Source organism: Arthrobacter sp. TJ-236, assembly GCF_058269235.1.
In genome coordinates, this window is the sequence record NZ_JBZCNI010000001.1 from 1 (window position 1) to 922,746 (window position 922,746).

Genomic DNA, 922,746 nt, shown 5'->3' on the forward strand with positions numbered 1-922,746 from the left:
GCACCCGAGAGAGTGTGGGAGAGTAGGACACCGCCGGACAACACTCAAGGCTGAGGCCCCACACCACCAGGTGCGGGGCCTCACCCCATTAACCCCCCCAACACCCCCTCAACACGGACCAGCACCCGCGCCGGGCGGGAAGCAACGTGGGGCAGGAATCATGAGTGGCTCTCGTGGTTCCATTGAAGAGCAGTACATAAAGAACAATAGAGACGCGTCGGCTTCCTTCTGCCGGCATTCGACGAGAGGACGCCGCAACCATGGCCGATCAGGAGCACGACTCTGGACGGAACGAGGATCGCGGGGCCGCATCCGGCTCTCAGGGGAGCCGTGACGAGGAGCAGGTGAGGACGCCTCCCGCCCGTCGACACGCTTGGGGCTCGAAGACCAAGGCCCAGGCGGCTCCCTCCGCCCCCGTGAGCGGCGCGTCCGGTACTCGGGACGATGCGTCGTCGGACCGGTCGGACCGCGCCTCTGCGGACACCGGAACCAGGGGAGAAGCGACACGCGCGTCGCGCACCGAGGGCTTTTCGGCCGATGGCGGGGATGTATCAGGACGAGGCACAGGTACCACCGAAGCCGCTGAGGGACGTGGTCCGAGCGATGCCGGGCGGGACCGGAGCGTGCGGTCGGAGCGTGCGTCGGCGCCACGGTCCGATTCCAGGGATCAACATGCGTCACCCGACCATAAGGCCCCCTTCGCACGCGGCAATCGTGGGGCCGACGGCAAGGCAGGCCCCCGCGGCACTTCAGGAGGCGATCGCGCAGGTACGCGCGGCACTTCGGGAGTCGACCGCGCCGGTACGCGCGGCGCTACAGGAGGCGACCGCCGTGGTGATCAGGACCGGGGTGCTCAGCTGCGCGGCTCGGCGTCGCGCGGCGGTTCGGCCTCCGGCTCCGCGGACAAGCACGGACGCTTCGGTCGCACCGATGCGCGCGCCGATCGTCCGTCCGGTGGTTCGGGCGCGCGACCGGACCGCCCCTCCTATGGTGACCGCGCACGTGAAGGACGGCGGTCTCCCGACGGGCGTTCCTCCGACAGGACCACGCCATTCCGGCGTCCGACCGACCGCCAGGACCGAGCAGGCGGTGCTGATCGGCGCTCCGATGATCGTCGCGGACCGAACCGTCCAGCTGCGCCCTCGGCCGGCCCTCGCGTTCCCAACGCACGCGACCTGCGCAGTGCCAACCGCCCGGACCGGGAACGGTCACCGGAGATCGATGAGGACGTCAAGGGCGATGAACTCGATCGGGTGACCCGCGCCCAGATCCGTAATCTCGAGGAGCGGAGCGCTCTCTGGGTTGCGAAGCACCTCGTCATGGCAGGCCGGTTGATCGATCTCGATCCGGAGTTGGCCTTTCAGCATGCCCTTGCGGCGAGTCGGCGAGGTGGTCGCCTTGCCGCTGTGCGCGAGGCCGTGGGTCTCACCGCCTATGCGGCTGGTCACTACGGCGAGGCTCTCCGCGAATTCAGGACGTTCCGGCGTATCAGCGGATCGAACGTGCATCTGCCGGTGATGGCGGATTGCGAGCGGGGTCTCGGTCGGCCCGATCGGGCACTCGATCTCGCGCGCACCGACGAGGCTGCGTCCTTGGACGTCGCGGGCACCGTCGAGTTGGCGATGGTGGTGAGCGGCGCGCGGGCCGACCTCGGTCAGTTCGACGCTGCAGTCTCCGCGCTGGAGATTCCGCAGCTGGATCTGCACAAGGCTTTCTCCTACAGCCCACGCCTGTTCCGCGCCTATGCAGACGCGCTCGACGCCGCGGGGCGGTCCAGCGAGTCAGGGCGGTGGCGCAGGCAAGCCGACGTCGCAGATCGAGCCCTCGGCAACGACGACGACACCGAAACGGACATCATCGACCTCGGGGACGACTATGAGGTCGTAGCCGAGCCGGTACCCAAGGTGTCGGATCTACTTGGGACCCACACTGCGGAGATGAGCGGCGGGTCCACGAGTGGAACGACGGCGCAGGACGCCGAGAGCGCTGCGCCGCAGGCCGTTGCCGAGTCTCTTCAGGCCCCGGAACTCGAGGACGGGGTGCGTCAGGACGTCATGGAGCACCAGGACGCAGTGCGCGACGACATACAGCAGCAGGACGTGGAGCATCAGGTTCGGCTCGATACTGACGGCGCGGCGGATGACGGTGCAGTGACGGATCTTCTCTCTGGTCCGACCGGCGAAGGTGACCCTGCCGACAGCGCAGAGTCGGCAGCTGACGCAGAGGACGACGGAGCACCCGCGAGCAGTGGTGATGTCGTTCTCGACGAGGGAAATCCAGCAGACGACGATGCTGAGGTCGATGCTGAGCAGGACGAGCAGCAGCCGGAGCAGTCCGAGATGCTGTTCACCATGGACCCCGTCGCACCACGACGCTCGGCCGACAGCACGCGGACAACTGATCAGGAGAGCGCCGAATGAACACGCAGCCCACGGGCCCGCGCCTGATCGACGCCTTCGACGGCGTGCTCACCGACCTGGATGGCGTCGTCTACGCGGGGCCCCGAGCGATTCCTGGAGCGACCGACGCTCTCGAGCGACTGGCGACCGAGGGCAAGAGCCTGGCCTACGTGACGAACAATGCCTCCCGATCGTCGGAGCAGGTGGCGGCACACCTGCGTGAACTCGGTGCGCCGGCCACGGCCGAGCAGGTCTTCGGGTCCGCGCTGGCCGGCGCCGAGCTGCTCGCCGGCGAGGTCGCCGCTGGAGCATCGGTGCTCGTCGTCGGCAGCGAGACGTTGGCCGAAGCCGTGCGGGCGCAGGGACTCACCGTCGTCGGGTCGGCCGAGGACCGACCGGACGCCGTCATCCAGGGGTTCTCGCCGCATCTCGGCTGGAAGGACCTCGCCGAGGCGGCCTACGCCGTAGCCGCCGGAGCCGTGTGGGTCGCGACCAACACCGACATGTCCATCCCACAGGAACGGGGCATCGCGCCCGGGAACGGCACGCTCGTCGGAGCTGTGGCTGCAGCGACGAAGCGGACGCCGCTGGTCGCCGGGAAGCCTGAAGCCGCCCTGTTCAGGACCGCCGCCCGTCATGCGGGAGTGGACCGCGCCCTCGTGGTCGGCGATCGCCTGGACACGGACATCCTCGGCGGGAACAGGGCCGGCATGACCACGGCCCTCGTGCTGACGGGCATCGACACGGTGCGGACGGCACTTGCTGCGTCGAGCGATCAGCGCCCCGTGTTCCTCATCAGCTCGCTGGCGGAGCTGTACCAGGCGTACCCCCGGGTCACCTCGGCCGACGGCACCTTCTCCTGCGGACGGTCCTCGGCGACGGTGGACGGTACGTCGATCGACGTCGTCGGCTCCGAGGAGGACGTCGACAGCTGGCGAGCCGCCTGCGCCGCATGGTGGGAGGCGTACCCGACGACCGACACGGCTTCCGAGCCCGATGTGCGTTTCACGCCGCCGGTCGGGGCGAACACAGCGAACACGCACGGCGTCGCTTTCGGCGGCGGGGGATCGGGTGATCGCGCAGCGACTGCCCCCGCCGAACCGACCGGCACCGGTCGCGTGGAGCCCGCGGATGTTGCGGCACCGACGACGGTCGTGGAGGGTGCGCAGCGGTGACGGACGAACCGGAGGACGCCGCGTGGTCGAGCGGGGACCCTCACGTCGATCGCATCGCCTCGGCGCTGGACGCCCTCGGGCGCACGCCCGTGGGGGGGCACGCCTCTCTCCTGCAGGAGGTCCATGATCGCCTGAGCGGGGAGCTCGCCCCGGAGCGGGCGCTCCGTGGGGCAGGAGACCATGGCGCGTCTTGACCAGGAGCTGGTGACCCGCGGTCTCGCGCGCTCCCGTTCCCAGGCGGCCCAGCTCATCGCCGCGGGTCGCGTCACGGTGGGCGGTGCGGTGACCGTCAAGGCGTCCGCTACCGTCCGCCCGCTCGACGACGTCCTGGTCGATGGGCTGGGCGAGGACTTCGTCAGCCGTGCGGGCACGAAGCTCGACGGTGCGTTGCGTGCCTTCTCCGCGGTGGACCCCGCGGGAGCCCGGTGCCTGGATGCCGGCGCATCCACGGGAGGATTCACGGACGTGCTGCTCCGACGGGGTGCGCGGGAGGTCGCGGCGGTCGACGTCGGGCACGGGCAGCTGGTGCAGCAGGTCCGGGAGGACCCCCGCGTGCAGGTCTTCGAGGGGATGAACGTCCGCCACCTCGAGCCACAGCAGATCGGCGGCCAGGTGGACCTCACCGTCGCCGACCTGTCCTTCATCTCACTCCGGCTGGTTGTGGCCGCGCTCGTCGGAGCCACGCGGGCCGGTGGGAACCTGCTCCTCCTGGTCAAGCCGCAGTTCGAGGTGGGGCGAGGTGCGCTCAACCGCCTCGGCGTGGTGACGGACGACGACGCACGGCGACGCGCCGTCGTCGGCGTCCTGAGGACCGCCCTCGGGCTCGGTACCGCGATCGGCGGGGTCGCCCGGAGCGAACTCCCCGGTCAGGACGGCAACGTCGAGTACTTCGTGTGGATAAAGATGCCCTCGGACGCGATGGTGCCTAGGATCGAGGAGGAGCTGGACCGGATGGCGGACCAGTCGCTCGAGGAGAGCGGCCTGTTTCCGCGTCCGTCCCGCCCGACCAATCAGACGGAGCTTCATGAGTAGACGCATTCTCGTGCTCGCGCACACCGGTCGACGCGAAGCGATGGTGGCCGCGCAGGAGGCGTGCACGCGCCTGCACGACCTCGGGCTGCAGCCCGTGGTGAGCGCTGACGAGCTCGCCGATATCCAGCGTGAGTACGGCGTCCTCGCCGCGCCCGCAGAGGTGCTCGGCGAGGACGTGCACCTCGACGACGTCGAGCTCGTCATGGTGCTCGGCGGCGACGGCACCATCCTGCGTGCCGCCGAACTGGTCCGCGATGCCGACGTGCCACTGCTCGGCGTCAACCTCGGTCACGTCGGGTTTCTCGCCGAGAGCGAGCGCGCTGACCTCGAGGAGACCGTGCGGTGGGTGGCGGACCGCGACTACACGGTGGAGGAACGCACCACCATCGAGGTCCTGGTCTGGCTGGGGGACACGCTCCTGGGCAGTAGCTGGGCGCTCAACGAAGCAGCGATCGAGAAGGCCAACCGGGAGCGCATGATCGAGGTGGTCATGGAGGTCGACGGCCGTCCCGTCAGCGCGTTCGGGTGCGACGGCGTGGTGCTGGCGACCCCGACGGGATCCACGGCCTATGCCTTCTCGGCCAGCGGGCCCGTGGTGTGGCCGGAGGTCGAAGCCCTGCTCATGGTCCCGATCAGCGCCCACGCCCTGTTCGCCAAACCTCTCGTCGTCGCGCCCACCTCGCTGCTCGCCGTCGAGCTCCTCACCCGGACCGACGCCTCCGGTGTGCTCTGGTGCGACGGCCGCCGCAGCATCGACCTGCCGTCCGGTGCGCGCGTGGAGGTTCGCCGGTCGGACCACCCGGTCCGCCTCGCACGGACCCGCCAGACGCCGTTCTCCGAGAGGCTCGTGCGGAAGTTCGAACTTCCCGTGCAGGGCTGGCGCGGGCCCGTGACGCACCAGGACCCGGTGCGGCACGCCGATCCGACGAAGCACGCTGATCCGTCGACGGATCCGGACGGGGCGAGTTCATGATCGAGGAGATGCGCATCAGGGACCTCGGCGTCATCACCGACGCCACGCTCAGCCTCGGCCCGGGACTGACGGTCGTGACCGGGGAGACGGGCGCCGGCAAGACGATGGTCATCACCGCCCTCGGTCTGCTCCGTGGTGCCCGCTCCGACGCCGGTGCCGTCCGCCTCGGGGCGAAGTCGGCCTCGGCCGAAGCCGTGCTGCGTCTGGACCCCGGCAGCGCTGCGGCGCTGAGGGCTGCCGACGCAGGAGCCGCGCTCGAGGAGCACGACGGCGTCGCGGAACTCATCCTCGCCCGCACCGTGACGAGCGAGGGCCGCAGCCGGGCCTTCGTGGGCGGCCGGGCAGCACCCGTGGGTGTCCTCGCCGAACTCGGGGACGAGCTCGTCGTCGTTCACGGACAGTCCGACCAGCTGCGCCTGAAGGGCGCACCGGCCCAGCGGCAGGCGCTCGACAAGTTCGGCGGCGAGCCGGTCGAGGCCGCCCTCCGGGAGTACGGCTCGACCTTCCGTGCGTGGCGTGACGCCCTCGCCGAGCGGGAGCGCCTCCAAGGTGAGGCGCGCGAGCGGTTGCGCGAGGCCGAGGGCCTCGAGGCGGCGCTCACCGAGATCGGGGAGCTCGAACCGCAGCCGGGGGAGGACGTCGCGCTCAAGACGGAATCCATGCGCCTCGGCAACGTCGAGGAGCTGCGGACCGCGGCCCTCCTGGCCCACCAGGCACTCGTCTCCGACGACATCGGCGCCGGCGCCGACGCGGTGTCGCTCACGGACGAGGCGAAGCGCCAGCTCGAGGCCGTCGCGGAGCACGACCCCGATCTCGGGAAGCTCGCGGAGCGGCTCGCCGAGGTGGGCTACCTCCTCGCCGACATCTCTGCCGAACTGGCGGGCTACGGCGCGTCGCTGGACGGAGAGGGGGCGGGCAGGCTCGAGGAGGTGGAGTCCCGCCGTGCCGCGCTGTCCGTCCTGGTGAGGAAGTACGCTCCCACGATCGACGACGTGCTGGCCTGGCAGGAGGACGCTGTCAAGCGACTCCTCGAGCTCAGCAGCGACTCCTCCCGGGTGGAGGAGCTCGACGACGTGATCGCCGATCTCGACAGCCGGGTCCACCAGCTCGGGCAGGACCTCTCGACCCTGCGCCGCACGGCGGCGGAGAACCTCGCCCAGCAGGTCAGCGACGAGTTGACCGCCCTCGCGATGCCGGACGCACGCCTCCTGATCGAGGTGACCCCGGCGGAGTCCCTGACCGTCCACGGCGCCGACGACATCGCCTTCCTGCTGCAGCCGCATCCCGGTTCGGGGCCGAGGGCTCTCGGCAAGGGCGCCTCGGGCGGTGAGCTCTCGCGCGTGATGCTGGCCATCGAGGTGGTGCTCGCCGCGGTGGATCCCGTGCCCACCTTCGTGTTCGACGAGGTCGACGCCGGGGTGGGCGGCAAGGCCGCCGTGGAGATCGGACGCCGCCTGGCGATGCTGGCCGAGCACGTCCAGGTCATCGTCGTGACGCACCTGCCGCAGGTCGCCGCCTTCGCGGCGCGTCACATCAGGGTCACGAAGAACGTCACACGGGACGGCGACGGTGGCGGCTTCACGGCCAGCGACGTGGAGGTCCTGCCCGACGACGAGCGGGTGCGGGAGCTCGCGAGGATGCTCGCAGGCCAGGAGGACTCGGCGTCAGCGCGTGCACATGCGGAGGAACTCCTCGCGGATGCCGCCCGCACGTCCGCTCGGTGATAGCCTTGAACTCCGTGGCGCAGCAAATAAACTCCCGGTTCCTGAAACCCGCAACGACCAAGCACATCTTCGTGACTGGCGGCGTGGCCTCCTCACTCGGCAAGGGACTGACGGCATCCAGCCTGGGTCACCTCCTGAGGGCGCGCGGCCTCTCCGTCACGATGCAGAAGCTGGATCCCTATCTGAACGTGGATCCCGGCACGATGAATCCCTTCCAGCATGGCGAGGTCTTCGTCACCGACGACGGCGCCGAGACGGATCTCGACATCGGGCACTACGAGCGGTTCCTCGACGAGAACCTCGACGGCTCGGCCAACGTGACCACCGGTCAGGTCTACTCGACGGTCATCGCCAAGGAGCGCAGGGGTGAGTACCTCGGCGACACCGTTCAGGTCATCCCGCACATCACCGACGAGATCAAGCGCCGCATGCGTCTGCCCGCGGAGCCGTCCGCAGGCAAGAAGGTGCCCGACGTCATCATCACGGAGATCGGCGGGACGGTCGGCGACATCGAGTCCCAGCCGTTCCTGGAGTCGGCGCGTCAGGTCCGTCAGGACGTCGGCAGGAACAACGTGTTCTTCCTGCACGTCTCCCTCGTGCCCTACATCGGCCCCTCGCAGGAACTGAAGACCAAGCCGACGCAGCACTCCGTCGCGATGCTGCGTTCCATCGGTATCCAGCCGGACGCCATCGTGATCCGCTCGGACCGCGAGGTCCCGGCAGCCATGCGCGAGAAGATCGGCCGCATGTGCGACGTCGACATCGACGCCGTGGTGAACGCCGCCGATGCCGCGAGCATCTACGACATCCCGAAGACCCTGCACGCGCAGGGGCTCGACGCGTACATCGTCCAGGCCCTCGACCTGAAGTTCAAGGACGTCAACTGGACGAAGTGGAACAAGCTTCTCGACGCCGTCCACAACCCGAAGCACCAGGTCGAGGTTGCCCTCGTGGGCAAGTACATCGACCTCCCCGACGCCTATCTGTCCGTGACCGAGGCCCTGCGTGCCGGCGGATTCGCCAACCAGGCGAAGGTGACCATCAAGTGGGTGCCCTCCGACGAGTGCAGCACTCCCGAGGGGGCGAAGAAGGCGCTCGCCGGCGTCGATGCCGTCTGCATCCCGGGAGGGTTCGGTATCCGCGGACTCGAGGGCAAGCTGGGCGCCCTCACCTACGCACGGGAGAACAAGATCCCGACCCTCGGACTGTGCCTCGGACTGCAGTGCATGGTCATCGAGTACGCACGGAACGTCGTCGGACTGGTCGGCGCGTCGTCGAGCGAGTTCGAGCCGGACACCGAGTTCCCCGTCATCGCGACCATGGCCGAGCAGCTCGAGATCGTCGCCGGCGACGGCGACATGGGCGGGACCATGCGCCTCGGCCGCTGGGAGGCGAAGCTCCAGGAGGGCTCCGTCATCGCGGGGACCTACGGCCGCACGACGGTCTTCGAACGCCACCGCCACCGCTACGAGGTGAACAACGAGTACCGCCAGCAGCTCTCGGACGCCGGTCTCGTGTTCTCCGGCACGACGACGGACGGAAAGCTGGTGGAGTTCGCCGAGTTGCCGAAGGACGTGCACCCGTACTACGTCTCCACGCAGGCACACCCGGAGCTCAGCTCGCGTCCCACGCGTCCGCACCCGCTGTTCGCCGGTCTCGTGAAGGCCGCTCTCGGGCGCCGGACCACGAAGGTCTGATGTGACCTCGTTCAGCGAGTCCGGCTTCGGTGACGAGCAGAGTCCCCGGAGGCTGCTCGGCACCTCCACCGTCTACGAGGGGCGCGTGTGGGACGTCGTGAGCGAGCGGTTCACGCTCACGGAGGACGGCGAGACCATCACACGGGACTTCATCCGCCACCCGGGTGCCGTGGCGGTCCTCGTGCTGGACGACGACGGCCGGGTGCTCCTCCTGCGCCAGTACCGCCACCCGGTGCGGATGGCCCTATGGGAGATCCCGGCGGGTCTGCTCGACGAGGAGGGCGAGGACTTCGTGGACGCCGCCGCCCGTGAGCTCGCCGAGGAAGCCGACCTCACGGCGCGGCAGTGGGACGTCCTCGTGGACCTCTTCCTCTCGCCGGGTTCGTCCTCCGAGGCGCTTCGCGTCTACCTTGCCCGGGGGATCGGCGAGGTACCCGAGGCCGACCGTCACACCCGCACCCACGAGGAAGCCGAGATCGAACTCGCATGGGTGGACCTGGACGCCGCGGTTGCCGCGGTGCTCGAGGGCCGCATCCACAGCCCGTCCGCTGTCGCCGCGATCCTCGCGGTGCGTGTGGCACGCGAGAACGGCTTCGTGGACCTTCGGCCAGCTCTCGCCCCCTGGCCGGAGCATCCGAGCCAGCACTCCACCTGGCCGCACGGCGCAGTCCTCGGGACCTGACCGCCGTGCCTGGGGCATCGCCGAGCGCGGACGGGTATGGGACCGACGGGTATCCAGCCGACGAGCAGCGAGTCGACGAACCGTCGGTGAGCGCCCAGCACGTCGAGGCGGAGCAGTCCGACCGTCCGCGCGCTCAATCGCTACCGTCCGACGGTTCGCACGCCGGTGCGGAGCAGGCGGCCGGTCCGCGCGCCCAGCCGCAGCAACCGGATGGTCCCGTGGCCGAGCTCGTGCGGGACTACCTGCAGCACATGTCCGTGGAGCGCGGCTTGTCCGTCAACACGCTGGCCGCGTACCGGCGGGACCTCCGCCGGTACCAGGCCTTCCTCGTGGATCGCGGTGTCGACGAGGTGCAGCGCATCACGCGGCACGACGTGTCCGCCTTCGCGCAGGCCGTCGTCTCCGGTGACGACGGGCTGGCTCCCCTCAGCCCGCGGTCCGCAGCCCGGACCGTCGTCTCCGTCCGCGGACTGCACAGGTTCTGGGCCCTGGAGGGCATCACCCCGGGTGATCCCGCAAGGGACGTGCACCCACCCATGACGGGGAAGCGGCTGCCGAAGGCCATCCCCGTGGCGGACGTCGTCCGGATCCTCGAATCCGTCGACACCTCCACACCGCCCGGCCTGCGAGACCGAGCGCTCCTCGAGTTCCTGTATTCCACGGGAGCGAGGATCAGCGAGGCCGTGGGTCTCGACGTCGACGACGTCTCCGTCAGTGCTTCGGTCGATGGCCCCGCCGTCGTCCGGCTGCTGGGGAAGGGGTCCAAGGAGCGGCTCGTGCCCGTCGGCTCCTACGCGGCTCGCGCGGTGGACGCCTACCTGGTGCGCGGCCGGCCCACCCTCGCGGCCTCGGGAGCCGGCGGACCCGCCCTCTTCCTCAACATGCGGGGTGGGAGGCTCAGCCGACAGAGCGCCTGGAGCATCCTCAAGTCGGCGACCGAGCGGGCGCAGGTGACGCGCGACGTCTCGCCGCACACGCTCCGCCACTCCTTCGCGACGCACCTCCTCGAGGGCGGGGCCGACGTCCGGGTGGTGCAGGAACTCCTCGGGCATGCGTCCGTCACCACCACGCAGGTGTACACGCTCGTCACGGCCGACACGCTGCGCGAGGTCTACGCCGCCGCGCATCCGAGGGCCCGTGCCTGAGCACCCCGAACCTCGCGATACGTCTCCCGAGACCTCGGGCGAATGGGTGATGCTCGACGGCGTCACCTACCGACGCGTGGTCCTGTGCTTCATCTTCCGTTCCGTCGGCAGCTCCCGGGACGTGCTGCTCGGGCTCAAGCTCACCGGCTTCGGTACCGGACGGGTCGTGGCGATCGGCGGCAAGATCGACGGCGCGGAGTCGGACCTCGACGCTGCAGTCCGCGAGGTGCGCGAGGAGACAGCCCTCGAGCTGCCGCCGTCGTCGGTGCGGTCCGCCGGTCGAATCCGCTGGGCCTTCCCTGCCCAGCCGGGCTGGAACATGGCTGCGTCCCTCTTCACTGCGGACGTGGGCGACGTCGAACCGGTGCCCTGCGAGGAGATCGAGCCCCGCTGGTACCCCGTCGGCTCCATCCCGTGGCAGGCGATGTGGCAGGACGCGCCTCACTGGCTACCCCGGCTGCTCGAGGGCGCCATGATCGACGCGCGCATCGTCATGGCGGAGGACAACGAAGCCGTGGCGGAGGCCGTCCTCTCCTGATTCACGCCGCGGCAGCCCGGTGGGGCCGCCGCAGCGGGAATCCGTCAGGGGACGTGCCGCTCCTCGGGACCGTTGTAGAGGCTCAGCGGGCGGATCAGCGCGTTCGAAGCGGCCTGCTCCATGACGTGTGCCGTCCACCCCGTGATGCGCGCGGCGATGAAGAGCGGCGTGAACATCTCGGTGTCGAAGCCCATGAGGTGGTAGGTCGGCCCGGCGGGGTAGTCGAGGTTCGGCTTGATGCCCTTCGCCTCGTCCATGGCGGTCTCGAGCCCCGAGTACAGGCCGAGGATCTCGCTGCGTCCGTAGTACGCGACCATCGCGTCGAGGGCCTTCTTCATGGTGGGCACGCGTGAGTCGCCGCTCTTGTACACGCGGTGTCCGAAGCCCATCACCTTCTTCTTCTGCGCAAGGGCGTCCTCCATCCAGGCCTTCGCCCGGGCCGCGGCGTCCTCCGCGCTCTCGTCCTCCCGGATGCCGATCTCCTCGAAGGTGTGCATGACGGCTTCGTTCGCTCCGCCGTGCAGGGCACCCTTGAGTGCGCCGATGGCCCCGGTGACCGCCGAGTGGAGATCGGCGAGCGTGGAGGTGATGACCCTCGCGGTGAAGGTGGAGGCGTTGAAGGAGTGCTCGGCATAGAGGACCATCGAGACGTCGAACGCGTGGATCACCTCGGCGGGGGCTTCCTCGCCGAATGTCATCCACAGGAAGTTGGCGGAGTACCCGAGGTCGTCGCGCGGCTCGACGAGGGTTTGGCCGCGGCGGCGCCGCTGGTCGTAGGCGACGACGGCGGGGAAGGCGGCGAACAGCGTGGCCGCCTTCTCCATGTTCGCCTCGACCGAGTTGTCGGCCGCCAGCGGATGACGCGCGCCCATCACGGAGACGGCCGTGCGGGCGACGTCCATCGGGTGCGCCGTCAGCGGGAGGAGGTCGATGGCAGCGACGACCTCCTCGGGCAGGGCACGGTGCGCGCGCTCGAAGGCGTCGAACTCGCGGCGCTGGGCGGCGTCCGGCAGTTCACCGTGCCAGAGCAGATGGGCGACGTCCTCCATGTCGCGGTGCCCGGCCAGCTCCTGCACGGGATATCCCCGGTACAGCAGGGAGTTGGACTCCGGATTCACCTTCGAGATGGCGGTGTGGTCCACGACCACACCCGCGAGGCCCTTGTAGATCTGCGGCTCTGTCATGATCGCTCCTCCTGTGCATCTTGACCTGCGGGTGCAGGCGGGGCGGCGGACGCGCCGCCCGGTACCTCGAAGTTGAACACGGACGAGTCGAAGCGGTTGTAGCCCTCGTAGTCCACGAGCTCGTACAGCCGGCTGCGTGTCTGCATCTGCTCCACGGCCGGCTGCTGCGTGCCGTGCGCCCGGATCGAGTCCAGCGTACGCTCGGCGGCGCTCATCGCACTGCGGAGCAGGGTCACCGGGTAGATGACGATGCTCACGCCGACGCCCTGCAGCTGGTCCACCGTGAAGAGCTCGCTCTTCCCGAACTCGGTCATGTTGGCCAGGATCGGCACGTCCACCGCGTCGCGGATGGCGGCGAACTCCTCCAGACTGCGCATGGCCTCGGGGAAGATTGCATCGGCGCCGGCGTCCACGAGCGCGCGGGCGCGCTCCTGCGTGGCCCGGAGCGTGTCCGTGCCCCGCATGTCGGTCCGGGCCATGATCAGGAAGTCGGGGTCGCGGCGTGCGTCCGCGGCTGCCCGCACCCGCTTGACCGCCGTGTCGAGGTCGACGACGTTCTTGCCGTCGAGGTGGCCGCACCGCTTGGGGTTGAACTGGTCCTCGATGTGGCACCCGGCGAGGCCGGAGTTCTCGAGTTCCTGGACGCTGCGCGCCACGTTCATGGGCTCGCCGAAGCCGGTGTCGGCGTCGACGATGCAGGGGAGGTCCGTCATGCGGGCGATCTGGCCCGCCCGCTGCGCCACTTCGGTCAGGGTGGTGAGGCCGATGTCGGGCAATCCGAGATCGGCGGCGATGACCGCGCCGGAGATGTAGACGCCGTCGAAGCCCTTGTCACCGATGAGGCGTGCGGACAGGGGATTGAAGGCTCCCGGGAACTGCTGGAGACGCCCGGAGGCGAGCCCGTCCCGGAGAGCGCGGCGCTTCTGCGAGGGTGTGACGTCCGAGTACAGCACGGCCCCTCCTACAGGAGTCCCTGCGGCGCGGCGGCCGCATCGAGGAGGCCGGGGCGGGCGACCACGTTCAGCTGCCCGAGCGACCCGGCAGGTAGATCGGGCAATGACTCGACGGCGGCGAGGAAGCGGTCGAGCTCGGCGTCCTCGATGATCCCTGCGGCGAGCATGCGCAGCTTGGCGATGTAGTCGGCGCGGGCGAAGGGCCGCGCCCCGAGCGGGTGGGCGTCCGCGACGGCGATCTCGTCGGTGATGACGGTGCCGTCCGTCAGCGTGATCTCGACGCGGCCGCCGAAGGCCTTCTCGGCGATGTCGAGGGAGTGGTACCGCCGGGTCCACTCCTGGTCCTCCACGGTGGTGACCTTGTGCCACAGCGACACGGTGTCCGGGCGTGCTGCCCTCTCCGGGGCGTAGGAGTCCTCGTGGTGCCAGCGCCCGTCCTGCAGCGCCACCGTGAAGATGTACGGGATGGAGTGGTCGAGGGTCTCGCGGGAGGCCGTCGGATCGTACTTCTGGGGGTCGTTGGCCCCGGAGCCGATCACGTAGTGGGTGTGGTGCGACGTGTGGATGACGATCGAGGCGACGTTCGCGGGGTCGATCACCTCGGGGTGGTCGCCGTGCAGCCGTCGCGCGAGGTCGATCCAGGCCTGCGCCTGGTACTCGGCGGAGTGCTCCTTCGTGTAGGTGTCGAGGATGGCCCGCTTGGCCTCCCCGCGAGCGGGGAGCGGCACCTCGTACGCCGCGTCCGGACCGTCGAGCAGCCAGGCGATGACGCCGTCCTCACCCTCGTAGATGGGTGTGGGCGAGGTCTGCCCGCGCATGGCCCGGTCCACGGACTCGACGGCCATCTTGCCCGCGAAGGCCGGTGCGTGCGCCTTCCACGTCGAGATCTCGCCCTTGCGAGACTGTCGAGTCGCCGTCGTCGTGTGCAGGGCCTGACCGACCGCATGGAAGACGACGTCGGGTGCGAGACCGAGGAGTGTGCCGATCCCGGCTGCTGCGGACGGGCCGAGATGCGCCACGTGGTCGATCTTGTGCTCGTGGAGGCAGATGGCCTTCACGAGGTCCACCTGGATCTCGTACCCGGTGGCGATCGCGCGGACGAGATCGCGTCCGGAGGCGCCGGTGTGCTGCGCCGCGGCGAGGATCGGCGGGATGTTGTCGCCGGGGTGCGAGTAGTCGGCGGCGAGGAAGGTGTCGTGGTAGTCGAGCTCCCGGACCGCGACGCCGTTGGCCCAGGCGGCCCATTCCGCCGAGACCGGGGTGTCCACGCCGAAGACGGAGGCCCCCGCGCCGTTCGCGGACACGGGGTGGCTGAGCGCCTGGGCGCGCGCGGCCACGACGGGTGCCCGCGTGAGGGAGGCGATGGCGACGGATGCGTTGTCGATGATGCGGTTGATGACCATGGCGGTGACGTCCGCGGTGACGTCCACCGGGTCCGTGGCCACCTCCGCGATCTTCCACGCGAGCTGGCCGGTCGTCGGGAGGTTCTCCTCGCTACGGTGGACGCGGACGGGGTGCAGATCAACCATGGTGTTCCTTCGGGGACGCGGTGGGAGGGGCTGGGCGGTGGGCAGGGCGATGGGCCGGGACGGCTGAGGGGACGAGCGATGGGGCGGATCCCGGTGGGTTCCTCGCGGGCGTCCCTGTCCGAGGCGACGGCGGGGCCGGTGAGTGACCGGCGTCGACCGGTGACTGCGCAAGGAGGTGATGGAGGCTGTTGTGCAGGTGGACGCGCATGGAGGCCTCGGCGAGGTCGGCGTTGCCCGACGCGATCGCGAGGGCCACCTGCTCGTGCTCGCGCGCGGAGGCCAGGAGCCGGGCAGGATTGTCCCGGGCGAGTCTGCGTACCCGCGCGAGGTGCGTGCGGATCGGCTTCTGCGCCTGCAGGAGATAGGTGTTGCCCGCGGCGTCGTCGATGCCCTGGTCCAGCCGGGCGACGAGGGGGTAGTAGTCCTCGTGCCGTCCGTCCGTCGCGAGCGCGTGTGCGGCGGCCTCGAACTCCATGGCCAGCGCTGCGAAGACGTCGGCCGGTCCGCGCGATGCGGCCAGGCGCACCGCGGCGCACTCGAGCGGCAGGCGCACGTCGAACAGATCGGCGACGGCATCCAGTGAGATGGCGGAGACGACGACGCCCCGGCCGGCATGGGGGGCGGCGAGACCTTCGGCGACGAGACGGGACAGCGCTTCGCGGAGCGGTGTGCGGGAGACGCCGAGCCGGGCGGACTGCTCGACCTCGGCCAGGAGGTCGCCCGGGGCGAGCCGCCACTCCACGATGTCGGCGCGGAGAAGGCCGTAGGCGCGATCACTTGCGCGCAAACCGAGCCTTCCTTTCTCCCGACACCACCACCGCATGAGGGCGCGAACCGACCCCAATGTATACAGGTCCCGCACGGATGGCCAGCAGGGGTCATCCAGACCGGCGTTCGACGCCTGCTCTGTATACACAGCGCGATCCCGGTCCGCGGGCGCTGTGATACCGTTCCCCCACCGCGCGAGGGAGGGCGATCATGGCTGCAGCAGTGAACAGTGCCGGGAACAGTGCCGGGAACACAGCCGCGAACGGGTACGAGAAGTACGTGAGCCTGCATGCCGCCAGCCTGGCGGAACCCGAGCGGTTCTGGCTGGACGCCGCAGGCTCCGTCGACTGGGTGACACCGCCGGCGAGCGCGCTCGACGACTCGTCCGCCCCGCTTCACCGGTGGTTCCCGGGTGCGAGCCTCAACACGAGCCACAACGCGCTGGACCGGCACGTGGACGCCGGTCACGGGGAGCGGACGGCCCTCGTCTACGATTCCGCGATGCTCGACGTCTCCCGCAGCTACTCCTACGCGGAACTCCGGGACGAGGTGGCGGTCTTCGCCGGCGTCCTGGCCGGACTCGGCGTCGGGAAGGGGGCTCGCGTCCTCGTGTACCTGCCGATGATCCCCGAGGCCGTCATCGCCATGCTGGCCACCGCCCGCCTCGGGGCCGTCCACTCCGTGGTGTTCGGAGGGTTCGCTCCCGCCGAACTCGCCGCGCGCATCCGCGACGCCCGCCCCTCGGCGGTGGTGACCGCGACCGGTGGGCTCGAACCCGGACGGCGCGTCGAGTACCTGCCGGCCGTCCGCGAGGCCCTCGCGCTCGCGGGAAGCGCCGGCACGCCCGTGGTGGTGAAGCACCGGGACGGGTTCGATCACGGGATCGAGCAGGAGGGCACCTGGGTCGACTGGGACGAGGCCGTCTCCCGCGCCCACCCCGCCGCGCCCGTGGACGTGGCGGCGACTGATCCGCTGTACATCCTCTACACGTCCGGGACCACCGGTTCACCGAAGGGCGTGGTGCGCGACAACGGGGGCCACGCCGTGGCGCTGTCGTGGTCGATGCGGGCCATCTACGGCATCGGCCCGGGCGACACCATGCTCACGGCCTCCGACGTCGGGTGGGTCGTGGGCCACTCCTACATCGTCTACGGGCCCCTTCTGGTGGGGGCGACGACGGTCCTGTACGAGGGCAAGCCCGTCGGCACGCCCGACGCGGGCGTGTTCGGCAGGCTGATCGAGCAGTACCGCGTGAAGGCGCTGTTCACCGCACCGACCGCCCTCAGGGCCATTCGGAGGGCGGACCCGGAGGGTGCCCGCCTGCGCAGCCACGACCTCTCCTCCCTCGAGTCCGTCTTCTCGGCGGGGGAGCGGCTCGACACCGGGACGTCCGCGTGGATCGGGGACGTGCTCGGCGTGCCCGTGGTGGACAACTGGTGGCAGACCGAGACGGGCTGGCCGATCTGCGCCAACCCGCGGGGCCTCGGCGGGGTGCCGCTGAAGCCGGGATCGCCGTCGCTGCCGTCCCCGGGGTTCGACGTCGTCGTCCTCGACGAGGCAGGGGAACCGCTGCCGCCGGGGGCGGAGGGCAGTATCGCCCTGCGCCTGCCGCTGCCCCCGGGAACGCTGATGACGCTGTGGGGCAGTGACGAGCGCTACCGGGACTCCTACCTCCGGGCGTTCGACGGGTTCTACTCGAGCGGCGACTCCGGCTACATCGACGAGGACGGCTACGTGTTCGTGATGGGACGGACCGACGACGTCATCAACGTGGCCGGGCACCGGCTCTCCACGGGCGCGATCGAGCAGGTGATCGCCCAGCACCCAGCGGTCGCCGAGTGCGCGGTCCTCGGGCTCAAGGACGCTCTCAAGGGACAGCGCGCCAGCGGCTACGTGGTCCTGAAGGCCGGGGTGACCCTCGACGGCACGGCCCTCCAGGCGGAGCTCGTCCACCTGGTCCGCACGACCATCGGTCCTGTCGCCGACTTCCGGTCCGCGACCGTGGTCGACGCGCTGCCGAAGACGCGGTCCGGCAAGATCCTCCGGAAGACCATGCGTCAGATGGCGGCGGGGGAGGACTACGCGGTGCCCTCGACCATCGAGGACCCGTCCGTGCTGGAGGCGCTGGCGCCCCTGCTGCGACCGAGGACGGACGTGACCGGCGACTGAGTCCTTCGCTCGTCCGAGCTGCGCGGGGGAAGGCCCGGCCCCCGGCTACCCTTCCCCGGGTCGCCGCGCCCAGCTGTACTCGAACTCGGGCCGCCCGCGCGTCCCGTAGCGCGGTGTCCTCAGGACGGACTGCTGGTCGGCCAGGTGCTCGAGGTAGCGCCGGGCCGTGACCCGGGACATGGACAGCGCCTCCGAGACCTCGATCGCGGAGGTCGGTGACGAGCGTCCCTTGAGGAGCGCGGACACCGCGCGCAGGGTCTCCGCGGACAGACCCTTCGGCAGGGATGGCGCGGTGAGCGTCCTGAGGGACGCGAACGCCTGGTCCACCTCGGCCTGGGTGGTGGCGGTCGCCTGCTCCACGAGGTTCCGCCGGAAGTCCTGGTAGGCGCCGAGCTTCTCGCTGAACGCCGAGTAGGTGAACGGCTTGATCAGGTACTGGACGATCCCCGAGGAGATCGCGGACCGGACCACGTGGAGATCCCGCACGGCGGTGATCGCGATGATGTCCACGGGGAGGCCGAGCCCGCGCACCCTGCGGATGATGTCGAGTCCGTGGGCGTCCGGCAGGTTCATGTCGAGGAGCATGAGGTCCACCGTCGTGTCCGCCCTGCCCGCGGCGTCCCCCGCGAGATGCAGGAAGGCCGCGAGCTCGGCCCCGCTCCGGGCGACACCGGCGAGCTCGAACCCCTCGAGGCGCCGGACGTACTCGGCGTGGGCGTCCGCGGCAATCGGATCGTCCTCCACCACGAGGACGCGGATGACGCTCATGGTCGGTCACGACCGTCCGGGGTCCGGATCGCGTCATCTGCGATGGCATTCGAATCGACGTGCGCGCCGGCGTGCGCGCCGGAGCCGAGGGTGGCACGCGCACCCGTCCGGTCGGGGTGCGCGGCGTCCGACGCGTCCGCGGTGCTCACCGGGTAGGGGAGCCGGACCGAGAAGCGCGCGCCGCCGTCGTCCGTGTCCGACACCTCGAGCGAGCCCTCGAACCGCTGGACGGCCTGGCGTACGAGGGCCAGGCCGATACCGCGCCCCGCTCCCGTACCCGCACTGTGCGGGTCCTTGGTGCTGTAGCCGAAGTCGAACACCCTCGCCTTCTCGGAGTCGGGCAGACCGTTCCCGCTGTCCTCCACGACGATGAGGAGGCGGGCCGACCCCTCGGACGACGCGGGAGCGTCACGCGCGACGGTCAGCACCACACGCGGTTCGTCGGAGGCCGCCGCCTCGTCGAAGGCGTTGTCGAGCAGGTTGCCGATGATCGTCACGAGGTCCACCGGATTGAAGGAGCCCGCGCCGGCGTCGTCGGCGATCTCCGGGACGAACCTGACGCCGCGCTCGTTCGCCTGGGCTGCCTTCCCGAGCAGCAGTGCCGCGATGAAGGGCTCGTCGATCGCCTCCACCACCTCGTCCGTGAGGCGCTGGGACTGCTGCAGATCGCGCGTGGCGAAGTCCAGGGCCTCGGCGCTCCTGCCGAGCTCGACCAGCGACACGATGGTGTGCATGCGGTTCGCGTGCTCGTGGGTCTGCGAGCGCAGCGCGTCCGTCAGTGTGCGCATCGTCTCGACCTGACCGGTGAGCGCCTCGATCTCCGTGTGGTCACGGAGCGTGGTCACGGTGCCGAGCGGCCCCGGTTCCGAGCGGCCCCGTCGCGCCGGCCCCGGTGGGACCGCGGGCTCCTGGTTGACGACGAGTACGCGGTCCTCCGTGAGGTGCACCTCGTCGTGTGCGCGCCTCCCCGTGGACAGCAGCTCACGGAGCGACGGCGTCACGGCGAGCTGCGAGGCCGGTACGGGCTCCTGGCTGCCGTCGAGGCCGAGCAGACGGGCGGCCTGGTCGTTGTAGAGCACCAGCCGACCCGAGGCATCGGTGAGTAGCAGGCCCTCGCGGACGGAGTGCAGCACCGAGTCGTAGAACACGAAGGTGCGCGAGAGTTCGGCCGGCCCCATGCCGAGGGTCGCATCCCGCAGGCGCCTGCTCAGGAGGAAGGAGACCAGGGCTCCGAGCCCGAGTGCGCCCAGCGCGATAGCGGCGACCAGCGGCAGCTGCGCGTTGCGGGCGATCGCCGCACGGTCCACCGTGATGCCCGCAGCCACCATGGCCCGAACGGTCCCGTCCCCGTCCCTCACGGGCACGATGGACCTGATGGACGGCCCGAGCGTCCCCGCGTAGGTCTCGGTGTGGGTGCCGCCGGCGAGCGCCTCGGCGACCGACCCGATGTACGGCTTCCCGATCTGCTCCGGGTTGCGATGGGTGAAACGCGTGCGATCGGTCCCCATGATGGTGATGAAGTCGATGCCGAGTTCGTCCATGACCGCCACGGCGTACGGCTGGAGGTCAGCCGTGGGATCCGGCCCCTCGACGGCCCTGAGGACATCCGGTTCCAGTGCGATGGCGGTGGAGACCGCCAGCATGCGTTCGGCGGCGGAGGCGTTCGCGCCCCTCTCGGCGTCGACGTAGAGGATCACGGAGAGGGACACCGACAGGGCGAGCGTGACGACGAGTTGCACCAGGAAGAACTGCCGAGCGAGGCTCCATCGGCTCACGCGGTGATCCTGCTCCCTCCCGTGTCGCCGCTCGGGGAACGGCGGGCCCGGTGCGGGCCACGACCAGTATGAACTCAATCGTGATCGGGGTCACGTCGGGTGCCATGATGACCAGGAACCATTCAACCTTATGCTTCCTGGTCAGACCCGGTGGACGACGAAAGACCCTCGTCCGCCGCGAGCCGCCGGGCGGCACGACCCCAGGAGTACACCATGGCCATCGCGTCAGCGCGGTCCGACGGCGGACCGGCTCAGCCTCGCAAGAAGGTCGACAAGACCCACTTCCTCTACATCGCGGTCATCGCGGCCGTCGTCCTCGGAGCGATTCTCGGCCTCGCCGCTCCCGAGTTCGCGAAGACGCTGAAGCCACTCGGAACGGGCTTCATCAATCTCATCAAGATGATGATCGCCCCGATCATCTTCTGCACCATCGTGCTCGGTATCGGTTCCATCGCCAAGGCAGCGACGGTCGGCAAGGTCGGCGGCCTCGCCCTCGGGTACTTCATGCTGATGTCCACCTTCGCCCTGGCGATCGGCCTCGTGGTCGGCAACCTGATCCAGCCCGGCGAGGGACTGGACATCTCCGGGTCCACCTACGACGTCCCGGAGAGCGCCGAGGGGGCGTCGAGCGGAACCGTCGGCTTCCTGCTGAGCATCATCCCCACCACCCTGCTGTCCGCCCTGACGGGTCCCAGCATCCTCCAGACGCTGTTCGTCGCACTCCTCGTGGGCTTCGCGCTCCAGAAGATGGGTGAGGCGGGCAAGCCCGTGCTCCGCGGGATCGGTCACATCCAGGCGCTCGTCTTCCGCATCCTGGTCATGATCATGTGGCTCGCGCCCATCGGCGCCTTCGGTGCCATCGCCGCCGTGGTCGGGGAGACCGGCGTCCAGGCCATCATCAGCATGGCCACCCTCATGATCGCCTTCTACCTCACGTGTGCCCTGTTCATCGTGGTCATCCTCGGCGGACTGCTGCGGGCCGTCACGGGCGTGAACATCTTCAAGCTGATGAAGTACCTCGGCCGCGAGTACCTGCTCATCTTCAGCACCTCGTCCTCGGAGGCGGCACTTCCCCGCCTCATCGCGAAGATGGAGCACCTCGGAGTCTCCAAGCCGGTCGTCGGTGTCACCGTCCCCACGGGGTACTCGTTCAACCTGGACGGCACCGCGATCTATCTCACCATGGCCGCGCTGTTCGTCGCGGAGGCCCTCGGCAAGCCCCTGGCCCTCGGTGAGCAGATCTCCCTGCTGGTCTTCATGATCATCGCCTCCAAGGGCGCCGCGGGCGTCACCGGTGCCGGGCTGGCCACCCTGGCCGGCGGCCTGCAGTCGCACCGCCCCGACCTCGTGGACGGCGTCGGCCTGATCGTCGGCATCGACCGGTTCATGTCCGAGGCCCGCGCGCTGACCAACTTCACGGGCAACGCCGTCGCGACGGTCCTGATCGGGAAGTGGACCAAGGAGCTGGACCGCGCACGCGTGGACGAGGTGCTCGAGGGTCGTCTCCCGTTCGACGAGACCACCATGAGCACGGACCACCGCTTCGGGAACGACGTCGAAGGCGGCTCCGCGGCAACCACCGATGCGGCGGTCGGCAACACCTCCGCCCGCTGACCACGGCCGCGCTTGATCGGCGCACAACCCGCCACGACGGCGGCGAACCGGACTCCGGCTCGCCGCCGTCGTGCGTGGTGGCATCGACGCGGGACGTCCGGCCCGGAGCGCCGCGGGCGGCGCGCTCGGTCGGAGCCGCCGCAGCAACGTTCGACGTCAGGCTGAGGCTCAAGGCTCGTCCGGCGCCGACGTGCTCCCTCCACGGGGGTGCTGCCCGGCGTTGTACCGTTGACTAGACGAAACGCGGGCCGCGCCGACGCACGGACCCGCAGCACCGATACTGATGGAAGTGTGGACACATAGGTGAGCAGCGAACAGGGTCCGACCACTCTGCCCGGCGTGGCGGAGGCCGATCTCGGCCCCACGGGCCGCCCTGTCACGGAGTTCCCCGAGCCGCCCGTGCTGGAGTCGCACGGCCCCGCGCGCGTGATCGCCATGGTGAACCAGAAGGGCGGGGTCGGGAAGACGACGTCGACCATCAACCTGGGAGCGGCGCTCGCTGAAGCCGGTCGGCGCGTCCTCCTGGTGGACTTCGACCCGCAGGGCGCACTCTCCGCCGGCCTCGGCACCAATCCACACGAACTCGACGTGACGGTGTACAACGTGCTGATGGACCGTAAGGTCACCATCCACGACGCGATCCAGCGGACCGCCATCGAGAACATCGACCTCCTGCCCGCCAACATCGACCTCTCCGCCGCCGAGGTGCAGCTGGTCAACGAGGTGGCTCGTGAACAGGTGCTGGACCGGGCGCTGCGCAAGGTGGCCGACGACTACGACGTCATCCTGATCGACTGCCAGCCGTCCCTCGGTCTGCTCACGGTCAACGCGCTGACGGCCGCGCACGGCGTGATCATCCCGCTGATCTGCGAGTTCTTCGCGCTCCGCGCCGTGGCGCTGCTCGTGGAGACCATCGAGAAGGTACAGGACCGCCTCAATCCGCGCCTGCAGATCGACGGCGTCCTCGCCACGATGTACGACGCCCGGACGCTGCACTCCCGCGAGGTGATCGCCCGGCTCGTGGAGGCGTTCGGCGACAAGGTCTTCGAGACCGTCATCAAGCGCACCATCAAGTTCGCGGACGCCACGGTCGCCGCCGAGCCGATCACCACCTACGCCGCCAACCACTCCGGCGCGGACGCCTACCGCAGGCTCGCCAAGGAGCTGATCTCCAGGGGCGGAGCGCCGTGACCCGCACCGCGACCGCGGCCGTCCGGGAGCGGTAGGTGCGGCTCGCCGTGAGCGGGGTCGACGACGGGGCGTCCACCTCCGTCGTCGCGGCCGGCGGAACAGCGGTGCAGGGCCCGCCCGTCTTCGCCGTCCGGCTGGTCAACTTCACCGGTCCGTTCGACCTGCTGCTGAACCTGATCTCCCGGCGGGAACTCGACATCACCGAGGTTGCCCTGGCCCAGGTCACGGACGAGTTCATCGCGCACATCCACGCGATCAAGGCTGCCGAGGGGGAGTGGAGGCTCGACGAGGCGAGCGAGTTCCTCGTCGTCGCAGCCACGCTGCTCGACCTCAAGGCCGCGCGCCTGCTGCCCTCGGGCGCCGTCGAGGACGAGGAGGACATCGCGCTCCTCGAGGCCCGCGACCTGCTCTTCGCCCGGCTCCTGCAGTACCGCGCGTTCAAGGAGATGGCCCGGCACCTCCAGGAGCGCTTCGGGGAAGAGGACGCCCGGCATCCGCGGGAGGTCCCGCTCGAACCGGAGTTCACACGCCTCCTGCCGGACCTCGTCTGGAAGCACTCGCCCGAGGACTTCGCCGCCCTCGCCGCGCGGGTGCTCGTTCCGCGCGCAGAACCGAGGACGGACGTCGACATCGCGCACCTCCACGCGCCCGCCGTCAGTGTCCGGGAGCAGACCGAGGTACTGCAGGATCTCCTGCGCGGCAGGGGATCGGTCTCCTTCCGGCACCTCACGGAGGACGCCGGCACGCGGCTGGTGCTGGTGGTCCGGTTCCTGGCGCTGCTCGAGCTGTTCCGCGACGGTGCGGTCTCGTTCGAGCAGGTGGCACCGCTGGCGGAGCTGCTCGTCAGGTGGAGCGCCGACGACGCGTGGTCCGCGGACCGGGTGACGAGCAGTTTCGAGGGTGACGACGCCGATGGACCCGACGGGGAGTCGGATGAGTGAGGACGTGCCCCTCGGAGCGGGGGACGACGGCGTCACCGCCGGCACGAACCCCGAGTCGGTCGACGATCTCCCCGGCGGGATGCGAGGTGCGGTCGAGGCAGTCCTGATGGTCGCCGACCGGCCGGTCACCGAGGAGCAGCTCGCGGCGACGTTGCAGCGGCCCACCGAGCTCGTGCGCGCGCTCCTGGTGGAACTCCAGCGGGAGTACGACGGCTATACTGGAGTCAATCCCACTGCTGTCGATCGGTCGATGGTGCGCGGTTTCGAACTGCGGAGCATCGCGGGCGGCTGGCGCATCTTCTCCCGGAAGCACTTCTCCTCCGTCGTCGCAGAGTTCGTGCTCGACGGACAGACGGCGAGACTCTCGCAGGCCGCGCTCGAGACGCTGGCAGTCATCGCGTACCGCCAGCCCGTGTCCCGGGCCCGGGTCTCGGCGATCCGAGGCGTCAACGTCGACTCCGTGGTCCGGACGCTACTGCAGCGCGGACTCGTCGTCGAGCAGGAGACCGACGCCGAGACGGGCGCCTCTCTCTACGGGACCACCACCCTCTTTCTGGAAAGATTGGGGCTGGGCAGCGTCGACGAGCTGCCCCGCATAGCACCCCATCTCCCGGGGCTCGAGAGCCTCGGTGAGTTCGATCAGACGATGTACTGATCCGCAGCGTGACCGCGGATCGAGCAGGCACGAGCAAGCACGAGCACGACCCTAGACGAAGGAAACACCCATGACGCAGCAGCCAGGATCCGCTTCCGGACGGAACGCTCCTCGGCGCGGTGGCGCGGCCGGGCGCTCGTCCGACGCCGCTCGCACGGGCAGGCCCTCGCAGCGCCGCACCGGCCAGGGCGGTCGCCCCACCGAGGGGCGGCCCTTCCGCGACCGCGACGAGCGGGCAGGCGCGCCGGACGAGCGCGCACCCCAGGATCGTGGCCGCGGACGTCAGCAACCGCGCGATGACAGCCGTGGGCAGAGTCGTGACGACAGCCGCGGCCAGAGCCGCGACGGTGGTCGGACCGGCTCGGGACAGGCACCCCGCCGCGACGCGCGTGCAGGGTCCGCCTCCGGCGGTCGCGATGCCGGTGGGGCCGAGAAGCGTCCCGCCGGTGACCGTGCGCGTGCCGCCGGTAGACGTCCGTCCGCGGGAACGCCGTCCGGCCGCTTCGCGAAGTCGACGGGTGGACGGGACGGGTCACCCGCAGGCAGGTCCTCGACCGGTGCCGGCACGCGCTCGGGTGAGGGCGGTCAGCGCCAGCGGCCGGCGGGGGCGAAGGCCTTCGGCCGGGAGCGGTTCGGCCAGAACCTCGGGCCCGTGCGATCGTCGAGGCCGAAGGGCTCCGGCCGGCCGGCCGACCAGGTCGACGTGCACGATCCCGAGGGAGTCCGCCTGCAGAAGGTCATGGCTCTCGCGGGAGTCGCCTCGCGCCGCGTGTGCGAGGAGATGATCGAGGACGGCCGCGTCGAGGTGGACGGCACCGTCGTGACCGAGCTCGGCGTGCGGGTGGATCCCGCGAAGGTCGCCATCCACGTCGACGGCCTCCGGCTGCAGCTCAACGAGAACCTCAAGTACTACGTGTTCAACAAGCCCCGCGGCGTCGTCTCCACCATGGAGGATCCGGAGGGTCGCCGCTGCATCAGCGACTTCCTCAAGAACAAGGACAAGAGCGAGCGCCTGTTCCACGTCGGCCGGCTCGATGCCGAGACGGAGGGGCTGCTGCTCCTGACCAACGACGGCGAGCTCACCAACAGGCTCACCCACCCCTCCTACGAGGTGCCGAAGACGTACCTGGTGCAGGTCCGTGGTCCTATGCCGCAGGGCATCGGGGCGCAGATGAAGGAGGGCATCGAGCTCGAGGACGGCCTCGCGCAGGTCGATTCCTTCAAGCTCGTGGACTCCACCCCCGGGCACATCCTCGTCGAGGTGGTGCTCCACTCCGGCCGCAACCGCGTGGTCCGCCGCTTGTTCGACGCCGTCGGGCATCCGGTCGAGCGCCTCGTCCGGACCCAGGTGGGTCCCATCCGCGTGGGTGACCAGCGCCAGGGCAGCGTGCGCGTGCTCGGTCGCCAGGAGGTCGGGCACCTGCTGGCCGCCGTGGGTCTCTGACCCGTGGAGGTACGCACGGATCAGGGCACGCACCTCTGCGGGCCCGTCCTCGTCATCGGGGCCGGCCTGCTCGGGGCGAGCATCGGCCTCGGCCTGCGGGCCCGCGGACTCGACGTGGTCCTGTCCGACAGCTCACCCTCCACCGGGGCGGTGGCCCGTGACATCGGAGCGGGCCGTCTGCTCACCGACGTGGAGGCCGCGGGGGAGCCGTTCTCACCCGAACTCGTGGTCGTCGCGACCCCGCCGGACGTGACCGCCCAAGTCGTCGCCGGCGCGCTCGGTGCCTACCCGGGCGCCGTCGTGGTCGACATCAGCAGCGTCAAGGAGTCGATCCTCCATGCCCTGGAGACGGACGACGACGCCGCGCCGCACCTCGAGCGCTACGTCGGCACCCACCCGATGGCCGGTCGCGAACGCTCCGGTCCCGTGGCAGCACGCGCCGAACTGTTCACCGGTGCCCCGTGGGTGCTGTGCGCGCACGGGCGCAGCGGGTCCAGCGCGGTGCTGCGCGCGGAGTCCCTCGCCGTCGACCTCGGCGCCGTCCCCGCGCGCATGACCGCGGCGGAGCACGACGCCGCCGTCGCCCTCATCTCCCACCTTCCCCAGGTCGTCTCGTCCCTGGTGGCGAGCAGGCTGCAGGACTCCCCGCCACAGTCCCTCGCCCTCGCCGGCAACGGACTCCGGGACGTGACCCGCATCGCCGCGAGCGATCCCCGGCTGTGGGTGCAGATCCTCGCGGCCAACGCCGGGAGGCTCGTCGACATCCTGTACGGCGTGCGCGAGGACCTCGACCGGCTCATCGCGACGCTCGAGGACCCGACGGCCGGCGGCGCCCGGCTCGACATGGCCCAGCTGATGTCGGAGGGCAACGCGGGCCAGGCACGGATCCCCGGGAAGCACGGCTCGCCGCCGAACTCCTTCGCGCGCCTGATCGTGCTCGTCGACGACACCCCCGGGCAGATCGCGAGGCTCCTCACGGAGATCGGGCACACCGGCATCAACCTCGAGGACTTCCGGCTGGAGCACTCGCCCGGCCGTGAGGTGGGTCTCGCTGAGATCTCGGTGCTGCCGGGCAGACGCCAGGAACTGACGGAGTCCCTCACGCAGCGGGGCTGGAAGGTCGTGCAATGAGCAAGCTGTCATCCGTCGGGACGGGAATCGACACCGCGGCCGCCCACGAGGCCCTGTCCACGTTCCGGCTCGGCAAGTCCCTCGTCGTCGCGATCGACGGCCCGTCCGGGTCGGGCAAGTCGAGCGTCAGCCGGGAGGTGGCACGCCGCCTCCGCGCGGCCTACCTCGACACCGGCGCCATGTACCGCGCGGTCACGCTGCACTGCATCGCCACGGGCGTGGACCTGCAGGACGCCGCTGCGGTCGAGGCCGCGGCGCGCTCCATCGAGCTGTTCATCAGCACGAGCCCCGACCGCGAGTCCGTGACCGTCCGCGGGGAGGACGTCACGGACGCCATCCGGGAGCCCTCCGTGTCCTCGGCGGTGAGCGCCGTCGCGACGACCCTGGGGGCCCGCGCGGAGCTGATCCGCCGTCAGCGCGCCCTCATCGCGGGCGCGGGCCACCGGATCGTGGCCGAGGGCCGCGACATCACCACCGTCGTCGCCCCTGACGCCGAGGTGCGCATCCTCCTCACCGCGAGCGAGGAGGCCAGGCTACGACGGCGGGGCGACCAGCTCGGCGGGACACAGACCGACGCACAGCTGAAGCAGCAGGTCACGGAACGCGACGCCCGGGACTCCACCGTGGTCGAGTTCCATCAGGCGGCGGACGGCGTGGTCACTCTCGACTCCTCCGACCTCGACTACGAGCAGACCATCACCGCCGTGCTCGACATCGTGCGGTCCCTGGCTCATTGACCGCACGGAACCGCAGCGCAACCACCACGCACAGGGCTCGCGCCCGCCAGCGCCGTCGGGAGACGGCGAACACCAACCGAAGGAACCAACGATGAGCGAGAACCTTTCGCCGAACGCAGACGGCCACAGCGCCGGTGCGGACGAGGACTACGAGCCGGCCGGCGAGGACCAGGTCACGGAGCTGCTCGGCACCCTCGACGACGCCGAGGCCGACCAGCGTGCCGCCTCCCTGCGCGCGGGACTCGAGGACTACGAGCTCGACGAGGAGGACGCCGCACTCCTCGCGCGGCAGGACGAGGAGTACGAGGACGAGACGGAGGGCCGTCTCAACCCGGTCCTCGCGATCGTCGGGCGCCCCAACGTCGGCAAGTCGACCCTCGTGAACCGCATCCTCGGCCGCCGCGAGGCCGTCGTGGAGGACACCCCGGGCGTCACGCGTGACCGGGTGTCCTACCCGGCGCAGTGGACCGGCCACAACTTCACGCTCGTCGACACCGGCGGCTGGGAGCAGGACGCCAAGGGCATCAACGCGCGCGTCGCCGACCAGGCGGAGATCGCCGTCGACATGGCGGACGCCGTGCTGCTCGTGGTCGACGCGACCGTCGGGGCCACCGCCACGGACGAGGCCGTGGTGCGGATGCTGCGCCGCAAGAAGAAGCCCGTCATCCTCGTGGCCAACAAGGTGGACGACATCCAGAACGAGGCCGACGCCTCGGTGCTGTGGGGCCTCGGCTTCGGCCAGCCCTGGCCGGTGTCCGCGCTCCACGGGCGCGGGACGGGCGACATGCTGGACAAGGTCGTCGAGATCCTGCCCGAGTTCTCGGAGCACGGCGGCATCGAGCGCTCCGGCGGTCCGCGCCGCATCGCGCTGATCGGGCGGCCCAACGTCGGCAAGTCCTCGCTGCTGAACAAGCTCGCCGGATCGGACCGCGTGGTCGTGGATCCCCTCGCCGGCACCACACGTGATCCCGTCGACGAGATGATCGAACTCGGCGGGCGGACGTGGCGGTTCGTGGACACCGCGGGCATCCGCCGCCGCGTGCACATGCAGCAGGGCGCTGACTTCTATGCGTCGTTGCGGACGCAGTCGGCGCTCGAGAAGGCCGAGGTCGCCGTCGTGCTCCTCGCCGTCGACGAGGTGCTCAGCGAGCAGGACATCCGCATCCTGAACATGGCCATCGAGTCCGGCCGCGCCGTGGTGCTCGCCTTCAACAAGTGGGACCTGCTGGACGACGAGCGACGCCGGTACCTCGAGCGCGAGATCGAGCAGGATCTCGCCCACGTGGACTGGGCGCCCCGCGTCAACATCTCGGCGCTGACCGGGTGGCACAAGGACCGCCTGGTGCCGGCTCTCGACGTCGCGCTCGAGTCCTGGGACCGCCGTATCCCCACCGGACGCCTCAACGCGTTCCTCGGCGAGCTCGTCGCGGCGCACCCCCACCCGGTGCGCGGCGGCAAGCAGCCGCGCATCCTCTTCGGGACGCAGGCCTCGAGCCGGCCGCCGAAGTTCGTGCTGTTCACCACGGGGTTCCTGGACCCCGGGTACCGCCGTTTCATCACCCGTCGCCTGCGCGAGACGTTCGGCTTCGAGGGCACGCCCATCGAGGTCAACATGCGCGTCCGCGAGAAGCGCAGCAAGAAGCGCTGACGGCATCCGGACCGGTTCGCCGCTGTGCGGTCCGGGCCCGCGGATGCTGTATTGTAATCCGAGTGGTTTGGCCCTCGTGGCCGAGCCGATCGGGATGTGGCGCAGCTTGGTAGCGCACTTGACTGGGGGTCAAGGGGTCGCAGGTTCAAATCCTGTCATCCCGACACAGAACACGGAACGCCCTCCCTCGGGAGGGCGTTCCGTGCGTTCAGGGGTCGGTGCGGCGTCGTCGTCCGGCGCCCGCACCGACGGCGTGGTTCCCCCTCCACAGGTGGCCCTGCGAGCCGCGTCACACCCGCTGCGGTTGTGCCTATACTCGACCAGTACTTGTCCCGGGCAGCCTTCCGCGCCGCTGCCGGGCACCGCGTTCGAAAGGCGATCATGAGCACCATTCCCGACGGCCTCTACTACACCGCCGAGCACGAATGGGTCAGTGAGCCGGCCGTCGACGGCACGGTCCGGGTCGGCGTGACCGATTTCGCGCAGGATGCCCTCGGCGACGTCGTCTACGTGCAGATGCCCGAGGCGGGCACCGGCGTCACGGGCTCCGACGTCATCGGGGAAGTGGAGTCGACCAAGAGCGTCAGTGACATCTACGCCCCGGTGTCCGGTGAGGTCGTTGCGCGCAACGAAGCGCTTGACGACGACCCGTCGCTCATCAACTCGGATCCCTACGGGGAGGGTTGGCTGCTCGAGATCAAGGTCTCCGATGTCTCCGAGGTCCAGGGTTTGCTGAGTTCGGCCGACTACTCCCAGCAGGTAGGCTAGCTCTACCCGACGTGGACGGCAGTGGAGGCGGTGCGGTCGGCGACGATCGGGACCGCATGCTGCAGGGGGAGGAACAACCGATGGTGCCAGACGTGAACCCAGCCGTGAATGGAGAAGAGCCGAGCATGACGTCTCCTGAGACAACGACGATCGGGTTACCGCCCCAGACCGTCGAGGCGGAGCTGGAACGGCACCTCACGCGCGAGGAGCAGGCCTCCGTCGCGGCTCTTCCCTCCGGTTCCGCCCTGCTGATCGCCCACTCCGGCCCCAACGCGGGTGCCCGGTTCCTGCTCGACGAGGACATCACGAAGGCCGGACGTCATCCGAACGCCGACATCTTCCTCGACGACGTCACCGTCTCACGCCAGCACGCCGAGTTCCGCCGCACGGACAACGGCTTCATGGTCGCGGACACCCGGAGCCTGAACGGGACCTACGTGAACAACGATCGCGTGGACGGCGTGGCACTGCGCAACGGCGACGAGGTCCAGATCGGCAAGTTCCGTCTGACCTTCTACGCGGCGCGGAGCACGGCGGCGACCGGCGCCCGGAACACGACCGCGCAGGCCTAGTCCGCTCCATGCCTGTCTCCCCCTCCGCCCGTCGTCCGGCCGGCCCACTCGCCGCCACCACGGGTACCGGTGTCCTGAACATCGGGGAAGTGCTCCGCGAACTGGCGGAGGACTTCCCGCAGGTCTCCGCCTCGAAGATCCGCTTCCTCGAGGAGAAGGGCCTGATCGCGCCGCAGCGGACCCGCGCGGGGTACCGCAAGTACGCGGCCCACGACGTCGAGCGACTCCGTTTCGTCCTGGCGCTCCAGCGCGACCAGTACCTCCCGCTCAAGGTCATCAAGGACTACGTCGACGCGATCGATCGCGGGGAGAAGCCGGACTCGCTCCCCGGCGGGATGACGCTCTCACCCCGCATGGTGTCGGACCAGCTCAGTGGCGAGCTGACGGCGCGATCGCGCAGGCTGACCGCCGAGACGCTCGCTGCGGAGGCCGGCGCTCCACGGGAGCTCGTCGACGAACTCGTGAGCTTCGGACTCATCACCGCTGTGGACGACCGGTTCGACGAGCACGCCCTGAAGATCACCGTCGCCTGCGTTCAGCTCGAGAACCATGGCATCGAGCCGCGGCACCTGCGGCCGTTCCGCGCTGCCGCCGACCGCGAGCTCGGTCTCGTCGAGCGCGTCGTCGCCCCGCTGGCGTCGCGGAAGGACGTCGCGTCGAAGGCGCGCGCGGCGGAGAGGGCACGCGAGATCAGCGAGCTGTGCCTCGGACTCCACAGCGCTCTGGTGCACAGCCAGATCGCCCGGATGGACAGTTAGGCGGCGCCCGTGATCGAGGTCGACGTGGTGGGCGTGCGGATCGAGCTGCCGTCCAACCAGCCCCTGGTGCTCCTCAAGGAGACCACCGGTGAGCGGCATCTACCCATCTGGATCGGCGCGCCGGAGGCGAGTGCGATCGCCTTCGTGCAGCAGGGCATCGTGCCTCCCCGCCCCATGACGCACGACCTCCTGGTGGACGTCGTGGCGGCCATGGGCAAGGAGATCACCGAGGTCCGGATCACCTCCGTCGAGGACACCGTCTACCACGCGTTGCTCGTCTTCTCGGACGGCGTGACCGTGAGTTCCCGGGCGTCGGACGCCCTGGCGATCGCCCTGCGGGTCCCGTGCCCCATCTACTGCTCCGAGGACGTGCTGACGGTCGCCGGTGTCGAGATCGCGGACGCGGACGACGACGACGCCGAGGAGGGCGCCTCGGAGGAGACCGCCGAGAAGGAGGTCCTCCAGTTCCGTGAGTTCCTGGCCGACGTCGAGCCCGAGGATTTCGAGCGGTGACGCAGGCCGCGCATCGGGCGGCGTTCACCGACCGACACGCGGACGGTTGCGGGGCAGCCTCTTTGACCTCGACCCTCCCGCGATCTAACGTCGGAGCATACAGTTCCCATTGCGTGCGTTGGGGGCCCGGGCGCACACTGAGTGCACACCCTGAGGCCCTGCCCGAACCGCAGACTTCCCCGGGAACGCGACGAGGAGGCAGCACGTGAGTCCGAAGGGTGACGCCGGCAAGGCAGCCAGCCCGGCAGGTGCTGGCATCCCGGCGAGCGCCCAGGGGCTCCTCTTCACGGAAGACCTCCCCGTCCTCGATGAGGACGCCGGGTACCGCGGCCCCACCGCCTGCAAGGCGGCCGGAATCACCTACCGTCAGCTCGACTACTGGGCCCGCACCGGCCTCGTGGAACCCGCCGTCCGCGGCGCCTCGGGCTCCGGGACCCAGCGGCTCTACGGCTTCCGCGACATCCTGGTGCTCAAGGTGGTCAAGCGACTCCTCGACACCGGGGTCTCGTTGCAGCAGATCCGCACCGCGGTGGAGCATCTGCGCGAGCGCGGCGTGGAGGACCTCGCACAGATCACCCTCATGAGCGACGGCGCCAGCGTCTACGAGTGCACCTCCGCCGACGAGGTCATCGACCTCGTCCAGGGCGGTCAGGGTGTCTTCGGGATTGCCGTGGGGCGCGTGTGGCGGGAGGTCGAGGGCAGCCTCGCCGCCCTGCCCAGCGAGCATGCTCCCGATCAGGCCTTCCCGGGCGACGAACTCAGCAAGCGCCGGGCCACGCGCAAGATCAGCTGATCACCGAGCAGGTCCGGTCACGAGCCGGGGGAGATCCTCACGCCTGACGGCGGGCGCTGCGGCTCCTCGTCCTTCCCGGTTCGACGAGCCCGCTGAGCAGTTCGTCGAAGGATCTCGCCGCCGCCTGCGCGGACTCGCCGGGCCAGTGGTGCACCGCATGCGCCGCTCCCTGGATCTGCTGCCAGTCCGCATGATCCGCGATGGTGGGGCTCAGCAGCACGTCGCCGAACAGCTGACGCATCTCCTCAAGCCGGAAGACGTGCTCCGTCGACGCCGGGCGCACCCGGTTCGCCACGATGCCGGCCGTCTGCAGCGTGGGTGCGAACTCCTTGCGGAACAGGGCGAGCGCCCGCATGGTCCGCTCCGTGCCGGCCACCGAGAACAGGCTGGGCTCGGCCACGAGGACCACCCGGCTGCTCGCCGTCCACGCCATGCGGGTCAATCCGTTGAGCGAGGGCGGGCAGTCGATGAGGACGAGGCCGTACCCGCTGACGCGTGAGAGGAGCGAGGCGAGGCGACGCTGGTCCCGTCGTCCGAGATCGGGGCGATCGTAGATGCCCGAGTAGGCGGAGCCCATGGCGACGTCCAGGCGTGATGCGGCGGTTCCGCGCGCGGCGGCCGTCGCCACCCAACCGCTCGCCACCGTGTTCGCCGAGAGGTCGGCCCGTCGGGAGTTCTTGAGGAGGCGTCCGACGTCGGTCTGGCCCGACGGACGAACGGCGAGCCCCGTGGTCGCGTCCGCATGGGGATCGAGGTCCACCACGAGCGTCGGGATGCCGGCTGCGAGTGCCGCCGAGGCGAGACCGAGGGTCACGGAGGTCTTGCCGACGCCGCCCTTGAGGCTGCTGATGCTGACTACCTGCACGTGGTGGACCCATACCTCTTCTGTGCCGCAGCCGCGGGCGGCTGCTCGTTGATCTCCGACCATCATAGGTGCGCTGGCACCGCGACCGGTCGACGCGGCAGGGGACGGCGAAGCGACTCGCGCACACCGGGTGGCGTCATCGGCGGCCCGACAGCGCCGGGTGGGCGCGGCGGAGTCCTGCGCACGGGGTCCGACGACGGCGTGCCGGGTTGGTGACGCAGCGCACATCCGGCCCCTGTCTCACCGCGCGGGCCTACCAGTAGGATCGGTCCAACGTGCAGGACCCCCGGTGATGATGCAGGAGTGCGATGTTCTCGAAGATTCTGGTAGCCAACCGTGGCGAGATCGCCATCCGGGCCTTCCGGGCCGGTCATGAGCTGGGAGCGAAGACGGTCGCCGTCTTCCCCCACGAGGACCGGGGGTCGATCCACCGCCAGAAGGCCGACGAGGCATACCTGATCGGTGAGGAGGGCCACCCCGTCCGTGCCTACCTCGACGTCGAGGAGATCATCCGGGTGGCGCGGGAGTCGGGATGTGACGCCATCTACCCCGGGTACGGATTCCTCTCCGAGAATCCCGGACTGGCCCGCGCGGCCGCTGATGCAGGCATCACGTTCATCGGTCCGCCCGCGGACGTCCTCGAACTCGCGGGTAACAAGGTCAAGGCGCTCGACGCCGCGCGGGCGGCGGGTATCCCGGTCCTGGCGTCCTCGCGTCCCAGCTCCGACGTCGCCGAGCTGATCGCGGCCGCGGACGAGATCGGGTTCCCGGTCTTCGCGAAGGCCGTCGCCGGTGGTGGCGGGCGCGGCATGCGCCGTGTCGACACCCGGGAGGCCCTTCCGGAGGCACTCGAAGCGGCGATGCGCGAGGCCGAGTCCGCTTTCGGGGACCCGACCATGTTCCTCGAGCAGGCCGTGCTCCGGCCCCGCCACATCGAGGTGCAGATCCTCGCGGATGCCTCCGGGAACGTCATGCACCTGTTCGAGCGGGACTGCTCGCTGCAGCGGCGCCACCAGAAGGTGATCGAGATCGCGCCCGCGCCGAACCTCGACGATTCGATCCGCCAGGCGCTCCACCGCGACGCCGTGAAGTTCGCGACGGCGCTCGGGTACGTGAATGCCGGCACCGTGGAGTTCCTCGTGGACACCGTGGGGGAGCGGGCCGGCCAGCACGTCTTCATCGAGATGAACCCCCGGATCCAGGTGGAGCACACGGTCACCGAGGAGGTGACCGACGTCGACCTCGTGCAGTCACAGATGCGGATCGCGGCGGGGGAGACCCTCGCGGACCTCGGGCTGAGCCAGGAAACCGTGACCCTGCGCGGCGCCGCGCTGCAGAGCCGCATCACCACCGAGGATCCCGCCAACGGCTTCCGGCCCGACGTCGGACGCATCACCGCGTACCGCTCGGCGGGTGGTGCGGGCGTGCGCCTGGACGGCGGCACGGTCTACGCCGGGGCGGAGATCAGCCCCCACTTCGACTCCATGCTGGTCAAGCTGACCTGCCGGGGCCGGGACTACCCGGCGGCCGTGACCCGTGCTCGGCGCGCCCTCGCCGAGTTCCGGGTGCGCGGTGTCTCGACCAACATCTCGTTCCTCCAGGCGGTACTCGATGATCCTGCGTTCATCGCCGGGGACGTGGCGACGTCCTTCATCGACGAGCGCCCCGAGCTCCTGACCGCCCGCGTACCCGCCGACCGCGGGACCAAGCTCCTGACGTGGCTGGCCGATGTCACCGTCAACCAGCCGCACGGTGCGCGCCCCGCCCACCTGGATCCCCGGGACAAGCTGCCTGCCGTCCCCGAGGACCAGCGCGACACCGCCCTGCCCTCCGGCAGTCGCCAGACGCTCCTCGACCTCGGACCGGAGGGGTTCGCGCGGTCCTTGCGCAACCAGACAGCGGTCGCCGTCACTGACACCACCTTCCGGGACGCGCACCAGTCCCTCCTCGCGACCCGCGTTCGCACGAGGGACCTCACCGCCGCGGGGAGCGCGCTCTCGCGGCTCACGCCGGGGCTCCTCTCCGTGGAGGCCTGGGGCGGAGCGACCTACGACGTCGCACTGCGCTTCCTCGGCGAGGACCCGTGGCAACGCCTCGACTCCCTGCGCCGTGAGATCCCGAACATCTGCCTGCAGATGCTGCTCCGCGGGCGCAACACCGTCGGCTACACCCCGTACCCGGAGGCCGTGACCGCGGCGTTCGTGCAGGAGGCGGCGGCGTCCGGGATCGACATCTTCAGGATCTTCGACGCGCTCAACGACGTCACGCAGATGGAGCTCGCCATCCGGGCCGTCCGCGAGACCGGTACGGCCGTCGCCGAGGCAGCGCTCTGCTACACCTCGAACATGCTGGACCCCGACGAGTCGCTCTACACGCTCGACTACTACCTGGAGCTGGCCGGCCGCATGGTCGACGCCGGAGCCCACATCCTCGCCATCAAGGACATGGCGGGGCTGCTCCGCCCGGCGGCTGCATCACGGCTCGTCACGGCGCTGCGTGATCGGTTCGACCTCCCCGTCCACCTCCACACCCACGACACGACGGGCGGTCAACTGGCGACACTCCTCGCAGCGATCGACGCCGGCGTCGACGCCGTGGACGTCGCGAGTGCCGCCCTCGCCGGGACCACCAGCCAGCCCTCCGCCTCCGCCCTGGTGGCGGCGCTGGAGCACACGCCGCGCGACACCGGCCTGGACCTGCAGGCGGTCTGCTCCCTGGAGCCCTACTGGGAAGCGGTGCGACGCATGTACGCACCGTTCGAATCGGGGCTGCCCGGTCCCACGGGTCGCGTGTACCGTCACGAGATTCCGGGCGGCCAGCTGTCCAACCTGCGCCAGCAGGCCATCGCGTTGGGTCTGGGTGAGAAGTTCGAGGCGATCGAGGACATGTACACGGCCGCGGACCGCATCCTGGGGCGTCTCGTGAAGGTGACGCCGTCGTCGAAGGTGGTCGGTGATCTCGCCCTCGCGCTCGTGGGCAGGGACGCGGATCCGGTCGCCTTCGAGCAGAACCCGCAGGATTTCGACATCCCGGACTCCGTCATCGGCTTCCTGAACGGGGACCTCGGGAACCCACCCGGTGGCTGGCCGGAGCCGTTCCGGTCCAAGGCGCTGCAAGGGCGCGAGGTCAAGCAGCAGATCGCCGAGCTCGCACCCGAGGACGCGGCGAAACTCGAGGGCTCCTCCGCCGAGCGTCGCGACGCGCTGAACCTGCTGCTCTTCGCGGGGCCGACGAAGGAGTTCAAGACCGTCCGCGACACCTACGGCGACGTCTCCCTCCTCGCCACGGCCGACTACCTGTACGGACTCCAGCCCGGCGTGGAGCACGAGATCGAACTCGAGAAGGGTGTGCGGCTCATCGCCACCCTCGAAGCGGTCTCGGACCCCGACGAGAAGGGCATGCGCACCGTGATGTGCACGCTCAACGGCCAGATGCGGCCCGTCAGCGTGCGTGACCGGAGCGTCGAGAGCGATGTCGTCGTCGCGGAGAAGGCCGATCCCTCCGTGCCCGGACAGATCCCTGCACCCTTTGCCGGGTCCGTGACGATCGGTCGCGCCGAGGGTGACACCGTCGCGGCGGGCGACACCGTGGCGACCATCGAGGCGATGAAGATGGAAGCGAGCATCACGAGCCCGGTGGCTGGAACGGTGCAGCGGGTGGCGTTCACCGGAGCGGGCCCCGCGCAGGGCGGAGATCTTCTCCTGGTGATCGCTCCCGCGTGATCACAGCTGCAGGCTAGAGTGAGCGGCTGGGATATCCATCTCGGCCGCTGCCCCGGTGCGGGAACGTCCGACCCGACGATGTAAGGAACCATGGCGAACGAGCAGAACGACTCCCCGGAACCTCGTGACCAGGCGGGCGACGACCCTGGTCAGGGTGTCCCCATCCTGCCGGGTGTCCCGTTCCTGTCGGATCAGGCGGACGGGGCCGCCTCGGCGGACCCGGCACGCGGAGCCGAAGGAGTGGACGACGCCGACGCGGCCGCGGATCTGGTCGGCGACACCGACGCGGCTCACACGACCGGCGAGATCGACCTGGCCGGCGTGGCTGGCGTGCCCGGCGAGACGGAGGTGACCGGTCCGGCGCCTGCGTCGGGGGCTGCCGCGTCGGGCTCTTCCGAGCCGACGGTGATGCCGGGCGGCGATGACGTCGGTGAGTCCGCCGAGGAGCCACGTGGCTCCGATGATGGCTCCTCCGGCTCGGACTCTTCCGCCTCGGATCCCTCCGACCTCGACGGTGACGCCGCGGGCGGCAATCTGCCCGACGGGGACGCTCTCCGGGACAGCGACATCGGCCCCGGGTCCACGGATCGGTCGGACGGGATCGATCTGGACACGTTCGCCGTTCCCGTCGCCGCCGTGCCGCCGTCCGCGCTGCAGGGACCGACCATCAGCGTGCAGGCGCCGTCCGGTGTTGCCTACCCGAACATGGCGTCGGCGACCGCCGCACCGTCCGAGCCTGCGTCCGGCACCGGGGAGACGGGATGGCAGCCCTCGGGAACGCGCGCAGCCACCACCGGCTCGGCTGGTTCCGGCACCGCAGGTAAATCGAAGGAGGCCCGCCCGGCGTCCGGTACCGCTGATCGTGGCGGTGAGCGGAGCAGCCGCCGGGAGAAGGACGCCGGGCCGGAGCCCGCCTCGGCGCTCACAGCCGATCGCCTGCTGGCCGGGGTGGCCCGCCCGCCCACCTCGGGGTGGCGCCGCTGGCTCTACCGGTCCACCTTCGGACGGGTCAACCTGGGGGACTCCGACGCCGTACGCGTGCAGCGCGCCCTCGAGCACCGCATCGCCGTCCGGCTCGGGGACCGTACCCGGTACGTACCGGTGGTCTCACGCAAGGGAGGCGTCGGCAAGACGACCGTCACCACGCTGCTCGGCATGGCTCTCGCGGACATCCGGGAGGATCGCATCATCGCCATGGACGCGAATCCCGACCGCGGCACCCTCTCCGACCGTTCGCCCGGCCGCGCGGAGTTCACGGCGCGCCAGCTCGTGCAGAACCGCTACTCGATCGAGTCCTTCGCGCAGCTCGCCGGCTACGTCACGCGTGACGGGTCCCGCCTGCACGTCCTGGCCTCCGACACGGACCCGGCGGTGGCCCAGGCCTTCGACGACGCCGACTACCGGGCGGTGACGGACGTCCTCAGCCGGTACTACTCGGTGGTGCTGACGGACTCCGGCACCGGGATGGTGCACTCGGTCATGAAGGGGACCCTCGAGAAGGCCGACTCCGTGGTGCTGGTCTCCGGTGGGAGCGTCGACGAAGCCAGGCTGGCCTCGGAGACTCTCAGTTGGCTCGAGGCCCACGGGCGGCAGGACCTGCTGGCGAAGGCGATCGTCGTCATCAACCTCTCCTCGGGGAACGGTACCCAGGTGGACGTCTCCCAGATCGAGCAGCACTTCAGGTCACGTGTGAACACTGTGGTGCGGATCCCCTACGACCGTCACCTCGCCGAGGGCTCGCGGGTCGAGCTCGCCAAACTCACCCCGGCGACGCGCCGCGCGGTCACCGAGCTCGCTGCGCTGGTGGTGGATCAGCTCACGTCCTGAGCGCCGCTAGACTCCGGAGGTGACTCACTACGATCTCGCGATCATCGGCTCCGGTTCCGGCAACACCCTGATCACCCCCGACTGGGACGACCGCGACGTCGTCCTCGTCGAGGGCGGTACGTTCGGTGGCACCTGCCTGAACGTGGGGTGCATCCCCACCAAGATGTACGTGTATCCCGCCCACCTCGCGTCCTCGCCCTCGGAGTCCTCGCGGCTCGGCGTGGACCTGACCCTCGAGGGGGTTCGCTGGGAGGACATCCGTGACCGGATCTTCACGCGCATCGACGCGATCTCCCGTGGCGGCAGGGCCTACCGCGCGGAGGAGCTCCCGAACGTCACCCTGGTGGAGGACTACGTCCGGCTGACGGGGGAGAAGTCCTTCGTCACCTCGTCGGGCGAGGAGATCACCGCCGATCAACTCGTCATCGCCACCGGTTCGCGAGCCGTCCTGCCGCAGATCCCCGGGATCTCCCTGCCGCAGGTTCACACCTCGGACACGATCATGCGCCTCGACACGCGCCCCGAGCGGCTCCTGATCATGGGCGGCGGGTACATCGCAGCGGAGTTCGCCCATGTCTTCGGGTCCTTCGGCACCCGGGTGACCGTCGCCGTCCGATCGGACGCCATGCTCCGGCGGCTCGACACCACGGTGTCCGACGCCTTCACCGCCGAGGCGGCGCGCCAATGGGACCTGCGCCTCAGCACCGACGTCACCGAACTCCGCGCGAACGACGACGGCAGCATCTCGGCGCACCTCAACGGTCCTGACGGCACGGTGACCCTCGAGGTGGATGCCGTCCTCGTCGCGGTCGGACGCGTCCCGAACACCGACCGCCTGGGCGCTGCCGATGTGGGCCTCGACGTGCACGAGGACGGCCGGCTGGCCGTCGACGAGTACCAGCGGGTGCTCCGCGACGGCCACCCCGTGAAGGGGCTCTGGTCACTGGGGGACGTGAGCAGTGCCTTCCAGCTGAAGCACGTGGCGAACCACGAGGCCAGGGTTGTCTCCCACAACCTGCTGCACCCCGGGCAGCTGCGCGCGAGCGACCATCGCTTCGTCCCGGCGGCCGTGTTCTCGCAGCCCCAGCTCGCATCCGTCGGACTGACGGAGGACGAGGCGGCGGCTGCCGCGGCCGCTTCGGGTACGGAGATCGTGACGGCCGTCCAGGAATACGGGTCGACGGCGTACGGCTGGGCCATGGAGGACACGGTGGGCTTCGTCAAGGTCATCGCCGAGAAGACGACGGGCAAAATCCTCGGGGCACACGTGCTCGGTCATGAGGCGTCCATGATCATCCAGCCGGTCATCCAGGCGATGTCCTTCGGGCTCGACGCCCACACCATGGCGAGGGGTCAGTACTGGGTGCACCCCGCCCTCACCGAAGTGGTCGAGAACGCGCTGCTCAGCCTCGACATCTCACGCCCGAGCTCGCCCGAGCTCACCTTGGCCGGCGCGGTGGCGCCGGGCTAGACCTTGGCAGCCGAGTAAATGGCTTCCACCACGTCCGAGTAGTCCTTCAGGACCTGCGCGCGTTTGATCTTCAGGCTCGGGGTCAGGTGGCCGGTCGTCTCCGTGAAGTCGGTCGGCACGATCCGGAACACCTTGATGGCCTCGGCGCGCGAGACGTTCGTGTTCGCCTGGTCAACGAGCTCCTGGATCTCCGAGAGAACCTTAGGGTGCTCGGCTGCCTGCGCCATGGTGGTGCCTGCGGGCAGCTGGTGCCGCTCGAGCCAGCCCGGGAGTGCCTCCTCGTCGAGGGTGATCAGCGCGGAGATGAACGGGCGCTGGTCCCCGAGCACCACGCACTGGGACACGAGGGCGTTGGCGCGGATCGCGTCCTCCAGCAGAGCGGGGATGACGTTCTTGCCGCTGGCCGTCACGATGATCTCCTTCTTACGGCCCGTGATGCTGAGGAAGCCGTCGTCGTCCAGCTCGCCGATGTCCCCCGTGCGGAACCACCCGTCCACGAAGTTCTCCTCCGTGAGGTCGGGACGGTCGAAGTACCCCTTCATCACGCAGACGCCGCGCGTCAGGATCTCGCCGTCGTCCGCGATCTTCACCGCATTGCCGGGCAGGGGCGCGCCGACGGTGCCGATCTTGATGCGCTTCGGGGTGTTCACCGTGATCGGGGCGGTGGTCTCGGTGAGGCCGTACCCCTCGAGGACCATGAGCCCGATGCCGTGGAAGAAGTGGCCGAGGCGGTCGCCGAGCGGCGCCCCTCCGGAGACCGCGTGCTGCACGCGTCCACCCATCGCGGTGCGGATCTTGCCGTAGAGCAGGCGGTCGAACACGGCGTGCTTGACCCTGAGGCCGAGGGGGATCTTCCCGGCCTGCTCCGCCTTGGACCAGGCGATGGCGACGTCGGCGCCGGCATGGAAGATCTTGCCCTTGCCGCCGTCCTCGGCCTTCAGCATGGAGTTGTTGTACACCTTCTCGAACACGCGGGGTACGGCGAGGATGAAGGTGGGCTTGTAGCTCTGAAGGTCGGGAAGCAGGTTCTTGACGTCCGGCGTGTGCGCAACGGTGGCGCCGGCTGCGACGCAGAGCACGGAGATGAACCGTGCGAAGACGTGCGCGAGCGGGAGGAACATGATCGTCTGGGCGCCCTCGTGGGCCACCTCGGGCAGCGCGGCGGCGGCGTTCTCGGAGAGATCCACGAAGTTCCCGTGCGTCAGCTCGCACCCCTTCGGCTTCCCGGTGGTGCCGGAGGTGTAGATGATGGTCGCGACGTCGTCGAGGCCCGCGTAGGCACGGCGGTCCGCCAGCGTCTGGTCGTCCGTCCCGGCGCCTGCGGTACGGAGCGTGTCGAGACCGTTGCCGTCGAACTGCCACACATGCTGCAGCGAGGTGAGGTTCTCGAGCGCCACGGCCTCGCGGACCACGTTCTCGTGACGGGCGGCCTCGACGAAGGCGCCCACCGCTCCCGAGTCACTCAGGATCCAGGCCACCTGGGCGGGTGAGGACGTCTCGTAGATCGGCACCGAGACCGCCCCGGCGAACCAGATGGCGAAGTCGGCGAGCGACCATTCGTACCGCGTCCGCGCCATGATGGCCACGCGGTCCCCCGGCTGGACGTCCGAGGCGATGAGGCCCTTCGCCACGTCCTCGACCTGGCGGCGGAACTCGGTGGCCCTGATGTCCGTCCACTCGCCCGACGCACCCTTGACCGCGAAGAGCGCGGGGTTCGAGGGCTTGGTCGCCTGCCGGATGACGAGATCCGCGGTGTTGGTCTGGCGGGGGACGTCCACGAGGACGGGAACGCTGATGTCGCGCACGATAGCTCCTTCGATATCACCACAATCGCGGTCGCATCAGCCTATAGGCAGATGGACGCCGTGCACCGTCCCGTACTGTACGAAACGGTAACTATGGCGGGCGTCCTGCCCTACCGACGAAGGGAGCGCCGCATGGCGATCACGCCCGAACCGGCTGCGGCCCGTTCGCGACGCCGCAGACGGGACCGGTTCCTGCCGGCGTCGGGTGCAGGCCCGCTGGGTACCGCCGTTCCGCGGAGCGCGTTCCCGAACCCCACCCGCAGGGGGCTCGCGGTCGGGATCGACATCGGGGGCACGAAGGTGGCCGCGGGCGTGGTCGACGTCCATGGCCGGATCCTCGCGGACGCCCGTCGCGCGACGCCCGGTCACGACCCCCGGGCGGTCGAGGCGGTCATCGCCGAACTCGTCGCGGAGCTGTCCGAGCAGTTCCGCGTGCGCTCCGTGGGTATCGGCGCCGCGGGGTGGATGGATCCGACGAACAGCACGGTCCTCTTCAGTCCGCACCTCGCCTGGCGCAACGAGCCCCTCCGGCACAACCTCGAGAAGCTGCTGCGTCGACGCGTCACGGTGGTGAACGACGCCGATGCCGCTGCGTGGGCCGAGTGGCGGTTCGGCGCGGGTCGGGGTGAGTCGAGGCTCGTCTGCGTGACCCTCGGTACGGGCATTGGCGGCGCCATGATCATGAGCGGGCGTGTGGAGCGCGGTCGCTTCGGCGTGGCCGGGGAGTTCGGCCACCAGATCATCGTCCCCCAGGGGCACCGCTGCGAGTGCGGGAACCGCGGGTGCTGGGAGCAGTACGCCTCCGGGAACGCCCTCGGCCGGGAAGCGCGCGAACTCGCGGCGGCGAACTCGCCGGTCGCTCAGGCCATCATCGGCGCGGCCTCGGACGGCACGCCCATCACCGGTGCCCTCGTCACCCGGCTGGCGATGGAGGGCGATGCCGCCTCGCGCGAACTCGTCGACGACGTCGGGCAGTGGCTCGGCCTCGGCCTCGCCAATCTGGCGGCGGCGCTCGATCCCGGGACGTTCGTGATCGGTGGGGGACTCAGCGCCGCCGGGGAGTTGCTGCTCGACCCGGCGCGGCGGGCCTTCGGACGGAACCTCACCGGGCGCGGGTTCCGCCCGGCGGCACGGCTCGAGCGGGCCGCGCTCGGTCCCGAGGCCGGTCTGATCGGAGCTGCGGACCTGTCGAGGCAGCTCTCGCGCGCCACCGCCTGATCGCCGCCTCTCGAGCACCGGCATCGACGGCAGGCCGCATGGCCGGCACCATTGATCGGCATCGACGGCCACGATGAACGATGACCTCGGTCGACCGGACACTCCGTCCGTCCGTCTATCCGTGCGTCGGTCCGTCCGTCCGTCCGTTCGTCGGCGCTCAGACCTCGGCGCCGTCGTCCCCGATGTCACGGTGCTTCGGCAACTTCGTGATGAGGTAGCCCGCTCCGGCGAGGAACACGACGAGGATGCCGAGCGTCGCACCGAGGGGTGCACTCCGCCAGAACATGGCGATGAGGAGTAGCGCGATCGGCCCGCCGGCGGCGCCGACCCAGGCGAGGACCGTGAGGGGGTCGCCCGTGCCGAGCGGCGGCGGTTCTTCGGGGACGAAGCCCTCGTCGTCGTCGAGCACGTCGCCGTCGTCGGGTGCGCTGTAGTCGCGCGGTCCGCGGGAGCCGAATGGTTGGTTGCGGAAGATCGCCTCGGCCCGCTCGCGGTCGGTCGGCCCCGGCCGGTCCGCCGACGGTGCTCTTCCGGCGTCGGCCCCGCCGCCGTTCTCCGGCGCGATCGGCCGCGGGGTCTGATTGTCGTCGGCGAGGGGGGGCGCCGGTCGCGGTGACGCGGCGGGCTCGTCCTGCGCGGCCGGAGCATGGTCAGGAGTGGTCGCCGACGACTCCGCGGTCGTACTTTCCAGACGCGCGACGAGGTCCTGCCAGACGGCGTCGTCGGTGGATTCGTTCGGTTCCTGACCTCGGTGGCCCATGCGTTGCTACCTGCTGTCGGGGTGCGGTGGCTCGGGTCGGCGGACGTCCGACCGTTCTCTCGGGATTCCGAGGGCGTGCACCTCCCATCGTGACCACCCGCGCCCGCCGCGTCAACCGGTGTTCAGTGTGTCGATCGGCGCCGTTCGTGCTTGCGGCGCCGATCGGAGAGCAGCCCTAGAGTAGGCTTCCGAATGAAGAAACGGGCGGCAGGCACACGTCGCGCCGTCCATCCAGGAAGGCTGGCAGCGTGTTCTATTGGGTGATGAAGCGGATCATCGTCGGTCCGATCCTCAACCTTCTGTTCCGGCCCTGGGTGAAGGGCCTCGACAACGTTCCGGCAACCGGCCCCGCGGTCTTCGTCAGCAACCATCTCTCCTTCTCCGACTCCATCTTCCTGCCGATCGTGGTACCGCGGCCGGTGGTGTTCCTCGCGAAATCGGAGTACTTCACGGGGAAGGGCATCAAGGGACGGCTGACCGCCCTGTTCTTCCGGCTCTCCAACCAGCTCCCGATGGATCGCTCCGGCGGCGCGGCGTCATCCTCCTCGCTCACCGCGGGCATGGACATCCTCAACGAGGGCGGCATCCTCGGGATCTACCCCGAGGGCACGCGCAGTCCTGACGGACGCCTGTACCGGGGGAAGACCGGCGTGGCCAAGCTCGTGCTCGCCACGGGCGTACCCGTCATCCCCGTGGCGATGATCGGGACCGACAAGGTGCAGCCCATCGGGCGACGGATCCCCAACATCCGCCGCGTGGGCATCATCATCGGTGAGCCGCTGGACTTCGCCCGGTACCAGGGTCTCGAGGACGACCGTTTCGTGCAGCGCTCCGTGACCGACGAGATCATGTACGAGCTCATGCGCCTTTCCGGGCAGGAGTACGTGGACGCGTACGCCAGCACCGTGAAGGAGCGGCTCGCGGCCGAGAAGGCAGCCGGACGGAAGACCCCGAAGCCCGGCGCGGACAGTCGCCGTGCCGCCGTGAGGATCTCACCCGATGCCGCGCCCGCGGTACCGTCGGCGCCGGAGCCGGGTGCGGTCACCGAGATCGGGCGTCCCGCGGTAACCGATGCTCCTGCGCCCACGTCCACGGATGACGCCCGAACCGGTGGGCGGTCCGCCAGGCGCCGTCGGGCCGACAAGGACGCCGATCCGGCGGGCAGGTGACCGTGACGGGCGGATGACGCCCGAATCGGGGAGCGGGGCGCGGCCCCGTAGAATCTGGCTGTGACTGATTCCCTCGCTCCCGCCCTCCCGCGCACCGCTGCACCCACCGCTCCCGTGACCGATGGGCTCGATGCCTGGCGTTCCATGGCCGCGGTGCAGCAGCCCTCGTGGCAGGACCCGAGCGTGTATGCGGCCTCCGTCAAGGAACTCTCGACACTTCCCCCGCTCGTCTTCGCCGGCGAGGTCGACGTCCTGCGCGAGCGCCTCGCCGCCGCGGCGCAGGGCAAGGCCTTCCTCCTCCAGGGCGGCGACTGCGCCGAGACGTTCGACGGCGCCACCGCGGACAAGATCAGCGCCCGCGTACGGACCATCCTGCAGATGGCCGTCGTCCTGACCTACGGCGCATCGCTCCCCGTCATCAAGATGGGGCGCATGGCCGGGCAGTTCGCGAAGCCGAGGTCCTCGAACGACGAGACACGCGACGGCGTGACGCTTCCCGCGTACCGCGGCGACATGGTCAACGGGTACGACTTCACGCCCGGGAGTCGTGGACACGATGCGTCCCGGATGGTGAAGGCGTACCACACGTCCGCATCGACCCTCAATCTGATCCGTGCGTTCACGCAAGGGGGCTTCGCCGATCTCCGGCTGGTGCACCACTGGAACAAGGGCTTCATGGCGAACCCCGCGCACTCCCGCTACGAGTCCCTGGCCCGCGAGATCGACCGCGCGGTGCGCTTCATGGACGCCTGCGGAACGGACTTCGAGGCGCTGAAGCGTGTCGAGTTCTTCGCCAGCCACGAGGCCCTGCTCCTCGACTACGAGCGCGCCCTCACCCGGATCGACTCGCGTACGTCCCTGCCGTACGACACCTCCGCGCACTTCCTGTGGATCGGCGAGCGCACCCGCGACATCGACGGAGCGCACGTCGACTTCCTCTCCCGCGTGCGGAACCCCATCGGCGTGAAGCTCGGCCCGACGACGTCGGGTGACGACGCGCTCGCTCTCATCGACAAGCTCGATCCGGAGCGCGAGCCGGGCCGCCTGACCTTCATCACGCGCATGGGCGCACAGAACATCCGTGAGCGTCTGCCCACGCTGGTGGAACGCGTCACCGCCTCCGGCGCGCAGGTCCTCTGGGTCACGGATCCGATGCACGGCAACACCGTCACGAGCCCGAACGGGTACAAGACCAGGAACTTCGACGACGTCATCGACGAGGTCCGCGGCTTCTTCGAGGTACACGACTCCCTCGGGACGTTCCCGGGCGGCCTCCACGTCGAGATGACGGGCGATGACGTCGCCGAGTGCCTCGGTGGGGCGGACCCGATCGACCAGGAGGCCTTCGTGGACCGGTACGAGTCCGTCTGCGACCCGCGCCTGAACCACATGCAGTCGCTCGAGATGGCCTTCCTGGTGGCCGGCGCCCTCTCCAAGGGGTGAGGCTCGGATCCGCGTGCAGCGGATCCGTCCCGGAAAGCGCTCAGGTGACGGTGATCCGGACGGTGGTTCCCTCGGGCTGGTCGCCGGTCCTGCTCTGGCCGGCGACCAGCCCGAGCACCGACCCGCCGAAGGTGTAGTCGATCTCCACGACGAAACCCGCGTCCTCCAAGGCGCTCACCGCCCGCTCCTCGGACAGCGAGAACACGTTCGGGACCTCCACGAGCCGGGGGCCCAGCGAGAGCGTGAGGGTCACGGGGGTCCCGCGGGCGACGTCGACACCCACCGGGGTCTGCGCGACCACCGCACCGTCCGGGACGGACCTGCTGAACTGCGGTGCGTCGCCCACCACGGCCTCGAGCCCGGCGGTCTCGAGCGCGGCGACCGCCTCGGCCTCGGGCCGACCGGTGACATCGGGCACGGCGACGGGTGCCGGTCCGCGTGACACCGCGAGATCCACGGGGGAGTCCCTCCGGAGCTCCGTGCCCGGAGGGGCGGACTGGCGCAGCACCTCTCCCGGGGGCACGGTCTCACTGAACTCCTCGGCGAGATCGCCGACGGCGAGTCCCGCGGCGCCGAGCTCCGAGGCGGCGCCCACCTGCGTCATCCCGACGACGTCGGGCACCCCGAACAGTTCGGGACCCTTGGAGACGATGAGCTGGACGCGCTCGTACCGCCGGACATCCGAGAAGGCGGCGGGATCGGTGCCGATCACGAGTCCGGCGACGACGTCGTCGTGGAACACCTCCTGGGTGGAGAGGGAGGCCAACCCCTCTCCGTCGAGCGCTGCTCGCGCGTCCGCCAGGGAGGCGTTGGCGACGTCGGGCAGGGCGACCACTCCGGCCGGCCCTGCACCGAACAGCCACCCCAGCCCGGCGACGAGACCTGCCAGCACCACGAGGAGGACCACTACCACGCGGACGAGGCGTCGGGTGCCGCGCCCCTGGAGCGACTTCTGCGGCCGTTGGGCCTGCTTCGCCTGCTGGCGTCGGCTGAGTGGGCGGGGCGCGGGAGTATCCCGTCGGTCCTTTCGGTCGTCCGTCCGCTCGCCGTGCCGGTCAGTGCTCGGGAGCGCGGGCCCGGTGGATCCCCAGGGCGCACCGGGTGCGGCTGATCGCTCCCGCATGCCGTCTGTATCGACCGACCGGCGCGGCGCGCCCTGATCGGCGGTCGGGGACGTCGTACCCAGTCGAACGGTCCCGTTCACGGCTGACGACGGCGGAGTCACCGGCATCGTCCCGAGGACGCGGGTAGCGGACTGATCACGGTCGACGACGCCCGTGTGATCGTCCTGGTCGTACTGGTCGGACCGACCACCGCGGTCGCCGCCTCCCAATCGTCCCGAGCGACCGAGGATCTCCGTCGCATCCGCTGACCGCGGCCGAACGGGCGCTGACGCACCGGTGCGCGACCAGGTGTCACCCGTGCCCGGGCCGACGCCGTCCGCGCCGTCGGACGGGAGGCGTGAGCTCCCGGTGCGCGCTCGACCGTCGTCCGCTCGTCGGTCGAGCCCTCGCAGCGCCTCGGTCGGTGCGCCGGCGGGCGCGCCGGCAATCGGCCCGCCGAGGGGAAGGGGCGGCACGACGGCGGCGGTCAACTGGTCCTGGCCGGTCACCTCGTAGCGCGCGTCCGCGGCTGTGTAGTCGAGGTCGGCGTCGGGGAGCGTGTCCCGGATGTGCTGCAGTTCGCCGAGGAGTGCCGTCCCGTCGACGGGGCGGTCCTCGGGATCCCGTGCGGTGCACCAGAGCACGAGTTCGTCGAGGTCCGTGGCGAGGCCCGGCAGGAGCACCGACGGCGCGGGTACCTCGGACTGTGCGTGCTGCAGGGCCACCTGCACGGGCATGTCGCCCGTGAACGGCTGACGCCCGGTCAGGAGCTCGTAGAGCATGATGCCGGTCGAGTAGATGTCGCTCTGCGCCTCGGCGGGCTGACCCAGCACGAGCTCGGGGGAGAGGTAGGCGACGGTACCGACGAGGGTCGCGGTGCCCGTGGCCGCGGAGACCGCGCGCGCGAGGCCGAAGTCGGCGATCTTGACCTGCCCGGTCGCGGACAGCAGGACGTTCTCCGGTTTGACGTCGCGGTGGATGAGCCCGGCCTCGTGCGCTGCCGCGAGACCCTTCACGACGTCGTCGAGGTATCGCAGGGCGTCCCGTGGTGTGAGCCGACCCTGGTCGCGCAGGACGTCCCGGAGGGTCCTGCCCTGCACGAACTCCATGACGAGGTAGGCGACTGTCTGCCCGTCGACGTCGTCCACGCCCTGGTCGAGCACACCGACCACGTTGGGGTGCGAGAGCCGCGCAGCGGATTTCGCCTCCTGCTCGAAGCGGTCCACGAAACCGGGTTCCTCGGCGAGGTGCGGGTAGAGGACCTTGAGGGCGACGCGGCGGTCGAGCCTGCGATCCGTGGCGAGGTAGACCGTCGACATCCCGCCACGCGCCAGCCGCGAGTGGACGGTATACCGGCCGTCCACGACCACTCCCTCGAGGGGGTCCCTGCGTTGCTGGTGCACCTTCCGATAGTAGACGGCGGCATGAGGAGGGGGCAGGACCACCACGCGTCCTGCCCCCTTCCTAATCGGCGTCGAGCTGATCGACGCCGGTCCGCACCCCTCCTAGCGGAAGTTCCCCTGGTGCGCCTTGATGGCCGCGACGTACTGCTTGGTGTCCTCGAACATGCCCCGCGACTGGACCGAGTACGCGCCCTGGTAGTAGGAGGCGATCGCGATGTCGAGTGACGGGCTGGTGCGGACGAGCGAGCGGATGATGGCGACGCCGGCGGTGGCGTTGTCGTAGGGGTCCAGCAGGTTCAGCTTGCGGCCCACGAGATCGCCGGCCCACTGCCCCGAGGACGGGATCACCTGCATGGTGCCGATGGCGTTCGCGGGGGAGACGGCGCGCTGGTTGAAGCCGGACTCCTGGTACGCGAAGGCGAGCGCGAGGCTGGGATCGACGCCCATCGAGCGCGCCGTGTCCGCGACGATCTGCTTCATCTCGGCCTGCGACGGCGCCGGCAGGGAGTTGAGGAGGGCCTTGTTCGCGTTGGCGTCCGCGACGACCTTGTCCGGGTAGGTGTAGCCGAGGAAATTCGACGGCACGAGGTTCCCCGGCGCAGGTGCAGGCGCGGTCGGCGTGCTGCCACCCTGGTTCCCACCGGGGAGGGTGAGCTTCTGTCCGGGGAAGATGACCGTCGTCATGGACATCTTGTTCGCGGCCAGCAGGTCGGGGAGGCCGACCTTGTTGCGCGATGCGATCGCGCCGAGGGTGTCGCCCGGCTTCACCGTGTACGTACCCGAGGGAGCGGGAGCAGGAGCGGGAGCCGGCGCCGGAGCCGGAGCAGGCTTCCCGGGTGCGGGTGCGGGTGCGGGTGCGGTGCCACCGACGGTGAGCTTCTGGCCGGGGTAGATGATCGAGGTCATCGAGAGGTTGTTGCCGGTCAGCACGCTCTGCAGGCTCACACCGGCGCGGGCGGCGATCGCCCCGAGGGTGTCGCCGGGCTTCACCACGTAGGTGCTGCGCGACGCCGGAGGTGCTGCAGCCGGAGCCGGTGCCGCTGCAGGCTTCTCCGCGGGTGCGGCACCCTCTGTCAGCCTGACCTTCTGGCCCGGGTAGATGACGGTTCGGGCATCCATGCGGTTCAGCGTCAGGACGGCGTTGGTGGTGAGGCCGTGGCGCTGCGCGATGGCGGTGATCGTGTCCCCGGGCTTGACCGTGTACTCGGCGGGTACGGCTTCGGCGGGCACGGCTTGGGTGGGCACGGCGACGCGCTGCACGGGGACCAGCCCGGCCACGAGGGCCGCGGGGACGGTGGTTCGGGCGGGAGCGGGCAGAGCTGTCCCGACCGTCATTCCACCGATCTGCCGGGCCGCGGACGCGGACTGCGCCGCGGGGGCCGCCGCGGCGGGGTTCGCCAGTGCGACGGAGGACAGGATCACCGCCGGGAGAGCTGCGGTGGTCACGGCGACGTTCAGGCGTCGCGAGCCGTCGGTCCCGGATCTCCTGCGGGAGCCGTTCAGCGGTGCGTCTGATCGCTGGGCAGTCATGTTTCGTTCCTCGTCTGTTGGCGGCCTGAGTCCGCGCGGACGCACGGACCCGAGCCTTCCGATGGTGAGACCGGACGCGGGTACGTGCTGAGATGATGTGTCACGTGATGTTGGTGTTACTTGTGTGACTCCTGTGAACTTACACGATGCGATCACTAACACAAGAGGCTGTAAATACAGGAGATGCTCAAGATCGGCGTGTCGCAGCTGGCTCGCCAGCGTGTCGTCCCGAACATTCCCGAGCGCGGGCGTAGCGGGTCCGGCCGAGGCCAGGATCTTCAGTGAGGAGCGCCGTCGTTCTTCGGCATTCAGCCGGTGCCCGCGCCCGTCCGACACCCCACCACGCGGTGACGACGGCGAAGATGGCGAGGACAGCCGGTGCGCCGTCCGCGTGCCGTCCTAGGTGGAGTTGATTCCTGGGGCGTGGCACCCTTGATCCGTGACCGAACTCGAAGAACTCGTCCCTGCCTGGCTCAATCTCCCCGATGTGGCCCAGACCCTGGGTCTCCCCATCACGCGCGTGCATTCCCTCATCAGTGAGCGCGCCCTCGTCAGCGTCCGCGTGGGCGAGCGGAAGATCAGGAGCGTTCCCGCCGACTTCCTCGTGGACGGTGCGGTGCTCGACAGCCTGAAGGGCACGGTGGTGGTGCTCGCGGATTCCGGCTTCGGCGACGAGGACATCATCCGCTGGCTCTACACCGAGGACGAGTCCCTCCCGGGCCGACCCGTGGACGCCCTGCGCGAGGGACGGAAGACCGAGATCCGACGTCGCGCCCAGGCAGCCGCCTGGTAGGACGCCGACGGCGCCGCGACGTTTCTGCTGTCAGGCGGAACGCGTGACCGCAGCCTCCGCCAGGAGGCCCAGTGCTTGCCGAGGGAGTGTGCTGATCGACAACTCGTCGAGAGCACGGAAGGCCTCCGTCGACCTGTCCAGGATCAGACGTTCGGCCTCGGCGAGCGCGCCGGTGTCCTGGATCATGCTGCGGAGGTCTGCCACGGCGTCGTCGTCGAGCTCGGTGTCGCCCAGCATCGTGTTGATGGTGCGGCGGGCGGAATCGTCCGCGGCTCCGAGAGCGCGGGCGATGAGGAAGGTGCGCTTGCCCTCCCGGAGGTCATCGCCGGCCGGCTTGCCCGTCACCTCGGGGTCCCCGAAGACGCCGAGCACGTCGTCCCGCAGCTGGAAGGCCTCCCCGAGCGGGAGCGCGAAGGCGGAGTAGGCCGCGAGGAGCGTCGAGTCGGCCCCGGCGAGGGCGCCGCCGATCATCAGGGGGCGTTCCATCGAGTACTTCGCTGACTTGAACCGGAGGATGTTGAGGGCCCGCCTCTCCGCCTCCGCCGGCGTCTGGTCCGGCCCGACGGCCTCCTCGAGAAGATCCAGGTACTGCCCCGCCATGACTTCCGTCCGCATGCGGTTGAAGATGACGCGGGCGCTCTCGCCGGCTTCCGAGCACGCCGTGGTGAACAGCTCCTCACTGAACGCCAGGCACAGGTCGCCCGCCAGGATCGCTGCGGACACGCCGAAACGCTCGGCGTCGAGGTGCCACCCGCCGGAGCGGTGCCGCGCGCTGAACTGGCGGTGCACGCTCGGCCGGCCGCGCCGGGTGTCGGAGCGGTCGATGATGTCGTCGTGGATGAGCGCGGCGGCCTGGAAGAACTCGAGAGCGGTGCCGGCGATCACGGGCGCCGCTGCCTCGGGAGACCCCCCGGCCGCCCGCCATCCCCAGTAACACAGGAGGGCCCGCATCCTCTTGCCCCCGCCGGTGAGGGTCGCGATGCTCGAGATGAGCGGGAGGGACTCGTCCGAGATGTCGGAGAGGACCGAGCGCTGTTCCGCGAGGAAATCCTCGATCGTCCGGGTGAGGTGGAGGCGGAAGCGATCCTGCTCCGACGCGATGGTGTCGATGGTGTCGGAGTCGCCACCCTGTTCAGGGGCGGCGGGTGCGGACAGCATGGATCTCCCGGGCGGCTCGTCTGGTCGTGGAGTCCCCACTCTATCGGCCCGCGAGAAGGCGCCTGCCTCACGCGGGTGAGGTGCTCCGCCCGCCGGGCAGTGCGTCCCGACTGTCGGTGCCGATGCGTACGCTTCTCGTGTGGCTGGACTTCAGGAGGCGAACGCGGCGGATCACGCCGAATGCCATATCCTCCACGTCGACATGGACGCGTTCTTCGTGTCCGTGGAACTGCTCGATCATCCGCACCTGAGAGGTAAGCCCGTGGTGGTCGGTTCGCCGTCCGGTCGCTCGGTGGTCCTCTCCGCCTCCTACGAGGCCCGGCGGTACGGAGTGCGTTCGGCCATGCCGATGTCGATCGCCCGGCGACGGTGCCCCGACGCCGTCATCCTGCCGCCGCACCAACGCCGGTACTCCGAGGTGTCCAAGGACATCATGCGGATCTTCCGCTCGATCACCCCCGAGGTGGAGCCGCTCAGCGTCGACGAGGCGTTCCTCGATGTCGCTGGCTCCATGCGCCGCCTCGGCGCCCCGCGTGCCATCGGCGAGCAGATCCGCCGGGAGATCAGTTCGAGTCTCGGCATCACGGCGAGTGTGGGGGCCGCGAGCACCAAATTCGTGGCGAAGATCGCCTCGACCCGCGCCAAGCCCGACGGACTGCTCCTCATTCCGGGTGATCAGACCGTCGCGTTCCTGCACACCCTCCCGGTCTCCGCGCTCTGGGGGGTCGGGGCGAAGACCCAGGAGGTTCTCGCGCGCATCGGGATCAACACGGTCGAGGACGTCGCCCATACCCCTGTGTCGACCCTTCGGCGCCTCCTCGGCGCGTCCGGCGAGCACGTCCACCACCTGGCCTGGGGGCGGGACCCCCGGCGGGTGGTCGTCGCCCGCCCGGAGAAGAGCATCGGGGCCGAGGAGACGTTCTCGCACGACATCTCCGACTCCGACGTCCTCCGGCGTGAGTTGCTCAGGCTGGCCCACCGCACGGGAGCCCGGCTGCGCGCCTCGGGATACCGGGCCGGCGGAGTGGCGCTCAAGGTCCGCTACGCGGACTTCTCCACGCTCACCCGTTCGAGGAAGCTCGACGAGCCCGTCGACAGCGCGCACGCGCTGTACCAGGCGGCGATCGGCCTTCTGTCCGTCCTGGGTGAACGGCCCATGGCCGTCCGGTTGATCGGTCTGCGCGCCGAATCCCTGGAGGTCGGGGGAGACGGGTCGACGCAGCTGACGATCGATCGCCGCGACGACAACTGGCGTGTCGCCGAGCGCGCGCTCGACGACGTCAACCGCAAGTTCGGCGACGCCGGCGTCAAACCTGCAGGGCTCCTCCCGACCCGTGGGCGGATGCCCACGGGGGAACGCGGAACGGAGGGGGCGACGACGACCGCAGGGCCTCGGGTTCCCGGTCCGGAGGAGCGCACGCAGCCGGAGTCACGGGAGCGGAGGCCACCGGCGTCGGGGGAGCGGCGCCGATGACCGGAACGACTCCGTGGAAGAGCTCGCTGGAGCACCGGCGGGCGCTACACGAGGTTCCTTGGAAGGCCCTCGTGGAGCGCGGCCGCGGCCCCGGGAGAGGACCGGCCCGCAGCGTTCGTCCACACCGGTCGCAGCGGTCTATAACCGGCCCGGCGGGCGCATCAACCCCCGCATTGTGACTTTGCACCCACCGCGTAGCAAACTAGTCTGGAATCAGGTAATCCACCTACAGCCCAACGTATCCACCCCGTTCCTCAGACCCGGTCCAATGACCGCGATGTCGGGAACCCGGAGGGCATTCGGGGCGTTGGAGGATTGAAGGAACGTCGGCACCCATATCAAGGAGGCGGTCATGGCACTCTCGGAACACGAGCAGAGGCTGCTTGATCAGCTGGAACAGCAGTTGCACGCCGACGATCCCAAGTTCGCGCACTCTATGGCGTCCGACTCCCGGAAGTCGATGTCGACGCGGCGGCTCGTCATCGGAGCGCTCATCACGATCGCCGGGATCTTCGTCCTCCTCGCCGGCATCGTCTGGCAGGCCATCCTGATCGGGGTCCTCGGCTTCCTCATCATGGGCGGAGGAGTCTACTTCGCCACGACGAAGTCCAAGCAGGTCGAGGTCGATCAGCCGGTCGGCAAGCCCGCCAAGGCGCCCACCGGCGGGAAGAGCGGCTTCATGTCGAGCCTCGAGGACAAGTGGGACGAACGCAAGCGCGACCAGCCGTGACCTGAGTCCCGACCGAACGGGCCCGACGAGCGCGAACTCTGCCGCACGGCCCCGCCGGTCATGACACTCACTCTCCACCAGAAGAACCCGCCACGGCGGGTTCTTCTGCGTTAAGGCCTCGGCGCATCCCGTCCACCAGGGCTACGACCTCTCCCGGCCGCCGCGACGCATCGACCGCTCCGCACCTCGCAGCCCCTCTTCGCCTCGTCGCGGTGCGGGGTCCCTCCACTCCGCTCCACTTCCACGTCCACGCCCGTCATGACGCGCCCTCGGGTGCGCGCGCGGCCAGTCGATGAGGGATTTATCGGCGCGTCCCGGGCGCTGCAACGTTGACGGTGGAGAGTTGTGGAGTAAAGTGGGGAATATAAGAGCAGGGCAGCACATTCGCTGGGCTTGATGGAATCGGACAGGCGGTCAGGGATGTTCCTCGGAACGCACACCCCCCGACTCGATGACAAAGGCAGGCTCATCCTTCCCGCGAAGTTCCGCGACGAACTGAGCGAAGGACTGGTCCTCACAAGGGGTCAGGAACGCTGTATCTACGTCTTCAGCACATCGGAATTCGAGCGGGTCCACGAGCAGATGCGCGCGGCGCCCATCTCGTCGCGTCAGGCGAGGGATTACAACCGCGTGTTCCTCTCGGGAGCGTCCGACGAGGTTCCCGACAAGCAGGGCCGGATCACCATCCCTCCGGCCCTGAGGACCTACGCCGGTCTCGATCGCGAACTGGCGGTGATCGGTGCGGGCAGCCGAGCGGAGATCTGGGCGATGGACGCCTGGGAGTCCTACCTCGCGGAGAAGGAGACGGCGTTCTCCGAAACGGATGAGGACGGGTTCCCCGGCTTCATCTGATCGACGAACAGCATGACGCAGGACCACAGAACGACAAGAACGAGCAGCACACAGCAGGACCAGCAGTACTCGGAACGCGAAGGCCACATCCCTTGGATGAGATCTCCAGCCGCCGGACGAGGATCACCACCTGGCTCCACTTCCCCGGGGCCAGGCGGAATCCCTCCGGCCGGATGGGGATCTGATCCAAGGGGGAGAGCCTCACCGTGAAAACGCCGAGATCGATGCACGATGGCGTATGACGGATTGACGAACCACAACTGCAGGATGGAGAAGACGCATGCGGGGTGACCGGCCGACGGGGGAGCGTCACATTCCCGTCCTCCGTGACCGCTGCATCTCCCTCCTCGCCCCGGCCGTCTCCGCTGCGCAGGGCTCCGACCGCCGGCCCGTCGTCGTCGACGCGACGCTCGGCATGGGTGGGCACTCGGAAGCGATGCTGGAACTCTTCCCCGACGTCCATCTCGTCGGCGTCGACCGCGACACCGAAGCCCTCGACCTCGCCGGTGAGCGGCTCGCCCGCTTCGCGGACCGCACCGATCTGGTCCACGCCGTGTACGACGAGCTCCCGGAGGTGTTGGCGGATCTTGGGGTGGACGTGGCCGACGGCATCCTCTTCGATCTCGGTGTCTCCTCCCTCCAGCTGGACGAGCGCGAGCGGGGCTTCGCGTACTCCTTCGACGCCCCGCTGGACATGAGGATGGACACCACCACCGGCGCGACGGCCGCCGACGTCGTGAACTCCTACACGGAGGCCGATCTGCTGCGCATCATCCGATCGTGGGGTGAGGAGAAGTTCGCCGGTCGGATCGCCTCGGCGATCGTCAGTGCGCGTGCAACGGCACCCTTCCACACCACGTCCCAGCTGGTCGACGTCATCCGCGGCGTGGTCCCGGCCTCGGCCGCACGCACCGGGGGGCATCCCGCCAAGCGGACCTTCCAGGCCCTACGCATCGAGGTCAACGAGGAACTCAGCGTGCTCGAGCGTGCCATCCCCGCCGCGCTCGACGCGATCGGGGTGGGAGGGCGCGTCGTCGCCATGTCCTACCACTCGCTCGAGGACCGCATCGTCAAGAGTGCCTTCGCCGCGGGCACCACCTCGGCTGCTCCGGTGGGTTTCCCCGTCGAGCTCGAACAGCACAAGGCCTACCTGCGGTCGCTCACCCGCGGCACGGAGACCCCCACCGCCGCCGAGATCGAAGAGAACCCCCGCGCTGCGTCTGCTCGGTTGCGAGCAGTTGAACGAATCACCGCACGACCCGTCGACAGGACCACCAGATGAGCCAGGCACTGACCGTTGCACCCCGCGGGACCCGCGCCCTCACCTCCGCGCCCGGACGGCCGACCGGCCGGCTCGCTCCGGGCCACCCGTCGTCGCCGAGGACGCGCACGCCGCTGTCGGTCGTCCCGGCCAGGCCCGCGCGTCGCCGCGTACCGTTCGCCGTGTTCAGCCTGCTCGTCCTCGCCGGAGCGCTCGCGGCCGTCCTCATGCTCAACATCTCGGTCTCCAGCACGCAGTACGACCTCGTGCAGCTGCGCAACCAGCAGGTGGCGCTGAGCCAGGAGAACGAGGCGTTGGTGCTCGAGATCGAAGGCAAGGAAGCGCCGCAGAACCTCGCGGCGGCCGCCACGAAACTCGACATGGTGTCCTCCCCGACGTTCGGGACCGTTGAGCTAGATTCGGGATCAGTGACGGGCGATCCCGAGCCCGCCACGAAGGGCCCGAAGCCGGAGGTTCTCATCGCTGCTCCCAACCTCGTGACCGATCAGGCCGCTCCCGTCGCCGCGCCCGCCGCGCCGACCGATACCGCGCCGACCGATACCGCGGAGGACGGGCAGGCCACCGACGCGTCGTCCTCGGAATCCTCCGCAGACGCCGCCACCACGGACGATGCGACGCAGGATGCGGCCGAGCCGGTGACCCAGGACCTCCCCGAGAGCTCCGCCGCGGGTACCATTCCGGGCCCCGTGCAGTCCTCGACCGGCGGTCAGTAGAGCGGCGGTCGATCGAGGGCGGTTCCACCCACCGCATCGTCGCAGTACCTGATCCACCCACCTGAACGACCTGAACGACAAGGATGACCTGTGACCCCTGCCCGCGCCGGAAGCGCCGACAGTCTCCGCCTGACTCTGGGGTCGGTACGACTTCGCGTGGGCCTCGCCTTCGTGCTCGTCCTGCTGCTCGTCCTCGGCGTCCGGCTCTTCCAGCTGCAGGCGCTGGACCTCGACGGCATGGCCCAGACGGGCCTGTCGAAGCGACTCACCATCACGAACGTGCAGCCCGTGAGGGGTTCGATCCTCGACGCCAACGGCAAGTACTTCGCCCGCAGTGTGGAGCGCTTCGACATCGTGGTGGACCAGGAGCTGAGCGCAGTGACCGAGTTCGACCGCACGGTCGACGACGAGAACGAGGAAACAGGCGTGCGGCGGGAGCGGGGCGTCACGATCGAGCAGGGCTTCGCGGAGCTCTCGGCGATCCTCGGGATCGACGCGGCGACCCTCGAGTCGGCCATCATGGGCGATGCGACGTTCAACTACGTCGCGAGGTCGGTGACACCGGAGGTGAAGAACCGGGTCATGGCCGTCGGCTTCCCGGGTGTCTACGCCGACCAGACCAGCGTCAGGACGTATCCCGCAGGGCCGGTAGCCGGTTCGGTGATCGGCTTCGTCTCGGACAACGGTGATCCCCAGGAGGGTCTCGAGTACTCCCTGAACGACGCCCTCGTGGGGACCGCCGGCAAGAGGACCTTCGAGATCGGCGGTGACGGCATCCGCATCCCGTACGCGACGAACGAGGACATCCCGGCCGCCGACGGCCAGGACGTGCGCCTCACCATCGATCAGGACCTCCAGTGGTTCGCCCAGCAGACCATCGCCTCCCAGGTCAAGGACTACAACGCGGAGTGGGGCAACATCGTGGTGGTCGAGGCCAAGACCGGCGCAATCCGCGCGATGGCGGAGTCGACCACGCCGGACCCCAACGATCCGACGGCCACCCCCGCCGAGCAGCGTCGACCGAACTCCGTGAGCGCGGCGTTCGAGCCGGGCTCGACGACGAAGGTGATCACGCTCGCAGGCGCGCTGGAGCAAGGGGTCATCGAGCCCACCTCGCAGTTCACGCTCGAGAACCGTTACACCGTGGGCAACCAGACCTTCAAGGACGCATCCGAGCACGGGACCGAGAAGCGCACGGCCGCGGGCGTCCTCGCGAAGTCGATGAACACGGGGACGGTGCAGATCGGCGAGCAGCTCTCGAAGCAGGAGCGCTACGACTGGCTCAAGAAGTTCGGCATCGGTGAGCCTCTCGGTACGGGCCTCAACGAGGAGAACCAGGGGCTGCTTCCCGCACCCGACGAGTGGGACGACCGCCAGCAGTACACGGTGCTGTTCGGTCAGGGTCTCTCCCAGACGGCGATGCACACCGCGATGGTGTACCAGACCATCGCGAACGACGGCGTGAGGCTGCAACCGCGCCTCATCGACGCCTACATCGACCCCGACGGGACCGAGCACGTGGTACCGCAGGCCGAGGGTACGAGGGTCGTCTCCGAGGGCACCGCCGCAGAGATGCGGAAAATGCTCGAGACCGTGACCGAGGAGGGTTCGGGGAAGTCCGGGGAGCTCGAGCAGTACCGGGTGGGGTCCAAGACGGGTACCGCCGAAGCGCCGAGCGCCTCGGGCGGGTACGACGGCTACACTCTCTCCTACGCCGGGATCGCGCCCATCGAGGACCCCGAGTACGTCGTCGTCATCACGCTCCAGCGGCCGCAGGGCGACCTGTACTACCTCATCCCCGGCGAGTCGTTCCAGAAGGTCATGAAGCAGGTCCTCAACTCGAACAACGTCCCGGCCTCGACGACGAAGCCGGACATCTACCCGGTCGAATTCTGACCCGGAGGCCGTAACACCGTGACATCCACCACCGGTCGGGGCAGCACAGCTTCCCTGATGCGACCCCGTGTGCCGCATGCGGCCGACCTCTCCTCTGCTCTCGCCTGCGTCCTTGCGGATCTCGGCGCTCAGCGCGTTCCCCGCGACGACCTCGACGCCCCCGGCGGACAGGTGCTCCCGACGGTCACCGGCATCACGCTCGACTCCCGAGCGGTGCTACCCGGCGACGTCTACGCGGCACTGCCCGGGGCGACCCGCCACGGTGCGGACTTCGCGGCACAGGCGGTCGCCGCCGGCGCGGTCGCGGTGCTCACGGACGCCGACGGTGCGCTGCTTCTGGAGGCTCACGCATCCGTCGGCCCGGGCGTCCCCGTCGTCGTGGTCCCTGATCCGCGCCGTGTGCTCGGGCCGCTCGCGCGGGAGATCTTCGGGAGCGCCTCCGGAGCGGCGCCCACCCTCTTCGGAGTCACGGGCACGAACGGGAAGACCACCACGACCTACTTCCTGACGGCACTGCTCGAGGCCCTGGGTTCCTCGACGGGTCTCATCGGGACGATCGAGATCCGCGCGGGGGAGGAAGCCATTCCCAGCCTTCTCACCACCCCGGAATCGCCTCAGGTGCACTCGCTGCTCGCGCTCATGGGTGAGCGGGAACTGGGCGCGGCCGCAATGGAGGTCTCCTCCCATGCTCTCGAGTTCGGCCGCGTGGACGGCGTCCGGTTCGACGTCGCCGGGTTCACGAACCTGACGCAGGACCACCTCGACCTGCACGGTTCCATGGAGGAGTACTTCGCGGTCAAGGCGTCGCTCTTCACGCCCGAGCGATGCCGCTCCGCCGTCGTGCTCGTCGACGACCCGTGGGGCCGCCGGCTCGCGGCCGAGGCGGGCGTACCGGTCGTCACCGTCCGGAGCGAACCGGGATCCGCCGCGGAGGGGGACAGCGCGCCCGCATGGCAGGTGACCGACGTCGAACCGAGCGGCCTGGGGCACTCCTTCACCCTCATCGCGCGCACGGGGGAGCGGTTGCGGGTACGTACCGGGCTGCCGGGTTCGTTCAACATCTCCAATGCGGCCCTCGCCGCCGTGATGGTCCTCACCTCCGGCGTGACGGTCGACCGGTTGCAGAGCGCGCTGGACGAGCACGACCCGTTCACCACCGAGGTCCCGGGGCGCATGCAGCTGATCGGTGAGGCACCCGCCGCGATCGTCGACTTCGCGCACAACCCCGACGCCCTCGAGCGCACGCTCTCCTCCGTCCGGCGCCCCGACGGTCGGGTCATCGCCGTCTTCGGCGCAACAGGGCAGCGTGATGCGTCCAAGCGGCCCGTCATGGGTGCCGTGGGCGCCCGGCTGTCCGACATCCTGATCGTCACCGATGACGACCCGCACGACGAGGACGACGCCGTGATCCGCGCCGCGGTCCGCGCGGGGGCGGATGCAGCGGTCCGCGACGAACACCTCCGGTGCCAGGTCATCGAGGTCCACCCGCGTGCGGCGGCGATCGACCACGCCGTAGCCCTCGCGCACCCGTCCGACACCATCGTGATCGCAGGCCGCGGACACGAGGTCTGGCAGGAGGTGAAGGGCGTGAACCTCGCCCTGGACGACCGCGAGGAGTTGCGCACCGCGTTGACAAGGCACGGATTCTCTGGGCTTTCAGCGGCCGGGATAGAGTCCTGAACCGTCATGATTGAATTCACCGCGCTCGAGATCGCGTCACTCACGGGTGGCGTGCTGGTGGGCCTCCCGTCCTCCGCCATCACCCCCTCCGTCACCCCCTCCGTCACCCCATCGGTCACCGTCTCGTCCGTCACCACGGACTCCCGCGAGTGCGTCGAGGGGTCCCTCTTCGTCGCCAAGCCGGGCGAACACTCCGACGGCCACCTGTTCGTCGGGGCCGCCTTCGAGCACGGCGCCGTCCTCGCCCTCGCCGAGCACGAGGTCGCCGCGGCGGACGGATCACCGTACCCGTCCGTCGTCGTGCCCGACGCCGTGCTCGCCATGGGCACGCTCGCTGCCGAGGTGGTGCGACGGCTCCGGGCACGCGGGGAGATCACCGTCATCGGGATCACCGGTTCCGCCGGGAAGACCACCACCAAGGACCTCCTCGCCGGCCTTCTGGCCGAGCAGGGCCCCACGGTGGCTCCGCGCGGGTCCTACAACGGTGAGGTCGGCGTGCCGCTCACCGTGTTCGCGGCCGATTGGGACACGCGCTACCTCGTGATCGAGATGGGTGCCACGAAGCCCGGCCACATCAGGTACCTCGCCTCGCTCGTGCAGCCCGACCTCGGTGTGGTGCTCGGCGTCGGGTCCGCCCACTCGGGCGAGTTCGGCGGCGTCGAGAACATCGCCCTGGCGAAGGGTGAACTGTTCGAGGCTCTGGGCCCGGACGGGACCGCGGTGATCAATGCCGACGACGAGCGCGTCCTCGCGATGCAGTCCCGCACGTCCGCGCGGCGCGCCTTCTTCACCTCCTCCGACGACTTCGCCGCGGACGGGCACGTGGTCCGGGCCCGGAACAGCACCACCACGCCGGAGGGCAACCCCTCCTTCACCCTGGTGTTCCCCGACGGGAGCGAGCACGACGTCGTGTCCCCGCTCCTCGGTCTGCACCACACCGTGAACCTCCTCGCCGCCGCGTCCGTCGCTTTCGAGGTCGGATGCGCTCCCGAGGCCATCGCCGCCGGCCTGCGCGAACTGGCTGCCGCGAGCCGATGGCGGATGGAGCGCACCGACCGCGCCGACGGCGTCACGGTCATCAACGACGCCTACAACGCCAACCCCGAATCGATGCGCGCGGCGCTGCGGACCCTCGCGGAGCTGGGGCGCGACCGCCGCCGCACGTGGGCGGTGCTGGGCGAGATGCTCGAGCTGGGCGACCGCTCCATCGAGGAACACGATCTCCTCGGACGCGTGGTCGTGCGGCTCAACATCTCGAAGCTGATCTGCGTCGGACCGAACACCCGTGCGCTGTTCAACGGCGCCGTGCTCGAGGGCTCCTGGGGGAGCGAAGCGGTCCACGTGGCCGACGTCGCGGAGGCCGAGGAGCTGCTCGCGGCCCAGCTCGAGCCCGGTGACCTCGTGCTGTTCAAGTCCTCCAACGGTGCCGGCCTGCGCTTCCTCGGTGACCGGATCGCCGCGGGTACCCCCGTCGCCGCTCCCACGGACGAGGACCCGGCTCCGGGAACCACGGGGACGGACCTGTCGTGGGAGGCCCGGCAGCAGTGATCGCCATCCTCATCGGGTCCGCGTCGGCTCTCGTCTTCGCCTTCGTGGGCACACCCCTCTTCATCCGGCTGCTCGTCCGCAAGAGCTACGGGCAGTTCATCCGCGACGACGGCCCCACGGCCCACCACACCAAGCGTGGCACGCCCACGATGGGCGGCGCGGTGATCGTCGGGTCGGTGCTCGCGGCCTACTTCATGACGCACCTCGTGCTCTCGGCGGCGGGCTCGCCGGTCGCCGGACCCTCCGCCTCGGGTCTGCTGCTCCTGTTCCTCGCTGCAGGGATGGGGCTCGTCGGGTTCGCCGACGACTACATCAAGATCTCCAAGCAGCGCAGTCTCGGCCTCAGCGCGCCGGCGAAGATCATCGGACAGACCGCCGTGGGGATCATCTTCGGCGTGCTCGCGCTGCGCTTCCCGAACGAGGAGGGGCGCACCCCCGCCTCGACGGCCATCTCCTTCATCCGGGACACACCGATCGATCTCGCCTTCGGCGGAACGGTCCTGGGCGCCATCCTCTTCGTCATCTGGTCCAACCTGATCATCACGGGTGCCAGCAACGGGGTGAATCTCGCCGACGGGCTCGACGGTCTCGCGGCGGGTGCCTCCGTCCTCGTGTTCGGCGCCTACATGCTGATCGGGATCTGGCAGAGCAACCAGAGCTGCGGCACGCCCGGTGCGGGAAGCGTCTGCTACGAGGTGCGCGACCCCCTGGACCTGGCGCTGATCGCCGGAGCCATGTGCGGGGCGCTCGTCGGGTTCCTCTGGTGGAACACGTCGCCGGCCAAGATCTTCATGGGTGACACAGGATCCCTGGCCATCGGCGGTGCCATCGCCGGGTTCGCCATCCTCTCCCGCACCGAGCTGCTCCTCGTGATCCTCGCCGGGCTGTTCGTCCTCATCACGCTGTCGGTGATCATCCAGGTGGGCTACTTCAAGCTGTCCGGCGGCAAGCGCGTCTTCAAGATGGCGCCCCTGCAGCACCACTTCGAGCTCAAGGGCTGGGCGGAGGTCACGGTGGTGGTCCGCTTCTGGATCCTCGCAGGTCTCTTCGTCGCTGCGGCCCTCGGGATCTTCTACGCGGAATGGGTCGTCGGATGAGCGCGGAGCAGGACACGCAGCAGGACACGCAGCAGGACACGCAGCAGGACACCGTGTGGGGGACCCCCCGGCTCGCGGGCCTCACCAGCTGGGACGCGGACTGGGCGGGCCTGCGCGTCGTCGTCGCCGGGATCGGGGCCTCCGGGTTCTCCGCGGCCGACACCCTGATCGAGCTCGGCGCCGTCGTCGTGGTGGTGGACGCCGGAGCCACGGAGGAGAACGAGGCGAAGGCCGACACCCTCCGGATCGTCGGAGCGCGGGAGGTGCTCCTGGGCGCCGATCACGCGGAGACCCTGCCCCTCGTCGACGGAGCGGCCCCCGAGCTCGTCGTGACGTCACCCGGCTGGCGGCCCACACAGCCGCTGCTCGCCGACGCGGCGCGGCGCGGCATCCCGATCTGGGGGGACGTCGAGCTCGCCTGGCGTGTCCGGATCCGCGAGGGCCGGCCGACGGCCGAGTGGCTCACCATCACGGGCACCAACGGCAAGACGACGACGGTGGGGCTCACCGAGGCGATGCTCCGCGCGGGCGGCAAGCGCGCGGTCGCCGCCGGCAACGTCGGGACGCCGATCCTCGACGTCATCAGGGACCCCGAGGGGTACGACGTCCTCGCGGTGGAACTCTCCAGTTTCCAGTTGCACTGGACCTACTCCGTGTCCCCGCTCGCGAGCGTCTGCCTGAACATCGCCGAGGACCACGTGGACTGGCACGGCAGCTACGAGGCCTACAGGGAGGCGAAGGCCTCGGTGTACGAGCGCACGCAGGTCGCCTGTATCTACAACGTGGAGCAGCGCGAGACCGAGGCCATGGTCGAAGAGGCCGACGTCGTCGAGGGCTGCAGGGCGGTCGGCTTCACCACAGGTGTCCCCGCGGTCAGCATGATGGGCGTCGTGGAGGACCTGCTCGTGGACCGCGCCTTCGTCGCGCAGCGGAAGGATTCCGCCGCGGAGCTGGCACCCATCGGTGCCCTGGGCGAGGTGGTTCCGCGTCACCTCGTCGCGAACGCCCTGGCCGCCGCTGCGCTGGTCCGGGCGGCGGGCGTGTCCCCGGCCGCGGTCCGTGACGGCATTCGTGCCTACCGACCGGGTGAGCACCGCATCCAGGTGGTCGCGAACGAGGACGGCGTGCTCTGGATCAACGATTCGAAGGCGACCAATCCGCACGCCGCGTCCGCCTCGCTCGCGTCCTTCCAGTCCGTCGTCTGGATCGCCGGAGGGTTGTCCAAGGGAGTCTCCTACGACGACCTCGTGGCCCGGCACGTCGGCCGGTTGCGCGGCGTCGTCCTCCTCGGGCAGGACGCCGCGCCGCTGCTCGGTGCCCTCGGCCGACACGCTCCGGATGTTCCGGTCTCACTCCACCCCACCGTTCACACTGGACAGGGGCACGACGGCGCCGGGTCACCCGATCCGGACACCGCCGACGCCCTGATGCAGTGGGCCGTGACCGAAGCAGCGCGTATCGCCGAGGACGGCGACACCGTGCTGATGGCGCCGGCCGCCGCGTCGATGGACCAGTTCTCCTCCTACGCGCACCGGGGTGCGGCCTTCATGGCCGCCGTCCGCGCCCGGGGCGAACGGGAGTCAACCGCGAAGGAGTCGTAGATGGTGACCACGCCGACCCGTCCCGGGGGCCGCAAGCCCTCCGTCCGGCCCGCCCGGACCACGGACACGGGCAGGCAGGCCGCCCCGAGCGATCCGCCGTCGCCGTCGGCCCGGGCGTCGTCCGGCAGGTCCACGGCGTCGGAGAAGACCGGCACCGCCACGAACGGCTCCGGTACGCCGTCTGCAGCGAAGGCTCATACGGTCAAGGCGGCCGGATCGGCGCCGGAGGCCGAGGGCTCCGAATCCCGGGGTCTGCGGGTGCGTGCGGCACGCGCATGGGTCCTCCTCGAGGGTTCCGACCGGCCCGCCACCGGATCCAGCTACTACCTGATCCTCGGGACGGCACTGGCTCTCACCGCGATCGGCCTCATGATGGTGCTGTCGGCGTCCTCCGTGGAGGCCATCTCGGCCGGTGAGAAGACCTTCGACCTCTTCCTCAAGCAGTCCGTCTGGGCCTGCGCGGGCCTCGTCCTGATGTTCGTCCTCTCACGGCTCGGTCCGCGCGCCTACAAGGCGCTGGCCTGGCCGAGCCTGCTGATCGCCATCGTGCTGCTCGTCCTCGTGCTCGCCATCGGTGAGGAGATCAACGGCAACAAGAACTGGATCCAGATCGGCAGTCAGACGTTCCAGCCGTCGGAGCCCACGAAGCTGGCCCTCGCCCTGTGGTTCGCGGCCGTGCTGGAGCGGAAGAAGGCGCTGATCCGCGACTGGAAGCACGCGTTGATCCCGGCTCTCCCGCTCGGGGGCCTGCCGATCGGGCTCGTCCTCATCGGTGGCGACCTCGGGACGGCACTGATCCTCATGATGATCGCGGGCGCCGCCCTGTTCTTCGCGGGAGCACCGCTGAAGATGTTCACCCTGGCAGGTATCGCGGCGGTGATCGGCTCGGTCCTGATGGTGGTCACCAGCGGCAACCGGAACGGGCGCATCAATGCGTGGCTCGGTCTGAACTGCGACGACGGCGCGGACCTGTGCCTGCAGTCGCAGAACGGGATCTTCGCGATGGCCTCGGGTGGCTGGTTCGGCGTGGGGATCGGGCAGAGCCGGCAGAAGTGGAACTGGATCCCGGAGGCCCACAACGACTTCATCTTCGCCATCATCGGCGAGGAGTTCGGCTTCCTCGGCACCCTCGTGGTGATCCTCCTGTTCGGTGTCCTGGCGGTCGCCACCATCCGCGTGGCCCTGCGGTACTCGGACCCGTTCGTCCGCATCCTGATGGGTTCCATCCTCGTATGGCTCATCGGTCAGGCCTTCGTCAACGTGGGCATGGTGACGGGCCTGTTGCCCGTCATCGGCGTCCCGCTCCCCTTCATCTCCTACGGCGGGTCCGCGCTGACCTTCACCCTCGGTGCGGTCGGCGTGCTGCTGTCCTTCGCGCGGAAGACACCGCACGCAGCCGTCCCGACGCCCGGGGCGGTCACCGCACTCACCTCCGCAACCTCCGGAAGAAGCACCGCACGTCCATGACACCCCCTGCACCTGGCGCCCGTATCCTCTCCGTCGTCCTCGCCGGCGGTGGCACGGCGGGTCACATCAGCCCGCTCCTCGCCATCGCAGGCGCCATCGTCGAGCAGCGGCCCGGTACCCGCATCACCGCCGTCGGCACGGAGGCGGGCATGGAGACGCGACTCGTCCCCGCGGCCGGTTTCGACCTCCGCACCATCGATCGGGTACCCATGCCGCGCCGTCCCTCCATCGACCTGGTCAAGCTGCCGGTCCGCCTCGTCCGTGCCGTGCGGCAGGCGCGGACCATCGTCGCGGACGCACACGCCGACGTCGTCGTGGGGGTCGGTGGGTACGTCTCCACACCCGTGTACCTCGCGGCGTGGTCGCGCCGCGTGCCGGTGGTCATCCACGAGGCCAACGCGCGACCCGGAATGGCCAACCGGCTGGGCGCTCGGATCGCCGCGCGGGTGGCCGTCGCCTTCGAGGGGACGAACCTCCCGGGCGCGGTGCTCGTGGGCATGCCCATGCGACGCAGCATCGCCACGCTGGACCCCGACGCCGCGCGCAGCGGCGCCCGGGCCTCCCTCGGGCTCGATCCCGACGTTCCCACGCTCGTCGTGACCGGAGGATCATCCGGAGCCGCGAGCCTCAACCGCTCGGTGGCCGCCGCCGTCCCGGCGCTCACCGCGGCGGGGGTGCAGATCCTGCACATCACCGGTCGGGGCAAGCAGGTGCGCGCGGCGGACGGCGCTCCTCTCGCCCATGCCGGATACCACCAGGTGGAGTTCGTGGACGGCATGGAGCGCGTCTACGCGGCTGCCGACCTCCTGGTGGCCCGCGCAGGTGCGGCGACCGTCAGCGAGGTGGGAGCTGTCGGTGTCCCCTCGGTGCTGGTACCGCTGCCGCACGGCAACGGTGAGCAGAGCCTGAACGCCGCCGGTCTGGTGGCGGCGGGTGGAGCGATCCTCGTCGAGGACGCGGCGTTCACCCCCTCGTGGATCACCGACACCGTGCTGCCCCTCGTGACCGACCCGGCGCGCCTCGCGTCCATGGCCGCTGCCTCCCGCGCCGAGGGAGTGCGCGACGCCGACCGCACGATGGCCCGACTTGTGCTCGCAGCCGCAGAGGAGACGTCATGACAGACGCAGCAGACAGAGCAGACGCAGCAGACGCGGCAGACAGGACACAGACGACGCAGGTGGCGCCGATCAGCGGCCTCCAGGAACCCGTGCACTTCATCGGGGTCGGTGGCGCGGGCATGTCCGCCGTCGCCCGGGTGCTCCTCGGTCAAGGTCTGCGCGTGTCCGGATCGGATGCGGCTCCCTCGAAGGGGCTGGACGCACTGAAGGCCCTGGGTGCCGCCGTCCACGTGGGTCATTCGGCAGAGGCGGTAGGTGGCTCCGGGACCGTGGTCGTCTCGTCGGCCATCAGGGACACCAATCCGGAGCTGGCGGAGGCGCGCCTCCTGGGCCTGCCCGTGCTGCACCGCTCGGAGGCCCTCGCTGCGGCGATGCGCGGTCAGCTGGGGATCGCCGTCGCGGGGACGCACGGCAAGACCACCACCACCGCCATGATCACCGTGCTGCTGCAGCAGGCGGGTCTCGACCCGTCGTTCGCGATCGGCGGGGACGTCGCGGCCCTCGGTGTCAACGCGCAATGGACCGGAGGCGACGTGTTCGTCGCCGAGGCCGATGAGTCGGACGGTTCCTTCCTCAACTACAGCCCGCGCATCGGCGTCGTGACCAATGCCGAGGCGGACCACCTGGACCACTACGGCACCGCGGACGCCGTCCACGCAGCGTTCCGCAGGTTCGCCGAGGGCCTTCCCGACGACGGACTGCTCGTCGCCTGCGCGGACGATCCCGGGTCGGCCGCGCTCGCTGCGTCCGTCCGCGAGCCGCGCCGTGTCCGCACCTACGGCTACGCGGACACCGCCGACGTGCGGATCGGCGAGACGCGCTCGCTCGGGAGCACCACCAACAGCGTGCTCTCCTTCGTGGTGGACGGCCTCGACGCCGAGCAGGAGCTGCAGCTCGGTGTGCCGGGGCGCTACAACATCCTCAACGCCGCGGCCGCCTTCACGGTGGCCCTCGAGCTCGGCGTGGACCCCGCCGTCGCGGCCGCGGGACTCGCGCTCTTCTCCGGAGCGGCGCGCCGCTTCGAGGCGCGGGGCGAGGGCGACGGCGTCCGGGTGTTCGACGACTACGCCCACCACCCGACGGAGGTGCGGGCGGCTCTCACGGCGGCGCGGACGGTGGCGGGGGAGCACGCCGTGCACGTCCTGTTCCAGCCCCACCTCTTCTCACGCACGGAGGAGTTCGCCGCAGGTTTCGCCGATGCCCTCACCGTCGCGGACACCGCGACCGTCCTGTCGGTGTATGCCGCGCGGGAGGATCCGCGCGAGGACGTCGGTGGTTGGACCATCACGGACCTCATGCAGGGCGGAGACGGCGAGTACGTGGCGGACACCGATGAGGCGTTGCTGCGGGTCACGCGCGCAGCGCGTCCGGGGGACGTCGTCCTCACGGTCGGTGCCGGCGACGTCACGGCACTCGGGCTGCCCCTCGTGCACCTCCTGCGGGAGCGCGCGGGCGGGGCGCCGGATGACGCTGTGTCGGACAATATGTCGGATCGCCCGTCGGATCGCCCGTCGGACGGCGCGGCGGGAGCGGCGGTATGAAGGCCCCGAAGAAGCCGAGGACCGTCAGGGCCTCCCGAGCGGCCGGAGGGAGCGGGGACGTCTCGCTCCTGGAGCGTCCGGAGGTACCGGGTACCGCCGCTGAGGCACGCGCGACCGTCCTCGACTTCCCTGCCCCCCGACGATCGCACCGGGTACGGAACATCCTCCTGTGGGTCACGGCGATCCTGCTCGTCCTGGCAGGTGTGACCGCCTACGCCATCTTCTCCCCGGCGCTGGCTCTCAGGACCGTCACGGTCCAGGGCAACACGCTGGTCACGGCCGCGGAGGTGGAGACTGCGCTGGAGCCGCTGGAGGGTACTCCGCTCACGCAGATCTCCGCTGACCAGGTCCGCGCGCTACTGGCGGACAAGGCGCCCGTCGAGGACGTGCGCATCGCCGCCGAACCGCCGTCCACCCTCGTGGTCACGGTGACCGAGCGCGTTCCCGTCGCCGTCCTGCAGGACGGCAGGGAGTTCCTCCTGATCGACGCCGAGGGGCGTCGCCTCGCCGGGGTGGCGCGTCGCGAGGACGCCCGGCTGCCACTCATCGCCGGGGGCACCGAGGCGGTCAACACGGCCGTGTTCTCCTCCATCACGTCGGTGCTGGCGGAGTTGCCCGTGGACATCCTGTCCAGGCTCAACAGCGCGTCCGCCTCGAGCATCGACTCCATCCAGCTCAGCCTCGCGGGGGACCAGAAGATCTTCTGGGGGAGCTCGGAGCGCAACGCGCAGAAGGCGAGGGTCCTCGACGCGATGCTGGCCATGCCCGCGTCCGATCCGCCCGTGCGGGAGTTCGACGTCAGTACCCCGGATCGCCCGGTCACCCGCTGACGAGCGCGACATGCGGGGAGCGACACGCCCGGAGGACCCGACACGGGAGGCCCGGTCATTGCAACCCGCGACGCATGCCCCTAGCGTCATGCATAGGAGTTACTTGACATAACGTTAACTCTCAACCAGAACGTTAACGTTCCTTCAGGTGAAGGTTCACGCCGATCTCGGCGGCCCCCGTACAGCACAGATTCGAACAAGGGACACAGGACGTGGCAGCACCTCAGAATTACTTGGCCGTCATCAAGGTCGTCGGCATCGGCGGTGGTGGCGTCAACGCCGTCAACCGGATGATCGAGGTCGGACTCCGTGGCGTGGAGTTCATTGCCATCAACACGGATGCGCAGGCGCTGCTCATGAGCGACGCCGACGTGAAGCTCGACGTCGGTCGCGAGCTCACCCGCGGCCTCGGCGCGGGTGCGGACCCCGAGGTGGGCCGACGTGCGGCCGAGGACCACTCGGAGGAGATCGAGGAGGTGCTGCGAGGCGCTGACATGGTCTTCGTCACCGCGGGTGAGGGTGGCGGAACCGGTACCGGTGGCGCTCCCGTCGTCGCCCGCATCGCCCGGTCCCTCGGTGCGCTGACCATCGGCGTCGTCACCCGCCCGTTCACCTTCGAGGGCCGTCGCCGCTCGAACCAGGCCGAGAGCGGCATCGACACCCTCCGCGAGGAGGTCGACACGCTCATCGTCATCCCGAACGACCGCCTGCTCTCCATCAGCGACCGCAACGTGTCGATGCTCGACGCCTTCCGCTCCGCCGACCAGGTGCTCCTCTCGGGTGTCCAGGGCATCACCGACCTGATCACCACCCCCGGCCTGATCAACCTCGACTTCGCCGACGTCAAGTCGGTCATGCAGGGTGCCGGCTCCGCGCTCATGGGCATCGGTTCGGCCCGTGGTGAGGACCGCGCCGTCAAGGCGGCGGAACTCGCCATCGCGTCGCCACTGCTCGAGGCGTCGATCGACGGCGCCCACGGCGTGCTGCTGTCCATCCAGGGCGGGTCCGACCTCGGTCTGTTCGAGATCAACGAGGCCGCGCGCCTCGTCCAGGAGGTCGCCCACCCCGAGGCGAACATCATCTTCGGTGCGGTCATCGACGACGCCCTCGGCGACGAGGCACGCGTCACCGTCATCGCCGCCGGCTTCGACCAGGTGGATGCCACGTCGCAGCCCGTGGCAGCGGCACCGGCGCAGCGTCCCGTCTCCGCACCGAGCGTCGGCGCGGGAAGCGCGCCCGACCAGCAGCGGGCCGGCGGCGCCGCAGCCAGCGCCGGGCTCGGCGCGTGGTCGCAGCAGCGCACGCAGTACACGCAGTCGGTTCCCGCCGATTCCGGATTCGACGTCGACCTCCCGGCGATCGTCGAGCCCGACCTGTCGACGGGTCGCTCCGACGACCTCGACGTGCCCGACTTCCTGAAGTAGTCGGTGCCCGCACAGGGCGGGACCTCGCGGACCTCCCCGTTCCACTGGAACGAGGAGGTCCGTCCTGGTCTGAGAGTCGCCTTCACCACCTCGGCCGCGGGTAATCTCGCCCTGCACGTGGGCCATGACGCGGACGCCGTCAGGACGAACCGCCGGAACCTCGCGGAGTCCATGCAGCTCCCCGTCGGAGCGCTCCGCTTCATGAGCCAGACGCACTCGGACCGGGTGGAGCTCGTCGGGGCCGAAGGCGCACTTCCCTCGGAGGGCGGCCCCGATGCGGACGGCATGATCTCCCCCGACGGCACCGTGCCACTCGCCGTCCTCGTGGCCGACTGCGTCCCCATCGTCATCGCGGACACGGCGGGCTCGGCGGACATGCCAAATATGGCGGACATGGCCGACGCGAGGGCCGCCTCGGACGCAGGGGAGGACGACGTGTCCCACGAGGGGTCGCACGGCGGCGGGACGGGAGCCACGGCAGTCGTCCACGCCGGCCGTGCCGGAGTGGCGAACGGCATCGTCCACCGCGCGGTCGAACTCCTCCGTCAGGGAGGTGCGACGCGCCTCACCGCGTGGATCGGGCCGTCCGTCTGCGGGCGCTGCTACGAGGTGCCCGAGGACTTGATGCTCGAGGTGTCCGCCCTCGTCCCCGAGGCGGCCTGCCGCACCCGGAGCGGCGCGCCCGCCCTCGACCTGCCCGCGGCGGTGGAGGCCCAGCTCCGGGCGGCGGGGGTGACCGTCACGCGGGTCGGTACCGCGTCGTCGTCGTGCACCGTCGAGAACCCGGACCTCTACTCCCACCGACGGGAGCCGGGCGCGGGACGGATCGCAGGACTGGTGTGGCGGACATGAGCGGCGCCGCCCCCGGTCCGGCCGACGTCGTCGGGGACGGTCCGCGTGCCCGCGAGCTCGAGCAGCGGCTCGCCGCGGTGCGGTCGAGGATCTCCTCCGCCGCCACGGCGGCAGGTCGGCCGGAGCCGGGTCTCGTCGTCGTCACGAAGTACTTCCCGGCGTCCGACGTGAGGATCCTCGCGCGGCTCGGTGTCCGGGACGTGGGGGAGAACCGCGACCAGGAGGCGTCTGCAAAGGCGGAGGAGCTGCGCGAGCTCTCGCTCCGCTGGCACTTCATCGGGCAGATGCAGACCAACAAGGCGAAATCCGTGGTGCGGTACGCCCACAGCGTCCACTCGGTGGACCGCGGGCACCTGGTCACGGCCCTGGGACGGGCCATGTCCGCAGAACAGGGCAGACGGTCGGATGCGGGGCTCGACGCCCGCCCCGAGCTCGACTGCTACCTGCAGTTCGCCCTCGACGCGGACCTCTCCTCCGACGGCGCAGGCGCCGATCCCTCCGCGCGCGGCGGTGCACACCCGAAGGAGGCCGAAGCGCTGGCGCGCGCGGTCGTCGCCGCTGAAGGGCTTCGCCTGGCCGGCGTCATGGCCGTGGCTCCGCGCGGCGCCGAACCTGCGGGCGCCTTCGAGCGACTGCTCTCGATCGCCGCCGTCGTCGGTGGTGTCGAGCCCGCGGCGACGGCCGTCTCGGCGGGCATGAGCGGCGACCTGGAGGCGGCCGTCGAGGCCGGTGCGACACACCTGAGAATCGGTTCTGATGTTCTCGGTCCGCGTCCGGCTCTGGGGTAGCGTTCGAGCTGTAACGGCGGCATGACGGGCGGTCCGCCACGGGCGCTTCGAGCCCACCGACACACTCTCAGATGACAGGAGTCACCATGGCTGGCGCACTGCGCAAGACGATGATCTACCTTGGGCTCGCCGACGGTGACGAGCACTACGAGCCCGAACCGAAAAGTGCGCGCAGCAGGAACGAGGACTACTCAGTGGATTACGACCGCGACGAACGCCACCTGGAGCCCGCACCGGCACCCACGAGGCCCGCGCCCGCCGAGGAGTACCGTGCCCCGGTGACCCCCATCAAGCGTGCGCAGTCCGTCCGCGAGGACTCGGCAGCCCTGCGCCAGATCACCACGATCCACCCGCGCTCCTACAACGACGCCAAGCTGATCGGCGAGAGCTTCCGCGACGGCATCCCGGTGATCATGAACGTCACGGACATGGGCGAGTCCGACGCCAAGCGCCTCGTCGACTTCTCGGCCGGCCTCGTCTTCGGTCTGCACGGCAGCATCGAGCGGGTGACCAATAAGGTGTTCCTGCTGTCGCCGTCGTATATTGAAGTTCTCGGCGAGGACCTGAAGGCAAGCGAAGGACAGACCAGCTTCTTCAACCAGAGCTGAGTTCGGCGGCCATCAGGGTCGCGTCCGACCCCCCGAGGCCCGAAGGACTGGAACTGCTCCCGTGAACGCGGTATTCGCCCTGATCTACCTTGTACTGATGCTGTTCCAGCTCAGCCTGATCCTGCGCATCGTCTACGACGCCGTGCAGGGTTTCGCCCGCGACTGGCGGCCGCAGAAGTCCGCCCTCGTCCTGGCAACGGGTGTCTATTCCGTGACGGATCCCCCCATCAAGACCCTGCGGCGGCTCATCCCACCGCTCCGCATCGGCGGCATCCAGCTCGACCTCGCGTTCCTCGTGCTCTTCATCGTGGTGCTGATCCTGATGGCGGTCGCCGAGGGGCTCGCCCGCTAGGCCCGAGTCCGTTTCGTGATGCACTTCCCGACCAGATACGCTGAGCCACAGTTCGACGTGGGTCACGCGATTCATGTTCCCAATTCGGTACCGCCGCCCGTCCCGTTCACCGAGCGGGCCGGCTTCTATCAGTATGAGGTGACCACATGGCTCTGACGCCAGAAGACGTTGTCAACAAGAGGTTCCAGCCCACCAAGTTCCGCGAGGGCTACGACCAGGACGAGGTGGACGACTTCCTCGACGAGATCGTCGTCGAGCTCCGCCGCCTGAACCAGGAGAACGAGGAGCTGCGCCGCACGGTCGCCGGGGGATCCTCGGACTCCTCGCCGGCTCCCTCCACCTCGCAGACCACCGCTGTCCCCGCGCCGGTCGCCGCCAGCAGCCACACCGAGGACGTCCCGTCCGAGGACCGCGCCCCCGAGGCGGAGACCGCTGTGGAGGAGCCGACGCCGGCTCCCGCACCCGTTGCCCCGGCTGCGCCCGCCGCTCCGTCCACCACCTCGGCGGAGTCCGCCGCGGGTGTCCTCGCGATGGCCCAGCGCCTGCACGACGAGTACGTCAACGCAGGTGTGGAGCAGCGCGACAAGATCATCGCCGAGGCGCAGATCGAAGCCAGCGGACTCGTCACCGAGGCGCAGGAGAAGTCGCGCAAGACCCTCGGCGACCTCGAGCAGCAGAAGTCGGTCCTCGAGCGGAAGGTGGAGCAGCTCCGCGGCTTCGAGCGCGACTACCGCAGCCGCCTCAAGGCCTACATCGAGGGCCAGCTCCGCGACCTCGATTCCCGCGGGTCCCTGGCGTCCGACACGTCGGGCTCCTAGCACTCCTCGACCCGGTTCCGGGTCCCACGACGTAGGGCCGGTTGCCGGGTGCAGGATCCCGGGGCCGGCCCTTCGTCGTCCTTCACCGCAGGACGCCCCGCAGTATTCCGCCGAGACACTGGACGAACCGTGAACGAGCAGCCGAGCGAACCCGACCGCAAGACAGCAGCCCGACGTGACGGCGAGGACACGCCCCCACCCGCGGGGACCCGGCCCATGACGGCGGCGCGCGAGCGGCGGCCGCTCCGGTACGGCGCCGTGATGCTCGGCTGCATGCTCGTGGCCTACGTGGTCGACCAGCTCACCAAGTGGTGGGTCGTGGCGACGATGACCGAGGGGCAGGTGACACCCGTCCTGCCGCCGCTGCTCAACTGGCGGTTCATCCGCAACCCGGGCGCGGCGTTCTCGATCGGTACGGATTACACCTGGGTGTTCACGATCATCATGGTCGTCGTGGTGACGGCGATCGTGCTGCAGCTCCGGAAGGTCGCCTCGTGGGGATGGGCCGTCGCCCTCGGGCTCGTGCTCGGGGGAGCGCTCGGCAACCTCACGGACCGCCTCTTCCGCCAGCCGTCCTTCGGGCAGGGCCACGTGGTCGACTTCATCGCCCTGCCCAACTTCGCGATCTTCAACATCGCCGACTCCGCCGTCGTCAGCGGTGTGGTGCTCATCTGCCTCCTCACGCTCCGCGGCATCGGGATGGACGGCACGCGGGTCTCCGACGAGGAGGCCGCGCCGGTGGCTCCCGCGGGCGGGCACGACGTCGGAGCGCCGGTCGAGGACGCGGAGCTCGATCGCGGGGTCGACCCCGAGCCCGAGTCCGGGCCGAAACCCGAGCGGAGCCCCGATGGGCGCTGACGCACAGCAGGTCGTCGTCGGGCAGGAGGACGACGGCAAGCGGGTGGACGCGGCGCTGTCACAGGCGCTGCAGGTATCGCGTTCCGCCGTCGCGCAGTGGTGCGCGGACGGCCGGATCACGCGCGGCGGCGAACGGCTCGCGAAGTCGGACCGTGTGCGCGACGGCGAGTCGATCGCCGTCGACCTGCCCGATCCCGAGGACGCGCACCGCGTGATCCCCGAGGCGGTCGACGGCATGGGCATCCTGTTCGACGACGACGACATCGTGGTGGTCGACAAACCCGTGGGCGTCGCCGCACATCCGTCGCCGGGATGGGTGGGGCCGACCGTCGTGGGCGCCCTCGCCGCCGCGGGCTACCGCATCTCCACCTCGGGTGCCCCCGAGCGCGTGGGGATCGTGCACCGGCTCGATGTCGGGACCTCCGGCGCCATGGTGGTCGCCAGGACCGAGGACGCCTACACGGTGCTCAAGCGCGCGTTCAAGGAGCGCACCGTGACCAAGGTCTACCACGCCGTCGTCCAGGGACTGCCCGAGCCGCTGAAGGGCACCATCGATGCCCCGATAGGGCGGCACCCGCACCACGAGTGGCGGTTCGCCGTCATGGAGGGCGGGCGTGATTCGGTGACGCACTACGAGGTGCTCGAGGCCTTCGGGCGCGCGAGCCTCGTGGAGGTGCACCTCGAGACGGGGCGCACGCACCAGATCCGCGTGCACTTCTCGGCGCTGCGCCACCCCTGCGCGGGCGACCTCACGTACGGGGCGGACCCGCGGCTGGCCGCCGAACTCGGTCTCACACGGCAGTGGCTGCACGCCCACCGCCTGGGTTTCGCACACCCCCGGACGGGCGAGCCCCTCGAGGTGTCGAGTCCCTATCCCGTGGACCTCGCGTACGCGCTGATGGCCCTTTCGGACGGCCTGGTATGACACGCCGGGGCGACCTCGCACGATGCTCCCAAGCACGCAGGACGGGGTAGGGGAGCACTAGGATCGTGGGGTGCCTCTCCCCGCTTCGGACTCCTTCGTCCATCTCCACAACCACACCGAGTACTCGATGCTGGACGGCGCCGCACGGCTGACCGACCTCTTCAGCCACACCGAGGAACTCGGCATGACGGCCCTCGCGACCACCGACCACGGCTTCGTGTTCGGCGCCTTCGACTTCTGGAGCAAGGCCACCAGCGCCGGCATCAAGCCGATCATCGGCGTCGAGGCGTACCTGACCCCGGGTACCGCGCGGAACGACCGCACGCGCGTCCAGTGGGGCGGTGGCGGGCGCGACGACGTCTCCGGCGCGGGCGCGTACACCCACATGACCCTGTGGTCCGAGACCACCGCCGGCATGCACAACCTCTTCCGCATGTCCTCGCTCGCGTCCCTCGAGGGCTACCTCTACAAGCCCCGCATGGACCGGGACCTCCTCCAGACCTACGGCAAGGGCCTGATCGCCACCACGGGCTGCCCGTCCGGCGAGGTGCAGACGAAGCTCCGGCTCGGCCTGTACGACGAGGCGCGGCAGGCGGCGTCGGACTTCCGTGACATCTTCGGCGCGGAGAACTACTTCTGCGAGCTCATGGATCACGGCCTCGACATCGAGCGCAACGTCAAGGCAGACCTCATCAGGCTGGCCAAGGACCTCGGACTGCCGCTCGTCGCCACCAACGACCTCCACTACACGCACGCCGAGGACTCCAAGGCCCACGCGGCGCTGCTCTGCGTGCAGTCGGGCTCCACCCTCGCGGACCCCAAGCGGTTCAAGTTCGACGCCGACGAGTTCTACCTCAAGTCGCCCGCCGAGATGCGGGCCATCTTCCGCGACTACCCCGAGGCCTGCGACAACACGCTGCTCATCGCCGAGCGGTGCGAGGTCGAGTTCAACACCAAGGCCAACTACATGCCCCGGTTCCCGGTCCCCGAGGGCGAGAACGAGCAGTCCTGGTTCGTCAAGGAGGTCGAGACGGGCCTCCACTACCGCTACCCGGCGGGCGTGCCCGACGACGTCCGGAAGCAGGCGGAGTTCGAGGTCGGCGTCATCACGCAGATGGGCTTCCCCGGCTACTTCCTCGTCGTCGCGGACTTCATCAACTGGGCCAAGAACAACGGCATCCGCGTTGGTCCCGGCCGTGGTTCCGGTGCCGGGTCGATGGTGGCCTACGCCATGCGCATCACCGACCTCGACCCGCTCAAGCACGGCCTCATCTTCGAGCGGTTCCTCAACCCCGAGCGCGTCTCCATGCCCGACTTCGACGTCGACTTCGATGATCGGCGCCGCTCCGAGGTGATCCGCTACGTGACGGAGAAGTACGGCGACGAGCGCGTGGCCATGATCGTCACCTACGGCACCATCAAGGCCAAGCAGGCCCTCAAGGACTCGTCCCGCGTCATGGGATACCCGTTCTCTACGGGGGAGCGCCTCACGAAGGCCATGCCGCCGGACGTCATGGGCAAGGGCCTCGCGCTGGCGGACGTGCACAACAGGGACGCCAAGCGGTACTCCGAGGCGGAGGAGCTCCGCGAGCTCCTGAAGACCGACGCCGACTCCGAGAAGGTGTTCGAGACCGCCCTGGGCCTCGAGGGCCTGAAGCGCCAGTGGGGCGTCCACGCCGCGGGCGTCATCATGTCCTCGGACCCGCTGATCGACATCATCCCGATCATGCGCCGTGAGCAGGACGGCCAGATCATCACGCAGTTCGACTACCCCACCTGCGAGGGGCTCGGACTCATCAAGATGGACTTCCTGGGACTCAGGAACCTCACCATCATCACGGACGCGGTCGAGAACATCACGGCCAACCGGGGGATCGACCTCGTCCTCGAGGATCTCGAACTCGACGACAAGGAGTCCTACGAACTCCTGGCGCGCGGGGACACCCTGGGCGTGTTCCAGCTCGACGGCGGGCCCATGCGCTCCCTGCTGAAGCTCATGCGCCCCGACAACTTCGAGGACATCTCCGCCGTCCTGGCGCTGTACCGACCCGGCCCCATGGGCGTGAATTCGCACACGAACTACGCCCTGAGGAAGAACGGCCTGCAGGACATCGAGCCGATCCACCCCGAGCTCGAGGGGCCGCTCGAGGAGATCCTGGGAGGCACCTACGGCCTCATCGTGTACCAGGAGCAGGTGATGAGCGCCGCGCAGAAGCTGGCGAACTTCACGCTCGGCCAGGCCGACATGCTCCGACGCGCGATGGGCAAGAAGAAGAAGTCGGAGCTGGACAAGCAGCAGGCGGACTTCTTCGCGGGAATGAAGGCCAACGGGTACTCGCAGGCCGCGATGGACAAGCTGTGGACGGTCCTCGAGTCCTTCTCGGACTACGCGTTCAACAAGGCCCATACCGCCGCCTACGGCCTGGTGTCCTACTGGACGGCCTACCTGAAGGCCCACTTCCCGGCCGAGTACATGGCGGCCCTCCTGACGAGCGTCGGCGACGACAAGGACAAGCTCGCCATCTACCTCAACGAGTGCCGCCGCATGGGCATCACAGTGCTGCCGCCCGACGTCAACGAGTCGAGCGTGAACTTCACACCGGTCGGAACGGACATCCGGTTCGGGATGGGAGCAATCCGGAACGTCGGCGCCAACGTGGTCGGCGCCATGGTCGGCGCGCGGGAGGAGAAGGGCGCCTTCACGTCATTCGGCGACTTCCTGCAGAAGGTGCCCGCCGTCGTCTGCAACAAGCGCACCATCGAGTCGCTGATCAAGGCGGGGGCCTTCGATTCGCTGCGGCACCCGCGCCGGGCGCTGGCGATGATCCACGAGGAGGCCGTCGACTCCGTGATCGTCCTCAAGCGCAACGAGGCGGCCAACCAGTTCGACCTGTTCAGCGCGTTCGACGGCGGTGACGGCGTGGAGGGGCTCGGCGGTGCCGGTGGGCTGTCCGTCGAGGTGCCCGATCTCCCCGAGTGGGACAAGAAGGACAAGCTGTCCTTCGAGCGCGACATGCTCGGGCTCTACGTCTCCGACCATCCGCTCCAGGGGCTCGAGGGCATCCTCGGCCAGCACGCCGACGCGTCGATCCCGTCCATCATCGGCGAGGAGGGACCGGCCGACGGCGCGATCGTCACGATCGCGGGCATGATCACCTCCCTGCAGCGGAAGATCGCGAAGAACAGCGGCAACGCCTACGCGCGGGCCGAGGTCGAGGACCTCGCGGGCTCCATGGAGGTCATGTTCTTCGGGCAGGTGTACGGGCCCATCTCGGCCGTCCTCGCGGAGGACCTGATCGTGGTGGTGCGCGGCCGCCTGCAGCGGCGCGACGACGGCGCGGTCATGCTCAACGCGCAGGAGCTGACCGTACCGGACCTCAGCGAGGGGCACTCGGGGCCCGTGGTGATCTCGATGCTGCAGCACAAGGCGACCGAGACGGCCGTGACGGCGCTCGGGGACGTCCTGCGGACCCACCCGGGCACCAGCGAAGTGCTGATCCGGCTCAACGGCTCACGCAAGGTCGAGATCATGAAACTGGGTGTCGACCTCCGGGTGAATCCGACACCCGGCCTGTTCGGTGACCTCAAGGTGCTGTTCGGGCCTGCCTGCCTCGACGCCTGATCCTCCCGCGCGCGGAGCGGACGGCGCCCGACCGACCGGGAGGTCCGGTGGGCGCCGTGCGATCCGCCGTGCGAACCGGAGGCGCGAGCAGCGTCAGATGACGTAGTCGGTGGCGGCGGGCGTCCCGTAGCTGCCGCCGTGGTAGAGCAGCGGGGCGCCGTCGGGCCCGACGGCGCCCGCCGCCACCTCGGCGACGACGACGGCGTTGTTCTCGAAGGACAGCCGCATGCTGATGCGCCCGACGAGCCAGCCGGCCACGTCCCGGAGGATGGGGACCCCCTCGGGCCCGGGCTCCCAGTGATCACCCGTGAAGCGGTCCTTCGTCCGCGCGAACCGGTTGGCCAGCCCCTCGTTCTCCGTGCTCAGCATGTGCACGCCCACGAAGTTGGTGTTCGCCACGGCGGGCCAGGACGAGGACGTGCGCGCCATGTTGAAGGAGAACCGCGGAGGCTCGGCGGACAGCGAGGCGACCGAGGTGGCGGTGAACCCGAAGGGTTTTCCCTCGTAGGTCGCCGTGATGATCGCGACGCCCGCCGCATGCCGGCGGAACACCTCCCTGAAGGAGTCGCCGTGTGCGGGGACGCGGGGCTGGGTATCCGTGGAGGCGGTACTCGGGTTGTTCACTGTGACCCTTCCGGGGCGGGGGGGCGATCGTCTGTACTCAGTCCCACCCTAGGCGCCCTCCGAGGATGGCCAGGTTTGTTAATGTAGAAGTCATGCGCGCACGCCAGGAGCCGGACACCGGCTCGACCTATCCGCCGCCCGTCTACGCGGTGGCGGAGGATCGCCGGTCGGTGCCGCCCGCCGGGATCTACTGGTGGCTCGGATCCACGATCCTCCTGGGGGTCGTCATCGGTGTGCTCTGGTGGTTGTTCGCCCCGACCGGGCGGCTCTTCGGTGATCCAGCCCTCGCCGAGCAGTGGGTACTCCGCGACCTCACGCTGGCGGGTCTGGAGGCGGCCGCCGGGATCGCCGTCGGAACGGTGGTCGCGGTGCGGCTGCGGCTGCCAGGCGTCGTGGCTCGCGTCCTCGCGGCGATCGGCGGCTCGATGATCGGCTCCGCGCTGGCCCTGGCCGTGGGGGAGGGGCTCGCCTGGATGTTCGGGCCCCACGGGCAGGAGGACGCCGCTGGTACCGCGTTCGTCCTGCACTCCTACGGTGCGCTCCTCATCTGGCCCGCGTTCGCCGCGGTGATCATCTTCGTCACCGCCCTCATCGGGCTCGCGCGCCGTCGCACCTGAGAACTGCCGTCGTACCTCGGACGCGCGTCGCCGGGCGCCGTCGCGCGTAGCAGTGCTCCGCGTCGCCCTCGCCGTGACGACGCCCCACCGGGGCTGCCGATAGACTGCCGTGGTGACCACAGCTCCCCTCCCGACCAGCCTCGACTTCCGCACGATCGACCTCCGGGGCCGGGTGCTGACCCCGGGTGAACTGCGGAGCGTCATGCCGAGGGCGGAGGCCGGCGCACATTCCTCCGAGGCGGCCGTGCAGGCCATCATCGACGACGTCCGGGCCCGTGGACTGGCGTCGCTCACGGACCTCGCGCAGCGGTTCGACGGCGTGGAGCAGGAGCACCCCCGCGTCGAGGCGCACGTGATCCAGGCTGCGCTGCACGGGCTGGACCCCGACGTCCGTGCCGCGCTCGAGGAAGCCATCCGGCGCGCCCGCCTCTTCGCCGAGGCCCAGCGACCCGCCGATGCGCAGATCGAGGTCGCGCCGGGAGCACACCTCGCCCACACCTGGGTGCCCGTGGACCGCGTGGGCCTCTACGTTCCCGGCGGACTGGCGAGCTACCCGTCCTCCGTGGTGATGAACGTGGTGCCCGCGCAGGCCGCCGGAGTCCGCTCCATCGCTCTGGCCTCACCACCGCAGAAGGACTTCGGCGGGTCACCCCACCCCGTGATCCTGGCGGCAGCGGCCATGCTCGGCATCGACGAGATCTACGCGATGGGTGGCGCCCAGGCCGTCGCTGCGCTGGCCTACGGAGTACCTGACACGGCGACCGGCGCGGGCCCGGACACCGGTGGTGCTGTTGGCTCCGGACGCGGGATCGACCCGGTGAACGTGATCACCGGGCCCGGGAACGTGTTCGTCGCCACCGCGAAGCGGCTCGTCCTCGGCCGCGTCGGCATCGACTCGGAGGCGGGGACCACGGAGATCGCCGTGCTCGCCGACGGGACGGCGGACGCCGAGCTCGTGGCGGCGGACCTCGTCAGCCAGGCCGAGCACGACCCCCAGGCGGCATCCGTGCTCATCACCGACTCCGTCGACCTCGCCGACGCCGTGCTGGAGTCCCTGCGGACGCGCGCGGACCGGACACGTCACGCGGACCGCGTGAGGACCGCCCTCTCCGGCCCGCAGTCGGGGGTCATCCTCGTCGACGACGTCGAGCACGGCATCGCGGTGTGCGACGCCTACGCCGCGGAGCACCTCGAGATCCACACGGCCGACGCCGCCGGGGTCGCGGCGAGGATCCGGAACGCGGGGGCCATCTTCGTGGGCCCGCACAGCCCGGTGAGCCTCGGCGACTACTGTGCCGGTTCCAACCACGTGCTGCCGACGGCGGGCACGGCGGCGTTCGCCTCCGGCCTGAACGTCACCACGTTCCTCCGGGCGATGCAGGTCATCACCTACGATCGGGAGGCGCTCCGCGAGGTGGCGCCGTCCATCCTCGCCCTCTCGGCAGCCGAGAACCTCCCCGCCCACGGTGAGGCCGTCACGGCACGCTTCCCCGAGGGGCAGGCGCGCTGATTCCGCGGGACCACCGCGGAATCACACGGTTGTCGTTCATCGGCGCGTGTCTCTAGACTTGCGGTGGCACCACGGCGATGTCACGCCACCGATCATGGAACGCGAGGGGGAAGCATGTACTGTCCGTACTGCCGTCATTCCGATTCCCGCGTCGTCGATTCGCGGCTGGCCGATGACGGATCCGCGATCCGACGTCGGCGTCAGTGCCCGCAGTGCGGGCGCCGCTTCAGCACCGTCGAGACCACCAGCCTCAGCGTGATCAAGCGCTCCGGCGCGGGAGAGCCGTTCAGCCGGTCCAAGATCATCAACGGCGTTCGCAAGGCCTGCCAGGGCCGCCCGGTGACGGAGGACGATCTCGCGCTGCTGGCGCAGGAGGTCGAGGAGACCGTCAGGGCCAGCGGTGTCGCGGAGATCGATGCCCACGAGGTGGGGCTCGCCATCCTCGAACCGCTCCGCAAACTCGACCAGATCGCCTACCTGCGCTTCGCCAGCGTCTACCAGGGGTTTGAATCCCTCGACGACTTCGACGAGGCGATCCAGACCCTCAGGGCGCAGACGGCGGACGGTGCCCGCGTGCCCTCGGGTGTCCAGCGGCCGCTGACGGCGCTCTAGCCTCCCGAGCTGCCGAGGCGGCATCGCCAGCATGCCGAAGGAGCACGCGCCGCCCCTCGGCCGCGGACTCCACGACCCATGGCAGGCCGTGGGACCGCGGCCCGTCTCCCGACGTCAGGCGGAGTCGACGTGCAGGAGCGCCGCCTGGAGGGCGCCGCCCACGATCCCCGCGTGATTCTTCAGCTGGGCCGGGATGATCGGCGTCCGAAGATCCAGCGAGGGGAGGTACTCGGAGCTGCGCTTCGAGATGCCGCCTCCCACGATGAAGAGCTCCGGGGAGAAGAGGAACTCGACGTGGGAGAAGTAGCGCTGGAGTCGCACCGCGTACTGGTCCCAGTCGAGGCCCTCACGTTCCCGGGCCACGGCCGACGCACGCGTCTCGGCGTCGTGCCCGTCGATCTCCAGGTGGCCCAGCTCGGCGTTCGGCACCAGCCGGCCGTCGAAGATGAAGGCCGAGCCGATGCCGGTCCCCAGCGTGATCACGAGGACCGTGCCCATCCGGCCCTTGCCGGCGCCGTACTGGACCTCCGCGAGGCCGGCGGCATCGGCGTCGTTGATCACATAGACATCGCGCCCGAGGATTGTGGTGAACAGGGCGTCCACGTCGGTGTCGATCCAGCTCTTGTCCACATTGGCCGCGGAGCGCGCCACTCCGTGCTGGATGATGGCCGGGAAGGTCACGCCCACGGGGCTGTCCGCCGCAGGCCCCTCGGGGCGGGAGGAGAGCTCGGCCACGATCTGCCGGACCACCTCCGCCACGGCCTCGGGCGTGGACGGCTTGGGGGTGGGGATACGGTGCCTCTCGCCGACGATCACGCCCTTCTCGAGATCCACGATGCCGCCCTTGATGCCCGTGCCGCCGATGTCGACGCCGATCACCGTGGTGGGCAGCTTCGAGGGCAGCTTGGTCTTCTTCTTCTCGGTGACCTTGGCCATGATTCTCCGTTGACGTGGGGCCGGCGCGTACCGGCAGGGGCTCGTGAGGGTGGACAGTGCGGGGTCGTGCAGGGGTCGGTGCGGGCGGTACTCAGGGAAGAGTGAGGACCTCGGCTCCGTGATCGGTGACCACGAGCGTGTGTTCGAACTGCGCGGTCCGCTTCCGGTCACGCGTGACCACGGTCCACTCGTCGTCCCACATGGTCCAGTCCACGACGCCGAGGGTGAGCATCGGTTCGATGGTGAAGACCATGCCGCGCTCGATCACCCGATCGTAGGCCGGGGCGGCGTCGTAGTGCGGGATGATCAGCCCGGTGTGGAAGGCCTCGCCCACGCCGTGCCCCGTGAAGTCGCGCACCACGCCGTAGCCGAAGCGCTTCGCGTAGGACTCGATGGCGCGTCCGATCACGTTGATCTGCCGTCCCGGGGCCACGGCGCGCACGGCCCGGTGCAGCGACTCCTCGGTCCGCTCGACGAGCAGCCGCGACTCCTCGTCCACGTCGCCGATGCAGAACGTCCGGTTGGTGTCCCCGTGCACGCCGTCCTTGAACGCGGTGATGTCGATGTTCAGTATGTCGCCGTCGGCGAGTTCCGTGGAGTCCGGGATGCCGTGGCAGATCACCTCGTTCAGTGACGAGCACAGGGACTTGGGGAATCCGCGGTAGCCGAGGGTCGAGGGGTAGGCGCCGTGGTCCAGGATGAACTCGTGCCCGATCCGGTCGAGCTCGTCCGTCGTGACACCGGGACGGGCGTGCCTGCCGACCTCGAGGACGGCCTGCGCGGCGATCCGGCCGGCGCTGCGGATCTTCTCGATGGTCTCGGCCGACTTCACCTCGGACCCCGTGAACGGCGCGGGGGCCTTCCGGCCGACGTACTCGGGGCGGACGATACCCGCAGGGACGGGCCGCAGAGGTGAGACCACGCCCGGCGTCAGGGTCCCGAGGGGAGCGGTGGCGGAGGGCTGGGGCATACCCTTGATCCTATAGCGGGCCCGGGGTCACACGACGGGATGCACGCGGTGCGGACGGCGCTGGACGCGTCTCCGGCGCGGTCCGGACGCTTCGAGGAGGAGGTCGACATGACGGAGTACTGGTTCAACGTGCGCACGCACGAGGTCGAGGAGGATCGGCAGTCGGACTGGTCGCAGCTGATCGGCCCCTACACCACGCGCGCCGAGGCGGAGAAGGCCCTCGAGAAGGTCCAGCAGCGCAACGACTCGTGGGACCGCGAGGACGACTGACGCCCTACGGCGAGTCTTCCCCGGACCCGGGTCGAGCAGGTCAGAAGGTGTGTTCGGGACCCGGGAAGGTGCCCGAGCGCACCTCGTCCGCGTACGCCGCGGCAGCGCCGGCAAGGATGCCGCGGACGTCCGCGAACTGTTTCACGAACCTCGCCTGGCGCCCACCGCGCAGCCCGGCCATGTCCTGCCACACCAGGACCTGGCCCGTCGTCGCCGGTCCGGCCCCGATCCCGATGGTCGGCACCCGGACGGCCGCCTCGACGGCCTCGGCGGTGCCGGCGGGCACCATCTCCATGAGGACGCAGAAGGCGCCTGCATCGGCCAGTGCGACGGCGTCGTCGATCACACGCTGCGAGGCCTCCCCGCGGCCCTGGACGCGATAGCCGCCGAGGGCGTGCTCACTCTGCGGTGTGAAGCCGACGTGCGCCATGACGGGGATGCCGGCCCTGACGAGTGCCCGGACCGTGTCCGCGTACGCTGCGCCGCCCTCCATCTTCACCGCGTGGACGAGTCCTTCCTTGAGCAGCCGGACGGAGGACCCGACCGCCTGCTCGGGGGACACCTCGTACGATCCGAACGGCAGGTCGGCGACGACCATCGCGCGTGAGGCCGCGCGGCTCACCGCGCGGCTGAAGAGGATCATCTCGTCGAGGGTGATCGGCAGGGTGGTCGCGTGCCCGAGGACGTTGTTGGCGGCCGAATCGCCGACCAGCAGCACCTCGATGCCGGCCTCGTCGAAGACCTGGGCCGCGTACTGGTCGTAGGCCGTCAGCATCGCGAACTTCCGGCCTTCGTCCTTGGCCTGCTGCAGGTGGTGGACGCGTATCCGGGACGGCGTCCGGGCTGTCGTCGGCGCGTCCGTCCGGGGGCCCGACGCCGCGGCCGACCCCTCCCCGTAGGGCGCTGGGATCTCGGCGGAGGTCATGGCACGAGACTATCGGACCGTCCGCCGTGCCGACCTCCCCCGGCCACCGCGACGGGTCCTGCACACGTCGCCGGTGGGTGAGAGCGGGTACACGCCGACGACGGCGGCCGTCGCGGCCCGCCGCGGCGCCGGATCACGTGTGCGTGTCAGTAGAGTGTTGGTGGCGTGGCCCGCGCGGGTGCACCCGACGATCAGGGAGTGAGGTTGTCATGGACCGGCAGCAGGAGTTCGTACTGCGGACCATCGAGGAGCGCGACGTCCGCTACGTCCGCCTGTGGTTCACCGACGTCGTCGGGTCCCTGAAGTCCGTGGCGCTCGCGCCCGCCGAGGTGGAGGGCGCGTTCGAGGAGGGGCTGGGCTTCGACGGCTCGTCGATCGAGGGCCTCGCCCGCGTGTACGAGTCGGACATGCTCGCGCAGCCCGACCCCTCGACGTTCCAGATCCTCCCGTGGCGTGGCGAGAAGGAGCAGACGTCGAGGATGTTCTGCGACATCCTGACCCCTGACGGGCAACCCTCCACGGCCGATCCGCGGGGGGTCCTGAAGAAGACCCTGGCGAAGGCCGCCGACATGGGCTTCACCTGCTACACCCACCCCGAGATCGAGTTCTACCTCCTGAAGTCCGCCGAGCTCGGCCCGGACGGACAGCCCGTCCCCGTCGACCAGGCCGGCTACTTCGACCACGTACCGGGCGGGGTGGCGCAGGACTTCCGGCGCATGGCGGTCGCGATGCTCGAGTCCGTGGGTATCTCGGTGGAGTTCAGTCACCACGAGGCAGGCCCCGGTCAGAACGAGATCGACCTGCGGTACGCGGACGCCCTGCAGACCGCCGACAACATCATGACTTTCCGCACCATCATCAAGGAGGTCGCACTCACCTCCGGCAGCTACGCGACCTTCATGCCCAAGCCCTTCTCCGAGCACCCGGGCTCCGGGATGCACACCCATTTCTCGCTCTTCGAGGGTGACACGAACGCGTTCTACGAGGCGGGCGCCGAGTTCCAGCTGTCGAAGACCGCCCGCCAGTTCATCGCGGGGATCCTCAGGCACGCCCCGGAGTTCACCGCGGTCACGAACCAGTTCGTCAACTCGTTCAAGCGCCTGTGGGGCGGAGGTGAGGCACCGAGCTACCTGTCCTGGGGCCACAACAACCGCTCGGCACTCGTGCGCGTCCCCCTGTACAAGCCCAACAAGGGGCAGTCCGCGCGCATCGAGTACCGCGGGATCGACTCCGCGAGCAACCCCTACCTCGCCTACTCCGTGCTGCTCGGCGCAGGCCTGAAGGGTATCGAGGAGGGCTACGAGCTCCCCGCCGCCGCTGAGGACGACGTCTGGAGCCTCACGCCCGCCGAGCGTCGGGCCATGGGGCATGATCCGCTGCCGGCCAGCCTGCACGACGCGATCCGCGTGATGGAGGACTCCGAGCTCGTCGCCGACGTGCTGGGGGAGCAGGTGTTCGAGAACTTCCTGCGCAACAAGCGCGCCGAGTGGCACGACTACCGCATCCAGGTGACACCGTACGAGCTGCGACGGAACCTCAACATCCTCTAGGTCCGGGCCGTCCGGCTGCCGTGCCGACGTGGCTAGTGTTGGCGCATGAGCCTCAACCGCACGCTTATCAGCCACGGCTTCACCGATTTGGAGAAGAGCCGACGTTTCCTCGACGCCCCCGAGCTGGCCGGGCTCGACGAGGACGTGCTGTTCGCCCACCTGGGCCGGGCTGCGAACCCTGATCTGGCTCTGCAGTCGCTGGTGCGGTTGCTGGCCGCGGATCCCGCGGGCGTCCGGGCGGTGTTCGACGACGAGGACCGCGCCGGTCCGCTGTTCCGGCTGCTCGGCGCCTCAGAGGCGCTGGCGGAGTTCCTCATGCGGCATCCCGAACACCTCGACGTCGTCAGGTCCGGACCGCAGAGCCCTCCCGTCGTGGATCCCGCGGACCTGCGGTCGATGCTCCTGGCAGCCGTCGACGCCGATCCCGCGCAGGACAACCCGGTGGCCGGTGTCGGCGGCACGGAGGCCCACCAGCGACTGAGGGTCGCCTACCGCCGACAGCTCACCGATCTCGCGGTGCGGGACCTGTGCCACTGCGCGCCCGTCGACTACCTGCCCGTCGTCGGGCGGGAGCTCGCGGACCTCGCGGGAGCCGCGCTGGAGGCGTCCCTCGCCGTCGCCCGTGCGGACCTCGGCGAGGTGTACGGGGCCGACGTCGTGGCGCGCGTGCGGCTCGCCGTCGTCGCGATGGGCAAGTGCGGGGCCCGGGAGCTCAACTACATCTCGGACGTCGACGTCGTCTACGTCGTCGAGGGCGACGACGTCGAGGAGTCGGTGCTCACCCGGATCGGCACGGGTCTCGCCTCGGCCATGGCACGGGGGGTGTACTCGCCGGGACAGGAGCCGGCGCTCTGGGAGGTGGATGCCAACCTCCGCCCCGAGGGCAAGGACGGACCCCTCGTGAGGACACTGGCCTCCCACGTGTCCTACTACGAGCGCTGGGCCAGGACCTGGGAGTTCCAGGCGCTGCTGAAGGCCCGTGCGGTGGCCGGCGATCTCGAGCTCGGTCGGCGGTACGAGGCCGCCGTCGCCCCCCTGATCTGGGCATCGTCGCAGCGCGAGGGATTCGTCGAGGCGGTCAGGGCCATGCGTCGGCGGGTCACGGACAACATCCCGCGGGACGAGGAGGCTCGGCAGCTCAAGCTCGGCCCGGGCGGTCTGCGCGACGTCGAGTTCACCGTGCAGCTGCTGCAGCTCGTCCACGGCCGGCTGGACGCATCGCTCCGGGTCAGGGACACGGTCTCGGCCATCGAGGCCCTGAGTGCCGCGGGCTACGTGGGGCGGTCCGACGCCCTCGACCTCGACGACGCCTACCGGTACCTCCGCGTGCTGGAGCACCGCATCCAGCTCATGCAGATGCGACGCACGCATCTGATGCCCGAGGACGACGCCTCGCTCAGGGCCCTCGCGCGGTCGTCGGAGAGTTGCATGGTGACCGTACGGCCCAGCGCCCAGAGCCTGCACGAGAAGTGGCAGCGGACGCGGCGGCTGGTCAAGCGGCTGCACGAGGCCATCTTCTACCGGCCCCTGCTCAACACCGCGGCGACGCTGCGGCCGGAGGACGTCCAGCTCACGGCCGAGGCCGCACAGGCCAGACTGGCGGCGCTCGGGTACCAGGATCCCCGCGGTGCCCTCCGCCACATCGAGGCGCTGACCGGTGGTTTGAGGCGCCGGGCACTGCTCCAGCGGCATCTCCTGCCGATCCTGCTCGCGTGGTTCGCGGACGGCGTGGACCCCGACGCCGGTCTCCTCGGCTTCCGCAGGCTGAGCGAGGCCCTGGGCGAGAGCCACTGGTACTTGGGCATGCTGCGGGACTCGACGGCCGCGGCCGAGCGCCTGTGCGCCGTGCTGTCCAGCAGCCGCTTCATCACCGATCTCCTCGAGGTGTCACCCGAATCGACGCAGTGGCTCGGGTCCGACGCCGCCCTCGTGCCGGACAGCTTCGATTCCCAGTGGCAGGAGATCCAGTCGAAGATGTCGCGCCACCCCGAACCCGCCGAGGCGATCCGGCTCATCCGCCTGATCCGCCGCCGCGAGATCCTCCGCATCGCGATCGCGGACAGTGCGGGCGTGCTGTCGCAGCCGGAGGTGGGGGAGGCGCTGGCCGACGCCGACCGCGCGGCCGTCCTCGGCGCGCTCCACGTGGCCGAGAAGCAGGTGTTCGCCGAGGAGGAGCGGCTGACGGACGTGGTCGTCATGGCGATGGGCCGGCAGGGCGGACGTGAGATCACCTACGGCTCGGACGCGGACGTCATGTACGTGCACCGGCCCGTGGAGGGCGCGAGCGAGGCGGCAGCCCAGCGGCAGGCCGAGAAACTCGTGGGCCGGCTCGCGGCTCTCCTGACGCAACCGTGCCGGCCACCGGTCCTCGCGGAGCGGGTCCTCGAGATCGACACGTCCCTCCGGCCCGAGGGCAAGCAGGGTGCCATCGTCAGGTCGCTCGACTCCTACCGCGAGTACTACCGCCGGTGGTCGCTGGTGTGGGAGGCGCAGGCCCTGCTGCGCGCGCGGCCGCTCGCCGGGGACGATGCCCTCGCCACCGACTTCGTGGCCCTGATCGACACCGTGAGGTACCCCAAGGGGCTCGACGACGGCGACGTCCGGGAGATCCGCCGCATCAAGGCCCGCGTCGAGTCCGAGCGGCTGCCGCGGGGCGCCGACCCGTCGCGGCACGTGAAGCTCGGCCGGGGGGCGCTCAGCGACGTCGAGTGGCTAGTCCAGCTGATCCAGCTCCAGCACGCGCACGATCTGCCGTCCTTGAGGGTGCAGTCCACGCTGGGCGCGCTCGACATCATCGAGGCCGAGGAGCTCCTGCCGGAGGAGGACGTCGAGACGCTCCGCGCGAGCTGGACGCTCGCCACGAGGATCCGGGGCGCGAACGTCGTCTGGAGCGGGCGGAATTCCGATCTGCTGCCGTCCTCGCGCCGCGACCTCGAGGCGGTGGCGCGCTGGTGCGGATACGGACCGGGGAGCGGCTCGGACCTCGAGGAGGACTATTTACGCATGACGCGCCGCAGCCGCGGGATCTTCGAGAGGCACTTCTACGGGTACTGAGGGGTTACTGAGCGGCGGCATCTGCCCCGAACGACGGCGGCGGCCACCCCGAAAGGGGAGGCCGCCGTCGTCGTTCCCGGATCACTCGCGGTGATGCCGGTGATGCGTGCTAGACGCCGTAGTACAGCTCGAACTCGTAGGGGTTCGGGCGCAGCGAGAGCGGCTTGATCTCCATCTCACGCTTGTAGTCGATCCAGGTGTCGATCAGGTCCTGGGTGAAGACGTCGCCGGCCTGCAGGAACTCGTTGTCCGCCTCCAGGGCGAGCAGCGCCTCCTCGAGGGACCCGGGAGCCTTCTGGATGTCCTTGGCCTCCTCCGCGGGGAGCTCGTAGAGGTCCTTGTCGATCGGCTCGGCGGGCTCGATGCGGTTCTTGATGCCGTCGAGGCCGGCCATGAGCTGCGCGGCGAAGGCCAGGTACGGGTTCGACGAGGGGTCCGGCGCGCGGAACTCGATGCGCTTCGCCTTCGGATTCGAGCCCGTGATCGGGATGCGGATGCCGGCGGAGCGGTTGCCCTGCGAGTACACCATGTTGACCGGCGCCTCGAAGCCCTTGACCAGGCGGCGGTAGGAGTTGACCGTCGGGTTGGTGAAGGCGAGGACGGCGGATGCGTGCTTCAGCAGGCCGCCGATGTACCAGCGGGCGGTGTCCGACAGACCGGCATAGCCGCGCTCGTCGTAGAACAGCGGCTGGCCGCCCGCCCACAGCGACTGATGGCAGTGCATGCCGGAGCCGTTCTCACCGAAGACCGGCTTCGGCATGAACGTGGCGGTCTTGCCCCACGCGTTGGACACGTTCTTGACGATGTACTTGAACTTCTGCAGGTCGTCGGCCGCATGCGTCATGGTGGTGAACTTGTAGTTGATCTCGGCCTGACCGGCGCCGCCCACCTCGTGGTGCGAGCGCTCGACCTCTAGGCCCGCCTTGTCCAGCTCGACGCAGATGGCGTCCCGGAGATCGGCCTGCTTGTCCACGGGGGAGACCGGGAAGTAGCCGCCCTTGAAGGGCGTCTTATTGCCCAGGTTGCCGCCCACCTCCTCGCGCCCGCTGTTCCAGGGGGCCTCGATGGAGTCGACCTTGTAGAAGCTGCCCTGGGGGGAGGATTCGTACTGGACGTTGTCGAAGATGAAGAACTCGGCCTCGGGTGCGAAGAACGCGGTGTCGGCGATGCCCGTCGAGGACAGGTAGGCCTCGGCGCGCTCGGCGACACTGCGGGGATCGCGGTGGTAGGGATCGCCCGTACGCGGGTTGACGATCGAGAAGTTCAGCGCGAGGGTCTTCTCGGTGCGGAACGGGTCGATGAACGCCGTCGTCACGTCCGGGATGAGCTGCATGTCGGATTCCGCGATGCCCTGGAAGCCGCGGATCGATGATCCGTCGAAGAGCTGACCATCGATGAAGAAGTCAGCATCCACCGACTTCGCGGGGACGTTGAAGTGCTGCTGCACTCCCGGGAGGTCGGTGAACCGGACATCGACGAACCTGATGTCCTCGTCGGCGATGAATTTGAGGACCTCGTCCGCATTCTTAAACATCGATCAATGCTCCTAACGCATGGCAGGGGGAACGGATCGGCGCCAGCCAAGACCCCCGCACTGCCGCGGGAGCTCGAGGTACGGCAGGTGCGCTGCACTGCCGCCGACTCGTCCCCACTGTAGGAGCGGGCAGTTTCTCGCTGGTGTCGGCCGTGTTTCGTGGACGTTACATGGGGCGAACTGCGCTCCCCACCCTAGCGTTCCGGGCGAGCGCACGGCATAATGCCGCGCCCTGAGGCCGGTAGGCTGGACGACGTGGTGAACAGACGAGACCTCGGCTCCTGGATGGAGGGGCCTTCCCCTTCCGGCAACCAGCAGTGGCCCGGGCAGCGTCTCGGGAGACCCGAGGCCGGCCCGGGGTCGATCGCCCGCTTCGGACCCCGGGCGGCAGCGCTCCTCATCGACTGGTTGCTCTGCTCGCTGCTCTCCGCGGCGTTCTTCGGGTACGACGGCTTCGCGACGCTGCTCATCTTCCTCGCGGAGCAGATCCTCCTGGTCGGTTTCTTCGGATACAGCATCGGTCATCGCATGTTCCGTATGCAGGTGCAGACGCTCGACGGCAAGCCTGCGGGGTACCTGACGGCCACCGTGCGCAGTCTGCTCCTCTGCCTGGTGATTCCCGCGCTCATCATCGACGTGGATCAGCGCGGCGTCCATGACCGCGCCCGCGGTACGGGCCTGTTCCGCATCTGACGGCCGTCTCGACGCTGTACAGGCCGCTGGACACGACAGCGGCGGTGACCCTCGAGGGGATCACCGCCGCTGCTCGGACCTCGACGCGTGCTCAGCGCCCGCGCATCGCCTTGCGGTCGGGCCGGGCCTTGAAAGGATCGATGCCCTTCGGGATCGGCAGCTTCGTCCCGAGAGCGGTCAGGCGCTTGTCCACGGCATAGACCTCCTGCTTCGTGAGGGTCTTCTTCAGCTTCTGGACCGTCTTGGGGATCTTGGACAGGGGAACCTGTCGTTCGTCCCGTCCTGATTCGATCACGTGAATGGGCACGTTGGGGATGATGCGCGCCATCTTCCGCTTCTCGCCGTCGACCAGCTGCTTCACCCGCGTGGACGGTCCCTCCGTCACGAGGATGACCCCGGGACGCCCGATGACCCGGAACACGGCGTCCTGCGTGCGGGGGTTCACCGCGATGGGCTGTTCCTGCAGGATCCAGCCCCGGCGGAGGACGCTGAGAGCGGCTCCCGCTGCTCCCGGGCGTCCCTCGATCTGTGAGAACGCAGCGCGTTCGGCTCTCCGCGACAGGATGAAGATCGCGGCCAGGAAGGCCAGAGGGACGGCGATGATCATCAGGGTGATCACGTTGTCGATCAGCAGCCCGATGAGGAGTCCCACCGCGATGATGCCGACGAACGCCAGGAGCATGAACCAGACGACACTCGGATCGTTGCGGCGCGTCATCTTGAAGACCTCGGACACCTGCTTCATCCGCCCGGGCTTCTTGGGGCCCTTCTCAGCCTTCGGCTTGCGCGAGAAGATGCGTCGTCGGGGCTTGGGCGAATCGGGGGAATCGATGGTGTGCGACATAGTGCTCCGATTCTACGGGATGGCCGGTAGCCCGCCGGGCTCGGGAGGCTTCCCGGCGATCAGCCGGCGAGGAGCGACGAGGCCTCCTGGGCCGCTGATCCCTCGTCGTCGAGGTGGGCGAGATGCTCCGGGAGTTCCAGGTCCTTGCTGCGCATGGCCCTCGCCCACAGGCGTCCTGCCCGGTACGAGGAGCGGACCAGTGGGCCACTCATGACCCCGAGGAAGCCGATGCTCTCGGCTTCCGCACTCAGCTCGACGAATTCGGACGGCTTGACCCAGCGGTCGACCGGGAGGTGGCGCTCGCTCGGGCGGAGGTACTGCGTGATGGTGATGAGGTCGCAGCCCGCCGCGTGGAGATCCTGCAGTGCCTCCGAGATCTCCTCCCGGGTCTCACCCATGCCGAGGATGAGGTTGGACTTCGTGACCATGCCGAGGTCGCGACCTTGCGTGATGACGTCCAGCGAGCGCTCGTAGCGGAAGGCAGGGCGGATGCGCTTGAAGATACGGGGGACGGTCTCGACGTTGTGGGCGAAGACCTCGGGGCGTGCATCGCAGATCGCGGCGATGTGCTCGGGCTTGCCGGAGAAGTCGGGGATGAGGATCTCGACGCCCGTGCCGGGGTTCATGCTGTGGATCTGACGAATGGTCTCCGTGTAGAGCCAGACGCCCTCGTCCGCGAGATCGTCCCGCGCGACGCCGGTCACGGTCGCGTACCGCAGGTTCATGGAGCGGACGGACTGCGCCACCTTGAACGGCTCGCTCCGATCCAGCGGCTGGGGCTTTCCGGTGTCGATCTGGCAGAAGTCGCAGCGTCGCGTGCACTCGGAGCCGCCGATGAGGAAGGTGGCCTCGCGGTCCTCCCAGCACTCGAAGATGTTGGGGCAGCCGGCTTCCTCGCAGACCGTGTGCAGGCCCTCCTTCTTCACCAGGTTCTTCATCGCGACGAACTCCGGTCCGATGTTCACCTTGGCCTTCATCCATTCCGGTTTGCGCTCCACCGGTGTCTCGGCGTTACGCGCCTCGATGCGCAGCAGGCGACGACCCTCGGGTGCAAGGCTCACAGTAAGGCTCCTTCTGACATGGTGTGCGGCGCCGATCCGGCGTCTTTTCCGGCAATGCCCTCGACGCCCCCGACACCGTCGTCGTCGCCCAGCAGCTCTGCCTCATTGTTGCGCAGTTCCGCTTCGATCAGCGACACGAGGTCAAGGGGGGACACGGACCGGCCGGTCTCGTGCGAGATGGTCGTGACCCCGGCGTCGCTGATGCCGCAGGGGACGATCTGCCGGAACGGAGCGAGGTCGTTGTCGCAGTTGACGGCGAACCCGTGCATGGTCACGCGGTCCTTCACGCGTATCCCGATGGCCGCGATCTTCCGCGCGGGGCCGGAGGCGTCAGCGGCCACCCACACGCCTGATCGTCCGTCGATCCGCGTACCCTCGACACCCACCACTGCGAGGCTCCGGATGATCACCTCTTCGAGGAGGTGCACGTAGTCCGCGATCCTCGCCGGGTCACGCAGGGCGAGGATGGGGTAGCCGACCAGCTGTCCCGGCCCGTGCCACGTCAGCTTCCCGCCCCGGTCCACGGGCACCACGGGCGTGCCGTCGAACGGACGTTCGTGGTCCTCGGTGCGACGTCCGGCGGTGTACACGGGACTGTGCTCGAGCAGGAGGACCGTGCTGGGTGCCTCACCGGCGACGACGGCGGCGTGCAGGGCCTGCTGCATCTCGAGGCCCCGCGCGTACTCCACGTGGTCAGGAGTAAGGCCCACCCGCGACAGCACCAAAGTCATGCCCCAAGGGTAACGCCGTCCACCGACACCGCCCGCCGGTGACCTCGGTGCGCAACGCGCTCGGACGCCGGTCCCGACGTCGGACGGTGATCTCAGGTGTCGTCGGGCAGGTCGAATACGACACCCAGTCGGGCGAGGCGCCACTGGTCCTCGCGCCCGCGGACCTCGAAGTGGAAGACCGGCGCCACGGGATTCGTCTGGGCGGAGAACCTCCAGAACTCCATGCGCAACGCGCGTGACGTCGGCGGGACGTCCTGGTCGCCCTGCTCGACGGCGAATGCGTGCCACGTGCTCCAGTGCTGGGCCGTACCGACGACGGACCAGGTAGAACCCCGCCATCGCAGGGTGCGCGGCCGGACCGTCCCGCCGGCGGGGAGGAGTGTCAGGGTCACGTGCTCGTCGAGCGTCCGCCAGGACGACGGTGTGCTGACGACGTCCTGACGACGACCCGCTCGGGGTCCGGCATCGGACGGGGATGACGTGGGGGAGTGCATGACGGCCTGACGCTGGTGGAAGGAACGTGTCGAATAAAAATAGAACACATGTTCGATCGGGGCAAGGTTTCTCTGCCGGATCCTGTGGATAACCCGGAGGAGGTCTCGGTCGTGACCTAGAAAGGACACATGAGCGATGCCGTACCGCCGTCCCCGTCCTCCGTGCCGGGCGTTCCGCCGTCGGGAACACCCCTGCCGGTCCGAGGGGGCGCCGTCCATCCGGCTAAGGCTGCGCACGGGTCCGGCACACATGTCGGCCGAGCGAATGATCGTGATGACGACGGCCACGCTCAGCCCACCGCCGTCGGCTTCACGACCGGGAGACTGCTCGGTCGTGGCGGCTCGTCCTCGGTCTGGCTCGTCACCGACTCGGCCGGCCAGCGCTTCGCCCTCAAGGTGGCGACCAGGACCGGGGCTGCTCCTGGCGATCCGGCGCCGGTGCCGCCGGGCTCCCCGTCCTCGTCATCCGCTCCGGGCGATCGCCTACCGAGAGCTCGAGACTACGGAACAGGTGTGCTGCAACCGCCCGGCGCGGGACCGGACACTGCGCCCACCCCCACGCCCATGCCCGGGCGTCGCGCACGCCGGGCCGCTCTGCCCTCCATCGGGGTACCGGACGTCCCCCCGCCATCCGTCGGACGGTCACCGTTCGCTCCCTCGAACGACGGCGTGTCCGTCGATGCCGGTGGTCCGACAGCCAGTGGGAACCATGCAGCACCCGCCGACGACCTCGATCGGGAACTCGCCCTCCTGCGGCGACTCGACCACGACCACCTCGTCCGGGTGCACCGGGTCATCAGCACGAACCAGGGGCCGGGACTGCTGATGGAGCTCGCAGCGGGCGGTTCGCTGCTCGAACTCGTCACGAGCCGGGGGCCTCTGCCCATCGCGGAGGTGGTGACCACTCTCGTTCCCGTGGCTCAGGCGCTCGACCATCTGCACGCGTCAGGGGCCCTCCACGGTGACGTGACGCCCGGCAACATCCTCTTCACGCACGAGGGCCGCCCGCTGCTCGCCGACCTCGGCACGGGCCGACTGCTGGGAACCGATCCGCTGCTCATGCCCGGAACCCCCGGCTTCCTCGATCCCGGGCGGACCGGCAGCTACGATTCCGGCGCCGATGTGTTCGCGCTCGCGGCCGTCGCCTGGTTCGCGCTGACCGGACGGATCCCAGGCCCGACCGATCAGCGTCCGCCGCTCGCGCTGATCGTGCCCGATGTCCCGCTCACTTTGATGCAGCTGATCGAGGATGCGCTGAGCACCAACCGTGAGCGCCGTCCCACCGCTGCATCGTTCGCACGTACCTTGCTCTCCGCCTCGGCGGCGGAACCGGTGGACCTCGTGCCAGCGGTGCACACGAGCGTGCTGCCCGACCTGCTGACGCGCAGGGCTGACGAACGGCCGGCACCACGGCGCTCGCTCATCGCGCGGCTCCGGCGCACAGGTGCGACGAGCGGCCCGCGCACACCCGGAAACGGCAGTACCGGCGCAGGCCGGCGCGTCAACGGCTCCCCGCGAACCAGCCGGTCAGGCCGAAGCACCCGGCCGGCCCGCTTGTTCCCGGGCAGGGCGGTCGCTCCGACACCGGACGAGGAATCACCCCGCCGTCGCGGTTCGGCTCCTGGGCCGCGAACATCCCCATCGGAACCACACCGGAGCTCCACGACGTTCCAGCCCGTGAAGGGCGACTACGGTGCCCAGTACCGCATCCGGCGCGTCCTCGGAGTAGTGTCGGGGTGCATAGCCGCCGTTTTGCTCGTCATGGGGGTCATGCTCACGGCGGAGGGTCTCCGCGGGCCGGAATCGCTCGTGAGCGAGCCCGCCGTGCAGGGTGACGGCACGGGTACACCTGCTCCGGAAGCGGACGGTCAGGCGGTCGACGTGAGCGCGGGGCACAGCGCCGAGCGGGAGGCGACGTCCGACGACGGGACATCTGACGCCAGTCCGGAGCAGCTCGCCGGATCCGAGGATCCCTCCGTGGCACTCTCGGGTCTCGTCGCGCTGCGAGCATCTGCGTTCGCGACCGCCGATCCAGAGGTGCTGCGGACCGTCGACGTCGACGGGTCGCCCGCCATGGTCGCGGACCAGGAGGCTGTCGCCGTCCTCGCGCGATCCGGGAACACCCTCCGGGGTTTGTCCATCGGCCTGCGGGATCAGAAACGGCTCACGGACGACGACGTCGCGGCGGACTCCGCCCTCGCACCTGTCTCCGGCGTCGCGACACCGCCGGAGGGAACGGAGGTCGCTCTCGTGCGGGCGACGGCGCAGATCTCCCCGTACACCGAGGAACCGGTCGGGAACCGTGCCGCGGAGGGGACGTCGGAGGAGGGCGCCGACGCCGGGACCCCCTCACTCATGGCAGCCGGACAGCAGGAGCTCATCTTCGTGCTGTGGGACACCGCGGACGGCTGGCGCATCCATTCCGTCGTCGAACCGCCCGAGGACTGAGGACGCCCGAGGACGTGCGACCACGACCACGCCCAGGACCAGCACCACGTGACGCCCCCATGCGGCCGCCTCCGAACCAGGACGTCGATTCCCTCCGCCCGGATGCGGTCCCGATACGGTCCCTACACGGTCCGGCTACGGTCCGGCTACGGTCCCGATACGGTCCAGCGAGTGGAGGCTACTCGGACGGCGCCGTGACCGTGCGGTGCACCCATTGCGCCAGCGCCTCGGGGGTCTCCTCGTCGAAGGAGAAGCCGGCCGCGACGAGCGCTCGCGGCTCCATGCGCGTGCTCACGAGTAGGAGCTCGTAGCCCAGTTGACCGATCGCGGCCTTCAGGATGAATGCCGGGACACGGAACCAGACCGGGCGCTTGAACGCTCTGCCGAGCTGCAGGGCGATCTGGTCGAGCGGGGCCGGGGCCGGGGCGCTCAGGTTGACGGGCCCGCTGAGCGGTGCGGTGAGGAGGAACTCGAGGGCCCGGATCTCGTCGTTGAGGCTGATCCAGGGCCACCACTGACGCCCCGACCCGAGGGACGTCCCGGCGAACAGGCGGATGGGGATCAGGAGGTTCGGGAGGGCGCCACCCTCCTTCGCCATCACGATGCCCGTCCGGGGGAGCACCACGCGGACCTCCTCCGGGGCAGCGAGGGCTTCCGCTTCCCACCGGCGGCAGATGTCGGCGAGCAGGGTCTGACCCGACGCGGACGATTCCGTGAGGACGTCATCACCCCGGTCCCCGTAGTAGCCGGAGGCGGACTGGCTGATGAGAACCTGCGGGCGCTTCGTCGCACGCGTGATCGCCGCGACGAGTGTCCGGGTCGGCATGATGCGCGAGGAGTACAGCGTCTCCTTGTAGCTCCGCGTCCACGGATGTCCTGCGATGCCCGCGCCCGAGAGGTTGATCACCGCGTCCGCCCACTCCACGGCAGCGACGTCGAGGTCTCCCGTCGAGGGATTCCAGCGGACTTCGGACTCGTTCTTCGGGTCGCGGCGCACGAGTCGCTTGATCTCGTGGCTGACGGCGAGCTGACGCGTGAGGGCGGTTCCGATGGTCCCGGAGGCACCGGCGAGGAGGATGCGCATGATCCCATCGAACCACTAGTTCGGCGGCGTGAATACCAGTGGGGAGCCCGTCGACAACACAGGAGCCGCTCTGGCACGGAAGGACCCCGGACCGGGTCCGGGGTCCTTCCATCAGTCAGGACCGGGTGCGCTCGCCGCTGTGGGGCGCGGTCCGGTCGATCAGCCGTGCAGGGTCGCGGTCAGCGAGATGTCCTTCACGCCCGCGAGGGCCTGCGAGACGGGGCAGCCCTCCTTGGCAGCCTGAGCGACACGCTGGAAGTCCTCCTCGGAGAGACCCGGCACCGTGGCGTCGAGCGTCAGTCGGATGGCCGTGATGCCCGTGCCCGGCTGGAAATCGACGTCGGCCTTGGTCTCGACGCGCTCGGGGGTCTTGCCCTCCTCGCCGAGGGCGTGGCTGAACGCCATCGAGAAGCATGCCGAGTGGGCAGCTGCGATGAGCTCCTCGGGGCTCGTCTTCCCCTCGGACTGCTCGGCACGCGCCTTCCAGGTGACGTCGTAGGTTCCGAGACCGGAGGAATCGAGCGTGACCTGGCCGGATCCGGTGGGAAGGTCCCCGCTCCAGACGGTGTGGGCTGAACGAACGGTAGCCATGGTTCTCCTTCGGGTCTGCGGGACGGGCGCGGGCTCGCGTCCGGTGGTTCCCTCCCATCCTAGGGAGCGGCAGGACGGACTTCCATCGGGGTACGCAGCCGTCACGGGAGATACGGCCATGCCCGCCGCAGCAGTCCGGACAGACGGCAGGGGCCGCGCCTGTCGTGGCGCGGCCCCTGCTCGTCGTTCGTCCAGCTCCTGGCGGACGGCGTCGTCGCCGCCAGGGTCCTCGGTACTGTCAGAGGCCGAGGTCGGCCTCGAACGCACCACCCTCGAGTCGTGCCTTGAGCGTCTGGAGGAACCGCCCGGCATCGGCGCCGTCGACCAGCCTGTGGTCGTACGTCAGGCTGAGGTACATCATCGAGCGGATGGCGATGGTGTCATCACCGTCGACGCCCGTGATGACCACGGGCCGCTTCACGATGATGCCGGTCCCGAGGATGCCCACCTGCGGCTGGTTGATGATCGGGGTGTCGAACAGTGCCCCGGCCGAACCGATGTTCGTGATCGTGAACGTCCCGCCCGAGAGCTCGTCCGGCCCGATCTGGCCGTTGCGCGTGCGGCTCCCGACGTCGGCGATCTTCTTCGCCAGGCCACCGAGGTTCAGGGTGCCGGCGTCCTTGATGACGGGGACGAGCAGGCCCTTCTCGGTGTCGACCGCGATCGCCAGGTGCTCGGCGTCGTGGTACGTCACTTCCTTCTTCTCCTCGTCGAACGAGGCGTTCAGCTTCGGGTGCTGCTTGAGAGCCTCGGTCACGGCCTTCGAGATGAAGGGCAGGAAGGTGAGCTTCGCGCCGTTCTGTGCAAGGAAGGTGTCCTTCGACGCGGTGCGGAGCTTCGCGATGCGGGTCATGTCGACTTCGATCACCTGGGTGAGCTGCGCCGAGACCTCGAGGGACTCGCGCATGCGCTTGGCGATCGTCTGGCGGATACGCGGAGCCTTCTCCACGGTGCCGCGCAGCTTGGACGGCTCGACCGTCGGTGCAGCGGGCTTCGACGGCGCCGGAGCGGGTGACGACGGCGTCGCAGCCGCAGGTGCCGGAGCGGACTCCGCCTGCTGGGACTCCCTGGCCTTCTGCGCCTCGGCGGCCTCGAGCACATCCTGCTTGCGGATGCGGCCGCCGACGCCGGTACCCGTGATGGTGCCCAGGTCCACGCCGTTCTGGTTCGCCAGACGCCGCACGAGCGGCGTCACGTAAGCGGAGACGTCCGTGGTCCCTGCGTCCTCCGACGCGGGCGCCTTCTGCTCGGCGGGCTTCTCCTTCGCCGGCGCTGCCGGTGCGGGGGATGCCTGCGCGGGTGCGGTGGGGGCGCCGCTCGCGTCGTCGTCGGGCTCGGACGTGCCGGATGCCCGCTCGGACTCATGGGAGAAGCCCTGCTTCTCCGTGGGTGAGTCCTCGCGCTCCTCGGCCGGTGCGGCGACGAGCGGTTCACCGGAGGCTGCTTCGACCTTCTTCGGGGCGGATGCGCCGGACCCGATGACGGCGAGGACTGCACCGACCTCCGCGGTCTCGTCTTCGCCTACACGGATCTCCTGCAGCTTTCCGGCCACGGGGGAGGGGATCTCGGTGTCGACCTTGTCGGTCGAGACCTCGAGGAGCGGCTCGTCGACCTCGACGTCGTCGCCGATCTCCTTGAGCCAGCGGGTGACGGTCCCTTCGGTGACACTCTCGCCGAGAGCGGGCAGGGTCACCTCGGTCCCCTCGCCCGAACCGTCGGAGTCGTCTGATCCGGACGTCTCGTCCGAACCGCTGGTCGCTGCGGGCTCCTCGGTCTCGGGAGCCTTCTCGGTCGACGGGACGGCGTCCTCAGTCGGCACGGAGGCGCCCTCGGACTCGTCGGAGGCGGCGGCCGCACCCGAGTCGCTCGAGGTGCCCGAATCGCTACCCGAACCGTCGCCGATCCTGACGAGGGGGGCGCCGACTTCCGCGGTCTCGTCCTCGGCCACGAGGATCTCCTCGATGACTCCGGCGATCGGGGAGGGGATCTCCGTGTCGACCTTGTCGGTCGAGACCTCCAGCAGGGGCTCGTCGACCTCCACACGGTCACCGACCTGCTTCAACCAGCGGGTGACGGTGCCTTCGGTGACGCTTTCACCGAGAGCGGGCAAGTTCACGGATTCAGACATAATGCGCCCGTTTCTCCTTCGTAGATCGTTCCTTGGCAGCTGGGCGACGCGGTGAGCCCGTTCAGCTGGACGTGCGTGCTGTTCCTTCTTCCGAGCTTAGTCCACCCCCTTCGACGTGGACCGAGCCCGGATGATGCTGGATGAGGTGCTGTGTGGGCGGTCCTAGCCGTGCAAGGGCTTGCCGGCGAGTGCGAGGTGAGCCTCGCCGAGTGCCTCGTTCTGCGTGGGGTGCGCGTGGATCAGCGGAGCGACGTCCTCGGGGTAGGCCTCCCAGTTGACGATGAGCTGCGCCTCGCCGATCTGCTCGCCCATGCGGCTGCCGAGCATGTGGACGCCCACGATGGGGCCGTCCTTCTCGCGCACGAGCTTGACGATGCCGCCCGTGCCGATGATGGAGCTCTTGCCGTTGCCCGCGAGGTTGTACTCGTGGGTCTCGACGCGGTCGTCGCCGAACTTCTCGCGGGCCGCCTTTTCGGTGTATCCGACGGAGGCTATCTCGGGATCGCTGTAGGTGACCTTCGGGATGTTCAGGTCGGAGACGACGACGGGCTTGAGGCCCGCGATCTCCTCGGCCACGAAGATGCCCTGCTGGAAGCCGCGGTGGGCCAGCTGCAGGCCGGGGACGATGTCGCCGATCGCGTAGATGGTGCCGACGCCGGTGTGCAGGCGCTCGTTGGTGATGACGAACCCGCGGTCCATGGTGAGGCCCGCTTCCTCGTAACCGAGGTTCTGCGTGACGGGCCCGCGGCCGACGGCGACGAGCATGAGGTCCGCGGTGAAGGTCTTGCCGTCCTCGAGCGTGGCGACGACGCCGTCGTCGTTCTGCTCCACGGCCTTGAACCGGGTCCCGGTGTTGAACTTGATGCCGCGCTTCTTGAAGGCGCGCTCGAAGTTCTTGACGATCGACGCGTCCTCGTTCGGGACGAGCGAGGGGAGCGCCTCGATGATCGTGACGTCCACGCCGAAGGACTTCCAGACCGACGCGAACTCGCAGCCGATGACGCCGCCGCCGAGGATGATGACCGATTTCGGCACGAAGTCCATCTGGAGCGCCTGGTCGGAGGTGATGACCTTGCCGCCGATCTCGAGGCCGGGAAGGCTGCGGGAGAAGGAGCCGGTGGCGAGGATGATGTGCTTGCCCGTGTAGACGGTGCCGTCGACGTCGATGGTGGTCGGGGACGCGAGCGTGCCCGAGCCCTCGATGACGGTGATGCCCTTGGACTTGATCAGTCCCTGGAGGCCGCGGTACTTCCCGGCGATGATGCCGTCCTTGTACGCGTTGACGGCGTTCATGTCGATGGACTCGAAGGTCGCCTTCACACCGTACTTCTCCGCGTCACGGGCGCCGTCCGCGATCTCCGCCGAGTGCAGGAGGGCCTTCGTGGGGATGCAGCCGTTGTGGAGGCAGGTGCCGCCCAGCTTGCCCTTCTCGATGAGCCCCACCGTGAACCCCAGCTGCACCGCGCGGAGTGCGGCGGCGTATCCGCCGCTGCCTCCACCGAGTACCAGGATGTCGAACTCTTGCGCAGTTGCCGATTCGGCCACTTGGACGCTCCCTCGCGTGGTCTCTCGACGCGCTGATCGCGTCTGTTGATGGATCGATTGGTGGGTGGTTAGCCCCTGGAGCCGCTTCGCGGCCACCGGCGCGTGAGGTGCTCCCGTTTTTCAGCCTATCCCCAGAAGGAATCGGCATCCACCTGAACCGTGCGCGTCCGGGCCACGGGTACCCGCTATGTGTGCAGAGTCACCCGGCCGCGTACCCGTCGGGGTTCCGGCCGGGGCGGAAGGAGGCGCGGATGCTCCGGCGCCCCCTTCCGCGAACCGTCAGACCGAACGGGCCAGGACGTCCTCGACGTAGGCCAGGAGGGTGCGGACGCCGACGCCCGTGCCGCCCTTCGGCGTGTACCCGTGTGCGGACCCCTCGTTGTAGGCCGGTCCGGCGATGTCGAGGTGCGCCCACGGGATCTTCTCGCCGTCGACCTGCCCCACGAACTCACGGAGGAAGACGGCGGCCGTCATCATGCCGCCGTTGCGCTCTCCGATGTTCGCGATGTCCGCGACCTGCGACTCCAGGCTCGGACGCAGTTCCTCGGGCAGGGGCATGGGCCAGAACGGTTCGCCCGCGCGGTCCGCCGCCGCCTTGACGGCGTCGCGGACGCCGTCGTCGCCCATGACGCCGGAGGTGCGCGTCCCGAGGGCGATCATCTGCGCGCCCGTCAGCGTCGCGATGTCGATGATGGCGTCGGGGGACTCCTCACTCGCGGCGGCGAGGCCGTCGGCCATGACGAGCCTGCCCTCGGCGTCGGTGTTGAGCACCTCGACGGTCCGGCCACCGTAGATGGTGATGACGTCCTCGGGCCTCTGCGCGGTCCCGGAGGGCATGTTCTCCGCGAGGCACAGCCACGCCGTGACCTTGGCCGGCAGACCCAGCTCGGCGACGGCGAGGAGGGTGGCGAGGACGGCCGCGGCGCCACCCATGTCCAGCTTCATGGTCTGCATCGCTGCGGCCGGCTTCAGGGAGAGTCCGCCGGAATCGAAGGTGATGCCCTTGCCCACGAGCGCCAGGTGCACGGCGGACTTGGCGGGGGAGTACTCGAGCTTGACCATGCGCGGGGGGCGCGAGGAGCCCTTGCCGACGCCGAGGATGCCGCCGTACCCGTCACGTTCGAGGCGCTTCTCGTCCATGACCGTGACCTTGACGGGCAATCCGCGGGCGAGATCCTTGGCGGCCTGCGCGAAGGACTCCGGGTACAGGTGGCTGGGCGGCTGGTTGACGAGCGAGCGTGTGGTGTTGACGTTCCGGCCGAGGACGACGGCGCGCTTGAGGCCTTCCGCGAGGCCTGCGTCGGCCGCCGTCCCGGTGTGCACGACGACGTTCCGGACCGCCGCCTTGTCATCGCTCGACGACACCGTGCCGTCCGGCTTCATGCCCGTCTTCAGTCCATCGAAGGTGTAGGCGCCGAGGGCGGCGCCCTCGGCCACCGCGGTGGCGGCGTCGACGGTGGCTGCGGGCAGCGCGAGGACGACGGTGTCGAGCCCGGTGAGGTGGCGCACAGCGGCTCCCGCGGCACGGCGCAGGGTCTCGGCGTCGAGGACGGCGTCGGCGGCGACCGTGCCGACACCGGTCAGGACGAGCGTGTCGGCCCCGGTGTCCGGCAGGCCGGGCAGGCGTCGCACCTCGTCCGCCGCGCCGGTGATCCCGAGGACCTGCAGGGAGTCGCCGAGGGCGCGCGCCGCCTTCGCCGGCAGCGGGTTGTCGAGGAGGGCCGGTCCGTCGGGGCCCTTCCCGACGGCGATGACGAGAGCGTCACTCGGAACCTTCTTGAGGTCCTTGTCGGAGGCTGTCAGATGCAGGTCGATCGTTGTGATCACGGCGTTTCTCCTCGTATCCGGCGCAGCCGCCCGGGTCCGGCGGCACTGCGGGCCCCGGCACACCTGAGCGGTCCGGGAACGGTCCTGACGATCGTAGTCTCTGCCCACTCGCGCGGCCGACCGGCGGAACGTACCGCAGGTGACGGTGAGCGCCGGTGGGCGTCGGAATGAAGGAGGAGCGGGGCGTGTTGATGACTACAGGACCTGACGGCGAGGAGAACACCATGCTGGATCCGCGAACCCTGTACAACACCGACGAGACGATCGTCGGAGATCCCGACCTGAGAGGGCTACCCCTGCTCATGAGCCTCACCGGCTTCATGGACGCCGGTCACGTCGTCGAGCAGGTCAGTGCCGAGCTCCTCGAGGTCCTCGATCACCGGATCGTCGCCGAGTTCGACGCCGACCAGTTGATGGACTACCGGGGTCGGCGACCGAAGATCACCTTCGTCGAGGACCACCTCACCGACTACCGCCCGCACCGCCTCGAGCTGCACCGCCTGCACGACGGACTGGGCGAGCCGTTCCTCCTCCTCACCGGGGTGGAGCCGGACCTCCAGTGGGAGCGCTTCGTGAGCGCCGTCGTCGGACTGGTCGAGGACCTCGACGTGAGCCTGATCTCCTGGGTCCACGCGATCCCCATGCCGGTCCCGCACACCCGCCCCATCGGCGTCACGCTGCACGGCAACCGACCCGACCTGATCGACGGCATGAGCGCATGGCGTCCCACGGTCGAGGTTCCCGCCTCGATCGGGCACGTCCTGGAGCTGCGGCTCATCGAGGCCGGGCACGACGTCGTCGGGCACGTGATCCACGTTCCCCACTACCTCTCGGATGCGGAGTACCCGCCTGCGGCGGTTGCCGGCCTCGAGTACATCGGTGCGACCGCCCGTCTGGTCCTGCCCACCGACCGGCTGCGCGAGGCAGGGCGCGACGTCGAACGCCAGATCGCCCGGCAGGTCGGGGAGAGCACCGAGGTGCAGTCCGTGGTGACGTCGCTGGAGAAGCGCTACGACGAGTACGCCGATGGCGCCGAGCGGCGGTCGCTGCTCGTGAAGGAGAACAGCGAGCTGGCGAGCGCCGACGAGCTGGGCGCCGCCGTCGAGGCCTACCTGGCGAGTCCGCAGGCCGAGGAGGAGTCGACGCTGCTCTGGGACACCGAGTTCCGCCCGGACGACCGCCACGGTGATCCTCGCCCCGAGGGCTGAGGGCACGCCCGTCGAGTGACCTCGGTGGAAGCCGACGCGGGGAGCACACCGTCGTCCATTCGTCCCGGGACGCGTCCGGTTGGAGAACACCGCTGCACCGGAGGAGACTGGGGTCGTGGGTTCGACGCGTGCGCTGCTGGTGTGGGGAGCGGGTGTCGCGGCCTATCTCGTCGCTGTGACGCAGCGCACCACCTTCGGTGTCGCCGGTCTCGAGGCGACCGATCGTTTCTCCGCCTCCGCATCGCAGTTGTCGGTGTTCACCGTCGTCCAGCTGCTCGTCTACGCGGGTCTCCAGGTGCCGGTGGGTGTGCTCGTCGATCGCTGGGGCCCACGGTTCCTGATCGTCGCAGGCGCCGTCCTCATGGCCGTGGGGCAGGCCCAGCTGGCCTTCGCCGACTCGGTGGGCGAGGGGATCGCCGGCCGCCTCTTCGTCGGAGCGGGTGACGCCACCACCTTCATCAGCGTCCTCCGGCTGCTGCCGGCATGGTTCGGGCCCCGACGCATCCCGGTACTCACGCAGTGGACGGGCATCATCGGCCAACTGGGTCAGGTTGTCTCGGTCATCCCGTTCGTGGCCCTCCTCACGGGTCTTGGCTGGCAGACCGCGTTCCTGTCCGCTGCATCCCTCTCCGTCCTCGCCGCCATCCTCGCGACGGCGATCATCAGGGACTCGCCGTCTCCGGCCGGCGACCGCGCAGCGCCGACCCTCCGCCAGACGGGTGTCTCCCTCGCGCAGGCGTGGAAGCAGCCGGGTACGCGCCTCGGGCTGTGGTCGCACTTCACCATCCAGTTCCCCGGGACAGTCTTCGTCCTCATGTGGGGCTACCCCTACCTCGTACGCGCCGAGAAGGTGGGCGACGCGGTGGCGTCCGCCCTGATGACCCTCTTCGTGGCCGTGGGCATCGCCTGCGGGCCGCTGCTGGGGCGGTACGTGGCGCGGCACCCGCTCCGCCGGTCCACGATGGTGCTCGCGATCGCCGCGCTGATGGCGGTCGCCTGGTTGATGGTGCTGCTGTACCCGGGCCCTGCCCCACTTCCCCTGCTGACGTTCCTCGTGGTCGCGCTCGCGATCGGGGGACCCGGGTCCATGATCGCCTTCGACTTCGCCCGGACGTTCAATCCCGCGGGCCGGATGGGAACGGCCACCGGGATCGTGAACATCGGCGGTTTCATGGCGTCGCTGCTGTCCATGTTCGTCATCGGCGTCGTCCTCGACGTGCTGCTCGCCCGTGGTGTCTCGGACGGTGACCTGTACTCCCTCACGTCCTTCCGCCTCGCCATGTCCGTGCAGCTCGTCCTGCTCGCGGCCGGAGCCGTGGCCGTCGTCGTCGTGCGGCGAAGGGTCAGGCGTCGCATGGCCGATCAGGGCGTGGTCGTCCCCCCGCTGCGCGAGGCGCTCGCTCGCGAGCGACGACGTCGCAGGGACCGCCGGGCGGGCCGTCCATCGCGGCCGTGACCGGGAGGACGCCGGTCGGGCTCGCCGTCCTCGAACGGCTTCCGGAGCCGACTGCGTTGTCCACATAGGGATGTTCGGTCGAGCCGTCCGAGGGCACCCGGAGGAGGCTGGCGGACATGTCACCCTCACATCCCTCGCCCCGCCCTTCCTCGGATGCCCCGCGTCCCGTCCTGTCCGTGACCTCGCCGGCCGACATCCTCTCCTACGTGCCGCACGCCCTCGGGTTCACGCCCATGGAGAGCCTCGTCGTGCTCACCACCGGGAGGGGCCGGCTCGGGGCGACGCTCCGCGTGGACCTCCCGGCAGCCGATCCCTCGCCCGGCGGCGAGGCCACGGACTTCGCGCGGGCCGTCCTGTCCTTCATCGACGGCGACGACGATGCCGACGGCGTCCTCGTGATCGTCTACACGCACGCGGTACGGCGTCCCGATGATCCGCCGCCGCAGGGCGTGCTCGTGCGGGAACTGAGCGACGTCCTGGCCTCGGCGGGACTGCCCGTGCGCAGCGGCTGGCTCGTCTCCGCCGCCGCCTGGCGCGACTACTTCTGCGACGACGGCAGGTGCTGTCCGTGGTCCGGCCACCCGCTGGACACCGTCACGGACAGCCGTCTGAACGCCGAACTGATCTTCGGCGGCAGCTCCTTCGACGAATCACCCGCCGACGCCGTCGGTCGGTCGTCGCCCCTCGTCGCCCGGCCGATTCCCTCGCCCTCCCGCGATGCCGTCGACGAGGGTCAGGCCCACTACGCGGCGGCCTGCGCGGGGCACTGGGACGAGGAGCGCCAGTTCACCGCCACGTCGGACGTGTGGGATGCGGTCATCCAGGGGTCCAGCACTGCTGTGGAAGAGTCATTGCTCGGATCAGGCTCGGACCTGGACGCCGACCTCGCCGGATTCCTGCTGGCCAGCCTCGAATCGAGGGCGGTACGGGACTTCCTGCTCGTGAGCGCGTGTCTCGGATCCGACACGGCACTCGAAGGCGCCGTGTCCTGCGGGGTGATCGCTGCGGCACCGATGGATTCATCGGGGATACGCGGTGACGATGCGCAGTGCGTCGTGCCGCCTCTCGCGGCCGCCTGGGGCGTGGCGCAGTCCGACGAACCCGGGGACGTCCGACTGGCTGCTCCGCTCCTCGATCGGTTTGCCGACGGTCGGACAGCGCCCGACCCCTCCGCCCTTCGACTGTTCACGGACGTGCTCGCGGGTCTCCATCCCGGCACGCCCGACTGGGAACGCGTCGATGCCATGACGCGTGTCCTCACCCGCCTCGTCGCTGTCGCCGGCCCGACGGGCGAGGCGAGAGCCGCGGCGCTCACGATGCTCGGCTGGCTCGAGTACGCGCGAGGACGGGGATCTCGGGCGGCGGTCCTCTTCGAGGCAGCCGAAGCGGCGCTCCCCGGGTATCGACTCGCGCGTCTGCTCAACGAACTACTGTGCCGAGGTGGCTTGCCATCGTGGGCCCGCAATCGCACGACGGCGTGGCGGTCCACCTCGTCAGCGTCGGCATTCGAGTCGAGAGCACCGACGGCGTCGGGAGCAAAGGGGGCTTCGTCACCTGCCTCGTCACCTGCTTCGTCGACGTCGGCATCCACCGATCGCCGTCGGTCGACCCGGGACGCGGCCTGACGTGACCCGACGTGGCCCGATGAAGGCCTCCCTCGTGCGTCGTGGAGCCGAGAGCGCACATCATCGGGCGGCGCGCGACGGCGCGCTGTCAACGGAGGCGCAGGAAGAAGTAAGCCGGTATACATTTCCGGCGTGGAGTGGGCACGTGAGACACTTGACGGTGAGACCCGGTTGGGTCCGTGCACCAGAACGACTCGGCAACACCCACGCACACGTCCCCTCAAGGGCGTGCGGCGGCGGGAATAGCCGTCGTCGCAGAGCGGTTCCTCAGGGGAACGACTCTGCGATGGCCGTCTGGTAACCAGCGCGGACTTGACAGGGTCATAGTGGTGTTGTCCGTCTGACGGCATCGCACATCGCCGTATGAAAGGTTCTCTGTGACGGTCAAGAAGACAGCAGCACCGGCGTCGTCGGACGCCGGTACCACCACGACGAAGCGACGCGCCGCGGCCAAGAAGCCCGCGACGAAGAGCGCCGCGGCCGCCAAGGCCACCGCGTCCGACGCTTCGGGATCAGTGGACACGCTGGAGGCCGACGCACCCATCGCCGACGTCGCGCTCGACGCGGACGTCGAGGATGCCAAGCCCGAAGCGGCAGAGGTCGGCACCACCACCGGCTTCGTCTACTCCGACGCCGATGACGACGACGCCCCCGCGCAGCAGGTCGTCTCGGCCGGAGCCACTGCGGACCCGGTCAAGGACTACCTGAAGCAGATCGGCAAGGTCGCCCTGCTGAATGCCGAGCAGGAAGTCGATCTGGCGCTCCGGATCGAAGCCGGGCTGTTCGCCGAGGAGAAGATCGCCGCCGAGCCCGACATGGACCCGAAGCTCAAGCGCGAGCTCGAGTTCGTCATCCACGACGGCAAGCGTGCCAAGAACCACCTCCTGGAGGCGAACCTGCGCCTCGTCGTCTCGCTGGCCAAGCGCTACACGGGCCGCGGCATGCTGTTCCTCGACCTCATTCAGGAGGGGAACCTCGGACTCATCCGCGCGGTCGAGAAGTTCGACTACACCAAGGGCTTCAAGTTCTCCACCTACGCCACCTGGTGGATCCGCCAGGCGATCACACGAGCCATGGCAGATCAGGCGCGCACCATCCGTATCCCCGTCCACATGGTCGAGGTCATCAACAAGCTCGCACGCGTCCAGCGTCAGATGCTCCAGGACCTCGGCCGCGAGCCGACGCCCGAGGAGCTGGCACTCGAACTCGACATGACACCCGAGAAGGTCGTCGAGGTGCAGAAGTACGGGCGTGAGCCCATCTCGCTGCACACGCCGCTGGGCGAGGACGGTGACTCCGAGTTCGGTGACCTCATCGAGGACTCCGAGGCCGTGGTTCCCGCCGACGCCGTGAGCTTCACGCTGCTCCAGGAGCAGCTGCACTCCGTGCTCGACACGCTGTCCGAGCGGGAAGCCGGCGTCGTCGCGATGCGGTTCGGTCTCACGGACGGTCAGCCGAAGACGCTCGACGAGATCGGCAAGGTGTACGGGGTCACCCGCGAGCGAATCCGTCAGATCGAGTCCAAGACCATGTCGAAGCTTCGTCACCCCTCGCGTTCGCAGGTATTGCGGGACTACCTCGACTGATCGATGTGCGCCGGCCGGGGCAGCCGATGCCGCGGCCGGACCATGAGCGATAATCGCAGCTGAGCGGCAGGACCGATAAGGTGTTGCACCGGCCCGCTCATCCCGCCGGATACAACGAAGGCCCCCTCCTCGGAGGGGGCCTTCGTCACGCGATGCGGCGCCTGTACACGGAGCGCCGTCGGATCGGGGTCGGGGAAATCAGTCGCCTGCTGCGACCGGCTTCTCGTGGAGTCGCTTGGTCTCGTCCTGCCACTCGGACGTGAGTGGCTTCAGGTTGGCTTCTACTGCGCGCGCGTGGTGGCCGCAGAACAGAAGTTCTCCACCGGAGGACTGAAGGACCGCCCGCACGTACGCCTGAGCGCCGCAACGGTCACAGCGGTCCAGGGCAGTGAGTTCGCGAGTTGCTACTGCAGTGGTCATGAATGCCTCCTCATGTGGATCGTGTATTCATATAACCACTATTCGGTGCCGCGCCTCCCCAAGCTGGGCCTCCTTTCGCTCGGGGCGTAGCAGAGGTTATGGCAGGGGATCGAACCCCTGCTGTGGCGCGGGTGCCACGGGTCGGCGCGACAGGTCGCGCCTGCCGAGGAGTGTCATCAGGCCGTAATAAGCTGGCCCCATCCCTCCGCGCGGTCGCCCTTCTGGGGCTCGTCCGGCGAGGGGCCGTACCGTCGAGGAGACACCGCTGTGACACCCCCCACGTCCAACTACACCGCGCGGCACCTCTCGGTCCTCGAGGGCCTGGAGGCTGTGCGCAAACGCCCCGGAATGTACATCGGGTCCACCGATTCCCGTGGACTGATGCATTGCCTGTGGGAGATCATCGACAACTCGGTGGATGAGGCACTGGCGGGGTACGGCCAGAACATCACGGTGATCCTGCACGCCGACGGATCGGTCGAGATCCACGACGACGGGCGCGGTATCCCCGTGGACATCGAACCGAAGACGGGGCTCACCGGCGTGGAAGTGGTGTTCACGAAGCTGCACGCCGGAGGCAAGTTCGGGGGCGGCTCCTACACCGCCTCGGGCGGCCTCCACGGTGTGGGCGCCAGTGTCGTCAACGCTCTCTCAGCACGTCTCGACGCCTTCGTGGACCGCGGCGGCAAGACCTACGCGATGTCCTTCCGCCGGGGCGAGCCGGGAATCTTCTCCGACGGACGGTCGCCGTCACCCACGTCCTCCTTCGAGCCGTTCCTCGACGGCTCGCGACTGGACGTCGTGGGGACGGCGAAACGTGGTGTGACAGGAACCCGGATCCGCTACTGGGCGGACCGGCAGATCTTCACGCCCGACGCGACCTTCTCCTACGAGGAGCTGCAGACCCGCGCACGTCAGACGTCCTTCCTCGTCCCGGGTCTGCGCATCACGTTGCGCGACGAGCGCAGGCTGCCGGGAACTTCGGGGGAGTCCGGAGCCGTGGAGGAGGTCTTCCAGCACGACGGCGGCATCTCCGAGTACGCGGAATTCCTTGCGCTGGACGCCGGCGTCACGGACGTGTGGCGATTCCAGGGGTCGGGCCGCTTCACCGAGTCGGTCCCGGTGCTCGACGATCGTGGTCACAGCCGGATGGCGGAGGTCGAGCGGGAGTGCGACGTCGACATCGCGCTGCGCTGGGGGATCGGCTACGAGACGACGCTCCGCAGCTATGTGAACATCATCGCCACGCCCAAGGGCGGTACGCACCAGTCGGGCTTCGAGCAGGCCCTGCTGAAGACGTTCCGCACCGTCATCGCTGCCAACGCGCGCAAGCTGAAGGCGGGTACGGACAAGATCGAGAAGGACGACGTCTTCGCCGGACTCACGGCCGTCCTCACGGTCCGGCTGGCGGAACCGCAGTTCGAGGGCCAGACGAAGGAGATCCTCGGCACCTCGGCGGTCAAGGCGATCGTGGCGAAGGTCGTCGAGAAGGAGTTGCAGGCAAGGCTGACGTCATCGTCGCGCAACGACAAGGCGCACTCGGCCCTCCTGCTCGAGAAGATCGTCGCCGAGATGAAGTCGAGGATCTCGGCGCGTGTCCACAAGGAGACGCAGCGTCGCAAGAACGCCCTCGAGACCTCGACCATGCCCGCGAAGCTCGCGGACTGCCGCATCGACGATCCCGAACGCTCGGAGCTCTTCATCGTCGAGGGCGACAGCGCCCTCGGAACCGCCAAGAACGCGCGTTCCTCCGATTACCAGGCGCTGCTGCCGATCCGGGGCAAGATCCTCAACGTGCAGAAGGCCTCGGTCGGGGACATGCTCTCCAACGCCGAATGTGCGGCGCTCATCCAGGTGATCGGCGCAGGGTCCGGCCGGAGCTTCCAGCTGGACGCCCGCCGCTACGGCAAGGTGATCCTCATGACGGACGCGGACGTGGACGGCGCACACATCCGGACGCTGCTGCTCACCCTGTTCTTCCGGTACATGCGACCGCTGGTCGAGGACGGCCGCGTGTACGCGGCGGTACCACCGCTGCACCGGGTGGAGGTGATCAGCGGGGGCTCCAAGGCCAACGAAATGATCTACACCTATTCCGAGGCAGAACTCGCGAAAGTGCTCGCTGCCATGGAGAAGCAGGGGAAGCGGTACAAGTCGCCCATCCAGCGGTACAAGGGACTGGGCGAGATGGACGCGGACCAGTTGGCTGAGACGACCATGGACCCCCGGCACCGCACGCTGCGTCGGGTTCGCATCACCGAGGCGGAGTCGGCCGAACGCGTCTTCAATCTGCTCATGGGCAGCGATGTGGCGCCGCGGAAGGACTTCATCGTGGAGGGTGCGGCGTCCCTCGATCGGGATCGCATCGACGCCTGACCGACTCCGGATCGGTCCGAAGCCAGCTTCAGTGACGCCGTCCGTCGGAGAGCTGCCGGATGGTCAGCCGATCAGCTCGGGAGCGACCAGCAGCACCGGCGGCACGACGAGCAGGAGGCCCGCCGTCGAGAGTGCCACGGCCTGGTGCAGCCGCCCCAGAGGTGGCAGAGGGGTGAGTAGTCTGCGCAGGCGGGGCTTGGTGGAGTCGATCGTCGCCGTACCTCCCGTGACGTCCGTGACCATCCTGCCCGTGACCCGTCCTGCGGCGGGTTCGTCGGCCAACGGGTCATCGAGAGGATCCCGGGCGATCGGCCCCGCGCCGGCACCGACGATCGCGATCGCACGGACGAGCGTGTGCTCATCGACGTGACGGAGCGCCTCGTCGTCGGCGAGCATCTCGATCAGTTCGCTGACGGCACGCTGTGCCAGCCGCGACGTCGGTAGCCATGGCAGCGCGGACCGCCAGGCGGCGAAGGCCCACAGCAGCAGATGGTGGCGTTGGTGGAGGTGTGCATTCTCGTGCGTCAGGACGGCGTCGAGCTCGGTGCGCGTGAGGAGGTCCATCAGCCCGTTGGACATGACGGTGACGGATCGCGCCCCGCCCGGGAGGCAGTACGCCACCGGCGCGGGGTGGTTGATGACGAGCGTCGACGGCTGGTCCGCGGCGGGGGAGCTGAGCAGCGACAGCATGTCGCGGTGACGCCGCCGCTGCCGCTTGATGCGCACGAAGGTCAGGGCGAGTGTCGAGACGAGGTGACCGAACAGGAGGGTCGCCGCGCTGATGGCGAACACGTGGACCACACCGAGCGTGCCCACCGACTCGTCATTGAGCAGGATGTCGAGGAACCCCGCCGACGCCGACACGAGGTTGTCGCCCAGGGGCTCGAGCCCCCATACCAGCATGGCCCCGATCATCGAGCATCCACCGGCCAGCGCTATCGACTGCCACAGCACCATGGCCGTGAAGGGAGCGCGCGCCGGCCACTGTGCGCGGGACAAGAGGATGGGCGCAGGCCACGCCAGGATGATCGCGAGCGCCGCGAGCAGGTAGGAGGCCCAGAACACGGTGGAGTCAGTCGCGGCCGAGCAGCTTGCGGAGCGTCTCCGCCTCGGCCTCGGACACACTGCCGATGAACCGGGCCAAAACGGCCTCGCGATCGGGGGCGGTGACGAGGACCTCGTGCATGAGTTCCGCGGTGTGGTCCTCGCGACTGGTCACCGACCGGTACCTGTGCGGTCGGCTGTTCCGCTCGCGCTCCACCAGGCCCTTCTTCTCGAGTCGTGAGAGCACGGTGAGGACGGTGGTGACGGCGAGCTCGCGGCCGGACTGTCCGAGCGGGGCCTCGGCGATCGCGTCGCGCACCTCGTTGGCGGTCACGGCCCCGGGTGTCGACCACAGCAGATCCATCACTGTGCGTTCAAGGTCTCCGAGCGTTGCCATGTTCTTCCTTCGATCATTCCGCGGTGCCGACCCGCCTCGGGTGGCACCCCGCTCCCCAGGGGAGCGATAGAGCGTCTGCATCTAAAGTACAGCGTCGCGCCGTGCCTTTCTACTCCGCGTAGAAGTGGGTCCGAAATCGTTCTACACTGTGTAGTAGAACTTTTCTACACGTTGTAGAAGTCCCGTCGGGATCGACGGCGGCACCGCGGAAGGGGCCTCATGGAAGCCTTGGAGATCGCCAGATGGCAATTCGGAATCACGACCGTCTACCACTTCGTCATGGTTCCCCTGACGATCGGCCTCGGACTGCTCGTCGCCACCATGCAGACCATGTGGCACCGCACCGGTCACGAGCAGTACCTGAGGATGACCAAGTTCTGGGGGAAGTTGTTCCTCATCAACTTCATCGTCGGCGTGGCCACGGGTCTCGTGCAGGAGTTCCAGTTCGGGATGGCGTGGAGCGAGTACAGCCGCTTCGTCGGTGACGTCTTCGGGGCCCCTCTGGCCATGGAGGCGCTGCTCGCCTTCTTCGTCGAGTCCACCTTCCTCGGCCTGTGGATCTTCGGGTGGGACCGTCTGCCCAAGCGACTGCACCTCATGTCCCTCTGGGCCGCCGTGCTCGCGTCGGTGTTCTCCGCCTACTTCATCCTGGTGGCGAACTCCTGGATGCAGCACCCCGTGGGCGTCGAGGTGGTGGACGGCAGGCCCGTGATGACGGACGCGTGGGCCGTGTTCACCAACAGCACCGCGCTGGTCGCCTTCCCCCACACCGTCTTCGGATGCCTCGCGGTCGCCGGGGCCTTCCTCCTCGGCATCAGCTGGTACCACCTCTGGAAGCGCCGCCACGACGGGATCGACAGCGTCGGCGAGAACGGTGCCGTCGTGTTCGGGGCACGCGCCGGGGCCCGTGACGCCGTCGACCACGCCGTCTGGCTGCGCTCGGCCCGTGCCGGAGCCGTGGTCGCCATGATCGCCTTCGCCGGCACCGGCATCACCGGCGACCTTCAGGGCAAGCTCATGTTCGACCAGCAGCCCATGAAGATGGCCGCTGCGGAGGCCGCGTGCCACGACGGCACCGGCTTCTCGATCCTCTCCGTCGGCAACCTCGGGGCCCAGAGCTGCGAGGACATCACCGCCGTCATCGAGGTACCGGGAGTCCTCTCCTTCCTCGCCAACGGCGACTTCACCACCGAGGTCAAGGGCGTCAACACCCTCCTCCCCGAGTACCAGGAGAAGTACGGCACCCACCTCCCCGACGATCCCCGGTACGGCGATCTGGCCGGCACCGAGATCGACTACCTGCCCGTCATGGAGGTCACCTACTGGGGCTTCCGCATCATGATCGGGTTCGGGGCCATCGCCGCTGCGGCGTCCGCCGCCGCCCTGTGGGTCCTCCGCAGGGGGACCGTCCCCGAGTCACGGTGGCTCATGCGCTTGGCCGTCCTCGGGATCCTCGCGCCCTTCGGCGCGAACATCGCCGGCTGGGTGTTCACGGAGATGGGGCGCCAGCCTTTCGTGGTCGCGCCCAACCCGGACCTCAGCGGCGTCGACGGTGTCTTCATGTTCACCGCGGCGGCCGTGTCTCCCGGGGTGTCGCTCACCGAGCTCGTGACCTCCTTGGTGCTGTTCACCGGCGTCTACGCCGTGCTCCTGGTCGTCGAGGTGAAGCTCCTCGTGACGTACGTCCGGGGAGGTACCGCCTCCGCGATGCCCGAACTCGCCCACACGGACGAGGACGACGACGCCCCGAGCGGCAGGAAGGACGACGGCGATGTGCTCGCGTTCGCGTACTGACCGACGGGCTGCCGGTCACGGGAGCCCCGACCGTGCGTCAGTAGCCCACACCTCCTCACTCCGGAAGGGACCACGATGACCGAGGCACTCCCCACCCTCTGGTTCGTCCTCATCGCCCTGCTCTGGGCCGGCTACCTCTTCCTCGAGGGGTTCGACCTCGGCGTCGGCATGCTGATGAAGCTCATGGCGCGCAACGACACCCAGCGGCGCGTGCTGCTCAACACCGTCGGCCCGGTCTGGGACGGCAACGAGGTGTGGCTCGTGACTGCCGTCGGGGCGACCTTCGCGGCCTTCCCCTTCTGGTACGCGTCCCTCCTGTCGGCGCTCTACCTGCCGTTCCTGCTCGTGCTGCTCGGCCTGATCTTCCGGGCCGTCGCCTTCGAGTGGAGGGGCAAGCAGGACAGCGACGCCTGGCGCAACCGGTGGGACTGGGCCATTGCCGTCGGCTCCTTCGCCGCGGCCGCGGGCATCGGGGCCGCCCTCGCACTCACCACCACCGGGTTGCCGCTCGACGCCAACGGGGACAGGGTGGGAGGCGCCTTCGCCTGGGCCACCGGACCGGCCCTGCTCGGGGCTGCCGCCGTCGTCCTGTTCTGCCTGGTGCACGCCGCGGCGTTCGTGGGTCTCAAGACCGACGGCGGGGTGCGGCGCCAGGCCGACCGACTCTTCCGGCGGCTGCTGCCGATCGCGATGCTCCCGTTCATCGGCTGGGCGCTCCTCGTCCAGGTCGACGACGGGACGGTCGTCACCTGGCTCGCCGTCGTCCTCGCCGTGGTCGCCTTCCTGGCCTCCTACAGGTCCGCGACGATCGGCCGGGACGGGCGCGCGTTCGCCGCCCTCGGGATCGGGATGCTGGCCCTCACCGGATCGATCTTCGGCGCCGCGTTCCCCGTGGTCCTGCCGTCCACGCTCGATCCCGCGTTCGACCTCACCGTGCAGAATGCCTCGTCCTCGCCCTACACGCTCGGGCTGATGAGCATCGTCGCGTGCGTGGGGCTGCCGCTTGTCCTGGCCTACCAGGCGTGGACATACTGGGTGTTCCGTCGGCGCGTCTCGGAGGAGAGCATCCCCGCGGCCCACGCCGTCCAAGCCCTGTGAGCGGAGCGAGCCACACCGTCATGCGCCACTCCACGTCATTCGCGGAGGGGCGGCCCGCAGGCGACTCCACGGAGGTCACGCCGGGGACGGACGGTACTGAGCGGACCCGACGGGTCTCGCCCATCGCCTCCCTGAGGGCCGGTGGTCCTGCCGGGGCTGCGGGCTCGACGTCGGCGGTCTACCTGCTCGGCGTCCTCGCCGCGGCACGCGCGCTCGGCCTGGTGCTCTTGGCACAGGCCCTCGCCATCGGCATCGCCGGCGTGGCCGCCGGGCAACTCGATGTCCGTGCGGTCCTGGTGCAGGGCGTCGCCGGCGGGATCCTCCGGACCGCCGCGGCGTGGGGCCAGGACGCCACGGCCGCCAAGCTCGCCCTCGGCGTCCGCGAGAGGCTCCGCGAGGTCGCGCTCCTGCGCGTGCTCGACGACGGCGGTACCACTCGCGCGGCCTCTGCGGGCGGTGGTCAGGGCTCTCTCGCCGTGCTGCTCACCCGGGGCGTCGACGGTCTCGATGCCTACTACACCCAGTACCTCCCGTCCCTCATCACGTGCGCCGTGGTGCCCCTCCTCATCGGTGCACGCATCCTCGCGGCGGACTGGGTGAGCGCGCTCATCATCGTCCTCACCGTCCCCCTGGTGCCCGTGTTCATGGTGCTGATCGGGCTGCACACGCAGGAGCGCACGCAGCAGGCCGCCGCGGCGCTCGGACGGCTCTCCGACCACCTCGTGGAACTGGCCCGCGGGCTGCCGGTGCTGGTCGGTCTCGGCCGCGCGGGAGAACAGACGCGCGCCCTGCGCGAGATCGCCGCCGACTACTCGTCGCGCACCATGACGACCCTCCGCACCGTCTTCCTGTCCTCGCTGGCGCTCGAGCTGATCAGCACCCTCTCCGTGGCAGTCGTCGCCGTGTTCGCCGGGGTGCGCCTGATCAACGGGGACCTCGACCTCGAAACCGCCCTGATCGCCCTCGTCCTCGCGCCCGAGTGCTACGGCCCGCTCCGCGACGTCGGTGCCGCCCATCACGCGAGCGAGGACGGCGAGGAGAGCGGAGCGCGGGTCCGCGCGGTCATCGACGCCCCGCTCGCGGCGTCCGGGGGCGCCGGACGTCCCGCCGCTGGGGGTGCGGTGGCGGTGTCACTGGCGGGCGTGACGGTCCGGTACGACGGCGCCGTGCGCCCCGTGGTGCGGGATCTCTCGTTCAGCCTCGCCCCCGGGTCGGTCACGGCCCTGAGGGGCCCGAGCGGTTGCGGCAAGACGACACTCATGCATGTCCTCGCGGGAAGCGCAGCGGTCCCGGCGGGCCTCCACGTGGAGGGAACCGTGACGACCCCGCCCGACGGCGGCGTGGCCTGGGTGCCACAGCACCCCGAGCTGATCGCGCCCACCGTGCGTGCCGAGCTCGTGCTGTACGGGCGAACGGAGGAGGGTGACCCCTCGCTCACGGACGTGCTCGCCTCCGTGGGTTCGGAGGACCTCCTGGACCGGCGGACAGGTGAGTTGAGCCCTGGCGAGTTACGGCGCGTCGCCGTCGCACGGGCCCTCCTGCGCGCACAGGATCCCGCCGTGGGGCTCCTGCTCCTCGACGAGCCGACCGCCCACGTCGACGAGGGCAGTTCCGCGGCGATCCGGGCCGCGATCACGGCGCGTAGGCCCGGTCTCACGGTCCTGCTGATCGCGCACGACGACGCGACGGCGGCCATCGCCGACCGCGAGCTGCGTCTGGGGGTCCCGACGGACGAGAACGCGGCCGACTATCCTGCCGACGGGCAGCCGAACGGCGAGCGCGAGACTGATGGCTTTCCGTCCGCAGCATCTGCAGGCCTGTCCGCAGCACACACCCCAGCACCATCGGCGATACCGGCGGCAGCGATGTCCGACGACACGCCAGGGCACAGCGAGGCACCGGCGCCGCGGCCGTCCCTCGCGCAGTGGTGGCGGTCGGCGCGCGCCGTCCTCGCGCTCGTCCGGCCCTGGGATCGCCGATTCGTCGCCGCAACCCTCCTCGGTGTCGGGTCCGCGGTGTTCGGCGTCGCCCTGACGGCCCTCAGCGGATGGCTGATCGTCCGGGCGTCGGAGCAGCCTCCCATCCTCTACCTGCTCACGGCGATCGTCGGCGTGAGGTTCTTCGGCATCGGCAGGTCGCTGCTGCGCTACGAGGAGCGGCTGTGGCTGCACCGTGCGGTGTTCCACCGCGCCGACGAGACGCGACTCGGACTGTGGACCGGTCTGCTGCGGACCGGGCAGTCATGGCGGACGCTGGCACGCGGGTCCGGGGGGATCGAGCGGCTCGTCGGCGACATCGACGAGTTGCGGGACCACTCCGCACGCGCGCTCTCGCCTGCCCTCACCGCCGTCCTCACGGGGGTCGCGGCTCTCGTGACGACAGGCCTCCTGCATCCCCCGTCCCTCGGCTGGCAGGCGCTCGCCGTGGGCGGTTCCGTCGTCGTCGCGCCGATGATCGCTGTGCTGCGCGAACGGGCGGCAGGTGCCGTGACGGTGCGGTTGAGGGCCGAGGCTCTCGGACGCGTCGCGCGGCTGCTGCGCGCCGCGGCGGATCTCCGTGTGAACGGTGCGCACCGTGCCGCGCTGGAGGCGACACGGCGGACGGAAGGCCGTCTAGCCACCGCCGCGCGTCGTTCCGCAGCAGCGTCCGGTCTGTCGACGGCGGTGGTCGTCGCCGCCTGTTCGGCTGCGTCCCTGGGCATCCTGGTGACGGCGGACGGGCTCCCCGCCGACGTCACGGCCGTCCTCGTCCTCATGCAGCTCGCACTGATCGAGCCCTTCGTCTCCGGTACCGCGGCCGTCCGGCACTGGGCTCCTCTCGCAGCCGTGGTGCAGAGGCTCGAGCCGTTCCTCGACCCCTCGTCATTAGGACGCGACGTCTATGCTCCCGGGAGCATCGACATGGTTCCCGTCACCACGCTCTCCCTCGAGGACGCAGCGATCGGGTACGAGCCGGGCCACCCCGTGGTGACCTGCGTGGACCTGACGCTGGAACCGGGGCGGTGGACGGGGCTCACCGGGCCGTCCGGCAGCGGCAAGTCGACCGTCCTCGGCGCCCTGCTCGGATTCCTGCCGCTCGAGCGCGGACGTCTCGTGATCGACGGGGAAGCCGTTGCGCCCTCCACGCGACCGCGGGTCGCCTGGTGCCCGCAGGAGAGCCACCTCTTCACCTCCACGCTCCGGGCGAACCTCCAGCTCGCCCGGAGGCCCGGTGACAGCGCCACGGAAGGTGAGCTCCTCGCGGTCATCGACGCCGTGGGGCTGACGGACCTGGTGGACGGGCTGGAGGACGGCCTCGACGCATCGGTGGGCCCTAGCGGGTCGAGGCTCTCCGGTGGGCAGCGTCAGCGGCTCGCCGTCGCTCGCGCACTGCTCACGCGGGCCGGCGTGGTGCTCCTCGACGAGCCCACGGCCCACCTCGACCGCGACGGCGCCCGCGCGCTCCTCGCCGATCTGCGCCGCGGCCTGCCACGGACCGCCGTGCTGCTCGTGACGCACGATCCCGCCGAGGCGGCGACGTGCGACGAGGTGCTGGACCTCGGTGCTGGGCTCCTGGCACCGAGCAGGGTTCCAGGGCCGCCGCACCCCGGGTCCATGGAGGCCTGACGCTCCGGTAGGGGGTCTCCGCGATCGGCAGCACTCCGTGGCGGTCGTCCTCCTGTGGTGGCGGGGTTCCCGGCGATACGCTGGCAGCATGACGCCCGAGACCTCACCGGAGGACGCCCGTCCCACCGCCCAACGCCCGACCGCGGAACGCCCCGAGGACGCGCGACAGCTGCCTTCCGACCTGCAGTGGCGACCGTTGGCCTACGCCGACATCGACCGGTGGCTGGCGCTCGTCAAGCGCATCGCCGTGACCGACGAGCCGGACTGGGTGGAGCAGCGCGCCGACCTCGAGCAGGCGCTGCGGAACTCGAAGAACGACGCCCGCCGCGACACGATCGCGGGCTTCGACGAGACCGGGGAGTTGAGGGCCTTCGGCCGGGTGTCCATGAACGCGGGCTCCACCCTCGTGCACGGGGCCGGAGGCGTGGATCCAGCCTGGCGACGCAGGGGACTCGGCCGCGCGATCCTGCAGTGGCAGGCAGAGCGGGCACGCCGGCGGCTCGGCGAGAACGACCAGGCCGAGGGCGTGTTCAGGAGCTACGTCGAGGAGCGGAACCCCTCCCACCTCGCGCTCCTCCGCGGAAGCGGCAGCACGATCGTCCGGTACTTCACGGAGATGACCCGTCCGCTCGACCAGCCGATCCCCGAGGTGGTCTTCCCCGAGGACCTCGAACTGGTCAGCTTCGCCGACCCGGGAGGCCGCGACGTCGTCGAACTCGTGAGGCTCGCCCACAACGACGCGTTCCGCGATCACTGGGGGAGCGAGCCGCGCGACCAGGAATCGTGGCAGTTCACCGTCAGCCACCCCGAGTTCCGTGCGGACTGGAGCCTCGCGCTCGTGGAGCCCGGGAGCGGGGACGTGATGGCCTACCACCTGGCGAGCTGCGACCCGGACTCGCCGGAACTCCTCGGCCATTCCGAGGGCTACACCGATCTGCTCGGTGTGAGGAGCACCTGGCGGGGCCGCGGCCTGGCACCGGCCCTGCTTGCCGAGGCCATGAAGCGGTACAGGGCTGCGGGGATGGACAACGCGGGCCTCGGCGTGGACACGGACAACCCGTCCGGTGCCCTCGGGCTGTACGAGCGCCTGGGGTACGTGCCGACGCAGCGCTCGATCGTCTTCGACCTGCCTCTCACCGCAGCGGACTGAGCGGTCCCGCGTGTGCCGCCCCGTCGTCGTTCCGATGAGGCGGCACACGCGTTACGTCCGTCAGAGCAGGGTTCCCTGCCCGGACTCCCCGTCGCCGTCGTCCGTCACAGATGAGGACGGACTCTTCCGCTGACCGCGCTTCCGACCCGTGACCGGTCCACCGGTACCTGACCCGGGCTCCGCTCCTCCGCCGTCGATTCCAAGGTGGGGGACGGAGTCGGGAACGGGGTCGGGTACGGCGTCGATTCCGAGGTCGGGAACGGGGGTGGGCGAGGCAGGCCCGTCGCTCGTCGTGTCCGGCTCGGCACCGAGATCGGCACCGGCACCGGCACGAGCCGCGCCGGGCCCGCGCGCGCCCGCAGAGGCGATGAGCTCGAACAGTCCGTCGGGGCCGGGCCCGACGGCGTCGATCTGCTGATTCAGCGGTACGCCCGAGCCGTCACGACGCCCGTGCTCGGTGGGCAGCGCGCGCGCCACGCCGTTCGCGGAGGTGGCGCGTGCCGGCCCGTGCCCCACCCAGGCCAGGGACAACGCCTCTTCGCCACGGAGGAAGCGGTGCGCCCTGACACCCGCGGTCGCCCGCCCCTTGAGGGGGTACTGCGCGGCGTCGGTGACCTTCGCCGAACCGGCGGTGGTCCCGGGGAGTGCCTCACCGGACGCCGTGACCGTGACGACGACGGCGCGGGCGTCGGCGGGGGAGACGGCACCGAAGTGCAGGACCGCGTCACCGGAGGTGAGCTTGATACCCGCGACTCCGCCCGCCGAGCGTCCCTGCGGGCGCACCGCGGACGCCGGGAAGCGGAGCAGCTGCGCGAGGCGCGTGACGAACACGAGATCGTCCGCGTCCGAGGAGGCGACCACACCCACCACACGGTCCTTCGGCTTCAGCGTGATGATCTCCCAGTCGTCGCGGTTGAGCGGGTGATCCGGCTGGACGCGCTTGACCACGCCCTGCGCCGTGCCGAGGGCGATGACGCCCGTCAGCGGCGCGAGGCCCACCAGCGATTCGCCGCGGGTGAGGGTCAGGAACTCCGACGACGGCACGCCCCCGGCGAGGTTCGGCATCCCGTTGGTGGGCGGGAGCGCCGGCATGTCCATGACCTGCAGGCGGATCATCCGACCCGCGGAGGTCACCGCACCCACCTCGCCGCGCGCCGTGGAGGGGAGCACGGAGAGGAGGGCGTCGTGGCGGAGGCGGGGGCCGTCGCCGAAGGGCTGACGGTCCGACGTCCTGGCGAGCTGTCCGGAGGCCGAGAGCAGCACCCAGCAGGGGTCGTCGGCGATCTCGAGCGGCAGGACGGCCTTCGCGCCCTTGCTCGGCGCGGGCAGCGAGGAACCCTTCAGCGGAGCCGACGCCTCGGACTCCAGCAGGACCGTGCGTCGCGGGGTGGCGAACTGTACCGCCAGTGCGGCGAGCTCCTCGGAGACGAGGGCGCGCAGGCGATCCTCGGACCCGAGGATCGCCTCGAGCTCGGCGATCTCGAGGCGCAGCTGCTCCTGCTCCTTCTCGAGCTCGATCCGCGAGTACTTGGTGAGCTGGCGCAGGCGCAGTTCCAGGATGTAGTTCGCCTGGACCTCGGTGAGGTCGTAGATGGCCATGAGCCGTTCCCGGGCCGCCGCGGTCTCGTCGGAGGACCTGATGATCTGGATGACCTCGTCGATGTCGAGGATCGCCACCAGCAGGCCCTCGACGAGGTGCAGGCGGTCGCGCTTGCGCTGCAGACGGTAGGACGTGCGACGCCGGACCACGAGGATGCGGTGCGCCACGTACACACGCAGCAGCTCGAGCAGGCCGAGGGTGCGGGGTTGCCCGTCCACGAGTGCCACGTTGTTGATGCCGAACGAGTCCTCCATCGGAGTGAACCTGTACAGCTGCGCGAGCACAGCGTTCGGGTTGAAGCCGTTCTTCAGCTCGATGACGAGCCGCAGGCCGTGCCGTCGGTCCGTGAGATCGACGATGTCGGAGATGCCCTGGAGCTTCTTGGCGTTGACGGCGTCCTTGATCCGCTCGATCACCTTCTCGGGGCCGATGGTGTACGGCAGTTCGGTGACCACGAGGCCGGTCCGGCGAGCGGAGAGCTGCTCGACCGTGACGGTGGCGCGCGTCTTGAACGAGCCGCGGCCCGTCGCATAGGCGTCGCGGACGCCGTCGAGCCCCACGATCCTGCCGCCGCTCGGCAGGTCGGGCCCGGGGACGAAGCGCATGAGGTCCTCGAGGGAGGCATCGGGGTGCGCGATGAGATGGCGTGCGGCGGCGACCACTTCGCCGAGGTTGTGCGGCGGCATGTTGGTCGCCATCCCGACGGCGATGCCGCTCGCCCCGTTGACGAGCAGGTTCGGGAAGGCCGCGGGCAGCACCTCCGGCTGCTCGAGGGAGTTGTCGTAGTTGGGGATGAAGTCGACGACGTCCTCGTCGAGGTGGCTGGTCATGCTGAGCGCGGCCGCGGCGAGCCTCGCCTCCGTGTACCGGGCGGCGGCCGGGCCGTCGTCGAGCGACCCGAAGTTGCCGTGACCGTCGATCAGGGGCAGCCGCAGCGAGAAGTCCTGTGCCATGCGCACCATGGCGTCGTAGATGGCCGTGTCGCCGTGCGGGTGGAGCTTGCCCATGACCTCGCCGACCACGCGCGCCGACTTCACGTGCCCGCGATCCGGGCGCAGGCCCATCTCCGCCATCATGTAGAGGATGCGTCGCTGGACGGGCTTGAGGCCGTCACGGGCGTCGGGGAGCGCCCGGGAGTAGATCACCGAGTAGGCGTACTCGAGGAAGGACTCCTCCATCTCGGTCTCGACGTCGATGTCGATGATCTTCTCGGTGTAGTCCTCGGGCGGTGCGGTGTTCTGGCGCCTGGCCATGTCTGTGCGGTTCCTCGACGTCAGGGGATGGGGTTCGGGACGGGCGGCCCCGACGCGTGGGGCGAAGGGATGCCGACTACCCTGAGTCTATGGCGGCCGACGGACAGTACCCGGAACATTGGGAGGCCGATGTCGTCCTCCGCGACGGCGGAACCGCGCATCTGCGCCCCATCTCGCCGGAGGACGCCGACGCCGTGCAGGCGTTCCACGTCAGCCAGTCGCAGGCCTCGATCTACCTGCGCTTCTTCACCTACAAGGCCACGCTCAGCACCAAGGAGCTCCGCCGCTTCACCGAGGTGGACCACCACGACCGCGTGGCCTTCGTGATCACGCGGGGCGCGGAGATCATCGGGATCGGGCGGTACGACCGCCTCGACGACCCCCTCGAGGCCGAGGTGGCCTTCAACGTCTCCGACCACCACCAGGGACGCGGGGTCGGGTCCATCCTGCTCGAGCACCTCGCCGCCGCGGCGCGCGAGAACGGCATCGGTCGGTTCTCCGCCGAGGTGCTGCCCGAGAACCGCAAGATGATCACCGTCTTCGCCGAGGCCGGCTACGAGGTGGACCGGCACTTCGACGACGGCGTGGTGGTGCTCGGATTCGACATCGACCCGACGCGCCGCTCGCAGGCGGTCATGGAGGCCCGTGAGCACCGCGCCGAGGCGCGCAGCATGGCCGAGCTGCTGACGCCGTCGTCCATCGCGGTGGTCGGGGCGAGCCGCGAGTGGGGCACGGTGGGGTACGAGCTCCTCGACCACATCGTCGACGCCGGGTTCACGGGGCGCGTGTTCGCGGTCAATCCCGAGGCCTTCGAACTGCACGGCATGGTCTCCTACGCGTCCCTCGCCGAGGTCCCCGAACCGGTTGACCTCGCCGTCCTCGCCGTCCCGCACGCGCAGGTCGACGCCGTGGTCGACGAGTGCGCCCGCGCCGGCGTCAAGGGCCTGCTCGTCGTGACCGCCGGGTACACGGACGACGACGGCACGGGGCTCGCGCGCCAGCGCGCCCTCGTGCACAAGGCCCGGGCGCACGGCATGCGCGTGGTCGGCCCGGAGTCGCTCGGACTGGTCAACACCGACCCCGCCGTGCGGCTGAACGCCTCCATGGCGCCGGACCTGCCGCTGCGCGGCGCACTGTCCCTCTTCAGCCAGTCCGCCGGGCTCGGGGTGCTGCTGTACGCCAGCGCCCACCGGCGCGGCCTCGGGCTCTCCTCGGTGATCTCCGCGGGCAACAGGGCCGACGTCTCGGGCAACGACGCCATGCAGTTCTGGGAGGACGATCCCACCACGGGCGCGGTGGGCCTCTACTTCGAGTCCATCGGCAATCCGCGCAAGTTCTCGCGCATCGCCCGCCGGCTCGCCCGTACGAAACCCGTGATCGTCGCCATGTCGGACGTCACCGGTGTCCGACTGCCACCCGGTCACGCGGTCCGGACCACGCAGGCACCTCCTGGCGCGCTCGACTCGATGCTGCGGCAGTCGGGGGTCATGCGGGTCCGGACCACGGAGCAGCTCATGGACATCGCGCAGATCGTGGCGAGCCAGCCCCTGCCGCGCGGCGGCGCGGTCGCGGTCATCGGGAACTCGCACGCGCTCGGGTCCGTGGTGGCCGACGGCGTCGTGGCGCAGGGCATGACCGTCGCGCGGGTGGACGCCGGGCTGCAGCTCGACGTCGGCGCGTCGGTGGCCCTCCCCGCGCTCGAGGCCGCGGTCATGGACGCCCTGCAGGACGACGCCGTGGACGCCGCCGTCGTCGTCACGCTCCCCGCACGAGGGCTGACGGCCGAGGCCGTGGCCGCGTGCCTGCAGCGCTGCGGTGAGGCGGCGGGTAAACCCGTGATCGCATCCTTCCCCGGCATCCTCGACGGACGGCTCCAGCTCGACGGGCTGATCGCGGTGCCGTCCGATCGGCCGACCGCTCCATCGGCTGCGGCGCACGGAGCGTCGACGTCGGGGCCGGACTACGCGCCGGACGCGCTCGACGCTCAGGACACGCCCTCGGGCCTCCAGCCCGGACTGCCGTGCTTCCCCAGCCCCGGAGCGGCCCTGGCCGCGCTCGGCGCCGTGGTGCGCTACTGCAGGTGGCGCGCCGTCGAGCACGGAGGCTTCGTGGACCCGGCCGGCGTGGACGTCGACGAGGCGCTGCGCGTCCTCGCGCAGGTCCGTGCGAGGGTCTCCGACGTCGACCTGACGCGCCTCAGCCCGGGGGAGTGCGCGGCCCTCCTGTCCGCCTACGGCATCTCGCTCCTGCCCTCCGCGGGCTTCACGACGGCGGACGAGGCCGTGGAACACGCCGAACGGTTCGGTTTCCCGGTCGTGCTGAAGACGATGGACGAGCACCTGCGCCACCGCCTCGACCTCGGCGGGGTACGGCTCAACATCGAGGACGCGGCGTCCCTGCGCCGGAACATCATGCAGATGGAGAAGGTGCTGGCCCCGTTCGGCAGCTTCGGGATGGAGGTGCAGCCGATGGCTCCCTCCGGCCAGGCGTGCAGCATCCGCGCCATCGAGGACCCGCTGATGGGTCCCGTGGTGTCTTTCGGCCTCGCCGGGGACGCCGTCAACCTGCTCGACGACTGGGCGCACGCCGTGCCGCCGCTCACGTCCCACGACGTCACCGATCTCGTCCGGGCGCCCCGCGCCGCGCGGAAGCTCCTGGGCTACCAGGGGCTTCCGCCCGCGGACGTACCCGCCATCGAGGACCTCGTGGCCCGCGTGGCACTGCTGAAGGACAATCATCCCGAGATCGCCCGGCTGGACTTCAATCCCGTGCTCGTGGCCACCTCCGGCCTGACCGTCCTGAGCGCGGGGATCGACGTCGGCAACCCGCAACGCCGGACGGACAGCGCCCGGCGGGCCATGCGTGACTGACCCGCGACGCACGAGGGGCAGGACAGCACGTCGCGCCGTGTCGCCGCGCAGGCCCGCCCGTTAGGTGCAACGCGGGCGGGTGGGGGAAACTGGGGGTATGACCCCCTCGCTCTCCGCGCAGTCGCGCGACCTCGACAGGTCGCTCGAACGCACAGGTTTCTACCCGAGGCTCGTGGCCGACGTCGTCCGCGACGCTCTCGACGGCCGTGAACCGCTGTCCCACGTGGCGCACCTCGAGACGCATTTTGAGCGCACCGAGGTGCACCGACACATCACCGTGCTCGTCCTCACGGAGGACATGCTCGTCATCACCCACGTCGACGACCAGCAGCTCGACGACGCCGGTGAGCAGGTGATGGCGCAGATCTCCACGGAATCCGTCCCGGTCAGCCAGATCCGCTCCGTGGTGCTGAGCTACGTCTACGCGCAGCCGCAGGACTACAAGCCGTCGGACCCCGTGCGCGAGATGACCCTCGCCATCGCCTGGTCCGGCGGGCAGCGCATCGACATCGGCCCGGCCAGCTGCGGCGACGCCCAGTGCGACGCCGACCACGGCCTCACCGGCACCATGGCCCAGGAGGACATCGTGCTGCGGGTCAGCGCCGAGGCCGACGGCGCCCAGGCCGTGCAGAACGCGAAGGCATTCGCGCGCGCACTGCGCAAGGTGAACTCGGCGAGCCCGGCAGCGGGAGGGTTCGTCGTCGCGCCCGCCCCCGACACCCGCAGGCAGCCCGGCTTCGGCGCCCGGTTCAGCCGCGCCCACCACCAGCAGTAGCGTTCCATGAGCCGAGTGCACAGGGAATCCCTGCCCAGCGCGCCCGCCTACGGGTCCTCGACCGTCGCAGAGGTCATGACCAGTGCTGCCGCGACGATCGGGGTGCCGGGATTCGAGAACGCCCTCAGTCTGCCGGCGTCCCGCCGCGTCGCCGTGGTCATGGTGGACGGTCTCGGCCTGGGCCTCCTGCGCAAGCACGCCGCGCACGCACCCTACCTGCGGGAGCGGCTGGAGACGGCCCGCATGCTCTCCTCGGCGTTCCCCTCGACCACGGCCTCCTCGCTCGCAAGCCTCGGGACGGGACTGCCGCCCGGACGCCACGGGCTCGTGGGGTACGACGTCCTCGACCCCGACCAGGACAAGGTGGTCAACATGCTCGGCCGGTGGGACGCCGGCGTCGACCCCGCTCTCTGGCAGCCGCACGAGACGGTGTTCGAGCGGGCAGCCCGCCATATTCCGGTGGTCACCGTGAGCCAGCCCCGGTTCGAGGACTCGCCCATGACACGGGCGGCCCTCCGGGGCGGGGTGTTCGTCGGGGCATCGACCATCCACGCGATGATCGACACCGCGGCCGAGCGGTTGTCCCGTGCGCCGAGCATGCTCATGTACTTCTACCTCAATGACCTCGACAAGGCCGGGCACCGCTACGGTGTGGCCTCGAGCCACTGGCTCCGGGCCCTGGAGGACCTCGACGCAGCACTGAAGCTCCTGGCCCGCCGCGTCCCCTCCGACACCCTCCTCCTGGTGACGGCGGACCACGGGATGGTGGACGTCCCGGCGACGCAGCGCATCGACTACGCGCAGCGACCGGACCTGCTGGACGGCGTCCGTCACACGGCGGGTGAGGCGCGGATGCTGCACCTGTACCTGGACACGAACCTCACAGCCACCGAGCGCGAGGCCGTCGCGGTGCGGTGGCACGAGGCCTTCGGGACCCGTGCGTGGGTCCTCACCCGGGACGAGGCGATCGCGCAGGGGTACTTCGGCGCCGTGGATGATGCCGTCCGCCCTCGTATCGGCGACGTCCTCGTCCTGGCCCGCGAGGCCATCGCCCTGATCGACGGGCGGCGCGTCCAGCACACCGCCTTCGAGATGGTCGGGCAGCACGGCTCGCTCACGCGGGCCGAGCGGGAGGTCCCCCTGTTGCAGCTCCCCACGGCGGACGGCGGGTCGCCCGCCCGGCGCAAGGGGCGCGGCCGTGGCTGAGCTGCTGTTCTTCTCGGGCACCATGGACTGCGGGAAGTCGACGCTCGCCCTGCAGGTGGACCACAACCACGCGGCACGCGGACGGCAGGGTCTGCTGTTCAGCTCGCACGACCGCGCGGGCGAGTCGATGATCTCCAGCCGACTCGGGCTGCAGGTCCCCGCGGTGGAGGTCCGGGCGGAGACGGACTTCTGGTCGGAGTTCTCACGACGCCAGACCAGGGGGGCGCGGATCGACTACGCCATCTGCGACGAGGCGCAGTTCTATTCCGTGGAGCAGATCGATCAGCTCGCGCGCGTGGTGGACGAGATGGGTATCGACGTCTTCGCCTTCGGTATCACCTCGGACTTCCGCACCAGGCTCTTCCCCGGATCGCAGCGCCTGATCGAGCTCGCGGACCGCGTGCAGGTCCTCCAGGTCGAAGCCCTGTGCTGGTGCGGCAAGCGGGCCACGCACAACGCGCGCACCGTGGACGGCGTGATGGTCGTCGAGGGTGACCAGATGGTCGTCGGGGACGTCGACCAGTCGGCCGGCGTCCCGGGTGACCTCGACGGCGGCCCGGCGGGTGCGTCCCGCGGAGGTGCCCTCGCGTCGGGTGCGGCGGATGGCGGCCGGGACCTGACCCCGGTGATCGGGTACGAGACGCTCTGCCGCGGGCATCACATGCGCCGACAGACCTCGCGCACCTCGCCGTTGCTCTTCAGCAACGAGATCCCGCTGCCGTTCGAGCAGAGGACCGAGGAGCTCGCAGGCCCCTGACGCACTCCCGCGCGGGCTCAGTCCCCCCGGCGTCCGAACACGATGTCGTCCCAGCTCGGGACGCTGGAGCGCTTCGGCTTGGCGCGTCGCTCGGCGGCCGGGTCGGCGTCGTCCTTCCCGCTGTCCTTCGCGGCGGCCTTCGCGCTGTCCCTCGCCTTACCGGCGTTCGCAGCCGGCCTCGCGGGCTCGTCGGCGGTAGCTCCCGTGCGATCGCGGGGTGCCTTGCCCGACGACGGTCGGGCGAAGATGCTGATCTCCCGGGTGTCGGTGCTGACGCCGTCATACAGGCGCGGCGTGCCGTCGTCGTTGCGGTCCTGCGACGCATCACCCTCCTTCGGATCACCGTTGTCGGCGTCGGCAGAGGCCTGCGGAGCCAGGGAGAGCGGGAGGACGGGGTCCTCACCGTGGCCCGGCTCGGACTCCCCACCGTCGCGGGGGTGCGCGGCAGGAATGGCTCCGCGTGTGAGCATGACGGCGAGGGCGTCGTCCTGCTCCTCGTCGGCGCCGAGTCGCTGCCCGCGCCGCGACCGGAGGACCTCCAGGAGGCTGTCCTGCTCCTCCGACGGTGAGGGTGCGTCGGAACCGTCGAGTGCGTCTGTCCCGTCGCGTCCTTCGACGGCTTCGTGTGCATCGGACTCCTGGGCCCCTGCGTCCTTGACGGCTTCGAAATCGAAGACGCGGTCCGCGACGGCGCTGAGCCGCCGGGAGGGAAGCGGGCCGTCGAGCGGTTCGAGTTCGCTCAGCACCTGCGCCCATCGGTTGCCGTTCGCCACGTTCTTCCGCGTGGGGTTGTACGTCCACCAGGCAGGGGGCTGCTCCCCGAGGTCCACCCGTGACTCCTCCGGGAGCTCGAACGACGCCACCACGTGCCAGGCGCCGTCGGGCCGGCGCCAGGAATCCCACTCCAGCGTCGCCGGATCGATCCCGTAGCTGCGGACCCGGTACGCGACCATGTCGCCGAGCCGCGCGGGTTCGTCCCCGAACGCCGACCGGTACCCGTCGTGGCTCGGCAGGGGGGAGGCGACCTCGACGCGCTGGGCGAGGTAGGCGATGTACTCGCGCTCGGCCCTGACGGGGCCCTCGTAGCGCAGGACGTGCTGCAGGTCGACACCGGCGTCGGAGGCGACCTGTTCGGCCGTCGCACCCGACCGGATGCGCGCCTGGATGTCACGTGGAGTGAGCGGGACCGGCGGCTTCGTCGGCTTCCTCGCGGGGGGAGTCGCTGGGGTGCCCGCGGCGTCGGTGGCGGTGTCCTGTCCGGCCGCGCTGATCGCCCTGCCCGCGTTCTCGCCGGCCGTGGCCGTGCGCAGGGCATCGTCGATGGGCAGACGGAACGTCGCGCCCTGTTCGCTGCTCAAGCGCAGATGTTCGCCATCCACTCCCACCAGGCGTAACTCCTGCATGCATTCCTCCAGCTGACGGCATTTCCTAGATGAAACTGTGCCATTGAATGACAGCCTTTCCTACTACACCGCGAGGCGTGGCGCTCCGGGCCTCCGCACGGCCCCTCGCGGGCACAAATCGGGCGTGCCCGGCGTTGACGAAAGCGGCGAGCAGTGGCTCGCCGCAGCAGACAAGGGAGCGTGGGATACCAGGCATGACACCTCATGACGAGGCAACCGACACGATGGCCGGCGGAACGATCACGGACACCTACGGAGCGCGGCCCTCTGTGCTGACCCTTGCCCGGCGATTGTTCGGTGCGGAGGCGGTGACCGCGGAGGACATCGCGTCGGCGGAGGCCTTCGATCTCCCCGGCGCCGATCTGTCCAGCGAGGAGGTGACCGAGCAGGTCCTGGCCGCCCAGGCGGACGAGTTCACCTGCGCGTCCTGCTTCCTGGTACGGCACCGGTCGCAGATCGCCCACGACCGCGGGGGGCAGCTGTTCTGCACGGAGTGCGAGGGCTGACCCTCGCACTCGGACGGCGTCACGCCTCGAGGGCGGCCACGAGACGTTCGGGGTGGCGGGAGGACATCAGCCAGTACGGCGTCCGGTCCTCGGGATCGGTGACCTGGACCGTCACGATCGGCGAGATCCATCCGCGGATGCAGAGGTACGCGAGGCCGTTGAGCCCCGGTCCGCGTTCATACGTCGCGTCGTCGCCCGTGAACCACTCCGCCGTCCCGAGATACCTGCGCTCGATCGACGCCCGTCCCACCGTGAGGGTGGTCGGAGTCACCTGGATGCGCGGCGTGGAGAGGATCAGCAGCGTGAACACGATCGCCGCGACCACCACGGCGGCCCCGACGGCGAAGCCCACGGAGATGGGCGCGAACATCACGATGGTGGCCGACGAGAAACCCGCGGCGATCAGCCAGATCCAAGGGGAGGGCCACAGCTTCTCCTCGTACAGGACACTCTCGCCGGACGTGGTGCGGGGGGCTTCCCCTGGTGCGCTGGACATGACTCCAGCATTCCATCAATCGGGTCGCACCTCATCCCTCGCCGCCGTCGGAGCGCCGGTCAAAGGCGCTACAGTGGGGGGCTGGTAGCCGGAATGCGAACGGTGGAGATGCGGTCGATGGGTGCACAGCAGGGCCTCCCGGTCCAGATCGTGATGCTCGACGACGGGCTCGTGCCGCCCTCCTACGCCACCGACGGCGACGCCGGCGCCGACCTCCGCACCACCGTCGACCTCGTCCTCGAACCCGGCGAGCGGGCCCTCGTGCCGACCGGGGTCGCGATCGCCCTCCCTCCGGACCATGTCGGGCTCGTCCATCCCCGGTCGGGACTGGCGGCGCGCTTCGGCGTGACCGTCGTCAACGCACCGGGGACCATCGACTCCGGGTACCGGGGCGAGATCCAGGTCTGCCTGCTCAACACCGATCGCTCCGCCGCCGTGCGTTTCACCCGGGGCGACCGCATCGCCCAGCTGGTCATCCAACGCGTCGAGCACGCCGATTTCGTCGTGGTGCAGGAGCTTCCCGGAACCGCTCGCGGGTCCGGCGGCTTCGGGTCCACCGGCGGCTTCCGCGATCCGGCGGCCGGCAGCCCCCCGGTCAGCGTCGTGGACGGCTGACGCCCCCCGGGCCGCGCTCGAACCCCAGACCGCACCGCATCACCACACGTCACCACCGCAGTCCCACGAACCCTCTCACGTCATCAGGAAAGGAACCCGCCATGGCTTTCGGGCGCCTCAGGAAGAAGAAACAGGACGACGCCGCTCCGGCCGGCGAGTCGGCACAGCAGCACGACGCCGAGCCCACCACGGAGACGGGGGTCACGGCGTCCACCGCCACTCCCGAGGTGACGGATCCCGCGCCGACGGGCTCCGAGGCATCGGACTCCGCGCCGACGGATCCAGCGCCGACCGACTCTGCGCCGACGGGCGATGACGCACCGGCTGTCGCCCCCCAGGCCGGCCACGTCGCGACGGCCGACTACGACCGCGCCGCACTCGGACCGTTCGACGCCTCCGAGCAGGACACTGCGAGCGGTTACATCGACCTCGGTGCACTGCGCATCAACGCCGCCGAAGGCCTCCAACTCCGCCTCGAGGTCGAGGAGCGCAGCAAGCGCGTCATCGCCGTCACCCTCGACCTCGGCGGCTCCACCCTGCAGCTCCAGGCCTTCGCGGCACCCAGGACCGAAGGACTGTGGGACGAGATCCGGGAGCAGATCGGCGTGTCGGTAGGGTCCCAGGGCGGCACGGTGCAGGAGCGCCCGGGGCGCCTCGGCACGGAACTGGTCGCGACGCTGCCCGCCCAGACGCCGGACGGCCAGGCAGGCGTGCGCGTCGCGCGGTTCGTCGGTATCAACGGGCCCCGGTGGTTCCTCCGAGGTGTGTTCGGCGGACCGGCAGCCATCGAGCCGCACGCAGCCGCGGCCATCGAGCAGCTCTTCCGCAGCGTCGTCGTGGTCCGTGGTGACCACCCGTTGCCCCCACGGGAACTGCTGCAGCTCAAGCTCCCCAAGGACGCCGCTGCAAGTCCGCCGCCGCTGACGCCCGAGCGCCCGGACCTCAACCCGCTGCAGCGCGGCCCCGAGATCACCGAGACCCGCTGACGCACGTGCCCGTCTCGCCGAACTCGCCGTCGTCGCGCGCCATCCGCCCCCCGGGGAGTGACGCGGACGCCGCGGGGGTGGAGCTGCCCCAGCGGGGGAGGATCACCGTGCAGGGGGTGGTCGAGCGGGTCACCCTGGCTCCGGCGCTCAGTGCTCCGACGTTCACGGTCCTCCTGCGGATCATCCGACGGGCCGTCCGCCATGACGTGCGCGTCGTCTGGATGGGCCAGCGCCGGGTCCCGGGCATCGAGGCCGGCGTGGCCGTCAGGATCGAGGGCATGCTGACCCGCGTGGACGGCATCCCCACCGTGTACAACCCCCGCTACGAGATCATCGGCCGGCCCGAGGAGTATTCATGAGTGACACCGACAGGCCCGCCGAGGGCGACGCGCAGCGGCAGGCACCTGCGGGTGGGTCCGGACAGGATCACGAGGCGCACCAGGGCCCGACGGCGGCGGAACTCGCGTCCCAGTACGCCGCCCGATCCGGCGTGCAGCGCTCGGAGTCCGGGCAGATCGACGTCCTCTCGTCCATCGGCGGTGTGCAGGGTCTCGCGGAGAGCATCGCGCCCGGCCTGGTGTTCACCGTCCTCTTCACATTCACGTCCGAGCTGTCCGTCTCCCTGATCGCGGCCCTGGCCGTGGCCGCGGTCTTCACGGTGATCAGGCTCGTCTCCCGCACTCCCGTGACACAGGCCCTCGCGGGCCTCGTGGGCGTGGCGTTCTGCGCCTTCGTGGCGCAGCGGACCGGCAACGCCGAGGACTTCTTCCTGCCCGGCTTCTACATCAACGGCGCGTACATCGTGGCCATGGCGGCGTCGGTGGTCTTCCGCTGGCCCTTCGCCGGGCTCATCTTCGGCTTCATCCGCAACGAGGGCATCGAATGGCGGAAGGACCCCGGCCGCGTACGCGCCTACGCCCTCGCGACGTGGATCATCGTCGGGGTGCTCGCCCTGCGGCTCGTGGTGCAGGTCCCTCTGTACCTCGCGGAGAACGTCGCGGCGCTGGGGTCCACGCGGGTGGCCATGGGCCTGCCGCTCTACGCGCTCGGCCTGTGGCTCGCCTGGGTGGTGTCGCGTCCGCGGATCTTGCCCACGGACGGCGCCGGGGAGAAGGCCTCGGCCACGCCGCCGTCGTCCTGACGCCCGCCACTGCGGCACCGGACCCCTCGCGGACGCTGCGCCGGCCGTCCTAGGAGTCGTCCTCCATGCGCGCCGAGAGCGCCACCCGCAGGGCGTCCTCCGCGGCGATCGCCGCGAGGAAGAACACCTCGTCGCCGCCCTCGACCACGTCGTCCGGGCTCGGCGTCATCGGTGACTCGTCGCGCAGGATGGCGACGACGGCGCAGTCCGAGGGCAGCTCTATCGATCCGATCGTGCCGCCCACCAGCGGTGAGTCCTGCGGGACCGTGAACTCGACGATCGACGCAGCCCCGGTCTGCAGGGTCAGCAGGCGCACGAGGTCGCCGATCTCCACCGCCTCCTCGACGAGCGCCGTCATGAGGCGGGGCGTGTTGACGGCGACGTCGACGCCCCAGGAGTCGTCGAACATCCAGTCGTTCTTCGGATTGTTGACGCGACCGACCGTGCGGCCCACCCCGAACTCGCTCTTCGCGAGCAGGGACACCACCAGGTTGACCTTGTCGTCACCGGTCGCCGAGACCACCACGTCGGCCTCGTCGAGCCGCGCGTCCTTCAGCGTCGTCAGCTCGCAGGCGTCGCCGATGAGCCACTTCGCGCCCTTGAGCCCGCTCCGGCCGATGACCTCGGGCTTCTCGTCGATGAGCAGGATCTCGTGCTTGTTGCCGAGGAGCTCACGGGCGATGGACGAGCCGACACTGCCGGCACCTGCGATGACAACCCTCACGGGGCCTCCTCCTTCGGTGGTGCGGCGAGGATGCGGCCGATCTCGTCGGTCGCCGTCGTCCTCATCATGGCGTGCAGGATGTCGCCCTGCTGATAGCTCGTCTCGGAGGTAGGCAGCATGCCCTCGCCGAACCGTGTGATGTAGGCGATCCGCACCCCGCTGGCCGCCTCGATGCTCCGCAGCGACCGGCCGAGCCACCCGTCCCCGAGGGCGAGCTCCGCGAGGATCAGGCGCCCCGAGGTCTCCCGGAAGTCACCGTTGATGGTCTGCTCCGGGAGGATTCGACGCAGCACCTGGTCTGCGCTCCACCGCACGGCCGCGACCGTGGGGATACCGAGTCGCTGGTAGATCTCCGCGCGCCCCGGGTCGTAGATGCGGGCCACCACGTGGGGTACGTGGAAGGTCTCCCGCGCCACCCGTGTGGCGAGGATGTTCGAGTTGTCGCCGCTGGAGACGGCGGCGAACGCGTAGGCCTGCTCGATCTCGGCGTACTTGAGGGTCTCCCGGTCGAAACCGACACCGGTGACCCGCCGCCCCCCGAAGGAGGAGCGCAGCCGGCGGAAGGCGCGGTCGTCCTGGTCGATGATCGCCACGGAGTGGCCGGACTCGTCGAGCGTGTGGGCGAGGCTGACGCCTACCCGGCCGCAGCCCATGATCACGAAATGAGCCACCGGGTGCACCTCGGGTTCCTGTGTCGAGCGGACGATTCCAGCCCCAAGCCTAGTGGCTGGGCGCAGGCACGGACGCAGTAGTCTATGGGGCGTGCTGACTTTTCTCGAGGCCGTCAAGCGGGTGCTGGTCGGCAAGCCGTTCGCCAGTGACCGGCTGAGGAACAGGACTCTCCCCAAGCGCCTCGCCATGCCGGTGTTCTCGGCGAGCGCCCTCTCCTCCGTGGCCTACGCGCCCGACGAGATCCTCCTGACGCTCGCGCTCGCGGGCGTCGCATCGGTCGCCGTCTCGCCCTGGGTGGGTCTGGCCGTGATCGCCGTGCTGCTCGTCGTCATCGCCTCCTACCGGCAGGCCGTGCACGCCTACCCCTCCGGCGGAGGGGACTACGAGATCGCCAAGCGGAACCTCGGCCCCCGCGCCGGCACAACGGTCGCCTCGGCGCTCATGATCGACTACCTGCTCACCGTGGCGGTGTCGGTCTCGGCCGCCGCGCAGTACCTGGTCTCGATCGCGCCCGCTCTCGAATCCGGCCGCGTGGTGCTGGCGGTGGTCGGCGTCGCCCTCCTGGTCCTGCTGAACCTCCGCGGGATCACCCGCGGGGTGCGTGCGCGCGCGGTGATCACCTACGCGTTCCTCGCGGGCATTCTCATCCTCTGTGCCACGGGTACCGCGCAGGTCCTCTCGGGGTCGCTCGAGGAGGCACCGAGTGCGCGGTTCGAGATCCTCCCGGACGCCGCGCTCGACGCCGGCCTGGTGGGCCTGGCCGGCGCGCTGCTGATCCTCCGGGCGTTCTCCGCGGGGGCGGCCGCCCTGACCGGGCTCGAGGGCCCGGGAGCGAACGTGCCGCGCTTCGAGGCGCCGCGGAGCCGCAACGCCGCCACCACGCTCCTGGTCCTCGGCCTCGTCTCCTCCGTGATGCTCGCGGGCGTCCTCTTCCTCGCCGACGCCGCGCGGGTGCACGTGGTGCAGGACCCGTCCTCCCAACTGCTGCTCGACGGCGGTCCGGTCCCGGCCGACTACATCCAGGCACCCGTGGTGAGCCAGCTGGCGAGGACGGTGTTCGGGTCCGACTCGCCCCTCCTGTTCGTCGTGGTGGCGGCCACCGCCCTCGTCCTGATGCTCGCCGGCCACGCCGCGTTCAACGCCTTCCCGGTGCTGGCCTCGATCCTCGCCACGGACGGCTACCTGCCACGCCAGCTGCGCACGCGCGGCGACCGCCTGACGTTCAGCAACGGCATCATCGCGCTGGGACTGGGCGCCGTCGTCCTCATCCTGGTCTTCCAGGCCGACGTCACCGCGCTGGTGCAGCTCTACATCGTGGGCGTGTTCGTGTCCTTCACCGCCGGCCAGCTCGGACTCATCCGGCACTGGACGCGGACGCTGCGCAGCACCGTGGGGACGCAGGAGCGCTGGCGCATGCAGAAGTCCCGGGCCATCAACACGCTCGGGTTCGTCCTCACCGCCGCGGTGCTCGTCGTCGTGCTGGTCACGAAGTTCGAGTACGGCGCGTGGATCGCCGTCCTCGCGATGGCCGTCCTCTTCGCACTGATGCGGAGCATTAAGAAGCACTACGACGCCGTCGCGGAGGAACTCGCCATCGACGACGCCGTCAAGCTGCGTGCCCTCCCGTCCCGCGTGCACGCCGTGATCCTGGTCTCGCACGTCCGGAAACCCGTGCTCAGGGCACTCGCGTTCGCGCGCGCGTCCCGCCCGTCCCGGCTGGACGCCATCACGGTGGACGTCGATCCGGAGCAGACGCGCCGCACGCTCGCCGACTGGGAGAAGTACGAGATCCCGGTACCCATCACCGTCCTCGCGTCGCCCTACCGCGACACCATCTCGCCGATCCTCGACTACATCAGGACCATGCGCCGTGACGCTCCGAGGGACCTGATCGTCGTCTACATCCCCGAGTACGTGGTGGGTCGGTGGTGGGAGCAACTGGTGCACAACCAGACGGCGCTGCGCATCAAGGCGCGGCTCCACTTCGTCCCCGGCGTCATGGTGGCCAGCGTCCCGTGGCAGCTCGCGTCCTCGGACGCCACCCGCACCTACCAGGACCTCAACTAGGAACACCCCATGCATCAGAACAGCGCGAACGCCCCGACGGGCACCACCCCTCCCGACACCACCTCCGGCACGTCCGCGTCCACCCCAGGTACCTCCGGTCCCGGCACGCCCGGTCCCGGCACGCCCGGTCCGGCGGGTGACCCCGCCGGCGGAGTCACCGGCACGAAGGCGGTCCTCACCGTCGAGCGGCCCGCCCACGGCGGCCACTTCGTCGCCCGGCACGAGGGCGTGGTCGTCTTCGTACGGCACGCCCTACCCGGAGAGGTTGTCCGTGTCCGGTTCACGGAGACGGATGACGCCGCGAGCTTCTGGCGCGCCGATGTGATCGAGGTGCTCGAGGACTCCCCCCACCGCGTCGCGCACCCCTGGACGCCGGCCGACGCCCTCGGAGCCGCAGCACGCGGCCGCGCGCCCGTGGGTGGAGCGGAGTTCGGCCACATCGCGCTCGACGAGCAGCGCCGGTTGAAGGGCGCCGTCTTCGAGGAACAGCTCGCGCGCCTCGCGTCCGTCGAACGGGGGGTCGTGGTCGAGGCCGCCGCCGGCGAGTCGAGTGACGGTCTCGGCTGGCGCACCAGGGCCTCGTTCGCCGTCGACGCCTCGGGGAAGCTCGCCATGCACGTGCACCGCTCCCACGACGTCGTGCCCGTCCGCGCCATGCCGCTGGCCGTCCCGGAGATCGACGCGCTCGCCCTCTGGACGCTGGAGCTCACCGGCATCGAGCGGCTGGAGGTCGCGGTCCCGTCCGGTGGGGGAGACCCCCTCGTGCTCCTGGTCCCGGCCGCCACGACCACACCGCGGCGGGTGGCGGCCGTCGCGTCGGCCATCAGCGGGGCGTCCGTGGCCGTCCTCGACCCCGAGTCCGGTCAGGTGCAGCGGCTGAAGGGCCGCACCTGGCTCCGGGAGACGGTGTTCGACGACGAGTACCGGGTGAGCGGAGCAGGGTTCTGGCAGATCCACCGCCGGGCGCCCGAGACGCTCGTCGCCGCGGTGCTCGACGGGCTGCAGCCTGCACCGGGGGAGCGGTTCGCGGACCTCTTCGCCGGCGCCGGCCTGTTCACCATGCCGCTGGCGCGCGCGGTGGGCCCGGACGGCTCGGTGCTGTCCGTCGAGGGTTCCCCGGGGACGAGCCGCGACGCGAAGCGCAATCTCCACGGCCAGGACCACGTGTCGATCGTTCAGGGACGCGTGGACGCCGTCCTCGGGGGCTGGGACGGCCCGCTCGACGTCGTCCTGCTCGACCCGCCGAGGGCCGGCGCGGGGAGGAAGGTCGTGCGGCAGATGGTCGATGCACGCCCGCGCGCCGTCGGGTACGTGTCCTGCGACCCGGCCTCGTTCGCCCGCGATCTCGGCTACTTCCTCGGCGCCGGATGGTCCCTGGACCACCTGCGCGTCCTGGACCTCTACCCGCACACGCATCACATGGAGTCCTTCGCGCGGCTCCTCCCGCCGTCCTCGTGACAGCGGCCACCGCATCGATCGGCAGCCCGGGGCAAGCCGATCCGGGGTGCGGCACCGAAGAGTCAATGGCACCCGTCACAGGGGCCGAACGTTAGAGTTGAAGACACCCAGGGGCGCTACGACGCCCCGCCGAAGACAGCGATCACCGAGCGAGGAGGTGCCGATGGGACTCCTGACGACGATCCACGGCCCACAGGACCTGAGCAAACTCACCGAGGCACAGCTGACAGCGCTGGCGCGGGAGATCCGCGACTTCCTGGTCAGCAACGTCTCGCGCACCGGCGGCCATCTCGGACCGAACCTCGGTGTCGTGGAACTCACCCTCGGCATCCACCGCGTCTTCGACTCGCCCCGGGACAGCATCATCTTCGACACGGGTCACCAGTCCTACGTCCACAAGCTGGTCACCGGACGCCAGGACTTCGACACGCTACGCCAGCAGGGAGGCCTCTCCGGCTACCCGTCACGCGCCGAATCCGTGCACGACGTCGTCGAGAGCTCCCATGCCTCCTCCTCGCTCTCGTGGGCGGACGGCATCTCCCGCGCCCGGGTGCTCAGCGGCGAGGGGGATCGCTACACCGTGGTCCTCGTGGGTGACGGCGCACTCACGGGTGGCATGGCCTGGGAGGCGATCAACAACATCGCGGCGGACAAGCGCCGCCGGGTGGTCATCGTCGTCAACGACAACGGGCGCTCCTACGCGCCGACCATCGGCGGCGTAGCCGACTACCTCGCCTCCCTGCGGCCCACCCTCGACACCGTCCGCACCCACCGCGTGTACGAGCGGACGCTCGACTGGGTCAAGAACCGCATGCAGAACGGCGGCACTGTGGGCGAGTTCAGCTACAAGAGCCTCCACGCCATGAAGAAGGGCATCAAGGACTGGTGGGCGCCGCAGGGGCTCTTCGAGGACCTCGGCATGAAGTACGTCGGGCCGGTGGACGGTCATGACCAGTCCGCCGTCGAGCAGGCACTGCACCTCGCCAAGAAGTACGAGGGTCCCGTGATCGTGCACGCGATCACCGAGAAGGGCCACGGATACGCGCCCGCCAGGGCCCACGACGCCGACCAGTTCCACGCCGTGGGGATCATCGATCCGGAGACCGGCCAGCCCGTGGGCGCCGCCGGAGCGCAGTCCTGGACCTCCGTCTTCGCCTCCGAGATCGCCGACATCGCCGACGAACGCCCCGACATCGTGGGCATCACCGGCGCCATGCTGATCCCCGTGGGTCTGCACACCTTCGCCGAGCGTCACCCCGACAGGGTGTTCGACGTCGGCATCGCGGAACAGCACGCCGTCACCAGCGCGGCCGGCATGGCCTTCGGCGGACTGCACCCGGTGATCGCCCTCTACGCCACGTTCCTCAACCGGGCGTTCGACCAGCTCCTCATGGACGTCGCGCTCCACAAGGCCGGGGTGACCATCGTCCTCGACCGCTCCGGCGTCACCGGGCCCGACGGCGCGAGCCACCACGGCATGTGGGACCTCGCCATGTTGCAGGCCATCCCGGGCCTGCACCTCGCGGCCCCCCGCGACGCCTCCCGCCTCCGTGAGGAGCTCCGGGAGGCCGTCGCCGTGTCCGACGCGCCGAGCGTGGTCCGCTACTCGAAGGGCACCGTGGGTGCGGAGGTCGAAGCCGTCGAGCGGCTGCACGACGGCGTGGACGTCCTCTCACGCCGACCGTCCGGGTCGCGCCGGAACGACGTCCTGATCGTCAGCGTGGGGGCCATGAGCGAACTCGCGCTCGACGTCTCCAACAGGCTGGGCGCCCAGGGCATCAGCTCCACCGTGATCGACCCGCGGTGGGTGCTGCCGGTCCGCCGCTCGGTGATCGACCTCGCCGCCGACCACCGCATCGTGATCGTGATCGAGGACGGCGTCCGAGCCGGCGGTGTCGGGTCGCGGATCCGCCAGGAGATGCGGTCGGCAGGGGTGGACACCGCGCTCAACGAGGTGGGGCTCCCGGTGGAGTTCCTCGACCACGGCACACGCAATCAGGTGCTGGCCCGGGTGGGCCTCACCGCGCAGAAGATCACCCACGACGTCGTGGCGCAGGTCCTCGGCACGAAGGTGCCGGTGGCGAGGCCCCTCGCAGAGGACAACGCACCCGTGACGGGCCAGCTGCCCGAGCGCTGACCGACAACCCGGGCGATGCGCCCGGTGCTCGCCGTCGTCCGGGTCCTGCCGATGCGTCCCACGGGCGCTCGAGCCGACCTCCCGACGACGGCCGCCCTGCGCGCGGACCGCGGGTTCCGGGCCCGCCGCAGCACGGTGTGAGACAATGACGAAGGCTGGTGAGGGATCCACATTCCCCCGCCGGTCCAGTGACAGGCTTCCGTTCCGCGAGCGATGCTTCCGTCCTGACGAGTCCGCCCATGGAGGCGGACGCCAGGGGGAATCCGCCCGGGGGACACACCGTCGATACCGGCGGAGGACAAGGAAAAGCGCCACTGGTCTCCGAGTGATCACGCACCCCAGAGTCGGTGCGACGCCGGACGACAAGACAACGACTTCCGGTCGGCCGCCGGGCGAGAGGCCCGCGGCAGACCGACATACCGCCCCGGAGGGCGCTGGGATGTGGCCGGTGCCGCCGGGGGCTTGGAGCACAGTCCGATGGACCAGTCAGATCAGCAGGGAACAGAAGAGACCACCGCCGCGGTGTCGGAGACGCGGCAGCGCGAGACGGCGCAGGGGGAGCAGCAACCCGTCACCGGGTCCACCGACCCGGGTGACACGGGCGGGGACGCAGCCGCCGAGGCGGTCAAGGCCCCGGTCAGGGCGCCGAGGAAGCGACGCACCGCGAGTGCACCCGCCGGCGCGCCGCCCGCGGCACCCGTCGCGGCAGCACACGTTACCCCGGCGTCGGCATCCGACGTGACCACGCCCTCGGAGGACTCGGACCTCCCCGCCGCGCCGACCACTGAAGCCGCCGCGCCGACGGCGGACGTCCAGGACACCCCGCCCGTGCGGAAGAGGGCAACCCGCAGCCGCAAGCCTGCCGTCGCCGCCGAAACGACCGCGACGACGGACCTCCCGGCGGCCGACGCCCCGGCGCAGGCGGCTCCCGACCGCGCCGCAGCTGCCCTCTCCGATCCCTCCGGAACGAGCGACGGTGCGGCGACGGTGCCCGCCGTCCGGGCAACCCGCACCCGCCGTCGCGCTGCGACCGCAGAAGCCGGTCCCTCTGCCCCCGTCGAGGTGACAGCCCAGCCGGATACGCTCTCCGGGACCACCACCGCCGACGGTGATGCCACGCCGACGATCGCGACCGCGACCGTCATCGAGCCGCCGGTACGCGCCACGCGCACCCGCCGCCGCGCCGCGACGGCCGAAGCAGGCCCCGCCGACGCCGCGCCACCCGTCGCAGCGGACACCGCGCCCACGGGCGGTCCGGACGCCGCTCGGGGCAGTGCTACGGCACCCGACGCCGCACCCGACGCCGGGACGAACACGCCCGATTCGGACAGTGCTCCGAACGAGAAGCCTGCTCGCACGCGTCGCACCGCGACCGGGCGCAGCCGGAGCCGTCGTGCGTCCGAACCGGATCAGGGCGACCAGGACGCCGCACCGGCATCGGCGTCGCCGAGGCCCGAGGTGACCCCGACGGCAGGCACGGTTCCCGCCGGCGACGTCGAACAGGACACCGACGAGGACGACGCCGCGGACACGGCTTCCGGCGAGAGCGCCGGGACCACCACCGAGAACCGCTTCGATCCGTTCGCCGTCCCCGAATCGCCCCTCTCACTCCTGTTCCATGCTCCGGATCTCACCACCGTCGCCGTTCCCTCGGTGAAGGTGACACCCCCGAGCGACGAGGAGCAGGAGGACGACGACAGTTCCGACGAGTCCGGTCGCCGTTCCCGCCGGAGCCGCCGCGGCAGGAGCCGCTCGCGCGGCGACGCCGGGCAGCTGAGCTCGGGCGAGTCCACCGACTCCGCCGAGGAGCAGGGGGACGACGCCGATCGTGCGGACTCCTCCGGGCCCGAGGACGGACGGGGCGTGACCTCCCGCCGCCGTCGTCGTCGCCGTCGTGGTGACCAGGACCTCGAACTGACCGGCGGCGAGGACGACGACCCGCCCAACACCGTGACCCGTGTCCGCGCGCCGCGGCAGTCCAGTGAGGCGCCGCCGTCGGACCGCGTGACCAGCGTCCGCGGATCCACCCGCCTCGAGGCGAAGAAGCAGCGTCGGCGGGAGTCCCGCGACACCGGGCGTCGCCGCCAGGTCATCACCGAGGCGGAGTTCCTCGCGCGCCGGGAATCGGTCGACCGCCAGATGATCGTGCGCCAGCGCGATGACAGGATCCAGATCGGTGTGCTCGAGGACGGCATCCTCGGCGAGCACTTCGTCTCACGCACCCAGCAGGACTCCCTGATCGGCAACGTCTACCTCGGCAAGGTGCAGAACGTCCTGCCGAGCATGGAGGCCGCGTTCGTGGACATCGGCCGCGGCCGCAACGCGGTGCTGTACGCCGGTGAGGTCAACTGGGACGCGGCAGGGCTCGACGGTCAGCCCCGTCGGATCGAGCTCGCCCTGAAGTCCGGCGATCCCGTGCTGGTCCAGGTCACCAAGGACCCCGTGGGCCACAAGGGTGCCCGGCTCACGAGCCAGATCTCCCTCCCCGGCCGGTACCTCGTCTACGTGCCCGGCGGTTCGATGACGGGTATCTCCCGCAAGCTGCCCGACGTCGAGCGCAATCGGCTGAAGCGCATCCTCAAGGACCGCCTGCCCGAGAACGCGGGAGTGATCGTCCGCACGGCGGCCGAGGGTGCCAGCGAGGAGGAGCTGACCCACGACATCAACCGTCTCCGTGCGCAGTGGGAGGAGATCGAGCGCAAGGCCGGCTCCACGAAGACCCTCGCGCCCGAGCTGCTGTACGGCGAGCCGGACCTCACCATCAAGGTGGTCCGCGACGTGTTCAACGAGGACTTCTCCAAGCTCGTCGTCTCCGGCGAGGAGGCCTGGGACACGATCGAGGCCTACGTCATGTACGTGGCGCCGGATCTCGTCGGCAGGCTCGAGAAGTGGACCAGCGATGAGGACATCTTCGCGGCATCACGGATCGACGAGCAGATCGCGAAGGCGCTCGAACGCAAGGTCTTCCTGCCCTCCGGCGGATCCCTCGTCATCGACCGCACCGAGGCCATGACCGTGGTGGACGTCAACACCGGTAAGTTCACCGGCAGCGGGGGAAATCTCGAGGAGACCGTCACGAAGAACAACCTCGAGGCCGCGGAGGAAGTGGTGCGGCAGCTCCGCCTCCGCGACATCGGCGGCATCATCGTGATCGACTTCATCGACATGGTGCTCGAGGCCAACCGGGATCTCGTGCTGCGCCGTCTCGTCGAGTGCCTGGGCCGTGACAGGACCAAGCACCAGGTGGCCGAGGTCACCTCGCTGGGCCTCGTCCAGATGACTCGCAAGCGCATGGGTACGGGCCTGCTCGAGGTCTTCGGCGAGGACTGCGAGCACTGTGCGGGCCGCGGCGTCGTGACGCACATGGAACCCGTGGAGCACCGCCACACGTCGACGGCGGACGTCCAGCAGCAGCCCCGCCAGGAGCGGCCGTCCCGCAGTGAGCGCAAGCGGAGCCGTGGGCGTGGGGGTCAGCAGGACGACTTCGCGCCGGCGCCCGTGGTTGCTCCCGCAGCGGAGAGCCCCGACCGCGCGGCGAAGGCCGAGGCCGCTCGTGCGGCCCTGGCGAGCATCGCCAGGGCGACGCACCACGCGCACGAGGAACCGAGCGAGGAGGAGGCCGCGGACGCCGACATCCAGGTGACCGAGGCAGTCCTCACCATCAACGGGGAGACGGTCACGCTGCCGCGTGCCGATCGCCGCGCGGACATCGTGGAGGAGGCCCCGGCCCCGGCCACCCGCCTCACCCTCGACAGCCTCAGTGAGGCCTTCAACCGGAGGACGACGGCGGGCGACACGCAGCAGCAGTCCACCGACGGGCCGACGACGGCGGGCTCACAGCCCGCCGGCGAGGCTCCGACGGCCGACGGCGCTCCTTCCGGCGAGGAGGCAGCTCCTGCCTCGAAGCCCGCGTCCCGGCGCCCTCGGCGTCGCGTGGCGCGCAGTGCGCAGGGAGCCGCCGACACCAGCATCGAGACGCAGGTGAGTGACGGGTCCGCCTCGGCTTCGGGGGGCAGCCGCCATGTGGCCGCCGCGCGTCCTGCGCCGATCCGGCAGGAGGCCGGCACCGAGCCGGTCATCTTCGGCGTCGGTGTGTCCGCGTCCGAGCTCTGACCGCTCCACCGACCGCTCGGGTGGCGCGTGCCACCAGGGCAGGACGGCGTCGGCCCTCGTGGCCGCCGTCCTGCCCGCGGGCGTGGCTCGGAGGGTGCAGGACGACGCGCGAGTGGTACCCGTGATTTGCGGGATGACGCCGTCCTGACGTAATCTTGACCCTCGGTGCAGTCGCCGGTAATGGGCTGTGTCCCGCTCCATGCAGCGGTGTCAGCCGCAGCAGGCGCATCGCCGCCGAGGAGCCCGAGGGCACGTGCATTGCAGGGCGTGGTCGGAATGCCGATCCTGAGGATCGCCGGCATGAGGCACCCGAGTTTTTCCATCAGAAGTCAAGATCGTCGAGAGAAGTGAGTTCCCCGTGGTGTACGCGATTGTCCGCGCAGGCGGCCGCCAAGAAAAGGTTTCCGTAGGAGACCTCGTTACCCTGGACCGCGTGACCGGTCAGGCCGGGAGCTCGTTCAAGCTTCCCGCGCTCCTCCTGGTGGACGGTGCGAACATCACCTCCGCCGCCGAGGACCTCGCGAAGGTCACCGTCACGGCCGAGATCGTGGAGAACCTCCGCGGGCCCAAGATCGTCATCCAGAAGTTCAAGAACAAGACCGGCTACAAGAAGCGCCAGGGTCACCGTTCGGAACTGACCCGAGTCAAAATCACAGGCATCGCGTAGTCCTTCCGGACTCCCGATCGGTCAAGCAGACACTTCAGCGAAGGCAGGTTTAACCCATGGCACACAAGAAGGGCGCAAGCTCAACTCGTAACGGCCGCGACTCGAACGCGCAGTACCTCGGCGTCAAGCGCTTCGGTGGCCAGGTCGTCAAGGCCGGCGAGATCATCGTCCGCCAGCGCGGCACCCACTTCCACCCGGGCGCCAACGTCGGCCGCGGCGGGGACGACACCCTGTTCGCACTCGAGGCAGGGGCCGTCGAATTCGGTACCCGCCGTGGACGCAAGGTCGTCAACATCGTCGGAGCCGCAGCGGAGTAATTCTCCGCACGGTACACCAGGCATTTCGGGTGGGGTGAGCCTCTACGGCTCGCCCCACCTTCTTTTAAGCCGCCTAGACTCGGCACAGTGAAGCATTTGTAGAAGGAGACCAGCGTGGCGAGCTTCGTTGACCGCGTCGTCCTGCACGTATCCGGGGGCACAGGTGGCCATGGCTGCGTGTCCGTCCACCGGGAGAAGTTCAAGCCCCTCGGTGGACCCGACGGCGGCAACGGCGGCGACGGCGGCGACGTCATCCTCCGGGTCGACCACCAGACCACCACGCTGCTGGACTACCACCACGCCCCGCACCGCCATGCCACCAACGGTGGCAACGGAATGGGCGACTGGCGCGGCGGCAAGAGCGGGGAGACCCTGATCCTGTCGGTCCCCGACGGCACCGTCGTGAAGACCAAGGACGGCGAGGTGCTCGCCGATCTCGTGGGCGAGGGCACCGAGTTCGTCGCGGCTGCCGGAGGCCAGGGCGGTCTCGGGAACGCCGCGCTGTCGTCCCAAAAGCGCAAGGCCCCCGGCTTCGCGCTGCTCGGGATCCCCGGCGACGAGCGGGACGTCGTCCTGGAGCTCAAGTCGATCGCCGACATCGCGCTCGTCGGATACCCGTCGGCGGGCAAGTCGAGTCTCATCGCGGCGATGTCCGCGGCTCGCCCCAAGATCGCGGACTACCCCTTCACCACGCTCGTGCCGAACCTGGGCGTCGTCGAGGCCGGGTCCACGCGGTTCACCATCGCGGATGTCCCCGGGCTCATCGAGGGTGCCAGCGAGGGCAAGGGCCTTGGGCACCACTTCCTGCGGCACGTGGAGCGCTGCGCGGCGCTCGTGCACGTGCTCGACTGCGCGGCGCTGGAGACGGACCGCGACCCGCTGAACGATCTCGCCGTCATCGAACGCGAACTCGAGAAGTACGCCGTCGACATGAGCTATGCGGGTCCCGACGGCGACGTCGTGCCCCTCAACGAGCGGCCGCGGCTGATCGCGCTCAACAAGGTGGACGTGCCCGACGGCAAGGACATGGCCGGCTTCGTGCGGCCGGAGCTCGAGGCACGCGGCTACCGCGTCTTCGAGGTGTCGGCGTCCAGCCACGAGGGGCTCCGTCAGCTCGGCTTCGCGATGGCGGAGATCGTCGAGGAGGCACGCAGGGTCGTCGCTACGACGCCGCCCCGGGTCGAGCCGCCCGTGCTCCGTCCGCGTGGCGTCAATGCGGTCTCGTTCCGGATCCGCCACGAGGAGAAGGACGCCCTTCCGCTGTACCGCGTCCTCGGTGAGAAGCCCGAGCGCTGGGTCAAGCAGACCGACTTCACCAACGACGAGGCCGTGGGCTACCTCGCGGACCGGCTCGCGAAGATCGGTGTCGAGGAGGAGCTGTTCAAGACCGGCGCCAAGCCCGGCGACACCGTGGTGATCGGTGAGGGCGACGGCGTCGTCTTCGACTGGGAGCCCACCATGATGGGCGGAGCCGAGCTGCTCGCCGGACCGCGCGGTACCGACCTGCGCCTCGCGGAGTGGGTCCGTCCCACCCGTGAGCAGAAGCGTGAGGAGTACCAGGAGCGCAAGGACGCGAAGGCTGCGGCCAGGGCGGACCTCGAGGCCGACCGCAAGGCCGGTGTCTGGACCGAATCGGTGACGAACCGCCAGCAGCCTGCATCCCAGCAGGAGGCTGACGCCGAGTCCCAGGGCTAGGCGGAGGTGAGTTCGGACCGGTCGGTCGGGGGAGTGCACGGAGGGCTGGCGGAGGCCGGGCGGATCGTCGTCAAGGTCGGGTCGTCGTCGCTCACCTCGGTGTCGGGCGGTATCTCTGAGGACGCTCTCGTGGGCCTCTCGGACGTGCTCGCCGCCAGGCGCTCCGCCGGGACCGAGGTCATCCTCGTCTCCTCGGGAGCCATCGCCGCTGGTCTGGCTCCCCTCGGACTGACCCGCAGGCCGTCCCAGCTGTCCTCCCAGCAGGCCGCGGCCAGCGTGGGGCAGGGACTGCTGATGGCCCGCTACTCGCGCGCGTTCTCGGCCCACGGAATCATCGTCAGCCAGATCCTGATCACGGCCGACGATCTCATCAGGCGGTCGCACTACGCCAACGCCCACCGGGCGATGGAGCGGCTGCTCAACTTCGGCGTGGTGCCGATCGTGAACGAGAACGACACCGTCGCCAGTCATGAGATCCGCTTCGGGGACAACGACCGCCTGGCCGCCCTCGTGGCCCACCTCGTGAAGGCCGACGCCCTCGTCCTGCTGTCCGATGTCGATGCCCTCTACGACGGTCCGCCGAGCGCCGGCGCCACGCGCATCCCGCTCGTCGCCTCCGCAGCGGACCTCGAGGGCGTCACGATCGGACGGACCGGGAAGTCGGGCGTGGGGACCGGCGGCATGGTGACGAAGGTGGAAGCCGCGACCATCGCGGCGGCGTCCGGCATCCCCGCCCTCGTCACGTCCACCGCCAACGCCGCAGCGGCCCTGCGGGGGGACGACGTCGGGACCTGGTTCACCGCCACCGGCAAGCGCCAGCCGATCCGCCTGCTCTGGCTCGCGCATCTCGCCCGTGTGCTCGGCACGCTCGTCCTCGACGACGGCGCCGTACGGGCCGTGCGCGAACGCCGGCGGTCACTCCTCCCGGCGGGCGTCGTGGAGGTCTCGGGCGTCTTCGAGGCCGGTGACCCGGTCCAGCTCGTCGGCCCCGACGGGTCCGTCGTGGCCCGAGGGCTCGTGAACTACAGCTCCGCGGAACTGCCGCGCATGCTCGGCCGCTCGACCCACGAGCTCGCCGAGGACCTCGGGGCGGAGTACGAACGGTCCGTGGTGCACGTGAACGACCTCGTGGTCCTGCACGGCTGAGGACGCCGTCACCTGCTGACACGCACCCGGGAGGGCCGCCGACGCTCGCTAGAATGCGTGCATGACCGATGTGAGCACGGAGACCGAAGCGCTGACGCAGCACGACACGACCCCCTCCGCCGTGCCCGGCGGGGCAGCCGCACCGTCGTCGTCCGCTGCGCCCTCAGCGCCCCCTGAGCGGGAGACCTCCACCGGGGACGTTGCGCAGGATCCGGACGGCGACGCGATCGTCGCCGCGGTGCACGCCATCACGGATCGGGCCCGGGCGGCCTCACGCACGCTCGGACGGGCGAACCGCGCACGGAAGGACGGCGCCCTCCGCGCGATCGCCGAGGCGCTCGTCGCACGGCGGGATCTCGTCCTCGCAGCCAACCGCGACGACGTCGAACGCGGACGCGCGGGCGGGACCTCCGATTACCTCCTCGACCGGCTGAGCCTCGATGCCGATCGCGTGGCACTGCTTGCCGACGCACTCACACAGCTCGCCGCCCTCCCGGATCCGGTGGGCACCTCCGTGCGGGCCGAGACACTCCCGAACGGCCTGCGCATGCGGCAGGTACGCGTTCCGCTCGGGGTCGTCGCCGCCATCTACGAAGCACGGCCCAACGTCACGGTCGACATCGTGGGCCTCGCGCTGAAAAGTGGCAACGCCGTCGTCCTCCGGGGCGGGAGCGCGGCTTCCTCGACCAATGCCGCGCTCATCGGGATCATCAGGGACACGCTCGAGGACCTCGGCCTGCCCGACGACGCCGTGCTCAGCGTCGACGAGTTCGGACGGGAAGGGGCGCAGGTCCTGATGCGGGCGCGCGGGCGCATCGACGTGCTGATCCCCCGGGGCGGCCGTGAGCTCATCCAGTCGGTGGTCACGAACGCGCGCGTTCCCGTCATCGAGACCGGGGAGGGCAACGTGCACATCTTCCTCGATGAGAGCGCCGAGACCGACATGGCGGTCGACATCCTCCTCAACGCGAAGACCCAGCGGCCGAGCGTCTGCAACACCGTGGAGACACTCCTGGTGCACAGCCGGTCAGCGGCGGCAGGGCCCGTCCTCGGGGCGCTGGCCCACGCAGGGGTCATGCTGCACGTGGACGACCGCGCGAGGGCCCTGCTGCCCGAGGGCGTGCACGCCCTGGCCGCGACGGACGACGACTGGGGCCGCGAGTACATGCAGCTCGACCTCGCCGTCCGCACGGTGGACGGCGTCGACGACGCGCTGCGGCACATCAGGCGGTGGAGCACGGGACACAGCGAGGCGATCATCACGAACGACCTCGCGAGTTCGGAGGAGTTCGTCGCCGGCGTCGACTCCGCGGCCGTCCTCGTCAACGCCTCGACCCGCTTCGTCGACGGCGGTGAGCTCGGTCTCGGCGCGGAGGTCGGGATCTCGACGCAGAAGATGCACGCACGCGGCCCCATGGGCCTGACGGAGCTCACCACCACGAAGTGGATCGTGCAGGGCGAGGGCCAGATCCGTCGCTGATCAGTCGCCGATCCGTCGCCGATCCGGCCGCTGATCTTCCACTGATCGGCGGTCGACGGCGGGGGAGCCGGGCCGGGTACGCGTACCATGGGAGAAATCGTCCTGGCCGGTCCCGCCGGTCGGACCGACCCGATCTCACAGAGGACATACGATGCTCTACTCCCTCGGCGGCGCACTGCTGGCAGCAGAAGGCGCGGAACACCACACCGAACTTCCGATGCCGGCCATCGCCTACGGGCTGATCGTCATGGGTATCCTCCTCCTGCTGATGCTGGTCACGGTCTCCTTCTCCAACGTGCGCAACCGCCACGAGGCCGTCGAGGAGCACATCGACCCCCACAAGCAGCACACCAACAACCACGATCACGGCGAAGCCAACCGGCACTAGCGGCATCGGTGGTACCTGGAACGCCCGGACGCGAGGTCATGGGCGCAACGCAGCAGCGCCGCGCCGACGGTAGTCCCTGGCGCCTCGGCGTCATGGGTGGAACCTTCGATCCCATCCACCACGGCCACCTCGTGGCCGCGAGCGAGGTCGCGACCGTCTTCGACCTCGACGAAGTGGTGTTCGTCCCGACGGGTCAGCCCTGGCAGAAAGTCGACAAGAACGTCACCGAGGCCGAGCACCGCTACCTCATGACGGTCATCGCCACGGCGTCGAACCCGCGGTTCACAGTGAGTCGGGTGGACATCGAGCGACCCGGACCGACGTTCACCATCGACACCCTGCGCGACCTCAAGGCGGAGCGCCCTGACGCACAGCTGTTCTTCATCACCGGTGCGGACGCGATGTCGCAGATCCTCACGTGGAAGGACGCGGAGGAGCTGTGGTCGCTGGCCCACTTCATCGGCGTCACCCGGCCCGGGCACGAGCTCAACGGGCGCGGCCGCGACGTGAGCCTGCTGGAGGTGCCGGCGATGGCGATCTCCAGCACGGACTGCCGCCGACGCGTCGACGAGGACAAGCCCGTCTGGTACCTGGTGCCTGACGGCGTGGTCCAGTACATCGCCAAACACCGTCTGTACAGGGTCGCCGTGCGTCAGTGACGCCCGTCGAGCGTGCACAGGACCGCGAGGGGTCCCTGGTGCATCAGGCGCGATCGGGTTCGGCAGCAGGGTCTCGAGCAGCAACGTCTCAGGCAGCAGGTCTCATGCAGGGAAGCGGATGGACGACGGTCAGGGGGACTGGACATGACAGTGCGTGATGCGTCGGGCGGGCAACCCGTCGACGACGGCTCGGCACTGCCCGAAGGGATCCGACACAGCCGGCGTGCTGCCCGTGCCCCCGTCGACGCCGTGCCCGAGCACGCCCGGGAGCGCGAGTCACAGGTCCGCGCGCGTGATCGCGAAGCACTGCGGGCCTACCGGGCCCTCGCCGAGGGGCGCCCCTCCGAGGCGGTTGACGGCGCGAGGGTCGAGGTGCCGACGCGACGGACACTCCGGGTGCAGCGCGCCGGCGCCTCGTCGTCCTCGGCGGTCACGCCCGCGTCGACACCTGATCCCACAGCACAGGCTCCGTCCGGACCCGATGCGGCAGCCGACCACACCGTCGAGTCGTCCTCCCTGGCTCCCTCCGACGCGGAACCGACCGTCGTGCGCTCATCGACGACCGGCCCGGAATCCGCGGTGGCAGGGCGTGAGGTCCCGGAGGTGCACGAGGCATCCGGAGCTGCTCCCCCGGCATCGCAGGGGAGAGGGAGCGAGCTGGGGCGGGGTGTCGAGCCGCAGGCCCCTGGTGCGCTTGCCGAGCAGGATGGGCAGACTGCTCCCGCCCTCCACCCGGCATCGGCTGCCCATTCCGGGACGTCGACCGGCGGCACCGACCGGGTGGCCCTTCCCGGCGGACGCCGGGACCGCCGTCGGCAGGAGACCGCCCAGACCGCCGCCGTCGTGCCGCAGGGAACCGCTGTCGACGGTTCCTCACGATCGGCCGACGACGACACCCCTGACGCGAGCCCCGATGCCCCCACTGCTGAGCGGTCCGGCGCACGGCCGAACGGGAACATGACCGTCGAGGAGGCGCTGGCGGCCCGGAACGCCCTCGTCCAGGACGCTCGTGCCCTCGTCAAAGGACTCGAGACGACCGACGGTGACGGCGGCATCATCGTGGACCTGGAGATCCTCGCGCAGCAGAAGGCTCTCGCGGAGCGGGCCGCTGTCCTGAACTCACGCGCCCGGCGGATCCAGGAACTCGCCGAGCAGAACCAGCAGCGGAAGCCCGTCCCGAACGATCCCACGACGGCACACAACATCCCCTTCGTCCCCCACTCCGACGCCTCCCGCCGTCCCGGTGATGCGCCGTCGGCGCTCCGCGCGCCTCGGACGTCCCACATCCCCGTCGTGGTGCCCCGCGCTGCCGGGTCCCACACCGGGTCCCACACCGGGTCCCATCCCGAGCCGGAGACCGCCGTTGTACCGCCGCCGGAGGGGGAGGCACAGCCGGGAACCGGACCGATAGGGGCACGGACTGCGTTCGGGCTCGACCCCCTGGATGCCATGACCGCAGGACTAGGGCGGGCGCGTCGTCTGCGCCTTCTGCAGTACTCGCTGCTCGGTGTGGGCGGAGCGGCCCTCGTGACCGGGATAATGATGACTGTCAGCTCCCTCAATGGGTGACACCGCTGACCACATACAAGGAGATCTGTGACTGCAACCGAACAGTCCGTCGGCATCGCCCGCACAGCGGCGCACGCCGCGGCGGACAAGATAGCCCAGGACATCATCGCCATCGACGTCAGCGACCGGCTGGCCATCACCGACGTCTTCGTGATCGCCTCGGCGCCGAGCGAGCGCCAGGTCAACGCGATCGTGGACGGCATCGAGGAAGAGCTGTCCAAGCAGGGCCTGAAGCCCGTGCGTCGTGAGGGTCGCAGCGAGGGCCGCTGGGTCCTGCTCGATTACGCCACCGTGGTGGTGCATGTGCAACACGAGGAGGACCGCGTGTTCTACGCACTCGATCGCCTGTGGAAGGACTGCCCGGCCGTGGATCTGCAGCTCGACGGCGTACTGCAGGGCCCTGCGCAGCCGGCGGCACTGCACGACGCCCCCGAGTGAGCCGCGACCCCCACTCCGACACGGCAGCGCGCCGCATCATCTTCTGGCGGCACGGCCGCACCGAGTGGAACCACGCAGGGCGCTTCCAGGGCCAGGAGGACATCGATCTCGACGCGACGGGGCGGGCGCAGGCCAAGCGGGCAGCAGAGCTGCTCGCCGCCAAGCGTCCCTCAGTGATCGTGGCGTCCGACCTCCGGCGTGCAGCGGACACCGCTGCAGCTCTGTCGAGAATCTGTGGCGCGCGGGTTGAACAGGATCCACGGCTGCGGGAGACGAACGCGGGAGTCTGGCAGGGGCTGACGTTCGGCGAGATCGCCGACCGCTTCGCCGAGGACAACACGGCGTGGCGGAGCGGGGATCCTGACGTCCGAGCCGGAGGGGCGGAGAACCGGCGCGACGTCGGACGGCGCATGCTCGAGGCGGTCCTCGAGGCCCTTCACCGCGTCGAGCCCGGGGGTACTCTCGTCGTCGCGAGCCACGGTGGCTCCATCAGGGCAGCTCTCGCCGCTCTGATGGGCCTGCCTCCCGATCACTGGGGCGCGCTCTCGGGGCTCTCGAACTGCCATTGGTCCGAGGTCCACGAGGTGCCGGATCGTGAGCAGGCGCGCTTCTCGTGGCAGCTGACCGAGCACAACGTGGGTCTCGGGTCCCTGCCGACGGAGCCGCTCGAGGGGTGACCCCGGGAAGCTCCCGCTGATTTGTCGGGCGGCAGCGGAACTACTACACTGAGGAAGTTGCTTCGGCCGGGTATCCCGGCCAGGACGACGACCGAGGGGCTATGGCGCAGCTGGTAGCGCACCTGCATGGCATGCAGGGGGTCAGGGGTTCGAATCCCCTTAGCTCCACGACGAACCGCCGATTTTCAGGGTCAACGCCCTGATCCGGCGGTTTTTCGTTGCCACCGAACGGAACCGGACCGGGACGGCGGAAGCGTCATCGGGCACATGAGGCACACGTCGGCCGGCCGCGCATCCTCCTCCTTCCACCGAATCGCGTTGAAGCCCTGACCCGGCCGTCCTTACGGTCATGGAACGAGCGGGCGGGCACGCCGTCCGGAGCGTCGGAGGGTTGTATGCGGATCAGGAACAGCGTCGTGGTCATCACCGGGGCAGCGAGCAGGATCGGCCGTGCCACGGCACTTCGCTTTGACCGCAGGGGTACGAGCCTCGTGCTCGCGAGCAGACGGGTCGAGGCGCTCGAATCCCTCGTGACGGAGTGCACGGCCCTCGGGTCACGAGCACTGGCGGTGCCCACGGACACCTCCGAGTACGATGCGGTGCAGGAACTGGCCGCTCGCGCCGTCGAGGAGTTCGGACGCATCGACATCTGGGTCAACAATGCCGCGGTCGCCCTCTTCTCACCCTTCCTCGAGGTGCCCAAGAGGGACTCCGAGTGCGTCATCGACGTCAACCTGCTGGGCTACGTGTACGGGTCACGGGCGGCGCTGGAGCGCATGCAGGACCAGGAGTCCGGCGTCGTGGTCAACGTCGCGTCGATCGTGGGCGTGATACCCCAGCCCTACACCTCCGCCTACTCCGTCTCGAAGGCCGCCGTCCGCGCCCTCGGCGTCAGCCTGCGGTCGGAGCTGACGCTCGACCGGAAGAAGCACATCCACGTCTGCACGGTGCTGCCTCCGACGATCGACACACCGTTCTTCCATCACGTCGCCAACTACACGGGCCGGCGAGTGGTCGCCATGCCGGCCGTGTACTCGGCCGATCGGGTGACCAAGGCGACCCTCGGCGTGGTCGAGTCGCCGACCCGTGAGGTCGCGGTGGGCCGCCTCGGCAGGTCGATGGTCAGGCAGCACCGGTTCAAGTCTGGCCGGTTGGAGAGAGTCATGGCCCATCAGGTGGAGCACACGCACCTGTCGAAGAAGGAACCCGCCGAGGATTCCAGTGGCAATCTCTACGGCCCGTCGCTCGATCCGGACAACGCGCGCACGACCGGTGGGTGGGGTGGCACGAGGCGCACCGTGCAGCGGACCATGCTCACAGGTGCCCTCCTCGGTGCGGGCGTCGGCGCTGTCGTCGTCGCCGGGCCGCTGAAACGTGCCGCTCCTGCCGCAGTGCGGAAAGCGGCGTCGGTCATGCGCCCTCTCGTCCCCGGCGTCTGATACGTCCCCGTGCAGTGATGCTCGGATCCATTCTCTTTCGGGGGAGGTCCGCTCTTGGTGAGAGGCACTTCGGTCCCGCCGGAATGAACTCAGCGGTGGCGCCGGAATGAACTCAGCGGTGCCGCGATCACGATGAATTCGAACTCGACGATTGGATTAGTGGTTTGGGGCTTTACACATGTCGACGACGTGGCATAAAGTCTTCTCCGGACGAGCCAAACGAGCCGTCGAAGCAGACCGGAGACAATGGAATGAGCGTCAGGATGTGTGTCGCCGCAGCTAATCGCCGATTCCTCCTGCCTGCTGCTGACCTCGCGCTCGTCACCCTCCTCGAAGAATGCAAGCCTGGCTATGCCCTGCAGAGTGTGAACCTGCGGCACCGGAGCGTCCCGACCTAGCTGATCCTGGCAGGGTCAGGGCCGTTCCGGGTAAGTCCAGCCCGGAACGGCCTCTTTCTTTGCCCTCTCACACGTGTCAGCGATGCGCCAGACGACCTGCGTATTTCTCGGCGCGTGAACAAGGACGAATATGTCCTTTATCTCGATGAATTCAAACGCCGTCGCGCCCTAAAATTATCGCGGACATTCTCTCGCGAGAACCGATTCCTCATTGTCGACGTCCTGAAAGCAGGGGCACGTCGAGCCGATATTCCAACGGTCACCCGTACCGGGCCGGAACCCTCATTCCTTCGACCTCCGCGTCGAAGGTGATCAGCCTTCGAGGAGGCAGCACCATGGATTTACCTGTCACACTCAGCGGTGCGCGAGCGTCGACCCTCATGTGGGCTCCGGAGAGCGACATCGAGCCTGCCGCCCTGCAGCAGCTGCGCAACATCGCGGAACTCGAGCACGTGTACGGTCTGCGGGTGATGCCCGACGTCCACCTCGGCAAGGGCGCGACGGTCGGGTCCGTGATCGCGATGGAGAGCGCCATCTCGCCGTCTGCCGTCGGTGTGGACATCGGTTGCGGCGTGTCAGCGGTCCGCACGTCGTTGACCGCGAAGGACCTGCCCGAGGATCTCAAGCCGCTCCGCCTGGCCGTCGAGGCGACCATACCGCTCGGCTTCCGCGGTCACGAGCAGCGGTTGGACCTCCGGCGCCTCGGCGTCACGGATGGTCTGGACGTGTTCTGGCGCCGCTTCAAGGATCTTCACGGTGGCGTCCAGAAGCTCGAGTCGAAGGCCCACTCACAGCTCGGCTCACTCGGCGGAGGCAACCACTTCCTGGAGATGACCCTCGACGCCGACGACCGCGTCTGGCTGACCCTGCATTCCGGCTCGAGGAACATCGGCAAGGAGCTCGCCGAGCGGCACATCGCCATCGCCAAGACGTTGCCGCAGAACAGGGACCTTCCGGACCGGGACCTCGCCGTGTTCCTCAAGGGTTCGGCGGAGATGGACGCCTACCGGCGTGATCTCGAGTGGGCGCGGGAGTACGCGCTGCGATCCCGCAAGATCATGATGGAGTTGTTCAAGGACACGGTGCGGAAGGCCTTGCCGACCGCCGACGTCGGCTTCGACACGGAGATCTCCTGCCACCACAACTACGTCGCGGAGGAGGAGATCGACGGTCGCTCCATGCTCGTCACCCGGAAGGGTGCCATCCGTGCGGGGTCCGGCGAGCTCGGGCTCATCCCCGGGTCGATGGGCACCGGTTCGTACATCGTGCGCGGGCTCGGCAACCCGGCGTCGTTCCAGTCGGCGTCGCACGGCGCCGGCCGCCGCATGAGCCGGAACAGGGCGAAGGCAACCTACACCGTGGACGACCTCGTCGAGCAGACCCGCGGTGTGGAGTCACGCAAGGATGCAGGGATCGTCGACGAGATCCCCGGCGCCTACAAGGAGCTCGGTGCGGTCATCGCGGCGCAGTCGGACCTCGTGTCGGTGGTTCAGCACCTGCGCACGATTCTGTGCGTGAAGGGCTGAGCACGCCGTGTTCATCGAGAGGCGGTGCGGCTTCGGCCGCACCGACCCTCGGCGATCTTGGCGGACGACGACGTGATCGGGGGCATGCTGGTCATCACCGTATGCACACCGGGCATCAGGCAAACCGTCGTCCTGCTCTGCGTAGTAGGCGACGGCTTCCAGAACTTGATCGCTCCCAGCGCTGGGACACATCACCTTCAAGAGGTCCGCGGTCTCAGGTGCCTGCTTCCAGGATGCGCGTCGCTGCGCGCTCGGCGTCGAGCTGATGAGTCGACATGGCCGCTCCCGGCAGGAATCCGCCGGCCCTGATCATCGATCTGATCTCGCTGATGCTGTAGGGGTGCGGGGCGCGGCCGTGAGCGACGACATGGCACGTGGGGCACAACGGGACAAGATCCACCAGCGGATCGGGCTCGAACGGCGCTCCGACGAGTTCGGGCGGCGTGATGAGGTGGACCTGCACGATGTCGGCACCCGCGGGCCCGTACGTCTGCTCGCCGTCGAGATCGCAGGCGTGGCAGACAGAGCCTCGTGCGGCCAGGGTCCTGCGGCGGAGATCGTCGTCGATCTCGAAGCGGTTGTCCGGACGACGCACCACCGCTGCCGCGGGGAGTGAGCCGGGGAGGGGCAAGGTACTCGCGACGGCGGCCGGTACGTTGCTCGACCAGAGCAGGCGCAGAGCGGTGTCGGCCGCTTCGGTGAGCCCCCGAGCAGTGAAGGGCCTACTTCCAGGTGGGCGGTCGAGCAGCGTATGGGCTGTCACCACTACCTCGGCCGGTATCTCGTCGCCTCTCAGCAGCAGCAGGTCCAGATCGATCAGCAGACATGGCCCCTCGACAGTTGGTTCGCCTGACGCTCCTGCGTCTGCAGGTCCGGGTCCATCAGAACCGTGCGAGGCCCATACGCCCGACGTCGTCCCGGTGAGGATTCCGTGCCCGATGAGGCCTATCTGCTCCCCGCCCGCCGCGCCGATGACGAGCCAGACGTCCACCCCTGGCTCCGCGTCCAGCACCGGCCCGCCCGGCCAGGACATCCGAAGGACCCCGGTCCGGTCGATGGTGTCGACGTCCTTTGCATGCGTCCCCGGCCATGGCCGGGCCGCATTCCAGATGAGCAGGACGGCGGTCATGGTCCTGAGTGTTGCACGTGAAGGCTCCCGGACGCCGAAGAGGGGCTGACGGGCCCTCGCCCTCAACCCCCTCGGTGCCGATCACAATCGGATCGCGTCGATCAGCGTTGCTGGTGATGGGTGATGCTTGGCAACTATTCGGCGATGTGTACGCAGCCACCGATTGCAGGACGTTCCCACTTCGGTCAGGGGTTGTACTTCCACGCCCGAACGTAGTCGACCTTGAAGACGGCCGGCATCTTGGTGTCCGCGTACTGCGGTGCTACCGGGTAGCCGTGATAGGGAGAGCCGATCTGCAGGTTCAGGCGCATGTTGAAGGGCGCCTGGAAGTTCGGCCCCCACAGCCAGGGGTGCTTGTCCTTCGTCAGGGTCGCAACATGCTTGTTGTCGAAGTAGCCGCGCAATTCGGTGGGCGTGTACTCGATGGCCCAGGTGTGGAAAGCCAAAGCCGAGTGAACCGTCGTACCAGCTGCATTCTCCCAGTTGACGGCGGTTCGCAAGCCACCGCCGTTCGTGGACTCGTGAGCGGTCAGCGTCGAGGTTCCGACGCGCGTCGGGTTGGTGAAGGGGTCTCCCCAGGCCTCCATGATGTCGATCTCGCCGACACTACTGTTCCTCAACCAGAACGCGGGCCATACCCCTCTGGATTGCCCGGCGATGGTCGGGATCTGGGCGCGGATCTCCCAGCGACCGTAGTGCTGTTCGTATTTTCCGATCGTGTCGAGGTATCCGGTGGTGAAGGCTCGTCCTGCGACGTCCTCACGCTTGGCCGTGATGTCGAGGAAGCCGCCCGCGGTGGTGACGTTGCGGGCGAGGATCCGGGCTTTGTCGTACGACAGGGACTCTCCGTCCCTGACTCTCCACTTCGACACGTTGCCGTCGAATTCGTCACGCCACGTCGGTGCGCCCCATCCCGCCACATGACCCGGCTCCGGTGCCGGTGCCGGTGCCGGTGCGGGCGCGGGTGCCGGTGCGGGTGCGGGCGCGGGTGCGGGAGCGGGTGCGGGTGCGGGAGCGGGTGCGGGCGCGGGTGCGGGTGTGGGAGCCGTGAGGGACTGCACCCAGAACTTGGCTCCCTCGTCACTCCAACCCGACTGGCGCAGCGTCGAACCCTCGGTGGCCGACGCACTGTAGCGGTGCTTGGAGCCGTTGAAGTACCGCCGCACCTCCATGCCGCAGGCGACGGGAGACAGCGAAGCGTAGAACTCGACGTTGTGGCGTTCGAACCCGTATCGGGTTTGCACGATCTCGAACTCGTCCGTGCCGGGCATGTCGGGCAGGAGCAGGAAATTGCCGTCCTTGAACATGCGGTGAAGTGGAACTAGGCCGGCGGCAGGAGTAGCCCCTGCCTTGAACACGGGTCCCCGTAGCAGGGAGAAGCCGGAGTACCGGGCGGCTATGGGAATTTCAGCAGTGTTCGTCGTGAGCAGTGACCCATTGGTACTCGGGTTGATGCTCTGGTGCACGGACTGCGTCATCGGTGAGCAGGCGGTGGTCGCGCCGATGGCAGGCGAGCCCCCGACGGCCTGAAGGAGAGCCAGGGGAGTCAGCGCGGCGAGCAGCAGGGCTGTCGTTGAGCGCCGGGACGCGCGCGGGTGTGCCGTCGTGCGACGCGGAGAGGATGCGGACCGTGAGAACTGGTCCTTGAGAAGAGACATGTAGACCTCGCAGAGTGGCGTGTCCCCAGCGGACACCTGCGCATCATGGCACCGGCCGCATCACCTGCCTCGGGTTCTGCAGCTAATCTGCAGAAAGCCTGCGGGGCAGGCGAGCCGTACCTGTCGGATGCGCAGTATTCACCCCTGAACTAACCACAGCTCCGCCTCGTCGCGGTTCGTGAAGAAGCGGATGTCGGCGGAGGAGCGCACGGTGAATGCGGTGAGCACCAGGTCGACGTCGTCCGCGCCGAGAAGGGCTATGCGTAAGCGGTGCGGGAGATTCAGCACGGCTCTCCGGGCGTCCCACGTGATCTCCCGCGGCTGCGACAGCTCCACGAGGAGCGGGAGCTCGTCACCTCCGGAGGCGCACACCGCTGCTGTGGCAAGGAGGACGTCCGTCTCGTCGATCACGAGGCGATGGGCCCACCTCAGGACCAGCACGGGCGGCAGAGGAGTGACGTGGAAGCGCTCGTCCACCTCACAGGACCCCGGCGTCGTGGGGCAGTAGTCGTTCGTCTTCATGGTGAGACCGCTTCCTGGAACCTGCTCCAGCGGCAGGAAGAGGCGGGCGTCGAGCCATGTCATCCCTGCTGATCGAGCTGCAGGGCGCATCGATCAGCACCTATTCGGAGCTCGGTGTCGGGTGGATAGGTGCTCAGTCGACGAAGTAGTTGGTGCAGGCCGAGCGGTGTGCCGGACGAGCCGAGGTCACAGCTCCCAGGCGCGTCCGTCCTGCCACAGCCCGAGGTCTTCGAAACGTGCGATGAGGTCGCTGACCCCGTCGGTCAGGACGGGGACGTCGTCCTCGACGGTGATCAGGGGCTCATAGTGGCGCAGCTCCGCCATCTCGTTGGCGAAGTGGATGGCCCGCGCATGGTCCGAGGTCAGTCCTGCCCCACCGGCCGCGACGGCCTCGAGTGCGCTCTGGGCCCTGCCGAAGCGGATCGCGTGCGCGAGGTCCGCCGCCGTCGTCGTCTCATCGAGGACGCGGCCGGCCTGCCAGCTCTGGAGCGGCGCCCCCTCCTTGAGTCGGACGACCTCTGTCGTCGTCGCGTCCCATCCAACCGCCATGTCGTCCCCCGGTGCTCGTCAACCGGTCCGTCGAGCTGACGGATCGGAATCCCAGAGTCCCAGCCGGGGGAGTCGGGGGACAAGACCGGCAGGCCTCCGGGCTCAGGTTGTGGCCGTGCCGTGACCTGTGATCCAGGTGTCCACTGGTCTGGCCACTGGGCCGTCGGCACTCGTTCCGACGGCACGCACCGTGCCAGACTGAACGCATGCGCCCCAGCTCCGAATGCCCTTCCTGCCCGTGCCGCGCCGGCGAGGCCTCCCGATGAGCCCCGGGCGCGACGGCGGGCATCTTGCCATGAGGCTCGACGACGCCTGGTTGCGCTTCCAGACCCGGCTCGCAGTGCGTCGTGGCCGGATCGAGACCGTCATCCCCTACACGGGGTACGGCTCGACCTCATGGGTGCGGGTGCTCGCGCGCGTGGTCCTCAGCGATCCGAGGGACACCGGCCGCGCGTCCGACGACGGTCCGCTCAAGCCCCTGCAGGAGGGCATGAGGGGATGGCGCAACTTCACCAGCGCTCCCGTGGCGCACGCCGTCGTGCACGTGACGATCGGGGACACCGTCCACGACGTCGAGGCCGACCGCGGAGGTGTGGTCGATGCCCACATACCGGTCACGCTCGATGCCGGCTGGCACACCATCACCCTCCAGTCCGGGGTATCGCGGACGGTCGAGGCGCCCATCAGGATCGTCGCCGACGGGACGACGTTCGGCGTCGTCTCCGACATCGACGACACCGTGATGGTCACCGCGTTGCCGAGGCCGTTCCTCGCCGCCTGGAACACGTTCGTCCTCGACGAGCACGCCCGGACACCGACGCCGGGCATGGCGGTGCTCTACGAGCGGATCGTGCGGACCCTCCCGTCCGCTCCCGTCCTGTACCTGTCCACCGGAGCGTGGAACGTGGCGCCCACCCTGTCACGCTTCCTGTCCCGCAACCTGTACCCTGCCGGACCGAAGCTGCTGACCGACTGGGGTCCGACGCGTGACCGCTGGTTCCGCAGCGGCCAGGAGCACAAACGCACTGCGCTCGAGCGCCTCGCCGAGGAGTTCCCGCACATGAAGTGGCTCCTGGTGGGCGACGACGGACAGCACGACGAAGCCATCTACTCGGAGTTCGCGCAGCGGCATCCGGAGAACGTGCGCGCGATCGCCATCCGGCAGCTGTCCGTGGGCGAAGCCGTCCTGGCCGGCGGGCGCTCGAAATCGGGGGTCCTCCCCACGCCTGGCATCCCATGGGTGTACGCCTCGGACGGCGCGGGGATGTCCGCCCGCCTCGAGGAACTCGGGATCGTCGAGAACAGCGTCAAGTCAGCGGACGTGCCGGAGGAGACGACCTGAGCTCGCTCCGGCACGACGCCGAGGGCCACGGCGCGGTGGGGGAGCCCGCGCGCCCACCGACGAGCTATCCCGCACTCTCCTACGAGCTCTTCCCGCCACGCGACGCCCAGGCGGAGGACGCCCTGTGGACGACGGTTCGTCGGCTCGAAAGGACCCGGCCGGATTTCGTCTCGGTGACCTACGGTGCCGCAGGCAGTAACAGGGACACCGCCGTCGCCCTCCTGAACCGCCTCCTGACCGAGACGGACCTGCGACCGCTCGCCCACCTGACCTGTGTCGGCAGTACGCGGGCCGAACTCGAGGAGATCGTCGACCGGCTGATCGTGGGCGGTGTGCGGGGCATCCTCGCCCTGCGCGGGGACGCACCCGACGGGACGGATCCGCGTGAGAGCGACCTCCAGCACGCCGACGAGCTGGTCCGGCTGATCCGCGACGTCGAGGGGCGGAGGACGGCGCAGCTGGCAGCGGGCAGGGTGGCCGTCGGTGTGGCGGCCTACGCCACGCGGCACCCGGAATCGGAGAGCCTCACGCAGGACGTCGAGGTGCTGCTCGCCAAGCAGGGAGCAGGGGCCGATTTCGCGATCACGCAGGTCTACTTCGACACGGCGGACTACCCGCGGCTGCTGGAGCGCGCGCATCGTGCCGGAGTGACCATCCCGATCATCCCCGGCGTCATGCCCCTGACCAGTCCGCGACGCATGAGGAAACTCGCGGAGCTCGGCGGTGTGGAGGTCGATGAGACGCTGGTGGGTCGCCTCGATGCCGCATCCGAGCCCGAGGAGAGGCGGCGCATCGGCACCGAGGCGACCGTGGCACTCGCGCGGCAGGCACTCGATGACGGCGCCCCGGGCCTCCACCTGTACACGTTCAACGAGCACGTGGCGGCGCTCGCTGTCCTCGACGCCCTCGACCTGGCCCGCCCACCCGAGGCCGGGGTCATGGGTTCGCTCTGATTCCTGCCCCGCGGGCAACGGCCGACCCGTCAATTCCCGTGACCGCCGCTGCTCGGTCCGATGCTCCGTACCGCGAGTATCTCCGCGAGCTGATCCATGAACAGCCGCACGCGCGCCTCGTCCGCGTCACCCGTGCGCAGCGCGAAGATGCTCCGGGCCAACCTGATCTCGGGGACGTCGAGGGAGACGATGCCCTGCGGTGCCTCGACCATGGCGAGATCGGGGACCAGCGCCGCGCCGAGCCCGGCGGCGGCGAGTTCGAGGCTGGCGTTGAAGTCGTCACAGTAGGCCACCACCCTCGGGTGGAGGTTGCAGCTCGCGAAGAGCCGCTCGATCACCGTCGCGTCCGCCGTGCCGGGATGGTGCATGATCCACGGCATGTCGGCCAGCTGGTCCGGGGTCACGCGGGAGCCGGCGCGGACGCCCCACATCGCGGGCAGGACGACGCGGAACTCGTCGTCGCCGATCCATTGGCGACGGAGCGTCGTCGGCCAGGCCAGCCCCGCCTGACCCACCTGGTAGACGAGCGCCAGATCGAGGTCGCCGCCCTCACGCAGGCCCTGGATGGTGTGGCCCGGCTCGCCGACGAACACGCGTAGTGACACCCCGAGTCGCTGCCATTCGGGTGTTGCCAGCAGCCGTGGCAGCGCGAAGGTGGCGAGGCTGGGGAAGATCCCGAGTCTCAACTCGGCCCCCTGGGCCGTGCCCGCTCGCGCGGTCGACGCCAGGAGCGCCTCGATGTCCGTGAGCACCTTCGTGGCGTGCCGTGCCATGGCGACCGCGGCGTCGGTCGGGACGGCGCTCCGCGCCGAGCGGACGAAGAGGCGTGCTCCGGTGTCGCGTTCGAGGGCCGCCATCTGCTGCGAGACCGCCGACGCGGTCAGGCCGAGGGCAGTGGCCGCACCGGTGAAGGTGCCGTGACGGATCACCTCGAGCAGGGTGCGGAGGTGTATGGGATTGACCATCTACCACCTGCCTTTCGAACGGTCCAGCCCGATGGTGTGCTGCAGAAACCGCTTGCACCAATCCCGGCCCCATGTAGTAGCGAACTTCTTCCGATTCACACTCTGCAGCAGCGCCATCCGATCGAGCGGTACGGGGCGGCCTGGAGCGAGTCCGCGGCACCCGCCGGGAGGATCACCGGAACAGCCCGCAGGAGACGAGATGCCCGAAGACACGACGCCCGACGTCGAGCTTACCGACGATGACGCGAGCGTCGGCCGCCGCCGCGTGGCGGTCATCGGCAGCGGCGTCTCCGGACTGACCGCCGCGTGGGTGCTTCGGAGCGACAGTGCAGTGACACTCTTCGAGGCGGACGACCGCCCGGGCGGGCACGCCCACACCCACCAGGTCGATCTCGCGGACGGTTCGACCACGGGCGTCGACACCGGTTTCATCGTCCACAACGACCGGACCTACCCCACACTCCTGCGGCTCTTCGAAGAGCTCGGCGTACCCACCCAGGACTCGGACATGAGCATGTCCATCCGCTGCGACGGCTGTGGCCTCGAATACGCGGGTGCCAAGGGAAGGCGCGGTGTCTTCGCCCAGCCCGGCGTGCTCCTCCGCGGACGCTACCTGAGGATGCTGCTGGAGATCCTCCGCTTCCAGCGGGCCGCGCGGGCGCTGCTCCGACGCACCGCGGGGACACCCGGCGAGGACGCGGACGCGACCCTCGGTGACTTCCTCGAGGCCAACGCCTTCAGCGATTACTTCACCTCGCACTTCATGACGCCGGTGGTGTCCGCTGTCTGGTCCTGCGACCCGGCGACGGCGCTCGCCTACCCGGCCCGCTACCTGTTCTCCTTCATGGAGCACCACGGCATGCTCACCATCAAGGGCTCCCCGCAATGGCGCACCGTGACGGGCGGGTCCGCGGAATACGTGCGGCGCGTCGTCGACCGGCTCGACGACGTCCGGCTCGCCAGCCCGGTCGAGTCCGTGCGGCGCACCGCCGACGGCGTGCTCGTGACTTCTCCCGCCGGCACCGAACTGTTCGACGCGGTCGTCGTCGCGACCCATCCGAACCAGGCCCTCGCCCTGCTCGACGGGCACGGCGACGGACACGGCGACGGGCACGGTGACGGAGGGGGCGGGAGCGACAGGGATCGTGCATCCCTCGCCGCGTCGGTGCTCGGGACCATGCCCTACTCGGTGAACACGACGCAGTTCCACACCGACGAATCGGTGCTGCCGCATGCGGAGGGTGCCCGCGCGTCCTGGAACTACCGGCTGCCCTCCTGCGACGCGACGCCGGACCGCGTGCTCGTGTCCTACGACATGACGCGGCTCCAGCGTCTCGAGGGGCGCACCAACCACCGTTTCATCGTCAGCCTCGGCGAAGGCGAACTGATCGATCCGGCCACGGTGCTGAAGACCATGGTGTACGAGCATCCGCAGTACACACCGGAGTCGCTCGCCGCGCAGGCCCGCCTGGGAGAGCTCGGCGACGAGCGCATCGCGTTCGCCGGCGCCTACCACGGGTGGGGCTTCCACGAGGACGGGGCCCTGTCCGGCCTGCGTGCCGCCGAGCGGATCGGTGGGACCTGGGACGGCAATCCGGCCACCGAGCGCGCCACCGTGCGGGCATGAACGCCTTCCTCTACCCGACCGTGATCCGTCACGTCCGGCGCTCACCGCTGCGCAACGAGTTCACCTACCGGAGTTACACCTGGCTCGTGGATCTCGACGACCTGCCCGTGCTGCCCGTGTGGCTCGCACCCTTCGCGCGATTCCTGCCCGAGGATCACCTCGGTGACCCGGACCGCACCATCCGGCAGAACATCGCCGAGTTCCTCCGCTCCGAGGGTCGGCACGACGACGGCGGACGGGTCACGATGCTGGCCGGCGGCCGCGTCCTCGGCCGGGTGTTCAACCCGCTGTCGCTCTTCTGGTGCCACGACCGCTCCGGCGCCCTCACCGCCGTCGTCGCCGAGGTGCACAACACCTACGGCGAGCGCCACTGCTACCTCCTCGACGTCGACGACCGCGGTGCCGCACGCACCGAGAAGCGCCTGTACGTCTCGCCGTTCAACCCCGTGGAGGGTGAGTACGAGATGCGCGTACCCGAGCCGGGCGAGAAGCTCGGTGTCGCCGTCGTCCTGCACCGGGAGGCCCACGCACCCTTCACCGCGACGATGACGGGCCGACGCCTGCCGGCGACGACCTCCACGATCACGAAAATGGCGCTCGCGGTTCCTGTCGCCCCGTTACGCGTGGTCGTCCAGATCAGATGGCAGGGGATTAGACTCTGGCTGCGGCGGCTGCCCGTCAGCCCCAGGCCGCGTCACCAGCACCAGGAGGCCGTTCGATGAGCACCACCGTTGTCCCCTCGCAGTCCGGGGTGGACCCGGCCGTCTGGCCCGGCATCGCCGGTGTGCCGAGCGGCCCGAGGAACAGGATCGCGGCCACCGTGGCCGAGAAGATCTTCACGGCTGCGGTGAACACCCTCCAGCTGCGGGTCATCTACGACGACGGGACGATCTTCGGCGCGCCGGGGGGCGGCGCGCGGCCCGAGATGCGCATCCACCGCCCTGCGGACTTCTACGCGCGGCTGGGCGACAACGGGCTGATCGGGCTCGGGGAGTCCTACATGGCGCTGGACTGGACGGCGTCCGACCTCACCGAGGTGATCGAGGTCTTCGCGGCGCGCGCCGCGCACCTGGTTCCGGTGCCGCTGCAGAAACTGCGCGGACTGTATCTTCCGAAGCCGCCGCGCAGGGAGCGCAACAGCACCGCCAACACGCGGTCGAACATCTCCCGTCACTACGACCTCTCGAACGAGCTCTTCGCGTTGTTCCTCGACCCGACCATGTCCTACTCCAGCGCCCTCTTCGACGCGACGGGCAAGGACCTCCTGAACGTCGAGTGGGACGACCTCGCGGATGCGCAGGGTCGGAAGATCGACCGGCTCCTCGACCAGGCCCAGGTCGGCGCGGGGTCGCGCGTCCTCGAGATCGGGACCGGCTGGGGCGAGCTCGCGCTCCGGGCCGCCGGCAGGGGGGCCGAGGTCGTGTCGGTGACACTGTCCAGCGAACAGAAGGAGCTGGCCGAGCAGCGCATCAGTGAGGCGGGGCTGTCCGATCGCGCGCGGGTCGAGCTGAAGGACTACCGGCTCGTCGAGGGCCAGTACGACGCCGTGGTGTCGGTCGAGATGATCGAGGCCGTGGGATTCGACTACTGGGGTGTCTACTTCCAGACCATCGACCGGGTCCTGGCACCGGGCGGGCGCGTAGCCATCCAGGCCATCACCCTGCCCCACGAGCGCATGATGGCCACCCGCCGGTCCTACACGTGGATCCACAAGTACATCTTCCCGGGCGGGTTCATCCCGTCGGTCCGCGCCATCGAGGACGTCACGGAGCGGTACACCAGCCTCCGTGTCCGCGAGCGGCTGTCCATGGGGGACCACTACGCCCAGACGCTCCGGCTCTGGGAGGAACGCTTCCTCGCCCGCCACGAGGAGGTGCACGCGCTGGGCTTCGACGAGACGTTCGAGCGCATGTGGCAGTTCTACCTCTGCTATTCGAGGGCCGGTTTCCAGGCGGGGTACCTCGACGTCCAGCAGTTGATCTTCGATAGACGGCCCTGACACCACCACTACCTCCACCACGCCGGGCGGACGCTCGGCGAGTCCGCTGCTCCACCCTCGTGAGAAAGAACTCCCCGTGACAGACCTCGACCCCGGCACGACCACCGGCACCCCCGCCCCTCAGGACAGGACCGTCGAGGGCCTTCCCGGTGGCGGGGTCGCGGGCAAGCTCGCCGCGATCCTCGCGCCGATCGTCGGGGGAGCGCTGCCCGTGCACCTCGTGGCCTGGGACGGCAGTACCGCGGGCGCGTCCGACCAGCCCGAGGTCCGCCTGAACAGCGTCAACGCGCTGCGCCGGATCCTCTGGAGCCCGGGCGAGCTAGGCGTCTCGCAGGCCTACGTCACCGGGGAACTGGACGTACCGGGCTCACTCGAGCACGCGCTCACCCATCTCTGGACCGTCATCGGCCGGCGCGGGTTGTCCATGCCGAGGCTGACCCCCCAGCTCCTCCTTCAGCTCGGGAAGGTCGCGCGGGAGGTCGGGGCGCTCGGCGCGCCGCTGCCCGCACCGGCGTCGCAGGCGAAGATCAAGGGGCGCCTCCACAGCCTGCTCCGGGACCGCGCTGCGATCAGTCACCACTACGACCTCTCCAACGACTTCTACGGCCTGATCCTCGACGACCACATGGCGTACTCGTGCGGGTACTGGCTCTCCGAGGAGCCCGGCTACACGCTCGAGGACGCCCAGCGCGACAAGCTGGACCTCGTCTGCCGGAAAGTGGGCCTCGACGCCGCTCCGGGCCTGCGGTTCCTGGATGTGGGCTGCGGTTGGGGTTCGCTCAGCCTGTACGCCGCGGAGCACTTCGGCGCGAAGGTCACCGGCGTCACCATCTCGAAGGAGCAGAAGGCGTTCATCGACCAGCGGATCGCGGAGCGCGGCCTCGGCGACCGCGTCGAGATCAGGCTGCAGGACTACCGTGACGTGAACGACGGCCCCTACGACGCCGTCGCGTCCCTCGAGATGGGGGAGCACGTGGGCCAGGAGAACTACGGCACGTACACCTCCACGCTGTTCCGGAACGTGGTTCCCGGCGGCAAGGTGCTCGTCCAGCAGATGTCGCGGCACGGCAAGCACCCCGGCGGCGGCCCGTTCATCGAATCGTTCATCGCGCCCGACATGCACATGCGCCCGGTGGGGGACACCGTCACCCTGATCGAGGGAGCCGGCTTCGAGATCAGGGGTGTCCAGGCCCTCCGGGAGCACTACGTCCGCACCATCGACGCCTGGCACGAGCGCTTCGAAGCGAACTGGGACGAGGCCGTGGCGATGATGGGCGAGGAGGTTGCCCGCGTGTGGCGGCTCTACATGGTGGGAGCGTCCATGACCTTCCGCGACGGTCGGATGGGCGTCGACCAGATCCTCGCGCAGCGCCCGTCCCGCTAGACGCCCGCACAGCCGGCACTCCTCGATCACGAGGGGTGCCGGCTGTCGTCGTTCCTGCCCTGCCCGGAGAGGGTCGGCGCACCTGGAGACGGTCCGGCCGCCGTCGGAACGGTGCAGCACGACACGCCGAGGACACGGCGACACGACGTCGTTTCTGCCTGTGCGGAAGTACTCCACAGCTCTGTGGACGACGCCTCGGATCGCGCCTCGAAGAGCGCCGTTCCGGGCTTTTCGTGGCCCGTCGTCTGTGGACATCATGTGGACTACTCGGAGCAGGAATGACATACTTGTAATACATCATGTGGGGGTCTGCCTCAGTCGGTCGCACTAGATGTAGTATCGAAGGACAGAACAGCCGCTGGTCGGGCACGAGCCCCACGGCGCGGGAATCCCCGGATTTCACCCCCTTCCCGGGGCCGCGCACAGCCCGCAGCACCACGAGTCAGCAGTAGAGGAAAAGGGGACAGGACATGACCGTCACGGTCTACACGAAGCCGGCCTGCGTACAGTGCAACGCCACGTATCGCGCTCTGGACAAGAAGGGCATCGCCTACCAGAGCGTCGACATCTCGCAGGACCCCGCGGCTCTCGAGCGTGTCCGCTCGATGGGCTACATGCAGGCTCCCGTGGTCATCACGGACAACGACCACTGGTCCGGGTTCCGTCCCGACAAGATCAGCGCCATCGGCGACTCCACCGTCAGTTCGGTGGCCTGAGCGGTTCCCGGAGGGGAACCGGTCAGCACGATCATCGCGATGAGCGCCGGAGTGGACGAGCGGGTCGCCCAGGCGGCCGACGCCGGTGAGGCCGAAGGGCCCGTCACCGACGCCTCGCTGATCTACTTCTCGTCGGTCTCGGACAACACCCACCGGTTCGTGGAGAAGCTAGGCATCCGGGCAGCACGTCTGCCCGTGCTCACGAAGGCTCCCACGCTCACCGCCACCCGCCCGTACGTCCTGGTCCTCCCCACCTACGGAGGCATCACGGGCAAGGGGGCGGTTCCGCGGCAGGTGGTGAAGTTCCTGAACGAACCACAGAACCGCACCCTCCTCCGGGGGGTCATCGGGGCAGGCAACACCAATTTCGGTGAGACCTACTGCCGTGCCGCCGACGTCGTCGCCGCGAAGTGCGACGTCCCCGTTCTGTACAGATTTGAAGTCATGGGCACGTCCGAGGACGTGGACCGAGTCACCCGAGGATTGGAAGAGTTTTGGACATGAGTGTTGCAGAGACCGAGACGGGCGCTCCCGCCGCGACGGTGGACCGTTTCAAGGACCTGGGCTACCACGAGCTCAACGCCATGCTGAACCTGTACGGACCGGACGGTGAGATCCAGTTCGACGCCGACCGCGAGGCCGCGCACCAGTACTTCCTCCAGCACGTGAACAACAACACCGTGTTCTTCCACGATCTCGAGGAGAAGCTCGACTACCTCGTGAAGAACGAGTACTACGAGCGCGAGACGCTCGACCAGTACACGATGAACTTTGTCCGTGATCTCTTCAAGCGTGCCTATGCCAAGAAGTTCCGCTTCGAGACGTTCCTCGGCGCCTTCAAGTACTACACCTCGTACACGCTGAAGACGTTCGACGGGAAGCGCTACCTCGAGCGCTACGAGGACCGCGTGTGCATGGTGGCCCTCCACCTGGCTCGCGGCAACCAGCAGCTCGCCGAGCAGATGGTGGACGAGATCATCGACGGCCGCTTCCAGCCCGCCACCCCCACCTTCCTCAATGCCGGCAAGCGCCAGCGCGGCGAGCTCGTCTCCTGCTTCCTGCTCCGCATCGAGGACAACATGGAGTCGATCGGCCGCTCCATCAACTCCGCACTGCAGCTCTCCAAGCGCGGCGGTGGAGTCGCGTTCGCGCTGACGAACATCCGCGAGGTCGGCGCGCCGATCAAGCAGATCGAGAACCAGTCCTCCGGCGTCATCCCCGTGATGAAGCTCCTCGAGGACAGCTTCTCCTACGCCAACCAGCTCGGCGCCCGTCAGGGTGCCGGCGCGGTGTACCTGCACGCGCACCACCCGGACATCAACCGCTTCCTCGACACCAAGCGCGAGAACGCGGACGAGAAGATCCGCATCAAGACGCTGTCCCTCGGCGTCGTCGTCCCGGACATCACCTTCGACCTGGCCAAGCGCGACGAGGACATGTACCTGTTCTCGCCGTACGACGTCGAGCGCGTGTACGGGATGCCGTTCTCCGACATCTCCGTCACCGAGAAGTACTACGAGATGGTGGACGACGCCCGGATCAAGAAGACCAAGATCAAGGCCCGCGAGTTCTTCCAGACCCTCGCGGAGATCCAGTTCGAGTCCGGCTACCCGTACATCATGTTCGAGGACACCGTGAACCGGGCCAACCCGATCGACGGCAAGATCATCATGTCCAACCTGTGCTCGGAGATCCTCCAGGTCTCGCAGCCCACCACGTACAACGAGGACCTTTCCTACGACCACGTGGGCAAGGACATCTCCTGCAACCTCGGGTCGATGAACATCGCGAAGACCATGGACTCGCCGAACTTCGCTCTCTCCATCGAGACCGCCATCCGCACACTGTCCGCCGTCTCGGACATGAGCCACATCAGCTCGGTGCCTTCGATCGCCGAGGGCAACGATGCCTCGCACGCCATCGGCCTCGGCCAGATGAACCTGCACGGCTACCTCGCCCGTGAGCGCGTCCACTACGGCTCCGAAGAGGGCCTGGACTTCACGAACATCTACTTCTACTCCGTGGTGTACCACTGCATCCGGGCGTCGAACCTGATGGCCATCGAGACCGGCCGCACGTTCGCCGGCTTCGAGCGCTCCACGTACGCCAGCGGCGAGTTCTTCGACAAGTACACGGAGCGTGCCTGGGAGCCGACCACGGCGCGCGTGCGGGAGCTCTTCGCGAACGTGCACATCCCCACGCAGGAGGACTGGCGAGCGCTGAAGGCCTCGGTCATGGAGCACGGCATCTACAACCAGAACCTCCAGGCCGTCCCGCCCACCGGCTCGATCTCCTACATCAACAACTCGACGTCCTCCATCCACCCGGTGGCGTCGAAGATCGAGATCCGCAAGGAAGGCAAGATCGGCCGCGTGTACTACCCGGCGCCGTACCTGACGAACGACAACCTGGAGTACTACCAGGACGCGTACGAGATCGGTTTCGAGAAGATCATCGACACCTACGCCGCTGCCACGCAGCACGTGGACCAGGGCCTGTCCCTGACGCTGTTCTTCAAGGACACCGCCACGACGCGCGAGATCAATAAGGCCCAGATCTACGCGTGGCGCAAGGGCATCAAGACGATCTACTACATCCGCCTGCGCCAGCTGGCCCTCGAAGGCACCGAGGTCGAGGGCTGCGTCTCCTGCATGCTCTAGCAGTCCCCGCGGCCAGGACGTCGGTCCGGCGTGGCATCATCGGCACCAGGTACCACCAACCTCAGACAAGGAACACACCATGAGCGGGAAACTGAAGCTCGTCGACCAGGTCCAGGCCATCAACTGGAACCGCATCCAGGATGACAAGGACGTCGAGGTCTGGAACCGACTGGTGAACAACTTCTGGTTACCGGAGAAGGTGCCGCTGTCCAACGACGTCCAGTCCTGGGCCACGCTGACGCCGGACGAGCAGCAGCTCACCATGCGCGTGTTCGCCGGACTGACGCTGCTGGACACGGTGCAGGCCACTGTGGGCGCCGTAAGCCTCATCCCGGATGCGATCACGCCTCACGAGGAGGCCGTGCTCACGAACATCGCGTTCATGGAGTCCGTGCACGCCAAGAGCTACTCGTCGATCTTCTCCACGCTGGCCTCCACCAAGGAGATCGACGAGGCGTTCCGCTGGTCCACGGAGAACGTGAACCTTCAGAAGAAGGCGAGCATCGTCACGGAGTACTACCGCGGCGATGATCCCCTGAAGCGCAAGGTCGCCTCGACGCTGCTCGAGAGCTTCCTGTTCTACTCCGGCTTCTACCTGCCGATGTACTGGTCCTCCCGCGCCAAGCTCACGAACACCGCCGACCTGGTGCGCCTGATCATCCGCGACGAGGCCGTGCACGGCTATTACATCGGGTACAAGTTCCAGCGTGGCCTCGAGAGCGCGACGCCGGAGCGCCGCCAGGAGATCAAGGACTACGCGTTCGAGCTGCTCTTCGAGCTGTACGAGAACGAGGTCCAGTACACCCACGACCTGTACGACGGCGTGGGTCTGGCCGAGGACGTCAAGAAGTTCCTGCACTACAACGCCAACAAGGCGCTGATGAACCTCGGCTACGAGGCGATGTTCCCGTCGTCCGTCACCGATGTGAACCCGGCGATCCTCTCGGCGCTGTCACCGAATGCCGACGAGAACCACGACTTCTTCTCCGGCTCGGGTTCCTCCTACGTGATCGGCAAGGCCGTGAACACCGAGGACGAGGACTGGGACTTCTAGGTCTCGACGCACCGCTCATGCAACCAGAAGTAGGCCCGGTCGGGACGTCCGACCGGGCCTACTTCCATGTCCGATCCCTTACACCGCCGGGTGCTTCAGGTAAGCCAGCTCCACCACCGGGACGGTTCGGGCTCCGGTCCGGGCTCGGGCTCCGGCTCCCCGCCGAGGGCCTGTGCGGCCTCGACGAGGTCCGTGGCGGTGAGCGTCATGACGTCGTCGCGGTCGAGCGCGTCGAGCTGCTGGTCAGGGTCGAGGGACAGCCTCAACGCCTGCCGGTTGAGTGACTGCTCGAACAGCGTGCGGGCGAAGCGGGCGTTTCCGGAGTCCTCCCCGACGTGGAGGCCCAGGAAGATGCGGCGCAGCATTTCGTCCGCGCCCTCGGCGAGGACGTACTCGTGCTGCGCGAGCATCTGGTGGAAGATCGTCCGGAGTGCGTCGACCGAGTAGTCAGGGAAGGTGATCTCCCGGGCGAAACGGGACCTCAGACCGGGGTTGGAGAGCAGGAACGCCTCCATCAGCTGCGGATATCCGGCCACGATGACCACCAGTCGATGACGGTGGTCCTCCATCCGCTTGAGCAGGACCTCGATGGCCTCCGGCCCGAAGTCCATCCGGCCGTCGTCGGGCGTCAGGGCGTAGGCCTCGTCGATGAAGAGGACGCCGTCGAGCGCCCGCCGGATCACCCGGTCCGTCTTGATCGCGGTCGCCCCGACGTACTGCCCCACGAGTCCGGACCGGTCCACCTCCACGAGATGGCCCTTCTGCAGCAGGCCCACCGCGCGGTACATCTCCGCCAGGAGCCGTGCCACGGTGGTCTTGCCCGTCCCGGGATTGCCGAGGAACACGAGGTGCTGGGACGTCGCCACCTCGGGCAGACCGTGCGCCTTCCGCCGTGCCTGCACCTGGAGGAGGGCGACGAGCGCACGCACCTGCTCCTTCACGGTGTCCAGACCCACGAGGGCGTCGAGCTCGGCCTGTACCTCCGCCAGGGGTCGAGCCGGACCGGGACGCGTAGAGAAGTACTCCCCGCGCAGGTCATCGACGCGTTCCGAGCCCGACGTCTTGAGCTGGTCGGTCAGGTGGCTCAGGGTCTCGCGGATGTCATCGAGCGGATTACGGCCGGCGGCCATGGCGTCCTCCTGTGCAGCTGGTCGTCCGCGGCCGTCGATCTCCCCCGGGAAAGGGTCAACACGGATCTCACGGAGCGGCGTGGGCCCACCAGTCCGACGGGATCCTCACCACGCTATCGCAGTTCGTGAAGCGGTACCCGAACATCACGGTGGTGGTCTTCTGTGCACATGGGTCATGCGACCGCGCGTCGACCGCCCTGGTGGTAATCAGGTAGGCCGCTCGGCTGAGTGCCTCAGGTCCCGCACGACGCGCACGAGCGCCACGGTGAGGGCGCCCGCCACCGGTGTCCACACCGCGCGCTCGACGCGCGACGGCGAAGCGAGGTTCATGGCCGTCCCGAGCGCCATCAGGGCCGTCACGACGGTGAGCACCCGACGCTTGGCGATCCTGCTCCGGGTGGTCAGGGTCAAGGCCGACAGCCCGCCGTAGAGGAGGGTCGCCCCGGCACTCGAGGCACGGAGGCGCGCCGGGAGGGTGCCGCGGTGACCGCCTCCGTAGGACGCGCCTCCCCACGGCGCTCCTGCGGCCAACGCCGCCTGGAAGGCAGCAATCACGAGGAACAGGGCCGCCGCGATTCTCTCGGCGGGCGAGGAGGAGATCCGGGCACTCGTGTTCATATGCTGCTGCATGATCGCATCCTAGCTACCTGACCGTGCACGGGCCTCAGAGCTGTTGGCTTCAGCCGCGCTGCCGGTCCGGGAAGGCGATGCGGTCGAGATCCTCAGCCGCCACCACCGTGGCGTTTCCGGCAGTGGCCCGGGCCTGGGCCGCCAGCACCGACACGTCGTCGTACCGTGAGGAGAAATGCGTCAGGACGAGGGACGCCGCGCCGGCTGTGCGCGCGATCGAGCCGGCTTGCCCCGCCGTCAGGTGGAGGTAGCGTTCGGCCAACGCGGCGTCGTCGGCGCTGAACGTACTCTCCGCCACCAGGAGATCGACGCCGTCCGCGAGGGCGAGGGCGCCGTCGCAGACGGCCGTGTCCATCACGAACGCGAAGCGTCGGCCCGGGCGGGGGACCGAGACGTCCTCGAGACGCACGGCGCCCAGCCGCCCGTCGCGCTGGAGGCGTCCTACGTCGGGCCCCGCGATCCCGGCCCCGGTCAGGAGGGCGGGGACGAAGCTTCGACCGTCGGGTTCCACCAGCCGATACCCGAAGGCGTCGATGCGGTGGCGCAGGGGCTCGACGTCGAGCCCGGGGGCTACTGGTCCGGCGGCGCCGTGCGGCACGAGGTGGAGATCGAGGCCGGGCGTCGCGAGTGACACCAGCGCGCGCACCACGTCCTCGCCCGAGGCGGGAAAGTGCAGGTGCACGGGGTGCTGGACGCCGTCGAGCACCATCCGGGAGAGCACGCCGGGCAGCCCCAGGCAGTGATCGCCGTGCACGTGGGTCAGGCAGATCCTCGTGATCCGCGACGCCGGGACACCCGCGAAGGTGAACTGTCGCTGGGTGCCCTCACCGGGGTCGAAGAGGATGCCCTCACGCTCCCAGCGGAGGAAGTAGCCGTTGTGGTTGCGCGTGCGGGTGGGGACCTGGGATGCCGTTCCGAGGACGACGAGCTCGCGCATGCCTCCAGTGTGGCAGCAGTCGGATCAGCACCGGGATCAGGGGCTGATCGGCGGTCCACGCGCCAGAACCCGGTGGACGCGGCGGCCTGCTGCGGAAAGAATGGTGCGACGACCTCGCGGAGCCCTGCCAGGCGCAGGCCGCCGACCAAGGAGCATCTCGTGGAGCAGCAGGCATCGACTGCGGACCGCCCCCGTTCGGGCGATGTCCGGCGTGACTGGAAGCAGGGGCCCTCCACGGTCCTGTCACGGGAGCTCATTCCCGCTGCCCTCGTCTCGCTCTCGGGCTTCGTGCTCCTCGTGCTGCATCAAGCCGTCGCCGGATATCTCGTGCTCGCCGTCGCGCTGGGAATCGCCGCGGTGATCAACAGGGCCCTGTTCAGGGATCTGCTCCTCATCGCCTTCGGTCTGCTGGTCATGACCCTCGTTCCCATCACCACCGACATCAGCGTGGAGCACATGACCGTCATGGGGGCCGCGATGATCGTCGCCGTCGGTGTTCCGTATGCGGTGTCACGCTTCGTCTACCGCGACCACGCCATCACGTACCCCGTCCGGACCGGTCAGCCGTGGACGCGCGCGGAGAAGTGGTATCTACCGGTCGTCGTGCTGCTGGGATACGCACTGCTGCCCGCCTACATGCTGGGCACGGGCGTCTACACGAACTGGCCGGCTGCGCGTGAGCCCGACGAGATCGTCCGACTCTTCATCGGCACCAACGGGCTCGGCATCTGGGACGAGCTGTTCTTCATCTGCACCGTCTTCGCGCTGCTCCGCCGCCATCTCCCGATGCTGCAGGCGAACCTCCTGCAGGCGGTCCTCTTCACGAGCTTCCTGTGGGAGCTCGGGTTCCACGCCTGGGCACCCCTCTTCATCTACCCGTTCGCGCTCCTGCAGGCCTTCATCTTCACGCGGACGCGATCGCTCTCCTACATCATCTGCGTGCACCTGCTCTTCGACCTCGTGCTGTTCCTCGTCCTGATCCACGCCCACACGCGTGAATGGCTCGACATCTTCCTCTGGTGACGGACGGGGAGAGCGGAGCGGCGGCCTTCATCGACGCGGCGCTGCAGTACGAGAGCACCTGGCAGCGCGCCGAGGAGTACGAGCGGCGGCACGGTCCGGACGTCGCCCACTACGGTGCCTCGACGGGCGCGGTCCGCGGGACCATCCGCGACGCCCGGCGGCGCTACCCGGAGCTCGGGCACGACGACGTCACGGCCCTCGCCTCGGAGTTGTGGCAGCGGCCGGTCTTCGAGCGGCGGCTCGCCGCTGTGGTCCTCCTCCAGGCGTTCGTGCCGGTCCTGCGCGCCACGGACCTCACGCGCGTCGAGGGGTTCCTGAGGACGGCCCAGCTCGATGACCTCGTCGATCCGCTGGCCGTCGACGTCGTCGGGCCCCTGCTCCTCCGCCTCGACGGGCAGGACGCGGCCCGCGCGCGGTCCGTCGTCCAGCGGTGGGCGGCCGACGACGCGGCATGGCTGCGCCGCGCGGCCGTCCTCGTGCACCTACCCGCGTTCCGGCAGGGACAGGGCGACGACGCCGCCTTCAAACGCACCGTCCGGGCGACCGCCGGCGTGCGGCAGGGCCGGGTCGCCCTGGTCGAGGAGGCCCTCGACCTCGTGCGCACTGTGGGGAGCCCCTGAGCGATCCCGACCGATCCGGGCCGCGTAACAGTGTGGCGCGCGTCCGTGCGGGCCGATAGGTTCGGGTGACGGATCGACTGACTTCCAGACTGCCCGCCTCGATGAAGAGAGCCACCATGCGCCGCCGCCGTTCCCCCTCCGCCCTTGCCCTCATGGCCCTCGTCCTCGCCGCGACCTTCGCGCATGTCCCGACCGCACTGGGAGCGCCCGGCGGATCGACGGCGTTCCAGGATGCCAGAGCGCGATGCGACCTCGACGCCGGGCGGTCGACGATCACGGTCATGTCCGGTGGGCGCGAACGGTCCGCCGTGGTGCACGTGCCCGCGGCGGGAGGGGACAGGCCACTGCCGCTGGTCCTCGATCTGCACGGCAGCAACAGCACGCCCGTGGAGCAGCTCTCCCGCTCACAGCTGGACGTGACGGCGGAGCGCGAGGGCTTCATCGTCGTCGCCCCGCAGGGGGCCATTCCGGCGCCCGCCGGCTTCGTGTGGAACGTCCCGTTCACCGCCACCGACGTACCGGGAGCGCCCGACGACGAGGCGTTCCTCCGCGACCTGATCGGCACCCTGGCGAGCAGCGGCTGTGTCGACGACCGCCGCGTGTACGCGGCCGGCTACTCGGGCGGTGGCCGGATGGTGTCGCAGTTCGCCTGCGACAACCCCACGCTCGTGGCGGCGATCGCCCCAGTGGCAGGGCTCAGGGCCGGTGCCCCCGAGGCCACCGCGGCCGGTACCGTGCCGAACACGGACACGTGCTCACCGTCGCGGGGCGTCCCGGTGATCACGTTCAACGGGACCGCGGATCCGGTCAATCCCTTCGACGGCGGCGGCGCCCCCTACTGGGGGTACGGCGCGCTCGCGGCCTCGGAGCGCTGGGCGTCGATCAACGGATGCAAGGGGAGCCGGCAGGCGACCGTGAGCACGAACGTGAGCGTCATCGAGCACCGCGGATGCCGTGCGAACGCTGACGTGGTGCAGTACGTCATCACCGGTGGGGGCCACACCTGGCCGGGTGGCAATGCCGCCGCCTTCCCGGGAGCGGGCGTCACCACGCAGGAGATCAGCGCCAACGACCTCATGTGGGACTTCTTCGAGCAGCGCCGCACGCGCGGGGCCTGACCCGACGCGGTACCCTTCAGCGGATGTCGATCGTCCTGATCAGCCGTCCGCGCAGGGCCGGCACCATGTGGTGCACGCCCATCAGCCCGATGCCGTACCGGCGGACGCGCCTCATGGACGTTGCGACCTTGAGCTGCGGGTCGATCTGCACCGCGTCCCGTCCCAGACGCCGGGCCACGCGCACGGAGAAGTCGATGTCCTCGTCCCGGGTGTCGATCGCCGTCCGTGCGAAGCCGCCGCTGCCGAGATAGGCGGACGAACGGACAGCCATGTTGTGCCCGGCGACGAAGCGCAGATAGGCCGCGTCCACGTGGTGGGTGGCCATCATGATGCGGAGCAGGCGAAGTGCCCCGGGCATCAGCAGTTCGTCCCCCCAGCGGTAGTGGCGGTCGCGCAGGGGGATGCTGGTGCCGCCGATCAGCTGCGTCCGCTCGTCCCGTCCGAAGGCCGCGTGGATGCGCTCGGACCAGTCCGCGGCGGGTTCGCTGTCGCCGTCGGTCCGGGCCACGATGCCGTAGCCGGCAGCGATGGCCGCACGGAACCCGGTGTCCGAGGCTGCGCCGGTACCTTTCTGCGGCTCACTGACGAGCGTCAGCGCCAGCTCGGGGTGGCGCTCCGCGTACCGCAGCACGCGGTGCGCGGTGTCGTCCGTGGACGCGTTGTCCACCACGAAGACGTGCAGGCGGTCGTCACGCTGGGTCCGCAGAGCGTCCAGCGTGCGGTCGATGCCGACTTCGTTGAAGACGGGGACGACGACGGCCAGGCGGTCGCTGATGCTCATTCCTCAACGATAAGCCGACTGAGTGCTTCCTCCGACCACGCGATCCGGGGTGGCGCAGCGGTCAGTCGACCCGTTGCTGTTCGCGGTGGGAACGCTCGGGACGGACGGCGATGACGACGTCGGATTCTCGCACCGATCTCTCCGAACACCAAAGGGACGGCGACCACCCGCGCGGCGGTTGTCCCGATCCGGGGCGGCTGCCACCGTTGAACCGGGCGGCACCGCGGTCAGCATCCGTGGAACCGGCGTCGTGGCGTCCGGGATCAGAAGGAGCAGTGGATGAACATCCTGCAGAGCATGATCGACGGGCTCGAGCACGCGAAGGTCCTGGACCGCGTCGCCGATCCGATCGCCGCCGTCGTCTCGAAGGCCGTGCGGCCGCGTGCCATCCGGAACGTGCTGAGCGGCACGGCCATCGGTCACCACCTCCATCCCATGCTGATCGTCGTACCCTCAGGTGCGTGGAGCATGGCGTCCTTCCTCGACCTCACCGGCGGCAAGGACTCCCATAAGGCCGCCGACATCCTGGTGACCGTAGGCATCCTCTCCGCCGTTCCCACGGCGATCACGGGGCTGCACGACTGGTCGGACACCCAGGAGAAGGAGCGGCGCGTCGGGATCGTCCACGCCGCCGGGAACTCCGTGGCCGTCCTGCTCTACACGGCGTCGGCGGTGGCGCGCGCAAAGGACCGCCGCGCGCTCGGGGTGCTGCTCGGCCTGGGGGGCCTCGGATCGATGCTCTTCAGCGCCTTCCTCGGCGGACACCTGAGCTACGCGAACGGCGTCAACGTCAACCGGACGGCATGGCACGAAGCCCCGAAGGAATGGACCCGCGTGGCCCGGACCGAGGACGTGGTCGAGGGCGGCCGCCACACCGTGGAGACCAACGGCGTGCCCATCCTCCTGCTGCGTCACGAGGGCCGGCTCACCGCCATGGACAGCGTCTGCAACCACCTCGGTGGCCCGCTGGAGCAGGGAGGCATCGAGGACGGATGCATCACCTGCCCCTGGCACCAGAGCATGTTCAGGCTCGACGACGGCAAGAACTACCGCGGGCCCGCCGCCGTGCCGCAGCCCGTGTACGAGACGCGCGTCACGAGCGACGGCTTCATCGAGCTGCGGCAACCGGCATCCTGATGCCCGGCCTGACGCACGGGCCCTGACGCGCGGGCCGTGAGGGAGGCCTAGTGGACGGGGGCCGCCGGCGCTCCGTCCGTGTCCGGGGCGCGGACGAAGAAGGACGCGACGACCGAGAACAGGAAGATCACGGCACCGCACAGGAAGGCCGCACGGATGCCACCCGCGAGAGCGGCGTCCTCAGCGGCGCCTTCACCGAGAAGCGACGTACTGCGCAGCGTCATCACCGAGATGAACAGAGCCGTGCCGGCGGCACCCGCCAGTTGCTGCACCGTCCCGAAGACCGCGCTGCCGTGCGAGTAGAGGTGCGGTCGCACCGAGCCGAGGGCGGACGTGAGCAGCGGCGTGAACATGAGGGCCAGCCCGACGCTGAGGATCACGTGCGCCGCGAGGATCAACCACACGGATGTGGTCTCCGTGACCTGCGTCATGAACCAGAAGACCGCGCTGACGAGCAGGGACCCGGGGACCAGGAGCACGCGTGGGCCGCGGCGGTCGTACATGCGACCCACCACCGGTCCCAGTAAACCCATGGCGAGGCCGCCGGGAAGGAGCAGCAGCCCCGAGTCGAGCGGATCCAGCCCGAGCACCGTCTGCACGTAGATGGGGATCAGGATGATTGTCCCGAACAGCGCCATCATGGTCACAGCGATCGCGACGATCGAGACGGTGAAGTTGCGCGAGGTGAAGACGCGGAGATCGAGCAGCGCGGCGTCCCTGCGCTGCAGCATGAGCTGACGGGCGATGAACAGGCCGAGCGCCACGAGGCCTGCGACGAGGGGGACCCACGCGGGGAAGGCTGCATCGGCTGCTGCTTCGCCCAGCTGGCTGAGGCCGTAGATGAACCCGCCGAAGCCGAGGGCGGAGAGGATCACGGAGACGACGTCGATCCTGGATCGACGCGGCGTGGTGACGTTCTGCATCTTCCGGGCGCCGATGGCGAGGGCTGCGAGGGCGATCGGCAGCACGAGCCAGAAGATCCAGCGCCAGTCAAGCACGCTGAGGATGGCCCCCGAGATGGTGGGGCCGAGGGCGGGCGCCACCGAGATGACGATCGAGATGTTGCCCATGATCCTGCCGCGCGATGCCGGCGGCACCAGACTCATCACGGTGGTCATGAGCAGCGGCATCATGATGGCGGTCCCGCTGGCCTGCACCACGCGACCCACCACGAGGATCTCGAACCCGGGCGCCAGTGCGGCGATGAGCGTGCCGAAGCTGAAGAGCCCCATGGCGGCCATGAACACGGGACGCGTGTTGAACCGCTGGAGGAGGAACCCGGTCACGGGGATCACGACGGCCATGGTCAGCATGAACGCCGTGCTCAGCCACTGGCCGGCGCTCACGGTGATGCCGAGGTCCTCGACGAGTCGGGGGATCGCAACCCCCATGATCGTCTCGTTCAGGATCACCACGAACCCGGAGATCAGCAGCAGCGTGATGACGAGCTTGTCCCGGGCGGGCAGCGCCTCGGGCGCCTCGACGGTCGCCCGCGCACGTCGTCGATCAGCGGCGGACGGGGCGGCGGACGAGGATGGGGATGACGTGGCGGATGGAGTGGTGAACCCGACGTCCGCCTCGACGGCGGGCCGGGTGGCTGTACCCGGCAGTGCGACGTCGTTCGGGCTGGGGAGCGCGTCGGAAACGCGCGAGGGGGGAGTCTGGGCCATGATGTTCCGCTCGGTTCGATTCTGGTACTGCTCCCCGCTCGGGAGCGCTTCCGGGTGCCGGATACAGGGCGGACCCGAGCGGGCCCGACGACGACCGGCTACTGAGCGGGAACCCCCGACCTCTGAAGTCTATTCCTCCCCCGTACCGTCCGCGCCCTCCGGAACTCCTGTTCATCCACCGGCCGGGTGGTGGATGAACCCCTCGGACGGCTCCGTTAGCATGACCGGAGGGCCGCACGGTTCCCGCGTGGTGATGGGGGCCGTGGCGGCCACGACCCATGACCGGCACACCCCACCGACCGAGGAGTCCCGCGTGCCCGAAGCCTTCTACCGATCCCTGGGCGCCGGCCGTTTCCGGTCGACCGTGCACGCGCAGGGGGCGTGGAACCCCGAGGAACAGCACATGGCACCCGTCTCCGGTCTGCTCACCCGGTGCCTCCTGGAGTGCGAGCCGCGTGACGGACTCCAGCTCGCACGGATCAGCTTCGACATCCACGGCATGATCCCCGGAGGCGAGTTCGAGGTGTCCACCGCCGTCGTCCGTCCGGGGCGGACCATCGAACTCCTCGAGGCGCGCATGGAAGCGCAGGGGCGCACCGCCGTCGTCGCGAGGGCGTGGCGCCTGGGCACCCAGGACACGTCCGCCGTGGCCGCCCTCGAGGACCCGCGGATGCCAGGGCCCGAGGAAGCGGGCCCGTACGAGGGGATGACGGCGTGGCCCGGCGGGTTCATCCGCTCCCTCGAGGTCAGGGTGGCACCCGGGCACCGGCCGGGGCGCGGGCAGGTGTGGCTCCGGAACCCGCACACGATGGTCGAGGGGGAGGACACGCCGGACGTCGTGCGGCTCGTCGGCATGATGGACGCGGCCAACGGCATCGCCTCCAGGGTGGCGCCGGGTGGCGGGAGCTGGCTGTTCCCGAACGTCGACCTGCAGATCCACCTGCACCGGCTGCCCCACGGCGAGTGGCTCGGGCTCGACACACGGGTGACCTTCGGCGCGAACGGCGTGGGACTCACCTCGAGCGTGGTGCACGACGTCGACGGCCCCTTCGGTCGGCTCGAGCAGATCCTCACCGTCCGGAAGCTCTGAACCGGCACTCCACCCGCGGAATGCGCGGCACCTCGTGCGGGTTGCACCGGACACCCCGGGAACACCGTTCCCGGGGCTCGACGACGAGAACCACGAGAAGGAGAAGTCATGCCCAAGGCGATCTGGAAGAACACGGTCATCGCGGAGTCGGACCAGACGGTGATGGTGGAGGGGAACCACTACTTCCCACCGGCCTCCATCCGCGCCGACGCCTTCGTGCCGTCGGACACACACACGGTGTGCCCCTGGAAGGGCACGGCGAGCTACTTCAGCCTCGTGGTCGACGGCGAGCAGAACACCGACGCCGCCTGGACCTACCCGGAGCCGAAAGAGGCGGCGGAGAACATCCGCGATCACTACGCTTTCTGGAAGGGCGTCACCGTCACCGACTGACGGTAAGCACACACGACGACGCCACCGCTCGCAGCCACCGCCCACTGAAAGGCAGATCGTGGACTACAGGAACCTCGGAACCAGCGGCACCTCGGTGTCGCATCTCGCACTCGGCACCATGACCTTCGGCGCGGAGTCGGACGAGGCGGCCTCGCACGCCATCCTGTCCGACTACGCGGCCGCCGGCGGGAACCTGATCGACACCGCCGACGTCTACACGGCGGGTGCGTCCGAGGAGATCATCGGGCGGTGGCTGGCGCGCAACCCCGTGGACGCCGAAACCATGGTGCTGGCCTCGAAGGGCCGGTTCCCCATGGGGACGGGCGTGAACGACCTGGGGCTGTCACGACGTCATCTCCGACGGGCACTCGAGGCGTCCCTGACCCGGTTGGGCGTCGAGCACATCGACCTCTACCAGGTCCACTCCTGGGACCCGCTGACACCGCTCGAGGAGACCCTGGGCTTCCTCGACGACGCCGTCACGCAGGGGAAGATCAGCTACTACGGATTCTCGAACTACACCGGCTGGCAGCTCACGAAGGCCGTGATGATCGCCCGGCAGCGGGGCTACGCGCTCCCCGTCACCCTGCAGCCGCAGTACTCGCTGCTCGTGCGGGAGATCGAGGCGGAGATCGTCCCGGCCGTGCTCGACGCCGGCATGGGATTGCTTCCGTGGTCCCCGCTGGGCGGAGGCTGGCTCACCGGGAAGTACACCCGGAACACCGAGCCCACGGGCGCCACACGGCTCGGCGAGAACCCGCAGCGCGGCATGGAGGCGTGGGAGAAGCGCAATGCCGAGGAGCGGACCTGGCGCATCATCGACACCGTGACGGGGATCGCCGGTGAGCGCGGCGTCAACGCCTCGCACGTGGCGTTGGCCTGGGTGGCGGCACAGCCCGGCGTCACGTCCGTCATTCTCGGAGCCCGGACGCAGGAGCAACTCTCGGACAACCTCGCCTCCGCCGACGTCACGCTGACGTCCGCGGAACTGGCGCGCCTGGACGAGGTCAGCGCACCCACGTTCAGCGACTACCCCTACGGGACACCGGGCATCGAGCAGCGCAGCCGGCGGATCGACGGCGGCCGCTAGCCCGGGCTGCGCCTTCCTGGTCGGTGATGACCGACCCGGCGCCTCATGGCAACCGGTATCGGGCACCCCGGGCGACCCTGGGCTCCGAGGTGTCGCCGCGAGGAGGTGCGGGGCCCACGCGTCAGCAGAGCCTCCACTCCTCCGGCCCGGACATTCCGCGCCGAGGAGGATCGATGGACACTGCACGACCACGGAGCACGTCGGAGGATCCCGCCGTCCTGACCGCACGTCCGGGACGGACGAGCGGTCGGCCCCACAACCCCGGCCGGTGTCCACGCCCTGGGCGTGGCGGCGTCGCGGGACCCGATCGTCTTCGTCCCCGAGCGGATGTCGCAGGACGGGCCCGCACCCCTCCTCGTGGCGTTGCACGGAGCGGGCGGGGATGCGCAGGGAGGGCTGTCGGTGCTGCGTGCCGCGTCCGAAGCGCTCGGGATCGTCGTGCTCGCGCCCGCCTCCCGGGCCTCCACCTGGGACGCGGTGCGGGGCGCATTCGGACCGGACAGCGCCGTCATCGACAGCGCCCTGGAGGAGGTCTTCGACTTCGTCCCCGTGGATCCGGAGCGCATCGCGATCGCCGGTTTCTCCGACGGGGCGTCCTACGCGCTGGGACTCGGCCTCGCGAACGGGAACCTGTAGCGCAAGATCATCGCCTTCTCACCCGGGTCCATCCCCGCCGGGCTTGAGAACGGCCACCCTGCCGTGTTCGTCGCGCACGGCACGAAGGACACCGTGCTGCCGATCGATGCGACGAGCAGGCGCGTGGTCCCGGACCTGGAACGGCGCGGTCACGACGTCGTCTACCGCGAGTTCGACGGTCCGCACACCGTGCCTCCCGCCATCGCCCTGGAGGCAGGCCTCTGGCTCGACTGGACCATCACACCCATGCCCTGACGCCCGGCGCCGTCGTCGTTCCTGCTCGCCCGCACTGCCTACGATGGTCGCATGAGCACTCCGTGGAAGGGCGCGTCCGAGCTGGCGCTCGCCGTCGACCCCGTGTCGGAGGACGCGGCAGGAGAGCTCGACCGCGGGGTGGGGCTGCTGCGCGAAGTGGCCGCCGGTACCCGCCCGCAGACGTTGCGCCTGTACCGACCGAGCCCCACGGTGGCCTTCGGTCAGCGCGATGCGCGGCTCCCCGGCTTCGACGCCGCGAGCCGATCCGCAGCGGAGCTCGGGTTCACGCCGCTCGTCCGCAGGGCCGGTGGACGAGCTGCCGCGTACCACCGCGGCTGTCTCGTCGTCGACCACATCGAGACGGCCGACGATCCCGTGGCCGGCACCCGCGCGCGCTTCGCGGCCTTCGCCGAGTTCTTCACCGGGGTGCTCGCCGAGGTGGGCCTCGAGGCCGGCGTGGGTGAGGTGCCGGGGGAGTACTGCCCGGGGGAGTTCAGCGTGCACGGCCGACGCGACGGCGTACCCGCCGTGAAGCTCGTCGGCACCGCGCAGCGCGTCGTCGCAGGCGCCTGGCTGTTCTCGTCCGTCATCGTCGTCGAGGACTCCGCGCCGATCCGGCAGGTGCTCACAGGGGTGTACGCGTCCCTCGGCCTCCCATGGGACCCGACGACGGCGGGCGCCGCGGAGGACCTCGTCCCCGGGACGACCGTCGACATCGTCGAGACCGCGCTCCTCGAGGCCTACGCGGCGATCGTGCGCCTCGGCGAGCCGGTCACGGAGCCGACGACGGCGTAAGCATTCGGATGTTTCTGACGGACGTGATCCTGGCGGACGACAGCCTGGCGGCCGGGCAGCCGACCGTCAGGCTGTCCGCGTCAGTGCCCCCGCGCGATCCATTCGTCGAGGTGCGGTGCCTCGGCGCCGATCGTGGTGCTCTCTCCGTGACCCGTCCGGGCGATCGTGTCCTCGGGGAGGGTGAGCAGCCGTGAGCGGATGGACTCGATGATGGTCGGGAAGTCGCTGAACGAGCGCCCCGTGGCACCCGGCCCGCCCTGGAACAGGGTGTCGCCGGTGAAGACCGTGCCGGCCGCCTCGAGGAGGTAGCACACGGACCCCGGCGAGTGGCCCGGCGTGTGGAGGGCGGTGAGGGTGAATCCCGCGACGTCGATCGTGTAGCCGTCCGAGATCCACTGGTCCGGACTCAGCTCCGGGAACACCATGTCCCATAGCTCGCGGTCGGCCTCGTGCAGGTGGATGGGGGCGCGTACCGCGTCGAAGAGATCCCCGACCGCACGGATGTGGTCGTCGTGTCCGTGCGTCAGGAGGATGGCGCGCACGGTGCGGCCGTTGACCTGGTCCACGATCGCCGCTGCGTCGTGGGGCGCGTCGATGATGACGCACTCCTCGTCGTCGCCCACGATCCAGACGTTGTTGTCCACGTCCCAGGTGCCGCCGTCGAGCGAGAACGTGCCCGACGTGACGAGGTGCTCGATCCGCGCGGCCATCAGAGTTCCACCACCGAGCGGAGCACCGCGCCGCTGCGCATGGTCTCGAAGGCCTCCTCGACCTGGTCGAGGCGGATCCGCTCTGTGACGAACGCGTCGAGGTCGAGCGTGCCCTGCAGGTAGTGGCTGACGAGCATCGGGAAGTCGCGGCTCGGCAGGCAGTCGCCGTACCAGGAGGACTTCAGTGAGCCGCCCCGGCCGAACACGTCGAGCAGCGGGAGGTCGATGGTCATGTCCGGCGTCGGGACGCCGACGAGCACGACCGTCCCGGCGAGGTCACGGGCGTAGAACGCCTGCTTGTAGGTCTCGGGGCGCCCGACGGCGTCGATCACGACGTCGGCCCCGTTGCCTCCGGTGAGTGCGCGGATCGCCTCGACGGGATCCTCGCCCGTGGAGTTGACCGTATGGGTGGCGCCGAGCCCGCGAGCCAGGTCCAGCTTCCGGTCGTCGATGTCGACGGCGATGATCGTGGTGGCGCCGGCGAGCTTCGACCCGGCGACGGCGGCGATGCCCACCCCGCCGCAGCCGATGACGGCGACGGAATCGCCGAGGCTGACGTTGCCCGTGTTGATGGCGGCACCGATGCCGGCCATGATCCCGCAGCCCAGCAGGCCGACGGCGGCGGCGTCCGCTGCGGGGTCCACCTTCGTGCACTGGCCGGCTGCCACGAGGGTTTTCTCGGCGAACGCACCGATGCCCAGTGCGGCGGTGAGCTCGGTGCCGTCCTCGAGGGTCATCTTCTGTGTGGCGTTGTGCGTGTCGAAGCAGTACTGGGGCTCGCCGCGTCGGCAGGCTCGGCACTCGCCGCACACCGCGCGCCAGTTCAGGATCACGCGGTCGCCCGGTGCAACGGTAGTGACGTCGTCACCGACGGCGCTCACCACGCCGGTGGCCTCGTGTCCCAGCAGGAAGGGGAACTCGTCGTTGATGCCGCCCTGCTTGTAGTGGAGGTCGGTGTGGCAGACGCCGCAGGTGATGATGTCCACGAGCGCCTCACCGGGTCCGGGATCCGGGACGAGGATGGTCTCGATGGCCGCCGGGGCGTCCTTCGCCCTGACGACGACGCCCTGAACTCTGTGCACCATGATCTCTGCTGTCCTTCCGCGGGGAGCGGCGGCCGGATGCCCGGCCCGCCGTTCCCAGCATAGGACGGAGGCCGCCCCGGCGGGCGGCCGGTCCGGGGAGGGCCGATTCAGGGCGGGGCGTGACCGGCGAACGCCGCGTCGGCGACAGGTCGGTGCCCGCGCGGCCCCCGGTCACAACCCGGTCAGGGTCCGGTCAGACCGCGATCCGCGTCTTGACCTCGGCCACCGAGGGATTGGTCGCCGTGCTGCCATCGGGGAAGATCACCGTGGGAACGGTCTGGTTGCCACCGTTCAGCGAGGCGACGAGCTCGGCCGTACCCTCGACCTCCTCGATGTTGATCTCCGTGTAACCGATGCCCTCGGCGGTGAGCTGCGACTTCAGGCGACGGCAGTAGCCGCACCATGAGGTCGAGAACATGGTGATGGAACCGGCGTCCGGCGTGTACTCCACGGCGTTCCTCGCTTCTGCGTGCTGGTGACGCGCACGCTCTCGTCGATACCGGGCGGCTCCTGCCGCCCGCACCCGCCACAACGCCCGGAGGCGGTCCGGCATTCCGGCGCCGCCCGTGCACCCGGCGAGGCTGTTGGTCGCCTCCCGACGCACCCGATACGATCAGCAGGGCGGTCCCGGCCCTCGCCGGGGGCTGCCGCGCCCTTCTCGGGCGACCATCCCCCCGTCCCCAAGGAGACCTCCCGTGTCAGCGCCCCAGCCCCTGAATCTCATCGTCGACGGCGAAGAGCAGCAGGCGACCACGGGGACCACCGGCGCCGTGCTGTTCTCCGAGCGCCGCGACGTCGTCGTCATGCGGGTGGACGGCGAGCTGGTGGACCTCGACCAGGAACTGCGCGACGGCGCCCAGGTGGAGGGCGTCACGCTCGAGGACCCGGCCGGCCTCGAGGTCCTCCGCCACTCCGCTGCCCACGTCATGGCGCAGGCCGTCCAGCAGCTGCGCCCCGGCGCCACGCTCGGCATCGGCCCCTACATCACGGACGGCTTCTACTTCGACTTCGACGTCGACGAGCCCTTCACGCCCGACGAGCTGAAGCAGCTCGAGAAGATGATGCTGAAGATCGTCAACGCGAACCAGCGCTTCGTCCGCCGCGTCGTGACCGAGGACGAGGCCCGCGAGGCCATGAAGGACGAGCCGTACAAGCTCGAACTCATCGGTCTCAAGGGTGGCGCGACGGACGAGGACGGCGCCTCCGTCGAGGTGGGCGCGGGCGAGCTCACCATCTACGACAACGTGGACCGCAAGTCCGGCGACGTGGTCTGGAAGGACCTCTGCCGGGGTCCGCACCTGCCCAACACCAAGCTGATCTCCAACGCCTACGCCCTCACGCGCTCCGCCGCCGCCTACTGGCGGGGCAGCGAGAAGAACAAGCAGCTGCAGCGCATCTACGGCACGGCGTGGCCCACCAAGGATGCGCTCAAGGCCTACCAGGAGCGCCTGGCCGAGGCCGAGCGCCGCGATCACCGCCGCCTCGGCACCGAGCTGGACCTCTTCTCCTTCCCCGACGAGCTGGGCTCCGGACTCCCGGTGTTCCATCCCAAGGGCGGCATCATCCGCAAGGAGATGGAGGACTACTCCCGGCAGCGTCACACCGACGCCGGATACGAATTCGTCTACACGCCGCACATCACCAAGGGCCACCTCTACGAGGTCTCGGGCCACCTCGACTGGTACCGCGACGGCATGTTCCCGGCGATGCACGTCGACGAGGAGCTGAACGAGGACGGCTCGGTGCGCAAGCCCGGGCAGGACTACTACCTCAAGCCGATGAACTGCCCCATGCACAACCTGATCTTCCGGTCCCGCGGGCGCTCCTACCGTGAACTGCCGCTGCGCCTCTTCGAGTTCGGCTCGGTGTACCGCTACGAGAAGTCCGGCGTGGTGCACGGCCTGACGCGCGTGCGCGGCATGACGCAGGACGACGCCCACATCTACTGCACGCGCGAGCAGATGAAGGACGAACTCACGGGGACGCTGACCTTCGTGCTCGGCCTGCTGAAGGACTACGGACTCGAGGACTTCTACCTCGAGCTCTCCACGCGCAACCCCGAGAAATCCGTCGGCTCGGACGAGATCTGGGACGAGGCCACCCGTACCCTCGCCGAGGTCGCCGAGGCGTCGGGGCTCGAGCTCGTTCCCGATCCCGGGGGAGCGGCGTTCTACGGTCCGAAGATCTCGGTGCAGGCCCGCGACGCCATCGGCCGGACGTGGCAGATGTCGACCATCCAGCTGGACTTCAACCTGCCCGAGCGTTTCGAGCTCGAGTACCAGGCCGCGGACGGGACCCGCCAGCGGCCCGTCATGATCCACCGGGCCCTGTTCGGCTCCATCGAACGCTTCATGGGTGTTCTCACCGAGCACTACGCCGGGGCCTTCCCGGCCTGGCTGGCGCCGGTGCAGGTGCTGGCCGTCCCCGTGGCCGAGGCATTCAACGAGTACCTGTACGACGTCGTCGACAAGCTCAAGGCCGAGGGGATCCGCGCACAGGTCGACGCCGGCTCGGACCGCTTCCCGAAGAAGATCCGGACGGCCAGCAAGGAGAAGGTGCCCTTCGTGCTCATCGCGGGTGGCGAGGACCAGGAGGCGAACGCCGTGTCCTTCAGGTTCCGGGACGGCAGCCAGGACAACCAGGTCCCGGTGGACGAGGCCGTCCGGCGGATCGTGGAGGCGGTCCGCAGCCGGGAGGCGACCGTCTGATGCAGGGGCCGGAGGTAGAAGGGACCCCGGGAACGGGGCCGGGCTCCTACGAGGGCGACCCCGCGGTGACCGACGACTTCGAGCTGGCAGGGGTCCCCGACGCCTTCCAGCGCCTCTGGACCCCCCACCGCCTGGCCTACATCAAGGGCGGCCAGGACCAGGTGACGTCGGAGGAGACCTGCCCCTTCTGCCGCGCGCCGCACCTCAGCGACGAGGACGCGCTGATCGTGCACCGTGGCACACACGCCTTCGTGTTGCTCAACCTCTTCCCCTACAACGCCGGCCACCTGCTGGTCTGCCCGTACCGGCATGTTCCCGACTACACGGACGTGGACCCGGAGGAGACGGCGGAGATCGCGTCGCTCACCCAGACGGCCATGCGGGTGCTCCGGCGTGTGTCGCGCCCCACCGGCTTCAACCTGGGGATGAACCAGGGAGTCACCGGGGGAGCGGGCATCGCCGCGCACCTCCACCAGCACGTGGTGCCTCGCTGGGGCGGTGACGGCAACTTCCTGCCGATCATCGCGCAGACGAAGGCGATCACCCAGACACTCGGTGAGGTGCGTGAGCAGGTGGCCGCGGCCTGGCCCGCCGAGAATCCCGAGCCCGCCGTGACGGCTCGGACCACGGGCGACGCCGAGCCGCCCCGGGACCCCGCCGACGAGCCGTCCGGGACGGCCGGCTGATGCTCAATCGGTACGCGCGCGGGTTCTTCACGCGCCTGTTCACCCCGCTGGCGAGACTGTTGCTGCGCTGGGGGGTGACGCCCGACGCCGTCACCATCACCGGCACCATCGGGGTGGCCGCGGGGGCGCTGGTCTTCTACCCCCTCGGTCAGCTGTTCTGGGGAACAGTGGTGATCACCCTCTTCGTCTTCTCCGACGTGATCGACGGCATCATGGCGCGCATGGAGGACCACGGAGGGTCGTGGGGCAGTTTCCTCGACTCCACCCTGGACCGCATCGCGGACGGCGCGCTGTTCGCCGCCGTCGCCATCTGGTTCTTCACCGGCGGCCAGAACGCCGCGATCGCGGTGGCGGCCCTCGCATGCCTCGTGCTGGGGATGCTCGTCTCCTACGCCCGGGCCAAGGCCGAGTCGCTGGGCTTCACCGCGAACGTCGGCCTGGCGGAGCGCGCCGAGCGCCTCGTGTCCGTGCTCGTGGTGACCGGTCTGACGGGTCTCGGATTGCCGGAGGTGGTCCTGCTGGGTGTCCTCGTGGTACTCGCCCTGGCGAGCCTCGTCACCGTGTACCAGCGCATCCGGACGGTGCGCCTGCAGTCGATCGAGGCGCGTCCCGCCTGACGCGTCGGAGCGCCCGGCTCCGCCGCGCTCAAGGACCCCCCAGTACCCGCTGACGGTCGAGCTGGGTCGGAGGCTCACGACGGGAGCTCCCGGACCCACGGTTCCGCGCCCTCCTGCTCTTGCTCACTCCCTCGTCCGACCCCTCGTCCGACCCCGCCCAGGCGGAACATCCGGGCCTCGATCGGTGTTGATAAGGGTAATGACGATCTCACAGGACATCGACCTGACCACCCTCGCCTCGACCCCGTCGCCCACCCGTTTGTGGGTACCGAAGCACGTGATGATTACGCGTGCTGCAGCCGACCTGCCGCACACGGCCGAAATCATCCGGCGCTGCGAGATGGCCGGTGTCGATGACATCCGCGTCATGCCCGGCAACGCACTCACGGGCCTCCGCGGTGCCACCGAACGCGAGACCTACGCGTCCGCGAAGAACACGCTCGCCGTCGTCGTGGCGCCTCCGAGCACGCTCAAGCCGCAGCCCATCCCACCCAGCGCGGACTGGCGGATCGACCTCGCCAAGGGCTGCCCGGCGCACTGCCAGTACTGCTACCTCGCGGGTTCGCTGCAGGGTCCGCCGGTCACGCGGGTCTACGCGAACATCGACGACGTCCTCGGTGGGATCCGCACGCATGCGGGCAGGGGTTCGGTGACCAGCGGCACCATCGAGCGCGACCACGAGGGCACAACCTTCGAGTTGTCCTGCTACACCGATCCCCTCGGCATCGAGAGCGTGACGGGCTCACTCGCCACGGCAATCTCGCGCGTCGGGTCGGGGGAGTACGGCGACGACGTCTCGCTGCGGTTCACCACGAAGTTCGACGACGTCGGGGAGCTGGTGACGCTCGACCACGGCCGCAGGACGCGTGTGCGCTTCTCCGTCAATGCCGCCGAGGTGGCCAATCGCTTCGAGGGTGGCACGGCCCGCATGCCCGCCCGCCTGACCGCACTGCGCGCGGTCGCCGCCGCGGGTTACCGGGTTGGCCTGACCATCGCGCCGATCATGCCCGTCCCCGGGTGGCGGGAGCAGTACGGTGCGCTGCTCGACGACGTCGCGGCGGCCGTCCAGGGCATCCCCGACCTCGACCTGACCGCCGAGATCATCACCCACCGCTTCACCCCCGCGAGCAAGGACGTGCTGTTGAGCTGGTACCCCCGCACGAAGCTCGAGATGGACGAGGACCTGCGCAGTCAGAAGCGGTCCAAGTTCGGCGGGGTGAAGTACGTGTACCCGAAGCAGACGATGTCCGAGATGCGTACCTGGTTCGTCGAGGAGCTCGAGCGACGCGTTCCGGCCGCCCGTCTCCTGTACTGGACCTGACGTCGCCCGGAGCGGCGCGACGCGGGGCTCGTGTTCTTCTATGCGCCATCAGCAGTGGTGTCGGCGTACCGCCGGACTGACCGCAGCAGGGGTGGCAGTGACCGTGACCGCGTGTTCGAGCTCCGCGCCCGAACAGGTCGCGGCCCCCGTCGACCGTGCCGTCGTCGTGCAGGTCCTGGCGGCGATGGGCCTCGACGAATCGATCGGAATCGAGCCCGACGTCGACGCGATCACGACCGACGCCTACGTGTCAGGAGCGGCGCAGTCCGCGAACATCACCGTCGCCGAGAAAGGCACGGTGGCAGCTGCGGTCACGCAGATCAACGTGGCGGAAACATCGGCTCCCATGGTGCCCGACGTGAGCATCTCCTTCGACAGGTCCTTCGGCGACCAGATCATCCACGAGGAAGACGGGCCTGCCCGTCTTCCTCGGGACGGTGGCGGATCCGCGCTGACAGCGCGATGTACGCGTGGTTCTTCCTGCACGATGACGTAGCCCTCCTGCTCAGGGCTGCCCGGACGTCGAGTCCGCCGTTGCCGGCCTGGCCAGCCGAAGGGTGGTTCCGGTCTAGGGTTGGGGTATGGCTGATGTGGGGGACGTGCTCGAGGCTGTTGGTCTGCTCGTCGGATACGGGGGCACTCCTGTGTGCGGGGAGGTGAGCCTCGGTGTGACAACAGGTGAGGTTCTCGCGGTGGTGGGGTTCAACGGTGCCGGAAAGTCCACCGTCGTCCGCACACTCGCGGGGCGTCAGGACCCGGTGGCGGGGGATGTGCGGGTCCATGGTCTGCCGGTGATGCCCGACGCCGTGATGTTCCGCCGGCAGGTCGCCACGGTGTTCGACGAGGACGTGTTCTTTCCGTCGTTGACGGTGCGTGAACACCTACTCCTGGTTGCTCGGGGTCACTCCGTGAGTGCTCCCGAAGAGGCCGTGGATGCCGAGCTGAACTACTTCGGCATCGCGGACCGAGCTCATGCGGTTCCCGATGCGTTGTCGTCCGGGCAGCGTCGGCGTCTGCTTCTGGCCGCTGGTTTCATCCGCCCGTCGTCACTGTTGTTCCTCGACGAGCCCGAGCAGCGTCTGGACCCGGTGATGCGCGATGCGTTGTCCCGCCGGATCCGGGAGCGGGCGGATGCCGGCACCACGGTCGTCCTGGTCACTCATGACGCGCGCCTGTTGGTCCGGACGGCGACGTCGTGCCTGGTGATCGACGAGACCGTGACGACGGTGGGCACTGAGCGGGGAGCGCAGATCATTGCGGGCGCCTGATTCTCCAGGCGAATCTCCGGGACCGGCGATGCCTGACGGGGATTCGGTGCTCCTTGCTCGGTATGTCGTTCGTTCGACCCGGCATGCAGCCCGGCAGTACAACAGAGCTCGTTCGTCGGCCCGCGATCTCTTCGTCGATGTGTACTCGAACGCACTGGCAGCTGTCTGCCTGATGATGATGGTCGGGTCCCTCGTCGTGGCACTGCGCGACGAGATCACGGCGAGGAACATCGGAGACACCACGCTGGTGGCCGAGCAGTCGCAGGTGGTGCCCGCCGGTATCGTCTGGATGGTGGTGGCGTACCTGGCACTGGTCGGGGTGGTGGTCCTGGCCCGCAAGCTGGGACCTGTCACCGTCGGTCAGGCCGAAGGAGCCTGGTGGTTGCCGCTGCCGATCGATCGCCGGCCGATGGTCCTTCCGTCGTTCCTCACGCGACTGGTCGCCGTCGGGTCCATTTCTTCGATCGCCTACGTTCCGTTCAGTGTCCTGACCACGGTCGACCGTTCACCATGGGCGCACGGGATCGCCGCGGTGACCTTCGGAGGCGGTGCCGTCGTCGCTGTTGCCGGCGCCTCGGTGCTGCAACTGGCACCGGCGACCACCGGGCTGCGGGCGGCGGTGCTCCTCGCTCTCCTTCCGGTGGCCGCCCTACCGTTCATCACCTCCAGCGTGTGGCCTCCTGTCCTCGTCGTCAGCCTTGCCGCGGCACTCCTCGCCTACGTGGTGCCCCGCGTAGGCACCGTACGCGGCATCGAGTTGCAGCGTGGCGGTGCGGTGTCAGGCCATGCAGCGGCATCCATCGTCTTCGTCGATCTCAACGAGCTTCGCCGCTCCCTGGTGACTGCGCCCTCCGCACATCTCAGCCGCCGTGGCTCGCGCTACTACGGACGGCATGCCCGCGGGGCACTCGCCGCCATCGTCCGCGCCGACGTCGTGGCTTTCCTGCGATTGCAACCACTGCCCGCCGCGGCGCTGGTGTGGCTGGGGCTCTGCGTCGGCGTCACCGTCATGACGCCGGCCCTCCCTGTGGTCCTTCAACTGACCGTCATCCTCATTGCCGGGTGCCTCGTCACTGCAGGAACGGGGACCGTCGCACGGCAGACAGCAGTCGTCACCGAACTCGACACGCTTCTACCCATCAGCCCGGCCCTGATGCGGTGCAGCCGGACGCTCATGCCCGCACTCGCGATGGCAGCGTGGATGGGTGCGCTGACCGGGGCACTGGTGGTCCTCGGTGCCGGCACACCCGTTCTCGTGCTTCTGGGTGTCCTTGCCGGTGCCGGCATGGGAGCCGGAGCCACCCGGGCAGCAACACGCCCCCCGACGGACTGGACCACACCGCCGGTGGAGACCCCATTCGGCCCCGTACCAAGGAATCAGCTGTCCTCGCTCCTACGCGGAACGGACATGACCGTCCTCGCGATGATCCCGCTCCTCCTCGCCCTCTACCTGGGCGCAGTCCACCCCTGGCTGAACATCGCCCAACTCGTCGCCAGCACCACCGCGATCGCCGTCCACGCCTCGACCCCCGCCGCCCGATGAAGGGTCGGTCGCTGGGCAACTGCAATGTCGTGAGGCTGAGTTGATGTCCCGAGTCCTGCTCACCGGTATGTCGGGCGCGGGAAAGACGACGCTGCTGGGCGAGCTGTCCCGGCGGGGCCATCGGACCCTCGACACCGACGATGACGGCTGGGTGCTCGCAGACGGCACATGGGACGAAAGGCGCATGGCCGCGTACCTCGCTTCGAACTCGTCCGTCGTCGTCTCCGGAACCGTCGAGAACCAGGGACGGTTCTCTGACCGGTTCGAGGCCGTCGTACTCCTCAGCGCACCGGTGGACGTGCTCATCCAGCGCGTATCCGTTCGTACCAACAATCCCTACGGCAACGCAGAGGCAGAACAGTCCGTGATCCGTCAGCAGGTCCTCGACGTCGAACCGCTGCTTCGACAGGGTGCAACCCTCGAACTCGACGGACGCCGACCGCCTTCAGAACTGGCTGATGCCGTGGAACGACTCATGGCATCCGCCGGTCATCTCCTGTGAACCACCGGGCGGCGGACCGGCCCACCGGGCCCCGCGCGTCAATGAAGATCGCACTCCGAGCGCGGTCTCCACCGGTCAACGAACCGCGTTGAGAACCAAGGCCGACGGCGACCTCATGACGCCTCCAGTCCTGCTCTTCTGCCCTCGGAGTTGGAGGGCCCTGATGGCGTCTGTCATAGTGGCCGGGCGATCACAGTGACGCCACCCTGAGCGTCTTCCGCGACACCGAATCGGTGTAATCATGACCACGAACCCAATGCCTACCGCGCCGACAGTCAGCCTGACACTGCTCCCGAATTCACTGAGCATCCACCGTTTCGACCCGTCCAGCTCCATTGAGAACCTCGGTCCACTGACCGGGGTGTGGTCGATCACCCGCACCCCCAGGGAGCTCTCCGTGGTGGCGGAGGACAGCGCCGGTCTCTCCTCCGACGAGGTGGATGCGGGATGGCGTTGCCTCTACGTCGGCGGGCCGATTCCCTTCACGATGGCTGGAGTCGTTGCCGGTCTCACGACTGCGGTCGCCCGGCAGGGCCTGCCCGTGTTCGTCAAATCCACCTTCGACAGCGATCTCCTCCTCCTACGCGAGGAGTCCCTGGAGCAAGCCCTCCACGCCCTCCGCCATGACGGCCATCGGATCCAGCTCCATCGAACGTCCACCCCCGATGAGAAGAACCACCTCCAGGAGTACCGAGGGTGATGCGCGCCCTGTCCCCGAGCTGAGTTGCAGAGGTCCCGCCTCCGCAGGACTACCTGATCCGGTCGGCGTGCCAACGCCTCGACTCGCTGGTGGCGCGGCGTCGGCGCCGCCCTGATCCGGGCCCAGTCCGTCGAGCTGCGCACGGCCCTTCTCGAGCGCGGCTGCGCGTCGACGGCGGTGTCAGGGCCGTGTTCTACGCTTCGTCGTGGAGTCCTATCCGGGTGTCCGTCGTCCTCGACCTACCGTTGGAGCATGATGCCTGCCAGCCACTTACCGCGCCCCGCCGACCTGGGCCATCGCGTTCGCCGCGCCTTCCGCGCCCGGGTCTCCGGTGACCCGACTGGCGCTCCCGACTGGGTGCGCGACATCGCCACGGTGGGGGAGGGGCCGGGCTTGTTCGAGCCCGACGGCGTCGTCTGGCGGGTGCACGGCGACCTCTCCACCCTGGTGGGTGGAGTCGCGGCCCTTCTCGGGCAGGGCACGCACCCGCTGGCGATGGCCGGGGTGGCGCGTCACTCCTCCTACCGCAGCGACCCCTGGGCCCGCCTCGCGGGGACAGCGCGCTGGCTCACCGTGAGCACCTTCGGCTCGGCGGAGCTCGCCGAGCGGGAGGCGGCGAGGGTCCGGGGTATGCATGGGCGGGTCCGCGGCACCACCGACGACGGCCGCGTCTACTCCGCCTCCGACCCCGCCCTGCTCCGCTGGGTGCACCTGGCCTTCACGGACGCCTTCCTCGCCGCCCAGGAGGCCGTCGGACACGACCTGGCACCGAGGTTCGGCCGTGATTGGGCCGACACCTACGTCGCCGAGTGGTCGCTCAGCGCCCGGGCGCTCGGGGCCGTGGACCTGCCGGGCAGTCGCCGGGAGCTCGCGGAGGCCCTCCGCGCGGTGGAGCCCGAACTCGAACCGGTCCCCGCCGAGCTCCTCGCGTTCCTCGGCGCCCCGGGCGGGCTGAACAGGGCCGAGGCGGTCTTCTACAGCGGTATCGCAAGCGCCGGCGCGCTGGTGGTGTCCCCGTCCGTGGCCCCCCTCGCCGGGGTGCCCGGTCGCGGCGACCGCTCGCTCACCGCCCGCCTCCGGTTGCAGCGCACCCGCGTGCAGTTGCGGACCTTCCAACTTGCCCTCGGGCCGTACAGCCCCTCCGAGGAGGCGGCGCGCTACCGGATCGGCCTGGCCGGCCCCCCGGACTGGCTCGACTGAGTGTCGGCTCGCCCCCTTCGGGAGGAGAGAGCAGGTGTCGTCAACATCTCAGTCATTCGGCCTGCTGCTCCTCGACAGCGCTGAGCGCCGCTCGATCACGTCGATAGTCGAGAACGGAGCACGTCAGGAACGCGCATGCAGCCACAACCATGGCAAGGAGCGAAGCGGGCCCCCACCCCGCCGGCAACCGCTCGCCGAGAATCGTGACGCCGATGCAGACCGCTAGAGAGATCCCGAACACGTGGCGGCTCACGGGAGTCACGCTCGGTCGTCCTGGCGCCATGTGAAGATCACTCCAGGTCGTGCCTGCACGCGTCCACTCGTCCCCACGGTCATGGTCACGAGTCTACGGAAGGGTCCACGGCCGGCGGCTGTGGCTGGCCGGCGGTTGTCATCCTTCGCCGGTCTCCGCTGGCGCTCCGGTAGACGCGCGAGCGAACTCGCCGACGCGGAACCGGAGGCCCGCGTTGCGCACGCGACGGCGCATGACGGCGCGTGACGGTGGCCCTCCCGCGGGCCGGACGGCCCTCTCAGGCGACGTATCATGACGTGTCAGCTTCATCTACCTCTTAGGGGCAAGTTGTGTCCACCGTTGAAGGAAATTCGACCGCTGCTGCACAGACGGGCGGCAACAGGGTAAAGCGCGGCATGGCCGAGATGCTCAAGGGCGGCGTCATCATGGACGTCGTCACGGCCGAGCAGGCACGCATCGCCGAGGACGCCGGTGCCGTCGCCGTCATGGCCCTCGAGCGGGTGCCCGCGGACATCCGCGCCCAGGGTGGCGTCTCGCGCATGAGCGACCCCGACATGATCGACAGCATCATCGAGGCCGTCTCCATCCCCGTCATGGCGAAGGCGCGGATCGGGCACTTCGTCGAGGCGCAGGTCCTGCAGTCCCTCGGCGTCGACTACATCGACGAGTCTGAGGTGCTCACGCCCGCCGACTTCACCAACCACATCGACAAGTGGAAGTTCACCCTCCCCTTCGTCTGCGGGGCAACCAACCTCGGCGAGGCGCTGCGCCGCATCAACGAAGGTGCGGCCATGATCCGCTCGAAGGGTGAGGCGGGAACCGGCGACGTCTCCAACGCCACCATGCACATGCGCACCATCCGCGCCGAGATCAACCGCCTCTCCTCCATGGCGGAGGACGAGCTGTACGTCGCGGCGAAGGAGCTGCAGGCGCCCTACGAGCTGGTCCGGGAGACCGCTGCGGCAGGCCGCCTACCCGTGGTGCTCTTCACCGCCGGTGGAATCGCGACTCCCTCGGACGCCGCGATGATGATGCAGCTCGGCGCCGACGGCGTCTTCGTGGGCTCGGGCATCTTCAAGTCGGGTAACCCGGCCGAGCGCGCCAACGCGATCGTCCAGGCCACCACGTTCCACGATGATCCGGACATGATCGCGAAGGTCTCACGCGGGCTCGGCGAGGCGATGGTCGGCATCAACGTCGACGAGATCCCGCAGCCGCACCGCCTGGCGGAGCGCGGCTGGTAGCACCACCAGCACCACCAGCACCACCGGGGCAGAAGGACCGCAGCCTACGAAGGGCTGCGGTCCTTCGCTGTTCCCGAGTGCGGTGGGGGAGGAACGAGGTGGATCTACTGACCGGTGGAGCCGTCGAGCAGTTCCCGCAGGATGTCCACGTGCCCGCAGTGCCGGGCGGTCTCCTCGATCATGTGCACCACGACCCAGCGGACGTTGTGCTCGTTCGACGTGCCGCGGCACGGGTCGTCGAGAGAGTGCCGCGCCAGGATCTCCCGCGATTCAGCGCAGGCGGCCTCGTAGTCGCGCACGATCTCGTCGAGGCTGTCCGCGGGCGTGACGGCGAACTCCTGGTGCCGGCTGCGGCGTGACCGTGCCCACGGACCGTCCACGTCGCCTTCGATGTCGTCGTGGAACCAACTGCGCTCCACGTGCGCAAGGTGCCGGACGATCCCGGAGACGGTCGAGGCGGAGGGGAGAAGCCGCCGGGCACCGTCGTCGTCCCGGAGTCCGTGCGCCTTGAGGACGACAGTCCCGCGGAGGTAGTCGAGGAAGCCCGAGAGAGTTGCGGCTTCACCGGCAGCCAGGGGCGGATACGGTCGCTCTTCGGAATTCATTGCACCCACAGTAGCGGCGAGATGATCCGCTCAGAGACCCATCGAGAGGGTCCTGCCACGCCCGAGGAGCGTGAAGCCCCGTCGCGAGAAGAACTCGTAGCCCTGCGGCGTCGCGTTGACGGCCAGGTGCTCGGCGCCCGCCTCCTGCGCAGCGTGGGCCGTCGTGCTCAGCAGTGCTGTGGCCAGTCCGCGCCGCTGGTACGCGGGCAGCACTTCGAGGTGATGGATGCCGCCGAGTCCGCGCAGGCCCGTCACCCCGGCCGGATAGAAGGAGTAGGCGGCGCCGGTGATGTTCCCGGCGCCAGGATCCCGGGTCACGGCGTGCCATGCCTGCCGGGGTTGCGAGCGGACCACACGGAGTTCCTGCTCCAGCGGCCCGCGGTAGTCGGGGACGTCGGCCGTGAGAACGGCGCGGCGCTCCGCACGATCTCCGGCGGGTTCGCCCGTGGACCCATCGGCACCATGGTGCTCGCCCCGAGGATCTCCGACGGCGGAGACCGGCGCAGCCATCCACCAGGGCTGCCAGCCGGGTGAGAACCCGAGCGGACCGAGCGCGGAGGGGTCGACGGCGCCGTTCAGCCACACACGCGCGGTCGCGGCCCCGAGGCGCATGCCCTCGGCGAGCGCCGGACGCACGGAGTGCGCGCTGAGCGACGGCGGGAACATCATGGCGAGCTCCCGACGGGCGGGGAGCCACACCCAGGTGTTCCCGTGGGTCGAGAACGTCTTCCCTCCGGTCGCCGTCGCGAGGGCGGCGAGCCAGGCGGTCTGGAGGCGCTGGCACTGCGCGATGGTCACCACGGGAGATCACCTGTCACGGCACCACTCACGCGAGGCCGCGGCGCTTCAGCAGGGGCTGCAGCTCGGCGTCGCGCCCGCGGAAGCGCCGGAACGCCTCGAGCGGATCGATGCTGTTGCCCCGGGCGAGCAGCTCGCGCCGGAAGTGGTCGCCGTTCTCCCGGGTCAGGCCGCCGGAGGTCTTGAACCACTCCACCGTGTCGGCATCGAGCATCTCGCTCCAGATGTAGGCGTAGTAGGACGCCGCGTACCCGCCCGCGAAGATGTGCTTGAAGTAGGACGTGCGGTACCGCGGCGGCACCGGGGCGAAGTCCACGCCGGCTTCGGCCAGCGCGCGCGCCTCGAAGGCCAGCGGATCCTCGACGACGGTCCCGGCGGGGATGGAGTGCCAGGCGAGATCGAGCAGGGTGGCGCCGAGGTACGCGGTGGTCTCGAAGCCCTCACCCCAGGCCCCGGCTGCGTGGATGCGGTCGATGACGTCCTGGGGGAGCGGCTCGCCCGTCTCGTGGTGGCGTGCGTAGTGCGCGACGATCTCCGGCCAGAGGATCCACATCTCGTTGACCTGCGAGGGGTATTCGACGAAGTCCCGGGGCACGGAGGTGCCGGCGAACATCGGGTAGGTGACGTCCGAGAAGAGCCCGTGCAGCGCGTGGCCGAACTCGTGGAACATCGTCACCACCTGGTCGTAGGAGAGCAGCGTGGGCTCGCCCGTCCCCGGCCGGGAGATGTTCAGGTTGTTGATGACGACGGCGCGCGTCCCCTCGAGCGTCGACTGGTCCACGAAGGAGTTCATCCAGGCGCCGCCGCTCTTGGTGTCGCGGGTGTAGAAGTCGCCGAGGAAGAGCCCGAGCCCCGAGCCGTCCTCGTTGAACACCTCCCAGACGCGGACGTCGGGGTGGTAGCCGATGAGGTCGGGGCGCTCCGAGAAGGTCAGCCCGTACAGCCGGCCCGCCGCGTGGAACACGCCGTCCTGGAGCACGCGCTCGAGTTCGAAGTAGGGGCGCAGGGCGTCGAGGTCGACGTCGAACTTCGCCTTGCGCACCTTCGCGGCGTAGTACGCCCAGTCCCACGGCTCGATCGGGTGACCCGCCGCCGCTTCCAGCTCGGCCGCCTCGGCGCGTGCGTTGCGGACGGCGGGCGCCGCGAGCTCCCGCATGCGCTGCATGATCGCCTCGTACGACGGCGCGGTCTGGCTGTCGGTCGCCGCCGCGGCATGCGAGTCGAAGCCGAGCAGGGCGGCGCGTTCGGCGCGCAGGGATGCCATGCGGGCGGCGATCGCCAGGGTGTCGGCGTCGTTGCCGCGTGCACCTCGGGTGACGGACGCCGCGTGGAGCCGACGGCGGACGTCGCGGTCCGTCAGCTGTTCGAGGGCCGGCTGCGCGGTGGGGAGGATGAGCGTCAGCAGGTACTTGCCCTCGTGTCCGGCGTCCTTCGCCGCGGTGGCCGCGGCCGAGACGGCATCGGCGGAGAGGCCGTCGAGCTCCTCGGGGGAGTCGAGCAGCAGTGCCGAGGCATTCGTGTCCTTCAGGAGCTTCTGCGAGAACTCCGTGCTGAGGCTCGAGAGCTCGGAGTTCAGGCGCCGCAGCGTCGCCTGGGCGTCGTCGTCGAGCTCCGCCCCCGCCCGCACGAACGAGCGGAGGTACTCGTCGACGAGGCGCGCGGACTCGTCGTCGAGCCCGTCCAGCGGCACCTGACGCAGGCGCTCGAAGAGTGCCCGGTCGAGCTTGATGTTGTCCTCGTGCTCGGCGAGGCGGGGCGAGATCTGCTGCTCGATGTCCTGGACGGCCGGGGTGGCGTGACTGACGGAGTTGCTGAAGAACACGCGGGACACGCGGTCGAGCGTGCTGCCCGCACGTTCGAGCGCAACGACCGTGTTGTCGAAGGTCGGTGCCTCCTCGGAGCCGGTGATCGCGGCGATCTCGGCGAGGTGCTGCTCGATCCCCGCGTCGAACGCCGGGAGGTAGTGCTCGTCACGGATGTCGGCGAAGGGGGGCAGCTGGTAGTCGAGGGTGCTCGGCGCGAGGAAAGGGTTGCTCATGGGAACCAACTTTTGCACGTTGGTGCACGTGTCCGCACCACCCTTGACCCTCCTCGTGCCGCGTACCTACTGTCGGAATGCTTCGCCACCTGATGATCGCGGTCCCTCGGACCGCGCTGACAGGGGGACGCCCGGCACAGGAGCCGGGTGTCGCGGAGCGTGTCGGGCAGCGCAGCCCGGCGTCGAGAAGGAGCATCGATGAGATCCCGCCTGTCCGTCCTCTTGTGCATGACCCTGGCCGTCACCGGGCTGGGTGCGTCCGCGGTCCCCGCGGCCGCGAAGGCCCCTACGCCGCCCGCCCCGAACGCAGCTGCGGCGACCACACCGATCCCTGTCGTGGAGGGGCCGCTGGCGAGCACCGCCGACTCCTATCCCTTCGGCGCGGCCGACCACCAGGAAGTCCCGCAGGACCTCGGGGCGCTCGGGTACGTGGAGGAGGAATTCCTCGTCAGCGGTACCTCGAACGTCTACACCTGGCCCGCGCCGGGCGCTGCACAGATCCGCACCGCCGACGCCCCCTACACCACCCGCGTGCTCGTGCGGAAACCCGCGAAGGGCCAGAAGTTCAGCGGCAACGTGGTGGTCGAGATGCTCAACCCGAGCAACCTCTTCGATCTCAACATCGGCTGGGCGGTAGCCCAGGAGCAGATCGTCGCGAACGGCGACGCCTGGGTGGGGATCACGGCGAAGCCGATCGCGGTCGACGCGCTCAAGAACTTCGACCCCGAGCGGTACGCATCGCTCTCCTTCGCCAACCCGCTGCCGCTCACCGACCCACGGAACTGCGCCACGGTTGCTGCGGATTCCTCCCGCACCACCGAGAACGGCTTGATCTGGGACATCTACTCGCAGGTCGGCGCGTGGCTCAAGAGCGACGACGCCGCGAACCCGCTCCGGTACGGATCGCCCACCACCCGCGTGGAGCACGCCTACGGCTTCGGCTACTCGCAGACCGGCGGCTACCTCGTGAACTACATCAACGGTGTGCACCCCCTCGTGGTGCAGTCCGACGGTGAGCCGATCTACGACGCGTACCTCGTCGCCGTGGCCGGCGGTGCGTTCGCCGGCGCCTACCCGATGAACCAGTGCGAGCCCGCCCCGCCGGCCACGGACGAGCGCCGTCAGTTCGAGGACGTCGGGGTGCCGATCATGCGCCTGATGTCGCAGTCCGACTACCTGCTCGGCATCGGCTCACGCCGTCCCGACAGCGACGCACCCGGCGACCAGTACCGGCACTACGAGATGGCGGGCGCCGGGCACGCCACGCCCGACGAGCTGACGTTCTCGGCGTCCTCCGCGGACATCCTCGCGGCGGACCGCGACGTACCGCCGGCCTCCTGTAACGAGGGGCCGCGCAGCAGGTTCCCGAGCTCCATCTTCTTCAACGCCGCTCTCCGCAACCTGGACCTGTGGGTGAGGGAGGGGATCGCACCTCCTCGCGCGGAGCCGATCCTCGTGCGCGGCGGGGCTCCCGTGCTCGACGCCTTCGGCAACGTGCAGGGCGGCATCCGCTCGCCCTTCCTCGATGCGCCGACCAGCACCTGGTTCGGCACGGCGACGGGCGCCTCGTTCTGCTTCATCGCGGGCTACGAGCGGCCGCTGTCCCAGGACGTCATCGACGGCCTGTACCGCAACCACGGCGCGTACGTGAAGGCCGTGAAGGAGAGCGCCCGGACGCTCGAGCGGCAGGGCTTCCTGACCGACTACGACGCCCGAGAGCTGCAGCGGGACGCCGCCCGGAGCGACATCCCCTGATCCGGCGATCGTCCTGAACGGTGGAGGCCCTCGCTCCGGCGGGGGCCTCTGCCGTCGGCTACATTCTGATGTATGAGCGGCAGCGTGAGCCCAGGCGGAGCGACCACCGCTCCGGATCAGCCGCTGTGGCCACCCACCGATCGTGCGTTCCGCAGGTCCGAGGTGACAGCCGTCATCGGCCATGGCGAGTCGACCTGGCAACGGACCGGAGCAGAGGTGCTGCGCTGGGCGGTGAAGACCCGCAGCGGCTTCTCCGTGCGCAGCTCGGGGCCGGTCGTCCCGCGAGAGCGGCTCACCGTCACCGCGACCCTGCTCGGTCTGACCGTGGCGGAACCGGTCGAGGTGGTTGCCGTCGTGGAGCAACCGGACAGGATCGGTTTCTCCTACCGGACGCGGCCGGGGCACCCTGTGCGCGGGGAAGAGGCATTCATCGTGCATCGGGACGGTGACACGGTCTTCATCACGGTCCGGTCTCTCACGCGTGCCTCTTCGTCGCAGCCGTGGCGGGCGGTCTTCCCGCTGATCCTCGTCGCTCAGCGCGTCGTGCGCAGACGGTACCTACGCGCGCTGAGGGATTGACAGATCTTCAGCAGCACGCCGGGCGGAGGGTCGGCGCTCTAGCCGGGGATGGCCAGGCCGAGCGGTTCGGTGGCCATCGGTCCGCCGCACGCCTCCGACCCTCCGACCCGCTTCCACGTCAGATCCACCGTCGACTCCGCGAGGACGGCGGACTCCGCGGCGAAGGCCCGGACCGTCACGGTGTCGGGGGTGGACATGCCGACCTGCACCCTCCAGCGCCCGTCCCCGTCCGGCTCCGTCCAGTAGTCCGGCACCACCGGCATCTCCGGCCCGGACGCGAACGTCGGAGTGTCGGTGGGGAGGGCGGACGGCCCAGGGAGATCAGTCACAGAAGGTCTGGATGACGCGGGTGGGGACGGCGGTGGTGGTGGGCCCACACCCGGGGGAGACGGCGGTGCTGCCGAACGAGACGGCGGAGCCGCCGGCGTGGAGCAGCCGCGGTCGTCGCAGAGTTGAACCCAGGCAACCCGCCCGACGTCGTCCTCGGGACCGTCCAGCCTGATCTCGACCACGTTGATCCAGCCGACAGCGGGGCAGGCCAATCCGGCGAACGGCTGACAGCCGGTCAGCATCAGCGCGAGCACCGTTCCGCCCGGCACCGTGAGTCGTGACCGTCTCCCTGCACCGGATGCGCCCATGTTGCGACCCTGCCATGCTTCCGGGCGGGGAGACAGGGGAAGGAGGGGAATGCTGGACCGTGACGCGTCCGCGAACTCCGCTACGTCGATGCCGTGGAACAGCCTGTCGGGACAAGCACCGTCGGCGTGGACACCCACTCGAAGATTCATGACGCCGCGGGGTTCGGTGGAGCGATGCCTCGGTACGGAGCCGCTCCGTCAAGAGCGACGTGATCGATGCCCAGGCTGCCGCGTGAAAGGTCATGTCGCGGGGGTGCTCCTTGCCGGCGAAGGACACGAGCGGGGCCGTGGAAGAGATCAGGAACCGGCACCTGATGCACAATCCCGCGGTGACGCCTAGGACAGCGGCCCTCGTGCAGTCCCGCTATGTCCTCATGACAGCGCCGGGTGAGCTGCGTCGTTCCTACCCTTGTGTCCTCCGGAAAGCCGAACCGTATGCGTGCCATCAGAGGTCCCACACGATGTGTCGCGGTGAGTTGCACCACGCCCTGCAACGAGACGTCAGTCCAATGAGGACCAGCGGTCAGCTCATGAGCTGCGAAGCGAGGTTCGAAACCCGGGTTTTCAATGCATCGCGGATGGAGCGTACGCCTGCGAGGTCCATGGCGGCGGGGTCGCTGATGTTCCAGTCCTCGTACTTCTTCCCTGGGTAGATGGGGCAGGTATGTCCGCAGCCCATGGTGATGACGACGTCGGCTGCCCGGACGACGTCGTCGGTGAGCGGTTTGGGAAACTGTTCGTCGAGGTCGAGCCCGATCTCCTTCATGGCCGTCACGACGTTCTCGTCGAGCTGCTCGGCCGGCATGGACCCCGCGGAGCGGAGGTTCACTGCGCCTTGGGTGAGGTCCTTGAGGAGGGCGGCGGCCATCTGGGAGCGGCCTGCATTCTGGACGCAGACGAAGAGGACTTCTGGGACGCCGCTGGGACGCTTGCCCTGCGCGTGGGCGAGGGCGTTGAGCCGGTCGACGGCGTAGCGGCGGGTGATGACCGGGAGGTAGGTCTTGATCTTCGCTGTGCGGGCCAGGGCCGTGTAGGACTCGAAGACGTAGCGTTCGACCATCTCGGGTCCGAACAGCCCGTCGAAGGTCGCGGCCAGTTCCTCGTAGATGCGCTGCAGGACGTGCTCGTGCGCGCCCGTGGGGGCGTCGGCGGTCGGTGACGTGCTCATGATGTTCGTCCTTACCTGGTGCGCTGGCCGGCAGGCGGGATCGCCAACCGGGTCTTGATCGACGTTCGTGCGCCGACCCCACCCAGCCAAGCGGTCTTGATCAGTAGTCCGGGTCGCCGGATCGGCCGTGAACTGTGCCGGTGGAAAAGCCGAGGGGGATGCCGACGGAAACCAGCTGCGGGGCCGAGCAGCAGCTTCCCGCATCAGCACCACCGGCCGTCTCGGCTTCAACGACGTCATCGGCATCAGGGACATCACAGGTGTTACCGCTCTCTGGTGTGTCGGTCCCGCAGGAAACATCAGCGCTGATCCCGGTCCCGCAGGTCGACGCAGCACCCTGGGAGTCAGTTGAGGTCACGGCGGAGGTATCGCAGGAACCGCCGAGATCGGTGCTGCAGACCCCGGTTTCGGGGAGTTCGAGCTGGAGACGGGAGGCGGCCTCGAGGTCGCCGGCGATCGCGGCGGTCACGGATCGGACCTGTTCGTATCCGGTGGCGAGAAGGAACGTCGGTGCGCGTCCATAGGACTTCATCCCGACGAGGTAGAAGTCCTTCTCCGGGTGAGCGAGGACGTCGGCGCCGTGGGCGGGGACTGTTCCGCAGGAGTGAAATTCCGGGTCGATGAGGGGCCCGAGCGCGCGCGGTGCCTCGACCGCGGGGTCGAGTTCCAGGCGGAGTTCGCGCAGGATGTCGAGGTTCGGTCGAAACCCGGTGGCGGGCACGAGGACGTCGACGTCGATGGTGCGGGGTCCGTCCGGCGTCGACGCAGTCACGGCCAGGCCCGTATCGGTCGTATCGAGGTTCGTGATGGTGAAGTTCGTGACGAGCTCGATCACGCCGTCGCCCACGAGGGTCTTGAGTCGGCTGCCGAGAGCGCCGCGGGCGGGCAGGCCGTCGAGGTCCCCGCCGCCGTAGAGCTTCTGGGCAGAGCCGCTCCCGCGGACGGCCCAGCGGACGCGGGTACCGGGCTCGTTCTTCGCGACCTGGCCGAGGTTGATGAGGGTGTTCGCGGCCGAGTGGCCGGCGCCGACGACCATCACGGTCTTTCCGGCGAAGCGGTCGCGTTCGGTGCCGACGACGTCGGGCAACGGCTTGGTGATGAATCGGGCTGCCTTGCCTTCACCCGAAGCCTTCAGCCCGGCTTGGCCGAGGGGGTTGGGCTGGCTCCAAGTGCCGGAGGCGTCGATGACGGCGCGCACGAGGTGATCGACGGTGCCCTCGGGGCCGCTGACGCGAACGAGGAAGGGGGTGGTGTCGCGGCCTTTGGTGCGGGTCTTGTCCATTCCGATGCGGGTGACCGCGGTGACACGGCTTTCGAGGTGCAGAGTTTCCTCGATGGCGGGGAGGGCGGCGAGGGGCTCGAGGTAGGACTCGACCAGTTCCCGCCCGTACGGCAGTGCGGTTGGGCGTGGCTCGACCCAACCGGTGGCTTCCAAAAGCCGCCGGGCTGCGGGGTCGATGTTGTACTGCCAGGGCGAGAACAGACGGATGTGCGCCCACTGTCGGACGGCTGTCCCGACGCTGTCTCCCTGCTCGAACACGATCGGGGTCAGGCCCTGCTCGAGGAGATGCGCGGCCGCTGATAGCCCGATCGGTCCGGCGCCGATCACGGCAACCGGCAGATGCATGATGTCGCCGGCGCCCGTCGTGTCCGCCGATGTGGCGACTGATGCGGTGAGGGTGCTGGTGGTGGTGTCAGACATGGGCGTTCTCCTCGATGAAGGCGGTAGCGATGCTGGGGGCGTCCTCGAGAGCTGCGAGGTAGCGTTCGGCGTGCAGGGCTGCGGCGCATCCGGAGCCTGCGGCGGTGTCGGCTTGCCGGTAGCGGTGGTCGACGGCGTCGCCGCGGGCGAAGACACTGGAGAAGTTCGTCAGGGTGGTGGGTGCGTCGATGACGATGTGACCCTCGGCGTCGAGGATGACCTGGTCCTGGACGAGGTCGGTGCGGGGCAGGTGCCCGATGGCCACGAAGATCCCTGTGGGAGCCAATTCCCGGTCGTCCCCGGCGATGGCGTTGGTGAGGGTGGCGCCGGTGACTTTTGCGTCCCCGTGGATCACGGTGATCGCGCTGGCGTACTCGAAGCGGATCTTTTCGGGGCCGGATCCCACAATGGTGATTTTCTCCTGCCGCAGGTCTGTCATGATGCGCGCCTTTCGAATCCTGGAAGTGACGAACGGGAAAGGCTGAGGGTCAGGTGCTCTGCGTACCTGTACCGGCACCGGTGGGCAGGAGTTCGCTGATGAGCTGCTGGATGCGGCCCTTGATCTCGTCGCGGATCGGGCGGACGGACTCGACGCCCTTCCCTGCAGGATCCTCGAGGACCCAGTCCTCGTACCTCTTGCCCGGAAAGTACGGGCACTCGTCTCCGCAGCCCATCGTCACGACGACGTCGGACGCCTTGACTGCTTCGGTGGTGAGGATCTTCGGGGTTTCGGCGGTGATGTCGATGCCCTCCTCCTTCATCGCCTCGACCGCTGAGGGGTTGATCTGGTCGGCGGGCTGGGAGCCTGCGGACAGGACCTCGATACGGCCTTCGGAGAGGTGATTCAGGTACGCGGCCGCCATCTGGGACCTACCTGCATTGTGAACACAGACGAACAGGACCGACGGCTTCTTCCCAGTTGGGGTGTCCGTCGCGTTCGTCTCAGAGGACGTCCCAGGGATGCTCTCTGCTGCTCCAGCGGCTGTTTCGGTGGTCATGGGGAATCCTTCGGTCTTCGCGCTGTCCCGGTGCTTCGGGCAGGCCTCGTGAATGGTGTAGCGGAGTCGAACAGCTACCGGGTACTCGCCTGTACGAGCACCCGGAAGAGATTGACTGGCTTCGATATTGAGTATGCGGATTGATATCGATGGTTGTCAATGTGCAGGTATGCTGGGGGCATGACGACGATCTCCGAACCTCGAATCTTGGCGGCAGATACGGACCTGGCGACCACTGAGGTGGCTGATGAGGGCCGATGCTGCGTACCGTCCGGGACGCCGGCAATGAGCGCGCAGCGCGCTGACGAGCTATCCAAACAGTTCAAGGCGATCGCCGACCCGAACCGATTGCGCCTGGTGTCCCTCATCTCGGCCAGCGCCGAGAACGAGGCGTGCGTCTGTGACCTCACCGGACCGCTGAACCTCGGGCAGCCCACGGTGTCCCATCACCTGAAGATCCTCGTCGACGCCGGGATCCTGCACCGCGAGAAGCGCGGCGTGTGGGCGTACTTCTCCATCGTGCCCGGTGCTCTGGATGCTCTCGCCGGCGTCCTCGCCGAACGCAGATAAACCCCACAGCCCTCCGGGTCCTGCCCGGTTCTGCTAGGCCTTGCCTGCTCCCTGCTTTCCGCCCGTCAGACCAGAAGAAGTGAGTGCCCCTATGAGTTTCAAGGCCGATAAGCCCGCTGTCCTGTTCGTATGCGTAAAGAACGGTGGGAAGTCGCAGATGGCTGCCGGCCTGATGGACAAGGTCGCCGAGGGCTCCGTGACCACAGCCTCGGCCGGTTCCAAGCCCGGGTCCGCGATCAACGGCCTCTCAGCTGAGGTGTTGGCCGAGATCGGGGTCGACATCAGCCAGAACGTCCCCCGGCAGATCACGATCGAGGATCAGGAGCAGGCGGACGTTGTCGTCCTCCTCGGCGCCGAAGCGCAGGTCGACGAGGTCGAGGGCACCCTGTACGAGCGGTGGGAGACCGACGAGCCCAGTGCACGCGGAATCGGCGGCATCGGACGGATGCGCCTGGTCCGCGATGACATCCTCGAGCGCGTCACCACGCTTCACACCACCCTCACCACCCGCTGAGCCCACCAGCGCCTCCTCATCGGTGAGCTCACCCATGAGTTCACCGGTGCGATTCTTCCTGCCCTCCTGTTAGGAGCCCTGCTGCTATGACTGCCATGACCGTGGTCGCTGTTCTGATCTTCCTCGCCACCCTGACCCTGGTCATCTGGCAACCCAAAGGCCTTGGCATCGGTTGGTCCGCCCTCGGCGGCGCTGCCCTGGCTTTGGTCACCACAGTGGTGAGCCTGTCGGACATACCGGTGGTCTGGGACATCGTGTGGAACGCGACTTTCGCGTTCGTCGCGATCGTCATCATCTCGCTGATCCTCGACGAGTCGGGGTTCTTCACCTGGGCAGCACTGCACGTGGCCCGGTGGGGGCGGGGTAACGGGCGGCTCCTGTTCACGCTCATCGTGCTGCTCGGCGCCGCGATCGCGGCCGTGTTCGCGAACGACGGCGCAGCGCTGATCCTCACCCCGATCGTCATCCAGATGCTCCTGGCCCTGAAGTTCCCGGCCAAGGCGTCCCTCGGGTTCGTCATAGCCTGCGGGTTCATCGCCGACGCCGGCAGCCTGCCCCTGGTCGTGTCCAACCTCGTCAACATCGTCACCGCAGACTTCTTCGACATCAGCTTCGCCCGGTACGCCGCCGTCATGGTCCCCGTGGGTATCGTGTCCGTCGCTGCTAGTCTCGGTGTCCTGCTGCTGTTCTTCCGCAAGGTCATCCCACGCACCTACGACATGAGCGTCCTCGGGACACCCAGGTCAGCGATTGCGGACCCCCTGACGTTCAAGACCGGTTGGGTGATCCTCGGGGTCCTGCTCCTCGGCTACTTCGCCGCGGATCCACTGAACATCCCCCTCTCGGCCGTGGCCGGAGTGGGCGCCGTGGTCCTCATGCTCGTCGCATCCCGTAAACCCGCGTTCCTCTTCCCCCGAAGCACAGTCCCAGTAGCAGCCTCAGTGGTAGCTCCGGCGACAACGCAGGCAGCCACGTCCGGAACTGATACTGATGATCGGGCAGCGGACCTCGACCACGAAACCGTCGGTGCAGCTCACCGCTCCACCAGTGGCACCGGGAGCACCGGGAACGGCGCTCACTCCACAGCCGACATAGAGACCTCCCATGCGGACGCCGACGACGCACCACTCTCCTCAGCTGGTGGCGGTATGGCGGTCCTCCCGGACGGACGGATCTCGGTACCCCGGATCCTGCGGGAAGCGCCCTGGCAGATCGTCCTGTTCTCCATCGGCATGTACCTGGTCGTCTACGGGCTGCGGAACCAAGGCCTTACCGATGAACTCGCCGGCGTGTTCTCTGCCATCAGCAACAACGGTGTGCTCATCACCGCACTTGGGGTCGGCGTCATCGTCGCGGTCCTCGCCTCCCTGATGAACAACATGCCCACCGTTCTCATCGCCTCCCTCGCCATCGGCGCAGCGGGAGCCACCGGCCTGACGCAGGAAGCAATGATCTACGCCAATGTCATCGGCTCCGACCTCGGCCCGAAGATCACGCCGATCGGCAGCCTCGCGACGCTGTTGTGGCTGCACGTCCTGGATCGTAAGGGCATCCACATCGGTTGGGGCCAGTACTTCCGCACCGGCATCGTCCTGACCATCCCGGTCCTGGTCATCACCCTTCTGGCCCTGGCTGGCTGGCTCACCGTCGTCGGGGTCTGAGTAGGGAAGCTGCTCCGTAGACACCATCACAGGGGATCACGGTGTAGTGAGCGGTGCGAAGGTCTCCCCGTCATCACGTGAGACCTCGATTCCTTCGGCGGTGGCTACCCAGATGCGGTGGCCGTCATTGTCGGTCTGCGCCGCGGCGATCGCTGCAGGTTCTCCTTCGATGGCACCGCCTTCTTCCCAGGTGAGACCGGCATCAGCGCTGACGTGAATTGATCCGTCAGGGGTGACACCGACCGCTGTCTCACCGGCGAAGGTCGTGAAGATCAGCAAGGGCGCGGTCGTAACGGGCGCCCACGTGGTTCCGCTGTCCTCGGACCGGTAGAGGCCTCTCTCGGTGGTAGCCAGGACCGTGTTGTTGCCGGCGCCGGCGAGGCTGTAGGCGGGCGAGGTCTCAGCTGTGACGGTCCAGGTGCGACCGTCGGGGCTGGTGATGATGTGTCCGTCATGCCTGATGAGTCCGTCGCTGGTTGCGGGGAGGGCATGAAAGTCCGTCTCGCCCTGCCGTGACACGGGTTCCCAGGTGCGGCCGTCATCAGTGCTGGTGATGAGACCGACAGGGTCGGGGAGATCCGTGCCGGGTCCTGGATGACCCGAGGCGTAGAGGGTGCCGTCGCTGGTGCTGGTGAATCCCATGAGGTCGATCGTCGGGCCGACCTGTCGGGCCGGCAAATGGGTGACGTCGAAGAGTCCGTCGTGGGTGGCGAGCAGGATGCGATTGGTACCAGGGTCGACGCTCATGCCATGAATGTGACCGGACGGGTAGCCCGCCGCTGGCGCGGGCGCCGCCGGTGCATCCGCTGGTGTGTCCAGGGAGGTCGAGACTGGGGTGGCGCAGGCGCCGAGCAGCACGGCGAGGGCGGCGATCGAGGGCTCGGTGAGTGGCCGGAACGGTGCCGGTATGGAGGGGACGGGGCCCCCACACCGGCACCTGTCAGAGAGCAATCACAGCCCTTGGACGCGGTCCTTACGGAGCGGGTCCAAGGGGTGGATTGCGTGGTGTTGCTGGCGTGAGGTCAGAGGCCCGCGAGGAGCTCCTTCATCTCGTCAATGTCGGCTTGCTGGGTGGTGACGATGGTTTCCGCCAGTTCGATCGCTTCAGGGCTTTCGCCGTCTTCGATCTCGGTGTGCGCCATGTCGATCGCGCCCTCGTGGTGGGCTGTCATGGACTCCAGGAACATGCGCGATGCTTCGGTGCCTTCGGCGGATTCGAGGTCGGACATCTGGTCCTCGCTCATCATTCCCTCCATGCTGCCCATGGATTCAGACTCGGATCCCATGTCGCCCATGTCGTGGCCTTCCATGCCGCCTCCGGGCTCCATGGGCTCACCCCAGGCCTCGAGCCAACCGGTCATGGTCTCGATCTCGGGGCCTTGGGCATCCTTGATCCTCGTTGCGAGGTTGATGGTGTCGGAACTGATGCCGTCCTTGGCGAGCATCATGTCGCTCATCTCCACGGCCTGCTTGTGATGGGGAATCATCATCTGCGCGAACATCACGTCCGCGTCGTTGTGCTCCTCAGACACAGCCTCCGAGCCGGGGGTCGCTGACGCGTCAGCGGAGGGTGACGCTTCAGCAGCTGCGCTTGAGGCAGGAGCAGCAGCTTGGGTGCTGGTCGTGGCGGTGCTGGTGCTGGTGCTGGTGCCCGAGTCTGTGCCGCAGGCAGAGAGGGTGAGGGCCGTGGCGAGGCTCAGGGCGGCAATGGAGAAGTAACGCTTCATGATGGTCAGATCCTTCGGAGCTCACAGTGGGTGTTGTGTCAGTCGCTCACCCCGGACAGGGCCAAGGGGCGAGGCAGTGCCGGCTACGCCGTCGGACCGGGTCGATTCAGGTCGACACGTCGAGGGTGCGGACACGCGAGAGAACTGGCCCTGCCACCGGTCATGCCGGGGTGCAGGCCGCGGATTCTACGTGCGACTGATGCAGAGTTGAGTCAGTGAGGGGGTGGGAGCTGGTCGGGATGCCCAGTACGCCGGGGGTGGTCCGCGACGCAGCAGCGAGGACGTGAGGGCTCGCCCGGTCGGGGTGAGGAGCCAGGCGATACCGACGAGGACCATGGCCAGCACACACATGCTCAGCGCCATCTCGTCCGCGCAGTCCGCACCGCACCCTGCGAGCACTTCCTGATCGGTGTGATCACCGGCCAACTGGGTCAGCGCGGGCAACAGCTGGGTCGCCGAATGGTCATGTGCATGGCCGGCAGAGGCCGCTGAAGACCCTGCTGAAGACCCTGCTGCAGAGGCGGGGGTGGAGCTGACCGTCGTGGTGCCCACCGTCGGGGCGATCGCGCTGTGATGGGTTGTTGCCCCGTGTCCACCCAGCCAAACGTGCATGGCGAGGATCCCGACGATCACAGCTGTCAGGCCGACGAATGAGAGCAGGGCAGCAAGCAGGGAAGTTAGGGGCGTGCGGAGCGGTGCGAGAGGACGCGGTCCGTAGCTGATTCCAGCTCTCACCACTCTCACCGTCCTTCCCTTGTTGCTGTCGTTGCTGTCGTGGCTGTGCTTCACGCGGCTTCCCGACATATACGGCGATGGAGGGGTGACCGAGCGACGCCGGTAGGTTCCGCCTTCGTGCCTGGGCGTCCAGCGTAACCAGTGCCGCTACGAGCACCGAACCTGATCAACGAACAGATCGTCGAGCAGGTTCGATGCTCCCGGGGGGGGGTACCTCCAAGCGGCGGCGATCTCAGTCTGAGCTGACCCGTTCCGGGCTGAGGTCGATCCGGCGCAGCAGCTGCGCGTTCAGCGCCACCACGATCGTCGACACACTCATCAGGACCGCGCCGGCGGCGGGGGAGAGCAGGATCCCCGCGAACGCCAGCACCCCTGCGGCCAGGGGGACAGCGAGCACGTTGTACCCGGAGGCCCAGATCAGGTTCTGGATCATCGTGCGGTAGCTCGCCCGGGACAGGTCGATCAGAGCCAGTACCGCCCTCGGGTCATTCCCGGCCAGGACCACGCCGGCCGACTCCATGGCCACGTCCGTGCCGGCACCGATAGCGATGCCGACCTCGGCGCGGGCCAGGGCAGGGGCGTCGTTCACGCCGTCGCCGACCATCGCGACTTTCAAGCCGCGGGCCTGCAGCTCCGTGACTTCGGTGTCCTTGTCCTGCGGCAGGACGTCCGCGAACACCTCATCGATTCCTAGTTCCTTGCCGACGATGTCGGCGACCTGGCGTGCGTCACCGGTGATCATCGCTACTTTCACCCCGCGGGCCTGCAACGCCTTCACCGCTGCCCGGGATTCCTCGCGGACTTTGTCCTCGAGCCTGACCGCGCCGATGACCGAGCCGCCGCGGATGACGTGGAGCACAGAGGCACCACGGCCCACCCATTCCTGCACCGTCCCAGCAATATCTGCGGGGGTGGTGAGGCCGAGCTCTGCGAGCATGTTCGGTCCACCGACGGCCACCTGGTGGCCATTGACGGTTGCCCGGACACCGCGTCCGGTCATGGAACTGAATCCGGTCCCGGTGTAGGAGAGTTCTGCTGCGGCGCGGTTGGTGTGTGCTGCGGTGACGATGGCGCGGGCGACCGGGTGTTCACTGTCGGCTTCCGCGGCTCCGGCCAGGGCCAGGAGTTCAGCCTCCCTGACACCGGTGATGGTGGTGGTTGCGGTGACTGCGTGTTTGCCCTCGGTGAGGGTGCCGGTCTTGTCGAACAGGACGAGGTCGATGGTCCGCATGCGTTCCAGGGCGATCCGGTTCTTGATCAGGACCCTGGCCTTCGCAGCGCGCTCGGTCGAGATGGCGATGACCAGGGGGATTGCCAGTCCGAGGGCGTGGGGGCAGGCGATCACCAGGACGGTGACGGTACGGATCACCGCATCATCCGGGCTGCCGAGGAGCATCCACGTGATGAAGGTCAGGATGCCGGCGCCGAGTGCGAAGTAGAACAGCAGTGCCGCGGCCCGGTCCGCGAGAGCCGGAGCCCTCGAGGAGGACGCCTGGGCTTCGGCGACCAGACGCTTGATCCCGGCCAGAGTGGTCTCGGACCCGACGGCGTTCACTTGCACGCGGACTGCGTTATCTGTGGCGACCGTGCCGGCTACGACGGTCTCGCCGATGGAGCGGGAAACAGTGCGTGATTCGCCGGTGATCATCGACTCGTCAAACTCGGCGACACCGTCGACGATCTGCCCGTCCGCGGGAACCCGGGCGCCAGAGCGTACGAGCACGACATCACCGATGACCAAGGCACTGACGGGCACGGTTTCGACGCCTGTTTCGGCGCCAGTGCCGGTCACTCCGTCGGCCTCGTCGGGGAGCAGTGCTGCCAGGGCGTCCAGGGCGCCGGCGACGGAGCCGAGGGCCCGCATCTCCATCCAGTGACCGAGGAGCATGATGACGACAGCAGGGCGAGCTCCTACCAGAAGTCCAGGTCGAAATCACCGATGCCAAGGGTCGTGATCCAGGAGGCGATGAAGGCGACGCTGATCGCCATCGCGATCAGCAGCATCATGCCCAGCTGCCGGGACTTCAGTTCTGTCAAACCGCCTTTGAGGAACGGGGCACCGCCGTAGACAAAGATGACCGTGCCAAGGATCGGAGCGATCCACGTCGAGCCGGGGAACTCCCGCGGCAGGTACCCCAGGAGCATGGTGAACATATGGCTGAAAGCGACCACGGGAACCGCGAGGACCAGGTTGATCCAGAACCGGTGCTTGAACATCGCCGTCGAGTGCCCGGCATGCTCCCCGTGGGAGTGGACCTGATGATCCTCATCCGCGCCATGACCCGCCCCGCGACCCTTGCCGCGCGCGTGCCCGCTGTGATCCGCAGGATGGCCGAAGTCGTGGCGTTGATCGGGATGCTCCTTGGCGGAGATCGCCGGATGGGCGTGGCTTCCGGGCATCGCCTGGCCGTGCGTCGATTCCGGTTCGGCCGGGTGGTGCTGCTGGTTGTTGATGTTCTGGTTCTTGCTCATGATGGATCTTTCCCCGGCCCCCTCGAGGGGAGGGGGCCCCGCCGACACGGTGGCCTCAGTCGCCGGCAGCGCTGCAGTGACTTGCCGGGTCGCGCAGCACCCACACGACCTTGCTGTAGGGGAGTTCGCGTCGGAGTTCTGGGTGCCGCTGATGTCGGTGAGGTTTATCGGGGTCCTGACAGTCTCAGTCATGGGGTCTCCCGCAATCGGTGAGCCGCGAAGTGTTGAGGTAGCCGCACTGAAAGAATGAGCGAGCCTCGAGTGAGTGCTGGTGAGGCCCGGTTCACATCACGCGGTGCAGTTGACCTGTACGGCGTTCGTCCCGAGGGGCTGGGAGACCACCTTCTGAGGTAGCACCGAATTTATACCCCCCAGGGGTATTGGTCAAGGTGCTGTGCATCACAACTCGTCTTGGGTGTTCTCGGGGAGTGTTCATGGCATTACGCCGGGCACCCACTCCCGTGCAGAATGCCGAGCGCTGCCGCTGCACCCCCTCGTGACTCGCCGTTGGCAGGCACGAGGGAACCAGGGATCCACCGGGCCATCGCAGGCGCTCCAGACGCCCTTGCGGCAACAACCTTCGGAATTGAGCCGGTCCCATGGCCTCCGTGCCAAGGACCTGCAGGAGCGTCCGCGCCTGCAGGGACAGCACGCGGGACCGGGAGGACGGCCGGATGACTCCCATCCGATACCGACAGCTCACCCCGCAGGCAGGGGAAGGGCAATCACCATGACCCGTACGTCCATTCCGGCGAGCCATCGCGGCCGTCACCCACTACGTCGCCCTCGAGGTCTCTCGTACTCCGCGAAGACCAGCGCCGTCGCGGTCGGTAAGCCCGCGATCATCGCAGCCCGGACGGTGACCAGCGACCGCCGGCCGTCCGTCGGGGCCGATCCGGCGGTGCGGGGGACGCGCGGATCCCGCTCCAGCCAGAGGTCACGCTGGCGTGCTGCATCGCACGGGCCCCAACGCCGGAGCAGCAGGCGGTCCGTCCCGAGGATGACCGCCCCTGCGTCAGCGCCCATCGGAGCCGGCGGTGACCGACCGGACCATCAATGGCACGATCGGTAGGGGCGTCCGCCGGAAGGGACGAACCACCAGGGTCAGTCTCCGCTCGGCGGGGAGTAGAGCTGCAGGTCGTTCCCCTCGCTGTCCTTGAAGGGGAGGATGCGCCCCCACGGGTACTCGCTGATCTCGCCCTCGATGGACGCGCCACCGCGGCCGGAGATCTGCTCGAGTTCGTCCTCGATGGATCCCTCGGGCTGAAGGCTGATCACGGCTCCGCCGCCGGATCCCTCGTGGGTGTTCTCCCGGGCGTTGAGTCCGATGGTCATGCCGCCGGCGTCGATCTCGGACCAGTCGGTGTCCTGCATCCGGACGTCGAACCCGAGCGTGTCGCGGTAGAACGCGACGGCGCGCTGCATGTCCTCCACCGGTACCCAGACTGTTGCTACTCCCTTGGCCATGATGTTCCTCTCGCGGACGCCGACCGGCTGTCCCTCGGGTGTCGGGGATCGGTTCTGATTCCCGCCTCCGACGCTACCGAGGGGGCCGGGGCCGCGAGGGCCGTTCCGTGAGCCTTGACGCCGAGCAGGGCATGCTCTCCGCGAGCGGGTATCAGCTCAGCGGGGCCGAGCCGCTGCGTGCTTGCGGGCGAGCTCGGCCAGGGTGTCGTCCACGCCGTCGTCCTGGAACGCGCCGAACTTCCGCTCCGCCGCGGTGCGGAGCAGGAAATCGGCGATCGCCGGATTCTTGGGGAGCAGCGAGCCGTGGAGGTAGCTGGCCACGATGTTGCGGTGCCGCGCGCCCTCGTGGCTCTCCTCGGCGTTGTTGCCCGCGCCCTTGGTGACCGTGGCGAGCGGCTTCAGCCCCTCTCCGAGGAACGTCTGCCCGCTGTGGTTCTCGTACCCGTGGATCTGTCCGAACTCCTCGCTCTCGGCCATCACGTTGCCGATGAGGCGCTCGGTACCCCCGCGGGTCTCGAGGTCCAGCACCCCGATCCCGGGGATGACCGTTCCCTCGTGCGTCCGGAACTCGTTGCCGAAGAGCTGGTACAGCCCGCAGATCAGCAGCATCGGTGTGCCGTCCTCGGCCAGTTCGCGGAGCCTCGGCGCGATCGCCTGCAGATCGTCCTGGATGACCACCTGCCCGCTGTCCTGGCCGCCGCCGCCCACGATGAGGTCGACGTCCTCGGGGAAGGAGTCACCCACGTTGTGCTCGAGGATCTCCGCACCGTAGCCACGCCAGGCGAGCCGCTGCTTCAGCACGAGCACGTTGCCGTAGTCGCCGTAGATGTTCATCTCCCGCGGGTACAGCTGCAGGATCCGCAGCGAGCCCTTCGCGGGATCGGCGGGGGCCTCGCTGAGGGCGGCGGCGGATGGGACGTCGGTCATCAGGAGACCACCTCGACCTTCGTGATCCTGGAGAGTTCGCGGCGTACCGCGAGCATGGCCGTGTACGTGCAGAAGATGCGCTTGGGACGGCCCTGGGAGCCGCTGATGAACTGCTTCAGGGCGTCCGTGATGTCCGGCTCGACGGCGCCCACCCGGACGTCGTCGTACGTGAGCCGCAACGCCATGTCGTAGGCGCGGACGCCGCTCACCATCTCCACGCCGCCCAGGCCGAGCGAGTCGAAGTCGACGTCCCACAGCCAGGACATGTCCCGGCCGTCGGCGTAGTTGTCGTTGATGGCGATCATCGTCGCGCACCCCGCGGGGTCGAAGGACGTGAGGCCCAGGCGGAACCCGCTCGGGTTCTTCACGAGCACCAGCTCGAGGGCCTGTCCGTCCACCACGAGGCTCTCGCCGCGGCCGAATGCGGGTTCGACGGCGGCGAGGGACTCGAAGAGCCGGTCGGTGTCCGCGGCGGTACCGAGTACAGCTCGAGCCGCGGCGAGCGCGGCTGCCGCGTTGAAGATGTTGTACACGCCCCGCAGGCGGAGGTCCGTGCGGGTTCGGACCCCGTCCACCTCGAACTGCGCCGAGGCGCCGTCCACCGAGCGGAGGACGACGTCGGCCGGGAGCGCGGACGCCGGCGCCGTGCCCTCGGCACCGCGTAGTTCGTCGTCGTTCGGGAACGTGCTGCGGAGCGAGGCGTCGAGGCCGAAGTAGGTGACGGCGGCACCGGTTACCGAGGAGGCGATCCCTGCGACGCGGGGGTCCTCGCGGTTGAGCACCACCGTGCCGGTGGTCGCCATCGCGATGCGCTCGAGCAGCCGCGTGGTCGCGTCGATCTCGCCGAAGCGGTCCAGCTGGTCGCGCAGCACGTTGAGCAGGAGCGAGTAGCGGGGCGGGACGAGTTTCACGAAGTGCACCGCGTGCGCCTCGTCGAGTTCCAGGACGGCGACGTCGGCCGTCAGGCGGCCGCGCCAGTCCACCGCGCCCAGCAGGGCTGCCGCGACGCCTCGGGTGAAGTTGCTGCCGGTGCGGTTCGTGAAGACCGTCAGGCCCTGACCCTCGAGCAGTTCCACCACCATCTTGGTGGTCGTCGTCTTGCCGTTCGTCCCGCTGATGACCACGACGCCGCGGGGCACCGTCGAGAGTGCGCGGCCCATGAAGGCGGGGTCGAGGCGCTCGACCACGAGGCCCGGGAAGGCGGAGCCGCCGCCGCGCAGGCGGGAGGCGAACCGCACGGCCTTGCCCAGGAGGACCGGAAGGGGATTCATGCGTCAAAACTATCGCAGTCACCGGCGTCGGCCCGGCATGCGCGGCGCGGGACCGCGGGCCCGGGCGACCTAGACTTGCCTGATGACGTCATCCCTCCCCGTGCTGTCCCCTGCGGAGATCGTGCCGTCCCCGGCAGGTCGCTCCGTCCGTGTGGGGGAGGAGCGAACTCCCGGACCCGCGCCGTCGTCGGGGCTGGAGTCCGGGCCGGAGCCCGGCCGCCGCGCCGTCGTCGTGGGAGTGCTCGCGGTGCAGGGCGACGTGCGCGAACACGTGGCGACGCTCGCATCGCTGGGCGCCCGGGCCATCCCCGTACGGCGGCCGTCCGAGCTCGAGGCGATCGACGGCCTGATCATCCCGGGCGGCGAGTCGACCACCATCGACAAGCTCACCCGGACGTTCGGGCTGGCGGGGCCCCTGCGCGAACTGATCCGTCAGGGCCTGCCCGTCTACGGTTCCTGCGCCGGCATGATCATGCTCTCCGACGTCGTCGCGGACCCCTCGCTCGACCGGGAGGGGAACCCCCAGCAGACCCTCGGTGGACTGGACATCGTGGTGCGGAGGAACGCCTTCGGCCGCCAGCGCGAGTCCTTCGAGACGGACCTCGCCTTCGAGGGCCTCGCCGCGACGGACCGATCGGCTGCGACCGAGCCCGTGCGCGCCGTGTTCATCCGCGCGCCGTGGGTGGAGCAGGTGGGGCCGGCCGTGCAGGTCCTCGCCCAGGTACCGGCCGCGCCCACCCCTCCCGCTGCGTCGGCGGATCGGCCCTCACACCCCGTACACGACAGTGCGGGGAACGACGTCGCCGGGCCCGGCTCGGCGCCCGAACGCGCCGCTAGGATTGTCGCAGTGCGTTCTGGCACCCTGCTGGCCACGAGCTTCCACCCGGAGGTCACCGGCGAGCGGCGGGTCCATGAACTTTTCATCCGGATGATCAGAGGAGAAGCGTAAGCATGTCGGGCCACTCCAAATGGGCAACAACCAAGCACAAGAAGGCCGCGATCGACGCCAAGCGCGCGAAGTCCTTCGCCAAGCTGATCAAGAACATCGAGGTCGCGGCGCGTGCGGGCGGCGCGGACGTGGCGGGCAACCCCGGCCTCGAGCTGGCTGTCTCCAAGGCCAAGAAGACGTCGGTTCCCATCGACAACATCAACCGCGCGGTCAAGCGCGGAGCGGGCCTGCTCGGCGAGGCAGTCGACTACCAGACGATCATGTACGAGGCGCGCGGACCCCAGGGCTCGGCCCTGCTGATCGAGTGCCTCACGGACAACAAGAACCGGGCCGCCTCCGAGGTGCGCCTCGGCATCTCCCGCAATGGCGGTACGATCGCCGACCCGGGCTCCGTGGCGTACCTGTTCACACGCAAGGGTGTCGTGACGCTGCCGAAGAACGGTCTCACCGAGGACGAACTGCTGATGTCCGTCCTCGACGCCGGCGCCGACGAGGTGAAGGAATCGGCCGACTCGTTCGAGATCGTCTCCGAGCCCCAGGACCTGCGCGCCGTGGTCGCCGCGCTGGACGAGAGCAGCATCGAGTACGAGACCGACGACGTCGAGTTCGTCCCCTCCATGCAGGTGGACCTCGACGCGGACGGCGCGCGCACGTTCCTCAAGCTCGTGGACGCACTCGAGGAGCTCGACGACGTCCAGAACGTCTACTCCAACGCGCACCTCCCCGACGACGTGCTCGCCGAGCTCGAGGACGACTGACATCGAGGCCTTCCCCGTGATGCGCGCGGCCGCCGCGGCTCTCACGACCCGGGACCTGCCGTGACGTACCGGGTCATGGGCGTGGATCCGGGACTGACGCGCTGCGGGCTCGCGGTCGTCGACGTCGAACCGAACCGGCGCTCCACCCTCGTGGCCGTGGGTGTGGTGGGGACGGAAGCGCACCGGAGCCTCGACGAGCGGCTGCTCGTCATCTCCGAGGCGGTGGACCTGTGGCTCGATCTCCACAAGCCGCACGCGCTCGCGGTCGAGCGTGTGTTCAGCCAGTTGAACGTCAGCACCGTCATGGGCACCGCGCAGGCCTCCGGCGTCGTCATCGTGTCCGCGGCGCGCCGCGGCGTGCCGGTCGCCCTGCACACTCCCACCGAGGTCAAGGCGGCGGTGACCGGTAACGGTCAGGCCGACAAGGCGGCGGTGACCAAGATGGTGACGAAGATCCTGCGCCTCGACACGCCGCCGCGACCCGCGGACGCGGCGGATGCCCTGGCACTCGCCATCACGCACGCGTGGCGCCGTAGCGTCAGCGGCGTGAGTGCGGGCGCGGGTGCCGTCGCGACCGGGGGAGCCGCGAGCGGCGCCGCGATCACACCGGCGCAGCGCATCTGGGCCGAGGCGGAAGCCCGCGCCCGACGTCGGTGACGTACGTTTGCTCGAGAGTCGGCTCTGCACTTTGCTCGAGCGACGGCTCTCGCGTCGCCCGAGCGCCCGCGCCGCGCCCGCGTCGGTGTGGCGGCTCGACCGGCGGCACCCCGGCCGGTACCGTTCTGCAATAGAACGTATCTTCGAAGGCAGCGGTGCGGTCAGCCGCCACGTGGACCGTCGGTACGTCAACGACCTCTTCATCTCCCGTCCCTCCGCCCCCTGGAGCACCCCATGATCAATTCCCTCCGCGGGACAGTGACCCACGTCGGTCTGCACTCCGCCGTGATCGACGTCAACGGTTTCGGCATGCAGGTGCAGGCCACGCCGCAGACCCTCTCCGGGTTGCGCACGGGGGAGCAGGCCACGGTGGCCACGGCGATGATCGTCCGCGAGGACTCGATGACGCTCTTCGGGTTCGAGGACGCGGACCAGCGCGAGGTCTTCGAGACCCTCCTTGCCGTCAGCGGCGTCGGCCCGCGCCTGGCTCTGGCCGTGCTCGCGGTGCACACTCCCGAGGCCATCCGCGTCGCGGCGTCGGCCGGAGATGACAAGGCCTTCAGCAAGGTACCCGGCATTGGCCCGAAGGGAGCCCGTCGGATCGTGCTCGAGCTCGCCGGGAAGCTCGTACCGCTCGACTCGGCGCCGGGCGTCCCCCTGGCGACGTGGCAGGGTCAGGTCCTCACCGCCATGATGGGCCTCGGCTGGTCGGAGAAGGACGCCGGCGCGGCCATCGACGCAGCCGTCGCCGACGCGCCCGAGGTCGCGGCGACCGGTGACGTGGGCCAGATCCTCAAACTCACCCTCCGCCGGCTCGGGCAGGACGGCGCCCGGAGCTCGGCGCGCACGAGGTCCGCCGGGACGCGCGAATCCGGTGCCCCGACGAGGACGACGGTGGGCTCGTGACGGACCGGCATCCGGACCACCAGCCCGACGACGTCCCCCTGGTCGCGGCCTCCGCCGACCCCGAGGACCGCGCGGTCGAGGCCGCGCTCCGGCCGAAGAACCTCGACGACTTCGTGGGGCAGAAGCGGGTGCGGCGCCAGCTCTCCCTGATGCTCGAGGCCTCCCGGATGCGCGGGCGCAGCGCGGACCACGTGCTGCTGTCGGGGCCACCCGGACTCGGCAAGACGACGCTCGCCATGATCATCGCCGCGGAGATGAACGCGCCGCTGCGCATCACCTCCGGCCCCGCCATCCAGCACGCCGGCGACCTCGCCGCCGTCCTCTCCTCGCTGACCGAGGGGGAGGTGCTCTTCCTCGACGAGATCCACCGCATGTCCCGCCCGGCCGAGGAGATGCTCTACATGGCCATGGAGGATTTCCGCGTCGACATCATCGTGGGCAAGGGCCCGGGGGCCACGGCCATCCCGCTGGAACTCCCTCCGTTCACCCTCGTGGGCGCCACCACCCGGGCCGGACTCCTGCCCGGACCGCTCAGGGACCGTTTCGGTTTCACCGGGCACCTCGAGTTCTACTCCACGGAGGAACTCGAACTCGTGCTGCGGCGGTCGGCCATGCTGATGGACATGAAGGTCAACTCGGTCGCATTCGCGGAGGTCGCCGGCCGCTCGCGTGGCACACCGCGTATCGCGAACCGCCTGCTGCGCCGTGTCCGCGACTGGGCCCTCGTGCACGGCGAGGAACTCATCGACGCGCGGGCGGCCGGCGCGGCACTCGACATGTACGAGGTGGACGCACGGGGCCTGGATCGCCTCGACAGGTCGGTGCTGACCGCCCTGATCACCAAGTTCAACGGAGGTCCGGTGGGACTCTCCACCCTCGCGATCGCCGTGGGCGAGGAACCCGAGACGGTGGAGACCGTCGCGGAGCCCTACCTCGTGCGGGAGGGGATGCTCGGACGCACCCCTCGCGGCAGGATCGCCACCGCTGCGGCGTGGCAGCACCTCGGCCTGGTCATGCCTCCGCACGTCGCGGCAGCCATGCCCGAGGACCTGTTCTCGGTGGCTCCGGAAGACCTCCTCGGCAGCGAATCGACCCTTGACAGCTGGGCGAAGCCCGAGTCCTGACGTCGGGACGCCCGGTATTCACCTTTACACTGGTGTCTCACGAACGTGTGCCGGCCCACATCCACGCCGTCCACACCCAGTCCCAGGATCGGAACCCCACGTGCTCGCTGCTGTAGTCGCCCAGACCGCCTCCGGAGAAGCCCCTCCGTTCGACATCTTCAGCCTGCTGCTGCCGCTGCTCCTCGCCTTCCTCCTCTTCTCCATGTTCCGGCGCCAACGCAAGGCCCAGCAGCAGGTGAAGGAGATGCGGACGCAGATGGAGCCGGGCACCGAGGTCATGACCCAGTTCGGGCTCTACGGCACCATCGTGTCGATCGACCAGGAGAACAACAAGGCCGTGCTCGAGCTGTCGCCCGGAACCTTCGCGACGGTGCACACGCAGGCTCTCTCCAAGGTGGTGCTGCAGGAGACCGCCGCCGATTCCTCGGACGACGTCGACCACACGGCGACCGCTGACGACGCCACCGCGCACGAGCTCGGCTCCTCGTCGGTCCCCGACGACGCCTCCTCGATCGACGACGTCGACCGCTCCGCCCCGGCCGGGTCCACGGGGTCCACCGGTACGACCGCGGGCGGTTCCACCGCCGCCACATCCACCGGCGCGGCCGGCCTGCCCGACCAGGACCGCGAGGGGCGCGACCCGCTGGGTCCGAACGACCCCCCGGTCAAGCGCGACAACTAGCATGTCCAGGGGCGCGGACAGCGTGCTGCGCCCGTCGAAGGACCGAACCGGCGCCATGACGCGCGCCTCAGCATAAGGACACCCCACCATGCCTCGTACCGGCCCCGGGACGGCAGCCAAGCGGACACTAGTCTGGCTGGGTGCATTGACAGCACTGCTCGCGATCCTCCTCGGAGCGGGCTCCTACTGGAGCACCGCGAGTTGGAGCCCGCGCCTCGCCCTCGACCTCGAGGGTGGCACGCAGATGATCCTCGCCCCCCGCGTGCAGGACGGCAGCGAGATCACCCCCGAGCAGCTGGACCAGGCCGTGGAGATCATCCGGCAGCGCGTCGACGGATCGGGCGTCTCCGAGGCCGAGATCAACACGCAGTCCGGCCAGAACGTGATCGTCTCGCTGCCGGGCACTCCGGATCCCGAGACGCGCGATCTCATCCAGGCCTCGGCGCAGATGGAGTTCCGGCCGGTCCTGGCCGGCGGTCCCGGTCAGGCCGCGCCGGCCGATCCGCCCGTCGCGGAGGACGCACTCCCGCAGCCGGCCGCAGAGCCGCAAAACGCCAGCGACCCGAACTGGATCACCCCGGAGCTGTACCGGGAATTCGAGGCCCTCGACTGCCTCGACCCTGCCTCCCTGGAGCCCGCGGAGGAGCCTGCCCCCGCCGATCAGCCGCTCGTCGCGTGCGAACCGGACACCCAGGGCAAATACATCCTCGGTCCCGTGGAAGTGCCCGGCACGGACATCTCCTCGGCGAGCTTCGGCCTGCAGCGCGGCTCGCAGGGCCAGTCGCTCAACACCTGGGCGGTGAACATCGACTTCAACGACGAAGGCACGGAGATCTTCCGCGAGGTCACCGAGCGCCTGTACGCGATCGGTCGGGGTGATCCCCGCAACCAGTTCGCCATCGTCCTGGACGGCCGGATCGTCTCCGCGCCGACCACGAACGTCGTCATCCCGGACGGTAACCCGCAGATCAGCGGCAACTTCACCGAGGAATCCGCAGCGGCCCTCGCGGAGCAGCTGAAGTACGGGGCCCTGCCGATCAGTTTCGAGATCCAGAGCGAGCAGCAGATCTCCGCCACCCTGGGCGCGGACCAGCTGAGGCTCGGCCTGATCGCGGGTCTGATCGGGCTCGGCCTCGTCGCCGTGTACTCGATGTTCCAGTACCGCCTGCTGGGCCTCGTCACCATCGCCTCGCTCGTCGTTGCAGGTGTCCTGACGTACCTCGCCATCTGCATCCTCGGCTGGACGGAGAACTACCGTCTCTCGCTCGCCGGTGTGGCGGGGTTGATCGTCGCCATCGGCCAGACGGCCGACTCCTTCATCGTCTACTTCGAACGTATCCGTGACGAACTGCGCGACGGGCGCGGTCTGGTGTCGGCGGTCGAGAACGGCTGGCGACGCGCCAAGCGCACGGTCCTGGCCTCGAAGGCCGTGAACCTGCTGGCCGCACTGGTGCTCTACTTCGTCGCCGTCGGGAACGTCCGTGGCTTCGCGTTCACCCTCGGACTGACGGCGATCGCGGACCTCGTGGTCGTGTTCCTCTTCACGCACCCCGTCCTCAGGCTGCTGGCCAGGACGAAGTTCTTCGGCGAGGGCCACCCGTGGTCGGGGCTCGATCCGAGCCGCCTCGGTGGCATCCCGCTGTACCGCGGTGCCGGTCGCCTGCGCGATCCGGACGAGAAGCGGGTCGTCGTCACGCGTGCCCGTAACAAGAAGGCCGAGGCGGAGGCGGAACGTCGCATGACCATCGCCGAGCGTCGCCGCGCCGAGCAGCAGAAGTCGCTCGCCGGGCGCAGCGGTTCCGAGGAGCGTATGGAACAGCCGACCGCCGGACGCACAGGCTCCACCGTCGCCGGGCGTACCGGTTCCTCCCAGAAAGAGACCCACGAATGAGCCGCACCAGCTTCGCCACCTTCGGCAACGAGCTGTACTCGGGGAAGCGCTCCTACCCCTTCGTCGCCAAGCGCAACCTCTGGTTCCTGATCGCGGGGATCGCGGTGCTCATCTCGATCATCATCCCGGTGGTCAAGGGCGGCTTCAACCTCGGCATCGATTTCCGTGGAGGCTCCGAGTTCACCGTCTCGGCCACGGAGAACACCGACGTCGCGATCGGCGAGGGCGCGGTGACCGACGTCGTTCCCGACGCCGTCCCGAGGGTCACCAACATCGCCGCGGACACCATGCGAGTCCAGACCGAGCGCCTCACCGACGACCAGACGCTCAGCGTCCGCGACAACCTCGTGAGTGGGTACGGCGTCTCGGAGGACCAGGTCACCTCCAGCTTCGTCGGACCGACCTGGGGCGAGGACGTCAGCCGCCAGGCGCTGATCGGCTTCGGTGCGTTCGTCCTGCTCGCCGCCATCTTCATGGCCATCTACTTCCGCACGTGGAAGATGTCCCTGGCCGCGATGGCCGCGCTCGTGGTGGTCATGGTGGTCACCGCCGGGCTGTACTCGCTGAGCGACTTCGAGGTCACACCGTCCGCCATCATCGGGTTCCTGACCATCCTCAGCTACGCGCTCTACGACACCGTGGTGGTGTTCGACAAGATCCGGGAGAACACAGCGGACGTGACCATCTCCACCAAGCGGACGTTCGCGGAGCAGGTCAATCTCGCGGTGAACCAGACGCTCGTCCGGTCCATCAACACCTCGGTCGTCGCGATCCTCCCCGTGGCCTCCATCCTGTTCATCGGTGCTTTCCTCCTCGGCGCCGGAACGCTCCAGGACCTGTCCCTCGCGTTGTTCATCGGGATCATCCTCGGGACACTGGGCACCATCTTCATCGCCGCCCCGCTGTACGCCGCTCTGCGGCTCAACGAACCGGAGCTGCGCAAGCAGGAGAAGAAGGTGCAGAACCGCCGGTCACTCGAGGAGGCATCGGTCTGAGTCGGAGGAGCCGCGGAGAACGGCCGCTCCTCCGCGGCTAGACTTGTCACCGGCGCTCTCCGCACGGCGGATGAGTGCCTCGCAACCCTGGATCGAGACCGAGGAACGTGCGCATGGCTGAAGCGGCGGAACCCGTCGATCGTCCGATGGACGGTCAGGACGCCGGCGCGCCAGCATCGGCGGGCAGGGTGGCCACGGACGCACCCCGGTCGCCCGAACCCTCCCGCGGGCTCGTGCAGCCCGAGACCCCGCCGTCGGCACGGCCTCTGCCGCCGGGCGACCAGGCGGCACCCGGTCGGCGCGGACGCACCAGGGCCCGCATCGCCCGCCTGACGGGGCGGGGATCGTCCGGGTACTCGCCCGTGCTGGAGCCGCTGCTGCGAACCGTCCGTGCGAACAACCCGAAAGAGGACCTGGACCTCATCCAGCGCGCCTACCTCGTCGCCGAGCGGAGCCACGAGGGGCAGAAGCGCAAGAGCGGTGACCCCTACATCACCCACCCCGTCGCGGTCGCCACGATCCTCGCCGAACTCGGCATGACCGGCACCACGCTCGCCGCCGCGCTGCTGCACGACACCGTCGAAGACACCTCCTACACGCTCGAGGAGCTCAAGCGCGACTTCGGCCCCGAGGTGGCCATGCTCGTGGACGGCGTCACGAAGCTGGACAAGGTGTCCTTCGGGGACGCCGCGCAGGCCGAGACGGTCCGCAAGATGGTCGTCGCCATGGCCAAGGACATCCGGGTCCTCGTCATCAAGCTGGCCGACCGCCTGCACAACGCGCGGACCTGGCGCTTCGTCTCGGCGGCCTCCTCTGCCAAGAAGGCCAGGGAGACGCTCGAGATCTTCGCGCCGCTGGCGCACCGCCTCGGCATGAACACCATCAAATGGGAGTTGGAGGATCTCTCCTTCGCCGCCCTGCACCCGAAGGTGTACGAGGAGATCGTCCGGATGGTGGGGGACAGGACCCCTGAGCGGGAGAAGCACCTCGGTCTGGTGCGCAACCAGGTCGAGGAGGACCTGCGGGCCGTGAAGATCAAGGCGACCATCACCGGCCGGCCGAAGCACTACTACTCGATCTACCAGAAGATGATCGTCCGCGGTAAGGACTTCGACGACATCCACGACCTCATGGGCGTGCGCGTCCTCGTGGACAGCGTCCGTGACTGCTACGCGACCCTTGGCTCCCTGCACTCGCGCTGGAACCCCCTGCCCGGGCGGTTCAAGGACTACATCGCGATGCCCAAGTTCAACATGTACCAGTCGCTCCACACCACGGTCATCGGTCCGGGCGGCAAGCCGGTGGAGATCCAGATCCGCACCCACGACATGCACCGCCGGGCCGAGTACGGCGTGGCAGCGCACTGGAAGTACAAGAACGGCGGCAAGCAGCTCGAGGCCCCCGACAACGGGGACATGGGCTGGCTGAGGAGCCTGGTCGACTGGCAGCAGGAGACCGCGGACCCCGACGAGTTCCTCGACTCCCTGCGGTTCGAGATCAACGCCCGCGAGGTCTTCGTCTTCACGCCCAAGGGCGAGGTCATGGCGCTCCCCGCCGGGTCGACGCCGGTCGATTTCGCCTACGCCGTCCATACCGAGGTGGGACACCGCACCATCGGTGCCCGGGTCAACGGGAAGCTGGTCCCGCTCAACAGCGAGCTGAACCACGGCGACTGGGTGGAGATCTTCACCTCCAAGGCCGAAGGGGCGGGGCCCAGCCAGGACTGGCAGGGCTTCGTCAAGAGCCCGCGGGCGCGCAACAAGATCCGGCAGTGGTTCACCAAGGAGCGCCGCGAGGAGGCGATCGACAAGGGCAAGGAGCTGCTGACGCGCGCCATGCGCAAGCAGAACCTGCCGCTCCAGCGCATGATGACTCACAGCGCGCTGATGTCGGTGGCCGAGGATCTCAAGCACCACGACATCTCCGCTCTCTACGCCGCCGTCGGGGACGGTCACACCTCCGCCCAGAACGTGATCGAGCACCTCGTGGCGCTCATGGGCGGGCACGAGGACGCCGAGGAGAAGATCGCCGAGACGGTGGTCCCCTCGCAGCCGCGACGCCCGAAGTTCTCCGACTCGGGCGTGACGGTCCGCGGAGTCGGGGACGTGTGGGTCAAGCTGGCGCGATGCTGCACCCCGGTACCGCCGGATCCGATCATCGGGTTCGTCACGCGCGGTTCCGGCGTGTCCGTGCACCGCAACGACTGCCGGAATGTGCAGGAGCTCCGGGACCAGCCCGACCGGATCGTCCCGGTCGACTGGGCTCCCACGCAGTCCAGCGTCTTCCTCGTGGAGATCCAGGTCGAGGCACTGGACCGCAAGAGCCTGCTCTCCGACGTGACGAGCGTCCTCGCGGAGAACCACGTGAACATCCTCGCGGCCAACGTGAACACCTCGTCGGATCGCGTGGCGATGTCGCGCTTCGCCTTCGAGATGGGCGATCCGAAGTACCTCAATCACATCCTCAGCGCGGTGCGGCGCATCGACGGCGTGTTCGACGTCTACCGCACCACGGGCTCGCAGCGGCGCTCCTGACGTCCTCCTGCATGGACGCTCCCTTCACCTCGGCGCGCTCCTTTCCTGTTCCGGTTCTTGTGCCCGCCGCAGACGGGTCAGCGCGCGGGTCTTCCCCGGCACACGGACGGCGGTGACCAGTGCGGCTTCGACGAGCCGCAGGGGGCAGTCCAGCTCGCGAGCGTCGCCGATCGCTCGCAGGATGGGCACGGCATCCCGGTCCTCACCGTGCACCGCGACGTCGAGCGCCGTGCGCAGCGGAGTGGTGACGGAGACCCCACCCACGAGGTTCACGTCGAAGGGGCCGAGCGCCACCTGGTGCATCACGGCGGCGGTGAACGGCGGCAGCGCCGTCGTCCTCCGGCGGTGGTCCGTCACGAGGCTGATGACGGCCGGCGCCGGGGCGCACCCGTAGACCCAGGCGGCGCAGGACCGGCCGAGGGCGACGCGCGGGCGGAGGGAGTGCGGGACGCTGCGTGCGGCGGCCTGTGATCTCGTGGCCGGATCCTCGCGGAAGTCGCTGCGCAGATAGGACTGCCCGATCACGAGGTGAACGAGGCCGTCGAGTCGCATGGCCTGGAGCTCGGCCGAGGTGAAGATCTCACCCGCGTGGAACAGGGCACCGCCGGTGGATGTGATGGGGGAACCGCCGTCGCCCAGCACCCGCTCGGGTGGTGCTGATGCGTGGATGCTGTGCAGGGGCGGCATCACCCCAGCATCGCCATCCCGTTGCCCATGTGAAAGCCCTCCGGCTCCGTTGTGGACAACGGGACCGGAGGGCTTCGCGGGCAGCTCTGTAGCTAGGAGAAGTCCTGTGCCGAGCGCTGCAGCATCTCGAGCCACTGCTCGCGGGCGGTGAGTGCCTCGCGAGCGGTCGCGATCTTCTTCGCGTCCCCCGCACGTTCCGCAGCGGCGAGGTCCTCCTTGAGCTGCGCGATGGTCGCCTCGAGCTGACTCAGCGCACTGTTGGTGCGTGCCTTGGTCTCGGGATTGGTCTTCGACCAGTTCTCGTCCTCCGCGGCCTTGACGGCGTCCTCGACCTGACGGAGGCCGGCGTCGATCCGCCCCATGTCCGCCCGCGGCACCTTGCCTGCCTCGTCCCAGCGGTCGCGGACGGACTGCAGGGCCTTCTTCGCCGCCGCGAGATCCTTGACCGGCAGGATCTGCCGCGCCTCCTTGAGCAGGGCCTCCTTCGCCACGAGGTTCGTGGCGTACTCCTCGTCCACGGCCTCGTTGGCGCTCTTGCGGGCTTCGAAGAAGCGGTCCTGGGCGGCGCGGAAGCGAGCCCAGAGGGCGTCGTCGTCCTTCCGGCTGGCCCGCTTCGAGGCCTTCCATTCGTCCATGAGGCGCCGGTACTCAGCGGCCGTCTGGCCCCAGTCCGTCGATTCGGAGAGCTGCTCGGCGCGCTTGATCAGCGCCTCCTTGGCCTGCTTCGCCGCGGCGTTGTCGGTGTCGAGCTGGGAGAAGTAGGCGCGGCGATGCCGATCGAACACGGTCCGCGCGGAGCGGAACCGCTTCCAGAGGGCGTCCTCCGTGCCCCGTCCGAGCCTCGGCCCGGTCTTCTGGGCGGTCTTCCACACCTCGAACAACTCGTTCATCCGCGTGCTGCTGGCCTTCCACTGCACGGTGGCCGGGTCGCGTCCGGCGAGTTCCTCGGCCTCGGCGACGATCGCCTCCCGGGCTGCCAGCTCCTTGGCCTTCAGCTCCTCCTGCGCGGCCCGTTCGGCCTTCTCCAGGCCGCTGAGTGCGGCGAGCAGGGCATCGATACGCGCTTCGAGCGCCAGAACGTCGCCCACCATGGTGCGCTCGCCCACCTGCGCGCGCAGGTGCTTTGCCGTCTTCGTCATGTCCGACGACGGCGCCTTGGCGTGCACCCGCTGTTCGAGCAGGGCGACCTGGCTCGCGACGTCGTCGTACTTGCGGACGAAGTACGCCAGCGCCTCCTCCTGTGTGGCATCGGGGTACTGGCCCACCGCGTGCTCGGAGCCGTCGACGATCAGGAAGACGTGACCGTCCTCCTCGACGCGGGCGAACTTGGCGGCTTCGGCGAGGGGGGTGCTGTGCGCGGGCGGCGCGACGATCGGCGGTGCGGCCTTCCGCGACGGGCGCGGAACCATCGCCGTGGGCAGCGGAGGGCGAGGTGCTGCCGTTGCGGGCGTGGGCGGACTCAGGGGGGCTGGCTCGTCCGCGAGCGGTGCGGCGGGCTCCGCCGTCGCCGTCGCGGCCGGTGCGAGCTCGGGCGCGGCTGCCCCGGCCGTTTCCGGCGCGGCGGAAGCCGGCACTGGTTCGGCGTCGGGAGTGGCCTCAATAGTCGCGTCGGGCGCTGTGGTGGGCGCGGCGTCCGGCGAGGAGTCGGCGTGCTCGGACGCGGGGCTTGCGGCCTCCGTCGCATCCGGGGACGTGGCGTCTGCGACGTCATCCGGGGAGATCGTCCGGGCAGCATCGGCCGGCGTGGGAGCCTCAGGAGCATCGTTCACCCCAGGCGCATCCACGTCGGCGACGTCGGAGGCGACGGGAGCGTCGGCTGTCCCGGGAGTGTGGAGCGCATCGGGGGCGTCGTCCGTCCCGGAAGCATCGGTCGCCTCGGTGGCGTCGTCCGTCAGGGGACCCTCGGTCGTCTCGGCCGTCTCGACCGTCAGGGGAGCCTCGGAGGTTTCCAGTGCGTCGGGTGTGGGGCCGGCCATCGGTGCGGTCCCGGAGGTGTCGCGCGGGGCGCTGTCCTCCTGGAGGTCACGGTCCATGGTCGTGTCGTCGGATTGCTGACTGTGTGTCACCGCTACAAGTCTTTCGCTCGTCGGATGGCCCTGAGCTACGCCGGGGCCATGGTCATGCAGGTCGTGCTGGGTCGGACGGGTGCTGCGGATCGCGCCGAAGGTGCGTGATTCCGCGGAACCTGCCCTGAGGCTACTGTATCCAGCGGCGCGGCGGCCCGTGAGTCCGGGTGCGCGCCGTGAGCTGTGCCGCGCCTCCCGGTGAGCGCACCGGCTGTCCGGGCAGTCTCGTGGACCGCTTGCACGGGTGCGTCGCCTCGCCGCCTAGGATTGGTGGGCGGAACCGGACCGCCTGCGCGGGAGCGCGTGGCCCGGACGCACCGATCATCCGCGTTCAGGAGGACACCCCCATGGCCCGCAAGGCATCACTCTCCGGTTTCCCCGAGTGGCTCCCGGAGGAGCGACTCGTCGAGCAGCACGTGCTCGAGGTGCTCCAGCGGACCTTCGAGCTGCACGGGTTCTCGAGCATCGAGACCAGGGCGGTCGAGACGGTGGACCACCTCTTGCGCAAGGGCGAGATCGACAAGGAGGTCTACGCGGTCTCCCGCCTGCAGGCGGAGGAGGCCTCGGCGTCGGAGAGCGGGCTCGCGCTGCACTACGACCTCACGGTGCCGTTCGCCCGGTACGTCGTCGAGAACGCCGGTCACCTCGCCTTCCCGTTCCGGCGCTACCAGATCCAGAAGTGCTGGCGGGGTGAGCGGCCGCAGGAGGGCCGCGCCCGGGAGTTCACGCAGGCGGACATCGACGTGGTGGGGGACGGCGTCCTGCCCTTCCGGTACGACGTCGAACTCGCCCTCGCGGTCGTCGAGGCTCTCGGAGCGCTGCCCATCCCGGCGTTCACCCTGCGGGTGAACAACCGGAAGCTCGCGGAGGGCTTCTACCGCGCCATCGGGCTCGAGGACACCGCGGCCGTGCTCCGGAGCATCGACAAGCTCGAGAAGATCGGCCCCGAGAAGGTCGGTGCGCTGCTCCGCGACGAGGTACAGGCGGACGAGCACCAGGTGGGCCTGGCCCTCGACCTCGCGGGCATCCGGACGGCGGACACCTCCTTCGTGGAGCAGGTCCGGGCCCTCGGCGTCTCGGGCGAACTGCTCGAGGAAGGTCTCGAGGAACTCCGGCAGGTGGTCGGCGAGGCGTCGCGCCGCGCTCCTGGTCGGGTCGTGGCGGACCTCAGCATCGCGCGCGGGCTCGACTACTACACGGGCACCGTCTACGAGACCGTCCTCGACGGTCACGAGGGCCTCGGCAGCATCTGCTCCGGCGGCCGCTACGACGCACTCGCGAGCAAGGGCACCCGGACGTTCCCCGGCGTCGGGCTCTCCATCGGCGTCACGCGGATCGTCTCGCGCATCCTCAGCCAGGGTTTCGCAACGGTCTCACGCGGCGTCCCGACGGCGGTGCTGGTCACCCTGACGGACGACGACGCGTGGTCCGAGGCCCAGGACGTCGCCGCGGCGCTGCGGCAGCGCGGCATCTCCACCGAGGTGGCGGCCGGCGCGGAGAAGTTCGGCAAGCAGATCAAGTTCGCCGACCGGCGCGGTATCCCGTTCGTCTGGTTCACCGCGGCGGACGGGTCCCACGAGGTCAAGGACATCCGCTCCGGCGAGCAGGTGGCCGCTGATCCGGCGTCCTGGACGCCCCCGCAGGCCGATCTGCGCCCGAGCGTCGCGAGGTCCTGAAGCCGGGGCGCAGCGTCAGGCGCCCCGCCCTCGGGGCACTCCGAGCGTGCGAGGCGCCCCGCGGACCCACGGTGAGCGCGAGCCAGGGTGAGCGCGGCCGTCAGAGGCGGCCGCGCCGTTCACCGCGCTCCTGGCCGGCGGATCGGCGGCGCCGGGCGAGGACGACGACGCGCGCCAGCGCCGCAGCCACCAGGACTCCCAGCATGGTCAGCACGGACACGACGGGCAGCGTGAACGCCAGCACCACGCAGCTGATCGCGCCTACCACGTTCAGCCAGCGCGGCGCGTACCACTGCCGTTCCGTGAGCGTGAAGGCTGAGGCGTTGGCGACCGCGTAGTAGAGGAGCACGCCGAAGCTCGAGAAGCCGACGGCCGTGAGCACATCGGTGGTCAGCAGGAGGACCACCACCACGCCCGCCGTGACGATATCGGCGACCCACGGGACGGAGAAGCGGACGGAGACGCGCCGGAGCGGGCTCGGCAGGTCACCGCCCCGCGCCATCGCGAGCATCGTGCGGCCCACGCCCGCGATCAGGGCGAGCAGGGCGCCGAGGCTCGCGAGCGCTGCGGCGATCGTCACGACCGCGCCGCCGCGACCCATGCTCCCCTCGCCGGGGACCGCAAGATCCACCAGGTCGCGCAGCGGGGCCGAGCTGGCCGCGAGGGCGTCGGCGCCGAAGGCGTTGAGGAGCGAGAGCGAGAGCAACAGGTAGAGGAGCAGCGTGAAGCCGAGCGCACCGAGGATGGCCGCCGGGATGTTCCGGCGCGGGTTGCGCACCTCCTCGCCCATCGTCGCGATGCGCGCGTATCCGGCGAAGGCGAAGAACAGCAGCGCAGCGGCCTGCAGGACCCCCAGCACACCGGCGTCGCGCGCGGGGTCCGCCTGTAGTCCGTCCACGGCGGGAGAGGAGAACCCGATGACCACCACGAAGGCGAGGACGGGCACGACGACGGCGACGATCACGCGCGTGGCCAGGGCCGTCCGCGTCACGCCGAGGAGGTTGACCGCCGTCAGTCCGGCCACGGCGGCGACCGCGGCCGGCTTCTCGAGTCCCGGGGCGGCGTAGAGGCCGAACGTGAGGGCCATCGCCGCACAGGACGCCAGCTTGCCCGCCACGAAGCCGCTGCCTGCCACGAAGCCCGCCCAGTGCCCGAGCTGCTCCCTGCCGTACAGGTAGGTGCCACCGCTCGAAGGATGCCGGACGGCGAGGGAAGCCGTGGCCGCCGCATTGCAGTAGGCCACGAAGCCTGCGATCACGACGGACAGGGGAAGGAGCGCGCCTGCTGACCCGGCGGCGGGAGCGAACACCACGAAGGCGCCCGCTCCGATCATCGCGCCGACGCCCACGGTGGTGGCGTCGAACCCGCCCATCGCGCGGCGCAGGCCGGGTTGCTGCGTCATGTGTCTCCTGACCGAGAGGTGTGGATGCATGTGCGCGCCCCGGGACGGACCTGAGCGGCGCGACGGCTGTCCGGCCCGTCGGGGTGCTGCCGGTAAAGTTGTGCGGGCTTGAGACAACTCTAGGCAGGCGCTCCGCGTGCCCGCGATCATCCGTCACATCTGTGGGAAGGAATGCTGTGCTCCGCACGCATGAACTGGGCTCCCTTCGGCCCGAGCACGTAGGACAAACCGTCACCTTGGCAGGCTGGGTCGCCCGCCGCCGCGACCACGGCGGGGTGGCGTTCCTCGATCTGCGCGATGCCTCCGGCTTCGCGCAGGTCGTCGTGCGCGAGGAGGACGTCTTCTCGAGCCTGCGCAACGAGTACGTCCTGCAGATCGTCGGCACCGTGCAGCAGCGCCCCGAGGGCAACGAGAACCCGGCCCTCCCCTCCGGCGCGGTCGAGGTGATCGCCGAGACGGTGACCATCCTCAACACGTCCGAGCCGCTGCCGTTCCAGATCGACGAGCACGTCGAGGTGGGCGAGGAGGCGCGGCTGCGTCACCGCTACCTGGATCTCCGCCGCCCCGGCCCCCAGGCCAACCTGCGCCTGCGCTCCGAAGCCAGCCGCGTGGCCCGGGAATTGCTGCATCAGGACGGGTTCGTGGAGATCGAGACCCCGACGCTGACGCGCTCCACCCCCGAGGGTGCACGCGACTTCCTGGTCCCCGCGCGCCTCGCGCCAGGATCCTGGTACGCGCTCCCGCAGTCGCCGCAGCTGTTCAAGCAGCTCCTGCAGGTCGGCGGGTTCGAGAAGTACTACCAGCTGGCCCGCTGCTACCGCGACGAGGACTTCCGCGCGGACCGCCAGCCCGAGTTCACGCAGCTCGACATCGAGGCGAGCTTCGTCGAGGAGGACGACATCATCGCCCTCGGCGAGCATCTCGTCTCGCGCCTCTGGAAGCTGATCGATGTCGAGGTGCCCCTGCCCATCCGCCGCATGACCTACGCGGACGCTATGGCGAAGTACGGCTCCGACAAGCCGGACCTCCGCTTCGGGCTGGAGCTGACCGAGCTGACGGAGTTCTTCAAGGACACCGACTTCGGCGTGTTCAAGGCGCCCTACGTCGGGGCCGTCGTCATGCCCGGTGGGGCCTCGCAGCCCCGCCGCCAGCTCGACGCCTGGCAGGAGTGGGCCAAGCAGCGCGGCGCCAAGGGTCTCGCGTACGTCCTCATCGATGACGACGGCAGCCTCCGCGGCCCCGTCGCGAAGAACCTGACCGATTCCGAGCGGCAGGGTCTCGCCGCAGCCGTGGGGGCGAACCCCGGCGACTGCATCTTCTTCGGAGCGGGCGAGGCGTCGTCGTCCCGCGCCATCCTCGGTGCCGCGCGCGTCGAGATCGGACGCCGCACCGGACTCCTGAAGGACGGCGACTGGGCGTTCGTGTGGGTGGTGGACGCACCGATGTTCGAGCCCGCCTCCGCCGCCGTCGCGGCGGGTGACGTCGCCGTGGGCGGCGGGGCGTGGACGGCCGTGCACCACGCGTTCACCTCACCGAAGCCCGAGTTCATGGACTCCTTCGACGCGGACCCCGAGAACGCCCTCGCCTACGCCTACGACATCGTGTGCAACGGCAACGAGCTCGGCGGCGGGTCCATCCGTATCCACCAACGGGATGTCCAGGAACGCGTCTTCAAGGTCATGGGCCTCGGCGCCGAGGAAGCGCAGGAGAAGTTCGGCTTCCTCCTCGAGGGATTCAAGTACGGTGCGCCCCCGCACGGTGGGATCGCCCTCGGGTGGGACCGCGTGGTGTCGCTGCTGGCAGGTACGGATTCCATCCGCGACGTCATCGCGTTCCCGAAGTCGGGCGGCGGCTACGACCCGCTGACGGCGGCCCCGGCGCCCATCACGGCGCAGCAGCGCAAGGAGGCGGGTGTCGACGCCAAACCCGCCGCGAAGCCCGAGGCTTCCTCGAACACCGAGTAGCACGGCGTCACACACGCCACGAGGGCGGGTACCGGTCGGTGCCCGCCCTCGTCGTGCCTTCGGCGAGTGCGCTCCCGCATGAGCGCGCCCGCCACGTACCAGTTCGACATCCCCCGCACGACGGCGTCGCCCTGATCGCCGTCGGAGGAATCGGGACGTGACAGCGGGCGTGGTCGTCGTGCTGTGAAATAATCACCGCAGTACGTGCTCCGGGGTCGGTGTAAGTCCGAACCGGCGGTGATAGTCCGCGACCCGCTTCGTCGCCCCGCACCCGCGGGCGAGGGCGGTTGAGCCGGTGGAATTCCGGGACCGACAGTCAAAGTCTGGATGGGAGAAGCACGCACAGCAGGGCTCCGTCCGCGGTCCGTTCGTCGGCCTGCGGCCATGTCGTGGTTCGCCACGGCACGCTGCCTCCTGCCGCGCCATCACCCGGAGCCGCGTCGGACCGGTGGAGGATCGGCATGGACTTTCTGCAGTGGCTCTTCGAAGCCCGCATCCCCGTGGGGAACAGCTCCCTCCTGTTGCGCGAGGTGGTCGGCAACGTCTTCGGACTGCTCAGCGCCTTCGGCGGCATGCGCCGGCGCGTGTGGGCCTGGCCCGTGGGGATCATCGGCAACCTCCTGCTCCTCACCGTGTTCCTCGGTTCCCTGTTCGGCGCGGCGAGCGCCGCGAACCTCCTCGGGCAGGCCGGGCGTCAGATCATGTTCATCGCGGTCTCGGTCTACGGCTGGCGGCAGTGGCGGGCGAGCAGCCGGGCCAACGGCGACGGCGGCCAGGCGGTCACGCCACAGTGGGCAGGCAGCAGGGCGCGCATCGGCATGGTGATCTTCATGGTCGTCGGCACCTTCGCGCTGACCCCCCTGTTCCGCGTCCTCGGCTCCTACGAACCCGTCTGGGCGGATGCCTGGACCTTCGTCGGTTCGCTGCTCGCCACGTACGGCATGGCGAAGGGCTGGGTGGAGTTCTGGCTCGTCTGGGTGGCGGTGGACATCGTAGGGGTGCCCCTGCTCTTCAGTGCCGGCTACTACGCGAGTGCGTTCATGTACATGTTCTACGGGGCCTTCACGCTGGTCGGCTTCTTCGTGTGGGCGCGCGCCCAGCGCACCGCGAAGCCGAGCATCGAGACCCTCCTGCCGGATCCGACGCTCCGATGAGCACCACGTCGCCGCGGGTGTCCCCCGCCGAGCACGCCGCGATGCTGCGCGCCCTGGAGCTCGCAGGCCGTGGTGTGCGGGGCGCCAACCCGCTGGTCGGCGCCGTGGTGCTCTCGGCCGACGGCGAGACGCTGGGGGAGGGGTACCACCGCGGAGCCGGGACGCCGCACGCGGAACCGGCGGCGCTCGAGGACGCGCGCAACCGCGGCCATGACGTCCGCGGCGCCACGGCGGTCGTGACGCTCGAACCCTGCAACCACACCGGACGCACCGGCCCCTGCAGTGACGCCCTCCTCACGGCGGGCATCACGCGGGTCGTCCATGCGGCCGACGACGTCGACGCCGCCGCGTCCGGGGGAGCCGAGCGGCTCCGGCAGGCCGGCGTCGACTGCATCGGCGGCCTCGAGCGCTCCCGGTCCCTGCACCTCAACGAGCGGTGGGTGCGCTCCGTCCTCGATGCGCGGCCCTTCGTCACCCTGAAGTCCGCGCAGTCGCTCGACGGGCGCGTGGCGGCACGGGACGGCTCCAGTCGGTGGATCACGGGGGACGCCTCCCGCGGCGACGGCCACCGCATCCGCGCGCTGGCCGACGCCGTGCTCGTGGGGACGGGGACGGTCCTCGCGGACGATCCCCGGCTCACCGCGCGCGACGCCGCTCCGGTGCGTGCGGGCTTGAGGGTCGTCCTGGGCGCTTCGGAGGTGCCGGCGGACGCGGCCGTCCGCGGCGAGGGCTTCCTCCACCTGCAGACGCGGGACGTGCACGCCGCCCTCTCGGACCTCCACCGCCACGGTGTGCGTCATGTCCTGGTCGAGGGCGGGCCGCGTGTCGCCGCCGCCTTCCTGCGCGCCGGCGTCGTCGACGAGCTCTTCAGCTACGTGGCACCGCTGATCCTGGGCGGCGGCGCCCCCGCCTACCCCGAGCTCGGCGTCGACACGCTCGGTGACGCCCTCGCGTGGTCCCTCGACGACGCCGGCGGACCCGCCGTGCAGCAGTTCGGCCCCGACGTCCGCCTCCACCTGCGGCCCCCGCCGGGCTGACGACGTCGCCACCCCATCCACCGACCGCTGAACCCGAAGGAAGATCACATGTTCACAGGAATCGTGTCCGAACAGGGCAGAGTCGTCTCCCTCGATCTCAGGCCCGATGGCGAGAGCGCACTGCTCGTCGTCGAGGCGCCGGCCACGGGGCAGGACCTCGCACCCGGTGCGTCCCTCGCCGTCAACGGCGTCTGCCTGACCGCGGTCACGCTGGACGGCACGCGCGTCGGCGTCGACGTCATGGGTGAGACCCTGCGCCGTACCACCACGGGCGGGCTTGCACCCGGCACCCCCGTCAACCTCGAGCGGTGCGTTCCCGCCGGAGGGCGGCTGGACGGTCACGTGGTGCAGGGGCACGTCGACGGCGTCGGCGTGCTCCTCGAACGCGAGGATCTCGGTGCCTGGCACCGGCTGCGCTTCGGGTTGCCCGCCGATCTCGGGCGGTACGCGGCGGAGAAGGGGTCGGTGGCCATCGACGGCGTGTCCCTGACGGTGACGGCGGTCAGCGCTCCCGAGCGGCCCGAGCAGTGGTTCGAGGTGGGACTGATCCCCACCACGCTGCGCGAGACCGGCCTCGGCGCGAAGGCCGTCGGCGATCCCGTGAACCTCGAGATGGACGTCCTGGCGAAGTACGCCGAGCGGCTCCTCGGATTCGCAGCCGCGGATGCGGGCCGCCGGGCCGCCTCGTGAACGGCGCCATACGGCTCGATCCCGTCGCGGACGCAATCTCGGCCATCGCCGCGGGCCGCGCCGTCGTCGTGGTCGACGACGAGGACCGCGAGAACGAGGGCGACATCGTCTTCGCGGCCGAGGACGCGACGCCGGAGCTCGTGGGCTGGACCGTCCGCTGGACCTCGGGCGTGCTCTGCGTGCCCCTCCGGGCCGACGACGCCGACCGCCTCCTGCTGCCGCCCATGACCGCCGTCAACGAGGACTCGAAGGGCACCGCGTACACGGTGTCCTGCGATGCGGCCGCGGGCGTGACCACGGGCATCAGCGCCGCGGATCGTGCGCGCACGGCCCGGGTGCTCGCCGACGCCGCGAGTGTCCCGGCCGATCTGACGCGTCCCGGCCACGTCTTCCCGCTGCGCGCCCATCCCGGAGGCGTGCGCGTCCGTCCCGGACACACGGAGGCCGGCGTCGAACTCAGCGTCCTGGCGGACAAACGCCCCGCGGCCGTGATCGCCGAACTCGTGCACGACGACGGCGACATGATGCGTCTTCCCGCCCTCCGCCGCTTCGCGGACGAGCACGGGCTGCCCCTCGTCTCGATCGAGCACCTCGTGGCACACCTCGCGGAGTGCGACGCCGTCGGTGACGGACCGCCCGCCCTCGCGGGCCCGCACACCTCGCATCACTCACGAGCGACCTCCCGCCCTGAATCACCCACCCCTACCCGAGGAGAACCATGAGCGGCCACGGCGCACCCAGCATCGAGCCCGGCACGTTGACCACAGGCTCCGGCGCACCCCTGCGCCTGGCCATCATCGCCGCGAGCTGGCACACGGAGATCATGGACGGCCTGCTCGACGGCGCCCGCCGTGCCGCCGCAGAGGCCGGTGCCGCGGTGACCGAACTGCGGGTGCCCGGCAGCTTCGAGCTGCCCGTCGCCGCCGCCCGGCTCGCCCCCGAGTTCGACGCCGTCGTGGCCCTCGGCGTGGTGATCCGCGGCGGGACCCCGCACTTCGAGTACGTGTGCCAGGCGGCGACGTCCGGGCTCACCGAGGTGAGCGTGCGGACCGGTGTGCCCGTCGGCTTCGGCGTGCTCACGTGCGACACCGAGCAGCAGGGCCTGGACCGCGCCGGCCTGCCCGGCTCCTCCGAGGACAAGGGCCACGAGGCCGTCACCGCGGCGCTCGCGACGGCGGCCGTGCTGCACCCGTGGACGCGATGACCGGCCCGGCCGCCGTCGTGGGGGAGCAGGCACGTGAGGCCGCCCCTCCCCGAGCCGATAACCTAGGGACCGTGAAGACGTTTGAAGCCCTGTTCGAGGAGCTGAGCACCAAGGCCGCCGAGCGACCACCAGGATCGCGGACCGTCGCCGAGCTGGACTCGGGCGTGCACGGTATCGGCAAGAAGGTCGTCGAAGAGGCCGCCGAGGTGTGGATGGCTGCGGAGTACGAGTCGAACGAGAACGCCGCGGAGGAGATCTCGCAGCTGCTGTACCACCTGCAGGTGCTGATGATCGCCAAGGGCCTCACGCTCGAGGACGTCTACAAGCATCTGTAGCCGCCCGTCCGCGCCCACTGCTGCCCATCCTTCCCCGTAGCCCGGCGAGTGGCCCTGTTCGACCACCTCCTCCCCAGCGAAAGATCCCTCCATGCTCCGCGTCGCAGTCCCCAACAAGGGTGCCCTCTCCGAGGCCGCCTCGTCCATGCTCGCCGAGGCCGGCTACCGGCAGCGCCGGGACACCCGCGAGCTCGTCCTCGTGGACCCCGAGAACGAGATCGAGTTCTTCTTCCTGCGTCCCCGTGACATCGCCGTCTACGTGGGGTCCGGGACCCTCGACGTCGGCATCACCGGCCGCGACCTCTTCCTCGACGCGCAGGTCCAGGCGGAGGAGCTCATGCAGCTCGGCTTCGGAGCCTCCACCTTCCGCTTCGCCGGCCCCGTGGGCGATTTCTCGGCCGTCGCCGAGCTCGAGGGCAAGCGCCTGGCCACCAGCTACGAGGGTCTGCTCAAGGACTACCTCGCCGAGCGAGGCATCACCGCGTCCGTCGTGCGGCTCGACGGCGCCGTGGAATCCTCCGTGCGCCTCGGCGTCGCGGACGCGATCGCGGACGTCGTGGAGACGGGCAACACGCTGCGCGCCGCCGGCATGGAGATCTTCGGTGATCCCATCCTGCAGAGCGAAGCCGTACTCATCGGCCGCGCCGGGGTCGAGGCCCCGGCCGGGCTGGACGTGCTCCTGCGGCGCCTGCAGGGCGTCCTCGTGGCCCGGCAGTACGTGATGATGGACTACGACATCAAGCTCGACCTCGTGGACCGGGCGGCCGCGCTGACGCCGGGCCTGGAATCGCCGACCATCTCGCCGCTGCGGGATTCAGAGTGGGTCGCCGTGCGGTCCATGGTCAAGCGCAACCGGACCAACCGCATCATGGACGAGCTGTACGAGCTCGGTGCCCGCGCGATCCTGGTCAGCACCATCCACGCCTGCCGGATCTAGGGAGGGCCAGTCATGACCGTCGCCATCCGCGTGATCCCCTGCCTCGACGTCGACGCCGGCCGGGTGGTCAAGGGGGTCAACTTCGAGGACCTGCGCGATGCCGGGGACCCCGTCGAGTTGGCCCGCCGCTACGACCGCGCAGGCGCCGACGAACTGACCTTCCTCGACGTCACCGCCTCCTCGGGCAACCGCGAGACCACCTTCGACGTCGTCGCGCGGACCGCCGAGGAGGTCTTCATCCCCCTCACCGTCGGCGGGGGAGTCCGGGAGATCTCCGACGTGGACCGCCTGCTGCGCTTCGGCGCCGACAAGGCGTCCATCAACACCGCCGCCGTGGCGCGCCCCTCCGTGATCGACGAGATCACCCGGCACTTCGGCGCGCAGGTCCTCGTGCTGTCCCTCGATGCGCGCCGCACACGGGACGCGTCGACGCCGTCGGGATTCGAGGTGACCACCTACGGGGGCCGCAAAGGCACCGGGATCGACGCCGTCGCGTGGGCGAAGGAGGCCGCGGACCGCGGCGTGGGGGAGATCCTGCTGAATTCGATCGACGCCGACGGCACGAAGGAGGGCTTCGATCTCGAACTCATCCGTGCGGTGCGTGCGGCCGTCGGTGTGCCGCTCATCGCCTCGGGCGGAGCGGGCGAGCCGGCTCACTTCCCGCCGGCGGTCCAGGCCGGGGCGGACGCCGTCCTCGCCGCGTCGGTGTTCCACTTCGGTCCCGTCGACGCGATCGCCCAGGTCAAGAAAGCCATCCGGGACGCAGGCTTCCCCGTCCGCTGACCGGCCCGGAAGCGGGTCACTGCGGACGCCTGTGGGCGCAGGGCCGGGGGAGCGGCGGCCGCCGCGAAGGCTCAGAGGCCGACGTCGGCGCTCTCGAGCAGGGCGACGGCGTCGGGCTGACCTTCGAAGGTGACGAGGGCCTGCCGACGTCGACCGTGGGCGTGCAGGAGCAGTTCGCCCGGATCTCCGACGATCGCGACGGAGACGGGGGCGCGCTTCGCGACGTGGCGGGGGCCGTCCGGCCGGACGAGCACGATCCCGAGGTCCACGCCGCGGTACAGGATGGCAGCCCGCTTGACGAGGTCCTCCCACAGGGCGTTCGCGTAGGCCTCGTCGAGCGCCCGGGGCGCCCAGCGCGTCGTCGCCCGGCGCACGTCCTCCGTGTGGACGAAGTACTCGATGAGGTTCGCACTCCTGTCCACCGCGCCGATCCTCATCGGGGAGAGCGCGGGAGGGCCGGCGAGGAAGCGGCGCACCAGGGCCTCGTACCCGGCGGGCGTCGCGGCCCGCTGCCCGAGCTCCTTGGTTGCCCGCTCCGTGACGGGCGCGAACTTCTTCACCACCATGCCGAGGCCGAGGGCCGGCTTGTGCTCGCGGAGGTAGAGGTGGGAAGCGAGGTCGCGGGACGTCCACCCCTCACAGAGCGTGGGGGCGTCGGGACCGGCGGCGAGGAGCGTCTCGGCCAGCACTTCACGGGACGGGGCTACGTAGTGCATCACAGCTGAAAATAGCACGCGGTCGCGATCGGTGGCCGCGACCCGGACGCCGTCGGCAGCCGCGCCGCACGGGCCGGGTGCATCCCGAGCCGACCCCGGGACGGCGGGTGTCCGGCGGCCCTCCCGGCGCGGCGGTGGTCCTCCTCGTGGCCACTAGAATCGCAGGTGATGCCTTCTCCCACTCCCTCACCCCAGAACGGCTCCCAGCCGGGATCCACCGACCACGTGACGGTCCCGGACGCAGCGGCCGATCCCGCGCGTCTCGACCCCGCCATCGCGTCCGCCCTCTCGAGGGACGCCGCAGGCCTCGTCGCCGCCGTCGTGCAGCAGTACGACACCCTCGAGGTGCTCATGCTCGGATGGATGGACGAGGAGGCCCTCCGGCGGACGCTCACCACCGGACGGGTGACGTTCTGGTCGCGGTCGCGGTCGGAGTACTGGCGGAAGGGGGACACCTCCGGGCACCGCCAGTGGGTCAGGGGAGTCGCACTGGACTGCGACGGCGACGCCCTGCTCGTCACGGTGGACCAGGAGGGCGCGGCGTGCCACACCGGAACACGCACCTGCTTCGACGGGCGTGAGCTGCCCGCGGTGACCGACGCGAGCCAATCGAGCCGAGCGAACCGCGAGGTGCAGCAGATACAGCAGACGGCGACGCGCCCCGACGCGTCGGGCACCACCGACGCAGGAGGATCCTGATCATGCAGCCACGGCAGCAGCTCGGCACCATCAGCCCCACCCTCGAGGAGTTCCGCGAGCTCGCCCGCGACCGCCGGGTGGTCCCGGTGCACCTCAAGGTCCTCGCCGACGCCCACACGCCCATCGGCCTGTACCGGAAACTCGCCGACGGCCGTCCGGGGACCTTTCTCATGGAGTCCGCGGCGGTGGGCGGCGTGTGGTCCCGGTACTCGTTCATCGGCTCGCACTCGCGTGCCACCCTCACCACGCGCGACGGCGAGGCGCACTGGCTCGGTGAGCCGCCGTCGGGCGTCCCGACCGCCGGCGATCCGGTGGAGGCGCTGCGCCTCACCGTGGAGGCGCTCCGCACCGAGCGGTTCACGGACCTGCCGCCCTTCACCTCGGGCATGGTCGGTTTCGTGGGCTGGGAGGCCGTGCGGCACTGGGAGCGCCTCACCAGCCCGCCCGAGGACGATCTCCTCCTGCCGGAGCTCGCCATGTGCCTCGTGTCCGACCTCGCGGTGCACGACAACGCCGAGGGCTCCCTGACCCTGGTGGCGAACGCCGTCAACTTCGACGGCACGGACGAGCGCGTGGACGAGGCGTGGCACGACGCCGTGAGCCGCGTCCGCGCGATGCTCGCCGCCGTGGTGGCGCCCGCGGAGCTTCCCGTATCGGTCATGGCGGCGGGGGCGCCCACCGCGGAGGAGTCGATGGATCGCGTGCGGGAGTCCTGGTTCGAGCCGGACTACCTGCGGGCCATCGAGCGCGGCAAGCGGGCGATCGTGGACGGCGAGGTCTTCCAGGTGGTCATCAGCCGCCGCTTCGAGATCGAGTGCGACGCCTCGGCGCTGGACGTCTACCGGATCCTCCGCACCACCAACCCGAGCCCCTACATGTACCTCTTCAGCCTCGAGGACGCCGACGGCCGCGCCTACTCGATCGTCGGCAGCTCGCCGGAGGCACTCGTCACCGTCACGGGGGACGAGGTCATCACGCACCCGATCGCCGGCTCGCGGCCGCGCGGCAGGACCACCGAGGAGGACCGTGACCTCGCCGTCGAGCTCCGCGCCGACCTCAAGGAGAAGGCCGAACACCTGATGCTCGTGGACCTCGCACGGAACGATCTCTCGAAGGTCTGCGTGCCCGGCAGCGTCGACGTCACGCAGTTTATGGAGGTCGAGAAGTTCAGCCACATCATGCACCTCGTCTCCACGGTCGTCGGGACCCTCTCGCCGTCGAAGAGCGCCTACGACGTCTTGGCGGCGACCTTCCCGGCCGGCACCCTCTCCGGCGCCCCGAAGCCCCGTGCCCTCAGGATCATCGACGAGGTGGAACCGCACCGGCGAGGCATCTACGGCGGCGTTGTCGGCTACCTCGACTTCGCGGGTGACATGGACATGGCGATCGCGATCCGCTCGGCCCTGCTGCGCGACGGGACGGCGTACGTGCAGGCAGGCGGCGGGATCGTCGCCGATTCCGTCCTCGAGACCGAGGCGCTCGAGACCGTGAACAAGGCCGCCGCACCGCTGCGCGCCGCCCTCACCGCCGCGGCACTCCGGACCGCGACGTCGGACGCGCGATGAGCGCCGGTCAGCCCGCGCCCTCGCGGATGACGCGGCGCGGCGTCGTCGTGCTCGGCATCGTGGTCCTCGCGCTCCTCGCCTTCGGCTCGACCACCCAGACCTGGCTGTTCGTCCGGCTCCCGCAGGAGGCCGTGCAGACGCCGGACCTCGAGATCGCGGGCAGCGACGCCGCCGTCCCGGTCACCGCCTTCGCGCTCGTGGCCCTCGCCGCGGCCCTCGCGGTGTCGATCGCCGGCCGGGTGGCGCGCTGGATCATCGCCGTCCTCCTGGTCCTCGCAGGAACGGGGATCGCGCTGACCAGCGCCGGCGTCGCCCTCGATCCCCGCAACGCCGCCGAGCCGGCCATCGGCACGGCGATCGGTGTGAGCGGCTCGGCCGGCGCTGAGGCCACCGCCACCGCGCTGCCGTGGGTCGCCGCCGTCGCCGGGGTGCTGCTGGTCCTCGCCGCGGCCTGGGTGGTCCTCGCCGGCCGGAGCTGGGGGATCAACAAGCGGTACGACGCCGGGGCGGCGCGGGTGCCGCGCCCGGCAGGAGCGGGTCTCCTCCCGTCGGACAGCGCAGAGGCGCCGGTCGTGTCCGTCGGTGACGTGCCGCCCGGCGTCCGTCCGGATGCGGACCAGCACGCGGACACGGACCTGGAGACAGGTGTGGGCACCGACCGCTCGACGGGTGCGGCTGCGGCCGCACCGACCTCCGGCGGCGTGCCCCGACAGGCACCCACGGGACAGGCCGCCGACGGCGACGTCCCGGACCCGGGCGCCCCGGGGGAGAAGGATGCCCCGAAGGGCCCACGCCGTTCCTCCCACACCGACGAGATCGACAGTTGGGACCAGCTCTCGCGCGGCAACGACCCCACGGGCTGACGCGCCGGTCTTGGCCCGGCAGCGACAAGCATGCGGCACGGAGCGGCATGACGCCGGACGCAGCCGGTGCCGTCCGTCCGCGGCAACAGTGGCAGAATGGACTCGACCCGTTCGAAGGAGATATCCCATGGCATCCGAGACCCGCGAGTCGGCCACCCGTAACACGCCCGCCACCCACGCCCAGATGGGTGACGAGACCATCGGTCACGGCAACAGCCCTGCCGCGTGGACCTGCGTCCTCATCATGCTCGCCGGCGCAGCCGTGGCCTCCTTCGCATACATCCTCGCGAGCACCGAGGGCAACCACGACTTCGGCACCCTGCTGTTCTGGATCGGCATCGGCATCATGGTCGTCGGTCTGATCGTCGGGTTCATCCTGCGGAAGATCGGCTACGGCGTGGGCGGCTCGAAGCTGAAGAACAAGAGCCACTAGATGACGGTCCTCGACGACATCATCGAGGGTGTCCGCGAGGACCTCGCGGAGCGCCTCCGTGCACGCCCGCTCGAGGACGTCCGGCGCGCCGCGCTGGAGGCCACGCCGGCTCTCGACGCCTTCGCCGCCCTCGGGGCGGGCGCCGGGGCCGAGCTCGAGGTCATCGCCGAGGTGAAGCGGAGCAGTCCGTCGAAGGGCGCCCTCGCCGACATCGCGGACCCGGCATCCCTCGCCGCCTCCTACGCCGCGGGTGGGGCCGCCGTGATCTCGGTCCTCACCGAGGAGCGCCGGTTCGGCGGGTCGCTCGCCGATCTCGACGCCGTCCGCGCCGTGGTGGACGTGCCCGTGCTCCGCAAGGACTTCACGGTGGACGAGTACCAGATCTGGGAGGCCCGGGCACACGGGGCCGACGTCGTGCTCCTGATCGTGGCGGCACTCGGCCGGCAGGAGCTCGTCGACTTCCTCGCCCTCACCTCCCGGCTCGGCATGCACGCGATCGTGGAGACCCACACGGCGGAGGAGGTGGAGCGTGCCGTCGCTGCGGGAGCCCGCATCATCGGCGTGAACGTCCGCAACCTCAAGACGCTCGACGTCGACCGGGACGTGTTCCCCGCGCTGGCGGACCTCATACCCTCGGGAACCGTGGTGATCGCCGAGTCCGGCGTGCGGGACGTCACCGACGTCGCCGCCTATGCGGCGAGCGGGGCGCACGCCGTGCTCGTGGGTGAGGCCCTCGTCCGCTCCGACGATCCGGCGGCCGTCATCGACGACTTCCGGCGAACGGGCCGTACGCACCTCAGGCCGCACGCGGCGACCCGCGGCTGACGGACCGGACCGACCAGGACCACCCCCCGGTGATCACCGGGGCCACGTGCACCCTGCAGGGTGCACCGCACGCAGCGTGACGAAGAACAGGGACCGGGCAGCCGGTCCGGCGAGAACCCGGGCGGCCAACCCGCGCGGGTCAGGACCTACAGGACAGGAACGGTGGGAGTCATGACCGACCTACACCAGCACGCAGATCTGACGGAGACCGCAGCCGGGACCCCGGACGCGATCGACGAGGGCACCGCCGAGGCGTTCCTCAGCCACGACGAGAGCCTCCGGCACGCGCCCGGTCCCTACTTCGGCGCGTACGGCGGCCGCTGGATGCCCGAGTCGCTCATCGCCGCCTTGGACGAGCTGCAGGACACCTTCGACAAGGCCAAGGCGGACCCGGAGTTCACCGCGCAGGTGGCCGAGCTCAACAAGAACTACGCGGGCCGCCCGTCGCTGCTCACCGAGGCCACGCGCTTCGCGGAGCACTGCGGAGGCGTCCGCGTGTTCCTCAAGCGTGAGGACCTGAACCACACGGGCTCGCACAAGATCAACAACGTGCTCGGCCAGGCGCTGATCGCCAAGCGCATGGGCAAGACGCGCGTCATCGCGGAGACGGGTGCGGGTCAGCACGGCGTCGCCAGCGCGACGGCGGCGGCCCTGCTCGGCCTCGAGTGCGTCGTCTACATGGGCGCGGAGGACACACGCCGCCAGGCCCTGAACGTGGCACGCATGCAGCTCCTCGGCGCCACCGTCGTCCCGGTCACCAACGGCTCGCAGACCCTGAAGGACGCCATCAACGAGGCGCTGCGCGACTGGGTGGCGAACGTCGGGACGACCCACTACCTGCTCGGTACCGCGGCAGGCGCCCACCCCTTCCCCTCGATGGTCCGCTACTTCCACGAGGTCATCGGTGAGGAGGCACGCGAGCAGATCCTCGAGCAGACCGGCAGGCTGCCCGACGCCGTGACCGCCTGCGTCGGTGGCGGCTCCAACGCCATCGGCTTGTTCCACGGCTTCCTGGACGATCGCGGTGTGGCGCTCTACGGCTTCGAGGCAGGGGGCGACGGCGTCGAGACCGGCCGCCACGCGGCCACCATCACGCTGGGCCGCCCCGGCGTGCTGCACGGCGCGAGGTCCTACCTCATGCAGGACGAGGACGGCCAGACGATGGAGTCGCACTCCATCTCCGCAGGCCTCGACTACCCGGGCGTCGGCCCCGAGCACGCCTACCTCGCGGACATCGGACGCGCGCACTACGAGCCGATCACCGACAGCGAGGCCATGGACGCCTTCAAGGTGCTCAGCCAGACCGAGGGGATCATCCCCGCGATCGAGACCGCGCACGCCCTGGCCGGCACCATGAAGCTGGGCCGCCGCCTCGCCGAGCAGCTCGCTCCCGGGGAGAAGCCGTCGGACAGGATCATCGTCGTCAACCTCTCGGGGCGCGGGGACAAGGACGTCGCAACGGCGGCCGAGTACTTCGACCTGCTGCCCGAGGACAGCGCCGAGCAGGAGATGGCGCAGGAGGGGGAGCAGCTGTGACCACACAGGCACCCGACGGCCTTGCGGCCGTCCCCGCCGGCGCGGCGTCGAAGGCCGCGGCCGCCATCGAGAAGGCCCGGGCCGCGGGCCGTGCCGCGCTGATCGGCTACCTCCCCGCCGGCTTCCCCGACGTGCAGACCACCATCGACGCGGGTATCGCCATGGCACGCAACGGTGTGGACCTCATCGAGATCGGCATCCCGTACTCCGATCCCGTCATGGACGGCCACGTGATCCAGGAGGCGACGCTCCAGGCACTGTCCAACGGCTTCACCGTGGGGCGCATCTTCGACGTCGTCGAGGGCATCACGCGGGAGACCGACGCCGCCGTGCTCGTCATGACCTACTGGAATCCCGTGATGCGTATGGGTGTCCGTGAGTTCGCAGAGCGTCTCTCCGCCGCCGGCGGAGCCGGGCTGATCACCCCGGACCTCATCCCGGACGAGGCCTCGGAATGGCTCGAGATCTCTGCGGAGCTCGGGCTCGACCGCGTGTTCCTCGTGGCACCGTCCACCTCCCCGAAGCGCATGCAGAGCACGGTGGACGCCAGCAAGGGCTTCGTCTACGCCGTCTCGGTCATGGGCGTCACCGGCGCGAGGTCCTCGGTCGGCGCAGCGGCGGAAGCCGTCGTCGACGCCGCGCACGCTGCCGGAGCGGAACGGGTCTGTGTCGGCCTCGGGGTGTCGTCCTCGGCCCAGGTGCGCGAGATCGGCGCCTATGCTGACGGCGTGATCGTGGGCACCGCCCTCGTGGCCGCCCTCCGTGACGGCGGGGTGAAGGCCGTCGCCGAACTGACCCGGGAGCTGAGCACCGGGACGCCGAAGAGCACCCCGGCGGGCGCAGTATGAACGGCGTGCGCATCGCGGCGTCCATCCCGAGCCCTCCGGCCGAGTGGGCGAGCTTCGCCCTGGGTCCGGTCACCATCCACGCCTACGCCCTGTGCATCCTGGCCGGGATCATCCTGGCGCTCGTCCTGACCCAGAAGCGCTTCGTGTCCTTCGGCGGTCACGCCGACGCCGTGTGGGACATCGCCATCTGGGCCATCCCCTTCGGCATCATCGGCGGCAGGCTCTACCACGTGGTGTCCTCGCCGGACGCCTACTTCGGCCCGGACGGCGACCTCGCGCGCATCCCGCAGATCTGGCTGGGCGGCCTCGGGATCTGGGGCGCCATCGCCCTCGGCGCCGTCGGCGCGTGGATCGGTGCACGGCGCGCGGGCGTCAAGCTGTCCGCCTTCGCCGACGCCGCCGCTCCGGGCGTCCTGCTCGCGCAGGCCGTGGGCAGGATCGGCAACTGGTTCAACCAGGAGCTCTTCGGCGCTCCCACCACGCTCCCGTGGGGTCTCGAGATCGACGCCGACAACGCCAACTTCCCGCTCGACCAGGAACCCGGCACGCTCTTCCACCCCACGTTCCTGTACGAGCTCCTCTGGAACCTGGCAGGGGTCGCCCTGCTGCTCCTCCTCGCGCGGAAGCTGAACCTCCGTGGCGGCCGCATGTTCTGGCTCTACGCCGCCTACTACACGCTCGGACGCGTGTGGATCGAGGCGCTCCGGATCGACGACGCCGAGCTGGTCACCTTCTTCGGCGTGACCCAGCGCCTGAACGTCTGGGTGAGCATCGGTGTGTTCCTCGTGGCGCTGGCGGTGCTGATCTACCTCGCGGTGCGCAGGCGTCCGGCCGATGCGCCGTCGGTCTACCTGCCGGGCAGGGAACCGAAGGCCGACGGCGGCGCGGCAGCCGGCTCGACCGACGGCGGCTCCGCCGCAGCGGAGGAGGCGGCCGGGACCGACACGGCCGGTACGACGGCGGACGGGAAGCCCTCCGGAGGGTCGTCCGTGACCGGTTCGACCGCCGGTCCGACGGCTGGTTCGACCGCTGCTGCGGCGAGCGACGACGCCCCGGGGGACGCTTCCCGGACGGACGACGACGAGGGCGCAGATCACGCTTCGGTCTCAGGTGACCACGCGGTCGCTGAGGGTCGGGGAGCCGCGAAGGGCCGTGGTAATCTGTCCGAAACAAACGGCTCCTGAGAGGCGCATCACGCCTCCGAGGGTCCCGCGAGAGCGGAGCCGCGCGTTTCGATCACACCAGCAGTCCCCGGGCCACCGCCCCTCAAGGACGCAACACCACACAGTTGTGGACTCCAGGTGCAACGGCCGGGTCACCGCCCCGCCGTCACCGCATGGCCCGGCCTACGCACAACCTCGCACCGCTCGCCCGCCGACTCAGCCGGGCGCCGGTGGCCGGACGATGTCCAAGAGATCGACAGACGGCGCCCGCCGATCACGCCGGGTGGCCGCGGGGCCAAGGCTGTCCCCTCCCGACGCTCCACGATGGGGGAAGGATCCTTAATATGACTGCTCCGACACCAGGAACCCCGACCGACGCTCGTCACACCGACACGCCTCACGTCGAGGTACAGGACCACGCCTCGGGGGAGACCCGCGCGGAATCCCCGTTCACGCGCTTCGCAGCCATCCCCGAGGCCTCGGGCCTGTACGACCCGGAGAACGAGAAGGATGCCTGCGGCCTCGCGGTGATCGCCACCCTCCGCGGCGAACCCGGGCACGACATCGTCGACGCCGCGCTGACCGCCCTGCGCAATCTCGAGCACCGCGGCGCCGTCGGCGCGGACGAGGGCACGGGTGACGGAGCAGGGCTGCTGACGCAGGTCCCCGACGAGTTCTTCCGTGCAGTCGTCGACTTCGCGTTGCCGCCCGCCGGCTCCTACGTCGTCGGCACGGCCTTCCTGCCCGCCGAGGCGAAGGAGGAGGAGACCGCCCGCGCCGGGCTGGAATCCATCGCCGAGTCCGAGGGGCTCGCGGTCCTCGGGTGGCGTGTGGTGCCCGTGGCCGCCGAGCTCGTCGGTTCGATGGCGCGGGCCTGCATGCCGCACTTCGTGCAGTTGTTCCTCGCGCCGGCCGACGGCGACGCCTCCGACCTCGAGGCGAAGGCGTTCCGTGTTCGCAAGCGGGCGCAGAACAAGTACGGCGTCTACTTCCCGTCGTTGTCCTCGAAGACGATCGTCTACAAGGGGATGCTCACCACGGCGCAGCTCGAGCCGTTCTACCCGGACCTGTCGGACGAGCGGTTCACCACGCGCCTCGGGATCGTCCACTCACGGTTCTCCACGAACACCTTCCCGTCCTGGCCCCTCGCGCAGCCGTTCCGCACCATCGCCCACAACGGTGAGATCAACACCGTGAAGGGCAACCGCAACTGGATGCGCGCACGCCAGTCGCAGCTCGCCAATCCGCTGCTCGGCGATTCGCCCGAGGACCTGTACCCCATCTGCACCCCCGGGGCCTCCGACTCGGCCTCCTTCGACGAGGTCGCGGAGCTGCTCACGCTCTCCGGCAGGCCCATCACGCACTCGATCATGATGATGGTGCCCGAGGCGTGGGAGAACCACGCCACCATGGACCCCGCCCGCCGCGCCTTCTACCAGTACCACTCCATGCTCATGGAGCCCTGGGACGGACCTGCCGCGGTCTCCTTCACCGACGGCCGCCTGGTCGGCGCCGTGCTCGACCGCAACGGTCTGCGCCCGGCGAGGTACTGGGTCACGGAGGACGGCCTCGTCATCCTCGCCTCCGAGGTGGGCGTGATCGACGTCGAACCCTCCCGCGTGGTCCGCAAGGGCCGGGTCTCACCCGGCAAGATGTTCCTCGTCGACACCGAGGAGGGCCGCCTCATCGAGGACCAGGAGATCAAGGCGGAGGTCGCCGCCGCGAACCCCTGGGGCGAGTGGGTCAAGGAGAACCTGATCCAGCTCGAGGACCTGCCGGAGCGCGAGCACGTCGTGCACACCAAGGCCTCGATCAACCGGCGCCAGCGCACCTTCGGCTACACGCAAGAGGAACTGCGCATCCTCCTCGGCCCCATGGCGAAGAACGCCGCAGAACCGCTCGGCGCCATGGGGTCCGACACCCCGATCGCCGTGCTGTCCAAGCGGCCGCGCCTGCTCTTCGACTACTTCGTGCAGTCCTTCGCGCAGGTCACCAACCCACCGCTGGACTCCATCCGCGAGGAGCTCGTGACGTCGATGGGCGTCACCATCGGCCCGGACGGCAACCTGCTCTCCACCGGGCAGGTGCGCTCCAAGCAGATCGCCCTGAAGTTCCCCGTCATCACCAATGACGAGCTTGCGAAGATCGCCAACCTCGAGACCGAGGAGGGCGACCGCCTGACCGTCCGCGTGCGCGGCCTGTACCGGCACGAGGGAGGCGAGGCCTCCCTGCGCGCGCGGCTCGCGGAGATCTGCGAGCAGGTTTCCGGCGCCCTGAACCGCGGCGTCGAGTACGTGGTCCTCTCGGATCGCGACTCCAACGCCCAGTGGGCCCCCATCCCGTCGCTGCTCCTCACGAGCGCCGTCCATCACCACCTGCTCAAGAGCGCCAACCGCACCAAGACCTCCCTCGTGGTCGAGGCCGGGGATGTCCGCGAGGTCCACCACGTCGCCGTCCTGATCGGGTACGGCGCCTCCGCGGTGAACCCGTACCTCGCGATGGAGAGCTGCGAGGAGCTCGTCCGCAACGGTGACATCACCGGGGTCACGGCCGAAGCCGCCGTCGCCCATCTCATCAAGGGCCTCGGCAAGGGCGTCCTGAAGATCATGTCCAAGATGGGCATCTCCACCGTCAGCTCCTACTGCGGTGCTCAGACCTTCGAGGCGCTCGGGCTGTCGCAGGAACTCGTGGACGAGTACTTCCACGGCACGCAGACCCAGCTCGGCGGCGTGGGCCTCGACGTGATCGCCGCGGAGACCGCCGCACGGCATGACACGGCGTACCCGCAGGACGGCATCGAGGACCCGCACCGCGGCCTCGACAACGGCGGCGAGTACCAGTGGCGCCGCGAGGGCCCGCCGCACCTCTTCAACCCGGAGACGGTGTTCCGGCTGCAGCACGCCACGCGCGAGCGCCGCTACGACATCTTCAAGGCGTACACGCAGGGCGTCGACGACCAGTCGAAGGAGCTCATGACGCTGCGCGGACTGCTGAAGCTCCGCGGGGACGTGCGGGAGCCCATCGGCATCGACGAGGTGGAACCGGTCTCCCAGATCGTCAAGCGCTTCTCGACGGGGGCCATGAGCTACGGCTCCATCTCCCAGGAGGCGCACGAGACCCTCGCCATCGCGATGAACCGCCTCGGCGGGAAGTCGAACACGGGGGAGGGCGGCGAGGACGTCGAGCGCCTCATGGACCCGGAGCGCCGCTCCGCCATCAAGCAGGTGGCCTCCGGACGCTTCGGCGTCACGAGCCTCTACCTGACCAACGCCGACGACATCCAGATCAAGATGGCGCAGGGAGCCAAGCCCGGTGAGGGTGGGCAGCTGATGAGCCAGAAGGTCTACCCCTGGATCGCCCGCACGCGGCACTCCACGCCCGGCGTGGCGCTCATCTCCCCGCCGCCGCACCACGACATCTACTCCATCGAGGACCTCGCTCAGCTCATCTACGACCTCAAGCGGTCTAACCCGAGGGCGCGCGTCCACGTCAAGCTTGTCTCCGAGGTGGGCATCGGTACCGTGGCAGCGGGCGTCACGAAGGCCAAGGCCGACGTCGTCCTGGTGTCCGGGCACGACGGCGGGACGGGCGCCTCGCCGCTGAACTCCCTCAAGCACGCGGGCATCCCGTGGGAGCTCGGTCTCGCCGAGACACAGCAGACGCTCATGCTCAACGGGCTCCGCGACCGCGTGGTGGTCCAGGTGGACGGGCAGCTGAAGACCGGCCGCGACGTCGTCATCGCCGCCCTGCTCGGCGGCGAGGAGTTCGGTTTCGCGACCGCGCCGCTGATCGTCTCGGGCTGCATCATGATGCGTGTCTGCCACCTCGACACCTGCCCCGTGGGCGTCGCGACCCAGAACCCCGAGCTGCGCAGCCGCTTCACCGGCAAGCCGGAGTTCGTGGTCAACTTCTTCGAGTTCATCGCCGAGGAGGTCCGTGAGCTCCTGGCGGAGCTCGGCTTCCGGACCCTCGAGGAGGCGATCGGCCACAGCGAGCTGCTCGACGCCCGCACGGCCGTGGAGCACTGGAAGGCCGACGGGCTGGATCTCGACCCGATCCTGCGGGGCAACGAGTTCGACTCGGGTGAACCGATGCGCAACCTCTATCCGCAGAACCACGATCTGGACCAGCACTTCGACAACAAGCTGATCGAGATGAGCGCCGACGCCCTGCAGCACCGCTCCCCGGTGCGGATCGTGCTCGACGTCGTCAACACGGACCGCTCGGTGGGCACCATGCTGGGCCACGAGGTGACGCGCACCTTCGGTCTCGACACCCTGGCCACGAACACGATCGACGTCACGCTCTCCGGCCAGGCCGGGCAGTCCCTCGGGGCGTTCCTGCCCGCCGGGATCACGCTGCGGCTCCTGGGGGACTCGAACGACTACGTCGGCAAGGGCCTCTCGGGCGGGCGGATCATCGTGCGCCCGGACCGCTCCAACGTCTTCCGCGCCGAGCACAACGTGATCGCGGGCAACGTGATCGGGTACGGCGCCACGAGCGGGGAGATGTTCCTCCGCGGCCAGGTGGGGGAGAGGTTCCTCGTGAGGAACTCCGGTGCCACGGCGGTGGTCGAGGGGATCGGCGACCACGGCTGCGAGTACATGACCGGCGGGCAGGCGCTCGTCCTCGGACCGACGGGCCGCAACTTCGGGGCGGGCATGTCCGGCGGAACCGCCTTCGTCCTCGACCTCGACCGCGCGCGCGTGAACAAGCAGAGCCTCGAGAACGGTGAGCTCCTGCTCGTCGACCTCGACGCTGAGGACATCGAGATCGTCCGGCACCTCCTCATCCAGCACGTCGAGGAGACTGAATCCACCCTCGCGGAGACGCTCCTCGGCACGTTCGAGGACACCGTCCGCCGCTTCACCAAGGTCCTGCCGCGCGACTACGCCGCGGTGCTGGACGCCCGTGCCACGGCTGCCGAACAGGGTCTCGACCCCGACGGCGAAGAGGCCTGGACCAAGATCCTGGAGGTGACCGGTGGCTGACCCACGCGGATTCCTGAAAGTACGCGAGCGCGAGACCCAGCCCCGACGGCCCGTACCGGTCCGCATCATGGACTGGAAAGAGGTGTACGAGGCGCAGGAGAAGGGTGTCCTGAAGGCGCAGGCGGGCCGCTGCATGGACTGCGGCATCCCGTTCTGCCACCAGGGCTGCCCGCTGGGCAACCTCATCCCCGAGTGGAACGACCTCACGTTCCGGGACAAGGGCCGTGAGGCGATCGACCGGCTCCACGCCACGAACAACTTCCCCGAGTTCACCGGCCGGCTCTGCCCGGCCCCGTGCGAGTCCTCCTGCGTGCTCGGCATCAACCAGCCGCCCGTCACCATCAAGCAGGTCGAGGTCTCCATCGCTGACCAGGCCTTCGGTGAGGGCTGGGTGGAGCCGCACCCGCCGGAGCGCCTCACGGGCCGCACGGTCGCCGTCGTCGGGTCCGGGCCGGCGGGTCTCGCCGTCGCCCAGCAGCTCACCCGCGCCGGGCACACGGTCGCCGTGTACGAGCGGGACGACCGCATCGGCGGCCTGCTGCGCTACGGCATCCCCGACTTCAAGATGGAGAAGATCCACCTGGAGCGGCGTCTCGACCAGATGAAGGCCGAGGGCACTCGGTTCCGCACCGGCGTGGACGTCGGCAAGGACATCAGCTGGGGACAGCTCAAGCGTCGCTACGACGCCGTCGTCGTCGCCACCGGCGCCACGGTGCCGCGCGATCTCAGCATCCCGGGCCGTGAGCTCGACGGCGTGCACTTCGCCATGGACTACCTCGTGCAGGCGAACCGCGTGGTGGCGGGCGAGGACGTCGAGGACCAGATCCACGCCGAGGGCAAGCACGTGGTGATCCTCGGCGGCGGTGACACGGGAGCCGACTGCCTGGGTACCGCGCACCGGCAGAAGGCCGCCTCGGTCACGACCCTCGCGATCGGGCAGCAGCCGCCCACGGAGCGCCGCCCGGACCAGCCGTGGCCCACGTTCCCCACGCTGTTCGACATCGCTAGTGCCCACGAGGAGGGTGGCGAGCGCCGCTACCTCGCCTCCACAGTGCGCTTCGTCGGTGACGGCGGCGTGCTTCGCGGCATCGAGGTGGCAGAGACGGAGTTCGTCGACGGCCGCCGCGTCCCGAAGGCCGGCACGGAGCGCGAGATCCCCGCGGACCTCGTGTTCCTCTCGCTCGGCTTCACCGGGGCGGAGCCCGCAGGGATCACGGAGCAGGTCGAGGCAGCGTTCGACGAGCGCGGCAACCTGGCGCGCGACGGCTACTACATGACGAACACGCCCGGCGTCTTCTCGGCCGGCGACGCCGGTCGCGGACAGTCCCTGATCGTCTGGGCCATCGCGGAGGGCCGCGCGTGCGCGGCCGCCGTGGACACGTGGCTGATGGGGTCCACCAAGCTGCCCGCTCCCGTCGCACCCACCGACCGCTCCATCGCGGTCCTGTAAGGCACGTCGGCGTCCGGATCCGCTGTATCGGGTCCGGACGTCGTCCTGCGCCCCGCACCCGGCCACGCCCCGGCTCCAGCCGGTCCTGCCGCCCCGTCATCACCTCCAATCCGACCACCCGGGCAAGGTTCACCCGATCCCGCCCGGAGCCACCACCAGACCTCAACCCGATTAGGCTAGGTTCATGAGACGCGCAAAAATCGTTGCAACATTCGGCCCCGCGATCGCCAGCTACGAGAACACCCTCGCTGTGCTCGAGGCGGGCGTCGATGTCGCCCGGATGAACATGAGTCACGGCGACTACACCGTGCACAGCGACACCTACAACAACGTCCGGCGTGCGTCGGCGGAGCTGGGTAAGCCCGTCGGGATCTTCGCCGACCTCCAGGGTCCGAAGATCCGCCTCGGCCGTTTCGCCGACGGGCCTCACGCGCTCGCCCCCGGGGACGTCTTCACCATCACGGTCGAGGACATCGAGGGCACACAGGAGATCTGCTCCACCACGTTCAAGGGACTCCCGCAGGACGTCAACGTGGGGGACCTCCTGTTGATCGACGACGGCAAGGTCACCCTCCGGGCCACGGCGGTCGACGACGTGAAGGTCACCACCGAGGTGGTCGTCGGAGGAATGGTGTCCAACAACAAGGGCATCAACCTCCCCGGCGTCGCCGTGAACGTCCCCGCGCTGAGCGAGAAGGACGAGGACGACCTCCGCTGGGCCATCCGGATCGGCGTCGACATGGTGGCGCTGTCCTTCGTGCGCGACGCGAGCGACATCCGCCGCGTGCACGAGATCATGGACGAGGAGGGCCGTCGCGTCCCCGTCATCGCGAAGATCGAGAAGCCCCAGGCGGTGGATGCGCTCGAGGAGATCATCGACGCCTTCGATTCGATCATGGTGGCCCGAGGCGACCTCGGCGTCGAACTGCCGCTGCAGGACGTCCCGATCGTCCAGAAGCGCGCCGTCGAACTCGCCCGCCGCTGGGCCAAGCCCGTCATCGTGGCCACGCAGGTCCTCGAATCCATGATCGACAACCCCCGGCCCACCCGCGCCGAGGCCTCCGACTGCGCGAACGCCGTGCTGGACGGGGCCGACGCCGTCATGCTCTCGGGTGAGACCAGCGTGGGCAAGTACCCGATGGAAACCGTGAAGATCATGAACGACATCATCGAGTCCACGGAGCGCCACGGCCTCGAGCGCGTCCCGCCGCTCGGCAGCAAGCCGAAGACCCGAGGCGGCGCCATCACCCGGGCCGCCGTCGAGATCTCCGACCAGCTCGACGCGAAGTACATCTGCACCTTCACGCAGTCCGGGGACTCCGCCCGGCGGCTGTCGCGTCTGCGCCCCAAGAAGCCGGTGGTCGCCTTCACGCCGGTGCAGTCCACGCTCAACCAGATGTCCCTCATCTGGGGCATCCAGCCGAAGCTGGTCGAGTTCGTCGAGCACACCGATCAGATGACCGCGCAGGTGGATCGCGTGCTGTTCGAGCAGGGGCTCGTGGAGGTGGACGACCTCGTGGTCATCGCGGCCGGGTCACCTCCCGGACAGGCCGGCTCCACCAACTCGATCAAGGTGCACCGCGTGGGTGACATCACCGACGCCGGTCAGCTCCCGGATGATCACACGTCCTTCATCAAGGAGGACGTAGGCCCCTGGCCCCTCAAGAAGAAGTAGTCCGAGAACACGAACTCGCCGGTAACACGAAGGACCCCCGCCCATCCGGGCGGGGGTCCTTCGCGTTGTTGTCCTGGTGTTGTCCTGGTGGTCCTGCTCGGGCGGTCAGTTCACCTGGTTGATGATGGTCTCCGCGACCTCGCGCATGCTGAGGCGTCGGTCCATGGAGGTTTTCTGGATCCAGCGGAACGCCTCGGGCTCGGTGAGGCCCATCTTCGTGGTCAGCAGGCTCTTGGCGCGTTCCACCAGCTTGCGCGTGGCGAACTGCTCCTGGAGATCGGTGACCTCGGCCTCGAGCGCCTTGATCTCCTCGTGCCGCGACATCGCGATCTCGATGGCGGGGATCAGGTCCGCGGGGGTGAAGGGCTTGACGACGTACGCCATGGCTCCGGCGTCGCGTGCCCGCTCGATGAGTTCCTTCTGGCTGAACGCCGTCAGCAGGACCACCGGCGCGATCCTGGCCTTCACGATCTGCTCGGCGGCCGTGATGCCGTCCATGACGGGCATCTTGACGTCCATGAGGACGAGGTCCGGCCTGTGCTCCTGGGCGAGGGCCACGGCCTTCTCGCCGTTGTCGGCCTCCGCCACCACGTCATAGCCCTCGCCGCGCAGGATCTCGATGATGTCGAGCCGGATGAGCGTCTCGTCCTCGGCCACGATGACCCGGCGGGCGGGTCCGGCGGGCGTGGACTCGGTGGATTCAGACACTGGTGCTCCTTGATGACGACGGCGATGCGGAGGGTGAGGGCGCCGCAACGCCTGTTCCCGCTTCCAGCCTATCGGCATGTAGAGTTGTTTCGCGCACGGGCCGGGAGATGAACCCGCCTCGTCATCCGCCTCCCGCGCTGCGGGAGGACCGGCGCGCAGGCACGGCCCGAATGGCGGAATTGGCAGACGCGCTGCACTCAAAATGCAGTATCGAGAGGTGTGTGGGTTCGAGTCCCACTTCGGGCACCCGACGGATCCTCGCCCATGGCTCACGGGCTCGGCCTCACGGAAGGCCCCCTACTCCGCGTCCTGACCGGCTGGCCGTCAGTGCACTGACCACGCGTCACATTGGTCCCATGCAAAGCACGCTGCTGGTACCCCGGGTGCTTCGAGCTCACGCTGAGGCGATGGAAACCGGTCTCACGAACGGGGTGAGCGCATGAGCGCCACCCGCTGCACCTGTGTCTGGAGCGCCCGCCCCCTCGTGCGGCTGCTCATGGATCCCGTCTGCCCCGCCTATACGCTGCACGTGCTGCACGACGGCTCCGGGAAGGTACCGGACCGCGCGGCGGACGCCTGACCGGCGTCGCGCCGGCCCCGCGGGTACATTGAGCGCATGGCCAGCGAAGCGATGACCCTCGACGTCGACGGTCCGGAGGGCGTGCGCGCCGTCCGGCTCTCCAGCCCCTCCCGCGTCCTCTGGCCCGCGGCGGGCATCACCAAGCTCGATCTCGCGCGTTACGTCATCGACGTGGCGCCGGCCTTCCTCCGCGCCAACGGGGACCGCCCCGTGTCCCTGCAGCGCTTCGGGGGCGATGTCGACGGGGAGCACTTCTTCAGCAAGAACCCGCCGAAGGGTGCGCCCGACTACCTGCAGAGCGTCACCGTCACCTACCCGAGCGGCCGTTCACACCCGCAGGTGGTGCTCCACGAGCCGGCGTCCATCGTGTGGGCGGTCCAGATGAACACGGTCGTGTTCCATCCCTGGGCATCCAGGGCCGGAGCCACCGATACGCCCGACGAGCTGCGCATCGACCTCGACCCTCAGCCCGGCACCACCTTCGGCGACGTCATCGCCGCTGCCCACGCACTGCGCGCCGTGCTGCGCGAGGCCGAGCTCGAATCCTTCGTCAAGACCTCCGGCAACAGGGGGCTGCACGTCTTCGCGCCCATCGAGCCCGAGGCCGAGTTCCTCGAGGTCCGTCACGCCGTCATCGCCGCAGCCCGCGAGCTCGAGCGACGCATGCCGCAGCGCGTCACCACGGCCTGGTGGAAGGAGGAGCGGGGAGAGCGGATCTTCGTCGACTTCAACCAGGCGAACCGCGACCGCACCATGGCGGGCGCCTACAGTCCGCGCGCGCTGCCGCACGCCGCGGTGTCCTGTCCCGTGACCTGGGACGAGCTCGACGACGTCGACCCCACGCGCTTCACGGTCCTCACCGTCCCCGAACGCCTGCGCACGGTCGGCGACCCGTGGGAGCACCTGCACGCCGCGCCCGGGCGCATCGACGTGCTGCGCTCGTGGTGGGAGCGGGACGTCGGGAACGGGCTCGGGGAACTCCCCTTCCCGCCGGACTTCCCCAAGATGCCCGGGGAGCCGATGCGGGTGCAGCCGAGCAGGGCCCGTACCCGCGACTGATCGCGGCTGTCAAGGGGACAACGCGGGTACATCCGGCACGGGTACGGGAGTGGGCGCGCTGGTAGACAGAGTCAAACGCCGTCGCGCCGCCCCTGAAGGGTGGACCGAAGACCGAGCCGGTTCGCCGCCCGGCTGCTGGGAGATCCATGAAGAAGCCCCTGCTGTCCTCCGCCCTCCTGCTCGTCCTGCTGACCGGCTGCGGCGGCAATCCCGCCACGGGTCCGGAACCTGCCGGACCCACGCCGAACCCGGCCGAGACCGCGACCGAGCAGGCGGAGGCGCCGTCGGACGCCCCCTCGGTCGAGGGACTCAGGGATGCGGGAAGCGGCACGTTCGCCTTCCTCGTCGACGAGACCAAGGGCGAAGTGCTGCTGCCGGCGGAGGCGCCCGCCGATGTCGAGGCGCTCCGGACGGAGCTCGGCGAGGACGCCGTGACCTACGCGCTGGTGACCGTGCAGAATCCCGACGGTGCACTGACGCTCGATCTCGGCGCCGTGACCGTCTCCACGCCGGAGGGGCAGGACCTCGAGTTCCGCCCGGCGCCGACCGTCATCGAGGAGTGGGGAGCGGCAGCGAACAGCGGTGAGGCGAACCCGGAGGTGGTGGGTCTCGTCGAGGAGTACAGCGGAGGGGCGCTGCCCGGGGAGACGAGTGAGATCCTCATGATCGGCCTGTTCCCGGAGGTTCCCGACATCGTGCGGACCGTCATGGTGCAGCCCGCCGACGGACGCGCGGCGGTCGAGGCGACGGTGCGTCCGGAGTCCTGAGCACTCGCCCCCTCGGCGCCGACCGCGCGGAGTAGGCTTGCGTCATGCCGAGCATGGATCCCACCCGCACCGCCGTCGTCATCGAGGACGACGACGATGTCCGGGACCTGCTGCACACCGTCCTCACGGCCTCCGGATTCAGGGTCCACACGGCACCGGCGGGGCTGGCGGGCGTCGAGATGGTGCGTCGGCTCACGCCCGACGTGGTGACCCTCGACGTCGGGCTGCCCGACATCGACGGCTACGAGGTGGCCCAGCGCATCCGACGTTTCTCCGCCACGTTCATCGTGATGCTGACCGCGCGTGCCGACGCAGCGGACCAGCAGCGTGGACTGGACGCCGGAGCCGACCGGTACATGAAGAAACCGTTCCGGCCGGCCGAACTGCGCCGCCACATCCAGGAAGGCATCGCGCAGGCCTGACGGGACGATCCCTCGCCCGGAGCCCGTCCGTTCCCTGCCGCGGACCCCACCGTAGTGATCCCGCGCGCGGGCCGACGGCCATCCGTCCTGGACGCCTGCTAGTCGTCCTCGCCGCGTGAGTCGTCATCGAGGTCGGTGTCGATCCCGTTGTTGTCGTCGTAGTTCCCGGTGTCGGTGCCGGAGTTGTCGCTGTCCTGGTTACCGAGGTCGCAGCCCCCGAGGAAGAGCGCGCAGACGGCGAAGAGGGCGGCGAGGGGCTTCAGGGGGCGAGTGGCCACGGTGGGGCTCCGTTCGGTAGGTCGGAATGGCACGGCCGATGTGAGCGATGGCCGTGATCGATGAGAGGAGGGCTTTGCGGGCCGTGGAGGCTGGTTCAGCGACCGGTTCCCACGGTAGGCAGCGCCACGAAACGATCGCAACAACGCCGAGACCGACCGCTCCTCCTTGCGCACCGGAGGCGTACGTGAGGCGTACGGCGTTCGCGCCGTCAGCTCCCGTCGGGGCCTGCGACCACCCCGTACCGCTGCATCAGCCAGTCGAGGTTGTTCTGCAGTCCCGCTTTCCACGCCTCCCAGGTGTGACCGCCCGGTACCGTCTGCAGGCGCACGTCCACACCGGCCTGCTGCATCGCCGCCGCCACCTCCTCGCCCTGGGGCCGATAGAAGGCGTCGTCGGCTCCGACCGTGATGGTCCCTGCCGAACCGGGCAGTGACGTCCCCTTGATGATGTCGAGAGGATTCTGGGCGGCGAAGGCGGCGGCATCGCCGGCGAAGTAGTCGGTGACCAGGGCGTCGCGGCCGGCTTCGATGGTGGGTGCGTCCTCACCCGAGATGTCGAGGAAGGTCGGGTAGACGTCGGGATGACCGGCGGCGAGCGTGAGGGAGCAGGTACCCCCGTAGGAGAAACCGCCGATCGCCCAGTCCGTCGGGTGCGAGCCGACGCCCAGGGTCGACCTGACCCACTGGGGCACGTCGGTGGCGAGGTACGTACCCGCTCGCCCGTAGGCGCTGTCGAGGCACAGCGACGGCGTGGGACCGGTGCTGGCCGCGGCGTCGGGCAGGATCACGACGGGTGCGAGCCCCTCGTGCGCCGCCGCGTAGGCGTCCATCACCGCGGGGAGCTGACCTCCGGTGATCCAGTCCTCCGGACTTCCCGGGTCACCGTGGATCAGGACGAGTACGGGCACGTTCGCCGGCGTCGAGGCGAGATAGGCGGGCGGTAGGTACACGTAGGCCGCACCGGCGACCACCCCTGACACGGTGCCGGGGATGGTGGTCTGGTAGACCGAGCCGGACGCGGGCATGTCCGACGGCGGTGTCCAGTCCGCCTCGGTGGTCAGGGGCCCCGTGTCCTCCGGAGCATCGATCGCTCCGAGGTGAGGTACGGCGTCGCCCCCGCTGATGGCCCTGAGCGTCGGGTAGGAGCCGTAGTAGGCGTTGATCCCCAACGCCGCTGCGGTGACGATCATGATGGGCGCGAGGACGGCGACGCAACGCTGCCACCAGCGTGGACGCGTCAGCACCCGCGCCGCACCGAGGACCACACCGGTGATCGCCAGTCCGCCCACCGCGTAGAACCACGTGGGCTGCGGTGCGCCCCAGACGTTGAGGAGGTCCTCCGTCACGAACCGGGCGAGCACACCGCCGAGGGCGCCGATCAGGAGGGCGGGCAGCACCCTGCGGAGGAGCCACCGGGGCCGGCCCGCCGCGAGTCCGCCCAGCGCCACCGCGCCGACCACGGCGATGAGCGTGGGGGCCGGGCCGTCGATGAGGTCCCAGTCGAGGGGGTTCACAGGCGCTCCTTGAATGACGACGACGTCGACGGGGACGACGACGGGGTCGACGGGGACGACGACGGGGACGACGTCGGGGTCGACGTCGACGGGGACGACGTCGGAACGACCGCGGGGGAGGGCGCGTCCGCTCCGGCCCTCGCCGTCGTCGGGTGCCGCTCCCGGCGTGGGCGGGCGGTGAGCAGGCGCCAGAGGTCGGTGGCACCGGCGTCGGGCGCGTACGCCGCGGTGATGGCGCGGCCGATGGCGGGAAGCGCTGCTGCGTCCTCGAAACACAGGTACAGCGGCACGTAGCGCGGGCCGAACTTCGCCTTGAAGGCGAACAGGGACCGGAATCCGTACACGGGTTCGAGCGCACGCCCCACGAGGGCGAGGATCCGGTCGAGGGTGTCGGTGGCCTCGGCGCCGTCCGGCCCGGCGCCGCTCCGCGCGAGGGGGGCGCCGGACAGGCTCAGCCGGGTGAAGCCCTCGGCCTGGAGGTCGAGGGCGGCCTGCGCGATCAGCACCTCGATGCTGTGCTTGAACCCGGCGCCGCGGCGGCGCATGAAGTCCAGCGTCCAGCCCGTGACCCGGCCGTCCTCGTGGATGGGCAACCAGGAGGCGACGGCGTGCACGGTGCGCTCCGCGTCGATCACCACGGAACAGCGCACGTCCGGATCGATCAGTTCGTCCACGCCCCCGAGGGTGAAGCCCATCTCCGGCAGCGCCTTGTCCGCCACCCACTCCTCGGAGATGCTCCTGATCTGGTCGAGGATCACGAGGGGCACACGGGTGGTATCCACCCATTCGGTGTGCACGCCGTGCTTGCGGGCCTGGTTGAGTGCCGTCCGGATGTCCTGGAACTTCTTGCCCGTGAAGGCGAGGCCGCCGAGGTCCAGCACCGTCTCCTCGGCGACCTGGAGCCGGCGGAAGCCCGCGGGCTCCAGGAGGTCGGCGATCGGACCGGGCACGGAGTAGAAGCACGGTGTCCATCCCTGGTCGTGGCAGAAGGCGGTGAATCCGTGCACTGCCGCTGCCGCGTCGCCACGCGGGCCCACGGGACCGGCGAGGGTGAGCGCCACACCGCCGATCACGCGGTAGGGGACGTAGGAGGCCGCGCCGAACCAGTAGGTGTTGCCGGGCCACAGTCCCATCCACGTCATGGAACCGGAGCCGTCCGCCCGGGCGATCCCGCGGGCCCTGTCCCGGTCGGCGTCGCCGGGGGCGCTCCGCACCGAGCGGAAGGACCGCAGCAGCAGCGCGCCCACCACGGCCCAGAACGCGATGCCGATCCACTCGTAGAGGATGATCGCGGCGCTGCCGTCCGGTAGGAACGCGGGGTACACGTGGAGCGTCACGGCGACAGGGAGGAGCCGCTGGGGGAAGTCGGCCAGGAGGAGGGGCGCCGTCGCGACCGGACTGAACTGGCCTGCCACCGCCAGGCCCACACCGACGTACACGATCGCAGCGGCGACGAGCGCCGCAGCCACGCGCCGGGCGATCGCGCGATGGGTGCCGGGCGCCGCCTGCACCACGAACAGGCGCCGGACGACGACGAGCAGGACGATCAGCACGACCGGCTGCAGCGCCGGCACCACGAGGTCCGCGAGGACCCGCTCGAGGCGCGCGCCCTGCAGCAGGGCGGTGAGCTGGCCGTCGGCCCGGTGCTGCAGGTACGCCAGGAAGGTATGCACCGAGAGAGCGGCGAGCGCTGCCTGCACGACGACGGTCCCGATCCACGCCGAGCGCCGGCCCCTGCGCAACCCGTCCGCGAGGACGAGCAGCAGGAGGCTCGGCAGACAGGACATCACCACGCCACCGAGCCCCGCGCGCGCCTGCACCTGGGCCTCGGCGCACTCGCGGACCGCGCTGCCCGGCGCGCACGCCGCGCGCACGGCCTCCGGCGTGGCCCCCTCCACCGAGGTGAAGAGCAGCCCCAGGACCGCGAACGGCCCCGTGGCGTGCGGTGCCAGCGCGGCGAGGACGGGCCCGACGGCGGCGGCGACGCTGACGAGCGCGACGAGGACACGCGCCTCCCTGATGGACGGCGCCGCAGGGCGGGTCAGCCGCCGGCGGAGCACCAGGGGACCGGCGGCGAGACCCACGAGCGACGCGACCAGGAGGGCGATCGACACCAGTGCGCCGCTGTAGAGGACGAGGGTCAGCGGGAGGAGCACACCGAGGACGCGGAGCCTCCGCCGCCAGAGCGGGCCCATGGTCGCGCTCGCGGCCATGACCGCCGCGAGGACCCCGACGACGGGCCCGCCGAGCGTGCTCCCGGCGACATCCCCGGCCCAACGCGGGAAGAGGGGAGCGACGACGACGTTGAGGAGGGCGGCGCCGAGGAGTGCCGCGCTCTGGCCGACCACCACCACGACGGCGAACCGCCATGACCCGAGGCGGACCTCGGCGAGCACCCCGAGGGTCGCGAGGACGAGGGTCGCACCGATGTAGGAGGGGAGGTCGGTGGCCCAGCCGAGCGAAAGCAGCACCGCGAGCGGCTGGTCGAGGACGGTGTCGGGATCGAAGAGGACACGCATCGCGAGCCCGGGCGGAGGACCCGAGGGCAGCGCTCCGGTTCCGAGACCGAGGAGCCACAGCACCAGGATCGCGGCAGCGGCGACCGGCGCCCTCCGGAGGGCCGAGCGCGGGAGACGGACGGGAAGCGATGCGCCGTCGTCGTACGTGCCGTTCCTCATGGTGCTCCCGTGCGTGGCTCCGGCGTCGCACCGCCGGAGGGCGATGCGGGCGCGCCCTGTCCAGCAGGGCGCGCCCGTGTCAGTATCAGAGCGTCCGCTGGAAGCCTGCTGGAGGCACCTCGGGAGTTGGCTGGACGAGCAGGTGGGTCAGGAGCGGGCGTCCCTGATCATGTTGGTGATGCGCGCCGTGGAGAGCCGCCGGCCCTGGTCGTCCCGCATGACCACCTCGTGCGTGGTCAGTGTGCGGCCGAGGTGGATCGCGGTGGCGGTGCCGGTGACGAGCCCGGAGGCGATACTGCGGTGATGGGTGGCGCCGACCTCGATGCCCACCGCCTGCCGGCCCGCGCCGGCGTGCAGCCCGGCCGCGAACGAACCGAGCGTCTCCGCCAGGACCACGTGCGCGCCGCCGTGCAGGATGCCCGCGACCTGCTGGTTCCCCTCCACCGGCATCGTGGCCACGGCGCGCTCGGCGCTCATCTCGGTGAACACGATGCCCATCTTCACGGTCATGGCGCCCACCCCGTACCGGCCCAGCCAGGCATGGAGGTGCGGAGGTATCCCGGCGGCGACGAGTTCGGCCCGGCGCTCCTCGGTGACGTGCTCGGCGATGTCCTCCGTCGTTGGTTCGGTGACGCTCTCGGGCTGCTCGCGCGGGGGGTGGTCGTCGCCGGTTCGGGTGCGGTTGTCTTCCATGCGAACTAGGCTGGCACCTGTGACTGAATCGACCAAACCTGCCGACACCCTGACCATGGATGCTCCCGCCGACGCTGCGTCCGACACGTCGGGTGACGCGGCGTCCGACACGACCGGCGCGCCTGCGGAGTCGCGCGCGGCGTCCCGGCGGAGCGACGGTTCGCGCAACAGGCTGCTCGTCATCGACGGTCACTCCATGGCGTTCCGTGCGTTCTACGCCCTGCCGGCGGAGAACTTCGCCACGGACACCGGTCAGCACACCAACGCCGTCTACGGTTTCACCGCCATGCTGATCAACCTCATCAAGGACCAGAAGCCGAGCCACGTGGCCGTGGCGTTCGACCTCGACACCCCCACCTTCCGCTCCGAGGAGTACACGGAGTACAAGGGTGGCCGGAACAAGACGCCCGAGGAATTCCACGGGCAGGTGGATCTGATCATCAAGGTCATGGAGGCCATGCGGATCCCCACCATCTCGCTCGACGGTTACGAGGCGGACGACATCTTCGCGACGCTCGCCGCGAAGGCCGCGGCCGCGGACTGGGACGTCCAGGTGGTCAGCGGCGATCGCGACGCGTTCCAGCTCGTCAACGACCGCGTCACCGTGCTCTACCCCAAGCAGGGCGTGACCAACATCCCGCAGATGGACGCGCAGGCCATCGAGGAGAAGTACTTCGTGCCGCCCCACCAGTACTCCGACCTCGCCGCGCTGGTGGGTGAGAGCGCCGACAACCTCCCGGGCGTACCGGGTGTCGGCCCGAAGACGGCAGCGAAGTGGATCAAGCAGTACGGCGGGCTCGAGGGCATCCTCGAGAACCTCGACAAGATCGGCGGGAAGGTGGGTGACTCCCTCCGCGCCAACGTGGAGCTCGTGGTCCGGAACAGGCGCCTCAACCGCCTCCACACCGACCTGGACCTGCCGGTGGAGATCGAGGCGATGCAGCAGCAGCATCCCGATCGCTCGGCCGTGGAAGACCTCTTCGACTCGCTGCAGTTCAACACGCTGCGCAAGCGCCTGTTCGACCTCTTCGGCGAGGAGGAGTCGGAGGAGACCGGGGACGAGCAGAGTGCCCCCGCGCACGTGCTCCTCGACGACGCGGCGGCTCTCACCTCCTGGTTCGCCTCGACGAACCAGGCCCAGGCCGCCGTCGCACTCGCCACCGAGACCACGGGGGGCGTCACCGACGTGGTCGGGATCGCCGTCGTCACCGCCCTGCACGCCGCGTTCATCCCGCTGGAACCGCTCGACGCCGAGGCGGAGACGGTGCTCGGTGCCTGGCTCGCGAGCACCGACGCGCCGAAGATCGTCCACGACTTCAAGGCCGTGTTCAAGTTGCTCGCCGAGCGGGGGCTCCTGCTGGCGGGCGAGGTGGACGACACCGCGATCTCCGGCTACCTGATCCAGCCCGACCGCCGCAGCTACGACCTCGCGGACCTCGCCCAGTACCACCTGCGCCTGTCCATCACGGCGTCCGCGAACGATTCCTCCGGCCAGCAGGCCCTCGATCTCGGCGGGAACGACGTCGCGTCCCCCGCCGTGGTGGCCGCCTACGCGTCCCTGCGCCTCAGCGAGCACTTCGCGGGTCAGCTCGTGGAGAAGGGCGCCAACCAGCTGCTCACGGGTCTCGAACTACCCCTCGCGGAAGTGCTCGCGCGGATGGAGCGGACGGGGGTCGCCGTGGACGTCCCCGGGCTCGACCGCCTGTACGACGATTTCTCGAAGACCATCTCGGCAGCCGGCGCGGAGGCCTACCGGATCATCGGCAAGGAGATCAACCTCGGCTCGCCGAAGCAGCTGCAGACCGTCCTCTTCGACGAGCTGGAGCTGCCGAAGACCAAGAAGATCAAGACCGGCTACTCCACGGACGCGGACGCCCTGACCGATCTCATCACCAAGACGGGGCACCCGTTCCTCGAGCAGCTCCTGGCCTACCGTGACGCGATGAAACTGCGCCAGACCGTCGAGGGCCTCCGGAAGGCCGTGGACGACGACGGCCGCATCCACACCACGTACCTCCAGACCATCGCTGCCACCGGGCGTCTGTCCTCGACCAACCCGAACCTGCAGAACATCCCGGTGCGCTCGGACGAGGGTCGCCGCATCCGCGAGGTGTTCGTCGTCGGGCAGGGACGGAACGGCGAGCGGTACGAGAGCCTCATGACGGCCGACTACTCGCAGATCGAGATGCGCATCATGGCGCACCTGTCGGGGGACGAGGGACTGATCTCCGCGTTCCAGGAGGGTGAGGACCTCCATCGGTTCGTCGGCTCCCACATCTTCGGTGTGGCGCCGGAGGACGTCACGAACGCGATGCGCTCCAAGGTCAAGGCGATGTCGTACGGTCTCGTGTACGGTCTCAGCTCGTTCGGCCTCTCGAAGCAGCTGAACATCTCCGTGGACGAGGCGCGCACCCTGATGCGCGACTACTTCGAGCGCTTCGGTGCGGTGCGGGACTACCTGCGCGGCATCGTGGAGCAGGCCCGGAAGGACGGCTTCACCTCGACGATCGAGGGCCGCCGGCGCTACCTGCCCGATCTCTCCAGCGACAACCGGCAGCTGCGCGAGATGGCCGAGCGCGCGGCGCTCAACGCACCGATCCAGGGATCCGCGGCCGACATCATCAAGAAGGCGATGCTCGGTGTCGACGAGGCACTGACCACGCGGGGCCTCGCCTCGCGCATGCTGCTCCAGGTGCACGACGAACTGGTCCTGGAGATCGCCGAGGGGGAGGCCGAGGAGGTCGAGGCGCTGGTCCGCCACCAGATGGGCAGCGCGGCCGACCTCACGGTGCCGCTCGACGTCTCCGTCGGCACGGGGACGAGCTGGCACGACGCGGCGCACTGACCGGGCCGAGCCCGGCAGGCACTGCACACCCTGCGCGCCCTGCACGCCCTGCGCGCCCTGCGCGCCCTGCGCCCCCTGCACGTGCAGGGCGCGCGGTGTGAGCGGTGCCGGCAGTGCGGCAGTGCAGGCAGTACGGAAAGGCACTGTCCGCTGACTGGACGGCGGCGGCGCAGCGCCTAGGGTTGTGGTGTGAGCGACACCACCAACCTCCGGACCGAGATCTTCACCCCCGACGACGCCGCCCCCGGCGGGCGCTTCGCCACGTGGCTCGACGCCGAGGGGATCGGCTTCCACGATCCCACCTTCGACCCCGAGGACGTCCCGAAGTTCCTGACCGCCTACCAGGCGGACCAGCGCGTCCTCTGGGGCGTCCATGACGACTCCCAGCGTCCGGAGGCCCTCGGCGCCGGCTATCCCGTGGGAACCTACGGCACCATGGTGCATCCCCTCAACGTGGGCCGCTCACAGATCGACGCGCACCAGATCACCGCGGTGAGCGTGCGGACGAGCCACCGGCGCAAGGGCGTCCTGCGGGGCATGATGACCCGGGACCTCCACGAGGCGAAGGAGAAGGGGCTCGCCCTCGCCGTCCTCACGGCGTCCGAGGCGACCATCTACGGCCGCTTCGGTTTCGGCTGCGCCACGTTCACCCAGAGCGTCGAGGTGGACGTCCGGGAGCGCTTCGAGGTCACGGCGCCCGCGACGGGCACCACGACCCTCGTGAGCCGGGATCACGCCGTCGCCCTCGTGGAACGCGTCTTCACCGCCTTCCACGCCGCGACCTTCGGGTCCGTGGGCCGTCAATACGCCTACGCCCGCCGCGCGTCCGGCGAGTGGGGCCGCGAGCGTCCTGTCGAGGACCGCGCCGTCCGGACCGCCGTCCACTTCGACGCGTCGGGGGAACCGACGGGATACGTCGCGTACAGGTTCGCCGGCTGGGACACCACGCCGTACACCATGAAGGTCGTGGACCTGGTCGCCGCGACACCGTCCGCCTACCTCGAACTCTGGCGCTACCTCGGCTCCCTGGACCTCGTGCAGGTGGTCACCTGGGACGAGGCACGCCGGGACGACGCCCTGCCCTGGGCGCTACGCGACCGCCGGTGCTACCGCGTGAAAGGCACGGAGGACGTGCTCTGGGTCCGCCTGCTGGACGTCGCCGCCGCGCTCACCGCCCGGTCCTACGGCGCGGACGGCAGCGTGGTGCTGCGCGTGCTCGACGACCTCGGACTGGTGGACGGCACCTACGCGCTGGAGGTCGCGGACGGCAGCCCGACGGTCACCCGGGCGGAGGCCGGGCACGAACCGGACGCCACCGTCACGGTCAACACCCTCGGGTCGCTGTACCTCGGCGGCGTGAAGGCCTCGGCGCTCTCGGCCGCGGGCGGCATGACGGACCACACGGGGACAGCCGTCGGGCAGCTCGATGCCCTGTTCGGCCTCGCTCGGGACCCGTACTGCATCACGCACTTCTGACGTCACGCTGCTTTGACCCCCGCTGGCGCCCGAGGCTAGACTGACGGGGCGCGTAGTGCGCTTTGGCGGGCCCCCTCCCAGTGCGGTGGCTCCCGGCGGGTACTACTCTCCCTGAGTCTTCCGAGGCTCTGTCCAATTCGTCCACCTCCGGACAACGGAACCCGCAGCCGGCCTCGCCGGGCCCGCGGGTTGCGCCACGTCCGGGGCAATTCATCATCCACAACGGAGTCCCACCTACATGACCATCACCACCACCGAGAAGCAGGGTGCCCCGCAGGTCGCTATCAACGACATCGGCACCGCTGAGGACTTTCTCGCAGCGATCGACGCGACCATCAAGTACTTCAACGACGGAGATCTCGTCGAAGGAATCGTCGTCAAGGTCGACCGCGATGAGGTTCTCCTCGACATCGGTTACAAGACCGAGGGTGTCATTCCTTCCCGCGAGCTCTCCATCAAGCACGACGTCGATCCCGGGGACGTCGTCTCCGTGGGTGACGAGGTCGAGGCCCTGGTGCTCACCAAGGAGGACAAGGAAGGCCGTCTGATCCTCTCCAAGAAGCGCGCTCAGTACGAGCGCGCCTGGGGCGACATCGAGAGGGTCAAGGAAGAGGACGGCGTCGTCACCGGCACCGTCATCGAGGTCGTCAAGGGTGGCCTCATCCTCGACATCGGGCTGCGCGGCTTCCTCCCTGCGTCGCTCGTCGAGATGCGCCGCGTGCGCGACCTCGCTCCGTACATCGGTCAGCAGATCGAAGCGAAGATCATCGAGCTCGACAAGAACCGCAACAACGTCGTGTTGTCGCGTCGTGCGTGGCTCGAGCAGACGCAGTCCGAGGTCCGCTCCACGTTCCTCAACAAGCTCGAGAAGGGCCAGGTCCGTCCGGGCGTCGTCTCCTCGATCGTCAACTTCGGTGCATTCGTGGACCTGGGCGGCGTCGACGGTCTCGTGCACGTCTCCGAGCTCTCCTGGAAGCACATCGACCACCCGTCCGAGGTCGTCGAGGTCGGTCAGGAAGTCACGGTCGAGGTGCTCGAGGTCGATCTCGATCGCGAGCGCGTCTCCCTGTCGCTGAAGGCCACCCAGGAGGATCCCTGGCAGACCTTCGCCCGCACGCACGCCCTCGGGCAGGTCGTGCCGGGTAAGGTCACGAAGCTCGTTCCCTTCGGCGCGTTCGTCCGCGTCGAGGACGGCATCGAGGGCCTCGTGCACATCTCGGAGCTCGCGGTCCGCCACGTCGAGCTGGCCGAGCAGGTCGTCTCCGTGGGTGACGAGCTCTTCGTCAAGGTCATCGACATCGACCTGGAGCGCCGCCGCATCTCGCTCAGCCTCAAGCAGGCCAACGAGGGCGTCGACGCCGACAGCACCGAGTTCGATCCCGCCCTCTACGGCATGGCCGCCGAGTACGACGAGGAGGGGAACTACAAGTACCCCGAGGGCTTCGACCCCGAGTCGAACGAATGGCTCGAGGGCTACGAGACGCAGCGCGCGGCCTGGGAAGCCCAGTACGCCGAGGCGCAGTCCCGCTGGGAGGCCCACAAGAAGCAGGTCGTCCAGCACGCGTCCGACGACCTCGCTGCGGCGAGCGAGCCGGCCGAGTCCAACGCGACCAGCTACTCCTCCGAGCCCGTTGCCACGGACTCCGGATCAGGAGCGGGTTCGGGGACGCTCGCGTCCGACGAGGCTCTCGCGGCTCTCCGCGAGAAGCTGACCGGAGCGTAGTCGGCTCCAGCAGATCCACGCACCACCAGGAAGGGCCCTCGCCGACGGCGGGGGCCCTTCCTGCATCCGGGGTACGAGTCCCCTTGCACCCCGCTCGTCGTCGTCATTGCGCGCACCCGCTAGTGGGCGCGTCGTCACCGCCGGGTGGAGACCGTCACGGTGAAGCGGGGGGACCGGTCGAGCTGCACGGTCGGACCCACCAGCCGCTCCAGCGCCGGCCGGTACGCGAGGTGGCTGTTCCAGACCGCCACCAGACGTCCGCCGGGGCGGAGCACACGCGCGCTCTCACGGAACAGCTTGTGCGCTATCCCGGTGTGCACCGTGCCCCCGATGTGGAACGGCGGGTTGAGGACGATCGTCCCGGTCGAACCTGTCGCCGCTGCCGAGAGGGCGTCGTCACGAGTGACGATGACGCGCGAGGACACCCGGTTGGCGATCGCCGTCGCCTCGGTCGACGCGGCCGCGGACGCCGACTGGTCGGTGGCGTGCACCGTGATGCCGGGATACATCAGGGCGAGGGCGGCGGCAATGGCGCCGTTACCGCACCCGAGGTCCACCACGTCCGTCGGTGCCCCGTCGGGATCCTCGATCCGGAGGTCCCGCAGATGGGGGAGCAGCAGCTGTGTCCCGGGATCGAGGGCCGCGCCGCCGAAGGTGGCACCGTAGGCCCGTACCTCGAGCGGACGGGGGAGCCCGATGTCGTGCCGTCCGGTCCGCGGCCAGGTCGGGTGGTCCGTCGACGCGCTCGTGATCGCTCCCGTGGCCATGAGCACCCGCGACTTCTGCCGCGCGAGGCCGGCGCGGACGTCGCCGAAGTATCGGCCGAGGACCGCGTTCATCGACAGGCTCATGTGCTTGATCCTCCCGACGGCCAGCACCCGGACGTCGGCCGGTGCGTGCGCGGCGATGATGCCTGCGATCTCGTCGAGTTCGTCCAGTGATCGGGGTAGGCGCAGGAGCACGATGTCCGCACCGTGCAGCAGCGATGCGTCGAGTGGTCGCTGCTCGTACGAGCCCGTGAGGCCGAGCAGCTCGGCGTTGCGTGCGAGCGCCCTCTCGTGGACGAGACCGTCCTGGAACACCCGGACCCGCCCGCCACCCGGCGCCGACGGACGAGGGGCGTCGGGGAGGCCGGAGGCGTCGGCGGCGGCGAGAGCCTGGACGACGCCGAGCGTGAGGGCGCCGTAGGCGTCGTCCACGATCGCGACGGTCGGCGGTCGTCCCATCAGGAGCGGCAGCACGGTGTCGAGGAGGAGCCGGTCCGCCGCGTCCACCGCGACCAGCTCCGGCGCCTCGACATCGGGATGTCGTCGGAGGGTGTCGAGCTGGAACGGCATCACCGGACCATCGTAGGCGGGCAAGGGGTGCTCGTGGGCCGCACCGACAGCCGTCCGCGGAGGAGGACCGGTGGCGCCGTCGTCGGATCCCGTGCCACCCCGACCTCCCGTGCGCACGTCGGGACTCGGGGTGGTGACGCCCCGCCGCCCTGCCCAGGGTCGGAAGGGTAGGCGCCCGATGCCGCGAGCAGCAGCAACGGGCGATCGCGACGAGAACAGGACATCCCGCGACCGCTTCATCGGAGCACGACGCCCTTCCGATCCCCGAGTAGGACCACATCCCGCTCGGGACCCTGCCCACCCGCATCACGGGTCTCGACGAGGAGGGCCTGACGGCATTGCTCGAGTACGAGGAGGGGCACGGCAACCGTCTGCCGGTGAAGCTGGTACTGCAGCAGCGGCTGGACGCCGTGAGGACCGGCGCCGAGCTGTCGGGCGACGCCGCGTCGTCCCTCCCGGAGGTCGAAGGATCCGCCGGCGGATCCCCGGTGACGCCGGCGACGTCGGGCCCGCCGATCAATCCGCCGTCGCAGGGCGATCCCACGAACCCGGCCCAGCCCCGCTGACCGGAGGCTCACCCGACGCCGTTCCGACAGCGCTCAGTCTGGGTTCAGTGAGTGTTCCGACGACGCTCCGGGGTACCCGGGGCGTCGTCGTCGGGACTGTCAGTCCTCGGAACGGTGATGAGGCAATAATCGGTCACGAGGCCGGAGCCTCCTCCGTCAGGAGGTGGTTGCGTTCCACGAGTTCGACGGAGAGGGTCTTGTACCCCACGGTGTCGAAGAGCACCGTGACGACGCCGTCCTCGTACCCCATGACCGTGCCGCGGCCCCAGTCGGTGTGCCGAACGGTTGCGTCTACGGCGTACGGGAGGGTGGCGTCGGCAGGCGGGGTCTCGGCGGTGCCGGTCTCGTCCTGCCGCCGCCCACAGGTGTCGCAGTTGCCGCAGGCTCCCGGCAGTTCCTCCCCGAAGTACGCCAGGAGGAACTGCCGGCGGCACCCGCTCGTCTCGGCGTAGCGTCTTGCCATCTCCACGCGCGACTGGTCGATCCGCTCCCGGATCCCGGCCTGCTCGACGGCCCGGTCGACGGCCTCGTCCGCCGACATTCTCCGCGCCCGGTAACCCTTCTTCCCGTCCGTGATCGCGTCAGCGGCGAGCAGGAGGTTCAGGAGACCCGTGAGCCGTCGCGCCGACAATCCGGAGAGCTCCCGCAGAGCCTTCGCAGTGACGGGCCGCTCCTCGGACGAGAGCAGGACGAACAGCTGCCGGACATCCTTCTTCTTGACCGATTTCGCAGCGAAGAAGCGCCTCAGGGACAGGTCCTCGGGGCGATAGTGGAGAATCGCCCGGGCGGGCTCGCCGTCGCGGCCGGCCCTGCCGATCTCCTGGTAGTAACTGTCCAGCGAGTCGGCAATGTCCGCGTGCACCACGAAGCGCACGTCCGGCTTGTCGATACCCATGCCGAACGCGGTCGTCGCGACGACCACGTCGATCGACCCACCCAGGAAGCCTTCGTGGACGGCGTCGCGATCCTTCGAGCGCCGTCCTGCGTGGTAGCAGTCCGCGGTGACTCCACGGCCGACCAGCTCTGCTGTGAGCGCCTCGGCGGACTTCTTCGTGGCCACGTACACGAGGCCCGGTCCCTCGAGGGCGAGTACCTGATCGCGGACCGCGGCCTGCTTGTCCGCGGCCTCCACGTGCTGCACCACCTCGAGGGCGAGGTTGGGGCGGTCGAAGCCCTCGACGATCACGGTGGGATCCGTGAGCTGGAGGCGCTCCACGATCTCGGTCTGCACGGGATGGGAGGCCGTCGCCGTGAGCGCGATGACGGGCGCGGAGAGATCGCGGACCAGGTGTCCGAGCTGGAGGTAGTCCGGGCGGAAATCGTGCCCCCAGGAGGAGACGCAGTGGGCCTCGTCGACGACCACGAGGGAGACGTCGATCGAGCGCAGCCGGGCTGCGACGTCGTCCCGTGCCACCTGCTCGGGAGCGAGGAAGAGGAACTTGGCCTGGGTGTCGCCGTCGGGGGCCTCGGCCGCCCTCCACGCGGCGTCGATCTCGCTCTTCCTCATCGAGGAGTTGACCACGAAGGCTCGCTGCCCGCCGGCGTGTTCGTTGATCGCGTCGGCCTGATCGTGCTGGAGCGCGATCAGCGGTGAGATGACGACGGCGACGCCGGGCAGGGCCGTGGCGGGCACCTGGTAGATGGCGGATTTGCCCGAGCCGGTGGGCATCACGCAGAGGACGCTCCTGCCGGCCAGCACGGCCGCCATGGCGGCGCTCTGTCCCGGGCGCAGATCCTCCCAGCCGAACGTCGTCAGGGCGGTCTGTTCCAGGTCCTGCAGCGTGATGGTCACGGTCCTCCTCGTGCGGCGATAGAAACTAAGTAGCCTTAGCGTATTGAGGGGCGGTGACACTTCCGGCGGACATCTGCGCCGATCCGTCGCCTTGACAGGGTGGTGGCGGGAGCCGCGGACCGGCACGGCTCGCTAGGGTGGGGCCATGCTGCAGATCGGATTGACGGGCGGGATCGCCGCGGGGAAATCGGTGGTGGCGCGGCGGTTCGAGGAGCGCGGCGCGGTGCTCGTCGACGCCGACGTCCTCGCGCGCACCGCGGTGGAGCCGGGCTCCGACGGCTTGCGGGAGGTCGCCGAGGCCTTCGGGCCGGATGTCCTCACGCCGGAAGGCGCACTCGACCGCCCCGCCCTCGGTGCGAGAATCTTCGGTGACGCCTCGGCGCGCGGGCGGCTGAACGCGATCATCCACCCCCGCGTGCGGACGGCAGCCGCCGAGATCGTCGCCGCCGCACCGGAGGGTGCCGTCATCGTCGAGGACATCCCGCTGCTCGTGGAGACAGGTCAGGCGCCGCGTTTCCACCTCGTCGTCGTGGTCGACGCCCCGGACGCCCTGCGCGTCCGGCGCATGATGGAGACGCGCGGCTCCAGGCGGCAGGACGCCGAGCAACGGATGGCCGCGCAGGCTTCGCGGAAGGACAGGCTGCGGGACGCCGACGCCGTCCTCACCAACGACGGCGCTCTGGCGACACTCCTCGCGGCGGCCGATGCCCTGTGGGACGAGCGCATCGTTCCGTTCTCCGCGAACGTCGCCGCCGGGCGTCCTGCCGCCCCGAGCGCGGTCAGGGCCGGCGGCCCGTCGATGGCGCTGCTCGGCACCCAGGACCTGGGACGGCGCGTACGGGCGAAGCTCGCCGCGGTCCTCGAGGGTGAACCGAGCGCGAAGATCGTCGACGAGGAACCGCACGAACCCGCTCCCGAGGGCGGAAGCGGTCCCGGCGGCCCGCCTGGCGGGGACGCGATCCGCGCCTCGCTGACGGTGCAGGTGGACACGGCCGACGCCGTCGACCGCGTCTCGACGACGCTGGGGCCTGCCGGTTTCCCGCTCGCCCGGGGCGGCGCCGAGCCCGTCCACGTCGGCGCTGATCCGGCGACGTCGGTGACCGTGCACGTCCGGCGACGCAGCACCTCGTCCTGAGGCCGGACACCGGCCGGTGGTGATCCGCGTCGCGCCAGTGGACGGGGTGGATCCGAGCGGGCCGTTCCGGGCCGTCGTACGCCGGGCTACGTCCTCGCGCGACAGGCCTCGGTGGCTTTCAGCCGCCAGCAATAAGCAGGAGAAGTGTCATGGGCAGGGACTACCGTTGAAGCATGAGTCTTGCGCAGGATATCAAGCGTGTCGTGGCCCCCTTCGAGGTCATCAGCGAGTACACGCCGGCGGGTGATCAGCCGACCGCCATCAAGGAATTGGCCGAGCGCATCAACGCGGGGGAGAAGGACGTCGTCCTTCTCGGCGCCACCGGAACGGGAAAGAGCGCCACCACGGCCTGGCTCATCGAGCAGGTGCAGCGGCCCACCCTGGTGATGGTGCAGAACAAGACCCTCGCGGCGCAGCTCGCCAACGAGTTCCGTGAACTCCTGCCCAACAACGCGGTCGAGTACTTCGTCTCCTACTACGACTACTACCAGCCCGAGGCGTACGTCCCGCAGACGGACACCTTCATCGAGAAGGACTCGTCCATCAACGAGGAGGTGGAGCGGCTCCGGCACTCCGCCACCAACGCCCTCCTGACCCGTCGCGACGTGATCGTCGTGGCCACGGTCTCCTGCATCTACGGCCTCGGCACGCCCGAGGAGTACATCAACAAGATGGTCACCCTGCGACGCGGGGACCAGATGAACCGCGACGATCTGCTGCGGCAGTTCGTCAGCATGCAGTACACGCGCAACGACATGGACTTCCACCGCGGCACCTTCCGGGTGCGCGGGGACACGGTGGAGATCATCCCCATGTACGAGGAGCACGCGCTGCGCATCGAGTTCTTCGGGGACGAGGTCGAGAACATCTACACACTCGATCCGCTCACCGGGAACGTGATCCGCGAGGAGGAGGAGATGTACGTCTTCCCGGCCTCGCACTACGTCGCCGGCGTGGACCGCATGACGCGCGCCATCAAGGACATCGAGGACGAGCTGCAGCAGCGCCTCGCGGAGCTGGAGTCGCAGAACAAGCTCGTCGAGGCCCAGCGTCTGCGGATGCGCGTCACCTACGACCTCGAGATGATGCAGCAGATGGGCTTCTGCAACGGTATCGAGAACTACTCGAGGCACATCGACGGACGCGGACCGGCCTCGGCCCCCCATTGCCTCATCGACTACTTCCCCGACGACTTCCTGCTCGTCGTCGACGAGTCGCACGTGACCATCCCGCAGATCGGCGCCATGTACGAGGGCGACTCCTCGCGCAAGCGGACGCTCGTCGATCACGGATTCCGGTTGCCCTCCGCCATGGACAACAGGCCGCTGAAGTGGGACGAGTTCCTCGATCGCATCGGGCAGACGGTGTACCTCTCGGCCACCCCGGGCAAGTACGAGCTCGGCAAGGCGGACGGCTTCGTCCAGCAGATCATCCGGCCGACGGGTCTCGTCGACCCGGAGATCGTGGTCAAGCCGACCAAGGGGCAGATCGATGATCTCCTCAGCGAGATCCGCAAGCGGACGGAGGTCAACGAGCGCGTGCTCGTCACGACGCTCACCAAACGCATGGCGGAGGATCTCACGGGATACCTTCTCGAGCACGGCGTGAAGGTGGAGTACCTGCACTCGGACGTCGACACGCTGCGGCGCGTGGAACTGCTCCGCGAGCTCCGCATGGGCACCTTCGACGTCCTGGTCGGCATCAACCTCCTGCGTGAGGGCCTCGACCTGCCGGAGGTCTCGCTCGTCAGCATCCTCGACGCCGACAAGGAAGGCTTCCTCAGGAGCACCACCTCGCTCATCCAGACCATCGGCCGTGCCGCACGTAACGTCTCGGGCGAGGTGCACATGTACGCGGATCGCATCACGGACTCCATGGAGCGGGCGATCGACGAGACCAACCGTCGCCGCGCCATCCAGGTGGCGCACAACCTCGAGCACAGGATCGATCCCACACCGCTGCGCAAGCGGATCGCGGACATCACCGACACGATCAACCGTGAGGACGCCGACACCAAGGCCCTCCTCGCGGAGGCGGGCAAGGGCCGGAAACCAGCGAAGGGTGCGGGTCGCCATGACGGTCTCGCCGCGCTCCCGGCGGAGGACCTCGCCGATCTCATCCAGCAGCTGACCGACCAGATGCACTCGGCCGCCGGTGAACTGCAGTTCGAGCTCGCAGGAAGGCTGCGCGACGAGATCGGCGACCTGAAGAAGGAACTGCGGCAGATGCAGTCGGCCGGGCACGTCTGAACTGCGGCTTCCGCGGCTGTCTCGCTCCCATCGCGCACACCAGCGACGCGGTCAAGTAATGGGCCCGGGCTCGGTTGTTCCTGAGGGTGATTGCCGTCCCTGCGTGGCCCACGGGTAGGATTGGCGCGACGTAGGGGAGTATCCCAAGCGCTATGGACGTCAGCACGCAGGGCACGGCTGCCCTGCCGGGCATAGCGGTCGGTCGGCTTAGATGCCGCGGCGGAGAGACCTACGGCGATCCTCAGCACCTCCGGAAGGTACTTCATGCCCACACTGCCCGTCGCTTTCGAGATCGGCACGTTCGTCGTCCTCGGTGTCATCCTGCTCTTCGACCTCTTGCTGGTCGTGAAGCGGCCGCACGAGCCGTCCATGAAGGAGGCCGGGCTGTGGGTGACGTTCTACGTGGGTCTCGCCCTGGCGTTCGCAGCACTCATGTTCGCCTTCACGGGTCCGGAGTACGGAGGGCAGTTCGTGGCCGGCTGGGTCACGGAGTACAGCCTCAGCATCGACAACCTCTTCGTCTTCATCATCATCATGGCGCGCTTCTCGGTGCCCCGGAAGTACCAGCAGGAGGTGTTGATGGTGGGCATCATCATCGCGCTGATCCTCCGAGGGATCTTCATCGCCCTCGGTGCCGCCGTCATCGAGAACTTCAGCTGGATCTTCTACATCTTCGGTGCGTTCCTCCTCTACACCGCGTACAAGCAGGCGAAGGATTCCGGCGAGGACGAGGAGGACGCCGGGGACAACAAGCTGATCCGCAAGCTCAAGTCCGTGCTGCCCATGTCCGAGTCCTACGACGGCAACAAGCTGCGCACCGTCGTGGACGGCAAGAAGGTCTTCACGCCGATGCTCATCGTGTTCGTGACGATCGGCCTGACGGATCTCCTCTTCGCGGTCGACTCGATTCCCGCGATCTTCGGCCTCACACAGAGTGCGTTCATCGTCTTCACCGCGAACATCTTCGCGCTCATGGGCCTGCGCCAGCTCTACTTCCTGCTGGGTGGCCTGATGACGCGACTCATCTACCTCAAGCACGCCCTGTCCGTCATCCTCGCGTTCATCGGTGTGAAGCTGATCCTCCACGCCATGCACGTCAACGAACTCCCGTTCATCAACGGGGGCGAGCACATCGAGTGGGCTCCTGAGATCCCCACCTTCGTGTCACTGGCCGTGATCGTCGCGACCATCGTGATCGCCGTCGTCGCGAGCCTCATCCGGTCCCGCGTCACCGACAACCCCGCGGCCCGTGCCGACGCGGCCGGAGAGGTCGCTGACGAGCCCGTCGTCGACGAGGGCCTCGACCAGGCCGCCGGCGAGGCCGGGGCGAAGGACACGCGCCGCTAGCGACGCGGGGCATCGAACACCGACGCCCGCAGCAGGACAGAGGGACCCCGTGCACCGCACGGGGTCCCTCTGTTCTCCCCGCCGGCTAGGAGGTGGTCGGTGGGAGTGTCATCGCGAGCAGACGGTCGAAGATGGCCTCGCCGTCGTCCGCGATCCCGTCATGGTGGAAGTCCGCCGTCTCCCACACCGCGAGGTTGCGGACGGCCCGGGCAGTCGCCAGGGACAGCTCCCTGTCCACGTAGATGTCGTCCCGGTACACGGCGGCCGCAACGGGCACCGTGTTGGTGGCGAGCACGTCGGGATCATAGAGCGGCCCCCAGTCCGCCTTCGCGGCCAGGAGTTCGGCCACCCCGCTCAGCGGCCTGAGTGCCGGGTCCTCGTCGACATACCAGGGGTAGACCATCTCGCCGGTCAGGAGGGGTTCCTCGGCGTCGTCGCGGAACTGCGGGTACTCCTCGAGAACCCTCCACGCCGACCACCGGGACGCTTCTGACTGGCAGTAGATGGACTCGTGCAGCAGCGCGTAGAGCGGCTGGGTCGCGCGGCTCACGATGCCGTACACCTGCTCGAGGAAGGTTGCTGAGAGGCGGGGACCGTCCGGCGTCGTCGTGAAGGCGTCCTCCAGCAGGTAGTGGAGCCCATGGATCCTCACGTTGCCGCCGAGGAAGGCGCCGAGCATCTGGAAGCGCCGCACGGTCAGCCGTTCGCCGTCGGGTAGCAACTCCGGGACCGCCCGCAGGTGGCGGGCGATGCGCGAGACCGTCACGCGGTCCTCGGGGTACCACGAGAAGTACTCGCCGTTGCGCGCCTCCACGCGTCGGAAGGTGGCGCGGTACACGGGGTCGGGCCCGCCGGAGAGTGGAGCCAGACCTCCCGTGATCAGCGCGCGCAGAACGCCCTCCGGCGTCAAGGAGAGGTAGGTGAGGGTGCAGAACCCTCCGAAGCTCTGCCCGAAGACGGTCCACGGGGGGCTGCCGAGCCGGCGCCGGATGAGCTCCGCGTCCGCGACGATCGAGTCCGCGCGGAAGTGCATGAGGTACTCCGCCCGCGCGGCGTCGGTCGGGAGCGAGGCGAGTGTGGCGGCGTCGGCGGGGGAGGACAGGCCCGTGCCGCGCTGATCCAGCATCAGGATCCGGAACGTGCGCGCTGCGGCCTTCATCCACCCGGACAATTGCGTGCTGCGCGCTCCACGGCCTCCCGGCCCGCCCTGCAGGAACAGCAGCCAGGGCAGGCCGGCGACGGCGTCGTCGTCGTGGTCGTGGTCCAGCGAAGTGTACTCACGGGCGAAGACCTCGATCCGGGCGGACGCAGGATCGCCGTGGTCCAGCGGGACGCGGAACCGGTGGGGTGTGGCGCGCAGACCGCGCATCACCGCCGGTCTGCCCATCACGTGTCCGGCGTCCATCGGGTCGCCGTCGTGCTGTTCACCGTCCAGCTGTTCACCGTCCAGCCGTTCGCCCTCGTGAGGTTCGCCGTCGTGCAATCCGCCGTCGCCGTGCATGGCATCGCGTGCGGGGGGCATCACAGCGCGGCGACCCACGCCAGGGCATCGCCGGTGAGACGGTAGGTGCTCCACCCCGTCTGCGGCCGCGCCCCGAGGCTCTCGTAGAAACGGATGGACGGCTCGTTCCAGTCGAGGACGGACCACTCCACCCGTGCGTAGCCGCGCTCGGCCGCGATCCTGCCGAGCTGCACCAGGAGCGCCTTCCCGTAGCCCTTCCCGCGCGCTTCCGGACGCACGTACAGGTCCTCGAGGTGGATCCCGTTGACCCCCTCCCACGTGGAGTAGTTGAGGAACCAGAGCGCGAAGCCCTGGACCTCGCCACCCTCCTCGGCCACGTGCGCGAACACGGTGGGGCTCTCGCCGAACAGCGCCGCCTCCAGCGAGGCGGCGGTGTTCCGGACGGCATCCGGCTCGCGTTCGTAGATCGCGAGGTCGTGGATGAGCTGCAGGATGGCGGGGACGTCGGCGGGGCGTGCCTCACGGATCGGTGACATGATCCGAGCCTAGCCGCGCCCGCAGGAACGGAGGCGGAAAGGCACCACGACGCCGCGGACGACGGCCGTGCGCCACCAACCCAGCGGTGGAGCGGTCAGGCGGCGATCGGCGCTCCCACACCGATGATCCGGACCACGGGCGTGCCCGCGGCGTCGGACGCGGCAAGATCGATCTCCGCGTTGATGCCCCAGTCGCCGTTGCCCTCGGGGTCCTTGAGGATCTGCCGCACCCGCCAGATCCCCGGGGCTCGCGTGATGAGCAGCAGGTTCGGGCCGCGCGCGTCGGGGCCGTCGTCGATGTCCTCGTAGTCGGCGAAGTAGCCGTCCAGGGCCTCCACCCAGCGGTCGGCGGTCCAGCCGGACTCCGCGTCGAGGGCACCGAGCGCCTCGTCGCGCTCGTCCGCGAACAGCTTGACGCGCTGGAACATCTCGTTGCGCACCATCACGCGGAAGGCGCGTTCGTTCGACGTGACGGACGGCGGCTCGTCCGGCAGGTCGACGTCGTCGCCCGCGGCGCCCGGCACCACCCCTGCGGTGAGCTGCGCCCACTCGTCGAGGAGGCTGCTGTCCACCTGCCGGACCAGCTCGCCGAGCCATTCAATGATGTCGCTGAGGTCCTCGCGCAGTGCATCCAGCGGAACCGTATGGCGCAGCGCCTTGTACCCGTCGGCGAGGTAGCGCAGGAGGATGCCCTCCGAGCGCGTGAGCGAGTAGAACGCCACGTACTCGCCGAAGCTCATGGCGCGCTCGTACATGTCGCGCACGATCGACTTCGGGGCCAGCTCGAAGTCACCGAGCCACGGCGCCGACGCGCGGTAGACGTCGAACGACTGCTGCAGCAGCTCCTCCAGCGGCTTCGGGTAGCTGACCTCCTCGAGTCGGGCCATGCGGGCGTCGTAGTCGATCCCCTCCGCCTTCATCGCGGCGACGGCCTCACCGCGGGCCTTCTTCTCCTGCGCGTTGAGCACCTGGCGGGGCTTCTCGAGGGTGGCCTCGATGACGGAGACGACGTCGAGGGCGTAGCCGGGCGCCTCGGGGTCGAGGAGTTCGAGGGCGGCCAGCGCGAACGGCGAGAGCGGCTGGTTGAGGGCGAAGTTTGCCTGCAGATGCACCTTGAGCCGGATCTGCCGTCCGTCCGGCTCGGGCTCGGGGAGCTTCTCGACGATGCCGGCAGCCACGAGTTCGCGGTAGATCCCGATGGCGCGGCGCATGAGGTGGAGCTGGGATGCGCGGGTCTCGTGGTTCTCGGTCAGCAGCCGCTTCGCGGCGGTGAACGGGTCGCCGGGCCGCTCGATCAGGTTGAGCAGCATGGAATGGCTGACGGCGAAGGAGGACGTCAGGGGGTCGGGAACACTCTCCACGAGCCTGTCGTACGTGGGCTTGCCCCAGGACACGAAGCCCTGCGGCGGCTTCTTCCGCACCACCTGGCGGAGCTTCTTCTGGTCGTCGCCGAACTTCGAGACGGCCTTCGCCATCGCCTTCGTGTTCTCGACCACGTGGTCGGGTGCCTGCACGACGACGGTGCCCGCGGTGTCGTACCCCGCGCGGCCGGCGCGGCCGGAGATCTGGTGGAACTCGCGCGCGTTGAGGAGGCGGGTCCGGACGCCGTCGTACTTGCTCAGTGCCGTGAGGAGCACGGTGCGGATCGGCACGTTGATGCCCACGCCGAGGGTGTCCGTGCCGCAGATGACCTTGAGCAGGCCGGCCTGGGCGAGCTGCTCCACCAGGCGACGGTACTTCGGCAGCATGCCCGCGTGGTGCACGCCGATACCGTGCCGGACGAGGCGGTTGAGGGTCTTCCCGAAACCCGCGGAGAAGCGGAAGCTCGCGATCAGCTCGCTGATGCGGTCCTTCTCCTCGCGCGTGCACACGTTGACGCTCATGAGGTTCTGGGCCCGCTCGATCGCCTCCGCCTGGCTGAAGTGCACCACGTAGACGGGAGCCTGGCGCGTGGACAGCAGTTCCTCGAGCGTCTCCTGCACGGGCGTCTCGGCGTAGTAGAAGTGGAGCGGGATGGGCCGTTCGACGCTCGTGACGGTGGCGGTGGCCCGGCCGGTGCGCTCGGTGAGTTCGCGTTCGAACCGCGTCACGTCACCGAGCGTCGCGGACATCAGCAGGAACTGCGCCTGCGGGAGTTCGAGGAGCGGCACCTGCCAGGCCCAGCCACGCTGCGGGTCCGAGTAGAAGTGGAACTCGTCCATGACGACGGTGTGCACGTCCGCGAGCGCACCCTCGCGGAGCGCGAGGTTGGCGAGGATCTCGGCGGTGCAGCAGATGATCGGGGCGCCCTGGTTCACGCCGGAGTCGCCCGTGATCATGCCGACGTTCTCCGGGCCGAAGATGTCGCACAGCGCGAAGAACTTCTCCGAGACCAGCGCCTTGATGGGCGCCGTGTAGTAGCTCGTGCGGCCCTCGGCGAAGGACACGAGGTGGGCCGCGACGGCCACGAGCGACTTCCCGGAGCCCGTGGGGGTCGCGAGGATGACGTTGTTGCCCGAGACCAGTTCCAGGGCGGCCTCGTCCTGGGCGGGGTAGAGCGTCAGTCCACGCGCCGAGGACCATGCGGTGAAGGCCTCGTGCACCGCGTCCGTGCTGGGTCGTCCGTCGTCGTTCCGGGGCAGGTGCTCGTGGATCCTCATGGTCGGTCCAGCCTACCGGCGGGCGAGCGGGCCCCGCGGCTCGGTGTCTACCAGCCGCGCTGCTTCCACTCGGCCAGCGAGCCGCGTTCGGCTCCGAGCGTCGTGCCCGCCCCGTGGCCGGGGTGCACCAGCGTGTCGTCGGGCAGGTCGTCGAACACGCGCGTGACGACGTCGTCGTACAGCGCGGCGAACCGTGCGGGGTCGCCCTGCGTGTTGCCGAGGCCGCCCGGGAACAGGGAGTCGCCGGTGAAGAGGTGCGCGGGGCCGTTCGGGTCGCGGTACAGCAGGGCGATGGAGCCCGGGGTGTGTCCGCGCAGGTGGATCGACTCGAGCTCGAACCCCTCGAAGGAGCCGATGTCGTGGTGTGTCAGCGGTACCTCGGTGGGGACGGCGATGTCGGGGACGTCGTCCTCGCCCGCGGCGGTGCGCGCCTTCGTCGCCTCCTTCACGTCCGCGAGCGCACGCACGTGGTCCCAGTGCGAGTGCGTGGTGACGATCAGCGCCACCCGGACCTCCGCGTCCGTGTCCTCCTGCGCGTCGGCGAGGAGGGAGAGGATCGCGGGTGCGTCGTCGGCGGCGTCGATCAGCACCTGCGCACCGCTCGTGCGGGATGTCAGGAGATACACGTTGTTGTCCATCTCCGAGACGGAGATGCTGCGGATCGTCACGTCGTCGAGGCGGTGCTTGAGGTTCGGGAGGTCGGCCATGGCTCCAGTCTAGGCACGCCGCAGGAGGCGCGGGCAGGAGGCGGGGGCAGGGCGGCAGACCCCGCGAGCACGCACGGAGTGCGGGCGGATGCACGACGACGGCTGGGGTACCGGGCGCGGCCCGGCCCATTACAGCTAGGGTGCTGGGAGTGCGGACCGCCGGGGCCCGCGGACCGGGACGGGGAGTGCGATCGTGGACGAGGGCATCCCGCGCTGGCTGAGGATCGACGCGACGAGCACCGTGCCGCCCTTCGAGCAGCTCAAGCAGGCTGTGCTCACCGCGGCGAACTCGGGCCGCGCCGCGGTGGGGACGCGTCTGCCGCCCGTCCGGACGCTCGCCATCCACCTCGGCATCGCCGCCAACACCGTCGCGCGGGCGTACCGCGAACTCGAGCAGTCCGGCGCCGTCGAGACGAAGGGCCGCGCGGGAACGGTGATCGCCGCGGGTGGTGACGAGGCCCGGCGACGGGCGGCCGACGCCGCCGCCGAGTACGCCGCCGTCGTCCGCTCCGCGGGCATCTCCGAGACGGAGGCCGTCGCCTTCGTGAGGGCGGCATTGCGCCGAGCGTGAACGGCGCGTGAGCCCGCGGCGGCAGGACGCCGACGAAGCGCTTTCGAAGATGTGTTCTAATACTTTTTCGCCTAGAGTTGACGGGTGTCTACAGCAAAGTCCCTCGAGCAGCATGCCCATGATCCGGAGCCCGCGCGCCAGGACCTGTCCCGCCTGATCGTCAAGGGCGCACGCGAACACAACCTGCGGAACGTCGACCTCGATCTGCCGCGCGACGCCATGATCGTCTTCACCGGCCTGTCCGGTTCCGGCAAGTCCTCCCTCGCGTTCGACACCATCTTCGCCGAGGGCCAGCGGCGCTACGTGGAGTCCCTCTCCGCGTACGCGCGCCAGTTCCTCGGGCAGGTGGACAAGCCCGACGTCGACTTCATCGAGGGGCTCTCGCCGGCGGTCTCGATCGACCAGAAGTCGACGAGCAAGAACCCGCGCTCCACGGTGGGCACCATCACCGAGATCTACGACTACATGCGGCTCCTCTGGGCGCGCGTGGGCCGTCCGCACTGCCCCGTCTGCGGCGAGCCAGTGGCCAAGCAGACCCCGCAGCAGATCGTGGACCAGCTGCTCGAGCTCGACGAGGGCACGCGCTTCCAGGTCCTCGCTCCCGTGGTCAGGGCGCGGAAGGGCGAGTTCGTCGACCTCTTCCAGGAACTGACGGCGAAGGGCTACTCACGCGCCCGGGTGGACGGCACCCTCATCCAGCTGAGCGACCCGCCGAAGCTCGGCAAGCAGTACAAGCACACCATCGAGGTCATCATCGATCGCCTCGTGGTGAAGAGCGGCATCCAGCAGCGGCTCACCGACTCGGTCGAGACCGCACTGAAGCTGGCCGACGGCCGCGTCCTCGCCGAGTTCGTGGACCTGCCCGAGGACGACGCCGGACGGCTGCACGCGTTCTCCGAGCACCTCGCGTGCCCGAACGAGCACCCGCTCGCCATCGACGAGATCGAGCCGCGCTCCTTCTCCTTCAACAACCCCTTCGGCGCGTGCCCGGCCTGCACGGGCATCGGCACGAAGCTCGAGGTGGACGAGGAACTGGTGGTGCCGAACCCCGACCTCAGCCTCGCGCAGGGAGCCATCGCCCCGTGGTCGCTCGGTACGGCGACGCTGGAGTACTGGACGCGGCTCCTCCAGGGGCTCGCGGCGGAACTCAAGTTCGACATCGACACCCCGTGGCGGAAGCTGCCCGACCGCGCACGTGAGGCCGCGCTGTACGGCAAGGACCACAAGGTGGTGGTGCAGTACAAGAACCGGTTCGGACGCGAGCGGAAGTACAGCACGGGCTTCGAGGGAGCCATCCAGTACATCCAGCGCAAGCACCTCGAGACGGAGTCCGAGGCCTCGCGCGATCGCTACGAGGAGTACATGCGGGAGATCCCGTGCCCCACCTGCGGTGGCGCACGGCTGAACCCGGCGTCGCTCTCCGTGCTGATCAACGGTCGGTCCATCGCCGAGGTCGCGGCCATGCCCATGCGGGAGTGCGCCGAATTCCTCGACAACCTGGTGCTCACCGGGCGCGAGGCGCAGATCGCGGCGCAGGTGCTCAAGGAGATCCAGGCGCGCCTGACCTTCCTGCTCGACGTCGGCCTCGAGTACCTCAACCTGGAGCGCGCCTCCGGGACGCTCTCCGGCGGTGAGGCCCAGCGCATCCGCCTCGCCACGCAGATCGGTTCCGGGCTCGTGGGCGTGCTCTACGTGCTCGACGAGCCCTCCATCGGGCTGCACCAGCGCGACAACCGGCGCCTGATCGAGACGCTCACACGTCTGCGGAACCTAGGCAACACGCTGATTGTGGTGGAGCACGACGAGGACACCATCGCCGAGGCCGACTGGATCGTGGACATCGGTCCGGGTGCGGGGGAGCACGGCGGCGAGGTGGTCCACTCGGGCCTGCTCGAGGACCTCCTCACCAACGAGCGATCACTCACCGGCGACTACCTGGCGGGCCGCCGCCGCATCGAGGTGCCGACCAAGCGCCGCAAGATCGACAAGTCTCGGCAGCTGAAGGTGGTCGGCGCGAGGGAGCACAACCTCCTGAACGTGGACGCCACGATCCCGCTGGGCGTGCTCACCGCCGTCACGGGCGTCAGTGGATCCGGCAAGTCCACGCTCGTGAACGACATCCTCTACAAGGTGCTCGCGAACAAGCTGAACGGGGCCAAGCAGGTCGCGGGGCGCCACAAGCGCATCGACGGCCTGGAGCACCTCGACAAGGTCATCCACGTGGACCAGAGCCCCATCGGCCGGACCCCGCGCTCGAACCCCGCCACCTACACGGGGGTGTTCGACAACATCCGCAAGCTCTTCGCCGAGACCACCGAGGCCAAGGTGCGCGGCTACCTCCCGGGCCGGTTCTCCTTCAACGTCAAGGGTGGCCGCTGCGAGGCGTGCTCCGGTGACGGGACGCTCAAGATCGAGATGAACTTCCTGCCCGACGTCTACGTGCCGTGCGAGGTCTGCCACGGAGCGCGGTACAACCGCGAGACGCTCGAGGTGCACTACAAGGGCAAGACCATCGCGGACGTCCTGGACATGCCGATCGAGGAGGGGGCGGAGTTCTTCGCCGCATTCAGCCCGATCGCCCGTCACCTCAACACGCTCGTCGAGGTGGGTCTCGGCTACGTGCGGCTCGGACAGCCGGCCACCACCCTGTCCGGTGGCGAGGCGCAACGCGTCAAGCTCGCCAGCGAGCTGCAGAAGCGGTCCAACGGACGCAGCATCTACGTGCTCGACGAACCGACCACGGGGCTCCACTTCGAGGACATCCGGAAGCTGCTGCTGGTCCTGCAGGGGCTCGTGGACAAGGGCAACACCGTGGTCACGATCGAGCACAACCTCGACGTCATAAAGTCCGCGGACTGGGTGATCGACCTCGGGCCCGACGGCGGCTCCGGCGGCGGCCAGATCATCGCGACCGGCACACCCGAGCAGGTGGCGAAGAACGAGCGCAGCTACACGGGTACCTTCCTGCAGGAGATCTTCGACAAGACCACCCTGCAGGCCCTCGCGCGCGTCTAGCCGTACCGGCCGGCTCGTTCTCCGACAGCCTCCCGACGGCCTCCGCCCGTTCCCGCTCAGCGGTGAGCGGAACGGGGTCCGTCCGGTGCTCGGGTGTCCGGGGCCCGTCCTACGATGGAGGACGTGGCGAACCCAGTGACCTATCGGCCGAAGACCGGCGAGATCCCGACCGATCCCGGGGTGTACCGCTTCCGTGACGAGCACGGCCGCGTGATCTACGTCGGCAAGGCCAAGAACCTCCGGTCCCGGCTCAACTCCTACTTCGCCAACCCCCAGGGGTTGCTCCCCAAGACCCGCAGCATGGTGTTCACCGCGGCCGGCGTCGAGTGGACGGTGGTGGGCAGCGAACTCGAGGCGCTCCAGCTCGAGTACACGTGGATCAAGGAGTTCGACCCGCGCTTCAACATCATGTTCCGGGACGACAAGTCCTACCCCTACCTCGCCGTCACCCTGGGCGAGAAGTACCCGCGGGTCCAGGTGATGCGCGGGGACAAGAAGAAGGGCACCCGGTACTTCGGCCCGTTCTACCCGGCCAAGGCCATCCGCGAGACCGTCGACACCATGATCCGGGTGTTCCCCGTGCGGACCTGCAGCGCCGGGGTCTTCAAGCGGGCCGAGCGCACCGGGAGGCCGTGCCTGCTCGGGTACATCGACAAGTGCTCGGCGCCCTGTGTGGGACGCATCAGTGCCGAGGACCACCGTGCTCTTGCCGAGGACTTCTGCGACTTCATGTCCGGCGAGGCGAAGAAGTTCATCTCCGGGCTCGAGCGCGAGATGGCCGCGGCCGTGGCCGACCTCGACTTCGAGAGCGCTGCCCGCCTGCGCGACGACGTCGCGGCGCTGCGGCGCGTCTTCGAGCGCAACACCGTCGTGCTCAGCGAGGACACCGACGCCGACATCTTCGCGCTGCGCGAGGACGAGCTCGAAGCCGCCGCGCAGGTCTTCCACGTGCGGGGCGGCAGGATCCGCGGCCAGCGCGGCTGGGTGGTCGAGAAGGTCGAGGACATGGACACCCCCGATCTCGTGGAACACCTGCTGCAGCAGGTCTACGGCGAGAGCATCAGCTCGAACGAGCCGATCCCGCGCGAGGTGCTGGTGCCGGTCATGCCGAGCAACGAGGCGCAGATGCTCGAGTGGCTGCGCGGCCTGAAAGGCGCGCGCGTGGACGTCCGGGTCCCGCAGCGGGGCGACAAGGCGACGCTGCTCGCCACCGTCGAGCAGAACGCCGCCGAGGCCCTGAGGCTCCACAAGGGCCGGCGGGCCGGTGACATCACCACGCGTTCGGCCGCCCTGCAGGAGCTGCAGGAGGCCCTCGACCTCCCCACGCCGCTCATGCGCATCGAGTGCTTCGACATCTCGCACGTGCAGGGCACCAACGTGGTGGCCTCCATGGTGGTGGTCGAGGACGGCCTGCCGCGGAAGTCCGAGTACCGCAAGTTCTCGATCACGGGCGACGCCGCGCGTGACGACACGGCCTCCATGTACGACGTCATCCACCGGCGCTTCCGCAACTACCTGGCCGGCAAGAACGGCGAGGTGCGGGACGCCGCGGCCCCGGACATCGATGACGCGGCGGTGGACGACGACGCCTCGGTCCTCGCGCACCCCCAGCTCGACGACGTCGTCGATCCCGGTGGGGACCGCGGGGATCCCGTGCAGGACACCACCACGGCGGTGACGCGCAACCGCTTCGCCTACCCGCCCAACCTGGTGGTGGTCGACGGCGGACCACCGCAGGTGGCCGCGGCCTCCCGCGCCCTCGAGGACCTCGGGATCGACGACGTGTACGTGATCGGACTGGCGAAACGCCTCGAGGAGGTGTGGGTGCCGGACAGCGAGTTCCCCGTGATCCTGCCGCGGGCTTCGGAGGGGCTGTTCATGCTGCAGCGCATCCGTGACGAGGCGCACCGGTTCGCGATCACGTTCCACCGTCAGAAGCGGGGCAAGTCCATGACCGCGTCCGCGCTCGACGACGTCGCGGGGCTCGGCCCGGCGAAGCGGAAGGCGCTGCTCAAGCACTTCGGATCGGTGAAGCGGATCCGGGCGGCCTCGGTCGAGGAGCTCACCGTCGTGCCCGGGGTGGGGCCCGCCCTGGCCGCCACGGTCCGTGCATCCCTCGCCGTGGCCGCCGAGGACGCCCCGGCCCCTGCCGTGAACATGACCACGGGCGAGATCATCGAAGATTAGCTAGTGTGAGGAGGACGGCGCCCAGCGTGCCGCGAACACCGCACACCACGGGCACGCCGGATCGCAGGCGGCCCCGTCGACCCGGAACGGATGCACCACCATGACGGAGGCCACGAGCCTGACGCCGGTCAAACCCACCGAGTCCGAATTGCTGGTGGTGACGGGCATGTCCGGCGCCGGCCGCAGCACCGCGGCGAACGCGCTCGAGGACCACGGCTGGTACGTCGTCGAGAACCTGCCCCCGCAGATGCTGGGCACCCTGACCGAGCTGGTGGCGCGGACTCCGCAGTCCATCCCGAAGCTCGCCGTGGTGATCGACGTCCGCGGCAAGGAGCTGTTCAGCGAGATCAAGACGGCCCTCGCCGGGCTCCGCGCGGCGGGCGTCACCTACCGCGTGCTCTTCCTCGACGCGAACGACTCCGTGCTCGTGCGCAGGTTCGAGCAGGGGCGCAGGCCGCACCCCCTCCAGGGCGACGGTCGCATCCTCGACGGGATCGCCGCCGAGCGCGAGGTCCTGAAGGAGATGAAGCACGCCTCGGACATCGTGATCGACACGTCCGAACTGAACGTCCACGCCCTTGCCACGAGTGTCACCGAGCTGTTCTCGGCCTCGGGCCCCATCGTGCTGCGTCTCAACGTCATGAGCTTCGGCTTCAAGTACGGGCTGCCGGTGGACGCCAACTACGTGGCCGACGTCCGCTTCATCCCGAACCCCCACTGGGTGCCCGTCCTCAGGCCGCAGACCGGCCTCGACGCCCCCGTGCGGGAGTACGTCCTCGGCGCCCAGGGTGCGGCGGAGTTCATCGACCGCTACGTCAACTCCCTCATCCCGGTGCTCGACGGCTACCGGCGCGAGAACAAGCACTACGCCACGATCGCCGTGGGCTGCACGGGTGGGAAGCACCGCTCCGTGGCCGTCACCGAGGAGATCGCCCAGCGACTCGCCCAGCTGCCGGGAGTGCAGGTCGCCGCCCACCACCGGGACCTCGGGCGCGAGTAGTGGCGCTGTTCTCCGGCCCCCTGCCGCTTGTTCCGCCGGCCGGCCGGCGCTCCGGCGACGCCCAGTCCGGAGCCCCGCGGGTCGTCGCGCTCGGCGGCGGACACGGGCTCTCGGCCTCGCTGTCGGCCCTCCGCCTCCTCACGCAGGAGCTGACGGCCGTGGTGACCGTGGCGGACGACGGCGGGTCATCGGGCCGGCTGCGCGAGGAACTGGGCGTGCTGCCCCCGGGGGACCTGCGCATGGCGCTCTCCGCACTGTGCGACGACACGGACTGGGGCCGCACTTGGCGCGACGTCATGCAGCATCGCTTCGCGGCGCGGGGGGATGCCCCTGGCTCACTCGACGGCCACGCCATGGGCAACCTCCTCATCGTGACGCTCTGGGAGCTGCTCGGCGATCCCGTGGCGGGCCTGCAGTGGGCCGGCGCCCTGCTCGGCGCCCGCGGCCAGGTGCTGCCCATGGCGAGCGTTCCCCTGACCATCGAGGGTGACGTCCTCAGCGAGACCGACGGATCGCTGCGTGTCAGGACCGTGAAGGGCCAGGCCTCGCTCGCCGTCGCGGCGGCGTCGGGCAACGTGAGCAACCTGCGGCTGCTGCCGGCCGGTGCGCCGGCCTGCGAGGACGCGCTCGAGGCGGTCGAACTGGCCGACTGGGTGGTCCTCGGACCGGGCTCCTGGTACACCTCGGTGCTGCCGCACCTCCTCCTCCCCGAGCTGCGCGAGGCCCTCTGCCGGACGTCCGCGAAACGCTGCCTGACCATGAACCTGAGCAACGACACGAAGGAGACACAGGGCATGAGCGCGGTCGATCACCTGAAGGTGATCAGCCGCTACGCGCCCGACCTGACGGTCGATGTCGTCCTTGCCGACCCCACCGTGATCGGCGACCGCCAGGAGTTCGAGCGGGTCGTCGAGGGGATGGGTGGGCGTGCCGTCTTCGGTACAGTGGGAGTTTCGACCGGTAAGCCCGTACACGATCCGCTGCGGCTCGCGACGTCCTACAACGACATCTTTCGGGAGATCTAGGAGTGTATCTGTGGCCTTGACCGCCGACGTCAAAGAGGAGCTGTCGCACCTCGACGTCAAGAAGTCCTCGGTCCGCAAGGCCGAGGTGTCCGCGCTGCTGAGATTCGCCGGGGGCCTGCACATCATCTCGGGGAGGATCGTGATCGAGGCCGAGGTGGACCTCGCCTCGACCGCCCGGCGCCTGCGCGGCGCGATCGCCGAGGTGTACGGGCACAGCAGCGAGATCATCGTGGTGTCGGGCCAGGGCCTCAAGCGCGGCAACCGGTACGTGGTGCGCGTGGTGCGCGACGGCGAGTCCCTCGCACGGCAGACCGGACTGCTCGACAGCCGCGGGCGCCCCGTGCGCGGACTGCCGTCCGCCGTCGTCAACGGCTCGACGGCCGACGCCGAGGCCGTATGGCGCGGTGCCTTCCTCGCGCACGGGTCCCTCACGGAGCCGGGACGTTCCTCATCCCTCGAGGTCACCTGCCCGGGGCCCGAATCCGCGCTCGCCCTGGTCGGGGCGGCACGCCGCCTCGAGATCTCCGCGAAGGCGCGCGAGGTCCGCGGCGTGGACCGCGTGGTGATCCGCGACGGGGACACCATCGCCGCACTGCTGACCCGTATGGGCGCGCACGACGCGCTGATGGTGTGGGAGGAGCGGCGCATGCGCAAGGAGGTGCGGGCCACGGCGAACCGGCTCGCGAACTTCGACGACGCGAACCTGCGGCGCTCGGCGCAGGCCGCGGTCGCAGCGGGCGCCCGTGTGGAGCGCGCGTTGGAGATCCTCGGCGAGGGGGTACCCGAGCACCTGCGCTACGCCGGTGAGCTGCGGGTCGCCCACAAGCAGGCGAGCCTCGACGAACTGGGCCGGCTCGCGGACCCGCCGATGACCAAGGACGCCATCGCGGGGCGCATCAGGAGGCTGCTCGCGATGGCCGACAAGAGGGCGTCCGACATCGGGATCCCGGGGACGGACGCCAATGTGACCGCGGACATGCTCGACGAGTAGCCGAGTGCATAGGATGGAACGGTAACCCGCTTCTGATCGAGCGGGGCGCCCGCCGCGCTATCGTGCTGTGCGGACCGGGCGAGCAATCCGATCACTACCTGGAGGATCACGTGAGCGAATACGTACTGCCGGATCTCGACTATGACTACGCCGCCCTCGAGCCCCACATCTCGGGCCGCATCATGGAACTGCACCACTCCAAGCACCAGGCCACGTACGTGAAGGGCGCCAACGACGCGCTCGCGCAGCTCGCCGAGGCACGCGCCACGGGACAGTTCGGGACCATCCCCAAGCTCTCCAAGGACCTCGCGTTCCACGTTGGCGGTGTGATCAACCACAGCATCTTCTGGAAGAACATGTCGCCCGAGGGCGGCGACAAGCCCGAGGGTGAGCTCGCGGCGGCCCTGGATGACGCCTTCGGCTCCTTCGACGCCTTCCGCGGACACTTTACCGCGGCGGCCACGTCGCTGCAGGGCTCGGGCTGGGCCGTCCTGGCCTACGAGCCCCTGGGCAAGAACATCGTGATCGAGCAGCTGTACGACCAGCAGGGCAACGTGCCCGTGGGCACCATCCCGCTGCTTATGCTCGACATGTGGGAGCACGCCTTCTACCTCGACTACGTCAACGTGAAGCCCGACTACGTGAAGGCGTGGTGGAACCTCGTGAACTGGGCCGACGTCCAGACCCGCTTCCAGGCCGCACGCACCGGGGCCAGCGTCCTCATCACGCCCGGCGTCTGATCTCCCCGGGTCGCCCCGGCGGACGGTGCCGCAGCATGGCCGTCCGCCCGGGGCAACCCACCCCGGGCCCCCCGGAATGGCGGGGTGCTCAGTAGAGTTGACGCCAGGGGAGCCGCCCGCCGGTGGTCCCCAGCAGAACCTGTTCGACGTCGGCACGACGGTGTGCCAGGAACCAGATGTATCCGTCGCCGAAGCCGCCCGAGGAGGGCTCGCACGGCAGCACCCCTATGAAGGAGATCAGCAGTGACTACTCGTGTTGGAATCAACGGCTTCGGCCGCATCGGCCGCAACTACTTCCGTGCGGCACTCGAGCAGGGCGCCGACCTCGAGATCGTTGCCGTCAACGACCTCACGAGCCCGGAGGCCCTCGCGCACCTCCTGAAGTACGACTCCGTCACCGGCCGCCTGAAGGCCACGGTCGAGGTGGACGGCGGCGATCTCCTGGTGGACGGCAAGCGCGTCCGTGTCCTCGCCGAGCGTGACCCCGCGAACCTGCCCTGGGCCGACCTCGGCGTGGACATCGTCATCGAGTCCACCGGCTTCTTCACGAAGGCCGCCGATGCGCAGAAGCACATCGACGCGGGTGCGAAGAAGGTCCTGATCTCCGCTCCTGCCTCGGACGAGGACCTCACGGTGGTGCTCGGCGTGAACGACGGCGACTACGACCCCGAGACGCACCACATCATCTCGAACGCCTCCTGCACCACGAACTGCCTCGGCCCGCTGGCGAAGGTGCTGAACGACGCGTTCGGCATCGAGCGCGGCCTCATGACCACGGTCCACGCCTACACGGCGGACCAGAACCTGCAGGACGGCCCGCACAAGGACCTCCGCCGCGCGCGTGCCGCCGCGATCAACATGGTGCCCACCTCCACGGGTGCGGCCAAGGCCATCGGCCTGGTGCTCCCCGAGCTCAAGGGCAAGCTCGACGGCTACGCCATCCGCGTGCCCGTGCCCACCGGCTCCGCCACCGACCTCACCGTCACCGTGGGCCGCGAGGTCAGCGTCGACGAGGTCAACGCCGCGTACAAGGCGGCTGCCGAGAGCGGATCGCTCGCGGGTTACCTCTCCTACACGGACGCGCCCATCGTGTCCTCGGACATCGTGACGGATCCGGCGTCGTGCATCTTCGACTCCGGCCTCACCAAGGTGATCGGCAATCAGGTCAAGGTGGTCGGCTGGTACGACAACGAGTGGGGCTACTCGAACCGCCTCGTCGACCTCACCGAAATCGTCGCCGGCAAGCTCTCCTAGGCGCGGGCGACCGTGGCTCACGCAACACTCGACGACCTCCTGGCCGAGGGCGTCCGTGGACGGCGCGTCCTCGTCCGCTCGGACCTCAACGTGCCCCTCGAGGGGGAGGTCCCGGACCTCGCGGTGACCGACGACGGACGGGTGCGGGCCTCCCTGCCCGTCCTGCGCCGGTTGACCGAGGCCGGCGCCGCCGTCATCGTCATGGCGCACCTCGGGCGGCCCAAGGGCGCACCGGAGGAGAAGTACTCCCTGCGGCCCGCCGTCGACGTGCTGCGTGAGCTCGCCGACTTCCCGGTCACCCTCGCCTCGGACACCACGGGCGACGGCGCACGCAGCGCCGCCGCAGCGCTGTCAGAGGGTGAGGTGCTCGTCCTGGAGAACGTGCGCTTCGACGCCCGCGAGACGAGCAAGGACGACGCCGAACGGTCGGCCTTCGCCCGCGAGCTCGCCGGGCTGGCGGGGGAGGACGGCGCGTACGTCGACGACGCCTTCGGTGCCGTGCACCGCAGGCACGCCAGCGTCTCCGACATCGCCGCACTGCTCCCGGCCTACCAGGGCGATCTCGTCAGGGCCGAGCTCGTGGTCCTCGAGAAGCTCACCCGGGAACCGGAGCGGCCGTTCGTCGTCGTCCTCGGTGGTTCGAAGGTGTCCGACAAGCTCGCGGTCATCGAGAACCTGATCGGTACCGCGGACCGCATCCTCGTGGGAGGCGGCATGGTCTTCACCTTCCTCGCGGCGCAGGGCCACGCGGTGGGCGCGAGCCTGTTGGAGGAGGACCGCATCGAGACCGTCCGCGGGTACCTCGAGCGCGGCTCGCGTGACGGGACGCAGTTCGTGCTGCCCACCGACATCGTGGTCGCCGAGCGCTTCGCCGCCGATGCCGGGCACAGCGTGGCTGCGGCGGACGCCATCGAGTCGGGGAGCTTCGGTGCCTCCGGGATCGGGCTGGACATCGGCCCGGCGACGGGTCAGGACTTCGCCGCCAACATCGCCGAGGCCCGCACGGTGTTCTGGAACGGACCGATGGGCGTGTTCGAGTTCGACGCCTTCGCCCGCGGCACGCGTGCCGTGGCCCAGGCCCTCGTCGACGCGCAGGCGAAGGGCGCCCTCACGGTGGTGGGCGGCGGTGACTCCGCGGCCGCCGTCAGGGGACTCGGCTTCGCCGACGAGCAGTTCGGCCACATCTCCACCGGTGGCGGGGCGAGCCTCGAATACCTCGAGGGCAAGGAACTCCCCGGGCTCACCGCGCTCGAGCGGGACTAGCAACGCACGGACCGATGGCGCTCGTGCGCCCCGGTCCGGAGCGCTGCAGCATACGTAGGAACCGTCCGCAGTGGACGGACAGGGATGGCGGGATCCGCGGAGCACGTGCTCCGCGGATCCCGTCGTCATGGGACGAACAGATGGAGCACTGACGATGACCACCTCGACCAACGGCGTCTTCGACCGCCGCCCGCTCATCGCGGGCAACTGGAAGATGAACCTCGACCACATGCAGGGCATCACCTTCCTGCAGAAGCTCGCATGGACCCTCGACGACGCCGGTCACGACTTCTCGCGCGTCGAGGTGTCGGTCTTCCCGCCGTTCACGGACCTGCGGGGCGTGCAGACCCTCGTGAAGGGGGACACCCTCGACGTCGTCTACGGTGGCCAGGATCTCTCACCCGAGGACTCCGGCGCGTACACCGGCGACATCTCCGGTCAGTTCCTCGCGAAGCTGGACTGCACCTACGTGCTCGTGGGCCACTCGGAGCGCCGCACCATCCACCAGGAGTCGGACGAGCTGCTCAACCGCAAGGTGCAGGCGGCCTTCCGTCATGGCCTCGTGCCCGTGCTCTGCGTCGGTGAGGGTCTCGAGATCCGCCAGGCGGGAACGCACGTGGAGCACACCCTCGAGCAGCTGCGCCTGGGGGTCGCAGGGCTCACGGCCGAGCAGGCCGCGACGCTCGTGGTCGCCTACGAGCCCGTCTGGGCGATCGGCACCGGTGAAGTGGCCGGGCCGGAGGACGCGCAGGAGATGTGCGCCGCGATCCGCGCCGAGCTCGGCACCCTGTTCGATGCGTCCACGGCAGCCGGGACCCGCCTGCTCTACGGCGGTTCCGTCAAGGCGGCGAACGCCGCCAGCATCCTGAAGGAGCGCGACGTCGACGGCGTGCTGGTCGGCGGTGCGAGTCTCGATGTCTCCGAATTTGCTAGTATCGTCAGGTTCGAACAGCATCTGGTGACAGACTAGTCACGCGCGCCCGCAGCCTCCGGCGGCGGTAACCGAGCCTTGAAAGGGCCCCGTGGAAATCCTTCGTATCATCCTGCTCGTCCTGCTCGGGATCACCAGTCTGCTGCTGACTCTCCTGATCCTCCTGCACAAGGGCCGGGGCGGTGGCATGTCGGACATGTTCGGCGGAGGCATGACCTCGAGCATGGGTTCCTCGGGCGTCGCGGAGCGTAACCTCAACCGCTTCACCGTGGCGCTGGGACTGGCCTGGGGCGTCGTGATCGTCGCCCTCGGACTCATCCAGCGCTTCGCCGGCGAGTCGTAGGACCTCAGCCCGAACACTTGTCGCGCCGGCCCTGCGCCGGTGCAGCACGAAGCCCCTGTCTCCTCGGGAGACAGGGGCTTCGTCGTGCTCGGCCCGTCACGGACGACGTCGCGACGCGTGCACTCGGTCAGTCGTCGTCGTGATCGATCAGGCGGCCCGGCAATTTCTGGGCGGCATCCTGGTCGATGAGCCACAGCGTCTTCCGCAGGCCCCGCGCTCCCGCTGCGGGAACCTGGACGTGGCCCGCACCGGCGAGGGCGAGCCCCACGGCGCCGGCCTTGTCGCTGCCGCTGACGGACAGCCACACCTCCTGGGCGGTGGTGATCGCCTCGAGGGTGAGCGAGACCCGCTGCGGTGGTGGTTTCGGCGCATCCGGGACGCCGACCGTCGTCGCGCCCCTGGTCCGGATACCGGCCATCTCGGGGAAGAGGGACGCTACGTGGGCGTCGGGGCCCACCCCGAGCAACAGGACGTCGAAGCGGGGGAGGCGCGGGTCCACCTGGTCCACCTCCCCATCGGCGTCGAGTTCCGCCCGGGCGGCCGCGGCGAGGTCCTCCGCGTACGCGGTGGCCGCGGCGTCCTCGTCGGGGAAGTCGTCCTTCGAGCCGAACTCGTGCACCCTGACGGGGTCGATGCCGACGCGGTCGAGCAGTGCGGCACGCGCCTGCACGGCGTTGCGGTCGGGGTCCTCGGCGCGCAGGAAGCGCTCGTCGCCCCACCAGATGTCCACGTGCGACCAGTCGACGGCGGTGTGCGCCGGCGAGTCGGCGACCGCGCGGAGCGCTGCCGTACCGATCGATCCGCCGGTCAGGACGATCGTCGCCGTCCCCCGCTCGCTCTGCACGTCCACGAGCCGCGTGATCAGCCTCGCGGCGACCGCAGCCGCCAGGGAGTCCTGGGACGGATGGATACTGACTGTCGGATCAGCGCTCACTCGTGTGCACACTCCTCAGGTTGGTTCGCGCGAGGCCCTCGGTGATGACCTCACCGAAGACCTCGTCGGGGTCGAGGCGCCGCAGCTCCTCGGCGAGGCAGTCCCTCAGGCCGCGGCGCGGTAGGGAGATGCTCTGCACGGGCTGGTTCGGCTGGTGCAGCTCGGCGACGTCGTGACCGGGGCGGTGCAGCTCGATGTCGCCGCCCTCCCGGGTCAGCAGGACGCGCTTCAGTCCTGTTCCCGCGGGTCCGGCCACGATCGTCACGGGTGCGTCGAGCGCCCTCGTGAGCCATGCCGCGAGCAGCACGGTGCTGGGGGAGTCGGAGGCGCCCTCGACCGTGACGGCCGTGACCGGGGCGTCGCCCGCGACCTGGTCGAGTACCGCCGCGAGCTGGATCCGCCAGTTGGTGAGGCGGGTCCAGGCCAGGTCCGTGTCACCGGCCGTGTAGGTCCTGCTGATGTTGAACAGCGCCGCCGTGGGATCGTCCTCGTTCGCCGAATCGGTGATCCTGCGGTGGGCTATCCCTCCGATCGAGGTGCGCGCCGCAGCCTCGGGTACGCCGTGCGGCCACCAGGCCACGATCGGCGCGTCCGGCAGCAGGAGCGCGGAGACGAGGGACTCGTTCTCGTCGGCGAGCTCGCCGTACCCGCGCAGTACCACGACCTCGGACGCTCCCGCATCGCCACCCACGCGGATCTGCCCGTCGAGGCGGGTGGGCTCGTCCGACGAGCCCTCCGCCAGCACGATGATGCGGCAGGGGTGCTCGCGGCTCGCGTCGTTCGCGGCGTCGATCGCCTCCTCCTCGTACCCGGAGCGGGTGATGACCACGAGCGTGAGGACACGCCCGAGCGCCACGACGCCACCGGCGTCGCGCATGCTCATGAGTTCCTTGGACACCTTCGAGGTGGTGGTGTCGGGTAGTTCGACGATCATGGCCTTCTCCAGGTTCGGCCGTCGGCTGCGAGTAGCTCGTCGGCGGATGCGGGGCCCCAGCTACCGGGGACGTACGGCTCGGGCTGACCGTCGAGGGTCTCCCAGTGCTTCTCGAACGGGTCGAGGATCTTCCAGGAGAGCTCCACCTCCTGCTGTCGGGGGAACAGCGGCGGTTCGCCGAGCAGGACGTCGAGGATCAGCCGCTCGTAGGCCTCGGGGCTGGACTCCGTGAAGGAGTGGCCGTAGCCGAAGTCCATCGTGACGTCGCGCACCTCGGTCTGCGTGCCGGGCACCTTCGAGCCGAAGCGGATGGTCACGCCTTCGTCGGGTTGCACCCGGATGACGACGGCGTTCTGGCCGAAGTCCTCCTCGTCGTGGGCACGGAACAGCAGGTTCGGGGCACGCTTGAACACCACGGCGATCTCCGTCACCCTCCGACCGAGGCGCTTGCCGGCGCGCAGGTAGAACGGGACGCCGGACCAGCGCCTGGTGTTGATGTCCAGACGGAGCGCGGCGAAGCTCTCGGTGGTCGAGTCCTCCGGGATGCCGTCCTCCTCGAGGAAGCCGTTCACGTGTTCGCCGCCCTGCCAGCCGGCTTCGTACTGCCCGCGGGCCGACCGACCGGTCAGGTCCTCGGGCAGCGAGACGGCCGCGAGGACCTTCTCCTTCTCGGAGCGCAGGTGGTGGGCGTCGAAGGAGATGGGTTCCTCCATGGCCGTCAGGGCCAGGAGCTGCAGGAGGTGGTTCTGGATGACGTCGCGCGCGGCTCCGACGCCGTCGTAGTACCCGGCCCGGCTCCCGATGCCGATGTCCTCGGCCATGGTGATCTGGACGTGGTCCACGTAGTTGGCGTTCCACAGCGGCTCGAAGAGCTGGTTGGCGAACCGGAGCGCCAGGATGTTCTGGACCGTCTCCTTGCCGAGGTAGTGGTCGATGCGGAACACCGCGTCGGGCGGGAAGACCTCCTCGACGATCCGGTTGAGGTCCCGTGCCGAGGCGAGATCGTGGCCGAAGGGCTTCTCGATGACCACCCTCCGCCACTGGCCGTCGTCGGGCTGGGCGAGGCCGTGCTCGGAGAGCTTCTGGCACACCGCCTCGAAGGCGTTGGGCGGGATCGAGAGGTAGAAGGCGTGGTTGCCCCGCGTGCCCCGGTTGGTGTCCAGCTCCTCGATGCAGGCCTTGAGGTTCCGGAACGCGTCGTCGTCGTCGAACTCGCCACGGACGAAGCGGATGCCGGCGGAGAGCTGCTGCCACACCGTCTCGTTGAACGGTGTGCGGGCGTGCTGCGTCACCGACTCACGGACCTGCTGCACGAAGTCCTCGTTGCTCCAGTCACGGCGCCCGAAGCCCACGAGCCCGAAACTCGGCGGCAGGAGCCCCCGGTTCGCGAGATCGTAGATGGCGGGCATGAGCTTCTTCCGCGCGAGGTCACCCGTGACGCCGAACAGCACCAGGGAGGACGGCCCTGCGATGCGGCTGAGCCGGCGGTCGCGAGGATCCCTCAGCGGGTTCGCGGGGCGTGTCGGCGAGCTGTTCTCCGTCACGCTCACAGCTCGCCGCTCGAACCGTCGGCCGAGGGCTCGGGTGCGCGGTTGAGCGAGGCGACCGCGTCCAGGACCTGCGCCACGCCGGCCGCGCGGTCCGTGAGGTGCAGGCGGAGTACGGGACGGCCGTGGTCGGAGAGGACCTGCGCGTCACCGGCTGCCTGCGCCGTGATGAGCTCGCCGAACGTGAACGGCCGATCGGGGATGGCGAGGTCGGCGTCAGCGGCAGCGGTGAGCTGCAGGTAGACCCCGATGGGTGACCCGCCCTTGTGGTACTGGCCCGTCGAGTGCAGGAACCGCGGCCCCCACCCGAAGGTCACCGGACGGCCCGAGGCGGCGGCGAGCGGCGCGCGCACACCTTCGAGTGCTGACTGGCGGTGCCGGTCGAGATAGGCCTGCACCGACAGGTAGCCGTTCGCCGGCAGTGTCGCCAGCAGGGCCTCCAGCGCGTCGCGGACGGTGCGGGAGGACCCGAGCAGCGCGGCGTCGCCGCGGACCTCGACGGCGCCGTCCGTGAAGGCGGCGGGGGTCGGGGCGGGCTGTGCGTCGAGCAGGCCGCGAGCGGCCTTCTTGGCCGCCTCGACGTCGGGCTGGTCGAAGGGGTTGATGCCCAGCAACCTCCCGGCGACGGCCACGGCGTACTCCCAGACGAACATCTGGCTGCCGAGCGAGCCGCTGACGGTCACCCGCGTCCCGGTGGTCGACTCGTCACTCGGCGCCTCGTCGAACGGCGCGAGGACCACCGGCAGGACGTCGTCCGCCACGTCGGCCAGTTCGGGCGCGTCGATCGAGGCGACCACGGGCAGCAGGCCCGTGCCGAGCTTGCCCGTGGATTCGGCGATGAGCTGCTCGGCCCAGTCGGCGAATCCGGGGAGGCCGGAGCCGGCGTCGGCGAACACGATCTTGTCGCGCAGGGGGGAGGTGCCGCCGAGCACGGCGCCGAGCTGCAGCCCCACGTTGTCCGAGTCGTCGTCGCCCAGGAACTCGGCGCTGTCCTCGGCGTCGTCCAGCAGGGTCTCGATGTCCGCCCCGGCGAGGCCGGAGGGCACGAGCCCGAACGCGGTGAGGGCCGAGTAGCGCCCGCCCACCGCGGGGTCGGCCGTGAACACCTTGCGGTAGCCCGCCGCCCGCGAGGCCTCCTCGAGGGGCGAGCCAGGATCGGTGACCACGATGATCCGCGATGCCGCGTCGATGCCGGCGTCGATGAAGGCCTGCTCGAAGAGCCGGCGCTGGGAATCGGTCTCCACGGTGGAGCCCGACTTCGAGGAGACGACGACGGCCGTGCGCTGCAGGTCCTCCGCGAGGGCGGCACGCACCTGCTCGGGGTCGGTGGCGTCGAGGACGACCAGCTCGACGCCGGCCTCCTTCGTGATGACCTCGGGCGCCAGCGAGGAGCCGCCCATGCCGCACAGCACGATGCGGTCGACGCCCTCGGAATTGAGGTCGGCGCGGAGTCCCGCTATCTCGGGCAGCAGGGCGCGGGACCCCTCGAACAGGTCGATCCAGCCGAGGCGGATCGACGCCTCGGACTCGGCATCGGGGCCCCACAGGGTGGCGTCCTTCGCCATCAGCCGTGAGGCGAAACGGTCGGCGACGAGCGTGGGAACCGCGGAGTCGACGGCGGTCAGGGCGTCGCCGGAGGCGGTAAGAGCGAAGGAGCCCATGGGATCAGCCCTTCGCCGCGTCGAGTGCTGCCTGGACGGTCTCGAGGAGCTCGGACCAGCTGGCCACGAACTTGTCGAGACCCTCCGTCTCGAGCAGCTCCACCACCTCGGCGTAGGAGATGCCCAGGGCATCCAGCCGGTCGAGGATCTCGGTGGACTCGGCGTACGTCCCCGTGACCGTGTCGCCCTCGACGACGCCGTGGTCGGCGGTCGCGTCGAGCGTCTTCTCGGGCATCGTGTTGACGACGTCCGCCGCCACGAGGCCGGTGACGTACAGCGTGTCCGGGAGGTTCGGGTCCTTGACGCCGGTGGATGCCCACAGGGGGCGCTGCGCGTTGGCGCCCGCGGACTTCAGGACCTGCCAGCGCTCGGAGGAGAACTGCTCCTGGAACACCTGGTAGGCGAGGCGCGCGTTGGCGAGCCCGGCCTTGCCCTTGAGCGCCGTCGCCTCCTCGGAACCGATCGCGTCGAGGCGGGCGTCGATCTCCGCGTCCACGCGGGAGACGAAGAAGGAGGCGACCGAGTGGATCTTCGAGAGATCGTGGCCGTTCTCCCGCGCCTGCTCCAGACCGATCATGAAGGCGTTGATGACCGCCCGGTACCGCTCGAGCGAGAAGATCAGGGTCACGTTGACGCTGATCCCCGCACCGAGGGTCTCCGAGATGGCTTCGAGACCCTCGACCGTCGCGGGGATCTTGATGAGCACGTTGGTGCGCTGGACCTTCGCGTGCAGGCGCTTGGCCTCGGCGATGGTTCCGGCGGTGTCACGCGAGAGGCGGGGGTCCACCTCGATCGACACGCGGCCGTCCGCACCGTGGGTGCGCTCGGCCTCCTCGGCGAAGATGTCGCACGCCTGCGCGACGTCGTGCGTGGTGATGTCGAAGACGGCCTGGTCGACGTCGGCGCCGGCCTCGGCGAGCGCGCCCACCTGGGAGGCGTAGGACTCGCCTTTCTTCAGTGCCGCGGCGAAGATGCTCGGGTTGGTCGTGACGCCGACGACGTTCAGGTCCTCGATGAGGTGCTTGAAGGCGCCGGAGTTGATGCGTTCCCGGGAGAGGTCGTCGAGCCAGATGGAGACGCCTGCTGCGGAGAGTTGTTCTGTGTTTGTGGTCATGATGTGCTCCTTGTCCGCTGCTGCGGAGTGTGTGCGGATGCTGCGGCGAGTGCGGGTACTGCGGAGTGTGTGCGTGGTGACGGCGGGTGACCGGCTACTGGTGGTCGCCGGTCTCGGTGGCTCGGTGGCCCGAGGGCAGGGCCGCGGTCCCGTTGGGCGCGAGGGGATCGGACGCGACGGCCTCCAGGGAGTCCTTGGCCGCTGCCACCACGGCGTCGGCCGTGATGCCGAACTCGCGGTAGAGCGTCTTGTAGTCGGCCGAGGCGCCGTAGTGCTCCAGCGAGACACTGCGTCCGGCGTCGCCCACGATCCCCTGCCAGCTCTGCGAGACACCGGCCTCGACGGAGACGCGGGCGCGGATGGTACGCGGCAGCACGCTGTCGCGGTACGCGGCGTCCTGCGCGTTGAACCACTCGAGGCACGGCATGGAAACCACGCGCGCCGAGATGCCCTGCGACTCCAGCTGCTCGCGTGCCTCCACGGCCAGCTGGACCTCCGACCCGGTGCCGATCAGGATGACGTCGGGCGTGCCGTTCGTCGCGTCCGCGAGGACGTACCCGCCCTTCGCGACACCCTCCGCCGAGCCGAAGGTGGTGCCTGACGCGGCGCCCTCGCCCCGCTCGTAGGTGGGGATGTTCTGGCGCGTGAGGACGAGGCCCGCCGGGTTCTCGGTGTTCTCGAGGATGGTGCGCCATGCGACGGCGACCTCGTTCGCGTCACCCGGTCGGACGACGTCGAGCCCCGGGATGGTGCGGAGCGAGGAGAGCTGCTCCACGGGCTGGTGCGTGGGGCCGTCCTCGCCGAGTCCGATCGAGTCGTGCGTCCAGACGTAGATCGCAGGGACACCCATGAGCGCGCCGAGGCGCACCGCGGGCCGCTGGTAGTCGCTGAAGATCAGGAAGGTACCGGAGAAGGCCCGCGTGCTGCTGTGCATCACGATGCCGTTCACGATCGCCGCAGCGGCGTGCTCGCGGATGCCGAAGTGCAGCACGCGCCCGTACTGGTTGCCCGACCACGCCTTCGTCTGCCGGCTCTCCGGGACGAAGGAGGGCGAACCCTCGATGGTCGTGTTGTTGGACTCGGCGAGGTCGGCGCTGCCGCCCCACAGCTCGGGGAGCACGGGGCCGATCGCCGTGAGGACCTTGCCCGATGCCGCGCGGGTGGACATGTCCTTGCCCGCCTCGAAGCTCGGCAGGCTCGCCTCCCAGCCCTCGGGAAGGGTGCGCGCCTGGATGCGCTCGAGCAGCGCGGCCTCGTCGGCGTGGCCGGCCTTCCAGGCGTCGAAGCCCTCCTGCCAGGTGCGGTGCGCGTCTGCGCCGCGCTGGACGACTCCACGGGCATGCTCGAGGACCTGGGGGTCGACGTCGAAGTGCTGCTCGGGGTCGAACCCGAGTTTCTCCTTGAGGGCCGCCACCTCGTCCTTGCCGAGTGCGGAGCCGTGGATCTTGCCCGTGTTCTGCTTGGTCGGCGCGGGGTAGCCGATGACGGTGCGGAGCGAGACGATGCTCGGCTTCGAGGTCTCGTTCTTGGCGGCGAGCAGGGCGGCGTACAGTTCCGCGACGTCCTCGACGTACTCGCCGGTCTTCGTCCAGTCCACCCGCTGCGTGTGCCAGCCGTAGGCCTCGTAGCGCTTCAGGACGTCCTCGGTGAACGCGATGTCGGTGTCGTCCTCGATGGAGATGTGGTTCTCGTCGTAGAGCACCACGAGGTTGCCGAGCTGCTGGTGGCCCGCGAGGGATGAGGCCTCGGAGGTGACGCCCTCCTGGAGGTCACCGTCGGAGGCGATGACCCAGATGGTGTGGTCGAAGGGGCTGGTGCCCGGAGCGGCCTCGGCGTCGAACATGCCGCGCTGGCGACGCTGGCCGTACGCGAAGCCCACGGACGTGGCGAGACCCTGGCCGAGGGGGCCGGTGGTGATCTCGACGCCCTTGGTGTGGCGGTACTCGGGGTGTCCCGGGGTCAGCGATCCCCAGGTGCGCAGCGCCTTCAGGTCGTCGAGCTCCAGGCCGTAGCCGGAGAGGAAGAGCTGGATGTACAGCGTCAGGGACGTGTGACCGGGGGAGAGGACGAAGCGGTCGCGGCCGGTCCACTCGGGGTCCGACGGGTCGTGACGCATCAGCTTCTGGAACAGCAGGTAGGCGGCCGGGGCCAGGCTCATCGCCGTACCGGGGTGCCCGTTCCCCACCTTCTCGACGGCGTCCGCCGCGAGCACGCGGACGGTGTCGACCGCTTTCTGGTCGTGCTCTGTCCACTCGAAGTCCTGCTGTTGCGTCTGCGCCACGTTTCCGGGCCCCTTTCCATCCGGAACGATCAAGGGACGGATGCCGTGAGGCATGCCGTCCTCTGACAGTTCTCCGTTGATCCTGCACGAGTCGGCTCCGACCGATGACAGCACCACATCCGGAGGGCGTGGTTCCGGGCATGCTTCAACAGCGGGCTTTCCTTCCCACACTATCCCTTCGCACTGTGCTTGGCAGGTGGGCGTCGAAGAATGTCATGCGTGACATCCGGGGGACCCGGGGGCGCGTGACGCGCGGGCGGTCCCGAAGGGCTGTTCGCGGCTCGCAGCCCACGTGCGTAAGCCGTTCCGGGTCCGATTTCTACACGCTGTAAAAGGGTATGATGGGGGTGTCTTTTACTCCGGAAGAAACGAAAGTGTTGCCTTGTGAAGACCCAGCAGGCTCCTGCTCCGGCTCGATCCCCGCAGGCCCGCCGCGGTCTGGCGCGCACTGCCCGCGCCTACCTCGCGCTGACGAAGCCCCGCGTGATCGAGCTCCTTCTGGTGACCACTCTTCCGACGATGATCTTCGCCCAGGGCGGCTTCCCGCCCCTCGGCCTGATCCTCGCCACGATGATCGGCGGCGCCCTCGCGGCCGGCAGCGCGGGAGCATTCAACTGCTACATCGACCGCGACATCGACCGGCTCATGCACCGCACGGAGAACCGACCGCTCGTCACCGGTGAGGTCTCACCGCGTGAGGCCCTGGTCTTCTCCTGGGTTCTCGGCGTCGTCGCGATCGCCGTCCTCTGGTTCGGCGCGAACCCCCTCGCGGGCCTGCTGGGGATCGGCGCGATCTTCCTCTACGTGGTGGTCTACACCCTGGTGCTCAAGCGCCGCACGTCCCAGAACATCGTGTGGGGCGGCGCAGCGGGGTGCATGCCCGTCCTGATCGCCTGGGCCGCCGTGACCAACTCCGTCGAGTGGCCCGCCGTCGTCCTGTTCCTCATCATCTTCCTGTGGACGCCGCCGCACTACTGGCCCCTGTCCATGAAGTACAGCGACGACTACAACGCCGCGAGCGTCCCGATGCTCGGCGCCGTCGCCGGCGCGCGCGTGGTCTCCGTGCAGGTCGTCCTGTATGCCTGGGCCATGGTGGCCTGCTCCCTCCTCCTGGTACCCGCGGGTGCCGGCTGGGTGTACACGTCCGCCGCCCTCCTCGGCGGGGCGTGGTTCATCCGCGAGTCGCACCGCCTCCACACCCTGGCCCAGCAGGGGACCTCGGACAACAAGGCCGCCATGAAGGTCTTCCACGGCTCCATCAGCTACCTCACCGTGTTGTTCCTCGCCCTCGCCATCGATCCCTTCGTCGGCGCGGCCGTCCTCTCCTGACGTCCCGGCGGGCCGCGGGCTCCTGACGCTCCTGGTTTCCACGACGGTCCGGCGGGCCCCGGAGTGCCGCGCGCGGCCTAGGGTTGGCCCATGGACTTCACCGGCCTCATCGCCTATCCCATTACCCCGTTCACGTCCGACGGCGCGGTGTCCCACGCGGACCTCGCGCTCCTCGTCGGGGGTCTGCCCGGCTCGGGTGCGGACGCCGTCACGGTCCTCGGATCCTCGGGGAGCTTCGCCTACCTCGACCGCGCCGAGCGGGCACTGGTGGCACGTACCGCCATCGCGGCCGTGGAGAACAGGCTCCCGGTGGCCGTGGGCATCAGTTCGGTCGGGACGCGCGAGGTCCTCGACGCCGTCGAGGACGCACAGGCCGCCGGTGCGGCGGGGCTCGTGCTCTCACCCGTGTCCTACGTGCCGCTCACCGATGACGAGGTCATCGCCCAGGTACGCGCCGTCTGCGCCGTGACCGACCTCCCCGTGTGCCTGTACAACAACCCGGGCACCACGCAGTTCGACTACTCGCTCGACGTCGTCGCGGAACTCGCGGCGCTGCCGCAGGTGGTGGCCTTCAAGGACACGGCGGGAGACACCCTCGCCTTCAACGCCCGGCACGCCGACCTGTCCGCGCGGGTTCCCGAGGGTTTCAGTCACGGCGTGAGCGGCGACCTCCTCATGATGACGGGGGAGATCGCGGCAGACGCCTGGCACAGCGGTCCGGCTGCGCTCCTGCCGTACGCCTACGCGGGCCTTCGCGCGGCCGTGCTGGCCGGGGACCACGCCGAGGTCGAGAGGATCCGCCGCGTCCTCCAGCCCCTCGTGCAGCATGTGGCCGGCCTGCGGAAGATCAGCGGCCTGCACCTCCTGGCCCGCGCCTGCGGCATCGCGGCCGGCGACCCGCGCCCGCCGCTGCTTCCCAGCCCCGGGTCCGAGTCACGCGAGCTCGGACGGCTCCTCGACCTCGTGGAGGCGGCGTTCGACGACACCCGGGACGGCCGCGCCTCCTGAGCATTGTGAGGTGACCGGCCCGTACGGTCCGGGAGGCCCCCAGGGTCAGCCGGATCTGCGCGGGTCCACCCGGCTCACCCCCGCGGATCAGTGCGTCGCGTCGACCGATCGGCGCACGACGGCGGCGGGCTGGGTGCCGGGCAGCGTCCGCCGCGTGGTGGCCGTGTACTGGGCGTGCACGGCTGCCGCCATGAGCAGCGAGGCGCCGAGCATGTGCAGGGCCACGAGAGCCACCGGCAGGTGCAGGAAGTGCTGCGTGTAGCCGATGGCGCCCTGGACGAGCACGACGGCGACGAGCAGCGTGAGGGCCTTGCGGAGCTTGTGGTGGACCTGTGAGCGGTAGGCGAGGACGAGCGCGACGGCGACGACGGCGACCAGCAGGTACACGGGCAGTGCGTGCACGCGCGTCATCAGGGCCGGGTCCAGTCCGTTGCGTGCCGCACCGTGATCGCCCGCGTGCGGACCGGAGCCGGTCACGATCACGCCGAGCACGACGGCGATCGACGTGAGGACCGTCGAGGCCGTGAGGAGTGCGCGCAGGCGTGGCGGCGCGGCCGCGAGGCGTGGGGACGTGTACTGGGCGTGCGAGAGCCGGGCGCGGTTCACGAGGACCGTGGCGAGCGCCACGAGCACCATCGACACGATGAAGTGCAGACCCACCACCCACGGGTTGAGGTCGGTCCACACGGTGATGCCGCCGATCACGGCCTGGACGGGGATCCCCAGGAACAAGGCGATCGACAGGCGGAACAGGTCCTTCCGCTCACGGCGCATGCCCAGCACCGACATGATCATCGCCACGGCGATGATCACCAGGACGAAGGTCAGCAGCCGGTTGCCGAACTCGATGACGCCGTGGAAGCCCATCTCCGGCGTCGTCACGATCGAGTCCGCCGTGCACCGCGGCCACTCGGGGCAGCCGAGACCCGAGGCCGTGAGCCGCACGGCACCTCCGGTGACCACGATGGCGATCTGCGACACCAGCGAGGCGATGGCCAGTCGCCGGACCAGCGGGGAGGTGGTCCGGGGGAGCCGGTCGGTGAGGACGGAGAGCGGTGTACCTGTCATGTGATCAGCTCCAAGAGAACCAGCGAATGGCCGCCAGACTGGCGAGGGTTGCCCAGACGAACAGCACCAGGCAGGAGAGGGGATCGAGCACGCCCTCGGCGAGAGCGTTCCGCAGCCCGTCGCCGAGCGCGGAGGACGGCAGGACGGAGACGAACGGGGCCACGGCGGAGGGCAGGCCCGACGCCGGGATGATCACCCCGCCGGCCGCGGCCAGCAGGATCCACACGAGGTTGGTCACCGCCAGCGTTGCTTCCGGGCGGAGTGTCCCGGCCACCAGCAGGCCGAGCGCGGTGAACGCCGCCGACCCGAGGAGGAGCAGCAGCACCGCGGCCAGGATGCCCTCGGGTCGCGGCGTCCAGCCCAGCAGCACGGCGGCCCCGCCGATCACCACGAGCTGGACGGCCAGGACGGCGACGACCGCCACCGCCTTGCCGAGGATCAGGCCAGACCGCCCCAGCGGCGTGGTCGATAGGTAGCGCAGGACGCCGTAGCGGCGGTCGAAGCCCGTGGCGATGCCCTGACCCGTGAAGGCCGTGGACATGGTGCACAGGGCGAGGACGCCGGGCGCCGCGATGTCGATGCGGCTCGGGCCGTAGGCGTCGAGCAGGGGAGTGAGCACCAGGGCGGTGAGCGCGAGCAGCGGGAGCACGATCGCCAGGACGAGCTGCTCGCCGTTCCGGAGCATGGCCATGGCTTCGTACCCGCCGTGGCGGAGGACCCGCACGGGGAGCGAGGCCGCCCGAGCGGAGGTCGTGATCCCGCGTCCGATCGGTGACGCGGTGGCTTCGGAGGTCATCGGATGCTCCGTCCCGAGATGTCGAGGAAGACGTCCTCGAGCGAACGCGGCGTCATGGAGAGGGCCGTCGGCATGACCCCGCAGGCGTCCCACCACATCGCCAGCCGGGCGACGTCCGCGGCGGTCAGGGCGCCGCGCAGGACGTACTGCCCGGGTTCGGTCTCGCGCTGCAGCAGGTGCGGCAGGAGGTCGTCGGGGAGGGTCAGCCCGGGCATCGTCTCGAACCGGAGTTCCCGGCTGCCGTCGGCGTCGGTCTCGGCCGTCAGCTCCGCGACCGTCCCCTCGGCCACGGTGCGGCCGCCCTCGATGATGTAGACGTAGTCCGCCAGGCGCTGTGCGTCGTCGAGCAGGTGGGTGGTCAGGATGACGGCGAGCCCGTCCGCGCGCAGCTCCCTGATGAGGTCGAACACGATGGTGCGCGACTGCGGGTCGAGCCCTGCGCTGGGTTCGTCGAGGAACACGACCTCGGGCCTGCCGACGAGGGCGCAGGCGAGCGCGAGCCGCTGCTTCTGACCGCCGGAGAGTCTGCGGATGGACACCGGGCCGAAGTCGACGAGCCCGAGCCGCTCCGCGAGGGCGTCGACCGGGAGGGGATCCACGTACATGGAGGCCACGTGGCGGAGCAGGGACATCGGCTTGACCGACGGTGGGAGCCCACCCTCCTGCAGCATGACGCCCACCCGGGCGCGGAGGTCGGGGGTCGCCTTCGACGGATCGGCGCCGAGCAGGCGCACCGTGCCGCCGTCGGCGCGCTGCAGTCCCTGCGCGCACTCGAGGGTCGTCGTCTTCCCCGCACCGTTGGCGCCCAGCAGGACGGTCACGGAGCCGTGCCGGGCCGTCAGGTGCACACCGTCGAGCACGCGGACCATGCGACCCTCGAGGGCGCCGACGGGCCCGAAGTCCTTGATGAGCCCGTCGATCTCGAGGGCGGGGGCGGTGGTCGGCACCCTCGTATTCTACGTCAGGTAGTAGGCGCGTTCAGGGCTTAGATGGCAAGCCTCGCCTAAGTGGTGGAGAGGAATACATTAGGTCATGATCGTGTTGTGTATTTTGGCGACGACGGGAGGGACGGACCATGACCACTGTGTCTCCCCGTGCTCTTCCCGAGGACGTCCGCACCGCGCAGATCGTCTCCCCCGACCCCGATGAGCGGACCCGGGACCGCGTCCTGTCGGCCGTGCTCGAGCAGGGCCCCGTCAGCGCCGCGGAGCTGGGCGACAGCCTGGGATTCACTCCCGCCGCCATGCGCCGTCACCTCGACGCCCTGTCCCAGGAGGGGCTGATCGAGGTCAAGCGTGCCCGCAGCTCGGCCACCGGCGCCGGCCGGCCCGCCCGCCGGTACGTCCTCAGCCAGCGCGGCCAGACGAGCATGGGCACCGACTACCTCGGGATCGCCGTCGCCGCGCTCTCGGAACTAGGCGCCTCCGCGGGGCACGCCGCCATCGAGGACTTCGCGCGGAGCCGCTTCTCCGGGATGGAGGAGCGCTACCGCCCCGTCATCGACGCCGCCGGGCCCGATCTTGAAGCGCGCGCCCATGCCCTCGCCGGGGCGCTCACGCGTGACGGTTTCGTCGGATCGACGAAGACCGTCGGGCTGCCGCAGCCGCGCGGTCGTGTGGGGTCCTCCACGCGGCCGGTGATGCTCAGCGTGCAGCTCTGCCAGGGCCACTGCCCCATCCAGGGGCTGGCCGCGGCGTTCCCCGCGTTCTGCGAGCAGGAGACGGACATGTTCGCCCGGCTCCTCGACGTCGACGTTCGCCGGCTCTCCACCCTCGCCGGTGGCGGGCACGTGTGCACCACCCACATACCCCTGGGGCGGACGACGACGGTGCCCAGCTCGGGCGCCGTCGCCGGCACCGACGTGACCCCCGGCCCTCCGGCCGCGGAACCGCGCACCCCGGACGAAGAGTTCATCCATCAGCAAGGAAGGCCGTGATGACGGATCAAGTAGACCGCAAGGCAGTTGCGTCGACAGTGCCGGAGTCGGTGATCAACGACATCCTGGAGAAGAACCCCGAGCTCGAGGGCATCGGTACCTACCAGTACGGCTGGGCCGACAAGAACGAGGCGAGCGACAACGCGCGCCGCGGCCTGAGCGAGGAGGTCGTCCGCGACATCTCCGCCAAGAAGAACGAGCCCCAGTGGATGCTCGATCTGCGCCTCAAGGGCCTGAAGTACTTCGACCGCAAGCCGATGCCGGCGTGGGGTGCCGATCTCTCCGGGATCGACTTCGACAACATCAAGTACTTCGTGCGCTCCACGGAGAAGCAGGCCAATACGTGGGAGGACCTCCCCGAGGACATCCGCAACACGTACGAGAAGCTCGGCATCCCCGAGGCCGAGCGTGCCCGCCTGGTCTCCGGTGTGGCCGCGCAGTACGAGTCCGAGGTGGTCTACCACCAGCTCCGCGAGGACCTCGAGCGCCAGGGCGTCATCTTCCTCGACACCGACACCGCGCTGCGTGAGCACCCGGAGCTCTTCAAGGAGTACTTCGGCACCATCATCCCGGTGGGCGACAACAAGTTCGCGTCGCTGAACACCGCGGTGTGGTCGGGCGGTTCGTTCGTCTACGTCCCCAAGGGCGTCCACGTCGAGATCCCCCTGCAGGCCTACTTCCGCATCAACACGGAGAACATGGGCCAGTTCGAGCGCACGCTGATCATCGCGGACGAGGACTCGTACGTGCACTACATCGAGGGCTGCACCGCCCCGATCTACACCTCCGACTCGCTGCACTCGGCCGTCGTGGAGATCGTCGTGAAGAAGGGCGCCCGCGTCCGTTACACGACCATCCAGAACTGGTCGAACAACGTGTACAACCTGGTGACCAAGCGCGCCATCGCGCACGAGGGCGCCACCATGGAGTGGATCGACGGCAACATCGGGTCGAAGGTCACCATGAAGTACCCGGCCGTCTACCTGGTCGGTGAGCACGCCAAGGGTGAGACGCTCTCGATCGCCTTCGCCGGCGAGGGCCAGCACCAGGACACCGGGTCGAAGATGGTGCACATCGCACCGAAGACGAAGTCCTCGATCATCTCGAAGTCCGTGGCCCGCGGTGGTGGCCGTGCCGCCTACCGCGGTCTGGTCCAGGTCCGCGAGGGTGCCAAGCACTCCGCCAACACGGTGCGCTGCGACGCGCTGCTCGTGGACACCATCTCGCGCTCGGACACGTACCCGTACGTGGACATCCGGGAGGACGACGTCACCATGGGCCACGAGGCCACGGTGTCCCGCGTCAGCGAGGAGCAGCTGTTCTACCTCATGTCCCGCGGACTCCCCGAGGACGAGGCCATGGCCATGATCGTGCGCGGCTTCATCGAGCCGATCGCGCGTGAACTGCCCATGGAGTACGCCCTCGAGCTGAACCGGCTCATCGAACTGCAGATGGAAGGGGCCGTGGGCTAGGAATGGCTGACACCACCCAGATCTCACCGAACACCGCTCCCGAGGACGAGGTCACCGACCTCGGCGCCCTCGACGAGAAGGCCCGGCTCGGCGCACCCGCAGGTGCCGTCTCGTCCTCGGCCGCCATCGACGGCTTCTCCGAGGAGGGCGAGACGCTCTCCACGAAGAACGTCGGCTCGGAGCAGCACGGCGTCAAGAAGCACAGCCACGGCAATGCGCCCGTGGTGCCGGAGGCGTCGCGGGGCGAGCGGAAGCGCTCGTTCGAGCTCGTGGACTTCCCGACCCTGACCGGGCTCGAGGAGGACTGGCGGTTCACCCCGCTCACGCGTCTCCGCGGGCTGCACACCGGCGATCTCACGGGCGCTGTCCCGACGATCGAGGTCACCGGTGCGGGCAACGTCACGGTCGAGACCGTGGGTCGCGACGATCCCCGCCTCGGCTCGTCCGCCACCCCGGAGGACCGCGTCGCCGCAGCCGCCTGGAATGCGTTCACGGACGCCACCGTGATCACCATCCCGAAGGAGACCGTGGCCGACGGCGAGGTGATGGTCGCCGTGACCGGTTCGTCGAAGGACGCCGCGGCCCAGCACCTGGTCATCGAGGCGAAGGCCTTCTCGAAGGCCGTCGTGGTCCTCGACCACCACGGATCCGTCACGCTCGCCCAGAACGTCGAGATCATCGTGGGCGACGGCGCGGAACTGACGGTCGTCAGCGTCCAGGAATGGGACGACGACGCCGTGCACGTCTCCTCGCAGCAGGCCAAGGTGGGCCGCGACGCCCGCTACAAGCACGTCGTCGTCAGCCTCGGCGGAGACCTCGTGCGGCTCACGCCGTCGTCGATCTTCACCGCCCCCGGCGCCGAGGTCGAGATGTACGGCCTGTACTTCGCGGACGCCGGCCAGCACCTGGAGCAGCGACTCCTGGTGGACCATGCCGTGCCGAACTGCACGTCCCGTGTGACCTACAAGGGTGCGCTGCAGGGCAAGGACGCCCACACCGTCTGGGTGGGCGACGTCCTGATCCGCAAGGCCGCCGAGGGTACGGACACCTACGAGACGAACCGCAACCTGATCCTCACGGACGGCGCGCGCTCGGACTCGGTGCCCAACCTCGAGATCGAGACGGGCCTCATCGAGGGCGCCGGGCACGCGAGTGCCACGGGCCGCTTCGACGACGAGCACCTGTTCTACCTCATGGCACGCGGCATCCCCGAGAAGGCAGCCCGCCGCCTCGTGGTGCGTGGCTTCCTGAACGAGGTCATCCAGCAGATCAAGGTACCCGCGCTCGAGGAGCGGCTCTCCGAGTCGGTCGAGCGCGAACTCGCGGCGGGCAACCTCTGATGGCCGACGCACCCCGCGGCGAGCTGATCTGCAGCGTCGACGACATCCAGGTGAAGCAGGCGCTCCGCGTCCTCATCGACGACTACCCCGTCGCGGTCGTCCGCGATTCCGACGGCGAGATCCACGCGCTGGGGGACACCTGCTCCCACGCCGACATCTCGCTCTCGGAGGGCGACGTCGAGGGGTGCGCCATCGAGTGCTGGGGACACGGCTCGCAGTTCGACCTGCGCAGCGGAGCCCCCCTGCAACTCCCCGCCTACGAGCCCGTGCCCGTGTTCGCGCTCGAGGTCCACGAGGGCAACGTCTACGTGGACGTCAGCACGGTCACGAACGGCGCGCCCGCGCCGCAGCTCGGCTGACGCCGGCTCCCGCACCCCCACTCACCCCACTCTTCCTGCACTCTTCCTGCACAGCAGGCGAAGGAGAACCACGATGTCCACACTCGAAATCAAGGACCTGCACGTCAGCATCGACACCGAGCAGGGCACCGTCCCCATCCTCAAGGGCGTCACGCTGACCATCAACACCGGCGAGACGCACGCGATCATGGGCCCCAACGGCTCGGGCAAGTCGACCCTCGCGTCGACGATCGCGGGCCACCCCCGCTACAGGGTCGACAGCGGCTCGATCACGCTCGACGGCGAGGACGTCTTGTCCATGAGCGTCGACGAGCGCGCGCGTGCCGGGCTCTTCCTCGCGATGCAGTACCCCGTCGAGGTGCCCGGCGTGACCATGACGAACTTCCTCCGCACGGCGAAGACCGCGCTCGACGGCGAGGCCCCGAGCCTCCGTCACTGGACGAAGGACGTCAAGACGGCCATGGCGCAGCTGCGCATCGACGCCGACTTCGCACAGCGCAACGTCAACGAGGGCTTCTCCGGTGGCGAGAAGAAGCGTGTCGAGATCCTCCAGCTCGAGCTGTTCCGTCCGAAGTTCGCCATCCTCGACGAGACCGACTCCGGTCTCGACGTCGACGCCCTGAAGGTCGTCTCCGAGGGCGTCAACCGTGAGCACTCCCGCGGCGAGATGGGCACGCTGCTCATCACGCACTACACGCGGATCCTCCGCTACATCAAGCCCGACCACGTCCATGTGTTCGTCGCCGGACGCATCGCCGAGCAGGGCGGCCCGGAACTCGCCGACCAGCTCGAGGCCGAGGGCTACGATCGGTTCACCACCAAGGCACCGGTCGAGGCGTAGTCCCGCTCCGACCCCGGGCGGCCCGCCGCCCGACAGCCATTGAAGTTCTCTGACGGTTCTCTGGAAGGAAGCGTGCGATGAGTGAGGTACAGCAGGCGCAGACCGCGCTGGGCGACATCGAAGAAGCGCTGAGGGACGTGATCGATCCCGAGCTCGGCGTGAACATCGTCGATCTCGGGCTCCTCTACGGCCTGAACTACGCCGACGACGGCGCCCTCCTGATCGACATGACGCTCACCACGGCGGCATGCCCCCTGACCGACGTGCTCGAGGAGCAGGTGGGTCAGGCGCTGGACGGTGTCGTCGACGAGTGGCGGCTCAACTGGGTGTGGATGCCGCCGTGGGGTCCCGAGAAGATCACCGAGGACGGCCGCGACCAGATGCGGGCACTCGGCTTCAACATCTGATCGACACCAGGTGTCCGGTCAGCACACGGACCGTCGGCATCTGACGGGTCCGGTGAGGGCAGGAGGGAGGGCGGTTCCGACCACGGTCGGTGCCGCCCTCTCGGCATTGTCGCCGTACCGGCCGCCCGGCGGACTCCACGCCTGCAATCAGCGTCTTTCGTCAGTCGTCGCCTCCCGTCAGGCGTCGTCCTCGGAGTCGCCGATCCCTCGCGCGGCCAGGGCTTCCCCGGTCCGGTGCGCATACGCCACGGCGCCCAGCACCACGGGAGTGACGACGACACGGGGCTGGCGCTCGAGCCCGCGCGCACGGGCGGCATCCCGGACGTCGACCACCAGGCCCGCAAGGTACGGGATGCTCCGGAGCATGATGGACAGGGCGAGAGCGAACCGCTCCGGATCCGCTCCGAGCCGCCGGAACGGGCCGGCGAGCCGCACGACGCCGTCGAGCAGGTCCTGCAGCGGGGTGGTGAGCGTCAGCGCGCGGGCCGCGAGGAGGCAGACGACGATGCTCCCCGTCACGACGAACGCCTGAGCCCAGTCGCGCGCGAACCCCTGGTAGGCGGCGAGCAGCACGAGCACGGGCACGGCGGGCAGCAGCATCCTCAGGAGGCGGTCCGGTGTCACGCGGGCGCCCACCACGAGGGCCCCGACGACCACCACGAGCGCCACGGCGGTCGCGCCCGGCTCGCGTACCGCGATGACGGTCGTGGACACCACCAGGGCCGCCAGGGCCTTCGGGGCGAGGGGCACACGGTAGAGGAGGCCACGGCCCGGCCGGTACAGCCCGAGCGTGCTGCCGTACCCCCTCATGACCCGCCCCGGCCGGTGTCCGGCACGTCGCTCGTCCCCGCGGCCAGGGCGCGGTACCGGGCGACGGCCTCCCGTGGGGCGCCGTCGAACACGATCCGGCCGGCGTCGACGACGAGGGTCCTGTCGCTCTCCAGGGCGGCGTCGAGGTCGTGGGTGGCGATGATCACCTGCTGGTCGAGGCCGGCGAGCAGCGCCCGCATGCGGAGGTCGTTGCGCAGATCGAGCAGGGTGGTGGGCTCGTCCGCCACGAGGATCCGCGGTCCCACGGCGAGGACGGCCGCGAGTGCCAGGATCTGGCGTTCCCCTCCGGAGAGGTCGTAGACGCTGCGGTCGGCGAGATGCAGGATGCCGAAGCGATCGAGGACCTCCTCGGCGCGGGAACGGATCACCGCGCGGGACAGCCCGCGGCCCCGGAGGGAGAGCTCGACGTCCTCACGCCCGGTCGGCATGACCAGCTGGGACAGGGGATCGGTGAAGACGAAGCCTACCGAGCGACGCACGGCCCGGCCCGCCCGGACCGTGTCGTGGCCGAGGACCGTGACCGAGCCGCTCGTCGGGCGGACCAGGCCGTTGACGAGCCGGAGGAGCGTCGACTTCCCGGATCCGTTGGCGCCGATGACGGAGACGCGCCGCTCGGCGAGGTGCAGCGACACCGGTGCCAGAATCACCCGGGACCCGTCGTCGGACCGCACCTCCGCGGCCTCGAACCCGATCACGTGGTGCGGGCGCCCACCCGGTGAGCGAGGAGCCGGGGGAACGCGCGGTGCACCGAGACGGCGACAGCCGCTGCCAGCGCATTCTTGATCGCGTCGCCGGGCAGGTACGCGGAGTCGACGACGACCGCCTCCGGCAGGGTGAGACCTGCGTTGATCATCAGGCCGGCGATCCCGAGCGGGTGGATGGTGAGCAGGCTCGCGGCGAGGCACCCGAGGAACAGGAGGAGCCACCGGAAGCGCGTGGCGCGGCGGAGCACGACGGCTGCCAGCGCCCCCGCGATCGCAGCAGCCAACGGGAAGGCGAGGAGGTACCCCGCGGAGGGCGCGGCCAAAACGCCGAAGCCTCCGCTGAAGCCGCTGAACACCGGCAGGCCGGCGAGTCCGGCCGCGAGGTACAGGAGCACGGCGGCCACTCCACGCGCGGGGCCGAGCACTGCGCCGGCCAGCATCACGCCGAGGGTCTGCAGGGTGATGGGCACGCCGAGCGGGCCCACCGGGATACCGGGTAGGATTGCCAAGGCGGCGATGAGGGCGGCGAAGACCGCGATGAGGGAGAGATCGGTGGTGTCCCACCGTTTCGCCCGGGACCTCCGACGATCAGCGGCGACCTCGCGGGTCGATTCGACTGGTTGCACGGCACACGCTCCTGAAGCGGGCCGGAGGTGCACCGGCTGCTCCGGTGATCTGTCCACTTCCTCCAGCTGTCCTGCTTCTCCACTGAGACTAGCGCCGGGTCTACCGGGGACCTTTGTGGGTTTCCTACAATCAAGTCACTCTTCACAGCCGCGTACCGGCACCATCGAAAGGCCCCTGATCGTGATCAGCGTAGCGAACCTGGAACTGCGAGCCGGCGCCCGCCTGCTCATGGACGAGGTGTCCTTCCGCGTGGACCGGGGCGACAAGATCGGCCTCGTGGGCCGCAACGGCGCGGGCAAGACCACCCTCACGAAGGTGCTCGCGGGGGAGTCGCTGCCCGCCGGCGGCACCGTGACCCGCTCCGGCGAGATTGGGTACCTCCCCCAGGACCCCCGGACCCCGAACATGGAGCAGCTGGCACGGGACCGGATCCTCTCGGCACGCAACCTCGACGAGGTGGTGGCCGAGCTGCGCCTGGCGCAGGAGGACATGGCGAGCGAGAAGACCTCCGTCCGCAACAAGGCCATGGCGCGCTACGACCGCATCGAGTCGGCGTTCCTCGCGGGCGGCGGGTACGCGGCCGAGGCGGAGGCGGCGTCCATCTCCTCGAACCTCTCGCTGCCCGAGCGCATTCTCAACCAGCCGCTCAAGACCCTCTCCGGCGGTCAGCGCCGGCGCGTGGAGCTGGCCCGCATCCTCTTCTCCGGGGCCGAGACGATGCTCCTCGACGAGCCCACCAACCACCTCGACGCGGACTCCATCACCTGGCTGCGTGACTTCCTCAAGAACCACCAGGGCGGGTTGATCGTGATCAGCCACGACGTCGAACTCCTCGAGGCCACCGTGAACAAGGTGTTCCAGCTCGACGCAAATCGCGGGACGATCGACATCTACAACATGGGCTGGAAGCGCTACCAGCTCCAGCGCGAGACGGACGAGCGGGCCCGCAAGCGCGAGCGCGCCAATGCGGAGAAGAAGGCGCAGGTCCTCATGGACCAGGCCAACAGGATGCGGGCGAAGGCATCCAAGGCCGTGGCCGCCCAGAACATGGCCAAGCGTGCCGAGCGCCTGCTGGGCGGGCTCGACGCCGTGCGCACGTCCGACCGCGTGGCGGCACTGCGCTTCCCCGAACCGTCGCCGTGCGGCAAGACCCCCATGACGGCCGAGGGCCTCAGCAAGTCCTACGGCTCGCTCGAGATCTTCACCGACGTGGACCTGGCGATCGACCGCGGCTCGAAGGTGGTGATCCTCGGGCTCAACGGCGCGGGGAAGACCACCCTGCTGCGCATGCTCGCCGGGGTGGACAAGCCCGACACCGGCCAGGTCATCGCCGGCCACGGCCTGAAGGTCGGCTACTACGCGCAGGAGCACGAGACCCTCGACACGCAGCGGACCGTCCTCGAGAACATGAAGTCCTCGGCGCCGGACATGCAGGACGCCGAGGTGCGCGGCATCCTGGGCTCCTTCCTGTTCTCCGGCGACGACGTCGACAAGCCCGCGGGTGTGCTCTCCGGCGGTGAGAAGACCCGGCTCGCCCTGGCCACGATCGTCGCGTCCTCGGCGAACGTGCTGCTGCTCGACGAGCCCACCAACAACCTCGATCCCGCCAGCCGTGCCGAGATCCTCGGAGCACTGAAGAACTACAGCGGCGCCGTGGTCATGGTGAGCCACGACGAGGGAGCGGTCGACGCGCTCGACCCCGAACGCGTGGTGCTGCTGCCGGACGGCGTCGAGGACCTCTGGAACCAGGACTACCTGGAACTCGTCACCCTGGCGTAGCGGACCGTCGCGTGACCCGGCTGTCCGTCATAGGGTGGCCGGGTGATCTTCGACCGGTTCCGCGACCTCTGCCTGCGGTTCCCCGGCGCCTACGAGGACTACCCGTTCGGCCCGGAGTTGGCGGTGTTCCGCGTCGCCGTGGAGCCGGGTTCCAGCTCGGGTTCGGGCTCGGGCGGGAAGATCTTCGCCTTCCTCGGCGTGGATGCGGATCCTCCGAGCATCTCGCTGAAGTGCGAGCCCGCCCTCGCGATCCAGTTGCGTGCCGCCCATCCCGAGATCACCGGCGCGTGGCACCTCACCAAGAAGCACTGGAGCGGGGTGCGGCTCGACGGCGACCTCGACGAGGCAACGGTCCGCGACCTCATCGAGGACTCCTACGATCTCGTGGTCGCATCGCTTCCCCGGGCACGGCGTGATGCCCTCGGGTGGTCCAGGGACGGGACCTCCTGACGGGGGAGGGTCAGCGCATCCCCTGGGAGTCGAGGATGGCGTCCTCCTCCTCCTCCGCGGTGGGCCGACGGCGCTTACGGGCCGTACTCGGCTGCGCAGTCCCGGCGAGTTCCGCGTCCGCACGCTTCTGGGCCCGTGCCGCGTACCCGAGACCGATGAAGGCCAGGACCCCGAACGCGAACCACTGCAGCGAGTAGGACAGGTGGGGCCCCTCGTCGATCGACGGTTTCGGCGGCGCCTGGGGTGTGGCCTCCGCAGCGGGCCGTTCGAGCGCCAGCAGTCCGTAGGCGGCGTCCTGGAGCGGGTAGTCGAGCCGTTCGGAGAGGGCCGTGAGGTCGATGGAGGCCACCTGCCCCTCCGGCGCACCGCGGGTGACGGCGGGTTCGCCGGGCTTCATGCGCGCGGTCACCTCCACGCGCCCCTGGGGCGGTGCAGGGACGGCGTCCGGCCGTCCGGCCTCGATGTTGCCGATCGGCAGCCAGCCGCGGTCGATGACGACGGCGGTGCCGTCGTCGAGCCGGAGGGGCGTGAGCACCTCGTAGCCCGGCTGGCCGTTGAGCGGCCGGTTGCGCACGATCACCTGGTTGTCGACGTCGTACGTGCCCATGAAGGTGATCGGACGCCACTCCCGGGAGGGGTCGAAGGAATCGAAGCCGTTCTGGCCGGGCACGTAGCGCTCGGGGGAGGCGTCGTAGTTGGCCTCGATGCGTTGGATGTCCTGGACGACGGCCTCGCGGCGATCGAGTTGCCAACGCCCGAGCGCGACGCAGCCCGCGGCGATCACGAGGACCATCGCGAGCCAGCCGAACCAGCGCGCCGAGAAGAGGAACCGGTACACCTAGCGGCTCTCCGCGCCACGAGCGGGCGTGTCGAGCGCCGTCGAAGTGAGGGGACGCGTCTCCTTCCAGAGGCCGCGATCACCGAGGTAGGCCTCGAACCAGCCGACGTGTTCGCTGCAGGAGCTCCAGACCTTCCGCCGCTCCGGGGTGTGGATGCGCGGGTTGTTCCACAGCAGGTGCCACGCGGCGTCGTTCCTGCAGCCCTTCCGTGAGCAGAGCGGCGGCTCTCCCGGGGCGTTGGCCGACGGAGCCACGCCGAACAGGCTCATGCCCGCGGAACCAGCGGGGGAGAGGGACCCGCCGAGTGCGGAACCCGCGGCATTCGCGGCGGACGGGGACGGACTGTCAGGCATCGGCGCCCGAACCGGAACGCCCGGAGGCGTGTGCACCGTGCTGGGCTTCGGGTCGCGGCCGCGGCGCACTGTCGTCGATGATCTCGCCGCTGAGGACCTCGTCGCCGTCGTCCGGCTCGGCGTCCACGACCTTCGCCTCGATCTCGCGGACCGGTGCCCGGTCGATGAGGGCGTCGCTGTGCCGGATGTTGCTCGTGTCGCTCCCGCCGTTGGCCACGACCACGGCGAAGTAGGGCAGGAACACCGCTCCGGCGATCATCACCCAGGACAACCAGCCGTAGGGCACCACGAAGATGAGGATGAAGCAGACCAGGCGAATGCTCATCGAGACCGTGTAGCGGATCATGCGAGCTCGCATCTCGTCGCTGTGCGCTTCGCGGGCGTCGGAGATGCTGTGGACGTCTGTGTTGTGCTTCGTTTGCTTACTCATCACACTCCAAAGAGACTCCTTCAAGTATCCCACTCCGGCTTCCGTTCCCGAAGTCGAGTGATGCGCCGCTAGGATCGTCGGGACAGTTTGACGCCACCCAGAAGAAGGAGCCATCCCTTGTCAACCGAGCCAGAATCCACGACGAGCCGGCGGAGCGTCCTCATCACCGGCGGCAACCGGGGAATCGGACTCGCCATCGCCAGGGCATTCGTAGCCGAAGGCCACAAGGTTGCCATCACCTACCGAAGCGGTGAAGTTCCGGAGGGCATGCTCGGGGTGAAGGCGGACGTCACCAGCGAGGAGCAGCTCGACGCCGCGTTCACGCTGGTCGAAGCGGAGCACGGTCCGGTGGAGGTGCTCGTCGCCAACGCCGGTATCACGCGCGACACCCTGCTGATGCGCATGACGGAGAGCGATTTCACCGACGTCATCGACACCAACCTGACGGGCGCGTTCCGCGTGGTGAAGCGCGCCTCACGCGGCATGATCCGCTCGCGCTTCGGCCGTGTGATCCTCGTCTCGAGCGTCACGGGTCTCTACGGTGCGCCCGGCCAGATCAACTACTCCGCGTCCAAGGCGGGGCTCGTGGGGATCGCCCGCTCGCTGACCCGCGAGCTCGGCTCGCGAGGCATCACCGCGAATGTCGTGGCGCCCGGCTTCATCGACACCGACATGACCGCGGAGCTGCCCGAGGACACGCGGAAGAGCTATCTCGCCACCATCCCCGCGGGCCGCTTCGCGAGCCCGGAGGAAGTGGCCGGGGTGGTGACCTGGCTGGCCGGGGACGCCGCGGCGTACATCTCGGGTGCCGTCATCCCGGTCGACGGCGGACTCGGCATGGGTCACTGACGCGCACCGGAAGCGTCCCAAGCACCAGAACAGCCACCAGAGCAGCCGGCAGAGTAGCCGGCGATCGTCCGGAGCCGTCCGCAGCACCCCGTCCTACAGCGGCCCACCCATCAGAAGGAGCATCATGACCACTCTCGAGGGCACCACCGCCATCGTCACCGGTTCGTCCCGCGGCATCGGCGCCGACGTCGCGCAGCAGCTCGCGGCGGCGGGCGCCGCCGTCGTCGTCAACTACCGCCAGAAGGCGCCGCGCGCCACGAAGGTGGTCTCGGCCATCGAGGCCGCCGGCGGACGGGCCGTAGCGGTCGGCGCGGACCTGACCACGCCGGAGGGGCCCGCCGCACTCGTCGACGCCGCCGTGTCGAACTTCGGTGGTCTGAATCTGCTGGTGCTCAACGCGTCCGGCGGGATGGAGACGTCCATGGGCGAGGACTACGCGCTGCGCCTCAACCGCGACGCGCAGGTCGCGATGCTGGCAGCCGCTGCCGACGTGATGCCGTCCGGTTCACGCGTCGTGTTCATCACGAGCCATCAGGCGCACTTCATCGAGAAGGTGGAGACGATGGACGCGTACGAGCCGGTGGCCCGCAGCAAGCGCGCGGGCGAGGACGCCCTCCGCGCACTCATCCCCGCCCTGGACGCCAAGGGGATCACGCTCGTCGTCGTCTCGGGCGACATGATCGAGGGGACGGTCACCGCCACCCTCCTCGACCGCGCGACCCCCGGCGCCATCGAGGCACGCCGTCAGGAAGCCGGACGCCTCTACTCCGTCAGCGAGTTCGCCACGGAGATCGTCCGCATGGTCACCGCCGACGTGCCCAGCGGGCACACGGAGTACGTCGGAGGGGCCGAGGACTTCCTCGCGAAGAGCTGACGCGAGCCGCGCGGTCCGGATGAGACCGATGTGGACCAGACCGGCATGTGTCGGCCTGCGAGGCTCGGCGGCCGGAATCCGGCCGCCGCTCGGCGGCATCCAGCGAGTGTCGGAGGCCGGTGGGCGTCGAAGCCCGGTAGGTGTCAGAGTCCCGCGAGATGGCGGACGACGTCGAGGTCAGGCAGATCGAGCGCGGCATCCGCGACGTCCCGCAGCGCGGGTTTGGCGTTGAAGGCGACGCCGAGGCCCGCCGCCCGGATCATGTCGAGGTCGTTGGCGCCGTCGCCCACCGCCACGACCGCTTCCAGTGGCACGCCGTACTGCTCGGCTTCCGCGCGGAGCACGCGGGCCTTCTCCGCGCGGTCGACGATCGGTCCGGTCACGCGTCCGGTGAGGACGCCCCGCTCGATCTCCAGCTCGTTGGCCCGCGCGAAGTCGAGCCCGAGGCGCGCGGCGAGGGGCGCCAGGACCTGCGTGAAGCCGCCCGAGACCACCCCCACCCTGTGTCCGCCGGCATGGAAGGCCCGGATCAGCTGCTCGGCGCCGTCGCTCAGAATCAGCCGTTCCACCACCTCGTCGATGACGGTGACCGGGAGCCCTGCGAGTGCGCGGACACGCTGGTGCAGTGACTGCGCGAAGTCGAGCTCGCCCCGCATGGCCGCCTCCGTGACCGCCGCGACCTCGGCCTCGCGGCCCGCATGGGCCGCGAGCAGTTCGATGACCTCCTGGCGGATCAGCGTGGAGTCGACGTCCATGATCAGCATCCTGGGGCCGGGGGAGTACACGGCGGCGGGCACGAACGCGGCTCCGACGCCGTCGGCCGCCGACCACGTCCGCAGGGCCTCGCTGACCCGGGGCACAGCGGAATCGGCCGGAAGGACCACGTCGAGGGTGAGCACCGCGTACGCGGCGGCCCCGGACGCACCAGTGGCCGTGACGTCGACACCCGCGTTCCGGAGCGTCGCGGCGAGTTCCTCGCCGACGGCATCGCCGATCACGGGCGCGTACGCCACCACACGGGCCTGGACCGGCATGGCACACTCCTGTCCGCGCCGTCACCGGCACCGTCTTCCGCGGAGGCCTCCGGTTTCGCCACGGGGCCGATCCTTAGCCTAGTGTCTAGGACCATGAGCGACGTTCTGGAACTGGCGGGAGTCAGCCTCGTGAGGGGTGGCAAGACCATCCTCGAGGGCATCGACTGGCAGGTCGGCGAGGGCGAGCGCTGGGTGGTCATGGGCCCCAACGGAGCCGGCAAGACCACCCTGCTCCAGCTCGCTGGAGCCCGCCTGCACCCCACCACCGGCGTCGTCGGGATCCTCGACGAGGTCATGGGCGCGGTGGACGTCTTCGAGCTCAGGCCCCGGATCGGGCTCGCGTCCGCGGCGCTGGCAGCCCAGGTCCCCGAGCACGAGACCGTGCTGAACGTCGTGGTCACGGCCGCCTACGGGGTGACCGGGCGGTGGCGGGAGCAGTACGAGCGCCTCGACGAGCGCCGCGCGTTCCGCCTGCTCGACACGTGGGGCATGTCCCGCTTCATGAACCGGCCGTTCGGCTCCCTGAGCGAGGGCGAGCGCAAGCGCGTGCAGATCGCCCGCGCCCTCATGGCCGATCCCGAACTCCTCCTGCTCGACGAACCCGCGGCCGGGTTGGACCTCGCGGGCCGCGAGGACCTGGTGCGCCGGCTGACGGATCTGGCACACGACGGGACCGCGCCCGCCATGGTGCTCGTGACGCACCACCTCGAGGAGGTGCCTCCCGGCTTCACCCACGCGCTCCTGCTGCGCGACGGCGTGGTGGTCTCCGCCGGTCCGATCGCCGGGGTGCTCACCGAGGAGAACCTCGGTGCCGCCTTCGGGCTGGACCTGCGCGTCACCGTCGAGGCCGGCCGGTACAGCGCGGTCGCGAAGGCCTGACGGCCCCGCCCTGATCGATCCGGCCCCACCCATGCCCCTCATCGACGTCGGCACGCCCGACGACCCGCGGCTGTCGGACTACCGCGATCTCACGGACGTGCAGCTCCGCCTCGTCCGGGAGCCCGCCGAGGGCCTCTACATCGCGGAGAGTTCCAAGGTGCTGCGCCGGGCCATCGACGCCGGTCACGTGCCGCGGTCCTTCCTGCTGGCGCCCAAGTGGCTCCCCGAGCTCGGCGACGTGCTGGAGCGGTTCCCCGCAATCCCGGCGTTCGTGGCGTCCGAGCCCACACTCGAGGCCCTCACCGGGTTCCACCTGCACAGGGGAGCCATGGCCGCGATGCACCGGCCCGGACCCCTGCCGCTCGAGCAGGTGCTCTCGGGGGCCCGCCGTATCGCCGTCGTCGAGGACATGGTGGACCATACGAACCTCGGAGCACTCTTCCGGTCAGCCGCCGCCCTCGGCGTGGACGCCGTCCTGGTCAGTCCCCGCAGCGCCGACCCGCTCTACCGCCGGGCCGTGCGCGTGAGCATGGGATCGGTGTTCCAGGTGCCGTGGGTGAGGCTCACCTCCTGGCCGGCGGACCTCGCCGCGGTCCGCGACGCCGGGTTCGTGCTCGCCGCGCTGGCACTGACGCCCGACGCCGTCCCGCTCGACGACCTCTCCGCGAGGATGCCGGAACGCCTCGCTCTCCTGCTCGGCACGGAGGGGAACGGGCTGTCCGCCGCCGCGCTCGACGCCGCCGACCTCGCCGTCGTCATCCCCATGAGCCCCGACGTCGACTCGCTCAACGTGGCGGCTGCCGCGGCCGTCGCGTTCTGGGAGTGCCGCCGACGGGGCGACGGAGCCGGCGGCGCTCCCTCCCTTTAGCCTCACGTTCCCCGCTGCGCTAGTATGGACAGCTGGCGCTGACGCCGAGCCCACACCCGTGCCTGGCAAAATCCAGGCAACCAGAGAAGGTAGTCCCGTGAAGTCTGATATCCACCCCAAGTACCAGTCCGTCGTGTTCCGCGACCTGGCCTCCGACAAGGCGTTCCTGACCCGCTCCACGGTCGGCTCCGCCAAGACCATCGAGTGGGAGGACGGCAACACCTACCCCCTCATCGAGGTCGAGATCTCCTCGGAGTCCCACCCGTTCTACACCGGCAAGCAGCGCATCATGGACTCCGCCGGTCGCGTCGAGCGCTTCAACGCCCGCTTCAAGGGCTTCGGCGCCAAGAAGTAGCACCAGCTCCCCGAGAGCCGAGGACCAACGGCGACCACGCCACGAAGTCCACGAGGAAGAGCCACGCCGGTCCGGCGTGGCTCTTCCTGTCTCCGACGGGGAACAATCGTGGATCGGCTCCGGACCGCCGCGCACGGAGGACCGGCGCACGGCACCTTGAAAGACCAGCACGCGGAGCCCGCCCAGGGGGCGGGGGAGGAGAGCACCATGACCACGGCACCTGACGGCGAGCGGTACCACGGCGAGTTCAAGACCCCGGGCGGCAAGCTCACCGCCGTCGATCTCACGGTCCGGGCGGGGCGCCTGGCCGACGTCTCGGTGAACGGCGACTTCTTCCTGGAGCCGGACGAGGCACTCCTGGACATCAACGCGGCCCTCGAGGGTCTCCCCGCGGACACGCCCCCCGGCGCTCTGGCGGCGGCGGTCACGGACCGACTGGACCGCTCCGCCGTCCTGTTCGGGTTCTCCGCCGCCGCCGTGGCGACCGCGGTCCGCAGGGCACTCGGCCGCGCCTCCGGCTTCGCCGACCACCAGTGGGAGATCATCCCGCCCACCCCGCTCTCCTCGGCGATGCACGTGGCGCTCGACGAGGTCCTCACGCAGGACGTCGGGAGCGGTGCGCGGAACCCCACCCTCCGGTTCTGGGAGTGGCAGTCCCCGTCCGTGGTGATCGGGAGCTTCCAGTCGATGCGGAACGAGGTGGACCCCGAGGGCGTGGAGCGCCACGGTGTCACGGTGGTCCGGCGGATCAGCGGGGGTGGCGCCATGTTCATGGAGCACGGGAACGCCATCACCTACTCCCTCTACGTGCCGCAGTCGCTCGTGGACGGCCTCAGCTTCGCGGAGTCCTACCCCTTCCTCGACGCCTGGGTCATGGAGGCACTCGAGAAGCTGGGGATCACCGCCTGGTACCAGCCGCTCAACGACATCGCCACGGACGTCGGCAAGATCGGTGGCGCTGCCCAGAAACGGCTGGCCAACGGCGGCATGCTGCACCACGTGACCATGAGCTACGACATCGACGCCGACAAGATGCTCGCGGTCCTGCGCATCGGCAAGGAGAAGATGTCCGACAAGGGGACCAGGAGCGCCAAGAAGCGCGTGGACCCGCTCCGACGCCAGACCGGCCGCACGCGCGAGGAGATCATCGGCGTCATGACCGAGACGTTCCGGCAGCGCTACGGCGCCGTGGACTCCGTGATCACCGAGGACGAGCTGCGCCGTGCGGAGGACCTGGTGGAGCGCAAGTTCGGCACCGACGCCTGGCTCCACCGGGTTCCCTGACAGCTCGCCCGACCGGCGGAGTGGCCGCGGTCCGGCGAGTCACGACCGTCAGCGCAAATCTGCGGCCTGGGCCCTGAGTGACCTGAGCAGGTGGTCACGTTCCTCGATCACGATCCTGCGCAGTGCAGCCGGCGCGTCCGTGTTGTCCTCCAGCCAGGTGTCCGTGCGGACGACGGTCCGGTGGTGCGCGGGGTCCGGCGTGGCTGCGGCGTCAGCGCAGTCCACGGCGTCGTCCGCCGGCTCGTCGGCGAGGTCCTGGTGTCCCGGGTACAGTCCGCGGACGATCCTGCTCGCCATCTCGATGCCGCGGGTCTCCCAGACCTCGCGGAGCATGTCGAAGTAGGGCTCCTCGTACGCCCCGATGAGGTCCTGGGGGCCCAGCATGAATCCCTCGATCGCCGCGCTGAGGAGATCGTTGGAGAGCCGGTCGCCGTGGACCGCCTCCTCCCACGTCGCCTTCTTGATCGCCGCGTCCGGGATGGCCGCCGATGCCAGGGCGAACCCCACCCGGCCGCTCGCCGTCGCGTCCGCGGACCGCTCGGCCTCGAGCTCACGCGGCAGGACGCGCTGCTGAGCTGCGAGCCCCTGCAGGAGCAGCCAGCGCAGATCGGCGTCGAGTGCGAGCCCGTCGAACCGCTCCTCGCCGTCGAGAACCGCCCGGGCCAGCTCCGCTGCGCGCAGCGAACTCCTCGCCGTGCGCGCGAGCGCCCGCGCCCAGGCGAGCTGCAGGTCCGAACCGGCCTCGGCGCCACGGAGGCCGTCCACCAGGACATCCGTGGTCCTGTCGCGCAGCGCAGGTCGCTGGGCGGCGGGGGCGAAGTACTCGACGGCGGTGCCGAGGTTCGCGAGGAGGACCTGCAGCACGCCGACGCCCGTCTCGGCGGGAGCGGCGAGCACGACGGCGTCGAGGTACGAGGAAACGGGCAGGCGCGCGTCCCGCGTGCTCGACCAGAGGGCCGTCAGGCACGTCGCCCTGGCCAGGGGGTCCTGCAGCCTGTCGATGGAGCCGAGCAGTGTCGCGAGCGAGCGCTCGTCGAAGACCAGCCGGGCGTAGGTGAGGTCGTCGTCGTTCACGAGCAGCAGGTCCGGCTGCGCCACACCGACGAGCGTCGGGACCTCCGTCCGTGCACCCGTGATGGTGACGGGTTCGGAGCGGGTCCGCACGAGTGCGCCGTGGTCGTCGAACGAGTAGAGACCGAGACGCACGCGGTGCGGGCGCGGCTCGTCGACCCCGGTCACAGGATCGAGGGCGTCCTGCACCAGCGTCAGGCGTATGTACCGACCGTCGTCGCCCGTGACGGAGTCCACCCCGAGGGACGGGACGCCGGAGGTCTGCAGCCAGGAGCGCGACCATCCCGCGAGGTCCTGTCCGGTGGACACGGTGAGCACGTCGAGCAGATCGGCCAGCGTCGTGTTCCCGTACTCGTGCTTGCGGAAGTACTGCCGTGCGGCGTCGGTGAACGCCTCCCGGCCCACGAACGCGACCAACTGCTTGAGCACCGAGGCGCCCTTCGCGTAGGTGATGCCGTCGAAGTTCTGCTTCGCGGCCTCGAGGTCGGGGATGTCGGCGACGATCGGGTGCGTCGTCGGGAGCTGGTCCTGGACGTAGGCCCAGGATTTCCGCCGGTTCGCGAAGCTGACCCAGGACGTCGTCCACCGGGTGGCTTCCGCCACGGCGAGGGCGCCCATGTAGTCGGCGAACGACTCCTTGAGCCAGAGGTCGTCCCACCATCGCATGGTCACGAGGTCCCCGAACCACATGTGCGCCATCTCGTGCATGATCGTGTTCGCGCGGGCCTCGCGCTGCGCCTCCGTGGCGGCGGAGCGGAACACGTAGTTCTCCGTGAACGTCACGAGCCCCGGGTTCTCCATGGCGCCGAGGTTGTACTCGGGAACGAACGCCTGGTCGTACTTCCCGAAAGGGTAGGGGTAGTCGAAGAGCTCGTGGAAGAAGTCCAGGCCGCGCTTCGTGGTGTCGAAGATCTCCGGAGCATCGAAGCTGGGTGCGAGCGATCGGCGGCAGTAGAGGGCGAGGGGTACTTCGAGTCCGGCGGCCGCCCCCGAGGTACCGCTCCAGGTGTCCGTCTCACGGTGGTACGGCCCGGCGAGCACGGTGGTGATGTAGGTGGAGATGCGACGGGTGGGCTCGAAGGACCAGCGCCTGGTCCCGTCCGGGAGGACGACGACGTCCTGCTCGGCGCCGTTGGACGCCACGGTCCAGGCGTCGGGCGCCGTGACGGTCATGGCGAAGGACGCCTTGAGGTCGGGCTGCTCGACGTTCGCGAAGACCCGGCGCGCATCGGCGGGCTCGTACTGCGTGTACAGGTAGGTCTCCCCGTCCGCCGGGTCCACGAAGCGGTGAAGGCCCTCACCGCTGGTGCTGTAGTAGGCCTCGGCGGTGACCGTGACGGTGTTGTGCGCGGCGAGGTCGTGGAGCAGGATGCGTGCACCGTCCCGCACCGCCTCCACGTCGAGGGCCCTCCCGTTGAGCTGGACGGCCTCGACGTCACCGATGAAGTCGAGGAACGTCGAGGCGCCGGGCTGACGGCACGTGAACTCGATGGTGGTGGTACTCGTGTAGGTCCGGCGCGCGGTGTCCGCCGCCCCTGAGACGTCGAGGTGGATGGCGTAGGTCTCGGTGGTGAGGAGGGCGGAACGGGCCGCCGCCTCGTCCCGGCGCAGGTTCTCGTTCTCCATCCGGTCATTCAATCACGCACCCTCCGGCCCGTGTTTCGGGCGTGTTAACGCTGCGTCCGGGGCCGCCCCGCCGGTGCGTGCCGCTGTGTTCCGGGGGGCGATCCGTGGCACTGTTGACCCATGTCCGAGCTCTTCGCTGACTACGCAGCCGCCGCCCGCAGGACGCCCGCCTTCGACGAGATGTTCGGGGCCGGGCAGGTACCGCGCACCGAGTACGGTCAGGTCGCGGCGGCGCTGGACGAACTCAACCTCGCAGACGTCACGGCCCGCGCCGACTCCATGGCCCGCACGTTCCTCGACCGCGGGGTGACCTTCGACTTCGCGGGGGAGGAGCGTCCCTTCCCGCTGGACATCGTCCCCCGGGTCATCGCCGGCGAGGACTGGGACGTGCTCGAGCGCGGCGTCGCCCAGCGCGTCCGGGCGCTCGAGGCCTTCCTCGACGACGTCTACGACAAGATGGCGGTCGTCTCCGACGGCGTGATCCCGCGCCGCCTCATCACCTCGAGCGCGCACTTCCACCGCGAGGTGTCGGGGTTCGCCCCCGCGGGCGGTGTCCGCGTGCACATCTCCGGGATCGACGTCGTCCGTGACCAGCAGGGCACCTTCCGCGTGCTGGAGGACAACGTCCGGGTCCCGAGCGGCGTGAGCTACGTGCTCGAGAACCGCCGCGCCATGGCCAAGGGCCTGCCGGAAGCCTTCGGTCAGCAGCACATCCGCCCGGTGGAGGAGTACCCGCGCCGCCTGCTCGCCGCACTCCGGAGGACGGCGCCTCCCGGTGTCGAGGAACCCACGATCGTCGTGCTCACGCCCGGCGTCTTCAACTCCGCCTACTTCGAACACACCCTGCTCGCCGGGCTCATGGGCGTGGAACTCGTCGAGGGCCGCGACCTCATCTGCCGCGGCAACCGCGTGTACATGCGGACGACGGCGGGCGAGCAGCGCGTCGACGTCATCTACAAGCGCATCGACGACGAGTTCCTCGACCCGCTGCAGTTCCGTGCGGACTCCGTGCTCGGCTGCCCGGGGATCGTCAACGCGGCCCGTGCCGGCATGGTGACCATCGCGAACGCCGTCGGGAACGGCGTGGCCGACGACAAGCTCGTCTACACGTACGTGCCGGACCTCATCAGGTACTACCTCGGCGAGGACCCGATCATCGCGAACGTGGACACGTACCGCCTCGAGGACGCCCCGGCGCGCGAGGAGGTGCTGGACCGGCTCGACGAACTCGTGGTCAAACCCGTGGACGGCTCGGGTGGCAAGGGCCTCGTGATCGGCCCGGACGCCACGAGGGCCGAGCTCGACACGCTGCGGGCGAAGGTCCTTGAGGACCCGCGCGGCTGGATCGCGCAGCCGGTCCTCCAGCTCTCCACCGTCCCCACGATGTCCGGCGGCCAGTTCAGCCCGCGCCACGTGGACCTGCGGCCCTTCGCGGTGAACGACGGCGAGGACGTGTGGGTGCTGCCGGGCGGCCTCACGCGCGTGGCCATGAAGGAGGGCTCGCTGATCGTGAACTCGAGCCAGGGCGGCGGTTCGAAGGACACCTGGGTGGTGGACGGCGAGGTCCGCAGCCAGGCGAGCGACGCCGCGCGGGAGCGCCCCACCGTGACGGTCAGGGAACGCACGAGCGTCTGGCCGATCGAGACCAACTGGCAGGACAAGCAGTCGGAGCAGCAGCAGCAATGACCGCGCTCGCACCCCTGACATACGAGAAGAGGCCCCATGCTCAGTCGCATCGCTGAGTCCCTGTTCTGGATCGGCCGCTACGTGGAGCGCGCCGACGGCACCGCCCGCATCCTCGACGTGCACCTCGAGCGGCTCAACCAGATGCCGCTGCAGCAGCAGCGCGACACGTCCCGGCAGCTCCTCGGGGTGATGGGCAACCGGCCCGAGGAGGAGGACACCGACCTCTCGGACCTCATGCAGGCGCTGGCCTACGACCGCTCGAGTGCCACGTCCATAGCCGGCGCGCTCGGAGCGGCCCGGGAGAACGCACGGCGCGCACGGGAGACGGTGTCCAGCAGCGTCTGGGAGAGCCTCAACACCACCTGGTACGGGCTCACGCAGCACCGCAAGGACGTCGTGGGGACCTACCGCTTCTGCCACTGGGTCGTGGAGCGCACCGCGATGGTGCGGGGACTCTCCGACACCACCATGAGCCACGACGAGTCCTGGCAGTTCCTGGTCCTCGGGCGCAGCCTTGAGCGCGCCGACATGACCGCGCGCATGCTCTCGACGCACGACGTCCACGCCGCCGGCCTGTCCTGGGTCAACATGCTCCGATGCGCGGGCGCCTACGAGTCCTTCCTGCGGACGCGCCGCGCGTCCTTCGGCGACCAGCAGGCCGCGGAGTTCCTGCTGCTGGACCGCCTGTTCCCGCGCTCCATCGTCTACGCCCTGAGCGACGCCGAGAAGTGCCTCACGCAGTTGAACCCGGCCTACCAGCGCGTCGGCTTCATCAACGACGCCACGCGCATCGTGGGGCAGGCCCGGACCTTCCTCGAGTTCCACCAGACCCAGGACCTGATGTCCGAGCTCCCGGAGCACATGGAGCGCATCCAGAAGGCGTGTGCCCGGGCGTCCGACGCCGTCTCACGCACGTACTTTTCCCAGGCGGACGAGCTGTCCTGGGTGGGAGAGGTCTCATGACACGCCTGCTGATCGAGCACCGCACCGGTTACGACTACCCGCGGCGGGTGTCGCTGTCCTACAACGAGGCCCGCATGACGCCGTTGACGGACCCGCAACAGGTGGTGCTCGAATCCACCCTCAAGGTGAGCCCCTCGAGCGCGGCGGTCTCGGCGTACCGCGACTACTGGGGTACCCGCGTCACGGCGTTCGACGTCCACGTACCGCACGAGCACCTCGAGGTCACGGCGATCTCCACCGTCGAGGTCAGCCGGACCGAGAGGATCCCCGCCGAGGGCGGCATCCTCTCCTGGGAGGCTCTTGCGGCGCCCGCGCTGACCGACGACTTCGCGGACTGGCTGACCCAGACGGCGCTCAGCGAGCCGGGGGAGGAGGTGCGCACGCTGGTCGCCGGGCTCGCCGAGGGCGTCAGCCCCCACGAGGCCGCCCGCGCGGTGTTCGCCTGGCTGCGGAGCGAGATGGACTACGTCCAGGGCGCCACCGGGGTGCAGACCAACGCGCAGGACGCCTGGCGGGAGCGGAAGGGCGTGTGTCAGGACCTCGCGCACGTGGCCATCGGTGCCCTCCGGAGCCTCGGTATCCCCGCCCGCTACATCTCGGGCTACCTCCACCCCCGCCGTGCGGCGGAGATCGGCGAGACGGTCGCCGGTCAGTCACACGCCTGGGTGGAGTGGTACGACGGCGAGTGGCGGGGGTGGGACCCGACGAACAGCGGTCCGGTCAGCGACTTCCACGTGTCCGTGGCCCGGGGGCGCGACTACCGCGACGTGTCGCCGCTGAAGGGCATCCTGTCCGGAGGGGGCGGCTCGATCCTCAACGTGACGGTGGCCATCACGCGCGTCGCCTGAACTGCCATGCGTCCGGTGCGCCGACCGAGGGCGGCGCACCGGACGTCGAGCAGGGTCAGGGCGACGGGACCGACTGACCCTTGCTGACGATCGTGAGGCCGGAGTCGGTGACGGAGAAGCCACGGCTGCGGTCCATGTCCTGGTCCACGCCGATGCTCGCCCCGGCCGGGATGCGCACGTTCTTGTCGATGATGGCCCGGCGTACCACGGCGCCCTTCCCCACGTTCACCTTGTCGAGCAGCACGCATCCGGTCACCTCGGCCGCCTCGTCGATGAAGACGTCGGTGGCGAGGATGGAGGTCTGCACCGCCCCTCCCGACACCACCACGCCGGCCGAGACGATGGAGTCGTGTGCCTCGCCCGAGCGGCCGGAGGCGCTCCGCACGAACTTCGCCGGGGGCGAGATGCTCTGCCGCGTGTAGATGGGCCACTGCAGGTTGTACAGATTGAACAGCGGCAGCGGCGAGATGAGATCCATGTTGGCGTCGTAGTACGAGTCCATGGTGCCGACGTCGCGCCAGTACTGGCGGTCCCGTTCGGTGGAGCCGGGGATCTCGTTCGTCGTGAAGTCGTACACGGCGGCGTCATTGCGCTCGACGAAGTAGGGGATGATGTCTCCCCCCATGTCGTGCTTGGTGTCGAGGCGGGCGGCGTCGTCCTCCAGGGCACGGATGAGCGCCTCGGTGGTGAAGACGTAGTTGCCCATGGAGGCCAGGAAGCTGTCGGGATCGTCGGGGAGACCCGGGGTGCTGGAGGGCTTCTCCACGAAGGCGGCGATCCGGCCGGGATCATCCGCGGCGGTCTCGATGACCCCGAACTGATCGACGAGGTGCATGGGCTGGCGAACCGCTGCCACGCTGACGCTGGCACCGCTGTTCACGTGCGCGTCCACCATCTGCTGGAAGTCCATGCGGTACACGTGGTCCGCGCCGATCACCACCACGATGTCCGGCTGCGCGTCGTGGATGAGGTTCAGTGACTGGTAGATGGCATTCGCGCTGCCGAGGAACCAACTCTTCCCGCGGCGCTGCTGTGCGGGGACGGACGCGATGTAGTTGCGCAACTGGGTGGACATCCGCCAGGTCTCGGAGATGTGCCGGTCGAGGCTGTGGGACTTGTACTGCGTCAGGACCACGATCTGGAGGTACCCGGAATTGACGAGGTTCGAGAGCGCGAAATCGATGAGCCGATAGCTCCCGGCGAACGGGACGGCCGGCTTGGCCCTGTCCGCGGTCAGCGGCATCAGCCGCTTGCCCTCCCCGCCGGCCAACACCACGGCCAGTACTTTCTTCGGTGCCACTTGCGACCCCCGCTCTTCCTTGAGTGTTGTGCTTCTCGTCAGTCAGTGATCGACCGAGCGTAGGTCCACACGGTCCGGGAACCGGCCCGTTTCCTTCACACTAGAGGACTCCGTGACACTGCACTACGTTGGGATGCGTGCGAGTAGACATTGTGAGCAAGGAGTTCCCGCCGGAGATCTACGGAGGGGCTGGGGTGCACGTCGCCGAGCTGAGCCGGGTGCTGGCACCGCAGGTGGACCTGCGGATCCACGCCTTCGGGTCCCCCCGCCCGGAGGACTACCACGGTGCCACGGTGCGGTCCTACGGGGTGCCGGACGGACTCGCCGACGCCAACGCCGCGGTGCAGACCCTCGGCACGGACCTGGAGATGCTGCAGGCCATGGCCGGCGCGGACCTGGTCCACTCCCACACCTGGTACGCCAACATGGCCGGCCATCTCGCCTCGCTCCTGCACGGGATCCCGCACGTGCTCAGCGCCCACAGCCTCGAACCGCTGCGCCCCTGGAAGGCCGAGCAGCTGGGCGGCGGATACGCGCTGTCCTCCTGGGTGGAGAAGACGTCCTACGAGGCGGCAGCGGCAGTCATCGCCGTCTCGGCCGGCATGCGCACGGACATCCTCCGCAGCTACCCGGACGTGGACCCGGCGAAGGTGCACGTGGTCCACAACGGCATCGACGTGACGCAGTGGACGCGCGACGAGGACGACGACGCCCTCCGCGCCCACGGCATCGACCCCGACCGCCCCAGCGTGGTGTTCGTGGGCCGGAACACCCGCCAGAAGGGTGTTCCCTATCTTCTCCGCGCGGCTGCGCTGCTGCCGGCCGACGTGCAGCTGGTCCTGTGCCTGGGCGCCGCGGACACTCCCGCCCTGGCCGCCGAGACGGACGCACTGATCTCCGACCTCCGCGAGCGCCGCGGATCCGTGATCCTCATCGAGCGCATGCTCCCGCGGCGCGAGGTCATCCAGATCCTCAGCCACGCGACGGTCTTCGCGTGCCCGTCCATCTACGAACCCCTCGGGATCGTGAACCTCGAGGCCATGGCGTGCGGCGCGGCCGTCGTCGCCTCAGCCACCGGCGGCATCCCCGAGGTCGTCGACGACGGCGTGACCGGTACGCTCGTTCCGCTCGAGCAGGTCCAGGACGGGACGGGCACACCGCTCGACGCCGAGGCGTTCGTCTCCGATTTCGCCGCGGCGCTCACCGCCCTGCTCGAGGACCCGGCGAGGGCATCGGCGATGGGCGCCGCGGGCAGGGCCCGCGCCGAGCGCCACTTCGACTGGGGTTCGATCGCCGAGACGACATTGGGTGTCTACCGCGGGGTCCTGTAGCACCCGAGACGCCGGCGCCACCGGGAACACCGGACCGTCGACCCTGCGGACCCCGCAGCGGGTCGTCAGCGCAGCGCTCGGGCCCGGGCTGCTTTCGTGGCCTTCAGGGTCGTGGTCGACGTCGCGCCACGGGGAGCTGCGGAGGCGCCTTTCTTGGACGCCTTGGCGCTCTTCGCCTCGCGGGCCAGCAGCGTCTTCTCGTCCATCGGGGCGTCACCGCTCGCACGGCGCCGCCGCATGTACTCGGCCGCCTCCTCCTGGCGTTCCCGCTCGGCGCCGCTCGCGACGGCGGACCGCAGGTGCTCCGGTCCGTACCCGAACGCGTCCACGAGATCGAGGGCGTGCGGACGGATCTTCGCGAGCAGGCGGTTGATGTAGCCGTCGAGGGTGCGGGCGCGCTGTGAGGACAGCCTCCCGTTCATCAGGAACCAGGCGAGGTCCTTCTCGATCAGGCACAGCCCGAAGAGGTCACGCAGTCGCGTGAGGACCTCGCGTGTGCCCGGGTCCTCGATCCTCGTGAGGGCGCGCGTGAACGCTTCCCACTGCAGCAGTTCGGCGTGCGCGTAGGCCACCTCGATCAGTTCGTTCTGGTGCTCGTTGAACAGCGCCGCGGCCTTCTCCTGCGACATGCCCTTCGCTCCGCGCAGCATCCCCGCGAGCTCGGCGACGCGGGTCTGCACGCGGTCGCGGAGGAGCTCCTGCTGCGTGGACTCGTCGCGCAGCGCGATCGCGGACTTCTTGCCCGAGCCGGTGTCCGCGACGGTCTGCGCAACCCGACGCAGCCCGGAACGGTGCAGCGTCCGGCCGGCGGCCTGCGACACCGCGTAGCGGGCCAGGACCCCGAAGTCGACGCCCTTGAACTCCTTGGCGTAGTCCGTCAGCAGGCGCTTGGCCACGAGCTGCAGGAGAACGGTGTTGTCACCCTCGAAGGTGACGTAGACGTCGAGATCGGCCCGGAGCGACGCGAAGCGGTTCTCGATGAGGAAGCCCTGGCCGCCGGTCGCCTCGCGGCACTCCTGCAGCGTGTCCAGCGCCAGCCAGGTGCTCAGGGGCTTGAGCGCGGCGGCGAGGGTCTCGAGGTCCTGGCGATCCTCGTCGGTGTCGTGCGCGCCGGAGAAGACGCCGTCGAACTTCTCGAGGAGTTCCTCGTGCGCGAAGGACGCCGCATAGGTGGCCGCGAGGCGCGGCAGGAGCCGCCGCTGGTGCCGCTGGTAGTCCATCAGCACCTCCTCCTTCAGGTCCGACGACGCATTGAACTGACGGCGCTCCGTCGAGTAGGTGATCGCGGCGGTGAGCGCGAGCTTGCTGGCGGCGACGGCCGCGCCGTCGAGCGAGACCCGACCCTGCACGAGCGTGCCGAGCATGGTGAAGAAGCGGCGCCCCGGCGAGGCGATGGGGGAGGAGTAGGTGCCGTCCTCCGCGACGTTCCCGTAGCGGTTCAGGAGGTGGGTGCGCGGGACGCGGACGCCCGTGAAGTGCAGGCGGCCGTTGTCGATGCCGTTCAGGCCGCCCTTCACGCCGTCGTCCTCGCCACCGATACCCGGCTTGAACGTGCCGTCCTTGTGGCGGAGCTCCACGTAGAACCCGTGGACGCCGTGGTTCACCCCGTTGGTGACCAGCTGCGCGAAGACGACGGCTGCCCGGCCGTCGATCGCGCCGTTGCCGATGTAGTCCTTCCACGCCGCACGGAAGGGCGTGTCGATGACGAACTCGTCGGTCGCGGGGTCGAAGGTGGCGGTCGTCGCGATGCTGGCGACGTCGCTGCCGTGGCCGGTCTCGGTCATGGCGAAGCAGCCGGGGATCTCCATGGACATGATGCCCGGGAGCCATGCCTCGTGGTGCTTCTCGGTGCCGAGGTGCATGACGGCGGAGCCGAACAGCCCCCACTGCACGCCGGACTTGATCTGGAGCGAGGGATCGGCCACCACGAGTTCCTCGAAGCCCGCGATGTTCCCGCCGTGGTCGTCGTCGCCGCCGAACGCCTTCGGGAACGCGCGGTGCACGGCCTTCTGCTCCACCAGGTAGTGCAGCTGGTCGAAGCAGCGGCGGCGGTGCTCGTGGTGCGTCAGACCCTCGATCTTGTGGACCTCGGGGCGTCCCGCGAGTTCGCGTGCCTGGCGGCGGACGTGGGCCCACTTCCCGAGCAGGAGCTCCCCGAGCTCGGCGGTGTCGACGGTGGCGCGCTCGTCGTCCGTGATGTCGACGGTCGCGGGGATCTGCTGGGGCCGGGAGATGGTCTGCGTCATGGCGTGTCCTTCGCGGTGCGTGGGGCGGTGCTGAACGGGTGGATCTGGAGAGTGCGTGTACGGGGGGCCGCGGTCATGGTCCGGCGCTCATGGTCCGGCGCTCCCGGTCGTGTGTCCGGTCGCGTCCCCGGTGGCGGTGGAGGCCTCGTAGCGGCTGATGCCGTCGAAGAGCCAGCCGGTGAGGTGCCGTGCCATCTGCTCCTCGGTCGGCTTCCCGGGGACGTCGGGGGCGGACAGCCAGGTCTCACCTGCAGCGCGGATCATGCCGATGGCGGCCGCGGGCCAGAACTCCGGGGCGGCGTCGTCCGGTCCGGACGGCCGGTCCGGGGACAGCAGGTACGCCCGCATGGGGCGCGAGATCATCTCTGTGATCGCGGCCAGGAAATGGGCGAGGGGGTCCTGGGCGCCGTCGTCGGCCGTGGTCGACTCGGCGCCCCCCACGCGCGTGACGAAGGCGTAGACGTTGGGGGAGGTCCGCGCCATCTGGAGATAGGCGAGCACCATCGCGTGGAGTCCCTCGCGGGGGGTGGAGGCCGTCCGGGCGGCGTCGCGGATCTTCTGCTGCATCTGGCCCGTCACCACCTCGGCCATGGCCCGCTGCAGGCCGGTCTTGTCCCCGAAGTAGCGGTAGTACACGGATTTCGAGGTGTCCGCCGCGGTGGCGATGTCCTCCATGGAGGCTCCGGCGCCGAGCCGGTCGATGGCCCGCCTCGCCGTCTTGATCAGCTGACGTCGCCGTTCGGCCCGGTGCTCCTCCCAGCGGCTGGACCGTCCGTCGGGAACCGCCGGCACGTCCGCGGGTACGCCGGGGGAGAGGCGCGTCGCAGCAGGGGCAGAGTTCATGATACTCAGCGTATCAGGTACGGTAGGTATCGGTAATCCCCCGACGCTTCAGGAGTTCCTCATGTCAGAGCAGACAGGCGCGTCCACTGCCGCCCCGTCACCGCAGACCGCCGTCCGCCCCGCGGTCGTCATCGGCGGCAACCGCATCCCCTTCGCTCGGTCGGGCGGTGCCTACGCGTACTCGTCCAATAAGGACATGCTCATCGCGGCACTCGACGGCCTCGTGGCCCGCTTCGGGCTCCAGGGCGAGCGCATCGGTGAGGTGGCCGCGGGTGCCGTCCTCAAGCACTCGCGTGACTTCAACCTCACCCGCGAGGCCGTGCTCGGCTCCGCGCTGTCGCCCGAGACCCCCGCCTACGACCTCCAGCAGGCCTGCGCGACGGGGCTCGAGACCGTGGTGGGGCTGTCCAACAAGATCAAGCTCGGCCAGATCGAGTCGGGGATCGCCGGCGGTGTCGATTCCGCGTCGGACGCGCCCATCGCCGTCAGCGAGGGCCTGCGCCGCGTGCTGCTCGACCTCTCCCGGGCGAAGACCACGCAGCAGAAGGTCCGCATCCTCAGCACCCTGCGGCCCAAGGACCTCTCGCCCAACGCGCCCGGCACGGGGGAGCCCCGCACCGGCCTGTCCATGGGGGAGCACCAGGCCATCACGACGGCGGCCTGGCAGGTCACGCGCGAGGCCCAGGACGAGCTGGCCTACCTGAGCCACCGCAACCTCGCCGCGGCCTACGAGCGGGGGTTCTTCGCCGACCTCATGACGCCCTACCGGGGCCTGACGCGTGACGCCAATCTCCGCGCGGACACCTCTCCCGAGAAGCTCGCCACCCTGAAGCCCGTGTTCGGGAAGACCCTCGACACCCCGGCCACCATGACCGCCGGGAACTCGACCCCGCTGACCGATGGCGCCGCCGTCGTGCTCCTCGGCAGCGAGGACTACGCACGCGCCAACAACCTCCCCATGCTCGCGAACGTCGTGGACGCCGAGGCAGCCGCGGTGGACTTCGTGCACGGCGAGGAGGGCCTGCTGATGGCCCCGGTCCACGCGCTGCCGCGTCTGCTGGCGCGCAACGGGCTCACCTTCGCGGACTTCGACTTCTTCGAGATCCACGAGGCCTTCGCCGGGACGGTGCTCAGCTCCCTCGCGGCCTGGGAGGACGAGGACTACTGCCGGCGCGTGCTCGGGCTCCCGGGAGCGCTCGGCAGCATCGACCGCTCGAAGCTCAACGTCAACGGCTCCTCCCTCGCCGCCGGGCACCCCTTCGCCGCCACCGGCGGGCGCATCGTCGCCTCCCTCGCGAAGACCCTGTCGGAGAAGGGCGGACGCGGCCTCATCTCGGTGTGCGCCGCGGGCGGGCAGGGCGTCGTCGCGATCCTGGAAGCGAGGAACTGATGGCCGACGCCTACCTGGACCTCGTCAACACGCCACTGCCCGCGAGGATCGCGAAGGCGCTCGGCCTGCCCCGGCCCTCGGTCCTGCGCCGGTACGCCCCCGGTGAGGTGCTCGCACCGCTGCCGGTCCTGGTCGCGGGAGCCGGCGCGGGAGCCGAGGCGCTCGCCGACGTGCTGCTCGGCTGGGACATCGAGGTGCGGCGTCACGTGCTGCCCGGCGAGAAGCTGAGCGCCGCCGTCGTCGTCCTCGACGCCGCGACCGAGCCGGCCGATCTCGCCGCCCCGATGCTCGAACTGGGCCAGGCCGTGAGGCTGCTCGTCCCGGGCGGGCGTGTGGTGGGCATCCTCCGCTCCGCCGCCGACGCCTCCGGACCTGCGCAGGCCGCGGCCCGCCAGGGGATCGACGGCGCACTGCGCTCGGTCGCCCACGAACTGCGGGGAGGGGCGACCGCCAACGGCATCATCCTGCGCGGCGATGCCACCACGACCGACCCCACCGCGCTCGGCGCCCTCCGGTTCTTCCTCTCGGGCAGGAGTGCCTACGTGGACGGTCAGTTCATCGAGGTCGCGCCGACGCCGTCGGGGAGCATCACCGATCTCGCGGCAGCCACCGCGGCAGAGGGGGAGGGAGTCGAGGACCAGCCCCTCACCGGGAGGATCGCGGTGGTCACGGGTGCCGCCCGGGGGATCGGCGCCACGATCGCCGAGGTCCTGGCACGTGACGGCGCTCGCGTCGTCGCCGTCGACGTCCCGGCTGCCGGCGAGCAACTCGCTGCCGTCGCGAACCGTGTGGGCGGTACGGCGCTGCAGCTGGACATCACGGCGGAGGACGCCGCAGCGCGCATCCTCGACCACGTGCAGCAGCGGTTCGGGAGCCTCGACATCGTGGTGCACAACGCCGGTATCACGCGGGACAAGCTTCTGGCCAACATGGATGCCGCGCGGTGGAACTCCGTCATCGCCGTCAACATCGCCTCGCAGCTGCGCATGAACGAGCAGTTCCTCGCCTCGCCGGTCTTCTCGGAGACCGGACGGATCATCAGCCTTGCTTCCACCAGCGGCATCGCCGGCAACCGCGGGCAGAGCAACTACGCCGCATCCAAGGCGGGCGTGATCGGGATGGTGCGGGCGCAGGCGGCCGCCTCCGCGGGCAGCGGACGGACCGTCAACGCGGTGGCCCCCGGCTTCATCGAGACGGACATGACCGCGAAGATCCCGGCCCTCACACGGCAGGTGGCCCGGCGGCTGAGCAGCCTGCAGCAGGGCGGCCTCCCGATCGACGTCGCCGAGACCGTCGCCTTCCTCGCCTCCGGCACCGCCGCCGGCATCAACGGGCAGGTGCTGCGCGTCTGCGGGCAGAACCTGGTGGGCGCATGACCGGCGCACCCACCGACGTCGTCCTCGGCATGCCCAGCCTGCCCGGGCTCTACGGCAGCGCCCTGGCGACCGCCGCGCGCCGGCGGGTCACGCCGTCGTCGTCCGCCGTCCGTCCCGGCCTGCCGGCGGTCCGTCACCGGGTCGACGGCGTCCGTGTGGACCTCGCCGACCTCACGCGCTTCCAGCACCTGATCGGTGCGGCTGCTCGCGACGTACTGCCGTCCGCCTACGTCCACACGGTCGCCTTCCCCGTGATGATGAGCGTGCTGGCCCGCCCGGACTTCCCCCTGCCGTTGCTCGGCATGGTGCACCTCAGCAACGAGGTCCACCAGACACGTCCCGTCGGCGCCTTCGAGGAGCTCGACGTCGTGGCTCGGGCCGAGGGTCTCCGCGCCCACGCCTCGGGGACGCAGGTGGACGTCGTCACGGAGGTGGGCGTCTCCGGCGAGACGGTCTGGACGGGCCGGTCCGTGTACCTCGCCCGCGGGATCCGCCTCGAGGGAGAACCGACGGTGTCCGCGACGGGCGCGGGCTCGGGCGGCGAGCGGGCTTCCTTCGTTCCTCCGGTCCCCACCGGGCTGTGGCGTCTCGACGCGGGGACCGGCCGACGGTACGCCGCCGTCTCCGGGGACTGGAACCCGATCCACCTGAACGCCGTGGCGGCCAAGGCGCTCGGCATGAAGACGCTGATCGCCCACGGCATGTACCTGGCCGCCCGCATGGTCCAGCAAGCGGCTCCCGCCCCGGAGGGAGCGCTCGACTGGCGCATCGACTTCGCGACGCCCGTGCTGCTGCCCGGCGCCGTTACCACCTCCTTCGCGCGGACTCGCGACGGCGACGGGACCCTCGTGGACGTCGTCGCCTGGTCGGCGAAGCGGCAGCGCCAACACTTCTCGGGCCGGGTGCGCGCGAAATAGTTCCACGCCACCCGCCGCCTGTCCAGAGGAGGAGCGATTTTCAGGGGCAGTTCCCCCGAAGTCGCTCCTCCGGCTGGCCGGTCAGCCGGCGGGCGGGAGAGACTCCGGGAACCAGCCACGAAGGCTGCCCCCGTATGGAAAGAGGAGTTTCGTGAACTCTCGAGGTCTCAAAGCCGGTCTGCTCACCGCGTCGGCCCTGCTCGCATCAGTGCTGATGGCAGCAGGTCCCGTCCAGGCAGCGCCCACCCAGGAGCCGACCGGCTCCGCAGCCGGCACCACCGTGTCGCACGCGCAGAACCAGAGCCAGGCCGAACTGGACGCCTACTGGACCGCGGACAGGATGAAGAACGCCAAGCCCGCCAACACCATCAATTCCGGCTGGGCCGCCGAGGGCCGCTCCATCATGCCGAAGGGAGGCAAGGAGACCGTGGCGAAGGCGCCGAAGGACCCCGTCGTCCAGCCGAACGCCGTCGCCCAGACCGCCGTGCCGAAGATCGGCAAGGTCTTCTTCACGCAGGGCGGCCAAAACTACGTCTGCTCCGGCAACTCCGTGCAGAGCGGTAACCAGAGCGTCGTCGCCACCGCGGGTCACTGCGTGCACGACCTCTCCACGGGCTTCGTCACCAACTTCGTGTTCGTCCCGGCCTACAGCAACGGCTCCGCGCCCTACGGTCGCTTCGCCGCCCGTTCGCTGCACGCCGCCAGCGAGTGGGTCTCCCGCAACGACATCAGCTACGACGGCGCCTTCGCGGTCGTGAACACCGTCAACGGCCGCACGCTCTCGGCGACTGTCGGGGCCTCCAGCATCGGCTTCAACCTCGCCCGCAACCTCTCGTACACTGCCTACGGCTACCCGGCCGCCTCGCCCTTCAACGGCGAGCGCCTCTACAGCTGCAGCGGCACCGCATCGGCGGACCGTCTCGGCGGCACCCTGTCCCAGGGCATCCCCTGCGACATGACCGGCGGATCCTCGGGCGGGCCCTGGTTCGTCGGATCGGGCTCCGGTGGCACGCAGAACTCGGTCAACAGCTTCGGCTACACCAGCCAGAAGAACGTCATGTACGGCCCGTACTTCGGCAGCTCCATCCAGGCCGCCTACAGCACGGCGGCCAGCCGCTGATCGAACGCATTTCCCGAACGCAGTGATCGGGCGGTCCCCTCGACGGGGGCCGCCCGTTTGCGTCGACGGCCACCGGGGTACCCCCGCCTAGACTGGGGGCCATGATCGGCCCCTCCCTCACGGCACGTGCCGCAGCGCTCGATGCCGCAGATCCCCTCGCTCACCACCGCGCCCTGTTCATCGGCACGGACGACCCCGCCGTGCGGTCCTACCTCGACGGGAATTCGCTCGGGCGCCCGCTCGCCGCGACCGTCGAATCCCTCACGGCCTTCGTGCAGGAGCAGTGGGCAGGCAGGCTCATCCGCGGCTGGGACGACGGCTGGCTGACGCTCGGCGAGCGTATCGGCAACCAACTCGGCAGGGTCACGCTCGGTGCGGCGGCGGGTCAGTGCGTGGTCGCCGATTCGACGAGCGTGCTGCTCTACAAGCTGGCCCGCGCCGCCGTCGCCGCCCGCCCGGACCGCACGGAGATCGTGATCGACCGCGACAACTTCCCCACCGACCGCTTCATCGTCGAGGGCATCGCCGCCGAGCGCGGGCTGACCCTGCGCTGGATCGACGTCGCGTACGACGGCGGTGCGACGCCGGAGGACGTCGCCGCGGTCGTCGGACCGCAGACCGCGCTGGTGCTGCTCAGCCATGTGGCGTACCGCTCGGGCTTCGTCGCCGACGTCCCGGGCATCACGCGCGTGGCGCACGACGCCGGAGCGCTCGTCCTGTGGGACCTCAGCCACTCCGTCGGTTCGGTATCCGCCGAGCTCGACGCCTGGGACGTGGACTTCGCAGCGGGCTGCAGCTACAAGTACCTCAACGGCGGCCCGGGAGCCCCGGCCTGGGCCTACGTGGCCGAGCGGCATCATGTGTCGCTGGATCAGCCGATCCTCGGGTGGCTCGGCAGCGCGGACCCGTTCGCCATGGGGTCCGCCTACCAGCCGGCGGACGGCATCCGGCGCCTCGTCTCCGGTACGCCACCCATCATCGGGATGCTCGCGATGCAGGACATGCTCGCGCTCCTCGAATCGGTGGGGATGACCGCCGTCCGCGCGAAGTCGGAGCAGCTCACGGCGTTCGCCGTGGACGCCGTCGACGAGTTCCTCGCGCCCCGGGGGGTCGTCCTCGCGTCGCCCCGAGCGGCTGCCCAGCGCGGTGGGCACATCACCATCGACCACCCGGCCTTCGCGTCGATGGTGCCGGACCTCTGGGCCGACGGCGTGATCCCCGACTACCGCAACCCGAGCGGCATACGGCTCGGGCTGTCCCCGCTGACCACGACCTTCGGCGAGGTCGCCGTCGCCCTCGACGCAATCTCGGAGCGCCTTCCGGACCAGTGACTGAAGTCCCCGCGCCACACCCGCGGGGACGTCCGCCGATGTCGGTGGAGCGCTCATCTCGTGTTAGAGTTTCTCTCGTTGCTTTCGCCGGTTTCGACCGCGAGATACCACCCGCGCGGGTGGCGGAATGGCAGACGCGCTAGCTTGAGGTGCTAGTCCTCTTATTGAGGGTGGGGGTTCAAGTCCCCCTCCGCGCACAGAAAAGACCCCGGTTCGCCGGGGTTTTTTTGTGCCCTGAACCACGCGGTCAGCCGCTCGAACCACGTGAGTGTCGGGAATCGGCTCCCATGACACTCTCCGACGCAAGGCGTTCCGCTGCTAGTACATGCCGCTGCAGACCGAAGCGAAGGCTACGTCCGACCTCTGGATGACGGCCGTCAAGCATGACGCCATTGCCGGCATCCTCGCGAGCTGCGCCGAGGTGAGAGCCGCCGGCGGGGCCCCAATCGAGGCCGGCAACCAGACTTCAGCTCACAGTCCGACGGCGGTGACGACGGCGTAGGATGCGAGTCTTCGCCGAGTGGGACCGCGCTCGGGGGCTTCTTCGTGGCACTGAGGATCCCACTGACGGAGTTGCGCGATGCAGCCGGCGTCCGATCGTCGGCGAGGCGACCCATGCTCTGGTTGAACGCGGTTGACGGCCGTGGCGCTGAGCACGGTCTGAGGTGCTGGCAGTGTGGCGTCCGGACGGCGAAGCTGCCAGCAGGAGATGACAGATGGGTGCACCGGCCACCGCGGTCGGGCCGCTGTTAGTCTGACGCCATCCCTAGCAAGGAGCGCAGTGGTACCGCAGATCGACCCGCAGAATCTCACTCCCCGCCAGATCGACCTGGTCAACGAAGGCCGGAGGCTCGAGGGCGTCGACCTCACCCTGCTCGGCTACTTCGGTGGGCCCGAGCTGCAGGGTGAGTGCATCGGCCGCATGCAGCTCGACGAGGACGGCCAGCTGCCGGCGTCCAACTACGACTCCCCGGAGGCCCGGCTGCGGGCCCTCGTCCTCGCTCAGCTGCTCCGCGGATGCCTGCGCCGCTCCATCCCGATCGTCCTGGAGGGGATCTTCGACGACATCTATGCCGTGCGCTCACTCCAGGCTGACGGGACGGACCCGGCTGCCTACATCACCTCAGCTGCCGCCCGCGTGGTGGACACCTTGCCACCGGCCTACCGGAACCACTACACGTTCGAATTCCTGCAACGCTTCGCCGTCGTCCTGGCTGAAGTCGCCGCGGACCTCGAGATGGGCTGGGACGGTGCAAGGACCTTCGCCCACGAGCTCGCCGTCTATTGCTTCGCCCGGAAGGGGGTCCGGCACGCTGACGCCGAGTACGGGACCCGCCTCGGATCGGTCGAGATCGACCGGATCATGGTCGGGCTGCTTGACGACGCGACGGTCCTCCGGAAGGCCTACCACCTGTCGCCCGAGGACCGCTCAGACTCTGCCGACAGCTGGTTCGAGCCCTTCGATGCCGCATCGCGCGTGAATCCGTACCTGCACCCCGAGGGCCAGCTCACGACGGAACAGATTGACCTTCTCGAGCACCAGGTCACCAGCGAGGTACCGGAGAAGTACCCGGGTGCAGCACGGCTTGAGGCCCTACACGGCGGAGCCCTCGTCGACATGAGCCCGTACGCGTCCCGGTACTACTTCCTGTGTCCGGTCGCCGTCGAGCTGCAGGTTCTCGACGCGCTGGGATTCACCGGGCTGGCGCCGGACTCCGAGTGGGAGGAGCTCCTGCTGTACACCGCCTGGCACGGCGCCGCCGAACACCCGGCGTGGAAGAGCTATCACTACGTCGCACCCGGCTTCGAGGGCGAGAAGGCCTACGTCGCCCTCGTCGCCGGGACCGACGAGATGGACTCTCCGGTGCTCACCATCCAGTACCTCGGCGAGGTCACTGACGAGGACTAGACGGCGGTCAGCCTTCGGCAGCGGGGGAGGTCGGTGAGGTGACGGAAAGACGCTCCCCGGGCTGCTGGACATCGAGTACACCCCTACCCGGGCTACTACGGCAACGCATGCGACAAGATGCCTGCGACGCGGTTGAACACGTGGATCAGGGACTTCTCCACCCGGTACAGAGCCCGCACCGCCACCACGACGACGGCGAGCGATACCCTGTCGTCCGGCTAGGAGTCAGCGACTGCCGCGCGCCCTCGAGTACCGAGCCACCAGGCTGTTGACTGCCAGAGTTGCGACGATGATGGAGACGGCCACCGCGGCCAGGCCGACGTAGAGCCCGGTGAGCAGCGCCATGGGCGAGCTGACCGAGGCCAGATAGTGAACCCCGCCAGCCGCTCCCACCACCCAGAAAGCAGCTACCGCGGCCAGCGCGATGGTGGACGGCAGAGCGCCCCGATTGTCCTTGATCCACTGCGACGGTCGTGCCGTTTCTATCCCCATGAGAGCCATGCTCCAAGTCTCCGGTGACGAAGTATCGGTGCGACGAACGACACGTATCGACTCGGTCACAGTTCAGCTCGCATGACCTGAAGGATGAAGAGGGCGCGGGTTGTCACCGGCCGCCGGTGCTCGCTGCCGTGCTCAGCGGGCTCCGGGGAGTCCTATGACCTTCGCCAGTCCGAAGAGGCAGCCCAGGATCACGACGGCGCACCCGGCCAGCAGCGGGAGGTTCGGGCCCTGCTGCGCATCGGTCCGTTCGAGCGCCACGGGCTCTGCGGACGAGGTGGCGGACGCCGACGGAGCCGGGCTCGTACTAGGTGAGGGACGTGCCGACGGCTTCGCTGCAGGTGCCGGCTTCGCGGGCGCGACCGTCTCCTCGGCAGGAGCTGGTTCCTCCACCGGGACGACCTCTTCGATGATCGGCTCGGGCAGCGGGGCGCCCGGGGGAAGGAGTGAGGGGCCGACCGGCTGCAACGGCTGGTACTCGGGGAGTTGCTGCACCGGCGCAGGTGCAGGCGCCGCCGGGGGAGTCGGGGCCGGTGTGGTCTCCACAGGCGCTGGCGTACGCGTTGGGACGACCTCCGGAGCCGGGCTGGGCGTGGGCGTCTGGACTGGAGCCGGGCTGGGCGTGGGCGTCTGGTCTGGAGCCGGCGAAGGAGTTGGCGTGATAGGCGCCACCGTGGGCTCATTCACCGTGGGTGTTGTCACGGGCTCGGGGGTCGGCGCCGAGGGAATGACCGTGGCGGGATACACGGCCGCTGGGACATCGTCCTGGCAGACGGTGATTCCGTTGCCGTCGGTCCGGCACAGCTCCGCGGCTGACGCTGCGGGTGCTCCGAAGGTCACTGCGCCGATCATGGCGATGGCAGTCGCGGACAGCCTCCGGTTGAGGTTCTTGCTCATGATGCCCCAGTCTCTCGGCCCACCCGGGGCCTTCCTTAAACAGGTGGACCCGCCAGTCCACATGTGTGGGGCGAGTCCGCCGAACAAGCATACAACGTGCTCGCCGCTGCAGTTCATGCCGTTACATCCGGGCAGCACGACCAGGGGGTATGAGAGACCTGACACGGCGCTTCGTCCTTTCCAGATCCGGCAGCGTGGTGCGCGAGCCCGGAGAACGGACACCTGCACCCGACCGGGCGTCTCTCGGTAGGCTGGAGCGGACACCGCTACCCCAGGAGGACCCCGTGGGCATCACCCCCGAAGACGACGTCGTGCGCATCTGCCAGGAACTGATCCGGTTCGACACCTCCAACTTCGGCACCAACGAGGGCCCGGGGGAGCGGCAGGCCGCCGAGTACACGGCGGGCCTCATCGAGGAGGTGGGCCTCACGACGCAGCTGTTCGAGGCCGCTCCCGGCCGCACGTCCGTCGTCGCGCGTATGGAGGGCACGGACTCGTCGCTCCCCGCCCTCGTGGTGCACGGACACCTCGACGTCGTCCCCGCGCAGAAGGAGGACTGGACGGTCGATCCCTTCGGTGGTGAGGAGAAGGACGGCCTCATCTGGGGCCGGGGCGCCGTGGACATGAAGGACATGGACGCCATGATCCTGTCCGTCCTGCGTGCCATGCAGCGCGACGGCGTACGGCCCCAACGGGATCTGATCTTCGGGTTCTTCGCCGACGAGGAGGCGGGCGGTGCGTACGGCGCCTCCTGGCTCGTCGACAACAAGCCGGAGATCTTCGAGGGTGCCACGGAAGCCATCTCGGAGGTCGGTGGATTCTCCGCCACGATCGGCGGGCAGCGCACCTACCTGCTGCAGACGGCCGAGAAGGGGATCTCCTGGCTGCGGCTCGTGGCCCACGGCAGGGCGGGGCACGGGTCGCAGATCAACACCGACAACGCGGTCACGGCGCTGGCCCGGGCCGTCACGCGGATCGGTGACCACAGGTGGCCCATCGAGCTCACGCCGACCACGCGTCAGTTCCTCGACGGGGTCACGGAACTCACGGGGGTCGAGTTCGACCCCGACAACCCGGACCTCCTCCTGAAGGAACTCGGTACGGTGGCGCGCTTCGTGGGCGCAACTCTGCAGAACACCGCGAACCCCACCGTCCTCAGGAGCGGTTACAAGCACAACGTCATCCCGGGCACCGCCGAGGCGCTGATCGACGTCCGGACCCTGCCCGGTCAGCAGGACCAGGTACTCGAGATCATCCGCGGGCTCGCGGGCGAGCACGTGAAGGTCACCTACGAGCACAAGGACACTTCGCTCGAGGTGCCGTTCGCCGGGAACCTCGTGGATTCCATGATCGACGCCCTGCACGCGGAGGACCCGGGGGCGAAAGTGCTCCCGTACACGCTCTCGGGCGGCACGGACAACAAGTCCCTCAGCCGGCTCGGCATCACCGGCTACGGCTTCGCGCCCCTGCAGTTGCCGGACGACCTCGACTTCACGGGGATGTTCCACGGCGTCGACGAGCGCGTACCGACCGAGTCGCTGCGCTTCGGCGCCAAGGTGCTCGCCCGGCTCCTCACGACCTACTGAGGCCGGCCCACCGATGACGACGGCGGCGGCCCGCGCGGCCGAGCTCCTCCCGGAGGACCTGCTGGAGCGCGCGCGGTCACGTGCAGGCGGTCACGACACGACCAACACGTTCTTCCACGAGGACTTCGAGGAGTTACGGGCCGTGGGCTACCTCCGCTTGCTGGTGGACACGCCACCCGGGACCACGGGCGGCATGGCCCTGGCCGCGCAGTGCCAGCGGCGCCTCGCGGCGGCAGGGCCCGCCACCGCCCTCGGGACGAACATGCACCTGATCTGGACCGCCGTCGCCGGTCTCCTCGCCGGACGGGGGGACCATTCGCTCGGCTTCGTCCTGGAGGGGGCGGCGCGCGGCGACGTGTTCGCCTTCGGCGTGTCCGAGCCCCGTAACGACGCCGTGCTGTTCGACTCGCTCACGCGCGTGACACGGACAGCAGGGGGCTACAGCTTCACCGGCACGAAGGTGTTCACGAGCCTGTCACCGGTGTGGACGCACCTCAGCGTCTTCGGGAAGCTGCCGGCGTCCGATGCAGGGTCCGACGCCAGGTCCGATGGTGAGGACGTCCTCGTCCACGCCTTCGTGCCGCGCGGCACACCCGGGGTCGTCACCGTCGAGGACTGGAACCCGCTGGGTATGCGCGCCACGCAGTCGAACACGACGCGCCTCGAGGACGTGCGGGTACCCGAGGACGCCGTCTTCCGTCGCCTGCCGGTGGGGCAGAACCCGGACCTCCTCGTGTTCGGGATCTTCGCGGCCTTCGAGACGCTGATCGGGGCCGTGTACCTCGGGATCGCCGACCGGGCGCTGCACCTCGCAGCCCGGAGGCTCGAGCGCCGCACCAGCCGGACCACGGGGAAGTCCCACGCGGCGGACCCGGTGTTGCGGGACCGCTTGGCCCGAGCGGCCATGACGGCCACCGGCGCGGCGGCCGAACTGCGCGCGGTCGCGCAGGATCTCGACGACGACGTGGACGATCCCGCCTGGTTCGCCCGACTCGTGACGCTCAAGACGCATGCCGTCGCTGCCGCTGTCGAGGCGACGTCGACCGCCCTGCACCTCGGAGGGGGATCGGGGTTCTCGGCCGCGTCCGAGGAGGCTCGCCTGCACCGGGACGCCCTGGCCGGTCAGTTCCATCCGTCCACGGAGGAATCGGCTCGGGCCACTGTCGCTACCTGGCTTCTCGGGCCGCCGGCGTCGTAGGGACGTGGGCGCTCGCCGACGTCCCTACGACGGGGCAGTGCCTTCGACCGCGACGCGGTGAGCTCGGCGTCAGGCGGTGCGCTCGACGCGCAGGACCTTTCGTCGCAGCCAGTAGCGCCTGCCACCGCCCATGAAGATGCAGCTCCGCTCGAGTTCCCACTTGCCGTACTCGGCGTGTTCGGTGATGAGTTTCCGCGCCGCGGGCAGGGGTTCACCGGCGTTGACGGTGAGGACGAGGTACTCGTACTGCCGCCCGTAATCACGCTCGCGGATGACCTTCGTGTTCACAAAGTGCTGTCGCATATTCCTCCAATTCCCTTCACTTTACCGATAACGTCTAGGCCATGAGCATTGATCCGCGTGTCGCGCTCCAGTCCCTCGTGACGGCTCTCGAGGAGCACCTCGCGGCGTCGGCATCACGACGCAGGGAGGACGATCCCGCGGTCGAAGCCGCGTATCTCGCCATCGCGGATGCCTTCGAGGTGTACGAGGAAGCCCTCTACGACGCCTTCGGCGAGGTGACTCCGCTCGAGATCTACGAGGAGTCCGATGACGATGAGGATGACGAGCGCGACGACGACCAACGCGACGAGGATGACGACGACCAGCAGGACGGCGAGGACCTGGACCCTGATCAGGACTCCGTTGCTGGCGGCAGTCAGGGCGAGGGTCGCGACGACGAATCGCGGGCTGCCGGGTCTGAGGACGCAGCACGGCTGACCGGGGCAGACTCCGAAGGTTGAGCGTCAGGTGGCTGAGGGCAGCTCGGACGGCCCGATCGTGATCACCGCCAGTCCGGGCTCTCGCTAGGGCAGCAGGGCCGAGACCTCGTCGAGCACCTCTGCGATGGGCTCCGGAACAGGAGCGTCCGCGGTGTGGAGGATCTCCTTGAGCTGCTGGGGAGTCCGCGCGCCGACGATCGCCGATGCGACGCCGGGCCGGTGCAGGAGCCAGCGCAGTGCCAGTTCGTGCGGCTGCAGGTCCAGGCCCCGCGAGGCGGTGCACAGGGCTTCCGTGATGCGCTGGGGCTTGCCGCTGAGGTACGGCTCCACGTACGGCGCCCACAGGTCCGACGCGCCCCGGGACTCGGACGGGATGCGCCCGCGGTACTTCCCCGTGAGCACGCCGCGACCGAGCGGACCCCAGGCGAGGACCGCGGCGCCCACGGCGTCGGCCGCCGGGATGATCTCCCGCTCGGCCCCGCGGTGGATGAGGGAGTATTCGACGTCGTTCACGAGCAGGGGGCACCGCGCCGTCGCCGCTGCGCGTGCGAACTCCCAGCCCGAGTAGTTCGACACACCCACGTACCTCGCGCGGCCGCTGGCGTAGGCGGCCTCGAGCGCGCTGAGAGTCTCCTGCAGGGGCACGGCGGCGTCGGGGGAGGGCGCGAGCCACACGTCGACGTGATCGGTGCCGAGCAGGGAGAGGGAGGCGTCGAGCGAGTCGAGCAGTCCTCGGCGGGAGGCGTCGACGCGGCGGCTCCCGGACCGCGTGGTGCCGCCCTGGACCACGAGCACCAGCTCGGAGCGGGCCACGACGTCGTTGATGAACGTACCGAGCATGGCTTCGGCCCGGCCCTCGCCGTACCGGGCAGCGGTCTCGACGAGCGTGCCGCCCGCGTCCGCGAAGAGCCGGAGCTGCTCCCGCGCGGCTTCCTCGGTCACGTCCTGACCCCAGGTCATGGTGCCGAGTCCCAGAGTCGAGACCGTCAGGCCGCTCGCTCCCACGTTTCGCCGCTGCATGGACCTCAGCCTAGGGCCTCCGCCCCGCGTGATGGCTTAGGGTCGTAAGCGTGCAATGGATAGAAGCAGTCATTCTCGGATTCATCCAGGGCCTCACGGAGTTCCTCCCCATCTCGTCCAGCGCACACCTCCGGATCGTCGGTGAGTTCCTGCCCGGCGCCGAGGATCCGGGTGCCGCGTTCACCGCCATCACCCAGCTCGGGACGGAGACGGCCGTCGTCGTCTTCTTCTGGCGGGACATCGTGCGGATCGTGAAGGCCTGGTTCGGCGCCCTGCGGGGCACGGTGTCGCGGAACGACCCGGATGCCCGGATGGGGTGGCTCGTGATCCTCGGCAGCGTGCCGATCGTGATCCTCGGCCTGCTGTTCCAGGACCAGATCGAGGGGACGTTCCGGAGCATGTGGATCGTGGCCACCATGTTGATCGTCTTCGGGCTGATCCTCGCGGTCGCCGAGCGGGTGGGAACACAGTCCCGCGAGCTCACGAGCCTCAGCTACCGGCACGGCATCCTCTACGGCCTCGCACAGGCGCTGGCCCTCATTCCGGGCGTGTCGCGCTCGGGGGGAACCATCACCGCCGGCCTGCTGATGGGCTACACGAGGGAAGCGGCAGCCCGCTACTCCTTCCTGCTGGCCATCCCCGCGGTGTTCGGCAGCGGCGTGTACCAGCTCGTCAAGAGCTACGACGAGCCCGGTCCGTACGCTCTGCCGGAGACGGCGCTCGCCACGCTCGTCGCCTTCGTGGTGGGCTTCACGATCATCGGCTGGTTCCTCCGCTACGTCACCACCCGGGGCTACGGGCTCTTCGTCTGGTACCGGATCCTGCTCGGGCTGGGGCTCTACGCCCTGCTCGGGTTCGGCGTCATCAGCGCCTGACATCGGCCCGGCGCGCAGGCCGTAAGGTAGAACGCGTGATTGCGTGGACTGCGGCTCCTGTTCCTGACCTCGACGGTACCCAGTCGGGCATCGATCTGTACGACACCTCGGCGGGGGAGCGGCGCCGTCTCGACGCGGCTCCCGAGCGCAGCCTCTACGTCTGCGGGATCACCCCCTACGACGCCACGCACCTCGGCCACGCCTCCACCTACGTGGCCTTCGACCTCCTGAACCGCACGTGGCGCGACGCCGGCTCCCGCGTGTCCTACGTCCAGAACGTCACGGACGTCGACGACCCCCTGCTGGAGCGCGCCACCGCCACGGGCGTGGACTGGCGTGACCTCGCAGCCGAGCAGATCGCCCTGTTCCGTGAGGACATGGAAGCGCTGAACGTCCTGCCGCCGGACCACTACATCGGGGCGGTGGAGTCCGTCGACCGGATCGTGCCCGCCGTCGAGCGCCTGGTGGCGCGCGGTCTCGCCTACCCGGTGCCGGGCGAGGGCGGCGAGCCCGACGGCGACGTCTACTTCTCACTCGACGCCGCGGCGTCACTCGACCCGGACGACGACGCGCGGTGGTTCCTCGGCCAGGTCTCGCACCTCGACGTGGATGCCATGCTCGCGCTGTCCGCCGAGCGCGGGGGAGACCCGGCGCGGCCGCACAAGCGCCATGCGCTCGATCCTCTCCTCTGGCGCGTCGAGCGTCCCGGGGAGCCGAGCTGGACCGGCGGCTCGCTGGGCGCGGGACGTCCGGGGTGGCACATCGAGTGCGCCGTGATCGCGCAGCAGTACCTGCCCGCGCCGTTCACCGTCCAAGGCGGCGGCTCCGACCTCGTGTTCCCCCACCACGAGATGAGCGCCGCGCACGCCTGGGCCGCGAGCGGCACGCCGCTGGCCGAGCACTTCGCCCACGCAGGCATGGTGGGCTACGACGGCGGGAAGATGAGCAAGTCGCGCGGCAACCTCGTCCTGGTGTCGACGCTCCGCAGGAACGGGACAGATCCCGCGGCGATCCGCCTCGCCATCCTCGCCCACCACTACCGCTCCGACTGGTCCTGGACCGACGCCGTCCTCGAGGACGCGCTCGTCCGCCTGCAGGGGTGGCGCGCAGCCGCGCGTCGAGCCGGGGCGGACGACGTCGCGCCACTGCTCGAGCAGGTCCGCACCCACCTGGCGGACGATCTGGATGCACCGTCCGCACTCGCCGCCGTCGACGCGTGGGCGGCGTCGCTCACAGGTGGTGCGGGCGCCAGCAGCAGCGATGATCGCGCCGACAGCACCGCGTTCGCCGACGTCGTCGACGCTCTCCTCGGGGTGTGTCTCTAGCAGCCGCTCACGTCCTGGCCCGACGGTCGGCCCGGACCTCTCTACTGCTCGCGGCGGCGTTTCTTGAGGTAGCGCTCGAACTCGCGGGCGATGGATTCGCCGCTGGCCTCGGGAAGATCAACGGTGTCCTTGGCCTCCTCCAGCTGGCGCACATAGGCGGCGACCTCCGGGTCCTCGGTGGCCAATTCGTCGACGCCGCGCTCCCAGGCCTCGGACTCCTCAGTGAGCAGGTGGGTGTCAACCGCGAGCTGCAGGATCTCCTCCAGCTTGTTGAGCAGGGAGAGCTGCGCCTTGGGCGAGGGGGACTGGCCCACGTAGTGCGGTACGGCGGCCCACAGCGACATCGTGGGGATGTCCGCGAGCAGGCCCATCTCCGCGAGCACGCCGACGATCCCGATCGGCCCCTCGTAGGTGGACGGCTCGACGTCGAGGCTCTCGCGCACGAGGTCGTCGTCCGAGGTCACGGTCACGGGGATGGGCCTCGAGTGCGGGACGTCCGCCAGCAGCGCCCCGACCAGCACGATGCAGTCGACGTTGAGTTCCTTGGCGAGGGCCACCAGCTCAGCGGTATAGGCGCGCCACTTGTAGGAGGGCTCCACGCCGTTCACGAGGATCAGGTCGACGTTCGAGTCCGGGACCACGGCCTTGCTGATGCGCGTGTTGGGCCACTTGATGCGGCGCTGGCCGGAGGAGTTGCGCTTGATCATCGGGCGGGTGAACTGGAAGTCGTAGAACTCGTCGGCGTCGATGGTCGAGATCCGCTCGCTCCCGAAGAACCGCCCGAGGTACTTCAGCGCATCGCTCGCGGCCTCGCCGGCGTCGTTCCATCCCTCGAACGCAGCAAGCATGATCGTGATGCGGCGTTCGGGCTCGCCGACGTCCTGGAAGAGATCCTGTACGCCGGTCGGCTGGCTGTCCTCGAAGCTGTCCACCGTCTCACCCTAGTCCCCGGTTCACCGGCATGTCAGGCGACGTTCCGGGCTACGCGCTGAGCGGATCCGCGCCTATCCGCGCGCCACCGGTGTCCGCACCACACGCCCGTCGACGCCCGCGTCCGAGCGCCCTGCGGCGCCCCGTCCTCAGCCCTCCGTCCGTTCCTGTCAAGGGGTCACCGTAGACTTGGATCATGGCCACCACCCCCTCAGAACGTTCCGTGACCGCGCCCATGAGCGGCCTACCGTCGGACCTTTCGGAGGCGCGCGGGAACCGCAGGGCGCTGCAGGGCGTGCTGTGGGACATGGACGGAACGATCGTGGACACCGAGCCCTCCTGGATCCGCGCGGAGAAGGCACTCGTCGAGGCCCACGGTGGCACCTGGACCACCGAGCAGGCGACACAGCTCGTCGGCCAGGCGCTCACGTACTCCGCGGCCAGACTGCAGGACGCCGGTGTGGACCTCGGCATCCGGGAGATCATCGAACACCTCACCGATCGCGTCACCGCTGACGTCCGTGCGTCCGTGCCCTGGCGACCTGGTGCGCGTGAACTCCTGGCCGCGCTCCGCGCCGACGGGATCCCCTGCGCGATGGTCACGATGTCCGAACGTCCTCTCGCAGCAGCAGTCGCCGAGAGCCTGCCGGACGGCACGTTCTCACACCTCGTGACGGGTGACCGCGTGAGCTCGGGCAAGCCGGACCCCGAGGCCTACCAGCTCGGCTTCGATCTCCTGGCCGCCGACCACCCCGGACTCTCGAAGGATCACCTGGTCGCGATCGAGGACTCGCTGCCGGGCGTCACATCGGCCCTCGCCGCCGGACTCGTGACCCTCGCCGTGCCCCACTTCGTCCCGCTCCCGCCGGACGGGCGCCGCACCGACTGGACCACGCTCGAGGGCCGCACACCGGCCGATCTCGAGGACCTCCTCCCGGTGCTGGTCGGTGCCCAGGCGCACGACGGCGCGCTGTCGGGATCGGGTTCCGTCCGGGGAGCCGACGCGTGAGTGATGGTCGGCCGCCGGCGAAGGAGGCGAGCCCGGGGCTCTCGCTCGGGCGCATCGCCGGCATCCCCGTGGTCCTCGCCTGGTCCTGGTTCGTCATCACGGCCTTCATCGTCATCGTGTTCGGTCCGAGGGTCACAGGTGCCTTCCCCGGTATCGGCGCCGGCGCCTACGCCGTCGCCCTCGGGTATGCGCTGCTGCTCGCCGCGTCCGTGCTCATCCACGAACTCGCGCACGCCCTCACCGCCCGGGCCTTCGGCTGGCCGACCACGCGGATCGTCCTGAACCTCTGGGGCGGCCACACGCAGTTCGCCACCTTCAACGCCTCGCCCGGGCGGTCCCTCGCCGTCGCGCTGGCCGGACCGGCGGCCAACTTCGTGCTCGCAGGCCTCGGCTGGGGCCTGCTGCAGGCCATGACGCCCGGTTCGGTGTCCTACCTGCTGGCCACCATCCTGGTGTGGGCGAACCTGCTGGTCGCCCTCTTCAACGTGCTGCCCGGCCTCCCGCTCGACGGCGGGAGACTGGTGGAGAGTGCGGTCTGGAAGGCCACCGGCAGCCAGGAGAAGGGCACCGTCGCCGCCGGGTGGGCAGGGCGCATCATCGTGATCGTGCTCCTCGGCGTCGTCATCGGGATACCCCTGCTGCAGGGCCGTGGGCCTGACCTCACGGTCATCCTCATCGCCGTGGTGATGGGCGCCTTCCTCTGGATGGGCGCCACGGCGGCCATCGAGAACGCGCGCATGCGCCTGCGACTTCCCGCCGTCAGCGCGGGCCGGTTGCAGCAGCGCGCCATCGGCCTGCCCGCGGGCACCACCGTCCTCGCGGCACGCCGGCTCCTCGCCGACAACCCGGGTGCCGCCGTCGTGATCACCGGCACCACCGGCATCCCGGAAGCAGTGGTGGACGAGGCGGCCCTCCTGGCCGTCCCCGCGGACGCCGCGGGCACGACGACGGTCAACGCCACCGCGCGGAGGCTCGCCGCCGGCGCCTACGTCCCCGAGCACGCCGAGGGCCAGGAGCTCGTCCAGTTCCTCGCGAGGCTCGAAGGCAGCGAGTACGCCGTCGTCGACCGGTCCGGCGTCGTCACCGGTCTCCTGCACCAGCGCACCGTCGTCCGTACCATCACGGGCAAACCCGTCCCCGGTTCCTGACCGCGACGAGCACCCGTTGAATCGGCGGGATCGGCGCGTCATCCGCGGACGCGCCACTCGTCCTCCCACTCGACATCACCCACAGCAGCCGGTCCGCCGGCCCTGCCCGAAGGACACCCCTTGAGCGAATCAGTCCCACCTGTACCTGCACGTGCAACCGAAGCCCTCCGGAGCGAAGCGCACGGAGCGGCAGCACGACGCGGACCGTTCCGCGCCGGCGAGCGCGTGCAGCTCACGGATGAGAAGGGTCGCATGCACACGATCACCCTTACGCCGGACGGCGCCTTCCACACCCACAAGGGCTACCTGCAGCACGACGCCCTCATCGGTGCCACCGAGGGAACCATCCTGGAGAACACGAACGGCCAGCTGTACCAGGCGCTGCGGCCCCTGCTGTCCGACTTCGTGCTGTCGATGCCCAGGGGAGCGGCGGTGGTCTACCCGAAGGATGCCGGTCAGATCGTCACGATGGCGGACATCTACCCGGGCGCTCGCGTGGTCGAGGCAGGGGTCGGCTCCGGTGCGCTCTCCATCTCGCTGCTGCGGTCCGTGGGGGACACCGGCTACCTCCACTCCTTCGAGCGGCGCCAGGAGTTCGCGGACATCGCACGCGGCAACGTCGAGACCATCTTCGGCGGGCCGCACCCCGCATGGCAGATCACCCTCGGGGACTTCCAGGAGCAGGTGGTGCAGCACGAGGAGCCCGGCTCCGTGGACCGCGTGGTCCTCGACATGCTCGCCCCCTGGGAGTGCATCGACGCCGTGGCGACGGTGCTCGCGCCCGGCGGGGTGTGGATCAGCTACGTCGCGACCGTCACGCAGCTCTCACGGACGGCGGAGGCCATCCGTGCCGACGGGCGCTTCACCGAACCCGAGGGCTGGGAGTCGATGGTGCGCGGCTGGCACCTGGAGGGCCTGGCCGTGCGGCCCGACCACCGTATGGTCGCCCACACCGGTTTCCTCCTGACCGCGCGGCGGCTGGCCGACGGCGCCACAGGCTTCACACCCAAGCGAAGGCCCTCGAAGACCGGCTTCAGCGAGGAGGACCTCAACGCCTGGACCCCGCAGGCGGTCGGCGAGCGCGACGTCTCGGACAAGCGCCTGCGCCGGGTGGCACGCGACGCGGCATCCACCATCCAGCGCGGTTCACTGCCTCCCGAGGAGGCGCAGGCCAGGCGTGACGCGATCGCCGACGGCGGCACGCCCGAGTAGAGGCGCACCACCCGATGAGCCTCGTGTCCCAGTATGTCCACCGCGGCGACGTGTCCGCGTCATGCGGGGGCGTCTGCGCTAAGGTCGAAAGACCGCTGAAGCACAGAATCGAAGGTGGCGAACCGACATGACGGATTCCGACGACCAGACTCCTGCTGCTGCTGGGCGGGGGCTCACACCGCCCCTCGCCGACCCGTCCATCCCGCAACGGCAGCTGAACGTCCTGCGCGACAAGCTGCGCCAGATCGATCGCCAGCTCGCCTCGGCCACGCAGAACAACGGGAAGCTCGTGACGGCGCTCGAGGCGGCCCGTACGGAGATCGTGCGATTGAAGGCCGCTCTCGAGAAGGAGGGCGCAGCGCCCTTCAGCTTCGCGACCGTAATGCAGGTCAACCCGAAGCGACCGGCGGAGCCGGGCACCACCACGGAGGCCACCGTGCAGGACACAGCGGACATCCTGCAGTCCGGCCGCAAGCTCCGCGTCACCGTGAGTCCCCTCATCAGCGTGCGGCATCTCGCCCCGGGGCAGGAGGTGCTGCTCAACGAGTCGCTCACCATCGTCGCGGCGCTCGGCTTCGAACGCTCGGGTGACATCGTGACCATCAAGGAGGTCATGGGCAAGGACCGCGCACTCGTGGTGGGGCGGACCGACGACGAACGTGTCATCAGGCTGAGCGGACCGCTGCAGTCGGAGACCCTCCGGGTGGGCGACGCCCTCGCGGTGGATACCAAATCCGGGTACGGCCTGGAGAAGGTGCCGCGCAGCGAGGTGGAGAACCTCGTGCTCGAGGAGGTGCCCGACATCGCCTACGGCGACATCGGCGGGCTCGGTCCGCAGATCGAGCAGATCCGCGACGCCGTCGAGCTCCCCTTCCTGCATCCCGATCTGTACCGTGAGCACGGGCTCAAGCCGCCGAAGGGCATCCTGCTGTACGGCCCTCCGGGGTGTGGCAAGACCCTGATCGCGAAGGCCGTGGCGAACTCCCTCGCCGCCCGCGCCGCCGAGCGCGCCGGCCTCGAGCAGATCCGCAGCTACTTCCTGAACATCAAGGGCCCTGAGCTCCTCGACAAGTACGTCGGGGAGACGGAGCGGCACATCCGCCTGATCTTCGCGCGGGCCCGCGAGAAGGCCTCGGACGGCAGCCCCGTGGTGGTGTTCTTCGACGAGATGGACTCGCTCTTCCGCACCCGCGGTACCGGAGTGTCCTCCGATGTCGAGACGACCATCGTCCCGCAGCTCCTGAGCGAGATCGACGGCGTCGAGAAGCTCGAGAACGTGATCGTCATCGGCGCCTCCAACCGCGAGGACATGATCGACCCGGCGATCCTCCGGCCGGGCCGGCTCGACGTCAAGATCAAGATCCAGCGGCCCGACGCCGAGGGCGCCGCGGAGATCTTCGCGAAGTACATCACGCCCGACCTGCCGCTCCACGCGGACGATCTCGCCGAGCACGACAACGATCCTCACGTCACGATCGCCGAGATGATCCGGCGCACGGTCGAGCAGATGTACTCGACGGACAAGTCCAACGAGTACCTCGAGGTGACCTACGCCAACGGGGACACCGAGATGCTCTACTTCAAGGATTTCAACTCCGGAGCGGTGATCCAGAACGTCGTGGACCGCGCGAAGAAGTACGCCATCAAGGACCTGCTCCTCGACGGGAGCAAGGGGCTGCGGATCGAACACCTCATGCGCGCCGTGGTGGACGAATTCCGTGAGCACGAGGACATGCCCAACACGACGAACCCCGACGACTGGGCGCGTATATCCGGCAAGAAGGGCGAGCGCATCACCTACATCCGGACCATCGTCCAGGGCAAGGCGGGCCAGGAACCGGGCAAGGCGCTCGAGACGACGGCGAATACGGGCCAGTATCTGTGATCGACACCGGGGGGCGGCGCGTCGGGGATGACTCCGCGGCGCGGGTCGGCGAGGGGATCTCCGTGCACAGGGTCATGGGCACCGAGACCGAGTACGGCATCATCGCCCCCGCGCTGCCGTCCGCGAACCCGACGGTGCTCTCCTCGCAGGTGGTCAATGCGTACGCTGCGACCCTCCGCGACGGGCTCGGCAATCTCGCCGGTACCCGCTGGGACTACACCGACGAGACGCCGCTCACCGATGCGCGCGGCTTCCGCATGGACCGGGCGGCGGCGCATCCCAGCCAGCTGACGGACGAGGTGGAGGAGCTGACCGCCGAGCAGATCGCACTCGAGCGCGACGAACCGGCCGAGACCGCCGTCCTCATGAATCTCGTCCTCCCCAACGGCGCGCGACTCTACGTGGACCACGCGCATCCCGAGTACTCGTCCCCGGAGGTCACCAATCCGCTGGACGGAGTGCTGTGGGACCGGGCGGGGGACCAGGTGGCCGTGACGGCGATGGAGCGCATCGCCCGGACTCCGGGATTCTCACCGGTGATCCTCTACAAGAACAACACGGACAGCAAGAGCGTCTCCTACGGTTCCCACGAGAACTACCTCGTGCCACGCAGCGTCCCGTTCTCCAAGCTCGCGGAGGCGCTGATCCCGTTCTTCGTCTCGCGCCAGGTCATCTGCGGCGCGGGGCGGGTGGGCATCGGTCCGCTCAACCAGGGTGCCGGGTACCAGCTCAGCCAGCGTGCCGATTTCTTCGAGAACGAGATCGGGCTCGAGACCACGGTGCGCCGACCCATCATCAACACGAGGGACGAACCCCACGCGGTGGCCGAGAAGTACCGCCGGCTGCACGTGATCATCGGTGACGCGAATCTCAGCGAGGTCTCCGCCTACCTCAAGCTCGGCACCACCTCGCTCGTCCTCGCCCTGATCGAGCAGGGACTCGCCCCCGCGCCGGTCCTCGCGGACCCCGTCGACGCCCTGCGGACCATCAGCCATGATCCGGGGCTCCGCGCCACCGTGAGGCTCACCGACGGCCGGGAGCTCACGGGACTCGACCTGCAGGAGCTGTACTGCTCGGCAGTGACCGACGCACTTCCCGCCGACGCCGACGAGCAGACCCTCGACGTCGTCGAGCGCTGGCAGACGCTGTTGGCGACGCTCCGCAGGGATCCGATGGATGCCGCGCGGCAGGTCGACTGGATCGCCAAGCTGAAGGTCCTGGAGGCGTACCGGGAGCGTGACGCCCTGTCCTGGACCGACGTCCGCCTCGCGCTCGTGGACCTCCAGTACGCGGACCTCCGGCCCGATCGGGGCATCTACCGACGGCTCGCCCGGCGGAACGACGTCGACCTGCTGCTCCCTGGGCACGAGGTGCAGCGGGCGGCCGTCGAACCGCCGCGGGACACGCGCGCGTACTTCCGCGGGCGGTGCATCTCCGAGTTCCCCGCCGCGGTGGTGGGGGCCAGCTGGGACTCGCTGATCTTCGAGGTCGCGGGGGAGCGGCGGCTGCAGCGCGTCCAGACCCGTGAACCGCTGCGGGGGACGGCGCGGCTCACCGGTGAACTGTTCGACGCGGCAACCGGCGTGGAGGAGTTCCTCGCGCGATTGCTGAGCGGCCCCGAACGCCGCGTGGCACCATAGGAATCAGCAGAGGAATGAGCACGGGAAACAACGTCCCCGCACCGGTCGGGTCACGATCACCAAGGAAAGGGCGGCCGTCATGGCGACTCAGGACCGCATGAACACCAGTGGTTCCTCCTCGGCCGAGGAGGAGCTGCCCGAAGCCGGGCCCGCGGCGCCCGCAGCCGCCCAGGACTCGGGCCAGACGCAGGGTGTGGACGACCTCCTCGACGAGATCGACGGCGTGCTCGAGTCCAATGCCGAGGAGTTCGTCCGCGGCTTCGTGCAGAAGGGCGGCCAGTAGCGGATGCTCCCGGACGACGCAGTAGCAGCGGTTCCGCGGGCCGCCTCGACCTCCTTCACCGAGTACCTCGGCGCCCACCACCCAGGACTGCTGCCGTCGAACCGGACGCTCGGTCCGATGACGGCGTCGTCAGGGGCGTCGGACGCAGGGCATCTGGCGCCCCACGCCACGACGATCGTCTCCCTGACCTTCCCGGGCGGGGTGCTGATGGCGGGTGACCGCCGCGCCACCATGGGCAACGTCATCGCGAGCCGGCACATCGAGAAGGTGTTCCCCGCGGACCAGTACTCCGTCATGGGGATCGCCGGCAGCGCGGGCATCGGCCTCGACCTCACGCGCCTGTTCCAGGTGGAGCTCGAGCACTACGAGAAGATCGAGGCCACGATGATGAGCCTCGACGGCAAGGCGAACCGCCTGGCCGCGATGGTCCGGCAGAACCTCCCCATGGCCATGCAGGGACTCGCCGTCGTACCCCTCTTCGCGGGGTACGACACCGACCGCCACGTCGGCAGGCTCTTCTCCTTCGACGTCACGGGCGGCCGCTACGAGGAGCACGAACACCATTCGGTGGGCTCGGGCTCCGTGTTCGCCCGCGGTGCGCTGAAGAAACTCTGGAAACCGCGCCTCGACGAGGCATCCGCCGTGCGTGTCGCCGTCGAAGCCCTGTACGACGCCGCCGACGACGACTCCGCGACGGGCGGGCCGGACACCGTGCGGGCCCTGTGGCCCGTGGTCTGGGTGGTCGACGCAGCCGGTGCGCGGAGGATCCCCGAGCGGATCCTCGAGGCAGCAGCGCACTCCATCATCGACGCCCGCTCGTCCGCGGGCCGGGAGGCATAGGTCATGACGCAGCAGTTCTACGTCTCCCCGGAGCAGCTCATGAAGGACCGCGCGGACTTCGCGCGGAAGGGGATCGGCCGCGGGCGGTCGGTCGTCGTGATGAGCTGCCGCGACGGGATCGCTCTCGTGGCGGAGAATCCCTCGCCGTCGCTCCACAAGCTCGGCGAGATCTACGACCGCATCGCCTTCGCGGCCGTGGGGAAGTACAACGAGTTCGAGAGCCTGCGCCAGGCAGGCGTCCGCTACGCCGACGTACGCGGCTATTCGTACGCGCGGGAGGACGTCACCGCACGGGGGCTCGCGAGCGTGTACGCGCAGAGCCTGGGGGCGGTGTTCACCGCCGAGAGCAAGCCCTTCGAGGTGGAGCTCGTGGTCGCGGAGGTGGGGCACACCCAGGAGCGCGATCACCTGTACCGCCTCACGTTCGACGGTTCGATCGCCGACGAGACGGGCTTCGTGGTGATGGGCGGTGCGGCGGACGCCGTCATCGGGGCCCTCAGGGGCGTGTGGTCGGCCGGGCTCAGCCTCCCGGAGGGGGTGCGCGCCGCGGCCACGGCGCTCAGGAACGACGGCGTCGCAGCGCCCGCGCAGCCCACGGGTCAACCCACGGGCGGCGAGAACGGGGAGGCACCCGGCAAACCCGCACTCGATCCCTCACTCCTCGAGGTGGCCTACCTCGAGCGCGACCCCGACACCCTGCGCGGAAGCCGCAGGGCGTTCCGCCGGATCGGCGGCGCGGAACTCGAGGCCACCCTGCAGCAGCACGCCCGAGGAGCCTGATGGACCGGCGGATCTTCGGCGTCGAGACCGAGTTCGGCATCTCGTACTCGAGCCCGAACTCCCGGCCGCTCTCGCCCGAGGAGGTGGCGCGGTACCTCTTCCGCAAGGTGGTGAGCTGGGGGAGGTCCTCCAACGTCTTCCTCACGAACGGCTCCCGCCTGTACCTCGATGTCGGCTCGCACCCCGAGTACGCGACGGCCGAGTGCGACGATCTCGCCCAGTTGATCGCGCACGACCGCGCGGGTGAGCTGATCCTCGAGGACCTCGTGTCCGAGGCGCAGCGCAAGCTCGCCCACGAGGGCTACGACGGCCGGATCTACCTCTTCAAGAACAACACCGACTCCGCGGGCAACTCCTACGGGAGCCACGAGAACTACCTGATCCCGCGCAAGCTAGAGTTCGCGCGCCTCGCGGACATCCTGATCCCGTTCCTCGTGACGCGGCAATTGCTCGTCGGCGCGGGGAAGGTCCTCAAGACCCAGTCCGGGAGCATCTACGCCTTCTCACAGCGTGCCGACCACCTGTGGGAGGGCATCTCGTCCGCCACCACGCGGTCCCGACCGATCATCAACACACGGGACGAACCCCACGCGGACGCCGAGCACTACCGCCGCCTGCACGTGATCGCCGGGGATTCCACCATGTCGGAGACCACCATGCTGCTGAAGATCGGCTCCGTGGACCTGCTGCTCCGCATGGTCGAGGCGGGCGAGCTGATGCGGGACTTCCGGCTGGAGAACCCGATCAGGAGCATCCGCGAGATCTCGCACGATCTCACGGGCCGCCACCTGCTCAAGCTCGCGAACGGACGCCAGATGACCGCGCTGGAGATGCAGCAGGAGTACCTGGCGCGGGTGACCACGTTCGTCGAGCAGCACGGCGCGCACAACGCGCACGTCCCGGCCGTCCTCGACCTCTGGCAGCGCGTCCTCGACGCCGTCGAGACCGGGGACACCAGCGGGGTGGACACCGAGGTGGACTGGGCGATCAAGAAGAAGCTGATCGACCGCTACCTCGCCCGCTCCGGCGAGGGACTCGATTCGGCGAAGGCCGCGCAGCTCGATCTCACCTACCACGACATCTCCCGCTCGCGCGGCCTCTTCTTCCTCCTCCAGTCGCGCGGCGAGGCCGCGCGCGTGGTGGACGACACCGCTATCAAGGAGGCCGTGGACACTCCGCCGTCCACCACCCGGGCGAGGCTCCGCGGAGAATTCGTGCGACGGGCCAAGGAGGCGAACCGCGACTACACGGTGGACTGGGTGCACCTGAAGCTCAACGATCGTGCGCAGCAGACCATCCTCTGCAAGGACCCCTTCACCTCGGTCGACGAGCGGGTCGAGGCGCTCCTGCAGCAGTTGTGATGTCCGCGTGACGACGGCGGCGGGCGCGCCGGGAGCCACGTTCCGCGCCCGAGCCGGGGAAAAGGGCGCGAGCAGGCAGGAGAAATGGCGGGGCCGGAGCCGTTAGGGTTGTCAGGGCCCTTCGTTCCGCGGGCAGACAGACCTGGACACCGATTCGAAAGTGGTTCCGTGCGAAAGATACTTGCATTCCTCCTGCCGCTCACGCTGCTCCTGACCGCCTGTGGTGGCGGCGACGAGGAGGCACCCTCGCTCCGGTCCGCCGGTGCGGTCGAGATCCTCGAGAGCGTCACCGTGGAAGGCGGCTCCGACGAGGAGGCACCGACCGTGGAGTTCGCGTCGCCGCTCGACATCACGGGTGTGGCCGCGCGCACCGTCTCCGCGGGTGACGGCAGCACCATCGAGGCCGGCCAGCAGATCCGCTATCAGCTCGTCTCGCTGAATGCGGAGGACGGCGAGGTGCTCGGTGACACGTACAGTCAGGGCGAGCCGCAGGTCCTTCCGGTCGACGACATGCTGCGTGAACAGGACGCCGAGCTGTACGACGTGCTGGTCGGCACGACCGTCGGCTCGCAAGTGGCGTACACCCGCCCGTCACCCGAGCCGGTCGAGGGTCAGACGCCACTGCCCGAGCAGCTGATCGTGCTCAGGGTCATCTCCGCGGAACAGGCTCCGGAGCCGCTGCCTGAGCCGGAGGTGCTTGCACCCGAGGAGGTGCAGCGTCTCGACAGCGAGGGCCAGCTGCCCACCATCACCTTCGGGGAGGGCGGCGCACCCGAGGTGAGCATCCCGGAGAACGACCCGTCCGAGGATCTCGTGGTGAAGGTGCTGAAGGAGGGTGACGGCGAGGTCGTCGCCGAGACGGACAGCATCACCGCGAACTACAGCGGCTGGACCTACGCCGACGGCGAGCAGTTCGATTCCAGCTACGATCGCGGGGAGCCCGCAACGTTCCCGCTCACCGGCGTGATCACCGGCTGGACCCGCGGTCTCGCCGGTCAGAAGGTCGGCTCACAGGTGATGCTCGTGATCCCGGCGCCCTGGGCCTACGGGGACCCGGCACCGGAGGGGCGCCCGTCCGGCACGCTCGTGTTCTTCGTCGAGATCACCGCGAAGGCCACCGCCGAGTAGCACCACTCCACACATCCGCCTGACAGGTTCGGTCCGTCCGGGCCGATCAGCCACCCACCGAGTGCAAGGAGCACATCATGTCCTTCGGACAGCGCACGTTCGACCGTGAAAAGCCTGAGATCGAGTTCCCCGCCCACGACGTCCCGACGGAGCTCGTGATCGAGGACCTCATCGTCGGGACCGGCGACGAGGCGACGGCCGGGAAGACCGTCTCCACCCACTACGTGGGTGTGGCGTTCTCCACCGGCGAGGAGTTCGACGCCTCCTGGAACCGCGGCACGCCGCTGGACTTCAAGGTTGGTGTCGGGCAGGTCATCCAGGGGTGGGACCAGGGGCTGCTCGGTATGAAGGTGGGCGGCCGGCGCCGCCTCGAGATACCCTCGCAGCTCGCCTACGGTGCGTCCGGTGCCGGATCCGCGATCGGCCCCAACGAGTCCCTCATCTTCGTGGTGGACCTGCTCGGGGTCCGCTGACCTCCCGACAGGAATCACGGGCCTACCGCCAGGTACCGCCCGTCAGCACGAGGAGGGACGCCGGCAGCGATCGTTGCCGGCGTCCCTCCCTCCGTTGCCGTGAAGGTAGGGTTTTCAGCGTGTCCGCAAAACGTACCGAACGCCTCCTCACCCTCGTGATCATGCTTCTGTCGAGCCGGCGCGGCTACACCAAGGAGGAGTTGTTCGAGGAGATCGACCTCTACCGTGAGGCCACGTCGGTGGCGGCCCGGGAGAAGCTGTTCGACCGCGACAAGGCGGCTCTGCGCGAGCAGGGGATCCCGCTCGAGTCCTTCAGCGAGGACACCCTGTTCGACAACGACAACACGGTGCAGCGCTACAGGATCGACGCCGAGGACTACCGGCTCGGCGGCGTGACGTTCACGCAGGAGGAGTACGCGGTCCTCAACCTCGCCGCCGGCGCCTGGGAGCAGGGCTCGCTCGACTCCGCCGCATCGAGGGCCCTGCGGAAGCTGAGCTCGCGCAGCACGGACGACACCCTGCAGCTCACCCCGCTGATCCAGCCCCGCATCACCACGGACGCCCCGTACTGGGACATCGTGTGGCAGGCGCTCACCACCCGCACCCCGCTGAGGTTCTCCTACCGCGCGGCCAGTACCGGGCGCGAGGAGGTGCGGACCGTGCATCCCTGGGGCATGGGCGCGCGCTTCGGCCACTGGTACGTCGTCGGCTTCGACACCATGCGCGGGGCCGAGCGGTTCTTCCGGCTCTCCCGGATGACCTCCGAGCCCGTCCTGCTCACCGGATCCTTCGAGGTCCCGGCGACCTTCGACATGAACCGCACGCTCTCCTCCCTGGGCCGCAGCGAACCGGACCGCACCGCCGTCGTCGCCGTACGCCCGGGCTCCTGTCAGGTGCTCCGCGTGCGGAAGGACACCGAAGTGCTGCAGACGGGGGAGGAATGGGACACGCTCCGCGTCCCCTACGCGACCTCGAGCCCCATGGCCGCGACGATCGCCGGCCTCGGCACGAACGCCCAGGTGCAGGAACCGGCCGACCTCGTGGCCGACGTCGCGCGTCTGCTCGACCGCGCCCACGACGCCGCCGTGGCCGCTCCGCGCGACTTCGACTTCACGGGCGCCGCGCGCACCACACCCCGCCGGAAGACCTCCTCGCAGGACCACCTGCTCCGGCTGCTCGACCTCGTGCCCTACCTGCTCGCTCATCCCGGCGCGGAGGTCGGTGACACCGCGCGGCGGTTCGACGTCTCGGAGGCCCAGCTCACCAAGGACCTCGACCTCCTCTTCGTCAGCGGTCCGCGGCACTACCCGGACGGTCTCATGGACGTCAACATCGAGGACGGCTGTATCTATCTCACGAACGCGAGGGACCTCGCCCAGCCCATCAAGCTGAGCATGGACGAGGCGTGCTCCCTGATCGTCGGGCTGCAGGCCCTGCGCGAGCTGCCGGGCATGAGGAACAACGAGGCGATCGTCAGCGCGCAGACGAAGCTCACCGCGGCGGCCGGGGATGCCGCGCGCATCGGTTCTGCCGTCGCCACCAAGCTGACGGAGGACGATCTCGACCCCACCCTCGAGGTCCTGCAGGCCGCGCTCCAGTCCGGCGTCCGGGTGCAGGTCGACTACTTCGTGCCCACGCGCGACGAGATCACGCAGCGGGTCCTCGAGCCGGTGCGCATCTTCCTCCATCAGGACACGTGGTACCTGGAGGCGTGGAGCGTCGAGTCCGAGGGCCTGCGCAACTTCCGCCTCGACCGGATCCAGCGGGCCGCGCTGACGGACGAGCCCGCGACGGCCACGGCGGACACCGAGGCGATCGCCCGCGGCCGGAAGGCGACCCCCTACCGCTCCGGGGAGAGCGATCACGCGGTCACCCTCCTGCTGGAGCCGAGGGCTCGCTGGATCGCCGACCAGTACAACGCGGAGGCGGTGCAGGAGCTCGACGGCGACCGGCTGGCAGCGCGGTTGAGGGTGGCGTCGAGCGCGTGGATCCCGGGCCTCGTCGCCGGCTTCGGGGGCGCCGCGGCCGTACTCGAGCCCGAGGAGCTTCGTGAGGAGACGCTGAGGTGGCTCGCCGCTGCCCGTTCGCACCAGTCGCTCACCTAGACTGACCCCATGCTCTGGTGGATGTGGATCGTTCTGTGGGTGGCCCTCGTGGCCGTCAGCGCCATCTTCCTGGTGGTCGTCGGGTTCCGCGTCTTCCGGCGCGGAATGCGAACTCTGGGTGAATTCGGGGAGGCCATGGATCGACTCGGCGTCGACGTGGGGCACGCCGGCGAGGGCGGACGGGACGGGCTGCCGCACAGTCAGGGTGTCCCCGGGATCCCCGTCCCGGCCGTGTTCTCGGCGCCCGAGGACGTGCGCGTGGCATCCGATCTGGCGAAGACCCGGCGACAGGCCGACCGCCGCGAGCGTCGCGTGGCCAAGCGGTCGGACCGCGGGCAGCCCCAGCTCCTGCAGGACATGCCACACCTGTGACCTAAACTTGGCACGGGATCTAGGAGAGGAATACGCCATGAGGCTCGAAGGCTGGCACATCGTCATCATCATCGTTCTCGCGATCGTTCTGTTCGGGGCGCCGAAGCTGCCCGGACTGGCTCGCAGCGTGGGACAGTCCCTGCGGATCTTCAAGTCCGAGGTGAAGCAGATGAAGGACGAGAACAACGTGCCCGACGACGGCACGGGTCCGGTCGAGGGACGAGTCGTGTCCACTCCCGCCCCGCAGACCTACACGCCGACGTACCAGGCGCCCGCGCAGCCGGACCACCACCAGCAGCCGGCCCAGCACCATGCCGGTGACGTCCCGTCCCAGGGGACGGGCCACGGAGCCACGCCCGCGGGACCGGCACAGCCGAGCGGCACCTCGAACACCAACCCGTAGCACTCCCGGTGTCCCCCGAGAAAGCGCCGAGGCGCGGTAGGAAGGCCAACCCCGAGGGCAAGATGGCCCTCAAGGAGCACCTCCGGGAAGCCCGCAACCGGCTGTTCAAGTCGGCGATCGCGGTCATCATCGCCACGGTGTTCGGGTTCTTCGTGTACGACCCGGTGCTCCGGGCACTCGCGGCCCCCATCATCGCCATCAACGAGCAGGAGGGGCGCTCGGCGTCCTTGAATTTCGACAGCGCCGCATCCCCCTTCGACCTCCTGATCCAGGTCTCGGTGTTCCTCGGCCTGATCATCTCGAGCCCCGTCTGGCTCTATCAGCTGTGGGCCTTCATCACTCCCGGGCTCAAGCGCAAGGAGCGGAGGATCGCCCTTGCGTTCATCGCCGTGGCGGTACCGCTCTTCCTCGCCGGGATCGGTCTCGCCTGGCTGATCCTGCCCAACGCCGTGCGTGTGCTCACGGAGTTCACGCCCGAGGACTTCTCGAACTTCATCGGCGTCTCGGTCTACTTCACCTTCGTGCTGCGTCTGCTGCTCGCCTTCGGGATCGCGTTCATCCTGCCGGTGGTCCTCGTGGGGCTCAACATGGTGGGTATCGTCTCCGGACGCCAGATCCTGAAGGCCTGGCGCATCACCGTCTTCCTCGTCTGCCTGTTCGCCGCGATGGCCGCGCCCGGCGGCGACGTCCTCAGCATGTTCTACCTCGCCGTCCCGCTGCTCCTGCTGTTCTTCGTGGCCATCGGGCTGTGCCTGCTCAACGACAAGCGCCGCGCCCGCCGCAACGCCGCTCGCGAGGCGGACATCGAGGCGTCCGCCGATTCCGCGTCGTCGCTGGACGCGCTCTAGCACCCGGAGAGGTCCTCCGGCCCCGCCGCACCCCGTGTGCCGGTGTCTGCCGCACGGTCTAGGGTGGAAAGATGAGCACCCCCGCGGAGAGATACGCCGCTGCGAAGGCCCGTACGGAGCACTCACGGACCCAGCTGTCGCGGTTCGAGCGGACGCTGGACTTCGAGCTCGATCCGTTCCAGCGCGAGGCCTGCACCGCCCTGGAGGCCGGACGGGGCGTGCTGGTCGCGGCTCCCACGGGCGCCGGCAAGACGGTGGTGGGGGAGTTCGCGGTCTTCATGGCCCTGCAGAGCGGCCTCAAGGCCTTCTACACCACCCCGATCAAGGCTCTCAGCAACCAGAAGTACTCCGAGCTCGCGGCCGTCCACGGCAGCGACCGCGTGGGGCTGCTCACGGGCGACACCAGCATCAACGGGGACGCGGACGTGATCGTGATGACCACGGAGGTCCTCAGGAACATGCTGTACGCGAACTCGGAGGCGCTCGACAACCTGGGGTACGTGGTGATGGACGAGGTGCACTACCTCGCCGATCGGTTCCGCGGCGCCGTCTGGGAGGAAGTGATCATCCATCTCCCCACGGAGGTGAAGCTCATCTCGCTGAGCGCCACCGTCTCCAACGCCGAGGAGTTCGGTTCCTGGCTGGACACCGTCCGCGGGGACACCGACGTCGTCGTGTCGGAGCACCGTCCGGTTCCGCTCTGGCAGCACGTCATGGTGGGGAAATCCATGATCGACCTCTTCGCCGGTGACGTCGCCTTCGACGAGGCGGCTCCCGCGGGCGCCACCGCAGGGGCGAAGGACCAGTACGACGTCAACCCCGAGCTCCTCGAGCTCGCGAGCAACGAGATCCGGCTGAACCAGCGGGCCGGGTGGAGCGGCGGTGGTCGGAAGGGCCGGTCCCGCCCGGGGCGCGGCGGTCCGCAGCAGATGAGCGTGGTCCGGCGGGCCACCCGGCCTCAGGTCATCGAGGTCCTCGACCGCGCCGACCTGCTCCCGGCCATCACGTTCATCTTCTCGCGCGCGGGCTGCGAGGCCGCGGTGACGCAGTGCCTGCATGCGGGGCTGTGGCTCACCACCGAGGACGAGCGCGACGAGATCGCCGAGACGATCGACGACGCCACGACGGACATCCCGCGGGACGACCTCGAGATCCTGGGCTTCTGGACATGGCGCGAGGGACTGATCCGGGGCTTCACCGCGCATCACGCAGGAATGCTCCCGACCTTCAAGGAGATCGTCGAGCGCCTCTTCGCGGCCGGCCTCGTCAAGGCGGTCTTCGCCACCGAGACGCTCGCGCTCGGGGTCAACATGCCGGCGCGGACCGTGGTCCTCGAGAAGCTCGACAAGTTCAACGGCGAGGCTCACGTCAACGTCACGGCGGGCGAGTACACGCAGCTCACCGGCCGCGCCGGCCGTCGCGGGATCGACGTCGAGGGGCACGCCGTCGTCCTGTGGCAGCCCGGCACGGACCCCGGGGCCGTGGCGGGCCTCGCTTCACGCCGCACGTACCCGCTCAACTCCAGCTTCCGCCCCACGTACAACATGAGCATCAACCTCGTGGCGCAGTTCGGTCGCGAGCGGTCGCGGCAGATCCTCGAGACGTCCTTCGCCCAGTTCCAGGCCGACCGTTCGGTCGTCGGCCTCGCGAAGCAGGTCAGGAGCCGCGAGGAGTCCCTGAAGGGGTACGAGGCGTCGATGACCTGCCACCTCGGTGACTTCCGCGAGTACTCGAAGCTGCGGCGGGAGCTCTCCGACCTCGAGACGACGGCCTCCCGTGACAGGTCGCGCACCCTTCGGTCTGCTGCCGAGTCCTCGCTCGAGTCCCTGCGCCCGGGGGACGTCATCGACGTGCCGGGCGGCAGGAGCCAGGGCTACGCCGTGGTCCTCGACGCGGACTCGTCGCGTGAACCCCGACCCACCGTGCTCACGCTCGAGACGCAGATCCGTCGGGTCGGCGTGCAGGACCTCGACGGGCCCGTGGAGGTCCTCTCCCGCATCCGGATCCCCAAGCACTTCAGCGCGCGCAGCCCGAAGGACCGCCGGGACCTCACCTCCTCGCTCCGCAACGCCCTGCAGGAGAAACGGCCGCCCCGCCGCGGGGCCGACCGCGTGGCCGCCGGGCACTCCGCGTCCGCCGCCGCGGAGGAGCGCGCCATCACCGAGCTGCGCCGCCGGCTGAGGGCCCACCCCTGCCACGGCTGCAGCGAGCGTGAGCAGCACGCACGCTGGGCCGAACGCTGGTGGAAGCTGCGGCGGGAGACCGACGTCCTCTCCGGCCAGATCCGCGGCAGGACCAACACCATCGCGAAGACGTTCGACCGTGTGTCGGACGTCCTCGGCCACTACGGCTACCTCCAGTCCGATGACGGCACCGTGTCCGTGAGTGCATCGGGTCAGAAACTACGGCGCATCTACGGCGAGAAGGACCTCCTGATCGCGCTCTGCATCGAGGAGGGCGCCTTCAGCGAGCTCGACGCCGCCGAGCTGGCCGCCCTGACCACGGTGCTCGTCTACCAGGCCAAGCGCGAGGAGCGGGGCGTGCGTCCCGTGATGCCGAGCGTCGCACTCGAGAGCTCGGTCGAGATCATCATCCGTGAGTGGTCGCGGCTCAACGACGTCGAGGAGCAGCACCGCCTGCCCGTGACGGGGGAACCCGAACTCTCGCTGGTCTGGCCCATGTTCAAGTGGGCGCAGGGCAGGTCGCTGCAGGCCGCGCTCAGCGGCACTGAACTCGCTGCCGGTGACTTCGTGCGCTGGTCCAAGCAGGTCATCGACCTCTTGGACCAGATGGCGAAGGTACCGGACCTGCCCGGCCACCTGAACCAGACGTGCCGGAGGGCCATCGGACTGGTACGGCGCGGCGTGGTGGCATACTCGAACATCAGTGAGTAGCGCCCCTTCTCCCAGGAAGTTCCCCGTCATCTCCACACCCACGCCCGAACCCCGCCAGCCCGTCCTCTACCGCAACGGCTCCGTGTACAGCCCGGCCGATCCCTTCGCGACGGCGATGCTCGTCGACGGCGGAACGGTCGCCTGGGTGGGCACCGAGCATGCGGCCACGAACCTCGAGGGTCCCGGTGTGCGGACCGTCGACCTCGACGGAGCGCTGATCGCGCCCGGCTTCGTCGACGCGCACGCTCACGTCACCGAGACGGGCATCGCGCTCGGCTCCGTGGACCTGACGGCGTGCCGATCGCTCACGGAACTGCTCGACGCCGTCGCGGCGGCTGCGGCGTCGGGGGCCACGACCGTGCTGGGGCACGGCTGGGACGAGTCCCGGTGGCCCGAGAAGCGGGTTCCCACGGCGGGGGAGCTGGACCGGGCAGGTGCCGGCGCCCTCGTGTACCTCGTCCGGGCCGACATCCACTCCGCCGTGGTGTCCGGCTCCCTCGCCGACGCCCTCGGCCTGGCGTCCGTGGACGGCTGGTCCGACGGTTTCGTGGTCCGTGCCGCCCACGAGGCGGCGCGTCGGGCCACCCGCAGCCTCACGACCGATCAGCGCCGCACCTATCAGCAGGCGGCGCTGCTCCACGCGGCGTCCCGCGGCTACGTCGCCGTGACGGAGATGGCCGCGCCGCACATCGCCCCACCCGAGGACCTCGAGACCCTTCTGACCATCGACGGTCCGCTCCGCGATCTGCCGCTGCCCGAGGTCATTCCGTACTGGGGAGCAGCCGTCGCCGATCCGCAGGCCGCGGAGCAGGAGATGCGTCGGTTCGGGGGACGCCTGGCAGGTCTGGCGGGTGACCTGAACGTCGACGGCTCCATCGGGTCGCGGACGGCCGCCCTGCGCGAGGCGTACACCGATGCGCCCGGATCCACGGGCGCGCTGTACCTCGACGAGGACCAGGTGACCGCTCATCTGCTGGCGACGACGTCCAGGGGTATCCAGGCAGGCTTCCACGTGATCGGGGACGCCGGCCTCGATGTGATCCTCCGCGGCCTGGAACGCACCGCGGGGGAGCTCGGCGAGGACGAGGTGCGGCGCGCACGCCATCGGCTCGAGCACGTGGAACTCGCGGACGACGACGCCGTAGCCGCCCTCGTGCGCTTCGGTGTGTCCGTCAGCGGCCAGCCCGTGTTCGATGCGCTGTGGGGTCAGGAGGGCGGCCTGTACGAGCAGCGGCTCGGTGACAGGCGCCTCGGCATGAACCGCTGGGCGTCGCTGCTCTCCGCCGGGGTGCTCGTGGCGCTCGGATCCGACAGCCCTGTGACGCCGATGGACCCCTGGGCCTCGGTGCGTGCCTGCCTGCAGCACAGCGACCCCGCTGAGAACATCTCCGCCCGCGCAGCCTTCATCGCGCACACCCGGGCCGGGTGGCGGCTCGCGGGGCGGTCACCCGCGATGGGTCAGCTCGCTCCCGGGACACCCGCATCTTTCGCCGTGTGGACGGTCGACGAACTGATGGTCCAGACACCGGACAACCGGGTGCAGGCCTGGAGTACCGACCCGCGCGCCGGCACGCCGCTACTGCCCGCGCTCGACACGGAGAATGCCCCGCAGTGCCTGGAGACGGTCCACGACGGTCATCGCCTCCATGTGGCCGACGGCTTCGACGGAGCATGACGAGCGTGGCGGACGCTCCGGAATTCTCCTGCCCGCCGACACCCTCCTGACCTGCACGAAGAAGCGTCGTCCCACGTCAGGAGACTGTTGACACCTCCTTCTCAGCCCGTAAGCTTTCGTCCTACGGGTTAGAGGAACTCCGGATGGAGAAACCTGGCTGGTCTCTTCGAGCGCAATGCATCGGCCTTCAAGGGCGCGTGTTACCTCATGCGGAGCCAGCACTCTCAAGGGCAGGTCCACGCGTCGGTAGAGAACGGCGTCCGCAGAAGTGCTGATGCCGGTACGAAGACGCGTGGACCTGCCCGAGCGCCGCACGGCTCATCGCCGACCCTGCCTCACGGACCGCCGCGCATCGGCCGGCGGGTGCCGCCCCGCCTATACTTGCTCACTGGCCCCGAGACCGGCGCCGTTCCCTTCGCGTACCCGACGGAAAGGCCCCTGCGTGCGAGTCGTCACGATCATCCCCACCTACAACGAGATCGAGTCGCTGCCGATCACGCTCGCGCGACTGCGTGCGGCCGTGCCCTCCTCCGACGTCCTGATCGTCGACGACAACAGCCCCGACGGCACGGGCGATCTCGCCGACCGTGCCGCTGCCGCCGACGACCAGGTGCACGTGCTGCACCGCACGGGCAAGGCAGGGCTCGGAGCCGCCTACATCGCCGGGTTCCGGTGGGGTCTGGAGCGCGACTACGACGTGCTCGTCGAGATGGATGCGGACGGGTCCCACAGGCCCGAGCAGCTGCAGAGCCTGCTCGATGCCGTGGACCGCGCCGATCTGGTGATCGGGAGCCGCTGGGTCCCCGGGGGCAGCGTGGTCAACTGGCCGGCGCACCGCAAGCTCCTCTCACGAGCCGGAAGTACCTACTCGCGGCTCATGCTGGGACTTCCCGTCCGGGACATCACCGCCGGGTTCCGAGCCTTCCGGCGCTCCACCCTGGAGACACTCGACCTCTCGGCCGTCGAGTCGGTCGGTTACGGCTTCCAGGTCGACATGACGTTCCGCGTGGCAAGGCTCGGTCTGACCATCGTCGAGGTGCCCATCACCTTCGTGGAGCGGGAACTCGGCGCGTCCAAGATGAGCGGGAACATCGTCTTCGAGGCCATCGCCAACGTGACGCGGTGGGGGCTCGCGGCCCGCTGGAACACGATCACCGGCCGACGCTGACCCCTCGCCGGCTTCGTTCCCGCGGGGGGACTGCGGACTCACGGCATCAGGGCCGGCACAGAAGTGCCGGACATGCGAGAAGGCACCCGCCGCGGCGGGTGCCTTCGTCGTCGTGCTGGATCCGGACCGGATCAGGCGGAGCGGCGCTCTCCACGCCGCTCGCGCAGGATGGTCAGGCGATCCTGCAGGATCTGCTCGAGTTCCTCGACCGAGCGACGCTCGAGGAGCATGTCCCAGTGCGTACGCACGGGCTTGTCGTTCGACGTGTCCGGCTTCTCGCCGTTGACGAGCAGCGCTTCCTTGCCGGTCTTCGACACCCAGGTCGCCGGGATGTCGGCCTCGGACGAGAACGTCACGAACACGCGCTCACCGTCCTCGCAGCGGTATTCCACGCGCTGCCGGGGAGCGGGCTCGACGCCGGACTCCGTTTCCATGGACTGCGCTCCGAGGCGCATGCCGCGCAGGCTGCGATCGCTCATGTGTGTTCTCCTAGTCACCGTGGCCCCGACTACCGGGACCGTCACTGCTTCCGCCCGTGGGCGGGCGGTCAGCCCGTCCGTACTGCACAACACCGCGCTCGGCGCGCATGTTCCTGCGTTGAGCGGGTAAACAGCTAAGTATACAGACGTGGGGTGGACGGCGGCGCGGGCCCGCCTAGCGCCGGGCCAGTACCTGCACCGTGAAGCGGGCCTGGACCGCGAGGTCGTCGCCCGGCGCGTCGTCCTGCTCGTCGTCCTGCTTGCTCGCCCCGTGCAGGTGGTGTGCGGCGGGTCCCATCAGGAGCGCGGAGCGGGCCAGCGACCCGGGTAACACCATCTCGTAGTCGAGGTCCTCGCGCCCCGCCTCCGTGAGCAGGCCGTCGAACGCGGCGACGACGTCGTCGGCCTTCTGCGGGGGCACGCTCAGCAGCGGCCCGACATCCTGGAGCCCGTCCAGGTGGCCGGGACGCGGTGTGACCACCACGGCGCGGCCGGCGTCCGAGAGGACGCGCGCGAACTCCCCGGGGTTGCGCGGCGCGAACACGTTGAGCAGCACGTCCACCGATCGGTCGGCGATCGGCAGGGGCCGCCACAGGTCCCAGAGCAGGCTGACGCCGGTCGGCAGTCGACGGGCCGCGCGGCGGAGGGCGGCTTTGGAGACGTCGAGCGCCACGGGGAAGACCTCCGGTTCCTTCAGGGTCAGGGCCTCGAGGTAGTAGCCCGTGCCCGCGCCGGCATCCAGCGCCACGGCGGGGCGCTGGACGGAGGCAGCGGCGTCGACGATCCGCTCGCGGAGCGGGCCGTAGGAGCCATGGCCCAGGAACTGCTCCCGGGCCTCGACCATCTCGGGACCGTCGCCGCTGAAGGGCGAGCCCTTGCCGGTCATGAGGTTGATGTACCCCTGCCGTGCCGCATCGAACCGGTGGCCGTCGGCGCAGGCGAGGGCCCGGTCGAGGCGCAGCAGGCCCTGCCCGCAGACGGGACACAGGAGGAGTCCGAGCGGGAGGGCGGGCATCCCTCCATCCTACGAAAGACGACGGGCGGTAACCGTTGACTCAGGCCACTGTTTCCGGTTCAGTCAGGAGGGTGAAATCGAATCAGCTCGAACTCCTGACCACCACGGGTGCGCCCACCATCCACCCGGACGGCACGCGCGTCGTCGTTGCCGCCACGCGTCCCGACTTCCGCGCCGACGCCTACGTCGGCCAGCTCTGGGAGCTGACGCTCGACGGCGGCCGGCGGCGGCTGACGCGGGGCTTCCGCGACACGTCCCCGCAGTACACGCCCGACGGCGGACTCCTGCTGTTCCTGCGGGCAGCGCCGGGCGGGAAGCCCCAGCTGTTCGCACTCCGCGCCGGCGGCGGAGAGCCTGTCCAGGTCACCGACCAACCGCTCGGTATCACCGGCTTCGACGTGTCGCCGGACTCCCGCACCGTGGCCTTCTCCGCCCGGGTGCCCGAGCACGGACGGTACGGGACCCTCGACGGCGTCACGGCCGGCCTCGAGGATCCCCGGCTCGTCACCGTCAACAAGTACCGGATGAACGGCCTGGGGTACACGACCGACAAGCGCTCCCACCTGTTCACGGTGGACCTGCCGGACGTGGACGCCGAGCCGTACTACGAGGCCGTGGGACGACTGAAGCAGGAGGCGAACGCCACCACCGACGCCACCGCCGGCGCGGATCCGGCCATGGGCGCAGTGCCCGCCGCCGCGCAGCTCACCTCGGCCGATGCCGACCATCTCGACCCGGCGTTTTCCGCGGACGGTACGCGGATCCTGTTCACGGCGTCGCTCACCCCCGACGCCGACGACGTGCTGGCATCGGACATCCACTCCATCGCCCTCGACGGCAGCGACCTCACGACCTCCACCGTGGGGAAGGGCAGCACGCGCCTCGGCTGCAGTGCGCCGCAGCCGAGCGCGGACGGCGCATGGCTCTTCTTCCTCGCCAACGACCTCTCGCCGTCGGGCCTCGATTTCGTGGCCCGCAACACGGCCCTATACGTTGCTCCGACCGGGGATCCGACGGACCTCCGGCGCCTCACGGATCCGGAGACGGTCGATCTCGGCGACGTGCAGGACATCGTGACCGACGGCCCGGACTCCGTCCTCGTCGTCAACCGCTCCCGCGGCGCGGGCGAACTGCTGCGCATCACGGCCTCGGGCGGGATCGAGGTCCTCGTCTCGGGCCCCACGGTCGTGACGGGCGCGGCGACGGCGCAGGGCGTCGTCGTCGCCTCCTACACCGACCCGTCCACCTCAGGTGACGTCGCGGTCGTGGACAGCGGCGCCCTGCGACCGCTCACGGACTTCTCCTCCCGGCTGCGCTCCGAGACGCGGATCGCCGAGCCGGAGGAGCGTTCCTACGCCGCACCCGATGGCACACAGGTGCACGGATGGGTTGTGCAGCCCGAGGGGGACGGCCCCCATCCGGTCCTGCTGGTGATCCACGGCGGCCCGTTCGCCCAGTACGGCTGGGGCTACTTCGACGAGGCACAGGTGTACGCCGCGGCCGGGTACGCCGTGCTCCTGTGCAACCCACGCGGAGCGGCCGGCTACGGGCAGGAGCACGGCCGCGTGATCAAGGAGGCCATGGGCACCGTGGACCTCGACGACGTCCTCGCCTTCCTCGACGGCGCGCTCGCCGAGTACGGCACCATGGACCGGGAGCGGCTCGGGGTGATGGGCGGGTCCTACGGCGGGTACCTGACGGCCTGGACCATCGCCCACGATCACCGTTTCCGAGCGGCCATCGTGGAGCGCGGTTACCTCGACCCGCCGTCGTTCGTGGGCTCCTCGGACATCGGCTGGTTCTTCTCGGAGCAGTACACCGGGACGGACCCCGCGCAGGTCGAGGCACAGAACCCCTTCGCGAAGATCGGGAGCGTGCGGACGCCGGCGTTCGTCATTCACTCCGAGGAGGATCTGCGCTGTCCGATCGAGCAGGCGCAGCGTTACTACACGGCGCTGAGGAAGCAGGGCGTCGAGACGGAGCTGCTGATCTTCCCGGGGGAGACGCACGAGCTCTCGCGGAGCGGCTCGCCCTGGCACCGCCGTCAGCGGTTCGAGCACATCCTGCGGTGGTGGTCGAAGTACCTGCCCACTGCGGCGAACCCTGCAGTGGATTCTGCGGTGGATTCTGCTGAGGACGGCGCCCAGGTCGGCGGCTGATCCGCGCGCGCTGCGGACGGGCCCCCGGAGGGGCCTCGGTCAGAAGCCGAGGCTCCGCCGGGCATCCGTGACCGTCGGCTGGCTCCAGCGGTGGTGTTCGCGGTCGGAGCTGAGCGAGCGCAGCTCGGCCCGGTCGAGGTACAGCACGCCGTCGAGGTGGTCCGTCTCGTGCTGGACGATGCGCGCGGCCCAGCCCTCGAGGACGTCGTCGATCACCACGCCGTCGGGCCGGGTGTAGGTCAGGGCGACGCTGCGGTGGCGGCCCACCACCGCCTGGTAGCCCGGGACGGAGAGGCAACCCTCGTAGAACACCTCGAGCGAGCCGTTCTCCGGTCGGTAGACCGGGTTGATGACGGCGGTGAACGGCAGGGGTGAGCGCGAGCGGGCCACGGCAGCCTCCGGGTCCGGCGATCCGGCGTCCTCGAGCACGGCGATGCGGAGGGGGATGCCGATCTGCGGTGCTGCGAGGCCGACGCCGGGTGCCTCGTGCATGACACGGCGCATGGTCTCGATGAGCCGTCGCAGGGTCGCGTCGTCGAGCTGCCCGTCGAACGGCTGAGCGCGGGCCCTGAGCACGGGATGTCCGGCCGTCACGATGGGCGGCAGATCGTCCGCGAGCACGAGGTCGACCAGGTCGGCGAGGGCCGTCACGGCGATCCCGTGACGTCGATGGGGGAGTGGGCGCTCATCCACCCACCCTCGCACATGCGGACAGGAACGGGCAGGGCACTCCTTGTCCGCCACGGCGCGACGACGGAGAATCGAACGGGTCGCCGACGGAGGACCTGGGAATCACGAGGGAGCGGTAACGCGCCCGAGGAACGGACGTGCCATGACTGACATCACCGCAGGAACCACAGCAGACACCACGGCAAACACCAGTGCAGACATCAGCGGGACCGGCCGGCCACAGCGGGTGGCGGCCGACAGTCACGACCTGATCAGGGTCCAGGGCGCCCGCGAGAACAACCTCAGGGACGTCACGATCGAGATCCCGAAGCGGCGGCTCACGGTGTTCACCGGGGTCTCCGGCTCGGGCAAGAGCTCCCTCGTCTTCGACACGATCGCCGCCGAGTCCCAGCGCATGATCAACGAGACCTACAGCGCGTTCCTGCAGGGGTTCATGCCGCCGCTCGCCCGTCCGGAGGTAGATCTCCTGGAGGGGCTGACCACAGCGATCATCGTCGACCAGGAGCGGATGGGAGCCAATCCCCGCTCCACCGTCGGCACCGCCACCGACGTCAACGCGATGCTGCGGATCGTCTTCTCGAGGCTCGGACAACCGCACATCGGCTCGCCGCAGGCGTTCTCGTTCAACGTCGCCTCGATCAGCGGGGCCGGCGCGGTCACGATCGAGCGGGGTGGCACCACCGTCAAGGAGCGCCGGAGCTTCACGGTCACCGGCGGCATGTGCCCGAGGTGCGAGGGCATGGGCAAGGTGACGGACATCGACCTCACCCAGCTCTACGACGACTCGAAGACCCTCAACGAGGGGGCACTGACCATCCCCGGATACAGCATGGAGGGGTGGTACGGGCGGATCTACAGCGGTACCGGCTTCTTCAGCCCTGACACACCCATCCGGGACTTCACGGCCCAGGAGTTGAAGGACCTCCTCTACAAGGAGCCGACGAAGATCAAGGTCGACGGCATCAACATCACCTACGAGGGCCTGGTGCCGAAGATGCAGAAGTCGATGCTGTCGAAGGACCGCGAGGCCATGCAGCCGCACATCCGGGCCTTCGTGGACCGCGCCGTGACCTTCACGGCGTGCCCCGAGTGCGAGGGGACCCGGCTCAGCGAGGCCGCGCGCTCCTCGAGGATCGACGGCGTCAGCATCGCCGATGCATGCCGGATGCAGATCAGCGACCTCGCCGTCTGGGTCCGCTCGCTCGCGGAGCCGTCGGTCGCGCCGCTGCTGAAGGCCCTGGGGGAGACGCTCGACTCGTTCGTCGACATCGGGCTCGGGTACCTCAGCCTCGACCGTCCCTCCGGCACGCTCTCCGGCGGTGAGTCGCAGCGGACCAAGATGATCCGCCACCTCGGGTCCTCGCTCACCGACGTCACGTACGTCTTCGACGAACCCACCATCGGTCTCCATCCCCACGACATCCAGCGCATGAACGAACTCCTCGTGCAACTCCGGGACAAGGGCAACACCGTCCTCGTCGTGGAGCACAAGCCGGAGATGATCGCGATCGCCGATCACGTCGTCGACCTCGGACCGGGCGCCGGAACCGCCGGCGGGACCATCTGCTTCGAAGGGTCGGTGGAGGGGCTACGCCGCAGCGGGACGCTGACCGGACGTCACCTCGACGACCGCGCGACGCTGAAGTCCGCAGTGCGCGCGCGGAGCGGGAACCTGGAGGTCAGGGGAGCCACCTCCCACAACGTCCGCGATGTCGACGTCGACATCCCGCTCGGCGTGCTGTGCGTCGTCACGGGCGTCGCAGGGTCGGGCAAGAGCTCGCTCATCCACGGTTCGGTGGCCGGCCGCAACGGCGTCGTGGCCGTGGACCAGACCGCGATCAAGGGATCACGCCGCAGCAATCCCGCGACCTACACCGGCATGCTCGAACCCATCAGGAAGGCCTTCGCCAAGGCCAACGGGGTCAAACCGGCGCTGTTCAGCGCGAACTCCGAGGGCGCATGCCCCACCTGCAACGGGGCCGGGGTGATCTTCACCGACCTCGCGATGATGGCCGGCGTCGCCACGACGTGTGAGGTCTGTAACGGCAAGCGCTTCATGGCCGAGGTGCTCGAGTACAAGCTCGCGGGCCAGGACATCAGCGAGGTCCTGGCCATGCCGGTCACCGAGGCGCTCGGGTTCTTCAGCAGCAGCGAGGCGAAGGTCCCGGCGTCCCGGGCCATCCTGAGCCGGCTCTCCGACGTCGGTCTCGGCTATCTCAGCCTCGGTCAGCCCCTGACAACCCTTTCCGGCGGCGAGCGGCAGCGCCTGAAGCTCGCGACGCACATGGGGGAGAAGAGCGGTGTCCTGGTGCTCGACGAACCCACCGCCGGCCTGCATCTCGCCGACGTCGAGAACCTGCTCGCGCTGCTCGACCGCCTGGTCGACTCGGGGACGTCCGTCATCGTGATCGAGCACCATCAGGCGGTCATGGCGCACGCGGACTGGATCATCGACATCGGACCGGGTGCCGGGCACGACGGCGGCACGATCGTGTTCGAGGGCACGCCTGCGCAACTCGTCGCGGCTCGCTCCACGCTGACCGGACGGCACCTCGCTGAGTACATCGGCGCCTGACGGGCGGCACGCAGTGCCGTAAGCCGTGCGCTTGATCTTTGTTGGCTGCTGATGGTCACCCACGATGGTCGGATGCTCGACCGAGCATGACCTGAAGAGCTAACCACCCGCGTATGAAACGCCCCGGAACACCACGGGGTCCTCTGAGACGCCGATGGCGACCACGCCGAACCAGACGCCGAGGAAGCCGCCCGCTACCTCTGAGCTCAGATAGCGCCCGTCCACGGTTATCTGACGTCCGCCACATACGACGGTGTAGTCCTGGTTGTCGGTCCGGAGAGTGATGGGACCGGAGCCCGGGGGTAATTCAGCGACGAGTTCCCCGGAGCGCCACACACGCACTGCATCGTGATCGCGAATTGCAAGTAGATAGGCATCCTCGGATTGCCGTGCTGCAATACCTGCGCCCTTGCTGAGAGGGACCATCGCTGTGAAGTCGGCGCAGTGGTGCTTCTGTCTCACACCGAGAAATGATGGAGTTCCGATAGCGGACAGTGGCGATGGATCCGGTGGAAGTGCGACCGTGGCGGCAGCCACATCAATGACCGCTCCTAGCGCCCGGGCGTTACGGATCTGATTCCATTCGAGGGCATCCGGCATGTGCGGCGCTACTCTCGGGGCCGGGTCAGCAGCGAGAACCTGTCCGATCCCAGGGGCGAAAACAGGCCAATCCTCTTCCCACGCAACCTCGACGGCGAACGTCTCGCGGCCGAGATTCGTATGGTATCCGCCAGAAGGACGAGCAGCGAGCAGCATGGCTACCCAGTCTCCCTGTGGCGTCTCCACCAGATCGGCATGGCCGACATTCGTCACTGGATGTTTTCGGCCGAAGTGGCGGTGGCTGAGCACAGGATTAGCAGAATAGCCGACGTACGGGCCCGTGACAGACCGACTGCGCGCCACCGAGATCGCGTGACTGAACTCCGTGCCACCTTCCGAGGCGAGCAGGTAATACCAGCCGTTCCGCCGATATATGTGGGGTCCTTCTGCCCACACTGCGCCTTCCAGGGCGCCGTGCCAAAGGTTGTATTTCGGGCCAGTCAGGCGGGAGGACTTCAGATCGAACTCCTGCATCCACACCACCGTCTGACTCGGCCAGTCGGGCTCTTCAGCGAGGTGAGTCCCGACGAACCACGCTCGACCATCATCGTCGAAGAAGAGCGAGGGGTCGATGCCAGGTGCATCGTCGAGCCATATCGGTTCAGACCACGGACCAGTCGGGGTTGTCGACGTCACGAGGAAGTTCCCCTGCCGACCTTCGCCGTGAACCAGTGTGCACACGACATACCAGGTGCCCCGTGCCCACCTGATCGTGGGGGCGAAAAGCCCTCCCGAACTTGGTACCGTCGCGAGATCCAGCTGATCGATTCGATCTATCACGTGCCCGACTTGCGTCCACGAGACAAGATCGGTGCTGTGAAACATCGGCACAGCAGGGAAGTACTCCATGGTCGATGTCACCAGGTAATAGTCTTCACCCACTCGCTGAATGCTTGGATCCGGGTATGTGCCGGCCAGGACTGGCCCCGACGGTAGCTTCATGTGCACCAACTTGTCTGTACTCGGAACGTGTCTGTATTCGGGTCCCCCGGGAGCGCTGTCGGGTGTCAGAACGGACGTGGGGCGTACGCTGACGCGATCCGGTCCATCAAGGCGTCCATACGGGCGTCCACTGTTCGGCGCGCCGGGTCCGCGTCGTACCAGGCGATGATCTCCCGCGCGCCGTGACTGAAGGGGGTGCTGGCGATGAATCCCGGGACGAGTGAGCGAATTTTCGTGTTGTCGAAGATCATCGTGTGGGATTTGTCGCCCAACAGCCCTGCACCCCACTCGGGGTCCGCTACGGCAATGGCTTCCGACGGCACATGGACCAGAACGGGATTCGGCACGCCGGCAGCTTCCGCGACGAGGGTGTAGATCTGATTCCATGAAGGCGTCTCCTGGCCGGTGATGTGCACGGCTTCACCGATCGCGGAGGTATTTCCGAGCAGACCCGTGAAGCCTTTCGCGAAATCGCGGCTGTGTGTGATCGTCCACAGCGACGTTCCGTCTCCCGGCACAATGACGGGTCGCCCGGCGCGCATACGTTCCACAACGGTCCATCCTCCGTCGAAGGGAATCAGGGTCTCGTCGTAGGTGTGGGACGGCCGGACGATCGTCATGGGGAATCCCTCCTCGCGATAGGCCGCAGTAAGGAGGTCCTCACACGCGATCTTGTTGCGTGAATATTCCCAGAAAGGATTCCTCAGCGGCGTGGATTCGAGGACGGGCATATGTGTAGGCGGTGTCTGATATGCCGATGCCGAACTGATGAAGACGTATTGTCCGGTTCGTCCGGCGAATATCTCTATGTCCTGCTTCACCTGTTCCGGAGTGAAGGTGACCCAGCTGACGACGCAGTCGAAGGTGTGACCACTGATCGCATCGAGGACGGACTGCTTGTCCCGGGAGTCGGCGACGAAAGTGGTGACGCTCGCGGGTATCTGACGCACGTTGGTGGTTCCGCGATTGAGGAGATAGACGTCCATTCCTGCGTCGACTGCCTGTCTCGTGCAGTGGGCGCTGATGATTCCGCTACCGCCGATAAAAAGTACTTTCAAGCCCTGCATGCTTTTCTCCTGATGGTTCATGTGACCCCGCCTCCTGGAAGTTCGCTAACGATACGCCGTGATAAAGCACAATAAGGATGACCAGAATCGATGTGCGTCGGAATGCGCGATCGGCTGGAATCTGGCCGTCGATGCAGATGGGCCGGTTCCCGTTCGCCGCGGTCTCGCCCGTCAGCCGGTAGTAGGCGCGGCCGTACTCTCACGGATCACGAGCCGCGTTGCCAGGTCCATCCGGGGGATGGTTGTGAGGGTGCTCTTGCTCATGCGGATGACGAGCCGCGCCGCTTCCTCGGCCATCGCGGTGAGCGGCTGATGCACGGTTGTGAGCGCAGGGCTGGACCACTGAGCGAGCTGCAGATCGTCGTAGCCGACGATGGACAGATCATCGGGCACACGGAGCTCGAGGGTCCTGGCAGCCTCGATGACGCCGAGCGCCTGAAGATCGCTCCCCGCAAAGATCGCTGTGGGGCGCTCGGGTAGCGTCAGGAGTTCGAGAGCGATGCTGCGGCCGCCGTCGACCTGGAAGTTACCGAAGCGCACGAAGCGTGCATCGATTCCGATGCCGGCCGCGTTCATCGCTGACCGGTAGCCGTCGACGCGGGCGAAGGAGCACATCATGTCGTCGCGTCCGGTGATCGCGGCGATCCGCGTATGGCCCAGTTCGATGAGATGGCGAGTAGCGACGAGGCCACCGGACCAGTTCGCCGACCCGATCGCAGGGACATCCGGCGCCGGGTCCCCGGCTGGGTCGATGATGACGAACGGAATGGCGCGGGACTGGAGGATGGCCTTCGCCTCTGCCGCGAGATCGGCGAAGACGAGTACGACCCCGACCGGGCGCCGTCGGAGAACACCGGTGAGCCAGGCGGGGGACGGCGAGTGGCGATCACCGGATTCCGTGAGGACGACGCTCAATTCGTTGGCGCGAGCGACATTTTCGACTCCACGGATGATCTCCATGGCCCAAGCCGTCTCGAGTTCGGGGAAAACGAGCTCGATCAGGGTGTCCCTGCTGGGTAGGCCCGCACGTCGTTGGTATCCGTGCGTGACGAGAAGCTGTTCGACCTTGGCCCGCGTCCGCGCTGACACGTCCGACCGCCCATTGAGCACCTTGGAGACCGTGGAGAGCGAAACACCCGCCGCGTCGGCCAATTCGTTGAGTTTGACCTTGCGACTCGTGTCGATCATGAGGGTCCGATCCTGATTCGTTGCGGGAGAGGCTTGCGCCTCCCCGGGTCGTCACTGTTACGCTCACCACACACTAGGTGTCTTCGACGAAAATGTCGAAACTTTCGAGAGGCGTTCAAAGATGAACAAGCAAAACATGAGGAAGCTGCTGACCGTTGGGGCGGTATCAGCTTTCGCCCTCGGCGGGCTGTCTGCATGTGGCTCCGACAGCGGAGCAACTGAAGGTGGCGACGTCACCATGACGTTCTGGCACAACTCGACCACCGGCGCCGGTAAGGCGTACTGGGAGGACACCGTCGCATCCTTCGAGGAGGCGAACCCGGGAGTCACGATCGAGATCCAGTCGATCCAGAACGAAGAGATGGACGGGAAGCTCCAGACGGCGCTGAACTCCGGCGATGCACCCGACATCTTCATGGCGCGCGGCGGCGGCAAGCTCGCGGACGTCGTTGCGGCCGGACAGGCCATGGACATCACGGACTCCATCGACGACGCCACCACAGCCGCCGTGCCCGAGAGCGTGCTGAACGCCTTCGCGGTCGACGGCAAGATCTACGGAATGCCGACCGCCCTTCTTCCCGGTGGCATCTACTACAGCCAGGACCTCCTCACCCAAGCGGGCGTCGAAGGAACACCGACCACCATCGACGAGCTCGGTTCCGCCGTCGACGGCCTCAAGGGTGCAGGGATCGACCCCATCGCGGTCGGCGCCAAGGATGCCTGGCCCGCAGCCCACTGGTACTACTTCTTCGCGGTGCGAGCCTGCTCGCAGGACGCCATCAACACGGCCGCCGACACCATGGAGTTCAACGACCCATGTTGGCTGGAGGCCGGCGAGAACCTGCAGGAGTTCGTGGACACGGAGCCGTTCAACAACGGATTCCTCACCACCTCGGCGCAGCAGGGCGCGGGTAGCTCGGCCGGACTCCTCGCGAACAAGAAGGCAGCGATGGAGCTCATGGGAGCGTGGAACCCCGGTGTCATCGCTTCACTGACTCCTGACGAGAAGCCGCTGCCGGACCTGGGCTGGTTCCCGTTCCCCGAGGTCGACGGCGGCGACGGTGAGCCCGGCGCCATGATGGGCGGTGTCGACGGTTTCACCTGCTCCGCTCAGGCCCCCCAGGAAGAATGCACCGCATTCCTGAACTTCTTCATGCAGCAGGAGCAGCAGGAAGGTTACGCGGCGGCGTTCCAGACGATCCCCGCCAACCAGGACGCCCAGGCAGCTGTCACCGACCCGGCGCTGCAGTCGATCCTCGAGGCGTACAACGAGGCACCGTACGTCACCGTGTGGCTCGACACCCTCTTCGGACAGAACGTCGGAAACGCGCTGAACAAGGGCGCCGTCGACATGTTCGCCGGTCAGGGCACAGCCGAGGACATCGTCTCCGGTATGAGCGATGCAGCGGCGAAGGGCTAGCAGCGGATCATGACTGAACCTGCAGGGGGCGCTCCGTCGATGACGGACCAGCGACCGCCGCGGGACACGGTTGAGGCAGGGGACGGCGCTTACGCGGCGTCCCCTGCCGAACCGCGACCCAGACGGCGTGCGACGGACTGGCGCAAGCGCCTCGAGATCACCCTTCTGGCCGGGCCGGCGATCGTCGTCTTCGTCAGCTTCGTCATCTTCCCGGTCGTCCTGGCCGGCTACTACGGTTTCTTCCGCTGGAAGGGCTTCGGGCCGGCTACCGACTTCGTCGGTTTCGAGAACTACCTGATCATCCTCCAGGACAGCGCGTTCCACGATGTGCTGCGGCACAACGGGTTCATCCTGGTGCTCTCCCTGGTCATCCAGGGACCCATTGCGATCGTCCTCGCGCTCCTGCTCAACCAGAAGATCCGCGGCCGCTCGATCATCCGGGTCCTCATCTTCGTCCCGTACATCATCTCCGAGGTCATCGTCGGCATCGGCTGGGGTCTCATGCTGCAGACATCCGGTTCGGTCAACGGAGTGCTCGAGAGCATCGGGTTGGGAGCCTTCCAGAAGGACTGGCTCTCCGATCCGAGTATCGCCATCTGGTCCCTGATGGTGATCATCTCGTGGAAGTACATCGGCTTCGCCGTCATCCTCTTCCTCGCCGGATTGCAGAGCATCCCCGACGAACTGTTCGAGGCGGCCGCGATCGACGGGGCCAGCTACTGGCAGATCCAGCGCACCATCACGCTGCCGCTCCTCGGGCCGACGCTACGGATCTGGGCCTTCCTGTCCATCATCGGCTCGCTCCAGTTGTTCGACCTCGTCTTCATCATCTGGGGCCAGTACGTCGCCTCCACTGCCGGGACCTCCACCATGGCCACCTACATGGTCGCCAACGGCCGCACGTCGGGCAACTTCGGCTTCGGCAGTGCTGTCGCCGTCGTCATGTTCCTGATCTCCCTTGCCATCGCACTGATCTATCAGCGATTCGTTCTCTCACGCGACACCGCAGGTGCCCTCACAGAAGGAAAGAAGTGATGGCTGTTCTCGAAGCCCCCGGGCGCCCGGCCACGAAGCGTTCGCGGAGTGACCGCCAGGAGTGGGGGAGCCCGGCGACCTACTTCATCGCCTTCGTCTTCATCGCACTCTGTCTCGGACCCGTCATCTACATCATCCTCGGGGGGTTCCGCGACAACTCGCAGATCACCAACTCGCCCGCGGGATTCCCGAACCCGTGGAATCTCGACAACTACGCCGAGGTGCTCGCCAGCTCCACCTTCTGGCGGCAGGTCGGCAACTCTGCGATCGCCGGGCTCGCCACGACCGTCGGAGTGGTGGTGCTCGGCCTGATGGCGAGCTTCATCCTCGCGCGATACAGGTTTGCCGGCCGAGGGGCGATGTACTCACTGTTCGCCGCCGGGCTGATGTTCCCCATGACCGTGGCGATCACGCCGCTCTACATCCTCGTCAGGGAACTGGGCCTGATGAACAGCCTGGCCGGCGTGATCCTCCCGCAGATCGCCTTCGGCCTGCCGGTGACGATCATCATCCTGGTGCCGTTCCTCAAGGCCATCCCCGACGAGATCGAGGAGGCGGCGTCGATCGACGGGACCAGCCGTCTGGGCTTCTTCTTCCGGATGGTCGTTCCTCTGTCACTGCCCGGCGTGGTGACGACGGGCATCCTTGCGTTCGTGGCGAGCTGGAACAGCTATCTCCTGCCGCTCTTCATCCTCGGCGACCAGGCGACGTACACCCTGCCGCTCGGCGTCCAGGCCTTCGCTTCGCAGTATTCGGTGGACACGGCAAAGGTTCTCGCCTTCACCTCACTGTCCATGATTCCGGCACTCATATTCTTCACGCTGTTCGAGCGTCGCATCGTCGGCGGACTCACCGGCGCCGTAAAAGGTTAGGACTCCCTTGAGCACCACGACATCCACGACGACCATGCCTGCATGGCACGACGTGAACGCATCTGCATCCGACCGTGCCGAAGCACTTCTCACGGAGCTCACGCTCGAGGAGAAGATCGCCCAGCTGTTCGGCGTCTGGGTCGGAGCGTCCAATGAGGGAGGTGACGTCGCTCCCCATCAGAACGACATGGACGACGTCGTCGACCTCGATGCCCTCCTACCGAACGGGCTCGGCCAGTTGACCCGGCCGTTCGGCTCGGCTCCGGTGGACCCGGCGCTCGGGGCGTTGTCCCTCCTGCGCAGCCAGCGCCGGATCGCAGCATCCAACCGGTTCGGCATCCCGGCTGTCGCGCACGAAGAATGCCTCGCCGGTTTCGCGACCTGGGGGGCGACCGCCTATCCGGTGCCCCTCGCCTGGGGGGCCTCGTTCAATCCGGGCCTCATCGAGCGGATGTCACACCGCATCGGGTCCGACATGCGCTCGGTCGGCATCCACCAGGGCCTTGCGCCGGTGCTCGACGTGGTGCGGGATGCCCGCTGGGGTCGGGTCGAGGAGACCATCGGGGAGGACCCGTATCTCATCGGCACCGTCGGAACGGCGTACGTGCGTGGCCTCGAGGCCGCAGGAATCGTCGCCACTCTCAAGCACTTCGTCGGATACTCGGCGTCGAAAGCCGGCCGTAACCTCGCGCCGGTCTCGGTCGGTCCGCGTGAACTCGCGGACGTGCTGCTCGTCCCGTTCGAAATGGTCATGCGGGAAGGTAAGCCGCGTTCCGTCATGCACTCCTACACGGACATGGACGGTGTGCCATCGGCGGCCGACGAGTCGTTGCTCACCGGAGTCCTGCGCGACGCCTGGGGTTTCGACGGCACGGTCGTGGCCGACTACTTCGGCATCGCCTTCCTGAAGATGCTTCACGGCGTCGCGGGTTCGTGGGGCGAAGCCGCCGCCCTCGCGCTCAGTGCGGGCGTCGACGTCGAACTACCGACGGTGAAGACCTTCGGTGCGCCGCTGGCCGACGCGGTCCGGTCGGGCGACCTGCCCGAGGCCGTCATTGATCGTGCCCTCCGGCGTGTGCTGCGCCAGAAGGTCGAACTCGGACTGCTCGATCCCGACTGGGACGCCACGCCCGAAGCGTTGCGGGACGTCAACGTGGACAACGCGGAAGGTATCCGCGGCACCATCGACCTCGACAACGCCGGCAATCGGCAGGTCGCCCGCGAGATCGCCGAACAATCCATCGTGCTGGTGAGCAATGACGGGACCCTTCCGCTCGCCGCCCCGCGCCGGATTGCGATCGTCGGGCCGACGACCGATGACCCGTTCGCCGTCCTGGGCTGCTATTCGTTCCCTGCGCATGTCGGCGTGCAGCATCCTGACACACCCCTCGGTATCGAACTGCCCACCCTGCTAGCCAGCCTCCGCATCGAGTTCCCCGACGCCGACATCGAGTACGTACCAGGCACGACGATCGATGGAGGGGAGACCGCCGGGATCTCCGCAGCGGTGGACGCCGCGACGCGGGCCGACGTCGTCATCGTCGCCCTCGGCGACCGGGCCGGGCTTTTCGGCCGCGGCACGAGCGGTGAGGGCTGCGACGTCGAGTCGCTTCGTCTGCCCGGGGCCCAACAGGATCTTCTCGACGCCGTCCTGGCGACATCGACTCCTTCCGTCGTCGCCCTGCTCGCTGGACGACCCTACGCGCTGGGATCGGCTGTCACGGGCGCCGGCGCCATCGTGCAGGCGTTCTTCGCAGGGGAAGAAGGAACCGTGGCACTGGCCGGCATCCTCTCCGGCCGGGTCAATCCGAGCGGCCGTCTGCCTGTCAGCATCCCGGCCTCGGAGGGCACGCAGCCGTCCACCTACCTCGCCGCGCCCCTGGCGCGCTCCAACGGAGTGTCGAGCATCGACCCGACCGCGGCCTTCGCGTTCGGGCACGGGATCGGCTACACGACCTTCGACTGGAGCGCCGGCCAGCACGGGCCGGATACGGTCGGGGTCGACGGAACGGCGACCCTCGGCCTCCGTCTCCGCAACACCGGGGACCGTCCCGGGACGGAGATCGTCCAGATCTACGTCCACGATCCGGTCGCGTCCGTGGTGCGCCCGGTGCAGCGTCTGGTCGGTTTCCAGCGCGTCGACCTGATGCCCGGCGAAGCCGTCGAGCTCTCGATACAGGTCCCCGCAGATGTCACCAGCTTCACCGGCCGGAACGGCGAGCGGGTCGTCGAACCGGGGGAGATCGTCCTTGCTCTCGGAGCGTCGAGCAGCGATCTGCGGATCACGCACTCGGTGCAGCTCTCCGGTGGAACCCGCGTCGTGGGCTTCGACCGGGCCTTCCACCCGAGCTTCACCGAGATCGCCCGCAGCGCCTCATGAGTGTCGATCACCGCCGGGGAACCGTTCAGATCACCGTGCTGGACGCTGTCGGAAACCCCGTGCGCAACGAGGATGTCACCGTCGAACAGCAGCGTCATGAGTTCGCCTTCGGCAACATCGGTTTCGACTTCATCCCGCTCGCCAATGGGGAGACCGCGCAGGACACCGCGGGGGAGGCCGTTTTCGGCGGGGCGCAGCTCGCCGGCCTGCCGGAGCTCGAGACGATGTGGCTGGACCTCTTCAACACGGCGACCCTTCCGTTCTACTGGCGGGGATTCGAGCCGACCCGCGGCAAGCCCGACACCAGAAGACTCCTCCGGACCGCCTCGTGGTTCGCCGAGCACGGAGTGACGGTCAAGGGGCATCCGCTGACCTGGCACACGCTCACACCCGAGTGGCTCACCGGTCTACCGGTGGCGGAGATCGAGCGGCTGCAACGCGGGAGGATCCGACGCGAGGTCACCGACTTCTCAGGGGTCATCGACACGTGGGACGCCATCAACGAGGTCGTCATCATGCCCGTGTTCACTGCGGAGGACAACGGCATCACCCGGCTGGCGCAGAGCATCGGTCGCGTGCCCATGATTCAGCTCGCATTCGAGGAAGCCCGTGCCGCCAACCCGTCGGCGACGCTCGTCCTGAACGACTTCGACCTGTCGAGCGACTACGAAGCCCTCATCGAGGGCGTGCTCGAAGCTGGGATCGCCGTGGATGCAATCGGCCTGCAGACCCACATGCATCAGGGGTACTGGGGAGAAGAGGCCATGCTTGCGATGGTCGACCGATTCGCCCGTTTCGGGCTTCCCCTCCATCTCACCGAGACGACCCTTCTGTCGGGGCACCTCATGCCGCCGGAGATCGTCGACCTCAACGACTACCAGATCCCCTCCTGGCCATCGACGCCCGATGGAGAGGCCAGGCAGGCGGACGAGATCGTCCGCCACTATCGCTCACTCGTGGGCCACCCGGCCGTGCAGGCCATCACGTACTGGGGGTTCACCGACGACGGAGCGTGGCTCGGTGCGCCGGGCGGGTTGGTTCGCGCAGACGGCACGCCGAAACCGTCATTCCATGCACTGCGGTCGCTGATCAAGGGTGAATGGTGGCTGCCGCGGACGTCGTTGCGCACGGATGATGACGCGCGCCTGTCGATCACGGGTTTCTACGGTGACTACGTGATCGAGCGGGACGGGCAGAGTGCGCCGGTCTCGCTCTCGCAGAAGGGTGGAACGGACACCGTCCGATTCCGCTGACTCCGGGCGTGATCGCGCCAGCCGGACCACCCGCACCCGGGCAGGGAGCCGGGCCTCCTCCGCGCTCCCAGGCTCCGAGGAAGACCTCTTCTCATACGTACTCATGGACAGGATGATGTTGTGACCAGTGCCCGTATTGTCATTGTGCGTTCGGCGGTCGTTGCGCCCCTGAATCGTAGGATTTTCGGTTCGTTCGTCGAGCACCTCGGCCGGTGTGTGTACGGCGGCATCCACGAGCCGGATCATCCCACCGCCAACGAGGACGGGTTCCGGCTCGACGTGGTCGAGTTGGTCAAAGAGCTCGGCTCGACGACGATCCGTTACCCGGGCGGCAACTTCGTCTCCGGCTACCGGTGGGAGGACGGTGTGGGCCCACGCGATCAGCGCCCGGTCCGCCGTGACCTCGCGTGGCATTCTCTGGAATCGAACCAGGTGGGCATCGACGAGTTCGCTCGCTGGTGCACACTCACCGGCTCCGAGTTGATGATGGCCGTGAACCTCGGGACGCGCGGGATCGACAGTGCCCTCGACCTCCTCGAGTACGCCAACCACCCGTCAGGAACGGCACTGAGCGACCAACGCGTGGCCAACGGCGCTGTGGAGCCCTACGACATCCGCATGTGGTGTCTCGGAAACGAGATGGACGGACCCTGGCAGACCGGATACATGAGCGCCGACGCCTACGGTCAGCTCGCGGCCCGCACCGCACAGGCCATGAAGGCGGCGGACAAGACCCTGGAGCTCGTAGCCTGCGGATCCTCCGGCTCCTCGATGCCCACCTTCGGCGACTGGGAGCGCATCGTGCTCGAACACGCCTATGACCACGTGGACTACATCTCCTGCCACGCGTACTACCAGGAGCGCGGCGGCGACCTCGGTTCCTATCTCGCCTCGTCACTGAACATGGAGTACTTCATCCACGCGGTCGTCACCGCCGCCGATCACGTCAAGCACAAAGTACGCAGCGACAAGACCATCAACCTGTCCTTCGACGAGTGGAACATCTGGTACCTCGACGAGCACCAAGCCTCCGGCGAGGTCAACGACCAGTGGACCTTTGCGCCCCGCCTACTCGAGGACGTCTATTCCGTCGCCGACGCCGTCGTGCTCGGCAACCTCATGATCACCCTGCTCAAGAACCACGACAGGGTCGCGTCTGCGTCGCTGGCGCAACTCGTGAACGTCATCGCGCCGATCATGACGGAGCCAGGTGGTGCTGCCTGGCGCCAGAGCACCTTCTTCCCGTTCTCGGTCACAGCACGCCTGGCCCGAGGTGAAGTTCTTCGCCCGACCATCGAGGTGGACACCTACGAGACCTCCGTCTACGGCCGTGCGCCGCTCGTCGACGCTGTCGCAACAAGGGACGGAGAGGCCGGCTCGTCGGCGGTGTTCCTCGTGAACCGCAGCCAGACCGAATCGATCGATGTCTCGATCGATGTCTCCGACCTCGGTGTCACCACGATCACCGAGGCGCTCACCCTGCACGATGACGACGTCTACGCGAAGAACACGTTCGAGGACCAGGACCGGGTCGGCCTCAAATCCCTCGTCGGCGTCTCGGTCGACGAAGGCACACTCACCGTGTCGCTTCCGCCCGTGTCCTGGTCAGCCATCAGCCTCACCTAGCCGTTGCGGATCACGACGTCGGACACGCCGAGAGGCGTGACCGTGGGGGAGGGGAGTGGTGTCCTGTGTCCCCTGCTCCGACGTGAGGTCGGCGGGCGACACCCACTGATTCTGCATCGTGCCTGCGACCCACACTCTCGAAGGTATCTGTCTCGAAAGGAGACCCGTATGGCCACCACCGTCATGATCGACATCGACGATGATTTGCAGGATCAGATCACCAGAGCAGCGCAGCTACAGGGCGTCACGTCAAGTCGTTACATACTGGACGTGCTCGCCAGTCATCTGCGGTTGGAGCCACCGAAGGGTGTCGACAGTGATCGGCCGGGCTCAGCTGCCGACACCCCCGATCTGTCGCCGTTCGAGCGCAGAATACTCGTCCAGTTGCATCGTCTGGTTCTGGCGTCCAAGGGAGACCTCGGGGATTCCTCCTACGACAAAGACGATGAGGTCCAAGGGATCCAGATTCTTGAGAGCGGATTCGTGGGGGACTATTCGGAGGAGTTCGCTGGAATAGTTCCTCCGATGTCGCAGGCAGAATGCGAGGTGGTATGGGACATCTTCGACATGTTCCGGATCATCGGAGCCAGTGTCAGAGCACTCGATGGCGGGTGGAAGCAGGTCGGGGTGGACGAGCACCACGGCACGTTCCGTGGTTTTGACGGCAATCATCCACTCGAGAGTCGCTTGCTCGTCTACGCCAGGCACCTCGTGAAGCACGATCGTTGGACAGAACAAGCGGATTTCGTACTGAAGGAAAGCGGCAATTCGCGGAGGGAGATGCTGCCGGCCTATCGTGCGATGCTTCGGGTCTTCAAGCCCTTGTGGAGTGAGGCTGCGGGAAGCGGCGTGCGCCGGCACCTGTCAGAAGAGCAAATCAGGCAGGTCGTGGGGTTCGTGCCGGGCATGCAGCAGGCTGATACCTAGGGTAGGAGAATCGCCCGTTGTGAGCCCTCTTCCCCAGGTGCACTATTTCGCCGATAATCTACATTATGTCAAGCTCATTCTTGGCTACCCCTTGCCACCACTCCTGAGCCGATGAACATGTTCGGCGTCGCGGCGCGGCGCGACGGTCGTTGTCAGCGCTCTACGACCACGGGTGGCGAACAACCTGCGATGCAGTACAGCTTGTCCCCGGTGGACACCGAGCGGCTAGCGTAAGACCATGGCAGACCAGTACCGGTACGACGTCGAGATCCTCCACCTGCTGGTGTCTCCCGATCATGCCTACTTCGGCCGGGCCAAAGACGGCGCGGCCGACGTACTGACGACCGATGCGGTGTCAGTCGACGTCGTTGCGGGCAAGGGCATCGTGGGCGACCGGTTCTTCGGTAAAGCCGCACACATGGACGCCGCCGTGACACTGTTCGCCGTCGAGTCCCTGGAAGCCATCGCGGACGAACTCGGCGCGGACCGCTTCGACCCGCTGCTCCCCCGCCGCAACGTCGTTCTGCGCGGAGCGGAGCTGACACCGCTCATCGGTTACGACTTCGCGCTCGCATCGGACGGCGGCACCGTCTCCTTCACAGGAGGCAGGCACGCACACCCCTGCGCGTGGATGGACCGTGTCCTGGCCCCGGGAGCCCATAAGGCGATGCGCGGGCGGGGCGGTCTGCGCTGCCGACCCACGAGCAGCGGAAGGATTACCCGCGGACAGGCCGTACTGGTGAGTCCCGTGCCGCTCGACGCCACACGCGCGCACGTACCGTCCGTCAGGAGAGCCAGCCGCCTCCCCTGACACAACCGATGACAACCGATGACAGGAGGCGCACATGACCACGGTCGCGGTGATCGGGGCAGGGCTCGCGGGGGCATCCGCCGCCTGGCGCCTCGCGCAGGGCGGGCACGACGTCGTCGTGCTCGAGCAGGAGACCCCGGCGCACCGTCGTGGAAGCTCCCACGGGTCGGCCAAGATCTTCAGGTACGCCTACGACGAGCGCTTCTACGTCGACCTGGTGCGGCGTGCAGCGCTCGGCTGGCAGGAGCTCGAGGCCGCCCACGGCCTCCCCCTCATGACGCGGACCGGCGCGCTCGATCACGGTACCGCCCATGATCCGGAGGGTTTCGCGCTCGTCCTCGCGGCAGCGGGTGTGGAGCACGAGCTCCTCTCCCCCGAGGCTGCGACCATGCGCTGGGGTCTGCCGTTCGAGACGCCGGTCCTGTGGCACCCGGATGCGGGCGTCCTGGATCCCGAGGGAACCGTTGACGCAATGCTCGCACAGGCGGTGTCGTACGGGGCGGAGAGCTGCAGGGCTGGTCCGCCTCCAGGATGCACCGCACGCGCGGCGGCTACCGTCTCATCGCCGCGGGCGGCAGGTCACTCGAGGCGGAGCAGCTCGTCGTGGCCTCCGGAGGCTGGCTCCCCGATCTCCTCGAGCGGCTCGACCTTCCGGGAACGCTCCGCAGCGCCCTGCCTCCGGTCGAGGTCACCCAGGAGCCGGCGTACCACTTCCCGGCGGCCGACGGCGCAGAAGGTCCCAAGCCGTGGCCGACGAGCATCCACAAGACCGACGCCATGGTGGTGTACGCGCTTCCGGGCGGCCGTGACGCGGCCCTCGCGGGTATCGGGGCAGGAGTGAAGGTCGCGGAGTACCAGGGAGGCAAGCGACTCCGCTCGGCCGCAGAGCAGGACGGCGTGGTGGACGAGACCAACCGACAGCGGGTGATCCGGTATGTCGACCGCCATCTGCCGGGCCTCGTCCCGGAACCCTACGCGGAGACCACGTGCCTGTTCACCAGCACTCGCAGCGGGGACTTCGTCATCGACCGGGCGGACGGTGTCACCGTCCTGTCACCCTGTTCGGGACACGGCGCGAAGTTCGCCCCGCTGCTCGGGGAGCTCGTCCTCGCCCTGGTGGACGGCGGCGACGCCGTGCCGCACCGCTTCCGGCCCACGCCGGCGTGACGGTGAACGCAGCCTCGCCGGCGTCACGCCCGCACGAAGGAGACGTCGTCGGCTGACACCACCTGCGCCGTACGACCGGGCGCGGACTGGTACTGCCAGTACATGTTCGTGTGCCGGATGACGCCGTCGGGCTCGGGTGCTCCCCATGCACTGAGATCGTCCGTCGTATGCGCGTCCCCCACCAGCGTCACGTCGTACCCGCGTGTGAACGCGCCATGGATGGTCGACCTGATGCACGCGTCGGTCTGGGCGCCCGTGACGACGACGTGCCCCACCGCAGCTGCGCCCAGCACCTGCTCGAGGTCGGTCGCCTCGAACGAGTCCCCGTACGTCTTGTGCACCACGGATTCGGTGGGCAGCGGCTCGAGGTCGGGCACGATGCGCCAGGCAGCACTCCCCCGCTCCAGCTCGGCGTCGGAGTGCTGCACCCAGACGACGGCGGTGTCGGCGTCCCTCGCCTTCGTCACCAGGCCCGCGATGCTCGAGATCACCTGCTCGCGTGCGAAGGCGTTCGCCACCACGCCCTCCTGGACGTCGATCACCAGCAGCGCGGTCCTCGGGCGGTCCTCGAATGTGCTCATCGCTCCTCCTTCATCGCAGCCGTCCGAAGGGTTCGAGCGGGTGAGTTCAGGGTAGGAGCGGTGGGCATCGCGTCGGGACCGGATGCGGTCAGGATCCGTCCGCGGAGCCGGCCGGTTCTCACCGCCCCTGGTAGGCCGCCTCGAGCACCGCGATGTCGAGCTTCCGCATCTCGAGCATCGCGGCCATCGCGCGCTGGGCGCCTTCCGGGTCGTCCCCGCCGATCAGCTCGGGCAGGACCGTCGGGATGATCTGCCACGACACGCCGTAGCGGTCCTTCAGCCACCCGCACCGGCTCTCCTGACCACCGTCCGCCGTCAGGGCGGACCAGTAGTGGTCCACCTCGGCCTGGTCCGCGCACGAGATCTGGAACGAGACCGCCTCGGTGAAGGTGAACTGCGGTCCGCCGTTCAGGGCGACGAAGGGCAGCCCGTCGAGCTCGAAGGAGACCGTGATCGCCGGGTCCTCGGGACGTCCGCCCGCACGTGTCACCGCCAGGATGCGGGAGTTCCTGGTCACCGAGGTGTACAGCGTGGCAGCGGCCTCGGCATCGCCGTCGAACCAGAGACACGGCGTGATGGAACCCATGGGAAACCCCTTCGGTGCGGCCGCGCCCCGTGCGCAGGTCCGGGTCGAAGGTAGTGCACGGGAACGCCGTCGACAACCACTAGGCTCTTGTGCCATGCAGCGCAGCGACCCCTCCGCCGGCGGGCGCCGTCCTCACCGTTCCTCCGGGACGCCGGCCGTGTGGTTCGCCGTCGACATCGCTGCGATCCTCGTCTTCGCCACCTCCGGGCGCAGCACGCACGAACGTGGCCTGTCGGTCGCAGGCGTCCTCGAGACCGCCTGGCCGTTCCTCGTCGCCTACACCTGCGCCGTCGTCGTCAGCCGTGCGTGGCGCTCGCCGTCCGCGGTCCGTCCCACGGGGCTCGTGCTGTGGCTCGTCACCGTCGTCGGAGGACTCCTCCTCCGGGGTGCCTCAGGAGCCGGGGTGGCCCTCAGTTTCCAGATCGTCACGCTGCTCGTCCTCGGGCTCCTGCTGGTGCTCCCCCGCGCCCTGGCGTCACTGGCAGCGCGTCGCCGCGGTGCAGGCCGGGTAGCGTAGGCCCCGAACGACCACCGAGAGGCAGACCATGATCACAGCATTCGTCCTCATCCAGACGGACGCCTCCCGCATCCCGGAGAGCGCGCAATCCATCTCCGAGATCGAGGGCATCAGCGAGGTGTACTCCGTGACCGGTGAGTGGGATCTCATCGCGATCGCGCGCGTCAGCCGGCACGAGGACCTCGCGGACGTCATCGCAGACCGGCTGTCGAAGATCGAGGGCATCCGCTCGACGACGACGCAGATCGCCTTCCGCTCGTACTCCCAGCACGACCTCGACGCGGCCTTCTCCCTCGGGTTCGACAGCTGACTCCCCCTCGCGGAACGGGCCAGCGGGCCCGGTCCGTACCGCGGCCGGATCGGGTCCGGTTCAGAAGGACCGGCTGACCTCGACCCAGCGGTCGAGGACGCCGGCGGCAGATCCTGAATCGATGGACGCGCGGGCGCGCTCCATGGCGTCGGCGATGCGCTCCGGCAGCGGCCCGTCCGCCTCCACGTTAAGGGCGACGAGCCCGGCGGCCGCATTGAGGACGACGGCGTCGCGGACCGGGCCTTCCTGCCCCGCCAGGACGGCACGGACGACGGCGGCGTTGCTCCGCGCATCACGTCCGCGCAGGGCGTCGACGGACACCACCTCGAGTCCGAAGTCGCCGGGGTGCACCTTGTACTCCTGCACCCCGCCGTCGCGTACCTCCCACAGCGTCGACGTGCTGCTCGTCGTCAGCTTGTCGCGGCCGTCGTCGCCCCGGAAGACCAGTGCGCGCGCGCCCCGAGCCGCGAGCACGCCGGCCATCAGGGGCGCCATCCGGGCGTCCGAGCACCCGACCGCCTGCGCCTGGACGCCGGCCGGGTTACTGAGCGGACCGAGGAAGTTGAACGCAGTCGGGACGCCGAGCTCCCTGCGCGGTACGGCCACGTGCTTCATCGACGGGTGGAACACCTGGGCGAAGCAGAACGTGATGCCCACGAGCTCGGCCACCCGGCCCACCGTCGCGGGGGCGAGATCGAGGCGCACACCGAGCTCCTCGATGACATCCGCCGCTCCGGATGCCGAGGACGCGCCGCGATTGCCGTGCTTCACCACCCTCGCACCCGCACCCGCGGCGACGAGCGCGGCCATGGTCGAGATGTTCAGGGTGTCGAGACCGTCACCACCCGTCCCGACGATGTCGAGGGTCGGCCCGCCCACCTCGATGGTCAGTGCCCGCCCGAGCATCGCCTCCACGAGGCCCACGAGCTCGCCCACCGACTCGCCCTTGGAACGCAGGGCCATCAGGAAGCCGGCGATCTGCGCGTGCGTCGCCTCCCCGGACATGATGGTGTCCATCGCCCACCGGGTCTGTGCGGTCTCGAGGTCCTCACGCCGCAGCAGGGACGAGAAGATCAGGGGCCAGGAGGTCTGTGCCGCGTCAGGGCTCGTGGTGGGGATCACCGTCACAGATTATCTACGAATTGTAGAAAGTCATGCCGGGAAGTTCCGCGTAAAGACGCGGTTGGGGGCATCGCCCGCTGCCGAACGGCGCCACGACCGCCGTTTCCCGTTGGTGAACTGTGCTGACTTCGGGCCATAATGACCCTGTGACATCTGCGACCCAAGCCCCCAGCGCCGCCCCTCATCCCGCGCTGAACCGCCCCAACATGGTCTCCGTCGGAACCGTGGTGTGGCTGTCCAGCGAGCTGATGTTCTTCGCCGGCCTCTTCGCCATGTACTTCACCCTGCGCTCCACCCAATCGGAACTCTGGGCGCTCGAGACCGAGAAGCTGAACGTCCCGTTCGCCCTCGTCAACACCGTGATCCTGGTGTCGAGCTCCTTCAGTTGCCAGTTCGGCGTGTTCGCGGCCGAGCGCCTCCAGCCCCGCCGCACGGGTGGAGTGTTCCAGCTGGCCCGTTGGGGCATGGTCGAGTGGTTCCTCCTGACCTTCCTGATGGGGGCCATCTTCGTCTCCGTCCAGGCGTACGAGTACGCGGAACTGGTCGCCGAGGGTGTGGCGCTGTCCTCGAACGCCTTCGGCTCGGCGTTCTACATCACCACTGGTTTCCACGGCATCCACGTGGTAGGCGGACTGATCGCCTTCCTCTTCATCATCGGCAGGGCGTTCATCGCCCGCCAGTTCGGGCACTTCGAGGCCACCTCCGCGATCGTCACCAGCTACTACTGGCACTTCGTCGACGTCGTCTGGATCGGCCTGTTCATCATCATCTACTTCCTCCAGTGACCTGCTCCTGTAGACTCTTCTACTAGAGGTAGAATTCAAAGAAGAACTCAGCAGCACTCGCTCCACAAAAGGCAGGAACCACCACGTGAAGGCACTCTCCCAGAGGCGGCGTCACCCTCTCGCAGCGTTCGCGCTGCTTCTGATGGCACTCCTCATGACCGGCGGCATCTACGCCGCGGCCAGCACAGCGAACGAGGCCCAGGCCCAGACCACCACGTTCACGGCGAACGACGTCGAGGAGGGCAGCAAGCTGTTCTCCGCCAACTGCGCCTCCTGCCACGGCATGGGAGCCACGGGTTCGGACGCCGCGCCGTCCCTCGTCGGTGTCGGTGCCGCATCGGTCGACTTCCAGGTCGGATCCGGCCGCATGCCCATGCAGATGGACGGACCTCAGGCCCAGGCCAAGCCCGTGCAGTTCAACGAGGAGCAGATCCGGCAGATGGCCGCCTACGTGGCCTCGCTCGGCGCCGGTCCGGCCATCCCCTCCGAGGAGATCCTCGACGCCGCCGAGGGAGATCCGTCTCACGGTGGCGAGCTCTTCCGCGTCAACTGCGCCATGTGCCACAACGCGGCCGGAGCCGGCGGCGCCCTGACCCGCGGCAAGTTCGCCCCCTCGCTCGAGGGCAGCAGCGAGAAGCACATCTACGAAGCCATGGTCACCGGCCCGCAGAACATGCCCGTCTTCAGTGACGCGAACATCGCACCCGAGGACAAGCAGGACATCATCGCCTTCCTCAAGACCATCGAGGAGCAGGGCTCCCCAGGTGGCGCCGACCTCGGGTCACTGGGACCGGTGTCCGAGGGACTCTTCATCTGGGTCGCAGGCCTCGGCGTCATCATCGCCTTCACGGTGTGGCTCACGTCAAGGTCTTCCTGACCATCCGCGTCCTCACCGCCCCCGAAGTACATACAGATGTGCGAATGCAGCACCTAAAGAAGGTTGAGAGGGATCATGGCCGACTCCAGTAACGGCGCACCGGGAACCTCGGTCACCGTCGCTACGCCTGGTCAGGAGCTGGACGAGTTCCAGAATCCTGGTCTTCCGCCCCACCGTCCGCGTCTCGCGGACCGCGACCCGCGGGCGGAGAAGCGCGCGGAGCGGCAGGTAGCCCTCCTCTTCGCGATCTCGGTGCTCGGTACCCTGCTCTTCTTCGTCGGATACTTCTTCGTCCCCCTGGACCAGACCATCGAGCGCCTCCGGCTCCAGAACCTGATGCTCGGCCTCGGCACCGCCTTCGCGATGCTCGGGATCGGCGTCGGCATCGTCCACTGGGCCAAGACGCTCATGCCGGATCACGAAGTGACCGAGAGCCGTCACGAGATCCGCCCGGAGCAGGATCGGCAGGATGCCGAAAAGATCGTCAACGACATCCTCGAGGAGTCGGGCATCAAGCGCCGTCCGCTGATCCGGAACACGCTGCTCGGAGCCGCGATCCTCGCGCCGCTGCCCGCGATCGCCATCTTCCGGGACCTCGGGCCGCTGCCCGGGAACACCCTCAAGCAGACCATGTGGGACACCGGGGTGCGCCTGACCCGCGACCCCAGCGGCACGCCGATCCGGGCGTCGGACGTCACGGTCGGATCCGCGTTCCACGTGATTCCCGAAGGTCTCAACGAGGTCGAGAACAAGCTCGAGGAGAAGGCGAAGGCAGTCGTCCTGCTCATGCGCCTCGACCCCGAGGAGCTGAACCCTTCTCCCGGACGGGAGAACTGGGGCTACGACGGAATTGTTGCGTATTCCAAGATCTGCACGCACGTCGGCTGCCCGGTAGCACTGTACGAACAGCAGACCCACCACCTGCTGTGCCCCTGCCACCAGTCCACCTTCGACCTCGAACAAGAGTGCAAGGTGATCTTCGGGCCGGCCGCACGTCCGCTGCCACAGCTACCCATCGAAGTCGATGACGAGGGCTACCTCGTCGCTTCAAGCGATTTCCAAGAACCCGTAGGACCTAGTTTCTGGGAGCGAGGCTGACATGAGCAGCTCAACCGCGACACACACCTATACGCCGAAGACGCGCGTGGGAAAGGTCACCGACTACGTCGACTCGCGCGTCGGCGGTTCGCAGATCGTCAAGGAGTTCGGTCGGAAGATCTTCCCCGACCACTGGACCTTCATGTTCGGTGAGGTGGCGCTGTACACCTTCGTGATCCTCCTGATCTCCGGCACCTTCCTCACCTTCTTCTACGACCCGTCCATGGCGGAGACCCACTACGAGGGCAGCTTCCTGCCGCTGCGTGGCGTCGAGATGTCGGTGGCGTACGCGTCATCCCTGGACATCTCCTTCGACGTGCGCGGCGGTCTGTTCATGCGACAGATCCACCACTGGGCCGCCCTGCTCTTCGTCGCATCGGTAGCCGTGCACATGCTCCGGGTGTTCTTCACCGGCGCGTTTCGCCGCCCCCGCGAGTTCAACTGGGTCGTCGGCTGTGTCCTGCTCATCCTGAGCCTCGCCGCCGGCTTCACCGGTTACTCGCTTCCCGATGACCTGCTCTCCGGCAACGGTCTGCGCATCATCGACGGCGTCATGAAGGCCATCCCGGTGGTCGGTACCTACATGAGCTTCTTCCTCTTCGGCGGGGAGTTCCCCGGCACCATGATCATCGGGCGCCTGTACGTGCTGCACATCCTGCTGATCCCGGCCGTCATCCTCCTGATGATCGGCATTCACCTGTTCATGGTCGTGCTGCACAAGCACTCGCAGTTCCCCGGCCCGGGCCGGACCAACACCAACGTCGTCGGGTACCCCGTCGGCCCGGTGTACGCGGCCAAGGCCGGCGGCTTCTTCTTCATCGTGTTCGGTGTCCTCGCCGCAATCGCTGCTGCCTTCACCATCAACCCGATCTGGAACTACGGTCCCTACGACCCCTCCCCCGTCTCGGCCGGCACGCAGCCGGACTGGTACATCGGCTGGGTCGACGGCGCGCTGCGTCTCATGCCCGGGACGCTCGGCCCGAACTTCGACTTCGAGTTCATGATCCCGTTCCCCTGGGGCGAGAACGCACTGTCCCTGAACGTCCTGTTCCCGGCACTGGTCCCGGCGATGATCGTCTTCGGTGCGATGTTCGCCTGGCCGTGGATCGAGGCCTGGGTGACCAAGGACAAGCGCGAGCACCACTTGCTCAACCGCCCGCGCAACGCTCCGACCCGCACCGCCATCGGCGTTGCAGGCATCACCTTCTACTGCGTCATGTGGGCCGCGGCCAGCTCGGACCTCATCGCGACGCACTTCCTCGTCTCGCTGAACGACGTGCTGTACGTGCTGCGGTTCCTCGTGATCGTCGGGCCGATCATCGCCTTCATGGTCACGCGGCGCATCGCGCTGGCTCTGCAGCGCAAGGACCGCGAGATCGCGCTCCACGGTCGCGAGACCGGTCGCATCGTCCGGCTCCCCCACGGTGAGTTCATCGAGGTCCACGAGCAGGTCGACGACTACAAGCGGTACAAGCTCGTCAGCTACGAGGCTCCCGAGCCGATGCTCCCCAAGGCCGACGAGAACGGCAAGATCAGCCTCGTCGATAAGGCTCACGGTCGGATCTCCCGGTTCTTCTTCGAGGACCGCGTTGCTCCGGTGACGCCGAAGGAGCTCGCAGCATCGCACGGCGACCACCACGGTGAGATCGCCGGCGCGAAGGATCGCGAGTCCATCGCCAGCCACTAGGCGGTAGCAGGACACGGAAGGGCCCGGACATTGTCCGGGCCCTTCCTCATGCCAACGAGACGACACCTGATCCTGACGGCCTCGCCTGCTGCGGTGCTGGTCCCTGCTGCAATCCCGAAGGTCATAGACGCCTGCCGTTCGGAACCCTGACCCCCATGCGAACCAACAGGAGACTCCCGGTGCTCGATCGTCCCACCAGCTCTCCCGGACTGCGTCGCTTCGCCGTGGCCGTCAGCGAGGTGTTCGCTCCCGCCGTGCTGGTGTCATTCTTCCTGGTCCTGGTCAGCACGACGTCGGCGCCATGGCCGCAGTCTGTGCTCTTCGCCCTCGTAGCGGTCGGTTTCACCACGGCTCTTCCGCTCGGCGGTGTCCTCGCGCTCGTGCGCCGAGGACTGGTCACGGATCATCACATCAGTCGTCGCGAACAGCGCGCGCCCGTACTTGCCGGGGCGGTCATCTCCATCGTGGTGGGTATCCTCGTGCTCCGACTCGTCGGTGCCCCTGAGGCGATCCTCGTCGCCGTCGTCAGCACCGTCGCGGGCGTGGTGATCGTCCTTGCCGTGAATCTGTGGTGGAAACTGTCGGCGCATTCGGCCGTCGCCGTCTTCGTCGCCATCGGCGGAATCCTGGTCGCGGGACCGGCTGCGATGCCCCTGGCTCTCGTACCCGCTGCCGTGGGCTGGTCACGCGTCCGCCTCCGAGCCCACACGCCGCTGCAGGTCCTCGCCGGGTATGGTGTCGGCGCGGTCATCGGCGGGTTGTACGCCCTGCTCTCGCCCGGCTGACGGTGCCCACCGGTCGGAGCCGCGGACAACGTCCAACCGGTAAGCGTGGCGTAGGCCGGCCGTCGTGGTGGGAAACCGCTGCAGGGCTCCTGCGCGCCTCCCGCTCCCTCAGACCACCTCGGGTCCACCGGCGCCGAGGTGGTCTCTCGGGGCCCACCGGCGCCGCCCTGAGCCGGTAGCGAGCTACAGAACAGCAGAGGCGACCACCCTGTCCTTCCACCGGCGTCGCCCTGACCCCTGACGAAGCCCACAAAGGCCTCAGACAGCCGTTGAGGTCAGCCGAGCCTCCGGGACGTGTAAGCGCGTGGGCTCCGCGCCCCGGGCCGTTGGAGCGGCACCCAGAGCTTGTAGCGGTCGGCCCGGTAGTAAGAGACCGAGTAGTCGATCATCGCGCGAGCCACGTAGGCATGTCGCTGGATCTTCAGGAGCGGCGCATTCATCTCGACGTTCAGCAACCGCGCGATCGCCGGGGAGGCCGCGGTGGCTTCGATGGTGTCCTCACCCCATTCCATCACCAGGCCGAACTTCTCGCTGAGCACGTTGTAGAGCGACGTGGGCGGTGGATCGTCGAGGATACCCTGCACGCGGTGCGCAGGGATGAAGTTCTCGTCCACACTCATCGGCTCGCCGTCGGCCAGTAGCTGGCGCCGGAAGCGCACCACGGGCTGACCGATCTCGATCTGCAGCTCACGGGCGACGAGTGGTGTGGCGCCCTGCTGTTCGAAGCTGAGCACGCGGGCATCCGGCACCATTCCCCGGCGGATCATCTCCTCCGTGTACGACGTCATCTTCATGTGGAGGTCCATCTTCGACCGCGCGACGAACGTCCCGAGCCCCACCACACGCTCAAGGACGTCCTCGGCCACCAAAGCGTCGACCGCATGGCGCACAGTCATACGAGCTACTCCGTAGTACTCGCTCAGGTGCCGCTCCGAGGGGATGGTGGCACCCGGATCGCCATGCTGTCGAACCCACCTGCGTAGGCTCTCGCGCACCTGGACGTGTTTCGGCCCGCCTGCGGACTCCATGGGATCGGCGTCGAAGGGCCTCGGAAGAACAGTCATGGCCTCATCACCCTCGGTCCACAGCTACGGGTCGAACAGATACGTGCGAACCCTTTAACGAAAGGAAGAGCCCGCACCAGCGGGCTCTTCCTCGTGTCATTCGTGGTGCTCAGTGCGCGTGGTCGCCGCGACTGTACTCGAAGACCCAGCCGACGAGCGCGACCACCGCCAGACCCATACCGATGTACAGGATCCAGAACCCGATGGCGATACCGAGGAAACCGGTGGCTGCGGACAGCCCGAGAACCAGCGGCCACCAGCTCCAGGGGCTGAAGTGGCCCTGCTCCCCCGAACCCTCGTGGATCTCGGCGTCGAGCCGATCCTCAGGACGCTCGCCGACCCGCTTACCCGTGACGGCGAGGTAGAAGCCGATCATCCCTGCGAGACCGCCCACAAGCAGGATTCCGAGGAATCCGACCCACTCGGAGAACTCGGTCAGGAAACCGTAGACCACACCGATGATCACGAAGATCGGCAGTCCGATCAGGAACAGGTTCTTCTCGATCCTCATGACTTGGCATCCTGTCGATCAGCTGAGCCCATGAAGCTCGCAGCGCTCTCGTCCGGTGTGTGGGTCTGCTGCAACTCGGGGTGGTGCAGATCCAGCGCGGGGCGCTCCGACCGGATACGGGGCAGCGATGTGAAGTTATGGCGCGGCGGCGGGCAGGAGGTCGCCCACTCGAGCGAGGCGCCGAAGCCCCAGGGGTCGTCCACCTCGACCTTCTTGCCGGTGCGCCACGTGATGTAGACGTTCCAGAAGAAGGGGATCAGTGACGCACCGAGGACGAACGAGCCCACGGTCGAGAACTGGTTCATCAGCGTGTAGCCGTCCTCGGGGAGGTAGTCCGCGTAGCGACGCGGCATGCCCTCGACTCCGAGCCAGTGCTGGATGAGGAACGTGGCGTGGAAGCCGAGGAACAACATCCAGAAGTGGATCTTGCCGAGACGCTCGTTGAGCATCTTGCCGGTGAACTTGGGCCACCAGAAGTAGAAGCCTGCGAACATCGCGAACACCACGGTGCCGAAGACCACGTAGTGGAAGTGCGCCACGACGAAGTAGGTATCCGAGACATGGAAGTCGAGCGGCGGCGAGGCGAGGATGATGCCCGTCAGACCACCGAACAGGAAGGTCACGAGGAAGCCGAGGCTCCACAGCATGGGCGTCTCGAAGGTGAGTGAGCCCCTCCACAGCGTCCCGATCCAGTTGAAGAACTTCACGCCCGTAGGAACCGCGATCAGCATGGTCATGAAGGCGAAGAACGGCAGCAGGACGGCGCCCGTGACGTACATGTGGTGCGCCCAGACGGTCACCGACAAGGCAGCGATGGCGATCGTCGCGTACACCAGACCCTTGTAACCGAAGATGGGCTTGCGGCTGAAGACCGGGAAGATCTCCGACACGATGCCGAAGAACGGCAGCGCGATGATGTACACCTCGGGGTGCCCGAAGAACCAGAACAGGTGCTGCCACAGGATGGCGCCACCGGCCTCGGGATCGAAGATGTGGGCACCGAACCGGCGATCCGCGCCGAGGGCGAACAGCGCCGCGGCCAGGGGCGGGAACGCCATGAGCACGAGGATCGCGGTGATCAGCGTGTTCCAGGTGAAGATGGGCATCCGCCACATCGTCATTCCCGGTGCACGCATGCAGATGATGGTGGTGATGAAGTTGACGGCGCCGAGGATCGTACCGAACCCGGACAGAGCCAGACCGAAGACCCAGAGGTCACCACCGACGCCCGGTGAGAACGTGGTGCTCGAGAGCGGCGCGTAGGCGAACCAGCCGAACGAGGCAGCTCCCTGCGGGGTGATGAAGCCGGACACCGCGATGGTGGAGCCGAACAGGAAGAACCAGAAGGCCAGGGCGTTCAGCCGCGGGAAAGCGACGTCGGGCGCACCGATCTGAAGCGGCATGATCACGTTCGCGAACCCCGCGAACAGCGGCGTCGCGAACATCAGGAGCATCACGGTGCCGTGCATCGTGAACAGCTGGTTGTACTGCTCCTTGGTCTGCAGGATCTGCATCCCGGGCTCGAACAGCTCCGCGCGGATGACCAGGGCCATCACGCCGGCGAAGCAGAAGAACACGAAGGAGGCGATCAGGTACATGTACCCGATGGTCTTGTGGTCGGTCGAGGTGATCCAGTTGACGACGAGCCGCCCTTTGGACCTCGGGACGACGCGGGGAGCGGCTACGGTGCCGGCTTCCTCAAGGGTGTATTCGAAAGTGGACATCAGCTGCTACTCCTGGCTGGGTCGGTATCGGGATCATCCTCTGGGTAGGAGTCGCGGTCGTACTCGTCGAGCAGCTGACCGTCTTCCAGCTCGTTCATCCGCGCGTCGAACTCCTCCTGCGACACCACGGCGACGTTGAAGAGCATCTCCGAGTGGTACTGGCCGCAGAGCTCGGCGCACTTGCCCGCGAACACGCCCTCCTTGGTGGGGGTGACGTTGATGTAGTTGGTGCGGCCCGGGTACAGGTCGCGCTTCTGCAGGAAGGCCGGGACGAAGAAGGAGTGCTGCACATCGCGGGCGTTCAGGCGGAGCTCCACCGACTTGTTGACCGGCAGGTAGAGGGTCGGCAGGTTCTCCGGAACACCCTCCTCGCCGTTCAGGCTCCCCTGGACCCCGGTGGAGTACTTGTCCTCGTTCACGTAGTTGAAGTCCCAGGACCACTGCTTGCCGCGCACGTCCACGATCACGTCGGGGTTCTCGACGCGGGCGTCGATCGTGGCGATGTCGCGCTCGGTGAAGTAGAAGAACACCAGCACCATGAACAGCGGGATCGTCAAGTAGAAGATCTCGAGCGGCAGGTTGTAGCTCATCTGACGCGGGTATCCGGTGTCGTTCTTCCGGCGGCGGTACGCCACCATGCACCAGATGATCAGGCCCCAGGTGATGATGCCGACTGCGAGGGCGGCGATCCACGAGTTCACCCAGAGGTCGGTGATGATCCCCGTGTGGTTGGTGTTGTCGCGGTCAGCCGGGAGCCAGCCGCGTTGGGCTTCTGCCGAGCAGCCGGTGAGGAGGAGGGCGCCGACCAGCGAGATGCTGGAGATCTTCGCGATCCTGGCGCGCTTGCTGCCGGTTCGGTCCTGCGAAATCACAGACGGACCTTCCTTTTCTACGTGCGTTGCCACCCGTCGATTCAGCCGCCCGGGGTGCACATCCAGTTTTACTACTCACTGTAGAGCTTACCCGTAGAACCGACGATCCGGTGACATGAAAAAGGCCCGGAACACGCGCCGTGGGCGCTGTTCCGGGCCTTTCAGGACCCTAGTGGAAGGAGTCCCCGCAGGCGCAGGAGCCGCCAGCGTTGGGGTTGTCGATGGTGAATCCCTGCTTAGAGATGGTGTCCTCGAAGTCGATCGAGGCGCCCGAGAGGTAGGGCACGCTCATCTTGTCGACGATGACCTGGACGCCGTCGAAATCGCGGACGGCGTCGCCGTCCAGGACGCGTTCGTCGAAGTACAGCTGGTAGATGAGGCCCGAGCAGCCACCCGGCTGGACGGCGACGCGGAGGCGCAGGTCGGTGCGGCCCTCCTGCTCCAGGAGGCTGCGCACCTTGCCGGACGCGACGTCGGACAGGTTGACCTCGTGCACGGGCAGTGCTGCGGACTCCTGCACGGAGCCTGCTTCGGTGGTCGGTGTGCTCATTGTGTCTCTCTCTGTCAGTCGGTGGTGAGACGCTGGCGTCGTTCCATGGTACGTCGGGGGTCACGCCGCGGGGACGACTGTCCCACCACTGAAAGGGAACGATCAGCGCCGCCGAAACATTTCCGACCCGTTCGGGTCAGGAGGTCCCGAGGCCCCCGGCGTCGAGACGCGCGAGCAGGATCGCCTCGGCGAGCACGGCTTTGCGGAACTCCGCGAGGTGCAGTGACTCGTTGGCGCTGTGGGCACGCGAGTCTGGGTCCTCCACCCCGGTGATGAGGATCTGCGCCGAGGGGAACAGCTCGGTGAGGTCGGCGATGAACGGGATGGACCCGCCCATACCCGCTTCGACGGGCTCGACGCCCCAGGCTTCCTCGAGTGCGGCGAGAGCGAGGCGCGAGGCCGGTTCGCTGGTGTCGGTGAGGAAGGGGCTGCCGGTCTCCCCCGGGGTGAAGGTGACCTGCGCGCCGAAGGGGGCATGGGTCTGCACGTGCTGCCGTACCGCCTCCATCGCTGCCTGCGGATCCTGACCGGGTGCCAGACGAAGACTGAACTTCGCCCGCGCCCGGGGCAGCAGCGTGTTGGAGGACAGGGCGACACTCGGGATGTCCATGCCGATGATGGAGAGCGCCGGCTTGTGCCACAGCCTCGACGCGATGGATCCCGTACCGGCGAGGCGCACGCCGTCGAGCACCGAGGCGTCGGCACGGTAGTCCGCTTCGGCGTAGTCCACCGTCGCATGGTCACCGCTCACGAGTCCGTCGACGGCGACGTCCCCGGCGTCGTCGTGAAGGGTCGCGATGAGGCGGGCGAGCAGGGTCGGGGCGTCGAGCACCGGACCCCCGAACATGCCGGAATGCACCGCGTGATCGAGGACCTGCACCTCGAGGGTGCCGTCCACGAGGCCCCGCAGGCTCGTGGTCAGGGCGGGTACGCCGACCTTCCAGTTGCTCGAGTCGGCAACGACGATGACGTCGGCCTCGAGGTCGTCGCGGTAGGTCTCCAGGAAGGAGCGGAAGGTCGGCGAGCCCGCCTCCTCCTCGCCCTCGATGAAGAGCGTCACCCCGACGCCGAAGTCCTCACCCAGCACCTCGGTGAGGGTGCCGTAGGCGCCGATGTGCGCCATGATGCCCGCCTTGTCGTCCGCCGTCCCGCGGCCGTAGAGCCGGCCGTCGCGCTCGGTCGCGACGAACGGGTCGCTCAGCCACAGGTCCCGGTCCCCCGGCGGCTGCACGTCGTGGTGCGCGTAGAGCAGGATGGTCGGCTTCCCTTCGGCCGCTGGACGCCGCGCGACGATCGCCGGGCCACCCGGCACGCCGTCGTTGTCCACGCGGAGGATCCGGACGTCCTCGATGCCGAGCTCCCGGATCATCGACGCGACCGCGTCCGCACTGCGGTCCAGTTCGGCGGCGTCGAACGCCTCCCAGGCGATCCCCTGGATGGCGACCAGCGAGGAGAGCTGCTCGACGATGCGCGGGAACGCCGCATCCACGCTCGCGCGCAGCTGCTGGACGACGGCCGACGAGTCCTGGGGGTCTACATGCACTTCTGTCGTGGTCATGCGGAAACCCTACACACGGCGGGTGTGCTCCTGTCCGCTTCGCCCGGCTACGCGCACCCCCGCCGGCAGGAGTGGGCCGATGATCCGGCGGCGGGCCGAGCCGGTATCCTGAGGGGGTGTTCGGACGAAACAAGGTGACCACTCCCTCCCAGGAAGCAGCCGACGACGCTGCACGACCCAGCGGGAACCCGCGCGCTCAGGGCAAGGGAGCCCCGACGCCCAAGCGCAGTGTCCAGCAGGCCGCGCGCCGACGACCGCTGGTGCCCGATGATCGCAAAGCTGCCCGCGAGCAGAGCAAGGCGGGCCTCCGGGACGAGCGGGCCCGTATGCGCCAGGCGCTCGACACCGACGACGAGCGTTATCTTCCTTTGCGCGACAAGGGACCGAACCGCCGGTACATCCGGCAGTACGTGGACGCACGGATCAACGTGGGCGAGTTCCTCATGATCGCCGCGCTCGTCTTCGTCATCCTCAGCTTCTTCCAGTCCGCCGTGTTCCAGAGCTCGGTCCTCGTGGCGTTCTGGTTCCTGATCGTGGCGGTCATCGTCGACAGCGCCCTGCTGCGCCGGAAGCTGAAGAAGAAGCTCACGGAGAAGTTCGGGGCTCCCAATCAGGGTGACCTCTTCTACGGCATCACACGCGCCTTGCAGTTCCGGCGGCTGCGCCTCCCCAAGCCCCAGGTGGCACGGGGCCAGTACCCCTCCTGACCCGAGGCGATCGTACGAGCGTCGTAGGCGTCCTGGGTGTCGTCGGCCTCGACCGTCCCGTGCGCGAGAGCGCGGACGTTCCGAGACTGGCCCCCGTGCAGGACTCCGGGTCCAGGTCGGCCTGAGCCGGACTAGGCGGAGCCGTACCCCGCGCGTACCAGCCCTCGATTGATGCTGCGCGCCCAGAACGGCCCCTCGTACAGGAAACCCGTATAGCCCTGGACGAGCGTGGCGCCGGCCTCGAGCCGCTCGACGACGTCCGCAGGGCTCTCCACACCGCCCACCGACACGATGGCCAGGCCGTCGCCCACCGCAGCCCGCAGGCGCACCAGGACCTCGAGTGAACGCGCCTTCAGCGGTGCCCCGCTGAGGCCGCCGACACCCTTGGCCATCACCGTGGCGGGGTCCGTCGTCAGGTTCTCCCGCGTGATCGTCGTGTTGGTGGCCACGATGCCGTCGAGACCCAGGTCGAGCGCGAGAGCGCCGACGTCGTCGAGGTCCTGATCCGTGAGGTCCGGGGCGATCTTCACCAGGAGCGGCACGTGCCGCCCGGCCGCGGTGTCGGCCGTGGTCCGCACAGCCTCGAGCAGCGGTCTGAGCGACTCGACGCTCTGGAGGAGGCGGAGTCCCGGTGTGTTGGGCGACGAGACGTTGACCACGAGGTAGTCGGCCACGGGTGCGAGCGCTTCAGCGCTGACCAGGTAGTCGGCGACCGCGTCGACGAGGTCCACCTTCTTCGTCTTGCCGATGTTCACGCCCACCACGGGCCGCGTGCGGCGTCTGTAGCGCCGGTCGAGACGGCGTCGCGCCGCGGCGAGGCGGGGAGCCACCGTCGCCGCGCCGTCGTTGTTGAAGCCCATGCGGTTGATCACCGCGCGGTCCTCGATCAGCCTGAAGAGGCGCGGCGCCGGGTTGCCCGGCTGTGCCCGACCGGTGATCGTGCCGATCTCGACATGTCCGAATCCGAGGGTCGTGAGTGCCGCGAGCCCCTTCCCCCCCTTGTCGAACCCCGCTGCCAGGCCGAACGGTGAGGGGAAGTCGACGCCGAAGGCCGTCGTCGCGAGCCGCGGGTCAGGGGCGCAGATCCGCCGCAGCAGCGTGCCCACGGGCGGGAGATCGGCGGCGCGGATGAGCGAGAAGCCGATCCTGTGTGCCTTCTCGGCATCCATCCCGGAGAAGACGATCCGGAAGAAGGCGGGGTAGAAGCGCATGTGGTAAGCCTTCCACGGGCGGCGCACCTGCACCAATCGGACGCGACCGCGCGGACGGTAGGGTCGGCGTATGCGGGAGTCGTGGTCGGAGGACGTCCTCGGTGAGGGGTTCCTCGCCCTCACCCTGCCCGTGGGCGTCGACGACGAGGGTGAGCGGGTGGCGACGCTCGTGGCGTTCGAGCCGCACGGTCCCGTTCCGGCGCCGGGTCCCACCGGGCTCGACGAGGGCGGCCGACCTACGCATCCGCTCCGCGCCGTCCTCTACCTGCACGGCTTCAGCGACTACTTCCTGCATGCGGGTCTCGCGCGAGCACTGCACGACGACGGCTGGTCCTTCTTCGGGCTCGACCTCCACAAGTACGGGCGGAGTCTGAGGCCGGGACAGACGCCAGGGTTCGTCTCGTCGCTCGACGAGTACGACGCCGACCTGGACGCCGCGATGATTGCCCTCACGCGACGCGTCCTCGAGCGCCATGCGGCCGCTCACGGCGTGACCCCGTCCGGGCCCGTGGCCCCGGAGGGCGATCCCGCGGGTGCTGATCCGAGGGTCGAGGTGGTGATCGTGGCTCATTCCACCGGCGGACTGACAGCGACCCTGTGGGCCGCCCGCCATCCCGGCCGCATCAGCGGACTGGTCCTCAACAGCCCGTGGCTCGACACCCAGGGCAGTGCCCTGCTGCGCTCGGCAGCGCAGGGCATCCTCGACACGGTGTCGCGCAGGCGTCCGAAGGCCCGGCTCCGGCTCCCCGAGCTCGGCTTCTACTTCAGGAGCATCAGCGACGTCCGGGAGGGCGAATGGACGATCGATACCCGCTGGCGCCCCGAGGCGGGCTTCCCCATCCGTGCCGGATGGCTCGCCGCGATCCTCGCCGGTCACGCCGGCCTGGCGAAGGGGGTGAGCGTCGACGCGCCGATCCTCGTCGTCTGTTCCGCGGCATCGACCATCAGCCCGACCTGGAGCGACGCGATGCTCGAGACGGACATCATCCTGGATGTGGCGCCGATGGTGCGCCGCGCAGCAGAATTGGGTTCCGATGTCACGATCCGGCGCTTCCCGGGAGCACTGCACGACGTCTTCCTCTCGCGCAGCGAGGTGCGGGGGCGGGCGACCGACGTCGTACGGCACTGGCTCCGTACGCTGCCCGACAGGCCGTCGTCAGGCCCTTCCGCTGACGCATCAGCCGTGGACGGACCGGCGGTCTCCGGACCGGAGTCACCCTAGGTACCGGAGGCGCGGGAGCCTCGGGGACATCTCGGGCACTGGATCAGGAGTCGGCGCCGGCCGACTGATCGACCGCTCCCCCGTACCGGCGGTCGCGCGCGGCGTACTCCTCGATGGCGCGCCAGAGGGTGCGGCGGTCGACGTCGGGCCACAGCGTGTTCATGAAGACCATCTCCGCATAGGCCGACTGCCAGAGCATGAAGTTTGACAGTCGCTGTTCTCCGGATGTGCGCAGGAACAGGTCGACGTCGGGCAGGTCCGGCTCGTCGAGGTAGCGCTGAATGGTCTTCTCGGTCACGGACGAGGCGCGGAGCGATCCCGCCGCCACGTCCTCGGCGATGGCGCGCGCAGCGTCGGCGATCTCGGCGCGGCCACCGTAGTTGACGCACATCGTCAGGGTGCAGGTGGTGTTCTGGACGGTGTGCTGTTCCGCCTCCTCCAACTCACGGATCACGGACTGCCACAGCTTCGGCCTCCTACCGGACCACCGGATTCGCACGCCCCACTCGTTGAGCTGATCGCGCTGCCGACGCAGGACGTCCTTGTTGAAGCCCATGAGGAAACGCACCTCCTCGGGCGAACGCTTCCAGTTCTCGGTGCTGAACGCATACACGGAGACGTGCTTGACGCCGATCTCGATGGCGCCCGCCATGACGTCGAGCAGGGCGGCCTCCCCCGCCCGGTGCCCCTCGGTGCGCGGCAGTCCGCGCTCGTTGGCCCACCGCCCGTTGCCGTCCATCACGATCGCCACGTGCTCGGGGACGAACTGCCGCGGAACGGCCGGGGCCTGCTCACCGCTCGGGTGGGGCCACGGCGCCACGGGACGTCGGACGGACTTCATACACGCTCCACATGTTTGAGGGAGGCGACCCCGCGTTCGAGGTGCCATTGCAGGAACGCCGCCACGAGGCCGGCCGCCTCCCGGCGCGCTCCGGGCTCGGAGGCGTCGGCGACCGCCCATTCCCCGGTGAGCAGTGCGCCCAACAGGTCCATGGTGGCGGCCGACGGCGATGCCGCCCCGGGCGGTCGGCAGTCCATGCAGACTGCGCCACCGAGGGGAGCGGAAAAGGCCGTGTGCGGGCCGGGTGCGCTGCAGCGGGCGCAATCCGTGAAACTCGGTGCCCATCCGGCCGTCGCGAGTGCGCGCAGCAGGTAGGAGTCGAGGATCAGCTCGGATGGATGGAGGTCCCTGCTCAGGGCGGAGAACGCTCCGGCGACGAGGGCGTACTGCGCCCCGCCCGCCTCGCCGATGTCCGTGAGGCGCTCCGCCGTCTCGGCGATCGCGGTGGCTGCCGTGTAGCGACCGTAGTCGGCGGCGATGCCGTGGCCGTACGCGCCCTTCGTCTGGGCCTGCGTCACCACGTCGAGACTGCGGCCGTGTGCGAGGAGCAGATCGACGGACATGAACGGCTCGAGGCGGGAACCGAACTTGCTGCTGGTCCGCCGCACGCCCTTCGCGACGGCACGCACCTGGCCGTGGTCTCTGGTCAACAGCACGATGATCCTGTCCGCCTCGCCGAGTTTGTAGGTGCGCAGCACCACGCCCTCGGTGCGGTAGGTACGGGACGCTGACGAGGAAGGCACACCCAAGTGTCCCATCCGGCACCCACGGAGCGCAGTTGACCGGTTGCTTCCTGAAGTGAGTACCTCGGTCGACGCCGCCTGGTGTGGCGCCGCGGTCAGGCCGCGTCGCGGATGGCCCGGTTGACGGCCGAGATGACGGCCTTCAGCGCCGCCATCGTGGTGTTGGCGTCGATCCCCACTCCCCACAGGACGCGCTCACCCACGGCGCACTCCACGTAGGCCGCCGCCCGCGCGTTGCCGCCGGATGACAGGGCGTGCTCGGTGTAGTCGAGGACGCGGAGATCCAAGCCGTCCTGCCCGAGGATGGACTGCAGCGCGTCGATGGGACCGTTCCCCTGGGCCGTCCTGCGCTGCTGAACACCGTCCACGAGGAGGGTCGCGACGAGCTTGAAGGAGCCGTCCTCCGCGGTATCGGTATTGACGGACGTCAGTTCGTAGTGCCCCCACGCAGCCGTACCGCCGTCGACACGCATGGGCAGGTACTCGTCCTGGAACACGGACCAGAGCTGCGCCCCGCTGACCTCGCCGCCCTGGGACTCCGTGCGGCGCTGGACCACGGCCGAGAACTCGATCTGGGCGCGGCGCGGCAGGTCCAGGCTGTGTTCGTTCTTCAGCAGGTAGGCCACCCCGCCCTTGCCCGACTGGGAGTTGACCCGGATCACGGCTTCGTAGGACCGACCGATGTCCTTCGGGTCGATCGGCAGGTACGGGACGGCCCACGGCAGGTCGTCGACACCGACGCCCGCCTGCGCGGCGTCGCGCTCCATGCTCTCGAAGCCCTTCTTGATGGCGTCCTGGTGGGAGCCCGAGAAGGCCGTGAACACCAGGTCACCGCCGTAGGGCGACCGCTCGGGCACGCTCAGCTGGTTGCAGTACTCGGCGGTGCGGCGGATCTCGTCCATGTCGGAGAAGTCGATCTGGGGGTCGATGCCCTGGCTGAAGAGGTTCATACCCAGGGTGACCAGGTCCACGTTGCCCGTCCGCTCCCCGTTCCCGAAGAGGCAGCCCTCGATCCGGTCGGCGCCCGCGAGGTACCCGAGCTCGGCGGCGGCGACACCGGTGCCGCGATCGTTGTGCGGGTGCAGGGACAGGATGATGCTGTCCCTGTTGTCGAGGTTCCGGCTCATCCACTCGATCGAGTCGGCGTACACGTTGGGGGTGGCCATCTCCACGGTGGCGGGCAGGTTCAGGATCATCTGGCGATCGGCGGAGGCTTCGAAGACGGCTGAGACCTCGTTGCTGATGCGGGCCGCGAACTCGAGCTCGGTACCGGTGAAGGACTCGGGCGAGTACTCGTAGGTGATCAGCGTGTCGCCCATGTTCTCCTCGAACTTGCGGCACAGGCGGGCACCCTGGAGAGCGATGTCGATGATGCCGTCCTGGTCCTGACCGAACACCACGCGGCGCTGCAGTACGGACGTGGAGTTGTAGAGGTGCACGATGGCACGGTCCGCTCCCTCGAGGGAGGCGTAGGTGCGCTCGATGAGGTGCTCGCGCGACTGCGTCAGCACCTGGATGGTGACGTCGTCGGGAATCCGATCACCCTCGATCAGCTGGCGGACGAAGTCGAAGTCGGTTTGCGACGCCGAGGGGAAACCGACCTCGATCTCCTTGTAGCCCATGCGGACCAGGAGGTCGAACATCTTGTGCTTGCGCTCGGGGTTCATCGGGTCGATGAGAGCCTGGTTCCCGTCACGCAGATCGACGGCGCACCAGCGCGGCGCCTTCGTGATGGTGCGGTCGGGCCACGTGCGGTCCGGGAGCTCCACGATGATCTGGTCCTGGAACGAGCGGTACTTGCCGAACGGCATCCCTGAGGAGTTCTGTGCGTTGTGCATCGGTCAGCCCAATCTGATCTGAAGTGAGGTGCTGGCGGCCGGGCAACACGGACTCCGCGGCGAGGAGGGCCAGTAGCTCTTACGTCCTAGAGGGCCTCGCCGCGGCACCGAAGAAGGGTCGACTGGGCGCGCACGTTGTCACCCTAACACGGCACATAGGATGGCTTCCGGGCAGGCGGAACGGGCCACAGACCGCTCCGCGCCGCGACAGAACAGGAACCGACGATGACGATCAGTACCTTCGACCCGGCCGCGCTCGACGCGACGATCAGGCCCCAGGACGACCTCTTCCGGCACGCCAACGGGCTGTGGCTGAAAGACGCGGTCATTCCGGACGATCGCCCGCTCGCGGGCTCCTTCACGGCCCTGCGCGACGCCTCCGAACTCGCCGTCCGTACCCTGATCGAGGAAGCGGCCTCGCGCGTCGCGGACGGCTCGGCGGATGACCTCGATGCGAAGATCGGCACCCTCTACGCGGACTTCATGGACGTCGAGCGCATCGAGTCCCAGGGCTCGGCCCCGGTCCGCGCGGTCCTCGCCCGGGTGGCCGCGGCGTCCACGATCGGGGACCTCCTCGAGCTCAGCGGGGAGCTCGCGCGCTCCGGCGTCCAGAGCGTCGTCGCGCCCTATGTGAGCAACGACGCCGGGAACCCCGACCGGTACGTGCTGCACCTGTACCAGTCCGGGTTGGGGCTGCCGGACGAGTCGTACTACCGGGAAGAGCAGACGGCGGAGACCCGCGAGGAGTACCGGGGCCTCCTGACGACCCTCTTCGCCCTGATCACGGGTGACACCGACGTCGATCCGGCGGTTGCCGCCGAGCGCGTCCTGGCGCTCGAGACCCGACTTGCGGCGTCCTCGATGGGTTCCGTCGAACGCCGCGACCCGCAGAAGACCTACAACCTCCTGCGCCACGACGACGTCCTCGGACTGTCACCGCACCTCGCGGGCTGGCTCCGCGTGGTGACGGACTCCGCCGAGCAGTCCGCCGAGGTGGTGGTCTGCCAGCCGGATTTCGTGCGAGCCCTCGACGCCGCACTGCGTGAGGAGAGCCTCGACGTCTGGCGGGAGTGGCTGGTGAGCCGCGTGCTGCTCCACGCCGCCGACTTCCTCGACGAGCGCTTCGTCGACGCAACCTTCGCCTTCTACGGGACCCACCTGGCAGGGACCCCGCGCCTCAAGGACCGCTGGAAGCGCGGTGTGGCCCTCGTCGAGGGCGCCGTGGGTGAGGCGATCGGCCAGCGCTACGTCGCTCGCCACTTCCCACCCACCCACAAGGCCGCGATGCTCGGACTCGTCGAGAACCTGATCGCCGCCTACGAAGCGAGCATCCGGGACCTCGCTTGGATGACGGAGGACACCCGCACGAGGGCGTTGGAGAAGCTGTCCCGGTTCACGACGAAGATCGGCTACCCCGACGAGTGGATCGACTACGGCCCGCTCGAGATCCGGACGCAGGATCTGTACGGCAACGCGCTGCGAGCCGGCGATTTCGAGCACGGCCGGCAGCTCGGCAAGCTCGGCGGACCGATCGACCGCGGTGCCTGGCTGATGACGCCGCAGACCGTGAATGCCTACTACATGCCCACCATGAACGAGATCGTCTTCCCGGCCGCGATCCTCCAGCCGCCCTTCTTCGACATCGAGGCGGACGACGCCGTGAACTACGGTGCGATCGGTGCCGTGATCGGTCACGAGATCGGGCACGGCTTCGACGACAAGGGCTCCCAGTTCGACGGGACGGGACGCCTCCACAACTGGTGGGGCGAGGCGGACCGCGAAGCGTTCGACGCGCTGACCGGGCGCCTGGTGGCCCAGTACGCGGCTCTCGAGCCGTCGGAAGTGCCCGGGCGGCAGGTGAACGGTGAGCTCACCCTCGGGGAGAACATCGGTGACCTCGGCGGCCTCGGGATCAGCTACCGCGCCTATCTGCTGAGTCTCGGCGACGCCGGGATGCCGGTGATCGACGGCCTCACGGGGACACAGCGCTTCCTGCTGTCCTGGGCCACGTGCTGGCAGCAGAAGATCCGGCCGGAGGAGGCGAAGCGACGCCTGACCGTCGATCCGCACTCTCCCAACGAGTTCCGCTGCAACCAGGTGGTGCGGAACCTCGACGAGTTCCACGAGGCCTTCGGGGTCGGTGCGGGTGATCGCCTGTGGCTCGAGCCGGAGGACCGCGTGCGCATCTGGTGACCGGACCAGGGGCGCGGAGCCGTCAGGTTCCGTGCCCCTGGTCCAGGTGGTCCGATCCGGGGTCGGGAGGAGCTCTCCGGTTCACGCCGTGCGGGCAGCGGCGGGTGCCCCGCGGGAAGCGCACGGGACGACGTCGGGCCGTCAGCCGACCGGGCGAGGACGACGTCGGGCCGTCAGCGAGGCACAAGGACGACGTCGGGCTGTCAGAGTCCGGACGAGGCCTGGCAGGTGACCTGTTCTGCGGTCTGCCCCTGGAGGTCACTACCCAGCGGCGGCACGACGACCTTCGGGCCGGAGGCGAAGTCCGCACCGACGAGGAGCTCCAGGCCGACGGCGGTCGGGTCCGGGCCCACCTGGCTCGCGGGTACACCGAGGAGCGCCGCCAACTGTGCTGCCGCGGCCTCGTATCCCTCGCCGTAGAAGATCTGCGAGGTCTCGGCGGGTGCCGTCTCCACCGGCGTCGCCTGCGCGTACCCGGCATTGGCGAGCAGCTGCCGCACCTCGTCCGCCCGCGTCAGGTCGGCCGTCCCGTTCACGATGATCACCGGAACGGAGGCCGGGGCAGGCGCAGGAGCTTCGGTGGCGGTCGGGGCAGGCGCCGATGCGTCGCTCGGCTCGGGCTGCGGCTCCTCCGGCTGCGGCTCCTCGGTCAGCCCGCGGTCCTCCCGCAGGGCGTCGAACAGCGGCGCAGCGGCGTCCTCGTCGAGCACCAACCGGTTGGGGTCCTCGATGTAGGGCTCGGTTGGAACGGTCACGAAAGCGACCTTGCCCAGATCGACGTTCTTGAGGCGGTCGGCGATCTTGAGGAGTTCCGCCGGCTGGGAGAGGTCCTCGTCGACGGTGAGGTTGCGGGTGATGACGTCCGCGATGGAATAGAGCTTCGGCAGGTTCGTCAGCGTCCCCTCCCCCCTGACCTTACGGGCCAGGGACGCGAGGAACGACTGCTGCGCCGCGATGCGCCCGGCGTCACCGCCGTCACCGAAGCTGTGCCGGGTACGCAGGAAGGCCAGAGCCTGATCCCCCTCGACCTCGCTGGTGCCGGCGGGGAGCTGGAGGCCGGAGTACTCGTCGTCGACCGGAGCCTGCACGCAGACCTCGACACCTCCGACGGCCGCGGAGAGTTCGCTGACGGCGACGAAGCCCGCCATCATGAAGTGGTCGATCGACAGGCCTGTGAGGTTGTTGATCGCAGCGACCGTGCAGCCCGGGCCACCACTGTTCAGCGATCCGTTGAGCTGGCCCAGGTCCATGGCCGCGGACGGCTCACCACCCTCGGGGTCGATACAGCTCGGGAGCGGCGTGAGGAGATCGCGCGGGAAGGACACGACCGTGACGTTCTCGCGGTCCGCCGACAGTGTCAGGAGCATCATGACATCCGCGTTGCCTTCCCCGGACGACTCGCTCTCGTCGCCGAAGAACGCTCCGGAATTACCGGTGCGCGTGTCCGAGCCGATGATGAGGATCTGCAACGGATCGGTGCTCGAATCCACCGGCAGGGCGGACTCCTGGTTCTCGGCGAGGTTCAGCGGGAGCGTCTCCACGTTCGACTGCAGCCTGAAGACCTGGACGGCGACGAAGACGACGGAAGCCATGAGCACCGAGGCCAGCAGGATCGCCGTGGCCTTGAGTCCGCGGTGCGCGGAACCGCGGCCCAGATGGCGACCGCCGGGCCCGGCGTCGGCGGTGAGCCGGACGGGAACCCCACCCTCGGCGACTCCCCGAGGGAGGTCGTCGGCGCCGTCGACGCCGGAGGGTGATCGGCGATTCATGCGTGGCTCCTTCGGATCGGTGGGTGCACTGTGGGGACTGCTGCCCCCGGCGTCGACCGGAGGCCCGCGCTCCTCGATACGTCGTCGGACGATGAGCGCCGTGCGCCACGGACGATTCTGTCGGGTGCTCGGCACAGTATGGCAGGGCTCCAGGCCCGTACCCGCATCACAACGAGCGAGGCGCGCGAGGAGTGCCCGTCAGAATCCGAGCTTCACGAGCTGCTTGGGGTCCCGCTGCCAGTCCTTGGCCACCTTGACGTGGAGGTCGAGGTAGACACGGGTGCCCAGGAGCGCTTCGATCCCACGCCGCGCCGTCGTGCCGACCTCACGGAGTCTCGCGCCACCCTTGCCGATGATGATCGCCTTCTGCGACGGCCTCTCGACGTACAGGTTCACGTGGACATCGAGCATCGGATTGTCCTCGCTGCGTCCCTCGCGGGGGATCATCTCCTCGACCACGACGGCGAGGGAATGCGGTAGCTCGTCCCGGACACCCTCGAGGGCGGCCTCACGGACCAGTTCGGCCACCATGACCGCCTCCGGCTCGTCCGTGAGTTCCCCGCCGGGGTACAGCACCGGCGAGACGGGCATGTGCTCGCTGAAGACCTGGGCAACGGTGTCCACCTGGAAGCCGTCCGCGGCGGACACGGGCACGATGTCCGCCCAGCCGTCCGCTCCGGCAACCTCCGTACCGAGCTTCGCGACCGCGAGCAGTTGCTCCGTGAGGGCCTGTCGGTCGACGAGGTCCGTCTTGGTCACGACCGCGATCAGCGGCTTGCGTCGCAGCCGGGCGAGCTGCTCCGCGATGAAGCGGTCACCCGGTCCGATCTTCTCGTTCGCGGGCAGGCAGAACCCCACGGCGTCGACCTCGGCGAGGGTGTCGGCCACGAGATCGTTCAGTCGCTGACCGAGCAGGGTGCGGGGACGGTGCAGGCCCGGGGTGTCGACGAGGACGATCTGCGCGTCCTCGCGGTTCACGATGCCACGAATGGTGTGCCGCGTGGTCTGCGGCTTCGCCGACGTGATGGCGACCTTCTGACCCACCAGGGCATTCGTGAGGGTCGATTTGCCGGCGTTGGGCCGCCCGACCAGCGAGACGAACCCCGCCCTGTGCTCAGTGTCGCTCATGATCAGCCTCTACCGTCTCTCGTCCGTTGTGCTCTCCGTCGCCGACCGGCCTGCGGTAGGCGATCACGTGCGAGACCCTGTTCCGGCGGCCCTCCACACGTTCGGCCCGCAGGCCGATACCGTCCAGTGTGACCTCCGAGCCGACGATCGGCACCCTGCCGAGCGCCTTCGCGAGCAGGCCGCCCACGGTGTCGACCTCCTCGTCCTCGAGGTCGACGCCGAAGAGCTCCCCGAGATCGTCGATCCCCATGCGCGCGCTGACACGGAACTCGCCGTCGTCGAGCCGCTCCTGCTCCGGCACCTCGGAGTCGTACTCGTCCACGATCTCGCCGACGATCTCCTCGATGAGGTCCTCGAGCGTGACGAGGCCGGCGGTTCCGCCGTACTCGTCGATGACGATCGCGACGTGGGTGGACTCGCGCTGCAGTTCCCTCAGCAGATCGCCGACCGGCTTGGACTCCGGTACGTAGCGTGCGGGCCGGCATTCGTGGTCGACGAGCCGCGAGAGGTTCGACGCCGGACGGCCGTGCAGGTTCGCGACGACGTCCTTCAGGTACAGCAGCCCCCGGATGTCGTCCGAGCTCTCCCCGATCACCGGGATGCGCGAATACCCGGACCGCAGGAACAGCGACATCGCCTGGCTGAGTGTCGAGCCCGTCTCGATGGTCACCATGTCGGTGCGCGGGACCATCACGGACCGCACCTTGGTGTCGCCGAGCTCGAAGACCGAGTGGATCAGCTCGGCCTCGTTGTCCTCGATCATCTCTGCATCGGAGGCCCGCGACAGGAGCTCCCTGAACTCCTCCTGCGTGAAGAACGCGGCCTCGTCGCGGTTCGCGCCGGGGGTGATGGCGCTGCCGATCCGCACGAGCCACCGCGGGACGGGTCCGAGGATCGAGCAGAGGAGCGCGACGAAACCCGCGGTGAGGCGGACGACTGCGGGGGCGTGGGTCCGCCCGAGCTGGCGCGGCGACACCCCGACGATCACGAAGCCGATCGCGGCCATGACCGCGGTGGCGAGCAGCCCGGCCCACCAGATGTTGTCGAGGAGATCGTGGAAGAGGATGGCGACCGCGACGGCGCCGGCCATCTCGAACCAGACCCGCCAGAAGCGGAGGGCGTGCATGTGGGAGACGGGCGCGTCGAGGATGCGCCGGAGCGGCCGTGCCTTCGGGCCCTGCAGCAGAGCCTCGCCCTCCTGACGCGGAAGGTAGCTGAAGGCGGCCTCCGCGGCGGTGACGAGAGCGGCGGTCAACGCGAAGAGCAGCCCCATGAGGGCGAGGACGAGACTGGTCAAGCGCGCGTCTCGCGGGGGGCTTCGTCACCCAGGAAGCCCGAGAGGAGCTGCCTCTGCAGGCCGAACATCTCCTTCTCCTCCTCGGGCTCCGCGTGGTCGTACCCGAGGAGGTGCAGCACACCGTGGGTCGTCAGGAGCAGGAGTTCGTCGTGCGTGCCATGACCTGCCGCCGCCGCCTGCGTGGCCGCGACCTCAGGGCAGAGCACGATGTCCCCGAGGAGCCCGGCCGGGGTGACCCGACCCGGAGCGCCGGGCCTCAGCTCGTCCATCGGGAAGGACAGGACGTCCGTGGGCCCGGGCTCGTCCATCCACTCGACGTGCAGCTTCTCCATCGCGGCGGTATCCACGAGGATGATGGACAGTTCGGCCTCGGGGTGCACGAACAGCGACTCGAAGAGAAAGGAGGCCAGGCGGACGAACGACTCCTCGTCGACCTCGTGCCCCGACTCGTTGTTGACCTCGACGCTCATCGTGATACCGAGGGGCGGCCGGAGCGAGGGGCGGTCCGCTGCTCCTCGTCCCATGCGCTGTAGGCGCTCACGATGTCACCGACCAGGCGGTGCCGCACGACGTCGGAGGCGTCCAGACCGCTGAAGTAGACGTCGTCGACGTCCTGGAGGATCTCGCTGACCACCCGCAGACCGGAACTCGTCCCGTTGGGGAGGTCCACCTGCGTCACGTCTCCTGTCACGACCATCTTCGACCCGAACCCCAGGCGCGTGAGGAACATCTTCATCTGCTCCGGAGTGGTGTTCTGGGCCTCGTCGAGGATGATGAACGCGTCGTTGAGCGTCCGCCCGCGCATGTAGGCGAGCGGAGCGACCTCGATGGTGCCCGCGGCCATCAGGCGAGGGATCGAATCGGGGTCCATCATGTCGTGGAGGGCGTCGTAGAGCGGTCGCAGATACGGATCGATCTTGTCGTTGAGGGTGCCCGGCAGGAATCCGAGACGCTCCCCCGCCTCGACCGCGGGGCGCGTCAGGATGATCCGGTTGACTTCCTTCTGCTGCAGCGCCTGAACCGCCTTCGCCATGGCGAGGTAGGTCTTACCCGTTCCGGCGGGGCCGATGCCGAACACGATCGTGTTGCGGTCGATCGCGTCGACGTACGTGCTCTGGTTCAGCGTCTTGGGGCGGATGGTCTTGCCCCGGGAGGTCAGGATGTTGACGGAGAGGACCTCGGAGGGACGGGTGGAGCTCTGGGTCCGCAGCATCATCACCAGCTGCTCGAGGACCTGCGGCGACACCGTGGCATTGTTGCTGGCCATGGTCTGGATCTCACCGATCAGCCGTTCGGTCCTGAGGACGTCCGCCGAGGGGCCGGTGATGGTGAGTTCGTTGCCCCTGGCCTGCAAGCCCACTCCCGGGAAGGAGTCCTCGATCAGCCGGAGCGCCTCGTCGTTGGAGCCGAGGGCCTGGACCATCTGCTGCGTCGAGTCGAACACGAACGTCCTGGTGTCCAGCCCAGCCGCGTTGATACCTGTTGTGGATTCGCTCATAGATCGGCCGTCAGGCCTTCGATCGCCCCTCGTGCGAGTAGTTGACTCCTGCCCGGTTAATGCTACGGCATCCCTCCCGCGCGCGGCGTGGGCGATCATCCTGCGGTATGGCCGTCCGACTGCTTCGTATCGATCGTGTTTCAGTCCACCGAAGGAGGACGGATCCGTGGCGAACACGTGTGCGCCCTGTGTCAAGCTGAACCGGATGCACCGGCCGACGCTCGACGCACCGCCGCGTTCGCATCGCCCACGCTCGTCCCTCCGGAAGATCCCGGACGGTCACGGGTGCCTCCCGGCGCCCGGAGCAGGCGAATGTCGAGCACGTCGGATCCCGTCCGAACAGGTCAGCATCCTGAACGACCGATGACAGTGGGAACCGCGCCCTCACGGGCTCCGATGAGAAAGGGGGTACCGCATGAGCGAGCAGGACCCCCTCAAGCGGAGCCGCCTCGGTCTCCGCGGCGTCCTGCTGGTGTCGGGGGGCGTCCTCGTGGCGAGCAGCGTGTTCCTCCTGCCCAACCTCGGGCCGATGCAGCGCCCGGCGTCCACCACGAGCCTCTCGATGCCGCCGTCGACGCCGGGAACGCCGGGAGCACAGATGACCGCGCCCGGCGGCACGGGTTCCGAGAGCGCCGCTGGAAGCGGCGGAGCGGCGGCGTCCGCCGCGACGGTACCGGCGCTCCTGCCGGTCTACTGGGTGGGCGACGTGGACGGCGGCGAGCGGCTCTTCCGCGAGTTCCACCAGAACCCGGACCCGACCTCGGCAGATCCGATCTCCGATTCGATCCGCCTCATGACCGCTGATCAGCCACTCGACCCGGACTACCGCACACCGTGGCGCGAGGCGACCAGCATCAGCTCGTCCATCAGTACCCGGAACGTGATCACGGTCGACATCTCCTCCGACGCCTTCGGGGAGACGCTGCCCGAGGACCGCGCACGCATGGCTGTCCAACAACTCGTCTACACCGCCACCGCGGCCGCCGCGAACGCCGGCCTCATCGAAGGAGGTGAGTCCAGCTCAGTCGTCGTCCTCGTGGACGGCGCGATCGGCTACCGGGCCTTTGACGCCGTGGACCTCGACGGCGAGTGGACCCGCGACACCGCCCTGCTCGCGCCCGTCTGGATCATCGACCCGCAGCAGGACGTCGAGTCCGAAGGGCAGGTCACCGTCCAGGGCACCGCACCGACGGACGATGACGCGGTCCGCTGGCGCATCGACCGACTGGACGAGGGCGCCATCGACGGGGGGTCCGACGGGAGCTCGCTGTTCCGTGACGGGACCGCGGAGATCGAGCGCGGGCAGGCCACCGGCTCCTATTCGTTCGTCGAGACGCTTCCGCCGGGCCGGTACACGATCACGGTGTCAGTTCCGGAGTCGGAGTCGGCGCAGGACGGCGACGGCGACGGCACTGCGGAGGACACGAAGACCGTCGTCGTCCGCTGACGCGTCACCAGCGGGACAGCAGGTGGTTCAGCAGGACGAGCGCGGCAGGACCGGCGGACGAGGACCTGAGCACGTGCGGGCCGAGCCGGGCGGTGTGCGCGCCGACGGCCTGGAGTGTGCGGATCTCGGCGTCGCTGATGCCACCCTCCGGACCGACCAGCAGTGCGGTCGTCGACGGTGGGCCGAGGTCGCCGGCGCTCTCGAGGCGGCCGACGTACTGGGCCAGGGACTCCTCGGCGTCCTCGTGCAGGACGACGACGCGATCGACCGAGCCCGCCCAGGACGCAAGACGCCCCGTGTCCATCACCGGCAGCACCTCGGGCATGAAGGACCTCCGGGACTGCTTCGACGCTGCGCCGACCAGCGACACCCACTTCTGGCGCCCCCGCTCCACCTTGTCGCCCCGCCAGCGGACGATGCTGCGCTCGGCGTGCCAGGGGACGACGCCGTCGACCCCCAGTTCCGTCGCGGCCTCGACCGCCTGCTCGTCACGCCCGCCCTTGGCGAGGGCCTGGACGAGGACCAGCCGGTGATGCGGGGGCGCCTCCTGCCCGGCGTGCTCCACCCGCAGTTCCACGGTGCCCGTCCCGACAGCCGTGATCACACCCGTGATCCGGTGTCCGAGGCCGTCGGTGACGTCGATCCGCTCCCCCGCCGTCAGTCGGCGGACGGTCGAGGCATGCCGGCCCTCGTCGCCGCCGAGGACGAACGGGTCGCCGGGCCGAGCGGCCCGCACGGAGTCCTCGGGGCCGAAGAAGAGGGGCCGCGTCACGGTCAGCGGTTCCCGAGCCGCTCCCGGAGGCGGGCGAAGACACCGGAGCCGCTGCTCGCGAGCTGGCCGTCGGTGTACTGCTCGTTGCGCAGCTCCGCGAGCCGGCGCAGGAGCTCCTCCTGCTGGGGATCGACATTGCGCGGTGTCTCGACGTTCAGGTGGACCCGCAGGTCTCCCCTGCCCTGATTTCTCAGGTGGGTGACGCCGAGACCGCGGAGCGTGAGGATCTCGCCGGACTGCGTGCCCGGCTTGATGCTCAGCTCCTGGTCGCCGTCGAAGGTGTCGAGGTGCACGCTGGTGCCGAGGGCCGCAGCCGTCATGGGCACGCTCAGCGTGACGTGGAGGTCGTCGCCGTCGCGCAGGAAGGTGGAATCCGTGTTGACCCGGATCTCGACGTAGAGATCGCCCTGGGGACCACCGGCGATCCCCGCCTCGCCCTGGCCGGACAGCTGGATCCTCGTCCCGGTTCCCACACCCGCCGGGACCTTGATGGTGAGGGTGCGTCGGGCGCGGACCCGCCCCTCCCCGTTGCACTCGTGGCAGGGGCTCGGGATGACCGTGCCGTAGCCCTGGCAGGTGCCGCACGGCGCACTGGTCATGACCTGGCCGAGGATGGAGCGCACTGCGCGCTGCACCTGGCCCGAACCACCACAGATGTCGCAGGTGCGCGGTGACGTACCCGGCTGGCAGCAGCTACCCTCGCAGACGTGGCACACCTCCGCGGTGTCCACCTCGATCTTCTTGTTCGTCCCGAAGACCGCGTCCTTGAGGTCGATCCGCACGTTGATGAGTGCGTCCTGCCCGCGACGAGTGCGCGACGGCGCCCCACCCTGCTGACCGCTGCCGCCGAAGAACGTCTCGAAGATGTCCTGGAAGGCGAAGCCCGAGCCGGAGTACCCGGCGCCGTACCCGGTGTCGGTGCCGTTCTCGTTGCCCGTGGTGTCGTACACCCGGCGCTTCTGCGGGTCCGAGAGCACCTCGTAGGCGCGCGTCACGAGCTTGAACTCCTCGGCCGCGTCGGGGCCGTCGTTGACGTCCGGGTGGAGCTTCCGGGCGAGCTTGCGGTAGGCCTTCTTGATCTCCTCTCCCGTCGCTCCCTGCGCCACACCGAGGACCTCATAGTGATTACTCACTCCTGCACACCGCTTCCTGTCGTGAACTTCTCTTCGTAACCCCGGCCTGCGCCGGTCACTTCCCTGCCCATCGCCGCGCTCGTGTCGGCGGCCGCGCTCATCGCTCCTCCTCGAGGATCCTCGAGAGGTAGCGGGCGACGGCGCGCACCGCGGCCATTGTCGTCGGGTAGTCCATCCGTGTGGGTCCGAGGATCCCCAGTTTCGCCCCGGCGTCGGGACCGTACCCCGTGGCGACCACGGATGCCTCCGAGAGACCGCCGTACGGGTTCTCGCTCCCGATCCTCACCGAGATGCCCCGGGCGTCGTACTCCATCTCCGAGAGCAGCCGCAGCATGACCACCTGCTCCTCGAGTGCCTCCAGGACGGGCCCGATGCTGAGCGGGAAGTCGCCCGTGGACCGGGCCAGGTTCGCCGTGCCGGCGAGGAGGATGCGGTCGTCGCGTCCCAGGCTCGCGAGCTGCTCGAGCGCTGCCACGATCGTACCCCCGTGCGGCCGGAGGGTCGCGGGGAGTTCGTTCGCGACGGTGCGCAGCTCGGCCGGCAGGGACGTCAGCTTGACGCAGGACACCGCCGACAGGACGCGCTGCTTGAGCTCCGCGAGATCCGCCTCCTGCAGTTCGACGGGCGTCCGGACGATTCGTTGCTGGACGGTCCCGTTGCTCGCGATCAGCACCACGAGCACCTGCCGCGGGGCGAGGAGGACGCACTCGATGTGGCGGACCGAGGCGCCGCCGACCCGCGGGAACTGCACGACCGCCACCTGGTTCGTGAGCTGCGCGAGCAGCCGCACGGTCCGGTCCATCACGTCGTCGAGATCCTCGGCACCCTCGAGCAGGGTCTGGATGGCTTTCTTCTCCGGTGCCGAGAGCGGCTTCACCTCGGAGATGCGGTCCACGAACAGGCGGTAGCCCTTGTCCGTCGGGATGCGGCCCGAGCTGGTGTGCGGCGCGGCAATCAGGCCCTCGTCCTCGAGGACGGCCATGTCGTTGCGGATGGTCGCGGAGGACACGCCGAGGTGGTGGCGGTCCACGAGGGCCTTGGATCCCACGGGCTCACGCGAGTGCACGTAGTCCTCGACGATGGCCCGGAGTACCTCCAGGCGTCGCGGTTCACTCATACCTGTGTCACCTCCGGGTTCGAACAGCATCGACGGGCTTCTCGGGGAGGGCGGTCGGTGATTAGCACTCGACACGCCCAAGTGCCAAGTCTAGTACGTTCCCGGGCGTTGTTAGCATAGGCAGCCGGGTACGCCGGGCAGGCTCCCCGATCGACACCGCAGGCCGAAGGGACGACGACGATGGAGTACGGCTGGGGCGCCCAGGACCTCTCGGCACCCGCGCGCACCGCCCTGCGGAACGTGCCCGTGGAGCGGGACATGGTGCTCGAGGACGTGCAGTCCGGCTTCGTGGGCGCGGTGATCCGCAGCGAGAAGTCCGGTGGCCTGCACGTCATGGTGCTCGAGGACCGTCGCGGACGCACCCGCACGTTCCGCCTCGGCCACGGCTTCCTCCTCGACGGCGAACCCGTGCGCGTCGTCGCCCCCGCCGCTCGTGCCGCGGCGACCCCTACGCGGACGGCATCGGGTTCCCTGCGGGTCGAGGGAGCGCGGGCGCGCACCGCCCGTGCCAGCCGGATCTGGGTGGAGGGCCAGCACGACGCCGAGCTGGTCGAGAAGGTCTGGGGCGACGATCTCCGGCTCGAGGGCATCGTCGTCGAACCCCTCCACGGCGTGGACGACCTCGCCGGCGCGATCCGCGAGTTCGCGCCCGGACCCCGGCGTCGGCTCGGTGTCCTCGTGGATCACCTCCTGCCGGGCACCAAGGAGGCGCGCATCGCAGAGCAGGCGATGGCGGTCCCCGGTGCACGCCACCACGTGCTGATCGTGGGCCACCCCTATGTGGACGTCTGGCAGGCCGTGAAGCCGGGAGCTCTCGGACTCACCGCGTGGCCCGTGATCCCGCGTGGTCAGGACTGGAAGACGGGCATCCTCGCGGGCCTCGGCTGGCCGCACCGCGACCAGGCCGCGGTGGCGAACGGCTGGAAGAGGATCCTCGCGGGTGTGAGCAGCTACGCGGACCTCGAGCCGTCACTGCTCGGCCGGGTGGAGGAGGTCATCGACTTCCTGACCGCGCCTCCCGGCAACGCCTGAGCCCGCAACGGTGGCGCGGCACGTATTCTGGAGGTAGACGCAGGACGCACGCCAGCAAAGGACGCACGTTGTCAGACACCGCTGATCATCAGCATCACGAGCGGGGCCGCACCCGGCCGGCTTTCGAGGGAACCCCGGCGAACGCGCTTCCCCTGACGGCATCGGAGGACAGACAATTCGCCACGCTGGCGCACTTCGGCGGGATCCTCGGGTTCATCCCCTCGCTGATCATCTTCCTCATCTTCAAGGATCGTGGCCCCTTCACCGCGCAGGAGTCGAAGGAGGCGCTGAACTTCACGCTGCCCCCCACGCTCCTCGCGCTCACGGCGTGGCTGCTCTCCCTCCTGCCGGAGATCGGCGGGATCTTCGCCGTCGTCAACGCACTCATCTGGGTGACGATCACCATGTTCTCCGTCGGCGCGGGCATCCAGGTCAACCGGGGACGCCCCTACCGCTACGCCCTGAACCTGCGCTTGATCCGGTAGTCACCGCCCTGCCGGCCAGGTCGGGGTGACAGCGCTCGGCGCTGTCGATTCAGTCGGCTCAGTCCGGCAGCAGGCGACGGACCACGGCGTCGGCGAGCAGCCGGCCGCGGAAGGTCAGGACGATCCGCCCGGCGAAGGCAGCCGCCGGTTCCACCAGCCCGTCGGCGATCAGACCGGCGACGGCGCGGCGGCCCGAGGACGCCAGACCGTCGGTCGCGAGCCCCTCGCGCAGCCGCACCCGCAGCATGACGTCCTCCACGTAGCGGTCCGAATCTGCGAGGATCTCGCGCCCCGCAGCCGGTGACCTTCCGGCATCGAGTGCCTCGGCGTACGCGCGGGGGTGCTTGACGTTCCACCAGCGGGTGCCGCCGACGTGCGAGTGGGCACCCGGACCGGCACCCCACCAATCGCTCCCCCGCCAGTAGGCCAGATTGTGACGGCAGGCGTCGTCCGGCGTTCTCGCCCAGTTGCTGACCTCGTACCAGGAGAGGCCGCCGGCCGTGAGCAACTCGTCGGCGAGGGCGTACTTGTCCGCGTGGTCGTCGTCGTCGATCGGGGGTACCTGACCGCGGCGGATCCTGCCCGCGAGACGTGTGCCCTCCTCGATGATGAGGGCATAGGCGGAGATGTGATCGGGACCGTAGGACAGAGCGGTGTCCACGGAGGTGCGCCAGTCGTCGAGCGACTCGCCGGGGGTGCCGTAGATCAGGTCGAGACTCACGGCGAGGCCCGCTTCCCGCGCCCACGCCACCGCCTGGGGAACGCGCTCCGGCGAGTGCGTGCGATCCAGCACGGCCAGGACGTGCGGCACGGCGGACTGCATGCCGAACGAGACGCGCGTGAAGCCGGCCTCCCGCAGGGTCCGGAGGGATTCCGGACTCACGGAGTCAGGGTTCGCCTCGGTGGTGACCTCCGCGCCTGGAGCGAGACCCCACAGCTCCCGGGCCTCCCGCAGGATCGATGCGAGGTCCCCGGCGGGCAGGAGGGTGGGCGTCCCTCCACCGAAGAACACCGTGGAGAGGGGCCTCGGCGGGAGTTCCGCGTCGTCGAGCACACGCGCTCCGAGACGCAGTTCCGTCAGCACCGATCCAGCGTAGGCGTCCTGCGACGCTCCACCACCGAGTTCCGTGGCCGTGTAGGTGTTGAAGTCGCAGTACCCGCACCGGACGGCGCAGAACGGGATGTGCACGTACAGGCCGAGATCGCGGCCTGCGGCTCCCAGCGCAGCCGACGCCGGGAGGGTGCCGTCGTCGGGCGCAGGAAGACCGAGCGGCAGCGCACTAGGCACAGGTGGTCACCGCGCCCTCACTTCTTGACTTTGTCCTTCGACTCGTCGGAGGACAGCGCAGCGATGAAGGCTTCCTGCGGCACCTCGACGCGGCCCACCATCTTCATGCGCTTCTTGCCCTCCTTCTGCTTCTCGAGGAGCTTGCGCTTGCGGGTGATGTCACCGCCGTAGCACTTGGCGAGGACGTCCTTGCGGATGGCGCGGATGCTCTCACGCGCGATGATGCGCGCACCGATCGCGGCCTGGATGGGCACCTCGAACTGCTGCCGCGGGATCAGTTCGCGCAGCTTCCCGGTCATCATGACCCCGTACGCGTAGGCCTTGTCACGGTGCGTGATCGCGCTGAAGGCGTCGACCTGGTCGCCCTGCAGGAGGATGTCCACCTTCACGAGATCCGCCACCTGATCGCCGTCGGCCTTCCAATCCAGCGATCCGTACCCGCGCGTCTTCGACTTCAGCAGGTCGAAGAAGTCGAACACGATCTCCGCGAGGGGCAGCCGGTAGCGGATCTCGACACGGTCCTCGGACAGGTAGTCCATGCCGCCCAGCACGCCGCGACGCTGCTGGCACAGCTCCATGATGGCGCCGATGAACTCCGACGGCGCCAGGATGGTCGCGGACACCATGGGTTCGCGCACCTCGGCGATCTTGCCCACCGGGTACTCGCTCGGATTGGTGACCTTGAGGGCACGCTTGTCCTCGAGGGTGACCTCGTACTCGACGTTGGGCGCCGTGGAGATCAGGTCGAGGTTGTACTCGCGCTCGAGGCGCTCGCGCGTGATCTCGAGGTGCAGCAGACCGAGGAAACCGACCCGGAACCCGAACCCGAGTGCTGCCGACGTCTCCGGTTCGTAGACCAGGGCGGCGTCATTCAGGGTGAACTTGTCCAGTGCGTCGCGCAGCACGGGGTAGTCCGTGCCGTCGAGGGGGTAGAGCCCGGAGAACACCATGGGCTTCGGGTCCTGGTAGCCGCCGAGCGACTCCGCGGCGGGCTTCGCGAGGTTCGTGACGGTGTCGCCAACCTTCGACTGGCGGACGTCCTTCACACCGGTGATGAGGTAGCCCACCTCGCCGACGCCGAGGCCCTTGGACGGCGTCGGCTCCGGTGAGCTGACACCGATCTCGAGCAATTCATGGCTGGCGCGCGTGGACATCATCTGGATGCGCTCACGCGGGCTGAGCTTGCCGTCCACCACGCGGACGTACGTGACGACGCCGCGGTAGGTGTCGTAGACGGAGTCGAAGATCATGGCCCGGGCGGGAGCGTCGGGATCCCCCGTCGGTGCCGGGAGGTCGCGGACGATCTTGTCCATCAGGGCCTCGACCCCGACGCCGGTCTTCCCCGAGACCTTGAGGACGTCCTCGGGGTCGCCGCCGATCAGGCTCGCGAGTTCCGCGGCGTACTTCTCGGGCTGGGCCGCCGGCAGGTCGATCTTGTTGAGCACCGGGATGATGGTGAGGTTGTTCTCCATCGCGAGATACAGGTTCGCGAGCGTCTGGGCCTCGATGCCCTGGGCGGCGTCGACGAGGAGCACCGCTCCCTCGCACGCCGCGAGCGACCGCGACACCTCGTAGGTGAAGTCGACGTGACCCGGGGTGTCGATCATGTTCAGTGCATACGCCGTGCCGTCGACCTCCCACGGCAGCCGGACGGCCTGGGACTTGATGGTGATGCCGCGCTCACGCTCGATGTCCATCCGGTCGAGGTACTGCGCCTTCATGTCACGTTGTTCCACGGCTCCCGTGAGCTGGAGCATGCGGTCCGCCAACGTTGACTTCCCGTGGTCGATGTGGGCGATGATGCAGAAGTTCCTAATGATCGCCGGATCGGTGGCGGCAGGCACCGGTGCGGTGCGGGCCATGGGTGACACGTGGCTTCCTCACTGTTTCGGGACGGGTCGTCTCGTCGGGGGCGCCGTCCGCGCCGATTCACTCCCCCTAGTCTCCCACGGGGCCGGACGACGCCGGCAATCGCCGCCCGAGCGCGGCCGGCGTCGCTAGGATCGCTGCATGGCGATCACCCTGCGCTCCCTCCTGTCCCTCGCCGGGCGCGTCGCCCGCATCGCGCGGGCCGCAAGCACCTCCGGCTCCAGCACGCCGGCGCGCCCTGCGCGGCGGCGTACGGCCGGCACGACGGCGGGCTCCGCACCGTCGCGTTCCTCCGACCCCACGCCCTCCCGCGCGTCCGGAGCTCGGGGCACGCCCCGTTCGTCCGCCCGGGGTGGGCGCGGCATCACGCTCGCGTACGCACCGTCGCCGGACGGGCGCCCCGACCCGGGCGAGATCGTCTGGACGTGGGTGGCCTACGAGGACGATCCGACACAGGGCAAGGACCGCCCGGTGCTGCTGATCGCGCGCGACGGCGACACGCTGCTCGGACTCATGCTCACCAGCCGTGACCACTCGAACGATCAGCAGCGGGACTCGCGGTACGTCGACATCGGGACAGGGGTATGGGATCGACAGGGCCGACCGAGCGAGGTCAGGGTGGACCGGGTGATCGTGGTGGACCCTTCGTCCGTGCGACGGGAGGGTGCCGTGCTGTCCCGGAGCCGCTTCGAGCGGGTCGTCGCGGCACTGCCGGACGATCTGCTCGGCCGCGCCGGTCGCTGACGGCTCGTCGCGCTCAGGTGCCGAATTGGGTTGCGGCGGGGACGGCAGGCGGGCATCCGGACGGACGTCGCGGTCCGCAGGGTCGGGTCTGCCCGACCCGGTCCGACCCGTTGTTCTGATAAACTTGAAAGCTGTGTGTCCGCGCAGGTCTCCGGGCACTTCAGCCGATCGCCCACGGTATCCCCACGCCGCTCAGTCGTTGGTCGGCCGAACTACCCTCACGACCCAGTCCGCATAACCAGAGAAAGTTTTCATACGTGGCAAATATCAAGTCCCAGAAGAAGCGCATCCTCACCAACGAAAAGGCGAGGCAGCGTAACAACTCGGTCAAGTCCGAGCTCAAGACGGCGATACGCGCCGTGAACACGGCCGTCGAGGGCGCTGACAAGGGCGCGGCAACGACCGCCCTGCAGAACGCCGCCCGCAAGCTGGACAAGGCCGTGAGCAAGGGTGTTCTGCACAAGAACAACGCTGCGAACCGCAAGTCGGCGATCTCCAAGAAGGTCAACGCGCTCTAGAGCGATGCGTTCGTGATCGGAGGGCCGGTTCCATGGGAACCGGCCCTTCGTCGCTCCGGGGGTCGGTACGATAGCCGGGCACGACGACCGACCCGCGTCGACGGAGGAGGGTTCAGCCGTCGCCGAGGGCGATCACCGTCACTGCCCGTTCGACGGCATAGACCGGGTCGCGGGATTCGCCCTTCACCTGGGCATCCGCCTCCGCGAGGATCTGGACGCTCCGGGCGAGTGCAGCCGAACTGAACCGCTGGGCCTCACGCCGTGCCTGATCGACCTGCCAGGGCGCCATACCGAGGTCCTTCGCCAGCTGGACCGAGGATCCTCGGACGCCGTGTACCTTGGCGACCGCACGGACCTTCATGGCCAGGGCGGCGACGATCGGGACCGGATCGGCCCCGGTGGCGAGCGCATGCCGCAGCATGGAGAGCGCCAGCGCCGTCCGGCCCGCCAACGCGGCGTCGGCCACCTTGAAGCCCGTGGCCTCGACGCGTCCGCCGTAGTACCGCTCCACCGTCTCCACGCTCACATCGCCGGCGGAATCTGCCATGAGCTGCTGACACGCTGCCGCGAGCTCCGGTAGCTGCGAGCCCACCGCCGCCACGAGCGCGCGGACCGCGTCGGGATCGATCCTCCGACGGGCGAGCCGGAACTCGGTGGTGACGAAATCAGCCTTTTCGGCGTCCTTCTTCAGGGGCTGACAGTCGACGATCGTGCTGTCAGCGGCCTTCAACGCGTCGAGGAGCTTCTTGCCGCGGTTTCCCCCCGAGTGACGTAACACCAGGACCACGTCGGGCGCCGGATCCGCAAGATAAGCGAGCGCGTCGGTCAGGAAGTCGTCGTTCATCTGCGCGAGGCCGGCTGCCTCGATGATCGTCCAGTCCCCGAACAGGGAAGGGCTCGCGTGCATCGCGAGGAGTCCGGCCTCGTAGGCTGCGGCGTCGAACCGGACGAGCTCCGCGGCCGGCTGCGCCGTGCGCACCTGCCGACGGATCGATTCGGCTGCTTTCGACGCCAGGTACTCCTCGGGCCCGGCGAGGAGGACCAACCCGGCGGGGCGGACGTCGCGCCACGAGGCCGGCTGCTGTGCTGCACTGCCGGCTCGGCCGCCTGCTGATCTGGTCGCCACGAGCGGCCCCTCCTTCGGTCATCGTCCACTGTTCCATGCGTCCAGCGCACCGCCAAGCCGGGACGGGCCGACGGCGGCCATTGTCACCCGAGCGGCCGGACCGCGAGTGCGTCACCCTCGACCCCCACGGTGAAGGAACCCAATTCGTCCGTCCGCGCGGTTGTCACATCGGCTGCCGCGAGTGCCTCGAGGATGCTCGGATGAGGGTGCCCGTACTCGTTGTCCCGACCCACGGAGATGACCGCGAGCGCAGGCCGTACCACCCCGATCATCGCGCCTCCCCCGTTTCGTGCGCCGTGGTGCGCGATCTTGAGGATGTCGACCCCGCCGGACAGGTGCGGGACGGCGGACAGTACTTGCGCCGCGGCGTCCTCCTCGAGGTCACCGGTCAGCAGCAGGGTGATGGGTCGGGGCTCTGCGGGCAGGACGACCTCCAGCACGGCGCTCGCATTGTTCTCCTCCCCTGGTGGTGCAGAAGGTGAGGCCCACAGGACGTCGACCTGGAGCGGTGGAAGGTCGAGCACCGTCCCGAGGGTCAGCTGCTGCGGGTCCACGCCGGCGTCTGCCGCCGCGTCGGTCACGGCCGCCGGGAGACCTGCCTCTCCCGTGGAGTAGTACAAGGCACTCACGTCCCGGCCCTCGACTGCGCCCGCCACTCCCCCGTAGTGGTCGTCGTGGAGGTGCGTGATGAGGAGTGCATCGATCACCTCCACGTGGAGCTCGTCCAGGCAGCGGTCCATCGCCGCGCTGTCCGGACCGACGTCGACCACGAGGGCGTGCCCCGGCGACGTCGCGACGACGATGCCGTCGCCCTGCCCCACATCGCACAGCGCGAACAGCCAGGGTCGGTCCGGCGGTGGCGCCGCTCTGTGCACGAGAAGAACCGCGACGAGGAGGGCGACGATGGCCCCGGCGCCGATGATCAGGGCGCTTCGCGGCGTTGCCCAGCCCGCCCGGGGTGAGCACCACGGCGGACGATTCCCCTGCGAGCGCGGCTGTCGCGGGCGCGTCGGCCTCGGACCTCGCTCGTGCCGTTCCGCTCCGGTCCGTCCGGTCCGTCCGGTTCGACCGGTGCGCCCGGTGCGCCCGGTTCGTCCGGTGCGCCCGGTTCGTCCGTCGCGCCCGCTCCGCTCGGAGGGCTGAGTGGACCTCCTTGGATGACGCTCCGCCGGGACGCCGAAAGGATCGTCCTCACGTCGGAGCTGGTGCTCGGATGCCGCATCCACTCCGGAGGATCGGTCAGGGGAACGGGATACCTGTGGCTGGAGCCTGTCGCGGACGCGTGCCAGCACGGGAGTGGTCGTCATCGGCGGAGCCCCCGCCATCGTCGCGTCCCGTCGGACGATGACCAGCAGCAGGGCGGCCGAGAGAAAGGCGGCGAGCACGGCCCCGGTCGGCCCGGGAGGCCACGGGACGGATGCTGCCGGTGCAGCGGCGAATGCCTCGGCCACTCCGGAGACCCAGCGCGTGCCCCATTGCGCCAGGGAGACGACCACGGGAGCCAGGACGGAGGCGAGGACGGCGGGCCAGGTGAGGACGACGACGGCGACCATCCCCAGCAGCGTGATGGCCGGGACGACGGGCGAGGCGAGCACGTTCGCGGGCAGGGAGTACAGCGGGAGTTGGGGCTGGATCAGCACGATGATGGGTGTGCAGAACAGCTGGGCAGTCAGGGGTATGGCGAGGAGTTGGGCGATGACCCGGGGCATCAGCCCACCCAACACCCGCACCACGAGTGGTCCGGCGGTGACGAGCCCGAGCGTGGCGGAGACCGACAGCATGAAGGCGAAGGAGACGGACAACCAGGGATCCACGGCGAGCAGCACGATGATGGACAGCAGCAGGAGCGTCAGTGATACCCGCCCCCTGCCCGACAGGACTGCGGCGACGCCGATGGCGCCCATCACCGCGGCGCGCAGCACACTCGGCTCGGGCCGGACGAGGAGCACGAAGGCCGCGAGCGCGAGCACCGCCCCGACGGAGGCGGCGACCCGCGGAACGCGGAGCAGCCGGAGGCCCAGGAAGGCGAAGGCGACGACGTAGGAGCAGTTCGCTCCGCTGACGGCCGTCAGGTGCGTCAGACCGGTGGCCTTCATGTCCTCCTCGAGGGAGGGGTCGAGCGGGATCCGGTCGCCGAGCGCCATCCCTGGCAGCAGTCCGCCGTCGCGCTCGTCCGCCAGGGAGACGTGTCGGAACCGGGTGCGCAGATCATCGGTGTAGCCGAGCCACCCGGCGGCACGCTCGAACGACGGCGCACTCGCGGGAAGGAGGACCCCCCGCGGCTTGCCGGCCCTGTCCGGAGGTGCGACGGTCCCGAGGACCCGCACGGTGTCCCCCGAGCCCGCGGTGGCCCACTGCTCATCGCCGATGACCACGACGGGCGTCCTCGAGACGAACGCATCCGATCTCAGGACCCCGCCGATGACGTCCGCCTCCACCAGGTACCGGTCCCCGGAGCCGAAGGATCCCGGTCCGAGCGAGGACGGCTCCCCCGTGATCCTGACGATCGCGGTGAAGGCGGTCCCGTCACGTACTGCCTCGTCGACGGGACCGGCCTCGGCCCTCGCGAGGCTCCCACCGGTGGTCAGCAGGACCAGCGCAAGTGCCGCCACGGGTGGCAGTGTCAGGGACACACAGCGCGACCAGCGGTCACCTCGTCGGTGTCTGCCGAGGAAGGCGGCACAGGCGACGGTGAGGGCCATCGCGATCGCCAGGAGGGCCGCTCCCGTCACGGCCATCGCCTCGCCACGGATGGCGACGGCAGCGGTGGCCCACGCCAGGGCGGCCGCCGGCAGGAGACGGAGATCCGCCGATCGGCGGCCGAGCGAACCGAGCACGCGGATAAGGCTCCGCGGCCCCTTCTCCCGGCCCCGCGTACTCCTCTGTCCGCGTGTGGACAGCACCACCGGCCGCGGCTCCATCACTGGGTGCTGGTGACCGGGAGCAGGCCTTCGAGGAGCGCGGGGCCTATGCCGGGAACAGCGTCGATGTCGGCTGGACGGGCGAAAGGCCCGTTGGTGTCCCGCCAGTCGATGATCCGCTGCCCCAGGACCGGCCCGACCCCCGGAAGCGATTCGATCTCCGCGAGCGTCGCCGTATTGATGTTGACCGTACCCCCGCCGTCGCCCGCTCCTTCAGCGGTTCCCGACGCCGACCCCGAGACAGAGCCCGGGACGGAGCCCGAGGACCCGGGTGTCCTGCCGCCCGGAGTCGATGGTGAGTTTCCTCCGACCTCCGGTCGGGGCGTCTCCCCGACGGCCAGGACGTGGATGTGCTCGCCGTCGACGGGAGTCCCCGCCAGATTGACACCGACGAGGTCGGCCTCGGGCAGTGCGCCGCCGACCTCGTCGAGGATGTCGACAAGACGTGTCCCCTCGGGGGCCGTGACGACGCCGGGGGTGGTGACCGCGCCTGTCACGTACACGACGACCGAACCGGTGGAGGGGGGCGCGGCGCCGCCGGATACCGACGCAGGAGCGGTGGTGCCCGGACCATCCGCGGGAGTGTCCGCCGGAGTACGCTCCGACCCGTCGGCGTCGTTCTTCTCCGTGGCGGGGGCTGCTTCGTCCGCTGATCGCTGGGTATCGGACTCCAGTTGCACGGTGACAGCGGCTGCCGACGGTTCCGAGCTGCGCACGAGGAAGAGGCCGGCGCCCACGGCCAGCGCCACCCCGAGGAACACGAGTGCCGCCGACCGCGCGACTCCCCAGCGGATGCCCGGCTGCGAGGGGCCATCGTCCTCGTCGTCGCCGGGTTCCCACGATGCGGCTCCTCGACGGAGGGCGACGGACCGGGTGGAGTGCGCCGTGGGCCCCTCCGATTCCTGGTCCTCCCACGGTTCTCGACTCCGGACGCCCTGCCCGCGGGAGACAGCACGCGAGTGGCGGTCACCCGAGTCGTCGGTGACGTCGTCGGCAGAGGCATCGGCGGGGTCAACCTCCGTGAAGGGATGGCCGGAGGTCATCCCTGTAGCGTCCCGGGCGAGCCGCTGGGTATCGGGCGCTCCACGGGCCGGAGGCTCGTCCGGCGTCCAGGAGTCGCCGGTGACCGGCCATCGGTGCTTTCCCATACCGGTCACGCTAGGAGTCCGTGCACCCCCGACGGATCGCCACGGGCGTTATGTGGACAACCGCAGCGGCGCTGCCGGGAGGGCTGCTCAGCGCCCGGAGACACTCACGGCGAGCACACCGAGGCCGGCGTGCGCCGCGAGGACCGAGGGGCACGGCGAGGTGGTGATGCTGTCGACCCCCAGGGACTCCGCGAGGCCCGCTGCGAAGTCCACCGCCTCCGGTTCATTGCCGAAGTGATGGACGGTCAGAGCCGGTTGGCCACTCCGACCGGCGACGTCGGTATGGACCAGTTCGGCCAGGCGCTGCAGGCCCTTCTCCGCCGACCGCATGCGCTCCAGCGGCACGAGCCGCCCTCCCTGCACGTGGAGGATGACGCGTACGGAGAGGAGGCTACCCAGCCAGCCCGCGGCCGCGGTGATCCGGCCGCCGCGCCGCAACTGGTCGAGGCTCGGCACGTAGAAGTACAGCGCGGACGATCGGGCGGCCATCGCCGCAGCGGCCGCGGACGCCTGCAGGTCGGCACCGGTCCGTGCCGCACTCAGGGCTGCGAGGGCGGCCCGTCCCTGGGCCATCCCGGCTGTCCGCGTGTCGATCACCTCGACCGGCAGGGATGCGCGGGACGCCGCGAGCCGCGCCGCGTCGACCGTTCCAGACAGCAGACCGGACAGGTGGACGGACACCACGCCGTCGAATCCGTTCTCGGCGAGAGAGCCGTACATCCGGTCGAACTGACCCGGCGACGGCCGGGACGTCCGCACGTCCGCACCTGCGGCGAGGGCCACCATGAGGGGCGCGGTGACGTCGTCGTGCTCGCCGGTGAGGATCTCCTCACCGATGAGCACCGGCATCGCGACCACCTCTATTCCGTCGGCCACACCTCCGGGCGCGGTCCACTCGAGGGCGAACCCCGCAGCGGAGTCGGTGACGACGGCTATGCGCACGGCGTCACGCCGGGACGATGTTGACCAGCTTCGGCGCCCGCACGATCACGGTGCGGATGCCCCTACCGTCCAGGACGCGCTGCACCTGCTCGCTCCCGAGGGCCAGCTCCCGCAGGTCCTCCTCGGTGATGTCGGGCGAGACCGTCAGGCGGTCGCGGACCTTGCCCTGCACCTGGACGACGGCGACCACGGTCTCCTGCGTGAGCAGCGCGGGGTCCACCGCGGGCCAGCCTGCCGTCGCGACGGTGGCCTCGTGCCCCAGCCGGTTCCAGAGGTCCTCGGCCGTGTAGGGCGCGAAGAGGCTCAGCAGGATCGCCACGGCCTCTGCGGCCTCGCGGACAGCGGGGTCGGCGCCGCCGGCACCGGAGTCGATGGCTTTGCGCGTCGCATTGACGAGTTCCATCAGCTTCGCGATGACCACGTTGAACTTGTTGGCCTCCATCAGCTCGGCGGCGTCGGCGACCGTCCGGTGCGTCACCGACCGCAGTGCGCGGTCACCCGACTCCGGGGCGGCGCCGACCGCGCTTGTCACGTCGTTGCCGAGGCGCCAGGCACGCGCCAGGAACTTCGCGGAGCCCGACGGCGAGACGTCCGCCCAGTCGACGTCGTCCTCGGGAGGCGAGGCGAACACCATGGTGAGGCGCACGGCGTCCACCCCGTAGCGGTCGAGCTGCTCCCCCAGGTCCACGCCGTTGCCGAGCGACTTGCTCATCGCCTTGCCGCCGTTGAGGACCTGGCCCTGGTTCAGCAGCGCGCTGAAGGGCTCGGTGAAGCCGACCATCCCGAGATCGAACAGGACCTTCGTGAAGAACCTGCTGTAGAGCAGGTGCAGGATGGCGTGCTCCACCCCGCCCACGTACTGGCCCACCGGCAGCCAGCGGTTGACCGCCTCGGTGTCGAACGGCGCCGTGTCCAGGTTCGGATCGACGAAGCGGAGGTAGTACCAGGACGAGTCGACGAAGGTGTCCATGGTGTCGGTATCGCGCTTCGCGGCACCGCCGCACGACGGACAGGAGACGTTCACCCAGTCCTCGACGGCGGCCAGCGGCGAGGTGCCCTTGGGTGCCAGTGACTCCCCGCGCAGACCCTCGGGCAGTGTGACGGGCAGCTGGTCGTCCGGTACCGGGACCTCCCCGCAGGAGGGGCAGTGGATGATCGGGATGGGCGTGCCCCAGAAGCGCTGGCGGGACAGCAGCCAGTCGCGGAGACGGTAGTTGATGGTGTGCTCGCCGGTGCCCTGCTCCTCGATGAGCTCGATGGCGCGGCGGATGGCGGTGGGCTTGTCCAGCCCGGTCAGCTCACCGGAGTTGACGAGGGTCCCCTCGCCGGTGGTCGCGACGCCGGTGACCGCTGCGTCCTCCGCCCCTGTGTCGACGACGGTGCGCACGGGCAGGTCGAAGGCACGCGCGAAGTCGAGGTCGCGCTGGTCGTGCGCGGGCACCGCCATGATGGCGCCGGTCCCGTAGTCGGCTAGGACGTAGTCTGCGGCCCAGACCGGCAGCTTCTCGCCGTTCAGAGGATTCACGGCGTAGCGGCCGGTGAAGATGCCCGTCTTCTCGCGCTCGGTGGCCTGGCGCTCGATCTCGGACAGGCCCTTGACCTGCTCGCGGTATTCCTCCAGGGCGGCCCGGCGGTCCGGCGTGACCAGCTCGAGGGCGAGGTCCGCGTCCGCGGCGACGACGAAGAACGTCGCCCCATACAGGGTGTCGGGACGCGTCGTGAACACGTCGACGTCGGACGTCGGCTGATCGCCGTCGGCCTCGATCCGGAAGGTCACGTGCGCGCCCTCGGAGCGGCCTATCCAGTTGCGCTGCATCGCCAGGACGCGCTCGGGCCAGTGGCCCTTCAACTGCTCCATGTCGTCCAGCAGGCGGTCGGCGTAGTCGGTGATCTTGAAGTACCACTGGTTCAGGTTCTTCTTGGTGACCATGGTGCCGCAGCGGTCACACGCCCCGTTGATGACCTGCTCGTTGGCGAGCACCGTCTGGTCCTTCGGGCACCAGTTGACCGGCGAGTTCCGGCGGTACGCCAGGCCCTTCCGGAAGAACCGCACGAACAGCCACTGCGTCCAGCGGTAGTACTCGGGGTCCGAGGTGTGCAGGCGGCGCTCCCAATCGGCGCTGATGGCGTACCGCTTGAACGAGTGGGCCTGCGTCTCGATGTTCGCGTAGGTCCACTCGGCGGGGTGCGCGTTGCGCTTGATGGCCGCGTTCTCCGCGGGCAACCCGAAGGAGTCCCACCCGATCGGGTGCAGGACGTCGAAGCCCTGCTGCCGGTAGTACCGCGCGGCGACGTCGCCCATGGCGAAGGCCTCCGCGTGGCCCATGTGGAGGTCACCGGAGGGGTAGGGGAACATGTCGAGCACGTAGCGCCGCTCGCGCGAGCCGTCGTCGGCCGGGGCGAACGCCTTGAGCTCGTCCCAGACCGCCGGCCAGCGCGCCTCGATGGCGCCGACGTCGTAGGTGTTCTCGTCCGGCTGGGCGACCTCGGGGTTGCTGCTCACTGGTGTCCGACCTGTCCTGTCGATGGTTCAACGTCCGTGTGTCCTGCCGATGCAGGTGTGTGGCGCTCGCCGCGCCGACCGTGTGCCCTCCCCCGGACACACAAAAGCCCCTCACGCAGGAGGGGCGGCCGCACAGCATCTGCTGCGCGGCTAGGTAAGGAGCGAGGACACCCGGTTCATGCCACCACCTTAGCAGTGCCCGCGCGGAGCGGGTCCGAGCCGGAGGAAGGCCCCGACCCGCCCGACGCGGAGGGGGTGTACCCCGCCCGTCATCGGACGGACAGGGCACACCCCACGCCGGAGAACTCGCCTAGCGGGCGCTCAGCGGACGTCCTCGTCGACCCAGTCGAAGGTCTTCGTGACGGCCTTCTTCCAGAGGCGGAGCTGGCGCTCGCGCTCGGCCTCGTCCATGGACGGGTTCCAGCGCTTGTCCTCGGCCCAGTTGGTGGCGAGCTCGTCGGTGTCCTTCCAGAAGCCGACGGCGAGGCCCGCTGCGTAGGCCGCGCCCAGGGCGGTGGTCTCCGTGACCTTCGGACGGATCACGGGGATACCGAGGATGTCCGCCTGGAACTGCATGAGGGCGTCGTTGGCGACCATGCCGCCGTCCACCCGCAGGTCCTCCATGTTGACACCGGAATCGGCGTTCGCGGCGTCCAGCACCTCGCGGGTCTGGAAGGCCGTGGCCTCCAGGGCGGCGCGGGCGATGTGACCCTTGTTCACGAAGCGGGTCATACCCACGATCGCGCCGCGGGCATCGGCGCGCCAGTACGGCGCGAAGAGGCCCGAGAACGCCGGCACGATGTACACGCCGCCGTTGTCGTCGACGGTCTTGGCGAGCTGCTCCACCTCGGGTGCGCTGTTGATGATGCCGAGGTTGTCACGGAGCCACTGGACGAGCGACCCGGTGACAGCGATGGAACCCTCGAGCGCGTAGACCGGCTTGGCGTCTCCCAGGCGGTAGCAGACCGTGGTGAGCAGACCGTTCTTGGAGTGGACGATCTCCTCACCGGTGTTGACGATCATGAAGTTGCCGGTGCCGTAGGTGTTCTTGGCCCCACCCTTGTCGAAGGCGGCCTGACCGAAGGTCGCGGCCTGCTGGTCGCCCAGGATGCCTGCGACGGGTACCTCGCGCAGAAGCTGCGAGGTGTGCACGGTGCCGTACACCTCGGAGGAGGACTTGATCTCGGGCATCATCGACGCCGGGACGCCGAAGTCGGCGAGGATCGACTCGTCCCACGCGAGGGTCTCGAGGTCCATGAACAGCGTGCGTGAGGCATTGGTGACGTCGGTGATGTGCACGCCGCCGTCGGTTCCGCCCGTGAGGTTCCAGGTGACCCAGGAGTCGGTGTTACCGAACAGGAGGTCGCCCGCCTCGGCCTTCGCGCGGGCGCCTTCGACGTTGTCGAGGATCCACTTGATCTTCGTACCCGAGAAGTACGTGGCGAGCGGCAGGCCGACCTTCGACTTGTAGCGCTCGACGCCGCCGTCCTTGGCGAGCTCGTCGACGATGTTCTGCGTGCGGGTGTCCTGCCAGACGATGGCGTTGTACACGGCCCGCCCGGTGGTCCTGTCCCAGACGACGGCGGTCTCGCGCTGGTTGGTGATACCCACGGCGGCGATGTCGTGACGCGTCAGGTTCGCCTTCGACAGTGCGTTGCCGATGACCTCACGCGTGTTGTTCCAGATCTCGGCGGGATCGTGCTCGACCCAGCCTGCCTTCGGGAAGATCTGCTCGTGCTCCTTCTGACCCGAGGACACGATGTCGCCCTTGTGGTCGAACACGATGGCCCTGCTGGAGGTGGTGCCCTGGTCGATGGCGATGACGTATTGCTGCGACATGCTCTGCTCCTTCTGGAAAAGGCGACTGCACGGCTACGGGCAGTCGCCGAGGTGTGGGGTGCCTACGCGGCGGGGACGGGGAAGGTGACGACCTGCACCAGGATGCCGGCGAGCACACCACCGATGATCGGGCCGACGACGGGAACCCAGGCGTAGGCCCAGTCGCTGCTGCCCTTGCCCTTGATCGGCAGGAAGGCGTGGGCGATCCGGGGGCCGAGGTCGCGGTTCGGGTTGATGGCGTAGCCGGTGGGGCCACCGAGGGAGGCGCCGATACCGACCACGAGCAACGCGACGGCGAGCGGGCCGAGACCCGAGGGCGAACTACCGAAGGAGAGGATGACGAAGACGAGGACGAAGGTGCCGATGATCTCGGTGACCAGGTTCCAGCCGTAGGAGCGGATGGCCGGTCCGGTGGAGAAGACGCCGAGCTTGTTGGCGGGCTCGGGCTCGTCATCGAAGTGCTGCTTATAGGAGAGCCAGCAGAGGACGGCGCCGAGGATCGAACCGATCATCTGGGCGGCGAGGTAGGCGAGCGTGTTCACGAACGTCTTGTCGACGCCCGGAGCGAACTGCGCGGTGTCCCCGTTGGCGAGGAGGCCCATGGTCACGGCGAAGTTGAGGTGGGCCCCCGAGAGAGCTGCCACGTACACGCCGGCGAACACGGCGAGTCCCCACCCGAAGTTGACCATGAGAAAGCCGCCGTTATTGCCCTTGGTCTTGGCGAGCGCGACGTTCGCGACCACACCGGTACCGAGCAACAACAGCAGCATTGTGCCGAGCATCTCGGCGACGAATACTTCCAGAGACATCTTTGACTCCTGTTTCTATTCACTTGTCGACGGGCGCCGCCGCCTCGACGGCGCCCGTTGGTTCCCCCCGGCAACCACTGCCGTTGGCCTTGCAACGCCTCCTCCTGTAGGAGGCGGTTCGACCCCGCTGCGGCGAGTGCCGCTACGCGATCAAGCTCTTGACCTGCACCCTGTGAGCGTCCGCGAGGACCTTCTCGGCGAGCTCGATCTCCGCCGCGGACCGCGCCTCGTCCCAGCCCAGCAGGGGGGCGAGGGTCGCGGCGAGCTCCGCCAGCAATTCCTCGGTGACGAGACCGCGGAATGCCAGGGAGGTGCGGCGGATCAGCACATCGATGAGGTGACCGATCTGCTCGTGCTCCACCATGTAGGCGAGCTCGCGCGTGCTCAGCTCCTTCGTCGAATTAAACATCCTGTCGGGTCCCTGGGCGAGGTAATCGATGACGTCGGTCGCTCGTGTTCCGTAGCGGGTGAGCAGCACGGTAACGCGCGCCTCGTCGAAGCCCGGGCGGACGGCCTTCCGGACCCAGGCGCGCTCTGCCGCTTCGTCCTTCGGGAAGTCCTGACCGCCACCGATGGCGATCCCCGCCGTCGACGTCTTCCGCGTGGCGCCGAGCGCGGCGAGCGTGTCGTTGGTGAGGTGCTCGGAGAGGGCACGGAACGTGGTCCACTTGCCGCCGACCAGGCTGAGGGTCGTGACCGTGCGGTCGCCGATCTTCTCCGCGCGCTTCTCGATGCGGTAGTCACGCGACACGAAACCGGGCTGCGTGTCGTCGTGGCGGGGCAGGGGGCGGACGCCGGAGAAGCTGTAGACGATCTGCTCCTTCGACACCTGGATGTCGGGGAACACGTGACCGATCAGCTCGAAGAAGTAGTCGATCTCCTCGTCCGTGCAGACGGCCTGCTCGTTGACGTCGACGTCGATGTCCGTGGTCCCGACGAGGACGCGGTCCTCCATCGGGTAGATGAGAACGATCCGCCCGTCGACGTGCTCGAAGAAGATCTCGGTGCCGTTGCAGGCCTTCAGGAGCTCGGGGTGGTCGAGCACGATGTGCGAGCCCTTGGTGCCGCCCATGAACAGGGTCTCGGTGCCGAGAGCGGCGTTGGTGCCGTCCGTCCAGGCGCCGGTGGCGTTCACGACGACGTCGGCCTGGAACGCGAACGTCTCGCCCGTCAGCTCGTCACGGAGGAGGACGCCGTCCTCGCCGGCGCCGATGGCACTGACGTAGTTCGCGGCGCGTGCCGCGGGGTTGGCCACCTGTCCGTCGCGGAGGACGTCGAGGGTGAGCCGCTCGGGGTTGTGGACCGAGGCGTCGTAGTACGTCGCCGCGTACTTGATGTCCTTGCGGAGGTCGGGCATGGCGGCCAGAGCCTTCTTGCGTCCCACGAAGGAGTGGCGGGGCACGTTGCCGCCGTCGCGTGAGAAGAAGTCGTACATGGTGAGGCCGGCCTTGATGAGGAACGCGCCGCGCTCCACCTGCTTGCCCTGCTTGTGCGTGAGGAAGCGCAGGGGCGCCGAGAGGATGCCCGAGAAGGTGGTGTAGATCGGGATGGTGGTCTGGAGCGGCTTCACGTAGTGCGGTGCGATCTTCATGAGAGCGTTGCGCTCGATCACGGATTCGCGCACGAGACGGAACTCGCCGTTCTCGAGGTAGCGGATGCCGCCGTGGATCATGTGCGAGGACGCGCCCGATGCGCCCTGGCAGTAGTCGCCGCGCTCGACGAGCGCGACGTCGACGCCCTGCAGGGCGAGGTCGCGGAAGGTCCCGACACCATTGATGCCGCCGCCGATGACCAGGACCGACGCACGGGGATTCTTCCGCAGTTCGTCGACCACGGCGCGCGCGGGCGTGGTGGAACCAGTGGTGGGGTCGGCTGATGTGGTCACGGTAGTGCTCCATCGGATCGCTGGACAGGACTGCTGCACCTCAATTCTTCGGGCTCTGGGAATACCAGTCAACTGCGTTGCACAAACGTGCACGAGCGGTCCAGACTTGCGGAATGACGACGACCGACCTCACGGAACCCGGCCCCGGTGACCGGGCCCGGGCAACCTCGGACCCGGCGGTCCCGCACCGCTCCCGGGACGCCCTGCGGGCCGCCCAGATGTACTACCTGCAGGACCTCACGATGAACGCGATCGCCCGTGAGCTGCAGACCTCGCGCTCCACCGTCTCGCGCCTGCTCTCCCTCGCGCGGGAGACCGGGCTCGTGCAGATCCAGGTGAACAACCCCTCGGAGCGCGCCCCGGCGCTCGAGCAGCAGATACGCCGCCGGTTCGGGGTCGAGGCGCACGTGGTCCCCGTCGCGGATTCCGTCAACGACTCCGAGGTGCTCGACCGTGTGGCGATCCAGGCCGCGAGGACCATCGGCCCGCTCGTCGACTCGAACGCGATCATCGGCGTCGCCTGGGGATCCACGCTCAGCGCGGTGAGCCACCACCTGACGCGCAAACAGACCCATGACAGCACGATCGTGCAGCTCAACGGAGCCGGGAACACCCAGACGACCGGCATCACCTACGCGAGCGAGATCCTGCGCCGCTTCGGGCAGGCCTACGGCGCGCGCGTGGAGCAGTTCCCCGTCCCCGCGTTCTTCGACCACGCGGGGACGAAGACGGCCATGTGGGAGGAGCGCAGCGTACGGCGCATCCTCGACCTCCAGCGACGCATGACCATGGCGATCTTCGGGGTCGGCTCGATCGGCTCCGGGGTGCCCAGCCACGTCTACAGCGGCGGGTACCTGGACCGGCAGGACCTCGACACGCTCAAGCGCGACGAGGTGGTGGGCGACGTGGCCACCATGTTCTTCCGGGCCGACGGCTCGCACCGGGACGTCGCGCTGAACGGGCGCAGCACCGGACCGGACCTCGACGAGCTCACCAAGGTGCACCGGCGCATCTGCGTCGTCTCCGGCGAGGCGAAGATCGCCGGGCTGCGGGGCGCCCTCGCGGCAGGGCTGGCCACCGACCTCATCCTCGACGAGGGGTCGGCACGGCGCCTCGTGCACGCGTGAGGTCCCGCACGCCGCCCGCGCCCTGTACCGCTCGAGGAGAGCGTCCTCGATAGAGTGCACCCATGACTCCCCCCGTACCCCGCGTGCCGCTCGGCGACGGTGCTTCCATCGACGTGATCGGCTACGGCGTGTACAAGGTGCCGCCGGCGGATACCGAGGTGCTCTGCTCCACGGCGCTCGACGTGGGGTACCGGCTGCTCGACACCGCCGCCCTCTACGGCAACGAGGCGGGAGTGGGTGCGGCCGCACGGTCCTTCCTCGAGACGCACGCACGGGACGAGCTCTTCCTCACGTCCAAGGTCTGGAACGAGGACCACGGTTACGACGCGACCCTGCGCGCCTTCGACACCTCCCTGGAGCTCCTCGGCCTCGACCACCTCGACCTCTATCTGATCCACTGGCCCTGCGCGGCGAAGGAGCTCTACGTCGAGACGTGGCGGGCCCTGATCCGGCTGCGCGACGACGGCCGGGTCCGGTCCATCGGCGTCTCGAACTTCCAGCGACCGCACCTGGAGCGGCTCCTCACGGACACCGGGGTAATGCCCGCCCTCAACCAGGTGGAGCTCCACCCGTACCTCCAGCAGCTCCCGCTCCGTGCCTTCCACAAGCACCACGGGATCCTCACGCAGGCCTGGAGTCCCCTGGGTCGCGGCAACGTCCTCGACGACGCCGACATCCGCGGGATCGCCGACGAGCTGGGCCGCACCCCGGCGCAGGTGATCCTCCGCTGGCACCACCAGCACGGGCTGCTGACCATCCCGAAGGCGAGCTCGCGCGAGCGGATCAGCTCGAACCTCGACATCTTCGGCTTCGAGCTCTCCGACGCACACGTCGCCGTGCTCGACGGACTCGACCGGGACCAGCGCTTCGGCTCGCACCCCGACGCGGTGCGGTGAGGCGCGACGCCGTCGCCCGCACGTTCCCGTGGGAGGGCACCCTCCAGCGCGTGTGGGACTTCCCCCCGGTCGGCGATGCGGAGGGCACGTCCGCGGGCAGTGTCAGGGGCACGGGCACGGCTCCGCCCACCGTCGTGATGGTGCACGGTTTCCGGGGTGATCACCACGGCCTGCTGCGACTCGCCGAGGAACTCCCCGCCCTCCGGGTGCTCCTCCCGGACCTCCCGGGATTCGGACAGGGCGAGGCGCTGCCGGAACCGCACGACGTCGCCGCCTACGCCCGGTTCATCGCCCACGTGGCCGCGACGGCCGGCGATCGGCCGGTGCTCCTCGGGCACTCCTTCGGATCGATCATCGCCGCCGAGGTCGCCGCCGACGCGCCACACCTCGCGGCGCGACTGGTGCTGGTGAACCCCGTCAGCGAACCCGCGCTCGAGGGCCCCAGCCGCACCGCCTCGCGGCTGGCCGAGCTGTACTACGTCGCCGCCGATCGATTGCCCGAGGCCGCCGGACGGGCGCTGCTCGCCAACCCGCTGATCGTCCGCGGCATGAGCGTGTTCATGGCGAAGACGAAGGACCGCGCACTGCGCCGCTGGATCCACGGCCAGCACAGCTCCTACTTCAGCTCCTTCGCGGCCCGCAGGGTGGTCCTCGAGGCCTTCCGTGCCTCCATCGCGGGCACGGTACGGGACCGCGCGCGCGACCTCACCATGCCCGTGCTGCTCATCGCCGCCGAGCAGGACGACATCGGATCGGTCGCGAGCCAGCGCGCGCTCGCCGAGCTCGTGCCCGAGGCCGAGCTGCAGATCCTTCCCGACGTCGGGCACCTCGTGCACTACGAGAAACCCCGTGAGGCCGCCCGACTGATCATGACCTTCCTCGAGAGGACCGCACCGTGAGGATCCTGTTCGACGCCCGCTTCACCCGCACCGACCATCACGACGGCATCAGCCGGTACGGAGCGAGCCTGATCGCCGCGCTCGCCGTTACCGACGACGTCGTGATGCTCGTGAGCGACCCGCGGCAGCTCGCCCTCCTGCCGGACGTCCCGCACGTGATGATGTCCAGTCCGCTCTCCCCCGCCGAGCTCGTCGTGGCGCTCCGGATCAACCGGCTCCGCCCCGACGTCGTTGTGTGCCCCATGCAGACCATGGGATCCTGGGGGCGCCGCTACCCGCTCGTGCTCACGCTGCACGACCTCATCTACTACCAGAACCCCACGCCGCCCTCCTTCCTGCCCCTCGCCGTCCGCCTCCTCTGGCGGCTGTACCACCTCGCGTACTGGCCCCAGCGGTTGCTGCTGGACCGGGCCGACGTCGTCGCCACGATCTCGACGACGACGTCCGACCTCATGCGCCGCCACCGGCTCACCCGCCGCCCGGTGCTCCTCGTGGGTAACGCGCCGCAGCCCGCGGGCCGCCCGCGGGACCCCGATGCCCCACGCTCGCGGACGCTGATCTACATGGGCTCGTTCATGCCGTACAAGAACGTGGGGACGCTGGTCCGCGCGATGTCACAGCTGCCCGACCACACGCTCCACCTGCTGAGCCGCATCACGCCGGAGCGTCGCGCCGACCTCGAGGCCCTTGCCCCGCCGGAGGGGCGCGTGATCTTCCACGGAGGGGTCTCCGACGCCGAGTACGAGACCCTCCTCCGGGACTCGACGGCGCTCGTGACCCTCTCCCGCGCGGAGGGGTACGGCCTGCCCGTCGTCGAGGCGATGGCGACCGGTACGCCCGTGGTCGCCAGTGACATCCCGATCTTCCGCGAGGTGGGCGGGACGGCCGCGCTGTACGTGGACCCGGACGACGCCGACGCCGTCGCTGCGGCCGTCCGCGATCTCGGTGAGCCGGGGCGATGGGCCGAGGCTTCGGCCGCAGGACTGGCGCAGGCGGGCACCTACTCCTGGTCCGCGTCGGCGGAGCAGTTGCGCGCGGCCTGCGGACGTGCCGTGGAGGAGTACGCACGACGACGGCGGTAGCGAGGACCTCGCCCTGACGTGATCCGGCTGGAGGTGATCCGGCCGGGGGGTGCTCCGGCTGCAGAAATTCCGGCTGGAGGGGCTCCGGCTACAGGACGTCGAGCGCGTCGAGCCTGACGTGCACCGATTCCCCGGACCGCTTCGCGGACAGTGCCGCACGCCGCGCCCGCAACTGGCGGGTCATCCCGGCCGCAGCCCGGTAGGAGAAGAACAGCAGCACGCGGTGGCTGCCGTGGCCGAGCAGTGTCTCGGCGGACGGCGCCGAGGCACCGGAGCCGGCACTGCGGCCCTGCACCGCCGTCCGGCGCGCGCCGGTCCCGGGCGCGGCCGCCCGTGCCGCGAGCATCGCCTCGCGCCGGACGTCCGCGGGCACGGGAGCCGGACCGACGACCCGCGCCGCGCCTTCGACGTCCACGCCCTCGAGGAAGTGGACGAGGGCCTCGCGCGAGCCCGTCAGCACCGCGTACCGCACCGCCGGTGGCAGCCCGAGCTCGTGACGCTCCGCCAGCTCGCGTGCGGCGGCGCCCGCCGGGTCCCAGCGCACCAGGTGCCCGACGGCGACGTCGTCGTCTCCCGTGATCACCACCGTCCCGCCCGCGGAGGCCGGCCGCGCGAGGACGGCGGCGCCGAACCAGCGGCGCAGCGCGTCCTCACCCGCGCGCAGCGATTCCCGGCTCAGCATGGCGTTGCCGTCGAGGAGGATCACCGCGGCGTACCCGCCGGGAGCCACCGGTTCGGCACCCGGCGTGGCGACGACGACGGCGGGCGTGTCGGCGACGGCGTCGAGGATGTGCTCGCCGGCGGAGGAGACCACGGGGACGCCCGGGAACGCCCTGCCGAGCTCCTCCGCGGTGCGGGTGGCCCCCGCGACGGTGGCGCGCACGTGCGTGCCGCCGCACTCGGGGCACTCCCACCGGCGGTCCGGGCGGCCGCACCAGCGGCACTGCAGGGCGGCGTCGCGGCTCGACTGCGCGAGGGGGCCGGCACAGACCGCACATCGGGCCGGGTGGCGGCAACGGTCGCACGCCAGCGCCGGGGAGAAACCGGTGCGTGCCACCTGCAGGAGCACGGGCCCGGTCCGCAGCCCCGCCTGCGCGGCCGCCCACGCCGCGTGGGGAATGCGCGCCTGCGCCGCGAGCGGGTCGCGCGCGAGCTGGTAGGCGTCGCCGGCGTGGACCACCCGCGGGGTGGCGCTCCGCACGTCGGAGCGCGCGGCCTGGAGGGCGTGTGCCCACCCGGTGTCCACGAGCCGCTGGGACTCGGTGCTCCGGGCGAAGGACCCGACGAGCATGCCCGCGTTCTCCTGGTCCGCGCGGAGCAGCAGGACGTCCCTGATGTGCTGGTACGGCGCCCGCTGCTCCACGTGCTGGTCGTCGCCGTCGTCCCACAGGCAGACCAGTCCGAGGTCCGCGACGGGCGCGTAAGCTGCCGAGCGCGTGCCCACGGCCACCCGTGCCGTGCCGTGCAGGAGGCGCAGGAAGTTCCGGTACCGCGGCGTGGCGCCGTCCTCGGCCGTGAGGCGCGCGATCACCTCGGCGCCGAGCCGCGCGGTAAGGGCCGCCTCGACCCTCGCGAGGTCACGCTGGTCGGGCACGACGACGACGGCGGTCCGGCCCGAGGCGAGCGTCGCCGCGACGGCGTCCGTGACCTCCTGCGTCCACGCCATGGGCCCGTATCCGCCGAGCGTCGTCAGCACGGCGCGCGGGGAACCGCCGTCGGTCAGGTGCTGGAGGTACGCGGGGCCGCCCGGGTAACGGAGGAATCCACCGGAGTGCCCGGGGTCGGCAGGCTCCGCCGGTTCGTCGTCCGGCCCGGCGGTCGGCGCGGTCTCCTGGGCGCCCGCCGCCGCGGCGAAGGCCGTCTCGACACGGGCCATCCGGGCAGGGATCGCGGCACGGAGGACGTCGCTCACGGTGCCGACGGACCGCGCGGCGACGGCTTCGGCCAGCGCCAGGACGGGCGGGGTGAGGACGCGCTCCGGGGAGACGACGCCGTCGAGCGGCAGCAGGGTCGCCGTCGTGCTCGCATCCTCGACGCGCTGGGCGAGGAACCCGATGTGCTCGCGGTGGGCGAAACGCACCTTGACCCGGACACCCGGCTGCGCCTCGGCGTCGAGGGCGGCGGGGACCGAATAGTCGAAGAACCGGTCGAGGTGGGGCACCTGGGCGTCCAGGATCACGCGGGCGATGGGGAGGGTCGCGGCGCGCTCCACGTCCGAGCCGGCGCGGGGAAGGGCTGCAGCCCCGAAGCCGTGCAGGAGCGAGAGCTGGCCGTCCGCGGTCGCGGGGTCCTGTCGCTTGCCCGTCATGGTGTCGTCGTCCCTGTCACCTGCACACTCCTGCCTCGCCACCCGTGGGGCGTGTCGCGCTGCAGCGGGCACCCGCCGGCGGCATCCGTCGCCGGCGTCCTGCTCACGGGGCTCGCGTCGCGCTCGCCGACGGGTCAGGCGTCGAAGTAGCTCCGCAGTTTCTCCACGCGGTCGAGGAGCTCCCACGTGAAGCCGTCCTGCTCGCGGCCGAAGTGCCCGTGCGCCGCGGTGCGCTGGTAGATGGGCCGCTTGAGGTCGAGGGCGTTGATGATGCCCAGCGGCCGCAGGTCGAAGATCTCCCGGATGGCCTCGCCGATCCTGATCGGGTCCACGGTCTCCGTGCCGAACGTCTCCACGTACACGCCCACGGGCTGCGCCATGCCGATGGCGTAGGCGATCTGGATCTCGGCGCGCCGGGCGAGGCCCGCAGCGACGACGTTCTTCGCGACCCAGCGCATGGCGTAGGCGGCCGAGCGGTCCACCTTCGAGGGGTCCTTGCCGCTGAAGGCACCGCCGCCGTGCCGGGCCATGCCGCCGTAGGTGTCGACGATGATCTTCCGTCCGGTGAGCCCGGCATCACCGACCGGCCCGCCGATGACGAAGGCGCCGCCGGGATTGAGGATGTGGCGGACGCCGGTGGTGTCGAGTTCGGTGTCGGCGAGGACCGGTGTGATCACGTGCTCGACGAGGTCCGCGCGGAGGCGGTCCAGCGAGACCTCGGCGGAGTGCTGCGACGAGATGACCACGGAGTCGATCGAGACGGGGCGGTCGCCGTCGTAGCCGACGGTCACCTGGGTCTTGCCGTCGGGCCTGAGGTACGGCAGCGTGCCGTCCTTGCGCACCGCGGTGAGCCGCTCGGACAGTCGGTGGGAGAGCCAGATGGGGGTGGGCATGAGGACGGCGGTCTCGTCGCTCGCGTAGCCGAACATGATGCCCTGATCGCCGGCGCCCTGGGCGTCGTAGGGGTCCAGGCCGGTGCCCTCGCGCGTCTCGAGCGAGGTGAAGACCCCGCTCGCGATCTCCGCGCTCTGCTGACCGATGGAGACGGACACCCCGCACCGTGCGCCGTCGAAGCCGTTCGCGGAGGAGTCGTAGCCGATGCCGAGGATGGTCCGCCGGACGATCTCGGGGATCTCGACGTAGGCCTCGGTGGTCACCTCTCCGGCGACGTGCACGAGCCCGGTGGTGACGAGCGTCTCCACGGCCACGCGCGAGTCCGGGTCCTGTTCGAGCAACCCGTCCAGGATCGCGTCGCTGATCTGGTCGCAGATCTTGTCGGGATGGCCCTCCGTCACCGATTCCGAGGTGAAGAGCCGCAGGCGGGAATCGGTGGTCGGTGAAGTCACGTGCTCACTCTACTTGGTCGGGACCCGGGCCCTGCCCGGGCATCGGGCAGGCCGCAGGACAGCGGAACGGGCGCGGGGTGTCGGGGTGACACCCGCGGGATGACAGGGGTGAACGGCTGGCGGAACGCTGCGTCTCAGTGGCCCAGCAGGCCGGCCGCATGCTCGATGACGGCCTCGGCGACCGCCCGCTTCGAACCGCGCACCGGCTCTGATTCGCCGCCGCCCGCGCTCAGGATGGTGACCTCGTTGGAGTCCTCGCCGAAGACGAGTCCGGACCCGACGACGTTGAGCACCAGGAAGTCGCAACCTTTCCGGGCGAGCTTGGCCCGTGCATGGGTGAGGGGGTCGGCCGTGGCGTCGCCGGTCTCGGCCGCAAAACCACCGATCACCAGCGGCGCGGACCGGTCCGCACGGGCGAGGACGGCTTCACGGAGGATGTCGGGGTTCCGGACCAGGGTGATCACGGGATCGGCGCCGTCATCACTCTTCTTGATCTTCGACCCCGCGACCGAGGCCGGCCGGAAGTCGGCGACGGCGGCGGCCATGATGAGGACGTCGGTGGCGGGCAGGGCGTGGAGGACGGCCTCACGCAGCTCGAGCGCCGACTCCACGCGGACGACGTCACACCCCGCGGGCGGAGGGACCTCCGCGTGGGCGAGGATCAGGGTGACCTCCGCGCCCTGCGCGAGGGCGGCCTCGGCGAGGGCGATGCCCTGCTTGCCCGAGGAGCGGTTGCCGAGGAAGCGGACGGGATCCAGCGCCTCGCGCGTCCCGCCGGCGGTGATGGTGACCCGCTGACCGGCGAGCGATCGTCCACGCGGCGTCGCCGTCTCGAGGGCGGCGGCGAAGATGTCCGCGGGTTCGGGGAGCCTGCCCGGCCCGGAGTCGGATCCGGTCAGGCGACCCGACGCCGGTTCGATGACCGTGATCCCGCGGGAGCGGAGGGTCGCCACATTCGCCCGGGTGGCGGCGTGCTGCCACATCTCGGTATGCATCGCGGGGGCCATCACCACCGGTCCGCGGGCCATGAGGAGCGTTCCCGTGAGGAGATCGTTCGCGAGTCCCGCGGCTGCCCGTGCCAGGACGTCGGCGGTGGCAGGCGCGACGACGATGAGGTCGGCCTCGTGGCCGAGGCGCACGTGGTTGACCTTCTCGACGTCATCCCAGACGCTGTTGCTCACCGGTCTGCCGGAGAGGGCCTCCCAGGTGGCGGTGCCCACGAAGCGGAGTGCGGCGTCGGTCGGGATGACGGTGACCTCATGGCCGGCCTCCGTGAAAAGACGAAGGAGGGACGCAGCCTTATAGGCCGCGATCCCTCCTCCGACACCGAGTACTACGCGCACCGATCGTCCGTCCGCCGACGCGTGACCTGGGGGTCTACTCGGTCGGTTCCATCGGGGTGGAGACGAGCATGCCCTCGTTGATCTCGCGGAGCGCGATGGAGAGGGGCTTCTCGTTCAGCTTCGTGTCGACGAGCGGGCCGACGTACTCGAAGAGGCCCTCGTGGAGCTGCGAGTAGTACGCGTTGATCTGGCGGGCACGCTTGGCACCGTAGATCACGAGGGCGTACTTCGAGTCCGAGGCCTCGAGCAGGTCGTCGATCGGCGGGTTGATGATGCCTTCGGGCTGAGTTGACACAAAATCTCCAAACATTGGGCGGGATGGCTGGTGCGGGGCCTCTCAGCGCTGCAGCGGGGTCAGTCCCATCAGTGATACGAGCTCGTCCGCCGCATGCTCCACGGTGTCGTTGACGACGGTGTGATTGAATTCCGGCTCGGCGGCAAGCTCCAGTTTAGCCGTTTCCAGCCGCTGCTGCTGTTCCTCGGGGGTTTCGGTGCCGCGGCCGACCAGCCGCCGCACCATCTCCTCCCAGCTGGGCGGGGCGAGGAACACGAATGTGGCCTCCGGCATGGTCTCCTTCACCTGGCGCGCGCCCTGCAGATCGATCTCCAGGAGCACCGCCCGGCCCTCGTCCATGGCGGCCTGCACGGTGCTGCGGAGCGTGCCGTACCGGTTGCGTCCGTGGACCACGGCCCACTCGAGCAGCTGGCCGTCGAGCACGAGCTGGTCGAACTCCTCCGGCGAGACGAAGAAGTAGTGGACCCCGTTCACCTCACCCGGTCGCGGCGGTCGCGTGGTTGCGGAGACCGACAGCCACACCTCCGGATAGTTGTCCCGGATGTAGGTGGAGACCGTTCCCTTGCCGACCGCCGTCGGACCGGCGAGGACTGTCAACCGGGGGTGTGACACTGACGCTTCCTTACTTGCTGGCCTGGCCAGTGTGGTGGTGTTCGAGATAGGAGACGAGGAGCCTGCGCTGGTGGATGCCGAGGCCGCGCACCCGGCGTGTCGCCGCGATGCCGACCTCCGTCATGATGGCGGCGGCCCGGACGTCTCCCACGCCGGGCAGTGCCTTGAGGAGATCGACGACCCTGAGCCGGCCCACGGCGTCGTCGCCCTCCGGATTGCCGATCACATCGGCCACCGAAAGCTTACCCGTCTTCAGCTGCGCCTTGATGTCGGCACGGACGGCCCGCGCCGCCGTCGCCTTCTCCCGCGCCTGAGCTCGCTCGACGTCCGTCAAAGGCTTCAGGCTCACGGGCGCTCCCTGCGCCGCGCGCTGCCACGGGTGGGAGCGGGCGGTCGTCGTGTGGATGGTCGGGTGGGACCCCGGCTTCCGGGGCTCGGACTGGAACCGAACCTACCGGGCACTCACCCCGGAAATCAATGCACCCGCGGGTTCACGCGAGCTGGTCGCGCGTCCGTTCCGCGCTCTCGCGCAGGGCGGTGACGCCGGGGCCCGCGGACAGCACGGCGCGGCTCGACGTCGGCAGCACGAACGGCAGCGCGTCACCGAAGGCGCTGCGCAACTCGGTGCGGCCCGCACCCTGCTCGCCCACGCCGGGGGCGAGGATCGGGCCGTTGAGCGCGGGCAGGTCGAGGCCGAGGCGCACGGCGGCGTCCTGCACCGTGGCGCCGACCACGAGCCCCACGTGACCGGGAGCGGTGCCCGCGTTCTCGGCCGCGGCGGCCAGCGCGATGGACCGCGCGACCGACTCCCGCCCGCCGACGTGCTGCACCGTCCGGCCCTCGGGGTTCGAGGTCAGGGCGAGGACGAACACGCCCCGCCCGGTGGCCGCGGCGAGGTCGAGTGCCGGCCGCAGGGACTCGAAGCCGAGGTAGGGATTGAGCGTCACGGCGTCGGCCGCGAGCGGACGCCCCTCCCCCAGCCAGGCGTCGGCGTAGGCCTGCATCGTCGAGCCGATGTCGCCCCGCTTGGCGTCGGCGATGGTCAGGAGGTCCGCCTGCGCGGCGCGGGCCAGCACGATCTCGAGGACCGCGAGACCCCGCGCGCCGTGCCTCTCGTACAGGGCCACCTGAGGCTTCACGGCCGCCGCCACGGTCCCGACGGCGTCGAGCACCGTCAGGGAGAAGTGCTCCAGTCCCTCGGGCGTGTCCCTGAGCCCCCACGCGCCGAGCAGGGACGGATGCGGGTCGATCCCGACGCACAGACTGCCCTTCGCCGCGCGCGCGGCGGCCAGACGCTCCCCGAACGGAGCGCGTGCCATGGGGGCGGGAGCCTCAGGAGGCATCGCGGACCTCGGTGGACGCGCGGAGGTTGGCGGCGTGCTCCTGCAGGCTCGTCACCGACCACTCGTAGGACCGCATGGCCTCGATGGCCTGCACGGCCGCCCCGACCTCGGGGATGGTGGTGATCACCGGCAGGCCGTAGGAGGTCGCCGCGGCCCGGATCTCGTAGCCGTCGCCGCGCGCCTGACCGCCCGACGGCGTGTTGATGATCATGTCGATCCCGCCCTCGGTGATGAGGTCCACGACGGTCCCCTGCCCTTCACCGGCCCCCTCGGCGACCTTGCGGACGGTCGTGGCCTGGATGCCGTTCCGGCGGAGCACGTCCGCGGTGCCGCCCGTCGAGACGATCTCGAAACCGAGGTCCACGAGGCGCTTGACCGGCATGATGATGGAGCGCTTGTCGCGGTTCGCGACCGAGACGAACACCTTGCCCTCGGTGGGCAGGGCCGCGTTGGCCGCCGCCTGGCTCTTGGCGAAGGCGGTGTCGAAGTACTTGTCGATCCCCATGACCTCGCCGGTGGAGCGCATCTCGGGGCCGAGCAGCGAGTCCACGACGGTGCCCTCGGGCGTGCGGAAGCGGCTGAAGGGCAGCACGGCCTCCTTGACCGAGACCGGCGCGTCCCACGGGAGGGAGCCGCCGTCGCCCCGTGCCGGGAGCAGACCGCGCGTGCGCAGCTCCGCGACCGTGACGCCGGTGCCGATCAGGGCGGCTCCCTTGGCCAGCTGGACTCCGGTGGCCTTGGACACGAACGGGACGGTGCGGGATGCGCGGGGGTTCGCCTCGAGCACGTAGAGGACGTCCGAGGCGAGGGCGAACTGGATGTTGATCAGTCCGCGCACACCGACGCCCTCGGCGATCGCGAGGGTGGCCTCGCGCACGCGCTGCAGGACGTCCGCGCCGAGAGTGATCGGCGGGAGCACGCACGCCGAGTCGCCGGAGTGGATACCGGCCTCCTCGATGTGCTCCATGATGCCGCCGAGGTACATCTCCGTGCCGTCGTAGAGGGCGTCGACGTCGATCTCGATCGCGTCCTCGAGGAAGCGGTCGATCAGCACCGGGTGGGCTTCGGTGATCTCGGTGGCGTTGGTGATGTAGCGGGAGAGGTTGGCCTCGTCGTAGACGATCTCCATGCCGCGGCCGCCGAGCACGTAGGACGGGCGCACCAGGACGGGGTACCCGATGTCGTCGGCGATCTTCCTCGCGTCCTCGAAGGACACCGCGGTGCCGTTCTTCGGGGCGGTCAGCCCGCCGGCCTCCAGCACGCGGCTGAACGCGCCGCGGTGCTCGGCGAGGTCGATCGCCTCCGGGGACGTGCCGAGGATGGGGATGCCGGCGTCGGCGAGTTCCTGCGCGAGCTTCAGCGGCGTCTGCCCGCCGAGCTGCACGAAGACGCCGAGCAAGCCGCCCGTGCGCTGTTCGGCCGCGATGACCTCGAGCACGTCCTCGAGCGTCAACGGCTCGAAGTAGAGGCGCGTGGAGATGTCGTAGTCCGTGGACACCGTCTCGGGGTTGCAGTTGATCATGACGGTCTCGTAGCCGGCCTCGCGGAGCGCCATGGTGGCGTGCACGCACGAGTAGTCGAACTCGATGCCCTGCCCGATCCTGTTGGGACCGGACCCGAGGATGATGACGGACGGCTTCTCGTGCTGCTCCACCTCGTCCTCCTCGTCGTAGGACGAGTAGTGGTAGGGCGTGTATGCGGCGAACTCGGCCGCGCAAGTGTCCACGGTCTTGAACACCGGGCGGATCCCGAGGGCGTGCCGCACCCCCCGGACGACGGCGTCGGGGGTGTGCGTGAGCTCGCCGATCTGCTCGTCCGAGAAACCGTGCCGCTTGGCGTGGCGGAGCACGTCCTCGGTCAGGTTCGGCGCCGAACGGACCTCCTCGGCCACCTCGTTGAGGAGGACGAGCTGGTCCAGGAACCAGGGGTCGATCTTCGTGGCCTCGAACAGTCGCTCGACGCTCGCGCCGCCGAGCAGGGCGCGCTGCACCTGCGAGAGGCGCTCGGTGGTGGGGCGCCTGGCGGCCTCGACGAGCGCGTCGACCTCCTCCGGTGCCACGGGGGCGAAGGAGAGCTGCGACCCCTTCTGCTCCAGCGACCGGAGCGCCTTCTGCAGGGCCTCGGTGAAGTTGCGGCCCATGGCCATGGCCTCGCCCACGGACTTCATGGTGGTGGTCAGCGTGGGATCCGCCGCGGGGAACTTCTCGAACGCGAAGCGCGGGACCTTGACCACCACGTAGTCGAGCGTGGGCTCGAAGGACGCCGGGGTCTTCAGGGTGATGTCGTTCGGGATCTCGTCGAGGGTGTAGCCGAGCGAGAGCTTGGTGGCGATCTTCGCGATCGCGAAACCGGTAGCCTTCGACGCCAGCGCGGAGGACCTGGAGACGCGCGGGTTCATCTCGATGACGACCACGCGTCCGGTGTCCGGCTCCACCGCGAACTGGATGTTGCAGCCGCCGGTGTCCACGCCGACCTCGCGGATGACCGCGATCGAGATGTCCCGGAGCCGCTGGTACTCGCGGTCGGTGAGCGTCAGCGCGGGCGCCACCGTGATCGAGTCACCGGTGTGCACGCCCACGGGGTCCACGTTCTCGATGGAGCAGACCACCACGACGTTGTCGTTCTTGTCCCGCATCATCTCGAGCTCGTACTCCTTCCACCCGAGGATGCTCTCCTCGAGGAGGACCTCGCTCGTGGGGCTGTACTGCAGGCCCTGGCCGACGATCCTACGGAGGTCCTGCTCGGTGTACGCGAGGCCCGACCCCAGGCCGCCCATGGTGAAGGACGGGCGGACGACCATCGGGTAGCCGAGGTCCACGGCGGCCACGAGGGCCTCGTCGATGGTGTGGATGATCGCCGACCGCGCGGACTCGGCGCCGCAGCGCGCCACGACGCCCTTGAACTTCTCGCGGTCCTCGCCGAGCTCGATGGCGGCGATGTTCGCGCCGATCAGCTCCACGCCGTACTTCTCCAGCACGCCGTTCTTGTCCAGCGCGATCGCCGTGTTCAACGCGGTCTGTCCGCCGAGCGTCGGCAGGAGGGCGTCGGGCCGTTCCTTCGCGATGATCTTCGCGACGACGTCCGGCGTGATGGGCTCCACGTAGGTCGCGTCCGCGAACTCGGGGTCGGTCATGATCGTGGCCGGGTTCGAGTTCACGAGGATGACGCGCAGGCCCTCCTCGCGGAGGACTCGCAGGGCCTGTGTGCCGGAGTAGTCGAACTCCGCGGCCTGGCCGATGACGATCGGCCCCGAGCCGATGACCATGACGCTCGTGAGGTCGGTTCTGCGGGGCATCAGTTCTCTTCCTGGGTCGGGCTGGTGTGGCTGGTGTGGCCGGGGAGCTCGTGGCGGGCCTGGGTCCCCGTGACCTTCGATCCGTGGGTCCCGAGCTCGGCGGCGGCCGCACGCGCGAGCGCCTCGGTCTCCGAGGCGGCGTCGAGGGCGGAGGCGCGGACGGCGTTGCCCGAGCCGGGCTCGGCCCTCTCCGCCAGCATGAGGTCGGTGAACCGGTCGAAGAGGTAGGCGGAGTCGTGGGGGCCGGCGGCCGCCTCGGGGTGGTACTGCACCGAGAACGCCGGCAGGTCGAGGCACGCGAGGCCCTCGACGACGTCGTCGTTGAGGTTCACGTGACTCACCTCGACCCGGCCGTACGAGCCCGTGGGCGCCTCGACGGGACCGTCGAGGGGCGCGTCGACGGCGAATCCGTGGTTGTGCGAGGTGATCTCCACCTTGCCCGTGCGGCGGTCCAGGACCGGCTGGTTGATGCCCCGGTGGCCGTAGCGCAGCTTGTAGGTGCCGAACCCGAGGGCCCGCCCGAGGATCTGGTTGCCGAAGCAGATGCCGAAGAACGGCATGCGCGCGTCGAGGACGCGGCGGAGGAGCTCCACCTGGGCGTCGGCCGTCGCGGGGTCGCCCGGACCGTTGGACATGAAGACGCCGTCGGGCCGGACGGCTGCGACGTCCTCGAAGCTCGCCCCCGCCGGGAGCACCACGGTGCGCACGCCGCGCTCGGCGAAGTGCTTCGGGGTCATGGCCTTGATGCCGAGGTCGAGGGCCGCGACGGTCGCCACGGGTGTGCCGGTGAAGCCGTGATCGGCGGGCTCGACGACGTAGGCCTCGCCGATGCTGACCTCCTCGGCGAGGCGGGCCCCGGCCATGGACGGCTGGGCGAGCACCCGCTCCACGAGCTGTGCCTCCGCGAGCGAGGCATCCGCCCCGGAGAAGATCCCGGCACGCATGGCCCCACGCTCCCGGAGGTGGCGGGTGATGGCGCGGGTGTCCACGCCCTCGATCCCGACGACGCCCTGCTCGCGCAGCTGGTCGTCGAGGCTCTGCTCGGAGCGCCAGTTCGACGGACGGCGGGCGGCGTCGCGGATGATGTAGCCGGCCACCCAGATGCGGCGGGACTCGGCGTCGTCCGCGTTCACGCCGGTGTTGCCGATGTGCGGCGCGGTCTGCACCACGAGCTGCCGGGCGTAGGAGGGGTCGGTGATGGTCTCCTGGTAGCCGGTCATGCCGGTGGCGAAGACCGCCTCGCCGAGCGCTGTGCCCTCGGCTCCGTAGGCGCGGCCGCGGAAGGTCCTGCCGTCCTCGAGGACGAGCACGGCCGGAGCCGTTGTCCGGACCGGCGCCGTGGTTGGAACGTGGCTCACTGCTGTTCCCTGCTTTCGGGGGTGGGTGGCGTGTGCGGGAGAGGGGTGCGGGTGCCGGGCCGGTGGTCGGCCTCGGCGGGGACGAGCGCCGCGACCGCGGCGAGGAGCTGGTTCTTGTGGGCGGCGTGTCGGGTGCGGAAGCCCGTGTCGACGCGCGTGGCGTCGTCGAGGAGCCAGGTGATGACCACCAGGCCCTCCTTCTCGACGAACTTCCCCGCCATGCCCCCGGCGAGCTGGGTCGAGACGAGGCTCTCCCGGGGCATCCACACGGCCCGGGCACCCGTCCTGTCCATCAGGATCCCGGTGCGGTGCACGCGTGCGACGGCGTTGCCGCGCAGGCCCAACCCGTGCACCGCGATGCGGTCCAGCCAGTCCCCCGCGGTCGTCGTGGCCACGTACTGGCCCTCGGCCTCGTAGAGCACCGGTCCGGCGTCGACCGGCGGCTCGGGTGGCGCCGGGACGTCGGACTGGCGCCGTAGCCGGTTGCGCCAGCCGAGCGCCATCAGCGCGACGATGACGACGATGATGGCCGCTGTCAGGGCGACCCAGCCTAGATACTCCATGCCGAGGCCTCCCCGTGGGTCCCGTGGCCGGCCGGGCGCGGCGTGGCGAGGCGGCCGTCGAGCACGGTCGCGTGTCCGCCGAGGAACGTGGCCCGGACGCTCCCGGGGAGCTCCAGCCCGCGGAAGGGGCTGTTGCGCCCCTTCGTGGCCATGGTCGAGGGGTCGACGGTCCAGCGCGCGGCGGGATCGACGAGGATCAGGTTCGCCGGCTCACCGACGGCGAGCGGGCGCCCATGATGGGCGAGGCGGCCGATGCGCGCGGGCGTGACCGAGGTGACCCGGGCGAAGCCCTCCCAGTCGAGCAGGCCGGTCTCCACCATGGCGTGCTGCACCACGGACAGGGCGGTCTCGAGACCGGTCATGCCCATGGCCGCCTGCGCCCACTCGCATTCCTTGTGCTCGCTCGGGTGGGGCGCGTGATCGGTCCCGACGACGTCGATGGTCCCGTCCGCAAGGGCCGCCCTGAGGGCGTGCACGTCCTCGGAGGTCCGCAGCGGCGGGTTGACCTTGTACACGGGGTCGTAGCTGCGGACCAGCTCGTCGGTCAGCAGCAGGTGGTGCGGGGTGACCTCGGCGGTGACGTCGATGCCGCGGGCCTTGGCCCACCGGATGATGTCCACGGAGCCGGCGGTGGAGACGTGGCAGACGTGCAGGCGTGAGCCGACGTGCTGGGCGAGCAGGACGTCGCGGGCGATGATGCTCTCCTCCGCGACGGCCGGCCAGCCGGTCAGGCCGAGCACGGCCGAGACCTCGCCCTCGTTCATCTGGGCGCCCTCCGTGAGGCGGGGCTCCTGGGCGTGCTGGGCGATCACGCCGTCGAACGCCTTCACGTACTCGAGGGCCCGGCGCATGAGGACGGGATCGTGCACGCAGATACCGTCGTCGGAGAAGACGCGGACCTGGGCGCGGGATTCGGCCATGGCACCGAGTTCGGCGAGGCGCTCGCCGCCGAGACCGACGGTGACCGCGCCGACCGGCCGGACCTCGACCCAGCCCGAGGCGAGACCGAGGCGGTAGACCTGCTCCACGACGCCCGCCGTGTCCGCGACGGGCGAGCTGTTGGCCATGGCGTGGATGGCCGTGAAGCCGCCCAGGGCTGCGGCACGCGAACCGGTCTCGACCGTCTCGGCGTCCTCCCGTCCGGGCTCGCGGAGGTGCGTGTGGAGATCGACCATGCCGGGCAGGGCCACGAGGCCGTCGGCGTCGAGCGTGTGGGCGCCCGCCGGGGCCTGCTGCCGCGCCTCGGGGCCGACGGCCGTGATCAGCCCGTCCTCGAGCACGAGGTCGCAGCGGTCACCGCCGAGGAGCGACGCCCCCGTGATGAGGTACGCGCCGGAGCCCTGTGCTGGGTCGGTGGTGGGGTCGGTGGTGCCGGTCTGCGTCGTCATCGGCTGGTGCCTTCCGGGGTGGAGGTGGGCATGCGGTCGTCGCGGCGGCCCCGCGCGAGGCCGCCGCCCGCGTCGTCGCCGCCGCCGGCGTCGTGCGCTGCGCGCCCGGTGTCGTCAGCGCCGGTGTCGTCGGCGTCGTCCGGTCCGCCGGCCAGCAGGAGGTACAGGGCGGCCATCCGCACGGAGACACCGTTCCGCACCTGCGCGAGGACGGTGGACCGCGGGGAGTCCGCTGCCGCGGAGGAGATCTCGAGGCCGCGGTTCATCGGGCCGGGATGCATGATCACGGTGTCGTTCAGCCCGAGGGTGTCGAGCAGGGCCAGGCGACCGTCGTCGAAGCCCCAGCGCCGGGAGTACTCCCGCGTGGACGGGAAGAACGCGGCGTTCATGCGTTCCGCCTGCAGCCGCAGCATCATCACGGCGTCGGGTCGCTCGGCGAGGGCGTCGTCGAGGTCGTAGAACACGGTGCACGGCCACGAGCCGACGCCGACGGGCAGGAGGGTGGGCGGCCCGGCGAGCAGGACCTCCGCGCCAAGGGTGGTCAGGAGCCAGACGTTGGACCGCGCCACCCTCGAATGGAGGACGTCCCCGACGATCAGCACCTTCATGCCCGCAAGCGTGGTTCCCGAGGACGCGTGCCCCGCGAGCTTCGCCCAGTGGCGGCGGAGCGTGAAGGCGTCGAGCAGGGCCTGCGTGGGATGCTCGTGGGTGCCGTCGCCGGCATTGACCACGGCGGCGTCGATCCAGCCCGACGCCGCGAGCCGGGCCGCCGCGCCGGAGGCCGGATGCCGGATGATGACGGCGTCCGCGCTCATGGCCTCGAGGGTCTGCGCGGTGTCCTTGAGCGATTCGCCCTTGGAGACCGAGGAACCTCTCGCCGCGAAGGTGATGACGTCCGCTGAGAGACGCTTGGCGGCCGCCTCGAAGGAGATCCGGGTGCGCGTGGAGTCCTCGAAGAACAGGTTGACCACGGTGCGGCCGCGCAGCGCCGGGAGTTTCTTGATCTCCCGCTCCCCCACGGCCGCCATCTCCTCCGCCGTGTCCAGCAGCCGGAGGGCGTCCCGCCGGGAGAGGTCCTGCGTACTGAGGAGGTGCTTCACGCCCGGTCCTCGATGACGACCTCGTTGACCGCCGAACCGCCGATCAGGTCGATCTCCGCGAGGTGGACGCGGACGCGTTCCCGTGACGACGTCGGCAGGTTCTTGCCCACGTGGTCCGCGCGGATGGGGAGCTCGCGGTGCCCGCGGTCCACCAGGACGGCCAGACGGACGGCACGTGGCCGGCCGAGGTCCACGAGGGCGTCGAGAGCCGCGCGAATGGTGCGGCCGGAGTACAGGACGTCGTCGACGAGGATCACCACCTTGTCGTCGATCCCCGACGGCGGCAGCTGCGTGGCGAGGGGCGAGCGTGTGGGATTCCGCCGCAGGTCGTCGCGGTACATGGTGACGTCGAGCTGCCCGGTGATCAGGTCGGGATCGACGCTCGGATCCACGGAGGCGATCTTCTGGGCGAGTCGCTGTGCCAGCGGGAAGCCCCTACGGGGAATGCCGAGGAGCACGAGGTCCCGCGGGCCCTTGTTCGCCTCGAGGATCTCGTGGGCGATGCGGGTGAGTGCGCGGTCTATGTCTGCTTCTGCGAGAACAACGCGCTTGGAAATACCGGGTTCCTGAGCGGGAACGGCCATAACACGCCTCCTCCTTCCCCGCCTCACAGGACGGCATTTAAAGGCTGGTTGCGGGCTCAAAACTACCACAGCGCCGCTTGCGCCTAGGGTGGCAGCATGTCGATGAACAACCGTGGACCGGGCCCCGACGATCCTGGCGGGCACGTACCGCAGGGATCCGCGTACGGGAATCCGCAGTACCCTCACCCGCACTCCCACCAGTACCCCCGGCAGCACGGCGGGCAGCACCCCCGGACCGAGGACCAGCAGGGCTGGTGGGGCAACACGACGGCCCGCCATCACAGCCCCGCGCCCGGCCGCTCCGCCGACCAGGCGTTCCATCCCGTCTGGAACCAGCCGCCGCCGAAGCGGCGCGGTGTGCTCAACGTCATCCTCGTGATCGTCGCCGCACTCGTCGTCGCGGGGGTCCTCCTGCTGCTCTCCCTCTCGCTGGGCCCGTCCGCCTTCCTGCTCTGCGGCATCCTCGCGCTCGTCCCGCTCGCCATCTGCCTCCTCGGTCTGCGGTGGATCGACCGCTGGGACCCCGAGCCGCGCGGAGCGCTGCTGTTCGCCTTCCTCTGGGGAGCCGGGGCATCCGTCGTCGTCACGCTGCTCCTCGGCACCTACGTGGTCGAACTGCTGGCCGTGGCGCTCGACTCCACCTCACCCGACGTGATCGGGCCGGTGCTGCAAGCCCCGCTGGTCGAGGAGTTCGCCAAGGGACTCGGCGTCCTGATCCTCGTGTACACACGTCGCAGCCACTTCGACGGCCCGGTGGACGGCATCGTCTACGCCGGGACGGTCGCCGCGGGCTTCGCCTTCACCGAGAACATCCTCTACTTCGGCTCGGCCGTCATGGAATCGGGCAACGCCGGTGCGCTCGTCGGGGTGTTCATCCTCCGCGGGCTGTTCTCCCCGTTCGCGCACGTCATGTTCACGTCGCTGCTCGGATTCGTGCTCGGCCTCGCCCTCAGCCGCGGCGGGGGGACGCCGCGCATCCTCGGGGCCTTCCTCCTCGGCCTCGTCCCCGCGATTGCCGGGCACATGCTGTGGAACGGTGGCACGCTCGTCCTGTTCAGCAACTTCTTCCTGTTCTACCTGGTGGTGCAGGTGCCGCTCTTCGTCGCGGCCGTGGTCGCCGTCGTGCTCCTCCGCCGGTCCGAACGCCGGCTCACGGAGGCGCGTCTCGGCGACTACGCGCGCGCCGGATGGTTCACGCACGAGGAGGTGCGGATGCTCGCCACGCGGGCCGGGCGGTCCCAGGCGCTCGCCTGGGCACGCACCATTGGAGCTCGGCAGGACATGCGGGAGTTCATCCGCACGGCGGTCCGCATCGCCTACACGCGGCAACGGGTCCTCGGGGGTCGGAGGGACGCCGACTACGCGGCCGAGGAACGGTCACTGCTCGACGACGCCAGCCGGCGTCGCGCGCGCATCGTCCAGCTGGCACAGGCGCGCCGCTGATCGCTGACGACGGCCCTGCGTCACGACGGGTCGGACTAACGGTGGAGCCGTCGGCGACGAAGGACTGTCCTGAGGACGGGTCAGCCCGACACGGTCCGGTCTGAGGACGATTCAGCCCGACGACGGGCGACCAGCGTGACGGCCAGGCCGTGCACGACCGGTCACGCGGGGGTGGAGCGGCTCAGGCGAGCAGGGTGGGCTTGAGCTGCTGCAGCCGGCCGAGGAGCCCGTTCACGAACTTCGGTGACTCGTCGGTCGAGAGCATCTTGGCGAGCTCCACAGCTTCGCTGACCGCGACGCCGTCCGGGACGTCGTCGTTGTAGAGCAACTCCCAGCTGCCGATGCGGAGGATCATCAGGTCCACGGCGGGCATGCGGTCGAGGGTCCAGCCCTGCGAGTAGGTGCTCAGGAACTCGTCGATCTCCTCCTGGCGTTCGAGCACACCCTCGACGATGTCGACGGTGTAGTCGGCGATGACCATGTCCGTCTTCTCGCGGCGTGCACGGATGACCTCGAGGGCGGGCATGTCACGCTGCGTCGCCTCGAACAGGACGTCGAGAGCCCGGCGTCGGGCCTTGCTGCGTGCACTCACTCGTTGACGCGTCCCAGGTACTCGCCGGTGCGGGTGTCGACCTTGACCTTGGTGCCGTTGCCGAGGAACAGGGGTACCTGGATCTCGTGGCCGGTCTCCACCGTGGCGGGCTTGGTGCCACCGGTGGAGCGGTCGCCCTGCAGGCCGGGCTCCGTGTAGGTGATCTCGAGCGTGACGGAGGCGGGCAGCTCGACGTACAGGGGTGAGCCCTCGTGCATCGCGATGGTGGCCATCTGGCTCTCGAGCATGAAGTTCGCGGCGTTGCCGACCGTCTTGCCGGGCACCGTGATCTGGTCGTAGTCCGTGGTGTCCATGAAGACGAAGTCCTCGCCGTCCTTGTACAGGTACTGGTAGTCGCGGCGGTCCACCGTGGCGGTCTCGATCTTCAGGCCGGCGTTGAAGGTCTTGTCGACCACCTTGCCGGACAGGATGTTCCGGAGCTTGGTGCGGACGAACGCGCCACCCTTGCCGGGCTTGACGTGCTGGAACTCGAGCACGTTCCAGAGGTTGCCCTCGAGCTTCAGCACTGTGCCGTTCTTGATGTCGTTCGTGGTCGCCACTTAGATCACTTTCGTCGGTAGTACGGGTGGAGGGGCCGGCCGGAGCACAGCGGGCGCGCGGAGGAGCGCCAAAAGTCCATGGATCAGTCTACCCGCTACGCGCGGTGCGTCCCCGCGCCGCATCGAACCGCCCGAGCGCACCCTGCGTCACGCCGCCGCTCGGGGGGCTGTGCCGGCCACGAGTGGGGCCAAGCAGCACTCCGGCACGCCCGTGCGAGTGGATCAGCTCGCGATCTCCTGGTAGGCCGCGAAGAGGAGGGAGGTGTCCGGGACCTCGAGCATGCCCGGCCGGGCGACGCCGTCGAGCACCACGAAGCGGAGCAGGTCGCCGCGCGACTTCTTGTCGCGGCGCATGCCGTCCAGCAGTGCCACCCAGCGATCGCGACGGTAGGTGACCGGCAGGCCGAGGGACTCGAGGACGGTCCGGTGACGGTCGGCCGTCGCGTCGTCGAGCCGTCCCACCATGCGTGAGAGCTCCGCGGCGAAGACGAGGCCCACGGAGACCGCCGCTCCGTGCCGCCACGAGTAGCGCTCGGCCAACTCGATCGCGTGGCCGAGCGTGTGCCCGTAGTTGAGGTATTCGCGGCGGCCGGTGTCGTGGAGGTCCTCCGAGACGACTTCCGCCTTGACGCGGATGGCGCGTTCGATCAGGTCCCGCAGCACCGGCGAGGCGGCATCGGTGGCGGCCCCGGTGTCCTGCTCGATCAGATCGAGGATCACCGGATCGGCGATGAAGCCGCACTTCACCACCTCGGCGAGCCCCGTGACGAGCTCGTTCTTGGGAAGGGTGGCCAGGGCGTCGAGATCCACAAGGACCGCCGCGGGCGGGTGGAACGCCCCCACGAGGTTCTTACCCTCGGCCGTGTTGATGCCCGTCTTGCCGCCCACCGCCGCGTCCACCATGCCGAGCAGGCTCGTGGGGAGGTGCACCACGCGGACCCCGCGCAGCCAGGTAGCGGCGACGAATCCGCCGAGATCGGTCACCGCGCCACCGCCCACCGTCACCACGGCGTCCGAGCGCGTGAAGTCGTTCTGCCCGAGGACCTGCCAGCAGAAGGCAGCCACCTGGATGTGCTTGCCCTCCTCGGCGTCGGGGATCTCCGCGGTGACGGCCGTGAAGCCGGCTGCGGCCAGTTCGTCGCGCACGGTGTCGCCCGTGGCCCGCAACGCGCGCGGGTGGATCACCAGGACGCGACGCACGCGCTCACCGAGGAGCGCCGGCAGACGGTCGAGGAGCCCGCGGCCAACGACGACGTCGTACGCGGATCCCGGCGCGCTGCCGGTGACCGGGATGATCGTCGGGGTGTCAGTGGTCATGGGGAGCGGTCACTCTCTCGGTCGGGGGATGGGGCGTACGCGTGGTCGTGCTCGGTCCTGCGGGGCTTCCATGGTGCAGAGCCGGTGCCTGTGCCGGTTCCTGTGGCCTCCGGTGCGCCAGCCCCGCGATGACGGCGTCGGCGCACGCCCGCACGGATCGACCGCGCGTGTCGACCGTGAACGTCGCCAGGGAGGCATAGACGGGGCGGCGCCGGTCGTAGAGCTCCTGCCAGCGGTCCTCCGGGTTGCCGGCCAGGAGAGGGCGGCCGGTGTCGCCGCTGATGCGGAGCCTCACCGTGGCGAGGTCGGTGTCCAGGAACACGACCGTGACGCGTCGGAGCAGGGCCTGCGTGTCCGGATGGAGCACCGCTCCGCCGCCGAGCGACACGACGACGTCCTCGGCGCTCAGCGCCTCACGCACCACCTCGGCCTCGAGCTGCCGGAAGGCCTGTTCACCGTCGGTCTCGAAGATCCTGCTGATCCGCCCGTGCCGGTCGGCGATGAGCCGGTCGGTGTCCACGCAGGGAACACCGGATCTCTGCGCCAGCATCCTGCCCACCGCTGATTTGCCGACCGCCATCGGACCGATGAGGACCAGCCTGCCGAAACCGTCCATCAGGTCGCCGCTGAGCCGAGCTGTTCCGGGATGCTCTGCAGGTAGCTCGTCAGGTTGCGCGCGGTCTCCGCGAGGGAGTCGCCACCGAACTTCTCGGTGACTGCCTCGGCGAGCACGAGCGCCGTCATGGCCTCGGCCACCACGCCTGCCGCGGGCACCGCGCACACGTCCGAGCGCTGGTGGTGGGCGCGCGCGGCCGCGCCGGTGGTGACGTCGACGGTGCGGAGGGCGCGCGGTACGGTCGCGATCGGCTTCATGGCGGCACGGACACGGAGCACGTCGCCGATGCTCATGCCACCCTCGATCCCGCCCGCGCGGTTGCTCGCCCGGACGATCTTGCCGTCGTCGTTCCTGAGGATCTCGTCGTGCGCCGCGGTGCCGCGGCGGGCCGCGGTGAGGAACCCGTCCCCCACCTCGACGCCCTTGATCGCCTGGATGCCCATCAGGGCAGCGGCGAGGCGGGAGTCGAGCCGTCGGTCCCAGTGGACGTAACTGCCGAGTCCGGGCGGCAGGCCGTACGCGACGACCTCCACCACTCCCCCGAGCGTCTCGCCCTCCTTGTGGGCGGCGTCGACCTCGGCCACCATCGCCTCGGACGTGTCGCGGTGGAAACAGCGCAGTGGATCGGTATCGAGGGCGATCACGTCGTCGGGAGTCGGGAGGCGTGCGTCCTCGGGCACGGACACCGAGGCGATGGACACGGTATGGCTGACGAGCCTGATACCGAGACCCTCGAGGAACTTCGCCGCCACCGTGCCCAGTGCCACGCGGGTCGCGGTCTCGCGGGCGCTGGCCCGTTCGAGCACGGGCCGGGCCTCGTCGAAGCCGTACTTCTGCATGCCGGTGAAGTCGGCGTGGCCGGGACGCGGGCGCGTGAGCGGGGCATTGCGGGCCGAGGACGCCAGCTCCGCCGCGTCCTCCTCGTCGAGGGGATCGGAGGCCATGATCTTCTCCCACTTCGGCCACTCGGTGTTCGCGACCTCGATCGCCACCGGGCCACCCTGCGTGAGCCCGTGCCGTACGCCGCCGATGATGCGGACCTGGTCCAGTTCGAACTTCATGCGGGCGCCGCGCCCGTACCCGAGCCGACGCCGCGCGAGCGCCTCCTGGATGTCGGTGCTCGTCACACCCACTCCCGCAGGTACTCCCTCGATGATCCCGACCACGGCGGGGCCGTGCGATTCTCCTGCGGTCAGCCAGCGCAACATGGTTTCCATACTGCCATGCAGGACCCACCGCTTCAGCGCCGCGTGACTCCTAGCGCCTCCCGCATCGCCGCGAGCACGAGCGCAGGATCCTGCCGGCATTCGGGCAGGAACAGACGCACCTGCTCCACGGCCTGGTGCAGCAGCATCTCGATCCCGGCGACCACAGTGCCACCCGCCGCGTCCCATGCGGCGGCGAGGTCACTCGGCCAGGGATCGTAGGCGACGTCCAGCAGGACGCCCTCGGTGTGGAACGCCGCGTCGCCACGGAGATCGGCGGCGATGTCGTCGGCTGCGCGGGGCGGCAGCGTCGAGACGACGACGTCGGCCTGGTGCAGCAGGGCGCCGGCGTGCTCCCAGGGCGCGACCTCCACGGTCAGGCCGAGGGCAGCTGCGATTCTGACGAGATCGGCGGCGGCTTCAGGACGACGCACCGCAACGCGCACCGTGCCCGCGCCGAGGTCTGCGAGTCCGGCGACGGCGGCCGCCGCGGTGCCGCCTCCCCCGAGGATGAGCGGAGCCCGCGGTCGCACCACACCGGCATGACCCAGCGCCCTCGAGATCCCTGCGACGTCGGTGTTGTGGGCGGTGAGGGTCCGCCCGGCGGACACCCGCTCACCCTCAGCGATTCCCTGACCGGGCCCCGCGGGCGAGGAGACAACGACGGTGTTGGCGACACCCAGCAGTACCGCGACATCCGCCACCTCGTCGACGAGGGGCACCACGGCTGCCTTGAGCGGCATGGTCACGGACACGCCGCGCCACCCGGCGGTGCTGCGGAGGTCATCGACGAACCCTTCGATCGACTGAGCGTCGACCTCCAGGGCCGTGTACGAGCACTCGACTCCGAGGAGCCGGTAGGCGGCGGCGTGCAGGGCGGGCGATTTCGAGTGCCCGATCGGCGAACCGATCACAGCGGCCCGGTCAGGGCCGACGGCCAGCACCTACTCGCACCGACCCGGGTTGGCCCCGCACCAGGCGTCGTACTCGGCGACGTACCGGAGGTGCTCGGCGTAGGTCTCCGAGAACTTGGTCTCGCCCGTGTCCAGGTTCACCGTCACCCAGAAGTAGAAGGGGACATCGGCCGGGTTCACCGTGGCGTCGATCGCCTCGTCGCTCGGTGATCCGATGGGTCCCTTCGGCAGGCCGGGGTTGGCGAAGGTGTTGTAGGGGTTCGAGGTGTCGGCCTTCTCCTCCTCGGTGAGCTGATAGGTCCGTTCACCGAGCCCGTAGGCCACGGTGGCATCGGACTGCAGGAAGCCGTTCGTCTCCGTGTTGCCGGGGGTCAGCCTGTTCTCGATCGAACCGGCGACGCTCGCGTAGTCGCCCTCCTGCGCCTCGGACTGCACGATGCTCGCGATGGTGAGGATGCGGTACTGCTCGTTCGGGTCGGTCACGCCGTCGAGCGCGAGGCGGTCGGTCGTCGCGGTGACCATCTCCGTGATGATCTCCGGCGCCGTCGCGTCGATCTCGAACCGGTACTCGCCGGGGTGCAGGTAGCCCTCGAGGGACAGCGCCTGCGGTGGGAGCCCGAACTGCGTGGGCGCGGCGGCCAGCGCGTCGAACTCGGCCCGCGGGATGCCGGTCGCGGTGCTGAGGATGTCGAACACCTCGCCCTGACGGAGGTCGCGCGCCACGGCGGCGTAGGACACCAGGGTGGGGTCGTCCCCGAGCAGGGCCTCGGCGGCGTCCGCCGAGGACATCTGCAGCCTCATCTCGTACTCCCCGGGCTGGACCTCGCGGCCGTCCGAGATCGCGGTCAGGGCGGTCACGAAGGTCTCCGAGTCGGCGACGATGTCGGCGTTCTCCAGCCCGTCCCCGATGGCCAGCAGGCCGGCGCCCTCCGGAACGGTGAAGACGGTCTCCTCGCCACCGGCGCCGGCGTAGTCCGTGACGTCGTTGAGGCCGAGGGCATCGCGCAGCATGAGCGCAGCGGCGTACACGGTTCCGGCGAAGACCAGAAGGACCACGAGCATGATCACGGTGCGCCTCAGGCGGCGGCGCTGCCGGGCCTTCGACGGTGACGGACGGCGCCTGCGCCGCGCCGTATCCTGGGTGGCGAAGAACTCCTCGACGGGCTCGGGGTGCTCGTACCCCTCGGCGTCGTCGTGCTGGTCGTGTCCGTACGCGGGGTCGTCGGAACCGAGGTAACGAGGCTCGTCGGTGTCGTGGGGTGCGGCGGAACGGCGGGTACGGTTGTTCATGATGCCGGGTCCCTCCTGATCGTCGAACTGTCGTTGATGACTGACTCCTCGGTCGGTGCCGGCGGCGAGGGCCGCTCGCTCCCCGGATGCGGGACAGAGACCGCCTCCCCCACGTCCCGTCCACGTGAACGTTGCATGTCGATGGCGTGCTGGAGTATTCCGACAGCGGCCACCTGATCCACCACCATACGATGCTCTCTGCTTCCCAGACCAGCGGAGTGCAGCGATCGGTGCGCGGACACCGTGCTCAGCCGCTCGTCCACCAGCCGTACTGACAACGACAGTGACTGCCTCGAGAGTTCCGCAGCGAGCAGCGAAGCGTACGTGCGGGCCATCTCGGCGGACGCTCCCTCGCGCCCGCTGAGCTGTTTGGGCAGCCCGACGACGATCTGCACGACGCCGCGCTCGACCGCCTCGCGCACGACGAGCCGGATGTCGCTGTTCTTCTTGGTGTCCCGCTTCAACGTCCGGATCGGCGTGGCGAGCACACCGTCCCGGTCGCTCCCGGCGAGACCGACCCGCACCTGACCCACGTCGACGCCGAGCTTCGGACCGATCGGGTACGGAGCGGCGTCGTCCGGGGTGGGCGCGCCGGGGTGACCCTCGGTCACGCGGCCGTCATCGTTCGGCCACGGCCGTGCGTATGGCGGCCAGCGCATCGGGGATGCGCGCGGCGTCCGAGCCGCCACCCTGCGCGACGTCGTCCTTGCCGCCACCTCCACCACCCAGGATCGTGGCCGCGGTACGGACCAGCGCCCCGGCCTTCACGCCGGCGGCGCGGGCGGCGTCGTTGGTCGCGACGAGGACGAGCGGGCGTTCCGCCGCAATGCCGGTCACGGCCACGACGGCGGCCTCGGACCCGAGGCGTCCGCGCAGATCGAGCACGAGGGTGCGCAGTTCGTCCGCCCCGCCGATCTCGCCGGCGTCGTGCGCGATGAGGCGCACGCCGTCGACGTCGACGGCGGTGTCGGAGAGCTGCCCCGCAGCCGCAGCGAGCTGCTCCTTCCGCAGCCGGTCGAGTTCCTTCTCCGCGGCTTTCAACTTGCCGAGCGTCGCCGAGATGCGTTCGGGGAGCTGCGCCGACGGGACCTTCAGCATGTCCGAGAGTTCGGACACCAGGGCGCGCTCGGCGGCGAGGTGTCGGAACGCGTCGAGTCCCACGAGGGCCTCGACGCGCCGGTTGCCCGAACCGACCGACTGCTCGCCCAGCAGGGTCAGGCTCCCGATGAGGGAGGTCGATGCGACGTGCGTGCCGCCGCAGAGCTCCCGCGAGAACTCGGCGTTCATCTCGACCACGCGGACGGTGTCGCCGTACGCCTCACCGAAGAGGGCCGTCGCCCCGAGTGCCTTCGCGTCGGCGAGGGACATGATCTTCGTCTCGACCTCGTAGTTGTTACGGATCGCGATGTTGGAGACCTCCTCGATCTCCGAGCGCGCCGCGGCGCTGATGCCCTCGCCCCAGGAGAAGTCGAAGCGGAGGTACCCGGCCTTGTTGAAGGACCCGCGCTGCAGGGCCTCGGGGCCGAGGATCTCGTGGAGGGCGGCGTGGACTATATGCGTGCCCGAGTGGGCCTGCTCCCCCGCGTGGCGGCGCTGGCGGTCGACGGCGGCGGTGACCGTGGCGCCCTGCGCCACCTCACCCTCGCGCACGATGGCCCGATGGACACTGAGGCCCTTGACCGGCCGCTGCACGTCGAGCACCTCGACCACGAAACCGTTGCCGGTGATGAGCCCGACGTCGGCCGCCTGGCCACCGGCCTCGGCGTAGAACGGCGTCTGGTCCAGGACGAGTTCGATCTCGTCGCCCTGGAGTGCGCTGGCGACCGACTGGCCCTTGTCGAGGACGGCGACCACCGTGGCCTCGGACGTGAGCTCGTCGTACCCGGTGAACACGGTCTGCCCACGGCCGAGGAGCTCGGTGAAGACGCTCAGGTCGGCGTGACCCGCCTTCTTGCCCCGTGCGTCGGCCTGGGCCCGCTGCCTCTGTTCGAGCATGAGGGACCGGAACCCGTCGGCGTCGACGGCGAGGCCGGCCTCCTCCGCCATCTCCAGCGTGAGGTCGATGGGGAACCCGTAGGTGTCGTGCAGCGCGAAGGCGTCCTCGCCGGACAGCGGGCGGTCCTGGGCGAGGGACTCCTTGACCGCCTCCTCGAGACGCGCGGTGCCGGACGCGATGGTCCGCAGGAACGCCTTCTCCTCCGCGTACGCGATCCGACTGATGCGATCGAAGTCGGTCTCGACCTCGGGGTACACGCCCTTCATGGCGTCACGCGAGGCGGGCAGCAGCTCGGGCAGGCACGCGCGCTCGACACCGAGGAGTCGCATCGCGCGGACGGCGCGGCGGATGAGGCGGCGCAGCACGTACCCGCGGCCCTCGTTGGAGGGAGTGACGCCGTCGGCGATGAGCATGAGGGAGGAGCGCAGGTGATCGGCGACCACGCGCATCCGGACGTCGTCGGTGTGGTGCGGATCGGCGGACGACTCGGAACTGGTGTAGGTCCTGCCGCTGAGCTCCGCCGCCCGGTCGAGGACCGGCCGCACCTGATCGGTCTCGTACATGTTCTCGACGCCCTGCAGGATCATCGCGAGGCGTTCGAGGCCGAGCCCCGTGTCGATGTTCTTCTTCGGGAGTTCCCCGAGGATCTCGAAGTCGTCCTTCCCGGTCCCCTCGCCCCGCTGGTACTGCATGAAGACCAGGTTCCAGATCTCCACGTACCGGTTGTGGTCCGCCTCGGGACCGCCGTCGACGCCGTACTCGGGGCCGCGGTCGTAGAAGATCTCCGAGCACGGGCCGGCCGGCCCGGGCTGGCCGGTGGACCAGTAGTTGTCCTTCTTGCCCATCTTCTGGATGCGCTCGGCCGGGATCCCGATGCTGTCACGCCAGATGGCGAGTGCTTCCTCGTCCTCGTGGTAGACGGTGATCCACAGCTTCTCCGCGGGCAGGCCGAACCCGCCTGCGTCCACGCTGCTGGTGAGCAGATCCCACGCCATGCGGATGGCGTCGGCCTTGAAGTAGTCGCCGAAGGAGAAGTTGCCGCACATCTGGAAGAACGTCCCGTGCCGGGCGGTCTTCCCGACCTCCTCGATGTCACCCGTGCGGATGCACTTCTGCACGCTCGTCGCGCGACGGTACGGCGCTTCCTCGCGAGCGGTCAGGTACGGGATGAACGGCACCATCCCGGCCACGGTGAACAGCAGCGAGGGGTCGGAGGACACCAGGGAGGCCGAGGGGACGACCGTGTGTCCGTTCTTCTCGAAGTAACTCAGCCAGCGGCCGGCGATCTCGTGGGACTTCATGGTGCGATCCTTCGATGGATGGTCGACGTCGACGGGCGGGCAGCCGGGACGGCCGACGGAGGAGGGTACGGAGGCGAGGACGGACGTGGGCGCGCGTCCGGTGCGTGCGGGAGGGGGAGACTCCCGGCAGGGTCATCGGGGATGGTGCCCGGACGACGTCGGATCAGCGGCGCGAGCTCCGCGAGCCCGTGTCCGTGGCCGCGGTGGCCGCGATGGCCGGCGGAATCGTGTCGGGTGCTGCGGATACCTCGGGAGCCTGGACACCGAGGGCGGCGCGCAGGTCGGTCTCGCGCTCGGCCATCGCGGTCTTCACGGCCTCCGTGAAGTCACCGATGCTGTCGCTGAGCTGACCGACAGCCCGGTTGATGCCTTCCGGTCCGAGAGTCGAGCGCGCCTGCGAGACCTTGCGGACCGCGACAACACCGATGGTGACCCCTGCGGCCAGCCAGAACATCCTTCTGATCATGGTTCTCTCCGATTCCTGGCGCTAGCGGCTGCGGCGTCGACGGGCCGGGGCACCGCGGTTGGCGAAGGCCGAACGGACGCCGTAGGAGAACGCCGACACCTTGATGAGCGGCGCACCGATGGTCGCCGCGACGAGCGATGACAGCGCCGAGAGATTGGCAGAGGCGTCCGACACGTTGGACGTGATGCCGTCCACGGTCTTGAGCTGCTGGTGCGTGGTGGTCACGGTGCTCGTGACCTCCTCGATCAGCGGCGTCGTCTCGTCGGTGACCGTGCGGATGGCCTTGCGGAGCTCGTCGAACACACGTCCGAGCTTCCAGATGGGTACGGCCAACAGCAGGACCAGAACGGCGAAGACGCCGGCAGCTATCAGGCCCGCGATATCTCCACCTGACATGGGCGGACTCCTTTGCGCGAGGGTCGCCCCGGAGGACGGCATGGGGAATTCTTGCTCTTGAAGTACCTTACAGACAGGAAGCCCACGGCGTGCGCCGCGGGCTTCCTGTCTGCTGTGCTTCATCGGTGCCCGGACATCATCCGGGTCCGTGTCGATCTAGCGTGCGTAGTACTCGACGACGAGCTGCTCTTCGCAGGTCACAGGGACCTCGGAGCGCTTCGGGCGACGCACGAGGCGCGCCTGGAGCTTGTCCAGCTGGACGTCGAGGTATCCCGGCACGGCGGGGAGCACGTCGCGGTGGGCGCCGGCTGCGGCGACCTGCAGCGGGACCATGGTCTCACTGCGGCTGTGCACGTGGATCAGCTGACCCTCGGACACGCGGTACGAGGGGCGGTCCACGCGGGCGCCGTCCACCATGATGTGGCGGTGCACGATCAGCTGGCGGGCCTGTGCGCTCGTCCGGGCGAAGCCGGCGCGGAGCACGAGGGCGTCGAGGCGCATCTCGAGCAGCTCGATGAGGTTCTCACCGGTCAGGCCTGCCGTGCGGCGGGCTTCCTCGAAGACGCGGGCCATCTGGGCCTCGCGGATGTTGTACTGGGCGCGCAGGCGCTGCTTTTCGCGCAGGCGTACGGCGTAGTCGCTGTCCTGCTTGCGGCGCGCACGGCCGTGCTGGCCGGGCGCGTACGGCCGACGCTCGAGGTACTTCTCCGCCTTGGGAGTCAGGGCGATGCCGAGGGCGCGCGATATGCGCACCTTGCGGCGGGCACGTGTGTTGTTAGCCACGTCTACCTTTCGATGTTTTTGCGGCGAAGGAGCGGACTTGCCCGTCGGGCGTCCGCACTTCCTGGTGTAGCTGGCCTCCATGTTCGGAGAGCCGGGATTGGCCGCTTCCCGGTACTACAGTCCGCCACGACCCTGGCCGTCACCCTGACCGCACGTCACCGGAGGACCGGGACGGAGAGCGGGGGGACAGGCTGGTACACGACGACTTGCCAGTCAGCGACCAATGCTAGCAGCCGTGCGACGGCGGCGCCGAATCGGAGGGCACGCCACAGGGGATTCTCAGTCCCCGCGGATGATCCTGCGCAGACGCCCCAGCCGTGAGCCGATGTCGCGCTCCGCGCCGCGGTCCGTCGGTTCGTAGTAGTCCTTGCCGGCGAGGTCGTCGGGTGCATACTGCTGCTGCGCGATGCCGTGCGGCTCATCGTGGGAGTACACGTAGCCCCGGCCATGCCCCAGCTGCGACGCACCGGGGTAGTGCGCATCGCGCAGATGCGCCGGGATCCCCTGTCCCCTCCCCGCTTTCACATCGGCGATCGCAGCGTTGATCCCGTCGTAGGCAGCGTTCGATTTCGGTGCCGTGGCGATGTGCACCACGGCTTCGGCGAGGATGATGCGTGCCTCGGGCATCCCCACCAGCTGCACGGCCTGCGCGGCTGCCACGGCCGTCTGGAGTGCGCTCGGGTCGGCCATGCCGACGTCCTCCGCTGCCGAGATCATGAGGCGACGCGCCACGAACCTCGGGTCCTCCCCCGCCTCGAGCATGCGCGCCAGATAGTGGAGGGCTGCGTCGACGTCCGAGCCGCGCAGCGACTTGATGAACGCGCTGGCGACGTCGTAGTGCTGGTCACCGGCGCGGTCGTAGCGGAGAGCCGCGACGTCCACGGCCCGCTCGGCGTGCTCGAGCGTGACGAGCACGGGGTCATCCTGGACGGTCGCGCGGTCGGTGGAGTCGTCCGCAGCCGCAGCCGCGGCTTCGTCGTCGTCAAGGTCGTCGTCGCCGTCCTCGTCGTCGTGTACATAGCCGTCGAGTGAGGTGCCACCGTGCGGTCGGTCAGCACCGTCCTCCGGGCCCACCCCCGATCCGGTTCCACCCGGTCCTGCCGACCGGGCCACACCCGCGGCGGCTTCGAGGGCCGTGAGACCACGCCGGGCATCGCCCGCGGCCAGCCGCACGAGGTGCTCGAGGGCCTCCTCCGACAACCGCACCGTTCCGGCGAGGCCGCGTTCATCGGTCACGGCACGCTCGAGCAGCCCACGGATGTCAGCGGCGTCGAGCGGCTTGAGGGTCTGCAGGAGCGAGCGGGAGAGCAACGGGGACACCACGGAGAACGAAGGATTCTCCGTCGTGGCGGCGATGAGCACAACCCAGCCGTTCTCCACGCCCGGCAGCAGGGCGTCCTGCTGGGCCTTGTTGAAGCGGTGGATCTCGTCGAGGAACAGGACGGTCGTCCGGCGGTACAGGTCACGGGCGGTCATCGCCTCGTCCATGACGCGTCGGACGTCCTTGACGCCGGCGGTGATGGCGGAGAGCTCCACGAAGGCCCGGCCCTGCCCCCGCGCGATCACGTGGGCGAGGGTGGTCTTGCCCGTCCCGGGTGGGCCCCACAGGATCACGGACGACGGCGCCGCGCGGCCTCCCGTGTCATGATCGCCCGCGAGGGCCCTGAGGGGAGACCCCCGGCCGAGCAGGTGCTGCTGGCCCACCACCTCGTCGAGGCTGCGCGGACGCATCCTGACGGCGAGCGGACTGCGCGGTCGCAGCGGCGCGCCGCCCCCGCTGCCTGCCGGTCCGGCGTCCGTCGCGTCGTCGTCCGCCGCGGCACTGAAGAGGTCGTCCACGCGACCCACGTTACTGTGGTCCACTGACCGTCCTGCCGCCGGCGCCCGCAGCACACCCGCAGTCCGCCGTCCGATGGGAGGGCGATCCGAGCACCGACTGAGCTCCTTCTCAGGGAACCACCACCTCACCCGGGAGGGGAACGATGAGCCAGACCCGATCGGTTCTCGTCGAGCCGCTCCGACTCGAGGGCTGGCTCACGCGGTTCGGTCAGCGCAACGGCGACTGGAGCGTCACCGATGCGACCGCCGACCACACGGGCACAAGGACCCCTACCGGGGTCTCCCACACCAGCACCGACCGGAGCGGGTCGGGTCCGAGCCCGGCATCCGGTTCGGTGCGGATCGTCGCGACCAACGGCTGCCGCGCGGTCCTCACACCTCCGCTACCCGAGCACGCGGCGGCTACCGCGCACGATTCAGGCGCAGGACCGGACACCGGGGCGCCTCACGACGCCCTGCAGTCCCTGATCCGTCGCGTCCTGGCCCTGCACGAGGCCGAGACCGTCGGGGTGATCCTCCTCCGGCGAGGCGGGTACTCCGTGGGCGTCGCACGGGCGGGCGGGATCGTCGGATCGAAGACCGGGACGCGGTACGTGCAGGGCCGGACCGCGGCAGGGGGTTGGTCCCAGCAGCGCTTCGCACGGCGTCGCGCCAATCAGGCGGACGCCCTCGTCGAGGAGACCGCAGTCCGCGCGGCAGCGCTCTTCGCCGCGCACCCGCCGTCGTGCCTGCAACTGGGCGGCGACAGGACACTGGCCACGGATGCGCTGGCGGAACCGGCTCTCACACGCTTCGCCTCGCTGCCGCTGACGCCGTTCATGACCGTCGCCGACCCCCGCCTCACCATCCTCAAGGACACGGCGCGGGCGGCACTGTCCGTCCGGATCACGGTGACGGACCCACCCGAAGGGTAGGGCTCACAAATCAGTGGGGCCGGGCTGCCGTGCGGAGATCGGCGATGGCGATGGCGGCGTCGTCGGCCCCGTACACGGACGAACCGGCCACGAACACCGATGCCCCGGCCTCGGCCGCCCTCAGGATCGTGTCGGGGGTGATCCCGCCGTCCACCTGGATGACCAGGGGCAGATCACCGCCCCTGATCGCCTCCGCGGCTCGCCTGATCTTCGGCAGCGTGAGGTCGAGGAAGGCCTGGCCCCCGAAACCGGGTTCCACGGTCATCACGAGCAGCATGTCGAGTTCACCGAGCAGGTCGAGGTACGGCTCCACCGGCGTGGCCGGCCGGAGGGCCATCCCTGCCCGGGAACCACCCGATCGCAATTCCCGCGCCAGCTTGACCGGCGCTGCGGCCGCCTCTGCGTGGAAGGTGACGGACGCCGCTCCGGCTTCCGCGTACTGCGGCGCCCAGCGGTCGGCGTCCTCGATCATGAGGTGGACGTCCAGCGGGACGGGACTGACCTGCTGGATGCGGCGCACCACGGGAAGACCGAGCGTCAGGTTCGGCACGAAGTGATTGTCCATCACGTCCACGTGGACGGCGTCGGCCGTCGCGATGCGCTGGAGCTCCGCCTCGAGGTTCGCGAAGTCGGCGGAGAGGATGCTCGGATTGATCTGCAGGTGCGTCACGGCTGCTTCCTGATGAGTGCGAGGTACATGGCATCTGTTCCGTGCAGGTGGGGCCAGAGCTGCGCGCCCGCACCGTGCCCGGCGCCCAGTGGGCCCCCGGTGCTCACGGCGTCCAGCCCGGCGTCGGCGTCGAGCAGTTCGAAGCCCTCGCGTCCCCGCAGGCAGTCCTCGACCACCACCTCGGTCTCCGCATGGTGGGGGGAGCACGTCACGTAGGCGACCACACCGCCCGGCGCGACGGCGTCCAGCGCGGAGGCGAGCAGGGCGCGCTGCAGGGGTGCGAGGGACACGAGATCGGCCGGACGGCGTCGCCAGCGCGACTCCGGACGCCGGCGCAACGCACCAAGTCCGGTGCACGGTGCGTCCACGAGCACGCGGTGGTACTGCCCCGGCTCGTCGCGTCCGACGTCGCGCCCGTCACCGGTCCGTACGGTCCAGGTGTCCTCGGGGAACACCCGCAGCGCCTGCCGGACGAGCTGCGCGCGGTGCGGGACGGGCTCGACGGCGGTCACATGGACCCCGGCGTCCTGACCCAGCGCGGCGAGGAGGGCGGTCTTGCCCCCGGGTCCGGCGCACAGATCGAGCCACCGTTCTCCCCCGTCGGCGTCCTGCCGGCCGTCCTCGGCGATCCCGCCCGCAGCACCGACCGGGCGCGTGAGGTCGACCGCTGCGAGTGCGCGGGCCACCAGCTGCGATCCGGCGTCCTGGACGCGTACCGTCCCGGCTGCGACTCCGGGCAGTCGGGCGATGTCCCCGCCCGAGTACAGGGCCGACGCCGGTGCAAGCCGCCCTTCCTCCGCGCCCTGTGCGAGGAGGTCGTCGATGGTCGCCAGGCCCGGCAGGGCGACGAGGTGCACGAGGGGGGCCGCGTTGTCCGCCGCCAGCAGGGCGTCGATCTCCCCTGCCTCGCGTCCGTGCGCCACCAGCGCCTGGCGCAGCGCCCGCACGATCCACTGCGGGTGGCTGTGGGCGAGCGACGCGATCTGCGTGGGGTCGGTCAGACCGGCGACGAGCTCCTCGACCCACCCGTCCAGATCACGCGCTGTGACCTTGCGGAGCACCGCGTTGACCAGAGCGGACGGCCCCGCGCCGATCACGGCGCGGACGAGGCCAACCGTCTGGTCCAGCGCGGCGTGAGCAGGAACGCGCATGCCCAGCAGCTGGTGCACGCCGATCCGCAGCGCGTCGAGGACCGCCGGGTCGAGCTGCTCGAGGGGGCGGTCCACGCATCGCGCGAGGATGGCGTCGTAGGTGCCCTGGCCGCGGAGCGCACCGTAGGTCAGCTCCGTGGCGAACCCGGCGTCCCTCCGGTCGAGGCGGTGCTTGCGGATCGCGGCGGGCAGCACGAGGTTGGCATAGGCATCCTCGAGGGCGACCGCCTGGAGCACCTCGAACGCGACGAGGCGGGCAGGATCGGCGCGTCGGGAACGCTGCGACGGAGCAGACTGAGAGAACTTCCGTTCCCCTCCGCGATTGCGTTCCCGCCCCTGCTCGTTCCGGCGCGGGCCACCCGTGCCGGCACCGGAACGCGCAGAGGAACCGGCACCGTCACGGCTGCCGCCGCCGCCGGTGCGCCCGGCATTCCCCGACGGCCCGTCGCGCCGGGCTCCGCTCCCCCCACGACTCCCACCGCCCCCGCGGCGATCGGCCGCGCCGCTGCTTCCTGCATCACTCACGTGAACACCAACTCTCCGCGCGCTGCCGCGCCCCGCGCCCAGTCGAGCGCGTTCATCATGATCTTCCCGGCGGGCTGGACCATCCCGAGCACCACCGCGGTGGTGCCCGTCCCGGCCAGCACCGTCTTGCCCTCAAGCACCACCTGCCCGGGCGCCAGGGTGCGGGCGACGGCGTCGGCGTCGTCCAGGGTGGGCGCAGGGGTCACAGGGCCGAGCTTGACCCGCTGTCCGTCGAGCAGGGTCCACGGGCCCGGCTCGGGCGTCATCGCGTTGATCCGGCGGCGCACGACGACGGCGGGCGCGCTCCAGTCGATCCGGGCGTCGTCGAGCGTCAGCTTCGGCGCCAGCGTCACGTCGCCCGACTGCGGGGTCGCTGCCACACGGCCCGCATCCAGCCCCGAGAGCGTCTGCACGAGCAGCACCGCCCCGCTGTGGGACAGCCGCCAAAGCACCTCGCCGCTCGTGACAGCGGGGTCCAGCGTCTCCGTCATCACGCCGAACACGGGCCCGGTGTCCATGCCTTCCTCGAGGCGGAAGGTGGTGGCGCCCGTGACGTCGTCGCCGGCCAGGATGGCGTGCTGGACCGGAGCCGCCCCGCGCCAGGCCGGCAGCAGCGAGAAGTGCAGATTGATCCAGCCGTGACGGGGCAGCTCGAGCGCAGCCGGCGGAACCCGGCCCCCGTAAGCGACGATCGCCGCGGCATCGAGGTCGAGGGCGGCCACCTGCGCCACGAGGCCCGGATCGAACCGATTGGCCTTGATGACCGGGAGCTGCAGCTGGTCGGCAGCGAGGGCGACCGGGCTCGGGGTCATCACCCGGCGCCTTCCGACGGGCGCATCGACGCGCGTCAGTACGGCGGCGACCTCGAAGCCTGCGTCCACGAGTGCGGTGAGGGAGGGCACGGCGACCTCCGGGGTGCCCGCGAACAGGATCCTCATGGGCGGACCCGCCTGCTGGACGATGTCCGCGCAGCGGACGCCGAGCTAGGCACGGCGACGAAACTGGAACCGAGGGTGCGTGACCTCTGCTCCGCCGTGCGGGAGGTCACGCGGTTGTAGTCCGCGCTCCGGATCGCTTTCAGGGCGCTGCGGCGGTCCTCGCCCTCGAGCCGATCGATGTAGAGGGTCCCGAGGAGGTGATCCGTCTCGTGCTGGAGGGCGCGCGCGAGCATGCCGCTGCCCTCGACGCTCACCTCGGCACCGGTGACGTCGTTGCCGGTGACCCGCGCCCACACGGTCCTGTCGACGTAGCTACCGAGCCCCGGGACGGACAGGCACCCCTCGACGTCGGACTCGCCCTGCGATTCCCCCCACGTCTCGAGCACGGGGTTGACCACGTGGCCCTCGGCTCCATCCACCCGGAACGTGAACACCTGCAGACCGACCCCCACCTGGGGGGCGGCGAGGCCGGCACCCTGCACATCGATCATGGTCTCGGTCATGTCATCGACGAGACGCGCTAGGTACGGACCGAACTCGGTGACGGGGGCCGCGGGCGTGCGGAGGATCGGATCGCCGATCATGCGGATACTCAGCACGGCCATGGTCGGGTCTTCCTCGCTTCGATCGTCGGCGCTCCGGGACTGCGGGGCAGGTCGGCGACGCGCGGGCGACTTCTCCGCCTGCGGAGCACGTCCTCGCCGCGGATCAATCCTAGTGCCGCGACCACGCCCGATGAAGCGCGCGGAACGACGGGGTGGTGTCCGGTGGACTCAGGCGGGACCGGCGGGTGCCGCGACCTGGGGTGACTCGCCGTCGAGAGGGGCGTCCGAGGTCCCGCGTGAAGCATCGACGACCGAGCTCCCGCCGTCGGTGGCGGATGCCATGCCGCGACCCGGAGGCGGTGCGATCGGGAGGAGGGCGCGGCCGGCTTCCTCCGCCTCCAGCCCTGCCTCCCACGCCCGACGCAGTGCACAGAAGCGCAGCCAGTGGTGACGCAGCACCGCCGGATTGGCCCGCATGGCACGCACCTCGGTCTGTCCGACCGCCACGCCGAGCAGCAGGGGCTGCTCCGCGTGGTCCCAGGGCCGCCACTCCCCCGCCTCGGGATCGACGAGAGCCTCCTGCGCCTTCATCCCGGCCACCAACTGCATGACCACCTTGTCGTCCAGCGCCTTGACGAAGCCCTCACGATCGGTCTTCTTGGTCTTGTAGTCGATGAGGCAGGTGCGCCCGCCGATCGTCGCCACGAGATCCAGCGTGCCCGCATAGCCGAGTTCCGCGTTCCACACCGTGAGTTCCGGTTCGACCGGGCGGACGTCGAACAGCTCCCACCACTCGTCGAAGCGCTGTGCGAAGCCGCTCTCACCGTTCTCCACGAGAGCGAGACGGGCCGGCTCGAGCTCGTGCTCGCGTCCGAGTGCCCGCAGGGCGACCTGCTCGCAGTAGCGGTGGACACGGGTACCGCGCAGTGCGGCGTCGTCCCGGTACCGTTCAGCGGCGTCGGCCGCGTCCTTGACCGCCTGCCGGAGCTCGGCGGGGTTGCCGAGGGCCGCGGGCAGCCGGGTGTCCCGGGCGAGCGAGGACGCCGCCATGTGCCCGAACCAGCCTCCCAGCGAGCTCGGCGCCTGGGAGATCACCGTGGTGATCGACGGCACGGACGGCTGCTCGGACGACGAACGGGCGTACATCCTGCCGTGAGGTGTGGCGTGGGCGAGCGCTGGTGCTGTCATGGCTCGAGTCTCTCAGTCCCCTCTGACAGACTCCGACACGTTCCGGCGCGCGGCTCCGGCTCCCGCGCGCCGAATTGGACGAACCCCCCAACGTCCTATACAGTTTTCTCTCGTTGGAAAGCGACGAAACGCTGCGAAAAGGTCACCCTCGAGCACGGATTTCAGGTCTTTTTTCCTTCTGCGGACGTAGCTCAGCTGGCTAGAGCACCACCTTGCCAAGGTGGATGTCGCGGGTTCGAATCCCGTCGTCCGCTCGCAAGTCACTGTAGGCCGGTTCACTCCGGTCACCGGAGCAGTCCGGTCACGGTGGGGTGGCCGAGAGGCGAGGCAGCGGCCTGCAAAGCCGTATACGCGGGTTCGAATCCCGTCCCCACCTCGTGACGGCACGAGCACCCAGCAATGGGCGATTGGCGCAGCGGTAGCGCGCTTCCCTGACACGGAAGAGGTCACTGGTTCGATCCCAGTATCGCCCACCACGGCGCCCCACGGGGCGCCTTTCTCGTAGCCTCATGCCCGTCCTCCGCACGAGGGCGGGCATTCCTGCGTGTCAGCCCAAGGCGAACCCTGCTCCCATCCGGTCCTCGCCGACCCTCCCTGGCCTATGCTTGTGGCAGCGGAAACGGTACTGCGTTTCCACGACCGAAAGGAGGTGTCCGTGGGTTTATTGGATGGGCTCAAGGGCAGGGCCGGCACCCTCGCGGGTAAGGCGACCGAACTCATTGGCGGAAATTCCGACAAGGTGAAGAACGGCATCGGTAAGGCTGGCGACTTCGTCGACAGCAGGACCCATGGCAAGTATTCCCGTCACATCGATGGAGTGCAGTCCAAGGCTTCGGAGATGGTCGACAAGATCGACGCGAAGGACGGCAAGGGCGACGTCGGCCCTACCTCCCCGCCGGCCGTGTGATCCCAGCCCGGCAATAAGGAAGCGCCGGTCCCGCCGTGAGGCGGTACCGGCGCTTCTTGCGTGTCAGGGGAGTTCCTCGCCGGACGGGCTGGTGGTCGGGTCGTCGCCCGCGCGCTCCGTGGCCGATCAGGCCCGGCCGACGACGTCGCTGCCCTGACGCGCCAGAGCGGTGAGCCGGGACACGGCCCTGTAGTACTTCTTCATGTAGCCGCCGTTCATCATCTCCTCGGTGAACAGGCGGTCGAAGGTCTGTCCGCTCGCCATGATCGGCACGTCGCGGTCGTACAGCCGGTCGGCGAGCACCACGAACCTCAGTGCCACCGCCTGCTCCGAGATGGTGCGCACGTCGTGCCACGCGACGGTGTCCACGCCGTCGAGCAGCTGACGGTACCGGCTGGGGTGCACACCGGCCAGGTGCCGGAGCAGGCCGTCGAAATCGTCCTCGGCGAGCACCCCGCCGTCGTAGCCGTCAATCCGCCGGCGCAGCGTGGCGTCGTCGATCGCGGCGGGCGCCTCGGGGAGACCGCGGTGGCGGTAGTCCTCGCCGTCGATGCGCGCCACGTCGAACTGGTCGGCGAGCACCTGGATCTCACGCTGGAAGTCCTGCGCCGCGAACCGCCCGTCCCCGAGAGAACCCGGCAGGGTGTTGGACGTGGCCGCGAGCTTCACCCCGGCGTCGGCGAGCTCGCGCATCAGCCGGGACATCAGCACGGTGTCCCCCGGGTCGTCCAGCTCGAACTCGTCGATGCACACGAGGCTGTAGCCGCTCAGCGCGTCCACCGTCTTCCGGAAGGTCAGGGCACCCACGAGGTTCGTGTACTCGACGAACGTGCCGAAGGCCTTCCTACCGGACGCGGCGTGCCAGAGGGAGGCCAGGAGGTGGGTCTTGCCCACGCCGAACCCGCCGTCGAGGTAGATGCCCGCGCGGCCGGGGTTCTTCTTCCCTCCGCCGAACAGCTTGCGCAGGCCCGTCGGCTCGGCCTCGTTGACGGAACCGGCGAACTCCCGGAGCTTCGTCACCGCAGCAGCCTGCGAGGGTTGCTGCGGGTCCGGGCGGTAGGTGTCGAAGGACACCTCGCCGAAGCGCGGCGACGGGTAGAACCCGTGCAGCAGTTCGTCCACCGATACCTTGGGGGCGCGTTCAGTCAGATGCTCGATCACTGGCACGAATCGGAACCGCTCTCTTGTCCTGGAATGTGGCGGGCACTGCAGCCGCCGATCTGTCAGCAAACATTACGGTACCCACGGCCCCTGCACCGGTGCGCTTCCCGGCCCGGAGGGCACCCGGAAGCAATGGGAGTGGCGCGTGGTTAGGCTAGACGGCAGACCGCCCATCCACGATCCGGAAGGCCACCATGACCCTGGCTCCAGACACGCAGGACAAGTTCGCCGAGTACGCCCACCCCGAACGCCTCGTCTCGACGCAGTGGCTCGCCGAGAACCTCGGAGCCGAGGGTCTGGTCGTCGTCGAGTCGGACGAGGACGTGCTGCTCTACGAGACAGGTCACGTGCCGGGCGCCGTCAAGATCGACTGGCACACGGAACTGAACGACGAGGTCACCCGCGACTACATCGACGGCGCCGGATTCGCGCAGCTGATGTCCGCCAAGGGCATCTCACGGGACACGACGGTCGTCATCTACGGCGACAAGAGCAACTGGTGGGCCGCCTACGCGCTGTGGGTCTTCAGCCTGTTCGGCCACGAGGACGTCCGGCTCCTCGACGGCGGGCGCGACAAGTGGGTGGCCGAGGGCCGCGAGCTCACCACCGACCGTCCTGCCGCCGGAAGCACCGACTACCCGCTCGTGGACCGGAACGACTCCCCGATCCGCGCGTACCTCGGTGACGTGCTCGAGCACTTCGGCAAGCCCCTGATCGACGTCCGCTCGGGCGACGAGTACACGGGAGCCCGCACCACCATGCCCGCCTACCCCGAGGAGGGCGCGCTGCGCGGCGGTCACATCCCCACCGCCCGCTCGGTGCCGTGGGCCCGCGCGGCTGCCGAGGACGGTACCTTCCGGACCAGGGCGGAGCTCGACGCCATCTACCGTGACGAGGCCGGGCTGCAGGACGGCGACGACGTGGTGGCCTACTGCCGCATCGGTGAGCGCTCGAGCCACACGTGGTTCGTGCTCACGTACCTGCTCGGCTTCCAGAACGTCCGCAACTACGACGGCTCCTGGACGGAATGGGGTAACGCCGTGCGCGTCCCCATCGTCCGGGGGGACCAGCCGGGTGAGGCACCGGCCTCGGCAGGCGCGCGATGACCGCCGAGACCGTCCCCGCGAAGCTCGCGGAGATCATCGACGACTTCCAGGACCTCACGGAGCCGGACCGCCTGCAGCTCCTGCTGGACTTCTCACGGGAGCTGCCGGCCCTGCCCGAGCGGTACAGCGAGCATCCCGAACTGCTCGAGCAGGTCGTGGAGTGCCAGAGCCCGCTCTTCCTGACGATGGAGATCGGACAGGCGCCCGAGCGGCGCGTCCACCTGTTCTTCTCCGCCCCGCCCGAGGCACCCACGACGCGCGGCTTCGCAGGCGTGCTGCTCGAGGGCCTCGACGGGCTGCCCGCGGCGGAGGTCCTCGCGGTGCCCGACGACGTCCCCGACCGCCTCGGCCTCACACGGGCCATCACCCCCCTGCGCATGCGCGGGATGTCGGCGATGCTCGGCCGGATCAAGCGGAAGATCAGGGAAGGCCAGTAGGCCTCACCCGGTGGGCTCGGGCGCCGACGCTCCGGCGTCGGCCGCCCGTCCGCCCGGGACGGTCCGGCCGAACAGCCTGCTCTCGAGCCACCGTTCCACCACGGAGTCCCACCGCTCGGCGTCGACGTTCCACTCCTTGGTGTGCCGTGCCCGGTGGAACCGCTCCAGCGTGACGAACCCCGGGTTCTTCGCGGCCAACTCCACCGACGGCCGGATGGGCACGAACTCGTCGTCCTCGCTGTGAAGGACCAGCGTGGGCAGGGTCAACTGCTCGGCCCGTGCCACCCAGTCCATGCTCTTGAGATCCAGTGGGGCGGCGAGGCCCGTGATGCGCCGTGCCCGGGGGCTCGCGAGGAGGGCCTGCCCCAGGCGTCCCACGCGTGCCGGGATGCGGTTGAGCTCGGCGTGATGCGCGAGCACCTCGATCCAGTTGAGCACCGGGCCGTCGAGCACCAGGGCCCTGATCCTGCGTCGGTGCCGCGAGAGGTCGGCAGTCTGCAGCACGATCGCGCCGCCCATCGACCACCCGAAGAGCACCACGTCCTGTGCCCCGTGGGCCACGGCGACGTCGATGGCGGCGTCGACGTCCTGCCACTCGGTCATCCCGAGGCCGTACCGGCCGTCCGACGCCGAGGGCGCTTCGCCGTCGTTCCGGTAGGAGATGACGAGGCTCGTCATTCCCAGCCTCCGTGCGGCGGGGACGGCGCGCAGCGCCTCAGCGCGTGACGCGCCCCGGCCGTGCACCATGATCGCCCAGGTGCGCGCGGGGACCTCCGCGCGGACCAGCCATGCCGGGGCCGTTCCTCCCTCGACGGGAACGCCCACCTCGACCTCCGCGAACCCGATCGCCGACGGCGAGGGGAAGACGGCGCCACCCCACCAGCCCCTCGTGGCCGAGGTCAGGTCACCCGCGTACACGGTCTCGACCTCACGCTCGACCGTTCCCTCACGGGGTACGTAGGAGCGGATGGCCCCGATACGGGCGTGCCCCGCCCCGCCGTCGAAGTGGAGGCTGTAGGTCCCCTCGATGGTGGTGTCGTCATTCGCCGGGAGGATCACGGTCCGGTTCCCCGCGGGCCCCACGACCGCGAGGATGTCGAGGTTCTCGTCGCGCCGGGGCGACGGCGTCACGACCTGGCGGGCGAAATACACGGCGAGTCCGGAGACGATCCCGGCAGCGGACGAGGTCAGCACGGCTCCGGCTCCGACCCCGAGTGCCGTCCAGCGGACCCAGGGCGCGCGCATCCGCTTGACCGCGGCCGGTGACGTCGTCGATGCCATGCTTCCCTTTCTACCCTGCGCTCCGAGCCGCGTCGATTCGCCACTCGGCAGGGATGCCCGGGCAAGCGGCGGGCACGGCACCGCGGAGGGCGGGAACAGCATCCGGGCGGAGCGTTCCAGGTCCTCGTCCGGACACCCGCCCTACCGTGCATCAAAGCGATCGCGAGCGCAGAGGAAAGCCCAGGGAGGTCATCGGGACCCGCAGTACAGTGACGGTATGACCCAGACCATCCTTGTCCTCAGCGAGGTGGCCCTCACCCCGGCCGATCTCCGCAATCTCCGAACGCTCGAGGGGGAGGAAGCCGCGGAGGTGGTGGTCCTCATCCCCGAGGATCGCGAGGAGTCCCTGCTCGGTGAATTCTTCCGCCACCTCAGCCTGCTCGAGGTCGGCGAGGCCTTCAGGACCTTCTCGGCCGACGACGACCGTGAGGACCGCGTGGAGGCCCGTACGGCCCTCGCGGAATCGCTCGACGCCCTGACCCGGGAGGGTTTCACCGCGCGAGGGCGCACCACCACCGGGGATCCCGTCGCGGCACTGGTCGAGGAGGCACGAGCGAGCGGCGCCACGCAGGCCGTGGTCATCACACGCCCCCACGCGATCGCCGACACCTTCCACACCGACTGGGCGAACAAGGCGCAGGACGCACTCGGTATCGCCGTCCTCCACCTGTACTCCGGGTCGGGATTTATTGGCGACTCCTAGGCGTTGCACGGGGTATGACTACCGAACATGACCAATTCCGGCCAGACATCGAGAAGTCCGACGACGAATGGCGGCAGGAGCTGACCGCCGAGGAGTTCCAAGTACTCCGCAGGGCGGGCACAGAGCGTCCCTACACGGGCGAGTACCACGACGCGAAGACCGTCGGCACGTACGCGTGCCGTGCCTGCGGGGCGGAACTGTTCACGAGCGGTGAGAAGTTCGACTCCCACTGCGGCTGGCCGTCGTTCTATGCGCCGCTCGCGGAGGACCGCGTGAGGTACCTGCACGACCGTTCGCTCGGGATGGAGCGCATCGAGGTCCGCTGCGCACGCTGCGACTCGCACCTCGGTCACCTGTTCAAGGGCGAGGGCTTCGACACCCCCACCGATCAGCGGTTCTGCATCAACTCCATCTCGATGCGCCTGGTACCCGCCGAGGCGTAGCTCGGTTGCCGTTGCTCGGCACAAGTGATCGTCGGTCTGCGGGAGCGACGGCTCCCCAGGTGTCAAGACGTCAGGAAGGGCCGGTCCGATGGACCGGCCCTTCCTCGCGTCACCGGCAGGTCAGCTGGGTCTCGTGAAGGACGGCGACGAGCGGAGCATCAGGAACGCTTCACCTCAGGCAAGAGCGGTGTAAGTATTCCTGTTCTCTCGCTACTCTCGGTGCAACGGCACTCACCACGACGAGACGAAGCAGGAGCCATGACGATCACGATCCTCCGACCCGTGAACCAGCGACCCCAGGAGCACACTGCCTGGCTGCGACTCAAGGACGCGGTCCAGCGGATCCGCCCTCTCCAGGTGAAGGACGGCTCGATCCCCGACACCGAACACCACGGGATCGCCGCCGAGGCAGTCGCCCACATCACCGCGGCCGTCGGGGACCTCGCTCCCCTGTTCCCCCACGACGCCGACTACCTCACACGCACCGTGACCGCCTTCGAGGCCTGGGAGGCGAGCGCATTCGCCGTTCCCGACTTCCTCGAACCGCTCCTCGCCTTCCAGCCGCAGCTCGACCGCATCGACGGGCTCCAGCACCTCGTGGTGTTCCCCATGTACACCCAGAACGGCAGTACGAACCGACTGGTCGAAGCGGTGCTGATCGAGGTGCTCTGGCCCGAGTTCATCGCCGAGCTCGAAGCCGGCGACTACTCGAACGCACTCTTCGTCCCCATCCGCTTCCTCGACTTCACCGACGGCTACGACACGAACTCCGCCGTGCTGTTCCCCGAGACCGTGGCCGTGAGCTCGACGCCCACCTTCACGTGGGGAGCCATCTTCGCCGACCGCGAGGCAGCACGGTTCCGGAAGGTCGTCCGCGCCGCCGCCGACATCACCCGCCTCGACCTGCCGGGTGACGCCCTCGACCTGCTCGAGGACCAGCAGCTCACGGAGGAGACCTTCGTGATGTGGGACCTCATCCACGACCGCACCCACATGCGCGGTGACCTGCCCTTCGACCCGTTCATGATCAAGCAGCGCATGCCGTTCTTCCTGTACTCGCTCGAGGAGCTCCGGTGCGACCTCACCGCGTTCCGCGAGTCCGTCCGCATAGCGCAGGACGACGACGCCTCCCCCGACGCGCGGCGTCACGCGAAGCTGGTGCAGTACGCCGTCATCTTCGACCGCATCTTCCGGTTCAGCATCACCGGTAACCGCGTGCGCAACTACGACGGCCTCGGCGGTCAGCTGCTCTTCGCATGGATGCACCAGCACCATGTCCTGCACTGGACGGACACCAAGCTGACCATCGACTGGGACGAGGCGGCCGACGTCGTCGTTGCACTTGGGGAGCAGATCGAGCAGCTGTACTGGCGTTCGATCGACCGACCCAAGACCGCGCACTGGCTGGCGGCGTACGCGCTGGTGTCCGCGACCGTCACGCCGCACCCGGCGTCCGTGTGGGCGAGGGGGCCCGAGGCCCTGGACCTGATGGGGCCGCCGCGAGGGCTCACCGATGCCGTGCTCGACGACGAGTTCCCGCTCTCCATGTTCTTCGAGGCGCTGGAGAAGAAGATGAAGCCGGTGATCGAGTCCACGGCCGGGATCACCGGGGCGTCAGCGTGACCCAGGTGACCCGGGAGCGGTCCGGTGCCGCCGTGGTCGCCGGGGCGGCCGGTGCTTCGGGGCGGGCCCTGACCCGGCGCCTGATCGCCGACGGGCACGCCGTCGTCGCCGTCGGGTCCGACCGCGATCGCCTCGACGCGGCCTTCGACGGGTGGGAGGGCGTGGACCTGCAGGTGTGCGACCTCGGCGACGAGGACGCCGTGGCCGCGCTTGCCGGCCACGTGGCGTCCGTCCACGGGGGCGCCACGGCGGTGTACCACCTGGTGGGCGGCTGGCGTGGGGCCGCGGGGATCACCACGCAGTCCCTGGCCGACCACGAGGCCCTGCACCGCTCGGTGTTCCTCACCCTCTTCATGACCAGCCGGGCGTTCTACGACCAGCTGGCCGAGCAGGGGGGTCGCCTCGCGGCCGTGACCGCCACCGCGGTCGCCGCCCCGACCGCGGCCAACGCCTCCTACGCGGCTGTGAAGGCCGCCGTCGACGCCTGGCTCCAGGCCGTCGCCCAGGGATTCGCGAAGGACGGCACCACGGCGGCGGCCACCGCCGTGGTCGTCAAGGCCCTCCTGGACGACGACCTGCGCGCCGCGCACCCGGAACGCTCCTTCCCCGGCTTCACGCACGTCGACGAGCTCGCCCGCGTCCTCGCGTCCCTTCCCGGCCGCGCGGCGGCCGAGGTGAACGGCGCTCGGCTCGACGCCGTCCCTCCCTCCCGGCCGCGCGAGACAACACCGCCCGCTCGGGGATAATGGAACCGTGACCGACACCCTGCTCCCCGCGCTCGACCCCTCGACGCCCGCGCCCCTGCACGATCGCTCCGTGCGCAGCTTCGCGTCCGACAACTACTCCGGCGTGCACCCGGAGATCCTGACCGCGCTGGCGGCCGCCAACGAGGGCCACCAGGTGGCCTATGGGGACGACCAGTACACGGCCCGCCTGCTCGAGGTCATGGAACACCACTTCGGCACCGGCATCTCGATCTTCCCCGTGTTCAACGGCACCGGCGCCAATGTGTTGTCGCTGCAGTCGATCCTGCCGAGGTGGGGCGCGGTCGTGTGTCCGCAGACCGCCCACATCAACGTCGACGAGAACGCGGCCCCGGAACGCGTGGGTGGCATCAAGCTGCTCACCGTCCCCACCCCCGACGGCAAGCTCACGCCCGAGCTGATCGACCGCGAGGCGTGGGGCTGGGGGGACCAGCACCGTGCGCAGCCCCTCGCCGTCTCGATCACCCAGACCACCGAGCTCGGCACGCTGTACTCCGTCGCCGAGATCAGGGCCATCGCCGACCACTGCCACGCCCGCGGGATGCGCGTCCACATGGACGGAGCACGCCTGGCCAACGCCGCCGCAGCACTCGGACAGCCGCTGCGGGCCTTCACACGCGACGCCGGCGTCGACATCCTGTCCTTCGGCGGGACCAAGAACGGCCTCATGTTCGGCGAGTGCGTCGTCGTGCTGAACCAGGAGGCCTCGACCGGACTCGACTACCTGCGGAAGCTCAACATGCAGCTGGCGTCGAAGATGCGGTTCGTCTCGGCGCAGCTGATCGCCCTGCTCGAGGGCGATCTCTGGCTGCGGTCCGCCCAGCACGCGAACGCCATGGCGGCACGACTGACCGAGAAGGTACGCGGGATCGAGGGCGTCACGCTCACGCAGGAGACGGCTGCGAACGCCGTCTTCGCGATCCTCCCTCCTGGAGCGGCCGATCGCATCCGCGAGAGCTTCAGGTTCTACGACTGGGACCAGGCCACGGGCGAGGTGCGCTGGATGTGCTCGTTCGACACCACGGAGGAGGACGTCGACGCCTTCGTCGAGGCCATCCGGCGGGAGACCGCGGCCTGAGGACGTGACCGCCCATCCCTGCACCTCAGCGGTGTCGGGTGGGGACGGCCGGGGTTCCAGCGGCGGGAGCGGTGTCGGCGCGCCGCCCACATGGCCTCCTCGGATGGGCATAATCTGCGGGAATGAGTGCTCTCGGTGGTGTGTCGCAACTTCCCTCGGAGTTCTCCGACGCCCTCGACGGCTTGCGTTCCGCGCGTCGGCGCAGTGAGGTCCGCCTCGACGAGATCCCGGCGCCCGCGCGCCTCGCGCCCTTCGCCGTCGCCCTCGGCGCGGAGGTCTTCGACACGACGCCGGTGCCGCCGCCGCTCCACGGGCCGGCCCGCGCCCTCCTGCCGCCGCCGGAGGCGCAGGAACTCGCAACCGGCCGGTTCATCCTCCTCTACGATCCCGCTGGCTCCGCAGTGTGGAACGGACGCTTCCGCATCGTCACGTACATCCGCGCGCAGCTCGAACCGGACATGGGCAATGACGCCATGCTCGGTTCCGTCGCCTGGACCTGGCTCGTGGAGGCACTCGACAACCACGGGGCGCGGCACCACAGCACGGGCGGCACCACCACGCGCATCCTGTCGGAGAGCTACGGCACGCTCGAGGACCGCGCGGACACCATCGACATCGAGCTGCGTGCGTCCTGGTCACCCGGCTCCTCCGACGCGAGGCCCCACCTCGAGGCCTGGTCGGAGATGGTGTGCACCTTCGCGGGACTCCCGCCGCTCCCCCAGGGCGTGGCGCACCTGCCGCACCGCCGGTCCTGACCGCGATCCCGCGGCCGTCCGGACATTCCTGATTCCGCCGTCGTCACCCTCCGACAGGCACGGGGACCACCCGTTCTGCTCCGTCCTCGCCCCCGGCGCGGGGATAGACTGCAGGGACCATGACCGACACCTCCGAACACACGGAGAGCGCCACCGCCTCCTCTCCTGTCGACGACGCCACCGATGCACCCGGCATACCCGGTGATCCAGAGACGATCGACACCCCCGAAGCCCTCACCGTCCTCACCGAACCGCGCGACGGCGTGCCGTTGGTCATCGACACGATGGCGGGACTGGAGCGGGCGGCAGCAGCCCTCGCGGCAGGCTCGGGACCCGCGGGCGTGGACGCCGAGAGGGCGTCCGGCTTCAGGTACGGACAACGGGCGTTCCTCGTGCAGATCCGCCGTGAAGGTGCGGGAACATGGCTCATCGACCCCGAGCCCTTCGAGGACCTGCAGATCATCGACGACGCCCTCGAGGGTGTCGAGTGGATCCTGCACGCCGCCAGCCAGGACCTGCCGTGCCTGTCCGAGCTGCGCATGTGGCCGGACAGGCTGTTCGACACCGAACTCGCCGCGCGCCTCGCCGGGCTGCCCCGCGTGGGACTCGCAGCCGTCATCGAGTCGCAGCTGGGCTTCAGCCTCGCGAAGGAGCACTCCGCGGCCGACTGGTCGAAGCGGCCCCTGCCCGAGCCGTGGCTCCGGTACGCGGCGCTCGATGTCGAAGTGCTGACCGAGCTGCGGGACAAGCTCGCCGCCCTGCTGGAGCAGGACGGCAAACTCGCCATCGCCGAGGAGGAGTTCGAGCACATCCGTCGGACGCCGCCGGCAGAGCCCAGGATCGACCCCTGGCGCAGGACCTCCGGTCTCCATCAGCTGCGCGACCGCCGGCAGTTGGCGGCCGTCCGCGAGATGTGGACGGAGCGTGAGGAGCTCGCGCAGCGGCGCGACGTGGCCCCGGGTCGCCTCATCCCCGACTCGGCGATCATCGCGGCGGCCAGGGCCATGCCCGCGACCGTGCCGCAGCTGCTCGCCACGAAGGGCTTCCACGGCCGTGCAGCCCAGAAGGAGGCACCGCGCTGGCTCCGATGCATCGCCGACGCCCGGAAGGCCACGGACCTCCCGCCGCTGCACATCTCCACGAACGCGCCGCCCCCTCCGCGCATCTGGTCCGAGAAGGACCCGGAGGCGGCTGCGCGCCTCCAGACGGCCCGGCCCCGGATCGCCCAGCGCGCGGACGCCCTCGGCATGCCCGTGGAGAACCTCCTCACTCCGGACTACCTCAGGCGCATCGCCTGGCGTCCGCCCGCGGACATCACGCTCGACTCCGTCTCGACCGCCCTCGCGGAGCTGGGGGCGCGGCCCTGGCAGATCGAGCAGGTGGCGGCGGTCATCACGGTCGCGTTCCTCGATCCCGACCCCCTGCCCGCCCGCAACCAGCAGGGGCAGGACAGCCCTCCGGCCGAGTGAGCCGACGCCGCTCGGCGGGTCGGTTGCGCGCCATGTTACCCGCCAGTAACATTGCGCCGGATCGACAACCCCGAAGAGGAGCACACCCGTGAGCCAACCGACCGGCACCGCGTCAACCCGCAGTGCGTCACGAGCCGTCCGTGACGTCGTCTTCGTCGACGGAGTCCGCACTCCGTTCGGCAAGGCCGGCGAGAAGGGCATCTATGCCGGGCTGCGCGCCGACGACCTCGTGGTCAAGTGCATCCGCGACCTCCTCCGCCGCAACCCCACGCTGCCCCCCGAGCGCATCGACGACGTGGCGATCGCCGCCACGACCCAGACCGGCGACCAGGGGCTCACGATCGGTCGCACGGCCGCCCTCCTCGCGGGCCTCCCCCGGACGGTCCCCGGCTTCGCCATCGACCGCATGTGCGCGGGCGCCATGACCGCGGTGACCACGACGGCCTCGGGCATCGCGTTCGGGGCGTACGACGTCGTCATCGCGGGAGGAGTGGAGCACATGGGGAACCACCCCATGGGCTCCGGTGCCGACCCCAACCCGCGCTTCATGTCCGAGCGGATCGTGGACCCCGCTGCGCTGAACATGGGCAACACCGCGGAGAACCTGCACGACCGCTTCCCCGCGATCACGAAGGACCGCACCGACGCGTACGCCGTCCGCAGCCAGCAGAAGCTCGCCGCTGCCTACGCGGCCGGACAGATCCAGCCGGACCTCGTCCCGGTCTCGGGCAGGAAGCCGGGCGCCGGCTGGACCCTCAACACCGTCGACGAGCCGCCCCGACCCGGCACCACGCTGGAGGACCTGGCGTCACTGCGCACGCCCTTCCGCGCCCACGGCCGGGTCACGGCGGGCAACGCCGCCGGACTGAACGACGGCGCGACCGCCGCGCTCCTCGCCTCGGCCGATGCCGCCGTCGAGCTCGGCCTGCCCGCCCGCATGCGCCTCGTCGCGTACGCCTTCGCCGGCGTCGAACCCGAGGTCATGGGCATCGGACCCGTTCCCGCGACCGAGAAGGCGCTGCGACAAGCAGGGCTGGGCATCGAGGACATCGGGCTGTTCGAGATCAACGAGGCCTTCGCCGTGCAGGTGTTGAGCTTCCTCGACCACTTCGGCATCGAGGACGAGGATCCCCGCGTCAACCGCTACGGCGGCGCGATCGCCGTCGGGCACCCCCTGGCGTCCTCCGGGGTCCGTCTCATGAACCAGCTGGTTCGGCAGTTCGAGGAGGACCCGACGGTGCGCTACGGCATGACCACCATGTGCATCGGCCTCGGCATGGGTGCCACCGTCATCTGGGAGAACCCCCACCACGAGCACTACGGACAGGACGCAGCATGAGCTTCGAACGCTACGACGAACTGGCGCCGCTGGTGCCGACCGAGATCGTCACCCATTCCTACGTCCAGGACATCGATCTGCCGCAGGACGCCGGTGTCCTCGCGCTGATCACCCTCGACAACGACCTCGACCACGCGAAGCCCACCACCCTCGGGCCCACCACGCTGATCGAGTTCGGCCGCACCCTCGAGGGACTCAAGGAACGCGCGGCGCGCGGCGAGATCGCCGCCGTCGCGGTGACCGGCAAGCCCTACTTCCTCGTCGCCGGCGCCGACCTCAGCACCGTCAAGAGTGTGAAGTCGGAACACCTCGGCCGGCTGATGGCGGAACTCGGGCACGAGGCCTATGATCTCCTCGCGGACATGGGCGTGCCCAGCTTCGCGTTCATCAACGGCGTGGCGCTCGGTGGCGGCCTGGAGATCGCCCTCGCGGCGACCTACCGCACGGTCTCCACGGGCGCGAACGGCATCGGTCTGCCCGAGGCGTTCATCGGCCTCGTACCCGGCTGGGGTGGCGTCTACCGGCTTCCGCGCCTGATCGGCCCCGCCAACGCCGTGAAGGTGATGATCGAGAACCCGCTCAGCAACAACCGCAGCCTCGACGGCTCGGCCGCGTACCGGCTCGGGATCGCGGACGCCCTGTTCGAGCCCGCCGACTACCTCGAGCAGTCACTGCTGTGGGCAGCGCAGATCCTCCGGGGCCCCTCCGCAGCGGACGCCGTCGCCGAGCGCCGCGCGTCCACCGGAGCGTACGACGACGACGCCTGGAGGGGTGCCGTCGCTGCGGGACGAGCGTTCGTCGCGGCGAAGACCTCGAACGCCGCCCCCGCGCCGTCGCGCGTGCTCGACCTCCTCGAGGCCGGGTTGACGCTCACGCAGAAGGAATCGGCGGCAGCGGAATGCACGGCCCTGGCCGAGCTCATGCAGACGCCCGAGTTCCACGCCACGGTGTACGCGTTCCTCGACCTCGTACAGAAGCGCGGGAAGCGACCGGCCGGAGCGCCGGACAAGAAGCTCGCGCGGCCCGTGTCGAAGGTCGGGGTGGTGGGCGCCGGACTCATGGCGAGCCAGCTCGCCCTGCTGTTCGCCCGGCAGCTGAAGGTGCCCGTCGTGATGACGGACATCGACCAGACCCGCGTGGACAAGGGCGTGGCGTACGTGCACGCGGAGATCGAGAAGATGCTCGGCCGGAAACGGCTCACGCAGGACGCCGCGAACCGGACGAAGGCCCTCGTCACCGGGTCCGTGTCCAAGGACGTCTTCGCGGACGCCGACCTCGTGATCGAGGCCGTGTTCGAGGAGCTGTCGGTCAAGAAGCAGGTCTTCGCCGAGGTCGAGGCCGTCGTCTCCGACGAGTGCATCCTCGCGACGAACACCTCCTCGTTGTCCGTAGCCGAGATGGCCGCCGACCTGCGTCACCCGGAACGCGTGGTGGGCTTCCACTTCTTCAACCCCGTGGCCGCGATGCCCCTGCTCGAGGTGGTGCGCGCACCGAGGACGGACGCCGCCGTCCTCGCCACGGCCTTCGTGCTCGCCAAGGGGCTCAAGAAGAACGCGGTGCTCGTGCAGGACGCCCCCGCCTTCGTGGTCAACCGGATCCTCGGCCGCATGTTCGGTGAGATCACCGCCGTGTTCGACGAGGGGACGGACGCGGAGACGGCCGACAACGCGCTCCGCCCCATGGGCCTGCCGATGACACCCTTCAGGTTGCTCGCCCTCGTGGGGCTGCCCGTGGGCCAGCACGTCCAGGAATCGCTGCACGCAGCCTTCGGCGAGAGGTTCCACGTCTCGGAGAACCAGCAGAAACTCATCGACGCCGGCGTGAAGGGTCTGTGGGAGAAGCAGGCGGACGGCTCGGAGATCGTGTCCGACGCAACTCTCGCGCTCATGCAGCGCGGTGACTCGCCGTCCTCCGCGGACCAGGTTCTGCGCCGGACGCAGGACGCCCTCGCCGACGAGATCGGGCGCATGCTCGCCGAGGGTGTCGTCGCGGCCCCCGAGGACATCGACCTGTGCATGATCATGGGCGCGGGCTGGCCCATGCACCTCGGTGGCATCACGCCGTACCTCGATCGGGTGGGCGCCTCCGAGCGGGTCAACGGTTCGACGTTCCACCGGGATCGAGGAGTTGTGCTCCCCGAGTAGCGTCCCTGACGGCGATCCGGTCCGCGCAGTGCTTCTTTCAGGAGCGGGTCCGGAGGTGGTCCGTGAACCAGCGCGTGAGCAGGCGACTCGACGCATGGTGCCTGCCAGGTGTGGAGTGTTCGCGCTCATGCAGGGTCTTCACCTCGGCTGGCGCGTCATTGACCGCGAGGAAGCGGGTGAGCGGGCACATCTCGGGGTCGAGAGGGTGCGGGGCAGCCAGTCGGGAGAACTGCCAGTGATAGGCGAGAGCTCCGAGGAAGGTCTGGATCGGGGATCGGTGGAGTACCAGTTCGAACGAGTCAAACCACTCCAGGCAGTCCGCAGGAGCCATCGGCTTGGCGAGGTAGTATCCCTGCCCGAGCGGCGCCCCGAGGATGATCGCCGCTTCCGTGATCGACTGGTCCTCGAGTCCTTCGATGACGACCGTCATCCCCAGGTCCCTGCCCATCTGCAGGAGGGTCGCCATGACGCTGAGCGTCTCCAGTGGGCGATCACCCACGTGCTCGAACAGTCCGCGGTCGAGCTTGATCGCACTGAAGGGAAAGGATGACAAGCGCTGCAGGCTACTGTATCCGGACCCGAGATCGTCCATGGCGAGACGGACGCCGAGTCCTGCGAGGTCCTGCAGGGCCGAGCGTTGTGCCTCCAACCCCATGCTCGTCGACTCCAGGAGCTCGAGGCCGAGTCCGCCCGGCTCGATGCCGTGCTTGAGGAGCAACTGTTCGACGAGCGCAGGCACAGTGGGGTCCTTCAGAAGTTCCGGCGGCAGGTTCACCGCCACATTGGGCCGGACACCAGGTCGGTCCCAGTGGGCGATGAAGCTCAAGGCCTGCTCCAGGACATCCTCGAACAATCCGTGAAGCTCCGCCGCCCCGAGGTGCGGGAGGAACTCGTCAGGAGCGACCAACCGGCCGCTGGGTAGCTCGAGCCGAGCCAAGGCCTCGAACAACTCCACGGACCCATCGCGAAGATTGACGAGGGGCTGGTAATGGACCACGGTCTTCAGGGGGGTCAGGGTGTCCCAGGATTCACCTGCACGGTGCAGCCCGCGGGAGTCAGCACCCGACAGGACGCCGATGCGTTCCACCGGCCCGGCCGGCACATCGCCGTGCTCGCCCTGGTCGGCAACCTCCCACCATGAGTCGCCGTCCTGGCCGTGTCGTCCCTTCGCCCTGTAGAGAGCCTCATCAGCGGATCGAAGGATGGAGCGGGTCGCGATCCCACCCACCGGCACCAATGCGATACCCATGCTCATCCCGATCCGGAGCTCCTGGTCCTCCACCCTGAAGGGCTTCTCCACCGCCTCGTGAATCGGGGCGAGCAGCTCCCGTAGATTGTGGTGCGCTGTTCCCCGGTCGATATCCCTGAGGATGAGGATGAACTCGTCACCGCCCATCCTGGCCAGGACGTCGCCGTCCCGTAGGCGGGCAAGCACGCGTGCGGACCATTGCTGCAACACTGCATCACCGGCCGCATGCCCGTGGCTGTTGTTGACCAGACGGAAGTCATCGAGGTCGATCAAGCAGATCGCTGCGGTCTCCGATCGGCTGGTGGCGACTCTCATGGCGTCATCGATGGCCTGTTCAGCGGTGATCCGGTTCGGCAGACCTGTCATGTGATCATGCAGAGCCTGGTTCCGTAGCTGCTGCACGTCGGCGACCTTATTGGTGATGTCGCGCTGAACGCTGACATAGTGCGTGATCGAGTGATCTGCGCCGGCCCGCACCGGAATGATCTTCAGGGCGGTCCAGAGCGCCGAACCGTCCTTCCGGTAGTTCAGCACCTGCCCCTCGAAGACCCCACCGGAGGCGATGGTCTCCCGCATCTGACGTCGCGTCCCAGGATCGGTGCCCGGTCCCTGCAGGACCTGACAGTTCATTCCGAGCAGGTCCACCTGTTCGTAGCCGGTCATGGCCGTGAACGAGGGCGAGACGTACGTGATCCACTGATCGGCGTCGGTGATCAGCGCGACGTCCGCAGCGGCCAGCATGGCCGCCCTGATGACGTCGTCGGCCACCTGTTCCCCGGCACCGTGCCGGCCATCAAGGAACTCCTGTTCCGTCGACGAGTTCATCGTTCCCCTCCGTCGACATCCCACCATGGGCGTCGAGCACTGTGACGGACGCAGCGTCTGTGCTGGCCTGTGGCCGAGACTACAAGGAAGATGTTCCCGCTGTACGAAGTGGACACCCTCCCGCCGCTGGTACCGCTCAATCCTGCACAGTTCCTGCGCAACATCACCGGTCAGCATCACTCAAGCGCAGTGTCGACGCCCGATGCGCGTTCCTACGCGGCGGGTTGCGGGAAGATCCGGTCGAGCTCGGCGAGGTCCTCATCGGTGGGTACCCACTCCGTGGCAGCGGCATTCTGCCGGACCTGCTCCGGCGTCGTCGCTCCGGCGATCACGGACCCGACCGACGGCTGGGCCGCGAGCCAGGAGAACGCCACCTGCACTTCCGAGACCCCGCGCTCGGCAGCGAACGCCAAGTAGGCCTCCAGCTGGTCCCAGTCGGCGGTCTCCAGCACGTTCTGCCGTGAGTGCGTCAGGCGGCTCCCGGCGGGCACCTCGTTCCGCCGGTACTTGCCCGTGAGGAGACCGTTCGCGAGCGGGAAATAGGGCAGCACGCCGAGGCCGTAGGCCTCCACGGCGGGCACCACCTCGCGCTCGAGCCGCCGGTCGAGCAGGCTGTAGGGGTTCTGTGCCGAGATGAACGGGGTGTACCCGCCGCTACGGGCGGTGAACTCCGCCTCGGCGATCTGCCAGCCCGCGAAGTTCGAGTGCCCGAGGTACCGCACCTTGCCGCTCGTGACGAGGTCGTCCAGGGCCGCGAGCGTCTCCTCTATGGGCGTCAGGGCATCGGGGGCGTGGTACTGGTACAGGTCGATCCAGTCGGTGCCCAGACGCCGGAGGGATGCCTCGGCGGCCCGGACGATGTAGCGCCGCGACCCCCGGGCGTTCCAGTCGGGGCCGTTGACGCCACCCATGTCCAGACCGAACTTCGTGGCCAGGACCACGTCCTCGCGTCGGGCACCGAGCGCGACGCCCAACTGCGTCTCACTGACACCCGGAGCCTTGCCGTACATGTCGGCCACGTCGAAGAGGGTGATCCCGGCGTCGAGGGCCGCGTGGACGACGGCGTCGGTGCCCTCCTGGGACTCGGAGGTTGTGCCGGCCCGGCCGAGGTTGTTGCAGCCGAGCCCGACGGTGGAGACGCTGAGGCCGGAAGCGCCCAGTCTGCGGTAGGTCATCATGCGCCTGACCCTACCAAAACAGTTGCCCGGGGCACACGGCTAGCAGGAAGAAGCAGCGAACGGGTGGCGCGATCAGGCGAACCAGATGCCGATCTCGCGCTCAGCCGACTCGGCCGAATCGGAACCGTGCACCAGGTTCTGCTGCACCGTGACGCCCCAGTCGCGGCCGAAGTCCCCGCGGATGGTGCCGGGTGCCGCCGTCGTCGGCTCCGTGGTTCCCGCGAGCGAGCGGAATCCCTCGATGACGCGCTGGCCCTCGAAGACCGCGGCGACGATCGGTCCGCTGAGCATGAACTCGACGAGCGGCTCGAAGAACGGCTTGCCCACGTGCTCCGCGTAGTGCTGCTCCAGCACCTCGCGGGTGGCGTGCACCCGCTGCAGCTCGGCGAGGGTGTAGCCCTTCGCCTCGATGCGCGACAGGATGGTGCCGGTCAGGCCGCGGGACACGCCGTCGGGCTTGACGAGGACAAGGGTGCGCTCAACGCTCATGGGGTGCTCCTGGGGTGGGCGCCGCCGTGGGCGGCGCGTGATCGTGACGGGTGGTCTCGCCTCCGACTCTACTAAACCGCCGCTACTCGGGGTTCGCCTTCTCCCACTCCGCCTGCAGGCGGTCCCGCTCCACGTTCTCGCGGTCCACGCGCATGCCCTGCCGGATGCCGTAGAACCAGGTGATCGCGAATGCGAGCCCGACGACGAACATGGCCGGTTCGAGGAACCCGCCGGCGATGATCACGAGCTGCAGCACCCACCCGAGGCCGATCCCCCAGGGCTTGGTGACGACGGCGCAGGTGAGGACCAGCACCACGCTCAGCACGAGACCGCACGTGAGGATGAGGGCGGGGTCGATCTCGTCCCGCCGCAGACCGAACACGGTCAGGGTGGCGAAGAAGACGACGAACGCTTCGAGCAGCAGGACCGTGGAGGCGAACATCACCTTCGTGGACCGGCGCTTCTTCGGCATCCCCGGCCTCCACTCACGCTGCGCCTTCGTGAGGCGTCGTTCCTTGCGTGCCATCGTGACCGCCTACTTCCCTAGGAGCGTGCGGGCTTCCCCGACCACCGTGATGGAGCCCGTGACGAGGATGCCGCCCGCGAGGTCATTGTTCTCCTCGGCCTTCATGACCGCCCACTCGAGCGCGTCGTCGAGTCCGGGGAGGATGGTGATGTTCTCCTCCGCGAAGCCCGCGGACAGGGCGGCCTGCAGGAGATCGGCGGCGGGGACGGACCGCGGCGAGGTGGACTGCGTCAGGCAGACGTCGGACAGGATGCCGCCGAGTTCCTCGTGCAGCTCGGCGAGCATGCCCGCGGCGTCCTTGTCCTGCAGGGCGCCGATCACGAGGACGAGCCGCGTGAAGTCGAAGGCCTCAGTGATGCCGCGCGCGGCGGCGCGGGCCCCGGCAGGGTTGTGGGCGGCGTCGACGATGATGCTCGGGGCTGTGCGCACCACTTCCAGGCGGCCGGGCGAGGTCACGGCGCGCAGTCCGTTACGGACGAGCGTCGTGTCCAGCTCCCGCTCCCCGCCCCCGAGGAACGCCTCGACGGCGGCCACGGCGAGGGCCGCGTTCTCCGCCTGATGCTCGCCGTGCAGCGGCACGAGCAGCTCCCCGTACCGGCCGGCGAGGCCCGTCAGCGACACGACCTGCCCGCCGACGGCGACCGTCCGCGACTCGACGCCGAACTCGACACCTTCGAAGCGGAACTCGGCACCGACCTCACGCGCGCGCTCGAGCAACACCTGCGCGGCGTCACGGGGCTGGATGGCGCTGACCAGGAAGGCGCCCGGCTTGATGATCCCCGCCTTCTCGAGGGCGATGTCCTCGACGGTGTCGCCGAGCAGCTCCGTGTGGTCGAGGCTGATGGGCGTGACGACGGCGACCTGCCCGTCCCCGACGTTCGTGGCGTCGGTGATGCCGCCCAGTCCCACCTCGATGACCCCGACGTCGATCGGCTCGTCGGCGAAGATCGCGAAGGCCAGGATGGTCAGGCACTCGAAGTAGGTCAGGCGCGGTTCGCCGGCCACGAGCAGCTCGCCGTCGACGATGTCCAGGTAGGGCTTGATCTCGTCCCAGACCCGCACGAAGGTCGCGTCGGTAACGGGCTCGCCGTCGATGCTGATGCGCTCGGTGACCTTGGAGAGGTGGGGGCTGGTGAAGCGCCCGGTCCGGAGGTCGTGCGCCAGCAGGATGCTCTCGATCATGCGTGCCGTGGACGTCTTGCCGTTGGTCCCGGTGATGTGGATGATCGGGAACGCCCTGTTGGGCTCCCCGAGGATCTCCATGACGCGGCGCAGCGGCGCCATGCGCGGCTCCATCCGGTGCTCCGGCGCGCGGCTCAGCAGCTCGGCGTAGACGCTCTCCACGGCGAAGGGGTCCACGCGGGGGACGTACGACGACTCGGGCTCGGAATCGCTCCCTGCGGCCCCGTCCATGTCCTCGGTGCCGTCCATGCCGTCCATGTCCTCGGTGCCGTCCATGTCGTCCGTGTCCTCGTGGTCGTTCCTGTCATCCATTCTGCTGCTCCTGCTTCCGGACGGTGATGCTGAAGTCCCTGTCGGTTCCCTCGACGGCCTCGATGGAGAGCTCCACCGTCAGCGTCTCGGCGTTGATGAGACCGGTGTTCGCCTCGAGGGCGGCAGCCTGGTCGGGCGTGGCGACGACGTGCGTGACGATGCGGTCGCTGATGTCGAGATCGGCGTCCCGGCGGGCCTGCTGGATCGCACGGATCGCGTCCCTGGCCGTTCCTTCGGCCGCGAGCTCGGGGGTGACCTCGGTGTCGAGCACCAGGAAGCCGCCGCCCGGCAGGACGGTCACGGCCTTCGACGCGGCGTCGTTGCCCTCCACCACGGTATCGAGCGTGTACTCGTGCGGCTCGAGGGCGAGGCCGCCCGCGGTCACGCCGCCGTCGTCGTCGACCCGCCAGTCCCCCGACTTGGCGGCCTTGATGGCGGCCTGCACGGTCTTCCCGAGGCGCGGACCGGCGGCGCGTGCGTTGACCACGAGCCGCTGGGAGATGCCGAACTCGGCGGGCTCGGCATCGGCCGAGTCCACGAGGCGCACGCCCTTCAGGTTCAGCTCGTCGGCGATGATCGCCTGGAACTGGCCCGCGAGGCCCTCGACACCGGGCGCGACGACGGTGAGCTCGCGCAGCGGCAGGCGCACCCGCAGGTTCGCGGCCTTCCGCAGGCTCGATCCGACCGAGCACACCTGGCGGGTGCGGTCCATCTGCTCCACGAGCTCGGGGGCTGCCGGGAACGACGACGTGTCCGGCCAGTCGGTGAGGTGCACCGATCGGCCGCCGGTCAGGCCGCGCCAGATCTCCTCGGTCACGAGCGGCAGCAGCGGTGCGGCGACGCGGCAGACGGCCTCGAGGCACGTGTAGAGGACGTCGAACGCGTCCGTGTCCTCCTCGAAGAACCGCTGGCGGCTCCGCCGGACGTACCAGTTGGTGAGCGTGTCCAGGTAGCGGCGCAGCGATTCGCAGGCGTCGCTGATGGTGAAGGCGTCCAAGGACACCGTGAGGTCACGCACCAGGTTGCCCGTGTTGGCGAGGATGTAGCGGTCGATGGGTTCAGGGAGCTGTGCCGCGGCCTCGGCCGTGACCGTCTTCGCCTCGTACCCCTGCCCGCCGCTCGCCGCGTTGGTGTACAGGCCGAAGAAGTGCCAGACGTTCCACAGGGGCAGGATGACCTGGCGTACGCCGTCACGGATACCCTGCTCGGTGACCACGAGGTTCCCGCCGCGGAGGATCGGCGAGGCCATGAGGAACCAGCGCATGGCGTCGGAGCCGTCGCGATCGAACACCTCGGACACGTCCGGGTAGTTGCGGAGGCTCTTGGACATCTTCTGCCCGTCCGAGCCGAGCACGATCCCGTGGCTGATGACGTTGCGGAACGCCGGCCGGTCGAAGAGCGCCGTGGACAGGATGTGCAGCATGTAGAACCAGCCGCGTGTCTGCCCGATGTACTCGACGATGAAATCAGCGGGATTGTGGGTGTCGAACCACTGCTCGTTCTCGAACGGGTAGTGCACCTGGCCGTAGGGCATGGAACCGGAGTCGAACCAGACGTCCAGGACGTCCTCGACGCGGCGCATGGTGGACCGGCCCGTGGGGTCGTCCGGGTTGGGGCGCGTGAGCTCGTCGATGAAGGGGCGGTGGAGGTCCACTTCGCCCTGCTTGTTCACCGGCAGGCGGCCGAAGTCGGCCTTCAGCTCGGCCAGCGAGCCGTACACGTCGGTGCGCGGGTACTCGGGGTCGTCCGACTGCCACACCGGGATGGGGCTGCCCCAGAAACGGTTGCGGCTGATGGACCAGTCGCGTGCGTTCGAGAGCCAGGTGCCGAACTGGCCGTCCTTGACGTTGCCGGGGATCCAGGTGATGTCCTGGTTGAGCTCGACCATGCGGTCCCGAATCTTCGTCACCTCGACGTACCAGGAGGACACGGCGCGGTAGATCAGCGGGTTGCGGCAGCGCCAGCAGTGCGGGTAGCTGTGCACGTAGCTGGCCTGGCGGACAAGACGGCCCTCGGACTTCAGGACGCGCGTGATGATCCTGTTGGCCTCGAAGACCTGCAGGCCCACGATCTCGGCCAGCGGTCCGCGGCCGAACACGGGCAGGAACTTCGCGCCCTCGTCGACGGAGAGGATCACCTGGATGCCGGCGTCCTCGCAGACCTTCTGGTCCTCCTCGCCGTAGGCGGGCGCCTGGTGCACCAGCCCGGTGCCGTCCGTCGTCGTGACGTAGTCCGCCACGAGGATCCGGAAGGCGTTGCGGTAGCCGCCCTCCTCCGGATCGGCGAGGTAGTCCCAGAGGGGCTCGTAGGTGAGCCCTTCCAGCTCGCTGCCGAGGTGGCGGGAGACGACGGCGTCCCGTGCCGCGGCAGCGTCGGCGAACCCGAGGTCCTTGGCGTAGTTCCCGAGCAGGTTCTCGGCGATCAGGTACCGCTCGCTCACCGAGTCACGCTCGCCCTCGACGACGGCGTAGGTGATGTGGGGCCCGACGGCGAGCGCCGCGTTGGTGGGCAGGGTCCACGGCGTGGTGGTCCAGGCGAGCGCCTGGACGCCGGCGAGCTGCTGCGACAGGGCTGATTCGCCCGCGAGGAGCGGGAAGGTCACGGTGACGGTCTGGTCCTGACGGTCCTGGTAGACGTCCTCGTCCATGCGCAGCTCGTGGTTGGACAGCGGGGTCTCGTCGTTCCAGCAGTACGGCAGCACGCGGTAGCCGTTGTAGGTGAGGCCCTTCTCGTGGAGCGTCTTGAACGCCCAGAGGACGGACTCCATGTACTCGGGGTTCAGCGTCTTGTAGTCGTTGTCGAAGTCCACCCAGCGTGCCTGGCGGGTCACGTAGTCCCGCCACTCCCCCGCGTACTTCATGACGGAGGCGCGTGCGGCGTCGTTGAAGGCGTCGATGCCCATGGCGACGATCTGCTGCTTGTCGGTCATCCCCAGCTGCTTCATCGCCTCGAGTTCGGCGGGCAGCCCGTGGGTGTCCCACCCGAAGCGGCGCTCCACGCGGCGGCCGCGCTGGGTCTGGTAGCGCCCCACGAGGTCCTTGGCGTATCCGGTGAGGAGGTGACCGTAGTGCGGGAGGCCGTTGGCGAACGGGGGGCCGTCGTAGAAGACGAACTCGTTGGAGCCGTCCGTGCCGGCGTCCCGCTGGTCGATGGAGGCCTGGAAGGTGCCGTCCTGCTGCCAGTAGCGGAGCACGCGCTCCTCGAGCTCGGGGAAGCGGGGGGAGGCGGTGGCGCCCTGTGACGGCGTCGCGGCGTCGTCGGACGTGGCTCGGGGGTAGATCTGCGGCATGGTTCTCATCCTGTGTGCGGCGGCGTGGGTGGTGCAGGAGTCCTGCCGTGAGGACGGGTACCTGTTCCACCCCGACCGGTTGCCTGTCCGGTCGCGGAGGTCCTGGACCCGCGGTACCACCTCACTTGCCGCCGTCGCCGCCGTACCGCTCGTCGCGGTCGGGGCGGGGCTGCCGCTCGTTCGCAGGCTGTGACGGGCCTCCCCGTCCGGTTCTACTGGTCCGCCGGGACGGACGTTCTTCCGGAAGCTCACCGGTGATGGCCGGGTCCACGCTGGTGCCTGCAGTCTATCCCCGCCCCGAAACGGTTGTCGAAAAGTGCCGGTTGCACATCGGGCGTCCGCCCGGGGCGCGGGGAGGTGGCCGGGCGTGCCGTTGTGGTGGCGGCATCCACGCGGAAGGGTGGGGAGCATGCAGACCTCGACTCTTCCCACCGCCTCGTCGCTGGACACCGCCCGCCTCCTCCTGGGGGTCATGCTGCCGACCATCGCGAAGGGGCCGATCATCCGGCGCCCGTGGGCGGTCGGACTCGTGGCACGCCTCGAACTCGACACGAAGGCCGTCGGCATCGTGAAGAAGGTGCACGCGAAGTACCCGGAGGGGCCGCTGATGCTGAAGCTGCCGGTGCGGAAACAGGCGATCGTGCTCGCGCCCGGGGACGCGAACACCGTGCTGGACCAGTCGCCGGAACCCTTCTCGCCGGCCAGTAGCGAGAAGAAGGCCGCGCTCTCGCACTTCCAGCCCCACAACGTCCTGATCAGCCGTGGGCCCGTCAGGACGGTCCGGCGCGCCCTGCAGGAACAGGTCCTCGACACCGACCACCCCGTGCACCACCTCGCGGACCGTTTCCTGCCGGTGGTGGAGGAGGAGATGCAGCAGCTCCTCGCGGATGCCTCGCACACGGGAGCGCTGCCCTGGGGCGACTTCCTCGACGCGTGGTACCGCGTGGTGCGGCGCGTGGTCTTCGGCGACCATGCGCGGGACGACAAGGAACTCACCGCGATGGTGATCCGGCTGCGGAAGGACGGCAACTGGGCCTTCCTGAAGCCGGTGCGCTCCAGGACGCGCGCCCGGTTCCTGCACAGGATCGCCGAGGAGCTCGCTCACGCGGAGCCGGGGAGCCTCGCCGCCGTCATGGCGGCCGCCCCGAAGGCCGACGGCGTCGAGCCCGCGAACCAGGTGCCGCAGTGGCTCTTCGCCTTCGACCCCGCGGGCATGGCGACCTTCCGCGCCCTGACCGTGCTCGCCACGCACCCGGAGGCGATGGCCACCGCGCGGGCCGAACTCGACGCCGACACGTCGGGCGGCCGCTTCCTGCCCTACCTCCGCGCATCGATCCTCGAAGCGCTGCGGCTCTGGCCCACCACCCCGATGATCCTGCGTCAGACGACCCGTCCGGTGGAGTGGCCCCACGGGACGATGCCCGCCGACTGCGGCGTCCTGCTCTACGCGCCCTACTTCCACCGGGACGACCGCTCGCTGCGGGCCGCCCATGCATGGGCGCCGAAGCGGTGGATGACGAACGAGGACGACGGCTGGCCGCTGGTCCCGTTCAGCGGCGGGCCGGTCGTCTGTCCGGGGAAGCAGTTGGTGCTACTCGTGACGAGTGCTGCTCTCGCCGCGCTCGTAGACGGCCACGACTTCACCATCGAGAAGGGGCAGCCGCTCCATCCCGACGCTCCGCTACCCGGCACCATGGACAACTACGGCGTGACGCTGGCCGTGTCGCCGAGACCCTGACCGCTCAGAAGTCCCCGGCGATCTCGCGCAGCGCGGCCAGGTGGCTGCGCCACGCCGTCCCGCCCTCCTTCGTCGGCTTGAGCCAGGTCCGCGGACGCTTGCCGATGAAGCCCTTGCGGACCCTCACGTAGCCGACCGCCTCGAGGGCGGTCACCTGCTTGCTGAGGACGGAGTCGGAGACCTGCAGGTGGTCCCTCAGGGTGGCGAAGTCGATCTCATCGGTCTGCGCGAGGGCAGCCATCAGGGAGAACCTCACCGGATGGCCCAGCGTGTCGTCGAGCTGGTGGCGGGGGTGGGCCGGGGTGTCCTGCGCACTCATCGCCGTGCCTCGTACCAGGCACCCGCCGTCGTCGTGACCGTGAGCAGCGCCGCCATGACCCCGGCGAACCAGAGGTCGCCCTGGAAGTAGGTTCCGCCGACGAGCATCGCGACGGTCCAGAGCACGGCCCACGCGCCGATGTACAGCCCCCAGCGCGCTCCGAAGCCCCGCTTGCTGGTCCGGCCGAACACCAGGCCCATCGTGGAGAAGATGATGATCCACGCCATCATCGCGACGATCGGCAGGACCATCGGCGTGCCGGGTACCCGCGCGGCGAGGGTCAGGGCGATGACACCGACGGAGGAGACTGCACCGAGTCCGAGCAACGTCGCGATCTGCGGCCAGCCCGCGCCGGACCGCACACTGGCACCGACCTGATCCGCCTGGTCGAGCAGTGCGCGCGCCTCGCTCGCACCGAGTCCGCTGGTGTTCGTCGTCTCGCTCATGGGGAAGCCTTTCGTAGGAGGAACCGGTGCCTCCACTCTTGCAACTACTTTCCACTTTGGCAAGTACTTTCTCAGAGTTATCGCAGCGCGGCGGAACCTACGGGTAGGAGGACCTTCAGCGCCTTCGGCAGCAGCGTCACCACGGCCGGTAGCGGACCGACCAGCTCGCCGTCCGCGTAGACGTTCAAGGGCCTGTCGGCGGCGAGGGCGACGCGCCGCGCGCGTGAGGCGTGCACGGTGCCGACGCCGAGATGGGCGCCCCGGTAGGCGCGCAGGAAGGTCGCCACGACGCGCGCAGCGGAGGACTCCCCGAGCGCGACGACTTCGAGCAGACCGTCGTCGACCCTCGCGTCGGGACAGATCCGCAGCCCGCCGCCGTACTGACCCGTGTTCCCCACGGCGACGGCCCAACCCGGGAAGGAGCGCACATCGCCGTCGACGTCGAGGGTGAAGGTCACGTCCCGCCACGCGCGGAGCGCCTTCAGCCCGCCGTACAGGTAGACGAAGGGGCCGAGACCCACACGGGCCGAGTTCCCGTACTCGTTCGCGAGGGCGTCGAGTCCCACATGGGCCACGCCGAGGAACACGCGCCCGTCGACCATGCCGAGGTCGATGTCGATGACTCCGTAGTCCAGCACCTGCCCGATCGCCCGTACCGGGCTCAGGGGCAGCCCGAGGCGCCTCACGGTGTCGTTGCCCCGTCCCCCCGCCAAGGGCAGGAGCACGGCTCCGGACCGGTGGGCCCCCGCAGCGGCGGCGCCGAGGAAACCGTCACCGCCGAGGGCGGCGACGAGGCTCCCGGCGGGAGCGGCCCCGGCCCGCTCCTGTGCCTCATCGAGTGAGTGCGTGACGACGACCGAGACGTCGACGCCCGGACGACGCAGCGCGCGCTCGGCGGCCGGACCCAGGCGCGCTGCTCGTCCGCGGCCGGCCGACGGGTTGACGAGCAGGAGGGCCCGCCGACCGGGGGCGAGCAGTGCCTCGGAAGGGGACGCGCGGGAAGCACCGGGCTCGGCCGGGCCGCCGGCGGCTGGGACGTCTGGGGCGGCTGTGCCGGCTGGGACGGACATGCCGGCTGCCCGTCGCGATCGGCGGACGCGCACGTCAGCTCGAGCGAAGGACCTTGTGGTTGGCCGCCTGCGCGAGCGGCCGGAGCACCAACTGGTCGATGTTCATGTGGTGCGGGGCGTTGAGCGTGAACGCGACGGCCTCGGCGACGTCATCCGCGGTCAGCGGGTACTCGACACCCTCGTACACCTTGTCGGCGGCCCCCTTGTCACCGCCCAGGCGATTGAGCGAGAACTCCTCGGTTCGCACCATGCCCGGGGACACCTCGATCACGCGGATGTTGTGCTCCGCCTCCTCGAGCCGGAGGGACCGCGCCATGGACTGCTGCGCCGCCTTGACGCCGCAGTACCCCGCCCCGCCCTCGTAGGCGGCCATGGCGGCCGTCGAGGTCAGGAACAGCACGCTGCCCTGGCCACCGCCCCGCAGCGCCGGCAGCAGCGCCCGGGTCATGCGCAGCGATCCGACCACGTTGACGTCGTACATCCACTGCCAGTCGGCGGTGACGCCGTCGGCGACTCGGTCAGCGCCGAACGCGCCCCCGGCATTGTTCACCAGCGCGTGCACGGGTCTTGCCGCCACGACCTCCGCCACGAAGGTGTCGACCGATGACTGGTCCGTCACGTCGAGCACCATGGGCGTGGCCCCGGTCTCCTCGGCGAGCGCCTGCAGCCTGTCCATCCGACGGGCCGCGGCGACGACGTCCCAGCCGCTACGGCGGAGGGCGCGGACGGTGGCGGCACCGATACCGGAACTCGCGCCGGTCACGACGGCGCGCAGCCGCTCGGGTGCGGGGTGGGCAGGGGCTCCGAGGGGGTGCGTCTGGCTCATGGGGCCACTGTAGCCACAGGCGCACCGGACGGGCAGGATCCTCACTCCTGCCCTCGCCTAGGCTGGGGACCATGACGGACAGGTACGCCGGGATCGCACCGTTCTACGACCTCGTGTCGGGTGAGTATCCCGTGTACCGCGCCGGGCGGCTGCGCGGGGTGGCAGCCCTCGGGCTCCGTCCCGGCCAGCAGGTCCTCGATCTCGGATGCGGCACCGGCCTGAACTTCCCGCTGATCCAACGTGACGTCGGGCGGGACGGGCTGATCATCGGCATCGACCGCAGCCCTCAGATGCTGCTGCGGGCCCGGCGTCGCGCCGACCGCCAGGGCTGGCACAACGTGGTCCTGATCGAGGCGGACGCCACGGCGCTGGATGGTGCCGAGGTTCGGCAGCTCATCAGGGACCGCGGTGGGCGTACACAGTGCGACGCCGCCCTCGCCACCTACACGCTCTCGCTCATGACGCCGTGGCGGGCTGCGTGGGACGCGATGCTGGAACTGACGGCGCCCGGTGGGACCGTGGGCGTCGTCGACATGAAGGACCCCGACGCGCCCTACCGCTGGGCGCTACCGGCCGCCCGCCTGGCCTGCCGGCTCGGCGGGGCCGACATCTCCGCCCACCCGTGGGACGCCGTCGAGCAGGAGTGCACCGACGTGCTGTCCTCCTCCGCCCGGGGCGGACATCTGCAGATCCGGGCCGGACGGCGTCCCTGAGGCCTGCCCTCCCGGCGAGCTGACGGCGTCGTCGGTGCACGTCCTCCGCGTTCCGCAGGGAACACTCCCCCACCTCCGGCGTAGGGAACAATGGAGCCATGGCTGACACCTTCCAGGGCACAGACACGCCCTCACCCTCCTCCCGTCCCGTCTCCGTTCCCGACAAGCCGGCTCTCGAGGGCCTCGAGGACCGGCTCTCACGGCAGTGGCGTGAGCACGGGACCTACACCTTCGACCGCGACACCACGCGCGAGCAGGTGTACTCGATCGACACTCCCCCGCCCACGGCCTCCGGCTCGCTCCACGTGGGGCACATGTTCTCCTACACGCAGACCGACGTGATGGCCCGCTTCAAGCGCATGCAGGGCGCCAACGTCTTCTACCCGATGGGCTGGGACGACAACGGCCTGCCCACCGAACGCCGCGTGCAGAACTACTACGGCGTCCGCTGCGATCCCTCGGTCCCCTACGACGCCGACTACCGCCCTCCGGCCGAGCCCGCCAAGAACCAGCGCGATTTCGACGCCGTCTCGCGGAAGAACTTCATCGAGCTCTGCGAGGAGCTCGCCGTCGAGGACGAGCTGGTCTTCGAGAACCTCTTCAGCACGCTCGGGCTGTCGGTCGACTGGGACCTGACCTACCGCACCATCGACGACACCTCACGCGCCGCCTCGCAGCGAGCCTTCCTCGAGAACCTCGCCGCCGGTGACGCGTACCTCGCCGAGGCACCCACGCTGTGGGACGTCACCTTCAGGACCGCCGTCGCCCAGGCAGAGCTCGAGGACCGCGAGCAGCCCGGCGCCTACCACCGCATCGCGTTCCACCGAGCGGACGGCAGCCTCGTCCACATCGAGACCACGCGACCCGAGCTCCTGCCCGCCTGCGTGGCACTCGTGGCGCACCCCGACGACGAGCGCTACAAGCCGCTCTTCGGCACCGCAGTGCGCTCGCCGCTGTTCGACGTCGAGGTCGAGGTCATGGCGCACCCGCTCGCGAAGCCGGACAAGGGCAGCGGGATCGCGATGATCTGCACGTTCGGCGACCTCACCGACGTCATCTGGTGGCGGGAGCTGCAGCTGCCCACCCGCGCGATCGTGGGCCGCGACGGCCGCCTCCGCTCGGAGAACCCGGAGTGGATCGACACGGATCGAGCACGCGGGAACTACGCGCAGCTCGCGGGCAAGACCATCTTCAGTGCCAAGGAGGCCGTCGTCACGATGCTCCGCGAGAGCGGCGACCTCGACGGCGAACCGAAGAAGATCATGCACCCGGTCAACTTCTACGAGAAGGGCGACAAGCCTCTCGAGGTGGTCACGAGCCGCCAGTGGTACATCCGCAACGGCGGGCGCGACGCCGGCAAGCGGCAGGCGCTGATCGAGCGCGGCCGCGAGATCCAGTTCCACCCCGCCTTCATGCGCTCGCGCTACGAGAACTGGATAGAGGGCCTCAACGGCGACTGGCTCGTCTCCCGGCAGCGGTTCTTCGGTGTGCCCGTGCCGGTCTGGTACCGGCTCGACGCCGACGGCGAGCCCGAGTACGACACGCCGATCGTCCCCGCCCTCGAGACCCTCCCGGTGGACCCCGCGGCCGATCCGGCGCCCGGCTTCGAGGAGTCCTCACGCAACCAGCCAGGCGGGTTCATCGGCGACGCCGACGTGCTGGACACCTGGGCCACCTCGTCCCTGACGCCGCAGATCGTGGGCGGCTGGGCGCGGGACGAGGAACTGTTCGGCAAGGTCTTCCCGTTCGACCTCCGCCCCCAGGGCCACGACATCATCCGTACCTGGCTGTTCTCCACCGCGGTCCGCGCCGATGCGCTCCAGGACTCGATCCCGTGGAAGCACGCCGCGCTCTCGGGCTGGATCCTCGATCCGGACCGCAAGAAGATGTCGAAGTCGAAGGGCAACGTGGTGGTCCCCACGGACGTCCTCGAGCAGTTCGGGGCGGACGCCGTCCGCTACTGGGCGGCCTCGGCGAAGCTCGGCGCGGACACCGCGTACGAGGTCAACCAGATGAAGATCGGGCGCCGGCTCGCGATCAAGCTCCTCAACGCGTCGAAGTTCGTGCTGAACCTCGGCGTCACGGAGGCATCGATCGGTGAGGGGTCGCTCGATCGCGTCGCCGATGCCCTCGACCTGTCACTCCTCGCGCAGCTCCGCACGGTCACCGAGCAGGCCACCGCCGCGTTCGAGAAGTACGACTACGCGCGCGCCCTGCAGCTCACGGAATCCTTCTTCTGGACGTTCACGGACGACTACGTGGAGCTCGTGAAGGACCGCGCCTACGGGGCCGCGGACGACGCCGGCACCGAGTCCGTGCAGACCACGCTCGCGATGACGCTCGACGCCCTCCTGCGCCTCTTCGCACCGTTCCTCCCGTTCGCGACCGAGGAGGTCTGGAGCTGGTGGCGCGAGGATTCCGTGCACCAGGCCGCGTGGCCGACGTCGGACGGGTTGGCGGAGCTGTCCGGCGCGGCCGACCCCGAGGTCCTGACCTCGGTGGCGCTGGCTCTGGGAGGGATCCGGAAGGCGAAGTCGGAGGCGAAGGTCAAGCAGCGGACCGAGGTGAGGACCGCCGTCGTCACTGCCTCCCCCGCACAGGTGGCGCAGCTCCGCGCAGGTCTCGCCGACCTCCTCGCCGCCGGGAACACCCGCGACCTCCGCCTCGACGAGGGCGAGGGCCCGCTGGCGGTGTCAGCGGTGGATCTGGTGCCGCAGCCCGTGGAATAACCGGATCGATCCCTGAACGACGAAGGGACCCGCCGGCCGGCGGGTCCCTTCGCTGTCAGCGGGCAGGGCTCAGTCGAAGGACGGGCTCTTGGTCCTCGAACGCTTCAGCTCGAAGAAGTCGGGGAACTCGGCCAGCAGGACGGCGCCATCGAAGATACGACCCGCCTCCTCGCCGCGCGGGATCCTCGTCAGGACCGGCCCGAAGAACGCCGTGCCGTTGAAGGCGACGACAGGCGTGCCCACCTCGTCGCCGACACGGTCGATGCCGTCCTGGTGCGAGGCGCGCAGCTGGGTGTCGTACTCGTCCGAGTGCGCGTGGGCGGCGAGCTCGGCGGGCAGCCCCACCTCCTCGAGGGACTCGCGGATGACGACGTCGAAGTCCTTGTTCTGACGGACGTGGATCCGCGTGCCCATGGCGTCGTACAGCATCTTGATCACGTCGGACCCGTGGAGCTCACTGGCCGCGACGATGACACGGACCGGGCCCCAGCCCTTCTGCATGACCGCCTGGTACTCCTCGGGCAGGTCGCGGCCCTCGTTCAGGACGGACAGGCTCATGACGTGCCAGTCCACGGTGATGTTGCGGACCTGCTCCACCTCGCCGATCCAGCGCGAGGTGATCCACGCGAAGGGGCAGAGGGGGTCGAACCAGAAATCGGCCTTCTCGGTCGGACGTGCGGCGGTGGACTCGCTCATACGGAGCTCCTTCTTCGTGGGACGGTCGGGGTGACTTCCCCGTGCAACCCGTCACATCGCGGTCCTATTCCGTCCGATCACGTCGCGCCGCGATTCCCGTCGGCTCCGAGCGGGGGCTCGGATTGGTCCGCGGCTCGACGACACGATGTAATGGGAGCACACGACCAGCCGATGACGCCTGGCGCATCCTGCGTCATGCCCGGCTGACCGACAGAGCGCCCACGAGGCGCTGGAAGGGGCGCCGCCGTGCAGCACCATGGGACCGAGACACACGAGGACTGGCTCGAACGCGAGGAGCTCGCGGAGGGCATGATCCCGCTGATCGGGCGCCTGTACCGCACCAACAACGTGGTGACCAGCATCCACGGGCGCAGCCTCATCAACAAGTCGACCATGAGCATCCTCAAGGCGCACCGCTTCGCCCGTCGCATCACCACCGAGGAGCTCCGCCTCGAGGACACCGCCCCCATGCTGCGGATCCTGACCGAACTGGACCTCGGAGCCGCCGCCATCGACATCGGGCGCTTGCGTCTCGCCTACGATCGCGCGGCGGGCGGCCGCAGCCTCGAGGATTTCCTCCGCGAGGAGCTCGCGGAGATCGTGGGACAGGGCGGCCGCGATCCGCGCAGCAGCACCGACGTGGTGCTGTACGGATTCGGGCGCATCGGGCGTCTGGTCGCCCGGCTGCTCATCGAGAAGGCGGGCGCTGGGCACGGCCTGCGGCTACGGGCGGTCGTGGTGCGCAGGGGATCAGACAACGACCTCGCCAAGCGCGCGAGCCTGCTTCGCCGCGACTCGGTGCACGGCCCCTTCGAGGGGACCATCCGGGTGGACGAGGAGTCGAACACGATCACGGCGAACGGTATCCGCATCCAGGTCATCTACTCGGACGATCCCGCCACCGTGGACTACACCTCCTACGGCATCCACGACGCCCTCGTGGTGGACAACACCGGCCGCTGGCGTGACGAGGAAGGCCTGTCGCGCCACCTGCAGAGCCCCGGCATCGCGAAGGTACTGCTCACCGCCCCGGGGAAGGGCGCCTTGAAGAACATCGTGCACGGCATCAACCACCGCTCCATCGACGCCGAGGACCGCATCATCACGGCCGCCTCGTGCACCACCAACGCGATCACGCCCGTCCTGAAGGCGATCAACGACCGCTTCGGTGTCGTCCACGGCCATGTGGAGACCGTGCACTCCTTCACCAACGACCAGAACCTGATCGACAACTTCCACCGGGGCGACCGCCGCGGGCGCTCGGCCGCCCTGAACATGGTGCTCACCGAGACGGGTGCCGCGACGGCCGTCGCGAAGGCGCTCCCGGAGCTGGCCGGCAAGCTCACCGGCAGTTCCATCCGCGTCCCGACGCCGGACGTCTCGATCGCGATCCTCAACCTCACGCTCGATACGGCGGCCACGAAGGAGGAGGTCAACACCTACCTCCGGGAGATCTCGCTGCACTCGGACATGCGCAAGCAGGTGGACTACATCGACAGCCCGGAGGTCGTCTCGACCGACTTCGTCGGCTCCCGCCGAGCAGGGATCGTGGACGGGCTCGCGACCATCGCCGACGGCCTGCACCTTGTGCTGTACGTCTGGTACGACAACGAGTTCGGGTACAGCTGCCAGGTGGTCCGGGTCATGGAGGAGATGGCGGCGGTCCACCCGCCGTCCTACCCGCCGGCGACGACGGACGCGATCGGCTGATCCGCACGGGGCATGAAAATGGCCCGGCCTTCCGGCCGGGCCATCGTCCTGCAGCGTGTCAGGCGGACTTCGTCCGGCGCTTGGCAACCACTTCGTGCGAGATGAGCGTCGGTTCGGCGCGCTTCGCCACGACGTCGTCCGTGATTACCACGGTGGCGACGTCCTCGCGGCTCGGGAGGTCGAACATCACCGGGAGGAGTACTTCCTCCATGATCGCCCGGAGGCCGCGGGCGCCCGTGCCGCGCTCGAGCGCGAGGTCCGCGATCGCCTCGAGGGCCCGTGGCTCGAACTCGAGCTCCACGCCGTCGATCATGAACATCTTCTGGTACTGCTTCATCAGCGCGTTCTTGGGTTCCGTGAGGATCTGCATGAGCGCGGCCCGGTCCAGATGCGTCACGGTGGTGATCACGGGCAGACGACCGATGAACTCCGGGATGAGACCGAACTTCAGCAGGTCCTCCGGCATCACGTCGCCGTAGCTCACCTCCTCGTTCTTGAGCGAGCTGAGCGGCGCACCGAACCCGATGCCCTTCCGCCCCGCACGGGACCCGATGATCTCCTCGAGACCCGCGAAAGCGCCTGCAACGATGAACAGGACGTTCGTGGTGTCGATCTGGATGAACTCCTGGTGGGGGTGCTTCCGTCCGCCCTGCGGCGGCACGGACGCCACCGTTCCCTCGAGGATCTTCAGGAGCGCCTGCTGCACTCCCTCACCGGAGACGTCACGCGTGATCGACGGGTTCTCGCTCTTGCGGGAGATCTTGTCGATCTCGTCGATGTAGATGATGCCCTGCTCGGCCTTCTTGACGTCGTAGTCAGCAGCCTGGATGAGCTTGAGCAGGATGTTCTCGACGTCTTCGCCGACGTAGCCGGCCTCCGTGAGCGCCGTGGCGTCCGCGACGGCGAACGGTACGTTCAGCCGACGCGCCAGGGTCTGGGCGAGGTAGGTCTTACCGCACCCCGTGGGCCCGATGAGGAGGATGTTCGACTTCGCGATCTCGACGTCCTCGGACTCCGCGGCGTCGGCCAGCGTCCCGGACGTGCGCGGGCCGTGACCCGACTGGATACGCTTGTAGTGGTTGTAGACGGCGACCGCGAGCGAGCGCTTCGCCGGCTCCTGACCCACGACGTACTCCTGGAGGAAGTCGAAGATCTCACGGGGCTTCGGGAGTTCGAACGTCCCGAGATCAGCGACCTCGGAGAGTTCCTCCTCGATGATCTCGTTGCACAGGTCGATGCACTCGTCGCAGATGTAGACACCGGGACCGGCAATCAACTTGCGGACCTGCTTCTGGCTCTTCCCGCAGAAGGAGCACTTGAGCAGATCAGTGCTCTCACCGATGCGAGCCATGGATCAATCCCCTTAGGTATTACGCGATTGCTACATCTACTCTAGGCCACCTGCCCCGCGTGGCCAGTATCAAAATGCCCGTGGTGCCGAGCGGCACCACGGGCATGTCGGTCGGGCTCGACCCCTACGGGGTGTTGATCTTCGGCGGGGTGATCTTCCGCGAGTTCAGCACCTCGTCGACCAGGCCGTAGGCCACGGCGTCGGCGGCGGTGAGGATCTTGTCGCGCTCGATGTCGATGCTGACCTGCGACGACTCGCGGCCCGAGTGCAGGGCCAGCGTGTCCTCGAGCCAGGTGCGCATGCGCATGACCTCGTTGGCCTGGATCTCGAGGTCCGAGGCCTGACCGCCTTGGCCGCCGGAGAGGGCGGGCTGGTGGATCAGGACACGGGCGTTCGGCAGCGCCAGGCGCTTACCCGGCGCACCGGCAGCGAGCAGGACGGCCGCCGCGCTGGCGGCCTGGCCGAGGCACACGGTCTGCACCTCGGGACGGATGAACTGCATGGTGTCGTAGATGGCCGTCATGGCCGTGAAGGATCCACCGGGCGAGTTGATGTAGAGCGTGATGTCGCGCTCCGGATCGGTCGACTCGAGGACGAGCAGCTGTGCCATGACGTCATCTGCGGAGGCGTCGTCCACCTGGGTGCCGAGGAAGATGATGCGGTCCTCGAACAGCTTGGTGTACGGGTCCTGGCGCTTGAAGCCGTAGGGCGTGCGCTCCTCGAACTGGGGAAGGATGTAGCGGCTGGTGGGAAGGTTGTTCGCCGTGGAACCCGCGGCTGCGTGGAACTCGTGATTCATGGTGTCTCCTGTGGGACGACTGGTCGATAGAGAAGCTGCGCGCGGACTAGGACGCCTGGTCGGTGCCGCCGCCGCCGGAGACGGAGCCGGAGTGCGCGGAGATGTGGTCGAAGAAACCGTAGTCGAGGGCCTCCTGCGCCGTGAACCACTTGTCGCGGTCGTTGTCCTTCAGGATGGTCTCGACCGTCTGTCCGGTCTGCTCAGCGGTCAGCTCGGCCATGACGCGCTTCATGTGCAGGATCAGCTCGGCCTGGATGCGGATATCGGTCGCGGTACCGCCGATACCACCCGAGGGCTGGTGCATCAGGATGCGCGCGTGGGGCGTGGCGTAGCGCTTGCCCTTGGTGCCCGAGGAGAGCAGGAACTGACCCATGGACGCCGCGAGGCCGGTCGCGACCGTGACGACGTCGTTCGGGATGAACTGCATGGTGTCGTAGATCGCCATGCCTGCCGTGACGGAGCCGCCGGGCGAGTTGATGTAGAGGTAGATGTCGCGCTCCGGGTCCTCCGCGGACAGCAGGAGCAGCTGCGAGCAGATCGCGTTCGCGTTGTCGTCACGGACCTCGGAACCGAGCCAGATGATGCGCTCCTTGAGGAGCCGCGTGTAGATGTACTCGTCACGGCCGCCCATCTCGGGGCCTGCCATGCTCGGGGTGCTTGGTTCGGTTGCCATTGGAGTTGACCTCTCACTCTGGCGGAACGCCCTTCGATCGGCCGTCCCGTCCGTTTGTCTCTCTCTGGACACTAACCCGGTCGCCACCCGAATTGCTTCCGCTGTCGGAACTGTTCGCTGACGGCGCACGGTCCGCGGGAGGCGGTCATGCACCGCAGTGCACGCCGTCAGAGAGTGCCGGGGAGGAGCGCCGACACTGCCCGACAGCCTGCCCTCCGCTCTCGGTGCGGCTCCCGAGCGCAGGCGGCCGGGACTTCGTCCTCCCCCACCGAAAAGGACAGCGGTGCCGCTGCCCTCGGGCTGCGGCACCGCTGTCGGTACTGCTGTCTGTGCTCTCTGCGGTCGACGGACCTACTCGGCGCCGGCCTTCTTCTTCGCTGCCTTCTTCTTCGGCTTGGCCTCGGCCTCCTGCTCGACCGGGGCGTCCGCGACGGCCTCGGCCTCGACCGGGGCATCCGCGACGGGCTCGGCGGGCTCAGCCTCGTCGGCGTCACTCACGACCGGCTCGCCTGACTGCTCCGCCGGCGTGGCGCTCGCCTCGATGTCCTCGGCGGCCTCCTGCTCGGAGGTACCGGCGTCCAGGGCCTCGCCCTCCTCGCCCGCGGGGCGGACGAACTCGGAGAGGTCGATGACAGTGCCGTTCGTGTCGGTCACCGTCGCGTACTCGAGGACCTTCGCGAGGGCCTTGCGTCGGCGGACCTCGCCGACGATCATCGGCACCTGGCCGCTCTGGTCAAGCATCTGCGCGAACTGGTTCGGCTCCATGCCGTACTGGCCGGCCGTCGAGACGATGTAGTCGATCAGCTCGCTCTGGCTGACGCCGACCTCCTCCTTCTCGGCGACGGCGTCGAGGATGACCTCGTTCTGGAACGCGCGCTCCGTGTTGGCGCGCACCTCCGCGCGGTGCTCCTCGGTGTCGTGGTCCGCACCGGCCGTGTGGGCGTTCTCGCCGTTGAAGTGCTGCTCGAGCTGCTCCTCGACGACACTGCCCGGCACGGGCACGGCGACGAGCTCGACGAGGAGGTCCAGGACCTTGTCGCGGGCCTCGACGCCCTGGTCCATGAGCTTCGACTCGCCGGCCTGCTTGGCGAGGTCGGCGCGGAGCTCCTCCGCGGTGTCGAACTCGGAGGCGAGCTGGGCGAAGTCGTCGTCCACCTCGGGGAGCTCGCGGTCCTTGACGGCCTTCACGACCACCGTGACCTGCGCGGCGGCACCGGCGTGCTCACCGCCGGCGAGCGTGGTCTCGAAGGTGGCGTCCTCGTCGACCGAGAGGCCCGTGACGGCCTCGTCCATGCCCTCGAGCATGGTGCCGGAGCCGATCTGGTAGGAGAGGTCCTGTGCGGAGTCGACCTCCTCACCGTCCACGGTCGCCTTCAGGTCGATCGTGAGGAAGTCGCCGTCCTTGGCGGGGCGGTCGACGGCGGTGAGGGTGCCGAAGCGGCCGCGGAGTTCGTCCATGGCCTTCTGGACGTCCTCGTCCGATGCCTCGACGGGCTCCACGGTGACCTCGAGGCCCCTGTACTCGGGCAGCTCGATCTCGGGCCGGATGTCCAGCTCGACGGAGAAGGTCAGGCGACCGTCCTTGCCGGCGGGATCAGGGACCTCGGTGATCTCGACCTCGGGCCGGCTGAGCGGGCGGATCCCCGTCTCCTGCACGGCGCTCTGGTAGAAGCCGTTGAGCCCGTCGTTGATCGCCGTCTCGATGACGTAGCCGCGTCCCACGCGCTGGTCGATGAGCTGCTGGGGCACCTTCCCCTTGCGGAAGCCCGGCACCTGGACCTGGGTGGCGATGGTCTTGTAGGCCTCGTCGATGCTGGGCTTCAGTTCCTCGAAGGGGACCTCGACGTTCAGCTTCACCCGGGTGGGGGTAAGGGTTTCAACAGCGCTCTTCACAGCGTAGGACTCCTGGATGATTGGGATCGGTTCTGCAGCAGTGGCACTTTCCCCGACACATGACAGAGTCGGGGTGACAGGAGTTGAACCTGCGACTTCCTGCTCCCAAAGCAGGCGCTCTACCAAGCTGAGCTACACCCCGAAGTGCGAACGCCAGTCTACGCACCTTTGCTGCGGGCACGCACATTTGGGAAAAGCTCGGCTGCTGTGATGTAGTTGGAGACGTTCCGGTGGTGCCATCAGCGCGCCACCACGGGGCTGTAGCTTAGTGGTAAAGCCTCTGTCTTCCAAACAGATGATGCGAGTTCGATTCTCGTCAGCCCCTCGAAATCCCCCGAACCACCCGGCGCATGCCGGGTGGTTCGTTCGTTCACGGGGTCGACGCCGGGAGAACGACGAGCAGGTCAGTCCGCCTGGCACTGCGGGCACCAGAAGACGTTGCGGGCCGCCATCACCGCGGTCACCACGCTCGTCCCGCACCGACGGCACGGCAGGCCCGTGCGCTTGTACACGTAATTGGGTGCAGCCCTCTTCGGCCGGCCGTTGCGCGCCTCGGCCGTCGTCGTGATGATCTTGCCCTCCCGGACGCCGTCCTTCATCAGGCGCACAGTGTCCGCCCAGATGCCCTCGGCCTCGTCCTCGCGGAGCTGCTTCCCGGGCCGCCACGGATTGATCCCCTGGAGGAACAGCACCTCGGCGCGGTAGATGTTGCCGATCCCCGCGATCACGGCCTGGTTCATCAGCTGCACGCCGACGGGCGTGATGCTGGAGGTCACCTTCCGCACGAACGCCGAGCCGTCCGGGCGGGGCTGGAGCGGATCCGGTCCGAGCTTGGCCCGCGCCGTCGTCTCCTCCGCCGCGGTGATGACCTCGCACGCCGTCGGACCCCTCAGGTCCGCCCAGGCATGATCGGACACGAAGCGCACCCGCACCGCGCCCACCGGATCTGGCGGTCCGACATACTGGACCGTCCCGTCGTCGTGCCGTACCTCGTCGGGCACCGGCGCCCGCCGCGGACTCCTCATGGTGGACGCCGCGCGGAAGTCGGCGTCGCCGCCGAAGGTCCACTTCCCGTACAACCCGAGGTGCACCCGCAGCACGCGGTCGTTGTCGAAGCGGAGGAACATCTGCTTCCCGTGCGCGAGGGTGCTGACGAGCGTCGCGCCGTCGAGCTGATCGGCTCCTGCCGCGAAGCGGCCCTGCGGACTCGACACCGCCAGGCGCTCACCCGTGAAGACCGCGGCGAACTGGCGGGCGAGGCGGTGGACCGAGTGGCCCTCAGGCAAGGGTGCCGGCCTCCTCGAAGCGGGCGATCTGCGCGATCCGGCGGCTGTGGCGCTCCGCCCCGCTGAAGGGCTCGGCGAGGAACGCCTCGATGATCGCCGTCGCCTCCTCCACGGAATGCTGACGCCCGCCCACCGCGACGACGTTCGCGTCGTTGTGCTGCCGGGCGAGCCGGGCGGTGTCGAGGTTCCAGGCGAGCGCGGCGCGGACGCCGTGCACCTTGTTGGCGGCGATCTGCTCCCCGTTACCGGACCCGCCGAGCACGATCCCGAGGGCCTCGACACCGGCGGCCTTGTCCGCGACGACGGCCGTCGCCGCGTCGATGCAGAAGGAGGGGTAGTCGTCCTCGGGGTCGTAGGACGAGGGGCCGTGGTCGACGACGTCGTGCCCGGCCTGCGTGAGGTGCGCGAGGAGGTGGGCGCTCAGCTCCATGCCGGCATGGTCGGTGGCGAGGTGGACGCGCATGGCTTCGTACTCCTGGTCCGGAAGGTTCCCGTCCGCCGGGCACGGCGGACGGTTCCAGCGTAGTCGGACGGGCATCCGTCCACGGGCGGCGGACGCGGACCGGCGGTGAGAGAATACGAAGCGCCGCGACCCCGCAGCACAGGCGCCGTACCCGAACCCTCCTGGAGGCCTCCCTTGCCCGGTCTGAACCTGACGCGCGACGAAGCACGCACGCGCGCCGATCTGCTCACCGTCCATACGTACGACGTCACGCTCGACCTCACGCGCGGTGACCGCGTGTTCCGGTCCATCACCGTGGTGACCTTCGACGCCGAGCCGGGCACGTCCACCTTCATCGACGCCGTCACCGACACCGTCCACCGCGTGGAGTTGAACGGCGTGGGGCTCGATCCCGCGGAGGTCGCCGACGGCGTCCGGATCCAGCTGCCCACGCTCGCGGCGAGCAACACCCTCGTGGTCGAGGCCGACATGCCCTACATGAACACCGGCGAGGGCCTGCACCGCTTCACCGACCCCGTGGACGGCGAGGTGTACCTCTACACCCAGTTCGAGGTGCCGGACTCCCGCCGCGTGTTCGCGGTCTTCGAGCAGCCGGACCTCAAGGCGACCTTCCGCTTCAGCGTGACCGCGCCGTCCCACTGGAACGTCATCTCCAACAGCGCCACACCGGAGCCCGTCCAGGCGTCCTCGGACCCCGACGGCGGAGCGGCCTCGACCTGGTACTTCGAGCCGACCCCCGTGATGTCCTCCTACGTGACCGCGCTCATCGCCGGCCCCTACCAGTCGATCCGCAGCGAGCTCACGAGCTCCGACGGGCGCACCATCCCGCTGGGGGTGTTCGCCCGGAAGTCGCTGATGCAGTACATGGACGCGGAGAACATCTTCGCGTTGACGCGGCAGGGTTTCGCGTTCTACGAGGAGCAGTTCGGCGCCCCGTACCCGTTCGAGAAGTACGACCAGCTGTTCGTCCCCGAGTTCAACGCCGGTGCCATGGAGAACGCCGGCGCGGTCACCTTCCTCGAGACCTACGTGTTCCGTTCGCGCGTTCCCGACGCGACGATCGAGCGCCGTGCCATCACCATCCTCCATGAGCTGGCGCACATGTGGTTCGGCGACCTCGTGACCATGCGCTGGTGGAACGATCTCTGGCTCAACGAGTCCTTCGCCGAGTTCATGTCCACCCTCGCGGCCGCCGAGGCCACCGAGTTCGAGCAGGCCTGGACCACCTTCGCCATCCTCGAGAAGGGCTGGGCGTACCGGCAGGACCAGCTGCCCTCCACCCACCCGATCGTGGCGCAGATCGACGACCTCGAGGACGTCCAGGTCAACTTCGACGGCATCACCTATGCGAAGGGCGCCTCCGTGCTCAAGCAGCTGGTGGCCTGGGTGGGCCAGGAGGAGTTCATGCAGGGGGTGCGGCAGTACTTCGCGAAGCACGCCTGGAAGAACACCGAGCTCGTGGATCTCCTCTCCGAGCTGGAGGCCTCCAGCGGACGCGACCTCAAGGAATGGTCCGCCCTCTGGCTCGAGACCGCGGGCGTCAACACGCTCCGTCCCGAGTTCACGACCGACGACGACGGCACCATCACCTCCTTCGCGATCCTCCAGTCAGCCATCGGGGAGTACCCGACCATCCGGCCGCACCGGCTCGCGGTGGGGTTCTACGACCAGGACGACGACGGCAAGCTCGTCCGCGTGCACCGCCTCGAACTGGACGTCGACGGCGAGCGGACGGACGTCCCGGGCCTGGTGGGCCTGGCGCAGCCCGCACTCGTGCTGCTCAACGACGACGACCTCGCCTACGCGAAGATCCGCCTCGACCCGGCGTCGCTCAGGACGTCCGTGCGGCACGTGAAGGACTTCCGGGACTCGCTCCCCCGCACGCTCGTGCTCGCCTCGGCGTGGGATGCAGCGCGCGACGGCGAGACCCCCGCCCGCGACTACGTGGAACTGGTGCTGCAGAACATCGGTTCCGAGTCGGACTCCTCGGTGGTCCTCGTGCTGCTCCGGCAGCTCGCCTCCACGCTCGCCTTCTACGTCAGGCCGGAGGACCGGGAGGCGATGACCGACGCCGCGGCGGACAGCCTGCTGGACCTCGCGCTGGCCGCCAATCCCGGCTCGGACGCGCAGCTCCAGTTCGTGCGCGCGTTCGCCTCCCACGCCCGCACCGCGCCGCAGCTCGACGCCGTCGCGGGCCTGCTGGACGGCGAGCGGGTGCCCGACGGGCTGGCGGTGGACCAGGATCTCCGCTGGGAGATGCTCACGAGCCTCGTGGCCGGAGGGCGCGCCGGCGAGTCGGAGATCGTGGCCGAACTCGGTCGCGACGCGACGGCGACGGGGGAACTCGCCGCTGCGGCCGCACGTGCGGCGCTCCCGACGGCGACGGCGAAGGCCGACGCGTGGTCCGCGCTGGTGGACTCCGACGACCTGCCCAACGCGACGCAGCGAGCCATGATCGGAGGCTTCACGAGGGTGCACGACCGCTCCCTCCTGGAGCCCTTCGTCGACCGGTACTTCGCGTCCATCCGCGGCGTGTGGGAGAGCCGGACGCACGAGATCGCGCAGCAGATCGTCGTGGGGCTCTACCCCTCCCTCCTGACCACGCAGGACACCCTCGACAGGACCGACGCCTTTGTGGCCGACCTCGGCGACACCTCGCCGTCCCTCCGGCGTCTGCTCCTCGAGAGCCGCGACGGCGTGGTGCGGGCGCTGGCCGCGCAGGCGGTGGACCGCTAGCCGATGGTGAACCTGCAGCAGCACAGCTACTCGGCAACGGTCGTGTGGACGGGCAATCTCGGCGCGGGGACGGCGGCGTACAAGTCCTACAGCCGCGATCACCGCGTGGACGTCGAGGGGCCGGGGATGCTCCTCGGCACCGCCGATCCCACGTTCCACGGCTCGAAGGACCGGTGGAACCCCGAGCAGCTGCTGCTGGTCGCCGTCGCGCAGTGCCACATGCTGTCCTACCTGCACGTGGCCGTGAAGGCGGGTGTCGTGGTGACGGCGTACCGCGACACCGCCGAGGGCACGCTGCGGCTCAACCGCGACGGCAGTGGGGAGTTCACGGGCATCCTGCTGCGGCCGGAGGTCGAGATCGAGGACCCATCGCAGACGGAGCTGGCGGACTCCCTGCACCGGCAGGCGAACGCGCTGTGCTTCATCGCCCGTTCGCTCGCCTTCCCGGTGACGCACGAGCCGTCGTCGTCCGGACCCGCGGCGGTGTGACGGGCGCGCGACCGGCACGCGGCGCCGGGGCGTGATGCTAGACGCGTGACACCGAACGGGCGACCGGAGCGCCGGGGGCGTGACCGGCGTGTACTCCCGAGCGATCGAGGGCCTGGACGGCCGCCCGTGCGGGTCGTCGAGGTGTCGCCTGTAACCTGTTAGGCGAGCTCCGCGCCCACCGTGGAGCCCGCCCCTGCACCAGGACGAAAGTGATATCCGTGACGTTCCTCCCCTCGCTCGGCTACGGCGGTCAGGTGATCGGCGCCCTGGTCATCCTGATCGGAGCGCTGCTCCTGTGGCTCCTGGTCCGCTTCCTGATCACGCGCTCGGTGAAGCGCGTCCAGGACGGCTACACCGTGTTCAAGAAGCCGCACTTCAAGTGGGCCCAGCCCGTCCTGCGACCCTTCGACAGCGCCCGGCGCGTGCAGCGCGCCGAGACGATCGGCGGGCTGCTGACAAGCGTGGCGGGCGGGACGATCGCGATCGTCGCCGTCCTCATGGCGATCAGTGCACTCGGCTTCAACATCGGTCCGATCCTCGCCAGCGTCGGGATCGTCGGCATCGCCATCGGTTTCGGCGCCCGCGAGGTGATCCGCGATGCGTTCCTCGGCTTCTTCATCACCATCGAGGACCAGTACGGCATCGGTGACACGATCGAGGTCGGGGACACCGTCGGGGTGGTCCAGTCGCTGGGGCTCCGGATCACGCGCATGGTCGACGAGCACGGCACCATCTGGTACGTCCGGAACGGTGACATCACGAAGGTGGGCAACCGCTCGCAGGGCGAGTACTCCGCGCCACAACCGGAGCCGACGCCGGTGGTGCTCGTGCAGACCGCATCGTCGACCCTCGCCGGCGCCGTCGATGCAGCCGGTGCAGCCGGTGCTGCCGGTGCTGCCGGTGCTGCCGGTGCCACCGCCACCTCGACCCCGAAGAAGCAGTCATGACGCACCCACCCGAGGACTCCTCCGTCCCTCCGCGGAGCACCACGCAGGGCTCCGACTCTCCGCCCGACCCACCGATACGACTACCTCTCGGCACCCCCACGGACCCCGTCGGTGGGCGCGAAGCGCTTCCGGTGGAGCGTCTCGTGGCCGCAGGCCAGCAGTTCAGCCAGCCGCAGTACACCGACAACTTCTACGAGTCCATCGGCGGGCACCCTACGTTCGTGCGACTGGTCGACGCCTTCTACGAGGGCGTCGCCGAGGACGAGGTGCTCCGCCCCATGTACCCGGAGCGGGATCTCGGGCCCGCCAAGGAACGCCTGCTGCTGTTCCTCGAGCAGTACTGGGGCGGTCCGAAGACCTACGGCGAGCAGCGCGGACACCCGCGGCTGCGCATGCGGCACATGCCGTTCCGCGTGGGGCCCGGGGCCCGCGACCGCTGGCTGCAGCACATGCGCGCCGCCGTCGACACCCTGGACCTCGCACCCCTGTATGAAGCCACGCTCTGGGACTACCTCGAACGGGCAGCCCACTCGATGGTGAACGCGGCCGATTGACTCGTCCCGTAGCCGGGCTGTCCACACCCCTGGAGGACGGCGCGCGCGACTGAACGACCGCCCCGACGGGGCGCTCCACCCTTCTACAGGACCGCGGCGGCGCGGACGAGCACGTGGCCGCGCGACGTACTCACGCGGTACCAGCGATTGGCCGCGTGGACGGTCGCCGGCCCGCCCGCTTCGAGGAACCCGAGGCTGAAGGCACCGAAGGCCGCTCCGGCAGGGACGGCGCCGGGCACGTCCGGCAGGGGTCTGCCCCAGACGGCCGTCCGTGCGCTGCTGACCACGGGCGCACCGGGGCGCACCGGAAGACTGCGCGCCACGGCTCCGATTCCCTCACGAGCGGCGTCGTCCAGCTGGTCGCACGGTACGGAGCCGAGCAGCACCCAGCCCGAACGCGGTGGGAGCACACCCGCCCACGGCTCGTTCACGGTGGTCGTGGGGAGCTGGAAGTCGACGTCGTCGCCGGTCATCCGCGCCAGGCGATCGAGGATCGAGCCGAGGGACACGGTCACATCCGCGTAGGCGTCCTGCGCGAGTGCCATGGTGCGCAGACCCAGCACCGTGGGTACCGCTTCCCCCAGGACCGTCGGGCGGAGGGTGCTCACATACGCCGCGAGGACGCGACCGGAGGCGACCAGTCGCATGCCGCCGTCGTCGTTGGCACGCGCGCGGGCCGTGAGGGTACGGAGATCGGCAGCGGTCTGCGGGTCCGCGAAGCGCAGGACGGAGGACGTCACGGGCGTGCCGTGCGCGCGCGCCGGAAGGGTACGGACGGTCCGCTCCATCGGGCGAGCGCGTCGCGCTGCTCCGCGGACAGCCGCACGGGCCGGCCGGTGCTCCTGCTGACCAGCACCATCGTGGTGGCGGCGATCGCGCTCGTCACGCTGCCCTCCTGCTCCACGCGATCGCGCACCGCGTACCCGAGGTCGAAGCTCGAGCCGCCCAGAGCCGTGGTCCAGAGGTCCACTGCTGCCGGGCGCACGCTGAAGGTCAGGGGTGAGAGGTACTCGATCTCCTGCCGACCCACGAGCGTGTAGTGGTCGGGATCGATCAGGTCCAGGAGCGACCCTCCGGCCTGCGGTTCGCTCATCATCCTGACCCTGGCGTCCTCGAGGAACTGGAAGTACCGGACGTTGTTGACGTGCCCGTAGGAATCCTCGTCGCCGAACCGCAGATGGAGAGGCATGGTGTACAGCTCAGGCATCCGACCATCCTGTCAGACGATGGTCCGCCGGAGCCATTCGGCGCCGACCCGTTCCCACGCCCCCGGGCGACGGCGGTCCTCGGCGCAGTACGCCGACCGACGCGAGCGCGGACGTTCCGCTCCCTGTCGCGACGTCCGGTCGTGTGTCAGCCTTCCGGGCAGGGCACGGAACTCGGTCGGTCGGTGGTGTACTGCCGCGCTCGCGCGGACCTGCAGCCGTGTTGAGGCTGCCGGGGCAGTCCGTCTACTGTCAGGAGGGACCGGCCGCTCGGCGAGTCGGGACCCCGCCACCACGCTCCCCGAGGAGACACCACCGCCATGGCAGACGACGCGTCGGCACCCGGACGACCCGCGGAGCACCCGCTCGAGCCGACAGCCGCGCTCCTCGCGCTGCTCGACCTCAGCAGCGCCGAGGGCGCGCAGACCGACGAGGAGATCTTCGTCGGGTCATCGGCGCGACAGCCCAGCCGCAGGGTCTTCGGCGGGCAGGTCCTGGCACAGTCCCTCGTCGCCGGGATGCGAACCGTCGAGCACGGGCGCGACGTCCACTCGATGCATGCCTATTTCCTCCGCGCCGGCGACGCCGATGCCCCCATCACCTTCGGTGTCCAGCGCCTGCGCGACGGCCGATCCTTCTCGGCCCGCCGGACACACGCCTACCAGAACGGTGTTCCCATCCTGTCGATGATCGCGTCCTTCCAGGAGCCCGACGACGGTATCTCGCACCAGGACCCCATGCCGGCCGGCATGCCCGACCCCGAGAGTCTGCCCAGCACGGCTGATCTGCTCGGCAGCGTGGATCACCCTGTCGCCCGGGCCTGGGCCTATGAGCGCCCCTTCGACATCCGGCACGTCGACGCTCCGCTCTACCTCTCCAACGACGGCGAGCGGGAACCGCGCAATGCCGTGTGGATGCGCTGTCATGGGCAGCTCCCCGACGATCCGAACCTGCACCGGGCCGCTCTCGCCTATGCGAGCGACTACACGTTGCTCGAGTCGATCCTCCGCCCCCACGGGCTGAGCTGGACCCACAAGGGCATGAGCGTCGCGAGCCTCGACCATGCGATGTGGTGGCATCGCCCGGTCAGGGTGGACGAGTGGCTGCTCTACGTCCAGAGGTCGGCCAGTGCGTCCGGGGCGCGCGGGCTCGCGTCCGGGCGCATCTACACGCGGGACGGAGAGCTGGTGGCCAGCGTGGCGCAGGAGGGCATGATCAGGATCCCGTTACCCGGCTCATCACGGTAGGACGACGATCCCGGGGTTCTGGTCGGACCGAGCTCGATGAGCTCCGTGTGCGCCCGATCTGCGCACGCCGGAGGCGGACTCGGCCGAGAAGGATCGGGGCGGCACGAGGAAGGGACCCGGCCTCGGCCGGGTCCCTTCCTCGTAGCAGGCACTTCGTGAGCTACCCGTAGTGCACGGGCTCCGCCACCTATCAGTCGCGGGTGAGACGGCGGTGGGTCACGCGGTGCGGCTTCGCGGCGTCGGCCCCGAGACGCTCCACCTTATTCTGCTCGTACGCGTCGAAGTTCCCCTCGAACCAGTACCAGTTGTCGGGGTCTTCCTCCGTGCCCTCGTAGGACAGGATGTGCGTCGCGATGCGATCCAGGAACCACCGGTCGTGCGAGACCACCACGGCACACCCCGGGAACTCGAGCAGGGCGTTCTCGAGGCTCGAGAGCGTCTCGACGTCGAGGTCGTTGGTGGGCTCGTCGAGGAGCAGCAGGTTCCCGCCCTGCTTGAGCGTCATGGCGAGGTTCAGCCGGTTCCGCTCACCGCCGGACAGCACTCCGGCCTTCTTCTGCTGGTCCGGCCCTTTGAAGCCGAACGCCGAGACGTAGGCACGGGAGGGCATCTCGACCTGTCCCACCTTCATGTGGTCGAGACCGTCGGAGACGACCTCCCAGAGGCTCTTGTTGGGATCGATACCGCCGCGCGACTGGTCGACATAGGAGATCTTGACCGAATCACCGATCCGCAGCTCTCCCCCGTCCAGCGGCTCGAGGCCGACGATCGTCTTGAACAGCGTCGTCTTGCCGACGCCGTTGGGGCCGATGACACCGACGATGCCGTTGCGCGGGAGCGAGAACGACAGCCCGTCGATGAGGATCCTCTCGTCGTAGCCCTTCTTGAGGTTGTGCGCCTCGATGACCTGGCTACCGAGCCTCGGGCCGGGCGGGATCTGGATCTCCTCGAAGTCGAGCTTGCGCGTCCGGTCTGCCTCGGCAGCCATCTCCTCGTACCGGCCCAGTCGTGCCTTGGACTTCGTCTGGCGACCCTTGGCATTGGAGCGTACCCACTCGAGCTCCTCCGTGAGGCGCTTCGAGAGCTTCTGGTCCTTCTTGCCCTGCACCTCGAGGCGCGCGCGCTTCTTCTCAAGGTAGGTCGAGTAGTTGCCCTCGTAGGGGTAGAGGTGACCCCGGTCCACCTCCGCGATCCACTCGGCCACGTGGTCGAGGAAGTACCGGTCGTGGGTGACCGCGAGCACTGCGCCGGCGTAGGACTTGAGGTGCTGCTCGAGCCACAGCACGCTCTCGGCGTCGAGGTGGTTGGTGGGCTCGTCGAGGAGCAGCAGGTCCGGCTTCTGGAGCAGGAGCTTGCAGAGAGCTACGCGGCGGCGCTCACCACCCGACAGGACGGTGACGTCGGCGTCCGGCGGCGGGCACCGGAGTGCGTCCATCGCCTGCTCGAGCTGGGAATCGAGATCCCAGGCATCGGCGGCATCGATGGCTTCCTGAAGCTTGCCCATCTCGTCGAGGAGGGTGTCGTAGTCCGCGTCGGGATTCGCCATCTCCTCGGAGATCTCGTTGAATCGCTGGATCTTGCCGTAGATCTCGCCGACGCCCTCCTGGACGTTGCCGAGGACCGTCTTCTCCTCGTTGAGGGGAGGCTCCTGGAGGAGGATCCCGACGGTGTAACCGGCGCTGAGCCGGGCCTCGCCGTTGGAGGGCGTGTCCATCCCCGCCATGATCTTCAGGATGGTGGATTTACCGGATCCGTTGGGTCCGACGACGCCGATCTTCGCCCCGGGAAAGAAGGACATGCTGACGTCATCGAGGATGACTTTGTCGCCGACGGCCTTGCGGGCCTTGGACATTGTGTAGATGAATTCCGCCATGCTGCAAGGCTAGTGCGTGACAACCCGGTTCTCCCATTCGCGGGACCACGGCCGGGACCGGGAAGGAGCGCCGGCACCGGTGATCACCGCTGGTCACCGCTGATTACCGCTGGTCACCGCTGATTACCGCTGGTCACCAACGAAGCACATCCCGGAGCCGAGGACGGGAAGCACCGTCACCGACACCACCCCCTCACGGATCTCCCCGATGATGCACTCGCCGGCAGACCGGCCGGCACCCTGGATCGCATCCACGTCGAGACCCGTGGGGGTGCTGTCGATCGACACCTCGACGGCTTCCGGCACCACGCCCACATCGGTGAACCCCTGCTCGATCGCCGAACGCACCTGATCCCTCGTGACCGAATCCTGGCCGACGGCCAACGAGCGCAACGCGGCGTCGACGGAGGCCCGGATCGACGACGAGTCCGGTGCCGCGGGGCCTCCTGCCGGCGTCGTCGCGGGCGGCGTCCCCTCCCCCGGTTGTCCTGCCGCGGGCGTCGCGGCCCCGGTCGCCGTCGGACCGTCGTCGCCCCCGGCGGTGGCCGGGGTGCCCGTTCCGCCGCTCGAGGCAACCGTCGTGCCGGGTTCGGACGTGGTCCCGGATCCGGTGGTGCAGGAGCAGAGGAGGAGAAGAGCAGCTGCGACGGGAAGCAGGGTGAAGGGACGACGGCCTGCGCGCGGGGCAGACCAGCTCCCGCTGGCAGTGATCACGGCATCATCCTGCCACGCCCGCACTCGGCAATCGGCGTACACCCTCCCGCGAGCGCCGCCGGGGTCCGGCGCGACAGCTCCTCGCCGGAACACACGGCGCGGGCTTAGAACGGTACGGGCTCCGGCTCCTGCTTCTTGCTGCGCCGGGCGCTACCGGTGTGGGCCTCGTCCTCGGAGGTGATCCCCTCGGCGTCATCCACGACGGACGGCGGCGTCTCGAACAGCTCGCCCGTCGCGGCATCGACGCCACCCACGCCCTCGGGCAGTTCCTCGTGCACCTCGGTGGCGTCGAGGTCGTCGTGGGTCGCGGCACTCTGCGTCTCGGCGCGGTCCGGCGTCGTCCTGCGGAAGTTGGCCGTGCCCCACATGAGGTCGTGACCGGCGGACTCGGCGTCGATCTCGACGGCGGTGCCGGTTCGCCCGTCCGCGTTGATCCAGGGACGCACCTTCAGGCGCCCGGTGATGATGACGCGGTCGCCCTTCTTGATGCTCGCTCCCGCGTTCGTGGCGAGCTGCCGGAACATCGACACCGAGTACCAGTAGACGGTACATAATCAGCGTATGACGACTTCAGCGATCTACCTACGTATCTCAGCCGACAAGGGCAAGGGTACGTCTGAGCCCCGGCTTGCCGTAGAGAGGCAAGAATCCGACATCAGGAAGATGCTCGAACGGAAGGGGTGGACTCCCGGCAAGGTCTACACCGACAACGACACGACGGCATCCGGCAAGAAACGCAGACCGGAGTACGACCGCATGGTGGAGGACTTCAAGGCTGGTGAGATACAGGCCATCAGTGCAGCCGACCTTGACCGACTTTGGAGGGTACCGGCTGAGTTTGAGGAGCTTCTGAGCCTTGTGGACAAGCAAGGCCTGATGCTCGCCACGGTAGGCGGTGATGCTGACCTATCCACTGATAACGGCATTCTCTACGCCCGTATCAAGGTGGCTGTAGCTGCGGACGAACTGCGCAAGCGTGCTGCCCGTCAGCGTGCCAAATTCGCACAGGACCGAGAGACCGGCAAGAACCATTGGCGCGGACGTAGGCCGTTCGGTTTGGAGCTTGATGGAAGCCTCAACATCAAGGAAGCTGAGGCACTGAGGACGGTGGCTGAGAAGGTACTGAACGGCGCGACTCTTTCGGCATGCGTGGCCTACCTCAATGACAACGGCATCCCTACGACGTTCGGCGGCGAGTGGGACAGGAACCCCCTGAAGCGCACCATGCTTCACCCTCGACTCATCGGCAAGATGGAGCACGATGGAGAGCTGGTACCGGGCAACTGGGAAGCCGTACTTGATGAGGAGACGTGGAGAGCTGTCGGCTCCATCCTGATCAACCGTCCGGCTACGCAGACCAAGAACACCGAAAAGGACTACCTCCTCTCAGGAGTCGCTACCTGTGGCACCTGTGGCGCTCGGCTCTACGGTGCACGCGTACGCCGCGAGGCAGAGGGTAGGGCTGAGTCATGGGTCTACCGGTGCTCAGTGACTCCTTCTCACCTATCTAAGACCATGGTGAGGACCGATCAGCACGTGATCGATATGACCCTCTCAATCCTCATGGTGCCCGGTGCCGAGGATGAGTACCGCACAGAGGATGCCACGGAGAAGCTGAAGGCGCTCAGGAACGCACGGGCTGAGGAAGTAGCTGACTGGACCTCTTGGCTAGAGGAAGCCGTAGAAGAGGGCTTGAGGCCGTCCGAGTACAAGAAGCCACGTGAGAAGCACGAGGTACGCCTAGCTGAGATTGATGCTCAGATGCTGGACCTCACGAAGACTCAGGTACTGGACGTGGACCTCGAAGCGCTTACCCTCATCAGCCACTTCGATAGCTTCCCGCTAGAGCAGCGTCGGCGCATTCTCTCGACCGTCTGGAAGAGCATCGTGATCAACCCCTCTAGGAAGGGCGCACGGTGGAGCCCCGAGCAGATCGTGATGACCCCTACCGCTCAGACTCAGACAGTAATTGATTCGATGATGGCCGCTGCCGATCTTTTACAGAAGATGAAGACCGAGGGACGCATGCCGACTGCTGAAGAGTTGTGGGCGCTGAAGCAAGTGGCTGAGGGTTAGATTCCCAATATGCCGCGCTCCAATTAAGCTAGGTTGACATTCTTTTGAATTGTGTGTCCTAGGGCATTCCCAGAATAGGCTGGTAGAATGGAACTTGTACGACAAACCCCCAGAAATGCAACCGGAAGGAATACCATGACAACAGCAGGTAAGTACAAGAGAAGCGAACTAGGTAAGACTCGCTACGCCATAACAAAGGCTCAGCAGAAGCTAGTCATTACCGAGGCTTGGATCAGGAAGCTTCAGGCTAAGGAAGCCTTCTACAAGGAGCACGAGAGCGCCGAGATTGTAGGCATTAAGGGCAGAGAAGTAAGCGAAGTAATAGAAACTCGACGCTTCGAATTCGACGGTCTGACTCACACCTACTACGTCTACGCAGACGGCACACACTCTTACATCGTGTATGAAGGTGCAGCGTGAAGCGCGTAGCGGCTTTGGCCCTCGCTGCCGTACTCCTCACGGGATGTGCAGGTAATCCCGAGGACGGTAAGTCGAACGCTTGGCAGACAAGCTACTTCGACTGCATGCGGATCAGCGAGGTAAACGGCGACCTAGAGGACCACGGCCAAAACGAGATGGAGAGCCGATGCTCGAAGTTCGCTGACGCCAACGAAGGTAAGACGGTTATGGAAGTGATCGAAGAGCAGTAACTAGCAGTACCGCAGTACGCAAGGCCAAAGACAAAAGACAACCGAAGGAGCCAAATGGCAAACATCAATCAAGAGAGAGACATCCACTATGACCGAAACACCAGCAGACCTAGCAGAGGATAACCCATGGCGCGAACTAGCAACCATGTCTTCGGAAGAGTTCAAGGAACTCACTGAAGTACGTAAGGAGCTAGCCACTGCTACACGCGAACTAGAAGCACGTAAAGCCGGGTTCCAAGATTCCGCAGTGGTAGCACTGAAGGTTCAGCACCTTCACGAAGTACTCACAAAGAAGATGGCCGGTGCAGACAAGTTCTCACTTGAAGAGCTGGTCTTCATCGAGAAGGAACGCATTGCAGCACGTGAACAGGCACAAGCCCTGCACGATGCCGAGAAGACCCAAAGCGGGTATAAGACGCTGAACATTCAGCCTCTCAGTGAACTCCTCCTAGAGGACGATAAGCCCCTCGAATGGCGCATAGATGGCCTGATGCAGATCGGGCACAATGTCACGATGGCGGCACGCTACAAGGTGGGAAAGACCACATTCGTTACCAACCTCCTGAAGGCACTGGTAGACGGAACGCGCTTCCTCGACTACTTCAACGTCAAGCAAGTCACGAAGCCGATTGTTGTCTTCAACCACGAATTGTCAGACGCGCAATTCACCGCATGGCTTCGCAAGGGTGGCATCCGTAATACACAGATGATCATCCCGGTAAACCTCAGGGGTAAGGGTCTCTACCTACAGGACGAAGAAGCGCGGGATTGGGCTATCGAACTACTGAAGTCCTATGAGGCTGAGGTATGGATCGTAGACCCCCTTCAGGCGGCTCTCAGAGGCTCTGTGAACGACGACAACGTAGCTTCCGACTGGATAGCCGCAGCGGACCGCGTAAAGGCCGAGAGCGGCGTCTCAGAGCTTCTACTCGTGACTCACACCGGGCACCTGTCCAAGGCCGATGAGTACGGGCGTAGCTCCAACGAGAGAAGCGCCGGTAGCTCACGTTGGGCCGGTTGGCCTGACGCGCTGTGGAGCTACACAAAGGATGAGGCCGGTACCCGCTACCTGTCCGCAGAGGGCCGAGACGTGAGCGTCGAAGAGTTCGGACTCGACTACAACGAAGAGACCATGAGGCTCAGCAGTAAGGGTGAAGCATCGGGCCGAGTAGATGCCAAGCAAAACGAGCCCTACAAGAAGCTCATGAAGATGTGGGCCAATAGCCCCGATGCAGTCTTCACGAAGCCGGACATTACCCGTGCACTCCGTATGTCCAATGCGAAGGTCACTGACGCAATCCTCGACGCAACTGATTGCTTCATGATCGAAGAAACCGAGACCGTCCGTGAGGCCGGTGCACGTGGCCGAGTGCCTCAGTCCTACAAGCTCCGTGGCGAGGGTAAGTTCTTCCTTCGCTCAATCAGGGATTAGCGGACAATACACGGACCAATCACGGACAGTCCGTGAATAGGATTACATGCATTCACGGACAAGGACTTATATAAGTCCGTGAATGTAAATAATCCTTCAGACCCCCAGAGGCAGTGCCTGCCGAGTCAGGCAGTTGTCCGTAAATGAAACAGCAAGTAGTACCCAACCTAAGGAATCACCATGAGCTACACACCTAACCTGACCTACCTCGAATGCGAACCGTTCTTTGTGACGGACGGCAAGACAGGAGAGGTACACATCCTCCGAGCTAAGAACGCTGACATCTTCGGGAACACCATCAAGAGCGAGGAACAGTGAGCGACTCGCAATTTCAAGAGGCCGTCCGACAATTGCGTGAAGAGTTGCATGAAGTGCGCGAGATGGTCACCGGGATAAAGCACCGTCTCGACAATCCGACTCGCAAGCCTAAGCAAAAGCGCTGGTATAATTGGAGGTAATATCACTACTAACATAGTGGATATTGGTTGACGTTCCGGAAAGACGGATGCAGTCCCCTCGAACACCCGAGGTAACAAATAGGTGAGCAGTAGCCCCGGACGATTAGCCGGGGCTACTGCTGTTTAAGTCCACGCCCTCTGAACGAAAGGGGACGGTCATGGATATCACCGCATGGACTGGGCTACCTACCGAGGTAATCATCGTCGGCTTAGTTATTTACGGAATCATCGAAGTAACGAAGCTGATCGTGAATCGGGTGAAGGGTCCGAAGGGTTAGTGCCGTAAGGCTGACAGGCTGGAAAGACAGCCGCCCAAGGGCAAGAGGCCCTAAGCCTGAGCTAGACAGGTATAGAAGAACTAGCAAACGACATAACGACAACTTAGCCCCGTGGAAAGGGATTACTCGTTATGTCCAAAGAATGGTCAGGCCGCAAGGTCACAACGGCTAGAGCTAGGCTCGCCGCTACCCTGCCCGCACCTTGCTACAGGTGTGGCATCACTATCCCCTCTGCCTCTGATTGCAAAGAGCTAGGCATCGCGTGGGATGTAGACCACACCACCGCACAGGCTGAGGGTGGAGCGCACACCCTCGACAACCTCGCGGTCTCACATCGTGTGTGTAACCAAAGCCACGGAGGAAAGCTAGGCAACGCACGCAAGACGCAGACGACTACGGTCCGTGCTGCCGAGAAGGAACGCACAACAAAGTTCTGGCAAATTGCTGAATTGAAATCGCTGAAGAGTTTTTTCTTGAATTGCTTGATAACCCTTCGTTCCTCTCCTCTCTTTTTTGTCTCAGAGGCCGGAAATTGAGTGCCGCAGCGCTTCGAGGCGCTGAAATGCTCGGGTGGACTCTCCATCCTCACCAGCTCGAACTAGCAAAGATGCTTGATGAGCGAGTAGAGACCACAAGTGTTTGCTGGCCGCGTAGAGCTGGGAAGACAACGATCTTGTGGGCGTGGATTCTCGGCATGTGTGACCTGAACGAAGACTTCGAAGTCATCGTTACCGCGCAGTCAGGGCAGAAGTCCCGAGAGCGCTACCTGTCCGCAGCTCGACGCCTAGACCGCTTCTACCCGCAGGAGCAGGGCGGCCCCAGGATTCTCCGTGGAGCTGGTGACCTCTCCATGTACTTCGAGAACGGAAGCCGTCTGCACTCCATCTCCCCCGATCCTGACAACTTCCGAGGAGACTCCGCATCGATCATCCTCATTGACGAATTCCAAGCGATTGAGCCGGAGAAGTCAGAGGACATTAGGCAGTCAGCCGCTCCCCTCTTCGACACCGTAGAAGACGGCATGTTCCTTCTGTGCGGGACACCGGGCAAGCAGCGTGCAGGTTGGTACTGGGATGCCCTAGAAGCCGGACGTAAGGGCCTAGCAGGGCACGCAATCAGCGAGTACGCAGCACCGGAGCACGCAGACCTAGACGACGAAGAGGTTTGGAAGGCCACTCACCCCGGCATCGAGACACTGACCACCATCGAGAAGATGAGGGCAAGGCGTGCAGGCCTGACGATGCCCCAGTGGTCCATGGAGTACATGGGTCAGTGGCCGCCGGACTACACCACTCGCGCCCTGCCTGAAGCTCTCTGGACCGCTACAGCTACCGATCCTCAGCCGATTCCCGAGGGCGATTGGGTACTCGGCTTCGACTGTGCGATAGACGGCTCTAGCGGTAGCCTCACAGCCTCTTGGCTGGACGCTGAGGGCCTAAAGCACGTGCAGACGATGGAACACCGGGCCGGGACAAACTGGCTCGCTACAGAGCTATCTAAGGCGCAGAAGGCAAACCCGAGAATTGAGATTGTTTACGATCCAATTGGATTCAACGTCTCCACCGCCGCTTCTCTCGGTCGCTTGCGTGGATTCAACACCGCTCGCCTACGCCCTTTGAACCTCAAAGAGGTAGGAGCAGGTGCCGCGCTTATCTCTCAGAGCCTTGCAGACGGAACCCTGAGGCATTCAAATAGCGCTTCACTCGATACCGCTGCCGCTTCCGTGGTGTGGAGATGGAACGGAGAGACCCGTCTCTTTGGCCGTAAGTCCTCCACCGCTGACATTTCCGCACTATGTGCAGGATCAGCCGCTCTATTTGTAGCCGCAGGAAAGCGAGAGAAGAGCACAGGAAACCGTCCGAAGGGTGGCGCTTTCTAAACTAGTTCACACATGTGAACCAAATACCGGTGATATAATGGATATAGTCACTCCTTCAAAAGACTGCATCAAACGACGCCGCTTCTCAACCCTATCTCTCGGGTTGGGAAGCGGCGTTAGTTCTTTAAGCCGATAAACATACACAGAAGGCAACACATGGCACTCAGGGATATCTTCACGAGGCGCACCGAACTATTCGCTGCTGCCACTTCAAGCGTGCCCTCCGTGCCCGATAGCAACACCCTTTCTCTTCCTCACGGGATTCTGAGCCAGACTCTCCCGCTCGAAGCCGTGATATTTCCGGACCTCGACGTCTCGGCCTACCCAGTGACCGCAGCGGAAGCGCTCCAAGTACCCGCTGTATGGCGTGCAATCGCCCTCTATTCCTCCCTTTCCAGCCGTTTTGAGCTCTCCGCAGAGGGCAATTCTGCCCCTTGGCTCAACGAATCTCACGGCTATATGACGCCTCAGCTACGAATCGCCGAGACAATCCAGTCACTTATCTTCCACGGAAACGCTATGTGGAAGCTTGACCGCGATTCTTTCGGGAGTATCACTGCCGCTGAGCACGTAGACCGCAGCCGTTGGACCTCAGATAAGGGCGTCGTGAAGATTGACGACTCTCCCGTTTCAGACAATGACTTCATCTTCTTCAGAAGCCTCCTACCTACCGGACTCCTAGACGCTGCCCGAAATTCAATTCGACAGTACACATCGATTAGTCAGACCGTATCCAACCGCGTACAGCTTCCTAGCCCGGTCACGTTGGTCACTGAAGATTCCGATAGCGGCGCAGATGCTGACGAAGTTGCCGAGGCTATGGACCAACTCAAGAATTCCCTGACCTCGAAGCGCGGCGGAATGGTCTACGTGCCCTACGGGATCACCATTCAGCCCTACGGCGCAGGCGATAACGCTAACGAGATTATGGCCGCAGCACGTAATCAGTGCCGAATTGATCTTGCCAACTTTCTCAATATCAACGCTTCCCTTCTCGAAGGTGCCGTAGACGGGTCATCTGACACCTACAGCAACACGCTCATGGAAGCGTCGGAATTGCTTTCTCTGACAATTATGACCTTCACCGAGCCCATTGCAGACCGTCTCACCGGAGCGCTTGGCGTAAAGGTGAACTTTGACTACAGCGGGTTTGACACCAATCCCGAGAACACCAATAAGGGCGTAGTCCCTGAACCCACTAATGAGGTAACCGAATGACCGAAACATTCTCAGTCGGTCAGCTTGTCAGCTTCTCAGAGAAGCGCGGAACCCTCCGTTACAAGCTTGCACCGTACAACGAAAAGGCGCGTGACCGTGACGCCACTTTCCCTGAGGGAAGTATCGACTTCTCACAGGCTGAGGGCTCAATCGTCAACGTTGAACACGACCCATTCCGACCAATTGGCAAGCTGTCCGCACTTGAGTCAAAGTCTGACGGACTCTATGCCGTTGTGACTCTGGCGAATACGACTCTTGGCCGTGACATTTTCACCGAAGCTACAGACGGACTCCGCACAGGAATCAGCATGGAGCTTTCCGAGATGACTCCCTCAGCCGGTGTCATTACCCGAGCGGTCCTATCCGGTGCAGGTATCTGCATCAATCCTGCACTTGGATCAGCTCGCCTTATCTCCGCTTTCTCCGAGGATTCCGAAGCGTTCCTCGATCAGCCGGAGAGCGCCCCTGAACTCGGCAACGTTGAGAAGGCTCTTGAAGACCTCACCGAAGCCGTAGAGAGCATCAAAAGTGCTCTCGACCAAACATCCGAGGAAGTTACCGAAGAGGTAGCGACTGAGGAAGAAGTAACCGAAGAAGCTCCCTCCGATCTACCCGAATCTTTCCCCGCTACAGCCGAGGAAGAACCATTTATGAAAGGCCTAAAGGCTATGGAATCAAACGCAATCCCAACAACCGCTACTGCTACCGCTCCGAAGGTTGAGTCTTTCTCTCAGGGTCTTCAGCTCATCGCTGCTGCCTCAGAGGATAAGACCCTCGCGAATGCCCTGAACGCTACTGGTGTTACTGGTCAGAAGAACGTGTTCGCTCTTGCCAACGTGACTGAGGCTGCCGGTGGCGCTTCCCGTCAGGATCAGTGGCTAGGCGAGGCTTGGCTACAGAAGTCCTACCAGCGCAAGTACGTTCCCCTCCTCGCTTCTGCCCCCCTGACCGCTCGCAAGATGCGCGGATGGCGCTTTGTGCAGGGCCCTATCGTCGCTGATTACAGCGGTTTTCCGACGGCTGTGCCTAGTCGCGTGGTGACGACAGAAGAGTACGAGGCAGTCGCTCAGTACCTCGCAGGCGGTAACAGCATTGACCGCGCCTACCGAGATTTTGGCGATACAGAATTCTTGAACGGTTACTACCGCTTCCAGATCGAAGAATACGCACGCGTATCCGATCAGAAGGCTCTTGCTCACATTGTTTCCAGCGCTACTGCTGTAGCTGCCGGTTCAGTGCCTACCGGTGTTTCCGCTACCGCTGCCGGAATCGTAGACGGAGCACTTCAGATTCTTTCTGACGAGCTGGCTACCCCTACCGCTGCTCTCGTGCCTACAACCATGTACCGCGATCTGCTGCTTTCCCGTAATGACGATTCACTTCAATACCTTAGCTCTGCGCTCGGTCTCGAAGGTGGAAACCTCAACGGTTTCGCAATCGTGCCTACCGCTGATGTGAGTGCAATTCACGTTATCTCCAAGCCTTCTGCCACTTTCTACGAGCTTGCCGGTACTCCGGTTCGCGCCGAGGTAGAGACCCCCGCTAATGGCGGCTTCGATACCGCAATCTTCGGTTACTGGGCTGCTGTTACTCACGATTCACGCGGTATTGTTCGCGTCGAAAACGCCGTAACTACTCCATAATCACTCCCCCTCTAGTTCCCGAAAGGAGCGAACGCCTTATGTACAACGATCTGAGTAGCCCTGAATTCATCTACTCCGTTTGGCCCGATGCTGAAGACCTACCCGCAGACACTCTTGCCCAGCTTTTCGAAGCTGCGCACGAGGCATGTGAGGCGTTCGCTCCTGACTTGAAGGGCGCTCCTGTCCCGGCCCGCTATAAGCAAGCCGAGATTATGCAGGCTAAGCACATCTACGGCGCTTTTCGCGGTGGTAACAGGGAATCATTCGGTGAAGGAAACTTCGAAGTTCCTGCCTATCCGCTGGTATTTCAGGCCCGTGACTTGCTCAGACCTAAGCGCAATCCGCTAGGGAGGTTGGGAGCATGAGCGTCCGTCAAATCATCGGTGATCAGATCACGAAGGATAACCCCGGCTACGCCGTGAAGACCGAGCTAGTAAGTGCACCGGACAACCTCAGCGGCACTCGTGTTCACGTCTTCCGTTCGGCTTTGTCAAAGACCGCTAACACTCTTACCCATGAATGCACTCTCGAAGTCATGATCGGAAAGAGTGACGAAGACTTCCTCGATGAAGTCCTAGACGAAGTTCTCCTCTCCCTACAGCGCGTCGAAGGCGTGGATTGGTCCGCTGTCAATCGTCGCATCTTCGATGAGAAGTACCACGGGTACGAAATCACCTGTTCCGCAAACTCCTCAAACATCTACCGTTCAATCATCAACTCTGAAAGGGTCTAAAAATGGCCGTTAATCCTCTGTTCCTCAAGAGCGCCACGCTCACCGTCGATGGAATTGCTGTAGCCGATGAAGTCTCTAACGTGACTTTCACGCCTACCTCTTCCGCAATCACCTTCAAGGGTATTTCTGGCCTTACCTCACAGTCATCTTCTGTAGAGGTTTGGAATGTTTCGCTTACCTATGTTCAGGACTGGACACAGGCTACTTCGCTCTCAATGCGTCTGTTCAACAACGCAAATAAGAACGTAGTAGTTGTCTTCAAGCCTGCTGGCGGTGCCACCGGTCCGAACATCACCGCAACTGTCACCCTTACCCCCGGTGCTATCGGAGGTTCCGTGGATGCGGCTGCTGAAAGTTCTGTGACGCTGCCCGTCACCGGTCGCCCAGTAATCGCCCTTACCTAGGCCGTAGTTGTGTATGAGGTAGATGCTGCCTCACTAAAGGCAGTCAATAAGACCTTCAGGGCGCTGCCTAAAGACCTGAAGAACAACCTACGCAAGTACCAGAGAAGCGAATCAACGCCCATCTGGCGCGAAGAAGTGGAATCCCGAGCGGGATACAGCAAGCTAACCGCTGCTGTGTTCCGTTCGGGCACCACCGTCAAGGCCGGAGCGGTAATCACCCTCCGTGCAGGGGGTTCTAACCGCAAGCTTTCCGGTGGAGCTACAGCCTCAGAGCTGGCCCGTCCTGCCGAGTTCGGTTCGAACCGATCCGGCAAATTCACTAAGTACAACAGGACTTCCCCAAAGGGTAAGCGCCACACCGTTACAAGACGCGCCGGGAATCAAATTCCCGCTCGCCGCGCCAAGGGCTACGTAGTGATGCCCGCTTCTAAGTCCGCAATCAGCCGACTTACCTCGCTTCACGTGCAGACGATTACGCGCACGATCTATGAGGCAACCGAATTCTAAGAAAGGTGGTGAACCGTGGCCGGTAGACCCATTGAAATTATTGTTACAAGCGATACATCAGGAGTAGAGGACGGCAGTAAGCGCATTGCTGATTCCCTCGACAATGTTCAGGATGCCCTCACTGACGTTGAGAGCGCCGCTAAGGACACCGGAGACTCTCTCGGCACTTCCATTGGTGAAGGCACAGAGAAGGCCGCTACAGACGCTAAGAGCGCTCTCGGCAATGTTGAGGATTACCTCGATAGCGTCTCCGACAAAGCCGAGGACGCAGGCGACAAGCTCAAAGACGGTCTAGGCGAATCTGTCAGCGACGGCGCTAAAGATGTGTCCAGTTCCCTTGAGAAAGTTGAAGACTCGCTAGGTGAGGTATCCGACAAGGGCAAGGAGCTAGACCGCGATCTGACACAGGCCCTGAAGTCTGCTGAGGACGCAAGCGGTAAGGCCGGTCAGGGTATTGGCGACAACCTCAAGCGCGGAACCGATCAGGGCAAGTCCAGCTTCAAGGAGCTAGGCGACGAAGCTAACTCCTCCGCTCAGGAAGCTGCCTCATCCTTCGACGGATCAGCCGAAGGCCTCATCGACACCTTCCGAGAGATTGCCGCTGAAGGTGGCGCATCCTTCGGCCTTCTCGGTGGCGCTATCGGTCTAGGCCTTGCTGCCGGTATCGGTATCGCCCTGACTGAGATGCAGAAGCTCGGAGAAGCGAACACCGAGGCTAAGCAGAAGGTTGCTGACCTAGCCGCTGAATTCTCCGATCTTGGTGGCAATATGGACGCCGTTGATATTGGTGGCCGCATCAAGGAGTGGGGCCGTGAAGTCAACGAAGACAACTGGATGACATTCTGGATTGACGAAGCCAAGACCAACTTTGAGAAGTACGCAGAGCTTGCAAACGAAGCTGACGTAAATACCAAGGATGCTTTTAGGGGTATTCAGGGAAGCGTCGAAGATTCACAGGGATTCCTCGACGGAACCATCAGCGCCTTCGAAGACCTTCAGCGCGGTATTGATGATGCAACACAGTCATACTCGGACGGCACCACCACGATCACTCCGTACGGCGAGGAGCTGATCAAGCAACGCGATAAGTTGCAGGAGCTTCGAGAGGCCGCACAGCAAAATATCGATACGCAGAACAATGCAATCGATGTTTACGGTATCGAGACTGAAGCCGTAGGCGCAAACAATGAGGCACTGGCCGCAGCTATCGATCTAAAGAACGAACTTGCAGACGCCAACCTAAGTGCCCTTGAAGCTGACATTGCTCTTGTGGAAGGCACACAGACTCTCACGGCAACTCTTGCTGAGAACGGTCAGACCGTCGATATCAACACTGAAGCCGGACGTAACAACCGCTCTGCCGTTCTAGATCAGATCGGGACTATCAACGATTGGGCTCAGGCTCAGATTGATGCAGGCGCGGACGTAGGCGTTACGACCTCTGCAATGAATGTGCAGAAGGAAGCGCTTATCAATCAGATCGCTCCCTACTTCGGTTCTAGGGACGCAGCGCGTCAATACATCGATCAGGTTCTCAAGACCCCGAAGGCGATTACTACCGACCTACAGGCCGACTCCTCACAGGGTCAGCGCGTCGTGAATGACTTCGTCAACCAAAGGGTCACAAAGGTCATTGACGTACGAGCCGATACCTCTTCAGCCGAATATGCGATTGCCTCGCTCAATGGCCGCAGAATTACTGTCCACGCGGATGCAATTCCGCGTATCGGTCAGCCGCTAGCTAATTAGGAATACCCGTGACAACTATCAGAGCAATACCCAACACAGAGACAGCCTCTGTCCAGCTCGAAATTTCTACTACCTCATCCGTCAGCAAGGTTCTCCGTAACGACGCTAACGGCGTCTCTGAAGTGCGCACCCTTCAGGGTCAGCTACCTACCCCGCTTACGGGAACGCTCTTGATCACGGATTACGAGGCTGCCGCAGGTATCAACACATATTCCGTGGTCGAAGCCACCGATACGGGCGCTTCAGCTACGGCAACGCTGGGACTCAGTAGCCCTTGGCTACTTGTCCCGATCCTGCCGAACTACTCGGAGCAGGTGAAGACCGTGACCAACTACGGCTCACAGCGTCAGTCACAGAGCACGGTGCATGTGGTCATCGGCAGGCCCGATCCTCTGGTGGCCCTAGGTGTACTCGGAGACCGCACAGGCTCAATGGAAGTCTTCTGCGATTCCTTCGCTCAGGCCCGAAAGCTAGAGAACGTTTTCGACCGTGGCGAAATCGTCATGCTAAAGCAAAACGTCACGGGTCTCGATATGTACTTTACGGCAACCTCTACAAACGTTGCGCCTTTCTCTGTGGAGGGTGAGAGCAACACTAAGTACGCACTCAACATCCAATACGTAGAAGTGAAGGCCCCTGCCGGAAAGCTAGCCGGTGCTCTTGGCTGGACCTTCGACGTACTCGCAAGCTCCTACCCAAGCTTCAACGCAGTAACCGCGAAGTTCGCAACCTTCAATGACCTCACTATCAGAAAGGAGAAGGTCTAATGGCACTCGAAGCAATGCCAGAAACAAGGCCATCAACTTACCCTTTCTGGCCTGACGTTGACCAGCGTATCCGGGATAATTCGGTCACTCATATCTACTCAGCTATCGCCTATCCGAGGACCGGCGAGCCGATTACTCTCGACGTGAAGGATATGAGCATCAGTTTTGATGAGTCGTGGTCTCCGTACATTCAGGCTGATATGACCGTCACGATGACTGATCAGGTAACGCTTGAACGCCTCGACCCAAACGGCCTGTGCCGAATCAAGGTAACTCTCGGTTATGAGTATGAAGCCCGTTCGCGTGACGCTCATATGATTGCTGACCTTCAACTCCTCACCCGAGATGTGATCAGGCCGAATAACGAAGTGCGCCTTACCGCTGTCTCGGATGAATTGAGGTTGCAGGACTTCGTGCACTTCGGCGGTGCTCAGCCACCAAAGACCGGCCTAAACGAAGCGGTCATCTTTGCCATTGACAATGCAATTCTCCCTGATCAGTCATCAGTTGTATCTGCCTTTGGCCCCGGCTACGGAGTTGAATTCCTTACTGAACTGGGACTGCAAGTAGGCGATAGCCACGCCTCTCTAGTCGAAGACCTGATGAACCGAACTAATACATGGATTCGGTGCGAAGGTGACCGCCGTTGGTACATCACGGAGCGTTCGAAGGTAGCCGGGGTTTCCGCACACAAGTTGCTTACTGGTGCTGACGGGACGATTTCGAGCGCTAAAACGACTCTTCAACGTTCTGGTTATGCAAACGCCGTAGTCCTGAAATACACGTGGCAAAACGCCAATAACGACGAAGTCTCAATCACAGCGTTTCAGTTTGTACCCGGAAATGGTAAGCACGGACGTGACGCCATAGGCCTCAAAACCTACTTCGAAGAGCGCTCAGGACCGATTACGCAGTACGCCGCCGATATAGCAGCGCAGACGGTGCTAGCGGTCAAGATCGCCAAAGCACGCACAATCCAACTCGAAGCCGTGGCGGCGTACTGGCTCAGGCCCGGTATGACCGTCACCGTACAACTCCCCTCAGGAGAGCAGGAGCGACACATTGTCAGCTCGGTCTCCTTCACCCCCGGCAACGGCTCAATGAACGTTGTCACCCGTCAACCAGAAGTAATCTAAGAAAGAGTCTCGAAATGCCTATTACAACTACTCACAAGATTTACTACCCCGCCGGTACAGCCGTGCCGAATATCCCGGTTCAGTCTCAGACGACCGCCGAGAGTGTGGAAGCTGCACTCGATAAGATCACTAAGGCACCTACTTTCATCGGCGGCAAAAACGCCAAGCAAGCGCTCGCTGTGAAGGACACATTTTTCGATGTACTTTGGCAGACCGAAACTTTGAAGCAGGGTGGTATTACTCACGCCGCTAACTCTGCCGCAATCATTGTTCCCGAGAACGGTCTATATGACATCAATTCGCGCCTAAGTTTCAACGGTGGTGCTGTTGTTGTCGGTGTGCGTCTTCAGGTCAACGGCGTGGAAATCCTGAATACGCTCATGGACGCCGAGGGAAGTGTTCAGGCCTTCGCAAAGGTCCGAGTACTCGAAACACTCCGTCTCAATGCTGGTGACGTCCTGAAGGTACGTGCGCAGACCAACACCGTAGGCGTAGAAATCGAGGCCGATTCAACCCTGACTATCAGCAAGAAGGCTACGTACTGATGAGCTATTCAACACTCGCGCAAATGGCGAAAGACCCTGACTTCCTCGACCGCATCACAGCGTGCGTTGCTACTCAAGGCATCCGAGACGCTGAGCGTTGGGCCGTCGATAACAGGTGGGCCGTCGCTGGTCAGCCGGGATTCGATGATGCCTACTCCTACGCCGTTGACGGTGGGAAGGTACTGAAGCCGGGTAAGGACGTATCAGTGATTTCGGATACGCAGCTACTCGCAGCGGTACAGCTACTTCTAGGTGGTGCCTGATGAAGTACGGAATCATCACCGGCCACTTCGAAAGCCCCGAGCCGCTCGGAATGGTCACCGGCACGGTGTACTTCACTGCCTCTTCAGTGGTCCTGAACGCCTCTGAGAAGGCCGTAGTGCTCCCGTCGCCTGTGGCTGTCCCCTTGGTGGCTGGAAGCTTCTCTAAGAGCCTCACAGCGACCGACCATCCGACGCTCAATCCTTCGGGATTCACCTACCTAGTGAGCTTCGACCTCGAAGCCGCAGGCAGGCCCGTCAAGCTGGACAGCTTCAGCATCGACGTACCCGCAGACAGCAGGCGTGACCTGTCCGAGGTAGCTCCTGTTCCGACTGCTAACGGTGTCGCCATCGTGCGCGGTCCTCAGGGTGAAGCCGGATCGGCAAACGTCCTCACAGTAGGAACGGTTACCACCGGCAACACCGGCACCGAGGCTAAGGCTTCGATCACCGGTACCGCTCCCGAGCAGACGCTAGACCTCACGCTCCCGAGGGGCGCACAGGGCATCCAAGGCGTGAAGGGCGAACGTGGCTCGCGCTGGTATACCAACGGACCGGAGACCGTGGACTACTTCGACGTGCGCGGCATGATCGAAGGTGACCTGTTCCTCTACGGAGCAAGCCGAGACCTGTTCCGCTACGACGGCACCAAGTGGACCTACCAAGGGCTCCTAGGCGCTTAGGCTGGTTGAGGCCGCTCCTGCATCTCGAATTGATACCCCAAACATCATTCGCGCAGGGGCGGCCTCTGTCATCTGTAGGGTGACGGGATGGAACTTGTCATAGGTGTTCTCGGTGTGGTGTTTGGTCTCGCAGGCGTCACGGTCGGCTATCTGTCCTACAGAAACGACACCGCCACCGAGCCTTGGCAACTGACCAAAGTTGGCGACGATCTCTGGCAACTGGAACGGCTTCAGAAGCGCCCCGTCTGGGTTATCTACTTGCTCAATTTTGAAGGCGGTAGCTTGCACATGCTCAACGGCGCGGGATTCCCGGTGGGTCTCTACCGCAAGGGACGGCGGGACATCATAGAAATTACTCCTACCTGCCCCGGCACTCACCTAACCGTCATGTTTCGCAAGGCAACCCGCAAAGAGATCAAGGGCAACTCAGCAACCGCACCAGAGGGGCACACCATGACCGAGGGTTTGAAGTGCGCCCAGTGGTCCACGCCGCTCTACTGACCTAGCTTTGAGTCATGCCTCAAGAGCTTCTCATCGCCCTCATAGCCGCTGGTTCCGCGCTGGCCGGAAGCCTTGTCGGTGCCTTCCTCACTCGCACCACGGAGCACAGGCAGTGGATGAGAAACGAGAAGTTAGCGGAGTACAAGCTACTGGATTCGCGCGCCACGAGACTTCTAGCCGAGATCAACCGCATGGGCATGTTCTCGGGCGGCAATCATGACGCCCTCGCTGAAGCGTCACGGGAGTTCACGACTCAGCAGGCGGTCTTTGTAGCGTCTAAAGGCGTGCACGTTGCCCTTCGTGAGTTCCTCGACCGCGTTGACGATGTCATCGAGATTGCGAGCGAGACAACGAACCCGGACCGCACGAGGCGTGTGCATGAGGCGTACAAAGCTCTTACTGGCGTGCAGGACGCTATGCGGAAGGACTTACGCCTGAAATAGCTCGTACGTCTTAGTTGGACTGTCTACCAGTTGGTGTGTCCGTCCACCCAGGCGTTCGTCTCCCTGTCGAATCGACGCTCCGTGGAGCACATGCGGAAGCCTGCGATCGGGAGCCCGCTCTGGGCCAGGGTGAGTCGGACGTCCGTGGCGACGTAGCCCCGCACGGTGATGATGTCGGTCATGATATCTGTCCTTCCGTAGTCACTGTCACCGACGTCGTCCGCCGGCTGCAACCAGTCTCGGCGGGCTGCCCGGACGCTGACGGTCGCGGTATGACTATGTGGATAACAGCCGTCGTCGAGGAGTCATGGGCCGGCAGGGCGTGCGTGCAGGTCATCGACTGCGGTAGGGACTCGACGGGTCCGGGACGCGAAAGGGCCGGGCGATCGACGCCCGGCCCTGTACACGTGCCCCCGGCAGGATTCGAACCTGCGACCAGAGGATTAGAAGGCCCCTGCTCTATCCCCTGAGCTACGGAGGCGGACTCCGTCGAGTTTACTATGGGCCGCCGTGCAGGGTACCGGCCGCTGCCTCATTCGACGTCCGCGAAGACCACTCGCAGTTCGAGGCGGTGCTGACCGTCGGGGTCCTGCGAGTACACGGCCTTCCCGGAGATGCCCTCGAGCCCGCCCGTCCCGGATCCCGGCACCACGTGCCCCGAGCTCGCGGCCTCGGATCCTTCCGCCACACCCCAGTGCTGCACCACCATCGTCCCGGCGCGGTCCCCGATCGAACCCGTGAACTCCTCGGACGCCACGTACCCGGCTCCCACGTCGTTGCCGGCCATCAGGAGCTCTGCGGTACTCGTGCCGCTGATCTCCCCCTCGAAGACCTTCGTGGCGCTCACCCGCGAGAGTTCGCCGTGGCTGCCCGGTGCGGAGTAGGTCTGCGGTTCCCACGCGGTGATCTCGAACTCGCCGTTGTACGTCGTCGTCGTTGTATCGGTCATCGACCCAGTATCGTCGCTCGCCGTCGGCCCCGCACCTGATCCCTCGGCCGCCACAGCGGCTGTTCGGGACTCCGCCGGACCCGCTCACCGGAGCCGGGTGCGGGCTGATCAGTGCAGCTGACCGGGAGCGAGCGGCTGGTAGCGCCGACGGAACAGCAGCTTGGTGTGCGGGTCGAGGAACACCAGGTAGAGGGCGAAACCCAGGGCGACGACGGCCGCCACCTGCCGCGCCATCATCAGGCTGAAGTCGAAGTACGGGAAGATGTCGAGCTGGTCCGTGATGGCGTAGACCATGAAGAAGGCGACGGTGAAGTACAGGGACTTCACCTGCCAGTCGTCGCGGATGCCGGTGACCGCGAAGAGCGGGATCAGCCACACCACGTACCACGACTGGATCATCGGCGACAGCAGCACGATGGCCGCGAAGGCGAAGGCGAGGCGTCGCACCAGCCTGCTGTGATCCCCGCGGAAGATCTGCAGCGCGATGATCGCCAGCGAGGCGACGCGGGCGAGGGTATTGAAGACGTTGGTGATGTCCCAGCCGTTGAGCCCGACGGCGTCGCCGAGGGTCGCGATGACGAGGCCCATGAAGCCGACGGGCGCGTACCAGATCCACACGCTGCCCGGCGTACTGAGGGCGCCCACCCAGCCGAAGCCGAACGTGTTGATCATCCCCATCACCCACAGGAGGCCGAGGGACATCCCGGCCGTGAGGAACCAGTAGAGGAAGCGTCGCGGCCAGGACGCTCCCCTGCCGGCCCACATCAGCCCGACGAACGGCAGGAAGATCAGCGTGATCGGCTTGATCCCCACCGAGAGCGTGATGAGGAGGATGCCGAGGACCGGCCGTTTGACCGCCGCCAGGTACAGACCTGCGAGCGCCAGGCCGATCATCAGGGAATCGTTGTGGATGGCGGCCACGAAATTGATGAGGAAGAGCGGGTTCGCGGCGGTGAGCCAGAGCGCCCGGTTGGCGTTGATCGAATGGAGGTCGGCGAGCTTCGGCACCATGTACACGCAGAGGGCCACACCGACGAGCGCGACGACCCTGAACAGGATGATCGAGGTGTCGGGATTGCCTCCGGTGATCCTGACGATGCCCTCCTCGATCCAGAGGAACACCGGACCGTAGGGCGTGGGGCTCTGCGCCCAGAGATCGTCCGCGCCGATCTGCAGGTAGTTGGAGATCTGCGAGTAGCCGTCCACATAGGGATTGAGCCCGGCGATCATCACCTGGCCCTGAGCGATGTACGCGAAGACGTCCCTGCTGAACAGCGGGAGCGCGGCCGCCAGTGGGATGGTCCACGCGACGATGGCCTTGAGGATGAACGGGCGGGTCTCGTCGGACCACCCGGCGAGGCGCTGGCCGAGACGCAGCCACGCCCGGATCAGCAGCATGCCGCCCACCGCCAGCAGCAGGACGGCCAGCACGGCTCCCGCGGGTTCGAAGCGCAGCCAGATGATCACCGGGTTGCGCCGGAGCTCGGCCGAGGCCAGGGACAACCAGCCGACCCCCAGCGACCCCATCCACATCAGCACCGCGCCGATGAATCCCTGCAGGACGGCGACGTTCGGCCGATCCGGACCCGACGTCGTCTCGACCTCGGTGAGCGGGACCTGGGAGGCCATTCGTGCATCCAATCGTCGGCGAGCTGGGGTCGGCGTGGAGCGCCTGCGTTCTCAGGACCACCGGCGTGCGCCGACGGTCGCCAGGGCGCCTTCGGCTCGGTCTTTCCGCCGGAGAGCGCAGGGACTCCCAGATCTCCCGCAACCCTGAGTGAACTGCTCGAATATTAGCATCGGGACTCCGGCGGACGCCCGGGACGACGCGGGGTCAGCCGGACGTCCGACGGTGCATGGGCGCGGGTCGTCGCGTCGGTGACGGACGGTAGATTGGTCGAATGCCTGTATCGAATGAACACATCGTCTGGATCGACTGTGAGATGACGGGGCTCGATCTCACGAACGACGCGCTGATCGAGGTGGCCGTCCTCGTCACGGACTCCGAACTGAACATCCTCGGTGACGGTGTGGACGTGGTGATCAAGCCCACCCCGGAGGCGCTCGATCAGATGGGTGACTTCGTGCGGCAGATGCACACGACGTCGGGTCTGCTCGAGGAACTGGACGGCGGCATCACGATGGCCGACGCCGAGCAGCAGGTGCTCGACTACATCCGCACCTGGGTGCCCGAACCGCGCAAGGCGCAGCTCGCGGGGAACTCGGTCGGGACCGACCGCAACTTCCTCCTGCGGGACATGCCGCTCGTCGTCGATCACCTGCACTACCGGATCATCGACGTCTCGACGATCAAGGAACTCGCCCGTCGGTGGTACACCCGCGCCTACTTCCAGTCGCCGGCGAAGACGGGCGGGCACAGAGCCCTGGGGGACATCGAGGATTCCATCCGCGAGCTCCGCTACTACCGCGCAGCCGTCTTCGTGCCGGCGCCCGGACCGGATTCGGCCAGCAGCAAGGCCATCGCACGCTCCGTGGCGTCCTGACTACCGGACATCGCTCCCGGGCTGTCGGGAGCATGGCGAAATCTGTGTAAACTTGTGACCGCTGCCTTTCGCAGGCCGCTCCGCCGGGCTCACCGACGGAGTGCGGCGCGAAGACACATGGTGGGTATAGCTCAGTTGGCAGAGCGCCTGGTTGTGGTCCAGGAGGTCGCGGGTTCAACCCCCGTTACTCACCCTCGAGTGGTCAGGTCGACTCCTGGCACGTATGCCGTTCCGGAGATCTCCGGGACGGCATACGCCTTTTCACGGCGGAATCGCTCCGCTTCCGCCGTCAGCCCTCGGCCGCCGGACGACGCGACCGACAGGAACGAAGGACCTCATGGAACGCACGGTGTTCGACGAAGATCACGAGCTCTTCCGCGACATGGCCCGCGAGTTCAACGAGCGGGCGGTCGCCCCTCATTACGCGACGTGGGACCAGCAGCACATCATGGACCGCTCCGTGTGGACCGCGGCCGGCGAACAGGGCCTGCTCGGTCTGGCCGTGCCCGAGGAGTTCGGTGGGGCGGGCATGCCCGACTACCGCTACCGCGCGGTGCTCGACGAGGAATTCGCGAGGAGCAACCATCTCGCCGTCGGTCTCGCGTTCCACCTCCACGACGACCTCGTGCTCCCCCACCTGCTCGCGCACGGGAGCGACGACCTGAAGGAACGCTGGCTCCCCGGCATGGTCTCCGGCGAGATCGTCACCTCCTGCGCATGGACCGAACCGGGAGCGGGCAGTGACCTCCGCGGCATCCGCACCAAGGCCGTGCGCGACGGGGACGACTGGCTGCTGACGGGCCAGAAGGTCTTCATCGGCAACGGCATCAGCGGTGACGCGTCGCTGGTGCTGGCGCGCACGGACGGCAGCTCGGGCCGCGGGTCGAGCGACGCCTTCTCCCTCTTCATGGTGCGGAAGGGTGAGGGCTACACCCCCGGGCGCCAGCTCGACAAGATGGGCCTGCGCGCCTCGGACACGGCCGAGCTGTTCTTCGACAACGTGCGGGTGCCCGGTGCGGACCTCGTCGGTGAGGTGGGGCAGGGCCTGCGGTACAGCCTCGAGCAGATCCCCCAGGGCCGCCTCGGTATCGCCGTCGCCGCCTCCGCGCTCGCTCGGGCCACCTACGAGCAGACGGTCCGGTACGTCACCGACCGCAATGCCTTCGGGGAACGCGTCCTCGATTTCCAGACCACGCGCCACACCCTCGCCGAGATCCTCACGGAGGTCAGGGTGACGGAGGCCTTCGTCGATCAGGCGGTGCTCGCCTTCAACGCCGGCACGCTCTCCCCCACGGACGCCGCCCAGGCGAAGCTGTGGGCGAGCGAGCGGGCGAAGTCCGTCACGGACCGCTGCCTGCAGTTGCATGGCGGGTACGGCTACATCCTCGAGTACCCGGTCGCCCAGGCCTTCCTCGCGGCCCGGCTCCTCACCATCTTCGGCGGCACGAGCGAGATCATGCGCGAGTCCATCGGCCGCTCGATCGCAGGCCGATCCACCACGAGCAGGTAGGTTCCATGACCGTCCACCCCATCACCGTCCTCGGCGAGCCCGTCCTCCACCGGCGCGCAGCCCAGGTCGAGTCGTTCGACGACGACCTCCGCACCCTGATCGCCGACATGTTCGAGACGATGGACGTCGCCAACGGCGTGGGACTCGCAGCACCGCAGATCGGCGTCGGGTTGCGCGTCTTCGTCTGGGCCATGGAGAACGACGACGACGCCCCTCCGAGGGGCGTGGTGGTCAACCCCACGCTCGTCACCTCGAAGATCCCGGGCTCCGACCCCGATCCGGACGAGGAATCGGAGGGCTGCCTGTCGGTGCCCGGCGAGGCATTCGCACTCAAACGGGCTGACTGGGCTCGTGTGTCCGGTGTCGACGGCGATGGTCGGCCCGTCGAGTTCGAGGCCACGGGCTGGTTCGCGCGGTGCATGCAGCACGAGTACGACCACCTCGACGGGAAGTTGTACGTCGACCGCCTCAGCAACCGGTACGGGCGGAAGGCCGCGAAGGCCATCAGGAACAACGGGTGGGGGGCACCGGGCCTCACCTGGATGCCGGGAGTCGATCCGGACCCGTTCGGTCACTGAACCTCCCCGGTCCGGTGTCGTGGCGGACCGCAGGATGCCGCAGGTGTCGTGCAGGTGCCCAGACTCGCCGGGGTGTCAGGACGAGGGGTTGTCCGCCGTCCTGATGCTCGGCGCCGGGGCCTCCACGAGGTCCTCCAGGCGCCTCACACCCCGGAGGGGCCCGAGCACGGCCACCATCGGGGCGAGGCATGCGATGATCACTCCGATCAGGATCGCCTCACGGATCCCCACGGTCTCCGCCAGCACGCCGGCGAGGAGACTCGCCAGAGCCAGCATGCCCCAGCTGACCATCCGTGACGCCGCTCCGAGCCGGCCCATCATGCCCGGGGGGCACACCCGCTGGCGGAAGCTCGCCCCGATCACGATGTTCCACGAGACACCGGCGCCCATCACGAACATCCCGAGCAGTCCCCACAGCATGCCCCAGCCGGGGGTCAGGACCAGCAGCGAGGCATAGCCGGCCACACCCGGCACCATGGACCAGCGCCAGAGTGGCCCCGAGCCGAACCGCTCACCCATGGCGGTGGCGGTCACTCCCCCGACGGCGCCGCCGATCGAGGCAGACGCGAGCAGCGCGCCCAGCCAGATCTCCGATTCCCCGAGAGTCCTCAGGACGAGCAGGACGATCAGCGACGCCGCGATGTTGCCTCCGAGGTTCCAGAGCGCTGCGTTGAACAGGATGGCCCGGAGCGGGGCGGTGCTGAAGGTGTACCGGAGCCCGTCGTTCATCTCCCGCAGGATCCGACGCTCGGTCGGCGGCTGCGTGACTTCGCGGACGTCCAGCCGTTGGAGGGCCACCAGGGAGATGATCGACATCAGGACCTGCAGCACGAGAGTGTTCGAGGCGCCCGCCACTCCGGCCAACCACCCGGCCACCGACCGGCCGGCGGCGTCCGCGGCCGCGCCGGATCCGGTGATGAGCCCGTTGCCCTCCATCAGTTCGTCCGGGGTGACGGCCTGCTGCACCAGTGCGGCATCGGCCAGCTGGAAGAACACGGAGGAGACACCCGCCACGAAGGCAGCGAGGAAGAGCAGGGGCGTGGTGAGGAAGCCGAGCCAGTAGCCGACCGGCAGGAGCGCGAGGATGACGATGCGCACGCACAGGGCTGCGACCATGACGGGCCGTCGCGGGAGCCGATCCACCCAGACACCGATGACGAGTCCGAACAGGAGCCACGGGAGGAACGTCATGCCGGCGAGGGCGGCGACCTCGAAGTTGCTGGCCTGGAGTTCGACGGCGGCGATGACGGGGAGCGCGACCGCGGCGACGGCATTGCCGAACACGCCGACGGTCCCGGAGACGACCAGGGCACGGAAATTCCTGTTGCGCAGCACCAGGTGCTGTCTCCCGGTGCCCCCAGAGTCCATCAGATCACCCTAGCCCAGCGCCTCTACAGGCTTCGGCTCGAGAAGCGCATACGTACCGACGAGTAGGTGAGCCCTTGACGGACGCGCCCGTCCCACCGACAATTTTCGCCGACGGTCCCGCCGGGGGTAGTCGTGGAATGGTCGTGGGATGGTCGTGGGATGGGCCGACCGATACGCCGGGTATAGACCCCGCACCGCTCTGACCTGCGGTTACATTGCGGCCGGGTGTTCCTCGGGTGCTGGAAGGCCGATCAGGCCGTCCGTGATGGACGCCGCCCGGGAGTCGTCGTCATGCCACAGATGCGAGTACGTGGCGAGGGTTTCGTTCGCGTCCTTGTGCCCGAGACGGTGCGCGACGGCCACCGGGGACATGCCGCCGGCGATGAGCTGGGACGCGTGATAGTGCCGTAGTTGGTGCCACCCGTCGCCGATGTCGGGGTACTGCTTGCGCACCTGCCGCCACGCTTCCGAGACGTTGTTGCGAGTGAACGGCCGGCCACTGTTCTGGAACACGAACAAACCGCGCCGATCGAGCCCCTGCAGCATATTGACCGTCGTCGGGCCGACGCTGATCGTGCGGACACTGGACTCCGTCTTCGGCGGCCCCCACACCACCCGGTCGGCGCCACGGGATACAAGCTGCCGGTCAACGGTCACCGACCCCCGCTCGAGGTCCAGCCGGTCCCAGGTCAGCCCGCGGAGCTCGCCGCCGCGCAACCCTGTCGCTGCAGCGAACACCACCATCGACCGGTACGGCACCCAGATCACGTCGGCGATCGCCTGGACCATCTCCGTTGATAGCGGGCGAACGCGCTCCGCCTCGGCACGTGGCAACCGGACCCCGACGCACGGCGACGAGCGGACCACACCGTCGAGGACAGCGGCCTTCATCATGCCCGCCAAGTACGTGTAGGCGAGGCGCACCGTCGCCGGCGACAACGTATCCGACCACGAGATCACCGCGGCCTGCACATCAGCACGCGTCACCTGCTCGATCCGCTTGTGCCCCAAAGATGGCAGGACCGTGAGCCGCAGCCGCCGTTCGATCTGATCCCTCGACGTCGGGCGCTGGTGGATCTGCTGCGCCTCCCACCGGGCCGCGTACTCAGCTACGAGAAGGGACCTCGCCGGCGCCACGAACACGCCAGGGTTGGACCGGGCGTTGACCTCGAGGAGGAAGTTCGCGGCGGCGTCCTTCGTGGGAAACGACCTCGCCCGGCGGCCGCCCTCATCCCACACCACCCGGTAGCGGAGACCCTGCCCGTACCGTGTCGTCCGGGAGCGGTCTTTCCGGTGCCAGCGGTCCTCAACGCTCGCCATCGGAAAGCCCAGCCCTGTCCGGGGAGTCCACCGGCCCGCTCCACCTTTGCGCGTTCGTCTGCTGCAGCTGCCTGGACATGCTGACGAGGAGCTCCTTCGACTCGGTCGGGAGACTGCCGGCGCCCTGTAGTACGAGCTCGTCGGCCCCGTCCGCTTCTACGTTCAGTCCCACGGAGCGGGCGCATGCGAGGAGTACCGCGGTCACCGAAACGTTCAGCCCACGGGAGAGGCCCTTGATGGTGTCGGGGTCGGGGAAATTGCTGATCTGCCCGGTCGCCATCGCGTGCAGCCGGTTCGCCTTTGGCACTCCCCCGCAGTCCCTCGCGAGCCGGTCGTAGGAGCGGGTGCCCTTCAGGTCGAGGATGAGGCGCTGGATCCCGTTCACAGGCATCGTCGTCGCGTCGTCCTTCGTCTCGGCGTCGTCCCCGTAGATGGAGATGAACGCGTCGGCGGCGTCCTGCCGTCCGACCTCCCGCAGCTCGTCCGGGCTGATGTCCACGGAGTACGCCATGCGTGCAAGCGTCTCGGGCGGGGCGACCACGGGGACCCTCGTGTCAGAGGAGATCGCCTGGAAGCCTTTGACGACCTGCCGCCAGCGGCCTTCGCTCAGGCCGGCGAGTGTCGACGCTTTCCGCGCCGAGATGTTGGAGCGCTTCTGCGCCGCCTCTATAAGACGCCCCTCAGGCGTCTGTTCGTCGTTTGTCATGAGCACATGATGCAACGGTGTTGCCTGCGTAGTGCAAGTGGAGATTAGTTCGCACTTCTACGCACGAATAATCGAATTACACGGGTGTAACTATCGAAAATGCCTAGTCAGGGGCGCGTAGGCGTTTGCGTAGTGCGAAGTTGTTGACACTACGCACTACTACGCATAGGCTCATCTCATGGCAAAAGACATCCAGCCGTGGGACCGACTAAGGATCACCCGCGAGCTCGCAGGACACACGATGACCTCCCTCTCACAGGCGGCCCCCTGCTCGCTGAGCTACATCAACGACCTCGAGAAGGGCCGCCGGAACCCGAACCCGGCGATCACCCTGAAGCTCGCCCGGGCGCTCAACGTCCCCGTCAGCTACATCGAGAAGGAAGACCGCATCGAGGGGCGTGCGTCGGCATGACCCCGCACGAGGTGAACCTCGTCGTCCTCTGCCGGCTCCTCCGGAAAGAACTCGTCCTCTCCGGGCGGATAGAAACACCACTCCGCGACCAACTCCTCGACCTCGAAGCCCAACTCACCCTGAAGGGGAACTCATGAACGTCATCGACCAGCTCGAAGCGGAGATCAACACACCCGCCGGCGAGACAGGTGTGGAAGCCGCATTCAGGACCGCACCGGAACCGTGGAAGACCGTCGCCATGCGAGCCATCAAGGCAGAGGCGGAGACCGGGCACGCGTTCGACGCCTACTCCCTCGAGGTCGTGCACAACGTGCCCGAGCCGGACCACGCGGGCCGCTGGGGTGGCGTCTTCAAAGCTGCAGCAGATACCGGCATCATCCGGCCCATCGGCTTCCACAAGTCCCTGCGCCCCACCCGGCGCGGCAGCCGCTGCCTCACGTGGATCGGGACGGACGCGGCATGAGGAAGCTCCCAGCACAGGCGCCGGTGAAGGACCTCACGGTCGGCGAAGTCGCCGAGCTCACCCACCAGTCGCGCAGCATCGTCCTCACCCTGGTCCGCGGGGGCAGGTTCCCGAACGCATACAAGGCCGGCCGAGGCACGAAGTCCTCGCCGATCCGCATCCCGTACGCCGACGTCGAGCTGTACCGCTCGACTCAGCCCTTGGCTCACACAGCATGATCGGGCCACTCGACCTCATGGACATGATCGCCGCTTCATGGGCGCACGCGAAGGCATCCCGGCAGGCCTGGATTGCCGACGACCCGAACCCGCAGTACTCACGCCTCGAACGAATGGACGGACTCAGATGACCATCACAACGACAGAGAGCCGCCGGGTGCAACCGACGACTCTCAACGGTTCCAGCCTCGCGCAAACGATCCAGTTCCTCTCCCAGCCTAGCAAGGTCGATGTCTCCGACACCCTCGTCGCCCTGTGGGCCGAGTCCACGCCGGCCGACGAAGAACACGGGTACGCCCAGCAGGCCCGGATCCTCGCCGCGATCCTCGACCGGGCCGTGAGCCCGTTCACGATGAGCAACGCCATGGAGGCCTGCTCACGGATCCACGCCCTCGAGACCGGCGCCTGCGTCACCGAGCTCTACGGCCACCCGAACACGGATCACGAGCGTGACCGCTGGCTCCGCGTCGAGCACGAGAACCTTACCCTCGCAGCCCTCGCCCTCGGCGGCACCCGGTGATCCGCCGCTGGCTCCTCAGCGACACCGGCGAAGCGGTCCTCTGCCTCCTCTGCCTGATCGCCATGGCCGCCTGCGCGTTCGTCATCGCGGACGTCCTCCGATGAGCGACGACCAGTGGGGAAACGACCCCGAGGACTGGGATGAGGGCATCGGTCGCTGCCCTTACTGCCGCCAAGAGGCTGACGGCATCGACTGCGGACGCGACGACACCCTCCCCTGCTTCAAAGACCCGACCCCTGCCGAGCAATGGCAGGTCACAACACCTCAGGAGGTGTACGGATGAGCATCACCGCCGATCCGGCCTACCAGGTACTCGCTGCAGAGCCCGACACCCGAGAGTGGCTACGCCTGCGGAAGGGTGGACTCGGCGCCTCGGAAGCAGCTGCCGTACTCGGGCTGTCGAAGTGGGCGACCCCGCTGTCGGTCTACATGGACAAGATGAGCGACTCAATCGACGACCGGATGAGTGACCGGCAGGACTGGGGGCACCGGCTCGAGGAACCGATCGCCCAGTGGGTGCGGGACACGAAGGGCTTGGACGTGTCCGCGTCCCCGGGGCTGATCCAGTCGCTCGAGTACCCGTGGCTGATCGCCACACCGGACCGGCAGGTTGCTGGGTGCCCGCTCGAGATCAAGTCATCCGACGCGTTCATGACCGACACCTGGGGCAACGGGATCCCCCTGAACTACCAGATCCAGTTGCAGCAGCAGATGCTCATCATGGGCGCCGGCCACGGGTACATGGCCGTCCTGCACGGCGGGAACACCCCGGACTTCTACCGCGTCGAACGGGACGGCGAGTTCCTCGAGATCCTCGTCCGCCGCACGCAGGAGTTTTGGGTCGACCACATCATGGCCCAGGTGCCGCCGGAGCCGATCAGCACCAGCGAGACGGCCGTGGCTTACCCGGGAGAGCCGGGCACGAAGGTCGAGGGATCCGAGTCTCTCTACGACCTCTACGGCGCGTACGGCCTCATGCAGGCCGAAGCCGTCGCCATCAACCAGCAACTCGACGACATCAAGCTCAAGCTGCAGCTCGCCATGAAGGACGCCACGGAGCTCACCTACCGGGGCGAGACCCTCTTCACCTGGAAGCCCCGCATCGGGGCGCCGAAGCTCGACGACAAGAAGCTCGCCGAAGACCACCCGGAGCTCGTGCAGAAGTACATGCGCCCCGGCAAGCCCACCCGAACGTTCCTCAGGAAGAAGCCCAGAGATGACTAGCCCACTCACGCAAGCCGCGGCAGCGAAGACCGTCGAGCAGCGCAAGAACCCGACCGCCCGCGATCTCATCCAGTCGCAGCAGGCACAGATCGAGATGCAACTCGCCGGCGCGATGAACTCGAGCGCGTTCGTCCGCGCCGCGCTGTCCTCCGTCTCTGCGTCCCCGCAGCTGCAGCAGGCCACGCCCGCGTCTCTCCTCGGCGGCATCATGCTCGCCGCGCAGCTCAAGCTCGAGATCGGCCCCGCGCTCGGTCACTTCTACCTCACCCCGCGACAGGTCAACGTCAAGCAGGGCAACGAGTGGGTTAAGACGTGGACGTGCCTGCCCATCATCGGCTTCCAGGGGTACATCGAACTCGCCTACCGGTCCGGACGCATCGAGAAGATCGAGACGTTCCTCATCCGTAAAGGCGACAAATTCGACCACGGCGCGAACAGTGAGCGCGGCAGGTTCTTCGACTGGTCCCCCGCCGACTACGACGAGGTCCGCGAATGGACCGGCGTGGTCGCCATCGCGAAGATCAAGGGCGCCGGCACCGTCTGGGCGTACCTCCCGAAGGACAAAGTCATCGCCCGCCGCCCCCAGTACTGGGAGAAGACCCCGTGGGGATCCAACGAGGAGGAGATGGCCCGGAAGACCGGTATCCGCGCCCTCGCCCCGTACCTCCCGAAGTCCACGGACCTCGGCAAGGCCCTCGAAGCCGACGAGAACAAGGTCGAGCACATCGCCGGCGTGAGCGACCTGCAGATCACCAGGCAGGACAACGACGTGCTCGAGGAACCTGCGGAGGGCCCGGCGTGAACGGGCGACAGTTCGCCCGCTACCTCGCCCGGGATCTCCGGTGCCCGTGCGCTTGCCTCGACCGCGAGGACACGTACATCCCAATCCACCGGGCAGGGCGCGGCATGGGAGGCAGCAAACTCCTCGACCGGCCGTCGAACATCATCGTCATGTGCTCGAGGATGAACGACCTCATCGAGACGAACGCCGGCGTAGCAAGTCAGGCCCGCGAGAACGGCTGGAAGCTCAACCGTTGGGAGTCCCCCGAGGAAGCCCCATTCCTAGACCTCGGAACCATGCAGTGGTTCACCCTGGACAACGACTACAACCGGGTACTTACCCAGAAACGAGCAGCGTAAACATGGCGGACATCAAATTCACCGGCAACGTCGGTGGCGACTCCGAACTCCGGTTCACCCCGGGCGGCGACGCGGTCCTGAACTTCTCGGTCGCGGACTCGAAGTCGAGGAAGCTCGACGACGGTTCGTGGGAGGAGCTCGGGAACCAGTGGCTCCGGGTGACGGTGTGGCGGGAGCTCGCGGAGTTCTACGCGGAGAAGGTTCTGAAGGGTACGCGGGTCACCGTGTACGGGGACTTCATGTCGCGGGAGTTCGAGAAGGACGGCGTGAAGCGGCTGAGTTTGGATGTGACGGCGAAGGGTATTGAGATCCACCCGAAGCGCCAGCAGGGGAACCAGGGCGGGCAGCAGCGCCAGCAGAGCAACCAGCCCGCCTCGGACCCGTGGGGCGCCCAGCAAACCGGCTCAGAGCCACCCTTCTAGCCCACCCTTCCTGTTGCCCTTCACCCCCACCGGTGGAGGGCAACAGCCCCATCAGCAAAGGACCAACCATGAAGACCACCACGATCACCAAGCCCGAGATCTGCAACTCTTGCGGCTGCCCCATCCGCATCACAGGCGAATGCAGGTGCAGCGACTGATGCGTGAGCTCACCTTCGATGAGTATCAGCACGGTGCGGCCGTCGCTCAATGGGGGACCGGGGCCGTTGTCATCAGCCTCTGCGACCTAACGGGGAACATGGTCCAGCCGTGGGCGGATGCCGGGTACAGCGTTCTTCTCGTAGACCCCCAGCATGGGGTGTCGCGGGTCGAGGGGAACGTCTACAAGTTCGCCGGCACCGTCGAGGAAGCGTCCGAGCTGATCGGATGGATCCTCCGCAAATGTGTTGTCGTGGCAGTCTTCGGGTTTCCCCCCTGCACTGACATGGCCGTCAGCGGGGCCCGCTGGTTCCGGGCCAAGTATGAGGCGGACAAGCTCTTCCAGGCGCGTGCGGTCATGGTCGCCGAGCAGTGCCGAACGATCGGCATACTGTCCGGCGCCCCATGGTTCGTCGAGAACCCTGTGAGCGTCCTGCCTTCCGCCTTCGGGAAGCCCCAATACACCTTCCACCCGTACGACTACACGGCGTTCGAGCCGAACGACAACTACACGAAGAAGACGTGCCTTTGGACCGGAGGCGGATTCATCATGCCTCCGAAGCAGCGAGTCATCGACGATCAACTGGGCGACCCCGACAACCGGATCCACTTCGCATCACCAGGCCCCGAGCGCGCCAACTTCCGCAGCGCCACCCCCATGGGGTTCGCACGCGCCGTATTCGAAGCGAACCACCGGACGGCATTGGAGGTAGCAGCTTGACCCAAATACCCACTACGAAAGGGTGCCCTATCCTCCCCTGCAGGGTAGACTTAGACCTATAAGCAGACGCGAAAAGCCCGCCCCACGTCTTGCACACGTTGGGGCGGGCTCATACCGAAGGTTAGGAATCGGTTCATGAGAAAAGTAGCACCCAAACCACACGCGGCGCTAGTCCTCGAGCAGATCCAGGCAACGGCGGATCAGTTCAACTCCTCGAAGGAAGCCCGCATCCGTGTAATCCGCATGGGCAGGGAGGCCGGCCTGACGTACGCGCAGATCGGCGAGAACCTGGGCATCACTGACGCCGCCGTCATCGGGCTCCTCAAGCGAGCCGGTGAGGCGCAGTGAGCATCTACTACTCGGACGATTCAGCAACCCTCCACCTCGGGGACTGCCTCGAAACCATGGCTGCGATGCCGGACGAATCTGTCGACATCGTTGTCACCTCGCCCCCCTACAATATGGGTCTCGTCCCGGGGGGCAACGGGCGTGGGATGTACCGGCCCGGTGCTAGCAACAAGGGCGGGCGATTTCGTGATGGGTACGGAAAGCATGACGACGCCATGGGTCAGGAAGCCTACGACGAGTGGCAGCGTGCCGTCCTCGCTGAATGCTGGCGCGTCTCCCGCCTGGCGGTCTTCTACAACCACCGTCCCCGCGTGGAGCACGGCGTTCTTCGCGACCCCCTCGGCAACAACTTTGGTATCCCCCTACGTCAGCGCATCATCTGGAACCGGGGCACCGGCATCGACGTCAACAAGCGATCCTTCTGCACTAGGGGCGAGTACATCTTTTTCTTCGCCAAGCCGGACATGTCGCTCGTGTCTCACTCGGCATCAGGGATGGGTGACGTCTGGGACCTCGGCATCGAATACGCGGTCAAGGACCACCCCGCCCCGTTCCCAGTGTCCCTGCCGACCCGGTGCATCGAAGCGACCGGAGCACAGTCCGTCCTCGACCCATTTTGCGGTAGTGGCACTACCCTCCGAGCCGCCGCCGACCTGAATATCAAAGGCATCGGCATCGAGCTCGAAGAGAAGTTCTGCGACCTGACCATTGGACGTTTGGCTCAGAAGGCGTTCGACTTCGGGGGTGCTGCCTAGTGCCGTGGTTCAAGGTTGACGACGGGTTCCACGGACACCCAAAGGTGCTTAGCCTCTCCCCCGCGGACGTCGGCGTGTGGGCCTTGGCAGGCACGTGGTGCGCCCAGTACCTCACAGACGGACAGATCGCTATGTCGGCCATCTGCCGCCTCGGGGGCACCGCGAAGAACTGCAAGGCCCTAGTCGCCGCTGGCCTATGGATTGACAACCAGGACGGGACGTACCAGTTCAAGGACTGGTCCGACTACCAGCCGATGAAGGCGGACGTCGAGGCCGAGCGCGACGCAGCACGTGAGCGGATGCGGAAGGTTCGGACGAAACGCACCGTAACGAGGGGCGAACGTTCGGAGGGTGTTCGGCCGAACGTTGAGCGAAGTTCGGAGGAAGTTCGCGTTACCCCGACCCAGCCCGACCCAGCCCGACCCGACCGTCCTTCAGAAGAAGCTAAAGCTTCTTCTCCTGACGGGCAGGAAGCGAAGAAGCCCGAGACGAAGCTCCCGAAAAGTTGGGCGCCCACGGCGGCTCACATCGAGGCCGCGAAGGCGAAGCACCTGGACGTAGTCGATGAGGCTGAGAACTTCAGGCTTCACGCGGAAACCCATGATCGCCGGTGCGCTTCTTGGAACGGGGCGTTCGCTACGTGGCTGAAGAAGGCCACTCCTCGCACGACAACCGCTTCACCTTGGCAGAAGGAGTACCACCAGTGATCGACGAAACCAGCACCGACCTGACCGCCGAGCAGTCCGTGATCGGGGCGATGCTCCTAAGCCGGGATGCGATCAGCGACATCGCGGAGACCTTGAACGCGCCGGACTTCTACCGGCCGTCGCACGAGACGATCTACCGGACGATCCTCGACATGCACGCCCGTCTTGAGCCGGTGGACGCGGTGACGGTCACGGACCGGCTGACGCGGGATGGGGAGATCGCCCGGTGTGGTGGGCCTACGGCTTTGCACGTGATGGCGCAGACGGTTCCGACCGCGTCGTCGGGGGCTTACTACGCGGACATCGTGGCGAGGGCTGCGATCCGCCGGCGGCTGACGATGGCGGGTCAGCGGATCGTGCAGCTCGCCCAGGATGGTGGCGATGAGGAGTCGATCGTCGAAGCGGCCCGCCGTGAGGTGGATCTGACTTCGAAGGCGACCTCGAGCACGGTCCGGTCGTTCGGGGAGACGATCGACGACATGCTCGGGACGCTCGATGAGGCGCCGAATCACCACCCGACCCCGTGGTCGGCGTTGAACGACATCGTCGGCGGACTCCGACCCGGGGCGTTGTACGTGATCGGCGCACGGCCGTCTGTGGGGAAGTCGGCGGTCGCCCTGCAGATGGCGAAGGAACTCACCCGGTACGGCTCGGTAGCGTTCTCGTCGTTGGAGATGTCTCAGGCGGACGTGCAGATGCGGGCCGTGTCCGCGGACCTCCGCATCGACCTCCGCCGGTTGATCGAACGTGACCTGACTCCCGGGGATTGGAACAAGATCCGGGCCCGCCGTGAGGTGTGGGGGAACGTGCCCCTGTTCATCGATGACCGGTCGGGGGTGTCGATCACGGACATCCGCAGGTTCGCCCGGTCCGTGAACCGCCGGCAACCGTTGGCCGGGGTTGTCGTGGACTACCTGCAGCTCATGTCCCCACCGCCCGGGGATAAGCGGCCGCGGCACGAGTTCGTGGCGGACATGTCCCGGCAGTTGAAGATCCTGGCGATGGACATGAACATCCCGGTCATCGCACTCTCGCAGTTGAATCGGGCGTCGGAGCAGCGGGCGGACAAACTCCCCCAGTTGACGGACCTCCGTGAGTCGGGGGCGGTGGAGCAGGACGCGGACGTGGTGATCCTCCTGCACCGGGAGATCATGGGCGACAAGCGCGGGGATCTGACGATGTTGGTGGCGAAGAACCGGCATGGGTCGACGAACGTCGCTGAGTTGACTTTCTGGGGTCATTACTCGCGCGTCTTCGACCGCGGGACGATCCCTACGGCGGTCGCGGCGTGAACCGGCCTGTTGCTGTTGTGGTCGCTGAGGCTCGGCTGTTGGAGGCGAAGGCGATTACCGATGCTCTCGTGACCCGGGTTTCGCGGGAGCGTGCCGAGTTGCGTGGTGCTTCGGGTGAGTCCCGTGTCCGGGCCTTCCGCCGGGTTCAGGTATCGCAGATGCTTCTCGAGGACGCGAAGGGCCACGAGCGTCGGGTGTTCGCCGCGTTGGAGGCTGAGCGTCTGGTGTGTCGCGGTTCGAACGTGGCGGGGGTCAGGAGCGCCGTAGGGCTGGGGAACGCCCTCCGGTCGGTCTCGACAACTTCTGAGCCGTCAGCGAGCCGCCTAAGCCCTGTGGCAGTGGGTACTTTGTCCCGCAGCAGGAGGATCGCGTGAGCGCCCGGCTGACAGACAGGGACCGGATGCTTCGCCTCGTGACCGAGCGGCAGCTGCAGCGGCAGGTCGAGGGCATCCTCACCGCGTACCGCTGGCGGTGGTACCATGCGCCGGACAACCGCCCAGTGAACGGCCGGGTGCAGAACGTGCGGGCAGGCTTCCCCGACATCGTTGCCGTCCGGGGGCCGCGGCTCCTGGTGGCGGAGCTGAAGACCGAGGTCGGCAGGGTCGCACCCGAGCAGGATGAATGGCTGTCTGACCTAGGGGTAGCCGGTGCTGAGCAGTACGTGTGGCGGCCCCGTGACATCGAGGCGATCAGGCTGATACTCGCCTAAAATACCCAGTTGCGGTGGGTGCTTTACCCACTTGCAACGGGTAAAATGAGGGCACGAAGAAGCCCGGCGATGCGTGAACATCCCGGGCACGACCGGAAGGTGAATTCCGATATGACCAGCATAGACACAACCGGCGGGAAGCCGCTCGACCACGGCGTCCTGTCCGGTATCCGCCGGCGCAACACGCCCCGCCAGGCTCGGCAGCACGCGGCGGGCATCGAACGCACGATCGACCAGGCGAAAGCGTCCGTCGCCGCACAGCAGGAAGCCGAGCGCCAGCAGGCCATCGCCGCGAACCGTGAGCGCAACGCCCCAGTGCCGTTCACCCCCGAGGAGCTGAAGGCCGCCCGCGCCATCCGCACCACCTCCGGGTGGCACAGGGTCGCGAAGGTCAACGCGAAGTCCGTCAGCGTCGAGACCGGCTACTCATGGACCGACCGCTACACGCTGGACAAGGTCCTCGAGGTGCGCGCATGAGCGTTCACCGTCATGTGTGGCGTGAGCGGCTGACCCGCCGCCTCCGCACCCTGTACACCTGCCAGTGCGGCGTCACCCTGATGAGCCGACCATGAGCGCCCCGAAGCAGCTGACGGCTCGCGGGGTGAAGGCCCGACTCACACGGGCAGGCGTCGACCACTCCAACCTGACCATCACCAACGTCGTGCAACGAGCCCGCGCCATCGACTTCAACTCGACCGGGGCTTGGAAGCGACGAAACGTCGTCATCATCACTGGAACCAGGGATCAGCGGCGAACCGCTGATGACGTCCTGTTCGACGCCGGACTCACGTGCGCACCGTACCCCGACCGAAGCGAGTGGCACGCATGACCGCCCCGTCGTTCGTGGAGGCCTTCGACGCCTACGCGCACGCCATCGCCTGCGGTGCCCCGTCGATCGTGCAGGCGGACCGGTTCGCTGACCTGCACGCCGCCCACCATGCCCGCATGGTCGAGCTGCATGAGGCCGAGGAAGCCGTGCAGCGAGTCTGGGGCCGGCTACTCCCCTGCCTCGACGAGCAGGACGCGCCGGATAAGCACATCTACCTACCCTGGGGCGACCCGATCGGCGGGTACGTGTGCAGCGTCTGCGACACCCCCGTCGAGTCCGAGCCATGCGAGCAGCACCAGCCGAGCGCGTACGCGAGGTGCAACGCATGAGCCTCGACGACATCCGGGCACGCGCCGAGAACGCTGCCTTGTTCTCGTGCTCGATGACCGCCGCTGAGCAAGCTTGGGAGTTTGGCCTGGTCGCCATCGATGACCGGTCCCAACTCCTCGCCGCCCTCGACGCCGTTCTCGCAGCGTGCGACGGGGACTACGAGCTGGACCACATCCGGGCCGCCATCACCGAGGCCCTCGCATGATGATCCCACCGAAGCACCTCCGCAAGATCGAGCTCGCGGCCGCGTACTGGATGGCCGTCTACCACCTCGCGAAGGCCCCGCAGAAGGAGAAGGTACATAAGGCCCGCGAGGTCCTCGTCTTGCAGCGGTTCCGCGACCACCCACACCACGACGACGTGACCCAGTGAGCGCCACCCGCTGTACGTGCGTTTGTGCCGGCGTGACCGTGATCGTCGAGGACCCCGACTGCCTGGCCATGCTCCAACAGATCATCCGGACAACACCCCCAGCACGGAAGGAAACACCAGCATGAGCGACACGAGAACCGAGGCGGCAGCCCTTTCCCTCCTCGGAGACAAGCAGTGGCCCACGAACGAGGAACTGGGCGGAGGGCCAACCGGGACCCGGGACGACGAAGTCCGCGACCAGTACATGGAGGACGCGGACTTCGCTCTCGCTGCCGCCGATGCTGCGGACGCCGAGCAGGGCATCCACCGGATCAAGATCGACGACGACGCGGTGGACCGGGTAGCTCGCGCGTTGGAGAAAAGCCAGCGCGCCCGCTACGGAGTCGGACCGCGCCCTCCCCAGTTCGCCCCTTCCGGCGCAGCCTTCGTCGATGCCAGGGCCGCACTGTCTGCCCTCACCGAGGCCCTCTGATGGCCGAGAAGCTGGCGGCGGCGACGCATGGGGCGCCCCTCGAGACCCGGTTGCGGTTGCACGCCCCCCACTCGGACGACGGCGACCTGCTGCGGGAAGCCGCGACCGTCATCGACGAGCTACGGGCCGAGCTTGCCAACGCGTGGGACGAGGGGCGAGAGTCGTTCGCCACTGATCTCCTACGGCCCCTCACCAGCATCGGTACGCGGCAGTCATCCGCGAATCCTTACGTTAGGTCGGTCGATGAGTAGCGTGCTTGAGCCGTTCATCGACGTCACCGGCTTCCCCGCCGAGGGTGCCCCAGTGCAGCCGACAGGGCGGGCCGCCCACCACCTCATCGCCGGCGGCTGGGCACCACCGGAGGAGGCCCAAGGCAAGCCGTTTCCGGAACATCTCTGGGGCATGGAATGCGCAGAGTGTGGAGCAACAGCCGTTCACCTCTCGTGGTGCCACTCGGGGAACCTCTGATGGCGAGGATGACGATGGCTCAACTACTCAGTGACTTCGACGAGCAAACGCACGGCCGCTACCGCACCCTGATTCGGCTGCTGAACCGCATCGCAACCAGAAAGAGGAGCCGATGAACGAGGCAGCGTGCAAGCACTGCGGGCAGCGCATCATCAGCGCCAACCGCATCAGCTGGCTTCACGCTGCAGGCAACTACAGGGGAAAGCATCGGTGCGACCCCGAGGATAGCGGCTTGCCATACGGTTACAACGCTGACCCCGAGGGCTCCTGGTGCAGCTACCCATGCGTCGGCGCTCCGTGACCCGTCTGGTGGAGGAGGTGCGGGCGTTGAAGCCGTTCCTGTTCCTCGCGTGGGCGCCCATCGGGTGGGTACTCGACCGGTACTGGCCGGAGGGGAAGCGGTGAGCGGTAATGACTTCATCGACCTGACCGAGCCGGAGCAACTCCTACTCGAGTTCGCGGCCACGAAAGGCGAGACGTTCACCGAGGAGCAGGGTGCGGCGTGGGATCAGCTTGTACGGAAAATCCAGGCCAGGCCCGCGGAGCAGATGCTCAGCATCATCGGCACGTACAGACACTACTTTGATCACGACGACAAAGCCCTCCGCGGCCTGCTGATCATGCAGGCCGCTATCTCACGGGCGTTGTGCGACCACGAGGAAACCGGGGAGGCGTACAGGGCGCGTGGCACGACGTGGGCCGACTGCCTAGCGTGCGAAACCCCGCAATGGAGGGGCGACACGTGAGGTGCTATTCGGAAGATTCCTGGACGGTTAGACCTTTTCTTGCCGATTAACTCCGCTGAGCCCCAGAACGCTTGATCTGTAGCCATTGTCCAGCATGTGGGATTAGCTAAACAGCCTAGTCAAGTGCCATTGTTACCGCATTTCGGGGCTGCTAGCGCATCGGATGTGCAGGTGTAGGTAACGGTTCGGCATCAACTCCCAAAAAGTCAGTACCCTGCCATAGCCTTCACAGACCCAAGCAGGTAGTCGGGGCAACGAAAACAGGTAGTGAAGGGGATGGTCTCAGTGACAAGTTCACGGAGCGCAGCCGGAGGCGGCTCACACCACACACGCAGGAAACGACCATGATGATCGCGGCCACCACGATCATCGCCACCCTCATCATCTTGATGATCCTCCACAACTGGAAAGAGCTCACATGGCAACGAGGCTACGAAGACGGGCTCCTCAAGTGCACCCCGCCGGGCATGGGTAGCCGGCAGTACCGGGACGGCTGGCACACGGGAAGGGCGGAACGGTCCAGGGTGAGAGCCCGGACGCCGAGCGTGAACGGGTAGGACGGACGGCGTCGCATGGGGGGTGCGACGCCTCCCCCATGGAGGGGGGTGCTGGTGAAGTTTCCGGCCTGAGAATGGCCCAGATAAACCCACTGACGGCGGGTGTTTTGCCCACTACCGGAGTAGAATTAGAGCCTAATCCGAAGCGTGAAAGTGGTGCGATATGACCGAGCTTGACGACATCAGGGCGCGCGCCGAAGCAGCCACCGATGGGCCGTGGAAGGCGATCACGACGGGGCGATCCGGTGGTGACCACTGGTACGTCTGCGATGACGGCCAGTCCCTAGCTTCCATCGCATCGAACGACGGCGAGAATGAGGACCAGCGCCAGCCTGACGCGACATTCATCGCGCACGCCCGCACTGACATCCCCCGCCTCCTCGCCGCACTCGACGCCGTGCACGCCTTGTGCTGGATGGCAGACGAGATGCATGGGGATTTGAGCAAGGACCAAGTTCGGGAAGCCATGATCAGGGCGCTGGAGGGCGGGGCGGCATGAAGTATCCAATTTTGCCGGACCTCGCAGTTGTCGACTTGAACGACAACACGTTATCCCTCGATGGGGCGAAGTTCCCGTACTACATCAGCCAAGACGGCATCAGTGTTGATTCTCTTGGCGACCCGAACTCTCTCCCGACGATCACGCTCACCCTCTTCGCGAAAACTTTAGAGGTCATTCCTAAGCATGAGGGTGGGGCGGCATGACTGAGGTACGTCAGGAGTGCACGGCACCCCACTGCGACACGGTTCTCCCGTACGGGGTGTACCTCTGCGTCGAAGACCTCACCCGCCTACAGGACGCCCTCCTCGACGTCCGCTCCACGCTCTCCGCGCTTGGGGCCGTCGTCATACGGTCCACCACCTACGGGGCCGCAGTCGGCGGCGCATCAGCCGGCGACAAGCCCGTCATGTTCGACGAAACAGCGCTCACCCGCGGCTACGAACTCCGGGAACTCGTCAACTCGTGGGCCCGCTACCTCCTCGAACCCCTCACCACCCAATGGGACCGCGACACCATCGCGTGGATGGAGGAATGCGAGACCATCGACGCCCTCGCCCTCACCGGCCACCCAGCCCCACCCATGCCCACCGAACCCTCCCGGCCCGGACCCACAGACCACCGCTCCCCCGCCAACGTCGCCGAATGGGTCGCCACCCACACCAACACCATCCGCACCAGCGACTGGGCAGGAGACATGTACGACGAAATCACCCACGCCGTCCGCGTCTGCCTCCGAGGCTCCGACAGGGCAGCGACCCGCGTTTTCGCCGGCATGTGCCCCACCGACATCGACGACCAGGTGTGCGGGGCCCCGCTCTACGCGCTCGAGAGGACACCAGTGGTGAAGTGCCGGAACTGTGGTGAGGAGTACGACGTCAACGGGTGGCGTGCAGCTGCCCTGGCCGCGGCTGGTGTGGTGGAGGGTACGGCCGCCGAAGTGTCGAGGGCTCTCACAGACCCGACCACGGGTGAGTGCCTCCCCCAGGGGACCATCCGGTCGTGGGTGTCGCGTGGACTCCTCACCCCCGTCAACCAGACCGACATCGACGAAGCCACCACCGCCGGTGAGCCGACCCCGGCGAAGCGGTACCGGATCAGCGACGTCCAGGACCTGTGGCTGAAGATGCGCGCATCCAAGTACGGGAACCCCACGCTCCGGAATCCCACCAACAGTGGGCGGGTCGTTGCTTGACGGTGGGCGGAATGCAACGTAGCCTGAAGGCATAATCGCTAGTTATGGCGGTTAGCAAAGGTTCCTCCCCGCTGACAAGACCTCTCAGAGAGGTCTTCCTCGGATAGATGGGGAGGTCAAACGCACGGGTTCCGTGCTTGCTGGTCGATTGCCTCCGTATGGTGGACGGGCCGTTTGTGGTTGCTCGCGACGCTCCACTTCAAAGCGTTGCCCAGCCCCGTCCTCGCTCTCGAGCTAGGCGGGTGCAGACTTCCCCGAGTTGGTCAGCCACACCCCCAGACAGGCTGAGAGAAACACGGGCCGGACGCGCCGGTCACCGCGTAGAGCCACACGATGGGCCGGAACAGGCCACCGCCGCTGGTCGGCAGCTCGCAACCAGCATCTTTCCACAAGGTGATTTCGCTACCACCGGGATGGGAACACAGGGCTGGTGAGAGCAGCCGTAGGTACGGACCTGAGGAGGCCGCATCTCCCCCGCCAGGGTCACGGCGGACGGCCTATCGTCGGGAGACGCTGCCACCCCGGGGATGTAGCTCAAACGGAAGAGTAGGCGGTCACGTCCCGCATCTCATGCAGGTTCGAATCCTGCCATCCCCCCTAGGTTGTTCGTCCCGTCAACGTCACCGTCACGCATCTCCGGCCGAAGGTACGACCGCGGGCCCACCTTTCTGCCCGTGCCAAGGCAGCACCTGCGGGACGAACACCAACACGTAGGAGGGCACATGGAAGACCAGAACATGTACCTCCTGAACCTCGCCGCCACCGGAGTCGGCGTCATGGTCCTCGCCCTCATCATCTACATCGTCTGGGGGAACCGATGACAACGATCATCGCCGTCGAAACTGACGAAGGGGTAATCATCGGGTACGACTCCAAGGCCACCGGCGGAGATCAGATTGAGCTCGAGCAGCCCAAGGTCTTCGCCAACAACGGGGTCACCTATGGGGTGGCCGGCACCGCGCTCTTCCTCAACGAACTCCGGTATGGCGACCTACCAGCAGCGCCCAGCGACAACGTAGACGCCTGGGTGACACGCGAACTTACACCAGCCATCCGGGCCATCGCCGAGACTGCTCTCAAGCCCAACGATGGCGGCGATTATGAGGTGCAACTCATCGTGGTCGTCAGAGGGCGGGCGTACGAAATCAGTGGAAACCTCGGATGGGTCCGCTCCACTGACCGCACGTACTTCATAGGGTCCGGCGCGGCCTTTGCCATGGGCGCCATCTCAGCGGGGGCGACAGTGGCCGAGGCACTGAGCATCGCAGCGAAGCATGACCCCTATACCGGGTACTCGCTATCGACCATCGAGGTAACAGCACACGACGACTAGGCAGGTGATGGCGTGTGTCAGCAGCGCGCCATACACCAGAGCAACGCGCCGAAGCGGTTGAGCTCTACCGAACACACGGCCCGACGCACGTTGCGAAGCAATTCGGCATACACAAGGCCACAGTAACCAAGTGGGCTAGAGCAGCTGGCGTGGCAACGGTTGCCACTTCCATCACGCGTGAAGCTACTGAAGCCGCGTCAGTGAATAACAAGCTCCGCCGGCAGAAGATCATCGACCGGATGTACCGGCGGGCCGAGTTCCTGTTGGACAGGGTTGAGGCTGAGACGTTCGATGCGCTCGTGCCGTCCGCGCCTGGTGTCCAATCCCACGACATCCTCACGTTCGTCCCTGCCGCTGAGGAGCGTCAACTGTCGGCGGCGATGACGTCGTACCTGTCAAATGCCGAGAAGCTCGAGAAGGTCGACGCGGATAACGGCGTGCAGGCCGCCGAGTCGATGCTGGGCAGGCTTGTGGACGGTATTGGGGTGCCTGATGAGTAGCACGATGGCGCTCTCCCCTAAGCAGCTCGATTTCATGCGCGGCAGTGACGCCCGCGTGAACATCCTCGAGGGCAGTATCCGTTCCGGTAAGACCATCGTGTCCCTGCTCCGGTGGATCATCTACGTGGCCCGCGCACCCCACGGTGGCGAGCTTGTCATGGTCGGCCGCACCCGTGACAGCGTGTGGCGCAACACCATCGGGCCCTTACAGGACACGGCGTTGTTCGGGCCGCTCGCGGATCAGATCATCGGGAACTACGGTGCGCCCACCGTGAAGATCCTCGGCCGCACCGTCCACGTTCTCGGCGCCTCTGACGCGAAAGCTGAGAAGGTCATCCGCGGCATGACGATTGCCGGCGTGTTCGTTGACGAGGTCACGGTCATCCCCGAGGAGTTCTTCACCCAGCTTCTCGGCCGCATGTCCGTACCGAAGGCGAAATTGTTCGGGTCCACGAACCCTGACTCGCCCGCGCACTGGCTGAAGCGCCGGTTCCTCAACAGGATCGGCGACCTCCCGGACTGGAAGTCCTGGCACTTCACCATCGACGACAACCCGTCACTAACCGACGCGTACAAGGACTCCATCAAGAAGGAGTTCACGGGTCTCTGGTACAAGCGGTTCATCGAGGGCCTGTGGGTTGCCGCCGAGGGCGCCGTGTTCGACTTCTGGGACGAAGACGAACACGTCATGCCATGGGCCGACCTGCCACAGATGGTGCGGCTCCTCGGGGTCGGCATCGACTACGGAACCACGCACGCCACCTCAGCGATCATCCTCGGCCTCGGCGTCGACGGGAAGCTCTACCTGGTGGATGAGTGGCGGTTCGAGGCGCAGCAGGCACAGCACCGGATGAACGATGCCCGCCTGTCCGCTGAGATCCGGCACTGGCTGTACAACGAACAGCACCTCCCGTACCCGAACAACCTGCGGGTTGAGTGGGTGATCGTTGACCCGGCGGCGGCGTCGTTCAAGGTGCAGCTCGGCGACGACGGCGTGAAGAACGTCATCAACGCTGACAACGAGGTCCTGTATGGGATCAGGGTCATGTCGTCGCTGCTGTCCACGAAGTTTCTGCAGGTCACTGACAGGTGCAAGGGCTTCATCGCCGAGGTGCCGGCTTATAGCTGGGACCCGAAGGCCACGGAGCGCGGTGAGGACAAGGTGTTGAAGGTCGCTGACGACTCCATTGACCCTGCCCGCTATGTCGTCACGACGACCGAGACCAACTGGCGCCCATACGTCAACATCGCCGCTTAGGAGGCACGCATGCCGCTTCCCGGCAAGAACATCACCTGGCCTCCCGCCGAACTCGACACCATCCTCGACCACCTCCGCACCTACGACACATGGGTCACCGGAGACGCCACGGAACTCACCCGCGTCTACGGTGGCGGTGCCCGCCCATCACAGCACGCAGGCGGAGTCGTCGGGGCCGTTTCACGGTTCTTCTGGGGTAGGCCTGCAGCGTCGGACACGGAGTCGAAGCTTCACGCCCCGCTGGCCGCTGATGTGTGCCGGGTCAACGCGGACCTCCTCTTCGCCGACCCTGTCACCGCGGCTGTTGTCCCCGAGACGGAGGGTGGCGAGCCGGACCCGAAGACGGAGGAACGCCTCACCCTCATCCTCGATTCCCTCCACCAGGTCCTTGTGTCCGCCGCTGAGATGTCCGCAGCGTTCGGCGGGACGTTCCTCCGCGCCACATGGGACGAGACGGCCAGCAAGGCACCGTTCGTCACGAAGGTCGACGCTGACATGGCGTGGCCGGTGTTCCGTTGGGGGCGCCTGCAGTCCGTCGTGTTCTGGCGTCGCCTCGCCACGGAGAACGGCAACGTGTGGCGGCACCTCGAATCCCACGAGGTCGAGAACGGTATCGGCGTCATCCGGCACGGCCTGTATCAGGGCACGGAGGACTTCCTCGGGAACCTCGCACCGTTTCAGGACCGACCCGAGACCGAATGGCTCGCCTCGCAGCCGCTGGTCGACGGCAACACGATCAGCACCCTCACCCCGGGGCTGGACGTCGAGTACGTCCGGAACCTCGAGCAGTCGAAGCTCTGGCGGAAACACCCTGTAGGCGCGAACCTCGGCGGCAGCGACCTCGAGGGCCTCCTCGGGGACTTGGACGCCTACGACCGGGCGTACACGTCCCTCATGCAGGACCTCGAGGACGGCAAGTCCCGCCTCATCGTCGCCGAGTCCGCACTGCAGTCGAATGGTGCCGGCAAGGGCGTCTCCTTCGACGAGTCGCGGCGCATCTTCACCGGGCTAGCCCTACCCCCTGGTAAGGCTGACGGGGCGGGCGCCCCCATCGAGCAGGTCCAGTTCAAGATCCGGGTCGACGAGCACCTGCGGATCATGGACGACCTCATGCACCGGATCATCCGGTCCGCCGGCTACTCCCCCCGCTCCTTCGGGATCTACACGGAGGGCGACAAGACGGCCACGGAGGTCGTGTCCGAGGATGAACTGTCGACGCGTACCCGGAAGCGGAAGATCCGGGCGTTCGAGCCTGCGTTGGAGCGGATCCTCGCTAAGTGCCTGGCGATCGACGCCGTGGTCCTCAATGGCGGCGGGTTGAAGGATGCCGCGGTGTCTGTCCAGTTCGCTGAGGCGAGCAAGGAAACCCCGCTGGCCTTGTCGCAGCTCGTGACGAACCTGCGGAACGCCCGGGCCGCATCCACAAAGACGGTCGTTTCCATAGTCCACTCGGATTGGGATGAGGCGGCTATCGACGAAGAGGTAGAGCGCATCCTCGCTGAGGACGGCCTACCGCCTCTCGCTGACCCCGACGAACGCCCGCCCGGAACCGAACTCACTGATCCCTCGGAGGAATCATGAGCGCCACACATCAGATCCAAGAAGTTCGACTACTCCAGCTTGGGGAGGAAGAACGCCTATTGAACTGGGCTCGGGGGACGGTGCGGGACTACCTGAACGGGCGCCCAGCACAGGAGGTCTTCGACGAGCTCATCATCTCTTTGCTGCCAGCCGGGGATGTCGAGGAGTCATCCAACGATCCTGAGTCACTGACTCCGAGGGACGTCCTTGAAGGCCCACTCAGCCTCACATGGAAGAACTAACGGACTAGGATGGGCCGATGCCGCTGAGTCCAAACTCCGCTGTCGAGCTAGTGAAGGTAATTAGGGACCTCTACACGGAGGCCGAGGAGATCGTCCTCACGAAGCTCGCACGCCAACTCGCACGCGGCATCGAGTCCGAATCGTGGGCCGACCGGAAATACGCGGACCTGCAGGACCTCAACCGGCAACTCACCACCCTCCTCGACGACCTGAACGACAACGTCCCCGGCGCCGTCGAGCGGTCTATGCAGCTCGCGTACAACCGTGGCGTGGCTACGGCGGTGACGGAGTTGCAGGGCGCAGGGTTGGGCGCCGCAGCTACCGCAGCACCACCCGTCAGCCCTTCCGTGGCGGCGTTCACGCGGGCGACGCTGGAAGTTCTGCAGCCGACGTCGTTCCGGATCCTCCGGTGGGTGGACGATGTGTACTCGCGGGTGACGCGTGAGACGACGGCGCAGATGCTGACCGGTGCTCTGACGCGACGGGAGGCGTCGGCCGCAGCGTTGAAGCGGTACGCGGTGCGCGGCGTCACAGGGTTCCGGGATGTGTCCGGCCGGGACTGGTCGCTCGCTTCGTACGCGGAGATGGCGGCACGCACTCAGGCCGCCCAAGCTTCCCTTGAAGGACACACGGACCGACTGCAGGACTTGGGTATGGACTTGGTCATCGTGTCCGACGCCCCCGAGGAATGCATCCTCTGCCGCCCTTGGGAGGGCCAAGTGCTGTCCATCAGCGGCCGCGCCTACGACACGCTCAGCGACGGCTCAGAGGTCAAGGGCTCAGTCCTCACGGCAACCACGGCGGGCCTGTACCACGCGAACTGCCGGCACTCACAGACCCTCTACATCCCTGGGGTGACGAAACGGTTCGGCCGCACCGAGGATCCTGAGGGTGACGCGCTACGGCAACGACAACGCGCCTACGAACGCAGGGTGCGTGAGTGGAAGCGCCGTGTGATCGTCGACGACGAGCTGCTCGGCAAGGACTCCCCCGGTGCGCGTGCTACTCGTGCGAAACTCCGCCAGACGCAGGCCGAGTTCAAGCAGTGGCGTGAAGCGAACGACCGCAAGAACCTCGCCTACAGGACTTCACTCGTCAGCCGCTAGTAGTCGAATGGGGTTCTCGCAGCGAGGTTCGCAGTCACGATGCCTTGGGGTGTGGTGCAGGTTTCCCCGGCCACCACACGCGCACCACCCGGGCTCAGACGTGTCCGGGCGGTGCTCATTCATCAGGCACCCAGTCCTTCTCGTCAATGCTTTGAGGTGACTTGTCCCAGTTCTTCGTGAACTTCATCGTCACGTAGGGTCCTTCGTCACTGACGCGCTCTACGTCGTGCCCGTATCGCATGGCGAGCAAATCGGCTTGTGATGCGTTCAACTCGTGCAGGGTCATGATGACGTCGAGCCCAATGCGGAGTCGTTCGTCGAGGATGCCCATTTGGTAACCGGCGACATACGCCTGATCCCCAAACGGGCCACCCTTGGACTCCACTGGCAAGAACGGCATGACTAGTTCATAGCCTTCTTCCATCGCTTCCTTCTTCCGTCGTGTGCGTCTGCCCACCTTACCCACTAGCAGTGGTTGCAACAACCACCAGCAAACAACGCCTTGGAGGCAACCATGAGCGAAACACCCCCAGAGACTCCCCCGGCAGCCGAGACGCCTCCCGCGCAAGGCACTGACGAGTGGCAGGTCGTCGAGCCCGCAGCGTGGGACGGCAAGATCGAGACCCTACCGGATCCGGTGCAGAAGATGATCCGGGACCTCCGCAAGGAATCCAACGGGCGCCGAGACAAGCTCTCCACCGCAGAGCAACGGGCCGAGGAGCAGCAGCAGGAGATCGTCCGAGCCCTCGCGAAGGCCGCCGGCATCCACCTCCCCGAAGAGCAGCAGCCCGACCCCGCCGAGCTCACCCAGAAGCTCAGCGCCGCACAGGAGCGCGCACGGGACAGTGCCGCGGAACTCGTCGTCTGGCGCTCAGCGAAGGACCTCGGCGTGGACCCCGCCGCAGTCACAGACTCCCGCTCCTTCGAGCGGGCTATCAAAGACCTCGACCCCGCGGACCCCGAGTTCGTCGAGTCGGTGAAGAAGGCAGCCTCGACGGCAGCCGAGCAGAACCCGAAGCTTAAAGCCTCCTTGACGGCGGGCCAGAGCTCAGCAGACTTCACAGGTGGATCCGGTGAGGGCGCAATCACGCAGGACAAATTCAAAGCCATGACACCGGCCGAGAAGAACTCCCTGTTCAAGTCAGACCCAACCCTCTACCGGCGCCTCGCCGGACCACGATAAGGAGCCATCATGGCTGAAACAACCAGCGCCGACCTCTACGTCCCGGAAGTCTGGGCCGACCTCGCACAGGCCGAGTTCGCCGGACGCACCATCCTCGCGACCGCAGCGTCCGAGGACGACACCCTCGTCGGTGTCCCCGGCGACGTCGTGAAGTTCCCGAAGTGGAACGCGCTCGGCGAGATGAACGACCTCACCGAGCTCGTCCCCATCCCCACCGAGAAGATGACGCAGACCGCGACCGAAGCGCGGATCAAGGAAGCCGGCAAGGCTGTCGAGATCAGCGACACCGCCGCCCTCGTGGGCCTCGGCAACGCGCAGGACGAAGCGATCCGCCAGTTCGGCATCCTCGCCGCACGAAAGCTCGACGCCGACCTGTACGCCGCCGCGATCCGCACCGACACGGGTGGCCGCACGTTCTCGGACGGCACACCCGCCATCGACTCCGCACCCCTGACGTTCCGCGCAGGTGGCGCCATCTCCTGGAACCGCATCGTCGACGCCACCGCCGAGTACGACGACGACTTCGAGCCCGCCGAGTTCGCCGGTCTGTACATCAACTCCGCCGAGCGCGCCACGATCTTCAAGGACCCGCAGTTCATCCAGTCCCAGCCGGACCTGATGACGCGAGGCCTGATCGGCAACATCGGTGGCTTGAACGTCCGTGTCACCAACCGCATCCCCGCCGGCCGGTCGCTGCTCCTAAAGAACGGCGCCCTGTCGATCAAGTACAAGCGCCGCCCCCTCGTCGAGCAGGACCGCGACATCCTCAAGCGCGCCAACGTCGTCACGACGAACGTGCACTACGGCACGCACCGCGTCAACGACTCGGGCGTCCTGGTCATCGACTGGGCTGTCTGATGGGGATGATGCTGCGCCGGTACCACGAGAAGCCGGAGGAAGACTCCGTGCTGAACCGGGCCGAACTGAACGTGCAGGCCGACCCGGAGGACACCGACTCGCTCCTCGCGAAGGACCCGGAGAACCCGGTCGACGCGCAGGAGCCTATCGGTACCGCCCAGTTCGAGAAGCCCGCGGGCAACGCCTCGAAAGAGGAATGGGTGGAGTACGCGGTCGGTCAGGGCCAGTTCCCCGACGCGCTCGAGGCGATGTCCCGCAACGAGATCCGCGACCAGTTCGACGACAAGTGACCTAGGGGGCCCGCATGCGCACATACGCCACAACCGATGACCTGGCCGAATGGTCGGGGAGCCCGGCGCCGGCTAACGCTGCGGGCCTCCTCCGGTCTGCATCTTCCCTCGTGGGCAGGTACACCCGTGCCGCCCTGTACAGGACGACCACTGAGGGCCTGCCGTCCGATCAGGTGGTAGCTGAGGCGTTCCGTGACGCCACGACGTCTCAGGCCGCTTTCTGGGCTTCCAACGGCATCGATCCATCTGCCGGTTCGCTCGCTGAAGTAGCGAAGGGCCACGCGATCGGGAAGTCCATCAAGGGCGCGTCAGTGAACTACTCGGTGACCCTGGTGGAGAACAGCAACAAGGCTCGCACGGAGGCCGTCACGGCCCTGTGCGATGAGGCGTGGCTGATCCTCGACCAAGCCGGGCTTGTCGGCGGGCAGCCCGTATGAGTGCGGCGGACGAGCTCGAAGAGTTCTACGTCCACGCGGTCACCATCGAAGGAGAAGGTACGGAAGGCCCTTGGGGATCAACGCCGGGTGAGCCTTCCGACCCGATCCGGTGCTTCGTGGACGACACCCGCCGGCTCGTCAGGGACGCGCAGGGCACGGAAGTCGTCTCCGAGTCTTCCCTCACCGCACCCCCGGAGTTCTTCGAACAGTTCAAGCCCGGCACGACCGTGAACCTCCCCCACCGTCAGGCGGAGGTCATCAGCGTCGGGCTGGCCGAAAGCCACGGGCTAGACCTCCCCGATCATGTGCAGGTGTTCGTCACTTAGGAGGCCCCTTGTCCAAGGACTGGAACCTCCGCCTCGACCCGAACATCGACGACAACCTGAAGGACGCCGCCTACCGGGGCCTCCTACTCGCAGGGGAACACGTCCTCGGCGAGTCCAACAAAGTCATCCCCATCGAGGAGTACACCCTCGGCCGGTCAGGGACTGTCACCGGTGACCGCAGCAGCCTCCGCGCAGCAGTCTCCTACGACACCGCCTACGCGGTCCGCCAGCACGAGGACATGACGCTCCGTCACGACCCCGGGCGCACCGCGAAGTACCTCGAGAACGCCCTCAACGACCACGCGGCGATACGCAACATCATCGCCATGAGCATCCGAGGGGACATCTAGTGGGCTTCACCACGAACCTCCTCACAGCCGCCGGCGAGTACCTGGACGCCGAAAACGTCGGCGCTTGGGACCCGCCCTACCTCGCCACCGACGTCGTCATCAGCATCGACCGGTTCGGCACCGCCGACAAGGCCATTGCGCTCACCACGTACCCGGTGAGCGACGACGCCACAACAGACTCCGTCCTCGGGCTCCAACTATGGATCCGCGGCGCACCCAAAGCCCGCACGTCCGCAAAGGACATCGCGGACCGGGCCTTCGACGCCCTCCACGACCTACGACGGGTCGAGTGGGGCGGCATCCCCATTGTCCGCATCTGGCGGCAATCACAGACCTCTCACGGGCTCGACCTGAACGAGAGGGAAGAGATCAGCGCCAACTACTACATCCAACTGACCCGCACCGGGACACATCGCCGCGACTAGCGGTCAAATCACAAGGAGCAACACATGGCTAACGAAATCGTTCCCGGCGTCGTCGGTGACTTCGTCCTCGAAGTCGCGGCGTACACGGACGGGGTCACCCCCACCACCTACGTGCCGGTCCGCGGCATCACCAACTTCACGCCCCCCGGTGTGACGAAGAACCTCGAGGACTCCTCGGACTTCGACTCCGCCGGCTGGGGTTCGCAGACCGCGACGGGCCTCTCCTTCGAGATGTCCGGCACCGTGAAGCGTGCCCGCCCGACCCTCACCGAGGATCCCGGGCAGGCGATCCTCCGGGCCGCCGGCAAGGGCCTCGCCGAGGACGGGTACGTGCACTTCCGGGTCTTCCAGGACGGCGGCACTGCGGGTGTGCGTGGTGTCGCTGATGCTTCGTTCACGATCGGTGGCGGTGCCCGCACGGACCTGACGATGGCGGAGTTCACCCTCGCCGGCGTCGGTGAGCTCGAGGACTACACGATCACGGTCACCCCGTAACAAGCCCCTGTGGCCGGACGATCCAAGGCGTCCGGCCACAGGTTCCACTCTCACCCTTGGAACCCCCTTCTCACCCTTGGAGTACAGAATGACCACCCCCGAATTGCAGGAATCGACCGACTTCTTCGAACCCGCCCTCCTCATCCCCGTGGGCGACAAGCTCTACCGGATCCGGCCCCTCACCGCCGAAACCGTCATCATCCTTCAGAGCGCCCGCAAGGCCGTCGCCGAAGCGCAGGCCGCAGGCAAGGACCTCGACGACGTCTCCGACATCGAGGTCGAAGGCCTCACGGACGGTGAGACGCAGGAACAGACGCAGCGCCGCGTGTTCGGCGACACCTACGACGAGCTCGTGAAGGACGGGGTGTCCGCGGTCGGGATGTTCCGCATGACGCAGGTCATCATGATCTGGACGTTCTCCGGCATCGAAGCTGCGAAGGCGTACGTGGCAACGGGGGGAAAAGCCCTGAGCATGCCGAACAGGGCGGAGCGCCGAACGGCGACCCGGACCCGTACGGCCGCGGCACCTACAACCCGGAAACGGGCCTCAGCGACCGGTACGAGTACCCGGAAGGCCACGGACAAGGCCGTCAGTGGAAAGACATCCTCCACCACTGGAACGCCATAGAAGCCGACTTCCAGGACCTCGGCATCGACCTGTCTTCGGGGATCCTCCGCGAACGGTCGTGGCGTTGGTTCACGGTCCGGGTGCAGGGGCTGATCAACAAGCCCCCGGTGCTGGTCGTGAACCCGGGCACGAAGCAAGAGAAGCAAGTGCCTCCGACGCGTATCGGGTTGGCCCTCAATCCCGTGACTAGCAGATAGGGGCCTCCCATGGCGCTGACCCTCGGTGAACTGGCTGGCATCATCAGCCTCGACGAGAAACCGGCGATGTCGGCTCTGGGGAAGGTCCGCCAGGGGATGCGGGACACCGCGTCCGAGGGGCAGAAGTCCACGGACAAGCTGCAGCAGCAGCAGGCGAAGTTCGCCGCCGCCGTGGAGAACGCTTCCGCCGCAGTGACGCGCGCTCGGGCGCGGGAGAAGGACGCCGCTGATGGCGTTCGCCTCGCTGAGATCCGCCTCGCTGACGCGAAGAAGAAGGGCGCTGACGGGTCAGCGCAGGTTGTAGCTGCGGAGAAGGCAGTGCGAGCCAGCTATGAGCGGGTCCGCGCTTCCCATGACGCCACGGCGAAGTCGTCCCGTGACCTTCAGATGGCTCAGTCCCGCGCCGCTGATGGCATGTCAAAGGACTCGAAGCGCGTCAGCGTGGACTTCCACCAGATGGCGAACCGCCTCTCCTGGGACGGGACCCGCACGGGCCGCCTCGTGGTCCGCACGTTCGCGATGATCGCGGTAGGGGCTACCTCTGCCCTCCCTGCCATCGGGGCTCTCGGCGCAGGTGTGATCGCCGCGTCGGGCAGCGTCCTGACCCTCGCCGGGTCGGTCAAGCAGCTCGTGGGTGTCGCCGCCCTCGCGCCCGCAGCACTGTTCGCTGTCGGGACCGGCGCTGGCGTCATCGTGTCCGCGTTCAATGGCATGGGCGAAGCCATGAAGACCGCCTCCGAGCAGACCACCGAATCCGCGGGCAGCGCACGCCTCGACGCGATGACCCTCGCCGATGCGGCACGGGCTGTCGCGCAGGCGGAACGGTCCGCAGCGGACCAGCAGGTTGCAGCCGCACGCCGGGTGGAAGACGCCAAGCGTTCTCTCGCTGACGTGGTCGAGGACAACGCCGAGCAGCAGGCCAACGCCCTCCGCCGCGTCGCTTACGCGGAGCGCGACCTCGAGTCCGCTAACCGGCGGGTCGAGGACTCCCAAAGGGACCTCACCGAGGCTCGCGCCGAAGCTGTCGAGCAGCTCGAAGACCTCAACCGGTCCCTCGCGTCCGCCGGCCTGTCCGAGCGGGACGCAGCACTCCGCCTCGAAGACGCACAGGCCGCCCTCAACGCCGCGATTGCTGAGGGTGGGGATGCTGGCTCCCGTGAGATGCGTGGGCTGCAGCTTGACTTGGAGCAGGCCGTCCTCGGGTTGGAGGAGGCGAAGGACCGCACCGCTGACCTGACCCGTGAGCAGGCGGAGGCGACCCGTGCAGGGGTGTCCGGGGCCCGCAGGGTCACTGACGCGCAGCAGTCCCTCACCGACGCACAGCAGGGCTCCGTCGACGCCGTGCAGGCTCTCGCTGATGCCCGCGCCGACGTCACGAAGGTCGAACTCGACAGTGCACGCCGGGTAGCCGACGCGCAGCGCGGGGTCGCCGACGCAGCCGAGGACGCCGCAAAGTCGCAGGTCGAAGCCGCCGAGTCCGTCGCTGACGCGTACCGGAACCTCGAACGCGTCCAGGTCCAGCAAGCCGAAGCAGCCGCAGCGGCGACGGAGAAGTCCGTCGACGCGATGAACAAGCTGACCCCGTCAGCGAAGCTCGTCGCAGCGGCCCTCCTCGTCGCCTACGGGCGGCTTGGGGCTGTGCAGGACATCGCCCAGGAGAACTTCTTCGAGGGCATGGACGCCCCGCTCCTCGCCCTCGTGGACACCGTCATCCCGCAGCTCGAGCGCGGCGTCGGGAACCTGTCCACCGCCTACGGGCAGGGTGCCCAGCGGATCATCCGGGCCCTTGACAGGGAACTCGGCAACGGCGTACTCGAACGTATGTTCGAACGGTCCACTGAGGCCGCGTACGTCCTCAACGACGCCATCGAGCCCATCGTCGAAACTTTCGTCACCCTCACCGACGTCGGCATGGAGTACATGCCCCGCCTCGCCGGCGGGATCCGCGACGCAGCGACCGAGTTCAACGCTTTCATCAGCGCGGCAGCGGATGATGGGTCGCTGCGCGGGTGGATCGACGACGGCATCCAGGGCACGAAGGACCTCTTCTCGATCCTCGGGTCGGTGGTGGGCATCCTTGATAGCCTTGAGGACGCCGCACGCGCTGGCGGTATCTCCACGACCCTCGGTTCCGTCGCTGACGGACTCGACCGCATCGAGGACACGGTCTCCGGGCCTGTCTTCCAGTCGACGATGGCGACGATCTTCGCGGGCGCCCGTGGTGGCGCTGAAGGTCTCCTCGCGGCTCTCGGGCCGATCGGCGAGGCGTTCCGTGTCGGCGGGCCAGCCCTCGCGGAGTTCCTGCGCCTGGGCGGGGAGATCGCCGGAACGTTCGTGGGCTCCATGTTCACAGGCCTGTCGGACCCTAACTTCGGGTCAGGGCTCACCGACTTCCTCGGACACGTGCAGGACGGCGTCGACGAGCTCGGACCCCTCCTGCCCGGCCTGTTCTCGGCCCTCGGGGACATCCTCGCCGCGGTCGGCCCGGTGGTCGAGGAGTTCGGCCCCACGGCTGTCGAGGTCCTCACGATCTTCGCTGAGGGCTTCGCTGGGATCCTCGAGTTCATGGAGCCCGTGCTCACGGGCCTCGCAAGCAGCCCCGCCGCTGTCGGTATCTTCTTCGGGGTCATCGCCGGAACAGCCCTCCTCGGGGCGATGGCGACCTTCGCGGGGAACCTGACAAACATCGCAACCGAAGCGCGACTCATGTGGATCGCGCTGACGGGCCCTGTCGGGCTCGCGGTCCTGGCTGTCGCGGCGATCGTCGCGGCGACTGTCTGGTGGGCGACGGAGACCGAGACCGGCCGGAAGTTCATCGAAGCCGAAACCGACCTGATGATGGACGCCTACCTAGGGCTGAGGACCTTCCTGCGGGACGACTTCGTGCCCGTAGCGGCGAAGGCACTCGGGGACTTCACGACTGCCACCCAGAACGCTAAGGTCGACACCGCGACAAGTCTCCTCACCATCCGCACGAACGCGACCAATACGGCCGTGTGGTGGGGCTCGAAGTGGCTCGACATGAAGACCGCGGTGGTCGACCGTGGAGCCGAGATCGTCACCGGGGTGCAGGACACTCAGCGGGGCATCGAACTGGCGTTCACCACGGTGAAGACCGCCCTGGATCGTGTTCCGGGGTACTTCGAGTCCGCGGTCGACGGCGCGATGATCGCCTGGAACCTCCTGAGGGAGGAAGCCAAGAAGCCAGTGTCGTTCATCATCAACGATGTCGTCAACGGCGGCCTCATCAGGGCGTTCAGGCTCCTGCCCGGCATCGACGAGAAGAACATGCCGGACGTGAAGGTCCCGGGGTTCCGCGACGGAGGCTACACCGGCAACGGTGGTGTCAACGAAGCGGCCGGCGTCGTCCACGGCAAGGAGTACGTGTTCACGGCGGCGCAGACAGCTGCCATCGGCAAGGACAACCTCGCAGCAGCCGCCCACGCAGCTGTTCGTGGGGACCGGGAGGGTGCGGCGTCGAACCTGACGCCCATGCCCGGGCAGCAGGCGTTCTTCGGCGGCAACGTCGCGAACGTCGCCCGCCACGGCGCCTACTACGCGAACGTCGCCCAAGGCATGGGTGCGTGGAACTTCCCGGCAGCCGCCCGCATGTGGGACGGCGCGGCCGGCATCAAAGTCGAGACCGGGATGGGGCGGCATCAGGGCTGGGTTTCGCAGCGGGAACGTGGCGGTGGGATCCTCGGCTACACCACGGGGACGAACATCGACATGTCGCCGTCGTGGATGAACCAGTTGTCCCCGTCGAACAGGACAAAGACCGCAGCCCACGAGTTGGGTCACGCGATCGGGCTCCCCCACTTCACGGGCGTCAACTCGATCATGCACCCCAACCTCGGCAACCAGGCTGCGGCGCCGACACCGTTCGACATCCGCGCCCTGCAGCAGCTCTACCCCGGCGGCACAGGGCAGACGGGTGAAGGCGGGGCAGAGGTCGCGAACCCGTTCGTCGGGATGATCGAACCGCTCATGAAGAAGCTCACGGACGCGTTCCCGGGCGGCGGCATGTTCGTCGACGCTTCCGGGGGGCTCGCGAGGTCGGGGATCCAGCAGGTCATCGACTGGGTGTCGAAGATCAAGGACACGGCGACGAGCGTCGGCGGCCTCGGTCTCGACATCGCGAAGGACAAGGTCGGTGACATCGCCGGGGACATCGCGGGGAACCTCCGCGACTTCTTCGGCGGTGCGGCGATGGCTCCGACGCTGATGGACGGTGGCGGGTGGCTTCGTGACACGGACGGCCCGCAGATCGTCGACCACCGCAGGAAGAAGCCGGACGCGTTCACCCCGTACGACGAGTGGCAGCAGATCAAGAAGGACTACGCCGCCGCTCAGGGCGGGGTGACAGTCCACTCGACCGTCGAGTACGTGGGCGAGAACCCGGAGCAGTTCGCTGACCGGGAACGCAGGCGCATGTTGGATGCCTTTGACGCTGTCGGCGTCTAACGAACCGCCTTAGGAGGCACCCTTGGTAGACATCCTGCTCTACATGCCGGACACCACCCCCCTACCATCGGACACGCCTAAGTGGTTGGGCCTGCCGATGCGGTGGGAGGGTGCTGACGGTTCCTCCTGGGAGCTGACGGACCGCAGCCGGGGCGTGTACATGCGCCCCGGCGTGCGGGGCCTGAACATGCCCAAGTACGACCGCTACTCATCCGTCGCGGCGCTGGTGCCCGGGTCCCGGCACAAGGGCTCCCGGACATTGGACCGCGAGGTCTACTGGCCGGTCAAGGTGTGGCGGAACGAGGGCTCCACCGAGTGGATGCGGTTCGACCGTTCGTTCTGGGAGTCCTTCGACCCGGACGTCGAGGGTAGGTGGGTTGTCACACACCCTGACGGGGCGACCCGCCACCTCCGCTGCAGGTTCGTGGAGGTAGAGGACGACTTCGACAGGAACCCGATCCGCAGAGGTTGGGCTGACTACCGGATCCGACTCCTCGCGGACTCCGTGTACTGGCGCGGCGAAACCCACCGGGAAGCCTTCCGGCCCCCGGACCCACGCAACCACTACGTCACCGAAGCGGACCGCATCCAGTACGGGTACGCGAACGACGTCATCGAATACCTGTCCCCAGGCGGGTCACTCGATTCGGCGACGTTCCGAAACGACGGCGACGTCGAGCTCTACCCGGTGTGGACGGTCCTCGGTGCCGTGCAGAACGTCCGGTTCGGCCCCGAAGGCGGGAGCATCATCATCCCCTTCGAGATCCCCGCCGGCTTCGCCGCACGCATCGACACGAACCCCGCCGACCCGACCGCCCGCGTCCTCTGGTACGGGCCCTGGGACACCACCACAGGGACGATCATCAACCCCGTGGACCGGTCAGCGAACCTCGACCCGGCCACCCGTTACATGCCCATCCCCAAAGGCCAGTCGCAGAAGCTCAACATCCAGATGACGGGTGTCGGCACTGTGATCGTTGAGGGCGTCGCCCAGTACAGGAGGTCGTGGTGATCAACCACGAAGTCCTCCTCTACAACAAGTTCACGTACGTGGGCGCGGTCAACGCTGTCAAGGAACTGCAGTGCACCACCCGCCACAACGCACTCTCCGTGGCAACCGTGACCGTAGACGCCGACCACTTCCGGCTGGCCGGCCTCCAAGCACCAGGCGCCCGCGTGGCGGTCCAGGAGCCCGCCGGCAGGGTCATGGACGGCCGGATCATCCGATGGACCGCCTCAGGGATCGGAACCCGCGACACGATCACGTTCACCGCGAACTCGCCGTTCGAGATCTTCAAGAACATGGTCGGCTGGCCCGTCCCAGCGAACCCGCTGACCGGGCAGAACGTCGAGAACTACAAGGCCACCGGCCCAGCTGAGACAGTCCTCAAGAACCTCGTGCGGGCGAACGCGCTCCGCCTAGGCATCCCCCTCACGATCCTCCCCGACCAGGGACGAGGCGCGATCATCACGGTCAGCCTCCGCTTCCAGCCGCTCGAGGAGAAACTCTTCCCTCTGTTCGACCAGGCCGGAATCGGCGTGGACGTGTGGATGGGCGACACCACCTACATCCTCGACTGCTACGCGTCCGGGGTGTACCCGCACGAACTCTCCGAGCTCGACGGGACGATCACGGGCGGCTCCTACTCCGCCACCGCCCCCACGGTCACACGCGTCGTTGTGGGCGGTCAAGGCGAGGGCGTGGCCCGGGAGTTCCGCCAGTACGTGGACACCGCACGGGAAGCCGAGTGGGGCGTGAAGATCGAGCAGTTCCAGGACGCCCGCGACACGGACGACGGGAACATCTTCGACGCACGCGCCGCGGAAGTCCTCGCCGAAGGAGCCCCCGTCTCCGGGCTGTCCCTCGAACTGTCCGGCGCCGAATCCCTGAAGGTCGGCTACACACTGAAGCTCGGGTCCGTCGCCACCGCCGAGATCAAGGGCCAGCGGTACACGGAGAAGGTCCGCGAGATCGTCCGAACCTGGGACGAGAACGGCCGCGACGTGAAACCAGTCCTCGGCGAACGAACAGATGACCCGAACCGCACCCTCGCCAAGAAACTCCGCGCCCCCGTACGGGCCTTGAACGACAGGATCCGCTAATGGCCGCACCCACGATCATCCCGAAGAGTAGCTACTACGACGGGCCGGTCACCGAATCGGACCGGGCGAAGGGCAGGGCCGGCGCCCCGGACTTCACGGTCTACGGGCCGGAGGACTTGAAGCTCTCCGCGCACCCGACTATCCCGTTCGCTCTTCTGGTGAAGAAGGGGAAGGCCGCAGCGTACGGCGTGACCGCGTTCGTGCAGACCGCGGAGGAGGGGGACCTCACCGTCCAGTGCGACTCGCAGACGTCGGGCACCCGGTGGGACATCATCACCATCCGGTACGACTGGCGCCCCGAACTCGGCGGCCCCTCGGACATCCGGGCGACCAACGCCGGCGGGAAGCAGATCCCCACCGGGCTCGAGAACACCCCGGGGACTCTCGTGGATCAGCCGACGTGGCTGGTGCGGTGGACGGGCAGTAGTTCCACGCCAGCCGAGTACGTGGACCTGCGGTGCTTCGCCGGCAACGGCGGGATGATGGCGAACGACAAGATCGCTCTCGGGTACCTGAAGAAGCCGGGCGCATGCGTCCGTATCGGCGAAGCCTTCTGGGTGTACCGGGAGATCGAGAACCAGCAGTGGGACTGGCGGCCCATTCGCTCTGGGGACACCGGCTGGGTCAACATCCCCGGCGGGCTCCAAGGCTTCACCCCTCTCGGGAACCCAACCCGGGTGGACAGTGGTTGGTCGGGTCTGAACTTTCGGGTCGTCAACGGGTGGGCGATGATCAACGGCGCCGTCACGAGGGCCACGTCATGGCCGAACGACACGACGTGCGCGACGATCAGCAGCGACCTGGCCCCGTCCATCAAGGTCCAGGGCGTCGGTTGTCAGGTAGAACCTGCCGGCACGGTCGCGAATATTACCCTGCCGGGCGGTTCCGTCGCGGCTTCCTTCTCGGCCATGTGGCCGCTGAAGTCCCCCTAAGAGGCGCGGCCCGCAGTGCGCTAACACTACGGACCGCTACCCGCACGAGCATCACTAACTTTGGGAGTCTCAATGCCCGCACGGGTCCCAGCAGTGTCACTGACAGCGCGACCTAACGCAAGGGAACCGAGCATGGAAGCGAAACAAGCAGTGAACGTGGGCAGGAACGTAGCCATGATCGGCGGGGTCGTCTTCTGCTATGTGAGGGCGTGGCTCTACAGCCCATACGCGCAGGCCGTCGACGGCAGGGTCACTGAGACACTGACCAACGGAAGCGACCTGGTTCTGTGGTGTTGGGTCATCGGGTGGCTCGTCGCCGGATCACTGTGCGTCTTCGACTTCTTCCGCCGCACCACCATCTGGGGATTGTCAGCGCTGATCGGGATGACCGTGGCGTGGGGAATCTCGTACCTCATCGTCTACCTGTTCGGCGGGCTCGATCCCCGGATGTTGCTCGGTGCCGTCTCCCTTCTCGCGTCCGCCGGGATCATAGGGGGCCTCCTGATCCGTTCATCCGCCCTGTCTGGCAAGGGTGATGAGGATGGATGAGTTTGGCTGGTTGATCCCCGTAGCTGTTGCGGCCATCGCCGGGTTCGTGACCTGGCTGACGGTCAACATTCAGCACAAGGGGTCCCGCGAGAACCGCTTCATCGACCAGATGCAGGAGCAGGTGAACCGCCTCGAGACCCGCGTCGATGACATGGAGCGGCGTGAGAAGAAGATCATCAACTACGTGGCGAAGCTCCGTAAACACATTGAGGACGGCGGGGGTCCGCCCGCCCCGGACTGGCCGGAAGGAATTTTCTGATGGATTGGATGAGCAACTGGGCTGAGTGGCTGCGGATCCTCAACATTCTTCTCGCGACCGGGGCGATTCTGCTCATGGCCGCGAAGTTCGAGGTGTGGCTGTCATGGACGACGGGTATGCGTTTCCTCGCCCTCGGCGCCGGCCTGATGGCGGTGAGTAGCGTCATCGGTTCCTTCGAGTCGCTGACCGGGAACCTGCCGGGCGGGGTCCGCGTCCCCGTGCTGACCGTCGCTCTCATATGGACCGCAGTCGGCGTCTATCTGCTCGAACGTCCCGCAATCACGCTCACCGCGACACTCCCCCAACCCCGGAAGGAGCCCTGATGTGGCTCACTGATCTAGCTGACGGGCTTCGGGCCCGCGGCCTCACCGTTGTGGAGGTCGACGGGTGGCAGTCTCGCGGCGCGAAGAACCTCGCCCCACCGCATCAGAAGTTCGGGCTGAACGAGGTCCGTGGGGTTCTCTGGCACCACACCGTGGGGTCGCGTTCGTCCTTTGCCCACAACGACATGCCTTCCCTCGCCATCCTGCGTGACGGGCGCCCCGGGCTACCCGGCCCACTGTGTCAGCTCGGCCTCGGACGCTCCGGAAGCGTGTACGTCGTCGCTGCCGGCCTCGGGAACCACGCTGGTAACGGCTGGGTCGACGGGCTCACTCGGGACATGGGCAACTGGGAGCTCATCGGAGTGGAGATGGAGTCCTCCGGCGTCGCCCCGTGGGATTGGACCGCCGACCAGATCCGGGTCGCTCCACACCTCGGCGCTGCACTCATGGACATGTATGGGCACACCCTCAACGTGTCTCACCAGGAGTACTCGAGCGAGGGGAAGATCGACCCCGCTGGCTGGCCCGGTGGCATGGACGGACTGCGCGACCAGATCAGCGCGGCCACCGGTAACGCATCGATCGGTTTCCAGGGCGACGTAATCGAACCTCTCGCACGCGCCAGTACCACCCTAATCACTGACCTTTCTGGCCTCTCCAAGTAAAAGGAGCACCACCATGGCAACAGACCGCGAAACCCAGTACGACCGCGACGTAGTACCCGCGGCCCAGCGCATCAACGGGACGGTGCCTGACCGGCGCTACCCCGACAAGCGCCCCGTACCCGTGGCGATGGAGGACACCACGTACTCCAAGCGCGACGGGGCGTACACCAATGGGATCCTCGGCGATCTCGCCGTGCTCGGGAACAAGATCCTCGTGGCGGTCGGCGCAGGTAACCAGGAGACCCTCGCCCTGTCCGGGAAGGTCGAGGCCCTCCGGGCCATGATCACCGACACGAGTGGCGCGGGCATCGACGCGGAAGCTGTGGCCGCGCAGATCGTCGAGCTCCTGCCCGATGACATCGCGGACGCCGTCGTCACCGCCCTCGCCCGCCGCCTCACCCCGAAGGAGGCGTGATGTTCACGACTGCTTTCTGGCGTGGCGCCCTCGAGCGTTCCATCAAGTCGGGCGCTCAGTTCGCTCTTCTGACCCTCGGGGTGGGCGCTGTTGCGGGCGGCGTGGGCGGCGAGACTGCGGAGGTCATCAACGCGTTCACCATCAACTTCCTGACCCTCGGTGGTGCCTTCCTCGGCGGCGGGATCCTGTCCGTCCTGACGTCACTCACTCTGCCCGCCCAAGTCCCTGACGGCACGGGCGATCACCGCGCCAAGAACTAGCTTCACCCCCTTCCTTGGACCTCGCATGGGGTCTTCTTTTCTGCCCACCTTCCTGAGGAGACCTCATGCCACAAGACATCTACTACCCGGGCATCACTGCGGGTGACGCCGCTTCGGTGCAGCCTGACGGTTCCGTTGAGACGGCGTTGGTGCAGCCGAACTCGTTCGTACAGGTGTTCGAGCGTGCCGACACGGCGCGGGCGACCCCACTGACTCTGAAGACGATGTCCGGGCTTACGTTCACTCAGGTGCAGGTCGGGTCCCTCCCGGTCCTCCCTGACCTGTACGTCGTCTCCGACAACTTCGCGCACATTTGGAAGTCGGGGTCCCTTGAGTTCCGGCGCGATTCGAACGACGCGAAGGACAAGGCCGTCGCGGACGCTGTCAGTGCATCTCAGTCTTCACAGGCCGCCGCCGAGCAAGCTGCCGCAACCGCGAAGGCCCCAACGCAAAGCGCAATCCTCGCCGAAGTTCAGCAAGGCCCGGTAGCTGACGCGATCGGCAACCTCGTCACGGAAGGGGTGGCCCCCTTCGGCGACGCAATTCAGGCGACCCAGTACGCGAACGCCGCAACCGCAGCGAACACCCGTCGTCTCATCAACAAGCTGAAGCGTGGGGTGAACAACGCGGCGATCCTTTACGTCGGAGACTCGACTGGCAACGAGAACGGCGAGCACGTCTATCTCGAGGCGGTCGCGCTCGGACAGCGCTTCCCTGCGTACACGGTAACGATCGCGTTCTGGGACGAGGTCAGCAAGACCGCGTACAAGACTCCCGTGACCATCCAGGCGGGCAGCGGAAGCGTGACACTGACCATTTGGAACTGCGCCGCTTCAGGTGAAGCCCCCGAGTACGTACTCGGGTCGCGGTGGGCTGCTGCTGTCGCGGCAACTAACCCCGACATCGTGTTCATCTCGCACTCCCACAACACGTCCGACCCCGGCTCAAACGACTACAGTTACCAGTCGCAGCGCAACCGGTTCATGGCGCTCACCGAGGAGATCGCGGCAACCTTCCCGCTGGCCGGTATCGTCCTCGAGTCGCAGAACCCGACCACCGTCGCGGGCCGCACGACCTGGCAGGCGAAGAAGGCTGACATCCTCGAGCAGATCAGTGCTCTCCGCGGGTACGGGTTCATCGACGTCCACCAGGCCTTCGTGGACACCGGAAACGCGTCTTCGTTGATTAGTGCAGATGGGGTGCACCCCAATGCTGCGGGCTCGCAGCTATGGGCGTCCGTGGTGGATGCCGCGTTGCGGGAGGAGGCGGGCGCTGGGTCTTCGCCCCTCGGCACGCCGCCTCTGCTGGTGCGGGCCCGCAACTTCCTCGACAATCCCGAGTTCACGAACTGGGCTGGCGCCCTACCGGATGGCTGGTCGGCGGTGAACTGCACCGCCACGAAGGAGACGGCCCTGTATGAGTCGGGGGTGCAGGCTATGCGCCTGGCCCCTGTCACGGACGGGGCAGCCTACGTGCAGCGCCAGATCGACCTTAACCTTGCTGGCGGTAAAGGCATGATCGACGGCCAGATGTTCACCTTCGCCGTCCGTGTCCGTGTGCCTGCCGCTCACGCCGCGACGCTGAGGGTGACGCTGCTTGATGGGCGCGGCTCGTCATTCGGGGCCTCGCAGGACGCGCACCCGTCCGCGAAGGACAGGTTCATGTGGCTGTTCGCCACGAACCGGATGGGCTCCCCAGCGTCGTTCATCATCGCGAGGATCAACGCTCGAACCACCGGTACCGCTGTCACGGACGTCATCGTCGACCGGTGCTTCGTGATCCCCGGCGTGCTTCCTAACGCTGGTAGTTAGCCGAGTGTGGCTATGACGGTGTCGGCCCAGATGCGTTGACCTTCGGCGTTGGGGTGCACTTCGTCGAGGAGGAGGCCGGGCAGGTTTCCGGCCTCCTCGAACGCGGTGTTCACGTCGATGGTCGGGATGCCGCTAGTAGCTGTCCAGCCGCGTAGAGCTGTGACGCTGGCCTCGGTCCGGGGCCGCCGTTCCCCTTGGGCGGGGTTCTGCAGGGTGACTGCGACTGGGGGCGCCTCACCCCACTGGGATTCGATGGCGTCGAGTATGTCTTGTGCGCCTTGGTCGGCCCGCTTCTCGCCGATGTTGTGTCCGAGGTTGAGGATGGTCAGGTCCGGCCGCTCAGGTTGGATGACCGCTAACCGTGCGAGCGGGTACGCGTAGGTGACACCACTCTTCGACCCGTTCCAGATGGTGATGCTGCGCTGCCCGCCGGGGAACACGATGGGTTCCGCAGCCCAGTTGTCGGTTTCGCCGTCCCACATGTGAAGGGTGACAGTCCCGTACTGGGCGAGGTGCTCAGCCCATAGCCCGACCCACTCTTCGGCGCCGTTGCCGGTGCTGTCGCCAAGGTTGCTGATCGTGATGTCTTCGTCGCTTTGCACGATCCCGGTGAGGCTGGTAGTCGCTGCCGCCACTGGTTGAGTGGTCGACTTAGGGGTAGCTACAGGCGCCGGGCTGAACCGTGCCGCTTCCGCCGCGTTCTCGTCGATCGTTTCCTGCTGCTGCAGATAGAGCCCCGTGAGCAGGAATGCTGATGCGGCGAGACCGCTAACGCCTGCCGTCACCTTGGCCCGCTTCGTGACTGATGGGCGGCGTTTGCTCTTGTACGGCACTAATTCCCCCTGGTTGAGACCTGCACCGATTATGCCCCACCTCCTGCACTGTCAGGGGGTGGGGCTACCGTCGTTTCTATGGAGAGCCGTCCGCGCCCTGGCTGGCATGGGATCCCGCCGTCGAGGGACAGGTTCGTCCCGCCGGCGTCATTGCCCGAGCCGGCCAGTGGTGTGACCCGGCCGGAGTCGAACGCGCCCGCGGTGTGGGCTGACCTCACCTACCCCGGCGACGTCGCGCAGACCGTGAGGGGCTTCGCGATGGGGTGGACCCGCGAGCTCGTCGAAGTCCAATGGGTGGAGTTCAGTGTTGCCCGGGAGGTGTGGGTTCCCGCGGCCTTCGTGCGGCGCCGGCAGCTTGAGGGTCGGCGGTAGCTACTCGCAGATCGTGGAGGGTGCGGCGTTCAGGGCGGCGTTGTAGTTCGCGACCGAGTCCTCCGTCGCTCCTTCGGAGAACGCGTAGTTCAGGAGCGCGTCCGCGTACCCGACGTCCTCCAACGCCACGCACGCCCGGTAGCCGATGGTCAGCGCCTCGACGTCGTCGACGGGCGTGAACGGGCCTTCGGGTAGCGCGGCTAGTTCCTGCTTGAACGCCTCGAGGTACTGGTCCTCCGGGTTCGCTAGCGGGTCCACATCAGGCTCAGCCGTGGGCTGGGTGAGAGCCTCACGCAGGCCTTCCTCTACCTCCGCGTCCTCTGTTACCGCCGGGCTAGTCTGAGCGGGCGAGTGTGCTGGCTGTGCTGGCTCCCCTGCCGAGCAGCCCATGAGTAGGAGTGCGGCGAGGCCGAGTGGTGCGATGAGCTTCTTCATGTGGTTCCCCCTGTATGAGACCGGGTGTTGGCTGGGTGTTTTGTTCTACTCCGCGATGCTTCGTTCCGCGTGTTCTGGGTGTTCGAGGAAGCCACTCAAACACCCGAGATTCAGCCCGAAACCCGCTAGATCTAGGGGATTGTGGGATGGTCGTGGGATGGGCCGACCGATACGCCGGGTTCTGTCATCGTGCCCCGTCACCGGGACACGAGAGGCGACCATCCATCTACGATCGTCGTTACCGACGACCTCCAGCGGCCTACCCGTGCACTCGGGCGGGCAGCCCTGATGACGCGCACTGTCTGGCCTTGCTCCGGGTGGGGTTTACCGAGCCATGCCGGTCACCCGGCATGCTGGTGGTCTCTTACACCGCCTTTTCACCCTTACTCCCGGACCGTGTGAGCGTGCCGGGAGCGGTTTCTTTTCTGTGGCACTGGCCTGCGGGTTACCCCGAGTGGGCGTTACCCACCACCCTGCCCTGCGGAGCCCGGACGTTCCTCGGCGGAACACTGCGTGAGCAGGTCCGACGCGGCCGCCTGGTCGACCCATCCACCGTCCAGTGTAGGCGGGCAGCGGCAGCTCCTGCGGAGCCGGGCGGGGAGGGTCCCCTCGGATCGGTAGAGTTTGACGGTGCTGATCCTGCTCCCTCCGTCCGAAGGCAAACAGGCGGCCCTCTCCGGCCCGCCGCTCGACGTCCACGATCTTCACTTCCCGGAACTCGCCGCGGCGAGGCTGACGGTCCTCGAAGCGGTGCGCGCTGCCAGCGCTGGTGCCGACGCGCACACGGTTCTCGGTGTGGGGGCCTCGCTCGCCGAGGACGTGCGGCGCAACCTCGTCCTCGACGTCGCGCCCGCTGCGCCGGCCCACGACGTCTACTCCGGTGTCCTGTACGACGCCCTCGGCTTCCGGGACATGACGGCGGTGCAGAAACGGAAGGCGCGCGAGCAGTGCGTCGTCGTCTCCGGCCTGTGGGGCGCCATCGCACTCGGGGACCGCATCCCGGCGTATCGCCTGTCGATGTCGGTGGACCTGCCCGGTACCGGCCGCCTCGCCGCGTTCTGGCGGTCGCGACTCGCGGACCCGCTCTCCCGGCACGCCGGCGAGGGGCTCGTGGTGGACTGCCGCTCCAGCACCTACGCAGCGGCGTGGGCGCCCGCGCCCGTCCGGACGGCGGCCGTGGACGTCGTGCAGGTGCGCAACGGTAAGCGCACGGTGGTGTCCCACTTCGCCAAGCACACGCGGGGTGAGCTGGCCCGCCACCTCCTCACCCGTCGCGGCGCGGCGCCGGCCACTCCCGAGGCGCTGCTGCGCGCGGCGCAGGAGAGGTGGACGGCGGAGCTCGAGCCGGCGACGGACAGGAAGCCGGCCCGCCTCACCATCGTGCTCGACTGACCTCCTGACGGACGATCAGCCTGCGACGAGCTCGACCTCGAAACCCTCGGCGTTCTCCAGGTAGGCCGCATAGTGCTCGGGTCCGCCGGCGAAGGGGTGGCGGTCGGGGAACAGGAGGGTCCATCCGTGACTGGCCGCCCGCCGGGCGAGGAGGTCCACCTCGGCGCGGGTGCCCGCGTGGAAGGCCAGGTGATTGACCCCGGGACGACGCCGGTCGGGTGCGTCGCGGACGTCGGGGCCGGCCTCCAGCACCACGTAGAACTCGTCCGAACCGTAGCTCGCGCCGTCGGCCCAGGATTCGCGCACCGGGAGGCCGAGTCGCTCGAGCAGCCAACCGAGACTCGACGTCGCAGCGGCCAGGTCCTTCGTCCACACCTCCACGTGGTGCAGCGTCCCGGGCCGCCGCGTCGCCGGATCGCCCACGGTGCCGGAGGTGCCCGGCGCGGTGGCCGTGCCCAGCGAGTCAGGGGCGACCGGCGCGGTGACGGCGACGGACGCGGTACCCGGCAAACCGGCAGCGTTCGGCGCTGCCCGTTTGAGTTTCCATGGAACACCTGCCATACCGGCGTCCATCGCCTCGTTGGACAGCCGGTCGGCGTCCTTGTTGCGCTCGCGCGGGATCCACTCGTAGCTCACGCGCCGCGGGTCGAGGACCTTCCGCGCCTTCGCCGCGAGGACACGCATGTCGGCGTGCTTGATCTGCCATCGCCCGGACATCTGCTCCACCACGAGCTTCGAGTCCATCTTCACATGGACGGAGGCCGTCGGGTCGAGGTCGCGGGCCAGTTCGAGCCCCGCCACGAGGCCGGAGTACTCCGCGACGTTGTTGGAGGCCTTCCCGATGTACTCGGCCTTCTCGACGATGATCGTCCCGGTGTCCGGGTCCCTCACGAGGGCCCCGTACCCGGCGTGGCCGGGGTTCCCCCGCGATCCGCCGTCGGCCTCGACGACGAGTCGCCGACGGTCGCCGCCCGCGTCCCGTGCGCCGCTCTCAGCCGCCTCGAACAGGTGCGGATCGGTCACTGGGGCTGACCCCAGTCCGCCGAGCGGACGAGGATGCAGCCCGAATCGGGGCAGAACACGATGTCGTCCGGCGCGGCAGCGGAGATGTCCGCGAGGTCGCCCGGGCTGAGGTGCATGCCCGAGCCCTCCGACGTGCCGTGGAACAGCCTCGCCGCTCCCACGCCCCGCTTGGCGAGGATCCGCTCATAGAGGGCGAGAAGTGCGCGGTCGAAGGTGTCGGCGAGTTCCTCGCGCTCCGTCTGGACGCGGGTGCGCTGCGCCTCGATGTCGGCCAGTTCGGCGTCGCGCGCCTCCTCGAGGGCGAGGAGTTCCGCCCGCACGGAGTTGGTCCGCGCCTGCACGGTGGCCTGCGCCTCGCGAGCGGCCTCGACCCGCTCCATGACGTCGAGTTCAACGTCCTCCAGGTCGGAGCGGCGCCTGGTGAGGGACACGATCTCGTGCTGCAGCGCGGTGAGGTCCTTCGACGTCCCCGTCCCGCTGTTCAGCCTCTTCTCGTCGCGCTCGAGACGCGTCACGACGGCCTGCACCTCGTCCTCGGCGCGGGTGAGTTCACGCTGGAGGTCACCGAGCTCCGTCGTGGCGCGCACGAGCTCGGCGTCCACCACGGCCACCTGGGCGGCGGTGGCCGCGAGCTTCGGCTCGGCCCGCGCGACGGCGTCCTGCCGTGTCAGTTTGTTCAGTTCGGAGTCGAGCGCCTGCAGGTCCAGCAAGCGGCGTTGTTCCTCGGGAGCGGCCTTGGCCACGTAAGCCTCCAGGGGTCGGTCGGGGTGCGCGACGGACGGGCGCGGGCGTCGTCCAAGCCTAGGTCACGGGACCCGGGTGGGCCGTCGTCAGCGCCCGGGTGTCAGGACGAAGTCCCAGGGATCGGTGTTGACGCCGCTCACGCGGATGTCGGCGCGGAAGCCCTGATCCGCGAGGACGTTGGTCAGGGCGTCGGCAGCGGGTGTCAGCCACAGCCATTCGCTGCCGAAGTGCGAGACGTCGATCAGGAACGGAGGCCCGCCCGCTGCGGCCTCCCGTACCTCCGACGCCGGATGATGCCGGAGGTCGGCCGTCACGTAGACGTCGGCCCGGGCGGCCCGTACGCGGTCGAAGAGCGAATCGCCCGCTCCTCCGCAGACGGCGATACGGCGCACGACGGCGTTGCGGTCGCCGGCGACGCGCACTCCACCGGCTACGGCCGGGAGGATCGAGAACACCACTTCGGCGAAGGCACCGAGGGTGGTCGCCGCGCCGAGCAGGCCCACCCGGCCGATCCCCTCCTCGGGCAGTCCGTCCGCCGCGGGCGCCAGAGGCTCCACGTCCTGCAGGCCGAAGGCGTCCGCGAGCACGTCCGAGACACCACCGACGGCGCTGTCCCCGTTGGTGTGCACCGTGACGAGGGCGCAGCCCGCTTCGATGAGCCGGTGCAGCACGTCGCCCTTGAAGCCGGTGGCGGCGATGCTCGAGACGGGTTTCAGGAGGAGCGGGTGGTGGGAGACGATCATGGTCGCACCCCAGGCGAGTGCCTCGTCCAGCACCGCCGCGGTGGGGTCGACGGCGAAGAGGATGCGCTCCGCGGCGTTGTCCGCCCGTCCGGCGACGAGCCCCACGGCGTCCCACCCCTCGGCGAGGCTCTCCGGCCACAACTCCTCGATGGCCAGGAGCACGTCCGCCACGCGCGGCGGGCCTGCCTCGGGGGACCCGCCGTCGTGCTCGTTCTCGTCCATGTGTCCAGTAATACCCGCCGTCGTGGAGCACTCCAAGTCGGGGAGGGTCGGCCACGGAGCCGTCCGCTCTCCCGCGCCGGGAATCTTCGACGCACGCCACGCATTGGAACAGGCATGAAGACATTCGTGCTTGGAGGAGGCTGCTTCTGGTGCCTCGATGCCCTGTACCAGAAGACCCGCGGCGTGACCGAGGTCGTCTCGGGCTACACGGGAGGGCACACGAAGCATCCCGACTACGATTCCGTCTGCTCGGGCATGACGGGTCACGCGGAGGTCGTGGCCGTCAGCTTCGACGAGACGGTCATCCCCGAGGACGTCGTGCTGGACATGTTCTTCGTCTCGCACGACCCCACGACCCTGAATCGTCAGGGCTACGACGTCGGGACCCAGTACCGCAGCGTCATGTACTACCAGGACGCCGAGCAGAAGGCCCTCTTCGAGGACGCCATCGCCCGAAACCAGGAGAACTGGAAGAACCCGATCGTCACCGAGGTCAGCCGGCTGCCCGAATTCCACGTCGCCGAGGACTGGCACCAGAACTACTACGCGAAGCACCCGGAGCAGGGCTACTGCCAGGTGATCATCAATCCCAAGCTCTCGAAGGCACGAAAATATTACTCGCAGTGGCTCGCCGCCTAGGAGGCGGGCGATCGGCACACTAGGCTGACCGCCGTCCGGGCGGGGATCGCCCCGTCCGTCCCGGCCACTCCATCCCGACCACCCAGCGAATCAGGCAGGCACCCCATGGCACAGATCTACGACGACGTCACGCAGCTCGTGGGGCGCACACCGCTCGTCCGGCTCAACCGCCTGACCGAAGGTCTCGGCGCGCAGGTCGCCGTGAAGCTCGAGTTCTACAACCCCGCCAACAGCGTGAAGGACCGCATCGGGGTCGCCATCATCGACGCCGCGGAGAAGGCGGGTGCGCTGGCCCCCGGCGGCACGATCGTCGAGGGCACTTCCGGGAACACGGGGATCGCCCTGGCGATGGTCGGAGCCGCCCGCGGCTACAAGGTGGTGCTCACGATGCCCGAGACCATGTCCACCGAGCGGCGGGTCATGCTGCGCGCGTACGGGGCCGAGATCGTCCTGACGCCCGGGTCCGAGGGCATGCGTGGCGCCGTCGACCGCGCGAAGGAGATCGTCGCGACCACGGAGAACGCCATCTGGGCCCAGCAGTTCGCCAACGCCGCGAACCCGGCCATCCACAGGGCCACCACCGCTGAGGAGATCTGGGACGACACCGACGGCGAGGTGGACATCTTCGTGGCCGGCGTCGGCACCGGTGGCACCATCACCGGAGTCGGGCAGGTGCTCAAGGAGCGCAAGCCCGGCGTGCACATCGTCGTCGTCGAGCCCGCGGACTCCCCCATCCTCAACGGTGGCGCCCCCGGCCCGCACAAGATCCAGGGACTCGGCGCGAACTTCGTCCCCGAGAACCTCGACCGCACCATCTACGACGAGGTCATGGATGCCACCGTGGAGGACTCCGTGCGGGTAGCCCGCGCGCTGGGCACGCAGGAGGGGATCCTCGGCGGCATCTCGTCGGGAGCGATCGTCTGGGCCGCGCTGGAGCTCGCGAAGCGTCCGGAGAACGCCGGTAAGCTCATCGTGGCCATCGTCTGCGACTTCGGCGAGCGCTACATCTCCACGGTGCTCTTCGACGACATCCGCGGCTGATCCTGGCCCGAATGACTTCCTGATCCAGCTGTCGCTGGGCATCTAGCAGCACGAGAAGGTACCCGGTGAGCTTTCTGGAACGACTGCGCGAGGATCTCGAGACCGCGCGCACCCACGACCCCGCCGCCCGCGGGTCGCTCGAGACCACGGTCGTCTACTCGGGCCTCCACGCGATCTGGGTGCATCGTCTGACACATCGGATGTGGCGCACGGAGGGGCTTCGCTTCCCGGCGCGAGCCCTCTCCCAACTGGCGCGGGTCCTCACGGGCGTGGAGATCCACCCCGCCGCCACCATCGGGCGCCGGTTCTTCATCGATCACGGCATGGGCGTGGTCATCGGCAGCACCTCGGAGATCGGCGACGACGTGATGCTGTACCAAGGCGTCACGCTCGGCGGGCGCTCGCTCGAGAAGGTCAAGCGCCACCCGACCATCGGCGACCGCGTCACCGTGGGTGCGGGCGCCAAGATCCTCGGTCCCATCACGATCGGCGCCGGCAGCGCGGTCGGTGCGAACGCCGTCGTCGTCAAGGACACCCCGCCCGACTCGATCGTGACCGGTATCCCGGCCACGTTCCGGCACCGCGATTCGCGGCGGGAGACTCAGCCGGCGGTGGACCCGGCCGAGTACGTGGACCCCGCCATCTACATCTAGGCCTCACCGCAGGACGACGGAACCCCCGGACAGAAGTCCGGGGGTTCCGTCGTGTTCGGGTCCGTCAGTGCGTGTCCACGGCCTCGATCTCCGACTTGTCCTCGCCCCAGAGGGTGTGGAACGTACCGTCGGAGTCCACCCGGTTGTAGGTGTGCGCACCGAAGAGGTCGCGGAGTCCCTGCGTCAGCGCGGCGGGAAGGCGCGTGCGGCGCAGTCCGTCGTAGTAGGCGAGCGACGCCGAGAAGACCGGCACGGGGATGCCCAGCTGCACGGCCGTCGAGACCACGCGACGCCAGGCGGGAACGGCTCCTGCGATGGCCTCGGCGAACGCGGGTGCCAGCAGGAGGTTCGCCGGGCGCTCGTCCGCGTCGGCGTAGGCCTTCATGATGTCGTCGAGCAGCTCCGCGCGGATGATGCAGCCCGCGCGCCACAGGGACGCGATCTCGTCGAGCCTGAGGTCCCAGCCGTACTCCTTCGCCGCGGCGGTGAGCATGTCGATGCCCTGGGCGTAGCTGACGAGCTTGGAGGCGTACAGCGCCAGGCGGACGTCCTCGACGAAGGACTCGGGCAGTTCCACCGTGCTCTCATGGCCCTGCAGGATCTCCTGCGCCTGAAGGCGCTGGTCGAGTTGCGAGGACAAGGCCCGGGCGAACACGGACTCGGCGATGCCCGACGTCGGGCTGCCCAGTTCGAGCGCCGAGACGACGGTCCAGCGACCGGTACCCTTCTGGCCCGCCGCGTCGACGACGACGTCCACGAAGGGCTTGCCCGTCCGCTCGTCGACGTGCCCGAGGACCTCGGCCGTGATCTCGATGAGGAACGAGGACAGCGTGCCCGAGTTCCAGTCCGTGAAGATCTTCGCCTGGTCGGCCGGCTCGATCCCGGCGCCGGAACGCAGCAGGTCGAAGGCCTCGCCGATCACCTGCATGTCGGCGTACTCGATGCCGTTGTGCACCATCTTCACGAAGTGTCCCGCGCCATCGGTGCCGATCCAGCGGCAGCAGGGCTCGCCGTCGTACTTCGCGGAGATCTTCTCGAGCATCGGGCCGAGCGAGTCGTAGGACTCACGCGATCCGCCGGGCATGATCGAGGGTCCGAGGAGTGCGCCCTCCTCACCGCCGGAGACACCGACGCCCACGAAGTGGAGGTCGTGCTGCGACAGGGCGGCCTCGCGGCGGCGGGTGTCCTCGTAGTGGGAGTTCCCGCCGTCGATCACGATGTCGCCCGGCTCCAGCAGCGGCGTGAGCTGGTCGATGACGGAGTCCACCGGCTTGCCGGCCTTCACCATGATGAGCACGCGTCGCGGCTTCTCGAGTGAATCGACCAGCTCCTGCAGGGTCTCGGTGCGGATGAAGTCACCATCGCCCCCGTGCTTCTGCAGCAGGGTGTCGGTCTTCTCGATCGACCTGTTGTGCAGGGCCACGGTGTACCCGTTGCGGGCGAGGTTCCGTGCGAGGTTGGCTCCCATGACTGCCAGGCCTGTGACGCCGATCTGTGCGCTCAATGTGTTCTCCGTCGTTTGTCAGCTGCATGCGTGTGCGCTGCAGGTCCCGGCACTCGGCGCGTCTCCGCGGGGGTCGTCCGGTCACTTTCACACTATTACCGTCGGAACGCCCCCCGCTACACCACCGGCCGGTGAGGACTGCTTGTTTCGCCCTGCCGGTAGGACCCCGGCGCATCACGCGTGTGTCCCGATCGACAACCGTTCCGGCTGGGTCGCTGGCGCCATCCATGAAAGAATGGTAGTGATGTCCGACGTTACCGTTTCCCCCGCCGCCCTCACCCCCTCCACAGCGCGCCCTCAGGTGCGCCCCGAAGTGGAAGGCGCGCAGCCCATCGTCGCGAGTGACGGCCGGCCCCTGCTGCAGTTCACATCGCCCCGCGTCAGCCAGCCCCCGGTCCACCTCGCCGACCTCACGCTCGCCGAGCGGCAAGACCGTTTGAAGGAGCTGGGCCACCAGGGCTTCCGGGCGAAGCAGCTGTCCACGCACTACTTCTCCCACTTCACGACGGATCCCGCCGCGATGAGCGACCTGCCGAAGGCCGGCCGCGAGGAGCTCGTGACCGCGATGTTCCCGCCGCTGCTCACCGAGGTAAAGCGCCTGACCACGGACAACGGCGACACCATCAAGTTCCTGTGGCGGCTCTTCGACGGCGCGCTCGTCGAGTCCGTGCTCATGCGCTACCCCGGCCGCGTGACGCTCTGCGTCTCCTCGCAGGCGGGTTGCGGCATGAACTGCCCGTTCTGCGCCACGGGTCAGGCGGGGCTCACCCGCAACATGTCGACGGCGGAGATCGTCGATCAGGTGGTCGCTGCGAACCGCGCCCTGGCGGAGGGAGCGCTGGGAGCTCTCCGTACCGACGGCGGGCACGACGCCGACCGCGTCACGAACATCGTGTTCATGGGCATGGGTGAGCCGCTCGCCAACTACAAGCGCGTCATGGCCGCGCTGCACCGCTTCGTCGACGACTCCCCCGAGGGCCTCGGGATGTCAGCGCGCAACATCACTGTCTCCACGGTGGGCCTCGTCCCCGCGATCAACAAGCTCGCGGCGGAGTCGTTGCCGGTCACGTTCGCCCTGTCCCTCCACGCGCCCGACGACGAGCTCCGCGACGAGCTCATCCCGGTCAACACGAAGTGGAAGGTCGACGAGGCGCTCGACGCCGCGTACAACTACTACAGGACCACCGGCCGACGCGTGAGCATCGAGTACGCGCTGATCAAGGACATGAACGACCACGCCTGGCGTGCGGACCTCCTGGCCAAGAAGCTGAACCAGCGTGGCCGCGGCTGGGTGCACGTCAACCCGATCCCGCTCAACCCCACGCCGGGTTCCATCTGGACCGCTTCGGAGAAGAGCGTCTCCACCGAGTTCATCAACCGCCTGCGTGCAGCGGGCATCCCCACGACCCTGCGTGACACCCGGGGCAAGGAGATCGACGGCGCCTGCGGGCAGCTCGCCGCGGGCGAGTAGCCGTCAGCCCGGCACCCCGATTCGCGCGGCCCTCCGCGCGGCCGGTATAGTCGATGTCCGTGACGACGCCGACCACGCGTCGATCGCAGCACCGGGGCTCACGCCCCACGGGTCTTTAGCTCAGCTGGTAGAGCGCCACGTTTACACCGTGGATGTCATCGGTTCGATCCCGGTAGGACCCACCGAACAGGACCTCACCCTCCCGCCACACAGCGGCGGCGGTGGGGTCCTTCTGCGTTCCGGCCCCGTGGTCCCGACCGTCAGGACCCGGAGGATTCCGACGGCAGGTCCGGCAGCCGGTCCGCCAGGAACGTCAGCGCCTCGGAGACTCCAGCCTCGATCTTCAGGGTCGCGAGATCGTCCCCGCGCGTCCACCCGCGGTTGATGATGACCACCGGCTTGCCGGCCTTCGACGCGTGCCGGACGAAGCGCAGGCCACTCATGACGGTCAGCGAGGAGCCGGCGACCAGCAGTGCGTTTGCTGCGTCCACCATGGCGTAGGCCTCGCCCACCCGGTCCTTGGGGACGTTCTCCCCGAAGTAGACGAAGTCCGGCTTGAGCATCCCGCCGCACACCGGGCACGGAGCCATGACGAAATCGCCCGTGTCGTCCACGTCGGCGTCGGCATCGGGCGCCACGTCACCGGCGTCGGACTCGCGTTCGAGGTAGCCCGGGTTCAGGTTCTCGAGCAGCTCGGCGATCCTCGCCCGGGGGAAGGCCGTACCGCACTGCAGGCACACCACGCGGTCGAAGGTCCCGTGCAGGTCGATGACGTTCCTGCTGCCCGCCGACGAGTGCAGCTTGTCGACGTTCTGCGTGATCAGGCCCGACAGCAGTCCCCTGCGTTCGAGCACCGCGATGGCCGCGTGGCCCGCGTTCGGATCCGCACGTTTCAGATGCCGCCAGCCCACATGGTTCCGGGCCCAGTAACGGCGCCGGAGTGCCTCGTCGCCGACGAACTGCTGGTAGGTCATGGGGTTGCGGGGGACGGACTGCGAGCCCCGGTAGTCGGGGATCCCGGAGTCGGTACTCAGGCCCGCGCCCGTGAGCACGGCGAGACGACGCCCTGCGAGCAGCTCGACCGCCTGCGCCAGGGCCGACTGCTCGGCAGGGGCCAGAGGCAGGAGATCGGAGGCAGGGCTCTCGCTGACGAAGCCGGTCAGACCGAGGCGAGGATTCGTCTCGGGCCCCGGCAAGCCGTCGTCAGGACGCCCCTCGGGTCCCCGTTGCTTCACAGTGCCGCTTCGACCGAGCTCAATGCGCGTGCGTAGTCGGAGATGGGCCGGCCCTGGCCGTGGGGCGAGGAGATGGCGGCACGGACCGCCCCGGACCCGTCGAGCACGTAGCTGATCCGCTCGGCGTACCCGTGACCGTCGTCGAAGGCCTCGTAGGCGCGCGTGACCTCCCCGTGCGGCCAGAAGTCCGCCAGGAGGTCGAAGGAGATGTCATTGGCATCGGCGAAGGCGCGAAGAGTGTACTTGTGGTCGACGGAGACCGCGACCAGCGAGACACCGGCGGCGTCGAAGATGTCCTGGTTGTCCCGCAGCTGCCCGAGTTCGTCGGTGCACACGCGGGAGAAGGCGAAGGGGAAGAAGACGATTACGGAGCCGCCCACGAGCGACGAACTCTCGACCGTCTCCCCGAACTGGTTGGCGAGGGCGAAGGGAGGGGCGAGTGAGCCGATGGCGAGTGGCACGCAGCTACTGCTTCCTGCGACTGACGAGCCGCGTCGCGGCCCACTCCTTGGAGACCCCGGCCGACGACGTCGAGTGGAGACCGGCGGTGGGCGCCGACTCCTGCACGTCGGCGGCGGCGACATATCCGGGGCGTCCGGACTTGGGGGTGAGGAGCCAGATCACTCCTCCTGCCTCGAGCGAGGTCAGGGCGTCCACGAGGGCATCGACCAGATCGCCGTCGCCGGCCCGCCACCAGAGGATCACCCCGTCGACGACCTCCTGGTCGTCCTCGGTGAACAGCTCGGAACCGATCCCGTCCTCGAGTTCGTCGCGGAGATCGAAGTCGACGTCGTCGTCGTAGCCGAGCTCCTGGACGAGGCTCCCCTCCTTGAAACCCAACTTGCCTGCCACATCACTTGCCGTGGCGGCTTCAGCCTCGCTCACTTGACTCCTCCTGAAACGGCGGGGCGGTCGTACGAACCGCCCGGCTTAAGGGTACCCATGGCCTACAGCCAACACCCTTATGCGCCATGCATCAAGCCGGGGGACGCATCCGGGCGCGCCAGGGCGTAGGGGCTGCTCCGGGTGGGTACGTGATGCAGGGCGGAACCAGGTTCCTGCGACCCCACCAGAGGGCACCCGCACCCTACTCGGGCGGAGTGAGCAAGCCCTCGGCGTAATCGGTCGCGCAGCCCCGATCCCGCTACGCATCGGGTCCGCGGCGACGATAGAGTGAATCGGTAGACGGCGCGGTGACTGCACCGGGCATGGATCGCTGCGCGGGCCCACAAGAGTCGAGCGCAGGCGTCGAGCAACACGGACCAAGCTCCGTGGAAGTGGAGAGATATCGCGTGGCTGCAGAACAAGGAACAGCGGACATCCTCAGCGGTCTGACGGTCGGCAAGCCCGACGCCGATCCGGAGGAGACCGCGGAGTGGATCGAATCCCTCGACCAGCTCATCCGCACCCAGGGGACGGAGCGCGCGCAGTACATCATGCGCTCGCTGCTCCAGAGGGCCGGCGCGCAGTCGGTCGGTGTGCCGATGGTGACCACCACCGACTACGTGAACACCATTCCCGTGGACCAGGAACCCGAATTCCCGGGTGACGAGGAGATCGAGCGGAAGTACCGTGCCTGGCTGCGCTGGAACGCCGCCGTCATGGTGCACCGCGCGCAGCGCCCCGAGATCGGGGTGGGCGGACACATCTCGACCTACGCCGGAGCGGCGACGCTCTACGAGGTCGGCTTCAACCACTTCTTCAAGGGCAAGGACCACCCGAGCGGTGGCGACCAGATCTTCTTCCAGGGCCACGCCTCCCCCGGTATGTACGCCAGGGCCTATCTCGAGGGACGCCTGACGGAGGAGGACCTCGACGGCTTCCGCCAGGAGAAGTCCAAGGAGGGCCACGCGCTCTCCTCCTACCCGCACCCTCGCCTCATGCCGGAGTTCTGGGAATTCCCGACCGTGTCGATGGGCATCGGCCCGATGAATGCGATCTACCAGGCCCAGTCGAACCGCTACCTGCACAACCGCGGTCTGAAGGACACGTCCGACCAGCAGGTCTGGGCGTTCCTCGGTGACGGTGAGATGGACGAGCCCGAGTCGCGCGGTCTGCTCCAACTCGCGGCGAACGAGCACCTCGACAACCTGAACTTCGTCATCAACTGCAACCTGCAGCGCCTCGACGGCCCCGTGCGCGGCAACGGCAAGATCATGCAGGAGCTCGAGGCATTCTTCCGCGGCGCCGGCTGGAACGTCATCAAGGTCGTCTGGGGTCGGGAGTGGGACAGCCTGCTCTCCAAGGACACCGACGGCGCGCTCGTCGACATCATGAACCAGACGCCCGACGGCGACTACCAGACGTACAAGGCGGAATCCGGCGGATTTGTCCGGGACCACTTCTTCGGCAAGTCCCCCGCCACGAAGGCGATGGTGGAGGACCTCTCCGACGCCGACATCTGGAACCTCAAGCGCGGCGGGCACGACTACCGCAAGGTCTACGCCGCGTACAAGGCGGCCACGGAGTTCAAGGGCAAGCCGACCGTCATCCTCGCGAAGACCGTCAAGGGGTACGGGCTCGGCTCGCACTTCGAGGGGCGCAACGCGACCCACCAGATGAAGAAGCTGACCAACGCCGATCTCAAGGCATTCCGTGACCACCTGCGCATCCCCGTCACCGACGAGCAGATCGACGACGACCTCTACAACGCGCCGTACTACCACCCGGGAGCCGACGCACCCGAAATCAAGTACCTCATGGAGCGTCGCCGCGAACTGGGCGGATTCGTCCCGGAACGGCGGACGAAGCACGCCGAGGTCGTCCTGCCGGGTGACAAGGCCTACGAGATGGCCAAGCGCGGGTCGGGTAAGCAGATGGCGGCCACCACCATGGCCTTCGTGCGCATCCTGAAGGACATCATGCGCGACAAGGAGTTCGGCAAGCGCATCGCGCCGATCATCCCGGACGAGGCACGGACCTTCGGCATGGACTCGTTCTTCCCCACGGCGAAGATCTACAACCCCAACGGACAGAACTACCTCTCGGTGGACCGCGACCTGGTGCTCGCGTACAAGGAGTCGATCGAGGGGCAGATCCTGCACGCGGGCATCAACGAGGCCGGTTCCATGGCGGCCTTCACCGCCGCGGGTACCGCCTACGCCACGCAGGGGCAGCCGCTCATCCCGATCTACGTCTTCTACTCGATGTTCGGCTTCCAGCGCACGGGCGACTCGATCTGGGCCGCTGCGGACCAGATGGCGCGCGGATTCATCATCGGCGCGACGGCCGGACGTACCACCCTGACCGGTGAGGGTCTGCAGCACGCCGACGGTCACTCACCGATCCTGGCGTCGACCAACCCCGCCGTCGTCACGTACGATCCCGCCTTCGGGTACGAGATCGGCCACATCATGCGGGACGGCCTGAACAGGATGTACGGCGACATCGGCGACCGGCCGGAGTCCCACCGCAACGTCATGTACTACATCACCGTGTACAACGAGCCGTTCGTGCAGCCCGCCGAGCCGGAGGACCTGGACGTCGAGGGCGTGCTGAAGGGGATCTACCTCCTCAAGCCCGCGAAGGTGGACGGTCCGCGCACGCAGCTGCTGGCGTCCGGCGTCGCCGTGCCGTGGGCCCTCGAAGCGCAGAAGATCCTCGCGAAGGACTGGGGCGTGTCCGCTGACGTATGGTCGGTGACCTCCTGGAACGAACTGCGGCGTGACGCCCTCGACGCCGAGGAGGAGGCCTTCCTCAATCCCGGGGCCGAGGCGCGGAAGCCGTTCGTCACCCACCAGCTCGAAGGTGCCACGGGTCCGATCGTCGCCGTCTCCGACTTCATGAAGGCGGTCCCGGACCAGATCCGTCAGTTCCTGCCCAACGAGTTCGCGACGCTCGGCGCCGACGGCTTCGGGTTCTCCGACACCAGGGCTGCGGCGCGCCGGTTCTTCAAGATCGACAGCCACTCCGTCGTCGTCCGCGCGCTGGAGATGCTCGCCCGCCGTGGCGAGGTCGACGCCGATGCGCCCAAGGAGGCCATCGAGAAGTACCGCCTCCTCGACGTCAACGCGGGCACCACGGGCAACGCCGGTGGCGACGCCTAGGACTCGCGGGTAGTTCCCACCGGGGGCGACGGCGTGCACGGCTCCACAGCCCTGCACGCCGTCGCCTTTTGTAGCTCCTCCACAAATTCAGGACGACGAGCGGGGTGACCGTATGCTCGGTCCATGTCCACAACCGCCGCTTCCGCCGGTGACGGCCCGCGGAGCCCCGCCGCGATGAACGCGGGCTCCTCCCCTCCCGATCCGGCGACGGTCGACAAGCTCCGGTCCACGATCGGCTCGCTGTCCACCGCGACGCTCAAGCAGCTCGACGCGGACCTGCCGTGGTACCGCGGCCTCCGGCCCGACGAGCGGTCGGCGCTCGGGCTGGTGGCCCAGAAGGGCATCGCGTCCTTCGTGAACTGGTACCAGAAACCCGCATCACCGGCCTGGGTCCTCAGCGACGTCTTCGGCACCGCTCCGACGGAGCTGACGCGCTCCATCAGCCTGCAGAAGGCACTGCAGCTCATCCGCGTCGTCGTGCAGGTGGTCGAGGACCACGTGCCCTTCCTGGCACCCGCTGCGGATCAGGCAGCCCTGCGCGAGTCCGTCCTCCGGTACTCCCGCGAGGTCGCCTTCGCGGCCGCCGACGTCTATGCGCGTGCGGCGGAGACGCGTGGCTCATGGGACACCCGGCTCGAGGCCCTCGTCGTCGACGCGATCCTGCGCGGGGAGAGCTCGGACGCCCTGCGATCGCGCATCGCGGCCGTCGGATGGACCACCCTGGCGCCGATCACCGTGATGGTCGGCAGCGCGCCGGCAGAGCCCAACGCCGGGTTCCTCAACGAACTGCGGCGCGTGACCGCCCGGCTCGCCGAGGACGTCCTCGTGGGCATCCAGGGCGAGAGGCTCATCCTCGTCCTCGGAGGGGTGCGCGACCCCGACAAGGCCTACCCCCGCCTCAGCGAACTCTTCGGCGCCGGTTCCGTGGTGTACGGGCCCGAGGCGGAGTCCCTCGTCAGTGCCAGCAGCTCGGCCCAGGCGGCCTTCGCGGGCCTGACCGCCGCCCGGGCCTGGCCGGGCGCTCCCCGCCCGGTGTGCTCCGAGGACCTGTGGCCGGAGCGGGTCATCTCGGGGGACGACACCGCTCGCCGGGCGCTCGTCCGCCAGATCTACAGGCCGCTGCTCGCCGCATCGAACGGACTCGAGCAGACGCTGTCCGCCTACCTCAGCCTCGGGCACTCCCTGGAGGCGACGTCGCGCGAGCTCTTCGTGCACGCCAACACGGTGCGGTACCGGCTGCGTCGCGTCTGCGACGTCACCGGGTGGGACCCCCTGCTGCCGCGTGAGGCGTACGTGCTGCAGACGGCCCTCGTGGTCGGGCGGCTCTCCACCCCACCCCCGACCGTGCCGCCCGGCGGCCCGCCGGTTCCCGAACGCGGGCGGCCCGCACGGACGACGACGGCGAGGAGCGCACGAGCGTCTCCGCCCGGCCCCGCTTCCTTGTAGGCTCTCTACAAAGCCGCGGAACCACCTTGGTTCAGCCGAACACCCGAGAATGCCTCGCCTGACTGGAAAGCTGGACTAGTGCTTGCCATCGCCTGCCCCGGACAGGGGTCACAGACCCCCGGCTTCCTCGCCCCCTGGCTCGAGCTGCCCGGCGTGCGGGAGCATCTCGACCAGCTGAGCGAGCTCGCACAGCTCGACCTCGTTCTCCACGGCACGGTGTCGGACGAGGACACCATCCGTGACACCGCCGTTGCCCAGCCGCTCATCGTGGCCGCCGGACTCGTCACCGCCAGGATCCTCCTGGCCGGGCAGGCCCTGACGGCCTCCACGGTCCTTGCTGGCCACTCGGTCGGGGAGATCACCGCGTCCGCCGTCGCGGGTGCCCTCGGCGAGGACGATGCCATGACCTTCGTCCGCGTGCGTGCGACCGCGATGGCCGCCGCCGCGGCCACGACACCCACCGGCATGAGCGCCGTGCTCGGCGGGGACCCGGAGGAGGTCCTCACACGGCTCTCCGCACTCGGCCTCACCGCAGCGAACGCGAACGGCGGCGGGCAGGTCGTCGCCGCCGGGACGCTCGAGCAGCTGAGTGCCCTGACCGCGGAGCCCCCGACGAAGGCACGGATCATCCCCCTGAAGGTTGCCGGCGCGTTCCACACCGAACACATGGCACCCGCCGTCACGGCCCTCGAGGACCTCCGCGCCTCCCTCTCCCCCGCCGAACCGGCCGCGACCCTGCTGTCCAACCACGACGGCGCACCCGTCGCCGGCGGCGAGGCGAATCTCGACAGCCTCATCGCGCAGGTCTCGCGACCAGTGCGGTGGGACCTCTGCATGGAGGCGCTGCAGTCGATGGGAGTGTCCGGCCTGATCGAGCTCTCCCCCGCGGGCACCCTTACCGGGCTCGCCAAGCGCGGAATGCGGGGCACCGCCGCTCTCGCCGTAAAATCACCCGAGGACCTCGACGCCGCTCGACTGTTCGTCGAGGAACATTCCCGCACCACGGACCAGGATCCGTCCCCCCTGCCTGAAGGACGTCAGTGAGCACCCCCGCACTCAAGCAAGCGCCCCTGCGCGAGCACACCCGCATCCTCGGCGTCGGCGCGTACCGGCCGGAGGTCGTCGTCACGAACGAGGACGTCTGCCAGTGGATCGACTCCTCGGACGAGTGGATCCGGCAGCGCACCGGCATCGTCACGCGCCACCGGGCTCCCCGCCACGTCAGCGTCATCGACATGGCCGTCGCCGCAGCGCAGGAAGCACTCGTCGCTTCGGGGATCGAGGCCTCACAGCTCGGGGCCGTCCTCGTCTCGACGGTGACCCACCCCTACGCGACGCCCTCCGCCGCGGCACAGGTGGCGGACCGGCTGGGCGCCACGCCTGCTCCCGCCTTCGACATCTCGGCCGCCTGTGCAGGGTACTGCTACGGGATCGCGCAGGGTGACTCACTCGTCCACTCCGGTACCGCGGACTACGTCCTGGTGGTCGGCGTTGAGAAGCTCTCGGACTTCATCGACAACTCGGACCGCACCATCTCCTTCCTCCTCGGGGACGGCGCCGGAGCGGTGGTGATCGGACCCAGCGACTCGCCGGGTATCGGCCCGTCGGTCTGGGGCTCCGACGGCAGCAAGCACGAGGCCATCCGGATGACGCGCTCCCTGATCGACACCCGCGACTACTCGCTCGGCTCGGTCGCGACCGACGCCGAACGTGAGGAGGATGCCGAGTCGGGGCGTGAGAGCCTCTGGCCGACGATGCGTCAGGACGGACCGACCGTCTTCCGCTGGGCCGTGTGGGAGATGGCGAAGGTCGCGCAGCGTGCCCTCGACGCCGCCGGTATCACCGCCGACGATCTCGCCGCATTCCTGCCCCATCAGGCGAACATCCGTATCATCGATGAGATGGTGAAGCAGTTGAAGCTCCCCGCGCACGTCTACGTCGCGAGGGACATCGTGGACGCCGGTAACACCTCCGCGGCCTCGATCCCCCTGGCGATGCATCGCACGCTGAAGGAGCAGCCAGCGCTCAGCGGCAAGCTCGCACTCCAGATCGGATTCGGCGCGGGCCTCGTCTTCGGGGCGCAGGTCGTGGTCCTTCCCTAACCCCCAAGCCCAGACCGCTACAGTGCGGTCTGATCATCCCGCCGGTGCACCGGCAGAACAGAAAAGGAGCCCTCATGGCTAACAACGAAGAAATCCTGGCCGGTCTGGCCGAGATCGTGAACGAAGAGACCGGTCTCGCCCCGGAGTCGGTCGAGATGGACAAGTCCTTCACGGACGACCTCGACATCGACTCCATCTCCATGATGACCATCGTCGTGAACGCCGAGGAGAAGTTCGGCGTCCGCATCCCGGACGAAGAGGTCAAGAACCTGAAGACCGTCGGCGACGCCGTCACCTTCATCTCGGGCGCACAGGCCTAGTTCCTGCCGTTCACGCGCTGCGGCCGCTCCCGGCGTCACCGCCGTGGGCGGCCGTAGTCGTCGTTCCTCCGTCCCGGATTCCGCCGGTGTACGCCTCAGCTTCGAAAGAGTGACCATGCCACGCAAAGTCGTCATCACCGGACTCGGTGCAACCACCCCGATCGGCGGGGACGTTCCCACCATGTGGGCTAACGCGCTCAAGGGGGTGTCCGGCGCCCGCACGATCGAGGCGGACTGGGTGGAGCAGTACGAACTCCCGGTGACGTTCGCCGCGCAGATCTCCGTGCCTGCGTCCGAGGTCCTCTCGCGGGTCGAGGCGAAGCGCATGGACCCGTCGACGCAGTTCGCCGTCATCGCCTCCCGCGAGGCGTGGCGGGACTCGGGCATCGAGGACATCGACAAGGACAGGCTCGCAGTCGCCTTCGCCACAGGTATCGGCGGGGTGTGGACGCTGCTCGACGCGTGGGACACGCTCCGGGAGAAGGGCCCCCGCCGGGTCCTACCCATGACGGTCCCCATGCTGATGCCGAACGGCCCCGCCGCCGCCGTCAGCCTCGACCTCGGTGCGCGCGCCGGGGCCCACACCCCTGTATCGGCCTGTGCCTCGGGAACCGAGGCAGTGCACCAGGGCCTCGAGCTGATCCGCTCCGGTAAGGCCGACGTCGTCGTCTGCGGCGGTGCGGAAGCTGCCATCCATCCCATGCCGATCGCCGCCTTCGCCTCCATGCACGCGTTGTCCCGCCGGAACGACGAACCGCAGCTGGCATCACGCCCCTACGACACGGGCCGCGACGGCTTCGTCATGGGTGAAGGCGCCGGCGCCCTGGTCCTCGAGGCCGAGGAGCATGCCCTCGCTCGGGGCGCGCGGATCTACGCCGAGCTCGGCGGCACATCGGTCACGGCCGACGCTTACCACATCACCGCCCCGGACCCGCAGGGTCTCGGAGCGACGCGCGCGCTGAAAGCCGCGCTGTTCGACGCCCGGGCCCAGCCCGAGGACGTCGTCCACGTGAACGCCCACGCGACGTCCACCCCGGTGGGTGACAAGCCCGAGTACACGGCCCTCAAGTCGGCGCTCGGAGCCCATGTCGACCAGGTCGCGGTGTCGGCGACGAAATCGCAGACGGGCCACCTCCTGGGTGCCTCCGGTGCGGTCGAGGCCGTCATGACGGTCCTCGCTCTTCATGACCGGAAGGTCCCTGTCACCATCAACCTCGACAACCAGGACCCGGAGATCCCGCTCGACGTCGTCACGTCACCCCGGGACCTGCCGAAGGGTGACATCGTCGCGCTCAGCAACTCGTTCGGGTTCGGCGGACACAACGCGGTGATCGTGCTGCGGAGCGTCTGATCCGGAGCACGACTGCAGGACCGACGAAGGCGCCGCCCCCGGGGGCGGCGCCTTCGTCATGATCGGCGTCGATCGAGCCTGACAGGCTCGGAGATGTGACAGGTCCGGACCGGGCGAATATCGCTGCCGCGACCCCGACCTGTGCGGAAGGAATGTCGAGGAGGTCAGCCGACCTGATGCAGCCACCGCACAGGAGCGCCCTCGGCGGCGTGGCGGAAGGGCTCGAGTTCCTCGTCCCACGATTCACCGAGTGCCAGTGAGAGCTCGTGGTAGACCGCCGCCGGATCGCCCGCGCCTGCCTCGTAGGCGTAGCGGATGCGATCCTCGGTCACCATGATGTTGCCGTGGACATCTGTCGTGGCGTGAAAGATCCCCAGCTCGGGAGTGTGGGACCAGCGGCCGCCGTCAGCACCGGCGCTCTGCTCCTCGGTCACCTCGTAGCGGAGATGGGCCCAGCCGCGCAGTGCCGACGCCAGAAGCGCACCTGCGCCCTGCGGACCGATCCAGGAGATCTCCGCACGGAGCATTCCGGGCGCGGCTGGTTGAGCGGTCCACTCCATGTCGACACGCTTATCGAGCACTGAGCCGATGGCCCACTCGACGTGGGGGCACAGCGCAGAAGGGGCTGAGTGCACGTACAGGACACCGCGCGCCATCACAACAGACATTCCATCCTCCATAGCTGTAGGTACGTCTTCCCCAACGACCTTCAGTGGATGATGCTCTGCTCGACGACGGACCGGGACCTACTGAGACCCACCCGCACGTGGTACGGGTTCCCTCGAACTATTGCCATTGTGCACCAGGGTATGGAATTCCGCCACTGTAACTACTCAGGTGTGATGCCGGGAGCTGTGCCGAACCGTGAGCCCCAGTCCAGGCTCAGGTGATGTCCGACCCGAGAAGCCGGGACGGCCTTTGTCAGGCGCGCGGGTGTGCCTGCTCGTAACTCCGTCGGAGGCGGTCGACCGAGACATGCGTGTACAGCTGCGTCGTGGCAAGGCTCGCGTGCCCCAGGAGTTCCTGGACAGCGCGCAGGTCCGCCCCGCCGTCGAGCAGATGGGTTGCAGCGCTGTGGCGCAGGGCGTGCGGGCCACGAGCTGCGGTGTCCCCCACGAGTTGGAGAGCGTCGTGTACCTGAGTACGAACGGCCCGCTGGTCGATCCTCCCGCCGCGCCGACCCAGGAACAGTGCAGCACCGCTCCGGGCGGTGACCCACCTGGGCCGGCCGCCGAACATCCAGCGTTCGAGGGCCTGACCGGCCGGGACCCCGAAGGGGACTGTCCGCTCCTTCGACCCCTTGCCGAGGACCACCAGCGTGCGGCGTTCCAGGTCGATGTCGTCGATGTCGAGTCCCACCAGCTCGCCCACCCGGATTCCGGTCCCGTACAGCACCTCGAGCATCGCGCTCGTCAGGAGTGCCTGAGGAGCGTTTGAATCGTCGGCGGCGGGGTGAGGCCCGGTGTCAGGGCCAGTGTGAACGTCCGGGTCGGTGTTTGTGTCCCGGTCGGAATTCTCCTTCGCGCCCGCGAACAGAGAGTGGGCCTGATCCTGGGTGAGCACCGTGGGCAGCGAGCGCGCTCGTTTGGGCGCCCGCAGTCGGAGGGCGGGATTGACCTGGATCCTGTCCTCGCGGACCGCCCAGTCCATGAAGCTCCGGACGCTGGCGGCACGACGCGCCACGGTCGACCTCGCGAGGCCTGAGGCGTCCAGGGCTCCGAGCCATGAGCGGAAGTGCTTGAGCTGCAGCTGGTCGAGCCGCTCGACCCCTGTACCCGCCGCGTGCGCGAGGAACAGAGCGATGTCCGTGCGGTAGGCACGAACAGTGTGCTCCGAGCGATTCCGCTCGAGCGTGAGGTACTGCTCGAATCCGAGCCGGGCGTCCTCGAGCTCAGCTGCCAGCTCTCCTGCAGGCTCGGCTCGGTCGGACATCGTCGGTTCCATCGGACCTAGTATGCCCGGCCGCCCGGGGCTCGTGCGCGAAGCGGGACACCCGAACCTGCCGAGTGCCGCGGGGTTCGCCGCAGCAACCCGCTACGCGCCGCTTCGACGCGCGTCCTCCTGTTCGTCGTCGCCGGGCGTGATCGCGGTCAGATACAGCCGCTCGTGCTCGAGGAGCGCCGCCTTCGCTTCCACCCCGGCGGCGTATCCCGTGACCGCGCCCTTGCTACCCACGACGCGGTGACCGGGGATGACGATGGACAGCGGATTGGCTCGCACGGCTGCCCCGATTGCTCGGCCCATACCCGGGTTACCAAGGGCAGTGGCCACCTCGCCGTACCTCCGGACCTCCCCGAACGGGATCTGCCGGAGGACGTCCCACGGTTCTCTGGAAGGGGGTGCCCTCCGCCGAGAACGGCACGTCGAAACCGTGGCGGCGACCGTCGAAGTACTCGGTCAGCTCGCGGCAGGCTTGGTCAAGGACGGCGCTGTTCCGTCGACCTGCCTGCTCCGCGCCCGGGCGGGGCAGGGTCGGGTCCGAGGCACCGTTTACACCGTGCACCGTGCCACCCGCTCCCCCGCTGGACCCGAGTTCATCATGCGCTCCGGTCGGGTACGCCGCCGTGTGATTGGCTTCGCCTACCGGGCCGGGTGCGCAGTACGACCCGAGGAGGGCGGGCGAGAGTTCGGGGGCGTGCTCGTGGTGATACACACCGACGAGAGCCCCTCCGGCGACGACGATCCGCAACACACCCAGCGGCGAGGGGACGGTTGCATAGTGCCGGGCGTCCGCTGTCGATGCTTCCGACGACGTGGACCGCAGTGCCGATGGCCGCCGCCCTGCGACATCCCCCATCGGCTCAGGTACGGCCTCCGTGTGCACGCGGCCACCAACCGCGCTTCCTGCACCCGCGACGCGGAGGTCAGCGCTCGCATCCGTATCAGCACCCGTGCCCTCGTCGCCGCTCGGACGTGCGTGCCTGCTCGTGTCTGACGTGGTGCTCGCCTTTGCACCAATGCTCGCGCCGTCACCAATGCTCGTTGTGCCACCAATGCTCGTTGTGTTGCCGGTGTCCGTCCCCGCGCCTGTACCGACCTGTGGCTCCATGCTGTCCGTCGTGCTGGTGTTCATCTCACTGCTCCTGTTCATCCGTTCATCCGTTGTGTCGTCATGTGCGCCTTCGCTGGAGCGAGCCGCCGGGAACAATGTCCTGCCCGGCAGGTGGAGACCCTGTTCCGTGGATCCGAAAGTCCGCCGGGAGGTCTCACCCCTTCCCGCGTCGCCATCCGTCCTCGGTGCGCACGGCAAGGCCCTGGATCTCGAGACGCGCCAAGCCCCGGATCACGTCCTGACCGGACAAGCCTGCGACTCTCGCGAGCTTGTCGACTGTCGTGGACGCCCGAACCGGGAGCCCGTCCAACAGCAGCAGGTCCGGGATGCTGAGTCCGTCGTGCTGCCTGCGGTACGACGCCTCCTCCTTGGCGCGATCACCCGACTCCTCGTTCCCGATAGGGCCGGCCAGTTCGGCCACATCGGCGGCATCGGTGACGCAGACTGCTGTGCCGTCCCTCAGCAACCGGTGGCAGCCCGCTGAATTGGCCGACGTCACCGGACCGGGAACCGCTCCGACCGGTCTACCCAGGCCTGCGGCGTGGTGCGCCGTATTGAGTGCCCCTGAGCGCCATCGCGCTTCCACGACGACGGTGACCGCGCTCATCGCGGCGATGATCCGATTGCGCTGAAGGAACCGCCACCGCGTCGGGGAACTGCCGGGCGGGACCTCCGAGATCAGGAGCCCCTGCTCGGCGATGACACGCAGCATGTCCTCGTTCCCGGCCGGGTAGTACCGATCGACACCGCAGGCGAGGACGGCGATGGTCGCGTGCGGGTCCTCGCGGTCCGTGTCGGGCGCCGGGCCCGAACCTGCGGAAGGTGGCGGGACGATGTCGGCCCCGTCGGAGTGCAGCGGGCGCGGGGCGCCGTCGGCACCGCTCCGGTGTTCACCGCCACCTCGGGTCGCGAGAGCTGCACGGTGCGCCTGCGCATCGATGCCGTAGGCACCGCCTGACACGATGACGAAACCGCGCATCGTCAGCCCCGACGCCAGATCGGCCGTGACGGCCGAACCGTACGAGGTGCTGTCCCGCGAACCGACGATCGCCGCGAGTCGGCGCGACGACGGCACGGCGCCCTCGCCCCGGACCCACAGACACAGGGGCGCCGCGGCCTGCAGCTCATCGAGCGCCGCCGGCCACTCGTGGGACTCCGGGACGACGAGGCGCCCACCGAGACGATCGAGGGTGGCGAGGTCGCGCTCCGGCGCCAGGTCGGGCAGACGGGGCGCCCAGCGGAGCATCCCCTCTCCGAGGAGGTCCTTCCGGCCGTAGTCGGCGCCGAGGGCCTCGCACACGAGCCGCGACTCCTGCGCGCCGGTTCTCACCTGCCCGCTCGCCAGCCGCAGGGCGTCCTGTGGACCCATGAGCGCGACGAGGGCCATACCGACGGCGTCGGAGGGCTCGAAGAGTCGTGAGAGCGCCGCCCGTGCGATCCGTACCTTCCCGGTGTCGCTCATGCCGCACGCTCCTGCAGGCGGAAGCTCAGGGCCGTGGTGACGTCATCCGTTCCGGGGCGCTCCCGACCGGCGAGATCGGCGATGGTCCATGCAACCCGCAGGACACGGTCCCAGCCGCGGGCGCTGACGAGGTTCCGTTCCAGGGCGCGGTCGAGCGATGCGGTCACCGATCTGGGGAGCGCGAGTTCGCCGCGCAGCACGCGACCCTGCACCTCGGCATTGGTGGAGTGATGCCAGCGGCCCAACCTCTCGTGCTGGGCGCCACGGGCAGCCGCTACACGGGCGGCGACGACCGCGGACCGTTCGGAGGTCGCTCCGCCGAGGTAGTCGGCGAGGCCCACACGCTGCACGGCGAGCTGGAGGTCGACGCGGTCGAGGAGCGGACCGGACAGGCGATTGAAGTAGCGTCGACGCTGCTGCGCGGTGCAGACACACTCGATCCCCTTCCCGCTGGCCAGGCCGCACGGACAAGGGTTCAGCGCGAGCACGAGCTGGAAGCGTGCCGGATAGGACGCCGTACCCGACGCCCTGTGCAGCACGAGCCGACCGCTCTCCAGCGGCTCACGCAAGGCCTCGAGCACGCGCCGCTCGTACTCGGGGGCCTCATCGAGGAAGAGGATGCCGCGGTGCGCCCGTGATGCAGCACCCGGCCTCGGAATGCCGCTTCCTCCACCGATGATCGACGCCGGGGTCGCGGTGTGGTGGGGGCTCTCGAACGGGGGCCGCCGCACCAACTCGGTGCAGTACCCCGTGCCGCTCAGGCTGTGGACCGCCGTGACCTCCATGGCGTGGTCGTCCGTGAGGTCGGGCAGGATCCCGGGCAAGCGCTCGGCGAGCATCGTCTTCCCGGCGCCGGGCGGTCCGACCATGAGGAGATGGTGGGCGCCGGCTGCCGCAACCTCCAGCGCGAACCGTGCCTCGTGCTGGCCCGCGATGTCCGATAGATCCAGGACCGGCGCAACGGACGGATCAATCGCACGGGACTCCTCCCGCACGTCCGGGTCGGGAAGGCGGACCTGCGACGCGTCCGCTCCGTAGGCCAGAGCGACCTCCGCGAGCGTGCGGAAAGCACGCACGTCGGCGGCGGGGACGAGAGCGGCTTCCGCAGCGTTCTCCTCCGCCACCACGATGCTCGTATGACCGGCGTCCACCGCCGCCATGACCGCGGGGAGTACACCATGGACGGGGCGCAGTTGCCCGTCCAGCCCGAGCTCCGCGATGAAGACCGCACTGCCGCAGCCTCGGACGTCCCCCGACGCGGCGAGGGCCGACATCACGATGGCGAGGTCGAAGGACGATCCTCGCTTCGGGAGGGAGGCGGGAATGAGGTTGACCGTGATCTTGCGTCGGCTCAGCGGCACGCCTGCGTTCCGCGCGGCTGCCCGGATGCGATCCTTCGCCTCGTTCAGCGATGCGTCCGGCAGGCCGAGCAGGACGAAGGCGGGCAGGGTCTGTCCGATGTCGGCTTCGACCTCCACGACGTGGCCGTTCATGCCGACGAGCGAGACGGCGTACGTACGCCCGAGCGCCATCAGATCACGGCCCGTACGTGTTCGACACGCGGTGCACTCCGGCCATCGTCCAGCACGCCGACGGCATCGATCCGGAACCCGCTGAAGCGAAGGTTGTGCGCCTTCGCCCACTTCGAGGCGAGCACGTAGAGCCGCTCCAGCTTGCCCGCGCTGATCGCCTCCAGGGGCTGCCCGAAGTCGTCCGAGCTCCTGGTCTTCACCTCGACGATCACGAGGGTGGAGCCCTCGACGGCCACGAGGTCGATCTCGCCCGACGGACACCGCCAGTTCCGGTCGACGATTCTCAGACCGGCCTGCTCGAGATACCGAGCTGCCGTCGCTTCACCGCGACGTCCCAATTGATCTTTCGCCAGCATGGCGTCACCTCCTCCCCCAGCCTCGGGGAAGGGCGTGATGATGCCGGTGGATTATCGCGCTATGTGGACAACCGGAGGCGCAGTCCTTGCTTCCGTTCTCCGCTCCACAGCACGGCCGGCACGGGCGTCACCGACTCAGGGGACGGCCCTTGGCAGCACCGGACCGGTGCCCCGGCATCAGGTACCCAGCGGGCCGTCCTTCGGCAGAGCCATGTCGTCGGACTTGGTGAGCTCCTCGACGTTGACGTCCTTGAACGTGATGACGCGGACGTTCTTCACGAAGCGGGCGGACCGGTAGACGTCCCAGACCCAGGCATCCTGCAGCGTCAGGTCGAAGTAGACCTCGCCGTCGGCGGATCGCGCCTGGAGGTCCACGGTGTTGGCGAGGTAGAAGCGCCGCTCGGTCTCCACCACATAGCTGAACAGGCCCACGACGTCGCGGTACTCGCGGTACAGCTGCAACTCCATGTCGGTCTCGTAGTTCTCAAGATCTTCGGCACTCATCGGCTCATCATCCTCCACTTTCCGCGTGTGACAGTTCTGGCCGCTTCAGGCTCCCCAGGCGCCAGGTCCTTCGATGGTGCTCGCTCGGCCCCACGACGTCGATCGCAGCCCGGTGGGCGCTCGTCGCATAGCCCTTGTTGACCTCCCAGCCGAAGGCGGGGTGGTGCTCCGCGAGGGACACCATCAACGCATCGCGTTCGACCTTGGCGAGCACGCTGGCGGCCGCGACGCTCAGGCACGTGAGATCGGCCTTGATCCTCGTCTGAACGGACGCTGTGCACCCGATCGTCTCTACGGGCGCTGTACGCCCGTCGTGGAGGCCGAAGAGCAGGTCCCCGGAACGCTTCGACAGCCAGTCGTGGTTGCCGTCGAGGATGACGACGTCGGGTGTCACCGACTGCAGTACCGCTTGCCAGGCCCGGGCCCCGGCGGTCCGCAGCGCGGCCATCAGCCCCCATGCGTCGATCTCGGCGGGCGAGGCGTGTCCTACCGCCGACGCCAGCGACCAGGCCCTGATCCGCGGGACCAGCGCCTCCCGGGCCGCGGCGGAGAGCAGCTTGCTGTCGCGGACCCCGCGCAGCGGCCGGACCGCTGCGAGATCGAGCACGACCACTCCCACGGACACCGGGCCCGCCAGCGCACCGCGCCCCACCTCGTCACACCCGGCGACGTACCGATGGCCCGCGTCGGAGAAGGATCGTTCGAGGGCGAGCGTCGGCGCCTTCGACCCCCGGGTGCCGCGTGCGGTCATGGTCCCGCTGGCGTGGAGCGGCCGATGGGACGCGCGTCGGGTACCCCCGCGAAGACCTCCGGATAATTGCCCAGGAAACCAATGCGGTCGAGCGGCCAGGCGATGACGGCTGCCTTCCCCTCGATGTCCTCGATGTCGACGAAGCCCTCGCCGGGCTTGTCCCTGTTGGCCCGGGAGTCCGCGGACGCGTTGCGGTGATCGCCCATGACCCAGACCGAGTCCTCGGGGACGATGACGTCGAACGGGACGTCGGAGGGGTTGGCGCCCGGGAAGAGGTAGGGCTCGTCCAACGGTTCGCCGTTCACGGTGATCCGCCCGTCGGCGTCGCAGCAGATGACGTGGTCGCCCGGCAGCCCGATGACCCGCTTCACGAGGTGCTGCTGGGACTCGTCGGGTGCGAGTCCGATGAAGATCAGGGCTTCCTTGACGAACCCGACGCTCTGCTCCACCTGCGGGGGCAGCCATCCGTCCGCGTCGCGGAACACCACGACGTCGCCCCGCTGCAGGTCGAACGGCTGCGGGACCAGCTGGTTGACGAAGATGCGGTCGTCGATCTCGAGGGTCTCCTCCATGGAGCCCGAGGGGATGAAGAAGGCGCGGAACAGGAAGGTCTTGATGAGGAACGAGAGCACGAGCGCGATCACGACGATGGTCGCGACCTCCTTCAGCCACGCGCCGAAGCCGCGGTCGGCGTTCTTCGCGTCCTGCGTGGCGTCGCCCGGATGGTCCGCCGTCCCGTCACCACTCGTGGTCGAATCTGCGGCCCGTGCGTCGGTCGCCGCTGCTCCCGAGGACGACTTCCTGCGGAAGCTCCGTGCCATGCGTTGAATTCCTCTGTCGTCGATGATCGGCCGGATCGGTCGCGATTCGAGCAGCGACTGCGTCACCGGCCGTTCCCTGGCTGTCGTCAGGTGTGTGGCTCGTCGATCGGCGCGAGCCGGTCCAGTGGCCAGAGTAGCTGAAAGGCACGCCCGATGATGCGGTCCTCGGCGATGAGGCCGCCGCCCGGAGCTCCCAGGAGCGCCCGTGAGTCCCTCGACTCCGACCGGTGGTCGCCCATCAGCCACAGCCGGCCCTCGGGCACCACCACGTCGAAGGCGACGTCGCTCGGGGTGTCCCCCGCGAACACGTACGGTTCCTCGGACGGCGCTCCGTTCACCTCGAGCCGGCCGTCCTCCGAGCAGCACACCACACGGTCACCCCCGACGCCGATCACCCGCTTCACGTACACGGTGTCACTGCCGGTCACCCCGAGCCACTGCCCGATCCCACCGAGGACACGTTCGGGAACACCCCGCGGATCGGTGATCGGGTCGAGTGACCCGCGACCATCGAACACCACGACGTCACCACGCTCGACATCCCCTTCACCGACCCGCTTGTCCACCAGGACGCGATCGCCCCGGGTGAGCAGAGGTTCCATCGATGCGGAGGGTATGAAGTACACATCCACCAGGAACGCCCGCACCAGCCCGGTGACGAGCGCCGCGACGACGACGGCGGATAAGACGAAACGCCAGCCCACGAAGCGGGGCCGGCGTTCCGGTTGCTCTCCGGCCGGGGGCCGGGAAGCGGAGTTGCGGTGCACGTCCAGAGAGTTACTTGACCGTCTTCGGGTCGCGCTTCTCCTTGATCTTGGCGGCCTTGCCGCGCAGTTCGCGCATGTAGTACAACTTGGCACGACGGACGTCGCCTCGCGAGACGACCTCGATCTTGTCGAGGACGGGGCTGTGGACGGGGAACGTACGCTCCACGCCGACACCGAAGCTCACCTTGCGGACGGTGAAGGTCTCGCGGATGCCGTCGCCCTGGCGCCCGAGCACGAAGCCCTTGAAGATCTGAACACGGGTGTTCTTGCCCTCGATGATGTTCACGTGAACGTTGACGGTGTCGCCGGCGCGGAAGTCCGGGACGTTGTCCCGGAAGGACGCTGCGTCGACTGAGTCGAGAATGTGCATGTCATGCTCCTGGTGGACGCCACAGGTCACCCACGTCGGTCGCGGCGGCCAGGGACCGGACACTGGGTCCGGGCCATGCTGCCGAAGAAGGTTTCCGGCCGTTCCGGTGATCCGGGTGCCGGTGTGCTGAACTGTTGACCTCACGCCCCCTGTGGCAGGGTGCGGCCCAGTGGACACGAGGCACCATTCTTCCACAACGAAGCGGTCCCGCCCTAATGCGGTGGTCGCGTCAACCGGCCGTCGACGACGTCGAACCCCGCGTCGCGGAGCGCACGCACGTCCGCTGCACCGAGGGCGCCGGTGTCGATGTCCGCCAGGAGGTCGGGACGGCGGGACGCCGTGCGCCGGAACTGCTCCATCCGTCGCCACTGGGCGATCCGGGAGTGGTTGCCGCTGAGGAGCACCTCCGGGACATCGTGACCGCGCCACGAGGACGGTTTGGTGTAGACGGGGTACTCGAGGAGTCCGTCGGCGTGGGACTCCTCCACGAGCGACTCCGGATTGCCGACGACGCCGGGGATCAGCCGGCCCACCGCCTCCACCATCGCGAGGACCGCGACTTCCCCGCCGTTGAGGACGTAGTCGCCCAGCGAGACGGCCCGGACGTCGAAGGAGCCGCGCGCCCAGTCGATGGCGCGCTCGTCGATGCCCTCGTATCGGCCGCAGGCGAAGACGAGGTGATCGAGTCCGGCGAGCTCGTGAGCCATCGCCTGGTCGAAGACCGCGCCCGCGGGCGACGGGACGATGAGAGTCGGCCGGGAGGTGTCACCAGCAGCGCCGGCGGCGCCCGCCCCAGCGGGCTCTGCAGGATGCGCGACGTCGGCGAGCACGGCTTCGAGTGCCTGCGCCCATGGCTCGGGCTTCATGACCATGCCTGCACCGCCGCCGTACGGGGTGTCGTCGACAGTGCGGTGGCGATCCGTCGTGAAGGACCTGAGGTCGTGGACGCGCACGTCGAGGACGCCGTCCTGGCGGGCCTTGCCGATCAGCGACAGATCGAGTGCGGCCAGGTACTCCGGGAAGATGGAGACGACGTCGATGCGCACTAGTCGCGGGCCCGTCCGGCGTCGGGTTCGGCAGCGGGTTCGGCAGCGGGTTCGGCAGCGGGTTCGGCAGGGCGCGCTGCGTCGGGCGCGGCCGCTGAAGTATCGGAGGTCTCAGGAGTCCCGCCGAGGTCGTCGCCGTCGTCGGGTGCCTGGTTCGAGCCCGGGGTGTTCAGGTCGAACAGCCCGGCGGGCGGTGCGATAGAGATGAAGCCCTCCTCGATGTTCACCTCGGGCACGATGTGGCCGACGAAGGGCACGAACGCCTCATGGCCGTCGGCGAGCTCGACGACCAGGAGATCCTGCACCGCCATGGTGCGCAGCGCGGTCACCGTTCCCACCGAGACGCCGTCGACGCGCGCGTCGAGTCCCACGAGTTCGTGCTCGTACCAGGCGTCGTCCTCGTCGTCCTCGCCACCGGTGGTGTCGATGAACAGCTGAGCGCCGCGCAGGGTCTCGGCCTGGTTCCGGTCCGCGACCTGCTCGAACCCGACGATGAGGATGTCCTTGTTCCAGCGGGCCCTCGCGACGGTCAGTTCCGTGACGGCGGCACCCTCGACCCGGAAGACCTCACCGGCGTCGAAGCGATCCTCGGGGGCATCGGTGAAGAGCTGGACCGTCACCTCACCCTTGATGCCGTGGGGTTTGCCGATCCTGGCGACGAGTACGTCCATGCTGGTGCTCCTGCTGGGGTTGGAATGGCCCTTCACGCACTCGGCCCCACCTCCAGGTACTGGCGGTGGGGCCGACGGCGGTCGAACGTATCGGTGGTGCGGGTGGTCAGCTGCGGCGACGGTCCGTGTCGACCACGTCGACGCGCACTGGCTCGCCTGCTGCGAGAGCGGCGACGACGGTGCGCAGGGCGCGAGCCGTGCGGCCCTGACGGCCGATCACCCGGCCGAGGTCCTCCTGGTGGACGCGCACTTCGAGCGTCTCACCGCGGCGGTTGTTCTTCGCGGACACCCGGACGTCGTCGGGGTTGTCCACGATGCCGCGGACGAGATGCTCGAGTGCGTCGGCCAGCATGTTACTCGGCCTCGGTGGCTTCCGCGGCGGCGTCGTCGGTCTTCTTCGCCTTCGGGGTGATGGCCTCGGGGACGATCACCGAGCCCTTCTCGGGGGCGACGAAGGTCTCCTTGGCAGCCTTGGTGCGCAGCGTGCCTTCCTGACCCTTCAGTCCCTTGAACTTCTGCCAGTCACCGGTGATCTTCAGCAGCACGGAGACCTGCTCGGTCGGCTGTGCGCCGACGCCGAGCCAGTACTGCGCGCGATCCGACTTGATCTCGATGAACGAGGGCTCCTCGGTGGGGTTGTACTTGCCGATCTCTTCGAGGGCACGGCCGTCACGCTTGGAGCGCGCATCCATGACGACGACACGGTAGAACGGTGCGCGGATCTTGCCCATGCGCTTGAGGCGAATCTTTACGGCCACTTGTGTGGTCACTCCTTGTACATGAAAAGGGGGCGAACCCGTCATCCTGCTCCCGTGGGGCGGGCCATTCATAGGGGTTCTCGAGGACACGAAGCGCACACGGAGAGAGGGGCCGTACGGCTCGAGTACCTGACCATTGTGCCAGACCCGCGTCGCTTTAGGCGATTCGGGCCGAATCCCCCCGGACCGCGACGCGCAGGCTGTTCCGCCAGGGGTCCTCGAAGCGCAGTTCCTCCCCCGTGTGCAGGCTCGGGATGCCGGCCGTTGAGAGGCGGTCGGCCAGCGCCGCGACGTCGTCGGACGCCGGGACACGGAGGAGCACCTCCCCCAGACCGAGGGTGTCGCGCCGGGGGCCCGCACCCCTGCTGTTCCAGACGTTCATCGCCATGTGGTGGTGGTACCCGCCGGCGGAGACGAAGAGCGCCTGGTCGTGCCATCCCGCGGTCCGTTCGAAGCCGAGCACGTCCACGTAGAAGCGGTGCGCGGTCGGGACGTCGCCGACCTGCAGGTGCACGTGCCCGACGCCGGCGTTCCGCATCGCGGCCTGCGTGACGGCGTCCTCGGTCAGGTGCCTTTCGAGGTACTCGCGCGGTGCGAGCGGAAGGCTGTCCATCACCACCGTCCGCTCGCCGCGTCCGTCCTGTGTCCAGCTCCAGGTGTCCCGAGGGCGGTCGACGTACAACTCGATCCCGTTCCCCTCCGGATCCGTGAAGTAGAACGCTTCGCTCACGAGGTGGTCGGCACTACCGACGTAGGCACTCCGCGGGTGGCGCGCGGCGGAGGCGACGGCGGCCGCGAGGTCCGCGCGGTCCTCGAAGAGGAGCGCGGTGTGGAAGAGACCCGCCTGGCCGGGTGCCGGGAGGCGCAGGTGGCCAGCATGCTCGAGGCGGAGGACCGCGTTCGCGCCGCGGCCGAGGACGACGGCATCCGGGCCGTCGACGAGCACGGCGAGCCCGAGGGCCGTTCGGTAGTAGGCGGACATCCCGTCGAGGTCGCCGACCCGGAGGGTCAGCGTTCCCATGGCGGTGTCGTCGGGCAGCAGGTCCGGCATCGGTCACTCCTTGTCATGGCAGCAACGGCATAACTACTTGAAGCTTCAAGTTATTCCGCCGGATGTACGCCGGGCTCTCAGTCCTGGGTCGGAAGGGCGACCCGAACGCGGCTACCTGCCGGTAGCCCCGTGGACCGTAGTCACCTGCTCGCGACCGGACCTGCCCGCAGGGCGTCGCGGATGATCGCCGCGCCCTCATCCGTGTCGTGAGGACGGTGACCACCGGGAGCGGAACGGTGCACGGCTCCGGTGGTGACGAGGTACTGCGCCACCTCCTCGTAGAGAGGTTCCCAGCCCCCCGTGAGGACGACGGTCGGGACGCCCGGCACGATGGTGAGCGGTGCGTCCCACGGCGGGCGCTGAAGCCGCAGGCGCGCGGCGTTCCGCCGTTCGTCAGCGGTCACGGGCATCCGCGCGGCGGCATCGAACGCCTGCCGCACGAAGGCCCGGAGGTAGTCGGCGTCGGACATCTCCTGCCGTGTGTCGAGGAGCGGACCCATGCGCGCGATGTGCGCCGAGGTGGCCGGGAGATCCGCCGTGAGGGAGAAGCAGGCCGGTTCCACGAGGGTCAGGCTCCGGACGAGTTCCGGGTGCTCGACGGCGGCCATCATCGCGGCGACCGCACCCTGCGAGTGGGCGACGACGTGACCTCCCGCGCCGAGGGCCTCGATCACGATCTCCTGGTCGCGGGCGTAATCCGTCGCGAGCGGCTCCTCCTCCGTCGAGAACCCGTGACGGCGCACGTACAGGCAGTCGTACTCGCGGGAGAGGCCGTGCTGCCGTGGCCACGCCGCCGCTCCGAAGCCGCCGGCGCCGTGGACGAAGACGACGCGTTCGGGCGTCATGATGACGCGGATCCCGCCGGTGGGCGCACGCGCCTACTTCCCGAGGAACTTCTCGAAGCCCTTGGGCAGGTTCATCGCCGACGGGTCGAAGTCCTGCTGGCCTCCGAACGCCGCACCGGTGGGGGCCGCCGTGCGGGCCGCTGCGCGCCTCGCCTCGGCTTCCTTCGCCTCGATGGCAGCCTTCGCGGGGTTGCCCGAGCGCGGCTTCTTCTTGCCCTTCGCCGCGACGGCCTTCGACTTGCGGGGTCCACCGAAGCCTCCGGGGCCGGCCATGCCGGGCATCCCCGGGATGCCGCCACCGGACGCCATCTTCTTCATCATCTTCTGCGCCTGCGTGAAGCGCTCGAGCAATCCGTTCACCTCGGACACGTGCACGCCGGAGCCTCGCGCGATGCGGGCGCGGCGCGAACCGTTGATGATCTTCGGCGCGAGCCTCTCGTGCGGGGTCATGGAGCGCACGATCGCCTCGACGCGGTCGATCTCACGCTCGTCGAAGTTCTCCAGTTGCTCCCGCATGCCGGCGGCGCCGGGCATCATCATGAGCATCTTCTTCATGGAGCCCATGTTGCGGATCTGCTGCATCTGCGCGAGGAAGTCCTCGAGCGTGAAGTCCTCCTGGTCGGCGAACTTCTTCGCCATGCGGGCGGCTTCGTCCTTGTCCCAGGACTGCTCCGCCTGCTCGATCAGACTGAGGATGTCGCCCATATCAAGGATGCGCGACGCCATGCGGTCCGGGTGGAAGAGCTCGAAGTCCTTCAGGCCCTCACCGGTCGAGGCGAACATGACCGGCTTGCCGGTGACCGAGGCGACCGAGAGCGCCGCACCGCCGCGCGCGTCGCCGTCGAGCTTGGTGAGGACGACGCCGGTGAAGTCCACGCCCTCGTTGAAGGCGAGGGCCGTGTTGACGGCGTCCTGGCCGATCATGGCGTCGATGACGAAGAGGACCTCGTCGGGATCGATCGCCGCGCGGATGTCCGCGGCCTGCTGCATGAGTTCTGCGTCAACGCCGAGCCGGCCAGCGGTGTCGACGATGACGACGTCGTGCAGGCGGGCGCGCGCCTCGGCGACACCCTGGCGTGCGACGGCCACGGGATCACCGGTGGCGGTCTCGAACTCGGAGCTCACCCCGGGGTGCGGCGCGTACACCGGGACGCCGGCCCGTTCACCGTTGACCTGGAGCTGGCGGACCGCATTGGGGCGCTGGAGGTCGCACGCGACCAGCAGCGGGCTGTGGCCCTGGCCCTTGAGCCAGAGGGACAGCTTGCCCGCGAGCGTCGTCTTTCCGGCGCCCTGTAGGCCCGCGAGCATGATGACCGTGGGCGGGTTCTTGGCGAGGCGGATGCGCCGCGTCTCGCCGCCGAGGATCCCGACGAGTTCCTCGTTGACGATCTTGACGATCTGCTGGCCGGGGTTGAGGGCCTGCGAGACCTCGAGGCCCAGTGCGCGCTCCTTGACCGCGGCGGTAAAGGCGCGGACCACGGGGACGGCGACGTCGGCGTCGAGCAGTGCGCGGCGGATCTCGCGCACCGTGGCGTCGATGTCCGCCTCGGTGAGCCGCCCCTTCCCGCGGAGGTTCTTGAAGGTCGCGGTCAGCCGGTCGGAGAGTGAATTGAACACGTGCCGTGAACCACTTTCATCGGGGAGCATTGATGACTCAACTCCCAAGGGTATCAAGCGGGATGAGCCCGACGGCGAGCACGGCGCCGGTTCGATCCCCGCCGCGCGCCGCAGAGGGGGCCCGTCACGCGTACCGGGGCCGGTGGTCGCCCGGCAGCCGATCGGCACGGGACACCTGCGGGGATAAGTGGCACAGTGAAGGCGTGGACACTCACTCTCTGGCAGAACATGGATCCATCCCCGCGGAGGCGGACGTGCGCGTGCGGACGCTGCTCATCCTCGGAGCCTCCGGTGACCTCACCGGGCGCCTCCTGCTCCCCGGCCTGGCGCGCCTGATCCGCCTCGGCCGCGCCGACGGACTCAAGCTCGTCGGCGCGGGTTCCGACGACTGGACGGACGAGCACTGGCGCGAGCGCATCGACGGCGCGTTCCGCGAAGCCGCGGCGAAGGCCGACGACGCCGGACGCGCGTCGCTGCAGCAGGTCCGCGACAACAGCTCCTACCACCTCATCGACGTGACGAAGGACGGACTGGGCGAGCTGGTACGGACCCTCGAGGGACCCGTCGCGATCTACTTCGCCCTGCCGCCGTCGATCAGCCAGCGTGCCTGCAGCGCGCTCGGCGCGGACTCGCTGCCGGCGGGCACGCGGCTGGTCATGGAGAAGCCCTTCGGGACCGACCAGGCGTCGGCGCACATGCTCAACGAGAAGCTGGCGAAGCTGGTGCCGGAGCAGAACATCCACCGCGTGGACCACTTCCTCGGCAAGGCGACCGTGTTCAACATCCTCGGCCTGCGTTTCGCGAACCGCATCCTGGAGCCGGTCTGGAACAACCTGCACATCGAGAAGGTGGAGGTCATCTTCGACGAGGACCTCGCCCTGGAGAACAGGGCACGCTACTACGACGGCGCGGGCGCGTTGCGGGACATGATCCAGAGCCACCTCCTGCACGTGATGGCGCTGCTGGCCCTCAACGCGCCGTCCACCCTGCACGAGCGAGACCTCCGCGACCACATCGGGTCCATCCTCCGCGCGAGCTCGGTGGACCTCTCGGATCCGTCGAGCAGCCGCCGCGCCAGGTACACGGCCGGCACCGTCGGCGAACGCCGGATCCCGGACTACACGGCGGAGCCGGGGGTGGACGCCTCCCGGGGTACCGAGACGCTCGCGGAGATCACCGTGTCGATCAACAACGAACGCTGGTCGGGAGTGCCCTTCGTGCTCCGCTCGGGCAAGGCGCTCGGCGCCAAGCGCAAGGAGGCGGTGATCACCTTCAAGCCCGTGAGTCACCTGCCCGTGGGCTTCAGCGGGCAGGACGCCCCCACGAAGCTGCGCATCGGGTTCGGTCCGGACACGCTGCAGCTCGAACTCGACGTCAACGGCCCCGGGGACATCTTCTCGCTGGACCGCGCCACCCTCAGCGCCGACCTCAACGAGACCGATCTCCTCCCCTACGGCGAGGTGCTCGACGGCGTCCTCGCGGGCGATCCGACACTCTCGGTCCGCGGTGACACCGCGGAGGACTGCTGGCGGATCGTGGAACCGGTCCTCACGGCATGGTCGGAGAACCGCGTCCCGCTCGAGGAATACGCCGCGGGCTCCACCGGTCCGCAGGCGTGGCCGTCCTCGCACGGCCAACGCTGACCCTTTCGCCGCCGTCGAGCACGTGACGGCGGACTGATCGCGGGGTGACCCCGGACCGACAGCGGGACGGATGTCCCCGGACACACGAAGGGCCGTCGCCTGCGCGACGGCCCTTCGTGTGTGGTGCTGCTGTGTGGTGCCGACCGTGGTTCGGTCAGAGGGCGGCTTCGCCGCGCTCCCCCGTGCGGACACGGACGGCCTCCTCGACAGGGATGACCCACACCTTGCCGTCACCGGCGCGGCCGGTGTTGGCCGTGGAGACGAGCACGTCCACGATGTCGGTGACCCACGCATCGGCGACGAGCACCTCCACCCGGGCCTTCTGCAGGAGGTCCACGGTGTACTCGGCGCCCCGATAGACCTCGGTGTGGCCCCGCTGACGGCCGTAACCACTGGCCTGGCTCACGGTGAGGCCCTGGACGCCGTAGTTCTCCAGCGCCCCCCTGACACCGTCGAGCTTGTCCGGACGAACGATCGCTGTCACGAGCTTCATGAATGCACATCCTCTGCGACGGTCTTCTGCGGCGTGTCCGCAACGTGCTGACTGGTCTTCTTCTGGGACATCATCTGCTCGGCGAACGGGTGGAAGGATCCGCCCACGCCGAGTCCACCGAACTCGTAGGCCGTCTCGGCGTGCTCCGACAGATCCACTCCGGAGACCTCGTCCTCGGAGGCGACACGGAAGCCGATGGTCTTGTGGATCGCGAGGCCGATGACGGCCGTCATGATCGCGGACAGGGCGATGGCGATCGCTGCGGCGACGATCTGCGCGACGAGCTGCTCGGGGCCGCCTCCGTAGAACAGGCCGCCACCCTCGCCGTCGACGGGCAGGGCGATGAAGCCGAGCGCCAGCGTCCCGACGATTCCCGCGACCAGGTGCACCGCGACGACGTCGAGCGAGTCGTCGAAGCCGAGGCGGTACTTGATGCCGACGGCCAGCGCGCACAGGGCACCGGAGACGAGGCCGAGGCCCACGGCACCGATGGGGCTCACGTTGGCGCAGGCCGGCGTGATGGCCACGAGACCTGCGACGATGCCGGAGGCCGCTCCGAGCGAGGTGGGCCGACCGTCACGGATGCGCTCGGTCATGAGCCAGCCGATCATCGCGGCAGCCGGTGCGGCCATCGTGTTGACCCAGATGAGCCCGGCCTCCTCGGCCGTTCCGGCTGCGCCGCCGTTGAACCCGAACCAGCCGAACCACAGGAGCGCGGCGCCGAGCATGACGAACGGGATGTTGTGCGGGCGCTGCGCCGGGTCCTTGCCGAACCCCTGGCGCTTGCCGAGGATCAGGGCGAGCACGAGGGCCGCGACGCCGGCGCTGATGTGCACCACGGTGCCACCGGCGAAGTCGATGGCCTCACCGACGGCTGCACCCACTGCGCCCTCCTCGCTGAGGAGACCGCCACCCCACACCATGAAGGCGAGCGGGCAGTAGACGAGGGTGACCCAGATGGGTACGAAGATGGTCCACGCGCCGAACTTGGCGCGGTCGGCGATGGCCCCGCTGATGAGGGCGACCGTGATGATGGCGAAGGTGACGCCGTAGCCGGCTCCGATGAGGTCCTCGGTGCCGATGAGGCCCGTCAGGCCGAAGGAGGCGAACGGATCGCCGAAGAGTTGCGCGACGCCTTCGCCGCTGGTCATCGAGTACCCCCAGAGCACCCAGACGACGCCGACGAGCCCCACGGCGATGAAGCTCATCATCATCATGTTCAGGGCCGCTTTGGCGCGGGTCATACCGCCGTAGAAGAAGGCGAGCCCGGGGGTCATGAGAAGTACGAGGGCGGCTGAGACCATCACCCAGACGTTGCCTGCTGTCAGATCCATCACACACGATCCTTCCGAGGAGGACGGGGACTTCCCGACCTTGCCTCTTAAGGATGCGCGGGCCGTGTTTCGGGTCGAGGAGCCCGGCATTTCGCGCACGTTACGTGGTATCCGACGTCGTAAAAGGCGCGTGACCATCATGTTTCGCGCACGTTACGCGGCTCTGGATGGAGCGAACGTGACACGGGACGGACGCGGCCTCAGGAGAGCAGTGCGTCGACGAAGCTCTCGGCGTCGAACGGAGCGAGGTCGTCGGCGCCCTCGCCGAGGCCGATCAGCTTGACCGGCACGCCGAGGCTGCGCTGGATCGCGACGACGATCCCGCCCTTCGCGGTGCCGTCCAGCTTGGTCAGGACGATCCCGCTGATGTTGACGACCTCCGCGAACACGCGTGCCTGGTTGAGCCCGTTCTGGCCCGTGGTCGCGTCCAGGACGAGGAGTACTTCGTCCACGGTGCCCTGCTTCTCGATCACGCGCTTGACCTTGCCGAGCTCGTCCATGAGCCCCACCTTGTTCTGCAGGCGGCCCGCCGTGTCGATGAGGACCACATCGACTTCCTGCTCGATCCCGGCCTTCACCGCCTCGAAGGCAACGGATGCGGGGTCCGCGCCGTCGACGTCGGACTTCACGGTGGGGACACCCACGCGGGCACCCCAGGTGGCCAGCTGCTCGGCCGCGGCGGCGCGGAACGTGTCCGCGGCCCCGAGGAGCACGTCCTTGTCGTCGGCGACGAGGACGCGCGCCAGCTTGCCCACGGTGGTCGTCTTGCCGACGCCGTTCACGCCCACCACCATCACGATGGCCGGACGGTCGGCATGACGCGCCGTGGCGAGGCTCCGGTCCATGGACGGATCGACGAGCTTCACGAGCTCCTCCCGGAGCATCTCCTTGACCTCGGCAGGGTTCCGGCTCCCGGCGACCTTCACGCGATCACGCAGGGCATCGACCAGTTCCATGGTGGGCTCGGTGCCGAGATCCGCCATGAGGAGCGTCTCCTCGACCTCGTCCCAGACGTCCTCGTCGATCCGATCGCGCGAGAGCAGGGCGAGGAGCCCCTTCCCGAGAGCGTTGTTGGACCGGACGAGGCGGGCGCGCAGGCGGGCGAGCCTGCCCTGGACCGGTTCCACCGTGTCGTAGCGGTCGGTCGCGGGCGTCTCGTCGAGGGTGCTGAGATCGTCCGGGACCAGGACGTCCGTCGTGGTTCCGCCCGGGCGATCGAGGACGTCCGTGGACGTGGCGCCGTGGGCCGCGGCGGGCGCCTGGTCGTCGGGATCCCGCAGGGTCGGGTACGTGCCGGGCGGTGTACGGCGGCCCTTGAGCAGAACGACGGCGACCGAGCCGATCACGGCGATCGCGAGGACGACGAAGACGATGGGAAGCAGGATCTCGTTCACTGATCAACCTTCTCACAGAGCCCGGGGGCGCGACCGGCGCTCCGCGGTGAGGGGCGAGTGCCCCGCGATGGCAGAATGCGAGAACCATGGCTGCTTCCCCCCGCGCTCGCAGACGCCCCCTCGCAGACCTCCTCCGCACGAAGAACCGGAGAGGCATGAACGGCCCGGCGGGTCCCGACGGCGGGTCGGCGGCACCTCCCCAGCGGATCCCGCAGGAGATCAGGGTGCTCATCGCCGCGGCCTTCGTGATCGCCATCGGGTTCGGGCTCGTGGCGCCCGTCCTCCCGCAGTTCGCGCAGAGCTTCGACGTCGGGGTCACGGCGGCCTCGATCATCGTCAGCGCGTTCGCGTTCACCCGCCTCGCCTTCGCGCCGGCCGGAGGATGGATGGTCGAGCGCCTCGGGGAGCGCCCGGTCTACATCATCGGCCTCCTGATCGTGGCCCTCTCCACCGCCGCGTGCGCCTTCGCCGGGTCCTACGGCCAGCTGCTCGTGTTCAGGGGGCTCGGTGGCATCGGCTCCACCCTGTTCACGGTCTCCGCCATGGGGCTGATCGTCCGGCTCGCCCCGCCCTCGATCCGCGGACGCGTGTCCGGTGCCTATGCCACAGCGTTCCTGCTGGGGAGCATCGGAGGGCCGATCATCGGCGGGCTGCTCGCGGGCTTCGGCCTGCGGGTACCGTTCCTCGTCTACGCCGGCGCGTTGCTCCTCGCCTCCGCCGTCGTCTTCTTCCAGCTCAAGGATTCGTCCCTCGCCGACCGCAAGGCGGCCCGCGGGGCGCAGCAGGCGCCGCTCACGGTCCGCCAGGCCGTGCGCGATTCCGCCTACCGGGCGGCGCTGGTCTCGAGCTTCACGAACGGGTGGTCCTCGTTCGGTATCCGCATGGCGCTCGTCCCCCTCTTCGCGACGGCGGTGCTCGCGGCCGGTCCGCAGATCGCCGGCATCTCGCTCTCCTTCTTCGCGGCGGGTACCGCCCTGGCGCTCACCGTCTCCGGCCGGCTCGCCGACTCCGTGGGCCGACGTCCTCTGGTGATCACCGGGCTCCTGGTCAACGGCGCGGCGATGGCGGCGCTGGGCTTCTCGCCGAACACCGTGGTGTTCCTCGCGATCTGCGTGGTGGGCGGTGTGGGGACAGGGCTGCTGAACCCCGCGCAGCAGGCCGCCGTGTCCGACGTCGTGGGCAACGACCGCAGCGGCGGCAAGGTCCTGGCGACCTTCCAGATGAGCTCGGATGCGGGCGCCATCCTCGGGCCCATCGTCGCTGGCGCCATCATCGACTACCTCGTGGTGGGCTCCTACTCGCTCGCGTTCGTCGTGACCGGTGCGCTCGGGGTCCTCGCGGCCCTCGCGTGGCTGGGGGCGCGGGAGACCCTGCCGGGCGCGGCGGCCCAGGACGACACAGATGGCACGACCAGCTCGGGTAGCTCGGGTAGCTCGGGTAGCTCGGGTAGCTCGGACGACGGCACCAGGAGCCAGTGATGCATACCCGGTAGTCGACAGCCGGTGATCAGCGACCGGGCCTGACGGACGGTCTGACCGAAGCCGATCAGGGGGCGTCGAGCACCCGCTCGACGTCCGCCCCGAGACGCTGGCTGATGACGGTGGACACGCCGTCGCCCCTCATCGTCACACCGTAGAGGGCGTCCGCGACCTCCATGGTGCGCTTCTGGTGCGTGATGATGATGAGCTGGCTGGACTCCCGGAGTTCACGGAAGATCGTGATGAGCCGGCCGAGGTTCGTGTCGTCGAGCGCGGCCTCCACCTCGTCCATGACGTAGAACGGCGAGGGCCGGGCCTTGAAGATCGCGACCAGGAGCGCGACGGCGGTGAGCGAGCGCTCGCCACCCGAGAGCAGGGACAGCCTCTTGATCCTCTTCCCGGCAGGGCGTGCCTCCACCTCGATCCCGGTGGTCAGCATGTCCGACGGGTCGGTGAGGACGAGCCTGCCCTCCCCGCCGGGGAACAGCGTGGCGAACACGCGCTCGAACTGCTCCGCCGTGTCCCGGTAGGCGGCGGTGAACACCTGCTCCACCCGTTCGTCGACCTCCCGGATGATGTCGAGCAGGTCCTTGCGGGTCGCCTTGAGGTCCGCCAGTTGCGTGGTCAAGAACTGGTGCCGCTCCTCGAGAGCCGCGAACTCCTCGAGCGCGAGCGGGTTCACCTTGCCGAGCGCGGCGAGGTCGCGCTCCGCGCGCTTCAGCCGTTTCTCCTGCTCCACGCGGACGAAGGGGATGCCCTGGGACACGGGAGCGCCGTCGTCGTCCACCGGCGCCCGGAGTTCCGCCCACTTGTCCTTCGACGGGGCGTCCTCAGGGACCGGGAGATGCGGACCGAACTCGGCGACGAGGTGGTCCGGCGTCAGGCCCAGCTCCTCGATGGCCCGGTTCTCGAGGGCCTCGATGCGCAGCGTCTGCTGGGCGCGCGCCAGCTCGTCGCGGTGCACGGAATCGGTGAGCCGCGCGAGTTCGACGGCGAGGTCGGCGGCGGCCGCGCGTACCTCGTGCAGTTCGGCGTCCTGCTCGGCTCGCAGGCGCTCGGCCTCGTCGCGTAGCGACGCCGCAGCGGTGACCGATGCCGCGGCCAGCGCCTCGGCGCGGCGGGCGGCTCGGGCCACGGCTGCCGCCTTCCGACCCTGCGCCGCGCGGATCCGCGCCTTCTCCGCGGCCTGTTCACGGGCGCGACGCTCCGACTGGGCAGCGCGCTCCAGCGACGCGGCCCGGTTCTCGAGGGCGGAGAGTTGCTCCTCCCGGCTCCGCAGCGCGAGGCGCGCCTCCATCTCCGCTCGGCGCGCCTCGACGGCGGCGCGCTGGAGGGCATCGCGCTCCGCCGTGGACGGCTCGGCCTCGACCGGCTGGTCACGGAGGTCCGTCAGGCGCTGCGCAGCCTCCTGCAGCCGCCCTTCCTCATGGGTGAGATTCGTCTCCGCCGTCCGCACGAGTGACGCGAGCCGCTCCGCCTCGCCCGCCGCCGAACGCGCCCCTGCGTTCAGCTGGCCCAGCTTCTCGGCGACCGCGGCCATGCGGGCGTCCGACTCGTGGAGCCGCTCCAGGGCGGCGTCGACCCGCTCCCGCGCCGCATCCTCCGCGGCCCGCACCCTCGCGAGGTCGAACCGCAGGCGCTCGGTGCGGCCGACGGCGTCGGCCAGTCCCGCCTCCGTCTGCTCGACGGCCGCGCGGAGTTCCAGGACGCCGGCAGCCCCGGCGCTCCCCCCGCGGGCGAGGTGCCGCGTGAGGACGTCGCCCTCCCGGGTCACCGCCGTCGTGACGACGCTCGCGCCGGTACCCCTATGCCGACCCGTGCCGCTGCCCGCGCCGTCCGCGCTGTCCTGCGCGCTGGCCTCTCCGTCGGCGTCCGCCAGCACCGCGCGTGCGGCGTGCAGATCCGGCACGACGACGACGCCGTCGAGCAGGGCGCGGAGCGCCGCCCACAGCTCCATGCCGCTGGACGGACCGGAGGCGCCTGGTGCCACGGACACGACGGAGAGGAGGGGGACGACGCCGTCGGCCGGTGCCTGGTGCCCGTCCCCTTCAGCGACGCCGACGCCTCGCGTGCCCGGTGCACCGGGAGACACCGACGTATCCGGTGCGTCCGAGGCGTCCAGGGCGTCCGGGGCGTCCGCTGCATCCACAGGCCCGCGGCGCCCGGCGATGACGAGGGACACCTGACCGGCGTCCTCGCTCCTGAGGCGTCGGAGCGCCAGCACCGCCACCTCGGCGTCGTCGACCGTCACCGCGTCGGCTTCCGCGCCGAGCGCCGCAGCGACGGCCCGCTCGAAGCCTGCCTCCACCCGGAGGAACTCGGCGAGGGGGCGCGCCACCCCGGGGAGGCCGGCAGCCAGCAGGTCGGCCGAGCCGTCACGCTGCTGCAGGCCCTCGCGCTGGGCCTCCGCTCTGGCGGCCAGACCGGCGCGCTCCCGTTCCGCCGCGCGTTCCGCGTCCGCCAGTTCCACGCGTTCCTCGGCGAGTGTCGCGAGGATCCCCGACGCCTCCTCGTACTCGGCGTCGAGCCCTTCCTCGCCCTCCTCGGTGTCCGCGACCTGGCCCTCCAGGGCCGTGAACTCCCGCTCGGCGGTCCGGCGTCGTTCCTCCGCCGCGGAGATGGACGAACGGAGCCGGTCGAGTTCGGCGACGGCGGCCTCCACACGAGAACGGGCGGCGCCGACCGCGCCCGCGATGCGCGCCTCACCCTCGCGTCGATCGGCGGCGAGCCGCAGGGATGTCGCGAGACGCGCTTCCTCCGTCGACGCGGCCTGCTCCGCGTCGACACGGGCCGCCAGTGCCACCTCGAGGGCGCGACCCAGCTCCTCGACCTCGCTGCGCGACCCGAGGAGGTCCGCCCGGACCCGCTCGGCCTGCCGTTCGAGATGCTCGGGGTCACGGCCCTGGTCCGCGTCGCCGCCCGTCTGCCGGAGGAGCGCTGCGCGATCCTCGGCCCGCACGGCGAGCGCCTGCAGCTTCTCGCGCACACTCGACACCAAGTACCAGGTCTCCCGGGCGCGGTTGAGTTCCGGGACGGACGCGGCGGCTGCAGCCTCGAGCGAGGCCTGACGTCCCCTGCCTGCCGCGAGTGCCCGCTCCACCTCCGCCCGGCGGTCCTGCAACGCGGCCTCCGCCGCGACGTCGCGCTCGAAGCCCTCCCTCAGCGTCACCAGCTCGTCGGCGAGCAGGCGCGATCTCGCGTCGCGCACGGCGAACTGGACCTGCTGGGCACGCCGAGCGACCTCGGCCTGTTTCCCGAGTGGCGTGAGCTGCCGGCGCAGCTCGGCGGTGAGGTCGGACAGGCGGGCGAGGTTGGCCTGCATCGACTCGAGCTTCCGCACGGTCTTCTCCCGGCGGCGGCGGTGCTTCAGGATGCCCGCGGCCTCCTCGATGAACCCGCGCCGGTCCTCGGGGGTGGCGTGCAGCACCTTGTCGAGTTGCCCCTGGCCGACGATCACGTGCATCTCGCGGCCGAGCCCGGAGTCCGAGAGCAGCTCCTGGATGTCCAACAGGCGACAGCTCTTGCCGTTGATGGCGTACTCGGAGCCACCCGCGCGGAACAGTGTCCGGGAGATGGTGATCTCGGTGTACTCGATCGGCAGGGCGCCGTCCGCGTTGTCGATGGTCAGCGACACCTGCGCCCGACCGAGCGGCGGACGCCCCGAGGTACCCGCGAAGATGACGTCCTCCATCTTGCCGCCGCGGAGCGTCTTTGCGCCCTGCTCCCCCATCACCCAGGCGAGGGCGTCCACCACATTGGACTTGCCCGAGCCGTTGGGGCCGACGACGGCGGTCACGCCGGGCTCGAAGTCGAAGGTGGTCGCCGAGGCGAAAGACTTGAACCCGCGCACGGTTAGACTCTTCAGATGCACGGTGTCAGGCTCTCCAGATGGGTTGGAATGACCTCAATCTACTGGACCGTCCCGGCTGCACCTGTTTCCCGGTCGCCGCTCGGCACCACGCACCCAGGACCTCCGCGGTGCCCGTGTCACCAGGACGGGCGGCGCTCGCGTAGCAGCAGGGGAACCGCGGCGCCCGCTCGGAGTCGGCAGTGACCAGCCCCCTTGCTACCAAGTAGGCTTACCGAAGTTTGAGCACCATCCAGCAGTATCCAGAGGCGTCCAGGCCGATCCATCCGTGGGTCCTTCACAGCCACCCACCGGCGCTGACCAGTTGACGAGGCAGGAAATTTGACCGGTAACGCGACGTTCCGACATGACAACACGGCATTGCTCGCCGTCACGAGTGTGGAGGCGCCGGTCGTCGTCAGTTCCGCAGAGTTCGACGAACGGCTGGCGCCCAGCCTGAAGAGGCTCCGCCTCTCGAAGCGCCTCCTCGAGCGGGTCGCCGGAGTGACGGAGCGGCGCTGGTGGTCACCCGGCTCCGATTTCGACGACGCCGCCATCGAGGCCGGCGCGAAGGCTATGGCGGAAGCCGGCATCGAGCCGGGTGACGTGGGCCTGCTCATCAACACCTCGGTGACGCGGCGCAACCTCGAACCCTCGGTGGCCGTCAAGATCCACCACTCCCTCGGTTTGCCGTCCTCCGCCATGAACTTCGACCTCGCCAACGCCTGCCTCGGCTTCGTCAACGGCATGACCCTCGCGGCGAACATGATCGACTCGGGCCAGATCAAGTACGCCCTGATCGTCGCGGGCGAGGATGCCCAGCGCACGCAGGAGGCGACCTTCACGCGGCTGAACCGTGAGGACTCCACCCGCGAGGACTTCCTGAGCGAGTTCGCGACGCTGACACTCGGGTCCGGCGCCGCTGCCGCGGTGATCGGTCCGGCAGACCTCCACCCCGGTTCGCACCGCATCCTCGGGGGCGTGTCCCGCGCCGGGACGCAGCACCACGAGTTGTGCGTCGGCGGGATCGACGGCATGTACACGGACACCAAGGGACTGCTCGACGGCGGCCTCGAACTCGTGGTGACCGCCTGGCACGAGGCCCAGACGGACGGCTGGAAGTGGGACGCCATGGACCGCTACGTCACCCATCAGGTCTCCAACAGCTACACGAACGCGATCATCAAGGCCGTGGACCTGGAGCGCGAGCGCGTTCCCATCACGTTCCCTCACTGGGGCAACGTGGGGCCGGCGTCCCTCCCCATGACGCTCGCGCAGGAGGCCCAGTCACTGGCGCCCGGCGACCGCGTCCTGTGCCTCGGCGTCGGGTCCGGCCTCAACACCTCGATGATGGAGATTGCGTGGTAGCACTCCCCGGCGTCGATCCCTCGTGGTCGACGTTCCTCGACGTGCCCTCCACCAGTGCCGCCGACACACCGGGAACAACGCACCGCTGGCACTACCTCGACAACGGGGCGGGACTGGACGGCGGCACTGTGACCGGCACGCTCCTGTGCGTGCACGGGAACCCCACGTGGTCCTACCTCTGGCGTGGCTTCCTGGCGGCGGGGCTCGCGGCGGGCTGGAGGGTCATCGCGGTGGACCAGCTCGACATGGGCCTATCGGCGCGCACCGGTGTCTTCCGGCGGCTGGAGCACCGGATCACGGATCTCGAGGACTTCGCGGCGGCGGCCGGCCTCACCGGTCCGCTCGTCACGGTCGGGCACGACTGGGGCGGAGTCGTCAGCATGGGCTTCGCCACACGGAACAGAGAGCAGCTCACCGGCGTCATCCTGACGAACACCGCGATCCACCAGGACCCCGAGCGGCACATCCCGGCCCCGCTGCGGCTCGCGTTGGCGCCCGGGGTCCATGCGCTCGGCACCCGGACCACCAGCGCCTTCCTCGACGTCACCCTGGCCCTCGCGCGACCGGCGCTCGACCGCGACGTCCGCGCGGCGTTCCGGCTGCCCTACCGCACCGCCTCGGACCGCCAGGGCATCGCGAACTTCGTCTCCGACATCCCGGCGGAGCCCGGCCATCCGAGCCATGCCACCCTCACGGCGACGGCCGAGGGCATCCGCTCCCTCGACGTGCCCGTCCTGATGATGTGGGGCCCGCACGATCCCATCTTCTCGGACCCGTACCTCGAGGATCTGGCCCGGCGGCTCCCCCAGGCCGACATCCATCGCTTCGAGCGAGCCGGCCACCTGGTCCAGGAGGACGCGGACACGGCCGCCACGGCATTCCAGTGGCTGGAGGTCCGCGGGGTCGGCCTGCCCGACGACGCTGCCGACGCACCCGACGCACCCGACGCGAGCGGTCCGGCTGACACGGACGCCGGGTATGTCCCCCTCGGTCGGCGCATCTCCGAGCTGGCTGCCGGCCCCGAGGCCTCGCGACGAGCCGTGGCGGAGATGCTGGAGGACGGCGGCGTCCGCAGTCTCACCTGGCGTGAGCTCGACGACGACGTGACGGCTGTCGCCGCGGGCCTGACCGCGCTCGGCTACGGGCGCGGCAGCAGGGTGAGCCTCCTCGTGCCACCCGGAGCGGACCTGACCGTGCTGATCTACGCCTGCCTCCGCGTCGGCGCGGTGATCGTCGTCGCCGACGCCGGCCTCGGCACGCGCGGCCTGAGCCGCGCCGTCAAGGGGTCCTCACCGGACGTCGTCATCGGCATCCAGCGCGCGCTCGTCGCCGCCCGAGCCCTCGGCTGGCCCGGACGGCGCATCAGCGCGACCCGGCTCACGCCAACACTGCGGCGTGCCCTGGGGGTGGACGCCTCGCTCGGCGATCTGCGCGCGGCGCGCGTCCCCTCGCTCCCGGCCGCCTCCTCCCCCGACGCGGCGCGGGAGTCGACCGGTCCGTCCACAGTGGATGAGCCCGCGCCCGACGACGACGCCGCTATCCTGTTCACCTCCGGCAGCACGGGACCGGCGAAGGGCGTCGTGTACACGCATCGCCGACTCGCCGCCATGCGTGACGCCGTCGAATCAACCATCGGCCTCGGGCCCGGCGGCGCGCTCGTCGCGGGCTTCGCGCCCTTCGCACTGCTGGGACCGGCTCTGGGCGCGACGTCCGTCACCCCGGCGATGGACGTCACGGCACCGAGGACTCTCACGGCTACGGCCCTCGCCCAGGCGGCCGCCGCTATCGACGCCACCGTGTTGTTCGCCTCACCGGCAGCCCTCCGCAACGTCGTCGCATCAGCGAACGGGCTGAACGATGCCGGGAGGGTCGCGCTCGGCCGGATCACTCTCATGCTCTCCGCCGGCGCTCCCGTCCCCCGGCCGCTCCTGGAGGCGGTGCAGGAGCTCGTACCCTCGGCGTCGCTGCACACCCCGTACGGCATGACGGAATCACTGCTCGTCGCGGACATCGATCTGGACGGGATCCGGAGCGCTGCCGCAGCTGCCGAGGCCGGCGCAGAGGGCACCGGGAACGGCGTCTGCGTGGGCCGGCCCGTACGCGGCGCACGGGTGGCCGTGAGCGCGCTGGCCGCCGACGGGACCGCCACGGGCGACCCGGCGACCGCGCCCGGCGTGACCGGCGAGATCCTCGTCGCCGCTCCGCACCTCAAGGACCGGTACTTCCGGCTCTGGCGGACGGAGCAGGAGTCCTCCCGTACCCGCCCCTGGCACCGCACGGGGGACGTCGGTCACCTCGACGCGGAGGGCCGCCTCTGGGTCGAGGGCCGTCTCGGGCACGTCATCACCGCACCGGGGGGTGTCGTGACCCCGGTGGGTCTCGAGCTGGCCCTGGAACTGCTCGACGGCGTGCTGCTCGCGGCCGTCGTCGGTGTGGGTCCGGTCGGCACCCAGGCGGTCGTCGCCGTCGTCGAGCCGGACGCCACCCCGAAGCGCCCCGCACTGGCTGAACCGAGCCTGGCCGAGGCTGCCCGTGCTGCAGCGCGTACCCGCGGAATCGAGCTGGCCGCCGTGCTCACGGTGCCCGCGCTTCCCGTGGATGTCCGGCACAACGCGAAGATCGACCGCACCCGGGTGGCCGCCTGGAGCGCCACGTTCCTCGCGGGCCGGCGGGCCGGCACGCCGTGACCGTCCTCGTCACGGGTGCGAGCGGGATGCTCGGCCGATCCGTCGCCGAGCATCTCGTCTCGGCCGGCGAGGACGTCCGGTGCTTCCAGCGCAGGCCCTCGAACGTGGTCGGGGCCACGGACGTCCTGGGTTCCGTCGACGACGCCGGCGCGGTGGAGGACGCCGCACGCGGATGCAGCGCGATCATCCACCTCGCGGCCAAGGTCTCCTTCACGGGTGCACTCGAGGACTTCCGGCGCATCAACGTCGATGGCACGCGGTACGTCCTCGACGCCGCGGTCCGGCATGGTGTCGCCGACGTCGTCCACGTCTCCTCCCCCTCCGTTGCGCACCTCGGGGCCTCACTGGTGGGCGCACCCGCCGGACCCGCCGATCCCGACCGGGCGCGGGGCACCTACGCACGGACGAAGGCCGCAGCCGAAGTCCTGGCGCTCGGTCGGTCCGGGACCGGCCTCCGCGTGGCGGCGGTCCGGCCGCACGTCGTCTGGGGCCCCGGCGACACCCAGCTCGTGGAGCGGGTGATCGAGCGCGCCCGGCGTGGGCGGCTCCCGCTGCTCGGCCACGGCACATCCCTGATCGACACCACGTATGTGGACAACGCGGCGTCGGCGATCGTCGCGTGCCTCGCCAGGATGGACGCCGCCGCCGGCCGGGCCGTCGTCGTCACCAACGGCGAACCCCGCCCCATCGCCGAACTCCTCGCAGGTATCTGCAGGGCGGGGGGCGTGGAACCTCCACGCTGGTCGATCCCCGGCAGTGTGGCCCGCGGGGCCGGGGCCGTGATCGAACGTGCGTGGATGCGCCTGGGACGCGAGGACGAGCCACCGATGACCCGATTCCTCGCCGAACAGCTCTCCACCGCCCACTGGTTCGACCAGCGGCGGACGCGACAGGTGCTCGACTGGAGCCCGTCCGTCAGTATCGACGAGGGCTTCCGGAGGCTCGCCGCCCACTACGGCGGCGTCTGAGGACCACGGCTGCACGGACGTGCCCGCCAGTCATCGGACGGCGGGTCGTCCGGCACAACGGCCGCGCTGCAGAACAGCCATGACGCGTAGCGGCTGGGAATGACGAAGGACGGGATGCTCTGCATCCCGTCCTTCGTCCGCTGTACCCGGCGCTGCCGGCGGATGGCCTAGCGCGTGTAGTACCCATCGACGGCCATCGCCGTGACGGGGTGGACCTGCGTGCCCTGCGAGGGGTTCAGCGCGCTGATCATCTGCCCGTTGCCCAGGTAGATCCCCACATGGCTGCCGCCGTTCTGGCTGACGAGGTCTCCCGGCTGCGGGGTGGTCGTCGGCTGCAGCGCGTCGAACTGCGCGTGGGTCACACGGGGCAGCTGTACGCCGTGCTGGGCGTACACCCACTGCACGAAGCCGGAGCAGTCCCAGGCGCCGAAGGACGTGCCCCCGTAGACGTAACCGGAACCCTCGCCGCTCATCGCCGTTCCGACGATGCCGGACATCGGAGTGATGGAGGATGCCGACTGCGTGGTGAGGCCGGTCGTGTTGCCCGCGCCCTGCGTCGACGTGGACGCCGAGAAGACAGCAGGAGCGGCTGCGGGAGCCGCGACCGCCGACTGCTGCGCAACCGGTGCGCCGCCCAGGGCGATCGTCTGCCCCGGGTAGATCACGGAGCCGTGTCCGAGACCGTTGGCCGCGAAGAGCGTGTCCAGGCTGACGCCGTGGGCCGCTGCGATGCCGCCGAGCGTGTCGCCGGACCGGACCGTGTAGGTCCCTGCCGCGGGAGCCGCGACGGTGGTGACCGGTGCGGTGGTGGCGGCGACGGTGCCGACGGTCACCTCGCCCGCGGCACTGGCCGGGAGCGCTGCTCCCAAGAGGATGCCGGAGGCGGCGACGACGACGACGGCGGGCTTACCTGCGGCCGAGGCGCTTGCGCCGACGGCGCGTGAGGCGGTGACGAGAGGGTTGGTGCGCGACGGAACGGCCCGGTGGCGCGCGATATGACGGTTATGTGACATGTTGTTGCCTTTCCCGATGCCTACGAAGTTAGCTGTCGGGTTCGGATGGGACATCCGGACACGTCATGTCATCGACCGCCGCCCCAGTGCCGGTCAATGCGTGTCTTTACCCCTAGGACTTGTGAGAAAGCCCGCTTTCGGTTCCCCCGCCCCTGTCGAATGTGGTGTTCGAACGGTCCGTCCTCATCGACAGGGTTAGGCAAAGAGAGGAAGGGCGACCCCCCGAGGTGGGCGGGCGCTGGAACAACGGTACGCGGCGATCACGTTCCTGTCACGTTCGGATCACGCCTGCCTCGCAGTCTGGCCTCGGCGGCGCTGATGACTATAATCTCGCCGACCGCGGACGCGGCTGGCAGACGGGGCAGAAGAAGGACGAACGGTTCATGAAGGACTCTCGTCGCATCAGGGTGACACGGCCTGCCGCGGCACACCGGCGGCAGGGCTCACCCTCGCGCCCGTAGGCCTCCAGTTCGCGGGCGAAGTAGCCGGAGGTACCGTTAACGTTGACGTAGAGCGAGTCGAAACTCGTGCCGCCGGCTTCCAGCGCACGCTCCATGACCCCACGCACGGCGTCGACGACCCGATCGGTGTCGGGGCGGCGCATGGTGTCGGTCGGCCGGGCGTAGTGCAGCCGGGCCGCCCAGAGGGCCTCGTCCGCGTAGATGTTCCCGATGCCGGAGATGAGGCCCTGATCGAGGAGCGCACGCTTCAGCCCCGTCCTGCGGGCACGCAACCGCTGGTGGAAGGTCGCGGTGGAGAAGATCGGGTCCAGCGGATCGCGGGCGATGTGCGCGGCCTGCCTCGGGATCAGCGTCAGCTGCTCGGCGCCGAGGCCGCCTGCACCGCCGTCGCCCGTGGGGTCGAGATCGGCGAGGAACATGCCGCCGAAGATCCGCTGGTCGACGAACCGGAGGTCCGTGGGCAGACGCTCGCCGTCCGGTCCGGTCGCCGGGGACAGTCCGAGCCGGACCTTGAGGTGCTTCTCCCGTGCCGCCCCGGGCTCCTCGATGAGCAGCTGGCCGCTCATGCCGAGATGGGCCATGAGCGCGACGGTCGGCGCCTGCTCGCTGCCGGCCGCCTCCTCGAGGGGCATCCACAGGAACTTGCCGCGGCGCACCACGTCCCGCACCGTGACACCCTCGAGGTTCTGTCGGAAGTCCTCGGCGCCCAGGAGGTGCCTGCGCAGGGAGCGGGGGTCCACGACCTCCACGTCCTGGATCGTCCGGCCCGTCACCCATCGCGCGAGCCCGCGCCGGACGACCTCGACCTCCGGGAGTTCAGGCACTCAGGAACCGTTGTCGTGCGTGCGGGACATCTCGGCCCCGGGCAGTGACGGGGGTGCGTGGGAATCCGAGGGGTGCGAGGCTTCCGGGGCGCCCGACGGCAGGACGGGCTGCGGCGCGTCGGGGTCGGTCGCGCCGTCCGACAGCAGCACCCAGGTCTCCGCGGCGGCGGCCTGTTCCGCCTCCTTCTTGGACGGCCCTGTACCGGAGCCGTACTCGACGCCGCCGATCACCAGACGCGCGGTGAAGGTGCGCGCGTGATCGGGGCCCACGCCTGCGACCCGGTAGTCGATGAGCCCCAGGCGTCGGCTTGCAGCCGCCTCCTGGATGCGTGTCTTCCAATCGGTGCCGCCACCCAGGACGGCGGAGTCGGCGAGGAGGGGGGCGATCAGCCGCATGACCATGGCGCGGGCCGTCTCGATGCCGTGCGTGAGGTACGCGGCGCCGATCACGGCCTCCATGGTGTCCGCGAGGATGGAGGCCTTGTCACGGCCGTTCGTCAGTTTCTCGCCCTGCCCGAGCAGCACGTGGCTGCCGAGGTCCAGGCTGCGGGCCACTCCGGCGAGGGCCTTCGTGCTCACGACCGCCGAGCGGCGCTTGGCGAGCTCACCCTCGGACAGGTCGGGGTTGTCCCGGTAGAGGGCATCGGTGACCGACAGCCCGAGAACGGAGTCGCCGAGGAATTCGAGGCGTTCGTTCGTGGGGATGCCACCGCGCTCGTAGGCGTAGGACCTGTGTGTCAGGGCAAGACGAAGCGTCTCGGAGTCGATGTCGACCCCGAGACGCTTCGTGAGTTCTGCGGTGTTCTTCATGAAAGCTTCAGCCGACCCCGCCGGACCTTCGCCAGGCAGGGACCGGATCCGACATCAGACGTCGGCGACCTTCCGGCCCTTGTACTCGAGGAACAGCGGCGTGCCGGCCGAGTCGGTGACGACCTTGGCCTGGTGGGCGAGGCTGTAGGTGACGCGACCGTTCTCGAGGGTCTTGACCAGCTTGGGGGCGGTTGCCTTCCACTGGGACCGGCGTGCGCGGGTATTCGCGCGGGACATTTTCCGCTTCGGGACAGCCACGGCTAACTCTTTTCTCTCTCGTCTGACTCTGACTTGGGTGCCGCGTCATGCTCGGCGGCGGTGCCCGTCAACCCGGCAAGGGCTGACCAGCGGGGGTCCAGAACTTCGTGGTGGTGATCGGGATCGTCGTTCAGGCGTGCTCCGCATTCGGAGCACAATCCCAGGCAATCCTCCCGGCACACCGGCTGGAAGGGCAGCGAGGTGACCACTGCATCCCGCAGAACGGGCTCCAGGTCGATCGTCTCGTTCTCCACCCTGTGCACTTCTTCGTCCTCCTCCGACAGCGATTCCGCGTCGTCGTAGAAGAACAGCTCCTGGATGTCGACCTCGCGGTCGAACCGCAGGGGCTCCAGGCACCGGCCGCATTCACCGGTCACTTCCATGCCGGCCGTCCCGGACACGAGGATTCCCTCGTGGACCGATTCGAGCCGCAGGTCGAGTTCGAGTGGCGAACCCTCCTGCACTCCGACGAGGGCGACACCGAAATCCTTCGGCGCCGGTACGTTCTCCTCGAGTACCCGCATACTCCCCGGACTACGTCCGAGGTCCCTGACACTGAACGTCAGGGGCGCGCTGAGATCGCTGGTGATGGTGACTCCTGTAGAACATGTGACCGACGTGCCATCTTAGCCCGAAGCGGGTTCCTCCCCCAAAACGGGCCGGCCCCCACCGGCCGCGAGCGCCCGCAGCACGGGCTCCGGCACCAACTGATCGATGTCCCCGCCGAGGGCGAAGACCTCCTTCAGCAGCGAGGAGGAGACGTGCCCCGAGGCCGCCGCCGTCGGCAGGAACACGGTGTCCACACCGGTGAGGTGACGGTTCATGGTGGCCATGGGCAGCTCGTACTCGAGGTCGGGCCCGGACCGGAGGCCCTTGACCAGTGCGCTCGCGCCGTGCTGCCTGCAGAACTCGGCGAGGAGGCCACCGCCCATCGGGAGGACGCTTGCGTTGCCGAGATGGGCGAGGCTCTCCCGGCAGAGCCCCAGGCGCGTGTCGAGGTCGAACCGGTAGGTCTTCGCCGGATTCGTGGACACCGCGACGATCACCTCGTCGAACAGGGTGGAGGCCCTCGTGATGATGTCGACGTGCCCGTTGTGGAGCGGGTCGAAGGATCCGGGGCAGACGACGCGGTTCATGCCCCTACGGTACCCAGTGTCCGCGCCGCGACACGTGAGCGATCGGCCCGCGATACTGGGGGGATGACGACGCAGGCAGGAAGCGCCCCCTGGGCGAGGACGGCAGCAGGCGCGAACCTGCTCGGCCCCGACGGAGGGCTCGGGATCACCATCTTCGAGGAGGTCACCGCACTCGCGCAGCGCCACTCGGCGATCAACCTGGGCCAGGGCTTCCCGGACGAGGACGGCCCGCAGGAGATCCTCGACGCCGCCCGCGCGGCCATCGCCGACGGCGCCAACCAGTACGCCCCCGGTCAGGGGCTCGCGGTGCTCCGGCACGCGATCGCCGCCCACCAGCAACGCTTCTACGGCCTCGACGTGGACCCGCAGACCGAGGTGATCGTCAGCACCGGTGCCACCGAGGCGATCGCGTCGGCGATCCTCGCCTTCGCGGGCCCCGGCGACGAGGTGCTCACCTTCGAGCCGTTCTACGACTCCTACGGCGCGGTGATCGGCCTCTCGGGTGCCACGCACACCACCGCTCCGCTGCTCGCGCCCGACTACCAGCCCGACGCCGCGCTCCTCGAGGCCGCGTTCAGCGAGCGCACGCGGATCGTGGTGGTCAACAACCCGCACAATCCCACCGGCACCGTGTTCGACCGCAGCGCACTGGAGCTGATCGTCACGCTCGCGGAGCGGTACGGCGCCGTCATCGTGACGGACGAGGTGTACGAGCACCAGACGTTCGGGCAGGCACACCTTCCCCTCGCCTCACTCCCCGGAGCCGCCGCGAGGACCCTCACCGCCAGTTCGGCGGGGAAGACGTTCTCCGTCACGGGGTGGAAGGTCGGCTGGCTGACCGGGCCGGCAGATCTCGTGGCGCAGGTGCGCACCGTCAAGACCTTCCTCACCTACACCTCGGGTACCCCCTTCCAGCACGCCGTCGCCCTCGGGCTGGGGCTGCCGGACTCCTTCTTCGCCTCAGCGGCGGAGACCCTGCGCCGCAAGCGGGATCTCCTCGGTGAGGGACTGCGCGCCGCGGGCTTCGACGTCGTCGAGCCCCGGGGAACCTTCTTCACGATGGTGGATGCCGCACCCCTCGGGATCGATGACGCCACGGACCTGGCGCGGCGTCTGCCGGAACTCATCGGGGTGGCGGCGATCCCCGTCGCCATGTTCTGCCACGCCGACGGCGCCGAACGCACGCGCTCCCTGCTCCGCTTCGCCTTCTGCAAGAAGTTCGACGTCATCGAGGAGGGCGCCCGACGGCTCTCCATGCTGCGGCAGCGGGTATGAGCGGGGCGACCATGGACGGTGACCAGGACTCGACCACCGACGACCACACCGGCGTCCACGTGAACGGCGGCACGGACGGTGCCATGGAGGATGCCACGGACGGTGCAAGGGACGGCTCGGCCCCGGGGCCGGACGGGCGGTATCCCGAGCCCGACGGCGAGGACGCCGGCGTCCCCACGCGGTGGCTCCCCTTCACGGGGGCCTACGCGGAACTCGACGAGGACGCGTTCATCGACGGCGCCCTGATCCTCAGCATCGGCGGCAGTCAGCAGTCGCACGTCGACGTGCTGCACCCCGAGCGGGTGTTCTACGAGTACCTGCAGCGCGTCGCGAACGTCGTCGACCTGGTCGGTGAACCGGGGGCCCCGCTGCGTGCCCTGCACCTCGGGGCGGGAGCGCTCACGCTCGTGCGGTACATCGAAGCCACCCGGCCCCGCTCCCGTCAGGTCGCCGTCGACCTCGAGGCCGACCTCCTCTCCTTCGTCCTCGAGACCATGCCGCTGCCGGCGGGGACCCTCTGCGAGCTCATCGCCGCGGATGCCGCCGACGCCGTACTCGAGCAGCCCGACGGCTCCTTCGACGTCGTGGTGCTGGACATCTTCGCCGGAGCGGACGCGCCCGCCCACCTGACCTCCCCGGACTTCGCGGCAAATCTCCTGCGGGTCTGCGCCGAGGACGGCGTGGTCCTGGTCAACGTGGGCGATGACCCGCCGCTGCTCTTCGCACGGGAGCAGAGCCGCCGCTTCTCCTCGCTCGCCGCGTCGACCGCCGTCCTGACGGAGGCGGGCATGGTCAACGGCGGGCACGCCGGCAACGTGATCGTCGTCGCCCGCCGGCAGCCGTGGCCCGAGGCGTGGACCGGCGCTCTGGAACTCGCCGGGCCGCACCCGGCGGCCGTTCTCGTCGGCGCGGACCGCGTGGCCTTCGAACGGTCCGCGAGCACCGAGCAGGGCTGAACCGCGGGGCTGGGCGCTCGGTTCCATCGGGCAGGGCTGCGCGCGCAACCGTCCCCGATCACAGATTCCAGGCAAGGGCCAAGGGCTTCTCGCTGACCGATGGGGTTCCGGGCGCTCCTGGCCTGAGAGAGCTTGAGAAGTCGGGCAAGGACACTCGTCATTCCCCGGGGGACACCCACCATGAACCACACACTGCACGTCATCGTCCGGCTGGACATCGACCTCCACGGGGCCTACGGTGCCTGATCGTCGCGGCCGTGGCCGTCGCCCTCGTGGCGAGCCTCCACGCCCGACGGCGGGGCAGGAGGGTGATCGGCTGACGGGCGGCGCAGTCCGGTACGCTCGTCGGCGGCAGCGCCCATCCGGGAGGGTGTGCAGCCCGAACTACGGGCAGGCGGCGAGCGCTGCCCGCGCTGTACCCTGACACCAGCGACACCACCACGCGTCGCCGGTGCGGGGCACCGGTCGTGACGTCGTCGACAGTCCCCGGATCCCTGCGGGCCCAGCGCCTCCGGGCCACCTGGGATCACGGCTCGGACCCGGCGCCGCGCGGGCCACGACAGCACAGAAGGAGGGTCATGACACGGTCAGGGCTCCCCTGTCTGCCGTACCTGCGGTCGATCGTGCTCGTGTCCCTCGTCCTCTCGGTCTCATCCGCCTCGCACGTCCTCGCCGCCGGTCACCTGCCTCACCTCGGCGTGATGCTCCTGCTGGGTGTCCTCCTGCTCGCGCCGATGGTGCTCCTCGGACGCCGGCGGGTGACGTTCCGCTCCGCCGTCGCCCTGATGGGAGCGGGCCAGATCGCGATGCACTCCCTGTTCGAGCTCACGGCCGTGCCCGCCGTCTGCCAGAGCTCGTCCGCGATGCCCGGACATCACGCGGCCTTCGAGCTCGCCTGCTCACCGGTGGCCCAGGAGCCCATGGGAGCGGCGACGGGTGGCCTCGCGATGGTCCTCCTCCACACGCTGGCCACACTGCTCCTCGCCGCGATGGTGGCGAAGAGCGAGGAAGCCGGAGCTCTCCTGCGGGCCTGGCTGGCCCCTCTCGTCTCCCTGCCCGTCGCCGTGACCCTCCCGGCATCCCCCCGGCGCACCGTCGTCGCGGTACCCGCTCCGGCAGCGCCGGTGTCGGTCCACGCCGTCGTCCCGACACTCCGCGGTCCGCCGCAGCTCCTCCTGCTGCCCGCCTGACCCGCACTCCTTCCAGGGGCGGGTCCGTGCGGAACGGTCCCCTCGCCGCCCGGCGATCACGAACCTCATGACCGACATCCCCTGCTCCCTGACGTCCCGCACCGCGGGCGGAGCACCCTGAAAGGCATTCCCATGACCTCGTTCCACCGCAAGCACGCCCTCACCACGGGCGCAGTCGCCCTCACCACCGCCGGCCTGATGGGCCTCGGACTCGGAGCGGCCAGCGCCCACGTCACCGTGGCGCCCGCGTCCACCACCGAGAACGGGTACTCGCAGCTCACGTTCAGCGTCCCCAACGAGTCGGAGACGGCCGCCACCAACAAGCTCGAGGTGCAACTCCCCATCGAGCAGCCCTTCACCTCCGTGCGGGTCAAGCCCGTGGACGGCTGGACGGCGGAGGTCGTCACCGGCACCTTCCCGGAGCCCGTCACGACGGCCGACGGCGCCACGCTCACCGAGGGACCCCTCTCGGTCGTCTGGACCGCCGAGGCGGGGTCGGAGATCTCGCAGCAGGAGTACCAGACGTTCTCGATCAGCGTGGGCCGCCTCCCCGAGGCCGGCGCGACCGTCATGCTCCCCGCGACGCAGTCCTACACCGACGGCGAGGTTGTCGCCTGGGACCAGGAGACCGTCGAGGGCGCCGAGGAGCCGGACAAGCCCGCGCCGTCGTTCGTGACCACCGCGGCCGTCGAGGGTGAGGACTCCCACGGGGGCTTGCACACCGCCGCCGAGACCCCCGAGGCGATCGACGCCGAGCAGGCGGCCACGGCTACGGACACCGGCTCGTCCTCGGCCGCGGGCTGGGCCGGGCTGATCGCCGGGCTGCTCGGCCTCGTGGCCGGCGTCGTCGCCCTGGCCCGGACGCGACGCACGGCGTAGCTCCCGCGATACCGGCGCGGTGCCGGTGTGCGAGCCGGCACCGCGCCCCCGCGAGAGCCCTGACCCGCTCCAGCCGTCAGTCGACGGCAGGTTCGAGGAACCACAGGCGCGTCTCGCCGTACTTCTTGTCCGAGAATCTCTCGAGCCATGCGGGCCACGCTGGTTCCGGGGTCCGGGCGGACCGCTCGACCACCACCACCGCGCCGTCCGCGAGCCGGGTCTCGAGCGCCGCCAGCACGGCGAGCACCCCCTCGGCGTCGACCGTGTAGGGCGGATCCATGAGGACGAGATCCCAGGTGAGCTCCGGGGCCACCCGCTCGAGGTAGGTCTCCACCTTCGAGCGGTGCACGCGGACGGCGGTCCAGCCCAGCACCCGGTTCACGAGGTCCGCGTTGCGCTGTGCCACCGCGGCGGCCCGCTCCGCGGATTCCACGAGGTCCACGGTGGCTGCGCCGCGGCTGGCGCTCTCCACGCCGAGCGATCCCGAGCCTGCGTAGAGGTCCAGGACGTGTGCCCCGTGGAGGATGCCGTAGGACTCGAGGCGGGAGAACAATGCCTCCTTGACCCTGTCCGTGGTGGGTCGCGTGCCGTTCCCGTCGACGCTGGTGAGAGTGGAACCGCCCGCCGCTCCGGCGATGATGCGCGTCATGCTCCGACTCTATCGCCCGGTGTCAGGGCGCGCTCCACCGTTCCCGGGTACCGCGTAGACGTCCGCATGCGCATGGTGGACCGTCAGGAAGACCGGGAGGCCCGGCTCGAGCCCCAGGGCGACGACGTCCGTCGGCGCCACGTCCGCGGCCATGCCCGCTGCGTGGACCCTCACCAGGTCACCGCGGTGCTCGACGTCGCTGACGATCACTGGGATGCATGCCGTCCCCGGCGAGGACACCGGCACGCGCGACACACCCACCCGCCCCGGACGGACCACGAGGCGGAGCGACGCGGCACCGGAGGAATCGGCGGCGCCCGCCGACGGCAGGGCCCCCGGGGCCGGTCGGCCGGTGTCGGCGGGGTGGTCCTGCCCGGCCTGACTCCCGGACGCGTCGTGCTCGGCGCGCATGGGCACCGTCAGCCCGTTCTCGGCGACGAAACCCTCGCTCGTGCGCCGCCCCCGCAGCAGGTTGAGCCCTGCGAGCCGCGCGCCGAACTCGCTGACAGGGTGTGTGAGCACCTCTCCGGTGGGTCCGGCTTCGACCACCCGTCCCGCGTCGAGGAGCAGCACGCGGTCGGCGAGGAGGTACGCATCGAGGGGGTCGTGCGTCACGATGATGGCCATGCGCTCGGCGAGGACCTCCCGGAGCAGGGCACGGAGAGCCGGGGCGACCGTCACGTCGAGCGCGGAGAGCGGTTCGTCGAGCAGGAGCAGCGACGGCTCCGCCGCGAGCGCGCGGGCGACCGCGACCCGCTGCGCCTGCCCGCCGGAGAGCTGACCGGGCCGCCGCTCCGCGAGATCCTTCGCGCCGGCGCGCTCGAGCCAGCCGAGCGCCGTCGACCGCGCGTCCGCCCGCCCCACGCCGCGGCTGCGCGGGCCGAACGCCACGTTCTCGAGCACGCTGAGGTGCGGGAACAGGAGGGCCTCCTGCGCGAGCAGCGCCACACCGCGCCGTCTCGCTTCGGTGAGCCTTCTCCGGTCCGGCCCGACGTCGAAGAGCACGCGTCCGTCGAGCTCCGCCTGGCCGTCGCGGGGGGCGAGGAGCCCCGCGACGAGTGCGAGCAGCGTCGACTTCCCGGCCCCGTTCGGTCCGAGGACCGCGAGGGTCTCGCCCGGCGCGAGCTCGAAGGAGACGTCGAATCCGCGGTCGGGGAGGGCGGCCGTGAAGCGGAGTCCGGTCATCGAGGGAATCCCGCCCTCGCCCCGCCGAGCGGCCGCACCCGGTGCGCCACCCCTACGACGGCGATCGCGACGACCACGAGCACGAGGGACAGCGCCACGGCGGCGTCCGGATCGGTCTCGCGCTGGAGGTACACCTCGAGCGGCAGCGTCCTCGTGGTGCCCTGGAGGCTGCCGGCGAAGGTGAGCGTGGCGCCGAACTCGCCCAGCGCCCGCGCGAAGGACAGCACGGCGCCGGAGACCAGCGCCGGCAGCACGAGGGGCAGGGTGATGCGCCGGAGCACCGTCCACCGCCCGGCCCCGAGCGTGGCTCCCACCGCCTCGTAGCGCGTCCCGACCGTACGGAGCGCACCCTCGAGGCTGAGGACGAGGAACGGCAGCGCCACGAAGGTCTGCGACATCACCACCGCGGTGGTCGAGAACGCGACGTCGATACCCAGCGTGGCAAGACTTTCGCCGAGGAGCCCCCGGCGCCCGAACGTGTAGAGCAGCGCGATACCACCGACCACGGGCGGCAGGACCAGCGGGAGCAGGACGAGGGAGCGGAGGATCTGCTGACCACGGAACCTCGTCCGCGCGAGCACCAGCGCCATCGGTACCCCGAAGAGCACGCAGAGCGCGGTGGCGGTCACGGAAGTCCGCAGGCTGAGGAGCAGTGCCGCCGTGGCGCCCTCGGACGTGACGAGGGGGACGAACCGCGGCCAGTCGACCCGGAGGGCCATGGCCACCAGCGGCAGCACGACGAACAGACCACCCACGACGGCTACGGCCGGGACCCAGCGCGGAAGCCGTGCGCCGTCGGGGGCACGGGTCCCCGACCTCCTCACAGGAGATACGGCGGAAGGGACGGCAGGACTGACGGCGGAGCTGACGGCAGGGTTCACGGGAGGAGCCGCCCCCGCGCCGACTCCCGCGTCAGCTCCCGCAGCCGGTGCCGCACCGCGTCGTCACGGAGCACTGAACCCTGCCTCCTCGAGTACCGCCCGGCCGTCCGGCCCCGCCACGAAGTCGACGAACGCGTGCGCGGTCCGTGCCTCGTCGCTGTCCTCGAGCGCCGCGATCGGGTACACGTTGACGGCGTCCGCCGCCTCGGGGATCCCGATCCCCAGGACGGCATCCCCCGCGGCCCGCACGTCGGTCACGTAGACCAGCCCGGCGTCGGCCTCCCCTGAGACGACCTTGCCGAGGACGTCCGTCACCGATGATTCCTCGCTGACCGGGGTGAGCTCCACGCCTGCTGCCTCCGTCACGAGGGCTGCGGCCGCCCCGCACGGAACCTGCTCGGCACAGACGACCATCTTCACGTCCGGCTCCGCGGCATCCGCCAGGGTCGTGATGCCCGCGGGGTTGTCGGCGGGCACCACGAGCTGCAGGGTGTTCGTCGCGAAGGTGCGTGCGTCACCCGCGAGCAGGCCGGCGTCGCGCACCTTGGCCATGTTCCGCTCGTCGGCGGAGGCGAGGACGTCGGCGGGCGCGCCCTCCAGGATCTGCGTGGCGAGGTCCGAGGAACCCGCGACGTTGAGCGTGACCGCGCTGCCGGGATGAACGTCCTCGAACCGCGCGGCGATCTCCGTGAAGGCGTCGCTCAGCGAGGCGGCGGCGAACACCGTGATGCTGCCGTCGATCGAACCTGTCGCGTCCGTTGAGCCATCAGCGCCCGGTCCCTCGTCCGCGGGTCCCCCGCAGCCGACGAGGACCAGCCCGGCCACAGCGAGGGCTGCGAGGACCCTGAGGTGCCTGTGCCGCTGACGACCACCCACAGTGGACGGGAGCACCGTGCGGGTCCTGGCCTCCGGCTCCGGGGCGCCGCTCGACCCTCGGGCGCCGCTCACGCCCTGCCCCCGGGGGTCTCGACGATGACGGTCGTCGCCTTGACGACGGCGATCGCCACAGAGCCCTCCTCCAGACCGAGATCACGGACCGCCTCGCTGCTCATGAGCGAGACCACCCGGTGGGGACCGCACTGGAGTTCCACCTGCGCCATCACGGTGTCCATCGTGATCGCCGTGACGATCCCCACGAACCTGTTGCGGGCAGAACGCCCCACGTCCGAGGGGTCACCGGGCAGCACCGCGGTGCGCTGCGCGAGCCGCGCGAGGTCCAGGGCTTCGACGACAGTCCTGCCCGAAGCGTCCTTCGAGCTCCCGAGGGCGCCGCCGTCGATCCAGCGACGCACGGTGTCGTCGCTGACGGCCAGGTAGCGGGCCGCGTCCGCGATCCGTAAGTGCGTCATGGAACGGATGCTACTCCCTCAGACGCGGAAGTAAGATGCGTCAGCCCTTCTCGAGGAACGCTTCCTTCTCGGGATTCAGGTAGAGCTCGATGGCGAGGATCAGCCCCGGGTACTGCCCCAGGTCCGGATCCTCCGCGACGATCTCCTGCGCGTCCGTCCGGGCTTTCTCGATGACCTTCCCGTGCTGCGTGATCTTGAGGAACCGGAGCGCGGACCGCCCGCCCGACTGCGACGCACCGAGGATGTTGCCCTCCCGCCGCAGCTCGAGGTCCTTCTGCGAGAGCTCGAAGCCATCGGTCGTGGCCGCCACGGCGGCGAGGCGCTCCCTGCTGGGGTGCTCCGGCTCGAGGGACGTCACGAGCAGGCAGGTCCCCGCATGCCCTCCACGTCCGATCCGGCCACGGAGCTGGTGCAGCTGCGAGATGCCGAAGCGGTCCGCGTCCATGATCACCATGAGCGTGGCATTGGGGACGTCGACGCCCACCTCGATCACCGTCGTCGCCACCAGGAGGTCCACGGCGCCGTCGGCGAAGCGGGCCATGACGTCGGCCTTGTCCTGGGGGTCCATGCGTCCGTGCAGGATGCCCGTCACCACGCCGTCGAGCTGCGGGACGTCCGCGAGCGACGCCGCGAGGCCCACCACGCTGGTGAGGGGCTGGGCCGCCTTGGCCTCCGTCGGCTGGTCACCGTAGAGCACCTCGGGGGCGTCGTCGTCGCCCTTCGCGTCATCACCGATCTTGGGGCACACCACGTAGACCTGCCGGCCGGCGTCGATCTCCTCGCGCGCCCGCGACCACACCCTTTGCATCCAGGCGGGGTGCTCGGTGAGCCCCACCTCGTGGGTCGCGATGGGCGACCGCCCCGCCGGCAGTTCGGACAGGGTGGAGGTCTCGAGGTCACCGAAGACGGTCATGGCGACGGTCCGCGGGATCGGCGTCGCCGTCATGACGAGGACGTGGGGCGAGGTGCGCGCCTTGGTGCGGAGCGCGTCGCGCTGCTCCACACCGAAGCGGTGCTGCTCGTCCACCACGATCAGGCCGAGATCGAAGAAGGCGACGTTGTCCGAGAGGAGGGCGTGCGTTCCGATCACGATGCCGGCGTCACCGGACGCCGCGTCGAGGAGTGACCTCTTGCGCTGCGCCGTCGACATGGAGCCGGTGAGCAGCACCACGCGCGTGCCATCGGCCGCTCCACCGAGCATTCCGCCTTCGGCGAGGGGGCCGAGCGTGCGCGTGATGGACTGCAGGTGCTGGGCCGCGAGGACCTCGGTGGGCGCGAGGAGCGCGGCCTGCCCTCCGGCGTCGATGACCTGGAGCATGGCGCGCAGGGCCACGAGGGTCTTGCCCGATCCCACCTCGCCCTGGAGCAGCCGGTTCATCGGGTGGTCCCGCGCGAGATCCTCGGCGAGCGTCGCGCCGACGTCGAGTTGCCCCTGGGTCAGCCTGAAGGGCAGGCGGGCGTCGAACTGCGCGAGGAGGCCGTCGGCGCGCGGCGGGCGGGCCGTGGCCTCCTCACGCGCCGCGAGCGCACGACGCCGGGCGAGCGCCGCCTGCAGCACGAACGCCTCCTGGTAGCGGAGCCGGTGCTGGGCGCGGTAGGCGTCCTCGACCTGCTGCGGGCGGTGCACCAGCTCGTACGCGGACGTGATGCTCATGAGCTTGTCGCGGCGGGCGATCGACGCCGGCACGGGATCGTCCAGCTCGGTCAGCTGCAGCGTGTCCAGCACGGTGGCGACCGCCTTGGCGATCTTCTCGCTGTCGAGCTTCTCCACCGCCGGGTACACCGGGATGGGTCGGTTGATGTCCTCGGGGGCGTCGCCCTCGTCGAGGAGGGAGTACCGGGGGTTGGTCAGCGAGAGCTTGCCGCGGTAGACGGTGACCTTGCCGGAGAACATGGCGCGCACGCCCGGGCGGAGCTCGCGCTCCGCCGCGTAGCCGTTGAAGTAGGTGAGGTTCATCCCGCCGAGTCCGCCCTCGGCGTCGTCGGTGATGGTGACCTCGAGCAGCATGCCCTTGCGTGTGCGCATCCTCCGCGAGGCAGCGGACTGCACCCGGGCGATCAGCGTCACCTCCTCGTCCACGGGGACGTCGGCGATGGGTGTCAGCTCGCCGCGTTTGAGGTAGGTGCGCGGGAAGTGGTTGAGCAGCTCGCCCACGGTGGTGATGCCGAAGTGCTTCTCGAGCGGTTTCGCCACCGCGCCGAGGCGCCTCTCGAGCGGGGCGTCGAGCTCCGGGACGCGCGCTGCCGGGAGGGCGTCAGGTGTCACGGGCCTCGGCTCCGACGTCCGTGGCGCGGGGTGCGGCGAGCTGCGTGACGCTGATGTTCACCGGTTCGCCCGCCTGGTGGATGAGCGCGAGCGCGCGCTCGGCGTCCGGTACGTGCACGTGGACCCTCCAGCGGTAGCCCTCGGGTGCCTCGGTGACCGCACTCATGATCACGGAGTCGCCGAGCTCGTCGAGGTGCAGGCGGAGGGTCGCGGCGTCCAGGGGGCTGAGGTTGATGGTGCACATGACCTCCACGCCCTCGGCGTCGCCGCCCGCGTGGATGTGGGGCGCCTGGACGGCGTAACCGTGCAGCCCGTCCAGCAGTTCGTCCTGCAGTTCCTCCCCGAGCGCCGCGGCCCTCAGGGCATCGAGGATGAGGAGGAAGCCGACCCCGCCGGCGTCGACGACCTTCGCGGCGGTGAGGGCGCCCAGCTGGCTCTCGGTGTCCACGACCGCCCGCAGGGCGTCCTGGACGGCGGATTCGAGGGTCAGCGCGAGCGCATGGTTGCTGTCGTCCGAGGCGTGCGCCGCGGAGGTCGTGCCCGCTGCCCGGGCGCTCGCCTCGAGCACGGAGAGCATGGTGCCGGGTACGGGGTCGCTGAGGGCGGACCAGCTGCGGATCTGCGCGCGGTGCAGGGATGCCGTGAGGAGCGTGCACGTCAGGCGGGTGACGCCGTGCAGCGGTTCCGCGAAGGCCGCGAGGAACACGGCGAACAGCGTCCCGGAGTTGCCGCGGGCGTCCTCCATGGCTGCGCGCCCCGCGATGGTGAGGAGGTCCCCCAGATCCGTGGTCGGATCGCCGTGCACGGCCCGGGCCGCGGCCCGTACGGTCTGGTAGAGGTTGGTACCGGTGTCGCCGTCCGCGACCGGGAAGATGTTGATGGCGTTCAGGCGGTCGCTGTGGTTACCGAGGGATTCTTCGGCCTTGCTCAACCAGCGCTTCATCGCCGCGGCGTTCGCGGTGACCTTAGTGTGCAAAGTGATCCCATCCCCTGAGAGCTGTCGCCCGTGACGCCAGTGTCACCTGCGGCGTGCCCGGCACGATCGAGCCTACCGCAGTGAAACCCGGTGGCAGGGGGGTGTTTCCCGGGAACGTCGCCAGCAGTCCGTGGTCCTCCCCACCCCCGAGCACCCAGTCCATCGCGTCCGTTCCCAGCTGCTCCGCGGCGGGCGCGAGGGCGCTCGCGAAGGGCTGTAGTGCGTCCGCGTCGAGGTCCAGCCGCACGGTGCTCGCCGCGGCGATCCGCCCGGCGTCGCGCACGAGCCCGTCGGAGATGTCCAGCATGGCCGTGGCTCCCGCGCGGGCGGCGGCGGGTCCCGCATCCAGCGGGGGCGACGGGCGGAGTTGCGCGGCGACCAGCGCCTCGCCGAGGGCGCCGAACCGGGCGGGAGCTCCACCGTCCTCGAGGATGGCGAGCCCAGCGGCGGCCCGGCCGAGCGTTCCCGCGACCGCGACGACGTCGCCGACCCTCGCTCCGGATCGCACGACGGCGGGCCCGTCGAGCACTCCTGTCACGGCCGCCGTGACGACGAGCTGCGCTCCTCCCCCGAGGTCACCGCCCACCACGGAGCACTCGTGCGCCCCGAGCCCGAGGAGGGCCGCGGCGAGACCCCGGGCGCAGTCCTCCACCCAGGGGACGGGCGTGTGCCGCGGGAGGGTGAGGCTCACGACGAGCGCCGTGGCTCTCCCGCCCATGGCGTTGATGTCGCTGAGGTTCTGCGCCGCGGACTTCCACCCGACGTCGTACCCCGTGGTCACGAAGCCGTTGGCGCGCAGGAGCCGGAAGTCGTGGTCCTCCGTCAGAGTGTCCATGGAGATGACCACCGGACCCGGCGTCGGCACGAGCACGGCGGCGTCGTCGCCCGGTCCCACCACGGCACTGTGCGGAGCGCCGAGGAGCGGCAGGATCCGCGCGAGCAGTTCACCCTCGCTGAGCTCCGCGACGGTCGGTGCGTGGGCTGGGCCGTCGGAGCCGCCGGAGCCGCGGGAGTTGCGCGGGATCGGGGACATGCGTCCTACCGTACGGCCCGGTACCGACCGGACCGTCCACCGGCCGGACGGCGACCGGTCACGACGACGGCGTCAGCGCGGCGACGTAGGCCGCGAGCCGCTCGGCGGCCGGAGCGGGCGAGAAGCCCGTGGCACGGATCCTGGACAGGTCGAGCGCGCTCTGCAGCGGGCGCGGCGCAGCCTCCTTGCCCGCGAAGTACTCGGCCGTGCTGACGCCGGTGACGTCCCGGCGCTCCCGACCGCTGAGCGCGAAGACCTCCGCGGCGATGTCCGCCCAGCTCTCGGGCTCGCCCTCGTTGGTGACGTTGTACGTCCCGAACGGGGCCCCCATCTGCAACAGGTGGAGCGCGGCGGCGGCGATGTCCTCGGTGAAGCTCAGGCGACCGATCTGGTCCTCCACGACGCTCGGCGAGATGCCGCGGCCCGCGAGGTTCGCCATGGTGCGGACGAAGTTCGCGCCCTCGCCGATGACCCAGCTGGTGCGGAGGATGTAGTGGCGCGGAACCGTGGCGACGATCGCGTCTCCCGCCGCCTTCGTCTGGCCGTACACCCCGAGCGGGCTGAACGGCTCGTCCTCGTGGTGCAGCGCCTTCGAGCCGTCGAAGACGTAGTCGCTGGAGACATGCACGAGGGTCAGGCGGTGCGCCGTCGCCACGCGGGCGAGGGCAGCGACTCCCGTGACGTTGACGGCCCAGGCGGCAGCGCGGCCCTCGGGGGTCTCGGCGGCGTCCACCGCGGTGTAGGCGGCGGCGTTGATGATGGTGCCGTATCCGGACCATGCCCGGGCCGTGTCGAGGGTGCCGGAGAGCAGGTCGAGGTCCGCGCGGGAGGCGAACTCGACCGAGGGGTGACCCGCGAGGGCCGTCCGCAGGGCCTTCCCGAGCTGGCCGTCCGCACCCACCACCAGGGTGGTCCGGGGTGCGAGGGGGGTGACGTCGGCGAGGCGGGGGTGCTGCCGGTCCTTCTCGGAGAGTTCCGCGTCGGCGAGCGGGATGGGCCACGGGATGTCCGCCGTCTCGTCGGCGAGGTTCAGGAAGACGTACTGCCCCTGTGCGTCGGCCGACCAGTGGTCGTTGACGAGGTAGGTGTAGGCCGTGCCGTCCTCGAGCGTCTGGAAGGCGTTGCCCACGCCGCGCGGGATGAAGATGGCGGTGGAGGGATCGAGCTCGGCCGTGAAGACGGCACCGAAGGAGGGCCCTTCGCGGAGGTCCACCCATGCTCCGAAGACGCGCCCCGTGGCCACCGAGATGAACTTGTCCCAGGGCTCGGCGTGGATGCCGCGCGTGGTGCCGGCGGTCTCGTTGAACGAGATGTTGTTCTGCACGGGTCCGAAGTCCTCGAGTCCGGCAGCCGTCATCTTGGCCCGCTGCCAGTTCTCCTTGAACCAGCCGCGGTTGTCGCCGTGCACCGGGAGGTCGAAGAGGACGACGCCGGGGATCGGCGTCTCGCGGGAACCGAGGGGCTTGGAGAAGGTGGGGCCCACGCTCTACTGCCCCAGCTCGGTGTACTTGGTCTCGGTCACGGCCTTCTGCGGCCGCCACCACGCCTCGTTGACGCGGTACCAGGCGATGGTGTCGCGGAGGCCCTGCTCGAAGTGGTGGAACTCGGGCTCCCAGCCGAGCTCGGTGCGCAGCTTGGTGGAGTCGATCGCGTAGCGGAGATCGTGCCCGGCACGGTCCACCACGTGGTCGTAGGCGTCGGCAGCCTGGCCCATCTCGGTCAGGATGAGTTCGACGACGTCCTTGTTGTTCCGCTCGCCGTCAGCGCCGATCAGGTAGGTCTGGCCGATCGCACCCTTGTTCAGGATGGTCCACACGGCCGAGGAGTGGTCGTTGGCGTGGATCCAGTCCCGCACGTTGAGGCCCTCGCCGTAGAGCTTGGGGCGGACGCCGTCGATCACGTTGGTGATCTGGCGCGGGATGAACTTCTCGACGTGCTGGTACGGGCCGTAGTTGTTGGAGCAGTTGCTGATGGTGGCCTGGAGGCCGAAGGAGCGCACCCACGCGCGCACCAGGAGGTCGGAACCGGCTTTCGTCGAGGAGTACGGGCTCGACGGGTTGTAGGGGGTCTTTTCGGTGAACCGGGCGGGGTCGTCCAGCTCGAGGTCGCCGTACACCTCGTCGGTGCTGATGTGGTGGAAGCGCACGCCGTCACGGCGGGCCGCCTCGATCAGGGTGTAGGTGCCGATGATGTTGGTGTCGAGGAACGGCCGGGGGTCGTGCAGCGAGTTGTCGTTGTGCGACTCCGCCGCGTAGTGGACGACGGCGTCGGCACGCCTCACGAGGGGGTCCACGACGGCGGCATCCGCGATGTCCCCGACCACGAGCTCGAAGCGGTCGGCGGGCAGCCCCTCCAGGGAGGCGTGGTTGCCGGCGTAGGTCATCTTGTCCAGCACGGTCACGGAGGCGTCGGTGTGCTCCATGAGGTAGTGCACGAAGTTGGACCCTATAAAGCCGGCGCCGCCGGTCACCAGAAGATTCTTCACGCCCTGCACTTTACCGGTCGAGTGCCGGCCGGGCCCTCCGCGACGCCCGGACCCCCGATTCGTCCTGCCGGGCTGCCTACTGGTGGAGGCCCCGCCGGCGGACCGCGTAGACGACGCCTGCGGCGACCAGGGCCGCGAGGACTCCTGCACCGACGAGGACCACCGGCAGGGGCGAGGACGCCCGTTCCTCCTCCGCCACCACCGGGTCACCGGACACCGTGGCTGTCCGGGTTGCACGAGGCGTGGCGCTGGTGGTGACGTCGGCGCCCGTGGGGCCGACGGAGGGTGCCATGGGCGCTGCAGGCGTCGGGGTCGCGACGTCCGGGGCGGGCGTGGATGGTGTCGCAGGAGCGCTGGTCGCGGCGGTCGCGGAGGCCGTCGCCGTCGTGCCCGGCGAGGAGGATGCTGTCGGTTCGGCCGGACCGGGCGCGGGTGCGGGCTCCTCGCCCTCGATCGGCACGACCTCCCCGGTGACCGGGTCGTATCGCAGATTGGTGTAGATCAGGGTGTCCGCGAACACGAGGTTCCCGGTGCCCGGCTCGATGAGGTGGCCCGTTCCGGGATGCACGAGGAACCGGGTGCGCGCGTTGATCGCGAAGCCCGTGGCCGGGTCGATCCCGTCCGTGGCCAGCGGATCGACGGCCGGAGGAGCGGGCTCGCCGAAGGTGGCGCCGGGTTGGGGCTGCTCGACGACGGCCGGCTGCTCCACGACGGCGGGTACCGCCAGCAGGGCCCCGGACGCCGAGGAGCCTCCAACCAGCAATCCGGCCGCTGCCAGCGCGGCGGCGACGGGGAGGCGGCGGGACTTGAGCGTCATCGATGCGGTCGGGGTGCTGCGGTGCGGGGCTGTCATTCGTCCTCGATCGGGCTCTCGCGACGGCGTCGGACGCCGGCCGCGGGTGGTGGGCCGCGGCCTGAGACCGCCGCGGCACCTGAATCGTACCGGCGCCAGGCACCGGATCACGCCCCGGACGCCACCGCGCCGGTCGTGTCGCGCGCGGCGGGATCGGCGCTGGATCGGCTGCGGACCGGCGGCGAAGTTCCGGCCCCGGCCAGGCGGGGCGGTCCGGGGCCGGTTCGGGACAGAGCTGGGGCAGGATTGGGGCAGGTCCAGGGCGCCTCCACCCTGTCGCGGCCGCACCACCTACTAGGCTGAGCCCATGCGTGCCCCCTCCCGCGCGGCGCTGGCACTGATGTCCGCCGCCCTCCTGACCGCACTGACCGGCTGCGCCTCCGTGGTTGACGTCGACGCCGCGGAGGACGCCGACGACGCCCGATGCGCCGACGTGATGATCGCCCTGCCGCCGTTGGTCGCCGAGAACGACCAGCGGGAGACGAACAGCCAGGCGACCTCCGCCTGGGGCGACCCCTCGAAAGTGGTGCTGCGCTGCGGCGTCACCGCCCCGGGCCCCACGACGGACCCGTGCGTCACGGTGAACGACGTCGACTGGGTGGTCCGCGAGGGTGACCCCGCCTGGACTGCGACCACCTACGGGCGTGAGCCCGCCGTGGAGGTCCTGTTCGATCCGGACGAGGTGGCCTCCAGCACCGTGCTGGTGGAACTCGGCGACGCCGTCTCGCGGGTGGAGCAGACCCGCGCCTGCGTGGGACTCGCCGAGGCCACCCCGGTCCCCGAGGGCGGCTGACCACGCGTGCTGCCCGCCGCAACCCCGCACGACCACTGGCGTGTGCGCCCCCTTCCCCGCAGGCTGGACGACAGACATCCGTCAGGACCACCCCACCACCGCCGGGAGGCACCGTGAAAGCCGAGCAGATCTCCGACGTCGTCACCTTCCACGGCGAAGGGCCCTACTGGGACCCGCGGCGCAGCGAGCTGATGCTCGTGGACATGATGGAGGGCGATGTGCTGGTGCGGCACGACGACGGCTCGATCGACCGCCACGACGTCCACCCGAGCCTCGCCGGCGTGATCCGGGGGCGATCCTCGGGCGGGTACGTGATCGGCGTGGAGCGCGGCTTCCTCTTCGCCGACGACGACTTCTCGGTGCTCGATGCAGGGCCCGAGGCCTTCACCGACACCTCGGTGCGGATGAACGACGGCGGCTGCGACCCCCGCGGGCGCTTCCTCTGCGGCTCCATGGGCTGGGAGGGCGGCTTCGGGGCCGGCACCCTCTATTCGTTGGGACCCGACCACGCGGTGTCGACCGTGCTCACCGGCATCACCATCTCGAACGGCCTGCACTTCTCCCCCGACGGCGGCACCGCGTACTTCAGCGACACCCCGACGGGCCGCATCGACGCCCTCGGCTACGACATCGAGGCGGGCCGCTTCACCGACCGTCGCACCTTCGCCGTCGTCGAACCCGCGCTCGGCATGCCCGACGGCATGGCGATCGACGCGGAGGGCGGCATCTGGACCGCGCTCTACGGCGGTGGGGCGGTGGCACGGTTCGACGCCCACGGCAGGCTGTCGGAGCACATCCCGCTGCCCGTCACCAACATCACGGCCTGCGCCTTCGGCGGGCCGGACCTCTCGACGCTGTTCATCACGACCACGCGGGAGAACATCCCCGAGGGGTCGGAGCCACACGCGGGGGCCCTGTTCGCGGTCACGCCGGGTGTAGTCGGTGCGGCGCTGCCGATGTTCGAGGGCTGACGTCCGCGCGTCGATGGACCGCGGCCTGATGTTCGAAGGCTGACCTCTGGGAGCTGATGTCCGGGGGTCGATGTCCCCAGCTGACGCCGAGGGCCTGAGCGGCCCGGATCTCCGTCGGGAACCCGCACGGGAAGGGGTGCACCCTCCTGCGAACGACCACTGTCATGCGACCGCAGGAGGGATGCCCACCGACATTCGGACCAACGCTCGAGGTGGATGGGTGCCGATCGGGCCACCGACACCCTGTCGGTGGGACGGGACCCGTCAGAGGATCGGCTGCCCTACCGTGACGGCGATCCGCGCGCCCGAGACGTAGCTGGCCTCGTCCGATGCCAGGAGCACGTACACCGGTGCGAGTTCGGCGGGCCGGCCCGCGCGCTGCATCGGCACCTGCTGGCCGAAGCTCTCCACCTGCTCCGTGGGCATGGTCGCCGGGATGAGCGGAGTCCAGATGGGCCCGGGGGCCACGGAGTTGACGCGGGTCCCGCGCCCGGCGAGGAGCTGGGCCATGGACGCGGCCATGTTGGCGATGCCCGCCTTCGTGGCCGAATAGGGCATCAGGGTGGGCACGGGGTTGTCCGAGTTCACCGAACTGGAGCCGATGATCGAACCGCCCGGGCCCATGTGCGGGAGCACCACCTTCGTGAGCTGGAAGAACGCGCTGAGGTTGGTCGCGAGCGTGTGGTCCCACTCCTCGTCGAGGATTTCCTCGATGGTCTCGTGCGTCATCTGGAACGCGGCGTTGCTGACCAGGATGTCCACCCTGCCGAGTTCTGCGACCGCCGCGTCGATCAGCGCGCGGCAGGTGGCCGGGTCCGCGAGCTCCCCGGGAAACAGGACGGCCTTGCGGCCCGCCTCCTCCACCCAGCGCGCGGTCTCGCGGGCGTCGTCGTCCTCGTCCAGGTAGCTGATCACGACGTCCGCGCCCTCCCGTGCGTAGGCGATCGCGACCGCGCGGCCGATCCCGCTGTCGCCACCGGTGATCACGGCCTTCTTGCCCTCCAGTCGCCCGGAGCCCCGGTAGGAGGTCTCGCCGCGGGCGGTCGCCAGGTGCGCGCCGACGATCTCGACATCCGCCGCATCTCCTGTTCGTTCCGCCACTTCGCCCGCCAGCGCGTCCGTCAGGCCTATGACAGCTTCGCCCAGCCAGGGCGCCGCGCCGTCGAACTCGGACTCCTGCCCGCCCTGCTCCTCGTGGGGCGGACTGCTCGACCACCGCGCACCGCGGCGCTCGCGGCCCTCGCCGTCGTTCTCGTCGCGGAGAGCGGACGACGACGGCGAGACGGTACCGCCGTGTTCCCTCCGGGCACCTGTCTCTGGGCTCCGCTGTGGGTGCTCGAGCGGGCGGTGGCGAGCGGGCTGGCCGTGGTCAGCCGGGCGCGCGGCGGTGTGCGCTACGCGGGCGGCCGGATGCGGCTCGCCGCGCACTCCGTCAGGCAGCTGCGCGCGCGGATCGCGGCGGGCGGCGCGCCGTCGTCGCTGCCGTCGCCGTCACCGTCCCCGTCGTCGCCGTCGTCGGACGGCCGGTGAATCCTGCAGGCGGCGACCGGACCACCAGATCAGGCGGCGCCTTGCCCTCCGGCGAGCGAGTCGAGCTTCGCCTTGAGTCCGTTGAGGGCCGGGTCGCGCAGCGAGTCGAACGCGGGTTTCAGGAACGGCTGCGCCACCTTCAGGATGCCCTTGATGCTGAACCGGGCGGTGTACGTCACGTCGCTGCCGCCCGGGATGGACGACGACGGGGCGACGTCGATCGAGTCGAACGCGACGACGGTCTTGTTCTCCCCCCGCAGCGTGATGTGCGCAGGCAACAGATCGATGATGCGGTACTCGAGGGAGGACCGCTTGCCGCGGAAATCGGCCTCCGCGTGGTAGCGGTGCCCCAGGGCCGCAGGACCGGCCGTGAGCTTCTCGACCACCGGTGTGCCCGGATCCCAGGAACTCGTGTTCTCGAACTCGGACAGGAAGGCGAAAGCCTGGTCCGGGGGCAGGATGCTGCTGACGGTGCCTTCGACGGTGATCATGGGGCCACCCTACAAGGGTGTCGGTGACGCTCAGTATGCTGATGGTTCCGCACGTCCACGCAGCACCACCACGCGAAGGAACACACATGGCAGACACACTGGGTAGCCCGAACTCCGAGCCCGAGGGCGGCTTCGAACGCGATCCGTCCGACTGGGTGACCGGCGACGAGCCCATGACCGCAGCCCAGCGCAGCTACCTCGACACCCTCGCCCGGGAAGCCGGCGAGGAGATCCCCGCGGACATCAACAAGGCGGAGGCGTCCGAGCACATCGACCGCCTGCAGGGCAAGAGCAAGCGCCTCACGGACGACTGACCGCTGCGGCGTCGCAGGCGTCCGCCCGGGCGTCCTCGCAGGATCGCGTCAACGGACGGCTGCGAAGTTGAACTCGGTGCAGATGTCCTGGCCGAAGACGAAACGGCGCACCGGTGCCGTGCGCGCCTCGGCCAGGACGTCCGATCCACTGAACCTGATACCCGGCACGCCGTCGCCCACGAGGACCGGCGAGGTGGTCAGGTAGAGCCGGTCGAGGACGCCGGCCTCGAGGAAGCGCGAGACGGTGTTCCCGCCGCCCTCGACGAGCACGCGGTCCAGGCCCCTCGCCTGCAGCACCGCCAGCACGCGTTCGGGCGCGAAGTCCTCCTGCGGCAGCCTCACCACGTCGACCGTCGCCGGAGGCGTCCCGGGCACCACGGCGTCACGGCCCACGATCCACAGCGTCGGCACGCCGTCGTCCGCGAGCACGCGGGCTCCGAGCGGCACCTTCGCCGCGGCGTCGAGGACCACCCGGACGGGGTGGGCACCCGGAACGTCGACCACAGCGAGCGAGCAGTCCTCCCCCAGGACCGTCGAAGCGCCCACCACCACGGCGTCGACCAGGGCACGCAACCGCTGGAGGTGCTCCCGGTCTCCGCCGTCCTCGTGGAACGCCGGATCACCCGATCGTGAGGCGATGAACCCGTCGAGGCTCTGCCGCAGTCGTGCGACCACCATCGGCCCGGCGGCCCCCGCGAGGAAACCGTAGCGGTGCGTCAATTCCTCGCCCTCCCCCTGCGCGGGCGCCGGGGGGATCACGCCGTCGAGCAGGTCACCCCACACGCCCGCCGAGGGCGCCGGGTCGTGGCGCATGCGCGCCCGCTTCGTCGCGAGGTAGCCCGCGTTCTCCGCGTGCTCGGGCACGGCGAGCCCCTGCCGCTCGACGACGTCGATGCCGAGCCGCTCGAGGGCCTCCTGCTTGGCCGGGTTGCCCGAGAGCAGCCTGATGGCGCCGATCCCGAGATCCTGCAGGATCTCCGCCGCCGAGTCGTACCGGCGGGCGTCGACGGGCAGGCCGAGAGCCGTGTTCGCATCGACGGTGTCGATCCCGCGGTCCTGGAGCGCGTAGGCCTTCAGCTTCGCCAGCAGCCCGATGCCGCGTCCCTCGTGGCCGCGCACGTACACCACCACCCCGCGGCCCTCGGTCGCGATGGCCGCGAGCGCCGCGTCGAGCTGTTCGCCGCAGTCGCATCGCCGCGACCCGAGGGCGTCCCCCGTCAGGCACTCGCTGTGGACGCGGACGAGCGGTGCCTGTTCCGACCGGATACCTGCGCCGGTACCTGTGCTGCTGTCGGCGATCCCGTCGATGACAGCGGCCGGGGTGCGGTCGGCGATCCCCTCGGAGACACCGTCGGCGATGCCCAGGGCGAGCGCCACGTGCTCGGTGCCGGCTCCGTCCCGGTAGCCGAGCAGACGGAACACGCCGTGCCTCGTCGGAAGGACCGTCTCGACGACACGCTCGACGCTCGCGGACACTCCTGCGGGCTCGCGTCGGGCGTCGGTCGCCCCGTCGACCCTCTCGGCCCGCGCAGGGCGGGGCAGCGGGCGGGGGTCGTCCGGGGATCGGACGGGCTGGGCGGACATGGCACAACTCTAGGAGGGCGGGTGCGCTCAGCGGTAAACGGCCGACACACACGCTGCGGACACCGTGCCCGGCGTCCGGACGAGCTCAGCGGGTGGCGACGGCATACGCAGCGTGGTTGGCGGCAGGGCTCGACCGGCGAGGACACAGAAGTCTCACGGCAGGGTTGGACCGGCCAGCGCGCAGGAGCGTCGTGGTGTCAGTCCGCCGCGGCCAGGCGCACGGCCTCCGCCGCCTGCCCCAGCACGGCCCGGAACGCGAGGACCGCCGGCCTGCGTGCACCCGCGCGCCGCACGGACGTGAAGATGGAGCGCCGGGGGTCGTCGTCGAGCCCGTGAAGCACGACGGGCGTGTCCCGACCGGTCCAGACGAGGTCGGGCATGAGGGCCACGGCGTTCCCGGAGGCGATCAGCCGGATCTGCGCCTGAAGGTCCGCCGTCTCGTAGCGCACGTCCGGCTCGAAGCCTGCCCGGCGGCACGCCTGTTCGGCCCAGTGCCTCGACGCCGCGCCTCGCGGCTCCATCACCCAGGCGGCGCCGGCGGCCTCGGCGATCGAGGCGGGCGCGTGGTCCGAGGACTGCGATGGCGGGACGGCGAGGCGGATGGCATCCTCGGTGAGCGCCACGTGGTCGAGCTCGGGGTGGCGGGGAGCGGCGTGACCGGGGTACTGCTCGGCGATCACGAGGTCGAAGTCGCGCGCGAACGTCTCGTAGAGTGCGGCTTCCGGCTCCCGCTGCACCATCTCGACGCGGACATCCGGGTAGTCGCGCGTCATCGCGGTCAGGGCATCCGGCATGAGCGCCAGTGCGGCGGACTGGAAGACGGCGACGCGCACCGTTCCCGAGACGGTGGTGAGCGAGGAGGCGAGATCGGCCTCGGCCCGCTCGAGCGTCTCGAGGAGTTCCGCGGTGTGTGCCACGAGGACCTCCGCCTGGGGCGTCAGCACCACGCGCCGGCCGTTCTTCCGCAGCAGTTCGACGCCCGCCTCCTGCTCGAGGAGGGCGAGCTGCTGGGACACCGAGGACGGGCTGTAGTTCAGCGCGGCGGCCACCGCGCCGAGCGTTCCCCTGAGCTTCAGCTCGCGCAGGAGCCGGAGTCTGCGCAGATCGAGCACCGTCCCCGCCTTCCTCGAGCCGTCGTGACTCGTGCCCTCCGAAGCTCCTGCAAATCCTTCGGTCGCCCTGACGAATACTCTTCGGTATTCATCGCTTTTCCCCATCATAGGGGTGGGCGGATACTGACGGGACCGAAGCATGACCCGTGCGCACGGCCACCGCCGTCCGATCGAAAGCCGAGCCGTGACCACACAGATCCCGCCGCGTGACCACACCGCCGCCCCGGACCGCCCGATCACCCCGTTGGCCGACCCGGCAGTGACGTCCTCCAGCTTCGGTGCCTCCCCCGGCGGCACCACGGACATCCCGGCAGCGCTGCCGACCGATGCGGTCGCCCTGGTGCGGCGGTGGCTGACCGAGGCCTCCTCCGTACCGGTGGACTCCTCGGCGCGGCAGCTCGCCGGCGTCCTCAAGGACCCGGACGGCCTCGCCTTCACCGTCGGCTTCGTGGACGGCGTCATCCGCCCCGAGGACCTCTCCGTCGCGGCTCGCAACCTCCGGGCTCTCGCGCCCCGCGTACCCGCGTTCCTCCCCTGGTACATGCGCTCGGCCGTCACGGTGGGTGCCGCCGTCGCGCCGGTCCTGCCCCGCATGGTCATCCCCATCGCCCGCCGCGTCCTGCGGGAGATGGTGGGACACCTCATCATCGACGCGACCGATGCCCGGCTGGGTCGGTCGATCGCGAAGATCAGGCGCGACGGCGTCCGGCTCAACGTCAACCTGCTGGGCGAGGCGGTGCTCGGCGAGCGCGAGGCCCAGCGTCGCCTCGACGGCACCGTCCGCCTCCTCGAGCGCGACGACGTCGACTACGTGTCCATCAAGGTCTCCTCGACGGTCGCCCCGCACCCCGTCTGGGCGTTCGAGGAGGCGGTGCAGCACGTCGCCGAGAAGCTCGCGCCGCTCTACACGCTCGCCGCGCGGCCCCGGGCTCGGACGTTCATCAACCTCGACATGGAGGAGTACAAGGACCTCGACCTCACGCTCGCGGTGTTCATGGAGATCCTCGACCGACCCGAGTTCCTCGACCTCGAGGCCGGGATCGTCCTCCAGGCCTATCTCCCCGACTCGCTCGCGGCGATGATCCGGCTGCAGGAGTGGGCGGCCGCGCGGAGGGCACGCGGTGGCGCCGCCATCAAGGTGCGCGTGGTCAAGGGCGCCAACCTGCCGATGGAGCAGGTGGAAGCCTCCCTGCACGACTGGCCGCTCGCCACCTGGGGGTCGAAGCGGGAATCGGACACGCACTACAAGCGCGTGCTGAACTACGCCCTGCAGCCCGGGCGCGTGGACAACGTCAGGATCGGCGTCGCCGGCCACAACCTGTTCGACCTCGCCTTCGCCTGGCTCCTCGCGGGCGAGCGCGGCGTCAGCGGGGGCATCGAGTTCGAGATGCTCCTCGGCATGGCCCAGGGCCAGGCCGAGGCCGTCAAGCGCGACGTCGGGTCCCTGCTCCTGTACACGCCGGTGGTGCACCCGGGTGAGTTCGACGTCGCCATCGCCTACCTGATCCGCCGCCTCGAGGAGGGCGCGAGCCAGGACAACTTCATGTCCGCCGTGTTCGAGCTCAGCGAGAACGAGGCACTGTTCGAGCGCGAGAAGAACCGTTTCCTCGCCTCCCTCGCCGACCTCGACGACTCGGTGCCCTCGCCCCGCCGGACGCAGGACCGCACCGTCCCGGCGCCGTCGCACGCCGGCTCCGGCTTCGTGAACACGCCGGACACCGACCCCTCGCTGCCCGCGAACCGGGCCTGGGGCCGGGCCATCCTCGATCGGGTCCCCACCTCGCGGCTCGGCGAGGACCTCGTGGCGGAGACCACGCTCACCCGGGCCGAGGACCTCGAGGACGCCATCGCCGGCGCCGTCACCGCCTCGAACGCCTGGGGAGCCATGACGGGCGCCGAGCGGGCCGTCGTCCTGCACCGCGCAGGCGACGCCCTCGAGGCCCGGCGCGCCGAGCTCATGGAGGTCATGGCGGCCGAGACGGGCAAGACGCTCGACCAGGCGGACCCCGAGATCTCCGAGGCCGTCGACTTCGCCCACTACTACGCGGAGCGGGCGCGGGAGCTCGACGACGTCGACGGAGCGGCGTTCTCGCCCGTGCGGCTCACCGTGGTCACTCCCCCGTGGAACTTCCCCGTCGCCATCCCCGCCGGGTCCACGCTCGCGGCCCTCGCCGCCGGCTCCTCGGTGATCATCAAGCCCGCCTCCCAGGCCCGCCGCTCCGGCTCCGTCATGGTGGACGCCCTGTGGTCGGCCGGCGTACCGCGTGAGGTCCTCCGCCTCGTGCAGGTCGAGGAGAACGATCTCGGCCGGCAGCTCATCGCCGATCCCCGCGTGGACCGCGTGATCCTGACCGGCGGGTACGAGACCGCGGAACTGTTCCGCAGCTTCCGGTCGGACCTGCCGCTGCTCGCGGAGACGTCGGGTAAGAACGCCATCATCGTGACGCCGAGCGCGGACCTGGACCTCGCTGCGAAGGACGTGGCGCAGTCGGCGTTCGGCCATGCCGGCCAGAAGTGCTCCGCCGCCTCGCTCGTGATCCTCGTGGGCAGCGCGGCCACCTCCCAGCGCTTCCGCCACCAGCTGCTCGACGCCGTCACCTCCCTCACCGTCGGCTACCCCTCGGACCCCGGCACCCAGATGGGCCCCGTCATCGAGCCCGCCGCCGGCAAGCTCCTCGACGGCCTGACCACGCTCGGCGAGGGCGAGTCGTGGCTCGTGGAGCCCCGGCCGCTCGACGACACGGGCCGCCTGTGGAGCCCGGGGATCCGCGACGGCGTGACGCGCGGCTCCACCTACCACCTCACCGAGTACTTCGGGCCGATCCTCGGCATCATGACGGCCGCGACCCTCGACGAGGCCATCGCCCTGCAGAACGACATCGACTACGGGCTCACCTCGGGCATCCACTCGCTGGACAGCCGGGAGATCGCCGCCTGGATCGACGGCGTGCAGGCGGGCAACCTCTACGTGAACCGCAGCATCACCGGTGCGATCGTCCGGCGCCAGCCGTTCGGCGGGTGGAAGAAGTCCGCCGTCGGCGCCGGTACGAAGGCGGGCGGCCCCAACTACCTCGTGGGTCTCGGCTCATGGAGCTCCCGTCCGTCCACCGCGGACCAGCCGCCGCTGCCCGTCGTCACGCCCCTGCTCGCGCCCGCGCGGTCAGCGGGCCTGACCGGGGACGACGTCGCCCGCCTCGCACGCGCTGCGTCGTCGGACGCCGCTGCCTGGGTGGCGACCTACGGATGCGTGTCCGACGTGTCGGCGCTCTCGGCGGAGCGGAACCTGTTCCGGTATCTCGCGCACCCGGTGACCGTCCGCCTCGGGGAGGCCGGCACGCTCGCCGACCTCCTCCGCGTGCTCCTCGCGGCCCGTACTGCCGGAGCGCCGGTGGAGATCTCCACCGCCGTCGACCTGCCGGCCGGCGTGCGGTCCGCCGTCGGATCCCTCGCCGTGCGCTGGACGGTGGAGGATGACGCCGCGTGGCTTGCGGGCGCGGACCGGCTGACGGCCCGGCGGGTGCGCCTGATCGGCGGGGACGCGAGCGCGCTCGCCGCGGCCACGGGCGGGCGCCCCGACCTGGCGATCTACGCGCAGCCGGTCACGGAGTCCGGGCGGGTCGAACTGCTGCCGTTCCTGCAGGAGCAGGCCATCAGCATCACGGCCCACCGCTTCGGCACTCCCAACGGGTTGACCGAGGGCATCCTCTGATCGGTGCGGAGCATCGGACGCCCCCGAGCCCGTCCTAGACTGGCCCGGGGTCGCCCGATCCCTCGCACACCGACGCACACCGACGCGCTCCCCGCGCTGCCCCGGAAGGACCGATCCCGACCATGAGCAGCCATGACGCCCGCCCTGCGACGCCCCGGACGAGGCTCGCAGGGCTCAGGGCCTGGTTGCCGGGGCTGCTCGTCATGGCTGCGGGTGTGACGCTCGCGCTGGTCCTCGCCGGTCTCCAGTCGGTCATCGGCGCCCTGGTCATCGCGCTCGTCCTCGGGATCCTTCTCGGCAACTCGGGGCTCTACACGCCGGTGCTGAAGACCGGGATCGGCGGGGGGACAAAGCGCCTGCTCCGCTCGGGTGTGGTGCTGCTCGGGCTGCAGCTCGCCCTGCCGGACATCCTCGCGCTCGGCCCCGGGGTGATCCTGCTGATCGTCGCCTGCGTCACCCTCAGCTTCTACGGCACCCTCTGGATCGGCGGGAGGTTCGGCCTCAGCAGGAAGGCTTCCCTCCTCATGGCCGCCGGGTTCTCCATCTGCGGGGCGTCGGCCGTCGCCGGTATGCAGGGCATCGTCGACGCCGACGACGACGAGGTGGCCTCCGCCGTCGCGATGGTCACCCTCTACGGCTCCCTCATGATCGTGGCGCTGCCCCTGCTCAACGCGGTCATCGGGCTCGACCCGGCGCGCTTCGGGGTGTGGTCGGGCCTCGCGGTGCACGAAGTGGCACAGGTGGTGGCGGTGGCCAGCACCGCCGGTTCGGTGGCACTCGCCTCGGCCACGGTGGTCAAGCTGGGGCGCGTCCTCATGCTCGCGCCGGTCGCGGCCGCAGCGGGTCTCGGGGAGCGACGCCGGGCCGCTGTTTCGGCCCGGACCGCCGGCATGGCGGCACCGGTGGACGCGGCCCGCAGTGCCGGCGGCACCCCGCTCGTGCCCCTCTTCGTCGTCGGGTTCCTCGCCATGGTGGCCCTGAGGTCGCTCGGCGTGCTGCCGGAGCCCGTGCTCGATCTCGGGCGCACGCTGACCACGGTGCTGCTGGCGGCAGGCATGTTCGGTCTCGGGGCGGGCATCGACGTCCGGCGTCTCCTGCGCACGGGGGGCCGGTTCGCGGCGGTGGGCGCGGTGTCGACGGCGTTCCTGGCCGTCGTGTCCCTACTCGGGATCCTCGTCCTCACCTAGGGGTCGCACGGTCCCGCCCGGCCGGAGCGCCGCAGGACGTGCCCGGCGCCGCGACGCGAACCTGCAGGACCTACTGCAGGGAGCGACGGGGTCAGCGCAGTCCGGTGGTCCGCTCGAGCGCGAGACCGATCAGCTCGTCGATCAGTTCCGTGTAGCCCAGACCGGACTTGGCCCACATCTGCGGGTACATGCTGATGGGCGTGAAGCCGGGCATCGTGTTGATCTCGTTGATCACGAGTCTGCTGTCCGGGGTGTAGAAGAAGTCCACGCGTGAGAGCCCTTCGGCACCGATCGCGTCGAACGCCGTGGCCGCGAGGGCGCGCACCGTGTCCTGGATCCCGGCGGGGAGATCGGCGGGGCAGGAGAGTTCGGCGGCTCCACCGTCCACGTACTTCGCCTCGAAGTCGTACCAGGCGTGGTCGCCCGGCTGCATCGCGATCTCGCCCGGCAGCGAGGTGCGGGGCGCGTCGAGCCCGCGGCCCTGCAGCACCGCCACCTCGATCTCGCGGCCCACGATTCCTGCCTCGACGACGACCTTGGGGTCGAACACGCGCGCGGCCTCGATGGCCGCGGGCAGGGCGTCGGCGTCCTCGACGCGACTGATGCCCATCGACGAACCGGCGCGGGCGGGCTTCACGAACACGGGGAAGCCGAGCGTCGCCGCCCGGTGTGCCGAGCCCTCGGGGTCGCGGCGCCACTGCCGGTCGGTGATGACCTCGTACGGGCCCACCTCGAGCCCGGCCGCGGCGAACACCACCTTCATGTAGTGCTTGTCCATGCCCACGGCGGAGGCCAGCACGCCTGCGCCCACGTACCGCATGTCGGCGAGCTCGAGCAACCCCTGCACCGTGCCGTCCTCGCCGAACGGACCATGCAGCAGCGGCAGGACGACGTCCACCCCGCCGAGACTCTCGGGCACGGCTCCGGGCGCGGCAAGGAGCAGCTCCTGACCGGCGCTGCCGTCCACGGCCGTTCCCATGACCACCGCCTGCTCGGTCATGGTGACTTCCGGCAGGACGTCGGAGCGTAGCGACCACGCCGACGGGTCGGCGGAGACCAGCGACCACTGGCCGCTCTTCGTGATGCCCACGGGCACCACGTCGTACCGCGTGCGATCGATCGCCTCGAGGACGCCGGCAGCCGTCACGCAGCTCACGGAGTGCTCGCTGGAGCGTCCGCCGAACAGGACGAGGACGCGCGGCTTGCGTGCTGTGGTGTGAGGGGAGGTGGCAGGAGCGGTGGTGGCAGGAGCGGTCGTGCTGTCGTTCACGCGGGGGTGTCGCCTTCCGGCTTGAGGTTGCGGGACAGCAGGCGCGGCCCCAGGTCGTTCACGGACAGCCTGCCCTGCAGGACGGCCACCACGCTCTCCGTGATGGGCATGTCCACGCCGAGCTTCCGGGCGGACTCCAGCACCGCCTGCGCCGACTTGATGCCCTCGGCGGTCTGGTTCATCCGCACCGTCACCTGCTCGAGGGTGAGCCCCTGCCCGAGCAGCTGACCCGCGGTGTGATTGCGTGAGAGCGCCGAGGAGCAGGTGGCGATCAGGTCACCCATGCCCGCGAGTCCGGCCATGGTCTCCGGCCTGCCCCCGAGCGCGACGGCGAGGCGGGTCGTCTCGGCGAGCCCACGGGTGATCACCGAGGCCTTCGTGTTGTCCCCCATGCGGCGCCCCTCACAGATGCCGACGGCGAGGGCGATCACGTTCTTGACGATCCCGCCGATCTCCACGCCGATGACGTCCGTGGAGGTGTAGGGCCGGAAGTAGGACGCCGTGCAGGCGGCGGCGATCCAGGTGGCGGTGCCGTGGTCCGGGCACGCGACCACCGACGCCGTCGGCTCCTCACGGGCGATCTCCAGTGCGAGGTTGGGCCCGGAGACCACGGCGATGCGCTCCGCGGGCAGGCCGAGCTCCTCCGCGATGACCTCGCTCATGCGGGCGTCCGTGCCCACCTCGAGCCCCTTCATGAGGGAGACGACGACGGCGTGTCCGGGGATGAGCGGGCGCCACGCGGGGAGCTGCGCGCGCAGCGTCTGCGCGGGGACGGCGAGCACCACGAGATCGCTCCCGGCCAGGACCTCGGCGACGTCGGCGGACGCCGTGACGTTCCCCGGCAGGAGCGTGTCACCGAGGTACCGGGGGTTGCGGTGCGTGGTGCGGATCTCCTCCGCGACCTCGGGACGCCGTGACCAGAGTGCGACGACGGTGGCGGGCGAGGAGTCGGCCAGGACCTTCGCGAACGTGGTGCCCCAGCTGCCTGACCCGAGGACGGCGATCCTCCCCGGCGCGGCCGCGGTGTGACCCGGCGCGGTCATGCCGCTCCCCCGACGGAGGACGGACCGGGCGTGCCGCCGTCGTCCGTTCCGCTCGTGCCCGTGGTGTCCGTCGTACCCGTCGTGCCGTCGGCCTTCCCGCCGTCGTCCGTCGTCGGATCGTTTCCCTCGGGGGTCCGGCCGGACGCCGGCTTCTGCGCGGGGTCCCACCGGGTGGCGGGGGGCTGCTCGTCCCGCAGTTCTGCCACGAGCGCCGTGATGGCGTCGACGATCCGCTCGGTCGCGGCGTCGAGGGTGGTGCGGGTGAGCGGTGCGTCCCGGAAGTCGCTGAGGTCCACCGGCTCGCCGACCAGCACGCGGACCCGCTTGCGCGGGAGGAGGTGGAAGCGCCTGGCGTACCGGGGGAAGACGTCCTGCGCGCCCCAGTGGGCCAGGGGCACCACGGGAGCGCCGGTCTGGAGGGCCAGGCGGGCCGCGCCGGTCCGTCCCTTCATGGGCCACATGTCCGGGTCACGCGTGAGCGTCCCCTCGGGGTAGATGATGATCCCCCCGCCGTCCGCGAGTGCCTCGCGCGCCGCCTCCAGCGAACGGTTCGCACCGGCAGAACTCCGCTCCACGGGGATCTGCTTGATGACCCGGAGGATCCACCCGATCACCGGGACGCCGAAGATCGAGGCCTTCGCGAGGAAGTGCGGCATCACGCCCTGGTTGTACAGGAAGTGACCCACCACCACGGGGTCGATCTCCGTGACGTGATTGGGGCACACGATCATGCCCGTGTTCCTCGGCAGCTTCTCCTGGCCGTGCCACTCCTTGGCCAGGAGCGCGTTCATCACCGGCCTCACCCAGGTGGCGAGGAACGTGAACATGGCGCGTGAGCCGCGGGATTCCCCCATCAGGCGGCCTACGCGGACGCCACGGCGGCGGCCGGGCCATCCTCCGTGATGTCGAAGTCGGCGCCGAGTCCCTCGAGCTTGTCCTGGAACCTCTCGTAGCCGCGGTTGATGAGTTCGATCCCCGTGACGCGGGAGACGCCCTCCGCCGCGAAGGCGGCGATGAGGTGGCTGAACCCGCCGCGGAGGTCCGGGATGTCGATGTCCGCGCCGCGCAGCTGCGTGGGGCCGGAGATCACCGCGGAGTGGAGGAAGTTCCGCTGCCCGAAGCGGCAGGGCACGCTGCCGAGGCACTCGCGGTGCACCTGGATGTTCGCGCCCATGCGGATCAGCGCCTCGGTGAAGCCGAAACGGTTCTCGTACACGGTCTCGTGCACGATCGACACGCCGGAGGCCTGCGTGAGGGCGACGACGAGCGGCTGCTGCCAGTCGGTCATGAAGCCGGGATGCACGTCGGTCTCGAGGACCAGGGGCGAGAGCGGTCCGCCGGGGTGGTAGAAGCGGATGCCGTCGTCGTCGACGTCGAACGCGCCTCCCACCTTGCGGTAGGTGTTGAGGAACGCCGTCAGGTCCAGCTGCCGGGCGCCCTCCACGTAGATGTCGCCCTTGGTGACGAGGGCGGCCGACGCCCAGGACGCCGTCTCGTTGCGGTCGGAGATGGCCTTGTGGTTGTAGCCGGTGAGCTCGCGGACGCCCTCGATGCGGATCACGCGGTCCGTCTGCACCGTGATGATGGCACCCATCTTCTGCAGCACCGCGATGAGGTCCATGATCTCGGGCTCCACCGCGGCACCGGAGAGCTCGGTGATGCCCTCGGCGCGGATGGCCGTGAGCAGCACCTGCTCCGTCGCCCCGACGCTCGGGTACGGCAGGGCGAGCTTCGCGCCGTGCAGTCCCTTCGGGGCGGAGATGGAGATACCGCCGGGCCGCTTGTCCACCACGGCGCCGAAGTTGCGGAGCACTTCCAGGTGGTAGTCGATCGGCCGGTCGCCGATCTTGCAGCCGCCGAGGTCGGGGATGAATGCCTCGCCGATGCTGTGCATGAGCGGGCCGCAGAACAGGATGGGGATCCGGGAGTCGCCGGCGTGGGCGTCGATGTCCTTCGAGCGCGCCATCTTCGCGTCGCTCGGGTCCATCGTGAGGTCGCCCGTCACCGGGTCCTTCGTGACGGTCACCCCGTGGAGCTGCAGGAGGCTGGTGACGACGTCGACGTCCTTGATCTCGGGCACGTTCCGCAGCACGGACGGCGTGTTGCCGAGAAGGGAGGCCACCATGGCCTTGGGTACGAGGTTCTTCGCCCCGCGGACGGACACCTTGCCGCTCAACGGAATGCCGCCGCGAATGGTCAGAACGCTACCCATGAATACCTGATTTCCTCGTACGTTGAATCACCGCGGGGTCGACATTGCTCGGATCAAGCATAGGAGCGCCACGGAGCGGACAGAAATACAAGGGTACTGTGAGTCGCCCCTGCACGCAGGTAGCAACCCGTCACGGCGCTCAGTGATTCCTCGCACCCGCGGACCGGCCGCCACAAGGGCGTCGATGGCACGCCGCCCGGCCCCGCCGCGCACGCGGGCGAGGTCCTGAGCATCAGGTGCGCGCGGGCAGCGTGGTCGGCTTGAACGAGGGGCGGCGGGTCTCGAACTCGGTGATGTGCTCCTCCTGCCGCAGGGTCAGCCCGATGTCGTCCAGCCCTTCGAGCAGGCGCCAGCGCGTGTAGTCGTCGAGCTGGAAGGGCGCACTCACGGCCCCGCACTGCACCTGGCGCGCCTCGAGGTCCACCGTCACCGTGGCGCCGGGCTCGTTCTCGAGGACCTTCCAGATCAGCTCGATGTCATCCTGTGCCACTTGCGCCGCGACGAGGCCCTGCTTGCCGGAGTTACCGCGGAAGATGTCCGCGAACCGTGAGGACAGCACGGCCCGGAAGCCGTAGTCCTTGAGGGCCCAGACGGCGTGCTCCCGCGACGAGCCGGTGCCGAAGTCGGGCCCGGCGACGAGCACGGAGCCACGCGTGTAGGGCTCCCGGTTGAGGATGAACTCCTCGTCCTTGCGCCACCCCGCGAACAGGGCGTCCTCGAAGCCCGTGCGCGTGATCCGCTTGAGGTACACGGCCGGGATGATCTGGTCGGTGTCGATGTTGCTCTGGCGCAGCGGGACGCCGATGCCGGTGTGCGTGGTGATCTTCTCCATGGCGGCGGCTCCTAGGCGGCTGTCGAGGCGGCGGTCGAGGTGACCGGCGTGCCGGACGTGGTGGACGACGTCGTCGAGGGCGCGGCGGCGTGCGATCCACCGGGCAGCGGGTCCAGGTCCGACGGCGAGCTGAGGGTGCCGCGCACCGCGGTGGCCGCGGCGACCACGGGAGAGACGAGGTGCGTGCGCCCGCCCTTGCCCTGGCGTCCCTCGAAGTTGCGGTTGGAGGTGGAGGCGCAGCGCTCCCCCGGAGCCAGCTGGTCGGGGTTCATGCCGAGGCACATGGAGCAGCCGGCGAACCGCCATTCCGCTCCGAAGTCGGTGAACACGCGGTCGAGGCCCTCGGCCTCGGCCTGCAGGCGGACGCGCGCCGAACCGGGGACCACCATCATGCGGATCGCCGGGTCCTTCTCGCGGCCGCGGATGATGTCTGCGGCGACGCGCAGGTCCTCGATGCGGCTGTTGGTGCAGGATCCGAGGAACACCGTGTCCACGCGGATGTCCTTCATCGGCGTGCCGGGCTCCAGTGCCATGTACTCCAGGGCGCGGGTGCACGCCGCCTTGTCGTTCTCGTCGGCGAAGTCGTCGGGTGACGGCACGGACTGCGAGAGCGAGACACCCTGGCCCGGGTTGGTCCCCCAGGTCACGAAGGGCTCGAGCTCGTTCGCATCGAGGAACACCTCGGCGTCGAACACGGCGTCGTCGTCCGTCCGCAGTTCCCGCCATTCCGCGACGGCGGCTTCCCAGTCCGCACCCTCGGGTGCGTGCGGGCGGCCTTTCAGGTACGCGAAGGTCGTCTCGTCCGGCGCCACCATGCCCGCGCGGGCTCCCGCCTCGATGGACATGTTGCAGATGGTCATGCGCGCCTCCATGGACAGCGCGCGGATGGCCGATCCGCGGTACTCGAGCACGTACCCCTGGCCGCCACCGGTGCCGATCTTCGCGATCACCGCGAGGATGATGTCCTTCGACGTGACGCCGGGCTTCAGGGTGCCCTCCACCGTGATGCCCATGGTCTTGAACGACTTGAGGGACAGCGTCTGGGTGGCCATCACGTGCTCGACCTCGGACGTGCCGATGCCCATGGCGAGCGCGCCGAAGGCACCGTGGGTGGAGGTGTGGGAGTCGCCGCAGACCACGGTGAGGCCGGGCTGCGTCAGCCCCAGCTGCGGGCCCACCACGTGCACGATCCCCTGCTCGGCGTCGCCTAGCGAGTGCAGCCGGACGCCGAACTCGCGGCAGTTGGAGCGCAGCGTCTCGATCTGCGTGCGGCTGGTGAGGTCGGCGATCGGCTTGTCGATGTCGAGCGTCGGGGTGTTGTGGTCCTCCGTGGCGATCGTGAGGTCGGGCCGCCTCAGCGGCCGGCCCGCGAGGCGGAGGCCCTCGAAGGCCTGCGGGGAGGTGACCTCGTGGATGAGGTGCAGGTCGATGTAGAGGAGGTCCGGCTGGGCCTCCTCGCCGACGACCTCTCCCTTGCGGACGACATGCGCGTCCCACACCTTCTCCGCCAGTGTCCTGCCCATGACCTTCGCCTCCAGATGCTGCTGATTGCCCTCAGTGGTGCACAATCGGTCCGCGGTGTCGCGGGGGTGCCCACGGTCCGTGGGACAACTCAACCAGCGCCGCCCGCACCGCCGCCACTCCGCGGGGTTGCGTCTCAGATGGTGAGACGGCAATATCACTCCATGGACACTTCCAGTGGCGTCGGCGTCATCGACAAGGCATCCCTCGTCCTCGACGCACTCGAGGCCGGACCCACCACGCTCGCCCAGCTGGTGGCCTCCACCGGCCTCGCCCGGCCGACGGTCCACCGCCTCGCCCTGGCCCTCGCGCACCACCGGCTCGTGGGCCGCGACATGCAGGGCCGGTTCGTGCTGGGGAGCCGGCTCGTGGAGCTGGCATCGGCAGCAGGAGAGGACCGCCTGATCGCCGCGGCCGGCCCCGTGCTGCTGGGGCTGCGCGATGCGACGGGCGAGAGTGCCCAGCTGTTCCGCCGCCAGGGCGACTGGCGCATCTGCGTCGCCTCCGCCGAACGGCCGGTGGGGCTACGGGACACCATCCCCGTCGGGACGCAGCTGTCCATGAAGGCCGGCTCCGCCGCGCAGTGCCTCCTCGCCTGGGAGGACCACGACCGCCTTCTCACCGGACTGCAGAACGCGCGCTTCACCCCCACCGTCCTGGCCGGCGTCCGACGACGCGGCTGGGCCCAGAGCCTCGGCGAGCGTGAAGCCGGGGTGGCGTCCGTGTCCGCGCCGGTCCGCGGGCCGTCGGGTCGGGTCATCGCGGCCGTCTCGATCTCGGGTCCCATGGAGCGGCTGACCCGCCAGCCCGGGCGCATCCACGCCGAGGTGGTCTCCGATGCCGCCCGGACACTGACCCTCGCCGTCGCCAAGACCGCCGAGTGAGGCGGGCGCCGGCCATGGCCTACGCGATCCTCCTGCGAGGGGTGAACGTCGGCGGCGTCACGATGCGCATGGCCGAACTCCGCGACGTCCTCGGCCGGCTTCCCCTCCAGGACGTCGGTACGGTCCTCGCGAGCGGCAACGTCGTCGGCCGCACGGTGCTGCCCGCCGTCGAGGTGAAGCGCCTGACCGAGGACGCCCTGCGGCGCCACTACGGGTACGAGGCGTGGGTCGTCGTCGTCCCCGCCGACCACCTCCTCACCGTCGCGGACTCCGTGCCGGCCGCGCCCCCGGCCGGACCGGCCGCGCAGAACGACGTCCACACCTACGTGACGTTCTTCAGCGACGCCGACGCGCTGGGCGCGCTCCTCGAGGACGCACGGGATCTCGAGGACCGGCCCGCCGTGCTCGAGGGCGCTCCGGCGGTCGCCTGGTTCTCGCCCAAGGGACGGTCCACCGAGGTTCCACTGGCGAAGCTGCTCGCCCGCCGCCGCTACGCGTCCACGACCACCACGCGGAACGTGGCGACCGTCCGGAAGATCCTGCGGCAGATGCCCTGACCCGTGACAGGCGGCTCCCGGCCCGATTGGTAATGTTCAGCCCACGCTCACCCACCCCGGAGGACACCATGCGACTCATCGCCCAGGACTGCTACCAGCTCGAGCAGCAGAAGGGTTCCAACGGCTACGTGGTCAGCGGCGTCAGCCGCACCGCGGTGATCGATCCCGGTATGTCCTCGGGCTACGAGGGTCTCCTCGCGGAGCTGCGTGCGGCCGAGACCACCATCGGGACGGTCACGGACATCGTGCTCACGCACTACGACGCCGATCACGCGCAGGTCGCCGAGCGCCTCCGGAAGGCGCTGGGAGCGACGGTGTGGATCGGTTCCGCGGATGCCGAGGTGCTCCGCGGCCGCACCAGGCCGAAGACGCTGTTCCGGAAACTGCTGAAGCGCGTCGCGAAGGTGACGCTGCCGCAGGGCGCCCGGGAGCTGGTGGGCTCCGGTGAGATCTTCACAGGACTCTCGTTCTTCCCCACCCCGGGCCACACACCCGGGCACTATGCACTGCAGTGGGGCGGTGTGCTGTTCACCGGCGACGCGGCGAAGGTCTCGCCCGACGGCACCGTGAGCGACTTCTACGCGATCACCATCAACGACAAACCGGTTGCCGCGCGCACCGTGCAGCTCCTGGCCGAACACATCCGGACCGGCGGCGTCGACTGGGTGTGCTCTGGACACAACCGCGTTGCCAGGAGGACCGCCGGCACACCCTGACGTTCCGGCACGCCCGAGAGCAGACCCCGGGCGGGCGTGCCGGGAGCCGGTCAGGAGCGAGCAGCTCAGGCGTGATGCATCGCTGCCGTGACGGCCGCGCGGAACGCGTTGCAGCGCTCCACCTCCGCACCGACCGGCGCGAGCACCACGTCTGTGGCCACGCGCCCGCACGCTTCGAGCAACCGCCGTCGGACGCGCCGTGCCCGCCGCGCCGCTCCCACGCGGGCGAGCAGCGCCGCGATCACGGCCAGCAGGATTCCTCCGGCCACGCCGCCGACGATCAGGAGTGTCGGCACGGGGAACCCTTCCACGCGCGGCACGTCGACGGCGGGCAGCTGCAGGAAGCCGAGGACGGCGAGGACACCCAGCCAGGCGAGGCCGGTGACGAACGCGGCGAACGCGATCCACTGCAGGACGCCGAACAGCCCCCACCACGCGCGGCGGCCCGTCTCGAGGTCGGTACCGGTCACCGCCGCGTCGAGCGCGTCCGTCAAACGGGGCGCAGTCGAGCGCGCCGCATCGCGGAGCGAGGAGCGCCAGGGCTCGACGACGTCCCCGGCGGTCGCGTCCCCGAACACGCGCAGGGCCTGATCCACGGTGGCGCCCTGCGCGGGCAGGGTGAGGGCGAGTGAGGATCTCCTGTGATCAGGCAGCACCTCCTGCCGGCGGAGGTTGAGCCGTCGGAGCGGATCGGGGCGGAACCGCGCGAGCCAGCGGGTGCCGGGCCAGCCCGTGATGGCGTGGGCGTCCCGTCGGTAGGCACTGCGCACGGCGTCGACGACTGTCGGCACGCCGGCGGCCGCACCGAGCCGTGCGGTGAGCGCCTGCTGCGCCTCCCGCGACGGCATCGCGACAGGGTGCCGGACGGCGAGGGGGTTGAGCTCCGACGCCGCACGCGAGGCGTCGGCTGCGAGCCGCCTGGTGGCTGCCGCGCGGGTCTCCGCAAGCGTCCGGATCTGGGCGGCGAGCTCCTCGAGGCCGGCGCCTGTCCGCGCCGACACCGCGAGCACCGTCACCCCGGCGAGCCCTTCCTCCGCGAGAATGCCCATGAGTGAGTCCAGAACGGGGGCCACATCCGCGGGTGCGAGCCGATCGACCTGGTTGAGGGCAACGAGGGTCACCGTCGCGTGCGAGGTCAACCCGCGGAGGAAGCCGTGGTGCAGCGCCGCGTCCGCGTACTTCTGCGGATCCACCACCCACACGAGGACGTCCACCTGGCCGGCGAGGCGCTCCACGATCTCCCGGTGGGCGAGCGCCGTCGAGTCGAAGTCGGGCAGATCGAGCAGGATCAGGCCGGCCTGATCGCTCTCGGGGGCGGTCCGGTCGCCTGCCACGTCGGCCCGATCGCCGGCCCGGACACCCCTGTCGTCGGCCCTCACAGCCGGCGCGGACAGCATCGGAGCGGTCCGCGTCCTCTGGGCTCCGTCGGAGGATCCTCGGTCATCGCGGTGACGGACCGGTGACGAACCGGCCTCTGCGCCGCCCTGCGACCTACCCACGGGATCAGGACCCGCAGCACCGGTACCCGGGTCCCGACGTCGTCGGAGGAGGCGGGCGAGCACCCCTCGTGTGCCGCGCACCTCCGAAGCAGGCGCCGACGGTCCCGCGGGGGCGTTGTCGGAAACCGCGTCGAACTGCAGATCGCCCGCACCGCCCCCGCCTCCGGACACGGAGCCGGCCGGGCTCTCCGTCGTGACGCCCGGCACCGCCCGACCGGGGAGGAGGGGCGTACCCTCGGGCAGCTCGAAGCGCTGCGTGACGCCGAGCCAGTCGAGGAGCTCCCCGCTGCCTGCTGACCGCCAGATGAGGGCGAGCGGTTCGGAGGTCGTCGGTCGGCGGACGGCCACCCGCGCCGCGTCCGTGCCGCTGAGAGCGTTCACGAGGGACGACTTGCCGCTCCCCGTCGCGCCGAAGATCCCCACCACGGTGTGGTCGCCGGACAGCGATCGCCGGCTTCCCGCGCGATCGAGGGTGGCGTGCACACGTGCGAGCACCTCCTCGGGAATCCGTCCTTCCCCGAGCTCGAGAACATGGCGCAGCTGGTCGAGGGTGGAGGTCAGCGAGGCCGCGAGCGAGGACTCGACGACCGCTCCCCTGTGTCGGCTCACGCCGGACCCTCCGTGGAGCGCTGGTCCGCGGGCAGCGCGGTCCTGAGTTCGTGGGCGAGCACGCGGAGCGTCTCCGCGGCCGTCTGCCCGGAGAGCGGTTCGAGCACCCGGTCGAAGCCCTCGCGCTCCCGCCGGAGCAGCGTTCCGACGCGTTCCGCGAGGTCCTTCCGGGCGCGGGCGGCGAGGCGCCGCACGGCGTCGTCGCCGAAGATCGCCTCGAGGAGCTTCTGGCCGGCGATCGCGGAGGCGCCCGCGATGCCCACCTCACCTCCCGTGAGCCCTCCGGTGGACGCGAAGACGACGACCATCAGGGCGACGGCGACGCCGTTCACCCCGAAGGACAGCATGCGCGCGGTGAATCGCTTGTCACCGGCCTCGGCCTGCACGAGTTCCAGGATCGACTGCTGCCAGGCGCGGATCTCCCGTGCGATGTCCTCCGAGACCTGCTCCGACCGCCAGGCCGGTACGTCGGCGAGCAGAACCTCGCCGGCCTGCTCCGTCCGCCAGCGCCTGCGCGTCGTCTCGTCCGCACGCGCCGCCTCCTCGACGACGACGGTCTGCAGCCCGCTGCCGATCGCTTCCGCCACGGTCTCCGCGGGCGCGGGACGGCCGGTGAAGAAGGCGCCGATGCGGTCCCTCGCGCGTCCGATCCTCGATTCGATACCGCGCATGAACTCGCCGGTCCCCACGAAGTCCTGCCAGCGCGCCAGCACTTCCCCCCGCAGCAGCGTGCCGTCCTCGGTCGTGGCCATGACGGCGTCGAGGGCGTCCCCGTAGGCCTGGTCCGCTGCCGCTCGAAGGGCGTCCCCGGCCGACTGCTCCTGGGCCACCGCGGTGCCGATCGTGTCGATCCTGCCGGCGAGGGCGCGCGTGGCTCCGGCGACCGTACGCCGGGCGATGTCGCGGCGGCCCTCGGCGTCCGCGGCCAAAGCACGGAGCCACCGGGCGATCGGCTCCACCGCGCTCGGGGGCAGCATCCTGTCCCCGCCTAGCGGGAGCTCCGGGACCACGAAGATGGGCGCGTGCCCGAGGTTCTCCGCGCTGAGCAGTGTCATCAGATCTCCGCGGATCTCCTCCTCCACACCGGGTGGCACGCGGTCCAGGACGACGGCGACCAGCACGTCCCGGCGCCCCGCCTCGGCGAGCAGCGCCCAGGGGACGGCGTCCGCGTACCGGTTCGCGGTCGTCACGAAGATCCACAGATCGGCGGCCGCGAGCAACTGTCCGGCCAGGCGCCGGTTCTCGTCGGCGATCGAATCGACGTCGGGGGCATCGAGCAGGGCGAGGCCGGCGGGGAGAGCAGCTGTCGGCCTGAGCAGCAGGGTGTTCGGGGAAGTCGAGGACGCCTGCTGCGGCAGGTACCCCGGAGGCACCTGCTGCCGGGTACGGCCGGTCGCGGAGCCATCCTCCACCGCGTCACGGACCCCACCGGTCGTGCCGCCCGGGCCGCGCACCGCCTGCTCCTCGGAGTGCTCGGAGGCAGCGCCGTCGTCCGCGAGGCGGACGCGGCTGAGCCCGGGGAGGATGCGCGCGTCGTCGAACCAGCCGGCGTCGGAGGCGTGGTGCAGGAGGATGGGCTGCCGTGTCGTGGGGCGCACCGCCCCGGTGACGGACACCGGCCGCCCGATCAGTGCGTTCACGAGCGTCGACTTCCCCGCGCCCGTGGAGCCTCCGACGACGGCGAGGAGCGGCGCGTCGAGGTGGGCGAGCCGGGGAAGGATGTAGTCCGTCAGCTGTTCGCGGGCGGCCGTCGTCTCCGTGCGTGCGCGGATCGACGTCGGGAGGGCCAGGGGGAAGGAGAGTCGCTCGAGGGCCGTGTGGACCTCCCGCAGCAGCGGGGCGAGTCCGCGGGATCCGCCGGCCGAGGAGGGTGCGCTCATTGCTCCATCATGCCAGCCGTCACCGCGCGCCCGCGGGGACCGATCTGCGTCGTCGCCGGGTAGTCTTCACCGGCGCAACGGTGCATCGGTGCTCACGACGACCGGGGACGGGAGTGGAACCGGGACAGGAACCGGGAAGGCGGGCCTCCGGAAACGAGAAAGTCCCGGCCACCGTGATGGTGACCGGGACTTGCTTCGTGTGTCCACGAGGACGTTGTGACCCCAGCGGGATTCGAACCCGCGTTACCGCCGTGAGAGGGCAGCGTACTAGGCCGCTATACGATGGGGCCAGTACTCTCCATGTTACTACTGCTGCTGTACTGCTCGTGCCATCCGATCCGTGGACCGAAGTGCGCTGGGGTACCAGGACTCGAACCTAGAATGTTGGTACCAGAAACCAGTGTGTTGCCAATTACACCATACCCCAATGGCACGTTCCGGAGCCCTGATCGTGCTGTGCTCCGGCCGCATAACTGCTCCGCGCCGAGAATCGACTTTACCGGACCGAGGGGACGAACTGCAAAACGGCGTCGAGCGTGGCGATGCTGTGCACGTCATCGGCTGGCACCTCCGGAGGCATGCCCGTCACACCCGTGCTCCCCGCTGGTGGGACGTACCCCGCTCCCGACCGGTCGAGCCAGACACCGATCAGGCCGGCCGCCCGCGCTCCGATGCCGTCGACCATCCGGTTGTCGCCCACGTACACCGTCCGGGCCGCGTCGGACCCGAGCTGCCGGACACCCTCGAGGAAGATTCCGGGATCCGGTTTCGCGACCCCCACGGTGTCGATTCCCACGAGGACCACGATCCGCTGGAGGCCCGCGCGGTCCAGCTTTGCCCGTTGGTAGGCCTCGACGTTGTTGCTCACCGCCCCGTAGGGGATCCCACGGGCGTCAAGGGCGTCGAGCAGGGGCACGACGTCGTCGTACGCCCTGAAGTGCAGCGGCAGCGTCCGCTCGTACTCGCGCACCCAGTCCTCGGCCATCCGGCCGAGGAAGGGCTCGGGAGTGAAGACGGCGCGTGCGTGACGCACCCGATGGACGCGCTGCTCCTCGAAGGTCAGCTCACCGGCCAGGAAGCGGTCGTAGTGTCGCTGCGGATCCGTGGCGTAAAGGGCCTTGTACCGCACCCAGTCGTCATCACCGAGATGGTCGAGCGCGGGGTCGGGGATGGCCTGCAGCGTGGTGCCCATCGCCTGCGCGAGGTCCACGAGCGTGTCGTCGATGTCGAACAGGACCGCGGACCCGCCCGAAACCTGCGCGCCCGTATCCTGCGCGCCCGGCGCGCTTCGCTCCTGCGTCACGCGTCGTCGACCGAGGAGCGGAAGGCCCTCAGCCGTGCGAGCGAGGACTCGCGGCCGAGGATGACCATCGATTCGAAGAGCGGTGGTGAGACCCGGCGCCCCGTGATGGCGGTCCGCACCGGCCCGAACGCGAGGCGGGGTTTCAGTCCGAGGGTGTCAACGAGCGCGGACCGGAGGGCGGCCTGGAGCGCTTCCGTCTCCCAGGGCTCGCACTCCTCGAGGGCGGCGAGCGCGGCGTCGAGCACCTCACCGAGGTTCTCGGGGAGGCCCTTCCGAGCGTCGTCCGCGACGTCGACGGCGTCGTCGGCCTTGAAGAGGAACGAGAGCATCTCCGGTGCCTCGCCGAGCAGCGTGATGCGTTCCTGGATCAGCGGTGCGGCGGCAGCCACGAGCCGCAGGTCCGCGTCGGTCGGATCGGCCCCGATCAGGCCGGCAGCTGCGAGGTACGGCAGGAGGCGGCTGCGGAATTCGGCGGGGTCCAGCAGGCGCACGTGGGTCCCGTTGATCGCCTCCGCTTTCTTGAGGTCGAAGCGTGCCGGGTTCGCGAGGACGTCCCGGACGTCGAACGCCTCGACGAGCTGCTCCACGGAGAAGATGTCCTCGTCCGCGGACAGGCTCCAGCCCAGCAGGGAGAGGTAGTTGAGCAGCCCTTCGCGGATGAAGCCGCGTTCGCGGTGCAGGAAGAGGTTCGACTCCGGGTCCCGCTTGGACAGCTTCTTGTTGCCCTGCCCCATGACGTACGGCAGGTGGCCGAAGAGCGGCATGTACTTCGCCACGCCGATGTCGATCAGTGCGCGGTACAGCGCGACCTGCCGGGGGGTCGACGAGAGCAGGTCCTCGCCCCGCAGCACGTGCGTGATGCCCATGAGGGCGTCGTCGACCGGGTTGACCAGCGTGTAGAGCGGGGCGCCGTTCGCGCGGACCACGGCGAAATCCGGGACACTGCCGGCCCGGAAGGTGATCTCACCCCGCACCAGGTCGGTGAACGTGATGTCCTCGTCGGGCATCCGCAGGCGCAGGACGGCGGGACGGCCGCCCGCGCGGAAGGCGTCCTTCTGCTCGTCGCTGAGGTGACGGTCGTGGTTGTCGTACCCGAGCTTCACGTCGCGACCCGCGGCGCGGTGCCGCTCCTCGACCTCCTCGGGCGTGGAGAACGATTCGTAGAGGTGCCCGGCTGCGGTCAGCCGGTCGATCACGTCGCGGTAGAGGTCGCCACGCTCGGACTGGCGGTACGGCGCGTGCGGACCGCCCACCTCCACGCCCTCGTCCCAGTCGATCCCGAGCCAGGTCATCGCCTCGAGGAGCTGGTGGTAGCTCTCCTCGCTGTCACGTGCAGCATCCGTGTCCTCGATGCGGAACACCAGCTTGCCGCCACGGTGCCTCGCGTAGGCCCAGTTGAAGAGCGCCGTCCGGATGAGGCCGACATGCGGCGTGCCGGTCGGTGACGGGCAGAAGCGGACCCTGACGGGAGTGGAATCGGTGACGGTGGGGAGATCTGCGGCAGTAGTCATGGTGCCCCCAGTCTAGGCGGGACCCCCCGTGATGCTGCCGCGCGGAGCCGCGTGCGCACCGCCCGTAGGAGCGGGTGCGCCGGTGCCCGGCCTAGCGCCGTGCCGGGTTGGAAAGGCGCCCGATCCCCTCGATGTCGACGTCGAACCGCTGCCCGTCGGTGATCATCCCGACACCGGCCGGCGTGCCCGTGAGGATGATGTCCCCGGGGAGCAACGTGAAGGCCTGGGAGACGTACGCGACGAGTTCCCGCGCACCCCAGATCATGTCGCTCGTCGAGCCGTCCTGCCGCAGGTCGCCGTCGAGGGTTCCCCTGACGCTCAGGTTCTCCGGATCGAGGTCCGTCTCGATCCACGGCCCGATGGGGCACGAGGTGTCGAAACCCTTCGCCCGCGCCCACTGGTCGTCCGTCTTCTGCACATCACGCGCGGTGAGGTCGTTGGCACACGTGTAGCCGAACACGACGTCGTCCACGCGCTCCAGAGGGACGTCCTTGCAGATCCGGCCGATGACCACGGCAAGTTCGGCCTCGTAGGAGATCTGGTCGGAGAAGGAGGGCAGCATGATCGGGTCACCGGGGCCGATCACGGACGTGTTCGGCTTCAGGAACATCAGGGGGGCGGCCGGTGTCTCGCTCCCCATCTCCTGGATGTGGTCGGCGTAGTTACGGCCGATCCCGACGACCTTGCTCCGCGGGATGACGGGGGCCAGCAGCCGGACGTCCTCGAGCGCGTGGCGGGCTCCCGTCAACTGGATCCCGGCGTAGAAGGGGTCACCCTGGATGACGGCGACCTCCTCCTCACCGGGTGTTCCTTCCACGATGCCGAAGAGGGGATCATCACTGACAACGAACCGAGCAATACGCATGCCGCCAAGCCTAGCCTGATCGGCCGCGGCGGCTTCCGGCGTTCCCGGCCCGATGGAAGGGCCGGTAGAGCAGTCTTTGAAGACAGTGGTTAAACGGCACTGCGGGCCCCACTCTTCAGAGGGACCCGCAGTTCAGTGCAGAGCAGTCACACGAGCAGCAGGACCGAGGGATCCTGCGTCGACGACTAGAACGGCCAGGAGCCGACGCGATCGGTCGATGAGACGGGAGCCGTGACACCGGCCTTGGCCGGTGCGGCCTGGGCAGCAGCAGCGCCGCCGGAGACGAGGAGGCCGGCGAGCAGGAGGGCAGAGGTGAAGCGCTTCATGGTGGATCCTTCGGTGGGTGTGTCGACAGTGGTTGAGACCGCCGCTCTATCACAAGCGGCTCGAAATTCATCGTAAGCCACACCAGTCACTTTGGTAACATTCTTCGGAAAAACTTTAGAGATCTTCTGTGCGGCGTTGTGGGCGCGTGGCAAAGGACAGAGGATGTTCGGGTCAGGGTCTCCCAGCGAAAGCGGCACATGCACATGACTCGCGGTGGTAATTCCGGAGAACGGATGATGCTCGAGTTCCGCGCTCGCGAAGCGTGGGCCCAGCGAAACTACTCGGCGGCGCAGGAACTGGCAGAACTTTGGGCAGCATCCTCGCTCGCCGACCAAGAGGAGGAGAGCTGGTGGAATGCGTCCTACCTGCGGGCAGAAGCGCTGAGGAAGCAAGGAAAGATGCTGGAGTCCAAGGACGGGGCCGATGAACTCGCGATGCACGCTCTGACTCAACACTCCACAGCACTCCGGGCTCGCGTCCTCACCTTGCGCGCGTTCGCTCTGCAGGGAAGCGGTGACCTGAAGCAGGCCATCCGGGAAGCTCGGTCGGCCGTCGGCGAGACCCAGCAACTACCTGATCATCGTGAGATCGCGATCGAAGCTCAGAATGCCCTGATCGCCGCCCTGGCCGAGAGCGGGTCCCTCGAAGATGCCTGGCAGGAGTGCCTCGTCCTCGACGAGCACCTCGCGGGGGACCCGGAGAACACCTACGCAGGTCAGTCCTACTGGGCCATCGGCAACGTGGCCTTTCTTCTCAAGCGAATCGACGACGCAGTCTCGTATCATCGCCGTGCGGCAGAAAGATTGTCACCCAGCAATGATCTGGACCTGTGGGCACGGTTCAATCGCGGATCGGCAGACTTTCGCCTCGCTGCTGGTGTGCTTGATCCCGAGACCCTCGAGTGTATCGAGCGGGCGGAGATGGCGAGCTCGATCGTGGGAGGAACAGCGAGGGACCAGGTCGAGCTGCGTCTCATCAGGGCCCACTGGCTGGTCCTCACAGGACAATTCGACTCCGCCCTCCCCAGCCTCGAGGACATCGTCCGCCAGGAGGACCTGCTCGCCCTGCACACCGCCGCGCAGGCCCATTTCCTCCTCGGGCAGGCTCTGATGTCGACGCACCGCGACCTCGAAGCCGTCGCGCAGCTGGCCAGAAGTGAGGAACTGTTCGTCGAGTCGGGGGCCGAGGACAGGGCGTCCACGGCCAGGACCCTCATCCGCAGCATCGAACGGGTCTGACTCGACGGATCCCGGCCCCTTCGAACGGATCGTCAAGGGTAGGGCGAGAGCGGTTCGATCGGTTGCGGCGACGATCCTGACGTAGAATCGTGAACAGGCCCCGGTCGGGCCGGGCGTTTTCCCCCATTACTCCCGCCCCGACCGGGGCTCCTTCATGCTCGGTCCACGGAGCCCGGCCGGGTGGTTATTGATCCGCGGTCAGGCGATGCCTGCACCTACGCCTACCTTGAGCAGATCCTGCGTAGCCAGATCGCCGTCCACCCCCGCGCCCGGTGCTACTGTTTTTCCCGTCAGGGAACCGATGGCCTACCACGCCGCGCATCCCTCCGATGACCTACTGAGTCCATCTCGCCACTGGGCCCACACCACGTCTTCGTCGGCGAACGCTCGGAGGGGGATCCATGGCGCGAGTACTGCCGTTGTCGACATGCCGGGCCCGCGCTATCGTCGCCGCGACGAGCTTCGCCGGTCGTGGCCCGTCCGCCCGGCTCGCGGACACCCGGAATGTACTCTGAGAGCGATGAGCACCGACCACAAGGATCCCCGCCTCGCTCTGCTCGTGGAGAGCATCGTGCGGTTGTCGCGCGGTGAACTGAGCAGCCGGATCGAGCCCTCCAACGCTCGCGACGAGGTCGACGCGGTGATCACCGGCGTCAACCTTCTCGCCGAGGAGCTCGAGCAGGTCTACGAGCAGTTCGAGAAGCGCGTGGAGAGCCGGACCGCGATGCTGAGACAGGCACACCTCGACATGATGAAGATGGCCATGTCCGATGCCCTGACAGGACTGGCCAACAGGGTTGCACTCATGGACGGCATCGAGGAAGCCCTTGCTCAGGCAGGAGCAGGGGCCGCTCCCCCGGCGCTGCTGCTGCTGGATCTCGACAGCTTCAAGAACGTGAACGACCGCTTCGGGCACGACGCCGGGGACCGGGTGCTGCAGGAGGTCGCGACGCGCCTGAACAGCGTGGTGCGCGAGAGCGACCTCGTGGCACGACTCGGTGGCGACGAGTTCGCGATCCTCCTGCCCGAGGCGACGATGGACGTGGCCATGCAGGTGGCCCGCCGTGCCCTGGAGGTCCTCGGCGAGCAGATACGGCTCGACTCGCTCTACGTGCACTCGCGGGCGAGTATCGGCGTGCGGCTGGGCGCCGCCGGCCAGACCGCCGAGGAGCTTCTCCTCGATGCCGACACCGCCATGTATGCCGCCAAGCGCGAGGGGCGGAGCATCATCAAGGTGTTCGAGCCCGTCATGTTGTACTCGCGTCAGCTCCGTAGCCAGATGGCGACGGAGCTGCGCGGTGCCATCAGCTCCGACGAGCTGGTGCTCCACTACCAGCCGGTCGTGGAGCTCGCGACCAACCGGATCCTCGGGGTCGAGGTGCTGGTGCGATGGCAGCACCCGCTGCGGGGACTCATCCCGCCCGACACCTTCATCCCCCTGGCCGAGGAGATCGGTGTCATCCATGACCTCGACCGGTGGGTGATGTCGGCGTCCCTCCGGCAGCTCGCTCGGTGGCGCAAGTCGCACCCGCTCGATCAGGACTTCCAGTTACGCGTGAACCTCTCGGCGGTCGAACTGAAGCAGCTCGACCTCGTGGACCACATCCGGACGCTCCTGAGGGAACTCGACCTTCCCGCGCAGAACCTGGTGGTCGAGATCACGGAGACCGCGATCGTGACGCGGGGTGAGGTGGAGATGTATTCGCTGCTCAGCCTCAAGCAGTTGGGCGTCGGGATCGAGATCGACGATTTCGGGACGGGATACTCCTCGATCAGCTATCTGCGCGAACTGCCCGTGAGCATGGTCAAGGTGGACCGTTCACTACTCGTGGAGCTCAACAGCAAGCCCGGTCAACTCGACTTCGTCGCCGCGATCCTCCAACTGATCCGCGCCGCCGGACTCGAGGCCGTGTTCGAGGGCATCGAGACCCGTGAGCAGGCCGACCAGCTGCGCGCTCTCGGCTGCGCGAGCGGTCAGGGCTACTACTTCAGCCGCCCGCTGCCCGCGGAGGAGATCGGGGCACTCCTCGCGACCACCCGCTTCCTCCGCGTCGAGGAGATCCCCGGGGGAAGTGCCGACGCGGAGGGCACGACCGCCGGGGCCATCGCCCCCTGACCCCTGCTCGATGGAGCCCCGCTGCCCGCGGACGATCAGGCGAGGCGCGTCAGCCAGCCATGGGTGTCCTCGACCGTGCCGGTCTGGATCCCGAGCAGCTGACTCCGGATCCCCATGGTGACCTCACCCACCGGCGCGTCGGCCGCACCGATGAACTCATCGCCGTCGCGCAGCCTGCCGATGGGGGTGATGACCGCAGCGGTGCCGCAGGCGAACACCTCGGTGATGTCGCCGCTCGCCACGCCCTCGCGCCATTCGTCGAGGGTGATCTTCCGCTCGCTGACGCGCAGTCCGCGATCCTGCCCGAGCTGGATGATGGAGGACCGCGTGATGCCCTCGAGGATGGTCCCGGACAGTGCAGGGGTCACGAGCGACCCGTCGCGGAACACGAAGAAGACGTTCATGCCGCCGAGCTCCTCGACGGCGTTGTCGTTGAACTGGTCGAGGAAGAGGACCTGCTTGCACCCGTGCGCCTCCGCCTCGAGCTGCGCGGCGAGGGAGGATGCGTAGTTGCCGCCCGCCTTCGCAGCTCCCGTGCCACCGCGACCCGCGCGGGCGTAGGTGCGCGACACCCAGATGTCCACGGGCCGGACGGCACCGCCGAAGTAGTTGCCGGCGGGTGAGGCGATGACGCGGTAGGAGACCTCCCGTGCCGGGCGCACCCCGAGGAACGCCTCGGTGGCGATCATGAAGGGCCGGAGGTAGAGGCTCTCGCCGTCGCCTGAGGGGATCCACTCCTGGTCCGCCACCACGAGCTGCCGGAGGGACTCGAGGAAGAGCTCCTCGGGGAGCTGCGGCAGGGCCAGGCGCGCCGCCGAGCGGTTGAGCCGCGCGGCGTTGGCCGTGGCGCGGAACGTCCACACCGAACCGTCGGCGTGCCGGTAGGCCTTCATCCCCTCGAAGATCTCCTGGCCGTAGTGCAGCACGGCGGCGGCGGGGTCGAGGGCGATGGGGCCGTAGGGTTCCAGCCGGGCGCTGTGCCAGCCCCCCACCCCGGACTCGTCGACGCTGAAGTCGACGATCGCGGTGTGGTCGGTGAAGAAGTTACCGAAACCCGGATCGGCCAGCACGGCAGCCCGGTGCTCGGCGGTGGCCCGCTGCGTCGAGAGGTGCTGGGCGAAGTGGGTGTCGGTCGCTGTCATGGGTCCTCCGCGGTGGTCCGGGCCGCGCCGGCAGCCGCCGTCGTCCCGCTGGTGAAAGGTGGTGGAAATGGTGATCCGCCGCCGCCAGGGCGCCGGATCAGTGAACTGTCACCACCTTAGGACACGGCGGCGGCGATGGCATCGCCCACCGCGGAGGTGCTGCGCGGCGCGTCGGTGAGCGTCGCGCGGGCCGCGATGTCCGCCTCGACCGCGGTCTCTATGCGCCGTGCCTCGGCGTCGAGCCCCAGGTGCTGCAGGAGGAGCGCCGCCGAGAGGATGGCCGCCGTGGGGTCCGCGATCTGCCGGCCCGCGATGTCCGGTGCCGAGCCGTGCACGGGTTCGAACATCGAGGGCGCCGTGCGGTCCATGTTCAGGTTGGCCGACGCCGCGAGGCCGATGCCCCCGCTGACGGCGGCGGCGAGGTCGGTGACGATGTCCCCGAAGAGGTTGTCGGTCACGATCACGTCGAAGCGGGAGGGGTCCGTGACGAGGAAGATCATGGCGGCGTCCACGTGGAGGTAGTCGTGCACGACGTCCGGGAACTCGAGCGCGACGGCCTCCACCGTCCGCTTCCACAGGTGCCCCGCGTACACGAGGACGTTGTGCTTGTGGACGAGCGTGAGCTTCTTCCGGCGCGCAGCTGCTCGGACGAAGGCGTCGCGGACGACGCGCTCCACGCCGTGCGCCGTGTTCAGCGACACCTCGGTGGCCACCTCGTGGGGCGTGCCCGCGCGCAGGGTACCGCCGTTCCCCGTGTACGGACCCTCCGTACCCTCGCGCACCACCAGGAAGTCGATGGTGCCGGGGTCGCCGAGCGGGCTCGGCACCCCGGGGTAGAGCTTCGAGGGGCGGAGGTTGACGTAGTGGTCGAGGGAGAAGCGGAGCTTGAGCAGGAACTCGCGCTCGATCAGGCCCGAGGGGATCCGCGTGTCCCCCGGGGCCGCCCCGACGGCGCCGAACAGGATGGCGTCGTGGCGGCGGAGACGCGCGAGCGTCTCGTCCGGGAGGGTCTCGCCGGTGGTGAGCCAGTGCTCGGCGCCGAGGTCGTAGTGCGTGAGGGCGAGGTCCACGGCGTCCCCGACGACGGCCCGGAGGACCTTCACGGCTTCGGCGGTGACTTCGGGGCCGATCCCGTCTCCGGGGATGACGGCGAGATCGAGGTGGCGGGGAGCAGCGGTCATGGAGCCAGCGTAGGAAGCGGGCCCGACGGCGCGACAATCGGTCCGAGGAGTGAGACATCTCCACCCGCGGTCGGATGTGCCGCGGTGAGCCGCGGTCCTAGAGTTGGTACCCATGGACCTCCACCTGCGTCTGGCGCACTGGTTCCGCGCGCATCCGAGTTCCATCGACGCGGGGCTGGCCGTCGCGCTCGCCGTCGCGCTCGTCCTTCCCTACGTCTTCCTCGCCGTCTCCTCGGACGCGACGGCCTTCATCGTCTCGGCCGTGCTCGTCGCTCCTCTCGCGTGGCGCCGGTCGCACGTCCTGCCGTCCGCGGGTGTCGTCGCAGGATTCTCCGTCCTCCAGCTGGTCCTCGGGATCGACCCCGTACCGGCCCAGTTCGTCATCCTCATCACGCTCTACACGCTCGCCGCGCACGGTCCCCGCTGGGCCAGCCTCGGTGGGCTCACCCTCGCGGCCGTCGGTGGAGCCGTGGGCCTCGTGCGCTTCGGCAGCCTGCTCGGAGTGGGCGAGGGTTCGGTGCTCACCGTGGTGCCGGTGTTCCTCATCCTGCTCTTCCTCGTCGAGGCGCTCGTGCTCCTCGCCTGGACCACGGGGGACCTCGCTCGCTCCCGCCGTCTGACCTACCAGGCGCTCGAGGACAGGACGCGGCGTCTCGAGGTGGAGCGGCAGCAGGAGCGGGATCTCGCCGCAGCCGACGAGCGCAGCCATATCGCCCGGGAGATGCACGACATCGTGGCGCACTCGCTCTCGGTGATCATCACGCAGGCCGACGGCGCGCGGTACGCCAGCGCGCGCGCACCGGAGGTCGCGGTGCAGACCCTCGGCACCATCGCCGACACCGGGCGGGGGTCGCTGCGCGAGATGCGGCGGCTGCTCGGCGTGCTGCGGGGCGACGAGACCGCCTCCACGCGCCCGCTCCCCACGCTCGCGGACGTCGACGGCCTCATCCAGTCGGTCCGCAGGTCCGGCGTCAGGGTCGCGTGCCACAGGATCGGGGCACCCCGGCGGGCCCTGCCGCTCGGCGCCGAACTCACCGCCTACCGCGTGGTCCAGGAGTCGCTGACGAACGTCCTCAAGCACGCGGGTGCGGACACCACCACGGAGGTGACGCTCGACTACGGTGCGAGGGGCCTCACCATCATGATCGACGACGACGGCCGCGGTGCAGCGCCGGATCCCGCGACCGCCGGAGCGGGTCAGGGCATCACCGGCATGATGGAGCGCGTGCGGCTGTACGACGGTACCGTCACCGCCGCACCACGTGCGGGCGGTGGCTACCAGGTGAAGGCCTTCATCCCGTACACGCAGGCGTAACACCGACTCCGCAGCATCATCTGCAGCAGCACGACACCCAGACCACCAGCAGGAACGCACACGCCGGTCGCGCGACCGGGGACAGGAGCAGAACCACGTGAGCACACCCGGGGACAGCAGCGGCACAGGCATCAGCGACCCGCGGACGGATCGGCCGGCGGAAGCTCCGGCGGGCGACCGGCCGATCCGTGTCGCCATCGTGGACGACCAGCACCTCGTGCGCAGCGGGTTCGCCATGCTCATCACGTCCCAGCCGGACCTCGACGTGGTGTGCGAGGCCTCGAACGGCGAGGAGGCCGTACGGGCGCTCGCGGCCACACGGGCCGACGTCGTCATGATGGACGTCCGCATGCCGGGCATGGACGGCATCGAGGCGACCCGGCGCATCCTGGCGCCCTTCACCTCGGGCACCGGCGCGGGGGCGGCCGGTCCGCGCATCGTGGTGCTGACCACCTTCGACCTGGACGAGTACGCGCTGTCCGCCATTCACGCGGGCGCGAGCGGATTCCTGCTGAAGGACGCTCCGCCCGAGGAACTGCTCGACGCCATCCGGACGGTGCACCGCGGGGACGCCGTGATCGCCCCCTCGACCACGCGGCGCCTGCTGGATCACGTGGCACCGCTGCTCCGCCAACCGTCCGAGACCCAGAGCATCCACGCCGCCGCCGTGCAGCGGCTGACCGTGCGCGAGCGCGAGGTGTTCGAGCTGATCGCCCAGGGGCTCTCCAACCCGGAGATCGCCGTGACGCTGTTCCTGTCCGAGGCGACGATCAAGACGCACGTCAGCCACATCCTCGCGAAGCTCGAGGCACGGGACCGGGTGCAGGCCGTGGTGATGGCCTACGAGACCGGCGTCGTCCGTCCTTGACCGCCTGCGGGGGATGAGACGAGCTCATCCCCCGGTATGAGGTGCTTGCCGGGAACCCCGGACCAGGCGCTGATCCGTGGAACGCGGCGCGTGGATACCGTCGAGATATGACCACCACGAACCTCACCCCCGAGCCGCGCGGCTCGCACTCCGGCGGCTTCCAGCCGCTCGACACCGGCACCGGCACCGCCTCTGACACCCCCTCTGACACCCCCTCCGGCACCGGCACCGACGGCAGGGCCTCGGAGCCGGCCGTCGCCGCCATCGCCATCTCGAAGACCTACGGACACGGCGGCACGGCCGTCCGGGCGCTCGCGAACGTGTCCGTGGAGTTCGAGCGCGGACGCTTCACCGCCATCATGGGTCCGTCCGGTTCGGGGAAGTCCACCCTCATGCACTGCCTCGCAGGGCTCGACGGCGTCGATTCCGGCTCCGTGCGGATCGGCGGCACCGACATCACGGGCCTCGGCGACGCCGCCCTCACCCGGCTGCGGCGCGAGCGCGTCGGCTTCGTCTTCCAGGGCTTCAACCTGGTGCCGACCCTGACCGCGGAGCAGAACATCACCCTCCCCGTGGCCCTGGCCGGAGCAACGGTGGACCGGGACTGGCTGCAGCAGATCTGCACCACGCTCGGACTCACGGACCGCCTCTCGCACCGCCCCCACGAGCTCTCCGGCGGGCAGCAGCAGCGCGTCGCCGTCGCCCGCGCCCTCCTGACCCGCCCCGACGTCGTCTTCGGTGACGAACCCACGGGCAACCTCGACACCGCCACGGGGGCCGAGGTCCTCTCGCTCCTGCGCCGCAGCAGCCGCGAGATGGGCCAGAGCATCATCATGGTCACGCACGATCCCGTGGCGGCGTCCTACGCCGACCGCGTGGTGCTCCTCAAGGACGGCGCGCTCGTCGGCGCGCTCCCGCAGTCCTCCCCCGACGCCATCGCCGGCGCACTCGCGCAGCTGGGAGCCTGACGTGCTGCAGGTCGCCCTGGCGCAGGTCCGCGTCCACTCCCGGCGGTTCGTCGCCGTCGGCCTCGCCGTGATGCTCGGCGTGGCCTTCCTCTCCGCCACCCTGATGGTCAACGCCACCACACGTGCGAGCCTCGGCGCGAGCATAGGGTCCTCCTACGCGAAGGCGGACCTCGTGGTCACCGGCGAGGGAGGCCAGTACGTGCCGTCCGACGCCGTCGAACGGCTGCGTGCCGTTCCCGGCGTCTCCACCGCTCATCCGTACGACCGCGTCTACACGCAGCTCACCGGCGGGTCCGAGACCTCGATGGCGGTGCTCACGTCCACCGCCCCGTCGGAACTGGAGACGGCCGTCGTCACCGGCGGGTCCTACCCCACCGGCCCCTCCGACGTGGCCCTCGACGAGGACTCGGCGGCCCGGCTGGGCGTCGCGCCCGGTGACACCGTCGCGATCGACGACGGCGGATTCGGCCCGTCCGGCACGTCGACGCCCGACGCGGGGGCCGGCTCCCCCACGGACGCACTGACCGTCACCGGGGTGTTCGAGCCGAACGCCGACCCGTCGCTGTCCGCGTCCGTCCAGGTCCTCGCATCGCCCGCGCTCGTGCAGACGCTCGCCGGAACCGGTAACGGTTCCGTGAACGTGCAGCTGGTGCTCTCGCCGGGCGCGGACATCGCCGCCGTCACGGCCGAGGTCGCCTCGGCGCTGGGGAGTCCGGCCGCCTCGGCCGATGCGTCCGCGCAGGATGCCTCCGGTGACGCCGCGAGCACGGACGGCGCCGACGCGTCCGAGGTGGCACTCTCGGTGCGGACCCCCGCCGAGCAGACCGTCGACGACGTGGCACGGCTCTCCGGCGGCACCGACGTCCTGACCGGGATCCTGCTGGCGTTCGCCGCCGTGGCCGTGATCGTCGCCGGCCTGGTCATCTCCAACACCTTCGCGGTCCTCGTGGCCCAGCGCACCCGCGAACTCGCCCTGCTGCGGTGCATCGGCGCCGACCGGCGCCAGATCCGCACCTCGGTCCTCGTGGAGGCGGCGATCGTGGGGCTCGTGTCCGCCGCCGTGGGCGTTCTGCTCGCGGTGGGCCTCATGACGGGCCTGGTCGCCCTCGCGCGGCAGACCTCGTTCGGCAGCTTCGCGGTGCTCGCCGTCCCGGCCTCCGCCGTCGTCACGGGCATCGCCGTGGGTGTGGGCATGACGCTCCTCGCGGCGCTCGTGCCCGCTCGGGCCGCGACACGGGTGGCGCCGCTGGCGGCCCTCCGTCCCGCGGACCCGGTCGCGGCAGGCAACAGGAGCGGCCGTGTCCGCCTCGTCGCAGGGCTGGCCGCCCTCGTGCTCGGCGGCGGACTGCTCGCGTTCGGCGCGGCCACCGTGTCGATCCTGCCGGCGATGGCCGGCGGCGCGGTCTCCTTCCTCGGCGTCGTGCTGCTGGCACCGTTCTTCGTGCCGGCGAGCGTCGCCTTCGTGGGACGCCTCGCGCGCCCCCTCGGCGTTCCCGGAAACCTCGCGTCCGTCAATGCCGTGCGGAACCCCGCGCGCACCACGGCGTCGTCGGCCGCGCTGATCGTCGGGGTCACGCTGGTGACGATGATGATGGTCGGCGCGCAGACCGCGCGCACCACCTTCGACCGCGAGCTGGCCGAGAACTACGCCGTGGATCTCGAGGTGGCGGGTACGGGTTCGGCGGCAGCCGCGTCCGGGGCACCCGCCACGACGGTCGACGCTCCCACCCTGCTGGCGGTGGACGGCGTCCTGAAGGCCGTGGAACTCACCCCGGTGATGCTCACGAGCGCGGACGACGGCGGGCAGCTCGTGTTCGCCGTGGATCCCGACGAGGTGGCGGGCGTGCTGCGCTCGCAGGGCGTCGAGCTCGTGGACGGCATGGTGCTGGCGCCGCAGACCTGGACCGACGAGGAGGTCACCCTCGAGGGTGCGGACGGACCGGCCACGGTGCCGGTGACGGTGACCGATGCCGCGTTCTTCCGGCCGCTCATCACCGAGGCCACGGCTGCGGATCTCGGCGGGACGCCCGCGGACGCGCTCGGCACCTACCTCGGTGCAGACCCGGCCGCGCCTGCCGGATCCGCCGACGCCGGTGTACTCGACGGTCTCGAGGGCACCACGCTGGCCGCCTACGTGGGCCCCACCTTCTGGCTGCAGCTCGACGACGGCCTGGATGCCGCAGCCGTCGTGGACGTGCAGTCGCGCATCGTCGACGCGACGGGACTCTCGGAGTACCAGGTCACCGGTGCGGCCATCGAGCGCGTGGCCTACAACCAGATCATCGACGTGATGCTGCTGATCGTGGTCGCGCTGCTCGCCGTGGCCGTCCTCATCGCCCTCATAGGGGTGGCCAACACGCTCTCGCTGTCCGTGCTCGAGCGACGCCGCGAGAATTCGCTGCTGCGGGCCCTCGGCCTCACCCGGGGGCAGTTGCGGGGCACGCTGGCCGTGGAGGCGGTGCTCATCTCGGGCGTCGCCGCGCTGCTCGGCTCGGTCCTCGGCGTCCTGTACGGGTGGCTCGGGGCGCAGTCGGCCCTGGGCGGCATCGCGGCGGTCACGCCGTCGGTCCCTCTGGGGCAGGTGGGCGCCGTGCTGGCGGTGGCCGTCGCAGCCGGGCTCCTCGCCTCGGTGCTCCCGGCCCGCAGGGCGGCGCGGCTCTCACCGGTCGCCGGCCTGGCGAGCGACTGACGTTCGACGGGCGTGCACACGACCGCCGAGTCGCCCTGACAAGCGCGGGAATGCGCGCGGCGGGTCAGGATCGGTCGGGCGCCCGGCAGTTATCATGGGCTTCGCAGCTCGAGGCCGGAGAGGACGCCGTGGCGGAGGACGAAGCAGCAGGAACGCCCGGGGGCGCACTCGCGGTCATCGCGTGCGCTTCCGCGCGCGACCGCGCCACGCTCGCGGCTCCTCTGACAGCGGGCGGACTCCGGACCCTGCCCGCGGCGGACACGCCCGCCCTGCTCGAGGACGTCCTTGCTTCCCGGCCGGACGTCCTGATCGTGGATCTGGACCTGGCCCGGGGTTACGCCGCGTCGGCGGCGGGCATGATCGCCGATCACCCCGAGCTCGCAAGCCTGCCCGTGCTGCTGGTGCTCCCCGAGGGCGGCGTGGGGCCCCTCCCGCCCTCCATGGCCCCGTACGTCTCCGACGTCGTCTTCCGACCCGTCAGGGACGCGGAGCTGCTCCACCGCACCCTGGCCGCCATCAGCCGACGACGCCGCCACCGGGCGCAGCGCGACGCAACGGCCGTGCTGCGGGGTTCCATGCGCGACATCTCCGCCGGTATCCGCGCGACCAACGACCCGACGGTGATGACGGAGCAGTTCCTCTCGGGGGTGGGCAGGACGCTCGGAGCACACCACGCAGCGCTCGAGGTGTTCGAGGACGAGCGGGTCGCCGCGCGCGGCAGCGCCTGGACCGCAGCGTCAGGGCACGCAGGGCTCGGCGTCCCCCGGAAGGATCACCGACCGGAGGACCTCGCGCTGGCCCTCGGCCTGTGGGAGCGGTCGATCGTCGCCGCGTTCAGCAGCGCGGACCCGGATGAGACGGAGGCGATCTCCGTCGAAGGCGCGTCGAGCAAGGTGGCGGTACCACCCTGGATCGCGGACTCTCTCGCGGGCTCCGGGGTCTCCGGGGGCGTCAGCGGTGTGGTCCTCGCGCTCGGTGAGGGCGACACGCCGTTCGGCCTCCTCTGGCTGGTCAGCGAGGCGCCCTCGACCCTCGGCTGGTCGGCGGTCGAGGCGTCGCTGACCCAGCACGTGCTCGGCAACCTCGCCCACGGCCTCATCCAGGCGCAGCTCATCTCCCGGCAGCAGCAGGCGGTGCGGAAGCTGCGCGCGCTCAATCAGGCGAAGACCGACTTCGTGGGCAGCGTGAACCACGAGCTGAGGACGCCGCTGGCCTCGATCACCGGGTACCTGGAGATGATCCTCGACGGGCTCGGCGGTGAGCTGCCGGCGGAGGCGCAGACCATGCTACGGGCCGTGGAGCGCAACACGGCCAAGCTGAACCAGTTGATCGAGAACATCTCATCGCTCTCCACGGAGCGGACGGACACGTCGGAGCACGGTCCCGTGGACCTCGCGCACCTCGTGGCGGACATGACGCGCTCCCTCGAGACGGAGGCCGCCGACGCCGGCGTCCGTCTCGCGTGCTCCGTACCGGACCGCGCCGTCGTGGTGGCCGGGAGTCGGGAGGAGCTCGCAGCAGCTCTCGGGATCGTCCTCTCGAACGCCCTGAAGTTCAGCCGGCCCGACGGCGAGATCACCACCGACCTCGCCGTGGAGCCCGCCGGCTCCGGCGTCACGCTGCTCGTCACGGACACCGGGATCGGGATCCCGCCGGACGACCTCCCCCGCCTCTTCGACCCGTTCGAGCGTGCGGCCAACACCCAGCAGGTGCTGCCCGGTGCGGGCGTGGGCCTCGCGGTGGCACGCCGGACCCTCGAGGCGCACCACGGCACCATCTCCATCACCTCCGAACTCGGCGAAGGCACGACCGTCGCCATCACACTGCCCCTGCTCGACCACGCGGCCGTCGGACCGCCCGAAGCCCCTTGGACGGAGACACCATGACGGATGCCTCGCCGCACCCCTCCCTGATCCCGGTCGCCCAGCTGGACCTCGACACCCTGCTGCCGTACCTGGACATACACCTCGTGGGCGCCACCAACGGGGTCCGGCTGTTCGAGGCCGCACGTGGATCCTGGGCCGGGACGCCCCACGAGCAGGACTTCGACCGGCTTGCACACGAGATCGGCGAGGAACGCGCGTTCCTCAAGGGCCTCATCAAAGCCCTCGGCCACCGACCGAGCCTGCTGAAGATGACCCTCGCTCACGGCGCGTCCGTGGTCGCCCGGTTCGATCCGCTCAATCCGGCGCGGCGCAGGACCACGGGAGGGGCGCAGCTCGAGCTCGAGGCCCTGCAGTCGCTCCTCAAGGGCAAGGAGGCACTCTGGTCCACCCTGCTGGCGCTCGTGCCGTCGTCGTCGGTGGGCCCGCAGGACGCCGTGCTGAACCGCACGGCCCTCGTCAGGCTGCTCGATGCGTCCAAGCAGCAGCAGGACACCGTTGCGCGCGTGATGACGGAGACGGCGGGCGCCCGCTTCATGCGCCGCTGAGAGCCCTGTCCAGGCGCGCGGCCGGGGTCAGGCCTCGGCCGGCTCCTCGTACTTCGGGAACACCGGCGTCGGCGCGGGCAGGGGCGTGCCGGGCTCGATCGCGACGCCGAGCGCGCTGAAGAGGCGGCGGGCGTCGTCGGGCCCCGTGCCCTGACCGAGTGCGGAGAGGATCTCGCCGGAGCTGGTCGGCATGACCGGCTGGGCGAGGACCGCGACCACCCGCAGGACCTCGAGCGTGATGTACAGCACCGTGTTCATGCGTTCCGGGTCCGTCTTGCGGAGCACCCAGGGCTGTTGGTCCGCGAAGTAGGCGTTGGTGTCCCCGAGGACCGTCCATACCGCCTCGAGCGCACGGGAGAACTCCTGGCGGTCGTAGGCTGCTCGGCTGAGCTCGAGGAGCGCGTGCGCCTGGTCGAGGATCTGCGTGTCCGCCGCGGCGTACTCCCCCGGCCGCGGGACCGCCCCGTCGCAGTTCTTGGCCACCATGGACAGCGAGCGCTGTGCCAGGTTGCCGAAGTTGTTCGCGAGGTCCGCGTTCATCCGGCCCACCACGGCCTCGTGGCTGTACGAGCCGTCCGCGCCGAAGGGCACCTCGCGCAGGAGGAAGAACCGCACCTGGTCGAGGCCGTACTGGTCCACCCAGTCCGCCGGTGCCACGGTGTTGCCCAGCGACTTCGACATCTTCACGCCACGGTTGTGCAGGAAGCCGTGGATCATGACGCGCTTCGGTACCTCGAGCCCGGCGGACATGAGGAAGGCCGGCCAGTAGATGGCGTGGAACCGGGAGATGTCCTTGCCGATCACGTGCACGTCGGCGGGCCAGAACCGCCGAAAGCGCTCGGACGCAATGTCCGGGTAGCCGACCCCGGTCAGGTAGTTGGTGAGCGCGTCCACCCAGACGTACATCACGTGTTTCGGGTTTCCCGGCACCGGGACACCCCAGTCGAAGGTGGTGCGGCTGATCGAGAGGTCCTCGAGCCCCCGCGTGACGAACGAGATGACCTCGTTGAACCGTGACTGCGGGGCACCGAACTCCGGGTGCGCCTCGTAGAGGTCGAGCAGTTTCTGCTGGTAGGCGGACAGGCGGAAGAAGTAGCTCTCCTCCTCCGTCCAGGTGACCTCGGTGTCGGTCTCCTTCGCGTAGCGCACGCCGTCGTCGCGCACCTCGGTCTCGTCCTCGCCCCAGAACGCCTCGTCCCGCACCGAGTACCAGCCCGCGTACTTGTCGAGGTAGATGTCCCCGTTGGCCTCCATGCGCTTCCAGATCTCGGTCGCGGCGGCGTAGTGGTCCTCGTCGGTGGTGCGGATGAAGCGGTCGTAGGAGGTCCCGACGACGTCGTTCATCTCCTGGAACGCCCGCGCGTTGCGGGTCGCCAGCTCCCGCACGGGGATGCCCTCGCGGTCCGCCGCCTGCTGCATCTTGAGCCCGTGCTCGTCGGTTCCCGTGAGGTACATGACGTCGTACCCGTCGAGGCGCTTGAAGCGCGCCATCGCGTCCACGGCGAGCGTCTCGTAGGCATGCCCGATGTGCGGCTCACCGTTCGGGTAGGAGATGGCGGTGGTGATGTAGAACGACGGCGCTGCGTCGGGGGCGGGAGTCACCCTACGAAATTACCCCGGCGGGCGCGCATTTGCCCAAGCGTCACCCGCCCCCCCTCGACTCCCGCCGGCGTCCGACCAGGCACTAGGTGAGGGTCCGGCGCTGTACACCTGTCCCTCACGCGCGGCGCGCAGGCACGGTCCGTCGTCGAACGGGTACCGGATCTCGTCCATGAGTTGAGCTTGCTCATTGCTGCTCGCGACCGTTGCCTTGGTTCGTGCGCGCAAGAGCGTGATCCCGCACAGGGTCTCCTGGCCGGGAGAGGAGAGAGTGTCACCGGCTAGCTTCACAAGCCCATCGAGGAACTCGTTCACATCAGAGCTCTCTGGCACCATGTCCTGCAACAGCCCTGGAAGAGACAGTTCCCCGAGAACAACTTGATCGCTCATAACACTCCACCTTCCACCCCGGCCACCGATGGTCACCGATGGCCGACCTGAACGATCACGCTACCGGCGCCTGAGGCGAAGCGCGACAGTCAGGCAGACCCACCGACCGATGTACATCACACCGAAGCTGCTCACCACCACCGACACCGCCTGCTTGAGCTTGTCAAGGCAGGCCCTTCTACTGCATCACCGCCGCATCACGTGCGGACTCACCCAGCAACCCAGAGCATCGTGAGCAACAAGCATTGCGAACACGCCCGTGACGAATCAATACTCGGCAGCATGCCTAGCCTTCGGGAACCCTCACTGATCAGTTCCATCACACGGGGGCTAGCGGCAGGCGTTGCCGGAACGGTGGTCATGACCGCCTTCCAACAATTCGTCGAGATGCCTCTCACTGAACGGAAGACCAGCTACGCGCCCGCGGATCTCGCCGAGCACATCCTGCCCGTCCACCCTCAGACGCAACGGGGACGCGACCAGCTGAACTGGTGTACCCACTTCGGCCTCGGCACCATGTGGGGATCAGCGTATGGAATTGCAGCTCACGCCGGCCTTCGTGGTGTCAAAGCCGTCGCGGTCGTGTTCCCAGTGGTCTACACCGGGGATGTACTGCTCAACACCGCCCTGGGAATCTACAAACCCGGCACCTGGACCACACAGGACTGGGCCATGGATACCATCAACAAATATGTGCAGGCCACAGCAACCGGTGTTTTGTACGACCACGTTTTCCGACATTCCAACCGTCAATAAGCCACCAACGCGCTCGAAGCGGCTGTGTAGCAAACGCGTAGGCACACAAACGGTCGGAGCTGACCAATGGCATGGAACGGTGGTGCGGCTCCTGACCACATGTGCACGGCACCAGGTCCGAGGCTTCGCTGCTCGGCCCGCACACACCTGGACAGCAGGAACCAGAGAGCCCGTCCGCACACACCCGATGCGTCACCGAACCGGTAGCTCACCTAGGGCGGGCGGTGGCTATGCACAGCCTCCTCCCAGCGTGGTCGCGCACAGCAGGAGCCGGTCCGGCTTAGGGCTAGTAGGACCAATAGTGGGAATAGAGCCACGAGGGTTGGAGTCGGCCTCGGCTGGTCTTGAATGCATCAGGGGACCGAACCCTGATCCTCGATGGGTCCTGATTTGCGAGACTGCAAAAATCTTTCACTCTCAGGATGAGTGGGCTCCATTCTTACGGCATGACAAGCAACCAGGTATGGGACGTGATCGTTGTCGGCGGCGGATCGGCAGGATTGAGCGGTGCGCTCACTCTCGTACGGGCTCGTCGCCGTGTACTTGTTCTTGATACTGGGCAACCGCGGAATAGGTTCACGCATCACATGCATGCCGTTCTCGGTCGGGATGGCACATCTCCTGCCGTTTTGCTGGCCGATGGGCGCCGCGAGGTCGAGCAATACGGTGGCGTGATCCGTTCCGGTGTCGTTCACAGCATCAGCAGCATTGCAGGGGATTTCCAGATCAGCACCGATAACGGTATGGAGACAGCTCGCCGGGTGCTCGTCGCCACCGGTGGGCGGGACGAGCTTCCTGACGTAGAGGGCCTCGAGCGGTTCTGGGGACGCGGTGTAGCGATGTGCCCTTATTGCGACGCCTATGAGGTGCGTGATCAGGCGATCGGCATCCTCGCTACTGGGCCTGGAAGTGTCTTCCAGGCCCAGCTGCTCAGACAGTGGAGCGAGAAGATCGTCTACCTGACGAACGGACTCGAAGCGCCGATGGACGAGGATCGGAAGGACTTCGAGGCACGCGGCATCGACATCGTTGAAGGTGCTGTCGCGCATGTGAGTGCGGGCAATGATGGAACGCTGTCCGGGGTGAACATGGTCGATGGTCGACACATCAGTGCGGCGGCCATCTTCACCGCACCCCGACTCATTCCCGCCGATCACTTCCTGCAGGTACTGCAGCCGGCGAAGGTCCCCATGCCCGGCGGGGAATTCCTGCAGCTCGACGGCACTGGGCAGACGAGCATCCCGGGGATCTGGGCTGCAGGGAACGTCGCCAACCCTTATGCGAATGTCCCCATCTCGATCGGGGCAGCTGCCGCTGCGGCCGGGGCAATCAACCACAGTCTTGTCCTCGACGACATTGCGGCCGCGCGGCAGACACAGGATGTCCGGGTATGAACACCACGAACGGATCCGAGAGCGAACGCTTCTGGGAAACACACTACGCACGAAGCAACCCACCATCGGGGACTCCTGACCCCAACGACGCTTTCGTCACGATCATCAATGAATTCGCGCCTCACCACGGGCAGAGGCACGCATTGGAGCTGGGCTCCGGACGCGGGGGCGATGCGCTGTGGCTGGCCGGACAAGGGTGGGCCGTAACAGCGACTGACGCATCAGCCACTGCTGCTCGCCGCCTCAATGATCTTGCCCAGCGGACGCTTACCGCTGGTTCCGTGAACGCGGTCCAGGCCGATCTGGCGTCAGTCATACCCGCTGGCGAGTTCGATCTCGTCTTTGGCTGCTATTTCCAGTCACCGGTCAACATTGACCGCAACGCCATCATTGGCCGCGCAGCGCAGCAGATCCGCCGTGGCGGACTGCTCATCATCATCGACCACGCCTCCTCAGCGCCCTGGTCATGGAATCAGGACGCCACATACCCAACCGTGGAGCAGACCCATGCCGGGATAGGCCTGGATCAAGGCTGGCAGTCCCTGACTGTCACCGCCCGGACCCGCACCGCGCTCTCACCCGCTGATGGAGTGACGCAGGCGGCGGTCACGGAAAACATCGTGGTCCTGCGCCGCGAAGCTTGAGTCATGCCTTGTCCGCAATAACAGAGCAGAAAGGCATGTGCTCTGTCGTTACCGGCGACTGCACGGCTTGGGTTCACTTCGAAGTAACGGCCAGGTGGGTGCGTTCTCCCTGTGCACCCATCAGGGTGATGACTTCGGCCGGTTGCTTCGTCGCGCTACCGATCCAGTGCGGGGTCCGTGTATCGAACTGTGCCGCCTCACCGGGCCCGAGCAGGAACTCCTCGGCGCCGAGAAATAGCCTGACCTTTCCGTTGAGCACATACAGCCATTCGTAGCCCTCGTGGGTCTGACGCTTCAGCGTCGATTCCTTGCCTAACGGCGGGTACACGATCTTGTATGCCTGGATACCGCCGGGACGTCGGGCCAGGGGAATAAAGGTCAGGCCGGAGTGCCGCACAGGACGTAGGTGAATCCGCGGATCCCCCGTCAGAGGAGCCGCGACAAGATCATCCAATGGCAAATTGAACGCCCTCGCCAACGGAAGCAACTGCTCCAACGTCGGCCGTAGCTTCCCGGTCTCGAGCCGGGACAAAGTACTCGTCGCAAGCCCTGACTCTTCCGCCAGCGCGACAAGCGTGAACCGGTGCGCTTTCCGCAGCTCTCGCAACCTCGGTCCGACTGCTGACAGTACGTCCATCTCATCGCTGGTCACCACCTCATAATGCGGATCAGCAAATAAATTTGCAAGTACGGATGCTCTCGACTGACGCTGTGACACGGAGGTAAACATGACCACATCGGTTCCACCATCAGCTGTCCGTTCCTACCGCATAAGTAAGATCCAGGCGCTGCTCGTAGCCCTCGCTCTCACATCTGCAGGATGCTCAACTACCAACACATCACCCGAATCCGCTGCCGCGTCGACATCCTCGTCGCAGTCGCAGTCGGCGAACCCGACCGGATCCTCACCGGCAGGTTCTGATTCTGCGACGAAGGACGATGAAGAGTTCAACCGGACCTTCCGTCATGGAACAGCTCAGGTTGAGGATGTGAACATGCACTACGTCACTGGCGGAACAGGGGAACCACTGGTCCTGCTGCACGGGTGGCCGCAGTCCTGGTACGCGTGGCACACGATCATGCCGGCCCTGGCGGAGCACTACACCGTGTATGCCGTCGATCTGCCAGGGCTCGGTGACAGTGAGGGATCGCCCCCGAGCTACGACAAGGCGACCCTCGCGAAGTACGTTCACGGCCTCATCACTGATGAGCTTGGCCTGGAGAAGGTTCACCTGGCAGGGCACGACCTCGGTGCCGGCGTGGGATACCAGTACGCCGCACAGTTCCCCGACGACGTCATGCGATACGCGCACCTGGACTACCCACTCCCCGGCCCCGCCCTCAGCGCACAGGACTTCCGGTCCTTCAGTTGGCACTTGTCCTTCCACAACCAGAAAGAGATTCCGGAAGCTGTCGTCGGCAACGACGTGCGCGACTACATCGAACTCTTCACCGGATACGTGGCTTACGGCGGAGAGAGCTTCGGCGGCACGGGCGCACCGTCGCCCTTCACCGATCAACAGTTGGACGAGTTCGCCCGGGCCTACACCACGCCCGAAGCGCTCACCGGCGGCTTCGAGTTGTACAGGACGCTGGAACAGGACGAACGCGACAACACAGCCTCGACCCCGATCAACATGCCCACGATGCTCCTCACAGCCGAAGGGGTCCTGCCCTCAACTCGTGCAACTGTTGAGCCGCTCATGACGCAACTCGTCCGAGCCGTCGAAGTACCCAAATCCGGTCACTGGCTCCCCGACGAGAACCCGGACTTCGTCACAGAGGAACTGCTGACCTTCTTCGGAGCATCAAGCACCCAAAACGACACCCAGCAGTAAAAGCACTCTGCAGTACAAGCGCCTTGATGATCGCCGCGCTCTGCAGGGTCACTCGTAGATGAAGCCTGAACTGGTGACGTCACGAAACGCAGAGCCGCACAACCCGGTTCGTCAGCGCATCAGATTCCATACGCATTCACGTCACTCCGTGGCCCACGTCCCGCCGGATGCCCGGGCCACGGAGCACCCTTCATATCAGCAGATCTCCCCTCACATGGAAACCACCCGTCAGGAGCGGGCTCCCCAACGACCGGACACACATCTCGTCGGGCATCGTCCCCTGCTTGACCCCTCTCTCAAGGCACTTCCCCCTGCTCGTCCCCCATGGCAGCAGGGAAGCACGCAACCTGTCGTACTGCGTGCACCCAACCTGCTTCAGCACTTCAGCGAACGGAACACACACTGTGAGCACCACCGCACGCCCTCACATCGACGACGTCACACTCCCGCGCCGCTGGATTGCACTAGCTGTGATCTCCATGGCGTCCTTGATGGTCGTTCTGGACGCCTCCGTCGTGAACATTGCTCTTCCGCAGGCGCAGGAGGACCTCAACCTGACAACGGCTAACCGGCACTGGGTGATCACCGCCTACACCCTCACCTTCGGCGGTCTGTTGCTCCTCGGTGGGCGCGTCGCGGACTTCGTCGGACATAAACGCGTGTTCCTCGGGGCCCTCATCGGATTCACTCTCGCGTCAGCACTCGGCGGGCTCGCCGCAACCGACCTCATGTTGTTCGCCGCCCGCGCACTACAGGGTCTCTTCGCCGCAGCCCTCGCCCCCGCAGCCCTATCGCTGATCGCGACAACCTTCACCAACCCGCGAGAACTGGCCAAAGCATTCGGCGTCTACGGAGCGATCCAGGGAGCTGGTGGCGCCATCGGCCTCATCCTCGGCGGTCTCCTCACCGAGTACCTGGGCTGGAGATGGTGCCTGTTCATCAACATCCCCATCGCTGTGATCACGCTCCTCGCCGCCATCCCAACGCTGCGAGAAAGCAAAGCAACAGGCACGCGTACCTATGACATCCCCGGCGCCGTGCTGGTCACCCTCGGAGCCAGTGCACTCGTCCTGGGCTTCACCTCCGCTGCCGAAGACCAGGAATGGGCCGCCCCACAGACGCTGATTCCCATCGTTCTCTCACTCGCTCTCTTCGTAGCCTTCGTGGTCGTCGAACGACGAGTCACCGCCCCACTGCTCCCCCTACGACTCCTCCTCGACCGCGATCGTGGGGGCGCGTTCGCCCTGTCCTCCCTCGTCGGAGCAGGGATGTTCGGGCTGCTTCTTTTCCTCGCCTACTACTTACAGACAACGCTCGGCATGACGCCCCTGCAGACCGGACTGGCTTTCCTACCCTTCAGCGCCGGCATCATCATCAGCGCCATGGTCTCCTCGACGCTGCTTCCCCGAGTCGGAGCCAAACCTCTGCTCGTAGGCGGAGCAATCATCGCCACCATCGGCACCATCCTCCTCACCCTCATCAACGAAGAGTCCACCTGGCTCTCAGGCGTCCTCCCCGGGGAGATCGTCACCGGCCTCGGCCTCGGTCTCGTCTTCGTTCCACTCAACGCTGTCGCCCTCAACCGAGTTCACTCCGACGACGTAGGTATCACCAGCGCCATCGTCAACACGACCCAGCAGCTAGGCGGCGCCCTAGGCACGGCATTGCTCAGCACAGTCTTCGCAATGACCATCGCTACAGTCACAACTAGTACAGACGTCTTGTCCGGCTACCGTGCCGTCTTCATCGGCGCGGCAGTCCTCTTCGGTTCAGGCGCCCTCATCGCAGCCCTTCTCATGCGAAGCGCACCAAGAACAGGAACACCGTCAAGAACCAGCACAACATCCCAAACGTAGAAGGGACGTCACGACAGCTTGTCCGACTCCAACCACGACCCGTACCAGGCGTCTAGAAGAACCAAACCTTCCCAAGACACCTGCAGAGGTCCGTCGTCGGGCGACCACTCCGCCGTGATTCCAACGCTCTCGTTGTCCTGGAAACTTGTCTCGTCGTGTTTCGTTTCGGAAGTCCTCACCTTTGCGTCTACCCGACTCGGCCGTTTCCTCCTGACGTCCTCACCTCGATGAATAGGCTCCGCGACCGCGAGATCCTCAAGCGATTCTTGGATGGTGAGGGTGCGGTTGAGGACCGCTTCTGCTGCGTCGCGCAGACTCGTCTTGTGTGCGCGGGCGTGCGCACGAAGGTGCTCGAAGGCTTCGTTCGTGTCGACGCTAGAGACGTGACAAGCGCAGCAGGATGCGCAGCTCACGCGGGCAGCTTTTGCCCCTGCTGACGCTCACCCTGATTGCGGACGAGGAGTCCTACGGCTATCAGCTCATCGAACGTCTGGCGGATCTCGGTCTCGAGGTGACGACCGGGCTGATGTACCCGCTGCTGAGCAGGCTTGAACGGGATGGTCTGGTCAGTACCCGGATGGTTCCGTCGACGAGCGGACCACCTCGGAAATACTTCGCCCTGACGCCGGCCGGCCATCCGGCAACGGAATCCGTGAAGCACCAGTGGCAGGTCGTTCTTGCCGCCGTTCACGCCGCTACCGAGAAGGACCACACATCTCATGTCTGACACCACGTCCGGAACGACGAGAACGCGACCCCGTTCGATCAGTGACCGGCTGCAGGCCGAGGCATACCTGACTCGACTCGACTGGCACCTGGAAGCAGTCATGCCGGGCAAGGAACGCAGATCAACGGTCAAAGAGCTCCGACAGAGCTTGGCCAGCGATTCCCGGGACATGACCACCAGCCTTCGCGACCTAGGCTCGCCGAAAGCACTCGCTGACCAGTACGGCGCCGATGCGCGCCGCAGACCCCTGTGGTCCATCGGCGTCATCTCCGCGGGCGCGGCCCTGCTCGTCTACTGGACGGTGTTCCTGTCTTATGTGTTCGGGATGCTCGCCGCGGTAGAGTCCACCGGCTCCGCCGAAGCAGACGCCACGTTCTTCACCATCAAGGTCACTGCATTCTCCAGCGACGAAGCCTTCGGCATCGGCTGGACCAGCGACTGGGCCTGGCTTATCGTCCCCACGGTCATCGCTGCTCTCGCCTTCCTCCTCGGGGCCAGAGTCTGGCGCCGGGTGACATCTCCAGAGGGCCTGACGAGCTAGTCGCCGGCTGTGCTCGGCCGGTGAGCCGACGTGGTCAGCACAATGTGCGCTGAGTAGCTGGCGGGCTTTCGGGGGCCCTCGAGAGCAGGGTTACTTGGTGAGCGCTGTAGGTTCCAGAAGCCGGAAGGCTTCGTCGAGAAGTACCCTCGTAGTCGTCGCGCACCCACTGTGCACGAGCTCCGCTGAGGAGATAATCAGGCAGGTCAGGGCACACTTGGTGACCGCGCGGGCGTGAAACTCACGCTTGGCTTCGCTGCCCGTCAGGACGTCAGCGATCAGCGGAACCAACACATTCATCCAGGCGACATGCTTCTCCGTGTTCCGAGCCCGCAGAGATGGGGTGCTGATCATCACCCGCATCGTCGTCAATGCCCGGTCGGGTTCGGCCTCGAATGCTTCCACAGCCACCTCGAAACCTGCCCGCAGAGCGTCCCAGACCCGCATCGATTCCATGCTTTGAGCAACACGCTGACGAACAGGTTCGCCGTAGAGCATCGGGTCCCCCAGGACGACGTCCTCCTTCGAGGCGAAGTACCGGAAGAAGCTCCGGGGCGATATGCCGACCGCTGCGGCGATCTGATCGACGGTCGTCTCCTCGAAGCCCTGCTCGTCGAACATCGCCAGGCGAGGAGCGGCCTCAAGGTCTGCAGCCGTTCGCCGATACCTGGATGGACTCCCGGGATGCCCGGTTCGGTCAGGAGCCCTCGTCCGGTTCCACCCGGCGGACGGCGTCGAGCCCCACGACGGCGTGTACGCCCCAGGTCTGGTTCGCGATCTGCGTGACCCGGAGGTCGACGACGGAGCTCGCGAGGGCGAGCGCGGTCTTCCGTTCCAGGCCGTGGAGCTGCTGGAGCCAGGTGAGCATCGCGCCCAAGGCGTCCGACGTCGCCCGGTTGAGGTCGGCATCGAAACCGAAGGTGATCCTGGCGGTCGGGGTGATGGCGTGGATGCCCGGCACCGGGGTGTCGCGGACGACATCGACCGTCAGCGTGGTCGTCATACCGCACTCGATCGCGGTCCCGCCCACTTCGCCGTCGCCCTGGGCCGCATGGCCGTCCCCGAGATGCAGCAGGGCGCCGGGCACCGTGACGGGCAGGAACAGCGTGGAGCCCGCGGTGAGTTCGCGGCAGTCGATGTTGCCGCCGCCCTCGGCGCGCGGCGGCGTCGTCGAGTGCTCGCCCGGCTCGGCCGGCGGCAGGCCGATCACACCGAGGAACGGTGCCAGATCCACCACGTGACCGTACTGGTCCGTACCGGTCCCCGCATGGCTGTCCAGATCCCAGAGCAGCCAGGCGGGCTCCTCCCCCTCGAGGCCGAGGCTGCGCGCGAAGGCGTCGGCGCGCCGCCCGGCGGCCGTCCAGCCCCACGTCGCGGGCTCGAACCTCTCGAGGCGGAGTGCCAGCACGTCCCCCGGGACCGTCCCCGAGACCTCGACGGGACCCGTCAGGGCGTGCCCGCGGCGGTCCGGGAAGCGGTAGGGCGTGGCGGCACCGGGCGAGGCCTGCCGCTCGAGGTGGCCCCAGGCGTCGAGGGAGTCCACCACGAGGCGGTCACCCGGCGCGATGCTCAGGACGGCCGGGGTGTCGCGGGAGAACACCTCGGTCGCGGTGCGCGGCTCGGCGGGTAAGTGGTGCGTGGTCATCGGTGTCCTTCCGCGGCGTCCGTCGTCGGTTCCGTCCCTCAGTCCTGGAGGTCCACCTCGCGAGCCACCGTGGCGCCGATCTCCGCGCGGATGGCGTCCAGGACGTCCTGCGGCACCGAGCTGTCCACGGTGAGGAGGGAGAGCGCCTGGCCACCCTCCTTGTTACGGGCCACCTGCATGCCTGCGATGTTGATGCCGCGCTCGCCGAGGAGGCGGCCGAGGGCGCCGATCACGCCGGGGCGGTCGGTGTAGAGCAGCACGAGCAGGTGGTCGCTGATGGGGATCTCGAGTTCGTAGCCGTTGACGCCCACGAGCTTCTCCACCTGCTTGGGGCCCGTGAGCGTGCCGGCCACAGAGATCTGCGAGCCGTCGGACAGTGCGCCGCGCAGCCGCAGCACGTTCCGGTACTCCTCGGACTCCGGCGTGGTGATGAGCCGCGAGGTGATGCCGCGCTGCTCGGCGAGGACGGGCGCGTTGACGTAGGAGACCTGCTCGGAGACGACGTCCGTGAAGACACCCTTGAGCGCCGCGAGTTCGAGCGCCTTGACGTCGAGGGCGGCGATCTCCCCCGCCACCTCGATGTCGATCTGCGTCAGCGAGGCGTGCGTCAGGGCCGTGAAGATCCGGCCGAGCTTCTCCATGAGCGGGATGCCGGGGCGGACGGCGGGATCGATCACGCCGCCGGCGACGTTGACGGCGTCCGGTACGAGCTCACCCGCGAGGGCCAGCCGGACCGACCTCGCCACGGAGATGCCCGCCTTCTCCTGGGCTTCCTCGGTCGACGCGCCGAGGTGGGGGGTGACCACCACGCTCTCGTGCGCGAAGAAGGGCAGGTCGGTGCTGGGCTCGGACACGAAGACGTCCACCCCGGCGCCAGCGATCTCACCTCGCTCGAGCGCGGTGTGCAGGGCCGCCTCGTCGACGAGCCCGCCGCGGGCCACGTTGACCACGTAGGCGGTGTCCTTCATGAGAGCGAAGGCCTCCGCTCCGAGCATGCCGACGGTCTCGGGAGTCTTCGGCATGTGGATGGTGACGAAGTCCGACTCGCGGAGCAGCTCGTCGAGCGTCACCAGCCGGACGTTCAGCTGCGCGGCGCGGGCGGAGGTGACGTAGGGGTCGTAGGCGAGGATCTGGGTGCCGAAGCCCTGCAGGCGCGCCGCGACGAGGGCGCCGATGCGGCCGAGCCCGATGATGCCGATGTTCTTCTCGTACAGCTCCGTGCCGGAGTACTTCGAGCGCTTCCACTCGCCGGCCTTGAGCGCCGCGCTGGCCTGCGGGATGTTCCGGGCGAGGCTCAGGATGTGACCGACGGTCAGTTCTGCGGCCGAGATGATGTTCGAGGTCGGCGCGTTGACCACCATGACGCCCGCCTGGGTGGCGGCCTTGATGTCGACGTTGTCGAGACCCACACCGGCGCGCGCGATGACCTTGAGCTTCGGCGCGGCGCGGATCGCCTCCTCGTCCATCTGCGTCGCCGAGCGCACCAGCACGGCGTCGACGTCGGCCAGGGCGGCGAGGAGCTGCGAGCGGTCGGCGCCGTCGGTCGAGCGGATCTCGAAGTCGGGACCGAGGGCCTCCACGGTGGCGGGTGAGAGTTCCTCGGCGAGCAGGACGACGGGCTTGGTGGTCACGGGTGAGGTTCCTTCAGCTGATGGGGGCCCGGATCAGGGCCGACGGGGGTGGGTGCCGGACACGCCACCGGCAGGACACCGATTCACTCGTCGAGCGATGATCGTGTGTCCTGCCGGGAGGCGGAGGGTCGAACGAGCGGGCAGGCCTAGCGGGCTACCGAGCCCTCGGTGTAGTCGTCGTTCGTCGTGATCCAGGAGAAGAGCTTGCGGAGCTCGCGGCCCGTGCTCTCGATCGGGTGGTCCTCGCCCTTCTTCCGCAGCTCGGCGAACTCGGGGCCCCCGGCGTCCTGGTCGTCGATGAAACGCTGCGCGAAGGCACCGCTCTGGATGTCCGCGAGCACGGCCTTCATGTTCTCCTTCACCTCGGGCGTGATGACGCGCGGGCCGGAGACGTAGTCGCCGTACTCGGCGGTGTCGGAGACGCTCCAGCGCTGCTTGGCGATGCCGCCCTCCACCATGAGGTCCACGATGAGCTTGAGCTCGTGCAGCACCTCGAAGTAGGCGACCTCGGGCTTGTACCCGGCCTCCGTGAGGGTCTCGAAGCCGTACTGGATGAGCTGCGAGGCGCCACCGCACAGCACGGCCTGCTCGCCGAAGAGATCGGTCTCGGTCTCCTCGGTGAACGTGGTCTCGATGACGCCGGCACGCGTTCCGCCGATCGCCTTCGCGTAGGACAACGCGAGGTCGCGGGCATTCCCGGAGGCGTCCTGCTCGACGGCGATGAGGTCGGGTACGCCGCGACCCGCCTCGAACTCGCGGCGCACGATGTGGCCCGGTCCCTTGGGCGCCACGAGGGCGACGTCGACGTCGGCCGGAGGCTGGATGTAGCCGAAGCGGATGTTGAAGCCGTGGCCGAAGAACAGTGCGTCTCCCGCCTGCAGGTTCGGCGCGATGTCGTCCTTGTACACGTGGCGCTGCACCTGGTCCGGTGTGAGCACCATGATGAGGTCGGCTTCCGCGGTGGCGTCGGCCACGGACAGCACCCGCAGGCCCTCGGCCTCGGCCTTGGCGCGCGACGCCGATCCCTCCTTCAGGCCGACGCGCACGTCCACCCCGGAGTCACGGAGGCTCAGCGCGTGGGCGTGGCCCTGGCTGCCGTACCCGATGACGGCCACGGTGCGGCCCTGGATGATCGAAAGGTCGGCGTCGTCGTCGTAGAACATCTCGGTCACGGGTGGTTCTCCTTGGAGTTGGTTGAGCGGTGGTGGGCTTGGGGGTGGTGCTGCGGGTCGGGATGCGCGCGGCGTCGTGCCGCCGTCGTCGACGGCGGCTGCACGCGCCCCGGGGTGGGAATCAGGCGCTTCGCAGGGCGCGATCGCTCATGGACTTCGCACCGCGGCCGATCGCGAGCGTCCCGGACTGCACGATCTCGCGCACCCCGAACGGCTCGAGGACGGACAGGAGCGCCGAGAGCTTCTCGGGGGTGCCGGTGGCCTCGATGATCAGGGAGTCCGTGGCGACGTCCACCACGGCCGCGCGGAACAGGTCCGCCGCCTGGGTGACCTGCAGCCGGGTCGCGGCGTCGGCCCTGACCTTGATCAGGATGTGGTCGCGCTGCACGGACTGGTCGCTGGTCAGCTCGACGATCTTGATGACGTTGATGAGCTTGTTGAGCTGCTTCGTCACCTGCTCGAGGAGATCTCCCTCGGCCTCGACCACCACGGTGATCCGGGACATGCCGGCGACCTCCGTGGGTCCCACGGCGAGCGAGTTGATGTTGAACGCGCGCCGCGCGAACAAACTGGCCACGCGGGTCAGGACGCCGGGGACGTCCTCCACGAGTACGGAGAGGGTGTGGCGTGCCATGCTCAGTCCTCCTGTTCCCAGGTCGGGGTCATGTTCCGGGCGATCTGGATGAGGTCGTTGCTCACGCCCGAGGGCACCATGGGCCAGACCATCGAGTCGCGGCTCACCACGAAGTCGACGACGACCGGGCGGTCGTTGATCGCGAGTGCCTGCTGGATCGTGGCGTCGATGTCCTCATCACGCTCGCAGCGCAGGCCCACGCACCCGTAGGCGTCGGCGAGCTTCACGAAGTCGGGAACCCTCACGGTGTCGTGCCCGGTGTTGAGGTCGGTGTTCGAGTAGCGGCCCTCGTAGAAGAGGGTCTGCCACTGCCGCACCATCCCGAGCGAGGAGTTGTTGATGATCGCCACCTTGATCGGGATGTTGTTGATGACGCAGGTGGCGAGCTCCTGGTTGGTCATCTGGAAACAGCCGTCACCGTCGATGGCCCACACCACGCGGTCCGGGTTACCCACCTTCGCGCCCATCGCGGCGGGCACCGAGTAGCCCATGGTGCCGAGACCGCCGGAGTTCAGCCACGCGTGCGGGCGCTCGTACTGGATGAACTGCGCGGCCCACATCTGGTGCTGGCCCACGCCGGAGACGAACACGCCCTCCGGTCCGGTGAGCTCGCCGATGCGCTTGATGACCTGCTGCGGCGCCGAGAGGCCGTCGTCGGGCTGCGTGAAGCCGACCGGGTAGGTCTCGCGGAGGTGGTTGATGGTCTTCCACCAGGCGGAGATGTCGGGGCGCTGGTCGGCGAAGGCCTCGCGGACCGCGGAGGTCAGTTCGGGGATGATCTCCTTCACCGAGCCGACGATCGGCACGTCGGCCGTGCGGTTCTTGGAGATCTCTGCCGGGTCGATGTCCGCGTGGATGACCTTCGCGTGCGGGGCGAAGCTGGAGAGCACACCGGTCACGCGGTCGTCGAACCTCGCGCCGAGGGTGATGAGCAGATCCGACTGCTGCAGGGCCGTGACGGCCGAGACCGAGCCGTGCATGCCGGGCATGCCTACGTGCTGCTCGTGGGAGTCGGGGAAGACGCCCCGGGCCATGAGCGTGGTGACCACGGGCGCTCCGACGAGCTCGGCGAGCTCCTTCAGTTCCACCGACGCGTGGCCCTTGACCACGCCGCCCCCGACGTAGAACACGGGGCGCTCGGCTGCCGCGATCAGGCGGGCGGCCTCGCGCACCTGCTTGGAGTGGCCGCGCAGAACGGGCCGGTAGCCGGGGATGTCCACCTTGGGCGGCCAGGAGAAGCTCATGCCGGCCTGCTGGGCGTCCTTGGAGATGTCGACCAGCACCGGCCCCGGGCGGCCGGTGGTCGCGATGTGGAAGGCCTCGGCGAGGACGCGCGGGATGTCCTGTGCGTTGGTCACGAGATAGGAGTGCTTCGTGATGGGCATCGTGATCCCCACGATGTCCGCCTCCTGGAAGGCATCCGAGCCGATGAACGCGCTGGAGACCTGGCCGGTGATGGCCACCATGGGCACCGAGTCCATGTGTGCGTCGGCGATCGCCGTCACGAGGTTCGTGGCGCCGGGGCCAGAGGTCACGATGCAGACGCCGGGGCGGCCGGTCACCATGGCGTACCCCTGTGCCGCATGGCCCGCGCCCTGTTCGTGCCGGACGAGCACGTGGCGCAGCTTCGTGGATGCCATCAGGGGGTCGTACGTCGGGAGGATCGCTCCGCCCGGGAGACCGAAGACGTCGTCGACCCCGAGCTCCTCGAGCGACCTGACGATCGCCGCGGAACCGAGCATCTCGATGGGGCGGATCACGGTGTTCGGTCCCCGGACGGCGCTCACCGGAAGGACGGGTACGGCGTCCCGGGTGGGCGCTGCGGGCGGAGCCGGCCGTGCTGCCAGCAGCGCGGGGCTGATGGGCGATCCCTTGGACATGTCTGGACTTCCTTCGGAACGTTCGCTGCACGGGTGCAGCGGGTGACTTCGTACGGCTACCGCGCGTCTCTCATTGACAGGTCGTATCAATAAAAAAACCCCTCAGCCGGTGAGGCTCTGCGAGGGGTTGCGCGTGACTGGAGTCGTCGGTGTGACGGGCTTCAGGCCACGCGCTGTGTAAGGACGACCACGGTGATGAGCTGCATACCTGTAGTTTCCTCGCGCCCTCGGAACAGTGTCAACCGGCCCCGGTCGGGTCTCACATGGTGGACACAGTGTCCAGTGAGTGGACACTAACCCAACCGGGCCGGCCGGACGTCAGCCGCAGTACGCACCCGTCGACGCCGAGTGGACGAGCTTCGCGTACTTGCCGAGGACACCCTTCGTGTACCGCGCGGGAAGGGGGGCCCAGCCCACCTTCCGCTGCTCGAGCTCGGCCTCGTCCACGAGGAGGTCGAAGCTCTTCGCCGCGATGTCGACGCGGATGCGGTCGCCGTCCTGCACGAAGGCGATGGGACCGCCGTCGACCGCCTCCGGGGCCACGTGCCCGATACACAGGCCCGTGGTGCCGCCGGAGAACCGGCCGTCGGTCAGCAGGAGGACGTCCTTGCCGAGCCCGGCACCCTTGATGGCGCCGGTGATGGCGAGCATCTCGCGCATCCCCGGTCCGCCCTTCGGGCCCTCGTAACGGATCACGACGACGTCACCTGCGTGGATGGCCCCCGCGTCGAGCGCGTCGAGCGCCCCCTGCTCGCGTTCGAAGACACGCGCCGTCCCCTCGAAGACGTCGGCGTCGAACCCGGCGCTCTTCACGACGGCGCCCTCCGGGGCGAGGGACCCGTGGAGGATCGTGATGCCGCCGGTCTTGTGCATGGGGTTGTCGAGTGCGCGCAGGATCTTGCCGTCGAGGTCCGGCGGCGCGATGTCCGCGAGGTTCTCCGCGAGGGTCTTGCCCGTGACGGTGAGGCAGTCGCCGTGCAGCAGCCCGGCGTCGAGCAGTGCCTTCATGATCACCGGGACGCCGCCCACCTTGTCGACGTCGTACATGACGTAGCGGCCGAAGGGCTTGAGGTCGCCCAGGTGCGGGATGGTGTCGCCGATGCGGCTGAAGTCGTCGAGCGTGAGCTCCACCTCGGCCTCGCGGGCGATCGCCAGGAGGTGCAGCACGGCGTTCGTCGAACCACCGAAGGCCATGGTGACTGCGATGGCGTTCTCGAAGGCCTTCTTCGTCATGATGTCGCGCGCCGTGATGCCGAGGCGCAGGAGGTTCACCACGGCCTCGCCGGACTTCTGGGCGAACGCGTCGCGGCGGCGGTCCACCGAGGGAGGGGCGGCGGACCCGGGCAGTGACATCCCGAGGGCCTCGCCGATGCACGCCATGGTGTTGGCGGTGTACATGCCGCCGCAGGCGCCCTCCCCGGGACAGACGGCACGCTCGATGCTGTCGAGGTCCTTCAGGCTCATGGTGCCGGCGGCGCAGGCACCCACCGCCTCGAAGGCGTCGATCAGGGTGACTTCCTTCTCCGTGCCGTCCTCGAGCTTGGCGAAGCCCGGCATGATGGTGCCCGCGTACAGGAACACGGAGGCGAGATCGAGGCGGGCCGCCGCCATGAGCATGCCCGGCAGGGACTTGTCGCAGCCCGCGAGGAGCACGGACCCGTCGATGCGCTCGGCCTGCATGACGGTCTCGACCGAGTCCGCGATGACCTCACGGGAGACGAGGGAGAAGTGCATGCCCTCGTGGCCCATCGAGATGCCGTCGGAGACGGAAATGGTGCCGAACTGCATGGGGAAGCCGCCGGCCGCCGTGACACCCTCCTTCGCGCCCTGCGCCAGGCGGTTGAGGGAGAGGTTGCACGGGGTGATCTCGTTCCAGGAACTCGCGACACCGACCTGCGGCTTGGCGAAGTCGTCGTCGCCCATGCCGACCGCACGCAGCATGCCGCGAGAGGGCGCTGCATGGATGCCGTCGGTGACGACCCGGCTGCGGGGCTTGATGTCCGGTGTGGTCTTCAGGGGCGCTCCAGCGGGGGTGTCGACACTCATGGCATCGAGTCTAGGCCTGCGCCGTCGGCGCGTTCCGCCATGTGACCGTCCTGTTACAGGTGACGTATCGCTCCGGTAAAGCCCGCGTTTCGGCCCGCGCGGCCCTCGTGGCGTGCGCCGCCGCTCCGGTAACGTGTGGCTCCCGCGGGGCGTCCTCGACTCGACGGCAGGCCCGGACGCGGAGGGCGTTCCCTCCGTTGCCGGCGCCCGTGCACGGCCCGTCCTGTCGGATCGCCCCGCGGCGACCGCACCGACTCCTAGCGCATCGGCCCCCCATGACCCCTGAACGTGCCGCATCATCACCACCGCTCGACGGCGGGCAGAGCCTCAAGGCAGCCCTCCGCCGCGTCTTCGACGGCCAGATCCCCAACTACGGTGACTACAACCTGGTCTACGCCGACCGCACGCCGGCCGGGTCTCCCGGACAGGCTGGTCCGGCCGTGCCGGGCAGGCCGGCCGGCACTTCGGCATCGTTCGTGGTCGGGTACCGCTGGAAGCCCGCCGAGCTCATGATCGCTCCGCTCGATCTCGCCGCGATCACCGGAGCCGGTGTACCCGTCGAGGTCAACATGACCAACCTCGCGCACGCCCTGCAGTGGCAGGAGGACGGCACCTACGAGGTGGGCACGAGTACCGGCCGCGTGTTCCGCTTCTCCGTGACACCCCACGCTGTGCTCGACATCGGCCCCGGGACGCCCCTGCGCCTCGATCAGTCCGACGACGCCGTGGACTTCGACGCGTTCATGGACGCGTTCATCGACCTGGCCTGACCTCCGGGCTGCCCCGACCGCTCCGCCGAGCCGCTGTTACCCCCAGGGTCCGCGCCGCACCAGGTTGCGCGGCTCCCTGCCCTCCCCCAGTCGCTCGACCTGCCCGCGCAGCAGCTCGAGGATGCGCGGCGGGAAGGCCCCGGTGTTCCCGCCCACGTGCGGGGTGATGATGACGCCGGGGGCGTGCCAGAGCGGGTGCCCCTCCGGCAGCGGTTCCGGATCCACCACGTCGAGCGCTGCCTTCAGGCGACCCGCCATCACCTCGCGTGTCAGGGCGTCGGTGTCCACCACCGGGCCGCGCGCCACGTTCACCACGAGCGCGCCGTCCGGCAGGGCGGCGAGGACCTCACGCCCGATGAGTCCGCGCGTCGAGTCGCTGAGCGGGGTGATCACAATCATGACGTCGTGCCGGGGTGCCAGCGCCACCAGCTCGTCGCTGCCGTGGACGTGCCCGAGGTCGTCGTCCCGCGCGGAGCTCCCCACGCGGGTGACCTCCGCCTCGAACGTGACGAGCCGGCGCCGGATCTCCTCACCGATCCCGCCCACCCCGACCAGGAGGACACGGCGGTCGGCGAGCCCCGGGTACCGCGCGCTGCGCCACAGGCCCTGACCCTGCTGCCGCACCGCGTCGTCGAGCCCGCGGAGCGAGGCGAGCGCGAGGCCCACGGCGAGCTCCGCCGTGGCGGCCGCGTGCACGCTCGCCGCGGTCGCGATCGCCACGCCGGGTGCCACCAGGTCGGCGACGCCGTCGTACCCCGTGGACTGCGTGTGCACCAGTGCGAGGTTCACCGCGGCGTCGAGCGCACCCTCGAGGTGGGCGCGGCCGGTGTACGGGAGGACGACGGCGTCCAGCTCCGCCGGATCCGCGCCCTCCGGAGCACCCTCGAAGTCCCACAGGACCACCCTGACGGCGGGTGAGACGTCGGCGAGGGCGTCGCGCAGGTCCGCGGACGGCACGCTCAGGACGCGAACCCGCTGCGGTGCGTCGGTGCGGGACTCCGGCGAGGCCTCCGGAGCGGGGGTGGCAGCGGGATTCACGGCGGGTTGCACGGCGGGACTGGTCATGGCGCCAGCCTAACCGCGCAGGGCGGTCGGGGTCCCGGGTTCCACGACTCCGGCGAGAGGTACGCCGTCCACGTGCTGCCGGCGCTTCCCGGAATCCCGGGTATCCCCGCGCTCCCCGGGTCCGGGCAGGGGTGCGGGGAGCCGTTCCGGTTTCTCCTTTGCGCCGAAGTGCTGGTAGAGTTCAATGCTGTTGCGGATGAGCCGGACCGGGAAAACCGGGACGCGAACCGCCTCGCACCTCTAGCTCAATTGGCAGAGCAATTGACTCTTAATCAATGGGTTTCGGGTTCAAGTCCCGAGGGGTGCACATCGATTCCCCGTTCTCCAGGTCTCGCCGCCTGGGGGGCGGGGTTTCGTACGTCCGGGGCCGGTGGTGAACACACCCACGCGCCCTCCCCTGCCTCTCCCCCGGCCCTTCCTCCGGCCGCCCCGGTGCTCCATAATCGCTTCCGTCAGCACACTCGCGTGGCACGGGCCACAGGACGTAGGGAGCAACTCATCATGGCCGCCACCATCAACACCTACCTCAACTTCACGGACACGGCGCGGGACGCCATGGACTTCTACCAGTCGGTGTTCGGCGGTGAGTTGCAGCGCAGCACCTTCGCCGAGTTCCAGGTCAGTGAGGACCCCGCGGAGAAGGACAAGATCATGCACTCGATGCTCACCACCCCGAGCGGGCAGGTGCTCATGGCGGCGGACACACCGAACAGCATGGGGAGCACCTCCCCCGCCGGGCATGCCCTGTCCATCAGCGGCGACGACGAGCAGGAGCTCCGCGGCTACTGGGAGGCGCTCGCCGGGAGCGGCACCGAGATCATGCCCCTCGCGGCGTCCCCGTGGGGTGACAGCTTCGGGATGTGCACGGACCGCTTCGGCGTCACGTGGATGGTGAACATCGCCGGACCGCAGCAGGACGCGGCGCCGTCGACCGCGCCGGTCGAGACATCGGGCGACGCGACGGGCGTCTGAGCGGGCAGTGCCGCCCGACCGGACGTCCGCGGACATGACGACGGCGGCGCCCCCGATGGGAGCGCCGCCGTCCGGTGCCTACTTCGAGGCTTCCTTGTTCACGTCGGTCGGGGAATCGAACTCGCGGTCGGGCAGGTTCTCCAGCGTCTCCAGGACGTCGCCGTCCGCGCCCTTGTCCTTCGCGTGCTTGACGAGGTCCTCCTTCGAGGCGGGGTAGTCCATACCGCCGAGGGCCTTCTGGATGTCGATGGGGCTCGGATCTGCCATGGTGATGCTTCTTCGTCGGTCGATCAGGTGTGGTGCTCGGGTACTGCTCACGGCGCCTCGGAAGGCGCCGTCACTGGCCCAGAATCGCGTGGGCAGCGTCTGTGTCACGGTTCACGACCGTGGTGGGCGCCTCGAGGTGCACGGCTCCGGACGGCATGATCCCCGCGCCGCCGTACCGTTCCATGACGCGCCATTGGGCGGCGACGTCCTCCCCCGCGTGCTCGGCGGGGAGCTGGTCCCAGAAGTCGAAACCCCCGCACTCCACGAGCGCGGCGCGGTCGAAAAGCACGCATCCGCCCACCCACGCCACGCGGTAGAGGTCCCAGCCGCCCGCGGGGATCCCGCGCTCCGCGGCCGCGTGCGCGAGGTTCGCCGCGTTGTGGAGGGGCCATCGGGCGAAGCCCTCGCTGCCCGGCCTGATGCGCTCGGGCCGCACCTGGTTGTCGGGCCAGAAGGCCAGCTCGGTGCGCTCGTGCGGGCGGTCGTCGTCGAGGTAGGAGAGCCCCTGCACGGCGGACCCCACGAAACCGCACTTCGCGGTGCGCAGGGCCTCGGTCATGCGGTGCAGCGTCCCCGGTTCGAGCCACACGTCGTTGTCGAGGAAGAGGACGAACGGCGCGCGGGCCAGGCCGAGGAGGAACTCCCGGTGCTCGGCGAGGCCGCGGCGGGGCAGGTGCCTCTCCAGCCGTACCTGCCTGCCCTGCGCCTCGAGCACCCGCACCATCGCCCGCACCGCCGGCTGGGTGAAGCCTGCGGCCTCACCCTCGGACTGGTCGCTGACCACCACACGGAAGGGGACGCCCTCCTGCGCGGCGAGACCGGACAGTGTGACCGCGAGCTCGGCCGGCCGATCGAAGGACGGGATGAGCACGTCGACCAGAGGCTCCTCGTCCTCGCCGTGCACCGCCCACTCCCCCGACCACCGCGGCGTCATGACGCCTCACCGGCCAGGCGTGATGATCGGATGCGCCGCACCACTGCCGCCGTGGAGCGCTCCGGCACGTAGTCGAGGATGCTGACCCGCCCCCCGCAGGCCTCGACGGCCGGCGTCTCCTCCAGCATCTGCGCGGTGTAGTCGCCGCCCTTGGCGTAGACGTCGGGGCGGAGGAGTTCGATCAGCGGCACCAGCGTGTCGGTGGAGAACACGGTGACGTAGTCCACGCAGCTGAGCGACGCGATGATCCCCACGCGGTCCGCCAGCGGATTGATGGGCCGGTCCGGGCCCTTCAGCCGGCGTACGCCGTCGTCGTCGTTCAGGGCCACCACCAGCACGTCGCCGAGCTGCTTGGCCTGGTCGAGGTAGCGCGTGTGGCCGCGGTGCAGCACGTCGAAGCACCCGTTGGTCAGCACGATCCGCTTCCCCGCGGCCCGGTGCTCCGCGACCCGCCGGACCAGGTCCTCGGTGGCGATCGCGGTGTCGGCGACCTGCTGGACATGCGCGGTGAGGTCCGCCGTCGTGCACACGGACGTCCCCGGGCGGTGCACCACGACGTCGGCGGCGGCCTGCGCGAAATCGAGGCTGGTGCCCAGCGGCAGGCCGGCGGCACGGGCCGCGGTGAGGCTCGCCACGAAGGTGTCCCCGGCACCGGAGGCCTGCTTCTCGGTGGCCGGCTTCGCCCAGGTGCGGTGATCCTCGCCGTCGCGGCCCAGCAGCACCGTGCCGTCGCGGTCGAGGGTGACGACGACGGCGCCGGCGTTGGTCGCCGCCAGCAGCTCGTCGCGGCGCGCGGAGACCGTGCGCGCACGATCGCTGCGGGGATCCAGCCGCGCATCGAGCATGCGGGCGGCCTCCTGCGCGTTGGGCGTCACGAGGTCCGGCCCCACGCCCGCCCATGCGGCGGTGTCGTGCGCGTCGACCACCACGAGCAGCGACGGGTCGAGACCGGCGGCCGCACCCAGTGCGGCGCGCACCTCGTCCCCCAGGGCCCCGGAGTCGTAGTCGCACACCACGACCGCCTCGGCGCCGTCCACGGCCGACGGAACGCGCTCGGCGAGCGCGGTGATCGCCGCCGCGGGAAGCTCCTCCGGCGTGTCGTCGATGCGCAGCATCACCTGGTCGTTGCCGAGGATGCGGTACTTCGTGGTGGTCCCCACGCCCTCGTCCTCCAGGAGGTGGGTGGTGTCCACGCCGGCGTCCTCGAGGATGGTGCGCAGGCGACGCCCGGCGTCGTCCGCGCCGATGAGACCGCACATGCGGACGCGCGCACCGAGGGCGGCCAGGTTCACGGCCGTGTTGGCAGCGCCACCGGCCGCGTAGTCACGGCGTCTGACGTCCACCACAGGAGCCGGCGCCTCCCGGCAGAAGCGTTCGATGCTGCCGCTCCACCAGCCGTCCAGCATGGCGTCGCCGATGACCGTCACGCGGGGGGCGTGGTCGGCGATCGCGGCCGGTAACCAGGCCGCGAGGCCCTGGACGCCGTCGAGCTCCGAGCCACCCGCGCCGGACCGATCGGCTTCCGGCAGGCCGGTCTCGGGCCGGTCCGCCCCCGAGACGTCCATCACGCGCCCGCCGCGGGCGGGGTGCTGATGTGGATCACCTTGACGAGCGAGAACTCGTCCAGCAGCTCCGGGCCGTAGCCGAAGCCCGCGCCGCTGATCCCGCGCGGTTGCGCCGACCCGCCGGGTGCGCCGCCGAAGACGGCGTTGATCTTGAGCGTGCCGACCTTCAGCGAGGCGATGGCCTGCTGCGCGTGCGCGATGCCCGCCGTGAGGACCGTCGCGGCGAGGCCGTAGGGTCCGGAGGCGGCGAGGCGGAGGCCCTCCTCGAAGCTCTCGACGACGGTCACCGGGGCCACGGGCCCGAACGTCTCCTCCGCCATGACGGTCATCGCATCGGTGCAGTCGGTGAGGACCGTCGCCGGGTAGTGCGCGCCGGGGCCCTCGGGCAGGTTCCCGCCCTCGAGGCACGTGGCACCGAGCCTGACGGCCTCGGCAACCTGCTCGTGCACGGCCTGCCGCATCCGGCGGTCGACGAGCGGCTGGGGCTGCGTACTCGCGTTGCGGGTCCGCGCTTCGTCGACCAGCGCGGCGAGGAAGGGCTCTGCGATGGCGCGGTGCACGTAGATGCGCTCGACCGACGTGCAGATCTGCCCGGCGTTCGCGAAGGCGCCGACAGCTGCCTGCCCAGCAGCCCAGGCCGGGTCGACGTCGGCGTCCACGACCAGCGGGTCGTTGCCCCCGTTCTCACGGATCACGTGCGCTCCGCCGAGGGCTGCCGCGCGGGCGATCCTCTCGCCGGTGACGCTCGACCCGACGTGCGCGAAGACGTCGACGTCGGTCTCCTGCGTGAGGATCTGACCGACCTCGGACCCGCCCGTCAGCGTGGTGAGGACGCCGTCGGGAAACGCCGGCTGCAGCAGCCTGCCAAGCAGTTCGCCGGTGTGGGGGCAGCGCTCGCTCGGCTTGTGGATCACGGTGTTGCCGGTGACGAGCGCTGCGCCGATGAGGCCTGCGGCCACCGCCACGGGATCGTTCCACGGTGTAAGGAGGGCTGCGACGCCGCGCGGTTCGGCGACCGTGTAGTCGGTGGCGGTCACGGCTCCGCGGAGGCTGAGCCCGCGGTGCACCGGACCGAGTTCGGCGTACTGCTCGAGCGTGGAGATGGCGGCCTCGACCCCGCCCAGGGCGTCCTGCGGCGGCTTGCCGGTCTCGCGGGTGTTCAGTTCGGCCAGCTCCTGCAGGCCGCCGCGCAGGGCAACCGCCGCCCGGCGGAGGGCGGCGCCCCTGTCGGCGGGGCTCGTCGCCGCCCACTCGGGCTGCACCGCACGCGCCAGGGAGACGGCGAGGGAGACCTGCTCACGGACGGCCGAGACCACGGTGCCCACCTCGGTGCCATCGCGCGGGTCGATGATCGTGACGGTCTGGCCGCCCTCCACCTCGAACGGCGCCCCTCCGCCCGAGGACGGTCCACCGGACGATGCGGTGCCCGGGACGGGAAGCGGCATCTGTGCGTGGGACTGGATCGACATTCTGCTCCTTGGCTTCGGGGACCGGCGGCCTCGCGGGCCGTCGGGTGCCGGACCTCCCGGAACGGCTACTGGCCCTGTACCCGAATGGCCCCGCTTCACACGGCAACCCGTGTGAATTCTGTGCTGCGCGCCGCAACGATCAGCACGCTTAGCATAGTGTGGCAGCAGGTCCTGCGGCACCCCCGGTGTCCTCCCACGTGGCATGGACAGCGAAGGCACAGCTGTGTTCGCGACGCCGATGTGACGGTGGATGTGGCAGAAGATGTGACGGTGGATCTGGCAGCGGACAGCGCAGTGGGTGTGACGGTGGATGTGCTGTGGATGCGACGGTGGATCAGGCAGCGCCCGGCGATCGGGCGGGACAAGCGGACGGACGGGATCAGGGACGTGGAGCAGAGCACGAGGACAGCGGAGATGGACGCACACGCCGGGACCGCACGGTCCGTAGGACCCGTGATGGCACCCTTCGAGGACATCCGGAGCATCGCCGTCCTGCGTGGCGGCGGTCTCGGTGACCTGATGTTCGCGCTGCCCGCCATCGCCGCGCTCGAGGCGCGCTATCCGGAAGCGGAGATCACGCTGCTCGGCATGCCCGGCCACGCCGCGCTGCTGGGGGGCAGGCCCGGGCCCGTGGATCGTGTCGTGGAGCTCCCCTTCTCCCCGGGCGTGCGCCCGGGCGAGGTGGACCCCGCAGGCGTGGAGCGCTTCTTCGAGGCCCTCGAGGGAACCTTCGACCTGGCGGTCCAGCTGCACGGCGGCGGCCGCAACTCGAACCCGTTCCTGCTGCGGCTCGGCGCCCGGCACACCATCGGGACGCGCACCGCGGACGCCGCCGAGCTGGAGCGCTCCATGCCCTACGTCTATTACCAGCACGAGGTCTTCCGCGCCCTCGAGGTGGTGGGCCTCGCGGGCGCCGTGCCGGTGGACCTGGAACCGCGGGTGGAGGTCACCGCAGCGGAGATCGCCCGGGCGAAGGAGCTGACCGGCGACGGACCCGTCGTCGCGCTGCACCCGGGCGCCACCGACCCGCGGAGGCGCTGGCCGTCGTCGTCCTTCGCGGACGTCGCGGTGCGCGCCGCGGCGGACGGGTGCGGGGTGGTGGTGGTCGGCGACGCGTCGGACGCGGCGACGGCGGAGGAGATCGTGCGGCTCGCACGCGCGACGGCGCCGGACGCGGACGTCCGCTCCTTCGCCGGCCGGCTCACCCTCGGCGAACTGACCGGGGTCCTCGATCGCAGCGCGGTCATGGTGGGCAATGACAGCGGACCGCGCCACCTCGCGCAGGCGGTCGGCACCCCGACGGTCGGCGTCTACTGGATCGGCAACGTCATCAACGCGGGAGCGATCGGCCGATCACTCCACCGCGTGCACTTCTCGTGGGTGTCCGAATGCCCGGTGTGCGGCGCGGACGTCAGGCAAGTGGGCTGGACGGCCGAACGCTGCGAGCACGATGACTCGTTCGTTGCGACCGTCCAGCCCGAGGACGTCTACGCGGACGTAACGGAACTCAGGGCCAGGAGCCTTCTTCTGCGTGGGCGATGACCATCTCGCGGATCTCGCAACTCTTGGGCTGCGAGAGGGCGAACAGGATGGCTTCCGCCACGCGCTCGGGGTCGTTCAGCCGTGAGTCGTCCTGCGGCTTGTACTGCTCGTCGCGGTCGTCGAAGAACCGGGTCTTCATGCCGCCCGGGATGATCGTCGTGACGCCGATCTGGCCGGTGGTCTCGGCGGCCAGGGCCTGCGAGAAGCCCACGACGCCGAACTTCGACGCGCAGTAGGCGGTGGCGTCACCCACGGCCTTGATGCCGAGTGTGGAGGCGATGGTGACCACGCGACCGTGCGACTGCTTCAGGTACGGCAGTGCCGCGCGGGCGGTCGACGCCGTTCCCATCAGGTTCACGCCGATCACCTTCTCCCACTGGTCCGCGGGGACGGTGTCGAGGGCGCCGCAGCGATCGATGCCGGCCGCCGTCACGACGGCGTCGAGCCCGTCCATCATCTCGGCGGCCTCGCGGACCGCCTTCTCCACGGCCTCGCGGTCGGCGACGTCCACCTCGAACGCCTTGACGCCCGTGACGCGGCTGATGTCGCGGTCGAGGACCACCGGGGTGCCCCCGGCGGCGATGACGCCCTGCACGATCGCCGCGCCGAGGCCCGAGCCTCCGCCGGTGACGAGGACGCGCCCCGGGTTGTAGGGAGTGGGTGCTGCTGTGTTCTCGCTCATGCTGTTCCTTTCGGTTCCTGACGGGCTGCGTCAGTCACGATGTCCGTCCGTGACGATGTCCGTCGGGACGGGCTCCACGCCGCGGGGTTCGGCGGGCGTGATGGTCTTGGTCGCTCAGCCGACGCGCGCGAGCGCGGCGGCGAGCTTCGTGGTGGAGCGGGCGGGGATGTAGGGGACGGTGACGGTGCGGCCGCCCCAGGTGCGCACGAGCGCCGCCTCGGGGAGGTCCTCTGCGGCGTAGTCGCCGCCCTTGACCCAGATGTCCGGCTGCAGCCGGGCGATGGCGTTCTCCGGCGTCGATTCCCCGAACACGAGCACGGCGTCCACGCATTCGAGGGCGGCGAGCAGTTCGGCGCGGTCCTCCTGCTTGATGATCGGCCGGCTCTCCCCCTTCAGCCCGCGGACGGACTCGTCCGAGTTGAGGCACACGATGAGGCAGTCGCCGAGCTGGCGTGCCGCGGCGAGGGTGCGCGCGTGACCTGCGTGCAGCAGGTCGAAGCAGCCGCCCGTGGCCACGACCGTGCCGCCCGCCTCCCGCGTCCTGCGGGCCACCTCGAGGGCGTCGAGACCGTCCACGGGAAGCCGGCGCGGTGCGTCCTCCCGGCGTCGGCTGAGTGCACCGACCCCTCCGGAGGCGAGGAACGCGGCGGCCGCCTCGACTGCCTGCTGCGCGGCGGCGTCGATGGCCGCACCACCCGCGAGGGCCACCGCGAGTGCGGAGGCGAAGCGATCGCCGGCCCCGCAGGGATCCGTCGAGGTGACGCGGGGTGCCGGTACCACCTGCGGCAGGAGCCCGGCCGCACCTACGAGCGCACCGTGCTCGCCCATCGTGACGATCACCGCGCGGCTCCGCCAGGTCTCCAGCAGGGCGTCGGCGGCCTCGGCCGCCGCCTGGGTCCCGGATCCGGGCACCCCCGCGAAGCGCAGTGCCTCGCCGAGGTTCGGCGTCACCGCGGCGACGTCGGGGACCGGTGTGGCTCCCGCCGGGTGCGGGTCCCAGACCACGGGGACGGAGCGTGTGAGTTCGGTGAGACGCGCACGGATGCGCTCGTTCGCGAGCAGGCCCCTGCCGTAGTCGGCAGCGATGATGGCGTCCGTGCCGTCGAGTGCGGCCAGCATCGCGTCGTCGCACGCGGGGACCGGCGGGACGGCGCACCCCTCGTCGAAGCGGACCACCGGCTGGCCGGAGGCACGCACCCTCGTCTTGACGGGCGTCGGAGCACCGGACGGGCCGGCCACGACCGTCACGCCGTCGAGCTCCGAGCGCAGCAGTCCCGCGGCGTCGTCGTCACCGAGGACCGTGACCAGCACGGTCTCGTGGCCGTCCGCCTGCAGCATGCGTGCCACGAGGCCTGCACCCCCGGCACGGCGCTCCACGGCGTCGACGTCCACCACGGGGACGGGCGCGTCCGGGGAGAGGCGGCCGGCGCCGCCGGAGAGGTCGGTGTCCAGCAGGACGTCCCCGATCACCACGATCCTCATCGCTGCTCCTCCTGACGGCGGCGCCGCACTTCCGCGTCGAAGGCCCGGCAGATCGCGTGGAGCGCAATCAGGTGGCCCTCCTGCGCGTTGGCGGACGCGGCGTCCACCGCCACGTAGTCGTCCACCCGCTCGGTCAGCGGGTTCGGGCCCACACCCGTGAGGGCCCAGGTGGTGACGCCGGCGGCGCGGGCGGCGTCGACGGCGTGCAGGAGGTTGGGGCTCCGGCCACTGGTGCTCAGCAGCACCAGGAGGTCCCCGGGCCGGCCGTGCGCCGTCACCTGGCGTGCGTACAGGTGCTCGAAACCGTAGTCGTTCCCGATCGCGGTCACCGCCGAACTCTCGGCGTGCAGGGAGATCGCGGAGAACGGCTCGCGCTCGCCGTCGAACCGGCCCACGAGCTCGGCCGTCAGGTGCTGCGCCTCCGCCGCGGACCCGCCGTTGCCAGCCGCGAGGAGCCGGTGTCCGGCGAGGAGCCGGTCGGCGAGCTCGACGCCCCAGCCCGCGAGGGTCCCGGCGTTGCGCGCCAGGGACTCGACGGCGGGTGTCACCGCGCGGAGGTGATCCATCACGAGGCGTCGCGACGCCGCCTGGACGTCGTCCCCCCGCGGATCGGTCCGCGTCAGGGAATGCGGGGCCGTAGCCGTCGCGGCAGGAGCGGCGGGGGCGGCCGCGGTGTCCGCGGCCGGTCCGGCGCTCCCCGTCGCGGTGCGGATGCCCGTCTGGACATCGGAAAGATGCGTGGTCACAGTGCCCTGCCTCCCGTGCTTTCGAGTCGACGCGCGGAACTCCGCCGCGCTGTGGTGGGTGCGGTGGTCGCTGCTGCGCCCAGCGCTGTCGTGTAGGCCTTCTCGGTGTCGGCGGCGATCCGGCTCCAGGAGTACCGCGCCTTGACGCGGCGGTACCCGTTGTCGCCGAGCTCCCGGGCCCACTCGGGGTCGAGGAGCATCTCCGCGACGGCCGCCGCGATCGCCGGAGGGTCCTGCGGCGGGACGTGCAGTCCCGTGGTGCCGTCGACCACGGTGTCCACGAGCCCTCCCACGGCCGCCGCGACGACCGGCACGCCGCAGGCCATGGCCTCGAGGGGCACGATCCCGAACGGTTCGTACCAGGGCGCGCACACCACGGCGTTCGCACTGCGGAGGACGGCGGGCATCTCGGCCCGGGACACCTGGCCCCGGAGGACCACGCGGTCCGCGATCCCGAGGTCCACGGCGAGCGCGAGGAGGCGCTGCGCCTCCGGGTCCTCGTCGAGCGTCGCCGATCCTCCCGCGCCGCCCACGATCACGAGTTCGACGTCGTCCTGGCCGAGCGTCGCGAGTTCGCGCAGCGCGCGGATCACGAGGTCCATGCCCTTGCGGGGCACCAACCGCCCCACGCTGACGATGCGGTGCGCGCGGCCGCGTTCCTCAACGGGTCCGTTCGGGGAGAACAACCCGAGATCCACGCCGCAGGGGGCTATGGAGACACGGCTGCCGGGCACACCCATTGCCTTGAGTTCGAACACCTCGTCGGAGCACGTCGCGACAATGCGGTCGGCGCTGCGGCCCACCATGGCCTCGAGCATGAGCCGCTCGGAGGGGCTCGTGTCCTCGGCGCCCTGGTGGCGCCGCTTGACCGTTCCGAGCGCGTGGAACGTCTGCACCACCTGGACCGGCCTGCCGGCCGCGCGCGACCGGCCCGCGGCGTCGAGAGCTGCGAGCCCCGACATCCAGAAGTGGCCATGGACGATGTCCGGCGGCTCCACGTCCCAGTCGGCCATGATGCCCTCGGCCAGCTCGCCCATGTAGGGCAGCAGCATGTCCTTCGGGACGCTGCGCGCCGGGCCCGCGGTCACGTGCACCACCTCGAGGCGCGGGTGGGTGCGAACCCGTTCGGGCAGGGCCGGGTCGTCGCGCCGCGTGTACACGGTGACGTCGTGGCCCCGATGGGCCAGTGCGAGGGAGAGCTCGGCCACGTGCACGTTCTGCCCGCCGGCATCGACTCCCCCGAGGGCAGCGAGCGGACTCGCGTGCTCGGACACCATGGAGATCCTCATAGCGCCTTCCTTTCCTTGACCGCGGTGACCACTGTGCCCCCGGACCGTACCGATTCCGTCACATCCGCCAGTACGCCGTCCCAGTCCGTGAGGAACCGGGCGAGGCCGTACCGTTCGAGCGCCGCTTCACGCGCCACCAGCCCGCGCGCCCGCGCCTCGTCCGGATCGTCGATGAGCCGCGCCGCCATGCGCACGAGGTCCTCGACGTCGGTCGAGACGGCTCCGGCACCCGGGGGGACGGCCCGCGCCGCCTCGGTGGTCGCGAGCGCCAGCACGGGCAGTCCCACGTGCATCGCCTCGAGCAGCGAGAGCCCCAGCGACGTCCAGCGCATCGGGTGGACGTACGCCCGCGACCGGCCGAGCCGCGCGTGCAGCTCGGCGGTCCGGAGGTCACCGCCGATGCGCAGTTCTGCCGGACCGAGGTCGAGGCTGTCGGCGAGCAGATCCGTCCCCATGCCGAACACTTCGAGCGGCGCGATCCCGGCGAAGCGCGGCAACAGGTCCGTCCCCGTGATGCGTCCGCGCCGCACCGGCTCGTTGATCACGGCGGCGAGCTGCGCGAGGTCGCCGGTGTACAGATAGCCCGGATCGGCGATCCCGTGCTCGATCACGCGCGTCCGTGCAGACCCGTTGTCCCAGAACAGCTCGTTGAAGTGGGTCACGTGGACGATCGGGATGTCCGTGCGGTCGGCCAGGGGATGCACCGTCCCCACGATGTCCTTCCGCGGCGTGTTGTGCTCGAGGAACACCGCGGGCAGGTCCCGCCCCGGCGTCCGGCCGAGCAGCCGCTCGCACTCGGCGATCTCCTCCACCCGCTGCAGGACGACGACGTCGATGTCGGCATTTGCCAGCTCGTGCGGGGCCAGTTCGACGACGGACGCGGGCCAGTCCCGCCCGGCCCGGCCGAGCCCCCAGGCTCCGCCCTCGGGCGTGGTGGGCAGCACGTAGGTGTGGGAGCCCCGCACGAAGGCGTCGGTCCACCCTCCGTGCACGTGCCATAGCAGGATCCTCATCGGTTTCCCCTCGTGGTTCTGCGGCCGTCGGAACGGCGGATGGAGCGGCGTGAGCCGAGTGACGATATTCCGGAACTGAGGCGCAGGGCGGCGTCGACGACGTCCTCCGGGGAGACGGTCGAGAGGCACGGGTGGCCCTGCACGGGGCAGATGCGCGCGCGGCTGAGCGCGCAGGCCGCGTCCTGGTCGCCGAGGAGCTCGACCGGTACCCGGTACGGCGCCCAGCGCACGGCGGGCACCACCGGGGAGAACAGGCAGACGACGGGCGTCCCGACGGCGGCGGCGAGGTGGGCCGGCCCGGTGTTGCCCGTGATCACCACGGTGGCGCCCGCCAGCACGGAGCCCAGGGTGGGCAGGTCCGTCCTCCCGCCGAGATCGAGGGCCTCGGGCCCGGCGACCGTCGCGGTGAGGTCCTTCTCGTCCGGTCCGCCCGTGACGACGACGCGGAAGCCCGCCGCGGTCAGGAGTCCGACGGCGGCCGCGTGGTGCAGCGGCGGCCAGGCCCGGGCAGGGACGGACGCACCGGGATGCACCACCACGTACGGGCCGTCGCCCACCAACCCGACGGCGTCCACCAGGTTGGCGACCCGCAGGCGGCCGTCGTCGTCGGACGGCAGTGCGTACCCCGCCGCCTCAGCGATCCCGAGCGCCCGCTCCGCCTCGGGCTGGTCCTCGGGGAAGTCCTCGCCGGGCTTCAGCCGGACGTCCAGGAGCGAGCCCGCGTAGTCCACGGACGCTCCGGCGATCCGCTGAACGCCCGCCAGGCGCAGCAGCAGCGCGAGCGGCAGGGGTGACTGGTGGAAGGAGGTCAGGATCACGGCCTCGTCGACGTCGAGGTCGAGCACGGCATCGTGCAGTTCGGCCATCAGCTCGGCCGTCGGCTCGGGTGCCGGGTCCACGATCCAGGGAGCGCGCCACGTGATCACATCGACGACGCCGGGCAGCAGGCGCGCCGCGGCGGCGCCCTGCGGCCCGCAGAGCATGACGACGTCGTTGGGTGAATCCCCGTGGTCACCTGCGGCGATCGCGCGGACGGCCGGCCCGGCCAGCAGCACGTCGCCGGCGCTGTCGAGGCGGGCGACGAGGACGCGGCGCCTCACGGGGTGCCGGCCCAGAGCAGCCCGACGGCCTCGGCGAGATCGCGGGCCACGGCCGGAGCATCGTCGATCTCCTCGTCGAGGGTCACGTCGGTGGGCACGAGGACCCCCCGCGCGCCGGCCGCGGCGGCGGCTCCCATGTCCGCCCCGATGTCGCCGATGACGACGACCTCCGCCGGGTCGAGACCCAGTCGCGAGCACGCGGAGAGGACCATGCCGGGGCCGGGCTTCCGGCAGGAGCAGCCGTCGTCGTTCCCGTGCGGACACACCTCCCACACGTCGAACGGGCCGAGGAGTTCCTCGACGCGCGCGTTGACGGCGTCCACCTGCTCCCGCGTCACGTACCCGCGGGCGATGCCGGACTGGTTGGTGACCACGCCGACGGGCACGCCGCGCGAGCGGAGCCCGTCCAGGACGTCGAGGGCGCCGCGCATGGGCTGCACGAGCGCCGGGTCACCGTTGTAGGGGACGTCAACCACGAGAGTGCCGTCGCGGTCGAACAGGACCGCCCGCGGGGCAGCGTGCGTCGGTCCGACCAAGTTATCCATACAGGCTTAGTTCCCGAGAAGCATCAGGACTAAACACTTCTCCTCGAACTTCTTCTCCCGGACCCCGTGGCCGCCCGGCCCGTACGGATCCTCTGGCAGGATGAAACGCATGACTTCCGAGGGCACCGGCGCCGTGAACGCCCCCCAGATCACCCGGACCGTGGCCCCCGCCACCACACCACCCCCTGACGGACGGCCCGAGATCCTCGCGCTCCGCGCCCTCAAACTCGGCGACCTGCTCGTCGCAGTGCCTGCGCTCAAGGGGCTGCGCAGGGCCTTCCCGGAGCACCGCATCCTCTACGCGGCCCAGGAATGGTTGCGGCCGATCGTCGCCCTCACGGGCGCCATCGACGACCTCCTTCCGACGCACGGACTGGACGATCCCCTGCCCATCGAGCACGGGCGCATCGACCTCGCGGTGAACCTCCACGGGAGCGGCGGCGAGAGCCGGGGCCGCCTGCAGGAGATCGGCGCGCGACGCCGGATGGGTCACCGCTCCCCCGGCTGGGACGGACCCGAGTGGCGCGACGGCATTCTCGAACGCGAACGCTGGGCATCCCTCGTGAGCTGGCACGGCGTGCCCGCGGACCCGCTCGACGTCGGCCTTCTGCGGCCCGACGCCGGCAGCCCCGCACCGGGCGCCGTGGTGGTGCACGTGGGCGCGGCTTACGGCAGCCGGCTCTGGCCCGTCGAGCGGTTCGCGGCGGTGGCACGGACGCTGGCGGCGGCCGGGCACCAGGTGCTGTTCACCGGCAGCGCGAAGGAGCGGCCGCGGGCCCTCGCCGTCGCGGATGCCGCCGGGCTGGGCACGAGCACCGTGGCGGCGGGCGAACTGCCGCTCGACGTGTTCGCTGGGCTGATCTCCGAGGCGTCGCTCGTCGTCTCCGCGGACACGGGAGCCGCGCATCTCGCCTCGGCCTACGCCCGACCTTCCGTGGTGCTGTTCGGACCGGCTCCGCCGTCGGAGTGGGGCCCGCCCCCCGGACCGCACACCGTGCTGACGGACGGGTCCGTGCGGGTGGGCGACACATTCTCGGCCACCCCCGACCCCGCGATCATGGCGGTGACGGTGGAGCAGGTGCTCGAGGCCGCGGTGGCTCACGGGATCGCCTAGCCCCGCCACCGCGGAGCCTGGAATCGGCGCCTCGGAGGTGACGCTCAAGCCTCAGGTACAGGCCTCGAGGACAGGCCTCAGGCGAAACGCGAGCGTGGCGCGGCCGAGTCCTGGGAGGCCGGAGCGCCGAGCAGTCTCTTCTGCAGCTTCACCAGGATGCGGGCGAGCGACCTCGAGACCTGCATCTGGGACATCCCGAGCTCGTCACCGATACCCTGCTGCGTCTGCTCCATGAAGTACCGGCGGTACAGCAGTTCCTTCTCGGAGGGCTCGAGTTCGTTGACGGCGCCCCTGAGGGAGATCAGGTCATCACTGCGGTCCGTGCCGGAACCGTCGGCAGCCAGGGTGTCGGCCCAGCTGCGTCCCTCGAAAGGGGCGTCCAGGGAGTCCGGCCGGAGGCTCGTCTGGGACGCCTGCGCCTCGAGCACCTTGTGCTCGGGCCACCCGAGCTCCTCGCCCAGCTCCCGGGCGGTCGCCTCCCTGCCCAGCCGCTGGGCCATGACCGGTCCGGTGCGCGCGATCTCAGTGCGGAGATCCTGCACCTCGCGAGGGGGCCGGACCACCCAGCAGGAATCCCGCAGGTATTTCTTGATCTCGCCCGAGATGGTGGGCACGGCGAACGCGGTGAACGGGACGCCCCTCGCCGGGTTGTACCTCTTCACGGCCTTGATCAGGCCGAGGTACGCCACCTGGCGGATGTCAGAGGCCTCAGGGCCCATGGTGCCGAAGGAGCGGGCCACGGACTCCGCCACATCGAGGTGACGAAGCGCGATGTCATCCTGGAGTGCGGCCTTCAGCGGCCCCTCCGTGTACGGCGTGAGGACCTCGTGCTGCTCGAGCTGCCCGTCGTCGGCGCCCTTCGCCGGGTCTCCCGTGTCGGTGCGCTCGCCGTCGACGAGGTCCTGGGGAGCGGCCTGGGGTGCGGGCGTACTCGGCATGCTGTGTTCTCCGTCCGGCGTGGGGGCACTGGTGCTTCCCAAACACAACATCAGCCTGCTTAGTACGCAAGCGATATCTGGAGAACGGGGTGCTTCGCCGAGGGCCTTCCGCTTCGCGGCGAAGCAGTGTATGGGCTGGAGGAACGGGCCTCAGCCCGGGATCGGGGCAGCGGGGCCGGACGGGCTCGGGTCACCGAGCGCCGAGCCGGCATCGAGGGCGGCGGCGGTCTGCGGCACGTTCCAGCGAGGGGCGCCGAGCTCCCGGATGACGGTCTGCAGGTGGCTGCGGAGCTCGTCCGAGACCAGCCCGCCGCCCGCCACGAGCGTGCGCTCGATGTTGTCGGCAGCCTCGAGCACCGTGCGGCCCGCAGGCGAGATCGAGACCAGATGTGAACGCCGGTCGAGGTCGTTCCGCACGCGCGTCACGTGGCCGCGGGTCTCCAGGCGCGACAGGGTCTTGCCCATCGTCTGGGCCTGCACACGGACGATCTGCGCGAGCCCCGCCTGTGTCATGGCACCCTGGTCGGCGAGGACGCCGAGGGCGATCACGCCGGCATGCGTCACACCGATCTCGACCAGCCGCTCGTTCCAGGCGTGCTCGACGAGCCGCGCCGCTGTCGTCAGCAGGCGACCGGTGGGCCATTGCTCCAGATCGGGCATGTGTCTGCGCACTTCCTCTCGCTCGGTGACCGGCGCTCGTCGTCGGCTGTGACTTCCCACTTATGATAGCTAGGCCTGTCCGTCAAACGTTCCTCCGCGCACGCCCGGGCCTTGACAGGAGGCACCTCACACGTAAGCGGCCCGCATCACGAACCAGGAGTATTGATGTCGCAACGACTCGTCATCGGCGAAAGTGCCCCCGATTTCACACTGCAGGACTCGGACGGGCGGCCCGTCACGCTGTCAGCCCTGCGAGGGTCGAGTGTGGTGGTGTACTTCTACCCGGCCGCGGCGACCCCCGGGTGCACCACGGAGGCCTGTGATTTCCGCGACAGCCTCGCCTCCCTCAAGGCAGCCGGCTACACCGTCCTCGGGATCTCACCCGATCCGGTGGCGAAACTCGCTCCGTTCGCCGAGAAGGAAGCCCTGAACTTCCCCCTCCTCTCGGACGAGGACCACGCGGTCGCCGATGCCTACGGCGCCTGGGGCGAGAAGAAGAACTACGGGAAGACGTACGAGGGCCTCATCCGCTCGACGGTCGTCGTGGACCCCGAGGGCAACGTCGCTCTCGCCCAGTACAACGTGCGAGCCACGGGCCACGTCGCCAAGCTGCGCCGTGACCTCGGCATAGACGCCTGAATCACCACCAGGAGCAACGCCCGGACCGGCTCCGGACGGCTGTCCGAGAGTCGGCCGGGCGGTAGGAGTTCCCCTCCCGGCCACCACGCCGGCCCTGTCGAGGCCGGGATAGAGTTGGAGGGGTCGCTCGACGGAGCGACACCCACGCGCGAGTGGCGGAATTGGTAGACGCGCTGGATTTAGGTTCCAGTGTCTTCGGACGTAGGGGTTCAAGTCCCCTCTTGCGCACCACCTGTGAACCGTCGGAATGCCCTCCCGACACGACGGTCCGCGAGGACGGCCACCCGGTCGGCCATCTGGTCGGACAGCGCTCGCTCGACCCAGGACAGTAAGCCCCGTCGGACCACGGACCGGCGGGGCTTTCCCCTGTCCTGGCCGTCCTGCGCGACTGATCCGGCCATGGCATATGGGGTATCACCGCAGGTCACGGGCAGGTCACGATCATGGCCCCGCGAATTTCTTTCCGGTGCGACCCATCCATCTTCTACGGACGCCCGAAGTACCCCCGAGACATCGACACGATGTGTTTCACCGCAAGAACCCCCGCACGAACCAGTGACCACAGGCACCCGCCGGGTCTCATTTATGGAGGAATTGTCATGGGCATCACCAAGCGCAGGAATCTTTCGATCCTCGGCATCGCAGCCGTTTCCATGTTCGGCCTCGCGGCCTGCGGCGGCGGCGACGAGCCGGCAGCCGAGGCCACCCCGAGCAGTGCAGCAGAGACCACCGAGGCGACCATGGAGGCAACCGAGGAAGCCAGCATGGCGCCCTCGGCCTCGGCTTCGGCTGACGAGATGATGGACCCCGCCGCGAACCTCGTCGGGCCCGGTTGCGCCGGATACGCCGAGCAGGTCCCCGAGGGCGACGGCTCCGTTGCCGGAATGGCACTCCTGCCCGTCACCGGTGCCGCTGCCGCCAACCCGATCCTGACCCAGCTCACCGCTGCCGTCACGGGTGGCCTGAATCCGGACGTCGACCTGGTCGACACGCTGAACAGCGGCGACTTCACGGTCTTCGCACCCGTCGACGACGCCTTCGCAGCCCTTCCCCCGGAGACGGTCGAGAGCCTGAAGACCGACACCGAGGGCCTCACCAGCATCCTCACGTACCACGTCGTCCCCGGCAAGATCCAGCCGGCCGAGCTCGAGGGCACCACGCAGACCACCGCGCAGGGTGCGACCCTCGAGGTCACCGGTACCGGTGACGCGCTGATGGTCAACGACGCCAACGTCATCTGTGGTGGCGTGCAGACCCAGAACGCCGTCGTGTACCTGATCGACGCCGTCCTGACGCCGCCGGCCGCCGGCTGATCATGAATGACCTCCCTGGTACAAACCTCTAACGTGTTCCAGGGATCACGGACGGACCCCCTCGCCCCTCGGCGAGGGGGTCCGTTCTTGTCTGCGTCGATCCGCGGTGAGCGGCTCACCGAACGCCTCATCACCTAGACTGAAGGCCCGCGCCCCCGGTCCCCTCGGACCGGGACACCAGACGTCCTGAAAGTTCCCACCTGTGAATCCTCCCGCCGTGCACCGTCCCGCCCGCGGCCGGCGTCCAGTGGGCGGCCGTGCAGCAGTGGGTCTGGCCGTCTCGCTGCTCGCCCTCACGGCCTGCACCGCGGGTGAGGTGGCCCCTCCCGCCCCGGCCCCCAGCACGACGCCGGCGGTGGTCGAGCAATCCACCTTCACCTTCGGCACCGCGGCCGACCCCCGCACCCTGGATCCCGCGCTCGCCAGCGACACCGAGTCCTACCGCGTCACCCAGCAGATCCTCGAGGGCCTGGTCGGTGTCGATCCCCTGACGTCCGAGCCCACGCCGCTGCTGGCGGAGTCGTGGGAAGAACAGGACAGCGGGCGCACGTACGAGTTCACGCTGCGCGAGGACGTCGTCTTCCACGACGGGCAGACGTTGGACGCCGCCGCCGTCTGTGCCAACTTCGAGCGGTGGTACACGCTCCCCGAGGAGGCTCGCGTCGGAGCGTCGAAACTGCCGTTCGAGAACGTGTTCAAGGCCTTCTCCGACGACCCGGAACTCTCCCTCTACCGTGGCTGCACCGCGGCGGACGACTACACCGTCGAGCTCCGGCTGGCGACAAGGATCACCGGGCTGATCCCCGCCCTCGCCTCGCCGTCGTTCGCCCTCTCCTCCCCTGCGGCGCTCGCGTCGGGTGCCGCGAACGTCCTGAGCGAGACGCGCGAGGGCATCACGCTCTCGCGCTACGGGCAGGCGCCCGTGGGCACCGGGCCCTTCCGCCTGACGGCCTGGGGAGAGAGCGACGTCGAACTCGCGTCCTTCGACGGGTACTGGGGTGAGCGCGGCGAGGTGGAGCGCGTGATGTTCACCACCATCTCCAGCCCGGAGTCGAGGGCGAGGGCGCTGACGTCGGGGCGGATCGACGGGTACGACTTCGTCGCCGTCGACAGCGCGGTGGATCTCGCACGTAACGGACTGCAGTTCCTGCAGCGCGACCCGTACTCCGTGCTGTACCTGGGCATGAACGAGGACTTCCCGGGGATCGACGACGTCCTGTTCCGGCAGGCAGTCGCCCATGCCATCGACAAGAGTGCCCTGATCGAGGGACGCTTCCTCAACGGCACCGCACCCGCGCGTCACTTCATCCCGGAAAAGCTCGGGGTCGGCGACGGGTCGGTGCCCGACTACGGCTACGACCCCGAACTCGCGCAGGAACTGCTGGCGGAATCCGGGTACGACGGACGGGAACTGCCTTTCTACTACCCGCGGAACGTCTCGCGCGCCTACCTGCCCGCGCCGGAGAAGGCGTACGCCGAGCTGAGCCGCCAGCTGACCGAGGCGGGATTCGTCCTCAAGCCCGTCCCGATCGCCTGGAGCGACGGGTACGTGGCCGCCGTGCAGCAATCGGGCGACCGCGCCTTCCACCTGCTGGGGTGGAGTGGCAGCTACCAGGACCCCGACAACTTCGTGGGCCCCCTCTTCGGCGCGTACGGCGAGGAGTTCGGCTACGAGGACCCGCAGCTGTTCAGCAAGATCAACCGGGCCCGGAGTCTCCCGAACGGCGAGGAGCGCACGGCCGCCTACGCCGACATCAGCTCGCAGATCGCGGACCGTCTCCCGGCGGTGCCGCTCGCCTTCCCGATCTCGGCCCTCGCGATGAGCGCACGCGTCACCTCCTACCCCGTGAGCCCGGTGATGAACGAGGTCTTCAACCGCATCGACCTGGCCGGGGTGGAGCCTCTCCCGGAGCCCTCCGACTGACCCGCAGCTCTCCCGGGACGACGTCCCGACGGGCCGCCCCGGCACGCCGTCGGGCGGTCGCGGGCGATGGCTGCGGTCGACTCCCGGATTTAAGTAAGGTCACTGCCAGCGGCTAGGCTTTGGCTGCTAGGACCTCGCGACTGGAGACAAGGTTGACCGCTATGAGCCAGGGCACCCCCGCTGCAACAACCGACGTCGTCCTCATCGGCGGAGGCATCATGAGCGCCACGCTCGGTGCCTTCCTCCGCCAACTCCAGCCGGAGTGGTCCATCTCGCTCTTCGAGCGGCTGGACGTCGCGGGCCTCGAGAGCTCCGATCCCTGGAACAACGCCGGTACCGGCCACTCCGCCCTGTGCGAGCTGAACTACTCCCCCGCGGGCAAGGACGGCTCGGTGGACCCGGCGAAGGCCGTCGCCATCAATGAGCAGTTCCAGGTCTCGCGCCAGTTCTGGTCCCACATGGTGTCCGAAGGGCTGATCGGCGATCCCCGCACCTTCATCAACCCGGTCCCGCACATGAGCTTCGTGTGGGGCCAGGCCAATGCGGAGTACCTGCGACGCCGCTACGAGGCGCTCAGCGCCCAGCCGCTCTTCAGCACCATGGAACACAGCGAGGACCACGACACCATCGCGGGCTGGACGCCCCTGGTCATGGAGGGCCGCGCTCCGTCGCAGCCCGTCGCCGCCTCCCGCGTGGCAGGCGGGACCGACGTCGACTTCGGCTCGCTGACGCGCCAGCTCACCACCTACCTCGAGGGGACGGGCGCTGAACTGAACTACGGCTTCGACGTCCTCGACGTCGCCCGAGCGACCGACGGTCGCTGGGACGTGAAGGTCAAGAACACGGCGACCGGCGCCTCGAGCACCGTCACCACGAAGTTCGTCTTCATCGGCGCCGGCGGTGGAGCACTCCACCTCCTGCAGCGCAGCGGCATCCCTGAGGGCCGGGGGTTCGCCGGCTTCCCGGTCTCGGGACAGTTCCTCCGCTGCACCGATCCGGAGATCGTCGGACGCCACAACGCGAAGGTGTACGGCCAGGCGTCGGTGGGCGCACCGCCCATGTCCGTGCCTCACCTCGACACACGCTTCGTCAAGGGCGAACGCTCCCTCCTGTTCGGCCCCTACGCCGGCTTCTCCACCAAGTTCCTCAAGCGCGGCTCGTACCTCGACCTCCCCACCTCGATCAGGTCGTCGAACCTGGTACCGATGCTGGCGGTCGCCAAGGACAACATGTCGCTGACCAAGTACCTCATCACCGAGGTCCTGAAGAACCGTGACGCGAAGAACGAGGCCCTGACCGATTTCCTGCCGACCGCAGAGGGCGGCACCTGGGAACTGATCTCCGCCGGCCAGCGTGTTCAGGTCATCAAGAAGGCACCGAAGAAGGGCGGGGTGCTGCAGTTCGGCACGGAGGTCATCACGTCCTCGGACGGCACCGTCGGCGCGCTGCTCGGCGCATCACCGGGAGCTTCGACCGCCGCACCCATCATGATCGAGCTCCTCGAGCGTTGTTTCCCGAGCCGCATGTCCGGCTGGGAGCCGAAGCTCAAGGAGATGCTCCCCGGGTACGGCGCGAAACTCAACGAGAACCCGTCACTCGCCGCCGAGGTGCAGTCGCTCACCGATCAGGTCCTCAAACTCACGTAAAGAACGGCGGAGCCAGTCACCGGGCGGCCGTCTGCATCGAAGGCAGGTCTCGTGTTCCGTCTGGCGCATCTCTCCCTGGGCAACCGCGCGCTCATCGCCCTGATCACCGTCTTCGCGTCGGTGTTCGGTGTGATCACCCTCGGGTCGCTCAAGCAGGAGCTCATCCCGTCCCTGGAGTTCCCGCAGATCACGGTGCTCTCGACGGTGCCCGGTGCCTCCCCCGACTACCTGGACCAGCAGGTCAGCGAACCGCTCGAGGCGGCCCTCACGGGCGTGGAGGGGCTCGAGTCGTCGTCCTCGACGTCCCGGACCGGCGTCTCCACCGTCAGCCTCACCTTCGTGTACGGCACCAACCTCGACAGGGCACGGGCGCAGGTGGACCGCGCGATCTCGACGGTGCGGCCGACCCTGCCCGAGGACGTCGAGCCGCAGGCGCTGGCGGGGAGCATCAGCGACCTGCCGATCGTCTTCATGGCGGTGTCCTCGGACCAGCCGCTCAGCGAGCTCAACGGTGATCTCGCGCGGCTGACCGTGCCCCGGCTGCAGAAGATCGAGGGTGTGCGGACGGCCGACATCTCGGGCGGCACCACGCAGCACGTCTCCATCCTCCCGCGACCGGAAGCCCTCGACGCGGCGGGGCTCACGGTCGGTGACCTCACCAGCACGCTCGAGGACAACGGCGCGCTGTTCCCCGTCGGCACCCTGGACGAGGCCCCGCGTTCACTCACCATCCAGGCCGGCAGCCAGGTCGGCTCCCTCGAGGACATCGCCGCGCTCCCCGTCCTGCCGGCGAACCAGGAGGGGCCGCCGTCGGGCCCCGCCCTCACCATCGGCGACGTCGCCGAGGTGGGTCTCGCCGACGACGAGCCCACGTCCATCGCGCGCACCAACGGCGTCGAGACGCTTGCGCTGACGGTGACGAAGGTGCCGGACGCGGACACCGTCGAGATCTCGCAGCAGGTCGTGGCCCTCGTTCCCGAACTCGAGGCGGAACTCGGGAACGGCGCCGACATCACCGTCGTCTTCGACCAGGCGCCCTTCATCGAACGGTCGATCGACGACCTCACCACCGAGGGCGTCCTCGGCCTCGGCTTCGCGGTGCTCATCATCCTCGTGTTCCTGCTCTCGGTCCGGTCCACGCTCGTCACCGCGATCTCGATCCCCCTCTCGCTCCTGATCACGTTCATCGGGCTCTATGCCGCCGGGTACTCGCTGAACCTGCTGACCCTCGGTGCGCTGACCATCGCCATCGGCCGCGTGGTCGACGATTCCATCGTGGTCATCGAAAACATCAAGCGGCATCTCGGCTACGGCGAGGAGAAGCGGGAGGCCATCCTGACCGCCGTCCGCGAGGTGGCCGGAGCCATCACGGCGTCGACCCTCACCACGGTGGCGGTCTTCGCGCCGATCGGCTTCGTCGGCGGTCTCGCCGGCGAGCTCTTCCGTCCGTTCGCCATCACCACGGGTATCGCGCTCCTCGCCTCGCTCGCGGTGTCGCTCACCATCATCCCCGTCCTCGCGTACTGGATCCTGCCGCGCACCGCGACCTCCCGGCGTGGGTCGGCCCGTCACGCCGCCGCGGGTGACGCGTCGTCCCCTGATTCCGTTGCCGCCGACGCAGCCACCTCGGGCGGCACGACGGCGGGCCTCCCCGCCGTCCGGGGTGCGGACGGAGCGCATGCTGCGCCGGCCGGGCGCGAGCGGCTCCCGCTGCTGCAGCGCGGGTACCTGCCCATCCTCACCGTCACGCAGCGGCACCCCGTGATCACGCTGATCAGCGGGCTGATCGTCCTCGGGGCGACGGCGGCGATGGTGCCCTTCCTCCCCACCAACCTGCTCAGCGGTTCGGGACAGAACAGCTTCACGGTCACGCAGACCCTGGCGCCGGGATCCAGCCTGCAGACCACCGCGGCCGCTGCCGAGCGCACCGAGGACCTCCTCTCCGGAACACCCGAGATCCGTGACGTCCAATTGACGGTGGGCAACGCCGAGGGTGCCTTCGCCGCCCAGTTCTCCGGGGGTGCGTCGGTGGCCACCTTCACCGTCATCACGGACGAGGACGCCGACCAGGACTCCCTTCAGGAGTCGGTGCGCGCGGACCTCGAGGGCCTGCAGGACGCCGGAACCTTCTCCGTCTCGTCGCAGCAGAGTGGCTTCGGGACCTCGAGCACGATCGACGTGGACATCACAGCACCCCTCCCCGAGGACCTCGAGGCAGCGAACACCGCCGTCCTCGACGGCCTCCAGGGGGTCGACGGCGCCGGTGAGATCAGCAGCAACCTCTCGTCCGCGCAGCCCCAGGTGCAGATCGACGTGGACCGCGCGGCGGCCGTCGCCTCGGGGCTGACCGAGGGTCAGATCGCCGGGCTGCTCGGCGGGAGCATCAGTCCCGTCCCCGCCGGGTCCGTCCGCTTCGGGGCCGAGGACTTCCCCGTCCTGATCGGTGAGGGAACGGAGATCACGAGTCTCGACCAGCTGCGGAACCTGCAGATCCCGACGGCGCAGGGGCCCGTTCCCCTCACCGCCGTCGCGTCCGTCGAGGAGGTGCAGGTTCCCCTCACCGTCACAAGTTCCAACGGCGAGCGCACCGCCCAGGTGACCATCACGCCCTCTGGCAACGACCTCGGGACGCTGACGACGGCGGTCACCGAGCGGCTCGAGGGTATCGACCTGCCGCCCGGCGCCACGGCTACGGTGGGTGGCGCGTCGGCCCAGCAGGCAGAGTCCTTCGACCAGCTGTTCCTGGCCCTGTGGGCGGCGGTCGCGATCGTCTACGTGATCATGGTCGCGACCTTCAAGAGTCTCGTCCAACCGCTGATCCTGCTCGTCTCGATCCCGTTCGCGGCCACCGGCGCCATCGCGCTCCTGCTGGTCACGGGCATTCCGCTCGGCCTGCCGTCCCTGATCGGCATGCTGATGCTCGTCGGGATCGTCGTCACCAACGCGATCGTCCTGATCGACCTCATCAACCAGTACAGGCTGCCGCATCAGGGTCGGCCGGGGCTCAAGGTGCCGGACGCCATACGCGAGGGCGCTCGCCAGCGCCTCCGGCCCATCCTCATGACGGCGCTCGCCACGATCTTCGCCCTGACGCCCCTGGCGCTGGGGCTCACCGGCAAGGGCGGCTTCATCTCGCAGCCGCTCGCCGTCGTGGTCATCGGCGGTCTGGTGTCCTCGACGGCGCTGACGCTCGTCCTCGTTCCCGTGCTCTACAGGCTGGTGGAGGGACGCCGGGAGGAGCGCGCCGACCGACGACGTGCCGCTGGCTGACGTCAGGCATCGCGGCACCGACGGGCGGACAATCGGCGTAGACTAGATGCAAAAGTATCGACCTGCGACGACGGAAGGTGGACGGTCGTCATGACGGAGCACCAGACAGTGCATCCCGCACCGCGCGAGGCTCCGCACGCGGCCCCCGCGACCGCGGGCCACGCACCGACGGATTCCTCTCCCACGCAATCGGCGGGTGGTGCCGCGGCAACCGGAAGGGCCGGGGTGCGGCAGGCCTCGGAGACGTGGGAGTCCCTGTTCCGTGCGCAGGTGGGCGTCATGCGCCGGATCCGCCAGGATCCCGTGTTCCGCGAGCTGGCCATCGGCGAGTACGACGTCCTCTTCAACCTGACACGGTGCCCCACGGGGTGGACGCGCCTCAACGAACTCAATCACCACCTGCTGATCAGCCAGCCGAGCCTCAGTCGGATGGTGGACCGGCTCGAGGCGAAGAACCTCGTGCGGAGGCGACCCGCAGAGGGTGACCACCGTGGCGTCGAGCTCGCGCTGACCGATGAGGGGCGTGCTCTCCAGCGGCGTATCGGCGCCACGCACGTAGTCCGCATCCAGGAGGTGCTGGCGCCCGTGCTCGACGCCGCCGAGATGGAGCAGCTGAAGGCGCTGACCGACAAGATCAACGCGCACCTCGGCTAGCGCGGCCCCGACAGACGACGACTCAGCGCATCGTCCGCGCATGGTCACCGATGCGTCAACGCATAGTCACCGGTTCGCCCGTCCGATCCATCGGCAGGTGATCCACCGTCGCCGTGACGGTCAGTGAGGAGAGCTGCAGTGATCCTCCCACCGTCGAGAGGAAGGCCGTATCCGTCGCGTCCCGGCCGGTGGCGATGCGCAGCATCGAGGCCCGGGGTGCGAGCCCCGTCGCATCGACGAGGTGCCACGAGCCGTCGACCCACGCCTCGACGACGGCGTGGAAGTCCATCGGATCGAGACCCGGCGCGTAGACGGACGCGAGCCGCGCCGGGACGTCCCGAGCGCGCAGCAGCGCGATGACGAGGTGCGCGTAGTCGCGGCACACCCCCCGACGGGAGAGCAGCGTGTCCACCGCGCCGTCGGTGAAGCGGGAGGACCCCGGCACGTAGGAGAGCTCGTCGGCCACCCAGTCCCTGACCTGCTGGATGAGCTCGAGCCCCTGGACACCCGGGAACAGGGCGTAGGCCGTCGGCAGCACGACGTCGGATTCGCAGTAGCGGCTGGGGCGCACGTACGTCACGAGATCGACGTCGTCCGTCGGTGGCTGATCGGCGGTCCCCGTGACCACGGCGCGGTAGTGCACCCGGAGTTCCGCGGCCCGCGGTGTGTCCACGATGTGCAGCCGGGCGCCGTTCGCGTCGCGGTGCTCGCGCGGCGCGGTCTCGCGACCGTCCACGAGGACGGTCAGGCGCTCGTCGACGTCGTCGTAGTCCTCGGGCCGCGCGACCGCGACAGCGAGGACCGAGCGGGTGCCGGCGATCGTGGTGCCCGTGAGGTCGGCGGTGACGGTGCGTTGCATGTGATCGGCGCTCCTGATGGTCGGCGCCCCTGATCGACGCGTCCGTTCCGCTCCTCCGCAGACCGAGCAGGCGTGGATGAGCGAGGTCGTTCCAACTCTATGCTGGGGATCGGACAACACCGGGCGCCGCTCATCCGGCGGCGCAGCAGCAGGAAAGGTATCTCGTGAGCGACTTCACAGCGGACATGATCGGCGACCTGACGGGAAAGCACGCCGTCGTCACCGGCGCCAACAGCGGGCTGGGCCTGCAGACGGCGGTCGCCCTGGCACGCAAGGGAGCCAGGGTGGTACTGGCGTGCCGTGACGAACAGCGGGGGCGGGATGCCGAGCGGCGCGTCCGGTCGCTCGTGGGCGACGACTCCGCCGAGCTGCGCCTGCTGGACCTCGCGAGCCTCACGTCGGTGCGGTCCTTCGCGGCCGGGCTGTCGGATCCGGTGGACATCCTGGTCAACAACGCCGGCGTCATGGCCACCCCGAAGGCCTCGACGGCGGACGGGTTCGAGCTCCAGTTCGGCACCAACCACCTCGGGCACTTCGCCCTGACCGGCCTGCTCCTCCCGCTGCTCCACGCAGCCGGCTCGGCGCGCGTGGTCACGCTCTCCAGCCTCGCCCACAAGCGCGGACGCATCGACTTCGGAGACCTGCAGTCCGAACGGCGGTACCGGCGCTGGGCTGCCTATGGGCAGAGCAAGATCGCGAACCTGTACTTCATGGTCGAGCTCGACCGCCGCGTCCGCGCCGCCGGATGGGATGTCATCTCGACGGCCGCCCATCCCGGCCTCGCGAAGACGAACCTCACAGCGGGCATGAAGACCCCGGTCCTGGACCTCCTGAGCGGCTTCGTCAGCGTCATGGCCCAGTCGGACGCCGCCGGCGCGCTGCCCACCCTCTACGCGGCGACCATGCCCGATGTCCAGGGCGGTGACTACTACGGACCCTCCGGCCCCGGCGAGACCCGCGGCGCTCCACGGCTCGTGGCTCCGGTCCCGCGCGTGCTCGACCGCGACGTCGCCGTGAGGCTCTGGAACCGGAGCATGGAGCTCACCGGCGTCGACTACTCGGCGCTGCGACCCGCAGGCTGAACCCACCCGGATCGACGCGGCCGCTCCCCTGTCACTGCGCCGGAGCGGTCGCCAGCTGGAGCGAGCTGATCATCTCGCGGATGGTCGTGAACTCCGGGGTCTCGTAGTAGGCCTCGGCCTCGCCGATGGTGCCGAACGACACCGTCTGCGGCCCCGTGTTCGCGGGTGCCTTGGGTGCGAGCACCTCCAGATCCCCGAAGCTCACGCGCCCCAGCGTCCCACCGCCGTCGACCGTGTTCGTCAGTGAGCACGCCAGTCCGTCGGCGCCGCCCACCTGGTCCGTGACGCCGTAGGCACCGAAGAACCGGAAGCCCGTGATGAGGCGGACCACGAAGCGCGGCTCGATGTCGGTCGATGCCGGAGGGACCTCCGTCAGCGCGAGCGGCTCGCTCCCGATCACGAAGTACTCGGCACGCTGCGCGTCCGGGCAGGGCTCCTCCTGCGTGAGGATGCCCGAGTGGACCTCCGCAACGGTGGCACCCTCGGGAGTCCGGACGGCGTAGTGGAGCGAGTCGGGTGCGTACACGCCTGGCTCGGGCTGCAGGGGCTGGACCACCCAGGCCTCGGGCAGCTCGAAGCTCAGCTGCCGCGAGGGGTCCGAGAACACCTTCCACCCCTCGCGCGCTTCACGGACGGGCACGGTCGGTGCCTCAGCGGTGGGCGTCGCCGCCGGAGCACCGGAGGCCGTCGGCGTACTGTCCGCCTCGGGCTGCCCGCCGCCGGTGCAACCTGTCAGGAGCAGGGACGCCGCGAGGGCGACCACGGCAAGCCGCGGACGGATGAGGGCGGTCCGCCGGGAACGCACTGCACCACGGCTCCCCGCCGTCGTACTCGTGGTCGCGCTGATGACCCTGTCCATGGCGTCCCTCCCTCAGCCGTGCCCGGTGCGGCCAGTCTAGGGCGCTACGAGCCGGGCGGTGCCGTGCCGGTCGGCGCGGCGGCCGCGTGCCGTGCGCCAGGTGGAGTCAGGTGGAGTCCGGCGGACCCGACCAAGCCGGCCCAGCCCGGCCGGGCACCTCGGCGTCCCACACCGCCGACGGTTCGGCAGGGCGCAAGGTCCCCGGAACACGAGGGCGCGCCCGTGGTGACCCGGGCGCTCACCTACAGTGTGAGCATGGATCATCACGCAGTGACCGACGTCGAGGGCATCGACCCCCGGCTCACCATCACCCGCAGCGACGCGGCCGCTCCGCTCGAGCTACCTCCGGTGCTCCTGCTGCACGGCTTCGGTTCGTCGTCGCGGAGGAACTGGATGGACACGGGCTGGGTCCGGGTCCTGAACGAGGCCGGGCGTTCGGTGATCATGATCGATCTTCCGGCGCACGGGGACAGTGCCGCTCCTGGGGATGCAGGGGCATACACGCCCAGCCGGATGCGCGCCGACATCCTGCAGGCCCTGTTCGACGAGCGGGTGGTCCCCCTCCACACGGATCATCCGCGCTCGGGCGTGGATCTGGTGGGGTACTCGCTGGGAGCGCGCCTCGCCTGGGAGTTCGGCGCCACCCAGCCGGAACTGGTCCGTCGCATGGTCCTCGGCGGACCGGGCACCGCCGACCCGCTCGCCACCTTCGATCTCGAGGGCGCCGAGCGCTCCATCGCCGGCGGCCCGCCACCCTCCGACCCGACGACCGCGGATCTTCTCCGCATGGCGCGCGCGGTTCCGGACAACGACCTGCCGTCCCTGCTCGCCATGGCCTCCGCCGTCGGGACGGAACCCTTCGACCCGGAGGCGGCCGTACCCCGCATGCCCGTCCTGCTGGTCGCGGGCGACGACGACGACTACGCGGGAGGCATCGACGATCTTGCGCGGTGGTCCGGCGCGGACGTTCTGAGGATCCCGGGCCGCAACCACGCGAGCACGATCACGGCGCGCAGCTTCAAGGACGCCGCGGTCACGTTCCTGGGCTGAGCGGCTACGGACGACGGCGGAGGACCGCCGCGGACACGATGCCGAGCACCAGCAGCACCACTGATGCCGCCGCCGGCACCACCGCTGCGGCGCCGGCAGCCGCCGATTCCGCCAGTGTCCCGGCGACGGCGGAGCCGATCGCCGTACCCGTGACGATCCCGCTCGCGAGCAGGGTCATGACCGTCCCGAGACGATGAGCGGGAGCGACGTCCGCGCCGATCGAGAAGATCGTGACCATGGTGGGGCCCACGAAGACACCGAGGACGAACAGCACCAGCAACATCGACACGATGGTCGCCGGGAGGGCGAGTGCTGTGGCGGCCAGTACCATACCCGCGGCCGACGCCGTCCACCTGCCCGCATGCGCGAAGCGCGGCGACCAGTAGGCGACGGACAACGCTGCGGCAGCCGAGCTGAGGCCCATCACGGCATACAGGAGCCCGGACGTCTCGGCGGCGCCGAACGCACCCGCGAAAGCGGTGAGGAAGGTCTGGGTGGAGCCGAAGAACGTCCCGATCGCGATCATCCCGAGGACGGGGAGCAGCACGAGTGCGGTGGTGCTCGACGGCCCGTCCGACGACGCGTCCTCACCGTCCGCGGTATGGGTATCGGGTGAACCGGCGGGGACGTTCTCCGCCGGCGACGGCGTCCTCGCCCGCTGCGACGCGGCGTCGCTCTCGGCCACGGTGCGGTGGACGGCGAACGCCGTCACGAGGGTGATGGTCAGGGCGGCGGCCAGGGCGAGGGGCAGCCACGGCGCGATGAGGCTGGCGAGAAGGCCGACCAGCGCGGGGCCGAGCACGAACGTGAGCTCGTCCGCCGTGCCCTCGTACGAGAGTGCGGTGTCGAGATCCGACCTCGGCCCGCGCTGCGTCATCGCCATCCAGCGAACACGTGCGAGCGGCCCGATCTGCGGGCAGGTGAAACCGACGGCGAAGGAGGCGACCAGCACGACGGCGAGGGCGCTGCCGCTGAAGTCGTCGACGAGGAGCGCGGCGGCGAGGAGCGCGAGCGTGACCGCCGTGTTCAGCACCGCGGAGACGAGGAGGACGATCCGCTGGCCGCGCCTGTCGGCGAGGAAGCCGAGCAGCGGCGCACCGAGCGCGGAGCCGACGCCGACGGCGCCGGCCGCGAAGCCTCCCGCGGCGTAGGACGAGCTCTGGGTGGTCACGAGGGTCAGGGCTCCGACCGTGAGCATCGCCAACGGTAGCCGTGCGAAGAGGCCGATGACGAGGAAGGAGCGCCCTGCGAGCCGCGGGAGGACGCCGAACCTGCCGAGACGCGATCGTCTCTCGGAGCTCGTGTCCATGCGGCTGGCGGCGCTGCTCTTGGCGCTGCTACCGAGTCTGGCGTGAGGGGCCGACGTCGGCTGGGCGGTCGAACTCGAGGTGACCGCGTCGGGACTGTGTGACGTTGCCGCCGGGGAAGAGGAAGATCGCATGTGCTTTCCGGGTGCTTGGATCGCGCATCGTCCCCCCTCCCGATGCGCCCAACCCGTCAACACGCCGATTTTACACGCTGACGGGCTGCTCCACGAAGTGCAGTGTCGAGCCCTGCCGACCCTTCACGACCTGCAGCTGGGCACCGACGCGCTGCTTCAGTTCCGGGACGTGACTGACGAGGCCCACCACGCGCCCGCCGCTCCTCAACCCTTCGAGTGCGTCCATGACCTGTTCGAGCGCCTGGTCGTCGAGCGACCCGAACCCCTCGTCGACGAAGAGCGTCTCGATGTCGAGGCCGCCCGATTCCTGCTGCACCACATCGGCGAGGCCGAGCGCGAGGGCGAGGGAGGCCATGAAGGACTCCCCTCCGGACAGCGTCGCCGTGTCACGGCGGTTGCCCGTCCACCCGTCGATCACGTTCAGCCCGAGCCCCGACCGCCTGTTCCCCGACGTGGCATCGCTGTGCACCAGCGCGTACCGACCGTCCGACATCTGCAGCAGTCTCTCCGTGGCAGCAGCCGCGACCTGTTCGAGCCGGGAGGCGAGGACGTAGGTGGCCAGCGGCATCTTGTACAGGTTCTCCCCTCCCCCGCGCGCCGTCTCGGCCAGGCCCGTGATCATCCGGGCGCGCGAGCGCAGCGGTCCGGTCACGGCCTCCAGGTCCGCCAGCCGCCGCGCGTACGTCCTGAGCTGCGTCACCGACTGGGCGAGGACCTCCGCGCCGATACCCGCCGTGTGCGCCCGCGCCCGCAGTGATTCCGCCTCGGTGCGTGCCCGGGCCTCGTCGTCATCCGTGGGGGCAGGAACGCCGCTTTGCTCCTCCCGCAGGCTCTCCTGGACCACGGCCTCCGACCACGCGGCCTCGAGCCGGTGGCCCTGCGCTTCATGGTCCTTGACGAGGGTGGTCAGGTGGATCCGCTCGGTCTCGGGGAGCAGCGCGCCCCGCGCCGCGTCCCCGGTGGCGAACGCCGTGTCCTTCAGTGCGCTCTGCAATCGGTGCCGACTGCGCGTCAGGGCGTCCTGGGCCCCGAGGAGTGCGTCCAGCGCGCTGCGGGCAGCATCGAGATCGGCGGCGGCGGACTCCACCGCCTCCAGCCGTGCCGAGAGGGACGGCGCGTCCCGCTGCAGCTCTGCGAGGCGGTCCACGAGTGAGGCCTCCTGCTCGAGCCAGGAGACACGACGGGACGCCACGGTGGACTGTTCGTCGCGCAGGGCCTCCCGGATAGCCAAGGAGGCGTCCTCCTCCCGCACCATCTGCTCGATCTGCCGGTCCAGCGATCGGACACGCACTTCCGCGGCGTGCGCGCCGTCCACCGCTCCCCTGGCGGTGCGCGTCCGCGCGGCGGCCTCCTGCCTGCCGACGGCGCCGCCCCGGGCTCCGAGATCTGCGACCTCGAGGCGCGTCGCGTCCCGCAGGTCACGCACCTCGTGCAGTGCCTCCTCGGCGGCGGCCTGGACGTCCCGTGCGGACTGTTCCTCATCGAGCGTGATGCGTCCGGTTCCTCCTGAGGAGGCGGGCCGGGGGTGGTCGATGCTGCCGCACACCGCGCAGGGCTGGCCCGGCTGGAGCCGATCGGCGAGTTCGACGGCCGCTTCCTCGAGCCGCCGCTGCAGCAGCGCGAGCCAGTGCTCCTTCAGCTCGAGGAACCGTGCCGCAGCGTCACGGTGCGTGTCCTCCGTCGTGTCGAGCCGCCGTCGGGCGTCCTCGTACTGCACGACGAGGGCTTCCGCCGCCTCCGCGGCCGTGAGTTCGGCGCGCAGGTGTTCGATCCCCTCGGCCGCCACGCGGGCGGCGGCGAGGTCACGAGTGGCGGCAGTCCGGGCGGTCCTAAGCCGCTCGAGCTCGACGTCGATCTCGATCGTCCGGTCGGCGATCTGCACGAGCCGTGCGTCGGCCGTGGAGAGTTCGGAGCGGAGGGCGAGGAGCCGCTCCTCGTCCGGGAGAGCAGCGCGCAGCATGGTGAGCGCCGCGGTGGCTGCCGCGCACGCGGTCGTGAGCACGGAGCCCGACTGCTCGGTCGGTGCTTGCGCGTCGCCCCCCATGAAGGCGGACACCACGGCATTCTGCCCGAGACGAGCGACGGCGAGCCGGTGGGACCCGGTAGCCTCGTCGGCGGTAGCCCGCGCCTCGTCCTCCAGGTGGAGCAGTGAGGACAGGCCGAGCGCCTCGTCGTGACGCCGGAGGAGCTCCGTGGCCGGCCCGACATCGTTCCCGAGTGCCTCGTGCTCGGCGCGCTGGCGCTGCAGGCGCTGCAGGGCATCCCGGCGCTCGCGTCGTCGCCGGAGCGCGCTCAGGGCGCCGTCGGCGAGCGCGCTCCGCTCGGCCAGATCAGTACTCTGTGCCTCCGCGGCCTCCCGCCGTTCCGCCAGCGCCTCGGTGAGCGTCTGCACCGCCCCGGCACGATCGCTCACCGTCTCCGGGTCCACGCCGAGCTCGAGGGCCGCGACGTCATGGCGCTCCGCCTCCTCGACGGCCCTGAGCAGGAGGTTGCGCTGGCGTTCCTCGTGCTCCGACACCTCCCGCGCCGCACGGTGACCCTGCTCGGTGAGGTGGCTCTCGAGGTCCTCGAAGCGCGCCGTCGAGAACAGGCGCTGCAGGAGCTCCCGGCGTGGCTTCGCGTCGGCACGGAGGAAGGCGGCGAACTCGCCCTGCGGCAGCATGACGACCTTCGTGAACTGATCCTTGTCCATCCCCAGCAGGGTCTGCAGTTCCAACCCCGCCTCGTCGTTCCGAGCCGATTTCCGCACCCACTCGCCCGCTACGTACTCGCTCAGGAGGGTCCGTGCCTGCTCACTCGTCGTTCCGCCGCCGCGCTTCGCGGGCCGCTCCCAGGAGGGCGAGCGCACCACGCGGTAGCGGCGGCCCCCCGCCGAGAACTCCAGGGAGACCTCCGGCGCGACCCCATCCGCGGCATGGTCGCTGCGGAGCCTCTTGGCGGCGTGCCTGGCACCCGGCACCGAACCGTAGAGGGCGAAGCAGACGGCGTCGAGCACGCTGGACTTGCCCGCTCCCGTGGGGCCGTTGAGGAGGAAGAGTCCCTGACTCGAGAGCACGTCGAAATCGACGCTCTGCCTGTCCGCGAAGGGACCGAACGCCTGGATCTCGAGACGGTGGAGTCGCATGCCGCTTCTACCTCTCGTGCGCGAGGCTCAGGACGGCGTCGACCGCGGACCGGATGACGGTCTCCTCCTCCTCGGAGGTGGTGCGCCCCCTGACGTGATCGAGGAATCCGCAGCAGATCTCGGCATCATCGCGTGCTTCGGCGATGCGCTGACTGTAGGTGCGCTGGTCCTCGCGCGCGCCGCCTTCGGGCGCGAACGCGAGGACGAGGGTATCGGGGAAACGCGTGCGCAACCGCTCCATGGCTCGTGCCGGCCGCTCCGCATCCGTGAGCGTGACATGGCAGTACGCGGATTCCGCCCAGGCGAGGTCCTCGCGCGCCAGGAGGTCCTCCAGCGCTCCGCTGATCACCGCCAGCTCACGGGGCGCGGGCCAGTCGACGCTCAGGATCTCACCGATGCCGTCCGCGGTGACGTCGAGCAGCCAGGCGCCCTTGTTCTGCCGTGCCTCCGAGAACGAGTACGCGAGGGGCGACCCGGAGTACCGCACCGTCTCGGACAGTTTCTGCTTGCCGTGCAGGTGCCCGAGTGCGCTGTAGTCGAAGCCGTCGAAGAGGCCGAGCGGCACCGATCCGAGGCCCCCGATGGCGAGATCGCGCTCGCTGTCCGTGCTCGCGCCCCCGGCGGCGAACGTGTGGGCCATGACGATCGAGACGACCCGACCCTCCGTGCTCCGGCGGGCGATGTCCTCGCGCACCCTGGCGAGCGCGGCTCGCGTGACCGCGGTGTGCGTCCCCGCTTCCGCCTCGAGCGCTCCGGCCACGACGCGCGGCTCGAGGTAGGGGATGCCGTAGACCGCGAGATGGGTGTCCTCACCCAGCGGCTCGATGACGGGTGTGCCGATGTCCTCGAGGCGCGTGCGCAGGTGGACCCCGCCCCGCGCGAGGATGCGCCCACCGAAACCGAGCCTCGTGGCCGAGTCGTGGTTGCCGCTTGTCACGACCACCTGGGCACCGGCGACCGTGAGCCGCTCCAGCGCGTCGTCGAAGAGAGCGACGACGTCCACGGCGGGTAGCGCCCGATCGTAGACGTCACCCGCGACGAGGACGAGCCGCACGCCCTCCTCCCGCACCGTCTTCTCGAGGTTGTCGATGAAGATCCGCTGGGCGTCGAGGGTGCCTGTGCCGTGGAAGGAACGGCCCAGGTGCCAGTCGGACGTGTGCAGGATCTTCATGATTTTCACGCTACCGCTGCTCTCCGACATTCGACGCCCGAGCTCGCGGCGAGCCCCGTTCAAGACCTCGGCGGGCCCTTCCAGTCCACCATCGAGGCGCCCCGCAGGGCATCCCGGCACCCGCACGGGTCGGTCCGGCGACCCGCCGGCCGAGGGACCGGATGGAGGACCCGGACAGGGAGCACGGGCAGGAGACGGCAGCCCACCCGGTCAGCGGCGGGGATCCTCCGGGGCATCGTCGAAGAAGGCCGCGGCATCGTCGCCACGATCATCCGAGAGGCCGGGACGGGGCGAGGCTGCGGATCCGTCGACAGCACGTCCCGCCTGCTGCTCGTCCACCCGATCGGCCGGTGCCGCGGGCCACGGGTAGGCGGCAGGACCGGGCCCGGCAGACAGGCGCCCGGCGTCCGTGTCCATGATCGACACGCCCGTGCTAGCAGGCGTCGGCCCGGGCGCAGCATCGGTCGCGAGGGCTCCCGGTGCGCCGGTCGTCGCGCCGTCGCGCATCGCGCCGTCGGACGTCCCGGCATCGGGCGAACCGGCATGGGGCGAACCGACGGAACGGTAGGCGAGCCCGGCGACGAGCGCGCCGACCACGGGCGCTGCCCAGAAGAGCCACAGCTGCTCGATCGCCCACGGCTCGGCGAACACCGCGGACGCCGTCGAGCGCGCCGGGTTGAGGCCGCCGTTCGTGACGGGAAGCAGGAAGGTGAGGAGACCGGCGTAGGCCAGCCCGACGGCGAAGGGCGCGAGGTCGCGCCGGGCGCGGGCTGACCCGGCGCCGAGGAACACCGCGACGAGGAGCGCCGTCGCGACCACCTCGAGGAGGAAGGCGCTGGCGAGCGGGAACTGGATCGGCGAGTGCTCCGCGAACCCGTTGGACGCGGTGCTGAAGAACACGCGGATGTCGGTGAGCTGCGGGTTCGCGCTCAACACGAGCCAAACGAGTCCTGAGGCGGCCACCGCACCGAGGAGCTGCGCGAGGACGTAGAGGCCCGCGTCCTTGGCCGACGTGCGACCGGCCACGAGGGACCCCAGCGTGATCGCCGGGTTGAAGTGTCCACCCGAGACGTGACCGAACGCGATCATCGCGGCGACGACGGCGAGCCCGAAGACGAGCGTGGGTTCCAGCGCCGTGTCGGACGCGGTGATGGTGGCTCCGAGACCGGCCACGATCACGAGGAAGGACCCGACGCCCTCCGCGAGGGACCGGGCCGCGACCCCACTGCGGTGGGGTGAGGAGTTCGAGGCGGCAGGATACTGCTCGGCAGCGGCCCGGGCGGCCTGCTCCCGAGGGGCGGAGGGGCGCGGTGGCGCGGACGACGACGGGTGGTCGGTCATGGTGAGGAGTCCTTCGGTTGGCGTCGGGAGATCTGGCCCGGCAGTGTGGCGTCCGTGAGGGCCGCCGACAAGCGTTCCATCGTAGTCTGCACGGTAGCTGGGCGCCGTGCGCACGCGCCCGCTCAGGCCGCGCGTACGGATCCCTGTGCCTCCCTAGACTGGACGCGTGACAATCACCCCCTCCCCGTCCTATGAAGACCGCGTCCTCGGCTGCCTGCTGGGCACCGCCGCGGGTGACGCCTTCGGTGTCCTCCACTCCGCCGGCGATGATCCGCGCGCCGCGTTCACGGACCCGGCCTCCGCCGTCGTCACCGACGCCACGCAGCTCACGCTCTCCACCGTCGACGCCCTGACGGAGGCTTTGGAGTGGGCCAACGACGGCATCGCGGCGGACGAGATCGCCTGCGTGTGGCTCGCGTACCTGCGGTGGCTGACGCGACAGGGCGAGCACCTGCCAAGCAATCTGCCGGTGCAGCCCGGCCGGTGGCTGGACCGGCAGGAGGACCTCCTGGTGGTGGACCGACCGGACGAGGACACGGTCCGGGCCCTCCTGACGGGCGAGATGGGAACCCGAGCCCGGCCGCTGAACCCGCTCGCGACCGGCCCCGGAGCGCTGATGCGCTCGGCACCGTTCGGCCTGGTACCGCGCATCCCCGACTCGATGGTGGAGCGGCTCACGTTCGACGCCGCGGCGCTGACGCACGGTTCGGCCGCCGCCAAGGGGGCGGCCGCGCGCTACAGCAGCCTCATCCGTTCCCTCGTCGTCGAGCATCGCGACCTCCTGGCGGCCCTCGAGGCTGACCGTGGCGTCGAACAGCGCCTCGCCGCAGCGGCGCACGACGGCGACGCCCGCCCGCAGCGCGCAGGGCACCCGAACGGTGTCGCCGCCGGAGCAGGCGGCGAGGACCCGGCGCTGGTCGGGGCCACGCACGAGGACGCACCCCGCACCGCGAGCGGGAGCATGGCCGTGGGCGCCCCGGGCAGCACCACGGCGGACGCGACCCTCGACGCCGCACTCCAGGCCGTGGCGGAGACGGCGCATGCCGTGTCCCCCCGGGACCACCTCGACGCCGCCCTCGCGCACGCGGCGGACGCGGGTCGGCCCGACGCCGCCGGTGGCGTTGCAGCGTCGCTGGCCGGTGGGATCATCGGGGCGCTGCACGGCACGGCCGCCCTCCCTCCCGCGTACCTCTCCGCGGAGGGTCTCACCGGCGTCGTGCGCACCGTGGCGCAGTCGTTGATCGCCGCGACCACGGGCAGCTGACCCGCGACGCGGCGCCCGGTCGCGCCCGCGTCGGCGGACATCCGACGGGGAGAACGACCGTCTACGCTGATGCCATGTGGAACTCGGAGGCGCTCCCCGATCTCTCGCAGCACAGGGTGATGGTCACCGGCGGCAACGCCGGTCTCGGCTACTTCGCCTGCGAGCAGCTCGCCGCGGCAGGGGCCGCCGTCGTCATGGCCTCGCGGAGCGAGGACAAGGCGATGCGTGCCATCGCCGCCATCCGTGGGAGGTACCCGGATGCCGACGTCGCCTTCCAGCCCCTGGATCTCGCGGACCTGACGTCCGTGCGAGCGGCGGCGGAGGCCGTGGCCGCGGGTCCACCGCTGACCGCTCTTCTCGCCAACGCCGGCGTGGTCGGGTCCCCGGCACGTCGAACGACGGCGGACGGGTTCGAGCTGCAGTTCGGGACGAACCACCTGGGGCATTACGCGCTGATCGCACTCCTGCTGCCCGCGCTCTCCACGGCGGGCGCGCGGATCGTGCACCTCGGGAGCATCAGCCACCGGTGGGCCCGGTTGACGCCCTCGAGCCTCCAGCCCGCCGGGTACCGCAATGCGCGCGCCTACGCGACGTCGAAGCTCGCCGTCATGGCCTTCGGGTTCGAGCTCGCGCGGCGGCTCGATCTCACGCTGAGCCCGGCCACGAGCGTCGTGGCCCACCCCGGCTTCGCGCTCCGGATGTTCACCCCCGAGCGGCCGGGCGTCGACGCGCACAGCGAGGCCGCGCCGTGGCGGAGGAGCATCATGCGGCACGTGGCGCAGGGGAAGGACGCGGGCGCCTGGCCGCTCGTGCGCGCGGCGGTCGACCGCGACATCCCGAACGGCGCGTACTGCGGACCGGACGGATGGTTCCAGCTCGCAGGGCAGCCGGCCCTGGTAAATGCCGAGCCGCGTGCCCGGGAGAGCAACGCCGCGTCGCGCCTGATCGATCTCTCCGCAGGATTGACGGGCATCGACCTGCGCCTCTGACGGGTATATCGGCCAAGCCGGTCATCCGCCTCTTCAGCGCCTGAACTGCTCCTGCCGCTCCTGCTCCGCTGCGGAACTGCTCCCGCACAGGTGTGGCTACTGGCTCCCGACGGGCCAGCGCCCGCCCGTCATCTGCAGGAACTCCGCCTCGGAGAGCACCTCGATGGACTGCCCGCGCTCGTGCAGTTCCAGGACACGCCGCGCCTTGCCGGTCACGCGCCCGTTCCGCAGGTCCGAGGCGACAAACCCGTCGCCGACCACGAGTACCGTGGTGCGGCGCGTGACGGCGCTCGCCGGCTGGGCCCCGAGCCTCGCCGCCCGTTCCTTCGCGAGCGGCCGCGAGATCCCCAGGTTGCCCGTGAACACCACGGTCTGCCCGTACAGCGGATGCCGTGGGTCCGCCTGCGCGTTGGCGTGCGGGTTGGCGCCCTCCTCCGGCCAGCCGCCCCACCCCGCCGGCGTCGTCCGCTGCTGCAGGGCGTTGCGCGTGGCCTTGGAGAAGTCGTCGACGCCGGGGGCGTACGGCTCCGCGCGGGAGAGTGCGAGGTCGTGGCGGCCGAGCACCTCCTCGACGGTCACGGCCTCGTTCCGCCGGGCGATGTCGATCATGATGCCCGCGCACGCCCGGGCGTCCTCCACGGCGTCGTGATGGTTGACGAGCGGCACGCCGGCGGCCTCGGCCACGAAGGGCAGGGAGTAGGACGGCAGCAAGTAGCTCTTCCGCGACAGCATGACGGTGCAGGCGTACTCCCAGGCGGGGCCGGCGAGCGCGGACACCTCGAGGGCGGACCGGATCACACCGAGGTCGAACGCCGCGTTGTGGGCCACGATCACGTCGGAGCCGATGAAGCCCCCGATCTCGGGGAAGAGCTCCCCGAAGCGGGGCTCGTCCGCCACCATGCCCGAGGTGATGCCGTGGATGGCGATGTTGCGTGCATCGAAGTGGTCGTGCCCGGCGGGTGGGCGCATCAACCACGAGGCCTCCTCGACCACGCGGCCGTTGCGCACCTTCGTGAGACCTACCGCACAGGGAGACCCGCGGAAGCCGTTGGCCGTCTCGAAGTCGATGGCCGTGAACGCGATTCCCACGTCCATGAGTTTACCGCCGCTCTCCCCCACTTCCCGTTCATGCAACGTTCACTCCCGGCGCGGCGCGTCCGGGATGTCGCCGTCCTACTCTTGACCATGGCTCGCTCCGACCGCCCCCGCCGCCTCTTCCTCTTCGACTACGGGAACGTGATCTCGACGTCGCCCACGCCCGAGGACTGGGAACTCATGTCCGAGGCGACCGGCGTGCCGTCCCCGCAGGAATCGACGTCGTCCTACTGGCAGCACCGGTTCGCGTACGACGCCGGTTCGCTCACCTCGATCGAGTACTGGTCGCTCGTGTGCGGCGAGCGGGTCGAGTCCGCGAGGGCGTCCTGGCTCGACGTCCTCGACGGCAACCAGTGGTCGCACCCCAACCTCGAGACGCTGGACGTGCTCCAGGACCTGGACGCCCAGGGTGAGCGCCTGGCGCTGCTGTCGAACATGCCCGCCGCCATGGTGGCGCAGCTGGCGCACGCGCCCTGGACGGGATTCTTCCCCCACCGCTTCTTCAGTTCCTCGCTGGGCCTCGTGAAGCCGTCGGCGGAGATCTTCCGGTTCGTCCTGTCCGAGCTCGGGGTCCAGCCGCACGATGTGACCTTCATCGACGACGCCCCGGCGAACATCGACACGGCCCTCTCACTCGGGCTGGACGCGCGACTGTTCGATCCGGCCGCTGATCTGTCCCGGGAGCTCACCCGGCCCGCCCGCGTCGCGCCGATGGTCCCGGACCTCACCTGACCCACCCAGCAGGAACGCCCCGACAGCCTCATCACCCGCGATGCTCGCGGACCAGGAGGGCCGGACGAACTGGTCGCGCTGCAGCAGGAGCCTCTGCTCGTGACCCGGCTCGCCGGCGCGCGCCTCCACGAGGGCGGTGCCGTTCGGGACGTACCCGAGGCGACGCGAGACGCCGAGGGACGCGTGGTTCCACTCGGCGGCGGCCGAGACGGCGGACGTCGCCCCGAGGCGGTCGAAGGCGAACTGCAGCACGGCCGCCCGCATCTCGGTACCGAGGCCCTGACCCTGCGAGGACGCGGTCAACCACGAGCCGGATTCGACCTGCCGCAGCGTGCGGAACCGCCGCGCCATGAGATCCTGCACGCCGATGACCTGCCGGTCGCGGAGGACGGCGAAGGACACGGTCCACTCGTCCGGTCCGGTCTGCGCCCGGGTCCGCCACTGGTACTTCAGGGTCTCGGTCACGAGCACGTCGCGGGGGGCATCCGTCCACGGGACGCTGAACGGCATCACCGCCGGATCGTGGATACCTGCGAGCGCGGCATCGACGAGTCCGGGCAGGTGCTCGTCGCGCAGGGGCGTCAGGACCAGGCGCGGGGTCGTGATGACGAGCCCGAAGAGCGGCCAGACCGCGGCGAGCGGAGCCGCGGCCGGCTGGTCGCCACCCGAAGGCGACGCCGGCCCTGGCACCGCTCCGGTCACTGCACCCGCTTCCTGAGCCGGTGCTTGCGGATCTTCGTGACCACGAACCAGACGGCGAAGAGGATGATCCCGACGATCACGATCCGCTGGAAGATCTCCGCGTACTGCTCCACGACGTGCCAATTCTCGCCGAGGTAGAAGCCCGCGAGCACGAAGATCGAGTTCCAGATGAGGCTCCCCGCGGTCGTGAGCAGGAGGAAGATGCCGACGGGCATGCGTTCGATTCCCGCCGGGATGGACACGAGGCTCCTGAACAGCGGGATCATGCGCCCGAAGAAGACCGCGCGGTACCCGTGGCGGGCGAACCACGCCTCGACGCGGTCGACGTCCTCGATGTCGATCAGCGGCACCTTGGACACGAGACGGCGCATCCTGTCGCGCCCCAGCCAGGCCCCGAGCGCGTACAGCGCGTAGGCGCCCACCACGGAACCGAGCGTGGTCCAGAGGATGGCCTCGAAGAGCGAGAAGTTCCCGCGGCTCGCGGTGAATCCGGCCAGGGGCAGGATGACCTCGCTGGGCAGCGGTGGGAACAGGTTCTCGAGGGCGATCGCGAGGCCCGCACCCGGAGCCCCGATCGTCTCCATCAGGTTCACGGCCCAGTCGGTCACGCTGCCGAGGGCCGAGCCGTCCGAGGAGGTGGTGGCCGCGGTGACCTGCACGGCCTCGACTGTGTGGATGATACTCACGGTGTTCCCGTCTCTTCGGTGGTTCGTGGTCCGCGCTTCGGATGGACCGATCGCGCAGGGGGCTGACGCTCGGGCGTCACGGCTCAGGCCAACGCATCGATCAGATACGGCAGGAGGGCACGGAAGGCGATCCCGCGGTGACTGATGGCGTTCTTCTCGTCGGCGCTCAGTTCGCCGCACGTGCGCTCGGTTCCGGCGGGGACGAGGATCGGGTCGTACCCGAATCCGCCCTTGCCCCGCGGCGCGTGCAGGAGGATCCCCCTCAGCTCGCCACGCTCCGTGTGCGCCGTCACGGTGCTGTCCCGGGGGCCGGCGAGCGCCGCCGCGCAGACGAACGCTGCGCCCCGCCGCCCGTCGGGGAGATCGGACAGTTGCGCCAGGAGGAGGCGCATGTTCGCGTCGTCGTCCCCGTGGGTGCCCGCCCAGCGGGCGGAGAAGATCCCGGGTGCTCCCCCGAGCACGTCCACGGCGAGACCCGAGTCGTCCGCGACGGCGATCAGGCCGGTGGCCGCGGCAGTCTGCTCGGCCTTGAGGAGTGCGTTCTCCTCGAACGTCACCCCGCTCTCGATCACGTCCGGCGCGCCGGCCGTCGCCGCGTCGATCACCTGCGTGTCGACGTCGAGTCCCGGCACCCGACCGCGGAGCAACTCCCGGAGCTCACGGAGCTTGCCGGCGTTCCGCGTGGCGAGGACGAGACGCGGCGCGGGTGCCTCACCCACCGTGCGATTCCCGCAGGGTGTCCACCTGGATGCGGGCGAGCTGCGCCGTGCCGAGCAGCGCGAGGTCGAGGAGAGCATCGAGTTCCGCGCGGTCGAAGGGTGCGCCCTCCGCAGTGCCCTGCACCTCGACGAACTTGCCGGATCCCGTGACGACGACGTTCATGTCCGTCTCCGCGCGCACGTCCTCCACGTAGGGCAGGTCGAGCATGGGCACGCCGTCGATGATGCCCACGCTGATCGCGGCGACGGTGTCGGTCAGCGGGGACGCCGACGCGGGGATCAGTTTGTTCTCCTTGGCGTACCGGATGGCGTCGGCGAGCGCCACGTAGGCTCCCGTGATCGCCGCCGTGCGGGTTCCGCCGTCGGCCTGCAGCACGTCGCAATCCAGCACGATCGTGTTCTCGCCGAGCGCCTTGGTGTCGATGATGGACCGCAGCGAACGGCCGATCAGACGCGAGATCTCGTGGGTACGGCCGCCGATCTTCCCCTTGACCGACTCACGGTCCGAGCGCGTGTTGGTGGCCCGTGGCAGCATCGCGTACTCCGCGGTGACCCAGCCCCTCCCCTCGCCCTTCAGCCACCGGGGAACACCGCTGGTCAGGGATGCGGTGCAGAGCACGCGCGTGTTGCCGAACTCGATGAGCGCGGACCCCTCGGCCTGCTTCGACCAGCCGCGCGTGATGCTGATGGCGCGGAGCTGGTCCGGCGTGCGGCCGTCGGCTCGGAGCGCGGGGGAGCCGTGTGCGGCAGCAGGGAGCTCGGAGCTCTGGTTCGGGGGGGTCATGGTCCCCAGTCTAGACGGGGGCCTGAAGGCATGACGTGAACAGCTGGACCTTCGCGCGACGTCTCCACAACGACGCGTCACGGCGCCGGACGCTCAGGTTGAGCAACCGGTCAGACGGAGTAGGAGACGCCGGCCACCGCGACGGCGAGGTGGCCGTCGTAGCTCTCCCTCGCCTCGCTCACGGCGAGGTTGGCGTCGTTCCAGACCGGCAGGTGCGTCAGGAGCAGCCGTCGCGCCGAGGCTTCCGTCGCCACGGCACCCGCGCGCTTGCCCGTGAGGTGCACACCCGTGATGGCGTCGTCGCGCCCCTCGTGGAACGCCGCCTCGCAGAGGAAGATGTCGGCGTCGCGGGCCGCGTCGACGAGACCGTCGCATGCGTCCGTGTCACCCGAGTAGGTCAGCACGTGCGGGCGCACGACGCCGGACGCGTCGGCTTCCGCCACCTCCACCCGGAGCGCATAGGCCTCCTCGATGGGGTGCAGCACGCGGTACGGCGTGACGGTGAACGGCCCGATGCTCACGGGCCCGCGGTCCGCCCAGGACCGGAAGTCGAAGTCCTCGTGCATCCCGGGGTCGGGATCAAGGCCGTAGGCGCTCGCCATGCGGTCCGCGGTCGCGGCCGGACCCCAGACGGGGATGCGGGGCAGTCCCCAGCCGGAGGGGTCCCAGTGCACGGCCACGTGGAGACCACAGAGGTCCATGCAGTGGTCGGGGTGCAGGTGCGAGAGGAACACACCGTCGATCTCCCGCAGATCCATGTAGCGCTGGAGGGCACCGAGGGACCCGTTGCCGAGATCGAGCAGGATCCGCCAGGTGCGCCCCTCCCACTCCGCACTCAGCAGGTAGCAGGACGCCGGGGACTGCGGTCCGGGGAAGGATCCGCTGCAGCCGACGATCGTGAGTTTCATGTGCGCGGGAACCCGGCGGCCGCGATCATCTCCGGCGTGATCCGGGCCAGGCTGCCGGTGGGGTACTGCGCGGCCACGTGATCCACGTGCTGCACGCTCACCACCTCCGGCCCGAGGAATCGGCGCGCCAGGACCTCGAAGCTCGTCGAGTCCCCGGTCGCGACGAACCGGTGCTCGCCCGGCGCATCGCCGCGCCGTTCGAGACCGTGGGAGACGAGGGCGCGGTAGACGTCCTTCGCGGTCTCCTCGGCGCTGGAGACGAGGGTGACGGCGTCGCCCATCACGTAGGAGATGACCCCGGTGAGGAGCGGGTAATGGGTGCAGCCGAGCACGAGGGTGTCCACGTCGGCGGCCTGCAGCGGCGCGAGGTACTCCTCGGCCGTGCGCAGCAGCTCCGGCCCGCCGGTGATGCCGGCCTCGACGAACTCGACGAAGGCGGGGCACGCGACCGAGGTGACCTCGAGGTGCGGTGCGGCGGCGAACGTGTCGTCATAGGCCCGCGAGCCGATGGTCGCGGACGTCCCGATGACGCCGATCCGGCCCGTGCGCGTGGCCGCGACCGCCCGGCGGACGGCCGGCTGAATGACCTCGATCACGGGGATGCCGTAGCGCGCGGTGTAGCGCTCGCGGGCGTCCCGGAGGACGGCGGCCGACGCCGAGTTGCAGGCGATCACGAGCAGCTTCACGCCGGAGTCCACGAGTTCGTCCATGACACCCAGGGCGTGCGCCCGCACGCGGGCGATGGGCAGCGGCCCGTAGGGTCCGTTCGCGGTGTCGCCCACATACATGATCGATTCGTGGGGCAGCTGGTCGATGACCGCCCGGGCCACCGTCAATCCCCCGACACCGGAGTCGAAGATGCCGATGGGCGCTTCCGCACGGTCAGCGGGCAGGGGCTGTTGACTCATGATCCCTCGAGAATATGGTGTGCCACCGACGAAAACTATCCGTCGGTCCGTGCGATGTGTCACAGCGCGTGTCGTGGGGGACATCGCGGCAGGTGTCCCGTCTCCGGACGTGCGTCCCGCCCGCGGAGGGCCTTCCGCGGCCGTCAGCGCTCGAGCTTCGCGGCCTTCAGCATCGCCTGCACGAGCGACTCCTGGAGCCACGTGACGAAGTTGTAGACGAGCGCCAGGTAGGACTCGACGTCGTCCACGTCCTTCGAGTCGGCGATGTCGTGCAGGCGCTCGGCGTCCTCCTCCGTCTCGATGCTCAGGCGGTCCGCGAGGACCAGCCGCACGTCGTTGAGGGCCTGCGCGAACAGGCGCGCCTGGTCGTCCCCGAGGGTCATGGGACTCGACTCCGTCAGCAGGGCGGTACTGCGCAGGGCCCCGATCTTCTGCTCGCGCAGGGAGCGCTCGGTGAGACGGCGGAAGGCGAGGGCCTCGTCGTCGTCCCCGCGGACGGCGTCGGGCAGGAGCCGCCGCACGGCGGAGTCATCCGGCGCGCTCGCGTCGGAGTCCGCCCCCGACATGCCCACGAGCGCCGCCAGCGGGTCCTCGCTCGGTGCGGTGTCGGGCTCGAGCATGGAGACGACGTCGTCGAGCAGTGCACGCAGCAGGCGCGCCTCGCCGGGCTCGAGCGCCCCGGTGATGCCGCGACGCGTTGACTTGAAGGGTTTCGCCATGGGGCGGACTACTCGCTTCCGGCTTTTTCGAAGGTGGCCCAGAGTCCGTAGGAGTGGAGCGCGACGGTGTCCTGCTCCACCTTCTCCCGTGTACCGGAGACGACGGCGGAGCGCCCCTGCTCGTGGACCTCGAGCATGAGCGTGCGGGCCCTGGCCTCGCTGTAGCCGAAGTAGGTCTGGAAGACGTAGCTGACGTAGCTCATGAGGTTCACGGGGTCGTTCCAGACCACCACCACCCAGGGCTGGTCGAGGTCCGTGCGCTCGGCGGAGCGCACCTCCTCCAGCGTGTCCGTGCCGGTTGCGAAGCCTACTGTCATACCGCCCATTCTAGGTCGCACGGCCGGGTGCCGCCGCCGGGTACGCAGGAGGACAGGCGCCCCGCTATCGTTCTGAGGGTGACCATCCCCGTGACCGGCGCTCACGCGTCCCGTACGCCCCCCGCCCCGGTGATCGCGCAGAACAGCGCGCTCTTCACCGACCAGTACGAACTCACGATGCTCCAGGCGTCGCTGCACTCGGGGGCGGCGCACCGCCGCTCCGTGTTCGAGGCCTTCGCCCGGCGTCTGCCGGCGGGCCGCCGCTACGGCGTCGTCGCCGGGACCGGGCGTCTGCTGGAGGCGCTCGAGACCTTCACGTTCGACGACGTGCAGCTCGGCTTCCTCGCCGACCACAGGATCGTCGACGACACCACGCTCGCCTGGCTCGCCGACTTCCGTTTCCGCGGATCGATCTCCGGGTACGCGGAGGGCGAGGCCTACTTCCCCGGGTCGCCCATCCTCACCATCGAGTCCTCGTTCGCCGAGGCCTGCATCCTCGAGACCCTCGTCCTCTCGATCCTCAACCACGACAGCGCCATCGCCTCGGCCGCCTCGCGCATGACAGGCGCGGCAGCCGGTCGGCCGTGCATCGAGATGGGCTCGCGCCGCACGCACGAGGAAGCGGCCGTCGCCGCGGCCCGCGCCGCCGTGATCGGTGGCTTCGCGAGCACCTCGAACCTGGAGGCCGGCCGCCGGTACGGTCTCCCGACGGTCGGGACCGCGGCGCACTCCTTCACCCTCCTCCACGACTCCGAGCGGGCGGCCTTCGAGGCGCAGGTCGCCTCGCTCGGCCGCGGCACGTCGCTGCTCGTGGACACGTACGACGTCGAACAGGGCGTCCGCACCGCCGTGGACGTCGCAGGACCCGAACTCGGTGCCGTCCGGCTCGACTCCGGGGACCTCGTGGCGCAGGCGCGATGGGTGCGCCACCTCCTGGACGACCTCGGCAACACCTCCACGAAGATCGTCGTCACCTCGGACCTCGACGAGTTCGCGATCGGTCTCCTCGCCTCCGCGCCGGTGGACTCCTACGGCGTGGGCACCTCCCTCGTCACCGGGTCCGGTGCCCCCACGGCCGGGATGGTCTACAAGCTCGTGAGCCGGGAGGGGGACGACGGCGCCTACGTGTCCGTGGCGAAGGCCTCCAAGAACAAGGCGTCCCTCGGCGGCCACAAGGACGCCCTCCGCCGCCTCGACGAACGCGGCGTCGCGCAGGCGGAAGTGGTGGGGATCGGCATCAGCCCGGCCGACGACGGCAATGACCGCCCGCTCGTCCAGCACTTCGTCCGCGACGGCGTCCTCCTCCCCGGGTGGACGGGCGCTGAGGCCGTCACCCGCGCGGCCGAACGGCACACGCTCTCGATCGCCGAACTCCCGGGCGCCGTGCGGCGCCTGCAGCGCGGCGAGCCCGTCATCCCCACCGAGTACGAGGAGGCAGCACCATGACACGCGCACTCATCATCGTGGACGTGCAGAACGACTTCTGCGAGGGCGGTTCCCTCGCCGTCGACGGCGGCGCACGCGTGGCCGCGGACATCAGCGACCACATCGACGAGCAGGCCGGGTCCTACGACTACATCGTCGCGACCCAGGACTGGCACATCGATCCGGGGGCCCACTTCAGCGAGACCCCCGACTTCGTGGACTCGTGGCCCGTCCACTGCGTCGCAGACACCAAGGGCTCGGACTTCCACCCGGACCTCGACACCGAGAGCATCGACGCCGTGTTCCGGAAGGGACAGTTCGAGGCCGCGTACTCGGGCTTCGAGGGGGTCAAGGCCCCGGAGGACGAAGTGCCCACGGGAGAGCAGAAGCTCGGCGGGGGCTCGGTCGAGACCGACGAGGATCCCTTGACGCTCGACGACTGGCTCCGGGACCACGAGGTGGACGACGTCGTGGTGGTGGGCCTCGCGACCGACTACTGCGTGCGGGCCACCGCCCTCGACGCGCTGCAGGCGGGGTACGGGGTCTCCGTCATCGCGGATCTCACGCGCGGGGTGCATGCGGACGGCTCCGAGGACGCCCTCGACGAACTCGAGTCCGCAGGGATCGAACTCCGCCGCTAGACGCCGCCGGATCCCGCTGCACCCTCTGGACCCGCGCGGGCGCCGCGCCCACTCCAGCGTGGCCCGCACGCTCGCGCGCGAGCGCCCTACTTCTTGCCGATGAACCAGTCCTGCAGCTTCTGCAACCGGCGCTGCAGCTGGTCCTCGTTGGCCTGTGCGACGGCCGGGCCCCCGCACTGACGCCGCAGTTCGGTGTGAACCTGGCCGTGCGGCATGCCCGTGCGGGCCGCCCACGCCGAGACGTTCTTCGCCAGCTGGCCGCGCAGCTCGGTGAGCTGACGGTGGTCCACGACGAGCGGCTCGGCCGCCGGGGCCGCGGCGCCGCCCCTGGCCTTCCGGCGCGACTGCTGCTCGTGCTGCCGCTGGCGCAGCAGCTGGCCCACCTGGTCGGCGTCGAGCAGGCCCGGGATGCCGAGGAAGTCCTGCTCGTCCTCGCTCCCCAGCTCCCCGCCGGTCCCGAACTCGCCGCCGTCGAACAGGACGCGGTCGAAGGACGCCTGTGACTCCAGAGCCTCGAACTTCTGCTTCGTCAGGGAGTCGGAGGCCTTGTCCTCGCGGTTCGCGGCCTCCATCAGGCCGTCCTCGAGGCCGAAGCCCTCGTCGTCCTTGTCCGGGCGGTCGAGCGCGTGGTCACGCTCCAGCTCGAGCTGGTTCGCGAGCGCCATGAGGGTGGGGACCGAGGGCAGGAAGATCGACGCCGTCTCACCGCGGCGTCGTGCACGGACGTAGCGGCCCACCGCCTGGGCGAAGAACAGGGGCGTGGCGGTGGAGGTCGCGTAGACGCCGACCGCGAGCCGCGGGACGTCGACGCCCTCCGACACCATGCGCACCGCCACCATCCAGCGCTTCTCGCCCGCGGAGAACTCCTCGATCTTGCCCGAGGCCTTCGCGTCGTCGGAGAGGATGACGGTCGGGGACTCCCCCGTGATCCGCTTGAGCTGGCCTGCGTAGGCGCGGGCGTCGTCGTGGTCCGTGGCGATCACGAGTCCCCCGGCGTCGTGCACCGTCCTCCGCACCTCGGTGAGGCGCTTGTCCGCCGCCGCGAGAACCGAGGGAATCCACTCACCGGCGGGGTTGAGCGCCGTCCGCCAGGCCTGGGCCGTGATGTCCTTCGTGACGGCCGACTCGCCGAGCGATGCCGCCATCTCCTCGCCCGCACTGGTCCGCCAGCGCATCTGGCCGGAGTACGCCATGAACATGACGGGCCGCACCACGTGGTCCCTGAGCGCCTGGCCGTAGCCGTAGGTGTAGTCCGCCCGGGAGCGACGGATCCCGTCGCGATCCTCGACGTACTCCACGAACGGGATGGCGGCCGTGTCCGAGCGGAACGGCGTACCGGTCAGGGCGAGCCGGCGCGTGGCCGGCTCGAAGGCCTCGCGGATGCCGTCGCCCCAGGACAGGGCGTCGCCGCCGTGGTGGATCTCGTCGAGGATCACGAGCGTGCGGGCCGCCTCGGTCTTCGCGCGGTGCAGCATCGGCTTGCTCGCCACCTGCGCGTAGGTCACCGCGACGCCGATGAACGCGCCTCCGTGCCGCCCGTCGGCGTTCTTGAAGTTGGGGTCGATCGCCAGACCGACCTTCGCGGCGGCGTCCGCCCACTGGCGCTTGAGGTGGTCCGTGGGCGCCACGATGGTGATGCGGTTGACCACGCCGCGGTCCACGAGCTGGGTGGCCACGCGGAGCGCGAAGGTGGTCTTCCCGGCGCCCGGCGTCGCGACCGCGAGGAAGTCGCTCGGCGACTCGTCGAAGTACTTCTCGAGCGCCTCGCTCTGCCACTGGCGGAGCTTCGGCGCCGTGCCCCAGGCAGCGCGTTCAGGGTAGGCGGGAGGCAGTGCTGCGCCGGCTCCGAACAGGGTGTCACTACTCACTGCCGGACAGTACCTTCCATCGACGTGCTGGGGGTGAGGTGGGTGGTGTGGGCTGTGCCCGCCCCTCTCGAACCCGAAACTATACCTGCTGCCGTGAACGCCCAGAGAGCCAGCCAGATCGCAACGAAGGTGGGTACGTGTCCCGGGTCGGCCTCGTCGAGCAGGAGCGCGTAGAGGGCGCCCGCGCCTGCGGTTCCCACCACGCCTCCCAGCTGGTCGGAGATCTGCAGTGCGGCCGAGTTGCGTCCCTGCTCCCGCGTGGCGGAGAGCTTCAGCACCAGGACCGACGTGCTCGAGAGCGTCATGCCCATGGCGAAGCCCGAGGCGGCCCAGACGACGGCGAGCAGCCAGAGGGGCGCTTCCGTGGCCGTGGCCAGCGCGAACCCGCCCAGGGACGCCGACAGGATGGACGGGCCGATCACGAGGAGCCACTGCCGCCCGATCCTCACGCGGGCCTGCACGAACGAGCCGCCGCTCCAGCCGAGGGCCCCGGCGCTCAGGGTCAGGCCGGCGATCCCCGGATCGAGGCCGCGGGAGGTCACGAGCATCAGCGGGATGAACGCCTCGGTGCCGAAGAAGGACACGGTCACGAGACCGCGCGTGGCGATGATGCTCGGAAGGCCGCGCGCCAGCCGCAGCGTACCCGGCGGCAGCAGGGGCGGGAGGGCGAGGAGCACGACGACGACCCCGGCGGCAGCGATGCCCAGGAGCCCCAGGACGGTACCGGCGCCCGGGTCTGCCAGATCCGCGAGATGCACGAGGGACCACTGAGCGGCGAACACGCCGCCCGCGAGGGCGAAGCCCCGGACGGTCCTGGCCTTCGCGGACCCGCTGTCCGGTGACGCGACGGGTCCGAGTGCGCGCGTCCTCGGCCAGACGACCAGGACGGCCGCGAGGACGATCGGCGCGACGCCGAGGAACACCCAGCGCCACCCGACCTGTTCCGTGACAAACCCGGCGACCACGGGGCCGATCAACGCGGGGAGGACCCACGCGGCGGAGAGCCAGCCGAAGACCACGGGCTGCGCCGATTGCGGGAACGAACGGCCGATCACCACGTAGACGGCGACGATCATGAAGCCGCCACCCAGTCCCGAGACGGCCCGGCCCGCGGTGACGAGCCAGAACTCCGGCGCCGCGCCGGCGGCGAGCAACCCGAGGATCATGAGGGTCATGCCCACGGCGAGGGCGGGCCGCGGCCCGCTGCGGTCGCACCACGAGCCGGCCACCACGGTCCCGAGCAGGGAGGCGGTGAGGTACATCGAGAAGGCGAGGCCGTAGCTGGACGTCCCCGAGAGCTCGCTCGCGACGGCCGGCATCGCGGTGACGACCGCCATGGCCTCGAAGGCGGCGCAGGTGATGATGGCGAGGATGCCGAGGGTGAGCGGACGCAGCTCCGCGGACATGGCTCCGGCTCCGGGGCTCACGGTCTGCACCATGCCTCCCGGTGGTCGTCTCGTGCGGTCAGGTACTCATACTGTCGAGCCCGGTCAGTCCTTGCCGTCCTTGCCGTCCTTGCCGGGTCGCAGGCCGTTGTAGATCTCCTTGCACTCCGGGCAGACCGGGAACTTCTCGGGGTCACGCCCGGGCGTCCACACCTTGCCGCAGAGAGCGATCACGGGTTCGCCCGTGAAGGCGGACTCCATGATCTTCTCCTTGCGCACGTAGTGCGCGAAGCGCTCGGCGTCGCCCGGCTCGACCTCCTGGCGCACCTCCTCGCGTTCGATCGTCGCGGTGGAGCCACCGCCGTCGAGGGGCTCTCGTTCGAAGGGATCAGCAGGCATCGTCATGGTGGCAGTCTATCGTCAGGTGCGGCTCCGGGTCCGGGGCCCGGAGGCCCACCGAGCCGCACCGCACGACGACCCCCGAGGATTCCCGCGGACGGTCTCAGCGGTTCGCCGACACCGCCAGCAGCAGCTCGGGCGCACGGCGCTCGTACCAGCGCCCGCCCACGCGGATGCCCACCACCAGGAGGACGGCCCCGAGCACCAGGCCCACCAGCAGGGACAGCCAGCCGAAGAGCGCGTCGCCGGTGACGAAGTACACGACGGTCAGGACGATCTCGGGCAACGCCAGCAGGAGCATGACGAACCAGCCGATGAACTGCACCGCGAACATCAGGAAGTTGGTGCCCGGAGGTGTCTTGAAGGCGCTCTCGCCGGGCAGCGGGACGTTGTACGTGTAGCGGGCGGAGACGACGCTCGAGAGCCCCGCACCCGTCAGGAGCAGACCGAGGGAGAGCCCGAGGAGGGCCGGCAGGTCCTCGAGCCGCCCCGCGATCAGGAGCGGGGCCACCGTGAACACCAGGGCCACGGGCACGCCGAAGACCAGGAGGGCCGCCGCGCGCCCCAGCCTGTCGTCCCGGCCGCTGACTCCCGTGGAGACGTGGAGGCTGAAGGCGGTGTTGTCGTAGGAGATGTCGGCGGAGATGGACCATGCGAGCAGGAACGCGGTGATGGGCCCGAGGAACGCGAAGGCGCCGCCGCTCAGTCCGCCCGAGAAGTAGAGGAGCACCGCGATGAAGGGGATGACGATGAGCGAGGCCGAGTACCGGGGGTCCCGGAGCCAGTAGGTGAGCGCCCGCGCTCCCACGGCACCCGCCGGCGTCGCCGGGAAGCGCCCGAACCATCCGAGGTTGCCACCGGAGCGCTTCGTGACCGCGTTGTAGGGCGGGGTGACGAGGGCGTGGCTCAGGCTACGGCTCCACAGGGCCACGAACAGGACGAGCGTGACGACGCCGATGAGCACACGCACCAGGGCGAGTCCGATGTTTCCCGCGGCGACGTCCGCCGGTGCGGCCCACAGCGCGCCGAGCGGCGTCCAGGCGAGGACCTCGGCGAGTGAGGTGGCGAAGCCCGGTGAGTTCTGGAACCCGGCCGTGACGCCGCCGATGATCGGCCCGAGGAACAGCAGCGGGATGAACGCCACCACACCGTTGATGTCCTTGAAGCGCCGGGACCCGGTCATCGAGGAGACCGCCGTCGTCACCAGCCGGGACGCCACCACGCAGAGCACGACGGCGAGGACACCGCACACGAGCGCCGTGACGGCCGCACCCGGGTAGCGGATCCATGCGAGGACCTGCGCAAGGGCGGCGATCAGCGTGACGATGCCGGGGATCCCCACGATCCCCCCGAGGACGAGCCCCGTGAGCAGCTGCCGCAGCGGGATCGCGAAGGTCACGAAGCGCGCCGGGTCGAGCGTCATGTCGATCCCGGTGGCGGCGATCGGGATGACGATCCAGCCGAGAACGGTTGCGGAGCCCGCGATCACCAGGACGGTGCGGATCAGGTCGAGATCCGCCTGACCGAGGAACGCCAGGCCCACGACGACGGTCCCGAGCAGTCCGAGTCCGTACAGGCCGCCGAGGATCACTCCGACGAGCTGCGCCGTGCTCCTCTTGAAGGAGTTCCGGAGCAGGACGAGCTTCAGCCTCAGGAGGTCCGCAACCATGACAGGCCCTCCGAGGTGTTGCGTCCGCCGACGAGCTCGACGAAGCGGTCCTCGAGCGTCGCGTCGCCGCGGACCTCGTCGATGGACCCCGCTGCCAGCACCGTGCCCGCTGCGATCACGGCGACGTGGTCGCACATGCGCTGGACGAGGTCCATGACGTGGCTCGAGACGATCACGGAGCCGCCGGACTCCACGTAGCCGGTCAGGATGTCGCGGATGTTCGCCGCAGAGACGGGATCGACCGACTCGAACGGCTCGTCGAGCACCAGCAGCTTGGGCGCGTGGATGAGGGCCGAGGCGAGGGCGATCTTCTTGGTCATGCCGGCGGAGTAGTCCACCACGAGCGTCCCGGCGTCGTTCGTCAGATCCAGTGCCCGCAGCAGGTCGCCCGTGCGCTCCACCACGGTCTCGCGGTCCATCCCGCGGAGCAGGCCGGCGTAGGTGACCAGCTGCTCGCCCGTCAGCCTGTCGAAGAGCCGCACACCGTCCGGCAGGATCCCCATGAGTTTCTTGGCCTCGAGCGGCTGGGTCCAGACGTCGACGCCGTGCACGAGGGCGTGACCGTGGTCGGGCCGCAGGAGGCCGGTGGCCATCGAGAGGGTGGTGGTCTTCCCGGCCCCGTTCGGCCCGACGAGGCCGTAGAACGATCCCGGTGGAACCTCGAGGTCCACCCCGTTGACGGCGATCTTCTCGCCGAACCGCTTCGCCAACCCCCGGATGCTGAGGGCTGCGGTCCCTGCTCTCGCCTGGGGATCGTTCTCGTCGGACGGTGGTGGCAGGAGGGAACTCATGGCTTCACGCTAGCAACGGGCCGATACGCCGATCGTCATCCGAAAGAAGGACAAAGAAGGAGGAAGGACGCTGGGGAACGTCCGCCGCTCAGTAGCGCCCGGCCCGCTGGTACTGGGGCGTCCGCTCCAGCTCGTGACCGATCTCCTGGGCCGCCCGCATCCACCACTGCGGGTCGCGGAGCGCCGCCCGTGCGATGAGGACGGCGTCCGCCCGGCCCTTGCGGATCACGGCGTCCGCCTGCGCGGCCTCACTGATCATCCCCACGGCACCCGTGGGCACTCCCGAGCCGCGGACCTCCTCGGCGAGCGCCACCTGGTAGCCGGGCCCCACCGGGATGTCGGCATCGGGCACGGCTCCCCCGGAGGACACGTCGACGAAGTCCACGCCCTCCTCCGCGGCGGCCGAGGCCAGACGGGTCGACGTCGCGGCGTCGAGCCCGCCCTCGGTCCAGTCGGTGGCCGAGATGCGCAGGAGCAGGGGCATCCCCGCGGGCAGCACGCGGCGCACGGAGCGGATCACCTCGAGGGTGAGGCGGAAACGCCCCTCCTCGGAGCCTCCCCAGGTGTCCTGGCGCGTGTTGACGAGCGGCGAGAGGAACTGGTGCAGGAGGTACCCGTGGGCGGCGTGGATCTCGACGGCGTCGAATCCCGCCTCGACGGCGAGCACGGCGGCCGCCGCGAAGTCCCGCACGACGGCCGCGATGTCCTCCTCGGTCATGGCGCGTGGCGCGGCGTAGCGGCCGAACGGCTCGTCCGTGGGACCGAGCGTCGTCCAGCCGCCGTCCTCCGCGGGCACGGAGCCCTTCCTCCCGCTGAACGGCCAATAGGTCGAGGCCTTGCGTCCGGCGTGCGCGAGCTGGACGGCGGTCCGGGTCCCCACGGTGCCGTGCTCATGGACGAAGTCGTTGATGCGACGCCACGCCTCCGCCTGCTCCCGGGAGTAGATCCCGGCGTCGCGCGGGCTGATCATGCCCTCCGGACTCACCGCGGCGGCCTCGGTGATGATCAGCGCGGCCCCGCCGACGGCGAACTGCCCGAGGTGCACCAGGTGCCAGTCCGTCGGGACGCCGGGGGCGACGTCGGGCTCGCACGAGTACTGGCACATCGCCGCCACCCATCCCCGATGGGGAAGGACGAGCGACCGCAGCGTGATCGGGTCGAAGAGCCCGGGAGTGTCCGGCGCGTCGGGGCGGAGTCCCGTGGGGACGTCAGGGGGCGGTGTCATCGCGTAAGCGGCTCGGACTAGAAGAGCGCGCGGGCGAGAGCGCCGCGCGCCTTCGTCACGCGTGGATCGGACACTCCCACGACGTCGAACAGCTCGAGCAGCCGCTTGCGCGCCGTCTCCCTGTCCTCCCCCGCGCTCGTGCCGATGAACGAGACCACACGCGCAAAGGCGTCCTCGACGTGACCGCCGGTGACGTCGAGATCGGCGACGGCGAGCTGGGCCTCGAGATTCCCGGGCGCGTCCGCGGCGCGCTGCCGCACCTCCACCGCGTCGACGTGCTGCACGCGCTGCATGAGCTCCACCTGAGCGAGGCCGGCCTTCGCATCGGCATCCGCCGGCTGCTCGGCGAGGGCCCGGCGGTAGGCATCCACTGCCGCTGCGTAGTCACCCCGCTCGATGGCGTCGAAGGCATCCTGGTGCAGCGGCGGCAGGGGCGGCTCCTCGGGTGCGTCGGGCGCAGCCTGCGTGCCGTCGTTGAGCGTCCCGGTCACGCCGTTGGCCTCGGCCACCTTCATGAGCTCGTCGAGGTAGGCACGGATCTGCGGTTCGGGGAGCACTCCCTCGAACAGGGGCACGGGTTGACCCTTGACGACGGCGACGACCGTCGGCGCGCCCTGCGCCTGGAACGCCTGCGCGATCTGCGGCTGGGCCTGCAGGTCCACGTTCGCCAGGAGCATGCGGCCGTCGAAGGCGACGGCGATGGCCTCGAGCGCCTCGGTCACCTGGTTGGACTGCTCGCTCCACGGAGCCCGCATGTTGACGACCACCGGCACCTCGGAGGAGAGCTGCACCAGCTGGGGGAAGGTCTGCTCCGTCACCTCGACGATGTAGGGGCTCTGCTGCGGCGGCGACTGCCGGGCGGCCGGTGGTCGGGACGCCGCGTCCGCGCGCGCCTTCAGGGCGGACAGGTCGACCGCCCCCCGGAGATTCATGCTCGACGGCGGCATGCCGCCGCGCTGCGCTGGTGTGGACAATGCTCTGCCTCTCTCTGACGTGGTGCTGAACGGCTGGTGACTCGTGGCTGGTAGCTCGTGCCTCGCGCGGCACGTGCGGTCGTCCGCGGTGCGACCGGATCCGACGCGGGAACGCGTCAGCGCAGGGTCGCCCCGAGCAGTTGCTGTGCTGCGCCGATCACCCGGATCCTCTCGTCGCTCCCGGCGGGCGGCACGTACATCATGACCGCCTCCCCATAGGTGACGTCGATGCCCCGACCGGTGGTGTCCTCACCGGTCAGTGCCTCGTAGACCGTACCCCGCAGGTCGATCGTGTCACCCTCGGCCTTCGGCACGCTCGAGTAGGTGTGGGTGAGGTATCCGAAGACCATGGCGCCGCCGTCGCCCGTGAGCAGGGCATCGGTGCGCTCGGGCTGAGCGGTGTGGGCGAAGGTGATGTTCGCGGCGCCGTTGCCGGGATCTGCCACGACGCCCGCCTGGAATTCGGTGATGGCCTCCGCGAAGGAGTTCTCCTCGAAGGTCGCCGCGTTACCGCCGGCGGGCGTGGTCAGGAAGTCGGCGATCGCCGCGACCGCCGCCTGCGGGGCGTAGGAGAGCGCGCCGGGTTCTTCGAGCGGGACGGGGCCCGTGGCACCCGGCGCAGGTGGCGACGGGAACGTACTGGCGGGCAGCATCTGCACCGCCGAGGTGAGGCGGTAGTTCTCCCGCGGCGACTGCTGCACCAGCACGAGCGCCTGGGGCACGGGATTGTCCTCGCCCTGGGTCAGGGCGACGACGGTGCGCGGCCACTCGGTGTCCGTCGGCACCATCTTGAGCATGATCTGATCGGCGGCCACGGGAGCGGGCATCGTCGCCTGCTCGTCCTTCGCATGGACCGCATAGGCACCCGTGCGGAGCTCCAGCGCGGCGCCGGCCACGCGCGCCGAGAGGGGCCCGACGTCGAACGCGGCATCACCCTCGGACACGGCGGACGCCACCGAGCCGAGGATGCGCTCCAACTGGTTGTCGAGGATCACCGGAGGGCCGCTGGCATCGCTGCCCGCGGACGGCGCGCCGGGGGCGGCCGCTGTGGGAGAGGTGCTTGCCCCTGAGAACGGCGACGGCGTGACCGGTGGGGTGGACGCCGTGGTGGCCTGCCCGGGCGTCACACCGGCCAGCGTTCCCGCCGCGACCAGCCCGGCGACGGCGAGCGCGGAGCCGGCCGTGGCCATGGACACCGCGCCTGAACTCGCCCGTCGGCGGGCGTGGGCACGTGTGCCCTCCACGGCATCGCGCCCGCGTGGTCCGCGGCGCCCACGCGGGGCGATGAACAGCAGGGCGATCCCGAGCACGACCACCAGGGCACCCCCGATGATCAGCGGGAGCGCGAGGGGGGTGCTCTGGTCGTTGGGCCGGGTGACGGACACGTCCGCCGGCGCCGCCGAGGCCCCGTCCGCTGCGAGCAGGATGGACCAGTCACCCTCCACGGGCTCGCTCCAGCGATAGGTCAGGGTGCCGTCGCCCGGCTCCTCGCTGGTCCAGAGGTCGCTGCCCCGGGGATCGGGCACCGTGTCCTCGCCCTCGGTGTACTCGGAGGCGAGCGTGGTGTCGGCGATACCGGTGACGCTGAGGTGCGCGGCGTCCCCCACCCACGCCTCGACGTCCGAGGTACGCCCGACCGCGAGGACGAACGGACCGTCGGCACGCACGGTGACCTCGACGGACCCGTCCCCGCCGCCGCGGGCGCCGGGCTCGATCACGGTGACGGGAGCGGCCCCGACGTCCTGCGCGAGGCTCGCGGTCACGGTCTCGGCGGGCGCCCAGACCGTACGCTGCCCGATCCCGAGGAGCATCAGCAGGAGGCCCAGGACGATGATCGGTACTGCTGTCTTCACGCGCACTGGATACCTATCGTCTGCCGGTCGTTGCTCTTCCCTGCCCGCCGGACGCCGCCCGTACGGCAGCGACCACCGTCGGGCTCCGGCCGTCCGGCCGCGTCGGGGCCCGACCCGGGAATGATCACTCAATGGTAACGAAGTTCGGCTCTGCCGCGGGCCCGTCAAGCAGAGCCCGCCCGCGGCCCGACTGTTAGGGTTTCGCTAGCTGATCGCCGCGCTGGCGGCGTTGCACACGTGAAAGTAGAGCCTTCGTTGACCGACCACCAGGACGTCCCTCTCGATCAGCCACTCCCGAGGCCCGATGCGGCGGGTACCGGCGGCGGGACCGCCGGGCCGGGGACGAACCCCAGCGCATCCGGTGCACCCGGCGCCCCCGTCGTCGTGGTGGGTCCGCGGGCCGCCGCCGGCGCTGCAGGAACACCCACCGGTTCCTCCGCCACACGCTCGCTCGTCACGAACCTCCGGAGGATCCTCCCCTCCGCGCGGCCCCGCCCGCGCTTCGAGTTCCCGCCCGAACGGGAGCCGGCGCCGGTCTCCGTCGATCCGAGCGTCAGTCTCTCGGACGAGCGGCTCAAGTTCGGCGGCGCGTACCCCCGGAGCATGCGCGCGCATCCCATCCACTTCGGCTTCATGATGAGCGTCGGTGTGGGTCTCGCCCTTCTCGCGTTCTTCATCATCACGAACGTGGGCGAGCTCCTGGTGTGGATCGGCGGCGCGCTGTTCATCGCCCTGGGCCTGGACCCGATCGTCCGCTGGCTCGAGACGAAGCGGGTACCGCGACCGGCCGGCATCGCCCTCTCCCTCCTCGTGCTCGTCGGGATCGTCGCCGGCTTCTTCGCCCTGCTCATCCCCACGATCGTGAATCAGACGTCGCAGATCGTGGCCCGCGCGCCCGGGTACGCCGACGACTTCCTGAGTTCCGAGTTCTTCACCACCCTCGACGTCCAGTTCCAGCTCCGGGACCGCGTCTCCTCCGAGATCGACAAGTTCTTCGCGGACGGCGAGGCGGTCGGCGGGATCTTCGGCGGCGTGCTGGGCGTCGGCACGGTCATCCTGAACGGCCTCTTCGGCACGCTGGTGGTACTGGTCCTCGCCCTCTACTTCCTCGCCTCCCTCCCCGCCATGAAGAAGTGGGCCTACCGCCTGGCACCCCGGTCACGCAGGCCCCGGGTGGAGGTCCTCTCCGAGGAGATCACGCGGAGCGTCGGCATGTACGTGATCGGGCAGGCCTGCGTGGCGCTGCTCAACGGGTCCTTCGCCTTCATCGTGATGAGCATCGTCGGCGTCCCGTTCTCGGTCCTGCTGGCCTTCGTCGTCGCCCTCCTGGCCTTCATCCCGCTGGTCGGCGGCACCATCGCGGCCGTGATCGTGACCCTCATCAGCCTGACCGTCGGGTGGCAGACGGCGCTGTTCTTCGCCATCCCCTACGTCGCGTACCTCCAATTCGAGGCCTACTTCATCTCGCCCCGCATCATGCAGCGAGCGGTGGCCGTGCCCGGCGCCGTCGCGGTGATCGCGGTGATCGCCGGCGGAAGCCTGCTCGGCGTCCTCGGCGCACTGATCGCCATCCCGACGGCCGCCGCCGTCATGCTGCTGCTCAAGGAAGTGTTCATCGCCCGGCAGGACGGCCAGTAGGGCCACGCTCCGTCGACGACTCCTCCTGCGCACAGCGCACCGAGAGCGCCGGCTCGCGGCGGAGCAGTTCTGTCGTTCGTCGCGAGCGTCCGGTTCAGCCGGCGGCCGGAGACGGGGCGACGGCGTGCGGACCCGACCACCGTGACGGCAGCGGGAGCACCAGATCAGGGCGGACGACGGCGACGATCTCGTCGAGGGCGCGGGCCGCGTACTTCTCCCCCACCCACAGGTGCTTGGCGCCGTCCACGCCCGTCACGTCGGCCTGCGGCACCCGGGAGAAACGCTCCACGGCATCACCCGGCACCAGGTAGTCGTCGAACTCGGGCACGAGGACCTTCAGGGGCAGTCCGCTCGCCCCCCACGTGTCGAGATCTGCATCCACCGCACGATGCAGCGGCGGAGAGAGCAGGATGGCACCCTCGATGAGTTCCGCCACCGGGTCCTGGGCGCCGTACTTGAGGCACAGCTCGGTGCCGAAGGACCAGCCGACCAGCCAGATGTGCTCGAGCCCCTGCGCCACCGCCCAGTCCACCGCGGCCTGGAGGTCCAGGCGCTCCGACACGCCGCCGTCGAACGTCCCCTCGCTGCAGCCACGCGGCGAACAGGTGCCGCGCGTGTTGAAGCGCAGGACGGCGATGTCGGCGAGCGCCGGCAACCGGAAGGACGCCTTACGGTAGACGTGCGAGTCCATGAAGCCGCCGTGGGTCGGCAGCGGGTGGAGGGTCACGAGCGTCGCCTTCGGCGTCCCCGACTCCGGAGCGGCGAACTCCCCGACGAGCGTCAGCCCGTCTGCGGTGCGCAGCTCGATGTTCCGCCGATCGGCGGGCAGCACGGTGGAGGCCCGGATCTCGACGGGTTCCGGGGTGGTCGTGAACGTGTAGTCGGGGGTGTCGGTGGGCATCGGTCCAGTCTAGGGACTCGGGGAGCTTCGAACCGAAGTCCTCGGGCCAGGGAGGGCGCGGGCCCGGTCAGTAGCGGAAGCTGCGGATCTGCCAGCAGCGGACGTGCCAGTGGCGCCGGTCGGCGAGGGCCGCCTCGGAGCCCAGGAGGGAATCCTCGCGCCACACCACGAGATGGGCCAGGCCGGGAACGATCGACGAACTGCAGCCCGGACACGTGTAGGTCTTGGCAGCGTTCCGCTCCGTGATCCGGCGGACGGCCCACTCGCCGTCGGGCGCCGATTCACGCTGCGGAAGCCCGGCGCGGGCCCGCTCGAGGTCGAACTCGGGCGGAGCAGTCGCCTTGCCGCGCACTGCACGGGTCGAGCCGCGGGGGCGGTTCGGGCGATTGGATCGGGGCACCGTCCCAGTCTGCCCGATCCCGTGCCCGAACCCGTGCCCGAACCCGTGCCCGGTGCCGTGCCCGGTCCGATGTCCACTCCGGTCGGGCCACGCGCGGGGCACGTCGCCGGCCCCCGTCCGGCGCCTCCGGCCGGTAGGCTCGTCGTCGTGCGTCTCGTCATTGCCCGCTGCTCCGTCGACTACATCGGCCGTCTCCGGGCCCACCTCCCGCTCGCCACCCGCCTCCTCATGGTGAAGTCGGACGGCTCCGTCCTGGTGCATTCGGACGGCGGATCCTACAAGCCGCTGAACTGGATGAGCCCGCCCGCCACGCTGCGCGTGACCGAGCCGGACGACGCCGACCGCGCGGAGGGCATCATCGAGGTGTGGACCGTGCAGCATGCCAAGAGCGACGACCGCCTCGTCATCGGCATCCGTGAGCACCTGCACGATTCCTCGCACGATCTCGGGGTGGAACCGGGTCTCGTCAAGGACGGCGTCGAAGCCGACCTCCAGCGCCTCCTCGCCGAACAGATCGAACTCCTCGGAGCCGGCTACTCGCTCATCCGGCGCGAGTACATGACGGCGATCGGCCCGGTGGACATCCTCGCGCGGGATGCCCAGGGACGCACGGTGGCGATCGAACTGAAGCGCCGCGGCGACATCGACGGCGTCGAGCAGCTCACCCGATACCTCGAACTGCTCAACCGCGATCCGCTCATGTCACCGGTGCGCGGCGTCTTCGCGGCGCAGCAGATCAAGCCCCAGGCCCGCGTGCTGGCCACCGACCGCGGCATCGACTGCCTGACCCTCGACTACGACGCCATGCGCGGCGTCGACGACAGCGCCTCGCGGCTTTTCTGAACCCTCCGGACGCCGGACGCCACCGCCTACACTCGACGCATGGACCTCGCGAGCAGCACGCCCACAGCAGTGTCCGGACGGCTCGTCACCGAGGCGGGCATCATCGAGGACGGCACGCTCCGCTGGGAGGGCTCGCGCATCACCTCATCGGGCGCCGACTCCGGAACCGCCTCGGTGCAGCGCCTCCCCGACGGCCACCTGATTCTTCCCGGGCTGATCGACCTGCACTGCCACGGCGCGGGCGGTGGCGATTTCACCTCCGGTTCCGCGGACGAGATCGCCGCCGCCGCCGCCCATCTGCACCGCAGTGGGACGACGACGCTGCTCGCCAGCACCTGCGCGGCGCCGCTCGAGGACCTGGAGGCGGCCTTCGGACGGCTCGCCGCGGCCGCCGAATCCGGTGTCATCGCCGGCATCCACGCCGAGGGTCCGTTCCTGTCCGGGGAACGGCGCGGCGCACACGACCCCGCCTTCCTGATCCTCCCCACGCAGGAAGCCGCCGCCCGCCTCATCGCCGCAGGCGGGGGCCACCTCGCCTCGATGACCTACGCGCCGGAGCTTCCCGGCAGTGACGTCCTCGTGTACGAACTCGTGACGCACGGGGTCATTCCCTCGATCGGCCACACGGACAGCTCCACCGAGCAGACCGTGGCCGCCCTGGACCTGATCAACGAGGAACTCGCCTCGACGGGATTCGCAGGGTTCAGCGGCAGACCCACCGCCACCCACCTGTTCAACGCGATGCCCGCCATCCACCACCGCTCCCCCGGACCCGTACCCCTGCTGCTGCAGCGGGCCCGCGCCGGAGAGATCGCCGTCGAACTCATCGCGGACAACGTGCACCTGCACCCGGAGACGGTCCGCATGGCCTTCACCATCGCGGGGTCGGAGAACGTCTGCCTCGTCAGCGACTCGACGGCCGCCGCAGGGTGCGCGGCGGGCGTGTACCGGCTCGGCGCGGCCGAGATCACCGTGGTCGACGGGTCAGCGGTGCTCACGTCCTCGGGCGCCCTCGCAGGCGGGGCGGGAAGCCTGCTCGACGTCGTGAGGTGCACCGTGTCGGCGGGCGTCGCCGTCGCGGACGCGGTGCGATCGGCGACCGCCGTCCCCGCGTCCGTGCTGGGACTGGCGGACGAGTTGGGAGCGCTGCGCGTGGGCCTTCGGGCCGATGCCGTCGTGGTGTCGGAGGACTTCGAGGTCAGGGGCGTGCTGCGCGGCGGATCCTGGATCAGGCCGCTGGAGCTCTGAAGGCGTCCTACGGGACCGACCGGCCGGTCATCGCCAGGTACCGACGCCGATGACGGGGCCCGCTTCGATCCACGACGACAGCCCTGCGTAGACGTCGTACCTCATCGCGAGGTCGAAGGACTCCCCCTCGTGCGTGAGCTGGACGATGATGGCCCCCGGCTGGATCCGGACCTTCTCGGCCTCCGTCGCCACCCGCCAGCCGTCCACCTCGAGCGAGCTCCGCAGGAAACGGAACCGCGGCAACGGGCTCAGCGACAGCAGGCTGAGCCACTCGAGGTTCCGGTCCGTGTAACGACAAACCCCCACCCGCCATCCCGAGGACGGGAGGCGGATGGAGGCGTCGAACGTACCGAGAGCGCGGGAGAGCCGGAAGCGCCGGTGGAGGAAGGCGCCGATCATCAGGACGAGCAGACCGAAGACGGCCGCCAGGACGATGAACGTCACACCGAGTGCCTCCATGGAACCTAGACGGATTCCGAGGTCACCGAGCCGCCGACCTTCGCGTTGTCCGCAACGATGACCACGCGGTTGGAGTCGACGGAGAAGAACCCGCCGTCCACCCCGACCACCAGGCGCTCACCGTTGACCGGTTCCACCGACAGCTCTCCTGCTTCCAGGATCGCCAGGATGGGCGCGTGTCCGGGGAGGATTCCGATCTGACCGTTGGCCGTCCGCGCGTTGACGCTGCGCGCCGCGCCCGACCACACGAAGTGGTCGGCCGCGACGATTTCGACCTCGAGTTCGCCGTGCGATGCCATCAGCGCTTACTTACCGGTCTGCTCTTGGATCTTGGCCCACTGGCGCTCGACGTCGTCGAGCCCGCCGATGTTGAAGAAGGCCTGCTCCGCGATGTGGTCGAGATCGCCGTTGCAGATCGCCGAGAAGCCCTCGATGGTGTCCTTGATGGAGACCGTCGAACCCTCGACGCCGGTGAACTGCTTGGCGGTGTAGGTGTTCTGCGAGAGGAACTGCTGGATGCGACGCGCACGCGCCACGACCACCTTGTCCTCCTCGCTGAGCTCGTCGATGCCGAGGATCGCGATGATGTCCTGCAGTTCCTTGTTCTTCTGGAGGATCTGCTTCACGCGCACGGCCGTGTTGTAGTGGTCGTGCCCGATGTACTGCGGGTCCAGGATGCGCGAGGTCGACGCGAGCGGGTCCACGGCCGGGTAGAGGCCACGGGACGCGATCTCGCGGGAGAGCTCGGTGGTCGCGTCGAGGTGCGCGAACGTGGTCGCCGGTGCCGGGTCGGTGTAGTCGTCGGCGGGGACGTAGATGGCCTGCATCGACGTGATGGAGTGGCCCTTCGTCGACGTGATGCGCTCCTGCAGGAGGCCCATCTCGTCGGCAAGGTTCGGCTGGTAGCCCACTGCGGACGGCATGCGGCCCAGGAGGGTCGACACCTCGGAACCGGCCTGCGTGAAGCGGAAGATGTTGTCGATGAAGAGCAGCACGTCCTGGTTCTGCACATCGCGGAAGTACTCCGCCATGGTCAGGGCCGAGAGGGCCACGCGGAGGCGCGTTCCCGGCGGCTCGTCCATCTGGCCGAACACGAGGGCGGTGTCCTTGAGGACGCCCGCCTCCTCCATCTCGACCCAGAGGTCGTTGCCCTCACGGGTACGCTCTCCGACGCCTGCAAACACCGAGGTGCCACCGAAGTTACGCGCAACACGCGTGATCATCTCCTGGATGAGCACGGTCTTGCCCACGCCAGCGCCGCCGAAGAGGCCGATCTTGCCACCCTTGATGTACGGGGTGAGGAGGTCGATGACCTTGATGCCGGTCTCGAGCATCTCCGTGGAGCCCTCGAGGGAGGCGAAGCTGGGGGCCTTGCGGTGGATGGGCCAGCGCTCGGTGATCTGGAGCTCGGACTCGGCGACGTCGAGCGGCTTGCCCAGGACGTTGAAGATGTGGCCCTTGACGCCGTCGCCGACGGGGACGGAAATCGCCGCGCCGGTGTCCTGGACGACCGTGCCGCGCACGAGTCCGTCGGTGGCCTGCAGCGAGATGGCACGCACGAGGTTGTCGCCGAGGTGCTGCGAGGTCTCGAAGGTGATCAGGCGGGTCTCACCGTTGAGTGTGATCTCGGTGGTGAGGGCGTTGTACATGGCGGGGATGGCGTCGGCAGGGAACTCGACGTCGACAACCGGGCCGATGACACGTGCAATACGGCCGGTGGCGCCGGGGACGACGGAGTCCGCTCCGCGTTCAACAGTCTGGGCAGTCATCTCTCTCACTTCATTTACGTAGAGGGCGTGCAAACAAGTCTAGCTGGGCGCCCGGAGCCTCTCGGTCCGGGCCGGGGCCGGTCAGGACGCGTTCAGCGCGTCCGCGCCGGCGACGATCTCCGAGAGCTCCTGGGTGATCTCCGCCTGGCGGGCGGTGTTGCGCAGGCGGGTGTACTTCTTGATGAGCTCGGTGGCGTTGTCCCCGGCCGACTTCATGGCCCGCTGACGCGCGGCGAGCTCACTCGCCGATGCCTGGAGCATCGCGGCGAAGATCCGCGATTCGATGTACCTCGGCAGCAGTGCGTCGAGGACATGCTCGGGCTCGGGCTCGTACTCGTAGAGCGGCAGGAGGTCACCCTCGTGGGTGACTTCCTCGTCGACGACCTCGAGCGGCAGCAGGCGCATGACCGAGGGCTCCTGGACCACCATGGAGCGGAACTTCGTGTAGACGACGTGGATCTCGTCGACGCCGCCGTCCTCGTAGTCCGTGAGGAACGTCGAGAGGAGGGCCTCGCCGACCTCGCGGGCCGTCTCGAACTCGGGGGCGTCCGTGTTGCCGGTCCACACCCTCTCGTAGGGGCGTCCGCGGAAATCGAAGTAGGACTGACCCTTGCGCCCGATCAGGTAGGAGGAGATCTCCTTGCCCTCCGAACGCAGCGTCTCGAACAGGCCCTCGGCCTGCTTCAGGGCGCTGGCCGAGTACGAACCTGCGAGCCCGCGGTCCGAGGTCAGCACCAGCACGGCGGCACGCCGCACCTCGCCACGCTCGGTGGTCAGCGGGTGGTCGATCTCCGACTGCGAAGACACTGCCGACACCGCGCGGGTGATTGCATTGGCGTACGGCAGTGCCGCGGCGACGCGCGTACGCGCCTTGCCGATGCGAGACGTCGCGATCAGCTCCATCGCCTTGAAGATCTTCCGCGTCGACGTCGTCGACGCGATCTTCTGGCGGTAGACCCGGATCTGGGCTCCCATTCTTGTCCTTTCCTTCGCCTCCGTACCGGAAGCGATCGGGCCAGGGCCCCTCAGCCGGGAGACGTGCTCCCGGCTGCAGGGTCTCTAGCGCTTCTGTCGAACGATCTTTTCCTGCTCGACCGAATCGGCGTCGATCGCTTCGTGCTGCTCGGTACCCGCACCGAAACCGTTCGCGCCGGCTCCGAAGAAGCCCTGCTTGAAGTCCGTGATCTGGGTCTTCAGCTCGTCGGCCGTCGAATCCTCGAGCTTGCCCGTCTGGGCGAGCGTGGTGAAGATCTGCGTCTTGTGGCCGAGGTACTCCAGGAACTCCGTCTCGAAGCGGTTGATGTCCTCGACCGGGACGTCATCCAGGTACCCGTTGGTCCCGGCCCAGATCGACACGACCTGCTGCTCCACCGGCATCGGTGAGTACTGTCCCTGCTTGAGCAGCTCCATGAGGCGCGCCCCTCGGGTCAGCTGCTGGCGGGACGCCGCGTCGAGGTCGGAGGCGAACATCGCGAAGGCCTGCATGTCGCGGTACTGCGCGAGATCCAGCTTCAAGGTGCCCGAGACCTTCTTCATCGACTTCACCTGGGCGGCGCCGCCCACGCGGGACACCGACACGCCGACGTCCACGGCGGGACGCTGGTTGGCGTTGAAGAGGTCCGACTGCAGGAAGATCTGGCCGTCGGTGATGGAGATGACGTTGGTCGGGATGTACGCCGAGACGTCGTTCGCCTTCGTCTCGATGAGCGGGAGACCGGTCATCGAACCCGCACCGAGCTCGTCCGAGAGCTTCGCACAACGCTCGAGGAGACGGGAGTGCAGGTAGAACACGTCACCCGGGTAGGCCTCGCGTCCCGGCGGCCGGCGCAGCAGGAGGGACACCGCACGGTAGGCCTCGGCCTGCTTGGACAGGTCGTCGAACACGATCAGGACGTGCTTGCCGCCGTACATCCAGTGCTGCCCGATGGCGGAACCGGCGTAGGGGGCGAGGTACTTGAAGCCCGCGGGGTCGGAGGCGGGGGACGCGACGATGGTCGTGTACTCCAGCGCACCCTTGTCCTCGAGGGTCTGGCGCACGGCGGCGATGGTCGACGCCTTCTGGCCGATCGCCACGTAGATGCAGCGGACCTGCTTCTGGACGTCGCCCGAGGCCCAGTTGGCCTTCTGGTTGATGATGGTGTCCACCGCGATGGCGGTCTTGCCGGTCTGGCGGTCGCCGATGATCAGCTGACGCTGACCGCGTCCGATCGGGATCATCGCGTCGATGGCCTTGAGCCCGGTCTGCATGGGCTCGTGCACCGACTTGCGCTGAGTCACGCCGGGTGCCTGGGTCTCCAGGGCACGGCGACCCTCGGCGACGATCTCTCCGAGGTCGTCGATGGGCTGTCCGAGCGGATCGACGACGCGACCGAGGAAGGCGTCGCCCACGGGTACCGAGAGGATCTCGCCCGTGCGGTGGACTTCCTGGCCTTCTTCGATGCCGTTGTAGTCGCCGAGGACCACGACACCGATCTCGCGGGTGTCGAGGTTCTGCGCGAGCCCGAGGGTTCCGTCCTCGAACCGCAGCAGCTCGTTGGCCATGACCGAGGGCAGACCCTCGACACGGGCGATGCCGTCGCTGGCGGTGGTGACGCGGCCTACCTCGACGCGCTCGGCGTTACCGGGCTCGTAGGACGCGGCGAAGTCGTTCAACGCACTGCGGACATCTTCGGCGTTGATGGTCAATTCGGCCATCTCAGTCCCTGCTCTCCTGTGTTGTGGTCTCCGTGGGGTGCGTGGCGACCGGGGTGTGTATCAGTGGGTGGAACTCGCGTACGGACAGGCGCTGGCCTATCCCGCCAGTTTGCGTCGGAGTTCGGACAACCGGGTGATGACGGTGGAATCCACCATCTCGTCCCCGATGCTGACACGAACGCCGCCGATGAGGGTGGGGTCGACCTTCACGTTGACCTTCAGCTCGCGGCCGTACATCGCGTTCAGCCCGGACTCGAGCCGCTGCAGCTGGCTCTCCGTCAGCGGACGGGTGACGCTGACGTTCGCGATCCAGCGCTGCTGGCGTGCAGCGACGAGTTCCAGGAAACGCTCCACGAGAGCTGCGGGCTTCAGTCCGCGCGGTGACCGCACGGCCTGGGTGATGAGCAGCCGACCCGCGGGTCCGGCCTGCGGCACGAGCTTCAGCCCGAGCGCGACCCTCGACTCAGGCGTGGCCTGAGCCTCGGAGAGCGCCCTCTGCAGCGCGTGGTTCGACGCGACGACCTCGATGAACGAGTGCAGCTCGCTCTCGAGACGCTCCAGGCCCTCGACGCCACTGCCCTGCTCCGCGACGGAGATGACCACCGTTGCGGCGAGGGTTTCCAACGCGTCCCCGATGTCACGGGCGCCGGCCCAGCGTTCCTGGACCAACTCCTTGGCGACGGCGGCGGCGTCCGGCGAGATCCGGCCGGCGATCAGCTGATCGACCAGGACGGCCTTGTCCTTCCCGGTACGCGACGGATCGGTCAGCGCGCGGCGCAGGCCGGCGTTGCTGTCGAGGATGGACAGGACCCCGAAGAGGTCCTCGGCGAGCGCCAGCGTGGCGCCGGGCAAGCGCGACTCGAGTCCTTCACGGACCGTCGCCAGGGAGACGCTCGATACACCTGCCATTAGGTCGCTGCACCTGCGCTACGCGAGCCTGCGCCCTGGGCGGAGGTCTCGAGATCGGCGAGGAAACGATCGACCACGCGGGCCGAGCGGGCGTCATCCGCCAGGGACTCCCCGACGATGCGGCTCGCGAGATCGGTCGCGAGCGTGCCGACCTCCGCGCGCAGGGACACCACGGCCGCCTGACGTTCGGCCTGGATCTGCACGTGGGCCTGCTCCGTGATGCGTGCGGACTCCGCTGCGGCCTTCTCCTTCAGGTCCGCGAGGATCTGCGCTCCCTCGGCGCGCGCTTCCTCACGGATGCGGTTGGCCTCGGTGCGGGCGTCCACGAGCTGCTGCTTGTACTCGTCGAGCGCCGCGTTGGCCTGGGCCTGAGCGGCCTCCGCCTTCGCGATACCGCCCTCGATGGCCTCCGTGCGTTCTGCGAACGTCTTCTCGAACGCCGGCATGACGTACTTGATGACGATGAACATCAGCACGGCGAAGCCGACGACGGTCACCAACAGTTCCCAGAGATTGGGTGCGAGCGGGCTCGAGCCCTCCTCCGCCGCCATGATCGCTGCGTTAAGCATGTTTCACCCGTCTTTCTTCAACTAATCTTCGGTCGGTCGGAGCGGATGAATCAGGCGCCGATGACGAAGGCGAAGACGAGACCCAGGATCGCGAGGGCTTCGGTCAGTGCGAGACCGAGGAAGGCGATGGGCTGGAGGACGCGCTGCGCCTCGGGCTGGCGAGCAACGCCGTTGATGTACGCGGCGAAGACGAGACCCACACCGATACCACCGCCGATTGCGGAGAGACCGTATCCGATGAGGTTGAGGCTACCCTGAACTTCCATTGTGTTCCTTTCAAGATGCCGCTTCGTGCGACAGGTTGTTTGGGATCATCCCCGACGGGGAAGACGTGTAAAAATCAGTGGGCGTCGGCGTGCAGAGCGCCTTCGATGTAGATCGCGGCCAGCAGCGTGAACACGTAGGCCTGCAGGATCATGATCAGGGCCTCGAGCATGTACATCGCGATGGCGCCGACGAGCACGAGCACGCTGGTGCCCTGCAGGAGGATGTTGCCGGTGGAGACCATGTACTCGATGGCGCTTCCCGCGAGGGTCACGATGAGGTGGCCGGCCAGCATGGTGGCGAAGAGTCGGAGCGAGTGCGTGACCGGTCGGACGATGAAGTTCGAGATGATCTCGATCGGCACCACGATCGGCAGGATGTACCAGGGCACACCCGACGGCACGACAGCGAGCTTGAAATAGCGGAGCCCGTGCTTCTTGATGCCGATCCCGACCCACAGGAGGTAGAAGATCGCCGCGATCCCGTACGCGCTGCCCGGGTGGGAGAAGGTGGGGATCTGCAGCAGCGGGATGGCCCCGAAGATGTTGTTCACGAGGACGAAGAAGAACGCCGTGAAGAGCCACGGGACGTACTTCATGTAGTCCTTCGCGCCGATGATGTCCTTGCCGATCGAGTTCCGGACGAAGCCGTAGGCCGACTCACCGAGGAACTGGAGCTTGCCGGGAACGAGCTGCCCGCGCTTGGAGGCGACGAGGAAGAACGTCGCGATGAGCACGACCGACAGGATCATGAGGAGCATCTGCTTGCCGAAGCCGGGGTCGAACCAGACACCGTAGGAGCCCTGCCAGGGGTAGATGTCCAGGTAGTGGGTGTCGTCGATAGTGGGGGCGACGAAGCCCTCTTCAGTAGTTGCGGCCGGGAGCGCAAGCGCGATCAACGCGTTTCCTCTCTGCAGTGTCCATCGTTGGGCAAGATCTGTTCGGTCGCAGCGTTACTGGTCCGACTCATTCAGTTGTGGGGAGTCACTCCGGTCCACCCTCGGCGCCGGACGACGACCGTGATCCGCTCTGCGGATCCGGCGTGCGGCCCTTGGTGAGGTTGTGCTTGTGGGAGAGGTAGAAACCTCCCGCTGCACCTACGAACGCTCCCGCCAGCACCAACCAGCGCGTGTCGAGGAGATTATCCAGCCCAAAGCCTATCAAACTCCATACCAAGATCCCGCCAATCATGTAGCTGAAGACGGCCATCCCGGCGTTGTAGCCGCCGTTCGGGTCGGCGTCGCCGCCCTGTTCGCGCACGCTCGAGGACCGTCCCTCGCTGCGAGGATCAGGCGTCGATCGTTCGGGCGTCGAGGGTGTCATCGCTGCGCTCCGTCCTGCTCGGTGGGGACTGTCGGGTGGGCGGCCGCGTCACGGGTCACGGTGCTCTGCGGAGCAGGGATAACCACGGTCGCGGGTGTGTCATCGGTGCCGTAGAGGGGGGTCCTCAGGCGTCCGAAGGCCACCACCTCGGCGAGCTGCCAGGCAATGACTGCGGCCACGGCGCCGACGAAGAACCATGTGCGGTCCAGCCAGTCCGGAGTGCCGACGAAGAACAGCACCGCCGCGAAACCCACCACCTTGATGGCGTAGGTGACGGCGAACAGGCCCAGGGCACCGGACGGGTTCGTCCTGCCGGTGTAGTGCCCGATCAGCAGGCTGATCCCGAAGAAGACCACCACGAGCGCAGCCCCCGCCGTCGCGCTCAGTGCCGCTGCCGGGGACGTGGTGAGTAGTGCTGCGACCGCCAGGACCACCGCGATCGCGCCGGCGGACGTCGCGCTGACGCCGAGGATCCGGAGCCAGGGCGATTCGGTCGGGCCGGAGGCCGTCACGTGCCCCGCGCTCCCGTCAGGGGTGGGGATCTCGTCCCGTCGTTGCACGTTCCGTCCGCTCTGTCGACTGCGTCATGATGTCTGCTTCTGTTCCGGCTCAGTCCCGCTGATGGCGGTGTGTCGGGGTTCGGTGGCCCCGAGCGGACTCCGTGGGCACTGCACCCCGCAGGCGTGGTGCGCCTCGTGCCCGGCGCCAGAATTCTAGCGCACCGCCCCGCTCAGGCCCTGGCGGCCGCGCGCCGGGCAGCGAGCCTCCGGACGATCCGCGGGGAATACAGGTACAGCGCGACGACCGCCGCGGCGACCAGCGAGGCCGTGACGGCCAGCGGCGCCGGAGCCGTGGCGAGCACGAAGCCGGCCGCCGCCGTCAGGGCCGAGAACACCCCCACGAGGAGGGAGACCTGGACGTGGGAGAGGCCGGCGTCGGTGAGCCTCTGGTACACGTGCTGCCGGTGCGCGGTGTAGAGACGCTCACCCCGGCGCGCGCGCCGCAGGAACGTCGTGAAGGTGTCGGCCAGGTAGATGAGCACCGGCGAGAGCAGGTATTCGAGGTACACGCCCGCCAGCAGGCCCGTGACGGCGATGGCCGCGATCGAGGCGCCGAGGAGGTAGCTTCCCACGTCGCCGAGGAACACGAAGCCGCGACCGAGGTTCCAGGGCAGGAATCCCGCGAACGCCGCCGCGACGACGAGACCGGAGACCGTCAGCCACACCTGGTCGCTCAGGACGCCGGCGTAGGAGTAGAACGCCCCGACCACCACACCGTGCAGGCCCGAGATGCCGTTGATGCCATCCATGAAGTTGGCCGCATTGACGTACGTCGCGAAGGCCACGGCACCCACGGGTACCCACCAGTAGCTGCTGTCGTCGATGGTGGTGGCGAGGACGGCGGTGCCGACTGCCCCGATCACCAGCTGCGCGGAGGCCCGGACGCGGATGGACACCCCGCGGAGGTCCTCGAGCCAGCCGAGCGAGGCGGTCGCCGCGATCATGCCGATGATGACGAGCACCAGCGAGCGGTCGACGGCCACGAGTCCCGTGGCGAGCGACACCGTCAGGGCGACGAGGATGGCCACGGCGACGGCGACGCCCATGCCGCGGATCACCTCGGTGGTGTGGGAGGAGCGGCTGTTCGGGATGTCGATGACGCCGAGTCGTCGGAGCACGGGCTTGACCACCACCGGGAGCGCGAGAGAGAGGACGAGCGCCAGGGCGCCGATCACAACGAGCAGGGCGTTCACGAGGCGGTGCCGATGCTGCGCTGCGAGGGGTCGAAACCGCCGTCGGACTTCCACTGCTGCAGGCTGAGCTGCTGCGGATCCAGCGGGGCCACCGAGGTGTGCGAGATCTTCGGATGGAGGGGCCGGGAATCGGCCTCGCCCACGCCCATGAGGTCCTCGTGCATCTTCTCGCCGGGCCTCAGTCCGGTGAAGACGATGTCGATGTCCTTGCCCGACATCGCGATCATCCGCTGGGCGACGTCGAGGATCCGGACCGGCTCCCCCATGTCGAGGATCAGCACCTCGCCCTTCCTGCCGATCGCGCCGGCCTGCACCACGAGCTGGCACGCTTCCGGGATGGTCATGAAGAAGCGGGTCACCTCGGGGTCGGTGACCGTGATGGGCCCGCCGTTGCGGATCTGCTCGGTGAAGAGCGGCAGCATGGACCCGCGGCTGCCGATCACGTTGCCGAAGCGCACGGAGACGTACTTCTGTCCTGTGGCCCCGGCCTGCCAGGAGGTCAGCTTCTCCGCGACGCGCTTGGAGTGTCCGAGCACGCTGGTGGGATCCGCCGCCTTGTCCGTGGAGATGTTCACGAAATTGGTCACGCCCACCGCGGCCGAGGCCCGCAGGACGTTCAGCGAGCCCTGGACGTTCGTCTTCCAGGCCTCCTCGGGGTACTGCTCGAGGAGCGAGACGTGCTTCAGGGCGGCGGCGTGGAAGACGACCTCGGGCTTGCGGTCCTCGAAGATGTCGAGCAGTGCGTCCGCATCGCGGATGTCCGCGAGCACGGTGTCCCGGCCCGTCAGCAGGCCCCTGCCCGTGAGGGAGATCTGGGTGGACTGCAGACCCGTCTCGTCGCGGTCGAGCATGATGAGCTCCGCCGGCGCGAAGGCCGAGAGCTGGCGGCAGAGTTCGGACCCGATGGACCCGCCCGCCCCGGTCACCAGGACCCGTTTCCCCGTGATGTAGCCGGCCACCTCGTCCGGGTGGATGTCCACCGGACGGCGTCCGATGAGGTCCTCGACGGCGACCTCGCGGAAGTCGGCGATGGCTGCTCCGCCGGCACCCAGCATGTCCCGCAGGGGCGGGAGCACGAGCACCTTGATCCCGAGGCCGGCCACGAGATCGGAGACACGCCGCACCTGGGCGGCCTCCACCTCGGCGAAGGCGATGACGAGGAGCGAGGCCTGCGTCCTCGAGGCGACCTCCCGCAGGTCGTCGATGCGGCCGAGCACCGGCACGGAGGACAACCTAAGATGTTTCTTGGCCGGATCGTCGTCGATCAGGCCGACCGGGAAGTAGGGCGAATCCGGGTCCTGCATCATCCGGCTCACCAGCGAGTTGCCGAGGAATCCGGCACCGTAGATGAGGGTGCGCTGGGCGTCCTCACCCGGTTTCGCCTTGCTCTCCACGTACATGCGCTTCAGGTACCGCGTGGCGGCGAGGAACATGCAGGCGAAGGGGAACGCGATGATCCCGATGCTGCGCGGCACCTCGAGGACCGTGAAGAAGGCGACGCTCACGAGGACCAGGATCACGCCGACGAGCACCGCGACGATCACCAGCAGCTTCGCCTCGTGGAAGCTCCCGAAGCTGTACCGCCCGCGGTACAGCGCGAAGCTCAGCCCCACGCCCAGCTGGGCCACGACGGCGACCGCGCAGAAGACGGCGATGCCGGGGACGTTGACCTCCTTCACGAGGAGCTCGTAGCGGAGGATCAGCGCGAGGAGGATGGCGACGATCCAGGCGGCCGCATCCAGGAGGTACTGCGACCAGAGCCAGATGGCCGGCTTGTCGGCGGCTGTCGCCCCGGCCGAGGTGGATGTCCGGGCGGAGGCCCGGCCTTCGGTGAGTCCCATGATTCCTAACGATTGTCACGCAGGCAGGCACCGCGACCATCGACGCATCCTGCGTCAGGCCTTCGGCCCGGACGGCGTCCACTGCGTCAGGCTTTCGGCCCGGACGGCGGCTTCAGGTCCGGAAGGCCCCGAGGGGCACGGTGTATAGACTGCTGCTACCCGAGAATAGTAACCGCCCCCTGTGCGCCCGAGCCGTCGGCCGCCGCCCTGGCGCGGCCCGGAAGGACCCCGTTGCCCGCTCCTGACCACGGCGCGCCCCGCGTGTTCATCGTCATCACGACCTTCAACAGGGCAGGGCACCTGCAGGAACTGCTCGCCTCCGTCGCCGACCTCTCCCCCGCGCCCGCCGGCGTCGTCGTGGTGGACAACGCGAGCACCGACGGGACTCCCGGCGTGCTCTCCGCACTCGACCTGCCCGTCCCGGTCGTCGTCGAACGCCTCCCGGTGAACGTGGGTGGCGCAGGCGGATTCGCGGCGGGTGTGGCGCGCGCCCTCCGCGAGGGCGCGGACTGGCTCTGGCTCATGGACGACGACGTGGTGGCCCTCCCCGACGCACTCACCTCCTTCGCGCCGTGGATGGCGCGGTACTCCTGCATCCACGGGCGGCGCTACGACCACGCGGGCGAGCCGTTCTTCTGGCAGCACCGGCTGCACGAGAGCCTCGGCGTGCACCTGCCGGTCCGCGGGGACGTCTTCGCCGATTCCTCGGTCTTCCACACCAACGTGGGCTGCTTCGAGGGCATGCTGGTCTCCGCCGACGTGGTGCGCGAGATCGGCCTGCCGGACGCGCGGTTCTTCCTCAACGGGGACGACACGACGTACGGCTGGCTCGTCTCGCAGAGGTACCCCGTGGCCTATGTTGACGCGTTCGTGCTGCGGAAGACCCGCGCGCAGCGCCAGGTGGATCTCGGCGTACGGCACCTCAACGACTCGAGCGACCTCTCACGGTTCTGCGGCATGCGGAACCGGGGACATCTGGCGCAGTACCTCCGTCTGCACGGCAGGTACAGTCCTCTCGGTTTCGGTGTGGGGACCGTGCTCTCGGCCGCCAAGGAGGTGCTGCGCCTGGTCGCCGTCGAGCACTCGCTCTCGGGTGTCGGCGCCGTGTGGCGCGGGTGGCGGGCTGCCCGCGTGATCCTGCGCGACCCGCACTGGTTGCCCGAACCACCGCTGTCACCGGCGGGGTCCGGTGCGCACCGCATCCCGGGCGCGGGATCAGCGTGAGCTGGCTCGTCCTCGGGGGGTCAGGGTTCGTCGGAGCCGCCGTGCTCGAGGCCCTGCGGGAGGCCGGCATTCCGGCGCGCTCGGCCCCGGCACCCCGCCTCGTCACCGCGGCCAGGACTCCCCGGGATCTGCTCGTCGAGGCCGGACGGACCGACTTCGAAAGGCTCCGGGCACTGCTCGCGGACCACGACGTCGTGGTCAACGCCGCCGGCCTCGCGACACCGTCCGCGCCCGACACCCCGGAGCTCTTCGGCGCGAACGCCCTTCTGCCCGCCGTCGTCGCACTCGCGGCCGCGGAGGCGGGGACCGCCCGGCTGGTGCACCTGAGCAGTGCGGCCGTCCAGGGTAGGGCCGCCGTGCTCGACGAGAGCCCGGACGTCCGCCCGTTCTCCGCCTACTCGCTCAGCAAGGCCCTGGGCGAGCAGACGCTGGACCTCGCCACCCGCGGGCAGCGCCCGGAGACCGTGACGGTCCGGGCCACGTCCGTCCAGGGCCCGGGCAGGACGACGACGGCGACGCTCGCGCGCCTCGCCCGCTCGCCCCTGGCCTCGGTGGCATCACCCGGGACCGCACCCACTCCCGTGACGTCGGTGGACGCGCTCGCGGAGTTCGTCGTCGCCCTCGGAACCTTCCCCGGCGACCTCCCGGCCCGGGTGCTGCAGCCGTGGGAGGGCCTGACGGTGCGCTCGGTCCTCGAGGCCGCGGGCGGACGGCCCCGCGTGCTGCCGCGAGCGCTCTGTACCGGCCTCGTCCGGTCCGGCTACGCCCTCTCGTCGGCGGTACGGGGTCGGCTCGATGGCAGCGTCCGCAGGGCCGAACTTTTGTGGTTCGGTCAGGACCAGGTGCCGGGGTGGGCGCGGTACCACGGGATGGTGCCTGCGCCGCGGGTCCGCGAGGTGTTGGCCCTCGCCGCCGGGGACCGCTGACGCGACGCACCGCACGCGAACCGGGATCGCTGACGGATCGCAGGGTGACTCGGCATCGCTGACGGACCGCAGGTGTAGATGTGGAGCTGCCCGGCGCCGCAGGCCTGATGCGGGGCCCGTCTCCGTCGGCGTGGAGCGCGCTGACTGGGATCTCGCGCCGGCTGAGATCTACTGGAGCGAGGCGCCGCCCGACGGCGAGCGTGTGTCGGACCCGTCGACGTCCTCGGTCGTGGCGTCCGTCTCCGTCGCGCCGGCGGCGGTGGCGTCCGTACCCGTCGCGTCGGGGGCGGCGGGGTCGGGCTCGGTCGCGTCGGGTTCGGTCGCGTCCGGGCCTGTGGACCCGTCGATCCCGACCAGCCCCGGGACCACCTGACGCAGCCGGTCGAGGGGAAGGGTGCCCTGCCGCACCACGCGGAGGACCTCACCGGTCGCGTCGACGATCGTGGAGCCGGAGCCATTGGCGTCCAGCCGCGGGCCTGCCTCGAGGTACACGGCCACGGACTCCGCGAGCTGCGCGGCGGCGTCCGCCGCCGTCGTCGCCGCCGGCTGCCCCGTGCGGTTCGCCGAGGAGACCGCGAGCGGCCCGGTGAGGGTGAGGAGTTCGAGGGCGATCTCGTCGTCCGGCATGCGCAGCGCCACCGTTCCCAGGGTGTCGCCGAGATCCCAGGTCAGCGACGGCTGCGCGTGGAGGATCAGGGTCAGCGCCCCGGGCCAGAAGGCCTCCGCAAGGCGTCGGGCGTCCACGGACACATCCGTCGCGAGACCGTCGAGCGTCTGGATCCGCGGGATCAGGACGGGCGGGGGCATGCTCCTGCCGCGCCCCTTCGAGGCCAGGAGCGTCGCCACCGCCTGCGGCGAGAAGGCGTCGGCGCCGATGCCGTAGACGGTGTCGGTCGGCAGCACCACGCACTGCTTGAGCGAGACGGCGCGTTGGGCCTGGGTGAGGCCCTCGGCGCGCTGAGCGGGATCGGAGCAGTCATACGTCGTGGTCACGCTGTCATCCTTCCATCAGTCCGCCCGGTGCCGCACATCGCTCAGGGCGCCGGCGGCGGACCGAAGCCCTTCCCGCGCAGCCCCGCCCCGTAGGCCGCGGCCCAGGCGCGGAGCCCGCGGATGTCGCCCCGGGAGAGGAAGTAGTACGGGAAGCCGATGATGTCCGCTCCGAACCAGCGCAGGTTGCGGTACTTGCGCGCGTTGTACGCGCGGTTCCGGAAGTAGGAGAACCGTTTGAACTCGCCCTCGGGGATGACCGGCGTGATGAAGCCGCCGAAGATCGGCTTCATCTCGGACCAGGTGGCCGGGTGCCGGACGGCGACGGTCGCCACCGTGCCGTACGTGAGGCCGGCCTTGCGCACGCGCGCCAGGAAGTCCACCTCGTCGCCGCGGATGAAGTACTTCATGTCCGGCACACCGATCGTCGAGAACACGTCAGCGCGGATGAGGGCGCCGTTGAAGAAGTGCACCATGCCGGGCAGGTAGCCCATCGGCTCCAGCGTGGCGCGGTCGTTCGTCAGCAGACCGTTGATGCGGAAGTTGAAGGACAGCCGCGTCGGGTCCGACGTCGCCACCACCAGCGGACTGACGACGTCGAGGCGGTGCTCCCGCGCGGCCTCGAGGAGTGCGGCGAGACAGTGCTCGTCCTCGGGGTGGCCGTCGTCGTCCATCAGCCAGACCCACTCGGCGCCACTCGCGACCGCCGCGAGGATGGCGTACGCGAAGCCGCCGGCACCGCCCAGGTTCGCCTCGGAGCGGAGGTAGTGCACGGACGCGCCGCGTTCCACGGCGGCGTCGACGACGGCGCCCGCGGGTCGGGTGCCCGAGTCAACCAGGGCGATCGTCGTGATCGGGACGCTTTGCACCTCGAGTGACACCAGGAGCTGCGCGAGCTCCTCGTGGCGGTCGTAGGTGACTGCCGCGACGGCGACGCGCTCCGTCGGTGCCGTCGCTGCCGCCCGTCCGGGCCCTACCGGCTCTCGTGCGTGATCGGTCATGCTCGTGACTCCCCTGTGGCTCGTGGATGGCGCGAGAGCACGGCGCTCGTGGAGCGGTCCCGTCCGCTCAGGTCCTGATGCGTGGTGATGTCCGTCCAGACCCCGGCCTGGGTGAGGACGGCGGCGACCCAGGGAGCCTGCACCTCGGCGTGCTCCATCACGAAGAGCCCGCCGGGGACGAGGAGCCTCGCCGCTGACCGGGCCGCTGCACGGGGCAGCGCCATGCCGTCCGCTCCGCCGCCGTAGAGCGCCATGTGGGGATCGTGCTCCGCCACCTCCGGCTCGATGGGTACGGCCTCGGCGGGGATGTACGGCGGATTGGAGACGACGACGTCGAACGTGCCGTTCTGCTCCGCCAGTGCCGTCGCGAGGTCCCCCTGCACGAGGGTTACGCCGAACGGCCGCAGGTTGGCCTCGGCCCACGCGAGGGCGAGGTCGCTCAGTTCGACCGCCACGACCTCCGCGTGAGGCACCTCGTTCGCGACGGCCGCGGCGATCGCGCCGGAACCCGTGCCCAGATCGACGACCCTCGGCGCGGTCAGACGCGCGGCGTGGTCGATGACGAGCTGGGCCACGGTCTCGGTCTCCGGGCGCGGAACGAAGACCCCGGGCCCGACGGCGAGGTCCACGTGACGGAAGGTGGCGGTGCCCGTGAGGTGCTGCAGCGGTACGCGGCGCGCCCGCTCGGCCACCAGCTCCTCGAAGCCCTCGGGCGCGGCGGTCCCCGTGAGGGCCAGGGCGCGCACACGTCCGCGCGAGACGCCGAGCAGGTGCGCCGCCAGCAATTCGGCGTCCACCTCGGGGCTCGGCACCCCTGCCTCGCCGAGCAGACGGACAGCCCGGCGCAGGGCGTCCTCCACGCCTACTCTTCCGTGCCGATGGCGTCGAGACGCGCTTGCTCGTCCATCTCGATGGCCGACTGCACCACGGGCTCCAGATCCCCGTTCATGACGGCGTCGAGGTTGTACGCCTTGTACCCGGTGCGGTGGTCGGCGATCCGGTTCTCGGGGTAGTTGTAGGTGCGGATGCGCTCGGAGCGGTCCATCGTGCGGATCTGCGACTTGCGGATGTCGGAGTTCGCGGCGTCGATCTTCTCCTGCTCGTGGGCGAGGATGCGCGAGCGGAGCACGCGCATCGCGGCCTCACGGTTCTGGAGCTGCGACTTCTCGTTCTGCATCGCGACCACGATGCCGGTGGGCAGGTGGGTGATGCGGACGGCGGAGTCGGTGGTGTTGACCGACTGGCCACCCGGCCCCGAGGAGCGGTAGACGTCGATCTTGAGATCGTTCTGGCTGATCTCCACCTCCTCGGGCTCGTCGACCTCGGGGAGAACGAGCACGCCGGCGGCGGAGGTGTGGATGCGGCCCTGCGACTCGGTCACGGGGACGCGCTGCACGCGGTGCACGCCGCCCTCGAACTTGAGGCGCGCGTACACGCCCTCCGCGGGATCGTTCGAGGATCCCTTGATGGCCATCTGGACGTCCTTGTACCCGCCGAGATCGGACTCGTTGGCGGAGAGGAGTTCGGTCTTCCAGCCCCGGGACTCCGCGTACCGCGCGTACATGCGCAGCAGGTCACCGGCGAAGAGAGCTGCCTCGTCCCCGCCCTCGCCGCCCTTGACCTCGATGATGACGTTGCGGCTGTCATTGGGATCCCGCGGGATCAGCAGCCGTCGCAGGCGCTCCTGCGCCGCAGCGAGCTGCTCCTCGAGCACGGGCACCTCGGCCGCGAACTCGGGATCCTCGGACGCCATCTCGCGGGCTGCCGCGAGGTCGTCGTCGAGGGCCGTCCACCGGTTGTGCGCATCCACGATGCGCCCGAGTTCCGCGTAGCGGCGTCCGAGCCTCCGCGCGAGCGGCTGGTCGGTGTGCACCGCGGGATCGGCGAGCTGATCCTGCAGCTCGGAGTGCTCGTCGAGCAGTCCCTGGATGGATTCGAACATGGGGGTGTACCTCTTTCGGCCTGTCCGGCCAGTCTACGAAGATCGGGAGCCTAACAAGGCCACGACCGGCGTGGTCACCGGTCGAAGCTGCTCCCTCGAGAGGGGAAGTGCCGCTTAACCACCGAAGCCGTTCGGGACAAGCCGGCCAGGGAGTGGCATCGGGGCTGTCGGAGCGCGGAGTGCGCGTCCGACAGGACGATGCCTCCGCGCGAAGGGGCGGGGCCGGCTTGTCTCGAACGGCTGGTCAGGGTGCTAGTCGGAGTCCTTGGAACCCAGCGTGGTCTTCTGGACCTGCATCAGGAACTCGACGTTGGACTGCGTCTCCCGGATCTTGTTGGTGAGCAGCTCGAGTGCCTGCTGGGTCTCGAGACCCGACAGCACGCGGCGCAGCTTCCACATGATCTTGACCTCGTCCGGCGAGAGGAGGTTCTCCTCGCGGCGCGTACCGGAGGCGTTGACGTCCACGGCGGGGAAGATCCGCTTGTCGGCCAGATGGCGCGAGAGGCGGAGCTCCATGTTGCCGGTGCCCTTGAACTCCTCGAAGATGACCTCGTCCATCTTCGAACCGGTCTCCACGAGTGCGGTCGCGAGGATGGTGAGCGAGCCACCGTTCTCGATGTTGCGTGCCGCACCGAAGAAGCGCTTCGGCGGGTAGAGCGCAGCCGAGTCGACACCGCCGGAGAGGATGCGGCCCGACGCCGGGGCGGCCAGGTTGTAGGCACGGCCCAGTCGCGTCATGGAGTCGAGGAGCACGACGACGTCCATGCCCATCTCCACGAGGCGCTTGGCGCGCTCGATCGACAGTTCCGCGACCGTGGTGTGGTCATCGGCGGGGCGGTCGAAGGTCGAGGCGATGACCTCGCCCTTCACGGTCCGCTGCATGTCGGTGACTTCCTCGGGACGCTCGTCCACGAGGACCATCATGAGGTGGACCTCAGGGTTGTTGATCGTGATGGCGTTCGCGATCGCCTGCAGGATGAGCGTCTTGCCGGCCTTGGGCGGCGAGACGATCAGGCCACGCTGGCCCTTGCCGATCGGTGCCACGAGGTCGATGACACGCGGTCCGATCTTCTTCGCGTCCGTCTCGAGGCGCAGGCGGTCCGAGGGGTACAGCGGCACGAGCTTCGCGAACTCGACGCGGTCCTTGAGATCCTCGGCGGGCTTGCCGTTGACCGTGGTGATGCGGACCAGCGCGTTGAACTTCTGGCGTGCGCTCGCGGCGGTCTCCCCCTCGCGGGGTGCCCGGATGGCGCCGACCACGGCGTCGCCCTTGCGGAGGTTGTGCTTCTTGACCTGCGCCAGGGACACGTACACGTCGTTCGGGCCCGGCAGGTAGCCGCTGGTGCGCACGAAGGCGTAGTTCTCCAGCACGTCCAGGATGCCCGCGACGGGCAGCAGGACGTCGTCCTCGGTGACCTCGACGTCGTCGACGTCCGGCTGGTTGCGCCCACGACGACGGTCGTTGCGCTCGTTGCGGTCGCGGAAGCGGCTGTTGCGGTCCTCGGGGCCGGCGGTACCGTTGCGGCCCGCGCGGTTGCGGCGGTTGCGTCCGCGACCCTCGTCGTCGTTCGCTCCGTTGCCGCGGTTGTCGCTGCGCTCGGTGCCGTTGCGTCCGCCGTCGTTTTGGAAGTCGTTGGCCGAGCCGTTGCCGGAGCCGTTGGCTGATCCGTTGTTCGAGCCAATGTTCGAGCCGTTGTTCGAGCCGTTGTTCGAGCCGTTGCCGACACTCTCGTCGCGGCCGTTGCGCGACCTGTTGCGACGCTCGTTGCGCTCGCCGCGGGTCTCGCCCTGACCGGTCTGCTGGCCGTCGTTCTGCGCGTCCTGCTGACCGGACGTGCGGAGCTCGCCCTGCTGGTCGCCCTGGTTCTGTGCGTCGGAGCGGTCCTCGCCCCGGCGGCTGCGGCGGTTGCGCTGCCCGCGGCCTTCCTGGCGTTCGCCGCGCTCCTGCTGCTCGTCCGTTGCGTCGGACGGATCGACGGTCGAGGTGCGCGAGCTGTCGCCCGCGGCGTCCCGGCCGGTCTGGGTGTCAATGCGCGTGTCCGCGACGACGGCGTCGTCGGCCACGGGAGCGGCGACCACTCCGTCGCTGCCCGCACGCCGGTTGCGGTTGCGGGTCCGGGGCTGGCGCTCTGCCGGGGCGGACTGCTCGTCCTGCGTCGGGGCGGCGGGCTGCTCGCTCGCGGCCGGCGATGCCGACTGTGCCGGAACATCGGCGGTGTCGGTGGTGCGCTCGCTGCGGACGACGGGCCGCTGACGGTCCGCGACGGCCGAGCCGCGCTGGTGGTCGGAGATGGCCGAGACGAGATCGCCCTTGCGCATCCGGGATCCACCGGTGATGCCGAGCTGGCCCGCCAGCGCCTGGAGCTGCGCGAGCTTCAGGCCTGCGAGACCGCTGCTCTTGGAAGTAGCTGCTGAAGATGCGCCGTTAGCGTCGGCGTCCTGGGTTGCCACACCTGGTAACAGGTCGGTGGTTTCAGTCACGAAGGATCCTTCCCCCTCGTCGGGCGGCCACTCGATGAGTGGTCCGCGGTGGTTTGCCCCGTGCTGCATTGGAAGCAGGCGGGGTCCAGCCGTGCCGGGTGCTGGGTGGCAGTGGCTGGGCGAACTGGAGCCTGAGGATGTCGCTGCGTCAGGCCGCGAGGCGCACGCAGAAAAGTTCGGAGGCTACACCGGAGGATGTACTACTGCTGATGAACCTGCAGCTTGTGCGGCGGTCCGTAGATCAGGACGGCCGGCTCAACAGAAGCACCCGATGCCTGCGACGGGGGCTGGAACCTTCGATGGACGCCAACTCCGCGAGACACGGCAGATCCGCCTGAGCGGTTCCTACCCTTGATGCACTCTCACTTTAGCACCTTCCCGCTCGACTGACAGCCGGAGAATCCGCCATCCGCCAGGCGTGTCGCCCTGCGCCACGAAGGTCCTGATGAGCTCCCCGGCCTCCTCGGCACGGTGCTGCCCGACCGCCAGGGTCAGGACGCTCGGCCCCGCTCCGGAGATGGTGCTCGCGAGACCGGCGGCCCGGAGGGCGCGCAGCAGGGTGGCACTCGGGAGCATCGCCTGCGCGCGGTAGTCCTGGTGCAGGGCGTCCTGCGTGGCGGGCAGCAGCAGGGACGGATCGGTGGTCAGCGCGTGGACCAGGAGCGCCGCGCGGCCCGCGTTCGCCGCCGCGCTGCGGTGCGGGACCGACGGCGGCAGGAGGGCACGGGCACTGTCCGTCGCGAGCGAGGCGACGGGCACCGCCAGCACGGGCACGACGTCGGGATGCACCTCCGCGCGTGCGCTGCGATAGGCACGCCCGCTCTCCCAGGAGATGGCGAGCGAACCCGCGAGCGAGGGTGCCACGTTGTCGGGGTGCCCCTCGATCGCCGCGGCCCACTGCAGCAGGGCCTCGGCGTCCAGGCGCTCGCCGGCGGGCAGCAGCGCGTTGGCGGCGAGGACCCCGGCCACGATCGCGGCGGCGGAGGAGCCGAGGCCGCGTGCGTGGGGAATGACGTTGACCGTCTCGAGCTCGAGGCCCGGAGCACGCCGTCCGGCATGGTGGAGCGTGCTGATCAGGGCTCGCGCCACGAGGTGGTGCTCGTCGGTGGGGAGGTTCCCCACGCCCTCACCGGTGGCGCGCACCGTCGTCGCGCCCGCGTCCGTGGTCCTGACGCGCACCACGTCGTGGAGCGAGAGCGCGAGTCCGAGGGTGTCGAAGCCCGGCCCGAGGTTCGCGCTCGTGGCGGGGACGGTGACCTCGACCTCCTGGCCCGTCGCGACGACCGGCAGGTCCAGCACGTCGGCCGGAACGGGCGTCACGTGGAGGCCTGCCACCTCAGTCCTCGAGACCGAGGGCCGCGGCGACGCTGACGACGTCGAACTCCACCTTCGTGGGCTCGACGTCGGAACCGTCGACGGTGCGGAGGGCCCACTGGGGGTCCTTCAGGCCGTGGCCCGTCACGGTGATGACGATGGTCTTGCCCGTGGGCACGGCGCCCTCGGCATGCTTCTTGATGAGTCCGGCCACACCGGCGGCGGAGGCGGGCTCCACGAACACGCCCTCGCGGGAGGACAGCCAGCGGTGGGCGTCGAGGATCTCCTCGTCCGTCACCGCCTCGATGAGCCCGCCGGACTCGTCGCGTGCAGCCACGGCGAAGTCCCAGGACGCCGGATTGCCGATGCGGATGGCGGTCGCGATGGTGTCCGGCTCGGTGATCGGGTGGCCCTTGACCAGGGGCGAGGCGCCCTCGGCCTGGAACCCCCACATGATCGGGGTCCGCGTGGCGACGGCCGGCAGTTCGCCGTGGTGCATCGAGGCGTAGGGCGCCGCGTACTCCGTGTAGCCCTTCCAGTACGCGCTGATGTTGCCCGCGTTCCCCACCGGCATGAGGTGGTAGTCGGGAGCGTCGCCGAGCGTGTCCACGACCTCGAACGCGGCCGTCTTCTGGCCCTCGAGGCGCGCGGGGTTGACCGAGTTCACGAGGAACACGGGGTAGGACTCCGCGAGCTTCCGAGCGACATCCAGGCAGTTGTCGAAGTTGCCGTTCACCTGGAGCAGCTGCGCCCCGTGGGCGATCGCCTGGCTGAGCTTGCCCATGGAGATCTTGCCGTCGGGGACGAGGACGGCGCAGGTGATCCCGGCCTGCGTGGCGTACGCCGCCGCGGACGCCGAGGTGTTGCCGGTGGAGGCACAGACCACGGCCTTGGCCCCGGCGGCAACGGCGGCGGTCATCGCCATGGTCATGCCGCGGTCCTTGAAGGACCCCGTGGGGTTCATTCCCTCGACCTTCAGGTACACCGTGCATCCCGTGAGCTCGGACAGGTGCTGCGCGAGGACCAGCGGCGTACCGCCCTCACCGAGGGTGATGACCTCGGTGGAGTCGCTGACGGGCAGGCGTTCGGCGTACTCGCGGATGACTCCGCGCCACTGGTGTGCCACTTAGATTCCCTCTACTCGGAGGACGGATGAGACGGCGGTGATGACGTCGAGCGCGGCGACCTGCTTCACCGTCGCGGCGAGGGACGCCTCGGGTGCGCGGTGGGTGACGATGCGCAGCTCGGCGGTGGTGCCGCCGTCGGGCCCGCCCTGGTGGATGCGCTGGCGCATGGTCTCGATGGAGACGTCGTTCTCCGCGAAGATCTGCGCGATCCGCGCGAGCACGCCGGGCTGATCAGCGACCTGCAGCCCGATGCAGTAGCTGGTGCGCACGGTGTCGATGCTGAGCGGTGGGACGTGGCCCGTCGTGGTCTCGGTACGGCCGGGGCCGCCGAGCACCATGCGGCGCGCCGCGCTGACGACGTCGCCCAGGACGGCCGACGCGGTGGGCGTGCCGCCCGCGCCCTGACCGTAGAACATCAGCTCCCCCGCGTTCTCCGCCTCGATGAAGACGGCGTTGAACGCGCCGCGGACGGCCGCGAGCGGGTGGGTACGGGGCAGCAGGGTCGGGTGCACGCGGACTCCGACGCCCGCGGCGCCGTCCTCACCCGTCAGGATCTCGGCGATGGCCAGCAGCTTGATGACGTAGCCGTCCTCGGCGGCGGCCTTGATGTCGTCCGCCGTGACCGAGGTGATGCCCTCGCAGTGCACGTTCTCGAGGGCGAAGCGCGTGTGGAAGGACAGGGAGGCGAGGATCGCGGCCTTCGCGGCGGCGTCATGGCCCTCGACGTCGGCCGTGGGATCCGCCTCCGCGTAGCCGAGGTCCTGTGCGGCCTTCAGGGCGTCGGCGAAGGAGGCGCCCGTGGAGTCCATCTGGTCCAGGATGTAGTTCGTGGTGCCGTTGACGATCCCCAGCACGCGCGTGATGCGGTCCCCGGAGAGGCTGTCCCGGATGGGCCGGAGGATCGGGATGGCTCCGGCGACCGCGGCCTCGTAGGAGAGCTGCACGCCCGCCTTGTCCGCCTGCTCGTAGAGTTCGGGCCCGTCCTGCGCCAGCAGAGCCTTGTTACCGCTGACGACTGTGGCCCCGTGCTCGATGGCACGGAGGATCAGCGATTTCGCCGGTTCGATGCCGCCCATCAGCTCGATCACGATGTCCGCCCGCTCGACGAGCGCCTCGGCGTCGGTGGTCAGGAGCCCTGCAGGGAGGTCCACCTCGCGCTCGGCGTCGAGGGTGCGAACGGCCACGCCCACGAGGTCGAGCGGCGCCCCGGCGCGGCGGCCGAGGTTCTCGGCGTCCTCGAGGAGGATCCGGGCCACCTGGGAACCGACGTTCCCGCAGCCGAGCAGGGCCACACGCAGCGGCTGGGACGAGGGCGTTGCTGGCACATTCATGCTGTCCGTGAGGCTCCTTGTTCCGGGGCTTGTTCCGAGGCGGTCGCTTCCGGCGCGCCCGGGGCGGGCTCGCGCTGGACGTCCCTGCGGAACAGGTCCTCCTCGGTCTCACCGCGGACGATGAGCCGCGCACGGCCGTCGGCGACCGCCACCACGGGCGGGCGCGTCAGGTAGTTGTAGTTGCTCGAGAGCACCCAGCAGTACGCTCCGGTCCCCGGGACGGCGAGGAGATCGCCGGCGCCGGTGTCCTCCGGGAGGTAGACGTCACGCACCACGATGTCACCGCTCTCGCAATGTTTCCCAACCACGCGCGAGAGGACGGGCTGGGCGTCGGGCGTCCGCGAGGCCAGGACGGCGGAGTAATCCGCGCCGTAGAGCACCGGACGGGCGTTGTCGCTCATCCCGCCGTCCACCGACACATAGCGTCGCGGATGCGTCACGGAGGTGTCGTGCACGGTCTCGGAGCCGTTGGCCGAGGCGTCCACGCGCACGGTCTTGGTGGTGCCGGTCGTGTAGAGCGTGAACGTGGTGGGACCGACGATCGCGCGGCCGGGCTCGATCGAGATGCGCGGCACCCGCAGGTCGAGGTCGCGGCAGGTGTCCCCGACGACCGCCGCCATCGCCCGGGCGATCTCCGCCGCGGGGCGCGGCTCGTCCGCCTCGGTGTAGGCGATCCCGTAGCCTCCCCCGAGGTCCAGCTCCGGGAGCTCGACGCCGTGCCGGTCGCGGACCTCCGCGAGGAACCCGAGGAGCCGCTTCGCGGCGAGCTCGAAGCCCTCGGACTCGAAGATCTGGGACCCGATGTGGCAGTGCACGCCGAGGAGGTTGATGCCCGGGTGGGCCAGGGCGTCCGCGACCGCGCGGGCGGCGGGCGAGGAGCCGCCGTCGTCCTTCCCGCCTGAGAGGTCGTGTCCGGGACCCTGCTCCGTGCTGAGCGAGAGTCCGAACTTCTGGTCCTCGTGAGCCGTGGCGATGAACTCGTGCGTGTGCGCGTGGACACCCGGGGTCAGTCGGATCATGACGTTGGCGCGGCGTCCGCGCTCGACGGCGAGGTCGCCGACCAGCGCCACCTCCTGCAGGCTGTCGACGACGATGCGGCCGAGGTCCGCGTCGATGGCCCGCGTGATCTCCGCTGCGGACTTGTTGTTCCCGTGGAGTCCCAGGCGGTTCCCGGGCATGCCTGCGCGCAGGCCGACGGCGAGTTCGCCGCCGGAGCAGGTATCGAGGCCGAGGCCCTCTTCCCGCACCCAGTGGGCCACCTCGGTGCAGATGAAGGATTTACCTGCGTAGAAGACGTCGACTCCCCCGCACAGCTCACGGAAGGCATCGTTGAACGCGTCGCGGAAGGTGGCGGCGCGGGAGCGGAAGTCCCGCTCGGACATGACGAAGAGCGGCGTGCCGTACTGGGCGGCCAGGTCCTCCACGGAGACGCCGTCGATCGTCAGGACGCCGTCGCTCCTCCGCTCGACGTCCTCCGCCCACAGCCTCCGCTCGAGCTCTGCCGGGTGCTCGGGCACCGTCAACCAGGAGGGCGCCAGGGGCGAGCTCCCCCGCCGAGTCGCTGTCTCGTGCACGGTCACATCCTCTCCGGGGCCGAGACACCGAGCAGCCGGAGGCCGTTGGCGAGGACCTGCTGCGTGGCGTTGTTCAACCACAGGCGTGAACGGTGGACGTCCTCGACCGGGGCATCGCCGATCGGGGACACCCGGCAGGCGTCGTACCAGCGGTGGTAGGTACCCGCGACCACCTCGAGGTGGCGCGCCACCCGGTGCGGCTCGCGGAACGAGGCGGCCTGCGCCACGACGCCGGGGAATTGGCCGAGGGCGGCCAGCAGCTCGCCCTCCGTGGGGTGGCCGAGCGACGCGGCGTCGAAGAGGCCGGTGTCGACTCCCGCCGCGACCGCGTTGCGGGCGACGGCGTGCGTGCGGGCGTGGGCGTACTGCACGTAGAACACCGGGTTCTCGTTGGTGCGGCGCGTCAGCAGATCGAGATCGATGTCGATGTTCGAATCCGCCGAGAACCGGCCGAGCGTGTAACGGGCGGCGTCCACACCCACGGCGTCCACCAGGTCCTCGAGGGTCACCACGGTGCCGGCGCGCTTGGACATGCGGACGGGCGCGCCGTCCTTCATGAGATTGACCATCTGTCCGATCAGCACCTCCACGGTGGCGGGATCGTCACCGAGCGCCGCGGCGGCGGCCTTCAGGCGCGCGACGTACCCGTGGTGGTCGGCGCCCAGCATGATGATGTTCAGGTCGAAGCCACGGCGACGCTTGTTGACGAAGTACCCGATGTCACCGGCGATGTAGGCGGGCGTCCCGTCGGACTTGATGACCACGCGGTCGCGGTCGTCCCCGAAGTCGGTGGACCTCAGCCACCATGCGCCGTCCTCGAAGAACAGGTTGCCGGAGGTCTTCAGCTGCTCCAGGAGCCCGCCCACGAAGTCGTCCTCGAAGAGCGAGTGCTCGTGGAAGTAGACGTCGAAGTCCACGCCGAAGTCGTGCAGCGACTTCTTGATGTCGGTGAACATGAAATCGACACCGACGGCGCGGAACCGCTCGACGGCGTCCGGCTCCGTGAGCGCAAGGACGTCGGGCTCCGCGCTGACGACGCGCTGCGCGATGTCCTCGATGTACTGTCCGCCGTAGCCGTCCTCGGGGGCAGGGCGGCCCGCGGCGCTCGCGTACAGCGAGCGCGCGAAGCGGTCGATCTGCGCACCGTGGTCGTTGAAGTAGTACTCCCGGACCACCGACGCACCCTGCGACTGCAGGATGCGCGCGAGGGCGTCACCGACGGCGGCCCAGCGGGTACCGCCGATGTGGATGGGGCCGGTCGGGTTCGCCGAGACGAACTCCAGGTTGATCTTCTGTCCGGCGAGCGCCTCGCTGCCGCCGTAGGCGGGGCCGGCCTCGACGATGGTGCGGGCCAGCTCGCCGGCGGCACCGGCGTCGAGCGTGATGTTGAGGAAGCCGGGACCGGCGATGTCCACGCTCTTGACGCCATCGATGCCAGCCAGGCGGTCGCTCAGGATCCGCGCGAAGTCACGGGGGTTCATGCCGGCCTTCTTGCCGAGCTGAAGGGCGATGTTAGTGGCCCAGTCCCCGTGCTCCCTGTTCTTCGGCCGCTCCACGCGCACCTCGGAGGGGAGCTCGATGCTGATGTCACCGGCGTCGAGGGCGTCCTGCAGGCATGCGGAAATAGCGGCGGAGAGTTCTTCGGGAGTCACCCGTCAAGCATAGCCGCGGGGCCCCTCAGGCCCCGATTCGGGGGGCCGCCGGGCACTCGCCTCCTGGTCGGCTTCCCTCGAGGGGAGGGCCAGGTCACACCCGAGGGGGTCCGCAACCGTCCGGAGCCCCTCGGGGAACGAATCGAGGGTGGAACGGCGATCACCCGCGATACGTTGGACCCGCCAGTCCGTCGGAGCGTGTTCCTCGCCCGATCATTTCCCGCGACGCACCAGGAGAACCGATGACGACCACACGGACGGCCACGCGCCGGACCACCGATTCCGCGACCACCAGCTCCTTCCCCCTTCACAAGCGGGTGCTGACGGCACTCGCGGCCGTCTCGATCCTCGGAGCGGCCGGGTGCGCCGGCGCCGAAGCGGAAGCGCCAACCACCGAGACGTCCGCCGCGGACGCCCCTGCGGCGGAGACCAGCGCGGCTGCGCCCGAGACCTCCGCCGCACCCGACGCCGCGGCATCGAGCGACGCTGCCGCTCCGACCACCGAAGCAGCGGCCGACCAGACCTACACCGACGGCGAGTACACGCAGACGGGTGGGTACCAGTCCCCCGCCGGCCCGGAGGAGGTGGGCGTCACGGTCACCCTCGCCGCCGACGTCGTCACCGCCGTCACCGTGGAGCCGATGCCGGACAACCCCACCACCGAGCAGTACCAGGGCCAGTTCGCCGGGGGCATCTCGGACGCGATCGTGGGGCAGAAGCTCGACGACATCACGGTCGACAAGGTGGCCGGCTCCTCCCTGACCAGCGGCGGCTTCAACGAGGCCCTCGGCAAGATCAAGAGCGAAGCGCAGATGTAGGAGGTACGGGCGTGGCGGATTCCTTCAGCTTCGAGGCCATCGGCACCCGCTGGCGCGTGGACACGCGCCGCGAGTTGCCGAGGTCGCAGCGGGAGGATCTGTTGCGCCTGGCCGAGGAGTACGACGTCCTCTACTCACGCTTCCGGGCGGATTCGGGCGTGACGGCGCTCGCGGCGTCGGGCGGGACACTCGCCCTCCCCGGACACGGCGCCGACCTCGGACGCCTGCTGCGGTCCCTGCACGACGCCACCGGGGGTGGGGTCTCCCCCCTCGTCGGGGACGGCCTGGCGGCGCAGGGCTACGACGCCGACTACTCCTTCGTCACCACGAAGGCTCCTGCTCCGGCGCGCGCCTGGACGGACGTCCTCGACTGGACGGAGGACGGCGTCACGCTGCACGAGCCGGCCATCCTGGACGTCGGGGCGGCCGGCAAGGGGCAGCTCGTGGATCTGATGCTCCAGCAGCTGGTCGACGCCGGGCACGACGACGTGATCGTCGACGCCAGCGGTGACATGCGGCGCGTGGGGCCCGGGAGCATCTCGGTCGCACTGGAGCATCCGTACGACCCGACGTCGGCGATCGGCACCGTGCCCCTGGGCACCGGTGCTCTCTGCGCGTCGGCGTCGAACCGCCGCGTTTGGGGGGATGGGCTGCACCACGTGCTCGACGCGCGCACCGGCCACTGCGTGGACACCGTGGTGGCCACCTGGGTCCTGGCGGAGGACGCCATGACCGCGGACGGACTCTGCACGGCCCTCTTCCTCGCCGATCCCGGCGACCTCGCCGCCGACTTCGCCTTCGACTACGTCCTCGTCTACTCGGACGGGCGAGCCCGCTACTCCGCACCCCTCTCAGGAGCACTGTTCCCATGACCGCTGTACTCGACGGCCTGCTGGGCCGCATGACCATGTACCGGTTGACCCTGGTGCTGCTCCTGACCCTCACGGTGGAGGCGTTCGTGCTCTCCTTCGCCGGCCTCTTCGCCTACACGCCCACCGTGCTCGCCGGGACCCTCGTGGCAGCCGTGGCCGGCACCTTCGTGGGAACACGGCTGATGGCGCTGATCCTGAGGCTCCGGCCCCACGGCGACTCCTCGCTCATCACCGGACTGATCCTCTTCCTGATCATGTTCCCGCAGGGGACCGCCGCCGGCCTCGGCGGTATCCTCGTCGCCGGACTCGCAGCGGGTGCGTCGAAGTACGTCCTGGCCGTCCGGGGTCGCCACATCTTCAACCCCGCCTCCACCGGTGCCGTGGTCGCCACGCTGCTCGGCGTCGGCGTGGCCGGCTGGTGGGTCGCCAACGCCTACATGCTGCCGGTGGTCGCTGTGGGCGCCGCGCTCCTGCTCTACCGGACGCGCAAGGTGTCCATGGGAATCGTCTTCATTGCAGTGGCCGTCGGCATCCTGGTCGTCAACCTCCTGCAGAGCGGGATGACCGTGGGCCCCGCCCTGCAGCTGGTGCTGACGTCCTACCCCGTGCTGTTCCTCATCGGCTTCATGATGACGGAGCCGCTCACGCTCCCGCCGCTGCGGTGGCAGCAGTGGCTGTTCGCGGCGATCGTGGCCGTCGTGTTCGCCCTCCAGATCTCGATCGGCCCGGTGTTCCTCGGTCCCGAGTTCGCGCTCGTGATCGGCAACGCCGTGGCGTTCCTCATGGGTCAGCGGCGCGGCGTGAAGCTGAACTTCGCCGGGTCCCGGCAGCTCACACCCACGAGTACCGAACTGGTCTTCGAGCCCTCCCGCCCCGTGCGCTTCCACTCGGGCCAGTACATGGAGCTCGACCTCCCGCACGGGGGTGCGGACCGCCGCGGCCGGCGCCGCGTCTTCAGCATCACCTCCGCGCCACAGCGGACCGACGCCGTCACCTTCGGCCTGCGCACCTCGGACTCGGGGAGCTCGTTCAAGAAGGCGCTGCTCGCGCTCCCGGAGAACGCACGCATTACCGGCACGCTCGTGGGCGGCGACTTCCGGCTGCCGCGGGACGCCTCCGCTCCCCTGCTGCTGGCCGCGGGCGGCATCGGCGTGACCCCGTTCATCAGCCAGCTCCGTGACCTCGCCAACCGCGCGGAGGAGCGCGACGTCGTCCTCGTCTACGTGGTGCGCAGCGGCGAGGAGATCGCCTTCCGCGACGAGCTGGTGGCACTCGGGACCCGCGTGGTGCTGTTCGTGACCGGCGACGACGCAGCCGACGCTGCGGCCCTGCCGGTCGCCTGGACGTTCGGCGGCACCGTGGCAGGGGCGGACGAACTGCTCGCGGCCGTCCCCGACCTGAAACGACGCAAGGTGCTCGTCTCCGGCTCGCCCTCCTTCATCGCGGGGATCCGCGCGACGGTGCGGAAGGCGGGTGTCTCGCGGGTGCTCACGGACGCGTTCCTGGGCTACTGACCGTCGGGCTGTCCAGCCGTCGGCGGGCCTGCGGCCACGCCCCGACGAAGCGTCTCGTGCCCGTCGACCGCCGGTCGCGTGCCCGTCGCGCGGCTCTCCCGGGTTCTTCCTGACCGGCGCCACCTGCTAAGCTCTTGACGTCCCGCAAGGGCACGGCCGAGCCGTGTCTGCCTTCGTAGCTCAGGGGATAGAGCGTCTGCCTCCGGAGCAGAAGGTCGTAGGTTCGAATCCTATCGAGGGCACAGATCCACCCATCGGGTAGACCGCCGTCGGCCATCAGGCCGGCGGCGGTTTCGTGTTTGGTAGGCTCCACGCCATGCGGCCCCCACCGGGTGGCCACGACCTACCGACGGGGGACACCTGGGGATGGACGGCTCGCGCCGGCATGATCGCCGTGCGGTCGGCCTGCCCGCCCTGCTGACGATCCTCGTGGTGATCACCACGATCCTCGCGGCAGGCCTGCTCGGTGAGTTCACCGCCGACCCCGTGCTCGACGGACCCGTACCCGTGACCGAGCGCACGGTTGCTCCACTCCCCTCGGCGACTCGGACGACCGAACAACCCGCGGAAGCGCAGGACCGTCTGGAGATCGACGGCGGAACGCTCGTGGCGACCGCCCTGGTGATCGTCCTGGCCCTCCTCGCCCTCCTGGTCCGCGTGATCCTGAGCCTGCGCCGGGGCGCGGGTGACCGACGGCGGGACGTCGAGCGGGCGGATCTCCAGCCGGACGGTGTGGCAGCTCGGCTGGAGGAACAGCTGCCGGCCTGGACCGTCACCGCACGCACGGCCCTCGAGGAGGACGTCGACACCTCGGACGCCGTGATCCGCTGCTGGCTCGAACTCGAGCGGTCCTGCGCCGCGGTGGGCGCGGCGAGGCGGCCCACGCAGACGACGTCGGACTTCGCGGCGTCCGTGTCAGCGGCTCTCGCCGTCCCCGAGCAGCCCCTCGCGACCCTCACCGTCCTCTACCAGCGGGCGAGATTCGGGCGTACCGGCGCCGGTGAACGCCTGACCACCGATGATCGTGACGCGGCCCTCGCCTGCGTGACGGCACTGTCCGCGGCGCTGGATGCCCGGCGTGCCACGTCGGGCGGACACCCGTCCCGGGAGCGGCCGTGAAGCGCTCCGCGTGGGCGATCACCGGGGCGGCCGTGCTGCTCGCGCTCGTCGCCGTCTGGTTCTTCGGTCTCGGTGCCCCGCACGCCGTGGTCCTCGTGGGTGCCGCGGTCGCCGCCGGCGTCGCCAACGGCCTGCTCGAATACGTGGACCTGCGGCGCCCTGTCCTCGCGGCGGTCCCGGCGCCGGCCCGCGGCCTCGCCGACGTCCAGGCGCTCGAGTTCTCCCTCACGTCCGGAGAGCCCGGCGCCCGCGCCCTGCTCGAGCTGCACACCGTGGGCAGGCTCCTCGTGGCAGCGAGACCTGACGCGGAGCTGAGCGACCCACTGGTGTCCTTCCTCGCGGCGGCCCGGCCGCCCACGCTCACACACCGGGAGCTGGAGGGATTCCTCCGCGAACTCTCCGCCGCCGGTTCGGGCGGCGAGCAGGTGGGGCGGCCGTGACGCCGCACGAACCACTGGACGGACCGCCCGGAGGGCATCCAGCGCTCCGACCGGCGACCCGCTCGACAGACACCCACCCCGGATCTCCAGGAGTCACGATGACCACCCCACAGCACCGCGCCGATACCGCTCGGGCGGGCCGGGAGGTCCTCGACCGCACCGGCACCGTCGTCGTCGGGGTGGAGGGCCCGCTGCGCCTCGCACTGGCGGCCGTGCTGGCAGGCGGCCACGTCCTGTTCGAGGACCTGCCCGGACTGGGGAAGACCCTGGCCGCCAAGACGCTCGCCCAGGCACTCGGCCTGCAGTTCAGCCGCCTCCAGTTCACGCCGGACCTCTTGCCGAGCGACGTCACCGGGAGTTCGATCTTCAACCCCGCCACGCGTGAGTTCGAGTTCAAGCCCGGGCCCGTCTTCGCCAACCTGTTCCTCGCGGACGAGATCAACAGGACGTCCCCGAAGACGCAGTCCGCGCTGCTCGAGGCCATGGCCGAATCGCAGGTCACCGCCGAGGGCACCACCCTGCCGCTGCCGCAGCCCTTCCACGTGTTCGCTACCTCCAACCCGCTCGAGTTCGAAGGTACCTATCCCCTGCCGGAAGCTCAGCTGGACCGCTTCATGGTGCGGCTGCGATTCGGCTACCCGGGCCCCGGCGGCGAGGAGGACATCATCCGACGCCGGATCGCCCGCCGTCGGGACGCGACGCAGGTGGAGAGCGTGACGACCGTGGAGGGCGTGCTGGCACTCCAGGCCGCGGTGGAGACGGTCGACGTCGACGCCGACGTCATCGACTACGCGGTGCGGCTCGCTGCGGCCACGCGCGAGCACCCCGCCGTCGAGGTGGGTGCGTCACCGCGCGGGTCCCAGGCGCTGGTGCTGCTCGGGCGCGCGCTGGCCGTGCTCGACGGCCGGGACTTCGTGCTCCCGGAGGACGTCGTGGAAGGCGCCGTGCCCGTGCTGGCGCACCGGCTCATGCTCACGCCGTCGGCCTGGGCGCAGGGGGTTGCGACCGAGCAGCTGGTGCGCGACGCCCTCGGCAAGGTGCCCGTGCCGTCCACTGCTCCCCGTGCCTGAGCACGGCGCCACGCGGTGGCCGGCAGCGCAGGCCCTCGCCGCCATCCTCGCGTTGCTCTGCCTCGTCGTCGGGCTGGCCGCGGGCCGGCCGGACGTGGCGGCCCTCGCCACCCCGCTGGCCCTCCTCGCCCTCGCCGCCCAGGTGCCGTCGGGGAGGCACCTCGGTGCGCCCCCGGTGATCGGTGCCGAGGGCGGTACCACCGCGGAGGGGGACGTCCGTCTGGTCCTCGCCCCAGCCGAGGGCACGACGCCGACAGCGCGCCGCCTCGTGGCCACGACCCTCGCCACGCCCGGCCTCCGGGGCCCTGCCGACGGGCTCCTCCTGCGCGACGACGAGGAGTGCCCGCTGCTCGTGGAGGCCCCGCCGTCGGGGGAGGTGGCCGTCCTCGCCTACGGCACCGCCGCGCTCGGCGCCGACTTCTCCGACCCCACGCCCTTCGTGCAGGCCCCGCCCGTGCGGGTCGGCATCCTCCCGCCCGTCCGCGCACGGCTCGCCCGCCCGGTGTCGCAGCGGCTGGCCGGCGTCACCGGGAGCCACGTCTCGCACCGCCCGGGTGAGGGCGGGGAGCTGCGGTCGGTGTCACCGCGACAGCCCGGCGATCCGCTGCGGCGCATCGACTGGCGTGCCACGGCACGGCGCTCCACGGATCAGGACCGCCTGATGGTGCGCCGACAGTTCGCCGACGCGGAAGCCTCCGTGTTCCTCGTCGTCGACTCCGGGCAGGATGTCCCGTCGGCCACCGACGACTGGTTCGCGGGCACGCCGCGCCCCTGGGCGGCCGGTTCGCTGCACCTCGCCCGCGTGGCGGCGACGGCGGTGGCGGCCTCCTATCTCTCGGTGGGCGATCGCGTGGGTCTCGACGACCTCTCCGGAACCCGCAGGGCCCTCCGCACCGCCTCCGGGACGCGGCACCTGGAACAGATCAGAGCGCGCTTGACCGGGACGGCGGTGACCCGACGGGCCGGCCGGCGCCGCGATCCCGTGCCCCCGCCAGGTGCCGTGGTGCTCGTGTTCTCCACGTTCCTCGACGATGAGGCCGCGCGGCTGCTCCACCTGTGGCACGCGCAGGGCTTCCTCGTGGTGGGCGTCGACTGCCTGCCGGCCCTGGTGCGCTCGGAGTCCTCGCCGGCGCAGGCCGGAGCGGTGCGCCTCACGCTGCTCCGCAGATCGCTGGGACTCGAGGCCCTGCGTCGCGACGGCGTCGCCGTGCTCACGGCGGGCGGTCGTGGAGCGGGCGGTGGCGAAGCGGGCAGTGGAACGGGTACTGGGTCGCCTGGCATCACCGGGGCCGACGACGCGGGGCCCGGCGCTTCGGCGGACCACCCTGCGCGCGTGGGCGGGGACCTCGTGGAGGGCCTGCTGCTCCTCACCCGGACGGCTCGACGTCGGGCCGGTCAGGGTAGAGCCCGCCCTGCCTCGACGGGCACGGTCCGCCCTGCGGGGAAGGGCACGCCATGACCTCACGTTCCGGCCACCGGATCGCCTGGCTCCGTGGGCGGCTGCTTGCCGCGCGGCCCGTGGAGGATGCCGTGCACCGGGTGCGCCCGGACCGGAGCGGACTCGTCCCGCTGATCGTGCTCCGCCTTCTGGCCGCGCTCGTCGCCCTCCTGCTCGGGGTGATCGTCTGGAACGGGTCGGCATGGATCGCAGCCCCCCTCCTCCTCGTGATGGCCGCCGCCTTCCTCCCCTCGCTCGGTCTGGTGACCCTCGCCCTGCTGCTCCTGGTGGTCTCCTACGCGGTCAACATGCCGGCCGGATCCTTTTGGCTGCTCGCCTTCGTGGCAGGGCTGCACGCGGTCTTCGTGCTGTACCTGCTCCTGCTGCACCTGCCGATGAGGGGCTGGGTCAGCGTCGCGGCCCTGGTGGAACTCGCGCGCAGCTTCCTGCGCATCCAGCTCGTCGCGCAGCCCGTGGCGCTGCTCGCGCTCCTCGTCGACGACGCCGGGTCGAGCCTGGCCGCGGTGATCGTCGGCGTCGCATCGCTCGCGGGGTGGGCGCTGTGGCTGGTGGGTGCGGGGCGCACCCCGCGGACCTGACGCAGGACCGGGCACTGCGGACCGGTCCTGTCCGCAAGCGGTCGTACGCTGGCGGCATGATCGAGACCTCGGCGCGCCTGCTGCATCTCCTCTCGCTCCTGCAGATGCGGCGGGAGTGGACGGGGCCGGCGCTCGCGCAGCGCATGGGGGTCACCGAGCGGACCGTGCGGCGTGACATCGGCAAGCTCCGGACGCTCGGCTACCCCATCAACGCCTCCCCCGGGATCGCCGGCGGCTACCAGCTGGGCGCGGGCGCCCAGCTCCCCCCGCTCCTGCTGGACGACGACGAGGCGCTCGCCGTCGCCATCGGCCTGACGGCCGTCACCGCGAGTCCCGTCTCCGGCGTGGGTGAGGCATCGGTCCGCGCCCTCACGAAGCTCGAGCAGGTGCTGCCGCCCAGGCTGCGGCCGCGCTTCTCCGGGTTGCGATCCGCCGTGACGCGCATGGCGGCGGCGAGCACGCCGGTCAACCCCGAAATCCTGACCGGTTTCTCGGCGGCCATCACGGAGCGGCGCTGCGTCGCCTTCCGCTACGACCGCCACGACGGCGAGTCCTCCCGCAGGGTCGTGGAGCCGTACCGCCTCGTGGACACCGGCAGGCGCTGGTACCTCGTGGCCTACGACCGCTCGCGCGAGGACTGGCGCACCTTCCGGGTGGACCGCTGCCAGAGCGTGCCGGTGGCCCGCGAGCGCTTCCTACCGCGGCCGCTCCCGGCGGCGGACCTCGCCGCCTACGTGCAGAGGTCCATCACGCGCTCGCCCTACGGGTACGACGCCGTGATCCGCTTCCACGCCCCGCTCGAGGAGTTGCAGGCCCGGGTGCCGCCGAACACGGGCACACTCGAGGCCGACGGCGAGAACCACACCGTGCTGAAGGCGGGGTTCGACTCCCTCGACTTCCCGCTGGCGTACGTCGCCGCCTGGGACATCGACTTCGAGGTGCTCGAGCCGCCCGAGATGCGGGAGCGCGCCGTCGTCCTCGCCGATCGCCTCCGACGGTCCGGGGCGGGGACACGCTTGCAGGCGCCCGGCTCCGACTGAGCACCGGGACCGCCCTGCCGGGAGCAACTAGACTGGCAGGCAACCATGGCACTGACACTCTCCTACCCCGCGGACCTTCCTGTCTCGGAACGCCGGGCAGACATCATGGCGGCGATCGCCGCCAACCAGGTCACCATCATCGCCGGCGAGACCGGCTCCGGGAAGACGACGCAGATCCCGAAGATGTGCCTCGAGCTCGGCCTCGCCGAACGCGGGCTGATCGGTCACACGCAGCCGCGCCGGCTCGCCGCCCGCACCGTCGCCGAGCGTATCGCCGAGGAACTGCAGGTGCCCCTCGGCGAGGAGGTCGGTTACCAGGTCCGCTTCACCGGGTCCGTGGGCCGGAACACGAAGATCAAGCTGATGACGGACGGCATCCTGCTCGCCGAGATCCAGCACGACCGCATGCTGCGGAAGTACAGCACGATCATCATCGACGAGGCGCACGAGCGCAGCCTCAACATCGACTTCATCCTCGGGTACCTCAAGCGGATCCTCCCGCAGCGTCCCGACCTCAAGGTCATCATCACCTCGGCCACGATCGACCCCGAGCGGTTCGCCGCGCACTTCGCCGCCGACGCCGCCGTCGAGAACACCTCCCCCGCACCGATCATCGAGGTCTCCGGGCGCACCTACCCGGTGGAGATCAGGTACCGGCCGCTCGACCAGCCACCCGGTGGGCTCGACGACGGCGACGGCGGTGCGGACACCGAACTCGAGGAGGAGCGCGACCCCCTCGATGCCGTGTGCGATGCCGTCGACGAGCTCGCCCTCGAGGCGCCGGGCGACATCCTCGTCTTCTTCTCCGGCGAGCGCGAGATCCGCGACGCCGCCGACGCCCTGCGCGCACGTATCCAGTCGACGCACCGGCTGCGGGGCACGGAAGTGCTCCCCCTCTTCGCACGGCTGTCCCTCGAGGAACAGCACCGCGTCTTCCGCCCCACCGGCAACCACCGGAGGATCATCCTCGCCACCAACGTCGCGGAGACGTCCCTGACGGTGCCCGGGATCAAGTACGTGATCGACACCGGGACCGCCCGCATCTCGCGGTACTCCCACCGCACGAAGGTGCAGCGCCTGCCCATCGAGCGTGTGTCCCAGGCGTCGGCGAACCAGCGCTCGGGCCGTAGCGGCCGTGTCTCCGACGGCATCGCCATCCGGCTCTACTCCGAGGAGGACTACGCCTCGCGCCGCCCCTTCACCGAACCGGAGATCCTGCGCACCAGCCTCGCCGCGGTCATCCTGCAGATGGCGGCCATGGGCGTCACGCGGAGCCCGAAGGACATCGCGGAGTTCCCGTTCGTCGAACCGCCGGAGACCAAGGCGATCAACGACGGCGTCGCACTGCTGCGTGAACTGGGGGCGCTCAAGGACGACGGCAGCCTGTCCGGCGTGGGTCGGAAGCTCGCGCAGCTCCCCGTGGATCCGCGCCTCGGCCGCATGATCGTCGAGGCCGGCGCACGCGGCTCCGTCAAGGAGGTCATGGTCCTAGCAGCCGCACTGACCATCCAGGACCCCCGCGAACGGCCCTCGGCCGACCAGCCGGCGAAACAGCAGCAGGCCGCGGAGAAGCACAAGCGCTTCGTCGACGAGAACTCGGATTTCACCGCCTACCTCAACCTGTGGCGGTACCTGCAGGAGAAGCAGAACGAGCTGTCCTCCACGCAGTTCCGGAAGCTATGCAAGGCCGAGTTCATCAACTACCTACGCGTCAGGGAGTGGCAGGACCTCTTCCAGCAACTGCGCCAGCTCGCGAAGCCGCTCGGCATCACCCTGCCCGCCGGGCCCGTGGACCCCGTGGGCCTGCACGAGCAGATCCACGTGAGCCTGCTCTCGGGCCTGCTCAGCAACATCGGTCTCTACGACCAGCGGAAGCGCGAGTACGCCGGCGCCCGCGGCACCCGATTCGCCGTCTTCCCCGGGTCGGCGCTCTTCAAGAAGTCACCCGACTGGGTCATGGCCGCCGAGCTGGTCGAGACCTCACGGCTCTGGGCCCGGGTGGTCGCCCGCATCGACCCCCTGTGGGCCGAGCAGGTGGCGCCGCACCTCGTGAAGCGCACCTACAGCGAGCCGCACTGGTCGAAGAAGATGGGCTCGGTCATGGCCTACGAGAAGGTCACGCTGTACGGCGTGCCGATCGTGCCGCAGCGCCGCATCAACTACGGGCGGATCGATCGCGAGGTGGCCCGCGAGCTGTTCATCCGGCACGCGCTGGTCGAGGGCGACTGGAAGACGCACCACACGTTCTTCAGCCGCAACCAGGCACGTCTCGCCGAGGTCGACGAACTCGAGAACCGCCTGAGGCGTCGGGACCTGAGGGTCGACGACGAGACCCTGTTCGAGTTCTACGACCAGCGGATCGGCCCCGAGGTGGTGTCCGAACGGCACTTCGACATCTGGTGGAAGAAGGCGCGCCACGAGTCCCCCGACCTGCTCGACTTCGATCCCGAGCAGTTGCTCAGCCAGGACGCGGCGGAGCTCGACGAGAACGCCTTCCCCAGCACCTGGAGGCAGGCGGGCTTCGAGCTGCCGCTGGCCTACGAGTTCTCGCCGTTGACACCGGGCGCGCACGACGGCGTCACCGTCACCATCCCGGTGCTGTTCCTGAACCAGCTCGACCCCAGGCCGTTCCGCTGGCAGATTCCGGGCCAGCGCGTGGAACTGGTCACGGCCCTGATCAAGTCCTTACCCAAGCAGGTACGGAAGAACTTCGTCCCCGCGCCCGACGTCGCGCGCACCACCGTCGCGACGCTCGCCACCGACTTCGACCCGAGCACGGACGACCTCGAGGCCTCCTTGGAGCTGGCCCTGCGGCGGCTGCGCGGACACATCATCCCGCCCGGCTCCTGGAACTGGTCCGCCGTCCCGCAGCATCTGCTCATGATGTTCCGGATCGTGGATGCGGACGGGCGCGTGCTCGACGAGTCACGCGATCTCGAGGCGCTGAAGGAGTCCTTGGCGCCGGCCGTCAGCCGGGCGATCGCCCAGTCGCTCGGCGCGAGCCCCGGCAGCACGCGCCCGAGTGGGTCATCGCGTGGGTCGTCCAGTGGTTCAGCGGGTGGTTCAGCGAGAGGTTCGGGACGCGGCGGCAGGAACGGCAGCGGGGCGGGCGCCACCGGCCCAGGGGGGCGGAACGATGCCCACCGTGAGCCCGTCGCCGCCGGAGGAGGTGGCTCCGGGAACCGGCAGGCAGCCGGTGCTGCCGCGATGACGCGCAGCGGCGGGGTCACCGTCGCCGAGGCTCCCGCGGTCGCCGAGCGTACAGGCGAGAAGGCGTGGGTGTTCGGCACCATCGAGCGCGAGGTCTCCCGCACGGTGGGCGGCCACCGTGTCACGGGCTTCCCGGCCCTCGTCGACGAAGGCACCGCCGTCGGCCTGAAGGTGTTTCCCGACGCCGGCCAGCAGGCCACCGTGATGCGCGCCGGGATCATCCGGCTCCTGTCCCTGCGCATCCCCAGCCCCGCGAAGTACGTGCTGGAGCACCTCAGCAACACCGAGAAGCTCACCTTCAGCCAGAATCCGCACGGCAGCGTCGCGGAGCTCATCCGTGACTGCTCGCTGGCCGCGATCGACAAGCTCGTCCCCGAGGAGCTGCCCTGGACCGAGGAGGCGTTCTCCCGGCTGTACGAGGAGGTCCGCGCCGAACTGATCGACACGGTCTTCACGGTCACCGCCACGGTGGAGAAGGTGCTCGCCAGTACGCGCCGCATCCAGAAGCAGCTCAAGGGCACCACGAGCCTCGCGCTGATCTCCGCGCTCAACGACATCCGCAGCCAGCTGGAGCACCTCGTGTACCCGGGCTTCGTCGCGGCGACGGGATACGCCCAGCTGGCGCATCTGCCGCGCCACCTGCGGGCCATCGAGGTCCGGTTGGAGAAGCTGCCCACGAACGTGCAGCGCGACGGCGTCGGCATGGCGGCGGTGCAGCGCCTGGAGGACGAGTACGACGACGCCGTCGCCTCGCTCGCGGCCGGGCGGCACCGGCCGGAGAGCCTGCGGCGAGTGCGCTGGATGATCGAGGAACTGCGCGTCAGCCTCTTCGCCCAGGACCTCGGGACGGCGTACTCGGTGTCGGAGAAGCGGATCAGGACGGCGCTGAACGAGGCGATGGCCTCGGCGCGGTAGGAGCTGCCGCCGTCCCCGGCCGTCCGTTCCGGTCAGGCGGGGACGAACGCGCCGTGACCGGCGTCGCGCAGGGCCGACCGCAGCGTCTCGGCCGCCTCGTCCATCGCGGCGGGGTCCGGGGCCAGGTCCACGCGCTTGACGTCGAAGTCGGCGGGCGACTCCGTGGGCCACACGTGCACGTGGAGATGCGGTACCTCGTAGCCCTCGAGGAGGACTCCCACCCGTTCGGCCCCGAACGCCTTCTCCTGGGCCGTGCCGATCGTCTGCGCGACGGCCATGACCTTGGCCAGCGTTCCCTCGTCGGCCCGCAGCCAGTGCTCGATCTCCTGCCGCGGCACCACGAGTGTGTGACCCGGCGTGAGCGGCGCGATCGTGAGGAAGGCGACGACGTCGTCGTCCTTCCAGACGAACCGCCCCGGGATCTCGCCGTTGATGATCTTGGTGAACAGCGTGGTCATCGGGACTCCTGGTTCTGAGGTGCGTGCTGGTGCTGGATCCGGGCTCGGGCGAGCAGCGCCGGCGGGCAGCTGCACCGCGCCGCGCAGCGGAGGTGGTGCAGGGCGTCCTGGGCTCATGGCTACGACGCTACCGCGCCACTCCTCCGCCCCACCAGCACATCACGCGGGACGCACGGAGGGCGGGACACCCGTGCGGCGTCCCGCCCCCTGGTATCCCGCCGGTACCCCTGTCGACCCGTACCACGCCGGACGGGTAGGACGGCTCGGTTCAGGCACCCGTCGCGACAGGGAGGCCCTCCGTCGTCGACCACTGGGACCATGACCCCGGAAAGAGCGCCGCATCGATGCCCGCGATGTCGAGCGCGGCGATCTCGTGCGCCGCGGTGATCCCGGAGCCGCAGTAGACCGCTACCGGCCGGGAGTCCGCTCCGAAGGCCGCGAACCGGCGGCGGAGCTCGTCCGGCGAACGGAAACGCCGATCCTCGGCGAGGTTCTCGGAGGTCGGGGCGCTGATCGCACCAGGGATGTGACCCGCTCGGGGGTCCACCGGCTCGTGCTCGCCGCGGAAGCGCTCTGCGGCGCGTGCATCCAGCAGCAGGCCCGCCGGCTCGAGCAGGTCGGGGACGGACACCACGGGCATGTGACCCGCGGACAGGTGCACATTCCCCACGCAGTGCTGCTCCTCGCCGCGTTCCACCTCGTGGCCGGCCGCACGCCAGGCCGCGAGGCCGCCGTCGAGCAGCCGGACGCCTTCGAAGCCGGCGTCACGCAGCAGCCACCAGAGGCGGGCCGCCGCCAGGTTCCCGGAATCGTCGTAGGCGACCACGGTGTCGCCGTCGTTGATGCCCCACTGCCGCGCTGCCTCCTGCAGTGCTTCGGCGTCGGGGAGCGGGTGCCTGCCCAGGCCGGGGCCGCCCGGAGCGCAGAGCTGCGACTCCATGTCCACGTACACGGCTCCGGGTAGGTGGGCTGCGCGGTAGTGCTCATGACCGTGCGGGTCGCCGAGGGACCATCGCACGTCGAGCAGGATCGTCTGCGCGCCGGAGGTCATCCGGGCCTGCAGTTCCTGCACATCCATCAGAGTCTTCATCGAGATCTCCCGTCGGAAGTGGCGACCGGGACGCGGAGGTGACCGCGCCCGGTCCTGATGCAGGTCAGTCCACCACACGGAGATCGTCGATGCCATGCCGAACGTGCTGCGGCGCGAGCGGTGCTCCCGGGACGGCTGTCGACCGGCGGCCGGCGTCCGGTCAGACCTCGGTGCTCTCCCCCACCGCGAGGTGCCGGAACGTGGAGCCGTAGCGCGCGCCGAGTCGGGTCACGTGCCCCTCGACCATGCCGAGTCCCACCTCGTTGAGCAGGGCGTCGTGAATCTGGAAGGCGCGTGGCGCGCGCACGGAGGCCACGAAGTCGACCACCTCGCCGAGCTTCGACCACGGCGCGTGCACGGGCACCAGGAGCGTGCCCACCTCGACGCCCTCGGGGACGATGAAGGAATCTCCCGGGTGATAGACGTCGCCGACGAGGAATCCGACGTTCGCGACCACGGGGATGAGCGCGTGGATGAGCGCGTGCTGACCTCCGAAGGTGCGGATCTGCTGACCGGCCACGGCGAAGCTCTCGCCACCCGCAACGGCGTGCACCCGGTCTCCCGCCGCGTCGCCGAGGGCCTCCGTGACGGTGTCCGCGACACCCCGGGGCGCCCACAGCCCGAGTGAGGGATCGGCCGTCAGCGCCGCGACGACGCGATCGACGGCGATGTGGTCGGGGTGCTCATGCGTCACGAGGACCGCGTGTGCGCCCTCGAGCGCCTGTTCGACCTCGGAGAACGTCCCCGGGTCCAGGACGACGACGGTGCCGTCCAGCTCGAGGCGCACGCAGGAGTGGGAGTACTTGGTCATCAGCATGCGCCCAGACTACCCGCGGCCACGCTGATAATCTTGGAGCTGATCCGCGGCTGCGAGCGCCTGCGAGAAGGGTAGGACATGACGCCGAAGGCGACACCCCCGGCAGTGGCACCGGCCGGGACAGAGGCGGCCATGCCGGCTTCACGGAAGGGCTCCGAACAGCGTGTGACGCGCCAGCGCCGCGCCGTCAGCGCAGCCCTGGATGCGATCGACGACTTCGTGAGCACCCAGGAACTGCATCGTCTCCTCCAGGACGACGGCGCCTCGGTGTCGCTCGCGACCACCTACCGGATCCTCCAGTCCATGGCCGACGACGGCCTCGTGGACGTGCTGCGCAACGCCGACAACGAAGCCGTCTACCGCCGCTGCGCCGTCGAGCACCATCATCACCACCTGCTGTGCAGGAACTGCGGGCGGGCCGTCGAGATCGAGGCACCCGCGGTGGAGCAGTGGGCCGTCCGAACGGCCGCGGCCCACGGGTTCACCGACGCCGCGCACACCGTCGAGATCCAGGGGCTGTGCCCGGAGTGCTCGGCGCGGCAGGGTGCGGTGGCGCCCCCGTCCCCGTGACGGCGCTCATGATCCCGCCCATGATCGCGCCCATGATCGCACGCGTCCCGACGCTCGCGGGAGACCGGATCTACCCGGCCACAGCGGCGGTGCGCGCACCTAGGATCGTGGCGTGACGTCCTTCTCCCCCGACACCGGTGACACAGGTGCGGGTTCCGGGACGACCGCCCCGGCGGACCGCGACACCTCGGACGGACCCGGAGACGCCTCCGCCCCGCTCGACGACCTGGTCACCGCCGTCCGCCGCTACCGCGATGCGGAGAGCGCGATGCGCGCCCGCAGCCGCGACTCGATGAACCTCGGACGCACCGACATGACGGCCCTGCGCCTCATGCTGTATGCCGACCGAGCCGGCAGCCCGCTCAACGCGGCGGCACTCGCCCGGGATCTTCAGATCTCGACGGCGGCCACGACGGTCCTCATCGACCGCCTCGAGCGGAGCGGTCACGCCGAGCGCCGTCGCAACCCGAAGGATGCGCGTTCCGTGGAGGTCCGCGCCACCGCCGCGTCCCACGACGACGTGCGCTCGACGATGGGCGAGCTGCACGAACGCATGATGGAGGTCGCTGCCCGGCTGCTCCCGGAAGAGGCGGTCGTCGTCCGCCGCTTCCTCGAGGATCTCGGCACTGCCCTCGATGGTTTGGATCTCCCGTGCGCCCTTTCGTCGGAGGCATTACATCCGCGTGGACGGAGCGGGCCGTCCGCGTAGGCCCGGGCCGCCGTCACGAACGGGTACCTAGAGAACTTGGCTACTAGATGGTCTAAGGTAATGGCATGAAGCCATCCGACGCACGGCAGGGATCCGGGTACTGGTACCCACCCGCCGAAGCGTCGGATCACGCTGCCTCCGCTTCACCCGACGACTCCCGGGACCGTCCCGCGGCCACCGGCGTCGACGTGCTGAACGCCCTGCGGGCCTACCGCTCGATCGAGAGCGGCCTCCGCCGGCGTCTGAGCCAGAGACTGAGCATCAACGAGACGGACCTCTCGGCCCTCCGCTACCTGCTCGGCGTCTGGCAGTCGGACAAGACGGCGAGCCCGAAGGACCTGGCGCTCGCCCTCGGCATCTCGAGCGCGTCGACCACCCTGGTGATCGACCGGTTGGAGAGCGGCCACTACATCCGGCGCCGCAGGCACCCCGTGGACCGCCGCGCGGTCATCCTCGAACCGGGCGAGAAGGCCACCGACGAGTTCCGCGACGCCTTCGACGTCGAGAAGCGTGGCGTCATGGCGGCGGCTGACGCGCTCACCTCGGAGGAGACCGAGACCGTCACGCGATTCCTCCGCTCGATGGAGCAGACCATCTCGGACGCCGTCGGCTTGCAGGACAAGCCCACAGCGTCCTGACGACGTCGTGGCGCCCCTCACCGCGCCGCTGCCATCGAGGGTCGGGAATATCAGGCCGTACCCGCTGACGCCGGACGGGCAAGGGTCCGTCCCCCGCTCGCCCTCCTGCTTCCCACGAACCGGCACACCAGGTAGATCACGAACGAGATCGTGGTGACGTAGGGGCTGATCGGGATGCGGCCGCCGAGCGCGAGCAGGATGCCCCCCACCACCGAGGTGCAGGCGAACAGGACGCTGAGCAGGACGACGAGCCCCGGTGCGGAGGTCACCTTGAGCGCGGCCGCCGCGGGCGTGATGAGCAGGGCGAGCACGAGCAGCGCTCCCACCACCTGGATGGACAGGGCCACGGAGACGCCCAGCAGGAGCATGAACAGGATCGACAGCCCGCGCACCGGCACCCCGCGTGCCTCGGCGAGATCGGCGTCCGCGCTCGCGAAGGTGAGCGGGCGCCAGATGGCGGCCAGGGCGATGATCACCGCCGCAGCGCACCCGACGAGCAGGTTCAGCTGGACGGCGTCCACGGAGACGATCTGCCCCGTGAGGAGGCCGAACTTGTTGGCCGCGCGCCCCTCGTACAGCGCGAGGAAGAGGATGCCGAGCCCTAGACCGAACGGCATGACCACGCCGATGATGGAGTTGCGGTCGCGCGCACGGATCCCCATGAGCCCGAGGACCATCGCGGCCAGCACCGACCCCACGAGCGAACCGCCGACGACGTTCGCCCCGACGAGCAGGGCGAAGGCGGCGCCCGCGAAGGACAGCTCGGCGATGCCGTGGACGGCGAAGGCGAGGTCACGCATCATCACGAAGGTGCCGATCAGGCCGCCGAGCAGGCCGAGCACTGCTCCGGCGATGAGCGAGTTCCGCACCAGCGGGAGGAGCTGGGCGTAGTTGTCGAACGTGAAGATCGCGCTGAAGGCTTCCTGGAAGTCCATGGCTACACGCTCTCGTGGTGGTGCGTGGTGGCATCGGGTAGCCCGACGACGACGATCCGCCCGTTGCTGTGGAGGACCTCCACCGGGCTGCCGTAGAGGTCCGAGAGGACCTCGCTGGTCATGACCTCCGACGGCGGACCCACACGGAACCTGCCGTCGGCGAGGTAGAGCACGCGGTCCACGTAGTCGATGATTGGATTGATCTCGTGCGTCACGAAGACCACGGCACTGTTCCGCTCGCGGCTCTGCCTGCTGATGAGCGCGCTCACCGCCTGCTGGTGATGCAGGTCCAGCGAGAGCAACGGCTCGTCGCACAGGAGCACCTCGGGGTCGGTGGCGAGCGCCTGCGCTGCGCGGAGCCGCTGCTGCTCCCCGCCGGACAGGCGTCCCACCGGCGCATCGGCGTAGGAGTCCGCGCCGACGTCTGTCAGCAGCCGGTCCACCTGGCGGCGGTACTCCCTGCCCTTCACCCGCAGCCCCCAGCGATGACCGTCGATCCCGAGCCCCACGAGGTCACGTGCACGCAGCGGAGTCTCGGGCGGGAAGGATTTCTGCTGCGGGATGTACCCGAGCGCGCGGCTCCCACGCCGGATCGGTTGCCCACCGACGGTTGCCGTCCCGCCGTCGAGCGGCTGCAGGCCGAGCAGCACTTTCAGGAGACTGGTCTTCCCGGAGCCGTTGGGCCCGAGGACGGCGAAGAACTCGCCGGGCATGATGTCGAGGTCGAGACCCTGCCACAGGGTGCGGGAGCCGAAGGACAACGATGCGTCGCGCAAGCTGACGGCGGGTACGCTGCCCGTATCACCGCGCGCATCCGGGCGCGGGGACGTGAGCGAAGCCATGTGCAGGGGTGTCCAGTCTGTCGGGTGCGGTAGCTCCTGAGGATAGCGCCGATACAGCGCAGAAGCTCAGGGACGAATTGCTCGTGGGTCAGGACCCGAGGACCGCCTCGACGCTCTCGGTGTTCGAGGTCATCCACGAGATGTAATCCTCGCCCTCGGGAAGGGTCTCCGTGAAATCGAGCACCGGGAGGCCCGCCTTCTCGGCGGAGGCGCGCACCGCCTCCGTCTGGGACCCCTGCGTCTGGTCGTTGTACGCCAGGAACGTCAGCGAGCCGTCCGAGACGAGCTCCTTCATCTCCTCGAGCACCGCGATCGGGGCGTCGGTCTCCTCCTCGATCGCCTCGGTGAACTCCTCGGGGGTCACGTTGTGCAGTCCCGCGTCCTCCAGCAGGTAGAGGGGAACGGGCTCGGTCACGGCCACGTCGGCATGGCCCGACGACCCCGAGAGCGTGGCGAGCCGGTCCTGCAGCGGCGCGAGCTCCGCGGTGAAGGCGTCGGCCCGTTCGCGGTAGGCGTCGGCGTTCGCGGTGTCGAGGCGGCCGAGCTCCTCCGCGACGGCATCGGCGAGGTCCGCCATGGCGGCGAGGTCGTACCAGACGTGCTCGTTGAAGGCGCCGTGGCCATGGCCGTCGTCCTCGGAGTGCTCGGCCTCCTCGGAGTGCGCGGCCTCGTCGGCGTGCTCCGCCTCGTCCGGTGCAGCACCGGATGCCTGGGCCTCTCCGGACGCCCTGGGCTCGCCCGACGCCTCGGAGCCCTCGGGCTCCTCGGTGTCCAGCCCGGCTATTTCCACGGCCGTGAGGACCGACTCCACGCCCGTCTCCTCGGCCAGACGGGTCAGGAACGCGTCGTACCCGCCGCCGTTCTCGATCACGAGGTCGGCGCCGGACACCGACAGTTTGTCCTGCACCGTCGCCTCGTAGGAGTGGGGGTCCTGACTGAGGCTGTTCACGAGGGAGGTGACCTCGACGTCGTCGCCCCCGACGGCCGCGGCGATGTCGCCGTAGACGTTCGTGGCCGTCACCACGCGGAGCGGCCCACCCTCGGTCGCGGCTCCCGCGTCGGCCGCTCCGCCGTCCCCGCACGCCGCCACCGAGAGGGCGGTCACCGTGAGGAGACCGGGAAGCAGGAGACGGCGGCGCAGCGGCATGGGGACGACCTCTTCGAACTAATGAGAATTGTTTACGTTAGGTCCCGAGCATAGCGCAGAACGCGAACGGTTCGCATTGCGGTCGGATCGATCAGGTCACGATCGGCGGGAGGGCGCCTCGGCCCCGAGCCCCTCACCCGTCCGGCGGACGCCCTGGTTCTGCGTGACGTCGCGGATCTCCCCGACGAGCTGCTCGATGACGTCCTCGAGGAACAGGACACCGCGCGTCGCTCCGTCCGGGCCGAGCACGCGGGCCAGGTGGGAGCCCGTGCGCTGCATGACGGTGAGGGCGTCCTCGATCTCGTCGTCCACCGAGATGTTGGCCAGGGTGCGCACCTTGTTCTCCGTGATGGGCCGCCGGTACATGGACTCCGGCATCGACATGACGTCCTTGATGTGCATGTAGCCGGTGAGGTTCCCGGCGTCGTCGACCATCACGAAGCGGGAGAAACCGGTCCTGCCGACCGCGCGCTCGAAGTCCTCCGGAGTGGCGTCCGTGCGCACCGTCACGAGCTCGTCCAGGGCCACCATGGTGGTCGCCGCCGTCTGGCCCGAGAACTCGAGGGCACTGGTGATCAGCCCGGATTCGTCGTCGACGAGCCCGCTCTTGGTGGACTCCTCGACGATCGACTGCACCTCCTCGAGCGTGTAGGTCGAGGACACCTCGTCCTTCGGCTCCACCTTGAGTGCACGGAGGATGTGGTTGGCGGCCCAGTTCAGCGAGGAGATGACCGGATTGACCACCCGGGCGATCATGACCAGGGGCGGCGCCAACAGCAGCGCCGCGCGGTCAGCGACCGATACCGAGATGTTCTTCGGCACCATCTCGCCGAACGTGACGTGGAGGAAGGTCACCAGCAGCAGCGCGATCGCGAAGGCGATCCCGTCGGCGAGGCCGCCCGGGACACCAAGGGCCTCCAGCGGTACCACCAGCAGGTGGTGGATGGCCGGCTCCGCGACCTGCAGGATCAGCAGGGAGCACACCGTGATGCCCAGCTGGGCGCAGGCGAGCATGAGGGAGACGTGCTCCATGGCCCAGATGGTGGTGCGGGCGCGCTTGGAGCCTGCTTCCGCCAGCGGCTCGATCTGGCTGCGGCGCGCGGACATCACGGCGAACTCCGCGCCCACGAAGAAGGCGTTGCCCGCCAGCAGGACGACGAGCCAGACGATTCCCGCCCAGTCGCTCATCGCTCACTCCTCCGGACGGCGGTGCTGCCGGCGAGCGCGGGGCGCGGCTCCGCGCCGGTTCCGGATGTCGCCCGGCGCTCCGGGACGACGGCTGGATCGGGACGAGCCGGCGCACGATCGACTGACCCGCGGTCGCGATGGTCGTCGCCCTCCACACCCTCGGCACCCTCGGCACCCTCGGCACCATCCGACGGGACGGGCGCAGGCCGGAACTGGACGCGGTCGATCCGGCGACCGTCCATGCGCTCGACCGTCAGCGACCCGGCGGGCACCTCCACGCGATCCCCGCTCTCGGCGACCCGGCCGAGTTCCGCCATCAGGAAACCGGCCACGGTCTCGTAGCCTGCATCGTCGGGCACCACGAGACCGGGCACCAGGGTGCTGACCTCGTCGGGGCGCAGGATCCCCGGGAAGTACCAGTCCCCCGTGGCACTCTGCAGCACGCCGGGCTTGAGCTTGTCGTGCTCGTCGGCGACCTCGCCCACGATCTCCTCGACCAGGTCCTCGAGCGTGACCACACCCGCCGTTCCGCCGTACTCGTCGAGGACGACGGCGAGTTGCAGGTTGGCCTCGCGGAGCTCACTGAGGAGGGAGTCGAGGTGCACGGTCTCCGGGACGCGCAGCACCTCGGTCATGATGGTGCCCGCGGGAAGGTCGGCGCGCTTGTGGCGGGGTACGGACACGGCCTTCTTGACGTGGACGAGACCCCGGATGTCATCGGCGGAATCGCCGATCAGGGGGAACCGGGAGAAGCCGGTCCGTCGGGCGGCCTCGACGACGTCCGCGACGGTCTGGTCCGAGTCGATGGTCTCCATCCGGATACGGGGCGTCATGACATCCGCCGCGGTGCGCTCGGAGAAGCTGAAGGTGCGCGCGAGGAAGGTGGCGGTGCCCTGGTCCAGGGTGCCCATCTCCGCCGAGCGCCGCACCAGGGAGGACAGTTCGGAGGGTGTCCTCGCGCCGGAGATCTCCTCCTTCGCCTCGAGTCCCACGATGTGGAGGATGCGGTTCGAGAACCCGTTGAGCACCACGATGGCCGGCTTGAACACGGCCGTGAACATGAGCTGCGGGCGGGCGAGGGCGCGTCCCACCTGGAACGGCAGCGAGATGCTGAGGTTCTTCGGGACCAGCTCCCCGATGAGCATCGAGAGGAGGGTGGCGAGGACCATGGCGATGATGATCGATGAGGACGCGATCAGCGCCTCGGAGAGCCCGAGTGCGGCCAGCGGGGTCTCCAGCAGCCGACCCACCGAGGGCTCCATCACGTATCCGGTCAGCAGCGTGGTGAGGGTGATGCCGAGCTGGCAGCTCGAGAGCTGTGTCGAGAGGGACTTCAGGCAGCGAAGGAGCGGCTCGGCCTTGGTGTCGCCGTCGTCGACCGCGCGCTGCACGTAGGTCTGGTCCAGCGCCACGAGCGCGAACTCCACGGCGACGAAGAAGCCCGTGCCGAGGACGAGGAGCAGTCCCGCCGCGAGATAGATCCATTCCACCGCTACATCCCCTCCGTGACGGAGGTCCGTCGGTTCGCCCGATCGGAGGGGTGCAGCGGTCCGCGTCTGAGGGGGTCGGCGGCGTCGGCGGGCTCGGGAGCCGCGTCCTCACCGGAGCCGACGGGACGCCCGGACCCGGGCTCGTGCGGCGGATGGTCGAGAAATGAGGGGCTGCCGGCCGATAGCCGGCCCCTAGAAGGACTGTCCATAAGGAGGCCAGTTTACCGGCTCGACGACGACGCGCCAGCGTCCGTCACCGGAAGGGCCCCGCCGCTACCAGCTCTGCTGGAGCGGGCGGCCCTCCTCGTACCCCGCAGCGGACTGCACGCCGACCACGGCCCGCTCCCGGAACTCGGCCAGGGATGCCGCACCGGCATACGTCATGGAGCTGCGGACGCCTGCGGTGATCATGTCGATCAGGTCCTCGACGCCGGAGCGCGCCGGGTCCAGGTACATCTTCGAGGTGGAGATGCCCTCCTCGAACAGTCCCTTCCGGGCGCGCGCGAAGACGTCGTCGCGCCGCGTCCGGTTCTGCACCGCGCGGGCCGACGCCATGCCGAAACTCTCCTTGTAGCGGCGGCCGTCGCTGTCGGTCTGCAGGTCGCCCGGGCTCTCGTAGGTCCCGGCGAACCAGGAGCCGATCATGACCTGGCTCGCGCCCGCGGCGAGGGCGAGGGCGACGTCGCGGGGGTAGCGGACACCGCCGTCGGCCCACACGTGGGCGCCCAGCTCGGCCGCGGCCTGCGCGCACTCCTGCACGGCGGAGAACTGCGGGCGTCCGACGGCGGTCATCATGCGCGTGGTGCACATGGCGCCGGGGCCCACGCCGACCTTGACGATGGACGCGCCCGCGGCGACGAGATCGCGGACCCCGTCGGCGCTGACCACGTTGCCGGCCACGATGGGGACCTTCGGGTCCAGCCCGCGCACGACGGCGAGGGCGTCGAGCATCTTCCGCTGGTGACCGTGCGCCGTGTCGACCACGAGCACGTCGACGCCGGCATCGATCAGGGCGGCCGCCTTCGCCTCGACGTCGCCGTTGATGCCCACCGCCGCGGCGACGCGCAGCCGTCCCGCGCCGTCGAGCGCGGGATCGTAGATGGTGGAGCGGAGCGCACCCGTGCGGGTGATCACGCCCTGCAGGACGCCGTCACGCACCACCGGGGCGAGCGAGGTGCGGGCACCGTCCAGGTCCTCGAAGGCCTTCTGGAGCGCCGTGGCGGGCTCGTCGTCGAACAGCGACGCCTCGAAGGCGGCGGGAGCGGGCCGCATGACGGCCTCGAGGGACGCGAAGCGGTCCACCCCCTCGCAGTCCGACGCGTTGACCACGCCGACGCAGGTTCCGGCGTCGTCGATCACGAGCACCGCGCCGTGCGCACGCTTGTGCATCAGGTGCAGCGCATCGATGACCGTGTTGCCCGGCTGGAGCTTGAGCGGGGTCTCGAAGATCGGGTGCCGGGCCTTGACCCAGCCCGTCACCTCGGCGATGACCTCGACGGGCACGTCCTGCGGCAGGACCCCGATACCGCCCCGGCGCGCCACCGTCTCCACCATGCGCCGCCCGGTCACGGCCGTCATGTTGGCCACGACCAGCGGGATGGTGGTGCCCGAGCCGTCCTCCGAGGAGAGGTCGACGTCGAAGCGGGAGATCACCTCGGACGCGCTGGGAACGAGGAACACGTCGGAGTAGGTGAGATCGGTGGTGGGTGGGTTGATGAAGCGCATGGTTCTCCCTGTGTCGCGCGTGTCCCCGCGCCCTCGACGGGCGGATGATCGGCCGCGAAGAGTCTAGTGCCTGCCCCCCGGCACGCGCGCCGCCGACGCCGTACGGGACTGCGCCCGCCTCTCCGCCGTGTCCGCCGTCTCCCCAGCGATTCCCCCGCGATGTCCCCGCCCCGTCACGGCCCGGCTGATTGGCCTGTTGGTCACCCCTGTCACTACACTTGACAGAGGTCTGGTCGCGTCGTTGCGATGCCTGCCGACCCACCGCGCTCAGGGCAACTTACGGAAGAGGCGTATACCAAGTGCCAGAACAGACCAGCCACCGTCTACCTGAAGAGTTCGGCGGAAACGAGTGGCTTGTTGACGAGCTGTACGAGCAGTTCCGCGAGGACAGGCAGTCGGTCGACCGCAAATGGTGGGATCTCTTCGACTCCTTCGACGCGGAGAACTCCACCGGGGAGAACGGACGCCACGCCGCGGCCAAGCCCGCCGAGGCCCCAGCCCCCCAGGCGCCGTCCCCGACGGCCCATCCGACCACGCGTGAACTGCCCGTCGTGAAGGCGGAGGCGCCCGCGCCGAAGGCCTCGGGCGAGAGCCCGGCCAGCACACAGCAGAGCGGCAAGCCACCCGTCGCGAAGGAACCCGCCGAGGAAGCCGCGAAGAAGCCCGAGACCTCCCGTGAGGACAAGCCGGCCGGCAAGCCCATCCCGGCCCAGCTCCCCGCCTCGGCCAGGAACGCCGAGATGGACGAGAACAAGGTCAACGTGCTGCGCGGTCCCGCGAAGGCGATCGCCACGAACATGGAGGCGAGCCTCAGCGTCCCCACGGCGACGAGCGTCCGCGCCATCCCCGCCAAACTCCTGATCGACAACCGCGTGGTCATCAACAGCAACCTGGCGCGCGCCCGCGGCGGCAAGGTCTCCTTCACGCACCTCATCGGGTACGCGATCATCCGCGCACTCGCCCAGTTCCCGTCGCAGAACGTGTACTACGACGTCATCGACGGCAAGCCCTCGGCCGTTCAGCCCGCGCACGTCAACTTCGGCCTCGCCATCGACATGCCGAAGCCGGACGGCACCCGCTCCCTCGTGGTGCCGAACATCAAGAAGGCCGAGACCATGAACTTCTCGGAGTTCTGGCACGCCTACGAGGACCTGGTGAAGAAGGCGCGCGCCGGCAAGCTCGGCGCCGACGACTACGCCGGGACCACGGTCTCCCTCACCAACCCGGGCGGCATCGGCACGGTGCACTCCGTCCCCCGCCTCTCCAAGGGCCAGGCCTGCATCATCGGCGCCGGCGCCCTCGAGTACCCCGCCGAGTTCCAGGGATCGAGCGAGAAGACCCTCGCGAAGAACGCCATCAGCAAGACCATCACGCTGACCTCCACCTACGACCACCGGGTCATCCAGGGTGCGGGCAGCGGCGAGTTCCTGCGGATCATCCACCAGCTGCTCCTCGGCGAGCAGGGCTTCTACGACGAGATCTTCGAATCCCTCCGCATCCCCTACGAGCCCGTCCGCTGGAGCGCCGACATCCAGGTGGACCCGGTGGACCAGATCAACAAGGTCGCCCGGATCCAGCAGCTCATCCACGCCTACCGCGTCCGCGGTCACCTCATGGCGGACACCAACCCGCTCGAGTACGTGCAGCGCAAGCACGCGGACCTCGACATCCGCACGCACGGCCTCACCCTGTGGGACCTCGACCGCGAATGGCCCACGGGCGGCTTCGGCGGCAAGCAGATGCTCAAGTTCCGCGACATGCTCGGAGTCCTCCGTGATGCCTACTGCCGCACCACGGGCATCGAGTACATGCATCTGCAGGACCCGGTGGAGCGCCAGTGGTTCCAGGACGAGCTGGAGCACCCGTACTCCAAGCCGGGCCGCGAGGAGCAGTTGCGCATCCTGCACAAGCTGAACTCGGCCGAGGCCTTCGAGACGTTCCTCCAGACGAAGTTCGTGGGTCAGAAGCGCTTCTCCCTCGAGGGCGGCGAATCCCTGATCCCGCTGCTCGACGCCGTCATCTCCGGAGCGGCCGACGACGGTCTGGACGAAGTGGCGATCGGCATGGCCCACCGCGGCCGCCTCAACGTCCTCACGAACATCGCCGGTAAGACCTACGCGCAGGTGTTCCGCGAGTTCGAGGGCACCCAGGACCCCCGCTCGGTGCAGGGCTCGGGTGACGTGAAGTACCACCTCGGCACCGAGGGAACGTTCACGTCCGACGCCGGCAACCAGACGAAGGTCTACCTCGCGGCGAACCCGTCCCACCTCGAGGCCGTGGACCCCGTGCTCGAGGGCATCGTCCGCGCCAAGCAGGACCTCCTCGACCAGGGCGACAGCTTTCCCGTGCTGCCGATCCTCATCCACGGCGACGCCGCATTCGCGGGTCAGGGTGTCGTGGCCGAGACCCTCAACCTGTCGCAGCTGCGCGGGTACCGCACCGGCGGCACCATCCACGTGATCGTGAACAATCAGGTGGGCTTCACCACGAGCCCCACGTCCTCGCGCTCCTCCGTGTACTCGACGGACGTCGCGAAGATGGTCCAGGCGCCGATCTTCCACGTGAACGGCGACGACCCCGAGGCCGTGGTGCGCGTCGCGCAGATGGCGTACCAGTTCCGCCAGCGGTTCAGCAAGGACGTCGTCATCGACATGGTCTGCTACCGCCGCCGCGGGCACAACGAGGGCGACGACCCCTCGATGACGCAGCCCATGATGTACAACCTCATCGAGGCCAAGCGTTCCGTCCGGAAGCTCTACACCGAGGCGCTGATCGGGCGCGGCGACATCACGCAGGAGGAGGCCGAGCAGGCGCTGCGTGACTACCAGGAGCGCCTCGAGCGCGTGTTCGCAGAGACCCATGCCGCACAGACCTCGCCGATCCCCGTCATCACGAAGGATCCCCAGGCCGTCTCGGACCTCGAGCGGCCCCTCGCCCAGCAGGCCGACGGTGCCGAAGGTGACGCACCGAGGACCGCCGTCAGCGCGGAGACCCTCGCGCACATCGGTGCGGCGCACACCGCGATCCCGGACGGCTTCACGGTCCACCCGAAGCTGAAGGCACTGCTCGACAAGCGCGAGCAGATGTCCCGCGAGGGCGGCATCGACTGGGGCTTCGGCGAGATCGTGGCCTTCGGCTCGCTGCTCATGGAGGGCGTGCCCGTGCGGCTCGCGGGCCAGGACTCCCGCCGCGGGACCTTCGTTCAGCGCCACGCGGTGTTCCACGACCGCGCGACCGGCCACGAATGGCTACCCCTGGACGATCTCAGCGAGGACCAGGCGAAGTTCTGGGTCTACGACTCGCTGCTCAGCGAATACGCGGCCATGGGCTTCGAGTACGGCTACTCAGTGGAACGCCCGGACGCCCTCGTGATCTGGGAGGCGCAGTTCGGCGACTTCGTCAACGGCGCGCAGACCATCATCGACGAGTTCATCAGCTCGGCCGAGCAGAAGTGGGGCCAGCGGTCCTCGCTCGTGCTCATGCTGCCCCACGGCTACGAGGGTCAGGGCCCCGACCACTCCTCGGCCCGGATCGAGCGCTTCCTGCAGATGTGCGCCGAGCAGAACATGGTCGTGGCGAACCCCAGCTCGGCGGCGTCGCACTTCCACCTCCTGCGCCGGCACGCCTACACGCGTCCGCGGAAGCCGCTGGTCGTCTTCACGCCGAAGCAGCTGCTGAGGCTCAAGGGAGCGGCGAGCCCCGTCGAGGAGTTCACGGAGGGCACGTTCCGCCCCGTCATCACGGACACGCTCGGGACGCCGGTGAAGGACGTCGAACGCGTGATCCTGGTGTCCGGTCGCCTGTACTACGACCTCCTCGCGTCCAGGCAGAAGCTGGACGACGAGCGGACGGCGATCGTCCGGGTGGAGCAGCTCTATCCGCTGCCCGTCGACGAGATCACGTCTGCGCTGCGGCAGTACCCCAACGCGGAGGTCGTCTGGGCGCAGGACGAGCCCGCGAACCAGGGGCCTTGGCCGTTCATCGGGCTGAACCTGCCGCAGGAACTCGACCGGCCCGTGCGTCTCGCCAGCCGGCCGGCTTCGGCAGCGACGGCCACGGGGTCCGCGAAGAACCACGCGATCGAGCAGGAACTCCTCATCAAGAAGGCCTTCGGTCGCCAGCAGTAAGCCGTCAGTATGATGATGGGTGGGGCCAGCGGCCCCACCCATCGTCTTTAAGGGCGCGAACGCAGCCCGTACCCGTCGCGTCTCAGCGCACCGACCAGCACACCGAGGGACCCGTGGAACAACGCAGAATCCGATTAGCAGCAGTGGGCGACGAACTCCTCGCAGGGCTCGGTGACCCCCGTGCTCTCGGATGGTTCGGGCGTGTGATGGCCCGGACGCGGCCCGACGGCGTACCGGTCGAGGCCTACAGTCTCGCGGCTCCCGGCGAGGGCACGGAGGCCCTGGCCAACAGGTGGCTGCAGGAGGTGGGACGACGCTTCGCGGACGGCCACGAGAACCGCCTCGTCATCGGTCTCTCCGACCGGGATCTGGACCTCGAGCTCTCCACCGCCCGGAGTCGACTGAATCTCGCGAACATCCTCGACGGCGCCGCGCAGATGAGCGTGCGCGTGCTCGTCGTCGGGCCCCCGCCGGGCCTGGACGCGGAGCGGAACCGCCGCCTCGCCGATCTCTCCGCCGCGTTCGGCGACGTCACCACGCGCCGCAAGCACGTCTTCGTGGACACCTTCACGCCGCTCCTCGCGCACGAGCAGTGGCGACACGATCTCGCGGCCAACGGCGGGGCACCCGGCCAGGCGGGTCATGGCCTCGTGGCATGGCTCGTGCTGCACCGCGGCTGGTTCCAGTGGCTGGACCTGCCGACGCCCGAGTAGCCGCAGGTCCATCATCTGGCACGTCCGAGGCCGCCCTCGCGGCCCTGGGTGACTTCCCGCGAACGCGCCGAGAACCTCCAGAACGCCCCGAGACCCTACTGGTCCCGGGGCGTTCGCGGGTTTTCAGGGCCCTGATGTTTCGCTGAGGTAACGACTGGGTTATCACTTCCTCACTGAGTATCCGGGGCAACTTTTGTTCGCTATGCTTTCCCCGTGTGATTGCCGTCACTGCCGCAATCCGCCTCGAGGGGCCGCCCTGCGTCCCTCGCACCAAGCAGAGTAAGGACTATCCAATGCGTAATAAGCGCGCTACGACGCTCGCCGCACTGTCCATCGGAGCTCTCCTGCTGAGCGCCTGTGGATCAGCGGGCGGCACCGCCGAGACCCCGGCATCGGAAGGTGCCGAGGAGAACCTGGCCACGACCATCAACATCGCCATCAGCCAGGCGCCCACCGGCTACAACGGCAACACCGCCGCGACCAACGCCGTCTACAACACCTACGTGGACAACCTCACGTCGAGTTCCTTCGTCTCGTACAGTCCCACTGCGGAGCTCGAGCAGAACACGGATTTCGGGACCTTCGAGAAGACGAGTGACGATCCCCTGACCATCAGCTACACCATCAACGAAGATGCCGTGTGGTCCGATGGCGTGCCGATCGACTACGACGACGCGCTGCTCACGTGGGCCGCGTCCTCCGGCACGCACCCGAGCGGCGTCACCGACGCCGAGACCGGCGCCGAGGCGGATCTGTTCCTGGCTGCGTCCACCAACGGCTTCGCCCAGATGGAGATGATCGAGGGTGAGCCGGGCGACAAGGAGTTCGAGGTCGTCTTCAGCGAGCCCTATGCGGACTGGGAAGCCCTCTTCACCACGGGTGTCTTCATGCCAGCGCACATCGCCGCGGAGCAGGGCGGCATGTCCGTCGAGGGTGACGGTGCCGAACTGGTCGAGGCCATCAAGGCGAAGGACATCGCGGCACTGACCCCGGTGGCGGAATTCTGGAACACGGGCTGGAACTACGAGGTCGACCTGCCCACGCTCCCCGACACCGCGATCCTCCCCTCCTCCGGTCCCTACAAGCTGGACAACGCCACGAACGGCACCCTGACGCTCGTCAAGAACGACCAGTACTGGGGCGAGGACCGCGCCGGCCAGACCGACATGATCGTCTTCAAGACGATCGTCGACGAGGAAGCCGTCCAGGCTCTGCAGAACGGCGACGTCGACGTCATCGATCCCTCCAGCCCCACGGTCGACACCAAGGCTGCTCTCGAGCAGATCGGCGAGACCGTCACCGTGGACACCGGGCAGTCGCTCACGTTCTCCCACGTGGACCTCGACCAGCGCCCCGGCGCGGTCTTCGAGGACGTCAAGGTCCGCCAGGCCTTCGCCGCCTGCATGCCGCGCGCCGACATGGTCGACAAGTTCGTGACGCCGATCGATCCGTCCGGCTCCGTGTTGAACCTGCACGAGTACCAGACCTCGCAGACCGACTACGAAACCGTTCTCGAGGGCGCTCCGGCTGCCCAGGGCGACGGCGTTGCCGACATCGAGCGCGCCAAGACCCTCCTCGCAGAGGCCGGCAAGACCGAGCCTGTCAGCGTCTCGCTGATGTTCGCCTCGACGAGCCAGCTGCGCGCCGATCAGGTTGCACTCATCAAGGATTCCTGCGACCAGGCCGGCTTCGAGATCACTCCCCAGCCCGAGGCAGAGTGGAGCGCCAAGCTCTCCCAGCCCGGCACCTGGGACGCGGTCATCTTCGGCTGGTCCGGCTCCGGACTGGTCGCCTCAGGTCAGTCGATCTACGTGACCGACGGTGAGCAGAACTTCGGCGGCTACAGCGACGCGGAGGTCGATCGCCTGTGGACGGAGATCGCCACGAGCACCGACGCCGAGCAGGTCGTCCCGCTCAAGACGGAACTCGAGCAGCGTCTCGCGGAGACCCAGTACAACGTGGTGCTCTACTCGAACGCGGACATCATCGGTTACTCCTCGAAGCTCGAGGGCGTCGAACTGAACCCGACGCAGACCGGTATCACCTGGAATGCCTACCGCTGGACGAAGCAGAACTGATCGTCCCAGCCGGAACCGCATGAGGACGGGCAGGCCCTCGGGCCTGCCCGTCCCTGTGCCCGGCTCCGACCATCATCTGCACGCCTCCTAGGAGCTCCCCGTGTTCTACTTCATCGCCAAACGGACGTTCATCTCGTTCTTCATCATGCTCGCGGCCACAACGCTGATGTACTTCCTCACCATCTCCTCGGGCGACCCGATGGAGGATCTGGGTGAACAGAGCGGCCCGGAAAGAGCAGCAACCGAGGCGGCACGTCGGGCCGCCATGAACCTCGACGTCCCCCCGATCCCCCGCTACTTCCTGTGGCTGCAGGACGTCGGCCACTGCCTCGTTCCCGGTGGCGTGAGTTGCACCCTAGGCCAGGACCGTTCCGGAGCGGCCATCCTCCCGCAACTCGAGAACGCCATCGGCTCGACCCTGCGACTCGTCGTGGTCGCCACGGTGCTCGCTCTGGTTCTGGGCGTCGTCGTGGGCATCGTCACCGCCATCCGGCAGTACAGCGCCTTCGACTACTCCGTGACCTTCATCTCCTTCCTGCTGTTCTCCCTGCCGCTGTTCTGGCTCTCGACGCTCCTCAAGCAGTACCTCGCAATCGACCTGAACACCTGGCTGTCGAATCCGCAGGCGTCGTATCTGACGATCGCGCTGGTCGGGGTGGTCGCCGGCGTCATCTGGGCGGTGATCGTCGGGGGCGACCGGCGTCGGAGACTCATCACGTTCGGGGTCGCCGCTGTTGCCACCGCGCTCGCGCTCTACCTGCTCCTCGTCACGGGCTGGTTCGTCGATCCAGGGTTCGGAGTCGTGGGCATGCTGATCTCCGCAGCAGGCATCGCCGTGCTCTGGACCGCACTGCTGGCCGGATTCCGGCGCCGTCGCGTCCTGCACGCCGCCCTCGCTGCGGGAGCGGTCGCCTTCATCGGCTACCTCGTCTCGATCCCGCTGCTCGAGTCGCCGAACTGGCTGCTCATCCTGGGATTCGTCGTGGTGCTCGCGGTGGTCGCATATGTGGTCGCCGGCATCGTCGCCGGACCCTTCAGGGCGCAGGCCGCGAAGATCGGTGCCCTGATCGCCGTGTCCATGACCCTGATGATCCTGGTCGACCGACTCCTCCAGGCGTACCCGACGCTGTCGGCGAAATCCGGCGGGCGGCCCATCCCGACCACCGGCTCGCAGTCCGCGAACCTCGAGGGCACGTTCTGGGAGATCAACCTCGACTACGCGCTGCACCTCATCCTGCCGACCATCGCGCTGACGCTGATCTCCTTCGCGCTGTACACGCGGTACACGAGAGCCAGCCAGTTGGACGTCATGAACCAGGACTACATCCGCACGGCACGGGCCAAGGGGCTGAGCGAGCGCACGGTCCTCGTCAAGCACGCCTTCCGTAACGCCATGATCCCGATCACCACGCTGATGGCCTTCGACTTCGCCGGCATCCTCGGCGGCGCCGTGATCACGGAGCAGGTGTTCGGCTGGAACGGCATGGGCAAGATGTTCGTCGACGGGATCGCCAACGTGGATCCCGGACCCGTCATGGGATTCTTCCTCGTGGTCGGTACCGCAGCCGTGCTGTTCAACATGCTGGCCGACATCGCCTACGCGTTCCTCGACCCGCGCATCACCCTGAGCTAGGACACTCCCATGAGCAAACATCAGAACCCGCAGGACGACGCCAGGCCCTCGGTCGAACTGTCCGAGCTGACACTGCAGAGCCAGGACACCGACATCGCGACGGCTACGCCCACGCTCCTGCAGACGGACCAGATCCGAACCACGGAGGCCAAGAGCCAGGGACGCCTCATCCGGGAGCGCTTCCTCCGCCACAAGGGTGCTCTCGCCGGCATCGGGCTGCTGGCCGTGATCGTCCTGCTGGCCTTCAGCTCCATCGGCTTCGCGGGCATTCCCGGGTGGTGGAACAAGGAGTACGACGTCCTCGCGGACCGTTTCAACGAGGGCCGTCCGACGCTCACCCTCTGGCCGTTCAGCCTCGGCGAGCACCCCTTCGGTCAGGACGTCCTCGGTCGTGATTACTTCGCCCTGACCATGCGCGGCACCCAGACCTCGCTCATCATCGCGTTCATCGTCGGGCTCGTGGCCATGGTCATCGGTACGGCCGTCGGCGCCGTCGCCGGGTACTTCCGGGGGTGGACCGAGGCCTTCCTCATGCGCATCACGGACGTCGTCATCACCATCCCGACCGTCGTGATCGCGGCGGCCGTCGCAGGAATCGTCGCGAAGGCGGGCGTCATACCGTTCGCGCTCTTCCTCGGGGCCGTGACCTGGACCAGTCTCGCGCGGCTCGTGCGCGGTGAGTTCCTGTCCCTGCGCGAGAAGGAGTTCGTGGAGTCGGCGAAATCGGTGGGCGCCAGTTCGTTCCGCATCATCTTCAGGCACATCCTGCCCAACACGGTCGGCGTCATCATCGTGTCCACCACACTCGCCATCTCGAGCGCGATCCTGCTCGAGACCGCGCTGAGCTATCTCGGCCTGGGCGTCGTCGCTCCGGACACCTCGCTCGGGAAGGCCATCAACGACAACCGTTCCGCACTCACCGTGCGCCCCTGGCTGTTCCTCTGGCCCGGCGCGTTCATCATCGGTATCGCTCTCGCCGTCAACTTCATCGGTGACGGCCTGCGCGACGCCTTCGACCCCAAGCAGACAAGGGTGAAGCAGTAATGGCACATTCGGTCGTCATCTCCGACGAGCAGCAGCCGGTCGGCACCGGCGCGATCCTCGCCGTGAAGAACCTCGGCGTGGAGTTCAACGTCGACAACGAGTGGGTCATGGCCGCCGAGGAGGTCTCCTACGAGATCCACCCCGGCGAGATCCTCGCGATCGTGGGCGAATCGGGCTCCGGCAAGAGCATGAGCTCCATGGCCCTGCTCGGCCTGCTCCCCCGCAACGGTCGCTCCACGGGCAGTGCGACGATGCGCGGCACGGAACTCATCGGCGCCTCGCAGGGCACGCTGCGGAAGGTCCGCGGCAAGGAGATCGCCATGATCTTCCAGGAGCCGATGACGGCACTGAATCCCGTGCTGACCGTCGGTGAGCAGATCCGCGAGGCCGTGGAACAGCACACGGAGCTCTCACCCGCGCAGGCGAAGCAGCGTGCCATCGAGCTCCTGCGGATGGTGGAGATCCCCGAACCGGAACGCCGCTACGACTCCTTCCCGCACCAGTTCTCCGGTGGGCAGCGCCAGCGCGCCATGATCGCGATCGCGCTCTCCAACGATCCGATGCTGCTCATCGCCGACGAGCCCACCACGGCCCTCGACGTGACGGTGCAGGCCGAGGTCCTCGACCTGCTGCGGAAGCTCAACAAGCGGCTGAACAGCGCGGTGCTGCTCATCACGCACGACATGGGCGTGGTCGCGGATCTGGCCGATCACGTGATCGTCATGGAGAAGGGGCGGATCGTCGAGGCGGCTCCCACGGCTCAGCTGTTCTCTGCTCCTGCCGAGGCCTACACGCGCCAACTGCTCGGCGCCGTACCCCACCTGGGCTCGAAAGTGGGCGGGGTGCTCACCGACGTCGAGGTCGTGGACGGGCACATCAGCATCCACGAGGAGTACGCGGAGCAGGCGCTGCGGTCCCGCGAGACGCACACGGCAGCCGGCGTGGTTCCCGCGCTGGAACTGCAGGACGTCGACATCGAGTACCCGGGCCGATTCCGCCAGCCGCCGTTCAAGGCCGTCAACGGTGTCTCGTTCACCATCAATCCCGGGGAGGTCCTGGGGCTCGTCGGGGAATCCGGCTCCGGCAAGTCGACCATCGCGCGTGCCGTCACGGGGCTCATCGGCACCGCCGGTGGCCGCGTGAGCATCGGCGGGACCGACATCACGAAGCTCAGCGCCCGGCAGCTGCTGCCGCTGCGGAAGAAGTTCGCCATCGTGTTCCAGGACCCGGCCGCATCACTGAACCCGAGGCTCTCCATCGGCGACAGCATCGGTGAGCCTCTCCTGCTGCACGAGAAGCTGGGCCGCAAGGAGCTCGACACGCGGGTCGCCTCGCTCCTCGAGGACGTCCAGCTGCCGGTCGCGTTCCGCAACCGGTACCCCCACGAGCTCTCGGGCGGGCAGCGCCAGCGCGTGGGGATCGCCCGCGCGCTGTCCCTCCAGCCGGATCTGCTGGTCGCCGACGAACCGACGTCGGCCCTCGACGTCTCTGTGCAGGCGAAGGTCCTGGACCTGCTGCAGGACCTGCAGCGTGAGCGCGGCTTCGCATGCCTGTTCGTCAGCCACGACCTCGCGGTCGTCGAACTGCTCGCCAGCCATATCGCCGTGCTCAACAAGGGGAGCCTCGTCGAGCTGGGGACCACCGAGCAGATCCTCAAGTACCCCCGTGACCCGTACACGCGGAGGCTCCTCGCGGCCGCCCCCGTGCCGGATCCGGGTGAGCAGTCGAGGCGCCGCGAGCAGCGCTCGGCGATCCTCGCCGCGGGAGTCACCGACTAGGCGCACAGGACCATGTCGGCGGGAAGCACAGGCCGGCCACGCGCGACGACGAAGGGAGCCCTCCGGCGACGGAGAGCTCCCTCTCTGGTCCGGCGACGGGCGACGCCGGGATCGCCTCGGTCAGTGGCGGAGGACGATCTTCCCGACGACGTCGCCCTCCAGCATCCGCGCGAAGCCGGTCGCTGCCTCGTCGAACGGGAGGATGCTGTCGATCACCGGCCGCACCCCCGTCGCCACGAGGAAGCGCGTCAGGCGGACGAGCTCCTCACGCGTGCCCATCGTGGATCCCAGGACCCGCAGCTGCAGGAAGAACAGGCGGTTGAGGTCAGCGGAGGGTGCGGGGCCGGTCGTCGCACCGCAGGTGACGATGGTCCCTCCCTGGACAAGGGACTTCATCGAGTGCGCCCACGTCGCCTCCCCCACGCTCTCGAACACGACGTCGACGCGCTCGGGCAGGCGGGCGTTCGTCACGAACACCTCGTGCGCCCCGAGGTCGAGGGCGCGCTGCCGCTTCTCCTCGCTCCGGCTCGTCGCCCAGACGCGGAACCCGGCGGCCGAGGCGAGGGCGATGAGTGCGGTCGCGACGCCGCCGCCGGCCCCCTGGACCAGGACGGTGGAGCCGGGCGCCGCGGGCGACACCGTGAACAGCATGCGGTAGGCGGTGAGCCAGGCGGTGGGCAGGCACGCCGCTTCCTCGAAGCTGAGTTCCGCCGGCTTGGGCACGAGATTCCGCTCGGGCACCCAGACGTGGTCGGCCATGGTGCCCGGGCTCCGTTCGGAGAGCAGGGACCGCCGCGGGTCGAGGGTCTCGTCGCCACGCCAGTCGGCGCTCGAGATCACGCCGTGGACGATGACCTCGTTGCCGTCGTCGTCGATCCCCGCCGCGTCGCACCCGAGGATCATCGGGAGCCGCTCGGCAGGAAGCCCCACGCCCTTGAGCGACCACAGGTCGTGGTGGTTGAGGCTGGAGGCCATGACCCTGACGCGGACGTCGCCGTCGCGGGGGGCAGGGACGGCGAGATCGCCGATCGTCAGACCGGCGAGCGGATCTTCCGCTGATTGACTGGCGGCGTACACGGCACGCATTCGAGCTCCTTCGCTGACGGCGGGTGTCCCCATCCTAGGCTTGGCCCTCGTCGGGGCGGGGCCCGCAGCCCGGCTGTTTAGGTGGCCTCCCGACCGTATGGGAGACTTGGGTCAGTTCTGCACGTCTACAGTGCCTGATCAAGAAGGAGGCTGCCATGAGCAAGCGAGCACGCAAGCGTCGCGACCGCAAGCGCGGAGGCGCCAACCACGGTAAGCGCCCCAACACCTGACACCAGGCGTTGACTGCACCACCGACGACGAAGCCCCCGGCACCTTAAGGTGCCGGGGGCTTCGTCGTGATCGGGGTCAGGATTCCGTGGGGAATTGACGGGTCAGTGATCCACCGTCTTCAGCTGGCTGATCCGATCGAGGATGCTCGCCTTCAGGGTCGAGGGCGCCACTTCGGTGCAGGAGCGCTTCACCACCGAGCGGATCACGCACTCGAGGTCATGTTCGTCGGCGCACTGGGGGCAGCCGTCCAGGTGGTTCTTGATGTCGACGAGGTCCTGGTGCGAGAGCGCACCGTCGAGGTACTCGTAGAGCCTCTCGATCCTCGTGTCGGCGCAGTCGCCCATGCTTTCGCAGTCACTCATGTGGTCATCTCCTTCTCTGCCGATCCTGCCGACACCTGTGCCCTGGCCCGCGCCTCCGCGGCCGCCGGACCCAGTCCGCGCTCGTACGCGTACTCCGCCAGGAGCTCGCGCAGCAGCTTGCGGCCGCGGTGCAGACGGGACATCACCGTCCCGATCGGGGTGTTCATGATTTCCGAGATCTCCTTGTAGGCGAAGCCCTCGACGTCCGAGAAGTAGACGGCCAACCTGAACTCCTCGGGGATCGCCTGCAGTGCGCTCTTCACGTCGGAATCCGGCAGGTGGTCCAGTGCCTCCGCCTCGGCGGACTTGAGCCCGCTGGAGGTGTGCTCCGCGGCCTTCGCGAGCTGCCAGTCCTCGATGGTGTCCGAGTGGGACTGCAGGGGCTCACGCTGACGCTTGCGGTAGAGGTTGATGTACGTGTTCGTCAGGATCCGGTACAGCCATGCCTTCAGGTTGGTGCCCGGCCGGTACTGGTGGAAGGCGGAGAACGCCTTCGTGTACGCCTCCTGCACCAGGTCCTCGGCGTCGCTCGGGTTCCTGGCCATGCGCATGGCGGCCGAGTACAGCTGGTCGACGTACTGCATGGCGTCACGCTCGAAGCGAGCCTTGCGGTCCGCCTCCGACTCCGTCGAGACGTCGAGATCTGCGTCTTCGGCCTGCGCGCTGCCTGAGGGGGCTGTTGTATTCATCGTGCTGAAGTCTACGCGGCCCGGTCGCCGCACGGCCGGGGACGCCGGACGTCGCACCGACGTCGACAGCTGGAAGTCCGCGGACTCCGTCACCACCCGGGGGTGCGCCGTACTCACGCCCGTCATGTGCGGTCCTCGTGGTCGTGTGTCATGCAGGGTTCAACCGCACTCCCCTACCCCTTATTCCTCCCCGCCGACCACCACCGATCAGCGGTCCGCCGACGGCGTGCGCACCCGCCACGTGTGAAACTAGACTCAGCGTGCTTCGTATCCATCGACTTCATTGACGTCCGGCGCAGAGCGCCGACCACCAGGAGGCAGTAGTGACCCTTGTCCGCGTAGTAGCCCGACCCCTGATCGCCAGCAGTTTCGTGTTCTCCGGGGTGGACCGACTCCGGAACGCCGGCGCCACCGCTCCCCAGCTGAAGCCCGTGCTCGCGGGGGTGACCAGGGTGATCCCCTCCGCGGCCGCCGTCACGAACAACGAGAAGCTCGTGGGTCAGGTGCTCGGCGCCACCCAGGTGGGAGCAGCGCTCCTGCTCGGCATCGGACGCTTCTCGCGCGTCGCGGCCCTGCTCCTGACCGTGACCGCCACCGTCAACACGCTCGTGGACTACCGCTCGGCGGACGCCACGACACCGGAGGGGAAGAAGCAGCGCCGCACCACACTGCTCAAGAACCTCTCGCTGATCGGTGCCGTCCTGCTGGCCGCCGTGGACACGAACGGCCGTCCCGGGATCGCCTGGCGCGCCGAGCACCTCGCCATCGACGCGCGGCGCAACGCCACCGGGCTCGGCAGGGACGCGAAGAAGAAGCTGAAGAAGGCCGACAAGGCCGTGCGCAAGACCGCCGCCGACGTCGTCGGTTCCTGACTCCGTGGCAGCGACGTCAGGCGGGGCGCCCAACCAGCACGAGTGGCCGGCGCCCCGTCTGACGCGTCCGGTGGACGCGGAACTCACGGTGCCGGCCAGCAAGTCGCTGACGAACCGCTACCTGGTCCTCGCCGCGCTCGCGGAGGGCCCCAGCAGGATTCGCCGTCCGCTGCACTCGCGTGACTCGGCGCTCATGATCGAAGCCCTGCGGGCGCTCGGTGTGGGTGTCGAGGAGATCTCCGGCGACGGCGGCTTCGGCCCCGACCTCCTGGTCACCCCACTGCGCGCGGACGCGGTGCCCGGGGATCGGGCCGTGGAGTGCGGCCTCGCCGGGACCGTCATGCGGTTCGTGCCTCCCCTCGCGGGCCTCGTCACCGGGGCAACGGCGTTCGACGGCGACCCGCATGCGCGCCGCAGGCCGATGGCCAGCATCATCGACGCGCTGCGCGGCCTCGGGATGGTGGTCGACGACGACGGGACCGGCACGCTGCCGTTCACGGTCCACGGCACCGGGTCCGTCCCGGGCGGCCGGCTCGTCATCGACGCCTCGGCTTCCTCGCAGTTCGTCTCCGCCCTCCTGCTCGTTGGAGCCCGCTTCCGTGACGGCCTCGCCCTCGAGCACGTGGGGAAGCCTGTCCCGAGCCTCGATCACGTCCGGATGACCGTGGAGACCCTGCGATCCCTCGGCGTGGCGGTCGACGACACCGTGCCTGATCACTGGCGCGTCTCCCCCGGCCCCATCGCGGCGTTCGACGTCGCCGTGGAACCCGACCTCTCCAACGCCGGCCCCTTCCTCGCGGCCGCGCTCGTGACCGGCGGCACCGTGCGCATCCGCAACTGGCCGCGAACCACCACCCAGGTGGGCGACCAGTGGCGGAGCATCCTCCCCCGCATGGGAGCCTCGGTGACCCTCGACGACGACGTCCTGACCGTGCGCGGAGGTGGAGCCATCACCGGCGGCGTCTTCGCGGACACGTCCGAGCTGGCGCCCACGGTCGCCGCCCTGTGTGCGCTCGCGACGACGCCGTCGACCCTCACGGGCATCGCCCACCTCCGCGGGCACGAGACCGACCGCCTGGCGGCTCTCGTCACGGAGATCAACGCGCTCGGCGGGGACGCCGAGGAGACCGCCGACGGCCTGGTCGTCCGGCCGAGAACCCTGCACGGCGGCCTCTTCCACACCTACGACGACCACCGGATGGCTACCGCGGGAGCCATCATCGGCCTCGCCGTGGACGGCGTGCGGGTCCAGAACATCGGTACGACGGCGAAGACCCTGCCCGAGTTCCCGGACCTCTGGGCGGCGATGGCGCAGACGTCGGCGGACTCGGGGACAGATGCGCCCGTGTCGTCGCCGCCCGAGGCTCCAGTGCCCTACCAGGCTTCAGGATCTTCGGAGCCCGCGCGGCAGTCCGAGCAGGACGCCCGGGTGGCCCGCGCATGACCGACGCCGGCAACCGCCGCGGATCGAGGTCCTGGGACGAGTCCGACGTCCGCATCCGCCCGAACAAGAAGGGGACGCGCCCCAGGACGAAGACGCGCCCCGCCCACGACGACGCCGTCACGGGTCGCGTGGTGACCGTCGATCGCGGTCGCTACACCGCCGTCGTCGACGAGGACACGCCCGACGAGCGGATCGTCGTCGCCGCACGGGCACGTGAACTACGGCGCAACGCCGTCGTTGCCGGTGATCTGGTGGCGCTCGTGGGTGACCTCACCGGCGGTCCCGATTCGCTCGCACGGCTGGTCAGAATCGAGGAGCGGCGTACCGTACTGCGACGCAGCGCCGACGACACAGATCCCGTGGAGCGCGTGGTGGTCGCGAACGCGGACCAGCTCGTGATCGTCGTGGCGGCGGCCAATCCTGAACCGCGGACCGGCTTCATCGATCGCGCACTCGTGGCCGCCTACGACGCCGGGATCGAACCGCTGCTCTGCATCACGAAAGCCGACCTCCGGGACCCCGCCGCCCTCCTCGCCAACTACGAGCACCTCGACCTCCGCGTCATCATCAGCCGGACCGACGACGCCGTCGGGATCGACGCCACCTCGGACGACGGCCACTCCGCGCTCCTGCAGCACGGCGCCGTGGACGCCCTGCGGGAGGAACTCGACGGGCAGGTGAGCGTGCTGCTCGGCCACTCCGGCGTCGGCAAGTCCACCATGGTGAACGCACTGACGGGTTCGACGCGCGCCACGGGAGGCGTGAATGCCGTCACGGGTCGCGGACGCCACACGTCCTCCTCCGCCCTCGCCCTCAAGGCCGCGGACGCCTCTCCGGGTACCTGGATCATCGACACCCCGGGCATCAGGTCCTTCGGGCTGGCCCACGTGGACGCCGACCGCATCCTCAAGGCCTTCCCCGACCTCGAGCCGGGCACCGAGCGCTGCGAGCGCGGCTGCCGGCACGACGACGACGCCGTGGGGTGCGGCCTGGACGGCTTCGTGGAGGAGGGGCTCGCCGGTGACTCCGGACCCGTGCGGCTCGCCTCCCTCCGGCGCCTCCTGAGCGCGGGCATCGCCGACGCGCGAGGTAACTCACACGACGCGAAGGAGCTCGGCCAGCAGTGACCGGCCGCCGGGCTGGTAGTGTTGAGCCCGTTGTTGTTTGCGCATTTGATTTCTGAGCCTTGACCCTCCGTCCGGAGTTCGACAGCTTCTCTGATAAGCGAGTAACGAACACCACGAGGCAGCCCGAACGTCGGGTCTGCGACAGGGTAAGGATGTACAACATGGCTACTGGCACAGTGAAATGGTTCAACGCCGAAAAGGGCTTCGGCTTCATCGCTCCCGAGGACGGCGGCGCTGACGTGTTCGCCCACTTCTCCGCGATCAACTCGAACGGCTACCGCTCGCTCGAAGAGAACCAGAAGGTCTCCTTCGAGACCACGCAGGGCCCCAAGGGCCCCCAGGCGGAGAACATCAACGTCCTCTGATCCTCCCCGTTCCGCTCACGCGGGAACGGACCGAGAGCCACCGCACGGCGCAAGCTGGCGGTGGCTTTCCCGTGTCCGGGGACGATCGTCCGGCCTCCTACCTCGCCGCTCGCCCAGCCCATCCCCCGGCCTGCCGACGGGTCTGCCCGGGGTGCAGCGAACGAGACGATAGGTTGGGCGGTATGAGTTTCACCCAGGGCTACAACGACGACCTCCGCCTCGCCCACATCATGGCCGACTCCGTGGACGACCGGACGATGTCCCGTTTCAAGGCACTGGACCTGCGCGTCGAGACCAAGCCCGACCTCACCCCCGTGACGGACGCCGACCGCGGCGCCGAGGAGGCCATCCGCGGCCAGCTGTCCCGGGCACGGCCCCGCGACGCCGTGCTGGGCGAGGAGTTCGGCAGCACCGGTTCCGGTTCCCGGCAATGGGTGATCGACCCCATCGACGGCACGAAGAACTTCGTGCGTGGGGTGCCGGTGTGGGCCACCCTCATCGCGCTGATCGATGACGGCCGGCCCGTGGTCGGCCTCGTGAGCGCGCCGGCGCTCGGCAAACGGTGGTGGGCGGCCGAGGGCACCGGCGCCTACACGGGCAAGTCCCTCGCGGCCGCGCAGCGCCTGCGGGTCTCGAACGTCTCACGACTCGAGGACGCTTCCCTGTCTTACTCCAGCCTCTCCGGGTGGCGCCAGCGCGGCGCCCTCGCCGAGTTCGTGAACCTGACCGAGCGGGTCTGGCGGACCCGCGCCTACGGTGACTTCTGGTCCTACTGCCTCGTTGCGGAGGGCGCCGTGGACATCGCCTGCGAACCGGAACTCAATCTCCACGACATGGCGGCTCTCGTGCCGATCGTCACGGAGGCCGGGGGGCGCTTCACCTCCCTCGACGGTGCGGATGGGCCGTTCGGCGGCAACGCCCTCGCGACCAACGGCACCCTCCACAGCGAGGTCCTCCGAACACTGAACCCGGACGTCGACGACCTGCTCTAGCAGCGTCCAGGAGCGTCCCGGCCGTGATGTCCGCACCGCGCCTCGACCCGGACCGTCGTCGTGCCCTTGCGGATGCGTACCTGCAGGGTGCCGGGCGCTACGACCGCGTGCGCCCCGGCTACCCGGGAGCGGTGGCCGACTGGCTCGTGCCACCGGGGACCGGCCGCGCCGCGGACGTCGGAGCGGGTACGGGGCTCTTCACGGTCCTGCTGGCCGCGCGGGGGCTCGAGGTCATCGCCGTCGACCCCTCGGCGGACATGCTCGCCGTCCTCGCGACCCGCCTGCCGGAGGCCCGCTGCATCGTCGCGACGGCCGAGGACACGCGTCTGCCGGACCGCTCCGTCGAGTTGCTCACGGTCGCCCAGGCGTGGCATTGGCTGGATCAGCCGGCCGCGCTCCGCGAGGCCGCCCGGATCCTCGAGCCCGGGGGACGGCTCGCGCTGCTCTGGAACCAGCTGGACGTCTCGATCCCCTGGGTGCACCGGCTCTCGCGCATCATGCACGCCGGTGACGTGTTCGGGCCGTCCTACCGACCCGACGTCGGCCCGGCCTTCGGTCCGCCGGAGGAACTCCTCGTGCACTGGACACAGGACCTCGTGGTGGGGGACGTCGCCGATCTCATGCGGTCCAGGAGCTACTACCGCAGGGCCTCGCAGGCCGTCCAGGGACGCATGGAGGCGAACCTGTCCTGGTACCTCACCGACTACCTCGCCTTCTCCCCCGAGGCTCTCCTGCGGTTGCCCTACTACACCCACGCGTGGCGGGCGGATCTGCCGACCGGCTAGTTTTCGGCATGCCTAAAAGTTACGGTGGTGTATGCCCACGTCCTCGGTCGCTCCGGCCCTCCCAGTCTCCGCCGGGCTCGTCGTCGTCGCTCTCCTCCTCGGGGGATGTTCCGCTCGAGCCGTCCCGCCGCCGGACGACTCCCGCCCTCTCGTGCTCACTACGTTCACCGTCCTGGCGGACCTCGCCGACACGGTGGGTGGCGGTCATGTCCGGGTGGAGTCGATCACGAAGGTCGGCGCCGAGATCCACGGGTACGAGCCGACGCCGTCGGACCTCGTACGGGCCCAGGACGCGGATCTGATCCTCGATAACGGGCTCGGCCTGGAACGCTGGTTCGAACGCTTCCTGCAGAGCGTCGACGCTCCCCGCGCCGTGCTGTCCGACGGCGTGGAGCCCGTACCCATCCGCTCGGGCGACTACTCGGGTTCCGCCAATCCGCATGCGTGGATGTCACCGCTCGCCGCCCGAACCTATGTCGACAACACCGTTGCGGCCCTCTCGCGTCTCGCACCGGAACACAGCATCGAGTTCGAGGCGAACGGTGAGGGCCTCAAGGCCTCCCTGGACGAGCTCCTCGAGGACTTCCGCGAGGAGCTCTCCGGTGCGGACGCGGCCGCCCTCGTGACCTGCGAGGGAGCCCTCTCCTACCTGGCCCGCGACGCGGGACTCCAGGAGGCGTTCATCTGGCCGGTCAACGCCGACGCCGAGGGTACGCCACGGCAGATCCGCGGCGTCATCGACTTCGTCGAGGCGAACGGCGTGCCCACGGTCTTCTGCGAGTCGACCGTCAATCCCTCGGCCCAGGAGCAGGTGGCAGCGGCCACGGGCGCGAGCCTCGGCGGCACCCTGTACGTCGACTCGCTGTCGGATGCGGACGGCCCCGTCCCCACCTTCCTGGATCTCCTCCGCCACGACCTCGACACCATCTCGGAAGGACTGACCCGATGACGGCCACCGCTCCCCTGCCCCGGGACGACCGCGCGGACCACGCGCTCGACGTGGAGCACCTGAGTGTCCGCTACGACGACGTCCAGGCGCTCGACGACGTCACCCTCGGCGTACGCGCCGGGAGCATCTGCGGACTCATCGGCGTCAATGGATCGGGCAAGTCCACCCTGTTCACGGCCATCATGGGTCTGCTCGTGCCGGATCACGGGTCGGTCCGCCTCTTCGGTGGCACCGAGGCCGCAGCACGGAAGCAGGGGCTCGTCGCCTACATGCCGCAGGCCGAGGGCGTGGACTGGACGTTCCCGGTGTCCGTCGCGGACGTCGTGGGCATGGGGCTGTACGGCCGCCTCGGCTCGGCGCGCCGGCTCCGCGCCGCCGACCGCGCGGCCGTCGACGAGGCCCTGGAGCGCGTGGGACTGGCCACGCTGAGGAGACGCCAGATCGGGCAGCTCTCCGGCGGACAGCGCAAGCGCGTGTTCATCGCCCGCAGCATCGCGCAGGACGCACGTCTGCTGCTGCTCGACGAGCCGTTCGCGGGTGTGGACCGGACCAGCCAGGAGAGCATGTCCGCCCTCCTCAAGGAACTCCGGGGCGAGGGCCGGTCGGTGCTCGTCTCCACCCACGACCTCGCCGGGGTACCCGACCTGTGCGACGACGCCGTCCTGCTGCACCGGCGCGTGCTCGCGCAGGGCGCACCGGTGGACGTCCTCACGAATGCGAACCTGGCGCTCGCCTTCGGGCCGGCCACCGGCCCGCAGGTCGCAGCCACGAGCCGGGAGGCCTGAGCCATGGACATCCTCGCCTTCATCCTCGAACCCCTGCAGTACGGGTTCCTCACCCGTGCGCTCGCGGTGACGGTCGCCGCGGCGGTTGTCGCGGCGGTGCTCTCCTGCTGGCTCATCCTCATGGGGTGGTCGCTGATGGGCGACGCCGTCTCCCACGCGGTGCTGCCGGGCGTCGCCCTCTCCTACATCATCGGCATCCCCTTCTCCATCGGCGCGTTCGTGTTCGGGGCGCTCGCCGTGGCCCTGATCGGCGGCGTCCGGTCCACCACGCGACTGAAGCCCGACACCGTGATCGGCGTCGTGTTCACCGCCCTCTTCGCGGTGGGACTCGCGATCGTCTCCGCCACGCCGTCGCAGGTGGACCTCATGCACATCCTGTTCGGCAACGTGCTCGGGGTCACGGCCGCCGAGGTCTGGCAGGTGCTCGTCCTCGGCGCTATCACCCTCGCCGTCCTGCTCGTCAAGCGACGCGACCTGACGCTGCTCGCCTTCGACCGCACGCACGCCCACGTGATCGGGCTCAACACGCGCTTCCTCTCCGTGCTGCTGCTCGGGCTCCTCGCCCTGACCGTGGTGGTGGGCCTGCAGGCCGTCGGCATCATCCTGGTCGTGGCGATGCTCATCACGCCCGGCGCGACCGCGTTCCTGCTCACCAGGAGCTTCGACCGGATGCTGGTGATCTCCGTGGCCCTCACCGTGGCCGCCTCCGTGGGCGGCATCTACGCGAGCTACTACCTCGACATCTCCACCGGCGCCTCCGTGGTGCTGTGCCAGGCCCTCGTGTTCGCTGCCGTGTATCTCGTGGGGCGCCCGGACGGTCTGCTGTGGCAGGTACGACGACGGCGGGGCGCTCGCCGGACCGCAGGGTCCCCCGACGTGCAGCCGACCCCAGCGCCCGCGGTACCCGGGGTTCCGTCGACGTCGTCAGCGCCGTCAGCGCCGGGCGGCCCCGCGTGACCGGACGGAGGAGCGCCGTCCTCAGTATCGAGTCGACGAGCGTGCAGGACTACGTGAAGACCATCTATGCGGCCACGGAATGGCAGGACGACCCCGTCACCGCCGGATACCTCGCCGCGCGCCTGGGCGTGGCCAATTCCTCGGTCACCGGGATGGTCGCGAAACTCGTGGACCTCGGGCTCGCGAACCACCGCAAGTACGGACCGATCACGCTCACGTCTCCAGGCCGCAACCTCGCGCTCGCGATGGTGCGCAGGCACCGGCTGATCGAGACCTTCCTCACGACCGAACTCGGGTACGGCTGGGAGGAGGTCCACGACGAGGCGGAACTGCTCGAACACACCGTCTCCGACGCCTTCGTAGAGCGCCTCGACCGGAAGCTCGAGCGCCCCACCCGCGACCCGCACGGCGATCCCATCCCGGCTGCCGACGGCTCCGTGCGCTACCCGGACGCCCACCGGCTGGACGCGCTCGACGACGGTCATGCGGGTGCGCTGGTGCGCGTCAGCGATGACGACCCGGAGGTCCTGCGCTTCCTCGACCGACACGGTGTCTCGCTGGACGAGCACGTGGTGGTCGCGCGGCCCGCGGCGGCGGCGGTCCGGATTCGCCTCATCGAGCGGTCCACCGCGCCTTGGCTGGACGCCGATCCACCGGTGGCCGGCGCCCTGTGGATCGCGACCACGAGCCCGCACGCAGGCTGTTCGATGCCGGTGTCCTGACCCTGGCCCCTGATGCATTCCTCCCGGGCAACGCAGCTGCCCGACATCCGGCGCTCCCGTCGACCTGGAGGATCGTCGTGCTCCCGCCGGCGTCGCGCTCCTAGACTGGGAGCTTGAGCGCGTGACCGGACGCGCCGATGCCCTGCCCGCCGCACCGCCCGTCACTCACCCCGGCTCCCCGACCCCCTGCTGAACGGACGCACCCATGACGACCCTCGGACTCGAGGAGGAATACCTGCTGTTCGACCCGGAGTCGGGGCTGCCCGATCACCGCGCCGCCGAGGTGCAGGGGCATCTCGAGGCGACGCCCGGGATCGGCGACGACGAGATCCAGCGCGAGCTGCTCTCGTGCCAGATCGAGACGGCCACGCCCGTGTGCGAGACGCTCGAGCAGGCCGAGCAGTCGCTCCTCACCTTCCGGCGCTCCTTCGACGACGCCGCGCGCCGTGCGGGTTCGCTCGGTGCGGCCACCGGCACGGCGCCGACGATCCGTCAGTCCTATCCGGAGCTCACGGACAAGCAGCGCTACGAGGACCTGCGGGCCAGCGCCCCCGGAATCGTCGGGGACCAGTTCGTGAACGGGTTGCACGTCCACGTGGCCGTGCCGGACCCCGAGCTCGGCGTGCAGGCCCTCAACCGCATCAGGCCATGGATTCCCCTGCTCACCGCCCTGAGCGTCAACTCGCCGTTCTGGATGGGCCGGGACAGCGGCTTCGGCAGCTGGCGCGTGATCCACTACCGCCGATGGGCCGTCCAGGGCATCGCGCCGTTCTTCGCGGGCGCAGCGGACTACGATCGGCGCATCACCCGGCTCGGGGCCACAGGGGCGATCCTCGACCGCGGCGTCCTGACCTGGGTGGCGCGGCTCTCCGACACGTACCCGACGCTCGAGCTCCGCGCCTGCGACGTCCAGCTCGAGGCCCGCGAGTCGGTGCTCCTCGGGGCACTCACCCGGGCCCTCGTGGTCACGACGCTCCGCGACGCCGAGAGGGACACGCAGCCGCTCGTACCCGACCCCGAGCTGCTCGACGCCGCCCTGTGGCAGGCGGCACGCGACGGCATGACCGGCCACCTCGTGGATCCCGTCTCGGCCGCACCGGTCCCTGCATCCCAGCTTCTCGCCACGTTCCTCGAGCTCGTCGGGGACGCCCTGGAGTCGGAGGGTGACACCGCGTGGGTGTCCGAGGGCCTCGCGCGGCTGCGCGAGCGCGGATCGGGCGCGGACCGACAGCGGGACGCGATGCGCGACGGCGGTCAGCAGGGCCTTCTCGACCTGTACGGGCGGAGCCTCGTCCAGAACTGACACCACGCGCAACGGCATCAGGCCGGGCGAGTGACGAACCGAAGCCAGGACGCACTACCGGTTGCCGGGGGGCCAGGCGGTACGCCGCCGTCGGCCGTGGCTACCGCTGCACGGCGTTCAGCGTGATGAGGAGCGACTGCTCGGGCAGCAGGACGGGAGCCTGCAGGCCGGACAGGGCCAGGGTGCGGCCAGTGAATCGAAGGGGCTGATCGTCCAGAGCCGCCTGAAGCCATCCCAGCAGCGATTGTCCGTTGCCGGGGTGCCCTTCCTCGGGCACCGCGAGGCGCACCTCGTACAGGCCGTCGGGGTCGAGGCCCGGGAACGTGAGAGGCCCGGGCGGGTAGCTCGCGCTCGATGCCGTGAGCGAGTAGGCGAACAGGGCACGCCGACCGTCCGGAGCGATCACGCCGCGCAGGTCCATCGCGGGGTCGAGGAGGTCCGCGTGGACGAGGACACCGCGGTGGAGGTCGTCACGCCACTCCTTGTGGAGGTCGATGTAACGACGGAGCACCTCGTACTCCTCCTCGGTCAGGGCCGAGATGTCCCACTCGATGCCGTAATGGCCGAAGATCGCGGTCGCCGCCCTGAACGGCAGGGTGTGCGCGCGTCCGGTCGAGTGCGAGACCGGGCCGCCGATGTGCATGCCGAGGAGCTCGGACGGGACCAGCAGGCCGGTGTACTTCTGGTTCACGAGCCGCTCGATGGGATCGATGCAGTCGCTCGTCCACACCCGGTCCGTCCTCGCGAGGATCCCGAGGTCCACGCGGGCTCCCCCGGATGCGCAGCTCTCGATCTCGAGCTCCGGATGCCGGCTGCGAATCTCGTCGAGCAGCCGGTACAGCGCCTCGACGTGACGGTGCACCGCAGCGCGGCCCGTGACGGAGTCGGCGGCTTCGAGGAGGTCACGGTTGTGGTCCCACTTCACGTAGGCGATGTCCGTCGAGGAGAGGATGTCGTCGAGTCGCTCGAGGATGTAGGCGTAGGCGTCGGGGTTCCCGAGATCGAGCACCTGCTGCTGCCGCCCGGGAAGGGGCAGCCGCCCGGCGGGTCCGAGAATCCACTCCGGATGGGCGCGCGCGAGGTCCGAGTCGGGATTGACCATCTCGGGCTCGAACCACAGGCCGAACTCCATGCCGAGCCCGCGGACGTGATCGACGATCGGCGCGAGGCCGTCGGGCCACACCGTCTCGTCGACGTACCAGTCCCCCAGGCTCGAGGTGTCGTCCCGGCGGCCCCTGAACCAGCCGTCGTCGAGCACGAACCGTTCGACGCCGAGGCTCGCTGCCCGGTCCGCGAGTGCTTTCAGGCGCGGCAGCTGCATGTCGAAGTACACCGCCTCCCACGTGTTGAGGGTGACGGGACGCGGACGCCGCGGGTGGGTCGGGCGTGCACGGAGCTCGCGGTGGTAGCGCCCGGAGAGCTCGTTCAGACCCTCGCCCCAGGAGGCCACGGCCATCGGCGTCGCGTAGCTCTCCCCGGGCCCGAGCACCACCTCACGGGGTGCGAGGACCTCCCCGGTGGCGAGGAAGGCGACGCCGGCGGGAGTCCTCTCCACGAGGACCTGCTGGTTGCCGCTCCAAGCCAGGTGCACGCCCTGGACGTGACCCCGCTCGAAGCCGAAGGACCGCTGCCCCACCGCGAGCACCACCGTCGCATCCGCACCGGGGCGGCCGCGCCGGCTGGCGCGCACGTACGTACCCGTCGTCAGGTCGTGGCGTTGCGGGGACCGCTCGCGCAGGTGCCTGCCGGTGGTATCGAGCACCTCGGCGGCCGTGGCGGCGAGGGGGAACACGACGGAGAGCGATCGCACCTCGTACTCCGTGGTGGCGTCGTTCGTCAGCTCGAGCTGCTGCGTGAGGAGACCGACGTCGGTCACGCGCAGGCGGGCCGTGACCGTCAGCCCGGCGTCGGCGTCGTGCCCGACGACGACGGCGGCGGATCCGTCCGCTGTGACCTCCAGCGACCGGAGGGTGAAGCGGGGGTAGAGGTGGGTTCCCGTGCGGTCCCCGACGAGCCCCGGCGTGCCCTGCCAGCCGCTCGACTCGAGCGGGACGAGGTTCAGCCTGGCCGGCACGTCGATGCCGCCGGACACGCGCTGCGGTTGCTGCGCCGTGGCCAGCGCCGTGAGTTCCGCGGGGCCGGGATCGCCGAGTGAGGGGCCCCAGTAGGTCAGGACGGGCAAGCCATGGGGATGCTGCTCGAGGACCACACTGGTACCGCCGCGGACGAGGTGGACGACCTGATCACTCATTGGTTCTTTGTACCGCGCGGCCCCGCGCAGGGCCAAATGCCGCGACGGTCCCGCGTCAGCGTTCCCGGCTGTCGCGGCGCAGCAGACCGAGGATGAGGCAGAGCAGGCCCACGAGCAGGGGCAGCAGCGTGTAGAGGGTGTGGGTGCCCCCGAGGTAGCTCATCACGAAGATGTAGATGAACGTGCCCCCGACGAGCAACCAGCCCAGAACGATCAGAGCACGGCCCCTGTTCGGCGGCGGCAGTGGCGGGAGCCACGACGGCGGCCTGTCAGTCCAGCTCATCGCCCCAGTGTAGTTCGCCCGCGCGGTTGTGCTCCCGGTGAATCTCGCGGGGAGGGTGGAGCCACGACGAAGCGCCCCACCGGTGACCGGTGAGGCGCTTCGAGTGGGTGGAGATGGCGGGAATTGAACCCGCGTCCGATGCAGTGTTGTCAGGGCTTCTCCGGGCGCAGTTCGCGTCGGTTTTTCTCGGCTTCAGCCATCGTGCGAACGAGTGGCTGCCAAGCCCAGTTGTATAAGAGTCCCCCCGATCCCTACAACGAGGATCGGGAGCAGTGGCCCTCTAAATGACGCCAGGATCCGGGGCGAGAGCACACCCGGTCTGACGGACTAGTCAGGCTGCTTAGGCAGCGAGAGCGAAGTCAGTGCGCTTTTGTTCGGCACTTATTGTTTTACAAGGAGCGTTTACGAGATAACCCTGTATCCTCGGCCCGCTTCCCCTGTCGCGACTAACATCGTCGAAACCTGTCATCCCCGTGTTCAGTTATCAAGGTCGTGCTGCGACGCGAACGCCACCCGGTAAGTCTAGCGCACTTGCTCCAGAGCGTTCATGCCGGCACCTGGTGACGCGCGTCGCTGCTTCCCGCCATCATCCCTGCTGACCGAAGGTGATCCCCAGGACCACGACGGGTGCCTGCCAGAGGCGTACGACGACGAACGCCAGCGTGACGAAGGCGATCCCGAGGCCGGCGAGTGCCGTGGTGGCCGCCTGCCGCCGCCGGAAGCTCCACCAGAAGATCGCCGCGTTGAGCAGGAGCATGACGGGCGAGATCCAGACGAGGACCTGCGCGAAGTATATGTAGACAAGGAAGACGAACGGGACCAGCGACAGGATGCCGACCGGCACCACGACGAGCAGCATGACCAGGTCCACGACGGCGCCGACCGTGACCCACCACGGGCGCTTGTAGGTCAGCTCCGAGGGCTCGACCTCCTCGTCGTCCTCGTCCTGGGCGTCCCAGAAGACATCACTCACGCCCCGAGGTTCTTCTCGCGCATGGCGCGCAGCGCCTCCCGGTTGTCCTGCTTCTCCCGCAGCGTCTGACGCTTGTCGTAGTCGCGCTTGCCACGTGCGACGGCGATCTCGACCTTCGCCCGGCCATTGAGGAAGTAGAGCTGAAGAGGCACCAGGGTGAACCCGGATTCGCGGATCTTCTGGGAGATCTTCGTCAGCTCCTCACGGTGCAGCAGGAGCTTCCGCCGTCGTCGGGCCGCGTGGTTGGTCCAACTGCCCTGCGAGTACTCGGAGATGTGGATGCCCTCGAGCCACAGCTCGTCCCCGTAGAAGATGGCGTAGCCGTCGATCAGCGAGGCGCGTCCGGCCCGCAGCGATTTCACCTCGGTACCCATCAGGGCGATGCCGGCCTCGTAGGTGTCGAGGACCGCGTAGTCGTGGAAGGCCTTACGATTGGTGGCCACAACCTTCCGGCCACTTTCCTTCGGCACGGCACAACTCCTTCTCGCGACACTGCTGCGGACGGCGGCCCGCTGGTGGACAGTGCCTTCCATCCTACGACCTAGAGCAAATCGAGCGGATCCACCAGGGTGCCGTTGAGCATGGTCTCGAAGTGGAGGTGGCAGCCGGTGGAGTTACCCGTGGTGCCGGTGTAGCCGATGAGCTGACCGGCGCTCACGCGCTGGCCCACCGACACGATGTAGCTCGTGAGGTGGTAGTAGTTCGTGGCGAGGGCGTTGCCGCCGACGACACCGTGGCTGATGACGATCCTGTTGCCCGCACCGGGCAGCACGTTCGAGTCCGCGTACCAGACCTCGCCCGCCGCCGGCGCGTAGAGGGCCGTGCCGCACCCCACGCCGTAGTCGATGCCGGTGTGCATGTACCCGCCGGTACCGTTGAAGTCGATCGTCCCGATCGGCGTGGGCCTCCAGCCGAATCCCGAGCTGATGGGCGCGTTGACCGGCGGGCGGAGGCCGAAAGAACTGGGCGGCGACGGCTGGGCGACGGGCGGGGCAACGAAGGGGGGCGGCGCCGGAGCGGGCACGAAGGGTGGCTCGACGTCCGGGACCACCGCGGGCGGAGCAGGTCTGTTCGCCGCTGCTGCCTCGTCGGCCCGGCGCTGCGTCTCCGCTGCGGCGATGCGATCGTTCTCGGCCTGCTGGCGTGCGCGCTCCTCCGCTGCAGCTGCGTCCGCGACGCGCTTCTGCTCGGCGGCCGCTGCGGCTGCCTGTCGCGCTTCCTCCGCCTGGCGCGCCTCCTCCGCCTTCCGCGCCTCCTCGGCCTTTCGCGCCTCCTCGATCAGGCGGCGCTGACGCTCGGCGATGTCCGCGTTGTTCTGCTGCTGGGCCTGCTCCACGCCGGCGAGCTCCGCCTCGATCACGGGCTTCTGCGCCTGCAGCTTCTCGGACAGCGCCGTGGTGTCGGCCACCAGCTTGTCCACCTTGACCTTCTCCTCCGCGGCGGCGTCGCGCGCGGACTGCTCGGCGGCCAGCGCCTCCTCGGCCCGTTCCTTCAGCCGGGTGATCTCCGCCTCGACGGCAACCAGCCGGGCCTCGATGTTCGCATTCGTGGCGTTCTGCTCCGAGAGGCGCTCCATCGCGGCGTTCTGGCTCCGCAGCGCCTGGTCCACCATGTCCATCGACTCCGTGAAGTCCTCGACGCCCTCGGCACCGAGGAGCAGGGAGACGTTCGTCGGGATCCCGCCGTTCTTGTAGGCCTCCGTGGCGATCTGGCCGATGACCTCGCGGGTCTCCTCCATCTGCTGCTGATCGACGCGCAGTTCCTCCGTGATCTTGTTCTTGGTCTCCTGGGCCAGGTCCACGCGCACCGAGAGTGCGCTCACCTCACCGGCGGCGGTCTCGACCCTGCCCTGCGCATCCGCGAGCGACTGCTGCGCCGCGGGCAACTGGCCCTGATAGGCCTTGAGCTGCCCGATGGTCTCCGCGATGTCGGAATCGAGGTACTCCAGCGACTGCTGCACCTGGGCGATCTCGTTCTCGAGGGCGTTGCGCTTGTCGTCGAGCTCGTCAGCGGCAACAGGTGTCGAGAGACCCATCGTGAGGGCGACGACGAGCGCGATCGAGCCTCCCGCCGTCATCCGCATGGTCAGCGCACGTTTGTCCTGCCGCGCCCACCAGTCTCCTGGCGAGCGCGCGTGTCCCCTGGCGCTGAGCGGCATGGCGTTAGACCTTTACATATCGTCGGAGTGTGAGCAGGGATGAGAGTCCTGCGAGCACGGCTCCGAGCAGTATAAGGGCGGGGACGAGGATCAGCACCTGCTGCGAGGAGATGAAGGCGGTCTGCGGGAACGTGTTCACCAGCCAGCCGTCGATCACGAAGCGGGATGCACCCCACAGCGTCGCCGACGCGAGGACGGCCCCGATCACGGCCGCGATCACTCCCTCGAGCACGAACGGCAGCTGGATCACGGCCTTCGACGCCCCGACCAGTCGCATGATGCCCGTCTCACGGCGGCGACTGAAGGCCGACAGCCGGATGGTCGTGGCGATCAGCAGGATGGCGCAGAACGTCATGATGCCCGCGATCACGAGAGCCACCACCGAGGCCCAGTTCATGTACCGGAAAATGGCCTCGAGGAAGGTGCGCTGGTCGCTCACGGCGTCGACGCCGGGCTCTGACGAGAACGCCTCGTCAATCACCTCGTACTTCTCGGCGTCGACCATGCTGACGCGGAAGGATTCCGGCAGCTGGTCGGCCGTCACCGAATCGACGATCGGGGAATTGGCGAACTGGTCGCGGAAGTGGCCGAGGGCCTCCTCCTGTGACTCGTAGGTGACGGTGTCGACATACGGGGCGAACTGCTCGGACTCGAGGGTGGTCCGGATCGTCTCGCGCTGCTCGTCCGTCACGGGACCCGCAGCGCAGCTGGTCTGCGAGGAGTTGTCGACGCAGAGGTAAATCGTCACCTGCACGCGGTCGTACCAGTACCCCTTCATCTGGTTGATCTGCAGCTGGAAGAGGCCTGCGGCACCCACGAAGGTGAGTGAGATGAAGGTCACCAGGATCACCGAGGTCACCATGGAGAGGTTGCGTCGGAGACCGGAGCCGATCTCCGAGAGGATGAAGGCGAGCCTCATTCGGCCGGCACTCCGGGCTCGCCCACGTAGATTCCCTGCGCGTCGTCGCGCACCACCGACCCGGCCCGCAGCTCCACCACACGCTTGCGCATCGTGTTCACGATGTCGTCGTCGTGCGTCGCCATGACCACCGTGGTGCCGTTCTGGTTGATCCTGTCGAGGACCTTCATGATCCCCATCGACGTCGTCGGGTCGAGGTTGCCGGTCGGTTCATCGGCCAGGAGGATCCCGGGGCGGTTGACGATGGCGCGAGCGATCGCGACGCGCTGCTGCTCACCGCCGGAGAGTTCGTGCGGCATGCGGTTGTTCTTGCCCTCGAGGCCCACCGTCGCGAGGACGTCGGGCACGGTCTCGCGGATGACGGCCCTGCTCCTGCCGATGACCTGCATGGCGAAGGCGACGTTCGCGAACACGGTCTTGTTGGGCAGGAGGCGGAAATCCTGGAAGACGACGCCGATCCCCCGGCGGAGGCGCGGTACGCGCCAGCTGGGGATGTTGGCCACGTTCTGCCCGGCGACGTACACCGCACCGCTCGTCGCGCGGTCCTCCTTGAGGACCAGGCGGATGAACGTGGATTTTCCCGAGCCGGAGGCGCCGACCAGAAAGACGAACTCGCCACGGTCTACGTCGAGTGAGACGGACTCGAGGGCCGGTTGCGATTTCTGGTCGTAGGTCTTCGTGACGCTGTCGAATCTGATCATGATCACTCTGCGCCCATGGAACTGCGCCGGGCACGGGCATTTGATGGGGGAAAGGGAGCCGCGGCTGTTCCGACTATAACGACGGCGTCACGGCGAGGGCCGTAGTCGGGGGGTGTGTCGTCGTGCGCCGGGGGTCGCCCACGCCGTGGTCCGCCGTCATTGCTGGTGATGCGCTGCGTGATGCCTAGGCGGTGTCGTTCCTGTTGTTGGTCCGCCACCGGATACCCGCGTCGATGAAGTCGTCGATCTCGCCGTCGAACACCGACGAGGTGTTCCCCACCTCGTGGTTCGTCCGGAGGTCCTTCACCATCTGGTACGGGTTCAGCACGTAGGACCGCATCTGGTCCCCCCAGGACGCCTTGACGTCGCCCGCGAACGCCTTCTTCTCGGCGTCCTCCTGCTCCTTCTTGAGCAGCAGCAGGCGCGACTGCAGCACCCGCATGGCCGCTGCCCTGTTCTGGATCTGGGACTTCTCGTTCTGCATCGAGACGACCGTGCCGGTGGGGAGGTGTGTCAGCCGGACGGCGGAGTCGGTCGTGTTGACCGACTGCCCTCCTGGGCCCGAGGAGCGGAACACATCGACGCGGATCTCGTTGTCCGGCACCTCGATCACGTCCGTCTGCTCGATCAGCGGGATGACCTCGACGGCGGCGAAGGAGGTCTGGCGGCGGCCCTGGTTGTCGAAGGGACTGATTCGGACGAGGCGGTGCGTTCCCGCCTCGACCGAGAGGGTCCCGAACGCGTAGGGCGCCTTGACCTCGAACGTCGCGGACTTCAGGCCGGCCTCCTCCGCGTAGGAGGTGTCCAGCACCTGCGTGGGGTACCCGTGGCGCTCGGCCCACCGCAGGTACATGCGCAGGAGCATCTCGGCGAAGTCAGCGGCGTCCACTCCCCCCGCACCCGACCGGATGGTCACGACCGCCTCACGCTCGTCCCATTCGCCGGCCAGCAGCGTGACGATCTCGAGGTCGTCGAGGGACTTCCCCAGCGAGATCAGCTCCTTCTCGGCCTCCGCCATGGAGTCGTCGTCGTGCTCGTCCTGCCCGAGTTCGACGAGCACCTCGAGGTCGTCGATCCGGCTCTCGAGTGTCTCTAGGCGCTCGAGCGCGGACTGGCGGTGCGAGAGTTTCGAGGTGACCTTCTGGGCCGCGGCGGGATCGTCCCAGAGGTCGGGGGCGCCTGCTTCCTCGCTCAGTTCCTCGATGTCCTTACGGATGCCTTCGACGTCCGACACCTGCTCGATGGACTGGTACTTGGCGCGGAGTGCGCGGATCTCAGCGGGAAAATCAGTGGCTGCCATGGTTGTTCCAGCCTACGTCATGGCCTTCGAGGCCCCGATCGTGGTGTCATCGGGTCAGCTCGGCGCGGGCGTCCGACTGCGCGACGATCGGTATGCCGTCGGGAACGAGGAAGTTGACGATCGGCGGCCGCACGACGGCGGTCAGGACCACGCGGGCGGTCCGGCCGTCAGGCGCTCCTGTGGACGGATCCACGGCGAGTTGCTCGAACCGCGCCTCCGCTCCGACGGCTGTGAGGTACCCGGCGGTGGAGCGCTCGACGCCGGAATCCTGCAGCGCCGGAAGGGGCGTCGCGGCTCCGTCACCCGTGCCCACGTCGATGCTGTACTCGTCAGCAGCCGCGAGGGCTGCGCCGTCCGCCGCGGACAACAGCTTCTTGTGCTCTATGTAGACGGCGGACACCGCGAGCACCACGGTGACGACCAGCAGGGAGACGAGCAGATAGCCGATGATCAGCACACCGACCTGTCCGCTCTCCGCGTCATCGCGGTCGCACAGTATGGCCCGGCAGCTCGTGGCAGGACACCTTCGCGCCTTCATCGTCCGGCCGCCGTCACCCGAAGCGCTCGACGATCTGCGTCGCCGCCGAATCGACCGTGGCGGCCGAGGGATACGATCCTGCGATCGCGGGGATGAGCGGCAGCGGAACCTCGAGGGCCACGGTCACGGTCACGGACGAGCCCGGTGCGAGACACTCGTCGCTGCAGCTGATGGCGACGTCCACCTGGTCCTGCGTGAATCCGAAATCGGCGAGGGCGACGGCGACCGCCTCGCGTGCCCGGGCGTCGGCCTCCTCCGGGCCGGAAGCATCGACGTACACTTTCGCAGCCTGATCGGCAGCGCCGACGACGGCGAAGGAGCCACCCTGCAGCTGCCCCACCGTCAGCACGAGGTAGACCACCGGGACGAGGAGCAGCACGCCGAGGAACACGAACTCGACGACGGCGCTGCCTTCCTCGGCGATCGCCGCGAGCCGTAGTGACCTGCGGCGTGTCGCTGTGTCGATACCCGGAGCGGCCCCGCTCGGGTTCCGCGCGCGGGAACGCTCACGACGGGAGGGCAGCATGGCCTCGCACCTCCATCACACCGCCGGGCCCGACGAGCCCGATCACGGGCAGGGGTGCGCGGACCACGACTTCGAGGGTCTCGACCCCGCCGACCGAACTGGTTCCGACGGTCACGTCGGAACCGTACGCATCCGCGAGGGACCCGCGGATCAGATCGGACGTCCGTCCGACGGCGTCCTGCGGGGTGCGGTCCGCCAGCGTCCCGTACCGTGCGCCGGACGCCGCGGCGTCGATGAGCGTGTTCCGCACGTGGAGCACCAGCGTGAGCTGGATGATGGCGATGAAGATGACCGTGAGCAGACCACCGATCAAGGCGAAGTCGACCACCGCCGCCCCTCGTTCCCCGTCATCCCCCGAGCGCGGAGCAGCCCGCTGGGCCCGGGCACGTGATGCGAGTGTCACCTAGGGCGAGACCTGGTCGATCGCCTGGTTGAACAGTCCTTCGAGGGCGGGCCCTGCTATCGCGAGCAGCGCAGCAACGAGAACCGCCGACATGAGCGTGATCATGACCCATCCCGGGACGTCACCGCGCTCCGGGTCTTCCCCTCCTCTGACGAGGGAGGTCAGGACGGCGAGGATCAGGACGGCGATGCGGATGATGGTGGTTCGGATCTTCATGGAAGGTCCCCCCTGGTTGTTGTGGACAGCGTGCATTGGTCAGAAACCCAGATTGATGAGAGCGATGCCGGGGTAGACGGCGAACAGGACGGTCAGTGGAAGGACCCCGAAGACGAGTGGGACCGTCATCGCGATCTCCTTCTTCCCGGCGGACTCCATGAGGTCGCGCTTGGCGAGATCACGGACGTCCTGAGCCTGGGCACGAAGGACGTCGGCGAGCGGCGTCCCGCGTTGGACGGCAACCGTGATCCCGTCGACGAACCGCGCGAGCGGGGCCAGACGGGTGCGGTGCGAGAAGTCCTGCAGTGCGTCGACCAGGGGCTTCCCGGCGCGGGTCGCCGCCAGGACCAGACCGAATTCCCGCGCGAGCTCTCCGTGCGCCGTCCTGCAGATGCGTTCGAGTGCTCCCGTGGTGCTCTCGCCCGCGGACACGGCAAGCGCCATCAGCTCCGCCAGACTGGGGAACTCGGCAAGCATCCGTGCCTCACGGCGGCGGATGTCGGCGGACAGGACGTAGTCGCGTCCGACGAAGCCCATGACGGCGCAGCCGAGGATGATGACGACGGCCAGCGGCACGTTGACGGAACCCGCAGCCGCCAGAAGCACCATCACCAGCGTGGACGCCGCGAGGCCCGCCGCGGCCCAGAGCAGCTGCTGGGCGCGGAAGTCCGTGGTGCTCTGTCCCCGTCCGGCCTGCGCGAGGCGACGCGCCAGCGTGGCCGCTGCAGGATTGAAGCGGTGCGACCAGGTGACGAGGTCCACCAGGAGGGGCCGGACGATGCGACCCAGCGGCCCGAACGGCGTGACGTCCGCATTCGTCTCGGCGAGCAGACGCGACTGCACGTCCACCGCGCGGAGCTGTGGCGCGATCCGCTCGGTCAGGGACACCGGACGCATGGGAGGCAGTCGCGCGACGACGAGCCACAGTCCTGCACCGAGCACCACGCCGCACAGGGCCGCGATGGCCAGCACCGGGGTCATCGCAACACCCGCTCGTCCTCGGGCAGCGCCCCGATGCGCAGCATCACGCGATAGCAGACCACCGAGACGAGGAGACCTCCGAGGAGGACGGCAGCCCCTGCGGCGGAGTTGTAGGCACGGACGGCCTCGGGGCGGGTCGCGAGGAGCATGAGCACGAGCCAGGGAGCTGCGACCGCCAGGCGAGCTGCGTTGACGGTCCAGGACTGACGCGCCTCGAGTTCACTCCGTGTCCGTGAGGAATCGCGGAGGAACTCCGACAGCGTGCCGAGCAGGCGCCCGAGGTCGGACCCACCAACCTCCCTGGTCATACGGAGGGCCTCGACGATGCGATCGGCAACGGGGTCGGCGAGGCGCTCCTTGAGCCGGGTGAGGGCGTCGTCGAACCGTCCGCCTGCGCGGTAGTCCGCACCGAACGCGCGGAAGGCGGGCCGCAGCTCGAGGGGACCCTTGTCGCCGAGCTGCATCAGCGCCTCGGGGAGGGACAGGCCCGCGCGGATGGCGGAACGAAGATGATCCACGACGTCGGGCCACAGCTCGCGGAGGGAAGCCGTGCGCTTCGCGGCCCGCCACCGGACGACAGTGAAGGGGAGGAAGCCGCCGAAGAGGGCGAAACACAGGGCGATCGGCACCGACGCGGTGAGCACGAACCCGGCCAGCAGCACGAAGGAGCCCACCGCGATGCACGATCCGATCAGACCTGTGGACGAGACGCGTTCGATCCCTGCACGCAACAGGAGGTCGTCCAGGCGGTGTCGCCGCACCTGCTCGGCCCGCGCACGTTCAGGGCGCTCCCAGAAGGACCACCAGATGAGAAACAAGCCGGCTCCGAGCGCGATCCCGAGGGCGGTGCTCACGCCCTGGCCCCCAGGAGGGCCGAGACGTCCACCCCGGCCGCGGCGAACTTCTCCTCGGACGGCATCCCGGTGGCGGTCAGTTCGAGCACACCGTCGACACGCTTGAACACGGTCGAGGATTCGATGACGCCGTTCTCGACCCTCCGGCCAAGGGCCATGATCTCCATGACACGCCGCTGGCCACTGGAGAGCCGGGCGCAGTGCACGACGAGATCGATGCATGACGCCACGGTCGGCACGACGAAGCTGCTCGAGATGTTCTCACCCGCGAGAAGCGGCAGGGTGCAGATCTTGGTGATGGCGTCGTGTGCGTTGTTCGCATGGACACTGCACATCCCCGGCAGCCCGCTGTTCAGGGCGATGAGCATGTCCAGACTCTCCGCTTCGCGGACCTCACCGACGATGAGACGGTCCGGCCGCATGCGTAGCGCCTCCTTTACCAGTCGACGCAGCGGTATCTCGCCGTGTCCCTCGAGGTTCGGCTGACGACACTGGAGACCGACCACATCCCGCAGGGGCAACTGCAGTTCGAAGATCTCCTCGACCGTGATCACGCGTTCGCGGGGACCGATCGATGCTCCCAGGCAATTGAGCAAGGTGGTCTTGCCGGCTTGCGTGGCACCCGACACGAGGATGTTGAGGCCGCTCGCGACCGCCGCGTGCAGGAATCGTGCGGCCTGGGGGGAGAGCGAACCGAGTTCGACCAGGTGTTCGAGTCTCGACGCGCGTGCGATGAACTTCCTGATGTTGACGGACCAGTGGTTCCTCGTGACATCGGGGATCACGACGTGCAGACGCGAGCCGTCGGGCAGCGACGCGTCGACGAAGGGCGAGGAGAGGTCGAGGCGGCGGCCGGAGGACTTAAGCATCTTCTCCACGAGGTCGCGGACCTGCTGGTCGCTGAGCGAGAGAGCAGTGAGCTCCGACTCCCCGTTCCGTGCGACGTACACCTCGGACGGCGCGTTGATCCAGATCTCCTCGACGGTGGGATCATCGAGGAGAGGCTGCAAGGCCCCGAAGCCCGCGACGGCGTCATACACCTGCTTGCGGGCGAGATCTCCCCGGCCCAGCGGAGGCAGAACGCCGAGGAGCGCCCTGTCCTCGTAGTCGGCAACGGCGTCCCGCACGAGCGACTGCACTTCGACCGCCTGGCGTGCAGGGTCGAGGCCACGCCGGCGGATGAGCTCACGCACCTCGTCCTCGACCAGTCGCACAGCATCCATACGTATCCCCCGTGTGCATTCCCGCGGTCATGACAACGGCGGATCGGAGCCGATCGGCTCGTGACTCCCTCACAATATAGAGCGCACACGCGCGTGCCCAGACGTGCGCGTCGGCTGTGCATAACCTCATGCACCGGACGCTGAGACCCACGCCACCCCCGCACACCCACGACACGCCGCTGTAAATACCTCGACACGCGCAGGTTTTACCTAGTATTCCGCCTTCACATCCGAAACGTTCGTCACACTGGTAACACGAATGTAGGCTGCACGGGATTTCACACGCTGGCTAACGCCCGGATTCTGCTGGAGAAACCCGTGACCTTGCCTTTCCCCGTTCGGCTCCTGTGCGCCGCGGTCCTGTCCATCGGTCTCTTGGGCGGTGCAGTTCCCGCGGTGGCGCTGCAAACGGCGCCCCCACCGCCGACCCAGGCGACCTCGGCGCCCACCGCAACGTCGCAGTCGCCCTCCCAGACTCCTGTCGCCGAGGCAACGGACACGCCGACCGCCGCGCCGACGTCCGCCGTCCCGGATCCTGCCGACGCGAGCCGGCCGACACCAGCCGCGGGGGAGGTCGCCGGTGCGCTCGGCACGGAAGCTTCGCAGGACCAGATCACCTCCTTCGTCCCCGACCTCTCGTGGAACCCTTTGGCAGATCCGAACTCCAACGCCCGTTACGGGGAACACTTCGCGGAGCCGATCACCCCGATCAAGACGGCGTCGCCGCAGCGGTTGGACGGTAGCGCTGGCTCGGCCGCCATAGCTCCTCGGACCGGCACCTTCAACGTCACTTTGGTCACCGTTCAGCTGTCGGGTAAGACGGTCGCGGACACCGACGCGATCAACATGACTGCTGCGCGAAACTCGATCACGAGCGCGAATGCCTACTGGAACTCAGTGTCTGCGGGCCGTCTGTCGATCAACAAGGTGACCGAGCTACGCCGTACGTCCGCAGCGAAGATCACCGACTCCTACCAGACCATCATGGCGACCGTGACGAAGGAGCTCAACTGGCAGTACCGTCCGTACGAATCTCTGGTGATCTTCGTGCCTCATGCCGACCTCAACTACAACGGCCAGTGGGGCATCCTCGGCGGTGGATTCACGGACAGCACCACCAGCGGCCGAGTGATCATGCCCTACCCCTCCGCGCTCACGAACAATGTGGTGACGCACGAGTTTGGACACGTGCTCGGGTTGCACCACGCAAATTCGTTGTACTGCGGAAATGCTCGCTCCGACGTGCCGCGCTCGGGCGGGTCCTGGGCCGACCCCTCCTGCTCTTCGGCCGAGTACAGCGACACGACCGACCTCATGGGTTACGCACAGATCAGCAGCCCGGTGATCAACGCCTTTCTCTGGGAATACGGCGGCTTCGGACGCGGCGACGAGATCCTCAACATCGGCAGCGTGTCGTCGACACGGACCGTGACCCTCCAGCCGTGGTCCGGTACCGCGGCCAACAGGGCTGTCCGCTTCACCGACCCCGCGAGCGGCGAGGTGTACTACTTGGAACTGCGGGCACCGGTCGGCCTCGACGCGGCGACGGCGACCGGTGGCAACCGGGGCGTGAAGATCACGAAGAAGGACGTGCTCGGATGGAGCGGCAACGCGTCGATCGTGCTGACCCCGAACAGCACACGCTCAGGATGGGGGAACTCGTCGCTCACATGGCAGCAGGGTCAGACCTTCACGACCCACGGCGGCACCCAGGTACGCATCAACTCCGTGAGCAACGACGCCGCGAGCGTGACGATCCAACTCACGAACCGACCCGCGATCGGGTCTTTCGACAGCGTCTCGACTTCTCGTAACGAGGACACCGCGTACGTGCGTGTACAGGGTTGGGCCGTGGACCCGAACCGCCCGTCCGAATCCACGGAAGCGCACGCGTATGTCACCGGCCCCAACGGTGTCCGACGCGGCTACGCGTTCCGCGCCGATGCCAGTCGCCCGGACGTGAATGCGGCCATGGCCCTGAGCGGGAGCCACGGCTTCACCGGGGACATCGCCGTCGACCGGTCCGGAAGCTACGAGGTATGTCTGTTCGCCATCGGCGGGGAGAACACGGCCCTGGGCTGCAAGCAGCTGGTCGTGAGTGGCGCGGAGCAGCCAACGGGCGTGCTTGACGAAGTGAAGGTGGTTCAGACCTCGGGTGCGGTCAACCTCAACGTGCGCGGGTGGACCATGGATCCGGCCCGCCCCGCGTCGAGCACACCTGTCCATGTGTACGTGACCGCCCCGAACGGGAGCAAAACGGGGTACGCCTTCACAGCGAACAAGCCTCGCCCCGACGTGAATAACGTGCTGGCCGTATCAGGGCAACACGGGTTCGTGGATGACATCAGGCTTTCTGCACCCGGTCGCTACACGGTGTGTGCTTTCGCGATCGGTCTCAACTTCAACGAAGGGCTTCCGTGCAAATCGGTGCAGGTGGGTGCTGCCCTGCCGATCGGGAGCCTCGATGCAGTGAAGGTCGAGAAGAGTTCGACGGCGGCGACTCTCCGCATCCGAGGCTGGACCATGGAGCTCGAGAATGCTCAGGCATCCATCCCGGTGCACCTCTACGTCACGGATCCTGCTGGTCGCACGACCGGCACCGCGCACACCGCCGACATGTCGCGTAGCGACGTCAACAGCGCCTTCGGTGTCCCTGGCGCGCATGGCTTCGAGCAGGTACTGGCCGCGCCCATCGCAGGTACATACACGGTGTGTGCCTACGGAATCGCCGTCAGCCCGTTCTCGAGCCAGAATCCGTTGCTCGGATGCACGGCGGTTTCCACCGGGTTCGCCGAGGCCTCCAAGGGTTCCCTCGACACGGCACGTATCGACGCTACGAGCAGCGGTGTCGCCGTCGAGGTTCGGGGATGGTCACTCGACCGGGACATGGCTCCCGCTTCGACCACGGTCCACACCTACATCACCTACCCGGACGGCTCTCGACGGGGATTCGCCTACCCGACAGGACTCCCGAGACCTGACGTGAATAGCTTCGTCGGAGTTTCCGGTCAGCACGGATACCTCACGCGGACGCCGATCACCCAGCGAGGTTCCTACCAGGTGTGTACGTACGCGATCGGAACCTCGCCCTACTCCACCGGCAACAGCCTGCTGGGCTGCGCCGACCTCCGCTACTGATGGCCGATACAACCGAAAGAAGTATGACCATGCCTTGCACCACTACACCCCGCCGCCACTCGTTCCGGGGGGACGGAGGTCCCCGGTTCTTCCGCGGGCTCTCCGTAGCCGCTTTGAGCTTCGCACTGCTGATCCCGGCTTCACCATCCGGCGCCATCGCCGTCGTGTCGCCCTCCCCCGCCGCCACCTCGCAACCAGCCGTCCCTCCCACCCCATCGACCGCCGCGCCCCGCCCGACGACGGACGGACCGGAGCCGGTCGACAATCCACCAGCCATCGCTCCTTCCGCTGACGCGTCGAGTCCCGCGCCGACCGATACGTCCATGACAATGCCTCCTTCCCCGACGCCGACGCCGACGCCGAGTGGGGCTGACGGGGCGCCCCGCACCCTTGCAGAGGAGATCGGGGCCCTTGGGTCTTCCATGGGACAGGGCCTCGAGCGGATGCGCGAGTCCGGCGACGCTCAGGTGCCGACCGGTAGCGAGACCCGCCTCAACGCACTCGTCGAAGACGTCGGCGTCGCGCAAGCTTCAGCGCAGATCGCTGACGAGTCGCGCGCCGCGGCAGCAGCAGCATCGACCTGGCGGCCGACGGGCATCCAGGGCATCGACGTCTCGAGTCACCAGTTCGAGGTCGATTGGCGGACGGCGTACAACCAGGGCTCCAGGTTCGCCTATGTGAAGGCAACCGAGGGTACCGGGTACGAGAACCCCTATTTCAATCAGCAGTACGGCGGCTCGGCTGACGTCGGAATGGTCCGGGGGGCTTACCACTTCGCGCTGCCCGGGACCACCTCGGGAGCAGCTCAAGCCAACTACTTCATCGACAACGGCGGCGGATGGAGTTCGGACGGGCGGACCCTCCCGCCGCTGTTGGACGTGGAGTACAACCCCTACGCATCACTGGGGAACGACTGCTACAACTTGTCGGCGAGCCAGATGGTGTCATGGATCCGCGATTTCTCGAACACGGTCCGCTCTCGAACGGGCCGGCTTCCGATGATCTACACCACCACGGACTGGTGGAACCGGTGCACAGGCAACTCACGCGCCTTCAATGATCACCCCCTCCATATCGCCGCCTACAACCAGTCCGGAGCTGGCGCGCTCCCGAGCGGCTGGTCGTTCTACTCCGTCTGGCAGTACAGCTCAACGGGCCCCTTCGTCGGTGACTCGAACGTTTGGAACGGAAGCGCCGAGCAGCTGTCTGCTTTCGCACGCAATGCGGGCACGGGTAACGAACAACAGGTGCAGCCCGGCGTGAACGAAGTCCATTACCGCGGTGCGAGCCCGACGAACTCCACCGTGGGCGTCGCGAGCGATGCTGTTCTGTCCTGCGACTGGGATGCCGACGGCATCGCGACGCCCGCAACCTACTTCGGCGGTATCTGGACAATCCGGAACAGCTTGTCGACAACCGATACTGGAACCAGGGTCACCTTCGGCGACGGGCCTGATCAGCCGATCTGCGGTGATTGGGACGGCGATGGAAGAGAGACCATCGGTGTCTTCAGGGCTGGCGTGGCGCACGTTCGGAATTCGAATACGACCGGCCCGGCCAACGGGACCATCGTGTACGGCGCGCCCGGCGATGTCGCGATCACCGGCGATTGGGACAGGGACGGTTATGACACGCTCGGGGTTACAAGGCCGAACGGGGTGGCCAAGCAGTTCATCCTGACGAACAGCAACCTTCGCGCGACGGTAGCCGGCACGTTCTTGTTCGGGAACGCGTCCGACACGCCCCTCAGCGGAGATTGGACCAATAGCGGTTACAGCACGGTCGGCGTGAAGCGGGGTGCTCAATGGTTCCTCGCCAACAGCAACATACGCGTCGGTGCGGACAGCGCGTTCGCCTACGGCAACGATGGCGACAGAGCGATCACCGGGCGCTGGGCGGCCGGTAGGGGTACGTCGATCGGAGTGGTCAGGGCTCGTTGAGCCCCGGATGACGTCCGACGGTGGCGGCCCGCCTGCGGCGACGCAGTCGCGCCGCCGCCGTTGCGACGCAACGAAGTAGCATGACCCGGGCCAGGAGGATCCGCCGAGGACTTCGCCACCCCCGGGGAGTCTCGTTGGAATCGTGCAGCCGCCGGTACAGCACTGCCGGCGATTCGACGTGGCACATCTCCCCAGCGAGGTTGGCGGCGATCGCCAGCCAGAGATCGTGGGATTCGTACAGGTAGGCGGGCATCGGCAGCACGACATCGGCGAAGTCCCTCCGGAAACCCATGGCGCAGCCGTAATAGGGGCGGTAACCGATGAGCGTCCCGACCAGGTTACGGAACCGGTGCGACGAATCGTTCTCGCGCAGAGACCAGGGCGCAGGCGTCGGTGACGTGCCGAACAACGCCACGTTCCCCGCGACCACGGAGTGCGTGTGCAGGGCGGCGACGAGACGCTCGGTCCGACCCGGGACCCAGACGTCGTCCTGGTCGGCGAAGAAGATGTATTCTCCCCGCGCCATCTCCGCAGCCGTATTGAACGTACGAACGTAGGAACGGTTTTCAGGCCAGCGATAGAGCCTCAGTCGTGGGTCATCGATGCGTCCGACGATCTCTGCGGTGAGATCGGTCGATTTGTCGTCCACGACGACGAGCTCGTCGTTCTCTGCGATGTCCTCGAGAATGGAGGCGATCTGCTCCTCGATGAAGGCGGACCCGTTGTACGCGGCCATGCAGATGCTCGCCCTCACCGGCTTCATCGGACATCCCCGTCGGTATCGCTCAAGCGCGGGGGCATCGCGGTCAGTCCGTCGAGGCGGTGCTCCAGTCGCTCGATGTGGTTCCGGAGTATCGCCGCTTCCTCCGCAAGAGCCCGTGTCTCATCCTCCACGACGCTGATCTCGAGCGACAGATGGAGGCAGACGCCCAGAAGGAGCACGATGGCCACGACGAAGAGGAAATTGGCCGGCACGACGAATCCCGCCACTGATGCCACGGTCTCGAGCAGACCCGGAGCACCAGCGAGGAGGAGCGTCGCGATACCCACGGTGATCCAGAGGATCGCGTACTTCTCCCTCAGCTTGCGCTGCCTCAGCAACCACACGATGAAGGCGACGATCACCAGAGCCAGCAGGAAAGGGAGCAACGTGCTCATCGGTTGGACTCCTCATCCGGGATCAGGGTGCGCTTCCGTGTCAATGCGATCACCAGCGCGAAGCCGCTTCGACCGAGATAGAGGGCGGCCTTCACAGGATTGTGGCTTGGTTGCCCACCCTGACGCGGTCGCATCTCGACAGGAACCTGCGTGACGGTGAGGCCGGATCGGATGGCGACCACGAGAGAATCGATCGTGTCGCCCAGATACTCTGCGGGGTAATGCTCGCAGTACTGTGCGATCGCTCGTCTGTTAGCAGCTCTGAAGCCCGACGTCACATCGGTGAGACGCGTTCTCGCGAGCAACGAGATCGATCGCCCGAGGAAACTCATGGCCCACTTCCTCGGACCGCGGACCGTGTAGTCACCCTTGTCGGCGAAGCGAGCACCGATCGAGATGTCCGCGTGCCGCAAACCACCGACAACAGCGACGAGGTCCTTCGGGTCATGCTGTCCATCGGCGTCAACCTGGATGGCCTGGTCGAAGTCCCAGCGGCGGGCGTACTTGAAGCCGGCCCGCATGGCGCCTCCGACGCCCAGATTGTAGGGCAACCGAAGAACGGAGGCACCCGCCGCCTCGGCGAGATCCGCGGTTCCATCGGTACTCCCGTCGTCGACGACGAGCACCTCACACCCCGGCACCGTCCGAAGCACCTCGCGGACCGTGTCCCCCACGGACTCGGACTCGTTCCAGGCAGGCATGATCACCAGCAAGCGCGGGACACCCTGCGCTCCAGCTCTGATCTTCTCGTTCATCATTGTTCGACTCCCTTGACGCGACGCTGCTCCGATCGCGCGGCGGATTCGACGAGTCTGCCGGTGGTTCCAGCCAGACCATCACGAATGCCCCTGACGGCGTACCCGAGACGATCCCGCCGCAACGATCCCAGGACGGCCACGACCACGACGTGCCGGGCGTCGAGGACGAGTCCCCTGATCATGGGCAACGGATGGTGGAAGAGATGTCTGCGCAGAAGCAGGAGCCGGTTACGGGCTATGTAATAGTAGCGGAAGGGTGCACTCTGCATGATCATCAGCGGCTGCCCACGGACGGCAACAGGGCGACCGAGGAATCGAGCTTGGCTCTGTGCCCCCAGCTCGTGCTGCAACTCCACGTCCACAGCAGCGATCCCCACGTAGCCCGATCGGACCATTCGCCAATGAACGTCGGTGTCGACTCCATCGATGAAGAGTTCCTCGTCGAAGCCACCGATCTCATCCAAGAGGCCCAACGGCATGAGAAGCCCGGACTGGATGGGCTCGACCGCTTGTGCGTACAGCCCCGACGGCCTGAGAATCCGGGCCGCTCTCGCACCCACCACAGCGGGGCTCACGGAACCGACCGCCTGCCCATCGGACTCTGCGCTCAGTACAGCGGCGCGATAGCGCCGCAGAAGCCCGGGTGGAGGCACCGAGTCCTGGTCGAAGGTGACGACCGCGTCCACGTCAGGACGAGCTGCGCGCGCAGCCGCCACGCCACGATTCAGAGCAGCACCGATGCCGAGATTCTGCGGCTGGATCACGATCACCGCACCGAGTTCTGCGCATTCGCGCACAACACCCTCACCGTCCCTGCTCCCGTCGTCCACCACCACCACGAGCTCGAACTGGGCGAGAAGGGCGCTCACGTTCCCGATCAGGTTCCTGGAGGGCCGATATGCCGAGACGATAGCTGCACAGCTAGACTCTGTGACCGGTGGAAAAGTCCGCGCATGCCGTGTGCTGTACATGCTCCCAAAACTACGGGACGTCCAATTTTCGTGCCAATTGGCCGTGAGCGGTGTGGAGTTCCCATGCGAGCGGCGCACGAGTACTCAGGAATTGAGACTGATAACGATCGACGGCATGCTGACCGACTGGGCCGGAGCTGTACCGAGCGTCCTCGTGGGAGCGGTGATCCTGCTGCTGCCCGGCGCAGTGGCGGCCACGATTCTTCGCGTGCGGCTCTTCGACGCCATCGCCGTGGCCCCGCTCATCTCGATATCCATCATCAGTATCACCGCCATCCTCGGCGAGAAGTCAGGCATCGGGTGGGGCCCGGCAGTCTTCATCGGAGCCGTCGCGGTTCTCTGCCTCCTGTGCCTGGGCGTGCGGATACTTCTTTCGCGCCGGTGGATCACAGCCGGTGGGCCCACGAGCGGCAGCGTGGTCGGGCCTGAGGATGTCGCGGGAACGGTGGGAGTTCGGACCCCCGGCAGCGATCGGTCCGCCTACTACTTCGGAGCCGCACTGATTGCAGGGGTGGTGATCGGAATCCAGTGCGTCAGCATCTTCCGAAGCCCGTCCAGCTTCTCCCAGACCTTCGACAACGTCTTCCACCTGAATGCGGTGCGCTATGTCCTGAACACATCGGACGCATCGTCACTGACTCTCACATCGATGACCACTGCGGGTGAGGCGCCCTACTTCTACCCTGCCGCCTGGCACGGATTCACGGCTCTCATCATCCAACTGACAGGGGTCGATCTGACAACAGGTGTGACCAGTGCGAATCTGCTGATCAGCGCCCTCATCTGGCCGCTGAGTTGCCTCTTCGCCGTGCGCCAGCTAAGCCGCTTGAGCAGGCCGTCCATCCTCGCCGCCGGCGTGATCGTTGCGGCCTTCGGTGCTTTCCCGGTTCTGCTGCTCCAGTTCGGTGTGCTCTACCCCAACCTCCTCAGCCTTGCCATGGTGCCCGCAGGGCTCGCGCTCCTGGCCTCCGCACTCGGTCAGGCGCCGGCGACCCGAATCCCACGGATCCTGGCTGCCGTCCTCGCTCTTCTCTCACTCCCCGGCATCGCAGTAGCTCACCCGAACGGTGCGATGACGCTCGTCGCCCTGTCCGTGCCGATGACGATAGCCCTGTACACCGGGCTCCTCGTTCCGCGCCTGCGCGCACGTTCCTATCTTCAGGCTTCGATCCTGACCGCCGCCTTCCTCCTGGGCATTCTCCTCCTCGGCAAGATCTGGGAGATCGTCCGCCCCCCTGCTGCCGCAGCTTTCTGGGACCGCGTCGAAACCTCATCCCAGGCTCTGGGTGAGGCGCTGCTCAACGCGCCGTTCGGGCGCCCTGCGGCGTGGGTGGTCAGCGCGCTCGTCGTCGTCGGACTGATCGCCTGTGTTCGCGAGCGACGATTGGTCTGGTTTGCCGGGGCATTCGCGATCTCGACGGCCGTGTTCATCGTCGCCGCCGGCTTCGAGATCAGCGAACTACGGAGCTACATCACCGGGGTCTGGTACAACGATCCGTACCGCCTCGCTGCAATCGCCCCGCTCACCGCTGCGCCCTTGGCCATCATCGGGATGGACTACCTCATCGCGTCTGCCACGCGGAAGATCAGGGCCGCTGCAGCGGGCGGCCCTCGGCGTTCTCACCCCGCACTGGTGCTGGGGTTCAGCATTGCGTTCACAGCTCTCGTGGTCGCTCCGCCGCTGTTGAACAACCGCTCGATCGATGCAGCACTGGCAAGTGCCGGCGCGTCGTACACGGTGACGCCGGATTCGAATCTCGTGAGTTCGGACGAGCTCGAATTGATAGAACGACTCGACGAGACGACTGACGCGGATGGCACCATTGCCGTCAATCCGTGGACAGGCGCAGCACTCGCCTACGCGCTGGCAAACCGCGACACGACATACAAACACGTTCTCTCCAACAGCAGCCAGACCGATCTGACCATCGATCAATACCTGAAAGAGGCAGACTCCAGGCCTGGTGTCTGTGCTGCGGCGGAAAGCAAGAACATCGAGTACGTCCTCGACTTCGGAACGAAAGAGGTTCATGGGGGAAACCACCGATACCCCGGGCTCGAGGACATTGCATCCGACGACGATTTCGAGCTGATCGATCAGGAGGGTGAGGCGAAGCTGTACGAATTCGTCGGGTGCTCCTGATCACATACCGTGGGCTCCGGGTCGCTCACCTCCGGTTCAGTTGCCGAGCGCGTGGCGGAGGAGCAACGCAACTCCCCTGACGTCGCGGGCCTTCGCAGCCCGTACGGTCAGGAGCAGTGCGTGCAGCCGGGAGGTCACATGAAGCTTCGCGGCGAAAACGGTCCGCGTCCAGCCCCTGTTCTTCGCCAGCCCGGCAGCAAGTCGGAAGAACTCCCGTTCTCCACGGAAGCGGGAACCGTCGACGAGTTCCATCGAGGAAGCGCTCGCGTCATGTCTGCGATAGCGGAAGACGACGTCTGGAAGCGTCAGGAGGGACTCACCCTCGACGAGGACGTCGAGGATCAGGGCCAGATCCTGAATGACCGAGAACTCATCGCGGAAGTCGTGCCGAACGATGGCCTCGCGTCGGAAGGCCAGCGACGGCCAGTACAACCAGTTCCCATGCATGAGCCCCGCCGTCAGACGGTCGCCCTGTAGCTTCACCGACGATTTGCGTGATGGCCTGAGCAGTCGTTGCTTGACGACATCGACCAGCGGAGTCGACTGCCTGCCGTCCGCGTCGATCACCTCGACGCCGGGCTGGATGATTGCGACGTCCGGATACGCGAGGTGCGCCGCGAGGACCGCACTGACGTATCCGGGCAGGACGACGTCGTCGTAGCCGACGATCACGACGAGCGGTTCGGTCGCCATCCGGACGCACTTCCGGAAGTTCGCGGTGATACCGACATTGACGGGGTTCCGCACGTAGACCACACGCTCGTCTCCGAGCGTCTCGAAGTACTCGTCCACGCGCGGATCCGGATAGTCGTCATTGATGACAGTGAGTTTCCACCGTTCGTCAGACTGATGCCGGATGCTGTCCACCGCCAGGATCAGATAATCCAGGTCTCCCCAGAAGGGAAGGTAGAAGCCGATGGTCGGATCGGTGGCAGACATGTTCTCCGAGATGGTTCGCTGGCGTGGTCACTGTGGACGAGAATCGTCCCCCGTGTTCGTCGTGCTCCGATCGTACCGACTCCGCCCGAGGAGAGGCGCCCGCTCACTCGGATCGGTTCCGAGTCACACCGGCTCCGCTGTACCCTTGGTCGAGTAATTTTCCCCACGATACCGAGGCGATTTTGAAGACTGTCATCCTGCGCCTCAGCGGGTTCGTGGGCTTTCCTCTGCTGGGGATCCTGATCCCTCTGCTCCTCCTCCCTGTCATTGCTCGCGTCGTCGGCCCGGGTGGATGGGCGAGCATCGTCTCTGCCATGGCGATCGGTGCCTTCGGGGCGACCGCCATCATGTGGGGATGGAACATTCGAGGAACGGTACTCGTCGCCAGTACCGGCTCGGAGCAGCGAAGGGCCGAACTGTACGGACAGAGTCTTCTCGCCCGCGGCCTACTCGCCATCCTGGTGCTTCCGCTCGTCGGGGCGATCACGCTCGTGGTCGCCGCCGATGAGGTCCGCGTGGACGCCATCGCGGTTGCTCTCGCAACCGCTCTGTCTGCGTTCTCTCCCGCCTGGTTCTGCGTGGGTATCGGATCGCCCCGTTCGATGGGGATCTTCGATACCCTGCCGCGCGTCCTGTCGGCACTGCTTGCGATACC

Annotated in this window: 835 protein-coding genes, 18 tRNA genes, 2 other RNA genes, 3 pseudogenes and 2 riboswitches (1 of these 860 only partly in view); of the genes and pseudogenes, 483 read left to right on the forward strand and 375 right to left on the reverse strand. The window is 69.1% G+C overall.

The window, feature by feature from the left end; genetic code table 11:
• Positions 1 to 1,253 precede the first annotated feature (1,253 nt).
• From AC4D16_RS00005 to AC4D16_RS00045, 9 genes are all read left to right on the forward strand, one after another.
• Positions 1,254 to 2,420, forward strand: coding sequence for a hypothetical protein (locus AC4D16_RS00005; RefSeq protein ID WP_490953513.1), 1,167 nt, complete (start codon positions 1,254 to 1,256; stop codon positions 2,418 to 2,420).
• Positions 2,417 to 3,574 (forward strand): HAD-IIA family hydrolase, encoded by a 1,158-nt coding sequence (locus AC4D16_RS00010; protein ID WP_490953514.1) that lies wholly within the window; start codon positions 2,417 to 2,419, stop codon positions 3,572 to 3,574. The genes AC4D16_RS00005 and AC4D16_RS00010 overlap by 4 nt, the downstream gene beginning before the upstream one ends.
• 180 nt (positions 3,575 to 3,754) lie before the next feature.
• Positions 3,755 to 4,606: a TlyA family RNA methyltransferase gene (locus tag AC4D16_RS00015; protein WP_490949480.1), complete on the forward strand. Its 852-nt coding sequence runs from the start codon at positions 3,755 to 3,757 to the stop codon at positions 4,604 to 4,606.
• Positions 4,599 to 5,579 (forward strand): NAD kinase, encoded by a 981-nt coding sequence (locus tag AC4D16_RS00020; protein ID WP_490953515.1) that lies wholly within the window; start codon positions 4,599 to 4,601, stop codon positions 5,577 to 5,579. The genes AC4D16_RS00015 and AC4D16_RS00020 overlap by 8 nt, the downstream gene beginning before the upstream one ends.
• On the forward strand, positions 5,576 to 7,303 hold the full coding sequence (gene recN, locus AC4D16_RS00025) for a DNA repair protein RecN (protein ID WP_490953516.1): 1,728 nt from the start codon (positions 5,576 to 5,578) through the stop codon (positions 7,301 to 7,303). Before AC4D16_RS00020 ends, recN begins: the two co-directional genes overlap by 4 nt.
• Positions 7,300 to 9,000 (forward strand): CTP synthase, encoded by a 1,701-nt coding sequence (gene pyrG, locus AC4D16_RS00030; RefSeq protein ID WP_490949477.1) that lies wholly within the window; start codon positions 7,300 to 7,302, stop codon positions 8,998 to 9,000. Before recN ends, pyrG begins: the two co-directional genes overlap by 4 nt.
• Before the next feature lies 1 nt (position 9,001).
• Positions 9,002 to 9,682, forward strand: coding sequence for an NUDIX domain-containing protein (locus AC4D16_RS00035; RefSeq protein WP_490949476.1), 681 nt, complete (start codon positions 9,002 to 9,004; stop codon positions 9,680 to 9,682).
• Between the two features lie 218 nt (positions 9,683 to 9,900).
• Positions 9,901 to 10,827: a site-specific tyrosine recombinase XerD gene (xerD, locus tag AC4D16_RS00040; RefSeq protein ID WP_490954633.1), complete on the forward strand. Its 927-nt coding sequence runs from the start codon at positions 9,901 to 9,903 to the stop codon at positions 10,825 to 10,827.
• Positions 10,820 to 11,365, forward strand: a complete 546-nt coding sequence (locus AC4D16_RS00045) for an 8-oxo-dGTP diphosphatase (protein WP_490953517.1) — start codon at positions 10,820 to 10,822, stop codon at positions 11,363 to 11,365. The genes xerD and AC4D16_RS00045 overlap by 8 nt, the downstream gene beginning before the upstream one ends.
• A 44-nt stretch (positions 11,366 to 11,409) precedes the next feature.
• Here AC4D16_RS00045 and AC4D16_RS00050 read toward each other — a convergent pair whose 3' ends face one another.
• Genes AC4D16_RS00050 through AC4D16_RS00065 form a run of 4 tightly spaced genes read right to left on the reverse strand, consistent with a single transcriptional unit; the run spans position 11,410 to position 15,818 of the window.
• The gene (locus AC4D16_RS00050) at positions 11,410 to 12,549 is read right to left on the reverse strand and encodes a bifunctional 2-methylcitrate synthase/citrate synthase (RefSeq protein ID WP_490953518.1); all 1,140 of its coding nucleotides are present in this window, start codon (positions 12,547 to 12,549) and stop codon (positions 11,410 to 11,412) included.
• Positions 12,546 to 13,502, reverse strand: a complete 957-nt coding sequence (gene prpB, locus AC4D16_RS00055) for a methylisocitrate lyase (protein ID WP_490953519.1) — start codon at positions 13,500 to 13,502, stop codon at positions 12,546 to 12,548. The genes AC4D16_RS00050 and prpB overlap by 4 nt, the downstream gene beginning before the upstream one ends.
• 8 nt (positions 13,503 to 13,510) lie before the next feature.
• A complete protein-coding gene (locus tag AC4D16_RS00060; protein WP_490953520.1) occupies positions 13,511 to 15,031 on the reverse strand; it encodes an MmgE/PrpD family protein in 1,521 nt (506 codons plus the stop codon).
• Positions 15,024 to 15,818, reverse strand: coding sequence for a GntR family transcriptional regulator (locus tag AC4D16_RS00065; protein ID WP_490953521.1), 795 nt, complete (start codon positions 15,816 to 15,818; stop codon positions 15,024 to 15,026). Before AC4D16_RS00065 ends, AC4D16_RS00060 begins: the two co-directional genes overlap by 8 nt.
• 191 nt (positions 15,819 to 16,009) lie before the next feature.
• Between AC4D16_RS00065 and AC4D16_RS00070 the strand changes: the two genes are divergently transcribed.
• Positions 16,010 to 17,968, forward strand: coding sequence for an AMP-binding protein (locus tag AC4D16_RS00070; RefSeq protein ID WP_490953522.1), 1,959 nt, complete (start codon positions 16,010 to 16,012; stop codon positions 17,966 to 17,968).
• 45 nt (positions 17,969 to 18,013) lie between these two features.
• Here the strand turns inward: AC4D16_RS00070 and AC4D16_RS00075 are convergent, their stop codons facing one another.
• On the reverse strand, positions 18,014 to 18,736 hold the full coding sequence (locus tag AC4D16_RS00075) for a response regulator (RefSeq protein ID WP_490949469.1): 723 nt from the start codon (positions 18,734 to 18,736) through the stop codon (positions 18,014 to 18,016).
• Positions 18,733 to 20,511, reverse strand: a complete 1,779-nt coding sequence (locus AC4D16_RS00080) for a sensor histidine kinase (RefSeq protein ID WP_490953523.1) — start codon at positions 20,509 to 20,511, stop codon at positions 18,733 to 18,735. The genes AC4D16_RS00075 and AC4D16_RS00080 overlap by 4 nt, the downstream gene beginning before the upstream one ends.
• Positions 20,512 to 20,724: 213 nt before the next feature.
• Between AC4D16_RS00080 and AC4D16_RS00085 the strand changes: the two genes are divergently transcribed.
• The 14 genes from AC4D16_RS00085 (at position 20,725) to AC4D16_RS00150 (ending at position 33,276) form a co-directional block, all read left to right on the forward strand.
• A complete protein-coding gene (locus AC4D16_RS00085; RefSeq protein ID WP_490949467.1) occupies positions 20,725 to 22,125 on the forward strand; it encodes a cation:dicarboxylate symporter family transporter in 1,401 nt (466 codons plus the stop codon).
• A 303-nt stretch (positions 22,126 to 22,428) separates the two neighbouring features.
• Positions 22,429 to 23,316 carry a ParA family protein gene (locus AC4D16_RS00090; protein WP_490949466.1) on the forward strand — a complete coding sequence of 296 codons (888 nt, stop codon included), beginning with the start codon at positions 22,429 to 22,431 and terminating at the stop codon, positions 23,314 to 23,316.
• A 47-nt stretch (positions 23,317 to 23,363) separates the two neighbouring features.
• Positions 23,364 to 24,257 carry a segregation and condensation protein A gene (locus tag AC4D16_RS00095; protein ID WP_490953524.1) on the forward strand — a complete coding sequence of 298 codons (894 nt, stop codon included), beginning with the start codon at positions 23,364 to 23,366 and terminating at the stop codon, positions 24,255 to 24,257.
• Positions 24,250 to 24,912, forward strand: a complete 663-nt coding sequence (scpB, locus tag AC4D16_RS00100; protein WP_490949464.1) for an SMC-Scp complex subunit ScpB — start codon at positions 24,250 to 24,252, stop codon at positions 24,910 to 24,912. The genes AC4D16_RS00095 and scpB overlap by 8 nt, the downstream gene beginning before the upstream one ends.
• A gap of 70 nt (positions 24,913 to 24,982) precedes the next feature.
• Positions 24,983 to 26,356 carry a pseudouridine synthase gene (locus AC4D16_RS00105; RefSeq protein WP_490953525.1) on the forward strand — a complete coding sequence of 458 codons (1,374 nt, stop codon included), beginning with the start codon at positions 24,983 to 24,985 and terminating at the stop codon, positions 26,354 to 26,356.
• A gap of 3 nt (positions 26,357 to 26,359) precedes the next feature.
• Positions 26,360 to 27,487: a prephenate dehydrogenase gene (locus AC4D16_RS00110; RefSeq protein WP_490953526.1), complete on the forward strand. Its 1,128-nt coding sequence runs from the start codon at positions 26,360 to 26,362 to the stop codon at positions 27,485 to 27,487.
• Positions 27,484 to 28,224, forward strand: coding sequence for a (d)CMP kinase (gene cmk / locus AC4D16_RS00115; protein WP_490953527.1), 741 nt, complete (start codon positions 27,484 to 27,486; stop codon positions 28,222 to 28,224). Before AC4D16_RS00110 ends, cmk begins: the two co-directional genes overlap by 4 nt.
• A gap of 91 nt (positions 28,225 to 28,315) precedes the next feature.
• Positions 28,316 to 29,872, forward strand: a complete 1,557-nt coding sequence (gene der / locus AC4D16_RS00120) for a ribosome biogenesis GTPase Der (protein ID WP_490949460.1) — start codon at positions 28,316 to 28,318, stop codon at positions 29,870 to 29,872.
• Positions 29,873 to 29,962: 90 nt separating this feature from the next.
• Positions 29,963 to 30,036, forward strand: a tRNA-Pro gene (locus AC4D16_RS00125).
• A gap of 217 nt (positions 30,037 to 30,253) precedes the next feature.
• The gene (gene gcvH / locus AC4D16_RS00130; RefSeq protein ID WP_490953528.1) at positions 30,254 to 30,640 is read left to right on the forward strand and encodes a glycine cleavage system protein GcvH; all 387 of its coding nucleotides are present in this window, start codon (positions 30,254 to 30,256) and stop codon (positions 30,638 to 30,640) included.
• Positions 30,641 to 30,720: 80 nt separating this feature from the next.
• Complete coding sequence (locus tag AC4D16_RS00135) at positions 30,721 to 31,212, forward strand: FHA domain-containing protein (protein ID WP_490953529.1); 492 nt, start codon at positions 30,721 to 30,723, stop codon at positions 31,210 to 31,212.
• Positions 31,213 to 31,220: 8 nt separating this feature from the next.
• Positions 31,221 to 31,970 (forward strand): transcriptional regulator FtsR, encoded by a 750-nt coding sequence (ftsR, locus tag AC4D16_RS00140; protein WP_490953530.1) that lies wholly within the window; start codon positions 31,221 to 31,223, stop codon positions 31,968 to 31,970.
• Positions 31,971 to 31,979: 9 nt separating this feature from the next.
• Entirely contained in the window at positions 31,980 to 32,483 is a 504-nt protein-coding gene (locus AC4D16_RS00145) for a bifunctional nuclease family protein (RefSeq protein ID WP_490953531.1), read from the forward strand.
• 205 nt (positions 32,484 to 32,688) lie between these two features.
• A complete protein-coding gene (locus tag AC4D16_RS00150) occupies positions 32,689 to 33,276 on the forward strand; it encodes a MerR family transcriptional regulator (protein ID WP_490949455.1) in 588 nt (195 codons plus the stop codon).
• Between the two features lie 37 nt (positions 33,277 to 33,313).
• On the opposite strand, the gene AC4D16_RS00155 is transcribed toward AC4D16_RS00150, so the two are convergent.
• The gene (locus AC4D16_RS00155) at positions 33,314 to 34,141 is read right to left on the reverse strand and encodes a ParA family protein (RefSeq protein WP_490953532.1); all 828 of its coding nucleotides are present in this window, start codon (positions 34,139 to 34,141) and stop codon (positions 33,314 to 33,316) included.
• 308 nt (positions 34,142 to 34,449) lie between these two features.
• Here AC4D16_RS00155 and AC4D16_RS00160 point away from each other — a divergent pair, with 308 nt between their 5' ends.
• The 3 genes from AC4D16_RS00160 (at position 34,450) to AC4D16_RS00170 (ending at position 41,161) form a co-directional block, all read left to right on the forward strand.
• Positions 34,450 to 37,863: a pyruvate carboxylase gene (locus AC4D16_RS00160; protein ID WP_490953533.1), complete on the forward strand. Its 3,414-nt coding sequence runs from the start codon at positions 34,450 to 34,452 to the stop codon at positions 37,861 to 37,863.
• A 90-nt stretch (positions 37,864 to 37,953) separates the two neighbouring features.
• On the forward strand, positions 37,954 to 39,690 hold the full coding sequence (locus AC4D16_RS00165; protein WP_490953534.1) for a MinD/ParA family ATP-binding protein: 1,737 nt from the start codon (positions 37,954 to 37,956) through the stop codon (positions 39,688 to 39,690).
• Positions 39,691 to 39,709: 19 nt separating this feature from the next.
• Positions 39,710 to 41,161, forward strand: coding sequence for a mycothione reductase (locus tag AC4D16_RS00170; RefSeq protein ID WP_490953535.1), 1,452 nt, complete (start codon positions 39,710 to 39,712; stop codon positions 41,159 to 41,161).
• On the opposite strand, the gene AC4D16_RS00175 is transcribed toward AC4D16_RS00170, so the two are convergent.
• A complete protein-coding gene (locus AC4D16_RS00175) occupies positions 41,158 to 42,966 on the reverse strand; it encodes an AMP-dependent synthetase/ligase (RefSeq protein WP_490953536.1) in 1,809 nt (602 codons plus the stop codon). The genes AC4D16_RS00170 and AC4D16_RS00175 overlap by 4 nt on opposite strands.
• Before the next feature lie 132 nt (positions 42,967 to 43,098).
• On the opposite strand from AC4D16_RS00175, the gene AC4D16_RS00180 reads away from it, so the two are divergent.
• The gene (locus tag AC4D16_RS00180; RefSeq protein ID WP_490949449.1) at positions 43,099 to 44,184 is read left to right on the forward strand and encodes an ROK family glucokinase; all 1,086 of its coding nucleotides are present in this window, start codon (positions 43,099 to 43,101) and stop codon (positions 44,182 to 44,184) included.
• 157 nt (positions 44,185 to 44,341) lie between these two features.
• Here AC4D16_RS00180 and AC4D16_RS00185 read toward each other — a convergent pair whose 3' ends face one another.
• The gene (locus AC4D16_RS00185; protein ID WP_490953537.1) at positions 44,342 to 44,944 is read right to left on the reverse strand and encodes a hypothetical protein; all 603 of its coding nucleotides are present in this window, start codon (positions 44,942 to 44,944) and stop codon (positions 44,342 to 44,344) included.
• Positions 44,945 to 45,192: 248 nt separating this feature from the next.
• Here AC4D16_RS00185 and AC4D16_RS00190 point away from each other — a divergent pair, with 248 nt between their 5' ends.
• Both AC4D16_RS00190 and AC4D16_RS00195 read left to right on the forward strand, forming a co-directional pair.
• Entirely contained in the window at positions 45,193 to 46,113 is a 921-nt protein-coding gene (locus AC4D16_RS00190; RefSeq protein WP_490949447.1) for a lysophospholipid acyltransferase family protein, read from the forward strand.
• A 114-nt stretch (positions 46,114 to 46,227) separates the two neighbouring features.
• The gene (locus AC4D16_RS00195) at positions 46,228 to 47,556 is read left to right on the forward strand and encodes a class II 3-deoxy-7-phosphoheptulonate synthase (RefSeq protein WP_490954634.1); all 1,329 of its coding nucleotides are present in this window, start codon (positions 46,228 to 46,230) and stop codon (positions 47,554 to 47,556) included.
• A gap of 40 nt (positions 47,557 to 47,596) precedes the next feature.
• On the opposite strand, the gene AC4D16_RS00200 is transcribed toward AC4D16_RS00195, so the two are convergent.
• Together AC4D16_RS00200 and AC4D16_RS00205 are read right to left on the reverse strand one after the other, a co-directional pair.
• Complete coding sequence (locus AC4D16_RS00200) at positions 47,597 to 50,062, reverse strand: Stk1 family PASTA domain-containing Ser/Thr kinase (protein WP_490953538.1); 2,466 nt, start codon at positions 50,060 to 50,062, stop codon at positions 47,597 to 47,599.
• Between the two features lie 102 nt (positions 50,063 to 50,164).
• Complete coding sequence (locus AC4D16_RS00205; RefSeq protein ID WP_490953539.1) at positions 50,165 to 51,592, reverse strand: LysM peptidoglycan-binding domain-containing protein; 1,428 nt, start codon at positions 51,590 to 51,592, stop codon at positions 50,165 to 50,167.
• Between the two features lie 439 nt (positions 51,593 to 52,031).
• Here AC4D16_RS00205 and AC4D16_RS00210 point away from each other — a divergent pair, with 439 nt between their 5' ends.
• Entirely contained in the window at positions 52,032 to 52,385 is a 354-nt protein-coding gene (locus tag AC4D16_RS00210; protein WP_490949443.1) for an Rv2175c family DNA-binding protein, read from the forward strand.
• A gap of 30 nt (positions 52,386 to 52,415) precedes the next feature.
• On the opposite strand, the gene AC4D16_RS00215 is transcribed toward AC4D16_RS00210, so the two are convergent.
• Positions 52,416 to 53,543, reverse strand: a complete 1,128-nt coding sequence (locus AC4D16_RS00215) for a polyprenyl synthetase family protein (RefSeq protein ID WP_490953540.1) — start codon at positions 53,541 to 53,543, stop codon at positions 52,416 to 52,418.
• Between the two features lie 139 nt (positions 53,544 to 53,682).
• Here AC4D16_RS00215 and dinB point away from each other — a divergent pair, with 139 nt between their 5' ends.
• The 23 genes from dinB to dnaE all read left to right on the forward strand — a co-directional run bounded on the left by dinB (position 53,683) and on the right by dnaE (position 81,619).
• On the forward strand, positions 53,683 to 55,017 hold the full coding sequence (dinB, locus tag AC4D16_RS00220) for a DNA polymerase IV (protein WP_490953541.1): 1,335 nt from the start codon (positions 53,683 to 53,685) through the stop codon (positions 55,015 to 55,017).
• 352 nt (positions 55,018 to 55,369) lie between these two features.
• Complete coding sequence (locus AC4D16_RS00225; protein WP_490949441.1) at positions 55,370 to 55,747, forward strand: SCO2097 family morphological protein; 378 nt, start codon at positions 55,370 to 55,372, stop codon at positions 55,745 to 55,747.
• Positions 55,748 to 56,167: 420 nt separating this feature from the next.
• On the forward strand, positions 56,168 to 56,599 hold the full coding sequence (gene mraZ / locus AC4D16_RS00230; RefSeq protein WP_490949440.1) for a division/cell wall cluster transcriptional repressor MraZ: 432 nt from the start codon (positions 56,168 to 56,170) through the stop codon (positions 56,597 to 56,599).
• Between the two features lie 280 nt (positions 56,600 to 56,879).
• Entirely contained in the window at positions 56,880 to 57,881 is a 1,002-nt protein-coding gene (rsmH, locus tag AC4D16_RS00235) for a 16S rRNA (cytosine(1402)-N(4))-methyltransferase RsmH (protein WP_490953542.1), read from the forward strand.
• A complete protein-coding gene (gene ftsL / locus AC4D16_RS00240; protein WP_490953543.1) occupies positions 57,878 to 58,594 on the forward strand; it encodes a cell division protein FtsL in 717 nt (238 codons plus the stop codon). Before rsmH ends, ftsL begins: the two co-directional genes overlap by 4 nt.
• Before the next feature lie 90 nt (positions 58,595 to 58,684).
• On the forward strand, positions 58,685 to 60,490 hold the full coding sequence (locus AC4D16_RS00245) for a peptidoglycan D,D-transpeptidase FtsI family protein (RefSeq protein ID WP_490949437.1): 1,806 nt from the start codon (positions 58,685 to 58,687) through the stop codon (positions 60,488 to 60,490).
• Positions 60,491 to 60,547: 57 nt separating this feature from the next.
• Positions 60,548 to 62,170 carry a UDP-N-acetylmuramoyl-L-alanyl-D-glutamate--2,6-diaminopimelate ligase gene (locus AC4D16_RS00250; protein ID WP_490954635.1) on the forward strand — a complete coding sequence of 541 codons (1,623 nt, stop codon included), beginning with the start codon at positions 60,548 to 60,550 and terminating at the stop codon, positions 62,168 to 62,170.
• 6 nt (positions 62,171 to 62,176) lie between these two features.
• A complete protein-coding gene (locus tag AC4D16_RS00255; RefSeq protein WP_490953544.1) occupies positions 62,177 to 63,718 on the forward strand; it encodes a UDP-N-acetylmuramoyl-tripeptide--D-alanyl-D-alanine ligase in 1,542 nt (513 codons plus the stop codon).
• Positions 63,715 to 64,815 carry a phospho-N-acetylmuramoyl-pentapeptide-transferase gene (gene mraY / locus AC4D16_RS00260; protein ID WP_490949435.1) on the forward strand — a complete coding sequence of 367 codons (1,101 nt, stop codon included), beginning with the start codon at positions 63,715 to 63,717 and terminating at the stop codon, positions 64,813 to 64,815. The genes AC4D16_RS00255 and mraY overlap by 4 nt, the downstream gene beginning before the upstream one ends.
• On the forward strand, positions 64,812 to 66,416 hold the full coding sequence (murD, locus tag AC4D16_RS00265; RefSeq protein ID WP_490953545.1) for a UDP-N-acetylmuramoyl-L-alanine--D-glutamate ligase: 1,605 nt from the start codon (positions 64,812 to 64,814) through the stop codon (positions 66,414 to 66,416). Before mraY ends, murD begins: the two co-directional genes overlap by 4 nt.
• A complete protein-coding gene (ftsW, locus tag AC4D16_RS00270) occupies positions 66,417 to 67,883 on the forward strand; it encodes a putative lipid II flippase FtsW (protein ID WP_490953546.1) in 1,467 nt (488 codons plus the stop codon).
• Positions 67,880 to 69,001, forward strand: coding sequence for an undecaprenyldiphospho-muramoylpentapeptide beta-N-acetylglucosaminyltransferase (gene murG / locus AC4D16_RS00275; protein WP_490949432.1), 1,122 nt, complete (start codon positions 67,880 to 67,882; stop codon positions 68,999 to 69,001). Before ftsW ends, murG begins: the two co-directional genes overlap by 4 nt.
• Positions 68,998 to 70,542: a UDP-N-acetylmuramate--L-alanine ligase gene (murC, locus tag AC4D16_RS00280; protein WP_490953547.1), complete on the forward strand. Its 1,545-nt coding sequence runs from the start codon at positions 68,998 to 69,000 to the stop codon at positions 70,540 to 70,542. Before murG ends, murC begins: the two co-directional genes overlap by 4 nt.
• Positions 70,539 to 71,372 carry a cell division protein FtsQ/DivIB gene (locus tag AC4D16_RS00285; protein WP_490953548.1) on the forward strand — a complete coding sequence of 278 codons (834 nt, stop codon included), beginning with the start codon at positions 70,539 to 70,541 and terminating at the stop codon, positions 71,370 to 71,372. Before murC ends, AC4D16_RS00285 begins: the two co-directional genes overlap by 4 nt.
• 212 nt (positions 71,373 to 71,584) lie before the next feature.
• Positions 71,585 to 72,796 carry a cell division protein FtsZ gene (ftsZ, locus tag AC4D16_RS00290; RefSeq protein WP_490949429.1) on the forward strand — a complete coding sequence of 404 codons (1,212 nt, stop codon included), beginning with the start codon at positions 71,585 to 71,587 and terminating at the stop codon, positions 72,794 to 72,796.
• Positions 72,797 to 72,799: 3 nt separating this feature from the next.
• The gene (locus AC4D16_RS00295) at positions 72,800 to 73,648 is read left to right on the forward strand and encodes a purine nucleoside phosphorylase YfiH/LACC1 family protein (RefSeq protein WP_490953549.1); all 849 of its coding nucleotides are present in this window, start codon (positions 72,800 to 72,802) and stop codon (positions 73,646 to 73,648) included.
• Positions 73,645 to 74,436: a YggS family pyridoxal phosphate enzyme gene (locus tag AC4D16_RS00300; RefSeq protein ID WP_490954636.1), complete on the forward strand. Its 792-nt coding sequence runs from the start codon at positions 73,645 to 73,647 to the stop codon at positions 74,434 to 74,436. Before AC4D16_RS00295 ends, AC4D16_RS00300 begins: the two co-directional genes overlap by 4 nt.
• A gap of 86 nt (positions 74,437 to 74,522) precedes the next feature.
• Positions 74,523 to 75,044 (forward strand): cell division protein SepF, encoded by a 522-nt coding sequence (locus AC4D16_RS00305; protein WP_490949427.1) that lies wholly within the window; start codon positions 74,523 to 74,525, stop codon positions 75,042 to 75,044.
• A gap of 61 nt (positions 75,045 to 75,105) precedes the next feature.
• Positions 75,106 to 75,396 carry a YggT family protein gene (locus AC4D16_RS00310; protein ID WP_490949426.1) on the forward strand — a complete coding sequence of 97 codons (291 nt, stop codon included), beginning with the start codon at positions 75,106 to 75,108 and terminating at the stop codon, positions 75,394 to 75,396.
• Between the two features lie 146 nt (positions 75,397 to 75,542).
• On the forward strand, positions 75,543 to 76,214 hold the full coding sequence (locus tag AC4D16_RS00315) for a DivIVA domain-containing protein (protein WP_490953550.1): 672 nt from the start codon (positions 75,543 to 75,545) through the stop codon (positions 76,212 to 76,214).
• A gap of 216 nt (positions 76,215 to 76,430) precedes the next feature.
• The gene (gene lspA, locus AC4D16_RS00320) at positions 76,431 to 77,072 is read left to right on the forward strand and encodes a signal peptidase II (protein ID WP_490954637.1); all 642 of its coding nucleotides are present in this window, start codon (positions 76,431 to 76,433) and stop codon (positions 77,070 to 77,072) included.
• Positions 77,062 to 77,997: an RluA family pseudouridine synthase gene (locus AC4D16_RS00325; protein ID WP_490953551.1), complete on the forward strand. Its 936-nt coding sequence runs from the start codon at positions 77,062 to 77,064 to the stop codon at positions 77,995 to 77,997. The genes lspA and AC4D16_RS00325 overlap by 11 nt, the downstream gene beginning before the upstream one ends.
• A 70-nt stretch (positions 77,998 to 78,067) precedes the next feature.
• Positions 78,068 to 81,619 (forward strand): DNA polymerase III subunit alpha, encoded by a 3,552-nt coding sequence (gene dnaE, locus AC4D16_RS00330; protein ID WP_490953552.1) that lies wholly within the window; start codon positions 78,068 to 78,070, stop codon positions 81,617 to 81,619.
• 93 nt (positions 81,620 to 81,712) lie between these two features.
• On the opposite strand, the gene AC4D16_RS00335 is transcribed toward dnaE, so the two are convergent.
• Positions 81,713 to 82,243: a flavin reductase family protein gene (locus tag AC4D16_RS00335; RefSeq protein ID WP_490953553.1), complete on the reverse strand. Its 531-nt coding sequence runs from the start codon at positions 82,241 to 82,243 to the stop codon at positions 81,713 to 81,715.
• A 92-nt stretch (positions 82,244 to 82,335) separates the two neighbouring features.
• On the opposite strand from AC4D16_RS00335, the gene AC4D16_RS00340 reads away from it, so the two are divergent.
• From AC4D16_RS00340 to nrdR, 3 genes are all read left to right on the forward strand, one after another.
• Entirely contained in the window at positions 82,336 to 82,860 is a 525-nt protein-coding gene (locus tag AC4D16_RS00340) for a hypothetical protein (protein WP_490949420.1), read from the forward strand.
• Between the two features lie 112 nt (positions 82,861 to 82,972).
• The gene (hisD, locus tag AC4D16_RS00345) at positions 82,973 to 84,370 is read left to right on the forward strand and encodes a histidinol dehydrogenase (protein ID WP_490953554.1); all 1,398 of its coding nucleotides are present in this window, start codon (positions 82,973 to 82,975) and stop codon (positions 84,368 to 84,370) included.
• 114 nt (positions 84,371 to 84,484) lie between these two features.
• Positions 84,485 to 84,982: a transcriptional regulator NrdR gene (gene nrdR, locus AC4D16_RS00350; protein WP_490953555.1), complete on the forward strand. Its 498-nt coding sequence runs from the start codon at positions 84,485 to 84,487 to the stop codon at positions 84,980 to 84,982.
• Positions 84,983 to 85,096: 114 nt separating this feature from the next.
• Here the strand turns inward: nrdR and ppgK are convergent, their stop codons facing one another.
• Together ppgK and map are read right to left on the reverse strand one after the other, a co-directional pair.
• Positions 85,097 to 85,918: a polyphosphate--glucose phosphotransferase gene (gene ppgK / locus AC4D16_RS00355; RefSeq protein ID WP_490953556.1), complete on the reverse strand. Its 822-nt coding sequence runs from the start codon at positions 85,916 to 85,918 to the stop codon at positions 85,097 to 85,099.
• Between the two features lie 91 nt (positions 85,919 to 86,009).
• Positions 86,010 to 86,888: a type I methionyl aminopeptidase gene (gene map, locus AC4D16_RS00360; protein WP_490949416.1), complete on the reverse strand. Its 879-nt coding sequence runs from the start codon at positions 86,886 to 86,888 to the stop codon at positions 86,010 to 86,012.
• Positions 86,889 to 86,996: 108 nt separating this feature from the next.
• Here map and AC4D16_RS00365 point away from each other — a divergent pair, with 108 nt between their 5' ends.
• Positions 86,997 to 87,158 (forward strand): SPOR domain-containing protein, encoded by a 162-nt coding sequence (locus AC4D16_RS00365; RefSeq protein WP_490949415.1) that lies wholly within the window; start codon positions 86,997 to 86,999, stop codon positions 87,156 to 87,158.
• Between the two features lie 40 nt (positions 87,159 to 87,198).
• Here AC4D16_RS00365 and panB read toward each other — a convergent pair whose 3' ends face one another.
• Positions 87,199 to 88,083, reverse strand: a complete 885-nt coding sequence (gene panB, locus AC4D16_RS00370; RefSeq protein WP_490953557.1) for a 3-methyl-2-oxobutanoate hydroxymethyltransferase — start codon at positions 88,081 to 88,083, stop codon at positions 87,199 to 87,201.
• Positions 88,084 to 88,292: 209 nt separating this feature from the next.
• On the opposite strand from panB, the gene glnA (AC4D16_RS00375) reads away from it, so the two are divergent.
• Positions 88,293 to 89,633, forward strand: a complete 1,341-nt coding sequence (gene glnA, locus AC4D16_RS00375) for a type I glutamate--ammonia ligase (RefSeq protein ID WP_490949413.1) — start codon at positions 88,293 to 88,295, stop codon at positions 89,631 to 89,633.
• A gap of 45 nt (positions 89,634 to 89,678) precedes the next feature.
• Positions 89,679 to 92,687 (forward strand): bifunctional [glutamine synthetase] adenylyltransferase/[glutamine synthetase]-adenylyl-L-tyrosine phosphorylase, encoded by a 3,009-nt coding sequence (locus tag AC4D16_RS00380; RefSeq protein ID WP_490953558.1) that lies wholly within the window; start codon positions 89,679 to 89,681, stop codon positions 92,685 to 92,687.
• Positions 92,688 to 92,796: 109 nt separating this feature from the next.
• On the opposite strand, the gene glnA (AC4D16_RS00385) is transcribed toward AC4D16_RS00380, so the two are convergent.
• Positions 92,797 to 94,221 carry a type I glutamate--ammonia ligase gene (gene glnA / locus AC4D16_RS00385; protein WP_490949411.1) on the reverse strand — a complete coding sequence of 475 codons (1,425 nt, stop codon included), beginning with the start codon at positions 94,219 to 94,221 and terminating at the stop codon, positions 92,797 to 92,799.
• 255 nt (positions 94,222 to 94,476) lie between these two features.
• Between glnA (AC4D16_RS00385) and AC4D16_RS00390 the strand changes: the two genes are divergently transcribed.
• Positions 94,477 to 94,914 (forward strand): RDD family protein, encoded by a 438-nt coding sequence (locus AC4D16_RS00390; RefSeq protein WP_490949410.1) that lies wholly within the window; start codon positions 94,477 to 94,479, stop codon positions 94,912 to 94,914.
• Between the two features lie 91 nt (positions 94,915 to 95,005).
• On the opposite strand, the gene AC4D16_RS00395 is transcribed toward AC4D16_RS00390, so the two are convergent.
• From AC4D16_RS00395 to AC4D16_RS00410, 4 genes are all read right to left on the reverse strand, one after another.
• Positions 95,006 to 95,758, reverse strand: a complete 753-nt coding sequence (locus tag AC4D16_RS00395) for a DUF4191 domain-containing protein (RefSeq protein ID WP_490949409.1) — start codon at positions 95,756 to 95,758, stop codon at positions 95,006 to 95,008.
• A 59-nt stretch (positions 95,759 to 95,817) separates the two neighbouring features.
• Positions 95,818 to 96,819, reverse strand: coding sequence for a lipoyl synthase (lipA, locus tag AC4D16_RS00400; protein ID WP_490953559.1), 1,002 nt, complete (start codon positions 96,817 to 96,819; stop codon positions 95,818 to 95,820).
• Positions 96,816 to 97,550 carry a lipoyl(octanoyl) transferase LipB gene (gene lipB, locus AC4D16_RS00405; protein WP_490953560.1) on the reverse strand — a complete coding sequence of 245 codons (735 nt, stop codon included), beginning with the start codon at positions 97,548 to 97,550 and terminating at the stop codon, positions 96,816 to 96,818. Before lipB ends, lipA begins: the two co-directional genes overlap by 4 nt.
• A 92-nt stretch (positions 97,551 to 97,642) precedes the next feature.
• Positions 97,643 to 98,044, reverse strand: a complete 402-nt coding sequence (locus AC4D16_RS00410) for a DUF6504 family protein (RefSeq protein WP_490949406.1) — start codon at positions 98,042 to 98,044, stop codon at positions 97,643 to 97,645.
• A gap of 669 nt (positions 98,045 to 98,713) precedes the next feature.
• Between AC4D16_RS00410 and AC4D16_RS00415 the strand changes: the two genes are divergently transcribed.
• Complete coding sequence (locus AC4D16_RS00415) at positions 98,714 to 100,492, forward strand: serine/threonine protein kinase (RefSeq protein ID WP_490953561.1); 1,779 nt, start codon at positions 98,714 to 98,716, stop codon at positions 100,490 to 100,492.
• Positions 100,493 to 100,670: 178 nt separating this feature from the next.
• Here AC4D16_RS00415 and AC4D16_RS00420 read toward each other — a convergent pair whose 3' ends face one another.
• From AC4D16_RS00420 to AC4D16_RS00440, 5 genes are all read right to left on the reverse strand, one after another.
• Positions 100,671 to 101,576 carry a TIGR01777 family oxidoreductase gene (locus tag AC4D16_RS00420; protein ID WP_490953562.1) on the reverse strand — a complete coding sequence of 302 codons (906 nt, stop codon included), beginning with the start codon at positions 101,574 to 101,576 and terminating at the stop codon, positions 100,671 to 100,673.
• A 159-nt stretch (positions 101,577 to 101,735) separates the two neighbouring features.
• Positions 101,736 to 102,167: an OsmC family protein gene (locus tag AC4D16_RS00425; protein WP_490949403.1), complete on the reverse strand. Its 432-nt coding sequence runs from the start codon at positions 102,165 to 102,167 to the stop codon at positions 101,736 to 101,738.
• Between the two features lie 238 nt (positions 102,168 to 102,405).
• Positions 102,406 to 104,295 (reverse strand): 2-oxoglutarate dehydrogenase, E2 component, dihydrolipoamide succinyltransferase, encoded by a 1,890-nt coding sequence (sucB, locus tag AC4D16_RS00430; RefSeq protein WP_490953563.1) that lies wholly within the window; start codon positions 104,293 to 104,295, stop codon positions 102,406 to 102,408.
• 162 nt (positions 104,296 to 104,457) lie between these two features.
• On the reverse strand, positions 104,458 to 105,840 hold the full coding sequence (lpdA, locus tag AC4D16_RS00435) for a dihydrolipoyl dehydrogenase (RefSeq protein WP_490949401.1): 1,383 nt from the start codon (positions 105,838 to 105,840) through the stop codon (positions 104,458 to 104,460).
• A 279-nt stretch (positions 105,841 to 106,119) separates the two neighbouring features.
• Positions 106,120 to 107,667: a leucyl aminopeptidase gene (locus tag AC4D16_RS00440; RefSeq protein WP_490949400.1), complete on the reverse strand. Its 1,548-nt coding sequence runs from the start codon at positions 107,665 to 107,667 to the stop codon at positions 106,120 to 106,122.
• Positions 107,668 to 107,858: 191 nt separating this feature from the next.
• Between AC4D16_RS00440 and AC4D16_RS00445 the strand changes: the two genes are divergently transcribed.
• The 4 genes from AC4D16_RS00445 (at position 107,859) to AC4D16_RS00460 (ending at position 113,542) form a co-directional block, all read left to right on the forward strand.
• Positions 107,859 to 108,875: a proteasome assembly chaperone family protein gene (locus tag AC4D16_RS00445; protein ID WP_490953564.1), complete on the forward strand. Its 1,017-nt coding sequence runs from the start codon at positions 107,859 to 107,861 to the stop codon at positions 108,873 to 108,875.
• A 115-nt stretch (positions 108,876 to 108,990) separates the two neighbouring features.
• Positions 108,991 to 110,331, forward strand: coding sequence for an MFS transporter (locus AC4D16_RS00450; protein ID WP_490953565.1), 1,341 nt, complete (start codon positions 108,991 to 108,993; stop codon positions 110,329 to 110,331).
• A gap of 116 nt (positions 110,332 to 110,447) precedes the next feature.
• Positions 110,448 to 111,956 (forward strand): DUF4192 domain-containing protein, encoded by a 1,509-nt coding sequence (locus AC4D16_RS00455; protein WP_490949397.1) that lies wholly within the window; start codon positions 110,448 to 110,450, stop codon positions 111,954 to 111,956.
• A 377-nt stretch (positions 111,957 to 112,333) separates the two neighbouring features.
• Positions 112,334 to 113,542: an RNA polymerase sigma factor gene (locus tag AC4D16_RS00460; protein ID WP_490949396.1), complete on the forward strand. Its 1,209-nt coding sequence runs from the start codon at positions 112,334 to 112,336 to the stop codon at positions 113,540 to 113,542.
• 198 nt (positions 113,543 to 113,740) lie between these two features.
• On the opposite strand, the gene AC4D16_RS00465 is transcribed toward AC4D16_RS00460, so the two are convergent.
• On the reverse strand, positions 113,741 to 113,962 hold the full coding sequence (locus AC4D16_RS00465; RefSeq protein WP_490949395.1) for a DUF7455 domain-containing protein: 222 nt from the start codon (positions 113,960 to 113,962) through the stop codon (positions 113,741 to 113,743).
• Between the two features lie 267 nt (positions 113,963 to 114,229).
• On the opposite strand from AC4D16_RS00465, the gene AC4D16_RS00470 reads away from it, so the two are divergent.
• Positions 114,230 to 116,338 carry a DNA gyrase/topoisomerase IV subunit B gene (locus AC4D16_RS00470; RefSeq protein ID WP_490953566.1) on the forward strand — a complete coding sequence of 703 codons (2,109 nt, stop codon included), beginning with the start codon at positions 114,230 to 114,232 and terminating at the stop codon, positions 116,336 to 116,338.
• A 63-nt stretch (positions 116,339 to 116,401) separates the two neighbouring features.
• Here AC4D16_RS00470 and AC4D16_RS00475 read toward each other — a convergent pair whose 3' ends face one another.
• Together AC4D16_RS00475 and AC4D16_RS00480 are read right to left on the reverse strand one after the other, a co-directional pair.
• A complete protein-coding gene (locus AC4D16_RS00475; protein ID WP_490953567.1) occupies positions 116,402 to 117,403 on the reverse strand; it encodes a M56 family metallopeptidase in 1,002 nt (333 codons plus the stop codon).
• Between the two features lie 7 nt (positions 117,404 to 117,410).
• Positions 117,411 to 117,779, reverse strand: coding sequence for a BlaI/MecI/CopY family transcriptional regulator (locus tag AC4D16_RS00480; RefSeq protein ID WP_490949392.1), 369 nt, complete (start codon positions 117,777 to 117,779; stop codon positions 117,411 to 117,413).
• 219 nt (positions 117,780 to 117,998) lie between these two features.
• Between AC4D16_RS00480 and AC4D16_RS00485 the strand changes: the two genes are divergently transcribed.
• The 4 genes from AC4D16_RS00485 to AC4D16_RS00500 all read left to right on the forward strand — a co-directional run bounded on the left by AC4D16_RS00485 (position 117,999) and on the right by AC4D16_RS00500 (position 125,426).
• Entirely contained in the window at positions 117,999 to 119,573 is a 1,575-nt protein-coding gene (locus AC4D16_RS00485) for a cytochrome ubiquinol oxidase subunit I (RefSeq protein ID WP_490953568.1), read from the forward strand.
• Positions 119,574 to 119,648: 75 nt separating this feature from the next.
• Complete coding sequence (cydB, locus tag AC4D16_RS00490; protein WP_490953569.1) at positions 119,649 to 120,671, forward strand: cytochrome d ubiquinol oxidase subunit II; 1,023 nt, start codon at positions 119,649 to 119,651, stop codon at positions 120,669 to 120,671.
• A 20-nt stretch (positions 120,672 to 120,691) separates the two neighbouring features.
• A complete protein-coding gene (gene cydD / locus AC4D16_RS00495; RefSeq protein WP_490953570.1) occupies positions 120,692 to 124,276 on the forward strand; it encodes a thiol reductant ABC exporter subunit CydD in 3,585 nt (1,194 codons plus the stop codon).
• An 88-nt stretch (positions 124,277 to 124,364) separates the two neighbouring features.
• Positions 124,365 to 125,426, forward strand: a complete 1,062-nt coding sequence (locus AC4D16_RS00500) for a GNAT family N-acetyltransferase (RefSeq protein ID WP_490953571.1) — start codon at positions 124,365 to 124,367, stop codon at positions 125,424 to 125,426.
• Between the two features lie 60 nt (positions 125,427 to 125,486).
• On the opposite strand, the gene AC4D16_RS00505 is transcribed toward AC4D16_RS00500, so the two are convergent.
• Positions 125,487 to 128,279: a DNA gyrase/topoisomerase IV subunit A gene (locus tag AC4D16_RS00505; RefSeq protein ID WP_490953572.1), complete on the reverse strand. Its 2,793-nt coding sequence runs from the start codon at positions 128,277 to 128,279 to the stop codon at positions 125,487 to 125,489.
• A gap of 89 nt (positions 128,280 to 128,368) precedes the next feature.
• Between AC4D16_RS00505 and AC4D16_RS00510 the strand changes: the two genes are divergently transcribed.
• The 4 genes from AC4D16_RS00510 to AC4D16_RS00525 all read left to right on the forward strand — a co-directional run bounded on the left by AC4D16_RS00510 (position 128,369) and on the right by AC4D16_RS00525 (position 133,887).
• Positions 128,369 to 131,149 (forward strand): bifunctional acetate--CoA ligase family protein/GNAT family N-acetyltransferase, encoded by a 2,781-nt coding sequence (locus AC4D16_RS00510; RefSeq protein WP_490953573.1) that lies wholly within the window; start codon positions 128,369 to 128,371, stop codon positions 131,147 to 131,149.
• 97 nt (positions 131,150 to 131,246) lie between these two features.
• Positions 131,247 to 131,924 (forward strand): DUF5998 family protein, encoded by a 678-nt coding sequence (locus tag AC4D16_RS00515; RefSeq protein WP_490953574.1) that lies wholly within the window; start codon positions 131,247 to 131,249, stop codon positions 131,922 to 131,924.
• 6 nt (positions 131,925 to 131,930) lie between these two features.
• Positions 131,931 to 133,130, forward strand: a complete 1,200-nt coding sequence (locus AC4D16_RS00520) for an alkaline phosphatase family protein (RefSeq protein WP_490953575.1) — start codon at positions 131,931 to 131,933, stop codon at positions 133,128 to 133,130.
• On the forward strand, positions 133,123 to 133,887 hold the full coding sequence (locus AC4D16_RS00525) for a thymidine kinase (RefSeq protein ID WP_490953576.1): 765 nt from the start codon (positions 133,123 to 133,125) through the stop codon (positions 133,885 to 133,887). Before AC4D16_RS00520 ends, AC4D16_RS00525 begins: the two co-directional genes overlap by 8 nt.
• A gap of 17 nt (positions 133,888 to 133,904) precedes the next feature.
• Here AC4D16_RS00525 and sepH read toward each other — a convergent pair whose 3' ends face one another.
• On the reverse strand, positions 133,905 to 135,290 hold the full coding sequence (gene sepH / locus AC4D16_RS00530; RefSeq protein WP_490949382.1) for a septation protein SepH: 1,386 nt from the start codon (positions 135,288 to 135,290) through the stop codon (positions 133,905 to 133,907).
• A 194-nt stretch (positions 135,291 to 135,484) separates the two neighbouring features.
• Between sepH and AC4D16_RS00535 the strand changes: the two genes are divergently transcribed.
• Positions 135,485 to 135,796: a DUF4193 family protein gene (locus AC4D16_RS00535; protein ID WP_490949381.1), complete on the forward strand. Its 312-nt coding sequence runs from the start codon at positions 135,485 to 135,487 to the stop codon at positions 135,794 to 135,796.
• A gap of 19 nt (positions 135,797 to 135,815) precedes the next feature.
• On the opposite strand, the gene AC4D16_RS00540 is transcribed toward AC4D16_RS00535, so the two are convergent.
• Positions 135,816 to 136,292: a DUF3093 domain-containing protein gene (locus AC4D16_RS00540; protein ID WP_490949380.1), complete on the reverse strand. Its 477-nt coding sequence runs from the start codon at positions 136,290 to 136,292 to the stop codon at positions 135,816 to 135,818.
• A 108-nt stretch (positions 136,293 to 136,400) separates the two neighbouring features.
• Here AC4D16_RS00540 and dut point away from each other — a divergent pair, with 108 nt between their 5' ends.
• The 4 genes from dut (at position 136,401) to AC4D16_RS00560 (ending at position 139,034) form a co-directional block, all read left to right on the forward strand.
• Entirely contained in the window at positions 136,401 to 136,907 is a 507-nt protein-coding gene (gene dut, locus AC4D16_RS00545) for a dUTP diphosphatase (protein WP_490949520.1), read from the forward strand.
• Positions 136,908 to 137,008: 101 nt separating this feature from the next.
• Complete coding sequence (locus AC4D16_RS00550; RefSeq protein ID WP_490949379.1) at positions 137,009 to 137,893, forward strand: DUF3710 domain-containing protein; 885 nt, start codon at positions 137,009 to 137,011, stop codon at positions 137,891 to 137,893.
• A gap of 5 nt (positions 137,894 to 137,898) precedes the next feature.
• Positions 137,899 to 138,252, forward strand: a complete 354-nt coding sequence (locus AC4D16_RS00555; RefSeq protein ID WP_490953577.1) for a hypothetical protein — start codon at positions 137,899 to 137,901, stop codon at positions 138,250 to 138,252.
• The gene (locus AC4D16_RS00560; RefSeq protein ID WP_490949377.1) at positions 138,249 to 139,034 is read left to right on the forward strand and encodes a DUF3159 domain-containing protein; all 786 of its coding nucleotides are present in this window, start codon (positions 138,249 to 138,251) and stop codon (positions 139,032 to 139,034) included. Before AC4D16_RS00555 ends, AC4D16_RS00560 begins: the two co-directional genes overlap by 4 nt.
• Positions 139,035 to 139,083: 49 nt before the next feature.
• Here AC4D16_RS00560 and AC4D16_RS00565 read toward each other — a convergent pair whose 3' ends face one another.
• Both AC4D16_RS00565 and AC4D16_RS00570 read right to left on the reverse strand, forming a co-directional pair.
• Positions 139,084 to 139,758, reverse strand: a complete 675-nt coding sequence (locus tag AC4D16_RS00565; RefSeq protein WP_490953578.1) for a potassium channel family protein — start codon at positions 139,756 to 139,758, stop codon at positions 139,084 to 139,086.
• Complete coding sequence (locus AC4D16_RS00570) at positions 139,755 to 140,429, reverse strand: potassium channel family protein (RefSeq protein ID WP_490949375.1); 675 nt, start codon at positions 140,427 to 140,429, stop codon at positions 139,755 to 139,757. The genes AC4D16_RS00565 and AC4D16_RS00570 overlap by 4 nt, the downstream gene beginning before the upstream one ends.
• Positions 140,430 to 140,520: 91 nt before the next feature.
• On the opposite strand from AC4D16_RS00570, the gene AC4D16_RS00575 reads away from it, so the two are divergent.
• The 18 genes from AC4D16_RS00575 (at position 140,521) to AC4D16_RS00660 (ending at position 162,604) form a co-directional block, all read left to right on the forward strand.
• The gene (locus tag AC4D16_RS00575) at positions 140,521 to 142,497 is read left to right on the forward strand and encodes an APC family permease (protein WP_490949374.1); all 1,977 of its coding nucleotides are present in this window, start codon (positions 140,521 to 140,523) and stop codon (positions 142,495 to 142,497) included.
• Between the two features lie 9 nt (positions 142,498 to 142,506).
• Positions 142,507 to 143,955 carry a class I SAM-dependent RNA methyltransferase gene (locus AC4D16_RS00580; protein WP_490953579.1) on the forward strand — a complete coding sequence of 483 codons (1,449 nt, stop codon included), beginning with the start codon at positions 142,507 to 142,509 and terminating at the stop codon, positions 143,953 to 143,955.
• A gap of 163 nt (positions 143,956 to 144,118) precedes the next feature.
• The gene (gene dxs / locus AC4D16_RS00585) at positions 144,119 to 146,092 is read left to right on the forward strand and encodes a 1-deoxy-D-xylulose-5-phosphate synthase (RefSeq protein ID WP_490949372.1); all 1,974 of its coding nucleotides are present in this window, start codon (positions 144,119 to 144,121) and stop codon (positions 146,090 to 146,092) included.
• Positions 146,093 to 146,107: 15 nt separating this feature from the next.
• Positions 146,108 to 146,233 carry a hypothetical protein gene (locus AC4D16_RS00590; protein WP_490953580.1) on the forward strand — a complete coding sequence of 42 codons (126 nt, stop codon included), beginning with the start codon at positions 146,108 to 146,110 and terminating at the stop codon, positions 146,231 to 146,233.
• Between the two features lie 336 nt (positions 146,234 to 146,569).
• Positions 146,570 to 150,205 (forward strand): Rne/Rng family ribonuclease, encoded by a 3,636-nt coding sequence (locus AC4D16_RS00595; RefSeq protein ID WP_490953581.1) that lies wholly within the window; start codon positions 146,570 to 146,572, stop codon positions 150,203 to 150,205.
• Between the two features lie 358 nt (positions 150,206 to 150,563).
• Positions 150,564 to 150,872 carry a 50S ribosomal protein L21 gene (gene rplU / locus AC4D16_RS00600; protein ID WP_490949369.1) on the forward strand — a complete coding sequence of 103 codons (309 nt, stop codon included), beginning with the start codon at positions 150,564 to 150,566 and terminating at the stop codon, positions 150,870 to 150,872.
• A 56-nt stretch (positions 150,873 to 150,928) separates the two neighbouring features.
• Entirely contained in the window at positions 150,929 to 151,189 is a 261-nt protein-coding gene (gene rpmA, locus AC4D16_RS00605; RefSeq protein ID WP_028280075.1) for a 50S ribosomal protein L27, read from the forward strand.
• 114 nt (positions 151,190 to 151,303) lie between these two features.
• On the forward strand, positions 151,304 to 152,884 hold the full coding sequence (obgE, locus tag AC4D16_RS00610) for a GTPase ObgE (protein WP_490949368.1): 1,581 nt from the start codon (positions 151,304 to 151,306) through the stop codon (positions 152,882 to 152,884).
• A 6-nt stretch (positions 152,885 to 152,890) separates the two neighbouring features.
• Positions 152,891 to 154,030, forward strand: a complete 1,140-nt coding sequence (proB, locus tag AC4D16_RS00615) for a glutamate 5-kinase (RefSeq protein ID WP_490949367.1) — start codon at positions 152,891 to 152,893, stop codon at positions 154,028 to 154,030.
• A gap of 61 nt (positions 154,031 to 154,091) precedes the next feature.
• A complete protein-coding gene (locus AC4D16_RS00620; protein WP_490953582.1) occupies positions 154,092 to 155,510 on the forward strand; it encodes a glutamate-5-semialdehyde dehydrogenase in 1,419 nt (472 codons plus the stop codon).
• A 151-nt stretch (positions 155,511 to 155,661) separates the two neighbouring features.
• Entirely contained in the window at positions 155,662 to 155,898 is a 237-nt protein-coding gene (locus AC4D16_RS00625) for a hypothetical protein (RefSeq protein WP_490949365.1), read from the forward strand.
• 38 nt (positions 155,899 to 155,936) lie between these two features.
• Positions 155,937 to 156,557: a nicotinate-nucleotide adenylyltransferase gene (gene nadD, locus AC4D16_RS00630; RefSeq protein WP_490949364.1), complete on the forward strand. Its 621-nt coding sequence runs from the start codon at positions 155,937 to 155,939 to the stop codon at positions 156,555 to 156,557.
• A 144-nt stretch (positions 156,558 to 156,701) separates the two neighbouring features.
• Positions 156,702 to 158,126 (forward strand): hypothetical protein, encoded by a 1,425-nt coding sequence (locus tag AC4D16_RS00635; RefSeq protein ID WP_490953583.1) that lies wholly within the window; start codon positions 156,702 to 156,704, stop codon positions 158,124 to 158,126.
• 27 nt (positions 158,127 to 158,153) lie between these two features.
• Positions 158,154 to 158,564: a ribosome silencing factor gene (gene rsfS, locus AC4D16_RS00640; protein ID WP_490953584.1), complete on the forward strand. Its 411-nt coding sequence runs from the start codon at positions 158,154 to 158,156 to the stop codon at positions 158,562 to 158,564.
• On the forward strand, positions 158,561 to 159,241 hold the full coding sequence (locus tag AC4D16_RS00645; protein WP_490953585.1) for a histidine phosphatase family protein: 681 nt from the start codon (positions 158,561 to 158,563) through the stop codon (positions 159,239 to 159,241). Before rsfS ends, AC4D16_RS00645 begins: the two co-directional genes overlap by 4 nt.
• Before the next feature lie 95 nt (positions 159,242 to 159,336).
• Positions 159,337 to 159,409, forward strand: a tRNA-Ala gene (locus AC4D16_RS00650).
• Between the two features lie 227 nt (positions 159,410 to 159,636).
• Positions 159,637 to 160,680, forward strand: coding sequence for an SDR family NAD(P)-dependent oxidoreductase (locus AC4D16_RS00655; protein WP_490953586.1), 1,044 nt, complete (start codon positions 159,637 to 159,639; stop codon positions 160,678 to 160,680).
• Between the two features lie 733 nt (positions 160,681 to 161,413).
• Positions 161,414 to 162,604 (forward strand): RtcB family protein, encoded by a 1,191-nt coding sequence (locus AC4D16_RS00660; protein WP_490953587.1) that lies wholly within the window; start codon positions 161,414 to 161,416, stop codon positions 162,602 to 162,604.
• A 214-nt stretch (positions 162,605 to 162,818) separates the two neighbouring features.
• Here the strand turns inward: AC4D16_RS00660 and AC4D16_RS00665 are convergent, their stop codons facing one another.
• The 4 genes from AC4D16_RS00665 to AC4D16_RS00680 form a co-directional block, all read right to left on the reverse strand.
• Positions 162,819 to 163,733 (reverse strand): HNH endonuclease, encoded by a 915-nt coding sequence (locus tag AC4D16_RS00665; protein ID WP_490953588.1) that lies wholly within the window; start codon positions 163,731 to 163,733, stop codon positions 162,819 to 162,821.
• Positions 163,734 to 163,918: 185 nt separating this feature from the next.
• Positions 163,919 to 165,391 carry a glycoside hydrolase family 16 protein gene (locus AC4D16_RS00670; protein WP_490953589.1) on the reverse strand — a complete coding sequence of 491 codons (1,473 nt, stop codon included), beginning with the start codon at positions 165,389 to 165,391 and terminating at the stop codon, positions 163,919 to 163,921.
• A 138-nt stretch (positions 165,392 to 165,529) separates the two neighbouring features.
• Complete coding sequence (locus AC4D16_RS00675) at positions 165,530 to 165,976, reverse strand: hypothetical protein (protein ID WP_490953590.1); 447 nt, start codon at positions 165,974 to 165,976, stop codon at positions 165,530 to 165,532.
• A 123-nt stretch (positions 165,977 to 166,099) separates the two neighbouring features.
• The gene (locus tag AC4D16_RS00680) at positions 166,100 to 166,462 is read right to left on the reverse strand and encodes a hypothetical protein (protein WP_490953591.1); all 363 of its coding nucleotides are present in this window, start codon (positions 166,460 to 166,462) and stop codon (positions 166,100 to 166,102) included.
• A gap of 262 nt (positions 166,463 to 166,724) precedes the next feature.
• On the opposite strand from AC4D16_RS00680, the gene AC4D16_RS00685 reads away from it, so the two are divergent.
• Together AC4D16_RS00685 and AC4D16_RS00690 are read left to right on the forward strand one after the other, a co-directional pair.
• Entirely contained in the window at positions 166,725 to 167,804 is a 1,080-nt protein-coding gene (locus tag AC4D16_RS00685) for an App1 family protein phosphatidate phosphatase (protein ID WP_490953592.1), read from the forward strand.
• A gap of 35 nt (positions 167,805 to 167,839) precedes the next feature.
• A complete protein-coding gene (locus tag AC4D16_RS00690; RefSeq protein WP_490953593.1) occupies positions 167,840 to 168,757 on the forward strand; it encodes a methylenetetrahydrofolate reductase in 918 nt (305 codons plus the stop codon).
• 29 nt (positions 168,758 to 168,786) lie between these two features.
• Here AC4D16_RS00690 and AC4D16_RS00695 read toward each other — a convergent pair whose 3' ends face one another.
• Entirely contained in the window at positions 168,787 to 169,722 is a 936-nt protein-coding gene (locus AC4D16_RS00695; RefSeq protein WP_490949350.1) for a LysR family transcriptional regulator, read from the reverse strand.
• Positions 169,723 to 169,921: 199 nt separating this feature from the next.
• Here AC4D16_RS00695 and AC4D16_RS00700 point away from each other — a divergent pair, with 199 nt between their 5' ends.
• The 8 genes from AC4D16_RS00700 (at position 169,922) to nrdF (ending at position 179,162) form a co-directional block, all read left to right on the forward strand.
• Positions 169,922 to 171,349, forward strand: a complete 1,428-nt coding sequence (locus AC4D16_RS00700) for an NAD(P)/FAD-dependent oxidoreductase (RefSeq protein WP_490953594.1) — start codon at positions 169,922 to 169,924, stop codon at positions 171,347 to 171,349.
• The gene (locus AC4D16_RS00705; RefSeq protein WP_490949348.1) at positions 171,346 to 172,071 is read left to right on the forward strand and encodes a DUF1365 domain-containing protein; all 726 of its coding nucleotides are present in this window, start codon (positions 171,346 to 171,348) and stop codon (positions 172,069 to 172,071) included. Before AC4D16_RS00700 ends, AC4D16_RS00705 begins: the two co-directional genes overlap by 4 nt.
• Positions 172,068 to 173,348: a class I SAM-dependent methyltransferase gene (locus AC4D16_RS00710; RefSeq protein ID WP_490949347.1), complete on the forward strand. Its 1,281-nt coding sequence runs from the start codon at positions 172,068 to 172,070 to the stop codon at positions 173,346 to 173,348. Before AC4D16_RS00705 ends, AC4D16_RS00710 begins: the two co-directional genes overlap by 4 nt.
• 178 nt (positions 173,349 to 173,526) lie before the next feature.
• Positions 173,527 to 174,732, forward strand: a complete 1,206-nt coding sequence (locus AC4D16_RS00715) for a class I SAM-dependent methyltransferase (protein ID WP_490949519.1) — start codon at positions 173,527 to 173,529, stop codon at positions 174,730 to 174,732.
• Positions 174,733 to 175,202: 470 nt separating this feature from the next.
• Entirely contained in the window at positions 175,203 to 175,448 is a 246-nt protein-coding gene (nrdH, locus tag AC4D16_RS00720; protein ID WP_490949346.1) for a glutaredoxin-like protein NrdH, read from the forward strand.
• A 39-nt stretch (positions 175,449 to 175,487) separates the two neighbouring features.
• Positions 175,488 to 175,952 carry a class Ib ribonucleoside-diphosphate reductase assembly flavoprotein NrdI gene (gene nrdI / locus AC4D16_RS00725; protein ID WP_490953595.1) on the forward strand — a complete coding sequence of 155 codons (465 nt, stop codon included), beginning with the start codon at positions 175,488 to 175,490 and terminating at the stop codon, positions 175,950 to 175,952.
• Positions 175,949 to 178,108 carry a class 1b ribonucleoside-diphosphate reductase subunit alpha gene (gene nrdE, locus AC4D16_RS00730; RefSeq protein WP_490949344.1) on the forward strand — a complete coding sequence of 720 codons (2,160 nt, stop codon included), beginning with the start codon at positions 175,949 to 175,951 and terminating at the stop codon, positions 178,106 to 178,108. The genes nrdI and nrdE overlap by 4 nt, the downstream gene beginning before the upstream one ends.
• A gap of 79 nt (positions 178,109 to 178,187) precedes the next feature.
• Entirely contained in the window at positions 178,188 to 179,162 is a 975-nt protein-coding gene (gene nrdF / locus AC4D16_RS00735; RefSeq protein ID WP_490949343.1) for a class 1b ribonucleoside-diphosphate reductase subunit beta, read from the forward strand.
• A 95-nt stretch (positions 179,163 to 179,257) separates the two neighbouring features.
• Here nrdF and AC4D16_RS00740 read toward each other — a convergent pair whose 3' ends face one another.
• The 3 genes from AC4D16_RS00740 to AC4D16_RS00750 form a co-directional block, all read right to left on the reverse strand.
• Positions 179,258 to 180,292 carry an AAA family ATPase gene (locus AC4D16_RS00740; protein ID WP_490953596.1) on the reverse strand — a complete coding sequence of 345 codons (1,035 nt, stop codon included), beginning with the start codon at positions 180,290 to 180,292 and terminating at the stop codon, positions 179,258 to 179,260.
• Positions 180,293 to 180,499: 207 nt separating this feature from the next.
• A complete protein-coding gene (locus AC4D16_RS00745) occupies positions 180,500 to 180,922 on the reverse strand; it encodes a hypothetical protein (RefSeq protein WP_490953597.1) in 423 nt (140 codons plus the stop codon).
• Positions 180,923 to 180,971: 49 nt separating this feature from the next.
• Positions 180,972 to 181,859: a ribonuclease Z gene (locus AC4D16_RS00750; RefSeq protein ID WP_490949340.1), complete on the reverse strand. Its 888-nt coding sequence runs from the start codon at positions 181,857 to 181,859 to the stop codon at positions 180,972 to 180,974.
• Between the two features lie 240 nt (positions 181,860 to 182,099).
• Between AC4D16_RS00750 and AC4D16_RS00755 the strand changes: the two genes are divergently transcribed.
• The 3 genes from AC4D16_RS00755 (at position 182,100) to AC4D16_RS00765 (ending at position 184,620) form a co-directional block, all read left to right on the forward strand.
• Complete coding sequence (locus AC4D16_RS00755; RefSeq protein ID WP_490954638.1) at positions 182,100 to 182,882, forward strand: CPBP family glutamic-type intramembrane protease; 783 nt, start codon at positions 182,100 to 182,102, stop codon at positions 182,880 to 182,882.
• Positions 182,879 to 183,502 (forward strand): DNA alkylation repair protein, encoded by a 624-nt coding sequence (locus AC4D16_RS00760; RefSeq protein WP_490953598.1) that lies wholly within the window; start codon positions 182,879 to 182,881, stop codon positions 183,500 to 183,502. Before AC4D16_RS00755 ends, AC4D16_RS00760 begins: the two co-directional genes overlap by 4 nt.
• Before the next feature lie 101 nt (positions 183,503 to 183,603).
• The gene (locus tag AC4D16_RS00765; protein ID WP_490953599.1) at positions 183,604 to 184,620 is read left to right on the forward strand and encodes an extracellular catalytic domain type 1 short-chain-length polyhydroxyalkanoate depolymerase; all 1,017 of its coding nucleotides are present in this window, start codon (positions 183,604 to 183,606) and stop codon (positions 184,618 to 184,620) included.
• 16 nt (positions 184,621 to 184,636) lie between these two features.
• Here the strand turns inward: AC4D16_RS00765 and AC4D16_RS00770 are convergent, their stop codons facing one another.
• Complete coding sequence (locus AC4D16_RS00770; RefSeq protein WP_490953600.1) at positions 184,637 to 185,401, reverse strand: glycosyltransferase family 2 protein; 765 nt, start codon at positions 185,399 to 185,401, stop codon at positions 184,637 to 184,639.
• Positions 185,402 to 185,680: 279 nt separating this feature from the next.
• Between AC4D16_RS00770 and AC4D16_RS00775 the strand changes: the two genes are divergently transcribed.
• Positions 185,681 to 186,538, forward strand: a complete 858-nt coding sequence (locus tag AC4D16_RS00775; RefSeq protein WP_490953601.1) for a Rieske (2Fe-2S) protein — start codon at positions 185,681 to 185,683, stop codon at positions 186,536 to 186,538.
• A 47-nt stretch (positions 186,539 to 186,585) separates the two neighbouring features.
• On the opposite strand, the gene AC4D16_RS00780 is transcribed toward AC4D16_RS00775, so the two are convergent.
• Entirely contained in the window at positions 186,586 to 188,208 is a 1,623-nt protein-coding gene (locus AC4D16_RS00780) for a DHA2 family efflux MFS transporter permease subunit (protein WP_490953602.1), read from the reverse strand.
• 313 nt (positions 188,209 to 188,521) lie between these two features.
• On the opposite strand from AC4D16_RS00780, the gene AC4D16_RS00785 reads away from it, so the two are divergent.
• The 6 genes from AC4D16_RS00785 to AC4D16_RS00810 all read left to right on the forward strand — a co-directional run bounded on the left by AC4D16_RS00785 (position 188,522) and on the right by AC4D16_RS00810 (position 192,467).
• Complete coding sequence (locus tag AC4D16_RS00785) at positions 188,522 to 189,298, forward strand: thioesterase family protein (protein WP_490953603.1); 777 nt, start codon at positions 188,522 to 188,524, stop codon at positions 189,296 to 189,298.
• 108 nt (positions 189,299 to 189,406) lie between these two features.
• Positions 189,407 to 189,691 carry a DUF427 domain-containing protein gene (locus AC4D16_RS00790; protein WP_490953604.1) on the forward strand — a complete coding sequence of 95 codons (285 nt, stop codon included), beginning with the start codon at positions 189,407 to 189,409 and terminating at the stop codon, positions 189,689 to 189,691.
• Between the two features lie 58 nt (positions 189,692 to 189,749).
• Entirely contained in the window at positions 189,750 to 190,781 is a 1,032-nt protein-coding gene (locus AC4D16_RS00795) for an aldo/keto reductase (protein WP_490953605.1), read from the forward strand.
• Positions 190,782 to 191,066: 285 nt separating this feature from the next.
• On the forward strand, positions 191,067 to 191,417 hold the full coding sequence (locus AC4D16_RS00800) for an alpha/beta hydrolase (RefSeq protein WP_490953606.1): 351 nt from the start codon (positions 191,067 to 191,069) through the stop codon (positions 191,415 to 191,417).
• Between the two features lie 63 nt (positions 191,418 to 191,480).
• Entirely contained in the window at positions 191,481 to 191,672 is a 192-nt protein-coding gene (locus tag AC4D16_RS00805; RefSeq protein ID WP_490953607.1) for a hypothetical protein, read from the forward strand.
• 51 nt (positions 191,673 to 191,723) lie between these two features.
• Positions 191,724 to 192,467, forward strand: coding sequence for a lipoate--protein ligase family protein (locus tag AC4D16_RS00810; RefSeq protein ID WP_490953608.1), 744 nt, complete (start codon positions 191,724 to 191,726; stop codon positions 192,465 to 192,467).
• Positions 192,468 to 192,547: 80 nt separating this feature from the next.
• On the opposite strand, the gene AC4D16_RS00815 is transcribed toward AC4D16_RS00810, so the two are convergent.
• The 3 genes from AC4D16_RS00815 to AC4D16_RS00825 all read right to left on the reverse strand — a co-directional run bounded on the left by AC4D16_RS00815 (position 192,548) and on the right by AC4D16_RS00825 (position 194,680).
• Positions 192,548 to 193,177 (reverse strand): MBL fold metallo-hydrolase, encoded by a 630-nt coding sequence (locus AC4D16_RS00815; RefSeq protein ID WP_490953609.1) that lies wholly within the window; start codon positions 193,175 to 193,177, stop codon positions 192,548 to 192,550.
• Complete coding sequence (locus AC4D16_RS00820; RefSeq protein WP_490953610.1) at positions 193,177 to 194,262, reverse strand: S-(hydroxymethyl)mycothiol dehydrogenase; 1,086 nt, start codon at positions 194,260 to 194,262, stop codon at positions 193,177 to 193,179. Before AC4D16_RS00820 ends, AC4D16_RS00815 begins: the two co-directional genes overlap by 1 nt.
• A 193-nt stretch (positions 194,263 to 194,455) precedes the next feature.
• Positions 194,456 to 194,680 carry a mycoredoxin gene (locus AC4D16_RS00825; RefSeq protein ID WP_490954639.1) on the reverse strand — a complete coding sequence of 75 codons (225 nt, stop codon included), beginning with the start codon at positions 194,678 to 194,680 and terminating at the stop codon, positions 194,456 to 194,458.
• 277 nt (positions 194,681 to 194,957) lie between these two features.
• Between AC4D16_RS00825 and thrS the strand changes: the two genes are divergently transcribed.
• The 11 genes from thrS (at position 194,958) to pdxS (ending at position 206,304) form a co-directional block, all read left to right on the forward strand.
• Positions 194,958 to 196,970, forward strand: coding sequence for a threonine--tRNA ligase (thrS, locus tag AC4D16_RS00830; protein WP_490953611.1), 2,013 nt, complete (start codon positions 194,958 to 194,960; stop codon positions 196,968 to 196,970).
• Positions 196,970 to 197,656: an HIT family protein gene (locus tag AC4D16_RS00835; protein ID WP_490953612.1), complete on the forward strand. Its 687-nt coding sequence runs from the start codon at positions 196,970 to 196,972 to the stop codon at positions 197,654 to 197,656. The genes thrS and AC4D16_RS00835 overlap by 1 nt, the downstream gene beginning before the upstream one ends.
• Positions 197,656 to 198,273, forward strand: a complete 618-nt coding sequence (gene pgsA / locus AC4D16_RS00840) for a phosphatidylinositol phosphate synthase (RefSeq protein ID WP_490949323.1) — start codon at positions 197,656 to 197,658, stop codon at positions 198,271 to 198,273. The genes AC4D16_RS00835 and pgsA overlap by 1 nt, the downstream gene beginning before the upstream one ends.
• Before the next feature lie 199 nt (positions 198,274 to 198,472).
• A complete protein-coding gene (locus AC4D16_RS00845) occupies positions 198,473 to 199,594 on the forward strand; it encodes a spore photoproduct lyase family protein (protein WP_490949322.1) in 1,122 nt (373 codons plus the stop codon).
• A 40-nt stretch (positions 199,595 to 199,634) separates the two neighbouring features.
• A complete protein-coding gene (locus tag AC4D16_RS00850) occupies positions 199,635 to 200,090 on the forward strand; it encodes a serpin family protein (RefSeq protein WP_490949321.1) in 456 nt (151 codons plus the stop codon).
• Positions 200,091 to 200,175: 85 nt separating this feature from the next.
• Positions 200,176 to 200,862: an ABC transporter ATP-binding protein gene (locus tag AC4D16_RS00855; protein ID WP_490953613.1), complete on the forward strand. Its 687-nt coding sequence runs from the start codon at positions 200,176 to 200,178 to the stop codon at positions 200,860 to 200,862.
• A gap of 139 nt (positions 200,863 to 201,001) precedes the next feature.
• Positions 201,002 to 202,405 (forward strand): DUF6297 family protein, encoded by a 1,404-nt coding sequence (locus tag AC4D16_RS00860; RefSeq protein WP_490953614.1) that lies wholly within the window; start codon positions 201,002 to 201,004, stop codon positions 202,403 to 202,405.
• Positions 202,406 to 202,448: 43 nt separating this feature from the next.
• On the forward strand, positions 202,449 to 202,907 hold the full coding sequence (locus tag AC4D16_RS00865) for an AAA family ATPase (RefSeq protein WP_490953615.1): 459 nt from the start codon (positions 202,449 to 202,451) through the stop codon (positions 202,905 to 202,907).
• Between the two features lie 241 nt (positions 202,908 to 203,148).
• Positions 203,149 to 203,607 (forward strand): ACT domain-containing protein, encoded by a 459-nt coding sequence (locus AC4D16_RS00870; RefSeq protein ID WP_490953616.1) that lies wholly within the window; start codon positions 203,149 to 203,151, stop codon positions 203,605 to 203,607.
• A gap of 252 nt (positions 203,608 to 203,859) precedes the next feature.
• Positions 203,860 to 204,807, forward strand: a complete 948-nt coding sequence (locus AC4D16_RS00875) for an oxygenase MpaB family protein (RefSeq protein WP_490953617.1) — start codon at positions 203,860 to 203,862, stop codon at positions 204,805 to 204,807.
• A gap of 582 nt (positions 204,808 to 205,389) precedes the next feature.
• Positions 205,390 to 206,304 (forward strand): pyridoxal 5'-phosphate synthase lyase subunit PdxS, encoded by a 915-nt coding sequence (gene pdxS, locus AC4D16_RS00880; protein WP_490949314.1) that lies wholly within the window; start codon positions 205,390 to 205,392, stop codon positions 206,302 to 206,304.
• A 104-nt stretch (positions 206,305 to 206,408) separates the two neighbouring features.
• On the opposite strand, the gene AC4D16_RS00885 is transcribed toward pdxS, so the two are convergent.
• Genes AC4D16_RS00885 through AC4D16_RS00895 form a run of 3 tightly spaced genes read right to left on the reverse strand, consistent with a single transcriptional unit; the run spans position 206,409 to position 209,745 of the window.
• On the reverse strand, positions 206,409 to 206,909 hold the full coding sequence (locus AC4D16_RS00885; RefSeq protein ID WP_490953618.1) for a DinB family protein: 501 nt from the start codon (positions 206,907 to 206,909) through the stop codon (positions 206,409 to 206,411).
• Positions 206,910 to 206,939: 30 nt separating this feature from the next.
• On the reverse strand, positions 206,940 to 207,710 hold the full coding sequence (locus tag AC4D16_RS00890; protein WP_490953619.1) for a GNAT family N-acetyltransferase: 771 nt from the start codon (positions 207,708 to 207,710) through the stop codon (positions 206,940 to 206,942).
• Positions 207,711 to 207,735: 25 nt separating this feature from the next.
• Positions 207,736 to 209,745 (reverse strand): M3 family metallopeptidase, encoded by a 2,010-nt coding sequence (locus AC4D16_RS00895; RefSeq protein WP_490953620.1) that lies wholly within the window; start codon positions 209,743 to 209,745, stop codon positions 207,736 to 207,738.
• A 198-nt stretch (positions 209,746 to 209,943) separates the two neighbouring features.
• Here AC4D16_RS00895 and AC4D16_RS00900 point away from each other — a divergent pair, with 198 nt between their 5' ends.
• Both AC4D16_RS00900 and AC4D16_RS00905 read left to right on the forward strand, forming a co-directional pair.
• Positions 209,944 to 211,500 (forward strand): alpha/beta hydrolase domain-containing protein, encoded by a 1,557-nt coding sequence (locus AC4D16_RS00900; RefSeq protein WP_490953621.1) that lies wholly within the window; start codon positions 209,944 to 209,946, stop codon positions 211,498 to 211,500.
• 72 nt (positions 211,501 to 211,572) lie between these two features.
• Positions 211,573 to 212,079 carry a DUF1990 family protein gene (locus tag AC4D16_RS00905; RefSeq protein WP_490953622.1) on the forward strand — a complete coding sequence of 169 codons (507 nt, stop codon included), beginning with the start codon at positions 211,573 to 211,575 and terminating at the stop codon, positions 212,077 to 212,079.
• Between the two features lie 38 nt (positions 212,080 to 212,117).
• On the opposite strand, the gene AC4D16_RS00910 is transcribed toward AC4D16_RS00905, so the two are convergent.
• From AC4D16_RS00910 to AC4D16_RS00930, 5 genes and pseudogenes are all read right to left on the reverse strand, one after another.
• Positions 212,118 to 212,408, reverse strand: a complete 291-nt coding sequence (locus AC4D16_RS00910) for a hypothetical protein (protein ID WP_490949308.1) — start codon at positions 212,406 to 212,408, stop codon at positions 212,118 to 212,120.
• An 832-nt stretch (positions 212,409 to 213,240) separates the two neighbouring features.
• Positions 213,241 to 213,885: an arsenate reductase ArsC gene (locus tag AC4D16_RS00915; RefSeq protein ID WP_490953623.1), complete on the reverse strand. Its 645-nt coding sequence runs from the start codon at positions 213,883 to 213,885 to the stop codon at positions 213,241 to 213,243.
• Between the two features lie 100 nt (positions 213,886 to 213,985).
• Positions 213,986 to 215,512: an FAD-dependent oxidoreductase gene (locus tag AC4D16_RS00920; RefSeq protein ID WP_490954640.1), complete on the reverse strand. Its 1,527-nt coding sequence runs from the start codon at positions 215,510 to 215,512 to the stop codon at positions 213,986 to 213,988.
• 67 nt (positions 215,513 to 215,579) lie between these two features.
• Positions 215,580 to 216,044: pseudogene (locus AC4D16_RS00925) on the reverse strand (NAD(P)/FAD-dependent oxidoreductase); the annotation flags it as partial.
• 31 nt (positions 216,045 to 216,075) lie between these two features.
• Positions 216,076 to 216,585: an arsenate reductase ArsC gene (locus AC4D16_RS00930; RefSeq protein WP_490953624.1), complete on the reverse strand. Its 510-nt coding sequence runs from the start codon at positions 216,583 to 216,585 to the stop codon at positions 216,076 to 216,078.
• Positions 216,586 to 216,765: 180 nt separating this feature from the next.
• Between AC4D16_RS00930 and AC4D16_RS00935 the strand changes: the two genes are divergently transcribed.
• The 3 genes from AC4D16_RS00935 to AC4D16_RS00945 all read left to right on the forward strand — a co-directional run bounded on the left by AC4D16_RS00935 (position 216,766) and on the right by AC4D16_RS00945 (position 219,330).
• Entirely contained in the window at positions 216,766 to 217,155 is a 390-nt protein-coding gene (locus tag AC4D16_RS00935) for an ArsR/SmtB family transcription factor (RefSeq protein WP_490953625.1), read from the forward strand.
• Between the two features lie 91 nt (positions 217,156 to 217,246).
• Complete coding sequence (locus tag AC4D16_RS00940; RefSeq protein ID WP_490953626.1) at positions 217,247 to 217,669, forward strand: arsenate-mycothiol transferase ArsC; 423 nt, start codon at positions 217,247 to 217,249, stop codon at positions 217,667 to 217,669.
• Between the two features lie 86 nt (positions 217,670 to 217,755).
• Entirely contained in the window at positions 217,756 to 219,330 is a 1,575-nt protein-coding gene (locus tag AC4D16_RS00945) for an arsenic transporter (protein WP_490953627.1), read from the forward strand.
• A 36-nt stretch (positions 219,331 to 219,366) separates the two neighbouring features.
• Here AC4D16_RS00945 and AC4D16_RS00950 read toward each other — a convergent pair whose 3' ends face one another.
• The 6 genes and pseudogenes from AC4D16_RS00950 to AC4D16_RS00975 form a co-directional block, all read right to left on the reverse strand.
• A complete protein-coding gene (locus tag AC4D16_RS00950; protein WP_490954641.1) occupies positions 219,367 to 220,188 on the reverse strand; it encodes a F510_1955 family glycosylhydrolase in 822 nt (273 codons plus the stop codon).
• Positions 220,189 to 220,352: 164 nt separating this feature from the next.
• Positions 220,353 to 221,057: a DUF305 domain-containing protein gene (locus tag AC4D16_RS00955; protein WP_490953628.1), complete on the reverse strand. Its 705-nt coding sequence runs from the start codon at positions 221,055 to 221,057 to the stop codon at positions 220,353 to 220,355.
• A gap of 967 nt (positions 221,058 to 222,024) precedes the next feature.
• Positions 222,025 to 224,009 (reverse strand): annotated as a pseudogene (locus AC4D16_RS00960) (copper-translocating P-type ATPase).
• 1,359 nt (positions 224,010 to 225,368) lie between these two features.
• Positions 225,369 to 225,731: a VOC family protein gene (locus AC4D16_RS00965; protein WP_490953629.1), complete on the reverse strand. Its 363-nt coding sequence runs from the start codon at positions 225,729 to 225,731 to the stop codon at positions 225,369 to 225,371.
• Between the two features lie 156 nt (positions 225,732 to 225,887).
• Positions 225,888 to 226,658: a type 1 glutamine amidotransferase gene (locus AC4D16_RS00970; protein ID WP_490953630.1), complete on the reverse strand. Its 771-nt coding sequence runs from the start codon at positions 226,656 to 226,658 to the stop codon at positions 225,888 to 225,890.
• Positions 226,658 to 227,929 carry a MurT ligase domain-containing protein gene (locus tag AC4D16_RS00975; protein WP_490949296.1) on the reverse strand — a complete coding sequence of 424 codons (1,272 nt, stop codon included), beginning with the start codon at positions 227,927 to 227,929 and terminating at the stop codon, positions 226,658 to 226,660. The genes AC4D16_RS00970 and AC4D16_RS00975 overlap by 1 nt, the downstream gene beginning before the upstream one ends.
• Before the next feature lie 82 nt (positions 227,930 to 228,011).
• Between AC4D16_RS00975 and pdxT the strand changes: the two genes are divergently transcribed.
• The 9 genes from pdxT (at position 228,012) to AC4D16_RS01020 (ending at position 238,425) form a co-directional block, all read left to right on the forward strand.
• Positions 228,012 to 228,878, forward strand: a complete 867-nt coding sequence (gene pdxT / locus AC4D16_RS00980; protein ID WP_490953631.1) for a pyridoxal 5'-phosphate synthase glutaminase subunit PdxT — start codon at positions 228,012 to 228,014, stop codon at positions 228,876 to 228,878.
• Between the two features lie 2 nt (positions 228,879 to 228,880).
• Positions 228,881 to 229,636 carry a YebC/PmpR family DNA-binding transcriptional regulator gene (locus AC4D16_RS00985; protein WP_490953632.1) on the forward strand — a complete coding sequence of 252 codons (756 nt, stop codon included), beginning with the start codon at positions 228,881 to 228,883 and terminating at the stop codon, positions 229,634 to 229,636.
• A 60-nt stretch (positions 229,637 to 229,696) separates the two neighbouring features.
• Positions 229,697 to 230,293 (forward strand): crossover junction endodeoxyribonuclease RuvC, encoded by a 597-nt coding sequence (ruvC, locus tag AC4D16_RS00990; protein ID WP_490953633.1) that lies wholly within the window; start codon positions 229,697 to 229,699, stop codon positions 230,291 to 230,293.
• A gap of 234 nt (positions 230,294 to 230,527) precedes the next feature.
• Positions 230,528 to 231,199 carry a Holliday junction branch migration protein RuvA gene (ruvA, locus tag AC4D16_RS00995; RefSeq protein ID WP_490953634.1) on the forward strand — a complete coding sequence of 224 codons (672 nt, stop codon included), beginning with the start codon at positions 230,528 to 230,530 and terminating at the stop codon, positions 231,197 to 231,199.
• 38 nt (positions 231,200 to 231,237) lie between these two features.
• On the forward strand, positions 231,238 to 232,323 hold the full coding sequence (ruvB, locus tag AC4D16_RS01000; RefSeq protein WP_490954642.1) for a Holliday junction branch migration DNA helicase RuvB: 1,086 nt from the start codon (positions 231,238 to 231,240) through the stop codon (positions 232,321 to 232,323).
• A gap of 100 nt (positions 232,324 to 232,423) precedes the next feature.
• The gene (gene yajC / locus AC4D16_RS01005) at positions 232,424 to 233,005 is read left to right on the forward strand and encodes a preprotein translocase subunit YajC (RefSeq protein WP_490953635.1); all 582 of its coding nucleotides are present in this window, start codon (positions 232,424 to 232,426) and stop codon (positions 233,003 to 233,005) included.
• An 88-nt stretch (positions 233,006 to 233,093) separates the two neighbouring features.
• Complete coding sequence (gene secD / locus AC4D16_RS01010; RefSeq protein WP_490953636.1) at positions 233,094 to 234,896, forward strand: protein translocase subunit SecD; 1,803 nt, start codon at positions 233,094 to 233,096, stop codon at positions 234,894 to 234,896.
• Entirely contained in the window at positions 234,893 to 235,891 is a 999-nt protein-coding gene (gene secF / locus AC4D16_RS01015; RefSeq protein ID WP_490949289.1) for a protein translocase subunit SecF, read from the forward strand. The genes secD and secF overlap by 4 nt, the downstream gene beginning before the upstream one ends.
• Positions 235,892 to 236,004: 113 nt before the next feature.
• Positions 236,005 to 238,425: a RelA/SpoT family protein gene (locus AC4D16_RS01020; protein ID WP_490949288.1), complete on the forward strand. Its 2,421-nt coding sequence runs from the start codon at positions 236,005 to 236,007 to the stop codon at positions 238,423 to 238,425.
• Between the two features lie 24 nt (positions 238,426 to 238,449).
• Here the strand turns inward: AC4D16_RS01020 and AC4D16_RS01025 are convergent, their stop codons facing one another.
• Positions 238,450 to 239,112, reverse strand: coding sequence for a hypothetical protein (locus AC4D16_RS01025; RefSeq protein WP_490953637.1), 663 nt, complete (start codon positions 239,110 to 239,112; stop codon positions 238,450 to 238,452).
• 92 nt (positions 239,113 to 239,204) lie between these two features.
• Positions 239,205 to 240,833, reverse strand: a complete 1,629-nt coding sequence (locus AC4D16_RS01030) for a DUF349 domain-containing protein (protein ID WP_490954643.1) — start codon at positions 240,831 to 240,833, stop codon at positions 239,205 to 239,207.
• Positions 240,834 to 241,525: 692 nt separating this feature from the next.
• Here AC4D16_RS01030 and hisS point away from each other — a divergent pair.
• A complete protein-coding gene (gene hisS, locus AC4D16_RS01035) occupies positions 241,526 to 242,854 on the forward strand; it encodes a histidine--tRNA ligase (RefSeq protein WP_490953638.1) in 1,329 nt (442 codons plus the stop codon).
• Positions 242,855 to 242,954: 100 nt separating this feature from the next.
• On the opposite strand, the gene AC4D16_RS01040 is transcribed toward hisS, so the two are convergent.
• Positions 242,955 to 244,256, reverse strand: a complete 1,302-nt coding sequence (locus AC4D16_RS01040; RefSeq protein ID WP_490953639.1) for an APC family permease — start codon at positions 244,254 to 244,256, stop codon at positions 242,955 to 242,957.
• Between the two features lie 176 nt (positions 244,257 to 244,432).
• Between AC4D16_RS01040 and aspS the strand changes: the two genes are divergently transcribed.
• The 9 genes from aspS (at position 244,433) to hisF (ending at position 252,360) form a co-directional block, all read left to right on the forward strand.
• On the forward strand, positions 244,433 to 246,220 hold the full coding sequence (gene aspS, locus AC4D16_RS01045; RefSeq protein ID WP_490953640.1) for an aspartate--tRNA ligase: 1,788 nt from the start codon (positions 244,433 to 244,435) through the stop codon (positions 246,218 to 246,220).
• A gap of 201 nt (positions 246,221 to 246,421) precedes the next feature.
• Positions 246,422 to 246,563: riboswitch (FMN riboswitch) on the forward strand.
• A gap of 118 nt (positions 246,564 to 246,681) precedes the next feature.
• Positions 246,682 to 247,374 carry a nicotinamide riboside transporter PnuC gene (gene pnuC / locus AC4D16_RS01050; protein WP_490953641.1) on the forward strand — a complete coding sequence of 231 codons (693 nt, stop codon included), beginning with the start codon at positions 246,682 to 246,684 and terminating at the stop codon, positions 247,372 to 247,374.
• Positions 247,371 to 248,411: a bifunctional diaminohydroxyphosphoribosylaminopyrimidine deaminase/5-amino-6-(5-phosphoribosylamino)uracil reductase RibD gene (gene ribD / locus AC4D16_RS01055; protein ID WP_490953642.1), complete on the forward strand. Its 1,041-nt coding sequence runs from the start codon at positions 247,371 to 247,373 to the stop codon at positions 248,409 to 248,411. The genes pnuC and ribD overlap by 4 nt, the downstream gene beginning before the upstream one ends.
• A gap of 48 nt (positions 248,412 to 248,459) precedes the next feature.
• A complete protein-coding gene (locus tag AC4D16_RS01060; RefSeq protein ID WP_490953643.1) occupies positions 248,460 to 249,101 on the forward strand; it encodes a riboflavin synthase in 642 nt (213 codons plus the stop codon).
• Positions 249,098 to 249,823: a 3,4-dihydroxy-2-butanone-4-phosphate synthase gene (ribB, locus tag AC4D16_RS01065; RefSeq protein ID WP_490953644.1), complete on the forward strand. Its 726-nt coding sequence runs from the start codon at positions 249,098 to 249,100 to the stop codon at positions 249,821 to 249,823. Before AC4D16_RS01060 ends, ribB begins: the two co-directional genes overlap by 4 nt.
• Positions 249,820 to 250,305 (forward strand): 6,7-dimethyl-8-ribityllumazine synthase, encoded by a 486-nt coding sequence (gene ribH, locus AC4D16_RS01070; RefSeq protein ID WP_490953645.1) that lies wholly within the window; start codon positions 249,820 to 249,822, stop codon positions 250,303 to 250,305. The genes ribB and ribH overlap by 4 nt, the downstream gene beginning before the upstream one ends.
• A 71-nt stretch (positions 250,306 to 250,376) precedes the next feature.
• Positions 250,377 to 250,640, forward strand: a complete 264-nt coding sequence (locus AC4D16_RS01075) for a phosphoribosyl-ATP diphosphatase (RefSeq protein ID WP_490949277.1) — start codon at positions 250,377 to 250,379, stop codon at positions 250,638 to 250,640.
• Between the two features lie 91 nt (positions 250,641 to 250,731).
• Positions 250,732 to 251,577, forward strand: a complete 846-nt coding sequence (gene hisG / locus AC4D16_RS01080; protein ID WP_490953646.1) for an ATP phosphoribosyltransferase — start codon at positions 250,732 to 250,734, stop codon at positions 251,575 to 251,577.
• A gap of 12 nt (positions 251,578 to 251,589) precedes the next feature.
• Entirely contained in the window at positions 251,590 to 252,360 is a 771-nt protein-coding gene (gene hisF / locus AC4D16_RS01085; RefSeq protein ID WP_490953647.1) for an imidazole glycerol phosphate synthase subunit HisF, read from the forward strand.
• A gap of 71 nt (positions 252,361 to 252,431) precedes the next feature.
• On the opposite strand, the gene AC4D16_RS01090 is transcribed toward hisF, so the two are convergent.
• Positions 252,432 to 253,076, reverse strand: coding sequence for a TIGR03085 family metal-binding protein (locus tag AC4D16_RS01090; protein ID WP_490953648.1), 645 nt, complete (start codon positions 253,074 to 253,076; stop codon positions 252,432 to 252,434).
• A 168-nt stretch (positions 253,077 to 253,244) separates the two neighbouring features.
• Here AC4D16_RS01090 and hisI point away from each other — a divergent pair, with 168 nt between their 5' ends.
• The 11 genes from hisI (at position 253,245) to pyk (ending at position 269,124) form a co-directional block, all read left to right on the forward strand.
• Positions 253,245 to 253,775: a phosphoribosyl-AMP cyclohydrolase gene (gene hisI / locus AC4D16_RS01095; RefSeq protein ID WP_490953649.1), complete on the forward strand. Its 531-nt coding sequence runs from the start codon at positions 253,245 to 253,247 to the stop codon at positions 253,773 to 253,775.
• A 2-nt stretch (positions 253,776 to 253,777) separates the two neighbouring features.
• Positions 253,778 to 255,340, forward strand: a complete 1,563-nt coding sequence (locus tag AC4D16_RS01100; RefSeq protein ID WP_490953650.1) for an anthranilate synthase component I — start codon at positions 253,778 to 253,780, stop codon at positions 255,338 to 255,340.
• The gene (locus AC4D16_RS01105; protein WP_490953651.1) at positions 255,337 to 256,203 is read left to right on the forward strand and encodes a Trp biosynthesis-associated membrane protein; all 867 of its coding nucleotides are present in this window, start codon (positions 255,337 to 255,339) and stop codon (positions 256,201 to 256,203) included. The genes AC4D16_RS01100 and AC4D16_RS01105 overlap by 4 nt, the downstream gene beginning before the upstream one ends.
• Before the next feature lie 127 nt (positions 256,204 to 256,330).
• Entirely contained in the window at positions 256,331 to 256,636 is a 306-nt protein-coding gene (locus AC4D16_RS01110) for an HGxxPAAW family protein (protein WP_490953652.1), read from the forward strand.
• On the forward strand, positions 256,637 to 257,461 hold the full coding sequence (gene trpC / locus AC4D16_RS01115) for an indole-3-glycerol phosphate synthase TrpC (protein WP_490953653.1): 825 nt from the start codon (positions 256,637 to 256,639) through the stop codon (positions 257,459 to 257,461). It begins immediately after the preceding gene.
• Between the two features lie 171 nt (positions 257,462 to 257,632).
• A complete protein-coding gene (gene trpB, locus AC4D16_RS01120; protein ID WP_490949268.1) occupies positions 257,633 to 258,997 on the forward strand; it encodes a tryptophan synthase subunit beta in 1,365 nt (454 codons plus the stop codon).
• On the forward strand, positions 258,994 to 259,845 hold the full coding sequence (gene trpA, locus AC4D16_RS01125; RefSeq protein WP_490953654.1) for a tryptophan synthase subunit alpha: 852 nt from the start codon (positions 258,994 to 258,996) through the stop codon (positions 259,843 to 259,845). The genes trpB and trpA overlap by 4 nt, the downstream gene beginning before the upstream one ends.
• Positions 259,842 to 261,029, forward strand: a complete 1,188-nt coding sequence (lgt, locus tag AC4D16_RS01130; RefSeq protein WP_490953655.1) for a prolipoprotein diacylglyceryl transferase — start codon at positions 259,842 to 259,844, stop codon at positions 261,027 to 261,029. The genes trpA and lgt overlap by 4 nt, the downstream gene beginning before the upstream one ends.
• A gap of 323 nt (positions 261,030 to 261,352) precedes the next feature.
• Positions 261,353 to 265,999 (forward strand): glutamate synthase large subunit, encoded by a 4,647-nt coding sequence (gene gltB / locus AC4D16_RS01135; RefSeq protein WP_490953656.1) that lies wholly within the window; start codon positions 261,353 to 261,355, stop codon positions 265,997 to 265,999.
• The gene (locus AC4D16_RS01140; protein ID WP_490949264.1) at positions 265,992 to 267,449 is read left to right on the forward strand and encodes a glutamate synthase subunit beta; all 1,458 of its coding nucleotides are present in this window, start codon (positions 265,992 to 265,994) and stop codon (positions 267,447 to 267,449) included. Before gltB ends, AC4D16_RS01140 begins: the two co-directional genes overlap by 8 nt.
• 184 nt (positions 267,450 to 267,633) lie before the next feature.
• Positions 267,634 to 269,124: a pyruvate kinase gene (gene pyk, locus AC4D16_RS01145; protein WP_490949263.1), complete on the forward strand. Its 1,491-nt coding sequence runs from the start codon at positions 267,634 to 267,636 to the stop codon at positions 269,122 to 269,124.
• Between the two features lie 105 nt (positions 269,125 to 269,229).
• Here pyk and AC4D16_RS01150 read toward each other — a convergent pair whose 3' ends face one another.
• Positions 269,230 to 269,832 carry an ANTAR domain-containing response regulator gene (locus AC4D16_RS01150; protein WP_490953657.1) on the reverse strand — a complete coding sequence of 201 codons (603 nt, stop codon included), beginning with the start codon at positions 269,830 to 269,832 and terminating at the stop codon, positions 269,230 to 269,232.
• Between the two features lie 164 nt (positions 269,833 to 269,996).
• Between AC4D16_RS01150 and AC4D16_RS01155 the strand changes: the two genes are divergently transcribed.
• From AC4D16_RS01155 to AC4D16_RS01175, 5 genes are all read left to right on the forward strand, one after another.
• A tRNA-Leu gene (locus tag AC4D16_RS01155) sits at positions 269,997 to 270,078 on the forward strand.
• A 193-nt stretch (positions 270,079 to 270,271) separates the two neighbouring features.
• Positions 270,272 to 270,412 carry a hypothetical protein gene (locus AC4D16_RS01160; RefSeq protein WP_490949261.1) on the forward strand — a complete coding sequence of 47 codons (141 nt, stop codon included), beginning with the start codon at positions 270,272 to 270,274 and terminating at the stop codon, positions 270,410 to 270,412.
• Between the two features lie 36 nt (positions 270,413 to 270,448).
• Complete coding sequence (gene ligD, locus AC4D16_RS01165; protein ID WP_490953658.1) at positions 270,449 to 271,471, forward strand: non-homologous end-joining DNA ligase; 1,023 nt, start codon at positions 270,449 to 270,451, stop codon at positions 271,469 to 271,471.
• Between the two features lie 146 nt (positions 271,472 to 271,617).
• Positions 271,618 to 272,238, forward strand: a complete 621-nt coding sequence (locus AC4D16_RS01170) for a hypothetical protein (protein ID WP_490953659.1) — start codon at positions 271,618 to 271,620, stop codon at positions 272,236 to 272,238.
• A 44-nt stretch (positions 272,239 to 272,282) separates the two neighbouring features.
• Entirely contained in the window at positions 272,283 to 272,660 is a 378-nt protein-coding gene (locus tag AC4D16_RS01175) for a response regulator transcription factor (protein ID WP_490949258.1), read from the forward strand.
• Positions 272,661 to 272,758: 98 nt separating this feature from the next.
• Here the strand turns inward: AC4D16_RS01175 and AC4D16_RS01180 are convergent, their stop codons facing one another.
• The 4 genes from AC4D16_RS01180 to AC4D16_RS01195 all read right to left on the reverse strand — a co-directional run bounded on the left by AC4D16_RS01180 (position 272,759) and on the right by AC4D16_RS01195 (position 277,823).
• Positions 272,759 to 272,938: a hypothetical protein gene (locus AC4D16_RS01180; protein ID WP_490949257.1), complete on the reverse strand. Its 180-nt coding sequence runs from the start codon at positions 272,936 to 272,938 to the stop codon at positions 272,759 to 272,761.
• A 209-nt stretch (positions 272,939 to 273,147) separates the two neighbouring features.
• Positions 273,148 to 274,452 carry an alpha/beta hydrolase gene (locus tag AC4D16_RS01185; RefSeq protein ID WP_490949256.1) on the reverse strand — a complete coding sequence of 435 codons (1,305 nt, stop codon included), beginning with the start codon at positions 274,450 to 274,452 and terminating at the stop codon, positions 273,148 to 273,150.
• Positions 274,449 to 277,130, reverse strand: a complete 2,682-nt coding sequence (locus tag AC4D16_RS01190) for a bifunctional lysylphosphatidylglycerol flippase/synthetase MprF (RefSeq protein WP_490953660.1) — start codon at positions 277,128 to 277,130, stop codon at positions 274,449 to 274,451. Before AC4D16_RS01190 ends, AC4D16_RS01185 begins: the two co-directional genes overlap by 4 nt.
• 147 nt (positions 277,131 to 277,277) lie before the next feature.
• The gene (locus AC4D16_RS01195; RefSeq protein WP_490953661.1) at positions 277,278 to 277,823 is read right to left on the reverse strand and encodes a hotdog fold thioesterase; all 546 of its coding nucleotides are present in this window, start codon (positions 277,821 to 277,823) and stop codon (positions 277,278 to 277,280) included.
• Between the two features lie 196 nt (positions 277,824 to 278,019).
• Between AC4D16_RS01195 and polA the strand changes: the two genes are divergently transcribed.
• The 3 genes from polA (at position 278,020) to rpsA (ending at position 283,867) form a co-directional block, all read left to right on the forward strand.
• Positions 278,020 to 280,668, forward strand: coding sequence for a DNA polymerase I (gene polA, locus AC4D16_RS01200; protein ID WP_490954644.1), 2,649 nt, complete (start codon positions 278,020 to 278,022; stop codon positions 280,666 to 280,668).
• 189 nt (positions 280,669 to 280,857) lie between these two features.
• On the forward strand, positions 280,858 to 282,144 hold the full coding sequence (locus tag AC4D16_RS01205; protein WP_490949253.1) for a GNAT family N-acetyltransferase: 1,287 nt from the start codon (positions 280,858 to 280,860) through the stop codon (positions 282,142 to 282,144).
• A gap of 238 nt (positions 282,145 to 282,382) precedes the next feature.
• Positions 282,383 to 283,867 (forward strand): 30S ribosomal protein S1, encoded by a 1,485-nt coding sequence (rpsA, locus tag AC4D16_RS01210; RefSeq protein ID WP_490953662.1) that lies wholly within the window; start codon positions 282,383 to 282,385, stop codon positions 283,865 to 283,867.
• A gap of 134 nt (positions 283,868 to 284,001) precedes the next feature.
• On the opposite strand, the gene AC4D16_RS01215 is transcribed toward rpsA, so the two are convergent.
• On the reverse strand, positions 284,002 to 285,204 hold the full coding sequence (locus AC4D16_RS01215) for a class I SAM-dependent methyltransferase (RefSeq protein WP_490954645.1): 1,203 nt from the start codon (positions 285,202 to 285,204) through the stop codon (positions 284,002 to 284,004).
• Positions 285,205 to 285,497: 293 nt separating this feature from the next.
• Between AC4D16_RS01215 and AC4D16_RS01220 the strand changes: the two genes are divergently transcribed.
• Complete coding sequence (locus AC4D16_RS01220) at positions 285,498 to 285,770, forward strand: DUF8129 domain-containing protein (protein ID WP_490954646.1); 273 nt, start codon at positions 285,498 to 285,500, stop codon at positions 285,768 to 285,770.
• A 133-nt stretch (positions 285,771 to 285,903) separates the two neighbouring features.
• On the opposite strand, the gene AC4D16_RS01225 is transcribed toward AC4D16_RS01220, so the two are convergent.
• The gene (locus AC4D16_RS01225; protein ID WP_490953663.1) at positions 285,904 to 287,562 is read right to left on the reverse strand and encodes a RecQ family ATP-dependent DNA helicase; all 1,659 of its coding nucleotides are present in this window, start codon (positions 287,560 to 287,562) and stop codon (positions 285,904 to 285,906) included.
• A gap of 145 nt (positions 287,563 to 287,707) precedes the next feature.
• On the opposite strand from AC4D16_RS01225, the gene coaE reads away from it, so the two are divergent.
• From coaE to AC4D16_RS01240, 3 genes are all read left to right on the forward strand, one after another.
• The gene (coaE, locus tag AC4D16_RS01230; protein WP_490953664.1) at positions 287,708 to 288,697 is read left to right on the forward strand and encodes a dephospho-CoA kinase; all 990 of its coding nucleotides are present in this window, start codon (positions 287,708 to 287,710) and stop codon (positions 288,695 to 288,697) included.
• 173 nt (positions 288,698 to 288,870) lie between these two features.
• On the forward strand, positions 288,871 to 290,946 hold the full coding sequence (gene uvrB, locus AC4D16_RS01235; RefSeq protein ID WP_490953665.1) for an excinuclease ABC subunit UvrB: 2,076 nt from the start codon (positions 288,871 to 288,873) through the stop codon (positions 290,944 to 290,946).
• Between the two features lie 264 nt (positions 290,947 to 291,210).
• The gene (locus AC4D16_RS01240) at positions 291,211 to 292,293 is read left to right on the forward strand and encodes a TerC family protein (protein ID WP_490949247.1); all 1,083 of its coding nucleotides are present in this window, start codon (positions 291,211 to 291,213) and stop codon (positions 292,291 to 292,293) included.
• A gap of 85 nt (positions 292,294 to 292,378) precedes the next feature.
• On the opposite strand, the gene AC4D16_RS01245 is transcribed toward AC4D16_RS01240, so the two are convergent.
• The 4 genes from AC4D16_RS01245 to AC4D16_RS01260 all read right to left on the reverse strand — a co-directional run bounded on the left by AC4D16_RS01245 (position 292,379) and on the right by AC4D16_RS01260 (position 297,637).
• Positions 292,379 to 293,698, reverse strand: coding sequence for an alpha/beta fold hydrolase (locus AC4D16_RS01245; protein WP_490954647.1), 1,320 nt, complete (start codon positions 293,696 to 293,698; stop codon positions 292,379 to 292,381).
• A gap of 116 nt (positions 293,699 to 293,814) precedes the next feature.
• Entirely contained in the window at positions 293,815 to 294,291 is a 477-nt protein-coding gene (locus AC4D16_RS01250) for a GNAT family N-acetyltransferase (RefSeq protein ID WP_490953666.1), read from the reverse strand.
• 95 nt (positions 294,292 to 294,386) lie between these two features.
• Entirely contained in the window at positions 294,387 to 296,930 is a 2,544-nt protein-coding gene (locus AC4D16_RS01255; protein WP_490953667.1) for a DEAD/DEAH box helicase, read from the reverse strand.
• A gap of 47 nt (positions 296,931 to 296,977) precedes the next feature.
• Complete coding sequence (locus AC4D16_RS01260) at positions 296,978 to 297,637, reverse strand: MBL fold metallo-hydrolase (RefSeq protein ID WP_490953668.1); 660 nt, start codon at positions 297,635 to 297,637, stop codon at positions 296,978 to 296,980.
• A 193-nt stretch (positions 297,638 to 297,830) separates the two neighbouring features.
• Between AC4D16_RS01260 and AC4D16_RS01265 the strand changes: the two genes are divergently transcribed.
• From AC4D16_RS01265 to secG, 11 genes are all read left to right on the forward strand, one after another.
• Positions 297,831 to 298,208, forward strand: a complete 378-nt coding sequence (locus AC4D16_RS01265) for a GntR family transcriptional regulator (protein ID WP_490953669.1) — start codon at positions 297,831 to 297,833, stop codon at positions 298,206 to 298,208.
• Positions 298,209 to 298,292: 84 nt separating this feature from the next.
• Positions 298,293 to 301,223, forward strand: coding sequence for an excinuclease ABC subunit UvrA (uvrA, locus tag AC4D16_RS01270; protein WP_490953670.1), 2,931 nt, complete (start codon positions 298,293 to 298,295; stop codon positions 301,221 to 301,223).
• A gap of 123 nt (positions 301,224 to 301,346) precedes the next feature.
• The gene (gene uvrC, locus AC4D16_RS01275; RefSeq protein WP_490953671.1) at positions 301,347 to 303,410 is read left to right on the forward strand and encodes an excinuclease ABC subunit UvrC; all 2,064 of its coding nucleotides are present in this window, start codon (positions 301,347 to 301,349) and stop codon (positions 303,408 to 303,410) included.
• Between the two features lie 100 nt (positions 303,411 to 303,510).
• Positions 303,511 to 304,410: an RNase adapter RapZ gene (gene rapZ / locus AC4D16_RS01280; RefSeq protein ID WP_490953672.1), complete on the forward strand. Its 900-nt coding sequence runs from the start codon at positions 303,511 to 303,513 to the stop codon at positions 304,408 to 304,410.
• Entirely contained in the window at positions 304,410 to 305,435 is a 1,026-nt protein-coding gene (locus AC4D16_RS01285) for a gluconeogenesis factor YvcK family protein (protein ID WP_490949240.1), read from the forward strand. The genes rapZ and AC4D16_RS01285 overlap by 1 nt, the downstream gene beginning before the upstream one ends.
• 10 nt (positions 305,436 to 305,445) lie before the next feature.
• The gene (gene whiA, locus AC4D16_RS01290) at positions 305,446 to 306,426 is read left to right on the forward strand and encodes a DNA-binding protein WhiA (protein ID WP_490953673.1); all 981 of its coding nucleotides are present in this window, start codon (positions 305,446 to 305,448) and stop codon (positions 306,424 to 306,426) included.
• Positions 306,427 to 306,536: 110 nt separating this feature from the next.
• Positions 306,537 to 307,166, forward strand: a complete 630-nt coding sequence (locus tag AC4D16_RS01295) for a superoxide dismutase (protein WP_490949238.1) — start codon at positions 306,537 to 306,539, stop codon at positions 307,164 to 307,166.
• A 243-nt stretch (positions 307,167 to 307,409) separates the two neighbouring features.
• Positions 307,410 to 308,420, forward strand: a complete 1,011-nt coding sequence (gene gap, locus AC4D16_RS01300) for a type I glyceraldehyde-3-phosphate dehydrogenase (RefSeq protein ID WP_490949237.1) — start codon at positions 307,410 to 307,412, stop codon at positions 308,418 to 308,420.
• Positions 308,421 to 308,432: 12 nt separating this feature from the next.
• Entirely contained in the window at positions 308,433 to 309,683 is a 1,251-nt protein-coding gene (locus AC4D16_RS01305; protein WP_490953674.1) for a phosphoglycerate kinase, read from the forward strand.
• Positions 309,684 to 309,837: 154 nt separating this feature from the next.
• Positions 309,838 to 310,653 carry a triose-phosphate isomerase gene (gene tpiA, locus AC4D16_RS01310; protein ID WP_490953675.1) on the forward strand — a complete coding sequence of 272 codons (816 nt, stop codon included), beginning with the start codon at positions 309,838 to 309,840 and terminating at the stop codon, positions 310,651 to 310,653.
• Positions 310,654 to 310,705: 52 nt separating this feature from the next.
• On the forward strand, positions 310,706 to 310,957 hold the full coding sequence (secG, locus tag AC4D16_RS01315; RefSeq protein WP_043445180.1) for a preprotein translocase subunit SecG: 252 nt from the start codon (positions 310,706 to 310,708) through the stop codon (positions 310,955 to 310,957).
• A 127-nt stretch (positions 310,958 to 311,084) separates the two neighbouring features.
• On the opposite strand, the gene pgl is transcribed toward secG, so the two are convergent.
• The 6 genes from pgl to tkt form a co-directional block, all read right to left on the reverse strand.
• Positions 311,085 to 311,891: a 6-phosphogluconolactonase gene (gene pgl, locus AC4D16_RS01320; RefSeq protein WP_490949234.1), complete on the reverse strand. Its 807-nt coding sequence runs from the start codon at positions 311,889 to 311,891 to the stop codon at positions 311,085 to 311,087.
• On the reverse strand, positions 311,881 to 312,825 hold the full coding sequence (locus AC4D16_RS01325) for a glucose-6-phosphate dehydrogenase assembly protein OpcA (RefSeq protein ID WP_490949233.1): 945 nt from the start codon (positions 312,823 to 312,825) through the stop codon (positions 311,881 to 311,883). Before AC4D16_RS01325 ends, pgl begins: the two co-directional genes overlap by 11 nt.
• Positions 312,822 to 314,330, reverse strand: a complete 1,509-nt coding sequence (zwf, locus tag AC4D16_RS01330; RefSeq protein WP_490949511.1) for a glucose-6-phosphate dehydrogenase — start codon at positions 314,328 to 314,330, stop codon at positions 312,822 to 312,824. The genes AC4D16_RS01325 and zwf overlap by 4 nt, the downstream gene beginning before the upstream one ends.
• 41 nt (positions 314,331 to 314,371) lie before the next feature.
• Positions 314,372 to 316,033, reverse strand: coding sequence for a phosphoglucose isomerase-related protein (locus AC4D16_RS01335; protein ID WP_490949232.1), 1,662 nt, complete (start codon positions 316,031 to 316,033; stop codon positions 314,372 to 314,374).
• 4 nt (positions 316,034 to 316,037) lie between these two features.
• Positions 316,038 to 317,147 (reverse strand): transaldolase, encoded by a 1,110-nt coding sequence (gene tal, locus AC4D16_RS01340; protein ID WP_490953676.1) that lies wholly within the window; start codon positions 317,145 to 317,147, stop codon positions 316,038 to 316,040.
• Positions 317,148 to 317,241: 94 nt separating this feature from the next.
• Positions 317,242 to 319,428, reverse strand: a complete 2,187-nt coding sequence (gene tkt / locus AC4D16_RS01345; protein WP_490953677.1) for a transketolase — start codon at positions 319,426 to 319,428, stop codon at positions 317,242 to 317,244.
• A gap of 384 nt (positions 319,429 to 319,812) precedes the next feature.
• Here tkt and AC4D16_RS01350 point away from each other — a divergent pair, with 384 nt between their 5' ends.
• Both AC4D16_RS01350 and AC4D16_RS01355 read left to right on the forward strand, forming a co-directional pair.
• Positions 319,813 to 320,757, forward strand: a complete 945-nt coding sequence (locus tag AC4D16_RS01350; RefSeq protein ID WP_490949229.1) for a heme o synthase — start codon at positions 319,813 to 319,815, stop codon at positions 320,755 to 320,757.
• Positions 320,758 to 320,847: 90 nt separating this feature from the next.
• Entirely contained in the window at positions 320,848 to 321,765 is a 918-nt protein-coding gene (locus AC4D16_RS01355) for a dihydrodipicolinate synthase family protein (protein WP_490953678.1), read from the forward strand.
• Between the two features lie 87 nt (positions 321,766 to 321,852).
• Here AC4D16_RS01355 and AC4D16_RS01360 read toward each other — a convergent pair whose 3' ends face one another.
• Genes AC4D16_RS01360 through AC4D16_RS01370 form a run of 3 tightly spaced genes read right to left on the reverse strand, consistent with a single transcriptional unit; the run spans position 321,853 to position 324,576 of the window.
• Positions 321,853 to 322,833: a COX15/CtaA family protein gene (locus AC4D16_RS01360; protein ID WP_490953679.1), complete on the reverse strand. Its 981-nt coding sequence runs from the start codon at positions 322,831 to 322,833 to the stop codon at positions 321,853 to 321,855.
• A 4-nt stretch (positions 322,834 to 322,837) separates the two neighbouring features.
• The gene (locus tag AC4D16_RS01365; protein ID WP_490953680.1) at positions 322,838 to 323,629 is read right to left on the reverse strand and encodes an ABC transporter permease; all 792 of its coding nucleotides are present in this window, start codon (positions 323,627 to 323,629) and stop codon (positions 322,838 to 322,840) included.
• Complete coding sequence (locus AC4D16_RS01370) at positions 323,626 to 324,576, reverse strand: ABC transporter ATP-binding protein (RefSeq protein ID WP_490949225.1); 951 nt, start codon at positions 324,574 to 324,576, stop codon at positions 323,626 to 323,628. Before AC4D16_RS01370 ends, AC4D16_RS01365 begins: the two co-directional genes overlap by 4 nt.
• A 128-nt stretch (positions 324,577 to 324,704) precedes the next feature.
• On the opposite strand from AC4D16_RS01370, the gene AC4D16_RS01375 reads away from it, so the two are divergent.
• The 6 genes from AC4D16_RS01375 (at position 324,705) to AC4D16_RS01400 (ending at position 329,984) form a co-directional block, all read left to right on the forward strand.
• Positions 324,705 to 325,565 carry a helix-turn-helix transcriptional regulator gene (locus AC4D16_RS01375; protein WP_490953681.1) on the forward strand — a complete coding sequence of 287 codons (861 nt, stop codon included), beginning with the start codon at positions 324,705 to 324,707 and terminating at the stop codon, positions 325,563 to 325,565.
• A complete protein-coding gene (sufB, locus tag AC4D16_RS01380; protein ID WP_490953682.1) occupies positions 325,565 to 327,037 on the forward strand; it encodes a Fe-S cluster assembly protein SufB in 1,473 nt (490 codons plus the stop codon). Before AC4D16_RS01375 ends, sufB begins: the two co-directional genes overlap by 1 nt.
• Before the next feature lie 2 nt (positions 327,038 to 327,039).
• Positions 327,040 to 328,377, forward strand: a complete 1,338-nt coding sequence (sufD, locus tag AC4D16_RS01385) for a Fe-S cluster assembly protein SufD (RefSeq protein ID WP_490949222.1) — start codon at positions 327,040 to 327,042, stop codon at positions 328,375 to 328,377.
• Complete coding sequence (locus tag AC4D16_RS01390) at positions 328,377 to 328,736, forward strand: non-heme iron oxygenase ferredoxin subunit (protein WP_490949221.1); 360 nt, start codon at positions 328,377 to 328,379, stop codon at positions 328,734 to 328,736. The genes sufD and AC4D16_RS01390 overlap by 1 nt, the downstream gene beginning before the upstream one ends.
• Before the next feature lie 73 nt (positions 328,737 to 328,809).
• Positions 328,810 to 329,577, forward strand: coding sequence for a Fe-S cluster assembly ATPase SufC (gene sufC, locus AC4D16_RS01395; protein WP_490949220.1), 768 nt, complete (start codon positions 328,810 to 328,812; stop codon positions 329,575 to 329,577).
• A gap of 77 nt (positions 329,578 to 329,654) precedes the next feature.
• A complete protein-coding gene (locus tag AC4D16_RS01400; protein ID WP_490949219.1) occupies positions 329,655 to 329,984 on the forward strand; it encodes a metal-sulfur cluster assembly factor in 330 nt (109 codons plus the stop codon).
• A 177-nt stretch (positions 329,985 to 330,161) separates the two neighbouring features.
• Here the strand turns inward: AC4D16_RS01400 and AC4D16_RS01405 are convergent, their stop codons facing one another.
• From AC4D16_RS01405 to AC4D16_RS01415, 3 genes are read right to left on the reverse strand one after another with little or no spacing between them, the layout of a single operon-like run.
• A complete protein-coding gene (locus AC4D16_RS01405; protein ID WP_490953683.1) occupies positions 330,162 to 330,794 on the reverse strand; it encodes an energy-coupling factor transporter transmembrane component T family protein in 633 nt (210 codons plus the stop codon).
• Positions 330,791 to 331,510 carry an energy-coupling factor ABC transporter ATP-binding protein gene (locus AC4D16_RS01410; RefSeq protein ID WP_490953684.1) on the reverse strand — a complete coding sequence of 240 codons (720 nt, stop codon included), beginning with the start codon at positions 331,508 to 331,510 and terminating at the stop codon, positions 330,791 to 330,793. The genes AC4D16_RS01405 and AC4D16_RS01410 overlap by 4 nt, the downstream gene beginning before the upstream one ends.
• Complete coding sequence (locus AC4D16_RS01415) at positions 331,507 to 332,145, reverse strand: biotin transporter BioY (RefSeq protein ID WP_490953685.1); 639 nt, start codon at positions 332,143 to 332,145, stop codon at positions 331,507 to 331,509. Before AC4D16_RS01415 ends, AC4D16_RS01410 begins: the two co-directional genes overlap by 4 nt.
• A 181-nt stretch (positions 332,146 to 332,326) precedes the next feature.
• Here AC4D16_RS01415 and AC4D16_RS01420 point away from each other — a divergent pair, with 181 nt between their 5' ends.
• A complete protein-coding gene (locus AC4D16_RS01420) occupies positions 332,327 to 333,925 on the forward strand; it encodes an ABC-F family ATP-binding cassette domain-containing protein (protein WP_490953686.1) in 1,599 nt (532 codons plus the stop codon).
• A 42-nt stretch (positions 333,926 to 333,967) separates the two neighbouring features.
• Complete coding sequence (locus AC4D16_RS01425) at positions 333,968 to 334,375, forward strand: MmcQ/YjbR family DNA-binding protein (RefSeq protein ID WP_490953687.1); 408 nt, start codon at positions 333,968 to 333,970, stop codon at positions 334,373 to 334,375.
• Positions 334,376 to 334,385: 10 nt separating this feature from the next.
• Here the strand turns inward: AC4D16_RS01425 and AC4D16_RS01430 are convergent, their stop codons facing one another.
• The 3 genes from AC4D16_RS01430 to AC4D16_RS01440 form a co-directional block, all read right to left on the reverse strand.
• A complete protein-coding gene (locus tag AC4D16_RS01430) occupies positions 334,386 to 335,213 on the reverse strand; it encodes an SURF1 family cytochrome oxidase biogenesis protein (RefSeq protein WP_490953688.1) in 828 nt (275 codons plus the stop codon).
• Positions 335,214 to 335,483: a hypothetical protein gene (locus tag AC4D16_RS01435; protein WP_490954648.1), complete on the reverse strand. Its 270-nt coding sequence runs from the start codon at positions 335,481 to 335,483 to the stop codon at positions 335,214 to 335,216.
• Between the two features lie 76 nt (positions 335,484 to 335,559).
• Entirely contained in the window at positions 335,560 to 335,997 is a 438-nt protein-coding gene (locus AC4D16_RS01440) for a DUF3099 domain-containing protein (RefSeq protein WP_490949211.1), read from the reverse strand.
• 117 nt (positions 335,998 to 336,114) lie between these two features.
• On the opposite strand from AC4D16_RS01440, the gene AC4D16_RS01445 reads away from it, so the two are divergent.
• Both AC4D16_RS01445 and AC4D16_RS01450 read left to right on the forward strand, forming a co-directional pair.
• On the forward strand, positions 336,115 to 336,846 hold the full coding sequence (locus AC4D16_RS01445) for a beta-ketoacyl-ACP reductase (protein ID WP_490953689.1): 732 nt from the start codon (positions 336,115 to 336,117) through the stop codon (positions 336,844 to 336,846).
• Positions 336,847 to 336,970: 124 nt separating this feature from the next.
• Entirely contained in the window at positions 336,971 to 337,720 is a 750-nt protein-coding gene (locus tag AC4D16_RS01450; RefSeq protein ID WP_490949209.1) for an SDR family oxidoreductase, read from the forward strand.
• Positions 337,721 to 337,863: 143 nt separating this feature from the next.
• Here the strand turns inward: AC4D16_RS01450 and serB are convergent, their stop codons facing one another.
• Positions 337,864 to 338,754, reverse strand: a complete 891-nt coding sequence (gene serB, locus AC4D16_RS01455) for a phosphoserine phosphatase SerB (RefSeq protein WP_490953690.1) — start codon at positions 338,752 to 338,754, stop codon at positions 337,864 to 337,866.
• Positions 338,755 to 338,847: 93 nt separating this feature from the next.
• Here serB and AC4D16_RS01460 point away from each other — a divergent pair, with 93 nt between their 5' ends.
• From AC4D16_RS01460 to lplAB, 4 genes are all read left to right on the forward strand, one after another.
• A complete protein-coding gene (locus tag AC4D16_RS01460) occupies positions 338,848 to 339,633 on the forward strand; it encodes an ABC transporter ATP-binding protein (protein ID WP_490949207.1) in 786 nt (261 codons plus the stop codon).
• 31 nt (positions 339,634 to 339,664) lie between these two features.
• A complete protein-coding gene (locus AC4D16_RS01465) occupies positions 339,665 to 340,501 on the forward strand; it encodes a TrmH family RNA methyltransferase (protein ID WP_490949206.1) in 837 nt (278 codons plus the stop codon).
• Between the two features lie 97 nt (positions 340,502 to 340,598).
• Complete coding sequence (locus AC4D16_RS01470) at positions 340,599 to 340,856, forward strand: type B 50S ribosomal protein L31 (RefSeq protein WP_490949205.1); 258 nt, start codon at positions 340,599 to 340,601, stop codon at positions 340,854 to 340,856.
• A 207-nt stretch (positions 340,857 to 341,063) separates the two neighbouring features.
• Positions 341,064 to 342,140: a lipoate-protein ligase LplAB gene (gene lplAB / locus AC4D16_RS01475; RefSeq protein ID WP_490953691.1), complete on the forward strand. Its 1,077-nt coding sequence runs from the start codon at positions 341,064 to 341,066 to the stop codon at positions 342,138 to 342,140.
• A gap of 48 nt (positions 342,141 to 342,188) precedes the next feature.
• Here lplAB and pepN (AC4D16_RS01480) read toward each other — a convergent pair whose 3' ends face one another.
• The gene (gene pepN / locus AC4D16_RS01480; RefSeq protein WP_490953692.1) at positions 342,189 to 344,837 is read right to left on the reverse strand and encodes an aminopeptidase N; all 2,649 of its coding nucleotides are present in this window, start codon (positions 344,835 to 344,837) and stop codon (positions 342,189 to 342,191) included.
• Between the two features lie 120 nt (positions 344,838 to 344,957).
• Here pepN (AC4D16_RS01480) and AC4D16_RS01485 point away from each other — a divergent pair, with 120 nt between their 5' ends.
• From AC4D16_RS01485 to AC4D16_RS01495, 3 genes are read left to right on the forward strand one after another with little or no spacing between them, the layout of a single operon-like run.
• The gene (locus AC4D16_RS01485; protein ID WP_490953693.1) at positions 344,958 to 346,523 is read left to right on the forward strand and encodes a circularly permuted type 2 ATP-grasp protein; all 1,566 of its coding nucleotides are present in this window, start codon (positions 344,958 to 344,960) and stop codon (positions 346,521 to 346,523) included.
• 36 nt (positions 346,524 to 346,559) lie between these two features.
• Positions 346,560 to 347,486, forward strand: coding sequence for an alpha-E domain-containing protein (locus tag AC4D16_RS01490; RefSeq protein WP_490953694.1), 927 nt, complete (start codon positions 346,560 to 346,562; stop codon positions 347,484 to 347,486).
• Positions 347,483 to 348,334 (forward strand): transglutaminase family protein, encoded by an 852-nt coding sequence (locus AC4D16_RS01495; protein ID WP_490953695.1) that lies wholly within the window; start codon positions 347,483 to 347,485, stop codon positions 348,332 to 348,334. Before AC4D16_RS01490 ends, AC4D16_RS01495 begins: the two co-directional genes overlap by 4 nt.
• Positions 348,335 to 348,389: 55 nt before the next feature.
• Here the strand turns inward: AC4D16_RS01495 and glgC are convergent, their stop codons facing one another.
• Positions 348,390 to 349,634 (reverse strand): glucose-1-phosphate adenylyltransferase, encoded by a 1,245-nt coding sequence (gene glgC / locus AC4D16_RS01500; RefSeq protein WP_490953696.1) that lies wholly within the window; start codon positions 349,632 to 349,634, stop codon positions 348,390 to 348,392.
• A gap of 137 nt (positions 349,635 to 349,771) precedes the next feature.
• Here glgC and glgA point away from each other — a divergent pair, with 137 nt between their 5' ends.
• The gene (glgA, locus tag AC4D16_RS01505) at positions 349,772 to 350,965 is read left to right on the forward strand and encodes a glycogen synthase (protein WP_490953697.1); all 1,194 of its coding nucleotides are present in this window, start codon (positions 349,772 to 349,774) and stop codon (positions 350,963 to 350,965) included.
• 65 nt (positions 350,966 to 351,030) lie between these two features.
• Here the strand turns inward: glgA and AC4D16_RS01510 are convergent, their stop codons facing one another.
• Together AC4D16_RS01510 and AC4D16_RS01515 are read right to left on the reverse strand one after the other, a co-directional pair.
• Complete coding sequence (locus AC4D16_RS01510) at positions 351,031 to 353,211, reverse strand: acyl-CoA dehydrogenase family protein (protein WP_490953698.1); 2,181 nt, start codon at positions 353,209 to 353,211, stop codon at positions 351,031 to 351,033.
• 87 nt (positions 353,212 to 353,298) lie between these two features.
• Complete coding sequence (locus tag AC4D16_RS01515; RefSeq protein WP_490953699.1) at positions 353,299 to 354,054, reverse strand: TetR/AcrR family transcriptional regulator; 756 nt, start codon at positions 354,052 to 354,054, stop codon at positions 353,299 to 353,301.
• Positions 354,055 to 354,115: 61 nt separating this feature from the next.
• Here AC4D16_RS01515 and AC4D16_RS01520 point away from each other — a divergent pair, with 61 nt between their 5' ends.
• From AC4D16_RS01520 to AC4D16_RS01555, 8 genes are all read left to right on the forward strand, one after another.
• Entirely contained in the window at positions 354,116 to 355,444 is a 1,329-nt protein-coding gene (locus AC4D16_RS01520) for an acetyl-CoA C-acetyltransferase (RefSeq protein WP_490949195.1), read from the forward strand.
• A complete protein-coding gene (locus AC4D16_RS01525; protein ID WP_490953700.1) occupies positions 355,444 to 356,820 on the forward strand; it encodes a 3-oxoacyl-ACP reductase in 1,377 nt (458 codons plus the stop codon). The genes AC4D16_RS01520 and AC4D16_RS01525 overlap by 1 nt, the downstream gene beginning before the upstream one ends.
• Entirely contained in the window at positions 356,817 to 357,737 is a 921-nt protein-coding gene (locus AC4D16_RS01530; protein ID WP_490953701.1) for a MaoC family dehydratase, read from the forward strand. The genes AC4D16_RS01525 and AC4D16_RS01530 overlap by 4 nt, the downstream gene beginning before the upstream one ends.
• Before the next feature lie 151 nt (positions 357,738 to 357,888).
• Positions 357,889 to 358,857: a trypsin-like serine peptidase gene (locus tag AC4D16_RS01535; RefSeq protein WP_490953702.1), complete on the forward strand. Its 969-nt coding sequence runs from the start codon at positions 357,889 to 357,891 to the stop codon at positions 358,855 to 358,857.
• A 101-nt stretch (positions 358,858 to 358,958) separates the two neighbouring features.
• Positions 358,959 to 360,188, forward strand: a complete 1,230-nt coding sequence (locus AC4D16_RS01540; RefSeq protein WP_490953703.1) for a kynureninase — start codon at positions 358,959 to 358,961, stop codon at positions 360,186 to 360,188.
• A gap of 113 nt (positions 360,189 to 360,301) precedes the next feature.
• Positions 360,302 to 360,385 (forward strand) — tRNA-Leu (locus tag AC4D16_RS01545).
• Between the two features lie 128 nt (positions 360,386 to 360,513).
• Positions 360,514 to 360,690: a hypothetical protein gene (locus AC4D16_RS01550; protein WP_490949190.1), complete on the forward strand. Its 177-nt coding sequence runs from the start codon at positions 360,514 to 360,516 to the stop codon at positions 360,688 to 360,690.
• Positions 360,691 to 360,969: 279 nt separating this feature from the next.
• Entirely contained in the window at positions 360,970 to 362,097 is a 1,128-nt protein-coding gene (locus tag AC4D16_RS01555) for a hypothetical protein (protein ID WP_490953704.1), read from the forward strand.
• A 225-nt stretch (positions 362,098 to 362,322) separates the two neighbouring features.
• Here AC4D16_RS01555 and AC4D16_RS01560 read toward each other — a convergent pair whose 3' ends face one another.
• A complete protein-coding gene (locus AC4D16_RS01560; protein ID WP_490949188.1) occupies positions 362,323 to 362,589 on the reverse strand; it encodes a hypothetical protein in 267 nt (88 codons plus the stop codon).
• Positions 362,590 to 362,730: 141 nt separating this feature from the next.
• Entirely contained in the window at positions 362,731 to 363,141 is a 411-nt protein-coding gene (locus tag AC4D16_RS01565; RefSeq protein ID WP_490949187.1) for a hypothetical protein, read from the reverse strand.
• 635 nt (positions 363,142 to 363,776) lie between these two features.
• Between AC4D16_RS01565 and AC4D16_RS01570 the strand changes: the two genes are divergently transcribed.
• Positions 363,777 to 365,078, forward strand: coding sequence for a M20/M25/M40 family metallo-hydrolase (locus AC4D16_RS01570; RefSeq protein WP_490953705.1), 1,302 nt, complete (start codon positions 363,777 to 363,779; stop codon positions 365,076 to 365,078).
• Between the two features lie 13 nt (positions 365,079 to 365,091).
• Positions 365,092 to 366,276, forward strand: a complete 1,185-nt coding sequence (locus tag AC4D16_RS01575) for an acyl-CoA dehydrogenase family protein (protein ID WP_490953706.1) — start codon at positions 365,092 to 365,094, stop codon at positions 366,274 to 366,276.
• 69 nt (positions 366,277 to 366,345) lie between these two features.
• Here the strand turns inward: AC4D16_RS01575 and AC4D16_RS01580 are convergent, their stop codons facing one another.
• Positions 366,346 to 366,579 (reverse strand): DUF5703 family protein, encoded by a 234-nt coding sequence (locus AC4D16_RS01580; RefSeq protein WP_490953707.1) that lies wholly within the window; start codon positions 366,577 to 366,579, stop codon positions 366,346 to 366,348.
• A 41-nt stretch (positions 366,580 to 366,620) separates the two neighbouring features.
• Here AC4D16_RS01580 and AC4D16_RS01585 point away from each other — a divergent pair, with 41 nt between their 5' ends.
• Positions 366,621 to 367,019, forward strand: coding sequence for a primosomal protein (locus AC4D16_RS01585; protein ID WP_490953708.1), 399 nt, complete (start codon positions 366,621 to 366,623; stop codon positions 367,017 to 367,019).
• Between the two features lie 63 nt (positions 367,020 to 367,082).
• Here AC4D16_RS01585 and AC4D16_RS01590 read toward each other — a convergent pair whose 3' ends face one another.
• On the reverse strand, positions 367,083 to 368,018 hold the full coding sequence (locus AC4D16_RS01590; RefSeq protein ID WP_490953709.1) for an aldo/keto reductase: 936 nt from the start codon (positions 368,016 to 368,018) through the stop codon (positions 367,083 to 367,085).
• Between the two features lie 50 nt (positions 368,019 to 368,068).
• Between AC4D16_RS01590 and AC4D16_RS01595 the strand changes: the two genes are divergently transcribed.
• Positions 368,069 to 368,893, forward strand: a complete 825-nt coding sequence (locus AC4D16_RS01595) for an undecaprenyl-diphosphate phosphatase (protein ID WP_490953710.1) — start codon at positions 368,069 to 368,071, stop codon at positions 368,891 to 368,893.
• A 35-nt stretch (positions 368,894 to 368,928) separates the two neighbouring features.
• Positions 368,929 to 370,218 carry a cysteine--1-D-myo-inosityl 2-amino-2-deoxy-alpha-D-glucopyranoside ligase gene (gene mshC, locus AC4D16_RS01600; RefSeq protein ID WP_490953711.1) on the forward strand — a complete coding sequence of 430 codons (1,290 nt, stop codon included), beginning with the start codon at positions 368,929 to 368,931 and terminating at the stop codon, positions 370,216 to 370,218.
• A 41-nt stretch (positions 370,219 to 370,259) separates the two neighbouring features.
• Here mshC and AC4D16_RS01605 read toward each other — a convergent pair whose 3' ends face one another.
• Positions 370,260 to 371,150: a PAC2 family protein gene (locus AC4D16_RS01605; protein ID WP_490949179.1), complete on the reverse strand. Its 891-nt coding sequence runs from the start codon at positions 371,148 to 371,150 to the stop codon at positions 370,260 to 370,262.
• Between the two features lie 194 nt (positions 371,151 to 371,344).
• On the opposite strand from AC4D16_RS01605, the gene AC4D16_RS01610 reads away from it, so the two are divergent.
• The 18 genes from AC4D16_RS01610 (at position 371,345) to AC4D16_RS01695 (ending at position 392,372) form a co-directional block, all read left to right on the forward strand.
• Positions 371,345 to 372,157: an HAD family hydrolase gene (locus tag AC4D16_RS01610; RefSeq protein ID WP_490953712.1), complete on the forward strand. Its 813-nt coding sequence runs from the start codon at positions 371,345 to 371,347 to the stop codon at positions 372,155 to 372,157.
• Positions 372,154 to 373,305, forward strand: coding sequence for a site-2 protease family protein (locus tag AC4D16_RS01615; protein ID WP_490953713.1), 1,152 nt, complete (start codon positions 372,154 to 372,156; stop codon positions 373,303 to 373,305). The genes AC4D16_RS01610 and AC4D16_RS01615 overlap by 4 nt, the downstream gene beginning before the upstream one ends.
• 120 nt (positions 373,306 to 373,425) lie before the next feature.
• Positions 373,426 to 374,517 (forward strand): tRNA (adenine-N1)-methyltransferase, encoded by a 1,092-nt coding sequence (locus AC4D16_RS01620; protein ID WP_490953714.1) that lies wholly within the window; start codon positions 373,426 to 373,428, stop codon positions 374,515 to 374,517.
• A gap of 127 nt (positions 374,518 to 374,644) precedes the next feature.
• Entirely contained in the window at positions 374,645 to 376,402 is a 1,758-nt protein-coding gene (gene arc / locus AC4D16_RS01625) for a proteasome ATPase (RefSeq protein WP_490953715.1), read from the forward strand.
• 74 nt (positions 376,403 to 376,476) lie between these two features.
• Entirely contained in the window at positions 376,477 to 378,042 is a 1,566-nt protein-coding gene (gene dop / locus AC4D16_RS01630) for a depupylase/deamidase Dop (protein WP_490954649.1), read from the forward strand.
• Between the two features lie 79 nt (positions 378,043 to 378,121).
• Positions 378,122 to 378,325, forward strand: a complete 204-nt coding sequence (locus AC4D16_RS01635) for a ubiquitin-like protein Pup (protein ID WP_490953716.1) — start codon at positions 378,122 to 378,124, stop codon at positions 378,323 to 378,325.
• Positions 378,326 to 378,328: 3 nt separating this feature from the next.
• The gene (prcB, locus tag AC4D16_RS01640) at positions 378,329 to 379,165 is read left to right on the forward strand and encodes a proteasome subunit beta (protein ID WP_490953717.1); all 837 of its coding nucleotides are present in this window, start codon (positions 378,329 to 378,331) and stop codon (positions 379,163 to 379,165) included.
• Positions 379,166 to 379,168: 3 nt separating this feature from the next.
• Positions 379,169 to 379,945, forward strand: a complete 777-nt coding sequence (prcA, locus tag AC4D16_RS01645; protein WP_490949173.1) for a proteasome subunit alpha — start codon at positions 379,169 to 379,171, stop codon at positions 379,943 to 379,945.
• The gene (gene pafA / locus AC4D16_RS01650) at positions 379,945 to 381,306 is read left to right on the forward strand and encodes a Pup--protein ligase (protein ID WP_490953718.1); all 1,362 of its coding nucleotides are present in this window, start codon (positions 379,945 to 379,947) and stop codon (positions 381,304 to 381,306) included. The genes prcA and pafA overlap by 1 nt, the downstream gene beginning before the upstream one ends.
• A 168-nt stretch (positions 381,307 to 381,474) precedes the next feature.
• A complete protein-coding gene (locus AC4D16_RS01655; RefSeq protein WP_490949171.1) occupies positions 381,475 to 382,434 on the forward strand; it encodes an FKBP-type peptidyl-prolyl cis-trans isomerase in 960 nt (319 codons plus the stop codon).
• A gap of 77 nt (positions 382,435 to 382,511) precedes the next feature.
• Positions 382,512 to 382,907, forward strand: coding sequence for an FKBP-type peptidyl-prolyl cis-trans isomerase (locus AC4D16_RS01660; RefSeq protein WP_490949170.1), 396 nt, complete (start codon positions 382,512 to 382,514; stop codon positions 382,905 to 382,907).
• A gap of 119 nt (positions 382,908 to 383,026) precedes the next feature.
• Entirely contained in the window at positions 383,027 to 385,012 is a 1,986-nt protein-coding gene (locus AC4D16_RS01665; RefSeq protein ID WP_490953719.1) for a helix-turn-helix transcriptional regulator, read from the forward strand.
• Positions 385,013 to 385,021: 9 nt separating this feature from the next.
• The gene (locus AC4D16_RS01670) at positions 385,022 to 385,384 is read left to right on the forward strand and encodes a hypothetical protein (protein WP_490953720.1); all 363 of its coding nucleotides are present in this window, start codon (positions 385,022 to 385,024) and stop codon (positions 385,382 to 385,384) included.
• A 37-nt stretch (positions 385,385 to 385,421) separates the two neighbouring features.
• Entirely contained in the window at positions 385,422 to 385,787 is a 366-nt protein-coding gene (tatA, locus tag AC4D16_RS01675) for a Sec-independent protein translocase subunit TatA (RefSeq protein ID WP_490953721.1), read from the forward strand.
• Positions 385,788 to 385,849: 62 nt separating this feature from the next.
• The gene (gene tatC, locus AC4D16_RS01680; RefSeq protein ID WP_490954650.1) at positions 385,850 to 386,635 is read left to right on the forward strand and encodes a twin-arginine translocase subunit TatC; all 786 of its coding nucleotides are present in this window, start codon (positions 385,850 to 385,852) and stop codon (positions 386,633 to 386,635) included.
• Between the two features lie 71 nt (positions 386,636 to 386,706).
• A complete protein-coding gene (locus AC4D16_RS01685; protein WP_490953722.1) occupies positions 386,707 to 389,529 on the forward strand; it encodes a DEAD/DEAH box helicase in 2,823 nt (940 codons plus the stop codon).
• Positions 389,522 to 391,204: an amidohydrolase gene (locus tag AC4D16_RS01690; protein WP_490953723.1), complete on the forward strand. Its 1,683-nt coding sequence runs from the start codon at positions 389,522 to 389,524 to the stop codon at positions 391,202 to 391,204. The genes AC4D16_RS01685 and AC4D16_RS01690 overlap by 8 nt, the downstream gene beginning before the upstream one ends.
• 442 nt (positions 391,205 to 391,646) lie before the next feature.
• A complete protein-coding gene (locus AC4D16_RS01695; RefSeq protein WP_490949164.1) occupies positions 391,647 to 392,372 on the forward strand; it encodes a polyprenol monophosphomannose synthase in 726 nt (241 codons plus the stop codon).
• A gap of 131 nt (positions 392,373 to 392,503) precedes the next feature.
• On the opposite strand, the gene AC4D16_RS01700 is transcribed toward AC4D16_RS01695, so the two are convergent.
• The gene (locus AC4D16_RS01700; protein ID WP_104179673.1) at positions 392,504 to 392,851 is read right to left on the reverse strand and encodes an RNA polymerase-binding protein RbpA; all 348 of its coding nucleotides are present in this window, start codon (positions 392,849 to 392,851) and stop codon (positions 392,504 to 392,506) included.
• Positions 392,852 to 393,026: 175 nt separating this feature from the next.
• Complete coding sequence (locus tag AC4D16_RS01705) at positions 393,027 to 393,866, reverse strand: putative RNA methyltransferase (RefSeq protein WP_490953724.1); 840 nt, start codon at positions 393,864 to 393,866, stop codon at positions 393,027 to 393,029.
• 71 nt (positions 393,867 to 393,937) lie between these two features.
• Between AC4D16_RS01705 and AC4D16_RS01710 the strand changes: the two genes are divergently transcribed.
• Positions 393,938 to 396,025, forward strand: a complete 2,088-nt coding sequence (locus AC4D16_RS01710; RefSeq protein ID WP_490953725.1) for a S9 family peptidase — start codon at positions 393,938 to 393,940, stop codon at positions 396,023 to 396,025.
• A gap of 39 nt (positions 396,026 to 396,064) precedes the next feature.
• On the opposite strand, the gene AC4D16_RS01715 is transcribed toward AC4D16_RS01710, so the two are convergent.
• A complete protein-coding gene (locus AC4D16_RS01715) occupies positions 396,065 to 396,718 on the reverse strand; it encodes a peptide deformylase (protein ID WP_490953726.1) in 654 nt (217 codons plus the stop codon).
• Positions 396,719 to 396,857: 139 nt separating this feature from the next.
• Between AC4D16_RS01715 and AC4D16_RS01720 the strand changes: the two genes are divergently transcribed.
• Positions 396,858 to 399,290: an ATP-binding cassette domain-containing protein gene (locus AC4D16_RS01720; RefSeq protein WP_490953727.1), complete on the forward strand. Its 2,433-nt coding sequence runs from the start codon at positions 396,858 to 396,860 to the stop codon at positions 399,288 to 399,290.
• 99 nt (positions 399,291 to 399,389) lie between these two features.
• Here the strand turns inward: AC4D16_RS01720 and AC4D16_RS01725 are convergent, their stop codons facing one another.
• The 3 genes from AC4D16_RS01725 to AC4D16_RS01735 form a co-directional block, all read right to left on the reverse strand.
• Positions 399,390 to 400,832 carry a glycoside hydrolase family 43 protein gene (locus AC4D16_RS01725; protein ID WP_490953728.1) on the reverse strand — a complete coding sequence of 481 codons (1,443 nt, stop codon included), beginning with the start codon at positions 400,830 to 400,832 and terminating at the stop codon, positions 399,390 to 399,392.
• Between the two features lie 65 nt (positions 400,833 to 400,897).
• Positions 400,898 to 401,920 (reverse strand): NAD-dependent epimerase/dehydratase family protein, encoded by a 1,023-nt coding sequence (locus AC4D16_RS01730; protein WP_490953729.1) that lies wholly within the window; start codon positions 401,918 to 401,920, stop codon positions 400,898 to 400,900.
• A gap of 150 nt (positions 401,921 to 402,070) precedes the next feature.
• Positions 402,071 to 403,087 carry a LacI family DNA-binding transcriptional regulator gene (locus AC4D16_RS01735; protein WP_490953730.1) on the reverse strand — a complete coding sequence of 339 codons (1,017 nt, stop codon included), beginning with the start codon at positions 403,085 to 403,087 and terminating at the stop codon, positions 402,071 to 402,073.
• Between the two features lie 121 nt (positions 403,088 to 403,208).
• Here AC4D16_RS01735 and AC4D16_RS01740 point away from each other — a divergent pair, with 121 nt between their 5' ends.
• The 10 genes and pseudogenes from AC4D16_RS01740 (at position 403,209) to AC4D16_RS01785 (ending at position 414,578) form a co-directional block, all read left to right on the forward strand.
• Positions 403,209 to 404,507: an ABC transporter substrate-binding protein gene (locus AC4D16_RS01740; RefSeq protein WP_490949156.1), complete on the forward strand. Its 1,299-nt coding sequence runs from the start codon at positions 403,209 to 403,211 to the stop codon at positions 404,505 to 404,507.
• A 9-nt stretch (positions 404,508 to 404,516) separates the two neighbouring features.
• Positions 404,517 to 405,542: a carbohydrate ABC transporter permease gene (locus tag AC4D16_RS01745; protein WP_490953731.1), complete on the forward strand. Its 1,026-nt coding sequence runs from the start codon at positions 404,517 to 404,519 to the stop codon at positions 405,540 to 405,542.
• Positions 405,542 to 406,414: a carbohydrate ABC transporter permease gene (locus AC4D16_RS01750; protein ID WP_490949155.1), complete on the forward strand. Its 873-nt coding sequence runs from the start codon at positions 405,542 to 405,544 to the stop codon at positions 406,412 to 406,414. The genes AC4D16_RS01745 and AC4D16_RS01750 overlap by 1 nt, the downstream gene beginning before the upstream one ends.
• A 34-nt stretch (positions 406,415 to 406,448) precedes the next feature.
• Positions 406,449 to 408,794, forward strand: a complete 2,346-nt coding sequence (locus AC4D16_RS01755) for a beta-xylosidase/alpha-l-arabinosidase (protein WP_490954651.1) — start codon at positions 406,449 to 406,451, stop codon at positions 408,792 to 408,794.
• A gap of 59 nt (positions 408,795 to 408,853) precedes the next feature.
• On the forward strand, positions 408,854 to 410,047 hold the full coding sequence (locus AC4D16_RS01760; RefSeq protein ID WP_490953732.1) for an endo-1,4-beta-xylanase: 1,194 nt from the start codon (positions 408,854 to 408,856) through the stop codon (positions 410,045 to 410,047).
• Between the two features lie 120 nt (positions 410,048 to 410,167).
• Positions 410,168 to 411,673: an arabinosylfuranosidase ArfA gene (arfA, locus tag AC4D16_RS01765; protein WP_490953733.1), complete on the forward strand. Its 1,506-nt coding sequence runs from the start codon at positions 410,168 to 410,170 to the stop codon at positions 411,671 to 411,673.
• A 168-nt stretch (positions 411,674 to 411,841) separates the two neighbouring features.
• Positions 411,842 to 412,600: a YfbU family protein gene (locus tag AC4D16_RS01770; RefSeq protein ID WP_490949152.1), complete on the forward strand. Its 759-nt coding sequence runs from the start codon at positions 411,842 to 411,844 to the stop codon at positions 412,598 to 412,600.
• Positions 412,601 to 412,838: 238 nt separating this feature from the next.
• The gene (locus tag AC4D16_RS01775) at positions 412,839 to 413,411 is read left to right on the forward strand and encodes an MOSC domain-containing protein (RefSeq protein WP_490953734.1); all 573 of its coding nucleotides are present in this window, start codon (positions 412,839 to 412,841) and stop codon (positions 413,409 to 413,411) included.
• 34 nt (positions 413,412 to 413,445) lie between these two features.
• A pseudogene (locus AC4D16_RS01780) lies at positions 413,446 to 413,856 on the forward strand (FAD-dependent oxidoreductase); the annotation flags it as partial.
• An 86-nt stretch (positions 413,857 to 413,942) separates the two neighbouring features.
• The gene (locus AC4D16_RS01785; protein WP_490953735.1) at positions 413,943 to 414,578 is read left to right on the forward strand and encodes an FAD-dependent oxidoreductase; all 636 of its coding nucleotides are present in this window, start codon (positions 413,943 to 413,945) and stop codon (positions 414,576 to 414,578) included.
• 23 nt (positions 414,579 to 414,601) lie between these two features.
• On the opposite strand, the gene AC4D16_RS01790 is transcribed toward AC4D16_RS01785, so the two are convergent.
• Both AC4D16_RS01790 and AC4D16_RS01795 read right to left on the reverse strand, forming a co-directional pair.
• Positions 414,602 to 415,159: an isochorismatase family protein gene (locus tag AC4D16_RS01790; protein ID WP_490949149.1), complete on the reverse strand. Its 558-nt coding sequence runs from the start codon at positions 415,157 to 415,159 to the stop codon at positions 414,602 to 414,604.
• Positions 415,160 to 415,277: 118 nt separating this feature from the next.
• Positions 415,278 to 415,745 (reverse strand): VOC family protein, encoded by a 468-nt coding sequence (locus AC4D16_RS01795; protein ID WP_490953736.1) that lies wholly within the window; start codon positions 415,743 to 415,745, stop codon positions 415,278 to 415,280.
• A gap of 94 nt (positions 415,746 to 415,839) precedes the next feature.
• On the opposite strand from AC4D16_RS01795, the gene AC4D16_RS01800 reads away from it, so the two are divergent.
• Positions 415,840 to 416,262, forward strand: a complete 423-nt coding sequence (locus AC4D16_RS01800; RefSeq protein ID WP_490953737.1) for a DUF3054 domain-containing protein — start codon at positions 415,840 to 415,842, stop codon at positions 416,260 to 416,262.
• Between the two features lie 28 nt (positions 416,263 to 416,290).
• Positions 416,291 to 416,572 (forward strand): Lrp/AsnC family transcriptional regulator, encoded by a 282-nt coding sequence (locus tag AC4D16_RS01805; protein ID WP_148600176.1) that lies wholly within the window; start codon positions 416,291 to 416,293, stop codon positions 416,570 to 416,572.
• A 60-nt stretch (positions 416,573 to 416,632) separates the two neighbouring features.
• On the opposite strand, the gene trpD is transcribed toward AC4D16_RS01805, so the two are convergent.
• Positions 416,633 to 417,691 (reverse strand): anthranilate phosphoribosyltransferase, encoded by a 1,059-nt coding sequence (gene trpD / locus AC4D16_RS01810; RefSeq protein WP_490954652.1) that lies wholly within the window; start codon positions 417,689 to 417,691, stop codon positions 416,633 to 416,635.
• A gap of 149 nt (positions 417,692 to 417,840) precedes the next feature.
• Between trpD and ctaE the strand changes: the two genes are divergently transcribed.
• From ctaE to AC4D16_RS01835, 5 genes are all read left to right on the forward strand, one after another.
• Complete coding sequence (gene ctaE, locus AC4D16_RS01815) at positions 417,841 to 418,479, forward strand: aa3-type cytochrome oxidase subunit III (protein ID WP_490949146.1); 639 nt, start codon at positions 417,841 to 417,843, stop codon at positions 418,477 to 418,479.
• 85 nt (positions 418,480 to 418,564) lie between these two features.
• On the forward strand, positions 418,565 to 419,356 hold the full coding sequence (qcrC, locus tag AC4D16_RS01820; RefSeq protein WP_490949145.1) for a cytochrome bc1 complex diheme cytochrome c subunit: 792 nt from the start codon (positions 418,565 to 418,567) through the stop codon (positions 419,354 to 419,356).
• Positions 419,357 to 419,431: 75 nt separating this feature from the next.
• On the forward strand, positions 419,432 to 420,454 hold the full coding sequence (gene qcrA, locus AC4D16_RS01825) for a cytochrome bc1 complex Rieske iron-sulfur subunit (RefSeq protein ID WP_490953738.1): 1,023 nt from the start codon (positions 419,432 to 419,434) through the stop codon (positions 420,452 to 420,454).
• A 1-nt stretch (position 420,455) separates the two neighbouring features.
• Complete coding sequence (gene qcrB / locus AC4D16_RS01830) at positions 420,456 to 422,141, forward strand: cytochrome bc1 complex cytochrome b subunit (protein ID WP_490949143.1); 1,686 nt, start codon at positions 420,456 to 420,458, stop codon at positions 422,139 to 422,141.
• A 155-nt stretch (positions 422,142 to 422,296) separates the two neighbouring features.
• Positions 422,297 to 422,926, forward strand: a complete 630-nt coding sequence (locus tag AC4D16_RS01835) for a phosphatase PAP2 family protein (RefSeq protein WP_490949142.1) — start codon at positions 422,297 to 422,299, stop codon at positions 422,924 to 422,926.
• A gap of 275 nt (positions 422,927 to 423,201) precedes the next feature.
• On the opposite strand, the gene AC4D16_RS01840 is transcribed toward AC4D16_RS01835, so the two are convergent.
• The 6 genes from AC4D16_RS01840 to AC4D16_RS01865 all read right to left on the reverse strand — a co-directional run bounded on the left by AC4D16_RS01840 (position 423,202) and on the right by AC4D16_RS01865 (position 429,205).
• Positions 423,202 to 423,954: a GntR family transcriptional regulator gene (locus AC4D16_RS01840; protein ID WP_490949504.1), complete on the reverse strand. Its 753-nt coding sequence runs from the start codon at positions 423,952 to 423,954 to the stop codon at positions 423,202 to 423,204.
• Positions 423,955 to 424,099: 145 nt separating this feature from the next.
• On the reverse strand, positions 424,100 to 424,501 hold the full coding sequence (locus AC4D16_RS01845; RefSeq protein WP_490949141.1) for a cytochrome c oxidase subunit 4: 402 nt from the start codon (positions 424,499 to 424,501) through the stop codon (positions 424,100 to 424,102).
• Complete coding sequence (ctaD, locus tag AC4D16_RS01850; RefSeq protein ID WP_490949140.1) at positions 424,498 to 426,225, reverse strand: aa3-type cytochrome oxidase subunit I; 1,728 nt, start codon at positions 426,223 to 426,225, stop codon at positions 424,498 to 424,500. The genes AC4D16_RS01845 and ctaD overlap by 4 nt, the downstream gene beginning before the upstream one ends.
• On the reverse strand, positions 426,225 to 427,097 hold the full coding sequence (ctaC, locus tag AC4D16_RS01855; RefSeq protein WP_490953739.1) for an aa3-type cytochrome oxidase subunit II: 873 nt from the start codon (positions 427,095 to 427,097) through the stop codon (positions 426,225 to 426,227). Before ctaC ends, ctaD begins: the two co-directional genes overlap by 1 nt.
• Before the next feature lie 169 nt (positions 427,098 to 427,266).
• Positions 427,267 to 427,647 (reverse strand): HesB/IscA family protein, encoded by a 381-nt coding sequence (locus AC4D16_RS01860; RefSeq protein WP_490949138.1) that lies wholly within the window; start codon positions 427,645 to 427,647, stop codon positions 427,267 to 427,269.
• Between the two features lie 136 nt (positions 427,648 to 427,783).
• A complete protein-coding gene (locus AC4D16_RS01865; RefSeq protein ID WP_490953740.1) occupies positions 427,784 to 429,205 on the reverse strand; it encodes a dipeptidase in 1,422 nt (473 codons plus the stop codon).
• Positions 429,206 to 429,321: 116 nt separating this feature from the next.
• On the opposite strand from AC4D16_RS01865, the gene AC4D16_RS01870 reads away from it, so the two are divergent.
• The gene (locus AC4D16_RS01870) at positions 429,322 to 429,912 is read left to right on the forward strand and encodes a DUF3043 domain-containing protein (protein WP_490953741.1); all 591 of its coding nucleotides are present in this window, start codon (positions 429,322 to 429,324) and stop codon (positions 429,910 to 429,912) included.
• A gap of 131 nt (positions 429,913 to 430,043) precedes the next feature.
• On the opposite strand, the gene AC4D16_RS01875 is transcribed toward AC4D16_RS01870, so the two are convergent.
• Entirely contained in the window at positions 430,044 to 431,123 is a 1,080-nt protein-coding gene (locus tag AC4D16_RS01875) for a quinone-dependent dihydroorotate dehydrogenase (RefSeq protein WP_490953742.1), read from the reverse strand.
• Positions 431,124 to 431,193: 70 nt separating this feature from the next.
• Between AC4D16_RS01875 and AC4D16_RS01880 the strand changes: the two genes are divergently transcribed.
• Positions 431,194 to 432,345, forward strand: coding sequence for an alpha/beta hydrolase (locus AC4D16_RS01880; RefSeq protein WP_490953743.1), 1,152 nt, complete (start codon positions 431,194 to 431,196; stop codon positions 432,343 to 432,345).
• 43 nt (positions 432,346 to 432,388) lie between these two features.
• Here AC4D16_RS01880 and AC4D16_RS01885 read toward each other — a convergent pair whose 3' ends face one another.
• The 3 genes from AC4D16_RS01885 to leuA form a co-directional block, all read right to left on the reverse strand.
• The gene (locus tag AC4D16_RS01885; RefSeq protein ID WP_490953744.1) at positions 432,389 to 433,186 is read right to left on the reverse strand and encodes an isoprenyl transferase; all 798 of its coding nucleotides are present in this window, start codon (positions 433,184 to 433,186) and stop codon (positions 432,389 to 432,391) included.
• Positions 433,183 to 433,944, reverse strand: a complete 762-nt coding sequence (gene recO / locus AC4D16_RS01890; RefSeq protein WP_490953745.1) for a DNA repair protein RecO — start codon at positions 433,942 to 433,944, stop codon at positions 433,183 to 433,185. The genes AC4D16_RS01885 and recO overlap by 4 nt, the downstream gene beginning before the upstream one ends.
• Positions 433,945 to 434,024: 80 nt before the next feature.
• Entirely contained in the window at positions 434,025 to 435,767 is a 1,743-nt protein-coding gene (leuA, locus tag AC4D16_RS01895; protein WP_490953746.1) for a 2-isopropylmalate synthase, read from the reverse strand.
• A 225-nt stretch (positions 435,768 to 435,992) separates the two neighbouring features.
• On the opposite strand from leuA, the gene AC4D16_RS01900 reads away from it, so the two are divergent.
• On the forward strand, positions 435,993 to 437,960 hold the full coding sequence (locus AC4D16_RS01900) for a M13 family metallopeptidase (RefSeq protein WP_490953747.1): 1,968 nt from the start codon (positions 435,993 to 435,995) through the stop codon (positions 437,958 to 437,960).
• Between the two features lie 203 nt (positions 437,961 to 438,163).
• Here AC4D16_RS01900 and AC4D16_RS01905 read toward each other — a convergent pair whose 3' ends face one another.
• The 5 genes from AC4D16_RS01905 to AC4D16_RS01925 all read right to left on the reverse strand — a co-directional run bounded on the left by AC4D16_RS01905 (position 438,164) and on the right by AC4D16_RS01925 (position 443,652).
• Positions 438,164 to 439,729 (reverse strand): LCP family protein, encoded by a 1,566-nt coding sequence (locus tag AC4D16_RS01905; RefSeq protein ID WP_490949129.1) that lies wholly within the window; start codon positions 439,727 to 439,729, stop codon positions 438,164 to 438,166.
• A gap of 198 nt (positions 439,730 to 439,927) precedes the next feature.
• Positions 439,928 to 440,857 carry a GTPase Era gene (gene era / locus AC4D16_RS01910; protein WP_490949128.1) on the reverse strand — a complete coding sequence of 310 codons (930 nt, stop codon included), beginning with the start codon at positions 440,855 to 440,857 and terminating at the stop codon, positions 439,928 to 439,930.
• Positions 440,844 to 442,154, reverse strand: coding sequence for a hemolysin family protein (locus AC4D16_RS01915; RefSeq protein ID WP_490953748.1), 1,311 nt, complete (start codon positions 442,152 to 442,154; stop codon positions 440,844 to 440,846). Before AC4D16_RS01915 ends, era begins: the two co-directional genes overlap by 14 nt.
• Entirely contained in the window at positions 442,151 to 442,624 is a 474-nt protein-coding gene (gene ybeY, locus AC4D16_RS01920; RefSeq protein WP_490953749.1) for an rRNA maturation RNase YbeY, read from the reverse strand. The genes AC4D16_RS01915 and ybeY overlap by 4 nt, the downstream gene beginning before the upstream one ends.
• Entirely contained in the window at positions 442,621 to 443,652 is a 1,032-nt protein-coding gene (locus AC4D16_RS01925; protein ID WP_490949125.1) for a PhoH family protein, read from the reverse strand. Before AC4D16_RS01925 ends, ybeY begins: the two co-directional genes overlap by 4 nt.
• A 415-nt stretch (positions 443,653 to 444,067) precedes the next feature.
• On the opposite strand from AC4D16_RS01925, the gene AC4D16_RS01930 reads away from it, so the two are divergent.
• Complete coding sequence (locus AC4D16_RS01930; protein WP_490953750.1) at positions 444,068 to 445,099, forward strand: GerMN domain-containing protein; 1,032 nt, start codon at positions 444,068 to 444,070, stop codon at positions 445,097 to 445,099.
• A gap of 4 nt (positions 445,100 to 445,103) precedes the next feature.
• Here AC4D16_RS01930 and AC4D16_RS01935 read toward each other — a convergent pair whose 3' ends face one another.
• The 3 genes from AC4D16_RS01935 to hrcA form a co-directional block, all read right to left on the reverse strand.
• Positions 445,104 to 445,871 carry a 16S rRNA (uracil(1498)-N(3))-methyltransferase gene (locus AC4D16_RS01935; RefSeq protein WP_490953751.1) on the reverse strand — a complete coding sequence of 256 codons (768 nt, stop codon included), beginning with the start codon at positions 445,869 to 445,871 and terminating at the stop codon, positions 445,104 to 445,106.
• 2 nt (positions 445,872 to 445,873) lie between these two features.
• A complete protein-coding gene (gene dnaJ / locus AC4D16_RS01940) occupies positions 445,874 to 447,004 on the reverse strand; it encodes a molecular chaperone DnaJ (RefSeq protein WP_490949122.1) in 1,131 nt (376 codons plus the stop codon).
• 97 nt (positions 447,005 to 447,101) lie between these two features.
• Positions 447,102 to 448,121 (reverse strand): heat-inducible transcriptional repressor HrcA, encoded by a 1,020-nt coding sequence (hrcA, locus tag AC4D16_RS01945; protein ID WP_490953752.1) that lies wholly within the window; start codon positions 448,119 to 448,121, stop codon positions 447,102 to 447,104.
• A gap of 180 nt (positions 448,122 to 448,301) precedes the next feature.
• Between hrcA and AC4D16_RS01950 the strand changes: the two genes are divergently transcribed.
• Positions 448,302 to 449,153: a DUF3097 family protein gene (locus AC4D16_RS01950; RefSeq protein WP_490953753.1), complete on the forward strand. Its 852-nt coding sequence runs from the start codon at positions 448,302 to 448,304 to the stop codon at positions 449,151 to 449,153.
• Positions 449,154 to 449,221: 68 nt separating this feature from the next.
• Positions 449,222 to 449,638, forward strand: coding sequence for a DUF4870 domain-containing protein (locus tag AC4D16_RS01955; RefSeq protein WP_490949119.1), 417 nt, complete (start codon positions 449,222 to 449,224; stop codon positions 449,636 to 449,638).
• Between the two features lie 58 nt (positions 449,639 to 449,696).
• On the opposite strand, the gene hemW is transcribed toward AC4D16_RS01955, so the two are convergent.
• Together hemW and lepA are read right to left on the reverse strand one after the other, a co-directional pair.
• Complete coding sequence (hemW, locus tag AC4D16_RS01960; protein WP_490953754.1) at positions 449,697 to 450,926, reverse strand: radical SAM family heme chaperone HemW; 1,230 nt, start codon at positions 450,924 to 450,926, stop codon at positions 449,697 to 449,699.
• 17 nt (positions 450,927 to 450,943) lie between these two features.
• The gene (lepA, locus tag AC4D16_RS01965) at positions 450,944 to 452,797 is read right to left on the reverse strand and encodes a translation elongation factor 4 (RefSeq protein WP_490949117.1); all 1,854 of its coding nucleotides are present in this window, start codon (positions 452,795 to 452,797) and stop codon (positions 450,944 to 450,946) included.
• Between the two features lie 139 nt (positions 452,798 to 452,936).
• Here lepA and AC4D16_RS01970 point away from each other — a divergent pair, with 139 nt between their 5' ends.
• A complete protein-coding gene (locus AC4D16_RS01970; RefSeq protein WP_490953755.1) occupies positions 452,937 to 453,539 on the forward strand; it encodes a type II toxin-antitoxin system PemK/MazF family toxin in 603 nt (200 codons plus the stop codon).
• Between the two features lie 257 nt (positions 453,540 to 453,796).
• A complete protein-coding gene (gene rpsT, locus AC4D16_RS01975) occupies positions 453,797 to 454,057 on the forward strand; it encodes a 30S ribosomal protein S20 (RefSeq protein ID WP_490949115.1) in 261 nt (86 codons plus the stop codon).
• Between the two features lie 112 nt (positions 454,058 to 454,169).
• Here the strand turns inward: rpsT and holA are convergent, their stop codons facing one another.
• The 8 genes from holA to AC4D16_RS02015 all read right to left on the reverse strand — a co-directional run bounded on the left by holA (position 454,170) and on the right by AC4D16_RS02015 (position 467,230).
• On the reverse strand, positions 454,170 to 455,183 hold the full coding sequence (gene holA / locus AC4D16_RS01980; RefSeq protein ID WP_490953756.1) for a DNA polymerase III subunit delta: 1,014 nt from the start codon (positions 455,181 to 455,183) through the stop codon (positions 454,170 to 454,172).
• Between the two features lie 83 nt (positions 455,184 to 455,266).
• Positions 455,267 to 458,020, reverse strand: a complete 2,754-nt coding sequence (locus tag AC4D16_RS01985; RefSeq protein WP_490953757.1) for a ComEC/Rec2 family competence protein — start codon at positions 458,018 to 458,020, stop codon at positions 455,267 to 455,269.
• A gap of 83 nt (positions 458,021 to 458,103) precedes the next feature.
• Complete coding sequence (locus AC4D16_RS01990) at positions 458,104 to 459,147, reverse strand: ComEA family DNA-binding protein (RefSeq protein ID WP_490953758.1); 1,044 nt, start codon at positions 459,145 to 459,147, stop codon at positions 458,104 to 458,106.
• Between the two features lie 192 nt (positions 459,148 to 459,339).
• Entirely contained in the window at positions 459,340 to 460,194 is an 855-nt protein-coding gene (locus tag AC4D16_RS01995) for a DegV family protein (RefSeq protein ID WP_490953759.1), read from the reverse strand.
• Positions 460,195 to 460,198: 4 nt separating this feature from the next.
• Positions 460,199 to 462,697, reverse strand: coding sequence for a leucine--tRNA ligase (leuS, locus tag AC4D16_RS02000; RefSeq protein ID WP_490953760.1), 2,499 nt, complete (start codon positions 462,695 to 462,697; stop codon positions 460,199 to 460,201).
• A 321-nt stretch (positions 462,698 to 463,018) separates the two neighbouring features.
• A complete protein-coding gene (gene glpK, locus AC4D16_RS02005) occupies positions 463,019 to 464,536 on the reverse strand; it encodes a glycerol kinase GlpK (RefSeq protein ID WP_490949109.1) in 1,518 nt (505 codons plus the stop codon).
• 62 nt (positions 464,537 to 464,598) lie between these two features.
• Entirely contained in the window at positions 464,599 to 465,345 is a 747-nt protein-coding gene (locus AC4D16_RS02010; RefSeq protein ID WP_490949108.1) for an MIP/aquaporin family protein, read from the reverse strand.
• A 142-nt stretch (positions 465,346 to 465,487) separates the two neighbouring features.
• Complete coding sequence (locus AC4D16_RS02015) at positions 465,488 to 467,230, reverse strand: glycerol-3-phosphate dehydrogenase/oxidase (RefSeq protein WP_490953761.1); 1,743 nt, start codon at positions 467,228 to 467,230, stop codon at positions 465,488 to 465,490.
• Positions 467,231 to 467,448: 218 nt separating this feature from the next.
• Between AC4D16_RS02015 and AC4D16_RS02020 the strand changes: the two genes are divergently transcribed.
• The 4 genes from AC4D16_RS02020 (at position 467,449) to AC4D16_RS02035 (ending at position 471,234) form a co-directional block, all read left to right on the forward strand.
• Complete coding sequence (locus AC4D16_RS02020) at positions 467,449 to 468,357, forward strand: sugar-binding transcriptional regulator (RefSeq protein WP_490954653.1); 909 nt, start codon at positions 467,449 to 467,451, stop codon at positions 468,355 to 468,357.
• Between the two features lie 62 nt (positions 468,358 to 468,419).
• Positions 468,420 to 469,253, forward strand: coding sequence for an aldo/keto reductase (locus AC4D16_RS02025; RefSeq protein ID WP_490953762.1), 834 nt, complete (start codon positions 468,420 to 468,422; stop codon positions 469,251 to 469,253).
• Complete coding sequence (locus AC4D16_RS02030; protein WP_490953763.1) at positions 469,250 to 470,152, forward strand: alpha/beta fold hydrolase; 903 nt, start codon at positions 469,250 to 469,252, stop codon at positions 470,150 to 470,152. The genes AC4D16_RS02025 and AC4D16_RS02030 overlap by 4 nt, the downstream gene beginning before the upstream one ends.
• On the forward strand, positions 470,149 to 471,234 hold the full coding sequence (locus AC4D16_RS02035; RefSeq protein WP_490953764.1) for a glycosyltransferase family 4 protein: 1,086 nt from the start codon (positions 470,149 to 470,151) through the stop codon (positions 471,232 to 471,234). The genes AC4D16_RS02030 and AC4D16_RS02035 overlap by 4 nt, the downstream gene beginning before the upstream one ends.
• A gap of 88 nt (positions 471,235 to 471,322) precedes the next feature.
• On the opposite strand, the gene AC4D16_RS02040 is transcribed toward AC4D16_RS02035, so the two are convergent.
• The 13 genes from AC4D16_RS02040 to pyrR form a co-directional block, all read right to left on the reverse strand.
• Entirely contained in the window at positions 471,323 to 473,542 is a 2,220-nt protein-coding gene (locus tag AC4D16_RS02040) for a primosomal protein N' (RefSeq protein ID WP_490953765.1), read from the reverse strand.
• Positions 473,543 to 473,676: 134 nt separating this feature from the next.
• The gene (gene metK, locus AC4D16_RS02045) at positions 473,677 to 474,888 is read right to left on the reverse strand and encodes a methionine adenosyltransferase (protein WP_490953766.1); all 1,212 of its coding nucleotides are present in this window, start codon (positions 474,886 to 474,888) and stop codon (positions 473,677 to 473,679) included.
• Positions 474,889 to 475,022: 134 nt separating this feature from the next.
• On the reverse strand, positions 475,023 to 476,231 hold the full coding sequence (gene coaBC / locus AC4D16_RS02050) for a bifunctional phosphopantothenoylcysteine decarboxylase/phosphopantothenate--cysteine ligase CoaBC (protein ID WP_490949101.1): 1,209 nt from the start codon (positions 476,229 to 476,231) through the stop codon (positions 475,023 to 475,025).
• Between the two features lie 34 nt (positions 476,232 to 476,265).
• Positions 476,266 to 476,526 carry a DNA-directed RNA polymerase subunit omega gene (gene rpoZ / locus AC4D16_RS02055; RefSeq protein ID WP_490949100.1) on the reverse strand — a complete coding sequence of 87 codons (261 nt, stop codon included), beginning with the start codon at positions 476,524 to 476,526 and terminating at the stop codon, positions 476,266 to 476,268.
• A gap of 42 nt (positions 476,527 to 476,568) precedes the next feature.
• Complete coding sequence (gene gmk, locus AC4D16_RS02060; protein WP_490949099.1) at positions 476,569 to 477,138, reverse strand: guanylate kinase; 570 nt, start codon at positions 477,136 to 477,138, stop codon at positions 476,569 to 476,571.
• Between the two features lie 10 nt (positions 477,139 to 477,148).
• A complete protein-coding gene (mihF, locus tag AC4D16_RS02065) occupies positions 477,149 to 477,487 on the reverse strand; it encodes an integration host factor, actinobacterial type (RefSeq protein ID WP_490949098.1) in 339 nt (112 codons plus the stop codon).
• Between the two features lie 142 nt (positions 477,488 to 477,629).
• A complete protein-coding gene (gene pyrF / locus AC4D16_RS02070) occupies positions 477,630 to 478,457 on the reverse strand; it encodes an orotidine-5'-phosphate decarboxylase (RefSeq protein ID WP_490953767.1) in 828 nt (275 codons plus the stop codon).
• 13 nt (positions 478,458 to 478,470) lie between these two features.
• Positions 478,471 to 481,776 carry a carbamoyl-phosphate synthase large subunit gene (gene carB / locus AC4D16_RS02075; RefSeq protein ID WP_490953768.1) on the reverse strand — a complete coding sequence of 1,102 codons (3,306 nt, stop codon included), beginning with the start codon at positions 481,774 to 481,776 and terminating at the stop codon, positions 478,471 to 478,473.
• The gene (gene carA, locus AC4D16_RS02080) at positions 481,776 to 483,134 is read right to left on the reverse strand and encodes a glutamine-hydrolyzing carbamoyl-phosphate synthase small subunit (RefSeq protein ID WP_490953769.1); all 1,359 of its coding nucleotides are present in this window, start codon (positions 483,132 to 483,134) and stop codon (positions 481,776 to 481,778) included. The genes carB and carA overlap by 1 nt, the downstream gene beginning before the upstream one ends.
• Positions 483,131 to 483,697 carry a PH-like domain-containing protein gene (locus AC4D16_RS02085; RefSeq protein WP_490953770.1) on the reverse strand — a complete coding sequence of 189 codons (567 nt, stop codon included), beginning with the start codon at positions 483,695 to 483,697 and terminating at the stop codon, positions 483,131 to 483,133. The genes carA and AC4D16_RS02085 overlap by 4 nt, the downstream gene beginning before the upstream one ends.
• Positions 483,685 to 485,085 (reverse strand): dihydroorotase, encoded by a 1,401-nt coding sequence (locus AC4D16_RS02090; RefSeq protein WP_490953771.1) that lies wholly within the window; start codon positions 485,083 to 485,085, stop codon positions 483,685 to 483,687. Before AC4D16_RS02090 ends, AC4D16_RS02085 begins: the two co-directional genes overlap by 13 nt.
• Complete coding sequence (locus tag AC4D16_RS02095) at positions 485,082 to 486,185, reverse strand: aspartate carbamoyltransferase catalytic subunit (RefSeq protein ID WP_490953772.1); 1,104 nt, start codon at positions 486,183 to 486,185, stop codon at positions 485,082 to 485,084. The genes AC4D16_RS02090 and AC4D16_RS02095 overlap by 4 nt, the downstream gene beginning before the upstream one ends.
• Complete coding sequence (gene pyrR / locus AC4D16_RS02100; RefSeq protein ID WP_490953773.1) at positions 486,182 to 486,769, reverse strand: bifunctional pyr operon transcriptional regulator/uracil phosphoribosyltransferase PyrR; 588 nt, start codon at positions 486,767 to 486,769, stop codon at positions 486,182 to 486,184. Before pyrR ends, AC4D16_RS02095 begins: the two co-directional genes overlap by 4 nt.
• A 96-nt stretch (positions 486,770 to 486,865) precedes the next feature.
• On the opposite strand from pyrR, the gene AC4D16_RS02105 reads away from it, so the two are divergent.
• Complete coding sequence (locus AC4D16_RS02105) at positions 486,866 to 488,212, forward strand: PrsW family glutamic-type intramembrane protease (RefSeq protein ID WP_490953774.1); 1,347 nt, start codon at positions 486,866 to 486,868, stop codon at positions 488,210 to 488,212.
• 181 nt (positions 488,213 to 488,393) lie between these two features.
• Here the strand turns inward: AC4D16_RS02105 and nusB are convergent, their stop codons facing one another.
• The 13 genes from nusB to AC4D16_RS02170 form a co-directional block, all read right to left on the reverse strand.
• Entirely contained in the window at positions 488,394 to 488,804 is a 411-nt protein-coding gene (gene nusB / locus AC4D16_RS02110) for a transcription antitermination factor NusB (protein WP_490949089.1), read from the reverse strand.
• Complete coding sequence (efp, locus tag AC4D16_RS02115) at positions 488,801 to 489,364, reverse strand: elongation factor P (protein WP_055771376.1); 564 nt, start codon at positions 489,362 to 489,364, stop codon at positions 488,801 to 488,803. The genes nusB and efp overlap by 4 nt, the downstream gene beginning before the upstream one ends.
• A 222-nt stretch (positions 489,365 to 489,586) precedes the next feature.
• Complete coding sequence (gene aroB / locus AC4D16_RS02120; RefSeq protein WP_490953775.1) at positions 489,587 to 490,681, reverse strand: 3-dehydroquinate synthase; 1,095 nt, start codon at positions 490,679 to 490,681, stop codon at positions 489,587 to 489,589.
• Positions 490,671 to 491,297 (reverse strand): shikimate kinase, encoded by a 627-nt coding sequence (locus AC4D16_RS02125; RefSeq protein WP_490953776.1) that lies wholly within the window; start codon positions 491,295 to 491,297, stop codon positions 490,671 to 490,673. Before AC4D16_RS02125 ends, aroB begins: the two co-directional genes overlap by 11 nt.
• On the reverse strand, positions 491,297 to 492,505 hold the full coding sequence (gene aroC / locus AC4D16_RS02130; RefSeq protein ID WP_490949502.1) for a chorismate synthase: 1,209 nt from the start codon (positions 492,503 to 492,505) through the stop codon (positions 491,297 to 491,299). Before aroC ends, AC4D16_RS02125 begins: the two co-directional genes overlap by 1 nt.
• A gap of 32 nt (positions 492,506 to 492,537) precedes the next feature.
• Complete coding sequence (locus tag AC4D16_RS02135) at positions 492,538 to 493,446, reverse strand: shikimate dehydrogenase (RefSeq protein WP_490953777.1); 909 nt, start codon at positions 493,444 to 493,446, stop codon at positions 492,538 to 492,540.
• The gene (gene mltG / locus AC4D16_RS02140) at positions 493,447 to 494,706 is read right to left on the reverse strand and encodes an endolytic transglycosylase MltG (RefSeq protein ID WP_490953778.1); all 1,260 of its coding nucleotides are present in this window, start codon (positions 494,704 to 494,706) and stop codon (positions 493,447 to 493,449) included.
• Positions 494,703 to 495,317 carry a Holliday junction resolvase RuvX gene (gene ruvX / locus AC4D16_RS02145; protein WP_490953779.1) on the reverse strand — a complete coding sequence of 205 codons (615 nt, stop codon included), beginning with the start codon at positions 495,315 to 495,317 and terminating at the stop codon, positions 494,703 to 494,705. Before ruvX ends, mltG begins: the two co-directional genes overlap by 4 nt.
• Positions 495,318 to 495,324: 7 nt before the next feature.
• Positions 495,325 to 498,003: an alanine--tRNA ligase gene (gene alaS, locus AC4D16_RS02150; RefSeq protein ID WP_490953780.1), complete on the reverse strand. Its 2,679-nt coding sequence runs from the start codon at positions 498,001 to 498,003 to the stop codon at positions 495,325 to 495,327.
• Between the two features lie 163 nt (positions 498,004 to 498,166).
• Complete coding sequence (locus AC4D16_RS02155) at positions 498,167 to 498,469, reverse strand: DUF6167 family protein (RefSeq protein ID WP_490953781.1); 303 nt, start codon at positions 498,467 to 498,469, stop codon at positions 498,167 to 498,169.
• Between the two features lie 21 nt (positions 498,470 to 498,490).
• Complete coding sequence (locus AC4D16_RS02160) at positions 498,491 to 498,865, reverse strand: DUF948 domain-containing protein (RefSeq protein ID WP_490949081.1); 375 nt, start codon at positions 498,863 to 498,865, stop codon at positions 498,491 to 498,493.
• A 156-nt stretch (positions 498,866 to 499,021) separates the two neighbouring features.
• The gene (gene rpsD / locus AC4D16_RS02165) at positions 499,022 to 499,648 is read right to left on the reverse strand and encodes a 30S ribosomal protein S4 (protein WP_434994135.1); all 627 of its coding nucleotides are present in this window, start codon (positions 499,646 to 499,648) and stop codon (positions 499,022 to 499,024) included.
• A 279-nt stretch (positions 499,649 to 499,927) separates the two neighbouring features.
• Entirely contained in the window at positions 499,928 to 501,487 is a 1,560-nt protein-coding gene (locus tag AC4D16_RS02170) for a replication-associated recombination protein A (protein ID WP_490954654.1), read from the reverse strand.
• A 143-nt stretch (positions 501,488 to 501,630) separates the two neighbouring features.
• On the opposite strand from AC4D16_RS02170, the gene AC4D16_RS02175 reads away from it, so the two are divergent.
• Positions 501,631 to 502,401, forward strand: a complete 771-nt coding sequence (locus AC4D16_RS02175) for an acVLRF1 family peptidyl-tRNA hydrolase (protein WP_490953782.1) — start codon at positions 501,631 to 501,633, stop codon at positions 502,399 to 502,401.
• Between the two features lie 10 nt (positions 502,402 to 502,411).
• Here AC4D16_RS02175 and rpe read toward each other — a convergent pair whose 3' ends face one another.
• The 5 genes from rpe to AC4D16_RS02200 all read right to left on the reverse strand — a co-directional run bounded on the left by rpe (position 502,412) and on the right by AC4D16_RS02200 (position 507,418).
• Positions 502,412 to 503,071: a ribulose-phosphate 3-epimerase gene (rpe, locus tag AC4D16_RS02180; RefSeq protein ID WP_490953783.1), complete on the reverse strand. Its 660-nt coding sequence runs from the start codon at positions 503,069 to 503,071 to the stop codon at positions 502,412 to 502,414.
• Positions 503,068 to 504,747 carry an RsmB/NOP family class I SAM-dependent RNA methyltransferase gene (locus AC4D16_RS02185; RefSeq protein WP_490953784.1) on the reverse strand — a complete coding sequence of 560 codons (1,680 nt, stop codon included), beginning with the start codon at positions 504,745 to 504,747 and terminating at the stop codon, positions 503,068 to 503,070. The genes rpe and AC4D16_RS02185 overlap by 4 nt, the downstream gene beginning before the upstream one ends.
• Positions 504,744 to 505,685 (reverse strand): methionyl-tRNA formyltransferase, encoded by a 942-nt coding sequence (locus AC4D16_RS02190; protein ID WP_490953785.1) that lies wholly within the window; start codon positions 505,683 to 505,685, stop codon positions 504,744 to 504,746. The genes AC4D16_RS02185 and AC4D16_RS02190 overlap by 4 nt, the downstream gene beginning before the upstream one ends.
• Positions 505,682 to 506,290, reverse strand: coding sequence for a peptide deformylase (gene def, locus AC4D16_RS02195; protein WP_490953786.1), 609 nt, complete (start codon positions 506,288 to 506,290; stop codon positions 505,682 to 505,684). The genes AC4D16_RS02190 and def (AC4D16_RS02195) overlap by 4 nt, the downstream gene beginning before the upstream one ends.
• Positions 506,291 to 506,458: 168 nt before the next feature.
• A complete protein-coding gene (locus AC4D16_RS02200; RefSeq protein ID WP_490953787.1) occupies positions 506,459 to 507,418 on the reverse strand; it encodes a cytochrome in 960 nt (319 codons plus the stop codon).
• Between the two features lie 180 nt (positions 507,419 to 507,598).
• Here AC4D16_RS02200 and AC4D16_RS02205 point away from each other — a divergent pair.
• The 4 genes from AC4D16_RS02205 (at position 507,599) to AC4D16_RS02220 (ending at position 508,325) form a co-directional block, all read left to right on the forward strand.
• Positions 507,599 to 507,672: transfer RNA gene (locus AC4D16_RS02205), tRNA-Gly, on the forward strand.
• A gap of 51 nt (positions 507,673 to 507,723) precedes the next feature.
• Positions 507,724 to 507,794, forward strand: a tRNA-Cys gene (locus AC4D16_RS02210).
• A 25-nt stretch (positions 507,795 to 507,819) separates the two neighbouring features.
• A tRNA-Val gene (locus AC4D16_RS02215) sits at positions 507,820 to 507,894 on the forward strand.
• A 179-nt stretch (positions 507,895 to 508,073) separates the two neighbouring features.
• The gene (locus AC4D16_RS02220; protein ID WP_490953788.1) at positions 508,074 to 508,325 is read left to right on the forward strand and encodes an antitoxin; all 252 of its coding nucleotides are present in this window, start codon (positions 508,074 to 508,076) and stop codon (positions 508,323 to 508,325) included.
• A 126-nt stretch (positions 508,326 to 508,451) separates the two neighbouring features.
• On the opposite strand, the gene zapE is transcribed toward AC4D16_RS02220, so the two are convergent.
• Positions 508,452 to 509,492: a cell division protein ZapE gene (zapE, locus tag AC4D16_RS02225; RefSeq protein ID WP_490953789.1), complete on the reverse strand. Its 1,041-nt coding sequence runs from the start codon at positions 509,490 to 509,492 to the stop codon at positions 508,452 to 508,454.
• 188 nt (positions 509,493 to 509,680) lie between these two features.
• On the opposite strand from zapE, the gene AC4D16_RS02230 reads away from it, so the two are divergent.
• Together AC4D16_RS02230 and AC4D16_RS02235 are read left to right on the forward strand one after the other, a co-directional pair.
• Entirely contained in the window at positions 509,681 to 510,592 is a 912-nt protein-coding gene (locus tag AC4D16_RS02230; RefSeq protein WP_490953790.1) for a sulfurtransferase, read from the forward strand.
• Positions 510,589 to 511,029, forward strand: coding sequence for a SufE family protein (locus tag AC4D16_RS02235; protein WP_490953791.1), 441 nt, complete (start codon positions 510,589 to 510,591; stop codon positions 511,027 to 511,029). The genes AC4D16_RS02230 and AC4D16_RS02235 overlap by 4 nt, the downstream gene beginning before the upstream one ends.
• Before the next feature lie 3 nt (positions 511,030 to 511,032).
• On the opposite strand, the gene AC4D16_RS02240 is transcribed toward AC4D16_RS02235, so the two are convergent.
• Positions 511,033 to 512,310 (reverse strand): alpha/beta hydrolase family protein, encoded by a 1,278-nt coding sequence (locus AC4D16_RS02240; protein WP_490949070.1) that lies wholly within the window; start codon positions 512,308 to 512,310, stop codon positions 511,033 to 511,035.
• Between the two features lie 217 nt (positions 512,311 to 512,527).
• Here AC4D16_RS02240 and AC4D16_RS02245 point away from each other — a divergent pair, with 217 nt between their 5' ends.
• From AC4D16_RS02245 to AC4D16_RS02285, 9 genes are all read left to right on the forward strand, one after another.
• Positions 512,528 to 513,013, forward strand: coding sequence for a hypothetical protein (locus AC4D16_RS02245; RefSeq protein WP_490953792.1), 486 nt, complete (start codon positions 512,528 to 512,530; stop codon positions 513,011 to 513,013).
• A 14-nt stretch (positions 513,014 to 513,027) separates the two neighbouring features.
• Positions 513,028 to 513,456: a peptide-methionine (R)-S-oxide reductase MsrB gene (gene msrB, locus AC4D16_RS02250; protein WP_490949068.1), complete on the forward strand. Its 429-nt coding sequence runs from the start codon at positions 513,028 to 513,030 to the stop codon at positions 513,454 to 513,456.
• 258 nt (positions 513,457 to 513,714) lie between these two features.
• On the forward strand, positions 513,715 to 515,079 hold the full coding sequence (locus tag AC4D16_RS02255; protein WP_490953793.1) for a DUF6421 family protein: 1,365 nt from the start codon (positions 513,715 to 513,717) through the stop codon (positions 515,077 to 515,079).
• On the forward strand, positions 515,076 to 515,825 hold the full coding sequence (locus AC4D16_RS02260) for an SDR family NAD(P)-dependent oxidoreductase (RefSeq protein ID WP_490953794.1): 750 nt from the start codon (positions 515,076 to 515,078) through the stop codon (positions 515,823 to 515,825). Before AC4D16_RS02255 ends, AC4D16_RS02260 begins: the two co-directional genes overlap by 4 nt.
• A gap of 7 nt (positions 515,826 to 515,832) precedes the next feature.
• A complete protein-coding gene (locus AC4D16_RS02265; RefSeq protein WP_490949065.1) occupies positions 515,833 to 516,921 on the forward strand; it encodes a threonine aldolase family protein in 1,089 nt (362 codons plus the stop codon).
• Positions 516,922 to 517,043: 122 nt separating this feature from the next.
• The gene (locus AC4D16_RS02270) at positions 517,044 to 517,676 is read left to right on the forward strand and encodes a DUF3000 domain-containing protein (protein WP_490949064.1); all 633 of its coding nucleotides are present in this window, start codon (positions 517,044 to 517,046) and stop codon (positions 517,674 to 517,676) included.
• 119 nt (positions 517,677 to 517,795) lie between these two features.
• Positions 517,796 to 519,145, forward strand: a complete 1,350-nt coding sequence (locus AC4D16_RS02275; protein WP_490953795.1) for an HRDC domain-containing protein — start codon at positions 517,796 to 517,798, stop codon at positions 519,143 to 519,145.
• A gap of 88 nt (positions 519,146 to 519,233) precedes the next feature.
• A complete protein-coding gene (locus tag AC4D16_RS02280; RefSeq protein ID WP_490953796.1) occupies positions 519,234 to 520,484 on the forward strand; it encodes a thiolase family protein in 1,251 nt (416 codons plus the stop codon).
• Entirely contained in the window at positions 520,481 to 522,628 is a 2,148-nt protein-coding gene (locus AC4D16_RS02285; RefSeq protein WP_490953797.1) for a 3-hydroxyacyl-CoA dehydrogenase NAD-binding domain-containing protein, read from the forward strand. The genes AC4D16_RS02280 and AC4D16_RS02285 overlap by 4 nt, the downstream gene beginning before the upstream one ends.
• Positions 522,629 to 522,665: 37 nt before the next feature.
• On the opposite strand, the gene AC4D16_RS02290 is transcribed toward AC4D16_RS02285, so the two are convergent.
• The 6 genes from AC4D16_RS02290 to ileS form a co-directional block, all read right to left on the reverse strand.
• Positions 522,666 to 524,702, reverse strand: coding sequence for a putative bifunctional diguanylate cyclase/phosphodiesterase (locus AC4D16_RS02290; RefSeq protein ID WP_490953798.1), 2,037 nt, complete (start codon positions 524,700 to 524,702; stop codon positions 522,666 to 522,668).
• A gap of 212 nt (positions 524,703 to 524,914) precedes the next feature.
• Positions 524,915 to 525,880 (reverse strand): aldo/keto reductase, encoded by a 966-nt coding sequence (locus AC4D16_RS02295; RefSeq protein ID WP_490953799.1) that lies wholly within the window; start codon positions 525,878 to 525,880, stop codon positions 524,915 to 524,917.
• Positions 525,881 to 525,952: 72 nt separating this feature from the next.
• Positions 525,953 to 526,369 carry a nucleoside-diphosphate kinase gene (gene ndk, locus AC4D16_RS02300; RefSeq protein ID WP_490953800.1) on the reverse strand — a complete coding sequence of 139 codons (417 nt, stop codon included), beginning with the start codon at positions 526,367 to 526,369 and terminating at the stop codon, positions 525,953 to 525,955.
• Between the two features lie 82 nt (positions 526,370 to 526,451).
• The gene (locus AC4D16_RS02305) at positions 526,452 to 526,895 is read right to left on the reverse strand and encodes a DUF4233 domain-containing protein (protein WP_490949057.1); all 444 of its coding nucleotides are present in this window, start codon (positions 526,893 to 526,895) and stop codon (positions 526,452 to 526,454) included.
• 9 nt (positions 526,896 to 526,904) lie between these two features.
• Entirely contained in the window at positions 526,905 to 528,308 is a 1,404-nt protein-coding gene (locus AC4D16_RS02310; protein ID WP_490954655.1) for a bifunctional folylpolyglutamate synthase/dihydrofolate synthase, read from the reverse strand.
• 73 nt (positions 528,309 to 528,381) lie between these two features.
• A complete protein-coding gene (ileS, locus tag AC4D16_RS02315) occupies positions 528,382 to 531,678 on the reverse strand; it encodes an isoleucine--tRNA ligase (protein ID WP_490953801.1) in 3,297 nt (1,098 codons plus the stop codon).
• Between ileS and AC4D16_RS02320 the strand changes: the two genes are divergently transcribed.
• Positions 531,677 to 531,871, forward strand: coding sequence for a hypothetical protein (locus AC4D16_RS02320; protein WP_490949055.1), 195 nt, complete (start codon positions 531,677 to 531,679; stop codon positions 531,869 to 531,871). The two genes, ileS and AC4D16_RS02320, sit on opposite strands and share 2 nt — an antisense overlap.
• 216 nt (positions 531,872 to 532,087) lie before the next feature.
• On the forward strand, positions 532,088 to 533,416 hold the full coding sequence (locus AC4D16_RS02325) for a cytochrome P450 (RefSeq protein ID WP_490953802.1): 1,329 nt from the start codon (positions 532,088 to 532,090) through the stop codon (positions 533,414 to 533,416).
• Positions 533,417 to 533,420: 4 nt separating this feature from the next.
• On the opposite strand, the gene AC4D16_RS02330 is transcribed toward AC4D16_RS02325, so the two are convergent.
• From AC4D16_RS02330 to AC4D16_RS02345, 4 genes are all read right to left on the reverse strand, one after another.
• The gene (locus AC4D16_RS02330) at positions 533,421 to 533,735 is read right to left on the reverse strand and encodes a winged helix-turn-helix domain-containing protein (RefSeq protein ID WP_334210184.1); all 315 of its coding nucleotides are present in this window, start codon (positions 533,733 to 533,735) and stop codon (positions 533,421 to 533,423) included.
• The gene (locus tag AC4D16_RS02335; protein WP_490949053.1) at positions 533,732 to 534,181 is read right to left on the reverse strand and encodes a hypothetical protein; all 450 of its coding nucleotides are present in this window, start codon (positions 534,179 to 534,181) and stop codon (positions 533,732 to 533,734) included. The genes AC4D16_RS02330 and AC4D16_RS02335 overlap by 4 nt, the downstream gene beginning before the upstream one ends.
• A gap of 77 nt (positions 534,182 to 534,258) precedes the next feature.
• Positions 534,259 to 535,251 carry a diacylglycerol/lipid kinase family protein gene (locus tag AC4D16_RS02340; RefSeq protein WP_490953803.1) on the reverse strand — a complete coding sequence of 331 codons (993 nt, stop codon included), beginning with the start codon at positions 535,249 to 535,251 and terminating at the stop codon, positions 534,259 to 534,261.
• Between the two features lie 34 nt (positions 535,252 to 535,285).
• Positions 535,286 to 536,077, reverse strand: coding sequence for an SDR family oxidoreductase (locus AC4D16_RS02345; RefSeq protein WP_490949051.1), 792 nt, complete (start codon positions 536,075 to 536,077; stop codon positions 535,286 to 535,288).
• 71 nt (positions 536,078 to 536,148) lie between these two features.
• Here AC4D16_RS02345 and AC4D16_RS02350 point away from each other — a divergent pair, with 71 nt between their 5' ends.
• Both AC4D16_RS02350 and valS read left to right on the forward strand, forming a co-directional pair.
• On the forward strand, positions 536,149 to 536,790 hold the full coding sequence (locus AC4D16_RS02350; RefSeq protein WP_490953804.1) for a class I SAM-dependent methyltransferase: 642 nt from the start codon (positions 536,149 to 536,151) through the stop codon (positions 536,788 to 536,790).
• Between the two features lie 98 nt (positions 536,791 to 536,888).
• Positions 536,889 to 539,519 (forward strand): valine--tRNA ligase, encoded by a 2,631-nt coding sequence (valS, locus tag AC4D16_RS02355; protein ID WP_490953805.1) that lies wholly within the window; start codon positions 536,889 to 536,891, stop codon positions 539,517 to 539,519.
• Between the two features lie 69 nt (positions 539,520 to 539,588).
• On the opposite strand, the gene AC4D16_RS02360 is transcribed toward valS, so the two are convergent.
• Positions 539,589 to 540,215, reverse strand: a complete 627-nt coding sequence (locus AC4D16_RS02360; protein WP_490953806.1) for a mycothiol-dependent nitroreductase Rv2466c family protein — start codon at positions 540,213 to 540,215, stop codon at positions 539,589 to 539,591.
• Positions 540,216 to 540,461: 246 nt separating this feature from the next.
• On the opposite strand from AC4D16_RS02360, the gene AC4D16_RS02365 reads away from it, so the two are divergent.
• Positions 540,462 to 541,925 carry a glyceraldehyde-3-phosphate dehydrogenase gene (locus AC4D16_RS02365; RefSeq protein ID WP_490953807.1) on the forward strand — a complete coding sequence of 488 codons (1,464 nt, stop codon included), beginning with the start codon at positions 540,462 to 540,464 and terminating at the stop codon, positions 541,923 to 541,925.
• Positions 541,926 to 541,983: 58 nt separating this feature from the next.
• Here AC4D16_RS02365 and clpX read toward each other — a convergent pair whose 3' ends face one another.
• The 5 genes from clpX to AC4D16_RS02390 form a co-directional block, all read right to left on the reverse strand.
• Entirely contained in the window at positions 541,984 to 543,276 is a 1,293-nt protein-coding gene (gene clpX / locus AC4D16_RS02370; protein ID WP_490949046.1) for an ATP-dependent Clp protease ATP-binding subunit ClpX, read from the reverse strand.
• Positions 543,277 to 543,400: 124 nt separating this feature from the next.
• A complete protein-coding gene (locus AC4D16_RS02375) occupies positions 543,401 to 544,075 on the reverse strand; it encodes an ATP-dependent Clp protease proteolytic subunit (RefSeq protein ID WP_490953808.1) in 675 nt (224 codons plus the stop codon).
• Between the two features lie 46 nt (positions 544,076 to 544,121).
• Entirely contained in the window at positions 544,122 to 544,748 is a 627-nt protein-coding gene (locus AC4D16_RS02380; RefSeq protein ID WP_490949044.1) for an ATP-dependent Clp protease proteolytic subunit, read from the reverse strand.
• A 351-nt stretch (positions 544,749 to 545,099) separates the two neighbouring features.
• Positions 545,100 to 546,641, reverse strand: a complete 1,542-nt coding sequence (gene tig, locus AC4D16_RS02385) for a trigger factor (protein ID WP_490953809.1) — start codon at positions 546,639 to 546,641, stop codon at positions 545,100 to 545,102.
• Between the two features lie 68 nt (positions 546,642 to 546,709).
• A tRNA-Pro gene (locus tag AC4D16_RS02390) sits at positions 546,710 to 546,783 on the reverse strand.
• A 112-nt stretch (positions 546,784 to 546,895) separates the two neighbouring features.
• Between AC4D16_RS02390 and AC4D16_RS02395 the strand changes: the two genes are divergently transcribed.
• A tRNA-Gly gene (locus AC4D16_RS02395) sits at positions 546,896 to 546,966 on the forward strand.
• A 79-nt stretch (positions 546,967 to 547,045) separates the two neighbouring features.
• On the opposite strand, the gene AC4D16_RS02400 is transcribed toward AC4D16_RS02395, so the two are convergent.
• Both AC4D16_RS02400 and AC4D16_RS02405 read right to left on the reverse strand, forming a co-directional pair.
• On the reverse strand, positions 547,046 to 547,927 hold the full coding sequence (locus tag AC4D16_RS02400) for an Fpg/Nei family DNA glycosylase (RefSeq protein ID WP_490953810.1): 882 nt from the start codon (positions 547,925 to 547,927) through the stop codon (positions 547,046 to 547,048).
• A complete protein-coding gene (locus tag AC4D16_RS02405; RefSeq protein WP_490953811.1) occupies positions 547,920 to 548,390 on the reverse strand; it encodes a ribose-5-phosphate isomerase in 471 nt (156 codons plus the stop codon). Before AC4D16_RS02405 ends, AC4D16_RS02400 begins: the two co-directional genes overlap by 8 nt.
• Positions 548,391 to 548,573: 183 nt before the next feature.
• Between AC4D16_RS02405 and pepN (AC4D16_RS02410) the strand changes: the two genes are divergently transcribed.
• From pepN (AC4D16_RS02410) to AC4D16_RS02425, 4 genes are all read left to right on the forward strand, one after another.
• On the forward strand, positions 548,574 to 551,126 hold the full coding sequence (pepN, locus tag AC4D16_RS02410) for an aminopeptidase N (protein ID WP_490954656.1): 2,553 nt from the start codon (positions 548,574 to 548,576) through the stop codon (positions 551,124 to 551,126).
• Between the two features lie 6 nt (positions 551,127 to 551,132).
• A complete protein-coding gene (locus tag AC4D16_RS02415) occupies positions 551,133 to 551,615 on the forward strand; it encodes an OsmC family protein (RefSeq protein WP_490954657.1) in 483 nt (160 codons plus the stop codon).
• A 218-nt stretch (positions 551,616 to 551,833) separates the two neighbouring features.
• A complete protein-coding gene (locus AC4D16_RS02420; RefSeq protein ID WP_490953812.1) occupies positions 551,834 to 552,562 on the forward strand; it encodes a mechanosensitive ion channel family protein in 729 nt (242 codons plus the stop codon).
• A 131-nt stretch (positions 552,563 to 552,693) separates the two neighbouring features.
• The gene (locus AC4D16_RS02425) at positions 552,694 to 553,116 is read left to right on the forward strand and encodes a globin (protein WP_490949497.1); all 423 of its coding nucleotides are present in this window, start codon (positions 552,694 to 552,696) and stop codon (positions 553,114 to 553,116) included.
• Positions 553,117 to 553,199: 83 nt separating this feature from the next.
• Here AC4D16_RS02425 and AC4D16_RS02430 read toward each other — a convergent pair whose 3' ends face one another.
• Both AC4D16_RS02430 and AC4D16_RS02435 read right to left on the reverse strand, forming a co-directional pair.
• Entirely contained in the window at positions 553,200 to 553,904 is a 705-nt protein-coding gene (locus AC4D16_RS02430; RefSeq protein WP_490953813.1) for a DUF8185 domain-containing protein, read from the reverse strand.
• Positions 553,853 to 554,323 (reverse strand): acyl-CoA thioesterase, encoded by a 471-nt coding sequence (locus AC4D16_RS02435; protein WP_490953814.1) that lies wholly within the window; start codon positions 554,321 to 554,323, stop codon positions 553,853 to 553,855. The genes AC4D16_RS02430 and AC4D16_RS02435 overlap by 52 nt, the downstream gene beginning before the upstream one ends.
• A 318-nt stretch (positions 554,324 to 554,641) precedes the next feature.
• On the opposite strand from AC4D16_RS02435, the gene AC4D16_RS02440 reads away from it, so the two are divergent.
• A complete protein-coding gene (locus AC4D16_RS02440; RefSeq protein WP_490953815.1) occupies positions 554,642 to 555,568 on the forward strand; it encodes an acyl-CoA thioesterase in 927 nt (308 codons plus the stop codon).
• A gap of 190 nt (positions 555,569 to 555,758) precedes the next feature.
• Here AC4D16_RS02440 and ettA read toward each other — a convergent pair whose 3' ends face one another.
• From ettA to AC4D16_RS02455, 3 genes are all read right to left on the reverse strand, one after another.
• Positions 555,759 to 557,441, reverse strand: a complete 1,683-nt coding sequence (ettA, locus tag AC4D16_RS02445) for an energy-dependent translational throttle protein EttA (protein WP_490953816.1) — start codon at positions 557,439 to 557,441, stop codon at positions 555,759 to 555,761.
• 123 nt (positions 557,442 to 557,564) lie between these two features.
• Positions 557,565 to 558,155 (reverse strand): DUF6993 domain-containing protein, encoded by a 591-nt coding sequence (locus AC4D16_RS02450; RefSeq protein ID WP_490953817.1) that lies wholly within the window; start codon positions 558,153 to 558,155, stop codon positions 557,565 to 557,567.
• A gap of 104 nt (positions 558,156 to 558,259) precedes the next feature.
• Complete coding sequence (locus AC4D16_RS02455) at positions 558,260 to 558,679, reverse strand: single-stranded DNA-binding protein (RefSeq protein WP_490953818.1); 420 nt, start codon at positions 558,677 to 558,679, stop codon at positions 558,260 to 558,262.
• Between the two features lie 37 nt (positions 558,680 to 558,716).
• Here AC4D16_RS02455 and AC4D16_RS02460 point away from each other — a divergent pair, with 37 nt between their 5' ends.
• The 20 genes from AC4D16_RS02460 (at position 558,717) to AC4D16_RS02555 (ending at position 575,517) form a co-directional block, all read left to right on the forward strand.
• On the forward strand, positions 558,717 to 560,231 hold the full coding sequence (locus AC4D16_RS02460) for a recombinase family protein (protein WP_490953819.1): 1,515 nt from the start codon (positions 558,717 to 558,719) through the stop codon (positions 560,229 to 560,231).
• Positions 560,232 to 560,366: 135 nt separating this feature from the next.
• Positions 560,367 to 560,651, forward strand: a complete 285-nt coding sequence (locus tag AC4D16_RS02465) for a hypothetical protein (protein ID WP_490953820.1) — start codon at positions 560,367 to 560,369, stop codon at positions 560,649 to 560,651.
• Entirely contained in the window at positions 560,648 to 560,881 is a 234-nt protein-coding gene (locus AC4D16_RS02470; protein ID WP_490953821.1) for a hypothetical protein, read from the forward strand. Before AC4D16_RS02465 ends, AC4D16_RS02470 begins: the two co-directional genes overlap by 4 nt.
• A gap of 88 nt (positions 560,882 to 560,969) precedes the next feature.
• Positions 560,970 to 562,313, forward strand: a complete 1,344-nt coding sequence (locus tag AC4D16_RS02475; RefSeq protein WP_490953822.1) for an AAA family ATPase — start codon at positions 560,970 to 560,972, stop codon at positions 562,311 to 562,313.
• 180 nt (positions 562,314 to 562,493) lie between these two features.
• A complete protein-coding gene (locus AC4D16_RS02480) occupies positions 562,494 to 562,631 on the forward strand; it encodes a hypothetical protein (RefSeq protein ID WP_490953823.1) in 138 nt (45 codons plus the stop codon).
• A 549-nt stretch (positions 562,632 to 563,180) separates the two neighbouring features.
• Complete coding sequence (locus AC4D16_RS02485; protein WP_490953824.1) at positions 563,181 to 563,585, forward strand: HNH endonuclease; 405 nt, start codon at positions 563,181 to 563,183, stop codon at positions 563,583 to 563,585.
• A 26-nt stretch (positions 563,586 to 563,611) separates the two neighbouring features.
• Complete coding sequence (locus AC4D16_RS02490) at positions 563,612 to 564,928, forward strand: phage terminase large subunit family protein (RefSeq protein ID WP_490953825.1); 1,317 nt, start codon at positions 563,612 to 563,614, stop codon at positions 564,926 to 564,928.
• A gap of 156 nt (positions 564,929 to 565,084) precedes the next feature.
• Complete coding sequence (locus tag AC4D16_RS02495) at positions 565,085 to 566,146, forward strand: phage portal protein (RefSeq protein ID WP_490953826.1); 1,062 nt, start codon at positions 565,085 to 565,087, stop codon at positions 566,144 to 566,146.
• Positions 566,143 to 567,789: a phage major capsid protein gene (locus AC4D16_RS02500; protein WP_490953827.1), complete on the forward strand. Its 1,647-nt coding sequence runs from the start codon at positions 566,143 to 566,145 to the stop codon at positions 567,787 to 567,789. The genes AC4D16_RS02495 and AC4D16_RS02500 overlap by 4 nt, the downstream gene beginning before the upstream one ends.
• A 38-nt stretch (positions 567,790 to 567,827) precedes the next feature.
• Positions 567,828 to 568,154, forward strand: coding sequence for a head-tail connector protein (locus AC4D16_RS02505; RefSeq protein WP_490953828.1), 327 nt, complete (start codon positions 567,828 to 567,830; stop codon positions 568,152 to 568,154).
• Positions 568,151 to 568,522: a hypothetical protein gene (locus tag AC4D16_RS02510; protein WP_490953829.1), complete on the forward strand. Its 372-nt coding sequence runs from the start codon at positions 568,151 to 568,153 to the stop codon at positions 568,520 to 568,522. The genes AC4D16_RS02505 and AC4D16_RS02510 overlap by 4 nt, the downstream gene beginning before the upstream one ends.
• A gap of 2 nt (positions 568,523 to 568,524) precedes the next feature.
• Complete coding sequence (locus AC4D16_RS02515) at positions 568,525 to 568,926, forward strand: hypothetical protein (protein ID WP_490953830.1); 402 nt, start codon at positions 568,525 to 568,527, stop codon at positions 568,924 to 568,926.
• A 9-nt stretch (positions 568,927 to 568,935) separates the two neighbouring features.
• Positions 568,936 to 569,433 (forward strand): hypothetical protein, encoded by a 498-nt coding sequence (locus AC4D16_RS02520; RefSeq protein ID WP_490953831.1) that lies wholly within the window; start codon positions 568,936 to 568,938, stop codon positions 569,431 to 569,433.
• A gap of 15 nt (positions 569,434 to 569,448) precedes the next feature.
• A complete protein-coding gene (locus AC4D16_RS02525; RefSeq protein ID WP_490953832.1) occupies positions 569,449 to 571,182 on the forward strand; it encodes a hypothetical protein in 1,734 nt (577 codons plus the stop codon).
• Positions 571,183 to 571,190: 8 nt separating this feature from the next.
• Positions 571,191 to 571,949: a hypothetical protein gene (locus tag AC4D16_RS02530; protein WP_490953833.1), complete on the forward strand. Its 759-nt coding sequence runs from the start codon at positions 571,191 to 571,193 to the stop codon at positions 571,947 to 571,949.
• The gene (locus AC4D16_RS02535; RefSeq protein ID WP_490953834.1) at positions 571,949 to 573,085 is read left to right on the forward strand and encodes a hypothetical protein; all 1,137 of its coding nucleotides are present in this window, start codon (positions 571,949 to 571,951) and stop codon (positions 573,083 to 573,085) included. Before AC4D16_RS02530 ends, AC4D16_RS02535 begins: the two co-directional genes overlap by 1 nt.
• 14 nt (positions 573,086 to 573,099) lie before the next feature.
• A complete protein-coding gene (locus tag AC4D16_RS02540; RefSeq protein WP_490953835.1) occupies positions 573,100 to 573,630 on the forward strand; it encodes a hypothetical protein in 531 nt (176 codons plus the stop codon).
• A 262-nt stretch (positions 573,631 to 573,892) separates the two neighbouring features.
• Positions 573,893 to 574,573: a hypothetical protein gene (locus AC4D16_RS02545; RefSeq protein ID WP_490953836.1), complete on the forward strand. Its 681-nt coding sequence runs from the start codon at positions 573,893 to 573,895 to the stop codon at positions 574,571 to 574,573.
• 87 nt (positions 574,574 to 574,660) lie between these two features.
• Positions 574,661 to 575,074, forward strand: a complete 414-nt coding sequence (locus AC4D16_RS02550) for a hypothetical protein (RefSeq protein ID WP_490953837.1) — start codon at positions 574,661 to 574,663, stop codon at positions 575,072 to 575,074.
• A 14-nt stretch (positions 575,075 to 575,088) separates the two neighbouring features.
• Complete coding sequence (locus tag AC4D16_RS02555; protein ID WP_490953838.1) at positions 575,089 to 575,517, forward strand: hypothetical protein; 429 nt, start codon at positions 575,089 to 575,091, stop codon at positions 575,515 to 575,517.
• A gap of 23 nt (positions 575,518 to 575,540) precedes the next feature.
• On the opposite strand, the gene AC4D16_RS02560 is transcribed toward AC4D16_RS02555, so the two are convergent.
• The 4 genes from AC4D16_RS02560 to mptB all read right to left on the reverse strand — a co-directional run bounded on the left by AC4D16_RS02560 (position 575,541) and on the right by mptB (position 578,095).
• Positions 575,541 to 575,699 (reverse strand): hypothetical protein, encoded by a 159-nt coding sequence (locus AC4D16_RS02560; RefSeq protein WP_490953839.1) that lies wholly within the window; start codon positions 575,697 to 575,699, stop codon positions 575,541 to 575,543.
• Between the two features lie 226 nt (positions 575,700 to 575,925).
• Positions 575,926 to 575,998: transfer RNA gene (locus AC4D16_RS02565), tRNA-Arg, on the reverse strand.
• A 51-nt stretch (positions 575,999 to 576,049) separates the two neighbouring features.
• A complete protein-coding gene (locus AC4D16_RS02570; protein WP_490953840.1) occupies positions 576,050 to 576,466 on the reverse strand; it encodes a DUF3224 domain-containing protein in 417 nt (138 codons plus the stop codon).
• Positions 576,467 to 576,574: 108 nt separating this feature from the next.
• Positions 576,575 to 578,095, reverse strand: a complete 1,521-nt coding sequence (mptB, locus tag AC4D16_RS02575) for a polyprenol phosphomannose-dependent alpha 1,6 mannosyltransferase MptB (RefSeq protein ID WP_490949032.1) — start codon at positions 578,093 to 578,095, stop codon at positions 576,575 to 576,577.
• Between the two features lie 272 nt (positions 578,096 to 578,367).
• Between mptB and orn the strand changes: the two genes are divergently transcribed.
• The 4 genes from orn to def (AC4D16_RS02595) all read left to right on the forward strand — a co-directional run bounded on the left by orn (position 578,368) and on the right by def (AC4D16_RS02595) (position 581,058).
• Positions 578,368 to 578,970, forward strand: a complete 603-nt coding sequence (orn, locus tag AC4D16_RS02580; RefSeq protein WP_490949031.1) for an oligoribonuclease — start codon at positions 578,368 to 578,370, stop codon at positions 578,968 to 578,970.
• A 120-nt stretch (positions 578,971 to 579,090) separates the two neighbouring features.
• Positions 579,091 to 579,163 (forward strand) — tRNA-His (locus AC4D16_RS02585).
• Between the two features lie 144 nt (positions 579,164 to 579,307).
• Positions 579,308 to 580,480 carry an acyl-CoA dehydrogenase family protein gene (locus AC4D16_RS02590; protein ID WP_490949030.1) on the forward strand — a complete coding sequence of 391 codons (1,173 nt, stop codon included), beginning with the start codon at positions 579,308 to 579,310 and terminating at the stop codon, positions 580,478 to 580,480.
• A gap of 5 nt (positions 580,481 to 580,485) precedes the next feature.
• Complete coding sequence (gene def / locus AC4D16_RS02595) at positions 580,486 to 581,058, forward strand: peptide deformylase (RefSeq protein ID WP_490949029.1); 573 nt, start codon at positions 580,486 to 580,488, stop codon at positions 581,056 to 581,058.
• A gap of 75 nt (positions 581,059 to 581,133) precedes the next feature.
• Here the strand turns inward: def (AC4D16_RS02595) and AC4D16_RS02600 are convergent, their stop codons facing one another.
• The 3 genes from AC4D16_RS02600 to AC4D16_RS02610 all read right to left on the reverse strand — a co-directional run bounded on the left by AC4D16_RS02600 (position 581,134) and on the right by AC4D16_RS02610 (position 584,452).
• On the reverse strand, positions 581,134 to 582,426 hold the full coding sequence (locus AC4D16_RS02600; RefSeq protein WP_490953841.1) for an MFS transporter: 1,293 nt from the start codon (positions 582,424 to 582,426) through the stop codon (positions 581,134 to 581,136).
• A gap of 210 nt (positions 582,427 to 582,636) precedes the next feature.
• Entirely contained in the window at positions 582,637 to 583,746 is a 1,110-nt protein-coding gene (locus AC4D16_RS02605) for a tyrosine-type recombinase/integrase (protein WP_490953842.1), read from the reverse strand.
• The gene (locus AC4D16_RS02610; protein WP_490953843.1) at positions 583,733 to 584,452 is read right to left on the reverse strand and encodes a hypothetical protein; all 720 of its coding nucleotides are present in this window, start codon (positions 584,450 to 584,452) and stop codon (positions 583,733 to 583,735) included. The genes AC4D16_RS02605 and AC4D16_RS02610 overlap by 14 nt, the downstream gene beginning before the upstream one ends.
• Positions 584,453 to 584,630: 178 nt before the next feature.
• Between AC4D16_RS02610 and AC4D16_RS02615 the strand changes: the two genes are divergently transcribed.
• The 36 genes from AC4D16_RS02615 to AC4D16_RS02790 all read left to right on the forward strand — a co-directional run bounded on the left by AC4D16_RS02615 (position 584,631) and on the right by AC4D16_RS02790 (position 605,027).
• Positions 584,631 to 584,864 carry a helix-turn-helix domain-containing protein gene (locus AC4D16_RS02615; RefSeq protein WP_490953844.1) on the forward strand — a complete coding sequence of 78 codons (234 nt, stop codon included), beginning with the start codon at positions 584,631 to 584,633 and terminating at the stop codon, positions 584,862 to 584,864.
• Complete coding sequence (locus AC4D16_RS02620) at positions 584,861 to 585,001, forward strand: hypothetical protein (protein ID WP_490953845.1); 141 nt, start codon at positions 584,861 to 584,863, stop codon at positions 584,999 to 585,001. Before AC4D16_RS02615 ends, AC4D16_RS02620 begins: the two co-directional genes overlap by 4 nt.
• A complete protein-coding gene (locus tag AC4D16_RS02625) occupies positions 584,998 to 585,327 on the forward strand; it encodes a hypothetical protein (protein WP_490953846.1) in 330 nt (109 codons plus the stop codon). Before AC4D16_RS02620 ends, AC4D16_RS02625 begins: the two co-directional genes overlap by 4 nt.
• Positions 585,324 to 585,545 carry a helix-turn-helix domain-containing protein gene (locus tag AC4D16_RS02630; RefSeq protein ID WP_490953847.1) on the forward strand — a complete coding sequence of 74 codons (222 nt, stop codon included), beginning with the start codon at positions 585,324 to 585,326 and terminating at the stop codon, positions 585,543 to 585,545. Before AC4D16_RS02625 ends, AC4D16_RS02630 begins: the two co-directional genes overlap by 4 nt.
• Positions 585,542 to 585,676 carry a hypothetical protein gene (locus AC4D16_RS02635; RefSeq protein WP_490953848.1) on the forward strand — a complete coding sequence of 45 codons (135 nt, stop codon included), beginning with the start codon at positions 585,542 to 585,544 and terminating at the stop codon, positions 585,674 to 585,676. Before AC4D16_RS02630 ends, AC4D16_RS02635 begins: the two co-directional genes overlap by 4 nt.
• Entirely contained in the window at positions 585,673 to 586,065 is a 393-nt protein-coding gene (locus AC4D16_RS02640) for a hypothetical protein (protein ID WP_490953849.1), read from the forward strand. The genes AC4D16_RS02635 and AC4D16_RS02640 overlap by 4 nt, the downstream gene beginning before the upstream one ends.
• 100 nt (positions 586,066 to 586,165) lie before the next feature.
• On the forward strand, positions 586,166 to 586,348 hold the full coding sequence (locus tag AC4D16_RS02645) for a hypothetical protein (RefSeq protein ID WP_490953850.1): 183 nt from the start codon (positions 586,166 to 586,168) through the stop codon (positions 586,346 to 586,348).
• Entirely contained in the window at positions 586,345 to 587,289 is a 945-nt protein-coding gene (locus AC4D16_RS02650; protein ID WP_490953851.1) for a YqaJ viral recombinase family nuclease, read from the forward strand. The genes AC4D16_RS02645 and AC4D16_RS02650 overlap by 4 nt, the downstream gene beginning before the upstream one ends.
• Positions 587,282 to 588,091, forward strand: coding sequence for a recombinase RecT (locus tag AC4D16_RS02655; RefSeq protein ID WP_490953852.1), 810 nt, complete (start codon positions 587,282 to 587,284; stop codon positions 588,089 to 588,091). Before AC4D16_RS02650 ends, AC4D16_RS02655 begins: the two co-directional genes overlap by 8 nt.
• A gap of 104 nt (positions 588,092 to 588,195) precedes the next feature.
• Positions 588,196 to 588,429: a hypothetical protein gene (locus tag AC4D16_RS02660; protein WP_490953853.1), complete on the forward strand. Its 234-nt coding sequence runs from the start codon at positions 588,196 to 588,198 to the stop codon at positions 588,427 to 588,429.
• Between the two features lie 2 nt (positions 588,430 to 588,431).
• Entirely contained in the window at positions 588,432 to 588,851 is a 420-nt protein-coding gene (locus AC4D16_RS02665; RefSeq protein WP_490953854.1) for a single-stranded DNA-binding protein, read from the forward strand.
• Positions 588,852 to 589,008: 157 nt separating this feature from the next.
• Positions 589,009 to 589,728: a hypothetical protein gene (locus AC4D16_RS02670; protein ID WP_490953855.1), complete on the forward strand. Its 720-nt coding sequence runs from the start codon at positions 589,009 to 589,011 to the stop codon at positions 589,726 to 589,728.
• Between the two features lie 135 nt (positions 589,729 to 589,863).
• Positions 589,864 to 590,076, forward strand: a complete 213-nt coding sequence (locus tag AC4D16_RS02675; protein WP_490953856.1) for a hypothetical protein — start codon at positions 589,864 to 589,866, stop codon at positions 590,074 to 590,076.
• On the forward strand, positions 590,073 to 590,831 hold the full coding sequence (locus tag AC4D16_RS02680; protein ID WP_490953857.1) for a DNA-methyltransferase: 759 nt from the start codon (positions 590,073 to 590,075) through the stop codon (positions 590,829 to 590,831). The genes AC4D16_RS02675 and AC4D16_RS02680 overlap by 4 nt, the downstream gene beginning before the upstream one ends.
• Entirely contained in the window at positions 590,831 to 591,538 is a 708-nt protein-coding gene (locus AC4D16_RS02685) for a hypothetical protein (protein WP_490953858.1), read from the forward strand. Before AC4D16_RS02680 ends, AC4D16_RS02685 begins: the two co-directional genes overlap by 1 nt.
• Positions 591,535 to 592,830, forward strand: coding sequence for a replicative DNA helicase (locus tag AC4D16_RS02690; protein WP_490953859.1), 1,296 nt, complete (start codon positions 591,535 to 591,537; stop codon positions 592,828 to 592,830). The genes AC4D16_RS02685 and AC4D16_RS02690 overlap by 4 nt, the downstream gene beginning before the upstream one ends.
• Before the next feature lie 370 nt (positions 592,831 to 593,200).
• Positions 593,201 to 593,539 (forward strand): VRR-NUC domain-containing protein, encoded by a 339-nt coding sequence (locus tag AC4D16_RS02695; protein ID WP_490953860.1) that lies wholly within the window; start codon positions 593,201 to 593,203, stop codon positions 593,537 to 593,539.
• Between the two features lie 111 nt (positions 593,540 to 593,650).
• A complete protein-coding gene (locus AC4D16_RS02700) occupies positions 593,651 to 594,016 on the forward strand; it encodes a hypothetical protein (RefSeq protein WP_490953861.1) in 366 nt (121 codons plus the stop codon).
• A 91-nt stretch (positions 594,017 to 594,107) separates the two neighbouring features.
• Entirely contained in the window at positions 594,108 to 594,368 is a 261-nt protein-coding gene (locus AC4D16_RS02705) for a hypothetical protein (protein WP_490953862.1), read from the forward strand.
• A complete protein-coding gene (locus AC4D16_RS02710; RefSeq protein ID WP_490953863.1) occupies positions 594,365 to 594,697 on the forward strand; it encodes a hypothetical protein in 333 nt (110 codons plus the stop codon). Before AC4D16_RS02705 ends, AC4D16_RS02710 begins: the two co-directional genes overlap by 4 nt.
• Entirely contained in the window at positions 594,694 to 594,903 is a 210-nt protein-coding gene (locus AC4D16_RS02715) for a hypothetical protein (RefSeq protein WP_490953864.1), read from the forward strand. The genes AC4D16_RS02710 and AC4D16_RS02715 overlap by 4 nt, the downstream gene beginning before the upstream one ends.
• Positions 594,900 to 595,070 carry a hypothetical protein gene (locus AC4D16_RS02720; protein WP_490953865.1) on the forward strand — a complete coding sequence of 57 codons (171 nt, stop codon included), beginning with the start codon at positions 594,900 to 594,902 and terminating at the stop codon, positions 595,068 to 595,070. The genes AC4D16_RS02715 and AC4D16_RS02720 overlap by 4 nt, the downstream gene beginning before the upstream one ends.
• Positions 595,071 to 595,191: 121 nt before the next feature.
• The gene (locus AC4D16_RS02725; RefSeq protein WP_490953866.1) at positions 595,192 to 595,542 is read left to right on the forward strand and encodes a hypothetical protein; all 351 of its coding nucleotides are present in this window, start codon (positions 595,192 to 595,194) and stop codon (positions 595,540 to 595,542) included.
• Positions 595,542 to 595,793 carry a hypothetical protein gene (locus AC4D16_RS02730; protein WP_490953867.1) on the forward strand — a complete coding sequence of 84 codons (252 nt, stop codon included), beginning with the start codon at positions 595,542 to 595,544 and terminating at the stop codon, positions 595,791 to 595,793. Before AC4D16_RS02725 ends, AC4D16_RS02730 begins: the two co-directional genes overlap by 1 nt.
• Before the next feature lie 487 nt (positions 595,794 to 596,280).
• On the forward strand, positions 596,281 to 596,415 hold the full coding sequence (locus tag AC4D16_RS02735; protein ID WP_490953868.1) for a hypothetical protein: 135 nt from the start codon (positions 596,281 to 596,283) through the stop codon (positions 596,413 to 596,415).
• Positions 596,412 to 596,756 (forward strand): hypothetical protein, encoded by a 345-nt coding sequence (locus AC4D16_RS02740; RefSeq protein WP_490953869.1) that lies wholly within the window; start codon positions 596,412 to 596,414, stop codon positions 596,754 to 596,756. The genes AC4D16_RS02735 and AC4D16_RS02740 overlap by 4 nt, the downstream gene beginning before the upstream one ends.
• Positions 596,757 to 597,100: 344 nt before the next feature.
• Complete coding sequence (locus AC4D16_RS02745) at positions 597,101 to 597,313, forward strand: hypothetical protein (protein WP_490953870.1); 213 nt, start codon at positions 597,101 to 597,103, stop codon at positions 597,311 to 597,313.
• A gap of 163 nt (positions 597,314 to 597,476) precedes the next feature.
• Complete coding sequence (locus AC4D16_RS02750; protein ID WP_490953871.1) at positions 597,477 to 597,812, forward strand: hypothetical protein; 336 nt, start codon at positions 597,477 to 597,479, stop codon at positions 597,810 to 597,812.
• Positions 597,809 to 598,018 (forward strand): hypothetical protein, encoded by a 210-nt coding sequence (locus tag AC4D16_RS02755; RefSeq protein WP_490953872.1) that lies wholly within the window; start codon positions 597,809 to 597,811, stop codon positions 598,016 to 598,018. The genes AC4D16_RS02750 and AC4D16_RS02755 overlap by 4 nt, the downstream gene beginning before the upstream one ends.
• Positions 598,015 to 599,007 (forward strand): hypothetical protein, encoded by a 993-nt coding sequence (locus tag AC4D16_RS02760; protein WP_490953873.1) that lies wholly within the window; start codon positions 598,015 to 598,017, stop codon positions 599,005 to 599,007. Before AC4D16_RS02755 ends, AC4D16_RS02760 begins: the two co-directional genes overlap by 4 nt.
• 523 nt (positions 599,008 to 599,530) lie before the next feature.
• Positions 599,531 to 599,604, forward strand: a tRNA-Arg gene (locus tag AC4D16_RS02765).
• 220 nt (positions 599,605 to 599,824) lie between these two features.
• Positions 599,825 to 600,340 carry an Ntn hydrolase family protein gene (locus AC4D16_RS02770; RefSeq protein WP_490953874.1) on the forward strand — a complete coding sequence of 172 codons (516 nt, stop codon included), beginning with the start codon at positions 599,825 to 599,827 and terminating at the stop codon, positions 600,338 to 600,340.
• Positions 600,341 to 600,354: 14 nt separating this feature from the next.
• Positions 600,355 to 600,840: a transposase gene (locus AC4D16_RS02775; protein ID WP_490953875.1), complete on the forward strand. Its 486-nt coding sequence runs from the start codon at positions 600,355 to 600,357 to the stop codon at positions 600,838 to 600,840.
• A 4-nt stretch (positions 600,841 to 600,844) separates the two neighbouring features.
• Positions 600,845 to 602,098 (forward strand): PBSX family phage terminase large subunit, encoded by a 1,254-nt coding sequence (locus AC4D16_RS02780; RefSeq protein ID WP_490953876.1) that lies wholly within the window; start codon positions 600,845 to 600,847, stop codon positions 602,096 to 602,098.
• 9 nt (positions 602,099 to 602,107) lie between these two features.
• A complete protein-coding gene (locus tag AC4D16_RS02785) occupies positions 602,108 to 603,679 on the forward strand; it encodes a phage portal protein (RefSeq protein WP_490953877.1) in 1,572 nt (523 codons plus the stop codon).
• Between the two features lie 259 nt (positions 603,680 to 603,938).
• Positions 603,939 to 605,027 (forward strand): phage minor capsid protein, encoded by a 1,089-nt coding sequence (locus AC4D16_RS02790; RefSeq protein ID WP_490953878.1) that lies wholly within the window; start codon positions 603,939 to 603,941, stop codon positions 605,025 to 605,027.
• Positions 605,028 to 605,142: 115 nt separating this feature from the next.
• Here AC4D16_RS02790 and AC4D16_RS02795 read toward each other — a convergent pair whose 3' ends face one another.
• Complete coding sequence (locus AC4D16_RS02795) at positions 605,143 to 605,451, reverse strand: hypothetical protein (RefSeq protein ID WP_490953879.1); 309 nt, start codon at positions 605,449 to 605,451, stop codon at positions 605,143 to 605,145.
• 90 nt (positions 605,452 to 605,541) lie between these two features.
• Between AC4D16_RS02795 and AC4D16_RS02800 the strand changes: the two genes are divergently transcribed.
• The 20 genes from AC4D16_RS02800 (at position 605,542) to AC4D16_RS02895 (ending at position 621,997) form a co-directional block, all read left to right on the forward strand.
• Entirely contained in the window at positions 605,542 to 606,210 is a 669-nt protein-coding gene (locus tag AC4D16_RS02800; RefSeq protein ID WP_490953880.1) for a hypothetical protein, read from the forward strand.
• Positions 606,211 to 606,219: 9 nt separating this feature from the next.
• Complete coding sequence (locus AC4D16_RS02805) at positions 606,220 to 607,068, forward strand: phage major capsid protein (RefSeq protein ID WP_490953881.1); 849 nt, start codon at positions 606,220 to 606,222, stop codon at positions 607,066 to 607,068.
• Positions 607,068 to 607,358 carry a hypothetical protein gene (locus tag AC4D16_RS02810; RefSeq protein WP_490953882.1) on the forward strand — a complete coding sequence of 97 codons (291 nt, stop codon included), beginning with the start codon at positions 607,068 to 607,070 and terminating at the stop codon, positions 607,356 to 607,358. Before AC4D16_RS02805 ends, AC4D16_RS02810 begins: the two co-directional genes overlap by 1 nt.
• 14 nt (positions 607,359 to 607,372) lie before the next feature.
• The gene (locus AC4D16_RS02815) at positions 607,373 to 607,795 is read left to right on the forward strand and encodes a hypothetical protein (protein WP_490953883.1); all 423 of its coding nucleotides are present in this window, start codon (positions 607,373 to 607,375) and stop codon (positions 607,793 to 607,795) included.
• A complete protein-coding gene (locus AC4D16_RS02820; RefSeq protein ID WP_490953884.1) occupies positions 607,792 to 608,121 on the forward strand; it encodes a hypothetical protein in 330 nt (109 codons plus the stop codon). The genes AC4D16_RS02815 and AC4D16_RS02820 overlap by 4 nt, the downstream gene beginning before the upstream one ends.
• An 8-nt stretch (positions 608,122 to 608,129) precedes the next feature.
• Entirely contained in the window at positions 608,130 to 608,471 is a 342-nt protein-coding gene (locus AC4D16_RS02825; RefSeq protein WP_490953885.1) for a hypothetical protein, read from the forward strand.
• Positions 608,471 to 608,896, forward strand: coding sequence for a phage tail terminator protein (locus AC4D16_RS02830; protein ID WP_490953886.1), 426 nt, complete (start codon positions 608,471 to 608,473; stop codon positions 608,894 to 608,896). The genes AC4D16_RS02825 and AC4D16_RS02830 overlap by 1 nt, the downstream gene beginning before the upstream one ends.
• 24 nt (positions 608,897 to 608,920) lie before the next feature.
• On the forward strand, positions 608,921 to 609,391 hold the full coding sequence (locus AC4D16_RS02835) for a phage tail tube protein (protein ID WP_490953887.1): 471 nt from the start codon (positions 608,921 to 608,923) through the stop codon (positions 609,389 to 609,391).
• An 88-nt stretch (positions 609,392 to 609,479) separates the two neighbouring features.
• Complete coding sequence (locus tag AC4D16_RS02840; protein WP_490953888.1) at positions 609,480 to 610,019, forward strand: DUF7426 family protein; 540 nt, start codon at positions 609,480 to 609,482, stop codon at positions 610,017 to 610,019.
• Positions 610,020 to 610,225: 206 nt separating this feature from the next.
• Positions 610,226 to 614,680 (forward strand): matrixin family metalloprotease, encoded by a 4,455-nt coding sequence (locus AC4D16_RS02845; protein ID WP_490953889.1) that lies wholly within the window; start codon positions 610,226 to 610,228, stop codon positions 614,678 to 614,680.
• Positions 614,681 to 614,702: 22 nt separating this feature from the next.
• Entirely contained in the window at positions 614,703 to 615,692 is a 990-nt protein-coding gene (locus tag AC4D16_RS02850) for a hypothetical protein (RefSeq protein ID WP_490953890.1), read from the forward strand.
• Positions 615,689 to 616,783 carry a Gp37-like protein gene (locus tag AC4D16_RS02855; protein WP_490953891.1) on the forward strand — a complete coding sequence of 365 codons (1,095 nt, stop codon included), beginning with the start codon at positions 615,689 to 615,691 and terminating at the stop codon, positions 616,781 to 616,783. Before AC4D16_RS02850 ends, AC4D16_RS02855 begins: the two co-directional genes overlap by 4 nt.
• Positions 616,783 to 617,715, forward strand: a complete 933-nt coding sequence (locus AC4D16_RS02860; RefSeq protein ID WP_490953892.1) for a hypothetical protein — start codon at positions 616,783 to 616,785, stop codon at positions 617,713 to 617,715. Before AC4D16_RS02855 ends, AC4D16_RS02860 begins: the two co-directional genes overlap by 1 nt.
• A gap of 174 nt (positions 617,716 to 617,889) precedes the next feature.
• Entirely contained in the window at positions 617,890 to 618,264 is a 375-nt protein-coding gene (locus AC4D16_RS02865; protein WP_490953893.1) for a hypothetical protein, read from the forward strand.
• Entirely contained in the window at positions 618,257 to 618,523 is a 267-nt protein-coding gene (locus AC4D16_RS02870) for a hypothetical protein (RefSeq protein WP_490953894.1), read from the forward strand. Before AC4D16_RS02865 ends, AC4D16_RS02870 begins: the two co-directional genes overlap by 8 nt.
• Positions 618,523 to 618,846, forward strand: a complete 324-nt coding sequence (locus AC4D16_RS02875; RefSeq protein ID WP_490953895.1) for a hypothetical protein — start codon at positions 618,523 to 618,525, stop codon at positions 618,844 to 618,846. The genes AC4D16_RS02870 and AC4D16_RS02875 overlap by 1 nt, the downstream gene beginning before the upstream one ends.
• Positions 618,846 to 619,511 carry a peptidoglycan recognition protein family protein gene (locus AC4D16_RS02880; protein WP_490953896.1) on the forward strand — a complete coding sequence of 222 codons (666 nt, stop codon included), beginning with the start codon at positions 618,846 to 618,848 and terminating at the stop codon, positions 619,509 to 619,511. Before AC4D16_RS02875 ends, AC4D16_RS02880 begins: the two co-directional genes overlap by 1 nt.
• A 13-nt stretch (positions 619,512 to 619,524) precedes the next feature.
• A complete protein-coding gene (locus AC4D16_RS02885; protein WP_490953897.1) occupies positions 619,525 to 619,926 on the forward strand; it encodes a hypothetical protein in 402 nt (133 codons plus the stop codon).
• Positions 619,926 to 620,186 carry a hypothetical protein gene (locus AC4D16_RS02890; RefSeq protein ID WP_490953898.1) on the forward strand — a complete coding sequence of 87 codons (261 nt, stop codon included), beginning with the start codon at positions 619,926 to 619,928 and terminating at the stop codon, positions 620,184 to 620,186. Before AC4D16_RS02885 ends, AC4D16_RS02890 begins: the two co-directional genes overlap by 1 nt.
• A gap of 65 nt (positions 620,187 to 620,251) precedes the next feature.
• Positions 620,252 to 621,997 (forward strand): SGNH/GDSL hydrolase family protein, encoded by a 1,746-nt coding sequence (locus AC4D16_RS02895; protein WP_490953899.1) that lies wholly within the window; start codon positions 620,252 to 620,254, stop codon positions 621,995 to 621,997.
• Here the strand turns inward: AC4D16_RS02895 and AC4D16_RS02900 are convergent.
• A complete protein-coding gene (locus AC4D16_RS02900; RefSeq protein WP_490953900.1) occupies positions 621,994 to 622,830 on the reverse strand; it encodes an SGNH/GDSL hydrolase family protein in 837 nt (278 codons plus the stop codon). The genes AC4D16_RS02895 and AC4D16_RS02900 overlap by 4 nt on opposite strands.
• A gap of 78 nt (positions 622,831 to 622,908) precedes the next feature.
• Between AC4D16_RS02900 and AC4D16_RS02905 the strand changes: the two genes are divergently transcribed.
• Positions 622,909 to 623,202 carry a hypothetical protein gene (locus AC4D16_RS02905; protein ID WP_490953901.1) on the forward strand — a complete coding sequence of 98 codons (294 nt, stop codon included), beginning with the start codon at positions 622,909 to 622,911 and terminating at the stop codon, positions 623,200 to 623,202.
• Here the strand turns inward: AC4D16_RS02905 and AC4D16_RS02910 are convergent, their stop codons facing one another.
• Both AC4D16_RS02910 and rnpB read right to left on the reverse strand, forming a co-directional pair.
• On the reverse strand, positions 623,203 to 623,637 hold the full coding sequence (locus tag AC4D16_RS02910) for a hypothetical protein (RefSeq protein ID WP_490953902.1): 435 nt from the start codon (positions 623,635 to 623,637) through the stop codon (positions 623,203 to 623,205).
• Positions 623,638 to 623,791: 154 nt separating this feature from the next.
• Positions 623,792 to 624,185: RNase P RNA component class A (gene rnpB, locus AC4D16_RS02915), an RNA gene on the reverse strand.
• A gap of 82 nt (positions 624,186 to 624,267) precedes the next feature.
• Between rnpB and AC4D16_RS02920 the strand changes: the two genes are divergently transcribed.
• The gene (locus AC4D16_RS02920) at positions 624,268 to 625,029 is read left to right on the forward strand and encodes a YaaA family protein (RefSeq protein ID WP_490949027.1); all 762 of its coding nucleotides are present in this window, start codon (positions 624,268 to 624,270) and stop codon (positions 625,027 to 625,029) included.
• A 15-nt stretch (positions 625,030 to 625,044) separates the two neighbouring features.
• Here AC4D16_RS02920 and AC4D16_RS02925 read toward each other — a convergent pair whose 3' ends face one another.
• From AC4D16_RS02925 to AC4D16_RS02935, 3 genes are all read right to left on the reverse strand, one after another.
• On the reverse strand, positions 625,045 to 626,037 hold the full coding sequence (locus tag AC4D16_RS02925; RefSeq protein ID WP_490954658.1) for a reverse transcriptase-like protein: 993 nt from the start codon (positions 626,035 to 626,037) through the stop codon (positions 625,045 to 625,047).
• 11 nt (positions 626,038 to 626,048) lie between these two features.
• Entirely contained in the window at positions 626,049 to 626,795 is a 747-nt protein-coding gene (locus AC4D16_RS02930; protein ID WP_490953903.1) for a zinc ribbon domain-containing protein, read from the reverse strand.
• Positions 626,796 to 626,882: 87 nt separating this feature from the next.
• Entirely contained in the window at positions 626,883 to 627,761 is an 879-nt protein-coding gene (locus AC4D16_RS02935; RefSeq protein WP_490953904.1) for a Nif3-like dinuclear metal center hexameric protein, read from the reverse strand.
• A gap of 114 nt (positions 627,762 to 627,875) precedes the next feature.
• Here AC4D16_RS02935 and msrA point away from each other — a divergent pair, with 114 nt between their 5' ends.
• The 3 genes from msrA (at position 627,876) to epsC (ending at position 630,094) form a co-directional block, all read left to right on the forward strand.
• Complete coding sequence (gene msrA, locus AC4D16_RS02940) at positions 627,876 to 628,400, forward strand: peptide-methionine (S)-S-oxide reductase MsrA (protein ID WP_490949024.1); 525 nt, start codon at positions 627,876 to 627,878, stop codon at positions 628,398 to 628,400.
• Positions 628,401 to 628,505: 105 nt separating this feature from the next.
• Complete coding sequence (gene cysK / locus AC4D16_RS02945) at positions 628,506 to 629,441, forward strand: cysteine synthase A (RefSeq protein ID WP_490953905.1); 936 nt, start codon at positions 628,506 to 628,508, stop codon at positions 629,439 to 629,441.
• A gap of 65 nt (positions 629,442 to 629,506) precedes the next feature.
• On the forward strand, positions 629,507 to 630,094 hold the full coding sequence (gene epsC, locus AC4D16_RS02950) for a serine O-acetyltransferase EpsC (RefSeq protein WP_490949022.1): 588 nt from the start codon (positions 629,507 to 629,509) through the stop codon (positions 630,092 to 630,094).
• 64 nt (positions 630,095 to 630,158) lie between these two features.
• On the opposite strand, the gene gnd is transcribed toward epsC, so the two are convergent.
• Positions 630,159 to 631,598: an NADP-dependent phosphogluconate dehydrogenase gene (gnd, locus tag AC4D16_RS02955; RefSeq protein WP_490953906.1), complete on the reverse strand. Its 1,440-nt coding sequence runs from the start codon at positions 631,596 to 631,598 to the stop codon at positions 630,159 to 630,161.
• A 244-nt stretch (positions 631,599 to 631,842) separates the two neighbouring features.
• Between gnd and rlmN the strand changes: the two genes are divergently transcribed.
• Together rlmN and AC4D16_RS02965 are read left to right on the forward strand one after the other, a co-directional pair.
• Complete coding sequence (gene rlmN / locus AC4D16_RS02960; RefSeq protein ID WP_490953907.1) at positions 631,843 to 633,069, forward strand: dual-specificity RNA methyltransferase RlmN; 1,227 nt, start codon at positions 631,843 to 631,845, stop codon at positions 633,067 to 633,069.
• Between the two features lie 109 nt (positions 633,070 to 633,178).
• Positions 633,179 to 633,251, forward strand: a tRNA-Val gene (locus tag AC4D16_RS02965).
• Between the two features lie 78 nt (positions 633,252 to 633,329).
• Here AC4D16_RS02965 and AC4D16_RS02970 read toward each other — a convergent pair.
• The 3 genes from AC4D16_RS02970 to AC4D16_RS02980 form a co-directional block, all read right to left on the reverse strand.
• Entirely contained in the window at positions 633,330 to 634,193 is an 864-nt protein-coding gene (locus AC4D16_RS02970; RefSeq protein WP_490954659.1) for an NAD-dependent protein deacetylase, read from the reverse strand.
• Positions 634,194 to 634,300: 107 nt separating this feature from the next.
• On the reverse strand, positions 634,301 to 634,765 hold the full coding sequence (locus tag AC4D16_RS02975) for a redoxin domain-containing protein (protein ID WP_490953908.1): 465 nt from the start codon (positions 634,763 to 634,765) through the stop codon (positions 634,301 to 634,303).
• Positions 634,766 to 634,769: 4 nt separating this feature from the next.
• Positions 634,770 to 635,189 carry a DUF3052 domain-containing protein gene (locus AC4D16_RS02980; RefSeq protein WP_490953909.1) on the reverse strand — a complete coding sequence of 140 codons (420 nt, stop codon included), beginning with the start codon at positions 635,187 to 635,189 and terminating at the stop codon, positions 634,770 to 634,772.
• Positions 635,190 to 635,596: 407 nt separating this feature from the next.
• Here AC4D16_RS02980 and aceE point away from each other — a divergent pair, with 407 nt between their 5' ends.
• The 6 genes from aceE to fabF all read left to right on the forward strand — a co-directional run bounded on the left by aceE (position 635,597) and on the right by fabF (position 643,569).
• Positions 635,597 to 638,350 carry a pyruvate dehydrogenase (acetyl-transferring), homodimeric type gene (gene aceE / locus AC4D16_RS02985; protein WP_490953910.1) on the forward strand — a complete coding sequence of 918 codons (2,754 nt, stop codon included), beginning with the start codon at positions 635,597 to 635,599 and terminating at the stop codon, positions 638,348 to 638,350.
• Between the two features lie 174 nt (positions 638,351 to 638,524).
• Positions 638,525 to 639,796 carry a PucR family transcriptional regulator gene (locus AC4D16_RS02990; RefSeq protein ID WP_490954660.1) on the forward strand — a complete coding sequence of 424 codons (1,272 nt, stop codon included), beginning with the start codon at positions 638,525 to 638,527 and terminating at the stop codon, positions 639,794 to 639,796.
• 78 nt (positions 639,797 to 639,874) lie between these two features.
• Positions 639,875 to 640,840, forward strand: a complete 966-nt coding sequence (locus AC4D16_RS02995) for an ACP S-malonyltransferase (protein WP_490953911.1) — start codon at positions 639,875 to 639,877, stop codon at positions 640,838 to 640,840.
• Complete coding sequence (locus AC4D16_RS03000) at positions 640,837 to 641,898, forward strand: beta-ketoacyl-ACP synthase III (RefSeq protein ID WP_490949015.1); 1,062 nt, start codon at positions 640,837 to 640,839, stop codon at positions 641,896 to 641,898. The genes AC4D16_RS02995 and AC4D16_RS03000 overlap by 4 nt, the downstream gene beginning before the upstream one ends.
• 74 nt (positions 641,899 to 641,972) lie before the next feature.
• Entirely contained in the window at positions 641,973 to 642,218 is a 246-nt protein-coding gene (locus tag AC4D16_RS03005) for an acyl carrier protein (RefSeq protein ID WP_490953912.1), read from the forward strand.
• A gap of 115 nt (positions 642,219 to 642,333) precedes the next feature.
• Positions 642,334 to 643,569: a beta-ketoacyl-ACP synthase II gene (gene fabF / locus AC4D16_RS03010; RefSeq protein ID WP_490953913.1), complete on the forward strand. Its 1,236-nt coding sequence runs from the start codon at positions 642,334 to 642,336 to the stop codon at positions 643,567 to 643,569.
• 164 nt (positions 643,570 to 643,733) lie between these two features.
• Here the strand turns inward: fabF and AC4D16_RS03015 are convergent, their stop codons facing one another.
• The 18 genes from AC4D16_RS03015 to ffh all read right to left on the reverse strand — a co-directional run bounded on the left by AC4D16_RS03015 (position 643,734) and on the right by ffh (position 659,172).
• On the reverse strand, positions 643,734 to 644,237 hold the full coding sequence (locus AC4D16_RS03015; RefSeq protein ID WP_490949013.1) for a DUF3145 domain-containing protein: 504 nt from the start codon (positions 644,235 to 644,237) through the stop codon (positions 643,734 to 643,736).
• A gap of 253 nt (positions 644,238 to 644,490) precedes the next feature.
• Entirely contained in the window at positions 644,491 to 645,501 is a 1,011-nt protein-coding gene (locus AC4D16_RS03020; RefSeq protein ID WP_490953914.1) for a tyrosine recombinase XerC, read from the reverse strand.
• A 102-nt stretch (positions 645,502 to 645,603) separates the two neighbouring features.
• Positions 645,604 to 645,840, reverse strand: coding sequence for a methylated-DNA--[protein]-cysteine S-methyltransferase (locus tag AC4D16_RS03025; RefSeq protein ID WP_490953915.1), 237 nt, complete (start codon positions 645,838 to 645,840; stop codon positions 645,604 to 645,606).
• A gap of 935 nt (positions 645,841 to 646,775) precedes the next feature.
• A complete protein-coding gene (locus tag AC4D16_RS03030; RefSeq protein ID WP_490949010.1) occupies positions 646,776 to 648,083 on the reverse strand; it encodes a DNA-processing protein DprA in 1,308 nt (435 codons plus the stop codon).
• Positions 648,080 to 649,615, reverse strand: coding sequence for a YifB family Mg chelatase-like AAA ATPase (locus AC4D16_RS03035; protein WP_490953916.1), 1,536 nt, complete (start codon positions 649,613 to 649,615; stop codon positions 648,080 to 648,082). Before AC4D16_RS03035 ends, AC4D16_RS03030 begins: the two co-directional genes overlap by 4 nt.
• Positions 649,615 to 649,971, reverse strand: a complete 357-nt coding sequence (locus tag AC4D16_RS03040; RefSeq protein WP_490949008.1) for a YraN family protein — start codon at positions 649,969 to 649,971, stop codon at positions 649,615 to 649,617. The genes AC4D16_RS03035 and AC4D16_RS03040 overlap by 1 nt, the downstream gene beginning before the upstream one ends.
• A gap of 177 nt (positions 649,972 to 650,148) precedes the next feature.
• The gene (locus tag AC4D16_RS03045) at positions 650,149 to 650,475 is read right to left on the reverse strand and encodes a DUF2469 domain-containing protein (protein WP_490949007.1); all 327 of its coding nucleotides are present in this window, start codon (positions 650,473 to 650,475) and stop codon (positions 650,149 to 650,151) included.
• Between the two features lie 7 nt (positions 650,476 to 650,482).
• On the reverse strand, positions 650,483 to 651,226 hold the full coding sequence (gene rnhB, locus AC4D16_RS03050) for a ribonuclease HII (protein ID WP_490953917.1): 744 nt from the start codon (positions 651,224 to 651,226) through the stop codon (positions 650,483 to 650,485).
• The gene (gene lepB, locus AC4D16_RS03055; protein WP_490953918.1) at positions 651,223 to 652,047 is read right to left on the reverse strand and encodes a signal peptidase I; all 825 of its coding nucleotides are present in this window, start codon (positions 652,045 to 652,047) and stop codon (positions 651,223 to 651,225) included. The genes rnhB and lepB (AC4D16_RS03055) overlap by 4 nt, the downstream gene beginning before the upstream one ends.
• Positions 652,048 to 652,133: 86 nt before the next feature.
• Complete coding sequence (lepB, locus tag AC4D16_RS03060; protein ID WP_490954661.1) at positions 652,134 to 652,820, reverse strand: signal peptidase I; 687 nt, start codon at positions 652,818 to 652,820, stop codon at positions 652,134 to 652,136.
• 4 nt (positions 652,821 to 652,824) lie between these two features.
• Positions 652,825 to 653,184 (reverse strand): 50S ribosomal protein L19, encoded by a 360-nt coding sequence (rplS, locus tag AC4D16_RS03065; RefSeq protein WP_490949003.1) that lies wholly within the window; start codon positions 653,182 to 653,184, stop codon positions 652,825 to 652,827.
• 212 nt (positions 653,185 to 653,396) lie between these two features.
• A complete protein-coding gene (gene trmD, locus AC4D16_RS03070; protein WP_490953919.1) occupies positions 653,397 to 654,230 on the reverse strand; it encodes a tRNA (guanosine(37)-N1)-methyltransferase TrmD in 834 nt (277 codons plus the stop codon).
• Positions 654,230 to 654,901: a ribosome maturation factor RimM gene (gene rimM, locus AC4D16_RS03075; protein WP_490953920.1), complete on the reverse strand. Its 672-nt coding sequence runs from the start codon at positions 654,899 to 654,901 to the stop codon at positions 654,230 to 654,232. The genes trmD and rimM overlap by 1 nt, the downstream gene beginning before the upstream one ends.
• Before the next feature lie 106 nt (positions 654,902 to 655,007).
• Complete coding sequence (locus AC4D16_RS03080) at positions 655,008 to 655,253, reverse strand: RNA-binding protein (RefSeq protein ID WP_490949000.1); 246 nt, start codon at positions 655,251 to 655,253, stop codon at positions 655,008 to 655,010.
• A gap of 1 nt (position 655,254) precedes the next feature.
• A complete protein-coding gene (gene rpsP / locus AC4D16_RS03085; RefSeq protein WP_490948999.1) occupies positions 655,255 to 655,659 on the reverse strand; it encodes a 30S ribosomal protein S16 in 405 nt (134 codons plus the stop codon).
• A 157-nt stretch (positions 655,660 to 655,816) separates the two neighbouring features.
• Positions 655,817 to 656,710, reverse strand: a complete 894-nt coding sequence (locus AC4D16_RS03090; RefSeq protein WP_490953921.1) for a VOC family protein — start codon at positions 656,708 to 656,710, stop codon at positions 655,817 to 655,819.
• A gap of 140 nt (positions 656,711 to 656,850) precedes the next feature.
• Positions 656,851 to 657,555 (reverse strand): alpha/beta fold hydrolase, encoded by a 705-nt coding sequence (locus tag AC4D16_RS03095; protein WP_490953922.1) that lies wholly within the window; start codon positions 657,553 to 657,555, stop codon positions 656,851 to 656,853.
• Between the two features lie 33 nt (positions 657,556 to 657,588).
• On the reverse strand, positions 657,589 to 659,172 hold the full coding sequence (gene ffh, locus AC4D16_RS03100) for a signal recognition particle protein (protein ID WP_490953923.1): 1,584 nt from the start codon (positions 659,170 to 659,172) through the stop codon (positions 657,589 to 657,591).
• 203 nt (positions 659,173 to 659,375) lie between these two features.
• Here ffh and AC4D16_RS03105 point away from each other — a divergent pair, with 203 nt between their 5' ends.
• On the forward strand, positions 659,376 to 660,815 hold the full coding sequence (locus AC4D16_RS03105) for a glucose-6-phosphate dehydrogenase (RefSeq protein WP_490953924.1): 1,440 nt from the start codon (positions 659,376 to 659,378) through the stop codon (positions 660,813 to 660,815).
• Between the two features lie 154 nt (positions 660,816 to 660,969).
• On the opposite strand, the gene AC4D16_RS03110 is transcribed toward AC4D16_RS03105, so the two are convergent.
• From AC4D16_RS03110 to ftsY, 3 genes are all read right to left on the reverse strand, one after another.
• Positions 660,970 to 661,308: a P-II family nitrogen regulator gene (locus AC4D16_RS03110; protein ID WP_043445797.1), complete on the reverse strand. Its 339-nt coding sequence runs from the start codon at positions 661,306 to 661,308 to the stop codon at positions 660,970 to 660,972.
• Positions 661,305 to 662,642, reverse strand: a complete 1,338-nt coding sequence (locus tag AC4D16_RS03115) for an ammonium transporter (RefSeq protein WP_490948994.1) — start codon at positions 662,640 to 662,642, stop codon at positions 661,305 to 661,307. The genes AC4D16_RS03110 and AC4D16_RS03115 overlap by 4 nt, the downstream gene beginning before the upstream one ends.
• Before the next feature lie 200 nt (positions 662,643 to 662,842).
• Positions 662,843 to 664,036, reverse strand: coding sequence for a signal recognition particle-docking protein FtsY (gene ftsY, locus AC4D16_RS03120; RefSeq protein ID WP_490948993.1), 1,194 nt, complete (start codon positions 664,034 to 664,036; stop codon positions 662,843 to 662,845).
• A gap of 155 nt (positions 664,037 to 664,191) precedes the next feature.
• On the opposite strand from ftsY, the gene AC4D16_RS03125 reads away from it, so the two are divergent.
• Positions 664,192 to 665,514, forward strand: a complete 1,323-nt coding sequence (locus AC4D16_RS03125) for an MFS transporter (RefSeq protein ID WP_490954662.1) — start codon at positions 664,192 to 664,194, stop codon at positions 665,512 to 665,514.
• A 67-nt stretch (positions 665,515 to 665,581) separates the two neighbouring features.
• On the opposite strand, the gene AC4D16_RS03130 is transcribed toward AC4D16_RS03125, so the two are convergent.
• A complete protein-coding gene (locus AC4D16_RS03130) occupies positions 665,582 to 669,385 on the reverse strand; it encodes an AAA family ATPase (protein ID WP_490953925.1) in 3,804 nt (1,267 codons plus the stop codon).
• Positions 669,386 to 669,703: 318 nt separating this feature from the next.
• Between AC4D16_RS03130 and AC4D16_RS03135 the strand changes: the two genes are divergently transcribed.
• The 3 genes from AC4D16_RS03135 to AC4D16_RS03145 are packed head-to-tail and all read left to right on the forward strand — an operon-like array spanning position 669,704 to position 674,384.
• Positions 669,704 to 670,729, forward strand: coding sequence for a 3-oxoacyl-ACP synthase III (locus AC4D16_RS03135; protein WP_490948991.1), 1,026 nt, complete (start codon positions 669,704 to 669,706; stop codon positions 670,727 to 670,729).
• On the forward strand, positions 670,723 to 673,416 hold the full coding sequence (locus AC4D16_RS03140) for an alpha/beta fold hydrolase (protein ID WP_490953926.1): 2,694 nt from the start codon (positions 670,723 to 670,725) through the stop codon (positions 673,414 to 673,416). The genes AC4D16_RS03135 and AC4D16_RS03140 overlap by 7 nt, the downstream gene beginning before the upstream one ends.
• Positions 673,413 to 674,384, forward strand: coding sequence for an NAD-dependent epimerase/dehydratase family protein (locus tag AC4D16_RS03145; protein WP_490953927.1), 972 nt, complete (start codon positions 673,413 to 673,415; stop codon positions 674,382 to 674,384). The genes AC4D16_RS03140 and AC4D16_RS03145 overlap by 4 nt, the downstream gene beginning before the upstream one ends.
• Before the next feature lie 167 nt (positions 674,385 to 674,551).
• On the opposite strand, the gene AC4D16_RS03150 is transcribed toward AC4D16_RS03145, so the two are convergent.
• From AC4D16_RS03150 to coaD, 6 genes are all read right to left on the reverse strand, one after another.
• On the reverse strand, positions 674,552 to 675,397 hold the full coding sequence (locus tag AC4D16_RS03150; protein WP_490953928.1) for a C40 family peptidase: 846 nt from the start codon (positions 675,395 to 675,397) through the stop codon (positions 674,552 to 674,554).
• Positions 675,398 to 675,399: 2 nt separating this feature from the next.
• A riboswitch (cyclic di-AMP (ydaO/yuaA leader) is annotated at positions 675,400 to 675,574 on the reverse strand.
• A 145-nt stretch (positions 675,575 to 675,719) separates the two neighbouring features.
• Positions 675,720 to 676,682, reverse strand: a complete 963-nt coding sequence (mutM, locus tag AC4D16_RS03155) for a bifunctional DNA-formamidopyrimidine glycosylase/DNA-(apurinic or apyrimidinic site) lyase (protein ID WP_490948987.1) — start codon at positions 676,680 to 676,682, stop codon at positions 675,720 to 675,722.
• Positions 676,683 to 677,492 (reverse strand): ribonuclease III, encoded by an 810-nt coding sequence (gene rnc / locus AC4D16_RS03160; RefSeq protein WP_490953929.1) that lies wholly within the window; start codon positions 677,490 to 677,492, stop codon positions 676,683 to 676,685. It abuts the gene before it with no gap.
• A 54-nt stretch (positions 677,493 to 677,546) separates the two neighbouring features.
• Positions 677,547 to 677,750, reverse strand: a complete 204-nt coding sequence (gene rpmF / locus AC4D16_RS03165) for a 50S ribosomal protein L32 (protein ID WP_043445822.1) — start codon at positions 677,748 to 677,750, stop codon at positions 677,547 to 677,549.
• A gap of 2 nt (positions 677,751 to 677,752) precedes the next feature.
• Positions 677,753 to 678,274: a YceD family protein gene (locus AC4D16_RS03170; RefSeq protein ID WP_490948985.1), complete on the reverse strand. Its 522-nt coding sequence runs from the start codon at positions 678,272 to 678,274 to the stop codon at positions 677,753 to 677,755.
• A 102-nt stretch (positions 678,275 to 678,376) separates the two neighbouring features.
• The gene (gene coaD / locus AC4D16_RS03175; RefSeq protein ID WP_490953930.1) at positions 678,377 to 678,886 is read right to left on the reverse strand and encodes a pantetheine-phosphate adenylyltransferase; all 510 of its coding nucleotides are present in this window, start codon (positions 678,884 to 678,886) and stop codon (positions 678,377 to 678,379) included.
• Positions 678,887 to 678,949: 63 nt separating this feature from the next.
• Here coaD and AC4D16_RS03180 point away from each other — a divergent pair, with 63 nt between their 5' ends.
• The 4 genes from AC4D16_RS03180 to AC4D16_RS03195 all read left to right on the forward strand — a co-directional run bounded on the left by AC4D16_RS03180 (position 678,950) and on the right by AC4D16_RS03195 (position 683,186).
• Positions 678,950 to 680,161, forward strand: a complete 1,212-nt coding sequence (locus AC4D16_RS03180; protein WP_490948983.1) for an aminotransferase class I/II-fold pyridoxal phosphate-dependent enzyme — start codon at positions 678,950 to 678,952, stop codon at positions 680,159 to 680,161.
• Positions 680,162 to 680,172: 11 nt separating this feature from the next.
• The gene (locus AC4D16_RS03185) at positions 680,173 to 681,117 is read left to right on the forward strand and encodes a spermidine synthase (RefSeq protein WP_490953931.1); all 945 of its coding nucleotides are present in this window, start codon (positions 680,173 to 680,175) and stop codon (positions 681,115 to 681,117) included.
• A 578-nt stretch (positions 681,118 to 681,695) separates the two neighbouring features.
• Entirely contained in the window at positions 681,696 to 682,307 is a 612-nt protein-coding gene (locus tag AC4D16_RS03190; protein WP_490953932.1) for a hypothetical protein, read from the forward strand.
• A 132-nt stretch (positions 682,308 to 682,439) separates the two neighbouring features.
• On the forward strand, positions 682,440 to 683,186 hold the full coding sequence (locus AC4D16_RS03195) for a YcnI family copper-binding membrane protein (protein WP_490953933.1): 747 nt from the start codon (positions 682,440 to 682,442) through the stop codon (positions 683,184 to 683,186).
• Positions 683,187 to 683,262: 76 nt separating this feature from the next.
• On the opposite strand, the gene rsmD is transcribed toward AC4D16_RS03195, so the two are convergent.
• The 11 genes from rsmD to AC4D16_RS03250 form a co-directional block, all read right to left on the reverse strand.
• Positions 683,263 to 683,835 (reverse strand): 16S rRNA (guanine(966)-N(2))-methyltransferase RsmD, encoded by a 573-nt coding sequence (rsmD, locus tag AC4D16_RS03200; RefSeq protein WP_490948979.1) that lies wholly within the window; start codon positions 683,833 to 683,835, stop codon positions 683,263 to 683,265.
• 9 nt (positions 683,836 to 683,844) lie between these two features.
• The gene (locus AC4D16_RS03205) at positions 683,845 to 685,020 is read right to left on the reverse strand and encodes a sulfate/molybdate ABC transporter ATP-binding protein (RefSeq protein ID WP_490953934.1); all 1,176 of its coding nucleotides are present in this window, start codon (positions 685,018 to 685,020) and stop codon (positions 683,845 to 683,847) included.
• Positions 685,017 to 685,775 carry an ABC transporter permease gene (locus AC4D16_RS03210; protein WP_490953935.1) on the reverse strand — a complete coding sequence of 253 codons (759 nt, stop codon included), beginning with the start codon at positions 685,773 to 685,775 and terminating at the stop codon, positions 685,017 to 685,019. Before AC4D16_RS03210 ends, AC4D16_RS03205 begins: the two co-directional genes overlap by 4 nt.
• Positions 685,776 to 685,964: 189 nt before the next feature.
• Positions 685,965 to 686,792, reverse strand: coding sequence for a molybdate ABC transporter substrate-binding protein (modA, locus tag AC4D16_RS03215; protein ID WP_490953936.1), 828 nt, complete (start codon positions 686,790 to 686,792; stop codon positions 685,965 to 685,967).
• 53 nt (positions 686,793 to 686,845) lie between these two features.
• On the reverse strand, positions 686,846 to 687,250 hold the full coding sequence (locus AC4D16_RS03220) for a TOBE domain-containing protein (protein ID WP_490953937.1): 405 nt from the start codon (positions 687,248 to 687,250) through the stop codon (positions 686,846 to 686,848).
• 40 nt (positions 687,251 to 687,290) lie between these two features.
• Positions 687,291 to 689,516, reverse strand: a complete 2,226-nt coding sequence (locus AC4D16_RS03225) for an ATP-dependent DNA helicase RecG (RefSeq protein ID WP_490953938.1) — start codon at positions 689,514 to 689,516, stop codon at positions 687,291 to 687,293.
• Positions 689,506 to 690,459: a DAK2 domain-containing protein gene (locus tag AC4D16_RS03230; RefSeq protein ID WP_490954663.1), complete on the reverse strand. Its 954-nt coding sequence runs from the start codon at positions 690,457 to 690,459 to the stop codon at positions 689,506 to 689,508. The genes AC4D16_RS03225 and AC4D16_RS03230 overlap by 11 nt, the downstream gene beginning before the upstream one ends.
• Positions 690,460 to 690,481: 22 nt before the next feature.
• Entirely contained in the window at positions 690,482 to 691,525 is a 1,044-nt protein-coding gene (gene thiL, locus AC4D16_RS03235) for a thiamine-phosphate kinase (protein ID WP_490953939.1), read from the reverse strand.
• A 58-nt stretch (positions 691,526 to 691,583) separates the two neighbouring features.
• Entirely contained in the window at positions 691,584 to 693,008 is a 1,425-nt protein-coding gene (locus tag AC4D16_RS03240; RefSeq protein WP_490953940.1) for a sugar nucleotide-binding protein, read from the reverse strand.
• A 3-nt stretch (positions 693,009 to 693,011) separates the two neighbouring features.
• On the reverse strand, positions 693,012 to 694,010 hold the full coding sequence (rfbB, locus tag AC4D16_RS03245; protein WP_490953941.1) for a dTDP-glucose 4,6-dehydratase: 999 nt from the start codon (positions 694,008 to 694,010) through the stop codon (positions 693,012 to 693,014).
• Positions 694,011 to 694,086: 76 nt separating this feature from the next.
• Positions 694,087 to 694,863, reverse strand: a complete 777-nt coding sequence (locus AC4D16_RS03250) for a hypothetical protein (RefSeq protein WP_490948970.1) — start codon at positions 694,861 to 694,863, stop codon at positions 694,087 to 694,089.
• A gap of 307 nt (positions 694,864 to 695,170) precedes the next feature.
• On the opposite strand from AC4D16_RS03250, the gene AC4D16_RS03255 reads away from it, so the two are divergent.
• Entirely contained in the window at positions 695,171 to 695,656 is a 486-nt protein-coding gene (locus AC4D16_RS03255; RefSeq protein WP_490948969.1) for a DUF3515 family protein, read from the forward strand.
• 113 nt (positions 695,657 to 695,769) lie between these two features.
• A complete protein-coding gene (locus AC4D16_RS03260; RefSeq protein WP_490948968.1) occupies positions 695,770 to 696,627 on the forward strand; it encodes an SMP-30/gluconolactonase/LRE family protein in 858 nt (285 codons plus the stop codon).
• Positions 696,628 to 696,891: 264 nt separating this feature from the next.
• On the opposite strand, the gene AC4D16_RS03265 is transcribed toward AC4D16_RS03260, so the two are convergent.
• On the reverse strand, positions 696,892 to 697,728 hold the full coding sequence (locus AC4D16_RS03265; protein WP_490953942.1) for an SDR family oxidoreductase: 837 nt from the start codon (positions 697,726 to 697,728) through the stop codon (positions 696,892 to 696,894).
• Here AC4D16_RS03265 and AC4D16_RS03270 point away from each other — a divergent pair.
• Positions 697,678 to 698,157: a hypothetical protein gene (locus AC4D16_RS03270; protein ID WP_490953943.1), complete on the forward strand. Its 480-nt coding sequence runs from the start codon at positions 697,678 to 697,680 to the stop codon at positions 698,155 to 698,157. The genes AC4D16_RS03265 and AC4D16_RS03270 overlap by 51 nt on opposite strands.
• Positions 698,158 to 698,186: 29 nt before the next feature.
• Here AC4D16_RS03270 and AC4D16_RS03275 read toward each other — a convergent pair whose 3' ends face one another.
• Positions 698,187 to 698,648, reverse strand: coding sequence for an SRPBCC family protein (locus tag AC4D16_RS03275; protein ID WP_490948965.1), 462 nt, complete (start codon positions 698,646 to 698,648; stop codon positions 698,187 to 698,189).
• Between the two features lie 86 nt (positions 698,649 to 698,734).
• On the opposite strand from AC4D16_RS03275, the gene AC4D16_RS03280 reads away from it, so the two are divergent.
• Positions 698,735 to 698,962: a DUF3072 domain-containing protein gene (locus AC4D16_RS03280; RefSeq protein ID WP_490953944.1), complete on the forward strand. Its 228-nt coding sequence runs from the start codon at positions 698,735 to 698,737 to the stop codon at positions 698,960 to 698,962.
• 48 nt (positions 698,963 to 699,010) lie between these two features.
• Here AC4D16_RS03280 and ribA read toward each other — a convergent pair whose 3' ends face one another.
• The gene (gene ribA / locus AC4D16_RS03285) at positions 699,011 to 700,546 is read right to left on the reverse strand and encodes a GTP cyclohydrolase II (protein ID WP_490948963.1); all 1,536 of its coding nucleotides are present in this window, start codon (positions 700,544 to 700,546) and stop codon (positions 699,011 to 699,013) included.
• 197 nt (positions 700,547 to 700,743) lie between these two features.
• Positions 700,744 to 701,658 carry a LysR substrate-binding domain-containing protein gene (locus tag AC4D16_RS03290; protein ID WP_490948962.1) on the reverse strand — a complete coding sequence of 305 codons (915 nt, stop codon included), beginning with the start codon at positions 701,656 to 701,658 and terminating at the stop codon, positions 700,744 to 700,746.
• A 259-nt stretch (positions 701,659 to 701,917) separates the two neighbouring features.
• Between AC4D16_RS03290 and AC4D16_RS03295 the strand changes: the two genes are divergently transcribed.
• The gene (locus AC4D16_RS03295; RefSeq protein WP_490954664.1) at positions 701,918 to 705,367 is read left to right on the forward strand and encodes a bifunctional proline dehydrogenase/L-glutamate gamma-semialdehyde dehydrogenase; all 3,450 of its coding nucleotides are present in this window, start codon (positions 701,918 to 701,920) and stop codon (positions 705,365 to 705,367) included.
• A gap of 122 nt (positions 705,368 to 705,489) precedes the next feature.
• Positions 705,490 to 706,554: a YeiH family protein gene (locus tag AC4D16_RS03300; protein ID WP_490948961.1), complete on the forward strand. Its 1,065-nt coding sequence runs from the start codon at positions 705,490 to 705,492 to the stop codon at positions 706,552 to 706,554.
• A 91-nt stretch (positions 706,555 to 706,645) separates the two neighbouring features.
• Here AC4D16_RS03300 and AC4D16_RS03305 read toward each other — a convergent pair whose 3' ends face one another.
• The 6 genes from AC4D16_RS03305 to leuC all read right to left on the reverse strand — a co-directional run bounded on the left by AC4D16_RS03305 (position 706,646) and on the right by leuC (position 713,434).
• Positions 706,646 to 707,740 carry a D-alanine--D-alanine ligase family protein gene (locus tag AC4D16_RS03305; RefSeq protein WP_490949490.1) on the reverse strand — a complete coding sequence of 365 codons (1,095 nt, stop codon included), beginning with the start codon at positions 707,738 to 707,740 and terminating at the stop codon, positions 706,646 to 706,648.
• A gap of 80 nt (positions 707,741 to 707,820) precedes the next feature.
• Positions 707,821 to 708,867: an NAD(P)H-dependent glycerol-3-phosphate dehydrogenase gene (locus tag AC4D16_RS03310; protein WP_490948960.1), complete on the reverse strand. Its 1,047-nt coding sequence runs from the start codon at positions 708,865 to 708,867 to the stop codon at positions 707,821 to 707,823.
• Positions 708,864 to 709,721, reverse strand: a complete 858-nt coding sequence (locus AC4D16_RS03315; protein WP_490953945.1) for a lysophospholipid acyltransferase family protein — start codon at positions 709,719 to 709,721, stop codon at positions 708,864 to 708,866. The genes AC4D16_RS03310 and AC4D16_RS03315 overlap by 4 nt, the downstream gene beginning before the upstream one ends.
• 8 nt (positions 709,722 to 709,729) lie before the next feature.
• Positions 709,730 to 711,079, reverse strand: coding sequence for a UDP-N-acetylglucosamine 1-carboxyvinyltransferase (murA, locus tag AC4D16_RS03320; RefSeq protein WP_490948958.1), 1,350 nt, complete (start codon positions 711,077 to 711,079; stop codon positions 709,730 to 709,732).
• Between the two features lie 232 nt (positions 711,080 to 711,311).
• A complete protein-coding gene (gene leuD / locus AC4D16_RS03325; RefSeq protein ID WP_490948957.1) occupies positions 711,312 to 711,911 on the reverse strand; it encodes a 3-isopropylmalate dehydratase small subunit in 600 nt (199 codons plus the stop codon).
• Between the two features lie 11 nt (positions 711,912 to 711,922).
• Entirely contained in the window at positions 711,923 to 713,434 is a 1,512-nt protein-coding gene (gene leuC / locus AC4D16_RS03330) for a 3-isopropylmalate dehydratase large subunit (protein WP_490953946.1), read from the reverse strand.
• 162 nt (positions 713,435 to 713,596) lie between these two features.
• Between leuC and AC4D16_RS03335 the strand changes: the two genes are divergently transcribed.
• The 3 genes from AC4D16_RS03335 (at position 713,597) to AC4D16_RS03345 (ending at position 715,589) form a co-directional block, all read left to right on the forward strand.
• Positions 713,597 to 714,316, forward strand: coding sequence for an IclR family transcriptional regulator (locus AC4D16_RS03335; RefSeq protein WP_490948955.1), 720 nt, complete (start codon positions 713,597 to 713,599; stop codon positions 714,314 to 714,316).
• A gap of 14 nt (positions 714,317 to 714,330) precedes the next feature.
• Positions 714,331 to 714,873, forward strand: coding sequence for a DUF1697 domain-containing protein (locus tag AC4D16_RS03340; protein ID WP_490953947.1), 543 nt, complete (start codon positions 714,331 to 714,333; stop codon positions 714,871 to 714,873).
• A gap of 68 nt (positions 714,874 to 714,941) precedes the next feature.
• The gene (locus AC4D16_RS03345) at positions 714,942 to 715,589 is read left to right on the forward strand and encodes an MBL fold metallo-hydrolase (protein WP_490948953.1); all 648 of its coding nucleotides are present in this window, start codon (positions 714,942 to 714,944) and stop codon (positions 715,587 to 715,589) included.
• Positions 715,590 to 715,654: 65 nt separating this feature from the next.
• Here AC4D16_RS03345 and AC4D16_RS03350 read toward each other — a convergent pair whose 3' ends face one another.
• The 8 genes from AC4D16_RS03350 to AC4D16_RS03385 form a co-directional block, all read right to left on the reverse strand.
• Complete coding sequence (locus AC4D16_RS03350; RefSeq protein ID WP_490953948.1) at positions 715,655 to 717,697, reverse strand: GTPase; 2,043 nt, start codon at positions 717,695 to 717,697, stop codon at positions 715,655 to 715,657.
• A complete protein-coding gene (locus AC4D16_RS03355; RefSeq protein ID WP_490953949.1) occupies positions 717,694 to 719,577 on the reverse strand; it encodes a dynamin family protein in 1,884 nt (627 codons plus the stop codon). The genes AC4D16_RS03350 and AC4D16_RS03355 overlap by 4 nt, the downstream gene beginning before the upstream one ends.
• A gap of 217 nt (positions 719,578 to 719,794) precedes the next feature.
• Positions 719,795 to 719,867 (reverse strand) — tRNA-Glu (locus tag AC4D16_RS03360).
• A gap of 65 nt (positions 719,868 to 719,932) precedes the next feature.
• A tRNA-Gln gene (locus tag AC4D16_RS03365) sits at positions 719,933 to 720,004 on the reverse strand.
• A gap of 69 nt (positions 720,005 to 720,073) precedes the next feature.
• Positions 720,074 to 720,880 (reverse strand): HAD family hydrolase, encoded by an 807-nt coding sequence (locus AC4D16_RS03370; RefSeq protein WP_490953950.1) that lies wholly within the window; start codon positions 720,878 to 720,880, stop codon positions 720,074 to 720,076.
• Complete coding sequence (gene gltX, locus AC4D16_RS03375) at positions 720,877 to 722,391, reverse strand: glutamate--tRNA ligase (protein WP_490953951.1); 1,515 nt, start codon at positions 722,389 to 722,391, stop codon at positions 720,877 to 720,879. Before gltX ends, AC4D16_RS03370 begins: the two co-directional genes overlap by 4 nt.
• A 91-nt stretch (positions 722,392 to 722,482) precedes the next feature.
• Positions 722,483 to 723,256, reverse strand: coding sequence for a fumarylacetoacetate hydrolase family protein (locus tag AC4D16_RS03380; RefSeq protein WP_490948948.1), 774 nt, complete (start codon positions 723,254 to 723,256; stop codon positions 722,483 to 722,485).
• 185 nt (positions 723,257 to 723,441) lie between these two features.
• Positions 723,442 to 723,582 carry a hypothetical protein gene (locus tag AC4D16_RS03385; protein ID WP_490948947.1) on the reverse strand — a complete coding sequence of 47 codons (141 nt, stop codon included), beginning with the start codon at positions 723,580 to 723,582 and terminating at the stop codon, positions 723,442 to 723,444.
• 234 nt (positions 723,583 to 723,816) lie between these two features.
• Between AC4D16_RS03385 and AC4D16_RS03390 the strand changes: the two genes are divergently transcribed.
• Both AC4D16_RS03390 and AC4D16_RS03395 read left to right on the forward strand, forming a co-directional pair.
• On the forward strand, positions 723,817 to 724,821 hold the full coding sequence (locus AC4D16_RS03390; protein WP_490948946.1) for a hypothetical protein: 1,005 nt from the start codon (positions 723,817 to 723,819) through the stop codon (positions 724,819 to 724,821).
• Positions 724,822 to 725,341: 520 nt separating this feature from the next.
• The gene (locus tag AC4D16_RS03395; RefSeq protein ID WP_490953952.1) at positions 725,342 to 726,937 is read left to right on the forward strand and encodes a putative bifunctional diguanylate cyclase/phosphodiesterase; all 1,596 of its coding nucleotides are present in this window, start codon (positions 725,342 to 725,344) and stop codon (positions 726,935 to 726,937) included.
• A gap of 35 nt (positions 726,938 to 726,972) precedes the next feature.
• Here AC4D16_RS03395 and AC4D16_RS03400 read toward each other — a convergent pair whose 3' ends face one another.
• Positions 726,973 to 728,079 (reverse strand): branched-chain amino acid aminotransferase, encoded by a 1,107-nt coding sequence (locus AC4D16_RS03400; RefSeq protein WP_490948944.1) that lies wholly within the window; start codon positions 728,077 to 728,079, stop codon positions 726,973 to 726,975.
• A gap of 116 nt (positions 728,080 to 728,195) precedes the next feature.
• Entirely contained in the window at positions 728,196 to 729,260 is a 1,065-nt protein-coding gene (locus AC4D16_RS03405; protein ID WP_490953953.1) for a 3-isopropylmalate dehydrogenase, read from the reverse strand.
• A gap of 112 nt (positions 729,261 to 729,372) precedes the next feature.
• Here AC4D16_RS03405 and AC4D16_RS03410 point away from each other — a divergent pair, with 112 nt between their 5' ends.
• From AC4D16_RS03410 to AC4D16_RS03435, 6 genes are all read left to right on the forward strand, one after another.
• Positions 729,373 to 730,575 (forward strand): sensor histidine kinase, encoded by a 1,203-nt coding sequence (locus AC4D16_RS03410; protein ID WP_490948942.1) that lies wholly within the window; start codon positions 729,373 to 729,375, stop codon positions 730,573 to 730,575.
• A gap of 130 nt (positions 730,576 to 730,705) precedes the next feature.
• Entirely contained in the window at positions 730,706 to 731,443 is a 738-nt protein-coding gene (locus AC4D16_RS03415; RefSeq protein WP_490949489.1) for a response regulator, read from the forward strand.
• A 107-nt stretch (positions 731,444 to 731,550) separates the two neighbouring features.
• Positions 731,551 to 732,411, forward strand: a complete 861-nt coding sequence (locus AC4D16_RS03420; RefSeq protein WP_490948941.1) for an ABC transporter ATP-binding protein — start codon at positions 731,551 to 731,553, stop codon at positions 732,409 to 732,411.
• A gap of 1 nt (position 732,412) precedes the next feature.
• Entirely contained in the window at positions 732,413 to 735,100 is a 2,688-nt protein-coding gene (locus tag AC4D16_RS03425; protein WP_490953954.1) for an FtsX-like permease family protein, read from the forward strand.
• A 128-nt stretch (positions 735,101 to 735,228) separates the two neighbouring features.
• On the forward strand, positions 735,229 to 736,986 hold the full coding sequence (locus tag AC4D16_RS03430) for a sensor histidine kinase (RefSeq protein WP_490953955.1): 1,758 nt from the start codon (positions 735,229 to 735,231) through the stop codon (positions 736,984 to 736,986).
• Complete coding sequence (locus AC4D16_RS03435) at positions 736,983 to 737,531, forward strand: hypothetical protein (RefSeq protein ID WP_490953956.1); 549 nt, start codon at positions 736,983 to 736,985, stop codon at positions 737,529 to 737,531. Before AC4D16_RS03430 ends, AC4D16_RS03435 begins: the two co-directional genes overlap by 4 nt.
• A 27-nt stretch (positions 737,532 to 737,558) precedes the next feature.
• On the opposite strand, the gene metG is transcribed toward AC4D16_RS03435, so the two are convergent.
• Positions 737,559 to 739,133 (reverse strand): methionine--tRNA ligase, encoded by a 1,575-nt coding sequence (gene metG / locus AC4D16_RS03440; RefSeq protein WP_490953957.1) that lies wholly within the window; start codon positions 739,131 to 739,133, stop codon positions 737,559 to 737,561.
• Positions 739,134 to 739,751: 618 nt separating this feature from the next.
• On the opposite strand from metG, the gene AC4D16_RS03445 reads away from it, so the two are divergent.
• The 3 genes from AC4D16_RS03445 (at position 739,752) to AC4D16_RS03455 (ending at position 742,314) form a co-directional block, all read left to right on the forward strand.
• Positions 739,752 to 740,276: a hypothetical protein gene (locus tag AC4D16_RS03445; protein ID WP_490953958.1), complete on the forward strand. Its 525-nt coding sequence runs from the start codon at positions 739,752 to 739,754 to the stop codon at positions 740,274 to 740,276.
• 446 nt (positions 740,277 to 740,722) lie between these two features.
• Entirely contained in the window at positions 740,723 to 741,670 is a 948-nt protein-coding gene (locus AC4D16_RS03450) for an NAD(P)/FAD-dependent oxidoreductase (RefSeq protein ID WP_490953959.1), read from the forward strand.
• Positions 741,667 to 742,314: a class I SAM-dependent methyltransferase gene (locus AC4D16_RS03455; RefSeq protein ID WP_490953960.1), complete on the forward strand. Its 648-nt coding sequence runs from the start codon at positions 741,667 to 741,669 to the stop codon at positions 742,312 to 742,314. The genes AC4D16_RS03450 and AC4D16_RS03455 overlap by 4 nt, the downstream gene beginning before the upstream one ends.
• A 73-nt stretch (positions 742,315 to 742,387) precedes the next feature.
• Here the strand turns inward: AC4D16_RS03455 and AC4D16_RS03460 are convergent, their stop codons facing one another.
• Positions 742,388 to 742,966 carry a helix-turn-helix domain-containing protein gene (locus AC4D16_RS03460; RefSeq protein ID WP_490948933.1) on the reverse strand — a complete coding sequence of 193 codons (579 nt, stop codon included), beginning with the start codon at positions 742,964 to 742,966 and terminating at the stop codon, positions 742,388 to 742,390.
• Positions 742,967 to 743,309: 343 nt separating this feature from the next.
• Between AC4D16_RS03460 and AC4D16_RS03465 the strand changes: the two genes are divergently transcribed.
• From AC4D16_RS03465 to AC4D16_RS03480, 4 genes are all read left to right on the forward strand, one after another.
• Positions 743,310 to 744,152: an alpha/beta fold hydrolase gene (locus AC4D16_RS03465; RefSeq protein ID WP_490953961.1), complete on the forward strand. Its 843-nt coding sequence runs from the start codon at positions 743,310 to 743,312 to the stop codon at positions 744,150 to 744,152.
• Between the two features lie 404 nt (positions 744,153 to 744,556).
• Positions 744,557 to 746,008, forward strand: coding sequence for an MFS transporter (locus AC4D16_RS03470; protein WP_490953962.1), 1,452 nt, complete (start codon positions 744,557 to 744,559; stop codon positions 746,006 to 746,008).
• Between the two features lie 400 nt (positions 746,009 to 746,408).
• Positions 746,409 to 746,735: a PadR family transcriptional regulator gene (locus tag AC4D16_RS03475; protein ID WP_490953963.1), complete on the forward strand. Its 327-nt coding sequence runs from the start codon at positions 746,409 to 746,411 to the stop codon at positions 746,733 to 746,735.
• On the forward strand, positions 746,728 to 747,276 hold the full coding sequence (locus tag AC4D16_RS03480) for a hypothetical protein (RefSeq protein WP_490953964.1): 549 nt from the start codon (positions 746,728 to 746,730) through the stop codon (positions 747,274 to 747,276). The genes AC4D16_RS03475 and AC4D16_RS03480 overlap by 8 nt, the downstream gene beginning before the upstream one ends.
• 90 nt (positions 747,277 to 747,366) lie before the next feature.
• Here AC4D16_RS03480 and AC4D16_RS03485 read toward each other — a convergent pair whose 3' ends face one another.
• From AC4D16_RS03485 to ilvD, 7 genes are all read right to left on the reverse strand, one after another.
• The gene (locus AC4D16_RS03485; protein ID WP_490953965.1) at positions 747,367 to 747,894 is read right to left on the reverse strand and encodes a TetR/AcrR family transcriptional regulator; all 528 of its coding nucleotides are present in this window, start codon (positions 747,892 to 747,894) and stop codon (positions 747,367 to 747,369) included.
• Positions 747,895 to 747,970: 76 nt separating this feature from the next.
• Positions 747,971 to 748,918, reverse strand: a complete 948-nt coding sequence (locus AC4D16_RS03490; RefSeq protein WP_490953966.1) for an acetamidase/formamidase family protein — start codon at positions 748,916 to 748,918, stop codon at positions 747,971 to 747,973.
• A gap of 38 nt (positions 748,919 to 748,956) precedes the next feature.
• Positions 748,957 to 750,549 carry a phosphoglycerate dehydrogenase gene (gene serA, locus AC4D16_RS03495; protein ID WP_490953967.1) on the reverse strand — a complete coding sequence of 531 codons (1,593 nt, stop codon included), beginning with the start codon at positions 750,547 to 750,549 and terminating at the stop codon, positions 748,957 to 748,959.
• Between the two features lie 146 nt (positions 750,550 to 750,695).
• Positions 750,696 to 751,721: a ketol-acid reductoisomerase gene (gene ilvC / locus AC4D16_RS03500; protein ID WP_490948925.1), complete on the reverse strand. Its 1,026-nt coding sequence runs from the start codon at positions 751,719 to 751,721 to the stop codon at positions 750,696 to 750,698.
• Between the two features lie 121 nt (positions 751,722 to 751,842).
• Entirely contained in the window at positions 751,843 to 752,355 is a 513-nt protein-coding gene (gene ilvN / locus AC4D16_RS03505; protein WP_490948924.1) for an acetolactate synthase small subunit, read from the reverse strand.
• Positions 752,356 to 752,357: 2 nt separating this feature from the next.
• Positions 752,358 to 754,235: an acetolactate synthase large subunit gene (locus AC4D16_RS03510; protein ID WP_490953968.1), complete on the reverse strand. Its 1,878-nt coding sequence runs from the start codon at positions 754,233 to 754,235 to the stop codon at positions 752,358 to 752,360.
• Between the two features lie 318 nt (positions 754,236 to 754,553).
• Entirely contained in the window at positions 754,554 to 756,281 is a 1,728-nt protein-coding gene (gene ilvD / locus AC4D16_RS03515; RefSeq protein ID WP_490953969.1) for a dihydroxy-acid dehydratase, read from the reverse strand.
• Positions 756,282 to 756,556: 275 nt separating this feature from the next.
• On the opposite strand from ilvD, the gene AC4D16_RS03520 reads away from it, so the two are divergent.
• Positions 756,557 to 757,051: a hypothetical protein gene (locus tag AC4D16_RS03520; protein WP_490948921.1), complete on the forward strand. Its 495-nt coding sequence runs from the start codon at positions 756,557 to 756,559 to the stop codon at positions 757,049 to 757,051.
• Positions 757,052 to 757,087: 36 nt separating this feature from the next.
• On the opposite strand, the gene AC4D16_RS03525 is transcribed toward AC4D16_RS03520, so the two are convergent.
• A complete protein-coding gene (locus AC4D16_RS03525; RefSeq protein ID WP_490953970.1) occupies positions 757,088 to 758,116 on the reverse strand; it encodes a 2-hydroxyacid dehydrogenase in 1,029 nt (342 codons plus the stop codon).
• A gap of 234 nt (positions 758,117 to 758,350) precedes the next feature.
• Between AC4D16_RS03525 and AC4D16_RS03530 the strand changes: the two genes are divergently transcribed.
• A tRNA-Lys gene (locus tag AC4D16_RS03530) sits at positions 758,351 to 758,423 on the forward strand.
• 194 nt (positions 758,424 to 758,617) lie between these two features.
• Positions 758,618 to 759,088, forward strand: coding sequence for a VOC family protein (locus tag AC4D16_RS03535; protein ID WP_490948919.1), 471 nt, complete (start codon positions 758,618 to 758,620; stop codon positions 759,086 to 759,088).
• Between the two features lie 78 nt (positions 759,089 to 759,166).
• Here the strand turns inward: AC4D16_RS03535 and AC4D16_RS03540 are convergent, their stop codons facing one another.
• The 4 genes from AC4D16_RS03540 to AC4D16_RS03555 form a co-directional block, all read right to left on the reverse strand.
• Positions 759,167 to 759,355 carry a DUF2795 domain-containing protein gene (locus AC4D16_RS03540; RefSeq protein ID WP_490948918.1) on the reverse strand — a complete coding sequence of 63 codons (189 nt, stop codon included), beginning with the start codon at positions 759,353 to 759,355 and terminating at the stop codon, positions 759,167 to 759,169.
• 70 nt (positions 759,356 to 759,425) lie between these two features.
• Positions 759,426 to 760,289 (reverse strand): glycosyltransferase, encoded by an 864-nt coding sequence (locus AC4D16_RS03545; RefSeq protein WP_490953971.1) that lies wholly within the window; start codon positions 760,287 to 760,289, stop codon positions 759,426 to 759,428.
• The gene (locus AC4D16_RS03550) at positions 760,286 to 761,854 is read right to left on the reverse strand and encodes a PfkB family carbohydrate kinase (protein ID WP_490953972.1); all 1,569 of its coding nucleotides are present in this window, start codon (positions 761,852 to 761,854) and stop codon (positions 760,286 to 760,288) included. Before AC4D16_RS03550 ends, AC4D16_RS03545 begins: the two co-directional genes overlap by 4 nt.
• Entirely contained in the window at positions 761,854 to 763,323 is a 1,470-nt protein-coding gene (locus AC4D16_RS03555) for an aldehyde dehydrogenase family protein (RefSeq protein WP_490953973.1), read from the reverse strand. Before AC4D16_RS03555 ends, AC4D16_RS03550 begins: the two co-directional genes overlap by 1 nt.
• Positions 763,324 to 763,779: 456 nt before the next feature.
• On the opposite strand from AC4D16_RS03555, the gene AC4D16_RS03560 reads away from it, so the two are divergent.
• Positions 763,780 to 764,865, forward strand: coding sequence for a glycosyltransferase family 9 protein (locus tag AC4D16_RS03560; protein ID WP_490953974.1), 1,086 nt, complete (start codon positions 763,780 to 763,782; stop codon positions 764,863 to 764,865).
• Here AC4D16_RS03560 and AC4D16_RS03565 read toward each other — a convergent pair.
• The 7 genes from AC4D16_RS03565 to AC4D16_RS03595 form a co-directional block, all read right to left on the reverse strand.
• The gene (locus AC4D16_RS03565; RefSeq protein WP_490953975.1) at positions 764,831 to 765,547 is read right to left on the reverse strand and encodes an SDR family oxidoreductase; all 717 of its coding nucleotides are present in this window, start codon (positions 765,545 to 765,547) and stop codon (positions 764,831 to 764,833) included. The two genes, AC4D16_RS03560 and AC4D16_RS03565, sit on opposite strands and share 35 nt — an antisense overlap.
• Positions 765,548 to 765,661: 114 nt before the next feature.
• Positions 765,662 to 767,029: a PfkB family carbohydrate kinase gene (locus AC4D16_RS03570; RefSeq protein ID WP_490948912.1), complete on the reverse strand. Its 1,368-nt coding sequence runs from the start codon at positions 767,027 to 767,029 to the stop codon at positions 765,662 to 765,664.
• Positions 767,026 to 767,595 (reverse strand): D-sedoheptulose-7-phosphate isomerase, encoded by a 570-nt coding sequence (locus tag AC4D16_RS03575; RefSeq protein WP_490949488.1) that lies wholly within the window; start codon positions 767,593 to 767,595, stop codon positions 767,026 to 767,028. Before AC4D16_RS03575 ends, AC4D16_RS03570 begins: the two co-directional genes overlap by 4 nt.
• 176 nt (positions 767,596 to 767,771) lie before the next feature.
• Positions 767,772 to 769,064 (reverse strand): glycosyltransferase, encoded by a 1,293-nt coding sequence (locus AC4D16_RS03580; protein ID WP_490948911.1) that lies wholly within the window; start codon positions 769,062 to 769,064, stop codon positions 767,772 to 767,774.
• Entirely contained in the window at positions 769,061 to 770,077 is a 1,017-nt protein-coding gene (locus tag AC4D16_RS03585) for a glycosyltransferase (RefSeq protein WP_490953976.1), read from the reverse strand. The genes AC4D16_RS03580 and AC4D16_RS03585 overlap by 4 nt, the downstream gene beginning before the upstream one ends.
• Complete coding sequence (locus AC4D16_RS03590) at positions 770,074 to 771,177, reverse strand: glycosyltransferase family 9 protein (RefSeq protein WP_490948909.1); 1,104 nt, start codon at positions 771,175 to 771,177, stop codon at positions 770,074 to 770,076. The genes AC4D16_RS03585 and AC4D16_RS03590 overlap by 4 nt, the downstream gene beginning before the upstream one ends.
• A complete protein-coding gene (locus AC4D16_RS03595) occupies positions 771,174 to 771,722 on the reverse strand; it encodes a D-glycero-alpha-D-manno-heptose-1,7-bisphosphate 7-phosphatase (RefSeq protein WP_490953977.1) in 549 nt (182 codons plus the stop codon). The genes AC4D16_RS03590 and AC4D16_RS03595 overlap by 4 nt, the downstream gene beginning before the upstream one ends.
• Before the next feature lie 109 nt (positions 771,723 to 771,831).
• Here AC4D16_RS03595 and AC4D16_RS03600 point away from each other — a divergent pair, with 109 nt between their 5' ends.
• Positions 771,832 to 772,836, forward strand: coding sequence for a glycosyltransferase family 9 protein (locus tag AC4D16_RS03600; protein WP_490948907.1), 1,005 nt, complete (start codon positions 771,832 to 771,834; stop codon positions 772,834 to 772,836).
• 77 nt (positions 772,837 to 772,913) lie between these two features.
• Here AC4D16_RS03600 and AC4D16_RS03605 read toward each other — a convergent pair whose 3' ends face one another.
• Positions 772,914 to 773,774 carry a sigma-70 family RNA polymerase sigma factor gene (locus AC4D16_RS03605; protein ID WP_490953978.1) on the reverse strand — a complete coding sequence of 287 codons (861 nt, stop codon included), beginning with the start codon at positions 773,772 to 773,774 and terminating at the stop codon, positions 772,914 to 772,916.
• Between the two features lie 150 nt (positions 773,775 to 773,924).
• Positions 773,925 to 774,434 (reverse strand): MarR family winged helix-turn-helix transcriptional regulator, encoded by a 510-nt coding sequence (locus tag AC4D16_RS03610; RefSeq protein WP_490953979.1) that lies wholly within the window; start codon positions 774,432 to 774,434, stop codon positions 773,925 to 773,927.
• A gap of 165 nt (positions 774,435 to 774,599) precedes the next feature.
• Between AC4D16_RS03610 and bcp the strand changes: the two genes are divergently transcribed.
• The 7 genes from bcp to AC4D16_RS03645 all read left to right on the forward strand — a co-directional run bounded on the left by bcp (position 774,600) and on the right by AC4D16_RS03645 (position 783,880).
• Complete coding sequence (gene bcp / locus AC4D16_RS03615) at positions 774,600 to 775,073, forward strand: thioredoxin-dependent thiol peroxidase (RefSeq protein ID WP_490948904.1); 474 nt, start codon at positions 774,600 to 774,602, stop codon at positions 775,071 to 775,073.
• A 146-nt stretch (positions 775,074 to 775,219) separates the two neighbouring features.
• Positions 775,220 to 775,304 (forward strand) — tRNA-Leu (locus tag AC4D16_RS03620).
• A gap of 368 nt (positions 775,305 to 775,672) precedes the next feature.
• Complete coding sequence (locus AC4D16_RS03625) at positions 775,673 to 776,386, forward strand: fasciclin domain-containing protein (RefSeq protein ID WP_490948903.1); 714 nt, start codon at positions 775,673 to 775,675, stop codon at positions 776,384 to 776,386.
• Positions 776,387 to 776,603: 217 nt separating this feature from the next.
• Positions 776,604 to 778,310, forward strand: coding sequence for an ABC transporter substrate-binding protein (locus AC4D16_RS03630; RefSeq protein ID WP_490948902.1), 1,707 nt, complete (start codon positions 776,604 to 776,606; stop codon positions 778,308 to 778,310).
• 161 nt (positions 778,311 to 778,471) lie between these two features.
• Entirely contained in the window at positions 778,472 to 779,956 is a 1,485-nt protein-coding gene (locus AC4D16_RS03635) for a malate:quinone oxidoreductase (RefSeq protein WP_490953980.1), read from the forward strand.
• Positions 779,957 to 780,007: 51 nt separating this feature from the next.
• The gene (locus AC4D16_RS03640; protein ID WP_490953981.1) at positions 780,008 to 783,226 is read left to right on the forward strand and encodes an efflux RND transporter permease subunit; all 3,219 of its coding nucleotides are present in this window, start codon (positions 780,008 to 780,010) and stop codon (positions 783,224 to 783,226) included.
• A 90-nt stretch (positions 783,227 to 783,316) separates the two neighbouring features.
• Positions 783,317 to 783,880: a MarR family winged helix-turn-helix transcriptional regulator gene (locus tag AC4D16_RS03645; protein ID WP_490953982.1), complete on the forward strand. Its 564-nt coding sequence runs from the start codon at positions 783,317 to 783,319 to the stop codon at positions 783,878 to 783,880.
• 55 nt (positions 783,881 to 783,935) lie between these two features.
• On the opposite strand, the gene AC4D16_RS03650 is transcribed toward AC4D16_RS03645, so the two are convergent.
• On the reverse strand, positions 783,936 to 784,739 hold the full coding sequence (locus tag AC4D16_RS03650; protein WP_490953983.1) for a transglutaminase-like domain-containing protein: 804 nt from the start codon (positions 784,737 to 784,739) through the stop codon (positions 783,936 to 783,938).
• A 164-nt stretch (positions 784,740 to 784,903) separates the two neighbouring features.
• Here AC4D16_RS03650 and AC4D16_RS03655 point away from each other — a divergent pair, with 164 nt between their 5' ends.
• Positions 784,904 to 785,821, forward strand: a complete 918-nt coding sequence (locus tag AC4D16_RS03655) for an oxidoreductase (RefSeq protein ID WP_490953984.1) — start codon at positions 784,904 to 784,906, stop codon at positions 785,819 to 785,821.
• Positions 785,822 to 785,852: 31 nt separating this feature from the next.
• Here AC4D16_RS03655 and AC4D16_RS03660 read toward each other — a convergent pair whose 3' ends face one another.
• Positions 785,853 to 786,680 carry a hypothetical protein gene (locus AC4D16_RS03660; protein ID WP_490953985.1) on the reverse strand — a complete coding sequence of 276 codons (828 nt, stop codon included), beginning with the start codon at positions 786,678 to 786,680 and terminating at the stop codon, positions 785,853 to 785,855.
• A 255-nt stretch (positions 786,681 to 786,935) separates the two neighbouring features.
• On the opposite strand from AC4D16_RS03660, the gene AC4D16_RS03665 reads away from it, so the two are divergent.
• Positions 786,936 to 787,730: an alpha/beta fold hydrolase gene (locus AC4D16_RS03665; protein WP_490953986.1), complete on the forward strand. Its 795-nt coding sequence runs from the start codon at positions 786,936 to 786,938 to the stop codon at positions 787,728 to 787,730.
• A gap of 4 nt (positions 787,731 to 787,734) precedes the next feature.
• On the opposite strand, the gene AC4D16_RS03670 is transcribed toward AC4D16_RS03665, so the two are convergent.
• From AC4D16_RS03670 to AC4D16_RS03685, 4 genes are all read right to left on the reverse strand, one after another.
• A complete protein-coding gene (locus AC4D16_RS03670; RefSeq protein WP_490953987.1) occupies positions 787,735 to 789,039 on the reverse strand; it encodes an MFS transporter in 1,305 nt (434 codons plus the stop codon).
• A gap of 202 nt (positions 789,040 to 789,241) precedes the next feature.
• Entirely contained in the window at positions 789,242 to 792,295 is a 3,054-nt protein-coding gene (locus AC4D16_RS03675; protein WP_490953988.1) for an AAA family ATPase, read from the reverse strand.
• A gap of 7 nt (positions 792,296 to 792,302) precedes the next feature.
• The gene (locus AC4D16_RS03680) at positions 792,303 to 793,466 is read right to left on the reverse strand and encodes an exonuclease SbcCD subunit D (protein WP_490948892.1); all 1,164 of its coding nucleotides are present in this window, start codon (positions 793,464 to 793,466) and stop codon (positions 792,303 to 792,305) included.
• Between the two features lie 210 nt (positions 793,467 to 793,676).
• On the reverse strand, positions 793,677 to 794,807 hold the full coding sequence (locus AC4D16_RS03685; RefSeq protein WP_490953989.1) for an MIP/aquaporin family protein: 1,131 nt from the start codon (positions 794,805 to 794,807) through the stop codon (positions 793,677 to 793,679).
• Positions 794,808 to 794,973: 166 nt separating this feature from the next.
• Here AC4D16_RS03685 and AC4D16_RS03690 point away from each other — a divergent pair, with 166 nt between their 5' ends.
• Both AC4D16_RS03690 and AC4D16_RS03695 read left to right on the forward strand, forming a co-directional pair.
• Positions 794,974 to 796,071: an ADP-ribosylglycohydrolase family protein gene (locus AC4D16_RS03690; protein ID WP_490953990.1), complete on the forward strand. Its 1,098-nt coding sequence runs from the start codon at positions 794,974 to 794,976 to the stop codon at positions 796,069 to 796,071.
• 74 nt (positions 796,072 to 796,145) lie between these two features.
• Positions 796,146 to 797,060 (forward strand): SDR family NAD(P)-dependent oxidoreductase, encoded by a 915-nt coding sequence (locus tag AC4D16_RS03695; RefSeq protein ID WP_490953991.1) that lies wholly within the window; start codon positions 796,146 to 796,148, stop codon positions 797,058 to 797,060.
• A gap of 96 nt (positions 797,061 to 797,156) precedes the next feature.
• Here AC4D16_RS03695 and AC4D16_RS03700 read toward each other — a convergent pair whose 3' ends face one another.
• Positions 797,157 to 798,149: an exonuclease domain-containing protein gene (locus tag AC4D16_RS03700; protein WP_490948888.1), complete on the reverse strand. Its 993-nt coding sequence runs from the start codon at positions 798,147 to 798,149 to the stop codon at positions 797,157 to 797,159.
• A 96-nt stretch (positions 798,150 to 798,245) separates the two neighbouring features.
• On the opposite strand from AC4D16_RS03700, the gene AC4D16_RS03705 reads away from it, so the two are divergent.
• Positions 798,246 to 798,887, forward strand: a complete 642-nt coding sequence (locus AC4D16_RS03705; RefSeq protein WP_490953992.1) for an HAD family hydrolase — start codon at positions 798,246 to 798,248, stop codon at positions 798,885 to 798,887.
• Here AC4D16_RS03705 and AC4D16_RS03710 read toward each other — a convergent pair.
• From AC4D16_RS03710 to clpS, 8 genes are all read right to left on the reverse strand, one after another.
• Positions 798,786 to 799,589 carry a GNAT family N-acetyltransferase gene (locus tag AC4D16_RS03710; RefSeq protein ID WP_490953993.1) on the reverse strand — a complete coding sequence of 268 codons (804 nt, stop codon included), beginning with the start codon at positions 799,587 to 799,589 and terminating at the stop codon, positions 798,786 to 798,788. The genes AC4D16_RS03705 and AC4D16_RS03710 overlap by 102 nt on opposite strands.
• Complete coding sequence (locus tag AC4D16_RS03715; RefSeq protein ID WP_490949487.1) at positions 799,586 to 800,266, reverse strand: DedA family protein; 681 nt, start codon at positions 800,264 to 800,266, stop codon at positions 799,586 to 799,588. The genes AC4D16_RS03710 and AC4D16_RS03715 overlap by 4 nt, the downstream gene beginning before the upstream one ends.
• Before the next feature lie 92 nt (positions 800,267 to 800,358).
• Positions 800,359 to 800,994, reverse strand: a complete 636-nt coding sequence (gene rdgB / locus AC4D16_RS03720) for an RdgB/HAM1 family non-canonical purine NTP pyrophosphatase (protein ID WP_490953994.1) — start codon at positions 800,992 to 800,994, stop codon at positions 800,359 to 800,361.
• Positions 800,987 to 801,778, reverse strand: coding sequence for a ribonuclease PH (rph, locus tag AC4D16_RS03725; RefSeq protein WP_490948884.1), 792 nt, complete (start codon positions 801,776 to 801,778; stop codon positions 800,987 to 800,989). Before rph ends, rdgB begins: the two co-directional genes overlap by 8 nt.
• Before the next feature lie 110 nt (positions 801,779 to 801,888).
• Positions 801,889 to 802,686: an MBL fold metallo-hydrolase gene (locus AC4D16_RS03730; protein WP_490948883.1), complete on the reverse strand. Its 798-nt coding sequence runs from the start codon at positions 802,684 to 802,686 to the stop codon at positions 801,889 to 801,891.
• A complete protein-coding gene (gene murI, locus AC4D16_RS03735) occupies positions 802,683 to 803,594 on the reverse strand; it encodes a glutamate racemase (RefSeq protein WP_490948882.1) in 912 nt (303 codons plus the stop codon). Before murI ends, AC4D16_RS03730 begins: the two co-directional genes overlap by 4 nt.
• A 143-nt stretch (positions 803,595 to 803,737) precedes the next feature.
• Entirely contained in the window at positions 803,738 to 804,313 is a 576-nt protein-coding gene (locus AC4D16_RS03740) for a DUF2017 domain-containing protein (protein WP_490953995.1), read from the reverse strand.
• 8 nt (positions 804,314 to 804,321) lie between these two features.
• A complete protein-coding gene (gene clpS, locus AC4D16_RS03745; protein ID WP_490948880.1) occupies positions 804,322 to 804,630 on the reverse strand; it encodes an ATP-dependent Clp protease adapter ClpS in 309 nt (102 codons plus the stop codon).
• A 177-nt stretch (positions 804,631 to 804,807) separates the two neighbouring features.
• Between clpS and AC4D16_RS03750 the strand changes: the two genes are divergently transcribed.
• Both AC4D16_RS03750 and AC4D16_RS03755 read left to right on the forward strand, forming a co-directional pair.
• A complete protein-coding gene (locus AC4D16_RS03750; RefSeq protein WP_490954665.1) occupies positions 804,808 to 806,076 on the forward strand; it encodes a nicotinate phosphoribosyltransferase in 1,269 nt (422 codons plus the stop codon).
• Positions 806,073 to 806,696, forward strand: a complete 624-nt coding sequence (locus tag AC4D16_RS03755) for an isochorismatase family protein (protein ID WP_490953996.1) — start codon at positions 806,073 to 806,075, stop codon at positions 806,694 to 806,696. The genes AC4D16_RS03750 and AC4D16_RS03755 overlap by 4 nt, the downstream gene beginning before the upstream one ends.
• 86 nt (positions 806,697 to 806,782) lie before the next feature.
• On the opposite strand, the gene AC4D16_RS03760 is transcribed toward AC4D16_RS03755, so the two are convergent.
• The 8 genes from AC4D16_RS03760 to AC4D16_RS03795 all read right to left on the reverse strand — a co-directional run bounded on the left by AC4D16_RS03760 (position 806,783) and on the right by AC4D16_RS03795 (position 816,860).
• Positions 806,783 to 808,564 (reverse strand): DEAD/DEAH box helicase, encoded by a 1,782-nt coding sequence (locus tag AC4D16_RS03760; protein WP_490953997.1) that lies wholly within the window; start codon positions 808,562 to 808,564, stop codon positions 806,783 to 806,785.
• The gene (locus AC4D16_RS03765; RefSeq protein ID WP_490953998.1) at positions 808,561 to 810,003 is read right to left on the reverse strand and encodes an MFS transporter; all 1,443 of its coding nucleotides are present in this window, start codon (positions 810,001 to 810,003) and stop codon (positions 808,561 to 808,563) included. The genes AC4D16_RS03760 and AC4D16_RS03765 overlap by 4 nt, the downstream gene beginning before the upstream one ends.
• Positions 810,004 to 810,054: 51 nt before the next feature.
• A complete protein-coding gene (locus AC4D16_RS03770) occupies positions 810,055 to 810,354 on the reverse strand; it encodes a DUF3039 domain-containing protein (protein WP_490948876.1) in 300 nt (99 codons plus the stop codon).
• 97 nt (positions 810,355 to 810,451) lie between these two features.
• Complete coding sequence (locus AC4D16_RS03775; RefSeq protein ID WP_490953999.1) at positions 810,452 to 812,017, reverse strand: transporter; 1,566 nt, start codon at positions 812,015 to 812,017, stop codon at positions 810,452 to 810,454.
• The gene (locus AC4D16_RS03780; RefSeq protein ID WP_490954000.1) at positions 811,999 to 812,808 is read right to left on the reverse strand and encodes an ABC transporter ATP-binding protein; all 810 of its coding nucleotides are present in this window, start codon (positions 812,806 to 812,808) and stop codon (positions 811,999 to 812,001) included. Before AC4D16_RS03780 ends, AC4D16_RS03775 begins: the two co-directional genes overlap by 19 nt.
• An 88-nt stretch (positions 812,809 to 812,896) precedes the next feature.
• On the reverse strand, positions 812,897 to 814,033 hold the full coding sequence (locus AC4D16_RS03785) for an NADH:flavin oxidoreductase/NADH oxidase (protein ID WP_490954001.1): 1,137 nt from the start codon (positions 814,031 to 814,033) through the stop codon (positions 812,897 to 812,899).
• A gap of 17 nt (positions 814,034 to 814,050) precedes the next feature.
• Positions 814,051 to 815,007, reverse strand: a complete 957-nt coding sequence (locus tag AC4D16_RS03790) for a co-chaperone YbbN (RefSeq protein ID WP_490954002.1) — start codon at positions 815,005 to 815,007, stop codon at positions 814,051 to 814,053.
• A 116-nt stretch (positions 815,008 to 815,123) separates the two neighbouring features.
• Complete coding sequence (locus tag AC4D16_RS03795) at positions 815,124 to 816,860, reverse strand: DUF8094 domain-containing protein (RefSeq protein WP_490954003.1); 1,737 nt, start codon at positions 816,858 to 816,860, stop codon at positions 815,124 to 815,126.
• Positions 816,861 to 817,115: 255 nt separating this feature from the next.
• On the opposite strand from AC4D16_RS03795, the gene AC4D16_RS03800 reads away from it, so the two are divergent.
• Positions 817,116 to 818,498: an AI-2E family transporter gene (locus tag AC4D16_RS03800; protein ID WP_490954004.1), complete on the forward strand. Its 1,383-nt coding sequence runs from the start codon at positions 817,116 to 817,118 to the stop codon at positions 818,496 to 818,498.
• 94 nt (positions 818,499 to 818,592) lie between these two features.
• Here AC4D16_RS03800 and AC4D16_RS03805 read toward each other — a convergent pair whose 3' ends face one another.
• Together AC4D16_RS03805 and AC4D16_RS03810 are read right to left on the reverse strand one after the other, a co-directional pair.
• On the reverse strand, positions 818,593 to 819,399 hold the full coding sequence (locus AC4D16_RS03805) for an alpha/beta hydrolase (RefSeq protein ID WP_490954005.1): 807 nt from the start codon (positions 819,397 to 819,399) through the stop codon (positions 818,593 to 818,595).
• 67 nt (positions 819,400 to 819,466) lie between these two features.
• On the reverse strand, positions 819,467 to 819,799 hold the full coding sequence (locus AC4D16_RS03810; protein ID WP_490948869.1) for an Rv1322 family protein: 333 nt from the start codon (positions 819,797 to 819,799) through the stop codon (positions 819,467 to 819,469).
• Positions 819,800 to 819,946: 147 nt separating this feature from the next.
• Between AC4D16_RS03810 and nucS the strand changes: the two genes are divergently transcribed.
• Positions 819,947 to 820,642 carry an endonuclease NucS gene (gene nucS, locus AC4D16_RS03815; protein ID WP_490954006.1) on the forward strand — a complete coding sequence of 232 codons (696 nt, stop codon included), beginning with the start codon at positions 819,947 to 819,949 and terminating at the stop codon, positions 820,640 to 820,642.
• 39 nt (positions 820,643 to 820,681) lie between these two features.
• Positions 820,682 to 821,890: an N-acetylglucosamine-6-phosphate deacetylase gene (locus AC4D16_RS03820; RefSeq protein WP_490954007.1), complete on the forward strand. Its 1,209-nt coding sequence runs from the start codon at positions 820,682 to 820,684 to the stop codon at positions 821,888 to 821,890.
• A gap of 27 nt (positions 821,891 to 821,917) precedes the next feature.
• On the opposite strand, the gene AC4D16_RS03825 is transcribed toward AC4D16_RS03820, so the two are convergent.
• The 13 genes from AC4D16_RS03825 to AC4D16_RS03885 all read right to left on the reverse strand — a co-directional run bounded on the left by AC4D16_RS03825 (position 821,918) and on the right by AC4D16_RS03885 (position 833,470).
• The gene (locus tag AC4D16_RS03825) at positions 821,918 to 822,349 is read right to left on the reverse strand and encodes a DUF2550 domain-containing protein (RefSeq protein WP_490948866.1); all 432 of its coding nucleotides are present in this window, start codon (positions 822,347 to 822,349) and stop codon (positions 821,918 to 821,920) included.
• A 5-nt stretch (positions 822,350 to 822,354) separates the two neighbouring features.
• On the reverse strand, positions 822,355 to 822,648 hold the full coding sequence (locus tag AC4D16_RS03830) for a F0F1 ATP synthase subunit epsilon (RefSeq protein ID WP_490948865.1): 294 nt from the start codon (positions 822,646 to 822,648) through the stop codon (positions 822,355 to 822,357).
• A gap of 6 nt (positions 822,649 to 822,654) precedes the next feature.
• Positions 822,655 to 824,118: a F0F1 ATP synthase subunit beta gene (atpD, locus tag AC4D16_RS03835; protein ID WP_490948864.1), complete on the reverse strand. Its 1,464-nt coding sequence runs from the start codon at positions 824,116 to 824,118 to the stop codon at positions 822,655 to 822,657.
• Positions 824,119 to 824,199: 81 nt separating this feature from the next.
• Positions 824,200 to 825,093, reverse strand: a complete 894-nt coding sequence (locus AC4D16_RS03840) for a F0F1 ATP synthase subunit gamma (protein WP_490954008.1) — start codon at positions 825,091 to 825,093, stop codon at positions 824,200 to 824,202.
• 84 nt (positions 825,094 to 825,177) lie between these two features.
• Entirely contained in the window at positions 825,178 to 826,812 is a 1,635-nt protein-coding gene (gene atpA / locus AC4D16_RS03845; RefSeq protein WP_490948862.1) for a F0F1 ATP synthase subunit alpha, read from the reverse strand.
• A gap of 96 nt (positions 826,813 to 826,908) precedes the next feature.
• Entirely contained in the window at positions 826,909 to 827,721 is an 813-nt protein-coding gene (locus AC4D16_RS03850) for a F0F1 ATP synthase subunit delta (protein WP_490948861.1), read from the reverse strand.
• Positions 827,721 to 828,290 (reverse strand): F0F1 ATP synthase subunit B, encoded by a 570-nt coding sequence (locus AC4D16_RS03855; protein WP_490954009.1) that lies wholly within the window; start codon positions 828,288 to 828,290, stop codon positions 827,721 to 827,723. The genes AC4D16_RS03850 and AC4D16_RS03855 overlap by 1 nt, the downstream gene beginning before the upstream one ends.
• Positions 828,291 to 828,340: 50 nt before the next feature.
• Complete coding sequence (locus AC4D16_RS03860; RefSeq protein WP_490889163.1) at positions 828,341 to 828,556, reverse strand: F0F1 ATP synthase subunit C; 216 nt, start codon at positions 828,554 to 828,556, stop codon at positions 828,341 to 828,343.
• Between the two features lie 74 nt (positions 828,557 to 828,630).
• Complete coding sequence (gene atpB / locus AC4D16_RS03865) at positions 828,631 to 829,452, reverse strand: F0F1 ATP synthase subunit A (RefSeq protein ID WP_490948859.1); 822 nt, start codon at positions 829,450 to 829,452, stop codon at positions 828,631 to 828,633.
• 85 nt (positions 829,453 to 829,537) lie between these two features.
• Positions 829,538 to 829,876, reverse strand: a complete 339-nt coding sequence (locus AC4D16_RS03870) for a hypothetical protein (protein WP_490948858.1) — start codon at positions 829,874 to 829,876, stop codon at positions 829,538 to 829,540.
• Positions 829,873 to 830,436: a Cg1360 family ATP-synthase-associated protein gene (locus AC4D16_RS03875; protein ID WP_490954010.1), complete on the reverse strand. Its 564-nt coding sequence runs from the start codon at positions 830,434 to 830,436 to the stop codon at positions 829,873 to 829,875. The genes AC4D16_RS03870 and AC4D16_RS03875 overlap by 4 nt, the downstream gene beginning before the upstream one ends.
• 170 nt (positions 830,437 to 830,606) lie before the next feature.
• Positions 830,607 to 831,629 (reverse strand): MraY family glycosyltransferase, encoded by a 1,023-nt coding sequence (locus tag AC4D16_RS03880; RefSeq protein WP_490954011.1) that lies wholly within the window; start codon positions 831,627 to 831,629, stop codon positions 830,607 to 830,609.
• Positions 831,626 to 833,470, reverse strand: a complete 1,845-nt coding sequence (locus AC4D16_RS03885) for a polysaccharide biosynthesis protein (protein ID WP_490948855.1) — start codon at positions 833,468 to 833,470, stop codon at positions 831,626 to 831,628. The genes AC4D16_RS03880 and AC4D16_RS03885 overlap by 4 nt, the downstream gene beginning before the upstream one ends.
• Positions 833,471 to 833,701: 231 nt before the next feature.
• On the opposite strand from AC4D16_RS03885, the gene AC4D16_RS03890 reads away from it, so the two are divergent.
• Both AC4D16_RS03890 and AC4D16_RS03895 read left to right on the forward strand, forming a co-directional pair.
• Positions 833,702 to 834,694 (forward strand): glycosyltransferase, encoded by a 993-nt coding sequence (locus AC4D16_RS03890; RefSeq protein ID WP_490954012.1) that lies wholly within the window; start codon positions 833,702 to 833,704, stop codon positions 834,692 to 834,694.
• Complete coding sequence (locus tag AC4D16_RS03895; protein WP_490954013.1) at positions 834,691 to 835,620, forward strand: NAD-dependent epimerase/dehydratase family protein; 930 nt, start codon at positions 834,691 to 834,693, stop codon at positions 835,618 to 835,620. Before AC4D16_RS03890 ends, AC4D16_RS03895 begins: the two co-directional genes overlap by 4 nt.
• Positions 835,621 to 835,788: 168 nt before the next feature.
• Here the strand turns inward: AC4D16_RS03895 and AC4D16_RS03900 are convergent, their stop codons facing one another.
• From AC4D16_RS03900 to argS, 10 genes are all read right to left on the reverse strand, one after another.
• Positions 835,789 to 836,613 (reverse strand): L-threonylcarbamoyladenylate synthase, encoded by an 825-nt coding sequence (locus AC4D16_RS03900; protein ID WP_490948852.1) that lies wholly within the window; start codon positions 836,611 to 836,613, stop codon positions 835,789 to 835,791.
• A gap of 41 nt (positions 836,614 to 836,654) precedes the next feature.
• Positions 836,655 to 837,611 (reverse strand): glycosyltransferase, encoded by a 957-nt coding sequence (locus AC4D16_RS03905; RefSeq protein WP_490948851.1) that lies wholly within the window; start codon positions 837,609 to 837,611, stop codon positions 836,655 to 836,657.
• Positions 837,608 to 838,471 carry a peptide chain release factor N(5)-glutamine methyltransferase gene (gene prmC / locus AC4D16_RS03910; RefSeq protein WP_490948850.1) on the reverse strand — a complete coding sequence of 288 codons (864 nt, stop codon included), beginning with the start codon at positions 838,469 to 838,471 and terminating at the stop codon, positions 837,608 to 837,610. Before prmC ends, AC4D16_RS03905 begins: the two co-directional genes overlap by 4 nt.
• Positions 838,472 to 838,473: 2 nt before the next feature.
• Positions 838,474 to 839,553 (reverse strand): peptide chain release factor 1, encoded by a 1,080-nt coding sequence (gene prfA, locus AC4D16_RS03915; protein ID WP_490948849.1) that lies wholly within the window; start codon positions 839,551 to 839,553, stop codon positions 838,474 to 838,476.
• Positions 839,554 to 839,805: 252 nt separating this feature from the next.
• Positions 839,806 to 842,034 (reverse strand): transcription termination factor Rho, encoded by a 2,229-nt coding sequence (rho, locus tag AC4D16_RS03920; RefSeq protein ID WP_490954014.1) that lies wholly within the window; start codon positions 842,032 to 842,034, stop codon positions 839,806 to 839,808.
• A 345-nt stretch (positions 842,035 to 842,379) separates the two neighbouring features.
• Complete coding sequence (thrB, locus tag AC4D16_RS03925; RefSeq protein ID WP_490954015.1) at positions 842,380 to 843,369, reverse strand: homoserine kinase; 990 nt, start codon at positions 843,367 to 843,369, stop codon at positions 842,380 to 842,382.
• A 1-nt stretch (position 843,370) separates the two neighbouring features.
• Positions 843,371 to 844,474 carry a threonine synthase gene (thrC, locus tag AC4D16_RS03930; RefSeq protein WP_490954016.1) on the reverse strand — a complete coding sequence of 368 codons (1,104 nt, stop codon included), beginning with the start codon at positions 844,472 to 844,474 and terminating at the stop codon, positions 843,371 to 843,373.
• The gene (locus tag AC4D16_RS03935) at positions 844,475 to 845,806 is read right to left on the reverse strand and encodes a homoserine dehydrogenase (RefSeq protein WP_490954017.1); all 1,332 of its coding nucleotides are present in this window, start codon (positions 845,804 to 845,806) and stop codon (positions 844,475 to 844,477) included.
• Positions 845,803 to 847,380 carry a diaminopimelate decarboxylase gene (gene lysA / locus AC4D16_RS03940; RefSeq protein ID WP_490954018.1) on the reverse strand — a complete coding sequence of 526 codons (1,578 nt, stop codon included), beginning with the start codon at positions 847,378 to 847,380 and terminating at the stop codon, positions 845,803 to 845,805. The genes AC4D16_RS03935 and lysA overlap by 4 nt, the downstream gene beginning before the upstream one ends.
• Before the next feature lie 2 nt (positions 847,381 to 847,382).
• Positions 847,383 to 849,032, reverse strand: coding sequence for an arginine--tRNA ligase (gene argS, locus AC4D16_RS03945; RefSeq protein ID WP_490954019.1), 1,650 nt, complete (start codon positions 849,030 to 849,032; stop codon positions 847,383 to 847,385).
• 242 nt (positions 849,033 to 849,274) lie between these two features.
• On the opposite strand from argS, the gene AC4D16_RS03950 reads away from it, so the two are divergent.
• The 11 genes from AC4D16_RS03950 (at position 849,275) to hrpA (ending at position 862,067) form a co-directional block, all read left to right on the forward strand.
• A complete protein-coding gene (locus AC4D16_RS03950; protein WP_490954020.1) occupies positions 849,275 to 849,850 on the forward strand; it encodes an FMN-binding protein in 576 nt (191 codons plus the stop codon).
• A gap of 11 nt (positions 849,851 to 849,861) precedes the next feature.
• A complete protein-coding gene (locus AC4D16_RS03955; protein ID WP_490954021.1) occupies positions 849,862 to 850,722 on the forward strand; it encodes an FAD:protein FMN transferase in 861 nt (286 codons plus the stop codon).
• On the forward strand, positions 850,719 to 852,236 hold the full coding sequence (locus AC4D16_RS03960; RefSeq protein ID WP_490954022.1) for an FAD-dependent oxidoreductase: 1,518 nt from the start codon (positions 850,719 to 850,721) through the stop codon (positions 852,234 to 852,236). The genes AC4D16_RS03955 and AC4D16_RS03960 overlap by 4 nt, the downstream gene beginning before the upstream one ends.
• 169 nt (positions 852,237 to 852,405) lie before the next feature.
• Positions 852,406 to 852,478: transfer RNA gene (locus tag AC4D16_RS03965), tRNA-Arg, on the forward strand.
• 124 nt (positions 852,479 to 852,602) lie between these two features.
• On the forward strand, positions 852,603 to 853,355 hold the full coding sequence (locus tag AC4D16_RS03970; RefSeq protein WP_490954023.1) for a DUF4129 domain-containing protein: 753 nt from the start codon (positions 852,603 to 852,605) through the stop codon (positions 853,353 to 853,355).
• Positions 853,352 to 853,795, forward strand: a complete 444-nt coding sequence (locus AC4D16_RS03975) for a hypothetical protein (protein ID WP_490954024.1) — start codon at positions 853,352 to 853,354, stop codon at positions 853,793 to 853,795. The genes AC4D16_RS03970 and AC4D16_RS03975 overlap by 4 nt, the downstream gene beginning before the upstream one ends.
• A gap of 98 nt (positions 853,796 to 853,893) precedes the next feature.
• Complete coding sequence (locus AC4D16_RS03980; RefSeq protein ID WP_490954025.1) at positions 853,894 to 854,865, forward strand: AAA family ATPase; 972 nt, start codon at positions 853,894 to 853,896, stop codon at positions 854,863 to 854,865.
• Complete coding sequence (locus tag AC4D16_RS03985) at positions 854,858 to 856,324, forward strand: DUF58 domain-containing protein (RefSeq protein WP_490954026.1); 1,467 nt, start codon at positions 854,858 to 854,860, stop codon at positions 856,322 to 856,324. The genes AC4D16_RS03980 and AC4D16_RS03985 overlap by 8 nt, the downstream gene beginning before the upstream one ends.
• Positions 856,321 to 856,902 carry a hypothetical protein gene (locus AC4D16_RS03990; RefSeq protein ID WP_490954027.1) on the forward strand — a complete coding sequence of 194 codons (582 nt, stop codon included), beginning with the start codon at positions 856,321 to 856,323 and terminating at the stop codon, positions 856,900 to 856,902. Before AC4D16_RS03985 ends, AC4D16_RS03990 begins: the two co-directional genes overlap by 4 nt.
• Before the next feature lie 56 nt (positions 856,903 to 856,958).
• Positions 856,959 to 857,942: a helix-turn-helix transcriptional regulator gene (locus AC4D16_RS03995; protein WP_490954028.1), complete on the forward strand. Its 984-nt coding sequence runs from the start codon at positions 856,959 to 856,961 to the stop codon at positions 857,940 to 857,942.
• Between the two features lie 45 nt (positions 857,943 to 857,987).
• Entirely contained in the window at positions 857,988 to 862,067 is a 4,080-nt protein-coding gene (gene hrpA, locus AC4D16_RS04000; RefSeq protein ID WP_490954029.1) for an ATP-dependent RNA helicase HrpA, read from the forward strand.
• A gap of 32 nt (positions 862,068 to 862,099) precedes the next feature.
• On the opposite strand, the gene AC4D16_RS04005 is transcribed toward hrpA, so the two are convergent.
• The 3 genes from AC4D16_RS04005 to AC4D16_RS04015 all read right to left on the reverse strand — a co-directional run bounded on the left by AC4D16_RS04005 (position 862,100) and on the right by AC4D16_RS04015 (position 864,432).
• A complete protein-coding gene (locus AC4D16_RS04005; protein ID WP_490954030.1) occupies positions 862,100 to 862,525 on the reverse strand; it encodes an HIT family protein in 426 nt (141 codons plus the stop codon).
• Positions 862,526 to 862,793: 268 nt separating this feature from the next.
• The gene (locus AC4D16_RS04010; protein ID WP_490954031.1) at positions 862,794 to 863,615 is read right to left on the reverse strand and encodes a sulfurtransferase; all 822 of its coding nucleotides are present in this window, start codon (positions 863,613 to 863,615) and stop codon (positions 862,794 to 862,796) included.
• A 160-nt stretch (positions 863,616 to 863,775) separates the two neighbouring features.
• On the reverse strand, positions 863,776 to 864,432 hold the full coding sequence (locus AC4D16_RS04015) for an MBL fold metallo-hydrolase (protein ID WP_490954032.1): 657 nt from the start codon (positions 864,430 to 864,432) through the stop codon (positions 863,776 to 863,778).
• A 132-nt stretch (positions 864,433 to 864,564) separates the two neighbouring features.
• Here AC4D16_RS04015 and AC4D16_RS04020 point away from each other — a divergent pair, with 132 nt between their 5' ends.
• The 3 genes from AC4D16_RS04020 to AC4D16_RS04030 all read left to right on the forward strand — a co-directional run bounded on the left by AC4D16_RS04020 (position 864,565) and on the right by AC4D16_RS04030 (position 866,349).
• On the forward strand, positions 864,565 to 865,002 hold the full coding sequence (locus AC4D16_RS04020) for a Fur family transcriptional regulator (protein WP_490949484.1): 438 nt from the start codon (positions 864,565 to 864,567) through the stop codon (positions 865,000 to 865,002).
• Between the two features lie 112 nt (positions 865,003 to 865,114).
• The gene (locus AC4D16_RS04025; protein ID WP_490954033.1) at positions 865,115 to 865,711 is read left to right on the forward strand and encodes a MarR family winged helix-turn-helix transcriptional regulator; all 597 of its coding nucleotides are present in this window, start codon (positions 865,115 to 865,117) and stop codon (positions 865,709 to 865,711) included.
• Positions 865,712 to 865,776: 65 nt separating this feature from the next.
• Positions 865,777 to 866,349 (forward strand): MarR family winged helix-turn-helix transcriptional regulator, encoded by a 573-nt coding sequence (locus AC4D16_RS04030; RefSeq protein WP_490954034.1) that lies wholly within the window; start codon positions 865,777 to 865,779, stop codon positions 866,347 to 866,349.
• Positions 866,350 to 866,399: 50 nt separating this feature from the next.
• Here the strand turns inward: AC4D16_RS04030 and AC4D16_RS04035 are convergent, their stop codons facing one another.
• The 6 genes from AC4D16_RS04035 to guaB1 all read right to left on the reverse strand — a co-directional run bounded on the left by AC4D16_RS04035 (position 866,400) and on the right by guaB1 (position 873,676).
• A complete protein-coding gene (locus AC4D16_RS04035) occupies positions 866,400 to 867,284 on the reverse strand; it encodes a metal ABC transporter permease (RefSeq protein ID WP_490954035.1) in 885 nt (294 codons plus the stop codon).
• A 2-nt stretch (positions 867,285 to 867,286) separates the two neighbouring features.
• Positions 867,287 to 868,126, reverse strand: coding sequence for a metal ABC transporter ATP-binding protein (locus AC4D16_RS04040; protein WP_490954036.1), 840 nt, complete (start codon positions 868,124 to 868,126; stop codon positions 867,287 to 867,289).
• A gap of 88 nt (positions 868,127 to 868,214) precedes the next feature.
• Positions 868,215 to 869,273 carry a metal ABC transporter solute-binding protein, Zn/Mn family gene (locus AC4D16_RS04045; RefSeq protein WP_490954037.1) on the reverse strand — a complete coding sequence of 353 codons (1,059 nt, stop codon included), beginning with the start codon at positions 869,271 to 869,273 and terminating at the stop codon, positions 868,215 to 868,217.
• 96 nt (positions 869,274 to 869,369) lie between these two features.
• Complete coding sequence (locus AC4D16_RS04050) at positions 869,370 to 870,461, reverse strand: hemolysin family protein (protein ID WP_490948823.1); 1,092 nt, start codon at positions 870,459 to 870,461, stop codon at positions 869,370 to 869,372.
• Complete coding sequence (locus AC4D16_RS04055; RefSeq protein WP_490954038.1) at positions 870,458 to 871,951, reverse strand: hemolysin family protein; 1,494 nt, start codon at positions 871,949 to 871,951, stop codon at positions 870,458 to 870,460. Before AC4D16_RS04055 ends, AC4D16_RS04050 begins: the two co-directional genes overlap by 4 nt.
• Before the next feature lie 273 nt (positions 871,952 to 872,224).
• Complete coding sequence (gene guaB1 / locus AC4D16_RS04060) at positions 872,225 to 873,676, reverse strand: GMP reductase (protein ID WP_490954039.1); 1,452 nt, start codon at positions 873,674 to 873,676, stop codon at positions 872,225 to 872,227.
• A gap of 299 nt (positions 873,677 to 873,975) precedes the next feature.
• On the opposite strand from guaB1, the gene AC4D16_RS04065 reads away from it, so the two are divergent.
• The 6 genes from AC4D16_RS04065 to AC4D16_RS04090 all read left to right on the forward strand — a co-directional run bounded on the left by AC4D16_RS04065 (position 873,976) and on the right by AC4D16_RS04090 (position 885,049).
• On the forward strand, positions 873,976 to 877,803 hold the full coding sequence (locus tag AC4D16_RS04065) for a multifunctional oxoglutarate decarboxylase/oxoglutarate dehydrogenase thiamine pyrophosphate-binding subunit/dihydrolipoyllysine-residue succinyltransferase subunit (RefSeq protein WP_490954040.1): 3,828 nt from the start codon (positions 873,976 to 873,978) through the stop codon (positions 877,801 to 877,803).
• Between the two features lie 113 nt (positions 877,804 to 877,916).
• Positions 877,917 to 878,516 carry a GDSL-type esterase/lipase family protein gene (locus tag AC4D16_RS04070; protein WP_490954041.1) on the forward strand — a complete coding sequence of 200 codons (600 nt, stop codon included), beginning with the start codon at positions 877,917 to 877,919 and terminating at the stop codon, positions 878,514 to 878,516.
• A 293-nt stretch (positions 878,517 to 878,809) separates the two neighbouring features.
• Positions 878,810 to 880,594, forward strand: a complete 1,785-nt coding sequence (locus AC4D16_RS04075; RefSeq protein WP_490948818.1) for an ABC transporter family substrate-binding protein — start codon at positions 878,810 to 878,812, stop codon at positions 880,592 to 880,594.
• A gap of 100 nt (positions 880,595 to 880,694) precedes the next feature.
• Positions 880,695 to 882,227, forward strand: a complete 1,533-nt coding sequence (locus AC4D16_RS04080) for an ABC transporter permease (RefSeq protein ID WP_490948817.1) — start codon at positions 880,695 to 880,697, stop codon at positions 882,225 to 882,227.
• Between the two features lie 9 nt (positions 882,228 to 882,236).
• Positions 882,237 to 883,271, forward strand: a complete 1,035-nt coding sequence (locus AC4D16_RS04085) for an ABC transporter permease (RefSeq protein ID WP_490954042.1) — start codon at positions 882,237 to 882,239, stop codon at positions 883,269 to 883,271.
• Positions 883,271 to 885,049 (forward strand): ABC transporter ATP-binding protein, encoded by a 1,779-nt coding sequence (locus AC4D16_RS04090; protein WP_490954043.1) that lies wholly within the window; start codon positions 883,271 to 883,273, stop codon positions 885,047 to 885,049. The genes AC4D16_RS04085 and AC4D16_RS04090 overlap by 1 nt, the downstream gene beginning before the upstream one ends.
• 120 nt (positions 885,050 to 885,169) lie before the next feature.
• Here AC4D16_RS04090 and AC4D16_RS04095 read toward each other — a convergent pair whose 3' ends face one another.
• On the reverse strand, positions 885,170 to 886,135 hold the full coding sequence (locus tag AC4D16_RS04095; protein ID WP_490954044.1) for a zinc-binding dehydrogenase: 966 nt from the start codon (positions 886,133 to 886,135) through the stop codon (positions 885,170 to 885,172).
• Between the two features lie 155 nt (positions 886,136 to 886,290).
• On the opposite strand from AC4D16_RS04095, the gene AC4D16_RS04100 reads away from it, so the two are divergent.
• Positions 886,291 to 886,365, forward strand: coding sequence for a 50S ribosomal protein bL37 (locus tag AC4D16_RS04100; RefSeq protein WP_369299106.1), 75 nt, complete (start codon positions 886,291 to 886,293; stop codon positions 886,363 to 886,365).
• Between the two features lie 102 nt (positions 886,366 to 886,467).
• Here the strand turns inward: AC4D16_RS04100 and rsrA are convergent, their stop codons facing one another.
• Positions 886,468 to 886,728, reverse strand: coding sequence for a mycothiol system anti-sigma-R factor (gene rsrA, locus AC4D16_RS04105; RefSeq protein ID WP_490948813.1), 261 nt, complete (start codon positions 886,726 to 886,728; stop codon positions 886,468 to 886,470).
• Positions 886,725 to 887,543 (reverse strand): sigma-70 family RNA polymerase sigma factor, encoded by an 819-nt coding sequence (locus tag AC4D16_RS04110; RefSeq protein ID WP_490948812.1) that lies wholly within the window; start codon positions 887,541 to 887,543, stop codon positions 886,725 to 886,727. Before AC4D16_RS04110 ends, rsrA begins: the two co-directional genes overlap by 4 nt.
• A gap of 197 nt (positions 887,544 to 887,740) precedes the next feature.
• Here AC4D16_RS04110 and AC4D16_RS04115 point away from each other — a divergent pair, with 197 nt between their 5' ends.
• The 11 genes from AC4D16_RS04115 (at position 887,741) to AC4D16_RS04165 (ending at position 897,718) form a co-directional block, all read left to right on the forward strand.
• Positions 887,741 to 888,289: a DoxX family protein gene (locus AC4D16_RS04115; RefSeq protein WP_490948811.1), complete on the forward strand. Its 549-nt coding sequence runs from the start codon at positions 887,741 to 887,743 to the stop codon at positions 888,287 to 888,289.
• Positions 888,290 to 888,293: 4 nt separating this feature from the next.
• Entirely contained in the window at positions 888,294 to 889,733 is a 1,440-nt protein-coding gene (aroA, locus tag AC4D16_RS04120; RefSeq protein ID WP_490954045.1) for a 3-phosphoshikimate 1-carboxyvinyltransferase, read from the forward strand.
• The gene (gene rsgA / locus AC4D16_RS04125; RefSeq protein WP_490954046.1) at positions 889,730 to 890,860 is read left to right on the forward strand and encodes a ribosome small subunit-dependent GTPase A; all 1,131 of its coding nucleotides are present in this window, start codon (positions 889,730 to 889,732) and stop codon (positions 890,858 to 890,860) included. The genes aroA and rsgA overlap by 4 nt, the downstream gene beginning before the upstream one ends.
• A gap of 161 nt (positions 890,861 to 891,021) precedes the next feature.
• On the forward strand, positions 891,022 to 891,225 hold the full coding sequence (locus AC4D16_RS04130; RefSeq protein ID WP_490948808.1) for a cold-shock protein: 204 nt from the start codon (positions 891,022 to 891,024) through the stop codon (positions 891,223 to 891,225).
• 182 nt (positions 891,226 to 891,407) lie between these two features.
• Positions 891,408 to 892,217: a histidinol-phosphatase gene (hisN, locus tag AC4D16_RS04135; protein WP_490948807.1), complete on the forward strand. Its 810-nt coding sequence runs from the start codon at positions 891,408 to 891,410 to the stop codon at positions 892,215 to 892,217.
• Between the two features lie 26 nt (positions 892,218 to 892,243).
• The gene (locus tag AC4D16_RS04140; protein ID WP_490954666.1) at positions 892,244 to 893,002 is read left to right on the forward strand and encodes a class I SAM-dependent methyltransferase; all 759 of its coding nucleotides are present in this window, start codon (positions 892,244 to 892,246) and stop codon (positions 893,000 to 893,002) included.
• A 31-nt stretch (positions 893,003 to 893,033) separates the two neighbouring features.
• Positions 893,034 to 893,951, forward strand: a complete 918-nt coding sequence (locus AC4D16_RS04145) for a metal ABC transporter substrate-binding protein (RefSeq protein ID WP_490954047.1) — start codon at positions 893,034 to 893,036, stop codon at positions 893,949 to 893,951.
• On the forward strand, positions 893,948 to 894,736 hold the full coding sequence (locus AC4D16_RS04150) for a metal ABC transporter ATP-binding protein (RefSeq protein ID WP_490948805.1): 789 nt from the start codon (positions 893,948 to 893,950) through the stop codon (positions 894,734 to 894,736). The genes AC4D16_RS04145 and AC4D16_RS04150 overlap by 4 nt, the downstream gene beginning before the upstream one ends.
• 3 nt (positions 894,737 to 894,739) lie before the next feature.
• Positions 894,740 to 895,693, forward strand: a complete 954-nt coding sequence (locus tag AC4D16_RS04155; protein WP_490954048.1) for a metal ABC transporter permease — start codon at positions 894,740 to 894,742, stop codon at positions 895,691 to 895,693.
• A complete protein-coding gene (locus tag AC4D16_RS04160; RefSeq protein WP_490954049.1) occupies positions 895,690 to 896,415 on the forward strand; it encodes a metal-dependent transcriptional regulator in 726 nt (241 codons plus the stop codon). The genes AC4D16_RS04155 and AC4D16_RS04160 overlap by 4 nt, the downstream gene beginning before the upstream one ends.
• Positions 896,416 to 896,620: 205 nt before the next feature.
• On the forward strand, positions 896,621 to 897,718 hold the full coding sequence (locus AC4D16_RS04165; RefSeq protein ID WP_490954050.1) for a carboxylate-amine ligase: 1,098 nt from the start codon (positions 896,621 to 896,623) through the stop codon (positions 897,716 to 897,718).
• Between the two features lie 100 nt (positions 897,719 to 897,818).
• Here AC4D16_RS04165 and AC4D16_RS04170 read toward each other — a convergent pair whose 3' ends face one another.
• From AC4D16_RS04170 to AC4D16_RS04245, 16 genes are all read right to left on the reverse strand, one after another.
• The gene (locus AC4D16_RS04170) at positions 897,819 to 899,969 is read right to left on the reverse strand and encodes an alpha-galactosidase (protein WP_490954051.1); all 2,151 of its coding nucleotides are present in this window, start codon (positions 899,967 to 899,969) and stop codon (positions 897,819 to 897,821) included.
• Positions 899,970 to 900,024: 55 nt separating this feature from the next.
• The gene (locus tag AC4D16_RS04175) at positions 900,025 to 900,252 is read right to left on the reverse strand and encodes a hypothetical protein (RefSeq protein WP_490948800.1); all 228 of its coding nucleotides are present in this window, start codon (positions 900,250 to 900,252) and stop codon (positions 900,025 to 900,027) included.
• Positions 900,253 to 900,357: 105 nt separating this feature from the next.
• Positions 900,358 to 900,725: a transfer-messenger RNA gene (ssrA, locus tag AC4D16_RS04180) on the reverse strand.
• 113 nt (positions 900,726 to 900,838) lie between these two features.
• Positions 900,839 to 901,225 (reverse strand): hypothetical protein, encoded by a 387-nt coding sequence (locus AC4D16_RS04185; protein WP_490954052.1) that lies wholly within the window; start codon positions 901,223 to 901,225, stop codon positions 900,839 to 900,841.
• Entirely contained in the window at positions 901,222 to 901,695 is a 474-nt protein-coding gene (gene smpB, locus AC4D16_RS04190; RefSeq protein ID WP_105030166.1) for an SsrA-binding protein SmpB, read from the reverse strand. The genes AC4D16_RS04185 and smpB overlap by 4 nt, the downstream gene beginning before the upstream one ends.
• A 71-nt stretch (positions 901,696 to 901,766) precedes the next feature.
• Positions 901,767 to 903,383: a peptidoglycan DD-metalloendopeptidase family protein gene (locus AC4D16_RS04195; RefSeq protein ID WP_490954053.1), complete on the reverse strand. Its 1,617-nt coding sequence runs from the start codon at positions 903,381 to 903,383 to the stop codon at positions 901,767 to 901,769.
• 4 nt (positions 903,384 to 903,387) lie between these two features.
• Positions 903,388 to 904,302 (reverse strand): permease-like cell division protein FtsX, encoded by a 915-nt coding sequence (gene ftsX / locus AC4D16_RS04200; RefSeq protein ID WP_490948796.1) that lies wholly within the window; start codon positions 904,300 to 904,302, stop codon positions 903,388 to 903,390.
• Positions 904,299 to 905,003 (reverse strand): cell division ATP-binding protein FtsE, encoded by a 705-nt coding sequence (ftsE, locus tag AC4D16_RS04205; protein ID WP_490954054.1) that lies wholly within the window; start codon positions 905,001 to 905,003, stop codon positions 904,299 to 904,301. The genes ftsX and ftsE overlap by 4 nt, the downstream gene beginning before the upstream one ends.
• Before the next feature lie 184 nt (positions 905,004 to 905,187).
• Positions 905,188 to 906,303 (reverse strand): peptide chain release factor 2, encoded by a 1,116-nt coding sequence (gene prfB, locus AC4D16_RS04210; protein ID WP_490954055.1) that lies wholly within the window; start codon positions 906,301 to 906,303, stop codon positions 905,188 to 905,190.
• 46 nt (positions 906,304 to 906,349) lie between these two features.
• Positions 906,350 to 906,760 carry a pilus assembly protein TadG-related protein gene (locus tag AC4D16_RS04215; RefSeq protein WP_490954056.1) on the reverse strand — a complete coding sequence of 137 codons (411 nt, stop codon included), beginning with the start codon at positions 906,758 to 906,760 and terminating at the stop codon, positions 906,350 to 906,352.
• Positions 906,761 to 906,854: 94 nt separating this feature from the next.
• Positions 906,855 to 907,367, reverse strand: a complete 513-nt coding sequence (locus AC4D16_RS04220) for a hypothetical protein (protein ID WP_490948792.1) — start codon at positions 907,365 to 907,367, stop codon at positions 906,855 to 906,857.
• Positions 907,348 to 907,695, reverse strand: coding sequence for a TadE family protein (locus AC4D16_RS04225; RefSeq protein ID WP_490954057.1), 348 nt, complete (start codon positions 907,693 to 907,695; stop codon positions 907,348 to 907,350). Before AC4D16_RS04225 ends, AC4D16_RS04220 begins: the two co-directional genes overlap by 20 nt.
• Before the next feature lie 75 nt (positions 907,696 to 907,770).
• Complete coding sequence (locus AC4D16_RS04230) at positions 907,771 to 907,986, reverse strand: hypothetical protein (RefSeq protein WP_490948790.1); 216 nt, start codon at positions 907,984 to 907,986, stop codon at positions 907,771 to 907,773.
• 39 nt (positions 907,987 to 908,025) lie between these two features.
• Entirely contained in the window at positions 908,026 to 908,967 is a 942-nt protein-coding gene (locus AC4D16_RS04235; RefSeq protein WP_490954058.1) for a type II secretion system F family protein, read from the reverse strand.
• A complete protein-coding gene (locus AC4D16_RS04240; protein ID WP_490954059.1) occupies positions 908,964 to 909,821 on the reverse strand; it encodes a type II secretion system F family protein in 858 nt (285 codons plus the stop codon). The genes AC4D16_RS04235 and AC4D16_RS04240 overlap by 4 nt, the downstream gene beginning before the upstream one ends.
• Positions 909,818 to 911,044, reverse strand: a complete 1,227-nt coding sequence (locus AC4D16_RS04245; RefSeq protein ID WP_490954060.1) for a TadA family conjugal transfer-associated ATPase — start codon at positions 911,042 to 911,044, stop codon at positions 909,818 to 909,820. The genes AC4D16_RS04240 and AC4D16_RS04245 overlap by 4 nt, the downstream gene beginning before the upstream one ends.
• 318 nt (positions 911,045 to 911,362) lie before the next feature.
• Between AC4D16_RS04245 and AC4D16_RS04250 the strand changes: the two genes are divergently transcribed.
• Both AC4D16_RS04250 and AC4D16_RS04255 read left to right on the forward strand, forming a co-directional pair.
• Entirely contained in the window at positions 911,363 to 914,182 is a 2,820-nt protein-coding gene (locus tag AC4D16_RS04250) for a zinc metalloprotease (RefSeq protein ID WP_490954061.1), read from the forward strand.
• Positions 914,183 to 914,604: 422 nt separating this feature from the next.
• Positions 914,605 to 916,122, forward strand: a complete 1,518-nt coding sequence (locus AC4D16_RS04255) for a lysozyme (RefSeq protein ID WP_490954062.1) — start codon at positions 914,605 to 914,607, stop codon at positions 916,120 to 916,122.
• Here the strand turns inward: AC4D16_RS04255 and AC4D16_RS04260 are convergent.
• The 4 genes from AC4D16_RS04260 to AC4D16_RS04275 are packed head-to-tail and all read right to left on the reverse strand — an operon-like array spanning position 916,109 to position 919,009.
• The gene (locus AC4D16_RS04260; protein WP_490954063.1) at positions 916,109 to 916,885 is read right to left on the reverse strand and encodes a glycosyltransferase; all 777 of its coding nucleotides are present in this window, start codon (positions 916,883 to 916,885) and stop codon (positions 916,109 to 916,111) included. The genes AC4D16_RS04255 and AC4D16_RS04260 overlap by 14 nt on opposite strands.
• Positions 916,882 to 917,280: a DUF2304 domain-containing protein gene (locus tag AC4D16_RS04265; RefSeq protein ID WP_490954064.1), complete on the reverse strand. Its 399-nt coding sequence runs from the start codon at positions 917,278 to 917,280 to the stop codon at positions 916,882 to 916,884. Before AC4D16_RS04265 ends, AC4D16_RS04260 begins: the two co-directional genes overlap by 4 nt.
• On the reverse strand, positions 917,277 to 918,035 hold the full coding sequence (locus tag AC4D16_RS04270) for a glycosyltransferase family 2 protein (RefSeq protein WP_490954667.1): 759 nt from the start codon (positions 918,033 to 918,035) through the stop codon (positions 917,277 to 917,279). The genes AC4D16_RS04265 and AC4D16_RS04270 overlap by 4 nt, the downstream gene beginning before the upstream one ends.
• Positions 918,035 to 919,009 carry a glycosyltransferase gene (locus AC4D16_RS04275; protein WP_490954065.1) on the reverse strand — a complete coding sequence of 325 codons (975 nt, stop codon included), beginning with the start codon at positions 919,007 to 919,009 and terminating at the stop codon, positions 918,035 to 918,037. The genes AC4D16_RS04270 and AC4D16_RS04275 overlap by 1 nt, the downstream gene beginning before the upstream one ends.
• Positions 919,010 to 919,124: 115 nt before the next feature.
• Here AC4D16_RS04275 and AC4D16_RS04280 point away from each other — a divergent pair, with 115 nt between their 5' ends.
• Positions 919,125 to 921,152, forward strand: a complete 2,028-nt coding sequence (locus tag AC4D16_RS04280; RefSeq protein WP_490954066.1) for a DUF6541 family protein — start codon at positions 919,125 to 919,127, stop codon at positions 921,150 to 921,152.
• Between the two features lie 36 nt (positions 921,153 to 921,188).
• Here AC4D16_RS04280 and AC4D16_RS04285 read toward each other — a convergent pair whose 3' ends face one another.
• Positions 921,189 to 922,091, reverse strand: a complete 903-nt coding sequence (locus tag AC4D16_RS04285; protein WP_490954067.1) for a glycosyltransferase — start codon at positions 922,089 to 922,091, stop codon at positions 921,189 to 921,191.
• A gap of 314 nt (positions 922,092 to 922,405) precedes the next feature.
• Between AC4D16_RS04285 and AC4D16_RS04290 the strand changes: the two genes are divergently transcribed.
• On the forward strand, positions 922,406 to 922,746 hold the 5' end (the start) of the coding sequence (locus tag AC4D16_RS04290) for a polysaccharide biosynthesis protein (protein WP_490954068.1). It continues 790 nt past the right edge of the window; only the first 341 of its 1,131 coding nucleotides appear in the window; the start codon lies at positions 922,406 to 922,408; the stop codon falls past the right edge of the window.

Coding starts and splice junctions, on each gene's coding strand:
- AC4D16_RS02790 (WP_490953878.1), top strand. CDS start 603,939: ATGCCGCTGAGTCCAAACTCCGCTGTCGAGCTAGTGAAGGTAATTAGG.
- AC4D16_RS00010 (WP_490953514.1), top strand. CDS start 2,417: ATGAACACGCAGCCCACGGGCCCGCGCCTGATCGACGCCTTCGACGGC.
- AC4D16_RS03650 (WP_490953983.1), bottom strand. CDS start 784,739: ATGCAACGCACCGTCACCGCCGACCTCACGGGCACCACGATCGCCGGC.
- AC4D16_RS04195 (WP_490954053.1), bottom strand. CDS start 903,383: ATGCCGCTCAGCGCCAGGGGACACGCGCGCTCGCCAGGAGACTGGTGG.
- alaS (WP_490953780.1), bottom strand. CDS start 498,003: ATGAAGTCCCACGAGATCGCCGGCCGCTGGCTGAGTTACTTCGAGAAG.
- AC4D16_RS01585 (WP_490953708.1), top strand. CDS start 366,621: ATGAGCATTGATCCGCGTGTCGCGCTCCAGTCCCTCGTGACGGCTCTC.
- AC4D16_RS01170 (WP_490953659.1), top strand. CDS start 271,618: ATGAAGAAGCCCCTGCTGTCCTCCGCCCTCCTGCTCGTCCTGCTGACC.
- AC4D16_RS03705 (WP_490953992.1), top strand. CDS start 798,246: ATGGCTCGCTCCGACCGCCCCCGCCGCCTCTTCCTCTTCGACTACGGG.
- AC4D16_RS02715 (WP_490953864.1), top strand. CDS start 594,694: ATGAGCCTCGACGACATCCGGGCACGCGCCGAGAACGCTGCCTTGTTC.
- AC4D16_RS00635 (WP_490953583.1), top strand. CDS start 156,702: ATGACAGTGCGTGATGCGTCGGGCGGGCAACCCGTCGACGACGGCTCG.
- AC4D16_RS03180 (WP_490948983.1), top strand. CDS start 678,950: ATGACGACGCAGGCAGGAAGCGCCCCCTGGGCGAGGACGGCAGCAGGC.
- AC4D16_RS04220 (WP_490948792.1), bottom strand. CDS start 907,367: ATGCTGCCCTCCCGTCGTGAGCGTTCCCGCGCGCGGAACCCGAGCGGG.
- AC4D16_RS03390 (WP_490948946.1), top strand. CDS start 723,817: ATGATGCTCGAGTTCCGCGCTCGCGAAGCGTGGGCCCAGCGAAACTAC.
- AC4D16_RS00215 (WP_490953540.1), bottom strand. CDS start 53,543: ATGCTGTCCGCACCCGCCGCCCCTGAACAGGGTGGCGACTCCGACACC.
- AC4D16_RS03195 (WP_490953933.1), top strand. CDS start 682,440: ATGACCTCGTTCCACCGCAAGCACGCCCTCACCACGGGCGCAGTCGCC.
- AC4D16_RS00480 (WP_490949392.1), bottom strand. CDS start 117,779: ATGGCAACGCTCGGAGACCTTGAACGCACAGTGATGGATCTGCTGTGG.
- AC4D16_RS02935 (WP_490953904.1), bottom strand. CDS start 627,761: ATGGACGAGAACGAGCACGACGGCGGGTCCCCCGAGGCAGGCCCGCCG.
- murG (WP_490949432.1), top strand. CDS start 67,880: ATGACACCCCCTGCACCTGGCGCCCGTATCCTCTCCGTCGTCCTCGCC.
- AC4D16_RS03770 (WP_490948876.1), bottom strand. CDS start 810,354: ATGACGATGCCTGCTGATCCCTTCGAACGAGAGCCCCTCGACGGCGGT.
- AC4D16_RS03980 (WP_490954025.1), top strand. CDS start 853,894: ATGACCACCCCACAGCACCGCGCCGATACCGCTCGGGCGGGCCGGGAG.
- AC4D16_RS01335 (WP_490949232.1), bottom strand. CDS start 316,033: ATGGGCTCCTTCGCTCTTACCGCCTCCGGCGACGCCCTGACCGCCGTC.
- AC4D16_RS03315 (WP_490953945.1), bottom strand. CDS start 709,721: ATGGGGGAATCCCGCGGCTCACGCGCCATGTTCACGTTCCTCGCCACC.
- mltG (WP_490953778.1), bottom strand. CDS start 494,706: ATGAACAACCGTACCCGCCGTTCCGCCGCACCCCACGACACCGACGAG.
- AC4D16_RS01885 (WP_490953744.1), bottom strand. CDS start 433,186: ATGAAGTCCGTCCGACGTCCCGTGGCGCCGTGGCCCCACCCGAGCGGT.
- murI (WP_490948882.1), bottom strand. CDS start 803,594: ATGAGTCAACAGCCCCTGCCCGCTGACCGTGCGGAAGCGCCCATCGGC.
- AC4D16_RS02770 (WP_490953874.1), top strand. CDS start 599,825: ATGACAACGATCATCGCCGTCGAAACTGACGAAGGGGTAATCATCGGG.
- AC4D16_RS03190 (WP_490953932.1), top strand. CDS start 681,696: ATGACACGGTCAGGGCTCCCCTGTCTGCCGTACCTGCGGTCGATCGTG.
- AC4D16_RS02085 (WP_490953770.1), bottom strand. CDS start 483,697: ATGGAGTATCTAGGCTGGGTCGCCCTGACAGCGGCCATCATCGTCGTC.
- AC4D16_RS04090 (WP_490954043.1), top strand. CDS start 883,271: ATGGCACATTCGGTCGTCATCTCCGACGAGCAGCAGCCGGTCGGCACC.
- AC4D16_RS02795 (WP_490953879.1), bottom strand. CDS start 605,451: ATGGAAGAAGGCTATGAACTAGTCATGCCGTTCTTGCCAGTGGAGTCC.
- AC4D16_RS02305 (WP_490949057.1), bottom strand. CDS start 526,895: ATGGCACGCAAGGAACGACGCCTCACGAAGGCGCAGCGTGAGTGGAGG.
- AC4D16_RS03255 (WP_490948969.1), top strand. CDS start 695,171: ATGCGTGCCCCCTCCCGCGCGGCGCTGGCACTGATGTCCGCCGCCCTC.
- AC4D16_RS03475 (WP_490953963.1), top strand. CDS start 746,409: ATGCGCAGCTCACGCGGGCAGCTTTTGCCCCTGCTGACGCTCACCCTG.
- ileS (WP_490953801.1), bottom strand. CDS start 531,678: ATGCCGCAGATCTACCCCCGAGCCACGTCCGACGACGCCGCGACGCCG.
- AC4D16_RS01020 (WP_490949288.1), top strand. CDS start 236,005: ATGGCTGAAGCGGCGGAACCCGTCGATCGTCCGATGGACGGTCAGGAC.
- AC4D16_RS03550 (WP_490953972.1), bottom strand. CDS start 761,854: ATGGACGTCTCGGGGGCGGACCGGCCCGAGACCGGCCTGCCGGAAGCC.
- AC4D16_RS00900 (WP_490953621.1), top strand. CDS start 209,944: ATGAGATCCCGCCTGTCCGTCCTCTTGTGCATGACCCTGGCCGTCACC.
- AC4D16_RS02285 (WP_490953797.1), top strand. CDS start 520,481: ATGAGCTTCGAACGCTACGACGAACTGGCGCCGCTGGTGCCGACCGAG.
- AC4D16_RS01110 (WP_490953652.1), top strand. CDS start 256,331: ATGGCATCCGAGACCCGCGAGTCGGCCACCCGTAACACGCCCGCCACC.
- rph (WP_490948884.1), bottom strand. CDS start 801,778: ATGACCCCCCCGAACCAGAGCTCCGAGCTCCCTGCTGCCGCACACGGC.
- AC4D16_RS02760 (WP_490953873.1), top strand. CDS start 598,015: ATGACTGAGGTACGTCAGGAGTGCACGGCACCCCACTGCGACACGGTT.
- AC4D16_RS03450 (WP_490953959.1), top strand. CDS start 740,723: ATGACAAGCAACCAGGTATGGGACGTGATCGTTGTCGGCGGCGGATCG.
- AC4D16_RS00425 (WP_490949403.1), bottom strand. CDS start 102,167: ATGGCTACCGTTCGTTCAGCCCACACCGTCTGGAGCGGGGACCTTCCC.
- AC4D16_RS01195 (WP_490953661.1), bottom strand. CDS start 277,823: ATGGAAGACAACCGCACCCGAACCGGCGACGACCACCCCCCGCGCGAG.
- AC4D16_RS00465 (WP_490949395.1), bottom strand. CDS start 113,962: ATGACCACTGCAGTAGCAACTCGCGAACTCACTGCCCTGGACCGCTGT.
- AC4D16_RS03020 (WP_490953914.1), bottom strand. CDS start 645,501: ATGTCCGACCGAGCCGAGCCTGCAGGAGAGCTGGCAGCTGAGCTCGAG.
- AC4D16_RS02590 (WP_490949030.1), top strand. CDS start 579,308: ATGGAACGCACGGTGTTCGACGAAGATCACGAGCTCTTCCGCGACATG.
- sufD (WP_490949222.1), top strand. CDS start 327,040: ATGGCTGACACCACCCAGATCTCACCGAACACCGCTCCCGAGGACGAG.
- AC4D16_RS00590 (WP_490953580.1), top strand. CDS start 146,108: ATGCGCCCGGTGCTCGCCGTCGTCCGGGTCCTGCCGATGCGTCCCACG.
- AC4D16_RS03185 (WP_490953931.1), top strand. CDS start 680,173: ATGGACGGTGACCAGGACTCGACCACCGACGACCACACCGGCGTCCAC.
- AC4D16_RS02610 (WP_490953843.1), bottom strand. CDS start 584,452: ATGACAAACGACGAACAGACGCCTGAGGGGCGTCTTATAGAGGCGGCG.
- AC4D16_RS01100 (WP_490953650.1), top strand. CDS start 253,778: ATGCAGCCACGGCAGCAGCTCGGCACCATCAGCCCCACCCTCGAGGAG.
- AC4D16_RS03400 (WP_490948944.1), bottom strand. CDS start 728,079: ATGACAGCGACCGACACCCACTTCGCCCAGCACCTCTCGACGCAGCGG.
- orn (WP_490949031.1), top strand. CDS start 578,368: ATGCCTGTATCGAATGAACACATCGTCTGGATCGACTGTGAGATGACG.
- AC4D16_RS00655 (WP_490953586.1), top strand. CDS start 159,637: ATGCGGATCAGGAACAGCGTCGTGGTCATCACCGGGGCAGCGAGCAGG.
- AC4D16_RS03015 (WP_490949013.1), bottom strand. CDS start 644,237: ATGTCTGTTGTGATGGCGCGCGGTGTCCTGTACGTGCACTCAGCCCCT.
- AC4D16_RS04050 (WP_490948823.1), bottom strand. CDS start 870,461: ATGAGCGACTGGGCGGGAATCGTCTGGCTCGTCGTCCTGCTGGCGGGC.
- lplAB (WP_490953691.1), top strand. CDS start 341,064: ATGACCACGGCACCTGACGGCGAGCGGTACCACGGCGAGTTCAAGACC.
- hisS (WP_490953638.1), top strand. CDS start 241,526: ATGGCCCGCAAGGCATCACTCTCCGGTTTCCCCGAGTGGCTCCCGGAG.
- AC4D16_RS02560 (WP_490953839.1), bottom strand. CDS start 575,699: ATGACCGACATCATCACCGTGCGGGGCTACGTCGCCACGGACGTCCGA.
- AC4D16_RS03805 (WP_490954005.1), bottom strand. CDS start 819,399: ATGCCCACCGACACCCCCGACTACACGTTCACGACCACCCCGGAACCC.
- trpB (WP_490949268.1), top strand. CDS start 257,633: ATGACCGACCTACACCAGCACGCAGATCTGACGGAGACCGCAGCCGGG.
- AC4D16_RS00790 (WP_490953604.1), top strand. CDS start 189,407: ATGCCCAAGGCGATCTGGAAGAACACGGTCATCGCGGAGTCGGACCAG.
- AC4D16_RS03280 (WP_490953944.1), top strand. CDS start 698,735: ATGGCAGACACACTGGGTAGCCCGAACTCCGAGCCCGAGGGCGGCTTC.
- AC4D16_RS02605 (WP_490953842.1), bottom strand. CDS start 583,746: ATGGCGAGCGTTGAGGACCGCTGGCACCGGAAAGACCGCTCCCGGACG.
- AC4D16_RS00135 (WP_490953529.1), top strand. CDS start 30,721: ATGGTGCCAGACGTGAACCCAGCCGTGAATGGAGAAGAGCCGAGCATG.
- AC4D16_RS04155 (WP_490954048.1), top strand. CDS start 894,740: ATGGACATCCTCGCCTTCATCCTCGAACCCCTGCAGTACGGGTTCCTC.
- glnA (WP_490949413.1), top strand. CDS start 88,293: ATGGACCGGCAGCAGGAGTTCGTACTGCGGACCATCGAGGAGCGCGAC.
- aroC (WP_490949502.1), bottom strand. CDS start 492,505: ATGTTGCGCTGGCTGACCGCAGGAGAATCGCACGGCCCCGCCGTGGTC.
- AC4D16_RS02155 (WP_490953781.1), bottom strand. CDS start 498,469: ATGATCAGAAGGATGTTCTGGCTGGCCGCAGGGGTCACCATCGGTGTT.
- AC4D16_RS04265 (WP_490954064.1), bottom strand. CDS start 917,280: ATGAGCACGTTGCTCCCTTTCCTGCTGGCTCTGGTGATCGTCGCCTTC.
- AC4D16_RS00180 (WP_490949449.1), top strand. CDS start 43,099: ATGGCGATCACGCCCGAACCGGCTGCGGCCCGTTCGCGACGCCGCAGA.
- AC4D16_RS03625 (WP_490948903.1), top strand. CDS start 775,673: ATGGGCATCACCAAGCGCAGGAATCTTTCGATCCTCGGCATCGCAGCC.
- AC4D16_RS03670 (WP_490953987.1), bottom strand. CDS start 789,039: ATGGACACGAGCTCCGAGAGACGATCGCGTCTCGGCAGGTTCGGCGTC.
- AC4D16_RS01465 (WP_490949206.1), top strand. CDS start 339,665: ATGCCCCTCATCGACGTCGGCACGCCCGACGACCCGCGGCTGTCGGAC.
- AC4D16_RS00410 (WP_490949406.1), bottom strand. CDS start 98,044: ATGCACTCCCCCACGTCATCCCCGTCCGATGCCGGACCCCGAGCGGGT.
- AC4D16_RS00225 (WP_490949441.1), top strand. CDS start 55,370: ATGGCACTCTCGGAACACGAGCAGAGGCTGCTTGATCAGCTGGAACAG.
- valS (WP_490953805.1), top strand. CDS start 536,889: ATGGCTGACACCTTCCAGGGCACAGACACGCCCTCACCCTCCTCCCGT.
- AC4D16_RS04170 (WP_490954051.1), bottom strand. CDS start 899,969: ATGAGTGATCAGGTCGTCCACCTCGTCCGCGGCGGTACCAGTGTGGTC.
- AC4D16_RS00745 (WP_490953597.1), bottom strand. CDS start 180,922: ATGCAGCAGCATATGAACACGAGTGCCCGGATCTCCTCCTCGCCCGCC.
- AC4D16_RS00325 (WP_490953551.1), top strand. CDS start 77,062: ATGGGCGCTGACGCACAGCAGGTCGTCGTCGGGCAGGAGGACGACGGC.
- AC4D16_RS03205 (WP_490953934.1), bottom strand. CDS start 685,020: ATGACCGGACTCCGCTTCACGGCCGCCCTCCCCGACCGCGGATTCGAC.
- AC4D16_RS00700 (WP_490953594.1), top strand. CDS start 169,922: ATGCCCGAAGACACGACGCCCGACGTCGAGCTTACCGACGATGACGCG.
- AC4D16_RS00665 (WP_490953588.1), bottom strand. CDS start 163,733: ATGACCGCCGTCCTGCTCATCTGGAATGCGGCCCGGCCATGGCCGGGG.
- AC4D16_RS02650 (WP_490953851.1), top strand. CDS start 586,345: ATGAGCATCACCGCCGATCCGGCCTACCAGGTACTCGCTGCAGAGCCC.
- AC4D16_RS02870 (WP_490953894.1), top strand. CDS start 618,257: ATGGATGAGTTTGGCTGGTTGATCCCCGTAGCTGTTGCGGCCATCGCC.
- guaB1 (WP_490954039.1), bottom strand. CDS start 873,676: ATGCGCTTCATCAACCCACCCACCACCGATCTCACCTACTCCGACGTG.
- AC4D16_RS03660 (WP_490953985.1), bottom strand. CDS start 786,680: ATGGACAGGGTCATCAGCGCGACCACGAGTACGACGGCGGGGAGCCGT.
- AC4D16_RS00905 (WP_490953622.1), top strand. CDS start 211,573: ATGAGCGGCAGCGTGAGCCCAGGCGGAGCGACCACCGCTCCGGATCAG.
- AC4D16_RS03950 (WP_490954020.1), top strand. CDS start 849,275: ATGACGACCACACGGACGGCCACGCGCCGGACCACCGATTCCGCGACC.
- AC4D16_RS03490 (WP_490953966.1), bottom strand. CDS start 748,918: ATGACCACGCACCACTTACCCGCCGAGCCGCGCACCGCGACCGAGGTG.
- AC4D16_RS03595 (WP_490953977.1), bottom strand. CDS start 771,722: ATGGATAACTTGGTCGGACCGACGCACGCTGCCCCGCGGGCGGTCCTG.
- AC4D16_RS01730 (WP_490953729.1), bottom strand. CDS start 401,920: ATGAACCATCAGGAGAAAAGCATGCAGGGCTTGAAAGTACTTTTTATC.
- AC4D16_RS00920 (WP_490954640.1), bottom strand. CDS start 215,512: ATGCATCTGCCGGTTGCCGTGATCGGCGCCGGACCGATCGGGCTATCA.
- AC4D16_RS00550 (WP_490949379.1), top strand. CDS start 137,009: ATGGCTTTCGGGCGCCTCAGGAAGAAGAAACAGGACGACGCCGCTCCG.
- hisI (WP_490953649.1), top strand. CDS start 253,245: ATGCCTTCTCCCACTCCCTCACCCCAGAACGGCTCCCAGCCGGGATCC.
- AC4D16_RS00560 (WP_490949377.1), top strand. CDS start 138,249: ATGAGTGACACCGACAGGCCCGCCGAGGGCGACGCGCAGCGGCAGGCA.
- rsgA (WP_490954046.1), top strand. CDS start 889,730: ATGACCGACGCCGGCAACCGCCGCGGATCGAGGTCCTGGGACGAGTCC.
- AC4D16_RS03840 (WP_490954008.1), bottom strand. CDS start 825,093: ATGGGAGCCCAGATCCGGGTCTACCGCCAGAAGATCGCGTCGACGACG.
- AC4D16_RS03635 (WP_490953980.1), top strand. CDS start 778,472: ATGAGCCAGGGCACCCCCGCTGCAACAACCGACGTCGTCCTCATCGGC.
- AC4D16_RS02675 (WP_490953856.1), top strand. CDS start 589,864: ATGAGAAAAGTAGCACCCAAACCACACGCGGCGCTAGTCCTCGAGCAG.
- AC4D16_RS03380 (WP_490948948.1), bottom strand. CDS start 723,256: ATGCGTATTGCTCGGTTCGTTGTCAGTGATGATCCCCTCTTCGGCATC.
- AC4D16_RS04075 (WP_490948818.1), top strand. CDS start 878,810: ATGCGTAATAAGCGCGCTACGACGCTCGCCGCACTGTCCATCGGAGCT.
- AC4D16_RS03555 (WP_490953973.1), bottom strand. CDS start 763,323: ATGTCGATCCAGTCCCACGCACAGATGCCGCTTCCCGTCCCGGGCACC.
- AC4D16_RS00085 (WP_490949467.1), top strand. CDS start 20,725: ATGGCCATCGCGTCAGCGCGGTCCGACGGCGGACCGGCTCAGCCTCGC.
- AC4D16_RS02235 (WP_490953791.1), top strand. CDS start 510,589: ATGACCGCCGAGACCGTCCCCGCGAAGCTCGCGGAGATCATCGACGAC.
- AC4D16_RS03455 (WP_490953960.1), top strand. CDS start 741,667: ATGAACACCACGAACGGATCCGAGAGCGAACGCTTCTGGGAAACACAC.
- AC4D16_RS04235 (WP_490954058.1), bottom strand. CDS start 908,967: ATGACCCCGGTGCTGGCCATCGCGGCCCTGTGCGGCGTGGTGCTCGGT.
- AC4D16_RS00675 (WP_490953590.1), bottom strand. CDS start 165,976: ATGACATGGCTCGACGCCCGCCTCTTCCTGCCGCTGGAGCAGGTTCCA.
- AC4D16_RS02725 (WP_490953866.1), top strand. CDS start 595,192: ATGAGCGACACGAGAACCGAGGCGGCAGCCCTTTCCCTCCTCGGAGAC.
- AC4D16_RS01740 (WP_490949156.1), top strand. CDS start 403,209: ATGAACAAGCAAAACATGAGGAAGCTGCTGACCGTTGGGGCGGTATCA.
- AC4D16_RS00740 (WP_490953596.1), bottom strand. CDS start 180,292: ATGGCCGCCGGCCGTAATCCGCTCGATGACATCCGCGAGACCCTGAGC.
- AC4D16_RS00535 (WP_490949381.1), top strand. CDS start 135,485: ATGACACCTCATGACGAGGCAACCGACACGATGGCCGGCGGAACGATC.
- AC4D16_RS03740 (WP_490953995.1), bottom strand. CDS start 804,313: ATGGCGAAACCCTTCAAGTCAACGCGTCGCGGCATCACCGGGGCGCTC.
- AC4D16_RS02105 (WP_490953774.1), top strand. CDS start 486,866: ATGTCGATGAACAACCGTGGACCGGGCCCCGACGATCCTGGCGGGCAC.
- AC4D16_RS03565 (WP_490953975.1), bottom strand. CDS start 765,547: ATGAGCGAGAACACAGCAGCACCCACTCCCTACAACCCGGGGCGCGTC.
- AC4D16_RS02490 (WP_490953825.1), top strand. CDS start 563,612: ATGCTCGGGTGGACTCTCCATCCTCACCAGCTCGAACTAGCAAAGATG.
- sufB (WP_490953682.1), top strand. CDS start 325,565: ATGACGGATCAAGTAGACCGCAAGGCAGTTGCGTCGACAGTGCCGGAG.
- AC4D16_RS02720 (WP_490953865.1), top strand. CDS start 594,900: ATGATGATCCCACCGAAGCACCTCCGCAAGATCGAGCTCGCGGCCGCG.
- rpmA (WP_028280075.1), top strand. CDS start 150,929: ATGGCACACAAGAAGGGCGCAAGCTCAACTCGTAACGGCCGCGACTCG.
- AC4D16_RS01875 (WP_490953742.1), bottom strand. CDS start 431,123: ATGCGCTTCTACCCCGCCTTCTTCCGGATCGTCTTCTCCGGGATGGAT.
- AC4D16_RS01435 (WP_490954648.1), bottom strand. CDS start 335,483: ATGAGCCTGTTCGGCGTGGCTCCGTCGGCCAACGCCCCGGGAGAGCCG.
- cydD (WP_490953570.1), top strand. CDS start 120,692: ATGCGCCACTCCACGTCATTCGCGGAGGGGCGGCCCGCAGGCGACTCC.
- lgt (WP_490953655.1), top strand. CDS start 259,842: ATGAACGGCGTGCGCATCGCGGCGTCCATCCCGAGCCCTCCGGCCGAG.
- AC4D16_RS00975 (WP_490949296.1), bottom strand. CDS start 227,929: ATGAATCCCCTTCCGGTCCTCCTGGGCAAGGCCGTGCGGTTCGCCTCC.
- AC4D16_RS00705 (WP_490949348.1), top strand. CDS start 171,346: ATGAACGCCTTCCTCTACCCGACCGTGATCCGTCACGTCCGGCGCTCA.
- AC4D16_RS02495 (WP_490953826.1), top strand. CDS start 565,085: ATGGCACTCAGGGATATCTTCACGAGGCGCACCGAACTATTCGCTGCT.
- AC4D16_RS01930 (WP_490953750.1), top strand. CDS start 444,068: ATGAGCGAGCAGGACCCCCTCAAGCGGAGCCGCCTCGGTCTCCGCGGC.
- AC4D16_RS02555 (WP_490953838.1), top strand. CDS start 575,089: ATGCCTCAAGAGCTTCTCATCGCCCTCATAGCCGCTGGTTCCGCGCTG.
- rimM (WP_490953920.1), bottom strand. CDS start 654,901: ATGGACGTACTCGTCGCCAGGATCGGCAAACCCCACGGCATCAAGGGT.
- AC4D16_RS03820 (WP_490954007.1), top strand. CDS start 820,682: ATGGACCTCGCGAGCAGCACGCCCACAGCAGTGTCCGGACGGCTCGTC.
- prfB (WP_490954055.1), bottom strand. CDS start 906,303: ATGGCAGCCACTGATTTTCCCGCTGAGATCCGCGCACTCCGCGCCAAG.
- AC4D16_RS00060 (WP_490953520.1), bottom strand. CDS start 15,031: ATGGTTGATCTGCACCCCGTCCGCGTCCACCGTAGCGAGGAGAACCTC.
- AC4D16_RS02475 (WP_490953822.1), top strand. CDS start 560,970: ATGACCGAAACACCAGCAGACCTAGCAGAGGATAACCCATGGCGCGAA.
- AC4D16_RS00520 (WP_490953575.1), top strand. CDS start 131,931: ATGAGCCGAGTGCACAGGGAATCCCTGCCCAGCGCGCCCGCCTACGGG.
- AC4D16_RS02550 (WP_490953837.1), top strand. CDS start 574,661: ATGGAACTTGTCATAGGTGTTCTCGGTGTGGTGTTTGGTCTCGCAGGC.
- nadD (WP_490949364.1), top strand. CDS start 155,937: ATGGGCGCAACGCAGCAGCGCCGCGCCGACGGTAGTCCCTGGCGCCTC.
- AC4D16_RS03560 (WP_490953974.1), top strand. CDS start 763,780: ATGGCACCCTTCGAGGACATCCGGAGCATCGCCGTCCTGCGTGGCGGC.
- leuD (WP_490948957.1), bottom strand. CDS start 711,911: ATGGAGAAGATCACCACGCACACCGGCATCGGCGTCCCGCTGCGCCAG.
- AC4D16_RS02295 (WP_490953799.1), bottom strand. CDS start 525,880: ATGATGACCTACCGCAGACTGGGCGCTTCCGGCCTCAGCGTCTCCACC.
- AC4D16_RS01040 (WP_490953639.1), bottom strand. CDS start 244,256: ATGACGCAGCAACCCGGCCTGCGCCGCGCGATGGGCGGGTTCGACGCC.
- mptB (WP_490949032.1), bottom strand. CDS start 578,095: ATGGCCTCCCAGGTCCCGCTCACCGAGGTCGAGACGACGTCGGGTCCG.
- AC4D16_RS00580 (WP_490953579.1), top strand. CDS start 142,507: ATGCATCAGAACAGCGCGAACGCCCCGACGGGCACCACCCCTCCCGAC.
- AC4D16_RS03090 (WP_490953921.1), bottom strand. CDS start 656,710: ATGCCGGACCTGCTGCCCGACGACACCGCCATGGGAACGCTGACCCTC.
- AC4D16_RS03405 (WP_490953953.1), bottom strand. CDS start 729,260: ATGACCGCTGCTCCCCGCCACCTCGATCTCGCCGTCATCCCCGGAGAC.
- AC4D16_RS01550 (WP_490949190.1), top strand. CDS start 360,514: ATGCCGCTGCAGACCGAAGCGAAGGCTACGTCCGACCTCTGGATGACG.
- AC4D16_RS01580 (WP_490953707.1), bottom strand. CDS start 366,579: ATGCGACAGCACTTTGTGAACACGAAGGTCATCCGCGAGCGTGATTAC.
- AC4D16_RS02620 (WP_490953845.1), top strand. CDS start 584,861: ATGACCCCGCACGAGGTGAACCTCGTCGTCCTCTGCCGGCTCCTCCGG.
- AC4D16_RS02460 (WP_490953819.1), top strand. CDS start 558,717: ATGACGACTTCAGCGATCTACCTACGTATCTCAGCCGACAAGGGCAAG.
- AC4D16_RS02640 (WP_490953849.1), top strand. CDS start 585,673: ATGACCATCACAACGACAGAGAGCCGCCGGGTGCAACCGACGACTCTC.
- AC4D16_RS00750 (WP_490949340.1), bottom strand. CDS start 181,859: ATGCGCGAGCTCGTCGTCCTCGGAACGGCATCCCAGGTCCCCACCCGC.
- AC4D16_RS01795 (WP_490953736.1), bottom strand. CDS start 415,745: ATGGGTTCCATCACGCCGTGTCTCTGGTTCGACGGCGATGCCGAGGCC.
- AC4D16_RS01390 (WP_490949221.1), top strand. CDS start 328,377: ATGGCCGACGCACCCCGCGGCGAGCTGATCTGCAGCGTCGACGACATC.
- AC4D16_RS00625 (WP_490949365.1), top strand. CDS start 155,662: ATGCTCTACTCCCTCGGCGGCGCACTGCTGGCAGCAGAAGGCGCGGAA.
- AC4D16_RS04010 (WP_490954031.1), bottom strand. CDS start 863,615: ATGAAGACTCTGATGGATGTGCAGGAACTGCAGGCCCGGATGACCTCC.
- tpiA (WP_490953675.1), top strand. CDS start 309,838: ATGACCACCTCGACCAACGGCGTCTTCGACCGCCGCCCGCTCATCGCG.
- AC4D16_RS01755 (WP_490954651.1), top strand. CDS start 406,449: ATGCCTGCATGGCACGACGTGAACGCATCTGCATCCGACCGTGCCGAA.
- AC4D16_RS03645 (WP_490953982.1), top strand. CDS start 783,317: ATGACGGAGCACCAGACAGTGCATCCCGCACCGCGCGAGGCTCCGCAC.
- AC4D16_RS04005 (WP_490954030.1), bottom strand. CDS start 862,525: ATGACCACGCTGTTCACCAAGATCATCAACGGCGAGATCCCGGGGCGG.
- AC4D16_RS03170 (WP_490948985.1), bottom strand. CDS start 678,274: ATGCGGGTACTCGAGGAGAACGTACCGGCGCCGAAGGATTTCGGTGTC.
- AC4D16_RS03860 (WP_490889163.1), bottom strand. CDS start 828,556: ATGGAAGTTCAGGGTAGCCTCAACCTCATCGGATACGGTCTCTCCGCA.
- AC4D16_RS01705 (WP_490953724.1), bottom strand. CDS start 393,866: ATGCCCGCCCTCCCGCTCGGACTCCTCCTGTGTCCCGTCTGCGGGCAG.
- AC4D16_RS03780 (WP_490954000.1), bottom strand. CDS start 812,808: ATGAGTTCCCTCCTGCCACCACCGTCCGACGAGAACGATCCCCAGGCG.
- AC4D16_RS01515 (WP_490953699.1), bottom strand. CDS start 354,054: ATGAACTCTGCCCCTGCTGCGACGCGCCTCTCCCCCGGCGTACCCGCG.
- hisN (WP_490948807.1), top strand. CDS start 891,408: ATGAGTTTCACCCAGGGCTACAACGACGACCTCCGCCTCGCCCACATC.
- AC4D16_RS02025 (WP_490953762.1), top strand. CDS start 468,420: ATGACTCCCCCCGTACCCCGCGTGCCGCTCGGCGACGGTGCTTCCATC.
- AC4D16_RS03730 (WP_490948883.1), bottom strand. CDS start 802,686: ATGAAACTCACGATCGTCGGCTGCAGCGGATCCTTCCCCGGACCGCAG.
- AC4D16_RS00885 (WP_490953618.1), bottom strand. CDS start 206,909: ATGAATTCCGAAGAGCGACCGTATCCGCCCCTGGCTGCCGGTGAAGCC.
- AC4D16_RS01835 (WP_490949142.1), top strand. CDS start 422,297: ATGCGAACCAACAGGAGACTCCCGGTGCTCGATCGTCCCACCAGCTCT.
- AC4D16_RS02505 (WP_490953828.1), top strand. CDS start 567,828: ATGTACAACGATCTGAGTAGCCCTGAATTCATCTACTCCGTTTGGCCC.
- AC4D16_RS02405 (WP_490953811.1), bottom strand. CDS start 548,390: ATGCGCGTCCACCTCGCCACCGACCATGCCGGCATGGAGCTGAGCGCC.
- AC4D16_RS03095 (WP_490953922.1), bottom strand. CDS start 657,555: ATGACGCCCGAACGCGTCGTCTTCGTCCACGGCGCCGGCGGCTTCGGA.
- AC4D16_RS03785 (WP_490954001.1), bottom strand. CDS start 814,033: ATGACACCGCCCCCTGACGTCCCCACGGGACTCCGCCCCGACGCGCCG.
- AC4D16_RS03685 (WP_490953989.1), bottom strand. CDS start 794,807: ATGACCGACCACCCGTCGTCGTCCGCGCCACCGCGCCCCTCCGCCCCT.
- AC4D16_RS02290 (WP_490953798.1), bottom strand. CDS start 524,702: ATGAACTCGTCGACGGAACAGGAGTTCCTTGATGGCCGGCACGGTGCC.
- AC4D16_RS00445 (WP_490953564.1), top strand. CDS start 107,859: ATGACTACAGGACCTGACGGCGAGGAGAACACCATGCTGGATCCGCGA.
- AC4D16_RS01025 (WP_490953637.1), bottom strand. CDS start 239,112: ATGCCGCCCCTGCACAGCATCCACGCATCAGCACCACCCGAGCGGGTG.
- AC4D16_RS03970 (WP_490954023.1), top strand. CDS start 852,603: ATGGACGGCTCGCGCCGGCATGATCGCCGTGCGGTCGGCCTGCCCGCC.
- AC4D16_RS02310 (WP_490954655.1), bottom strand. CDS start 528,308: ATGGACGGGGCCGCAGGGAGCGATTCCGAGCCCGAGTCGTCGTACGTC.
- AC4D16_RS03535 (WP_490948919.1), top strand. CDS start 758,618: ATGGCCGCCACCATCAACACCTACCTCAACTTCACGGACACGGCGCGG.
- AC4D16_RS02040 (WP_490953765.1), bottom strand. CDS start 473,542: ATGACGGGCAAGCGACAGGACCCCGCGACCGCGGACGGCCAGCTCTCG.
- AC4D16_RS02700 (WP_490953861.1), top strand. CDS start 593,651: ATGACCAGCATAGACACAACCGGCGGGAAGCCGCTCGACCACGGCGTC.
- qcrB (WP_490949143.1), top strand. CDS start 420,456: ATGAGCAGCTCAACCGCGACACACACCTATACGCCGAAGACGCGCGTG.
- AC4D16_RS00765 (WP_490953599.1), top strand. CDS start 183,604: ATGAAGAGAGCCACCATGCGCCGCCGCCGTTCCCCCTCCGCCCTTGCC.
- AC4D16_RS00895 (WP_490953620.1), bottom strand. CDS start 209,745: ATGAGCAACCCTTTCCTCGCGCCGAGCACCCTCGACTACCAGCTGCCC.
- AC4D16_RS03605 (WP_490953978.1), bottom strand. CDS start 773,774: ATGCCGAGTACGCCCGCACCCCAGGCCGCTCCCCAGGACCTCGTCGAC.
- AC4D16_RS02485 (WP_490953824.1), top strand. CDS start 563,181: ATGTCCAAAGAATGGTCAGGCCGCAAGGTCACAACGGCTAGAGCTAGG.
- AC4D16_RS01840 (WP_490949504.1), bottom strand. CDS start 423,954: ATGGAGTCCGCAGGCGGGCCGAAACACGTCCAGGTGCGCGAGAGCCTA.
- AC4D16_RS01590 (WP_490953709.1), bottom strand. CDS start 368,018: ATGCAGCGGCGAAACGTGGGAGCGAGCGGCCTGACGGTCTCGACTCTG.
- AC4D16_RS03030 (WP_490949010.1), bottom strand. CDS start 648,083: ATGAGCGACACCGGGAAGGTACGGATCGCACGGGCGGCGCTCTCACGA.
- AC4D16_RS00945 (WP_490953627.1), top strand. CDS start 217,756: ATGACTGCCATGACCGTGGTCGCTGTTCTGATCTTCCTCGCCACCCTG.
- sucB (WP_490953563.1), bottom strand. CDS start 104,295: ATGTCTGAATCCGTGAACTTGCCCGCTCTCGGTGAAAGCGTCACCGAA.
- AC4D16_RS00855 (WP_490953613.1), top strand. CDS start 200,176: ATGGCTGATGTGGGGGACGTGCTCGAGGCTGTTGGTCTGCTCGTCGGA.
- AC4D16_RS03990 (WP_490954027.1), top strand. CDS start 856,321: ATGACCTCACGTTCCGGCCACCGGATCGCCTGGCTCCGTGGGCGGCTG.
- AC4D16_RS04275 (WP_490954065.1), bottom strand. CDS start 919,009: ATGTACAGCACACGGCATGCGCGGACTTTTCCACCGGTCACAGAGTCT.
- AC4D16_RS02820 (WP_490953884.1), top strand. CDS start 607,792: ATGAGTGCGGCGGACGAGCTCGAAGAGTTCTACGTCCACGCGGTCACC.
- AC4D16_RS00485 (WP_490953568.1), top strand. CDS start 117,999: ATGGAAGCCTTGGAGATCGCCAGATGGCAATTCGGAATCACGACCGTC.
- uvrB (WP_490953665.1), top strand. CDS start 288,871: ATGAGTCTTGCGCAGGATATCAAGCGTGTCGTGGCCCCCTTCGAGGTC.
- AC4D16_RS02600 (WP_490953841.1), bottom strand. CDS start 582,426: ATGGACTCTGGGGGCACCGGGAGACAGCACCTGGTGCTGCGCAACAGG.
- trpC (WP_490953653.1), top strand. CDS start 256,637: ATGACGGTCCTCGACGACATCATCGAGGGTGTCCGCGAGGACCTCGCG.
- AC4D16_RS00395 (WP_490949409.1), bottom strand. CDS start 95,758: ATGTCGCACACCATCGATTCCCCCGATTCGCCCAAGCCCCGACGACGC.
- AC4D16_RS01660 (WP_490949170.1), top strand. CDS start 382,512: ATGTCCTTCGGACAGCGCACGTTCGACCGTGAAAAGCCTGAGATCGAG.
- lspA (WP_490954637.1), top strand. CDS start 76,431: ATGACGGCGGCGCGCGAGCGGCGGCCGCTCCGGTACGGCGCCGTGATG.
- AC4D16_RS00505 (WP_490953572.1), bottom strand. CDS start 128,279: ATGGCCAGGCGCCAGAACACCGCACCGCCCGAGGACTACACCGAGAAG.
- AC4D16_RS01990 (WP_490953758.1), bottom strand. CDS start 459,147: ATGACCTCCGGCCATCCCTTCACGGAGGTTGACCCCGCCGATGCCTCT.
- rplS (WP_490949003.1), bottom strand. CDS start 653,184: ATGCACATTCTCGACTCAGTCGACGCAGCGTCCTTCCGGGACAACGTC.
- AC4D16_RS02535 (WP_490953834.1), top strand. CDS start 571,949: ATGGCACTCGAAGCAATGCCAGAAACAAGGCCATCAACTTACCCTTTC.
- hisG (WP_490953646.1), top strand. CDS start 250,732: ATGCTCCGCGTCGCAGTCCCCAACAAGGGTGCCCTCTCCGAGGCCGCC.
- clpS (WP_490948880.1), bottom strand. CDS start 804,630: ATGACAGTAGGCTTCGCAACCGGCACGGACACGCTGGAGGAGGTGCGC.
- AC4D16_RS02835 (WP_490953887.1), top strand. CDS start 608,921: ATGGCTAACGAAATCGTTCCCGGCGTCGTCGGTGACTTCGTCCTCGAA.
- AC4D16_RS00870 (WP_490953616.1), top strand. CDS start 203,149: ATGACCACGAACCCAATGCCTACCGCGCCGACAGTCAGCCTGACACTG.
- ftsR (WP_490953530.1), top strand. CDS start 31,221: ATGCCTGTCTCCCCCTCCGCCCGTCGTCCGGCCGGCCCACTCGCCGCC.
- AC4D16_RS04280 (WP_490954066.1), top strand. CDS start 919,125: ATGCTGACCGACTGGGCCGGAGCTGTACCGAGCGTCCTCGTGGGAGCG.
- AC4D16_RS02245 (WP_490953792.1), top strand. CDS start 512,528: ATGACCCAGACCATCCTTGTCCTCAGCGAGGTGGCCCTCACCCCGGCC.
- AC4D16_RS00380 (WP_490953558.1), top strand. CDS start 89,679: ATGAGCCTCAACCGCACGCTTATCAGCCACGGCTTCACCGATTTGGAG.
- AC4D16_RS04285 (WP_490954067.1), bottom strand. CDS start 922,091: ATGTCTGCCACCGATCCGACCATCGGCTTCTACCTTCCCTTCTGGGGA.
- AC4D16_RS02630 (WP_490953847.1), top strand. CDS start 585,324: ATGAGGAAGCTCCCAGCACAGGCGCCGGTGAAGGACCTCACGGTCGGC.
- AC4D16_RS01510 (WP_490953698.1), bottom strand. CDS start 353,211: ATGACGCAGACCATCTCCCGGCCCCAGCAGATCCCCGCGACCGTCGAC.
- AC4D16_RS01700 (WP_104179673.1), bottom strand. CDS start 392,851: ATGAGCGATCGCAGCCTGCGCGGCATGCGCCTCGGAGCGCAGTCCATG.
- rnhB (WP_490953917.1), bottom strand. CDS start 651,226: ATGACCGCACGCGGCACCCGGGGGTCGAAGGCGCCGACGCTCGCCCTC.
- AC4D16_RS01775 (WP_490953734.1), top strand. CDS start 412,839: ATGGCAGACCAGTACCGGTACGACGTCGAGATCCTCCACCTGCTGGTG.
- pnuC (WP_490953641.1), top strand. CDS start 246,682: ATGGACTTTCTGCAGTGGCTCTTCGAAGCCCGCATCCCCGTGGGGAAC.
- AC4D16_RS02230 (WP_490953790.1), top strand. CDS start 509,681: ATGACCCTGGCTCCAGACACGCAGGACAAGTTCGCCGAGTACGCCCAC.
- AC4D16_RS04030 (WP_490954034.1), top strand. CDS start 865,777: ATGAAGCCATCCGACGCACGGCAGGGATCCGGGTACTGGTACCCACCC.
- AC4D16_RS02435 (WP_490953814.1), bottom strand. CDS start 554,323: ATGCCTGAGCTGTACACCATGCCTCTCCATCTGCGGTTCGGCGACGAG.
- AC4D16_RS01485 (WP_490953693.1), top strand. CDS start 344,958: ATGTCCGAGCTCTTCGCTGACTACGCAGCCGCCGCCCGCAGGACGCCC.
- AC4D16_RS00015 (WP_490949480.1), top strand. CDS start 3,755: ATGGCGCGTCTTGACCAGGAGCTGGTGACCCGCGGTCTCGCGCGCTCC.
- atpA (WP_490948862.1), bottom strand. CDS start 826,812: ATGGCCGAATTGACCATCAACGCCGAAGATGTCCGCAGTGCGTTGAAC.
- AC4D16_RS02200 (WP_490953787.1), bottom strand. CDS start 507,418: ATGACAGCACCAGCGCTCGCCCACGCCACACCTCACGGCAGGATGTAC.
- gltX (WP_490953951.1), bottom strand. CDS start 722,391: ATGACTACTGCCGCAGATCTCCCCACCGTCACCGATTCCACTCCCGTC.
- AC4D16_RS01785 (WP_490953735.1), top strand. CDS start 413,943: ATGCACCGCACGCGCGGCGGCTACCGTCTCATCGCCGCGGGCGGCAGG.
- ribD (WP_490953642.1), top strand. CDS start 247,371: ATGAGCACCACGTCGCCGCGGGTGTCCCCCGCCGAGCACGCCGCGATG.
- AC4D16_RS01720 (WP_490953727.1), top strand. CDS start 396,858: ATGACTGACATCACCGCAGGAACCACAGCAGACACCACGGCAAACACC.
- atpD (WP_490948864.1), bottom strand. CDS start 824,118: ATGACTGCCCAGACTGTTGAACGCGGAGCGGACTCCGTCGTCCCCGGC.
- AC4D16_RS00050 (WP_490953518.1), bottom strand. CDS start 12,549: ATGACAGAGCCGCAGATCTACAAGGGCCTCGCGGGTGTGGTCGTGGAC.
- AC4D16_RS00540 (WP_490949380.1), bottom strand. CDS start 136,292: ATGTCCAGCGCACCAGGGGAAGCCCCCCGCACCACGTCCGGCGAGAGT.
- ligD (WP_490953658.1), top strand. CDS start 270,449: ATGGCCAGCGAAGCGATGACCCTCGACGTCGACGGTCCGGAGGGCGTG.
- AC4D16_RS02545 (WP_490953836.1), top strand. CDS start 573,893: ATGAAGTACGGAATCATCACCGGCCACTTCGAAAGCCCCGAGCCGCTC.
- AC4D16_RS01735 (WP_490953730.1), bottom strand. CDS start 403,087: ATGATCGACACGAGTCGCAAGGTCAAACTCAACGAATTGGCCGACGCG.
- AC4D16_RS00850 (WP_490949321.1), top strand. CDS start 199,635: ATGCGCCATCAGCAGTGGTGTCGGCGTACCGCCGGACTGACCGCAGCA.
- AC4D16_RS03855 (WP_490954009.1), bottom strand. CDS start 828,290: ATGCTTAACGCAGCGATCATGGCGGCGGAGGAGGGCTCGAGCCCGCTC.
- AC4D16_RS02345 (WP_490949051.1), bottom strand. CDS start 536,077: ATGAGCCAGACGCACCCCCTCGGAGCCCCTGCCCACCCCGCACCCGAG.
- AC4D16_RS02540 (WP_490953835.1), top strand. CDS start 573,100: ATGCCTATTACAACTACTCACAAGATTTACTACCCCGCCGGTACAGCC.
- AC4D16_RS02780 (WP_490953876.1), top strand. CDS start 600,845: ATGGCGCTCTCCCCTAAGCAGCTCGATTTCATGCGCGGCAGTGACGCC.
- AC4D16_RS01770 (WP_490949152.1), top strand. CDS start 411,842: ATGGCCACCACCGTCATGATCGACATCGACGATGATTTGCAGGATCAG.
- AC4D16_RS00515 (WP_490953574.1), top strand. CDS start 131,247: ATGACCCCCTCGCTCTCCGCGCAGTCGCGCGACCTCGACAGGTCGCTC.
- nrdR (WP_490953555.1), top strand. CDS start 84,485: ATGTACTGTCCGTACTGCCGTCATTCCGATTCCCGCGTCGTCGATTCG.
- AC4D16_RS00935 (WP_490953625.1), top strand. CDS start 216,766: ATGACGACGATCTCCGAACCTCGAATCTTGGCGGCAGATACGGACCTG.
- AC4D16_RS00685 (WP_490953592.1), top strand. CDS start 166,725: ATGAGCCCCGGGCGCGACGGCGGGCATCTTGCCATGAGGCTCGACGAC.
- tal (WP_490953676.1), bottom strand. CDS start 317,147: ATGACCACAAACACAGAACAACTCTCCGCAGCAGGCGTCTCCATCTGG.
- AC4D16_RS01900 (WP_490953747.1), top strand. CDS start 435,993: ATGACGATCAGTACCTTCGACCCGGCCGCGCTCGACGCGACGATCAGG.
- AC4D16_RS00810 (WP_490953608.1), top strand. CDS start 191,724: ATGAGCACTCCGTGGAAGGGCGCGTCCGAGCTGGCGCTCGCCGTCGAC.
- AC4D16_RS03080 (WP_490949000.1), bottom strand. CDS start 655,253: ATGCTGGCCGACGCACTCGAGCATCTCGTCCGCGGCATCGTGGACAAC.
- AC4D16_RS02880 (WP_490953896.1), top strand. CDS start 618,846: ATGTGGCTCACTGATCTAGCTGACGGGCTTCGGGCCCGCGGCCTCACC.
- AC4D16_RS03355 (WP_490953949.1), bottom strand. CDS start 719,577: ATGAGCGCACCCTCCTCGGCCGGCGGATCCCGCGGACTCGCCCCGCTG.
- AC4D16_RS02750 (WP_490953871.1), top strand. CDS start 597,477: ATGACCGAGCTTGACGACATCAGGGCGCGCGCCGAAGCAGCCACCGAT.
- lepB (WP_490953918.1), bottom strand. CDS start 652,047: ATGGCACGGAGCTTCCGCAGGAAGTCGTCCTCGGGAGCAGCGGCGACC.
- AC4D16_RS03150 (WP_490953928.1), bottom strand. CDS start 675,397: ATGTCACATAACCGTCATATCGCGCGCCACCGGGCCGTTCCGTCGCGC.
- AC4D16_RS00620 (WP_490953582.1), top strand. CDS start 154,092: ATGACCGATGTGAGCACGGAGACCGAAGCGCTGACGCAGCACGACACG.
- AC4D16_RS02810 (WP_490953882.1), top strand. CDS start 607,068: ATGGGGATGATGCTGCGCCGGTACCACGAGAAGCCGGAGGAAGACTCC.
- cmk (WP_490953527.1), top strand. CDS start 27,484: ATGAGCAAGCTGTCATCCGTCGGGACGGGAATCGACACCGCGGCCGCC.
- rsrA (WP_490948813.1), bottom strand. CDS start 886,728: ATGAGTGACTGCGAAAGCATGGGCGACTGCGCCGACACGAGGATCGAG.
- AC4D16_RS03420 (WP_490948941.1), top strand. CDS start 731,551: ATGACCACCACGAACCTCACCCCCGAGCCGCGCGGCTCGCACTCCGGC.
- AC4D16_RS01495 (WP_490953695.1), top strand. CDS start 347,483: ATGACACGCCTGCTGATCGAGCACCGCACCGGTTACGACTACCCGCGG.
- prcB (WP_490953717.1), top strand. CDS start 378,329: ATGCTCCCGGACGACGCAGTAGCAGCGGTTCCGCGGGCCGCCTCGACC.
- AC4D16_RS02240 (WP_490949070.1), bottom strand. CDS start 512,310: ATGGCATCGACGACGTCACCGGCCGCGGTCAAGCGGATGCGCGCGCCC.
- AC4D16_RS03570 (WP_490948912.1), bottom strand. CDS start 767,029: ATGAGGATCGTGGTGATCGGGGACGTCCTGCTGGACACCGACCTCTCC.
- AC4D16_RS04015 (WP_490954032.1), bottom strand. CDS start 864,432: ATGCTGATGACCAAGTACTCCCACTCCTGCGTGCGCCTCGAGCTGGAC.
- AC4D16_RS02625 (WP_490953846.1), top strand. CDS start 584,998: ATGAACGTCATCGACCAGCTCGAAGCGGAGATCAACACACCCGCCGGC.
- AC4D16_RS03300 (WP_490948961.1), top strand. CDS start 705,490: ATGAGCAGCCATGACGCCCGCCCTGCGACGCCCCGGACGAGGCTCGCA.
- def (WP_490949029.1), top strand. CDS start 580,486: ATGACCGTCCACCCCATCACCGTCCTCGGCGAGCCCGTCCTCCACCGG.
- thiL (WP_490953939.1), bottom strand. CDS start 691,525: ATGTCCCCGATCCCGCGCAACTCCCGCGGCTCCGGCGGCTCCGACGGC.
- AC4D16_RS02175 (WP_490953782.1), top strand. CDS start 501,631: ATGAGCCAGACCCGATCGGTTCTCGTCGAGCCGCTCCGACTCGAGGGC.
- carB (WP_490953768.1), bottom strand. CDS start 481,776: ATGCCCCGCAGAACCGACCTCACGAGCGTCATGGTCATCGGCTCGGGG.
- AC4D16_RS00955 (WP_490953628.1), bottom strand. CDS start 221,057: ATGAAGCGTTACTTCTCCATTGCCGCCCTGAGCCTCGCCACGGCCCTC.
- AC4D16_RS01970 (WP_490953755.1), top strand. CDS start 452,937: ATGGCGATCACCCTGCGCTCCCTCCTGTCCCTCGCCGGGCGCGTCGCC.
- AC4D16_RS03995 (WP_490954028.1), top strand. CDS start 856,959: ATGATCGAGACCTCGGCGCGCCTGCTGCATCTCCTCTCGCTCCTGCAG.
- AC4D16_RS00930 (WP_490953624.1), bottom strand. CDS start 216,585: ATGACCACCGAAACAGCCGCTGGAGCAGCAGAGAGCATCCCTGGGACG.
- AC4D16_RS00820 (WP_490953610.1), bottom strand. CDS start 194,262: ATGGTGCACAGAGTTCAGGGCGTCGTCGTCAGGGCGAAGGACGCCCCG.
- rpsA (WP_490953662.1), top strand. CDS start 282,383: ATGACCATCACCACCACCGAGAAGCAGGGTGCCCCGCAGGTCGCTATC.
- AC4D16_RS00915 (WP_490953623.1), bottom strand. CDS start 213,885: ATGAGCACGTCACCGACCGCCGACGCCCCCACGGGCGCGCACGAGCAC.
- AC4D16_RS02645 (WP_490953850.1), top strand. CDS start 586,166: ATGAGCGACGACCAGTGGGGAAACGACCCCGAGGACTGGGATGAGGGC.
- AC4D16_RS00780 (WP_490953602.1), bottom strand. CDS start 188,208: ATGGCCCAGACTCCCCCCTCGCGCGTTTCCGACGCGCTCCCCAGCCCG.
- AC4D16_RS02160 (WP_490949081.1), bottom strand. CDS start 498,865: ATGTCAGGTGGAGATATCGCGGGCCTGATAGCTGCCGGCGTCTTCGCC.
- ribH (WP_490953645.1), top strand. CDS start 249,820: ATGAGCGGCCACGGCGCACCCAGCATCGAGCCCGGCACGTTGACCACA.
- AC4D16_RS04230 (WP_490948790.1), bottom strand. CDS start 907,986: ATGAAGATCCGAACCACCATCATCCGCATCGCCGTCCTGATCCTCGCC.
- AC4D16_RS03045 (WP_490949007.1), bottom strand. CDS start 650,475: ATGAGTGCCGAAGATCTTGAGAACTACGAGACCGACATGGAGTTGCAG.
- AC4D16_RS04175 (WP_490948800.1), bottom strand. CDS start 900,252: ATGAGCTGGACTGACAGGCCGCCGTCGTGGCTCCCGCCACTGCCGCCG.
- glpK (WP_490949109.1), bottom strand. CDS start 464,536: ATGTCGCAGCAATACGTCATCGCCATCGACCAGGGCACCACCTCCAGC.
- AC4D16_RS02655 (WP_490953852.1), top strand. CDS start 587,282: ATGACTAGCCCACTCACGCAAGCCGCGGCAGCGAAGACCGTCGAGCAG.
- dxs (WP_490949372.1), top strand. CDS start 144,119: ATGGGACTCCTGACGACGATCCACGGCCCACAGGACCTGAGCAAACTC.
- AC4D16_RS00940 (WP_490953626.1), top strand. CDS start 217,247: ATGAGTTTCAAGGCCGATAAGCCCGCTGTCCTGTTCGTATGCGTAAAG.
- AC4D16_RS01880 (WP_490953743.1), top strand. CDS start 431,194: ATGCGGGAGTCGTGGTCGGAGGACGTCCTCGGTGAGGGGTTCCTCGCC.
- AC4D16_RS02190 (WP_490953785.1), bottom strand. CDS start 505,685: ATGAGGATCCTGTTCGCGGGCACCCCGGAGGTCGCCGTGCCCTCCCTC.
- AC4D16_RS03310 (WP_490948960.1), bottom strand. CDS start 708,867: ATGACCGCGCCGGGTCACACCGCGGCCGCGCCGGGGAGGATCGCCGTC.
- AC4D16_RS00680 (WP_490953591.1), bottom strand. CDS start 166,462: ATGGCGGTTGGATGGGACGCGACGACGACAGAGGTCGTCCGACTCAAG.
- AC4D16_RS03115 (WP_490948994.1), bottom strand. CDS start 662,642: ATGGATCTGACAGCAGGCAACGTCTGGGTGATGGTCTCAGCCGCCCTC.
- AC4D16_RS00510 (WP_490953573.1), top strand. CDS start 128,369: ATGGCGGCCGACGGACAGTACCCGGAACATTGGGAGGCCGATGTCGTC.
- AC4D16_RS03035 (WP_490953916.1), bottom strand. CDS start 649,615: ATGGCGCTCGGGCGTACGTACGCCGTCTCGCTCGTCGGCATGAACGGC.
- AC4D16_RS01325 (WP_490949233.1), bottom strand. CDS start 312,825: ATGATCGTCGAACTACCCGACACCACCACCTCGAAGGTGTCCAAGGAA.
- aroB (WP_490953775.1), bottom strand. CDS start 490,681: ATGACCACTGACACCCCGACGATCATCCCGGTCACCGGCAGCGCGCCG.
- AC4D16_RS00315 (WP_490953550.1), top strand. CDS start 75,543: ATGGCTCTGACGCCAGAAGACGTTGTCAACAAGAGGTTCCAGCCCACC.
- ppgK (WP_490953556.1), bottom strand. CDS start 85,918: ATGGCCAAGGTCACCGAGAAGAAGAAGACCAAGCTGCCCTCGAAGCTG.
- AC4D16_RS01750 (WP_490949155.1), top strand. CDS start 405,542: ATGGCTGTTCTCGAAGCCCCCGGGCGCCCGGCCACGAAGCGTTCGCGG.
- AC4D16_RS04085 (WP_490954042.1), top strand. CDS start 882,237: ATGAGCAAACATCAGAACCCGCAGGACGACGCCAGGCCCTCGGTCGAA.
- AC4D16_RS02815 (WP_490953883.1), top strand. CDS start 607,373: ATGCGCACATACGCCACAACCGATGACCTGGCCGAATGGTCGGGGAGC.
- AC4D16_RS00985 (WP_490953632.1), top strand. CDS start 228,881: ATGTCGGGCCACTCCAAATGGGCAACAACCAAGCACAAGAAGGCCGCG.
- AC4D16_RS02665 (WP_490953854.1), top strand. CDS start 588,432: ATGGCGGACATCAAATTCACCGGCAACGTCGGTGGCGACTCCGAACTC.
- AC4D16_RS02800 (WP_490953880.1), top strand. CDS start 605,542: ATGAGCGAAACACCCCCAGAGACTCCCCCGGCAGCCGAGACGCCTCCC.
- leuA (WP_490953746.1), bottom strand. CDS start 435,767: ATGCACAACGCACAGAACTCCTCAGGGATGCCGTTCGGCAAGTACCGC.
- AC4D16_RS01260 (WP_490953668.1), bottom strand. CDS start 297,637: ATGGCCGACCTCCCGAACCTCAAGCACCGCCTCGACGACGTGACGATC.
- AC4D16_RS03525 (WP_490953970.1), bottom strand. CDS start 758,116: ATGACCAGTCCCGCCGTGCAACCCGCCGTGAATCCCGCTGCCACCCCC.
- murC (WP_490953547.1), top strand. CDS start 68,998: ATGACAGACGCAGCAGACAGAGCAGACGCAGCAGACGCGGCAGACAGG.
- clpX (WP_490949046.1), bottom strand. CDS start 543,276: ATGGCTCGCATCGGTGAGAGCACTGATCTGCTCAAGTGCTCCTTCTGC.
- hrpA (WP_490954029.1), top strand. CDS start 857,988: ATGGCACTGACACTCTCCTACCCCGCGGACCTTCCTGTCTCGGAACGC.
- AC4D16_RS01905 (WP_490949129.1), bottom strand. CDS start 439,729: ATGAATCGCCGATCACCCTCCGGCGTCGACGGCGCCGACGACCTCCCT.
- AC4D16_RS03545 (WP_490953971.1), bottom strand. CDS start 760,289: ATGACGCCGCGGTGGTCGGGGGAGTGGGCGGTGCACGGCGAGGACGAG.
- AC4D16_RS00965 (WP_490953629.1), bottom strand. CDS start 225,731: ATGGCCAAGGGAGTAGCAACAGTCTGGGTACCGGTGGAGGACATGCAG.
- AC4D16_RS01540 (WP_490953703.1), top strand. CDS start 358,959: ATGATCGGCCCCTCCCTCACGGCACGTGCCGCAGCGCTCGATGCCGCA.
- AC4D16_RS04145 (WP_490954047.1), top strand. CDS start 893,034: ATGCCCACGTCCTCGGTCGCTCCGGCCCTCCCAGTCTCCGCCGGGCTC.
- AC4D16_RS04150 (WP_490948805.1), top strand. CDS start 893,948: ATGACGGCCACCGCTCCCCTGCCCCGGGACGACCGCGCGGACCACGCG.
- msrA (WP_490949024.1), top strand. CDS start 627,876: ATGAAGACATTCGTGCTTGGAGGAGGCTGCTTCTGGTGCCTCGATGCC.
- AC4D16_RS04260 (WP_490954063.1), bottom strand. CDS start 916,885: ATGAAGCCGGTGAGGGCGAGCATCTGCATGGCCGCGTACAACGGGTCC.
- AC4D16_RS04045 (WP_490954037.1), bottom strand. CDS start 869,273: ATGCCGCTGCGCCGCCGTCTCCTGCTTCCCGGTCTCCTCACGGTGACC.
- AC4D16_RS02905 (WP_490953901.1), top strand. CDS start 622,909: ATGGAGAGCCGTCCGCGCCCTGGCTGGCATGGGATCCCGCCGTCGAGG.
- AC4D16_RS01865 (WP_490953740.1), bottom strand. CDS start 429,205: ATGACCACGACAGAAGTGCATGTAGACCCCCAGGACTCGTCGGCCGTC.
- AC4D16_RS02615 (WP_490953844.1), top strand. CDS start 584,631: ATGGCAAAAGACATCCAGCCGTGGGACCGACTAAGGATCACCCGCGAG.
- AC4D16_RS00205 (WP_490953539.1), bottom strand. CDS start 51,592: ATGACTGCCCAGCGATCAGACGCACCGCTGAACGGCTCCCGCAGGAGA.
- AC4D16_RS03765 (WP_490953998.1), bottom strand. CDS start 810,003: ATGGTGCAGACCGTGAGCCCCGGAGCCGGAGCCATGTCCGCGGAGCTG.
- AC4D16_RS01090 (WP_490953648.1), bottom strand. CDS start 253,076: ATGCACTACGTAGCCCCGTCCCGTGAAGTGCTGGCCGAGACGCTCCTC.
- AC4D16_RS02875 (WP_490953895.1), top strand. CDS start 618,523: ATGGATTGGATGAGCAACTGGGCTGAGTGGCTGCGGATCCTCAACATT.
- AC4D16_RS03340 (WP_490953947.1), top strand. CDS start 714,331: ATGGCCTACGCGATCCTCCTGCGAGGGGTGAACGTCGGCGGCGTCACG.
- AC4D16_RS02745 (WP_490953870.1), top strand. CDS start 597,101: ATGATGATCGCGGCCACCACGATCATCGCCACCCTCATCATCTTGATG.
- map (WP_490949416.1), bottom strand. CDS start 86,888: ATGCCCCAGCCCTCCGCCACCGCTCCCCTCGGGACCCTGACGCCGGGC.
- ndk (WP_490953800.1), bottom strand. CDS start 526,369: ATGAGCGTTGAGCGCACCCTTGTCCTCGTCAAGCCCGACGGCGTGTCC.
- AC4D16_RS02805 (WP_490953881.1), top strand. CDS start 606,220: ATGGCTGAAACAACCAGCGCCGACCTCTACGTCCCGGAAGTCTGGGCC.
- AC4D16_RS00695 (WP_490949350.1), bottom strand. CDS start 169,722: ATGGTCAATCCCATACACCTCCGCACCCTGCTCGAGGTGATCCGTCAC.
- AC4D16_RS03575 (WP_490949488.1), bottom strand. CDS start 767,595: ATGGATCACCTCCGCGCGGTGACACCCGCCGTCGAGTCCCTGGCGCGC.
- AC4D16_RS03125 (WP_490954662.1), top strand. CDS start 664,192: ATGAACGGCCCGGCGGGTCCCGACGGCGGGTCGGCGGCACCTCCCCAG.
- AC4D16_RS04140 (WP_490954666.1), top strand. CDS start 892,244: ATGTCCGCACCGCGCCTCGACCCGGACCGTCGTCGTGCCCTTGCGGAT.
- AC4D16_RS03485 (WP_490953965.1), bottom strand. CDS start 747,894: ATGTTCGACGAGCAGGGCTTCGAGGAGACGACCGTCGATCAGATCGCC.
- cydB (WP_490953569.1), top strand. CDS start 119,649: ATGACCGAGGCACTCCCCACCCTCTGGTTCGTCCTCATCGCCCTGCTC.
- pdxT (WP_490953631.1), top strand. CDS start 228,012: ATGACGTCATCCCTCCCCGTGCTGTCCCCTGCGGAGATCGTGCCGTCC.
- AC4D16_RS00595 (WP_490953581.1), top strand. CDS start 146,570: ATGGACCAGTCAGATCAGCAGGGAACAGAAGAGACCACCGCCGCGGTG.
- AC4D16_RS00660 (WP_490953587.1), top strand. CDS start 161,414: ATGGATTTACCTGTCACACTCAGCGGTGCGCGAGCGTCGACCCTCATG.
- AC4D16_RS00970 (WP_490953630.1), bottom strand. CDS start 226,658: ATGACCGACGTCCCATCCGCCGCCGCCCTCAGCGAGGCCCCCGCCGAT.
- AC4D16_RS01530 (WP_490953701.1), top strand. CDS start 356,817: ATGACCGGCGCACCCACCGACGTCGTCCTCGGCATGCCCAGCCTGCCC.
- AC4D16_RS01240 (WP_490949247.1), top strand. CDS start 291,211: ATGCCCACACTGCCCGTCGCTTTCGAGATCGGCACGTTCGTCGTCCTC.
- AC4D16_RS02845 (WP_490953889.1), top strand. CDS start 610,226: ATGGCGCTGACCCTCGGTGAACTGGCTGGCATCATCAGCCTCGACGAG.
- AC4D16_RS03580 (WP_490948911.1), bottom strand. CDS start 769,064: ATGAGGATCTCCATGGTGTCCGAGCACGCGAGTCCGCTCGCTGCCCTC.
- cysK (WP_490953905.1), top strand. CDS start 628,506: ATGGCACAGATCTACGACGACGTCACGCAGCTCGTGGGGCGCACACCG.
- pafA (WP_490953718.1), top strand. CDS start 379,945: ATGGACCGGCGGATCTTCGGCGTCGAGACCGAGTTCGGCATCTCGTAC.
- AC4D16_RS00020 (WP_490953515.1), top strand. CDS start 4,599: ATGAGTAGACGCATTCTCGTGCTCGCGCACACCGGTCGACGCGAAGCG.
- AC4D16_RS04270 (WP_490954667.1), bottom strand. CDS start 918,035: ATGAACGAGAAGATCAGAGCTGGAGCGCAGGGTGTCCCGCGCTTGCTG.
- AC4D16_RS03250 (WP_490948970.1), bottom strand. CDS start 694,863: ATGACAGCCCCGCACCGCAGCACCCCGACCGCATCGATGACGCTCAAG.
- glnA (WP_490949411.1), bottom strand. CDS start 94,221: ATGTTTAAGAATGCGGACGAGGTCCTCAAATTCATCGCCGACGAGGAC.
- murD (WP_490953545.1), top strand. CDS start 64,812: ATGAGCGCGGAGCAGGACACGCAGCAGGACACGCAGCAGGACACGCAG.
- AC4D16_RS00250 (WP_490954635.1), top strand. CDS start 60,548: ATGCGACCCCGTGTGCCGCATGCGGCCGACCTCTCCTCTGCTCTCGCC.
- AC4D16_RS02455 (WP_490953818.1), bottom strand. CDS start 558,679: ATGTTCCGGCAGCTCGCCACGAACGCGGGAGCGAGCATCAAGAAGGGC.
- AC4D16_RS00160 (WP_490953533.1), top strand. CDS start 34,450: ATGTTCTCGAAGATTCTGGTAGCCAACCGTGGCGAGATCGCCATCCGG.
- AC4D16_RS00455 (WP_490949397.1), top strand. CDS start 110,448: ATGTCACCCTCACATCCCTCGCCCCGCCCTTCCTCGGATGCCCCGCGT.
- AC4D16_RS02865 (WP_490953893.1), top strand. CDS start 617,890: ATGATCGGCGGGGTCGTCTTCTGCTATGTGAGGGCGTGGCTCTACAGC.
- AC4D16_RS01440 (WP_490949211.1), bottom strand. CDS start 335,997: ATGAGTAAGCAAACGAAGCACAACACAGACGTCCACAGCATCTCCGAC.
- hisF (WP_490953647.1), top strand. CDS start 251,590: ATGACCGTCGCCATCCGCGTGATCCCCTGCCTCGACGTCGACGCCGGC.
- AC4D16_RS00670 (WP_490953589.1), bottom strand. CDS start 165,391: ATGTCTCTTCTCAAGGACCAGTTCTCACGGTCCGCATCCTCTCCGCGT.
- AC4D16_RS00070 (WP_490953522.1), top strand. CDS start 16,010: ATGGCTGCAGCAGTGAACAGTGCCGGGAACAGTGCCGGGAACACAGCC.
- nrdE (WP_490949344.1), top strand. CDS start 175,949: ATGAGTGTTGCAGAGACCGAGACGGGCGCTCCCGCCGCGACGGTGGAC.
- AC4D16_RS02500 (WP_490953827.1), top strand. CDS start 566,143: ATGACCGAAACATTCTCAGTCGGTCAGCTTGTCAGCTTCTCAGAGAAG.
- AC4D16_RS01790 (WP_490949149.1), bottom strand. CDS start 415,159: ATGAGCACATTCGAGGACCGCCCGAGGACCGCGCTGCTGGTGATCGAC.
- pepN (WP_490953692.1), bottom strand. CDS start 344,837: ATGGAGAACGAGAACCTGCGCCGGGACGAGGCGGCGGCCCGTTCCGCC.
- AC4D16_RS01490 (WP_490953694.1), top strand. CDS start 346,560: ATGCTCAGTCGCATCGCTGAGTCCCTGTTCTGGATCGGCCGCTACGTG.
- AC4D16_RS01860 (WP_490949138.1), bottom strand. CDS start 427,647: ATGAGCACACCGACCACCGAAGCAGGCTCCGTGCAGGAGTCCGCAGCA.
- AC4D16_RS00285 (WP_490953548.1), top strand. CDS start 70,539: ATGAAGGCCCCGAAGAAGCCGAGGACCGTCAGGGCCTCCCGAGCGGCC.
- rsmH (WP_490953542.1), top strand. CDS start 56,880: ATGCGGGGTGACCGGCCGACGGGGGAGCGTCACATTCCCGTCCTCCGT.
- AC4D16_RS00845 (WP_490949322.1), top strand. CDS start 198,473: ATGACGATCTCACAGGACATCGACCTGACCACCCTCGCCTCGACCCCG.
- AC4D16_RS02515 (WP_490953830.1), top strand. CDS start 568,525: ATGGCCGTTAATCCTCTGTTCCTCAAGAGCGCCACGCTCACCGTCGAT.
- coaE (WP_490953664.1), top strand. CDS start 287,708: ATGCTGCAGATCGGATTGACGGGCGGGATCGCCGCGGGGAAATCGGTG.
- AC4D16_RS01250 (WP_490953666.1), bottom strand. CDS start 294,291: ATGTCACCGATCCGTGAGGCACGCCCCGCCGACGTCCCCGCCATCCTG.
- AC4D16_RS02860 (WP_490953892.1), top strand. CDS start 616,783: ATGGCCGCACCCACGATCATCCCGAAGAGTAGCTACTACGACGGGCCG.
- sufC (WP_490949220.1), top strand. CDS start 328,810: ATGTCCACACTCGAAATCAAGGACCTGCACGTCAGCATCGACACCGAG.
- nrdF (WP_490949343.1), top strand. CDS start 178,188: ATGAGCGGGAAACTGAAGCTCGTCGACCAGGTCCAGGCCATCAACTGG.
- AC4D16_RS01575 (WP_490953706.1), top strand. CDS start 365,092: ATGACGACGGCGGCGGCCCGCGCGGCCGAGCTCCTCCCGGAGGACCTG.
- AC4D16_RS01635 (WP_490953716.1), top strand. CDS start 378,122: ATGGCGACTCAGGACCGCATGAACACCAGTGGTTCCTCCTCGGCCGAG.
- AC4D16_RS01800 (WP_490953737.1), top strand. CDS start 415,840: ATGCAGCGCAGCGACCCCTCCGCCGGCGGGCGCCGTCCTCACCGTTCC.
- ftsW (WP_490953546.1), top strand. CDS start 66,417: ATGGTGACCACGCCGACCCGTCCCGGGGGCCGCAAGCCCTCCGTCCGG.
- AC4D16_RS02890 (WP_490953898.1), top strand. CDS start 619,926: ATGTTCACGACTGCTTTCTGGCGTGGCGCCCTCGAGCGTTCCATCAAG.
- lipB (WP_490953560.1), bottom strand. CDS start 97,550: ATGACTTTGGTGCTGTCGCGGGTGGGCCTTACTCCTGACCACGTGGAG.
- gltB (WP_490953656.1), top strand. CDS start 261,353: ATGACTGCTCCGACACCAGGAACCCCGACCGACGCTCGTCACACCGAC.
- AC4D16_RS03230 (WP_490954663.1), bottom strand. CDS start 690,459: ATGAAGCGCTGGTTGAGCAAGGCCGAAGAATCCCTCGGTAACCACAGC.
- AC4D16_RS00815 (WP_490953609.1), bottom strand. CDS start 193,177: ATGGCCGCGCGGATCGAGCACCTCGTCACGTCGGGCACGTTCTCGCTC.
- AC4D16_RS03960 (WP_490954022.1), top strand. CDS start 850,719: ATGACCGCTGTACTCGACGGCCTGCTGGGCCGCATGACCATGTACCGG.
- AC4D16_RS02335 (WP_490949053.1), bottom strand. CDS start 534,181: ATGAGCGAGACGACGAACACCAGCGGACTCGGTGCGAGCGAGGCGCGC.
- AC4D16_RS02480 (WP_490953823.1), top strand. CDS start 562,494: ATGAGCTACACACCTAACCTGACCTACCTCGAATGCGAACCGTTCTTT.
- AC4D16_RS02360 (WP_490953806.1), bottom strand. CDS start 540,215: ATGAGCGAGTCCACCGCCGCACGTCCGACCGAGAAGGCCGATTTCTGG.
- AC4D16_RS03040 (WP_490949008.1), bottom strand. CDS start 649,971: ATGCTGGCGAAAGATCAATTGGGACGTCGCGGTGAAGCGACGGCAGCT.
- AC4D16_RS01520 (WP_490949195.1), top strand. CDS start 354,116: ATGTCAGAGCAGACAGGCGCGTCCACTGCCGCCCCGTCACCGCAGACC.
- AC4D16_RS01355 (WP_490953678.1), top strand. CDS start 320,848: ATGGACTTCACCGGCCTCATCGCCTATCCCATTACCCCGTTCACGTCC.
- coaD (WP_490953930.1), bottom strand. CDS start 678,886: ATGAACCGCGTCGTCTGCCCCGGATCCTTCGACCCGCTCCACAACGGG.
- ilvN (WP_490948924.1), bottom strand. CDS start 752,355: ATGGCACGCCACACCCTCTCCGTACTCGTGGAGGACGTCCCCGGCGTC.
- def (WP_490953786.1), bottom strand. CDS start 506,290: ATGGCCGTGCTGAGTATCCGCATGATCGGCGATCCGATCCTCCGCACG.
- AC4D16_RS02010 (WP_490949108.1), bottom strand. CDS start 465,345: ATGTCTCTGGAAGTATTCGTCGCCGAGATGCTCGGCACAATGCTGCTG.
- AC4D16_RS02660 (WP_490953853.1), top strand. CDS start 588,196: ATGGGAGGCAGCAAACTCCTCGACCGGCCGTCGAACATCATCGTCATG.
- AC4D16_RS01245 (WP_490954647.1), bottom strand. CDS start 293,698: ATGGACGCCGGACACGTGATGGGCAGACCGGCGGTGATGCGCGGTCTG.
- ctaD (WP_490949140.1), bottom strand. CDS start 426,225: ATGTCCACTTTCGAATACACCCTTGAGGAAGCCGGCACCGTAGCCGCT.
- AC4D16_RS02380 (WP_490949044.1), bottom strand. CDS start 544,748: ATGGCAACCGAACCAAGCACCCCGAGCATGGCAGGCCCCGAGATGGGC.
- hrcA (WP_490953752.1), bottom strand. CDS start 448,121: ATGAGTGAACCGCGACGCCTGGAGGTACTCCGGGCCATCGTCGAGGAC.
- AC4D16_RS03005 (WP_490953912.1), top strand. CDS start 641,973: ATGGCTAACAACGAAGAAATCCTGGCCGGTCTGGCCGAGATCGTGAAC.
- AC4D16_RS02670 (WP_490953855.1), top strand. CDS start 589,009: ATGCGTGAGCTCACCTTCGATGAGTATCAGCACGGTGCGGCCGTCGCT.
- pgsA (WP_490949323.1), top strand. CDS start 197,656: ATGCTCAATCGGTACGCGCGCGGGTTCTTCACGCGCCTGTTCACCCCG.
- AC4D16_RS00340 (WP_490949420.1), top strand. CDS start 82,336: ATGCGCGCACGCCAGGAGCCGGACACCGGCTCGACCTATCCGCCGCCC.
- AC4D16_RS00255 (WP_490953544.1), top strand. CDS start 62,177: ATGATTGAATTCACCGCGCTCGAGATCGCGTCACTCACGGGTGGCGTG.
- AC4D16_RS02840 (WP_490953888.1), top strand. CDS start 609,480: ATGACCACCCCCGAATTGCAGGAATCGACCGACTTCTTCGAACCCGCC.
- msrB (WP_490949068.1), top strand. CDS start 513,028: ATGACTACCGAACATGACCAATTCCGGCCAGACATCGAGAAGTCCGAC.
- gcvH (WP_490953528.1), top strand. CDS start 30,254: ATGAGCACCATTCCCGACGGCCTCTACTACACCGCCGAGCACGAATGG.
- AC4D16_RS00365 (WP_490949415.1), top strand. CDS start 86,997: ATGACGGAGTACTGGTTCAACGTGCGCACGCACGAGGTCGAGGAGGAT.
- AC4D16_RS01405 (WP_490953683.1), bottom strand. CDS start 330,794: ATGAGGGGGTACGGCAGCACGCTCGGGCTGTACCGGCCGGGCCGTGGC.
- ftsL (WP_490953543.1), top strand. CDS start 57,878: ATGAGCCAGGCACTGACCGTTGCACCCCGCGGGACCCGCGCCCTCACC.
- AC4D16_RS00305 (WP_490949427.1), top strand. CDS start 74,523: ATGGCTGGCGCACTGCGCAAGACGATGATCTACCTTGGGCTCGCCGAC.
- AC4D16_RS03750 (WP_490954665.1), top strand. CDS start 804,808: ATGCTCCAGGCGTCGCTGCACTCGGGGGCGGCGCACCGCCGCTCCGTG.
- AC4D16_RS00770 (WP_490953600.1), bottom strand. CDS start 185,401: ATGAGCATCAGCGACCGCCTGGCCGTCGTCGTCCCCGTCTTCAACGAA.
- rnc (WP_490953929.1), bottom strand. CDS start 677,492: ATGAAGAACACCGCAGAACTCACGAAGCGTCTCGGGGTCGACATCGAC.
- AC4D16_RS03510 (WP_490953968.1), bottom strand. CDS start 754,235: ATGTCCAAGGGATCGCCCATCAGCCCCGCGCTGCTGGCAGCACGGCCG.
- AC4D16_RS04130 (WP_490948808.1), top strand. CDS start 891,022: ATGGCTACTGGCACAGTGAAATGGTTCAACGCCGAAAAGGGCTTCGGC.
- AC4D16_RS02275 (WP_490953795.1), top strand. CDS start 517,796: ATGACCGACACCTCCGAACACACGGAGAGCGCCACCGCCTCCTCTCCT.
- AC4D16_RS02330 (WP_334210184.1), bottom strand. CDS start 533,735: ATGAGTGCGCAGGACACCCCGGCCCACCCCCGCCACCAGCTCGACGAC.
- rsmD (WP_490948979.1), bottom strand. CDS start 683,835: ATGACGCGCATCATCGCCGGAGCGGCGGGCGGTTCCACTCTCACCAGC.
- AC4D16_RS02125 (WP_490953776.1), bottom strand. CDS start 491,297: ATGGACGGTTTCGGCAGGCTGGTCCTCATCGGTCCGATGGCGGTCGGC.
- AC4D16_RS02255 (WP_490953793.1), top strand. CDS start 513,715: ATGACGATCACGATCCTCCGACCCGTGAACCAGCGACCCCAGGAGCAC.
- panB (WP_490953557.1), bottom strand. CDS start 88,083: ATGACCTCCGCCGAGATCCCAGCGCCCTACGGGGAGGGGTCGGCCGCG.
- AC4D16_RS02785 (WP_490953877.1), top strand. CDS start 602,108: ATGCCGCTTCCCGGCAAGAACATCACCTGGCCTCCCGCCGAACTCGAC.
- serB (WP_490953690.1), bottom strand. CDS start 338,754: ATGCCGGTCCAGGCCCGTGTGGTGGCGTACGCGCCCGTGATCGGCGAT.
- AC4D16_RS02730 (WP_490953867.1), top strand. CDS start 595,542: ATGGCCGAGAAGCTGGCGGCGGCGACGCATGGGGCGCCCCTCGAGACC.
- AC4D16_RS02090 (WP_490953771.1), bottom strand. CDS start 485,085: ATGACGACGCAGACCGGCACCACCGACCCCACCACCGACCCAGCACAG.
- AC4D16_RS03335 (WP_490948955.1), top strand. CDS start 713,597: ATGGACACTTCCAGTGGCGTCGGCGTCATCGACAAGGCATCCCTCGTC.
- AC4D16_RS02570 (WP_490953840.1), bottom strand. CDS start 576,466: ATGACCGATACAACGACGACGACGTACAACGGCGAGTTCGAGATCACC.
- AC4D16_RS03680 (WP_490948892.1), bottom strand. CDS start 793,466: ATGAAGATCCTGCACACGTCCGACTGGCACCTGGGCCGTTCCTTCCAC.
- AC4D16_RS04020 (WP_490949484.1), top strand. CDS start 864,565: ATGCCGGCTTCACGGAAGGGCTCCGAACAGCGTGTGACGCGCCAGCGC.
- pyrR (WP_490953773.1), bottom strand. CDS start 486,769: ATGGCCGTTCCCGCTCAGGAACCCGGTATTTCCAAGCGCGTTGTTCTC.
- AC4D16_RS00825 (WP_490954639.1), bottom strand. CDS start 194,680: ATGTTCTCGACCTCATGGTGCGGCTACTGCCGTCGCCTGAAGTCGCAG.
- AC4D16_RS01925 (WP_490949125.1), bottom strand. CDS start 443,652: ATGAGCGAATCCACAACAGGTATCAACGCGGCTGGGCTGGACACCAGG.
- prfA (WP_490948849.1), bottom strand. CDS start 839,553: ATGTTCGAATCCATCCAGGGACTGCTCGACGAGCACTCCGAGCTGCAG.
- AC4D16_RS01845 (WP_490949141.1), bottom strand. CDS start 424,501: ATGAGGATCGAGAAGAACCTGTTCCTGATCGGACTGCCGATCTTCGTG.
- AC4D16_RS01450 (WP_490949209.1), top strand. CDS start 336,971: ATGACCACTCTCGAGGGCACCACCGCCATCGTCACCGGTTCGTCCCGC.
- AC4D16_RS03935 (WP_490954017.1), bottom strand. CDS start 845,806: ATGAATGTGCCAGCAACGCCCTCGTCCCAGCCGCTGCGTGTGGCCCTG.
- AC4D16_RS03540 (WP_490948918.1), bottom strand. CDS start 759,355: ATGGCAGATCCGAGCCCCATCGACATCCAGAAGGCCCTCGGCGGTATG.
- AC4D16_RS00165 (WP_490953534.1), top strand. CDS start 37,954: ATGGCGAACGAGCAGAACGACTCCCCGGAACCTCGTGACCAGGCGGGC.
- AC4D16_RS01160 (WP_490949261.1), top strand. CDS start 270,272: ATGAGCGCCACCCGCTGCACCTGTGTCTGGAGCGCCCGCCCCCTCGTG.
- AC4D16_RS01560 (WP_490949188.1), bottom strand. CDS start 362,589: ATGGGGATAGAAACGGCACGACCGTCGCAGTGGATCAAGGACAATCGG.
- AC4D16_RS02885 (WP_490953897.1), top strand. CDS start 619,525: ATGGCAACAGACCGCGAAACCCAGTACGACCGCGACGTAGTACCCGCG.
- AC4D16_RS02755 (WP_490953872.1), top strand. CDS start 597,809: ATGAAGTATCCAATTTTGCCGGACCTCGCAGTTGTCGACTTGAACGAC.
- prcA (WP_490949173.1), top strand. CDS start 379,169: ATGACGCAGCAGTTCTACGTCTCCCCGGAGCAGCTCATGAAGGACCGC.
- AC4D16_RS00500 (WP_490953571.1), top strand. CDS start 124,365: ATGACGCCCGAGACCTCACCGGAGGACGCCCGTCCCACCGCCCAACGC.
- AC4D16_RS01060 (WP_490953643.1), top strand. CDS start 248,460: ATGTTCACAGGAATCGTGTCCGAACAGGGCAGAGTCGTCTCCCTCGAT.
- AC4D16_RS03110 (WP_043445797.1), bottom strand. CDS start 661,308: ATGAAGCTCGTGACAGCGATCGTTCGTCCGGACAAGCTCGACGGTGTC.
- AC4D16_RS03275 (WP_490948965.1), bottom strand. CDS start 698,648: ATGATCACCGTCGAAGGCACCGTCAGCAGCATCCTGCCCCCGGACCAG.
- leuC (WP_490953946.1), bottom strand. CDS start 713,434: ATGGGCAGGACACTGGCGGAGAAGGTGTGGGACGCGCATGTCGTCCGC.
- AC4D16_RS03585 (WP_490953976.1), bottom strand. CDS start 770,077: ATGAGGATCCTGCTATGGCACGTGCACGGAGGGTGGACCGACGCCTTC.
- AC4D16_RS00300 (WP_490954636.1), top strand. CDS start 73,645: ATGAGCGGCGCCGCCCCCGGTCCGGCCGACGTCGTCGGGGACGGTCCG.
- AC4D16_RS02375 (WP_490953808.1), bottom strand. CDS start 544,075: ATGAATCACGAGTTCCACGCAGCCGCGGGTTCCACGGCGAACAACCTT.
- AC4D16_RS01725 (WP_490953728.1), bottom strand. CDS start 400,832: ATGAAGCTACCGTCGGGGCCAGTCCTGGCCGGCACATACCCGGATCCA.
- AC4D16_RS03220 (WP_490953937.1), bottom strand. CDS start 687,250: ATGACGCACTTACGGATCGCGGACGCGGCCCGCTACCTGGCCGTCAGC.
- AC4D16_RS04095 (WP_490954044.1), bottom strand. CDS start 886,135: ATGCGTGCCGTGTACGCCGCCAGTCAATCAGCGGAAGATCCGCTCGCC.
- ftsX (WP_490948796.1), bottom strand. CDS start 904,302: ATGAGGCTCGCCTTCATCCTCTCGGAGATCGGCTCCGGTCTCCGACGC.
- AC4D16_RS00075 (WP_490949469.1), bottom strand. CDS start 18,736: ATGAGCGTCATCCGCGTCCTCGTGGTGGAGGACGATCCGATTGCCGCG.
- AC4D16_RS02910 (WP_490953902.1), bottom strand. CDS start 623,637: ATGAAGAAGCTCATCGCACCACTCGGCCTCGCCGCACTCCTACTCATG.
- AC4D16_RS01460 (WP_490949207.1), top strand. CDS start 338,848: ATGAGCGACGTTCTGGAACTGGCGGGAGTCAGCCTCGTGAGGGGTGGC.
- AC4D16_RS00875 (WP_490953617.1), top strand. CDS start 203,860: ATGATGCCTGCCAGCCACTTACCGCGCCCCGCCGACCTGGGCCATCGC.
- ribA (WP_490948963.1), bottom strand. CDS start 700,546: ATGTCCGCCCAGCCCGTCCGATCCCCGGACGACCCCCGCCCGCTGCCC.
- der (WP_490949460.1), top strand. CDS start 28,316: ATGAGCGAGAACCTTTCGCCGAACGCAGACGGCCACAGCGCCGGTGCG.
- AC4D16_RS04040 (WP_490954036.1), bottom strand. CDS start 868,126: ATGGCTTCGCTCACGTCCCCGCGCCCGGATGCGCGCGGTGATACGGGC.
- nrdI (WP_490953595.1), top strand. CDS start 175,488: ATGAGCGCCGGAGTGGACGAGCGGGTCGCCCAGGCGGCCGACGCCGGT.
- AC4D16_RS04035 (WP_490954035.1), bottom strand. CDS start 867,284: ATGGACTTCCAGGAAGCCTTCAGCGCGATCTTCACGTTCGACAACTAC.
- AC4D16_RS02635 (WP_490953848.1), top strand. CDS start 585,542: ATGATCGGGCCACTCGACCTCATGGACATGATCGCCGCTTCATGGGCG.
- pyrF (WP_490953767.1), bottom strand. CDS start 478,457: ATGGCACGCGCTCCGTTCGGGGAGCGTCTGGCCGCCGCGCGCGCGGCG.
- era (WP_490949128.1), bottom strand. CDS start 440,857: ATGAGCGACACTGAGCACAGGGCGGGGTTCGTCTCGCTGGTCGGGCGG.
- AC4D16_RS00105 (WP_490953525.1), top strand. CDS start 24,983: ATGACGCAGCAGCCAGGATCCGCTTCCGGACGGAACGCTCCTCGGCGC.
- AC4D16_RS01950 (WP_490953753.1), top strand. CDS start 448,302: ATGGAGTACGGCTGGGGCGCCCAGGACCTCTCGGCACCCGCGCGCACC.
- AC4D16_RS01400 (WP_490949219.1), top strand. CDS start 329,655: ATGAGTGAGGTACAGCAGGCGCAGACCGCGCTGGGCGACATCGAAGAA.
- fabF (WP_490953913.1), top strand. CDS start 642,334: ATGCCACGCAAAGTCGTCATCACCGGACTCGGTGCAACCACCCCGATC.
- AC4D16_RS04165 (WP_490954050.1), top strand. CDS start 896,621: ATGACGACCCTCGGACTCGAGGAGGAATACCTGCTGTTCGACCCGGAG.
- rlmN (WP_490953907.1), top strand. CDS start 631,843: ATGTCCGACGTTACCGTTTCCCCCGCCGCCCTCACCCCCTCCACAGCG.
- dut (WP_490949520.1), top strand. CDS start 136,401: ATGCGGTCGATGGGTGCACAGCAGGGCCTCCCGGTCCAGATCGTGATG.
- AC4D16_RS02440 (WP_490953815.1), top strand. CDS start 554,642: ATGGCAGACGACGCGTCGGCACCCGGACGACCCGCGGAGCACCCGCTC.
- dop (WP_490954649.1), top strand. CDS start 376,477: ATGGGCACCGAGACCGAGTACGGCATCATCGCCCCCGCGCTGCCGTCC.
- AC4D16_RS02325 (WP_490953802.1), top strand. CDS start 532,088: ATGCAGACCTCGACTCTTCCCACCGCCTCGTCGCTGGACACCGCCCGC.
- AC4D16_RS01190 (WP_490953660.1), bottom strand. CDS start 277,130: ATGAGGAACGGCACGTACGACGACGGCGCATCGCTTCCCGTCCGTCTC.
- rapZ (WP_490953672.1), top strand. CDS start 303,511: ATGACGGAGGCCACGAGCCTGACGCCGGTCAAACCCACCGAGTCCGAA.
- AC4D16_RS03665 (WP_490953986.1), top strand. CDS start 786,936: ATGGATCATCACGCAGTGACCGACGTCGAGGGCATCGACCCCCGGCTC.
- AC4D16_RS01525 (WP_490953700.1), top strand. CDS start 355,444: ATGGCCGACGCCTACCTGGACCTCGTCAACACGCCACTGCCCGCGAGG.
- AC4D16_RS03480 (WP_490953964.1), top strand. CDS start 746,728: ATGTCTGACACCACGTCCGGAACGACGAGAACGCGACCCCGTTCGATC.
- recO (WP_490953745.1), bottom strand. CDS start 433,944: ATGGGACACTTGGGTGTGCCTTCCTCGTCAGCGTCCCGTACCTACCGC.
- AC4D16_RS03695 (WP_490953991.1), top strand. CDS start 796,146: ATGTGGAACTCGGAGGCGCTCCCCGATCTCTCGCAGCACAGGGTGATG.
- AC4D16_RS02350 (WP_490953804.1), top strand. CDS start 536,149: ATGACGGACAGGTACGCCGGGATCGCACCGTTCTACGACCTCGTGTCG.
- AC4D16_RS03825 (WP_490948866.1), bottom strand. CDS start 822,349: ATGGAGGCACTCGGTGTGACGTTCATCGTCCTGGCGGCCGTCTTCGGT.
- secD (WP_490953636.1), top strand. CDS start 233,094: ATGCCTCGTACCGGCCCCGGGACGGCAGCCAAGCGGACACTAGTCTGG.
- AC4D16_RS04110 (WP_490948812.1), bottom strand. CDS start 887,543: ATGACGGGCGTGAGTACGGCGCACCCCCGGGTGGTGACGGAGTCCGCG.
- AC4D16_RS03775 (WP_490953999.1), bottom strand. CDS start 812,017: ATGGTTGCGGACCTCCTGAGGCTGAAGCTCGTCCTGCTCCGGAACTCC.
- sepH (WP_490949382.1), bottom strand. CDS start 135,290: ATGCAGGAGTTACGCCTGGTGGGAGTGGATGGCGAACATCTGCGCTTG.
- AC4D16_RS03885 (WP_490948855.1), bottom strand. CDS start 833,470: ATGGGACTCACCGAAGGCCGGGCCTCCGCCCGGACATCCACCTCGGCC.
- AC4D16_RS04245 (WP_490954060.1), bottom strand. CDS start 911,044: ATGGATGCTGTGCGACTGGTCGAGGACGAGGTGCGTGAGCTCATCCGC.
- AC4D16_RS03465 (WP_490953961.1), top strand. CDS start 743,310: ATGCACTACGTCACTGGCGGAACAGGGGAACCACTGGTCCTGCTGCAC.
- ettA (WP_490953816.1), bottom strand. CDS start 557,441: ATGGCGGAATTCATCTACACAATGTCCAAGGCCCGCAAGGCCGTCGGC.
- AC4D16_RS01175 (WP_490949258.1), top strand. CDS start 272,283: ATGCCGAGCATGGATCCCACCCGCACCGCCGTCGTCATCGAGGACGAC.
- AC4D16_RS03850 (WP_490948861.1), bottom strand. CDS start 827,721: ATGGCAGGTGTATCGAGCGTCTCCCTGGCGACGGTCCGTGAAGGACTC.
- AC4D16_RS03385 (WP_490948947.1), bottom strand. CDS start 723,582: ATGAAGCGCTTCACCTCTGCCCTCCTGCTCGCCGGCCTCCTCGTCTCC.
- AC4D16_RS03345 (WP_490948953.1), top strand. CDS start 714,942: ATGCGACTCATCGCCCAGGACTGCTACCAGCTCGAGCAGCAGAAGGGT.
- AC4D16_RS01670 (WP_490953720.1), top strand. CDS start 385,022: ATGCTCTGGTGGATGTGGATCGTTCTGTGGGTGGCCCTCGTGGCCGTC.
- AC4D16_RS02510 (WP_490953829.1), top strand. CDS start 568,151: ATGAGCGTCCGTCAAATCATCGGTGATCAGATCACGAAGGATAACCCC.
- AC4D16_RS01215 (WP_490954645.1), bottom strand. CDS start 285,204: ATGCCGTTCCAGCTCGACACCCTCCGACGACATCCCGATGTCGAGGCG.
- AC4D16_RS03520 (WP_490948921.1), top strand. CDS start 756,557: ATGACCCCTGAACGTGCCGCATCATCACCACCGCTCGACGGCGGGCAG.
- pyk (WP_490949263.1), top strand. CDS start 267,634: ATGAGACGCGCAAAAATCGTTGCAACATTCGGCCCCGCGATCGCCAGC.
- tatC (WP_490954650.1), top strand. CDS start 385,850: ATGGCCCTCAAGGAGCACCTCCGGGAAGCCCGCAACCGGCTGTTCAAG.
- AC4D16_RS02710 (WP_490953863.1), top strand. CDS start 594,365: ATGACCGCCCCGTCGTTCGTGGAGGCCTTCGACGCCTACGCGCACGCC.
- mraZ (WP_490949440.1), top strand. CDS start 56,168: ATGTTCCTCGGAACGCACACCCCCCGACTCGATGACAAAGGCAGGCTC.
- ftsE (WP_490954054.1), bottom strand. CDS start 905,003: ATGATCAGATTCGACAGCGTCACGAAGACCTACGACCAGAAATCGCAA.
- ybeY (WP_490953749.1), bottom strand. CDS start 442,624: ATGAGCGTCGAGGTCAACAACGAGTCGGGGCACGAGGTCGACGAGGAG.
- AC4D16_RS03610 (WP_490953979.1), bottom strand. CDS start 774,434: ATGCCCGATCTGGAGCAATGGCCCACCGGTCGCCTGCTGACGACAGCG.
- qcrA (WP_490953738.1), top strand. CDS start 419,432: ATGGCCGACTCCAGTAACGGCGCACCGGGAACCTCGGTCACCGTCGCT.
- ilvD (WP_490953969.1), bottom strand. CDS start 756,281: ATGAGTGTCGACACCCCCGCTGGAGCGCCCCTGAAGACCACACCGGAC.
- AC4D16_RS02430 (WP_490953813.1), bottom strand. CDS start 553,904: ATGGAGCGGACCGTCCGTACCCTTCCGGCGCGCGCGCACGGCACGCCC.
- bcp (WP_490948904.1), top strand. CDS start 774,600: ATGTCGCAACGACTCGTCATCGGCGAAAGTGCCCCCGATTTCACACTG.
- AC4D16_RS02990 (WP_490954660.1), top strand. CDS start 638,525: ATGAACGCGGGCTCCTCCCCTCCCGATCCGGCGACGGTCGACAAGCTC.
- AC4D16_RS04255 (WP_490954062.1), top strand. CDS start 914,605: ATGGGACAGGGCCTCGAGCGGATGCGCGAGTCCGGCGACGCTCAGGTG.
- AC4D16_RS03830 (WP_490948865.1), bottom strand. CDS start 822,648: ATGGCATCGCACGGCGAACTCGAGGTCGAAATCGTCGCGGCCGACCAC.
- AC4D16_RS02270 (WP_490949064.1), top strand. CDS start 517,044: ATGAGTGCTCTCGGTGGTGTGTCGCAACTTCCCTCGGAGTTCTCCGAC.
- secF (WP_490949289.1), top strand. CDS start 234,893: ATGAGCCGCACCAGCTTCGCCACCTTCGGCAACGAGCTGTACTCGGGG.
- AC4D16_RS01105 (WP_490953651.1), top strand. CDS start 255,337: ATGAGCGCCGGTCAGCCCGCGCCCTCGCGGATGACGCGGCGCGGCGTC.
- AC4D16_RS00835 (WP_490953612.1), top strand. CDS start 196,970: ATGCAGGGGCCGGAGGTAGAAGGGACCCCGGGAACGGGGCCGGGCTCC.
- AC4D16_RS02705 (WP_490953862.1), top strand. CDS start 594,108: ATGAGCGCCCCGAAGCAGCTGACGGCTCGCGGGGTGAAGGCCCGACTC.
- AC4D16_RS02465 (WP_490953820.1), top strand. CDS start 560,367: ATGACAACAGCAGGTAAGTACAAGAGAAGCGAACTAGGTAAGACTCGC.
- arc (WP_490953715.1), top strand. CDS start 374,645: ATGACGGATTCCGACGACCAGACTCCTGCTGCTGCTGGGCGGGGGCTC.
- AC4D16_RS01610 (WP_490953712.1), top strand. CDS start 371,345: ATGGCCACCACCCCCTCAGAACGTTCCGTGACCGCGCCCATGAGCGGC.
- AC4D16_RS03755 (WP_490953996.1), top strand. CDS start 806,073: ATGACACGCGCACTCATCATCGTGGACGTGCAGAACGACTTCTGCGAG.
- AC4D16_RS01255 (WP_490953667.1), bottom strand. CDS start 296,930: ATGAGGATCCACGAGCACCTGCCCCGGAACGACGACGGACGACCCAGC.
- AC4D16_RS03435 (WP_490953956.1), top strand. CDS start 736,983: ATGACGGATGCCTCGCCGCACCCCTCCCTGATCCCGGTCGCCCAGCTG.
- AC4D16_RS00185 (WP_490953537.1), bottom strand. CDS start 44,944: ATGGGCCACCGAGGTCAGGAACCGAACGAATCCACCGACGACGCCGTC.
- recN (WP_490953516.1), top strand. CDS start 5,576: ATGATCGAGGAGATGCGCATCAGGGACCTCGGCGTCATCACCGACGCC.
- AC4D16_RS03675 (WP_490953988.1), bottom strand. CDS start 792,295: ATGCGACTCCACCGTCTCGAGATCCAGGCGTTCGGTCCCTTCGCGGAC.
- AC4D16_RS01745 (WP_490953731.1), top strand. CDS start 404,517: ATGACTGAACCTGCAGGGGGCGCTCCGTCGATGACGGACCAGCGACCG.
- AC4D16_RS03410 (WP_490948942.1), top strand. CDS start 729,373: ATGGACCTCCACCTGCGTCTGGCGCACTGGTTCCGCGCGCATCCGAGT.
- murA (WP_490948958.1), bottom strand. CDS start 711,079: ATGGGTAGCGTTCTGACCATTCGCGGCGGCATTCCGTTGAGCGGCAAG.
- AC4D16_RS01685 (WP_490953722.1), top strand. CDS start 386,707: ATGAGCACCCCCGCGGAGAGATACGCCGCTGCGAAGGCCCGTACGGAG.
- AC4D16_RS00775 (WP_490953601.1), top strand. CDS start 185,681: ATGAACATCCTGCAGAGCATGATCGACGGGCTCGAGCACGCGAAGGTC.
- polA (WP_490954644.1), top strand. CDS start 278,020: ATGGCGTTCCGTGCGTTCTACGCCCTGCCGGCGGAGAACTTCGCCACG.
- AC4D16_RS03870 (WP_490948858.1), bottom strand. CDS start 829,876: ATGACACCCTCGACGCCCGAACGATCGACGCCTGATCCTCGCAGCGAG.
- tatA (WP_490953721.1), top strand. CDS start 385,422: ATGAGGCTCGAAGGCTGGCACATCGTCATCATCATCGTTCTCGCGATC.
- AC4D16_RS02020 (WP_490954653.1), top strand. CDS start 467,449: ATGTACTACCTGCAGGACCTCACGATGAACGCGATCGCCCGTGAGCTG.
- AC4D16_RS01365 (WP_490953680.1), bottom strand. CDS start 323,629: ATGACCTCCGAAGCCACCGCGTCACCGATCGGACGCGGGATCACGACC.
- AC4D16_RS00710 (WP_490949347.1), top strand. CDS start 172,068: ATGAGCACCACCGTTGTCCCCTCGCAGTCCGGGGTGGACCCGGCCGTC.
- AC4D16_RS01375 (WP_490953681.1), top strand. CDS start 324,705: ATGACCACTGTGTCTCCCCGTGCTCTTCCCGAGGACGTCCGCACCGCG.
- scpB (WP_490949464.1), top strand. CDS start 24,250: ATGAGTGAGGACGTGCCCCTCGGAGCGGGGGACGACGGCGTCACCGCC.
- ruvA (WP_490953634.1), top strand. CDS start 230,528: ATGATCAATTCCCTCCGCGGGACAGTGACCCACGTCGGTCTGCACTCC.
- AC4D16_RS00420 (WP_490953562.1), bottom strand. CDS start 101,576: ATGCGCATCCTCCTCGCCGGTGCCTCCGGGACCATCGGAACCGCCCTC.
- AC4D16_RS01360 (WP_490953679.1), bottom strand. CDS start 322,833: ATGACAGGTACACCGCTCTCCGTCCTCACCGACCGGCTCCCCCGGACC.
- AC4D16_RS02320 (WP_490949055.1), top strand. CDS start 531,677: ATGGTTCTCATCCTGTGTGCGGCGGCGTGGGTGGTGCAGGAGTCCTGC.
- AC4D16_RS02340 (WP_490953803.1), bottom strand. CDS start 535,251: ATGTCCGTCCCAGCCGGCACAGCCGCCCCAGACGTCCCAGCCGCCGGC.
- AC4D16_RS03905 (WP_490948851.1), bottom strand. CDS start 837,611: ATGACCGATCACGCACGAGAGCCGGTAGGGCCCGGACGGGCGGCAGCG.
- AC4D16_RS01805 (WP_148600176.1), top strand. CDS start 416,291: ATGATCACAGCATTCGTCCTCATCCAGACGGACGCCTCCCGCATCCCG.
- AC4D16_RS00865 (WP_490953615.1), top strand. CDS start 202,449: ATGTCCCGAGTCCTGCTCACCGGTATGTCGGGCGCGGGAAAGACGACG.
- AC4D16_RS03600 (WP_490948907.1), top strand. CDS start 771,832: ATGACTTCCGAGGGCACCGGCGCCGTGAACGCCCCCCAGATCACCCGG.
- nrdH (WP_490949346.1), top strand. CDS start 175,203: ATGACCGTCACGGTCTACACGAAGCCGGCCTGCGTACAGTGCAACGCC.
- AC4D16_RS03395 (WP_490953952.1), top strand. CDS start 725,342: ATGAGCACCGACCACAAGGATCCCCGCCTCGCTCTGCTCGTGGAGAGC.
- AC4D16_RS02895 (WP_490953899.1), top strand. CDS start 620,252: ATGCCACAAGACATCTACTACCCGGGCATCACTGCGGGTGACGCCGCT.